Origin of the sequence: Microbacterium sp. LMI12-1-1.1 (assembly GCF_040676455.1) — a bacterium.
Taxonomy (GTDB): domain Bacteria; phylum Actinomycetota; class Actinomycetes; order Actinomycetales; family Microbacteriaceae; genus Microbacterium.
Map to the genome: position 1 here is coordinate 399,310 of NZ_JBEGIA010000001.1, position 898,503 is coordinate 1,297,812.

At 69.8% G+C, this 898,503-nt stretch carries 872 protein-coding genes, 13 tRNA genes, 1 other RNA gene, 2 pseudogenes and 1 riboswitch (2 of these 889 cut by a window edge); of the genes and pseudogenes, 368 read left to right on the forward strand and 520 right to left on the reverse strand.

What is annotated here, in order from left to right; all coding sequences use genetic code 11:
• The 4 genes from MRBLMI12_RS01790 to MRBLMI12_RS01805 all read right to left on the reverse strand — a co-directional run.
• Positions 1–301, reverse strand: partial view of an HpcH/HpaI aldolase/citrate lyase family protein gene (locus MRBLMI12_RS01790; protein WP_363355705.1) — the beginning only. The gene continues 551 nt to the left of window position 1, outside the view; the window shows 301 of its 852 coding nt (coding positions 1–301); its start codon is at positions 299–301; the stop codon falls past the left edge of the window.
• 393 nt (positions 302–694) lie between these two features.
• The gene (locus tag MRBLMI12_RS01795; protein ID WP_414686157.1) at positions 695–1,651 is read right to left on the reverse strand and encodes a DMT family transporter; all 957 of its coding nucleotides are present in this window, start codon (positions 1,649–1,651) and stop codon (positions 695–697) included.
• Positions 1,652–1,670: 19 nt separating this feature from the next.
• Positions 1,671–1,746, reverse strand: a tRNA-Thr gene (locus MRBLMI12_RS01800).
• 38 nt (positions 1,747–1,784) lie between these two features.
• The gene (locus MRBLMI12_RS01805; protein ID WP_349428172.1) at positions 1,785–2,741 is read right to left on the reverse strand and encodes a DsbA family protein; all 957 of its coding nucleotides are present in this window, start codon (positions 2,739–2,741) and stop codon (positions 1,785–1,787) included.
• A gap of 222 nt (positions 2,742–2,963) precedes the next feature.
• Here MRBLMI12_RS01805 and MRBLMI12_RS01810 point away from each other — a divergent pair, with 222 nt between their 5' ends.
• Together MRBLMI12_RS01810 and MRBLMI12_RS01815 are read left to right on the forward strand one after the other, a co-directional pair.
• On the forward strand, positions 2,964–4,067 hold the full coding sequence (locus MRBLMI12_RS01810) for a sn-glycerol-3-phosphate ABC transporter ATP-binding protein UgpC (RefSeq protein ID WP_308869902.1): 1,104 nt from the start codon (positions 2,964–2,966) through the stop codon (positions 4,065–4,067).
• A gap of 74 nt (positions 4,068–4,141) precedes the next feature.
• On the forward strand, positions 4,142–5,449 hold the full coding sequence (locus MRBLMI12_RS01815; RefSeq protein ID WP_308869903.1) for a DUF4032 domain-containing protein: 1,308 nt from the start codon (positions 4,142–4,144) through the stop codon (positions 5,447–5,449).
• A gap of 66 nt (positions 5,450–5,515) precedes the next feature.
• On the opposite strand, the gene MRBLMI12_RS01820 is transcribed toward MRBLMI12_RS01815, so the two are convergent.
• The 3 genes from MRBLMI12_RS01820 to cysS form a co-directional block, all read right to left on the reverse strand.
• Positions 5,516–6,157, reverse strand: a complete 642-nt coding sequence (locus MRBLMI12_RS01820) for an NAD(P)-dependent oxidoreductase (protein ID WP_363353389.1) — start codon at positions 6,155–6,157, stop codon at positions 5,516–5,518.
• 102 nt (positions 6,158–6,259) lie between these two features.
• Entirely contained in the window at positions 6,260–7,252 is a 993-nt protein-coding gene (gene rlmB, locus MRBLMI12_RS01825) for a 23S rRNA (guanosine(2251)-2'-O)-methyltransferase RlmB (RefSeq protein ID WP_349428174.1), read from the reverse strand.
• Between the two features lie 30 nt (positions 7,253–7,282).
• On the reverse strand, positions 7,283–8,740 hold the full coding sequence (gene cysS, locus MRBLMI12_RS01830) for a cysteine--tRNA ligase (protein ID WP_363353391.1): 1,458 nt from the start codon (positions 8,738–8,740) through the stop codon (positions 7,283–7,285).
• Positions 8,741–8,832: 92 nt separating this feature from the next.
• Between cysS and MRBLMI12_RS01835 the strand changes: the two genes are divergently transcribed.
• Complete coding sequence (locus tag MRBLMI12_RS01835) at positions 8,833–9,783, forward strand: DMT family transporter (RefSeq protein WP_363353393.1); 951 nt, start codon at positions 8,833–8,835, stop codon at positions 9,781–9,783.
• Positions 9,784–9,838: 55 nt separating this feature from the next.
• Complete coding sequence (locus MRBLMI12_RS01840) at positions 9,839–10,312, forward strand: GNAT family N-acetyltransferase (protein ID WP_363353395.1); 474 nt, start codon at positions 9,839–9,841, stop codon at positions 10,310–10,312.
• A gap of 68 nt (positions 10,313–10,380) precedes the next feature.
• Here the strand turns inward: MRBLMI12_RS01840 and ispD are convergent, their stop codons facing one another.
• Complete coding sequence (gene ispD, locus MRBLMI12_RS01845; protein WP_363353397.1) at positions 10,381–11,583, reverse strand: 2-C-methyl-D-erythritol 4-phosphate cytidylyltransferase; 1,203 nt, start codon at positions 11,581–11,583, stop codon at positions 10,381–10,383.
• A 103-nt stretch (positions 11,584–11,686) separates the two neighbouring features.
• Positions 11,687–12,169, reverse strand: coding sequence for a CarD family transcriptional regulator (locus tag MRBLMI12_RS01850; protein WP_045298114.1), 483 nt, complete (start codon positions 12,167–12,169; stop codon positions 11,687–11,689).
• A 175-nt stretch (positions 12,170–12,344) separates the two neighbouring features.
• Between MRBLMI12_RS01850 and MRBLMI12_RS01855 the strand changes: the two genes are divergently transcribed.
• The gene (locus tag MRBLMI12_RS01855) at positions 12,345–12,875 is read left to right on the forward strand and encodes a DNA modification methylase (protein WP_363353400.1); all 531 of its coding nucleotides are present in this window, start codon (positions 12,345–12,347) and stop codon (positions 12,873–12,875) included.
• A 69-nt stretch (positions 12,876–12,944) separates the two neighbouring features.
• Here the strand turns inward: MRBLMI12_RS01855 and MRBLMI12_RS01860 are convergent, their stop codons facing one another.
• Both MRBLMI12_RS01860 and MRBLMI12_RS01865 read right to left on the reverse strand, forming a co-directional pair.
• A complete protein-coding gene (locus MRBLMI12_RS01860) occupies positions 12,945–13,628 on the reverse strand; it encodes a response regulator transcription factor (RefSeq protein ID WP_308869912.1) in 684 nt (227 codons plus the stop codon).
• Positions 13,625–14,944, reverse strand: coding sequence for a sensor histidine kinase (locus MRBLMI12_RS01865; RefSeq protein ID WP_363353402.1), 1,320 nt, complete (start codon positions 14,942–14,944; stop codon positions 13,625–13,627). Before MRBLMI12_RS01865 ends, MRBLMI12_RS01860 begins: the two co-directional genes overlap by 4 nt.
• Positions 14,945–15,115: 171 nt before the next feature.
• Between MRBLMI12_RS01865 and phoU the strand changes: the two genes are divergently transcribed.
• Complete coding sequence (gene phoU / locus MRBLMI12_RS01870) at positions 15,116–15,793, forward strand: phosphate signaling complex protein PhoU (protein ID WP_308869915.1); 678 nt, start codon at positions 15,116–15,118, stop codon at positions 15,791–15,793.
• A gap of 79 nt (positions 15,794–15,872) precedes the next feature.
• Here the strand turns inward: phoU and MRBLMI12_RS01875 are convergent, their stop codons facing one another.
• Positions 15,873–16,622, reverse strand: coding sequence for a phosphoglyceromutase (locus MRBLMI12_RS01875; protein WP_349428183.1), 750 nt, complete (start codon positions 16,620–16,622; stop codon positions 15,873–15,875).
• 99 nt (positions 16,623–16,721) lie between these two features.
• Here MRBLMI12_RS01875 and MRBLMI12_RS01880 point away from each other — a divergent pair, with 99 nt between their 5' ends.
• Positions 16,722–17,540: a class I SAM-dependent methyltransferase gene (locus MRBLMI12_RS01880; protein ID WP_363353405.1), complete on the forward strand. Its 819-nt coding sequence runs from the start codon at positions 16,722–16,724 to the stop codon at positions 17,538–17,540.
• A gap of 10 nt (positions 17,541–17,550) precedes the next feature.
• Here MRBLMI12_RS01880 and MRBLMI12_RS01885 read toward each other — a convergent pair whose 3' ends face one another.
• The 4 genes from MRBLMI12_RS01885 to MRBLMI12_RS01900 form a co-directional block, all read right to left on the reverse strand.
• On the reverse strand, positions 17,551–18,663 hold the full coding sequence (locus MRBLMI12_RS01885; protein WP_349428185.1) for an FUSC family protein: 1,113 nt from the start codon (positions 18,661–18,663) through the stop codon (positions 17,551–17,553).
• An 11-nt stretch (positions 18,664–18,674) separates the two neighbouring features.
• The gene (locus tag MRBLMI12_RS01890; RefSeq protein WP_363353407.1) at positions 18,675–19,781 is read right to left on the reverse strand and encodes a YgfZ/GcvT domain-containing protein; all 1,107 of its coding nucleotides are present in this window, start codon (positions 19,779–19,781) and stop codon (positions 18,675–18,677) included.
• Between the two features lie 40 nt (positions 19,782–19,821).
• Positions 19,822–20,424, reverse strand: coding sequence for an FABP family protein (locus MRBLMI12_RS01895; protein WP_349428187.1), 603 nt, complete (start codon positions 20,422–20,424; stop codon positions 19,822–19,824).
• Between the two features lie 135 nt (positions 20,425–20,559).
• The gene (locus MRBLMI12_RS01900) at positions 20,560–20,850 is read right to left on the reverse strand and encodes a hypothetical protein (RefSeq protein WP_349428188.1); all 291 of its coding nucleotides are present in this window, start codon (positions 20,848–20,850) and stop codon (positions 20,560–20,562) included.
• A 137-nt stretch (positions 20,851–20,987) separates the two neighbouring features.
• Here MRBLMI12_RS01900 and MRBLMI12_RS01905 point away from each other — a divergent pair, with 137 nt between their 5' ends.
• From MRBLMI12_RS01905 to pstB, 7 genes are all read left to right on the forward strand, one after another.
• Positions 20,988–21,686 (forward strand): response regulator transcription factor, encoded by a 699-nt coding sequence (locus MRBLMI12_RS01905; protein ID WP_159842741.1) that lies wholly within the window; start codon positions 20,988–20,990, stop codon positions 21,684–21,686.
• A 73-nt stretch (positions 21,687–21,759) separates the two neighbouring features.
• Positions 21,760–23,922 carry an RNA degradosome polyphosphate kinase gene (locus MRBLMI12_RS01910; protein WP_363353410.1) on the forward strand — a complete coding sequence of 721 codons (2,163 nt, stop codon included), beginning with the start codon at positions 21,760–21,762 and terminating at the stop codon, positions 23,920–23,922.
• The gene (locus MRBLMI12_RS01915; RefSeq protein WP_363353412.1) at positions 23,919–24,857 is read left to right on the forward strand and encodes an NUDIX hydrolase; all 939 of its coding nucleotides are present in this window, start codon (positions 23,919–23,921) and stop codon (positions 24,855–24,857) included. The genes MRBLMI12_RS01910 and MRBLMI12_RS01915 overlap by 4 nt, the downstream gene beginning before the upstream one ends.
• Positions 24,858–25,096: 239 nt before the next feature.
• Positions 25,097–26,206 carry a phosphate ABC transporter substrate-binding protein PstS gene (gene pstS / locus MRBLMI12_RS01920; RefSeq protein WP_349428191.1) on the forward strand — a complete coding sequence of 370 codons (1,110 nt, stop codon included), beginning with the start codon at positions 25,097–25,099 and terminating at the stop codon, positions 26,204–26,206.
• A 75-nt stretch (positions 26,207–26,281) separates the two neighbouring features.
• Positions 26,282–27,226, forward strand: a complete 945-nt coding sequence (gene pstC, locus MRBLMI12_RS01925) for a phosphate ABC transporter permease subunit PstC (RefSeq protein WP_363353414.1) — start codon at positions 26,282–26,284, stop codon at positions 27,224–27,226.
• Position 27,227: 1 nt separating this feature from the next.
• Positions 27,228–28,334 (forward strand): phosphate ABC transporter permease PstA, encoded by a 1,107-nt coding sequence (gene pstA, locus MRBLMI12_RS01930; RefSeq protein WP_349428194.1) that lies wholly within the window; start codon positions 27,228–27,230, stop codon positions 28,332–28,334.
• 33 nt (positions 28,335–28,367) lie between these two features.
• A complete protein-coding gene (gene pstB / locus MRBLMI12_RS01935; protein ID WP_331912250.1) occupies positions 28,368–29,147 on the forward strand; it encodes a phosphate ABC transporter ATP-binding protein PstB in 780 nt (259 codons plus the stop codon).
• Between the two features lie 86 nt (positions 29,148–29,233).
• Here pstB and MRBLMI12_RS01940 read toward each other — a convergent pair whose 3' ends face one another.
• From MRBLMI12_RS01940 to MRBLMI12_RS01970, 7 genes are all read right to left on the reverse strand, one after another.
• Positions 29,234–30,121 carry an aminodeoxychorismate lyase gene (locus MRBLMI12_RS01940; protein ID WP_363353417.1) on the reverse strand — a complete coding sequence of 296 codons (888 nt, stop codon included), beginning with the start codon at positions 30,119–30,121 and terminating at the stop codon, positions 29,234–29,236.
• A gap of 285 nt (positions 30,122–30,406) precedes the next feature.
• The gene (locus MRBLMI12_RS01945; protein ID WP_363353419.1) at positions 30,407–31,045 is read right to left on the reverse strand and encodes a DNA-directed RNA polymerase subunit beta; all 639 of its coding nucleotides are present in this window, start codon (positions 31,043–31,045) and stop codon (positions 30,407–30,409) included.
• Positions 31,046–31,124: 79 nt separating this feature from the next.
• Positions 31,125–31,532, reverse strand: coding sequence for a VOC family protein (locus tag MRBLMI12_RS01950; RefSeq protein ID WP_349428197.1), 408 nt, complete (start codon positions 31,530–31,532; stop codon positions 31,125–31,127).
• A 94-nt stretch (positions 31,533–31,626) separates the two neighbouring features.
• On the reverse strand, positions 31,627–32,034 hold the full coding sequence (locus MRBLMI12_RS01955) for a helix-turn-helix transcriptional regulator (RefSeq protein WP_363353421.1): 408 nt from the start codon (positions 32,032–32,034) through the stop codon (positions 31,627–31,629).
• A gap of 47 nt (positions 32,035–32,081) precedes the next feature.
• The gene (locus MRBLMI12_RS01960; RefSeq protein WP_363355707.1) at positions 32,082–32,891 is read right to left on the reverse strand and encodes an anti-sigma factor; all 810 of its coding nucleotides are present in this window, start codon (positions 32,889–32,891) and stop codon (positions 32,082–32,084) included.
• Positions 32,891–33,493 (reverse strand): ECF RNA polymerase sigma factor SigK, encoded by a 603-nt coding sequence (sigK, locus tag MRBLMI12_RS01965; RefSeq protein WP_363353423.1) that lies wholly within the window; start codon positions 33,491–33,493, stop codon positions 32,891–32,893. Before sigK ends, MRBLMI12_RS01960 begins: the two co-directional genes overlap by 1 nt.
• A gap of 39 nt (positions 33,494–33,532) precedes the next feature.
• Positions 33,533–35,260: a cytochrome c biogenesis protein CcdA gene (locus MRBLMI12_RS01970; RefSeq protein ID WP_363353425.1), complete on the reverse strand. Its 1,728-nt coding sequence runs from the start codon at positions 35,258–35,260 to the stop codon at positions 33,533–33,535.
• 211 nt (positions 35,261–35,471) lie between these two features.
• Between MRBLMI12_RS01970 and MRBLMI12_RS01975 the strand changes: the two genes are divergently transcribed.
• The 3 genes from MRBLMI12_RS01975 (at position 35,472) to MRBLMI12_RS01985 (ending at position 37,869) form a co-directional block, all read left to right on the forward strand.
• Positions 35,472–36,134, forward strand: coding sequence for a fasciclin domain-containing protein (locus MRBLMI12_RS01975; protein ID WP_363353427.1), 663 nt, complete (start codon positions 35,472–35,474; stop codon positions 36,132–36,134).
• Between the two features lie 194 nt (positions 36,135–36,328).
• On the forward strand, positions 36,329–37,750 hold the full coding sequence (locus MRBLMI12_RS01980) for a serine/threonine-protein kinase (protein ID WP_363353429.1): 1,422 nt from the start codon (positions 36,329–36,331) through the stop codon (positions 37,748–37,750).
• Between the two features lie 46 nt (positions 37,751–37,796).
• Positions 37,797–37,869, forward strand: a tRNA-Lys gene (locus MRBLMI12_RS01985).
• A 52-nt stretch (positions 37,870–37,921) separates the two neighbouring features.
• On the opposite strand, the gene MRBLMI12_RS01990 is transcribed toward MRBLMI12_RS01985, so the two are convergent.
• From MRBLMI12_RS01990 to MRBLMI12_RS02010, 5 genes are read right to left on the reverse strand one after another with little or no spacing between them, the layout of a single operon-like run.
• The gene (locus MRBLMI12_RS01990) at positions 37,922–38,230 is read right to left on the reverse strand and encodes a hypothetical protein (RefSeq protein WP_363353431.1); all 309 of its coding nucleotides are present in this window, start codon (positions 38,228–38,230) and stop codon (positions 37,922–37,924) included.
• The gene (locus MRBLMI12_RS01995) at positions 38,227–38,676 is read right to left on the reverse strand and encodes a GNAT family N-acetyltransferase (protein WP_349428206.1); all 450 of its coding nucleotides are present in this window, start codon (positions 38,674–38,676) and stop codon (positions 38,227–38,229) included. Before MRBLMI12_RS01995 ends, MRBLMI12_RS01990 begins: the two co-directional genes overlap by 4 nt.
• 27 nt (positions 38,677–38,703) lie before the next feature.
• On the reverse strand, positions 38,704–39,375 hold the full coding sequence (locus tag MRBLMI12_RS02000; protein WP_363353434.1) for a DNA alkylation repair protein: 672 nt from the start codon (positions 39,373–39,375) through the stop codon (positions 38,704–38,706).
• On the reverse strand, positions 39,368–39,958 hold the full coding sequence (locus MRBLMI12_RS02005; protein WP_363353436.1) for an isochorismatase family protein: 591 nt from the start codon (positions 39,956–39,958) through the stop codon (positions 39,368–39,370). Before MRBLMI12_RS02005 ends, MRBLMI12_RS02000 begins: the two co-directional genes overlap by 8 nt.
• A complete protein-coding gene (locus MRBLMI12_RS02010) occupies positions 39,955–42,291 on the reverse strand; it encodes an MMPL family transporter (protein ID WP_363353438.1) in 2,337 nt (778 codons plus the stop codon). Before MRBLMI12_RS02010 ends, MRBLMI12_RS02005 begins: the two co-directional genes overlap by 4 nt.
• A gap of 89 nt (positions 42,292–42,380) precedes the next feature.
• Here MRBLMI12_RS02010 and MRBLMI12_RS02015 point away from each other — a divergent pair, with 89 nt between their 5' ends.
• Positions 42,381–43,334 carry an EamA family transporter gene (locus MRBLMI12_RS02015; RefSeq protein ID WP_363353440.1) on the forward strand — a complete coding sequence of 318 codons (954 nt, stop codon included), beginning with the start codon at positions 42,381–42,383 and terminating at the stop codon, positions 43,332–43,334.
• A gap of 24 nt (positions 43,335–43,358) precedes the next feature.
• On the opposite strand, the gene MRBLMI12_RS02020 is transcribed toward MRBLMI12_RS02015, so the two are convergent.
• Positions 43,359–43,754 carry a hypothetical protein gene (locus MRBLMI12_RS02020; RefSeq protein WP_363353442.1) on the reverse strand — a complete coding sequence of 132 codons (396 nt, stop codon included), beginning with the start codon at positions 43,752–43,754 and terminating at the stop codon, positions 43,359–43,361.
• A 346-nt stretch (positions 43,755–44,100) separates the two neighbouring features.
• Here MRBLMI12_RS02020 and MRBLMI12_RS02025 point away from each other — a divergent pair, with 346 nt between their 5' ends.
• Genes MRBLMI12_RS02025 through MRBLMI12_RS02055 form a run of 7 tightly spaced genes read left to right on the forward strand, consistent with a single transcriptional unit; the run spans position 44,101 to position 50,672 of the window.
• Positions 44,101–45,075, forward strand: a complete 975-nt coding sequence (locus MRBLMI12_RS02025; RefSeq protein WP_363353444.1) for an ABC transporter permease — start codon at positions 44,101–44,103, stop codon at positions 45,073–45,075.
• Complete coding sequence (locus tag MRBLMI12_RS02030) at positions 45,075–45,803, forward strand: YesL family protein (protein WP_363353446.1); 729 nt, start codon at positions 45,075–45,077, stop codon at positions 45,801–45,803. Before MRBLMI12_RS02025 ends, MRBLMI12_RS02030 begins: the two co-directional genes overlap by 1 nt.
• Positions 45,800–47,320: an extracellular solute-binding protein gene (locus tag MRBLMI12_RS02035; RefSeq protein WP_363353448.1), complete on the forward strand. Its 1,521-nt coding sequence runs from the start codon at positions 45,800–45,802 to the stop codon at positions 47,318–47,320. Before MRBLMI12_RS02030 ends, MRBLMI12_RS02035 begins: the two co-directional genes overlap by 4 nt.
• Positions 47,321–47,344: 24 nt before the next feature.
• Positions 47,345–48,610 (forward strand): glycoside hydrolase family 28 protein, encoded by a 1,266-nt coding sequence (locus MRBLMI12_RS02040; RefSeq protein WP_363353450.1) that lies wholly within the window; start codon positions 47,345–47,347, stop codon positions 48,608–48,610.
• A gap of 5 nt (positions 48,611–48,615) precedes the next feature.
• Positions 48,616–49,071: a hypothetical protein gene (locus tag MRBLMI12_RS02045; protein ID WP_363353452.1), complete on the forward strand. Its 456-nt coding sequence runs from the start codon at positions 48,616–48,618 to the stop codon at positions 49,069–49,071.
• Positions 49,068–50,003 carry a carbohydrate ABC transporter permease gene (locus MRBLMI12_RS02050; protein ID WP_363353454.1) on the forward strand — a complete coding sequence of 312 codons (936 nt, stop codon included), beginning with the start codon at positions 49,068–49,070 and terminating at the stop codon, positions 50,001–50,003. The genes MRBLMI12_RS02045 and MRBLMI12_RS02050 overlap by 4 nt, the downstream gene beginning before the upstream one ends.
• Positions 50,004–50,006: 3 nt before the next feature.
• Positions 50,007–50,672, forward strand: coding sequence for a rhamnogalacturonan acetylesterase (locus tag MRBLMI12_RS02055; RefSeq protein ID WP_363353456.1), 666 nt, complete (start codon positions 50,007–50,009; stop codon positions 50,670–50,672).
• Here the strand turns inward: MRBLMI12_RS02055 and MRBLMI12_RS02060 are convergent.
• From MRBLMI12_RS02060 to MRBLMI12_RS02075, 4 genes are read right to left on the reverse strand one after another with little or no spacing between them, the layout of a single operon-like run.
• Positions 50,612–51,970, reverse strand: a complete 1,359-nt coding sequence (locus MRBLMI12_RS02060) for a serine hydrolase domain-containing protein (RefSeq protein WP_363353458.1) — start codon at positions 51,968–51,970, stop codon at positions 50,612–50,614. The two genes, MRBLMI12_RS02055 and MRBLMI12_RS02060, sit on opposite strands and share 61 nt — an antisense overlap.
• Complete coding sequence (locus tag MRBLMI12_RS02065) at positions 51,967–52,806, reverse strand: DUF6807 family protein (RefSeq protein WP_363353460.1); 840 nt, start codon at positions 52,804–52,806, stop codon at positions 51,967–51,969. The genes MRBLMI12_RS02060 and MRBLMI12_RS02065 overlap by 4 nt, the downstream gene beginning before the upstream one ends.
• On the reverse strand, positions 52,803–53,819 hold the full coding sequence (locus MRBLMI12_RS02070; RefSeq protein ID WP_363353462.1) for a LacI family DNA-binding transcriptional regulator: 1,017 nt from the start codon (positions 53,817–53,819) through the stop codon (positions 52,803–52,805). Before MRBLMI12_RS02070 ends, MRBLMI12_RS02065 begins: the two co-directional genes overlap by 4 nt.
• A gap of 2 nt (positions 53,820–53,821) precedes the next feature.
• Positions 53,822–55,360 (reverse strand): glycoside hydrolase 43 family protein, encoded by a 1,539-nt coding sequence (locus MRBLMI12_RS02075; protein WP_363353466.1) that lies wholly within the window; start codon positions 55,358–55,360, stop codon positions 53,822–53,824.
• Between the two features lie 490 nt (positions 55,361–55,850).
• Between MRBLMI12_RS02075 and MRBLMI12_RS02080 the strand changes: the two genes are divergently transcribed.
• The gene (locus tag MRBLMI12_RS02080; RefSeq protein ID WP_363353468.1) at positions 55,851–56,054 is read left to right on the forward strand and encodes an Lsr2 dimerization domain-containing protein; all 204 of its coding nucleotides are present in this window, start codon (positions 55,851–55,853) and stop codon (positions 56,052–56,054) included.
• Positions 56,054–56,176, forward strand: coding sequence for a hypothetical protein (locus MRBLMI12_RS02085; RefSeq protein ID WP_363353470.1), 123 nt, complete (start codon positions 56,054–56,056; stop codon positions 56,174–56,176). Before MRBLMI12_RS02080 ends, MRBLMI12_RS02085 begins: the two co-directional genes overlap by 1 nt.
• Here the strand turns inward: MRBLMI12_RS02085 and MRBLMI12_RS02090 are convergent.
• From MRBLMI12_RS02090 to MRBLMI12_RS02135, 10 genes are all read right to left on the reverse strand, one after another.
• The gene (locus MRBLMI12_RS02090) at positions 56,173–57,939 is read right to left on the reverse strand and encodes a hypothetical protein (RefSeq protein ID WP_363353472.1); all 1,767 of its coding nucleotides are present in this window, start codon (positions 57,937–57,939) and stop codon (positions 56,173–56,175) included. The genes MRBLMI12_RS02085 and MRBLMI12_RS02090 overlap by 4 nt on opposite strands.
• Entirely contained in the window at positions 57,939–58,841 is a 903-nt protein-coding gene (locus MRBLMI12_RS02095) for a hypothetical protein (RefSeq protein ID WP_363353474.1), read from the reverse strand. Before MRBLMI12_RS02095 ends, MRBLMI12_RS02090 begins: the two co-directional genes overlap by 1 nt.
• Positions 58,834–59,250, reverse strand: a complete 417-nt coding sequence (locus MRBLMI12_RS02100) for a hypothetical protein (protein WP_363353476.1) — start codon at positions 59,248–59,250, stop codon at positions 58,834–58,836. Before MRBLMI12_RS02100 ends, MRBLMI12_RS02095 begins: the two co-directional genes overlap by 8 nt.
• Positions 59,251–59,355: 105 nt before the next feature.
• Positions 59,356–60,525, reverse strand: coding sequence for a hypothetical protein (locus tag MRBLMI12_RS02105; protein ID WP_363353478.1), 1,170 nt, complete (start codon positions 60,523–60,525; stop codon positions 59,356–59,358).
• Between the two features lie 2 nt (positions 60,526–60,527).
• A complete protein-coding gene (locus MRBLMI12_RS02110) occupies positions 60,528–60,983 on the reverse strand; it encodes a hypothetical protein (protein ID WP_363353480.1) in 456 nt (151 codons plus the stop codon).
• A complete protein-coding gene (locus MRBLMI12_RS02115) occupies positions 60,983–62,116 on the reverse strand; it encodes a hypothetical protein (RefSeq protein WP_363353482.1) in 1,134 nt (377 codons plus the stop codon). Before MRBLMI12_RS02115 ends, MRBLMI12_RS02110 begins: the two co-directional genes overlap by 1 nt.
• Positions 62,117–62,164: 48 nt before the next feature.
• A complete protein-coding gene (locus tag MRBLMI12_RS02120; RefSeq protein ID WP_363353484.1) occupies positions 62,165–63,727 on the reverse strand; it encodes a hypothetical protein in 1,563 nt (520 codons plus the stop codon).
• A gap of 55 nt (positions 63,728–63,782) precedes the next feature.
• Positions 63,783–65,549, reverse strand: a complete 1,767-nt coding sequence (locus MRBLMI12_RS02125; protein ID WP_363353486.1) for a hypothetical protein — start codon at positions 65,547–65,549, stop codon at positions 63,783–63,785.
• Positions 65,546–66,061 (reverse strand): hypothetical protein, encoded by a 516-nt coding sequence (locus MRBLMI12_RS02130; protein WP_363353488.1) that lies wholly within the window; start codon positions 66,059–66,061, stop codon positions 65,546–65,548. Before MRBLMI12_RS02130 ends, MRBLMI12_RS02125 begins: the two co-directional genes overlap by 4 nt.
• Positions 66,062–66,165: 104 nt before the next feature.
• On the reverse strand, positions 66,166–67,578 hold the full coding sequence (locus MRBLMI12_RS02135; protein WP_363353490.1) for a DNA sulfur modification protein DndB: 1,413 nt from the start codon (positions 67,576–67,578) through the stop codon (positions 66,166–66,168).
• 140 nt (positions 67,579–67,718) lie between these two features.
• Here MRBLMI12_RS02135 and MRBLMI12_RS02140 point away from each other — a divergent pair, with 140 nt between their 5' ends.
• Complete coding sequence (locus MRBLMI12_RS02140) at positions 67,719–67,967, forward strand: hypothetical protein (RefSeq protein WP_363353492.1); 249 nt, start codon at positions 67,719–67,721, stop codon at positions 67,965–67,967.
• Between the two features lie 217 nt (positions 67,968–68,184).
• Here MRBLMI12_RS02140 and MRBLMI12_RS02145 read toward each other — a convergent pair whose 3' ends face one another.
• The 22 genes from MRBLMI12_RS02145 to MRBLMI12_RS02250 form a co-directional block, all read right to left on the reverse strand.
• Complete coding sequence (locus MRBLMI12_RS02145) at positions 68,185–68,445, reverse strand: glutaredoxin domain-containing protein (RefSeq protein WP_363353494.1); 261 nt, start codon at positions 68,443–68,445, stop codon at positions 68,185–68,187.
• Positions 68,442–68,681: a hypothetical protein gene (locus MRBLMI12_RS02150; RefSeq protein ID WP_363353496.1), complete on the reverse strand. Its 240-nt coding sequence runs from the start codon at positions 68,679–68,681 to the stop codon at positions 68,442–68,444. The genes MRBLMI12_RS02145 and MRBLMI12_RS02150 overlap by 4 nt, the downstream gene beginning before the upstream one ends.
• 65 nt (positions 68,682–68,746) lie before the next feature.
• Entirely contained in the window at positions 68,747–68,995 is a 249-nt protein-coding gene (locus MRBLMI12_RS02155; protein ID WP_363353498.1) for a DUF3310 domain-containing protein, read from the reverse strand.
• Positions 68,992–69,324 carry a hypothetical protein gene (locus MRBLMI12_RS02160; protein WP_363353500.1) on the reverse strand — a complete coding sequence of 111 codons (333 nt, stop codon included), beginning with the start codon at positions 69,322–69,324 and terminating at the stop codon, positions 68,992–68,994. The genes MRBLMI12_RS02155 and MRBLMI12_RS02160 overlap by 4 nt, the downstream gene beginning before the upstream one ends.
• A 14-nt stretch (positions 69,325–69,338) precedes the next feature.
• On the reverse strand, positions 69,339–70,067 hold the full coding sequence (locus MRBLMI12_RS02165; RefSeq protein ID WP_363353502.1) for an exonuclease domain-containing protein: 729 nt from the start codon (positions 70,065–70,067) through the stop codon (positions 69,339–69,341).
• Positions 70,064–70,327, reverse strand: coding sequence for a hypothetical protein (locus tag MRBLMI12_RS02170; protein ID WP_363353504.1), 264 nt, complete (start codon positions 70,325–70,327; stop codon positions 70,064–70,066). Before MRBLMI12_RS02170 ends, MRBLMI12_RS02165 begins: the two co-directional genes overlap by 4 nt.
• The gene (locus MRBLMI12_RS02175; protein ID WP_363353506.1) at positions 70,324–70,524 is read right to left on the reverse strand and encodes a hypothetical protein; all 201 of its coding nucleotides are present in this window, start codon (positions 70,522–70,524) and stop codon (positions 70,324–70,326) included. The genes MRBLMI12_RS02170 and MRBLMI12_RS02175 overlap by 4 nt, the downstream gene beginning before the upstream one ends.
• Complete coding sequence (locus tag MRBLMI12_RS02180; protein WP_363353508.1) at positions 70,521–70,724, reverse strand: hypothetical protein; 204 nt, start codon at positions 70,722–70,724, stop codon at positions 70,521–70,523. Before MRBLMI12_RS02180 ends, MRBLMI12_RS02175 begins: the two co-directional genes overlap by 4 nt.
• Entirely contained in the window at positions 70,724–71,302 is a 579-nt protein-coding gene (locus MRBLMI12_RS02185) for a hypothetical protein (protein WP_363353510.1), read from the reverse strand. Before MRBLMI12_RS02185 ends, MRBLMI12_RS02180 begins: the two co-directional genes overlap by 1 nt.
• Complete coding sequence (locus tag MRBLMI12_RS02190; protein WP_363353512.1) at positions 71,299–71,547, reverse strand: hypothetical protein; 249 nt, start codon at positions 71,545–71,547, stop codon at positions 71,299–71,301. Before MRBLMI12_RS02190 ends, MRBLMI12_RS02185 begins: the two co-directional genes overlap by 4 nt.
• Entirely contained in the window at positions 71,544–71,807 is a 264-nt protein-coding gene (locus MRBLMI12_RS02195; RefSeq protein WP_363353514.1) for a hypothetical protein, read from the reverse strand. The genes MRBLMI12_RS02190 and MRBLMI12_RS02195 overlap by 4 nt, the downstream gene beginning before the upstream one ends.
• Positions 71,804–72,061 carry a hypothetical protein gene (locus MRBLMI12_RS02200; RefSeq protein WP_363353516.1) on the reverse strand — a complete coding sequence of 86 codons (258 nt, stop codon included), beginning with the start codon at positions 72,059–72,061 and terminating at the stop codon, positions 71,804–71,806. Before MRBLMI12_RS02200 ends, MRBLMI12_RS02195 begins: the two co-directional genes overlap by 4 nt.
• Positions 72,058–72,309: a hypothetical protein gene (locus MRBLMI12_RS02205; RefSeq protein ID WP_363353518.1), complete on the reverse strand. Its 252-nt coding sequence runs from the start codon at positions 72,307–72,309 to the stop codon at positions 72,058–72,060. Before MRBLMI12_RS02205 ends, MRBLMI12_RS02200 begins: the two co-directional genes overlap by 4 nt.
• Positions 72,306–72,560: a hypothetical protein gene (locus MRBLMI12_RS02210; protein WP_363353520.1), complete on the reverse strand. Its 255-nt coding sequence runs from the start codon at positions 72,558–72,560 to the stop codon at positions 72,306–72,308. Before MRBLMI12_RS02210 ends, MRBLMI12_RS02205 begins: the two co-directional genes overlap by 4 nt.
• Positions 72,561–72,666: 106 nt before the next feature.
• Positions 72,667–73,518, reverse strand: coding sequence for a DUF2637 domain-containing protein (locus MRBLMI12_RS02215; protein ID WP_363353522.1), 852 nt, complete (start codon positions 73,516–73,518; stop codon positions 72,667–72,669).
• Between the two features lie 10 nt (positions 73,519–73,528).
• Positions 73,529–73,780, reverse strand: a complete 252-nt coding sequence (locus MRBLMI12_RS02220) for a hypothetical protein (protein ID WP_363353524.1) — start codon at positions 73,778–73,780, stop codon at positions 73,529–73,531.
• Between the two features lie 89 nt (positions 73,781–73,869).
• Positions 73,870–74,100, reverse strand: coding sequence for a hypothetical protein (locus MRBLMI12_RS02225; RefSeq protein ID WP_363353526.1), 231 nt, complete (start codon positions 74,098–74,100; stop codon positions 73,870–73,872).
• Entirely contained in the window at positions 74,100–74,453 is a 354-nt protein-coding gene (locus MRBLMI12_RS02230) for a hypothetical protein (protein ID WP_363353528.1), read from the reverse strand. Before MRBLMI12_RS02230 ends, MRBLMI12_RS02225 begins: the two co-directional genes overlap by 1 nt.
• Positions 74,450–75,145, reverse strand: coding sequence for a hypothetical protein (locus MRBLMI12_RS02235; protein ID WP_363353530.1), 696 nt, complete (start codon positions 75,143–75,145; stop codon positions 74,450–74,452). Before MRBLMI12_RS02235 ends, MRBLMI12_RS02230 begins: the two co-directional genes overlap by 4 nt.
• Positions 75,142–75,504 carry a hypothetical protein gene (locus MRBLMI12_RS02240; protein WP_363353532.1) on the reverse strand — a complete coding sequence of 121 codons (363 nt, stop codon included), beginning with the start codon at positions 75,502–75,504 and terminating at the stop codon, positions 75,142–75,144. Before MRBLMI12_RS02240 ends, MRBLMI12_RS02235 begins: the two co-directional genes overlap by 4 nt.
• Positions 75,501–75,728, reverse strand: coding sequence for a hypothetical protein (locus MRBLMI12_RS02245; protein ID WP_363353534.1), 228 nt, complete (start codon positions 75,726–75,728; stop codon positions 75,501–75,503). Before MRBLMI12_RS02245 ends, MRBLMI12_RS02240 begins: the two co-directional genes overlap by 4 nt.
• A complete protein-coding gene (locus MRBLMI12_RS02250; RefSeq protein ID WP_363353536.1) occupies positions 75,725–76,108 on the reverse strand; it encodes a hypothetical protein in 384 nt (127 codons plus the stop codon). Before MRBLMI12_RS02250 ends, MRBLMI12_RS02245 begins: the two co-directional genes overlap by 4 nt.
• Positions 76,109–76,224: 116 nt before the next feature.
• On the opposite strand from MRBLMI12_RS02250, the gene MRBLMI12_RS02255 reads away from it, so the two are divergent.
• Positions 76,225–76,485 (forward strand): hypothetical protein, encoded by a 261-nt coding sequence (locus MRBLMI12_RS02255; protein WP_363353538.1) that lies wholly within the window; start codon positions 76,225–76,227, stop codon positions 76,483–76,485.
• Between the two features lie 334 nt (positions 76,486–76,819).
• On the opposite strand, the gene MRBLMI12_RS02260 is transcribed toward MRBLMI12_RS02255, so the two are convergent.
• Positions 76,820–76,984 (reverse strand): hypothetical protein, encoded by a 165-nt coding sequence (locus MRBLMI12_RS02260; protein ID WP_363353540.1) that lies wholly within the window; start codon positions 76,982–76,984, stop codon positions 76,820–76,822.
• A 485-nt stretch (positions 76,985–77,469) separates the two neighbouring features.
• On the opposite strand from MRBLMI12_RS02260, the gene MRBLMI12_RS02265 reads away from it, so the two are divergent.
• The 45 genes from MRBLMI12_RS02265 to MRBLMI12_RS02485 all read left to right on the forward strand — a co-directional run bounded on the left by MRBLMI12_RS02265 (position 77,470) and on the right by MRBLMI12_RS02485 (position 102,747).
• The gene (locus MRBLMI12_RS02265; RefSeq protein ID WP_363353542.1) at positions 77,470–78,087 is read left to right on the forward strand and encodes a hypothetical protein; all 618 of its coding nucleotides are present in this window, start codon (positions 77,470–77,472) and stop codon (positions 78,085–78,087) included.
• A gap of 46 nt (positions 78,088–78,133) precedes the next feature.
• Positions 78,134–78,652 (forward strand): hypothetical protein, encoded by a 519-nt coding sequence (locus tag MRBLMI12_RS02270; protein ID WP_363353544.1) that lies wholly within the window; start codon positions 78,134–78,136, stop codon positions 78,650–78,652.
• A 3-nt stretch (positions 78,653–78,655) separates the two neighbouring features.
• Positions 78,656–78,949 carry a hypothetical protein gene (locus tag MRBLMI12_RS02275; RefSeq protein ID WP_363353546.1) on the forward strand — a complete coding sequence of 98 codons (294 nt, stop codon included), beginning with the start codon at positions 78,656–78,658 and terminating at the stop codon, positions 78,947–78,949.
• 2 nt (positions 78,950–78,951) lie between these two features.
• A complete protein-coding gene (locus tag MRBLMI12_RS02280; RefSeq protein WP_363353548.1) occupies positions 78,952–79,365 on the forward strand; it encodes a hypothetical protein in 414 nt (137 codons plus the stop codon).
• Positions 79,362–79,532 carry a hypothetical protein gene (locus MRBLMI12_RS02285; RefSeq protein WP_363353550.1) on the forward strand — a complete coding sequence of 57 codons (171 nt, stop codon included), beginning with the start codon at positions 79,362–79,364 and terminating at the stop codon, positions 79,530–79,532. The genes MRBLMI12_RS02280 and MRBLMI12_RS02285 overlap by 4 nt, the downstream gene beginning before the upstream one ends.
• Before the next feature lie 481 nt (positions 79,533–80,013).
• A complete protein-coding gene (locus tag MRBLMI12_RS02290) occupies positions 80,014–80,706 on the forward strand; it encodes a hypothetical protein (RefSeq protein ID WP_363353552.1) in 693 nt (230 codons plus the stop codon).
• A 28-nt stretch (positions 80,707–80,734) separates the two neighbouring features.
• Entirely contained in the window at positions 80,735–81,235 is a 501-nt protein-coding gene (locus MRBLMI12_RS02295) for a hypothetical protein (protein ID WP_363353554.1), read from the forward strand.
• A gap of 131 nt (positions 81,236–81,366) precedes the next feature.
• The gene (locus tag MRBLMI12_RS02300; protein WP_363353555.1) at positions 81,367–81,558 is read left to right on the forward strand and encodes a hypothetical protein; all 192 of its coding nucleotides are present in this window, start codon (positions 81,367–81,369) and stop codon (positions 81,556–81,558) included.
• Positions 81,559–81,606: 48 nt separating this feature from the next.
• Positions 81,607–82,161, forward strand: a complete 555-nt coding sequence (locus tag MRBLMI12_RS02305) for a hypothetical protein (protein WP_363353557.1) — start codon at positions 81,607–81,609, stop codon at positions 82,159–82,161.
• Positions 82,162–82,164: 3 nt separating this feature from the next.
• Positions 82,165–82,530 (forward strand): hypothetical protein, encoded by a 366-nt coding sequence (locus tag MRBLMI12_RS02310; protein WP_363353559.1) that lies wholly within the window; start codon positions 82,165–82,167, stop codon positions 82,528–82,530.
• Positions 82,530–82,895 carry a hypothetical protein gene (locus tag MRBLMI12_RS02315; RefSeq protein ID WP_363353561.1) on the forward strand — a complete coding sequence of 122 codons (366 nt, stop codon included), beginning with the start codon at positions 82,530–82,532 and terminating at the stop codon, positions 82,893–82,895. The genes MRBLMI12_RS02310 and MRBLMI12_RS02315 overlap by 1 nt, the downstream gene beginning before the upstream one ends.
• Positions 82,896–82,899: 4 nt before the next feature.
• A complete protein-coding gene (locus tag MRBLMI12_RS02320) occupies positions 82,900–83,694 on the forward strand; it encodes a hypothetical protein (protein WP_363353563.1) in 795 nt (264 codons plus the stop codon).
• Positions 83,691–84,080 carry a hypothetical protein gene (locus MRBLMI12_RS02325; RefSeq protein WP_363353565.1) on the forward strand — a complete coding sequence of 130 codons (390 nt, stop codon included), beginning with the start codon at positions 83,691–83,693 and terminating at the stop codon, positions 84,078–84,080. The genes MRBLMI12_RS02320 and MRBLMI12_RS02325 overlap by 4 nt, the downstream gene beginning before the upstream one ends.
• Positions 84,077–84,430, forward strand: coding sequence for a hypothetical protein (locus MRBLMI12_RS02330; RefSeq protein ID WP_363353566.1), 354 nt, complete (start codon positions 84,077–84,079; stop codon positions 84,428–84,430). Before MRBLMI12_RS02325 ends, MRBLMI12_RS02330 begins: the two co-directional genes overlap by 4 nt.
• Entirely contained in the window at positions 84,427–84,918 is a 492-nt protein-coding gene (locus MRBLMI12_RS02335; RefSeq protein ID WP_363353568.1) for a hypothetical protein, read from the forward strand. Before MRBLMI12_RS02330 ends, MRBLMI12_RS02335 begins: the two co-directional genes overlap by 4 nt.
• On the forward strand, positions 84,915–85,289 hold the full coding sequence (locus MRBLMI12_RS02340; protein WP_363353570.1) for a hypothetical protein: 375 nt from the start codon (positions 84,915–84,917) through the stop codon (positions 85,287–85,289). The genes MRBLMI12_RS02335 and MRBLMI12_RS02340 overlap by 4 nt, the downstream gene beginning before the upstream one ends.
• Positions 85,286–85,771 carry a hypothetical protein gene (locus tag MRBLMI12_RS02345; protein WP_363353572.1) on the forward strand — a complete coding sequence of 162 codons (486 nt, stop codon included), beginning with the start codon at positions 85,286–85,288 and terminating at the stop codon, positions 85,769–85,771. The genes MRBLMI12_RS02340 and MRBLMI12_RS02345 overlap by 4 nt, the downstream gene beginning before the upstream one ends.
• Positions 85,768–86,103, forward strand: coding sequence for a hypothetical protein (locus MRBLMI12_RS02350; protein ID WP_363353574.1), 336 nt, complete (start codon positions 85,768–85,770; stop codon positions 86,101–86,103). The genes MRBLMI12_RS02345 and MRBLMI12_RS02350 overlap by 4 nt, the downstream gene beginning before the upstream one ends.
• Positions 86,100–86,261 carry a hypothetical protein gene (locus tag MRBLMI12_RS02355; RefSeq protein ID WP_363353576.1) on the forward strand — a complete coding sequence of 54 codons (162 nt, stop codon included), beginning with the start codon at positions 86,100–86,102 and terminating at the stop codon, positions 86,259–86,261. Before MRBLMI12_RS02350 ends, MRBLMI12_RS02355 begins: the two co-directional genes overlap by 4 nt.
• A gap of 13 nt (positions 86,262–86,274) precedes the next feature.
• The gene (locus MRBLMI12_RS02360) at positions 86,275–86,400 is read left to right on the forward strand and encodes a hypothetical protein (RefSeq protein WP_363353578.1); all 126 of its coding nucleotides are present in this window, start codon (positions 86,275–86,277) and stop codon (positions 86,398–86,400) included.
• The gene (locus MRBLMI12_RS02365; protein ID WP_363353580.1) at positions 86,400–86,675 is read left to right on the forward strand and encodes a hypothetical protein; all 276 of its coding nucleotides are present in this window, start codon (positions 86,400–86,402) and stop codon (positions 86,673–86,675) included. Before MRBLMI12_RS02360 ends, MRBLMI12_RS02365 begins: the two co-directional genes overlap by 1 nt.
• Complete coding sequence (locus MRBLMI12_RS02370) at positions 86,672–86,929, forward strand: hypothetical protein (RefSeq protein WP_363353581.1); 258 nt, start codon at positions 86,672–86,674, stop codon at positions 86,927–86,929. Before MRBLMI12_RS02365 ends, MRBLMI12_RS02370 begins: the two co-directional genes overlap by 4 nt.
• A gap of 39 nt (positions 86,930–86,968) precedes the next feature.
• Complete coding sequence (locus tag MRBLMI12_RS02375) at positions 86,969–87,538, forward strand: hypothetical protein (protein WP_363353582.1); 570 nt, start codon at positions 86,969–86,971, stop codon at positions 87,536–87,538.
• Positions 87,535–87,903, forward strand: a complete 369-nt coding sequence (locus tag MRBLMI12_RS02380; protein WP_363353584.1) for a hypothetical protein — start codon at positions 87,535–87,537, stop codon at positions 87,901–87,903. Before MRBLMI12_RS02375 ends, MRBLMI12_RS02380 begins: the two co-directional genes overlap by 4 nt.
• Entirely contained in the window at positions 87,900–88,142 is a 243-nt protein-coding gene (locus tag MRBLMI12_RS02385; protein ID WP_363353585.1) for a hypothetical protein, read from the forward strand. The genes MRBLMI12_RS02380 and MRBLMI12_RS02385 overlap by 4 nt, the downstream gene beginning before the upstream one ends.
• Entirely contained in the window at positions 88,139–89,950 is a 1,812-nt protein-coding gene (locus MRBLMI12_RS02390; protein WP_363353587.1) for an SNF2-related protein, read from the forward strand. Before MRBLMI12_RS02385 ends, MRBLMI12_RS02390 begins: the two co-directional genes overlap by 4 nt.
• 11 nt (positions 89,951–89,961) lie before the next feature.
• Positions 89,962–91,191, forward strand: a complete 1,230-nt coding sequence (locus MRBLMI12_RS02395; RefSeq protein WP_363353589.1) for an RtcB family protein — start codon at positions 89,962–89,964, stop codon at positions 91,189–91,191.
• 149 nt (positions 91,192–91,340) lie between these two features.
• Positions 91,341–91,703 (forward strand): hypothetical protein, encoded by a 363-nt coding sequence (locus MRBLMI12_RS02400; RefSeq protein WP_363353591.1) that lies wholly within the window; start codon positions 91,341–91,343, stop codon positions 91,701–91,703.
• Between the two features lie 67 nt (positions 91,704–91,770).
• Positions 91,771–91,989 (forward strand): hypothetical protein, encoded by a 219-nt coding sequence (locus tag MRBLMI12_RS02405; RefSeq protein ID WP_363353593.1) that lies wholly within the window; start codon positions 91,771–91,773, stop codon positions 91,987–91,989.
• Positions 91,986–92,291, forward strand: a complete 306-nt coding sequence (locus MRBLMI12_RS02410) for a WhiB family transcriptional regulator (protein WP_363353595.1) — start codon at positions 91,986–91,988, stop codon at positions 92,289–92,291. The genes MRBLMI12_RS02405 and MRBLMI12_RS02410 overlap by 4 nt, the downstream gene beginning before the upstream one ends.
• A 240-nt stretch (positions 92,292–92,531) precedes the next feature.
• A complete protein-coding gene (locus tag MRBLMI12_RS02415) occupies positions 92,532–93,494 on the forward strand; it encodes a hypothetical protein (protein WP_363353597.1) in 963 nt (320 codons plus the stop codon).
• Positions 93,491–93,682: a hypothetical protein gene (locus tag MRBLMI12_RS02420; RefSeq protein ID WP_363353599.1), complete on the forward strand. Its 192-nt coding sequence runs from the start codon at positions 93,491–93,493 to the stop codon at positions 93,680–93,682. The genes MRBLMI12_RS02415 and MRBLMI12_RS02420 overlap by 4 nt, the downstream gene beginning before the upstream one ends.
• A complete protein-coding gene (locus tag MRBLMI12_RS02425) occupies positions 93,679–93,927 on the forward strand; it encodes a hypothetical protein (RefSeq protein ID WP_363353601.1) in 249 nt (82 codons plus the stop codon). The genes MRBLMI12_RS02420 and MRBLMI12_RS02425 overlap by 4 nt, the downstream gene beginning before the upstream one ends.
• A gap of 61 nt (positions 93,928–93,988) precedes the next feature.
• A complete protein-coding gene (locus MRBLMI12_RS02430; protein WP_363353603.1) occupies positions 93,989–95,002 on the forward strand; it encodes an AAA family ATPase in 1,014 nt (337 codons plus the stop codon).
• Between the two features lie 20 nt (positions 95,003–95,022).
• Positions 95,023–95,880 (forward strand): hypothetical protein, encoded by an 858-nt coding sequence (locus MRBLMI12_RS02435; RefSeq protein ID WP_363353605.1) that lies wholly within the window; start codon positions 95,023–95,025, stop codon positions 95,878–95,880.
• Between the two features lie 71 nt (positions 95,881–95,951).
• Positions 95,952–96,034: transfer RNA gene (locus MRBLMI12_RS02440), tRNA-OTHER, on the forward strand.
• A 50-nt stretch (positions 96,035–96,084) separates the two neighbouring features.
• Positions 96,085–98,745 carry a bifunctional DNA primase/polymerase gene (locus tag MRBLMI12_RS02445; RefSeq protein ID WP_363355709.1) on the forward strand — a complete coding sequence of 887 codons (2,661 nt, stop codon included), beginning with the start codon at positions 96,085–96,087 and terminating at the stop codon, positions 98,743–98,745.
• Complete coding sequence (locus tag MRBLMI12_RS02450) at positions 98,742–99,164, forward strand: hypothetical protein (protein WP_363353607.1); 423 nt, start codon at positions 98,742–98,744, stop codon at positions 99,162–99,164. Before MRBLMI12_RS02445 ends, MRBLMI12_RS02450 begins: the two co-directional genes overlap by 4 nt.
• Entirely contained in the window at positions 99,161–99,565 is a 405-nt protein-coding gene (locus MRBLMI12_RS02455) for a hypothetical protein (protein ID WP_363353609.1), read from the forward strand. The genes MRBLMI12_RS02450 and MRBLMI12_RS02455 overlap by 4 nt, the downstream gene beginning before the upstream one ends.
• Positions 99,562–100,284, forward strand: coding sequence for a hypothetical protein (locus MRBLMI12_RS02460; protein WP_363353611.1), 723 nt, complete (start codon positions 99,562–99,564; stop codon positions 100,282–100,284). Before MRBLMI12_RS02455 ends, MRBLMI12_RS02460 begins: the two co-directional genes overlap by 4 nt.
• Positions 100,281–100,571 carry a hypothetical protein gene (locus tag MRBLMI12_RS02465; RefSeq protein WP_363353613.1) on the forward strand — a complete coding sequence of 97 codons (291 nt, stop codon included), beginning with the start codon at positions 100,281–100,283 and terminating at the stop codon, positions 100,569–100,571. Before MRBLMI12_RS02460 ends, MRBLMI12_RS02465 begins: the two co-directional genes overlap by 4 nt.
• 7 nt (positions 100,572–100,578) lie before the next feature.
• Positions 100,579–101,106, forward strand: a complete 528-nt coding sequence (locus MRBLMI12_RS02470; RefSeq protein WP_363353615.1) for a hypothetical protein — start codon at positions 100,579–100,581, stop codon at positions 101,104–101,106.
• Positions 101,106–101,501, forward strand: a complete 396-nt coding sequence (locus tag MRBLMI12_RS02475; protein WP_363353617.1) for a hypothetical protein — start codon at positions 101,106–101,108, stop codon at positions 101,499–101,501. The genes MRBLMI12_RS02470 and MRBLMI12_RS02475 overlap by 1 nt, the downstream gene beginning before the upstream one ends.
• Positions 101,498–102,034 (forward strand): hypothetical protein, encoded by a 537-nt coding sequence (locus MRBLMI12_RS02480; RefSeq protein WP_363353619.1) that lies wholly within the window; start codon positions 101,498–101,500, stop codon positions 102,032–102,034. The genes MRBLMI12_RS02475 and MRBLMI12_RS02480 overlap by 4 nt, the downstream gene beginning before the upstream one ends.
• A gap of 110 nt (positions 102,035–102,144) precedes the next feature.
• Positions 102,145–102,747 carry a hypothetical protein gene (locus tag MRBLMI12_RS02485; RefSeq protein ID WP_363353621.1) on the forward strand — a complete coding sequence of 201 codons (603 nt, stop codon included), beginning with the start codon at positions 102,145–102,147 and terminating at the stop codon, positions 102,745–102,747.
• Between the two features lie 106 nt (positions 102,748–102,853).
• Here MRBLMI12_RS02485 and MRBLMI12_RS02490 read toward each other — a convergent pair whose 3' ends face one another.
• The 30 genes from MRBLMI12_RS02490 to MRBLMI12_RS02635 form a co-directional block, all read right to left on the reverse strand.
• Complete coding sequence (locus tag MRBLMI12_RS02490; RefSeq protein ID WP_363353623.1) at positions 102,854–103,138, reverse strand: hypothetical protein; 285 nt, start codon at positions 103,136–103,138, stop codon at positions 102,854–102,856.
• A 75-nt stretch (positions 103,139–103,213) separates the two neighbouring features.
• Positions 103,214–104,518, reverse strand: coding sequence for a hypothetical protein (locus MRBLMI12_RS02495; protein ID WP_363353625.1), 1,305 nt, complete (start codon positions 104,516–104,518; stop codon positions 103,214–103,216).
• A 26-nt stretch (positions 104,519–104,544) separates the two neighbouring features.
• Positions 104,545–104,895 (reverse strand): hypothetical protein, encoded by a 351-nt coding sequence (locus tag MRBLMI12_RS02500; RefSeq protein WP_363353627.1) that lies wholly within the window; start codon positions 104,893–104,895, stop codon positions 104,545–104,547.
• 14 nt (positions 104,896–104,909) lie between these two features.
• Positions 104,910–105,866: a M23 family metallopeptidase gene (locus tag MRBLMI12_RS02505; protein ID WP_363353629.1), complete on the reverse strand. Its 957-nt coding sequence runs from the start codon at positions 105,864–105,866 to the stop codon at positions 104,910–104,912.
• 8 nt (positions 105,867–105,874) lie between these two features.
• A complete protein-coding gene (locus tag MRBLMI12_RS02510; protein WP_363353631.1) occupies positions 105,875–106,477 on the reverse strand; it encodes a tail fiber protein in 603 nt (200 codons plus the stop codon).
• A gap of 33 nt (positions 106,478–106,510) precedes the next feature.
• Positions 106,511–106,828, reverse strand: coding sequence for a hypothetical protein (locus MRBLMI12_RS02515; RefSeq protein WP_363353633.1), 318 nt, complete (start codon positions 106,826–106,828; stop codon positions 106,511–106,513).
• 43 nt (positions 106,829–106,871) lie between these two features.
• The gene (locus tag MRBLMI12_RS02520) at positions 106,872–108,521 is read right to left on the reverse strand and encodes a DUF859 family phage minor structural protein (protein ID WP_363353635.1); all 1,650 of its coding nucleotides are present in this window, start codon (positions 108,519–108,521) and stop codon (positions 106,872–106,874) included.
• A 1-nt stretch (position 108,522) separates the two neighbouring features.
• On the reverse strand, positions 108,523–110,490 hold the full coding sequence (locus tag MRBLMI12_RS02525) for a hypothetical protein (RefSeq protein ID WP_363353637.1): 1,968 nt from the start codon (positions 110,488–110,490) through the stop codon (positions 108,523–108,525).
• A complete protein-coding gene (locus MRBLMI12_RS02530; RefSeq protein ID WP_363353639.1) occupies positions 110,491–111,174 on the reverse strand; it encodes a hypothetical protein in 684 nt (227 codons plus the stop codon).
• 29 nt (positions 111,175–111,203) lie between these two features.
• Entirely contained in the window at positions 111,204–112,382 is a 1,179-nt protein-coding gene (locus MRBLMI12_RS02535; RefSeq protein WP_363353640.1) for a hypothetical protein, read from the reverse strand.
• Between the two features lie 43 nt (positions 112,383–112,425).
• On the reverse strand, positions 112,426–113,235 hold the full coding sequence (locus tag MRBLMI12_RS02540; protein ID WP_363353642.1) for a hypothetical protein: 810 nt from the start codon (positions 113,233–113,235) through the stop codon (positions 112,426–112,428).
• On the reverse strand, positions 113,228–114,859 hold the full coding sequence (locus MRBLMI12_RS02545; protein WP_363353644.1) for a hypothetical protein: 1,632 nt from the start codon (positions 114,857–114,859) through the stop codon (positions 113,228–113,230). Before MRBLMI12_RS02545 ends, MRBLMI12_RS02540 begins: the two co-directional genes overlap by 8 nt.
• Positions 114,847–115,755 (reverse strand): hypothetical protein, encoded by a 909-nt coding sequence (locus MRBLMI12_RS02550; RefSeq protein ID WP_363353645.1) that lies wholly within the window; start codon positions 115,753–115,755, stop codon positions 114,847–114,849. The genes MRBLMI12_RS02545 and MRBLMI12_RS02550 overlap by 13 nt, the downstream gene beginning before the upstream one ends.
• Entirely contained in the window at positions 115,755–119,675 is a 3,921-nt protein-coding gene (locus MRBLMI12_RS02555) for a phage tail tape measure protein (protein WP_363353646.1), read from the reverse strand. The genes MRBLMI12_RS02550 and MRBLMI12_RS02555 overlap by 1 nt, the downstream gene beginning before the upstream one ends.
• A gap of 49 nt (positions 119,676–119,724) precedes the next feature.
• Positions 119,725–119,946, reverse strand: coding sequence for a hypothetical protein (locus tag MRBLMI12_RS02560; protein WP_363353648.1), 222 nt, complete (start codon positions 119,944–119,946; stop codon positions 119,725–119,727).
• Between the two features lie 260 nt (positions 119,947–120,206).
• Positions 120,207–120,881: a hypothetical protein gene (locus tag MRBLMI12_RS02565; RefSeq protein WP_363353650.1), complete on the reverse strand. Its 675-nt coding sequence runs from the start codon at positions 120,879–120,881 to the stop codon at positions 120,207–120,209.
• 79 nt (positions 120,882–120,960) lie between these two features.
• Complete coding sequence (locus MRBLMI12_RS02570; RefSeq protein ID WP_363353652.1) at positions 120,961–121,728, reverse strand: hypothetical protein; 768 nt, start codon at positions 121,726–121,728, stop codon at positions 120,961–120,963.
• 12 nt (positions 121,729–121,740) lie between these two features.
• Positions 121,741–122,325, reverse strand: a complete 585-nt coding sequence (locus MRBLMI12_RS02575) for a hypothetical protein (RefSeq protein WP_363353654.1) — start codon at positions 122,323–122,325, stop codon at positions 121,741–121,743.
• Between the two features lie 3 nt (positions 122,326–122,328).
• Positions 122,329–122,556 (reverse strand): hypothetical protein, encoded by a 228-nt coding sequence (locus MRBLMI12_RS02580; protein WP_363353656.1) that lies wholly within the window; start codon positions 122,554–122,556, stop codon positions 122,329–122,331.
• A 47-nt stretch (positions 122,557–122,603) separates the two neighbouring features.
• Positions 122,604–123,050 (reverse strand): hypothetical protein, encoded by a 447-nt coding sequence (locus tag MRBLMI12_RS02585; protein WP_363353658.1) that lies wholly within the window; start codon positions 123,048–123,050, stop codon positions 122,604–122,606.
• Positions 123,050–123,517: a hypothetical protein gene (locus MRBLMI12_RS02590; RefSeq protein ID WP_363353660.1), complete on the reverse strand. Its 468-nt coding sequence runs from the start codon at positions 123,515–123,517 to the stop codon at positions 123,050–123,052. The genes MRBLMI12_RS02585 and MRBLMI12_RS02590 overlap by 1 nt, the downstream gene beginning before the upstream one ends.
• Complete coding sequence (locus tag MRBLMI12_RS02595) at positions 123,510–123,956, reverse strand: hypothetical protein (protein WP_363353662.1); 447 nt, start codon at positions 123,954–123,956, stop codon at positions 123,510–123,512. Before MRBLMI12_RS02595 ends, MRBLMI12_RS02590 begins: the two co-directional genes overlap by 8 nt.
• Positions 123,957–123,998: 42 nt before the next feature.
• The gene (locus MRBLMI12_RS02600) at positions 123,999–124,211 is read right to left on the reverse strand and encodes a hypothetical protein (RefSeq protein ID WP_363353664.1); all 213 of its coding nucleotides are present in this window, start codon (positions 124,209–124,211) and stop codon (positions 123,999–124,001) included.
• A 9-nt stretch (positions 124,212–124,220) separates the two neighbouring features.
• Positions 124,221–124,385 (reverse strand): hypothetical protein, encoded by a 165-nt coding sequence (locus MRBLMI12_RS02605; protein WP_363353666.1) that lies wholly within the window; start codon positions 124,383–124,385, stop codon positions 124,221–124,223.
• 348 nt (positions 124,386–124,733) lie between these two features.
• Positions 124,734–126,260: a nicotinate phosphoribosyltransferase gene (locus tag MRBLMI12_RS02610; protein WP_363353668.1), complete on the reverse strand. Its 1,527-nt coding sequence runs from the start codon at positions 126,258–126,260 to the stop codon at positions 124,734–124,736.
• Positions 126,257–127,114 (reverse strand): ribose-phosphate pyrophosphokinase, encoded by an 858-nt coding sequence (locus MRBLMI12_RS02615; RefSeq protein WP_363353670.1) that lies wholly within the window; start codon positions 127,112–127,114, stop codon positions 126,257–126,259. The genes MRBLMI12_RS02610 and MRBLMI12_RS02615 overlap by 4 nt, the downstream gene beginning before the upstream one ends.
• Complete coding sequence (locus MRBLMI12_RS02620; RefSeq protein ID WP_363353672.1) at positions 127,111–127,641, reverse strand: ParB N-terminal domain-containing protein; 531 nt, start codon at positions 127,639–127,641, stop codon at positions 127,111–127,113. Before MRBLMI12_RS02620 ends, MRBLMI12_RS02615 begins: the two co-directional genes overlap by 4 nt.
• The gene (locus MRBLMI12_RS02625; RefSeq protein ID WP_363353674.1) at positions 127,638–127,898 is read right to left on the reverse strand and encodes a hypothetical protein; all 261 of its coding nucleotides are present in this window, start codon (positions 127,896–127,898) and stop codon (positions 127,638–127,640) included. The genes MRBLMI12_RS02620 and MRBLMI12_RS02625 overlap by 4 nt, the downstream gene beginning before the upstream one ends.
• A 2-nt stretch (positions 127,899–127,900) precedes the next feature.
• Positions 127,901–128,134: a DUF3039 domain-containing protein gene (locus MRBLMI12_RS02630; RefSeq protein WP_363353676.1), complete on the reverse strand. Its 234-nt coding sequence runs from the start codon at positions 128,132–128,134 to the stop codon at positions 127,901–127,903.
• Complete coding sequence (locus MRBLMI12_RS02635; RefSeq protein WP_363353678.1) at positions 128,131–128,349, reverse strand: hypothetical protein; 219 nt, start codon at positions 128,347–128,349, stop codon at positions 128,131–128,133. The genes MRBLMI12_RS02630 and MRBLMI12_RS02635 overlap by 4 nt, the downstream gene beginning before the upstream one ends.
• A gap of 102 nt (positions 128,350–128,451) precedes the next feature.
• Here MRBLMI12_RS02635 and MRBLMI12_RS02640 point away from each other — a divergent pair, with 102 nt between their 5' ends.
• Positions 128,452–129,510: a tyrosine-type recombinase/integrase gene (locus tag MRBLMI12_RS02640; protein ID WP_363353680.1), complete on the forward strand. Its 1,059-nt coding sequence runs from the start codon at positions 128,452–128,454 to the stop codon at positions 129,508–129,510.
• Between the two features lie 83 nt (positions 129,511–129,593).
• Here MRBLMI12_RS02640 and MRBLMI12_RS02645 read toward each other — a convergent pair.
• A tRNA-Thr gene (locus tag MRBLMI12_RS02645) sits at positions 129,594–129,666 on the reverse strand.
• A 256-nt stretch (positions 129,667–129,922) separates the two neighbouring features.
• Between MRBLMI12_RS02645 and MRBLMI12_RS02650 the strand changes: the two genes are divergently transcribed.
• The 3 genes from MRBLMI12_RS02650 (at position 129,923) to MRBLMI12_RS02660 (ending at position 132,602) form a co-directional block, all read left to right on the forward strand.
• A complete protein-coding gene (locus tag MRBLMI12_RS02650; RefSeq protein WP_363353682.1) occupies positions 129,923–130,825 on the forward strand; it encodes a MetQ/NlpA family ABC transporter substrate-binding protein in 903 nt (300 codons plus the stop codon).
• Between the two features lie 87 nt (positions 130,826–130,912).
• Positions 130,913–131,950: a methionine ABC transporter ATP-binding protein gene (locus MRBLMI12_RS02655; RefSeq protein WP_363353684.1), complete on the forward strand. Its 1,038-nt coding sequence runs from the start codon at positions 130,913–130,915 to the stop codon at positions 131,948–131,950.
• The gene (locus MRBLMI12_RS02660; RefSeq protein ID WP_163620537.1) at positions 131,943–132,602 is read left to right on the forward strand and encodes a methionine ABC transporter permease; all 660 of its coding nucleotides are present in this window, start codon (positions 131,943–131,945) and stop codon (positions 132,600–132,602) included. Before MRBLMI12_RS02655 ends, MRBLMI12_RS02660 begins: the two co-directional genes overlap by 8 nt.
• A 119-nt stretch (positions 132,603–132,721) precedes the next feature.
• Here MRBLMI12_RS02660 and MRBLMI12_RS02665 read toward each other — a convergent pair whose 3' ends face one another.
• From MRBLMI12_RS02665 to MRBLMI12_RS02705, 9 genes are all read right to left on the reverse strand, one after another.
• Complete coding sequence (locus MRBLMI12_RS02665) at positions 132,722–134,314, reverse strand: alpha/beta hydrolase (protein ID WP_414686166.1); 1,593 nt, start codon at positions 134,312–134,314, stop codon at positions 132,722–132,724.
• On the reverse strand, positions 134,311–135,513 hold the full coding sequence (locus MRBLMI12_RS02670; protein WP_363353686.1) for a DNA polymerase III subunit delta': 1,203 nt from the start codon (positions 135,511–135,513) through the stop codon (positions 134,311–134,313). Before MRBLMI12_RS02670 ends, MRBLMI12_RS02665 begins: the two co-directional genes overlap by 4 nt.
• 462 nt (positions 135,514–135,975) lie before the next feature.
• Positions 135,976–136,587, reverse strand: a complete 612-nt coding sequence (gene tmk / locus MRBLMI12_RS02675; protein WP_363355713.1) for a dTMP kinase — start codon at positions 136,585–136,587, stop codon at positions 135,976–135,978.
• A gap of 62 nt (positions 136,588–136,649) precedes the next feature.
• A complete protein-coding gene (topA, locus tag MRBLMI12_RS02680; RefSeq protein WP_363353688.1) occupies positions 136,650–139,373 on the reverse strand; it encodes a type I DNA topoisomerase in 2,724 nt (907 codons plus the stop codon).
• 67 nt (positions 139,374–139,440) lie between these two features.
• Positions 139,441–139,758 (reverse strand): Rv3654c family TadE-like protein, encoded by a 318-nt coding sequence (locus MRBLMI12_RS02685; protein WP_363353690.1) that lies wholly within the window; start codon positions 139,756–139,758, stop codon positions 139,441–139,443.
• Positions 139,759–139,912: 154 nt separating this feature from the next.
• Positions 139,913–140,248, reverse strand: coding sequence for a TadE family type IV pilus minor pilin (locus MRBLMI12_RS02690; protein WP_363353692.1), 336 nt, complete (start codon positions 140,246–140,248; stop codon positions 139,913–139,915).
• On the reverse strand, positions 140,245–140,487 hold the full coding sequence (locus tag MRBLMI12_RS02695) for a DUF4244 domain-containing protein (protein ID WP_363353694.1): 243 nt from the start codon (positions 140,485–140,487) through the stop codon (positions 140,245–140,247). Before MRBLMI12_RS02695 ends, MRBLMI12_RS02690 begins: the two co-directional genes overlap by 4 nt.
• Positions 140,488–140,598: 111 nt before the next feature.
• Positions 140,599–141,651, reverse strand: coding sequence for a type II secretion system F family protein (locus tag MRBLMI12_RS02700; RefSeq protein WP_363353696.1), 1,053 nt, complete (start codon positions 141,649–141,651; stop codon positions 140,599–140,601).
• Positions 141,633–142,985: a TadA family conjugal transfer-associated ATPase gene (locus MRBLMI12_RS02705; RefSeq protein WP_404907244.1), complete on the reverse strand. Its 1,353-nt coding sequence runs from the start codon at positions 142,983–142,985 to the stop codon at positions 141,633–141,635. Before MRBLMI12_RS02705 ends, MRBLMI12_RS02700 begins: the two co-directional genes overlap by 19 nt.
• A gap of 420 nt (positions 142,986–143,405) precedes the next feature.
• Between MRBLMI12_RS02705 and acs the strand changes: the two genes are divergently transcribed.
• Positions 143,406–145,400, forward strand: coding sequence for an acetate--CoA ligase (gene acs / locus MRBLMI12_RS02710; protein ID WP_363353698.1), 1,995 nt, complete (start codon positions 143,406–143,408; stop codon positions 145,398–145,400).
• 180 nt (positions 145,401–145,580) lie between these two features.
• On the opposite strand, the gene MRBLMI12_RS02715 is transcribed toward acs, so the two are convergent.
• The gene (locus tag MRBLMI12_RS02715) at positions 145,581–146,048 is read right to left on the reverse strand and encodes a RidA family protein (RefSeq protein WP_363353700.1); all 468 of its coding nucleotides are present in this window, start codon (positions 146,046–146,048) and stop codon (positions 145,581–145,583) included.
• Positions 146,049–146,050: 2 nt separating this feature from the next.
• On the reverse strand, positions 146,051–146,266 hold the full coding sequence (locus tag MRBLMI12_RS02720; RefSeq protein WP_308869972.1) for a hypothetical protein: 216 nt from the start codon (positions 146,264–146,266) through the stop codon (positions 146,051–146,053).
• A 109-nt stretch (positions 146,267–146,375) separates the two neighbouring features.
• On the opposite strand from MRBLMI12_RS02720, the gene MRBLMI12_RS02725 reads away from it, so the two are divergent.
• The 5 genes from MRBLMI12_RS02725 to MRBLMI12_RS02745 all read left to right on the forward strand — a co-directional run bounded on the left by MRBLMI12_RS02725 (position 146,376) and on the right by MRBLMI12_RS02745 (position 152,731).
• A complete protein-coding gene (locus MRBLMI12_RS02725; protein WP_363353703.1) occupies positions 146,376–149,183 on the forward strand; it encodes a transglycosylase domain-containing protein in 2,808 nt (935 codons plus the stop codon).
• The gene (locus tag MRBLMI12_RS02730) at positions 149,183–150,115 is read left to right on the forward strand and encodes a metallophosphoesterase (protein ID WP_349428227.1); all 933 of its coding nucleotides are present in this window, start codon (positions 149,183–149,185) and stop codon (positions 150,113–150,115) included. The genes MRBLMI12_RS02725 and MRBLMI12_RS02730 overlap by 1 nt, the downstream gene beginning before the upstream one ends.
• Positions 150,116–150,273: 158 nt before the next feature.
• Positions 150,274–151,809 (forward strand): hypothetical protein, encoded by a 1,536-nt coding sequence (locus tag MRBLMI12_RS02735; protein WP_363353705.1) that lies wholly within the window; start codon positions 150,274–150,276, stop codon positions 151,807–151,809.
• A gap of 17 nt (positions 151,810–151,826) precedes the next feature.
• Positions 151,827–151,900: transfer RNA gene (locus tag MRBLMI12_RS02740), tRNA-Pro, on the forward strand.
• A 54-nt stretch (positions 151,901–151,954) separates the two neighbouring features.
• On the forward strand, positions 151,955–152,731 hold the full coding sequence (locus MRBLMI12_RS02745) for an HAD-IIB family hydrolase (protein ID WP_363353707.1): 777 nt from the start codon (positions 151,955–151,957) through the stop codon (positions 152,729–152,731).
• 497 nt (positions 152,732–153,228) lie between these two features.
• Here the strand turns inward: MRBLMI12_RS02745 and MRBLMI12_RS02750 are convergent, their stop codons facing one another.
• Both MRBLMI12_RS02750 and MRBLMI12_RS02755 read right to left on the reverse strand, forming a co-directional pair.
• Entirely contained in the window at positions 153,229–154,626 is a 1,398-nt protein-coding gene (locus MRBLMI12_RS02750; RefSeq protein ID WP_363353709.1) for an alpha-hydroxy acid oxidase, read from the reverse strand.
• 11 nt (positions 154,627–154,637) lie between these two features.
• A complete protein-coding gene (locus MRBLMI12_RS02755; RefSeq protein ID WP_363353711.1) occupies positions 154,638–155,414 on the reverse strand; it encodes a FadR/GntR family transcriptional regulator in 777 nt (258 codons plus the stop codon).
• 137 nt (positions 155,415–155,551) lie between these two features.
• On the opposite strand from MRBLMI12_RS02755, the gene MRBLMI12_RS02760 reads away from it, so the two are divergent.
• Positions 155,552–156,382 (forward strand): DUF1295 domain-containing protein, encoded by an 831-nt coding sequence (locus tag MRBLMI12_RS02760; RefSeq protein ID WP_363353713.1) that lies wholly within the window; start codon positions 155,552–155,554, stop codon positions 156,380–156,382.
• An 18-nt stretch (positions 156,383–156,400) separates the two neighbouring features.
• Here MRBLMI12_RS02760 and MRBLMI12_RS02765 read toward each other — a convergent pair whose 3' ends face one another.
• The 5 genes from MRBLMI12_RS02765 to MRBLMI12_RS02785 form a co-directional block, all read right to left on the reverse strand.
• On the reverse strand, positions 156,401–157,048 hold the full coding sequence (locus MRBLMI12_RS02765; RefSeq protein WP_331912316.1) for a thymidine kinase: 648 nt from the start codon (positions 157,046–157,048) through the stop codon (positions 156,401–156,403).
• A 25-nt stretch (positions 157,049–157,073) separates the two neighbouring features.
• Positions 157,074–159,110: a DUF2207 domain-containing protein gene (locus MRBLMI12_RS02770; protein ID WP_363353715.1), complete on the reverse strand. Its 2,037-nt coding sequence runs from the start codon at positions 159,108–159,110 to the stop codon at positions 157,074–157,076.
• 91 nt (positions 159,111–159,201) lie between these two features.
• Positions 159,202–160,701 (reverse strand): malate:quinone oxidoreductase, encoded by a 1,500-nt coding sequence (locus MRBLMI12_RS02775; RefSeq protein WP_363355717.1) that lies wholly within the window; start codon positions 160,699–160,701, stop codon positions 159,202–159,204.
• A gap of 167 nt (positions 160,702–160,868) precedes the next feature.
• Positions 160,869–161,939 carry an aspartate-semialdehyde dehydrogenase gene (locus tag MRBLMI12_RS02780; RefSeq protein ID WP_349428234.1) on the reverse strand — a complete coding sequence of 357 codons (1,071 nt, stop codon included), beginning with the start codon at positions 161,937–161,939 and terminating at the stop codon, positions 160,869–160,871.
• A 293-nt stretch (positions 161,940–162,232) separates the two neighbouring features.
• Positions 162,233–163,519: an aspartate kinase gene (locus MRBLMI12_RS02785; protein WP_363353718.1), complete on the reverse strand. Its 1,287-nt coding sequence runs from the start codon at positions 163,517–163,519 to the stop codon at positions 162,233–162,235.
• 134 nt (positions 163,520–163,653) lie between these two features.
• Here MRBLMI12_RS02785 and MRBLMI12_RS02790 point away from each other — a divergent pair, with 134 nt between their 5' ends.
• A complete protein-coding gene (locus tag MRBLMI12_RS02790) occupies positions 163,654–164,142 on the forward strand; it encodes a hypothetical protein (RefSeq protein ID WP_363353720.1) in 489 nt (162 codons plus the stop codon).
• Between the two features lie 34 nt (positions 164,143–164,176).
• Here the strand turns inward: MRBLMI12_RS02790 and MRBLMI12_RS02795 are convergent, their stop codons facing one another.
• The 3 genes from MRBLMI12_RS02795 to MRBLMI12_RS02805 form a co-directional block, all read right to left on the reverse strand.
• The gene (locus tag MRBLMI12_RS02795) at positions 164,177–165,106 is read right to left on the reverse strand and encodes a DMT family transporter (RefSeq protein ID WP_363353721.1); all 930 of its coding nucleotides are present in this window, start codon (positions 165,104–165,106) and stop codon (positions 164,177–164,179) included.
• A 139-nt stretch (positions 165,107–165,245) separates the two neighbouring features.
• On the reverse strand, positions 165,246–165,839 hold the full coding sequence (gene recR, locus MRBLMI12_RS02800; RefSeq protein WP_349428237.1) for a recombination mediator RecR: 594 nt from the start codon (positions 165,837–165,839) through the stop codon (positions 165,246–165,248).
• A 3-nt stretch (positions 165,840–165,842) separates the two neighbouring features.
• Positions 165,843–168,113: a DNA polymerase III subunit gamma and tau gene (locus tag MRBLMI12_RS02805; RefSeq protein WP_363353724.1), complete on the reverse strand. Its 2,271-nt coding sequence runs from the start codon at positions 168,111–168,113 to the stop codon at positions 165,843–165,845.
• A gap of 64 nt (positions 168,114–168,177) precedes the next feature.
• Positions 168,178–168,272, forward strand: a riboswitch (TPP riboswitch).
• Here MRBLMI12_RS02805 and thiM point away from each other — a divergent pair.
• The 3 genes from thiM to MRBLMI12_RS02820 all read left to right on the forward strand — a co-directional run bounded on the left by thiM (position 168,263) and on the right by MRBLMI12_RS02820 (position 171,284).
• Positions 168,263–169,078 (forward strand): hydroxyethylthiazole kinase, encoded by an 816-nt coding sequence (gene thiM, locus MRBLMI12_RS02810; RefSeq protein ID WP_363353726.1) that lies wholly within the window; start codon positions 168,263–168,265, stop codon positions 169,076–169,078. (Overlaps the previous riboswitch by 10 nt.)
• A complete protein-coding gene (thiE, locus tag MRBLMI12_RS02815) occupies positions 169,075–169,752 on the forward strand; it encodes a thiamine phosphate synthase (protein ID WP_363353728.1) in 678 nt (225 codons plus the stop codon). The genes thiM and thiE overlap by 4 nt, the downstream gene beginning before the upstream one ends.
• Positions 169,749–171,284: a bifunctional hydroxymethylpyrimidine kinase/phosphomethylpyrimidine kinase gene (locus MRBLMI12_RS02820; RefSeq protein ID WP_363353730.1), complete on the forward strand. Its 1,536-nt coding sequence runs from the start codon at positions 169,749–169,751 to the stop codon at positions 171,282–171,284. Before thiE ends, MRBLMI12_RS02820 begins: the two co-directional genes overlap by 4 nt.
• A 110-nt stretch (positions 171,285–171,394) precedes the next feature.
• Here MRBLMI12_RS02820 and MRBLMI12_RS02825 read toward each other — a convergent pair whose 3' ends face one another.
• The 4 genes from MRBLMI12_RS02825 to pta form a co-directional block, all read right to left on the reverse strand.
• Positions 171,395–173,920, reverse strand: coding sequence for a glycoside hydrolase family 65 protein (locus MRBLMI12_RS02825; protein WP_363353732.1), 2,526 nt, complete (start codon positions 173,918–173,920; stop codon positions 171,395–171,397).
• Entirely contained in the window at positions 173,917–174,648 is a 732-nt protein-coding gene (locus MRBLMI12_RS02830; protein ID WP_363353734.1) for an HAD family hydrolase, read from the reverse strand. The genes MRBLMI12_RS02825 and MRBLMI12_RS02830 overlap by 4 nt, the downstream gene beginning before the upstream one ends.
• Positions 174,649–174,748: 100 nt before the next feature.
• Positions 174,749–175,993: an acetate kinase gene (locus tag MRBLMI12_RS02835; RefSeq protein WP_363355719.1), complete on the reverse strand. Its 1,245-nt coding sequence runs from the start codon at positions 175,991–175,993 to the stop codon at positions 174,749–174,751.
• A 55-nt stretch (positions 175,994–176,048) separates the two neighbouring features.
• Positions 176,049–178,193, reverse strand: a complete 2,145-nt coding sequence (gene pta, locus MRBLMI12_RS02840; RefSeq protein WP_363353736.1) for a phosphate acetyltransferase — start codon at positions 178,191–178,193, stop codon at positions 176,049–176,051.
• Between the two features lie 109 nt (positions 178,194–178,302).
• Here pta and MRBLMI12_RS02845 point away from each other — a divergent pair, with 109 nt between their 5' ends.
• Positions 178,303–178,974: an NUDIX domain-containing protein gene (locus MRBLMI12_RS02845; protein ID WP_363353738.1), complete on the forward strand. Its 672-nt coding sequence runs from the start codon at positions 178,303–178,305 to the stop codon at positions 178,972–178,974.
• A 38-nt stretch (positions 178,975–179,012) separates the two neighbouring features.
• On the opposite strand, the gene ffs is transcribed toward MRBLMI12_RS02845, so the two are convergent.
• The 3 genes from ffs to MRBLMI12_RS02860 form a co-directional block, all read right to left on the reverse strand.
• Positions 179,013–179,109, reverse strand: an RNA gene (gene ffs / locus MRBLMI12_RS02850) — signal recognition particle sRNA small type.
• Between the two features lie 31 nt (positions 179,110–179,140).
• A complete protein-coding gene (locus MRBLMI12_RS02855) occupies positions 179,141–179,839 on the reverse strand; it encodes an IclR family transcriptional regulator (RefSeq protein WP_363353740.1) in 699 nt (232 codons plus the stop codon).
• The gene (locus tag MRBLMI12_RS02860; RefSeq protein WP_363353742.1) at positions 179,832–181,331 is read right to left on the reverse strand and encodes an APC family permease; all 1,500 of its coding nucleotides are present in this window, start codon (positions 181,329–181,331) and stop codon (positions 179,832–179,834) included. Before MRBLMI12_RS02860 ends, MRBLMI12_RS02855 begins: the two co-directional genes overlap by 8 nt.
• 210 nt (positions 181,332–181,541) lie before the next feature.
• On the opposite strand from MRBLMI12_RS02860, the gene MRBLMI12_RS02865 reads away from it, so the two are divergent.
• From MRBLMI12_RS02865 to MRBLMI12_RS02895, 7 genes are all read left to right on the forward strand, one after another.
• Entirely contained in the window at positions 181,542–183,017 is a 1,476-nt protein-coding gene (locus MRBLMI12_RS02865) for an APC family permease (RefSeq protein WP_363353744.1), read from the forward strand.
• Between the two features lie 40 nt (positions 183,018–183,057).
• Positions 183,058–185,139, forward strand: a complete 2,082-nt coding sequence (locus tag MRBLMI12_RS02870; protein WP_363353746.1) for a primary-amine oxidase — start codon at positions 183,058–183,060, stop codon at positions 185,137–185,139.
• A gap of 3 nt (positions 185,140–185,142) precedes the next feature.
• On the forward strand, positions 185,143–185,670 hold the full coding sequence (locus tag MRBLMI12_RS02875; RefSeq protein WP_363353748.1) for a hypothetical protein: 528 nt from the start codon (positions 185,143–185,145) through the stop codon (positions 185,668–185,670).
• A 140-nt stretch (positions 185,671–185,810) separates the two neighbouring features.
• Entirely contained in the window at positions 185,811–186,833 is a 1,023-nt protein-coding gene (locus MRBLMI12_RS02880; protein WP_349428253.1) for an AAA family ATPase, read from the forward strand.
• A gap of 7 nt (positions 186,834–186,840) precedes the next feature.
• Positions 186,841–188,100, forward strand: coding sequence for a DUF58 domain-containing protein (locus tag MRBLMI12_RS02885; RefSeq protein WP_363353750.1), 1,260 nt, complete (start codon positions 186,841–186,843; stop codon positions 188,098–188,100).
• The gene (locus MRBLMI12_RS02890; protein WP_363353752.1) at positions 188,087–190,366 is read left to right on the forward strand and encodes a transglutaminase TgpA family protein; all 2,280 of its coding nucleotides are present in this window, start codon (positions 188,087–188,089) and stop codon (positions 190,364–190,366) included. The genes MRBLMI12_RS02885 and MRBLMI12_RS02890 overlap by 14 nt, the downstream gene beginning before the upstream one ends.
• A gap of 41 nt (positions 190,367–190,407) precedes the next feature.
• Positions 190,408–190,495: transfer RNA gene (locus tag MRBLMI12_RS02895), tRNA-Ser, on the forward strand.
• Between the two features lie 289 nt (positions 190,496–190,784).
• On the opposite strand, the gene MRBLMI12_RS02900 is transcribed toward MRBLMI12_RS02895, so the two are convergent.
• From MRBLMI12_RS02900 to MRBLMI12_RS02915, 4 genes are all read right to left on the reverse strand, one after another.
• Positions 190,785–191,969, reverse strand: coding sequence for a hypothetical protein (locus tag MRBLMI12_RS02900; protein ID WP_349428257.1), 1,185 nt, complete (start codon positions 191,967–191,969; stop codon positions 190,785–190,787).
• Positions 191,966–192,517, reverse strand: a complete 552-nt coding sequence (locus MRBLMI12_RS02905; RefSeq protein ID WP_349428258.1) for a DUF4365 domain-containing protein — start codon at positions 192,515–192,517, stop codon at positions 191,966–191,968. The genes MRBLMI12_RS02900 and MRBLMI12_RS02905 overlap by 4 nt, the downstream gene beginning before the upstream one ends.
• A gap of 128 nt (positions 192,518–192,645) precedes the next feature.
• Entirely contained in the window at positions 192,646–193,872 is a 1,227-nt protein-coding gene (locus tag MRBLMI12_RS02910) for a tyrosine-type recombinase/integrase (protein ID WP_349428259.1), read from the reverse strand.
• Positions 193,873–193,883: 11 nt separating this feature from the next.
• Positions 193,884–194,477, reverse strand: coding sequence for a hypothetical protein (locus MRBLMI12_RS02915; protein ID WP_349428260.1), 594 nt, complete (start codon positions 194,475–194,477; stop codon positions 193,884–193,886).
• Positions 194,478–194,599: 122 nt separating this feature from the next.
• On the opposite strand from MRBLMI12_RS02915, the gene MRBLMI12_RS02920 reads away from it, so the two are divergent.
• Together MRBLMI12_RS02920 and MRBLMI12_RS02925 are read left to right on the forward strand one after the other, a co-directional pair.
• Positions 194,600–194,779 carry a helix-turn-helix domain-containing protein gene (locus MRBLMI12_RS02920; RefSeq protein ID WP_349428261.1) on the forward strand — a complete coding sequence of 60 codons (180 nt, stop codon included), beginning with the start codon at positions 194,600–194,602 and terminating at the stop codon, positions 194,777–194,779.
• 18 nt (positions 194,780–194,797) lie between these two features.
• On the forward strand, positions 194,798–195,481 hold the full coding sequence (locus MRBLMI12_RS02925; protein WP_349428262.1) for a hypothetical protein: 684 nt from the start codon (positions 194,798–194,800) through the stop codon (positions 195,479–195,481).
• Between the two features lie 961 nt (positions 195,482–196,442).
• Here MRBLMI12_RS02925 and MRBLMI12_RS02930 read toward each other — a convergent pair.
• Together MRBLMI12_RS02930 and MRBLMI12_RS02935 are read right to left on the reverse strand one after the other, a co-directional pair.
• Complete coding sequence (locus tag MRBLMI12_RS02930) at positions 196,443–198,002, reverse strand: protein adenylyltransferase SelO (protein ID WP_349428263.1); 1,560 nt, start codon at positions 198,000–198,002, stop codon at positions 196,443–196,445.
• A complete protein-coding gene (locus MRBLMI12_RS02935; RefSeq protein ID WP_349428264.1) occupies positions 197,999–198,523 on the reverse strand; it encodes an NADPH-dependent FMN reductase in 525 nt (174 codons plus the stop codon). Before MRBLMI12_RS02935 ends, MRBLMI12_RS02930 begins: the two co-directional genes overlap by 4 nt.
• 130 nt (positions 198,524–198,653) lie before the next feature.
• On the opposite strand from MRBLMI12_RS02935, the gene MRBLMI12_RS02940 reads away from it, so the two are divergent.
• The 12 genes from MRBLMI12_RS02940 to MRBLMI12_RS02995 all read left to right on the forward strand — a co-directional run bounded on the left by MRBLMI12_RS02940 (position 198,654) and on the right by MRBLMI12_RS02995 (position 214,251).
• Complete coding sequence (locus MRBLMI12_RS02940) at positions 198,654–199,226, forward strand: flavin reductase family protein (RefSeq protein WP_349428265.1); 573 nt, start codon at positions 198,654–198,656, stop codon at positions 199,224–199,226.
• 46 nt (positions 199,227–199,272) lie between these two features.
• Positions 199,273–200,496 (forward strand): LLM class flavin-dependent oxidoreductase, encoded by a 1,224-nt coding sequence (locus MRBLMI12_RS02945; RefSeq protein WP_349428266.1) that lies wholly within the window; start codon positions 199,273–199,275, stop codon positions 200,494–200,496.
• Positions 200,493–201,872 carry an NtaA/DmoA family FMN-dependent monooxygenase gene (locus MRBLMI12_RS02950; RefSeq protein ID WP_349428267.1) on the forward strand — a complete coding sequence of 460 codons (1,380 nt, stop codon included), beginning with the start codon at positions 200,493–200,495 and terminating at the stop codon, positions 201,870–201,872. The genes MRBLMI12_RS02945 and MRBLMI12_RS02950 overlap by 4 nt, the downstream gene beginning before the upstream one ends.
• On the forward strand, positions 201,869–203,752 hold the full coding sequence (locus MRBLMI12_RS02955) for an FAD/NAD(P)-binding protein (RefSeq protein ID WP_363353757.1): 1,884 nt from the start codon (positions 201,869–201,871) through the stop codon (positions 203,750–203,752). Before MRBLMI12_RS02950 ends, MRBLMI12_RS02955 begins: the two co-directional genes overlap by 4 nt.
• A 337-nt stretch (positions 203,753–204,089) precedes the next feature.
• A complete protein-coding gene (locus tag MRBLMI12_RS02960) occupies positions 204,090–205,706 on the forward strand; it encodes an ABC transporter substrate-binding protein (RefSeq protein WP_363353759.1) in 1,617 nt (538 codons plus the stop codon).
• A gap of 38 nt (positions 205,707–205,744) precedes the next feature.
• The gene (locus MRBLMI12_RS02965; protein WP_349428270.1) at positions 205,745–206,701 is read left to right on the forward strand and encodes an ABC transporter permease; all 957 of its coding nucleotides are present in this window, start codon (positions 205,745–205,747) and stop codon (positions 206,699–206,701) included.
• A gap of 11 nt (positions 206,702–206,712) precedes the next feature.
• Positions 206,713–207,690, forward strand: a complete 978-nt coding sequence (locus tag MRBLMI12_RS02970) for an ABC transporter permease (RefSeq protein WP_363353761.1) — start codon at positions 206,713–206,715, stop codon at positions 207,688–207,690.
• Entirely contained in the window at positions 207,687–209,330 is a 1,644-nt protein-coding gene (locus tag MRBLMI12_RS02975; protein WP_363353763.1) for an ABC transporter ATP-binding protein, read from the forward strand. Before MRBLMI12_RS02970 ends, MRBLMI12_RS02975 begins: the two co-directional genes overlap by 4 nt.
• Positions 209,327–210,706, forward strand: coding sequence for a M20/M25/M40 family metallo-hydrolase (locus tag MRBLMI12_RS02980; RefSeq protein ID WP_349428274.1), 1,380 nt, complete (start codon positions 209,327–209,329; stop codon positions 210,704–210,706). The genes MRBLMI12_RS02975 and MRBLMI12_RS02980 overlap by 4 nt, the downstream gene beginning before the upstream one ends.
• A 58-nt stretch (positions 210,707–210,764) precedes the next feature.
• Positions 210,765–211,637 (forward strand): DUF1684 domain-containing protein, encoded by an 873-nt coding sequence (locus MRBLMI12_RS02985; protein WP_349428275.1) that lies wholly within the window; start codon positions 210,765–210,767, stop codon positions 211,635–211,637.
• Positions 211,634–212,719 (forward strand): LLM class flavin-dependent oxidoreductase, encoded by a 1,086-nt coding sequence (locus MRBLMI12_RS02990; protein WP_363353766.1) that lies wholly within the window; start codon positions 211,634–211,636, stop codon positions 212,717–212,719. The genes MRBLMI12_RS02985 and MRBLMI12_RS02990 overlap by 4 nt, the downstream gene beginning before the upstream one ends.
• Positions 212,716–214,251: an MFS transporter gene (locus MRBLMI12_RS02995; protein ID WP_349428278.1), complete on the forward strand. Its 1,536-nt coding sequence runs from the start codon at positions 212,716–212,718 to the stop codon at positions 214,249–214,251. Before MRBLMI12_RS02990 ends, MRBLMI12_RS02995 begins: the two co-directional genes overlap by 4 nt.
• 15 nt (positions 214,252–214,266) lie before the next feature.
• Here MRBLMI12_RS02995 and MRBLMI12_RS03000 read toward each other — a convergent pair whose 3' ends face one another.
• From MRBLMI12_RS03000 to MRBLMI12_RS03020, 5 genes are all read right to left on the reverse strand, one after another.
• Positions 214,267–215,340, reverse strand: coding sequence for a GNAT family N-acetyltransferase (locus MRBLMI12_RS03000; protein WP_349428279.1), 1,074 nt, complete (start codon positions 215,338–215,340; stop codon positions 214,267–214,269).
• Between the two features lie 17 nt (positions 215,341–215,357).
• A complete protein-coding gene (locus MRBLMI12_RS03005) occupies positions 215,358–216,512 on the reverse strand; it encodes an LLM class flavin-dependent oxidoreductase (RefSeq protein WP_349428280.1) in 1,155 nt (384 codons plus the stop codon).
• A 73-nt stretch (positions 216,513–216,585) separates the two neighbouring features.
• On the reverse strand, positions 216,586–217,581 hold the full coding sequence (locus MRBLMI12_RS03010; RefSeq protein ID WP_349428281.1) for an ABC transporter substrate-binding protein: 996 nt from the start codon (positions 217,579–217,581) through the stop codon (positions 216,586–216,588).
• A gap of 49 nt (positions 217,582–217,630) precedes the next feature.
• The gene (locus MRBLMI12_RS03015) at positions 217,631–218,434 is read right to left on the reverse strand and encodes an amino acid ABC transporter ATP-binding protein (protein WP_349428282.1); all 804 of its coding nucleotides are present in this window, start codon (positions 218,432–218,434) and stop codon (positions 217,631–217,633) included.
• Position 218,435: 1 nt separating this feature from the next.
• Positions 218,436–219,512, reverse strand: coding sequence for an amino acid ABC transporter permease (locus MRBLMI12_RS03020; RefSeq protein ID WP_349428284.1), 1,077 nt, complete (start codon positions 219,510–219,512; stop codon positions 218,436–218,438).
• 203 nt (positions 219,513–219,715) lie between these two features.
• Between MRBLMI12_RS03020 and MRBLMI12_RS03025 the strand changes: the two genes are divergently transcribed.
• The 3 genes from MRBLMI12_RS03025 (at position 219,716) to MRBLMI12_RS03035 (ending at position 222,673) form a co-directional block, all read left to right on the forward strand.
• The gene (locus MRBLMI12_RS03025) at positions 219,716–220,777 is read left to right on the forward strand and encodes an LLM class flavin-dependent oxidoreductase (RefSeq protein ID WP_349428285.1); all 1,062 of its coding nucleotides are present in this window, start codon (positions 219,716–219,718) and stop codon (positions 220,775–220,777) included.
• The gene (locus MRBLMI12_RS03030) at positions 220,774–222,087 is read left to right on the forward strand and encodes an LLM class flavin-dependent oxidoreductase (RefSeq protein ID WP_349428286.1); all 1,314 of its coding nucleotides are present in this window, start codon (positions 220,774–220,776) and stop codon (positions 222,085–222,087) included. The genes MRBLMI12_RS03025 and MRBLMI12_RS03030 overlap by 4 nt, the downstream gene beginning before the upstream one ends.
• A gap of 193 nt (positions 222,088–222,280) precedes the next feature.
• Positions 222,281–222,673: a rhodanese-like domain-containing protein gene (locus MRBLMI12_RS03035; protein ID WP_349428287.1), complete on the forward strand. Its 393-nt coding sequence runs from the start codon at positions 222,281–222,283 to the stop codon at positions 222,671–222,673.
• Between the two features lie 68 nt (positions 222,674–222,741).
• On the opposite strand, the gene MRBLMI12_RS03040 is transcribed toward MRBLMI12_RS03035, so the two are convergent.
• Complete coding sequence (locus MRBLMI12_RS03040) at positions 222,742–224,241, reverse strand: M20/M25/M40 family metallo-hydrolase (RefSeq protein WP_363353771.1); 1,500 nt, start codon at positions 224,239–224,241, stop codon at positions 222,742–222,744.
• A gap of 36 nt (positions 224,242–224,277) precedes the next feature.
• On the opposite strand from MRBLMI12_RS03040, the gene MRBLMI12_RS03045 reads away from it, so the two are divergent.
• Entirely contained in the window at positions 224,278–225,042 is a 765-nt protein-coding gene (locus MRBLMI12_RS03045; RefSeq protein WP_349428289.1) for a GNAT family N-acetyltransferase, read from the forward strand.
• A 189-nt stretch (positions 225,043–225,231) separates the two neighbouring features.
• On the opposite strand, the gene MRBLMI12_RS03050 is transcribed toward MRBLMI12_RS03045, so the two are convergent.
• A complete protein-coding gene (locus tag MRBLMI12_RS03050) occupies positions 225,232–226,092 on the reverse strand; it encodes a sulfurtransferase (RefSeq protein WP_363353773.1) in 861 nt (286 codons plus the stop codon).
• A 419-nt stretch (positions 226,093–226,511) separates the two neighbouring features.
• Between MRBLMI12_RS03050 and MRBLMI12_RS03055 the strand changes: the two genes are divergently transcribed.
• Positions 226,512–227,597 (forward strand): ABC transporter substrate-binding protein, encoded by a 1,086-nt coding sequence (locus tag MRBLMI12_RS03055; RefSeq protein WP_349428291.1) that lies wholly within the window; start codon positions 226,512–226,514, stop codon positions 227,595–227,597.
• A gap of 388 nt (positions 227,598–227,985) precedes the next feature.
• On the opposite strand, the gene MRBLMI12_RS03060 is transcribed toward MRBLMI12_RS03055, so the two are convergent.
• Positions 227,986–228,585, reverse strand: a complete 600-nt coding sequence (locus MRBLMI12_RS03060) for a potassium channel family protein (RefSeq protein WP_363353775.1) — start codon at positions 228,583–228,585, stop codon at positions 227,986–227,988.
• A complete protein-coding gene (locus tag MRBLMI12_RS03065) occupies positions 228,566–228,784 on the reverse strand; it encodes a hypothetical protein (protein WP_363353777.1) in 219 nt (72 codons plus the stop codon). Before MRBLMI12_RS03065 ends, MRBLMI12_RS03060 begins: the two co-directional genes overlap by 20 nt.
• Before the next feature lie 188 nt (positions 228,785–228,972).
• On the opposite strand from MRBLMI12_RS03065, the gene MRBLMI12_RS03070 reads away from it, so the two are divergent.
• Positions 228,973–229,320, forward strand: coding sequence for a carboxymuconolactone decarboxylase family protein (locus tag MRBLMI12_RS03070; protein WP_363353779.1), 348 nt, complete (start codon positions 228,973–228,975; stop codon positions 229,318–229,320).
• Here MRBLMI12_RS03070 and MRBLMI12_RS03075 read toward each other — a convergent pair.
• Both MRBLMI12_RS03075 and MRBLMI12_RS03080 read right to left on the reverse strand, forming a co-directional pair.
• The gene (locus MRBLMI12_RS03075; RefSeq protein ID WP_363353781.1) at positions 229,317–231,563 is read right to left on the reverse strand and encodes a LuxR C-terminal-related transcriptional regulator; all 2,247 of its coding nucleotides are present in this window, start codon (positions 231,561–231,563) and stop codon (positions 229,317–229,319) included. The two genes, MRBLMI12_RS03070 and MRBLMI12_RS03075, sit on opposite strands and share 4 nt — an antisense overlap.
• Positions 231,564–231,627: 64 nt before the next feature.
• Positions 231,628–231,999, reverse strand: a complete 372-nt coding sequence (locus MRBLMI12_RS03080; RefSeq protein WP_363353783.1) for a carboxymuconolactone decarboxylase — start codon at positions 231,997–231,999, stop codon at positions 231,628–231,630.
• A 374-nt stretch (positions 232,000–232,373) separates the two neighbouring features.
• Here MRBLMI12_RS03080 and MRBLMI12_RS03085 point away from each other — a divergent pair, with 374 nt between their 5' ends.
• The 7 genes from MRBLMI12_RS03085 to MRBLMI12_RS03115 all read left to right on the forward strand — a co-directional run bounded on the left by MRBLMI12_RS03085 (position 232,374) and on the right by MRBLMI12_RS03115 (position 239,809).
• Positions 232,374–233,411 carry an AI-2E family transporter gene (locus MRBLMI12_RS03085; RefSeq protein ID WP_363353785.1) on the forward strand — a complete coding sequence of 346 codons (1,038 nt, stop codon included), beginning with the start codon at positions 232,374–232,376 and terminating at the stop codon, positions 233,409–233,411.
• 37 nt (positions 233,412–233,448) lie between these two features.
• The gene (locus tag MRBLMI12_RS03090) at positions 233,449–233,859 is read left to right on the forward strand and encodes a DUF7144 family membrane protein (RefSeq protein WP_363353787.1); all 411 of its coding nucleotides are present in this window, start codon (positions 233,449–233,451) and stop codon (positions 233,857–233,859) included.
• Between the two features lie 26 nt (positions 233,860–233,885).
• Complete coding sequence (locus MRBLMI12_RS03095) at positions 233,886–235,448, forward strand: DUF1254 domain-containing protein (protein ID WP_363353788.1); 1,563 nt, start codon at positions 233,886–233,888, stop codon at positions 235,446–235,448.
• 2 nt (positions 235,449–235,450) lie between these two features.
• A complete protein-coding gene (cls, locus tag MRBLMI12_RS03100; protein WP_363353790.1) occupies positions 235,451–236,929 on the forward strand; it encodes a cardiolipin synthase in 1,479 nt (492 codons plus the stop codon).
• 105 nt (positions 236,930–237,034) lie between these two features.
• On the forward strand, positions 237,035–238,300 hold the full coding sequence (locus MRBLMI12_RS03105) for a glycosyltransferase (protein ID WP_363353792.1): 1,266 nt from the start codon (positions 237,035–237,037) through the stop codon (positions 238,298–238,300).
• Entirely contained in the window at positions 238,290–239,051 is a 762-nt protein-coding gene (locus tag MRBLMI12_RS03110) for an ABC transporter ATP-binding protein (protein ID WP_363353794.1), read from the forward strand. Before MRBLMI12_RS03105 ends, MRBLMI12_RS03110 begins: the two co-directional genes overlap by 11 nt.
• Complete coding sequence (locus tag MRBLMI12_RS03115; RefSeq protein ID WP_363353796.1) at positions 239,048–239,809, forward strand: ABC transporter permease; 762 nt, start codon at positions 239,048–239,050, stop codon at positions 239,807–239,809. Before MRBLMI12_RS03110 ends, MRBLMI12_RS03115 begins: the two co-directional genes overlap by 4 nt.
• A gap of 34 nt (positions 239,810–239,843) precedes the next feature.
• Here the strand turns inward: MRBLMI12_RS03115 and MRBLMI12_RS03120 are convergent, their stop codons facing one another.
• From MRBLMI12_RS03120 to arsA, 7 genes are all read right to left on the reverse strand, one after another.
• Positions 239,844–240,014 carry a hypothetical protein gene (locus tag MRBLMI12_RS03120; protein WP_363353798.1) on the reverse strand — a complete coding sequence of 57 codons (171 nt, stop codon included), beginning with the start codon at positions 240,012–240,014 and terminating at the stop codon, positions 239,844–239,846.
• Between the two features lie 60 nt (positions 240,015–240,074).
• The gene (locus tag MRBLMI12_RS03125; RefSeq protein WP_363353800.1) at positions 240,075–241,532 is read right to left on the reverse strand and encodes a glycosylase; all 1,458 of its coding nucleotides are present in this window, start codon (positions 241,530–241,532) and stop codon (positions 240,075–240,077) included.
• A complete protein-coding gene (locus MRBLMI12_RS03130) occupies positions 241,529–242,575 on the reverse strand; it encodes a glycosyltransferase (RefSeq protein WP_363353802.1) in 1,047 nt (348 codons plus the stop codon). The genes MRBLMI12_RS03125 and MRBLMI12_RS03130 overlap by 4 nt, the downstream gene beginning before the upstream one ends.
• The gene (locus MRBLMI12_RS03135; RefSeq protein WP_363353804.1) at positions 242,572–243,705 is read right to left on the reverse strand and encodes a glycosyltransferase; all 1,134 of its coding nucleotides are present in this window, start codon (positions 243,703–243,705) and stop codon (positions 242,572–242,574) included. Before MRBLMI12_RS03135 ends, MRBLMI12_RS03130 begins: the two co-directional genes overlap by 4 nt.
• Positions 243,706–243,857: 152 nt before the next feature.
• On the reverse strand, positions 243,858–244,178 hold the full coding sequence (locus MRBLMI12_RS03140) for a glycosyltransferase (RefSeq protein ID WP_363353806.1): 321 nt from the start codon (positions 244,176–244,178) through the stop codon (positions 243,858–243,860).
• A gap of 9 nt (positions 244,179–244,187) precedes the next feature.
• Positions 244,188–244,865, reverse strand: coding sequence for a glycosyltransferase (locus tag MRBLMI12_RS03145; RefSeq protein WP_363353808.1), 678 nt, complete (start codon positions 244,863–244,865; stop codon positions 244,188–244,190).
• Between the two features lie 181 nt (positions 244,866–245,046).
• Positions 245,047–246,813 (reverse strand): arsenical pump-driving ATPase, encoded by a 1,767-nt coding sequence (arsA, locus tag MRBLMI12_RS03150; protein ID WP_363353810.1) that lies wholly within the window; start codon positions 246,811–246,813, stop codon positions 245,047–245,049.
• A gap of 179 nt (positions 246,814–246,992) precedes the next feature.
• Here arsA and MRBLMI12_RS03155 point away from each other — a divergent pair, with 179 nt between their 5' ends.
• Positions 246,993–247,895, forward strand: a complete 903-nt coding sequence (locus MRBLMI12_RS03155) for a hypothetical protein (protein ID WP_363353812.1) — start codon at positions 246,993–246,995, stop codon at positions 247,893–247,895.
• Between the two features lie 91 nt (positions 247,896–247,986).
• Positions 247,987–249,882 (forward strand): heavy metal translocating P-type ATPase, encoded by a 1,896-nt coding sequence (locus tag MRBLMI12_RS03160; protein ID WP_363353814.1) that lies wholly within the window; start codon positions 247,987–247,989, stop codon positions 249,880–249,882.
• Here MRBLMI12_RS03160 and MRBLMI12_RS03165 read toward each other — a convergent pair.
• Positions 249,876–251,555, reverse strand: coding sequence for an ABC1 kinase family protein (locus tag MRBLMI12_RS03165; protein WP_363353816.1), 1,680 nt, complete (start codon positions 251,553–251,555; stop codon positions 249,876–249,878). The genes MRBLMI12_RS03160 and MRBLMI12_RS03165 overlap by 7 nt on opposite strands.
• 146 nt (positions 251,556–251,701) lie before the next feature.
• Here MRBLMI12_RS03165 and MRBLMI12_RS03170 point away from each other — a divergent pair, with 146 nt between their 5' ends.
• Entirely contained in the window at positions 251,702–252,106 is a 405-nt protein-coding gene (locus MRBLMI12_RS03170; RefSeq protein WP_363353818.1) for a TM2 domain-containing protein, read from the forward strand.
• 86 nt (positions 252,107–252,192) lie between these two features.
• On the opposite strand, the gene MRBLMI12_RS03175 is transcribed toward MRBLMI12_RS03170, so the two are convergent.
• Together MRBLMI12_RS03175 and MRBLMI12_RS03180 are read right to left on the reverse strand one after the other, a co-directional pair.
• Complete coding sequence (locus MRBLMI12_RS03175) at positions 252,193–253,452, reverse strand: wax ester/triacylglycerol synthase domain-containing protein (RefSeq protein ID WP_363353820.1); 1,260 nt, start codon at positions 253,450–253,452, stop codon at positions 252,193–252,195.
• A 30-nt stretch (positions 253,453–253,482) separates the two neighbouring features.
• Positions 253,483–254,202: a glycosyl hydrolase family 65 protein gene (locus MRBLMI12_RS03180; RefSeq protein ID WP_363353822.1), complete on the reverse strand. Its 720-nt coding sequence runs from the start codon at positions 254,200–254,202 to the stop codon at positions 253,483–253,485.
• Positions 254,203–254,464: 262 nt separating this feature from the next.
• On the opposite strand from MRBLMI12_RS03180, the gene MRBLMI12_RS03185 reads away from it, so the two are divergent.
• Positions 254,465–255,580 carry a hypothetical protein gene (locus tag MRBLMI12_RS03185; protein WP_363353824.1) on the forward strand — a complete coding sequence of 372 codons (1,116 nt, stop codon included), beginning with the start codon at positions 254,465–254,467 and terminating at the stop codon, positions 255,578–255,580.
• The gene (locus tag MRBLMI12_RS03190; protein WP_349428313.1) at positions 255,577–255,780 is read left to right on the forward strand and encodes a hypothetical protein; all 204 of its coding nucleotides are present in this window, start codon (positions 255,577–255,579) and stop codon (positions 255,778–255,780) included. The genes MRBLMI12_RS03185 and MRBLMI12_RS03190 overlap by 4 nt, the downstream gene beginning before the upstream one ends.
• A gap of 169 nt (positions 255,781–255,949) precedes the next feature.
• Here the strand turns inward: MRBLMI12_RS03190 and MRBLMI12_RS03195 are convergent, their stop codons facing one another.
• From MRBLMI12_RS03195 to MRBLMI12_RS03220, 6 genes are all read right to left on the reverse strand, one after another.
• Positions 255,950–256,477 (reverse strand): pyridoxamine 5'-phosphate oxidase family protein, encoded by a 528-nt coding sequence (locus tag MRBLMI12_RS03195; protein WP_363353826.1) that lies wholly within the window; start codon positions 256,475–256,477, stop codon positions 255,950–255,952.
• 215 nt (positions 256,478–256,692) lie between these two features.
• Entirely contained in the window at positions 256,693–257,337 is a 645-nt protein-coding gene (locus tag MRBLMI12_RS03200; RefSeq protein WP_349428317.1) for an arsenate reductase ArsC, read from the reverse strand.
• Complete coding sequence (locus MRBLMI12_RS03205) at positions 257,334–257,750, reverse strand: arsenate reductase ArsC (protein ID WP_349428318.1); 417 nt, start codon at positions 257,748–257,750, stop codon at positions 257,334–257,336. Before MRBLMI12_RS03205 ends, MRBLMI12_RS03200 begins: the two co-directional genes overlap by 4 nt.
• A 46-nt stretch (positions 257,751–257,796) precedes the next feature.
• Positions 257,797–258,696: a metalloregulator ArsR/SmtB family transcription factor gene (locus MRBLMI12_RS03210; RefSeq protein ID WP_363353828.1), complete on the reverse strand. Its 900-nt coding sequence runs from the start codon at positions 258,694–258,696 to the stop codon at positions 257,797–257,799.
• Positions 258,697–258,731: 35 nt separating this feature from the next.
• Entirely contained in the window at positions 258,732–259,244 is a 513-nt protein-coding gene (locus tag MRBLMI12_RS03215; protein ID WP_414686208.1) for a GNAT family N-acetyltransferase, read from the reverse strand.
• Positions 259,244–260,557 (reverse strand): NAD(P)-binding domain-containing protein, encoded by a 1,314-nt coding sequence (locus MRBLMI12_RS03220; RefSeq protein WP_363353830.1) that lies wholly within the window; start codon positions 260,555–260,557, stop codon positions 259,244–259,246. Before MRBLMI12_RS03220 ends, MRBLMI12_RS03215 begins: the two co-directional genes overlap by 1 nt.
• A gap of 86 nt (positions 260,558–260,643) precedes the next feature.
• Between MRBLMI12_RS03220 and MRBLMI12_RS03225 the strand changes: the two genes are divergently transcribed.
• The 3 genes from MRBLMI12_RS03225 to MRBLMI12_RS03235 are packed head-to-tail and all read left to right on the forward strand — an operon-like array spanning position 260,644 to position 262,834.
• Positions 260,644–260,994: a metalloregulator ArsR/SmtB family transcription factor gene (locus MRBLMI12_RS03225; protein ID WP_363353832.1), complete on the forward strand. Its 351-nt coding sequence runs from the start codon at positions 260,644–260,646 to the stop codon at positions 260,992–260,994.
• Positions 260,991–261,680, forward strand: a complete 690-nt coding sequence (locus MRBLMI12_RS03230; RefSeq protein WP_363353834.1) for an MIP/aquaporin family protein — start codon at positions 260,991–260,993, stop codon at positions 261,678–261,680. Before MRBLMI12_RS03225 ends, MRBLMI12_RS03230 begins: the two co-directional genes overlap by 4 nt.
• Positions 261,680–262,834 (forward strand): MFS transporter, encoded by a 1,155-nt coding sequence (locus MRBLMI12_RS03235; protein ID WP_363353836.1) that lies wholly within the window; start codon positions 261,680–261,682, stop codon positions 262,832–262,834. The genes MRBLMI12_RS03230 and MRBLMI12_RS03235 overlap by 1 nt, the downstream gene beginning before the upstream one ends.
• A gap of 9 nt (positions 262,835–262,843) precedes the next feature.
• Here the strand turns inward: MRBLMI12_RS03235 and MRBLMI12_RS03240 are convergent, their stop codons facing one another.
• From MRBLMI12_RS03240 to MRBLMI12_RS03290, 11 genes are all read right to left on the reverse strand, one after another.
• Complete coding sequence (locus MRBLMI12_RS03240) at positions 262,844–264,460, reverse strand: family 43 glycosylhydrolase (protein ID WP_363353838.1); 1,617 nt, start codon at positions 264,458–264,460, stop codon at positions 262,844–262,846.
• Positions 264,457–265,425: a hydroxyacid dehydrogenase gene (locus MRBLMI12_RS03245; RefSeq protein ID WP_363353840.1), complete on the reverse strand. Its 969-nt coding sequence runs from the start codon at positions 265,423–265,425 to the stop codon at positions 264,457–264,459. The genes MRBLMI12_RS03240 and MRBLMI12_RS03245 overlap by 4 nt, the downstream gene beginning before the upstream one ends.
• Positions 265,422–266,321, reverse strand: a complete 900-nt coding sequence (locus tag MRBLMI12_RS03250) for a family 43 glycosylhydrolase (RefSeq protein ID WP_363353842.1) — start codon at positions 266,319–266,321, stop codon at positions 265,422–265,424. The genes MRBLMI12_RS03245 and MRBLMI12_RS03250 overlap by 4 nt, the downstream gene beginning before the upstream one ends.
• The gene (locus MRBLMI12_RS03255) at positions 266,314–268,440 is read right to left on the reverse strand and encodes a glycoside hydrolase family 36 protein (RefSeq protein ID WP_363353844.1); all 2,127 of its coding nucleotides are present in this window, start codon (positions 268,438–268,440) and stop codon (positions 266,314–266,316) included. The genes MRBLMI12_RS03250 and MRBLMI12_RS03255 overlap by 8 nt, the downstream gene beginning before the upstream one ends.
• Positions 268,437–269,168, reverse strand: coding sequence for a hypothetical protein (locus MRBLMI12_RS03260; protein ID WP_363353846.1), 732 nt, complete (start codon positions 269,166–269,168; stop codon positions 268,437–268,439). Before MRBLMI12_RS03260 ends, MRBLMI12_RS03255 begins: the two co-directional genes overlap by 4 nt.
• Entirely contained in the window at positions 269,165–270,055 is an 891-nt protein-coding gene (locus MRBLMI12_RS03265) for a carbohydrate ABC transporter permease (RefSeq protein ID WP_363353848.1), read from the reverse strand. The genes MRBLMI12_RS03260 and MRBLMI12_RS03265 overlap by 4 nt, the downstream gene beginning before the upstream one ends.
• Positions 270,052–271,086, reverse strand: a complete 1,035-nt coding sequence (locus MRBLMI12_RS03270) for a carbohydrate ABC transporter permease (RefSeq protein ID WP_363353850.1) — start codon at positions 271,084–271,086, stop codon at positions 270,052–270,054. Before MRBLMI12_RS03270 ends, MRBLMI12_RS03265 begins: the two co-directional genes overlap by 4 nt.
• 64 nt (positions 271,087–271,150) lie before the next feature.
• On the reverse strand, positions 271,151–272,518 hold the full coding sequence (locus MRBLMI12_RS03275; protein ID WP_363353852.1) for an ABC transporter substrate-binding protein: 1,368 nt from the start codon (positions 272,516–272,518) through the stop codon (positions 271,151–271,153).
• A 139-nt stretch (positions 272,519–272,657) separates the two neighbouring features.
• Positions 272,658–273,698 (reverse strand): LacI family DNA-binding transcriptional regulator, encoded by a 1,041-nt coding sequence (locus tag MRBLMI12_RS03280; RefSeq protein ID WP_363353854.1) that lies wholly within the window; start codon positions 273,696–273,698, stop codon positions 272,658–272,660.
• A 179-nt stretch (positions 273,699–273,877) separates the two neighbouring features.
• Positions 273,878–277,429: a discoidin domain-containing protein gene (locus MRBLMI12_RS03285; protein WP_363353856.1), complete on the reverse strand. Its 3,552-nt coding sequence runs from the start codon at positions 277,427–277,429 to the stop codon at positions 273,878–273,880.
• Between the two features lie 196 nt (positions 277,430–277,625).
• The gene (locus tag MRBLMI12_RS03290) at positions 277,626–278,150 is read right to left on the reverse strand and encodes a TetR/AcrR family transcriptional regulator (RefSeq protein WP_363353858.1); all 525 of its coding nucleotides are present in this window, start codon (positions 278,148–278,150) and stop codon (positions 277,626–277,628) included.
• A gap of 97 nt (positions 278,151–278,247) precedes the next feature.
• Between MRBLMI12_RS03290 and MRBLMI12_RS03295 the strand changes: the two genes are divergently transcribed.
• Positions 278,248–278,961, forward strand: a complete 714-nt coding sequence (locus MRBLMI12_RS03295) for an MBL fold metallo-hydrolase (RefSeq protein ID WP_363353860.1) — start codon at positions 278,248–278,250, stop codon at positions 278,959–278,961.
• A gap of 57 nt (positions 278,962–279,018) precedes the next feature.
• On the opposite strand, the gene MRBLMI12_RS03300 is transcribed toward MRBLMI12_RS03295, so the two are convergent.
• The 3 genes from MRBLMI12_RS03300 to MRBLMI12_RS03310 form a co-directional block, all read right to left on the reverse strand.
• Positions 279,019–280,413: an FAD-binding oxidoreductase gene (locus MRBLMI12_RS03300; RefSeq protein WP_363353862.1), complete on the reverse strand. Its 1,395-nt coding sequence runs from the start codon at positions 280,411–280,413 to the stop codon at positions 279,019–279,021.
• 136 nt (positions 280,414–280,549) lie between these two features.
• The gene (locus MRBLMI12_RS03305) at positions 280,550–281,041 is read right to left on the reverse strand and encodes a bifunctional nuclease family protein (protein ID WP_349428329.1); all 492 of its coding nucleotides are present in this window, start codon (positions 281,039–281,041) and stop codon (positions 280,550–280,552) included.
• Positions 281,042–281,153: 112 nt separating this feature from the next.
• Positions 281,154–282,371, reverse strand: a complete 1,218-nt coding sequence (locus tag MRBLMI12_RS03310; RefSeq protein ID WP_363353864.1) for an MFS transporter — start codon at positions 282,369–282,371, stop codon at positions 281,154–281,156.
• Between the two features lie 129 nt (positions 282,372–282,500).
• On the opposite strand from MRBLMI12_RS03310, the gene MRBLMI12_RS03315 reads away from it, so the two are divergent.
• Complete coding sequence (locus tag MRBLMI12_RS03315) at positions 282,501–282,962, forward strand: MarR family winged helix-turn-helix transcriptional regulator (protein WP_363353865.1); 462 nt, start codon at positions 282,501–282,503, stop codon at positions 282,960–282,962.
• A 4-nt stretch (positions 282,963–282,966) separates the two neighbouring features.
• Here the strand turns inward: MRBLMI12_RS03315 and MRBLMI12_RS03320 are convergent, their stop codons facing one another.
• The 3 genes from MRBLMI12_RS03320 to MRBLMI12_RS03330 are packed head-to-tail and all read right to left on the reverse strand — an operon-like array spanning position 282,967 to position 286,212.
• Positions 282,967–283,854 carry an alpha/beta fold hydrolase gene (locus MRBLMI12_RS03320; protein ID WP_363353867.1) on the reverse strand — a complete coding sequence of 296 codons (888 nt, stop codon included), beginning with the start codon at positions 283,852–283,854 and terminating at the stop codon, positions 282,967–282,969.
• Positions 283,854–285,104 carry a glycosyltransferase gene (locus MRBLMI12_RS03325; RefSeq protein ID WP_363353869.1) on the reverse strand — a complete coding sequence of 417 codons (1,251 nt, stop codon included), beginning with the start codon at positions 285,102–285,104 and terminating at the stop codon, positions 283,854–283,856. The genes MRBLMI12_RS03320 and MRBLMI12_RS03325 overlap by 1 nt, the downstream gene beginning before the upstream one ends.
• A 31-nt stretch (positions 285,105–285,135) precedes the next feature.
• The gene (locus MRBLMI12_RS03330; protein WP_363353871.1) at positions 285,136–286,212 is read right to left on the reverse strand and encodes a class I SAM-dependent methyltransferase; all 1,077 of its coding nucleotides are present in this window, start codon (positions 286,210–286,212) and stop codon (positions 285,136–285,138) included.
• A gap of 123 nt (positions 286,213–286,335) precedes the next feature.
• Here MRBLMI12_RS03330 and MRBLMI12_RS03335 point away from each other — a divergent pair, with 123 nt between their 5' ends.
• The 7 genes from MRBLMI12_RS03335 to MRBLMI12_RS03365 all read left to right on the forward strand — a co-directional run bounded on the left by MRBLMI12_RS03335 (position 286,336) and on the right by MRBLMI12_RS03365 (position 293,277).
• Positions 286,336–289,095, forward strand: a complete 2,760-nt coding sequence (locus tag MRBLMI12_RS03335) for a helix-turn-helix transcriptional regulator (protein ID WP_363353873.1) — start codon at positions 286,336–286,338, stop codon at positions 289,093–289,095.
• A gap of 90 nt (positions 289,096–289,185) precedes the next feature.
• Positions 289,186–290,214 carry an LLM class flavin-dependent oxidoreductase gene (locus MRBLMI12_RS03340; protein WP_363353875.1) on the forward strand — a complete coding sequence of 343 codons (1,029 nt, stop codon included), beginning with the start codon at positions 289,186–289,188 and terminating at the stop codon, positions 290,212–290,214.
• Between the two features lie 121 nt (positions 290,215–290,335).
• Positions 290,336–290,692, forward strand: coding sequence for an SPW repeat domain-containing protein (locus MRBLMI12_RS03345; RefSeq protein WP_363353877.1), 357 nt, complete (start codon positions 290,336–290,338; stop codon positions 290,690–290,692).
• An 82-nt stretch (positions 290,693–290,774) separates the two neighbouring features.
• Entirely contained in the window at positions 290,775–291,389 is a 615-nt protein-coding gene (locus MRBLMI12_RS03350) for a TetR/AcrR family transcriptional regulator (protein WP_363353879.1), read from the forward strand.
• A 101-nt stretch (positions 291,390–291,490) separates the two neighbouring features.
• A complete protein-coding gene (locus MRBLMI12_RS03355) occupies positions 291,491–292,423 on the forward strand; it encodes an AraC family transcriptional regulator (protein ID WP_363353881.1) in 933 nt (310 codons plus the stop codon).
• Between the two features lie 116 nt (positions 292,424–292,539).
• Positions 292,540–292,863 carry an ATP-dependent DNA ligase gene (locus MRBLMI12_RS03360; RefSeq protein ID WP_363353883.1) on the forward strand — a complete coding sequence of 108 codons (324 nt, stop codon included), beginning with the start codon at positions 292,540–292,542 and terminating at the stop codon, positions 292,861–292,863.
• A gap of 78 nt (positions 292,864–292,941) precedes the next feature.
• Positions 292,942–293,277, forward strand: coding sequence for a cupin domain-containing protein (locus tag MRBLMI12_RS03365; protein ID WP_349428338.1), 336 nt, complete (start codon positions 292,942–292,944; stop codon positions 293,275–293,277).
• Between the two features lie 63 nt (positions 293,278–293,340).
• Here the strand turns inward: MRBLMI12_RS03365 and MRBLMI12_RS03370 are convergent, their stop codons facing one another.
• The 4 genes from MRBLMI12_RS03370 to erm all read right to left on the reverse strand — a co-directional run bounded on the left by MRBLMI12_RS03370 (position 293,341) and on the right by erm (position 296,526).
• Positions 293,341–293,838 (reverse strand): GNAT family N-acetyltransferase, encoded by a 498-nt coding sequence (locus tag MRBLMI12_RS03370; RefSeq protein WP_363355721.1) that lies wholly within the window; start codon positions 293,836–293,838, stop codon positions 293,341–293,343.
• A gap of 107 nt (positions 293,839–293,945) precedes the next feature.
• Positions 293,946–295,034: a DNA glycosylase AlkZ-like family protein gene (locus MRBLMI12_RS03375; protein WP_363353885.1), complete on the reverse strand. Its 1,089-nt coding sequence runs from the start codon at positions 295,032–295,034 to the stop codon at positions 293,946–293,948.
• Positions 295,031–295,639, reverse strand: a complete 609-nt coding sequence (locus MRBLMI12_RS03380) for a dihydrofolate reductase family protein (RefSeq protein ID WP_363353887.1) — start codon at positions 295,637–295,639, stop codon at positions 295,031–295,033. The genes MRBLMI12_RS03375 and MRBLMI12_RS03380 overlap by 4 nt, the downstream gene beginning before the upstream one ends.
• Positions 295,640–295,761: 122 nt before the next feature.
• Positions 295,762–296,526 (reverse strand): 23S ribosomal RNA methyltransferase Erm, encoded by a 765-nt coding sequence (erm, locus tag MRBLMI12_RS03385; RefSeq protein WP_363353889.1) that lies wholly within the window; start codon positions 296,524–296,526, stop codon positions 295,762–295,764.
• 365 nt (positions 296,527–296,891) lie between these two features.
• Here erm and MRBLMI12_RS03390 point away from each other — a divergent pair, with 365 nt between their 5' ends.
• Positions 296,892–297,884: an LLM class F420-dependent oxidoreductase gene (locus MRBLMI12_RS03390; protein ID WP_363353891.1), complete on the forward strand. Its 993-nt coding sequence runs from the start codon at positions 296,892–296,894 to the stop codon at positions 297,882–297,884.
• 39 nt (positions 297,885–297,923) lie between these two features.
• Here the strand turns inward: MRBLMI12_RS03390 and MRBLMI12_RS03395 are convergent, their stop codons facing one another.
• Together MRBLMI12_RS03395 and MRBLMI12_RS03400 are read right to left on the reverse strand one after the other, a co-directional pair.
• Entirely contained in the window at positions 297,924–298,328 is a 405-nt protein-coding gene (locus MRBLMI12_RS03395) for a nitroreductase family deazaflavin-dependent oxidoreductase (protein WP_363353893.1), read from the reverse strand.
• A 45-nt stretch (positions 298,329–298,373) separates the two neighbouring features.
• Positions 298,374–298,775, reverse strand: coding sequence for a PPOX class F420-dependent oxidoreductase (locus MRBLMI12_RS03400; protein ID WP_363353895.1), 402 nt, complete (start codon positions 298,773–298,775; stop codon positions 298,374–298,376).
• 74 nt (positions 298,776–298,849) lie between these two features.
• Between MRBLMI12_RS03400 and MRBLMI12_RS03405 the strand changes: the two genes are divergently transcribed.
• The gene (locus MRBLMI12_RS03405) at positions 298,850–299,425 is read left to right on the forward strand and encodes a DUF2510 domain-containing protein (protein ID WP_363353897.1); all 576 of its coding nucleotides are present in this window, start codon (positions 298,850–298,852) and stop codon (positions 299,423–299,425) included.
• A gap of 9 nt (positions 299,426–299,434) precedes the next feature.
• Here the strand turns inward: MRBLMI12_RS03405 and MRBLMI12_RS03410 are convergent, their stop codons facing one another.
• The gene (locus tag MRBLMI12_RS03410) at positions 299,435–300,166 is read right to left on the reverse strand and encodes an NUDIX hydrolase (RefSeq protein ID WP_363353899.1); all 732 of its coding nucleotides are present in this window, start codon (positions 300,164–300,166) and stop codon (positions 299,435–299,437) included.
• A gap of 156 nt (positions 300,167–300,322) precedes the next feature.
• Here MRBLMI12_RS03410 and MRBLMI12_RS03415 point away from each other — a divergent pair, with 156 nt between their 5' ends.
• Positions 300,323–301,942, forward strand: coding sequence for an FAD-dependent oxidoreductase (locus tag MRBLMI12_RS03415; RefSeq protein ID WP_363353901.1), 1,620 nt, complete (start codon positions 300,323–300,325; stop codon positions 301,940–301,942).
• A gap of 18 nt (positions 301,943–301,960) precedes the next feature.
• Here the strand turns inward: MRBLMI12_RS03415 and MRBLMI12_RS03420 are convergent, their stop codons facing one another.
• The 3 genes from MRBLMI12_RS03420 to MRBLMI12_RS03430 form a co-directional block, all read right to left on the reverse strand.
• Positions 301,961–302,551 carry a hypothetical protein gene (locus MRBLMI12_RS03420; protein WP_363353903.1) on the reverse strand — a complete coding sequence of 197 codons (591 nt, stop codon included), beginning with the start codon at positions 302,549–302,551 and terminating at the stop codon, positions 301,961–301,963.
• A gap of 20 nt (positions 302,552–302,571) precedes the next feature.
• The gene (locus MRBLMI12_RS03425) at positions 302,572–303,717 is read right to left on the reverse strand and encodes a zinc-dependent alcohol dehydrogenase (protein ID WP_363353905.1); all 1,146 of its coding nucleotides are present in this window, start codon (positions 303,715–303,717) and stop codon (positions 302,572–302,574) included.
• 109 nt (positions 303,718–303,826) lie between these two features.
• Positions 303,827–305,128, reverse strand: coding sequence for a M18 family aminopeptidase (locus MRBLMI12_RS03430; protein WP_363353907.1), 1,302 nt, complete (start codon positions 305,126–305,128; stop codon positions 303,827–303,829).
• Between the two features lie 247 nt (positions 305,129–305,375).
• Here MRBLMI12_RS03430 and MRBLMI12_RS03435 point away from each other — a divergent pair, with 247 nt between their 5' ends.
• Positions 305,376–306,350 (forward strand): lytic transglycosylase domain-containing protein, encoded by a 975-nt coding sequence (locus MRBLMI12_RS03435; protein ID WP_349428351.1) that lies wholly within the window; start codon positions 305,376–305,378, stop codon positions 306,348–306,350.
• A 1-nt stretch (position 306,351) separates the two neighbouring features.
• Here MRBLMI12_RS03435 and MRBLMI12_RS03440 read toward each other — a convergent pair whose 3' ends face one another.
• Together MRBLMI12_RS03440 and MRBLMI12_RS03445 are read right to left on the reverse strand one after the other, a co-directional pair.
• A complete protein-coding gene (locus tag MRBLMI12_RS03440; RefSeq protein ID WP_349428352.1) occupies positions 306,352–306,903 on the reverse strand; it encodes an NYN domain-containing protein in 552 nt (183 codons plus the stop codon).
• Between the two features lie 61 nt (positions 306,904–306,964).
• Complete coding sequence (locus MRBLMI12_RS03445; RefSeq protein WP_363353909.1) at positions 306,965–307,309, reverse strand: DUF2200 domain-containing protein; 345 nt, start codon at positions 307,307–307,309, stop codon at positions 306,965–306,967.
• Positions 307,310–307,659: 350 nt separating this feature from the next.
• Between MRBLMI12_RS03445 and MRBLMI12_RS03450 the strand changes: the two genes are divergently transcribed.
• On the forward strand, positions 307,660–308,553 hold the full coding sequence (locus MRBLMI12_RS03450) for a glycosyltransferase family A protein (protein ID WP_363353911.1): 894 nt from the start codon (positions 307,660–307,662) through the stop codon (positions 308,551–308,553).
• A complete protein-coding gene (locus MRBLMI12_RS03455) occupies positions 308,550–309,500 on the forward strand; it encodes a hypothetical protein (protein WP_363353913.1) in 951 nt (316 codons plus the stop codon). The genes MRBLMI12_RS03450 and MRBLMI12_RS03455 overlap by 4 nt, the downstream gene beginning before the upstream one ends.
• Positions 309,501–309,515: 15 nt before the next feature.
• On the opposite strand, the gene MRBLMI12_RS03460 is transcribed toward MRBLMI12_RS03455, so the two are convergent.
• Positions 309,516–311,177 carry an alpha-amylase family protein gene (locus tag MRBLMI12_RS03460; RefSeq protein ID WP_363353915.1) on the reverse strand — a complete coding sequence of 554 codons (1,662 nt, stop codon included), beginning with the start codon at positions 311,175–311,177 and terminating at the stop codon, positions 309,516–309,518.
• A gap of 194 nt (positions 311,178–311,371) precedes the next feature.
• Between MRBLMI12_RS03460 and MRBLMI12_RS03465 the strand changes: the two genes are divergently transcribed.
• The 3 genes from MRBLMI12_RS03465 to MRBLMI12_RS03475 all read left to right on the forward strand — a co-directional run bounded on the left by MRBLMI12_RS03465 (position 311,372) and on the right by MRBLMI12_RS03475 (position 314,382).
• Positions 311,372–312,874, forward strand: coding sequence for a SulP family inorganic anion transporter (locus MRBLMI12_RS03465; RefSeq protein ID WP_363353917.1), 1,503 nt, complete (start codon positions 311,372–311,374; stop codon positions 312,872–312,874).
• Between the two features lie 66 nt (positions 312,875–312,940).
• On the forward strand, positions 312,941–313,807 hold the full coding sequence (locus MRBLMI12_RS03470) for an endonuclease/exonuclease/phosphatase family protein (protein WP_363353919.1): 867 nt from the start codon (positions 312,941–312,943) through the stop codon (positions 313,805–313,807).
• Positions 313,804–314,382 (forward strand): hypothetical protein, encoded by a 579-nt coding sequence (locus tag MRBLMI12_RS03475; protein WP_363353920.1) that lies wholly within the window; start codon positions 313,804–313,806, stop codon positions 314,380–314,382. Before MRBLMI12_RS03470 ends, MRBLMI12_RS03475 begins: the two co-directional genes overlap by 4 nt.
• Here MRBLMI12_RS03475 and MRBLMI12_RS03480 read toward each other — a convergent pair.
• Positions 314,357–314,583: pseudogene (locus tag MRBLMI12_RS03480) on the reverse strand (metallophosphoesterase family protein); the annotation flags it as partial. The gene MRBLMI12_RS03475 and the pseudogene MRBLMI12_RS03480 overlap by 26 nt on opposite strands.
• Positions 314,584–314,690: 107 nt before the next feature.
• On the opposite strand from MRBLMI12_RS03480, the gene msrB reads away from it, so the two are divergent.
• From msrB to MRBLMI12_RS03500, 4 genes are all read left to right on the forward strand, one after another.
• A complete protein-coding gene (gene msrB / locus MRBLMI12_RS03485) occupies positions 314,691–315,158 on the forward strand; it encodes a peptide-methionine (R)-S-oxide reductase MsrB (RefSeq protein WP_363353922.1) in 468 nt (155 codons plus the stop codon).
• Positions 315,155–315,709, forward strand: coding sequence for a peptide-methionine (S)-S-oxide reductase MsrA (gene msrA / locus MRBLMI12_RS03490; RefSeq protein ID WP_363353924.1), 555 nt, complete (start codon positions 315,155–315,157; stop codon positions 315,707–315,709). Before msrB ends, msrA begins: the two co-directional genes overlap by 4 nt.
• A gap of 154 nt (positions 315,710–315,863) precedes the next feature.
• Complete coding sequence (locus tag MRBLMI12_RS03495) at positions 315,864–316,796, forward strand: hypothetical protein (protein WP_363353926.1); 933 nt, start codon at positions 315,864–315,866, stop codon at positions 316,794–316,796.
• Positions 316,797–317,349: 553 nt separating this feature from the next.
• Positions 317,350–317,553, forward strand: a complete 204-nt coding sequence (locus MRBLMI12_RS03500) for a cold-shock protein (protein ID WP_026059428.1) — start codon at positions 317,350–317,352, stop codon at positions 317,551–317,553.
• A 61-nt stretch (positions 317,554–317,614) separates the two neighbouring features.
• Here the strand turns inward: MRBLMI12_RS03500 and MRBLMI12_RS03505 are convergent, their stop codons facing one another.
• The 6 genes from MRBLMI12_RS03505 to MRBLMI12_RS03530 form a co-directional block, all read right to left on the reverse strand.
• Entirely contained in the window at positions 317,615–318,253 is a 639-nt protein-coding gene (locus MRBLMI12_RS03505) for a GyrI-like domain-containing protein (protein ID WP_363353928.1), read from the reverse strand.
• A complete protein-coding gene (gnd, locus tag MRBLMI12_RS03510; protein WP_349428363.1) occupies positions 318,250–319,341 on the reverse strand; it encodes a phosphogluconate dehydrogenase (NAD(+)-dependent, decarboxylating) in 1,092 nt (363 codons plus the stop codon). The genes MRBLMI12_RS03505 and gnd overlap by 4 nt, the downstream gene beginning before the upstream one ends.
• Positions 319,342–319,506: 165 nt before the next feature.
• Positions 319,507–321,207, reverse strand: coding sequence for an ABC1 kinase family protein (locus MRBLMI12_RS03515; protein WP_363353930.1), 1,701 nt, complete (start codon positions 321,205–321,207; stop codon positions 319,507–319,509).
• Between the two features lie 125 nt (positions 321,208–321,332).
• Positions 321,333–321,893, reverse strand: coding sequence for a PadR family transcriptional regulator (locus MRBLMI12_RS03520; protein ID WP_363353932.1), 561 nt, complete (start codon positions 321,891–321,893; stop codon positions 321,333–321,335).
• Between the two features lie 135 nt (positions 321,894–322,028).
• A complete protein-coding gene (locus MRBLMI12_RS03525; protein ID WP_363353934.1) occupies positions 322,029–322,523 on the reverse strand; it encodes a DUF427 domain-containing protein in 495 nt (164 codons plus the stop codon).
• Positions 322,524–322,645: 122 nt separating this feature from the next.
• Complete coding sequence (locus MRBLMI12_RS03530) at positions 322,646–324,064, reverse strand: dihydrolipoyl dehydrogenase family protein (RefSeq protein WP_363353936.1); 1,419 nt, start codon at positions 324,062–324,064, stop codon at positions 322,646–322,648.
• A 152-nt stretch (positions 324,065–324,216) separates the two neighbouring features.
• On the opposite strand from MRBLMI12_RS03530, the gene MRBLMI12_RS03535 reads away from it, so the two are divergent.
• The 6 genes from MRBLMI12_RS03535 (at position 324,217) to MRBLMI12_RS03560 (ending at position 329,353) form a co-directional block, all read left to right on the forward strand.
• Positions 324,217–325,041 (forward strand): ABC transporter ATP-binding protein, encoded by an 825-nt coding sequence (locus MRBLMI12_RS03535; protein WP_363353938.1) that lies wholly within the window; start codon positions 324,217–324,219, stop codon positions 325,039–325,041.
• The gene (locus MRBLMI12_RS03540) at positions 325,038–325,709 is read left to right on the forward strand and encodes an ABC transporter permease (protein ID WP_349428370.1); all 672 of its coding nucleotides are present in this window, start codon (positions 325,038–325,040) and stop codon (positions 325,707–325,709) included. The genes MRBLMI12_RS03535 and MRBLMI12_RS03540 overlap by 4 nt, the downstream gene beginning before the upstream one ends.
• Positions 325,706–326,431, forward strand: a complete 726-nt coding sequence (locus tag MRBLMI12_RS03545) for an ABC transporter permease (protein ID WP_363355723.1) — start codon at positions 325,706–325,708, stop codon at positions 326,429–326,431. The genes MRBLMI12_RS03540 and MRBLMI12_RS03545 overlap by 4 nt, the downstream gene beginning before the upstream one ends.
• A gap of 33 nt (positions 326,432–326,464) precedes the next feature.
• The gene (locus MRBLMI12_RS03550) at positions 326,465–327,379 is read left to right on the forward strand and encodes an ABC transporter substrate-binding protein (protein WP_363353940.1); all 915 of its coding nucleotides are present in this window, start codon (positions 326,465–326,467) and stop codon (positions 327,377–327,379) included.
• Positions 327,380–327,524: 145 nt separating this feature from the next.
• Entirely contained in the window at positions 327,525–329,033 is a 1,509-nt protein-coding gene (locus MRBLMI12_RS03555; protein ID WP_363353942.1) for a hypothetical protein, read from the forward strand.
• A gap of 20 nt (positions 329,034–329,053) precedes the next feature.
• Positions 329,054–329,353 carry a hypothetical protein gene (locus MRBLMI12_RS03560; protein ID WP_349428373.1) on the forward strand — a complete coding sequence of 100 codons (300 nt, stop codon included), beginning with the start codon at positions 329,054–329,056 and terminating at the stop codon, positions 329,351–329,353.
• An 8-nt stretch (positions 329,354–329,361) separates the two neighbouring features.
• Here the strand turns inward: MRBLMI12_RS03560 and MRBLMI12_RS03565 are convergent, their stop codons facing one another.
• Both MRBLMI12_RS03565 and MRBLMI12_RS03570 read right to left on the reverse strand, forming a co-directional pair.
• On the reverse strand, positions 329,362–329,766 hold the full coding sequence (locus MRBLMI12_RS03565) for a DUF3054 domain-containing protein (protein ID WP_363353944.1): 405 nt from the start codon (positions 329,764–329,766) through the stop codon (positions 329,362–329,364).
• A complete protein-coding gene (locus MRBLMI12_RS03570) occupies positions 329,763–330,506 on the reverse strand; it encodes a sulfurtransferase (protein ID WP_363353946.1) in 744 nt (247 codons plus the stop codon). Before MRBLMI12_RS03570 ends, MRBLMI12_RS03565 begins: the two co-directional genes overlap by 4 nt.
• A gap of 146 nt (positions 330,507–330,652) precedes the next feature.
• Between MRBLMI12_RS03570 and MRBLMI12_RS03575 the strand changes: the two genes are divergently transcribed.
• On the forward strand, positions 330,653–330,862 hold the full coding sequence (locus MRBLMI12_RS03575; RefSeq protein WP_349428377.1) for a hypothetical protein: 210 nt from the start codon (positions 330,653–330,655) through the stop codon (positions 330,860–330,862).
• Between the two features lie 59 nt (positions 330,863–330,921).
• Here the strand turns inward: MRBLMI12_RS03575 and MRBLMI12_RS03580 are convergent, their stop codons facing one another.
• Both MRBLMI12_RS03580 and MRBLMI12_RS03585 read right to left on the reverse strand, forming a co-directional pair.
• Positions 330,922–331,935, reverse strand: coding sequence for an SDR family NAD(P)-dependent oxidoreductase (locus tag MRBLMI12_RS03580; protein WP_363353948.1), 1,014 nt, complete (start codon positions 331,933–331,935; stop codon positions 330,922–330,924).
• A 107-nt stretch (positions 331,936–332,042) separates the two neighbouring features.
• Positions 332,043–333,443, reverse strand: a complete 1,401-nt coding sequence (locus MRBLMI12_RS03585; protein ID WP_363353950.1) for an amidase — start codon at positions 333,441–333,443, stop codon at positions 332,043–332,045.
• Positions 333,444–333,638: 195 nt separating this feature from the next.
• Between MRBLMI12_RS03585 and MRBLMI12_RS03590 the strand changes: the two genes are divergently transcribed.
• The 3 genes from MRBLMI12_RS03590 (at position 333,639) to MRBLMI12_RS03600 (ending at position 335,373) form a co-directional block, all read left to right on the forward strand.
• Positions 333,639–334,223 (forward strand): Dps family protein, encoded by a 585-nt coding sequence (locus MRBLMI12_RS03590; RefSeq protein ID WP_349428380.1) that lies wholly within the window; start codon positions 333,639–333,641, stop codon positions 334,221–334,223.
• A 109-nt stretch (positions 334,224–334,332) separates the two neighbouring features.
• Entirely contained in the window at positions 334,333–334,704 is a 372-nt protein-coding gene (locus MRBLMI12_RS03595) for a hypothetical protein (RefSeq protein WP_349428381.1), read from the forward strand.
• A gap of 60 nt (positions 334,705–334,764) precedes the next feature.
• The gene (locus MRBLMI12_RS03600; protein ID WP_363353952.1) at positions 334,765–335,373 is read left to right on the forward strand and encodes an ArsR family transcriptional regulator; all 609 of its coding nucleotides are present in this window, start codon (positions 334,765–334,767) and stop codon (positions 335,371–335,373) included.
• Positions 335,374–335,379: 6 nt separating this feature from the next.
• On the opposite strand, the gene fdhD is transcribed toward MRBLMI12_RS03600, so the two are convergent.
• A complete protein-coding gene (gene fdhD, locus MRBLMI12_RS03605; protein WP_363353954.1) occupies positions 335,380–336,294 on the reverse strand; it encodes a formate dehydrogenase accessory sulfurtransferase FdhD in 915 nt (304 codons plus the stop codon).
• Position 336,295: 1 nt separating this feature from the next.
• Entirely contained in the window at positions 336,296–337,417 is a 1,122-nt protein-coding gene (moaA, locus tag MRBLMI12_RS03610) for a GTP 3',8-cyclase MoaA (protein ID WP_414686176.1), read from the reverse strand.
• Between the two features lie 232 nt (positions 337,418–337,649).
• On the opposite strand from moaA, the gene MRBLMI12_RS03615 reads away from it, so the two are divergent.
• The 5 genes from MRBLMI12_RS03615 (at position 337,650) to MRBLMI12_RS03635 (ending at position 344,887) form a co-directional block, all read left to right on the forward strand.
• Entirely contained in the window at positions 337,650–339,095 is a 1,446-nt protein-coding gene (locus MRBLMI12_RS03615) for a cytochrome ubiquinol oxidase subunit I (RefSeq protein WP_363353956.1), read from the forward strand.
• An 18-nt stretch (positions 339,096–339,113) separates the two neighbouring features.
• The gene (gene cydB, locus MRBLMI12_RS03620) at positions 339,114–340,148 is read left to right on the forward strand and encodes a cytochrome d ubiquinol oxidase subunit II (protein WP_363353958.1); all 1,035 of its coding nucleotides are present in this window, start codon (positions 339,114–339,116) and stop codon (positions 340,146–340,148) included.
• 158 nt (positions 340,149–340,306) lie between these two features.
• Positions 340,307–342,067 carry a thiol reductant ABC exporter subunit CydD gene (gene cydD, locus MRBLMI12_RS03625; protein ID WP_363353960.1) on the forward strand — a complete coding sequence of 587 codons (1,761 nt, stop codon included), beginning with the start codon at positions 340,307–340,309 and terminating at the stop codon, positions 342,065–342,067.
• Between the two features lie 170 nt (positions 342,068–342,237).
• Positions 342,238–343,869, forward strand: coding sequence for a thiol reductant ABC exporter subunit CydC (gene cydC, locus MRBLMI12_RS03630; protein ID WP_404910739.1), 1,632 nt, complete (start codon positions 342,238–342,240; stop codon positions 343,867–343,869).
• 73 nt (positions 343,870–343,942) lie between these two features.
• Positions 343,943–344,887 (forward strand): capsular polysaccharide synthesis protein, encoded by a 945-nt coding sequence (locus MRBLMI12_RS03635; protein WP_363353964.1) that lies wholly within the window; start codon positions 343,943–343,945, stop codon positions 344,885–344,887.
• A gap of 47 nt (positions 344,888–344,934) precedes the next feature.
• On the opposite strand, the gene MRBLMI12_RS03640 is transcribed toward MRBLMI12_RS03635, so the two are convergent.
• The 6 genes from MRBLMI12_RS03640 to MRBLMI12_RS03665 form a co-directional block, all read right to left on the reverse strand.
• The gene (locus MRBLMI12_RS03640; protein ID WP_363353966.1) at positions 344,935–346,485 is read right to left on the reverse strand and encodes an SDR family oxidoreductase; all 1,551 of its coding nucleotides are present in this window, start codon (positions 346,483–346,485) and stop codon (positions 344,935–344,937) included.
• A gap of 66 nt (positions 346,486–346,551) precedes the next feature.
• Positions 346,552–347,160, reverse strand: coding sequence for a GNAT family N-acetyltransferase (locus MRBLMI12_RS03645; protein ID WP_363353968.1), 609 nt, complete (start codon positions 347,158–347,160; stop codon positions 346,552–346,554).
• 510 nt (positions 347,161–347,670) lie between these two features.
• A complete protein-coding gene (locus MRBLMI12_RS03650; RefSeq protein WP_363353970.1) occupies positions 347,671–348,771 on the reverse strand; it encodes a sulfate/molybdate ABC transporter ATP-binding protein in 1,101 nt (366 codons plus the stop codon).
• Positions 348,768–349,601 (reverse strand): ABC transporter permease, encoded by an 834-nt coding sequence (locus MRBLMI12_RS03655; RefSeq protein WP_363353972.1) that lies wholly within the window; start codon positions 349,599–349,601, stop codon positions 348,768–348,770. The genes MRBLMI12_RS03650 and MRBLMI12_RS03655 overlap by 4 nt, the downstream gene beginning before the upstream one ends.
• On the reverse strand, positions 349,598–350,401 hold the full coding sequence (modA, locus tag MRBLMI12_RS03660; RefSeq protein WP_363353974.1) for a molybdate ABC transporter substrate-binding protein: 804 nt from the start codon (positions 350,399–350,401) through the stop codon (positions 349,598–349,600). The genes MRBLMI12_RS03655 and modA overlap by 4 nt, the downstream gene beginning before the upstream one ends.
• A 1-nt stretch (position 350,402) precedes the next feature.
• Positions 350,403–350,795 carry a TOBE domain-containing protein gene (locus MRBLMI12_RS03665; protein WP_349428393.1) on the reverse strand — a complete coding sequence of 131 codons (393 nt, stop codon included), beginning with the start codon at positions 350,793–350,795 and terminating at the stop codon, positions 350,403–350,405.
• Between the two features lie 390 nt (positions 350,796–351,185).
• On the opposite strand from MRBLMI12_RS03665, the gene MRBLMI12_RS03670 reads away from it, so the two are divergent.
• From MRBLMI12_RS03670 to MRBLMI12_RS03680, 3 genes are all read left to right on the forward strand, one after another.
• Positions 351,186–352,043 carry a PHP domain-containing protein gene (locus MRBLMI12_RS03670; RefSeq protein WP_363353976.1) on the forward strand — a complete coding sequence of 286 codons (858 nt, stop codon included), beginning with the start codon at positions 351,186–351,188 and terminating at the stop codon, positions 352,041–352,043.
• A 43-nt stretch (positions 352,044–352,086) separates the two neighbouring features.
• Positions 352,087–352,416 carry a nuclear transport factor 2 family protein gene (locus tag MRBLMI12_RS03675; protein WP_363353978.1) on the forward strand — a complete coding sequence of 110 codons (330 nt, stop codon included), beginning with the start codon at positions 352,087–352,089 and terminating at the stop codon, positions 352,414–352,416.
• A 107-nt stretch (positions 352,417–352,523) separates the two neighbouring features.
• Positions 352,524–352,811 carry a DUF1905 domain-containing protein gene (locus MRBLMI12_RS03680; protein WP_349428396.1) on the forward strand — a complete coding sequence of 96 codons (288 nt, stop codon included), beginning with the start codon at positions 352,524–352,526 and terminating at the stop codon, positions 352,809–352,811.
• Positions 352,812–352,828: 17 nt separating this feature from the next.
• On the opposite strand, the gene arfB is transcribed toward MRBLMI12_RS03680, so the two are convergent.
• Entirely contained in the window at positions 352,829–353,266 is a 438-nt protein-coding gene (gene arfB / locus MRBLMI12_RS03685) for an alternative ribosome rescue aminoacyl-tRNA hydrolase ArfB (protein ID WP_363353980.1), read from the reverse strand.
• Between the two features lie 94 nt (positions 353,267–353,360).
• Between arfB and MRBLMI12_RS03690 the strand changes: the two genes are divergently transcribed.
• The 9 genes from MRBLMI12_RS03690 (at position 353,361) to MRBLMI12_RS03730 (ending at position 360,208) form a co-directional block, all read left to right on the forward strand.
• Positions 353,361–354,377 (forward strand): hypothetical protein, encoded by a 1,017-nt coding sequence (locus tag MRBLMI12_RS03690; RefSeq protein ID WP_363353982.1) that lies wholly within the window; start codon positions 353,361–353,363, stop codon positions 354,375–354,377.
• 20 nt (positions 354,378–354,397) lie between these two features.
• Positions 354,398–354,670, forward strand: a complete 273-nt coding sequence (locus tag MRBLMI12_RS03695; RefSeq protein WP_363353984.1) for a hypothetical protein — start codon at positions 354,398–354,400, stop codon at positions 354,668–354,670.
• Between the two features lie 183 nt (positions 354,671–354,853).
• The gene (locus MRBLMI12_RS03700; RefSeq protein ID WP_363353986.1) at positions 354,854–356,053 is read left to right on the forward strand and encodes an NAD(P)/FAD-dependent oxidoreductase; all 1,200 of its coding nucleotides are present in this window, start codon (positions 354,854–354,856) and stop codon (positions 356,051–356,053) included.
• An 89-nt stretch (positions 356,054–356,142) separates the two neighbouring features.
• Positions 356,143–357,336 carry a ThiF family adenylyltransferase gene (locus MRBLMI12_RS03705; RefSeq protein WP_363353988.1) on the forward strand — a complete coding sequence of 398 codons (1,194 nt, stop codon included), beginning with the start codon at positions 356,143–356,145 and terminating at the stop codon, positions 357,334–357,336.
• Complete coding sequence (gene glp / locus MRBLMI12_RS03710; protein WP_363353990.1) at positions 357,333–358,565, forward strand: gephyrin-like molybdotransferase Glp; 1,233 nt, start codon at positions 357,333–357,335, stop codon at positions 358,563–358,565. Before MRBLMI12_RS03705 ends, glp begins: the two co-directional genes overlap by 4 nt.
• On the forward strand, positions 358,562–359,056 hold the full coding sequence (gene moaC / locus MRBLMI12_RS03715) for a cyclic pyranopterin monophosphate synthase MoaC (RefSeq protein ID WP_363353992.1): 495 nt from the start codon (positions 358,562–358,564) through the stop codon (positions 359,054–359,056). The genes glp and moaC overlap by 4 nt, the downstream gene beginning before the upstream one ends.
• Entirely contained in the window at positions 359,056–359,703 is a 648-nt protein-coding gene (mobA, locus tag MRBLMI12_RS03720) for a molybdenum cofactor guanylyltransferase (RefSeq protein WP_363353994.1), read from the forward strand. Before moaC ends, mobA begins: the two co-directional genes overlap by 1 nt.
• Positions 359,700–359,975 carry a DUF6457 domain-containing protein gene (locus MRBLMI12_RS03725; RefSeq protein ID WP_349428406.1) on the forward strand — a complete coding sequence of 92 codons (276 nt, stop codon included), beginning with the start codon at positions 359,700–359,702 and terminating at the stop codon, positions 359,973–359,975. Before mobA ends, MRBLMI12_RS03725 begins: the two co-directional genes overlap by 4 nt.
• Complete coding sequence (locus MRBLMI12_RS03730; protein ID WP_363353996.1) at positions 359,975–360,208, forward strand: MoaD/ThiS family protein; 234 nt, start codon at positions 359,975–359,977, stop codon at positions 360,206–360,208. The genes MRBLMI12_RS03725 and MRBLMI12_RS03730 overlap by 1 nt, the downstream gene beginning before the upstream one ends.
• A gap of 37 nt (positions 360,209–360,245) precedes the next feature.
• Here MRBLMI12_RS03730 and MRBLMI12_RS03735 read toward each other — a convergent pair whose 3' ends face one another.
• The 7 genes from MRBLMI12_RS03735 to MRBLMI12_RS03765 form a co-directional block, all read right to left on the reverse strand.
• On the reverse strand, positions 360,246–360,686 hold the full coding sequence (locus MRBLMI12_RS03735; protein ID WP_363353997.1) for a molybdenum cofactor biosynthesis protein MoaE: 441 nt from the start codon (positions 360,684–360,686) through the stop codon (positions 360,246–360,248).
• Positions 360,686–361,165, reverse strand: coding sequence for a MogA/MoaB family molybdenum cofactor biosynthesis protein (locus tag MRBLMI12_RS03740; RefSeq protein ID WP_363353998.1), 480 nt, complete (start codon positions 361,163–361,165; stop codon positions 360,686–360,688). Before MRBLMI12_RS03740 ends, MRBLMI12_RS03735 begins: the two co-directional genes overlap by 1 nt.
• Positions 361,166–361,193: 28 nt before the next feature.
• Positions 361,194–363,797, reverse strand: coding sequence for an FdhF/YdeP family oxidoreductase (locus MRBLMI12_RS03745; RefSeq protein ID WP_363354000.1), 2,604 nt, complete (start codon positions 363,795–363,797; stop codon positions 361,194–361,196).
• Between the two features lie 118 nt (positions 363,798–363,915).
• Positions 363,916–364,470, reverse strand: a complete 555-nt coding sequence (gene lepB, locus MRBLMI12_RS03750; RefSeq protein ID WP_363354002.1) for a signal peptidase I — start codon at positions 364,468–364,470, stop codon at positions 363,916–363,918.
• A complete protein-coding gene (locus tag MRBLMI12_RS03755; protein WP_363354004.1) occupies positions 364,467–365,153 on the reverse strand; it encodes a DUF305 domain-containing protein in 687 nt (228 codons plus the stop codon). The genes lepB and MRBLMI12_RS03755 overlap by 4 nt, the downstream gene beginning before the upstream one ends.
• Before the next feature lie 99 nt (positions 365,154–365,252).
• Complete coding sequence (locus MRBLMI12_RS03760) at positions 365,253–367,160, reverse strand: hypothetical protein (RefSeq protein ID WP_363354006.1); 1,908 nt, start codon at positions 367,158–367,160, stop codon at positions 365,253–365,255.
• Positions 367,161–367,177: 17 nt separating this feature from the next.
• Positions 367,178–368,023, reverse strand: coding sequence for a hypothetical protein (locus tag MRBLMI12_RS03765; RefSeq protein ID WP_349428417.1), 846 nt, complete (start codon positions 368,021–368,023; stop codon positions 367,178–367,180).
• A 252-nt stretch (positions 368,024–368,275) separates the two neighbouring features.
• Here MRBLMI12_RS03765 and MRBLMI12_RS03770 point away from each other — a divergent pair, with 252 nt between their 5' ends.
• Together MRBLMI12_RS03770 and MRBLMI12_RS03775 are read left to right on the forward strand one after the other, a co-directional pair.
• Entirely contained in the window at positions 368,276–369,715 is a 1,440-nt protein-coding gene (locus MRBLMI12_RS03770) for an APC family permease (protein WP_363354008.1), read from the forward strand.
• Positions 369,712–370,458: an IclR family transcriptional regulator gene (locus tag MRBLMI12_RS03775; protein ID WP_349428420.1), complete on the forward strand. Its 747-nt coding sequence runs from the start codon at positions 369,712–369,714 to the stop codon at positions 370,456–370,458. The genes MRBLMI12_RS03770 and MRBLMI12_RS03775 overlap by 4 nt, the downstream gene beginning before the upstream one ends.
• A gap of 200 nt (positions 370,459–370,658) precedes the next feature.
• On the opposite strand, the gene MRBLMI12_RS03780 is transcribed toward MRBLMI12_RS03775, so the two are convergent.
• The 3 genes from MRBLMI12_RS03780 to MRBLMI12_RS03790 form a co-directional block, all read right to left on the reverse strand.
• Positions 370,659–371,297 carry a DUF305 domain-containing protein gene (locus MRBLMI12_RS03780; RefSeq protein WP_363354011.1) on the reverse strand — a complete coding sequence of 213 codons (639 nt, stop codon included), beginning with the start codon at positions 371,295–371,297 and terminating at the stop codon, positions 370,659–370,661.
• Positions 371,298–371,399: 102 nt separating this feature from the next.
• A complete protein-coding gene (locus MRBLMI12_RS03785; RefSeq protein WP_363354013.1) occupies positions 371,400–373,385 on the reverse strand; it encodes a helicase HerA-like domain-containing protein in 1,986 nt (661 codons plus the stop codon).
• A gap of 13 nt (positions 373,386–373,398) precedes the next feature.
• Complete coding sequence (locus MRBLMI12_RS03790; RefSeq protein WP_363354015.1) at positions 373,399–374,055, reverse strand: phosphatase PAP2 family protein; 657 nt, start codon at positions 374,053–374,055, stop codon at positions 373,399–373,401.
• 132 nt (positions 374,056–374,187) lie between these two features.
• Here MRBLMI12_RS03790 and MRBLMI12_RS03795 point away from each other — a divergent pair, with 132 nt between their 5' ends.
• A complete protein-coding gene (locus MRBLMI12_RS03795) occupies positions 374,188–374,688 on the forward strand; it encodes a nitroreductase family deazaflavin-dependent oxidoreductase (RefSeq protein WP_363354017.1) in 501 nt (166 codons plus the stop codon).
• Positions 374,689–374,695: 7 nt separating this feature from the next.
• On the opposite strand, the gene MRBLMI12_RS03800 is transcribed toward MRBLMI12_RS03795, so the two are convergent.
• Complete coding sequence (locus tag MRBLMI12_RS03800; protein WP_349428426.1) at positions 374,696–376,057, reverse strand: multidrug effflux MFS transporter; 1,362 nt, start codon at positions 376,055–376,057, stop codon at positions 374,696–374,698.
• A gap of 358 nt (positions 376,058–376,415) precedes the next feature.
• Between MRBLMI12_RS03800 and MRBLMI12_RS03805 the strand changes: the two genes are divergently transcribed.
• The 3 genes from MRBLMI12_RS03805 to MRBLMI12_RS03815 are packed head-to-tail and all read left to right on the forward strand — an operon-like array spanning position 376,416 to position 378,262.
• Entirely contained in the window at positions 376,416–377,120 is a 705-nt protein-coding gene (locus MRBLMI12_RS03805) for a DUF3105 domain-containing protein (protein WP_349428428.1), read from the forward strand.
• Positions 377,121–377,127: 7 nt separating this feature from the next.
• Positions 377,128–377,802 carry a DUF305 domain-containing protein gene (locus tag MRBLMI12_RS03810; RefSeq protein ID WP_363354019.1) on the forward strand — a complete coding sequence of 225 codons (675 nt, stop codon included), beginning with the start codon at positions 377,128–377,130 and terminating at the stop codon, positions 377,800–377,802.
• 28 nt (positions 377,803–377,830) lie between these two features.
• Positions 377,831–378,262: a hypothetical protein gene (locus tag MRBLMI12_RS03815; protein WP_363354021.1), complete on the forward strand. Its 432-nt coding sequence runs from the start codon at positions 377,831–377,833 to the stop codon at positions 378,260–378,262.
• Here the strand turns inward: MRBLMI12_RS03815 and MRBLMI12_RS03820 are convergent.
• The 4 genes from MRBLMI12_RS03820 to MRBLMI12_RS03835 all read right to left on the reverse strand — a co-directional run bounded on the left by MRBLMI12_RS03820 (position 378,227) and on the right by MRBLMI12_RS03835 (position 384,533).
• Complete coding sequence (locus tag MRBLMI12_RS03820; RefSeq protein ID WP_363354023.1) at positions 378,227–380,686, reverse strand: HAD-IC family P-type ATPase; 2,460 nt, start codon at positions 380,684–380,686, stop codon at positions 378,227–378,229. The genes MRBLMI12_RS03815 and MRBLMI12_RS03820 overlap by 36 nt on opposite strands.
• 88 nt (positions 380,687–380,774) lie before the next feature.
• On the reverse strand, positions 380,775–381,752 hold the full coding sequence (locus MRBLMI12_RS03825; RefSeq protein WP_363354025.1) for a carbohydrate ABC transporter permease: 978 nt from the start codon (positions 381,750–381,752) through the stop codon (positions 380,775–380,777).
• Positions 381,752–383,095, reverse strand: a complete 1,344-nt coding sequence (locus MRBLMI12_RS03830) for a carbohydrate ABC transporter permease (RefSeq protein WP_363354027.1) — start codon at positions 383,093–383,095, stop codon at positions 381,752–381,754. The genes MRBLMI12_RS03825 and MRBLMI12_RS03830 overlap by 1 nt, the downstream gene beginning before the upstream one ends.
• Before the next feature lie 94 nt (positions 383,096–383,189).
• Positions 383,190–384,533, reverse strand: coding sequence for an ABC transporter substrate-binding protein (locus tag MRBLMI12_RS03835; protein WP_363354029.1), 1,344 nt, complete (start codon positions 384,531–384,533; stop codon positions 383,190–383,192).
• A 245-nt stretch (positions 384,534–384,778) separates the two neighbouring features.
• Between MRBLMI12_RS03835 and MRBLMI12_RS03840 the strand changes: the two genes are divergently transcribed.
• Positions 384,779–385,825: a LacI family DNA-binding transcriptional regulator gene (locus MRBLMI12_RS03840; protein ID WP_363354031.1), complete on the forward strand. Its 1,047-nt coding sequence runs from the start codon at positions 384,779–384,781 to the stop codon at positions 385,823–385,825.
• Between the two features lie 22 nt (positions 385,826–385,847).
• Here MRBLMI12_RS03840 and MRBLMI12_RS03845 read toward each other — a convergent pair whose 3' ends face one another.
• From MRBLMI12_RS03845 to rplJ, 7 genes are all read right to left on the reverse strand, one after another.
• A complete protein-coding gene (locus tag MRBLMI12_RS03845) occupies positions 385,848–386,954 on the reverse strand; it encodes a Gfo/Idh/MocA family protein (RefSeq protein WP_363354033.1) in 1,107 nt (368 codons plus the stop codon).
• Positions 386,951–388,807: a DUF6807 family protein gene (locus MRBLMI12_RS03850; protein ID WP_363354035.1), complete on the reverse strand. Its 1,857-nt coding sequence runs from the start codon at positions 388,805–388,807 to the stop codon at positions 386,951–386,953. The genes MRBLMI12_RS03845 and MRBLMI12_RS03850 overlap by 4 nt, the downstream gene beginning before the upstream one ends.
• 199 nt (positions 388,808–389,006) lie before the next feature.
• On the reverse strand, positions 389,007–390,344 hold the full coding sequence (locus tag MRBLMI12_RS03855) for an ABC transporter substrate-binding protein (RefSeq protein ID WP_363354037.1): 1,338 nt from the start codon (positions 390,342–390,344) through the stop codon (positions 389,007–389,009).
• 94 nt (positions 390,345–390,438) lie between these two features.
• Entirely contained in the window at positions 390,439–391,362 is a 924-nt protein-coding gene (locus tag MRBLMI12_RS03860; RefSeq protein WP_404909124.1) for a carbohydrate ABC transporter permease, read from the reverse strand.
• Positions 391,349–392,275, reverse strand: a complete 927-nt coding sequence (locus MRBLMI12_RS03865) for a carbohydrate ABC transporter permease (RefSeq protein WP_363354039.1) — start codon at positions 392,273–392,275, stop codon at positions 391,349–391,351. Before MRBLMI12_RS03865 ends, MRBLMI12_RS03860 begins: the two co-directional genes overlap by 14 nt.
• A gap of 294 nt (positions 392,276–392,569) precedes the next feature.
• Positions 392,570–392,953, reverse strand: coding sequence for a 50S ribosomal protein L7/L12 (gene rplL / locus MRBLMI12_RS03870; protein WP_349428438.1), 384 nt, complete (start codon positions 392,951–392,953; stop codon positions 392,570–392,572).
• Between the two features lie 48 nt (positions 392,954–393,001).
• Entirely contained in the window at positions 393,002–393,490 is a 489-nt protein-coding gene (rplJ, locus tag MRBLMI12_RS03875; RefSeq protein WP_349428439.1) for a 50S ribosomal protein L10, read from the reverse strand.
• A gap of 410 nt (positions 393,491–393,900) precedes the next feature.
• Here rplJ and fdhA point away from each other — a divergent pair, with 410 nt between their 5' ends.
• Both fdhA and MRBLMI12_RS03885 read left to right on the forward strand, forming a co-directional pair.
• Positions 393,901–395,121 carry a formaldehyde dehydrogenase, glutathione-independent gene (gene fdhA / locus MRBLMI12_RS03880; protein ID WP_349428440.1) on the forward strand — a complete coding sequence of 407 codons (1,221 nt, stop codon included), beginning with the start codon at positions 393,901–393,903 and terminating at the stop codon, positions 395,119–395,121.
• A 55-nt stretch (positions 395,122–395,176) separates the two neighbouring features.
• Positions 395,177–395,575: a heme-binding protein gene (locus MRBLMI12_RS03885; protein ID WP_331911915.1), complete on the forward strand. Its 399-nt coding sequence runs from the start codon at positions 395,177–395,179 to the stop codon at positions 395,573–395,575.
• Between the two features lie 75 nt (positions 395,576–395,650).
• On the opposite strand, the gene MRBLMI12_RS03890 is transcribed toward MRBLMI12_RS03885, so the two are convergent.
• The gene (locus MRBLMI12_RS03890; protein WP_363354042.1) at positions 395,651–396,286 is read right to left on the reverse strand and encodes a 4a-hydroxytetrahydrobiopterin dehydratase; all 636 of its coding nucleotides are present in this window, start codon (positions 396,284–396,286) and stop codon (positions 395,651–395,653) included.
• A 220-nt stretch (positions 396,287–396,506) separates the two neighbouring features.
• Here MRBLMI12_RS03890 and MRBLMI12_RS03895 point away from each other — a divergent pair, with 220 nt between their 5' ends.
• Positions 396,507–397,214, forward strand: coding sequence for a YqaJ viral recombinase family protein (locus MRBLMI12_RS03895; RefSeq protein WP_363354044.1), 708 nt, complete (start codon positions 396,507–396,509; stop codon positions 397,212–397,214).
• Positions 397,215–397,244: 30 nt separating this feature from the next.
• Here the strand turns inward: MRBLMI12_RS03895 and MRBLMI12_RS03900 are convergent, their stop codons facing one another.
• The 6 genes from MRBLMI12_RS03900 to MRBLMI12_RS03925 all read right to left on the reverse strand — a co-directional run bounded on the left by MRBLMI12_RS03900 (position 397,245) and on the right by MRBLMI12_RS03925 (position 405,163).
• Positions 397,245–397,748 (reverse strand): 2'-5' RNA ligase family protein, encoded by a 504-nt coding sequence (locus MRBLMI12_RS03900; RefSeq protein WP_363354046.1) that lies wholly within the window; start codon positions 397,746–397,748, stop codon positions 397,245–397,247.
• Positions 397,749–397,797: 49 nt separating this feature from the next.
• Positions 397,798–399,678, reverse strand: coding sequence for an ABC transporter ATP-binding protein (locus tag MRBLMI12_RS03905; protein WP_363354048.1), 1,881 nt, complete (start codon positions 399,676–399,678; stop codon positions 397,798–397,800).
• Complete coding sequence (locus tag MRBLMI12_RS03910; RefSeq protein ID WP_363354050.1) at positions 399,675–400,589, reverse strand: ABC transporter permease; 915 nt, start codon at positions 400,587–400,589, stop codon at positions 399,675–399,677. The genes MRBLMI12_RS03905 and MRBLMI12_RS03910 overlap by 4 nt, the downstream gene beginning before the upstream one ends.
• Positions 400,586–401,542, reverse strand: coding sequence for an ABC transporter permease (locus MRBLMI12_RS03915; protein ID WP_363354052.1), 957 nt, complete (start codon positions 401,540–401,542; stop codon positions 400,586–400,588). The genes MRBLMI12_RS03910 and MRBLMI12_RS03915 overlap by 4 nt, the downstream gene beginning before the upstream one ends.
• A gap of 66 nt (positions 401,543–401,608) precedes the next feature.
• On the reverse strand, positions 401,609–403,273 hold the full coding sequence (locus tag MRBLMI12_RS03920; RefSeq protein ID WP_363354054.1) for an ABC transporter substrate-binding protein: 1,665 nt from the start codon (positions 403,271–403,273) through the stop codon (positions 401,609–401,611).
• Positions 403,274–403,339: 66 nt separating this feature from the next.
• Positions 403,340–405,163 carry an amidohydrolase gene (locus MRBLMI12_RS03925; RefSeq protein WP_363354056.1) on the reverse strand — a complete coding sequence of 608 codons (1,824 nt, stop codon included), beginning with the start codon at positions 405,161–405,163 and terminating at the stop codon, positions 403,340–403,342.
• A gap of 164 nt (positions 405,164–405,327) precedes the next feature.
• Between MRBLMI12_RS03925 and MRBLMI12_RS03930 the strand changes: the two genes are divergently transcribed.
• From MRBLMI12_RS03930 to MRBLMI12_RS03940, 3 genes are all read left to right on the forward strand, one after another.
• Entirely contained in the window at positions 405,328–406,014 is a 687-nt protein-coding gene (locus MRBLMI12_RS03930) for a TetR/AcrR family transcriptional regulator (RefSeq protein ID WP_363354058.1), read from the forward strand.
• Positions 406,015–406,191: 177 nt separating this feature from the next.
• Entirely contained in the window at positions 406,192–407,949 is a 1,758-nt protein-coding gene (locus MRBLMI12_RS03935; protein ID WP_349428445.1) for an MDR family MFS transporter, read from the forward strand.
• 11 nt (positions 407,950–407,960) lie between these two features.
• A complete protein-coding gene (locus tag MRBLMI12_RS03940; RefSeq protein ID WP_363354060.1) occupies positions 407,961–408,425 on the forward strand; it encodes a MarR family winged helix-turn-helix transcriptional regulator in 465 nt (154 codons plus the stop codon).
• Positions 408,426–408,431: 6 nt separating this feature from the next.
• On the opposite strand, the gene MRBLMI12_RS03945 is transcribed toward MRBLMI12_RS03940, so the two are convergent.
• The 7 genes from MRBLMI12_RS03945 to MRBLMI12_RS03975 form a co-directional block, all read right to left on the reverse strand.
• Entirely contained in the window at positions 408,432–408,728 is a 297-nt protein-coding gene (locus MRBLMI12_RS03945) for a Dabb family protein (RefSeq protein WP_363354062.1), read from the reverse strand.
• A 24-nt stretch (positions 408,729–408,752) separates the two neighbouring features.
• Entirely contained in the window at positions 408,753–409,610 is an 858-nt protein-coding gene (locus MRBLMI12_RS03950; RefSeq protein ID WP_363354064.1) for a sugar phosphate isomerase/epimerase family protein, read from the reverse strand.
• 147 nt (positions 409,611–409,757) lie between these two features.
• Positions 409,758–410,969 carry a substrate-binding domain-containing protein gene (locus tag MRBLMI12_RS03955; RefSeq protein ID WP_363354066.1) on the reverse strand — a complete coding sequence of 404 codons (1,212 nt, stop codon included), beginning with the start codon at positions 410,967–410,969 and terminating at the stop codon, positions 409,758–409,760.
• A gap of 2 nt (positions 410,970–410,971) precedes the next feature.
• Positions 410,972–412,051 (reverse strand): ABC transporter permease, encoded by a 1,080-nt coding sequence (locus MRBLMI12_RS03960; protein WP_363354068.1) that lies wholly within the window; start codon positions 412,049–412,051, stop codon positions 410,972–410,974.
• Complete coding sequence (locus MRBLMI12_RS03965; protein ID WP_363354070.1) at positions 412,048–413,148, reverse strand: ABC transporter permease; 1,101 nt, start codon at positions 413,146–413,148, stop codon at positions 412,048–412,050. Before MRBLMI12_RS03965 ends, MRBLMI12_RS03960 begins: the two co-directional genes overlap by 4 nt.
• The gene (locus tag MRBLMI12_RS03970) at positions 413,145–414,728 is read right to left on the reverse strand and encodes a sugar ABC transporter ATP-binding protein (protein WP_363354072.1); all 1,584 of its coding nucleotides are present in this window, start codon (positions 414,726–414,728) and stop codon (positions 413,145–413,147) included. The genes MRBLMI12_RS03965 and MRBLMI12_RS03970 overlap by 4 nt, the downstream gene beginning before the upstream one ends.
• On the reverse strand, positions 414,725–415,831 hold the full coding sequence (locus MRBLMI12_RS03975; protein WP_363354074.1) for a Gfo/Idh/MocA family protein: 1,107 nt from the start codon (positions 415,829–415,831) through the stop codon (positions 414,725–414,727). Before MRBLMI12_RS03975 ends, MRBLMI12_RS03970 begins: the two co-directional genes overlap by 4 nt.
• A 114-nt stretch (positions 415,832–415,945) precedes the next feature.
• Between MRBLMI12_RS03975 and MRBLMI12_RS03980 the strand changes: the two genes are divergently transcribed.
• Together MRBLMI12_RS03980 and MRBLMI12_RS03985 are read left to right on the forward strand one after the other, a co-directional pair.
• A complete protein-coding gene (locus MRBLMI12_RS03980) occupies positions 415,946–417,139 on the forward strand; it encodes an ROK family transcriptional regulator (protein WP_363354076.1) in 1,194 nt (397 codons plus the stop codon).
• A 166-nt stretch (positions 417,140–417,305) separates the two neighbouring features.
• Positions 417,306–418,331, forward strand: a complete 1,026-nt coding sequence (locus MRBLMI12_RS03985) for an NADP-dependent oxidoreductase (protein WP_363354078.1) — start codon at positions 417,306–417,308, stop codon at positions 418,329–418,331.
• Positions 418,332–418,435: 104 nt separating this feature from the next.
• On the opposite strand, the gene MRBLMI12_RS03990 is transcribed toward MRBLMI12_RS03985, so the two are convergent.
• Positions 418,436–419,326, reverse strand: a complete 891-nt coding sequence (locus MRBLMI12_RS03990; protein ID WP_363354080.1) for a LysR family transcriptional regulator ArgP — start codon at positions 419,324–419,326, stop codon at positions 418,436–418,438.
• Between the two features lie 71 nt (positions 419,327–419,397).
• Between MRBLMI12_RS03990 and lysE the strand changes: the two genes are divergently transcribed.
• A complete protein-coding gene (gene lysE, locus MRBLMI12_RS03995; RefSeq protein WP_363354082.1) occupies positions 419,398–420,168 on the forward strand; it encodes an L-lysine exporter in 771 nt (256 codons plus the stop codon).
• Between the two features lie 20 nt (positions 420,169–420,188).
• Here lysE and MRBLMI12_RS04000 read toward each other — a convergent pair whose 3' ends face one another.
• The gene (locus tag MRBLMI12_RS04000) at positions 420,189–420,542 is read right to left on the reverse strand and encodes an iron chaperone (RefSeq protein ID WP_363354084.1); all 354 of its coding nucleotides are present in this window, start codon (positions 420,540–420,542) and stop codon (positions 420,189–420,191) included.
• Between the two features lie 45 nt (positions 420,543–420,587).
• Between MRBLMI12_RS04000 and MRBLMI12_RS04005 the strand changes: the two genes are divergently transcribed.
• Positions 420,588–420,863 (forward strand): acylphosphatase, encoded by a 276-nt coding sequence (locus MRBLMI12_RS04005; RefSeq protein WP_363354086.1) that lies wholly within the window; start codon positions 420,588–420,590, stop codon positions 420,861–420,863.
• A gap of 18 nt (positions 420,864–420,881) precedes the next feature.
• Here the strand turns inward: MRBLMI12_RS04005 and MRBLMI12_RS04010 are convergent, their stop codons facing one another.
• The 12 genes from MRBLMI12_RS04010 to gabT form a co-directional block, all read right to left on the reverse strand.
• On the reverse strand, positions 420,882–421,928 hold the full coding sequence (locus tag MRBLMI12_RS04010) for an NAD(P)H-dependent flavin oxidoreductase (protein ID WP_363354088.1): 1,047 nt from the start codon (positions 421,926–421,928) through the stop codon (positions 420,882–420,884).
• A gap of 106 nt (positions 421,929–422,034) precedes the next feature.
• Complete coding sequence (gene rplA / locus MRBLMI12_RS04015; protein WP_363354090.1) at positions 422,035–422,727, reverse strand: 50S ribosomal protein L1; 693 nt, start codon at positions 422,725–422,727, stop codon at positions 422,035–422,037.
• Positions 422,728–422,741: 14 nt separating this feature from the next.
• Entirely contained in the window at positions 422,742–423,173 is a 432-nt protein-coding gene (rplK, locus tag MRBLMI12_RS04020; RefSeq protein ID WP_163619961.1) for a 50S ribosomal protein L11, read from the reverse strand.
• Positions 423,174–423,300: 127 nt separating this feature from the next.
• Positions 423,301–424,494 carry a transcription termination/antitermination protein NusG gene (nusG, locus tag MRBLMI12_RS04025; RefSeq protein ID WP_363354092.1) on the reverse strand — a complete coding sequence of 398 codons (1,194 nt, stop codon included), beginning with the start codon at positions 424,492–424,494 and terminating at the stop codon, positions 423,301–423,303.
• Positions 424,495–424,577: 83 nt separating this feature from the next.
• Positions 424,578–424,850 carry a preprotein translocase subunit SecE gene (secE, locus tag MRBLMI12_RS04030; protein WP_349429015.1) on the reverse strand — a complete coding sequence of 91 codons (273 nt, stop codon included), beginning with the start codon at positions 424,848–424,850 and terminating at the stop codon, positions 424,578–424,580.
• Positions 424,851–424,931: 81 nt separating this feature from the next.
• Positions 424,932–425,004, reverse strand: a tRNA-Trp gene (locus MRBLMI12_RS04035).
• A gap of 174 nt (positions 425,005–425,178) precedes the next feature.
• Positions 425,179–425,616, reverse strand: a complete 438-nt coding sequence (locus MRBLMI12_RS04040) for a pyridoxamine 5'-phosphate oxidase family protein (RefSeq protein ID WP_349428459.1) — start codon at positions 425,614–425,616, stop codon at positions 425,179–425,181.
• A gap of 197 nt (positions 425,617–425,813) precedes the next feature.
• Positions 425,814–427,175 (reverse strand): NAD-dependent succinate-semialdehyde dehydrogenase, encoded by a 1,362-nt coding sequence (locus MRBLMI12_RS04045; protein ID WP_363354094.1) that lies wholly within the window; start codon positions 427,173–427,175, stop codon positions 425,814–425,816.
• 40 nt (positions 427,176–427,215) lie between these two features.
• Entirely contained in the window at positions 427,216–428,784 is a 1,569-nt protein-coding gene (locus tag MRBLMI12_RS04050) for an APC family permease (RefSeq protein WP_363354096.1), read from the reverse strand.
• A gap of 5 nt (positions 428,785–428,789) precedes the next feature.
• Positions 428,790–429,665, reverse strand: coding sequence for a universal stress protein (locus MRBLMI12_RS04055; protein ID WP_363354098.1), 876 nt, complete (start codon positions 429,663–429,665; stop codon positions 428,790–428,792).
• Entirely contained in the window at positions 429,662–431,023 is a 1,362-nt protein-coding gene (locus MRBLMI12_RS04060; protein WP_363354100.1) for a flavin monoamine oxidase family protein, read from the reverse strand. Before MRBLMI12_RS04060 ends, MRBLMI12_RS04055 begins: the two co-directional genes overlap by 4 nt.
• A 143-nt stretch (positions 431,024–431,166) precedes the next feature.
• Complete coding sequence (gabT, locus tag MRBLMI12_RS04065; protein ID WP_349428464.1) at positions 431,167–432,528, reverse strand: 4-aminobutyrate--2-oxoglutarate transaminase; 1,362 nt, start codon at positions 432,526–432,528, stop codon at positions 431,167–431,169.
• A gap of 93 nt (positions 432,529–432,621) precedes the next feature.
• Between gabT and MRBLMI12_RS04070 the strand changes: the two genes are divergently transcribed.
• Together MRBLMI12_RS04070 and MRBLMI12_RS04075 are read left to right on the forward strand one after the other, a co-directional pair.
• On the forward strand, positions 432,622–434,151 hold the full coding sequence (locus MRBLMI12_RS04070; RefSeq protein WP_363354102.1) for a PucR family transcriptional regulator: 1,530 nt from the start codon (positions 432,622–432,624) through the stop codon (positions 434,149–434,151).
• Between the two features lie 572 nt (positions 434,152–434,723).
• Entirely contained in the window at positions 434,724–436,139 is a 1,416-nt protein-coding gene (locus MRBLMI12_RS04075) for an NAD(P)/FAD-dependent oxidoreductase (protein WP_363354104.1), read from the forward strand.
• Positions 436,140–436,202: 63 nt separating this feature from the next.
• Here the strand turns inward: MRBLMI12_RS04075 and MRBLMI12_RS04080 are convergent, their stop codons facing one another.
• Positions 436,203–437,681 carry a helix-turn-helix domain-containing protein gene (locus MRBLMI12_RS04080; protein WP_363354106.1) on the reverse strand — a complete coding sequence of 493 codons (1,479 nt, stop codon included), beginning with the start codon at positions 437,679–437,681 and terminating at the stop codon, positions 436,203–436,205.
• Between the two features lie 324 nt (positions 437,682–438,005).
• On the opposite strand from MRBLMI12_RS04080, the gene aceB reads away from it, so the two are divergent.
• Together aceB and MRBLMI12_RS04090 are read left to right on the forward strand one after the other, a co-directional pair.
• Positions 438,006–439,646: a malate synthase A gene (aceB, locus tag MRBLMI12_RS04085; protein WP_363355729.1), complete on the forward strand. Its 1,641-nt coding sequence runs from the start codon at positions 438,006–438,008 to the stop codon at positions 439,644–439,646.
• 50 nt (positions 439,647–439,696) lie between these two features.
• Positions 439,697–441,292, forward strand: coding sequence for an isocitrate lyase (locus MRBLMI12_RS04090; protein WP_363354108.1), 1,596 nt, complete (start codon positions 439,697–439,699; stop codon positions 441,290–441,292).
• A gap of 94 nt (positions 441,293–441,386) precedes the next feature.
• On the opposite strand, the gene MRBLMI12_RS04095 is transcribed toward MRBLMI12_RS04090, so the two are convergent.
• From MRBLMI12_RS04095 to MRBLMI12_RS04115, 5 genes are all read right to left on the reverse strand, one after another.
• Positions 441,387–442,019, reverse strand: coding sequence for a response regulator transcription factor (locus MRBLMI12_RS04095; protein WP_363354110.1), 633 nt, complete (start codon positions 442,017–442,019; stop codon positions 441,387–441,389).
• On the reverse strand, positions 442,016–443,218 hold the full coding sequence (locus MRBLMI12_RS04100; RefSeq protein ID WP_363354112.1) for a sensor histidine kinase: 1,203 nt from the start codon (positions 443,216–443,218) through the stop codon (positions 442,016–442,018). Before MRBLMI12_RS04100 ends, MRBLMI12_RS04095 begins: the two co-directional genes overlap by 4 nt.
• Before the next feature lie 75 nt (positions 443,219–443,293).
• Positions 443,294–444,169 carry an ABC transporter permease gene (locus tag MRBLMI12_RS04105; protein WP_404909195.1) on the reverse strand — a complete coding sequence of 292 codons (876 nt, stop codon included), beginning with the start codon at positions 444,167–444,169 and terminating at the stop codon, positions 443,294–443,296.
• Entirely contained in the window at positions 444,166–445,065 is a 900-nt protein-coding gene (locus MRBLMI12_RS04110) for an ABC transporter ATP-binding protein (RefSeq protein ID WP_363354114.1), read from the reverse strand. Before MRBLMI12_RS04110 ends, MRBLMI12_RS04105 begins: the two co-directional genes overlap by 4 nt.
• A 110-nt stretch (positions 445,066–445,175) precedes the next feature.
• A complete protein-coding gene (locus tag MRBLMI12_RS04115; protein ID WP_363354116.1) occupies positions 445,176–445,523 on the reverse strand; it encodes a hypothetical protein in 348 nt (115 codons plus the stop codon).
• Between the two features lie 145 nt (positions 445,524–445,668).
• Here MRBLMI12_RS04115 and MRBLMI12_RS04120 point away from each other — a divergent pair, with 145 nt between their 5' ends.
• Complete coding sequence (locus MRBLMI12_RS04120) at positions 445,669–446,889, forward strand: pyridoxal phosphate-dependent aminotransferase (protein WP_363354118.1); 1,221 nt, start codon at positions 445,669–445,671, stop codon at positions 446,887–446,889.
• 73 nt (positions 446,890–446,962) lie between these two features.
• Here the strand turns inward: MRBLMI12_RS04120 and MRBLMI12_RS04125 are convergent, their stop codons facing one another.
• The 6 genes from MRBLMI12_RS04125 to MRBLMI12_RS04150 form a co-directional block, all read right to left on the reverse strand.
• The gene (locus MRBLMI12_RS04125) at positions 446,963–448,099 is read right to left on the reverse strand and encodes a UDP-N-acetylmuramate dehydrogenase (protein ID WP_363354120.1); all 1,137 of its coding nucleotides are present in this window, start codon (positions 448,097–448,099) and stop codon (positions 446,963–446,965) included.
• 3 nt (positions 448,100–448,102) lie between these two features.
• Positions 448,103–448,507, reverse strand: a complete 405-nt coding sequence (locus MRBLMI12_RS04130) for a MaoC/PaaZ C-terminal domain-containing protein (protein ID WP_349429017.1) — start codon at positions 448,505–448,507, stop codon at positions 448,103–448,105.
• 5 nt (positions 448,508–448,512) lie between these two features.
• Positions 448,513–448,962 carry an FAS1-like dehydratase domain-containing protein gene (locus MRBLMI12_RS04135; protein ID WP_363354122.1) on the reverse strand — a complete coding sequence of 150 codons (450 nt, stop codon included), beginning with the start codon at positions 448,960–448,962 and terminating at the stop codon, positions 448,513–448,515.
• Positions 448,963–448,971: 9 nt separating this feature from the next.
• A complete protein-coding gene (locus MRBLMI12_RS04140) occupies positions 448,972–449,799 on the reverse strand; it encodes a sulfite exporter TauE/SafE family protein (protein WP_363354124.1) in 828 nt (275 codons plus the stop codon).
• Positions 449,796–450,620: a DUF2510 domain-containing protein gene (locus MRBLMI12_RS04145; RefSeq protein ID WP_363354126.1), complete on the reverse strand. Its 825-nt coding sequence runs from the start codon at positions 450,618–450,620 to the stop codon at positions 449,796–449,798. The genes MRBLMI12_RS04140 and MRBLMI12_RS04145 overlap by 4 nt, the downstream gene beginning before the upstream one ends.
• 142 nt (positions 450,621–450,762) lie before the next feature.
• Complete coding sequence (locus MRBLMI12_RS04150) at positions 450,763–452,898, reverse strand: heavy metal translocating P-type ATPase (RefSeq protein WP_414686209.1); 2,136 nt, start codon at positions 452,896–452,898, stop codon at positions 450,763–450,765.
• A 251-nt stretch (positions 452,899–453,149) separates the two neighbouring features.
• Here MRBLMI12_RS04150 and MRBLMI12_RS04155 point away from each other — a divergent pair, with 251 nt between their 5' ends.
• On the forward strand, positions 453,150–454,532 hold the full coding sequence (locus MRBLMI12_RS04155; protein WP_363354128.1) for an alpha/beta fold hydrolase: 1,383 nt from the start codon (positions 453,150–453,152) through the stop codon (positions 454,530–454,532).
• Between the two features lie 30 nt (positions 454,533–454,562).
• On the opposite strand, the gene MRBLMI12_RS04160 is transcribed toward MRBLMI12_RS04155, so the two are convergent.
• From MRBLMI12_RS04160 to MRBLMI12_RS04195, 8 genes are read right to left on the reverse strand one after another with little or no spacing between them, the layout of a single operon-like run.
• Positions 454,563–455,057 (reverse strand): GNAT family N-acetyltransferase, encoded by a 495-nt coding sequence (locus tag MRBLMI12_RS04160; protein ID WP_363354130.1) that lies wholly within the window; start codon positions 455,055–455,057, stop codon positions 454,563–454,565.
• A gap of 23 nt (positions 455,058–455,080) precedes the next feature.
• Positions 455,081–456,721, reverse strand: a complete 1,641-nt coding sequence (locus MRBLMI12_RS04165) for a CDP-alcohol phosphatidyltransferase (protein WP_363354132.1) — start codon at positions 456,719–456,721, stop codon at positions 455,081–455,083.
• On the reverse strand, positions 456,718–457,461 hold the full coding sequence (locus MRBLMI12_RS04170; RefSeq protein WP_363354134.1) for a RibD family protein: 744 nt from the start codon (positions 457,459–457,461) through the stop codon (positions 456,718–456,720). The genes MRBLMI12_RS04165 and MRBLMI12_RS04170 overlap by 4 nt, the downstream gene beginning before the upstream one ends.
• Positions 457,458–458,411: a lysylphosphatidylglycerol synthase transmembrane domain-containing protein gene (locus MRBLMI12_RS04175; protein ID WP_363354136.1), complete on the reverse strand. Its 954-nt coding sequence runs from the start codon at positions 458,409–458,411 to the stop codon at positions 457,458–457,460. The genes MRBLMI12_RS04170 and MRBLMI12_RS04175 overlap by 4 nt, the downstream gene beginning before the upstream one ends.
• On the reverse strand, positions 458,399–459,229 hold the full coding sequence (locus MRBLMI12_RS04180) for an SAM-dependent methyltransferase (protein WP_363354138.1): 831 nt from the start codon (positions 459,227–459,229) through the stop codon (positions 458,399–458,401). Before MRBLMI12_RS04180 ends, MRBLMI12_RS04175 begins: the two co-directional genes overlap by 13 nt.
• On the reverse strand, positions 459,226–460,239 hold the full coding sequence (locus tag MRBLMI12_RS04185; protein WP_363354140.1) for a glycosyltransferase family 4 protein: 1,014 nt from the start codon (positions 460,237–460,239) through the stop codon (positions 459,226–459,228). The genes MRBLMI12_RS04180 and MRBLMI12_RS04185 overlap by 4 nt, the downstream gene beginning before the upstream one ends.
• Positions 460,236–460,631, reverse strand: coding sequence for a 6-pyruvoyl trahydropterin synthase family protein (locus MRBLMI12_RS04190; protein ID WP_363354142.1), 396 nt, complete (start codon positions 460,629–460,631; stop codon positions 460,236–460,238). Before MRBLMI12_RS04190 ends, MRBLMI12_RS04185 begins: the two co-directional genes overlap by 4 nt.
• The gene (locus MRBLMI12_RS04195; protein ID WP_363354144.1) at positions 460,628–461,662 is read right to left on the reverse strand and encodes a zinc-dependent alcohol dehydrogenase; all 1,035 of its coding nucleotides are present in this window, start codon (positions 461,660–461,662) and stop codon (positions 460,628–460,630) included. Before MRBLMI12_RS04195 ends, MRBLMI12_RS04190 begins: the two co-directional genes overlap by 4 nt.
• Before the next feature lie 20 nt (positions 461,663–461,682).
• On the opposite strand from MRBLMI12_RS04195, the gene MRBLMI12_RS04200 reads away from it, so the two are divergent.
• Positions 461,683–462,450, forward strand: a complete 768-nt coding sequence (locus MRBLMI12_RS04200) for a CDP-alcohol phosphatidyltransferase family protein (RefSeq protein ID WP_363354146.1) — start codon at positions 461,683–461,685, stop codon at positions 462,448–462,450.
• A gap of 4 nt (positions 462,451–462,454) precedes the next feature.
• Entirely contained in the window at positions 462,455–462,886 is a 432-nt protein-coding gene (locus MRBLMI12_RS04205) for a hypothetical protein (protein ID WP_363354148.1), read from the forward strand.
• A 76-nt stretch (positions 462,887–462,962) separates the two neighbouring features.
• On the opposite strand, the gene MRBLMI12_RS04210 is transcribed toward MRBLMI12_RS04205, so the two are convergent.
• From MRBLMI12_RS04210 to MRBLMI12_RS04225, 4 genes are all read right to left on the reverse strand, one after another.
• Complete coding sequence (locus MRBLMI12_RS04210) at positions 462,963–464,333, reverse strand: MFS transporter (protein WP_363354150.1); 1,371 nt, start codon at positions 464,331–464,333, stop codon at positions 462,963–462,965.
• A 166-nt stretch (positions 464,334–464,499) separates the two neighbouring features.
• Positions 464,500–464,733, reverse strand: coding sequence for a hypothetical protein (locus MRBLMI12_RS04215; RefSeq protein WP_308869208.1), 234 nt, complete (start codon positions 464,731–464,733; stop codon positions 464,500–464,502).
• A 75-nt stretch (positions 464,734–464,808) separates the two neighbouring features.
• Positions 464,809–465,015 carry a hypothetical protein gene (locus MRBLMI12_RS04220; protein ID WP_349428494.1) on the reverse strand — a complete coding sequence of 69 codons (207 nt, stop codon included), beginning with the start codon at positions 465,013–465,015 and terminating at the stop codon, positions 464,809–464,811.
• Between the two features lie 108 nt (positions 465,016–465,123).
• Positions 465,124–465,642 carry an SRPBCC family protein gene (locus MRBLMI12_RS04225; RefSeq protein WP_363354152.1) on the reverse strand — a complete coding sequence of 173 codons (519 nt, stop codon included), beginning with the start codon at positions 465,640–465,642 and terminating at the stop codon, positions 465,124–465,126.
• A 96-nt stretch (positions 465,643–465,738) separates the two neighbouring features.
• Here MRBLMI12_RS04225 and MRBLMI12_RS04230 point away from each other — a divergent pair, with 96 nt between their 5' ends.
• Positions 465,739–466,215, forward strand: a complete 477-nt coding sequence (locus MRBLMI12_RS04230) for a winged helix-turn-helix transcriptional regulator (protein WP_363354154.1) — start codon at positions 465,739–465,741, stop codon at positions 466,213–466,215.
• Between the two features lie 46 nt (positions 466,216–466,261).
• On the opposite strand, the gene MRBLMI12_RS04235 is transcribed toward MRBLMI12_RS04230, so the two are convergent.
• The 6 genes from MRBLMI12_RS04235 to MRBLMI12_RS04260 all read right to left on the reverse strand — a co-directional run bounded on the left by MRBLMI12_RS04235 (position 466,262) and on the right by MRBLMI12_RS04260 (position 473,076).
• Positions 466,262–466,930, reverse strand: coding sequence for a DUF4166 domain-containing protein (locus MRBLMI12_RS04235; protein WP_363354156.1), 669 nt, complete (start codon positions 466,928–466,930; stop codon positions 466,262–466,264).
• Entirely contained in the window at positions 466,927–467,553 is a 627-nt protein-coding gene (locus MRBLMI12_RS04240) for an SRPBCC family protein (RefSeq protein ID WP_363354158.1), read from the reverse strand. Before MRBLMI12_RS04240 ends, MRBLMI12_RS04235 begins: the two co-directional genes overlap by 4 nt.
• Positions 467,554–467,601: 48 nt before the next feature.
• Positions 467,602–468,531, reverse strand: a complete 930-nt coding sequence (locus tag MRBLMI12_RS04245) for a carbohydrate ABC transporter permease (protein WP_363354160.1) — start codon at positions 468,529–468,531, stop codon at positions 467,602–467,604.
• Positions 468,528–469,487: a carbohydrate ABC transporter permease gene (locus MRBLMI12_RS04250; protein WP_363354162.1), complete on the reverse strand. Its 960-nt coding sequence runs from the start codon at positions 469,485–469,487 to the stop codon at positions 468,528–468,530. Before MRBLMI12_RS04250 ends, MRBLMI12_RS04245 begins: the two co-directional genes overlap by 4 nt.
• Before the next feature lie 104 nt (positions 469,488–469,591).
• Entirely contained in the window at positions 469,592–470,941 is a 1,350-nt protein-coding gene (locus MRBLMI12_RS04255; RefSeq protein WP_363354164.1) for an ABC transporter substrate-binding protein, read from the reverse strand.
• Between the two features lie 44 nt (positions 470,942–470,985).
• Positions 470,986–473,076 (reverse strand): beta-galactosidase, encoded by a 2,091-nt coding sequence (locus MRBLMI12_RS04260; RefSeq protein ID WP_363354166.1) that lies wholly within the window; start codon positions 473,074–473,076, stop codon positions 470,986–470,988.
• Positions 473,077–473,189: 113 nt separating this feature from the next.
• On the opposite strand from MRBLMI12_RS04260, the gene MRBLMI12_RS04265 reads away from it, so the two are divergent.
• Entirely contained in the window at positions 473,190–474,227 is a 1,038-nt protein-coding gene (locus tag MRBLMI12_RS04265) for a LacI family DNA-binding transcriptional regulator (protein ID WP_363354168.1), read from the forward strand.
• A gap of 7 nt (positions 474,228–474,234) precedes the next feature.
• On the opposite strand, the gene MRBLMI12_RS04270 is transcribed toward MRBLMI12_RS04265, so the two are convergent.
• Positions 474,235–474,639: a nuclear transport factor 2 family protein gene (locus MRBLMI12_RS04270; RefSeq protein ID WP_363354170.1), complete on the reverse strand. Its 405-nt coding sequence runs from the start codon at positions 474,637–474,639 to the stop codon at positions 474,235–474,237.
• On the reverse strand, positions 474,636–475,532 hold the full coding sequence (locus MRBLMI12_RS04275) for a helix-turn-helix transcriptional regulator (protein WP_363354172.1): 897 nt from the start codon (positions 475,530–475,532) through the stop codon (positions 474,636–474,638). Before MRBLMI12_RS04275 ends, MRBLMI12_RS04270 begins: the two co-directional genes overlap by 4 nt.
• A gap of 543 nt (positions 475,533–476,075) precedes the next feature.
• Here MRBLMI12_RS04275 and MRBLMI12_RS04280 point away from each other — a divergent pair.
• Positions 476,076–476,897 carry an SDR family oxidoreductase gene (locus tag MRBLMI12_RS04280; RefSeq protein WP_363354174.1) on the forward strand — a complete coding sequence of 274 codons (822 nt, stop codon included), beginning with the start codon at positions 476,076–476,078 and terminating at the stop codon, positions 476,895–476,897.
• A 76-nt stretch (positions 476,898–476,973) separates the two neighbouring features.
• Positions 476,974–477,216, forward strand: coding sequence for a hypothetical protein (locus MRBLMI12_RS04285; RefSeq protein ID WP_363354176.1), 243 nt, complete (start codon positions 476,974–476,976; stop codon positions 477,214–477,216).
• A 56-nt stretch (positions 477,217–477,272) separates the two neighbouring features.
• On the opposite strand, the gene MRBLMI12_RS04290 is transcribed toward MRBLMI12_RS04285, so the two are convergent.
• The 4 genes from MRBLMI12_RS04290 to MRBLMI12_RS04305 form a co-directional block, all read right to left on the reverse strand.
• Positions 477,273–477,346, reverse strand: a tRNA-Met gene (locus tag MRBLMI12_RS04290).
• A 36-nt stretch (positions 477,347–477,382) separates the two neighbouring features.
• Positions 477,383–477,454: transfer RNA gene (locus MRBLMI12_RS04295), tRNA-Thr, on the reverse strand.
• Positions 477,455–477,516: 62 nt separating this feature from the next.
• On the reverse strand, positions 477,517–479,400 hold the full coding sequence (locus MRBLMI12_RS04300; protein ID WP_363354178.1) for a M23 family metallopeptidase: 1,884 nt from the start codon (positions 479,398–479,400) through the stop codon (positions 477,517–477,519).
• 352 nt (positions 479,401–479,752) lie between these two features.
• On the reverse strand, positions 479,753–480,556 hold the full coding sequence (locus MRBLMI12_RS04305; protein ID WP_363354180.1) for an inositol monophosphatase family protein: 804 nt from the start codon (positions 480,554–480,556) through the stop codon (positions 479,753–479,755).
• Positions 480,557–480,644: 88 nt separating this feature from the next.
• On the opposite strand from MRBLMI12_RS04305, the gene MRBLMI12_RS04310 reads away from it, so the two are divergent.
• A complete protein-coding gene (locus MRBLMI12_RS04310; protein WP_363354182.1) occupies positions 480,645–482,231 on the forward strand; it encodes a phytoene desaturase family protein in 1,587 nt (528 codons plus the stop codon).
• A 35-nt stretch (positions 482,232–482,266) separates the two neighbouring features.
• Here MRBLMI12_RS04310 and MRBLMI12_RS04315 read toward each other — a convergent pair whose 3' ends face one another.
• The 9 genes from MRBLMI12_RS04315 to MRBLMI12_RS04355 form a co-directional block, all read right to left on the reverse strand.
• On the reverse strand, positions 482,267–483,271 hold the full coding sequence (locus tag MRBLMI12_RS04315; protein WP_363354184.1) for a hypothetical protein: 1,005 nt from the start codon (positions 483,269–483,271) through the stop codon (positions 482,267–482,269).
• Positions 483,272–483,395: 124 nt separating this feature from the next.
• Entirely contained in the window at positions 483,396–483,959 is a 564-nt protein-coding gene (locus MRBLMI12_RS04320) for a YbaK/EbsC family protein (protein ID WP_363354186.1), read from the reverse strand.
• 52 nt (positions 483,960–484,011) lie between these two features.
• Positions 484,012–484,096: transfer RNA gene (locus MRBLMI12_RS04325), tRNA-Tyr, on the reverse strand.
• A 123-nt stretch (positions 484,097–484,219) separates the two neighbouring features.
• Positions 484,220–485,131, reverse strand: coding sequence for a PfkB family carbohydrate kinase (locus MRBLMI12_RS04330; RefSeq protein WP_363354188.1), 912 nt, complete (start codon positions 485,129–485,131; stop codon positions 484,220–484,222).
• Complete coding sequence (locus MRBLMI12_RS04335; protein WP_349428536.1) at positions 485,128–485,628, reverse strand: FBP domain-containing protein; 501 nt, start codon at positions 485,626–485,628, stop codon at positions 485,128–485,130. Before MRBLMI12_RS04335 ends, MRBLMI12_RS04330 begins: the two co-directional genes overlap by 4 nt.
• A gap of 112 nt (positions 485,629–485,740) precedes the next feature.
• Positions 485,741–486,655 (reverse strand): bile acid:sodium symporter family protein, encoded by a 915-nt coding sequence (locus tag MRBLMI12_RS04340; RefSeq protein ID WP_363354190.1) that lies wholly within the window; start codon positions 486,653–486,655, stop codon positions 485,741–485,743.
• 133 nt (positions 486,656–486,788) lie between these two features.
• On the reverse strand, positions 486,789–487,730 hold the full coding sequence (locus MRBLMI12_RS04345) for a sugar ABC transporter permease (protein WP_363354192.1): 942 nt from the start codon (positions 487,728–487,730) through the stop codon (positions 486,789–486,791).
• Between the two features lies 1 nt (position 487,731).
• Complete coding sequence (locus MRBLMI12_RS04350; RefSeq protein WP_363354194.1) at positions 487,732–489,351, reverse strand: ABC transporter permease subunit; 1,620 nt, start codon at positions 489,349–489,351, stop codon at positions 487,732–487,734.
• Positions 489,352–489,446: 95 nt separating this feature from the next.
• On the reverse strand, positions 489,447–490,673 hold the full coding sequence (locus MRBLMI12_RS04355; protein WP_363354196.1) for a sugar ABC transporter substrate-binding protein: 1,227 nt from the start codon (positions 490,671–490,673) through the stop codon (positions 489,447–489,449).
• A gap of 276 nt (positions 490,674–490,949) precedes the next feature.
• Here MRBLMI12_RS04355 and MRBLMI12_RS04360 point away from each other — a divergent pair, with 276 nt between their 5' ends.
• A complete protein-coding gene (locus MRBLMI12_RS04360) occupies positions 490,950–491,438 on the forward strand; it encodes a YajQ family cyclic di-GMP-binding protein (protein WP_163618360.1) in 489 nt (162 codons plus the stop codon).
• 49 nt (positions 491,439–491,487) lie between these two features.
• Positions 491,488–492,108 carry a chemotaxis protein CheY gene (locus MRBLMI12_RS04365; RefSeq protein ID WP_363354198.1) on the forward strand — a complete coding sequence of 207 codons (621 nt, stop codon included), beginning with the start codon at positions 491,488–491,490 and terminating at the stop codon, positions 492,106–492,108.
• On the opposite strand, the gene MRBLMI12_RS04370 is transcribed toward MRBLMI12_RS04365, so the two are convergent.
• The 10 genes from MRBLMI12_RS04370 to MRBLMI12_RS04415 all read right to left on the reverse strand — a co-directional run bounded on the left by MRBLMI12_RS04370 (position 492,062) and on the right by MRBLMI12_RS04415 (position 503,973).
• Complete coding sequence (locus tag MRBLMI12_RS04370; protein WP_363354200.1) at positions 492,062–493,366, reverse strand: M1 family metallopeptidase; 1,305 nt, start codon at positions 493,364–493,366, stop codon at positions 492,062–492,064. The two genes, MRBLMI12_RS04365 and MRBLMI12_RS04370, sit on opposite strands and share 47 nt — an antisense overlap.
• The gene (locus MRBLMI12_RS04375; protein ID WP_363354202.1) at positions 493,363–497,310 is read right to left on the reverse strand and encodes a Pls/PosA family non-ribosomal peptide synthetase; all 3,948 of its coding nucleotides are present in this window, start codon (positions 497,308–497,310) and stop codon (positions 493,363–493,365) included. Before MRBLMI12_RS04375 ends, MRBLMI12_RS04370 begins: the two co-directional genes overlap by 4 nt.
• Positions 497,311–497,320: 10 nt before the next feature.
• Positions 497,321–498,121 carry a hypothetical protein gene (locus MRBLMI12_RS04380; protein WP_363354204.1) on the reverse strand — a complete coding sequence of 267 codons (801 nt, stop codon included), beginning with the start codon at positions 498,119–498,121 and terminating at the stop codon, positions 497,321–497,323.
• A gap of 187 nt (positions 498,122–498,308) precedes the next feature.
• Entirely contained in the window at positions 498,309–498,977 is a 669-nt protein-coding gene (locus MRBLMI12_RS04385; RefSeq protein WP_363354206.1) for a TetR/AcrR family transcriptional regulator, read from the reverse strand.
• On the reverse strand, positions 498,974–499,741 hold the full coding sequence (locus tag MRBLMI12_RS04390) for a tyrosine-protein phosphatase (protein ID WP_363354208.1): 768 nt from the start codon (positions 499,739–499,741) through the stop codon (positions 498,974–498,976). Before MRBLMI12_RS04390 ends, MRBLMI12_RS04385 begins: the two co-directional genes overlap by 4 nt.
• Entirely contained in the window at positions 499,738–500,586 is an 849-nt protein-coding gene (gene phnE, locus MRBLMI12_RS04395; protein ID WP_363354210.1) for a phosphonate ABC transporter, permease protein PhnE, read from the reverse strand. Before phnE ends, MRBLMI12_RS04390 begins: the two co-directional genes overlap by 4 nt.
• On the reverse strand, positions 500,570–501,379 hold the full coding sequence (locus tag MRBLMI12_RS04400) for a phosphonate ABC transporter ATP-binding protein (protein WP_363354212.1): 810 nt from the start codon (positions 501,377–501,379) through the stop codon (positions 500,570–500,572). The genes phnE and MRBLMI12_RS04400 overlap by 17 nt, the downstream gene beginning before the upstream one ends.
• The gene (phnD, locus tag MRBLMI12_RS04405) at positions 501,379–502,287 is read right to left on the reverse strand and encodes a phosphate/phosphite/phosphonate ABC transporter substrate-binding protein (RefSeq protein WP_363354214.1); all 909 of its coding nucleotides are present in this window, start codon (positions 502,285–502,287) and stop codon (positions 501,379–501,381) included. Before phnD ends, MRBLMI12_RS04400 begins: the two co-directional genes overlap by 1 nt.
• Positions 502,288–502,487: 200 nt before the next feature.
• On the reverse strand, positions 502,488–503,657 hold the full coding sequence (locus MRBLMI12_RS04410; protein ID WP_363354216.1) for a hypothetical protein: 1,170 nt from the start codon (positions 503,655–503,657) through the stop codon (positions 502,488–502,490).
• Between the two features lie 40 nt (positions 503,658–503,697).
• The gene (locus MRBLMI12_RS04415) at positions 503,698–503,973 is read right to left on the reverse strand and encodes a hypothetical protein (protein WP_363354218.1); all 276 of its coding nucleotides are present in this window, start codon (positions 503,971–503,973) and stop codon (positions 503,698–503,700) included.
• 76 nt (positions 503,974–504,049) lie between these two features.
• Here MRBLMI12_RS04415 and MRBLMI12_RS04420 point away from each other — a divergent pair, with 76 nt between their 5' ends.
• Both MRBLMI12_RS04420 and MRBLMI12_RS04425 read left to right on the forward strand, forming a co-directional pair.
• On the forward strand, positions 504,050–504,178 hold the full coding sequence (locus MRBLMI12_RS04420) for a hypothetical protein (protein WP_349428556.1): 129 nt from the start codon (positions 504,050–504,052) through the stop codon (positions 504,176–504,178).
• Positions 504,179–504,184: 6 nt separating this feature from the next.
• Complete coding sequence (locus tag MRBLMI12_RS04425; protein WP_363354220.1) at positions 504,185–504,661, forward strand: hypothetical protein; 477 nt, start codon at positions 504,185–504,187, stop codon at positions 504,659–504,661.
• 273 nt (positions 504,662–504,934) lie between these two features.
• On the opposite strand, the gene MRBLMI12_RS04430 is transcribed toward MRBLMI12_RS04425, so the two are convergent.
• The 5 genes from MRBLMI12_RS04430 to MRBLMI12_RS04450 form a co-directional block, all read right to left on the reverse strand.
• Positions 504,935–505,990 carry an alpha/beta hydrolase gene (locus MRBLMI12_RS04430; RefSeq protein ID WP_363354221.1) on the reverse strand — a complete coding sequence of 352 codons (1,056 nt, stop codon included), beginning with the start codon at positions 505,988–505,990 and terminating at the stop codon, positions 504,935–504,937.
• A gap of 88 nt (positions 505,991–506,078) precedes the next feature.
• Positions 506,079–507,452 (reverse strand): FAD-dependent oxidoreductase, encoded by a 1,374-nt coding sequence (locus tag MRBLMI12_RS04435; protein WP_363354223.1) that lies wholly within the window; start codon positions 507,450–507,452, stop codon positions 506,079–506,081.
• 77 nt (positions 507,453–507,529) lie between these two features.
• A complete protein-coding gene (locus MRBLMI12_RS04440) occupies positions 507,530–508,585 on the reverse strand; it encodes a polyprenyl synthetase family protein (RefSeq protein ID WP_363354225.1) in 1,056 nt (351 codons plus the stop codon).
• A 247-nt stretch (positions 508,586–508,832) separates the two neighbouring features.
• Positions 508,833–509,588 (reverse strand): demethylmenaquinone methyltransferase, encoded by a 756-nt coding sequence (locus MRBLMI12_RS04445; protein ID WP_363354227.1) that lies wholly within the window; start codon positions 509,586–509,588, stop codon positions 508,833–508,835.
• Positions 509,589–509,598: 10 nt separating this feature from the next.
• Entirely contained in the window at positions 509,599–510,321 is a 723-nt protein-coding gene (locus MRBLMI12_RS04450) for a DUF402 domain-containing protein (protein WP_363354229.1), read from the reverse strand.
• Between the two features lie 22 nt (positions 510,322–510,343).
• On the opposite strand from MRBLMI12_RS04450, the gene MRBLMI12_RS04455 reads away from it, so the two are divergent.
• Positions 510,344–511,660, forward strand: coding sequence for an isochorismate synthase (locus MRBLMI12_RS04455; protein ID WP_363354231.1), 1,317 nt, complete (start codon positions 510,344–510,346; stop codon positions 511,658–511,660).
• 163 nt (positions 511,661–511,823) lie between these two features.
• Here MRBLMI12_RS04455 and MRBLMI12_RS04460 read toward each other — a convergent pair whose 3' ends face one another.
• The 3 genes from MRBLMI12_RS04460 to MRBLMI12_RS04470 form a co-directional block, all read right to left on the reverse strand.
• Positions 511,824–512,687, reverse strand: coding sequence for a polyphosphate kinase 2 family protein (locus tag MRBLMI12_RS04460; RefSeq protein WP_363354233.1), 864 nt, complete (start codon positions 512,685–512,687; stop codon positions 511,824–511,826).
• A gap of 88 nt (positions 512,688–512,775) precedes the next feature.
• Positions 512,776–514,638: a 2-succinyl-5-enolpyruvyl-6-hydroxy-3-cyclohexene-1-carboxylic-acid synthase gene (menD, locus tag MRBLMI12_RS04465; RefSeq protein WP_414686187.1), complete on the reverse strand. Its 1,863-nt coding sequence runs from the start codon at positions 514,636–514,638 to the stop codon at positions 512,776–512,778.
• Positions 514,601–515,107: a PLDc N-terminal domain-containing protein gene (locus MRBLMI12_RS04470; protein ID WP_349428566.1), complete on the reverse strand. Its 507-nt coding sequence runs from the start codon at positions 515,105–515,107 to the stop codon at positions 514,601–514,603. Before MRBLMI12_RS04470 ends, menD begins: the two co-directional genes overlap by 38 nt.
• Before the next feature lie 91 nt (positions 515,108–515,198).
• On the opposite strand from MRBLMI12_RS04470, the gene MRBLMI12_RS04475 reads away from it, so the two are divergent.
• Positions 515,199–515,510 carry a DUF4229 domain-containing protein gene (locus tag MRBLMI12_RS04475; protein ID WP_349428567.1) on the forward strand — a complete coding sequence of 104 codons (312 nt, stop codon included), beginning with the start codon at positions 515,199–515,201 and terminating at the stop codon, positions 515,508–515,510.
• Positions 515,511–515,664: 154 nt separating this feature from the next.
• Here MRBLMI12_RS04475 and MRBLMI12_RS04480 read toward each other — a convergent pair whose 3' ends face one another.
• Positions 515,665–516,648, reverse strand: coding sequence for a 1,4-dihydroxy-2-naphthoate polyprenyltransferase (locus tag MRBLMI12_RS04480; protein ID WP_363354237.1), 984 nt, complete (start codon positions 516,646–516,648; stop codon positions 515,665–515,667).
• A gap of 91 nt (positions 516,649–516,739) precedes the next feature.
• On the opposite strand from MRBLMI12_RS04480, the gene MRBLMI12_RS04485 reads away from it, so the two are divergent.
• The gene (locus MRBLMI12_RS04485) at positions 516,740–517,123 is read left to right on the forward strand and encodes a VOC family protein (RefSeq protein WP_349428569.1); all 384 of its coding nucleotides are present in this window, start codon (positions 516,740–516,742) and stop codon (positions 517,121–517,123) included.
• 296 nt (positions 517,124–517,419) lie between these two features.
• Here the strand turns inward: MRBLMI12_RS04485 and MRBLMI12_RS04490 are convergent, their stop codons facing one another.
• Complete coding sequence (locus tag MRBLMI12_RS04490) at positions 517,420–518,574, reverse strand: AMP-binding protein (RefSeq protein ID WP_363354239.1); 1,155 nt, start codon at positions 518,572–518,574, stop codon at positions 517,420–517,422.
• Positions 518,575–518,669: 95 nt separating this feature from the next.
• Positions 518,670–519,575, reverse strand: a complete 906-nt coding sequence (locus tag MRBLMI12_RS04495) for a 1,4-dihydroxy-2-naphthoyl-CoA synthase (protein WP_363354241.1) — start codon at positions 519,573–519,575, stop codon at positions 518,670–518,672.
• 76 nt (positions 519,576–519,651) lie between these two features.
• Between MRBLMI12_RS04495 and MRBLMI12_RS04500 the strand changes: the two genes are divergently transcribed.
• From MRBLMI12_RS04500 to MRBLMI12_RS04510, 3 genes are read left to right on the forward strand one after another with little or no spacing between them, the layout of a single operon-like run.
• Positions 519,652–520,197 carry a hypothetical protein gene (locus MRBLMI12_RS04500; RefSeq protein ID WP_363354243.1) on the forward strand — a complete coding sequence of 182 codons (546 nt, stop codon included), beginning with the start codon at positions 519,652–519,654 and terminating at the stop codon, positions 520,195–520,197.
• A gap of 1 nt (position 520,198) precedes the next feature.
• Positions 520,199–523,882: an ATP-binding cassette domain-containing protein gene (locus tag MRBLMI12_RS04505; protein WP_363354245.1), complete on the forward strand. Its 3,684-nt coding sequence runs from the start codon at positions 520,199–520,201 to the stop codon at positions 523,880–523,882.
• A 25-nt stretch (positions 523,883–523,907) separates the two neighbouring features.
• Complete coding sequence (locus MRBLMI12_RS04510; RefSeq protein ID WP_363354247.1) at positions 523,908–524,354, forward strand: hypothetical protein; 447 nt, start codon at positions 523,908–523,910, stop codon at positions 524,352–524,354.
• A gap of 127 nt (positions 524,355–524,481) precedes the next feature.
• On the opposite strand, the gene MRBLMI12_RS04515 is transcribed toward MRBLMI12_RS04510, so the two are convergent.
• The 4 genes from MRBLMI12_RS04515 to MRBLMI12_RS04530 form a co-directional block, all read right to left on the reverse strand.
• Positions 524,482–528,207: a homocysteine S-methyltransferase family protein gene (locus MRBLMI12_RS04515; RefSeq protein WP_363354249.1), complete on the reverse strand. Its 3,726-nt coding sequence runs from the start codon at positions 528,205–528,207 to the stop codon at positions 524,482–524,484.
• 259 nt (positions 528,208–528,466) lie between these two features.
• The gene (locus MRBLMI12_RS04520; RefSeq protein WP_363354251.1) at positions 528,467–529,264 is read right to left on the reverse strand and encodes an LLM class F420-dependent oxidoreductase; all 798 of its coding nucleotides are present in this window, start codon (positions 529,262–529,264) and stop codon (positions 528,467–528,469) included.
• A 123-nt stretch (positions 529,265–529,387) separates the two neighbouring features.
• Positions 529,388–530,341 carry a permease prefix domain 1-containing protein gene (locus MRBLMI12_RS04525; RefSeq protein WP_363354253.1) on the reverse strand — a complete coding sequence of 318 codons (954 nt, stop codon included), beginning with the start codon at positions 530,339–530,341 and terminating at the stop codon, positions 529,388–529,390.
• A 29-nt stretch (positions 530,342–530,370) separates the two neighbouring features.
• The gene (locus MRBLMI12_RS04530; protein WP_363354255.1) at positions 530,371–530,715 is read right to left on the reverse strand and encodes a PadR family transcriptional regulator; all 345 of its coding nucleotides are present in this window, start codon (positions 530,713–530,715) and stop codon (positions 530,371–530,373) included.
• Between the two features lie 98 nt (positions 530,716–530,813).
• Between MRBLMI12_RS04530 and MRBLMI12_RS04535 the strand changes: the two genes are divergently transcribed.
• Together MRBLMI12_RS04535 and MRBLMI12_RS04540 are read left to right on the forward strand one after the other, a co-directional pair.
• Positions 530,814–530,975 (forward strand): hypothetical protein, encoded by a 162-nt coding sequence (locus MRBLMI12_RS04535; protein WP_363354257.1) that lies wholly within the window; start codon positions 530,814–530,816, stop codon positions 530,973–530,975.
• Positions 530,976–531,000: 25 nt separating this feature from the next.
• Positions 531,001–532,002, forward strand: a complete 1,002-nt coding sequence (locus tag MRBLMI12_RS04540) for an o-succinylbenzoate synthase (RefSeq protein ID WP_363354259.1) — start codon at positions 531,001–531,003, stop codon at positions 532,000–532,002.
• Between the two features lie 505 nt (positions 532,003–532,507).
• On the opposite strand, the gene MRBLMI12_RS04545 is transcribed toward MRBLMI12_RS04540, so the two are convergent.
• Entirely contained in the window at positions 532,508–533,146 is a 639-nt protein-coding gene (locus MRBLMI12_RS04545) for a TetR/AcrR family transcriptional regulator (RefSeq protein ID WP_363354261.1), read from the reverse strand.
• Positions 533,147–533,280: 134 nt separating this feature from the next.
• On the opposite strand from MRBLMI12_RS04545, the gene MRBLMI12_RS04550 reads away from it, so the two are divergent.
• The 4 genes from MRBLMI12_RS04550 to MRBLMI12_RS04565 all read left to right on the forward strand — a co-directional run bounded on the left by MRBLMI12_RS04550 (position 533,281) and on the right by MRBLMI12_RS04565 (position 539,223).
• A complete protein-coding gene (locus tag MRBLMI12_RS04550) occupies positions 533,281–536,337 on the forward strand; it encodes an MMPL family transporter (RefSeq protein ID WP_363354263.1) in 3,057 nt (1,018 codons plus the stop codon).
• The gene (locus MRBLMI12_RS04555; RefSeq protein WP_363354265.1) at positions 536,334–537,845 is read left to right on the forward strand and encodes a YhgE/Pip family protein; all 1,512 of its coding nucleotides are present in this window, start codon (positions 536,334–536,336) and stop codon (positions 537,843–537,845) included. The genes MRBLMI12_RS04550 and MRBLMI12_RS04555 overlap by 4 nt, the downstream gene beginning before the upstream one ends.
• Before the next feature lie 33 nt (positions 537,846–537,878).
• Complete coding sequence (locus MRBLMI12_RS04560; RefSeq protein ID WP_363354267.1) at positions 537,879–538,349, forward strand: hypothetical protein; 471 nt, start codon at positions 537,879–537,881, stop codon at positions 538,347–538,349.
• Between the two features lie 370 nt (positions 538,350–538,719).
• Positions 538,720–539,223, forward strand: a complete 504-nt coding sequence (locus MRBLMI12_RS04565; RefSeq protein ID WP_363354269.1) for a nitroreductase/quinone reductase family protein — start codon at positions 538,720–538,722, stop codon at positions 539,221–539,223.
• A gap of 67 nt (positions 539,224–539,290) precedes the next feature.
• On the opposite strand, the gene ccsB is transcribed toward MRBLMI12_RS04565, so the two are convergent.
• The 7 genes from ccsB to MRBLMI12_RS04600 all read right to left on the reverse strand — a co-directional run bounded on the left by ccsB (position 539,291) and on the right by MRBLMI12_RS04600 (position 545,922).
• Positions 539,291–540,376: a c-type cytochrome biogenesis protein CcsB gene (gene ccsB / locus MRBLMI12_RS04570; protein WP_363354271.1), complete on the reverse strand. Its 1,086-nt coding sequence runs from the start codon at positions 540,374–540,376 to the stop codon at positions 539,291–539,293.
• Between the two features lie 5 nt (positions 540,377–540,381).
• On the reverse strand, positions 540,382–542,100 hold the full coding sequence (resB, locus tag MRBLMI12_RS04575; protein WP_363354273.1) for a cytochrome c biogenesis protein ResB: 1,719 nt from the start codon (positions 542,098–542,100) through the stop codon (positions 540,382–540,384).
• A gap of 55 nt (positions 542,101–542,155) precedes the next feature.
• Complete coding sequence (locus MRBLMI12_RS04580) at positions 542,156–543,013, reverse strand: cytochrome c biogenesis CcdA family protein (protein WP_363354275.1); 858 nt, start codon at positions 543,011–543,013, stop codon at positions 542,156–542,158.
• A complete protein-coding gene (locus MRBLMI12_RS04585) occupies positions 543,010–543,648 on the reverse strand; it encodes a TlpA family protein disulfide reductase (protein WP_349428593.1) in 639 nt (212 codons plus the stop codon). Before MRBLMI12_RS04585 ends, MRBLMI12_RS04580 begins: the two co-directional genes overlap by 4 nt.
• Positions 543,645–544,274 (reverse strand): histidine phosphatase family protein, encoded by a 630-nt coding sequence (locus tag MRBLMI12_RS04590; RefSeq protein ID WP_363354277.1) that lies wholly within the window; start codon positions 544,272–544,274, stop codon positions 543,645–543,647. Before MRBLMI12_RS04590 ends, MRBLMI12_RS04585 begins: the two co-directional genes overlap by 4 nt.
• Positions 544,275–544,362: 88 nt before the next feature.
• Positions 544,363–545,034, reverse strand: coding sequence for a DedA family protein (locus tag MRBLMI12_RS04595; protein WP_349428597.1), 672 nt, complete (start codon positions 545,032–545,034; stop codon positions 544,363–544,365).
• Positions 545,035–545,214: 180 nt separating this feature from the next.
• Positions 545,215–545,922: a ThuA domain-containing protein gene (locus MRBLMI12_RS04600; RefSeq protein ID WP_363354280.1), complete on the reverse strand. Its 708-nt coding sequence runs from the start codon at positions 545,920–545,922 to the stop codon at positions 545,215–545,217.
• A gap of 180 nt (positions 545,923–546,102) precedes the next feature.
• On the opposite strand from MRBLMI12_RS04600, the gene MRBLMI12_RS04605 reads away from it, so the two are divergent.
• Positions 546,103–547,128, forward strand: coding sequence for a LacI family DNA-binding transcriptional regulator (locus tag MRBLMI12_RS04605; protein WP_363354282.1), 1,026 nt, complete (start codon positions 546,103–546,105; stop codon positions 547,126–547,128).
• Here the strand turns inward: MRBLMI12_RS04605 and MRBLMI12_RS04610 are convergent.
• Positions 547,118–548,968, reverse strand: coding sequence for a beta-L-arabinofuranosidase domain-containing protein (locus tag MRBLMI12_RS04610; protein ID WP_363354284.1), 1,851 nt, complete (start codon positions 548,966–548,968; stop codon positions 547,118–547,120). The genes MRBLMI12_RS04605 and MRBLMI12_RS04610 overlap by 11 nt on opposite strands.
• Positions 548,969–549,034: 66 nt before the next feature.
• On the opposite strand from MRBLMI12_RS04610, the gene MRBLMI12_RS04615 reads away from it, so the two are divergent.
• Positions 549,035–551,215 (forward strand): alpha-galactosidase, encoded by a 2,181-nt coding sequence (locus tag MRBLMI12_RS04615; RefSeq protein WP_363354286.1) that lies wholly within the window; start codon positions 549,035–549,037, stop codon positions 551,213–551,215.
• 35 nt (positions 551,216–551,250) lie between these two features.
• On the opposite strand, the gene MRBLMI12_RS04620 is transcribed toward MRBLMI12_RS04615, so the two are convergent.
• From MRBLMI12_RS04620 to MRBLMI12_RS04645, 6 genes are all read right to left on the reverse strand, one after another.
• Positions 551,251–552,333, reverse strand: coding sequence for a Gfo/Idh/MocA family protein (locus MRBLMI12_RS04620; protein WP_363354288.1), 1,083 nt, complete (start codon positions 552,331–552,333; stop codon positions 551,251–551,253).
• Positions 552,330–553,103, reverse strand: a complete 774-nt coding sequence (locus tag MRBLMI12_RS04625) for a ThuA domain-containing protein (RefSeq protein ID WP_363354290.1) — start codon at positions 553,101–553,103, stop codon at positions 552,330–552,332. Before MRBLMI12_RS04625 ends, MRBLMI12_RS04620 begins: the two co-directional genes overlap by 4 nt.
• Positions 553,100–555,418 carry a beta-glucosidase family protein gene (locus MRBLMI12_RS04630; RefSeq protein ID WP_363354292.1) on the reverse strand — a complete coding sequence of 773 codons (2,319 nt, stop codon included), beginning with the start codon at positions 555,416–555,418 and terminating at the stop codon, positions 553,100–553,102. Before MRBLMI12_RS04630 ends, MRBLMI12_RS04625 begins: the two co-directional genes overlap by 4 nt.
• Entirely contained in the window at positions 555,418–556,326 is a 909-nt protein-coding gene (locus MRBLMI12_RS04635) for a carbohydrate ABC transporter permease (RefSeq protein ID WP_349428607.1), read from the reverse strand. The genes MRBLMI12_RS04630 and MRBLMI12_RS04635 overlap by 1 nt, the downstream gene beginning before the upstream one ends.
• Positions 556,326–557,288 carry a carbohydrate ABC transporter permease gene (locus tag MRBLMI12_RS04640; protein WP_349428608.1) on the reverse strand — a complete coding sequence of 321 codons (963 nt, stop codon included), beginning with the start codon at positions 557,286–557,288 and terminating at the stop codon, positions 556,326–556,328. Before MRBLMI12_RS04640 ends, MRBLMI12_RS04635 begins: the two co-directional genes overlap by 1 nt.
• 63 nt (positions 557,289–557,351) lie before the next feature.
• Positions 557,352–558,626, reverse strand: coding sequence for an ABC transporter substrate-binding protein (locus tag MRBLMI12_RS04645; RefSeq protein WP_363354294.1), 1,275 nt, complete (start codon positions 558,624–558,626; stop codon positions 557,352–557,354).
• 243 nt (positions 558,627–558,869) lie between these two features.
• On the opposite strand from MRBLMI12_RS04645, the gene MRBLMI12_RS04650 reads away from it, so the two are divergent.
• From MRBLMI12_RS04650 to MRBLMI12_RS04665, 4 genes are all read left to right on the forward strand, one after another.
• Positions 558,870–559,895, forward strand: coding sequence for a LacI family DNA-binding transcriptional regulator (locus MRBLMI12_RS04650; protein WP_363354296.1), 1,026 nt, complete (start codon positions 558,870–558,872; stop codon positions 559,893–559,895).
• A gap of 99 nt (positions 559,896–559,994) precedes the next feature.
• On the forward strand, positions 559,995–561,335 hold the full coding sequence (aspS, locus tag MRBLMI12_RS04655) for an aspartate--tRNA(Asn) ligase (protein ID WP_363354298.1): 1,341 nt from the start codon (positions 559,995–559,997) through the stop codon (positions 561,333–561,335).
• A 149-nt stretch (positions 561,336–561,484) separates the two neighbouring features.
• On the forward strand, positions 561,485–562,567 hold the full coding sequence (locus MRBLMI12_RS04660; RefSeq protein WP_363354300.1) for a ScyD/ScyE family protein: 1,083 nt from the start codon (positions 561,485–561,487) through the stop codon (positions 562,565–562,567).
• Positions 562,568–562,729: 162 nt separating this feature from the next.
• On the forward strand, positions 562,730–563,503 hold the full coding sequence (locus MRBLMI12_RS04665; protein WP_363354302.1) for a tyrosine-protein phosphatase: 774 nt from the start codon (positions 562,730–562,732) through the stop codon (positions 563,501–563,503).
• A 79-nt stretch (positions 563,504–563,582) separates the two neighbouring features.
• On the opposite strand, the gene MRBLMI12_RS04670 is transcribed toward MRBLMI12_RS04665, so the two are convergent.
• The 5 genes from MRBLMI12_RS04670 to MRBLMI12_RS04690 all read right to left on the reverse strand — a co-directional run bounded on the left by MRBLMI12_RS04670 (position 563,583) and on the right by MRBLMI12_RS04690 (position 565,641).
• Complete coding sequence (locus MRBLMI12_RS04670; protein ID WP_363354304.1) at positions 563,583–563,834, reverse strand: glutaredoxin family protein; 252 nt, start codon at positions 563,832–563,834, stop codon at positions 563,583–563,585.
• Positions 563,835–563,847: 13 nt separating this feature from the next.
• Positions 563,848–564,141 carry a rhodanese-like domain-containing protein gene (locus MRBLMI12_RS04675; protein WP_363354306.1) on the reverse strand — a complete coding sequence of 98 codons (294 nt, stop codon included), beginning with the start codon at positions 564,139–564,141 and terminating at the stop codon, positions 563,848–563,850.
• 88 nt (positions 564,142–564,229) lie between these two features.
• Positions 564,230–564,328 carry a 30S ribosomal protein bS22 gene (locus MRBLMI12_RS04680; protein WP_003792170.1) on the reverse strand — a complete coding sequence of 33 codons (99 nt, stop codon included), beginning with the start codon at positions 564,326–564,328 and terminating at the stop codon, positions 564,230–564,232.
• An 83-nt stretch (positions 564,329–564,411) separates the two neighbouring features.
• A complete protein-coding gene (locus MRBLMI12_RS04685; protein WP_163618319.1) occupies positions 564,412–564,603 on the reverse strand; it encodes a helix-turn-helix domain-containing protein in 192 nt (63 codons plus the stop codon).
• Positions 564,604–564,711: 108 nt separating this feature from the next.
• Entirely contained in the window at positions 564,712–565,641 is a 930-nt protein-coding gene (locus MRBLMI12_RS04690) for a TetR/AcrR family transcriptional regulator (RefSeq protein WP_363354308.1), read from the reverse strand.
• Between the two features lie 105 nt (positions 565,642–565,746).
• Here MRBLMI12_RS04690 and MRBLMI12_RS04695 point away from each other — a divergent pair, with 105 nt between their 5' ends.
• Together MRBLMI12_RS04695 and MRBLMI12_RS04700 are read left to right on the forward strand one after the other, a co-directional pair.
• Positions 565,747–566,679: an ATP-binding cassette domain-containing protein gene (locus MRBLMI12_RS04695; protein ID WP_349428616.1), complete on the forward strand. Its 933-nt coding sequence runs from the start codon at positions 565,747–565,749 to the stop codon at positions 566,677–566,679.
• The gene (locus MRBLMI12_RS04700; protein WP_363354310.1) at positions 566,676–567,482 is read left to right on the forward strand and encodes an ABC transporter permease; all 807 of its coding nucleotides are present in this window, start codon (positions 566,676–566,678) and stop codon (positions 567,480–567,482) included. The genes MRBLMI12_RS04695 and MRBLMI12_RS04700 overlap by 4 nt, the downstream gene beginning before the upstream one ends.
• Positions 567,483–567,642: 160 nt before the next feature.
• Here MRBLMI12_RS04700 and MRBLMI12_RS04705 read toward each other — a convergent pair whose 3' ends face one another.
• The gene (locus MRBLMI12_RS04705; RefSeq protein ID WP_349428618.1) at positions 567,643–568,053 is read right to left on the reverse strand and encodes an ArsR/SmtB family transcription factor; all 411 of its coding nucleotides are present in this window, start codon (positions 568,051–568,053) and stop codon (positions 567,643–567,645) included.
• Positions 568,054–568,118: 65 nt separating this feature from the next.
• Here MRBLMI12_RS04705 and MRBLMI12_RS04710 point away from each other — a divergent pair, with 65 nt between their 5' ends.
• The 3 genes from MRBLMI12_RS04710 to MRBLMI12_RS04720 are packed head-to-tail and all read left to right on the forward strand — an operon-like array spanning position 568,119 to position 570,660.
• Complete coding sequence (locus MRBLMI12_RS04710) at positions 568,119–569,558, forward strand: TrkH family potassium uptake protein (protein ID WP_404910236.1); 1,440 nt, start codon at positions 568,119–568,121, stop codon at positions 569,556–569,558.
• A gap of 4 nt (positions 569,559–569,562) precedes the next feature.
• Complete coding sequence (locus tag MRBLMI12_RS04715) at positions 569,563–570,222, forward strand: potassium channel family protein (protein WP_404910237.1); 660 nt, start codon at positions 569,563–569,565, stop codon at positions 570,220–570,222.
• 45 nt (positions 570,223–570,267) lie between these two features.
• The gene (locus tag MRBLMI12_RS04720; RefSeq protein ID WP_363354313.1) at positions 570,268–570,660 is read left to right on the forward strand and encodes a YybH family protein; all 393 of its coding nucleotides are present in this window, start codon (positions 570,268–570,270) and stop codon (positions 570,658–570,660) included.
• Positions 570,661–570,690: 30 nt separating this feature from the next.
• On the opposite strand, the gene proC is transcribed toward MRBLMI12_RS04720, so the two are convergent.
• On the reverse strand, positions 570,691–571,533 hold the full coding sequence (gene proC, locus MRBLMI12_RS04725) for a pyrroline-5-carboxylate reductase (protein WP_363354314.1): 843 nt from the start codon (positions 571,531–571,533) through the stop codon (positions 570,691–570,693).
• Positions 571,534–571,615: 82 nt separating this feature from the next.
• On the opposite strand from proC, the gene MRBLMI12_RS04730 reads away from it, so the two are divergent.
• The 5 genes from MRBLMI12_RS04730 to MRBLMI12_RS04750 all read left to right on the forward strand — a co-directional run bounded on the left by MRBLMI12_RS04730 (position 571,616) and on the right by MRBLMI12_RS04750 (position 576,000).
• Positions 571,616–572,008 carry an ArsR/SmtB family transcription factor gene (locus tag MRBLMI12_RS04730; protein WP_363355736.1) on the forward strand — a complete coding sequence of 131 codons (393 nt, stop codon included), beginning with the start codon at positions 571,616–571,618 and terminating at the stop codon, positions 572,006–572,008.
• Between the two features lies 1 nt (position 572,009).
• A complete protein-coding gene (locus MRBLMI12_RS04735) occupies positions 572,010–572,684 on the forward strand; it encodes an SRPBCC domain-containing protein (RefSeq protein ID WP_363354316.1) in 675 nt (224 codons plus the stop codon).
• A 157-nt stretch (positions 572,685–572,841) separates the two neighbouring features.
• The gene (locus MRBLMI12_RS04740) at positions 572,842–573,954 is read left to right on the forward strand and encodes an alpha/beta hydrolase (protein ID WP_363354318.1); all 1,113 of its coding nucleotides are present in this window, start codon (positions 572,842–572,844) and stop codon (positions 573,952–573,954) included.
• A 60-nt stretch (positions 573,955–574,014) separates the two neighbouring features.
• A complete protein-coding gene (locus MRBLMI12_RS04745) occupies positions 574,015–574,986 on the forward strand; it encodes a cation diffusion facilitator family transporter (protein ID WP_363354320.1) in 972 nt (323 codons plus the stop codon).
• 90 nt (positions 574,987–575,076) lie between these two features.
• Entirely contained in the window at positions 575,077–576,000 is a 924-nt protein-coding gene (locus MRBLMI12_RS04750) for an LLM class F420-dependent oxidoreductase (protein WP_363355738.1), read from the forward strand.
• A gap of 166 nt (positions 576,001–576,166) precedes the next feature.
• Here the strand turns inward: MRBLMI12_RS04750 and MRBLMI12_RS04755 are convergent, their stop codons facing one another.
• On the reverse strand, positions 576,167–576,877 hold the full coding sequence (locus MRBLMI12_RS04755; protein ID WP_363354322.1) for a DUF2306 domain-containing protein: 711 nt from the start codon (positions 576,875–576,877) through the stop codon (positions 576,167–576,169).
• A 108-nt stretch (positions 576,878–576,985) separates the two neighbouring features.
• Entirely contained in the window at positions 576,986–577,417 is a 432-nt protein-coding gene (locus MRBLMI12_RS04760; protein ID WP_349429027.1) for a nucleoside deaminase, read from the reverse strand.
• Between the two features lie 99 nt (positions 577,418–577,516).
• Between MRBLMI12_RS04760 and upp the strand changes: the two genes are divergently transcribed.
• Positions 577,517–578,149: a uracil phosphoribosyltransferase gene (gene upp, locus MRBLMI12_RS04765; protein ID WP_349428626.1), complete on the forward strand. Its 633-nt coding sequence runs from the start codon at positions 577,517–577,519 to the stop codon at positions 578,147–578,149.
• 17 nt (positions 578,150–578,166) lie between these two features.
• On the opposite strand, the gene MRBLMI12_RS04770 is transcribed toward upp, so the two are convergent.
• The 4 genes from MRBLMI12_RS04770 to MRBLMI12_RS04785 all read right to left on the reverse strand — a co-directional run bounded on the left by MRBLMI12_RS04770 (position 578,167) and on the right by MRBLMI12_RS04785 (position 584,501).
• Positions 578,167–579,462: a type III PLP-dependent enzyme gene (locus MRBLMI12_RS04770; RefSeq protein ID WP_363354324.1), complete on the reverse strand. Its 1,296-nt coding sequence runs from the start codon at positions 579,460–579,462 to the stop codon at positions 578,167–578,169.
• Positions 579,459–580,022 carry a hypothetical protein gene (locus tag MRBLMI12_RS04775; protein WP_363354326.1) on the reverse strand — a complete coding sequence of 188 codons (564 nt, stop codon included), beginning with the start codon at positions 580,020–580,022 and terminating at the stop codon, positions 579,459–579,461. Before MRBLMI12_RS04775 ends, MRBLMI12_RS04770 begins: the two co-directional genes overlap by 4 nt.
• 275 nt (positions 580,023–580,297) lie before the next feature.
• The gene (locus tag MRBLMI12_RS04780) at positions 580,298–580,618 is read right to left on the reverse strand and encodes a DUF3467 domain-containing protein (RefSeq protein ID WP_308869475.1); all 321 of its coding nucleotides are present in this window, start codon (positions 580,616–580,618) and stop codon (positions 580,298–580,300) included.
• Positions 580,619–580,709: 91 nt separating this feature from the next.
• A complete protein-coding gene (locus tag MRBLMI12_RS04785; RefSeq protein WP_363354328.1) occupies positions 580,710–584,501 on the reverse strand; it encodes an AAA domain-containing protein in 3,792 nt (1,263 codons plus the stop codon).
• 156 nt (positions 584,502–584,657) lie between these two features.
• Here MRBLMI12_RS04785 and MRBLMI12_RS04790 point away from each other — a divergent pair, with 156 nt between their 5' ends.
• On the forward strand, positions 584,658–586,736 hold the full coding sequence (locus MRBLMI12_RS04790) for an NAD(+) synthase (RefSeq protein WP_363354330.1): 2,079 nt from the start codon (positions 584,658–584,660) through the stop codon (positions 586,734–586,736).
• A 46-nt stretch (positions 586,737–586,782) separates the two neighbouring features.
• Here the strand turns inward: MRBLMI12_RS04790 and MRBLMI12_RS04795 are convergent, their stop codons facing one another.
• On the reverse strand, positions 586,783–587,361 hold the full coding sequence (locus MRBLMI12_RS04795; protein WP_363354332.1) for a hypothetical protein: 579 nt from the start codon (positions 587,359–587,361) through the stop codon (positions 586,783–586,785).
• Between the two features lie 267 nt (positions 587,362–587,628).
• Here MRBLMI12_RS04795 and MRBLMI12_RS04800 point away from each other — a divergent pair, with 267 nt between their 5' ends.
• Positions 587,629–589,113: a lipase maturation factor family protein gene (locus MRBLMI12_RS04800; RefSeq protein ID WP_363354334.1), complete on the forward strand. Its 1,485-nt coding sequence runs from the start codon at positions 587,629–587,631 to the stop codon at positions 589,111–589,113.
• Positions 589,114–589,200: 87 nt separating this feature from the next.
• Here the strand turns inward: MRBLMI12_RS04800 and MRBLMI12_RS04805 are convergent, their stop codons facing one another.
• Complete coding sequence (locus MRBLMI12_RS04805; RefSeq protein WP_363354336.1) at positions 589,201–590,739, reverse strand: MFS transporter; 1,539 nt, start codon at positions 590,737–590,739, stop codon at positions 589,201–589,203.
• A gap of 98 nt (positions 590,740–590,837) precedes the next feature.
• Between MRBLMI12_RS04805 and MRBLMI12_RS04810 the strand changes: the two genes are divergently transcribed.
• On the forward strand, positions 590,838–591,395 hold the full coding sequence (locus MRBLMI12_RS04810; RefSeq protein ID WP_363354338.1) for a nucleoside phosphorylase: 558 nt from the start codon (positions 590,838–590,840) through the stop codon (positions 591,393–591,395).
• A 21-nt stretch (positions 591,396–591,416) separates the two neighbouring features.
• Here the strand turns inward: MRBLMI12_RS04810 and MRBLMI12_RS04815 are convergent, their stop codons facing one another.
• Together MRBLMI12_RS04815 and MRBLMI12_RS04820 are read right to left on the reverse strand one after the other, a co-directional pair.
• Entirely contained in the window at positions 591,417–594,422 is a 3,006-nt protein-coding gene (locus MRBLMI12_RS04815) for an SMC family ATPase (protein WP_363354340.1), read from the reverse strand.
• Positions 594,419–595,579, reverse strand: coding sequence for an exonuclease SbcCD subunit D (locus tag MRBLMI12_RS04820; RefSeq protein WP_363354342.1), 1,161 nt, complete (start codon positions 595,577–595,579; stop codon positions 594,419–594,421). The genes MRBLMI12_RS04815 and MRBLMI12_RS04820 overlap by 4 nt, the downstream gene beginning before the upstream one ends.
• A gap of 106 nt (positions 595,580–595,685) precedes the next feature.
• Between MRBLMI12_RS04820 and MRBLMI12_RS04825 the strand changes: the two genes are divergently transcribed.
• The 4 genes from MRBLMI12_RS04825 to MRBLMI12_RS04840 all read left to right on the forward strand — a co-directional run bounded on the left by MRBLMI12_RS04825 (position 595,686) and on the right by MRBLMI12_RS04840 (position 597,901).
• On the forward strand, positions 595,686–596,159 hold the full coding sequence (locus MRBLMI12_RS04825) for an 8-oxo-dGTP diphosphatase (protein WP_349428638.1): 474 nt from the start codon (positions 595,686–595,688) through the stop codon (positions 596,157–596,159).
• 119 nt (positions 596,160–596,278) lie between these two features.
• Entirely contained in the window at positions 596,279–596,839 is a 561-nt protein-coding gene (locus tag MRBLMI12_RS04830) for a hypothetical protein (RefSeq protein WP_363354344.1), read from the forward strand.
• Position 596,840: 1 nt separating this feature from the next.
• Positions 596,841–597,572, forward strand: a complete 732-nt coding sequence (locus MRBLMI12_RS04835) for an alpha/beta fold hydrolase (RefSeq protein ID WP_363354346.1) — start codon at positions 596,841–596,843, stop codon at positions 597,570–597,572.
• A 110-nt stretch (positions 597,573–597,682) separates the two neighbouring features.
• A complete protein-coding gene (locus MRBLMI12_RS04840; RefSeq protein WP_363354348.1) occupies positions 597,683–597,901 on the forward strand; it encodes a hypothetical protein in 219 nt (72 codons plus the stop codon).
• 4 nt (positions 597,902–597,905) lie between these two features.
• On the opposite strand, the gene MRBLMI12_RS04845 is transcribed toward MRBLMI12_RS04840, so the two are convergent.
• From MRBLMI12_RS04845 to MRBLMI12_RS04860, 4 genes are all read right to left on the reverse strand, one after another.
• Positions 597,906–598,352, reverse strand: coding sequence for a DUF1622 domain-containing protein (locus MRBLMI12_RS04845; protein WP_349429028.1), 447 nt, complete (start codon positions 598,350–598,352; stop codon positions 597,906–597,908).
• A 56-nt stretch (positions 598,353–598,408) separates the two neighbouring features.
• Positions 598,409–599,008: a hypothetical protein gene (locus MRBLMI12_RS04850; protein ID WP_363354350.1), complete on the reverse strand. Its 600-nt coding sequence runs from the start codon at positions 599,006–599,008 to the stop codon at positions 598,409–598,411.
• Entirely contained in the window at positions 599,008–599,247 is a 240-nt protein-coding gene (locus MRBLMI12_RS04855) for a hypothetical protein (protein ID WP_363354352.1), read from the reverse strand. Before MRBLMI12_RS04855 ends, MRBLMI12_RS04850 begins: the two co-directional genes overlap by 1 nt.
• 98 nt (positions 599,248–599,345) lie before the next feature.
• A complete protein-coding gene (locus MRBLMI12_RS04860; protein WP_349428645.1) occupies positions 599,346–599,639 on the reverse strand; it encodes a GNAT family N-acetyltransferase in 294 nt (97 codons plus the stop codon).
• A gap of 560 nt (positions 599,640–600,199) precedes the next feature.
• On the opposite strand from MRBLMI12_RS04860, the gene MRBLMI12_RS04865 reads away from it, so the two are divergent.
• From MRBLMI12_RS04865 to MRBLMI12_RS04875, 3 genes are all read left to right on the forward strand, one after another.
• A complete protein-coding gene (locus MRBLMI12_RS04865) occupies positions 600,200–600,946 on the forward strand; it encodes a winged helix-turn-helix domain-containing protein (RefSeq protein WP_349428646.1) in 747 nt (248 codons plus the stop codon).
• A 51-nt stretch (positions 600,947–600,997) separates the two neighbouring features.
• Complete coding sequence (locus MRBLMI12_RS04870; protein ID WP_363354354.1) at positions 600,998–602,008, forward strand: DNA-3-methyladenine glycosylase family protein; 1,011 nt, start codon at positions 600,998–601,000, stop codon at positions 602,006–602,008.
• A 151-nt stretch (positions 602,009–602,159) separates the two neighbouring features.
• The gene (locus MRBLMI12_RS04875) at positions 602,160–602,576 is read left to right on the forward strand and encodes a VOC family protein (protein ID WP_349428648.1); all 417 of its coding nucleotides are present in this window, start codon (positions 602,160–602,162) and stop codon (positions 602,574–602,576) included.
• 134 nt (positions 602,577–602,710) lie between these two features.
• Here MRBLMI12_RS04875 and MRBLMI12_RS04880 read toward each other — a convergent pair whose 3' ends face one another.
• On the reverse strand, positions 602,711–603,628 hold the full coding sequence (locus MRBLMI12_RS04880) for an aldo/keto reductase (protein ID WP_363354357.1): 918 nt from the start codon (positions 603,626–603,628) through the stop codon (positions 602,711–602,713).
• Between the two features lie 98 nt (positions 603,629–603,726).
• Between MRBLMI12_RS04880 and MRBLMI12_RS04885 the strand changes: the two genes are divergently transcribed.
• Positions 603,727–603,951, forward strand: coding sequence for a hypothetical protein (locus MRBLMI12_RS04885; RefSeq protein WP_308868520.1), 225 nt, complete (start codon positions 603,727–603,729; stop codon positions 603,949–603,951).
• A gap of 79 nt (positions 603,952–604,030) precedes the next feature.
• Complete coding sequence (locus MRBLMI12_RS04890; protein ID WP_363354359.1) at positions 604,031–604,216, forward strand: DUF1918 domain-containing protein; 186 nt, start codon at positions 604,031–604,033, stop codon at positions 604,214–604,216.
• Positions 604,217–604,251: 35 nt separating this feature from the next.
• On the opposite strand, the gene MRBLMI12_RS04895 is transcribed toward MRBLMI12_RS04890, so the two are convergent.
• Positions 604,252–606,411 carry a S9 family peptidase gene (locus MRBLMI12_RS04895; protein WP_363354361.1) on the reverse strand — a complete coding sequence of 720 codons (2,160 nt, stop codon included), beginning with the start codon at positions 606,409–606,411 and terminating at the stop codon, positions 604,252–604,254.
• Positions 606,412–606,457: 46 nt separating this feature from the next.
• Positions 606,458–607,339 (reverse strand): RNA polymerase sigma factor SigJ, encoded by an 882-nt coding sequence (gene sigJ / locus MRBLMI12_RS04900; RefSeq protein WP_363354363.1) that lies wholly within the window; start codon positions 607,337–607,339, stop codon positions 606,458–606,460.
• A gap of 129 nt (positions 607,340–607,468) precedes the next feature.
• Here sigJ and MRBLMI12_RS04905 point away from each other — a divergent pair, with 129 nt between their 5' ends.
• Positions 607,469–608,212 carry an SDR family oxidoreductase gene (locus MRBLMI12_RS04905; protein ID WP_363354365.1) on the forward strand — a complete coding sequence of 248 codons (744 nt, stop codon included), beginning with the start codon at positions 607,469–607,471 and terminating at the stop codon, positions 608,210–608,212.
• Positions 608,213–608,450: 238 nt separating this feature from the next.
• Complete coding sequence (locus tag MRBLMI12_RS04910; protein WP_363354367.1) at positions 608,451–609,197, forward strand: SDR family oxidoreductase; 747 nt, start codon at positions 608,451–608,453, stop codon at positions 609,195–609,197.
• A gap of 8 nt (positions 609,198–609,205) precedes the next feature.
• On the opposite strand, the gene MRBLMI12_RS04915 is transcribed toward MRBLMI12_RS04910, so the two are convergent.
• The 5 genes from MRBLMI12_RS04915 to MRBLMI12_RS04935 all read right to left on the reverse strand — a co-directional run bounded on the left by MRBLMI12_RS04915 (position 609,206) and on the right by MRBLMI12_RS04935 (position 612,668).
• Entirely contained in the window at positions 609,206–610,039 is an 834-nt protein-coding gene (locus MRBLMI12_RS04915) for an aldo/keto reductase (protein WP_363354369.1), read from the reverse strand.
• Between the two features lie 53 nt (positions 610,040–610,092).
• On the reverse strand, positions 610,093–610,314 hold the full coding sequence (locus MRBLMI12_RS04920; RefSeq protein WP_349428657.1) for a hypothetical protein: 222 nt from the start codon (positions 610,312–610,314) through the stop codon (positions 610,093–610,095).
• Positions 610,315–610,399: 85 nt separating this feature from the next.
• Positions 610,400–611,101 carry a M23 family metallopeptidase gene (locus MRBLMI12_RS04925; RefSeq protein WP_363354371.1) on the reverse strand — a complete coding sequence of 234 codons (702 nt, stop codon included), beginning with the start codon at positions 611,099–611,101 and terminating at the stop codon, positions 610,400–610,402.
• A 5-nt stretch (positions 611,102–611,106) separates the two neighbouring features.
• Positions 611,107–612,042 carry a phosphotransferase gene (locus tag MRBLMI12_RS04930; protein ID WP_363354373.1) on the reverse strand — a complete coding sequence of 312 codons (936 nt, stop codon included), beginning with the start codon at positions 612,040–612,042 and terminating at the stop codon, positions 611,107–611,109.
• Entirely contained in the window at positions 612,039–612,668 is a 630-nt protein-coding gene (locus tag MRBLMI12_RS04935) for a TetR/AcrR family transcriptional regulator (protein WP_349428661.1), read from the reverse strand. The genes MRBLMI12_RS04930 and MRBLMI12_RS04935 overlap by 4 nt, the downstream gene beginning before the upstream one ends.
• Positions 612,669–612,767: 99 nt before the next feature.
• On the opposite strand from MRBLMI12_RS04935, the gene MRBLMI12_RS04940 reads away from it, so the two are divergent.
• Positions 612,768–613,802: an agmatine deiminase family protein gene (locus MRBLMI12_RS04940; RefSeq protein ID WP_363354375.1), complete on the forward strand. Its 1,035-nt coding sequence runs from the start codon at positions 612,768–612,770 to the stop codon at positions 613,800–613,802.
• On the forward strand, positions 613,799–615,529 hold the full coding sequence (locus MRBLMI12_RS04945) for an amidase (protein WP_363354377.1): 1,731 nt from the start codon (positions 613,799–613,801) through the stop codon (positions 615,527–615,529). The genes MRBLMI12_RS04940 and MRBLMI12_RS04945 overlap by 4 nt, the downstream gene beginning before the upstream one ends.
• A gap of 69 nt (positions 615,530–615,598) precedes the next feature.
• On the opposite strand, the gene MRBLMI12_RS04950 is transcribed toward MRBLMI12_RS04945, so the two are convergent.
• Complete coding sequence (locus MRBLMI12_RS04950; RefSeq protein WP_363354379.1) at positions 615,599–616,666, reverse strand: class I SAM-dependent methyltransferase; 1,068 nt, start codon at positions 616,664–616,666, stop codon at positions 615,599–615,601.
• 126 nt (positions 616,667–616,792) lie between these two features.
• Between MRBLMI12_RS04950 and MRBLMI12_RS04955 the strand changes: the two genes are divergently transcribed.
• Positions 616,793–617,809, forward strand: coding sequence for a GlxA family transcriptional regulator (locus tag MRBLMI12_RS04955; protein WP_363354381.1), 1,017 nt, complete (start codon positions 616,793–616,795; stop codon positions 617,807–617,809).
• A gap of 81 nt (positions 617,810–617,890) precedes the next feature.
• On the opposite strand, the gene MRBLMI12_RS04960 is transcribed toward MRBLMI12_RS04955, so the two are convergent.
• A complete protein-coding gene (locus MRBLMI12_RS04960) occupies positions 617,891–618,904 on the reverse strand; it encodes a LacI family DNA-binding transcriptional regulator (protein WP_363354383.1) in 1,014 nt (337 codons plus the stop codon).
• Between the two features lie 100 nt (positions 618,905–619,004).
• Between MRBLMI12_RS04960 and MRBLMI12_RS04965 the strand changes: the two genes are divergently transcribed.
• Positions 619,005–620,078, forward strand: coding sequence for a C45 family peptidase (locus MRBLMI12_RS04965; RefSeq protein WP_363354385.1), 1,074 nt, complete (start codon positions 619,005–619,007; stop codon positions 620,076–620,078).
• Between the two features lie 259 nt (positions 620,079–620,337).
• Here MRBLMI12_RS04965 and MRBLMI12_RS04970 read toward each other — a convergent pair whose 3' ends face one another.
• Positions 620,338–621,798, reverse strand: a complete 1,461-nt coding sequence (locus tag MRBLMI12_RS04970) for an MFS transporter (protein WP_363354387.1) — start codon at positions 621,796–621,798, stop codon at positions 620,338–620,340.
• Positions 621,799–621,912: 114 nt separating this feature from the next.
• On the opposite strand from MRBLMI12_RS04970, the gene MRBLMI12_RS04975 reads away from it, so the two are divergent.
• Positions 621,913–622,563, forward strand: coding sequence for a TetR/AcrR family transcriptional regulator (locus MRBLMI12_RS04975; protein ID WP_363354389.1), 651 nt, complete (start codon positions 621,913–621,915; stop codon positions 622,561–622,563).
• A gap of 10 nt (positions 622,564–622,573) precedes the next feature.
• Entirely contained in the window at positions 622,574–623,416 is an 843-nt protein-coding gene (locus MRBLMI12_RS04980) for an esterase/lipase family protein (RefSeq protein WP_363354391.1), read from the forward strand.
• A gap of 14 nt (positions 623,417–623,430) precedes the next feature.
• Here the strand turns inward: MRBLMI12_RS04980 and MRBLMI12_RS04985 are convergent, their stop codons facing one another.
• Positions 623,431–624,012, reverse strand: a complete 582-nt coding sequence (locus tag MRBLMI12_RS04985) for a TetR/AcrR family transcriptional regulator (RefSeq protein WP_363354393.1) — start codon at positions 624,010–624,012, stop codon at positions 623,431–623,433.
• 109 nt (positions 624,013–624,121) lie between these two features.
• Here MRBLMI12_RS04985 and MRBLMI12_RS04990 point away from each other — a divergent pair, with 109 nt between their 5' ends.
• Positions 624,122–624,877 carry an SDR family NAD(P)-dependent oxidoreductase gene (locus MRBLMI12_RS04990; protein WP_363354395.1) on the forward strand — a complete coding sequence of 252 codons (756 nt, stop codon included), beginning with the start codon at positions 624,122–624,124 and terminating at the stop codon, positions 624,875–624,877.
• 70 nt (positions 624,878–624,947) lie between these two features.
• Here MRBLMI12_RS04990 and MRBLMI12_RS04995 read toward each other — a convergent pair whose 3' ends face one another.
• From MRBLMI12_RS04995 to MRBLMI12_RS05005, 3 genes are all read right to left on the reverse strand, one after another.
• A complete protein-coding gene (locus MRBLMI12_RS04995) occupies positions 624,948–625,421 on the reverse strand; it encodes a GNAT family N-acetyltransferase (RefSeq protein ID WP_363354397.1) in 474 nt (157 codons plus the stop codon).
• On the reverse strand, positions 625,418–625,807 hold the full coding sequence (locus tag MRBLMI12_RS05000; protein WP_363354399.1) for an HNH endonuclease: 390 nt from the start codon (positions 625,805–625,807) through the stop codon (positions 625,418–625,420). Before MRBLMI12_RS05000 ends, MRBLMI12_RS04995 begins: the two co-directional genes overlap by 4 nt.
• A 108-nt stretch (positions 625,808–625,915) precedes the next feature.
• Positions 625,916–626,746: a Cof-type HAD-IIB family hydrolase gene (locus MRBLMI12_RS05005; RefSeq protein WP_363354401.1), complete on the reverse strand. Its 831-nt coding sequence runs from the start codon at positions 626,744–626,746 to the stop codon at positions 625,916–625,918.
• A 100-nt stretch (positions 626,747–626,846) separates the two neighbouring features.
• Here MRBLMI12_RS05005 and pgi point away from each other — a divergent pair, with 100 nt between their 5' ends.
• Together pgi and MRBLMI12_RS05015 are read left to right on the forward strand one after the other, a co-directional pair.
• Positions 626,847–628,529, forward strand: coding sequence for a glucose-6-phosphate isomerase (pgi, locus tag MRBLMI12_RS05010; RefSeq protein ID WP_363354403.1), 1,683 nt, complete (start codon positions 626,847–626,849; stop codon positions 628,527–628,529).
• 250 nt (positions 628,530–628,779) lie between these two features.
• Positions 628,780–629,664: a phospholipase gene (locus MRBLMI12_RS05015; RefSeq protein ID WP_363354405.1), complete on the forward strand. Its 885-nt coding sequence runs from the start codon at positions 628,780–628,782 to the stop codon at positions 629,662–629,664.
• A 95-nt stretch (positions 629,665–629,759) separates the two neighbouring features.
• Here the strand turns inward: MRBLMI12_RS05015 and MRBLMI12_RS05020 are convergent, their stop codons facing one another.
• The gene (locus MRBLMI12_RS05020; protein ID WP_363354407.1) at positions 629,760–630,464 is read right to left on the reverse strand and encodes a DUF899 domain-containing protein; all 705 of its coding nucleotides are present in this window, start codon (positions 630,462–630,464) and stop codon (positions 629,760–629,762) included.
• 171 nt (positions 630,465–630,635) lie between these two features.
• Positions 630,636–631,097, reverse strand: coding sequence for a GNAT family N-acetyltransferase (locus MRBLMI12_RS05025; RefSeq protein ID WP_363354409.1), 462 nt, complete (start codon positions 631,095–631,097; stop codon positions 630,636–630,638).
• A gap of 169 nt (positions 631,098–631,266) precedes the next feature.
• Between MRBLMI12_RS05025 and MRBLMI12_RS05030 the strand changes: the two genes are divergently transcribed.
• Complete coding sequence (locus MRBLMI12_RS05030; RefSeq protein ID WP_363354411.1) at positions 631,267–632,868, forward strand: DUF5060 domain-containing protein; 1,602 nt, start codon at positions 631,267–631,269, stop codon at positions 632,866–632,868.
• A 123-nt stretch (positions 632,869–632,991) separates the two neighbouring features.
• Here MRBLMI12_RS05030 and MRBLMI12_RS05035 read toward each other — a convergent pair whose 3' ends face one another.
• The gene (locus MRBLMI12_RS05035) at positions 632,992–633,819 is read right to left on the reverse strand and encodes an HAD hydrolase family protein (protein ID WP_363354413.1); all 828 of its coding nucleotides are present in this window, start codon (positions 633,817–633,819) and stop codon (positions 632,992–632,994) included.
• Positions 633,816–634,169 carry a hypothetical protein gene (locus MRBLMI12_RS05040; protein ID WP_363354415.1) on the reverse strand — a complete coding sequence of 118 codons (354 nt, stop codon included), beginning with the start codon at positions 634,167–634,169 and terminating at the stop codon, positions 633,816–633,818. Before MRBLMI12_RS05040 ends, MRBLMI12_RS05035 begins: the two co-directional genes overlap by 4 nt.
• 390 nt (positions 634,170–634,559) lie before the next feature.
• On the opposite strand from MRBLMI12_RS05040, the gene MRBLMI12_RS05045 reads away from it, so the two are divergent.
• A complete protein-coding gene (locus MRBLMI12_RS05045) occupies positions 634,560–635,978 on the forward strand; it encodes an HNH endonuclease signature motif containing protein (protein ID WP_363354417.1) in 1,419 nt (472 codons plus the stop codon).
• 99 nt (positions 635,979–636,077) lie between these two features.
• Here MRBLMI12_RS05045 and MRBLMI12_RS05050 read toward each other — a convergent pair whose 3' ends face one another.
• Positions 636,078–637,691 (reverse strand): solute symporter family protein, encoded by a 1,614-nt coding sequence (locus tag MRBLMI12_RS05050; protein WP_349428685.1) that lies wholly within the window; start codon positions 637,689–637,691, stop codon positions 636,078–636,080.
• A complete protein-coding gene (locus MRBLMI12_RS05055; RefSeq protein WP_363354419.1) occupies positions 637,691–638,071 on the reverse strand; it encodes a DUF485 domain-containing protein in 381 nt (126 codons plus the stop codon). The genes MRBLMI12_RS05050 and MRBLMI12_RS05055 overlap by 1 nt, the downstream gene beginning before the upstream one ends.
• Before the next feature lie 180 nt (positions 638,072–638,251).
• Here MRBLMI12_RS05055 and MRBLMI12_RS05060 point away from each other — a divergent pair, with 180 nt between their 5' ends.
• From MRBLMI12_RS05060 to MRBLMI12_RS05075, 4 genes are read left to right on the forward strand one after another with little or no spacing between them, the layout of a single operon-like run.
• Complete coding sequence (locus MRBLMI12_RS05060; protein ID WP_363354421.1) at positions 638,252–639,496, forward strand: sensor histidine kinase; 1,245 nt, start codon at positions 638,252–638,254, stop codon at positions 639,494–639,496.
• Entirely contained in the window at positions 639,493–640,236 is a 744-nt protein-coding gene (locus tag MRBLMI12_RS05065) for a LytR/AlgR family response regulator transcription factor (protein ID WP_363354423.1), read from the forward strand. The genes MRBLMI12_RS05060 and MRBLMI12_RS05065 overlap by 4 nt, the downstream gene beginning before the upstream one ends.
• Positions 640,233–640,685 (forward strand): DUF485 domain-containing protein, encoded by a 453-nt coding sequence (locus tag MRBLMI12_RS05070; protein WP_363354425.1) that lies wholly within the window; start codon positions 640,233–640,235, stop codon positions 640,683–640,685. The genes MRBLMI12_RS05065 and MRBLMI12_RS05070 overlap by 4 nt, the downstream gene beginning before the upstream one ends.
• Positions 640,682–642,163, forward strand: coding sequence for a cation acetate symporter (locus tag MRBLMI12_RS05075; RefSeq protein ID WP_363354427.1), 1,482 nt, complete (start codon positions 640,682–640,684; stop codon positions 642,161–642,163). The genes MRBLMI12_RS05070 and MRBLMI12_RS05075 overlap by 4 nt, the downstream gene beginning before the upstream one ends.
• A gap of 45 nt (positions 642,164–642,208) precedes the next feature.
• Here MRBLMI12_RS05075 and MRBLMI12_RS05080 read toward each other — a convergent pair whose 3' ends face one another.
• A complete protein-coding gene (locus tag MRBLMI12_RS05080; RefSeq protein ID WP_363354429.1) occupies positions 642,209–644,008 on the reverse strand; it encodes a DUF2207 domain-containing protein in 1,800 nt (599 codons plus the stop codon).
• A 42-nt stretch (positions 644,009–644,050) separates the two neighbouring features.
• On the opposite strand from MRBLMI12_RS05080, the gene MRBLMI12_RS05085 reads away from it, so the two are divergent.
• Positions 644,051–644,491: a MarR family winged helix-turn-helix transcriptional regulator gene (locus tag MRBLMI12_RS05085; RefSeq protein ID WP_349428692.1), complete on the forward strand. Its 441-nt coding sequence runs from the start codon at positions 644,051–644,053 to the stop codon at positions 644,489–644,491.
• A 236-nt stretch (positions 644,492–644,727) separates the two neighbouring features.
• Here the strand turns inward: MRBLMI12_RS05085 and MRBLMI12_RS05090 are convergent, their stop codons facing one another.
• From MRBLMI12_RS05090 to MRBLMI12_RS05100, 3 genes are all read right to left on the reverse strand, one after another.
• Positions 644,728–645,462: an ABC transporter permease gene (locus MRBLMI12_RS05090; protein ID WP_363354431.1), complete on the reverse strand. Its 735-nt coding sequence runs from the start codon at positions 645,460–645,462 to the stop codon at positions 644,728–644,730.
• On the reverse strand, positions 645,459–646,316 hold the full coding sequence (locus MRBLMI12_RS05095) for an ABC transporter ATP-binding protein (protein ID WP_363354433.1): 858 nt from the start codon (positions 646,314–646,316) through the stop codon (positions 645,459–645,461). Before MRBLMI12_RS05095 ends, MRBLMI12_RS05090 begins: the two co-directional genes overlap by 4 nt.
• A gap of 64 nt (positions 646,317–646,380) precedes the next feature.
• Positions 646,381–646,992 carry a TetR family transcriptional regulator gene (locus tag MRBLMI12_RS05100; protein ID WP_363354435.1) on the reverse strand — a complete coding sequence of 204 codons (612 nt, stop codon included), beginning with the start codon at positions 646,990–646,992 and terminating at the stop codon, positions 646,381–646,383.
• A gap of 71 nt (positions 646,993–647,063) precedes the next feature.
• Here MRBLMI12_RS05100 and MRBLMI12_RS05105 point away from each other — a divergent pair, with 71 nt between their 5' ends.
• Entirely contained in the window at positions 647,064–647,648 is a 585-nt protein-coding gene (locus MRBLMI12_RS05105; RefSeq protein ID WP_363354437.1) for a thymidine kinase, read from the forward strand.
• Positions 647,649–647,707: 59 nt separating this feature from the next.
• On the opposite strand, the gene MRBLMI12_RS05110 is transcribed toward MRBLMI12_RS05105, so the two are convergent.
• Both MRBLMI12_RS05110 and MRBLMI12_RS05115 read right to left on the reverse strand, forming a co-directional pair.
• The gene (locus MRBLMI12_RS05110; RefSeq protein WP_363354439.1) at positions 647,708–648,163 is read right to left on the reverse strand and encodes an Hsp20/alpha crystallin family protein; all 456 of its coding nucleotides are present in this window, start codon (positions 648,161–648,163) and stop codon (positions 647,708–647,710) included.
• A gap of 202 nt (positions 648,164–648,365) precedes the next feature.
• The gene (locus MRBLMI12_RS05115) at positions 648,366–649,967 is read right to left on the reverse strand and encodes an L-serine ammonia-lyase, iron-sulfur-dependent, subunit alpha (RefSeq protein ID WP_363354441.1); all 1,602 of its coding nucleotides are present in this window, start codon (positions 649,965–649,967) and stop codon (positions 648,366–648,368) included.
• 217 nt (positions 649,968–650,184) lie between these two features.
• On the opposite strand from MRBLMI12_RS05115, the gene MRBLMI12_RS05120 reads away from it, so the two are divergent.
• The 5 genes from MRBLMI12_RS05120 (at position 650,185) to MRBLMI12_RS05140 (ending at position 654,620) form a co-directional block, all read left to right on the forward strand.
• Positions 650,185–650,358: a hypothetical protein gene (locus MRBLMI12_RS05120; RefSeq protein ID WP_308868560.1), complete on the forward strand. Its 174-nt coding sequence runs from the start codon at positions 650,185–650,187 to the stop codon at positions 650,356–650,358.
• A 164-nt stretch (positions 650,359–650,522) separates the two neighbouring features.
• Positions 650,523–650,828 (forward strand): hypothetical protein, encoded by a 306-nt coding sequence (locus MRBLMI12_RS05125; protein ID WP_363354443.1) that lies wholly within the window; start codon positions 650,523–650,525, stop codon positions 650,826–650,828.
• A 13-nt stretch (positions 650,829–650,841) separates the two neighbouring features.
• On the forward strand, positions 650,842–652,134 hold the full coding sequence (locus tag MRBLMI12_RS05130) for a cytochrome P450 (protein ID WP_363354445.1): 1,293 nt from the start codon (positions 650,842–650,844) through the stop codon (positions 652,132–652,134).
• A 338-nt stretch (positions 652,135–652,472) separates the two neighbouring features.
• Positions 652,473–653,669 (forward strand): DNA polymerase IV, encoded by a 1,197-nt coding sequence (dinB, locus tag MRBLMI12_RS05135; RefSeq protein ID WP_349428701.1) that lies wholly within the window; start codon positions 652,473–652,475, stop codon positions 653,667–653,669.
• Positions 653,670–653,732: 63 nt separating this feature from the next.
• Positions 653,733–654,620 carry a zinc-ribbon domain-containing protein gene (locus tag MRBLMI12_RS05140; RefSeq protein ID WP_363354447.1) on the forward strand — a complete coding sequence of 296 codons (888 nt, stop codon included), beginning with the start codon at positions 653,733–653,735 and terminating at the stop codon, positions 654,618–654,620.
• 22 nt (positions 654,621–654,642) lie between these two features.
• Here the strand turns inward: MRBLMI12_RS05140 and MRBLMI12_RS05145 are convergent, their stop codons facing one another.
• The 3 genes from MRBLMI12_RS05145 to MRBLMI12_RS05155 are packed head-to-tail and all read right to left on the reverse strand — an operon-like array spanning position 654,643 to position 656,101.
• On the reverse strand, positions 654,643–655,104 hold the full coding sequence (locus MRBLMI12_RS05145; protein ID WP_363354449.1) for an SRPBCC domain-containing protein: 462 nt from the start codon (positions 655,102–655,104) through the stop codon (positions 654,643–654,645).
• Positions 655,101–655,760 (reverse strand): dihydrofolate reductase family protein, encoded by a 660-nt coding sequence (locus MRBLMI12_RS05150; protein ID WP_363354451.1) that lies wholly within the window; start codon positions 655,758–655,760, stop codon positions 655,101–655,103. Before MRBLMI12_RS05150 ends, MRBLMI12_RS05145 begins: the two co-directional genes overlap by 4 nt.
• Entirely contained in the window at positions 655,757–656,101 is a 345-nt protein-coding gene (locus MRBLMI12_RS05155) for an ArsR/SmtB family transcription factor (protein WP_363354453.1), read from the reverse strand. Before MRBLMI12_RS05155 ends, MRBLMI12_RS05150 begins: the two co-directional genes overlap by 4 nt.
• 290 nt (positions 656,102–656,391) lie before the next feature.
• On the opposite strand from MRBLMI12_RS05155, the gene MRBLMI12_RS05160 reads away from it, so the two are divergent.
• Together MRBLMI12_RS05160 and MRBLMI12_RS05165 are read left to right on the forward strand one after the other, a co-directional pair.
• Entirely contained in the window at positions 656,392–657,315 is a 924-nt protein-coding gene (locus MRBLMI12_RS05160; RefSeq protein ID WP_363354455.1) for an ABC transporter ATP-binding protein, read from the forward strand.
• Complete coding sequence (locus tag MRBLMI12_RS05165) at positions 657,312–658,142, forward strand: ABC transporter permease subunit (protein WP_363354457.1); 831 nt, start codon at positions 657,312–657,314, stop codon at positions 658,140–658,142. The genes MRBLMI12_RS05160 and MRBLMI12_RS05165 overlap by 4 nt, the downstream gene beginning before the upstream one ends.
• 72 nt (positions 658,143–658,214) lie before the next feature.
• On the opposite strand, the gene MRBLMI12_RS05170 is transcribed toward MRBLMI12_RS05165, so the two are convergent.
• The gene (locus tag MRBLMI12_RS05170) at positions 658,215–659,858 is read right to left on the reverse strand and encodes an MFS transporter (RefSeq protein WP_363354459.1); all 1,644 of its coding nucleotides are present in this window, start codon (positions 659,856–659,858) and stop codon (positions 658,215–658,217) included.
• The gene (gene glsA, locus MRBLMI12_RS05175) at positions 659,855–660,874 is read right to left on the reverse strand and encodes a glutaminase A (protein WP_363354461.1); all 1,020 of its coding nucleotides are present in this window, start codon (positions 660,872–660,874) and stop codon (positions 659,855–659,857) included. Before glsA ends, MRBLMI12_RS05170 begins: the two co-directional genes overlap by 4 nt.
• A 167-nt stretch (positions 660,875–661,041) precedes the next feature.
• Here glsA and MRBLMI12_RS05180 point away from each other — a divergent pair, with 167 nt between their 5' ends.
• On the forward strand, positions 661,042–661,551 hold the full coding sequence (locus MRBLMI12_RS05180) for a hypothetical protein (protein WP_363354463.1): 510 nt from the start codon (positions 661,042–661,044) through the stop codon (positions 661,549–661,551).
• A gap of 31 nt (positions 661,552–661,582) precedes the next feature.
• Here MRBLMI12_RS05180 and MRBLMI12_RS05185 read toward each other — a convergent pair whose 3' ends face one another.
• The gene (locus MRBLMI12_RS05185) at positions 661,583–662,515 is read right to left on the reverse strand and encodes a cation transporter (protein WP_363354465.1); all 933 of its coding nucleotides are present in this window, start codon (positions 662,513–662,515) and stop codon (positions 661,583–661,585) included.
• 188 nt (positions 662,516–662,703) lie between these two features.
• On the opposite strand from MRBLMI12_RS05185, the gene MRBLMI12_RS05190 reads away from it, so the two are divergent.
• Entirely contained in the window at positions 662,704–663,165 is a 462-nt protein-coding gene (locus MRBLMI12_RS05190) for a GNAT family N-acetyltransferase (RefSeq protein ID WP_363354467.1), read from the forward strand.
• A 59-nt stretch (positions 663,166–663,224) separates the two neighbouring features.
• Entirely contained in the window at positions 663,225–663,845 is a 621-nt protein-coding gene (locus MRBLMI12_RS05195) for a DUF1349 domain-containing protein (RefSeq protein ID WP_363354469.1), read from the forward strand.
• A 66-nt stretch (positions 663,846–663,911) separates the two neighbouring features.
• On the opposite strand, the gene MRBLMI12_RS05200 is transcribed toward MRBLMI12_RS05195, so the two are convergent.
• The 8 genes from MRBLMI12_RS05200 to MRBLMI12_RS05235 all read right to left on the reverse strand — a co-directional run bounded on the left by MRBLMI12_RS05200 (position 663,912) and on the right by MRBLMI12_RS05235 (position 679,334).
• Positions 663,912–664,721 (reverse strand): hypothetical protein, encoded by an 810-nt coding sequence (locus tag MRBLMI12_RS05200; protein ID WP_363354471.1) that lies wholly within the window; start codon positions 664,719–664,721, stop codon positions 663,912–663,914.
• A gap of 56 nt (positions 664,722–664,777) precedes the next feature.
• Positions 664,778–666,082, reverse strand: a complete 1,305-nt coding sequence (locus MRBLMI12_RS05205) for a sensor histidine kinase (protein WP_363354473.1) — start codon at positions 666,080–666,082, stop codon at positions 664,778–664,780.
• Positions 666,075–666,752, reverse strand: a complete 678-nt coding sequence (locus MRBLMI12_RS05210) for a response regulator transcription factor (protein WP_363354475.1) — start codon at positions 666,750–666,752, stop codon at positions 666,075–666,077. The genes MRBLMI12_RS05205 and MRBLMI12_RS05210 overlap by 8 nt, the downstream gene beginning before the upstream one ends.
• Before the next feature lie 137 nt (positions 666,753–666,889).
• Entirely contained in the window at positions 666,890–668,629 is a 1,740-nt protein-coding gene (locus MRBLMI12_RS05215) for a hypothetical protein (protein ID WP_363354477.1), read from the reverse strand.
• A gap of 27 nt (positions 668,630–668,656) precedes the next feature.
• The gene (locus MRBLMI12_RS05220; protein WP_363354479.1) at positions 668,657–672,784 is read right to left on the reverse strand and encodes a hypothetical protein; all 4,128 of its coding nucleotides are present in this window, start codon (positions 672,782–672,784) and stop codon (positions 668,657–668,659) included.
• Positions 672,785–672,787: 3 nt separating this feature from the next.
• On the reverse strand, positions 672,788–675,913 hold the full coding sequence (locus MRBLMI12_RS05225; RefSeq protein ID WP_363354481.1) for a hypothetical protein: 3,126 nt from the start codon (positions 675,911–675,913) through the stop codon (positions 672,788–672,790).
• Positions 675,910–678,702, reverse strand: a complete 2,793-nt coding sequence (locus MRBLMI12_RS05230) for a DUF6603 domain-containing protein (protein ID WP_363354483.1) — start codon at positions 678,700–678,702, stop codon at positions 675,910–675,912. The genes MRBLMI12_RS05225 and MRBLMI12_RS05230 overlap by 4 nt, the downstream gene beginning before the upstream one ends.
• Positions 678,703–678,872: 170 nt before the next feature.
• The gene (locus MRBLMI12_RS05235; protein ID WP_363354485.1) at positions 678,873–679,334 is read right to left on the reverse strand and encodes a pyridoxamine 5'-phosphate oxidase family protein; all 462 of its coding nucleotides are present in this window, start codon (positions 679,332–679,334) and stop codon (positions 678,873–678,875) included.
• 207 nt (positions 679,335–679,541) lie between these two features.
• Here MRBLMI12_RS05235 and MRBLMI12_RS05240 point away from each other — a divergent pair, with 207 nt between their 5' ends.
• Entirely contained in the window at positions 679,542–680,423 is an 882-nt protein-coding gene (locus MRBLMI12_RS05240) for an aldo/keto reductase (RefSeq protein ID WP_363354487.1), read from the forward strand.
• Between the two features lie 122 nt (positions 680,424–680,545).
• Here the strand turns inward: MRBLMI12_RS05240 and MRBLMI12_RS05245 are convergent, their stop codons facing one another.
• The gene (locus tag MRBLMI12_RS05245; protein WP_363354489.1) at positions 680,546–682,513 is read right to left on the reverse strand and encodes a hypothetical protein; all 1,968 of its coding nucleotides are present in this window, start codon (positions 682,511–682,513) and stop codon (positions 680,546–680,548) included.
• A gap of 393 nt (positions 682,514–682,906) precedes the next feature.
• Here MRBLMI12_RS05245 and MRBLMI12_RS05250 point away from each other — a divergent pair, with 393 nt between their 5' ends.
• The gene (locus MRBLMI12_RS05250; RefSeq protein ID WP_363354491.1) at positions 682,907–685,345 is read left to right on the forward strand and encodes a glycoside hydrolase family 2 protein; all 2,439 of its coding nucleotides are present in this window, start codon (positions 682,907–682,909) and stop codon (positions 685,343–685,345) included.
• Positions 685,346–685,422: 77 nt separating this feature from the next.
• Here the strand turns inward: MRBLMI12_RS05250 and MRBLMI12_RS05255 are convergent, their stop codons facing one another.
• From MRBLMI12_RS05255 to MRBLMI12_RS05270, 4 genes are all read right to left on the reverse strand, one after another.
• On the reverse strand, positions 685,423–686,337 hold the full coding sequence (locus tag MRBLMI12_RS05255; RefSeq protein WP_363354493.1) for a carbohydrate ABC transporter permease: 915 nt from the start codon (positions 686,335–686,337) through the stop codon (positions 685,423–685,425).
• A complete protein-coding gene (locus tag MRBLMI12_RS05260; RefSeq protein ID WP_363354495.1) occupies positions 686,334–687,266 on the reverse strand; it encodes a carbohydrate ABC transporter permease in 933 nt (310 codons plus the stop codon). Before MRBLMI12_RS05260 ends, MRBLMI12_RS05255 begins: the two co-directional genes overlap by 4 nt.
• Complete coding sequence (locus MRBLMI12_RS05265) at positions 687,263–688,555, reverse strand: ABC transporter substrate-binding protein (RefSeq protein WP_363354497.1); 1,293 nt, start codon at positions 688,553–688,555, stop codon at positions 687,263–687,265. Before MRBLMI12_RS05265 ends, MRBLMI12_RS05260 begins: the two co-directional genes overlap by 4 nt.
• Positions 688,556–688,724: 169 nt before the next feature.
• Positions 688,725–690,833, reverse strand: a complete 2,109-nt coding sequence (locus MRBLMI12_RS05270) for a hypothetical protein (protein ID WP_363354499.1) — start codon at positions 690,831–690,833, stop codon at positions 688,725–688,727.
• Positions 690,834–690,979: 146 nt separating this feature from the next.
• Between MRBLMI12_RS05270 and MRBLMI12_RS05275 the strand changes: the two genes are divergently transcribed.
• The gene (locus MRBLMI12_RS05275) at positions 690,980–691,567 is read left to right on the forward strand and encodes a TetR/AcrR family transcriptional regulator (RefSeq protein ID WP_363354501.1); all 588 of its coding nucleotides are present in this window, start codon (positions 690,980–690,982) and stop codon (positions 691,565–691,567) included.
• Positions 691,568–691,591: 24 nt separating this feature from the next.
• Here the strand turns inward: MRBLMI12_RS05275 and MRBLMI12_RS05280 are convergent, their stop codons facing one another.
• From MRBLMI12_RS05280 to MRBLMI12_RS05315, 8 genes are all read right to left on the reverse strand, one after another.
• Positions 691,592–691,789 carry a hypothetical protein gene (locus tag MRBLMI12_RS05280; RefSeq protein WP_363354503.1) on the reverse strand — a complete coding sequence of 66 codons (198 nt, stop codon included), beginning with the start codon at positions 691,787–691,789 and terminating at the stop codon, positions 691,592–691,594.
• A 54-nt stretch (positions 691,790–691,843) separates the two neighbouring features.
• Entirely contained in the window at positions 691,844–693,130 is a 1,287-nt protein-coding gene (locus MRBLMI12_RS05285; RefSeq protein ID WP_363354505.1) for a Glu/Leu/Phe/Val family dehydrogenase, read from the reverse strand.
• A gap of 30 nt (positions 693,131–693,160) precedes the next feature.
• Positions 693,161–694,351: a serine hydrolase domain-containing protein gene (locus tag MRBLMI12_RS05290; RefSeq protein ID WP_363354507.1), complete on the reverse strand. Its 1,191-nt coding sequence runs from the start codon at positions 694,349–694,351 to the stop codon at positions 693,161–693,163.
• Positions 694,348–695,220 (reverse strand): ATP-binding cassette domain-containing protein, encoded by an 873-nt coding sequence (locus MRBLMI12_RS05295; protein WP_363354509.1) that lies wholly within the window; start codon positions 695,218–695,220, stop codon positions 694,348–694,350. Before MRBLMI12_RS05295 ends, MRBLMI12_RS05290 begins: the two co-directional genes overlap by 4 nt.
• 14 nt (positions 695,221–695,234) lie before the next feature.
• Positions 695,235–696,230, reverse strand: coding sequence for an ABC transporter ATP-binding protein (locus MRBLMI12_RS05300; RefSeq protein WP_363354511.1), 996 nt, complete (start codon positions 696,228–696,230; stop codon positions 695,235–695,237).
• Positions 696,227–697,120: an ABC transporter permease gene (locus MRBLMI12_RS05305; RefSeq protein WP_363354513.1), complete on the reverse strand. Its 894-nt coding sequence runs from the start codon at positions 697,118–697,120 to the stop codon at positions 696,227–696,229. The genes MRBLMI12_RS05300 and MRBLMI12_RS05305 overlap by 4 nt, the downstream gene beginning before the upstream one ends.
• Positions 697,117–698,133, reverse strand: coding sequence for an ABC transporter permease (locus MRBLMI12_RS05310; protein WP_363354515.1), 1,017 nt, complete (start codon positions 698,131–698,133; stop codon positions 697,117–697,119). Before MRBLMI12_RS05310 ends, MRBLMI12_RS05305 begins: the two co-directional genes overlap by 4 nt.
• A 77-nt stretch (positions 698,134–698,210) precedes the next feature.
• Entirely contained in the window at positions 698,211–699,809 is a 1,599-nt protein-coding gene (locus MRBLMI12_RS05315) for an ABC transporter substrate-binding protein (RefSeq protein ID WP_363354517.1), read from the reverse strand.
• 126 nt (positions 699,810–699,935) lie between these two features.
• Here MRBLMI12_RS05315 and MRBLMI12_RS05320 point away from each other — a divergent pair, with 126 nt between their 5' ends.
• Positions 699,936–700,847 (forward strand): LysR family transcriptional regulator, encoded by a 912-nt coding sequence (locus tag MRBLMI12_RS05320; protein ID WP_363354519.1) that lies wholly within the window; start codon positions 699,936–699,938, stop codon positions 700,845–700,847.
• 126 nt (positions 700,848–700,973) lie between these two features.
• On the forward strand, positions 700,974–702,800 hold the full coding sequence (locus tag MRBLMI12_RS05325; RefSeq protein WP_363354521.1) for a hypothetical protein: 1,827 nt from the start codon (positions 700,974–700,976) through the stop codon (positions 702,798–702,800).
• A 147-nt stretch (positions 702,801–702,947) separates the two neighbouring features.
• Here the strand turns inward: MRBLMI12_RS05325 and MRBLMI12_RS05330 are convergent, their stop codons facing one another.
• Positions 702,948–704,417: an NAD-dependent succinate-semialdehyde dehydrogenase gene (locus MRBLMI12_RS05330; RefSeq protein ID WP_363355740.1), complete on the reverse strand. Its 1,470-nt coding sequence runs from the start codon at positions 704,415–704,417 to the stop codon at positions 702,948–702,950.
• 272 nt (positions 704,418–704,689) lie between these two features.
• On the opposite strand from MRBLMI12_RS05330, the gene MRBLMI12_RS05335 reads away from it, so the two are divergent.
• The 4 genes from MRBLMI12_RS05335 (at position 704,690) to MRBLMI12_RS05350 (ending at position 708,997) form a co-directional block, all read left to right on the forward strand.
• Positions 704,690–705,796, forward strand: coding sequence for a zinc-binding dehydrogenase (locus MRBLMI12_RS05335; protein WP_363355742.1), 1,107 nt, complete (start codon positions 704,690–704,692; stop codon positions 705,794–705,796).
• A complete protein-coding gene (locus tag MRBLMI12_RS05340) occupies positions 705,793–706,641 on the forward strand; it encodes an alpha/beta fold hydrolase (RefSeq protein WP_363354523.1) in 849 nt (282 codons plus the stop codon). Before MRBLMI12_RS05335 ends, MRBLMI12_RS05340 begins: the two co-directional genes overlap by 4 nt.
• A gap of 2 nt (positions 706,642–706,643) precedes the next feature.
• Positions 706,644–707,483 (forward strand): alpha/beta fold hydrolase, encoded by an 840-nt coding sequence (locus MRBLMI12_RS05345; protein ID WP_363354525.1) that lies wholly within the window; start codon positions 706,644–706,646, stop codon positions 707,481–707,483.
• Between the two features lie 104 nt (positions 707,484–707,587).
• The gene (locus MRBLMI12_RS05350) at positions 707,588–708,997 is read left to right on the forward strand and encodes an MFS transporter (protein ID WP_363354527.1); all 1,410 of its coding nucleotides are present in this window, start codon (positions 707,588–707,590) and stop codon (positions 708,995–708,997) included.
• 491 nt (positions 708,998–709,488) lie between these two features.
• On the opposite strand, the gene MRBLMI12_RS05355 is transcribed toward MRBLMI12_RS05350, so the two are convergent.
• The 6 genes from MRBLMI12_RS05355 to MRBLMI12_RS05380 form a co-directional block, all read right to left on the reverse strand.
• Positions 709,489–710,751, reverse strand: a complete 1,263-nt coding sequence (locus MRBLMI12_RS05355; RefSeq protein WP_363354529.1) for an alpha/beta hydrolase family esterase — start codon at positions 710,749–710,751, stop codon at positions 709,489–709,491.
• 190 nt (positions 710,752–710,941) lie between these two features.
• Complete coding sequence (locus MRBLMI12_RS05360) at positions 710,942–712,081, reverse strand: ABC transporter substrate-binding protein (RefSeq protein WP_363354531.1); 1,140 nt, start codon at positions 712,079–712,081, stop codon at positions 710,942–710,944.
• A gap of 140 nt (positions 712,082–712,221) precedes the next feature.
• Positions 712,222–713,319, reverse strand: coding sequence for a branched-chain amino acid ABC transporter permease (locus MRBLMI12_RS05365; protein ID WP_363354533.1), 1,098 nt, complete (start codon positions 713,317–713,319; stop codon positions 712,222–712,224).
• 62 nt (positions 713,320–713,381) lie between these two features.
• Positions 713,382–714,260, reverse strand: a complete 879-nt coding sequence (locus tag MRBLMI12_RS05370; RefSeq protein WP_363354535.1) for a branched-chain amino acid ABC transporter permease — start codon at positions 714,258–714,260, stop codon at positions 713,382–713,384.
• On the reverse strand, positions 714,260–715,006 hold the full coding sequence (locus MRBLMI12_RS05375; RefSeq protein ID WP_363354537.1) for an ABC transporter ATP-binding protein: 747 nt from the start codon (positions 715,004–715,006) through the stop codon (positions 714,260–714,262). Before MRBLMI12_RS05375 ends, MRBLMI12_RS05370 begins: the two co-directional genes overlap by 1 nt.
• Positions 715,003–715,767 carry an ABC transporter ATP-binding protein gene (locus MRBLMI12_RS05380; RefSeq protein WP_363354539.1) on the reverse strand — a complete coding sequence of 255 codons (765 nt, stop codon included), beginning with the start codon at positions 715,765–715,767 and terminating at the stop codon, positions 715,003–715,005. The genes MRBLMI12_RS05375 and MRBLMI12_RS05380 overlap by 4 nt, the downstream gene beginning before the upstream one ends.
• A 290-nt stretch (positions 715,768–716,057) precedes the next feature.
• Between MRBLMI12_RS05380 and MRBLMI12_RS05385 the strand changes: the two genes are divergently transcribed.
• Entirely contained in the window at positions 716,058–717,743 is a 1,686-nt protein-coding gene (locus MRBLMI12_RS05385; RefSeq protein WP_363354541.1) for a helix-turn-helix domain-containing protein, read from the forward strand.
• Positions 717,744–718,400: 657 nt separating this feature from the next.
• On the opposite strand, the gene MRBLMI12_RS05390 is transcribed toward MRBLMI12_RS05385, so the two are convergent.
• From MRBLMI12_RS05390 to MRBLMI12_RS05430, 9 genes are all read right to left on the reverse strand, one after another.
• Positions 718,401–719,180 (reverse strand): NAD-dependent epimerase/dehydratase family protein, encoded by a 780-nt coding sequence (locus MRBLMI12_RS05390; RefSeq protein ID WP_363354543.1) that lies wholly within the window; start codon positions 719,178–719,180, stop codon positions 718,401–718,403.
• Positions 719,180–720,385, reverse strand: a complete 1,206-nt coding sequence (locus MRBLMI12_RS05395; protein ID WP_331907430.1) for a hypothetical protein — start codon at positions 720,383–720,385, stop codon at positions 719,180–719,182. The genes MRBLMI12_RS05390 and MRBLMI12_RS05395 overlap by 1 nt, the downstream gene beginning before the upstream one ends.
• The gene (locus tag MRBLMI12_RS05400; RefSeq protein ID WP_363354545.1) at positions 720,382–720,654 is read right to left on the reverse strand and encodes a hypothetical protein; all 273 of its coding nucleotides are present in this window, start codon (positions 720,652–720,654) and stop codon (positions 720,382–720,384) included. The genes MRBLMI12_RS05395 and MRBLMI12_RS05400 overlap by 4 nt, the downstream gene beginning before the upstream one ends.
• On the reverse strand, positions 720,654–721,880 hold the full coding sequence (locus tag MRBLMI12_RS05405) for an enolase C-terminal domain-like protein (RefSeq protein WP_363354547.1): 1,227 nt from the start codon (positions 721,878–721,880) through the stop codon (positions 720,654–720,656). Before MRBLMI12_RS05405 ends, MRBLMI12_RS05400 begins: the two co-directional genes overlap by 1 nt.
• On the reverse strand, positions 721,877–722,140 hold the full coding sequence (locus MRBLMI12_RS05410; RefSeq protein ID WP_363354549.1) for a hypothetical protein: 264 nt from the start codon (positions 722,138–722,140) through the stop codon (positions 721,877–721,879). Before MRBLMI12_RS05410 ends, MRBLMI12_RS05405 begins: the two co-directional genes overlap by 4 nt.
• The gene (locus tag MRBLMI12_RS05415) at positions 722,137–723,150 is read right to left on the reverse strand and encodes a LacI family DNA-binding transcriptional regulator (RefSeq protein WP_363354551.1); all 1,014 of its coding nucleotides are present in this window, start codon (positions 723,148–723,150) and stop codon (positions 722,137–722,139) included. The genes MRBLMI12_RS05410 and MRBLMI12_RS05415 overlap by 4 nt, the downstream gene beginning before the upstream one ends.
• A gap of 57 nt (positions 723,151–723,207) precedes the next feature.
• Entirely contained in the window at positions 723,208–724,371 is a 1,164-nt protein-coding gene (locus tag MRBLMI12_RS05420; protein ID WP_363354553.1) for an ABC transporter substrate-binding protein, read from the reverse strand.
• A gap of 187 nt (positions 724,372–724,558) precedes the next feature.
• Positions 724,559–725,383 carry a carbohydrate ABC transporter permease gene (locus tag MRBLMI12_RS05425; protein ID WP_363354555.1) on the reverse strand — a complete coding sequence of 275 codons (825 nt, stop codon included), beginning with the start codon at positions 725,381–725,383 and terminating at the stop codon, positions 724,559–724,561.
• A complete protein-coding gene (locus MRBLMI12_RS05430; protein WP_331907444.1) occupies positions 725,383–726,231 on the reverse strand; it encodes a carbohydrate ABC transporter permease in 849 nt (282 codons plus the stop codon). The genes MRBLMI12_RS05425 and MRBLMI12_RS05430 overlap by 1 nt, the downstream gene beginning before the upstream one ends.
• A 262-nt stretch (positions 726,232–726,493) precedes the next feature.
• On the opposite strand from MRBLMI12_RS05430, the gene MRBLMI12_RS05435 reads away from it, so the two are divergent.
• The 6 genes from MRBLMI12_RS05435 (at position 726,494) to MRBLMI12_RS05460 (ending at position 736,250) form a co-directional block, all read left to right on the forward strand.
• Positions 726,494–727,396 (forward strand): 5-dehydro-4-deoxyglucarate dehydratase, encoded by a 903-nt coding sequence (locus tag MRBLMI12_RS05435; RefSeq protein ID WP_363355744.1) that lies wholly within the window; start codon positions 726,494–726,496, stop codon positions 727,394–727,396.
• Positions 727,393–728,814 (forward strand): aldehyde dehydrogenase (NADP(+)), encoded by a 1,422-nt coding sequence (locus tag MRBLMI12_RS05440; RefSeq protein WP_363354557.1) that lies wholly within the window; start codon positions 727,393–727,395, stop codon positions 728,812–728,814. The genes MRBLMI12_RS05435 and MRBLMI12_RS05440 overlap by 4 nt, the downstream gene beginning before the upstream one ends.
• Positions 728,811–729,758 (forward strand): N-acetylglucosamine kinase, encoded by a 948-nt coding sequence (locus MRBLMI12_RS05445; RefSeq protein ID WP_363354559.1) that lies wholly within the window; start codon positions 728,811–728,813, stop codon positions 729,756–729,758. Before MRBLMI12_RS05440 ends, MRBLMI12_RS05445 begins: the two co-directional genes overlap by 4 nt.
• 291 nt (positions 729,759–730,049) lie before the next feature.
• Positions 730,050–732,893, forward strand: coding sequence for a hypothetical protein (locus MRBLMI12_RS05450; protein ID WP_363354561.1), 2,844 nt, complete (start codon positions 730,050–730,052; stop codon positions 732,891–732,893).
• A 216-nt stretch (positions 732,894–733,109) separates the two neighbouring features.
• Positions 733,110–734,720, forward strand: coding sequence for a glycosyl hydrolase family 28 protein (locus tag MRBLMI12_RS05455; RefSeq protein WP_363354563.1), 1,611 nt, complete (start codon positions 733,110–733,112; stop codon positions 734,718–734,720).
• Positions 734,721–734,924: 204 nt separating this feature from the next.
• The gene (locus MRBLMI12_RS05460; protein WP_363354565.1) at positions 734,925–736,250 is read left to right on the forward strand and encodes an L-fucose/L-arabinose isomerase family protein; all 1,326 of its coding nucleotides are present in this window, start codon (positions 734,925–734,927) and stop codon (positions 736,248–736,250) included.
• A gap of 176 nt (positions 736,251–736,426) precedes the next feature.
• On the opposite strand, the gene MRBLMI12_RS05465 is transcribed toward MRBLMI12_RS05460, so the two are convergent.
• The 4 genes from MRBLMI12_RS05465 to MRBLMI12_RS05480 all read right to left on the reverse strand — a co-directional run bounded on the left by MRBLMI12_RS05465 (position 736,427) and on the right by MRBLMI12_RS05480 (position 739,059).
• The gene (locus tag MRBLMI12_RS05465; protein WP_363354567.1) at positions 736,427–736,804 is read right to left on the reverse strand and encodes a RidA family protein; all 378 of its coding nucleotides are present in this window, start codon (positions 736,802–736,804) and stop codon (positions 736,427–736,429) included.
• Between the two features lie 76 nt (positions 736,805–736,880).
• Complete coding sequence (locus MRBLMI12_RS05470) at positions 736,881–737,810, reverse strand: PDR/VanB family oxidoreductase (RefSeq protein ID WP_363354569.1); 930 nt, start codon at positions 737,808–737,810, stop codon at positions 736,881–736,883.
• Positions 737,807–738,298 carry an MOSC domain-containing protein gene (locus MRBLMI12_RS05475; protein WP_363354571.1) on the reverse strand — a complete coding sequence of 164 codons (492 nt, stop codon included), beginning with the start codon at positions 738,296–738,298 and terminating at the stop codon, positions 737,807–737,809. Before MRBLMI12_RS05475 ends, MRBLMI12_RS05470 begins: the two co-directional genes overlap by 4 nt.
• Positions 738,295–739,059 (reverse strand): alpha/beta fold hydrolase, encoded by a 765-nt coding sequence (locus MRBLMI12_RS05480; protein WP_363354573.1) that lies wholly within the window; start codon positions 739,057–739,059, stop codon positions 738,295–738,297. The genes MRBLMI12_RS05475 and MRBLMI12_RS05480 overlap by 4 nt, the downstream gene beginning before the upstream one ends.
• A 31-nt stretch (positions 739,060–739,090) precedes the next feature.
• Here MRBLMI12_RS05480 and MRBLMI12_RS05485 point away from each other — a divergent pair, with 31 nt between their 5' ends.
• The 3 genes from MRBLMI12_RS05485 (at position 739,091) to MRBLMI12_RS05495 (ending at position 741,718) form a co-directional block, all read left to right on the forward strand.
• A complete protein-coding gene (locus tag MRBLMI12_RS05485; RefSeq protein WP_363354575.1) occupies positions 739,091–739,699 on the forward strand; it encodes a helix-turn-helix domain-containing protein in 609 nt (202 codons plus the stop codon).
• A 155-nt stretch (positions 739,700–739,854) separates the two neighbouring features.
• Entirely contained in the window at positions 739,855–741,294 is a 1,440-nt protein-coding gene (locus MRBLMI12_RS05490) for an FAD-dependent monooxygenase (RefSeq protein ID WP_363354577.1), read from the forward strand.
• 28 nt (positions 741,295–741,322) lie between these two features.
• Entirely contained in the window at positions 741,323–741,718 is a 396-nt protein-coding gene (locus tag MRBLMI12_RS05495; RefSeq protein WP_363354579.1) for a RidA family protein, read from the forward strand.
• A 4-nt stretch (positions 741,719–741,722) separates the two neighbouring features.
• On the opposite strand, the gene MRBLMI12_RS05500 is transcribed toward MRBLMI12_RS05495, so the two are convergent.
• From MRBLMI12_RS05500 to MRBLMI12_RS05515, 4 genes are all read right to left on the reverse strand, one after another.
• Entirely contained in the window at positions 741,723–742,331 is a 609-nt protein-coding gene (locus MRBLMI12_RS05500) for a TetR/AcrR family transcriptional regulator C-terminal domain-containing protein (RefSeq protein ID WP_363354581.1), read from the reverse strand.
• Between the two features lie 423 nt (positions 742,332–742,754).
• Positions 742,755–742,827 (reverse strand) — tRNA-Arg (locus tag MRBLMI12_RS05505).
• A 115-nt stretch (positions 742,828–742,942) separates the two neighbouring features.
• Entirely contained in the window at positions 742,943–743,341 is a 399-nt protein-coding gene (locus MRBLMI12_RS05510) for an MmcQ/YjbR family DNA-binding protein (protein WP_363354583.1), read from the reverse strand.
• A 32-nt stretch (positions 743,342–743,373) separates the two neighbouring features.
• Complete coding sequence (locus tag MRBLMI12_RS05515) at positions 743,374–744,003, reverse strand: asparagine synthase (RefSeq protein ID WP_363354585.1); 630 nt, start codon at positions 744,001–744,003, stop codon at positions 743,374–743,376.
• 102 nt (positions 744,004–744,105) lie between these two features.
• On the opposite strand from MRBLMI12_RS05515, the gene MRBLMI12_RS05520 reads away from it, so the two are divergent.
• Together MRBLMI12_RS05520 and MRBLMI12_RS05525 are read left to right on the forward strand one after the other, a co-directional pair.
• Complete coding sequence (locus tag MRBLMI12_RS05520) at positions 744,106–744,954, forward strand: SDR family NAD(P)-dependent oxidoreductase (RefSeq protein ID WP_363354587.1); 849 nt, start codon at positions 744,106–744,108, stop codon at positions 744,952–744,954.
• Between the two features lie 374 nt (positions 744,955–745,328).
• Positions 745,329–745,529 carry a hypothetical protein gene (locus MRBLMI12_RS05525; RefSeq protein ID WP_349428724.1) on the forward strand — a complete coding sequence of 67 codons (201 nt, stop codon included), beginning with the start codon at positions 745,329–745,331 and terminating at the stop codon, positions 745,527–745,529.
• Between the two features lie 124 nt (positions 745,530–745,653).
• Here the strand turns inward: MRBLMI12_RS05525 and MRBLMI12_RS05530 are convergent, their stop codons facing one another.
• The 5 genes from MRBLMI12_RS05530 to MRBLMI12_RS05550 form a co-directional block, all read right to left on the reverse strand.
• On the reverse strand, positions 745,654–746,598 hold the full coding sequence (locus tag MRBLMI12_RS05530) for an aldose 1-epimerase family protein (RefSeq protein ID WP_363354589.1): 945 nt from the start codon (positions 746,596–746,598) through the stop codon (positions 745,654–745,656).
• A gap of 221 nt (positions 746,599–746,819) precedes the next feature.
• Complete coding sequence (gene araA / locus MRBLMI12_RS05535; protein ID WP_363354591.1) at positions 746,820–748,331, reverse strand: L-arabinose isomerase; 1,512 nt, start codon at positions 748,329–748,331, stop codon at positions 746,820–746,822.
• Positions 748,332–748,430: 99 nt separating this feature from the next.
• Entirely contained in the window at positions 748,431–750,044 is a 1,614-nt protein-coding gene (locus MRBLMI12_RS05540; RefSeq protein WP_363354593.1) for a xylulokinase, read from the reverse strand.
• Positions 750,041–750,811 carry an L-ribulose-5-phosphate 4-epimerase gene (locus tag MRBLMI12_RS05545; protein WP_363354595.1) on the reverse strand — a complete coding sequence of 257 codons (771 nt, stop codon included), beginning with the start codon at positions 750,809–750,811 and terminating at the stop codon, positions 750,041–750,043. The genes MRBLMI12_RS05540 and MRBLMI12_RS05545 overlap by 4 nt, the downstream gene beginning before the upstream one ends.
• A 431-nt stretch (positions 750,812–751,242) precedes the next feature.
• Positions 751,243–752,244: a LacI family DNA-binding transcriptional regulator gene (locus tag MRBLMI12_RS05550; RefSeq protein WP_363354597.1), complete on the reverse strand. Its 1,002-nt coding sequence runs from the start codon at positions 752,242–752,244 to the stop codon at positions 751,243–751,245.
• A gap of 151 nt (positions 752,245–752,395) precedes the next feature.
• Between MRBLMI12_RS05550 and MRBLMI12_RS05555 the strand changes: the two genes are divergently transcribed.
• From MRBLMI12_RS05555 to MRBLMI12_RS05565, 3 genes are all read left to right on the forward strand, one after another.
• Complete coding sequence (locus tag MRBLMI12_RS05555) at positions 752,396–753,334, forward strand: oxygenase MpaB family protein (protein ID WP_363354599.1); 939 nt, start codon at positions 752,396–752,398, stop codon at positions 753,332–753,334.
• 212 nt (positions 753,335–753,546) lie between these two features.
• Complete coding sequence (locus tag MRBLMI12_RS05560) at positions 753,547–754,398, forward strand: NAD-dependent epimerase/dehydratase family protein (RefSeq protein WP_363354601.1); 852 nt, start codon at positions 753,547–753,549, stop codon at positions 754,396–754,398.
• Complete coding sequence (locus tag MRBLMI12_RS05565; protein ID WP_363354603.1) at positions 754,395–754,988, forward strand: DUF1992 domain-containing protein; 594 nt, start codon at positions 754,395–754,397, stop codon at positions 754,986–754,988. Before MRBLMI12_RS05560 ends, MRBLMI12_RS05565 begins: the two co-directional genes overlap by 4 nt.
• 127 nt (positions 754,989–755,115) lie before the next feature.
• Here MRBLMI12_RS05565 and MRBLMI12_RS05570 read toward each other — a convergent pair whose 3' ends face one another.
• Both MRBLMI12_RS05570 and MRBLMI12_RS05575 read right to left on the reverse strand, forming a co-directional pair.
• Complete coding sequence (locus MRBLMI12_RS05570) at positions 755,116–755,406, reverse strand: DUF4287 domain-containing protein (RefSeq protein WP_363354605.1); 291 nt, start codon at positions 755,404–755,406, stop codon at positions 755,116–755,118.
• Between the two features lie 13 nt (positions 755,407–755,419).
• Complete coding sequence (locus MRBLMI12_RS05575; protein ID WP_363354607.1) at positions 755,420–755,803, reverse strand: cupin domain-containing protein; 384 nt, start codon at positions 755,801–755,803, stop codon at positions 755,420–755,422.
• 74 nt (positions 755,804–755,877) lie between these two features.
• On the opposite strand from MRBLMI12_RS05575, the gene MRBLMI12_RS05580 reads away from it, so the two are divergent.
• The 8 genes from MRBLMI12_RS05580 to MRBLMI12_RS05615 all read left to right on the forward strand — a co-directional run bounded on the left by MRBLMI12_RS05580 (position 755,878) and on the right by MRBLMI12_RS05615 (position 765,920).
• On the forward strand, positions 755,878–756,867 hold the full coding sequence (locus tag MRBLMI12_RS05580) for an ArsR/SmtB family transcription factor (protein ID WP_363354609.1): 990 nt from the start codon (positions 755,878–755,880) through the stop codon (positions 756,865–756,867).
• Positions 756,868–757,066: 199 nt separating this feature from the next.
• A complete protein-coding gene (locus tag MRBLMI12_RS05585) occupies positions 757,067–758,314 on the forward strand; it encodes an MFS transporter (RefSeq protein ID WP_363354611.1) in 1,248 nt (415 codons plus the stop codon).
• Between the two features lie 312 nt (positions 758,315–758,626).
• Entirely contained in the window at positions 758,627–759,604 is a 978-nt protein-coding gene (locus MRBLMI12_RS05590) for an ABC transporter substrate-binding protein (protein WP_363354613.1), read from the forward strand.
• An 81-nt stretch (positions 759,605–759,685) separates the two neighbouring features.
• The gene (locus MRBLMI12_RS05595) at positions 759,686–761,218 is read left to right on the forward strand and encodes a sugar ABC transporter ATP-binding protein (RefSeq protein ID WP_404910943.1); all 1,533 of its coding nucleotides are present in this window, start codon (positions 759,686–759,688) and stop codon (positions 761,216–761,218) included.
• Positions 761,215–762,297, forward strand: a complete 1,083-nt coding sequence (locus MRBLMI12_RS05600) for an ABC transporter permease (RefSeq protein ID WP_349428740.1) — start codon at positions 761,215–761,217, stop codon at positions 762,295–762,297. Before MRBLMI12_RS05595 ends, MRBLMI12_RS05600 begins: the two co-directional genes overlap by 4 nt.
• Positions 762,294–763,313: an ABC transporter permease subunit gene (locus tag MRBLMI12_RS05605; RefSeq protein ID WP_349428741.1), complete on the forward strand. Its 1,020-nt coding sequence runs from the start codon at positions 762,294–762,296 to the stop codon at positions 763,311–763,313. Before MRBLMI12_RS05600 ends, MRBLMI12_RS05605 begins: the two co-directional genes overlap by 4 nt.
• 49 nt (positions 763,314–763,362) lie before the next feature.
• Positions 763,363–764,892 carry a sugar ABC transporter ATP-binding protein gene (locus tag MRBLMI12_RS05610; protein WP_363354617.1) on the forward strand — a complete coding sequence of 510 codons (1,530 nt, stop codon included), beginning with the start codon at positions 763,363–763,365 and terminating at the stop codon, positions 764,890–764,892.
• Entirely contained in the window at positions 764,889–765,920 is a 1,032-nt protein-coding gene (locus MRBLMI12_RS05615) for a LacI family DNA-binding transcriptional regulator (protein ID WP_363354619.1), read from the forward strand. The genes MRBLMI12_RS05610 and MRBLMI12_RS05615 overlap by 4 nt, the downstream gene beginning before the upstream one ends.
• Positions 765,921–765,957: 37 nt before the next feature.
• On the opposite strand, the gene MRBLMI12_RS05620 is transcribed toward MRBLMI12_RS05615, so the two are convergent.
• Both MRBLMI12_RS05620 and MRBLMI12_RS05625 read right to left on the reverse strand, forming a co-directional pair.
• Positions 765,958–767,007 (reverse strand): potassium channel family protein, encoded by a 1,050-nt coding sequence (locus tag MRBLMI12_RS05620; RefSeq protein ID WP_363354621.1) that lies wholly within the window; start codon positions 767,005–767,007, stop codon positions 765,958–765,960.
• 113 nt (positions 767,008–767,120) lie between these two features.
• Positions 767,121–767,873 carry a DUF1684 domain-containing protein gene (locus MRBLMI12_RS05625; RefSeq protein ID WP_363354623.1) on the reverse strand — a complete coding sequence of 251 codons (753 nt, stop codon included), beginning with the start codon at positions 767,871–767,873 and terminating at the stop codon, positions 767,121–767,123.
• Between the two features lie 174 nt (positions 767,874–768,047).
• Between MRBLMI12_RS05625 and MRBLMI12_RS05630 the strand changes: the two genes are divergently transcribed.
• Both MRBLMI12_RS05630 and MRBLMI12_RS05635 read left to right on the forward strand, forming a co-directional pair.
• Positions 768,048–768,422, forward strand: a complete 375-nt coding sequence (locus MRBLMI12_RS05630) for a PadR family transcriptional regulator (RefSeq protein WP_349429029.1) — start codon at positions 768,048–768,050, stop codon at positions 768,420–768,422.
• A gap of 1 nt (position 768,423) precedes the next feature.
• Positions 768,424–769,803, forward strand: coding sequence for a permease prefix domain 1-containing protein (locus tag MRBLMI12_RS05635; RefSeq protein ID WP_363354625.1), 1,380 nt, complete (start codon positions 768,424–768,426; stop codon positions 769,801–769,803).
• Positions 769,804–769,832: 29 nt separating this feature from the next.
• Here the strand turns inward: MRBLMI12_RS05635 and MRBLMI12_RS05640 are convergent, their stop codons facing one another.
• The 8 genes from MRBLMI12_RS05640 to MRBLMI12_RS05675 form a co-directional block, all read right to left on the reverse strand.
• The gene (locus tag MRBLMI12_RS05640) at positions 769,833–770,183 is read right to left on the reverse strand and encodes a sugar ABC transporter ATPase (RefSeq protein WP_363354627.1); all 351 of its coding nucleotides are present in this window, start codon (positions 770,181–770,183) and stop codon (positions 769,833–769,835) included.
• A gap of 27 nt (positions 770,184–770,210) precedes the next feature.
• Positions 770,211–770,684 (reverse strand): SRPBCC family protein, encoded by a 474-nt coding sequence (locus MRBLMI12_RS05645; RefSeq protein WP_363354629.1) that lies wholly within the window; start codon positions 770,682–770,684, stop codon positions 770,211–770,213.
• Between the two features lie 121 nt (positions 770,685–770,805).
• Complete coding sequence (locus MRBLMI12_RS05650; protein WP_363354631.1) at positions 770,806–771,267, reverse strand: DUF3237 domain-containing protein; 462 nt, start codon at positions 771,265–771,267, stop codon at positions 770,806–770,808.
• A complete protein-coding gene (locus MRBLMI12_RS05655) occupies positions 771,264–772,697 on the reverse strand; it encodes an amidase (RefSeq protein WP_363354633.1) in 1,434 nt (477 codons plus the stop codon). Before MRBLMI12_RS05655 ends, MRBLMI12_RS05650 begins: the two co-directional genes overlap by 4 nt.
• A complete protein-coding gene (nikE, locus tag MRBLMI12_RS05660) occupies positions 772,694–774,388 on the reverse strand; it encodes an ABC transporter ATP-binding protein (protein ID WP_363354635.1) in 1,695 nt (564 codons plus the stop codon). Before nikE ends, MRBLMI12_RS05655 begins: the two co-directional genes overlap by 4 nt.
• Positions 774,385–775,248, reverse strand: a complete 864-nt coding sequence (locus tag MRBLMI12_RS05665) for an ABC transporter permease (protein WP_363354637.1) — start codon at positions 775,246–775,248, stop codon at positions 774,385–774,387. Before MRBLMI12_RS05665 ends, nikE begins: the two co-directional genes overlap by 4 nt.
• Positions 775,245–776,204, reverse strand: a complete 960-nt coding sequence (locus MRBLMI12_RS05670; RefSeq protein ID WP_363354639.1) for an ABC transporter permease — start codon at positions 776,202–776,204, stop codon at positions 775,245–775,247. The genes MRBLMI12_RS05665 and MRBLMI12_RS05670 overlap by 4 nt, the downstream gene beginning before the upstream one ends.
• 34 nt (positions 776,205–776,238) lie before the next feature.
• A complete protein-coding gene (locus tag MRBLMI12_RS05675) occupies positions 776,239–777,894 on the reverse strand; it encodes an ABC transporter substrate-binding protein (RefSeq protein ID WP_363354640.1) in 1,656 nt (551 codons plus the stop codon).
• Positions 777,895–778,026: 132 nt separating this feature from the next.
• Between MRBLMI12_RS05675 and MRBLMI12_RS05680 the strand changes: the two genes are divergently transcribed.
• Positions 778,027–778,683, forward strand: coding sequence for a TetR/AcrR family transcriptional regulator (locus tag MRBLMI12_RS05680; protein WP_363354642.1), 657 nt, complete (start codon positions 778,027–778,029; stop codon positions 778,681–778,683).
• Here the strand turns inward: MRBLMI12_RS05680 and MRBLMI12_RS05685 are convergent.
• A complete protein-coding gene (locus MRBLMI12_RS05685) occupies positions 778,668–779,123 on the reverse strand; it encodes a DUF3237 domain-containing protein (protein WP_363354644.1) in 456 nt (151 codons plus the stop codon). The genes MRBLMI12_RS05680 and MRBLMI12_RS05685 overlap by 16 nt on opposite strands.
• Complete coding sequence (locus MRBLMI12_RS05690; RefSeq protein ID WP_363354646.1) at positions 779,120–780,802, reverse strand: CocE/NonD family hydrolase; 1,683 nt, start codon at positions 780,800–780,802, stop codon at positions 779,120–779,122. Before MRBLMI12_RS05690 ends, MRBLMI12_RS05685 begins: the two co-directional genes overlap by 4 nt.
• A gap of 119 nt (positions 780,803–780,921) precedes the next feature.
• Between MRBLMI12_RS05690 and MRBLMI12_RS05695 the strand changes: the two genes are divergently transcribed.
• Together MRBLMI12_RS05695 and MRBLMI12_RS05700 are read left to right on the forward strand one after the other, a co-directional pair.
• Entirely contained in the window at positions 780,922–781,494 is a 573-nt protein-coding gene (locus MRBLMI12_RS05695; RefSeq protein WP_363354647.1) for a TetR/AcrR family transcriptional regulator, read from the forward strand.
• A gap of 521 nt (positions 781,495–782,015) precedes the next feature.
• Positions 782,016–783,116, forward strand: coding sequence for a DNA polymerase IV (locus MRBLMI12_RS05700; RefSeq protein WP_363354649.1), 1,101 nt, complete (start codon positions 782,016–782,018; stop codon positions 783,114–783,116).
• Between the two features lie 16 nt (positions 783,117–783,132).
• On the opposite strand, the gene MRBLMI12_RS05705 is transcribed toward MRBLMI12_RS05700, so the two are convergent.
• From MRBLMI12_RS05705 to MRBLMI12_RS05730, 6 genes are read right to left on the reverse strand one after another with little or no spacing between them, the layout of a single operon-like run.
• Complete coding sequence (locus MRBLMI12_RS05705; RefSeq protein ID WP_363354651.1) at positions 783,133–784,269, reverse strand: zinc-binding dehydrogenase; 1,137 nt, start codon at positions 784,267–784,269, stop codon at positions 783,133–783,135.
• A gap of 1 nt (position 784,270) precedes the next feature.
• On the reverse strand, positions 784,271–785,008 hold the full coding sequence (locus MRBLMI12_RS05710; RefSeq protein WP_363354653.1) for a phosphonatase-like hydrolase: 738 nt from the start codon (positions 785,006–785,008) through the stop codon (positions 784,271–784,273).
• Entirely contained in the window at positions 785,005–786,156 is a 1,152-nt protein-coding gene (locus tag MRBLMI12_RS05715) for a TIGR03364 family FAD-dependent oxidoreductase (RefSeq protein ID WP_363354655.1), read from the reverse strand. The genes MRBLMI12_RS05710 and MRBLMI12_RS05715 overlap by 4 nt, the downstream gene beginning before the upstream one ends.
• On the reverse strand, positions 786,153–787,898 hold the full coding sequence (locus tag MRBLMI12_RS05720) for a PhnE/PtxC family ABC transporter permease (protein WP_363354657.1): 1,746 nt from the start codon (positions 787,896–787,898) through the stop codon (positions 786,153–786,155). The genes MRBLMI12_RS05715 and MRBLMI12_RS05720 overlap by 4 nt, the downstream gene beginning before the upstream one ends.
• The gene (gene phnC / locus MRBLMI12_RS05725; RefSeq protein WP_363354659.1) at positions 787,895–788,725 is read right to left on the reverse strand and encodes a phosphonate ABC transporter ATP-binding protein; all 831 of its coding nucleotides are present in this window, start codon (positions 788,723–788,725) and stop codon (positions 787,895–787,897) included. Before phnC ends, MRBLMI12_RS05720 begins: the two co-directional genes overlap by 4 nt.
• Before the next feature lie 43 nt (positions 788,726–788,768).
• Positions 788,769–789,698 (reverse strand): phosphate/phosphite/phosphonate ABC transporter substrate-binding protein, encoded by a 930-nt coding sequence (locus tag MRBLMI12_RS05730; RefSeq protein WP_363354661.1) that lies wholly within the window; start codon positions 789,696–789,698, stop codon positions 788,769–788,771.
• Between the two features lie 173 nt (positions 789,699–789,871).
• On the opposite strand from MRBLMI12_RS05730, the gene MRBLMI12_RS05735 reads away from it, so the two are divergent.
• The gene (locus tag MRBLMI12_RS05735) at positions 789,872–790,624 is read left to right on the forward strand and encodes a GntR family transcriptional regulator (RefSeq protein WP_363354662.1); all 753 of its coding nucleotides are present in this window, start codon (positions 789,872–789,874) and stop codon (positions 790,622–790,624) included.
• Between the two features lie 7 nt (positions 790,625–790,631).
• On the opposite strand, the gene MRBLMI12_RS05740 is transcribed toward MRBLMI12_RS05735, so the two are convergent.
• Entirely contained in the window at positions 790,632–791,495 is an 864-nt protein-coding gene (locus MRBLMI12_RS05740; RefSeq protein ID WP_363354664.1) for an EamA family transporter, read from the reverse strand.
• A gap of 234 nt (positions 791,496–791,729) precedes the next feature.
• Between MRBLMI12_RS05740 and MRBLMI12_RS05745 the strand changes: the two genes are divergently transcribed.
• Positions 791,730–792,641, forward strand: a complete 912-nt coding sequence (locus MRBLMI12_RS05745; protein WP_363354666.1) for a helix-turn-helix transcriptional regulator — start codon at positions 791,730–791,732, stop codon at positions 792,639–792,641.
• A 25-nt stretch (positions 792,642–792,666) separates the two neighbouring features.
• On the opposite strand, the gene MRBLMI12_RS05750 is transcribed toward MRBLMI12_RS05745, so the two are convergent.
• The 6 genes from MRBLMI12_RS05750 to MRBLMI12_RS05775 all read right to left on the reverse strand — a co-directional run bounded on the left by MRBLMI12_RS05750 (position 792,667) and on the right by MRBLMI12_RS05775 (position 799,116).
• Entirely contained in the window at positions 792,667–793,647 is a 981-nt protein-coding gene (locus MRBLMI12_RS05750) for an aldo/keto reductase (RefSeq protein ID WP_363354668.1), read from the reverse strand.
• Positions 793,648–793,769: 122 nt separating this feature from the next.
• On the reverse strand, positions 793,770–795,431 hold the full coding sequence (locus MRBLMI12_RS05755; RefSeq protein ID WP_363354670.1) for an FAD-dependent oxidoreductase: 1,662 nt from the start codon (positions 795,429–795,431) through the stop codon (positions 793,770–793,772).
• The gene (locus MRBLMI12_RS05760; RefSeq protein ID WP_363354672.1) at positions 795,428–795,775 is read right to left on the reverse strand and encodes a UBP-type zinc finger domain-containing protein; all 348 of its coding nucleotides are present in this window, start codon (positions 795,773–795,775) and stop codon (positions 795,428–795,430) included. Before MRBLMI12_RS05760 ends, MRBLMI12_RS05755 begins: the two co-directional genes overlap by 4 nt.
• A gap of 108 nt (positions 795,776–795,883) precedes the next feature.
• Positions 795,884–797,506, reverse strand: a complete 1,623-nt coding sequence (locus MRBLMI12_RS05765) for a hypothetical protein (protein WP_363354674.1) — start codon at positions 797,504–797,506, stop codon at positions 795,884–795,886.
• 4 nt (positions 797,507–797,510) lie between these two features.
• Positions 797,511–797,834: a trypco2 family protein gene (locus MRBLMI12_RS05770; protein ID WP_363354676.1), complete on the reverse strand. Its 324-nt coding sequence runs from the start codon at positions 797,832–797,834 to the stop codon at positions 797,511–797,513.
• An 88-nt stretch (positions 797,835–797,922) separates the two neighbouring features.
• The gene (locus MRBLMI12_RS05775; protein ID WP_363354678.1) at positions 797,923–799,116 is read right to left on the reverse strand and encodes an MFS transporter; all 1,194 of its coding nucleotides are present in this window, start codon (positions 799,114–799,116) and stop codon (positions 797,923–797,925) included.
• Positions 799,117–799,199: 83 nt separating this feature from the next.
• Between MRBLMI12_RS05775 and MRBLMI12_RS05780 the strand changes: the two genes are divergently transcribed.
• Positions 799,200–799,772 (forward strand): TetR/AcrR family transcriptional regulator, encoded by a 573-nt coding sequence (locus MRBLMI12_RS05780; protein WP_363354680.1) that lies wholly within the window; start codon positions 799,200–799,202, stop codon positions 799,770–799,772.
• Positions 799,773–799,783: 11 nt separating this feature from the next.
• Here the strand turns inward: MRBLMI12_RS05780 and MRBLMI12_RS05785 are convergent, their stop codons facing one another.
• The 4 genes from MRBLMI12_RS05785 to MRBLMI12_RS05800 all read right to left on the reverse strand — a co-directional run bounded on the left by MRBLMI12_RS05785 (position 799,784) and on the right by MRBLMI12_RS05800 (position 803,528).
• A complete protein-coding gene (locus MRBLMI12_RS05785; protein WP_363354682.1) occupies positions 799,784–800,635 on the reverse strand; it encodes a DUF6999 family protein in 852 nt (283 codons plus the stop codon).
• 1 nt (position 800,636) lies between these two features.
• Positions 800,637–801,335 (reverse strand): iron-containing redox enzyme family protein, encoded by a 699-nt coding sequence (locus tag MRBLMI12_RS05790; protein ID WP_363354684.1) that lies wholly within the window; start codon positions 801,333–801,335, stop codon positions 800,637–800,639.
• A complete protein-coding gene (locus MRBLMI12_RS05795; RefSeq protein ID WP_363354686.1) occupies positions 801,332–802,474 on the reverse strand; it encodes a 3-oxoacyl-[acyl-carrier-protein] synthase III C-terminal domain-containing protein in 1,143 nt (380 codons plus the stop codon). Before MRBLMI12_RS05795 ends, MRBLMI12_RS05790 begins: the two co-directional genes overlap by 4 nt.
• A 139-nt stretch (positions 802,475–802,613) precedes the next feature.
• Positions 802,614–803,528 (reverse strand): alpha/beta hydrolase, encoded by a 915-nt coding sequence (locus MRBLMI12_RS05800; protein WP_363354688.1) that lies wholly within the window; start codon positions 803,526–803,528, stop codon positions 802,614–802,616.
• Between the two features lie 101 nt (positions 803,529–803,629).
• Between MRBLMI12_RS05800 and MRBLMI12_RS05805 the strand changes: the two genes are divergently transcribed.
• Positions 803,630–804,214 carry a TetR/AcrR family transcriptional regulator gene (locus MRBLMI12_RS05805; protein WP_363354690.1) on the forward strand — a complete coding sequence of 195 codons (585 nt, stop codon included), beginning with the start codon at positions 803,630–803,632 and terminating at the stop codon, positions 804,212–804,214.
• A 28-nt stretch (positions 804,215–804,242) separates the two neighbouring features.
• Here the strand turns inward: MRBLMI12_RS05805 and MRBLMI12_RS05810 are convergent, their stop codons facing one another.
• Together MRBLMI12_RS05810 and MRBLMI12_RS05815 are read right to left on the reverse strand one after the other, a co-directional pair.
• Positions 804,243–805,622 (reverse strand): MFS transporter, encoded by a 1,380-nt coding sequence (locus MRBLMI12_RS05810; RefSeq protein WP_363354692.1) that lies wholly within the window; start codon positions 805,620–805,622, stop codon positions 804,243–804,245.
• Between the two features lie 245 nt (positions 805,623–805,867).
• Positions 805,868–806,440 (reverse strand): TetR/AcrR family transcriptional regulator, encoded by a 573-nt coding sequence (locus tag MRBLMI12_RS05815; RefSeq protein ID WP_363354694.1) that lies wholly within the window; start codon positions 806,438–806,440, stop codon positions 805,868–805,870.
• Between the two features lie 197 nt (positions 806,441–806,637).
• On the opposite strand from MRBLMI12_RS05815, the gene MRBLMI12_RS05820 reads away from it, so the two are divergent.
• Together MRBLMI12_RS05820 and MRBLMI12_RS05825 are read left to right on the forward strand one after the other, a co-directional pair.
• Positions 806,638–807,228, forward strand: coding sequence for a hypothetical protein (locus MRBLMI12_RS05820; RefSeq protein WP_363354696.1), 591 nt, complete (start codon positions 806,638–806,640; stop codon positions 807,226–807,228).
• On the forward strand, positions 807,225–807,806 hold the full coding sequence (locus MRBLMI12_RS05825; RefSeq protein WP_363354698.1) for a GNAT family N-acetyltransferase: 582 nt from the start codon (positions 807,225–807,227) through the stop codon (positions 807,804–807,806). Before MRBLMI12_RS05820 ends, MRBLMI12_RS05825 begins: the two co-directional genes overlap by 4 nt.
• A gap of 45 nt (positions 807,807–807,851) precedes the next feature.
• Here the strand turns inward: MRBLMI12_RS05825 and MRBLMI12_RS05830 are convergent, their stop codons facing one another.
• From MRBLMI12_RS05830 to MRBLMI12_RS05840, 3 genes are all read right to left on the reverse strand, one after another.
• Positions 807,852–808,340, reverse strand: a complete 489-nt coding sequence (locus MRBLMI12_RS05830; RefSeq protein WP_363354700.1) for a CinA family protein — start codon at positions 808,338–808,340, stop codon at positions 807,852–807,854.
• Between the two features lie 117 nt (positions 808,341–808,457).
• On the reverse strand, positions 808,458–809,132 hold the full coding sequence (locus tag MRBLMI12_RS05835; protein ID WP_363354702.1) for an SDR family NAD(P)-dependent oxidoreductase: 675 nt from the start codon (positions 809,130–809,132) through the stop codon (positions 808,458–808,460).
• 105 nt (positions 809,133–809,237) lie between these two features.
• Entirely contained in the window at positions 809,238–810,956 is a 1,719-nt protein-coding gene (locus tag MRBLMI12_RS05840; protein WP_363354704.1) for an IlvD/Edd family dehydratase, read from the reverse strand.
• 142 nt (positions 810,957–811,098) lie between these two features.
• On the opposite strand from MRBLMI12_RS05840, the gene MRBLMI12_RS05845 reads away from it, so the two are divergent.
• The 8 genes from MRBLMI12_RS05845 (at position 811,099) to MRBLMI12_RS05880 (ending at position 818,406) form a co-directional block, all read left to right on the forward strand.
• A complete protein-coding gene (locus tag MRBLMI12_RS05845; RefSeq protein WP_363354706.1) occupies positions 811,099–811,971 on the forward strand; it encodes a fumarylacetoacetate hydrolase family protein in 873 nt (290 codons plus the stop codon).
• Positions 811,971–812,999 carry a zinc-dependent alcohol dehydrogenase gene (locus MRBLMI12_RS05850; RefSeq protein WP_363354708.1) on the forward strand — a complete coding sequence of 343 codons (1,029 nt, stop codon included), beginning with the start codon at positions 811,971–811,973 and terminating at the stop codon, positions 812,997–812,999. The genes MRBLMI12_RS05845 and MRBLMI12_RS05850 overlap by 1 nt, the downstream gene beginning before the upstream one ends.
• Positions 813,000–813,017: 18 nt before the next feature.
• The gene (locus MRBLMI12_RS05855) at positions 813,018–813,821 is read left to right on the forward strand and encodes an IclR family transcriptional regulator (protein ID WP_363354710.1); all 804 of its coding nucleotides are present in this window, start codon (positions 813,018–813,020) and stop codon (positions 813,819–813,821) included.
• Between the two features lie 32 nt (positions 813,822–813,853).
• Positions 813,854–813,988, forward strand: a complete 135-nt coding sequence (locus MRBLMI12_RS05860; protein ID WP_363354712.1) for a hypothetical protein — start codon at positions 813,854–813,856, stop codon at positions 813,986–813,988.
• A 163-nt stretch (positions 813,989–814,151) separates the two neighbouring features.
• The gene (locus tag MRBLMI12_RS05865; RefSeq protein WP_363354714.1) at positions 814,152–815,102 is read left to right on the forward strand and encodes an alpha/beta hydrolase; all 951 of its coding nucleotides are present in this window, start codon (positions 814,152–814,154) and stop codon (positions 815,100–815,102) included.
• Between the two features lie 40 nt (positions 815,103–815,142).
• Positions 815,143–815,748 (forward strand): hypothetical protein, encoded by a 606-nt coding sequence (locus MRBLMI12_RS05870; RefSeq protein ID WP_363354716.1) that lies wholly within the window; start codon positions 815,143–815,145, stop codon positions 815,746–815,748.
• Between the two features lie 251 nt (positions 815,749–815,999).
• Entirely contained in the window at positions 816,000–817,517 is a 1,518-nt protein-coding gene (locus tag MRBLMI12_RS05875) for an HD domain-containing phosphohydrolase (RefSeq protein WP_363354718.1), read from the forward strand.
• A gap of 61 nt (positions 817,518–817,578) precedes the next feature.
• Positions 817,579–818,406: an alpha/beta fold hydrolase gene (locus tag MRBLMI12_RS05880; protein ID WP_363354720.1), complete on the forward strand. Its 828-nt coding sequence runs from the start codon at positions 817,579–817,581 to the stop codon at positions 818,404–818,406.
• A gap of 141 nt (positions 818,407–818,547) precedes the next feature.
• Here the strand turns inward: MRBLMI12_RS05880 and MRBLMI12_RS05885 are convergent, their stop codons facing one another.
• The gene (locus tag MRBLMI12_RS05885) at positions 818,548–818,694 is read right to left on the reverse strand and encodes a hypothetical protein (RefSeq protein ID WP_363354722.1); all 147 of its coding nucleotides are present in this window, start codon (positions 818,692–818,694) and stop codon (positions 818,548–818,550) included.
• Between the two features lie 88 nt (positions 818,695–818,782).
• Positions 818,783–819,808: a hypothetical protein gene (locus tag MRBLMI12_RS05890; protein ID WP_363354724.1), complete on the reverse strand. Its 1,026-nt coding sequence runs from the start codon at positions 819,806–819,808 to the stop codon at positions 818,783–818,785.
• 311 nt (positions 819,809–820,119) lie between these two features.
• On the opposite strand from MRBLMI12_RS05890, the gene MRBLMI12_RS05895 reads away from it, so the two are divergent.
• Positions 820,120–820,959, forward strand: coding sequence for an alpha/beta hydrolase (locus MRBLMI12_RS05895; RefSeq protein ID WP_363354726.1), 840 nt, complete (start codon positions 820,120–820,122; stop codon positions 820,957–820,959).
• A 736-nt stretch (positions 820,960–821,695) separates the two neighbouring features.
• On the opposite strand, the gene MRBLMI12_RS05900 is transcribed toward MRBLMI12_RS05895, so the two are convergent.
• A complete protein-coding gene (locus tag MRBLMI12_RS05900; protein ID WP_363354728.1) occupies positions 821,696–822,070 on the reverse strand; it encodes a cyclophilin-like fold protein in 375 nt (124 codons plus the stop codon).
• 173 nt (positions 822,071–822,243) lie between these two features.
• Positions 822,244–822,909, reverse strand: a complete 666-nt coding sequence (locus MRBLMI12_RS05905) for an SDR family NAD(P)-dependent oxidoreductase (protein ID WP_363354730.1) — start codon at positions 822,907–822,909, stop codon at positions 822,244–822,246.
• Between the two features lie 271 nt (positions 822,910–823,180).
• Here MRBLMI12_RS05905 and MRBLMI12_RS05910 point away from each other — a divergent pair.
• Positions 823,181–823,372, forward strand: a pseudogene (locus MRBLMI12_RS05910) (site-specific integrase); the annotation flags it as partial.
• Positions 823,373–823,497: 125 nt separating this feature from the next.
• On the opposite strand, the gene MRBLMI12_RS05915 reads toward MRBLMI12_RS05910, so the two are convergent.
• Positions 823,498–825,255 (reverse strand): glycoside hydrolase family 3 protein, encoded by a 1,758-nt coding sequence (locus tag MRBLMI12_RS05915; protein WP_363354732.1) that lies wholly within the window; start codon positions 825,253–825,255, stop codon positions 823,498–823,500.
• Positions 825,256–825,312: 57 nt separating this feature from the next.
• Entirely contained in the window at positions 825,313–826,701 is a 1,389-nt protein-coding gene (locus MRBLMI12_RS05920) for an MFS transporter (protein ID WP_363354734.1), read from the reverse strand.
• Between the two features lie 2 nt (positions 826,702–826,703).
• Between MRBLMI12_RS05920 and MRBLMI12_RS05925 the strand changes: the two genes are divergently transcribed.
• Complete coding sequence (locus MRBLMI12_RS05925) at positions 826,704–827,741, forward strand: LacI family DNA-binding transcriptional regulator (protein WP_363354736.1); 1,038 nt, start codon at positions 826,704–826,706, stop codon at positions 827,739–827,741.
• A gap of 100 nt (positions 827,742–827,841) precedes the next feature.
• Here the strand turns inward: MRBLMI12_RS05925 and MRBLMI12_RS05930 are convergent, their stop codons facing one another.
• The 3 genes from MRBLMI12_RS05930 to MRBLMI12_RS05940 form a co-directional block, all read right to left on the reverse strand.
• The gene (locus MRBLMI12_RS05930; protein ID WP_363354738.1) at positions 827,842–828,207 is read right to left on the reverse strand and encodes a hypothetical protein; all 366 of its coding nucleotides are present in this window, start codon (positions 828,205–828,207) and stop codon (positions 827,842–827,844) included.
• A 498-nt stretch (positions 828,208–828,705) separates the two neighbouring features.
• Positions 828,706–829,296: a VOC family protein gene (locus tag MRBLMI12_RS05935; RefSeq protein WP_363354740.1), complete on the reverse strand. Its 591-nt coding sequence runs from the start codon at positions 829,294–829,296 to the stop codon at positions 828,706–828,708.
• A gap of 174 nt (positions 829,297–829,470) precedes the next feature.
• Positions 829,471–830,010: a putative immunity protein gene (locus MRBLMI12_RS05940; RefSeq protein ID WP_363354742.1), complete on the reverse strand. Its 540-nt coding sequence runs from the start codon at positions 830,008–830,010 to the stop codon at positions 829,471–829,473.
• Positions 830,011–830,749: 739 nt separating this feature from the next.
• Here MRBLMI12_RS05940 and MRBLMI12_RS05945 point away from each other — a divergent pair.
• Positions 830,750–831,973: a hypothetical protein gene (locus MRBLMI12_RS05945; protein WP_363354744.1), complete on the forward strand. Its 1,224-nt coding sequence runs from the start codon at positions 830,750–830,752 to the stop codon at positions 831,971–831,973.
• 205 nt (positions 831,974–832,178) lie between these two features.
• Here the strand turns inward: MRBLMI12_RS05945 and MRBLMI12_RS05950 are convergent, their stop codons facing one another.
• The 4 genes from MRBLMI12_RS05950 to MRBLMI12_RS05965 form a co-directional block, all read right to left on the reverse strand.
• Positions 832,179–832,985 (reverse strand): HAD family hydrolase, encoded by an 807-nt coding sequence (locus MRBLMI12_RS05950; protein ID WP_363354746.1) that lies wholly within the window; start codon positions 832,983–832,985, stop codon positions 832,179–832,181.
• Positions 832,986–833,751: 766 nt separating this feature from the next.
• Positions 833,752–834,231 carry a heme-degrading domain-containing protein gene (locus MRBLMI12_RS05955; protein WP_363354748.1) on the reverse strand — a complete coding sequence of 160 codons (480 nt, stop codon included), beginning with the start codon at positions 834,229–834,231 and terminating at the stop codon, positions 833,752–833,754.
• Complete coding sequence (locus MRBLMI12_RS05960) at positions 834,228–835,115, reverse strand: TolB family protein (protein WP_363354750.1); 888 nt, start codon at positions 835,113–835,115, stop codon at positions 834,228–834,230. Before MRBLMI12_RS05960 ends, MRBLMI12_RS05955 begins: the two co-directional genes overlap by 4 nt.
• Before the next feature lie 32 nt (positions 835,116–835,147).
• Positions 835,148–836,179, reverse strand: coding sequence for a Gfo/Idh/MocA family protein (locus MRBLMI12_RS05965; RefSeq protein WP_363354752.1), 1,032 nt, complete (start codon positions 836,177–836,179; stop codon positions 835,148–835,150).
• A gap of 154 nt (positions 836,180–836,333) precedes the next feature.
• Here MRBLMI12_RS05965 and MRBLMI12_RS05970 point away from each other — a divergent pair, with 154 nt between their 5' ends.
• A complete protein-coding gene (locus MRBLMI12_RS05970) occupies positions 836,334–837,869 on the forward strand; it encodes an ABC transporter substrate-binding protein (protein WP_363354754.1) in 1,536 nt (511 codons plus the stop codon).
• 51 nt (positions 837,870–837,920) lie between these two features.
• Here the strand turns inward: MRBLMI12_RS05970 and MRBLMI12_RS05975 are convergent, their stop codons facing one another.
• Positions 837,921–838,553, reverse strand: coding sequence for a TetR/AcrR family transcriptional regulator (locus tag MRBLMI12_RS05975; protein WP_363354756.1), 633 nt, complete (start codon positions 838,551–838,553; stop codon positions 837,921–837,923).
• A gap of 364 nt (positions 838,554–838,917) precedes the next feature.
• Between MRBLMI12_RS05975 and MRBLMI12_RS05980 the strand changes: the two genes are divergently transcribed.
• The 9 genes from MRBLMI12_RS05980 (at position 838,918) to MRBLMI12_RS06020 (ending at position 846,590) form a co-directional block, all read left to right on the forward strand.
• Positions 838,918–839,796, forward strand: coding sequence for a helix-turn-helix transcriptional regulator (locus tag MRBLMI12_RS05980; RefSeq protein WP_363354758.1), 879 nt, complete (start codon positions 838,918–838,920; stop codon positions 839,794–839,796).
• Between the two features lie 133 nt (positions 839,797–839,929).
• Positions 839,930–841,168: an MFS transporter gene (locus MRBLMI12_RS05985; RefSeq protein WP_363354760.1), complete on the forward strand. Its 1,239-nt coding sequence runs from the start codon at positions 839,930–839,932 to the stop codon at positions 841,166–841,168.
• Positions 841,169–841,200: 32 nt separating this feature from the next.
• Complete coding sequence (locus MRBLMI12_RS05990) at positions 841,201–842,172, forward strand: aldo/keto reductase (RefSeq protein ID WP_363354762.1); 972 nt, start codon at positions 841,201–841,203, stop codon at positions 842,170–842,172.
• Positions 842,173–842,206: 34 nt separating this feature from the next.
• On the forward strand, positions 842,207–842,545 hold the full coding sequence (locus tag MRBLMI12_RS05995) for a carboxymuconolactone decarboxylase family protein (RefSeq protein WP_363354764.1): 339 nt from the start codon (positions 842,207–842,209) through the stop codon (positions 842,543–842,545).
• Between the two features lie 29 nt (positions 842,546–842,574).
• Positions 842,575–843,420: an SDR family NAD(P)-dependent oxidoreductase gene (locus MRBLMI12_RS06000; RefSeq protein ID WP_363354766.1), complete on the forward strand. Its 846-nt coding sequence runs from the start codon at positions 842,575–842,577 to the stop codon at positions 843,418–843,420.
• Between the two features lie 10 nt (positions 843,421–843,430).
• Positions 843,431–843,772, forward strand: a complete 342-nt coding sequence (locus tag MRBLMI12_RS06005; protein WP_363354768.1) for a carboxymuconolactone decarboxylase family protein — start codon at positions 843,431–843,433, stop codon at positions 843,770–843,772.
• Entirely contained in the window at positions 843,769–844,647 is an 879-nt protein-coding gene (locus MRBLMI12_RS06010; RefSeq protein ID WP_363354770.1) for an aldo/keto reductase, read from the forward strand. Before MRBLMI12_RS06005 ends, MRBLMI12_RS06010 begins: the two co-directional genes overlap by 4 nt.
• 63 nt (positions 844,648–844,710) lie before the next feature.
• Positions 844,711–845,472 (forward strand): SDR family NAD(P)-dependent oxidoreductase, encoded by a 762-nt coding sequence (locus MRBLMI12_RS06015; protein WP_363354772.1) that lies wholly within the window; start codon positions 844,711–844,713, stop codon positions 845,470–845,472.
• A 35-nt stretch (positions 845,473–845,507) separates the two neighbouring features.
• On the forward strand, positions 845,508–846,590 hold the full coding sequence (locus MRBLMI12_RS06020; RefSeq protein ID WP_363354774.1) for an FAD-dependent monooxygenase: 1,083 nt from the start codon (positions 845,508–845,510) through the stop codon (positions 846,588–846,590).
• Between the two features lie 179 nt (positions 846,591–846,769).
• Here the strand turns inward: MRBLMI12_RS06020 and MRBLMI12_RS06025 are convergent.
• Positions 846,770–846,858, reverse strand: a tRNA-Ser gene (locus MRBLMI12_RS06025).
• A 152-nt stretch (positions 846,859–847,010) separates the two neighbouring features.
• Between MRBLMI12_RS06025 and MRBLMI12_RS06030 the strand changes: the two genes are divergently transcribed.
• On the forward strand, positions 847,011–847,703 hold the full coding sequence (locus MRBLMI12_RS06030; protein WP_363354776.1) for a DUF2278 family protein: 693 nt from the start codon (positions 847,011–847,013) through the stop codon (positions 847,701–847,703).
• Between the two features lie 93 nt (positions 847,704–847,796).
• On the opposite strand, the gene MRBLMI12_RS06035 is transcribed toward MRBLMI12_RS06030, so the two are convergent.
• From MRBLMI12_RS06035 to serS, 5 genes are all read right to left on the reverse strand, one after another.
• On the reverse strand, positions 847,797–849,023 hold the full coding sequence (locus tag MRBLMI12_RS06035) for an LCP family protein (RefSeq protein WP_363354778.1): 1,227 nt from the start codon (positions 849,021–849,023) through the stop codon (positions 847,797–847,799).
• Positions 849,024–849,118: 95 nt separating this feature from the next.
• Positions 849,119–850,399: an LCP family protein gene (locus MRBLMI12_RS06040; protein ID WP_363354779.1), complete on the reverse strand. Its 1,281-nt coding sequence runs from the start codon at positions 850,397–850,399 to the stop codon at positions 849,119–849,121.
• A 57-nt stretch (positions 850,400–850,456) separates the two neighbouring features.
• A tRNA-Ser gene (locus tag MRBLMI12_RS06045) sits at positions 850,457–850,541 on the reverse strand.
• Between the two features lie 240 nt (positions 850,542–850,781).
• Positions 850,782–851,690, reverse strand: coding sequence for an HAD family hydrolase (locus MRBLMI12_RS06050; protein WP_363354781.1), 909 nt, complete (start codon positions 851,688–851,690; stop codon positions 850,782–850,784).
• The gene (gene serS / locus MRBLMI12_RS06055) at positions 851,687–852,952 is read right to left on the reverse strand and encodes a serine--tRNA ligase (RefSeq protein WP_363354783.1); all 1,266 of its coding nucleotides are present in this window, start codon (positions 852,950–852,952) and stop codon (positions 851,687–851,689) included. Before serS ends, MRBLMI12_RS06050 begins: the two co-directional genes overlap by 4 nt.
• Before the next feature lie 132 nt (positions 852,953–853,084).
• Here serS and MRBLMI12_RS06060 point away from each other — a divergent pair, with 132 nt between their 5' ends.
• Together MRBLMI12_RS06060 and MRBLMI12_RS06065 are read left to right on the forward strand one after the other, a co-directional pair.
• Positions 853,085–854,410 carry a diacylglycerol/lipid kinase family protein gene (locus MRBLMI12_RS06060; protein WP_363354785.1) on the forward strand — a complete coding sequence of 442 codons (1,326 nt, stop codon included), beginning with the start codon at positions 853,085–853,087 and terminating at the stop codon, positions 854,408–854,410.
• Between the two features lie 102 nt (positions 854,411–854,512).
• Positions 854,513–855,868 carry a cryptochrome/photolyase family protein gene (locus MRBLMI12_RS06065; RefSeq protein ID WP_363354787.1) on the forward strand — a complete coding sequence of 452 codons (1,356 nt, stop codon included), beginning with the start codon at positions 854,513–854,515 and terminating at the stop codon, positions 855,866–855,868.
• 17 nt (positions 855,869–855,885) lie between these two features.
• On the opposite strand, the gene MRBLMI12_RS06070 is transcribed toward MRBLMI12_RS06065, so the two are convergent.
• A complete protein-coding gene (locus MRBLMI12_RS06070) occupies positions 855,886–856,872 on the reverse strand; it encodes an aldo/keto reductase (RefSeq protein ID WP_363354789.1) in 987 nt (328 codons plus the stop codon).
• 117 nt (positions 856,873–856,989) lie between these two features.
• Here MRBLMI12_RS06070 and MRBLMI12_RS06075 point away from each other — a divergent pair, with 117 nt between their 5' ends.
• On the forward strand, positions 856,990–857,631 hold the full coding sequence (locus MRBLMI12_RS06075; protein WP_363354791.1) for an NADPH-dependent F420 reductase: 642 nt from the start codon (positions 856,990–856,992) through the stop codon (positions 857,629–857,631).
• 195 nt (positions 857,632–857,826) lie between these two features.
• Positions 857,827–858,897, forward strand: coding sequence for an LLM class flavin-dependent oxidoreductase (locus MRBLMI12_RS06080; RefSeq protein WP_363354793.1), 1,071 nt, complete (start codon positions 857,827–857,829; stop codon positions 858,895–858,897).
• Between the two features lie 443 nt (positions 858,898–859,340).
• Here MRBLMI12_RS06080 and MRBLMI12_RS06085 read toward each other — a convergent pair whose 3' ends face one another.
• Together MRBLMI12_RS06085 and pheA are read right to left on the reverse strand one after the other, a co-directional pair.
• Positions 859,341–859,778 carry a pyridoxamine 5'-phosphate oxidase family protein gene (locus tag MRBLMI12_RS06085; RefSeq protein WP_363354795.1) on the reverse strand — a complete coding sequence of 146 codons (438 nt, stop codon included), beginning with the start codon at positions 859,776–859,778 and terminating at the stop codon, positions 859,341–859,343.
• Positions 859,775–860,755: a prephenate dehydratase gene (pheA, locus tag MRBLMI12_RS06090; RefSeq protein ID WP_349428914.1), complete on the reverse strand. Its 981-nt coding sequence runs from the start codon at positions 860,753–860,755 to the stop codon at positions 859,775–859,777. Before pheA ends, MRBLMI12_RS06085 begins: the two co-directional genes overlap by 4 nt.
• Before the next feature lie 219 nt (positions 860,756–860,974).
• Between pheA and pgm the strand changes: the two genes are divergently transcribed.
• Positions 860,975–862,618, forward strand: a complete 1,644-nt coding sequence (pgm, locus tag MRBLMI12_RS06095) for a phosphoglucomutase (alpha-D-glucose-1,6-bisphosphate-dependent) (protein ID WP_363354797.1) — start codon at positions 860,975–860,977, stop codon at positions 862,616–862,618.
• A 529-nt stretch (positions 862,619–863,147) separates the two neighbouring features.
• On the opposite strand, the gene MRBLMI12_RS06100 is transcribed toward pgm, so the two are convergent.
• Positions 863,148–863,429: a GlsB/YeaQ/YmgE family stress response membrane protein gene (locus MRBLMI12_RS06100; protein WP_349428916.1), complete on the reverse strand. Its 282-nt coding sequence runs from the start codon at positions 863,427–863,429 to the stop codon at positions 863,148–863,150.
• Positions 863,430–863,619: 190 nt separating this feature from the next.
• Here MRBLMI12_RS06100 and MRBLMI12_RS06105 point away from each other — a divergent pair, with 190 nt between their 5' ends.
• The gene (locus MRBLMI12_RS06105) at positions 863,620–864,534 is read left to right on the forward strand and encodes a PmoA family protein (protein WP_363354799.1); all 915 of its coding nucleotides are present in this window, start codon (positions 863,620–863,622) and stop codon (positions 864,532–864,534) included.
• Positions 864,535–864,839: 305 nt separating this feature from the next.
• Here MRBLMI12_RS06105 and MRBLMI12_RS06110 read toward each other — a convergent pair whose 3' ends face one another.
• The 3 genes from MRBLMI12_RS06110 to MRBLMI12_RS06120 are packed head-to-tail and all read right to left on the reverse strand — an operon-like array spanning position 864,840 to position 871,806.
• Positions 864,840–867,398, reverse strand: a complete 2,559-nt coding sequence (locus MRBLMI12_RS06110) for a glycoside hydrolase family 3 C-terminal domain-containing protein (protein WP_363354801.1) — start codon at positions 867,396–867,398, stop codon at positions 864,840–864,842.
• On the reverse strand, positions 867,395–869,761 hold the full coding sequence (gene yicI / locus MRBLMI12_RS06115; protein WP_363354803.1) for an alpha-xylosidase: 2,367 nt from the start codon (positions 869,759–869,761) through the stop codon (positions 867,395–867,397). The genes MRBLMI12_RS06110 and yicI overlap by 4 nt, the downstream gene beginning before the upstream one ends.
• On the reverse strand, positions 869,758–871,806 hold the full coding sequence (locus tag MRBLMI12_RS06120; RefSeq protein WP_363354805.1) for a beta-galactosidase: 2,049 nt from the start codon (positions 871,804–871,806) through the stop codon (positions 869,758–869,760). Before MRBLMI12_RS06120 ends, yicI begins: the two co-directional genes overlap by 4 nt.
• 123 nt (positions 871,807–871,929) lie before the next feature.
• Here MRBLMI12_RS06120 and MRBLMI12_RS06125 point away from each other — a divergent pair, with 123 nt between their 5' ends.
• From MRBLMI12_RS06125 to MRBLMI12_RS06135, 3 genes are read left to right on the forward strand one after another with little or no spacing between them, the layout of a single operon-like run.
• Positions 871,930–874,392 carry a glycosyl hydrolase family 95 catalytic domain-containing protein gene (locus tag MRBLMI12_RS06125; protein ID WP_363355746.1) on the forward strand — a complete coding sequence of 821 codons (2,463 nt, stop codon included), beginning with the start codon at positions 871,930–871,932 and terminating at the stop codon, positions 874,390–874,392.
• Entirely contained in the window at positions 874,386–875,375 is a 990-nt protein-coding gene (locus MRBLMI12_RS06130) for a LacI family DNA-binding transcriptional regulator (protein WP_363354807.1), read from the forward strand. Before MRBLMI12_RS06125 ends, MRBLMI12_RS06130 begins: the two co-directional genes overlap by 7 nt.
• Before the next feature lie 55 nt (positions 875,376–875,430).
• Entirely contained in the window at positions 875,431–876,036 is a 606-nt protein-coding gene (locus MRBLMI12_RS06135) for a YesL family protein (protein WP_363354809.1), read from the forward strand.
• A 566-nt stretch (positions 876,037–876,602) separates the two neighbouring features.
• Here the strand turns inward: MRBLMI12_RS06135 and MRBLMI12_RS06140 are convergent.
• From MRBLMI12_RS06140 to MRBLMI12_RS06150, 3 genes are read right to left on the reverse strand one after another with little or no spacing between them, the layout of a single operon-like run.
• Positions 876,603–878,354, reverse strand: a complete 1,752-nt coding sequence (locus MRBLMI12_RS06140; protein WP_363354811.1) for an ABC transporter substrate-binding protein — start codon at positions 878,352–878,354, stop codon at positions 876,603–876,605.
• A gap of 32 nt (positions 878,355–878,386) precedes the next feature.
• Complete coding sequence (locus MRBLMI12_RS06145; RefSeq protein ID WP_331910963.1) at positions 878,387–879,343, reverse strand: carbohydrate ABC transporter permease; 957 nt, start codon at positions 879,341–879,343, stop codon at positions 878,387–878,389.
• 10 nt (positions 879,344–879,353) lie between these two features.
• Positions 879,354–880,355 carry an ABC transporter permease gene (locus tag MRBLMI12_RS06150; RefSeq protein WP_363354813.1) on the reverse strand — a complete coding sequence of 334 codons (1,002 nt, stop codon included), beginning with the start codon at positions 880,353–880,355 and terminating at the stop codon, positions 879,354–879,356.
• Between the two features lie 332 nt (positions 880,356–880,687).
• Here MRBLMI12_RS06150 and MRBLMI12_RS06155 point away from each other — a divergent pair, with 332 nt between their 5' ends.
• A complete protein-coding gene (locus MRBLMI12_RS06155) occupies positions 880,688–881,695 on the forward strand; it encodes a LacI family DNA-binding transcriptional regulator (protein WP_363354815.1) in 1,008 nt (335 codons plus the stop codon).
• 23 nt (positions 881,696–881,718) lie between these two features.
• On the opposite strand, the gene MRBLMI12_RS06160 is transcribed toward MRBLMI12_RS06155, so the two are convergent.
• Positions 881,719–882,390 carry a rhamnogalacturonan acetylesterase gene (locus MRBLMI12_RS06160; protein ID WP_363354817.1) on the reverse strand — a complete coding sequence of 224 codons (672 nt, stop codon included), beginning with the start codon at positions 882,388–882,390 and terminating at the stop codon, positions 881,719–881,721.
• 52 nt (positions 882,391–882,442) lie between these two features.
• Between MRBLMI12_RS06160 and MRBLMI12_RS06165 the strand changes: the two genes are divergently transcribed.
• A complete protein-coding gene (locus MRBLMI12_RS06165; protein ID WP_363354819.1) occupies positions 882,443–884,230 on the forward strand; it encodes an ABC transporter ATP-binding protein in 1,788 nt (595 codons plus the stop codon).
• Between the two features lie 105 nt (positions 884,231–884,335).
• Positions 884,336–885,430, forward strand: a complete 1,095-nt coding sequence (locus MRBLMI12_RS06170; RefSeq protein WP_363354821.1) for a Gfo/Idh/MocA family protein — start codon at positions 884,336–884,338, stop codon at positions 885,428–885,430.
• Positions 885,431–885,913: 483 nt separating this feature from the next.
• On the opposite strand, the gene MRBLMI12_RS06175 is transcribed toward MRBLMI12_RS06170, so the two are convergent.
• From MRBLMI12_RS06175 to MRBLMI12_RS06200, 6 genes are all read right to left on the reverse strand, one after another.
• The gene (locus tag MRBLMI12_RS06175) at positions 885,914–888,556 is read right to left on the reverse strand and encodes a Tat pathway signal sequence domain protein (protein WP_363354823.1); all 2,643 of its coding nucleotides are present in this window, start codon (positions 888,554–888,556) and stop codon (positions 885,914–885,916) included.
• Entirely contained in the window at positions 888,553–889,197 is a 645-nt protein-coding gene (locus tag MRBLMI12_RS06180) for a DUF1961 family protein (protein WP_363354825.1), read from the reverse strand. The genes MRBLMI12_RS06175 and MRBLMI12_RS06180 overlap by 4 nt, the downstream gene beginning before the upstream one ends.
• Positions 889,194–890,075 (reverse strand): carbohydrate ABC transporter permease, encoded by an 882-nt coding sequence (locus MRBLMI12_RS06185; protein ID WP_363354827.1) that lies wholly within the window; start codon positions 890,073–890,075, stop codon positions 889,194–889,196. The genes MRBLMI12_RS06180 and MRBLMI12_RS06185 overlap by 4 nt, the downstream gene beginning before the upstream one ends.
• Positions 890,075–891,046: an ABC transporter permease gene (locus MRBLMI12_RS06190; protein ID WP_363354829.1), complete on the reverse strand. Its 972-nt coding sequence runs from the start codon at positions 891,044–891,046 to the stop codon at positions 890,075–890,077. The genes MRBLMI12_RS06185 and MRBLMI12_RS06190 overlap by 1 nt, the downstream gene beginning before the upstream one ends.
• A gap of 67 nt (positions 891,047–891,113) precedes the next feature.
• Positions 891,114–892,661: an extracellular solute-binding protein gene (locus tag MRBLMI12_RS06195; RefSeq protein WP_363354831.1), complete on the reverse strand. Its 1,548-nt coding sequence runs from the start codon at positions 892,659–892,661 to the stop codon at positions 891,114–891,116.
• A gap of 58 nt (positions 892,662–892,719) precedes the next feature.
• Positions 892,720–893,379, reverse strand: coding sequence for a YesL family protein (locus tag MRBLMI12_RS06200; RefSeq protein ID WP_363354833.1), 660 nt, complete (start codon positions 893,377–893,379; stop codon positions 892,720–892,722).
• 426 nt (positions 893,380–893,805) lie between these two features.
• On the opposite strand from MRBLMI12_RS06200, the gene MRBLMI12_RS06205 reads away from it, so the two are divergent.
• The 5 genes from MRBLMI12_RS06205 to MRBLMI12_RS06225 form a co-directional block, all read left to right on the forward strand.
• On the forward strand, positions 893,806–895,107 hold the full coding sequence (locus MRBLMI12_RS06205) for an ABC transporter substrate-binding protein (RefSeq protein WP_363354835.1): 1,302 nt from the start codon (positions 893,806–893,808) through the stop codon (positions 895,105–895,107).
• 74 nt (positions 895,108–895,181) lie between these two features.
• Complete coding sequence (locus tag MRBLMI12_RS06210) at positions 895,182–896,177, forward strand: carbohydrate ABC transporter permease (RefSeq protein WP_404910057.1); 996 nt, start codon at positions 895,182–895,184, stop codon at positions 896,175–896,177.
• Positions 896,174–897,097, forward strand: coding sequence for a carbohydrate ABC transporter permease (locus MRBLMI12_RS06215; RefSeq protein ID WP_363354837.1), 924 nt, complete (start codon positions 896,174–896,176; stop codon positions 897,095–897,097). The genes MRBLMI12_RS06210 and MRBLMI12_RS06215 overlap by 4 nt, the downstream gene beginning before the upstream one ends.
• Positions 897,098–897,120: 23 nt before the next feature.
• Positions 897,121–897,768 (forward strand): DUF624 domain-containing protein, encoded by a 648-nt coding sequence (locus tag MRBLMI12_RS06220; protein ID WP_363354839.1) that lies wholly within the window; start codon positions 897,121–897,123, stop codon positions 897,766–897,768.
• A gap of 48 nt (positions 897,769–897,816) precedes the next feature.
• Positions 897,817–898,503, forward strand: partial view of a beta-galactosidase gene (locus MRBLMI12_RS06225; protein ID WP_363354841.1) — the 5' end (the start) only. The gene runs 1,443 nt beyond the window's last position; 687 of the gene's 2,130 nt are visible here — the first part of the coding sequence; it begins with the start codon at positions 897,817–897,819; the stop codon falls past the right edge of the window.

The window sequence follows — 898,503 nt, forward strand, 5'->3', positions numbered from 1 at the left end:
TGATGCCCAGCAGCCCGGGCGCGCCGACGAGCGCAGCCAGATCGTCGGCCCAGAAGGGGCTCGCCGCGTTGTTCACGCGCACCCACGCGCGACCGCCGGCGGTGAGCCAGTCGACCACGTCCTGGCGGGCCTGCGGCTTGTTGCTCGGATCGACCGCGTCCTCGATGTCGAGGACCACGGCGTCGGCACGCGAGGCCGCCATATCGTCGAACGACTGGGGGCGCGTTCCGGGCACGAGAAGCCAGGAGCGGGCGATCGACGGGTCTACGGCGCGATGGCGCCCCGGACGGGTCGAGATCATGGTGCGCAGATCCTCCTCGGGATCGAGGACCTCTGCACCGTTGCCATAGGGATCTGCCGACATCTCACTCTTCTTCCGTGCTTCGGGTCTCGCTCGGCCCGGGCCGTCGGGGTCTCGGCCACGCGGGGCGCGACAGGCGGCCGGCCGGATTCTCCGGTCGACCGCATCGGGTGCGCGCTCGCGGGGGTTCCACACGGAGCACGACGCCTCGGTGCGGCTGACGACGCCGGGGGTCCGACGGTCGCGCCGCCATCCATTCCATCATCTTCTCGAGCGCGACAGCGCATGTGACGGCGGCAGGGACCCGCGGAAGCGCCGGACGGGTGCGTAGTGCGTCCGCGGGGAGAGCCGCCGATTCTTCCGCGGGGAGCGCTGCCCGTTCGGGCCGCAGCGTCAGCGCCGCGGCCGAGGCATCCCTCGCCAGGGCACGGCCGCCACGACGACCGACAGGATCGCGAGCGTCGACATCAGCAGCGACACCCCGAGCGCCGGCCCGCCCGCCGCGGGCCAGATCGCATCGATCAGGACCGACGTGACCACCTGCCCCACGACGGTGCCGAGGCCGAGCAGGAGCACCCCCGTGAAGGGCACGAGGGCTGCGGCGAGGAAGATGTACGCCACCCCGATCACGCCGCCGAGATACAGCCACGGATCCGCCGGGTACGACGTCGGCGCGCCCGCGACCGCCACGTGGATGAGCTCGGCGACACCGAGCACCGCCGTGCCGCCGATGAAGTTCACGAGCGTCGCGGTCAGCGGTGTGCCGACACGCTGACGCAGCCGCCCGTTGACCGCCGACTGCCAGGCGATGCCCGCCCCGACGAGGAACGGCAGCACGACGAGCACGGGTGGCGCGTCCACGCCCCCGGCCAGCGACACGCCGGCGGCGAGCATCGCGAGGGCGCCGCCCAGAAGCCGCGCGGGCGTCACCGCGACGATGCCGGCGGGACCCACGCCCGCGCGGTCGAGCAGCAGGCCGCTCACCGTCTGCCCGGCGACCGTTCCCACCGTGAACAGCGCGACGCCGATGATGGCGACGGAGAGCGACTGGGTCGCGACCGACAGCGCGCCGGCGACGCCGCCGCACAGCATCCAGATCGGGACGCGGCGCCCGCGGACTCCGGTGACCAGCGCGGCGAATCCTCTGCGCCCCTGCGGCAGCGCCGCCGAGAGCACGAGGACCACGATCAGGCCGGAGCCGAACGAGATCACGGCCGCGGCGAACCCGTCGCCGATGCGGACGCCGAGCTGGCCGTTGATGCGGGCCTGCACCGCGGTGAGGATGCCGATGAGCGCGGCGCCGCCGAGGCCGATCCAGACGGGCGGGCGGGATGCGGTCACCCGATCCATCTTGCCCGCTGCCGGTTCGTGGAGCCGACTACGGGACTTGAACCCGTAACCCCCGTATTACAAGTACGGTGCGCTACCAATTGCGCCAAGTCGGCAGAGCGCCCAGTCTAGCGGCGCCCGCGCAGGCACCCGATCAGGGGGCCGTCGTCGGCGTCGGCGTGGGAGTCGGCGTGGCCTTGTAGTACGCGTCGCTCGCGACGGTGAGCACGAACTGGGCGAACTCCTTGGGGTCGTCGAGCTTGCCCACGTACTGGGTGCCGTTGACGAGCACCATCGGCGTGCCGGTGAGGGTTGCACCGTCTGTGTCAGGCAGCTCCTGCAGGGCACGCTCGGTGGCGGTCTTCGCCCACGAGGCGTACGACTGGTCCTCGATGCACGCGCGCACGACCTTGGGCCCGTCCAGGCCGGTCGCGATGGCGAGGGCGGCGAGCTCGCTGTCGCTGTAGCCGTCGGAGTCGACCTCGGGCTGCTGGCGAAGGAGCGCGTCGTTGAATGCGAAGAAGTAGTCGGGCGCGTGCTGCGCGACGCATGCCGCGGCGCCGGCGGCGCGCAGCGAGTACTTGGTGCCGTTCGACTTCGCCGTCAGCATCGCCACCGGGTAGTAGGTCAGAGTCGCAGCGCCGTCGCCGACCCACTCCGACAGCTGCTTCGTGTTGGCGAGCTGGAAGTCGCGCGAGCCGGTCGAGAGGTAGTCGACGTAGACACGGATCTCGACGGCGGGGGCCTCGGTGGGGCTGGCGGTCGGTGTCGGCTCCGGCTCCGGGGTCGGGCTCGGTGTGGCCGCCTCGCCCTCGAGCGAGCCGTTCGAGTCGGGGTCCACGGAGTCGACGCCGCCGCCCCTGACATCGCTCACCACGAAGCCGTCGTTCACGACGTTCGCGGGGCTCATCATCGGCTTCGACGCGCTCGACGACACGGTCCACGTCACCACGACGGCGATGACGGCGACGAACGCGACCGCGACCACCGCGAGCGAAGTGCGCCGGATCAGACGCGCCCGCGACTGTCGCACCTTCACCTGCTGTGCCTTCTCACGCACGGCGTCGCGGCGCTCGCTGGACGCGGCGTTCTGTGACTCGTCGCTCGACATGGAACCTCTCGGGGCGGAAATCAGCCGGCATCCGGCGGGGCCGAACGGGAAAACGGCCGTCCACGATGCTAGTCAGCCACCCTGGGAAATGCCCAGACGCAACCTCCGTGCGCGCCGTGTCATACTGTTCGTGCGCCCGATGAAGGGCGTGCGGGAAAGCCCCCGCTCATTCCATCACTACGGATCGTCCGGCACGTACCTGCCGGTGAAGGAGAAGAGAACATGGCGTCCGTCACGTTTGACAACGCAACTCGTCTGTACCCCGGGGGCACTCGCCCCGCTGTGGACAAGCTCAACCTCGAGGTCGCCGATGGCGAGTTCCTGGTTCTCGTCGGCCCCTCGGGCTGCGGCAAGTCCACGTCGCTGCGCATGCTGGCCGGCCTCGAAGAGGTCAACTCGGGCCGCATCCTGATCGGCGACCGTGACGTCACCGACGTCCCCCCGAAGGACCGCGACATCGCGATGGTCTTCCAGAACTACGCGCTGTACCCGCACATGACCGTCGCCGAGAACATGGGCTTCGCGCTCAAGATCGCCGGCGTCGGCAAGGAGGAGCGCGCCGCTCGCGTGCTCGAGGCCGCGAAGCTGCTCGACCTCGAGGAGTACCTGACCCGCAAGCCGAAGGCCCTCTCGGGTGGTCAGCGTCAGCGCGTCGCCATGGGCCGCGCCATCGTCCGCCAGCCGCAGGTGTTCCTCATGGACGAGCCGCTGTCGAACCTCGACGCCAAGCTCCGCGTCCAGACGCGTACGCAGATCGCGTCGCTGCAGCGCCGCCTCGGCGTCACCACCGTCTACGTGACGCACGACCAGACCGAGGCCCTCACCATGGGCGACCGCATCGCGGTCCTCAAGGACGGCCTCCTGCAGCAGGTCGGCACCCCGCGCGACCTGTACGAGAAGCCCAACAACGTGTTCGTCGCCGGCTTCATCGGCTCGCCTGCCATGAACCTGTTCCCGGCGCACCTCGCCGAGGGCGGCGTCCAGTTCGGTGACACGGTCGTGGGCATCGAAGCCGACACGCTGGGCAAGGCGCACGGCTCCGACGTCACGATCGGCGTTCGTCCGGAAGACATCCAGGTCGCCCCGGCCGACGGCAAGGGCCTCACGGTCACGGTCGACCTCGTCGAGGAGCTCGGCGCCGACGGCTACCTCTACGGACACGCCGACGTCAACGGCAAGCGCACCGACATCGTCGCGCGCGTCGACGGACGCCGTCACCCGATCGCGGGCGACAAGGTCGCGCTGGCTCCGGTCCCCGGACACGTCCACGTCTTCGACATCGAGTCGGGCGAGCGCCTCACGGACCGGGCGATCGCCGCGGCGTAACACCGTTTCGCATATCGCGACGGCGCGGGTGGGAGCAATTCCCCCGCGCCGTCGCTGTCTTCTCCGGAGGGAACGTGCCTGACGCCCTGAACATCACGGCCAGCAGCGTGGATCCCGGGCTGCTGACGCTGCCCTGGTCGACACCGCTCGGCGACTGGCCGTCGCAGCACATCGTGTTCCTCCCGAAGGGCATCTCACGCCACCTGGTGCGTTTCGCCAATCTCTCGGGCCGCGTCGTCGCCATCAAGGAGACGACGCAGGCGATGGCGCAGCGCGAGTACGACATGCTCGGCAACCTCGCGCGTCTGGACGTCCCCTGCGTCGAGCGGGTCGCGGTGATCGCCGGACGCACGGATGCCGCGGGCGAGCCGCTGCCGGCCGCGCTGGTGACCGCGCACCTGAAGTTCTCACTCCCCTACCGGGCCCTGTTCACGCAGGTGCTGCGGCCCGACACCGCCACGCGCCTCGTGGATGCGCTCGCCCTGCTGCTGGTGCGTCTGCACAACGTCGGCTTCTTCTGGGGCGACGTCTCGCTGTCGAACACGCTGTTCCGCCGCGACGCCGGCGCCTTCGCCGCCTACCTCGTCGACGCCGAGACGGGCGAGCTGCACGAGAGCGGTCTGACGCCCGGTCAGCGCGCGCACGACCTCGACGTGGCCCGCACGAACATCGCGGGCGAGATCATGGATCTCGAGGCGGGCGGGCGCCTCGAGGGCGGCGTCGACGCCATCGCGGTCGCCGACGGCATCGTGTCGGCGTACCACGCGCTGTGGGCGGCGCTCACCGACGAGGAGAGCTTCCGCGCCGACGAGGCCTGGCGCCTGACCGAGCGCGTGCAGCGGCTCAACGACCTCGGGTTCGACATCGGCGAGATGTCGATCCAGGCCACGGCCGACGGCGCCAGGGTCTCGATCCAGCCCAAGGTCGTCGACGCGGGACACCACCAGCGGCGGCTGCTGCGCCTGACAGGCCTCGACGTCGAGGAGAACCAGGCCCGCCGCCTGCTCAACGACCTCGATGAGTTCCGCGCGCGCATCTCGCGCCTGGGCGACGACGAGGAGATGGTCGCCCACGAGTGGCTCACGCGCGTCTTCGAGCCGGTCGTCAAGGCGATCCCGTGGGACCTGCGATCCAAGCTCGAGCCCGCCGAGGTGTTCCACCAGCTGCTCGAGCACCGCTGGTACCTGTCGCAGGCCAAGGGGAAGTCGGTGCCTCTCGCCGAGTCGCTCACGAGCTACATCGACAACGTGCTGCGTCACCGCCGCGACGAGGCGACGCTGATGGGCCCGCCGACAGAGACGGTGTCGCTGTCGGTCATCACGTCGCCGACCCCCGTCGTCGACGACGACGAGGCCGACATCGACTGGCGCGACCTCGTCTGACGCGCCCGGGACAGACGCGAGAGGCAGGTCCCGCTGAACGGAGACCCGCCTCGTCGCGATCAGCGCTCAGTAGCCGACGGTGAACCGCTTGCGGGGGTGCTGCGGCTTCTCGATCTCGTCGATGATGGCGACCGCGAGGTCTTCGCCCGAGATGTATGACTCTCCCTCGGCGTCGGTCACGATGACGTCGCCGCCGGTGCGGTACGAGCCGGTGCGCTCGCCGGGGTTGTAGGCGCCGAACCCGCCGGCGGGGTGGATGTAGAACCAGTCGAGCGACTCCGGCCCCGCCTGCAGGTCTTCGAGGATGCCGATCGCCTCGAGGGCCTCGGCCTTGTACTCCTCGCTGAACGACGGCAGGTCCACGACCCGCTGCCCGTCCTCGGTGACCAGGCTGCCGCCGGCGCCGCCGATGACGCCCAGCCGGACGCCCTCGGGCAGGAGCGAGGCGAGCGCGGCGATGTTCGGGCGCACGAGACCCTGCATGTCGCCGCGCGGCGCGACGGCCGACACGACGACGTCGACGCCCTCGAGCTGGGCGAGCAGGTCGGGCACGTCCGTGAGCGAGCCCTCGATGTACACCGCGCCCGGCTGGCGCTCGCTCGGGACGCGGCGCGCGATCGCAAGGACGCTGTGGCCGCGATTCACCGCCTCGGCGACGATGTGTCGTCCGGCGTAGCCGGAGCCTCCGATGACGGCGATGCGTGCCATGTCGTGCCTTTCGATCTGTCGTACCGCCGAACGCTCGCCGGCTCTGGGTGAGACAAGCGCGTCACGGGGCGGTTCATTCCACTGAATGCGTCATGCGGCGACTCAGGCGGGCGGAGCCGTCCGGAGAGTCGCGACCTGATAGAGGGCGACGGATGCCGCGATGCCCGCGTTGAGCGACTCGGTGCTCGACGAGATCGGGATCGAGACGATCTGGTCGCACGTCTCGGTGACCAGCCGCGAGAGGCCCTTGCCCTCGGAGCCGACGACGATCACGACCGGGCGATCGGCGAGCTGGAGTTCGGGGAGGGAGACCTCTCCCCCGCCGTCGAGCCCGAGCACGAACACGCCCTGCTTCTTGAAGTCCTTGAGCATCGCGGTGAGGTTGGCGGCGATCGCGACGGGGATGCGTGCCGCCGCGCCGGCGCTCGTCTTCCACGCGGCCGAGTTGACGCTCGCCGAGCGTCGCTGCGGCACGATGACGGCGTGGCCGCCGAACGCCGCGGTCGAACGCAGGATGGCCCCGAGGTTGCGGGGGTCGGTGATGCCGTCGAGCGCGACGAACAGCGGCGTCTGGCCCTTCTCGATGACCTGCTCCAGCAGGTCCTGCGGGTGGGCGTACTCGTACGGCGGCACCTTGAGGGCGACGCCCTGGTGCACACCGTCGAAGCCGGCCATGCGGTCCAGCTCGGGCCGCGTGACCTCGAGCACCGGGATCTCCCGGTGAGTGGCGATCGCCAGCATCTCCTTGACGCGGTCGTCCATCTCGACGCGCTGCGCGATGTAGAACGCGGTCGCCGGGATCTTCGCCCGCAGCGCCTCGAGCACCGAGTTGCGCCCGGTGACGGTCTCGGTGTCATCGTCCTTCTTGCCGGGCCGTGACGACCGGGGAGCCGGCTGCCCGGGCTTGCCGGTGCCGCCCGCGGCGGCGTACCGCTCGGCGGCCGCCTTGCGCTTGCCGGCGGGGTGCCACGCGCGGTCCTCGGCCTTGGGCGTCGGCCCCCGGCCGGCGAGCGACCGCTTGTTCTTGCCGCCCGTGCCCTTGGTGGGGCCCTTCTTGTTGCCCTTGCTCGCGCCGGGGCGTCCTGGCTTGGCCATCAGTTCTCCTTCATGCGGGGCGCCGCCCCGTCAGTTTCTCTCCGCGGGGCGAGGCGTGTCGGCGACACTCCAATGCGTCCCGTCGGGTCCGTCTTCGAGGGCGATGCCGGCCGCCGCGATCGCATCGCGGATGCGGTCGGCCGCCGCCCAGTCCTTCGCCGCGCGCGCGTCGGCGCGCTGCGCGATCATCGTCTGCACGAGGGCGTCGAGAGCGGCTGCCTCGGCCGAGACGTCCGTCGAGCGCCAGTGCGGGTCGAGGGGGTCGATGCCGAGCACTCCGGTCATCACGGCGACGTCGGCGAACGCGCGCAGCGCGCCGGCCCGGTCGCCGGCGTCCAGCGCCGTGTTGCCGTCGCGCACGGCCTCGTGCAGCACGGCGAGCGCCTGGGGCACGCCGAGGTCGTCGTCGAGCGCTGCCGCGAACGCGGCCGGGACGGCGGCATCCACCCGCACGTCCTCGGTGCCCCGAAGCGTCCGGATCGCGCGCTCGAGGAACGTGCGGATGCGGTCGAGCGCCGCCTCGGCCTCGTCGAACGTCGAGCCGGTGATGTCGAGGCTCGAGCGATAGTGCGCCGCGGCGAGCGCGTAGCGCACGACGAGCGGGTCGCGTTCGCGCAGCACGTCCTCGGCGAGGACGAAGTTGAACAGCGACTTCGACATCTTCTGCGCGCCGACGGTCACGAGTCCGTTGTGCACCCAGTAGTGCGCGAAGCCGTCGCCGGCGGCCGTCGACTGGGCCAGCTCGTTCTCGTGGTGCGGGAAGCGCAGGTCGAGGCCGCCCCCGTGGATGTCGAACTCGCTGCCGAGGTAGCGCCGCGCCATCGCGGAGCACTCGATGTGCCAGCCGGGGCGTCCGGCGCCCCAGGGCGAGTCCCACGTCGCCGATGCGGGCTCGTCGGCCTTGGCGCCCTTCCACAGCGCGAAGTCCCGGGGGTCGCGCTTGCCGCGCGGGTCCGCGTCCGCGGCGGGCTCCATCGCGTCGAGGCTCTGCCGTGTGAGCGAGCCGTACGACTCCCATGACCGGACGTCGAAGTACACGTCGCCGGCGGCATCCGCGGCCTCCGAGCCTGTCGAAGGCGCGGCGTAGGCGTGCCCCGCGTCGATCAGCCGCGCGATCAGCTCCTGCATCTGCGGGATCGAGGCGGTCGCGCGCGGCTCGTATGTGGGAGGGAGGATGCCGATGGCCGTGTACGCGCGCGTGAACTCCAGCTCCATGCGGTAGGCGAGCGCCCACCACGGCTCGCCGTCGCTCGCGTTCGCGAGCACCTTGTCGTCGATGTCGGTGACGTTGCGGACGAACGTGACGCGGCCGTAGCGGTGGGTGAGCCAGCGCCGCAGGATGTCGAAGCTCAACGCGCCGCGGAGATGCCCGATGTGGGGACCCGACTGCACGGTCGGACCGCAGACGTAGATCGTGACGTTTCCGGGGTCGAGGGGCACGAAGTCGCGCAGGGTCTGCGCCTTGGTGTCATACAACTGAACCGTCACCGCACCAGCCTACCGGCGGGTGCCACGGCGACCCCTGGGAGCCCGGTGGGGCCATGTCGGTCGGAGGGCGCCGATGCGGATATAAACGGAGGGTGCATGTCCTCGCCGTCCTCGCCGCCGCGGTGCTGTTCGGCACGACCGGGACATCGCAGGCTCTCGGCCCCGACGGCACGACCCCGCTGTCGATCGGTGTCATGCGCATGGTCATCGGCGGCGCCGGTCTGGCCCTCATCGCGTTCGCCCTCGCCGCCCGCCACGCCCGCCGGCGCCCGGGCGCCGCGGCTAAGAGCCTCCGGTCGCTGAGCCCCTCGAAGGGCGGCATCCGCCCGCTCGCTCTCATGGTGCTCACCGGCGTCTGCATATCGGTGTACCAGCCCCTCTTCTTCCTCGGCACCGGCCGCAACGGCGTGGCGGTCGGCACCGTCGTCGCGCTCGGCTCCGCCCCGGTCCTCGCGGGGCTCCTGGAGTGGGCGCTCACGCGACGGATGCCGAGCTCGACGTGGATGGCGGCGACCGCCCTCGCGACGATCGGCGTCGTGCTGCTGGGCTTCGGCGGCGAAGCGGGCTCCGCGGGCGGGACCGATCCCCTCGGGCTCCTCGGCTCCGTGGGCGCCGGCGCGTCGTTCGCGGTGATCGCCAACGCGCAGCGCCGACTGCTCGACGACGGCTGGGATCCGTTCACCGTCGTAGGCGCCATGGGGGCGAGCGCGGCGCTCATCTGCGCCTGCGCGCTGCCCTTCGTCGACCTGACCTGGCTGGGAACGCCGACCGGCGTCACGATGGCGCTGTGGCTGGGACTCGCGACGATCGCGATCGCCTACGTCCTGTTCACGTGGGGCTTGAGCGGGCTGACCGCCGCCACCGCGGCGACCCTCACCCTGGGCGAACCGCTGACCGCGAGCGTGCTCGGGATCGTCGTGCTGGGCGAGCGGCTCTCGGCGCTCGCGATCATCGGCCTGGTCGTGCTCGCCGCGGGCCTGGCTCTGCTCGCCTGGGGTTCGCGGGCGCCGCGCGACCCCGCGCCGTTCGCGGTCGAGGCCTGACAGCCCGGGCGCTCGAAACACGCCGGCAACAGCGGCGTGGCACACTGGGCGCGACATGCAGCGCACCATCGAGATCCGCACCGACGACCTGAGCGGCGAGGCCACACGGCGTCTCATCGCTTTCCACCTGGCAGGCATGCATGACACCTCTCCGGCGGAGAGCGTGCATGCGCTCGACATCGACGCGCTGCGGCATCCGTCGCTCTCCGTGTGGTCGGCGTGGATAGACGGCGAGCTCGCGGGTGTCGGTGCGCTCAAGGAGATGGATGCCGACCGCGGCGAGATCAAGTCGATGCGGGTCGACGACCGGTTCCGCGGCAGCGGCGTCGGGCGGGCGGTGCTGCGCCACATCGTCGACGAGGCACGGCGGCGAGGCATGTCGAGCCTGTGGCTCGAGACCGGCACGACCGCCGACTTCGCACCGGCGCAGCGCCTGTACGAGAGCGAGGGCTTCGTGGTGTGCGGGCCGTTCGAGGGCTACGCGCTCGATCCGTTCTCGATCTTCATGACGCGTGATCTCAGCTCCTGATCCCGTTCACCTGCGCTGAACGTACGCATTCTGCGCCCGGCGGCGTACATCCAGCGCAAGTGAACTGGTCAGGCGGGGACCAGGAGGGCGACGGCGAAGACCGACACGCCTTCGGTGCGCCCGGTGAACCCGAGTCCGTCGGTGGTCGTCGCCGAGACCGCCACCGGTGCTCCGCCGAGGGCGGCCGCGAGCACCCGCTCGGCCTCGGCACGGCGGCTCGAGAAGCGGGGGCGGTTCGCCTGCACCTGCACCGACACATTGCCCACGCGCCACCCCGCCTCGCCGAGGAGGGCGACGGTGCGGCTGAGGAAGACGTCCGCGTGCGCGCCCGCGTACTCCGGGTGGTCTGTGCCGAAGTGCGTGCCGATGTCGCCCAGGCCGGCGGCGGAGAGCAGCGCGTCGACGATGGCGTGGGCCACGGCATCCCCATCGGAGTGTCCCGACAGCGGCGTCTCACCGGGCCATTCGAGACCGGCGAGCCACAGCGTGCCGTCGCCGCCGAACGCGTGCACGTCCGTGCCGACGCCGACGCGAGGGATCGGATGCGGGTTCTCCAGGTGCCCGGCAGCATGCGGGGCGGGCCGGGCGAGCAGATGGCGGGCACGGTCGAGGTCGGCGGCGGTCGTGATCTTGAAGGCGAGCGGATGCCCCGGCACGGCCGCAACGGCATGACCGGCCTCGGCGACCAGAGCGGCGTCGTCCGTGAAGTCGGCACGGGCCGCGGCATATGCCGCGTCGAGCACGTCACGGCGGAAGCCCTGCGGAGTTTGCGCGGCGGCGAGCTCGGACCGGTCGACGACGGCGACGATCTCGTCCGCGACGACGCGCTTGATGGTGTCGATGACCGGGAGCACCGGGATCGCGCCGGACGCCCCGGCGTCGATGGCGGCGACGACGCGTTCGAACACCTCGGGCGGGGTCAGCGCCCGCGCCGCGTCGTGCACGAGGACGATCTCGACGTCGGCCCAGAGGGCGGCGAGTCCGGCGGCCACGGAGCCCTGGCGGGTCTCGCCACCGGGGACCACGGACACGAGGTCACGACGATCCCCTGCGGTCGCGAGCGCCTCGCTCCACGCATCGCCCTCGCGCCCGTCGGGGGCCACGATCACGACCTGCGCCGCCGGGGCGGCGAACACGCCCTCGAGCGCGTGGCGCAGGATGCTGCCGCCGTCGATGCCGACGAAGGCCTTCGGCGTACCCGCTCCGAGGCGGGTGCCGGAACCTGCGGCCACGACGACGATGCCGATGCGCGGCACGGGGGTGATCCTCACCCGATCACGCTATCGCGATCGGCCTCGGGCGCCGCGCCGGGCGCCGGCGAACAGTCGGCGCACACAGCAGAACGGCGCCCCGCGGGGCGCCGTTCTGGGAGTCTCAGCTCGCGAGGACCTCGTCGAGGAGGACGCTCGCCTTCTCCTCATCCGTCTTCTCGGCGAGGGCCAGCTCGGAGATCAGGATCTGCTTCGCCTTGGCGAGCATGCGCTTCTCCCCGGCCGACAGGCCGCGGTCCTGGTCGCGGCGCCAGAGGTCGCGCACGACCTCGCTGACCTTGATGACGTCACCGGAGGCGAGCTTCTCGAGGTTGGCCTTGTAGCGGCGCGACCAGTTGGTCGGCTCCTCTGTGAAGGGAGCGCGCAGCACCTCGAAGACCTTGTCGAGACCCTCCTTGCCGATGACATCTCGGACGCCGACCAGGTCGACGTTCTCTGCGGGGACTTCGATGATGAGATCACCCTGCGTGACGTTGAGCTTCAGATACTTCTTCGTCTCGCCCTTGATGATCCGGTCTTTGACCTCGATGATCGTTGCCGCCCCGTGGTGGGGGTAGACGACCGTCTCGCCAACCTCAAAAAGCATGGAGTTATGTCCTTTCGGCAACCTCCAGGATACCACAGGAGAAATACGCTAAGGTTCTCCGCCCCACCGGCCGGGCGTGGCACATCCCCGCCGGGCATCGGCCGCGGAGGTGCTCCGCGCGCTCGGCGGCGAGCCCCTAGAATGCTGGAGAACCGTCATCCGTCTAGGAGGATCCGTGATCTCGATACACCGCCGCAGCGGTTCTACGCGCGGACGATCCGCGGCGGCCCCCGGCACCCGCAATCGCCGGCTGATCGCGTCGCTGGCCGTCGGCGGCGCCCTCGTCCTCACCGCCACCGGGTGCAGCATGATCTCGCCCCAGGCGACCACGATCGCCTACTCGGCCGCCGAGGGCACGAACGTCCACGGCTCCGGCCCCCTCGAGGTGCGCAACGCCCTCATCGTGGCGAACGAGGACGGCTCCGAGGGCAACTTCGTCGCCGCGATCATCAACCGCACCGACGACTCGCAGACCCTCAACGTCGAGATCGGCGAGGACGGCGTCGCCCTGACGGTGCGCGTACCCGCCAACACGACGGTGAGCCTCGGCTCCGAAGAGGACGAGCCGCTGCTGATCGAAGAGCTCGACGCGCTGCCCGGCACCGACGTCACAGCCTTCTTCCAGTCCGGCGATGCCGAGGGCACGCTGGTCTCCGTGCCGGTTCTCGACGGCTCGCTCGACTACCTCTCCGCGCTCGCCCCCTGAGCGGACGCGTCGCACGCACGACGAAGAGGGCGCCCCGGTCGGGGCGCCCTCTTCGTTCGTCTGCCGCGCTCAGCCCTCGAAGCGGTAGCCCAGGCCGCGGACGGTGACCAGCATCTCGGGGGATCCCGGGTTCCTCTCGATGCGCGAGCGGATCCGCTTGATGTGCACGTCGAGCGTCTTGGTGTCGCCGAAGTAGTCGCTCCCCCACACCCGGTCGATGAGCTGCCCACGGGTGAGCACCCGGCCGGCGTTGCGCATGAGCACCTCGAGCAGCTCGAATTCCTTGAGCGGCATGTTGATCTCGCCGCCCTCGACCGCCACGGTGTGCCGGTCGATGTCGAGCACCACCCGCCCGCCCTCGAGCACGCGATCCTCGAGGTCGGCGTCGATCTGAGAGAAGCGCCGCAGCACGGCACGCATGCGCGCCAGCAGTTCACGGGCCGAGTAGGGCTTGGTGACGTAGTCGTCCGCGCCGAGCTCGAGCCCCACGACGATGTCGACCTCGGAGTCCTTGGCCGTCAGCATGATGATCGGCACCGCCGAGGTGGTCCGGATCTGCCGGCACACCTCGGTCCCCGGCATCCCCGGCAGCATGAGGTCGAGCAGCACGATGTCGGCGCCGCGCTCCCGGAACGAGGCGAGGGCGGCGGGGCCGTCCTCGGCGATCTCGACGTCGTACCCCTCGCGGCGCAGGAGGTAGGCGAGCGGGTCGGCGAGATCGGGCTCGTCCTCGACGATCAAGACGCGGGTCATGCGGGGTCTCCATTCCTGCCGGAGGCGAGGTTCTTGCCGGCAGCAGGGCCGACGATGGTTCGGGGGGCGGTCGCGCCACCGGCGGCGGAGGTCGCACCGACGGCGGGGCCGGCGGCCCCTGCGGAGGTCGTGGCCGGCCGCTTCTTCTTACGCCCGCGCTTGGGTGCCGGGTCGATGTCAGGGGCGTCGATCTGCGGGAGCCGGATGGTGAACGTCGACCCGCGGCCAGGGCGCGACCACAGCCGCACCTCGCCGCCGTGCCGCTGGACCGCATGCTTGACGATGGAGAGTCCGAGGCCGCTGCCGCCGGTGCGGCGCGCTCGGGCCGGATCGGCGCGGTAGAAGCGCTCGAAGACGCGGTCCTGCTCGCCCTCGGCGATGCCGATCCCGCGGTCGGTCACGGTGATCTCGACGACGCGGTCCGCGGCCTTGATGCCGACCCCCACGCTCGAGCCGCGGGGCGAGTACGCGATGGCGTTCGCGATGAGGTTGCCGACGGCCTCGCTCAGGATCTGCGCGTCGCCGTGGACGTAGAGGCCGCGGGCGCCGCCTCGCACCACCTCGACGCCGGCCGAATCGGCCTGAATGGCGTGCGCGTCCAGTGCAGAGGCGATGACCTCGTCGACCGAGACGTCCCGCTGCGGCAGCTCGTCGGATGCCTGCAGTCGCGAGAGGTTCATGATGCGCGACGTGAGCAGTGCGAGCCGGTTCGCCTCGGCCTGCAGCCGCGTCGCGAAGATCCGGACCTGCGGCGGGTCATCGGATGCCGACTCGATGGCTTCGGCGAGCAGGCTCACCGCGCCCACCGGCGTCTTGAGCTCGTGGCTCGTGTTGGCGACGAAGTCGCGGCGCATCTCTTCGACGCGCTCGCGTTCGGTGATGTCGCGGAGCACGAACAGGGTCAGTCGCGGCGAGATCCGCGACGCCCGGACCACCACGAGACGAGGCTCCGCCGGCGGGGCGCCCCGGCGCATGCGCATGGTCTCGGTCGCACTGGTCTCGGTCGCGACCGCGTCGCTCGTGCGCACACGGCGCACCAGGGCGCGCAGCTCGTCGTTCGGGAGCGTGCCGCCCTCCACGAGGTCGAAGGCGGCGGCGGCCGCCGACGCCGCCAGGACCGTGAACGACGCGTCGACCACGAGCGCGGCATCATCCATGCCGTGGAGCACGCCGCGGACGCCGTCGGGAATCTCTACAGACATCTCCGCGTGCGCACGATCGCGCGCCCGCATCGCCGCGACGACGACGGCGGAGATCGAACCGCCGATGATGATCCCCGCGAGGAGGGCGAGCAGCGCGAGCTGCGTCGTGTCCATGCGACCAGCGTAGAGCCACGCTCACGGTGGGGTTTGACGCGAACGGGAAGGACTCCGCATCGGCCGGGTACTGTTCACCGCGGAGGCACCATCCGTTAACCTTCCCTGGCGACAATCGGCGGGGCGCGGGGCCGAGCCTCATCCCCCGAAACCCATGAAAGGTGCGTCGGAATGCGCGAAGTCTTCCACCAGTCCCTCGAGGACGTGCAGGGGCGTCTCGTCGAGATCGCCGAACTCGTCACGGTCGCCATCGACAAGGCGACGCGCGCGTTCGGCACGAGCGACGTCGCCCTGGCGGAGGAGGTCATCGAGGCCGACGCGGTCATCGACGAGAAGGCCGTCGAGCTCGACGAGCTCGCGATCGAGATCCTCGCGCGTCAGCAGCCGGTGGCCCGCGACCTGCGCATCGTCGTGAGCGCGCTGCGCATGAGCGCATCGCTCGAGCGGATGGGTGACATCGCCGAGCACATCGCGCAGCTCACCCGCATGCGCTTCCCCGAGCGAGCCATCCCCAAGGGGCTGAAGTCGACCTTCCTGAAGATGGGCGAGCTCGACGTCGAGGCGGCGCGCCAGCTGACCGAGCTGCTGCGCACCCAGGACGGCGACCTCATCGACGAGATCCGCAACGCCGACGACAAGCTCGACGAGCTGCACGTGTCGGTGTTCGAGAAGGTGCTGAGCGACAGCTGGCAGGGCGACCCGTCGGCCACCGTCGACGCGACGCTCGCCAGCCGCTACCACGAGCGCTTCGGCGACCACGCCGTCTCGGTGGCGAAGAAGGTCGCCTACCTGTCGACGGGCGACTGGACGACGAGCACCGACACCATCGACGTGGTGACCCCGCAGTAGCCCAGACGCTACCGCCACGCGGAACAGCAAGCGCGGATGCCTCGGGGGGAGGCATCCGCGCTTCTCTGCGCGTCTGGGGTCAGGCCTTGCCCTGATTGGCGACCGCGGCGGCCCCGGCGGCGGCGGCCTCGGGGTCGAGGTACTCCCCCGGGCTGAGCGGCTCGAGGTTCTCGTCGAGGCGGTACACCAGCGGGATGCCGGTGGGGATGTTGAGCTCCGAGATGTCGGCGTCGCTGATGCCGTCGAGGTGCTTGACCAGCCCGCGCAGGGAGTTGCCGTGCGCCGTCACGAGGACGGTCTTGCCGGCCTTGAGGTCGGGGACGATGTCGCTGTGCCAGTACGGCAGCATGCGGTCGATCACGATCTTCAGCGACTCGGTGTCGGGCACCTCGCCGTCGATGCCCACGTAGCGCGGGTCGCCGACCTGGCTGTACTGGTCGTCGGCAGCCAGCGGCGGCGGCGGCACGTCGAACGAGCGGCGCCACAGCATGAACTGCTCGTTGCCGAACTCCTCGAGGGTCTGCGCCTTGTCCTTGCCCTGGAGAGCGCCGTAGTGCCGCTCGTTCAGGCGCCAGGAGCGCTTCACCGGGATCCAGAGGCGGTCGGCCGCGTCGAGGGCGATGTCGGCGGTCTGGATGGCGCGGCTCAGCACCGAGGTGTGCAGGACGTCGGGCAGGATGCCGGACTCGGCGAGCAGCTCGCCGCCGCGCGCGGCCTCGGCCTTGCCCTGGTCGGTGAGGCGGACGTCGACCCAGCCCGTGAACTGGTTGGTCTTGTTCCACTCGCTCTGGCCGTGACGGAGGAGGATCAGCGTATAGGGCGCGGTCATGCGCCCCATGATATCCGGGCGATGCCGCCCGCCCCGGCGCTGTGTCGGCGGGCGGGACCCGTCAGCTCGACCGGGGAGACGGCCTGGCATCATGGGGGGATGGTGCGGGGACCGGTCGGGCAGATCACGCGCGGCACGACCGGGACCAACCGGCTGCGCCGCGTGGATCGCTGGATCGCGCGGCAGCCCGCTCTCCGCCGGGCCGCGGATCCGCTCGTGGTCGATCTCGGCTACGGCGCGAGCGGCGTCACTGCGCTGGAGCTGCACTCCCGGCTCGCGCGCGTCCGCCCGGACGTCGAGGTGCTGGGGCTCGAGATCGATCCGGCGCGTGTGACGCGCGCCCGCGCGCAGCTCGAGCAGGTGCGCAGCGGCGGCACCTCGTTCGCACGGGATGCGCGGGTCTCGTTCGCGCGCGGCGGGTTCGAGGTGCCCGTGGCCGGCGGCCGCCGGCCGGCCGTCGTGCGGGCATTCAACGTCCTGCGCCAGTACGACGAGGCCGAGGTCGCCGAGGCCTGGGGGACGATGGCCGCGCGTCTCGCCTCCGACGGGCTTCTCGTCGAAGGCACCTGCGACGAGATCGGGCGGATCGCGACCTGGGCCGCGATCGGCCCCGACGCGGCACCGCGGACCCTCACGGTGTCACTGCGCCTGGCCGGGCTGCAGCATCCGTCCGTCGCCGCGGAGCGGCTTCCGAAAGCCCTCATCCACCGGAACGTCCCCGGCGAGCGCGTGCACGCGTTCCTGGCCGCCCTCGACGCCGAGTGGGAGCGCGCGGCGAGCGTCTCGCCGTTCGGGCCGGTGCATCGCTGGCGCACGTCGCTTTCCGCGCTCGTCGAGGGCGGATGGCCGGTCCTCGAACGGTCGCGGTGGCGCCTGGGCGAGGTCACCGTCCCCTGGGAGGCCGTCGCGCCGCGCTGACCCCGGATCCTCACACCCGCGGCAGCAGGGCGCGCGCCTCGGCCGACGGCATGCCGGTTGCGGTGAGCAGGTCGACCGCGAGAGGGCGCAGCGCCGTGATGAGGTACTGCTCGCCCTGCGAGCCGTCGGGCAGGATCTGCGCCGGGTCGAGACGGGTCGCCACCGCCCGCACCGCCTCCTGGGCGGCGGGCTGGAACGAGATGTCGTCGAGGCTCTCGCCGACGAGGGAGGCGCCACGCATCAGCTCGGCCAGGAGCTCCGCCGGCACCGGGCGGCGCTGGCCGTCGTCGCACAGGTACACCGCCCGGCGGGCGACCACGCGAAGATTGCGCGTGGCGAAGTCCATGGCCTGCAGCACCGTCTGGTGGCGCCGCAGCTCGGCGCGCTGGGGACGCAGCCACGGCGAGAATCCGGCCACCGCGAGTCCCGACTCCAGCGACGCGCGCCATTCGTCGATCCGGGGGCCGATCGCCCGCGCCTTCTCGAGCCCTCGTGTCGCCCGCAGCGCATCGCCGCGGCGGAGCGCCTGCACGATGGTGCGCGCGGCGGCATCGGCCGCCGCGAACACGGCGTGTCCGTCTCTCGCCTCTTCGCTGCGGGGGTTGCGCGGGATGAGCGCGGTCACGACGAGGGCGGCCACACCGCCCACGATCCCGTCGATGAGCCGGGAGAAGGGCTGCGATGCCGGCAGCGACATCACGATCGACGCCTGGATCCCGGCCATGATCGCGAACGGCGGATACGGCGACAGGAACCGGGCGACGAGCAGCGTGACACCCAGCGCGAGCGCGAGCTGCCACCACCCCGGCCCGACGACCACGACGAAGCCCTCGGCGACGAGGATGCCCACCAGCATCCCGACGACGGTCTCCAGCACGCGGCGAGGACGGGCGTCGCGCACGAGGCCGAGGCTCGAGATCGTGACGGTCGCCGCGAGCAGCGGCGCCGGATGCCCCACCACGTAGTGCGCGAAGGCCCACGCTGCGGTCGCGGCCACCGTGATCTGCACGATCGCGATCGCGGATCCGCGGACGCGCGCCAGCTGCGGCCGCAGATCGAGCCGGGCGCGCCAGCCCGTGGGCACGGTCTGGGTGATCGCGGCGGTGTCGCCGTCGCCGCTCACCGCCGCCGCTCCTACTGCGCTGCCGCGCGCCGCGACAGCCGGGTGATCCGGGGGACGTTCGCCGTGGCGCCGGCATCGGGCGGCACGACGACCTCTTGCGCCGCGGCGATGCGGCCGTCGGCGGTGTCCACCGTGAGCGGCGCGTCGACCGGAGTGGTGCGGCGCACGACCGCCAGGGCGATGGGCCCCTCCTCGTAGTGCAGCGCCGCGGACGTCACGATGCCGACCGCGTCGTCGCCCACCCGCACCGCCGCACCGTGCTCGGGCAGGACGCTGTCCGAGCCGTCGAGCTGCAGGGCGACGAGCCGTCGCGGCGGGTGGCCGAGATTGTGCACCTTCGCGATGGTCTCCTGGCCGCGGTAGCACCCCTTGTCGAGGTGGACGGCGGTGCGCAGCCAGTCGAGCTCGTGCGGCAGAGCGCGCTCGTCGACATCAGCGGTCCACCGGGGGCGCCATGCCGCGACGCGGAGCGCGTCGACCGCTGCGAGCCCGGCGAGCTCGAGATCACCGGCGGCCGCGGCATCCGCGATCCGCTGCTCCTCGTCACGTGTCACGATCGCCTCGGCCCAGTCGCGATCGGCACCGGGATGCGGGTCGACCGGGGCGTACGCGTGCCCGCCGGGCGTGACGGACGGCCACGGGTCGCGCCACACGACGGGCATGCCCGACGGCGCGGCGGGCGAGATGCGCTCGAGCGCCGCGGCGGTGCCGCCGACCACCGCGTACTCGTCGTCGGCGATGCGCGGGTCGACGCGCAGCCGGAAGCGCATCTTGCGCAGCCAGTCGAAGAGGCCGTCGACATCAGCGCGATCGGCGATCAGCCACGTGGTCTCGCCGTCATCGAGGACGGATGCCGCATGCTCGACGTGTCCTTGCGGATCGAGGATGAGAAGCTCCGTGCTCACGCCGGGCTGAAGGCGCGCCAGCGCCTGCGACGACAGCGAGTCGAGCCAGGTCAGCCGGTCCTCGCCGGGAACCGCGATGACCGCGCGGTCGCGGCGCGGCGCGATCGCGGCGCCGGCGGCGAGACGACGCTGCTCGACGAGGGGGCTGCCCACGTGCTGCAGGCCGGCGTCGTCGACGACGGCGCCGGGGACGGCGGCGAACGGGTCAGTCATCGATCACTCTGCTCACTTCGAGACGTGTTCATTCCAGCGCTCATTCCAGCTTCGCGAGGCGGGCTGAGGCATGCGCGCCGAGTTCGAAGCCGAGTGCGGCGATGTCCCACGCCCACAGCAGGTGGCCGTCGACGAGGCCGTACATGCGGGTCGCCGCGGCGTAGGCCTTGGCGCTCGCCGGACGCACCACGGCGTCCGTGGCGATGTCGATGCGGGGGCCTTTGATCTGGCCGAGGTACAGCTCGCTCACGCCGTCGGCGTGCACGAGGGCCACCTCGAGGTCGAACCCGCCGTCGCTGTTGCGCAGCCCCTCGATGTCGTCGGCGGTGCGGGTGACCGGAGCCGAGACGGCGGGAAGCAGGCCGGGTCCGGCGTCCGCGTCGGTCGCAGAGAGGGTGAGACGCCAGTAGCCGAGCTCGGCCACCAGTCGCGTGCGCGCCTCGGGATCGTCGGCGTCGTGCAGCCATGCCTCGGCGGAGTAGTTCAGGTAGTCGCCGCCGTCGTGGCTGAAGCTCACGCGGTGCGTGAACTCGCCCGTGTAGGCGTGGTCACCGTAGTCGATGACGCCGGTTCCCTCCCACACGCCGATGAGCCACGACAGCGGGACGAGCTCTGCGGGAAGGTCGGTCGGAATCTCGAGCACGACGCGACCCGTCAGCGCTGGCCGCGGTACAGGTTCTTGACGACGACCGCGGAGACGAAGACGATCGCGAGCGACGCCAGACCGAGCAGGCCCACGAAGAACAGTTCGAGCGCGACGAGATCCATGAGACCGAGTCTAGCCGGGAACGAGGGCGGCCAGACCGAAGCCGAGACTGATGACCCCCATCACCAGAGCCGCACCGAGGACGCTCGCCGCCACCCGCTCGGTGAACCCCTGGGAGCGGCCCGACCAGAGCTGGGTGGCGAACGCGACGATGAGGCATCCGCCCAAGCCGACGCCCAGCCAGGCCGCCCGCCAGTCCGGCGTCGCGAAGACGCCCACGACGATCGCGATCAGCGCCGCCAGCACCCACACGGCGACGATGCCCCCGAAGGTGCGACGAGGGGCGAGTTCAGGCACGGCCACGCCTCCATCATCGCCCATCGGGTCGCTCGGCGCACGCGTCCAGACGGCGTCCACGAAGTCATGAGAGCGAACCGCAACCCGGCCACGCCCTACACTGGGGTTCGCGGCGCGCCCCCACGCGCCGGGAAGGCGATCCATTGGCACAGCTCCTGGTTCTCAGTTCCACTCACGGAGGCGGCCCCGTGCTGCCCTCGCTCGAGTTGCTGAGCCACCGCGTGCGCCTGATCCCCGCCGAGCCCGCCCAGCTGGTCAACGCCCCCAGCGCCGACATCATCTTCGTCGACGCCCGTGTGGACCTCGTCGGAGCGAAGTCGCTGTGCAAGATCCTCAACACGACGGGTCTGGACGCGCCGCTCCTGCTGATCGTCACGGAGGGCGGTCTCACCGCCGTCTCGCCGGACTGGGGCGTCGACGACGTGATCCTCTTCACCGCGGGCCCGGCCGAGGTGGACGCGCGCATCCGGCTGGCGGTCGGACGCCAGTCGGCCGAGCAGGTGTCGACCCGCATCCAGACGTCGGGCATCACGATCGACGAGTCGTCGTACTCCGCGAAGGTGCACGGCCGGCCGCTCGACCTCACCTACAAGGAGTTCCAGCTCCTGCACTTCTTCGCCACGCACCCGTCGCGGGTGTTCACGCGCGAGCAGCTGCTGAGCGAGGTCTGGGGCTACGACTACTTCGGCGGCACCCGCACGGTGGACGTGCATGTCCGGCGGCTGCGGGCCAAGCTCGGCGACATGGAGCAGCTCATCGGCACCGTCCGCAACGTGGGCTACCGCTTCAACGTGTACGAGGACGAGCCCGAGCCCGCTCCTCGCGAGCGCACCGAGGCGTAGGCGACCGGGCTCGACCCGCGGCATCCGTCACCCCGTTCACACTCTCGTCACGTGACCCTGCAATGATGAGGGGATGATCGAACCCGAGGTGCTCGACGCCGGCCTGGGCGATGCGGACGACGACGACTTCGACCTCTCGGAGGTCTTCGACTCGCAGCTTCCCGACCATCGCTACCTGGACCGCGAGCTCAGCTGGCTCGCCTTCAACCAGCGCGTGCTCGAACTGGCCGAGGACCCGAACCTGCCCACACTGGAGCGGGCGAACTTCCTGGCGATCTTCGCGAACAACCTCGACGAGTTCTTCATGGTGCGCGTCGCGGGCCTCAAGCGCCGCATCGTCACCGGTCTGGCGCTCCCGACGAACATCGGCCGCTCCCCCGCGGACGTCCTCGCCGACATCTCGGCGGAGGTGCGCCGCCTGCAGCTGCGTCACGCCGAGGCGTGGACGTCGCTCGTCAAACCGGCGCTCGCCGACGCCGGCATCCAGATCGTCTCGTACGACACCCTCGACGAGGACGAACGCGCGCGGCTGTACGACTACTTCCAGGCGCAGGTCTTCCCCGTCCTGATGCCACTCGCGGTCGATCCCGCACACCCGTTCCCCTACATCTCGGGGCTGTCGCTGAACCTCGCGATCCGCATCCGCAGCGCCCGCACCGGTCGTCAGGAGTTCGCGCGTCTGAAGGTGCCGCCGATGCTCCCCCGGTTCGTCGAGCTGCCCGCCGCCGCGGGCACGGTGCGCTACCTGCCGCTCGAAGACCTCATCTCCAACCACCTCGACGATCTGTTCCCGGGCATGGAGGTGCTGGACCACCACGCGTTCCGCCTCACGCGCAACGAGGACGTCGCGATCGAGGAGGACGAGACCGAGAACCTCATCCAGGCGCTCGAGGCGGAGCTGCTGCGGCGCCGCTTTGGCCCGCCGATCCGGCTCGAGATCACGGACGACATGGACGACGTGACGCTCGACCTCCTCGTCAAGGAGCTCGACGTCACCGAGCAGGAGGTCTACCGCCTCCCCGGTCCGCTCGACCTGCGCGGCCTGTTCGATCTGCGCATCGATCGCCCGGACCTGCGCTTCACGCCGCATCTGCCGACGACCGCGGTCGCCTTCCAGCCCGGCGACAACAACGAGCGGCCCGACATCTTCGCGTCCATCCGCAAGGGCGACGTGCTCGTGCACCACCCGTACGAGTCCTTCGCGACCAGCGTGCAGGCCTTCCTCGAGCAGGCGGCGAAGGACCCCCACGTCCTCGCCATCAAGCAGACCCTCTACCGCACGTCGGGTGACAGCCCCATCGTGGAGGCGCTCATCGACGCCGCCGAGGCCGGTAAGCAGGTCCTGGCCCTCGTCGAGATCAAGGCGCGCTTCGACGAGGCGAACAACATCGTCTGGGCGCGCAAGCTCGAGAAGGCGGGCGTCCACGTCGTATACGGCCTGGTGGGCCTGAAGACCCACTGCAAGCTGGCGCTCGTGATCCGCGAGGAGAACGGCGTGCTGCGCAGCTACAGCCACGTCGGCACCGGCAACTACAACCCCAAGACCAGCCGCGTCTACGAGGACTTCGGCCTGTTCACGGCCGACGACGTCGTGGGCCGCGACCTCACCCGCCTCTTCAACGAGCTGAGCGGCTACGCGATCGAGAAGAAGTTCAAGCGCCTCCTGGTCGCACCTCTCCACCTTCGCAAGGGTCTGCTGCGCCTCATCGACAAGGAGCGCCGCAATGCGCTCGCCGGCAAGCCCGCGAGTGTGCGCATCAAGGTCAACTCCATGGTCGACGAGCAGATCATCGACGCGCTGTACCGGGCCAGCCAGGCCGGCGTGAAGGTCGAGGTGTGGGTGCGGGGCATCTGCTCGCTGAAACCGGGCGTGGTGGGCATGAGCGAGAACATCACGGTCCGCTCCATCCTCGGCCGCTACCTGGAGCACTCGCGCATCTTCGCATTCCACAACGACGGCGAGCCGGTGGTGTACATCGGCAGCGCCGACATGATGCACCGCAACCTCGACCGCCGGGTCGAGGCGCTCGTGCGCGTGTCGATGCCCGCCCACGTCAAGGAGCTCAACGACCTCTTCACGCTGTCCATGAGCGACACCACCAGCTCGTGGCACCTGGGACCCGACGGCGAATGGGTGCGCCACAACGTCGGCGAGGACGGCAAGCTGCTCCTGGACCTCCAGGACCGGACCATGATCAACGTGCAGCGCCGCCGGCGGGCACGGGCGGTGCGATGACCGAGACGGCCGTCTACGCGGCCGGGGGCGTCGTCTGGCGTGTCGTCGACGGCAAGCTGCGCGTGCTCCTGATCCACCGCACGAAGTATCGCGATGTGACGCTGCCCAAGGGCAAGGTCGACCCCGGCGAGATGCTTGCCGAGACCGCCGTCCGCGAGATCCACGAAGAGACGGGCATCCGTGTCGCTCTCGGCGTGCCCGTCGGCGTCTCGCGCTACCGGCTGCCCAGCAAGCGCACCAAGATCGTGCACTACTGGGCGGCGGAGGCGACGGAGACGGCGATCCGCACCTCCGCGTTCGTCCCGAACAAGGAGATCGCCGCGATCGAGTGGGTCTCGCCGAAGAAGGCCCTCCGCCGGCTCAGCTATCCCGTCGACGCCGAGATCCTGGAGTACTTCGTCCGGCTGATCGACGAGGGCGTGCTGCGCACCTTCCCCATCGTCGCGCTGCGGCACGCCAAGGCGGTCGCCCGCGAGGAGTGGGACGGCAGCGATGCCGCGCGTCCGCTCGCGGCGCGCGGCCGCAAGCAGGCGAACTCGATCGTCGGCCCGCTGGTCGCGTTCGGCGTCCGCAAGATCGTGTCGAGCCCGGCGGTGCGCTGCGTCAAGACGGTTGCGCCGCTGTCGGCCGCTCTCGGTCGCAAGATCGACACCACCGGGTTGATCGGCCAGGACGCGTGGGAGGAAGGCACCTCCGACGCGCGCACCGTCGTCGGCGAACGCGTCCGCGCCCGCAAGCCCTCCGTGCTGTGCAGCCATGGGCCGGTGCTGCCCGACATCCTCAGTGAGCTCGCACTCGCGACGGGAACACTGCGCGGGTCGTACCTCGGCAGCGCGTCGGCGCTCGAGCCGGCGGCGTTCTCGGTCGTGCACATGTCGGTGGACAATCCCGGCTCGGGCATCGTCGCCATCGAGACCCACATCCCGAAGGTCTGACCCGCGCGCCCCAGCCGGGCGAGTGAACAGCAGCCACCGGATGCCGCGGATTCCCGCGGCGGGACGCCGTGCGACCTCGATGCCGGCGCATGGATGTCGGCATCCCGTTCACCTTCCGTTCACCCGCGCAGCGCACTCTCTTAAGAGTCCGAGCCTACGTTTCAGAACGAACCCCGCACCGGGTTCGAACCCGAAGGCCTTCCCGGGCCTCTTTCCCTGACACGTGAAGGATTCACACAGTGAAGATCTCTCGCATCGCCCAGGTGGGCGCTGTCGCCGCAATCGCGGCCCTCGCCCTCGCAGGCTGCGCCTCCAACGAGACCCCGTCGGGCGAGACCACCGACGCACCCGAGTCGAACCTCTCCGGCGAGATCGCCGGCGGCGGCTCCTCGGCTCAGGAGGTCGCCGTCCAGGCGTGGACCGCCGGCTTCCAGACCGCCAACCCCGACGTGACGATCACGTACGACCCGTCGGGTTCCGGCGCCGGCCGCGAGTCGTTCCAGGCGGGCGCCTTCCCGTTCGCGGGCTCCGACCGCGCGTTCACGATCGAAGAGGTCGAGGCCGGTCCGTTCGACGGCTGCGTCGAGGAGTCGGGCATCATCGAGCTGCCGACGTACATCTCGCCGATCGCCGTCATCTTCAACGTCGAGGGCGTCGACTCGCTCAACCTCGACGCGGCGACGATGGCCGGCCTGTTCGCCGGCACGATCACGAACTGGAACGACCCGGCGATCGCCGCTCTCAACCCCGACGTGACCTTCCCCGACCTGGCCGTGACGCCGGTGCACCGCGCCGACGACTCGGGCACCACCGAGAACTTCACCGACTACCTCTACCAGGCGGCCGGCGACGTGTGGACGAACGAGGCCGACGGCGTGTGGCCGCTGTCCAGCGGTGAGGCCGCCCAGGGCACCTCGGGTGTCGTCTCCGCCGTCGCGGGCGGCAACGGCACCATCGGCTACGCCGACGCGTCGCGTGCCGCTGAGGAGGGCCTCTCGACCGCTGCGGTGAAGGTCGGCGACGAGTTCGTCGAGTACTCGCCGGAGGCGGCTGCCGCCATCGTCGACGAGTCGCCGTTCGAGGAGGGCCGCGGCGAGGGCGATCTCGCCATCGAGCTGAACCGCACCTCCGATGTCGCGGGCGTCTACCCGATCGTGCTCGTGAGCTACATGATCGCGTGCCAGGAGTACGCCGACGCGGCCGCGGCGCCGATCGTCAAGGGCTACCTGCAGTACGTGGCCAGCGCTGAGGGCCAGGATGCCGCTGCTGCCGCCGCCGGCAGCGCGCCGATCTCGGACTCCCTGCGTGAGCAGGTCAACGCCGCGATCGACCTGATCGTCACCCCGTAAGACCCCGATGCCCGGCCCGGTCCTCGCGATCGGGCCGGGTATCACCCTGAGAGAACCCGAATCCAGAAGGACACCATGACCACGACGACCGCCCCCGCCTCGGGCAAGGTCAAGCAGCGGCCGGGCGACCGCTGGTTCTCGGGAACCGCGCTCGGCGCCGGCGTGATGATCCTCGTCACGCTGGCCGCGGTCGCCATCTTCCTCCTCATCCAGTCCGTGCCCGGTCTGACCGCCACGTCGGAGACCGCCAGCATCCTTTCGGGGAACTTCTGGGAGTACGTCTGGCCGCTCGCCTTCGGCACCGTGTGGGCCTCCTTCCTGGCCCTTCTGATGGCCGTCCCTCTGGCAGTCTCGGTCGCCCTCTTCATCTCGCACTATGCACCGCGTCGACTCGCGCAGGGGCTCGGCTACATCGTCGACCTGCTCGCCGCCGTTCCGTCGGTGGTCTTCGGCCTGTGGGGCATCCTCGTGCTCGCCCCCGCCGTCCAGCCGATCTACGCATGGCTCAACGCCAACATGGGATGGTTCCCGCTCTTCTCGGGCACCGTCTCCAGCACCGGCCGCACCATCTTCACCGCCGCGATCGTCCTCGCGGTGATGGTCGTCCCGATCATCACCGCCATCTGCCGCGAGATCTTCCTGCAGACCCCGGTCCTGCATGAGGAGGCGGCCCTGGCGCTCGGCGCCACGCGGTGGGAGATGATCAAGATGGCCGTCTTCCCGTTCGGCCGCAGCGGCATCGTCTCGGCCTCGATGCTGGGCCTCGGCCGCGCGCTCGGCGAGACGATGGCGGTCGCCATGGTGCTCTCCGTCGCGAACGTGGTGACCTTCCAGCTGTTCACGGCCGAGAACCCCGGCACGATCCCCGCCAACATCGCCCTGACCTTCCCCGAGGCGTACGGCGTCAACATCAACGTCCTCATCGCCACCGGCCTCATCCTCTTCATCGTCACCTTCGCGGTCAACGCCATCGCCCGATGGATCGTCAGCCGCCGCAAGGAATTCTCGGGAGCGAACTGACATGACCGTGACGACCGCTCCACCCCGGGCTCCGCAGTCGGCGCCCGTGCGCGAGACCCCGCGGCTGACCAGCGGCCACCTCCCCTCCTGGGCGCCATGGGCCATCCTCGTCGGCAGCCTCGTCATCAGCGCCATCCTCTTCGCGATCGTCGCGATGGGCTCCGGAGACGGCTTCAACGTCGCCGGCTGGGCGGTCGTGGCGGCGCTGGTGTACCTCGCGCTGATCACGACGACGTCGTCCCTCGTCGAGGGCCGCCGCAAGGGCATGGATCGCCTTGTGACCGGCGTCGTGACGATCGCATTCCTCATCGCCATGGTCCCGCTGGTCTCGGTGGCGATCACGGTCGTCGTCAACGGCGTCGCCGGCATCTCGGCCGAGTTCTTCACCTCCTCGATGCGCAACGTCGTGGGCGAAGGCGGCGGCGCGCTCCACGCGATCGTCGGCACCGTCCTCATCACGTTCGCAGCCGCCGTGATCTCGATCCCGATCGGCATCTTCACCGCCATCTACCTCGTCGAGTACGGGCAGGGCGGACGCCTGAGCCGCGGCATCACGTTCCTCGTGGACGTCATGACCGGCATCCCGTCGATCGTCGCCGGTCTGTTCGCGTACGCCCTGTTCGCGCTGTTCCTCGGGCCTGGCATCCGCATGGGCATCATGGGCTCGGTCGCACTGGCGGTGCTGATGATCCCGGTGGTCGTGCGTTCGACGGAGGAGATGCTGCGCCTCGTGCCCAATGAGCTCCGCGAAGCGTCGTACGCGCTCGGCGTGCCCAAGTGGCGCACGATCGCGAAGATCGTCCTGCCGACCTCGCTCGCCGGCATCACCACGGGCGTCATGCTCTCGATCTCCCGCGTGATCGGCGAGACCGCCCCGCTGCTGCTCACGGCGGGCGTCGCGACGTCGATGAACTACAACCTCTTCGAGGGCCGCATGATGACGCTGCCGGTCATGGCCTACTCGCAGTACATGAACCAGGGCATCCCCGCCCAGGCCTACATCGACCGCGCGTGGGCGTGCGCTCTCGTCCTCATCGTCATCGTGATGCTCCTCAACCTCATCGCGCGCCTCGTCGCGAAGGTGTTCTCCCCCAAGCTGGGCCGCTGAGGCAGCCTCCACCCGAAAGCACTGACAGGAATCATGTCCAAGAGCATCGAAGTCAACGACCTCAACGTCTACTACGGCGACTTCAAGGCCGTCGAAGGCGTCTCCCTCGGCATCGAGCCGCGCAGCGTCACCGCCTTCATCGGCCCGTCGGGCTGCGGCAAGTCGACGTTCCTGCGCACGCTCAACCGCATGCACGAAGTGATCCCCGGCGCGCGCGTGGAGGGCGAGGTGCTCCTGGACGGCAACAACCTCTACGGCGCGAACGTCGACCCGGTGCTCGTGCGCCGCCAGGTCGGCATGGTCTTCCAGCGCCCCAACCCGTTCCCGACGATGTCGATCAAGGAGAACGTGCTGGCGGGGGTCAAGCTCAACAACAAGAAGATGTCGAAGTCCGACTCGGATGCTCTCGTCGAGAAGTCGCTGCGTGGCGCGAACCTGTGGAACGAGGTCAAGGACCGCCTCGACAAGCCCGGATCGGGCCTGTCGGGCGGCCAGCAGCAGCGTCTGTGCATCGCACGCGCCATCGCGGTCTCGCCGGAGGTGATCCTCATGGACGAGCCCTGCTCCGCCCTCGACCCGATTTCGACCTACGCGATCGAGGAGCTGATCGGCGAGCTCAAGAACGACTACACGGTCGTCATCGTGACGCACAACATGCAGCAGGCGTCACGGGTGAGCGACAAGACGGCGTTCTTCAACATCGCGGGCACCGGCAAGCCCGGCAAGCTCATCGAGTACAACGACACGCGCTCGATCTTCACGACTCCGTCGGTGCAGGCGACCGAGGACTACGTCTCCGGTCGATTCGGCTGAACCGCCCGATCGCTGCACGAAGCCCTCGCCGATCGGCGGGGGCTTCGTCGTCGGTCGGCTCAGTCGTGCGGGGTCGGTCGGTCGACTCAGTCGCGCGTGCTCAGCAGGTAGCGGTTGAAGGATGCCGTGAGCTCGGCATCCTTCGGCACCGCGGCGCCGTCGATGGCCGTGATGGGCGCCGCCAGTCGCACGCTCGACACCAGCCACGCGGCATCCGCGTCCGTCAGCGCGCTCGTCGGCAGCGTGGCGTAACCGGTCTCGTGCCCCTCCTCCTCGAGGTGGGCGAAGAGGCTCAGCTGCGTCGTGCCGTGGAGGATGCCGCCGTTCGGCGCGGGCGTGACGAAGCGGCCGTCGATGCGCAGGATGAGAGAGGCGGTGGGCGCCTCGAGCACGAAGCCGTCCGAGGTGACGAAGACGGCGTCGTCGGCCCCTCGGCGCTTGGCCTCGCGGATCGCAGCCATGTTGACCGCGTACGACAGGGTCTTCGCGCCGAGCAGCAGCCACGGCGCCTTCGCAGGGGTGTCGATGCCGTAGCCGCGATCGAGCGTGACGACCCGGATGCCGTGCTCGCGCACGGCGGTGTTGTCGGCGGCGGCAGCCACCGTCACCCACGCCGTCGGTGCGGGGCCGTGCTCGACGCCGCGGCTCAGGATGAGCTTGATGACGCCCTCGCCCTGGCGAGGCGCGTGCTGCGCGGCGGCGTCGACGGCCTGGCGCCACTGCTCGAGGTGCGGAGCGGCCAGGTCGCAGATGCGCGCGGAGTGTGCGAGCCGCTCGAGGTGGGCCTGTGTCTCCTGCGCGTGGCCGTCGACGACCCCGATCGACTCGAAGATGCCGTCGCCGCGCTGCGTGCTCAGCTCGCCGACGCTCAGGGCCGGCGCCGACGGGTCGATGACCCGGAACGTGCCGGCGAAATCGGACCGAGGATCATCGGATGCCGCGGGGTCGATGACGAGCGCGAAGAGCAATGCCATGTCCCCGAGCCTAAGTGCTCGGGAATGCCCGGCCCCTCGTCTCGGTTACACTGGATCGGCCGGGCCGCAGTAACCCCGGGCTCCAACTTTTGCCGCTACGAGCGGCGCCGCGCCGAGAGGCGTTCTGCGGCCCGGCACTTTCGTACCCGGCATCCGTCCGGGCGCTTCCTTCGCGCCGTGCTCCGTGAGACCTCAACTGACCGCCGAGACCGTGGGTTTCACCCGCAGTCTCGGCAGCCGGCTGCAGTCTCACCGCCAGTGCCGTGAGCGAAGCGCCAGCGGATCTCAGGTCAGGGCGTCGCGGCGCCAGAGGGCTGCGCAGGCCGACAGGTCGGCGCCATAGTCCGAGAGGCGCAGCGCCCGCGTGGTGAACGCCGACGCGCGCTCGGGTTCGGTCGTCTCGTAGTCGTCTGCGAGGTGTGTCGCGCCCGATGCCTGGACTCGGCAGAACGCCGCGGCGCGGTCGAGGGCCACCGCGAAGTCGCCCTCGAAGAGCCCGCGCAGGATGGTGTCGACCAGGGCGACGAGCTCGTCGGGCCCGGCGGGCGACGGCGCGCCGGCCACGACGTCGTCGACGGAGGCGAGCTCGGCACGGCCGCGCTCGTACAGGAGCGCGGCCGTGCGCGGGTCGTCGTGGATCATGAGCTGCACGAGGTACAGCCGCCACAGTGCGCCGGGCAGCGTCTTCGCGGGCGAACGCGACCACAGCTCGGCGAGGTCGTCGATGCCGTTCTCGTCGGTGAACGAGACGAGCCGGTCGACGACGCGGCCGTCCGGGTCGGCGCGGACCCTGGCGAGCAGGGCGTGCGCGGTGGTGTGCGCGACGCGCGAGACCTCAGCCGGGTCCTCGGCTGCGAACGCCCGGTCGAAGACCTCGGCCGGGCGCCGGACGGGCTTGTGGAACTCCCTGGACGAATCGCTCATTCGGTCCAGGCTACTCGCCGCCACGAGAACCGGCTCGCGCTGCATCGCGGCCGCCCAGGGCAGGCACATGACCCGGCGCTCAGACCTGGTTGATGCGGATGTGGTTGCCGGCGAGGTCGCGGAAGGCGCAGTCGCGCGGACCCCACCCCTGCTCCTTGGGCTCCTGGAGCACCTCCGCGCCGAAGGCGCGCAGCTTCTCGAACGTCGCGTCGAGGTCGCTGGTCGTGAAGACGTAGGGTCCGGGTCCGGAACCCTTCACGATCAGACGCTGGAGAGCCTCGCCGTCGTCGGGCGAACGGCCCGCGGACGGATCCGACACGACGAGCGACAGTCCGGGCTGGCCGGGGAAGCCGAAGCTCACCCAGCGGTGACCGTCGTACGAGACGTCGTTGACGACCTCGAGGCCGAGACCGTCGCGGTAGAAGGGGATGGCGGCGTCGACGTCGTCGACGGTGATGGGGCTGTATGCCAGGGCGATGTTCGTCATGCATGCCACGCTACGATCCCTCGCGAACCCGCGCTTCTCCGATCCTGCTCGGTTCACGAGCGGCGAGCCGGGCGCTGCGCCGAGCCGCTCCGCGTCAGACGTACCGGGTCGGCCGCGTGAGGATCTTCGCGACGCACAGCGGCATGGCCTCGGCGGCATCGTGCGCGCGTGAGCGGTATGAGCTCGGGGTCTCCCCCACGATCTCGGAGAACGTCGAGCTGAACGAGCCGAGCGATGTCGCACCGACGGCGGTGCAGGCATCCGTCACCGAGACACCCTCGCGGAGTAGGGCCATCGCCCGCTCGATCCGGCGCGTCATGAGGTACGCGTACGGCGTCTCGCCGTAGGCGGCCTTGAACTCCCGGGAGAAGTGCGCGGGCGACATCAGGGCCCGGGTCGCCATCGTCGGCACGTCGAGTGGCTGGGCGTAGTCACGGTCGATGAGGTCGCGCGCGCGGCGCAGGTGTGCGAGCGTCTGGGTCGTCTGCGGAGCGGAAACCACGGACTTCACGCTACCGGGGTGACGACTGCGCGCGCCCCGGATCAGGTTCACGCCGTCGGGATCGTGACGATCGGAACCGTCGACGGCTCGCCGGTAGGCGACCCGCCCTGCGGCTCGATCGTCACCGCGATGACATCGCCCGGCTCCAGCGCACCGTCGAGCAGTGCCGTCGCCTCGCCCTCAGCGGAGTCGAAAGTGCCCGCCGAGACAGCGCCTCCGTCGCGTACGAACCACAGCTCGAAGCTCTCGTCGTCGGCGATCTGCGGGAGCCCTTGCGAGACGAGCACGACCGTGCCGAGCGATTCCGACCAGTGCGCGGTCGCGGTGCCGCCGTCGGTGACCTCGACCGTGGCCGACTGCGCGTCGGGGGCATCCTCGATCTGCTGTAGCGCGACGACCTCGGCCGGCCGGTACAGGTAGTCGTTGATCATGGCCGCGCCGAGCCCCAGCGCGACGAGCAGCACCAACGATGCCGCGAGCGCGACGATGCCGCGGGTCCAGCGACGCCGGGAGACGGCCTGGATGACCGCGGTGGCGGGCGGCGGCTCAGAGGCCGGCCGATCGCTGCTCTCGGACCACGCGGTGACCGGTTCGGCGACCGCGGCGGCGGACGCGTCCATGGCAGGCAGCTGAGGGGTCGCGGCGACCCGCGACAGCAGCGTGGACCGCAGCGTCAGCGGGGGCACGGCATCGGCGACGGTGTCGGCGAGGGCGGCGGCGGTCGCGGCATCCGCGTCCACTCGCTCCTCCCACTCGGGGTGCCGGCGGCGCGCAGCCTCGAACGCCTCGCGGTCGGCGGGCGACAGCGCGTTCAGCGCAGCGCCTGCGGCGAGCTCGGCGAACTCCTCCTCGTTCATCACGCGGTCACCCCCATCTCTGCTCTCAGGCGGGACAGACCGTCCCGCATCCTCGTCTTGATCGTCCCCAGCGGCGCTCCCACCAGGGCCGCGATCTCGCTCTGACTGTAGCCCCCGTAATACGCGAGGGTCAGCGCTTCCTTCTGGGCGTCCGGCAGTGCCGACAGCGCGGTCGCCACCCTCTCCCCCTCGATGCGCAGCTCGACCTGTTCCGCCACCTCGTCATGGGCTACCCCGAGGTCGCGGAATCCCGCGCGCACGTCGCGATCCGTGCTCGACTGCGAGGCCCGCACACGGTCCACAGCCCGGCGGTGCGCGATCGTGAGCACCCACGATCTCCCCTGACCTCTGTTCGGAGCGAACCGCGACGCGGATTGCCACACCTCGAGGAAGACCTCCTGCAGCACCTCCTCGCTCTGCGCCCGGTCGACGAGCACCCGCAGGATCAGACCGAAGACGCGCGGCGAGAGCAGGTCGTAGACGCGCGCGAAGGCCGCCTGATCGCCGGCCGCCACCCGCAGCAGCAGCTCTCCGATGCGGTCGACCGGCTCCGTGCCGTCCTCCGGCACGTCGATCCCGTCGATCACCATGTCCACCAGCATGCCTTACGTCACCTCCCCGGGACCTGATCGCACCCGGTGTCAGCCGAACGTGAACGAGTAGACGTCGACTCCCGGCGAGACGCGCACGTCGAGCACGTGCGCGGCCGCATCGTCGGTCTCCGCCACGGCATACGAACGCGGCGTCCCCGACACGGCCAGGGTCTGCTCGCGGCCGTTGTCCAGGCGCACGCGCACCTCCCCCTCGCCGGCGAGCACCATGCGCACCTCCTCGGCATGGAACTGCAGACGGATGCCGCCGCCCGCGGTCCCCGACGGAGCCGCGTACTGCGTCTCGACCCGCCACGCGCCGTCCAGGGCGAACGAATCGGACGGCTGGTCGTCGGGCAGCCGGTACTCGGCTTCGCCCGCCCGATACGCGGGCTCACCGCCGTAGTTGACGTCCTTCGCCGACCCGAGGAAGGTCTCGCGCGTGCGGGTGCCGGCGTCCGGAGTGTCATCGGCGACGTCGGTCGGATCGGGCAGCGTCACACCGGGATCCGCGTCCTCCAGCAGCTCGCGGATCAGCTTCTCGGTCGCGGCGTAGTTGCCCTCGCCGAGGGCGATGTGCCGGACCGTGCCGTCGGCGTCGATCAGATAGTGCGCGGGCCAATAGCGGTTCCGGTAGTTCGTCCACGTCGACAGGCTGTTGTCGAGGGCCACCGGGTAGGTGATGCCGAAGTCGCGCGTGCCGGCGGCGACGTTGCCGGCATCCTTCTCGAACGCGTACTCGGGAGAGTGGATGCCGATCACCTGCAGCCCCGCGTCGCGGTACGCATGGTCCCAGGCGACGACGTGCGGGATGCTGCGCTGGCAGTTGATGCAGGAGTACGCCCAGAAGTCGATCAGGACGACCTGACCGCGAAGGTCTTCGAGGTCGAGCGCGGCGCCGCCCGGCGTGTTCAGCCACGCCTCGATGCCGCGGATGCTCGGCGCCGTACCGCACGACTCGAGCTCGGACGCGCCGTTCGTGCACTGGTCGAGCTCGCGGTTCTCGTCGGTGACGAGACCGCCGAGGTCGAGCGCCCGCCGGGCCTCGGGGTTGTCGGTGAGCTCCCGCTGGACGCCTGCGGTGTAGTCGGGCACGAGGCGCTGCAGCGCCTGCGGCACGTTGAAGACGAGGCCCACGGCGAGGGCGAGCATCGCGACGCCCGCGGCGACGCGCAGGCCGCGCTCGCGCTTGCGGAACGCGCGGATGCGCTCGACGAGCCCACGGCCCGCCAGTGCGAAGAACAGGAGCGGGATGGCGACCCCCACCGCGAACGAGACCGTCAGCACGACCGTGCCGGCGTCGATGCGTCCCGTGGATCCGGCGACGATGATCGCCGCGAGCACCGGTCCCGCGCACGGCACGAAGACGGTTCCCAATGCGAGCCCCACGCCGTACCCGCTTCCCCGGTTCTGCACCTCCGAGCGACGAGCGAGCTTCTGGAAAGGCTTCTCGAGCAGCTGCTCGAATCGCGGCACGAGCAGCCCGATGCCGATGAGCACGAGCACGGCGATACCCGCCCAGCGCAGCACGTCCTGGGGAAGCCCGAGTGCTCCGAGCACGAGGGAGCCGAGCAGCGTCACGAGGGTGAAGCTCGTGATGAGACCCGCGATCACGAGATAGGGCCGCCATCGCGACACGGGCGCCGCGCGGCCTGCCGCGTCGTCGAGCCGGGCGGACTGCGCGCCCCCGGTCAGGAAGATGACCGGCAGCACCGGCAGGATGCACGGCGAGATCCCCGTGATGAGTCCGCCGAGCAGACCGATGATGACGAGCTCCATGCGTCCCCCTAGGTGTTGCGGGTTGTTCGCTCCGGAGCCCGGTTCGGATTGGTCGGACGAGTGTCATGCGGGCGTGCTCGGGATCGGCATCCGATTCTTCCAATCCGTTCCGGCGAGCCCTCCGAACAGTCCGTGTAGCCGCTCCTGCGGCACGCTCCCCGCACCGGGGGCCACCAGACCGCGGTCGCACGACCGCATGGAGGAGGAAGACATGTCTCGCATCACCAGGAAGCGTCTGTCGGCCGGGCTCGCTCTCGCCGTCGCCGCGACCTTCGCGCTGTCCGCCTGTTCGATGGGCGGCTCGGCCGCCGAACCTTCCACCGAACCGTCCGCACCCGCCATGGAATCGAGCGAGGAGCCGATGGCGGCCGACCCCGCCGCAGACCTCGTCGGCCCGGGCTGCGCCGCCTACGCCGAGGCCGTGCCGGACGGCGCCGGCTCGATCGAGGGCATGTCGGCGGACCCGGTCGCGGTGGCGGCATCCAACAATCCGATGCTGACGACCCTCACCGCTGCGGTGAGCGCCCAGCTGAACCCTGAGGTGGACCTCGTCGACACTCTCAACGGTGACGAGTTCACGGTCTTCGCGCCGGTCGACGAAGCGTTCGCGGCGATCGACCCCGCCACGATCGAGTCGCTCAAGACCGACACCGCGACGCTGACGTCGATCCTCACCTACCACGTGGTGCCCGGCCGGATCGAGCCCGCCGACATCGCCGGCATGCACACCACCGTGCAGGGCGCCGATCTCGAGGTGACAGGCAGCGGCGACGCCTGGATGGTCAACGACGCGAACGTGATCTGCGGCGGCGTGCAGACGGCCAACGCCACCGTGTATCTCATCGACTCGGTCCTGATGCCTCCGGCACAGTGACCGACGCCGGCTTCGGCCGGCACGCAGGGGGGCACGAGGCCGCCGGCGAAGCGAGGTCGCCGGCGGTCTCGTGGTGTCCACATGCACGCGGTCGCGGGAGAGTCAAGGGTGTGGGCCTGATCAGTTGTGCTGTCTAGCCTTATCCTCGGCCTGGGGTTGTGCCGGAGGGGTGCGGACACCGGGTGGGAGGAGACGTGACAGACCTGCGCGAGTCGGCGGAGTTGTCCACCGGCGAGATCTTGGACGATCGCTACGTCCTGCATGAGCGGATCGGCGAGGGTGGAATGGCGCGCGTCTATCGCGCCGAAGACACCCACCTCCAGCGCTCGGTGGCGGTGAAGGTGTTCCGAGAGCCCACCGACGGCATCGACTCCGTCGAGCGTGCGCTGTCGGAGACGACGCTCCTCGCCTCTCTGAGTCACCATTCCCTGGTCACCGTGTTCGATGCCCGCGTGGGCACGGGTGAGCCCAGCTATCTGGTCATGGAGCACGTCGACGGCATCACCCTGCGCGATCTCATCGCGCGCGGGCCTGTCGATCCGCGGATCGTCGCATCGATCGCGATCGACATCGCGGAGGGGCTGCACGTCGCGCACGAGCACGGGGTCGTGCATCGCGACATCAAGCCCTCGAACGTGCTCCTGTGGTCATCTCCGCGGCCGGGATGGGAGTGGCGGGCGAAGCTCGCGGACTTCGGCATCGCCTACTTGATAGACACGGCGCGCGTGACGACCCCCGGAGTGATCGTCGGCACGATGGCGTACGTCGCTCCGGAGCAGGCGCGAGGTGTGCCGCCGGCGCCGGCCGCCGACATCTACGCGTTCGGTCTCCTGCTCATCGAGGCGCTGACCGGCGAACGCCCGTTCGGCGATGCCGAAGGCATCGGAACCGTCGTGGCACGTCTGACGTCGGCGCCCGAGATCCCGGACTCGCTCCACCCGTCGTGGCAGGGTCTGCTGCGCGGGATGACCGCGATCCGCCCGGACGACCGACCCACCGCGCTCGAGGTCGTGACGGCGGCGTCCCGCCTGGCGGCGATGGAGAACACCATCGCCCGCGAGCGGGCCGACCCCGCGACGGCGCCCGTCGCGGCGCCCGTCACCGGCCCTACCCAGGTCTTTCCCGGGCCGGCGCTCGTGGCTCATCCCCCAGGCCCGGTCGAGCGCGGCGCGCTCCGCCGCGATGCGCGCATGGCCGCGCTCGCCTCGGGAGCTTCGGCCAGCACGGACAGCGCGGCTGTGGTCGTCCCATCCGTTCCGGACGAGCAGCGCCGACCCTCCCGTCGAGTCCTGGTGATCGGTGCTGTCATCGCGGCGCTGCTGGTGCTCGGACTCGCGCTCGGGTCGCTGCTGCTCGCGAACAGTTGGTCCCCAGAACCGGACCCCGCATCCACTCCCCCCGCAGAGGAGCAGGCTCCGCCGGTACCGACGGAGGAGGCTCCGGTCGAGGATGCGCCGGCGAACGTGCCCGCTGAGCAGCTCCCGGCCGAGGACGTGCCGCCGGCAGACACCGGCGGCGGAGGCGACGTCAACGACAACAGCGGCCCAGGGAACAACAACGGCAACGGCAACGGCAACGGCAACAGCGGGCGCGGGAACGGGAATGGGAAGGGCTGAGCCTGAGAACGGAACCACACCTGTCGGCAAGTAGGCTGGTATCCGAGGGCCTCTAGCTCAGTCGGTAGAGCATCGGACTTTTAATCCGCGGGTCGTGGGTTCGAGCCCCACGGGGCCCACTCACAGCGTCGAAGTGCCGCCTGCGGCTGCGTTCCCCCGCCATCTCCCCCTTCAGCGGGCGATCGCGGCGGCGATGAGCCAGACCACGATGCTCAGCACGAGCGCGATCAGCGGATACCAGAACGCCGTGTGCTTGCGCGAGAGCGCGATGATGCCTGCAACTCCCCCGATGACCGCGAAGGCAAGCGGCATGTAGCCGCCCAGCACGATGGCGAGCGTGTTGTCGTAGCTGCCGGTGGCCCAGGCGAGCGAGACGAAGAACAACACCACCGCGGCGCCGACGGAGAACCCGATCAGCAGCAGTGTGGCGACCATGTCGCCGGTGGAGCGCTCGGCGGGCGCGGCGTCGGTCGTCATCATCGGTTCAGTCCGATCTCGTAGTGCACGAACCCGGTGTGGCTCGCCACCCGGTCGTAGAGCGTGCGGGCCGTCCCGTTTGTCTCATGCGTGAGCCAGTAGACCTTCGCCGCATCGTGCGTGTGCGCCCACTCGGTCACGTGGTCGATGAGTGCTCGACCCGCACCCGTGCCGCGGGTATCGGGGGCGACGAAGAGGTCTTCGAGGTAGACGTACGGTGTCGCGGACCACGTGGCCGCATGCGTCAGCCAGTGGACGAGTCCGACCGCCCGGCCCCGGCCGTCGATTGCGATCGCGCCGTGGATCGGGAACTGCGGATCGAGGAGGCGGTTCCATGTCAGCTCGGTCTGCTCGTCGGAGAGCTCGGACTCGTAGAACTCCAGGTAGCCGCGCCAGAGCGGCAGCCATGCGTCGTGGTCGCCGGTGGCGAGCGGGCGGATGTCGGTCACAGGACAGACGCTAGCGGGTCGCGGGCGTCAGGTGAGTGCGGTGCGCGCCGTGCGTCGCGCGTGCGCGCTGAGATCGGCGCTGCGACGCGCGAGGAATTCCTCCAGGCGCGCACGATCGACCCGCCCGATCTCGCGCAGCGCCACGCCGACGTTCGTCTGCACCAGGTGCTCCGGGTCGTCCGCGAGGATCTCGCAAAGCGTGAGAGGGTCGTCGAGGTCGCGCGCGCGGATGATCCAGAACGCCGCGGTGATCGACGTACGACGCCGCAGCCAGTCATCAGAGCGCGCGAGGTCGAACAGCACATCCCGCGGCCGGTCGAGCAGATACCCGCCCAGCACTCGGGGAGCGGCCCGGTCGATGAAGTCCCAGGTGTCGATGCGGTCCATCCGCCGCATCCAGAGCTCGTACAGCGCGGCGCGGTCGGCGTCCTTCGTGCGCGCCTGGAAGTCGAGGATCGAGACCGCCACCATCCGCATCTCGTAGGCATCCGCGTCGAGGAGCCGGTCGACCTCGGCCAGCGGCATCCGTGCATTCGTCTTCGCGATGTCGAAGACAGTGCCCATGCGCACGCCGATCACCTCGGTGCGCGCATCTGCCATGCGCCGCTGGGTCTTGGCCCGCTCTTCAGCGGATGCCGCGGCCTCGAGCGCCGCGCGGACGCCCTCGGCCGTCGGTGGCGTGCCTGCGGGCTCAGTCACCGCCGGAGAGACCGGAGTGGCTCAGCTCGGCTCCGGCGTGGGCGAGCTCGGCCAGTGCGGCGTCGCTCGATTCCGGCGCGACGCCCGCGACGAGGTCGGTGAGGATCCGCACGTGCCGCCCGTGCTCGATGGCGTCGAGGGCCGACGCGCGCACGCAGTAGTCCGTCGCGATGCCCGCGACGTCGACGTCCACCACCCCGTGCTCTTCGAGCAGGTGCGCCACGGTGACACCGTCGTCGGTGGTGCCCTCGAACAGCGAGTAGGCCGGCGCGCCCTGCCCCTTCTTGACGTGGTGCGTCACTCCCGACGTGTCGAGGCCGGGGTCGTACTCCGCGCCCTCGGTGCCGCCCACGCAGTGCACGGGCCACGTGTCGACGAAGTCGGGTTCTGCGCTGAAGTGCCCACCGTTGTCGCCCTCGCCGTGATGCCAGTCGCGCGAGGCCACGATCACGGCGTACTCCTCGGCGTGCGTGACCAGGTACTCCGTGATGCGCTGCGCGACGGCATCCCCGCCCTCCACGCCGAGCGCACCGCCCTCGGTGAAGTCGTTCTGGACATCGACGATGAACAGCGCCTTGGTCATGATTCGAGCGTACGCCTGTACTCCTCGCGAGTGAGGGGGTGTCCGTCGTCTGCGACAAGCGCGGCCTCCGGCTCCGCGGGCAGGGGCTCGTCGACCGGCTCAGCGGGAGAGCCCTCGGAAGAGCCGGGGTCGCTGCCGGCCGATGCCGCCCCGTCGCGTCTCGCCAGCTTCGACGGCCACCAGATCGCCCGGCCGATGTCGTACGACAGCGCCGGCACGAGAAGAGACCGTACGACGAAGGTGTCGAGCAGCACGCCGAAGGCCACGATGAAGGCGAGCTGCACCAGGAACAGGATCGGAATGACACCGAGAGCCGCGAAGGTCGCCGCCAGCACCAGACCCGCCGAGGTGATGACGCCGCCGGTCGCGACCAGACCCCGCAGGATGCCGGGCCTGGTGCCGTGCACGAGGGACTCCTCGCGCACGCGCGACATCAGGAAGATGTTGTAGTCCACACCGAGCGCCACCAGGAAGACGAACCCGTACAGCGGTACCGCGGGATCGGCGCCGGGGAACCCGAACACCTCGTTGAACACGAGCGCGCTCACACCGAGCGCCGTCGCGAACGACAGGATCACCGTCGCGATGAGCAGCACCGGCGCCAGGATCGACCGCAGCAGCAGCATGAGGATCAGCAGGATCACCAGCAGGATGACCGGGATGATGACGGTCCGGTCGCGCGTCGACGTGTCGTTGGTGTCGATGTCGGTCGCCGTCTCGCCGCCGACGACCGCGGTCCCCGCGCCGAGCGTGTCGTCGAGATCCGCGCGGAGCTGCCGGACGGTGTCCTCAGCGGCGAGCGAGTCGGCGGCATCCGTGAGCGTCCCGACGACGAGGACGTCGCCGTCGGCGACGGTCGCCTCGGGAGCAGGCGTGCCGGGCGGGCCGACCGCCGTGAGCACCGGCTCGCCGTCTTGGACCTCGACGGCGGCCTGTCCGGTCGGGGAGTCCTCAGAGGCGACGGCCACCGATTCGATGCCGTCTGACGCCTCGAGCACCTCGACCGTGCCGGCGAGGTCCTCTTCGGGAATGATCACGTACGCCGGCGATCCCGACCCCGCCGGGAAGTGCTCGGCGAGCACCTCCTGGCCGTCGCGGGCCTCGGACGCTCCGAGCACGAGGTCGCTCGTGGGCACGCCGTCCGCCTTGAGCTGCGTGATGCCGATCGCGCCGGCGAGCAGGACGATCGTGCACGCGATCCACACGACGCGGGCATTGCGCGCCACGAATCGCGCCTGTCGCGGCCACACGCCCTTGACCGGCTGCGTCAGATCGTCGGGGATCATGGCGAGCGGCTGCTTCGGGATGAAGGGCCAGAAGGCCGCCCGGCCGCAGAGCGCCAGGAGCGCCGGCAGGAACGTCAGCGCGGAGAGCACGGAGAACGCGATGCCGATGGACGCAATCGGTCCGAGGGCGCGGTTGGTCGCGAGGTCCGAGAGCAGCAGACACAGCAGGCCCGCGATCACGGTGCCGCCGGACGCGAGGATCGGCTCGAACGCTCCGCGCCACGCCGAGAGCGTCGCGTCCCATTTCGACGCGCCGGTCGCGATGGATTCTCGGAATCGGGCGACGTACAGCAGCGCGTAGTCCGTCGCGGCGCCGATGACGAGGATGAAGAGGATGCCCTGCACCTGCCCGTTGAGCACGACGATGCCGGCGAAGGCGAGCCACCACACGGTGAGCAGCGCCGCGCAGAGGGCGAAGAGCGACGTCAGGAGCACGAGGACCGGCAGCAGCGGCGAACGGTAGACGATCACGAGGATCAGGAACACCGCGATCAGCGCCACGCCGAGCAGAAGTCCGTCGATGCCGAGGAAGCCCTCGACGAGGTCCGCCGTGAAGCCGGCCGGCCCGGTGACCCACGCCTCGAAGCCGTCCGGAAGCTCGTCGGCCACCAGGGTCCGGATGGCCTCCACCGTCTCGCCCACCTCGCCGGAGGCATCGATCGGGACGAAGATCTGCACCGCCTCGCCGTCCTCCGACAGGATCGGCGGCGAGACATCCTCCTGCACGCCCTCGATGCCGGCGATGTCATCGGCCAGCGCCTGGACGTCGGCGACGTCCTCCTCCGACAGTTCGCCGTCGCCGGTGACGACCACGACAGCGGGGATGCTGTCCTCGCCGAGGAAGTCGGCCAGCCGCTCGTTGACCTGCGTGGCGTCGGCACCCTCTGGCAGGAAGCTGGACCGGTCGTTGGTCGACACCTCGTCGACCTTGCCGAAGTAGGGTCCGCCGATGGATCCTGCCGCGAGCCAGATCAGCACGAGCAGGGCGGGGATGCCGATGCGCAGCCACCCGGAGGGGCGGCGGTTCGCGTGGTGAGGCGAGGACATATCGCTAGCTTATCTAGCGAACTGCGTTTCGTGAAACGGAATCCGGATGCCGCCCGAGGGTCTCGGCACGCCTCCTATGCTGGGTCGCGATGCTCTCCGCCGCCCTCGCCCTCGTCGGCGCCGTCATCTACGGCTCCGCCGACTTCCTCGGCGGCCTGGCCGCGCGGCGGCTGCGCTCCATCGTCGTCACCGCCGTGGCGGCTCTGTCAGGACTCGTCGCGCTCGCGCTCGTGCAGCCGCTGGTGGGCGGCGTATGGACGGCCGCGGACGTCGGGTGGGGCGTCCTCGCCGGCATCGTCGGCGTCGTCGCCATCGCCCTGCTGTACGCCTGTCTCGCGATCGGACCGATGAGCATCCTGTCGCCGCTTACCGCGGTCGTCTCGGCGATCGCCCCGATGCTGTGGGGTCTGCTCGTCAAGGGCGATGCGCTGGCGCCCATCGGCTACGCCGGGCTGGCGGTGGCCCTGGTCGCCGTCGTCCTGGTCGGCTTCATCCCGGGCGAGAAGATCGTGCGGCCGAACCCCCGTGGACTCGCAATGGCGGTCGGCGCCGGACTCGCGATCGGCGCCTTCCTCATCATCGTCGACCAGACCTCCGCCGACAGCGGCCTCGTGCCCCTCGTGACCGGCCGCGCCACGAGCAGCGTCGTCACGATGGCCGTGGTCGGCATCCTCTCCCTCATGGCGATGCGCCGCGGCGCATCGGCGCGCTCCGTGCTCGCCGTCGCAGGTCCGCCGCTCGGGGCGATGCCGAGCGGACACGCCGATCTGGAGCACGCGGCGGAGCCGGGAGGCATGACGATGACGGCACGGCGGGCGTGGACGCTCGCCGTCGTATGCGGGATCGCGGATGCCGCCGCCAACGCGCTCCTGCTGATCGCGCTGCGCATCGGCGACCTCGCGGTGGTCTCGGCGCTCACAGCGCTGTACCCCGCCGGCACGATCCTGCTGGCCGCGATCGTCCTGCGAGAGCGCGTCGCCGCGATCCAGTGGGTAGGCCTCGGTCTGGCCGTCACCGCCGGAGGCATGCTCGCCGTCGCATAGGCGGCCGCCGGGACGCCCGAGCGCTCAGCCGCGGGCGAAGAGCATCACGAGCGAGGTCACCAGTGCGACCACGCCGAGTGCGAGCATCCCGCCGGCAAGGAGCGCGACGGCCCGCACCGCCGGCGAGCCCTGCGTCAACCGCATCCGGTTGAGGGATCCGCGACGGACGAAGATGTCGGCCATGTCGGCGTCGCCGATGTGGTGCTCCTGCTCATGGGTGAGGTGCGCCTCCCCCACGCCGCCGTCCTCATCGAACCAGCGGACCAGACGGCCGTGGGCCGATGACTCGACGACGGCTCGCACCGGCACCCACGTGCCGTCGAACAGGTACATGATCAGCGCGACCCCGGCGAGCAGTGCGCCCACGCCGAACCCGATCCACGAGAAGATCTCGGCGAGGGCGTCGATCGCCTGGGACACCTCTCCACCGTCCTTCACATACGGAAAACGGCCGCTGCCCGCGGCCGTTTCCGGCGTGAAGCCACATTACCCGATCACCCGATACGGCTCGGCACCGTCACCAGCGACGCAGCGATGTCCGCCGTCGATTCGAGTGGCCCGTGGCCCCGCTGCGCCGCCGGACGGGTGGCTGTGGACGCCGTGAAGCGTCGTCTCTCGACGCCTGTTGTCGACGACGAAGTGCCGTGCTAGGGTCAGAAACCGGTTACTCGACAAGCGTTTTCCCGAGGCCCACCCCGAACTCGACGACGAGCACAGGAAGTGACATACCGATGCGCATGGTTCTGGCGAAGATGCGGACGCACTCATGACGGCGCTCGAGGCATCGCCTCACGTGCAGACGGAAGTCGTCCAGTCCCTCCCCCCGGCGGAGCGGAAGCGAACCTGGTGGCAGCACATCTGGCGACATCGGGCGCTGTATCTGATGGCGTTGCCCGGCATCGTGTACTTCCTCGTCTTCAAGTACGTGCCGATGGGCGGACTGGTGATCGCCTTCCAGGACTACTCGGCGTTCCTGGGCATCTTCGGCAGTCCCTGGGTGGGATTCGAGCACTTCATCCGGTTCTTCACCCAAGACGCCTTCCCGCTCCTGATGACGAACACGATCGTCCTCTCGCTGCTGCTGCTGATCTTCTCGTTCCCGGTGCCCATCATCCTCGCGCTGATGCTGAACGAGCTGCGCCTCAAGCTGTTCCAGCGGAGCATCCAGACGGTGATCTACCTCCCGCACTTCATGTCGTGGGTGATCGTGGTGTCGCTGTTCTACGTCCTGCTGACCACGGACGGCGGAGGCGTGAACAACCTCCTCGTCTCGTGGGGCCTGGAGCCGATTCCCTTCCTCACCGACCCCGCCTGGCTCCGCCCGCTCTACGTCATGCAGGAGATCTGGAAGACTGCCGGCTGGGGCACGATCATCTACCTCGCGGCGATGACGGCGGTCGACATGCAGCTGTACGAGGCCTCCGAGATCGACGGCGCGGGACGCTGGCGACAGAGCTGGCACATCACCCTGCCCGCCATCCGGCCGACCATCATCGTGATGTTCGTCCTTGCGATCGGCGACTTCCTCGAGCTCGGCTTCGAGCACATGTTCCTGATGCTCAACTCCCTCAACCGCGAGGTCGGCGAGATCTTCGACACGTACGTCTACACGGCCGGCATCCAGAACGGGCAGCTGAGCTACGCCACGGCCGTCGGCCTGTTCAAGGGCCTTGTCGGACTGATCCTCGTCATCGCCGCCAACCGGCTTGCCAAGCGGTTCGGCGAAGAGGGGGTCTTCTGATGTTCTCCTTCGAGGGCTTCGTCCGCATCAGCATGTTCCTTCGCGGCGTCTATCGCATCGCCTACCTGAACCTGCTCTGGATCGCCGCGACGGCGCTAGGGCTCGTGATCTTCGGCATCGGCCCCGCTTCTTTCGCCCTCGCCGCATACATCGACCGCTGGTTCCGGCTCGGCGAGACCCCGCCGGTGACCCGGACGTTCATCGCGCTCCTGCGCGCACAGTACTGGCGGGCCACCGCGATGGGGTGGATCCTGCTCGCGGCCGCTGCCATCGTCATCACGAACATCTTCACCGCCTCCACCTGGACCCTCCGGTTCGCCAACGTGCTCGCACTCGTGATCATCGCGATCATCGCCTCGTACGTGTTCCCCGTGATGGCCGCGACCGATGTGCGCGGCATCCACCGCCAGATCGCCGCCGCGGCGCTCATCGGCTTCGGTTCCCTCCACTGGACGATCGTCGCCGGTGCCGCCGTCGCCGGGGTCGTCTGGCTGCTCGCTGCGTTCGGCGCGCCGCTGCTTGTTCTCTTCGGCGTCGGCATCCCAGCGACCGCCGCCGGGTACGTCACCCGGATCGTCTTCGGCCGATTGTCCGCCGAGGCCGCGAGCGCGGACAGCGCAGCGGCGGATGCCGCGCCCGCCGCGACTGCGGCGACCCAGACCTCATCCCCCCGGGCACGCGAGACCTCGCGCGTCCACATCCACCTTGCGAGAGGAACATCACAATGAGGCACCACACCAGGCTCGGGATCGCCGTCGCTTCCGTCGCCGTCGTATCGCTGGCGCTGACCGGATGCGGCGGTTCGGGAGACGAACCGACCGCGAGCGGCGGCACCAGCGGGACGCCGGACAGCCTCACCTGGATGACGGTGCTGCACACGCCGACGACACCGGAGGCCGGTGGTCCCGTCCATGCAGCGCTCGAGGAGTACACCGGCACCGAGGTGGACTTCCAGTGGGTGCCGGCCGCCTCGTCCGACGACAAGATGAGTGCCGCGCTGGCGTCGGACTCGCTGGCCGACATCACCGTCCTGAGCAACCCGGCCAACACCGCGGTGCGTCAGGCCATGAAGTCCGGGCAGTTCTGGGACGTCGAGCAGTATCTCGGGGATTACCCCAACCTCGCCGAGATCAACGAGCAGACCATCGCCTCGGCACGTGTCGGCGGAAAGCTGTACGGCGTGCCCATCCAGAAGCCGGTGGCCCGCTACGGAGTCCTCGTGCGGCAGGACTGGCTCGACAACCTCGGACTGGATGCACCGCACACCGTCGAGGAGCTGTCCGAGGTCGCTCTCGCCTTCACCAACGACGACCCCGATGGCAACGGCGTGAACGACACCACCGGGTTCATCGATCGCGCGGAGAGCTTCCAGGTCGGCTTCAAGTCACTGGCGGGCTACTTCGGTGCGGGGAACGTCTTCGAACTCGACGACGATGACCAAGTGGTCCCGTCCTTCCAGACGGACGCGTTCAAAGAGGCGATGGAGTGGTACCGCGACCTCTACGAGCAGGGCGCGGTCAACGGTGAGTTCGTGACCATGCAGAAGTCCAACCAGCAGGACGCCATCGCACAGGGCAAGGGCGGCATCGTGGTGACGGGCCTCTTCGAGGCGCGGAACTACATGAACATCGCCAAGAGCGCCAACCCGGACTCGCCCATGGCATGGGCGCTGATCAACGACATGACGTTCGAGGATGTGCCGCGCCGCATCTTGTCGGACACCAACGGCGGCTTCGGCGGCTGGTTCGCGATGTCGAAGACGCAGGTCAAGGATGAGGCGGAGCTCACGTCCATCCTCGCGTTCATCGACAAGCTGCTGGACGAGGAGCCGTTCATCGCGATGACCAACGGCATCGAGGGCGAGCACTACACGGTCGACGCCGACGACGTCCTCACCATCATCGACCAGACGAAGTGGGAGCAGGAGGTGCAGCCGTACTCGTCCTCCCGCCCGTCCGACACCGTCGTGACCTTCAAGAGCACGACCCCGTATGTCGACGAGGGCAACGAGAAGATGGCGGAGAACACCGAGTTCGCCGTGATCAACATCGCACTGCCGCTGTCGTCCGACGAGTACGACCGGAGCTGGACGACGATCCTGCAGGGCGCGAACGACGCGTACAACAAGTACATGGTCGGCCAGCTCGACATGGACGGCTACGAGGAGGCGATCGAGAAGCTGGGCGGGCAGGGCCTCGACACCATCATCGAGGAGTTCACCGCCTCGTACGCCGAGAACGAGTGACGTGACGGGACGCAGGTGCAGAGCATGAGGATGCCGAACGGTGCCCGCCGAGTGGTGCACGCCACGGCGGCACTGCAGGCCGCCATCGACGACGCCGCGGATGCCGGTGGCGGTCGTGTGACGATCTCCCCGGGCGTGCACGAGACCGGTGCTCTGCGCCTGCGCTCCCACGTGGAGCTCCACCTCGAGGCCGGCGCGGTGCTGCGTTTCGTCGCCGATCCCGCCCTCTATCCTCCGATCGGCGCGCGCTGGGAGGGCGCGGCCACGACCATCCACTCGCCCTGCATCTATGCGCGGGGCGAGACCGACGTGGCGATCACCGGCCGCGGCCGCATCGAGGGCGGCGGCGCCTGGTGGTGGGATGCGATGCGCCGGGATGTCCTCTCGTTTCCCCGACCGACGCTGATCGGCCTGCATGAGTGCACCGCAGTCGAGATCTCGGGCGTGACTCTGCGCGACTCTCCCGCCTGGACCGTGCACCCGCTGCTCTGCGAGGACGTGCGGATCACGGGCATCCGGATCAAGAATCCGCCGGACTCGCCGAACACCGACGGGATCAACCCGGAGTCGTGCCGCAACGTCCGCATCAGCGACTGCCATATCGACGTCGGTGACGATTGCATCGCGATCAAGGCGGGCAGCGAGCTGGCGCTCGATCGTGTCCCGTGCGAGAACATCACCATCACGAACTGCACGATGGTCCACGGCCACGGCGGCGTCGTGATCGGCAGCGAGATGAGCGGTGGCGTGCGCGGCGTCGTCATCTCGAACTGCGTCTTCCAGGGCACCGACCGCGGCATCCGCATCAAGTCGCGTCGCGGCCGCGGGGGCACCGTCGCCGATGTCCGCGTGAGCAACATCGTCATGGACGCCGTGATGTGCCCGCTCGTGATCAACCCTTTCTACTTCTGCGGCCCGGAGGGCAAGCTCCCGATCGTGTCGGACCGGACTCCGCAGCCAGTGGACGACGGGACTCCCCGCTTCCGCGGCATCCATCTGTCGCACATCACCGCGACGAACGTCCAGTCATGCGCGGCATGGGTCTCCGGCCTTCCCGAGGCCCCCCTCGAGGACCTCACGCTGGACGATTTCGTCGTATCGTTCGCGGCCGACGCTGTTTCCGCTGTTCCGGCGATGGCCGACGGCGTGCCGGCGATGGCGGCCGAGGGGGTGCACGCCCGCTTCGTCTCCGGCATGCGCGTCACCGGCCTCCGCGTCGTAGGTCCGACCGGCCCCGCGGTGATCGCCGATGACACCGCGGATGTGCTCGTGCAGGGCGGACGGGTATGACGCTCATGGCCGAATCCCCACGCGTGCGACGAGCCCCGGCGCCGTTCCGCCGGCGCGCCGAGGTGATCATCGCGAGCATCGGACTGGTGGGCGCCGCCTTGCTGCAAGGCGGGTTCGCGCTGCTGATCACGCGCAGCAGTGACGAGACCCTTCGCACCGGGGTGGTCCCGGCGCTGCGTCAGAACGGCGTCGAGATCTCAGACGCCGACGCCGACGTGGCCCTCAACACCCTGGCCGCCTGGTTCGGATACTCCCTCGTGCTCGTCGCGTTGCTCTGGGCGGTCGGCCTCTTCTTCGCGCATCACCAGCCGCGTCGCAGCGCGGCCGGTTGGTGGTTCGCCGGAGCGGGGCTCGCCTGCCTGGTCGGGACGCAGCTGCTGCTGTACCCGGTCGCTTTCTTCTTCTTCGTCGCTGCTGCGCTGTTCGCAGCGCGCAAGCCCACACCTCGGAGGACGCCATGACCACCTCGCCTCGCCTCGACAGCGCGACTATCCCGATCCGGATCCGCCAGCAGGACCGCAGGCGGCGGCGCATGACGCCTGGCCGGCGCGTATTCGTGATCGTGAATGGGCTCATCCTGTCCACGTTCGCGCTGCTGTGCCTGTTGCCGTTCGTGAACGTGCTCGCGAGCTCCCTCGCGACTCCCGGCGAACTCGCCACCCGGGCGTTCATCCTCTGGCCCGAGACGTTCAGCCTCGACGCCTACCGCTACATCTTCTCCACGCCGACGATCTTCCGCGCCTTGGGCGTCTCGGCGGTGGTCACGATCGGCGGCACGCTGATCAGCCTCGTGCTCACCACGCTGATGGCGTACGCCCTGTCCAAGAGGCACCTCAAGGGTCGCCGCGTCATCAACTTCCTCGTGCTCTTCACGATCCTGTTCTCCGGCGGCATGATCCCGACGTTCATCCTCGTCAAGAACCTCGGGATGATGGACACCTTGTGGTCGCTGACCATCCCCGTCGCCATCAACGCGTTCAACTTCATCATCATGCGGAGCTTCTTCCAGGGCATCCCGGACAGCCTGGAAGAAGCCGCGCGGATCGACGGATGCTCCGAGCTCGGGGTGTTCTGGCGAATCGTGCTGCCGCTGTCGATGGCCTCGATCGCCACCATCGGTCTGTTCTACGCCGTGTACTACTGGAACACCTATCAGAGCGCGATCCTGTACATCAACAAGTCGGAGCTGTGGCCGATCCAGGTGCTGCTGCGTCAGGTCGTGATCGTCGCGAGCGGCATGAACGCCGACGAGAGCGCGGTCGACATCGTGCCGCCGGCGCAGTCGGTGCGCATGGCGGTGATCTTCGTCGCCACGCTGCCCATGCTGCTTGTGTACCCGTTCGTCCAGCGCTACTTCGTGAAGGGCGCGCTGATCGGATCCGTGAAGGGCTGAATCGTGCGACTCATCGTGACCGGCGACTCGACAGCCGCCGACTACCCCGCCGACCGCGCCCCGCTCGCCGGCTGGGGACAGACGCTCGGTGCGCGCGAGGATCTCGAGGTGATCAACCATGCGCGGCCCGGAGCATCCACGCGGAGCTTCATCGCCACGGGACTGCTCGACCGAGCGCTGGACGATGTGCACGACGGTGATCTCCTGCTCGTGTGCTTCGGGCACAACGACGGCAAGGAGGGCGAGCGCTTCAGTGATCCGGAGGTCGCCTTCCCAGCGAATCTACGCCGGTTCGTCGCGGCTGGCCGCGCGCACGGCGCCACACCGGTGCTCTTGACCCCCATCGAGCGCCGCCACTTCGTCGACGGACGACTTCAGCCCACGCACGGTCTCTATCCCGACCAGACGAGGACGGTCGCTCAGGTCGAGAGCGCGCCGCTCATCGATCTGACCTCCCAGACCGCGGAACTGTGGCAGAGCCAGGGCGAGGAAGAGAGCAAACGGGCTTTCATGTGGCTGGATCCCGCCGCGTGGACCGGCTATCCCCACGGGCAGCAGGACAACACGCATCTCCGCGCCGAGGGCGCTGAGATGGTCGCCGATCTCGTCTACGAGGCGTTGTCCAGCCAGGGGCTGCTGACCGGCCGCCCGCTCCCAGCGGGGCGGTAGCTACCCACCCAGGTCCACGCAGCGCCGATCTCGGGCCCGGATCCGTGCGACTGCACGGTCACGATGTCATCGTCGCTCACCACGATGCGCATGTGGACGGACGAGATGTCGTCGGATGCCGCAGACAGCAGCAGTTCGAGAACGCCGGGCCGCGACCACCGCGCCGCGATGACGCCCCGGCCGAGTGCGCCGTCCGTCACCGTGCGGCCCCCCGTCGAGAACCGCAGCGGGGCGTTGCCGCCGATGCGCACTTCGCCGCCGGCCGAATCAACAGTGAGCGCCACCCGATCCGGGGCTCCGTCGCCGGTGATCACGGTGAACGCTCCGCTGAGCGACCGGGCGTGGGCGGGATCGTGAGCGCCGAGCGGCATGTCTAACGCACCCGGGTCATCGAGTTGGTCGTGTGAGAGTGCGGTCAGAAGCATCTCGACGAGCCGTTGATCACCTCCCGTGATGGGCGTGGCATCGGCAGTGACCACCGCCACCAGCGACCGCTCCGGTTCCCCGTAGACGATCTGGCCGCCGAGGCCGAACATCATCCACGCGCCAGCGCGCGGCAGCCACACGTGACGCCCGTAGCCGGCGCGGAAGGGCGCGCCCCATGCCTGCATGCCCGGGTCGGAGCGCAGCTCGAGCAAGCGTCGCACGACGCGCTCCGGCAGGACCCGCACGCCGCGGCAGCTCCCTGCCCCGTTGATCACCTCGGCCAGCCGGACGAGATCGTGGGGAGCCGCGATGAGCCCCGAGCCGCCGTGGCTGAACCCGTCGGGGCCAGCCAGGAACCGCGCACCGGCGCCGATCCCCAGCGGCTCGAGCACACGGGGGCGGAGGTACTCGAGCAGCGGCGCTCCCCCGCACCGTTCGACCAGCGCGGCGAGGGTGTACGACGCACTGGTGTCATACACGAACTGGGAGGCCGGGCGGTGAGTGGGCGGACGGCGGAAGTACGACGCCAGCCATTCTCCGGTGTCATCGAACGTTGTTCGGCTGTGCGGCCCTGTCATCGCGAGCATGTCGTCGATTCGGGTGGCGGCGAGCCATGGCGACGTCGGCTCCATCTCGGGGAAGTACGTCACGATCGGGGCATCGAGCCGCAGCCGGTCTTCCTCGACGAGCAGCAGCACGGCGAGGGCGGTGATCGACTTCGAGACCGAGTACATGCGGTGCGGAATCTCCGTACCGAACGGCGCGATCTCCTGGCGGGCGACCGTGCGTCCCTCGACGCCGACCTCGAGAGTATGGATGGTGATGCCCGCCGCATGGGCCCGCTCGACGAACTCCCGCAGCGGACTGCTCACGCCGCAGCTCCGGCCGCCTCCGGGGCGCCTTCGCGGAGCCGCGCGAGCAGCCGCGACGTGACGGCATCCGGATCCCTCTGAGGGTTGTCCGAGATGGACACCGCGAGGTCCAGCAGCAGCGTGTCCCCCGGCGCAAGACGTCGCGGCTCGGTCACAGCGACCGCCGGCAGGAACCCCACATACCCCTCGGTGCGCACGAACCACGGCATCGAGGTCGTCGTTGCGGCGACGAGTGACGCGGTCGACGACTCGATCGCGAGCCAAGGCGAGCGCGAGCCGTGTGCGTTGTCGATGCCGTCTCCGTCCGCCGTCTCGACCCGAGCCCCCACGAAGGCCGTCCGCCAGAAGATGCCCCCGTAGAAAGCGCCGGCGCGGCCGTTGGTCTGCGGACTGCCGAACGTCACCACCCCGGACGTCGGGCTCAGGGAAGACGTCCAGGCGACCTCCAAATACCCGTTCTCCTCGTGAGCGGTGATGACCCGCATCTCCTCCAGCAGAGCACGACCTCGCGGATCCACCCACGCGATGCGCTGCCGCAGTCGGCCGGGAGCGGCATCCTGCTCCTGCACGAGCTGAGTACCGTGGTTGTCGAGCATTACAGAGCCATGCGCTCGCCGATACGTGCGGCCGCCCCAGAACGTCGTGCCCTCGACATCAGGGAGGGCGAGGCTCGCGCCCAGGTGATGGACGTGGTCACCGGGAGAGACCTGGGTCACCGGCGTCCCGGACGGTGTCGTCGCCGTCAGGAACGGGCGCGGCGAGAGGGTGCGCGGAAGGTCGACGCCGTCGTGAAGCGACACTGCCGCGGTGCCGGCGCCCAGCAGCGGGATCGTCACTGCGGTGCCCTCGTGCTTCCACGCGGGGCGAGCTCAGGCGAGAACATGATCGGCTCCCTCAGCGGCTCCGCGGTGATCTCGGCGCGCAGCACTGCCCACAGCTGCTCGCCGATGCCGCTGAGCCCGGCCGTCATGGTCGTCAGCGACGGGGACGAGTAGCGCGCGAACGGGATGTCATCGAACCCCGCGACAGAAAGCCTTCCGGGCACGGGGACGCCCTCTTCCGACAGGCGTCCGAGCAGGCCGAGCGCCACGACGTCGTTGTACGCGATCACCGCAGAGGCCCCGGTATCGCGCAACGCCGGCCAGGAGTTGTAGCCGTCCTCGAAGGAGTGGCCGCACGGCACGTCGATGATCTCGACGGCGGACTCGGCCTCCCGGACCTCCGCGAGGCCGCGCTCGCGCTCCCAGTTCGCCCGTGCGTAGGCGGGCCCGGCGAGGTACGCGATCCGCCGATGCCCGAGCGAGATGAGGTGACGGGCGAGCACTATCAGCCCTTCGTGATAGTCGATGAGGACGGAGCCGGCGTTCTTGCCGGTCGTGCGGTTGAACACGGCGACGGGGGCGACGCGCGGCAGCAGCCCGAGCAGATCCGGTCGGGTCATTCGCGGCGAGAACAGCGCCACGGCGTCGGTACGGTCGCGCAGATCGCGCGCGAGCTCGGGCTCGGCGTCGGCGTTCTCAAACGAGTCCGACACGACGACGTGATAGCCGTCGCGCGCGGCTGCCTGGTTGAAGCCGTGCAGCACCTGATGGAACATCGGGTTGCCGAGGTCGGGCACGAGGACGCCCACTGTGCGGCTGACCCCGAGGGACAGTGAGCGCGCCGTCTGGCTGGGTGTGTAGCCGAGTTCGTCGATGACTGCGCGCACCATGCGCGCGATCTCGGGGTTCACGGTCGGCAAGCCGTTGAGCACTCGGGATACCGTCGCCTTGGACACGCCTGCGGCGTGGGCGATGTCGTTGATCGTCGTCGCACGTGTCGGTGTCGTGCGCGTGCGTTTGCCCGCCATCCTCACCCCTCCCCCATAGTGATGTCGAAATCCGCGAAGCGCGCGACCGTCTCATCCGCTCCTTGCGGGTTTGCCGCAAAGAGGGAGATGGCGGCCCCCACCCAGTGCCCCTCGACGGCGCGGAACTGCGGATCCACCTCGATCCTGGCAGTTCCCGCCTCGACGCTCACGTAGACGCGGGCATCGGCATCCACTTCGAGGGTGACCCGCACCTCCGGAGAGCCCAGGGGCATACGGCTGAGCACGCGCTCGCGCGCGTCCTCCTGCTCCCGCACTGCGACGACGGCCTCGACGCCGCCGTCTACACGTCGGACACCGGCCCACACATACGCCAGTCCGAGCACGGCGATTCCGGCGCGAGCCCCTCGTCGAGCGTCGACGAGTTCCACGTCGACGCTCGCCGTCGACCGTTGGCCCGGCAGCGGCTGCGAGAGCACCCGCGGAAGCGTGCGCAGATCTCCGGCGTCAGGGCTGCCACGCAGCAGCAGTCCCCCCGCACCGCCATGCCCGGCATCCGGAGGGAAGACGGCATCCGGGTCCGGGTTCGCCTCCCACTGCCAGTCGGCACTCGGCAGCCCGTCGGCGAAGGCGTCCCGGTGTGCGAGCGTGCGCAGCCCCTGCTGCGAGCCTCGTGGGGACGGGTGTTGCACCACTGGCTGCGCCGGCCCGCCGGCGACCGCTTCGCCCATGACCGGCCAGCCATCCTCCCCCCATGCCATGGGCTGAAGGTGCAGCACTCGGCCGTAGACCCCGCGATCCTGAAAGTGGAGGAACCAATCGCCGCCGTCGCCATCCTCGACCCACGCGCCCTGATGAGGCCCGTTGACGGGGGTGTCGCCCTGCGACAGCACGATCCGGTGCTCGTACGGCCCGTATGGGCTCCGGGAACGGAACGCGGTCTGCCACCCCTTCGCGACCCCACCGGCCGGTGCGAAGATCCAGTACTCGCCGGCGCGGCGATAGAACTTCGGCCCCTCGAGGGTCGTGAACCCGTCCAGTCGATCGCCGTCGATGACATCAACGGCGGGTCCGGTGGTCTTCGTCAGCTGGGCGTCGACCGGGACGACTGTGAGCACATTCTTCCGTCCCGAGCGGGAGCGCGCCCAGCCGTGCACGAGGTACGTACGTCCGTCATCGTCCCAGAGCGGGCACGGGTCGATGATGCCCAAGCCTGCGAGCAGCAGCCAAGGGGGCGACCAGGGACCGGCCGGGTTCGCCGCGGTGACCACGAACACGCCCTGATCGGGATCGGGGTACACCACGTGGAAGAGGCCGTCGTGGTACCTGATCGACGGCGCCCACACTCCGCCCCCGCGCCGTGGCAGAGCGAACCACGCAGCGGGCTCGTTGCGCTCGAGCGCATAGCCGACGCGCTTCCACTCGACGAGGTCGTCGGAGACGAAGACCGGCAATCCCGGTGCACGGTGGAAGCTCGACGCGACGAGGTAGAAGCGGTCGCCCACGCGGATGGCGTCGGGATCGGGCACATCAGCATCGATGATGGGGTTGCGATACAGGCTCGCGTCGTCGACGAGTGGCATGAGCTCACGCTAGTTGAGAAACCGGTTCCTGTCCACGCGAAGCGGGGCCGTTGCGCGCGGCTTGCGGGGTCTTCCATGGCTCCCGGAGCGGGCACGAACAGCCTTCGAGCGCGATGTCGGATGCGAGGTCCGTCAGGGAGTCGGGCGCGAGATCTGCCGGCGCGTCTGCCAGTATCGAGTAACCCCGAAGGCCTCGACGACATCCACAGCCGCACGCGCGGGAACTGTGGCACCGACGTGCGATCGCCCCAGATCTGTATGTGGAGCCACCTAAGGGAATCGAACCCTTGACCTATTCATTACGAGTGACATCCCGGCTTGTTTAGGCCTGTTGAGGCCAGTCTAGTGTTGTTGCGCTGAGAGCCCGAAATCCGCGGAATTCCGCGGCAAAACGGGGCATGCGACCAGAGCGGCGAATCGGTCTTGTTGAGGCGTGGTGAGAGGTGCTGCCCCACGTTTTGCCCCACGCCGCATCTTCTAGGCTGGTCGCATGAGAACTACCAAGGTGATCCTCGTGGACGACATCGACGGCTCGGAGGAGGACGTGCGAACCGTGACGTTCGCGCTCGAGAACCGCCTGTACGAGGTTGATCTGTCGCCAGCGAACGCGGAGGCTCTGGAGGCGGCGCTGCGGCCGTACCTGGACGCCGGCCGGCCGGTCAAGCGGCGCAAGCGCCAGCCGAAGGCCGCCTGATGTCGACCCCCTCTGCGCGCGCGTCGAAGGCTGGGTGCCTCGGCTGCCTCGGCCTCGTTGGCCTGATCGTCGTGATCGTGGTCGTCGTGCTGGCCGTGATGTTCTTCGTGGCCCTGGGCTAGGCGAGGCGAGGGTAGCCGGCGGAGGTGGAGGCATGCGGGGTGCCGCGCCAGATGCAGCCCGGCATATCGCCGTCGATGTAGGGGCCGGGGTATGCCGAATTGACGGCGAGGACGTCGGCGATGTCGAGCCGCTTGTCCGTGCCATTGAATCCGTCGAGGTAGATCATGAGGTCGCCGGTGCCGTCCTGCACAATCGGAATGGCGACGCGCACCCATGCCCAGCTAGTCGTCGTTGGGCCCCTGCTCGTCTGCGGGGACGGTAGGCCCTGCCCGTTTCGGATGCCCCACCCGAAGAGCCCGGACGTGTCGCGCGGCGGGGTCCGTACCTGCGCGAGGATCGTGATGCGACTTCCCGCCTTGATCTGCCCGAACTGTCCGGGAGCGATGCGCACGTATCGGTAGGAACCGGGATTGCTCATGATCTCGAACCGCCCGTAGTAGCCCACTGCGGGGTCGTATGCTCGCCATGCGGTGAGGTCGCCGCCCGCGCCGTTGACGGAGTTGGCGTCAATCATGCGGACCCCGTACAGCACACTCTCGCTGGCGTTCGCGGTGCTGGTCCACGCGGGCGTGAGGTCGGCGTCGGGGGTGAGTTCGCCAGTGAAGGGGGCGCCGGCCACAGGGGCCTTCTCCATCGTCATTCCGTCGAGCACGGTCAGTACCGCCCCAGCCGGGATCACGGTTCCAGTGCGGAGCACGGGGCGACCCGCGGTGGTGTCAGCGGGTAGCGCCGAGGTGGTGACCGTGAGCGCCTCGGTAGCGCCGGGCGCTATGGAGACGATGGGGCCGTTGGAGGTCGAGTTTGTGCCCCCGATGGATGCCCTCATCCCCACAGCGGAAGCCCCATCGTTTCGGACCTTCATCGTGACGGACCAGACTTCGCCGGGGGCCATGGGGACATCACTGCCGTTCGTGCGGTAGAACGCGCCCGCTCCTGCCGTCTGCTCCGCTGTGAAGTTGAGGCGCACGCCGTCCGCTACAGGCGTTGGCGTCGCCGACGCCGCTACGGTCCAACCAGTAAGCGCCGTCGAGAGGTTCGGAGTGCGGACGTAGTTTCGTCGCACCTCGACTACTGCCGCCTTGGCGATGGAGGCCGAGAGGCTCGAGGCCCCCTCCCAGGAGTACGCGATGCCGCTGTTGTCGACGGTGGAGCCGTCGAAGTAGGGGAGGAGGGTGGGGCGGCGCTCCGCCTGCACACGAGAGAAGCGGAGGACGTGTCCGGAGGCGGGGGTTCCGGGGTTCCAGACGTAGACATCGACCCGCGCGTAGGCCGTGCCAGTCGGGACGACGACGCCCTCCAAGGTGATGCGCCGACGAGCGGTCGTCAGCGTGGAAGCGGTCGCCGACCCGGTCATCTGCCCGCCCGTAGCCACGGGAGTCGAGTCGTACCACGTCACGCGCATGTACACGAGGCGAGACGCCAGGGCGGTCGCCGCGTCAGGCGTCCAAACGTCCGCTCCGAACGACCACACCTCGCCAGGCTTGACGGCGATGAGGGATGCGCCAGCGGTGCCAACGCCGTTGGCGGCGAAAGCGGCGGTGCCCGTCGAGGTGACTTCGCCGTAGGAGCCATACCCGGCCTCGACGCCAGTGGTCAGGGTGCCCGCGCCGCCGACCCATCCGGTACGGTCCACGGCCAGGGTCGGGTTCGGGTGGTGATTCCGCCGCACGATGGTCGTCCCGGCGACCGCACGCGTGAACGAGGGGTTGGTCGCGAGGTTCTCGACGGGCGCGAGGCGACAGTCCCCGATCTCGGAGCGCATCACACCACCCAGGCGGTCGGGATGGCGAGCTGCGTCCCCGCGAGGAACGCTGCCCAGCGCGTTCCGTTCCACTCGAGGCGGATGACGTCGACGGCGTTGGGCGCTGTCGAGAGCGGGATCGGGACGCCGTAGGGAGTGGCGACGTTCGCGAGGGTCACGCTGCGTCCGCCTGTCGGGTCCTGCGCGAGCTCGAGGGTGCAGGAGTACGCCACGCCGGCGACGCCGGGCGAGACCGTGAGCGCGACGTTCCCCGTGAGGCGGCGCTTGACGTACTTGGAGCGCGTGAATGCCGACGAGAGGGTGATGGCGCCGGTCCAGTCCGCCGGCGAGGCGTTCACAGTGACCGTGGCCTCGTCGCGGGCGGTCTCGGTTGCCGCCTGGGCAGCCTCAGCAGCATCCTTCGCCGACACGGCATCGTCCGCCGCGGCAGTGACGGTCGCTACCGCCTGCAGCCATTCCTCGCCAGTGGGCCCAGGGTTCGGGGCGACCGGGATCACCGTCGCGAGATCGATGGTGCCGCCGGGCGTTCCGGCGATCGAGAAGATGCGGTCGGGGAAGTTGCCTCCGACGGAGATCCTGACACGCCACGACCATCCGTTGGGGGCGATGTCGGGGTCCAGCCCGTAGGGCAGGATCACGCCAAGGGTGCTGTCGACGAAGTTGCGGAGGTACCCGTCCGCGTCGGTGGTCGCGACGATCGACTCCTGGAAGACGGTCAGCGGCGGGGTGGAGCCGGGAACGCGGAAGATGGGCGGGTCGAGGTCTGGCGAGAAGGTGACATTCACGCCGGCGATCGGGGTGACGTCGGGCTGGTTCTCCGGGTCCGCAGAGTCCGCGACTCCGCGCACGAGCCGACCGGTGACCGTGAAGGTCGAGATGACGGGGGGATAGGTCTCAGCCATCCTGGCCTCCGATGAAGTAGATGGGGAACTCCTCGGGCTCCGGCTCGATTACGGGCGCGGGCGTCGCTTCGATGCGGGTGACCCGAGGCTTGGAGCCCCGCACGGGGACGATCGCGACGAAGGAGCCGGCGGCCCGCTTGTCGGCCGCTTCGGCCTCGGCGAAGAAAGAGTTGGCGACCTCGAGCAGATCCTTGCCGCGGTTGCGGGTGTCGATGGCGAGGTCGTCGGTCTTGACCGAGCGGCCCTTGATGGCGTACTCGGCGGCGAGGGACTGGAAGGCGTTGCCGGCGGCGCGCAGTGCGCTCGTGTTGCCGGTGGCGTTGATCGCGGCTGTGAGCTGCGCGTCGGTGAACACGACGCTGCCGTCGTCTCGGACGAGACTTCGGACGTCGGCAAGGGCGACGGTCATGGGTGCTCCTTAGCTGGCTACTCGACGAGTGCGGAGTCTAGGCCCCATTTAGCTAGCAGAGGGCCCCTCTGCCTTGTGAGCAGAGGGGCCCTGTTGCTTGCCGGATCAGGCCTGGTTGTCGCCGTCCGAAGCCACGATGAACTTCGGCTCCCAGAGCACCGCGCCGGTGATGAACCGGTAGCGCAGGCTCGAGGTGTCGGCCACGAAGCCACCCTCGAAGAGGCCGACCTTGCCGCCGCCGGGGAGGAAGCCCTGGTCGTTGCGCACGCGCAGCTCCGGGTTCTCGTACCCGCGGAGCGACAGGCGCTCCCAGACCGGGCGACCCTTGGTCGTGCCGGGCTTCGGGACGAGCTTCCACGCCGGGCCGACCATGCGCTCGGTCTCGACGATGGTGATGTTCGGCATCATCGAGGAGAGGATCGTGTCGGGCGCGAGGATCTTCTGGCCGTCGCCGGCACCCTCCTGCACCGTGATGACGCGACCGAACTCCGCGAGCTTGTACTCGAAGAAGCGCTTCTGGCCGGGCGCCACGAGCAGGTTGAACGCCGAGATCTGACCGATCTTGCGACCGTTGATCGTGCGGTTCTCCAGCTCCACCGCGGCGGCGATCACCGCGAGCGGCGACAGGGCGGCGTTGGGCGCGATGACCGTCTCGTCGGGCAGGGTGACCGAGCCGAGCTGGACGTTGGCCTGGTCCAGCGCGTCGAAGATCTCCGCGTGGATGGTGTCCTTCGTCAGCGTGAGGATCTGCTCGGGCATCGCCTCGAGCTCGCCCACGATGTCGTTGATCCAGGCCTCCCAGGTCCAGTCGAACTGGACACCGCGCTTGTTCAGCTTGGAGTAGAACGACTCCTCGCTGCTGTCGACCGTGACGATCGGGTAGGGCGTGCCCTCGGGGACGATCGCGGCCGAGCCGTCGGCGTTCACGCCGGCGCCCTTGACGCCGCGCTGGCCGAGCAGCGACCGGAGGACCACCGGGTTGAAGTCCTTGACGGTGCGCTTGCCCACGAGGCCATCGAACTCCTCGAGCTCCTCGGGGAGCTGCGGGATCGTCTCGATGTTGATGAGGTGCGTCATCGAGAAGGAGGCGTCCGTCGACGCGAACAGCTCGGCGAGCTGCGCCTCGGCGACACGGGAGCCGCCGCGGGCCTTCTCGTAGAGGCCCTTGACGAACAGGGCCTTCTCCTGGGTCACGCCGAACTGGGCGGGGTTGAGCTTCCCGTCCAGCGTGAACTGGTCGTTGTAGCCCTCGAGGAGGGACTTGAGGTCAGCCATTCTTAGGCTCCGATCTTGACGGGCAGCTTGCCAGCGGCCTTGGCGTAGGTGGCGGTGTAGTTGACGGTGCCGACCTGGACGTTGGTGTCCTGCGTGATGGTCAGGTCGCCGTCCGCCTCGATGTAGACGGGCGTGCCCTGCTCGGTGGCCAGGGTGGCGCCGGCGACCGAGGGGAACTCCCACGTGCCGTCGAGTGCGACGCCGGAGGCGAACTCACCGATGGCTTCCGCGGCGTCTCCGCCGACACCGGCCGGCTTCGGGCGCCGCACCGCGTAGGGGCCGAGTTCGATCTCGTCGATCGCGGTGCCGCCGGGCGCGCGGGTCAGCGTCACACCGTAGCGGTCGCTGCTTGCCTGCTTGATGAGCGAGTGCTTCTCCGTGCCCGCCGGGACGTCCCAGATCTCGACGATCGCGTCCGTGTGGGAGAAGACAGCCTGGGTTGCGACTGCGGTTGCCATTAGCGGCTACCTCCGAAGTTGGTGATGAAGCTCGCCGACTTGCCAGAGGCAGCGGCGGACTCGATGACGATTCCGAGCGGGGCGCTCGGGGTGGGGGCCGTACCGGCCTCCGCGTGAACTTCCTTCGCGAGCTCGAAGTCGTGGCTGATGTCGAGGCCCTCACTGGCTGCCTCGATCAGTCGGGCTTCGATCTTCGAGGGGAGCGAGGCGGCCTTGACAGCCTCCACCGTGATGACGGCGGCCTTGACGGCCTCCTTCACCTCGCCGGCACCGGCCTGGGCATCCGCCTCGGCCTGGCGACGGGCGCCCTCGTCCGCGAGGAAGGTGTTGATGGGCGTCAGGGCCTCGGCGAGCTTCGTTTCCACGAGCGCCAGGATGTCCTTCGGGTCCACGAGAACCTCTTCCTGTTGGGTGTTTCCGGGCCGGTTTGCCGCGGAAGTCTTCTCTCGCTTTCCAGCGAGCTCGATCGCGAAGCCGGTGGCCTCGCGGAGAACGGTGTGCTCGACGATGCGCTTCGCGCTCTCGGTGGCGAGCATGACGACCGCGCCGTCGGCGCCGGGCGCCTCAACGAAGTCGATGGCGTTGTAGGGCGACTCGCTGATCGGCAGGAAGCGCTCGACGATGACTGCGCCGCGCTCGCTCCGCTTCGGAACGAGGGTCGCCTTGCCGTTCTCATCGAGGACGGGCTTGCCCTTCTCGTCGCGGAGAACTTCCTTCTCGACGTCGGCCGAGGCGGAGATCGACGTGCCGATCACGTCGGCAAACTGGCGGATGAAGTCGCTCGGCTCGCCCTCCTTGGCGACAGCCCAGGCGTACATGCCGTCGGACTCTTCCCACGGCTCCGAGGTGGTCTTCGCCATGATGCGGCGGATGTCGCCGCCGGCCTCGCACATGCTGTCGTGGTTGGCGCGCATGCGGGTGCCGACGGGGAACGCCTCGGGGAAGTCGCGGACGATCACGGCGACCGGATAGTCGGCGCTCGAGCCTTCGACGATCTTGGAACCGGGCTCCCAGCCCATGAGGCGGACCTTGATCTTCTGGCCCTTGCTCTCGGGGACGACGGCGCGGGTGCCCTGTCGGTAGCCCGACTCGCGCACCTGGAGCGCCGTGGCGCTGCCTTCCGTCTCCTGCATGGCGCGGAGTCTAAGTACAGCTCAGACCCACCCCAGGGGGGTTGCTAGCTATTTCTTGCCATCGCGTCGGATGTCGTTGCCGGCGCTCCCCTGCTTGCCCGAGCCGGTCGACTTCCCCTGCGACGGAGAGGCGGTCTGCGGAGCGGTCTTGCTGCCCCCGTCACCCGACGCCGCGGCCGGCTGCGGGGTGGCCTTCGCGGTCGCCTTCGCGAGCTGCACGACGTGGAGCTTGTCGTAGCCCGGTGCGTCGCCGTTCGGGCGTCCCATGAGGTCGTCGAGGAAGGTGCGGTACTCCTCGAGCGTGATGGCGCCGTTGGTGAGCTCCATGGTGAGCGCCTGCACCGCGCGGTATACCTCTTCACCGGTGGCGAAGGGCACGAAGTTGACGTCGGGGTCCACTACGCCCATCCACGAGAGCACGCGCTTGTCGAGCGCCACGTGGTCGCGCCGGCGGGCCTCCATCGCGAGACGAGTGGGCAGGCTCATGAGCTGGCCGGCGCCGTAGCTCGAGCCGGCGTCTCCGGGGTTCGCGGTGAGGTCGATGACGGAGATGTCGAGCGCCGCGGCGACGATCGCCACGAGGAAGCGGATCGAGGTGAAGTCGTACCCCTTGCCGGCGGACGACAGCGGAGCGAGGTCGGTGGCCGACTCACCGATGAAGGTGTTGCCCGCGCCGTCGGCGGAGGCCAGCTTGATCGAGGTGCTCTCGCCGGCGTCCTTCGAGGGGACCTTGGCCTGCAGGGCGAACGTGGTGAGGGCGCGCTGCATGGAGCGGCCGTCGAGGGTGGCGTCGACGGCGATGCCGTTCCACACCCAGGCGGCCAGTGCGTCCGGCGCGCCGAGCACGAGGCCCTGGGCGCGGTTGGCGTGCATGTCGAAGATGACATGCTCCTGGTCAACGGGGACCGCCGTGGGCTCCTTGCGGCTGCGCGGCTTGGCCTTGAGCGTGATCGTGGGGATCGAGCTGCGCTTACTGGCGTGGCGGTCGGTCAGATACCAGCGCTGCTCGTCGCGCCATTCGCTCGTCGCGAAGTCGTAGACGCTCCACGAGCGGAGGTAGCCCCAGGCGAAGCCGAGGCCGTTGGGGTCGAGGAGGATGTCGGTGATCTGCCAGAGCGGGACGGCCTCGAGCTTCTTGGTCTTGTCGTTGCCGATCCAGAAGGCGATGCCCTGCGAGTAGAGGTTGAGCTCGCGCTGGCGGCGGGCCTCGTCGCCGAAGAAGTGGAGCTGGTTCTCGGCGTCGTCGATGAGCCGCTGGACGTTCTTCTTGCCCTGGGTGACCTCATTGCCCTTGGAGCCGGGGACGTTGCCGTAGCGGATGCCGTTCTGCCAGATGTAGTCCGCGCGACGCGCGAAGCCGGTCTTCACCCAGGGCGCCGCGTAGCACGAGGGCAGGATCTTCGCGCTCCAGTCCTTGAGCGCCTGGAGGTCGAGACCGAACTGCTTGTGGCTGGCCCACCCGCTGGTGCCCTGGATCTGCACCCAGCCGTGATCCTCACGGCCGAGCATGCGGCGCATGTGATCCCAGGTCTCCTTGAGCTCCTTGTTGTTCGGGTCGCCCACGAGCAGCTCGCCGAACGCTTCGAGCATCACCTGTTCCGTTGCCTGCATTGCGCGCAGTCTAGGTGGACTTCTCGCCACCTCCTGGGGGCTTCTCCCCCACTTCTCAGAGGTTGACGCCGCGCAGGTATTCGTCGTACTCGGCCATGATGTTGCGCGGGTCGACGGTGGTGATGTCACCCTTCTTCGGGCCGTTGAGGGCTTCGAGGATGGGTGCGGTGTTGAGCACGGCGTAGATCAGTGCGTCGAGACGGTCAGGCGACCCGTGCATCTCGGAGCGCATGTCCTTCTTCGGCGTGATCTGAATGGCGCCGCGGTGGTTCGTGTCGTAGGTGACCGAGAGGAGCTGGTCCTTGAGCACCTCGTCGTCATAGTCGATGTCCAGCGCGCGGGCGGCAAGCTGCTCGCGCAGCCAGTCGTGGTTCTGCGCGCGCATGTTGGCCCAGCGGTCGCTGTCGGCCGACGCCGAACCACCGGAGACGCGCAGCACGACGTACTGCTTGCCGTTGAACTCGTCGAGGCGCTCGAGGTTCGTGGCGATACCGGCACCGATGCCGGCGGCGTCCAGCCGCACCTCGGTCGCCCCGAGGTGCTTCGCGATCGCGTGGACGCGGCGGGCGTTGGTGAGCTCGTCCTCCTTCGACCACGTGCCCGTGGTGTCGCGGATCGGGCCGTGCTCGCCCTCCTTGTAGTGGACGGTGCCGTCGAAGACGCGGCACCGGCCGCCCTGGTTGACCATGACGACGGATTCGTCCGTACCGGTGGTTGCGAGGTCGACGCCGAGGATGACGGGCTGGCCGGCGATCTCCTCGAGCTCCATCTCGCGCATGCGCGCGTCGGTGATGGGCTGCTCGGGGAAGAACGTGTGGTCGTCCTCGTCGGGGAACTGGCCGAGCACCTTCGCCTTGAAGCGGCCGTCGGGGCGGCCCGTGGTGTTGCGAAGGAGGGGTGCGCCGGCCTTGTCGACGAGCACGACGCGCCCGCCCTCCCTTTCGGCCAGTTCGTCGTCGGGGATGATCTCGCCGCCGGTCTGCCAGACGCGCTCCTTGTGCGCGATCCACTGCGGCTTCGTGAGGCCCTTCATGAGCGCGGCCTGCTTCTCCGGCTCGTCGGGGTAGACCATCTCGCCGGTCATCGTCGGCAGGTCGTAGGCGCTGATCGTGTGGAGGTTGTACTCCGGCATCTGGCGCGCGTCGGTGAAGGCTTCGTAGAACGGGGTGCCGCGGCGGTCGGGGTTCCCGATGCCGGCCATGCGCGAGTCGCCCGAGGTCATGAGGGCGTCGATGGCGGTGAAGATGTCGCGGGAGACACCACCGGCCTCGTCGAGCTCGATGAAGTTGCGGCCACCGGTCTTGCGGAGACCCTGGAAGGTCGAAACCGCATCCGAGGCGCCAGGCACGCGCGCGACGGCGAGGGTCTGGTTACCGCCGAGGGTGGCGTACTTCCACTCGGGGTCTTCGGAGATCCAGCCCGGCCACGGGTTCTCGCGGCCCTGCTTCGAGGCGGCGAGCTTGACATTCCCGTAGCTCTCCTTGAGGTACGCGAACACGCCGAGCTTGACCTGCTTGAGTGTCGGCGCCGTACAAATGGCGAGCGACTCTTCCTTCGGGAATGCGGTTACCCACCACATCACCCATCGGGCCGCGGAGTGCGTCTTGCCCGTACCGTTGGCCGATTTGATGAGCGTCATCGGCTTCGGCGAGAACAGCACGTCCTCGGTGATCTCGGCCATCTTGCCGTACATGCGCTCACCGAGCACGTCGGAGAGCCACGCGGGGAAGTCGCGCTGGTAGAGACGCTTCTTCGACTTCTCGCGGATCTCAGCCAGCGCAGAGTCGAACACAGTTGGCCGCAGGACGGCGAACTCGGTCATGCCGTGATCTGCTTCTGGATCTCGTTCCAGGCCATGGCCATTGCCTCTTCGACGAGCTCATCCCACTTCGCGCCGTCGATCTGGTCCCGAACGGCTCCGCGGAGGTAGCCCATCGCGAGGTCGACCACGTGGCCAAGCTGGCGGCCGACGTTCTGGTCGTAGGTGTTGAGCTCCGCCTGGATCGACGCCTTGCGCTTGTCCATGCGATCGAAGAGCGCCTTCGCGTAGGAGAGCAGCACCCGGTACTCCTCGGAGCCCTTCTGCGGGAGGTTCTGCAGCGCGATGAGGTTCTTCTCGAGCAGCATCATGACCGCGCGCTCGTGCTCGAGGTCGTCCAGGCGCGTGCCGCCAGAGAGCAGCTCGCGCAGACGCAGCATCACGCGCGGGGGCGAGAGGATGCCGCCGATGCGCTCTGAGATCGCCTCGGCCGACAGCTCGAGGACCGCGCCATTGAGCAGGGCGTCGTCGATCGACTGCCCTGGTCCGAGTGCGACTCTCAGCTCTCCGTCCATGATGGGGCCGGAGTCTAAGTGCACCTAGACAGAACGAAGCCCCCTTCCGGGAGGTCCATCCGGAGGGGGGCTTCTCAGCGCGCGGCCCCACCGCGCGCGTCTAGTCAGCCTTTGGCGATTGCCTTGGCTCGTTCCTTGGATGCTGCGGCGATCTCGTCGACCTCGTTCCGCAGCTCAATCTCGATGGGGGTCGTGTCGTGACCCAGCGCGTAGTCGATCCCCTCATCCTCGTCGACGACCGGCTCCGGCTCTGGGAGCGGCTCCTCGTCGACGAATGCCTCGCGCATGATCGCCCAGTCAACGATGGTCTCGACGAGCCCCTTGGCATCCTGTCGACGACCGTTGGGGCCCCAAGCGCCCTCGTTGAATGCGCCCGCGTCGACGTGCAGCTTCCAGATGGAGTCTGCGTGCGCCGGCGCATTGACGTGTTTCGCTAGCTTGCCTAGGAATTCAGTCGCCATCGGGCGCGTGAATCCGTGGTTGTTGACCAGCTCGTACCAGACGCCCGCGAGGACGCGCAGGAAGAGCGGCGAGCCGAGCATCGACGTCTCGCGCAGGGTGTCAGGAAGCAGCTGGCCGAGCTCCACTGCCTTGAGCTGAGGGAAGGCCTCAGTGAGGGCGGTGAAGAACGCGTTCGACTCCTGTGCGATCTGCACCTCGTCGAGCTCCTTGTCCTGGCGCCGACTGACGCGGCCGTCGAAGCCCACAGTGAGCACGCGCATGGTCTCCATGACGTGCCGTGCGGTGAGCAGGTTCGGGCTCTTGCGGGGAATTCGGTCCACCTCAAGATCCGTGCGACCAGCGAGGAGCGGGTGCTCGAGCGCGGCCGGCAGGGCGCGGTTGACGACCTTGCGGCTGTCGAACCGAGCCTTCACAGATGCCGTGATGCCCAGCGCGTTCTCGGCGATGTCGAAGAACATCTGCCGGTAGGCCTGCAGGTCGTCCGTCACCTGAATCTCGACGCTCACGCGCTCCTTGTAGAGCCGGTCGCGCACCTTCTCCAGGCGGTGGATCTCCTTCTCCGCTTCCTTCGCTGCCACGGGGTCCTGCACGCGCCGCGCAGTCGCCTTTGCGGAGCGAGCACGGTCGATCAGTTCATCGATCTGCTCAAGCGCGATGTGGAAGCCCAGGATGCGGTGCTGGCCGTCGAGGATGTGGATGTCGCCCTGGTTTCGTTCCTGGTACTTAACAGTTCCGAATTGGGCGTCTGGCACCTCGAAGTCCTCGACAAAGGTGAAGATGTTAGGAGCGCGGAGGATGATTCCGGGCACCACCCATTCGTCATGGTCGATGAAATAGCGGGCAAACGCTTGCGCGTGGTCCGGTCGGATGCGGCGGTTTCCGGGGTTGTCGGCGTCGGGGTTGGGACGTTTGATAACGGACGCGATCTGTGCTGGTGTCATCGCGACGTTGTAGACGGTTCGCCCACCCTGCTTGTAGCGGGAGGCGAAGAGCTCCTTGTCCGTGGTGTAGCTCGCAAGGGTCGCCGGCGCGACTGATTCCTTGATTGCGCTCATGATGTCGGAACTTTCTGATTAGTTATACCTGCGAGGGTCGGCCCGGAAGATTCGGGTTCCCCCGAGCCATTAACACGCTACGATAGCCAGCAATCCCCCATTTCTGCAATCCAACACCCCACAATTAGAGGAACTTCACAGTGGCAGTCATCAAAGAGCTCGACGGCTCGAGGGAAATCACCATCGAGGCACACAGCGGCAGTGTGTACATCGAAGGGCGCGGTTTCGCGTATGAGTTCGACGAGGGCATCTTCGTCCACGGAGTGCGCAAGGCGGTGATGTTTCGCTACCACCCCGATGCTGCCATCCAGTACCCACCGAAGCGCGTCAGTGAGCTCTGGACCCCTGCCGGCGCAGCCGATCCTTTCGTGGGGGCAGCGCTCAACTAGCACCCAGATCCACAACCCTCCCCCAGACGACGAAGGGCCCCGCCTAGGCGGGGCCCTCGTGTTTGCTAGCTGTCCTAGCGATTGAGCGAAAACTGAGACACCCTTTGGGAATCCGATCCGACTTGGATGATCGCGTCGGTTGTCCCCTCGATGTCGCGGACGAAGGTCACCTGGAGGAAGTCCTCCAGGAGCACCCTCTCGCCGGGCTTGAAGTCACTCATACCGGCGCCAGCTCCGATTTCAGCTCGGCCTCGAAGTCGCGGAGCTTGGTGATGTTGCCGATCTCGCCCTTCCACTCGAAGAGCGGTGCCGTGATCGTCGGCGTGCCGAGGCGCTCCTTGAGTCCCGCGAGGATCTCGGGGCTCTCCGCGAGGTCGATGACCGTGAGCGGAGTCCCCTCCTTCTCGAACCGCCGGCCGATCGCGCCGCACGTGCCGCAGCCGGGCGTCTTGAACATGGTCAGCTCGGGCGCGCTCACAGGCTCGCCGCCGGCTCAGTCAGGCGGGTGGCCTTGGTGGCCGCATCTGCGTCATGCAGGGCGTCCAGGAGCGCGTTCCGCGGGAACCACGCCGAGATGCGGCGGGTCTCGCCACGCTCGTCGACGGAGGTGGCGATGACGTGGATCTCGGGCTGGCCGATGCGGTTGCCGGCCCCTCCCGAGAGCGAGAGGGTGGTCGATTCGGCGGTGTCGCCGGTGGCCTTGATGGTCCTCAAGGTGTTCCTTTCGTTGCGCAAATGAGCGCGAGAGTCTAGGTGGGATTTGCTGGCTAATCGGGGGCCTAGGACGGGACCAGCCTCTTGATCTCGTCTTCGATGTACCAGATGGCCTTCTTGAGGTCTTCGACCTGCTTGTCGAGGAGCGCCTTGTCGGCCTCCTCCTTCAAGCCCGCCCGCCACAGGTATTTCATGGCGTTGCCCACATTGAAGTTGCGGTGGCGCGTGATCTGGATGCACTCCACCCCTGACGGATCGCCGCGATAGTGCGCGGGGTTCGTGGCGCCGACGGGGCGCCCCGCGTACTCGCTCACGAGATGATGCTCCCGTCCGCGTTGCGCTTCTGGCGCTCGAGCGGCTCGAACTGGACGGAGCGGGCGGAGTTGTCGATGCCGAGCACGCGCACGCGACCCTGCGGGTTGATGTCGATGCCCTTGATGAACTGCTCCTCGTGCCCCAGCGCCGCGACCAGCGCGCGCACGGCGCTGTCGACGGTGACCGGCTCGAGGATTGCCTCGACGGTCTCGGTGAAGGCGGTCTGCGCGTCGGGCTCGATGCCGAGCTGCTCGCCGAGGGTGGCGATCTGTTCGGCCGCGGGCGTCGCGTCGGCGATGACCTCGGTCTGATTGATGTCCTTGCTCATGGAATCCTCTCGGATCAGGCGGCGGCTGCCGCGGGGATGATCGGCCAGTCGCGGGGAATGACCAGGTTCGGGTCGCGCCGGTCGGCGGGAGCCTTGGTGCGGAACCACTTCTCGAGGTCCGCGCTCTGCTCCGCCTTCCAGACGCGCTGGTAATGCTGCAGGCGAGTGATCGTCTGCCCCTGCAGGTACTCGTGACGGAGCTGCTGCAGCGCGACCCGGCCGGCCATGAGGCAGTCGGCCGACGCGTCGTGCGCGTTCTCCTCGACCGGCACGCCGTAGATCGGTGCGACGGCGGTGAGCTTGCGCGCACCCGAGCCGCGGCGGAACTTGTAGATCCGCTTGTCCAGCACGAGCGGGTCGATCACGTTGACGCGGCTGTAGTCGATCTCCTCGAGCCCGTGCCGGCGGAGCTCGGCGTTGAGGATCGTGGTATCGAACTGGGCGTTGTAGATCACGAGCGCGACGTCGGGGCGGTCATAGACCTCGGCGACGATGATCGAGCGGATCTGCTCGAGTACCGAGCGCACGTCAGGGTTGCCGTGCTGCTGGAGGTGCTCGGTCGACAGCCCGTGGACGCGCGCGGCCCCCTCGGGGACCGGCACGCCGGGGTTGATGAGCCAGGTCTGCGCCTTCTGCCAGTGCCCGTCCGGCCCCATGAGGCCGAGGAACGCCTGGACGATCCGGTCGTTCTCGACGTCGGTGCCAGTGGTCTCCGTGTCGAACGGGACGAGGATGACGCTCATGCTGCGGCCCTCTCTCGGCGCGGGACCGGCGCCAGCGCGCTCGGGCTCGTGTCCGCCTTGTAGCTCGGCGGGCCGAACAGCATCGCCTCCAGCTCGGTGCGCGCGGTGGCGTCCTCGGGGCTGTCGCTCGGGAAGCGCGCGGTGATCTGTCCGCGGACGGTCGCCTCCTGCTCCTCGGTGACGTGCGGGATGTCACCCAGGGCCCAGATGAGGGAGGGGTCGGAGACGCCGACGTCGCGGCGGAGTTCTGCGCGGCTCACTCGGCGCCCTCCTCGAGTTCGTAGTTGCGATAGAGGGTGAGCGGCGACATTGTTCCCTGACTGCGCCCGCCGTTGCGCTTGTAGATCACCGTGAAGCCCGACCAGTCGCCGCGGAGGGAGAGGTCGTTGCCGATCTCGATGGTGCTGCCGGTGCTCTTTCGGCGCCAGACCTGGCCGGTGGCGATCGCCGGGTTCATGCGCCGGCTCCCGCGAGGAGCGGCCACTTCATGGTCTTGAGGACCATGGCCTCCTCGCCGTCGTGACCCTCGCGCAGCTCGTACTCGCTGGACTGCGAGCCGTTCTGCAGGACCGCGGTATAGCCCGGCTCAGCACCCTTCGGGGTGGCCACGTGGTCGCCGTCGAGGACTCCCCCGATGACGCGCTTCGAGCGGCCCATCAGAGCTTCTTCCCGTGCATGAAGGCGCGCGTCGCGTTGTACGCGAGCTTCCGGTCGATCTCGATGGCGAGGTCGATGTCGAAGCGCTCCGCGAAGTCGAAGCCGCGGATCTCCACGTCGGCGAGCTCGGCGGGGACACCCTCCGGCTTGAGGGAGCGCCGGACGAGGGATTTGCCCTCCTCGATGCCGGACGAGGCGACGAGCACGAGGTCGGTGGGCAGAACTTCGCTCGGGTCGACGTACACTTCCTCGCTGCTGTAGTAGACCTCGTTCAGGCCCTTGCCCTTTCGGACCTCCTCGATCAGCTCCGAGGTCTCGGTGTCGATCAGCGCGGCCGTGGCGACGACGTGATCGGTCAGGTTCTCGTCGTGCGTGGCCTGCAGCCGGTCCCACTGCGCCCCCTCGAACTTGCCGCCGCGGCCGTCGTTGCGGCAGACCTTGGAGAGGTGGCGGAGGGTCCTCGTGCGGTCGTGGAAGCCCTTCGCGGCGTTGCCGTCGCCGATGAGCTTCTGGACGGAGCGGAGGGCGTCGACCTGCTCCGGCGTGAGGATCTGGAACTGGTAGTCGGTGTCGGTCACTGGGTGGCCTCCTCGGTCTCCGGCTCGATGCCGGTCAGGATGAACAGGATGGTGCGGCGGACGCTCTCGGCGATGTCGGCCGCGTACTTCTGGTGGTCTCTCGGGTTCGACGGGACGCGGGCGATGATGCCGCGCCGGTCCATCGGCATGTCGAACTCGTCGAGCGGCGAGAGGGCGATGCGAATGCCGTGGGGCGGGCTCTGCCAGTCGGTCGGCATGATGGCCGGCGTGGGGGTGGTGCTCACTCCGAGACCTCCTTGGGGTCGACGGCGATGGTGGCGCCGCGGAGGCGGCGGCGGGTGCGGGGCTTCTGCGCGAACGAGAAGATCTCCTCCTCCTGCTCCTCGAGCTCGAGGGCGAAGCGGTCCCAGACGGGCTTGAGACCTCGGTCGGCGGCCTGGGTCTCGATCTGGCCGATGACGTCGCTGACGGACTGGAGGATGGAGACGGGCGTGGCGAGGGGTCCTTCGGGCATGGTGACGCCGGCTTCGAGTCGCTGGCTCACGAGAGCGCCTCCCGGATGGCCGCGAAGAGCGGCTCGTACTCGTCGGGCGTGTGGTACTCCTCCGGGTCGAGCCCGATGGCCTCTTCGAGGTCACCGATCCAGCCGGAGTTGCCGAACGGGCGCTTGCCCGAGAAGCCCTCCTCCTCGGTGAGCACGCGGATGACGAGCTCGGCGATGTACTCGCCGACCGTGGTGGCCTCTGTGTCGCCGCCGTCGTTGAACTCGGCCTTGAGCAGGGATGCGGCGGCGCTCATCGACGCACCCGCCGTCCGATGTCGAGCACCAGGAGCAGGCCGGTGACCACGATCACGAAGACCGGCCAGAACGAGGCGCCCTGGGTTGCGACGGTGACGATGCCCCAGACGAGACCGCCGAGCAGCGCGGCCCAGGCGGCGACCACGATGATGCCGACGAGGATCGTGAAGAACACGACGGCGATGATCGGCCCGAGGTCCTCGGTGAAGTCCTCCACGAAGGCGTGGAGCTTGGCGCGGCGGGTCACCGCTTGATGCCTCCGCTCTCGATGAAGCGGAGCGCTCGGCGGCCGGAGCGGGGGCCGAACGGGTTGAGCTGCTGCCACATCGGCGTGCCCTTGGGCCAGGCGTCGCCGGCGCGGCGGAAGACGGGAGCGATCACGAAGACGCGCTCCTCGAGCTGGGTCTTGGTCTTGACGGGCTTGGTGTGCTGCGTGTCGGCCGGGTAGCCGGCGGCGCGGCGGGTCCTCTTGCGGAGTTTGGTTGCGGCAGTCGCCATTGAAGATTCCTCTCTCTGGATTCTCTCTGAAACGCGAATAGCTAGCTAATCGCGCATCACCGACTCTAGTCGGGACGCTTTGCGATTAGCTAGCTATTGCGTGTAATTAGCTAGTGGCGGCTGCGTTCTTCTGCCACCAAGCCTGGTCGGACGGAGGCGGCGGGACGGAGGCGGCGACCTCTTGCTGCAGCTCGTCGACGACAGATCTCGCGGGCACCTGGACCGCGGTGCGGTTGGCTGGCGTGGGGTTGGTCTGGCGCGCGGCGTTCATCTGGGCGAGGGCGGCGCGGCCGATCTCGGCCACCTTCTCGGCGGGGATGATGACCTCGCGCGGCTCCTTCGGGATCTGCGCCTCGGCCTTGTCGGCGCGCTCGTTCGCGGCCTTCAACTCCTTCTTGAGCTTGGCGATGTCGGCCTTCTGGGTCTTGAGCTCGTCGGCCTGGCGCTTCGCCTTCGCGCGCGGGCTGTTCTCCGACGGCGGCTTCGTGATGAGCGTGCCGAGGGCCTCGGTGGTGAGCAGCACGAGCATGGGGGCGAGCGCGGCGATGGAGGCTCCGACGGCGCCCTCGATCGTGTTCAGCGGGCGCTCGGCGGCGACGTGCAGGAAGTTCGCGCCGGCGCTCGTCGCGGTGAGGACGTAGGCAGCCAAGGCGAGGAAGAACGTCGACTCGCCGCGTGAGCGGCGCGCGAGGGTCGCGAGGGTGAAGACGACGATCGGCACGTCGATCATGACGGGCACGAGCCATGTCATGAAGGGCGGCAGGAGCACCCACTGGCCGACGTAGGCGAGGCCGTTCCACGAGATGAGGACGGCGGCGAGGGCCGAGAGCAGCACGCCGACGTTGACGGCTCGGTAGATGCCGATGGCGTCGGCGTTGAAGCGGGCGCCGGCGCCGGTGCGGTGCTTCCCCTTGCGGGTCAGGGCGGGGGTGTCGATGGGGGCAGTGGTGGTGCTCATCGTGCTCCTTTCAGCGAAGGTTGCGGTCGAGAGTGGTGTCGGCCGCCAGGAGGTGGTCGAACTCGTCGAATGGGAAGCCCGCGGGCCAGGAGCGCTCGATGAATGGGCGCTCGTCGGCGGCGAGGATCGCGCCGGGCTCGGTGCCGACGCAGAGCTCGACATAGCCGTCGGGTGTGATGCCGTCCTGCAGGATCTTGGCCGGGTCAAGGTCGTGCGCGACCAGGAACTCCATGATGGCGACGCGTTCGCGCGAGAGGCTCAAGGCTCCCCCTTCGGGTCAGGCCCCGGCGACGGCCGCGCACAGCGCGACCGCCACCAGGACGACGAGGATCATGTGGAAGGTGCGGAGGCTCACTCGCTGGCGCTGCCCCAGTCGCAGGAGATGCCCGCGCGATAGCTGTAGCTCGTGGCGACACACAGCACTTCGCGGCCGTCGGGGAGCTGCACGTAGCTCACCGCCGGGTCGCTGATGCCGTCCTGCGGCACCTCCGACTCCCCGGCGACTCCGCTTGCATCGCAGCCGGTCAGCGCCACGGCGGCGACCGCGAGGGCCGCCACCGCTGCGACGATACGGCGGCGCATCAGCAACCGCTCCGCTGGCTCGAGCCCCAGAGGAGCCAGAACGGGATCCACGACGGGCTCGTGACGCCGGTGTTGTGCTGCTGCGGCGTGGTCGGCGTGGTGGTCTTCGGCGTCGTGACCTTCGGCGTCGACGGCGCGGGCTTGACCGGCGTGCTGATCTTCGGCGGCGCAACCGGGCGCGGGGCCGGCGCGATCCGCGGCGGCGGCGCGATGCGGGGCATGACGGTGAAGCCCTGGGAGGTCTTCGGCTTGCAGTCCGTCGACGCGGCACCGGAGGGTGCACAGGCGACCAGCGAGGCGGACAGTGCGACGACAGCGGCGACAGCGATGCGGCGGCGGGTCTTCGGGCTCACTTGCTGGCTCCCTTCTTGGCCTTGGCGGCCTTCTTGGCGGGCTTGGCTGTGCCGGCGACGGGTCCGACGTTGCCCTGTGAGGCCTTCTCGGGGCGCTTGATGTCGCAGCCGTTCTCCTTCGGGTAGAAGAACGTGATCGGGTCCCCCAGCGAGGCGGCCGGGTCGATGCCGAGCCAGATGCCGCCCTCGGGCTTCTTGAGGGCCGCGATCCTTCTCTCCTGCGCGGCGCGCGCCTCGGCGTCCTTGCGGGACTGGCGCTCGGCGAGGGTCGTCTCGATGTCGGACCAGAAGCGGTCGGCGCCGGATCGCGAGTCTCCGTCGCGCAGGATGGCCTCGATCGTGAAGTACGCGCGACGCGCGCCGTACTCCTTGAGCTCGAGCGCGTCGATGACCTTCTCGAGGGTCTCGCGGCGGGTGGCCTCGACGGCCGCGGCGACGTCGCTCTCGTGGTCCTTCTTCACCCCGGCCCAGGTCTCCGCGGTGAACGCACGGAAGCCCTTCGGCCACTTGTAGCCGTAGAACGTGTCGCCCTGCGGGCCGAGGGTGCGCTCGACCTCCTCGAATCCGAGCTCTTCGGTGAGGATGTCGGCGGCCTGGCCGTGGGCGCCGAGGCGGGCTTCCGCGCGCAGGCGGCGTCCTCGCTCGATGTCGAGCTGGGATTCGAGGTTGCGGATGGTGGCGGCCTTGGTCATGCGTTCTCCTTGTCGTCGGTGGGCGGGAAGTCGGGGGCGGCGATGGCCTCGGGCCAATCGTCGGGGTCTCGGATGAAGGTCGGGAAGTACGGGACGAGCGCCTGGTAGCCGGCGGGCTCCGCGGCGGGCTGCTCGATGACCTCGCTGTAGAGCGCCTGGCGGGCGCCGATGTCGAGGCGGACGAAGGGGCTGTCGATCGTCAGGCCGGTCTGCTCGGAGAGGCGGGTGGCGAGGGCCGGCGCGTTGTGCTCGGCGATGTCACTGGCGGACTCGAGGTCGGTCGCGTAGACGAGCATCTCGACGGCGACGGTGGCCTCCACGAAGACGACGTAGGGGCGGGGGGCAGGGGCGTCGGTCAAGGGCGCTCCTTTCGGGTTTGGAGGAAGCCGAGGAGGCTCAGGATGAACAGGATGGGGGCGGCGATCGGCCAGAATGGGCCGAACAGGGCGAGCCAGCCGGCGAGGCGCTTGTCGGCGGGGTGGCCGGGGCCAAGCCAGCCGGCGATGCAGACCACGACCCACAGGGTGGCGACGATCCCGTAGATCACGAAGATGTCGGGGAGGATGTCGGGGCGGGTCATCATGCGCGGGCCGCCTTGATCGCGGCCTCGGCCGCCTCGAGCGCATCCTCGTAGACGAGCTGCGAGCCGCCGCCGGGATGCGGCATCGCGTGACAGAGCGCCTCGGCGAGCTGCTCCGCGGTCGGCGTGCGGAACTCCTCGGGCGACGGGAAGTCCTTGGTCACCTCGCGGGCGCGGTCGCCGATCTCGGAGTCGAGGAAGATGTGCGCGAGCGCGGCGAAGAGCTGCCGGCCCTTGATCTCGAGGTCGGAGGTGGCGCCGGCGTCGTAGGCCGCGGCGAGGGCGCGGCGGATGCTGGAGAGGTTGGCGGGCGAGAAGCCGGACCAGAAGCCGTCGGCGGCGATGGTGGCGTTGGCGTAGGCCTGGGCGGCAGCGCTGGTCACGAGGCTCCTCCTGTTCCGAGAATGATGGGGCGGGGGTTGATGACCTGGGCGCCGGCAATGAGGCGGAGGCGGAGCGCGTAGTCGTCGCGGGCTCGCTGGGCTGCCACGCGGGCCTCGTGCTCGGCGCGGAGCTGCATCTGGCGGCGCTGGCCCATGAGGCTGTGGACCAACTTCGGGTCGAGCTTCTCGGGGGCGTTGCGGGCGATGAGGTGGTCGCGGGTGGCTCGGGCGATCGTGAAGACGTTGCCGGTGCGCTGGGCCGCGGTGAGGGCCTCGCCCGTGCGGACGACGAGCTCGTAGTGCTTCGCGGTGGCGTTGCGCTCGCGGATGATGAAGTTGTGCCGGGCGGGCGGGAAGCCGCGAAAGGGCGTGGCTAGCCGGCGGTTCTGTCGGCGCGATTTGGGGTTGGCGATGACGGCTCCTCTCTCGAGCGGGGAATGGGATGAATCTGGGGCCGGGGGACCTCCACCCGACGCACTTTGCGCCTGTGGAAGGTGGGTGGAGGTCCCGGCGACGTCTTCAACACTAGTGGGGATTTAGCTAGCAAACAAGAGGAACTGCGTATTTAGCTAGCAGTATTCAGGGTGAGGTGGGGAGAAGATTTCGCGGGGTGCCGGCCGGAAGGGTGGAAGTGGCTCGAGGTGAGGCCTTTGGAGGCCCGACGGCGGGGAGAGAGGAGGACCCGCCGCCGGGCGAGGCGGAGTCTAAGGGTCAGCCGCGGTCGACGTAGGGGGTCGAGGGTGGGATCTGGAAGCCGAGGGGCTGGTAGCCGGCGTGCTCGACCTGGGAGCCGGTGTGCTCGTAGATGGCCGGCGCCTCGGGCTCGGGCTTGGGGGCTCGAGTGAGCGAGAGGGTGACGCTGAGCTTGAGCTGCATGGGCGGGGAGTCTAAGGGCGTATTAGAGAAAGCAGGATCGGTGCGAATGCTAATACGAGGGCCGGCGGCAGCTCGTCGATGAGGAAGGAGGGCTTCGCCGAAAACGCCGATCGCGCGCAACGTACCTGCGGGTGCGCCCCGCCCCCTGCCGCTACGCGCCGACGCTGACAATCTGAGACCTTTGCGAGCGTGGCCAATCGCTGCGAGCTTGCGCGCGTGTGCTGCGGTGTGGGGTGGCCGTGCTTTGTTGTCCCGTGGGGTGGGCTGTGTGCCTGTCTCTGCCCCTATTAGGGGTGGGGGTGGGGTGTGGGCTACCCCTGCCCTAGTGGGGGTGTGTGTGGGGTGGCTGTGCTGTGGTGTGCTGCGCTGCGTTAGCTAGCTAATGTCACGGTTTGGTAACGATGCGTTGCGCAGTGCTTACGATTCGACCGATGTGTATTTAGCTAGCTACGTACTCACCGCCCACCCCTACCCCTGGAGCTGACATGACCACCACCACCGCCACCCCCATTACCCCCGACATGATCGCTGACGCATGGTTCCGGCGGCCCCTGGGTATGGCGGTCATCACCCACACGGTGATGGGTGCACCCTCTACGTGGCGTGCCGCTGTCATCCGCGTGGAGGGCGATACCGTCACCACCACCACCGACGGTCAGTGGTTCTCCATGGCCACGCGTAGCGATACCGTCGCATGGGAGATTGAGGGCGAGACCCCCACCCCCGCCCCCGTGGGAACCGTCACCACTAACGGCCACGCTCGCGAGCTGCGCACCTACAGCGACCTCACCCCCGAGACGCGCGCGCACTTCGACTACATCACCCTCACCGAAGAGGATGACGAAGCGTATACCCCCCGATTCTTCACGTACCGGGGCGCATGGTTCGATGTCCAAGACTTCGTTGTGATCGAGTCGGACGCTAACCCTTCGGGCATGCGTACCCCCTTCGGACACGTCGTCTCGGCATCCTCCCCCCTGACACGCTGGCACGGCATCGCAACCGACTCCCACGCCACCGCGACAGTGATCCGCTGGGCGCGCGACTGGGACGGTCAAGAGACCTACGATGCCGTCGTCGTCGGCTACTGGGTCGCATCCTGACCCCCCACCCCCTGACCATATTTAGCTAGCACTGGAGAGTGAACCCATGACCGCCATTACCCCCACCCCCGCAGACTCACGCGCGGACGCTGATTCCACCCTGTCAGCCCTGCCCCTTGACGGCGTGATCCGTGTCTATGTGACCGGCGAACGCGTCACGCACGAGTCAGCAGAGCACGGCGACGCAGCAGAGCGCGGCTGGAGCATGCGCATCGGTTCGCCCGATCTCTACCCCTCGCGTAACGATGTCTCCCCCCTCTTTGAGGCGCGCGTGAGGCAGGGCTACATGATCGAGACAGGCTGGACCCTCGCAGACTTCGACGGTCCCGCCGATGCCACTGCGGGCGCTGCGGACACGCTGCGGGATATCCTCGCCCAGCTTGAGGGCGGCTGGCACACTGACGACGGTTCTACCGTGTATGCCGCCGATGCCGTGACCCTGGACTACGCGTCCGATTCCGTGTTCACCTATGCCGTACACGCTCACGTGAAGCACTACGCGGCCGGTCGCGGATGGGTTGAGGATCACGTGAATATCGCCGCGCTTGCGGGCGTGGAGGGCTGACCCATGGCCACGCACACATTCACCCTGACCGGGCGCGAGACGATCGAAGCGCGTATCACGATTGATCCCGGCATCCACACCACATCGGCCTACGGTCTCGCATTCAACGCTGACGCCGACACGGTAGGCGACACCGATTCCACCCGCTACAGCGGCTACTGCCCTACATGCGTCGCCTATCACGAGATACACCGCGTGATCGCTGGCCGTTGGGGTATCGAGTCCGAAGACATCGCCACCGCGGTAGATGCCAACATGCCCCCCTGCCACTGTGACACCGACGAAGAGGAAGACTGACCATGACCACCACACCCCGCCCCGGCACTCGCGTTACTCTCGCCCCGGTTCACGCCGACTACGATCCGCCCCTGCATCCCGGCATGCTGGGCACTGTCCAGGGGGTCACGGGTGCCGCCCTGGCGGTGCGATGGGACGGCATCGGAACCTATGGGGTTGACCGCGCCGACGTGGCACCCATCACGCCACCGCGCTACGGTCTCGCTCCCACGTACAGCCACGCGCTACAGCACAGAGCAACCGGGGCGATTGTCTCGGCGCGTCGCTGGGATCACCCGTCCGACGCGTCATGGTTCCTGGACCGCTTGCCCGAAGCGCTGCGCCGTGAGCTGCGCACAGTCGCCGTGTCAGAGCTGCGCCTACTGGACACCGAAGAGGGCGACACTCTGCCCCCTGATGCATTCCTCACCGCATGAGTACCGCGCATGCGTCCACACTCGAGACGCCCCCACGCGACCCCGCACCCCGCCGACGCACCCCCGCCTACTACAGGCGTCGCACCCTGGCCCGCACCCTCTTCTACTCCCCCATGATCGCCGCATTCCTCGCAGCGTTCGCACACGTCGCGCTGACGACACCCTAGGCGGACACACACCGCCCCACACCCCGCGGCACTCCGCCCGCTCGCACCGGTCACCCCGGCACCCCCACATAACTACATAAAGCAGATACACACATAAGTACTACTAGGTATAAAGACACTCTCAGAGAATCGCTCTCCCCTTCTCTCGACTGGCAACTAGATACGCATTCAGCTAGTGCCTACCCCACATATGCCCCTAAGCACTCTTGCAGTGTGTGCTTATGGCCATACCGATAAGCACGCTAACCCGCTTACCGGTACACCCCTACGCAAAGCACGACACAGCGTATCTAGTTAGGTATCAGCCGATGCCTAACCGAATGCGTATCTAGCCGCAACCGGACAACCGCCCCGCCCCGCCGAGATTAGCTAGATAAATCCTTGACACTTCGTAAGCACTTGCTGATAAGCTGTAGCTAGCTAAACGGCATGGCCCCACCGCAACCCGCGCGAGTCTCGCGCCTCACATCTTGGAGTTGAAATGACCCTCACCGCCACCGCCCCGAGCTGGACCGCAGACACCGATTACCGCACGGAATGGGCAGAGACGTCAGATCCGCGCATCGTCGCCGTGATCGCGCGCGACGCAGAGCCCAGCGCCCCCTACGGTGACGCGCTCTGCCCCGCCTACTACGTCGAAACGCGCGGATACGCCACCCGCACCGACCGCGCCGGGGAGGTCTACCACGACGACGAAAGCGACGCCCTCGCGAGCCTGTGGGCCGATGCCAGAGACCGCGCGCCGCACCGCCGGGACCGCGACGAATTCGCCGCGCGAGTGCTGCGAGCGTTCCACGACACGCGGGCGGTTTCGTTCTCCGGCGGCTATCAGCGCAAGACGACGATTCTTCTTCTCGACACGCCCGCCTACCGCGCCCACGTGGGCCGCGACACGTCGCCCACCGGCGCGACGATCCACACGACGTGGACCGATGACGAACTTTTCGCGGGTGAGCGCGGCGAATGGGTCGCATACCTCGATGGAGAGGTGTACGGCATCGGATACGCCACCCTGCCGGAGCGCGTCACGACGGAGACGCCCATCCCCGACGACCTCGCCGGGTGGGATGTCGAGATCGAGTGTTGGGGGTTCTACGGCGAGACCTACGCCAAAGAGACCGCGCTGACCTTCGAGCACGGCGCGCCCGCACTACCCGCGATGCTGGCCCTCTGACCCGCCCACCCGACACGGAGACCCCGCCATGACTGCCACCGCCACCCGCTGCGACTGCCCCGCCCCCGAAGGCACCGCCCACTACATCGGATGCGCAGAGCGCGCGCCCCGCACCCCCGCCGAGATCGCAGAGCGCGACGCACTCGAAGCACGCATCGCGGCGGCATACGCCGCGGATGACCTGGCCGCGACCCTGCCGGGCGTGCGGCTGAATGTCCCGTGGTGGAGTGCAGAGAGCGCGGCGCGCGACCTCGCAGGGATGCGGCGCTATCACGGCGCGAATGCCGAAAAGTCGAACTGGGACGCGCTGCGCATCCTGGGAGACCTCGCGGCAGATGCCGCCCTACGTGAGCGCGTCGCCGGCCGATCCTGGCACGTCGGCGGCAACCTCTGGTTGAGCGTGTGCGGCCACTGCGACGCGTACACCCTCACGCACGGAAGCATGCCCACATACGCGACGATCGGGCCGCACATGGTCACGGAGCACGGCGCGAAGGTGGGCGGCATCAACGTCGGGTTGCTCCCATGATCCGCCGCGCCCTCACCGCTTACCGCTGGCACCGCGCCCGCCGCTACCGCCCCACCGCCACCCGCACCACGCACCACACCCGCACCCGCACCCGCTGACCCATCCACACCCCAACGAACGGAGCTAGCTAAATGTCGATCCTGGCCACCCTCCCCCCGCTCACCGTCACCGCCGACACCGCCACCGATGCCGCCCGCCGCAAGCTGGACCGCACCCGCACCGGCGAAGCCAAGGCCGCCGATATCGAGCGCCGCCACGCCCGCGCGATGAAGCGCGGCCAGGCCGCCACCCGCGCCGGACGCCGCGCCGCGACCCGCGACTAGACCCCACCAACCCCCACACGCCACCCCATACCAAAGGAAACAGGAACCATGCCGCACTGGAGCCACACCGAAACGCCGTTCGGAAGCATCGTCTACGCCACGAGCAACCGGGGCGATGTCCCCTCGATCACGCTTCACGGCGCGGGAGAGCTGGACGCCGCCGCCGCGCTCACCACTGACCACAACGGCGACAGTGTGCCCAACTGGGACGCCATGAAGGCCGAAGCTAAGCGCCAGGCGGAAGAGGCCGGTGCACCGCTCGCATCCTGGTACACCCCCAATCCGTCACTCACGATCAACGGCAAGAGCTACAGCGACACCGTTTGGGGCGAGCTGCGCACAGACGTCGACGGCATCGATTGGGTGTACTTCCGCAACGGCGGACTCACCGACGCCGCACGGCGCAAGCTCGGCGCGTGGATCCTGGAGAACCGCACCGCACTCTTCGACGGCGAGAACGGCCGCGCAAGCGCCATTGCATCCGCCCGCGACGCGCTGCGATGGGCAGAAATGGCAGTGACGGAGGCGGAGGAAGCCGCCTACAAGGCCCGCACCGAGCGCGACGCCGCACAGGCCAAGCTCGACGAGCTGACGGAGGGCTGAACCATGAGTGACCCGATCGAGACCCGCGCCCGCGAGATTCACGCCGAGAGGGAGCATCGCGCGCCGGTGACCGGTGCCCGCCTCACCCCTGAGGCCGCGTTCGACCTCGGGCGCAAGCACGGCACAGCCAGCCACGCCCGCGCCATGCGTCAGGCGCGCGACGAAGCCATTTCGACCCGCTACGCAGCCGCGAAGCGCATCGTGCGCACCGCCACCGCCGAAAAGGTAGAGGGCGTGCTACTGGACACGTTCACCGCCTCTGTTGTCGTCGCCGTGTTCGAGGCGATGAACGACACGAACCGCGCCCGGTTCGACTCCCTGCCCCTTGTCAAACTCGTTGACTTCTGCCTCTCGAAAGCGAGCGCCTGATGACCACCACACAGCCCGACACCGGCCCCACGTTCGAGTACCCCGAGCCCCGCGGATTCGCCGCGACCCTCGGCGCGTGGCTCGATGCAGACCGCAACCGGCCCGACATGGCCCGTGCCGCCGCGGACCGCCTGCCCCTGCGCGGAAGTGCCGCCGACCTGCGCGAAGCCATGGCCCGCCCGAGCGCTCTCGGCGGACGCATGACGCCGCAGACCATCGCCGTCAACTGGCGCGCGGGTGTCGCGGATGCCGCGCACGAGCTGCGCGAATCCCTCGCCGCCGCCGACGCCGGCGGATTCGCCGGACGCCGCCACAACATCAAGAAGGCCGCGCGGGAGCTTCTGCGCATGCTCGGAGAGGACTAGACCCATGACCACCCCCACCAAGGCCCGCCGCTGGAAGGCCGCCGACCGCCCCGCACTGTTCCCGCCCGTCGGGTCTGGCGCACTCCCCGCGTCCGGCTGGGAGCTGTGCGCGATCAACTCCAAAACGGCAACGTTCCGACACACTCACCTCGTGGGCGAGCTGGCAGACAGCGCGGATGCCGTCCGCGTCATGGACCCCGCGCCGTGGGTCATCACCGAGGGCGAGAAGGAGGGCGAGCGCCTGCCCTGGGAGACCGACCCGAGCGGCGGCGACACCCCGCCCACGGTCTGGGAGCCCCGCACCCTCGCACAGCTTCGCGCGGCCGGTGTGCTCATCGGCGCTGACCAGCGGAGCCCGTTCGACACCGGCCAGCGGGCCGAACCCCGCGAGTGGTCACACGCAACCATGCACGCCATTTCCCGCATGGTGGGCCGGGAGGTCGCGGAAGAGCTTGACCGCTTCGGCCGCGTCGATTTCGAGGACGACGCCGGTTCGACGGTCGCAATCGTTCACGCCGGGAACACCGGCAACGGCTGGACCGTCGATGTCTATGACTTCATGGGCGACGGACTCACGGTGCGCGAGACCAGCGAGGACGGCCACCCCGACATGCGCGCCGCCCTGACCACCTACCGCGCCGAAATGAAGGCCTACGCCGCCGCCTGTGACGCAGAGGAAGAGAGCGGGCTGGAGAAGGACGCAGAGTCGTACTACGCCCGCGATGACGCCGCGGTCGCGTTCGCGGAGGTCGCCGCCGCATGGATCGCCGCACGCCTGGGAATCGAGGCCGCACAGTGACCGCCGTCGACCGCGCCGCGCTCATCGCCGCCGTAGCGGAGGCTATCCCGTTCGACACCGCCGCAGAGCTTCCCTGGTGGTCGGACAACGATTACATGCACGGCGTGGTGGAGACCATCGCCGCCGCAACGGGCGACACGAGCCAGAATCGCCGGTCGGATGCGTGGTCCGAGATCCAGACCACCCTCGCGGAGAAGGCGCGCCACGTGCGCGCCGAGAAGATCGCGAACGACTACGCCGAGACCGCCTACGCATCCGCGCACGGCATCGGGGCGGGCGACATCCCCGCGATGGGCGAAGAGGGCGCGCGAGCAATCGCAGAGGTTCGCCGCACGATCACCGCCGCCGTGCTGCACGCCATGGCCGAGACGGAGAAGGCACGATGAGCACCACCACGAAGCGCTGGGACGGCGAAGACCTCGCCCCCGGCCACTACATCGCCACCGACAGCGAGCCGTGGCTGCGCGACGCCGCGACCGGCGAAGACGTCAACCTCGCAGCATTCGAGGCCGCAGCCCCGCGCACGCCCGAGACCGTAGACGTGGACTGCGAATGCGAATGGTCCTGGTTCCCCGGCGCATTCGCCCCCGTGAACAGCGACTACGGCATCCAGGCCTGCGACTCGTGCGACACCTACGAGGGAGACCTCGAAACCGCGGCCGCAATCGCCGCCCACCTGACCACCATCACCGGCAAGACCTACGAAATCTGGTACGAGGAGATGACCCGAGCATGACCATCAAGACCCCCGAGCAGGTCGCGTCCGAAATCGTGCAGGAGCACGGCGGAAACGGCGCTGCCGCATTCGCGAACATCGTTCGCGCAATCGAGGCCGACCGGGCGCAGCTCGTCGGCAACATCGCGACGGCACGCCTCGCTGTCAACGTGACCTACGACGCCGCCGAGGGAGGATCGAACGATCGAGAGATCGAAGTTCTCCAGGAGGTGCGCGACTGGTTCGAGGGCATCGTGCAGGCAGTCGGCGGCGAGTGGGAGCACGTGGCACTCGGTGAGTGCGACTACTGCGACGAGCTCGCGACAGGTGAGCACGAGGGCGACAAGCACTGCGACGAGCACGCGCCGGTCGTGATCCCCGAAGAGAACCAGTGCGACCAGTGCGACGAAGAGGCGACGAACCACTGGCCGAACCTCAAGAAGCCCGTGCAGCTCTGCGACGCCTGCGAACACGACGCCCGCCGCAGTGGATGGGAGCCGGGACAGTGACCGTCTTCGCCAGTAAGACGCCCCGCGACCTGATCGCCCACCCCGCAGACCCCGATATCTGCGGCGCATGCTGGGGCATCCTCCCGCCGGAAGGGGTGACGATGGTCCCTGATGACGGCCAGGTGTGCGACTGCCCCATGCCGACCCAGAACAACGAGCCGAACGGCATCCTGACCGCGTTTCGCGCAATCGACGCAGGCCGCAACGAGTACGCCGCATGGGTGCGCGACTTCGATGAGAACCCCGGATTCTGGACCCGCGGCTACGGCGACCCGAACGCGCGCTATCCGCAGTACACCCCGCTGGAACTCGACCACGCCCGCCGCGTCCTCACCCGCCTCGCACGACTCGCCGAAGGAGCCTACGCATGAGCACCGCAACCTCCGCATCCGACCGCTACGAGGCCGCTCGCGACGCGCTCGACAACTACGACGGGTGCCCCCGCGAGATGCGCGACGAGTTCGCCCCGCACGACCTCGCAGACGCTCTCCGCGGCCTCATCACCCCGCCCGCCACCGACGAGACCCCCCAGCAGATCGCCGCGCGCGTCCGCGACCGCCAGGACTCCCCGAGCTGGGAGCCTGACCGGGCGGGCCGCTACACCGTCCAGCAGGTCACGCTGATGATGCGCGCCGCCGTCGAGGCCGGCATCCAGGCCGCGTGGGAGTCGTGGGAGCCCGAGAACGCGCCCGGCGTGGACTCTGGCAGCCTCGAACAGCTCGCCACCGAGGCGAGCGAGGTCATCGGACGCTTCGAGGACCGCAGCTCCAAGCTCGGCGCGAGCATCGAGACGCCGTTCGAGCGCGAACTATTCAAGGCCCTGCGCGCGATCGTCGCGGAGGTGCGCGCATGATGCACCACGACCACATGCTGCGCGCGGCCGACGCGATCGACGGAGCCATGAAGGTGCTCCGCCCCGCCTCGCCCGAGTACCCGCTCACCCGCGCCGACCTCTTCCGCGCACTCGAGGCGGCAGGCGACCAGGAGTCGCACAACGAGCGGGTCATGGCGTGGGAGCGCGTGCGCTACCTCAGCGTCACCGTCGACGGAGTGAGTACCCCGCTCTACGCGCTCATGCGAGACCCCGAGAATCAGGCCGACCCCTACACTGTCGGGCGCGTCCCCTCCTTCGCAGCCCTGCTCGGCATGCTCAACCGGGTCGCAGGGATGGAGGCTCGCGCGTGAGCTTCGACGGATCGCACCGCGCCGACAGGCACGGCGTGGCCGGCCTCCCTCCCGTCACCCAGCCGCCGCGCGTCCGCATCCCCGGCTGCATCCTCATGCCAGCCATCCTCGGCGGGCTGATCCCCGTCATCGGCATCCTGTCCCTGTTCATCCACTGAAAGCGAGGCATCTATGAGCATCACCGAATGGCGCGAACTCGGCGCCGAGCACGCGAAGAACGGCCAGCCCTGCACCCCTCCCCCGCTCGGCCCCATCGGCAGCGCGTACCGCGAGGGCTACAACGAGGCGGCCTCGTGATGACCACCCTCGCTCTCCACCCGCTGCGCGAGCATCCGCCTCTGGAGCCCACCGTCGTCTCCTTCGTCCATGACGGCGAGGCGCACGCCTGGCCCTGGATCTCCGGCACCGGCGGCGCTCTGTTCTACCGCCAGGGCATCGACCGCGCCTTCTCGTGGGGTGAGGTCGTCGACCAGCACATCGACTGGGCCATGGACCCCGACATGGACGACACCATGCCGGAAGGCTGGGTCCGCCTCATCCCCGAAACCACCAACACGAAGGAAGCATCGTGATCCTCGCGACCGACCCCAACCCGCCCGCCTACCCCACGTGGGAGGACATGACGCCCGCCGAGCGCGACGAGCACCGCCAGTGGTGCCACGACTTCTGCGGCATCTGCGAGGCGCACCGCGCGTTCGGAGAGTGCGACTCGTGCGGCGCAGAGACCGAGGCTGTCGGCCCCGACGAGCTGTCGCGGTGCTGCGGATCCCCCGTCAAACTCTCCTCGCCGTTCGAGGACAACCTGCTCGCGCTTCGCGCAGCCTGAATCAGCTAGCTAAGATCGTTCCGTAGGAGGACACCACCAATGCCGAAGAAGCCCCAGACCGACGCCCAGAAGAAGCTCCTCGCGCAGCTCCGCACCGCCGACCAGGAGTGGCGTGACGCGAAGGAGACGCTGCGCGAGCGGCTCGAGGCCGAGCTCCAGAAGCAGCTCGAGGCGCTCGAGGTGAAGCGCAACATCCTCGCGTACCAGTGCAAGCAGGCCGACATCCCCGTCACCCACATCTCGAACGACGGACTCGACACCTCGGCCACGATCACCGCCTACCAGGCGATCAAGGCCGGCGCGCTCTACGCACCCACCGAGGCGCCGGCCGCCGCGTCGAAGGAGTTCGTGGCCAGCGCCGGGTCCGTGATCGTGACGCCGCCCGAGGCCGTGCTCGCCCCCCTCCTTCCTCGCCTCGGCATCGACGCACCGTACGCCGAGCTGAACGCCGAGCTGGCCAGCGCCACGTTCGACGTCGACGTCGAGACCGGCATCGTCACGGCCATCACGAACGGGTGGAACGAGGGGCACGGCGTCCGCCACCCCGTCGTCGCGCTCGTGAGCGCGGATGCCGCGTACCGTCAGCAGATCGTGGAGTGGGCAGCGTGAGGGTCGAAGAGGGTCAGCGCATCCGCCTCACCGGGCGCGCGTGGGGCGTCGGAAGCCGCGAGGTTTACGCCCGCGTGACGTTCGTCGACCACGCCTACGCCAAGCTCGACGACCAGGAAATCCTCGTCAGCGGCAGCATGGTCAACGGCTACGAGTTCGAGCTGGCGCCGTTCCCGCCGGTCGCGTACTCGAACGGCATCCAGCCCGAGAACATAGCCCTCTCGCTCGTGGCCGATGACTACTACGGCGACTGCAAGTACTGGAGCTACCGCGAGGACGACGAGGATGACGACCCCGTGACGCTCTGGCGGTCGACGCTGCGTCGCCTCGTTGCGCAGGGTGTGAAGGAGGGGCGGGCACAGTGACAGACAAGAGCCAGGCCATCCAGGTCACCACCGAGGTCGAGGTCGACTGGGCGGAGCTCGGTCGCATCTTCGCCGACGAGTCCAGCCCGAAGCAGGCTGAGTTTCTCATGGGGTTCTATGAGGCCGTGCAGGACTCGCAGCTCGCGTTCATCGGCGCAGAGAAGATCTTCAACGGTGACCGCGCCGACGTCGCGCGGGTCGTCGAGGATCTCGCCGCATTCATCCGAGAGCCCGCATGACCCCCGCCGACCTCTGCGCCGAGTGCGGCGAGTCGCTGTGGGCGCCGAACCCGAAGGCCGAGCCCGAGCACGCGCACATCCTCCTGCGCTGGGTGCACGACCACTCCGCGAAGAAGGTCGTCAAGGCCGTCAAGTTCCTGCCCGTCGACTGGTCGATGGATGACGAGCAGTCGAAGATCCACGGACGCATCACGCCCAGCCAGGAGCGCGCAATCGAGCTGGCCGTCGCGCAGATCGGCACCTCCAACGGCATCGTGATCGGAGATGAGCCCGGCTTCGGCAAGACAGCCATCGGCGCCGAGCTCATCAAGCGCGCTGGCTGGACCCGCGCCCTCATCATCGGCCTGCCCAACACGCACGACCAGTGGCACGAGCGCGTCTTCGCACAGAGCGACGGTGAGATCCGCGTGCGCATCATGAACGGCACGACGGTCGCCGGCCGCGCAAACTTCGAGGCGTTCATGAAGGGCGAGGATGGGATCTTCGTCGCTGGGTCGCACTTCCTGACCGAGAAGGATTGGGTCTCCGAGCCGCAGTTCAGCTACGACCTCCAGCCGGACGGCAGTGTCGAGAAGTGGCCGCTGTTCAAGGTCGTCAAGAAGACCGGCCTCATGGAATTCAAGCCGCGGAAGGATGGCGCGATCGGCCCCGCCGAGGAGCCGGTGCGCGTACGGAAGTCCCGGCGCATCGAGGCCTACCGTCGCACCTCCCGCAAGCCGCTGCAGGGCATCGTCTTCGATGAGGTCCAGGCGATCGCCAACCGCAAGAGCGCGACCCGCCGCACGATGGGCTCGATCAAGGCCACGTACTACTGCGCGATGAGCGGCACGTGGTTCCGCAACAAGCTCGAGAACATGTGGTCGGTCGCCCGCTGGACCTGGCCCGGCACCGACCCCGAGACCGGCCAGCCCTACGTCGAGACCAACCACGCCCGCTGGAAAGCCCGATTCCTCGACACCGAGAACATCGTCGGCCAGCGGGGCAAGGTGCTCACCGACTCCCGCGGCGAAGCGCTGACCAATGTGCTCGGCGAGCGAATCGAGGGCGAGTTCGTCGGGACCCTCCCCGCATACATCCGCCGCGAGGGCGAGCCGGTGCCAGCACCCGAGGTCATCTGGGTGGACCCGACACCCGAGCAGCGCGCGCAGATCCAGGATCTCGAAGAGGATCTCATGACGTGGGTCATGGGCTGGGACGGCGAAGAGGCGCCGCTCGTGGTCGACATGCCGATGGTGCTCCAGACCCGGCTGCGCCAGGTCGTCATCGCCGAGATCAGCTACGGCCAGGACGGAGATGTCGCGTTCCACGACGACGCCAAGGCGGCCAAGCTCGTGCCCCTCCGTCAGCTCACGGAGCAGCGCTGGGCTGGGCAGGCCGTGGCGATCTACACCGACTCGAAGATCGGCGCACAGTTCATCGAGAAGCGCATGCGCCGCGCCGGCGTCGACGCGCGCGCCTGGACGGGCGACCTGAACCGCCGCCAGCGGGACGAGATGAAGCGCGCCTTCATCGCGGGCGAGTTCCCGTACATCATCGCCACCGTCCAGTCGTTCGGCACCGGCATCGACGGCTTCCAGCGCGCCACCAACAAGGTCGCCTGGATCAGCCAGCCCCAGGGCGACCCGGCACTGGAGGACCAGGCCATCCGCCGCATCTTCCGCCACGGCGGCACACAGGTCGGCGGCGGCTTCGAGCATGTCGTGATCGCCATGAAGGACTCGACCGACGAGCACACGCTCGAGAACCTGCTCGCGAAGGCGTGGCAGGTCCGCACCGCAATGAACGGCGGCCTCCGGGCTGCCGCATGAGAGGAGAAATCATGACCACCACCGAATACCCCACCGCCCTGAGGGGCGCGACCGCACCCGTCCTGATGTGGGCGCACGAGCATGAGATCGAGGCATCCGCGCTGAACCAGCTCCGCTCGGTTAGCGAGCTGCCCGGCCTCTACGGGCTCCGCGTCATGCCCGACGTCCACTGGGGCAACGGCGCGACCGTGGGCTCAGTCATCGCCATGGAGCAGGCGCTCGCGCCGGCCGCCGTCGGCGTCGACATCGGCTGTGGCGTCAACGCCGTGCGCACCTCCCTCACGCTGGAGGGCCTCAGCGACCGCGACCTCAAGGAGCTGCGCAAGCGGTTCGAGAAGGCGATCCCCGTGGGCTTCAACATGCACGACCGCGCCGTCAACGCGCGCCGCCTCGGCCTGCAGGACGACTCGATCTTCTGGCGCCAGTTCGACCGCCTGCGCGCGGACGGCATCGACAAGATGGCCGATCGCGCCCACCGGCAGATGGGCACGCTCGGCGGCGGCAACCACTTCATCGAGCTGACCACGGACTCCACCGGCCAGGTGTGGATCACCCTGCACTCCGGCTCCCGCGGCGTCGGCAACGAGCTGGCCAAGCGCCACATCTCGAAGGCGAAGGAGCTGCCCGAGAACGCCGACCTGCCGAAGCACCTCCAGGAGCTCTCGCTGTTCTACCGCGGCACACCCGAGATGGACGCCTACCTGAACGACCTCCACTGGGCGCAGGAGTACGCCATGCGATCGCGCACCGTCATGATGGAGCTCGTGAAGCGGGAGCTCGGCGAGCACTTCGTCACGGGCACCCACTCGCACGCGCCGGTCTTCGTCACGTTCGACGAGGAGATCAACTGCCACCACAACTACGTGGCCGAGGAGATCATCGACGGGCGCAACATGATCGTCACCCGCAAGGGCGCGATCTCAGCGAAGAAGGGCGAGCTCGCGCTCATCCCCGGCTCGATGGCGACCGGCTCGTACATCGTGCGCGGTCTCGGCAACGAGGCCTCCTTCCAGTCCGCCAGCCACGGCGCCGGCCGCAAGATGAGCCGCTCCGAGGCGAAGAAGCGCTTCACCGTCGAGGACGTGGAGCGCACGATGCAGGGCATCGAGGCGCGCACGGATGCGGGCGTCATCGACGAGATCTCGCTGGCATACAAGGATCTCGACTCAGTGATCGAGGCCGAGAAGGATCTCGTGGAGGTCGTCCAGAAGCTCGACACGATCCTCTGCGTGAAGGGATAGTCGTGACGCTCCCCCACAAGCGCTGCCCCCAGTGCAGCACCCACTTCCTCAGGCGGAAGGGCGAGCACCCGTACAAGTACGCGAGGCGGAAGTTCTGCAGCCGGCGCTGCTCGGGCCTCCAGATCGCTGCCACCCATCCACGCCCACGGGTGCCTCCCAAGATCTCGGACGAAGAGATGCGCAAGCACATTACTGAGCAGCTCGACAATGCGACGATCGCAGCCATCCACAAGGTGAGCATGCGCACGGTGCAGCGGACGCGCGAGCGCATCGGCAAGCCGGCCCACCCCACCCCGCGGAGGTACACGCGGCAGGAGCTCGCGAGGGCGAGGCTTCTCGCCGACGAGGGGCTGCCGATCACCTGGGTCGCCGAGGACATCGAGCGTGGCGCCGTCGAGCTGCGCAAGAAGCTGCGCCGTGGGCACGCGCCGGGCTGGCTCGAGGTGTGGCCGAAGATCCGAAGGAACCCGACCCTGCTCGCACTGCACCGGGAGTTCGCTCCCCAATCCTGACCTCTCGCTTGCCTTGACGGGCGCCGGACCCTAGACTCCGCGCCCGTCAGGCAACGAGAGAGGCCCCATGAACCCCGACGACAAGATCGCCACCCTGCACGAGTTCGACGAGTGGCGACAGGAGAACGGATTCGCCAGCCGCAGCTTCGAGTCGTCAGTGGTCGCCTACGAAGCGCACCTCAAGGAGGAGGCGCGCGGCACCATCATCGCCGAGCTGCGCAGCTTGGCGCTCGCGCCGGGCGTCGATGCCCGCCGCGTCAACGCGCTCCTGGACCAGCTCGCATGAGCGCCGTCGCGAACTTCGACCGAGCGCTCGCCCGCGCTCGGCGCGACCCTGACGAGCCGCAGCCGCTCTGCGAGGGGCGTCCTGACGAGTTCACCCCTGACGTGCCGCCCTCCGAGAAGGAGGCGAAAGCGCTCTGCGCGGACTGCCCTCTGCTAGCTATGTGCAAGGAGGCCGCGAGGGGTCGTGCGGAGTGGGGAGTGCACGGCGGAATCGTGTGGCTGGACGGCAAGCAGTGGCACTGGCTCGCCCGATTTGGCCTCCTATCTGGGGAATATGAGCAGTACAACATCGATCAAAATTAATTCTCTGTTGGGGTTGCATAGCTAGCTAATTACGCGCTATCTTTGATTCATCGCCGCAGGGCGAAGAACGAAACCGAATCACTCAACAGAGGAGGTACGTATGAACGGAAATGGTGGCCTCGCGAGGAGGACCGAGGCGGGCACCCCCCGCCCCGCCATCAAGCCGGCGAACCCGACGCCGGCCAACGCTCCCAAGCATCACCGGGAGCACCCCAGCTACAAGACGAGGAGGTGGGCAGCGTGAACGAGATTCTCGACGACGCCGAGATCCGCAACCTCGTCATCTCGATGCTCCGCGCTCCCAAGGCGCGCGACGTCCAGAGGGGCATCGGAGCATCCGACCTCTCCAACGACTGCGACCGCTGCCTGGCGAACCGCCTCCTCGGCCGCATCATCCCCAACCCGCGCGCTGACTCGCTCTGGCTCGGCGCCGAGATGGGAACGGCTCTTCACGGCCACCTCCAGGGGCGCCACGACGAGCTGCACGACTCGCCGATGTTCCCGCAGCTCCACGGCTCCCACGCCGAAGAGCACCTGTTCTTCGGGCGGATCAACGGCTACGGCGACGTCCACGGCGACTCCGGCGGCACGATCGACCTGAGCCACCCGTGGCAGCTCGAGGACTACAAGGGCTCGACCCGCAAGAAGTCCTGCCTGCTCCAGGACTACCTCCAGTCGATCGGCGCCATGCGCCAGGGACTCGAGCCGTGGTGGAAGAAGCAGAAGGACACGAAGGCCTACGAGGGCGGCTACAAGCTCAACCTCGGCAGCGGCATCACCGCCCAGCTCTCCGCCAACGAGTACCGCGAGGAACTCGAGGGCATGAAGCACAAGGTGAACGGCTACTACGGCCAGCTCAACACCTACGGCCTCGCCCGCGCCCGCGCCGGCCGCCCGGTCACCCGCCTCTCGATCGTCTGGATCAACCGCGACGGTCACGGCATGTTCGACGACCCGGCCCACCCGCGGTACGAGGACCCCAACGCGATCCACGACGTCTGGGTGCTCTCGTTCGACTACAACGAGGCCTACGCGCTCGGCCTCCTGGCCCGCGCCCAGCGCATCTGGGACGCCCTCTCCGCAGGCGCCACGCCCGGCGACTTCACGCAGGCCGCGCACTGCTTCCCCTGCTCGCTCGAGATCGCCGACGCCAAGCGCGGCCACGATGTCGTCGCGACGATGAACCTGGAGATGGCCGCGTGATCGCCGTCGGAGACCCGCTCCACATCGGACGCGACCCCAAGGTGGTCGGCCGCATCGTCTCGGTCGACGAGACCGGCCACAGAATCGGCATGGTCATCACCGACGACGACGCCAAGCTCGAGTTCGCGCTTCGCCCGTCGCGCCTTCGCATCGGCAAGGCCGACCTGACCATCACGGAGGCCACGTGAGCGTCATCGCCACCTTCGACATCGCCAACGGCTCAGCCCATCGCACCTTCAAGATCCACAACATCACGAAGCTGAGCGACAGCCGAGACCCCGACACCGTGAGCCAGTACGTCGTCGAGCGGACCAATTCCGTCGGCGGCGGCGGGTATCGCACGGCGAGCTTCGAGCACCGCTTCGGAGACGACGTGACGATCCTCGTCGCGAAGGCCGGCGCGGCGCTGCGCAAGAAGTACGGCAACGTCTGAACCCCCGTCTGCTAGCTAAATGCAGGCCTACACTTCCATCCCAGAGAGCGAGGAACCAACCATGAGCGACACCATCGCAACCCCGGAGGCCCCCATCGAGGTCACCATGCACGGACAGCCCCACGAGGGCGTGACCACCGGCATGCCAGCACTGCCTTCCTTCATGTTCGCCGCCACGGCGGCCGAGGCCATCGGCTTCCCGAAGAGCCTCCTGCTCTACGGCGACACCGGCACGCGGAAGACCACGATGATCGCCGAGCTGGTCACCGCCGGCATCTCCAAGCGCGCCATCATCATCGACATCGACAACGGCATCGAGACGCTGATGGTCGACGAGAACATCCGTGCCGAGATTTTCGACCCGAACACCAACCCGCACGGCCGCATCATCGTCATGACGGTCGACCCCGTGATGGACCCCTACGCCTTCCACAAGGTCGACTCGATCATCTGCGAGATGACCGGCTCGCGGCACCCGGTCGATGGGGCAGGCAACCCGCTGTGGACGAAGTTCGAGCCGAACCCGGCCGCTACGCCCATCGACGTCGACCTCGTGTCCCTGGACACGCTCAACGTGTTCCAGAACGTCGCCGTGAAGTTCTTCCAGCAGATCACGCTCAACTCGGCCGGCAAGCCCGACACCCTCAAGGCGTGGGGTGAGGTCGGCGTCTACACCGACGCGATCGTGCGCCTGTTCCAGAACACCGACCGTTTCACCGGCGCCTTCGCGATGCACCCGATGACCGACACCGAGAACACCGGCAAGGTCACGATCAAGCCGAAGCTCCAGGGTGGCACGAAGGACTCGGTGGCGACCATCCCCAGCCTCGTCGCCTACCTCGACTTCCAGTCGCTCGGCGCCGCCGGCCAGGGCACCACGCTCACCGCCACGCTCGGCGAGTCCGCGGTCTACACGGCGAAGAACCGCTACCGGTTCCCGTCGCAGATGCAGGACTTCAACCTCGTGCGTCTGTACCAGCAGATCGCCGAGAAGATCGGCAAGCCGCTGCCCAACCACAACCCGCAGCCCATCACCCAGGCACCCAACCCCCAGTCCGTCTTCGCGGCGGCCTGAACCACAGAGAAGGAGAACCGATGAATGGTTTCGTCGCAGAAGTCGACCCGAATGCTCAGGCAGCGCGGGAGGAAGCCCTCTCCGGAGGCAATGGCATCTACCCGCCCCTGCCGAAGGGCCGCTACCAGGCGGTGATCGTCGCGCTCGCGCCGGCGAAGAACCTGCCGTGCGAGCTCACCACGTTCGGCGGCGCGGGCGCCAACAAGGACAAGCCCGTGCTGCGGCTCGCGGCGAAGATCGTCGACGGATCGCCCACGGGCAAGGGTCGCGTGATCTTCTTCCGCGTCCCGATGTTCAGTCGCTACGCCCCGACCGAGAAGAACCCGCAGGGCGCGACCGCCCGCACGTACTTCGACTTCTGGGAGAAGGTCGTCGGCCTGCCCGCTGAGGTCGTGCTCTCGGGTCAGCTCGGCGTGGGCCCCGAGGCGTTCCTCGGCAAGCCGCTCACGATCGTCGTGTCGGACCCGAAGGAGCCGCGCAACGAGAAGGACGCGGAGAACAACCCGCTCGGCTCGAACGAGGTCGACTTCGTGGACGCGCCGGGCGACATCGCCCTGACGCCGCTGCGCAAGCCGGGCGTGCCCGTCGCCGCGTGGCTCGACGCGAACGACAACCTCAAGCCGGACTACACGTTCGCGTACCAGAAGACGGCGCCCGCCGCCGCCTACGGGGCGCCCGCCGCGCCCACCGGTGGCGGATGGGGCGCACCGGCCGCCGCCGCACCCACGCAGACCGCGCCGCTGACGACCGGCGCGACGCCGGGCTGGGGCACGCCGCCCGCGCAGCCCGCGGCCCAGCCGGCCGCCGCCGCGACGCCGGGATGGGGCGCCCCGCCCTCGCAGGGGCTCGCCGCGGCGGGCGCCGAGGCCGGGTACTGATGTCCACGCCTGAGCTGTGAGACAGGGTGCGGGCGGAGGCCAGGGGGCCTTCCGCCCGCACCCACCAACCAGGATCAGTAGCTCAATTGGCAGAGCGCGGAAGCCCGAACGGGCACAGCCGTCGTTGCGGGTTCGACTCCCGCCTGATCCACCACTCAATCTGCTAGCTATCCGACGGAAGGACCCATCATCACCACCCCTCCCCTGAGGTCATACCGTGACGCTGCGCCCGTCTACCTCGAGCGCGGATTCCTCCCGATGCCCGCCCATGGCAAGCGCCCCGTCCCCGCCGGCGCCACCGGCCGCAACGGCACCGTCACCCCCGAGAAGATCGCCGACTGGATCCAGAATGGCTTCCGATTCATGGCGAACCACGACACGAAGGAGTGGGCGACCCAGCCGTCCGACACGGCGAACACCGCGCTCCGCGCCGGCAAGCTCGAGGTCCGCATCGACGTCGACGACTACGGCCAGAAGATGGGCGCCGCCCAGCTCGCCGAGCTCGAGGCGAAGCTCGGCCCGCTGCCCGCCACTCCCTCGTCCACCTCGCGCGGCGGCGACTCGGAGAGCCGCCAGCACTTCTTCCTCCTCCACGAGCCGATCGAGCTCGTCGGCAAGGCGGCGGCCGACATCGACATCATCCAGCACGGCCACCGCTACTCGCTCGTCTACCCGTCGACCAACCCGGACGCCGAGGGCAACCCGCCGTACCTCTGGTACGACGCCGATGGCGAGGTCATGGATGGCCCGCCGCACATCGACGACCTCGAGTACCTGCCGCAGGCGTGGGTGGACTACCTCCGCGTCGACGAGACGGCGCGTGCGCACGTCTCGGAGCAGTGGGATGGCGAGATCCCCGAGGCGGCCACAGCGACGGAGGAGCGCAAGCTGCGCGCGATCGTCGCGAGCCTGCAGGCCCTTCCCGACGTGTGGCACGAGGGGGCCGGCTGGCACGATGTCACCCGCAACGCCGCGTGCTGGCTGTGGCGCATGGCGCGGTCGAACGCCTACGCACTCACCCCCGACCAGGGCTACCAGCTCATGCTGGACCACACCCCGCTCTACCCCGGCTGGGGCATTGACAAGCTCGAGAGCCAGTGGAGCTCGTGCGAGAAGTCCACCGAAGGGCAGTTCGAGGAGCCGCCGCTCGACGACCGCCCGCCGCTCCTGCCCTGGAACGGCTTCCCCACCGACCGCATGTTTCCGTCGATCAACGGCGAGCATTTCGCGACCCTCTGGATGGCGAAGCCCGAGAACACCACGCCTGCGGGCCTCTGGGGCAGAAGGCAGCAACTCCTCGTCGCGATGCTCAGCTCGGGCTTCACCGAGCAGGAGGCGGCGACCGTCGTCTGGCACTCCGGCGCCGCCGCCCACCCCGGCTTCTCGTTCGGCGGCCAGGTGTTCGTCGATCGCGACTCGCGCATCATCACCGACTATGACCTGTGGCGAGAGGTCGACAAGGCGCAGGCCACTGTCGCCCAGTCCACCGGTGAGGTCGTGGAGGCTGCACCTCTCGACGAGCGGCCGAGCCTGGAGCTCGAGCCGACGCAGCTCTCCTTCCTCGATGACGCCGAACGGCAGATCCTCGCCAGCCCCGACGGCGTGTGGTGGGGCTCCCGCTTCGTCGAGTGGGCCCGGCACACCTACGGCACGAAGCTCAACGAGTCGTACTACCGCCTCAACCGCTGGGTGATTCTGTCGACCATCCTTGGCAGCAAGGCGATGCTCGCTGCCCCCGGTGGCACCCCGCGCCGCCTCACGCTCTACGTGATGCTCGTCGGCCCAACCACCTCCGGCAAGTCGACCGCGTTCTCCGCCGTGAAGAACTGCCTCAACGCGTTCTTCCTCCTCGACGACCACCCCGACATCGGCGGCGACCACACCCCCGAGTCGCTCTCCAAGACGCTGCTCAGCCGTGACGGTCTCACGTCGCTGTTTCGCGTGGATGAGGCGCACGAGGTGTTCGCGACCCGGTGGAACCGAGAGATCGGCCCGTACTCCGGCGTCAAGGGCATGCTGACCGACCTGTACGACGGCGAGGTCGCCGCCCGCTTCCGCGCCACTGAGCAGAGCAGCGGCCAGGGTGCCGAGACGTTCATGACCGTTCACCTCATGGGAACGCGCGAGGGCATGGTCGACGTCATCGGCCCGAAGGACTGGAAGTCCGGCCTCATGCCACGATTCGTCTGGGCGATCGGTGTGCCGATCGAGCGCACGAAGGAGTCGATGCTCAACCGCTGGGTCACCGAAGAAGCGATGGCGGCGCAGGCCGACGACGACGAGCGCAAGGCCGCCGGTCGGAAGATCTTCCAGCAATGGGCAGCCGAGTTCCAGGGCATGACGGATGCCGTGCAGGCGCCGAACGGGCAGCCGTTCCTGCTCAACATGCCCGCCGCGGTGGCGGCGCGCTGGGCCGAGTTCGCGTGGTCGCTCATGAAGCTCGCGCATCAGCACCCCGCGCACCGTGAGCAGCTCGAGGCGACTTTTGACCGTCTCGCGGAGTCCGTGATGCGTGCCGCTGGACTCGTGGCGTTGTCGCGAAGGCGAAGGCGCGTGGAGATGAGTGACCTCCTCATCGCCATCGAGCAGGGCGAGGAGTGGGTGGGCAACGTGATGCTCATGGTGCAGGAGACGGAGGAGTCGCCCCGCACCCGCCAGGTCAACGCCATCGAGCGCTACCTCGTCGAGAAGGGCGGCACCGTGGCGATCGCCGCCATCCACCGCCTGCCGCAATTCCGCGACAACCAGGGCCACGTCAAGGGCCTCATCGAAGAGCTCGTGGCCCAGGGCCGCGCACAGAAGGACCCCGCAACCGACACGCTGCGGCTCAAGGGACTTACGACGGAAGGAGCGATCGCCGCATGAGCGACATCATCATCGACAGAAGGCACGAGGTGCGCGCCGCCCGCGACATCTACCGCCGCCGGAACGCGATCGACGACGAGACGCGCGAGCGCGCCGTCACGTTGCTCGCCGGCCACAAGGACGCCGACGGCGCCCCGCTGTGGTCGATGGCCCAGGTGGCGAAGATCTCAGGCGCCAAGCCCTCCGTCGTGCGCCGCCTCATGGACAAGAAGGACCACACGGGCGGAAGGATCAACCCCGAGTCGTTCGATCTGATCCTGGAGGAGATCGCCCTCAAGGACCGCAACGAGTCGAACGTGCTGCTCACCAAGAGGATCATCGACGACGGCACCTCCACCTACCAGCTCTCGAAGCTCATCGGCGTGAAGGTCCCCACGGTGAAGTGGCGCCTCGACAAGGCTCGGAAGATGGCCGCATGAACACCGGCGACCCGATGCCGCTGCCGATCTGGCCGCCGGACCCCTCCCCCGAGCGCCTGGCGCTCATCAAGGAGGCGAAGCTCCAGCTCGACACGCCCATCAAGATCTACCCGTGCCCCGCCGTGCCGGGCTCCCCCGGCCGCACGCTGGCCTTCGGTGAGCCGCCGTCGCACATCTCCGAGTCGGTCATCATCCGGCCCGAGAACGTCGACAACGTGGAGAGCATCCGCCGCGCGCTCGACTTCCTCCTGCACGCCCCCGCGGGCTCGCCGGGCGCGTTCACCCACGAGCTGTGGCTGCAGGCGGTCATGGGTTCCGGCGTGAAGTTCGCCTACGAGGAGGCGTACCCAAACGCCGACGACATCGCCAACCCCTACGCATGGAACCTGGAGGCCATGTGAGCGGCCACCCCGACGGCCGAAGCTGGGAGCAGTACTACGCCGACATGCGCGCCGCGAACGAGAGCGGTGGCATCGAGATCCCACCCGTCACGCGCACGGTGCTGCGCCGCTCGCGCCCCGCTCAGGCCGCGGAGAAGTTCCTGGGTCTCGGTGTGCGCAAGACGCTGAAACGCGTGCGAGACGCCGGCTGGGCGCGCGTGGAGCTGGGCTGGAGCAGGACGTGGGTCAGCACGGAGTTCTACGCGGCCGACAGCGCCAAGAAGCCCGGCGAGGAGGCGCCGGCGAACCGCAAGGGCGACGTCAAGAAGGCCGCGCACGAGGAGCGCCACTGGTGGCTGCTCGCCGCGCATCCCGCCTACCGCATCGGTTTCGTCGCGCACTGGACGGAGGGCGTCACGCCGGCAGGCAAGCGGAGCTTCACATTCCAGTCCGCCTCGGCTACTGACCCGCTCGGCATCCCCACCGAGCTCGCTGCCGACTACTCCGTCGACGCCAACGCCAAGCGCCGCGTGAAGGACGAGCCCGGTCACATCTACGAGGGCCGCATCGCGCTGCTCGAGGCGAACGCCCGCCGGCTGAATCGCGAGTACAACACCGGCCACAGCTACCTCAACCACCACCCCGTCTTCAAGGCCTTCAAGGAGTTCGAGGCCTGGCTCGTCGAGTTCATCGAGATCGTCGAGAAGGCTCGCGCGCAGCGGGAGGAGGCTGCAGCGTGAAGTGCTCCTGTGAGGGCGCGAAGTGCAAGCTCGACGCCGACTCACCCCGCCACGGCCGCCCGACCGGCTACAAGAAGCACGGGTGCCGCTGCCGCGCGTGCCGCGAAGCCAACGCCGAGTACCAGGCGGAGTGGCTCAGCCGAGATGACGACGACGACGTGACCATCACCATCACCGTTACCCGCGCCGAGAGGCGAGCGATCGCCGAACTGGCCTCCCATCACTTACTCACCGTGCCCGAATACGGGCGCTTCCGAATGATGCAAGACCCAATCGAAAGGATCTGATCCCACCATGAACAACGTCACTCCCTTCCCCCGCAAGGACACCTCGGTCTACACCGTCGAGCAGCTCGCCGCCATGGGCGACGACGAGTTCAACCGCCTCGTCACCGACAACCTCAAGGCCACGATGCGGTGGAAGAGCCCGTTCCAGCAGGATGCCGTCGTGAGGCGCACGCTGCTCTCCCTCGTCGCGAAGCTGCACGCCACGGACGCCACGCTGCGCATCCAGGCCGAAGACCCGACCGTCAGCGTCGAGCGCTACGAGTCCGCGCAGTCGTTCCGCCGCCACCTCCTCGCCGCCGTCGACGTGACGGAGCGCCGCGCGAGCTTCCTCATCCCCCGCGCAGCCCGCGAGGCCAGCGAGTGGAAGACGCTCCTCCACGAGGTGCTCGACGAGCTGGTCGACACCGAGTTCGATGACGTGCTCGACGAGTTCGACATCCCCTTCGCCGACGGCATGAGCCTGCGCATGTGGCGCGACGCCCGCATCGTCAAGGACCCGTCGCGAGCGGTTCCGGTGAAGGAGCTGGCCGCCTGATGCTCGTCGACCAGACCAACTACGAGATCCCCCTCGAGCTCGAGAGCGCCACGCTGCGCGTCGACGTCGACCGAGACTCCAGCATCCACGACGAGTCCTGGGTGTTCATCGACTTCGACGGACCTGATGACGAAGGCCACACCAAGCTCACGCTCGAGGAGGCCGGCAAGCTCCACGACCGGCTCGGGCTGATCCTCGGCCGGGTGTCGATCGACCGCGAGCTCATCCATGTCCCGCACGGCCCGCGCGGGCTGAACGAGGATCTCGCCGACGCGAACTATCTGCGCTCGGCCGCCGACCGGTGGCGCACGCGCCGCCTGATGGGGTTCAACCTCACGGCCACCGTCGCGGGCATCCTCGACACCCTCGCCGACAAGCTGGAGCGGAAGGCGTGACCCGCGCACTCTGGGTCGACCCCGGCCTGATGACGGGCATCGCGCTGAGCTACTACGACGCCACCACGCCGTACCAGCTCCTCCAGCGGTGGCAGATCGGCCGCGGCATCCACGGGTGGATCGACTGGAAGCTCAACGTCGGCATCCACCTGGGGATCGACGAGCTGGGCTACGAGAAGTTCATCCTCGGGCAGGAGGAGGACGCGCAGCTCTCCGGTGATCCGCTCGCGGGCGTGCCGATCGAAGGCTCCATCCACGAGTGGGGCATCGTCGCCGGCATCCCCGTGATGATCCAGGACCGCACGCACAAGGGCAGCCTCATCGGCTACCCGACGCCCGCGCGCTCGAAGGCGGAGCGCCAGCGGGTGCGGTTCGACTGGCTCGAGGAGCATGGGCTCTTCGAGGCGGGTACGGGCAACGACGACTCGAACGACGCGATTACCCATGGGATCGTGAACCTCAAGATCCGCCACCACGTTCCCACAATGCGGCACTTCTGGCCTCCGCGGCGAAGGCTCGATGTGGTAGCGTGAGCGCGAAGCGTAGCTAGCTAATCGGGGGCCCGAGCAACTGGGGCCCCCGCAGCTTGTCTCTTCTACGCCAAGCGCGCGGCCTGGGGGTCGCGCTTACAGATTGGGGAACCATGAAGTCCGTCAAGCTCGCCGCCGTGATCGGCGCTATCGTCATCGCTGCCACGGTGACCGCGTGCAGCCCGCAGCCGCAGCCGGAGTCCATCCCGAAGCCCGAGAAGTCGACCGAGGCCACCACCGAGGCCGTCGAGACCCCCGAGGCCGAGGAGCCTGCCGCCGCGGTCGGCACCCGCGAGAACCCCGTGCCGATCGGCCAGATGCTCGCCTTCGAGGAGGGCTCCGCGTTCCAGGTTGGCGCCTCGGCCCCCACCCAGGTCACGCCGACCTACTCTGTCCTCCCCCTCGCCATTCAGATCGACTGGACGAGCATGAACAGCCAGCTCGAGGCGCAGGGGCAGCCGACCGGTGGCCCGGTCACCCCGTGGACCAACTTCCGCGTGCTGTTCGTCACCGCCGACGGCAAGACCTACGACACGATGGACGACTACACGGTCACCATCGACAACCAGCTCTTCGACATCGGCGACATCTACGAGGGCACGGATCTGGTCAACGCCAACGAGCCGATCAGCGTCCCCGAGGCCGAGGTCGCCGGCGGCGTCTGGGTCATCGAGAACATGGCATCCGGCAAGCGCGTCTTCATCGCCGCGCAGTAACCGGGCACGACGAAGGGCCCCTGGACTCGAAGTCCGGGGGCCCTTGTCAGACGTGGATCACGCTCCCCTCAGTGCTTGCGCGGTTGCTAGCAGATGAGGGGGCGCGTCAGGAGGCGTCTCCCTTCGGCTTCGGGCCGAGGCCGATCGCCTCGAGTGCCGCGGCGACCTTCTCGGTCAGCATGAGGCGGTTGACGAGGATGGAGAGGCCGACCGCGAAGGCGGAGACGCTCAGGGCGACGGCAGCGGCCGAGGTGCCAGGGAACTGCTCGGCGACGAACTTCGCGATCTCTTCGCCCGCGGCTGCGGCGCCCGCGAGGACGACCGGCGCGACGGCGATGCCCGTGCGGAACGATGCCCGCCAGGGGTGTGCGGACTGGGTGGACTCTGCCATGGTGGCGTCTCCTTCGGTTGACGGACTGGGGCTGACGGCGCGGAGTCTAAGCCCGAATGCGGGCGGCGCCTGGGGCTACAGGATGTCCAGCCCCCACCACTGCTTGTCGGCGGTGAAGAACGACAGCATGCCCGAGGTGGCCTGGTCGCCCTTGAGGTTGGTGAACCACGAGGAGCCGCGGTCGCTCGAGGGGCCGACGAAGATCCAGCGGCCATCGCCCGCCTGCTGGACGCGGAGCGAGTGCCAGTGGCCGGCGAGCAGGAAGTCGGCATCGGCGACAGGGAGGCGGCCGAGGGCCTGACCCTTCCACCACTCCGAGATCTTGTCGGCCGAGCTGGCCTGGTGGCTGTGGACCGCGCCGATTCGCGTGCCCGCGATGTCGAACGCGAGCGACTCCATGTGCGGCTTCGGCACCTGGACCGTGACGTGACCAAACGCGGCCGGGTTGAGCTCGAGCGCGATGCCGAGGAGCTTCGCGACGGCGATGCCGTAGTCGGCGTGCGCGTCGCCGGCGGGCGCCTTCGGGCCGACGCGGAACGCACCGTGGTTGGAGCTCACGGCGGCGTAGCGCAGGTCGGAGCAGTGCGGCGCGAGCATCTGGATGCCCTTCTGCATGAGCGCCATGGCCTCGACGACCTGATGCGGGAGGTCACGGTCATTGGTGCCGAGCTGCGCGGAGGTGTTGAAGACGTTCTCCACGACGTCGCCGGCGTCGACCATGGCGACCTGGCGGGGGCGCTCCTCCTTGATGATCTCGGCGGCCTTCGAGAAGGAGGTGAGCACCTGTTCGGCGGTCTCTGCGGTCCCGCCGGCGATGTCGACCTTGCCGGTCTGCAGGTCGGTCGGCATGAGGATGAAGCCTGCGTCCTGGAACGCGCGCTCGGAGGGGATGAAGTGGAAGGTGCGGATCGCTTCCATCACCTCGGCGTGCGAGACGAGCGCCTCGCGCACCTTCTGGGGCCGCTTGCGGGCGATGAACTTGTTGGCGTACAGCACCTTCGTCACCTGATCGCGGGTGTGCTGCATCCAGACGGAGTGGCTGTGCGAGGTCTCGAAGTCGTCAGGGTCGAAGCCGTCCTTGCGGAGGTCGTCGAGCCACTCTGACAGCGGGATGATCCGCTCGGCGACCTTCTCGATCGTGTGATTGCCCTCGAAGTCGACCGAGTGGCTCTCGGGCAGCACCTCCGGTGGCGCCTGCCCGGCTTCGCGAGCCTCCGTCGGGTCGATGGGCTCCCCGCGCTTGAGTCGCGCGCGCCGGTCGCCGACGTAGCCGTTGCCGCAGTGCCACTTGTTCACGATGTCGGCGTTGGTGAGGTTCGGGTTCTCGAGGTCGGCCCGGAACTCGGGGTTCTGGTCGAGGTTCAGCTTGGGCGTCGGCAAGGCGGCGCTCCTCTCTCTGTGGTCGGTCAGCGCGGCAGGTCAGCGGGCCACGCGGGCCGCGGGTTCTCGGGCGTCTGGACATCGCCGCCCCACTCGTGCAGGACGTGGGCGTGGTTGCGGTAGCCGTTGCGCTCGCGCTCGAGGACGAGGACGCGGGCGTCGAGGGTGGTGGCGAGCTGCAGCGCGAGCTGGCCGGCGTCTGCCCTGGCCTTGCCGCGCGCGCCGATGACGTGGCCGACGAGGACGCCGACCAGTGCGAGCACGGCGGCGATGATGGCGGCGAGGGGGCCCCACGCTTCGGCGGGCACCGAGGCGAGGGGGCCGGCTGCCGCCTGGGCATACAGGGCGACCCCCTCGGCCTCGGTGGTGGTGAACATGACTCGCGGGCTCCTTACAGGGCTCGCCAGTTGGCGGTATCGGCGCGCGTCGCGGCGGCGGCCATGACGGGGCCCCACTGCTCGTTGCCGACGTAGCCCCACTTCGCCCGGAGCCACGCGACGAGCGAGCCGCCGTAGTTCTGGTTGAGGAACGCCTGGAGGCCCTTGCGCGAGCGCGGACCCCAGTCGTTGTCCAGGCCGGTCTTCTCGTTGCGTCCGAGGTAGAGGTCGGCGACCTTCTGCAGGCCGCGCTTGTTCGGCAGCGACGCGATGTCGTCGACGGTCGCGTTGTGGAACTGCGGGGCCGGTGCGGCGTGCGGCGCAGCCCACTCGGCGTAGCGCTTGTCGTGGGCGGCCTGGGTCGCGGGGCCCCAGTCGCCGTCGATGTCGCCGGAGTACCAGCCGCGGCCCTTGAGGTACGTCTGGTAGCGCTGGATCGCGGCCTTGGTGAAGTCGCCGAAGCGGCCGTCGACGACGAGCTTCTCGCCCTGCGCGACGTTGAGGAAGTTCTGCCGATCGGCGACGACCTGCTGGAAGGCGATCGCCACGGCGTCGCCGACGAACAGCTCGAAGTCGAGCGTCGCGTCGCGGCCCCAGGTGTAGGCGTGCTTCGCCCACAGGGTCGTGTGCACGTGCGCGCCGACGCCCCACTCCTTGCCGTTCGCGGACGCGCCCGAGCGAGCGACCGCCTGCCCGCGGGTGACCGTCTGGCCGACCCTCACGAGCGCGACGGAGAGGTGGATGTACGAGACGCGGCGGCCGTCGTAGAGGTCGATGGTGACGCGGCGACCGTCGGCGCCGGCCGTGGTGGTCTGGACGTCGACGACGACACCATCGCCGGCTGCGACGAGGGTGGTGCCGTAGGCGCAGCCGTAGTCGGTGCCGGGCTCGGTCGAGGCGGGCTTGCGGTTGCGGTGACCCTGGAAGGTGTCACTGATCTTCACGTTGCCGGCGGGGCGGGCGTATCCCATGGTGCTCCTTAGGTCTTGACGATGTAGTTGAGGGCGATGTAGGGCTGGAGCGACGCGGCGTCGGCGGTTTCGCCGTAGACGGGCGTGTAGTGGTTGAAGCTGTGATTGCCGCCGATCGGAGTGGCTCCGAGCGTGTAGCTGCCCGTGGAGGCCGGGCCGCGTGAGCTCACGTTCGATGCCTGGTAGCCGAGCGCGCCGACGTTGCCGTCGACGGCACCGATGGCCGCCTTGAGGGTTCCCTCGGTGTGCTTGTGGGTCTTGGCGCCACCGGTCTTGGCGAGCGGAGTGAATTCGGTCTGCCCCGAGTCGACGCCGACGATGGAGCGGCCCTTGAGGTTCGGCAGGTTGAACGTGCTGCTGCCATCGCCCGCGCCGTAGGTGGTGCCGAGGGCCTCGAAGAGGTCCGCGTAGGTGGTGCGGGAGACGGCCTGGCCCTGGCAGAGCAGCCAGCCGGTGGGGGCGGCTGCTCCGCCGAAGGCGACGATGGAGCCTGCGGGGGTCATGGTGGCTGCGATGCGGTTCGCGATCGACAGCGCCATGGCGGCCAGGTCGACGGGAGGGTCGTACTCCGAAGTGTCGTCGGGCGACCAAATTCCTCCTGTGACTGCCATGCTCGCGGAGTCTAAGTCCGCGTTAGCTGGCTACTAGGGGGTTGGGGCCACGGACTGTGCCTGCTTGACGTTGCCGATCGCCGTCGCGAGGTGGATGTCGGTCACGGCGCCGGGGTTCGCGCCTGCGCGCAGGGGGGTCGCGTCGATGTATGCCGCGCGCACTTCGTCGGCGTAGGCGTGGACATCGGCGACCGTCTGCCCCGCTTCGACGGGCGTGGAGACGAGGCGGCCCATGTTCGCCTGAACCCAGGCGGAGGCCCCGTCGAGACCTGCCTGCTCGGCGGCGGCGACGAACCTGTCGAGCAGGTCCGGGTCGTTGCGGGAGTTGATGTGTTGTGCTGTGGTTGCCACGGGTGGTGCTTCCTTACTGCTTGTGGGGGCGGTGGCGAGGGGCTTAGGTCTTGATGATGAAGTTCAGGGTGAGGAACGGCTGCATGGAGTCTCCCGCGGCAGTCGTTCCGTAAACCTTGGTGTAGTGGTTCCAGCCGTAGGCGGTGCTGTTCGCTCCGTTTCCGAACATCGTGTAAGCGCCAGAAGTAGCCGGGCCGCGACCATTACGATCGACAGCCTGGTATGACATCTGATTGGTGTTGCCATTCGATGCACCGATCGCGGCCGACATGTCGCCCTCGGTGTGAGTGTGCGTCTCCTGGCCGCCGTTCTGGCCGAGTGGGTGTGCGGTTGCCGAGCCGGCAGTGCCGGTGCCGGAACCGATCGGTACGCGGCCTCGAAGGTCGGGCAGGTTGAATGTCGAGCTGCCGTTGCCGACACCGTAGGTCGTGCCAATGGCAGCGAACAATGCCGCGTAGGTGGTGCGGGAGACGGCCTGGCCCTGGCAGAGCAGCCAGCCGGTGGGGGCGGTCGACCCGGCGAACATCGAGACCATCCCGGCGGGCTCCACGGTGGCGCCGGCGCGGTGGGTGATGGAGCCGGCGATGACCGCCGACGCCCCGTCGAACTTGCCGCTCGTGTAGGTGTCGCCTTCGACGTCGAGGGTCCCCTGCACCCACTCCTTCCCGACGCCCATGGTCCCGTTGCCCCAGTCGAGGAGGATGCCGGCCTTGGAGACGAAGGTGACCGCGGCCACGGTGCCGAGCTTGTCACTGAGCTCGACGCGAGCCTCGTAGGCGGTGTCGACGGGGAAGCCCGAGGCCGACACCCAATAGCTGACATTCAGCACATCGTTTCCCGCTGCGCGCTGAGTCCACGTTTCGGTGCCGCGCGGGCGGGTCTTGATGACGAAGGAGGTCGCGTTCTTCTCGGTTCCCACGATGAGGCTGCTCGCAACGCCGTCGAAGCTGAGCTTCATGCTGACGCCGTTGTCGTCCGCCACTGCGCCTGTCACCCGGAATGCCTGGAAGGAGGTGATCTTCGGCGGGGAGTACGCGAGTACCGTGATGTCCTCGGAGGTTGTCGTGGTGAGCCCGCGACTGTCGGTCACCTTCACCGTGACGGGGATGGTGCCGCTCGAGGCGATCGGCGCGGTCGTGCCCGTCTTGGTGCGGTAGACGCGGCCGTCGACGGTGATTTCCCAGTCGACGATCGCCGCGTTGGCGCCGCCGGCGGCGGTGATGTCCCAGTTGAGTGCGCTGACGCCCTGCACATACCCACCGATGGCTGCGGACGTGACGACGGGGTTGGCCTCCGCGAGTCCGAGGCTGGAGATCGTGGGGTTCGGTGTGGACGCCGGGAAGAGGGTGAAGGCCAGCAAGGCGTCGCCGACCTTGTTGCCGGCGGTGTAGTTGTCGTCACCGGTGCCCTGCACCCCGTCGGGGTTCGGGTCCGTGGCCCACGACGTGAGCGTGATGGTTACCGACAGGCGGTCCTCGCCGGGCGGGATGACCCACGACGAGGTGTTCAGGTTGAACGTCGTGCCGGTCGGGGCGATGCCCGTGTCGCCGGACCCCATGCCTTGACTGTTCGAGCGACCCCAGCCCCACGAGTGTCCACCGACGCCGGGGTCGACTGCCCCCATGGTCGCCGTGATGGTCTCGCCGATGAAGTAGACCGTCTTCGGCGCCGTGATCTTCGTTGCGTTCGCCATCTCACATGCTCCTGACGATGGTGCGCGTGCCGCGCGTCTCGATCTTGTGGTTCGCGAGGATGACCTCGCTGCCGACGAACTTGTCGACGATCATCTGTCCGCCGTCCCAGAGCGACACCGGCACCTCGTTCTGCAGGAAGGTGATCCCCGTGTCGGAGATCGAGAGCGCGGCCCCGCCGCCCGGCCGACCGATGCGAAGGTCGGTCTCGGTGAACTGGTAGTAGGCGGAGCTCTTCTCGGTGGCGTCGGTGGCGGCAGCGGCGGCCGCGGCTGCTGCGGCAGCCTGGTCGGCTGCATAGCCGGCCGCGACGCCTGCCGCCTTGGCGATCGACTTCGCATCCTCCGCGTACTGCTGGGCATTCCCGAGGGTGAGGGTGATGGCCTGGTTCGCCGAGATGTCGACGGAGCTGCCGAGGGCGGGCGAGAGGTGGTCGACGAAGATGGCGCCGGCCGCGATCTTGTTGGCGATGACCGCGTTGGCCGCGAGCTCGTCGGCGGTGATCGCACCGGTGGCGATGTTGTTGGCCGTGATCGTGTTGGCAGCGATCTTCGCCGCACTGATCGCGCCGTCCTGGATCATCGCCGAGACAGTCACCTCGTGCGCGACGATCTCGTCGATGTACATGGTCGAGCCGGAGGCGGCGTTGATGGCGACCAGCGACATGTAGCGCGCGTTGGCGGGCGGTGCTACCTGCGCCTCGAACACGCCCCATGACGTGGTGAGGGGCCGGTTCGACGCGATGTCGTTGTAGGGGGTCGATGCGGCCGTGGTGCGGTCGGCCTGGTACCAGTAGGCACGGAGGTAGAAGCCGTTGGCGAGGGCCGCGGTCGCGCCCGCACGGCAGGAGATGTACCAGCGGCGCGAGGCGACGGCGGTGACGGGGATGTACTTGTCAGGCTGCTGCCCGATCTGGAGATTGGCGGCCGTGCCGCGGATGAGGCGGAGAGCGTTGGCACCGGAGGAGGCGACGCCGGTCACGATGTCGGCGGTAGAGCCGGCACCCGAGGCCTTGACCTCCCAGCCCTGCACTCCGTCCTCGAAGGAGCCGTTGGCGACCAGCGAGTCGGAGACGGAGGCTACGGTGAGCTTGTCGGTGGTGATCGCGCCGGCGGCAATCGCATTGGCCGTGACTGCGCCGGCGGCTACGGCGTTGGCGGTGACGGCGCCGGCCTTGATGTGAGTGGCGTCGATCTGGTTCGCTGCGATCGCGTCGCCGATGATCGAGCCGGAGACGATGAGGGAGCCCTCGATGACCTGCGTCATCGGGACGAGCACGCCGACGCCGTTGCGGTTCAGGAAGAGCAGGCAGTCGTCGGGCGCGAGCTCCGGGAGGACGTCGGCGGTGAGCACCTGCGCGGCACCGTCGGTGCGGGTGATCGAGTAGGCCCCGATCCAGACGGAGCCCTGGTTGAGGGCGCTGACCCAGGCCTGGATCTGAATGCCGGTGATGGTGGCGCTGCCTGCGGCCCAAACGGTGAGCTCCGTCCAGTTTGCCTGCTCTACGAATGTCGCCGCCGTGAGGAACTGGGCATCCTGGTTGGCGAGGCGAAGTTTGCCGTTTCCGGCGTCCGTGACGAAGCCTGGGGTGGTCTTGTACCAGACGGAGATCTTGTACGTGCCGCCGTCTTCGAGCGGGAAGGTGGCACCGGTGCCACCGTTGGTATTGACACCGTTGAGGTAGATGACCCGCTGCGAGGATGCCGGGGAGTCCCCTCTCATGCTTGTAGCGCCGGCCAGGGCGACTGCGCCGTCCTGCACCCAACCGCCCGCGGAGACCCACGTCTGGTTGAAGTTCGGGTCGACGGCCAGCTCGTTGCCGTGGCCGTCGTTGCACTGCCACCACGTGAACTTCTTGTTGGTGACGCCGGCGGGGATCTCGTAGGAGTTGCCGTCGTACTGGATGCCGAACGACGACCAGGAGATGTAGCCCGCGGTGGGCTGGTTGGAGAGGAGCTGAGGAAGGGCCACTTAGCGCGCCTCGCCGTACTCGTAGAGGCCGCGGTGAGCGAGCGCCGGCGCCAGGGTGTCGGTCATCACCTGGCCACCCATCGCCTGCCAGCGGCGGCAGAAGGCGTAGTCCTCGGAGAGGTAGCGGCCGTTGTGGAGCATGGTGTCGAACAGCGCCCAGCGGCGCCCCGCTCCTTCTTCGGCCTGGTACTCGAGCTCGGGGTGGGCGGCGATGAGCAGCTCCACGGCGTCACGGGTGATGCGCATGAAGCCAGTGCCGGCATCCAGGCACTCCGCGAACCCGTCGGCACCCACCGTCGCACCGGGCGCGTAGTTGACGACGGTGTTGATGGAGAGGGTGCGCGCGTCGCGCGGCGTGGTCGCCAGCGAGACCGAATCCCAGTCGATCCGCTTGAGCGGGTACGGCGTCGCGCACACGTCGTGCCGCGACTCGAGCAGGCGCCAGGCGTTCTCCGGCTCGAAGCCGATGTCACCGTCGACGAACAGGAGGTCGGTCCAGTCGCCCTCGGCGAACGTCGAGACGATGTTGTTGCGGGCGCGTGTGATGAGCGACTCCCCCGCGATGGTGAGGACGTCGACCTGGATGCCGCGGTCGCGGGCGTCGCGGGTCAGGTTCAGCACCGACCGCATGTAGATGTCGAAGACGGCCCCGCCGTAGCAGGGTGTTGCGAGGAGAACCTTCACGGACTCTCTCCTTCCCGTGAAGAGGTGGATCAGTACAGAACGTGGCGGAGGATGTCGAGCTTGTTCGCCCCGACCGCGCCGGACTGCAGGTTGTCGGCGCCCACCGCGAGGTCGGCGATCTGCGTATTGGTGACGACGTTGGCTCCGAGCTGCGTGTCGCGGACGATCGCGCCGTTCGCGACGGACGCGCTGGTGACCGCGTTGGGGGCGATCTGCGTGTTGGTGACGACGTTGGCGGACATCTGGCCGGTTCGAGTGACGGCGCCATCCGCGAGCTTGGTCGCGTCGACCGCGTTGGCGGCGAGGGCAGTCGTCGCGACGACGCCCGTCCCGAGCTGGCCGGTGCGGTTGACCGCGCCGTCCGCGACGGCAGTGGCCGTCACCGTGTTGGCGGCCAGGATGCCAGTTCGGTTGATCGCGCCGTCGGCGACCTTGCCGCTGGTCACGACGTTCGCCGCGAGCTGGCCGGAGCGAGTCACTGCCCCATCGGCGAGCTTCGTGGCGTCGACCGCGTTGGCAGCCAGGGCCCCGGTAGCGACGACGCCGTTGGTGAGCTGGCCACTGCGGACGACGGCGCCGTCAGCGAGCTTGGCCGCCGTCACAGCGTTCGCGCCGAGCTGGGTCGCGCCAACAGCGCCGTCCGCGAGCTGTGTCGCGGTGACCGCGTTGGCGAGGATCGACGCGGAGTCGATGGCGCCATCGGAGACGACGCCGGGCAGCGAGGAGTTGGTGTCCGACAGCATGATCTTCGGCGTTCCGCCGTTGTTCATGAAGACGAGGACTTCGCCCTGCGCGAGCGAGGGCTTGGTGTTGGAGACCTGGAGGACCGTGGGGGTCGTGGTCGGCGACCACCATGCGTACTTGAGGTTGGTGTTCGCGTTGGTGATCGGGTAGTCGGTGCCGCTGTAGACGATGTGGAGGTCGGCCCATGCGATGGCGCCGGCGGCCGGCGAGTTCGGGGTGACGGTGTAGCCGGTGAGGACGTGGCGGCCGGGGAGATTCAGGTCCTCGGCGAACACGGTGCCGCGGGCGCCGCCGCCGACGCGGGCGATGAGCTCGTAGGCCTGGCCGATGCGGAAGGAGATGTCCTCGAGCACGTGGTCGAATTTCGACCCGATGGCTCGCTCTACTGCCGATTGAATCTTCTGGTCCAGCTCGGTGCTCTCTGCGCCCATCATGCCCCCCTCTTGTTGACGTGCTCCGGTCATTACGGCGCGGAGTCTAAGGGGCGCTTCGGTGAGGGGCGGGGGGTTAGTAGAGCATGTGTCGTCCGGTGTTGAACTTCTTCGCCGTCAGGGCGAAGTCTGCGATCTCCGCCTGCCCCACTGCGCCGGCTGCGATCTTCTCGCTCGTGACCGCGCCGTTGGCGAGCTTCTCGATCGTGATGGCTTCGGCGGCGATGCTGTCGGCGATGACGGCGCCGTCGGCGATCTGGCCCACGACCACGCCTTCGGCAACGATGGTGGAGATCGCGGAGCGCTTGGACGCGGTGCCGTCGGGGTTGATCGCGTACAGCCGAGCCCACACCGGCTGACCCACCTCGACAGGGATCGAGACGGAGCCGGCGTCCAGGAGCGGCTGCCCCGTGACCTGCCAAGGCGTCGGGTCCTCCCAGGGCGCCTGCAGCTCGCCGGGATCTACGGGACCGGGGTCAGGCTCGAGGGTCGGCTCGACGAGCGACACCTCCGCGATGACGCGGAACATTCCACGGCTGGCGGTGGTGAGCTCGACGAACTGGCCATCCCAGCCGATGCTGACCACGCCGAGGAGGGTTTCCATCAGTGGCGCCGTCGGCACGCCGGGCGGGATCGAGGGCGCAACGATCGGCAGAACGGCGGCGAGCTGCTCCTTCTGCTCGGCGACCTGCGCTGCCTGCTCGACGATCGCTTCCTGCTGCTGGCTGGCGACGACGCTCGCGCCGACCTGCGTGCGAGTGAGGTTGCTGGCGATCTGGCGTGCGCGCGCGGCCCCGGTGCCGGCGTCGCGGAGGAGCTCTTCGATCTTGCGGCCCCAGGCCTCAGCCTCGGGCGGCAGATTGCGGGGAGGGAGAGTGTCAGCCATCGACGATCCCCAGGACCGCGACATCGCCGTAGGTGGCGCCGGCGAGGCGGTCCTTGACCTGGGCGTAGGTCAGTCCCGCGTATGCCTGCTTCACATCGCCATAGGCTAGGTCATCCTCGGCCTGGAGCTGGATGCTTTCCCGCATGGACGTACCTGAACGGATTCGGTAGTAGCGCCGCGTTGTGGCATCCCAGACGCGCGCGCCGCCGATGTTGCCCCATGCCTGATTCTCGTACTGGTCACGACGAAGGTCGCGCCAGTAGTTGCGGCCGTCGGCGTAAGTCTTGCCAGCGTTGATCGCGTCGGCCTTCACCTGGGCGTAGGTCTTCCCGGCGAACTGCGACTTGACCTCGGCGTAGGTGGGGAGGCCGATCGAGCCGCGGTCGCCGATCTGGTTGATCGCAGTGACCGTGCCGGAGAGGGTGAACTTGCGACCGGCGTACTCGCGGGCGGCGCGAGCGCCGGCGTTGTAGACGTCGTTGAGCGTGGTGAGGAAGGGGTTGTCGATCGTGGTGCCCTCCTCCTTCGACGCACGCTCGGCAGGGATGCCGGTGGCGAACTGGTACGGCGTCTTGGTGAACGACACCCCGGAGCCAACGAGGCGCAGCGAGGAGTAGCGGCTGGAGCCCGAGTCCGACGCCATGGCGATCGCGAAGGAGGCGAGCTCCTTCCCGTCATTGCTCGGCAGGCCGGTCGGCCCGGTGACGCGCAGCGTGACGCTCATGGTGTCCTCGTTGATGAAGACGTTGAGGCTTCCGCCGGCCCCGACCCATGCGGCCTCGGTGACCGGACGCCCGTCGTTGCCGACGACGTTGTAGACGCTCGCCTGGTTGAATTCGGGGGCGATCGTCTCCTGGAAGACGGGCTGCTGCACTTCGTAGACGGAGGCGCCGAGCTCAAGCACCTGCTCGATCGTCTCCCCCGCGTTGACGCTGATGACCTCAACGTCCTCATTCCAGCCGCCGACCGGGTAGATCGGCTCGTCGACGATCGGCTTGGTGTCGTAGTGGTACACGGTGACGAACTGGGCGATCGGGCTGCCTGGCAGCGCCTTGCCGCGCTGCGTGTCGCGTCCTCGGATGGCTTCGCGCTGCCGGATGGGGCGCAGCACGATGATGCCGGACACGAGGGAGATCTCGGCGCGGAAGGCGGCGGCCAGCGACTTGAGGTTGGTCCACAGCTCGCCGAACCAGCCGACCACGTGGACGGGCGTGTCCTGGATGGAGTCTTCGACCGTGAAGCCGCTGGTGATGCCGGCGAGGCTGAGGTAGTACGCGAAGGCGCCCTGCAGGGTGCCCGAGTACGGTGCGGCCTGGATGTTGTAGAGGTTCAGCGCGCCCAGGTGTGAGATGCAGCTGAGGGTGACGAGGCCGTTGTCGTCCGAGAAGGACGCGTTGTCGATCGTGCCGAAGATGTAGCCCTTGCGGGTGTCGTGCAGCTCGATGGCACGCCCGCGCGCGGTCAGCCACGGCGTGAGCGTCCCACCCGTGGGGATGGTGACGTCGAACGACGAGACGGCGCCGCTGGAGTCACTGACCGCGAGCGGCGTGGATGCCTCGGTGACCGAGTACCTCTGCGGCTCGGGGGTCCAGTCGAGCCCCGCGATCCTGGTCAGTACTCCCATGCCCCCACCTCCGTCAGCGTGGTTGCGTAGCCTACCTGCCCTCCGCCCACGCCGTTGTACCTTACGAGGGTCGGCTTGCCGACGAAGCGACATCCGGTGTGGCCGTCGCCCGGCATCCAGGGGCCGAGGCGCTTCGGCGAGGTAGCGGTGGCGGTGAGCGTGGACATGATGCGGCCGATCATTGCGGCGACCGAGACCGTGGCGGGCCCGTCAGCGGACTTGCCCAGCCAGACGCGCACGCCGACGGCGCCGGGGAGGATCTCGTCGGGGATGATGTCGGTCGCCGTCGGAGAGACCTGCGTGAGCAGGGTGGCGGTGCCGGCGGTGCCGGCGGCATCGACGGGTGCGGCGAAGATGCCGCCGGAGCCGGTGCGGGTGTAGATCGCGCCGATGCGCAGGCTCGTGCCAGGCGGGACGGGGATGAACAGGCTGTCTCGCTCCCCGGGGAACCCGGTAGCCGCGTCGGCCAGGTCGTAGACCGCGGTGACGGCGGGGATGTCGTTCGCCTCGGCGTTCGCCGTGGGGACGCCCGTCAGCGGCAGTCGCCGAGAGCGGATGAGCTGTGGGGACTCGTCGCCGATCGCGAGGGACGGGTCCGCCCAGTGCGCCGGCAGGACGTTGGTGTCCAGCGTGTGCGGGTCCAGGAAGTAGATCAGCCCGCGGCCGTAGGTGCCGGCGGCGTAGGCCTGCATGATGCCGGCTGCCTGACGCGACGACGCGCCGCTCCACGAGAAGCCATACTCCTTGTGCGAGCCGAAGGAGCCGTCGGCGTACCCGCCGCCGTTGAGCAGCGTGCCGCCGACGCTGAATCCCTTCGGGGACACGTCGGCGCCGCTCTGCGGGGTGTCGACCCAGCGCATCCGGCCTTCGACGCCGAACCACATCTTCTTGCTCATCACATGCCTCCGAGGCGGTAGCTATTGGCGAAGTGGTCGCTTGCCGACTCCGCCAGGGCCTTGCCGTCGAGGTAGGTGCCGCCGGCGGCCATGAAGCCCTGCACGATCGCGTGGATGGTCGCGGGCCCGAGCTCGACGACGCCGGGCATGGCTCCGAGACCGGTCGGCATCATCGACTTGCCCTGCTTGCCAGCGGCGTGCATCTTCGAGAGGAAGCCGACACCGAAGTGGCGGGTGGCCTCCTTGTTGAAGACGAACTCGCCCTTGTGGACGATGCCGGCCGGGTCCCACTTGCCGCCGCCACCGGTGTAACCACCGTCGGCGAAGAACTCGCGCGACTTGGCGCCGTTGGTGTACTGGTACTGGTACGTCACACCGCCTGGCACGTTGCGGTTGTAGTTGGTGATGAGGCGACGCGCGTTCTCGCTGCCGGCGATCCAGCCGTTTCCGTAGTTGACGCCCTGGTTGTAGCCGTCGCCCCACGGGTTGCTTGAGCCCATCTGCGGTGTTGCGCGGGCGGAGTTGGCGCGCGCGACGAACTCGTTGAGCGCCTGCAGTGCCGGGTTGATGTTCGCCGAGACGGTGATGTTGCGCGGCACCCGGTTGATGATTGTCGTCATGTCGTCGAACGCGACGGCGTACTTCTCTACCTCGGTGCGGCTGTAGCCCATCTGGAGGGCCTGCGCGATGAACTCCTGCTTGAGGCGCTGCGAGGTGGCCTGGAGCTCCTCCTGCGACATGCCGGACTCGGCGAGTGTCGAGAGGTACTCCTGGTAGTTGCCGACGAGGCCGAGCAGGCTGGCGCGGTTCTCGATGGCGGCGTCGCTGTTGCCCTCGAGCGACATGGACGCCTTGTCCTGCGAGGCTGCCATGTCCTTCTGGGTCTTGGCGATCTCGGCGTTGGTGGTGGCGAGGTCGGCGCGGATCTCCGCGGCGCGCAGCTCGTCGCCGTACATCTCGGCGACGGTCAGCCAGTACTCCTTGACGGAGCGGTCGGCGGTCATCTCGGCGAGCTGGCGCTGGTAGTCCGCGACGGCCTCGCGCGCATCCTCGGCGGCGGTGGCGATGCTGCGCCATCCGCTCGTGATGGTGTCGAAGCCCTGCTGGCCGCCGAAGCGGATGTCGAAGGCGCGCTGCATGACGCCGGAGAGGTCTCCGGCGTAGTCGACGAGGGTGCGGACCTCCTGGGTGGCGTTGGCCGCTGCGCCGCCGACGTCGCCGAGTCCGTCGGCAAAGTCGCCAGCGTTGCCCGAGCCGAGCAGGCTGTCGAGGTCGCCCATCGCCGAGGTGAGGTCGTCGACCGACGCGCCAGTCTCGGCGGGGATCGTGATGCCGCCCACCATCTTGTTCCAGGCCGCGCCGGTCTGCGCGCCGTACTTGGCGACGTCGCCGACGGCGAGATCGAGGGCGTACTTTGTGCTGTTGCCGAACGCCTGCATGTTGGCGATCGCTTCGTTGGTCCAGCCAGCGACAGCCTTCGACATTGCGCCGCCATCGAAGACGGAGGCCAGGCCCGCGAAGACCTGCGCGACGGAGCCCGCGACCTGCACGGCGCCGGCGGCGGCCTGGCCGATGGTCCACATGAGCGCGTGGAGGATGCCGGTGAGTGCGACGCCGACTGCGGCGCCGCCGGTCTTCATCGCGGCGACGACAACATCGAACGCGCCGGGGATGAGGAGGATCGCGGCGAGGACGGTGGTGCCGGCGACGCGGGCCGCGATGCCGAGGGCCCTGGTTGCGAGCGTGGCCTTGGCGGCATTGCCTGCCACGCCGAAGAGGCCGGCGTTGAGGTTCCGCAGCGCACCCATGACGGCAGTGCCGCCGAGCTCTGCCATCACGGTGCGCATGGCGGCGAACGTGCCGCCGAGGATCGCGCCGGCGGCGACGACACCACCGATCATGACCGCGACGACGCCGAGGCGCGCGGCGACGGTGATGAGCCACTGGCCCTGGTCGGTGTCCGCGAAGGCGGTGAACTGGACGAGGAGCTCGCCGAGCCACGTCATCACTTCGGAGATGGCCGGGGCGAGCACCTCGCCGACCGCCGCGCCGAACTGCATGAGCTTGTTGAGGAAGATCTCCCACTTCGACGCGAGGTCGTCGAGGATGATCGCGTACTGCCGGTTGAGCTCGCTGTTCTCGCGGGCGCCCTGCGCGGCCGTGGCGAAGGACTGCTGGAGCATGGGCATGTTGGCCGAGATGCGGCCGATGACCTCGTTGGCACGCAGGCCGGAGAGGCCGAGCAGCTCGAGCGCGGAGGTGAGCTGCACGGTGTCGGCACCCTGCAGGCCCGCGATGAAGTCCTGGAAGACCGCGAAGCCCTCTCCGTTGCGGACAGAGGCGTTGAGGTCTTCGATGCTGCGGCCGGTGATGACCGCGAAGGCCTGAGCCTTCTCGCCACCCTCGGCGAGGGACTCGTTGATCGAGTTGAAGTAGGTCTCGAAGACACCCTGTGCACGCTCAGGCGCGACACCCAGCGAGCCGAGGCGGCCCGCGAGGCCGACGACCTGATCGGCCGTGAAGCCGGCGCGGGTGGCGGTGGCACCGAGGCGCTCGGTGAGCGCGATGATTTCCTGGTCCGTGGCGGCCGAGCGGACACCGACGAGCTCGATGGCGGAGGCGAGCTGGCCGACCTCAGCGAAGGTCTCGAGGCCGAGGATGTTCTTGAGGCGACCGAAGGCCTGCGCCGACGCCTCGGCCGTCATTCCGGAGACCGTGGAGAACTTCGCGACGAGCTCGGTGAACTCGGTGAGCTGACCAGCGGGCACGCCGAGCTGGTTGCCGAGGGTGGCGATCGAGGCGAGCTCGCTGAACGCCACAGGCATCTCGCGAGCGAGGGCCTCGAGCTCTGCGCGCATCCCCTCGATGGAGGCGGTGCCAGGCTCGATGGTGCGCTCAACGCCACTGAATGCACTCTCCATGGAGGCGAATGCGGAGGCTGCGCCGATGCCGCTGCCGGCAACCGTAGCGGTGAAGACCGTGGACGCCGCGGCGACGTCGTACAGCGCGTAGCGCAGGCGCGGGAGCTGGTTGATGTGCTCTTCGTTGCGCTGGAGCATCTGCGCGAGCGCGCTCGTGGAAGCTCGGTAGGAGACGGTGTTGCGGTTGAGCTGCTCGTCGTACTCGGCGAGGGCCTGGCGGGCGCGGCGAGCCTTTGCCTCCTCCTCGACGAGCCCCTTCGCGAGGGAGGTGTCGGCGGCGCGGAGACCGGTGGGCGCGTGACCGAGACGAGAATCGACGCCGTTCTCAGCCTGGAAGGCGCGCGCGCGGTTCGCGTTGCCCTCCTGGGCGGCACGCTGAGCGATCGCGTCAGCGAGCTCACGCTCCTGCGCAGCGCGCGCGGCAGCGGCGGCGCGAATCTCCATCTGGCGGTTCGCCTCGTTGGCCTCCGCCTGCGCACGCTGGCGCTGGATCTGGTCGAGGCGGCGGCCGGCTTCGGCGAGGTCGTCGACAGCGCGGGCTGCCTCGCGGGCCTCGTTCGCGTCGTCGCCGAGGAGGGAGCCAGAGGTGCCTTCGCGGAACGCCGAGAGGTCGCCGCGGGTGAGCTTGCCGTCGCCCTGATGCTGATTGTACTGGGCGATCCAGGCATCCATGCCGACGTCGCCGCGCATGCCGACCGCGACCTCTTCGCGGTAGCGGCGATACGCCTGCTGGGCGGCGCCGATGCGCTCGGCGAGCTCGTTCCACTCCTTGGAGCCGGCAGCCTTCTTTGCCTCGTCGAGACCGCGGCCGGCGTTGCGCGCCGACTTGGACAGCTCATTGAAGCTGTCGACCGACTTGCGCATGCGATCGCCGTGCAGACGAAGCGCCTTGTCGCCCTCACCGACGGATTCATTGAAGGCGTCGACGTTGCGAGCGTGGTCGCGCGCCTCCTCGATGATGCGAAGGCGCAGTGTTGCCTCGGACTCGATGTCACTCATCGGTCACCACCACCCTCCGCCGCTCGCACGGCGCGGAGTCTAGGTGCGATCACGCGTCATCCTCGGGGGTCCAGCCAGGCGGATGTTCACGGGGCCGGATGACTCGGGCCGCGAGCACCTCAGCGCGCTCCGCCTCCTTCTGCTGGTAGAACGGGCTGCGGAACTCATCGAGCTCCGTGGCACTGAGCGTGTAGGCCTCGATGCCGACGATGGTCCCCTCGCGGCCCTTCTTGTCCTTCTTGGACTCCTCGAACCGAGCCTTCTTGCGCATCGCATTGCACGTCTCTTCGTAGACGCGGAAGTCGACGTCGGGGTCCTCGTTCTGGCAGACGTAACGAGGGTTGCCGCACTGCGGGCAGCGCTCGAGCTCGAGGATCTGCTCCGCCTCGGCAAGCAGGAGATCCCACTTGCCGGGCGTCGCACGCTTGCCTTGGCGGCCGAGGATGACGGCGGTGGGGAGGAATCCCCACGCCTTCGCGGCCTTGATCTGTACGAGGTATCCAGCGCCGGCCTTAGTGGCCAGATACCTTGCTAGAAATCCGCGTCCTCCACGGCCTTGTCGGAGATCTGGCGGGTCCAGAGCAGCTCGGCGAGCTTGGCCTGGATCTTCCCGTACTCGAACTCCTCCAGGTGGGCCTTGAGGGCGCGGGCGTTCTCGATCGACATGCCCTTGCGCTCGATGTCGTCCTCCGCGCGAACCCAGGTCACGACGGCGCGGTGGAGGAGCTGCGCGTCCTCTTCGTCGACGAACTCCTCGAAGCGCGGGTGGTCGGCCGTGAGCTTGCCGTTGATCTTGAGCGCCTCCTTCGCCGCGCGCTTCGCATCCTTCTTGATGATCGGCGGGAGGGAGCGGAGGGTCAGCTCGATCGACGTCGACTCGAGCTTCTCGGCGAGCTTGACGACCTTCTTCTTGAGCTTCGCGATCTCGTCGGCGTTCTGCTCCTCGAGCTCCGGCGTCCGGGACAGCTCGACGATCTGGCCGGTGACGCCCCAGTTGCGGACCTGTGGGCGCGGGAAGCCGAGGGAGGTGTCCTCGAAGACCTCGGAGCCGCCGAGCTCGGCGCCGGTCTCCTTGTCGGTGAAGACGCGGACGGAGCGGGTCATGGCGCCCTTGCCGCGAAGCGTTGCGCCGAGGTCGAAGTCGTCTCGCGCGACGGTGATGATCTCTTCGATCTCCGACGGGATGCTGCTGTTGTTCTTGCCCATGGGGCGTCCTCTCTCTGGGTCCTGCTTGCTAGCTATTGGCGGGCCCGCCCCCGCGTGGAGGGCGGGCCCGGTTCACGAATTACGCGGTGACGGTGACGTCGATCGGCGTGCCCACGGCGGAGCCAAGGACGGTGACGGAGAGCTCGGCTTCGCCGGCGCCGACGGGGATGATGACGCCCCCGTTGGTGACGATGAAGACGCTCTCGTCGCTGGAGACGTACTCCGCGCCGACAGTGACGTTGCGGCCCTGGTAGGTCGCCTTGAGGAAGAGAACGTCACCCATCGCCACGGTGATAGCGCCCGCGGTGAGCGGAGCCACGGTCACCGGGTTCGGCACGGCGGCCGGCGCGATGTAGTTGATGATCGCGTTGTCCTGCAGCACGAGACCGCGGCCGAGGGTACGGGAGGCGTCGTTGCGGTTGTGCTGGCGGTCGTCCGTGATGACACGGAAGATGTTCAGCTCGTCGCCGGCGGCGACCGGCGAAGCCTGCGGCTTCACGAAGCGCTGCGCGTAGGCCAGACGCGTGCGGGGGCTGCCCAGGATGTCCCAGGTCTCCGCGACGATGCCGGTGTTCTCGTTGCGACCCGGCGTGTAGATCTCGACGTTGCCCGAGGCCTGCGTGAAGCCGCGCGACTGGGCGCCGGCCTGGTCCGCGAACGAGCGGTCGTCGACCTGATCGGAGGCCTCGACGTTGAAGTCGGTGCCGTCCACCTTGGTCGCGGCCGAGATGTTCTTGAGGCTCTGCAGCTCGGCGAGCGTCGGGCCGGAGACCCAGTGGGCGTCCGAGATGGCGGAGTCAGGCCCCGCGAGGTGCGCCACGTGGGCGTTCGTCATGACTGCGGTCATTGGTCAGTCTCCTTAGATGCCGAGGGTGTGGCCGACGTTGACGACGTTCTTCGGCACGAACGAGGACTGAGCCTGGATGTGCTCGTTGTCGCTGTAGCCAGGAACCTGGATGTCGGTGTGGACGTAGTAGAAGTCCCACTCCTGCCCGATCGCCGCGAGCTCCGTCGAGTCGTACTGGCCGACGACGGAGTGGCCGATGAAGTACGCGACGTCGGGCGCGCGGGTGAGGTCGCGGAAGAGGTTCTCGGTCGAGTCAGCGGTGATGTTCTCGTCACGCTTCGCGTTGAGCTCGGCGTTGAAGTTGTAGAACGTCAGCTCTTCGCTGTTGCCCTTCGAGCAGAGCGTCTTCGAGGAGTCGGTGTCCGAGCCGGCGACGCCGAGGTTGAGGTCGTCGAGCACAACGCACGAGATGTTGCCACCCTGTGCGGCATTGGCCTGGCTGGGCTTCGTGATCGCGAGGTACTCGTTGAGGATCGCCGAGCCGGGGTTCTCGTAGTCCACGAGACCCGCCGTCGGCGAGATCATCCACGGCACACCGTCGATCTCGACGGCCGGGATGAGGATGAGGCGTTCGTAGCCGGGGAGAACCTTCGTCATGTGTCAGTCCTTCGTGATGGTGTCGTCGGTGGCGTCATCCTCGACTGCGGCCTCATCGGCCTCCTGGCTCTCCAGGTACGCGTCGATCGAGGACTGAGGAATGGGGGTGTAGGCGAGCGGCTTCGCATCCGGCTCGACCTCGATGAGGTCAGGGAAGCGCCGTGCGATCGTCGCGGGGTAGTCCCGCACGACGCCCGTCTTCGCGTGACGGTAGGTGTTCTGGCTCGCCATGGCGCGGAGTCTAAGTCCGCATTTGCTAGCTACCAGGGGGGTCTGCGTCAGATGTTGATGACGGTGCGGAAGAAGCCGGCCTCTTCGATGCGCGTCGGCCGTGACCCGGCCTCGGTGTTGCCGTAGCCGAACCCGCCGCGCGCCTCGATCCGATTGGACGTGAGGGAGGGGCGGGCGTCCTCGAGAAGGTCGGTCGCCGCGGTGAGTGTGGCCTCCACGTCGTCCGCATCGCCGCCGACGACGAGCACCGTGAACGAGAGCTGATGCGGCTGGCCCTTCTCCCCCGTGCCGATGTTGCGGCCGGAGCGGATGGCGAGCGGGCGCGCGAAGCGCACGATGATGTAGACGGGGATGGTGCCGTCGACCTCGGAGCCGAGCGTAACGCCGTCGGGCACGGCCGTCTTCCACACGCGGCCACCGCAGAGCGGCTTGAGCGTCGCCATGATCCATTCGCGCTCGGCCGTGCCGAGGTGGTCGCCTTCGATCGGGTCCATCAGGATGCTCCTCGGGTGATGCTGCGCAGGCGGGCTGCGAACTCGGCCTCTTGCTCATCGAGGGAGCGCTGCAGTGACTCCATCGGCACGATGTTGGTGTCGTACTCCTTGAAGCCGTGCTCCTGGATGAGGAAGTACTTCGCGGGGTCGGACCAGCCCCAGCGGGCCTCCCAGACGTTGGCACCGACCTCCTCGAAGGTCGAGTCGACCGAGCCGATCATGTCCTGGCTGTCGAGCCCGCCTTCGATGCGGCCGGCGTGCTCACGTGGCGTGGCGGTGCCCTTCGGACCATGAACTTCGCCAGCCTGGCGCGCGGCACCCCACGGCGTGACTGCGGCGTGGATCGTCTCGCGGACGGAGGCCTCGCCGTCGGGGGCGGCGTCGCGGAGGGCGTCGACGGCCTCGTTGATGACGCGATCCTTCCACTGCTCGAGGATGTCGACGTTGAAGTACTGGCGCCTAGCCATCGGCCACCGCCCGCGCCTCGGTGACCGTCTGGATGGTGAGGATCGGCGCGTGGTCGGAGTTGACGGCCTTCGTCACCTGGAAGCGGAGCTGCGTGAGTGCCTGCATGCGGCGCGTGGACGTGACGCGCACGAGCATGCCGTCGGTGATGAACGGGTCCTCACCGGTGAGCTCGATCTGGAAGTGGTAGCGCTGCTTCGTGCCCCACTCGTAGGCGCCGGCGGTCTCTTGCGGCATGCGGCCGGAGTGCTGCGCGCGGGCGGCGCGCTGGGAGATGTGGACGACTTCCGCTGTGCCGCCGGCACGGGTGTCGGTGAGCGGGTCGAACTTGCCCTTGGTGCCGGGAGTGTAGACGTCGATCGTGCACCAGAACTCACCTCGCACCTCGTCGAGGATCTCGTCGACCCAGGAGTCGTCGGAGGGAGTAGGAGGGAGCGCCATGTGCGCGGAGTCTAAGTCCTGCGCGGCGCCCCCTCCGTGGGTCTAGAGCCGACCCTCTCTGATGTACCGCGCGACTCGCCGCTGGAACTCGTCCCGCCGCTGTCGCTGGTAGGGCGTCTGCAGCTCGGGCTGGTCGGTGATGTCGACGCCGTTGCGCTTTGGCCGCTCCCATTCGGGCTCGCCGCCAGCGCGGAGGTAGGTCAGCTCGAGCTCTTCGTTCGGTCGACCTGGAGGTGAGCCGTGCCGTGGATCCATGGGGTGATGCTACGCCGCGTCAGGGACATGCTGGCACTCGGCCGCTGGCCACTCCATCTGGTCGGTCCACAGCACGAGGTGGGTGCTGTCGCGGTGTGGGCCCTCGTGGTTCTCGCGGCGATCGCAGTCCAGGCGCGCGTCGCGATACAGCTGGATCTCGGCGAGGCACCTCATGACTCGCTCCCGTGGCCGGCGGCTTGGTGCTCGAGGAGCTTCCAGAGTGCCGCCGGCTGGCCGTGCACCGCACCGGTGCCCGTGAAGGTCTCCCCGCACGGGCACCGGTACTCGTCTTCGTGGAGCTTCATCGCCATCGCCCGATACCCGAGGGACCGCGCGGCGGGCGGATGCGTCCGTCGCGAATCGCGCGCACGAACTCGCGGTGATAGGCGCGCTGCCAGAGAGGCATCTCGGGCGCTCCGCGGTGCCCGAACGACACGAGATCACGCGGAGCCTGTCGACGGCCGGCGATCACATCCTTGGCGACGCGCAGGCCGCGCCGGATCTCTCTGGCGTCGCGCGCCCTCATCGCTGGCTCGCCAGGACCGCGCGCACGTCGGCGAACGACTGGTAGCGGAGGAACTCGCCGTCCTCCCAGACGGGCTGGAGCTCGGAGTTGAGCTCCTCCAGTGGGCTCGCCTGCTGGCGCAGCACGAGCTCGCCCGTGTGACCATCGCGCAGCACCGCCAGGCGACCGGTCGCGCTCTTCTTGAGGCCGCTGTCGGTGACCGGGTTCTTCTGGATGTCGTGACCGACCCCATCGACGAGTACCCACGTCGCCTTCATCGCGCTGCCGAACGTGTCGCGGGTGAGGTACTGGTAGCTGTAGCTGCCGACGCCGAAGACGACGTTGCTCGAGGCGAAGCCCTTCGCAGCGAGGCGGCGGGTGATCTCTGCGGCGCGCTCGGGCGTGATGCTGTCGCCGTAGATGGCGCCGATGTGCGGGTCGAGCTCCTTGAAGCCCTGCTCGTTGACGGTGCCGCCGAACTCCTCCCAGAGCAGCTCGATGACACCCTTGTAGGCCGGGGCCCAGTTCTCGCGCTTGCCGTAGGTCCACTCGAGGGCGGGGCCCATCGGGTTCGCCTCGGCGGGGACGGTGCCACAGAGGATCTCCACCGGGTCGCCCGAGTCGGGCCGGATGACGACCTTGCCGTCGCGCTCCATGATCTCGTCGCGCAGCGCGGGCAGGATGTTCGTGATGACGTTCCAGAGGTCCCAGGTGTCGGACACGATGCTCACGATGCCCGACGGGTAGAGGTCGAGCAGGCGCGAGTAGGTGTCGAACTCGTCATCCTGGCCGCCGGCGCACATCACGGAGTGCTCGGTCGCAGGGACGGAGGCGAGGACGAGCCCGTTGTCGCCGGCGTAGTAGCGGCGCACCCAGTCGAGGGAGGCGAGCGTGTCGCTGCCCTTGAAGCTGAGGAGGTGGCCGGCGCCCGATGCCGCGGCGGCCTCCGTGCCCGTCTGGCCGCGGTACGAGAAGTCGTGGAGCTGGAAGTCGACGGATGCCGGGTCCGCGCCCGTGCGCGCGGCGGCCCGGTCGAGGATCTCACGGTAGGAGTGCGCGATCGTGGCGACGGTCGACGGGTGCCAGACGGAGGCGCTGACGACGGTCTCGACGAAGTTCGTCAGCCAGAAGAACTCGGGCAGCGTGTTCTCGATGGTGAACGACGGCACCTTGAGCGGCACGAGCGTCCCCTCGGGCACGGCGCAGAAGCGCAGCGGGAGGTAGCCGAGGCGGTGCAGCGCGCGGATGTGGTCGGTGCCGACCTTGTTGGGGCCGAGGATCGAGTTGATCGCAGCCGCGTACTCCGCGACGACCTCGTGCTCGGAGGCCTGGAAGAACGGCTCGAACGCCTCGATGCAGTAGCGCTGCAGGAAGGCCTGGAGCCCGAAGTGCACCACGTGGTCGATGCCAGGGATGCGGCTGCCACGGTTGGTGAAGTTCGAGTAGACCCTCGTGGTGCCCGCCGGGTACTGGCGGCGGTGGTCGACCTTGTAGGCGTCGCTCTCGAGCAGGGGTGCGATGGGGCTGGCGGTGGTGATGGTCATACGGTGTGTCCTCTCAGGATGGGGTTGAGCTCGATGGTGTTGATGCGGCCCATTGCGGGCCGGTGGGGCATGGAGTCCGTGGTCCAGATCTCGCCGAAGTGCTCGTGCAGGGCGTAGGCGCGGCCAGAGAAGACACCGTGGCTCACGTAGAGCCCCAGCCTCTCCTTCGGGAGTCCGGTCGCCTGAGCGAGTCCCATGAAGGTGCCGCCGCCGTCGCAGATGTCGTCGACGACGAGGAAGCGGCCGGTCTCCGGCAGCGGCTCGCACGTGAAGCCCGACAGCTTGCCGGTGTCAGGGTCGCGGCGCTTCTCCGCCCGGTACAGAGGGAGGTGGCAGGCGCCGGCGACCATCGCGGCGCGGGTGACTGCTCCCTTGTCGGGTGCGATGATGCCGTCGTACCGCTGCGGGCCGCCGCGGTCGGCGTGGCCCACGACGTGCTTGCGCACGAGCCGTGTCGACTCGAGCACGATGACGTTGTTGAGCATGCCCGGCATGACTCCGCTGTGCGGGTCGAAGACCACGACCTGATCCACGCCCATTCCGTTGATGAACCGGGCGTAGACCTCCGCACCGAACGGCACGAAGTCGAAGTGATCCGCGCGAGCGCCGGGCAGGTAGGGCATCTGCAGGACGGTGAGCGCGTCACGCCTTCTCGCGGCATCCGCCCACATAGCGAGCGTGAACAGGTCGTTGCCGTCGGCGCCGTAGACGCGCGCCACCTCCGTCAGCGGGCCCTTGCCGTCGTTCTCGTTGGCGATCTTGATGTGCGCTTCGCCGGCCGGGAAGTACATCGACTCGAAGGTCGGTGTCGTCGTGAAGCCGGGGCCGATGAGCGTGCTGAACCTGACGCTCACTGGGTGACCGCCGCCGTGCGCTCGGCGCCTGCGATGTACCCCAGGATGAACGCCGTGCCCTCGTCCTGGAAGGTCGGGTGGCCGCGCTGCTCGGCGTGCTCACTCTTCTCGTCGATGATGCGCTCAGCCTCCGCCTGCAGCTCGCGCCGCTTGGCGAGGATGCGGTCGGCCTCGTCGCTCCCACCCATGAAGTCGGAGCGCGACCACATGCCGGGGAGGTCGTCGTCGGAGAGATCCTCGAGCGCGGGTCGGGGGGGCCCCTGGTCGGCGACGCCGGCGAACTCGACGGGGACCTCGGCGATTCCAAGGAGCTTCGCGACGGCGAGTCGGTGGTGCCCATCCCACACGCGCCCGTCCGGGCCAATGACGATGGGCTCGCGGATGCCATCACGCTGGACGCTCTCCGCGAGGTGCTCAATGCGCTTAGCGTGATCGGTGGCGAGGAGATCGAACTCTCGATCCCAGCCGTGCTCATCGCCGTCACGCACAACCTGGAGCAGGGCGTCGAGGGGAACTGCGCGGCTCACTCCCCCATCACCGCCCGTCGTGCGATCGAGCGTGCGGCGATCGTGGCCTCCTTGAGCTCGTGGAGCCGCTTGATCTCCAGCTCGAGGCGGGCGTCGTAGTCGCGGTAGACGGCCACGGTCGCGTACTGCACGGCCTCCGCCGTCCGCTGGGCGTCGTTGCGAGTGAGCGCGAGGCGCTCGGTGTCGCTGAGTTGGCTCTCGAAGAGCGCGGGGTCTACCGGCAGGCGCGCGGCTTGGTCCTTCTTCACGTCGGCCATGGTCAGTCCGCCTCCTTCTTGTCGTACTCGTCCTTGCACTCGGGGCAGACGGCGCGGCCCTCCACCTTGCGGTGAGGCACCCAGACCTTGCCGCAGAGCGCGTAGGCGGGCGTGCCGTTGATCGCCGACTGCACGATGTCTTCCTTGAGGACGTAGTGCGCGAAGAACTCGCCGTCGTCGTTGTCGGTGGGGGTCGTGTCGAGCTTCTGGTCCTCGATGACGTCGAGCATGGTCATGCGGCCTTGGCCTCCTTCTTCGCCTTCTGGTGGCTGCACTCCTCGCCCGTGAGCCAGGCCTCGAAGCACGTGCGCTCGACCCGCCACTTGCCGCGGGGAACGTGCTGGATGCCGTGGAGCCGGCCCTCCTGCAGGGCGGGCATGAGGGTGAAGCGGGAGATACCCGACTCCTCCACCATCTCCTCCATCTTCATGAACCTTCTGGGGTCCGGCATGGTTGCGCTCCTCTCGATTAGCTAGCAAATCGTGCCGAGGTCGAGTCTGCACCACAACTCCACACATTGCAACAACAGCTAGCTAAATGCTACGTTCGACGCATGGCATGGACTGAACGGCTGCCGTCGGGCAAGTACCGCGGCATGTACCGCACCCCGAGCGGCGATAAGCGATCCGCGGGCACCTACCCGCACATGAAGAAGGCACTGGCGCAGGCCACGATGGAGGAGAACGAGGCCTCTCTCCCTGGTTGGCGCGATCCGCGCGCTGCCGGCCGCAAGTGGGGCGACTGGGCCGACACGTGGTGGCCGACCCGACAGGTCGCTGCGTCGACGCTCCGGGCCGATACGTCCATGCTGAACACCCACCTCCGGCCCCGCTGGAACGACGTTGCGATCGCGGACATCACCCGCTTCGAGATCAAGGCTTGGGCGGCCGAGCTCGTCGCCGACGGGCTGGCGGAGTCCAGTGCGATCCGCGCGGTGCGGATCCTGTCGTCGTCGCTCTCCGGCGCGATCGACGCGCAGATCATCTCGATCAACCCGGCCTTCCGGCTCAAGCTCCCCCAGGGCGAGCGAGACGTGATGCGGTTCTTCACGCGGAAGGAGGTGGGCGGCTTCCTCGATCGCATCGACGATCCATTCGATCGCGCCGTCATCTCCCTCCTTGTCGGCACCGGCATGCGCTGGGGTGAGATGGATGGCCTGCACTCGCGGCGCATCGACACGAAGCGGCAGATGGTCCGCATCGCCGAGGTGGCAATCTCCTACAGCGGCGAGATGAAGGCGTACCCGAAGAGCCGGCGCATCCGTGACGTCCCGATCCCCGACTGGGTGATGGAGGCCATCGATCCGTTCATGCAGCGCGAGCGGCTGCTGGGGCACATCAACCCGAGCAACTGGAAGCGCGACGTCTGGTATCCGCTGCAGACCGGCGGCCGGGTGCACGACCTCCGGCACACCTACGCCTCGTGGCTCCTGCAGGATGGAGTGCCGCTGGCCGAGGTCGGCCGACTGCTCGGGCACGTCTCGAGCGAGACCACGCAGCGCTACGCGCACCTCGCGGAGCCGCCCAAGGCCGCCATTCTGAAGTCGATGAGCGACCCGCGGAAGGCCCTGGAATCAGGGAAGAAGGGCAAGAAGAAGTCGAAGGCGGCATAGCCTCTGCCCCACGCCTGCCCCACGGCGCTCACAGCCACTCCCCCGCCAACGAGAAAACCCCCGGAATTCCGGGGGTTTTTTCGAGCCACCTAAGGGAATCGAACCCTTGACCTATTCATTACGAGTGAATCGCTCTGCCGACTGAGCTAAGGTGGCGCGCCTCGCTTGCGCGATGCACAAGCAACGATCTTACAGGGTCTCGCGAGTGCTCGCGAACACGACGGGTCGCCTGCGGCTCTGCCTCCTCCCCCGGCGTCGGCGCTCGCTGGGTGTCGACGTGTTACGGCCCGGTTCGAACGAGCGGCGGGCGCCACGTAGGTTCGAACGCGGTCCGCGACGAAGCGTGCGCGGTCCCGTGGATCGTGCACGCGGTCACCCGCCGACACGGGCCTCGATCCACAGGAGCACGCACATGTCCACGCCCAAGAAGCTCATCACCACCGCAGCGCTCGCGCTGCCGCTCGCCCTCCTCCTCGCCGGATGCGCCGGAAACGGGACGGATGCCGCCGCCGGCGGGTCCGCCGAGGACGAGGTGGTCCGCATCGGCGTCGTCGACTCCGGCGACCCGTACTGGGAGACCTACAAGGAGGCGGCCGCCGACGAGGGCATCGAGGTCGAGCTCGTCAATTTCAGCGAGTACACGCAGCCGAACCCCGCGCTCTCGGCCGACGAGCTGGATCTCAACCAGTTCCAGCACATCATCTACCTCGCGACCTACAACGTGCAGAGCGACGACGACCTGCAGCCGATCGGCGCCACCGCGATCTACCCGCTGGGCCTGTACTCGTCGCAGTACGCGTCGGTCGACGACATCCCCGAGGGCTCCACGGTCGCCGTGCCCAACGACGAGTCGAACCAGGCCCGCGGGCTTCTCGTGCTGCAGTCGGCCGGACTCATCGAGCTGGCAGACGGCGGCTCGGTGTTCTCCACCGTCGCCGATGTGCTCCCCGAGTCGAAGGTGAAGGTCGAGGCGCTCGACGCCGCGTTCACCGCGACCTCCCTGCCCGACGTCGCCGCGTCGATCGTGAACAACGACTTCCTCGCAGACGCCGGCCTCACGCCCGAGGACGCGATCGCCACCGACGACCCGTCGGACCCGAACGCGTTCCCATACATCAACATCTTCGCGGCCAAGGCCGAGGACGCCGACAACCCGACGTACCTCAAGCTCGTGGAGATCTACCAGAACACGCAGGACGTGCTCGATGGCGTCGTCGAGGCGTCGGGCGGCACCGCCGTCCTCGTCAAGACGCCTGTCGACGAGCTCCTCACGTCGCTCACCGACGTCGAGGACGACATCCGCGCCAATTCGTAAGACCGCCACACCGCGGCACTCGCCTGTGCGGCCCATCGGCGCCTCGTGCGCCCGGGCCGCACACGCGCGTTCCGCCGAGGAGCACCCATGACCCTCATCCGCCTGAACGGCGTGACCAAGACCTTCCCGGCGTCCGCCAAGGACGCCCCGCCCATCGTCGCCGTCGACGACGTCTCGCTCGACGTCGCGGCCGGCGAGGTGTGCGGCATCATCGGCTACTCCGGCGCCGGCAAGAGCACCGTGCTGCGCCTGGTGAACGCACTGGAGACACCGACCAGCGGCACCGTCGAGATCGACGGCCGCGACATCACCCGGCTTCGCGAGCGCGAACTGCGTGAGCTGCGCGGCGACATCGGCATGATCTTCCAGCAGTTCAACCTCTTCGACTCGCGCACGGTGGCGAAGAACGTCGCCTACCCTCTCGAGGTCGCCGGCCGCCCGCGGGCCGAGATCGCGGCGCGCGTGGACGACCTGCTGCGCTTCGTCGGCCTGGCCGACAAGGCGCGCAGCTATCCCGAGCAGCTCTCGGGCGGTCAGAAGCAGCGCGTCGGCATCGCCCGGGCGCTCGCGACGAGCCCGCGCATCCTGCTGGCCGATGAGGCGACGAGCGCGCTCGATCCCGACACCACCCAGGAGGTGCTCGCCCTCCTCGCACGCATCAACGCGGAGCTCGGCGTCACGATCCTCGTCATCACCCACGAGATGGACGTCATCCGCACGCTCGCCGACCGCGTGGTCGTGATGGAGAACGGGCGCATCATCGAGAGCGGCGCGGTCTTCGACGTACTGTCGGCACCCCGCCACGCGGCGACGCGCCGGTTCGTCGCGAGCATCATCGACGACGTGCCCGCCGGCGACCAGCTGCGCACGCTCCGGGATCGCCACCCCGGGCGGATCGTGACGTTCACGGTGCGCGAGGGCGACATCACCCAGGCGGACGTGTTCGCCGCACTCTCGTCGCACGGCGTGCGGTTCGAGCTCATCCACGGCGGGATCAACGACATCGCCGGGCGCGTGTTCGGGCATCTGACCCTGGCGCTGACCGGAGAGGCGGATGCCGTGCAGCGGGCCATCGACGCCGCGTCGGCGTTCGCGCCGCTCATCGAGGAGGACGCCCGTGGATAGGCTCGTCGATCTGCTTCCCGAGCTCTGGGCCGCGACGGCCGAGACCCTGTACGTGGTGTCGCTCAGCCTCGTGTTCGGCGGCATCGCCGGCCTGTTCGTCGGCCTGGCACTGTACGCGACGCGACCCGGAAGCCTCTTCCCCAACCGGTTCCTCTTCGGGACCATCAACGTGATCGTCAACTTCTTCCGGCCGATCCCGTTCGTGATCCTGCTCGCCGCGGTGCAGCCGATCGCCCGCAGCCTCGGCATCCCCGGGATCGGGCCCGAGTTCGGGATCTTCGCGATCACCATCGCGTCGCTGTTCGCCATCAGCCGCATCGTCGAGCAGAACCTGCTCACGGTACGCCCCGGTGTCATCGAGGCGGCCCGGGCCACCGGTGCGAGCCGCTCGCGGATCCTCCTGCGCCTGCTCCCCCGCGAGGCGCTCGGCCCGCTGATCCTCGGCTATACGTTCATCGTGGTGGCGCTGGTCGACATGACCGCCATCGCCGGCGCGGTGGCGGCCGGGGGCCTCGGCGAGTTCGCGATCGTCTACGGCTTCAAGCAGTTCAACCCGTGGGTCACGTGGGCGGCGGTGCTCGTGATCATCGTGATCGTGCAGGCCGTGCAGTTCATCGGCAACGCTCTCGCCCGCCGCGTGCTGCGGCGCTGAGGGCTCCGGCGGCGAGGGCTCCGGCGCGGAGCGCTCCGGCGCTGAGTGCTCCGGCGGCCGCGCCGGCATGAGAGAGCGGATGCCGCGGCTGCGGCATCCGCTCTGTCATGCGTCGGGGTTCACTCGCAGCGCAGGCCGTCCTCGGGCGGTGTGCCGTCGAGCAGGTAGGTCTCCACCGCGGAGTCGACGCACGCGTTGCCCTTGTTGTAGCCGGTGTGGCCTTCGCCGACGCGCGTCACCAGCACGCCGGACGACAGCTGCTCGGCCAGCGAGACCGACCACTCGTACGGTGTCGCGGGATCGTTCGTCGTACCCACGACGACGATCGGCGCGGCGCCCTCGGCCGTGATGCGCTCGCGCACGCCCGTCGCCGGGTACGGCCAGACCTGGCAGGGGTCGGGCCCGCTCCAGTACGGGGCGACGGTCGGCGCCTCGGCAGCGAGCAGCGCCTCTGCGGCGGCCTGCTCCTCGTCGGTCGCGTCGACCGGGTAATCCATGCAGTTGTACGCGCGGAAGGCCTCGGTCTGGTTGTCGAGGTAGGCGCCGTCCTGACGGTTGTAGTAGAAGTCGGCGAGCTGGAACGCCACGTCGGCGTTGCCCTCGAGCACGTCGCTGAGCGCCGTGGTCAGGTAAGCCCAGCTGTCCTGCGAGTACAGGGCGGCCACGATCGCCGTCATGAGCGAGTCGGCGCCCAGCATGCGCCCGTCGCCGTTCGGGATCGGGTCGCGGTCGACGCTTGCCAGCAGCGTCCCGAGATCGGCCATCGCCTCGTCCACCGTGCCGCGGAACGGGCACTCGTCGTCGGTGAGGCAGTCCGCCATGTAGGCACGCAGAGCCGATTCGAAGCCGATGCCCTGGGTGATCCCGACGTCGAGCCCCGGGATGGACGGATCGATGGCGCCGTCCAGAACGAGGCGCCCGACCTTCTCGGGGAACAGCTTCGCGTACGTGGCTCCGAGGAACGTGCCGTACGAGTAGCCGAGATAGTTGAGCTCGGTGTCGCCGAGCACCGCGCGGAGCAGATCCATGTCACGGGCGGCGTTGTCGGTCGTGATGTACGGCAGGATGCCGTCGCTGTTCGCCTCGCACGCCTCGCCGAACTCCTGGTGCCGGGCCAGGAGCTCGTCGGTCCAGGCATCCGTTCCGCGGGCGCCCTGCGGGATGTCGAAGAGGTACGCGTCCATCGCGCTCGCGTCGAAGCAGGTGACAGCCGTCGACTCGCCGACGCCGCGCGGATCGAAACCGATCACGTCGAACCGCTGGCGCACCGGGTCGCTCACGGCGAACGAGACCGAGTCGCGGATGAGCCCCACACCGCTCGCTCCGGGCCCGCCCGGGTTGGTGAGCAGCGACCCGATGGGCTCGCCGCTCCCCTCGGCACGGCTGCGGATGACCGACAGCTCGATCTCGCCCTTCGACGGGTCCGCCCAGTCCAGCGGGGCGGTCACCGTGGTGCAGTCGAAGCCGTCGCAGTCGGTCCAGGCGAGGTCCTGCTCGTAGAACGGCAGCAGGTCTGCCGGCACGCCGTCGACGTCGGCCGCCTTGCTCGATGTCGGACGCGGCGACGCGTCGGGGATCATCGCGGAGAGACAGCCGCTCAGCAGGACGGATGCCGCAGCCAGGCCGGCCACGAGGGCAGGGATCCTCCACCGGTCGCCGAGTCTGTCGAAGCGCGGTGGCCGAGGGCCTCGGCGGGGGCGGGTCTGGTTCACGGGGTCCTTCCGCTTGCGACGGTGACGAGCATGCTCTCCAGCGCCAGCGCCGGCGCGGCGTTCAGTTCGAGATTCTCACGGGTGACGCCGATGCGATCCACGACGGTCAGGGTGCGCTCCGGCGTCCACGCGACGGCGAGCGCACGCAGGTCGGGCTCGAGCTCGCGGTTGATGAGGACGGCGTCGCGGCCGAACTGCAGCATCAGCACATCGCGGAACATGGACTCGAGGTCGGTCAGCACGCGATCGATGCCGTCGCGCAGGCTGCGCGTGGCGCGGCGCTTCTGATCGTCCTCGAGGGCCGACAGCTGTGAGCGCACCGCCGGCGGGATCGCGCCGCCTTCGGCGATGCCGAGGGTGCGCAGGAGCGAGGCGCGCTCCGCCTCGTCGCGTTCCGCCGTGAGCGCCTTGGCGTCGTCGGTCGCCGCGGCGACGATCGCTCCGGCCACCTCGACGGCGTCTCCGACGCCCCGCACCGCCAGGACCCCCCGCAGCGTGGCATCGCGGCGCGCGCGGGCCGCGGCATCCGTCGCCAGCCGCTGGGCCATGCCGATGTGACGCTGGGCGTGCCGCGCCGACTGCTCGGCGATCACCGGATCGACGCCGCTGCGCCGCACGATGAGATCGGCGACGTCGGCGATATCGGGCTCCCGCAGCCGCAGCGTGCGCACGCGCGAGCGGATCGTGGGCAGGAGGTCGGCGTCGCTCGGCGCGCACAGCACCCACACGGTCCTCTCGGGAGGCTCCTCGAGCGCCTTGAGCAGAACGTTCGACGTGCGCTCGGCCATGCGATCGGCGTCTTCCATGACGATGACCCGATAGCGGCCCAGCGATGGTGAGAAGTACGAGCGCTCGACGAGCGCCCGGGCGTCCTTGATGGAGATGATGACGCCTTCGGTGCGCAGCGCCGTCAGATCGGGATGGGTGCCCGCCAGCACCTGCTGCATCGCCCGCTCGTCGCCCGGCTCGGCGATGAGGGCCGCCGCGAACGCGTGCGCCAGCGTCGAGCGGCCCGACCCCGGGGGGCCGGTGATGAGCCACGCGTGCGTCATCGACGCGGGGTCGGATGCCGCCTCACGCAGTGCGGCGACCGCCTCGGGCTGTCCCCACACATCGCCCCACGGCAGGGCCGCTCCGCTGCCCGCGCCGTCGCGCGCGTCGCGCTCGTGCGCGCTGGCAGGCTGGGTCGCGGCATCCATCCCGCCCAGCCTAACCGCGGGGGCTGACAGCGCGCGCCTCGGTCGATAGCCTCCGCGACCACGTCTCCAGATCAGGTGATGTGGCGAAGGCAGGACGATCTGCGGGCAAGCGTCCTACCCCGGTGAAATCACCTGATCTCGCAGCAGACACGAGCGCGGGAACCACCCCCGTACCGGGGACGTCCGTCCGCACCGGGGCATCCCTCCTCGAGCATCCGTCCGCACCGGGGACGTCCGTCCGCACCGGGGACGTCCGTCCGCACCGGGGACGTCCGTCCGCACCGGGGACGTCCGTCCGCACCGGGGCATCTGCGAGTCACCAGATCAGGTGATGTGGCGAAGGCAGGACGATCTGCGCGCAAAGCGTCCTACCCCGGTGAAATCACCTGAACTCGGAACGGATGCCAGCGGCCCGGTGAAATCACCCGAACTCGGAACGGATGCCGGCCGCCCAGCGTACGGTCAGCCCAGCAGGGTGGCCACACGCTCGCGCACGGCGGCGGCGAGCTCGTCGACGGGGCGGGACGCGTCGAGTACGAGGAAGCGGGCGGGTTCGGCGGTCGCGAGGGCCAGGAACTCCTCGCGCACGCGGGCGTGGAAGTGCTCCTTCTCGGCCTCGAGCCGGTCGAACGGCTTGTCGTCGGCGTCGAGCCGCGCGCGCGCCGTCGCGGGGTCGAGGTCGAGCAGCACGGTCACGTCGGGCAGCAGGGCGTCCGTCGCCCACAGCGACAGCTGGCGCACCTCATCACGGCCGAGCACGCGTCCGGCGCCCTGGTAGGCGACGGAAGAGTCCAGGTAACGGTCCTGGATCACGACCTCGCCGCGCGCGAGCGCGGGACGCACCAGCGTCTCGACGTGGTGCGCGCGATCCGCGGCGTACAGCAGTGCTTCGGCGCGGGCGGCGACCTCGCCCCGGTGGTGCAGGACGATGTCGCGGATGAGCACGCCCACCTCGGTTCCGCCCGGCTCACGCGTGCGCACCACGGTGCGTCCGGCATCCGTCAGCCACTCGTCGAGGAGCGCCGCCTGGGTCGTCTTGCCGACCCCGTCGCCGCCCTCGAACGTGACGAACAGTCCGGTCGCCGACGGCCGCCCTCCGGAGGGCTCAGGAACCGATCGGGGCTCGGTGTCCGCCGTCACTTCTTCGCCGCGGGCTTGCGCGTGGTCGTCGTGCGCCGCGCCGGACGCTTGGCCGGACCCTTCGCCCGCTTGTCGGCCAGCAGCTGCACCGCGCGCTCGAACGTGACCTCCATCGCGTCCTCGCCCTTCGGGATCGTCGCGTTCGTCTCGCCGTCGGTGACGTACGGACCGAACCGGCCGTCCTTGAGCTTGATCGCCTTGCCGCTCGTGGGGTCGGCTTCGAACTCCTTCAGCGCCGAGGAGGCGCCGCGGGCGCCGTACTTCGGCTGCGCGTAGACGGCGAGCGCCTCATCGAGCGTGATGTCGAAGATCTGCTGCTCGCTCTGCAGCGTCCGCGAGTCGGTGCCCTTCTTGAGGTAGGGACCGTACCGGCCGTTCTGCGCGGTGATCGGCTCCTGGGTCTCGGGGTCGAGGCCGACGGTGCGCGGAAGGTCGAGCAGCTGGAGTGCGGTGTCGAGGTCGATGGTGTCGACCGACATCGACTTGAAGAGGGACGCCGTCCGCGGTTTGGGCGCGGCCTCCTTCTTCGCGCCGCGCTTCTTCGGGGCGGGCTCGGGCTCGGGCTCGACCGCGACGACCTCGCCGGTCTCCTCGTCGACCTCTTCCGCCGCCGGCGGGTCGGTCTCCTGCACGTACGGGCCGAAGCGTCCGTCCTTCACGACCACGAGCTTGCCGCTCGCCGGGTTCTCACCCAGCACGCGGTCGCCCGCGACGGGCGCGTCGATGAGCTCCTGCGCCCGCGACGGGGTCAGCTCGTCGGGCGCGAGATCCTCGGGGATGTTGACGCGGCGGGGCTCGGCATCCGGATTCTCCTTGTCGGGCACCTCGAGGTACGGCCCGTACTTGCCGAACCGCAGGGTCGCGACATCGCCGATCGGCGTGGAGTTGAGTGCGCGGGCGTCGATCTCGCCGAGGTTCTCGACGATGTTGCGGAGACCGACGTGGTCGGTGGAGCCGAAGTAGAACTCCTGCAGCCAGTCCTGGCGCTTCTGCTCGCCGCGTGCGATGGCGTCGAGGTCGTCCTCGAGCGCCGCGGTGAAGTCGTAGTCGACGAGGTCGGCGAAGTGCTGTTCGAGCAGGCGCACCACGCTGAACGCGAGCCAGCTCGGGATCAGGGCCTGGCCGCGCTTGGTGACGTAGCCGCGGTTCAGGATCACGTCGATGATGCTCGCGAAGGTCGACGGGCGGCCGATGCCCTTCTCCTCCAGCGCCTTGACGAGGCTGGCCTCGGTGTAGCGCGGCTTGGGGCTCGTCGAGTGCCCCTTCGGCTCGACCTCGCGAAGCCGCAGCACGTCGCCCACGGCCATCGCGGGAAGCGCCTGGTCATCGGACTTGTCGGCGTCGCTGCGCTTCTCGTCGCGGCCCTCTTCATAGGCCTCGAGGAAGCCCTTGAAGGTGTAGACGGTTCCGGATGCCGTGAACTCGGCACGACGCCCGCCCGCCGCGACCTCGAGGGTCACGGTGGTGGTCTCGTACTTCGCGTCGGACATCTGGCTCGCCATCGTGCGCTTCCAGATGAGGTCGTACAGGCGGAGTTCGTCGCGGTCGAGCTGACTCGACACGTCGGAGGGCGTGCGGAAGGTCTCGCCCGACGGGCGGATCGCCTCGTGCGCCTCCTGGGCGTTCTTGCTGTTGTTGCGGTAGGTGCGCGGGTTCAGCGGCACCGACGCGGCGCCGTACATCGCGACCGCCTGCTCGCGCGCGGCCTCGATGGCCTGCGTCGACAGTGCGGTCGAGTCCGTGCGCATATAAGTGATGTACCCCTTCTCGTAGAGCCGCTGTGCGACGCCCATGGCGTGCTTGGCGCTCATCGAGAGCTTGCGCCCGGCCTCCTGCTGGAGCGTGGACGTCGTGAAGGGGGGCTTGGGGCTGCGGGTTCCGGGCTTGGACTCCAGAGCGGTGACGGATGCCTCGCCCGCAGCTTCGATGGCCGCGGCGAGCTCGCGCACCTGCGCCTCGTCGAGGACGACGACGGCCTTCTTCAGCTGGCCCTTGTCGTCGAAGTCGGTGCCGCGGGCGAGAACTGCGCCGTCGAGGCGCGCGAGGCGCGTCGAGAACGACTCGTCGATGCCCTGCGGCCGGTTCGGCGCAGCGAGCGCCTCGATGTCCCAGTAGGACGCCGACACGAAAGCCATCCGCTCGCGCTCGCGGTCGACCACGAGGCGGGTGGCGGCCGACTGCACACGGCCCGCCGAGGTGCCCTGCTGAACCTTGTACCAGAGCACGGGGCTGACGTCCCAGCCGTACAGGCGGTCGAGGATGCGCCGGGTCTCCTGGGCATCGACGAGCGCGAGGTCGAGTTCGCGCGTGTTGCCGACGGCGGCCTGGATCGCGTCCTTGGTGATCTCGTGGAACACCATGCGCTTGACCGGGACCTTGGGCTTGAGCGTCTGGAGCAGATGCCACGCGATGGCTTCGCCTTCGCGATCTTCATCGGTGGCGAGCAGGAGCTCGTCCGCCCCCTTCAGCGCGCGCTTGAGCTCGGCGACGGTCTTCTTGCCGCGCTCGCTCTCGACGTAATAGGGGTCGAAGCCGTTCTCGACGTCGATCGAGTACTTCCCGTACGCCTGCTTCTTGTCTGCCGGGATGTCGCGCTTATCCGCGAGGTCGCGGATGTGGCCGACCGAGCTCAGCACCTCGTAGCCGTCGCCGAGATACCCCTGGATCGACCTCATCTTCGTCGGTGACTCGACGATGACGAGCTTCTTGCCTTCTGCCAACGGGGGCGTCCTTTCTTCGACGCAAACCATACACGCCAGTTATCGGTACAGGCGCTGTGAGCCGGGATCACAGCGGTGGGCCTGCGCGTGCCGCGGCCCGCGCGGTCACCGGTCCCAGCTGCGCGGAGACGGTGATCGTCGCGATGAGCCCGTCCAGTCGGCAGTCCTCCACGGTTGCTCCGAACGTGCCGGCGACCTCGGCTGCACGCTCGCACGGAACTCCCGGGATCGCGCCCGATGCAGCGTCCGCTGCGGCAAGGGCCCCGGCGTCCGCCGCGGATGCCAGCCGCTGCCCGGCGACCGCCGCGCCGCCGACCATCGCGAGACCTGACGCGAGGACCGCCGCGGCGGCCACGATACCGGTGACCGCCATCGTTCCCGGCATCAGCCGCCGCCCTCAGTCGGCCCGACGCCGCGGCGCGGAGCGGACACGTCGCCCGATCGACGAGGCCGCGGAGCGGACACGTCGCCCGATCGACGAGGCCGCGGAGCGGACACCTCGCCCCCCGGGGCGGGCGAGGTGCGACCCCCGCGCCGTGTCACAGGCCGCCGCCCAGCGCGCAGCCGGTGGCGGTGATCCGGAGCCCGAACAGCGCCGACGCGGACGCGCTCACGCACACCAGCTCGCCGCGCGGGACGATGTCGACGGATGCCCCTGCCACCGCCGCCGACACTGCGGAACGCGCACGCTCGTCCGACTCGCCGCGCGCGCTCAGGCGCGCGGCGTCCGCCACGGCATCCTGCAGGCGCACTTGCCGCGACGCGCCGGCGAGCGCTCCGACTCCGACGACGAGCACGAGCACGAGGGCGGGCAGCGCGACCGCGAACTCGGCGACGACCGACCCGCGGTCGTCGCCCAGCCGCGGGCGGCTCATGCCACCGTGAGCGCGCGTCGCACGAGGTCCGTGAGGATGCCGCGCACCTCGTCGCTGCGCATGATGACGACCAGGAGGCCCGCGAACGCCACGGCCGCCATCGTCGCGATGGCGTACTCGGCGGTCGCGGCGCCCGTGTCGTCGGCCGGCGTGCCTGCGATGCGCTGCGGGCGGAAGAGGCGCTCCGCGCGTCGACGGGTCAGAGTCGGCAACGAGGGCGTGCTCCAGGGGAAGGACATGATTTCTCCGTTCGATCGAAGGGTGTGCGGGCACGGTTCAGGGAGTCGGGACGCGGTGAGCCGAGCGCCCGCCGTCGCGTGCCGGGCCGGAGGCCTTCGGCGCCGTCGCTGTCACAGCGAGACCGACATCGTCGACATGACGCTCAGCATCATCGGGGCGACTCCGAGCAGGAGGAATGCGGGCAGCGTGCAGACTCCGAGCGGGAGCAGCAGTCGCGATGAGAGTCGCGCGACGCGGAGCCGCCCGTCGATGCGGGCCCGGTGGCGCTCGTGGGAGGCGGACGCGCGCAGCAGCTCCACCGCCGGCACGCCGGCGGTGCGGGAGAGCGCCAGCACGGCATCCACGTCATCGCTTCCGGCCTCGCGTGCGGCGTCGGCGTCACGTGGCGCCGGCGCAAGCCCGACCCCGACGTTCTCGGCGGTCGGCGGCCGTGCGGTGAAGGATGCGCGGGCATCGCGCACGACCGAGCGCGCCCGATCGATCGAGACACCGCCCGTCAGCGCGATCGCGATCAGCTCGGCTTCGAGACCCGGGATGTCATCGGACGCGTGCGCGCCGCGCACCAGGCGCGACGTCCAGCGCTGCGCCACCACCATGAGGATCGCACCACCGGCGAGGCAGGCGAGTCCCAGGGGGTTGGTGAAGAGCGTCCCGAACGTGTCGAAGCCCAGCGCTGCTCCCAATCCGACCGCCACGAGCGGCAACCAGCTCATCAGCCGCGCCGTCCCGGCCGGTTCGGCGAGCGCGACACGCACATCGTCGGCCGCCTCGTGCGCGTCGCGCAACGCGACGGCCAGCCCGCGCAGGCACTCGGCGAGGGGCGCTCCGACGACGAGGGCGACCTGACAGGCCGCCGCTACATCGGGCCATGCGCCCGGTCCGGCTGCCGCCACCGCCGCGGGCAGGGGCATCCCCGCGTCGATCGACGACACGACCAGTGCCGCCGATGGATCACCCGCGTCGGCGAGGTGCTGCCACGCCCTGGCGGGAGACACCCCGGCCTGCAGCAGTACGGCGAGCCGCAGCACCGTCGCAGCGACATCCGCGGCCGGCGACGGGGCCGACTGCCCGCGCCGCAGCAAGCGCCCCCGCGACGCCAGACCGCTGAACCGGCCCGACCTATCGGACGCCGGCTGCGGGCGCGTCATCGCTCGCCGACCCATCGCGCCTCCTCGATGGCGAGGCGACCGTCGCCGTCCATCACCGGCCGCCCGGCCGCGACGATGCGCCGCGCTCCGTCCGCGCCCCTCTCGACGTGCAGCACCAGCCCGATCGCGCTGGCCGCCTGGCGTGCCAGGGCATGATCGTCGAGCCCCGCGAGGGCGCCGAGCGCCTCGAGCCGGACGGGCACGTCCTGCAGGCTGTTCGCGTGCACCGTCCCGGCGCCGCCGTCGTGACCGGTGTTGAGCGCCGACAGCAGCTCGCGCACCTCGTCGCCGCGGCACTCGCCGACCACGAGCCGGTCAGGGCGCATGCGGAGGGCTTCGCGCACCAGTCGCGCCAGGCCGATGCCACCGGCGCCCTCGATGTTGGGCTGGCGCGCCTCCAGCCGGACGTGATGCGGGTGCGCGATCCGCAGCTCTGCGACATCCTCGATCGTCACGATCCGCTCATGGTCGGGAGCCTCGGCGAGCAGTGCGGCGAGCAGGGTGGTCTTCCCGGCGCCGGCCGCGCCGGAGACCAGGAGATTCGCGCGCCCCGCGATCGCCTCGCCGAGCCGGCGCCGCATGCGTTCGTCGAACATGCCCGTGCGCTGCAGGTCGTCGAGCGTCGCGACCTCCAGACGCGGCACGCGGATCGAGAGCACTGTCCCCTCCGGTGCGATCGGCGGCAGCACGGCGTGCACGCGTATGCCTCCCTCGAACCGCACGTCGACGCACGGCGTCGCGTCATCGATGTGCCGCCCGCCCGCACCGATGATTGCGACGGCGAGATCGCGTACTTCTTCTTCTGTGGCCCGCCACTCGCGTGCCGCGACGACCCCCGCACCGCGGTCGACGAAGAGTCCCGCGCCGCCGTTGACGAAGAGGTCCGTGACGTCGGGTTCGTCGAGGTACGCCGCGAAGGGCGCGAGCACCGCGGGCCGCTCTTCGGCGGTTCTCCGCGCGGGAGGCGGCGCCTCGCGGCGATCGCGCAGTCCATCGCCGCGCGGGGGCGGCGTCTCCGAGCCGCCATCGCGGAGCACGCCCGCGAGTGCCGTGTCGTCCGCGGCAGCGCCGCGCTCCGGCACCCAGGCACCACGCGCTGACCGCCCTGCGAGTGCTGCGCCGGCGCGTTCGACAGGTGTGGGGGCGCGCGACGCGCGATCAGCCACCGCGTGCTGGACCGTTCCCCGCTCGGCAGCCGCGCTCTTCGCCACCGCCACCGGACGCCGAACCCCCACGGCTGCCGCGTCAGCACCCTCCCGGGCGGAGCGGGTGCCGGCATCCCATCCGTCGTTCACCGCCGACGCAGGGGCGACCCCGGAGCGGGGGCGGGCGACGAAGGGAGCGGACATGCCCCGACGCTATGAGCGACCGACCGTCGTCTGACGGCGAACCGAGCGATCCGTGGATGACTCACGCCCATCAGCGGTTGGGGAGGAACCGGTGACAGGTGGAGCGGGACCGCTCCCAAAAATTAGAGGCGGCATCCCATGGGGGGAATGGGATGCCGCCAAGCGCGGGCCCGAATTCGGGGGGTGACGTCGGGCGCCGCAATGCCAGAATCGAAGTTCGGCCAACGGTCAGCATATGCGAGGTAGGAGGCCTGACAAAACGAAAAGGAGAGGATTCTCACTGATATATCGGTCCGAGTCCAACATCACCTCGCCACCTACTATCGGGGGTAGTCGCCTCCGGCGCCTCTGGGTACATTTCCTGGCAGACTCGCCGACACCCCTCGGCGTCCACCTCAGCCCGCAAAGGAGCGCGCTCCCATGAGCGAACAGTCACCTGTCACGCAGTCCGGCAGCAGCCAGATCGACCACCTGCTCACCGAGAAGCGGCACTTCGCACCCACGACCCAGTTCGCCGAGAACGCGGTCGCGACGGCCGAGCTCTACGAGCAGGCGAAGACCGACCGGCTCGGATTCTGGGCCGACAAGGCGCGCGACCTCCACTGGCACACGCCCTTCACCGAGGTCCTGGACTGGTCGAATCCGCCGTTCGCGAAGTGGTTCGCCGACGGGGAGCTCAACGTCGCCTACAACTGCCTCGACCGTCACCTCGAGGCAGGCAACGGCGATCGCGTCGCGCTGCTCTGGGAGGGCGAGCCCGGCGACGAGCGTCGCGTCACGTACGCGGAGCTCACCGACGAGGTCAAGCGCCTCGCGAACGTGCTCGAGGGGCTCGGCATCGGCCAGGGCGACCGCGTCGCGATCTACCTGCCGATGATCCCCGAGGCGGTCGCCTCGATGCTGGCGGTCGCCCGCATCGGCGCCATCCACTCGGTCGTCTTCGGCGGCTTCTCTGCCGACAGCCTGCGGTCCCGCATCGACGACGCCGGAGCCAAGCTCGTCATCACCGCCGACGGCGGCTACCGCAAGGGCAAAGTCTCCCCGCTCAAGCCCGCCGTCGACCTCGCCCTCGGCGATCGCGGAACCGGCGAGCAGGAGACCGTCGAGCACGTTCTCGTCGTCAAGCGCGGCGACAACGAGGTCGACTGGACCGACGGTCGCGACCTGTGGTGGCACGATGTCATCCCGGCCGCGTCCGGCGAGCACGAGGCGCAGGCCTTCCCCGCAGAGAACCCGCTGTTCATCCTCTATACGTCGGGCACGACCGGGAAGCCGAAGGGGATCCTCCACACCTCCGGCGGCTACCTCACGCAGTCGGCCTTCACCAACAAGGTCGTCCACGACATCCATCCCGAGACCGACGTGTACTGGTGCACCGCCGACATCGGCTGGGTGACCGGCCATTCCTATGTCACTTACGGTCCGCTCGCGAACGGCGCGACCCAGGTGCTCTACGAAGGAACGCCCGACACCCCGCACCCGGGCCGGTGGTGGGAGATCGTGCAGAAGTACGGGGTCACCGTGCTCTACACCGCGCCCACGGCGATCCGCTCCTTCATGAAGCTCGGGCGGGCGATCCCCAAGCAGTTCGACCTGTCGTCGCTGCGGCTGCTCGGATCAGTGGGTGAGCCCATCAACCCCGAGGCGTGGATGTGGTACCGCAAGATCATCGGCGGCAAGACCGCGCCGATCGTCGACACATGGTGGCAGACCGAGACCGGGTCGATCATGGTGTCGGCGCTGCCCGGCGTCACCGAGACGAAGCCCGGCTCGGCGCAGGTCCCCCTGCCCGGCATCTCGATCGACGTCGTCGACGAGGACGGCACCCATGTGGGCAACGGCAACGGCGGGCTCCTCGTGGTCACCGAGCCGTGGCCGTCGATGCTGCGCGGCATCTGGGGCGACCCCGACCGCTTCGTCGAGACGTACTGGGAGAAGTTCCAGACGCAGGGCTACTACTTCGCCGGCGACGGCGCGCGACTCGACGACGACGGCGACGTCTGGCTGCTCGGCCGCGTGGACGACGTCATGAACGTGTCCGGCCACCGCCTGTCGACCACCGAGATCGAGTCGGCGCTGGTCGGCAATGAAGCCGTCGCCGAGGCTGCCGTCGTGGGCGCGTCCGATGAGACGACGGGCCAGGCGGTCGTGGCGTTCGTCATCATCAAGCAGTCGTACCTGTCCGCCCACGCCCCCGACGGCCTCGCGCAGAGCCTGCGCCTGTGGGTCGGCGAGCAGATCGGACCGATCGCGCGTCCTCGCGACGTCTACATCGTGGGCGAGCTGCCTAAGACCCGCTCCGGCAAGATCATGCGTCGCCTGCTGCGCGATGTCGCCGAGGGCCGCGAGGTCGGCGACACGACGACCCTGGCCGACACGGCGGTCATGTCGGTGATCTCGGCCCAGGTGAGGTAAGACCCCGGTCGTTGAGCGAAGGGCGCTCTAGCGCCCGCAGACGACACGCCCCGGGATAGCGCGGAGAGTCCGGGGCGTTTCGTCTCGCTGGTTCCTCACTCGCTCAACGACCGACATCGGGCGAACGAGAAGAGCGGATGCCGCAGCCCAGGGCTGCGGCATCCGCTCTGTCGTTTGGTGTCAGGCGTACGAGAAGACGACCTCGACCTCGACGGGGGCGTCGAGCGGCAGCACGGGGACGCCGACCGCCGATCGCGCGTGCCTTCCCGCGTCGCCGAAGACCTCACCGAGGACCTCGCTGGCGCCGTTGATCACGCCCGGCTGGCCGGTGAACTCGGGAACGGATGCGACGAAGCCGGTGACCTTGACCACGCCGGTGAGGCGGTCGACCCCGCCGACGGCGGCCGCCGCGGCGGCGATGGCGTTGAGGGCGCTCTGGCGGGCGTATCCCTTGGCGTCGGCCGCGGGGACGAGCCCTTCGCCCTCGCCCACCTTGCCGGCCGCGGGCAGCGCGCCCGAGACCATCGGCAGCTGGCCGGCGGTGTAGACGAGGTCGCCGTGCGCCTTGGCGGGCACGTACGCGGCGACGGGCGGGACGACGTCGGGAAGGGCGATGCCGAGTTCGGCGAGACGGTCGCTGACGGTCATGGTCACGCCCCCTCGAACTGCTGGGCGGCCTGGGCTGCGGCATCCAGTCCCGCGTTCTGCTGTCCCCCGCCGACAGGGCGCTTCAGGTACGCGACGAGACCGCCCTCGGGACCTGGGACGACCTGGACGAGCTCCCAGCCTTGCTTGCCCCAGTTGTTGAGGATCGCAGCGGTGTTGTGGATCAGAAGGGGCGTGGTGAGGTACTCCCACGTCGTCATCGCGACTCCTCGGGTATGCGGAAAGGACGGCAGGTGAAGGCTGGGAAACACCTCAGCGGGCGCACGTCTCTGAGGGAATCGCCCAGGTATCTCCCCTACGATCAAGCCTATGCCTGATACCAAACGCACGGCCACAGGTGTGCTCGGCGGACTCGCCGGGCTCGTGGGCCTCAGCGCCGCAGCCGGTGTCCTCATCGCAGCGACGATCACCCCCGCGGTCGCCATCACGAGCACTGCGGCCGAGCGCGCGATCACGATGTTCGACAATCTGCCGAGCTCGCTCGAGATCGACAAGCTCATGCTGCCGAGCAACTTCTACTACACCGATCCCGCCACGGGTCAGCCGAGCCTGATGACGCAGTTCCTCGAGCAGGACCGCACCCCGGTGTCCTTCGACCAGATCAACCCCGTCATGTACGACGCGCTCCTGTCCAGTGAGGACCCGCGCTACTACCAGCACGGCGGCATCGACCTCATCGGCACGACACGTGCTCTGCTCTCCAACGCGGGGGGCGCCTCGGAGACGCAGGGTGGCTCGTCGATCAGCCAGCAGTACGTGAAGAACGTGCTGATCCAGAAGTGCGAGCAGAACGCCGAGACGGAGTACGAGACCGATGAGGCCGGCGAGCCGGTCCTCGACGAGAACGGTGCGGCGGTGGTCAAGGTCAGTCGCGACCAGGCGCTCCTCAACTGCTGGACCGATGCGACGACCGCAGAGGGCTCCGAGGGCTACACGCGCAAGCTGCAGGAGATGCGCTACGCGATCGCCCTCGAGCAGAAGTACTCGAAGAACGACATCCTTCTCGGCTATCTCAACATCGCCAACTTCGGCGGCATCACTTACGGCATCGAGGCCGCCGCGCGCTACTACTTCACCACCAGCGCCGCGAACCTCACCGTGGCGCAGGCGGCAACGCTGGCCGGCATGGTGCAGAACCCCAACAACTACCGCATCGATAGAACGGGCGGTTCGATCTTCGGCGCCGACGGCGCGACGTTCAACAAGGCGCCGGACGGGGTCATCGACGAAGGCGCGAACCTCACCGTGCTCGACGACCTCGTTGCCTCGGGTGAGATCACGGAGGAGCAGAAGCTCGCCGCGGCCGACGGCTACACCTCCACGAAGGTCCGCCAGCTGTACGTGCTGAGTCGCATGCTCGACGACGGCAAGATCACGCGCGAGCAGTACGTCGAGGCCGCGGTCTGGCCGATCACACCGGCCATCAACCCCCCCAAGACCGGCTGCGCCAACGCCGGCGGCGCCGCCTACTTCTGCCAGTACGTCAAGTACGTCATCCTCAATGACCCGGCTTTCGGCGAGACCGCCGAGGACCGCCAGGAAACGCTCCAGCGTGGTGGCCTCAACGTCTACACGACGCTCGACCCGCGCGTCCAGGCCCCCGCCGAGCAGGCTATGGCCACTTACGCGCCGTCCTCGATCGAGATGCGCCAGGGCACGACTGTTCCCTCGCCCGGTCGTTTCGGTTCCACCACCGTGAGCGTTGAGGCCGGCACCGGCCGAATCCTCGCGATGGCGCAGAACACCAAGTTCAGTGAAGACGCCTCCGTCGCGGCCGACTTGAATTACTCGGCGCAGGTCTACGCCGGCGATCTGCAGTTCGGCAACTCGACCGGCTTCAACGCCGGGTCGACGTTCAAGCTCTTCACACTCCTCGACTGGCTCGAGAAGGGCAAGTCCGTGAACGAGACGCTCAACGGCACGCTCCGCCTGTTCAAGAAGCTGACCGTCTGCGGCGAGACGTGGACGAACACGGCGACCAAGCCCACAGGGAACTTCGCCGGAGATCGAGGCCGCGTCGGCACGCCGATGCAGTTCACCGCGTCTTCGCTGAACACCGGCTACTTCGCCATGGCGGAGAAGCTCGACCTCTGCGACATCGCAAACGTCGCCACGAAGATGGGCGTCACGCAGGGCAACGGCGATCCCATCAAGATGGAGAACCTCAACTCGGTGATCGGCACCGCGAACGTCTCGCCCCTCGCGATGGCCGAGGCGTATGCGACGGTCGCCAACAATGGCATCTACTGCCAGCCGCAGGTGATCGACCGGATCACCGACTCCGATGGCAACGACCTGCCGAAGCCCGAACGGACGTGCAACCAGGTTCTCGAGCCCCGTGTTGCGGCGACGGCGGCCTATGCCCTTCAGGGCGTGATGAACGGTGGCACCGGAAACCAGGGCAACCCGCGCGACGGCACGCCTCTCATCGGAAAGACCGGCACGCACGAAGAGATCCAGTCGTGGCTCATCGAGTCGAGCACGAAGGTCGCGACGGCGACGTGGGCAGGCAACGTCCAGGGCGGCGGCGACATTTTCAAGACCTCGTACAACGGCGTCCGCCTGTCTGATATCCGGTACCGCATCACGCGAGACGTGCAGGCGGCGGCGAACGCAGCCTATGGTGGCGACAGGTTCGCAGGCCCGGATTCCGAGCTGACCAAGCAGGTGCTGACCGACCTCCCCAACGTCGTCGGCCAGACCATCGAGCAGGCGACCAAGACGCTCGAGGACGCCGGCTTCAGCGTGAGCGTCGGCGACCCGGTGGACTCCGACCAGCCCGCGGGTGTCGTAGGCGCTCAGAACCCGGGCGCAGGCAAGGTCGCGGGCGGCAGCACCGTCACCATCAACCCCAGCAACGGAGAGGGTCTCACGATCCCCAACGTGTCGGGGAGCACGCTCGAGGACGCCAAGAAGGCGTTGCGCAGCGCGGGCTTCGGCAACGTGAGCGACGGCAGCTGTACGGCCGACGCCGCACTGGGCGCTCAGACGAGAGCGGGCGCGACCAACCCGTCCGCCGGCAGCGTCGTCAACCGCAACACGTCGATCGCCGTCGACTACACGGCCGCAGTCTGCGGCGGCGGGGGCCGCGGGCCCGGCGGCGGTGACGACGACTAGTGCCGCCTGCAGCAACTCGCACCGCCCTCACCGTGCTCGGCACGGTGGGGGCGGTCGGCGCGGGCGCCGCGATCTGGGGCGTCGGCATCGAGCGCTACCTGTTCACGGTCCGCTTCCATGACGTTCCGATGCTTCCCGCCGGTTCCGCGCCGATCCGCGTCCTCCATCTCTCCGACGCGCACATGGCGCCGTGGCAGCATCGCAAGCAGGAGTGGATCGCGGCCCTGGCCGAGCTCGAGCCCGACCTGGTCGTGAACACCGGCGACAACATGGGTCACGTCGACGGCCTTCGCGGTCTGCGCGCGGCCTTCGACCCGCTGCGCGGCATCCCGGGCGTCTTCGTCCACGGCTCGAACGACCACGCTGCTCCCTCCCCCCGCAACCCCCTGAAGTACTTCACCGGGCCGTCGAAGGTCAAGCACACGTCCGAGCCGCTCGACACCCAGGCGCTCGACGAGTACCTCACCGACGAGCTCGGCTGGCTCGACCTCAACAACCGCGTCGGAACGATGGATGCCGCGGGCCGCCGTATCGCGGCGTTCGGCGTCAGCGACGCGCACCGCGAGTGGGACAAGCTCGACGCCCTCCCCGGCCCGCTGTCGGCGCTGCGCAGCCAGGAGTCCGCCGACCTCACGCTCGGTGTGACGCACGCCCCCTACCGGCGCGTGCTCGACGACTTCGTCGACCTCGGCGCCGACGCCGTCTTCGCCGGCCACACGCACGGCGGTCAGGTGCGCATCCCCGGCTTCGGCGCTCTTGTCGCGAACTGCGACATCCCACTGAAGCAGGCGCGCGGACTCAGCTCGTGGACGCACGGCGGGCGCACGGTGCCGTTGAACGTCAGCGCGGGTCTCGGACACTCGATCTACGCACCCGTGCGCTTCGCGTGCCGGCCCGAGGCATCGCTTCTGACCCTCGTGGCTCAGGCGTAGCGCTCGACTCCTCCCCAAGCGGGGCTTCGCGCGCTTGGTCCACAGATCGGCGCGACGGTGGCCCAGGGAACACACGGGGCGGGCAGTCTCGCAATGTGCCGAGAACAGAACCTCCGTCCTTCCCCCTGACACCGCGTCGCCCCTCCCGCCTCGTGCGTTTGCTTCGATCGCGCACTCTCCCTCTGCCCGCCTATATCCTCGTCATCGTCGTCCTGGCGGTGCTCTTCGTCATAGACGTCGCAGCACCGCCGCGCGCCGACGCCGCCGAGCGCGGTACCGGATTCGGCACGTGGGCACCGATCTCGGCCTACGGATGGCATGGCTCGATGCTGATCGACGGCGTGCATACGTACTGCATCACCCCGGGTGCGCCTGCTCCCACCGGGCCGAGCAGCGACCACGGCATCAGTGGATCGGCCGCCGGGCTGTCGTCGCAGCAGCTCGCCGGGATCAATCTCCTGGTGTCCGCCTACGGGCAGACCGATGATCCCGTCCAGGCTGCCGCGGTGGCGTGGGCTGTCAAGGCGATCGCGAACCGCGAGGAGACGCTCCACGCGTTCGGATACCGGGGCGACTCGCTTGCCGGCGCGATCCACTGGACGATGTCTGCACTCGCGCCGCAGCATGACCTGGCCGTCCAGGAGCGGGCTGTCGCCTACTACGACGAGGCCGTCCGCGCGGCGCAGAACGCGGTCGACGCGAGCGGAAGTCTGGCGTTCTCGACCGACCCCGCAGACCACCGGACCGGCACGGTGCGCGTCGACGCCACGAGCGCCGCGACCGGGACCGTGACCCTTGTGAACGCCGTCTTCGCCACGACGGGTACACCCACGCTGGAGGGCGCAACGGCGGGCACGACCTACGCCATCCGCACGGTCCAGCCTGAGCCGGGCCGCGCGTACACCGTCAGCGGCACAGGCCGCTTGACCGCGGGCCTGCCCGCCGCAGTGCGCCACTACACCACGCCGGGCGGCCAGCAGACCGCCGGTCCCGCCGGCGTTGTGCCGTTCGACATCGCGGGAGCCGATGCCGCCCCGCGCGTCCCCCCGTTCTCGCCGTCCATCGCGACACAGGTGCCGGCGCGGGAGACGGCTCCAGGTCCGTACATCGACCAGGTCACGTTCGCTGCAGAGGACGGATCGTGGCCGCGTGCCGAGGACCGCTCGTATCTGCCCGTGACAGCCCGCGCGGTCGTCTACCGCACCGATACTGAGCCGGTTCCGAACTCGGAGGTTCCCGAAGACGCGACCGTCGCAGGAACCCTGCAGGTCACGACCGATCCCGTCCTCGGTCCGACAACGGCGTACACCGTCACATCACCGTGGGAGATGACGGCCCCCGGCTTCTACACAGCGGTGTGGAGCGTGAGCGGTGCCGACCAGATCACCGCGGTGGCGGCCCACACCGGACCGGAATTCGTGTGGGCCGAGCGTTTCGGCGAACCGTCGCAGGTCGCCGTCGTCGCGCCGCCTGCGGTGGAGCCGACGCCCGCCCCGACGCCCGCTGTGACGACGCCTGGCCCCGTCGCTGCCGACGTCGCTCCGAGTCCTCCGCCGGCCGCGCTCGCCGCGACCGGGATCGATGTTGCTGCCGTTCGCACGCCCCTGGCGATCGCCATCGGCCTTGTCAGCATCGGCGTCGCGATCGTCGCGTCCCGACGCCCTCGGTTCGGAGCACGGCTCACGATCAGGTAGACTCATGGGGTTGTCGACGGGGTGTGGCGCAGCTTGGTAGCGCGCTTCGTTCGGGACGAAGAGGCCGCAGGTTCAAATCCTGTCACCCCGACAGCGAAGAGGCTCCGCCGCGAGGCGGAGCCTCTGGCATGAAAGGACGGACACCGTGACGGACAGCATCCCGCCCCTTCTCGTCGCCTTCGACCTCGACGACACCCTCGCACCCTCCAAGAGCCAGATCGACGAGCGCATCGGCGGGCTGCTCATCGCGCTGGCCGAGCGCGTCGAGGTGGCGATCATCTCCGGTGGTCAGCTCGGTCAGTTCACGACGCAGGTCGTCGACCGGCTTCCGGAGGCGTCCCCTGCCGCGCTCGCTCGACTCCACCTGCTGCCCACCTGCGGCACCCAGTACTACCGCCTGACCGAGGACGAGGTCGTCACGGTCTACAAGCGCTCGCTCACCGACGACCAGAAGTCGCGGGCACTCGCTGCCGTCGAGGGCGAGGCGCGCCGCCTCGGGCTCTGGGAATCCGAGACGTGGGGCGACATCCTCGAGGACCGCGGCTCGCAGATCACCTTCTCGGCGCTCGGCCAGCAGGCTCCCGTCTCCGCCAAGACCGCGTGGGACCCGACCGGCGAGAAGAAGAACGCCCTGCGTGCCGCGGTGGCTGCGCTGCTGCCCGACCTCGAGGTGCGCTCGGGCGGCTCGACGTCTGTCGACATCACCGAGCAGGGCATCGACAAGGCCTACGGCATGCGCCGGCTCGCCGAGCAGACCGGCATCGCACTCGACGACATGCTCTTCGTCGGCGACCGCCTCGACCCGGACGGCAACGACTACCCCGTCCTCGCGATCGGCGTGCGCTGCCACGCGGTCGAGGGCTGGGAAGACACCGCCGACTACCTCGAAGAGCTCATCCCCACGCTTCCCGTCCGCGTCTGACGCGTTTGCCGGGGGCCGGCGTGAGCCCCACCCGTTTCGTCTCGCTCGTTCCTCGCTCGCTCAACGACCGAAATCCTGGCTCAGCCCTCGCTCGCTCAACGACCCGAATGCGACGACCCGCTCCCCCGGACCGTCGAGCACGCGACGCAGAGCCCCCCGGTCGTTGAGCGAGGGAGCGCCAGCGACCGAGACGAAACGCCCCGAGCTTCGCGACTGCGCCGGACCCCGCGCGTTTCGTCTCGCTCATTCCTCGCTCGCTCAACGACCGGATTCCTCGCTCGCGCTCGCTCGCTCAACGACCGGAATGCGACGACCCGCTCCCTCGGACCATCGAGCATGCGACGCAGAGCCCCCCGGTCGTTGAGCGAGGGAGCGCCAGCGACCGAGACGAAACGCCCCGAGCTTCGCGACTGCGCCGGACCCTGCGCGTTTCGTCTCGCTCGCTCAACGACCGACGAGACCGGTGCGGGCGTTGAGCGAGCGAAGCGTCGAACGGATCAGCCCTGGGGGCGCGACGTGGTGCCCTTCGACGCCGTGGTCTTCGCCGGACGGGATGCCGCAGCATCCGTCTTGCCGTTCGCCGTCGTCCTCGGAGCCCGCGCTGCCGCGCCGGACGCGACACGCACGCGCGGTGCCCCGCCGCCGACAGCCTCAGCCGGCGCGCCCGCAAGCGGCATCAGGCGCGTGAGCTGGGTGACGTGGCGCGGCTCCAGCTCGGCGAGGGTGGAGACGCCGAGCAGCTTCATGGTGCGCTCGATCTCGCTGCGGAGGATGGCGATCGTGCGGTCGACGCCCTGGCGGCCACCCGCCATGAGGCCGTAGAGGTACGCGCGGCCGATGAGGGTGAACTTCGCACCGAGCGCGATCGAGGCGACGATGTCGGCGCCGTTCATGATGCCCGTGTCGACCATGACGGTCGCATCCTTGCCGACCTCGCGCACCACCTCGGGCAGGAGCCGGAAGGGGATCGGCGCGCGGTCGAGCTGGCGCCCGCCGTGGTTCGAGAGGATGATGCCGTCGACGCCGGCATCGATGAGCCGCTTCGAGTCCGCGACGTTCTGCACGCCCTTGACCACGATCTTGCCCGGCCAGATGTCGCGGATGATCGCGAGGTCGTCGTAGCTGATCGTCGGGTCCATCGCCGAGTTCAGCAGCTCGCCCACCGTGCCGCCGGTGGTCGAGAGCGAGGCGAACTCGAGCTTCGGCGTGGTGAGGAAGTCGTACCACCACCACGGCCGCGGGATGGCGTTGATGATCGTGCCCAGCGTCAGCTGCGGCGGGATCGAGAAGCCGTTGCGCTTGTCGCGCAGGCGCGCGCCCGCGACGGGCGTGTCGACGGTGAACTGCAGCGTGTCGAAGCCGGCGGCCGCCGCGCGGCGCGCCAGGTTGTACGAGATCTCGCGGTCGCGCATGACATACAGCTGGAACCAGTTGCGCCCGTGCGGGTTGGCCTTCTTCACGTCCTCGATCGACGTGGTGCCGAGCGTCGAGAGCGTGAACGGGATTCCTGCGGCCCCGGCTGCACCCGCGCCGGCGGTCTCACCCTCGGTCTGCATGAGGCGCGTGAAGCCGGTCGGCGCGATGCCGAAGGGCAGCGCCGACGGACCCCCGAGGATCTCGGTGGACATGTCGACGTGCTCGGCCGGTCGCAGGATGTCGGGGTGGAACTCGACGTCTTCGAACGCCTGGCGCGCACGCGCGAGCGAGAACTCGCCCTCGGCGGCGCCGTCGGTGTAGTCGAAGGCCGCCTTGGGCGTGCGACGCTTCGCGATCGTCCGCAGGTCGTGGATCGTGAGCGCCGCCTCGAGCCGGCGCTTGCGGCCGTCGAGTTCGGGCTTCTTGAACTGCATGAGCTCGAGCAGCTCAGCAGGCTTGGGGAGCTGGCGCTGGACCATGGGGTTGCCTTTCAGGAGGTCGGACCCGTCGCAGCGGATCCGGGGACGGGGTCGGCTGAGGCGGAGCGCGCGAGGCCCGCCGAGGCGTAGTAGCCGACGATGTGGTCGTGGACGAGGGTTCGGGCGCGGGCCGCATCGCCCGCGTCGACGGCGTCGAGGATCGCGTGGTGCTCACGGCGGAGGCGGTCGGCCGCGGCATCCCATTGCGCGATGCCGGCGGCGCCCGCCTGCACGTACGACTCGATCGCCGTGCGCAGGCCCGCCATCATGGCGGCGATCACGACGTTGCCCGACGCCTCGGCGAGGGCGAGGTGCAGCTGCGCGTCGAGCGCGAGAAACTCCGGCGCCGTGAGGTCGACGGCATCCATCGCGTCGAGGACGTCACGGGCGCGCGCCGTGGACAGCGCCGGGTCGGTCGCGACCGCGTCGACGACGGCGGATTCGAGCACGAGACGGGTCGCGACGACGTCGTCGAAGGGGAACCCCTGGGCGGCGACCTGCAGGCGCAGCAGGGCCGACATGCCGCCCTCGGGTGTCGCGATGATGATGGCGCCGGACGTCGGGCCTGAGCCGGTGCCGGTGCGGATCACGCCCATCACCTCGAGCACGCGCAGGGCCTCGCGCACGCTCGACCGACCGACCCCGAGGGTGGCGGCGAGCTCGCGCTCGGGGGCGAGCCGATCGCCCGGGCGCAGCGTGCCGTCGAGCAGGTCGGTCTCGATCCTCTCGAGCACGACACGCCAGGCGCGGGCCGGTGCGATCGCCGGGGAAGTGGGGGTCCCTGCCACGGATCTCCTCGTCGATGTCGGATCCGCCTGCCCTCCTCGATGAAGAGCACGGTGTGGTCAGACCACGATAACGTGTGGTCCGACCACAGACAACCCGTGTGACGCGCGATGTCGCCCGGGAGCGATACTCTGACCGCATGGATCCCCTCCCCCTCGTCCTCATCGTCGCGGGCGTCGCTGCCGCGTTCTGCTGGATCACCTCGCTCATCACGAACGAGACGTCGTGGATCGACCGGATCTGGTCGATCGTCCCGGTGATCTACGTGTGGATCTTCGCCGGTGCCGCCCTCGCCGACGGGGCCGACGCCACGCGCTTGGTCGTGATGGCGGTGCTTGTGACCGCCTGGGGTGTGCGGCTGACCTTCAACTTCGCGCGCAAGGGCGGCTACACCGGCATGGAGGACTACCGCTGGGCGGTCCTGCGCGGGCGGATGAAGCGGTGGCAATTCCAGGTGTTCAACCTGCTCTTCATCGTCGGGTTCCAGAGCGCCCTGTTGGTGCTCATCACGCTGCCGGCCCTCATCGCCTGGCAGCATCCAGCGCCTTTCAACGGGTGGGATGCCGCATTCGCAGTGGTCTTCGCGGCGCTCCTCGTGGGCGAGACCGTGGCCGACCAGCAGCAATGGAACTTCCACCAGGCGAAGAAGGCGGCCGGCGGCACGCTCGAGCCGCCCTTCCTCACCACCGGCCTGTTCGCCTACAGCCGGCACCCGAACTTCTTCTTCGAGCAGGCGCAGTGGTGGGCGTTCTACGCGCTCGGTGCGGTTGCTCTCGTCGCGGACGGCGGCGGCTGGCTCAACTGGACCATCGCCGGGCCCGCGCTGCTCACGGTCCTCTTCATCGGCTCGACGATCTTCACCGAGTCGATCTCCGCCGCGAAATACCCCGCGTATCGGGACTACCAGCGAACGACCTCAATGCTGGTGCCGCTCCCTCGTCGCCGCGGACGCGCGCCCGAGACCGCCTGAGCGCCGCCCGCCCGGAGGTCACTCCAGGCGCCCGCCCGACGCGCGCAGGTAGTCCTCGGCGCACAGCGATTCGTACGTGATGCGGTCCGCAGTGAGCTCGTCGATGGCGACCTGGTCACCGTCGAAGACGAAACGGCCGCCGACGAGGCGGGCGTTGAAGAGCGCCTTGCGACCACAGCGGCAGATCGTCTTGAGCTCTTCGAGGCTGTGGGCCAGCTCCAGCAGCCGCGCCGAGCCGGGGAACGCCTGCGTCTGGAAGTCGGTGCGGATTCCGTAGGCCAGCACGGGCACGCCGTCGAACACGACGATGCGCAGCAGGTCGTCGACCTGCTCGCGGGTGAGGAACTGCGCCTCGTCGATGAGGAAGCATGCGACGTCGACCTCGTGCTCCTCGGATTCCGGAACCAGCGTGGCCGCGGCATCCGCCCTCACACGCGCGCGGTGCTCGGCGAACAGGGCACGGATGTCGTCGTCGGGGCCGACGAGGAAGTCGACCGTGCGCTTGACGCCGAGGCGGCTGTCGATCTGGTCGGCGCCCTTGGTGTCGATCAACGGCTTGGCGAGCAGCACATGCTGCCCGCGCTCCTCGTAGTTGTACGCGGCCTGCAGGAGCGACGTCGACTTGCCGGAGTTCATCGCCCCATAGCGGAAGTAGAGCTTGGCCACGGATCGAGCGTAGTCGGTGGCGGCGTCACCGCCCGCCGAAGCCGCCACCCCCTCCCCCGCCGCCCGAGAATCCGCCGCCGGAGGAACCGCCCAACGATGACCAGCTGCTCGAGAACGACGACCCGGACGAGCTCGAGGAGCTTCCGCGCGAGACGGGTGTGGCGGCGAGGCGTCCGATGGACGAGGACGCATTCGACAGCGAGTCGGACGTGACCGAGTCGAACAGGGCTACACGGGCCATGGGCGTTTCGGCGGGCTGCGCAGCACGGATCACCGAGACCCACTCGCGCTGCATGCCGAACAGCACCGCGTACGGCAGGAGCCGCTCGTACAGGTTGACGACCTCCGCACCGGGTGCGTTCGGGGCGTCGGTGTAGGCGCGGCGTCCGCCCGCCACGAGGTCGGCGGTCTGCGGGGTCTGCGCCGCCCGGAGGCGATCCTCCTCAGCCAGGCGCAGGTACGCGCGGATGCCCTCCAGGTACGTCTTGTGCGTGCCGCCGGCGAGCGTGAGCGTCGTCTTGGGCAGGCCGATGAACGGCAGCACGATGAAGGCGCCGAACGCACTCGCGATCGAGAGGAAATTGATCCAGCCGCCGAGTGCGCCGAGATCCGTCAGCACCGACGGCACCGCGTCCAGGAAGAACGTCAGCATCACGGCGACCGCCAGGCCGCCGAACTGCAGCAGGCCGCGAACCCCGCCGACCCAGCCCGGGGTCTTGCTGCGATAGCCGCGATCGACCGTCGCGTCCTCGATGCGGCGCACATATGTCACCGCCCGGACCGGCGGCTTCTTGGCGAACACCCCCAGATCCACGCGGTCGCCCGGTGCGGCATCCCTCCCGAACAGCGTCGTCACGATGCGTCTGTCGTCGTGCTCGAGCCCGTTCGCATCCCGCAGAATCACGTCGAAATCGTCCGCGTCGGACCGATCGCCGGATGCCGTGATCTCGACCTTGTCTCGCACCGCGAGGTCGACGACATGCGCGGCGAGCGCCTTCGCGGGCACGCCGAGGACACCGGCCGACAGCGTCGGCGACTCATCGACCGGTGGCGAGTACTGCACGATGACCGGCGAGCGATCGGGATTGCGGCGCAGGAAGCGCCTCATCGCGAGGACGAACACCAGTCCGCCGAACCCGGCGAGAAGCCCCAGGACGGGCAGGATCCACTCCCACCAGGGGTACGGCGGAGGCGGTGGCGGTGTCGGCGCCGAAAACGTGCCCAGCTCGAAGCCGATCGCCACGGTGACGTTCTCGTCTTGCCCGACGCCTGCTTCGGCTGCGGTGAAGGCGAGCTGCCGCTCCCCCACTGCCGTGATGCCATGCCCCAGAGCCCACACCGCGATCTCATCGGGAGGCGCGGTCGGCGGCGCCGCCTGGATGTCGCAGGGCTCGGTGGAATCGGCGGGTCCGCTGTAGCAGGAGACCCGGTGAGGCTGCAGCCCTGCGGCCGCGTCGCCCAGGAGGTGCACGTGCGCACGCACCTCGCCGAACGACTGCGCGTGGTCGGTGCCGACGGTGTCCCAGTAGAACTCATCGGCGTCGGTGTCTTCGTAGCGCAGCACGACGTCGCTCATCGTGTAGGTGATGACGTAGGTCTGCGTCCCCTGCACGTAGGTGTCGTCCCCGGTCAGGACATAGACGAATTCCTCGTCCTCCTCGGTCCACCAGGGGATCGGTTCGCCGCCGGCACCCGTGACACTGACGATCACGGGGTCGTGCGCGATGCCCGAATCCGCCTGCGGGATCCACCGGACGATGCCCTTGTTCTGGTCGAAGTCCGGGAAGCGGGCGACGATCGTCTCGGTCGTGTAGAGCTGGCTCCGGCCGCCGGCATCCCTTCCGAGCCAGTAATCGGCCTCGAACGAGTCGTAGGCGAAGTCGTCGACGGATGCCGCCACCCGCAGTGCCGCCGCGCCACCGGCGCTCGATCGCAGGGCGACTCCCCCGGCGCCACCGTCGGACGCCGCCGCCCGGACGAGAACGACGGCACCGGCCACCACGACGACGAGGATCAGGGCGACGGCGATCGCCCAGACGCGCCAGGTGAGCCGTGCTCGCATGCCCCCCACCCTAGGGGGCAGCACTCGCGCTCCCACGGTCGGGCGTTCCGGTCGAGGCTCGACGGATGCAGCGACCGCTGCCCCACGCGCGCTACGCGGTGAGGGCGAGTGCCTCCGCGGTCTCGCCGAGCAGCTCCTGCGCGACCTCGGGCCGAGCGTTGAGCGTGTCGCCGTAGGTCGGGATGAGCTCGCGCAGACGCGGCTCCCACGCGTCGATGCGGTCGGGGAAGCAGGTCTTCAGCAGACCGAGCATGATCGACACCGCGGTCGACGCCCCCGGTGACGCACCCAGCAGGCCCGCGATGGTGCCGTCGGCGCCGGTGACGACCTCGGTGCCGAACTGCAGCACGCCGCCCTTCTCCGGGTCCTTCTTCATGACCTGGGCGCGCTGGCCGGCCTGGATGATCTCCCAGTCCTCGTCCTTCGCCGTCGGCATGAAGACGCGGAGGCTGTCGACCTTCTTGGCGTGGTTCTTCAGCAGCTCACCGACGAGATAGGTGATGAGGCTCGGGTTGTCCCACGCGACCTTGAGCATCGGACCCAGGTTGCCGGGCCGCACCTGGCCGACGATGTCGAACCACGAGCCGGTCTTGAGGAATTTGGGGCTGAACGTCGCGAACGGGCCGAAGAGAAGAGACGCCTCGCCGTCGACGACGCGCGTGTCGAGGTGCGGCACCGACATCGGCGGGGCGCCCACCGACGCCTGCGAGTACACCTTGGCCTTGTGCTGGGCGACGACCGCCGGGTTCGAGGTCTTCAGGAACTGCCCCCCGATCGGGAACACGCCGTAGCCGGAGATCTCCGGGATCCCGGACCGTTGCAGCAGCTTCAGGGCCCAGCCGCCGGCGCCCACGAAGACGAACTTCGCACGGATCTCGCCGGGCGTGCGACCGACGGTGCGACGGTACTTGACGCGCCACGAGCCGTCGGGCAGGCGCTTCAGGCGACGGACTTCGGTGTTGAGGCGCACGTCGGCGCCGTTCTCGGCGAGCCGGTCGATGAGCTGGTGGGTCAGCGCACCGAAGTCGACGTCGGTGCCCGCCGGCATCCGGGTCGCGGCGAACGGCTCGCCCTTGCGGCGCTTCTGCATCAGCAGCGGCGCCCACTGGTTGATGACCCGGGAGTCCTCGCTGTACTCGATGCCGGCGAACAGCGGTTCGTCCTTCAGCGCTTCGTAGCGCTTCTTGAGGTAGGCGACATCCTTCTCACCGCGCACGAAGGTCATGTGCGGGGTGGAGTTGATGAACGTCGACGGGGCGTCGAGCACGCCGGCCTCGACGAGCGACGACCATAGCTGACGGCTCTGCTGGAACTGCTCGTTGATCGAGATCGCCTTGGCGGGATCGACCGTGCCGTCCTTGCCCTCGGGCATGTAGTTCAGCTCGCAGAGCGCTGCGTGGCCGGTGCCGGCGTTGTTCCAGGGGTTGGAGCTCTCCTGCGCGACATCGCTCAGCCGCTCGAAGACCGCGATCTTGAGGTCGGGCTGCAGCTGCTGCAGCAGCGTGCCGAGCGTCGCACTCATGATGCCGCCGCCGATCAGCAGAACGTCGACCGTCCCCGTGGGGAGATCGCTGTCGTCAGGGCTGGGCAGGGCGTCGGAGGGCGTTTCGGTCACCAGATGATTCTAGTTCCGCCGGAAAGCACCCCCGACCGGGCGCCGGCTCCTCCCCCGAAAGTCCTGCGGTTCTTGCCGAAACGACAAGCGAGCGGATGCCGCGGCCGCGGCATCCGCTCGCTTTCGAGTCGTCGAAGGGAAGATCAGACGCTGACGCCCAGGTTGGCAGCGACGAGCTCCGCGATCTGCACGGCGTTGAGCGCCGCACCCTTGCGCAGGTTGTCGTTCGAGATGAAGAGCACCAGCCCCTTGCCCTCCGGCGCGGACTGGTCGGCACGGATGCGACCGACGTATGCCGGGTCGGTGCCGGCAGCCTGCAGCGGCGTCGGCACCTCCTCGAGCTTCACGCCGGGGGCGCTCGAGAGCACCTCGCGCGCACGCTCGGGCGTGATGTCGCGGGCGAACTCCACGTTGATGCTGAGCGAGTGGCCGGTGAAGACCGGCACGCGCACGCAGGTGCCGGCGACGCGGAGGTCGGGCAGCTCGAGGATCTTGCGGCTCTCGTTGCGGAGCTTCTTCTCCTCGTCGGTCTCGTTGAGGCCGTCGTCGACAAGGTTCCCGGCGAAGGGGATGACGTCGAAGGCGATCGGAGCGATGTACTTCTCGGGCTGGGGGAAGTCCAGCGCCGAGCCGTCGCGGGCGAGCCGCTCGACGTCGCCCTGAGCGAGCACGCCCTCGACCTGGCCGAGCAGCTCCTGAACCCCGGCGAGGCCCGAGCCGCTGACGGCCTGGTACGTGCTGACGATGAGCCGTTCGAGACCGGCCTCGTTGTCGAGCACCTTCAGCGCCGGCATCGCGGCCATGGTGGTGCAGTTGGGGTTCGCGATGATGCCCTTGCGCGCCTCGGCGATCGCGTGCGGGTTGACCTCGCTCACGACGAGCGGCACGTCGGGATCCATGCGCCACGCGCTGGAGTTGTCGATGACGACGGCGCCCGCCTCGGCGAAGCGCGGGGCGTGCGCACGGCTGCCCGTGGCGCCGGCCGAGAAGAGGGCGATGTCGATGCCGCCGAGTTCGGCGGTGGCGACATCCTCCACGGTCACGGCCTTGCCCTGGAAGATGATGTCGGATCCGGCCGAGCGTGCGGTGGCGAAGGCGCGGATCTCGCGCACCGGGAACCCGCGCTCCTCGAGGATGTCGATCATGGCGCCGCCGACCTGGCCGGTGGCGCCGACGATGGCGACGGAGAGTCCTGAATCGGAGATGCGGGTCATGGTGTTCCTCAGCGTGGGCACAAGCGTGGAGCGGACGCGCGGGCACCGTCGGACGCGCGGGGTTGCCCGATTCTACCGCCCTGCCGCAGCGGCGAGGTCCGCCGTTACGGGCTGCTCCCAGGGCTGCGTGTCGTCGTGAGGCGGGCGCGGCGCCAGCTGCTGCTCGCGGGCGGCGGGCGTCACGGGGTCAGGTGATCTCACGAGGACAGGACGTTGCGCGAGGAATCCTCCTGCACCGGTGACATCACCTGATCTCGTGGCATGAGACGGGACCGCCGCCGAGCGAGTCGGGGTCAGCGGCCGGTGCCGGCGTAGACGGTGGCCTCGATGTCGCCGTCCAGGCCGTACGCGGTGTGGACGACGCGCGCGGCCTCGGCCAGATCGTCGCCGCGCACCACGACCGAGATGCGGATCTCGGACGTCGAGATCATCTCGATATTGATGCCGGCGACGCTGAGCGCCTCGAACAGCGTGGCAGAGACACCCGAGTGCGTGCGCATGCCCGCGCCGACGACCGAGAGCTTGCCGATCTGGTCGTCGTGGACGAGGTTCTCGAAGCCGATGTCGGACTGGTCGCCGGCGAGCGCCTTCAGCGCGGTCGCGGCATCGGTCTTGGGGAGCGTGAACGAGATGTCGGTGCGGCCGGTCGCGGCGGCCGACACGTTCTGCACGATCATGTCGACGTTCGCCCCGGACTTCGCGATGACCTTGAAGATCTCGGCCGCCTTGCCCGGCACGTCGGGCACGCCGATGACGGTGATCTTGGCCTGACCCAGGTCGGTGGCGACCCCGGCGACGATCGGCTCTTCCATCTCTTCTCCCTTTTCGCCCTCGGGGACGCTCATCCCCGGGCCGAGCACATAGGTCCCCACGCCCGAGCTGAACGTGGAGCGGGCGTGGATCAGCACGCGGTGGCGGCGCGCGTACTCGACGGCGCGGATGTACAGCACCTTCGCGCCGTTCGCGGCGAGTTCGAGCATCTCCTCCGCCGACACGACGGTCAGCTTCTTCGCCTTCGGCACGACGCGGGGGTCGGCGGTGAAGATGCCGTCGACGTCGCTGTAGATCTCGCAGACGTCGGCCTGGAGCGCCGCCGCCAGCGCGACGGCGGTGGTGTCGGAACCCCCGCGGCCGAGCGTCGTGATGTCGCGTGTGTCGCGGTTGAACCCCTGGAAGCCGGCGACGATGACGATCGCGCCCTCGTCGAGGGCCTCACGCAGGCGGATCGGCGTGACGTCGACGATGCGCGCGGAGCCGTGATCGGCGGTCGTGATCATGCCGGCCTGGCTGCCGGTGAACGAGCGGGCCTCGAACCCCATCGAGTGGATGGCCATGGCGAGCAGCGCCATCGAGATGCGCTCACCGCTCGAGAGCAGCATGTCGAGCTCGCGCGGTGCGGGGATCGGCGCGACCTGCCCTGCCAGATCGAGCAGCTCGTCGGTGGTGTCGCCCATCGCGCTCACGGCGACGACGACGTCGTGCCCGGCCCGGCGCGTGTCGACGATGCGCTTCGCGACGCGCTTGATGCTCTCGGCATCCGCGACCGACGATCCGCCGTACTTCTGGACGATCAGCGCCACATCGAACTCCACGCGTATGTCAGGGGTGGGCGAGAACGGATGCCGCACCAGAGCTTCTGAACTTCACCCGACGCTCCATCTTACGGACGCTCCCATGCGCCACCGGCCATGTGTCTCGGCGCTAGCATCCGAGCATGGAGCAGATCGAGGCATGGTCGGAGTTCAACGTCGCGATGGTCGGCGCGACGGCGGCTCTGGCCGGTCTCGTCATCGTCGCGGCGAGCGTCAACATCGGCGACATCATCAAAGAGGCTTCTCTCACGGCGCGTCTCGCCGCGGGCATCTCCGGTCTCGTCCTCGCGCTCATCGGGTCGGCGGTCGGACTCATCCCCGAGGTCGGCGCGCTCCCCTACGGGGTCGCGATGATCGTGCTCGCGCTGGGCGCCGGCGTCTTTCAGGTGCAGGCGGCACGGCGGATCTTCGAGAACCGGCATCCGGCCAACCGGCTCCGCGCCGGCAAGTCCGCGGTCGGCTTCATCGCTCCGCTCGCCTACTTCGTCGGCGGCGCGCTGCTGGCGGCAGGTCAGCCGGGCGGACTGCTGTGGTTCGCGGCCGGCTCCCTCATCGCGGTGGTCGCGGCGCTGCTGGTGTCGTGGATCGTGCTCGTCGAAGTGCTCCGCTGACGCGGGGAGGATGCCGGCGGCCGCGCGGCAGCGGTCAGCTCGGGCCGATCGGCGGCAGGTCGGCCGTGGCCTTGCGAGCTCGCACCGTGCCGCCGGTGGCGGCGAGCCAGCACCCGGCGATCACCAGCGGGAATCCGATCAGCAGGCCGAGGGTGAGCGGCTCGCCGAGGATGAGCGTGCCGAGCACGATCGCGACGACGGGGTTGACGTAGGTGAACAGCGGCGCCCGCACCGGGCCCACGCGCGCGATCAGCGCGAAGAACGTGATGAACGCCACCGCCGTGCACAGGACGGCCAGCGCGATGAGCGACAGCGTGCCCTCGAGGGTCGGCACCTGGTGCTGCGTCAGGAACGCGATCGGCGTGTAGAAGATCCCGACAGCGAGGAGCGCGAGGGTGATGGAGCCGAGCGAGGGCACGTCGCGCAGCTTGGTAGCGATGACGAACGGCGCGATCGCGTACAGCAGCGCGACCAGCAGGACTTCGCCGACCGCGATGAGACCGCCGCCGCCTTCGACCGCGAGGCCGGGGCCCGCGACGATCACGAAGACGCCGACGAAGCCGATGAAGAGGCCGATGCTGCGCGCCGGGCTGAGAACCGAACGGTCACCTCCGCCGAACGCGATGATCGCCGCGAACAGCGGAACGGTCGCGACGAGCAGACCGGTGAGCCCCGACGGCAGCGTCTGCTCGGCATGACCGAGGAGCAGGAAGGGCCCCGCCATCTCGATGGCGCCGAACAGCAGCACCCAGCCGATCTTGGCGAAGGCGGGGCGCAGCGCCTTCTGCCGGATCGCGAACGGCAGGAGCAGCACGGCGCCGAGAAGCGTGCGGCCCGCCACCACCGCAGCCGGAGAGTACGACTCCACGGCGATGCTGATGAAGAGATAGGGAATGCCCCACAGCACTGCCATCGCGGCGAACAGCAGCCACGCGCGCGTGTCGAAGCGCTGCGAGGAGTTCATATGGTGTCTCTCCGTCAAGTGATCTTCGGTCGCAGCACGGATCTGTGCGCAGGCCTCGGGATTCAGCATCCGGGAACCGGCACCCCGGCGCGAGGCGGCCGACCGCCAATCTACGGCGGAGTTCCGACATCCGTCGAGATCAGACCGAGCGTCGGCCCTCGAACGCCCGGCCCAGCGTGACCTCGTCGGCGTACTCCAGGTCGCCTCCGACGGGAAGGCCCGACGCCAGACGGGTGACCGAGATCTCGAGCGTGTGCAGCAGCCGGCTCAGGTAGGTGGCGGTCGCCTCGCCCTCGAGATTCGGGTTCGTGGCGAGGATGACCTCCTGCACCGTGCCGTCGGCGAGCCGCTGCATCAGCTGGGTGATGCGCAGGTCGTCCGGACCGATGCCGGCGATCGGGCTGATCGCGCCGCCGAGCACGTGATAGAGCCCACGGAACTCCCGCGTGCGCTCGATCGCGGCGACGTCCTTCGCGTCTTCGACGACGCAGATGAGGGTCAGGTTGCGGCGGGGGTCGCGGCAGATCGAGCAGCGCTCCTGCTCGGAGACGTTGCCGCAGACCTCGCAGAAGCGCACCCTCTCGCGCACGACGCTGAGCAGCTCGGCGAGATGCGACACGTCGAAGTTGGGCGTCTGCAGGATGTGGAAGGCGATGCGCTGCGCCGACTTCGGTCCGATCCCGGGCAGGCGGCCGAATTCGTCGATGAGATCTTGGACGATGCCGTCGTACATGGGCTAGCTGAACCTCGTCGGCGGCTCGTAGGGCTCCTCGCGCACGAATGTGGCGCCGAGAACCTGGCGCACCACCGCCTCGCCGTAGCGCTGCACGCCGCCGTTGCGCGTCGTGACCACCGGAGTCAGGGGCGGCGCGACCGTCGGCGGCACCGGGACGTCGGCGACGGCATCCGGCTCGTCTTCGGGCTCGTCGTCGTCGCGCTCGATCGAGGGGACGACCTCGGTGCGCGGAAGAACGTCTCCCTCGCGCGGGGGCGCCAGGGTTGCGACGCGCGCCATCGAGGTCGCCGCATCTTCGGGCTCGTCGTCGACCGCGAACTGGCCGGGCGTCTCGGTGGGCAGCGCCGCCGGGCCCGGGTCGGGCGGCGGGGCGTCGTCGTCGGAAGGGATCGCCGCGACGGCCCAGTCGGTCACGGGGGCGGCCGCAGCCGACGCTGTCGACGCAGCCCCGGTTGCCGAGGCGCGGGGCGCCGAGACCGGGCCGCGCTGGGTGGGACCGGATGCCGACGCACGGGGTCCTGACGAGGTCGAGGGTCGTGCTGCGGCGGGGGCGGCAGGTGCCGTCGCAGGCGTTCGCGGAGCGGCAGGTGTCTCAGGAGCAACCGGGCGCTGCGGTGCCTCGCGTCCGGGACCGGAGGCCGACGGACTCGCCGGACCGGATGGCGCCGGACCACCAGGACCGCCGCCCGCGTCATGACGGGCGATGTACTTCACACGGATGCCGAGCACGGCCAGGATCGCCTGGCGCAGGTCTTCGCTCGGGCCCTTGCCGGCGGCGAGCTGCTTGAACTTCGCGACGTCGCTCTGGCTCGAGAAGGTGAGCGTGAGCACGTCGTCGTCGAGTGCAGCGGTACGAGCGCCGGAGGCGAGCATCCACGACGAGCGACTGACGTTCTCGAGCTGACCGAGCACCTGCGGCCAGGCCTGCTGCAGGCGCTCCAGCGTGACCGGTCCCGCGGGAACCGGAGGGGCTTCGACGGGAGGGGGCGCCGGCGCCGCGGCCGCGGGTGACGGCGCGGGCTCGCTCGGAGACGCGGGCGCCGAGGCCGCAGCAGGACGGTCGCTCGTCGCGCCCACCGGCGCCGGTGCGCTCGACGCGGGCGCAGGCGCCGGCGCCGCGGCAGCCACAGGCGCTGTCGACGCCGCACTGCCCGCTCCGCGAGCCAGCACGCGAGCGACCATGAGCTCGAGCTGGAGCCGGGGCGAGGTCGCACCCGTCATGTCGTCGAGGGTCGCGATCACGAGGTCGGCGATGTGCGACAGGCGCGACGTGCCGAAGGCATCGGCCTGGCGCTGCATGCGGGCGAGGTCTTCCGCCGAGACGCCGCGCAGCACCGCGGCGGCGCCCTGACCGGTCGCCGACACGACGATGAGGTCGCGCAGGCGCTCGAGCAGGTCGTCGACGAACCGGCGTGGGTCCTGGCCCGTCTGCACGACCCGGTCGACCGCGGCGAACGCGGCCGCGGCGTCGGAGGCGGCGAACGCGTCGACCACCTCGTCGAGCAGCTCGGCGTGGGTGTAGCCGAGCAGCGCGACGGCGCGGGCGTACGTCACGAGAATGGTCCCTGAGCCTGCCGAAGGGTCGGACCCGGCGATGAGCTGGTCGAGCAGCGACAGCGTGTCCCGCGGCGACCCGCCGCCCGCACGCACGACGAGCGGCAGCACGCCCTTCTCCACCTCGACGCCCTCCTGCCCGCAGAGCTGCTCGACGTACTCGAGCATGGCCGCGGGCGGCACCAGGCGGAACGGATAGTGGTGCGTGCGCGAGCGGATCGTGCCGATGACCTTCTCGGGCTCGGTCGTCGCGAAGATGAACTTGACGTGGTCGGGCGGCTCTTCGACGAGCTTGAGCAGGGCGTTGAAGCCCTGCGGCGTGACCATGTGGGCCTCGTCGAGGATGAAGATCTTGAAGCGGTCGCGCGCGGGGGCGAACACGGCGCGCTCGCGCAGGTCGCGGGCGTCGTCGACGCCGTTGTGGCTCGCGGCGTCGATCTCGACGACGTCGAGCGAGCCGCCACCGCCGCGGCCGAGCTCGATGCAGCTGTCGCAGGTGCCGCAGGGCGTGTCGGTCGGCCCCTGCGCGCAGTTGAGACAGCGCGCCAGGATGCGGGCCGACGTCGTCTTGCCGCACCCGCGCGGGCCGGAGAACAGGTAGGCGTGCCCGACCCGGTCGCTGCGCAGCGCCGTCATCAGGGGTTCGGTGACCTGCGACTGCCCGATCATCTCGCCGAACGACTCGGGCCGGTAGCGGCGGTAGAGGGCGGTGGTCACTCCCCCAGCCTACGGCGTGACGCCGACATCGCGGTGGCCGCTCCCGCGGCCTGCTAGATTGCTCGGCAGTGACACGGGGTGCCCGCGCGGCGGGCTGAGAACACACCCGTCGAACCTGATCTCGATCATGCGAGCGAAGGGATGTCGCGATGAACGCGCGCACCGAACCCCACCTGTCCGCCCTCTCCCCCGCCGCCGCGCTGACGGCGCTGCGGGAGGCCTCACCCCTGGTGCAGTGCATCACCAACGCGGTGGTGACGAACTTCACCGCCAACGCCCTCCTCGCCGTCGGCGCGGCCCCGGCGATGTGCGACATCCCCGGTGAGGCAGGGCCGTTCGCAGGCGTCGCAGACGGCGTGCTTGTCAACCTCGGCACCCCGACCGCGGAGCAGCGCGATGCCGCCCGTGAGGCCGTGCGTCACACGCCGCGGTGGGTCCTCGATCCCGTGGCGGTCGGCGTGCTCCCGGTGCGCACGGCTCTCGCGGCCGAGCTGCTCGATCACCGACCGACGATCATCCGCGGCAACGCCTCCGAGATCCTGGCGCTGGCAGGCGCGGGCGCCGGCGGTCGCGGTGTCGATGCGACGGACGGAACGGATGCCGCGGCCGGCGCCGCGCGATCGCTCGCGTTGCGCACCGGCGGCGTGGTCGCCGTGTCCGGCCCGGTCGATCTCGTCACCGACGGCGAGCGGGTCGTGCGGATCCATGGCGGCGACGCGCTCCTCACCCGCGTCACCGGCGGCGGCTGCTCCCTCGGCGCGGTGATGGCCGCGCTGCTCGGTGTATGCGCCCCGCTGGAGGCGGCGGTGGCGGCATCCGCCCTCTACGCGGTCGCATCGGATCGGGCCGCGGCGCGGTCGGAGGGGCCGGGGTCTTTCGCCGTGGCGTTCCTCGATGCGCTCGACGCCGTGGCGGCGGCGCCCGCCGACCTCGATGCGCGCGCCGACGCGCTCGCGGCTCGATGATCCGCGCCGCGCGCCTCGCGGTGCATCTCGTGACCGACGACCGCATGCCGTTCGACCGGCTGGTCGACGTCGTCGACGCCGCGGTCGGCGCCGGAGTCGACGTCGTGCAGCTGCGCGCCAAGTCCATCAGCGCGCGCGAGCTGCTGCGGCAGGCGGTGGCGATGTCGGACGTCATCGACCGCCGCTGCCTGCTCCTGCTCAACGACCGCGTCGACGTCGCCGTCGCCGCGCGCGAGGCGGGGGCGCTCGTCGACGGCGTCCACCTCGGCCAGGCCGACGTGCCGCCCGAGACGGCGCGACGCCTGCTCGGCGCGCACGCCGTCATCGGATGGACGGCGAACTCGCCGGAGCACCGGGTCGCGGCATCCGCTCTGCGTTCCGGCACGGTCGACTACCTCGGAGTCGGGGTGATCCGGCCGACCTCGACCAAGCCCGACCACCCGCCGGCGCTCGGCATCGACGGCTTCGCGGCGTTCGCGACGAGCACGACCGTGCCCTGCGTCGCGATCGGCGGAGTGCGCCTGAGCGACGTCGCACCGCTGCGGGAAGCCGGCGCAGCGGGTATCGCGGTGGTCTCGGCCATCTGCGGCGCCGACGATCCCGCAGCGGCGTCGCGCGCTGTCCGCAGCGCCGCCGACGCGCTCGCGCTCGAGGCCGAGGGGGTCGCTCGGTGAGCGATGTGTCCGTCGCGCAGACCGTGACGGCGCCGCATCGCCCGCAGGCGATCCCGCGCGTGCTGAGCATCGCCGGCACCGACCCGACGGGCGGCGCGGGCATCCAGGCCGACCTCAAGTCCATCGGCGCGCTCGGCGGCTACGGCATGGCGGTGGTGACCGCCCTCGTCGCGCAGAACACGCACGGCGTGCGCGAGGTGCACGTGCCGCCGACGGCGTTCCTCGCCGCGCAGCTCGACGCCGTATCGGATGACGTCCAGATCGATGCGGTGAAGATCGGGATGCTGCAGTCGGCCGAGATCATCGAGACCGTGCGGGAGTGGCTCGCCCGCGTGCGCCCGCCGGTCGTCGTGCTCGACCCGGTCATGGTGGCGACCAGCGGCGATCGGCTGCTCGACCCCGCCGCCGAGGACGCGCTGCGCACGCTCGCGACCGAGGTGGACCTCATCACCCCGAACCTCGCGGAGCTCGCCGTGCTCGTCCGGCGCCCACGAGCGACGGCATGGGAGCAGGCTCTCGCCGACGCGCGGGCTCTCGCGACCGCGACGGGAACGACCGTGCTGCTCAAGGGCGGGCACCTCGACGGAACGGACTGCCCCGATGCGGTCGTCGCGGCCGACGGCGCGGTCCACGAGGTCGGCGGCACCCGCGTCGCGACCCGGAACACCCACGGCACCGGCTGCTCGCTCTCGTCGGCGATGGCGACCCTGCGCGCGGGCGGTGCGGCCTGGCCCGACGCACTGGTGCGCGCGAAGACGTGGCTCACCGGCGCACTCGCGCACGCCGATGCCCTGGGTGTGGGTGGAGGCAACGGCCCGATCGACCACTTCCACGAACAGCGGGTCGCGGCTGAGCCCACGCGGCCGGAGGCTCCGCGCGACGCGCCGGCGGTGCGTGGCGGGGCCGTGGGGAGCGCCCCCGCCGCCTCTTGGGCGGCGCAGGTGTGGGATGCCGCGGCCGCCGTGCGCGCCGACGTCGACGCCCTCGCGTTCGTCCGAGGGCTGGCCGACGGCAGTCTGCCGCGCGCGACGTTCCTGCGCTACCTCGCCCAGGACGCGCTCTACCTCGGCGAGTACTCCCGCGTGCTGGCGAAGGCGAGCGCGCTCGCGCCGACCGCCGAGGAGCAGGTGTTCTGGGCGCGCGCGGCCGAGTCCTCGATCGTCGAGGAGCGGCGGCTGCATGAGTCGTATCTCGGGTCGCCTCCCGACGCGCCCGCACCGCAGACCCTGGCCTACACGAACCACCTGCACGCCGCGGCGCGGTCATACGGCGAGCTCGTCGCCGCACTGCTGCCGTGCTTCTGGCTGTACACCGACCTCGGCGTCCGTCTCGCGGCCCGGCGCCATGACGCGCACCCGTACGACGACTGGCTCGCGATGTACGGCGACCCCGGCTTCACGGCCGCGACCGCGCGGGCGGCCGAGATCGCCGACGCAGCGGCGCGGGAGGCCGGACCGTACGAGCGGGCGCGGATGAGCGACGCGTTCGCCCGCTCGATGGAGCACGAACGGGAGTTCTTCGCCCGCGCATGATGCATCCGGCCCGCCGCGCACCCGCCCGAGAGCAGGAGATCCGGCGGAGACAGGACGGATCGGCTCGGATCGTCCCGTTCTCGCCGGAATCTCCGGTGCTCGCGAGACCGTCAGACGTCCGCCCCGTGCTCGACGTCCGCCGCTCCCACGATGATCGGGATCGTCGAGGTGACGGTCGGCACCGACGCCGACAGCAGCGAGCCGTCCTCGCGACGGGCGTCGCCGAGCTCGCGCAGCGACGGGCGCCCGGCGATGACGGGTCCCTGCCCGTCGAGAGCGGCCACCACCTCTTCGCCCGGGCCGACGACGTAGCCGACGCCGCGCACGCTGAAGCCGACGGGGTCGCCCTCCGTCGCGCGCACGCGCAGCTCGTCGCGGGTCACGGTGACGACCAGGCGCGTGCCGTGCCAGTGCAGCACGAACTCGAGCGAGGGCCACGCCTCGGGCAGCCGCGGGTCGAAGGACAGCTCGCCGAAGTGGTCGCGCATGCCGCCGAAGCCCGATACCAGCGCCGTCCACACGCCGCCGGCAGAGGCGACGTGCACGCCGTCGGCGGCGTTGTGATGCAGGTCGCCGAGGTCGACGAAGATCGACTCGCGGAAGTACTCGAGCGCCAGGTCCTGGTAGCCGACCTCCGCGGCGAGGATCGCCTGCACGACCGCCGACAGCGTCGAGTCGCCCGTGGTCAGCGGGTCGTAGTACTCGAAGTCGGCGAGCTTGTCCTCGTCGGAGAAGTGGTTGCCCTGCAGGAACAGCGCCAGCACCACGTCCGCCTGCTTCAGCACCTGGTAGCGGTAGATCACCAGCGGGTGGAAGTGCAGCAGCAGCGGCCGCTTGTCGGGCGGCGTGTTCTCGAGGTCCCAGATCTCCCGCTCGAGGAACACGTGATCCTGCGGGTGGATGCCGAGGCTCGGGCTGAACGGGATGTGCATGGCCTCCGCGGCCCGCTCCCACGCCTCGGGCTCTCCGGGCTCCAGGGCGAGGCGGTCCACCATCTGCCGGTAGACCTCGCCGTCGACCTCGGCCATCTCGCGCACCGTGCGCGCGGCGAAGCGGAGGTTGAACCGCGCCATGACGTTCGTGAACAGGTTGTCGTTCACGACGGTGGTGTACTCGTCGGGCCCGGTGACGCCGTGGATGTGGAAGGTGTCTCCTTCGCCGTCGATCATGCCGTCGCTCGAGCGCCAGAAGCCGAGGGTCGCCCACAGCCGCGCCGTCTCGACCGCGATGTCGACGCCCTCGCGGAAGAGGAACTCGTCGTCGCCGGTGGCACGGACGTACTTCGCGAGGGCGAAGCTCACGTCGGCGTTGATGTGGTACTGCGCAGTGCCGGCCGCATAGTAGGCCGACGCCTCTTCGCCGTTGATGGTGCGCCAGGGGAACAGTGCACCGGCCTCGTTCAGCTGGAACGCGCGACGGCGCGCGGCGGGCAGCATGAGGTACCGCATGCGCAGTGCGTTGCGGGCCCACAGCGGCGTCGTGTACGCGAGGAACGGGAGCACGTAGATCTCGGTGTCCCAGAAGTAGTGCCCCGAGTAGCCCGAGCCCGTCATGCCCTTCGCCGGCACGCCGAGGCCATCCGCCCGGGCGGTGGCCTGCGCGAGCTGGAACAGGCACCAGCGCGTGGCCTGCTGCAGGTCGGCGTGCCCGGCGATCCGCACGTCCGAGCGCTCCCAGAACGCGTCGAGCCAGGACCGCTGCCGCGTGCGGATGGCGTCGACGCCCTCGCTCAGCGCCCTGTCGAGGGTGCGCCGGCAGCGGTCCACCAGTTCCCGCGCTGGAACGCCGCGCGAGGTGTGGTAGCTGACGAGCTTGGTGACACGGATCGGCACGCCGGCCGTCGCCTGCACGCGGAAGACGTTCTTCGCGATGTCGGGTTCGATGAGCGTGCGCGACGTGTACTCGTTCTCGGTGTCTACGAGATGATCGGCGACGACGGCGATGGTCATCCCGGAGTCGGTGACGCGGTACGACAGCGCCGAGCGGAGCTTGTCCTGCCAGTACTCCTGCGGCTGCAGCACGCGCTCGTGGAGCTTCTCGGTCTTGCGGGGGTCGAAGCCGGCCTTGCGCGAAGCGGTGGGGGTGCCGCCGTAGACGTCTTCGCCGTCCTGCCGGTTGATGATCTGGCTGGCGATGGTGACGGGAGCGTCGGCGTTCAGCACGGTGACCTCGATCGTCATCAGCGCGAGGTGCTTCTCCTCGAACGACACCAGTCGCTCCATGCCGATCATGACGTCCTTGCCGGACGGCGTCGTCCACCGCACGTGGCGGCGCAGGATCCCGTCGCGCATGTCGAGCTCCCGCTCGTACTCGCGGACGTCGGCGACGTCGAGCGACAGCGGCTCGTCGTCCACGTACACGCGCATGACCTTCGCGTCCGGGGCGTTGATGATCGCCTGTCCGACCTCGGCGAAGCCGTACGCCTGCTCGGCGTGGCGGATCGGGAACGTCTCGTGGAACCCGTTGATGAACGTGCCGTCCTCGTGCGCGAACCGCCCTTCCGAGTGGTTTCCGCGCAGGCCGAGATAGCCGTTGCCCACGGCGAACAGCGTCTCGGTGACACCGGAGTCGTCGAGGTCGAACGACGACTCGATCAGCCGCCACTCGTCGACGGGGAAGCGGTCGCGGTCGATCATCGTACGAATTCCTCCAGGTCCTGAACCACGATGTGGGCGCCGGCGTCGATGAGGTCCTGCACCCCGACGCCGCGGTCCACGCCCACGACGAGTCCGAAGCCGCCGGCCGCCGCCGAGCGCACGCCGCTGATGGCGTCCTCGACCGCGGCGCTGCGGGCGGGCTCGACCTCCAGCATCCGGGCCGCCTCTACGAACACGTCCGGCGCGGGCTTGGAGGCGAGGTGGTCGCGTTCGGCGATGACGCCGTCCATCACGACAGTGAATCGATCACGGATGCCGGCTGCCGCCAGCACCTCCTCCGCGTTCTTGGAGCTGGACACCACCGCGACGCGGGTGCCGGCATCCGCCAGCGTGTCGAGCAGGCGCAGCGATCCCGGGTAGGGCGCGATGCCCTCCGCCCGCAGGACGCGCTCGAAGACCGCGTTCTTGCGGTTGCCGATGCCGCACACCGTGTCGGCGGTCGGAGGATCGGACGGATCGCCCCACGGCACCTCCACGTCGCGCGAGCGCAGCAGGCTGGCCACGCCGTCGTAGCGCTTCTTGCCGTCCAGGTGGTCGAAGTAGTCGCGCTCGGTGTAGGGCGGCGTGATGTCCCACGCGGCGAAGAGCTCCTCGAACATGGTCTGCCACGCGTGCATGTGCACTTCGGCCGTGGGCGTCAGGACGCCGTCCAGATCGAACAGCACGGCGTCGAAGGCGGTCAGATCGGGCAGGGCGTCGTGGGCCACAGAACCTCCGGGGGCGAGTGCGGGTGTGTGTGCTCGGCACTCCGTCGCGCCGCTCAGCAAGCGTAATGCGGACGGGCGCCCGCTCGACACCCCGAGACGGTTACGGACGGGCGACGCTCAGGGTCTGGCGGGCGATCTCGAGCTCCTCGTCGGTCGGCACGACGAGGACGGTGACGGCCGACGCGTCGGTCGATATGACACGGATGCCGCGCTCGGCGCTCTCGTTGCGCTCATGGTCGATCTCCACGCCGGCGAATCCGAGCGTCTCGAGCGCCCCGGCGCGTACGCCGGGCGCGTTCTCTCCGACACCGGCCGTGAACGAGATGACATCGGCGCCGCCGAGCTGGGCGAGATAGGCGCCGGCGTAGGCGCGCAGCCGGTGGACGTAGACCTCGAAGGCGAGGAGCGCCCGCGGCTCGCCCCGCCCGATCGCCGCGCGGATGTCTCGCAGGTCGTTGGATCCCGCGAGGCCGAGCAGGCCGCTGCGCTTGTTGAGAAGGTCGTCGAGGTCGTCGACCGACATGCCGGCGCGCCGCTCGAGCTGGAAGAGCACCGCGGGGTCGATGTCGCCCGACCTCGTGCCCATGACGAGTCCCTCGAGCGGAGTGAAGCCCATGGACGTGTCGATGGACCGGCCGCCGTCGATCGCGGTGACCGATGCGCCGTTGCCCAGGTGGAAGACGATCTGCTTCAACTCGACCAGGGGTCGTGCGAGGAAGGCTGCCGCCGCCTCGCTGACGAACTTGTGCGACGTGCCGTGGAACCCGTACCGGCGGATGCGATGGGCTGCCGCGACCTCTGTGTCGATCGCGTAGGTGTATGCCGCCGGCGCGAGGGTCTGGTGGAAGGCCGTGTCGAAGACGGCGACGTGGGGCACATCGGGGAACGCCGTCCGGGCGGCGACGATCCCGGCGAGGTTCGCCGGATTGTGCAATGGCGCGAGCACCGAGAGCTCGTCGATGTTGATCTCGACGAGCGGGGTGATGAGCGTGGGCTCGAAGAACCGCGCGCCGCCGTGGACCACCCGGTGACCGACCGCGACCGGCGGCGTCTCGGTGAGCGACGGACCGTAGGACGCGAACGCGTCCAGCATGACTTCGAAGCCCGCCGTGTGGTCGGGGATCGGCAGCTCGCGTGTGCGCGTCGCGTCGAGGAAGGTGGGCGTGCCTGCCACCTCCCCGGTCGCCGCCGGAGCGGGCGTCGCGTAGACGGTGTGACGGGCGACGCCGATCGGCTCGCCGATGCGCTCGACGAGGCCGGAGGCGAGCGTGCGCTCGGTGTCCATGTCGAGCAGCTGGTACTTGAAGGACGAGGAGCCGCTGTTGATGACGAGCACGGGGGTCACGCGGTTCACTCCCGGACTCCGGTCGTTGAGCGAGCGAGGAACGCCGAGAGTGGCATCACTCCCCCTGCGCCTGGATCGCGGTGATCGCGATGGTGTTGATGATGTCGTCCACCAGCGCGCCGCGGGACAGGTCGTTGATGGGCTTGTTGAGGCCCTGCAGCACCGGTCCGATCGCGACGGCGCCGGCCGAGCGCTGCACCGCCTTGTACGTGTTGTTGCCGGTGTTGAGGTCGGGGAAGACGAACACCGTGGCGCGCCCGGCGACCTCCGAGCCCGGCATCTTCGCCGCCGCCACGGCGGCGTCGGCCGCCGCGTCGTACTGGATCGGTCCCTCGACGAGCAGCTCGGGCGCCCGCGAGCGGACGAGGGCGGTCGCGTCCCTGACCTTCTCGACCTCGGCGCCCGAGCCCGATTCGCCCGTCGAGTACGACAGCATCGCCACGCGAGGATCGATGCCGAACTGCGCGGCCGTCGCGGCGGACGAGATCGCGATGTCGGCGAGCTGCTCGCTGGTGGGGTCGGGGATGACGGCGCAGTCGCCGTAGACCAGCACGCGGTCGGCGAGCGCCATCAGGAACACGCTCGAGACGACCGAGACGCCGGGGCGGGTCTTGATGATCTCGAACGCCGGGCGGATCGTGTGCGCCGTCGTGTGGGCGGCGCCCGAGACCATGCCGTCGGCGAGGCCCAGGTGCACCATCATCGTGCCGAAGTACGACACGTCGGTCACGGTGTCCGCCGCCTGCGCGACGGTGACGCCCTTGTGCGCGCGCAGTCGGGCGTACTCCTCTGCGAACTTGTGCACGTGCACCGCGTCGAGCGGCGACAGCACCTCGGCGCCCTGGATGTCGATGCCGAGCTCGATCGCCCGCGCCCGCACCTCGAACGGCTCGCCGAGGATCACGAGGTCGGCGATGCCGCGCTTGAGCACCGTCGCCGCCGCGCGCAGGACCCGATCGTCATCCCCCTCGGGCAGCACGATGCGCTTGCGCTGCGCGCGGGCCCGCTCGATGAGCTGGAACTCGAACATCAGCGGTGTCACCACCGTCGCCCGCGCCAGGCCGACCGAGACGAGCAGTTCATCGGTGTCGACGCTCTGCTCGAACAGGGCGAGGGCGGTGTCGTAGCGGCGCTGCGAGTCGGCGGCCAGGCGGCCGCGGGTGCCCATGATGCGCACCGCCGTCTCGTACGTGCCGAGCTCGGTGGTGATGATGGGCACGTTCGACCCCAGGCCGTCGATCAGTCGCGTCACGGGCTCGGGCAGCTCGAACCCGCCGTTGAGCACGATGCCCGAGATCGACGGGAAGGTGCCCGAGGCATTCGCCAGCAGCGTCGCCAACAGCACCTCCGACCGGTCGGCGGGGATGATGACCACGGCGCCCTCGAGGAGGCGGGGCAGCACGTTCACCATCGACATCCCCGCGACGACGACCGCAAGCGCTTCGCGGGTGAGCAGGTCGGGGTCGCCGGCGAGCAGCTCGCCGTCGACCGAGCGCATGATGCCGCGGATCGACGGCGCCACCAGATGGCGATCCTCGGGGATGGCCCAGACCGGTACGGGCGATGCGGGCACCGTCGCCTCGCCGTGGTGCGCGTCGATGGAGCGGCGGATCGCAGCGATGGTCTCGTCGGCGATGTCCGCCTCGGCGCGGTTGGCGACGACGGCGAACAGCTTCGCACGGCCGTGCCGCAGCTCGGCGAGCGCGAGATCCGCGATCTGGCCCATCTCGGCAGGCGTGCGCGGGAGCGAGGACCCGAGCTGCTCGGGCTGCGTCTGGTTCTGCGCCGAGCGGCCGCCGAGCACGAGCAGGACCGGCGCGCCCAGGTTCGCCGCGATGCGGGCGTTGTAGGCGAGCTCGGCGGGGCTGCCGACGTCGGTGTAGTCGCTGCCGACGATGACCACGGCCTCGCACTGGGCCTCGACCGCCTTGTAGCGCTCCACGATCGTCGCGAGCGCGGCATCCGGATCCTGCCGCACCTCGTCGTACGTGACGCCGACGCAGTCGTCATAGGGCAGGTCGACGCCGTCGTGGTCGAGCAGCATCTCCAGCACGTAGTCGCGCTCCACGGTCGATCGCGCGATCGCCCGGAACACGCCCACACGCGCGGTCGCGTGACTCAGGGCATCGAGCACGCCGAGCGCGACCGTCGACTTCCCCGAGTGGCCTTCGGCCGACGTGATGTAGATGCTCTGCGCCACCACCCCAGCCTATGGGCGGAGGAGGCGCTCCGTCTCGGCCCCGCTCCGCGCGAGCCCCCGGGACAGGGGCCCTCGGAGTGCGCCGAGGGCGCGCGGTTACGCTCGAGGCATGGATGCTCCCCGACCCGGAATCGACGTTCCCGACCATCGCGGCCGCACGGGACTGGATCGGATCGGGCGCGATCTGCAGCGCAATCCGGACGTGCGGGTGACGGACGTCGAGGTGCTTGCCTCCGCCTGGCATGTGCTGCGCCGCACGACGCTCGAATACCGCGATCCGTCGGGCGGATGGGAGACCCAGCAGCGCGAGACCTACGATCGCGGCAACGGGGCGACGGTGCTGCTCTACGATCCGGATCGGCGCACGGTGCTGCTCACCCGGCAGTTCCGCTACCCGGTCTACGTCAACGACCACCCCGACGGGATGCTCATCGAGACGGCGGCGGGACTGCTCGATGACGACGACCCGGCGACGGCGATCCGCCGGGAGGCGGCCGAGGAGACAGGCGTCGAAGTGGGCGAGCTCGAGCACGTCTGGGACGTGTACATGAGCCCGGGCTCGGTCACCGAGCGGCTCCACTTCTTCGCCGCACGCTACGACGGCTCGAGGCGCACCGCAGACCGAGGCGGACTCCCGGAGGAGGGCGAGCACATCGAGCTGCTCGAGATCGGGATCGGCGACGCGCTGGCGATGGTGCGCGATGGGCGGATCCAGGATGCGAAGACCATCATGCTGCTGCAGTGGGCGGTGCTCGACGGCCCCTTCGCCGCCGGTCCCTGACCGGATCCGGCCGCTCGGCAGAGCGAAGCGCCCGGAAAGATTAAGACTCTCCGCGAACCCGGCAGAGCCTGGTTACCCTTGCTACGTTTCCGTCCTGGGGGAGTTGGCCTGGATGCCGCCTCGCGGAGAGCTTCTGACAGTCTACCCGCTCTGCGCGGGGCTGACGTCACACCACCAGGGGGCCCAGGCGCGCGGCAGCCGGCTGCAGCACCGCCAGCACCGCCGCCGGCTCGTCCACCCGGTGACGTGGCCCCGAGAACCCGACCGCTCCGGCGAACCGACCGCTGCCGTCGAGGATCGGCACCGCGACACAGCCGTATCCCGGGGCGAGCTCGCCGCGCTGGCGAGTGGCGCCCAGCTCGGCGAAGTCCCCGCGCAACGCGCTCTCGGCAGTCCCCTGCTCGATCGTCAGCAGCCGCCCGATCGCGAACCGCGCCGGCTCGCGGGCGAGACGGACCTCGTCCGACAGCGGGAAGTCGGGATCCGCGTCGATCACCGAGATGCGACCGTCGACGAAGAAGACGACATGCACGCCGCCGCGCAGCGCCGAGCGCGCCTCGGCGACCACTCCCCTGGCCGCCGACGTCAGACGTGCCGGCGGCGCAGCCACGGCGGCGAGCTGCACGACCTTGGCGCCCAGCGCGAACCCCGCGAGGTCGGGGGTGCGCACGAGGTACTCGTCCTGCACGAGCAGGTTCAGGAGGCGGTAGGTGGTGGCCCGCGGCAGCCCGAGCTCGAGCGAGATCTCGCGCGCGGTCGCACCGGCGCCCAGGTGCGCCACGGCCTCGAGCACCGTCAGCGCGCTGTGGACCGCCTTCGGCTGACGCGCCGTCAGGGTCGGCCCCGGCGACACCCTCTCAGGCACCGCCCCTCCGCTCCCGCCGGGCGATGCCGCCCAGCACCTCCGAGGCGACGGGCTCGTCGTACGACCCGACGCGCGCGAGCGACGGCGTGCCGCGGCGCAGCCGGACGAGCACCGCGATCGCGGCCACGGCGCCGACCGCGAGCACCACCCAGACCGCGACGCTGCCCGCGGCGGCGTCGACCACGAAGAACGTGACGAGCGCACCGGTGAGCACGACCGCCGACACGGTCGCCGTGATCGCCGATCCGGTCGTGAGCTCGCCGATGCGCCGCAGGAAGACCGGTGCGGCGATGCACACCAGGATGTAGGCCACGATGTACCCCGCGCCGCCGACGGCGATGGTGGCATGCATCGCGCCGCGCACGTCGACGCCCGACAAGAGGAGCAGGAACGGCACGCCGGCGATGAGCGGGAAGGCCAGCGCGACCGCGCCGATGGGCGTGCCGAATCGCGGATGCGCACGGCCCGCCGGCGACGGCAGCACGCGGTCGCGCCCCATGGTGAACAGCACCCGGGTGAGGGCGGTGGTGGACCCGATGGCGCACGCGAGGAACGAGGCCGCGATGCCGATGTCGGCCACGACCCCCCAGCCGCCCAGACCGTACGCCGACGCGAGCTGATTGATCGGCGAGGCGCTGGCGGCGAGCGAGGCACCCATCGCGTCGAAGCCGGCGACCTGGGCGACCGCCGCCAGGACATACAGACCGCCAGACAGCAGCACCGTCCACACGATCGCCCTCGGCACGTTGCGGAGCGGGGCGCGGGCCTCGACGCCGAGCGTCGACGCGCTCTCGAAGCCGACGAAGGCGGTGAGCGCGATGACCGACCCCGCGGCGAGCGCCGCGGGGTCGATCCCGCCGAGCCCGAGCATGCGACCGGGGTCGATCGGGCCGATCCGGATCAGGAGCACGACGAGGAGCACGGCGATGAGGGCCACCGAGAGCACCTCGACCACGAGGGCGATGCGCGAGGACAGCCGGATGCCGCGCACGAGCACGACGGCGACGAAGGCCGCCTCGGCGGCGAGCACGGCGGCGAGCGTCCCCGGGCCTCCTGCCGCGGGCCACGCCGAATCCAGGAGGAACGTGACGTAGTACGCCCCGCCGAGCAGAGCGAACATCGCGATCGCGCCGTAGCCGACGAGGATCGCCGCTCCGGAGGCGAGTCCGGCACCCGGCCCCAGGCCGCGTGCGGTGTAGGTGTAGGTCGAACCTGCAGCGGCCAGCCGCCTCGCGAACTGCGAGATGGTGCGTGCCACGAGAAGGCTGAGAACGCCGGCGAGCACGATCGAGAGCACCGTCGCCGAGGGCGAGATGCCGGCGACGAGCAGCACGACGGTGGTCGCCGCGGCAGCCGGGGCGACGGCGGCCACGGACTGGGCGAGGACGTCGAAGAAGCCCACGCTGCGGCGATCCAGCCCGTCCAGCGGTGAACGCGCCCCGAAGTCGTGGACGGGGTCGGGTCGCGCGATCGCGCGCTCGAGTGCGGTCATGTCGCCTCCGGTGGTGCCCGTGAGACGTTACGCGGGCGCGGTTGCCGGGCCGCTACCCGCGTGTTTCGCCCGTGTGTCACCCGAATGAGACGCCCGCCCCGGCCGATCTCACTCGGGGTGCACGAGGTTTCACCGGCGCGCGACGGCGCGGCAACGCGGTGCCGCGAGGCTCAGGGCATCCCGTTCCCGCGTTCGCCCGGAGGTTCTGCCATGACCCAGCTCGAATCGAAGGGAGTCGAGGCGTCCGCGAAGCGGACGCTGACCGGCTCGCTCGGAGTCACCGCCATCGTCTTCATGGTGGTGGCCGCCGCATCCCCCCTCACCGTGATCGGCGGCGCCGCGCCGCTCGGCATGCTCCTGGGCAACGGGATCGGCTTCCCCGCGCTCTACGCCATCAGCGCCGTCATCCTGCTGCTGTTCTCGGTGGGTCTCGCCGCGATGACCCGCCACGTGCCCAGACCGGGCGCCTTCTTCACGTACGTCGGTTACGGTCTCGGCCGCTCCACCGGCCTCGCGAGCGCGTGGATCGCGATGCTCACGTACACCACGATCCAGGTGTCGGTGTACGGGTACATCGGCTACATCCTGTCGGTGACCGTCGAGTCGATCGGTGGCCCTGCCCTGCCCTGGTGGCTGATGTCGCTCGCCACGATCGCGGTCGTCGGCGTGCTGGGCTACCGCCACATCGACCTGTCGAGCAAGGTGCTCGGCGTGCTGCTCGTCGCCGAGGTCGGGATCGTCCTGGCGATGGTGGTCGTCGTGGTCGCCAGCGGCGGGCCGGAGGGCCTGAGTCTCGCACCGTTCGAGCCTGCGAACGTCGCGAGCGGCTCCCCCGGCGTCGGACTGATGTTCGCGATCGCCGCATTCATCGGCTTCGAGGCCACCGCGATCTTCCGCGACGAGGCCAAGGACCCGAACCGGACCATCCCTCGCGCCACGTACGCCGCGGTGATCGGCATCGGCGTCTTCTACACGCTGGCCGCATGGGGGCTGGTGATGGCGTGGGGGCCGAGCAATGTCCTCGACGCCATCGCGGAGGACCCCGGGACGTTCATCATCACGACGATGGCCCGCTACCTCGGCTCGTTCGGCGAGATCGCCGTCAACATCCTGCTGATCACCGCGATGTTCGCCTGCGTCCTGTCGTTCCACAACGTCGTCACGCGCTATCAGCACTCCATGGCGAACGCCGGTGTCCTTCCGGACAAGATGGGCGCGGTGCACGCCAAGCACCTCTCGCCGCACGTGTCGTCGCTCGTGCAGACGGGCACGGCGGTCGTGCTGATCGCGGTCTTCGCGGTTCTCGGCCTCGACCCCGTGCTGCAGGTCTTCACCTGGTTCGCCGGTGTCGCGACCCTCGCCATCGCGATCCTCATGGCGCTGACGTCGGTCGCCGTGATCGTGTACTTCGTCAGGACCAAGAAGGACCGGCGCGTGTGGAACACCGTCATGGCCCCCGCCCTCGGATTCGTGGGGCTCATGCTCTCGGCCGCCCTCATCGTCGCCTACTTCCCGATCATGGTCGGCGACGTCGATGCCGACGGCAACCCGGTGTTCGCCGCCGTCAGCTGGTTCCTCCTCGGACTCGTGGTGGTCGTTCCCGTCATCGGGTACGTCCAGGCCGCTTGGATCAAGAACCGCCGCCCCGCCGCCTACGCGAAGCTCACCGACTCGATCGCCGGCTGACGCACCGCGCCGACATCCATCCCCGCACCGAAGGAGCACCATGACCATCACCGACATCGCCACCGCCTCGGGCTTCGCGGCGCCGCCCGCGTCCCGGCATCCGCTCGCCTCACTGACGCCCGCCGAGATCGAGGCGGTCCGTGCGGTCGTGCTCGGACTGGACACGACGACGGAGGCGACACGATTCGCCTACGTCGGTCTCGAAGAGGCGCCGAAGCCGGAGATCCTGGCGTGGGAGGCGGGCACCGGCCCACTCCCCGAGCGCCGGGCACGCGTGCAGCTGCTCGACATGCGATCGGCCCGATCGCTCGACCTGGTCGTCTCGCTGGCCGACGGCGAGGTGGTCTCGACCGTCGAGCTCGACGGCACCGCGGGCCAGCTCCCGATCCTCGACGCCGAGTTCGAAGAGGTGGGCGTGATCGCCAACGAGAACGCGGAGTGGGTGGCCGCTCTCGCTGCTCGCGGGCTGACGCCGGAGGACGTCGTGCTCGTGCCGCTGTCGGCAGGCAGCTACGGGTACGAGGACGAGGCCGGGCGCCGCATCCTGCGCACGTTCGCGTTCCAGCAGTTCCACGCCGCCGACCATCCGTGGGCGCATCCGGTGGACGGACTCACCGCCTACATCGACGTCGCCGCCCGCTCGGTCATCAAGGTCGTCGACAACCCGGGGTACGACATCCCCCAGACGAGCGGCAACTACGACGACCCCGCCCTGCAGGGCGCGCCCCTCGAGGGCCTCAAGCCCATCGTGATCACGCAGCCCGAAGGATCGAGCCTGAACGTCGACGGCGAGCACGTCACGTGGGGCGAGTGGGACCTCCGGATCGGCTTCGACACGCGCGAGGGCCTGATCCTGCGACAGCTCTCGTTCGCGGGACGCCCGGTGATGTACCGGGGGTCGATCAGCGAGATGGTGGTGCCCTACGCCGACCCGCAGCCGAACCGGTTCTGGCAGAACTACTTCGACACCGGCGAATACCTGTTCGGCCGGTACACCAACGAGCTCGAGCTGGGCTGCGACTGCGTGGGCGACATCACATACGTCGACGCGATCCTCGCCGACGAGCTCGGGATGCCGCGCACCGTGCGCAACGGTGTGTGCATGCACGAGGAGGACTTCGGCTCGCTCTGGAAGCACACCGATCTGTTCACCGGCGCATCGGAGGTGCGGCGGTCGCGGCGGCTGGTGATCTCGTTCTTCACCACCGTCGGCAACTACGACTACGGGTTCTTCTGGTACCTCTACCTCGACGGCACGATCGAGTGCGAGGCGAAGCTCACGGGCATCCTGTTCACCTCCGCGTACCCGGGTGTGAACGAGGACGGATCCCCCTACCCGTTCGCCTCGGAGGTCGCCCCGGGTCTCGGCGCCCCGTACCACCAGCACCTGTTCTCGGCGCGGCTCGACATGACCGTCGACGGCGTCGCCAACGTCGTGAACGAGATCGACGCCGTGCGGGTGCCGATCTCGGCCGAGAACCCGGCCGGCAACGCGTTCACCAAGAGCGTCGTGCCGATCGCGTCCGAGAAGGTCTCGGGCCGCGTCGCCGACGGCGCCCGCAACCGCGTCTGGCAGATCGCCTCCACCGAGAAGACCACCTCGATGGGTCAGCCCACCTCATACGTGCTCTTCCCCACCGAGACGCCGGTGCTCCTCGCCGACGATGCGTCGTCGATCGCCTCGCGCGCCGCGTTCGCGACGAAGAACCTGTTCGTGACGAAGTACGACCCCGCCGAGCGGTACGCGGCCGGCGACTTCGTCAACCAGCACCCGGGCGGAGGCGGTCTGCCGGCCTTCATCGCCGGGGACGAGCCCCTGATCGGCGAGGACGTCGTGCTCTGGCACACGTTCGGGCTCACCCACTTCCCCCGCAACGAGGACTGGCCGGTGATGCCCATGGACTACGCCAAGTTCACGCTGAAGCCGTACAACTTCTTCGAGCGCAACCCCACGCTGCACGTGCCGGCACCCGAGTCGGCGCACTGCGCAGCGGGCACGGGTCACGTGCACGCCGCGACGGGCGGCTACGGACCGACCCCGGGCGCCCACGCGCATGACGCCGGCGGCCACGGTCACGGCGAGCACGGGCACGCGCACGACGCGCACCACCACCACGGCTGATCCGTGACCGAACTGCTCCACGCCTGGGCCATCGCCCCGGCCGCGATCGGCGCCTGCTGTCTGGCAGCCGACCGCGGCCGGGCGCGGTGGCCCGACGCCGCGGCATCCGTCCTCATGCTGGTCGCGATGCTCGACGCCGCCCTCACCCGGCTCGTCGCCCCGGTGTACTGGGCCGCGCTCCTCATCGCCGCCGCGATGGCGCTGGCCGCCTGGCGGCGTCCGCGCGGACGGGCGGCGTCGGGCACGCACCCCCGGCCGGGCGTCGGCATGGCGGTGCACACGGGCCTCGCGCTGATCGCGATGGCCGCTCTCCAGCTGAGCATGGGGCACGATCCGGTCGCCGCGGCAGGCGCCGCGGCGCACGGGCACGGAGGCGGGGGCACGCTGCTCCTGGCCGTCCTCCTGGGCGGCGCGGTCGCGTACGCCGCCTTCTCGGCGCTCCTCCTGGCGCGGGCCCACCGGTCTCTCGACCGGGCACAGCTCGCCTGCATGGGTGTCTCGGTGCTGCTGATGGCGGCAGCGTCGGTGTAGGCGGCCGACGGCGGGCGACCGGCATCCAGCGTTCTCCCAGTGCCGCACCGCGCGCACCGTGGTTAGGATCGAGCCGTGGGCGAAGACGCCCGCACCCACCCGCCGGACCCGCCCGCTCGCAGGCGGAACAGGAGGCCTCGATGGTCGATACTGCGACGGATGCCCGGACGGGACCCGACGCCCCGGCCGGCGCGCTCACGGCGGAGGGGTTCGCCCGCATCACCGACGCGATCCTCGACGCGGTCGGCACCGTCATCGACGGCAAGCCCGACGCGGTGCGCAGCTCGCTGGTGTGCCTGCTCGCGGAGGGGCACCTCCTCATCGAGGACGTGCCCGGTGTCGGCAAGACCATGCTCGCGCGGGCGCTGGCCACATCGGTCGACGCCACGGTCCGCCGCATCCAGTTCACGCCCGACCTGCTCCCGGGCGACGTGACGGGAGTGAGCGTCTTCAACCCGGTCGAGCGCGAGTTCGAGTTCAAGCCCGGCGCCATCTTCGCGAACATCGTCATCGCCGACGAGATCAACCGCTCGTCGCCCAAGACCCAGTCGGCTCTCCTCGAGGCGATGGAGGAGCGCCAGGTCACCGTCGACGGCCGCACGCACTACGTGCCCGAGCCGTTCCTGGTGGTCGCGACGCAGAACCCGCTCGAGATGGAGGGGACGTACGCCCTTCCCGAGGCGCAGCGGGACCGCTTCATGATGCGCATCTCGATGGGCTACCCGGATGCGCGGTCCGAGGCTCTGATGCTTCGCCAGCGCGACACCGCGAATCCCCTCGACCAGCTGGCGCCGGTGGTGTCGGCCGACGAGGTGTCGGGACTCGTGGCGTGGGCCCGGGCGGTGCACGTGGCTCCCGCGATCGAGGACTACGCGGTCGCCCTCGCCCAGGCCACCCGCACTCACAGCGATCTGCGGCTGGGGGCGAGCCCCCGTGCGACCCTGCAGCTGGTGCGCGCGGCCAAGGTGTGGGCGGCTCTCGACGGACGCGCGTTCGTCATCCCCGACGACATCACCGCTCTCCTGGCGGCCGTGTTCGCGCACCGTCTGATCCCGACGCGCGCCGCGGGCGGCGCGCGGGGCACCAGCGCCGCCGACGCGATCGCGACGATCCTGGAGCGCATCGCGGCGAACGTGCGGGTGCCGATCGCCTCCCGTCAGTGAGCAGACGATGAGACGCGTGTGGCCGCTGACGGTCCGGGGAACCGGAGCGCTGGTCCTTGCGATCGCATGCTTCATCGTCGCCAACGAGGCGGGACTCGCCGAGCTGATGTACTTCGGCATCCTGCTGCTGGCCGTCGTCGCGGCGAGCGTCGCATCACTGTACGTGGGCCGTCGCACCGACGCGGTCACCCGATCGCTCGTGCCCGACGTCGCCTCCGTCGGCCGCGACGCGCGCGTGTCAGTGCGGGTCGAGGTGCGCACCGCACTGCCGACGGCGCCGGGCACCTGGCGGGACACCGTGCCGAAAGGACTCCGCGGAAAGGCGGAGGGCGCCTTCCCGGCTCTCGGCTCGGGACTGCGCGGCGGCGAGCGCGGCGGCGTCCGCAGCATCGACCTCGTGTACACCCTCATCGGTGCACGGCGAGGTGTGCATTCCATCGGCCCGCTCACGGTGCGGTCGTCCGACCCGTTCGGGCTCGCCCGGCGCACGGTCGTCTTCAACCAGCGGACACCCGTCACCGTCGCACCGGCGGTCGTCGATCTGCCACCGCTGATCGACTACGCCGGGGCCACCGGAGGGATGCTGCACACCACGACGGATCAGCTGGGCCAGGGCGCCGACAACCTGGTCGCCCGCCCCTACGCCTCAGGCGACTCGATGCGCCGCATCCACTGGCGCGCGACCGCTCATCGCGACGAGCTGATGGTGCGGCAGGAGGAGCAGGAGTCCACTCCCGAGGCGACCGTCGTGCTCGACCGTGCGGCGCTGCGCTGGTCGCCCGAGGCGCTGCGAGCACCCGGCGCCGACCCGGGCTTCGAAGCCGGCGTCTCAGCCTGCGTGTCGGCGGTCGCCCGGCTCGTGCACGACGGATACGCCGTCGAGGTCCTCGATTCCGAGGGCACCGTGCTCGTCGACCGCATCGAAGGCGGCGACATGACCGACGTGGACGCGATGCTGGTCCAGTTCGCGACCGTGACGGCCCACCGTGACGACGCCCTCCCCCGGCTGTCGCGGCTGTTCGCCGGACTGTCGACCGGGCCGATCGTGGTGATCGTCGGCCGGCTCGATCCCGCCGACGCGGTCGCGCTGGGGCCGGTCGCCCACCACAGCACGCTGCCCGTCCTCCTCACCGCGGGCCCCGTCGGCGACGCACTCGACATCGCCGCCGACCACGGCTGGCACGTCGCCTCCATCGGCCCCGACCGCGACCTCGCCATCGCGTGGGCCAACGCGATCGGCCGCGGGGTGCATCATGTCCTCGGCTGACTCGGCGCGGCCCGGCCGCGGACGCGGCGGCGAGCGGCTGCTCACGATCTCGATCCTGGCGGCGCTCCTGGCGGCGCTGCTGCCGGTGGTGCGGGTGATCGACCCCGGCTGGTGGCTCATCGGCGCGCTCCTGCTGGCGGCGATGATCCTGGCGGCGGGCTATACCGCGCGCCGGTACCGCCTCCCCGCGGTCGCGGTCACGCTCATCGAGGCGGCCGTCTGGGCCGTGTTCATGACCCTGGTGTTCCTGCGGGACACCGCGCTGCTGTGGGCGATCCCGACGCTCGACACGATCCGCGCCGTGCCGCTGCTGGTCGAATCCGCGATGGAGGAGATCACGGTCGGCGCGGCCCCGCTCGAACCCACGGTGTCGCTGGCGTTCATCGTGGTCGGGGCGATGGGGCTGCTCACGATCGTCGTCGACCACGTCGTCGTGACGGCGCGGATGCCGCTCCTCGCCTCCGTGGGAATCGTCGCGGTGTCGCTCATCCCCGCGATCGCGGCGCCGAGCGACGTCGATGTGATCGGCTTCGTGTTCCTCGCGATCACGATCCTCTTCCTCATCCGGTCCGAGACGCGCTCGCGCGAGAAGCCGCTGGAGCGCGAGGCGGAGCGCACCGCGGGCGTTCCCGCCACGGCGCTCGGCATCGGCGCGATCGCCATCGTCGTAGCGGTGGTCGCCACCCCGGTGCTGCCCCAGCCCGGTGCACGTGCGGGAACCGGCCTCGGCCCCGGGCCGGGGATCGACGCCACACTGCAGCTCGGCGACGACCTGCGCCGCCCGCAGGACGCCGAGGTGCTGCGCCTGCGGACGAACGCGCCGTCGGTGCCGTACCTGCGTGCGACGACGCTCTCCCGCTTCGAGGGCGGGGTGTGGTCGCCGGATCGTGCGCAGACCATCTCGCTCGACGCGGACAGGGCCTTCGGGGCGGTCGACGCCGACGATGACATCCGGGTGACGGACTACTCGGCGAAGGTCGACATCATCAACCTCGACTCGCCATGGGCCCCGGTGCCCTACCCGGCGATCGGCATCGACGGTCTGAGCGCCGGCTTGTGGGGCGCCGTCCCTTACAACCACACGGTCGCCTCCACGAACAGCTCGACCCAGGGACAGTCGTACGAGGTCGCCTACGCCCCCGCGCGGCCTTCGCTCGAGCAGGTGCGCGCCGCAACGGCGGTGGGAGCGCAGGTGCGCGACGAGACCACGGAGCTGCCCACCGACATCCCTCCGGTGATCGGAGAGCTCGCCCTGCAGATGACAGCGGAAGCCACCACCGACTACGACCGACTGACGGCGCTGCAGCGCTGGTTCCGCGGCGGCGAGTTCTTGTACTCGCTGGATTCTCCCGTCGAGGAGGGCTTCGACGGCAGCGGCGCCGATGCCGTGGCCCAGTTCCTCGAGGTGCGCGAGGGCTACTGCGTCCACTTCGCATCGGCGTTCGCCCTCATGGCCCGGACGCTGCACATGCCGTCGCGGATCGTCGTCGGCTATCTGCCCGGCACGCCCACGACGCAGAGCATCGACGGACAGCCCGTCTTCTCGGTGTACAGCTCGCAACTGCACGCATGGCCCGAGGTGTATTTCGAAGGCATCGGCTGGATCCCGTTCGAGCCGACGTCGGGTCTCGGCGTGCCGACGACCTTCTCGTCCGAGGCCACGCTGCCCGGCCAGCCCACCGACCCGGATGCCGCCACCCCGCAGACCGGCGCCACGCCGACGGCACCGGGCGACCAGGCTCAGATCGACCTCGAGGAGCAGCGCGAGAACGCGGCGGGCGGAGCATCGGAGAACGGCCTCGACCCGCTGCCGATCCTCGGCGTGGTCGCGGCGGTGATGGTGCTCCTCTCGCTCCCCTTCCTCATCCGCGAACTGCGTCGTCGCACGCAGGACGCGGCCGCTCGCGGCGGTGACGCCGCCGCTGCGTGGCAGTCCGTCCAGGAGGCGGCGATCGACGTCGGCATCACGGTTCCCGCCAGCGAGACCCCTCGCGCGTTCGCACGCCGGCTGGTCGAGCAGCACGGCGCACCGGCATCCGAGATGAACACGGTCGTCCTCGCCATCGAACGCGCCAGCTACTCGCGCGCCGGCAACCGTTCGCAGTGGATGGGGGATGCCGCCGCCGACGCCGCAGGTTCCGTGAGGGTCGCGCTGCTGGCGTCGGTGCCGCCGTCACGGCGGATCCTGGCGCTGCTCGCCCCGCGATCGCTCATCATCCGTCCGGGCAGCGTCTACGCGGGAAGCGCCCCGGTTCGGGCACGGTAGCCGCGCAGGGTAGGATGGTCGACGGCCCTCCGGGGCCTCCTGGAGGATTCGCCTAGTGGCCTATGGCGCACGCTTGGAAAGCGTGTTGGGTGCAAGCCCTCGGGGGTTCGAATCCCCCATCCTCCGCCACCGTTCTGCCTAGAAAACACTGGGATCGCGACCTCGCCCGATCTTGCGTGACACGCGTACTGGCACAGTTATCGTTCACTGTCTGGCCAACGCGGCCGGAAGTCCCGCTTGCACACCTCTCGTGTCCCGGCCAAATCCGGCCATGGATGAAACGTGACCGCATTTGCGCTAGCGGTCTGCTGACACGCCACGTCCCATTGAGTGACAGGTTCGCCTGTACGCCGATTTAGTCGCCACGCGCCGAGGAGCGCGCTCTTCGGCGATTCAGTTGCTCGCTTCGAAAGTGCGGCTACTCGTCGTCCTCGAGCGCCGAATCATCCCAAACGGTTTGCTGAATTCCGGCGGGTCCCTCAGCGGGCGTTGTCTGGCCAACATCCGATGCGTGATAGAGCCACCAATCTCGTCCGTCCTTCTCGAGCGTTCCCGAGAGCTTCAGCCATTGGTGGGCGGCGTGGGCCGCCACCGCGGTGTCGTACTGCTCCGGTGTTAGGCGCACACGCACACGTCGTGCCGCTGCACCCTTCATCACGTCGACGCGAACGAGACGAATCGGCGCGGCGGTCGAGTTGTCGAGGAGGCTAACCTCGCCCACGATCTCAACGGGAGTCGGTTCAGGAACCTTCGCGAACGAAGCGGCCACTCGGTCCAGAACGGGTGCCTCGACGGCGTCAAACGTAATCTCTCGAGTTGCTGTAGAGGCCTCTCCTCGCTGAACGGTAACCGCGGCGTCGCCATCTCGTGCCAGGGCGGCGAGAGACCTAATCAACTCGAACGAGACGCCCTCCGGCACGAGGTCTTCGAACATCTCCATACGAGGCGATCGCTTGTATTCCGTGAGGGCATCCCGCACCGCGGCGATGGAGTTCTCGAACACATCAACGATCGCGCGCCCCGAAACAACATCGGCCTTGCGTTGATCGACCTTGGCAGCTTCTTCGGACTTCTTTGAGACGTGGAAACGAGTGGACGCGGGCACGTGGGCAGTGACGATGAAGCTGCCGACCTCTGTCTGCCCCATGAACACCTGCTCCATGAAGGTTTTTGCCAGGTAGCGACTCGCCTTTCCCTGCACCGATCGCTTACTCCGGACTGCACGTGCTGCGGAGACAAGCGACTCTCTCGCGGCAGCGTAGATAGCTTCCCCCTCGATCCAAGGGATCAAGCCGGCGTCGACTGACGTCTGTTTCTGCCACTTGGTGGAATCAAGGTCGGCTGCGGCGGAGATCAGAAGCAGCGCTTCCAGTCGCTCGGCTTCGGCGCCATACCGGCGAAGAATGTGACGGCGCGCGCGTTCGAGCAGCACGGCATAGTCGCCCGCCTCGGGGTTGATCGGGACGATCACCTCGTCAGAATCGGTCTCTTCGGGCGTCCAGACCTCGTAGCGCCCGAGCGCCTTAGAAGCTGGCGCCCAGGAGAGACGACGCAGGAGTGCGGTTACGATCTCCGCCGCATCGGTGGCGAGCTCCAGGCTCACGGCGCACCCCCTTTGCCGATCCGGACCATCATGTCGCACAGCGCACGGTCATCGAAGCGTTGCGTGAAAGGTGCCGTGACCGTCGGCTCCGCGGCGGCACTCGACGGCATCCCCTCGAGGTTGACCCAGTACGCCGCATTGTGGACCCGCGCACGCTTGTCGGTCGCGTGTATCCAGTCATCTTGGCTGGGGGGTACCGACATTACGATCAGGATCTTCGCGATCGATGGGTTCGGGGTGCGCAAGTAGTCGTATCGGTCGCGGCTGATCTGGACGCTGAACCCGGTCGTCGTCGACGCGGTGTACGTCGACTTGAGCTGCACTTCCAACCGCGCGGACTCGACGTGGGTGTGGACGTCACTACGGTGGGTGAGCGTGAGGTCGATGCCCTCGTCGATCTCCGGTCTAGACACCACCACTCCGCTCGCGGCAGCGATGGCGCGGACCAGTCCCTCCTGATAGGCCTCCATCAGATCGGTGAATCGCTTGGGCGAGCCACGCACGATCGGCGGCAGGGGCAACGGGGCCGGCGTCCCCACAGTCGACATGTCCACATGCTAGTGGGATGCGCACAGCGCCCCGCGTTGATGTTGCGTCGGGCCGTGCCTACCACGATCGCATCCTTCTGCTCAGACGCCTGGCATCTCGCGATCTGGCGAGACGGCGGCCAGGTGATTCAGTCCAATGCGACACGCGACGAGTCCCGCGACAGTAGCTCACCCACGAGATCGGCAGCACCCCGCTGAAGAGTGCGCACGGCGTGCGAGTAGGTGTTCAGGGTGGTCTGGATGTCAGCGTGTCCGAGGCGCTCGGAAACAATCTTCGGGTGAACGCCGGCGCGTAGTAGGAGCGTCGCGTGGGTGTGCCGCAGCTCGTGCAGATGCAGAGCGTCGAGATCCGGGTGGGCCTCCCCGGCCTTGGCCATACGCTCGCGCCACTGACGGGAGAACTGCGTCGGGTTGTGTGGCCGGCCGAACCGGTTACAAAAGATCAGTTGCTCGCCCCGCGCCAGTTCTGGCGCCACTGCTCGGAGCATATCCCGCTTTGTACGCAGCGTCGACGCAAGCCGCGCGTCGATATCAACGTTTCGCACGCGGCCGCTCTTGGTCGCGTGAAAGTCGATGACCGGCTTCTTGCCGGATTCCTTCACGTACGACATAGCGCGGGCGATCGTGATGACGTTGTTCTCGAGGTCAACGTCCTTCCACCTCAGCCCGAGCAGTTCGCCACGCCGCATACCGGTGCCCAGCAGGGTGAGCCATGCGAGCCAGAGGTAGTCGCCGCTCGACTCCGACCAATCGAGGAACAGTCGGGCGTCCTCCGCCGACCAGGTCATCATCTCGGGTGGCGCGGCCTCCAGCTTGGTCGGCGGCGAGGCCCGCTTGGCGGCGTTGACCCGCACCAGCCCGTCTTCCAGCGCGTGCTGCAGGATCTGTGACACCAACACGTGGATGTGCCGGATAGTCGCCGCACCGAGGGGCTCGCCAACGTGTCCCCGGTCTCTCCTGCCGTCGCGCTCCAACTGGCGGTAGTACCGGTTCAGCTGGTCCTTCGTGATCTCGCTCAGCGGTGTGCGTCCGAGCGAGGCGGGCTCGACATGCACACGGTAGTGCTTCCGGTAGCCGGCGAGGGTGGTTGGTCGCACCCGTAGGCCGTCGAAGTACTTCGTTGAGTAGGAGTTGAGCGTCTCGCGTGTCTCCTCGACATGGACTCCCCGCCGGATATCGACCTGCAGCGCCGTCACTTCCTCACGTGCGGCGCGTTCCGTTTCGAAGCCACGGCGGAATCGGCGCACCAACTCGCCATCGGGACGGGCCACCCAGTACGCGATTCGGTAGCGCGTTTCGCCTAACGGCGTCGTGTAAGGCGAGATGGTGCCTTCGTGGTTCACGCGCCGCGCCATGCTCCCTCTCCTCAGTTGATCGATGGCCCGCTGGTCCGAGACGGGCCGACAACCGGGCCGGTTGCGTCCGCATCCGGGAGACGAATGCCAGCAGCCAAGCCGTCGATGCGGGCACGGTTCATCAATCGCGTCGCAGTACTCTGACTCACGCCGAGGCAGTCCGACACGGTCTTCAGCGGCGGCAGGTTGACTGCGACCGCAAGCCGATACGTCGCTGCCGCGTCGACCACATTCTCGGCAGCTGATCTATCCGTCCGCTCCCGCATGCGCCTAACGTACGCCGCGCCAGTCACGGGCGCCTTGGAACCGTCGGCAACTGTGGAAACTAGGAGGCCCGTCGCCTGCAGTGCGGCCTGCACGCGCACCTCTCGCAGGGTGAGGCTGGTGACTTCGTCGCCCTCTCCCGCACGTTCGACCGTCACCGACACCGCGGCGCTCCGCGCGAGCCGCGGATCGAACTCCACCCGCACACGGATGGCGCCGGGGACACCAGGCTCGTCTCGAACGATCGCCGTCCAGGAACGCGGGACGCTCACGCCGTTGCCCACCTCCACGCGCTCCGGGCTCACGTCGGCGGTCTCCAGCTTCACCATGATCGTCATCATGACAGGTCGCGAAATAGCGAGCAAGGTGCGACATGACGCATTCATGACACATATGGCTCAATCGCGTGCTACGGTGTGGGCACTCGCTGTCAAAGGTGGCTCACGAGAGGGTGGTACAGATCATGAACCGTTCGGAGAACTCGCTGGCGCTGACATACAAAGACGCCGCCGCGCTGGTTGGCGTCGAGTACCGCACGATCAAGGCCGGCGTCGAACGCGGCACGATCCCGACCGTGCAGCTGGGACCTCGCCGGATGATCCCCCGCGCCGCCCTCTTGCGCGTCTTCGGCGTCGAGTCCTGACGTCTGCGCGCGATCATCATGGTCGACGCACGGCTCCCGGCGGAGTGGTTGGGGAGCATCCGCATCGACAACCTGAGCGACCGAGCCTTCCGCGTCCTCGCCGGTGCGCTGATGTGGTGCAACGGCCAGGGTACGGACGGTGCGATCCCCGCCCGCTACACCAAGTACTTGCACCCTGACGGCGAAGACCAGAGCGCCTTCGATGAGCTCGAGGCCGCCGGCATCTGGCGCCGCGTCGAAGATGGCTACTTGCTGCCCGGCTGGTCGGAGGACCTCCGCCAGTCGACGGCCGAGGAGGTCGAGCGCTACCGGGAGGGCGCACGACGCCGCCAGAAGGCCTACCGCGATCGTCAGCGCGACGGCACACACGCCCTCGCCGACGTGCCGGACAGCGTTACGCGTGACGTGACGGCGAACGTAGGCACAGGCCAGTTAAGGACTTTGAAGAGAGCGTCTGCCTACGCGACGGGTGACGACTCGCGTGACGTCACGCATAACGCGCCCTCGCCTCACTGCGCGAAGCATCCGGGCGGCACCCGACAGCCGTGCGGTGCGTGCGCGCGCGCCAGAGCGGCGTCTGAAGCCCGTCCACGACCAGTCCCCAGCCGGGCGTGGGACTGCAACATCGATGGCCACAAACTCGTCGCCGACGGCACCTGTGCCGTCTGCACCCATCGCCCCGGGAAGACTTCGGTCGCCTAACGCGGGGGCGGCCCACCGAGCCCGAGAGTGTAGCGCTCGCGCGCGGCTCCGTGCCGGGCTTTCGCGGCGTATCCTCGCACCTCCGCTGGCGCTCCGGCGCTGCGGTACTCCACGGTCCCTGCACTCCACCGCACTCGACCGCTGAGATAGGCCGATGTCGGTGGAAGACCAGAAGTGTGGCGCTGATCAAGTGGGCTTACCCACTCCGCGACGGAGCCTCAGCTCGACCCATGCGATCGCACCCAGAGCGCGTGCAGGCGTCGGATGGCTGCGTTGGTGTGTTGCTGATCGGATCACAGCTCCCCGCACATCGTCTTGCAGCGGGGCCATGATCGCGTGTCAGTCAGCCAGCGAGTCATCTCGCTTCGCCGGTCGACAAGGAGACGTCACACGCTCAACCCGACACTGCTTCCTCGCTCGGAGCACAGGCCGACCGAACAGCAAGCCGCCCAGCGAGCTGCGATCCGAAACCGCACGGCTAACGAGCCCGCACTCGAACCAGGACCAAAACAGCAATGCACGCAGGCACTGTTCAGTGGAAGGCCGCGATGTCTTGCGATCACTGGGGTCGCCTGACAACCTGGTTACATGGCTCGCGGGCGCCGGAATTCCAAGCGGGAAGCCGCGCAAGCGCGGGAACTCGAGGCACTGGATCGCGCTGAGCGGGAACAGCGGGAGATGGAACAACGAGCCGCTCTACGCCGCCGACTGGACCGAAGATTGGGCGACCCACGGGCAGGGCTTGATCGCTTGAGCGCTCTTAGCCGGGACCTGGAGAGGCTCCACCGTGATGAGGCACGGCTGTTAGAAGAACGCGATCAACTCGTGTCCTGGCTGAGGGATCGCGGGCAGAGCTGGGTCGCCCTGAGCGCACGAACGAAGCTGAGCCGGCAGGCTCTGATGAAGCGAGCTGGCCGCAGAGAATGACCTGGCCGACTAGCGATGGGCGCGGCGGGCCTCTTCATGTGCCGCAGAACGTGCGGTGCGGTGCGGTCCCTGTCGGGGCCGGCCGCGCGAACCGCAGGTACTCACTTCCCGGGCGCTCGGTGTAAGGCTTGCGAAGCAGCTCGAGCAGCTGCTCGAACGGCGTCAAGTCACCCTCGTTCGCCGCTTGCAGCGCCTCTTCGACGATGTGATTGCGGGCGATGTAGCGAGGATTCACGACACGCATCATCGCGGCATCGGGCGCGAGCGCACGCCACCGCACCAGCCAGGTATCCAACTCGGGAACCGGCCCGAGGAATCGATCCCGCACCGCTCGGTCATCGCCCTCCACCGCCGTCGCGAGACCCCGCCAGAATCCCGTGAAGTCCACCCTGTGCTCCGCGAGCAGACTGAGCGCGTCGTGGGCGAGCGCGGCGGCGTCGGCCGCGCTGACCGCCACATCCAAGCCGAGCTTCGCGCGGAAGGCCTCCGCCCAGCGTCGCTGGTACTGCGCATCGAACCCGGCGACGATCTCCGCCGCGACCGCCTCCCCCGCTGCCGTCTCATCCGCAAGCAACGGCGACAGCGCATCGCCGAGCCGCTCCAGGTTCCACCGCATGATTGACGGCTGCCGGTCGTACGCATAGCGCCCGAACCGGTCGATCGAGCTGAAGTGCGCGCCGGGCTCATAGGCGTCGAGGAAGGCGCAGGGCCCGTAGTCGACGGTCTCGGCGGCCACGAGCACGTTGTCGGTGCTGAGCACGCCGTGCACGAAGCCGAGGCGCATCCAGTGCGCCGTGAGCCCGGCGACCTCGCCGACGATCTCCTCGAGCAGTGCCCGATACGGATGCCGCGCCTCGGCCGCCTGCGGATAGTGGCGGGCTATGACGTGGTCGGCGAGCCGGCGAAGCAGCGCCATGTCTCCCTGCGCGCGCACGTACTCGAACGAGCCGAACCGCACGTGACTGGATGCCGTTCGCGCGAGAACAGCTCCGGGCAGGGTGGAGCCGTCGAGTGCTCGGGGTCTGCCCGTGGCGACCACCGCGAGCATGCGGGTCGTGGGAACTCCCAGGGCGTGCATGGCCTCGCCCATCAGGAATTCGCGCAGCATCGGGCCCACGACCGCGTACCCGTCGACGCGCGAGAGCGGCGTCGGCCCGATGCCCTTGAGGTGCACATCGCGGAGACGACCGTGGCTGTCGCGACGTTCCCCGAGAAGCGCGGCGCGCCCGTCGCCCAGTACCGGCTTGAAGACGCCCCATTGGTGCCCGGCGTACAGCTGGGCGACGGGCGGCCGGCCGTCACGGAACGATTCGCCGGTGAGGAAGCGTAGGCCTTCGGCGGAGCCGAGGTAAGCCGGGTCGAGGTCGAGGTCGCGCGCGACCTCCTCTCCCAGCACGAGAATCCGGGGGTCGGAGGGCCGCACCGGGGTGACGGGGCGGGAAAGCTCGGGGAACGACTCGGCCCAGGTCTGCTCCAGCCCTGGCGAGCATGCGGGCAGATCGAGCGTGGCGTTCGTCGCGGCGCGGGACGCGGCATCCGTCATCATGAGGTCAGCCCCATCGCCCCCCGCGCTCCCCCGCCTCTCGGCCGTCACCGCGCGACGGTGGCGTCCGCGCCCAGCACGCGCTCCAGCGCGGGCCATTCCGTATCGAGCCACCCCTGGATGACCTCTGCGCGGCGGTCGGTCTCGGACGCCGGAAACGCGATGCCCCGCGTCGGTGTGGATGCTCCGAGTTCGACCAACAGCGGGCGCAGGCTGTGCTCGACGGCGAGCGCGTGGGTCGGCGCGCCGATCGTGAGCAGGGGAACCGCCGTCACGCCGTTCAGTTCGCCCGCGTCGAAGCGGTCCAGGAACGCCTTGAGCAGCCCCGTGTACGAAGCCTTGTAGGTCGGGCTTGCGACGACGACGAGGTCAGCCGCCGTGACCCGGCGCCGTAGGTCGTCGATCGTGTCGTCGGGGAAGCGGAAGAGCAGCGGTGCGACGTCGACGAGGTCGATCGTCTCAGTCACCTGAGCTCCGGAGCGCGCGGCGATCCGCTTGGCTACTTCCTCGGCCACCAGGCGCGTGCGAGACGAGGGCTGCGGGTTCCCGACCAGGACGACGATGCTCGACATGCCCCCATGCAAGCCGATCGCGAGGGGATCAGCACCTTCGACGACCTCATGCGCCGCCGTATGACGGCGCGTTTCCTCGTGTTTCACTCCGATCCCGCCCTGGCCGGGGAGCCGCGCCTACCGTCGTGCCATGACCGCTCTCCCCAGTGCTTCCGCGACCGATCAGCATCCCGCGACGCGTTCGATCTGCGGTGCGATCGCGCCGGCGGAGTTCCGCACGCTCTTCCGGGGGCACCCCAGCGGCGTCGCCGTCATCACCGCGACCGGCCCCGGCGGTCCGGTCGCGCTCACCGCGTCGTCCGTGTCATCGGTCAGCGCCGATCCGCCCCTGTTGGTGTTCTCGGTGTCGTCGATCTCGTCGTCGACGCCGACGATCCTCGGGGCCGACTCTGTGGTCGTGCATCTGCTGGACGCCGACGACATCGATCTCGCACGCCTGGGAGCGACGAGCGGCGTCGACCGATTCGCCGACTCCGAGTCGTGGGCACCGCTGCCCACCGGTGAGCCGGTCTTCCGCGGGGTGCGGGCGTGGGTGCGGTGCGCCGTGGTCAGTCGCATGGATGCCGGCGGCTCGACGGTCATCGCCGCACACGCGGTGCAAGCGCACATCGCCCGGGCGGAGTCCAACACCACCGGGGGCGGTGCACTGGTCTATCACAACCGCGGCTGGCACCGGCTGGGCGACCACTCCCGCGTGGGCTGACGCCCGCGCATCAAGATCAGAACCCGAGCTAGAGGAAAGAACGACCGTGACCGAACAGGTGCACATCGCCATCGCCTTCGAGCGCGCCGGCTGGCATCCCGCCGCCTGGCGCGAGTCCACCGCGCGTCCCAACGAGCTGACCTCGCCCGCCTACTGGCGCGATCTGCTGCGCACCGCCGACGACAGCGGAGTCGCGCTGGCGACGATCGAGGACGCGTTGTCGCTGACCGACCGCTTCGAGCCGCTCGAGGGCCTGCGGCGCGACCGTGTCCGCGGCCGCCTCGACGCCGTCCTGATCGCTTCCTTCGTCGCACCGCTGACACGCCGGATCGGCCTCGTGCCGACCGTGACGACGGCACATCCGGAGCCGTTCCATGTCGCGACCGGCATCCAGACCCTCGACTTCGCCAGCCGCGGCCGCGCCGGCGTACGCCTGGTCGCGGGAGCTTCCGCCGCCGAGCGGGCGAACTTCGGACGCCGCGCCGCGGGCGTCGACGGGATCCCCGCCTCCGGCCGGGTGGAGGACTCCCCCGAGATCATCGCGGCGTTCCGCGAGGCCGGTGAGTTCGCCGACGTCCTGTCGCGACTGTGGGACTCCTGGCAGGACGACGCCATCATCCGGGATGCCGCGACGGGCCGCTTCCTCGACGCCGATCGGGTGCACAACATCGAGTTCGAGGGCGAGTTCTTCTCCATCACCGGGGCGTCGATCGTGCCGCGGTCGCCGCAGGGCCGGCCACTGCTGACGGTCCTGGCGCACCAGACGGTGCCCTACCGACTGGCCGCAGCACATGCCGACCTCGTCTTCACCACGCCGCACGAAGCAGGCGGCCGCCCCGGGTTCGAGCTGGACGGCATCCGCGCGGAACTGGATGCCGCGGCCGACGAGTTGCGCACGGGCGACGAGCGCCTGCGGGTCTACGCCGACCTCGTCGTGCTGATCGAAGACACCGGGGCGGCAGCACGCAGCGCCTTGGCTCGCCTGGACGAATGGGACGGCGCGCCGCTCACGTCGGATGCGCGCATCGTCGTGGGCACGCCCGGCGACGTGGCGGACGTCGTGCGCGAGCTGGCCGCCGCCGGTGTCGACGGTGTGCGCCTGCGGCCCGCCCGACAGCCCGCCGACGTCGTGGCGATCACCGAGAAGCTCGTGCCGCTGCTGCGGTCCACCAGAACACTGCGCGAGGACGACGGCGCCGGCACGTTGCGCGCGCGTCTCGACCTCGCCCGCCCCGAGAGCCGCTACGTCCGAGAGAAGGTCGCGCTGTGAGCCGCAGCATCCGTCAGATCCACCTCGCCGCCCACTTCCCCGGGGTCAACAGCACCACCGTCTGGACCGACCCGACCGCGGGCAGCCAGATCGACTTCGCGTCGTTCGAGCACTTCGCCGCGACGGCCGAGCGCGGGCTGTTCGATTACGTCTTCCTCGCCGAGGGACTGCGCCTGCGCGAGCACAAGGGCCGCATCCACGAGCTCGACGTGCTGGGCCGCCCGAACACGCTGTCGATCCTCGCCGCGGTCGCCGCCATCACCGAGCACGTCGGCGTCGTCGGCACCCTGAACACCACGTTCAACGAGCCGTACGAGCTGGCGCGCGAGCTCGCGACCCTCGACCACCTGTCGGGGGGCCGCGCGGGCTGGAACGCCGTGACGAGCTCCGACGCCTTCCACGGCGCGAACTTCCGTCGCGGCGGCTACCTGAACCACGCCGACCGCTACGAGCGGGCACGCGAGTTCGCCCAACTCGCGAAGGAGCTATGGGAATCCTGGCCGGTGGACGGCGTGCGCGCGGATGCAGCGACCGGTGTCTTCCTCGACGACGGCGTCCCCGCGGGCGTGCGTCACAGCGGACCGCAGTTCGATGTCGACGCGCTGTTCGACGTGCCCCGTTCGCCGCAGGGTCGCCCGGTGATCGTGCAGGCCGGCGACTCCGCCGACGGTCGCACCTTCGGTGCCGAGCACGCCGAGGTCATCTTCTCGCTGCATCAGGAGTTCGAGGACGCGCGAGAGTTCTACGACGACGTCAAGGGCCGGCTCGCCCAGTACGGCCGTGGGGAGGACTCGCTCAAGATCCTGCCGGCGGCGACCTTCGCGATCGGCGACACCGAGGAGGAGGCGAAGGAGCGCTCGCGCGAGATCGCGCTGCAGCAGGTGCGACCGGAGGTCGCGCTCACGTATGTCGAGCAGGTGTGGGGCCGCGACCTGAGCGGCTACGACCCCGATGGGCCGCTGCCCGACGTCGACCCCGACACCGGATCCGAGACAGCGCGCGGCTGGGCCAACCGGCACGCGGCGGTGCGGGCACGCATCGCGAAGCTCCGCGAGCTGTCGGAGGCCGAGGGTCTCAGCATCCGCGAGCTGGTCATCCGTCTCACCGCTCAGCACACCTTCGTCGGCACGCCCGCCCACATCGCGACCGAAATCGATCGGTATGTGCAGGAGCGCGCGACCGACGGCTTCACCATCGTCGGCCACCTGACCCCCCACGGCCTGGACGAGTTCGCCGAGCGCGTCGTGCCGCTGCTGCAGGAGCGAGGTTCGTACCGCCAGTCGTACGAGCAGGGCGCGACGCTGCGTGACCTGCTCGGCCTCCCGGCGCTCCAAACAGCTCGAGCACAGTCCGCACCGGCCCTCGCTGCGCGATGAGCGATCGCGCGCGCCTGCTGTTCGTCGGAGCCGGCCCCCGGGCGATCATGCTCCTCGAACGCGTGCTGGCGCGCGCGGACGACCACACTCAGATCGACATCGACCTCGTCGACCCGCACCCTCCCGGTGCCGGCCGCATCTGGCGCCACGCGCAGTCGCCGCTGCTGAAACTCAACTCGATGACGCGCGACGTCACGGTGTTCACCGACCACAGCTGCACGATCGACGGGCCGGTGCATCCGGGTCCCTCGCTCAGCGAGTGGCTCGAGCTCTGGCGCGCGGGCGACCTTCCTGACGTCGACCTCGACGAGCTGTCGGCCGCCGAGGCACGCACCCTGGCGCCGGAGGGGTTCCCGACGCGGCGCCTCCACAGTTACTACCTCGACTGGTTCTTCCGCCGCACTGCCGCGAACGCGCCCGGGGGTGTGACGATCCGCCTGCACGCGGACACGGTGACGTCGGTGCGGCCGGCGCGGTCGGGGCGGCACACCGTCTCGCTCGCAAGCGGTCGCGAGATCGTGACGGACGCTGTGGCCTACTGCCTCGGCCACACCGAGCGGGAGCCCGATCCGGCGGCTGCAGCGCTGGCGGCGGCCGCGCTGCGCAAGGGGCTCGTGTACGTGGGCCCGGCCTTCACCGCGGATGCGGACCTGTCCGTGCTGCCGGAGCAGGGCGACGTCATCGTGCGCGGCATGGGCCTCGCGGCCGTCGATCTCGTGGTGCTGCTCACCCAGGGACGCGGCGGCCGGTTCGACCGCGACGGCGACGGCGCCCTCCGCTACCTGGCATCGGGACGCGAGCCCCGGCTGCACGTCGGCTCACGGCGCGGCGTGCCGTACCGCTCCAAGGTGACCTCGACGCTGCAGGGCGACGCGCCGCTGCGCGAGGTGCTCACGCCGGAGGCGATCGCCGACCTCCAGCGCGCGGCACGGCCCCTGGACTTCGACCGCGACGCCTGGCCGCTCATCGCCGGCGAGCTGCTGCACGGGCACTACCGCGAGCTCTTCACAGGGCACCCGGACCGGGTGGCCACCACCTGGGATGACTTCCGGTCAGTGCTGCAGACGCACGCGTGGGACGACCCGGCGCTTCGGGACGCCATCGCCGCCGTCGTGCCCGATCCCCTGGACCGGTTCGACGTCGCGGCATTCGGTCGCCCGTTCGCCGGCGCGACGTTCGCGGACACCGAAGAGGTGCACCGCCGGGTGCGCGCCCACATCGCGGAGGACCTGCTGCTGCGCACGAGCCCGGAACGTAGCCCCGCCCAGGGCGTCTTCATGGCGGCGCTGCTGTCGTTCATGGCGCTGTCGGAGATCCCGAAGGAACGCTGGAATGCGCGCTCGCGCGCACACACGCTTCCGGTCCGCTGGCACACCTTCTTCAGCTACCTGGCGAGCGGACCGCCGCCGCATCGGCTCGAGGAACTGCTCGCCCTCGCCGATGCGGGGGTGGTGCGCTTCCTCGGACCCGACGTCACGGTCGCCGTCGAGCCACGCGGGTTCGCGGCATCCAGCGCCCGCGTTCCCGGCGAGACGGTCGCCGGAGCGCTCGTGGACGCGTGGCTTCCGGCCGCCGATGCCGCCCTCAGCATGAATGTCGCGCTGCGTGAGCTCGCGACCGTGCACGGCAGCGAGCTGCGGGTCGCCGATGAGGATTACGACGGCTCGCTCGGCCGCGTGCGCGTCGGCGAGGATGGGCGCGTACTGCGACCCGACGGCTCCCCGCACGACACCCTGTTCGCGATCGGGCCGTTCACGTCGCAGACCGAGGCGGGCGCGTTCACCCGGCCCGCGGCGAACTCCCTGTCGCTGCGGCAGACCGACGTCGTCGCGGGGGCCATCACCGCGCGACTCGGCCTCGCGGTGCCCGTCGCGCCGTAACTGGCCGTACCCATTTGCCGGGCGTTCACCCCGCCCAAGCACCGGTCGTTGAGCGAAGGGCGCTGTAGCGCCCGAAGACGAAACCCCTTCGGCGACGACGAGGCCGGGTGCGCGTTTCGTCTCTGCGTTTCGACTCGCAAGCTCGCTCAACGAGCGCGTACCTCGCTCGCTCGACGACCGGGCCTTATATGACGCCGCGTGACGGCGTGTGACCGCGCGCAACCGACCTTCACGGCGTGTGACACGCGCCTTCGGGGTCGGCCCCGCACCCCGGGGACGCTGAGATCACGAGCCGGCACCCCCGCCGCGACTTCCCGCCACAGCTTCTGGAGACACCATGTCGTTCACCCGACCCCGCATCGCCGCGCTTGCGGCGATCGGCGCCGTCGCGCTCACGCTGACCGCGTGCGCGACCGGCGCCGGCGACCCCGCACCGACCGCATCCGCCGAGGCGGAGCCCGTCACGGGCGGCAACCTGACCTTCGCGATCTCGGTCGACAGCCAGTGCATCGACCCGCAGCAGGTCGGCAACAACGACGCGATCGCCATCGCGCGCCAGACCGTCGCGTCGCTGACGATCCAGGACCCCGAGAACGGTGAGATCCTGCCGTGGCTCGCCACCGACTTCGAGGTGAACGACGACGCGACGAGCTTCACGTTCACGCTGCAGGACGGTCCCAGTTACGCCGATGGCGAGCCCATCGACGCGGCGTCCGTCAAGACGAACTTCGAGGCCATCCAGGCGCTGGGCGCCAAGGCGACCCTCGGCTCGTCCTACCTCGCCGACCTCGAGAGCATCGATGTCGTCGACGATCAGACCGTCACGATCAACTTCTCGGAGCCCAACGCGCAGTTCCTGCAGGCGACGTCGACGTTCACCCTCGGCCTTCTCTCCCCAGCCAGCGCCGCGGTGAGCCAGGCCGACCGCTGCCTCGGCGACTTCGTCGGCTCGGGACCGTTCTCGGTGCAGAGCTACACGCCCAACGAGGGCGCCGTGCTCGAGCGTCGCGAAGGGTATGAGTGGGGTCCGTCGACGGCCGCCCACACCGACGAGGCCTACCTCGACACCATCACGTACAAGGTCGTGCCCGAGTCGGGCAACCGCACCGGCAGCCTGCAGTCGGGTCAGATCGACGCGACCACCGGCATCGCGACGGCCGACGCCGTGCTCTTCGAGGGCGATGACTTCTGGTCGCTCAACCGCGCCAACCCGGGCTCGGTCTACAACCTGTACGCCAACCAGTCGACCAAGAAGCTCGCCGACGAGAATGTGCGCCTCGCGATCCAGAAAGGCATCGACCGCGAGCAGATCACCTCGACCCTCCTCGGCCCCGACGACGTGCCCGCCGTGTCGCCGCTCGCCTCGTCGACGCCGTACTTCACCGACCTGAGCGATGTGCTCGAGTACGACCCCGAGGCCGCGGCCGACCTGCTCGAAGAGTCGGGCTGGACCGAAGGCGATGACGGCATCCGCGAGAAGGACGGCGAGAAGCTCAGCTTCCACGTGACGTACTGGCAGTCGCCCAAGGAGGTGCTGGAGCTCGTACAGCAGCAGCTGCGCCAGATCGGCGTCGACCTGCAGCTGACCTTCGCGAGCATCGCCGACGTGCAGGCCGCGAACGCCGACGGCGCCTACGACTTCTCGTACGGCAACCTGACGCGGGCCGATCCCGACGTGCTCCGCACGGTGTTCTCAGTGAGCGGCACCAGCAACGCCACGAAGCGCACCGAGCCGGCCGAGATCGACGAGCTGCTCGACGAGCAGGCGGCGATCATCGACCCTACCGAGCGTCAGAAGGTCGTCGACGAGGCCGCCGAGCTGCTGATCACCGGCGGCTACTCGATCCCGATCTACCAGCTGTCGACCACGATCACGGCCGCGTCGAAGGTTCAGGGTCTCGGCTTCGAGGCGTCCAGCCGCCTGGACTTCTACGACGCCTGGATCGCCGAGTAAGCCCGCACGGGCACGACGAAAGGGATGAGGGACGAGACATGTGGGGTCGATACATCGCCCGGAGAATCGGGCAGGGCGTGATCGTCCTGTGGGCCGCATACACGATCTCGTTCCTCATCCTCTATCTCCTGCCGGGCGACGCCGCGACGTTGTTCGCGGGCGGCGGCGATCAGGAGGCGATCGACCCCGAGCTCGTGGCGCAGCTGCGCAGCGAGCTCGGGCTCGACCGCCCGTTGTACGAGCAGTACCTCGTCGCCCTGGGCAAGGCGCTGACCGGAGACTTCGGGGTGTCGACGCAGACCGGGCGCCCGGCATCCGATCTCCTCCTGGAATCCCTGCCCCCGACGATCGCGCTCACCGCCTTTGCGTTCGTGCTGTCGGTCGTGTTCGGCATCGTCCTCGCGCTGGCGGCCTCGCTCGCCCGCGCCCAGTGGCTGCGCAACCTGCTGTCGTCGCTGCCGCCGCTGGGCGTCTCGATCCCGGTGTTCTGGATCGGACTCCTGCTGCTGCAGGCCTTCTCGTTCCGCATCCGGCTCTTCCCGTCGATGGGCAACGAAGGATTCGAAAGCCTCGTGCTGCCCGCGATCACGATCGCGATCCCCTCGGGCGCCTTCATCGCGCAGCTGCTGTCACGGAGCCTCCGCTCGACCCTCGCCCAGCCGTACGTCGAGATCGTGCGCGCCAAGGGAGCAAGTGAGCGCCGCGTGCAGCTCGGCCACGCGTTCCGCAACGCGGCGATTCCGTCCCTCACGATGGTCGGCGTGCTCATCGGGGGCCTGCTCTCGGGTGCCGTCGTGACCGAGACGGTGTTCTCGCGCCTCGGCATCGGCCGCCTCGTCGTGACCGCCGTCAACAACCGCGACGTGCCCGTCGTGCAGACCGTGGTCGTCTTCGCCGCCCTCGTCTTCGTGGTCGCGAACCTCGTCGTCGACCTCGTCTACCCCCTCATCGACCGCCGCATCACGCTCGCCCGCACGGCGTTCGTCGCAGCCTGACAGGAGCAGTCATGACCGTCGAGAACGTGCTCTCCCCGCCCGCGCGCACCCTGGAGCCGCACGACCCGTTCGTCGCGTCGATCGTCGACCCCGACGCCGATCCGTCGGGCGGCCCGCTCGCGGCGGCCCTCGATGAAGAGCGAACGGATGCCGCCACCCGCCGGTCTGCGCTGAAGCCGGTCGTCGCGCTGCTGAAGCAGCCGACCCTGGTCGTGTCGATCCTCGTGCTCGCGCTCGTGACGCTGTGGGCGCTGGTGCCGTCGTGGTTCACGGCCTGGGATCCCAACGTGGGAATCCCCCAGGATCGGCTGCTTCCGCCGAGCCCCGAGCACGTCTTCGGGACCGACAACCTCGGTCGCGACCTCTACGCCCGCGTCGTCTACGGCGCGTCGACGTCGCTGGCCGCGACCTCCGTTGCCGTCATCGTCGGCCTCGCCGTCGGGTCGCTGTTCGGCCTGCTCGCCGGGTTCCTCCGCGGGTTCGTGGACGACGCGATCATGCGCTTCATGGACGTGCTGCTCGCGATCCCTAGCCTGCTCCTGTCGCTGGCGCTCATCACCGCGCTCGGCTTCGGCACGCTCAACGTCGCGATCGCGGTCGGACTCGCGAGCATCGCCTCCTTCTCCCGGGTCATGCGCGCCGAGGTGCTGCAGATCGCCACCGCCGTCTACGTCGAGGCCGCCCGCGTCTCGGGCGTGCGCTGGTACACCGTGCTGCGCCGTCATGTGCTGCCCAACGCATCCGGCCCGGTGGTGGCGCTGGCCGCCCTCGAGTTCGGCGTGATGGTGCTCGCGATCTCGTCACTGTCGTTCCTCGGCTTCGGCGCGCCGCCGCCCACCCCCGAGTGGGGATCGCTCGTGGCGGGCGGACGCGACTACCTCGCCGTGGCGTGGTGGCTCACGACACTGCCGGGCCTCGTGATCGTCACCGTCGTGCTGTCGGCCAACCGCATCTCGCGCGCCCTCGAGCGCAATGGAGGAATCCGATGACCGCACTCCTGGAGGTCTCGAACCTGTCGGTCTCGTACACGCTGGGCGGGCAGCCGCGCCCGGCCGTCCGCGACGTGAGTTTCACCGTCGACCGCGGCGAGGTCGTGGCGATCGTGGGCGAATCGGGCTCGGGCAAGAGTACGACCGCGCACGCGGTCATCCACCTGTTCGCCTCGAACGCCTCGGTCGACGCCGGCTCGATCGTCTTCGACGGCACCGACCTGACCGGGCTCTCGCGCCGGGCCTGGCGTGAGGTGCGCGGGCGCGGGATCGGGCTCATCCCGCAGGATCCTACGACGAGCCTCAACCCGGTCAAGCGCGTCGGACGCCAGGTGGGCGAGCCGCTCGTCATCCACGGGCTGGCCACCCGCCGAGGCGCTGACGCACGGGCCGTCGAGCTGCTGCGCCTCGCCGGGATCGGTGAGCCCGAAGCCCGCGCCAAGCAGTTCCCGCACCAGTTCTCGGGCGGCATGAAGCAGCGCGCGCTCATCGCGACGGCACTGGCGGCCGAGCCGCAGCTCGTGATCGCGGACGAGCCGACCAGCGCCCTCGACGTCACGGTGCAGAAGCAGATCCTCGATCACATCGACGCCCTGGCGTCGACGCTCGGGACCGCCGTGCTGCTCATCACGCACGACCTCGGCGTCGCCGCAGACCGCGCCGACCGCATCATCGTGATGCAGAACGGCGAGATCGTCGAGACGGGTCCGGCGCGCGAGGTGCTCGAAGACCCGCAACATCCCTACACGCGCGCGCTCATCGCCGCGGCACCGGGGCTGCGCGGCGCTGCTGCTCGGGTGAGCGAGCGACCCCTTCGGACGGAACAGGATGACGCGACCCCGGCGCTCCTCGAGGTGGCGGGTCTGCGCAAGGAATTCTCTCTTCCGGGGCGCGGGAAGCTCGTCGCGGTCGACGACGTGTCGTTTCGCGTGGACAGCGGCGAGACGCTTGCGATCGTGGGTGAGTCGGGATCGGGCAAGAGCACGACGGCGCGACTGGCGCTGCGCCTCGAGAAGCCCTCGGCGGGCAGCATCCGTTTCGACGGCGAGGATCTCGTCGCCGCAGGCCGCGAGGAGCTGCGCGCCCTGCGCCGGCGGTTCCAGCTCGTCTATCAGAGCCCGTTCGCTTCGCTCGACCCACGGTTCACGATCGCTGAGGTGATCGACGAGCCGCTGCGCGCCTATGGCGTCGACGCGGCGGAGCGGGCGCGCCGCGTCCGCGAACTGATCGACCAGGTGGCGCTGCCCGCAGGAGCCGCGTCGCGGCGTCCGGCCCAGCTCTCGGGCGGTCAGCGACAGCGCGTCGCGATCGCCCGCGCCCTCGCGCTGCGTCCCGACCTCGTGGTGCTCGACGAGGCCGTGTCGGCGCTCGATGTCTCGGTGCAGGCGCAGATCCTCGACCTGCTCGCGGCGGTGCAGCGCGACTCGGGAGTGTCGTACCTGTTCATCAGCCACGATCTCGCCGTGGTCCGCGAGATCTCCGACCGTGTGGCGGTGATGCAGCAGGGTCGAGTCGTCGAGCAGGGCAAGACCGCGCAGGTGCTCCGTACGCCGCGCGAGGAGTACACGCGACGGCTGATCGAGGCGATCCCGGGGTCGACTCTGTCGCCGCGGGTACTGACGGAAGGGGCCGCAGCATGAGCGCCCAGCGCTCGCTGGCGCAGCAGACGACGGAGCTGCTGGGGGAGCTGATCCGCAACGCGGCCGTCAACGACGGTACGCCCGACTCGGGCCACGAACACCTGCAGGTGCGCACGCTGCAGCGGTTCTTCGAGGGGTCCGGTCTCGAAGGCGTCGTGGTGGAGCCGCATCCGGGACGCGCGTCGCTCATCATTCGCATCGAGGGCACGGATCCGACCGCGCCGTCCCTCGCCCTCGTCGGCCACACCGACGTCGTTCCGGTGGAGCCGGGGGGCTGGTCGCGCGATCCGTTCGCGGGCGAGATCGTCGACGGCGTGCTGTGGGGCCGGGGCGCGATCGACATGCTCAACCTCACCGCCGCCTACGCCGTCGTGACCCGGGCGGTCGCGAGGGGCGGCTTCCGTCCGCGCGGCGACCTCATTTTCGCCGCCGTCGCCGACGAGGAGAACGGCAGCCGCTTCGGCGTGAGCTGGCTCACCGAGCACCGTCTCGACCTCATCGACGCCGACTACGTGCTGACCGAGTCCGGCGGCGCCCACGCCGGCCCACAGCCTCACCTCGGCGTCATGGTCGGCGAGAAGGGAGGCGCGGGACGGCTGCTGCGCGTGACCGGTGCGCCCGGCCACGGCTCGGCCCCCTGGGGATCCCGCAATGCCGCCGTCATCGCGGCCGAGGCCGTGACCCGCCTCGCACGGCACCGCGGCACGACCGTCATCACGCCGCAATGGCGCGCGTACGCCGAGGCACTCGACCTCGAACCCGCGACCCGCACCGCCCTGACCGACCCCGCGCGGTTCTACGACGGCCTGCCACACCTCCGCAGCCTGGCCGGGTTCGCGCACGCCTCGACGCACACGACGATCTCGCCGACCATCGTGCGCGCCGGCGAGAAGGGCAACGTCATTCCGGGCACGGCGACCGTGCAGCTCGACATCCGCATCCTGCCCGATGTCACCCGCGAGGACGTCGAGGGGCTCATCCGCGACGCGCTCGGCGACCTCATCGAGCACGTCGAGATCGAGGGCGACTGGTTCGGTGAGTCGACGGCCTCGCCGATCGACACTCCTTTGTTCGACGCCCTCGGCAGCGCCGTGCGCCGCGCCTACCCGACGGCGGAGCTCCTGCCCATGCTCGGGGTGGGCGGCACCGATGGCCGGTTCTACCGTCGCCGCGGCATCCCGGCCTACGGCTTCGGCGTGCTCAGCGAGCGCTGGGACTACGGCACCTTCCGCCGCCTGTTCCACGGCAACGATGAGCGCATCGACCTCGACTCGATCGCTCTCACGGTCGACGCACTCGACCACGCCGTGCGTACGTTCCACGCCGATACGAGCACCGCCGCGAAGACCCGCGTCGCCGAGCCGGCAACCGCCTGACCGCGGACGCCGCGAGGGTCGCGGCATCCGTTTCCCATCCGTCCACCGAGGAGGACCTATGACCACGACGCTCAACACCGACATCGACCGCGCCCAGTTCGGACGCGAGTGGGAGGACTGGCACCGCACGCATGAGACGCGGCGCGCCGACTCCCTCGGCTTCTTCGCGATCACCGGCCTGCACTGGCTCGGTGCCGACCCGATCACGCTGCCCGGCGCTCCCGGCACGTGGCGTCTCGGCAGCGGCGGCGTGGTCGTCGAGCTCGCCGATGGCGAGAGCCTGACGCTCGAGGGCGAGACGATCACCGGCACGCACGCGTTCGGCGCGATCGCCGAGCGGGGCAGCGTCACCCCCACCTTTACGGACGGCGAGGTCGCCGGCGCGGTCGAGATCGCGATCCGCGGCGGGCACACCGTTCTGCGTCCGCGTCGCGCCGACCATTCGTTCCTCGCGGAGTACGCGGGTACCCCGACCTACGTGCCGAACCCGCGCTGGCGGGTCGCCGCGCGCTTCCTCCCGTTCGACGCTCCGCGGCCGACCGAGGTCGGCGCCGCGGTCGACGGGCTCACCCACGTGTACGACGCCCCGGGTGTGCTGGAGTTCTCGTGGCGCGGCGAGGAATTCGCGCTGACCGCCTTCCAGGGCGCGGCCCCCGGCTCCCTCCTCGTCCTGTTCACCGACGCGACGAGCGGGATCACCACGTACGCCGCGAACCGCTCGGTGTCCGTGGACGCCCCTTACGCCGACGGCTGGACCACGATCGACTTCAACCGCGCCGTCAACCTGCCCTGCGCGTACACCGACTTCGCGACGTGCCCGCTGCCTCCCGAGGGCAACCGCCTGCCGATCGGCATCGAGGCCGGCGAGAAGACGCCGCTCACGCGCGTGCGCTCCACCGATGCGCTCGTCGCCCCGGGGGTGGCCGCATGAGGTTCCAGCTCCTGGACATCGTCCCCTACCGCGCCGACCCCCTCACCGGTCGCCAGGTCTCGCCGTCCGAACGGTTCGCCGAGACGCTCCAGCAGGCGATCCGCGCCGAGGAGCTCGGGCTGGATGCCGTCGCCATCGGCGAGCGCCACGCAGGGCACTTCATCTCGTCGTCACCGACGGTGCTGCTGGGTGCGATCGCCGCGCGCACCTCCCGCATCCGTCTCAATTCCGGTGTCACGGTGCTCTCGGTGCTCGACCCGGTGCGCGTCGCCGAGGACTACGCCACCATCGACCAGCTCTCCGGCGGCCGGCTCGACCTCACGATCGGCAAGGGCAATGAGGTCGCTCAGTTTCCGCTGTTCGGGCTCGACATCGACGACCAGTGGGAGCTGCTCGCGGAGAAGTACGAGCTGCTGCGGACGCTCTGGCGCGAGGAGGACGTGACCTGGCCGGGCACCGAGTTCACGCGGCCGTTGTCGGGCGTGACGACGCTGCCGCGGCCGTTCGCCGGCGCGCCCCGCGTATGGCACGGGTCGGCGACGACCCTTTTCTCCGCGGGGCTCGCGGCGAAGATCGGCGACCCGCTGTTCAGCGCGAACGCGATCCAGCCGCTCGAGAACTACGGCGTGCTCGTCGACCACTACCGCTCCGAGTATGCGCGGCACGGCCACGATCCGGCGGGCGCGTTCGTCGCCGCCGGTTCGGGGGCGCTCTTCATCGCCGACACGACGCAGGAGGCGATCGCCCAGTACGGGCCGGTGTACAACGCGATCGTCGCCGCCACCAACGTGCCCGGAAACAACACTCCGTTCCGCGACATCGAGCACGCCGTGGCCGAAGGTCCAGCACTCGTCGGCACCCCGCAGCAGGTGATCGACAAGATCGCCCGGTTCCACGGCCGGCTCGGGCACGACCTGCAGTCGATCAGCCTGCCCACGACGGTGCCGTTCGCGCAGCAGCTCGAGATCCTCGAGCGGTTCGCGCTGGAGGTCGCGCCGGTGCTGCGGCGGGAGTTCCCGACGGCGCTGTGGACGGATGCCGACCCGCTCGGTCAGCGGGAGCGCCAGCTCACGACCGCATGAGCTGCGAGAGCGCGGTCCGCGACGCGACAGCTGCGGTCGCCGGCGAGCGCGGACTCGCGCGGCAAAGCGATCGCAGGAGAAAGCAGCAGTCGCATGCGCGGCCCGCGCTCTGGGCATGCCTGGCGGCGGGCTTCGCGACGCTGTTCGATGCGGTCGTCATCACGTACGCCGCTCCGGCGGTCAGCGCGTCGTTGGGCGGGTCGACTGCGGGTGTGCAGTGGCTGCTGGCCTCGTTCTCGCTGACCTTCGGCCTCGGGCTGATCCCGTCGGGACGCTTCGGCGATGTGTATGGACGCCGGCTGCTGTTCCTCGTGGGTCTCGGGATCTTCCTGGTCGGCGGCGTCGCGGCGGTGGTCGCGCCGACGATCGCGGTGCTGGTCGCGGCCCGGTTCGTGCAGGGCCTCGGTGCCGGGGTCATCAGCGCGCAGGTGCTCGGGGCGATCCAGGACCTCTTCACGGGAAGATCACGTCTGAGCGCCCTCGCCGCCTACACCGCGGTCGGCGGTCTGGCGGGCGTCCTCGGTCCGGTGCTCGCCGCCGCGATGCTCGGGCTGTTCCCGGCCGATACCGCGTGGCGCCTCGTGCTGCTGACGCCGTTGCCTCTGGTGATCGCGGCATTCGTGCTCGGATGGCGAGGGATGCCGGGCCGCCGCGCCCGTGCGGAGACGTCGAGGCTCCTGTGGCTCGATCTGCCGGGCATCGTGCTGCTGTGCCTCGTGGTGGTGGCGCTGACGCTGCCGGTCGTGGAGCCGGGACTCTCGGGACTGTCGGGCCTGGCGGTGGCCGGCGCCGCGGTCGTGCTGGGGCTCGTGCTCGTCCTGTGGGAGCGCCGCTATGCGCGGCGCGGGAAGCTTCCACTCTTCGCCCCGGCGCTGGTCCGGTCACGCGGGTTCGTCGTGGGGAACGTCGTCGCGCTGCTGTGGTTCGGCAGCGGCATGGCGGCGAGTTCGGCGGTGACCCTCTACTTCCTCCAGTCACCGGCGCTGTCGGCGCTGGTGATCGCGCTCGTGTTCGCGCCGGGCGCCCTGGCCCGGCTGGGCGGGTCGCTGTTCAGCCTGCGGGTCGTGGGGCGTCTCGGGTCTGCGGCGACGGTGTGGCTGGGTCTCGGGCTGCAGGCGGTGCTCTTCGCGGGACTGGCGGGGGCTGCGCCGCTCCTGCCGGGAGGTGTGCTGTTCGTCGTCGCCGCCGTGGCGCAGATCGGGCTGGGCGTCGGCGGCGGGCTCGTCGAGCCGGTGGTGCGCGCCACCACCCTCTCGTTCGCGCCGGCCGAGCTGCACGGCGTCGCCGCGTCGTTCCTCCAGCTCACGCAGCGACTGGCCGCGACCTTTCTGGTGGCCCTGGCCACCGGCATCCTGCTCACCTCCTCTGGTATCTCGACCGCCGCGACCTTGCAGGCCGCGCTGGTGACGTGTGCGGTGGGCTCAGCGGCTGCCCTGTTCGCGTCTGCAGACCCTGTGTTCCGGCGGGTGGGCACTCGCGCCGAAGCGGCGGCGCCCCTGCGGGGCGGCTCGCGAACCACCGCCCGGAAGTGAGCGACGGCTCCCGCCTCACACCGGCGGCGCAAGCTCCTTGGCGAAGCACTGCGAGAAGGCGAACGCCCTGTAGGGCTCGAAGATGGGGATCGGGCGGTACCCGATCCGCTCGTAGAGGACCACCGCGTCGTGCTGGCGGTCACCGGTCTGAAGGATCAGGCGACTCGCGCCGCGATCCTGCGCGATGCGCTCGAGCTCGCCCATCAGTGCCCGGCTCACGCCCGTGCCGCGTGCGCGCGGCTTCACGAACACGCGCTTAACCTCGAGGTCGCGCGTGCCGTCGTGGACGAGATCCCGCAGCGCCGCGTGACCGACCGCCGTGCCCGTCTCGTCGACGGCGAGCACTGTTGCGACGATCGTGCCGGGATCGACTGCGAACGCGCGCTGGGCCTCCTCGGCGGCGGGTACAGCGTCCGTCAGCCGATCCGCGTAGCGGGGCGAGATCTCGCCGTCCATCTCGGAGCGCAGGGCCTCAGCGCGCGGGTCGTCCCAGCGGACGGTCTCAAGCCTCCATGCTCGCTCGCCCGGCGACGCCTCCGCGGGCTCGGGTGCGAGGTCGTAGCCGAACGTGTACAGCTCGATCCAGCGGCCGGGCTGCACCTCCCACGCACCCTCGCGCTCCGGCAGCCGCTCGAAGCCCAGCTTCGCGTAGAGCGCGTGTGCACCGGTCATCCCCGGACCGCTGTTCATCACGACGCGGTGCGAACCCCGCTCGCGCGCGAGGTCGATGACGTGACGGGTGAGCGCCTCACCGATGCCTCGGCCGCGGGCGGCAGGAGCCACGGCGAGCTGCCGGAAGTCCGTCTCACCGGGTCGGGCGACCTCCGCGAGCGGCCGGTTCGGACGCGCGATCCACACCGTCCCGAGGATCTCGCCGCTCGGCTCGACGGCCACCCACACGTCGCCGCCGCGCACACGGGTCGCGACATCGCGGAGCGAGGCGACGTACTCGTCGGAGAGCTTCCCGTAGCTCGACAGGTACGCCTCGGCGGTCACCTCGCCGGCGCGTTCGTACTCCTCGGTGCGCACCAGGCGGATGGTGATGTCAGCGGGGACGGATGCCGCAGCCACGGGCCTGTCGTCAGTCACGGCGACCGATTCCACGCTCAAGCGAGCACCCCCGCCGGGGCAGCCCGCAGTTCGCGCTCGCCCGTCTCGGCGGTCCCCCACGCATCAGCGAGGAGAGCGTACGAGCGCTCGCGGTCATCGGGATCGTGCGTGATCGTCGTGACCAGCAGCTCATCGGCGCCCGTGACGCGCTGCAACGTCTCCAGCCGCTCGACGACGCTGTCGGCCGAGCCGACGAATTGCGTCTCGACGCGGTCGCGCACGACCTCGAACTCTTCGTGGGAGAGCGGGTTGACGCTGGCGCCGAGCGGCGACGGGAACGGGACGGCCCCTTGACCGGCGCGGATGCTGTGCACCCATCGACCGTAACCCGCGGCGAGCCGGCGGGCTTCGGCATCCGTATCTGCGACGACCACGTCCACCGACACGATCACGTGCGGCGCTGCGATGCGACCGGGACGGAACGACGCGCGGTACTCGGCGACGGCGTCGAGGATGAAGGCGGGGGCGACGTGGTAGTTGGCGCCGAACGGCAGTCCGAGTTCGCCGGCGAGCCGGGCGCTCGGCCCGGCCGTCGAGCCATGGATCCAAACGGTGATGTCCGCTCCCTCGGCGGGAGTGGCGTGGATCGCCACCGTCTCCGGGGCGGTGTAGGTTCCGTCGATGAAGGCGAGGATGTCGGCCACGTCCTGCTCGAACCGGTCGGCGTCGTCGTCGGTGCGCCCCAGCAGGCGCGCCTGGACGACGAATCGCTCGGACTCGAATGCGAAGGGCCGCGGCCGCGGCAGGAGCAGCCCGTCCACCACCCGCTGCTCGGCCGGATCCTCGATCGGCGGACTCTGCGCCGCGCTGCGATTGCCGGAGCGGCCGATTCCCAGGTCGAAGCGTCCCGGGTGCAGCGCGGCCACGACGCCCGCTGCTTCGGCCACTTGCACGGGCGAGTAGTTGCCGATGATGGTCGCCGCCGTGCCGATGCGGATGCGCTCGGTCGCAGCGGCGATCGCCGCGAGCAGGACGTGCGGCGCGGAGCCCGACAGGCCGGGATTGAAGTGGTGCTCGGCGAGCCAGTAGCGGTGGTAGCCCAGCTGCTCGGTGTGCCGAGCGAGGGCGATCGAGGCGCGCAGCCCGTCGGCGGCCGTCTGCCCCGCTCCGAACGGCGACAGGTCGAGGACGGAGAGGGGGACGTGGGACACGAGGAGCTCCTGGGTGGTGCGCGGAGGGAAGAGGCCGGGCCCGCTCTCAGCAGGCCCGGCCGGGTTCGTACGATCAGGACTTGGGCAGTCCTGCGGGGTTGATCTCGCTCGTCTCGACGCGCTCCGACTCCAGGTCCCAGATCTTCAGGACCTCGTCGTACTGGCCGTTCTCGATGAGGTAGTTGAGCGCGATGCTGACGGGCTCGATGAGGCCGTTGCCCTTGGCCGTCGCGGCGGCGATGTTCGCCGTCAGCGGCCAACCGCCGGGCACAAGGCCCACGAGCTTGGTGTCGCCGGTCTCACGTGCGGACCACGCGGAGGTGGCATTGGGCCCGAAGGTCGCGTCGATGCGGCCTGACTGCAGCGCGAGCACGGTAGCGGCGTTGTCGTCGAAGTACTGAAGCTCGGCCGGCTCCTCGCCGCCGGCTTGCAGTTCCTCGTTCCAGGTGAGCAGCACCTGCTCCTGGTTCGTGCCCGAGCCGACGGCGATGGTGAGGCCGGAGATGTCAGCGGCCTCCTCGATCTTCTGGATGTCGCTGTCGGACTTCACGTAGAAGCCGAGCAGGTCCTCGCGGTAGCTCGCGAAGTCGTAGAGCTCCTTGCGCTCCTCGGTGACGGTGACGTTGGAGGTGATGAGGTCGTACTTGCCGGACTGGATGCCGAGGGGCCAGTCCGCCCACGCGACGACGACCGGGTTGTACTCGAGGCCCAGCGCGTCGGCGATTAGCGCGCCGATGTTCGGCTCGGTGCCGGCCGCCTCGGTCTCACCCTCGGGGATGTAGCCCAGCGGGGGCACGTAAGCCGAGTGCGCGACGGTGAGCTTGCCCGGCTCGACCGGCTCGAACCCGCTCGCCTCGAGCGCTTCGACCGCCTCGGCCACGGGCTCGTCGAGACGGACCCACTGGATCTCGTCGGTCGTGACGTTCGCCGACTCCTCAGTCTTCTCGGGGGCGGCGGCGGCCTCGGCGGGCTGGTTCTGGTTGACGCCCCAGACGATGCCGCCGACGATCGCGGCCACCGCGACGGCTCCGACACCGATCGCGATGCCCTGCTTCTTACTCAGTGCCATGTGATTGCTTCCTTTTCTCGGATGAGGACTCGATGTCGAGATCTCGGTTTCAGGCCAGGACTTTCGCGAGGAAGTCCTGAACGCGGGGGTGCTTCGGTGTAACGAGGACCTCGGCGGGCGGGCCCTGCTCGATGACGCGGCCGCCGTCGAGGAAGACGACCCGGTCGGCGACCTCGCGGGCGAATCCGACCTCGTGGGTGACGATGACGAGGGTCGTGCCGAGCTGAGCGAGGTCGCGGATGACGTCGAGGACCTCGCCCACGAGCTCCGGGTCGAGCGCGCTGGTCGGCTCGTCGAACAGGATCACTTTGGGCTTGAGGGCGAGGGCGCGGGCGATCGCGACGCGCTGCTGCTGGCCGCCCGACAGCTGCCGGGGGTAGTGCTCGGCCTTGTCGGCGAGCCCCACGCGGTCGAGAAGGCCGAGGGCGAGCTCTCGGGCGTCGTCTTTGGAGAGCCGGCCGAGGGCGACCGGTGCCTCGGTGACGTTCTCGAGCGCGGTCAGGTGCGGGAAGAGATTGAAGTTCTGGAAGACGATGCCGATCTGCGTGCGGCGCTCCAGCACCTCGCGCTCGCGCAGCTCATAGAGCTTGTCGCCGCGCAGCTCGTAGCCGATCAGCTGGCCGTCGACCGTGACCGAGCCGCGGTCGACGCTCTCGAGGTGGTTGATCGTGCGCAGCAGGGTCGACTTGCCCGAGCCGCTCGGCCCGAGGATCGCGACGACCTCGCCCGGCTGGACGGTCAGGTCGATGCCGCGCAGCACCTCGACTCCGCCGTAGCTCTTGTGGACGTTGTGGATCTCGACGAGGCCGCGCGTGGCGGTCCCGGCGGGGGGCTCCGTGCTGGTGGTGGTCATGTCAGCGGCCTCCGAACTTCGCGTCGTTGCTCGAACTCTGCGATGCCGCAGTGGCCGGGGGCGCAGCATCCGTCCCCTCCAGAGGAGGTGGTGAGGCGTCGCTGTCACCGAGACGTGCCCACTGCACGGCGATCCAGTGGCGCGCACGCTGGACGGGTGTCGGGGGCAGCACGCGCACGGTGCCGCGGGCGTAGTGCCGCTCGATGTAGTACTGCGCGATGCTCAGGATCGTGGTGATGATCGTGTACCAGACCACGGCGACCAGGAGCAGCGGGATCACGCGGCTGTTGCGGTTGTAGATGACCTGCACGGCGTAGAACACCTCGGGGATCGCGATCACGAACACGACCGACGCGCCCTTGACGAGGCCGATCACCTCGTTGGTGGCGTTCGGCACGATGGACCGCATCGCCTGCGGCAGGATGATGCGGGTCAGCCGGCGGCGCGGAGGGATGCCGAGTGCCGCGGCCGCCTCAAGCTGGCCCTGGTCGACCGACAGCAGGCCGCCGCGGATGATCTCCGCCGAGTACGCCGCCTGATTGAGGCTGAGTCCGAGGATCGCCGCGGCGAAAGCGCTGATCAGCTGCACGGTGGGGAACTCGACGATCCAGAAGTCCGTCGTGAACGGGGTGCCCAGGCCGAGCGTCGGATACAGGTAGCCGAGGTTGTACCAGACGATGATCTGCACCACGAGGGGCACCGAGCGGAAGAACCAGATGAACACCCAGGCCGCCGAATTGAGCAGCGGCGACTTCGCGAGACGGGCGAGCGCGAGGAGGGTGCCGAGGAAGAAGCCGATGGTCGCCGATGTCACGGTGAGCGCCAGCGTGATGCCGACGCCCTGCAGCACGGGCTCCGAGAGGAAGTAGTGGGCGAAGACGTCCCACTCGTAGTTCTCGTTCGTGACCAGCGACCAGGCGAACTGGGCGACCACGAACAGCACGACGATGCCGATCGACCACCGGAACCAGTGGCGGGTGTGGACCACGCGCAGGTCGCCGAGGTCGACGCGCGACGACGCCGCGGGCGACGGCGCAGCGTCTGCGGCGCCGGCCTGGCGCGGAAGTGTGTCGGTCATGGGGTGCTCCTCGGTCGGGGCGCGGGTCGAGGGGTGCAGGTCGGTGCGCCGGTAGGCCGAAGGTAGGGCAGGGCTTCGCCCGCCGCCCAGCCCGGCGGACCCCGCCATGACACGGATCGTGACGGAGTGCAACGCGGCGTCACACTCCGGAATCGGGCGACTCGCGCGGCCGGGATCCGCCTGGCGAGACCTACCGTGGCCGCATGTCCGACACCCCGTTCGCCGTCGCCCTCGAGCTGGACGCCGACGGCGCCCACTCCCCTTCCGGCGCCGCATCAGGCACCCTCTCGCCACGCCGCCTCGCCGCCCGCGGCGCGGCCGCCGAGCGCTTCGGCTTCACCGCCGTGACGTTCGACGACTCGCCGCTGCCGGTCGCCGACTCGGTCGCGCGGCTCGATGCCGTCCAGCGCGCCGCGTTCCTCGCTCCGCTCACGTCGGCCATCGGGCTCGTGCCGGTCGCGCACGTCGCCTTCAGCGAGCCGTTCCACGTGGCGACGCAGCTCGCGAGCCTCGACTGGGCCTCGAACGGGCGCGCGGGCTGGATCGCCGCGGCCTCGGGAACCACGCGTGAAGCCGCCGCCTACGGTCGTGAGGCGCTCTCGGACGACGATCTCCGCCGCGAGCGCGACGACGTGATCGAGGTCGCTCGCCGGCTGTGGGACTCGTGGGAGGACGACGCCGTCATCCAGGACGCCGCGACCGGCCGCTACCTCGACGCCGACAAGCTCCACTACGTCGACTTCGAGGGCGAGAGCTTCTTGGTGAAGGGTCCGCTCATCACGCCCCGGCCCCCGCAAGGGCAGCTGGTCGTGGTGGCGCCCGCCGACACCACGGGCGCGGACGTCACGCTGGTCACGGGTAGCGGTCCGGCGGAGATCACGGATGCTGCATCCCGCGCGCGTGCCGCGGGTGCGCCGCTCGTGTGGGCCGAGGTCGAGGTGGTGCTTGACGCGCGCGCCGTGTCCGCGGCTCGGCGGCTCGACGCCCTCGGGAGCTGGACGGACGCCGGGCGCCTGCGCTACGCGGGCGACGCGGATGGTCTGGTCGCGCTGATCGCCGGGCTGGCAGCATCCGTCGACGGTGTACGCCTGCACGTCGCAGAGCTCGACGTCGATCTCGAAGAGGTTGGGCGCGCAGTGCTGCCGGCGCTGCAAGAGCGGATCGGCTTCCGTTCACCGCGGGCGGGCGAGACCCTCCGGGATGCCCTCGGCCTTGAACGCAGCCTCAGCCGCTACGCCACCACCGCCGTGAAGGAGTTCGCATGACCACGTCCCGTCGCATCCAGTTCGGTGTTTTCTTCCAGGGGGTCAACTTCGGCACCATCTGGTCGAGCGACCGCAGCGGTTCGCAGTACGACTTCGAGTCGTTCCGCCGCATCGCGCAGACCGCCGAGCGGGGGCTGTTCTCGGCCTTCTTCCTCGGCGAGGGACTGCGCCTGCGCGAGCATTTCGGCCGTATCCACGAGCTCGACATCGCCGGTCGTCCCGACGCCCAGACGCAGCTCGCGGCGTTGGCGTCTGTCACCGAGCGCATCGGCCTCGTCGCGACGCAGAACACGACCTACAACGACCCGTACGACCTGGCGAAGCGCCTGAACTCGCTCGATCTCTTGAGCGAGGGCCGCGCAGGCTGGAACATCGTCACGACCGACAACGCGTGGACCGGCGCGAACTTCCGCCGCGGCGGGTACCTGGAGCACGCCGACCGTTACCGCCGCGCAGCGCAGTTCGTGGTCGCCGCGCAGCGGCTGTGGGACGCCGGTGCCGATGGGGTCGGTACGCCGGTGTCGGTCGCCGATCAGCTGGTCTCGTTCGAAGGACCCGCGCCGCTGCCGCCGAGCGCGCAGGGGCGGCCGGTGCTGTTCCAGGCAGGGGACTCCGACGAGGGCCGCGAGTTCGCGGCATCCAGTGCCGACGTCATCTTCTCAGCGCACCCGGGCCTGGAGGACGCGATCTCGTTCGCGGCCGACCTGCGCCGCCGCCTCCCCGCCCATGGGCGGGCTGTGGACGAGCTCAAGTTCTTCCCGGGGGCGCAATTCATCCTCGCCGCCACCGACAGCGAGGCTCGTGAGAAGGCCGACTGGGTCACGCGCGCGCAGGTGTCGCCGCAGACCGCGATCCGCTTCCTCGAGCCGATCTGGGGCCGAGACTTGTCGGAGTACGACGCCAACGGCCCGCTTCCCGACATCGACCCGGTGGTCGAGGAGGTCGACGGGCAGCGTGGGTCGCTGTTCCAGGGCCGTCGCGCGCTCGAGACGGCCCGCGAGTGGCGCGACAGCGCGGCCGCCGAGGGCCTCTCGATCCGAGAGTTCGTCATCAAGCGGTCGTCGCTGCGCACGTTCGTCGGCGGCTATTCGTCGATCGCTGATCGCATCGTGCAGTACGTCGACGCGGGAGCGGTCGACGGGTTCAACGTCTCGCCGTACCTCGTGCCCGAAGGACTCGACGACATCGTCGACGGGCTCATCCCCGAGTTGCAAGAGCGCGGCGTCTACCCCACCGAGTACGTGGGATCGACGCTGCGCGAGAACCTCGGGCTCCCCGCGCTGGGCGAGCGCGCGGAATTCGCTGCCTGACCCTCTGATCGCGATCCCCTTCTCCTCATCACGTCGAACCGGCCGGTACCGCACGATCCCGGGTCCGCGCATGACGGATCGTGGCGCCGTATGACAACGCCGTGCGCCGTCGCTAGCGGTGAGCCCGTAGCGTGACGCCGAGAAGCGACACCCGTCCGTCCCGACATCCGTCCGTCCGAAAGGATCACCCGCCATGACCGACACCACCGACACCGCGGCCGAGCCCACGTTCGACGCTCCGCTCATCACCGCCGAGGAGGCCGCCGGACGCGCCGCGGCGGGAGCGCTCGTCGTCGATGTTCGCAGCGACGCCGGCCGGGCGCGCGACGGCGTGATCCCCGGCTCCATCCGCGGCGACCGCAACAACCTCGACGCGCAGTTCCTCATCGACTCGCCGGAGAAGTTCGCCGAGATCACGGACTGGGACCAGGACATCGTCATCGTGTGCGGCACGATCAACGGCTCCGGCCCCGTCGCCGAGCAGCTCCGCGCGAAGGGCTTCACGAACGTCGCGCATGTCGACGGCGGCTTCCCCTCGTGGAAGGAGTCCGGCGGCCCCACCGCCGAGGCCCCGGCCGCCGAGTGACCATCGCGCCACCGGAATGACGGATGCTTCGGCCCTCGCCGCACGGAAGGGCGGAAGCATCCGTCGTTCTAGGCGGTGCGAAGTATCCGTTCGGTGACCCGCGCCGAGAAGTGCAGCGCGTCGACGGGGATCCGCTCGTCGGCGGCGTGGAACTGCGCGAACACGTCGAAGTCGCGAGGCACGCGCAGCGGCACGAACCCGTAGCCGTGGATGCCGAGCTTCGCGAAGTGCTTGTTGTCGGTGCTCGCCGGCAGCAGGTAGGGCACCACCACGCCATCAGGATCGTCGATGGCGATCGCCTCCTGCAGCACGTCGATGATCGGCGCATCAACGGGCGCCTCGGTCGCGGACCACCAGCGGCCCTCGCGGATGTCGATGCCGTCGCCGACGAGCTCGCGCAGCCCGTCACGGAGAGCGTCGTCCTGTCTGGGCAGAATGCGGATGTCGAGGCGCGCCGACGCCTCCGCCGGGATGATGTTCGTCTTGTCGCCGGCGTCGAGCACCGTCGGGGTCGCGGTGTTGCGCGTCGTCGCACCGACGAGTGACGACACGAACCCGAGGCTCTCGAGGTCGTCAGCGAGCGACTCGTCGGTGAACGCGAGCCCACGGGCCGCTCCGAAGACATCCAGGAAGCGCTGCAGCGCGGGCGTGCGCACGACCGGGAACCGGTGCTCGCCGACGGCCGCCACGGCCCGGGCGAGTCGGACCACACTGTTGTCGTCGGTCGGTCGGGAGCCGTGGGCCGCGTGGCCGCGGGCGCGCAGCGTCGACCATGCGACGCCCTTCTCGCTGGTGGCCACGAGGTACGCGCGGCGTTCGTCGGCGGGGTCGGCGTACAGCGGCACGGAGAACCCGCCCACCTCGCTCAGCGCCTCGGTGACGCCGGCGAACAGCTCGGGGCGGTTCTCGACGAGCCACCCGGCGCCCCACACCCCGCCGCTCTCTTCGTCGGCGAGGAACGCCAACACCAGGTCGCGTCGCGGCACGATCTGCTCGCGCGCGAAGTGACGCGCCACGGCCACGATCGTGCCCGCGTAGTTCTTCATGTCGACGGCGCCGCGGCCGTAGAGGTAGCCGGCTTCGATGTCGGCGCCGAAGGGCGGGAAAGTCCAGTCCTTCTCCTCGACCGGCACGACGTCGAGGTGCGCGTGCACCAACAGGGCTCCCGCATCCCGATCGCGTCCGGGGATACGAGCGATGAGCGACCCCCGTCCGGGACGCGACTCGACGAGCTCCGACGCGATGCCCACCTCGGCGAGACGCTCCTGCACCCAGATGGCAGCACGTGTCTCGCCGTCGCCGATGGTGGCCGCAACCCCTGTGTTCACCGTCTCGATCCGGATGAGGTCGCGGACGAACTGCAGCGCCTCGTCTTCCAACTGGCTGGGCACGGGGGTCTCCTCGGTTGTAGAGCTCGTTCGGGCGACTTCGCTGACACTGCTGCAATTCCGCCGTGCTTGACCATAGACGGCGTCCGCTGAATGCCCCCATCGGCGGGGTCGCGCGGCGTCATAGATGGCGCGGTGCCAAACGATGCTCAGGCTCGTTGCGTGCGATGACGCCGGCATTTGGCGACGTCGGCGCCGGTCTCGCACGCTTGACGCATGTCAGACACAGTCCTCGCCTCCACCGACGGCGCGACGGCTTCCGCCGGCGACAAGCCGGGGGGCGCCGTCGCCCCGCACGCGGACGCCACGGTGCTCGACAACCCTGCGTGGCACTCACTGACCGGCCCGCACGCCGGCTTCGCCGAGGGCAACGACCTGGTCCGGCGGTACCCCGAGGACGTCGCGCCGTTCGTGGCAGTGCGCACGTGGTCCAACCCCGATGTCTGGGACGCACTGCGCGATCTCGTCGGTCCTGGAGCGCCCGTCGGACTATCCGCAGCCGAACGCCCGTTCCCGGCCGGCTGGGAGGACCTGGGCGGCGGCGAGGGGGTGCAGCTCGTCGAGACCGACGCGCTGCGTCCGCGTCCGGATGCGGAGGCCGTCGTCCTGGGGCCGGACGACGTCGCCGACATGCTGGCCATAGTCGAACGCAACCAGCCGGGACCCTTCCGCCCCCGCACCCATGAGCTGGGCCGGTATGTCGGCATTCGCCGGGACGGTCGCCTGGTTGCGATGGCCGGCGAGCGCCTGCACCCGCAGGGCTGGACCGAGATCAGTGCCGTCTCGACCGACAGCGCGTATCGGCGCCAGGGTCTGGCATCTCGGCTCGTCCTCGACGTGGCCTTCCATATTCAGCAGCGCGGCGACCGTGCCCTGATGCACGCGGCAGCGTCGAACGTGAACGCGATCAGGGCGTATGAGCGTCTTGGGTTCGCGCTCCGGCGCCGGACGGTCTTCTCGTTCGGACGCGCGCCTCTGTGACCACCGTCGGGAGCCATGCCAAGCAAGTCACTGATGGGTCAGGCGCGTCCTGGTCGCTGTTCCCACCCAGACGGTCGCTGCGACCCGGGATACAGGCGTTCGCCTGCCGGTGGGTGGAGTGCGACCGGACAGCTGCAGCGTGACGAGGTCCGCTCGGGTGCAGACCATCACCGACGATGACCGGGGCGGTCATTGAGGCACCACGTCCAGCGAGGGCGCCGGGCCGACGGCGACCAGCCGGCCGCGCGAGCGGGACCATTGACTCCACGAGCCGGGATAGACCACCACATCGATGCCGGCGATCACGCCGGCGAGGGCCGTGTGAGTCGCCGCGATGCCCGAGCCGCAGTACGCCGCCACGGCGACACCATCTCGCACGCCCGCGGCGGCGAACTCCGCGCGGATCTCGTCCGCCGAGCGGAACTTCCCGGCCGACAGGTGCACGGTCGTCGGCAGGTTCACGGCGCCCGGGATATGCCCGCCGACCGGGTCGAGCGGTTCGCTGTCGCCGCGATACCGCTCGGGCGCGCGCACGTCGAGCAGTAGGCCGTGGTCGGGCCATTCCTCGACGCCATCGATGTCGGCTACGCCCTCGGTGATCTCGTCGAGCACGATGTCTCCCGGCGGCCGCGGCAGCACGTCGCCGGTCTCGAGCGGGAGTCGCTCCGCGAGCCAGCCCCGCAGCCCGCCATCGAGCACCCGCACGTCGGCGACTCCGGATCGTGTCAGCACCCACCAGGCGCGGGCGGCGGCGACCGAGTGCACGTCGTCGTAGGCCACGACCGTATCGCCGGCGCGGATCCCCCACCGCCGAGCGGCGGCCTGCAGCTGCTCGCGCGGCGGGAGCGGATGCCGCCCCTCAGCCGGGTCGCCGCGCCGCGCAAGCTCGTGGTCCAGGTCGACGTAGACCGCTGCCGGCAGGTGCCCGTCGAGGTAGTCGGGACGGCCCTCGGGCCGATCCAGGCGCCAGCGCACATCGAGGATCCGCGGCGGTGTGCCGCCGCGCATGAGATCGGCGAGCTGGGTCGCCGAGATGAGTGGGGTGACCATACGGTCATGCTGGTCGGGCCGCTGACCGGGTAAAACGTTCCGACGAAACACGCCGCGACAGGGCGACACGCGACGTCACACAGGAACAAGGGGAGCCGCGCCAGCTCGCTTCCGTGGCACCTCACCCATCGTCGGTCCACGAGTCGCCCAGTCCGGATCTGCCCAGCGTGACAATGGACAGCGCTGGTGCGGAAGACATACTCGCCATGCCTCCACCCGCAATTCCGAATGCAACTCGGGTGACAGATGATGACGCTCGGTTTCTCGGTTTGACGACCCGGCTAGATCGGCGGCTTGGACGCTCCTACTGTCGCCGATGGCTCCCTGTAGCGTCCCGGCCCGGCGACGTGAACCGCTGCCCGATAGTGCGCGACCGCGCAGTTACCCCAACCCGAGTAATGCCGACCGAAGGCGACACCGTGAACAAACTCCGTACCGCGACAGCAATCACGTCTCTCGGACTCGTTGCGGCCATGATGGCCGGTTGCGCCTCCGCCGCCGGGGCACCGGCCGAGACCACTGACGCGGCCGACGCCGGCCCATCGGTGGGTGAGCTGCGGCTGGGCTACTTCGCGAACGTCACCCACGCGCCCGCCCTCGTCGGCCTGGAGGAGGGCCTCTTCGCCGACGCGCTCGGTGAGGACGTCGAGGTCACCACGCAGGTGTTCAACGCCGGCCCGGCGGCGATCGAGGCGCTGTCGGCGGGTGCGATCGATGCGACCTACATCGGCCCGAACCCGTCGATCAATACCTTCATCCAGTCAGGCGGCGAGTCCGCCCGCATCATCGCCGGCGCCGCGACCGGCGGTGCCGCGCTGGTGGTCCGCGACGGCATCGACACCCCGGCCGACCTGGAGGGCACCACCATCGCGACGCCGCAGCTGGGCAACACGCAGGACGTCGCGGCCCGGGTGTGGCTGGCCGACGAGGGCTTCGTCACCGACACCTCCGGCGGCGGCGACGTGCAGATCACCCCGACCGAGAACGCGCAGACCCTCACGCTCTTCCAGCAGGGCGAGCTCGACGGCGCCTGGCTGCCCGAACCCTGGGTGTCCCGGCTGATCATCGACGCCGGCGCCCACGTGCTGCAGGACGAGGCCGACCTCTGGGAAGACGGCGAGTTCCCCACCACGGTGCTGCTGGTGCGCAACGACTTCCTCGACGAGCACCCCGACGTGGTCGCCGACCTGCTGGAAGGCCACCAGGCGGCGGTGCAGTGGATCACCGACAACGCCGACCAGGCTCCTGCCGTGATCAACAGTGCGATCGAGAAGGAGACCGGCAAGCCGCTCGCCGACGCCGTCATCGAACGCGCCCTGGAGCACGTCACGTTCTCCGTCGACCCGCACGCCGACACCTTCGAAACCCTCGTCGAGGACGGCATCCAGGCCGGCACGCAGAAGGACGGCTCGATCGAGGGACTGTTCGACCTGCGCCTGCTCAATGAACATCTCGCGGAAGCCGGCGACGAGCCGGTCTCGGCCGCCGGACTCGGCGAGGACTGAGACAAGGGCCGCACCCGCCTTCCGCCCGGTGCCGCGCACTCACGCGGCACCGGGCGGAAGCACAGGCGGCGCCCGGCGATCGAGCGCCGGGCGAGCCGCAGGCAGGCAGGTCCCAACGCCACCGCGAGGGGCGCTCGACCAATGGAGCGAGCCGGATCGCGACACATCTACTGGCACAGTTGAGCGCGACACGCCGTGCAGATTGGGGTCTGTTAACGCAGGCGTGTCCAATCGCGTCGCTCCGAAAACCGCGGAATTACGCGGCAAAACCCTCCATTGGCGCTCGCGAAAACGAGAGTTCGAATCCCCCATCCTCCGCCACCGTTCTGCCTACGAGACACTGCGATCGCAGCGTTCTCAAGGAATCGCAACCCGCAGAGGCTGTCCGTCAGTCAGTCGGGCCCACCTCGGGCTCTGGTTCGGAGTCCTTCGTCTCGCGACCGCGCTTGACGGCACCGGTGAGCAGCTTCACGCCGGCGCCGAGAACGATCAGGTTCAGGATCATCTGGATCGTCACGACGATCCGTGCGGTCTGGCTCGCGGCGCTGATGTCGCCGAATCCGACCGTGGAGAAGATGGTGACGGTGAGGTACAGGGCATCTACTCGCGTTATCGGGTCGGCGGTGAAGCTCGACGGGTCGTCGAACGACATCAGGAAGTAGGTCGTGGCGAACAGCAGAAGATACAGCGGAGCGATGATCGCCAAAGCCTCGATGCCGCGCAGGCCCGGTTGCTCGGACCGCAGGATCGCGCGTATCTGCCACACTGCGACGACGAGCAGGATCACGGGCGCCACGGCCAGCATCACAGTGACGGGCATGGCACCGATCCAGTCGAGTGGCACGACGAAATAGACCGCCACAAGCAGGACGGTCATGAGCGCTGCCCGCGCCAGACCGCGCAGGATGAACCGTCGACGCTGGCGGCGCGTCAGCTCCCGGCTGGCTGAATCGTCCATGCGCGCGTCTTCAGACCACGACGCCGGCACCCGGAAGGCGCCCCGATGCGACAGCATCCGCGAACGCTGCGTAGTCGTCCACGCGATCGGATGCGGGCACCCACCCCTCGTGGGCGGAGCGAGGGATCCGGCGCCGCGCCGCGCGGCCGTGCTCCATGCGGGTGGCGAAGTCGGAGGGAGACGGCAATGTGTCGGTGAGGTCCGTCGTGGGCGCAGCTGTACTCGACATGGTGACTACCTCCGTTGGCTGGCGTGATGACCAGACTGGCGCCGCCCGCGTGCGCCTACATCACGCGCATCGCGTGAAACCGCGTACGGAGCGACGGCGCGGGTGGTTCATTTCATCTGCGTGATGCCGTCCGATCGCATCTGTCGTCCACTTGGTTGGGCGCGCATACCGCAGAAGGTGAGGGACCTGTGGACTACACGGAACGGCTTCGTCGGCTGGCGTTCAACGACGACGGACTAGCGGACGCCGTGCCTTCGTCACGGACCAGGCTCGATCTCGACGCGAAGACGCTGGCTCTCTCGCGGGTCGCCGCGCTGGTGGCGATGGGTGCGTCCGAGGCGTCGTTCGCCTCGCAGGTCGACGCGGCGATCAGCGCTGGCGCGAGCGCAAGTGAGATCGTCGACGTTCTCGAGGGAGTGGTCACGGTGGTCGGACTCCCCCGGGCCGTTGCGGCCGCACCGAGGATCGCTATCGTGCTCGGTCACGACCTTTACGACGAAGACACCGGCAGGGTGACTGGCGCGGTGCACCCTTAAGGTCCGAGCAAGCCCACCTCCGTCGCGCGCTCGACGGCGTCGCTCCTGTTCGACACGCCCAGCTTGCGATAGACCGACCCGACCTCAGTGCTCACAGTGTTGCGCGAGAGGAACAGCCGCTCCCCGATTTCGCGGATGGAGAGGTGCGTCTGCAGGTAGGGCAGCAATCGCAGTTCGGCCGGGGTCAGTGGCGGGCCGCCGACGACGTTGTCGTCGCGACTGGATGCCATTGTCGTGCGGAATTGATCGACGTCTTCGATGAGCGTTCCCAAACTCGGCCGACGCAGCAGGATGTCGTCGATCTCTCGAACCAGGTGATGAGCCGTGATCTGGTCGCCCAATGCCCAGTAGACCCTCGCAAGCTCCAGGCGACTCCGCACCGCGAGGTACGGCATCACGTACGTGCAGTCCGGGCGCGCGCGCATCGCCCGGGTGAGCTGGTGCAGCACGTCCGCCAGATCGCCCCGATGCAGAGCCAACCGTGCCGACTCGGCGAAGGCGAGCACCGATGTCGAGTAGTCGGACATGCTCTGCTCATCGATGGCGGTCATCGCGATCTGGACGTGTTCGGAGGCCTCTACCCACCGACCACCGTTCATCGTCAAGACCGCGAGCTCCATCTCGCATCCGACGACGATGTCGGTGTTGCCCTGCGCAGAAGCCGCGACGGAGCCATCGCGGAATGCCTGGTCGGCAGCATCGAACTCCCCGACCAGCAGCCAGGCCTCGCCGAGAAGATAGAGCGCCTGGTCGCGCCACGGACTCGACATGGATTCCGTCGCCACGCTCAGCTTCGCGTCCTCGAGCGCGCGGGCCGGGCCCTCGACGCACATGAACGACCGCAGCATCGCCCAGCCTGATCCGAAGGATGCCGTGCCGTCATCCGGCACGCCGTCGTACGAAGCGTGATCCAGGATCGTCGCCCAATGGTCGGCCTCGTTCGTGCGGCCTGTCAGCACGGCCATCCACCCGGCGATCACCGCCAGAGGCGGGTACTCCTCGACCGCTTCATCGCCGAGCGACGCGCACCACCGCTGGACTGTCCGCATCCGGCCGGCCTGGTGCGTGGCAAGCGCCGTCATGGAGATGAGACGTGTGGCCCTTGCGTGCTCGGTCGGAAGATTGAGAAGATGCTCGATCGCCATCGCGGGCGATCCGTTCTGCTCGAACCAATCGGCAGCCCGCAGATGCAGTTCGACGCTCGCCTTCGGCTCGACGCGGCGGAGCTCGCTGAGCAAGAACTCGCGGAACAGGTCGTGATACCGATACCACCCTCGACGGCGGTCGAGAGGCACCAGGAAGACGTCTGACGCTTCCAGCTCTCGGAGGACATTCTGCGCGTCGTCCGTTCCGAGCACCGCGTCGCACAGCGCTCCGGACATCCGATCGAGCACCGCACTCCGGCGGAGGAACCGCTGCTGGTGCGCGGGGAGATTCATCAACGATTCGCGGTAGAGATAGTCCGCGACGAAGCGATCCTCGCCACTGACGGCCATCTCCCCGCCATCGCGCGTGATGGCCGCAGCGAGGAAGACGCCGACCGGCCACCCTTCGGTGCGCTGGATGACCTCCTCGGCCTGTTCGTGCGAGAGGGGAAGCTCGGCGCCGGCGAACACCCTGCGCGCACCCGCGGCGTCGAATGCGAGGTCGCCGACTGCGATCTCGAAAGAATCCGCGTGCACGCGGGCCTGCACGAGGTGCGGCTGATCCCCCCTGCTCGCAGCGACGAGCTGCGACGACGACGGAACGCCCGCGATGACCACGCTGAGCACGTCGTGGCACTCGGGGTTCTTGAGTACGTGCAGGTCGTCAAGGATGATCACGAACGGTGAGCGGCTCGACTTCAGTGTGGCGGCCACGACGGGCGCGGCACGTCCCAGTGGTGAGCCACCCAGGCGTCGTACGTCCGCCGAGAGACGCGCGGCGGACGGTGCTATCACCGCGAATGCGGCGGCGATGAGTGTGAGCAACGTGATGGGATCGTCGTCGAACTTGTCGAGCGAGATCCATGCGACTGGTCGCTTCTCCGTCTCCGCCCATTGCGCAAGCAAGGTCGACTTGCCGTAGCCGGCAGGTGCCGTGACGCTCACCACCCGGCGCGAGCTGGATCGGGCGCGGTCGATGAGGTCGGCGCGACTGACAGCGCCCCGTGCTGTGAACCGCGGAGGGGCGAGCTTCGCGTCGAGGAGCTGACGATCCAGCTCGACCTCCGGCGGCGCGAGCACCGGGGCTTCCTGCCGCACGCCCGAAGCCTAGTGACCCGTGGGCGGATGCTCAAGGAGGTGTGCTCGTGCGCGGGCGGCCGATCTACTGTACGGCGTCGTCGTCCTCATCCTCGTACTCGTCCTCGAGCTCCGCGATCTCGAGCTCCTCGAGAGCGATCTCGGCGGCGAGCGCCTTGACGATGTTTCCGGTCGCGGCGGCGACCTTCGCCGTGCCGACGATCGGGGCGATCGCTGTGAGTACTCCCCGCAGGCTGTCGACGTCGAGGCCCACGAGGCCTCCCACCTTGAGGTTGAGTGCGTAAGACACCGGTGCCGCATCGACGGCCACCAACGCCGCGATGCGCACAAGGACGAGCGTCTCTGGATCGAGGCTGGACGACTCCACGGAGTCGGCGGTCATCCGGGCGAGGAGCTCGAGAACGGGACGATCGTCAGTGCTGGTTGTGTCAGACATGGTGAACCTTTCACTTCGCATGCAGGCCACGCGGAAGATCGCGCCGGCTCCTGCCTATTGCACACACCGCGCAGATCACCCACATCATGGAGATCGCATGAAAGCCATCGCCGCCTCTCGCGGTGACGGGTTTCGCGGACACGGGTGCGAGCGTGCGTACGGAGTGACATGACGCATTTCGCACAATCTGCGTGACGCGGCGCGTATTGCGGACGGCCAGAGTGTCCCGCATGAGCGAATCCGACGGTCGGCCGCGCCGCAGACGACGCGGGCTCGGCAGCAGAGGTCACACACCAGTCGCTGTCGACCCACAGACCGGGCCGTCCGTTGCCGAGCCGCCGCAACCTGCGCCGCGGCGCGGCATCCTCGCGTTGATGGAGCGACCGCTGACGATCGGGTTCGTCGCCACACTCGGTGTTCTCGGTGCTCTGATCGTCGGGGTGGCACTCGGGTCGATCACGACGCTGCTTCTTCAGATCGCGCTCGCCATGTTCGTCGCGCTGGGACTCGACCCGATCGTGCGCACACTCGAGCGGCGCGGCATGAAGCGTGGCACCGGCATCGCCATCGTGTTCGGAGGTTACGCGCTGGTGGCCGCTGCATTCCTGGTGTTCATCCTGCCGCCGGTGGTCACGCAGTTCGCGGAGTTCGTTGAGCATCTGCCGCAGGCAGTGGACGAGATGGTCCAGTCCGACTGGTTCAACGCGCTGTCGATCGACCTCCAGGTCGCGGTGGCCGGGGGGCTTCAGACGATCGCCGACACACTTCACCAGCCCGAAACGATCGCCGCGATCGGCGGGGGCGTGCTCGCCGCCGCAGCGGGACTGTTCAACGCGATATCCGCCGGCTTCATCATCGTCGCGCTGACTCTGTACTTCCTGGCGTCGCTCGAAGGTATGAAGCAGGCGCTCTACTCGCTCGTTCCCGCTCGCGACCGGGTCACAGTAGCCGGACTCACGGAACAGGTCACCGCGTCGGTCGGCGCCTCGCTGCTCGGGTCGCTCACGCTGTCTGCTTTGAACGGCGTGGTCGTGTTCTTCATCTATTTCTTGCTCGACCTGCCATACGCGGCGCTGATGGCACTGATCGCGTTCATCATCACCTTCATTCCGCTGTTCGGGTCGCTGATCTTCCTCGTCCTGGGGACGGTCGTCGCGCTGTTCTCCAGCCCGACGCAGGCGCTCATCTTCCTGATCGCCTACTTCGTCTACATCCAGGTGGAGTCGTACGTGGTCAGCCCGCGGGTGATGACGAAGGCCATCTCGATCCCACCGGCGCTCGTCCTCATCGGAGCGATGGCGGGCGCGGCGATGCTCGGCGTGATCGGAGTGCTGTTGGCGCTCCCGGTCATCGCCTCGCTGCTGCTGATCATCCGCCAAGTGGTCGTACCCAAGCAGAACCTCAAAATCTGAGCTGCGCCCAACAGATCTCAATAGGAAGGAAACCATCATGAGCAACGACGTGACCGTAACGGGCTGGACCGGCTGGGGTATCTTCGCCGGCGTGCTCCTGATCATCGGGGGCGTGATCGACCTGATCTTCGGACTGGCCGCCGTCATCGGACCCGACAGCTCTTACTTTCTGACGACGTCAGGCCTCTTCATGGTCGACGTCGCGGGCTGGGGGTGGTGGCACCTGATCTCCGGCGCCCTCCTGATCTTCGTCGGCATCTCGCTCATCGCGGGCGCAACGTGGGCGAGGGTGATCGCCATCATCCTCGTAGCACTCAACGCTCTCGGCCAGCTCTCCCTGCTGTCCGCACAGCCTTGGTTGTCGCTGATCCTCCTCGCCGTCGACATCCTCATCATCTACGCGCTCACTGTGCATGGCCGCGAGCTCAAGGCCGCCCAAGCCAAGTGACAGCCAACCCGTAAGGAACCAGAGCAATGAGCATGCTGCGACCCGGTCTTTCGGCCGAGACCCTCGATTCAATCGGCACACCGAACAGCCTGCCGAGTCGCATCGGACCACTCGAGTTCGACGACGGCGCGCCGAGCGCGGCGACGGCGGACCTCGTCTACGACAATTGGGACTTCGTCAACGGCGTCAAGGCATTCGTCGACGGCTACGCGGGAGCGTCGCTGGTCGCGTTGCGGGATGGCTTCCATTCTGTCGGCGTGGAGGACAACGACATCCTGCTGTTCTCGGAGCTGATGGACTCGGCATCCGTGTTCCTGACAGCGAACACCGACACGATCTACGCACTCGGGTTCGTCGACCTGACCCATGGCCCGGTGGTCGTCGACGTGCCCGCGATCGCGGCACCTTCAGGCTTCCTCGGCACCGTCGATGACATGTGGTTCCGGTGGGTCACCGACATGGGGCTGCCGGGACCCGACCGTGGCACGGGGGGAAGATACCTGATCGTCGGTCCGGGATACGACGGCCCGCTGCCCGAGGGCGGGTTCTACGTGTCGCAATGCCGCACGACACGAGCGATCCTGCTGCTGCGGGCCTTCATGATCGACAACGACCCCGCGGTTGCACTCGATGCGATCCGCGGTGGCCTGCGAATCTCGCAATACGCACCTGGTGGCGCGGGCACGTCGGTAGCCTCATTCCTCGCTGGAGAGGCGCCTCTGGCGGCGCCCCAATCGCCCGGGGAGACGAGATTCGTCGAGGGCTCGCATGTGGCGTTCAACACAGTGCCGCAGAACGACTGGTCATTCTGGGAGAAGCTGCATCGGCTGATACAAGAGGAGCCCGTCGGTTCCGGCGATCCCGAACTGCTCGGGATGCTGGCAGAGGTGGGCATCTCAAAGGGACGCGACTTCGCGCCCGACGAGCGGATGCGGCGTGTGCTGCAAGACGCGCTGGTGGTCGGCAACGCGACCGCTCGCACGATCTCGTTCGCACCCCGAGACGAAGAAGGCTTCGCCTACTACCCCGAGTCTCAGTGGATGAACATGCTGTTCGTCGGCGGCTACGAGTTCCTGGCGCCGCCGCCTCAGATCACGCCGGATGGTGTCATGCCCGAGGAAGGTGATGGTGCACGGAAGATCAACTCGCGGATCGCGTTCCTCTACCCGTACACGGGCATAACGCCCGCGATGTGCATGCGGTTGACCGGCATCGGGTCGCAGTACCTGATCGCGATGCGGGACGCGGACGGCGCGTTCCTCGACGGGGCGCGCAGCTACGAGATCACGCTGCCGGCCGGCATCCCGCAGAGCAGGTTCTGGTCCGTCATCCTCTACGACCGGCAGACCCGCTCCATGCTGCAGACCGACCAGCCGAAGCCCTCGTTCGGCAGCCAGTCAGGCACGGTCAAGACGAACGATGACGGCACGACCACCATCCACATCGGGCCGACTGCACCCGCGGGAGCCGAGTCGAACTGGCTGCAGTCGATTCCGGGCAAGGGCCACTTCGTGACACTGCGCTTCTACAACCCACTCCAGTCGTTCTTCGACAAGAGCTGGCGACCCAGCGAGATCCAACCGGTGTGAGCATGGACGGCACTATCCTCGCCAATCTGATCTGGGTGATCAGTCTCGTCGCCCATGTGACGGTCATCGTGCTGGCGCTGATCTACATACCGCGCGATCGGAAGCCCACGGCGGCGATGGCCTGGCTGCTGCTGATCATCCTGTTCCCCTTCTTCGGGATCGTCTTCTACCTGCTCATCGGAAACTTCAAGCTGCCGAAGAAGCGCCGCAACGAGCAGGCGCGGATCGACACGCTCATCAAACAAAAGGCTGCGACGGCCGGGACGGTGGTGGCGGATGCGACGAACTGGCCCCGATGGTTCCAGCGGATCGCGCAGCAGAATGAGAGCCTCACCGCGCTTCCGGCGCTGGCCGGCAACAATGCGGCCCTCTACGGCGACTATCAGGCATCCATCGACGCGATGACGGCAGAGGTCGACCGCGCGCAGAAGTGGGTGCACGTGGAGTTCTTCATCGTGGGGTGGGATGACACCACGCGCGGGTTCTTCTCGGCGATGGAACGCGCCGTCCAGCGAGGCGTGTCGGTGAAGCTGCTCGCGGATCACATCTCGTCAGCCAAGGTGGCTCACTCCAAAGAGACGTTCGAAGAGCTGGATCGGATCGGGGTGAAGTGGGCATGGATGCTGCCGGTCATGCCGTTCAAGGGCAAATATCAGCGTCCCGACCTGCGCAACCACCGCAAGATCGTCGTCGTCGATGGCCGCGTCGCGTTCATGGGGTCGCAGAACCTGATCTCGCGCGACTACGACTCCGAGAAGAACATCAAACGGGGCCTGAAATGGCAGGAACTGGTCACCCGGCTCACCGGCCCCGTCGTCGCATCTGTGAACGCGGTGTTCCTCTCGGACTGGCTCATCGAGACGGATGAGGACCTGATGGCCACAGAGCATGTTCCCGTCGAAGAGCTCGTCGTGGACACTTCCCCGAAGGCAGTCGTCTGCCAGGTAGTGCCGTCTGGACCGGGCTATCAGACCGAGAACAACCTGAGGCTGTTCCTGTCGCTGATCTATGGCGCGACGGAGAAGGTCATCCTCACGTCGCCGTACTTCGTCCCGGATGAGGCGATGGTCTATGCGATCACGACCGCCTGCCAGCGCGGGCTCGAGGTGCAGCTGTTCGTCTCGGAGATCGGCGATCAGGGATTGGTCTACCACGCGCAGCGTTCCTACTACGACGCGCTGCTCGAGGCGGGAGTGAAGATCTTCCTGTACCCGGCGCCGTTCATCCTGCACTCCAAGCACTTCTCCATCGACGACAACATCGCCGTGATCGGATCCTCGAACATGGATATCCGGTCTTTCAGTCTCAACATGGAGATCTCGCTGCTCGTCCTCGGCGAGTCCTTCGTCGCCGGAATGCGCGAGGTCGAGCAGGGCTACCGGGACGCGGGCCGCCAGCTGACTCTCGAGGAATGGAATCGCGAGCCCGCCAAGGCCACGTTCCTCGACGGCATCGCCCGACTCACCTCCGCCGTCAACTGATGACTGCACTCGAAGAGGAGCGCGTCGATTCGCTCGCGGTTGTATGGTGACCGTAGGAGTGCCGGGAAGCCTGGTCGGCGATCGTTTCGTCGATTGGACTTGCTGATGCGCGTACTCATCCTCACCTTCGGCACCCGTGGCGACGTCGAGCCGTTCGCCGCCCTCGCTCAGCGCCTGACCGCGGCCGGACACACTGCGGTGCTGGCCGCCCCGGAACCGTACCGTGAGACGGTTGCGGCCGACGTCGGCTTCGAGCCGATGGCGACCGAGATGGACCGAGTGATGCGCGCCGGCATGACACGGTTGCGTGGCCCCGCCCACGCTCTGACCCTCGCCCGAGAGATGGCGCAAGGCATGCGCGTCTCCCTCCAGGAGCAGTGGCAGATCGCGCAGCAGGTCCAGCCCACGGTGATCGTGGGGCATCCGAAAGCCCTCGGCGGTCTGCATGTGGCGGAGCGCCTCGGGGTGCCGTTCGTCGCCTCCCTGCCCCTGCCGTTCCTGACCCCCACATCCGCCTTCCCGGTTCCGTTCCTCAGCCGACAGCTGCCGGGGTCGCTCAACCGGATCTCCTACGACTTCAATCGATTCACCGCGCTTGCGTACGGTGGCATGATCAACAGGTTCCGCCGCGGAACTCTCGGGCTGTCGCGGATGAGCAGACGCACCGACTACCTCACGACCCGAGAGGGCGCCGCCGTCCCAGTGCTCTATCCGTTCAGCCGGCATGTCGTGCCCGTCCCCGCCGACTACCCTTCCTCCGCGCACGTCACCGGTTACTGGTTCGGCGAGAGTGCGCGAGGCTGGGAGCCTCCGCGCGACCTGGCCGAGTTCCTTGGCGGGGGTCGCCCGGTCATCTATCTCGGGTTCGGCAGCATGGCCTTCGGCGGCAGAGCCGAGGACCGGGGCCGCCTGGTCCGCGAGGCTCTCGACGAGGTCGGGGCGCGGGCGGTGGTATCCACCGGCTGGGGTGCCCTGACCATCGAGCCGAATGAGCACATCCACCCCGTCGACGAGGTGCCTCACGACTGGCTGTTCCCTCGTATGGATGCCGTGGTCCATCACGGCGGATCCGGCACCACCGCGGCCGGGTTGCGCGCCGGCAAGCCGACGCTCGTGTGCCCGGTGCTCGGCGATCAACCGTTCTGGGGGCGCCGTGTTCACGAGCTCGGGGTCGGACCGCGTCCGCTGCCGTTGCGCCGAGCAACGAGCCAGGCTCTCGCCGCGAGGCTCGTCGACCTTCTCTCGCACGCGACGTACGCGGCATCCGCCAGCACCCTGTCGGCGCAACTCGCGTCCGAGGATGGGCCCGACGCAGCGATTCGAGTCCTGGAGCAGATCGAGCTTCAGGCGGGACGGCGTCATGTCCGGTAGCCGCGCGCGGAAGCCGACACTCAGTGAACTTCGTGTGGAGTTGCGCGGGGTTCGCCGCGAGTTCCGCGGCGGCGCGGGCGTGCACGGCGTCGACCTCTCTGTGAGAGGCGGTGAGATTCACGCGTTGGTGGGCCTGAACGGCGCCGGCAAGACCACGATCATGCGCCTGATGTTGGGCATGCTGCGTCCCGATGCGGGTGAGGTCCGGGTCGGCGGGATGGCGCTGGCCGACCTGCCTCCGCGAGCGTGGGCGGGGGTCGGCCACCTTGTCGAACAGGCGGTCGCCTACGGGGAGCTCGACGTGCGCAGCAATCTGCGTCTGTCGGCCCGGCTGCACGGCGCGACGCCGGTCGAAGCCACGGCGATGGTGGAGTCGGTTATCGCTGAACTCGACCTGACGCGGTACGGGCGCGTTCGCGCACGCCGGCTGTCCCTGGGCAATCGCCAACGAGTCGGATTGGCGACCGCTCTCCAGCACGACCCGCGACTCATCATCCTCGACGAGCCAACCAACGCGCTCGACCCGGCCGGCGTGATCCTGCTTCGCGGGGCGCTGCTCCGCCGCGCACAGTCCGGCGCCGGCGTGGTCGTCTCCAGCCACCACCTCGACGAGGTGGCGCGCATCGCCGACCGGATCAGCGTCATGAACGACGGCCGCATCATCGGAGCGCTCGATCCCGCCACGGTCGACCTCGAGCGGGCATTCTTCTCACTGGTCCACGCCGATGACCTCTCACGGCGGCCGGAATGAACGCCCTCGGGGTAGCCGTGTCGGTCGAAGCCCGCAAGGCCGTCGCCTCGCGCGTCGTTCCGTGGACGTCCGGGATCCTGATCCTCGGACTCGCGGCGCTCACCGGCGGGCTGCTGGCGGCCGCGGCCGCCGGTGACGAGCGAGTGCTTGCCCGACTCGGACCGCTCGCAGACACACACGGCTGGACATTGCTGGTCGGCACAGCGGCGCAGATCCTCGCCGCAGGAGGATTCGGCGCCTGTGGCATCCTCATCGCCTGGCTCTATGGCCGCGAGTTCGCCGACGGCACCGTCGCCGGCCTGTTCGCCCTCCCCGTTCCGCGATCGTCCCTCGCGTTCGGCAAGCTGCTCGTCTTTCTCGGGTGGGCGACCGTGATGGCATTGGTGCTCACCGCCATGCTCGGCCTGATCGGAACCGCAGCAGGCTTGCCCTCGAGCGACCCCGAAGGGACGCTGCAACTCCTCAGGATCCCGCTGCTCACCCTCCTTACCGCGTGCCTCGCGGTCCCGGCCGGCTGGGTGGCAAGCGTCGCACGCAGCATCCTGGCCGGCATCGCCGCCACCATCGTGCTCCTGATCGTGGCGCAGGTCTGCGCCGTGCTCGGCGTGGGCGTCTGGGTCCCGCTCATCGCCCCGGCGCTGTGGGCGATCGCCCCGGACACCGTGCCGTGGCCTTCGCTGCTGGGCGTCGTCACCGTCCCGATCGTGTTCGGCGCAGCGACCGCTCTCACGTGGGCGCAGATGCAACTCGACCGCTGAACGCGGCTCACCCGACCCTGCGACTCCGGTCGGGTCAGGGGCCGCTGTTCCGGCGACCGGCCGCTCGCCGCACGAAACCGAAGATCAGGGTGCCGACGAAGAGGATGACGCCGATGATCCCCAGCCAGAGCAGCCCCTCGAGAGCGAACCCCACGACGGCGAGGATCGCCCACACCACGAGGAGGATCACGATCACCGTCAGCATGACCTCAGATTACTCCTCGCCAGTAGGCGCGTGGGGGGTCGGCCGGCGACCTCGAAACGCTCACGGATGGAGGGAGGCGATCACTTCATCGATCCCGATCGAGAAGATGCGGATGCGGTCATCGCCGACGCCGACCGGAATCCAGAGGGTTCCCCGATGTGCGATAGCGCCGCACGAGTAGACGACCCGCGGCACGTAGCCGTCGCGCAGCATGCTCACGGGCTGCAGAAGTGGCTCGCGTGACCGTCCCACCACGCGAGACGGGTCATCGAGATCGAGCAGGATCGCGCCAAGCGAATATGTGCGCAATGGCCCGACTCCGTGCGTGAGGACCAGCCATCCGCTCTCCGTCTCGATGGGCGCGCCGCAGTTTCCGAGCTGAACGAGCTCCCACAGCTCGGTAGGGCGATGAACGATGCCCGCGTCGTCCCAGATGACGCCGTCGATCGACGTCGCGAGGGAGATGTTCTCGCCGTCGGTGCGGCTGAGGGCGAGGTGAAGATCCCCGACGAGCCGCGGAAAGAGCGCCATCCCCTTGTTGTGGGCGCCGCTGCCGGTCAGGCGGTGGATCGTGAACTCGCGGAGATCCGGCGATGTGATCAGGCGAGGCGCGATGTCGTGGCCGTCGTACGCGGTGTAGGTCGCGCGATAGCCGGTGACCGCGTCGGCACCGGTGAAGTGGACGAACCGCGCGTCTTCCATGCCGTGGTTCTCCTCGGCGTCGACGGGCAGAAGCATCCGTCCACTCAGGGGCGAGTCGGGCGGGAAATCGGCCCGGTATGCGGACGCCGCCATGTCGCGCATCGCCTGCGTCGGCCAGCGGCTGTCGGGACGGGTCGAGAGCTGGTCCGGGAGCTCCAGGAGGGCGTACTCCAGCTCGGCCACGCTGAACCTCTCGGGGAGATTGCTGAGCACCGCGCTGGCCAGATCGGTGAGGTGGCCTTCATGCTCGAGCGCGCGGCCGAAGTGCTGTCGAGACCACTCGGCACCCCGCACGAGGGGAAGCGTCAGCGGCGTCGCGCGTTCCTCGAATGTCCAGCCATCATCGGCGTCGATCACTGCTTCGGCGAATCCGATGGACGAGACGTGCCCTTCTCCGATGCAGCGCAAGGCGATGGCCACCCGCAGCTCGTTCGGACCGAGTCCGTCCTGCGAGGGATGCTCGACGGCGCTGGGGTTGCAGAGGGCCGCCCCCTCGACGGCATACTCCGCCGTGAAGGCCGCCCCCAGCACCGCTCCCTGAGCATCCGTGAGAGCCGCGGGGCCCACGATGCGGCTGGCGACAGCTCGAGCATTCGCGGCCAGCAGGTCGGCGACACCCGCATGCCTGGCCGAGAGCTCCCCGACGACGTGTGCCGCCATCCGCTCGGTCAGTGCGGCAGGTCCCGCGAGCACTCGGGCGATGATCTGTGCGACGCGCGAATGCGACGAGCGCAGTCCCTCGCCGGGGAGGAAGAATCTGGCCACCACACGGGTCGGATCGTGGTCGAGGCTCGCAGGATGCTCGCGAATCGTCATGGCGCCACCCGTTCCACCACTCCGAGGCGGGCAGCCTGCTGGTAGGTGCCGAGGGCCGCGAGTGTGGATTCGGCCCCTTGGTTCTCGTTGCGCCCGCCTGCCTCCAGTCCGTCGAAGCCCGCTCCCGACTCGAGATCGATCATGGGTGTGAGGGCGTCGTTGTCGCCCGTGAACCACGCCCACGCCGCCGCGACACCGTCGCGCCACGAAGGATCCGCAGTGAGGGCGAAAGCACGGGCGCACGCGTCCGCGATGGCGGCCACCTCGATGGGCTGCTGATCGAATTGAACCGACCGCTGAGCGGGGCTGCGGCCGCTGACCCCCGTCACCGACAGGTGGCCGTCACGTGTCTCGACATCCAGCAGGAACCGCAGCATCGCGAGTCCGCGAGCCACGATCCGAGGATCGTCCATGGCCGCACCCCCGGCGAGGAGGGCTTCGGGGAGCGCCGCGTTGGCGTAGCGCAGGCGCGGTTCGGGCCATGGCCAGCGGGGGTCGGATGGGACCGCGATCGAAGCAACCCCGTCCAGCAGCAAGGCGCGGGCGGAGAGGTCGTCGGGGTCGGCGCTGAGCACGTCTGCCGCTCCCAGCGTCGCGAACGCCATCGCCCGCCCGTGCGGTGATCTCGAAGATGCGGCGCGGTGGAACGTGATCCGGGCACGCGAGCGATCCGATGCGGTCGGGAGTTCGACGGATGCCGCGCCCAGGGCGCGCAGCGCGCGACCCCACCAATCGCCGAGCCCGGCATCGTCCGTCCACTCGCCTCCGGCAGCCATGCGGTTGTGCACCTGGCCGTCGACGTCGACAGCGGCCTCGAGGAACCGGAGACATGTGCTGACGAGCCGATCAAGTTCCGCAGTGCGCTCGGACTCACGCAGCAGGACGACGAGAGCGCGAGCGACGTCGTCGACGCAGTAGCCGTGATCACGGCGGGGCCTATCCAGGAGCGCGTGCTCGAAGAGGCCGTGCCCGTCTGACATGGCCAGGAGGTGGGCGAAGGTGGGCGCGCCCGACGCGCCCTGGTCGGTGCCGTGACCGGTCATGCCGCGATCGCCACCATACGGCCGGCCAGTGCGCGGTACTGCTCGGCGACCGCGGGCCACGAGGCATCCTGCGTGTCGCGCAGCGCAGCGTCGTGCATCTGCTGCGCGGTGGTCTCGGCCCCGAGGATCGTCCGGATGGCCTCTGACATCGACTGCGGGTCCTGATGCCGAGCGATCAGCCCCGCTCCCCTGCCCAGCAGCTCGACGGCGTGCGGGAAGCCTGTCGCCACGACGGGGATCCCCGCGGCCACCGCCTCGATCAGCACACCGGACGTCGCCTGGTCGCGAGAGTCGTAGGGCAGCAGAACGACGTCGGCCCGGGCCACGTGCTCGGCGAGCTGCGAGTCGTCGAGGTAACGGTCATCGAGTGTGACGACATCGGCCAGATCGAGGTCGTCGATCAGCCGCTGCAGTGCTTCGCGGTAGCGCTCCCCGTCGCGCGCGACCACCTTGGGATGGGTCTGACCCGCGATGACATACGTCACCGGCGTGCCGGCATCCTGCAACTGGGCCAAGGCGCGGATACCCCACTCGATCCCCTTGCCGGGCGAGATGAGTCCCCATGTGAGGACGCGCTTCGACCCGCCATCCTTCGTCACGCGAGCTTCATGTGACACCGGCACGCCATGAGGGATGACGCGGACTTTCGATCGCTTGACGCTGTACGTGCGCAGCAGGATCTCGCTCGCGTTGTCGGTCATCACGACGACGTTCGCGGCCAGTTTGCACACCGTGTCGAGCACGACCCGCTGGTGGGCGGTCGGCGCGGAGAGCACCGTGTGGAGCACGACGATCGCCGGCGTGTTCAGCGATCGGAGCAACGGGATGATCTCGTCGCCGTCCGGGCCCCCGTAGATCCCGTACTCGTGCTGAACGATCGCGACGTCGCACTCGTCGAGCGCACGGACGGCCGCCCGCAAGGTCACCCGGTTGCGTGCAACCAGCTCCACCGTGCTCGGGATCCGGCCGGTCTCTTCGGCGCCGCGATGGCTGTCCATCACGTCGAGCACCCGGACGATCGTGGGCGTGTGCGGCTCGCCTGCGGCGAGCGCACCGGCAAGCGCCTCCGTGAACGTGGCGAGACCGCAGCGGGTGGGCGGATAAGTGGAGAGAAAACCGAAGCGGGTCATGTGACCATCTCTGTCGGCCCGGCGTCTGTCGACCCCGGGGACTCGAGACGTCTGCCGACGGCATCCCTCGTGGAACTGCGCCAGCGTCGCCGCGGTCCGGTTTACGCGACCGGTGAGCATGGCTGCGCTTTGTTTCGCACCCTACACCACCCTCATGTGCGGCTTCGGGGCGAGGCGAGGACCAGCTCGTAGACCTCGAGGTAGCCATCCACCATGCGCTCGACGTCGAACCGCTCGCGGGCCCTGGCGCGGACGGTGCCGCGATCGAGCGCCACCGCGGTGGCGACGCGGTCGACGGCCGCGGCGACATCGTCGACGACGAAGCCTGTGACGCCTTCGTCGATGATCTCGGGCATCGACCCGCGCCGGTACGCCACGACGGGAGTGCCGCACGCCATGGCCTCTACGACCGACAGCCCGAACGGCTCGTCGAAGTGGATGGGATGCAGCAGCACCGCAGCCGATGTCAGCACGTCTGCGCGCTAGGCCGGGCCCACCGATCCGCGGTATACGACTCTGTCGCCGTCGATGTGGGGTTCGATCCGCTGCGCGAAGTACGCGGCGTCCTGGACGATCCCGCAGATCACAAGCCGACGTCCTGCGCGCGCGGCGATCTCGATCGCGTCGGCGATGCCCTTGTCGGGGTGTATGCGCCCGAACACGACGAGGTCGTCGCCCGTCGCCGCCGAGCTGTCGAGTTCGACCATGTCGATGCCGTGGTGGACCGTCGCGACGTAGTCGAGGCCAGGTGAGCGGTCGGCATCCGAGATCGAGACGAAGGCGGATGCCGACCGTTCGTAGGCCGGCAGGATCGCGTCACCCGAGAAGCCGTGGATCGTCGTCACCATCGGTGCCGCCCACTGGGCACCGAACACGAGCGGCAGCCAATCGAGCTGGTTGTGCACGATGTCGAACTCGGCGGACCGCTCCATCGCGCGGGCGACATGCAGCGCCTCCCACACCCGGCCATCCATCTGCGGATCCTCGGCGTAGCCGTGCGGTGCCACGAACTCGAGCGCCGCGGCCGTCTCGGAGTCGGCGGTCGCGAACAGCGTGACATCGACGCCCCTGCGCACCAGCCCCTCGGTCAAGAGGCTGGTGACGCGCTCCCACGGTCCGTAGTGGCGCGGCGGTGTGCGCCACGCGATCGGACCCAGCATGGCCACCTTCACGGTGACCGCTCGGTGGCGTGTGCCGGATTCATGCCGCCTTCTGCCTCGATCATGAGGGGAGGCTACGCCTGCGCTGACCGGGCGAAGCGACGCAGAGCCGGTCGATCCCCGAGTGCGCGTGCCGGCAGGAGACAGCGGATGCAACGAACCGCCAGCAAGAAGCGACTCCTCAAGCGGCGGGCTGCGAGATGGCGCCGGTCAGTGCGGACAGGCGCGTGACACCGATCGGCTCCTCTGCGAGCAGCGGGACGATCGCGACCCGATCCGCCAGATCGCGCACGTGCGCGATCTGCGCAATCTCGTGGCGGGCACGCGTGCGCAGAAAGGCCGACTCCGGGTGCGCCGCGGCGATCGAGTTGTTCACGACCCATGCCCACGGATGGATGCCGGCCCGCTCGAGGTCATCCCGCAGACCGACGGCTTCCAGCACGGGGGTCGGCTCGGCGAGTGTGACGACGAGGATCTTGGTCTGCGCCGGTTCCTGGAGGCGCATCAGCGGTGTCGAGTAGGTCAGGTGGGCCGGCCCCATCTGCCGCGCGATCTCGCGATGGTACGAGCCGGTCGCGTCCAGCAGCAGGAGTGTGTGCCCCGTCGGCGCGGTGTCCATCACGACGAACCGGCGTCGCGAGTCGTGCACCGCGCGGGAGAACTGCTGGAAGACTGCCACCTCCGCTGTGCACGGCGACATGAGATCCTCAGCGAGGGCGGCGCGCCCCAGCTTGTCCAGATCCCTTCCCTTCGTCGCCATGACGCGTGTTCGGTACTGCTCGAGAGCGTCGACAGGGTCTATCCGCGTCACCGTGAGGCCCTCGACCTCCTCGCCGAGCGTGTCGGTGAGGTGGGCGGCCGGATCGGTGGTGGTCAGAAGCACCTCATGGCCATGCTGGGCCAGCGCGAGCGCCAGGGCCGCGGCGATAGTCGTCTTGCCGACGCCGCCCTTCCCCATGCACATCACGAGGCAACGACCGTCGCGCTCGATCTCGTCCACGAGCGTCGCCAAGGGGGCATCCGGCAGGTCGGGGACCGCCGCCCCATCGGCGGCCGGCGCATCTGCACGATCCGGTCCGAAGAACGCGCGGAGCGCGTCGAGACCGACGACGTTGCCCGCCTTCAACTCCAGGACATCGCGCGGCAGATCGGCGATCGTGGCTGGCACGGCCGACAACGCCGCCGCCTCGCGCGCGCGAACCGCCGACGCGATCGGCTCGTCGCCCGCTCGATCAGGAAGAACGCCGTTGATCACGACGAAGGCGTCGGTCATGCCGATCGCCGTCAGCTCGGAGAACGTGCGCTCGATCTCCGTCAGCGCGGACGGCTGAGGGCGGGCGACCAGAACCAGTCGGGTGCGGGCCGGGTCGGTGAGCGTCGCGACAGCGGCCGCATATGTCGCGCGCTGCCTCTCGAGGCCGGCGAGAGGTCCGAGGCATGAGGCGTCGCCGCCCGTGGAGAGGAACTCGGTCCATGAGCCGGGCAGTTGCAGCAGCCGGATCGTGTGGCCGGTGGGCGCCGTATCGAAGATGACGTGGTCGTAGTCTCCGTATTCGGAGTCGTCCGTGAGTAGTCGGGTGAACTCATCGAACGAAGCGATCTCGGTCGTGCAGGAGCCCGAAAGGCCCTCGGTGATCCCTGCGATCTCCATCTCCGGCAGGAGCCCGCGAATCGGTGCGATGATGCGCTCCCGGTAGGCCTCGACGGCTTGCTCCGGATCGATCTCCAAGCCCGCCAGTCCGGGCACCGACGGGATCATCGTGACGAGATTGCCGATCGTGATGCCGAACACCTGACCGAGATTAGATGCAGGATCGGTACTGACGAGCAACACCCGCCGCCCGTGGCTCGCCAGCTCAACGGCGGTCGCGCACGCGACCGAAGTCTTGCCCACGCCGCCCTTGCCTGTGAAGAACAGGAACCGTGGCGCGTTCTCGACGTATCTCATGATCGATACCCATCTTCCTCGCGCCCAACGAACGAGCCGGGTCCAAGGTCCCGCACGGCCGACGCGCCGGTCTGGCCGGCGCCGCTCCTGCCCCGCGGCGGTTCGAAGAGTCCGGAACGATCGCCCGGGCGGGACCTTCGGCCCAGCCGGGTCGCGATCGACGGGTCCACTCTGTCGACATGCTCACGTCGCGACCTCGACCTGTCGCCGGCTTCCTCGTGCGTGTCACGCTCGCGCACGTCGTCACCTACTTCGCTGTCGGGCTGGTCGCGGCGACGGTCTTCAACTACGAGGAGCTGTTCGCCCAGCCGATCATCCGTGACTTCATGCGCCCGTTCGGTTCGGTCGCGGTGATCGTCGGTCCTCTCCTTCAGGTGGTGCGCGGACTCATCATCGCAGCGGTGCTCCTGCCATTCCGCTCGGTCCTGGTGGCACGACTCGGGTGGCTGTGGCTGTGGCTGCTCTTCATCGGGGTCGGAATCCTGTCCACACCCGCAGCGGCACCGGGCTCGCTGGAGGGGGCGGTGTACAGCCAGCTGCCGTGGTGGTATCACCTCATCGGCATGCCGGAGATGCTGGTGCAGACGTTGCTGTTCAGCGCCCTCACCGGTCTGATCGCGCGGCATCCCGACGGGGTCATGGCGGCCCTGCCTCCCGTCTTGGATCGGGTCGTCCGTGCCCTCGTCGTGACCTGCCTGTCGTTCATCGGCTATGCGGTCGTCTCTGTGATCTTCGCGCTCGCCTCGGGTGCCGCGGTGGGGTCGGCGGAGAACCTGTCGCCAGCGGTGCAAGGGGTGTTCGTCGCACCGTTCGTCGCCAACGGGGTCATCGCCTTCTTCGCGTCCGCGAACGGGTCGCGTGGGCGGGCTGCCGCGGCACTGATCTCCTACGCCTTCGGAGCCGTTGCCATCCTCGGCTACCAGGCGCTGGTCTTCGGAAGCGCGGGCCTTCTCTACGCGCTGGTCGCACCGGTCCTGCCGGCAGCGATCCTGTGGTTCGCCACATCTCGGGCGCCCCGCGAGGACCCGGCGTCGGTCGATGACGCCGAACGGTCGGTCAGCCGGCCCGGATCACTGCGTTGAGTCCTGACCGGTGAGCATGATCCGCCCGCGGCGAGCCGAGTCCCACGGCCGGCTCGAAACACCGCCTCCGCGGTCTGAGAGGCTGACCCGTATGCGGTTCCTTCGATCGATGTGGACCTATCCGGTCATCACGGTGACCATCATCGTGCTGGGAAGCGTCCTCGCGCTCGAGGCGGCAGGCGAAGCCCAGCTCGCCCGCTGGACCGCCGTGGCCTGGGTCGGAGCGGTGGTCATCTGGACGCTCGTCGGCATGGTCCGCGACGTGCTGAAGGGCCACGTCGGGCTCGACATCCTGGCGGTGGTGGCGATGGTCGCGACCTTGGCGGTCGACGAGTACATCGCGTCGCTCATCATCGTCCTGATGCTCTCGGGGGGCGAGGCGCTGGAGGACTTCGCGCAGCGGCGAGCGAAGCGCGACCTGACGGCGCTGCTGGATCGCTCGCCACGGATCGCACACATCGTCGAACGCGCCGCCGATGCGAGCCCACGGCAGGGCGAAGTGGTGGATGCCGCCGTCGACGACGTCGCCGTCGGCGACATCCTGCTCGTGCGGCCGGCGGAGATCGTCCCCGTGGACGGGGTGCTGCTCTCCGAAGACGGCGCCTTCGATGAGTCCTCACTGACCGGTGAGAGCCTGCCGGTCAGCAAGACGGCCGGCGACGAGGTCCTCTCCGGCGCCATCAACGGCACCCGGATCGTTCGCATCCGCGCCGCGCGTGGCAGTGCCGACAGCCAGTACCAGCAGATCGTCGCACTCGTGCGCAGCGCGCAGGAGTCCCGCGCGCCGGTGGTGCGGCTCGCCGACCGGTTCGCGATCCCCTTCACCGCCGTCTCGCTCGTGCTGGCCGCGACAGCGTGGGCGCTCTCGGGCGATCCGACCCGGTTCGCCGAGGTGCTCGTGCTGGCGACACCGTGCCCTCTCCTCATCGCGGCGCCCGTGGCATTCCTCGGCGGTCTGTCACGCTCGGCAAAGGCCGGTGTGATCATGAAGGGCGGCGCGGTGATCGAGCAACTGGCCAGGGTGCGGTCGGCGGCCTTCGACAAGACCGGAACCCTCACACGGGGGAAGCCGACGCTGGCAGCGGTGCGAGCCGTCGATGGCTTCCCCGCTGACGAACTTCTGCGGTTGTCAGCGTCTGCCGAGCAGTATTCGACTCACGTGCTCGCCGACGGCATCCGCCAAGCCGCCGCCGAGCGGGGGCTCGACCTCGTCGCGGCCGAGGACGCGAGCGAAGTCGCCACGAACGGTGTGACCGCCCGCATGCACGGACGGACCATCGTCGTCGGCAAGCCCGCTTATGTCTCATCGATCGCCCCGGACACGCACCGGACCGTGCTGGCCCCAGGGCAGGCTGCGGCCTACGTCGCGGTGGACGGGCGGTACGCGGGGGCGATCGTGCTCGCCGACGAACCCCGACCCGAGTCACGGGCGGTCATCTCATGGCTGCGAAGCAACGGGGTGGAGCGGATCACGATTCTCACCGGGGACGCCCACACCACAGCCCAGTCGATCGGGGAGGCGGTCGGCATCGACGAGATCCACGCGGAACTGCTTCCGGGCGAGAAGGTGCGTCTGGCGGCGGAGCTGAGCCCCGGTCCGGTGATGATGGTGGGCGATGGGGTGAACGACGCGCCGGTGCTGGCAGCCGCCGACATCGGCATCGCCATGGGCGCGAAAGGCGCGACCGCGGCGGGGGATGCCGCAGACGTGGTGATCCTCGTCGACTCGGTCGCGAAGGTCGTCGACGCCATCTCGATCGCCCGGCACACGCTGCGGGTCGCGCTCACCGCGATCTGGATCGGAATCGGGCTGAGCATCGGCCTCATGATCGTCGCGATGACCGGTGTCATCCCGGCCGTGGCGGGGGCGCTCATCCAAGAACTCGTCGACCTGGCGACCATCCTGTACGCACTGCGCGCCTTGCGCGGGCCTGTGAGCGAGGTCCCCGCAGTCGTCGCGGCGGCACCCGGGACGCCGGGTCAGTGAAAGCGCCGATGCCTGGCTGTCCAGGAGAGGTAGGCACCGAGTGCCCCGATCGCCCCCAGCCCGGCACCGACCATCGTGCCGCGCCAGGAGCCCCATCGCCGGTCGGACGACACCAGCCCGCCGATGCCGCTGATCAGGGCGGCGCCGATCATGCCGGCGACGAGCCGGTTCCCGATTCTCTCCGCCCGCCCGACAAGCGGCTCGAGTTCGGCCGCTCGCAGGTGCACTTGGATACCGGTGGTGTCTGCGGCATCCACGAGCCGGCGCAGGATGCTCGGGAAGTCGAGTGCGAGCTCGCCGACGTCGATCGAAGCCCTCGCGAGGCGCTTGGCGATGGCGGAGGCTCGCAGCCGCTCCCAGGCGAGGCGTTCGGCGTAGGGACCGAGCACTTCGCCGAGGCGGAAGTCGGGGTCGAGCCGCATGGCGAGCGCTTCGATGAGCAGCAGCGCCTTGAAGAGCAGCATCATCTCGCGGGGCAGCCGAACGCGGTTGGTGCGGAGAAGGGTGAACAGGTCCGCCATCATCGGGGCGAACGGGGTCTGCCGGACAGAGCGCAGCTGGTACCGGGCGACGAACGGACGCAGATCGTCGCGCAGCGTCAAGCGGTCGACGGACGCTCCCGTCACCGAGACGTCGATCAGGGCTGATGCGAGGAGCTCGGCGTCACCGCGGACCATCGCGATGAAGAGGCGGCTCAGGTGTCCTCGCAGTTCCTCGCCGATCACGCCGACCATGCCGAAGTCGATGAGCGCGATCGCGCCGTCAGGATGGATGAAGAGGTTCCCGGGATGCAGGTCCGCGTGAAAGAACCGATCTTCGAAGATCATCTTCAGGACGATGTCCGCGCCCCGCCGGGCGACGAGGTTGCGGTCGACGTGGGCGTCATCGAGGGCGCCGACATCGGCGACATTCATCCCCTCCATCCGCTCGAGAGTGAGGACTCGCGATGTGGTGTGCTCCCAGTAGACGCGCGGGATGATGACGGAGGGGTCCTCCTTGAAGTCGCGAGCGAATCGCTCGGCGTTCCGGCCCTCCTCGAGGTAGTCGAGCTCCGCACGGATGGTCGCGACGAATTCGTCGACGATCGCGACGACATCGACGTCGCGAGCGAACTGCCATGTTCGGGTGGCCCGGGACGCGAGGTTCTGCAGTATCTCCAGATCGGTCTGCACGAGCGAGACCGCGTCTGGTCTACGGACCTTCACGACCACCGGCGTTCCGTCCGCAAGGGTCGCCGCATGCGCTTGGCCGATCGACGCGGATGCCAGTGGCTGGTCCTCGAATGACGCGAAGACCTGCTCAGGCGGGGCGCCCAGCTCACTGCTGATCACCTCGCGGATCAGATCCACCGGTATAGGCGGTGCGGCATCCTGCAGCTTTGCGAGTTCGGTGACGAAGGCGGGCGGAAGCAGATCCGATCTCGTGGAGAGGAGCTGTCCGAGCTTGATGAAAGTCGGGCCCAGCTCTTCGAGCGCGGCCCGGAGGTGAATGGGCGCCTCCGCGGTGAGCTCCCTCAGCGCGCTCCCGGCGCCGCCCCGCGCACCCCGGAAGGCCCGATCGAGTCCAAGAAGGCCCCACAGGACCCCGAGGCCGTGACGACGCAGCGCAGAGCCGATCTGGCGATACCGACCGATGTGGGTCCGCTCGGGAGTGTCCTGCTGGTCCCCGCTCATGGATCCGACCCTACGCGCCGATGAAGTCGGATCGACAGGCACGGGGCGGGGCCGCTTCGGTGCCATGTGCGGCCGCAGAGCGCGGGACCTTCGACCCGAAGACGTTCGGCGCGACCGCGGGAGAGTGAGACGAACAAGGAGGCAACATGTCCACCACCTCTCCCCCGACCGCAACTGCCGGAGAAGCACTCGCCCCTCAGACGGCGATGGCGTCCGACCGATCGTTCATTGCGACATGGATGTTCTCGTGGCTGCTGGGCTTCCTCGGCGTCGATCGTTTCTATCTCGGCAAGGTGGGCACCGGGGTTCTGAAGCTCCTGACGCTCGGGGGCCTCGGCATCTGGTGGCTCATCGATCTCATCCTCACGCTGGCCGGCGTGCAGCGCGACAAGGATGGGCGTCTGCTGCCCGACTTCGAACAGCACAAGATGATCGCGTGGATCATCACGGCGGCCGGGTTCGGTCTCTGGATTCTCACTGCCGCGATCTCTCGCGTGTTCATGTACGTGCCTGAGCAAGTCTGGCCGATGATGCCCTGGTGGCGCGGCTAGCGGCCGAGGCACCGTTCCGCGCACGCTTGTGGCGTGTGATCGTCCGCATCTTCAATGGGGGGCGATGATCGGTCGCCTGCGGCCACCTACGTGGTCAGCCGGAGGAGTTCCTGCGCCATCCCGTCAGCGAAGGCGGAGCCAGGGATGCTCGCTGCGTCGACGTGGATCCCGCACCACAGCCGGCCCTCGTACGACAACGCAGCGACACCTGATCTGACGTTCGCGGCCAGCACTGCAACCGGCCAGATCGCCGCGACCGGAGCCCCGCAGATGCGCAGGGTTCCGCTGGGACCGGGGACGTTGGTGACGAATCCCGCCACGAGGCGCTGTCGCCGGCCGACGACGTCCATGACGCGCGCGCCGACCGGGCCCCGCATGAGCTCGAGCGTGCCCTGCGCCCTGGCCCGGGGCTTCTCGCGACGCGTCTGCTCGGCGATGAGCCGCAGGCGATGGTCGGCGTCGGTCTCGTCGAGCGGCAGGCGCACGAGCATCACCCCCACCTGATTCGCGGAACCTTCGTGTCTCGTCAGCGCAACCGGGACCGAGACCGGGAGCGACTTCGGAATCGGTTCGCTCAGTGCAGTCAGCACGGCCCGGTAGCCCGCCGCTACAGCGTCGAGGAGAGCATCGTTCACGGTGCCGCCGAGCGGACGCACATGCGAGGTCAGCGAACCGAGGCTGACATCAAGGAACCTGACGCCGTGAAGGGCGCTGCGCGGACCGAGGAGCGCGGTCTGCCCGACGCCGTGATTGATGACGGTCACGAGAGTCCGCTGAAGCCCCACGGCGATCCGCTGCGACCTCTGCGCGAGAGTGGAGCCGGGCGTCGCCGGGCCCGTTGCAGACTCGACGGGCGCGGGCGCAGGCAGCGCATCTTCCTGGAAGAGCGTCCGGGCGATGGCGACCGCCGACATCCCGTCGGCGATCGCGTGATGGATGCGCAACACGATTCCGAGCCCGTCCGTCGTCGCCCCCGGCACGACGAGGAGTTCCCACAGCGGCCGGTCCAGCGGCAGCGGCACACACATCAGGCCGGCGCAGACCTGCTCGAGCCCGCCGACCCCGCGCACAGCCGGAATCGCGCGAACGTGGTGTTCGAGGTCGGGCGCGAGTTCCGCCCAGGCATGCCGACGACCCACCGGCACAGCGACGCGGCAAAGCTGCGGAAGCGTCTCGATGCGCTCACTCAGCCCTCGGCGCAACATCGGCATGTCGGGCAGCCCGTTGGGCCCTACGAACCCTCCGGGGCGCACAAGTCCGGCGACCAGGAACACGTTGACCTGCCCGGCGTGGTCCAACGTGAAGTTCGCCTCGTCCACCGCGGCAAGCCGTGCTCGGGTGACCATACCCCGATGTTCGTCGCCGGGGCCACGAGATCAGGGACGAAGGTCCCTTCGATCTCGAGCGGCTGACGGTCCGGCGTCCGCGCGGAGAAGGGGGAATGTCCTTTCCTCGCCGGGGCCGATCTCGAACTCCGTCCCCTCGACGACGATTCGGACGGGTGCCGCGCGTCCCTCCACGGAGACGATGTGCAGCTCGGCCTGCGTGACGGTCACGCTGAGCGCCAGATCCCGGTACGTGAGATGAAAACTCACCGCATCGATCTCGACGGGCAGCAGGGGATGGAACCAGAGACGAATCGTCGTCACCCTGCCCTCGCGGTCGCGCACGGTGATGTTCCGGGTCAGGATGCCGTGGCGAACGTCGAGCTCCTGACGGAACTCGAGCAGATCCGCATCCGCGAAGGAGTCGATGTCGAACCAGCCGTCGTCCGCCAGACGGAACTGCAGACGCAGCCAGTTCGGCGCATTCACCACCTCTTCGCCGGGCATCTCCACTCCATCGACGATCCCGTCGACCTCGTCGTAGACACCGGCGAAGTAGGTGCCGGGATAGTGCACGTCGTCCGCGACCGACTCCTCCGATGCCCCCCGCGTGCCCCAGTAGCCATTGGCGAGCGTGCAGAGCGACTCGCGCCGCCCCTCCTGCGCCGGCTCGTACTCCTCGAAGGCGACCACCCAGGTGTCGACATCCGCAAGCTCGTCGGGATGTCGAATGCCGCAGGAGCGTTCACCGTGGCGGCCAGACCCTGCCATGGCCCCACCGTACGCGGCGCGGCCCCCGCCCGGTGGGACTAACGACCTTGCCGGATAGCGGGCAGAGCCACCGCGGCCGGTTGCCTGCACGGCCGGCGGTACGAGTGCGCCTGCTGAGCTGACCAGACGAGGCGCGGGACCTTCGGCACTACCGGGCCGCCCCGCCGACCACGCACCGTGGAGTCATGTTCATGCAGCCGTGGGTCGATTCGATAGAGGCATCCCGATGATCGGCGGACCGCACGTACGCCGACTCCTCACCGTGGTCCTCACAGCCGGCGTCCTCATGCTCGGCACCGGCGGCGCGGCCGTCACCGGCATTCCCTCACCGCATTCCGACGCTGTCACGGCAGCGACCGAGGACGATCGCGAAGGCCCTCAGTTCTACTCCGGCTTGGTGATCGATGTCTCCGGCGCGATCGACGGCGACGTGTACGCCTCGGGCCAGACAGTCACCGTCAGCGGCGATGTGACCGGCGACGTGATCGCCGCAGCGCAGACCATCACGATCACCGGCACGGTGGAGGGAGATGTGCGCCTGGCCGGCCAGGATGTCTCGATCACCGGCGAGGTCTCTCGAAGCGGGACGGTCTTCGCCGCGAACTTCACGCTGGGCGACACCGGATCGTTCGGCGCCGACGTGGTCGCCGCTGCGGGAAGCATCGGCATCGCCGGTGACGTCGGCGGCGATGTCGTGGTCAGCGTCGGCAGTCTCGTCATCGACGGATCGGTCGACGGAAGCCTGACCTACGTGAGTGGCGATGACGCGGACATCGCAGAGGGCGCGGTGGACGGGACCGTGAAACGCGTCGAACCTCCGCAAGCACCCCGGGTCGAAGTCTCACCCTGGGCGGTGTTCGTCGGCTGGTTCCTCGGAGTGTTCTACGCGCTCGTCGCGCTCAGCCTCATCACACTGTTCGCCGGTCTGCTCTTCCCACGCTGGCTGCATCGCGTCACCGACCACCTGTGGCCATCGCCATGGAAGGCCCTGCTCGTGGGGTTCGTCTCGGCCATCGCCGTGCCCGTCGCGCTGCTGTTCCTGACCTTCACGATCATCGGGGCCCCGCTGGCGCTAGCCGGCGCGCTGGTGTGGACCGTGATGGTTCTTTCGACCTTCGTCTACAGCGCGTACTACCTCGGGCGCCTCGTGTTCCGCGACAGGCAGCATCCGGTGGTCATGTCGCTCGTGGGTGGTGTGATCCTCATCGTCGCACTGCAGATCCCGTGGCTGAACATCGTGGTCTGGCTCGCGATGGTGTTCTTCGGACTGGGCGCCCAGCTGCTCGAACTGCATCGTCAACGGCCATGGCGGCGAGCACCGGCGACGAGCCGCGAGGTTCCTGCGGGATCTGATCCCATCGAGGAGGGGCAACAATGACCGAAAGCCGCCGTAGCACTCAGGTCGTGCAACAGACGGGGCCGTCGGCGGTGTTCTTTCTGCTCGCCTTCATCGGGGCTGCCGTCTACTTCGTCTCACGTTCCGACGGTTCGTTCTGGGGCGTCGTGCTCGGCATACTGCAGGCGATGGTGTGGCCCGCGTACGCGACCTATCACGCGCTGGATCTGCTGGGGGCCTGAGCCGCGTCGACGTCAGGACACCTCGACGTAGACGTCAAGGACACCTCGGCCATTGGGCACTCCGGCCAGGGGCCGGAGCAGCTCGAGACGGTTCCCGTCGACTAATCGTTCCGCACGTGGTGCGACCGCGGGAGAGCCAGGCGTTCGCGGATCGGCCCACCGGCGCTGCTCACGTCCGCGGAGGATGCGAGGGGATCAGATCGGGACGGTCACTCCGCGGCGGCTCCGGCGGTTCCGGCTCCTCGTCCGCAACTCGAGCAACGGGCCGGGGGGCGGTCGGCGCGATCGCGTCGCGATGCGCGAATCGGCGCCCACTGACAGTCGTCGCAGTGACCTTGAGAACATGCTGCTTGTGCCGGGGGCTCTGCGTCATCAGCCGTCCGACACCGCTGCGTTCGATCTCGACTTCGTCCCGCACCAGAGCGGCCGCTCCTCTCACCACGACACTCCACCAGCCTTCGTCGCTCTCGCCATCGACCTCGAAGGCTGCGAAGGGGTGTGCGGTGATCGAAACGACCTTCACGTCGGGCGCCGTACGGATGTAGACCGCGCCCTCGAACGGCACGAAGTTGACCGGGAAGATGTCGGGCATGCCGTCGCTCCCGGTGACCGCGAGACGGCCGACCGCCGCGGTCTCGAGAAGATCCCAGCATTCGGATGTCCGCAGGAGCGCGCTGCCTGTCGCTGTGCGTCCCATGAGGTCTCCTTTCGTCTTCGCCCATTGCACACGGGAATCCGCGGTCGGGTCGGGCCGAAGGTCCCTCGGTGCGCGGTGCGCTTGGTCACCCTCCTCAAGGATGCTCGCTGGAGCGGTGACGGTCAGGGGCTGGTGTTCCGTCGGACGGCGGGACGCGACCAGCGTCGGCCGTGGCCGTGGCCGTGGCCGTGGCCGTCGAGCCTTCCTCCTGCGAATCAGTCCGGGAGGAGCTCGGCGAGGAGGCGCTCGACGCGATCTCGGATCTCGTCGCGTACGCGCCGCACCCCCTGCAGATCGAGGCCGGCGGGGTCCTCCAGCTGCCAGTCCAGGTACCGCTTGCCCGGGTAGAGCGGACACGCGTCTCCGCAGCCCATCGTGATCACCGCGTCAGCCGCCCGCACCACATCATCCGTCAGTGGCTTCGGGAACTCGTCGGTGACATCGAGATCCACCTCGGCGAGCGCGAGTGCCACCTCGGGCAGGATGCGCTCCCCCGGCTGCGACCCCGCCGATCTGACGTGGACCCGATCCCCGGCGAGATGACGGGTCAGCGCGGCGGCCATCTGCGACCGGCCCGAGTTCTGCACGCAGACGAACAGCACTTCGGGGACCGGCTTCGCGATGAGCCCCTTGGACTGGGCGAGTGCGGTCAACCGATCGCGTGCGAACTTCTCAGCGAGGCTCGGCAGGTGGGTCCTGACGGCCGCGGTGCGCGCCAGAGCGGTGTACGACTCGAAGACGACGCGCTCGACGGTCTCCTCGCCGACCATGCCCGTGAACTGCTGGGTCAGACGCTCGGCCGCGCGGTGGAGGACGGCATCAGGCGACAGCAGCGCGCTCTGACCGGGTGCGCCGGTCATGCGGCACCGCGTGCTGGCAGGATCTCGGCGAGCAGCGCCTCCACACGACCGCGGATCTCGTCGCGGATCGGACGCACGGCCTCGATCCCCTGACCTGCCGGGTCGTCCAGTTCCCAGTCCTCGTAGCGCTTGCCGGGGAAGATCGGGCAGGCGTCACCGCAGCCCATCGTGATCACGACATCGGACTCCCTCACTGCGTCGACGGTGAGCACCTGGGGGGTGTTGCCGGCGATGTCGATCCCCTCCTCCGCCATCGCCTCGACGGCGACCGGGTTGATGGCATCCTTGGGCGCGGATCCTGCAGACAGCACCTCGACGTCGTCGCCGCCGAGGGCACGGAGATAGCCGGCGGCCATCTGGGAGCGACCCGCGTTGTGCACGCAGACGAACAGGACGGTGGGCTTCTCGGTCACGGTGTTCTCGCTTTCTCTCTCGCAAGAAGCATAGACCAGTGTCTATCTATTCGACGAGGGCCGCAGATGAACTCTCGGCGACGAGTTCGGTGAGAAGCGCGCGTACGCGGCGGTCGATGTCGTCCCTGATGACGCGGATCTGTTCGGGCGACTTGCCGACGGGATCCTCCAGCTGCCAGTCGACGTAGCGCCGGCCGGGGTAGATCGGGCAGGCGTCGCCGCAGCCCATTGTGACGACGACATCGGCGCCGCGCACCGCTTCGTCGGTGAGCGGCTTGGGGAACTCGTCTCCGAGCGGGACGCCGATCTCGTCGAGGGTGCCCACGATGGCGTTGCGCACATCTCCTGCCGGCTCGGATCCTGCAGTCCTGACCAGCACGCGATCACCCGCGAGCTGACGAAGGATCCCGGCCGCGATCTGCGATCGGCCCGCGTTCTGCACGCAGACGAACAGGACGGAGGGAACGGCACCGGGGATCCCCTGAGAACGCTTCAGCGCATCGAGGCGCGCGGCGGCGAACGCAGCCGTGCGACTCGCCAGCATCGGTGACCGCGACCGGCCGGCGAGCAGTTCGTAGCTCTCCACGACCTTGGCGCGAACGGTCTCCGGACCGAAGACGCCACGATATCTGAGAGTGAGATCCGTCGCGATGCGCTCGAGGTCGGGGTCCGGCGCCGGTCGCGCAGCCTCGCCGAGGAGGGCGTCGACGCGGCCCGCGAATTCCGGAGCGATCGAGTACCAGACGCGACGCCCGTCGGGCTCGCGCACGACGATGCCCTCGTCGTGCAGCGACTTCATGTGGTGGCTGATGGTCGGCTGCCGCAGCTCCAGCGCCTCCGCGAGACGACTCACCAGAGCTCTCCCGTCCGCGGAATCGCGAATCAGCCTAAGGATGCGGGCCCGCGTAGGATCGCCCAGCGACGTAAGGCTCCCCGACTGATCCATAGACAGCAGTCTATCTGCCGCCCGTGGCAGACGATTCAGTCAGTTTCGACCACAGCGCTCCGGCGCTCGATCAGCAGCGTGTCGCGCCAGGCACCGGCGTGGGGGCCGGCCCCGGAGCGTGCGATCCGCTCACGTCGTCCGACGACCCGGAAGCCGGTGACCTCGTGAAGCCGCAGGCTGGCGCCGTTCTCGGGGAAGATGCTCGACTGGATCGTCCACACCCCCGATGCCTCCGCTGCAGAGATGAACGCTTCCAGCAGGATGCGGCCGACGCCCTGGCCGCGCGCGCCGCGGTCGATGTAGACGGAGTGCTCCACGACACCGCGATAGGCCGGACGCGACGAGACCGCCGACCCCGCGATCCAGCCCACGACGACGCCGTCCGCGTCGACGGCCACGAACCGCAACCCGCGAAGCTTGCCCGCATCGAACGCCTCCCACGTCGGCGTTGCGGTCTCGAACGTCGCCTCGCCGTCCTCGATCCCCTGTTCGTAGATCGCCTCGATGGCCGGCCAATCCCCCGGAACCATCTCGCGCACGCCGATCATCAGCAGCATCCACCCCCGTTGCCGGCGTCGGTCGAGCAGACGCCTGTCGCCGGAAGGACCAGCTCGACGTTCGAGGCGGATGCCGTGTCGCCCGCGAGCCAGGCGGTCACCGAGCGCACCTGCTCGTAGCCGGTCGCCAGCAGGAAGGTCGGCGCACGGCCGTAAGACTTCATGCCGACGACGAAGAATCCCTGCTCGGGGTGAGTCAGCTCGCGAAAGCCATGCGGCTCGACGGTGCCGCAGGAGTGGACGTTCGGATCGATCAGCGGCGCCAGTCGCCGGGGCGCCTCGACGATCTCGTCGAGATCGAGGCGGATCTCACGCAGCATGTCGAGGTTCGGACGGAACCCCGTCGCATTGACCACCACGTCGGTTGCGTGGGCGACGACCTCGCCACGACGATGGCCCACCAGCTCGACGCCGGCCGCGCTGCGGCGGCCGCGGATGATCTCGAAGCCGTCGAGCACCGCGATCCGGCCGTCGGCGACCGCCCGGTCGACTCTGCTGCCCAGCCGGGCGCGGTCGGCGAGCTCGTCATCGGCAGAAGAGGACACGCGGACGGCTTGGGCGTTGCGTATCAGCCACGTGATGGTCGTGCCCGGCTCCTGCCGCGCGAGTTCGGCGAGCGCGAGGAGAGTGTTCGCGGCGGAGTGGCCGGCGCCGACGACCGTCGTGTGGCGGCCGGCGAACGTCGCGCGGTCGCGCCCGAGCACATCGGGGAGCGCCGGCGTCACCGCATCGGCGATCTCGGCCATGCCGAGCAGCTCCAGCCCGCTCGACGACAGCGGGTTGGGTGAGAGATAGGTGCCGGAGGCATCGATGACGGCGCGGGCCGGAACGTCTTCGACCTCGCCGTACGCGGTGCGGATGCGCACGGCGAACGGGGTGGCGGCGCGCGACCGGGTGCGCGTGCGATCCATGCCCTCGCGCGTGACGCCGATCACTTCGACGCCGAGGCGCACGCGCGAGGCGATCTCATCGACCTCCGCCAGGGGCGCCACGTACTTCTCCACCAGTTCCGCGCCATTCGGGGCGCGCTCGGGATCGGGCAGCTCCCACCCGCGCTCCTCCAGCAGGCGACGGGATGCCGGGTCGACGAGGTGCTTCCACGGTGAGAAGAGACGCGTGTGGCCCCACGAGCGTACGCTGGCCGCGACCTCCGCTCCCGCTTCGAAGACGATGAAGTCGATACCGCGTTCGACGAGGTTCGCGGCGGCTGCCAGCCCGATCGGGCCGGCGCCGATGATGGCGACAGGGAGCGTCGAGAGCCGATCGGCTTCGGCCGCGCGAGGTGTCAGGTCAAGCAGAGTCACAGCATCCTCCAACGGATATCGATGAGCGTCGATACTGATTGTGAGCCCATCTATCGACATCTGTCAATATCGACTACCCTCGATATATGACCACCGTGCTCGAGGTGACCGACGTCACCGCCGCCGCCTGCTGCGCGCCCCTGGTGCGCGAACCACTGACCGCGGCGGAAGCCGAGCAACTGGCAACGACCATGAAAGCACTGGCTGACCCCGCACGCCTGCGCCTCCTGTCGATCGTGGCCGCATCCGAAGACTCGGAAGCCTGCGTCTGCGACCTGATCGAGCCGGTCGGCCTTTCCCAGCCGACGGTGTCGCACCACCTGAAGATCCTCACCACCGCCGGCTTCCTGACACGCAGCAAGCGCGGCACCTGGGCGTACTTCAAGCTCGTTCCGGGCGCCCTCGACCGTATCTCCCAGCTCCTCGTCGCCTCGTGAGCCGCGCCGCGCGCGCCACCGTGGGCGAGTTCCTCGGCAGCGCGGGGCTCGCCGCCGTCGTCGTGGGGTCGGGCATCGCCGCACAGCGGCTGTCGCCCGGCGACGTCGGACTGCAGCTCTTCGAGAACGCGTTCGCGACCGCCCTCGGGCTCGCGGTGCTGATCCTGGTGTTCGCCTCCGTCTCGGGCGCCCACTTCAATCCCGTCGTGACGGTCGTCGACATCCTCCTGCATCGCCGCAGCTGGTCGACGGCGGCGAGGTATCTACCCAGCCAGGTACTCGGATGCATCGCGGGCGCCGTGCTCGCGAACCTGATGTTCGCGGAGCCCGCGGTCAGCTGGAGCACCACGGACCGTTCCGGATGGAACCTCTTCCTTGCCGAGGCGGTTGCGACGGCGGGTCTGATCCTCGTGATCTTCGCCCTGGTCCGCACCGGCCGCGGCCACCTTGCGGCACCCGCTGTCGGCGCCTACATCGGTGCGGCCTACTTCTTCACGTCATCCACGAGCTTCGCGAACCCCGCCATCACCATCGGCCGCATGTTCACCGACACGTTCGCGGGCATCGCACCGGTGTCCGCACTGCCGTTCATCGCCGCGCAGCTCGTCGGTGCGGCCGTGGGATGGGGTCTCGTCCGCGCGCTCTTCCCGGTGGCGGTTCCCGAGCCGGTCGTCGCGCACGGCTGATGCCCACGCAGCCCCGATCCCCCACGGGACTGGCGGCGCTCGCCTTCACGCAGATCGTCGCGTGGGGAGTGCTCTACTACGCCGTCCTGGTGGCGGCGCCCGCGATCGCCGATGACACCGGGTGGGGCGACGAGGCGGTGTTCCTCGCCATCACCGCCGGCCTCTTGGCCTCGGCCGCGTGCGCCATCCCCGTCGGGCACCGGCTCGACCGGCATCCGCGGCGTGTCATGGTGACCGCCACCGTCGTCGGAACCCTCGCCCTGCTCGTCGCGGCCGTCTCTCCGACCATCTGGGTCTTCACCGCCGCGTGGATCGTCTGCGGGGCGGCGCAGTCCGGTGTGCTGTATCAGGCGGCATTCACCGTGATCACGCACCGCTACCGCGCGGCGCGTCGCGGCCCGCTGACGGTGGTCACCCTCGCCGGCGGGCTCGCGTCGACGATCTTCGCACCGCTCACCGGCTGGCTCGTCCTCCAGGTGGGGTGGAGGATGTCGTTCATCGTGCTGGCGGTGATCCTCGCGGCGGTCGCGCTTCCCACCTACGCCCTCACCGTGGAGAGTCGCTGGGCGCACGTCGAGGAGGGGCCGGCCGGGAACGGCGCCGCTCGACGCGTTCTGCGCTCGATGCGCTTCTGGATGGTCGCCGGCTCGTTCGCTCTCATGTCGTTCTCGCTGTACGCGGTCACCTTGTCGGCCGTCCCCGCCAACGTCGAGAAGGGGATGGATCTGCAGACAGCCGCCTGGGTGCTCGGGCTCATCGGAGCAGGACAGGTGCTCGGCCGGCTGCTCTATCTCGCCATCCCCCACACCGCCCCGGCGTGGATGGCGGCGACCAGCGTCGGCGTGCTCGGCGCGGGAGCACTCGTGGCCTACGGCATGGTGGAGGGCCCCGTCGCGATCCTCACAACCGCCCTCATCGCGGGAGCGATCCGCGGTGCGCTCACCCTCGTCCAGGCGTCCGCTGTCGCCGATCGCTGGGGACCGGCGTCGTACGGCAGGATCAACGGCGTGCTCGCCGCACCCGTGACGGCGCTCACGGCGCTGGCGCCGGCAGCGGCCGCACTGCTGGCGACGGCGCTGGGTTCGTACGCGACCATGACGTTCGCGATGGCGGCCGTCTGCGCCGTGGGCGGAGCGCTCGCCATCCGGCGGTAACGCCGCAGGTCAGCGGTGATCCGCCTCGGCGAAGCGCACACGGGCGTGGCCGATGTCGGCCCGCCAGCCCCGGCCATCGAGATCGTCGGTGCGCACGCCGAGGAAGAGCCCGGTGAAGCGCAGTCGCGGGCCGTGATCGTCCGACAGCTTCCAGGCCGGGAAGTCCCCTGGCACCGCATGCCACTCCCCCGTCTGCTCGGCCCACGCGAAGGTGAGCCTCGGGCCGGCGAGCGAGACGCGCAGGCGCAGCGGCCCGTCCGGGACGACGATAGGAGCCGAACGAATGCTCACGCCGTCGCGCTGCACCACACGGAGATGCCGTGCGTTCTCGGCGTCGTACGTGAGCTGCAGCCAGATCCATCCGGCCCGGTCGTACCAGGCGATGACCCCTGCCGCCTCGCGAGGGCTCCGCGGGTCGGCGTCCATCAGGATCTCCATCTCGGCCTCGTGCTCCTCTACGCGCGTGAGGATCATCGACTGGTCGAAGACGGAGGCCGGCGAATGACCGCCGCGCAATGCCAGCCACCCCGGCCGCGCCGAGAGATCGGCGACCGCCGGCGGCAGGGGCGCGCGCAGCGTCGACCAGCGGACGGAGTCGAGCACGGGTCCGTCGAAATCGTCCACCCACTCCCGGGGCGCAGGGGCGGAGTCGTTCCCGGCCTCGGCGCCCTCCCACCCGACCGCGACGTCGGCGTGATGCCCGCCGCCGACCAGTCGAAGCCAGCCCGCGTCGTCGAACTCGACGCGCTGGAGGCACGTCTCCCGTCCCAGCGTGCTGTACCGCTCGCCGAGATGGAGGATGGGGCGGCTGGCGAGATGCACGAGGACCCAGTCCCCCGCCGGGGTCTGGACGAGCTCGCCGTGCCCCGCCTTCTGCAGCGCATGCCCTGGGGCGTCGCGGGTGGTGAGTACCGCCTCGCGCGGATCACGGTCATATGGTCCGAGCAGGGCGCGCGATCTGGCGAGCGTGATGCCGTGGTTCCAACCGGTGCCCCCGGCGGCGATCAGGAGGTAGTACCAGTCGCCGATCCGGTACAGGTTGGGGCCTTCGACCAGGCCCTCCTCGCGGTAGAGCAGAGTCGTCTCTCCGGCCGTGCGCTGCTCGTCGGGCAGGTACTGCTCGAGCACGAGGCCCGAGAACGACGGATGCTCCGGCCTGTGGTCCCACTGCACCCCGACGATCCAGTGCGTTCCATCGGGGTCGTGGAAGAACGAGAAATCGAAGCCACGGGAGCCCAGGTGCACCGGCTCGCTCCACGGCCCCGCCACCGAGCTCGCCGTGACGAGGTAGTTGTCGATGTCCTTGTCGTCGCCGTCCATGGTGCGCACGACGGAGTACGCCAGCCAGAACAGGCCGTCCGCATACGACAGGCTGGGTGCCCACACGCCTCCCGAGTCCGGGATGCCGCGCAGGTCGAACCCGTCCTCGAGCGCGTGGCCGATGGCCGACCAGTGCGCGAGGTCGGTCGAGTGATGCAGGCGAACAGCCGGGTGGTACTCGAACGTGCTCGTAGCGATGTAGTAGTCCGGTCCGACGCGCAGGATCGACGGGTCCGGGTTGAAGCCGCGGAGGATGGGATTCCGGAGAGCCGGCACATCGGCCCCCGGCAGACCGGCCCCGCTCACGGCTGCATGGGGTGGGCGAAGGGCCGGCCGGCCGTGAACCGCTCGACCTCTGCGAGAGCAGCCTCGCCGAGCCGGCGCAGCTCGCTGCCCATCGACCCGGCGAGGTGAGGTGTGAGGAAGACGTTGGGCAGGGTGTACAGCGGATGCCCCGGCTCGAGGACGTCGGGATCGGTGACATCGAGGATCGCGCGCAGCCGACCGCGCTGCAGCTGCCCGACCAGGGCCTCCTGATCGATGAGAGCACCCCGTGCGGTGTTGATGACCGTCGCCCCGTCCGGAAGCGCCGCGAGCACGTCGGCCGAGACCATCCCGATCGTCGCCGGCGTCTCGGGAGCATGGATCGACAGGATGTCGCTCCGCGCCGCCAGCTCACGCAGATCGGCGACGAGCTCGGCGCCGATACGGTCGGCGGTCTCGACGCTCGCGTAGGGGTCGAAGAGCAGTACGTCGACATCAGCCTCGGCGAGTCTGTCGATGACCAGCGAGCCGATCGTGGAGGCGCCGACGATGCCGATGGTCGATCGGTAGAGCCCTGTGCGGGGGAACTCGGCCTCCCGATCGATGAACCGCTGCTCGGCGCAGTACCTGCGTGACGCCCAGAAGGCGTCCTTCGCGGCGAGCGTGATCATCGCGACGGTGAACTCGGCGACCGGGATCGCGTTGGCGGCTCGCGCCGACGACACCAGGATGCCGCGTGCGGTGGCCTCTTCATCGAGGAAGCCGACGCCGCCGCCCCAATGCACGATCGCACGCAGCGACGGGAACCCGTCGAGGCCCTCGGGACCGATCGAGGTCACACCCCAGCCGGTGATCAGCAGCTCCACCGCTGAGCGCGAGGCAACATCGGCGATCGAGGTCACCGACCGGGTCGTGTCGATCTCGACGAGCTCCTCGAGCCGTGACCTCTCGGCGTCGCCGAACACGAAGGGGACGAGCGCGGGGCTCATCAGCAGCGCTGCTCTCATGCGTTCAGCTCCTCGATGCTCCAGGCCTCGCGCCACTGCAGGTACGGATGCCCGTCGTCGAACCGCAACGGCAGCCAGACCGCGGGCGATTCGGCCAGGTCGTCGGGGGTCCAGCGGTCTCCGATGTACACGAAGCCGTCGCCGACGGGCGCGACGACGCTCACCTGCGATTCGAACGTGTGCGCGCCGGGCGGAGCGATCGGCTGCCAGTCCGCCCACGGGCCCGCGAGCGAGTCCGCGCTGGTGCACATGTTGTCGTTCATGCTCCAGCCGGTGAGGTCCGAGCCGAAGAGGTGGTAGCGCCCTTCATGGCGCACCACAGTGGGTGACTCGTAGCCGATGTCGGGCTTCGCCTGCTGCCGCAGGGTCGTCACGATCGAATCGACTCCGAGATAGTCGTCACGCAGGCGATAGATGTGGAGCCCATTGTCACGGTCCTCCGACAGCAGGTATCCGACGCCGTCCTCCTGGAACACGCCGATGTCGCGGCTCAGGTTGCCGAGCGGGCGCTCACTGCGCACGTACTCGTAGGGGCCTTCGGGTCGATCGGCCATCGCGTAGCCGACGCGCGCAAAGGCGTAGTCGCCGCTGTCGACGTGCAGGAACATGACCCACCTGCCATCGGGTCTCCGCAGCACCTTCGGGCGCTCGATGATCCGGTGCGGGGCGATGTCGCCCTCGGCGGCGATCAGTGCGTCGCCCTCGAAGCGCCAGCGGGCGAGGTCGATCGACGAGTAGCAGGCGATCGCAGTGAACCGGTCGCCCGCCGTCTTGTCCTCGCCCCACGCGAACCAGCGGTCGCCGATGCGCTGCAACCCGATGCCGTGCAGCTGCGCCGTCCTGCCGCGGTCGTCGACGAAGACGCGGCCGGGCTGGATGGAGCCGGGCTCAGCCACGACGCACCTCGAGCACGCGCGCTCCCCAGCCCGCGGGCGTGGCCACGGACAGGCCCTCCGACGTGGTCGCGAGGCGCCACGCGGAGCCGTCGGCCGACGCAACGGGGAACAGCACGTCGACGTCGCCCGAGACATCGGGCAGTGTGAACGCCGCAGGCGCGGCATCCCGGTCCCAGACGAACAGGAGGTCGCGCGAGCCTGTGCGCAGCCCGAGACACACGGTCGGCGCGTCCCAGGCGGGAAGACCCAGCGGCCAGAACGGCGTCGCCCCGGCGAGGTCTGCACGAATCGCCTTGTGCAGCGCCACGGCCTCGGCGACTCGATCGCGCTGCTCGGGACGCAGCTCTTCGAGGAATCCCGACAGGTAGAGCCGGCCGCTCAGACCGGTCACGAGCGTGAACGCCGTCTCGTCGTCGCTCATCTCGGACGACGGGTACGCCCAGTTGCCGCACTGCTCGGGAAGGATGGATGCCGGCGCCGACGCCGCGATCGGCGGGTACAGGCGGAAGTCCTGCTGGTCGCTCGTCGACTGCAGGTGCGTGACCGCGAGCAGTGCGTAGTCGGCACGCATGGCGCCGGAGCTGCAGTTCTCGATGCGCAGCGACGGATGCCGCTGCTGCACGCGGACAAGCCATTCCCGGAAGGCGCGGGTGTGAGCGAGCAGGCCGTCGCCCGCGGTGGTCGCGTTGCGCTCGGTGCCGGCGCCCGGGTTGATGTTGTAGTCGAGTTTCAGATAGCGGATGCCGTATTCCTCGACCAAGTGGTCGACCGTCGCATCGAGGTGGCCACGGGCGGCAGGATGCCGGAAGTCGAGGTGATAGCGGCGGTCCTCCTGCACCCGCCGGCCGAACCGCTGGAAGAAGGCCTCGTCGGGAAGCCGAGCGGCTGCCGGACTGTCGACGCCGACGACCTCCGGCTCGAGCCAGAGTCCGGACGACATCCCCTGCCGGTGGATCTCGTCGATGACCCGGCGCAGGCCTCCGTCGCCGAAGCGGGTGGTCGCTTCACGCCACTCGCCGACGGTGGACCACCAGTCGCCGATCGCGGGATCGGCGAACCAGCCCGCATCGATGCAGAACACCTCCGCGCCTGCCGCGGCGGCGCCCCGGATCAGCGGCAGCAGCTCCTCGGTCGTCGGCTGGCCCATGAGCGTGTTCATGAAGTCGTTGTACACGACCGGCAGCGCCTCACCCGCGGCATCACGGCGGAGCCAGCGGCGGTAGCGCGTCAGTTCGGCGATCACGCCGTCGCGGGCGTCGGCGGAGACGGCCACGGCGACGGGCACGGCAGTGAAGCTCTCTCCCGGGAGCAGTTCGTGGGCGAACTGGTGCTCCAGGTCGGTCGGACCCAGCAGCGACAGCACGCCGCCGTTGCGGGTCTGCGACAGATCGGCGTGCCAGCCTGCGCTGGTCTCGATCTGCCAGGCGAGCGCCTCACCGTCACCGCGCACGAGATATCCGCACGGCAGGTGCTCGCCGCTCGACCACGCCCCGTGGCTCGTGACGCCGGCGTGCCCGCGCCCGTCCTGTCCGTGCAGCGGCAGCGAGATGTCGGGCAGCAGCTCCCGCACGGGCGTCTCGCGCCATCGGTCTTCCGCGAGCCATTCGCTCGCCGCGCTCCCCCAGGTGACGCCGTCGAGGTCGGTTCCGGATCGGCCGATGCCGATCGTGCCCGACGAGATCGCCGTCAGCACGATCGGTTCGCGTCCCGCGTTGCGCACCTCGCTCTCGATCCGCAGGGCCGTCGTTCCCTGCGGAGCCGTGATGGTCGAACGCACTTCGAGCGCGCTCACCGCATCGGTCTGCACGATGACCGCCCGCGCGGCATCCCCGTCGGACGTGACGTGCGAGCCCTGCACGCGCAACCGCTCGCCGACCGCCGATCGCCAGTACGCCTGGCTCGTGCGGCCGCGCTGCTCTGCGGATGTGTGCACCTCGATCAGTCCGACGCCAGCGCGGCCCACGTGTGTGGACGAGGTCATCACCACCGACAGCGGAGCGTCGACCGACCAGTGGAGTTCGAACGCGCCGACCCGGGCACGGAAGGTGGTGAGAGCTGCGCCGTGGTCTTCCTCCAGAAGGGCATCGAGGGCGATGGGCTGCGGGGCGGTGTCGGTCACGGAGTCTTTCTCGTCTCGTCGTTCAGCGGAAGGCGCAGGGCGTCGTTGCAGATGTGGATGCCGACCCCCAGCAGGGCGGGAAGGAACATCGCCAGCGCTGAGCCGACGACCGGCAGCGTCATCGCCCCCATGCCGAGCCCGACCAGGAGCAGCCAGCTCAGTGCCACATGGGGTCGACGTGCGATCGCCTTGACGGCGGCCGTCGCTACATCGAGCGGCGGGTGCTCGGACCGCGATGCGGCGACCGTGCAGATACCGACCATGAGAACCAAGACGAGGGCGGCGGCACCGACTGCGAACAGCAGCATGGCGTCGGAGGGTCCGAAAAGCGCGACGTCGTACGCGAGCAGCAACGTGACGACGACGACGGCGAGCGCGGCCCACGCGAGCGTGCGGCAGGCTCGGACGAACGACGCCCAGAAGAGACGCCCGGCGCGCGCCTCCGCTCGCTCGGCGAGCAGCCGCCGCGAGCTCCGTATCAGCGCGTACACCGCCGGAACGACCGGGAGCAGCGACAGGGCACCCAGCCACAGCGCCACGTGCGTCGGCTGCCAGCCCACCAGCGCCAGGAAGGCGAACGTGGGGACGAGGCATCCCCAGAACGAGACGGACACCAGGAAGTACTGGAAGACGGTCAGCACCGCCGTGGCCAGCGGGCCCTCCAGGGCGGCGAGCCCGCGAAGGCGACCGAGGGCGCTGACCGGCTTCGGCGGGGTCTGCGCGGTCATCCCTTCACCGCCCCGACGGACATGCCCTTGATGAAGTAGCGCTGGAAGGCCGCGAAGATCGCCACCGACGGGATGATCGCGAGGATCGCTCCGGTGTAGATGAGCTGCCACTGGGACGTGAGCAGGCCCACCATACGGTTGATCGCGACGTTGATCGTGCCGGCCGACGAGGAATCGAGGAAGACCAGCGGGATGAAGAAGTCGTTCCACAGCCCGAGCGCCTGGATGATGACGAACGCCGAGGTCACCGGCAGCAGCATCGGGAACACGATCGACCAGAAGGTCCGCAGGCGCCCGGCGCCGTCCATGTTCGCGGCTTCCTCCACTTCGATCGGGATGCCCTTGATGAAGCTGCAGTACAGCAGGATGCCGAAGCTCGCCGCTCCTCCGAGATGCACCAGGACGACGCTGGTCAGGGTGCTGTAGAGCCCGACGTCGTCGAATCCCTTGACGAGCGGGATCATCCGCACCTGGAACGGGATCATGAGGCCGGCGATGAACAGGATGTACACGAGGCGCGAGGTGCGGCCCCCGACACGTTCTATGCCGTACGCGGCCATGGGCACGATCGCGATGAGCAGCACCACGGTCGCGACGGTGATGATCAGGGTGTTGACCAGCGCCTCGCCGTAATCGGTCTGCTGGAACAGCTGGATGTAGTTGTCCAGCGTGAACTGCGTGGGAAGACCCATCGGATCCATCGTGATCTCGGCGTAAGACCGGAATGAGTTCAGCAGCGCGTAGATCACCGGACTCGCGACGATCAGCACCAGCACCGCGAGCACGACCATGACGACGATCTGGCCGACGGTCAGCTTCTTGCGCTTCGGCCGGCGGCGCACCGGCCTCTGCGGCGAGGTGACGAGCCGCTCGGTTTCGGTGCTCATGCCTGGATCTCCCTCTTGCGCATGTAGGCGTTGGCCGCGACGGTGCTGACGATGACCACCAGGAACAGCACGATGGCGGCGGCGCTGCCGAATCCCGCCCGGTACTCGCCGAACCCGACCTTGTAGATGAAGAACGCCATGGTCTCGCTCACGAACCCCGGACCGCCGGAGGTGAGCACCATGACCTGATCGAAGATGGTCCATCCGGCGATCATGGCCAGCGTCATGTTGACCGTCACCGCCCCGGCCAGCATCGGCCAGGTCACGTGGCGGAACACCTGGCGGCTGTTGGCGCCGTCGATGCGAGCCGCCTCGATCAGGTCCTGCGGCACCGACTGCAGGTTGGCGAGGTAGATGAGCGTCGTGTTGCCGCCGAGGGTGAAGCACGTGATGAAGAGGATGACCCCCACCACGATCGTGCTGTCGCCCAGCCAGTCGCGCGCCCAGTCCGGCAGACCGATGTCGCGCAGGAACATGTTGACGGCACCGAAGTTGTAGTTGAGCAGGTACTTCCAGATCGTTGCGAGGATGAAGGCGCTCACGAGCGAGGGAAGGTAGACGGCCGTGCGGAACAGGCCCTGCCAGCGCCCGACCTTGTCGAGCATGAGAGCGACGCCGAGCGAGATCGCATTGATGATCACGGCCGAGCCGAGCCCCAGGATGAGGGTGTTCTTGACCGCGTTCCAGAACCGGCCGCTCGCCAGGATCTCTTCGTAGTTGCGCGTTCCGACGTAGGCGTAGTCGGGGCTGATGCCGTCCCAGTCGGTGAAGCTGAGCTGCAGCGACTGCAGCGACGGGATGATGACCATCAGCAGGTAGATGACGAGCGCGGGTGCGATGAAGCCGAGCATGGCCCAGCGCACCGAGCGGAAGCGCCGCGTGCGCCGCTTCTCGGTGTCGCGACCCCGGGGAACGAAGGGGACGTCGTCGGCGGCGCCACCGGGCGCACCGTCGAGCGGGCCTTCTCCGGTGAGGCGGACCGCGGTGCCGACCACCTGGGTCTGCCCTTGCAGTGCACTCTGATCAGTCATGGAGGCCTCCTCGGCTCCCGGATCGCGGTGCCCGGGCGTCGCCGGGCACCGCGTCACGTGTGGGTCAGCCCGCGGCGACCGTCTTGTCGAATTCGGCCTGGACCTTGGCGATCGTGTCGTCGATCGAGGACTGGCCGTCCTGCATCTCGATGCGCGCCTGACGGAAGAACGTGTTGAACGCGCTGAAGGTCGACAGCGCCGAGACGTTCTCGTACCAGACGAGGTTCGGATTCTCGAGCAGCGCGAAGTAGTCGGCCGCACCAGGGATCGAGGTGTTCCGCTCCACCTCGTCGGCCGCGACGATGTTGGGTGCGAGCCAGCCGTTCTCCTCCATGAGGTTCGCCGTGTCGACCTGGTAGAAGAACTCGAGGAACTCCGTCGCCGACGCGTACTCGGCATCGTCCTCGGCCGCTTGCGCCGAGATCGCGAGGCCGCCGGCGGTGTCGCCGTTCACGGCGTTCTTGAGCACGTTGATCGAGCCGTCCTCGGACGGGACGATGAACAGCCCGGCGTTGAAGTCGGCATCGACCTTGTTGATGTCGTTCAGACGCCCGATGCCGGCGGAGGACGTGGCCATCACCGCCATGTCGTTCACGAGGAGGGTGGTCGTCTGCGCGTCGGCGGTCGACTGCCAGCCGTCGAGCACGTACTCGTTCGTGATGTCGAGGAGCTCCTGGAGCGGCTCGCGAAGGTCTTCGATCGTCGCGTCGCCGTTCTCGGCAGCCGTCCAGAACCCGCCCTGGTCGCCCCATTCGGCGAAGTACGGCGCGGCGAGCTGCTTCCAGAGCTGGTCGCTCGGCCACACCTCGGCCGCCGCGGTGGCCAGCGGAGCGTCTCCGTTCGCGGCGATGTCGGCCATCAGATCCAGGAAGTCGTCGTACGTCTCGGGGACGTCGAGGTCGTTCTCCTCGAAGTAGTCCTTGTTGTAGACGATGTTGAGGCCGATCTCGCCGTTCAGTGCGCTGTACGGCACGGTGTAGACGTTGCCGTCGGAAGCGGTCCCGACCGCCTCGGGCTCGATGAGCTCGGTCACGGACTCCGGAATCGGAGCGAGCTTTCCGGCATCCACATAGGTCAGCGTGTCGCGCATGTCGACGACCGCGGGCCAGTTGCCGGTCGCGTCCATCGTCTTGAGCGCCGTGGCGTAGTCGCTGCCGGCCGGAAGCGGGTCGAGCTGCACGGTCGTCGTGTCGCTCTGCTCGTTGAAGGACTCGACGACGGCGTCGACCACCGCGTTCCAGGTCTCATCCCCCGTGGCGTAGAGGAAGCGGATGGTCGTCTTCTCGGTGGCTGAGCCGCCGTCCTCGTCGCCCGAGCTGCTGCAGCCCGTCAGCGCCAATGCGGCCACGGCGATGCCGGCTGCGCCGGCGATCCACGGCGAACGGCGGCCCATGCGGGCACGCACTCCCGCCCGCGTCGTTGCGTTGTGCATGTGATCTCCCTTGATTCGTGCTGGAACGTTTCCGTCTCGGAGAGAGTACCCCAAAGTGGACAACGTTTGCCACTACTTGTCGAAAGCGCTTTCCGCCTCTGCGCCGAGCGGTCCACGGCGGCGCGAATGCCCGACCCGGTCAGGCCCTGATGAGCGGGGCCCCATGCAGGATCGGCGTCGCCGTGAGGGCGATCTCCTCCACACCGGGCGCGTGCTCGTCCAGCACCAGGCCGAGGGCTGCGCCGCCGAACTCTTCCAGCGGCACCTCGACCGTGCTGAACTCGGGAAGGACGTCGCCCAGCATGGGCACGTGGTCGAAGCCGGTGACTTCGATGCCGGCGAGGGAATCCGGCGCCAGCTCGCGGAGCCGGGCGATGACACCGACGGCCATCGCATCGCTCATCGCGGCGATGACGTCGAGGTCGCCGATGCGGTCGCGCAGCAGATCCGCGGCGCGGTAGCCGCCGTCGCGCGAGAACTCGGTGTGAACGATGTCCCGCTCGTCGATCACGATGCCCTGCGCTGCGAGGCCCTCGACGAAGCCGCCGACACGCTCCAGAGCGGTGATCTCGCCGTCCGGCCCCGACACGATCGCGAAGCGTCGCTGACCGGCGCGCGCGAGCCCCTCGGCGAGCAGGCCGGCCGCGCGACGGTTGTCCACCGTGACGGTGGGAAAGCCCAGGTCGTTGTCACCGATGACGACGATCCTCGCGCCGTGATCGCGCAGCACCATCAGCTGCTCCTTGACCGATGCCTCCCGGGCGGGGTCGGTCGTCCGGCTGGTCGCCATCACCACGGCGAGATGACGCTCGCCGCGGAGCTGCGTCAGGATCTCGAGTTCGCGTGCGGGCTCATCGCGGGTGGTGCGCACGGCGACCGAGATGCCCCGCTCCTCGGCGGCGTGCATCATGCCGGAGATCATCGTCGCCGATCCGAAATCGTCGATATCGCCGACGATGAAGGCCACCGTCCGCGAGCGACCGCCCTTCATGGTCTGGGCGGCCGGGCTGACGGAGTATCCGAGCGTGCGCGCGGCTTCCTCGACACGGCTCCGCAGCTCCGCCGAGCCGCTCTGCCGGCCTCGAACACCTCCGTTGAGCGCGCGCGAGGCTGCCGGGACCGAGACTCCCGCCAGCCGCGCGACGTCGGCGAGCGTGGCAGGTTTATCGGTTTTCGACATGCTTCTCCCCGGTCCGGTTGATGAGGTAACGCTATCCAGGTTTCTGGACACCGGCCTCGACCGACGATCGGAGAGCCGTCAGGTGAGCTGCCCGCGCGGCGCACGCTGCCCGCCGCGCGCACAGGCGCATCCGGCCCCGGTGCATTCCGCACCGGGGCCGGACGTCGCCGAAATGCGTGTCAGGCGGCTCGCTCGAGCCCGTCGATCGCGGCCGCGAGCCCCGTGGCGGCGGCATCGATCACGGCTTGGTCCGTCTCAGCGGCATCCACCAGGGTCTGCGCGACCGCTCGCGCCTCGGCGTACCCGGACCAGGAGCCGGGCGTCCATTCGGCCTGCGTCAGATCCTTGGTCTCGTCGAGGTAGAGAACGAGCGCGCTGCGATCGGCCGTGCTGGAGATGAGCTCCACATCCGCGAGATTCGTGTTTCCCGACGTCGCCAACACCCGGACGGCCGTGGTCGCCACCGGAGCACTGAGGTCGATCCGGTTCCAGCCGTCCGTCGCGCCGTCGACAGTGGCGAACGTCGTCCACGTCACGCCGCCATCGGATGACCCTTGGAACTGGATCCCCTGAGCCCGTGACGCGAACGTTGCGCGCGGTGCGAAGCGCACGCCCTCGACGGTGAGCTCACGCCCATCGGTGGGCACCACGCTCACCCAGCCCGACGCGGCGGTCGTGTCGGTGAAGGTGGCGAGATCGCCGTCGAACATCGCCCAGCCGTTGGCGGCGGCGTCTCGCTTGCCGTCCCACGAGCGCGTGCTCGCCGTCACCCAGCTCGTCGCGACGTCGACCGTGTCGAAGGGCGGTTCGCCGAGCAGGTCCCACGCCTCGTGCAGCCGCGCGACGAGCGCGACGGTGTCGGCGTCCGGCTCCCCCGCCGCCGCGGTCACGGCGTCGAGCTCCCTCTCGAAGAGCACGACGGATGCCCGTGAGTACCTCGACAGATCGGCGGCGCGCGCCTCGGCGAGCTGGTCCTCGAGCGTCACCTCCGTGCGCACGCCGTCGATGCGGAAGTCCGCCTGGGTCCAGATACCCGGGTACGCAGGATCGGTCGGCGCACCGGGTTCGTCGATCTGCAGCCGGATGTAGCGGTAGCGCTCGCCCTGCACCTCGTCCCGAACGTCGATGTATTCGACCGCGGCGTCGCTGCCCTCGTTCGGATGCTCCGTGAGAAGGGTCCACGACACGGCGTCGTTCGAGCCGTACATGTTGGTTCCCTCCGAGCGATTGTCGAAGGTGTCGCGTGCCAGCAGACCGAAGCGATCGGCCTGCACACGGTAGCCCGCCCCGAAGTCGAGCTCGACGGAGTTGTCGCGCCGATCGCCCCAGGTGGTCTGGTTCGACCCGTCCACGAGCGCGCGCAGTGTCGTCTGCGAGAGCTCGGGTGAGGTCACCGTCAGCGAGTAGTCGAGCGTTCCGTCGTCGAGGCGAGGATTGAGCAGGTCGAGCTGCGCCACGGCGAGCCGGAGGTCCTCGAGGAGCGCCGCAAAGGTGGGTGCGTCGGCGGCGAGACCCGCACGTGCGGCCGACACGGCCGCCGCCACAGCCGCCCAGCTCGCCGAGGTGTACTGCGCGGAGTCCTCCAGGCCTTCCAGCGTCTCGGAGATGGCCCCGTCGCGGTCCGCCGCGACGGTGACGGCGACGGACAGAGTGGTCGTCGCCTCCCCGTCAGCGGCGACCACGAGGAACTGCTCCTCGCCCGCAGCTGCCGGGGTCCAGCTGAACACGCCGTCGGCGCTGATGCCCGCTGCGCGCGGCGCGCCCTGCAGCGACAGCGCACGGTCGGAATCGGCATCCGTCACCGTGATCGGCCGGGCGATCGGCTCGCCGGCGACGGCGACGAACGCGAGGTCACGTCCGTCGGCGAAGACCGGCGGCGTGATGGTGCGGGCGGCGTCGGCGACGACGCCCCCGACGTCGACCGGCGACTTCGAGTCGAGCGCACGCAGGAAGAGGATGTGCTGCCCGACGGGCTTGCCTGCCGCGACCGCCTGTCCGACATCCGCCCAGACCGTCGTCCACTCCCCCTTCGTGTCGGGCAGGGCGATGGCCGCGAACGGCTCGGAGGTCGCTGTCGCAGAAGCCTGCAGTGTCGCCTGTCCCTGGGTGCGCACGCGGATGCCGACGAGCGATGTCGCGCCCGTGCTCCACACCATCCGGCGGATGGCGACGACAGCGTCGCCGCGGTTCGGGTTGAGGCGTGCGATCTCCGCGCCGTCGTCGTCGGTCAGGAGTTTGGTGCCCCGCCCCACGGCGAACCCGTACTTCACAGGGGAGACTTCCGCCGATGAGGCCGGCTGCGGCACCTCGATGTCCTGCGCAGCCAGCTCAGAGGGGAAGGCGAGCCAGGACTCGGAGTCCGTGAAGTCGGAGCCGCGAGGGTTCCAGAAGTTCTCGATCGCAGACCCGTAGTAGTAGAGCGGACCGTCGGACCGCTTGTGCAGCAGCGCGAGGTGGGGTGCCTCCGCTTCGACGTCGACGCCCTCGATGTAGGTGTACTGGTAGTACAGGTCGCTCATGAGGTCCCGGAGGCGCCCCCGGTAGGCCTGCGACAGCGTGCTCGCGCCCCCCGACGTGTCGACGAAGGGCGGCTCGCCGCCCATCATGAACTCGGCGAAAACGTCGGCGCCCCTGAGGAGCCGATCGTCGAGGAAGCCGTACGGCGAAACGGCGTCCTCGGCCGTGGAGATGGTGCCCGCGACGGGGTCGAGGCGCGTGCCCTGGTTGTTGACGATGCGCGCGGCCGCGCTCAGCGTCGTGATGTCGCCCTCGGCATGCGCCTGATCCCGTGCCATCTCCAGGAGCTCGACGAAGTCCTCCCCGTACGGATTGATCGGATCGTCGGCGTCGATCGACCGGATGAGCGAGGCCAGCCCTCCGTTCACGTCTCCGCCGTTGATCGTGTGCTCGCTCTCGTAGGTCGAGTTCACCGAGAACCACTCGACGCGCTCGGCGTAGAGTTCCGCGTCGTCGAGGAAGATCGCGGCGGCGATCATGCCGAGCACGCCGTAGGTGTGCTGGTTCCACAGGCGATTCTGCGAGAACAGGAACGTCTCGAGGGTGGGGCGGACGAGGTTGTCCTCGGCTCGCTGCTGATCGCGCTCGGTCCAGCGCAGGTCGTATCCGTCGAGCGTGGCGTTCGCCGGCTCGGTGGCGCGGACGATCTCCGCCGCGGTCACGAAGTAGTACAGCGGAACGCCGGTGTGGATGTGTGCATCCGCGAAGTAGGCGTAGGCGGCGGGGTCGAGGCTGCTCCAGGTGCGCAGCACGTGCAGCGCGTTCGCGCGGTACACCTCCTCGCCGGTCGCCGCGTACATCACCGCCTGCGTCAACGCACCGAGGCTGTCGTCGTGCGCGCGGGAGCGCATCGCGACCTCGTTGTAGGAGTTGTCCTTCGGCTGCTCGTCCGTCGCGCCCTGGTTCTGGGCGACGTAGGTGCGGGAGGCGTACTTGGTCTGAGCCATCGCCGCGTAGTAGCTCGTCCAGGGCTCGGCACCCGCGGCGAGCTGCTCCTGGACGTTCCGCAGCTGATCGGCCGTGACGCCGATGCCCGGATGCTGGAAGCCCTCGGGGCTGACCGATTCGACGATGTCGGGAACCGTCGGCGCTTCTGCGGCAGCTGCGCTCGTCGGTACGGCGGCGAGAACGGAAAGGCCGATCGCCGCGGCCACGAGAACGCCGATCCCCCTCCGTCCGCGCTTCGTGGTGGTGTGCTTCGGTGTACGCAGCATCGCGTCGTGCCCTTTCCTCGAGGTCCTCCGCTCGCGTCTTCGCTCGCGGGAGTCCACTCCGGTCTTGAGTGGATAGCGTTTGCCATGGAGAGATTGCCATGCCTGCTCGACATCGGCAAGCCTTTTCCCGAGTTTCCGAGGTCGATCGGGCGCCGAGGTCGCCGCATGACCCCTCGACCGAGGACTCGGCGGCCCGTCAGCCGCCGAGTCCTCGCCGCAGCGCGACGAGTCCGTACTCGAAGGCGGCGTCGACGTCGCCGCCGAGGCGGAACGCACCGGCGAGCTCCATGTGGATGAACCCCGTCGCCCATGCCGTCACCAGGCGCGCCGCGTCCAGCGCATGCTCCTCTCCGGCGATCTCCGCGGCGCTGTCGACGATGGTGAGACCCGCGCGGGCGAGCAGCTCCGGGGGCGCCGCCGTGGCGAACATCAGGCGGAACCCCTCGGGGCGGCTCTGCGCCAGGGCCCGGTACGCGCGGGCGAGCCCTTCAAGAGAGCGATCGGATGCCTCGAGCCGGGCCGCCAGATCGTCCACGGTCGCCGCCGCCACCGCCTCGATGAGCGCGTCGCGATCGCGGACCCGTTTGTAGAGCGACGGCGCACGCACGCCCACGCGGTCCGCGACCCGCTGCATCGTGAGACCCGCGGGCCCGGACTCCTCGAGGAGATCTCGTCCGGCGGCGATGATCTCGGCGTACGACGTGCGCTCCGGCGTCGGCATGCGGCTCTCCCTGGATGGCTATTGACATTAGCCATGATAGCTACGTATCGTAGCCTTGCCAACCCCGGAAACCCTCACTCCCCCCGAAGGATGCGCCATGAAGCTCGCACCGCACCTGCACCGCATCGGCAACGACATCGTCGCCGCCTACCTCGTCGTCACCGACGACGGGGTCACCGTCGTCGACGCGGGTCTTCCCGGTCACTGGAAGGACCTCGTGCGCGAGCTCGGCAGTCTCGGCCTGACGCCTGCCGACGTGAAGGGCGTCGTACTGACCCACGGCGACAGCGACCACATCGGGTTCGCCGAGCGCCTGCGCCGCGATCACGGCGTGCCTGTCTACGTGCACGAAGCCGATGCCGAGCGCGCCCGCACCGGCGAGAAGCCGAAAGTCGCCACCGGCCCGATGAAGCTCGGCCCGACCCTGGGCTTCTTCGGCTACGCGCTGCGCAAGCGCGCCCTGCCGACGACGTACGTGTCGGAGGTGGTCGAGGTGCATGACGGCGACGTGCTCGACCTCCCCGGCTCCCCCGTGATCATCGGGATGCCCGGTCACTCCCCCGGCAGCGTCGCCGTGCACGTGCCCGTCGTCGATGCGGTGTTCGTCGGCGACGCGCTCACGACGCGTCATGTGCTCACCGGTCACGAGGGCATGCAGCCCGCACCCTTCACCGACGACCCTGACGAGGCCTCCGCGTCGCTCGACCGCCTTGCAGGCATCTCGGCGTCGTGGGTCCTGCCCGGACACGGCGCGCCCTGGCAGGGAACCCCGGCGGATGTCGCCGCCGCTGTCCGCAGCGGAGCGGCCTGAGCGGAGCGGACCGAGCGGAGCGGCCTGAGCCGCTCCGCTCCGCAGCGGCTCGGCGGATCAGACCGGCCGGGCCGCCGCGAACAGGTTGGCCGGGTCGTATGCGAGCTTGAGCTGACGCAGGCGGGCCCACGCCGAACCGAAGGCGAGGGCGCGGTCGGCACCCGGCGCGTCGATGAACGTCAGCGCGAGCGCGTCGGCGTGCCACGGCTCGAGCGCGGCGACCCCGCCGCGGACAGCAGCCGTGGCAGCGGGGCCGGCCTCCGGCACCGGCACCATCGCGATCGAGTGCACCAGGTAGTCACCGTCGAGCGACGCGATGGCGCCGCCCCCGGCCGGCCGTCGTGTCACGGCGCCACCGAGGTGCCGCACCTCCTGCACGAAGATCCCCGGAGTCCCGGCCGCCCCGACGAACGCGTCCACGGCCTCCGACGGGAACGAGTCGAGCATCGCGTGCCAGGTCAGTGACGGCGTCGGCTCCGGCGGGTCCATATGGACGCTGACGAGCGTCGGCGCGGGGATGCGTGCGAACGTGTCGATCTCGGGCTGCAGCGCGCGCAGCGGTGCGAGCAGAGCGGATGCCGCGGCATCCGTCTCCTCGATCGCCCCGTCGATGACGACCACCGAGCGTCCCGACAGGAAGGGCGGAAGCTGGGGCATCGGCGGGAAGGTCATGATCCGCAGCGACGTGGTCGCGGTCTCCGGCGCGGAGCGCGTCCACCGCGCCCACGCGTGCGAGACCTCGGCGGCCTGAGATGCGTCCCACAGGAGCATGCCGGCGAAGACGTCGGCGACGGGCAGCAGGTCGATCTCGATCGCGACGACGACGCCGAACGCTCCGGAGCCGCCGCGCAGGGCCCAGAACAGGTCGGGGTGCGCGTCCTCGCTCGCCCGCACGAGCGTGCCGTCGGCCGTCACGACCTCGACGGCGCGCACCGCATTGACGGCGAGGCCGTGTGCCCGAGCGTAGAACGAGAGCCCGCCGCTGAGCAGATACCCGACGACCGACACGTCGCCGGCGCTGCCGTGCAGTGCGGTGAGACCGTGCGGCGCTGCAGCCTCGAGCACATCGTTCCAGAGCGAGCCGCCGAGCACGCGGGCCGTCCGGGCGACGGGGTCGACTGCGACGCCGCGGAGGCCCTTGAGCGATACGAGGACGGTGTGCGCGAGATCCGTCTCGGCGAGCGCCCCGGCCGCATGGCCGGTCGACTGCGGCGCCACACGGAGCCCCGACAGGGTCGCGGCACGCACGACATCGACGACGTCGTCGGCTGATTCCGCAAGCGCGACGGCGAACGGATGCTGCGCCACGGCGACGTTCCACGGAGTTCGCGCGGCGTCGAAGCCGGCGTCGCCCGGGAACAGCACGCCGGCACCGAGGGCGGTGCGCAGTTCACCGGCGGCGGCGCCGATGGCGGCGCGGGGGACGTCGATCGCGAGGTCGTTGAGGGACATGGGTGGGATGCCTTTCGCTGAAGCGTGCGCGACGGATCGTCGGCACGACTCGTCAGCGCGCCCGCACTTCCGGCGCGGGCCACCCCACCAATGAGCCGACGGCGCTCTCCCAGATACATGGGAAGCGCGGAAGTTCTCAGCTCTCGAAGTCCTCGGGTTCGACCTCATCGAGGAAGCGCTTGAACTCGTCGAGACTCTCTGATGCGTCGGTCTCGGTGAGCACGTCGGGAACGCCGGCCTCGGCCAGGACCTCGTCCGCCACCCACATCGGCGCCCCCACGCGCGAGGCGAGCGCGATGGCATCCGACGGCCTCGCATCCACGATGCGATCGCCGAGGGGGGTGGAGATCGTGATCTCGGCGAAGAAGGTGCCTTCTTCGATGCGGGTCACCTCCACCCTCGTCGCCGACGCGTCCAGTGCGGCGAGCATCAGGCCCATCAGGTCGTGCGCGAGCGGGCGTGGCACATCCGCGTTCTCCACCGCGACGAGGATCGAGGTCGCCTCGAGCTGCCCGATCCAGATCGGCAGCACGAGCCCGTCGCCGGGAAGCTGATCCACCGGCTTGAGCAGCAGCACGTGCTGCCCCGAGGCGTCGAGGGCCACGCCGGCCACGCGAACCTGAACCATGACGCGCCTCCTCCCGCCGCGGCATCCCCCGCGTGGTCTTCTGTCCGGCCATCGTAGGCACGGCGTGCGCACCCGGGACAGGGGGTGCGCGCGCCGGCATACGCGGGTGGCCTCACACGACGGGGACCGGGACGGTGCTCGTCGTCGCGGGCGCCGTCCGCCGCGGCGGACGCGCCGCGATGCGGGCCCGGCGGGCGGCGACGGCGGCCAGAGCCATCACGACCAGACCTGCACCCGAGATGACCGCGCCGATCCAGACCGGCGCCGTGTAGCCGAGCCCCGCGCTGATCCCGACCCCGCCGGCCCACGCGCCGAGCGCGTTGCCGATGTTGAAGGCGCCGATGTTCGCGCCCGATGCAAGCGTCGGGGCGCCATCGGCGTAGTCCATGACGCGACTCTGGAGACCTGGAACCGTGCCGAAGCCGAGCGCCCCCATCAGCACGAGCGCGACGATGGTGGCGACCTGCGACCCGGCGAGGAGCGCGAAGGCGATCAGCACCACGACCAGGGCGGCGATGAACGCGATCAGTGTCAGGTCGAGGCGACGGTCGGCCAGGCGTCCCCCCAGCCAGTTGCCGGCGACGAGGCCGGCGCCGAACAGCACGAGCAGCCACGGCACGGCGCCCGCGGTGAATCCGCTCACCTCCGTGAGCGTGTACGCGATGTAGGTGAACGCGCCGAACATGCCGCCGAACGCCAGCACGGTCACCGCGAGCGAGAGCCACACCTGCATCGAGCGGAACGCGCGCAGTTCGCGGCGGAGGCTGATGGCCTCATCCGCGTCCTTCGCGACGGGGACGAGGGCGGCGATGCCCACCAGGGCGAGGATGCCGATGCCGGCGATGACCCAGAAGGTCGAGCGCCACCCGTACTGCTGCCCGAGGAAGGTGCCGAACGGGACGCCGAGCACGTTCGCGGCGGTCAGACCGGTGAACATGATCGCTATCGCTCCCGCGCGCTTCTCCGGCGCGACGAGGCTCGCTGCGACGACGGACCCGATCCCGAAGAACGCGCCGTGAGACAGAGCAGCCAAGATGCGGCCGGTCATCGCGATGCCGTAGTCGGGGGCGAGTGCGGTGACGACGTTGCCGGCGATGAACAGCACCACCAGGCCGAGCAGGACGGGTTTGCGCGGCAGTCTGATGGTGGCGGCGGTGAGCCCCAGGGCCCCTGCGACGACGCCGAGGGCGTACCCCGAGATGAGCCAGCCGGCGGCCGCCTCGGTGACGGCGAAGTCGCGCGCGACCTCTGGCAGCAGGCCCATGATGACGAACTCGGTGAGTCCGATGCCGAAGGCGCCCATGGCGAGCGCGATGAGTCCGAGTGGCATGAGGGTTCTCCTGTTACACTGAGCGATAGTTGCACACGCGGGATATTGCAGGTGCGGGATAAATAGTTGCACACGCGCACTATCTGCGCAAACAATCATGCAGCCGCATCGATCCACGAAGGAGGACTCATGGGCATCGCCGACGACGCGGTCGAGGTGCGCGCCCAGGGCTGGCGCACGCTCGCCGCCCTGCACGGGCTCATCGACGCCGAGCTCGAGCGCGGGCTCGCGGCATCCGTCGACCTGTCGGTGGTCGAGTACACCGTGCTCGACGCGCTGAGTCGCCAGGACGGCTGGCACATGCGGATGCAGCAGCTCGCGCGCGCCACCGCACTCAGCCCCAGCGCGACGACGCGCCTGGTGAACCGCCTCGAGGATCGCGCCCTCATCGCGCGCGTCCTGTGCGCCGACGACCGGCGCGGCATCTACACCGAGCTCACCCCGGCAGGGCGCGAGCTCTACGAGCGCGCGCACCCCATCCACGACGAGACGCTGGCACGCGTGCTCGCCGAAGCGGCCGAGCAGCCCGAGCTCGCCCCGGTGGTGGAGGTGCTGGCCGCGCTGACGCCCGCTCCCGTCGCCGCGCCGTAGGTCGTCAGGGGCCGATCCGGCGCGAGGGCGCGACACGCCTGATGAAGTCGCGCAGCAGGAGATTGACCTTCACCGGGTCGCGCGCCTGAGGCAGGTGCCCGCCGCCCTCGATCACGACGAGGTCGCCGCCGGTCAGATCGGCGGCGATCGGACCGCGCAGCGGGTTCTGGCACATGTCGAGCGAACCCGTGATCACCAGCACCGGGCAGCGGACCGCCTCGCAGATCGCGCGGGATGACGCGATGTCGGCGGCGAGGTAGGTCGACGCGTACTCGAGGATCAGCATGTCGGCCCCCGATCCCATCGACCAGTCGACGCAGTCCTCGAGCTGCTTGGTCGAATGAGGCTCGGGGAACATCTGCCCGAAGAAGAACTCCGACCAGTCCGCCCAGTCCTGCTTCCAGTAGTGGCGGTTCTGCTTCTGCCAGCCCTCGTACGCGTCGCGGGGCTCGTCGTAGTCGAACGCGATCCGGTGGGGCAGCGGCTCGGTCAGCCGCAGACCCGGGTTGATCGCGCAGGCGCCGAGCACCCGCTCAGGTCGCTGCCCGGCCATGATCAGGGAGTGCCCGGCGCCGGTGCACACTCCGACGAGCACCGCCTGCTCGGCTCCGACGGCGTCCAGCACCGCCCACTGCCCTGCGATCAGTACGGGATCGTCCATCTGATCAGCCGACACCGGCGTGCCGCTCAGCCCGTTGCCCGGCGGGTCGCTCACGACCACGCGGAAGTGCCGCGCCAGGAAGGGGATCTGCGCCTTCCACGCCCGGCTGTGAACGATGACGTCGGGCATGAGCAGATACACCGTCGGCGAGCCCTCGCCGTACACCTCGTAGTGGACCGCGACGCCGTCGCGCTCGACGACGCCGGTGGCGGTCGGCTGCAGCGCGCGCATCAGACCAGCTCCGCGAGCAGCGCCGCGGCGCACGCCGCGCCGTCCGTCTCGACCGGGCGATAGTCCACCTCGCGCGTCACCTCGGCGACCAGAGCCTCTGCGAGCACCGCGGGATCACTCGCCTCCGCGTAGCGGAGACAGCGGCCGGCGCCGTAGCGCTCCAGTCGGTGGCGCACGTGGAAGTTCTGCTCGAAGTGGTTCTCGAGGGGCACGTAGAGGAAGGGACGGCGGGCGGCGGCGAGCTCCATGCAGGTCGTCAGGCCGCCCTGCACGACGGCGACGTCGCACGCGGCCAGCGCGAGGTACAGGTCCGGGACGAATCCGCGCACCCGCGCGCCCTGTCGCCGCGGCAGCGACGACGGATCGATGCGCGGTCCGGTCACCACGAGGAAGCGCAGTGCCGGGAGCTGCCGCCTCGCGAGAGGAACGGCATCCATCACCCTCTGCAGGAGCGCATGGCCGACGCCGGAGCCGCCGACGGTCACGATGCAGAGCACGTCGTCGGGCCCGTATCCGAGGCGGGCGCGTGCTCGCGCGCGCTCCTCCTCGGTCGGTGGAGCGAAGCCGGTGACGTAGCCCGCGAAGTCGTAGTGGGCCTCGGTCCACTCCCGGATGTCGGGCAGTCCCGGGCCGAACGAGGCGTCCACGATGTCGTCAGGGCTGCCGACGAAGATCGACCGGTCGCGGAGCCGCCGATACCGCGACCGCTGCTCGAGCATCTCGGCGTTGTAGTCCGCGGTGAGGGCGGCCTCGGCATCCCCGCCGCTCGGCATCGGCAGCCACCCCACGAAGTCGGTCATCCACGCGAACGCGAAGCGCTTGAGCTCGGGGTTCTCGTGCAGGAAGTAGTCGACGTCCCATGCCTCGTCGCCGATCACGAGGTCGTAGTAGGTGTCGTCGACGACGTCGTTGAACACCATGAAGTTGTTCACGAGGATCTCGTCCATCCGGCGGATCGCCTGGAAGGCGTGCAGATCGTGGTCGGCGGACTCGTCCTCGATGTGGGCGGACTCGTTCGCGAGAAGAGCGGATGCCGGGTGCACGCGTTCCCCGGCGTCCGCCAGCACCCGGGTGACCGGGTGCTGGGCCAGCCAGTCGATCTGCAGATCCGGGTGGAGGCGTCGCAGCTCCTGCGCGATCGCCACGTCGCGTCGCGCATGGCCGAGGCCGATCGGCGAGGAGAGGAACAGGGCCTTCCGCGGGCGGCGCTGCGCCCGGACCCAGGTATGGCGGTTGCCCATGGCGGCCATCCCCCCAGTCTGCCCCTCTCGCCGCGCGCCGTCAGGGCCGTGCTTCGATGACGCGATTGAACGGCGTCTCGGCGACGGTGCGGAACCGGGTGAACCCGGCCGCCGAGGTCACATCGCGGATCCGGGCCGGCCCGGCTTGGGTGCCGAGCGCCAGGCCGACGTCCTGCGACAGCGACGACGGCGTGCACAGCAGCGTCGAGAACCCGTAGTACGCGCGGCCGACGGGGTTGAGGTTGTCTTCGACGTGGTCGCCGGCCATCGGCTCGACGATCATCCATGTGCCGTCGTCGGCGATCGCGTCGCGCACGCGGCGCGCGGCCCCCACCGGATCGCCCATGTCGTGGAGGCTGTCGAACATCGCGACGAGGTCGTACCCCCGGCCGCCGAACTCCTGCGCCGAGGCGACCTCGAAGCGCACGTTCTCCACTCCCGCCTCCGCTGCCCGGGAGCGCGCCGTCTCGATCGATTCGGCGTGGTAGTCCGAGCCCACGAACGTGGAGTTCGGGAACGCCTGGGCGAGCAGGATCGTGGACGCCCCGTGGCCGCAGCCCACGTCGGCGACGATTGCGCCTGCATCCAGCTTCTCCTTCACTCCGTCGAGCGCCGGGATCCACGAGTCGACGAGGTTGGCGTGATAGCTCGGGCGGAAGAACCGCTCGCAGCCGAGGTGCACGTCGGCGCCGTGCTGGTGCCAGCCGTAGCCGGCGCCGCTGCGCGCGGCATCCACGATGTGCTGCGTGTCGTGGACGGTTCCGAGGGCGATCTGGAAGAAGCCGGGAAGGAAGGCCGCGCTGTCGGGGTCGGTCATCGCGACCGCGTGTTCGGCGGGCAGCGTGTAGCGCCTGGTCGCCGGGTCGTACGTGACGTAGCCGCCTGCGGCCTGAGCGTTCAGCCACTCACGTGCGTACGGCTCGGCCGTCTGCGTGCGCTCGGCGAGCTGCGCCGGCGTGCTCGGACCGTGGTCGGCGAGGTCCCGGTAGTACCCGAGCTTGTCGCCCATCACGACGAGTGCGGCGTTGAGGGTCGCGCCGACCTCGTCGACGGCGCGGAACACGAAGTTCATCAGCTTGTCGGTGTCGATCTGTGTGGGTGGGACGGTGAGAGACATCAGCGGCTCCTTCGGTCGGTGGTCCGCGGCGGAGATCCGTGGATGCCTTGAAGGTAGGCAGCCGGCCCTTGGCACCGCATCCGGGTACCCCCCTAGTCCGGGACGCGGTCGTAGAATCGGGCCATGCTGGTGGGTCGACAGGCCGAGCAGCAGGCGATCGATCGGCTCGGGGCTGCGGCGCGCCTGGGGACGAGCGGCGTGCTGGCCGTGCGTGGAGAGGCCGGCGTCGGCAAGACGGCGCTCCTCGAGGACACCGTCTCGCGCCTCGACGGGATGCGCGTGCTGCGGGCGACCGGTCTGGAGTCCGAGCGCGAGATCCCCTTCGCCACACTGCTGCAGCTGCTGCGGCCGGCGCTGGGCGCTCTCGACGGCATCCCGCCGATGCAGGCCGACGCCATATCCGCCGCTCTCGCCCTCCCCGGCGCCTCAGGCCCCGCCGATGGGCGTGACCGATTCACGATCGGCGCGGCCGTGCTGAGCCTGGTCTGCCGATACGCCGAGGACGGACCGGTCGCTGTCGTCGTCGACGATCTGCACCTCGCCGACGAGCCTTCCTCGAACGCGCTCGTCTTCGCCGCGCGGCGGCTCGCCGCCGACCCTGTGGTGATTCTCTTCGGGGTGCGGAGTCCGGAAGGGGACGATCTCGTCGCCGATCTGCCGTCGCTCGCGTTGAGCGGGGTGGATCTCGACTCCGCCCGGACGATCCTCGAACACGCTCCCGGCGACGTGTCCGATGAGCAGGTGCGCCTGCTCCACCGCGCCACCGACGGCAATCCGCTCGCGATGCTGGAGCTGCGTGCCGCCGACCTCGATGTGGTCGAGAGCATCGAGACCGGTCTGCCCCTGCGGGTGCCGCGTGCGGTGATCGACGCGTTCGGCAGACGGCTCGCCGGATTGGATGCCGGCTGCCGTGCCGCTCTCCTGGTGGCCGCGGTGTGCGGCGCCGACCTCCGTTTCGTCGCGGACGCGTGCGAGGCGTACGGCGTGGATGTGGCGGAGCTCGACGCGGCGGACGACCTCGGTCTGATCGCCGTGCGCGACGGGCGCATCGCATTCCGGCATCCGCTCCTGCGCGCCGCGGTGTACTCGGGAGCGTCCGCGCACGCGCGCCGGGCCGCGCACCGCGCCGCTGCCGACGCCGCACCGTCGGGAGACGTCGACCGCAGGGCGTGGCACCTCTCGGAGGCGACCTCGCACCCCGACGCGGCGATCGCCGAGCTGCTCTCGGTGGCCGGTGACCACGCCGCCTCGCGCGCCGCCTACTCGGTGGCCTCAGGTGCATTCGAGCGCGCAGCGCGGCTGACGCCCGACGCGGGCGCGCGGTCGGCGCGCCTGCTGAAGGCCGCGGATGCCGCATGGGAGGCGGGAGACGGCGAGCGCGCGGTCGCACTGCTCGACAGGCGCACACGCGATGCCGCTCCGAACGCGGCCGGAAGCGCCCCCGTCGACGGCATCCGCGCGACCGAGCTGCGCGCCTCGGTCGCGGCCCGCACCGGCTCGCTGCGGGAGGCCCTCGACATCCTGCTGCGTGCTGCCGACCACGCGACGTCGGCGGACGCCGCGACCGTCGCACTGGCGGATGCCGTGCACGCCACGTACTACCTCGGCGACGCACGGACCGCCTCGACCCTCGCCGACCGGATCGCCGATCTGCGGCCCGATGTGAGCACGACGCGGGCGCGGGCGCTCGGGCTCATGGCGTCGGGAATGGCGAAGACGCTCGCCGGGCGCGGCGGCGCAGACGAGATCCGCGCTGCCGTTCCACTTCTCGAGAGCGATCCGGAGCTGGGACGGGACCCCCGCCGCCTTTCGTGGCTGATGCTCGCACCCCTGTATCTGCGCGACACCACCAGCGGAGTGCGACTGCGCGCGCTCGTGGACGAGGTGCGGGGCGCCACCGGGATCGGCGCGCTGCCGGCCCTGCTCTTCCATGTCGCGGTCGATCAGGCGACGACGGCGGCGTCGTGGGTGCGGGCCGAGGCGAACTTCACCGAGGCCATCCGTCTCGCGACCGACACAGGGCAGACCACCGAGCGGGCGATGTCGCTCGCGGGCCTGGCACGACTCGATTCCCGCGCCGGGAAGGCCGACGCGTGTCGCACCCACGGCGAGGAGGCACGCGCGCAATGCGCCGCCCGCGACATCCATGTGGGCGAGGCCTGGGTGGGGCACGCCCTCGGCGATCTCGAGCTCTCGCTGGGTCGACCCGAGCTAGCGGCGGACCTCTTCGCGGAGCTGATCGCCCTGCTCGGACGCCTCGGGCTGGACGATGTCGACCTCTCCCCCGGGCCCGAGTACTGCGACGCGCTGGTGCGCGTGGGACGCAGGAGCGAGGCGCTGGCGATCGCCGCCGCGTACCGCGCCCGAGCGTCGGTGAAGGGACAGCCGTGGGCCTGCGCCCGCGGCGAGCGCGCGATGGGGATCGCCGATGCAGACGGCGACTCCGATGCCTGGTTCGAGTCGGCGCTCGGCTGGCACGAGCAGACGCTCGACCGGTTCGAGGTGGCCCGCACCCGCCTCGCTTACGGCGAGCGGCTCCGCAGGACGGGACGGCGGATCGACGCGCGCGTGCAGCTCCGCGCGGCATGCGAGGACTTCGCCGAGCTCGGCGCATCCGTATGGCGCACCCGCGCCGCGACCGAGCTCACCGCGACCGGCGAACACGTCCGCGCCCCCGTGGGGAACGCTGTCGATGACCTCACGCCGCAGGAACTCCAGGTCAGCGTGCTGCTCGCAGAGGGCCGCACGACCCGCGAGGCGGCGGCCGCCCTGTTCCTCAGTCCGAAGACCGTCGAATACCACCTGCGCAAGGCCTACACGAAGCTCGGGATCGGCTCACGTGCCGAGCTGGCGCAGGCGCTCGCTGAGGTGCATCGGGGATGATCCGATCGACGTGGCGTGACGCGGCGGGACGGGAGTGAGCGGCACTGCATTCACCGGAATGGATGCTGCACGCGTACCGTTGCAGTCGACATGCAGCGATTCGGCACCCTCTCGTTCGGACATTACGGCCCGCTGGGCGGCGGGCGGCAGCTCACCGCCGCCGACTCGATGCTGCAGGCGATCGACCTCGCCCAGGGGATGGACGACCTCGGCGTGAACGGCGCCTACTTCCGCGTCCACCACTTCGCGCGCCAGCAGGCATCGCCGATGCCGTTGCTCGCCGCCATCGCGGCGCGCACCCGGAGCATCGAGGTCGGCACCGGCGTGATCGACATGCGGTACGAGAACCCGCTCTACCTGGCCGAGGAAGCCGCCGCCGTAGACCTCATCTCCGGCGGCCGGCTCGCGCTCGGCGTGAGCCGCGGCTCACCCGAGACCGTCGTGCGCGGCTACGAGGCGTTCGGGTACACCGGATCGGACGACCCGCGGGGCGCCGACATCGCCCGGGACCACTTCGATCTCTTCCTCCGCGCGATCGAGGGCGAAGGCCTCGCCGAGCGCGACGCCTCGTCGCCGTTCGGCGGCGGCACGGGACTGCAGCGCATCGAGCCGCACTCCCCCGGGCTGCGCTCGCGCGTGTGGTGGGGCGCCGGCAACCGCGACTCCGCCGAGTGGGCGGGCCGCACGGGAGTGAACCTGATGTCGTCGACGCTGCTGACCTCCGCGGACGGACGGCCGTTCGACATCCTCCAGGCGGAGCAGATCGACGGCTTCCGCGCCGCGTGGCGGGACGCGGGCCATCAGGGCGAACCGCGTGTATCGGTGAGTCGCTCGATCTTCCCGATCACCACCGCCGAGGAGCGCATGTACTTCGGCGGCCGCCAGGACGGCGACCAGATCGGGGTCATCGACGGCATCCGCTCCACCTTCGGCAAGACCTACGCCGGCGAGCCCGACGAGCTCGTGGAGCAGCTCAAGGAGGACGCGGCCATCGCCTCGGCCGACACCCTGATGCTGACCATCCCCAGCCAGCTCGGCGTGGAGTTCAACCTGCGCATGATCGAGTCGTTCGCAAAGCACGTCGCCCCCGCACTGGGCTGGCAGGCGGCCCGCGCCTGATACCGCCCTCAAGAGCGCCGCGGTCCATTCGCGAGGGATCTTGACCGGTCGGTCAGTCAGGAATACCGTGGAATCGACCCCCGATCGGGAGCCATCACCGTCTCCGAAGGAGGAGATTCCGATGAACAAGTGGACTCGTTGGGAGGACTGGGTCGCCGTGGTCGTGGGCCTCGTCGCCGCCGTGGCGGCGCTGTTCATGCCGCCGATGGGCGCCTCCATGCCATGGATGCTGATCGTCGGCATCCTGCTGATCGCCGCCGGTGTCATGAACCTCGCGATGCCGGGAATGGTCGCGATGGAGTACGTGCAGCTCGCGCTCGGTGCGGTGCTGTTCGTCGCTCCGTGGCTGGGCGGCTACGCCAGCATGGATTCCGCAGCCGCCTGGATCTGCTGGATCGGCGGGGCGGTCGCGGTGGTCGTCGCGGCACTCGCCATCCGGCCGGCCATGCACATGCACGACCGTTCTCTCCCGCACTGAGGTGCCCTCCCCACTGACGTGCACCGTGGACGGGGGCGCCGGACACCGCCGGCGGCCCCCGCGCCTTCCCTGAGGAATCGAGATGACCCGAACCCGGGAGAGCCGGATCCTCATCCTCGATGCGGCCGAGCGCCTCTTCGCCGAGCGCGGCTTCGACGCCACCCCGACAGGGGCGATCGCCGACCTGGCGGGCGTGCCCAAAGGGCTGCTCTTCTACTACTTCCCGAGCAAGACCGATCTGCTGCGGGCGCTGATGGGTGAACGGCTCGACCTCGATCCCATCGACACGTCCGGCCTGATCGCCGAGGGCGATCCCGCGCAGTCCCTGCTCAACGTCACGGGCAGGCTCCGCGAGCTGCAGGGCGAGTCGGCGGTGCGCCGCGTCATCGTGTGGCGCGAGCACCGGACGCACCCCGAGGTGCGCGCGAGACTCCGCGACTACCGCAGCCAGCTGCAGGCGATCGTCGAGCGCGTGCTCGGCGCGAGCATCCTGCATCCGATCGCCGCCCGGCGTGTGCGGATCGCGGCGGAAGCGTGGGTCGCGATCATCACGACCCCGACGCTTCCGGCCCACTCCCCAGGCGACGAACTCGCGCCGGCAGCGCCGGGCGACGAGCTCGCAGGTCCGGCCGACGCGGCCGACCTGCCCGCGCTCGCCGATCTCATCTCGGCCGGCCTGCGCGAGCCCGCGGCCTGAGCCGCGGGCGGGTGCTGATCCGGCTGCGCGTGCAGGTTAGAGTGTCCCGACCGGACACTGCGGCACGTGCCCGGGATGCCGGGAGGGCAGGGTTGGGCGAAGTGTTGACGCTCGCGTCGCGGGACGTCGGCGACGTCGAGTCGACGTGGCGCCAGTTCGTGCCGTCGGCGGCCCTGCAGCGCGTGGATCCCCGCACGTTCGCGTTCTCGTGGACGTCCGCCGCGACGCCCGGGTTCTCGATCGTGAAGTACCAGCTGAACGCCTCGGTGCAGTCCGCCATCGAACCGGACGGTCAGTTGATGGCCTGTCGGGTGGCATCGCGCGGCGCCTGGGTGGGAACTCCGCGCGGCGAGCTGGCTGCGGGGCTGCCCTGGCTCGCGCTGGAAGGGCCGACGAGCGCGCGCTGGCACACACGCGCCGATGCGCGCGCGTTCGTGTTCGACCGGGCCCCGGCCGAGGAGGAGGCACGCCGTCTGTCGGGCGACGACCGGTTCACGCTGCGCGCCTCCACGACGAGTGCTGCTCCGATCGACCGGGATCTTGCGGCGCACTGGGAGCGCGTGTTCCAGCATGTCGCCGGCTCGTCCTTCGTGCCGGGACTCACCTCTCCGATGATCGAGGCCGAGCTTCGGCGCCACGCCCTGCACGCCACCCTGGCGGCGTTCTCCCCCGCCTTCGGCGCCGCCCTCGAACGCTCGTCCCAGCGGCGGGCCGCCCCGCGGAGCGTGCGGCGCGCCATCGCCTATATGGAGCAGCACGCGCACGAGCCGATCACCATCGACGACGTCGCCGTGGCAGCCGGGATCTCGCCGCGCGGACTGCAGTACGCCTTCCGTCGCGCCCTCGATCAGACACCCACCGAGTACCTCCGGCGCGAACGGCTGGCCGGGGCGCACGCCGAGCTGCAGCAGACGACGCCCGCGAGCGTGTCTGAGGTCGCGCGGCGCTGGGGTTTCGCGAGCGCCTCGCGCTTCGCCAAGCACTACCGCGATGCGTATGGCCGGTCGCCGCGGCAGACACTGCACGGGGGCTGAGCAGCGCGTCTTCGTTTTTCGGGCGGCGCTTTCGCAGGGCGGTCCGCGGCGAGCCGGGGTCGAGCGAGCTGTCGCAGAGTCTCTTCGTGCGGGCATGCGTCTCGCCGAGGAGGAACGTGGGCAAGTTCATCTACGAGGGCGGCATCCGCGCGGAGTTCGACGATCGAGTGCTCACGCATCTGCAGGTCGCCATCGGCACGAAGCTGCGCCGGAACGAGCCGTTCTACTTCACATGGCACGGCGACATCAGCACCGGCGGCGGACGGACGACCGTCTGGGTGCACGCCGCGGCGAACCTGGTATTCACCTACTACGGCGGCCGTCCGGCGAGGATCAACCGGACCTGGCTGGAGGCGCTGATGCGCACGGCCAACTCGCCCGTGGGACTGCAGGTCGTCGCCGAGCCGCCCGACGACGGCGGATCCGAGGTGCTCGGCTGAGCCGTACCGCTGGACCCCTGTCAGTCGCATGAGCCGCACCGGTAGACTCCGGCCAGCCGAGGCGATGGAGGCGATGCTATGGACAGCAGGGACCTGGCCGACGTGATCGACGACCTCATGGCGAAGGCGCGCGAGGCATCCAGCGGCCGCGCGGCGCGCACCATCCGCGGCGGCCACGAGAACGCCCTGCGGGAGACCGTCATCGCGCTGCTCGCCGGCCATGAGCTCTCCGAGCACGACAGCCCGCATGAGGCGACGCTGCAGGTGCTCCGCGGTCGCGTCCGCCTGATAGCGGCAGACGATGCGTGGGAAGGCATGTCCGGCGATCACCTCACCGTGCCGCCGCAGCGTCACAGTCTCGCCGCCCTGGAGGACTCGGTCGTTCTGCTGACCGTGTCGAACCGCGTGCCCTGACGACCTGACGCACGCGAGCACGTCGGGCGTCGGGCGCCGGGCGCCGGGCGCCGGGCGCGCCAGTCAGGCGTCGAGCGTGGCCGCGAGCGCGGCGAGAGCCTCGCCGGTGATGCGCTGCGTCGTCCACTCGCCCATCGGCTCGGCGCCGATCGAGCGGTAGAACCCGATCGCGGGCTCGTTCCAGTCGAGCACCGTCCATTCGAAGCGCGAGTACCCTCGCTCGACGCACACGCTCGCCAGCGACGCGAGCAGCGCCTTGCCGTAGCCGAAGGCGCGCTCCCGCTGGTCGACGAAGAGATCCTCGAGCCAGACGCCGTGCCGCCCCGTCCAGGTGGAGTACGTGACGAACCAGATCGCGATGCCGACGATTTCGCCGCCGCGCTCGACGACGTGGGCGAAGACACGGGGCTCGTCGCCGAACAGCGCCGTCTCGAGCGCGTCCACCGTGTTCTCGACCGCGTCGGGCTCGCGTTCGTACACCGCGAGTCCGTGAATGCACGCGAGGATGCCGGGTTCGTCGCCGCGCCGGGCCTCACGAAGGATCGCGCCACCGGCGAGCATACGAGGAGTCACGTGATCGAGCGTAGTGAGACGTCGATGCTCCCACGCCTCATCACTGCCGCGCGGGTGCGATGCTCTGACCCCCGCGCGCGTCGGCATCCGCCCGCTCAGGGCAGTCCGGTCACCGATACGCCGAGCCATTCGGCGAGGTCGGCGATCTCGGCGCGCACGATGTCGGACTCCTCCGGCTCGAACGGGAGGAACTCGTGGACCGCCGTGACCTTCAGCATGTCGCGTTGACGGTCGACTTCGGCGTCGAGCATTCCGACGAAGCGGTCACCCATGAGGATCGGATGCGCGAAGAAGCCGTACCGGCGCTGGGCCTTCGGCTTGAACTGCTCGAGCACGTAGGTGAACTCGAACAGCTCCTCGAGACGTCTGCGGTCGAACAGCATGCTGTCGTACGGGTTGAGGAACGCGACGCGGCCGCCGCAGTCCTCGTCCTCGAGCGCGGCGAGCGCCTCGGGATCGACGCGGTACTTCACGGAGCTGCCTTCGATCGCCGCGGGCTCCCCGCTGTCTTTCGTGACACCGGTCCAGTACCAGTGCGGCTTCGCGATGCCCGCGGATTGCAGGCGCCGTGCGGCGAGCAGCGCGGCGGCCTCCTCGTCGTCGTACTCCGGCAGATCCTGCGGGTAGACGCGCTCGGCGAGATCCCAGCGGCGATGGCGCCCCTCGCGCCCGGTGACCGCCACCTCGCCCTGACGCAGCAGGAAGTCGAGCATGTGGGGCACCTGGTTCGCGCCCGACCAGCCGTCGGGTGCGCGGCTTACCTGCGCCGTGTCGGGGATGTCGCTCGCGAGCAGCGGACCTTCCGCGCGCAGTCGCGCCAGCACGTCGGCCCGGAATCCCGCGTTCGCCGCCAGCCACTGCTGGCTGCTCTCGCGCTGCGGCCAGCGGCGCATGCCCGGCAGCATCAGCGGCAGCAGGCTCATCGGCCGGAACGCGCCGTCGAACTCGAACAGCAGGCGGTCGTCCTCGACCGTCTTGCGCAGCTGACCCGGCTCGTACGACCAGCCGATGCGCGACCACAGCACCGTGTGTTCGCAGGGCGCGATGGTCGCGGTGGGGTCGATCTTGATGTAGCCGAGCTGCTCGGCGACCTCGACGACGTCGCCGGGACGATCGGCGTCGAGCAGCTGCGCCCGAACCACGATGCGGCGAGCCTGGTCCCGCGTGAGCCGATGCGGGGTCACGCGGAGTCCGCGGGAAGCACGCGATACCGCACGTGCGTGACGAGCGACGCCTGCCGCCCCGCGATCTGCTCGAGGCGCTGAGGCCCGACCCCGTCGAACAGCCGGAGCCCGCCGCCGACGATGCTCGGCGAGATCTGCAGCGCCAGCTCGTCGATGAGTCCTGCGGCGAGATAGGCGTTGGTCGTCGACGGGCCGCCTGCGACGTGGATGGGCAGGTCGCCCGCCGCATCGCGAGCCCGATCGAGCGCCGCATGGATGCCGTCGGTGACGAAGTGGAACGTCGTGCCGCCCACCATCTCGATCGACGCGTGCGGGTAATGGGTCAGCACGAAGACGGGGCGGTGGTACGGCGGGTTCGACCCCCACCACCCGCGCCAGTCGCGGTCCCACTCGCCGCGGACGGGACCGAACATGTTGCGCCCCATGATGAATGCGCCGGCTGCGACGATCGCATCCATCTCGGCACGGTTCTCGTCGGGCGTCTCGAACATCCACCGGTGCAGCGCGTTCTCGGGAACCTCGCCGAACGGTTGCTCCTCGGTCTGGTTCACACCGGCGCCGATCCCATCGAGCGAGATCGACATGGTGGCGACGACGGGTGACATGCGGGACCTCCAGCGATCGACGGCGCGTGACGCCGCCCACGCTAGCGGCACGCACCGACGGTCCGACAGACCTCACGGGGCAGCGGCATCCCCGTTCCGCCTGCACCCGCGTCGCCACCGCCTCATGACCGCACCGCCTCCCACAGCCCGGCCCATTGCGCCGGACGGAGGTCGCGCGGCAGGGCGCCGGCGCCGACACCCAGGTCGGCGAGCGCCCGCCGCACGCGGGGCCGGCCGAGCCCCGAGGCACGCTGCACGATCGCGGCGAGGTCGCCGCCGCTCCCTGTGAAGACCTCGCGCACGAAGCGGTCGTACGCCGCTCGCTCACGCGGATCGACGAGCGGCGAACCCCGCCGGGTGATGCCGAGGATGCCGCCGTCGACGCTCGGCATGGGGCGGAAGTGCCGCGCGGGCACGCGGCCGTGCAGCGCGAACTCGAACCACGGTGCCGCCTGGGCACTCATCATGGTGCCCCCGCCGACTCCCGCGCGCTTGCGGGCGACCTCCCACTGTGTCAGGAGAACGGCGTGCCGCCACCGGTCGCGGGTGAGCAGGCGGCGCAGGATCGGCGTCGTGAGGTGGTACGGCACGTTGCCGACCAGCACGGGGCGGTCGAGCGGATGCCGGAGGGCGTCGGCGTGGGCGATGCGGGCGTGCGGCAGCCGCCGGCGCAGCCGTTGCACGCGCTGCTCGTCGATGTCGATCGCTTCGAGATCGCGCCCGAGGCCGGCGAGGGGAACGGTGAGCGCACCGTCACCCGCGCCGATCTCGAGGATCGGCCCGCGGGTGTCGGCGACGAGTTCGACGATGCTGTGGATCGTCGGGCGGTGGGTGAGGAAGTTCTGGCCGAGTTCGTGCCGGCCACCGTGTACGGAACGGTTTCGCATGGGAGGTGCTCCAAGTTGAAGAAGAGGGGAGCACCCCGGCGCAGGCGTCGATCGAGGAGGCCGTGGACGGCCGGGGAGAGGACGCGCGGCCGGGGTGCGAGGACATCCCGGACGACGGCGCGCGTTACGCGAGAACCAGCGAGCGCGCCGTCAGGCGCGGCGGTCGCGAATGAAGAAGACGCACGCCGTCATCGGCGCGCTGCAGATCGTTCCCATGCGCTCCATCGTATCCGGGGGTCGGTCGCGCGGTGCGCCCGCTCTCCAGCCGTGCTCCGCCTCGGGCCCGCGTGACGTGCGGATAGCACTCGTGACCGGGGGTCGCAATCCCCCGGCGCTCGCTCGCGGGCGTGCGTATCGTCGCGCGCATGACACGATTCGGATACACGCTGATGGGCGAGCAGAGCGGTCCTCGTGAGCTGGTCCGCTACGCACAGGCGGCGGAGGACGCCGGCTTCGACTTCGAGGTCTCGAGCGACCACTACTCGCCGTGGCTCGTGAGCCAGGGGCACTCGCCGTACGCGTGGACGGTGCTGGGCGCCGTCGCCCATGCGACCTCGCACGTCGAGCTCATGACGTATGTGACCTGCCCGACGATGCGCTATCACCCGGCCGTCGTCGCCCAGAAAGCGGCGACGCTGCAGATCCTCAGCGAAGGCCGGTTCGTCCTCGGGCTGGGATCCGGCGAGAACCTCAACGAGCACGTCGTCGGTCAGGGATGGCCCAACGTCGACGTCCGCCAGGACCGGCTGATCGAGGCCATCGAGATCATCCGCGAGCTGCACTCGGGCGAGCTGCTGACGTACCAGGGCGAGCACTTCCGCGTGGACTCCGCGCGCATCTGGGATGTGCCCGACACCCGGGTCGAGATCGGCGTCGCCGTGTCGGGCGAGGAGTCGATCGCATCCTTCGCTCCCATGGCCGACCACATGATCGCCGTCGAGCCGAAGTCCGAACTGGTGCAGCTCTGGGATGATGCGCGCCGCACGGATGCCGGACCCGGCACCGACGGCGGATCCCGCAAGATCGGGCAGATCCCGATCTCGTGGGATCCCGACAGGGACACCGCCGTCCAGCGCGCCCACGAGCAGTTCCGGTGGTTCGGCGGCGGCTGGCCGGTCAACGCGGAGCTGCCGACGCCCGCCGGCTTCGAAGCCGCGAGCAGCTTCGTGCGGCCCGACGACATCGCAGCGTCGATTCCGTGCGGACCGGATCTCGACGAGCTCGCGGAGAGCGTGCGCCCCTACCTCGACGCCGGCTTCACCGACGTCGCTCTCGTGCAGATCGGCGACGAAGAGCAGGAAAGATTCCTCGCCGAGGCCGCCGGGCCACTGCTCGAGAGGCTGCGCGCGCTCGCCTGAGCCGGGCCCAGGGGGGCGCGCGGCGCACGCCTGGCAGAGTCACACGGGTCGCACCCGGCGCAGGACGATGGCCGCCGGCATCCGTCTGACGACGGGACGGAAGGGGGCCTTCGCCAAGCCGGCCGCCTCGTCGGCGTCCACGATGCGCGGATTGGTGGCGCCTACGTCGCCGCCTCGCCACCGCAGCGTCGCGCCGCCCGCCGCGACGATGTTGAGCGCCCAGTTCGTGTCGGCGCCCCACGGAAGGCCGATGAGGATCGCGTCGCGGTCGGCCGTCGGCACCACGGCGACGGGGGTCGCATACGGGGTGCCGCTGCGGCGTCCGCGGTGGTGCACCACGGCCCACAGCGGGAACCATCGTCTGCCCGCCAGTGCGCGGCCGACCGGCTCGGTCACCCGTACCGCGAGTCGTGGCGGGCCGTGTTTGCGGGGCGGGTCGCTCATCGCTCCAGCATGCGCCGCGCGATCGCCGGGTGCCAGCCCCGGCGGCTACTGCTTCGTCGCGCGCTCGATCGACATGATGAGGATCACGCGGTCGGCCTTGTCGCGGGGCGGCGTGGTGCTCGGGTTGCCGTAGCGGTTCTGCAGCCGCACGTAGAAGCCGCCTTCGGGGTCGGGGACGACCTCGACGAGCCGGCCGGCGACCTCCAGGTAGTGGAACGGGTGATCAGGGTCGATGATCGACAGCGACATCGACGGGTTGTGCTGCAGGTTGCGGTACTTCTGCCGGTAGTTCGTGTGGGTGAACCGCACGTGCTCGCCGTCGAACTCGAACCACATCGGGTTCACCTGGACGGTGTCGTCGGGGCGGATCGTGCCGAGGTGCGCGTACACCGGAAGTTCGAGGAGATGGCGTCGGTCAGCGGGGAGGATGTCGTCGACGGAAGGCATTCGTCCAGTCTGCCGTCGCCAGGAACCGGACGGGTCGCTCGCCGACTTCCGGTGTCACGAACTACCCTCGGTGCATGGCCACGCAACCCGCACCCGGGTGGTACGACGACGGCTCGGGCAAGCAGCGCTGGTGGGACGGCACCCACTGGACCGAGGAGTACATCGACCTGCGCGCGCCCGACATCGAACTGCGGACGGATGCCGGACCCACCGCGGCCGGCCCCGCTCTGCCCGGCTGGTACGACGACCAGCGCGGACGCACCCGGTGGTGGGACGGACGCCGGTGGACCGCCGACGTGCGCTACAGCGGCCAGGAGCAGGACTTCGCGGGCATCGTCATCGACGGCCGGTGGATCCACTTCGGAGACCTGAGCCAGCCGGTCGCCGAAGTCGAGGCATCCCTCGACTCCGGGGACGCGCTGCTGCGGCGACCGGCCTTCACGCGAGCGGCCGTCGAGCGACGCATGTTCGGCCCGACCGGGCCCATCACCCCGCGCACCATCAACCGGGCGATCAACCGGATGACGCCGCACCTGGTGGTCGCGGGCGCCCAGGTGTGGGTCGCGCCCTATCCCGCCGCCCACGACCCCGAGGCACGCCGCTTCGTCGGGTGGGTCAATACCAGCGCGCAGCACTACCGCTACCGCTGAGTCCCACCGTCAGTCGGGCAGCACGAGCGGCAGTTCGCGGGCGTCGTCCCACGGCTCGCTCCACCCCAGGCGATCGAACAGCCCGTCGAGCACCATCCCGGTGAAGCCCCACACGAGGTGCTCCCCCGTCGCATGCCGCACGAGGAATCCAGGACCGCGCCACTCGTGTCCGTCGCGGCGGATCACCGTCACGCCGCGGTTGGCGGGGTTCAGCAGGTCGGCGACGGGCGCCCGGAACACCGCTGCCGATTCGGCTTCGTCGACGACACGGACGGAGGACGGATGCCGCCACCAGCCCAGCACCGGCGTCACGAGGTGCTGCGAGAACGCGAGGGAGATGTCGGTGAGCTCTCCGAGCACCTCGACGCCCGCGGTGTCGAGCCCGGTCTCTTCACGGGCTTCGCGGAGCGCGGCCGCGACCGGGCCGTCGTCGCCCGGGTCGAGGCGTCCGCCGGGGAAGGCGACCTGACCGGGATGTGCGCGCAGCGTCGTGGCGCGAGCGAGGAGAAGGACGTCGAGATCGCGCGACACGGCACGCGCCTGAGCGTCGTGATCGCTCGGCAGGGAGTCCAGCACACCGAACAGCATCAGCACCGCCGCCGGCCGCGGGTCCGCCTGCGCCGGCAGGTCGATCAGCGGCGCGACGTCGGCATCGGCTGCCAGCGCAGCGAGCTGCGCGCGTGCGCCGAGCGTCGTGGCGACCCGCACCTCGCCGTCCTGCGGAGTCGTGGGCTGCGGCATCCGTTCAGGCTACGCCGATCCGCCGACGTCGCGGGCGGCCGGGTGGGCACGAGTCACCCCGGTTGACCGGCGCTCGGCCATCCCGGTAGCTTCGCTGCGTGGCGCATCGCGCCGCCGGGTGCGCAGCGCGCTCCTGCCTGGCTGCTGGGGAGCCGCATGATCACCGTCGACGGTCTGCGCGCGATGCGCGTCTTCGAAGGGGTGCCCGACGAAGGCCTCGCCTACCTCGTCGGCGCCGTCGAGGACATCCGGCTCGCACCCGGCGAGTACTTCGCGCACGAGGGCGACGAGCGGTCGCTCTTCATCGTGGTCGATGGCCTCGCCGAGATCACCAAGATCGTGAACGGCGACGAGCGCGTCATCGGCACACGTAGGCCGGGCCAGTTCTTCGGCGAGGTGCCGATGACGCTCAGCACGCCGTTCCCTGCCAGCGGCCGCGCCGCCGGATCGACGCGCGTGCTGAAGCTCGAGCCCACCGTGTACTACACGCTCGCCGCGCTCGCCCCGTCGGTGCCCGACCGGGTGGCCACCCTCGCACGCCGCTACCTCGACTCCCTGCAGACGATGGCCGCCGAGCAGCGCGAGCCCGGCGTGCGACTGATCCACACCAAGCGCAGCGCACGAGCACATCGCGTGAGCGGCTTCCTCACCCGCAACCAGGTCGATTTCGAGAATGTGACAGCGGATGCCGCCCCTGACGCGGTCGACGACACCGTCCTGGAGCTCGCCGACGGACGACGGCTCGCGAACCCGACGATGCGCGAGGTCGCCGAAGCCGTGGGGCTCGATGTGGCGCCGTCAGCCCGCCACTACGACGTCGTCATCCTCGGTGCTGGGCCTGCCGGTCTCACGGCGGCCGTGAACGCCGCGGCGGAAGGGCTCCGTACGCTCGTCGTCGAGACATTCGCGCCCGGCGGTCAGGCAGGCACGTCGACCCGGATCGAGAACTACACCGGATTTCCGTTCGGCATCTCGGGCGATGATCTCGCGAGCCGGGCGTTCAAGCAGGCCAAGCGCCTGGGCGCGGAGCTGGTGGTCACGCGCACCGTCGAGGCACTGGACCCGGCGACGCACGACCTGACGCTCGAAAGCGGCGATGTCGTCAGCGCCGAGGTGGTGATCCTCGCCACCGGTGTCGTGTGGCGCACGCTCCCCCTCGACGGCGTCGGCAGATTCCTCGGCAGCGGCGTCTACTACGGCGCCGCCCGCAGCGACTCCGCCGTCGCGCAGGGCGCGGACGTCTGCATCATCGGCGCCGGCAACTCCGCCGGCCAGGCCGCGCTGTTCTTCAGCCGCCACGCGCGCTCGGTCACGCTGCTCGTGCGAGGCGAGGCGCTCGAGGCCGGCATGTCGAGGTATCTCATCGACCAGATCTCGGCCATCCCGGCGATCCGGGTCGAGACGCGCAGCGAAGTCGTCGCGCTGCACGGGGCCGACAGCCTGCGGGCCGCCGACGTCGCCGATCGGCGCACCGGCGACGTGCGGCGCCGCGACGTCGACGTGCTCTTCGTCATGATCGGAGCCGATGCCGAGACCGCCTGGCTGCCACCGCAGGTCGCGCTCGACGGGCGCGGCTTCGTGCTGACGGGGGCGGATGCCCTCGAGTCGGGATCATGGGCCGAGACGCGGCGCCCGTTCGCCCTCGAGACGACCGCTCCGGGCGTCTTCGCAGTGGGCGACGTGCGCTCCGGCTCGGTGAAGCGGGTCGTCGCGGGCGTCGGCGAGGGCGGCATGGCCATCGCCTTCACCCACCAGTACCTGGCCCTCGACCGGTAGACCCGGCCGCGGTCACCGTCATCCCCGGACGCCGCGCCGCCTCGCGGCCGGGCGCACGATCGCGCGGCCGAGCATGACGACCAGCGTGCCGGCGATCACCCAGGGTCCCAGCACGAGGACGGGATCGAGCCACGCGTGCTTCAGGTCGGTACGGCCCCGGCCGAAGCGCGACGAGATCGGCCGGTGCCCTCGCTCGCCGAGGATGCCGCTCTGCGCGATCGGGTCGTCGGGCCGTCGCGTGAAGAGCGACTTCATGTGGGCGGTCGTCGAGTCGATGCGGTCGCCGAGCATCAGGAGCAGCCAGTGGGCGGTCTGGCCCTCGCTGTACGTCTCGTACGCGTAGCGCCGGACGCGCCCTGCCAGCCCGCGCAACGGCTGCGCCGTGCCGAACACCGGCGTCAGCCGCGCATGCTCGATGGACTTCTCGCGCCCGCCGCGTCCGCCCTGGTCCTCGGGTATCTCCCAGTGCGCACCCGTCTGGATGCCGGGCTGCTCACGCGGCACTGCGGGGCGATCAGCAGGGTCGGCGTCGGCTCCCCAGCCGGGAATACGGGCGCGCAGCTGGTCGGCTGTGGGGGCGGAACCGGGCTTGTTCGCGGTGTACGGCATGTCGTCCTCCGATTCGAGCGTCAGGCGGCCGGGACGATGACCGGCTTGATGATGTCGTCGAGCTTCGTCGAGAAGAGGTGGTACCCCTCGGCGATGTGGTCGAGCGGGATGCGGTGCGTGACGAGATCGCTCGGCCGGAGGTAGCCGGCCCGGATGTGCTCGAAGAGCCGGGGCCACTGGCGCTTGACGGGCGCCTGGTTCATCCGCAGCGTCAGGCCCTTGTTCATCGCATCGCCGAACCGCACGGCGCTGAACATCGGTCCGTAGGCGCCCATGACCGACACGGTGCCGCCCTTGCGGACGGAGTCGATCGCCCAGTTCAGCGCCACCGGCGAACCGCCCTGCATCTTGAGCTTCGCCGAGGTCACGTGCTGGATCACATGACCGTCGGCCTCCGCCCCGACGGCGTCGATCGCGACGTCCGCTCCCAGCCCGTCCGTCATCCGCTTCAGCTCACGCACGATGTCACCGACCTGGGTGAACGCCACCGTCTCGGCGTACGCGAAGTCGCGTGCCTTCTGCAGGCGGTAGTCCAGATGATCGACCACGATCACGCGTCCTGCACCCATGAGCCAGCATGACCGCGCGGCAGCGAGTCCGACCGGGCCGGCGCCGAACACGACGGCGGTGTCGCCCTCGTCGATGTCGGCCAGCTGGGCTCCGAAGTAGCCGGTCGAGAACGCGTCGGTGAGCAGCAGCGCGTCCTCGTCGGCGATGTCGTCGGGGATCACCGAGGGTCCGACATCCGCGAACGGCACGCGCACCATCTCGGCCTGCCCGCCGTCGTACCCGCCGGTCGAGTGCGAGTAGCCGTAGATGCCGCCGATCGCCGTCGCGTTGGGATTGACGTTGTGGCAGTTCGAGAACAGGCCCCGCGCGCAGAAGTAACAGGAGCCGCAGTAGATGTTGAAGGGCACCATCACGCGGTCGCCGACACGCAGCCGCTCGACCGATCCGCCGACATCCACGACCGTGCCGATGAACTCATGGCCGAACGTGTGACCGATGCGGGTGTCGGGCATCATGCCGTGGTACAGATGCAGATCCGATCCGCAGATCGCAGCCAGCTCGACGCGCACGATCGCATCATTGGGGTGCTCGATCCTCGGCTCGGGCTTGCTCTCGACGCGCAGCTTGTACGGTCCGCGGTACGTCATCGCCTTCATGCGCTCCTCCTGGGTCTCTCACACACCCTCTCCGCGCCGCGCGGGATCCGCGGAGGGGGTTGCGTTCGAGCCGTCGAAGTGTCAGAGCGGCGAAGAGCGCGCCGAGGACTCAGCCGCGGAAGTACGTCTCGGCGACGCGGGCGAGGTCCCACAGGTCACTGACGCCGGCGAGCTCGCGTGCGGAGTGCATCGAGAGGATCGGGATGCCGACATCCACGGTCCGGATGCCCAGGCGTGTCGCGGTGATCGGGCCGATCGTCGAGCCGCACGGCACGGCGTTGTTCGAGACGAACTCCTGGCTGGTGACGCCTGCTGCCGCGCACCATCCGTTCCACGCCGCCGCGCCCGCGGCATCCGTGGCATACCGCTGGTTGGCGTTGATCTTGAGGATCGGACCCGACCCGAGCACGGGCTGCACGACCGGGTCGTGCTTCTCGGCGTAGTTCGGGTGGACCGAATGTCCGACGTCGCTCGAGACGCACCACGATGACGCCAGAGCACGCAGCTGCTGCTCGCGGTCGGCGCCGAGAGACAGCCACAGGCGCTCGAGCACGTCGGAGAGGAAGGGGCCGGCGGCACCCGAACGCGTGCCGGATCCGACCTCTTCGTGGTCGAACACCGCGAGCATCGCGATGTGCTCGGCGTCGTGGCCTTCGGCCGCGCGCTCCAGCGCGACGAGCCCCGCATGCACCGACGCGAGGTCGTCGAGCCGCCCGGAGGCGAAGAAGACGTCGTCCAGTCCGAACGTGGCGCCCGCGGCGGAGTCGGCCGTCACGATGTCGTACCCGCGGATGCGCGCGGCGTCGACGCCGGCCTCACGCGCGAGCTCGCCGAGGATATCGGCCGAGTCCGCAGCACCGAGCCCCCACACCGGCTGGGTCTGCGACTGCTTGTCGAGTGCGAGGTGGTCGTTGGCCTCGCGGTCGAGGTGGATCGCGAGCTGCGGCAGCCGCAAGAGCGCGCCGGTCGACGCCAGCACGCTCGTGCCGTCGTCGAGCACGAGGCGGCCGGCCAGGCGGAGCTCTCGATCGAGCCACGAGTTCAGCAGGGGTCCCCCGTAGATCTCGACTCCGGCCTGCAGCCAGCCGAGCTTTCCGGTCGTCGGCTTCGGCTTGAGCTTGAATCCCGGGGAGTCGCTGTGGGCGCCGAAGATGCGCACACCCGTGGCGGCGGTCGCGGACGGCGGTACGACCCATGCGATCGCCGCACCGTCGCGCACGACGACGAACTTTCCTCCCGCCGGAGCCGGCCAGCCGGCCGCCTCATCCAGGCGCGTGAACCCCGCACTCTCCAGGCGGCTCGCGACCTCCGCGGCGGCGTGGAAGCTCGACGGCGACGCTGCCACGAAGGCGGCGAGATCGTCGGCGTGAGCCAGAGCCGCGGTGGCGGCGGGGGCGGTGGTTGAGGGCACGGGCGAGCCTCCTCGTCAGCGGGGCAGGGGTTCTCCGATCGTAGTTCGCGGCGCTCGTCCGGGCGGCCGACGGCACCGGATGCAGCCTCGTGATCTGGCCTTTTCGCGCATTCCCCTCACATGTAACGTTCAGGTAACGCACCGGAACCGTCCAGAAACGACGGGGAGACTCGGGGACTTGTGCCCGCCCGAACGGGTACGACGCGCCGCCCGATGGCGCTTTTCGCTGATACGGAACCGGTCTTTCATGCGCAACCACACGTCTCTCCTGCCCGCCCGCCGCACCCTGCGCCGCGCCGAACGCCGCCTTCGCCGCCGCCCCGTGCTGCTGTCCGCGACGCTCGCGATCGGCGTCCTGGCCACCGCGGGATTCACCACGGCGACCCCCGCGTCGCAGGCCGAGGCATCCGGAGCGCTCACCGGTTTCGCACTCGCGTCGTACACGACGTCACCCTCCGTCACCGCCGAGGAGGTGCCGTCGGCATCCGCCGCCGACGAGGCCGTCGCCGCAGCGAATGCCGCGGTGACTGCGGCGACCACGGTCGCCTCCGACATCGCCGCGTCGGGTCTCGACGTCGGCACCCCCGTCACGACGGTCGACACCTCGGGGCTGGAGACCGCTGTCGAGCAGCTGCAGCGCGCCCAGGCGCTGCCCGCGATGTATGCGACCGACTTCACGGATGCCGTGACGACCCTGGCCGCGTCGGTCAGCGAGCAGGCGCAGGGACTGCGCGGACGGCTCGACGCCGCCGTCGCCCTCAAGGCGCAGCAGGAGGCCGAGGAGAAGGCGCGCAAGGAGGCCGAAGCGGCAGCCGCCGCTCAGGCCGCTGCGGAAGCGGCCGCCGCCAAGAAGGCGTCCTCGACGCCGTCGGCACCTCGCCCCGTGTACGCCACCGGCGGTGCCGTGGGCGGCACCAGTCCCGCCGACGCGCAGGCCACGGCCCGCGCGATGATCGGCGGCTACGGCTGGGGCGACGACCAGTTCGGATGCCTCGTGTCCCTGTGGCAGAAGGAATCGGGCTGGAACTACCAGGCGTACAACCGCAGCAGCGGCGCGTACGGCATCCCTCAGGCGCTCCCGGGCAGCAAGATGGGCAGCGCCGGCGCCGACTGGCAGACCAACCCCGCCACGCAGATCTCGTGGGGTCTGGGTTACATCTCGGGTCGCTACGGCAACCCGTGCGGCGCCTGGAGCCACTCGCAGTCGACCGGCTGGTACTGACTCACCGCAGGAAGTCGGACGGGTCGAACTGCTCGATCGGGATGACCCGCACGCGAGGCAGCGGAGCGTCGAAGGCCTCGGCGTCGTACTCGATGTCGAAGAACTCGACGCCGGGGATGCCGGTGAACTCCGTGCTGCGGAACTCGTGGAACGCGATGACGCCCACCCGGCGTCCGTCGGTGGCGAGCCGCGCGAGGTCCTCGGCGAAGTCGCGGTCGTGGCTGACGAGGGCGACGTCGTCGTCACGGTCGGCGAGCGCGCGCAGCGTCCGCTGGATCGCGATGTCGACGATCTTCTCGTCGGCCGGGCCTGAGAGCGGAACCGGCTGGTAGCCGAGAGCGAGGAGCGCCTGCACGAACGGCATCGGCAGGTGGGTGCTCGCGTTCAGGAAGAAGAGCCCCTTCGCGGGCCGCTCCCAGCGGTCGGAGACGAACGCGAGCAGGCGGTCCCACCGCGGTCGCTCCTCGGGCAGGGGCCGTCTGCCGAGGATCGATCCGCCGAGGGTGGCGTCGATGTTCTCGCCGTCCACCAGCACCCAGCTGCTGCGCTCCATGCTGCTCTCCTCGGTCGACCCGCTCCGAACGTAGCAGGGCGCGGAGGGGCATCTGGCGCGATCAGGCGTTGCGCAGGATCTTCTCCATGGCCTTTCCGCGCGCCAGCTCGTCGACGAGCTTGTCGAGGTAGCGGATCTTCTGCATCAGCGGATCCTCGATCTGCTCGACGCGCATCCCGCAGATGACGCCGGTGATGAGCGAGGCGTGGGGATTGAGGTCTGCGTCGGCGAAGAAGTCCTCGAACGTCGTGTGCTCATTGATGTGCTGCTTCAGCTGCGCGTCGTCGAAGCCGGTCAGCCACTCGATGATCTCGTCGAGCTCCTCGTTCGTGCGGCCCTTCCGCTCCACCTTCGTCACGTAGAGCGGATAGACCGAGGCGAAGCTCGTGGTGAAGATCCGGTGCATGTCGCCAGGGTAATCGGGATGGGATGGCGGAACACTGGCACGCGCGCCGCCTCGATGCAGCGATGGCCCCGGTGGGTAGCCCTCCCACCGGGACCATCAGCACGTTCACGGGAGTCTGCACGGCGACCCGAACGCCGATACTCGACCGCTTCGCACGGCACTGCTCTGTATTGCTCTGCAAGCCTAGGCACGAGCATCGATCAGGGCCTGCCTATTGACACAGCGGGCACCGACCTGTTAACCCGCGGACCCGGTGGGCGTGCCGTCGAGAGCGCGCGCATCGAAGCCCGATTCACACACCGGAGTCAAGGCCCTTCTCCCCTTCTGCGGGGAACGGGTGGAATCGGAGGATGCCGGAGACGCCGCTGATCTCGGTGGTCATCCCCGTGAAGGACGACGACACCGAGCTCGCACGATGCCTGCGCGCCCTGACGCAGCAGACACGGCCCGCCGACGAGGTCATCGTCGTCGACAACGGATCGACGGATGCCTCCGCCGAGGTCGCGCGCGCGTTCGGCGCCCGCCTGGTCCGGTGCGAGACCCCCGGCATCCCCGCAGCGAGCGCCGCCGGCTACGATGCCGCGGCGGGCGAGATCATCCTGCGGCTCGACGCCGACTGCGTCCCCGACGCGTCGTGGACTCGTGCCATGGCGGACGCGTTCGCCGCCCGGCCCGACGTCTCGGCGTTCACCGGCGGCGCCCGGTTCATCGACGGCCCGCGCGCCTTGCGCGCACCGCTCGCGACGCTCTACCTTGGCGCCTACGCCGCCGTGATGGTCCCCACGCTCGGTCACCTCCCGCTGTTCGGCTCCAACATGGGGATGCGTCGCCAGGCGTGGCTCGGCATCCGCCCGCGTGTGCATCTCGATGCCGCTCTGCACGACGACATGGACCTCTCCTTCCACCTCGGCGAGCGCGGCCGCATCCGCCATCTCCCGGCCGCGCGGATGGGGATGTCGATGCGGCCGTTCGCCCCCGGCCAGGCGTTCGGGCACCGCGCCGTCCGCGGCCTGCGCACGGTGCTCGTGCACTTCCCCCGCGACTTCCCCCCGGTGCGCTGGACGCGTCGCACACTCCGTCGGGTGGGCGCGTCGCGTCGGCTGCAGGAGCACTCGCAGTCGCAGCCCGACCCTCGGCGTTCGCTCGGCGAGGCCGAGCGTCCAGCTAGGCTGGCGCGCATCGTGCAGGCGCACCCCGGGCCATCCGAGCGCGTCGGCGGAAGAACGGAGTCGACCACCCCATGACCGCGACCGCGCCGGCATCCGATCTTCCCCGAGGGGCCGGCGTCGATCGCCGGCCGCTCGCGTGGTGGGCCTCGATCCTCATCGGCATCGCCGCAGCGGCCGCCGGCCTGCTGCCGTGGCTCGTCACGGAGATGAGGCTGCCTCTCCAGAACCTCTGGGACGCGCAGACAGCGCCGGAGTCCATGCCGCTCGCGTTGCTCCCGTTCAGCCAGTACGCGCTCACCCAGCTCTTCGGCCTGATCGTGGTGGGAAGCGCTGCCGCGGGGATCGCGGCTCGGGCCACACGATCCCGGCTGACGCGCGGCGGGTTCGGCCTGCTCACCCTCGGCGTGCTCGCGATGCAGGTCGTGGCGATCGCCCAGTCGGCACTGGTCGTCGGCGCCGGACTTCAGCAGCGCCGCGAGTCGCTGCTCTACCTCGGTGCGCTCACCGCGGTGTGCGTCCTGTCGTTCCTCATCGGTGTCGCGGCGCTGCTGCTCATCGCACGGGCGCCGCGCGCCGGGGCGCTGATCGGGCTCACCGCCGGCGCCATCGCCGCGGGACCATGGGTGGGCGGCTTCTTCCAGCCGCTCCTCGCGACGGGCTCCGACGGGCTGTACGTGATCGTCGGGCTGATCCAGTGGGTGGCACCGGTCCTCGTCGGCGTCGCCATCGCGTGGACCGGGGTGAACACCGTCGGCCGTGTCGTCGCCGCTGTCGTCGGTCTCACCCTGCTCTGGATCGCCCCGGCGGCGATGACCGGCATCTCGAACGCCGCAGGCAGCCGCGTGCTCGCGCGCTATCCCCTCGAGATGATCGACTACGGCGTCTCGGTGTTCGGCATGGCGCTGTTCATGCCCGAGATCGCGCTTCGCCCGATCGTCGCGGCCGTCGTCGTCGCGGCGGTCGGCCTGATCGCGCGCTGGGCGTGGGGCCGAGCACGTCGTGAGCGCGCCACCGCGGCGTAGAGCGCGCGATCGCGGCTACGACACGCGACCGTCGCCCGGACGCGAGACCCGCAGCCAGCGGTAGCCGTAGGCGGGAACCTCGAGCTCCACGCCTCCCCGCTCATCGAGAGGGATGCGCTCCGCTCCCAGCAGATCGACGAGGCGGGTGCCGTCGGGCTCGTCCTTCAGCGAGAAGCTCGTCGTGGCCGGCACGTCGGCGAAGTTGTGGATCGCGACCATGCGGCCGACGTCCGCGCGGAGCGAATGCACCAGGAGAGTGTCGACGGGCTGCTCCAGCACCTCCAGCGTGCCCCACCCGAGCTCCGGAGAGATGCGGTACCGCGAGATGAGATCGCGGAAGAAGTGCAGCAGCGACTCGCGGTCCTCGATCTGGTCCGCCGCGTTGACGTGCTGCGGCGCGTAGCCGTCGCCGGGCGGCTGCGCGATCAGGCGGGACGGCGCCGCCTGCGAGAACCCGCCGTTCTTCTCGGACGTCCACTGCATCGGCGTGCGCACGGCGCTGCGCCCGGGGATGTCGATGTTCTCCCCCATCCCGATCTCCTCGCCGTAGAACAGCACCGGCGTGCCGGGGAGCGTGAACAGGAGGCTGTAGGCCATGCGGATGCGCCGCGGATCCCCGAGCATCGGAGGGAGCCGGCGCGTGATGCCCCGGCCGAACACGCGCTGCCGCTCGTCGGGCGCGAACGCGTCGAACACCTCCTCCCGCTCGGCGTCGGTCAGCTTGTCGAGGGTCAGCTCGTCGTGATTGCGCAGGAAGTTCGCCCACTGCACGTCCTCGGGGAGGACCGGTCGAGAGGTCAGCGCCGCGACGAGCGGCGCAGGATCCCGCCGTGCCAGCGACAGGTAGAACGCCTGCATCCCGACGAAATCGAACTGCATCGACAGCTCGCTCACGTCGCCGCCGCCGAAGTAGGCGACCTGCTGGTCGTACGGGAGGTTCACCTCCCCGAGCAGGATGGCCTCGCTCGAGCGGCGCTGCAGGAAGCGCCGGAAGTCGCGCAGCAGCTCGTGCGGATCCGGGATCTCGGCGCCTGGGGGCATCTCGAGGAGGAAGGGCACCGCGTCCACACGGAACCCCGACACGCCCATCTGCAGCCAGTACCCGATGACGCGGGCGAGCTCGTCGCGCACGGCGGGATTGGCGATGTTCAGGTCGGGCTGATGCTCGTAGAAGCTGTGCTGATACCACTGTCCGGAGGCCTCGTCCTTGGACCAGACACCGTCGGCCTCGCCGGGGAAGACCGGATTCTTCTGACCCTTCGGCGGTGCATCATCGCGCCAGATGTAGAAGTCCCGGTACGGGGAGTTGACGCTGCGCTTCGCCTTCTGGAACCACGGATGCCGATCCGAGGTGTGGTTGACGACGAGATCCACGATCACCCGCATGCCCCGGTCGTGGGCCGTGCGGATCATCTCCACGAACTCTCCATGGTTGCCCAGCCTCGGGTCCACGCCGTAGAAATCGGTGATGTCGTAACCGTCGTCGCGATCGGGGGTCGGATAGAACGGCATGAGCCAGAGGCACGTCACGCCGAGCTGGGCGAGGTAGTCGATGCGCTGCGCGAGGCCCTGCATGTCTCCGATGCCGTCGCCGTCGGAGTCGAGGTACGTCTCGACGTCGAGGCAGTAGATGATCGCGTTCTTCCACCAGAGGTCGCTGGTATCGGTGATCTTCATCGCGCCTCCCACAGCGGAGCAGGCAGATCGCTCGGGACGAGCTGCACGCAGGACGGGAACAAGCCTTCGTACTCCATCCCGCGAGTCTGCCGGGCGTCTCGCGTCTCGGGCAGGCCCTTGAGATCCGCGGCGGTGTTGGGTACGAGGGGCGAGCGGCCGCAGGATCCGATCCGGCGCGACTAGAGTCTTCACCCGTGTCCACCGTCGCCGAATCCGCTGATCGCTATCGCATCGAGCCGACCGTTCTGCAGGCGCTGCGGCGCCCCCGGCTGCTCACCCGCGAGGTGCTCGCGGGACTGGTCGTGGCTCTCGCGCTCATCCCCGAGGCGATCGCGTTCTCGGTCGTCGCCGGCGTCGATCCTCGCGTCGGCCTGTTCTCGTCGTTCGTGCTCTCTGTGGTCATCGCTTTCACCGGTGCTCGCCCCGCGATGATCACCGCCGCGGCGGGTGCGGTCGCGCTCGTGATCGCACCGGTCTCGCGCGAGTACGGGGCCGACTACCTCATCGTCACCATCGCCCTCGCGGGCGTGATCCAGGTCGTGCTCGCCGTGCTCGGCGTCGCCCGGCTCATGCGGTTCATCCCGCGCAGCGTCATGGTCGGTTTCGTGAACGCCCTGGCGATCCTGATCTTCCTGTCGCAGGTGCCTCAGCTCGTCGACGTTCCCTGGGCGGTGTACGTGCTGGTGGCCGTGGGCCTGGGCATCCTGTTCGTCTGGCCGCGGATCACGCGTGCGATCCCCGCGCCTCTCATCGCGATCGTGCTGCTGACCGCCGCGGTCGTCGTGTTCGGGCTCTCGGCGGTGCCGAACGTCGCCGACCAGGGTGAGCTGCCCCGCAGTCTTCCCGAGCTGCTCATCCCGAACGTGCCGCTGACCTGGGAGACCCTGCAGATCGTCGCCCCGTACGCGTTCGCCGCGGCTCTGGTCGGCCTTCTCGAGTCACTCATGACCGCCAAGCTCGTCGACGACATCACCGACACCCGCTCGCGCAAGACGCGCGAGGCCTGGGGCCTCGGCGTCGCCAACCTCGCCTCGGCCTTCTTCGGAGGCACCGGCGGCTGCGCGATGATCGGCCAGACGATGATCAACGTCAAGACCTCGGGCGGCCGCACGCGCATCTCGACGTTCCTGGCGGGCGTGTGGGTGCTGATCCTCGTCGTCGTCCTCGGCGACATCGTCGGACTCATCCCCATGGCGGCACTCGTGGCCGTCATGATTGCCGTCTCGGCGATGACCTTCGACTGGCACAGCATCCGGCCGGCGACGCTGAAGCGGATGCCGCTGAGCGAGACCGCCGTCATGCTGGTCACCGTCATCGCGACCGTGTGGACGCACAACCTGGCAGTCGGCGTCATCCTGGGCGTGCTGGCCGCGATGGTGCTGTTCGCCCGCCGGGTCGCCCACTTCACCACCGTCACGCGCACCGTCGACGGCGAGACGGCCCGCTACCGGGTCGACGGGGAGCTGTTCTTCGCGTCGAGCAACGACCTGACGACCCAGTTCGAGTACGCGTCCGACCCGGCGCGCGTCGTCATCGACCTCTCGCGGACGCACGTGTGGGATGCCTCCACTGTCGCCGCCCTGGATGCCATCGTCACCAAGTACGAGCAGCGGGGCATCGAAGTCGAGCTCGAGGGCATGAGCGCAGCGGCCGCCTCGTTCCACGGCCGGCTGAGCGGGGGGCTGGGCTCCGCCTGACGGCACGCTCCGGCACGACCGGGCAAGGCCTTGCGCCCGCACACCGGGATCTGCGTACCGTGAGCAATGCACACGCGACCGACGACGCCCGCCGGTGCGCGCAGACCCGGGCCGCTGATCGGCCCCGTGACCCCGCCGGAGCTCCACGTGATGACCTTCAACGTCCGGCGCCGGATGAGCGGCCTCGCGTGGCGTCGCGCTGACCGGTGGCGTCACCGGGAGGCCGCCGTCAGGGCTCTCCTGCGGATGGAGCAGCCGACCATCGTGGGCGCGCAGGAGGTGCTTCCGGACCAGGCCGATGCGATGCGGGACGCGCTGGGCGCGCGCTACCGCTTCATCGGGCGCGGTCACGGCCCGCGCGGCACCGGAGAGGGCTGCCCGCTCTTCTTCGACGCCGAGCGACTCGACCTCGTCGAATGGGAGCAGACCGCCCTGTCGGAGCACTCCCGCGAGCCGGGATCGCGCTCGTGGGGAAACCTCATCCCCCGCATCGCGGTGACCGCGCGCTTCCGCGACCTGGGAACCGGGCTCGTCTTCACCGCCGTCAACACCCACCTCGATCCGTTCTCGTCCCGCTCCCGCATCCGCTCGGTCGAGGCGCTTCTGGCGATGGTCGACCCGGGTCCGGCGATCCTGACCGGCGATCTCAACGCCGGCGAGGGGTCGCGCACCCTCAGGGCGCTGCTCGGCGACGGTTCGCTGCGCGACGCCTGGACGGCCGCGGGCGAGCGCGTGACGGCATCCGTCGGCACGTTCGCCAACTACCGCGCGCCGCGACCGGACAGGGCACGCATCGACTGGATCGTCGTGACGCCGGATGTCGGGGTGGAGCGGGCCGCGATCAACGCCTTCCGCCACGGGGACGTGTGGCCTTCCGACCATCTCCCCGTGCAGGCCGTCGTGACGGTGCGACCGGAGCGGGCACGACCGTGATCCGGCGCTTCCTCCGGCCACCGAGCGGCGCCGGCGAGTGGATCGCGGACGGGATCCGGGTGCTGGGGCCGCTCAGTGTCATCGCCGGGTTCGTCTGGTGGGCGCCCGCCGACGCCGGCGTGCTGGCCCTCGCTCTCATCGGGCTCGTCCTCCCCCGGTTCGCGAATGTGAGACCGGGCCTCGACATCGCCTTCTGCGTCACTGTGCTCGTCGCAGCCTGGAGCAACGTCCTCCTGCTGTACCAGACGGTGCCCGGCTGGGACCTCGTCGTGCACTTCGTCTTCACCGGCATGGTGGCCGTCATGGCGTACCTCCTGCTCGCGCGACTCGAGCTCGTGCCGCTGCCTCTCGCGCCGGGGACGCGGCGGGCGACGCCGATCCTGCTCGTGACGAGCCTCGCGCTGGCACTCAGCGCGGTGTGGGAGATGCTCGAGTGGATCGGCTGGAAGTTCATCTCGGGGGCGATCTTCGTCACCTACGAGGACTCGATCGGCGATATGGCGGCCGGGGGGCTCGGGGGCCTCCTCGCGGGTCTCCTCGTCGCGCGCGTCAGGCTGCTGGAGGAGCAGGACTGAGCTCGACGAGCCGCATGTCGCGCAGCTCGCCCGCGTCGACCGTGATGTCATCATCGTGTGGGCGGGCTGGCGGCGACGGTCGGTCGGCGACCCCGGGTTCAGCAGCCGCAAGCCGCCGGGTGCCACCGTGTCCCACGGGATGTGACTGTGGCCGAACACCAGCACATCGGTGTCGGGAAACGCCGCCGCCATCCGCGCCTGCCCGCCGGAACTCGAAGCTGGCTCCCAGGTTCGCGGGACCAAAAGGGATGCGGCATCCGTTCTCCTCTATGACGCCGCAGCCAGCGACGCCGCTTCCAGGAGGAATCGTGAGCAACGAGTACCGCAGGACCCCCGAGGCGCTGAGCCGCCTCACCGACGCCCAGTACCGGGTGACGCAGGAGGACGGCACGGAGCCGGCCTTCCGCAACGAGTACTGGAACAACCACGAGCCCGGCATCTACGTCGACGTCGTCTCGGGCCAGCCGCTCTTCTCGTCGACCGACAAGTACGACAGCGGAACCGGATGGCCGAGCTTCACCAAGCCGATCGAGCCCGACGCCGTCGCGACCAAGAAGGACTGGAAGCTGCTCCTGCCGCGCACCGAGGTGCGCTCGTCGGGCGCCGACAGCCATCTTGGTCACGTCTTCCCCGACGGCCCCCGCCAGGCCGGCGGCCTGAGATACTGCATGAATTCGGCCGCACTGCGCTTCGTGCCCGCCTCGTCGCTCGAGGACGAGGGCTACGGCGCCTACCGACACCTCTTCACCACCGAGAACCAGGAGCACGCATCATGACCAGCGGTCCCTTCGACACCGGCGAGATCACCCGCACCCCCGGCACCGAGACGGCAGTACTCGCCGGCGGCTGTTTCTGGGGAATGGAGGATCTGATCCGCCGCCAGCCGGGCGTGCTCGGCACCCGGGTCGGCTACACGGGCGGCGAGAACGCGCACGCCACCTACCGCAAGCACCCTGGGCACGCGGAGGCCGTCGAGATCGTCTTCGATCCCACGAAGACGACGTACCGCGACATCCTGGCGTTCTTCTTCCAGATCCACGACCCGTCGACCCTGAACCGCCAGGGCAACGACATCGGCTCCAGCTACCGCTCGGCGATCTTCCCGCTCTCGCCCGAGCAGGAGCAGGTCGCGCGCGACACCATCGCCGACGTCGACGCGTCGGGGCTCTGGCCGGGCACGGCCGTGACCACGATCGAGCCCGCGGGCCCGTTCTGGGAGGCCGAGCCGGAGCACCAGGATTACTTGCTGCGCATCCCGAACGGCTACACGTGCCACTTCCCTCGTGCCGGATGGGTGCTGCCCAAGCGCGCGGACGCCACCGCATGACGACGACCTCTCGGGGTTGAGCGAGCAGCTCAGCACGGACGAGAGAGCGGATGCCGCGACCCGGCCGGGTCGCGGCATCCGTGTATCTGGCCCCGGTCGCTCGCCCTCTTCCGAGCAACCGCCGTGCGTGCGCGGCGGAGGGAGTGGAGCGATCATGACCGAAGCAGCGCAGTCCCCGCTCGGCACGGGACTGATCGGCGATGCATCCTGGGTCACCTGGCTGAGGATCCAGCTCGCCCGTGTTCCCAATGCCGCGCGTTCGCGTGCCGCCGAGCGGGAGCGGGAGGCGCTCCACGAGCAGCCCGCCGGCCTGCTGAGCGGCGACGAGCCGGGCTTCCACGCGGCGGCGATGAAGGTGGCCACGTCCGCACCGCGCCAGTTCGGGCGACTCGACGAGGTACTCCTCCGGGGGCGGTTCGTGCTGCGCGGAGACGACATCTCGACCCTCGACGAACTCGTCCGGGAAGCGGTGCGCATCGCCGCCGAGGGCTTCGCCGGCTCCGGTCCGCACTCCTCCGACGTCGCCGCGCTCGAGGCCCGCCTGCGGTACGCGGATGACTTCCTCAAGCGCCGGGAGGGTGAGATCGCGCGCCGGAGATACGCGCGCGGGCTCGTCGGCGGCGTCATCCTCACCACTGTCGCCCTCGCCCTGATCGGCGGTGTCGGTGCGGCGGTGATCACGCTGTGGCGGGGAGGTGCCATGCCGCCCGATCAAGCCGACGCGCTGCGGGACGTCCTGGTCGCAGTGGGCGCAGGTGCTGCCGGCGCGTGCGTCAGCGTGCTTCTGCGGATGCACAAGATGGGCAATCTGCCGATCGAGGTCGCCGACGGCGGCGCGGCGAGGTACCGCATCGTCCTCGGGTGGTTCTTCGCCGCCGCGGTCGTCTTCCTGCTCAAGAGCGGACTCCTCTCCGTCGTGTTCGTGATCCCCGAGGGGCGCGTCGAGAGCTGGTTCTTCTGGGGCTCGGTGGGTTTCCTCGCGGGCTTCAACGAGCGCTGGGCGACCAACCTCATCTCGCGTCGACCCGAAGACGTCGGGTCCGACGCCGCACCCGATGCCGGGACGACCGGCCCACGAGGGAGATAGCCGGTTTCAGGGGCACATCCGCCGCTTCGGCGGGTCGCGGGGCGACACACGGGCTTTCACACACCGGAGCGTGCTAACCTGGAGCGCCCGATCGGGCTGTTTTGTCGACATCCTCTGCCATCAACGAGGAATGCAGAGCTTCCGACGTCCACCGCCGAGTGCGGTTTCACTCCCATCGATTTCGTGCCCCTTCCGCCTCGCGGACGCGCACCTTCTGAAAGTTCCTTTGACTTCCGTCACTTCCACAGCAGCACCGGCACATCTCCTGCTCGACTGGCACCAGGCCGACGCCGACGTCTTCGTCGCGACCGCCGCCGGCGAGTACGCGGGGTTCGTCGCTGTCGGCTCCCACGGCTTCGAGGCGCAGAGCGCCCTCGGGTCGCCCCTCGGCGTGCACCCCACGCAGCCCCAGGCATCCGCGGCTGTCGCAGCGTCGTTCGCCTCGCACACCGTCGCACCCGCGCGCCACGCGCGCCACACACGTCCACTGCGCGCTCGCGCGAGTGGCACCCGCGGCCGTTCACACGGCCCACGAAAAAGAAGGAAAGACACGATGGCCACTGGCACCGTGAAATGGTTCAACTCGGAGAAGGGCTACGGCTTCATCGCCCCCGACGACGGTTCGGCCGACCTCTTCGCGCACTTCAGCGCGATCACCGGCGAGGGCTTCAAGGAGCTCCGCGAGGACCAGAAGGTCGAATTCGACGCCGAGCGTGGCCCGAAGGGCATGCAGGCCGCCAACATCCGGCCGCTTTGATCTGTCGTCAGCCGGGGCCGATCACATCGGCCCCGGCTGACTGCCGACAGTCATCGTGCACTCACCCCGCCGGATCGGCAGGCCTCGCCTGCTCGACCGGCTGGCGCAGGATCGTCCGGAGCCGCTCGGGAGCCGAGCGACGCGGATCGGTCAGGTAGATCTCGTGGTGCAGCCCACGCATGCGCAGGCCTGCATCCGGGATGAACCGGTTGTGCATCTCGTCGAGCACCGGTGCCTCGTCGTCGTACGAGCCCACGTGGAGCGTCTGCACGCACGTGCCCTCCACCAGCTCCGTCATCCGCAGCCGATCGATGGCCGCTGAGCCGCCCTTCGCGGCCGCCGCATCCCGTGCCCGCTCGAAATGAGCGGTGTCGATCCACTCCGGCACGAGACTCATCATCGTCCAGCTCCAGCGCGACTTGTCGCGCTCCGTCGTGAACGTCGCCATGTCATCGGACCACCACAGTCCCTCGAGCGGCATCACCACGTAGTCCTGACCGAGGTCGGTCTTGCTCAGGAACTTCAGCGTGTAGGCGACGGAGAAGACCGCCGCGACCGCCTCCCCGTACGCCTCCGACGTATTCGGATCTCCGTGCCCGTCGACCATCAGGTAGTGCATCGCCGGCACGTCGATGATCTCGAACGACCCCCGCGGCGCTTTGTAGGCTGCGATCGACTTCTTGAGATCGACCTTGCTCACGACGCGCCGTCGGCTGCCGACGCCGACCCGCCGCTCGAGGACTCCGACTTGCGCCCGCCGGCCTCGAGCACATCGCCCGCCGGCAGCTCCTGGTGGCCGCCGAATTGCAGCCGCATCGCCGACAGCACCTGATTGGCGAACTGGTCCTCGCCCCGCGATGCGAACCGCTCGAACAGGGATGCCGCGAGCACCGGAGCCGGGACCCCCGTGTCGACGGCGGCCTTCACGGTCCAGCGGCCCTCGCCGGAGTCCGATACGCGGCCCGCGAGCCCCTCGAGCGTCGGATTGCCCTGGAGCGCGGCCGCGGTCAGATCCAGCAGCCATGACGAGATCACGGATCCTCGCCGCCACAGTTCCGCGACCTTGGGTGTGTCGATGGTGAACTGGTAGAACTCCGGCTCCTCGAGCGGGGCGACCTCGGCCGAGTGCTCCGCCTCCTGCACACCGGCATCCGCGTGCTCGAGGATGTTCAGTCCTTCCGCGAGCGCCGCCATCACCCCGTACTCGATGCCGTTGTGGACCATCTTCACGAAGTGGCCCGCGCCGGAGGGCCCGCAGTGCAGGTATCCGAGCTCTTCGGGCGCGAAGTCGCCGGCGCGTCCGGGCGTACGGCCGGCCTCCCCGCTGCCGGGCGCGATCGTCTGGAGGATCGGCTCGATCCGCTGGAAGGCTTCGTCCGGCCCGCCCACCATCAGGCAGTACCCGCGCTCCAGGCCGAACACGCCACCGCTCGTGCCCACGTCGACGTAGTGGATGCCGCTGTCCTTCAGGGCCGCCGCGCGACGCACGTCGTCGCGATAGTTCGAGTTGCCACCGTCGATGATGATGTCGCCCGGGTCCAGCAGCGCGGCCACCTCGTCGACGACCTTTCCGGTCAGTCCGGCGGGGATCATCAGCCAGATCGCGCGTGGCGCCTCGAGTTGCGACACGAGGTCGCCGAGGCTGCCGGCGCCCACGGCGCCTTCCGTCACGAGGCCGGCGACGGCATCCGCGCTCACGTCGTACACGACGCACTCGTGCCCGTCCCGCATCAGCCGTCGGACGATGTTGCCGCCCATCCGGCCGAGGCCCACCATTCCCAGTTGCATCTGCGCTCCTCCGCTCGTCCTCGACGCGCGCCGCGAGGGCGCCCGCCTTCGAAGTCTAGGGAGCCTGCGGGCCGGGGCGTCGAAGATCGCGGGGTTCCCGCTGCACGCGACGAGCGCGGCCGCGACGCTCGGCGCCCGCGCCGTGCGCTCCACCGACCACGGGGCTCAGTCGTGGGGCCCGCGCCGGCCGGAGAAGCCCGCGAACAGCGCGTGCAGCAGCGGCAGGAGTGAGGCGATCATCAGCACGGTGCCGATCGTGAGGTCCTCCGCACGCAGCACCGAACCGCTGATCAGCAGTCCGGCGAACAGCACGGCCGAGACGACACGACGGCCCATGCGCTCGAGCCTCTTCAGCCACCTGTCGAGCTTCGGCACGTCCGCGACGAGCCGCCCGTCCTCGATGCGGGTGACCATGTCGTCGAGCCGTCGCGGCAGCCGTGCGACGACACCGGCCATCGACGTCGCCTCCCGTACGACGGCTCTCCCCATGCTGCCCCGCTCGTCGCGCAGCAGACGATCGGCATACGGCTCCACGGCATCCCACACGTTGAAGGAGGGGTCGAGCGAACTGCACATCCCGCTCGTGAGCGAGACCGCACGGATGATCAGCAGGAAGTTCTCGGGCAGCTGAAACGGCAGCGACCGGACGACATCGCCGAACTCCTTGGCGAAATCGCGGAACTCCCGCGGGTCGACCTTCTGCAGCTCGGCGAACCCCATGCCCCCGAAGCGGGCGAACAGCGCGGTCATGGCCCGCTCGAGCTCGATGGTGTCCGCGGACGGCAGCAGCACGCCGACCGCACGGATGCTGTCGATCATCTGCCCGCTGTTGCGCGAGGCGACCGCGATCACCAGCTGCTGCAGGTTGTGCCGCAGCGTGTCGGGCACCTCGCCCATCATCCCGAAGTCGATGAACGTGAGCGTCCATGGATGCCGGGTGTCACCGGCGGGACGCGCCACCGGCGTCACGAAGATGTTGCCCGGATGCGGGTCGGCGTGGAAGAACCCCCGCAGGAACAGCTGGTCGAACATCACGTTCGCGAACTCGACCGCCACCGCGGCCGGGTCGATTCCCGCGGCTCGCAGACCCTCGATGTCGTTGATCTTGATCGCGGTGACGTCCTCGAGCGTCAGCACGCGACGCGTGGTGCGCTCCCAGGCGATCTCGGGTGCCGCGACGCGAGGGTCGCCCGCGACGTCGGCGGCGAACCGCTCCGCGTTCTGCGCCTCGTGGAGGTAATCGATCTCCTCGCGGCTGGTGTGCGCGAACTCCTCGACGAGCTGCGGGAGATCGACGTGGTCGCGCACGACCTTCACCCGGCTGAGCCAGCCGGCCACCCGCCGCAGCGCAGCGAGGTCGACGTCGACGATCGCCTCGATGCCGGGCCGCTGCACCTTGATGACGACGTCGGCGAACCCGGTCTCGGCGGCGTCGGCCGACGTCAGTCGTGCACGGTGCGCCTGGCCGAGCGACGCCGCGGCAACCGGCGTCTCATCGACCCACTCGAACGCGCGGGTCAGGGGCACGCCGAGCTCGGCCTCGGCGAGCTCGCGAATCGCCGGGAAGGCGACCGGGGGCACCTCGTCCTGCAGTCCCTCGAGCTCCTTCGTGATCTCTGGCGGCAGCACGTCGAGGCGCGACGACAGGAACTGGCCGACCTTGATCATGAGGCCGCCGTACTGGACCGCCAGGACGTGGAACCGCCGCGCGATGGTGCGCAGCCGGCGCGTGCGTCCGCGGGCGGCGAGCGCACCGAGTCCGAACCGCGGCAGGACGAGCTCGAACCACCACGCCTGGACCATGTAGCGCCCGGCGAACCGCAGGATCCGGCGATAGCGGGCGCGCGCGTTCCCGACGTCGACCATCGAAGCTCCTAGGCGGTGCGGATCAGGTGATCAGAGGTGCCTGCGATCCCGGTCGCCCGGGATCGCGGACCCCGCCGACCCCGTCTGCGCGGGTCGACGTCGTGCGCCGGCAACCAGCCGGCCCGTCAGTCCTGAGCGAGGATCGAGTAGAGCTTACGCCGCGCCTCGTCGAGCACCTCGACCGCCTGCGCCACCTGCTCGGGCGTGCCGCCGCGACCGACCTGCGCAGCTGCCTGCGCGAGCTTCGCGCCCGCCTTCGGCAGGGCGCTGGCGCGCCCGGTGTCGCGCGAGCCGAACGCCTCCCACGGCGCGGACTGGCCGTCGGCGGCCGCCGCCTCCGCGCGTCCCGCCTCGGTCAGCGAGTAGGTCTTCTTGCCGCCCGACTCCTCCGCCGCGACGAGACCCTCGTCGGCCAGCAGCTGCAGCGTCGGGTAGACCGAGCCCGGGCTGGGCTTCCACGCGCCGTCGCTGCGCGTCTCGATCTCCTGGATGATCTGATACCCGTGCATGGGCTTCTCGGCGAGGATCGCGAGCACCGCTGCCCGCACGTCGCCGCGCCCGACACGGGGTGAGAACCCGCGCTCGAAGGCATCCTTCAACTGATCCATCGCATCCCACAGGCTGCCGGGAATACCCGAGCCCTGACCTCCCGGACGCGAACCGAATCCCTGGAACGAACCGCTCATGACGACCTCCTGAACGAGTGTGTGCCGATATGCCGACGATACCTAGCGATATATCGCTCAACAAGGGAGCAGGCTGGGTGTTCCCTGTCAGATCGGCAGGTGGGTGCCGCGGGAGCGTGGGGCGCGGACGGGATGTCACCACCCCAGCGAGCCGGGTTCTCCCTTGAACGGCCCGATGATCTCCGGCGTGATCCATCCGCCGTAGAACCGCCCGGGCTGAGGGATCACCTCGACGCCGTCGACCGTGCACAGGTCCATGTCGCGGGCGTAGACCGCCACCCGGCCGGTGAGCGATTCGAACCCGGCGGCCGGGTCGGGGTAGGTCCACGCGGCACGCGGCCGGAGCTGCCCTCCGCCGCGGACGTCGAAGTACCTGGCGCCGCCCTTGAACTCGCAGTAGGACGAGCCCTCGCCGGGAGTCAGCGCGCCGGCGGTGAAGGCGGAGATCGGCAGGTAGTAGACCGGCGGATGGCTCGTCTCGAGGACGCGCACGACGTCGTCGGTGTCGACGATCACCTCACCGCCCAATCGGATCCGCACGCGCCGCGCGACCTGCTCGACCCGTGGCGGACGCGGATAGTCCCAGACCGATTCCTGACCGGGGCCGACCGGTGATGGGTCTGGCCGCATGTGCCACCTCCTGCGGGAGCGACGATGAGCGCCAAGGGTACCTCTGGCTCATCCACGGCGTCTGGAACGCTGTCATGCCCCGCAGCGACGGCGAGTCCGGACCCGGGTCGCGGGCGCTGAGCTCAGCGCCCGTACTCCTCGAGCCAGCGCAGCCAGACCTCGCCGATCGTGGGGTACGACGGCACGGCGTGCCAGAGGCGCTCGATCGGCACCTCGCCCACGATGGCGATGGTCGCGGCGTGGAGCATCTCGCCCACGTCCTGCCCCACGAACGTCGCGCCTACGAGCACGCGCCGCTTCTCGTCGACGACCGCCCGCGCGCGCCCCTGATAGTCGTCGGCCAGTTCACTGGAGCCGGCGAGCCAGTAGAGGTCGTAGTCGATGACACGGATGTCGAGACCCGCCGCGCGCGCCGACTCCTCGGTGTGGCCGATCGCCGCCACCTCCGGATCGGTGAAGATCACCTGCGGGACGGCGGCGTGATCGGCGGTCGCCACGTGCGCACCCCAGGGCGCGTCGTCGATGTCTGCCGCCCGGGCGCGCGCGGCGATGACATCGCCGGCGGCGCGGGCCTGGTACTTGCCCTGATGGGTGAGCAGGGCGCGGTGATTGACGTCGCCGACAGCGTAGAGCCAGTCGACTCCGCGGACGCGCAGCGTGTCGTCGACGTCGAGCCAGGCGCCGGGCTCGAGTCCGACCGTCTCTAGCCCGAGGTCGGCCGTGCGGGGCACCCGCCCCGTGGCGACGAGCACCTCGGCAGCCCGCACCTCAGAGCCGTCCGACAGCGACAGCACGACATCGCCGTCGCCGGCACGCGAGACCTTCTCGACCTCGACGCCGGTGCGCACCGCGGCGCCGGCTTCCTGCAGCGCCTTCGCGACCGCCTCACCGGCGAAGGGCTCCACGCCGCGCAGCAGGCCCGACCGCGCGATGACGGTGACCGCCGTGCCGAACGAGGTGAAGAGCGTGGCCATCTCGCTGCCGACGACGCCTCCGCCGAGCACCGCCAGGGATGCCGGGACGTCGTGCACGCCCGTGGCTTCGCGGCTCGTCCACGGCTGGACCTCGCGGAGGCCGGGGATGTCGGGAAGCAGCGCCGCCGACCCGGTCGAGACGGCGACCGCGTGACGGGCTGTCAGGACGGTCTGCGAGCCGTCGGCGTCGGTGACCGTCACCTCGCGCTCACCGGTGATCCGCCCGTGCCCGCGCACGAGATCGATGCCCGCGCCACGCAGCCAGTCGGCCTGCGACGTGTCGTCCCAGTGGTGCACGAGCTCGTCGCGGCGCAGCAGGGTGGCGGCGACGTCGACGGTGCCCGTCACAGCAGCCGCGGCCCCCTTCACACGGCGGGCCGCGCTGAGCGCCGCACCCGCGCGCAGCATCGCCTTCGACGGGATGCACGCCCAGTACGAGCATTCGCCGCCCACGAGCTCGCTCTCGACGACGACGACCGACAGGCCGCCCTGCGTCGCCCGGTCGGCCACGTTCTCGCCGACCGGGCCGGCTCCGATCACGATGAGGTCGTATTCGCGAGAAGTCATGCGCCCCAACGTAGCGGCGCGTGGCGACAGAGGCGACACGGTTGCCACCGCCGTCGCAGGGCGCGAGGATACCGGAGATCACGGCGTCTGTCGGCCTCCGTCATCATGTCGGCGGCGTGTGGTTATGTGGGAACCCCGGCCGAAAGGGCAGCATGGCGATCGAATTCCGCGGGGTCTCGAAGCGTTACCCGGATGGCACCGCCGCCGTCGACGACTTCAGCGTGCTCATCCCCGCGCACAAGACCACGGTGTTCGTCGGATCGTCGGGAAGCGGCAAGACCACACTGCTGCGCATGATCAACCGGCTGGTCGAGCCGACGACCGGCGTCATCACGATCGACGATGAGCCGATCTCGGAACGCGACCCGGTGACGCTCCGCCGCGGCATCGGGTACGTGCTGCAGAACGCGGGGCTCCTCCCCCACTTCTCGGTCGTCGACAACATCGCGACCGTTCCCGTGCTGAGCGGCGTCTCGCGGGTGAAGGCGCGCGCGGACGCACTCGAGCTGATGGATGTCGTCGGCCTCGAGCGCGGGCTCGCGAAGCGCTACCCGAGCCAGCTCTCGGGCGGCCAGCAGCAGCGCGTGGGTGTCGCGCGGGCCCTCGCGGTCGACCCCAACATCCTGCTGATGGACGAGCCGTTCGGCGCCGTCGACCCCATCGTCCGCCGGGAGCTGCAGGCCGAGACGCTGCGGCTGCAGGACGAGCTCGACAAGACGATCGTCTTCGTGACCCACGACATCGACGAGGCGTTCCTGCTCGGCGACCAGGTGGTGATCCTCGAGAAGGGCGCGCGCGTCGCCCAGATCGGCACCCCGAGCGAGATCATCGAGAACCCGGCGAGCGAGTTCGTCGCGGACTTCATCGGCGTCGAGCGCGGCGCACGGGCGCTGCGCGCCAAGCAGACGGCGCACGGGACGGTGCTCGTCGACACCGCCGGGCGCACGCAGGGCGTGCTGGTGGAGGACGAGCCGTGAACTGGGTGCTCGACAACCTCGACCTGATCGGCGCACTGACCGTCGACCACCTGCGTCAGAGCGCCGTCGCGATCGTCGCCGGGTTCGTCCTGTCAGTTCCCCTGGGCTGGCTGGCGTTCCGCTACACCAGGCTCCGCGGCACCGTGCTGACGGTCGTCGGGCTGCTGTACACGATCCCCTCGTTCGCCCTGTTCGCTCTGTTGACGCTGTTCGGCGTGCCCTACCTGTCGGAGTTGAACCTCGTCATCGCGTTGACGATCTACGCGGTCGCCATCATGACGCGCTCCGTCACCGACGGGCTGGCATCCGTCGACCCGGTGACGCGTTCCGCTGCCGTCGCTGTCGGCTTCGGCGCCTGGCGACGCTTCTGGACGGTCGACTTCCCGCTCTCCGGGCCCGTCGTGCTGGCGGGCCTGCGGGTGACCGCGATGTCGACGATCTCCCTCGCGACCGTCGGGGCGCTCATCGGGGTCGAGAATCTGGGCTACCTCTTCACGAACGGATCGCAGCGTCGAATCATCGCCGAGGTCCTCGCGGGCGTCGTCGCGGTCGTCGTCATCGCATTGATCATCGACGGACTGCTGATCCTGGCCGGTCGCGCCCTCATGCCGTGGACGAGGCGAACCAGGGCACCACGGCAGGCACGGCTTCGGGCGGTGACCGCATGAACCTGCTCGCCGAGGCGTTCGCCTGGATCTTCTCCCCCGAACGGCTGACGGGTTCGCTCCCGCTCCCGACCGCCATCGCCCAGCATCTGGCGTTCACGTTCGGATCCGTCGCGATCGCGGCCGTGATCGCAACGCCCGTCGGCTGGCTGATCGGCCACACGGGGCGCGGCCGTGAACTCGCCGTGTTCCTCTCGGGTGCAGCTCGAGCACTTCCCGCACTCGGGCTCGTGGTCCTCCTCTGGCTCGTCTTCGGCGTGGCCTTCAAGACCGAGGCCGCGGTGGCGGCATTCGTCGTCCTGGCGATCCCGTCGATCCTCGCCGGCGCATACGCGGGCATCGAGGCGATCGATCGGACCGTGATCGACGCCGGCCGCGCGATGGGAATGACGGAGTGGCAGATCCTGTTCCGGATCGAGATGCCACTCGGACTCTCACTCCTCATCGGCGGCTTCCGCTCGGCGACGCTGCAGGTGGTCGCCACGGTGACCATCGGCGCCTACATCGGCGTGGGCGGTCTCGGCTATTACATCCTGCAGGGCATCGCGCTCCGCGACTTCCCCGAGATCCTCGGGGCCTCCATCGTCGTGGTCGCACTCGCTCTCGTCCTCGACGGGGTCTTCGCCCTGCTCGCCCGCTTCGCCGTCCCCAGGACCGATGGTCCCCGCGTCCGTTCGGCGGCGAGTGCACCTGCTCTCGCCCGCGCCCCGCAAGTCTCCCGCTGATATCCCCCACCACCACACCGGAGGTAAACGAAAATGTCCACAGCACGCACGCGCCTGACCGCGGCGCTCGCAGGGACCGCCATCGCGGCACTCGCTCTCGCCGGCTGCGCTTCCAGTGACCCGCTGAGCGGTGACGGCGGCGACGGCGGCGACACCGGCGACTCGTCGACCATCGTCATCGGCTCGCAGGCCTACTACTCGAACGAGATCATCGCCGAGATCTACGCACAGGCCCTCGAGGCGGGCGGCTTCACGGTAGAGCGCAACTTCAACATCGGCCAGCGGGACGCCTACATGCCGGCCCTCGAGGACGGCGAGATCGACCTGTTCCCCGAGTACACCGGCAACCTGCTGCAGTACTTCGAGCCCGACACCACGGCGACCACATCGGACGACGTCTACGCGGCTCTGCAGGACGCCCTGCCCGAGGGATTGACGGTGCTCGACCAGTCGTCGGCGACCGACCAGGACTCCTACAACGTCACCGCCGCCTTCGCGGAGGAGAACGGACTCACCTCGATCGCCGATCTCGCCGGCATCGACGGCCTGGTGCTCGGTGGCGCGCCCGAGCTGGAGGAGCGCCCGTACGGGCCGACCGGACTCCAGGATGTCTACGGGGTGACCGTGTCGTTCCAGGCGACCGCAGACACCACCGTCGACGAGCTCGTCGCCGGGAACATCCAGATCGCCAACGTCTACAGCGCCGACCCGCGCATCTCGACCCAGGACCTCGTGACGCTGGAAGACCCTGAAGGCCTCTTCCTCGCCTCGAACGTCGTCCCCGTGGTCAACGCCGACATCGCCGACGAGATCGCCGACGTCATCAACGCGGTGAGCGCCGCGCTGACCCCCGAGGGACTGGTCGCGCTCAATGTGGAGTCCACAGAGGACGAGCGTTCGGCCGAGGACATCGCCGCGGACTGGCTCTCCGAGAACGGCCTGAGCTGACCTCGCACCGACCACAGGACGGCGCCTCCAGCCCTGCCCTCGCGGCACGGCGGGAGGCGCCGTTCTCTTTCTGCCGATGCACCTGAGACCACCCGGTCCTTTCGCTAGGTTGGGGCAGACACCGGAGAGCGAGAACAGGAGCCGCATGTCCGACCCCCTCCCGCCGCAGCAACCGGGCGACCACCCACCCACGGCCCACCCCTCCGCTGCGCCCCCGCCCGGCGAGCCTCTGGATCCCACGCTCCCGCACGGCTCTGCGTCAGCCTCCCAGCCGGAATCCCCGCGGGAGACCGCGTCGACAGCCGATCCGGCGGAGGCGGCCGCGCCCGCGCGGCCCTACACGGCGCCTGCCCTCGACGCTCCGCAGTACGCGATCCCCGCCTACGCGATCCCCGCGACGCCGACATCGCCGCCCGCCGACGCGGCGCCGGCGCAGCCGCCCGCTCAGCCCCTCACCCACGCGTACGCCACCCCGTCGTACGCCGACCCGGGTGCCACGAACACCCCGCCTGCCGTTGCGCCCCCGTGGACCGGCAGCCCTCCGTCGGCGTCCGCGGGAGTGCAGCCGGGTGCCGACTCCGGCGCCCCCGCCGCGGCTTACGCCCTGCCGCCCTACGCACGCCACCCCGCGGCACCACCGCCCACCTACCCTGGAGCACCGGCCTTCGGCCGCGCGCCCGGTGGCGAGCCGCCCGGCGGCATCGACACCCGGCCGAAGGCGCTCGCGATCGTCGCGCTGGTCATGGCGGGCGCCGGAATCCTCTTCGCCTTCGTCGGTGCCACCGTCGGCTCCTGGGGAGCCGGCTCGCTGTCGCCGCTGCTCCTGTTCGTCGCTTTCGTCCTCGCGTTGATCGCCCTGATCAGCAGGAAGCAGGGCGGCAAGGGCTTCGGCGTCGCCGCGCTCATCCTCTCGATCATCGGAGGCATCCTGACCGTGGTCCTCGCGGTGGCCGCGCTCCTGGGATCGTTCGCCGGCACCTCCGGCGTCGACAGCGGACCCTATGGGGACGACGACTACGAGGAATACGTTGCGCCAGGCATCACCGCTCCGGGAACCGACGGGCAGCCCGATCCCGGGGCGCAGTTCGCGACGCCCGTGCAGCCGACCGTGGCCGAGACGGCGTTCGGACACGACTACGAGGACGTGTGGTGGTACGCCGTGGTGATCGACAACCCGAACGCGGACTACGTGTTCGACTCGTACCTCGACGTCGTCGCCTACGCCGCCGACGGGTCGCCGCTCGCGTCGGTTCCCGCGTACACCATGCTGCTCTCCGGACGGACGGCGTTCGTCGGCTACTTCTTCGACATGGGGGACGCTCAGATCGCCAGCATCTCGGTCAGCCCGCCCCAAGCCTCCGAGGCGACGCTGTCGCCCGCCGCTGAGACCGGCAGCTTCGTCGTCGAGCAGCTGACCGGCCCCACCAGCCCGGACGGTCCGGCTGCTGTGTCGGGAACCCTCAGCGCCCGCTTCGAAGACGACCAGGAGTATGTCGCGGTCACCGTGCTCGCACGGGCTGCCGACGGCAGCATCGCCGCGGCGAGCAGCACCTACGTCGACGCTGTTCCCGGCGACGGCACGCCCGTGCCTTTCGAGGCGTGGTTCGACGAAGTCCCGCCCGACGCGACCCTGGAGGGCTTCGCGCACCGGTGACCGCGACGTACGCTGTCGTCATGGACATGGGCGAGATCATGGTGTGGGCCTTCGCCAGCGCCGCAGTCGCCCTGCCGGTGTACTTCCTGTGGTTCGCGGTCGACACACATCGGCGGCGGAGCCGCGGCGAAGCGCCCTCGCACTCCTCGGGAGGGCTGCTCGGCATCGAGGAGTTCTTCTATCCGACCGCCGAGAACGCCCGGGCGGTGTGGGATGCCGAGCAGATCACGCCCGCTCCCGCCCCCGTGCCGGGCGACGGGCCGGGTGTGATCGACGGCAACCGCATCGTGATCGAGACGGGCCTCCGCAAGACCGGCTGAGGGCCGGTTCAGCGCCGGCGCGCGCGGCGCACGGCGAAGTCGATGGCACGCCACCCGACGAGCGCGACGAACAGGGTCACCGCGGCCACGATGATGAACGGGAGCGCCGTGCCCTGACCGGATGCCGCGCGCAGCAGCATCCCTCCTCCCACGGTGACGGCCCAGATGCCGAGTCCGGTTCGCACCGGCGCGGCGGGTGCCCGCCAGGCGAGGGTGACGAGCCAGCCGGCCGCGAGGCCGCCGAGGAACGGCCACGCCGTCTGCCAGAGGCCCGTCCACACATCCGAGTCGTGGCTGGCGCGGCCGATCGCGGCGAAGGCGATCACCAGCATCACGTCGATCGCGACGGCGATCAGCACCGTGCGGCGGGCAGGACGCTCGTCCGCCGGTGCCGTCGACCCGGCCGCCGTCATGCGAGCACCTGCGGTCGGGGCGTCAGCGCGGGCGAGAGGGCCTCCCGCTCGTCGAACACGAAGCACTCCCCGTTCCAGTGATCGCCGCCGACCTGCTCGAAGTAGCCGAGGATGCCGCCGTCCAGCTGATACGCCTCCACACCGGCCTCGCGCAGATAGATCGCCGCCTTCTCGCAGCGGATGCCGCCGGTGCAGTAGCTCACGACGGTCTTGCCGTCGAGGTCGGCTGCAGCGGCGGCTGCGGCATCCGGGAACTGGGTGAACCGCTCGAGGCGCCAGTCGACAGCCCCCTCGAACGCGCCGTAGTCGACCTCGAAGGCGTTGCGCGTGTCGAGCAGGACGACCTCGCGTCCCTCATCGTCTCGACCACGGTCGAGCCAGCGGTGCAGCGTCTCGGGGGCGACCGCGGGCGCGCGCCCCACCTCGGGGCGGATCGTGGGGTGGTCCATGCGGATGATCTCGCGCTTGACCTTGACCAGCATCCTGCCGAAGGGCTGCGCCGCCGACCAGCTCTCCTTCGTCGTCAGCGCGGCGAAGCGCGGGTCCGCCCGAAGGTCGGCGACGAAGCCGCGCAGGGCGGCGGCATCCCCCGCCAGGAAGAGGTTGATCCCCTCCTCGGCGAGCAGGATGGTGCCCTTCAGCCCCGCGTCGACGGCGCGCTCGCGCAGCGTCGGCCGCAGCTCGGGAGCGTCGGCGATGTGCGTGAACAGATACGCCGAGATGTTCAGAACGGATGCCACCCCTCCAGCCTACGGATGCTCCCCTGCCGCGCCGCACGCGGTTACCCCCGGGCCGATGCCGCGTCAAGGGTCTCGCCGCGCGCGCCTCGCCGAGGGACCCTGGACACGAACCCCACAGACCGCCCGCAGACCTCGCTGGAGGAGCTATGACCGACCCCACGATCCCGGAGCCGCTGCCCGACCAGACGCCGCCGGGCGAAGCACCCGCCGGCCCCGGCGGGCCGAGCCCGGACTTCCCCTCGCCGGAACCGCCGAGCGAGCCGCCGGCGCCCTGGCCCGAGGAACCCCTCGCACCTCATCCCGAGGAGCCGCCGTACCCGCAGACTCCGGAGGCTCCGGAGTCGCCGATCCCGTAGTCCACGGACGCAGCCCCATCTGCGCTCGCACGCGCCCAGCGTGCCGGTGAGGCAACCTGTCAGGCGCGCACGGCGTCGGCCCGGTCGCGCAGCAGCTTCTCGGCGATCGCCCACATCCGTGCGCCGGCCGCAGGGTGGGCGAGCCGTCGGTACGGGCGCAACGCGTCCGCCGGGCCGCCGAAATGCATCCAGCCCGACGGGCCGAAGAAGCCCGGGGATGCCGCGCGCCCTTGCCGGCCGGAGCCTCGGATCGACGAGTCAGCGGCAAGGGGATCTTCACCGGCAGGGTCGAGAGGATCAGCATCCGTCACCGCCGCCAGCAGAGCCGGCTGCGCCGCCTGCGCGGGAGTGCTGCCGAGCCGCTGCGCGAGTCCGCGCGCGGCACCGCTGCGCTGACGTGCGCGCATGGCCGGCGCGATCCCCGTGTCGGGCACGACGCCGGGGTGGCTGAGCTGCACCGAGATGCCCCAGCCCTCGGCGGCCGAGCGCCGCGCGAGCTCGTACGCGAACAGCCCGAGCGCCGCCTTCGACGCACCGTAGGCCCGCAGCGGCGAGTATCGGCGCTCGCCCTGGAGGTCGTTCCATGCCGGCCGGGCGATGGCCGCCGCGAGACTCAGCTGTACGACGACGCGTGCGCCACGCTCTTGCAGGAGGGGCAGCAGCGCCGTCGTCAGCGCGAAGTGCCCGAGGAAGTTGGTCTGGAAGTGCAGCTCGAACCCGTCGGCGCTCACGTGGCGTTCGGGATCGCCGAGCAGCACGATCCCCGCATTGAGAACGACGATGTCCAGCGGTGCCCGCTCGGCGCGCATCGCCGCGGCGAGCGCGTCGACCGAAGCCAGGCGCGCCAGATCGAGATCGCGAAGACCCACTCGGGCATCGGGCGAGTCGGTGCGGATCATGTCGATCACCCGCGCGCCCTTGTCGCGATTGCGCACCGGGAGCAGCAGATCGGCGCCCGCACCCGCGAGTCCGCGCGCGATCTCGACCCCCACGCCGTCGCTCGCACCGGTTACCAGTGCCGTCCGCCCGCGCAGATCCGGCAGCGTCACGTGCGACGCGCGCGTGCGAGACATGGGCTCTCCGTTCGCCTTCCGTCTGGGAGGAGGAATGGTCGGCGGCACTGATACAGCGGGCACACAGACCCGCCCCGCCCCATCCTGACGCGACGGCCCGGGTCGCGCTAGAAGAGCGACGGCAGTCGGGGTACCCCCGCCTCGACCGTATGTCCCGCCTCGAGCACGGAGTGCTCGCCCCACGACGGGCCGATGAGCTGCACACCGGTCGGCATGCCGTCGGCGCCGAGTCCGGTCGGCAGCGCCAGCGCGGGCAGCCCCAGGAAGTTCGCTGCCACGGTGAGCCACAGGTCGCCCCACGCGCGATCGGCCGGTTCGCGTCCGCCGAGGTCGTAGTCCGGCTCGCGCATGCGCGACGCCGACACGGGGCCGAGCAGGAGCGGAACCTCGACTTGCAGCCGGCGCCACTCCGCGGCGATCGCGGCGCGGCGTGCCCACGCCTCGGCGTACTCGCGCGCGGACTCGTAGGGGCGGGCCGCGGCGGTGCTGTCACGCAGGAACGCGGTAGCCGAGCGACCGAGCGGCTCCCCCAGCGTCGCGGGGTCGAGGGAGATCAGCATGTCGGTGCACGACAGCCGCCGCCACAGCACGGCCGCCTCCTCGAGGTGCGGGGCCTCGACCGCGACGACATCCCAGCCCGCGCGGAGGAGGGATGCCGCGGCACGGTCGACGCCTGCGGACACCTCGTGATCGACCTCGGTCCCGGCGGTGTGCCGCACGACCCCGACGCGGTGCGGCACGCGGGCGGGAGTCGGAGCCGTCATCGACACCGGGTCGTCGGCATCCCAGCCCTCCATCGCACCGAGCGCGAGTGCCGCGTCGCCGACCGTTCGCGCCAGGGGTCCGTTGACCGAGAACTGCTGGAGCGTGAGCGCCACCGGCTGTCCGTTCACGGCCGCACGCGGCACCCGCCCCTGAGTGGGACGGAGCCCCACCACGCCGGCGGCGTAGGCGGGCAGGCGCAGTGATCCGCCGAAGTCGTTGCCGACGCCGAGGGCGCTCATGCCCGTCGCGACCGAAACGGCGTCGCCGCCGCTCGAGCCGCCGGCGCTGCGCTCGCGGTTCCACGGGTTGACCGTGCGGCCGAAAAGGTCGTTGTCGGTGTCCCACCGCATGCCGAAGTCGGGCATGTTGCCGCGGCCGACGGGGACCGCTCCGGCTTCGCGCAGGCGTCTGACGATCGAGGCGTCGCGCGCGGGCACCGCATCGGCCAGCCCACGCCAGCCGCTGGTGGTCGCCGACCAGGTGAGGTCGATGTTCTCCTTCACCGAGATCGGCACGCCCGCCAGCGGGCCCGGGTCGCGGCCGGCGGCCAGCGCGGCATCCACCTCGGCGGCCGCCTCCCGCGCCCGCTCGCCGAAGACGACGGTGAGCGCGTTCACGTCAGGATCGACGGCGGCGATGCGCTCGAGGTGCGCCTCGACGGTCTCCAGAGCGGAGACGTCGCCCGCGCGGACGGCGGCGGCGATCTCGGTGGCGGACGCGGGGGCGGGAGTCGGCGAAGTCATGACGCTCCCATCCCACCACGCGGACGGCGGAGACGAGGGCTAGCACGCCGCAACGAAAAGGGCAAGCCCCGAGCTTTCTGAACCCAGGCCGGTTAACGTCGAGGCGACCCGCAGAGCGGGTCGACCCACGCCGGTGCCCCAACGGCGAGCCATCACGGCCGTCTCCTGAGCGAGCACCCCACGAATGGAGCGACAGTGGCGACGACGACCGCGAAGAAGAGCACCTCGCAGAGCGGCGGGAGCGCGACGACCAAGAGCCGTCGCCGTACGGCGCGCGGCGGGGTCGGCGCGGCGCTCACCCCGGAGCAGAACGCGGAACGCGGGTTCACGGCGTCCGAGACGCTGAGCGAGAACCTGCAGAAGGTGCTCGTCGACCTCATCGAGCTCTCGCTGCAGGGCAAGCAGGCGCATTGGAACGTCGTCGGCCGGAACTTCCGCGACACGCACCTCCAGCTCGACGAGATCATCGAGGCGGCCCGGGACTTCGCCGACACCGTCGCGGAGCGGATGCGGTCGCTGCACGCCCTGCCCGACGGGCGCAGCGACGTGGTCGCACAGAACACCACCCTGCCGGAGTTCCCGCAGGGCGAGATCGCGACGAACGAGGTCGTCGATCTGATGACGGAACGACTGGACGACGTGGCAGCGACCTGCCGCGACGTGCACGACGCCGTCGACGAAGAAGACCCCACGAGTGCCGACATCCTCCACGCCATCCTCGAGCGTGTTGAGCAGCTCTCGTGGATGGTGAGCGCGGAGAACCGCACCCCCAGGCGGTGATCCTAGGCGCCCCGACGCTGCCCGCCTCCTCCCGAAGGACCGGCGGGCAGCGCCACGTCCGGGCGGAACCCGCGACCGACGCAGGCTGCGCGCCACTAGAGTCATGCCCATGGCATCAGGCAAGCAGCAGCACCAGCCCGAACCCGAACTGCACGGCGGGGTCCTCGCGGGCAACGGCAGCCCCGTCCTCTGGGGCTGGCTCATCGGACTCGTCGTGTTCGCGTTCGTCGCGGTCCCCATCTCGATCGCGGTGCGCTTCGCCACCCACCCCGCGACGCAGCAGCTCTTCGGCGGCCGCCTCGAAGAGGCCAGCAGCGCCGGCTACTCGACGTTCTGGTGGATCATCGCGATCTTCCTGTTCGCGGTGCCCGTGCTCATCGGGTGGGGCGTCGCGAAGCTCTCCGGCCGCACGCTGGGCATCATCGTGGCCATCCTGGCGGTGTTCTTCATCGCGATCCTCATCTTCGGCCAGCTCTTCTGATCCGACGCCGATGCGGCATCGCGAGCCGGAACCGTCGCGGCATCCGGCGATAATGGGGGCATGACGGCCGGGTACAGCGCGATCTCGAGCTACTCCCGCGTCGAGATCATGCATCTGCTTCAGGAGCGCCCGCACCGGACGGTCTCGGAGCTGGTCGCAGCGACGGGCTTGCACGCCAACACGGTGCGCGAGCACGTGCAGCGCCTGATGCACGCCGGCTACGTGATCGCCGAGACCGAGCGCCGCACCACGCGCGGGCGACCGCGCGTGCTCTACTCGGCGGCTACCGGCGACGGCGAGGCATCGAGTCCGGTGGCGATCCGCCGGGCCGAGGCTGCGGCGCGGCGCGGCGACCTGCTGCGCCGCATGTACGGATCCGACACGGATGCCGAGCTCGGCGCCGATGCCCTCCATCAGCTCGACGCACTCGTGGAGGACCTGGGTGACGCCGGCTTCGACCCGCTCGTCGATGAGCGCGCGCTGACCGTGGATCTGACGCCGTGCCCGCACGCGCCCGCCGCCGAGCACCGCGGCACCCTATGCCACGTGCACGTGGGGATCATGGACGGCGTGCTGGCGCAGGCCGGCGGTCCGCTGCGCGTCGAGGGCATCGCGCCGTCGTGCGACCCCACGAAGTGCGTGGTGCAGCTCGCGCCCGCGCGGCGCTGAGCCGCCTCAGAGCCGGGAGGGCGCCGGCACCCGCACCCGGTCCGGCCGGGAGTACACGTTCATCGACGATCCGCGCACGAACCCGACGAGCGTGAGCCCCGAGGCCGCGGCGAGCTCCACCGCGAGAGACGAGGGCGCCGAGACGGCGGACAGGATCGGGATGCCGGCCATCACGGCCTTCTGCACGAGCTCGAAGCTCGCGCGGCCCGACACCTGCAGCACCGTTCCGGTCAGCGGCAGACGGTCTTCGAGCACCGCCCAGCCGACGACCTTGTCGACGGCGTTATGGCGGCCGACGTCCTCGCGGAGCACGAGAAGCTCCCCCGAGGCGGCGTCGAAAAGTGCCGCGGCGTGCAGGCCGCCGGTCTTCTCGAACACCGCCTGCCCTGCCCGCAGCGTGTCGGGGAGCGTGGTGATCACTGCCGCATCGACGGCTGCGGCATCCGTCGCCACGTCGTAGCGGGACTGCTTCTCGATGGCCTCGATCGACGCCGTGCCGCAGACGCCGCACGAGCTGGTCGTGTAGAAGTTGCGCGCGATGTCGGTGATCAACGGCGCCAGGCCCGGTGCGAGAGCGATGTCGAGCACGTTGTACGTGTTCTCCGTCGACGCCGGCGTGCCGACCGCCGCCGGCCCGATCGTCAGCAGCGGCGTTGCCGCCGAGCCGGTGCCGGGACCGCCGCAGTGGATCGCCGAGCGGAGGTCTCCGCTCGCAGCGATCACGCCCTCCGACACCAGAAAACCGGCAGCGAGCTCGAGGTCGTGCCCGGGCGTGCGCATGGTGACGGTGAGCGCTTCGCCCACGATGCGGATCTCGAGCGGCTCCTCCACGACGAGCGTGTCGGCGCGGCGCCGGACCGCGGAGTCGCCGTCGTTCAGCGTGATCCGCGTGACCGGGGAGCGCGTGGTGAGGCGGCCCATGTCAGCCCCCGATCGCGTTCATCCCGCGTGCGGGCTGCAGGAACGCAGGGTCGTTGATCGCATGCCCCGGCAGCTTGCCGTGCACGCAGGAGCGCAGCATCCCGTCGATGCCGGCATCCACCGCCTCGGCGGGGCGACCGTCGCGCAGGATCGGCAGGACGTCGTACTCGGTCGTCGAGAACAGGCAGTTGCGCAGCTGTCCGTCGGCGGTCAGCCGCAGACGATCGCAGTCGCCGCAGAACGGCGCGGTGACCGATGCGATCACGCCCACCGAGTGCGGACCGCCGTCGAGCGTCCAGCGTGCGGCCGGAGCGCCGCCCCGGCCAGGCACCGGGGTGAGTGTCCAGCGCCGGGAGAGCGCCTGCAGGATCTCGTCCTGCGTGACCATCCGCGAGCGGTCCCAGGTGTGGCCGGCGTCGAGCGGCATCTGCTCGATGAACCGCATCTGCGCCTCGTGGGCGATCGCGAACTCCACGAGCTCGACCAGCTCGTCGTCGTTGACATCGCGCATCGCCACCGCGTTGAGCTTCAGCGGGCGCAAGCCCGAGGCTCCGGCCGCCGCGATCCCCTCGAGCACGTCGTCCAGCCGGTCCCGGCGCGTCAGCTCATGGAAACGGTCGCGTCGCAGCGTGTCGATCGAGATGTTCAGGCGGTGAAGGCCCGCCTCGACCAGACCGGGCAGCAGTTCGGGAAGGCGGATGCCGTTCGTCGTCATCGCGATCTCGACCGGAGCGCCGGTCGGTCCCGTGATCGCGGCGAGGCGGCGCACCACCTCGACGATGTCGGTGCGCAGCAGCGGCTCGCCGCCGGTGAGCCGGAACGTGGTGATGCCGTCGGCCGCGGCGACGCGCGCGATGCGCTCGATCTCGTCCAGCGTCAGGATGCTCGTCTTGGCGAGCCACTCGTTGCCCTGCTCGGGCATGCAGTACGTGCACCGCAGCGAGCAGCGGTCGGTGAGCGAGATCCGCAGATCGCGGTGCACCCGCCCGTGCGTGTCGACCAGCGCATCGCCGATCGCCATGTTGCGGGAGGCCGGTGCAGCGCCCTGCGCCGAGGCGTCGAGCCGCTCGGATGCCGCGATGAGCGGCATCCGACGCCCGATCGTGACCGGGATCGCACTCACGCGCCCGGTTCCGATCGCTCTGCCCGGATCGCCATGCTTCGAGGGTAGTCGCGCGGCGCCGCACACGGCTCCGGTGCGTCGGATTATTCACGGCCGGATAGCTCGCGCCACGCGCGGATTACTGGGAATCTGAGACCGCGAGACGATCGCGAAGATCGACTCCCCCTGTGGTCTGACCACATGCTACTGTGTGGTCAGACCATACAGTCAGTCCGACGATCGGAAGCGCAACATGGATCTGCTGGACCCCCTGCTGCTGGCGCGCTGGCAGTTCGGCCTCACGACGCTGTACCACTTCCTCTTCGTGCCGCTCACGCTCGGCATGGCGCTGACGGTCGCGATCTTCCAGACCGCGTGGTTCCGCACCGGCAACGTGAAGTGGCTGCACTTGACGCGGTTCTTCGGGAAGATCTTCCTCATCAACTTCGCGATGGGCGTCGTCACCGGCATCGTGCAGGAGTTCCAGTTCGGCATGAACTGGTCGTCCTACTCGCGGTTCGTCGGCGACGTGTTCGGGGCTCCGCTCGCCTTCGAGGGCCTGATGGCCTTCTTCTTCGAGGCCACCTTCATCGGCCTGTGGATCTTCGGCTGGGACAAGCTGCCCAGGGCGCTGCACCTCGCGAGCATCTGGATCGCGACGATCGGCGCCTGGTTCTCGGCGTACTTCATCCTCGCGGCGAACGCCTTCATGCAGAACCCCGTCGGCTTCAAGATGGCCGAAGACGGCTCACGCGCCGAGATGACCGACTTCTTCGCCGTGCTGACGAACCCGGTCGCGCTGGCGGCCCTGCCGCACACCCTGTTCGCGGCGTTCATGATGACCGCGGGCGTCATCGTGTCGATCTCGGCCTGGCATCTGCTGCGCAGGCAGAACGTCGACATGATGCGGTCGTCGCTGAAGTTCGGGCTGTGGGGTCTCATCGCCGCATTCGCGGGTGTCGCGATCTCGGGCGACCAGCTGAGTCTCGTGATGGTCGCCACCCAGCCCATGAAGATGGCCGCCGCCGAGGCGATGTTCGACAGCGCGTGCGGGGCGGATGCCTCCTTCTCGATCTTCACGCTCGGCACCCCGGACGGCACGAGCGAGCTGTTCTCGATCCGCGTCCCCTACCTGCTGGCGCTGCTGTCGACGCATTCGCTGGACGGCTGCGTCGAGGGCATCAACGACCTCAACACGCTCTACACCACGGAGATGTTCCCGCAGTTCGCCGACCAGGTCGACGGCAACTTCGCCCCGATCCTGTGGGTCACGTACTGGGCGTTCCGCTGGATGATCGGCCTGGGCGGCGTCGCGGCGCTCGTCGCGGTCGTCGGCCTCTGGCTCACCCGCAAGAAGGCGACGCGCGAGGTCCCGGCGTGGGCCTGGCGGCTCGCGATCTGGGCGTGGCCGGCATCCCTGCTCGCGATCCTGGTGGGCTGGGTCTTCACCGAGATGGGCCGCCAGCCCTGGATCGTGTTCAGCCTGATGCTGACCGAGGACGGCGTCTCGCCCTCGGTGCCCGGCTGGACCGTCCTCATCTCGCTGACCGCGTTCACGCTCATCTACGCGGCACTGGCGGTCGTCGAGTTCGGACTCATCGTGAAGACGGCCAAGAAGGGGCCTGAGCCCCTCCCCGAGCCTGGCGCGCCGGATCAGCGCACCCTGGCGGTCGAAGACACCCCGACGACGGTCTACTAGGAGCTTCAGGAGCACGTCATGGATCTCGCCTACCTCTGGTTCTGGATCGTCGGATTCCTCTTCGTCGGCTACTTCGTGCTCGACGGGTTCGACTTCGGCGTCGGCATGTCGCTGCCGTTCCTCGGCAAGAACGACGTCAGCCGGCGCCAGGTCATCAACACCATCGGCCCCGTGTGGGATCTCAACGAGACGTGGGTCATCGTGGCCGGCGCCTGTCTGTTCGCCGCGTTCCCCGAGTGGTACGCGACGCTGTTCAGTGGGTTCTACCTCGCGCTGCTGCTGATCCTGCTGGCGCTCATCCTGCGCGGCGTCTCGTTCGAGTACCGCCATCAGCGCGACTCGCTGCGGTGGAAGAGGGGCTTCGACACGATGATCGTCGTCGGCTCAGCCGTGCCGGCGCTGCTGTGGGGCGTCGCGGTCGCCAACATCGTGCAGGGCGTGCCGCTGGACGCGGACCACGAGTTCGTCGGGTCGTTCCTGACCCTGCTCAATCCCTACGGGCTGCTCGGCGGTCTCACCACGCTGCTGCTGTTCTTCACGCACGGCGTGTACTTCGTCGCGCTGAAGACCGACGGCCAGGTCGCCGCCGACGCACGCCGGCTGGCCGGCCGGGCCGGGCTCCTGACGATCGTCGTCGCCGCCGTCTTCCTGGTGTGGACGGTGGGCATGGCGTTCAGCGAGGGGCGCGAGTTCGCCCTGATGACGGCGATCCTGTCGGCGGTCGCCGCCGTGCTGCTCATCGCATCGTGGATCTCCAACGCCCGCGGTCGCGAAGGTTGGGCCTTCGGGTTCGGCGCGTTCACGATCGTCACCGCGGTCCTCGCCGTCTGGTTCGCCCTGTTCCCGTACGTGATGCCGTCGACCGGCGACCCGGCCGGCTCCCTCACCATCGAGAACGCGTCCAGCACCGACTACACGCTGACGATCATGTCGTGGGCGGCGCTCGTCTTCCTCCCGCTCGTGCTGGCGTACCAGGGCTGGACGTACTGGATCTTCCGCAAGCGCATCACCCGCTCGCGGATCGAGGCGGCCGCCGCGGAGCCCGCGCACTGACCTGCCCGAGGCGGATGCCGCGGCCCACGGCATCCGTTCCTCCACGGCGGCAGTTCACTTGCGCTGAACGTACGCCGGATACGCGGGATCGCGTACGTTCAGCGCAAGTGAACAGGGACAGAGGGAGTGCGGAGCGCATCGGTAGGGTCGAAGGAGCGATGGACGAGAACAACGGCGACGCCCCGGCCCCGACGTCGGGCAAACCCGTCGACCCGCGGCTGCTGAAGTACGCGACCGCCTCGCGGTGGTTCTTCGCCGCGATCGCGGCGATCGCGCTCGCGCAGACGGCCGTGATCGTGGCGTTCGCCTGGCTGCTGACCCGCGCCATCACCGGAGCGGTCGACGGGATGCCGCCGGCCGAACTCCTGCCGACTCTGGGCGCCCTCGCTCTCGTGGTTGCCGTGCGCGCCGTGCTGCTGTGGACGCGCGAGGCTGTCGCCGCCCGCGCCGCCGCGCGGGTGCAGACGCAGCTGCGCACGGCACTCGTCGCGGCGATCGGCGCACTCGGGCCCGAGTGGCTCGGAGCCCGCAACTCCGCGGCGCTGGCGATCACCGCGGGGCGCGGCCTCGACGCCCTCGAGGCCTACTTCGGCCGTTACCTGCCGCAGCTGGTGCAGACGGTGGTGGCGACGCCGCTGATCGTCGCGGTGATGTGGTGGCAGGACTGGATCTCGGGGCTGACGGTGCTGCTCACCCTCCCCCTCATCCCGATCTTCATGGTGCTCATCGGTCTTGCGACGCGCTCCGTGCAGCAGCGGCAGTGGCAGACGCTGCAGCGCCTCGCGTCGCGCTTCGCCGACACCGTGCAGGGGCTGTCGACGCTCAAGGTCTTCGGCCGCCAGCATCGCGCGGCCGCGTCGATCGAGCGCGTCACCGACGACTATCGTCGCGAGACGATGCGCGTGCTGCGCGTGTCCTTCCTGTCGGGCTTCGCACTGGAGTTCCTCGCGTCGATCTCGGTCGCGATCGTCGCCGTCTCGATCGGATTCCGGCTCATCGACGGGTCGCTCACCCTCGCCGTCGGCCTGTTCGTGCTGCTGCTGGCGCCCGAGGCGTATCTGCCGCTCCGTCAGGTCGGCGTGCAGTTCCACGCGGCGGCCGAGGGCATCGCCGCGACCGACGACGTGTTCGACGTACTGGATGCCGCCCTCCGACGCGGCGCGGACCGGGCTCAGGCAGCGATCGGCCGAGCCCGACGTCCGGTCGTTGAGGCTCCGGCCCCGGCCGGCGCCACCCGGCCCCCGGTCGTTGAGCGAGCGAGGAACGAGCGAGACGAAACGCGCGGAGCGCGCCTCGAGCTCTCTGCCGTGCGCGTGCGCCGCGGAGACAGGATGCTGCAGCCCGTCGATCTGACGGCCGCCCCGGGCACCGTCACCCTCATCGAGGGACCGAGCGGCGCCGGCAAGTCCAGCGTCTTCGCCGCCCTGCGCGGCGCAGCCGCGTTCGACGGCGCAGCGGCGTGGAACGGCGTCGATGTCCGTGGCCTCGCACCGGCCGAGTGGCTCGCGTGGGCGGGTCAGCGCCCCGGCCTGCTCGCCGGCACGATCGCCGACAACGTCGGCCTCGGCGACGCGCCGCCGGATGCCGAGATCGTGCGGCACGCACTGGACCTCGCGTGCGCGAGGACCCTCGACCCCGCACTCGAACTCGGCGTGCAGGGCGGTGGCCTCTCAGGCGGACAGGCCCAGCGTGTGGCGGTCGCCCGCGCGCTGTACCGGCATCTTCGCGGGAACGCACCGGTGGTCGCGCTCGACGAGCCGAGCTCGGCGCTCGACCCGGAGACGGAGGGCCGGCTGTGGCACAGCATCCGGTCGCTCGCGGATGCCGGCGCGACGGTGCTCCTCATCTCGCACCGCACCAGCGCCCGCGCGATCGCCGACGCCGTGATCCGCCTTGAGCCCGCCGAGGTGCCCGCATGACCCCGACGCCCGCGCAGCCTCACGACGACCGTGATACCCCATGGGACGGACGAGACCTCGGGCTGACCCCAGGGTCTCGTCCCCGCGCTGGGGTCTCGCGGTCAGCGCGTGGTCCTGGCAAGCGGAGCGGCGTGGAGGCCGTGAGCGCCACACAGGTGCTGCGCGGCGCGATGCCGCCGGCGCGGAGGTTCTGGTGGGCGCTGGCCGCCGGCTTCGCCTCCGAGGCGTCGGCGGTCGCGCTGCTCGCGGTGAGCGCGTGGCTCATCGTCCGCGCGAGCGAGCAGCCGCCGGTGCTCTACCTGTCGGCGGCGGTGGTCGGTGTGCGGTTCTTCGCGATCTCTCGCGCCGTGTTCCGCTACCTCGAACGACTCACCGGTCACGACGCCGCGCTGCGGCAGCTCGCCTCCACCCGCGCCGACCTCGTGCGGCGACTGGTGCCGCTGGCACCGGACGGGCTGACGCGCACGCGCCGCGGCTCGGTGCTCGGGGCGCTCGTGGACGACGTCGACGAGCTGCAGAACCTTCCGCTGCGGGTGGTGCAGCCGCTAGTGTCTTCGGCGCTCGTGGCGCTCGGCGCGGTCGTGCTCGTGGCGTTCGTGTGGTGGCCGGCGGCGCTGACCCTGCTCGCCTGCCTCGTCGTCGCGGCGGCTGTCGCGACACTGTGGGGATGGATGTCGGGCGCCCGCGCCGAGCGCGACATCGCACCGTTGCGGGCGGCCCTCGCCGACGCCGTGCTCGACCACATCGGCAGCCTCGATGTGCTCGCCGCCTACGGCGCCGAGGCGCAGAGCCGAGAGCGCATCGCCCGCGCCGACGCCGCCCTCCGCCGTGCGGTGGTCCGCCGCTCCGGTGCACAGGCGGGCACAGCCGCCCTGGTCTCGCTCCTGGCCGGGGCAGCCTCGATCGCCGCGGTGCTGGCCGCGGCGCCGGGTACGGCATCCGGCGCCCTTCCCGGCCCATCGCTCGCCGTGGTCGTGCTGGTGCCGATGGCGGTCTTCGAGGTGTTCGCCACCGTTCCCCTGGCGGCCTCCGCATGGCGGCAGGTGCGGGCTTCGGCCGAGCGCGTCGCGGACGCGCTGCCCTCGACGCCGCCGGCGGAGCTGGCGCCCGAGACGGTCGCGCCCACCGGTGAGGCTCCCCCGCTCGGCGACGGCATCCGGCTGCGTGCCGCGGAGGTGCGCTGGCCGGGTGCGGCGCAGGCCTCGCTGCACGACATCGACCTCGCGATCCGTCCGGGCGAGCGCGTGCTCGTGATGGGCGCGAGCGGCGCGGGCAAGAGCACCCTCGCCCACGCGCTGGTGCGGTTCCTCGACACCGAGGGCGGCTACGAGATCGGGGGGCGTTCCGTCCACGACCGCTCCCCCGACGACGTGCGGCTGACCGTCGGGCTGTGCGAGCAGCATCCGATGCTCTTCGACGAAGACATCCGGCAGAACCTGCTCTTCGCGCGCGATACGGCGACGGATGCCGAGCTCGAGGCGGCCCTCGCCCGCGTCGGGCTCGACGCCTGGCTGCGCGAGCGCGGCGGACTCGGCGCGCGCGTCGGTGAACGAGGTGCCCTCGTCTCGGGCGGTCAGGCGCAGCGCATCGCGCTGGCCCGGGCGCTGCTGCGCGGATTCCCCGTGCTCGTGCTCGACGAGCCGACCGCCGGCGTCGACCCCGAGGCATCCGATCGGCTGCTCGTCGACCTGCTGAGCGCCGTGCGGGACGACCAGGCGGTGGTGCTGATCTCGCACGTGGCCGTACCCGACGGGCTCGTCGACCGCGTGGTGCGCCTCGAGGACGGCCGCATCCCGGTCTGACGGATGCCGGCGCCGCGATTCCTGACGCCATGTGATCCCGGTGGTGCAGCGGACCACGGCCTAGGCTCTGACCGTGAGCGACGGCATCCCGAACCCGTTCGAGGGTCTCGAGGCGCAGCTGCGACGTGCCGAAAAGTTCCGTGACACCGTCGACCCGGTGGCCGCGATCGCCGCGTACCGCACGTTCACCGAGTTCCTCCGCCCGCGCCTGCCCGAGCTGCGGATCGCCGCCGGCCTGCCGGAGCAGGCCGGCAGCCGCAAGGACGGCAGGATCCTCGCGCACCGCGACGGCGCACGCGTCGATCCCTCGGCGCTGAACCTGTACACGTTCTGGAACTCGCCGCTGGACTCCGCGCCCCCGCTCGTGCAGGCCTGCGTCGGCGAGATGTCGCGCCTCCACGACGACCTCCCGACACCGCTGACCGTGCTCGACGGCACGTCGGCGCGCGAGCTCGTGGAGATCCCGGATGCCGTGGCCGACGCCCTCGAGAAGGATCACCCCGCGCACTTCTCGGACTTCGTCCGCATCAGCGTGCTCGACCGCCTCGGCGGCATCTGGGTCGACGCCACCTGCTGGGCGCCCGCCCCGCTCCCCCAGGCGGTCGCACCTCTGCTCACCGCCGGCGCCCTGTACCCCCGCTGGACCCGCCGCCAGATCGGCAACTGGTTCATCGCCGCCGTGCCGGCGACGCCGCTCATCCGCCTGCAGCGGCTCGCACTCCAGGCCTGGTGGGAGTCGGGCGGCGGCATCCCCGACTACTTCCTCTACCACCGCATCTTCGAGGTGCTCCTGGATCTCGTGCCGGAGTTCCACGGACAGTGGGATGCCGCACCCACGCTGTCCAGCGCCGCCAGCCACCTGCTGCAGCTCGGCATGATGCAGCCGTGGGACCCCGACGCGATGCGCTTCGTCGCGGGGGCGTCGATCGTGCAGAAGCTCAGCTACAAGTACGACGCGGTGCCACCGGGCTCGGTGCTTGATCGCCTCGTGTCGCACCGCCCGATCCTTACGGCGTGATGCGCCGCCGCGTCCTCACGGCGTGACGCGCTGCGCCGACGGGCGGATCAGGCCTCGTCGCCGCCGCCGCCCGCCGCGGCGGTCGCCGTGATGCGCCGTGCCATGCCCGCGAAGATGAACCCGTGGAACGGCAGGACGGCGAGCCAGTACAGTCGCCCCGCCAGTCCCCGCGGGAAGAACACCGCGCGCTGGTCGTAGCGCGAGCCGCCGCGCTCCTCGTCGGCCGCCGCCCGCAGCTCGAGCCAGGCGAGACCCGGCACCTTCATCTCGGCCCGGAGGCGCAGCATCCGTCCCGGTTCCAGCGCTTCGACCCGCCAGAAGTCGAGCGCATCCCCCACGGCCAGCCGATCACGGCTGCGCCGCCCCCGGGCGAGCCCGATGCCCCCGACCAGGCGATCCATCCAGCCGCGCACCGCCCACAGCAGCGGCGACGAGTACCACCCGTTCTCTCCGCCGATCCCCACGATGACGCGCCACAGGGCGTCGGGAGATGCCGGGGTGTGTGCCGTGCGGACGTCACTGAACACCACGCGACCCGCCCAGTCGGGGTCGTTCGGCAGCGGGTCGCTCGGGGCGCCGAGCACGCCGGCATCCTGCCAGCTGGTCTCGATCGCATCGGTCTCGAGCTTTCCCAGCGCCAGCCGCACCGCCGTGCGGTACGGGGTGAGACCGCCCTCCGGTGGAGCGATGAGCTCGTCGATCCCGTGGTCCTTCACGATGCACTCGTTCTGCAGCGACTCGACCAGCGGCCGCGCGATCGCGCGCGGGATCGGTGTCACGAGGTTGACCCAGTGCGAGGCGAGTCGTGGCGTCAGCACCGGGAGCGCTGCGATCGCACGCTGGCGCAACCCCGCCTCGACGGCGTAGCCGTTCATCATCTGCCCGTACCGCAGCACGTCGGGGCCGCCGATGTCGACGGCGCGGTTCACGTCGGCCGGCAGTCGTGCGGCGCCCAGCAGGTAGTGCAGCACATCGCGCACGGCGATGGGCTGGATGCGGTTGCGCACCCACCTCGGCGCGGGCATGTACGGCAGCACCTCGGTGAGATGGCGCACCATCTCGAACGACGCCGACCCCGACCCGATCACGACCCCCGCCTGCAGCACGATCGTCGGGACGCCGCTCTCGAGGAACGTCCGCCCGACCTCCACGCGCGACTGCAGGTGCGGCGAGAGCGTCACCCCGGTCGGGTGCAGCCCGCCGAGATAGACGATGCGACCCACGGATGCCGCGGCCGCCGCGTTCGCGACCGTCTCGGCAGCGCGCCGGTCGGTGTCGGCGAACCGCTTGCCGCCCGACATCGAGTGGACGAGGTAGAAGACCACGTCGACATCGCGCACGGCCTCGCCGACCGGGCCTTCGTCGGCGGCGTCGCCACGGACGATCTCGACGCGATCGCCCCACGGGAACGCCGCCGCCCGCGCGGGATCGCGCGCCAGCACCCGGACCTCGTAGCCGGCGTTCAGCAGCCGCGGCACCAGCCGCCCGCCGATGTACCCCGTCGCGCCCAGGACGAGCGCGCGCGGCGCGGAGCCGTCGGGGCGCGGAAGCGCCACGAGTGCCGGCTCACGGCCGGTCGGCGCCGAGACATCGTCCACGAGGGCAGACTACGCGGGCATGCTCCGCACCCGGATGGGTTGACGCGAGGACGGCCGTCGCGTAGGTCAGAGGCGCGTCGCGAAGACCTGCGTGCCCGCGGGCGACGGGATCGGCTCGAACCCGACGCGGGGATAGAAGGCGATCGCGCCGGTGTTCTCGACCGAGGCGACCAGGTGGAGGCCGGGCACCCCCGCCTCGCGGAGGGCGGCTTCGAGCGTCTCGATCAGACGGCGGCCGAGGCCCTGGCCCTGCGTCTCGGGCAGCAGGTCGATGTGCAGGTGCGCCGGGTACTCGTCACCGAACGGCTGGGCACCGCCCGCGCGGGAGTACGCGTAGCGGAGGATGCCGTCCTGCCGCGATTCGGCGGCCGTCTGCGCGCCCTTCGGCCGGGGCCAGCGCTCGGCGTGCCGCGGCCACCACTCGGTCCGGAACCACTCCTCGAACGCCGCGGAGTCGGGGGCGCCCACGATGTAGCCGACGACGCGGCCGTCGTCCGTCTCGACCACGAAGGCGAACTCGGGGTGACGTACCGCGTAGGGCAGGACGAAGATCTCGGCCCAGAGATCGTCGTCGTCGAGGATGCCCGTGGCGTCGGCTCCGGCATCCGCTGTCTTCAGGCAGATGTCGGCCAGAGCGGGTTCGTCACCGGGGCGGAAGGGGCGGATTCGCGTCACCGGGCGAGTCTATGAGATGCGCCGGACAGTCGTCTTGGCCCGGGCCGTCGACGAAGCGTCCCGCTCCGGCGCGGTGCCTCGGCTCGAGGCGTTTCGTCTCGGTCGCCGGCGCTCCCTCGCTCAACGACCGGAACCTTTCGCCCGGCCGTTGAGCGAGCGACGAACCACCTCCCCGGCCGTTGAGCGAGCGAGGAACGAGCGAGACCCTTCTCCCGGTCGTCGAGCGAGCGAGGAACGAGCGAGACCCTTCTCCCGGTCGTCGAGCGAGCGAGGAACGAGCGAGACCTTTCTCCCGGTCGTTGAGCGAGCGAGGAACGAGCGAGACCTCTCTCCCGGTCGTCGAGCGAGCGAGGAACGAGCGAGACCTTTCTCCCGGTCGTTGAGCGAGCGAGGAACGAGCGAGACCTCTCTCCCAGTCGTCGAGCGAGCGAGGAACGAGCGAGACCCTCCTCCCAGTCGTCGAGCGAGCGAGGAACGAGCGAGACGAAACGCTCTGAGTGTGGCGGAGGCTCAGTGCCCGACGACCAGTCGCACGTCGGCCGGGTCCACGCGCAGCGTGATCGTGTCGCCGGGCGCGAGCCCCGCGGCGCTGTCGGCGGCGACGTCCACCGCGACGTCGGGATCGGCGGTGCGTATCCGCACCCCGGCCGGCGTCTGCTCGAGGCGCACGATGCGTGCTGTCCACTCCCCCGCGGCGTGGGGCGGCCCCTCGATCACCCGGATGGCGCTCGGCCGGAACACCGCAACAAGAGACGGATGCCGCGACCCCGCCGCGTGGGGCAGCACCAGGTCCCCGGCACGCCAGGCCGAGTCTGCGGGCTCGAGGGTCCCGACGACGCGGTTGAGTCCCGCCACCGCTGCGGCGAACCGGGTCGCCGGAGACGCGAGGACCTCGCGCACCGGCCCGGTCTGCGTGACCCGGCCGTCTTCGAGCACGACGAGGCGGCTCGCGAGCGCGACCGCGTCGACCGCGTCGTGGGTCGCGACGACGGCCGTCGTGCGCGTCGCCGCGAGCTGCTGATGCAGCAGGGCGCGCACGTCGCCGGCGGTCTCGGTATCGAGCGAGGTGAGCGGCTCGTCGAGCAGGATCGCGGCGGGCGACGTCGCGAGCGCCCGCGCCAGCGCGACGCGCTGCTGCTGTCCACCCGACAGCTGAGCGGGCCGGCGTTCGCCGAGCCCCTCCAGCCCGACGCGTCGAAGCCAGTCCGCGGCTCCGGCCGCCGCCACCGTCTTCGTGGCGCCGTGCACCCGCAGCCCGAACGCCACGTTGTCGTGCGCGCTGAGATGCGGGAACAGGCGCGGATCCTGCCCGAGGAGCACCACGCCGCGTGCCGCCGGCGTCGTGCGGCGCGCAGCGGAGCCGTCGGACGTGCGCCGGTCGAGCAGCCGGCCCTGCAGCCGGACCTCTCCCTCCTCGAACCCCGTCAGCCCCGCGAGGACGCCGAGCAGCGTCGACTTCCCAGCGCCGCTCGGACCCATGAGGGCCACGACCCCGCCCGCCGGCACGCTGAGGGCCACGTCTAGCGCGAACCCGCCCCGATCCACGCGGACGCGGGCCTCGAGTCCCTCTGCGGCGCCGGTGGCCGCATCCTCGCCCGCCGCACCGCTCATCGCGCGGGCTCCGCGCGCCAGGCGCGCACGAGCAGCAGCACGCCGACCGCGGTGACGAGCAGCAGCAGCGAGAGTGCCACCGCCGTTCCCTGCGAGACGCCGGCGCCGTTGAAGGCGGTATAGATCGCGAGCGGCATGGTCTGCGTCACGCCGGGAGCGTTTCCGGCGAAGAGGGCCGTCGCGCCGAACTCGCCGATCGCGCGGGCGAAGCACAGCACGGTGCCCGCGACGAGGCCGGGGGCGGCGAGCGGGAGGGTCACGCGGGCGAGGATCGTCCAACGCCCCGCGCCCAGGCCCGCCGCCGCCTGCTCGAAGCCGGTGCCGGTGGAGCGCAACGCCCCTTCGAGGGCGAGCACGAGGAACGGCAGAGCGACGAAGGTCTGCGCGAGGACGACGGCGGTGGTGGTGAACGGGATGCGGATGCCCCACTCCGCGAGGATCCCGCCCAGCCAGCTGGTGCGGCCGAACAGGAACAGCATCGCGACGCCGCCGACCATGGGCGGCAGCACGAGCGGCACCGTCACGAGCGCCCGCAGCACGGCCGCCGTCCGCACCGAGCTCCGGGCGATGAGGAGCGAGAGCGGCACACCGAGGACGACGCAGACGATCGTGGCGACGGCGCCGGTGGCGAGCGAGAGGCCGAGCGCCGACAGCGCCTGCGGCGAGGTGACGTCGGTCCACAGCGTCGACCAGTCGACGCGCAGCACGAGGGCGCCCAGGGGCAGGACGAGCAGAGCGAGCCCGATCGCGGCCGGAACCGCGAGCACGCGGGGCACGAAGCCGGCGCGCTCCTCGTGCGTGCGCACGTCGCGCGCCGTGGCGACGGTCACGGGGCCCCGAATCCGAGGGCCGAGAGCACTCGCCGGCCCTCGTCGCCGAGCACGAACGCGACGAAGGCGCCGGCAGCCTCCGGGTTCGCGCCATCGTTCAGCGCGACGACGGGATACCGGTTCACGACGTCGTCGGCGCCCGGCACGTCGATCGCGTCGACGGCCCTCGTGGTCGAGGCATCCGTCACGTACACCAGCCCCGCGTCGGCCTCTCCGGCTGCGACCTTCGTGAGGACGGCGGTGACGTTCTGCTCGTAACTGTCGACGCTCGGCTCGACGCCGGCGTTCGAGAGGAGCGCCGCGGATGCCGCCCCGCACGGCACCTCGGCCGCGCACAGCACCACGGTCCGGTCGGGATCGGCGAGGTCCTCGAGGCCGTCGATCCCGCCCGGATCGCCCGCGGGAACCACGAGCGTCAGCGTGTTCGTCGCGAACAGCTCGGGACCGCTCGCGAGGCCCGCATCGACGACCTTCTGCATGTTCGGCTCGTCCGCCGCCGCGAAGACATCGGCGGGGGCTCCTTCGATGATCTGCGTCGCCAGCGTCGACGAGCCGTCGTAGGTGACGGGCTGCACGCGAAGGGACGGATGCCGCTGCTCGAACTGCGTCGCCAGCTCATCGAACGCCGCCTGCAGCGACGCGGCCGCATATACCGTGAGGCCCCCGGACAGCTCGGGCTCTGCCGAGGTCGTCTCTGCAGGCGACGCGCCCGGATCCCGGTCGACGCTCGCGCAGCCGGCGAGTCCGAGCACGAGAGCGGCGAGGAGCGCTGCGACGCGAACGGTGGCCCCGTGGCGCACGTCAGGCCTTCGGGGTCTCGACGATCACCGTGGTCGCCTTGACCACGGCGACGGCGAGCGAGCCGGGCTCGAGTCCCAGCTCGCGCACCGCCTCGGACGACATGAGCGAGACCACGCGATGCGGACCGGACTGGATGTCGACCTGCGCCATCACGCCGTCGATCTGCACACGCGTGACGAGCCCGACGAAGCGATTGCGCGCGCTCGAGAGCACGTCCGCAGGATCGCCCGGCGCAGCGGCGAGCTCGACCGCGCGTGCGGCGAGCGCGGCGCCGGGGATCTCGACGGGCGATGCCCCGGTCGTCGGCAGCGTGCCCGCGTCGATCCATCGGCGGACGGTATCGTCGCTCACCGCGAGCAGCCGCGCCGCCTCGGAGATCTTGTAGCTCGCCACAGCTCCACATTATCACCGCGCATGCGGGTTGTCCGCGGGCATTTCCCCGCATACGCGGATTTCGGTTCGTGGTGCGCCACTGCCGATGCGCTGGGGCACCGACCAGATCACCGTCGAACCCGCCGCGCCCGCGGACGCCCGACGCGGCTGCCCCCGCCGCACCGGCATCCTCCGTTCATGTGCCCCCACGTTCGGGTGTCACGACACGCCGCTACGCCGGCGTCGAAGCCACAACTCGCGACCCCTGAACGGTCTACGCACGCGCTCGGGTGTCACGACACGCCGCAACGCCGGCGTCGAAGCCACCATTCGTGACACCCGAACCGCCACGCACGCTGGAAAGTCACGACGTTGAAGGGGTGCACTGGTGGCCGGAGTACTCTCGGCGAGATGACGGCGACTCTTCCCGCCGATGCCCACGTGCACAGCGAGTGGTCGTGGGACTGCGGCTCGGATCCGGCCTCGCACGGCTCGATGGTCCGCACCTGCGAACGTGCACTCCGGATCGGACTCCCGGCGATCGTGTTCACCGAGCACCTCGACTTCGAGCACGACTGGCGAGTCGAGGACGGTGACATCGGAGAGCACGCGCAGAGGTACGTCGACGAGAGCGGCCATGTGCGGCTGCCCGAGTTCGACGTCGAGGGCTATCTCACCGCGATCGAACGGTGCCGCCACGACTTCCCGGACCTGCGCATCCTCACGGGCGTCGAGTTCGGCCAGCCGCACCTGCGCGACGCGCACGCCGCCGCTCTGCTCTCCAGCGGGGTCATCGATCGCGTCAACGGGTCGCTGCACATGCTCCCCTTCGACGGCGCCGACCGCACCGAGCCGACCACGCTCTACCGTCACATGCCCGCGGACGACGTGATGTGGAGCTACCTCGAGGAGATCCCGCGCATGGTCGCCGGCTCGGATTCCTTCGCGGTGTTCACGCACATCGACTACGCCGTGCGCTCCTGGCCGGTCGCCACAGCGGGCCCCTTCGACCCTCGCAGATTCGAAGACGGGTTCCGTGCCGGGATGCGCGCGATCGCGGCGTCGGAACGGGGCCTCGAGATGAACACCCGGCGGCTCTGGCCGTGGATCCCGCAGTGGTGGGCGGAGGAAGGCGGGCGCGCGGTCACGTTCGGCAGCGACGCCCACGGACCCGACATGCTCGCCGCCCACTTCCCGGAGGCGACGGCGATGCTCGAGCACTTCGGATTCCGGCCGGGCGCGCGCGCCGAGGACTTCTGGATCCGTTGAACATGGGCGCTCCACCCGCGCGATGCGGGTGGAAGATCGGAGCATGGCACTCATCCCCGCTCCCATCTCGACCTTCATCGTCGCCACGAACGCCGGCGACTCCGATGCGTTCGTCGCGGCCTTCAGCGAGGACGGCTCGCTCGACGACTGGGGCCGCGTGGCGCACGGGCACGACGGCATCCGAGCGTGGGATCGCACCGACAACATCGGCAAGCAGTCGCACTTCGAGCTCATCGACATCGAGCAGGAAACAGCCCCGGAAACCTACCTCGTGCACTTCGCGGTGACCGGCAACGGGTTCAACGGCACCAGCCCGTTCCGCTTCACCTTGCGCGACGGTCTGATCCAGAGCGTGGTCATCGTTCCCGATTGAGGCTCTGAGAGGCTGTCGATCGAGACGACGTCCGATCGTCATCCCTGTGAAGGGCCGCCGCCCGGTACACACTCGTCACGGCTGCGGCGGCCGAGATTGGAGCCATCATGTCGGACCACACCGGGCCTCTCGATATCCGCTTCACCGCCACCCTCGGCAAAGCTCAGCCGGGCGACACCTGGACTTGCGTGAAGCTCCCCGATTCCGCCACGATCTTCGGCACCCGCGGACTCGTCAAGGTGGCGGGCACCGTGGACGGGCACCCGTTCGAAGGTGCTTTCATGGCCCTCGGCGACGGGACGCACAAGCTCCCGATCAACGCCGAGGTCAGAAGGGCGATCGGCAAGACCGACGGCGACTCCGTCGACATCCACCTCACCCGGCGCCGCTCGTAGCGCCGGCGCGGGCGTCGTCAGTCGGCGGGTGGGCGGCGCAGCCGCTTGACGTCGGTACGCCGCTTCTTCTCGCTCAGGCGCCGCTCCTTGGCGCCCCGGGTCGGGCGCGTGGGTCGTCGCGAGGGCGAAGGCGGCCGTAGCGCGTCGGCGACGAGAGCGGCGAGCCGGGCACGCGCGGCATCCCGGTTGCGCAGTTGCGCGCGATGCTCGGATGCCGCGATCGTCAGCACTCCGTCGACAAGGCGACCGCTCAGCCGCGCGAGCAGCCTCTCGCGCTGGTGCGGCGACAGCACGGCCGAGCGCGACACATCCCAGACCAGCTCCGCCCGCGAGTCGGCGGTGTTCACGCCCTGCCCGCCGGGGCCGGATGACCGCGAGAAGCGCCAGGTCAGCTCGGACTCGGGGATGGTGAGCCCCGAGCCCACCCGGAGGCCGGGACGATGGGCGGCGGGCATGGATCCATCATCCTCTTGCGTGCAGGGCATCGTTACAGGGTCGTTGCCCGGCGTCGTCCCGGCGCCTCTAGCGTCGGTACCGGAGGTGCACACGATGCGACGTCTGACGGTGGTGGTCGCGACTCTCGGCGTGAGCCTGGTGCTCGCCGGCTGCGGGGCGATTCCCGGGATCGGCGCCGACCCGCGTATCGAGGCGACGCCGGTCGCGACGGTGATCTGCCCCCAGACCTACGAGGCAGGCCACGCTGAAGCCGGACTGGTGCCGTCCGACTTCACGGCGGTCGCCGTCCTGCGGTGCGACCCGTACGCGTCGTGGGAGGACGACGACGGGAGTTGGTCGGGGGCGCTTCTCGAACGACTCGAGGGAGACCTCGAACCTGTGCTCGCGGCGCTGGCCTCTCCCAGCGATCCGCGTTCGATGGGACCGTGCACCGCGATCGGCTACCTCTCCCCCGAGCTGTGGGTGGAGGACGCCGACGGGCTCGTCGTGAGCGTGGCGGTCCCGTCCGACGGGTGCGGAGCGCCTAAGTCCGTCGGCTTGGACGCGGCTCTCGCGGCCCTCACCGTGGTGGACGAGACGTTCACGCCCGAGTCGCTGGTCGACTCCGCCGCGGCGACCGATGCGGGATGCGCCACCCAGGCGAGCATGCTGATTCTCGCCGGCCCGGATGCCACGAGTGGTCTCCCCGCCGACGCCGACGCCGACGTACCCGACGACCAGGTGATCGGCGAGGACGCGCTCATCCCCTTCGAGCTTCCGGCATGGCCCGAGGTGGCCACGGTCGACGGAGCGCGGCTGTGCGACTACGTCGCCGGGTTGGGATCGACGCGGTCGCCGGCGGTCACGGGTGATCCGAACATCTTCGCCGGCGTGCGCGAACTGGCCACCGCCGAGGCTCAAGCCGTGCTCGCGGACGCCCGGCACGCCCCCACAGCGCCGTCGTGCACGGACGCGGCGACGAGGTGGGTCGTCGTCCACCCGAGTCTCGTGAGCGGGCAATCGCAGCCGTTCACCGTCGAACTCGACGGCTGCCGACGCCTGGTGGACCCGGGTCTCCAGCCTCGCGCAGCGTCGCCGGAGCTTCTCGACCTGCTGACGCCGGCGGGCTGACGGCTCGATAGGGTCGGGAGATGGCGCAGCCGAGCGGCAAGGAACGTGCAGGATGGGTGACCGCGGGGGTTCTCCTCCTCGCGGGAGCGGTCACGATCGTCATCGGGGCATCGACGCCCGCATCGTTCGGCTGGTTCGCGTACCAGCCGCTCGCCGATGCCGCCTTCGCGCCGGGCGGAGACTACGTCTTCGTGTCCCGCGTCACGATCTTCGGGTTCGCGGCGTTGAGCCTCGGGCTCATCACGCTCGCGTTCGTCGGCGGCTGGCGTCTGGCCAAGCGAGCCTCCGGCTGAGCACACGTCGGCGCGTGTTCCGGTCACCCGACGGGTCCGACCCGGCATCTTCGTGCGACCTCAGCCCCCTGCGCAAGCCCCCTCGCTTCGTGCGGGTGCCTGCCTAATCTCGCCTGCAGGGAGATCTCAGACGCAACTCCCGCCGACCGCGGTCGGCGGGAGTCGCCATCCGAGGGGAGGAACATGTCCGAGCAGCAGGCGCATCATCAGGTGCTGGTCATCGGCGGGGGCAACGGCGGCATCTCGGTCGCCGCGAGGCTGCGTCGCTCCGGCGTCGACGACATCGCCATCATCGAGCCGCGTGAGCAGCACCAGTACAAACCGCTGTTCTCGCACGTCGCCGGCGGCACCGCTCCCGCCGGCATCACCGTCCGCCCCCAGCGAGAGGTGATGCCGAAAGGGGTGGAGTGGATCCAGGATGCCGTCACCGCCGTCCAGCCCGACGCGAACGCCGTCGTGCTCGAGACCGGTGACCGCGTCACCTTCGACCAGCTCATCGTGTGTCCGGGCATCCAGCTCGACTGGGGCCGCGTGCCGGGGCTGGCAGAGGCGATACAGACGCCGGCGGCGGCATCCCACTACGAATTCGAGCTGGCGCAGAAGGCGTCGCTGCTGCTGCGCGACCTGAAGGAGGGCACGGTCGTCTTCACCCAGCCCGACGGGCCCGCCTCGTGCGCGGGTGCCGCACAGAAGCCGATGTATCAGGCGTGCGACTACTGGCGGGCGACGGGGGTGCTGGACAGGATCCGGGTCGTGATGGTGGTGCCGACGGAGACGGCGTTCCTGCCGCCGTTCGATCGCGAGCTCGAGCGCAAGATCGAGGAGTACGGCATCGAGCTGCGCACCCGCTCGGTGCTGCTCCGCGTGGACTTCGCGGCGCAGGAGGTCGTGATCGGCGGGCCGGACGGACCCGAGCATCTGCACTACGACGTGCTCAACGTCGAACCGCCGCAGTCGGCCCCGGATTGGCTCAAGGCGTCGGTGCTCCCGGCGCCGGGCTCGTCGGGAGGGTTCGTGGAGGTCGATCCTCGGACGCTGCGGCATCCGCGACTCCCCCGTGTCTGGGCTCTCGGCGACGCCGCCGCGACCACCAACTCGAAGTGCGGTGGGGCGCTCCGCAAGCAGACGTGGGTGCTGGCGAAGAACGTCTCGAGGGTGCTCCGCGGCAAAGAGCCGAAGGCGCGCTACGACGGCTACGCGGTGTGCCCGTTCACGGTCTCGCGGTCGACGGTCGTGTGGGCGGAGTTCGACGACACGGGCACGCCGAAGCCGTCCATCCCGTTCTTCCGGCGGATGTACCGCGAGAGCCGGCTGTCGTGGGTCTTCGACCGGCACGTTCTGCCGTGGGTCTACTGGAACCTCATCCTGACCGGGCGCGTCTGACCCTGCCGGCCCGGCCGCCGTCGGTGCGCCAGGCGCGCGATCGGACGGGCGGCGCCCGACCCCCGATGCGCGCGGCGTAGCCTGTGGATATGGCCTTTCCCCCACTCGTCGAGCCCCTCGCCGAGCTGAGCGATTCCGAGCACACACGGACGGCGCGGCACCGCGTGCTCGCCGGCTTCGGCGACGTCGCGCAGCGCCGCCTCGCCGCCGCGCACATCGCGGTCGTCGGTGCGGGCGGCCTCGGCTCCCCCGCCGTGCTGGCGCTGGCGGCCGCCGGAGTCGGCACGCTCACGGTGATCGACGACGACCTGGTCGAGGCATCCAATCTGCAACGGCAGGTGATGCACCGTGTGGGCGATGTCGGTGCGGCCAAGGTCGACTCCGCCGTCCGCATCGCCGCCGACCTCTCGCCCACGACCCTGGTGCGGCCGGTGCAGGCCGTGCTCACGCCGGCCAATGCCCGCGACCTCCTCGCCGGAGCGCACGTCGTCATCGACGGCACCGACACGTTCGAGACCCGCGAGGCGGTGGCCGCCGCGTGCGAGGACCTCGGCGTTCCGCTCGTGTGGGGCGTCGTGCAGGAGTTCCACGCGCAGGCGACGGTCTTCTGGTCGACGCCGCCCGCCGGCGCGGTGCCCGTCCGCCTCGCCGATCTCTACCCGCCGGATGCCGGACGCGAGGCCCCCACCTGCGCACAGGTCGGCGTGCTCGGCGCCCTCTGCCTGCAGGTCGGCGCACTCCTGGCCACCGAGGCCATCAAGCTCATCACGGGGGTCGGAGACCCGCTGCTCGGACGCGTGCTGGTGATCGACGCCCTCCGCGCCCGGACCGACGAGGTGCCGCTGCGTCCCGCGGACGTCCCTTCCCACGGCGGCGGTGTCGCGCGCGAGCCTGCCGCGCCCGAAGACGTCGCGGCCGGCGCCTCGCCGGCGAGCGCCGGCTTGCAGGCCGCTCCTGAGCCCACCCGCCCCGCACCCATCCCGCAGCTGACTCCGGCCGAGGCGCTCGCTGCGCAGCGGGCGGGGGCCGTGCTGCTGGACGTGCGCGAGCCGTTCGAGACCGCGCGCGGCGTCATCCCCGGCTCGATGCTGCTGCCGCTCGGGGACGTGCTCGCCGAGCCGCACCGGGTGGAGACTCCCCGCGTGATCGTGGTGTGCCAGGTCGGCATGCGCGCACAGCGCGCGGCGGTGGCTCTGCGCGCCGCAGGGATCGAGGCGTCCGTCCTCGCCGGCGGCATGGACGCATGGAACCGCGACGCAGCCGGCGCGGCGGTCCGCGCGTGAGCTGCTTGCGCACCGTCGAGGAGCACCTGGCCGATGTGCTCGCGGCCGCCGAACCGCTGGAGAGCGAGCGGGTCGCGCTCGCTGCCGCGCACGGCCGCACGCTGCGCGAACCGGTGCGGGCCGCGGTCGATATCCCCGTCTTCGACAACTCGGCGATGGACGGGTTCGCCGTCCGCTTCGAGGATGTGGCGGTCGCACCGGCGACGCTCCGCGTCGTCGCCGACCTGCCCGCCGGCACCGACGCCGACCCGGCGCTCGCCCCCGGCGAGGCCGCGCGCATCATGACCGGGTCGGCCGTACCGGCCACTGCCGACGCGATCGTCCCGTTCGAAGACACCGCCGGCGGGCTCGCCGACTCGCTCGGTGCGATCTCGGTGCAGAAGGCCCCGCGTGCCGTGGGCGCCCACATCCGTCGCGCCGGCGAGGACGCGCGCGCCGGTGACGAGGTGCTCCCGTCCGGAGAGCTGCTCGGCCCCCTGCAGGTCGCGGCGACGGCAGCGGCCGGCGTCGCCGAGGTCATGGTCGCACGTCGACCGCGTGTCGCCGTCATCTCGACGGGGAGCGAGCTCGTCGAGCCGGGATCCGCGCTCCGTCGCGGTCAGATCCCCGAGTCGAACAGCGTCCTGCTCGCCGCCCTCGCCGCGGAAGCCGGCGCCGAGGTCGTGCGCCGCGCCAGCGTTCCCGACGAGAGCGGGGCCCTCGACGCCCTGCTCGCCGAGGTGACGGACCCGCGGTCGCCGGAGCGCGCGGACGTCGTCATCTTCTCCGGCGGCGTCAGCGCCGGAGCGTACGAGGTGGTCAAGACCACGCTCGCCGAGACCATGGTCTTCTCGAAGGTGGCGATGCAGCCCGGCAAGCCCCAGGGCTTCGGCCGCCTCGCCGCGGGCACGCTGCTGTTCGGGCTGCCGGGCAACCCGGTCAGCGCGGCGGTCTCGTTCGAGGTGTTCGTGCGACCGGCGCTGCTGCGCCTTCAGGGTCGCCGGGCCATCGACCGCCCCGTCATCGCACTGCGGGCCGGTGCCGGCTGGCGCACGCCGCCGGCGCGGCGCCAGTACCTGCCCATCACGATCGACCGCTCCGATCCGGCGGCCTGGCGTGCCGTCCCGGCGACGAGCGGCGGATCCCACCTCGCGGGCGGACTCGGCCGTGCCGAGGCCTATGCCGTCGTGCCCGCCGAGGTCGACGCTGTGGCGGCGGGCGATGTCGTCGATGTCATGCTGATCTCATGAGCACGCCCGAACCGCCGAATTTCACGCACCTCGACGACGCCGGGAACGCGCGCATGGTCGATGTCACGCTGAAGCAGCCGACCGTGCGCTCCGCGACAGCCCGCGCCTTCGTGCGCTGCGCGCCCGAGGTGGTCGCCGCACTGCGCGACGGGTCGGTGCCGAAGGGCGATGTGCTCGCGGTCGCCCGCATCGCCGGCATCCAGGCCGCCAAACGCACCCCCGAGCTGCTGCCGCTCGCGCATGTCATCGGCGTGCACGGCGCTGCGGTCGACCTCGCGGTCGAAGACGGCGGCGTCGCGATCGAGGCGACGGTGCGCACCGCAGACCGCACGGGCGTCGAGATGGAGGCCCTGACCGCGGTCTCGGTGGCCGGCCTCGCCGTCGTCGACATGGTGAAGGGGCTCGACAAGGGCACCTCGATCGAGAGCGTGCGCATCATCACGAAGACCGGCGGCAAGAGCGGCGACTGGCATCGCCCGGGCGAAAGCTGATGCCCGGCCGGCGACCCGTCGTCCCCGCCGGCCTGGGCGGGATCCTGCTCGCCGGCGGCCGCGGCACGCGCGTGGACGGCGCCGTCAAACCGCTGTTCGAGGTGGGCGGGCGCACACTGCTGTCGGCGGCGGTGACCGCGGCGACGGATGCCGGAGCCCGGCCCCTCACCGTTGTGGCACCGGTGCTCGACGAGAGCCTCCCCGTCGGGTGGGTGCGCGAGGATCCGCCGTTCGGCGGCCCGGCCGCCGCCGTGGTCACCGCGCTCGCATCCTGGCCGGCGGAGGACGACCCGGAGTGGACGCTCGTCCTGGCCTGCGACCTCCCCGGCGCGGATGCGGCCGTCCGACGGCTCGTCGACGATCTCGCTCTGCTCCCGGCCGATACCGAGGGGCTATGCCTCGGCGACGCATCGAGCCGCCCCCAGTGGCTGACGGGCGTGTACCGCACGCGGGCACTGCGGCAGGCGGCATCCGCTCTCCCCGATGGAGGGCGCGACTTGCCGATGCGCAGGCTCGTCCACGAGCTGGCGATCGCCGTCGTCGCGGCGCCCGACGACCTGACCCGCGATGTCGACACGTGGGAGGATCTGAACGAGGCCCGCGCGCGGGCCGATCACGCGCACCCCAGCCTGGAGGATTCGCCATGAGCGAGCAGTCCCGCACCCTTCCCCCGGAGGCCCTCGACGCCTGGGCCGCCGCGCTGCGCGAGCGGTTCGACCTCGCGCCCGAAGACGTGCCGGTGTCGCTGATCCTCGATCTGGCACGCGACGTCGCGGTCGGCGTGGCACGCCCGGCGGCGCCGTTCAGCGCGTTCGTGGCCGGGCTCGTGGCGGGTCGCAACGGCGGCTCCACGGCCGACATCGAGTCCGCCGTGGCCGCGATCACCGCCCTCGCCGGCGACTGGGAGCACGAGGCCTGATGGCCGTCGTCCGCTACTTCGCCGCCGCGCAGGAGGCGACCGGCCTGGATTCCGAGCGCCGCACCGAGACCACGCTGGGTGAGCTGCGCCGCGCCGTATCGGAGGAGTTCCCCGGGCTGGGCGGCATCCTGCCCCGCTGCGCCGTGCTCGTCGGCGGCTCACGCGTCGACGACGACACGCCCCTCGGCAGCGACGACATGGTCGACGTGCTGCCGCCCTTCGCCGGCGGCTGATCCCGCTTCCGGGCTGCGGGGCCTTCGGCCGCCGCGGTCAGCCGCCGAGGCCGAGCCAGGTGGCGGTGCCGTCGGATTCGACCTGGCGCTTCCAGACCGGCAGGTCGGTCTTGATCGTCTCGATCAGCGTGCGGCACACCGCGAACGCCTCGGCGCGGTGGGCGGACGCCACTGCGATCACCACGGCGGCGTCCCCGACGTGCAGCGTGCCGACCCGGTGCGACACGGCGACGAGCGCTCCGGTCGCCCCGATCGCCGCGGCCGCCAGGCGGGCGAGCGCCGGTTCGGCGTCAGGATGCGCCGAGTACTCGAGGGCGACGACGGCGGTCGCGGCATCCGGATCATGATCGCGCACGCGACCGACGAACGTCGTCACGGCGCCCATGCGGGAATCGTCGACGGCGCGCAGGTGGGCGTCGAGATCCAGCGGCTCGGCACTGATGGCGGCCATGCGCACCGCGTCTGTGGTCAGGGTCATCAGTGGTCCCCTCCGCCCAGCTGGTCCAGCACATGTAAGGCGACCGACAGCACGACCGGCATCCCATCCGCCACCCCGCCCGGGGACCCGGGCAGGTTGACCACGAGCGCGCCGTGCGGGTCGACGACACCGGCGATCCCGCGCGTCAGCAGGCCGGCGGGCTTCTCGGCCGCACCGCGTCGTCGCAGCTCCTCCGCGATGCCGGGCACCTGGCGGGTCACGACGCGTGCAGTGCCCTCCGGCGTCTGGTCTCGCGGCGAGACACCCGTGCCGCCCGTCGTCACGATCAGCTTGACGCCCGCGACGACCTCGGCGGTCAGCGCGCGCTCGACGCTGTCGGCGCCGTCATGCACCACGACGGCATCGGCGCAGTCGAAGCCCGCCTCCCGCAGCGCCGAGACCGCGATCGGCCCGCTCGCGTCGGCGCGAGCGCCCTCGGCGGAGCGATCGGACACGGTGATGACGGCGGCGCGGGTCATGCCTCCAGCCTAGGCACGCGCCGGACTCTCAGGTGCGACGTGCGAGCCGCACCACCACCGACTTCGAGGTCGGCGTTCCCGAGACGTCGGCGACGGAGTCCAGGGGCACCAGCACGTTCGTCTCCGGGTAGTACGCGGCGGCGTTGCCCCGAGGAGTGCGATAGGCGACGATGCGGAACTCCTCCGCCCGTCGCTCCTCGAGCGTGCCGTCCGGCCCCCTCCACTCCGACACGAGGTCGACGACGTCGTTCTCGGCGAAGCCCAGCGCGACGATGTCCTTGGCGTTCACCAGCACGACCCGGCGCCCGCCGTGGATGCCGCGATACCGGTCGTCCTTGCCGTAGATCGTGGTGTTGTACTGGTCGTGCGAGCGCAGCGTCTGCAGCAGCAGGCGCCCGCGCGGGATCCGCGGATACTCCAGCGGGTTCACGGTGAACCGCGCCCTGCCGTCGGCCGTCGCGAAGCGGCGCGCATCGCGCGGTCCGTTCGGCAGGTGCAGCGTGCCGCCCTTGCCGATGCGCTCCTCGTAGTCGTCGAACCCGGGGATGACGCGCGCGATGTGGGCGCGGATGAGCGCGTAGTCCGCCTCGAGCGCCGCCCAGTCCGCGTGCGGGACGTTGGACGGATGCCGCAGACCAGCCGGATCGGGGCCGTCTGCGGTCTCGCGGTCGCGATGGACCGGCGAGTGCGTCCCGTCCGACTCCTCGGCCGCGGTGCGCTCCGGGTACCCGCGGTCATGGCGCGTCGCGCCGTCCGCGGCATCCGTCACCGGCTCAGGTGATGTCACCGGCTCAGGACGATCCGCGCCCGCAACGTCCTTCTCCCGTGACATCACCTGATCTCGCGACGACGACGCCGCCGCCGCCGACGAGGACGACGACGCTGACGTCCGACCGCCGGCGGCTGCGCCGGTACCCGCGGACCCGAAGACCAGGCCGCTCAGTCGAGCCACGATGGCGACCTCGCTGAGCAGCTCCTCCGACGGCGGGGCCAGGCGGCCGCGGGAGGCGTGGACGGCTCCCATGGAGTCCTCGACCGTGACCCGCTGCTCCTGGCCGCCGCGGCGGTCGCGGTCGGTGCGGCCCAGCGTCGGCAGGATGAGAGCGCGACGCCCCGTGACGACGTGGGAGCGGTTGAGCTTCGTGGAGACGTGCACGGTGAGTCCGACGCGCGACATGCCGGCCTCGACGACCGCGGTGTCGGGGGTCGCGGACACGAAGTTGCCGCCCATGCTCATGAAGAACCGCACGCGGCCGTCGCGCATCGCGCGGATCGCGCCGACCGTGTCGAAGCCGTGCTCGCGCGGGGCGGCGAACGCGAACTCCGTGTCGAGGGCGTCGAGGAACGCCGCCGACGGCTTCTCGTAGATGCCCACGGTGCGATCGCCCTGCACGTTGGAGTGCCCGCGCACGGGGCAGACGCCCGCGCCCGGGCGGCCGATGTTGCCCTGCAGCAGCAGCAGATTGACCACGTCGCGCAGCGTCGGCACCGAGTGCTTGTGCTGGGTGAGTCCCATCGCCCAGCAGACGATCGTCGCCTTCGACGTGCGCACGGTCTCGGCGACCCGCCGCAGCGACTTCTCGGGAAGACCCGTGGCGGTGACGAGGTCGCGCCACGAGGCATCCGCCATGGCCTGACGATACTCATCGAAGCCGCTGGTGTGCGCGGCGAGGAACTCGTGGTCGAGCACACCCCCGTCGGCCTCCTCGGCCTCGAGGAGGTGCTTGCCGATCGCCTGGAACAGCGCCTGATCGCCGCCGAGGCGGATCTGCAGGAACTGGTCGGCGAGCTTGGTGCCGCCGAACGCGACGCCCCGCACCGTCTGCGGGTTCTCGAAGCGCATCAGTCCCGCCTCGGGCAGCGGGTTCACCGCGATGATCGTCGCCCCGCGCTGCTTCGCCTTCTCGAGCGCGACGAGCATGCGGGGGTGATTCGTGCCCGGGTTCTGCCCGGCGACGATGAGCAGGTCGGCGTCGTGGATGTCGTCGATCGAGACGGTCCCCTTGCCGATGCCGATCGTCTCGGTCAGCGCCGAGCCGGAGGACTCGTGGCACATGTTGGAGCAGTCGGGCAGGTTGTTCGTGCCGAGGCCGCGCACCAGCAGCTGATACAGGAACGCCGCTTCGTTCGAGGTGCGGCCCGACGTGTAGAAGACCGCCTCATCGGGATCGTCCAGCATCCGCAGCTCATCCGCGACCAGGGCGAGCGCATCGTCCCACGAGATCGGCCGGTAGTGCGTCGCACCCTCTTCGAGCACCATCGGGTGGGTCAGCCGCCCCTGCTGGCCGAGCCACCAGTCGTCGTGGCCGCGCAGCTCGTCGAGCGAATGCACGGCGAAGAAGTCCGGGCCGACCCGGCGCAGCGTCGCCTCCTCGGCGACGGCCTTGGCGCCGTTCTCGCAGAACTCCGCGATGTGCCGCTTGTCCTCCTCGGGCCACGCGCAGCCGGGGCAGTCGAACCCGTCCTTCTGGTTGACGCGCAGCAGCGTCTGCACCGACCGGGTCACACCCATCTGCTCGTTCGCGATCTCGAGCGCGTGCAGCACCGCGGGCACGCCGACGGCGACCTTCTTGGGCCGCGACACGTGAACGCGGGTCTCGTCGATATCGGCTCTCGGGGGCTTCGTCGCCATACCTCCAGGCTATGCCTCGCACAGGCATCGAGGGCGCCTCACGACGCATGAGCGGTACGCCTTCGGATGACGGATGCGGCGGCCACCGGCATCCGTCCGTGAGCGTGTCACCGCGCGCTCAGCCGCCCCACCACGCACGCGCGGTGCCGCGCAGGTCGTCTCGTGCCACGGCCCCATGCCCCGGCGCCGACACCGATGCCCGGGAGTCGGCAGACTCCGCCCGGTTGTCGCCCATGACCCAGACGGCACCCTCGGGCACGGTGACGCGGAACGGGATGTCGCCGCCCGGGCGCACCGCGCCGGCATAGGCCTCCTCGATCGGCGCTCCGTTGAGGAGCAGCCGGCCGGTCCCCGCTTCGCAGCACACCACGACGTCGCCCGCGACGCCGACGACCCGCTTCACGAGGAGCGCGCTCTGCGTACCCGACCATCCTTCGCGGTCGACGAGGAGCACCACGTCGCCGCGCCCAGGCGGGCTCCACCGGTCGAACAGCACCGTGTCACCGCTGTGCAGCGTCGGGTTCATCGAGTCGTTGCGCACCGTCGCGACGCCGAAGGCCGCGGTGAGCGAGAGCGCTGCGCCGGCGGGGATCACAAGGGCTGCGAGCCAGAAGAGCGCCCGCCGCCTGACGCCGAGCGATCGGCCGACCGCTGCGGTGCCGGCGACCGTCACGGCGCCTCGGCGAGCAGCGCCGTCATCGCCGCGATCTCGCGCTGCTGCTCGACGAGCACGTGCTTGCCGGATGAGCGCACGTACGCATTGGATCCCTCGCGGACCGCGCTCTCGGCCATCTCGAGCGCGCCCTCATGATGCGCGATCATCAGGTCGAGGAACATCCGGTCGGCGGTGCCGCCCTCGGCGGCGTCGAGGGCGGCGAGCTGCTCGGCGCTCGCCATGCCCTTCATCTGCGTGTGCGGGTGGTCGCCGCATCCGGCCGGCACCGCTCCGGCGGCGGGCTGCGTGCCACCGTGCCCACCGTGCCCGTCGCTCGAACCGCCGGCGGGGATCGCGCCGCGCCACGCGTTCTGCCATGCCCGCATCGTCTCGATCTCGGCGGCCTGGTCGGCCACGATGAACTCGGCGAGCGCCTGCGTGCGCTCGCGGACCCCCGAGGCGCCGAGCACGAGTCTGCTGAGCTCGAGCGCCTGTTCGTGGTGCGGGATCATGCCCTCGATGTAGCAGTGGTCCTCGACGGTCGGGTAGGCGGCGGTGGCGGCATCCGTCCTCGCGCCTGGCGAGGCGGCCTGCGGCGCCGAGTCGGCACCCGTCGTCAGACTGAGCCCCACGGCCCCGGCCGCGACGATCGCGGTGGAGAGGGCGAGCACGACGCCGAGGGCGGCGATACGACTGCGCATGGGGAGGTCCTTTCAGCTCCGGATGCCGCGGGCGGAAGCCTCCGCGACATGGGGGTCCCGCGGGACGACGCGACCGGCGCGTCGCCCCGCGGGCGGGGGTCAGGCCGCGGCCTGTCCCTTGGCCGCCTGCTGGCGGCGCAGGTGCCACGACGTGGCCGCGAGTCCGGCTCCTGCCACCAGGAGCAGAACGCCCGACAGCGCCCAGTTGTTCGCGTCGGTCCCGGTCGTCGCGAGTGCGCCGAAGATCGCCGCGGGCGACGCGGACGCCACCGTGAACGATCCCTGGGCGACGGCCGACGAGGTCTGCCCGGTGAGGACCAGCGAGTGCTCGCCGGCGGGCGTGTCGGAGGGCACTACGAACTGGACGCTCACGACGCCCTCGCTGTCGGCGACGAACGTGCCGACGTCGACGGGGTCGGAGTGCATCACGGCGCTCACGGTCTCACCGGGGGTGAAGCCGCTTGCGGTCGCCGACTGTGCGGCGCCGGGGGCGACCTCGGCGCTGCCGAAGGTCACCGGCGCGGCTGCGGGCGCCGTCGAGCCCCCGTTGCCGTTTCCGTTCCCATTGCCGTTGCCGTTGCCGTTGCCGTTGCCGTTCCCGTTGCCGTTCCCGTTCCCGGACTCGGTGGGCGTCGGCGTGGGCTCCGTGGTGGGCTCGGTCGTCGGGGTGGGCGTCGGCGACGCGGTGGGCGTCGGCGTGATGTTCGGGTTCGGCACCCCGCGCATGTCGCCGTTGACCCACTTGCGGCCCTCGGGGATGTTCGGGTTCTGCGCCGCGAAATCACGCGGGTAGAGGGTGAAACCCTGCCAGTGGATCGGCATCGGGCTCTGGTCCTCGTCGCGGTTGATGTGATGGAAGCCCACGTTCACCCATGCCACCGGGTCGGCGAGCGTCTCGCCGTCGGCGATGTAGTCGCTGACCATCTGCCCCGCCTTCGACGGGATCAGGTTGTGGCTGGCGTGGATCTCATCCGACTTGGCCGACGTGAACGCGATGTCGTAGTCGGTCTCGGGGTTGAGGTTGTACGCCTGGTCGCGCGGCACGATGATCTCGTACGAGCGGGCGTGGCCGTCGGCGTTGATGCTCTCGGGGTTCACGACCCGGTATGCCTCGCGGTTCGAGCCCATCGTCTTGGTCTCGTTCGTGATCTGCGTGAGCTGCGTCTCGAGGATCGCGGTGTGACCCGTGTCGCCCGTCGTGCCGTAGTCGCCGGTCGGCGTGGTCGCGAACTTCTCGACCAGCTGGGTGGCGCCGGAATCGATACCGAAGTCCACGCGCCAGAACGCCGAGTGGTAGTGGTTGACCGCGAAGTCCTCCTGGCCAGGGGCGATCGGCCACCCCTGGTTCACGACGTCGACGTAGTCGTTGGGCGACAGGTCGCCCGTGGCGCCGAGGCGCACCGAGATCTCGCCGTCGTCGTGGAACCGGTACTCGGTCTGGTACTCGTACCAGCCGATGCGCGACACGCTGTGCAGCACGAGGTCGGTGCCCTGCGCGGCGTACAGTGCGTCGCCCGTGATGTTCGACCGGTACGCGAGACCCGAGTCCTCTTCGCCGATGCAGACCGCGGCGATATCGCCGCGGGCCGGGTCCGCCCACGCGTTGCGCACCTCGCCGACCGGGCAGTCGACGGCCTCGATGGCCTGCAGGCGGCGCCCGCCCACCTGGTAGGTCGTCACGTCGTTGTACTCGGTGGCGCCGGTGTCGTACGGCACGTTGAGCTGGGCGAGCGCGATCGAGTCGAGCACGAGGATCGGCGCCGCGTCGTCGCGCGGCTGGTAGGCGATCTTGTCCAGGACCAGGCCGCGGTAGGTGTCGAGGCGCCAACACATCTGCCAGCTGGATCCGGATTCGAGGGTCTTCGAGACGAGGGAGTCGCCGGAGCAGGATGCCTCGGTGACCGTCTGGGCGGACGCCGCCGCGGGTGCGGACAGCACGAGGCCGCCCGCCAGCAGCGCCATCGCGGTGCCCGCGCCGAGAAGCCGGCGGAGGGGGTTTCGTTTCATCGGGAGGGTCTCCAAGGTCATGAGATGGACAGGACGGCCCGCGTCGACAGGTTGACGACGTAGGTGCTGGTGGTGAGGAAGGCGCCGCCGTCGACCTGGGCGAGCAGCTGCACGCACCGGTCGACGCCGCACGACTCGGCACCGAAGGATCCGGCATCCGTGACGAACGAGTGGGCGGTGAGGAGGACCTCGGCGGATGCCGGGGTCAGGACCGAGCCGCCGGTGAGCGCGGCGAACTCGTCGACGACGGGCTGGGCCGCGTCGGAGTCGAGCAGCAGCTCCCACGCGAGCGAGGTCTCGGCATCCGTCGGAGCGGGCTGCGTGCCCGAGGCGCGGTCCACGGACTCGACCGCCCCGTTCGTCGCGTTGACGATCATGCTGACCGTCTCGTTGGTGGCGTAGTCGTAGTACAGGGAGATCAGGCGCCGCTGTCCGTCGGAATACGCCTGCGGGTCGGCCACGTCGGTGGAGAGGAACTGCAGTCCCGGCTCGCCGAACACGTCCTCGCCGGCCGCGAACGCCGCGTCCTGAGCGCCGACGAAGCGCACGTACTCGACCTCGGCTCCCGAGAGCGCGTCGTAGGCGGCCGCGATCGTCGCGGGCTTGGCGACCTCCTCCGCCTTCTCGGGTGCGTCCTCGTCCGTGCTGTCGGCGGCGATGGGGGTGGATGCCGTGATCTCGGGCGACGAGGTCGCCTGTACGGCGGTCTGCGTCGCGAAGAGGAGGGCGACGGCGGCGGCCGCGGCGGCGACCACGGAGCCGATGCCGAGGGCGCGCGGTGTGAGCAGTCGGCCGCGCAGTGCCGGCCGCTGTCGCGAGGGGGGCGGCGAGTCCCCCTCGGGAGAGAGCTGTTGTTCGGTCACGGGATTCCTTTCGAGGGCGATGACGCGGCTCGCACCCGCGTCGGGGCCGATTCTTCGCCCGCGCCGTTTCCCCGCCGTGTGGCGTCGCGAACGCCGAGCGAAATCCTGATGAGACGACGACGGCCGATCCCGGCCCGCTGATCTCACGCCGTGTCACGCGGCGGAAACACGGGCCGCCTTTTCCGGCAACGCGCGCCCGGTAGCGTCGCGGCCAGCCGCACCGCGGCGAGCGCCGGGCACCGAGGAGGACGCGTGAGCACTGCACTCGCGGACGCGATCGAGCGGGCGCGGCCGAGGAACGATCTCGGGTCCAGCTCGCCCTTCGCGGGCCTGCACCGTCGCCACGCGCGCACGATCGACGTGGTCGCGCAGTCGGTAGCGGCCACCGCGCCCGCCGGCGTCCTGCTGATCCACCCCGCCGCCGCCTACGCGCGCAGCGGATCGTTCGCGTTCCTCGACATCGCGATCACGATCACCCTCGTCGTGGGCGTCGGCCTCGTCATCGGCATGTTCGCGCGGCGCATCGCGAGCACGGGCTCGCTGTACACGTTCGCGGCGCGCGGCCTCGGCTCCCACGTCGGCCTCGTCACCGGCGCCGCCCTGGGCATCGGCTACCTCGCCGTCGCCATGAACACGCTGGCGTCGGGCTCGCAGCGACTCGCGGACCTTCTCAGCGGCGGCGCCGCTCCCCCGTGGCTCGTCGTCGTCCTCATCACCGTGTTCGGCGGCATCATCGCGCTGGTCGTCGCCCGCGGACTCCGGATGTCCACTCGCATGCTGCTGGTGCTCGAGTCGATCGCGGTGGCGACGGTGCTGGTCCTGTCGATCGCCGCCCTCAGCCTCACCCGGTGGGATCTGGGGCTGCTCGTCCCGCGCCCCTCGGACTTCTCGCTCGAGGCGATCATCACGGGCGTCGCCTTCGCCCTCATCGGCTTCGTCGGCTTCGAGAGCGGCGCCGCCCTCGGGCCGGAGACGCGTCGTCCGTTCGCGGCGGTGCCGCGGGCGGTGATGGTGAGCGTGGGCGCGACGGGACTGGTGATGCTGGTCGGGACGGCCGCGCAGCTGTCGATCGTGGCGGAGCGGCCGGGCGCGGCATCCCTCGCCGCCGTGACGGGCCTCTCCGGCCTCATCGACGTGATCGTGGCGATCTCGTTCCTCGCCTGCGCCCTGGCGATGACGAACGCGGCGACGCGGCTCGGCTTCGCGATGAGCCGCGAGGGCCTGCTGCCGGTGATCTTCGGCCGGGTGTCGGGTCGCGGCGTGCCGGCGGTCGCCGGCGTGCTGCTCACGTCGGTGGTGACGGCGGTTCCGATCGCGATCCTCGCGGTCGGCGGCAGCCGTCAGGACATGCGGATCGTGACCTCGCCCGCGTCGATCATCGGCTTCGTGCTGGCGTACGCACTGGTGTGCGCGGCGGCGCCGGTGTTCCTCGCGCGCATCGGCGAGCTCACGGTGCGCGCCGTGGCCGTCAGCGCACTCCCCCTGGCCGGCCTCTTGTGCGTGCTGGGGTTCTATCTCGCCGCGACACTGCGCGACAATCCCGGCGGGCTGCTGTGGACGGCCGGGATCCTCGCCGTCGTCGTCGGCGCCGGCGCGCTGCGGCTGGCACGCCACCCGCGCGTGGCTGCGCGGATCGGCGTGCATGACTGGCCGATCGACTCGGACTGCATCGAAGGGCCGGCCCGGTCGTGAGCGGCGCGGGTCTCGCGGGCGACACCCGGCTTCCGGAGAAGGGCCTCGGCCTCGCGCTGGAGATCCTGGAGCAGGTCGCGCGTGACGACCGCGGCGCGTCGGCGGCCGAGATCGCCCGCGCCGTCGGCGCCCCGCGGGCGACGGTGTACCGCGTGGTCAACTCGCTGGTCCGCGACGAGTACCTCGTGCGGCGCCCGGACTTCTCCGGGTTCCTGCTCGGCACGCGCGTGCTCGAGCTCGCCGCGATCGTGGGCGCCCGCACACGACCGGCCCACGCCGCGGTCGTGGATCGCCTCCGCAGCGAGACGGGCGAGGCGGTGCACCTGTTCGCCTTCCACCGCTCCGGGCTTCTGGTGCTCGACGAGGACACCACCCAGCCGCTGTCGGACCCCGACGTGCTGCTGGCCGACCCCGCGCGATCGGCGATCGGACACCTCTGGCTGGTCGCGCACCCCGACCGCCGTCTGCCGCAGGCGCCGAGCTGGCGGGTCGACGCGGCGTCCGGCGACGTCCGCGCCATCCACGAGGCATACGCGGTCCGTGGCTACACCGAGCAGGTCGCGCTGCTCAGCAGCGACCGCGGGTGCCTCGCCGTGCCGATCCACGACGACGCCGCGCGCCCGGTCGGAGCGGTGACCCTGTCGACCTCGATCTCGCGCCTCTCTGTCGCCGCACGCCACGTCGGCGCGCTCCGCGACGCGGCGCGCGCGCTCGCTCCGATCGGCGCGCTCAGCGACTGGTGACCTCGTCGCACCGATCTCCGGCCTGATCGCCGCCGCCCGTGTTCGTGCGCCGCGCACGTGCGCGTCACCGATCCGCAGCGACCGGCCGTCAACAGGTCAACCACACCTGTGCAGGACCGATCCGGCACGGATCTCCTGTCGAAGCCTGGTTGACCTGTTGAGCGCAGGGAGCCCGACGGATGCCGCAGACCGCGGTGTCCTCAGGGCACCGCGGCCAGGAACTGTTCGAGCATCCGCTCATCGGCCGCGGCCTGCTTCAGCACCTCGTCGGCCGACTCCACCACCGCCGGGTGCGGATCGCCGTCGAGGATGAGCGCGATGAGCGCGACCATCCCCGCGTTCTGGTCGCGCAGGATCTCGGCGAACCGGCGCTCGGCGTCGGGATGCTGGGCATCGACGAAGCCCTGCAGCGTGCTCCACGCGGGCATGCCCGGCATCTGCGCGTGATCGGCGCCGTGGCCGCCGCAGGGGCCGTCGGCGGGCGGCTCGGCCGGACGCGCGTCGACCCACGAGACGTACCACTCGCGCAGCTCGTCGAGCTCGTCCTCGTTGCGCGCGGCGATGCCTGTGGCGAAGCCGCTCGCCCCGGCGTCGATGCCCTCCTTGCGCAGCAGCGTCTGCGCGAGCTCCTGCTCCTTGACGCGGTAGTAGATCATCGCCTCGACGTAGCAGTAGTCGTCGGCGGTGACCGGGATCGACGACGAGGCCGATGGCGAAGCGGATGCCGAGGGCGCGGCGTCCGTCGTCCCTGACGTGGCGGCCACCGCCAGCGCGACGCCCACGGCGGCGGTCGCCAAGGCGAGCGTCAGCGCGACGACGACGACTGCTCTGCGACGCACGCGGGCCTTTCGGATCGGGAGGGATCCGCCCGACGCCCGCTCCGTGCGCGGCTTCGCACTGCGCGGGGACCCGGGGCGTAAAGCCCTCGGGGCTGGGATGCGTCAGCGCTTGCCGGTGCCGAAGATCCCGCGGATCACCCCACCCAGTATCGTCTGGGTCGACTTCGAGTTCAGAATCTGGTCGAGCGGCGACTTCTGGGCCGACCGCGACGTGCGGGTCGTCCCCGCCGTCTTCTTGAGCAGCCGCTCGTACTCCTGCTGCGCCTTCTTCTCGGCGACGGCGCTCGCCTCGTCGGCGGCGGCCTGCTGCTTGTCGATGGCGGCCTTCTGCTTCGCGTACTCCGCATCGGCCTTCGCCTTCGCAAGGGCCGCGTCCTCCGCGGCGGCGGCGTCGTCGGCGGCCTTCATCTTCGCGGTGAGGATCTCGCGCGCCGACTCGCGGTCGATCGCCGTGCCGTACTTCGCGAGCAGCGGCGACGCCTTCACCGCGGCCCCGATGGCGGGCTCGGGCGTCGGCGACATGAGCCCCTGCGGCGCGCGCAGCCGCGTCCAGGCGACCGGAGTGGGGGCGCCCTTCTCGCTCATCACGGTGACGATCGCCTCCCCGGTGCCGAGCTCCTGCAGCACGCGCTCGAGGTCGTAGCCGGACCTCGGGTAGGTGCCGACGGTCGCGCGCAGCGCCTTCGCGTCATCGGGCGTGAACGCGCGCAGCGCGTGCTGCACCCGCGAGCCCAGCTGTGCCAGCACGTCGGAGGGCACGTCCTTCGGCGTCTGCGTCACGAAGAACACGCCGACCCCCTTCGACCGGATGAGACGCACGGTCTGCACGATCGCGGCGAGGAAGTCCTTCGACGCGTCCTTGAACAGCAGGTGCGCCTCGTCGAAGAAGAAGACCAGCTTCGGCTTGTCGGCGTCGCCCACCTCGGGGAGGATCTCGAACAGCTCGGCCAGGAGGTACATCAGGAACGTCGAGAACAGCGCCGGCTTGTCGATCACCCCCGGCACCTCGAGGAGGCTGATGATGCCGCGGCCGTCGGACGCTGTGCGGATGAAGTCGGCCACGTCGAACTCGGGCTCGCCGAAGAAGACGTCGGCTCCGGCATCCGCGAACGTGATCAGCTCCCGCAGGATCACCCCCGCCGTCGCCGCCGACAGCCCGCCGAGCTCCTTGAGCTCTGCCTTGCCCTCGTCGCTGGTGAGGTGGCTGAGCACGGCGCGCAGGTCCGACAGGTCCACGAGCGCGAGTCCGTTGGCATCTGCGTAGTGGAATACGAGGCCGAGGCTCGACTCCTGCGTGTCGTTGAGGCCCAGAACCTTGCTCAACAGCAGCGGCCCGAAGCCCGACACGGTCGCCCGCACGGGGACGCCCTTGCCGATCCCGCCCAGCGCGAAGTACTCGGTGGCGGATGCCTCGGGCTTCCAGTCCTGCCCGATCGCCTGGGTGCGCGCGAGCAGCTTCTCGCTCGGCTCGCCCGGCGTCGCGACACCCGACAGATCGCCCTTGATGTCGGCGGCGAACACCGGCACGCCCTTCGCCGCGAGCTGCTCGGCGAGTCCCTGCAGCGTGCGGGTCTTGCCCGTTCCCGTCGCCCCCGCGACGAGCCCGTGGCGATTCATCATGCCGAGCGGGATGCGGATCTGCGCCGACGGCACCGGCTCGCCGTTGAGCAGAGCACCGAGATCGAGGGTCGTCTCCTCGAACGCATACCCGGAGGCGATCTTCTCGATGTCGGCTTGAGTGAGCGGGCCGGATTGCGTGGGGAGGATGGTGGGCTGAGAGGCGTGCTGGCTGTCAGAGACGGTCGGGTGAGGACTTTGTTCCTGCGTCTCCGAGGGTGAGCGGGGCGCTCCCGCGGGCCCCTGGGTCGCCGACGCCGAAGTCGGCCCGGCATTCGTGGGCGTGCCGGTCGCCTTGGCCTTCGCGGCGGCGGCCTCGGCGGCCGCGAGCGCGGCCCTGGCCTGAGCGGCCTTGAGCTGCGCCTCCGCCGCATCCGCCTCAGCGCGCAGCCGGGCGAGCTCCGTCTCGGCGGCGAGGATGGCCGGATCGGTCGCGGTGGAATCGGGCGCGGGCGAGTCGGGCGCGGTCATGCGCTCAGCCTAGTCACGGGCGTTTCGCCGCGGCATCCGTCCCCTCCCGCGCCATCGGCAGCGCGAACGCGCCCGCCACGAGCAGTGCCGCCCCCGCGCCGATCAAGGCGCCGCCGAGCGTGTCGCTCAGCCAGTGAGCGTGCAGATAGGTGCGGCTGAACGCCATCAGCAGCACCCACGCAGCGCCGACGAGGCCGACCCACAAACGGGGGAAGATCACGGTGGCAGCGACGGCGATCGTGGCCGCGTTGGCCACATGCCCCGACGGGTATGAGCCGTAGTCCGAGACGATGAGGATGTCTTCCGGCCGCACCCGACCGAACGCGTGCTTGAGCACCTGCACTCCCGCGGCCGAGACCGCTTCCGCAGCGAGGAAGTACGCCGCCGCCCACGGGCGGCGCAGCAGGATGAGCCCGATCGCGCCGCCGATCGGCACCACGAGGACGCCGAACCAGCCGCCGCCGACGAAGTTCATGACCTGCGAGAACCCGGTGAGGACGGGGCCCCACCACTCGCCGACGAGGGCGTTCCACGCGGTGTCGACGGCGAACGGCTCCTCTCCCCGCGAGAAGATCCACCAGCCCAGCAGGCACGACAGCACCACGAGCGCCGACCCGGCGATCAGGTAGGCGATGACAGGCGCTGCCACCCGCCGCTCTGTCGTGGTCATCGCCCCATTCTGCCTGGCAGGCAGCGACATCCGCCTCATCCGGGCTTTTTCCGCGCGCCTCTTGACAACCTCCCGTCCCGGCGGGCCTCACCGACCGTGACGGCGTCGCCGGCGTCGGGCAGGATGGGAGCCATGGCAGCAAAGGCCGTCGACATCGTGCGTGCCATCGTCGCGCCTCTCACCCGCACGAGGGTGTTCCGGCGCGTGCTGGGGCCGCTGCTGCTGCCGCCGGTCGAGCGCTTCGTCGCCTGGATCTCGCACGGACGGGTGCAGGTGAGCGCGCTGCTGGTGCCGTCGCTCGTGCTCCACACGGTCGGAGCGAAGTCGGGCGAACCCCGCGACGCGGCGCTGATGTACACGCCCGACGGTCAGGGGCGCGCGATCGTCGCGGGCACGAACTTCGCCGGTGCTCGCCACCCGGCATGGACGGCGAACCTGCTGGCCCACCCGGATGCCGCGATCACCGTTCGCGGGCGGCGCATGCGCGTGCAGGCCACGCCGGTGCCCGACGCCGAACGCGATGCCGTGTGGGCGCGCATCGAGGCCCAGTGGCCCGGCTACCGCAACTACGAGCGGGAGTCCGGACGCACCGTCCGCCTGTTCCGCTTGCAGCCGGTGGCGCACGCGGAGTGAACCCGGGTCAGGGCGCCAGGCGCTCCACCGTGCGCGGACGCACGATGAGCCACAGCGACAGCAGGCCGACCAAGGAGCAGCCGACCATGACCGAGGCCATCGTCGTCGCCGTGATGCCGGCGTCCTTCGCGATCCACCCGACGAGGGGCGAGATGAGGCCGGCGACGCCGAAGTTCGTCGCGCCGATGATCGACTGCGCCGTGCCCGCCGCCTTGCCGTGACGGTCGAGGGCCAGCACCTGCACGCACGGGAACGTGAAGCCGCACCCCGTCATGAAGACGAACAGGGGCACGATCGTCCCCCAGAGCCCGAGACCGAGCTGGTCGGTGACGATGATGGCCGCGGCCGCGACGACGAGCACCGCGGTCGACCACGCCATGACCCACTGCGGACCGAAACGGGCCGCCAGACGCGACGCGGCCTGGACGCCCACCACGACGCCGACCGAGTTGACGGCGAACATCAGGCCGTACTCCTGGGCGCTCAGGCCGTAGCTGAGCTGGAAGAGGAACGACGAGCTCGAGAGGTACGAGAACAGGCCCGAGAACGTCATGCCGCCGATGATGAGCACGCCGATGAACACCCGGTCGCTGAAGACGCTCCGGTAACGCTGCCACACGGTGGTCGAGCCTCGCTCGTGGCGGCGCGCGGGCGGCAGGGTCTCGGGCAGGAACACGATCGCTGAGACGAGCATGATCGCGCCGTAGACGGCGAGGACGACGAAGATGCCGCGCCACGGCATGACGGCCAAGAGCGCCGATCCGACGAGCGGAGCGAGCACCGGCGCGACACCCGAGACGAGCGCGAGGCGCGAGAGCATCACGACGAGGCGGCGACCGCCGAACAGGTCGCGCACGATCGCGGCGGCCACGACGCCGCCCGCGGCGGCTCCGGCACCCTGCAGCACCCGTGCCACCGACAGCAGCTCGAGGGTGGGGGCGAGCGCGGCGGCGACGCTCGCCACGACGTGGAGTGCCGTGACCGACAGCAGCGGAATCCGCCGGCCGACCTTGTCGCTCAGCGGTCCGACGATCAGCTGACCCAGCGCGAACCCGATCATCGTGCCCGTGAGAGTGAGCTGGATCATGGCGGCCGTGGTGTCGAAATCGGCCTCGAGCACCGGGAAGGCCGGCAGGTAGAGATCGATCGTGAACGGGCCGAGCGCCGTCAGGGCGCCGAGCAGCACGATGTAGAGGACGCGGCGACGATGCGGGATCGAGTCGCCCGGGTGCAGCACGATCGGCGCGGTGGCCGGGTTGCTCCCGAGCGTGCGGATCGCGCCCGTGGATGTCGGGTGCGCGGGCGGCGCGGGCTGGGGATCAGCGGCTGTCTGGGGCTTCTGGACGGGGAGCGATGCGGTGTCGAGCAACAGTGGGCTTCGTTTCGTGGCGGGAGATTCGACGGCGGCGTACGGAGGAACGGCGTCGACATCGCGGCAAGGCGGTGCGGGCGCAGAGAGACGGACCGAGGGGAAGCGAATCGTCCGGCGCTGCCGATCGGCACCGGGATCCGCGTTTCGACGCGCGGTCGAATCGATTCGAAATCCCATGATAGCGGATGCCCCCGCCCGGCCGCACGCGCGACCGGGGTGCCGGTGAGCGCTGTCGGCGCCTTCTCAGGGCTTGGACACATGCGCTCGCATAGGATGAGGGCAACCCGCCATCCGCCGTCGCGCGATATGTTCCGGGCGCCCAGACCCCTGTTCCCGATTGGCAGAGATCACGAGCATGACCCCGACCGACAAGCGCACGAGCGGCAACCCGGCCACGCAGGCGAAGATCGACCTCACCGTAAAGCAGCAGCGCGAGCAGAAGCGCCAGGAGAAGCTCGCCGAGTACCAGAAGCAGCTCGCCAAGCGCCGTCGCAGCAAGCTGGTGTGGTGGATCGTCGGCTCGGCCGCCGCCGTGCTGGTCGTCGGTGCGATCGTCGCCTCCATCGTGTTCGCGCCCGCGCCGGCTCCCTCGTACGCACGCGGTGCCGGCGACGGCAGCGGCATCGAGGGCGTCGAGACGTTCGAGAACACGGCGAACCATGTCGAAGGCGACGTCGACTACGCCCAGACTCCCCCGGCCGGCGGCGACCACAACGCCGTCTGGCTGAACTGCGGCGTCTACACCGAGCCGGTTCCCAACGTGAACGCCGTCCACTCCCTCGAGCACGGTGCGGTCTGGATTACCTACGACCCCGCGCAGGTGTCGGATGACGACATCGCCACGCTCGAGGACGCACTGCCCTCGACCTACACGCTGCTCTCCCCGTACAACGACATGGACAGCCCCATCGCCGTCAGTGCGTGGAACGCCCAGCTCAAGGTCGACTCTGCCGATGACGAGCGCATCGAGGAGTTCATCAAGGCGTACTGGAACAGCACGAACGCTCCCGAGCCGGGCGCTGCCTGCACCGGTGCGCTCGACGCGCCGGGTAAGAAGTAGGCGCGGAGTGACGGACGAGACGTCGACCGGGGGCCCCCGGCGATGGATCGTCATCGCCGTCGCGCTCGTGCTGATCGGCGCGCTCGCCTTCGCGGTCGGACGCTTCTCGACCTTCGGTTCGCAGTCGGCCGCGACGACCCCGGGCACGGCCTCGCCCGAGGCCGGATTCTCCCGCGATATGCAGGTGCACCACGCACAGGCGATCGAGATGGCCATGGAGATCTACCGCAAGACCGAGGACGACGAGCTGCGCATCCTCGCCTACGACATCGCCACCGGGCAGGCCGGCCAGCGGGGTCAGATGTACGACTGGCTCGTGCGGTGGGGTCTCTCCCAGTCCGGCGGCCCGATGATGCAGTGGATGGATGCCGCAGCCGACGACCACGGGCACGGCGGCGCGTCCAGCGCCGCGATGACCGAGGACGAGGCGCACGAAGCCATGGGCATGGCGTCCGCGGACGAGATCGCGGCTCTGGAGGCCGCCGCCGGGCAGGAGGCGGACTGCCTGTTCCTGCAGCTCATGATCCGGCACCACGAAGGCGCGATCCCCATGGCGGACGCGCTCCTGGAGCTCGGCACCGACCCGCGCGCCCTCGAGGTGGCCGGCGCCATCAAGAGCGGTCAGACGTCCGAGATCGACGCGATGCAGTCGATCCAGACGCGCCTCGGCTGCACCGGCTGACGCGAGCCGCGCCCGCTACAGTGATCGCGTGACCGCCGACACGCACGAGAGCCGCCGCTCGCCCGCTGCGCGCCGGCCGGTCGTCGTGACAGTCGCCGTGGTCGTGGTCTACCTCAGCGCGTTCGCCAACGTGCTGCTCGGCATCCTGGTCCTCCTCAGTCGTTACCAGGTTGCGCGCGCCGAGGTGCTCGCGGTCTCTCTGCTGGGCGCGGCGATCATCCTCTTCGGGCTCCTGCTCGTCGCGGTCGCCTCGGGGCTCGCCCGCGGCAGCCGGCTCTCCCGCGTGCTCGCGACGATCTACCTCGCGGTCCTGATCACGCTGAACGCCGTGACGATCGCAGCCACCGACGGCTGGGACTGGAGCACCGCGATCCAGCTCGCCGTGCAGGTGCTGGTCGTCGTCGTCCTGTGGGCGCCGCCCGGATCACGCCACTTCGCCCGCGCCGCCGCCGCCGAGTGAACCGGCATCGGCCAGCGCCCGCGCGACGTAGCGGCGGTGGAAGAACCGCACGATCTCGATCGCGCCGATCGTCAGCACCGTGACGACGGTCACCAGCCAGGCCGCGTCTTCGCCCGGGTCGACGAGCTGGAAGAACTCGGTGAGCAGCGGCACTGTGAAGACCGCGACGAGCGCGATGAACATCGCCCCGATCACGAGAGCCTTGAAGCGCGTGATCGGTCGCGAGAGCACGGTGAGCACCCAGATGCCCACGATCGCGAGGATGATCGTCGACCCAGTGCGCAGCTCCGGTTCGCTCACCCCGAGCGCCATGGCCCCCAGCGTGTACAGCGTCAGCGCGACCGCGATGATCACGCCGGCGGGGATCGCGAACGCCAGGGAGCGTCGCAGGAACCCGGGCACGTATCTCTGGGTGTTCGGCAGCAGCGCAAGGAAGAACGCGGGGATGCCGATGGTCAGGCCGTCCGTGATCGACAGCTGGCGCGGCAGGAACGGGAACTCGAGCACGAGCACGCCGAACAGCACGGCGAGTCCCGTCGCGTAGGCCGTCTTGGTGAGGAAGAGCATCGAGACGCGCTCGATGTTCGCGATCACCTGGCGTCCCTCGGCGACCACGTCCGGCAGATGCGAGAACCTGCTGTCGAGCAGCACGATACGCGCGACCGCCTTGGTCGCCGCCGCGCCGGAGTTCATCGCGATGCCGAGGTCGGCGGTCTTGATGGCCAGCGCATCGTTGACACCGTCGCCGGTCATCGCGACCGTGTGACCGCGCGACTGGAGCGCGAGGACCATCCGCTTCTTCTGCTCCGGGGTCACCCGGCCGAACACGAGGTTGTGCTCGAGCGCGTCCGCCAGCCCCGCCTCGTCCTCGGGGAGCCGGCGCGCGTCGAAGCCCTCGGCCACGTCGAGCCCCACCTCCCGCGCGATCGCCGCGACCGTGCGGGGGTTGTCACCCGAGATGACACGGATGCCGACGCCCTGCCGGGCGAAGTACGCCAGGGTCTGCGCGGCGTCGTCGCGGACCTGCTCCCGGAACGTCACGACCGCGGCAGGGACGAGGGTCGCGGGCAGCCGCTCGGCCTCGGCGTCCCCGCTCCCGAGCGGCGTCGCGGCCTGCGCCAGGACGAGCGTGCGACGGCCGGAGGATGCGAGCTCGGTCACGATGCGGCCGAGGTCCGTCGTGGGATCGGCGGCCGCATCGCCGAACACCATCTCGGGTGCACCCAGTACCCACGTGCCCACCGGACCCGTTGCGAATGAGACAGCGCTCCACTTGCGCGCCGACGAGAACGGGATGTACTCCGCCGCCTCGAGAGCGACGCCGACCGGGAACGGATCCCGCAAGCACCGGGCAGTGGCGTTCGCGTCGGGGGCGGCGCCGTACCAGGCGAGCACGTCCGCGACGCCGGCGGCGGCATCCGGCATCGCCTGCAGCGCGTCGAAGGCGATCTCGCCCGCCGTCAGCGTGCCGGTCTTGTCGAGGCAGATGATGTCGACGCGTGCGAGCCCCTCGACCGCCGGGAGCTCGTTGACGAGCACCTGCTGGCCGGCCAGCTTCGCCGCGCCGACCGCGAAAGCGATCGACGTGATCAGCACGAGCCCGAGCGGGATCATCGCGGTCAGTGCGGCGATCGTGTTGACCACGGCCTGCACCCAGCCGCCGTTCTGCCACGCCTGCACCCAGCCGCCCGCGACCATCATCTGCGCGTTGAGCACCAGCAGTCCGACGGGTCCGATGATCCAGCTCATCCACTTCAGCACGCGGTTCACCGACCCGCGCACCTCCGACGCCACCAGCGAGAAGCGTTTCGCCTCGCCCGCGAAGCGGTTCGCGTATGAATCGGCGCCTACGCGCGTGACGCGGCATGCGCCCTCGCCCGAGACGACGATCGAACCCGACAGGGCCTCGTCGCCGGGGCGCTTGTCGACCGCATCGGACTCGCCGGTCAGCATCGACTCGTCGATCTGCAGGGCGCGCGTCTCGATCACGGTGGCGTCGGCGGGCACCTGGTCACCGGCGCGGAGGATCAGGATGTCGTCGATCACGACGTCTGCCGGCGTGATCTCGGCCTCGACCCCGTCGCGCCGCACACGGGCCTGCGGTGCGTTGAGGAGCGCGAGCCTGTCGAGCGCGGCCTTCGCACGGAACTCCTGGACACATCCGATGATGGAGTTCGCGAACGCGGCGAGGCCGAACAGCGCGTCCTGCCAGCGTCCCAGCACGAACAGCACGAAGAAGCACGCGAACACGATGCCGTTGAACAGCGTGAACACGTTCGCCCGCACGATGGTCCACACGCTCCGGCTCGTGTCGGGCGTGTAGGCGTTCGTGCTCCCCGCCGCTACCCGCTCGGCGACGTCCGCGGCAGAGAGGCCGGCGTCGGCGACGGGCAGCGCGATCGAGGCGTCGGAGGCGGCATCCATGCGTTCAGGGTACTGATGCGGAGAAGACATGCGGATGCCGCGCCCGGCGTCGATCGCCGGGGCGCGGCATCCGTCCGCCCTCTGAGGGTCAGCCCTTCGTCGCACCCGCCATCAGGCCGCGCACGAAGAACCTCTGCAGCGAGAGGAACACGATGAGCGGCACCGCCAGCACGAGGAACGCACCTGCCGAGATCAGGAACCACTGATCGCCCCACGAGCCGGACAGGGAGTTCAGTGTCTGCGTCATCGGCAACGACGACGACGGCGCGAAGATCGTCGCCACCAGCAGGTCGTTCCACACCCACACGAACTCGAGGATGGCGAACGACGCGAGCGCCGGGGTCGCCAGCGGCAGGATGATGCGGAAGAAGATCTGGCCATGGCCCGCCCCGTCCACCCGCGCCGCTTCGATCACGTCGGAAGGGATCTCGGCGATGAAGTTGTACAGCAGGAAGATCGCCAGCGGCAGGGCGAAGATGACGTGCGCGATCCACATCGTCGCGAAGCTGTGATCGACCTCGCGCATCTCGAGGCCGGGGAAGACCGCGACGTCGCCGATCTCGAGTCCGCGCGAGAACAGGCTCAGCAGAGGCACCAGCGCCATCTGGATGGGCACGATCTGCAGCGCGAAGACCGCCACGAACAGCACGCCGCGTCCCCTGAAGTCCATCCACGCGAACGCGTAGGCGGCCAGCGACGCGATCGCGAGGGCGAAGATCGTCACGGGGATCGTGATCGCGAGCGAGTTCAGGAACGACTCGCCGAGCGTGAGTGCCGTGCCGCCGGAGGTGAGGGCGGCCTCGTAGTTCCCGAGCGTGAAGTCGGGGTTGGTGAACACCGTCCACCACCCGGAGGACGCTGAGTCCGCCCCTGGACGGAACGACGTGATGAGCAGACCGAGCGTCGGGATCGTCCACAGGAAGGCGATCGCGACCGCGATCACCGTCGCCACGGGCGACGTCATGCGCTTCTGGGCCTGCGCCTCGTTGCGACGAGTCTCGCGCGCGACCTTGCGCGCCGCCGCCCTGTCGGGCTGCGGGGTCGTCTTGGAGTCGACGGCGGTCATCACCGCACCTCCCTCTGCCGGCGGAGCTGTCTGACGTTGTAGATGATCAGCGGTGTGACGAACACGAAGATCAGCACCGCGAGCGCTGCCGCATGCCCGTAGCTCTGGAATCGCTGCTGCTGGTTCACCATCTCGAAGCCCAGCACCGTCGAGTTCGACCGGCCGCCGGTCATCACCGCCACGATGTCGTACAGCTTCAGCGCGGAGATCGTGATCGTCGTGAGGACGATCACGATCGCGGTGCGGATTCCCGGCACGGTGACGTTGGTGAACCGCTGCCACGCGTTGGTGCCGTCGAGCTGCGCGGCCTCCATCTGCTCGGCCGGCACCGCCTTGATGGCGGCCGACAGGACCACCATCGCGAAACCTGTCTGCGCCCACACGAAGGCGAACAGCAGACAGAACGTGTTCACGAGCGGCCAGACGTCCAGCCATCTGACCGGCTCGCCGCCGAATGCGACGACGAGGGCGTTGAGGATTCCGATCTGCTCCCCCTGCCGGTAGTCGTAGACGAACCGCCAGATGAGGCTGATGCTCACGGGTGCGATCGCGAAGGGGATGAACACCAGGATCTTGAGGAACCTGTCACCGCGCGCACGCTCCATGAACGCGGCGTACGCGAGTCCGACGATCGTCGCGAAGATGGGCGCGAAGATCGCCCAGATCAGCGTGTTGATGATCGACCAGAACCCCTGCGGGTTCGTGAACGCCCAGACGTAGTTCTCCATGCCGACGAAGTTCTCGCCGGTCTTGTCGAAGAACGATTGGATGATCGTCGCGATCGACGGGTAGATGAGGCCGATCAGGATCAGGATCGCAGCCGGAGCCAGGAACAGCGTCAGCTGATACAGATACCCCGCGCCTTCGCGGGCGCGATAGTCGGCGTAGAACAGCAGGCCACCCGCGATGAGCGCGATGGGGATCACGTAGATGACCGCGTTCTGATACGGCCGCAGCATCATGAACGCCAGCAGCGGGATCGCGAAGCACGAGACCAGTCGCAGCCAGAAGTAGCCCGTGCCCTTGCGGGGCGCGTACTCGATGAGCACCAGGAGGACCCCGACCACCACGCCGAAGATCAGCAGGACGATCGGAATCTGGACGATCGGGCCCAGGTTGCCGATCCACTGGAAGAACGAGTTGAACGAGAACCCCAGCGACGTCGGCCGCGCGTCGGGGGCCGGCGGACTGAGGAAGAGGAAGACGACGAGCGCGGCGATGAGGATGAAGCCGATCGTCACGACGATGCGCGTCGTCGCGCGCGACGGCGGCTTGTTGCCGCCACGCTCGGGCGGCGGCGCCGCCTGCGCCTGGTCGTCCGTCGTTGATGTGGTCTGAGACATGTTCTGCCTTCCCCCGTCGACGCCGACGGATGACGTCACCCCGGTGCCGGGTCCGCGCGGCGAGCGTGCGGATCCGGCACCGAGGTGCGGTGCGTCAGTTCTCGTAGCCTGCCTGGATGTCTTCCAGGACCTGCGGCGTCGGCTTGCCGTCGACCCAGTCGACCATGCCGCGCCAGAACGATCCCGAGCCGACGGTCGCCGGCATCAGGTCGGAGGCGTCGAAGCGGAAGACCGTCTCGGGGTCCTGCAGCACCGTCATGGCGTCTGTGAGGAACTTGCTCGACGCGAGCGACGGGTCTGCCCCGGTGTTGGCCGAGATCGCGCCGCCGAGTTCGACCCGGGTGTCGGCCCACTCGGGCGTAGACATGTATTCGGCGACTGCCTGGGTGGCCGCGTCGTCGGAGAAGGTCGTCACGAGCTCGCCGCCGCCCGACACCGAGAACGGCTCGCCCTCGAAGCCCGGCATGAGGAACGCATACACGTCTCCGTCTTCGGCCACGTCGGGCGTCGCACCCTCCGCCGTCTGCACCGCGAGGAAGTTCGCGGTGAGGAACGACGCCTGGTGGGTCAGCGCGCAGGTGCCGTTGGCGACCGCCGCGGCGATCGGGTCGCCGAACGCCGTGGAGTTGATGCTCTGCACGTCGCCGAAGCCGGCGTTGACGTAGGTCGGGTCGAGCAGGACCTTCGCGACCTCGTCGAACGCCGCCTCGATGTCGGGGTCGGTGAAGGGCGTGTCTCCGGAAGCCCAGCTGTCGTAGACGTCGGCGCCCGCCTGGCGCAGCACGAGATCCTCGACCCAGTCCGTGCCCGGCCAACCCGACGCGGCTTCGGACGAGAAGCCGGCACACCACGGCGGCTCACCGGTCTTCTCCTGGATCGTGGCCGTCAGCTCCAGCAGTTCCTGCCAGGTCTCGGGGATCTCGACCCCCCACTCTTCGAAGCTCTTGGGCGAGTAGTAGATGTAACCCTTCAGGTTCGCCAGCATGGGCGCAGCGTAGAAGGTACCGTCGACGGAGCCGATGTCCTTCCAGGCTGCAGCCCAGTACTCGTCGACGTTCGCCGCGACCTCGTCGCTGCCCTCCACGACCTCGCCGGTTTCGACGAGGGAACGGAACAGACCTGGCTGCGGCACGATCGCGATGTCGGGTGCCGAGCCTCCGTCGACCTTCGTCACGATGTTGCCTTCGAACCCCTTGTCGCCGGTGTAGACGACCTCGACGCCGGTGTCGGCGGTGAACTGGTCGAACGACTTCTGAAGCGCCTCCGCCTCGGTGCCGGTGATGCCGCCGGAGATCTCGACCGTCTCGCCCTCGAGCGAGCCGTCTCCGGCGTCACCCTCGTCTGCGCCCTCGGCGCATCCCGCGAGAGTCAGAGCCGCGACCGCGGCGATCCCCAGCGCGATGTAGCCGTGTCGACGACGTGATCGCAGTGCAGTCATGTTCGTCTGCCTCCTCTTCGAGTCCGCGGGGCCGCAACGCATCGCGCACCCCGCTCGTATGGATCGGGAACCGATTCCATGTTCACGGTAGGGGATGCCGCATGACGGCACAATGACCGTGGGTCACAACTCGATAAACACCGAAAACGAGGGTGGCGCCCGGAAGGCGATCACGGCACAATGAGGCCCGGAACCGGTTCCACAATTCGGGCGACGGCGGCGTCCCCGGAGGCGAGGAGGACCCGATGGCGGGCATCGCCGACGTGGCTCGCGCGGCAGGCGTCTCGAAGTCGACCGCTTCCCGTGCCCTGACGGGCGCCGGCTACGTCTCGGCCGCGACGCGGGCGCGGGTGAGGGATGCGGCAGCCGCGCTCGGCTACGTCCCCACCACGAGTGCGGTGAGCCTCGTGACCGGTCGCACCCAGACCGTCGGCGTCGTCATGCCGTCGCTCGACCGGTGGTTCTTCGCCCAGGTGCTCGAGGGGATCCAGGACGCGCTGCGGGAGCGCCGCTACGATCTGGCGCTGTACGGCGCGCCCCCCGAGTCGGCCGCGCGTCGCGAGATGTTCGAGCACTTCCTCGCCCGAAAGCGGTTCGACGGGATCATCGCGGTGGGCATCGAGCCGAGCGCCCGCGAGCTCGAGCGGCTGGTCGCCTTCGGCAAGCCGGTGGTCGCGGTCGGCGGTTACGACGTCGGCACGAACGCCGTGTCGATCGACGACGAGGCGGCCGCGCGCATCGCCACCGAGCACCTCATCGGCCTGGGCCACCGCGAGATCGTCTTCCTCGGCGGCGACCCCGACGGGCGCCGGACGAGCTTCGCCGACGGCCGCCGGCTCCACGGCTACCGCCGCGCCATGCGCGATGCGGGCCTCGAGGCGTCCTCCCGTCACGTCCAGTCCGAGGTCGCGCTCCCGGGCGGGTACAGCGCCGCAGTAGAGCTGCTGGGCGACCGGCGCACCCGCCCGACGGCGATCGTCGGCGTGTGCGACGAAGTGGCGGTCGGCGCGATCATCGCGGCCCGCCGGCTCGGCATCCGGGTTCCCGAGCGGCTGAGCGTCGTCGGCATCGATGATCACGCGTACGCCGAGATGTTCTCGCTCACGACGCTGCAGCAGCGCCCCCACCAGCAGGGGCGGGCGGCGGTACAGCTGCTCATGTGGCAGCTCGACGACCCCGAGGCGCCGATGAACCGGCTCTACGAGTCGTCTCCCCTGGTCGTCCGCAACTCGACGGCGGCAGTCGACGACGACGCGTCCGCCATCATCGGGGTCGGGCCGCGCCGCACCTAGCTAGGGAGCGGGCGGCACACGTTCACAGCAGCCCGAGGTCGCGGAAGGTTCGACCCTCCCAGGCGACGCGCTCGACGGCGTCCTCGACGCCGGACACGGTGCGGAACGTCTCGCCGCCGGATGCTTCGACACGCGCGAGTCCGGGATCGATCGGCGTCGCCGGCGGCCCGGTCACGATCGCCTCGAGCACGCGGGTGAACGCGCCGGTGCGGTGCAGCGGAGCGAGCAGGTCACGGCCGTCGCGGATGTGCCCGGCGAGATCGTCGAGCAGCGAGATGCGCTCGAATGCGTACGCGCGCGGCAGCGCCGCCCCGTCGCGATGCACGTGGAGCGTGTCCAGCGTGTACAGGTACACGAGGAAGCCACGGGTGCCCCGCACCAGCACATACGGCTCGCGGCGTCGTGCGGCGGTCACCGCGAGACCCGCGGCGACGCGGGCGCCGCCGCGCAGCTCGACGACGAGGGACGACGTGTCATCGGTCTCGATGTCGTTCGCGCGGCGGAGGTCCGCGTCGATCGACACGACGTCGTCCGGTGCAGCCGCCCCGGCGATCGCGAACGCCGTGGCCACGGCGTGGGCCAGCGGGTTCGTCACGACGCCGTCGCCGACGAGCCGTCCGTCGATGACGCGATGGCCGGCCCATGGCGCCCGTCGCCAGTACTGCTCCGACCGCGACCACTGCCCCACCGCGCCGACGTGCACGAGCTCCCCGATGACCCCGGATGCCAGGGTGTCGGCGGTCGCGGCGACGCCCGTGCTGCCGAGCGACTGGAAGCCGACCTGCACCGCGCGGGAGGCGCCATCCGACGCGCTCAGGAGCGCGTGGTGGTCGGCGACCGAGGGCACGGGCGGCTTCTCGAGCAGCACATGGGCGCCGCGCGAGAGAGCGAGGCGCGCGAGCTCGGTATGCGTCGGGATCGGCGTGCTGAGCACCGCCACATCGAGTTCGACCTCGTCGATCATCGATGCGGCATCGGCGAACACCCGGGTCGAAGAAGGCACGTCGCCGCCGCCCCGGGGGTCGGCGACGGCGACGAGTTCGAAGTCCGCGCCGGAGAGCACGGCGTCGACGTGACTGCGGCCGTGGCCGTGGACACCGGCGACACCCACGCGGAGCAGTCCGGTCACAGCCCCGCCTGATCGCGCAGCGCGGGCAGGGCCGCCTCGACGGCAGCGGCGTCGGCCAGCTCCTCGTCGAGAACGTAGGCGGTCAGCTCGAGATTGAGCTCTCCCCCTTCGGGGATCGTCCGCGGCTCGTCCCACGCCACCGACGGGCCGGCGCCGAGATACTCGGCGAACCGGACGAACCACGGCAGACGCTCGTCGCCCTGCGTGAGCACGACCGTCGTGCCGCGGTCGGGGAACGTGAACGCGAGCCACGGCGTCGCCGCGCCGTGCACGTCGCGCTCGGTGTCGCCCGCGGGGCTGAACACCCGGGCGATCTCAGGCGCGAACCGCCAGAAGATGCCGCCGTACCCGGCGCCGTCCCGACCGTTCGTCGCGGGCGAGCCGAACGTGATGGCGTCGAGCGTCGCCTTGAGGTGGCTGCGCCAGCGCAGCGCCCAGCCCTTCTCGAGCTCGGCGGACCGCAGCTCGCGCACCTCGACGAGCTGCGTCGTGCCGTGCTCGTCGACCCAGCTGAGCCGCTCGTCGAGCGAGTGCCCGTCGATGTGCAGCCGGTCGCGGCGCTGCCGTCCGTGGTTGGGGACCATGATCGATCCCTCGCCGCGCACATAGGTGCGGCCGCCCCAGTACGACGTGCCGTTGACGTCGGCGATCGCGAGGCTGACTCCGAGGTGGTGCGGGTGGTCGGTCGGCTCGGTGACGGTGAGCGGGGTTCCGGTCCGCGAGATCACCGCGTCCAGGTACGGCCGGGGCGACAGCACCGAGTCGACGGTCGCGCCCTCCTCGTACTGGGCGACCACGGTCGATCCCAGCCGCAGCACGGGGCGGGCGGGACCCACCCAGCCGCTCGCGTGGGATGCCGGACCGGAGCTCTGCCGCGCCACCAGGACGGGCCGATAGAACAGGGGGTGGTCGGCGTTCTCGCCGTCCAGTGCTTGACGCATGCGATTCCAAGCCTGCCGCCCGATCTCGATCCGCGGAACCGACATGGTCGTCAGCGGAGGGGCGGCGAAACGAGACTGCGGGATGTCGTCGATTCCGACGATGGAGAGCTGCTCGGGCACCTCGACGCCCACCTCGCGCAGACGGGACATCAGCCCGAGCGCGACGAGGTCGTTGAAGGCGATGGCCGCGGTCGCGCCCGTCTCGAGCACGGCGTCGGCGGCGTCGTAGCCCGCCTCCATGCTCGAGCCCGCCTGGATGGTGAGGAACTCGAGGTCGGGGTACTCGCGGGCGAGCTCACCGAGGCCCTGCGCGCGCTGCTCGTTCGCATAGCTGAGCGCAGGTCCGGCGACGTAGGCGATGCGCCGGTGGCCGAAGCCGCGCAGATGGGTGCCGAGCTCCTTGACCGCGGTGACGTAGTCCACCGAGAGCTGTGCTGCGGCGGTGTCGTCCACCCGGCGGTTGACCACCACGACCGGCTTCGTGCGCTGGATGAGTTCGCGCAGCTCGGCATCCGGCATCCGTGGCGACACCAGCACGAGCGCGTCGCACTTGCTGCGCGCCTCGCTCGCGATATCGGCTTCGACGCCGACCGACTCCGCACTGTCGGCGACCAGCACGCGGTAGCCGTCACGGGCCGCGGCGACCGTCAGGCCCTTGAGCACGCCCTGGAACATGGGGTTCTCGAGGTCCGGCACCAGCAGCGCGATGGTATGGCTGCTCCCCCGCACGAGACTGCGCGCCGCCTCGCTGGGCGAGTAGTTCAGCGCGGCGACCGCACGGTTGACCTTCGCGACGATCGCGGGGTCGACGGTGGCGACGCCGTTGAGGACGCGCGACACCGACGCCTGCGACACCCCGGCGTGCTGTGCGACCTGCGCCATCGTGATCGGGCGCGATGTGACCTCGGTCAACGGATCCCCTCCTCTCTCAATCTTGGGCGTCGTCGAGCCCGGTGCGGCGCATTCGCGCGTGCGACTTCTGCCCGGCGACGGTCGTCGGGGCGATTCTCGGCATGCCCGCCCGGGACCGGACCCCTCATCACTTCGGTCCGGCCCCGTGCGGTCTGGGGACGACGGGCCGCGCCTCGGGAGGACGCGGCCCGGTCGTCGGTCAGATGGCGGCGTCGTCGAGCGCCTGCTGCAGCTCCGCGATGAAGCTCTCGGCAGCGTCCTCGGGCGTCTGCTCGCCGAACAGCACGCGCTGGGTGTGCTGGTCGACGATCGTCTCGATCGCGCCGCCGCCCGGGGGGGTCGCCGGCGGGGCGTCGCCCACGCGCGGTGCGATCTCGTCGAGGAAGTCGACGACCTCCTGGTTGACCTCGTCGAGCTTGGGGGTGATGTACTCGCGGATCTTCTCGTTCGCGGGCACTCCACGCTCGGCGAGCAGGAGGTCTGCCGCCTCCTCGCTGTTCGAGAGGAAGTCCAGGAACAGCGCCACCTCTGCCGGGTGCTCGGTCTTCGCCGACGCCGACCAGAACATGGACGGCTTGTAGTACGCCGCCGCGCTCTCGCCCTCGTCGGGCGTCGGCACCATCAGCGGCACGAGGTTCTGACCGCTCGCCTCACGCAGTGCGGCGACCTGGTTCGACCACCACGGGCCGAAAGCCGACTGGTTCGTCGCGGTGAACGACTCGGCGAGGCCGGCGGACTCCCGCTCGATGGTCGCAGAGGGGTCGGGCGTGCCGCCCGCCTCGGTGACGTCGAGCAGATTCTGCCACCACGCGGCGAGCGTCTCGGCGCTGGCCGTCACCTCGGGCGATCCGTCCTCGGCGAACAGGGACTCGCCGTGCTGGCGCAGCCAGTTGTTGAGGCCGCCGTCCTCGAATCCCCAGGACTGCGAGCCGACGACGGCGCCGCCACTGGCCGCGGTGACCTCCTCGGCGATCTCGTTCAGGTCGTCCCACGACCAGGTCTCGTCGTCGGGCAGCTCGATGCCGAGGCTGTCGAGCACGTCGACGTTCGCCATGTACGCGTAGGAGTTGATGCCGACCGGGATGCCGTACTGCGTGCCGTCCAGGGCGCCGGTGCCGAGCACCGCCTCGGGGAAGTCGCCGGTCGGCAGCTGATCACCGAGGGTGCCGAGGTCGAGCAGCACGCCGTTGGCGGCGTAGGTCGACAGCTGCTTCTCGTCCATCTGGATGATGTCGGGGGCGTCGCCGGCGGCGACGGTCGTCGCCAGCTTGTCCCAGTACCCCGCCCAGTCGGTGTACTGCGGCTCGATGGTGATGTTCTCGTTCTCGGCCTCGAAGGCCGCGATGAGCTCCTCGGTGATGCCGTGGCGGACGTCGTTGCCCCACCAGGTGAAGCTGAGGGTCACGGGCTCGTCTGACAGGGTCGGGCCGGTCGCGGGGGTCTCCGTCGGTCCCGCGCACGCCGTCAGCGTCAGCATCGTCGCTGCGCCGACGGAGGTCAGCAGCAACCAGCGCGGTGCGGTTGTGGTGCGTCGCATGTCTTGCATCCTTTCGACCGAAGTCGGTGAGTGGTGTTGGTGCGTGTGATGAGGGTGGGCCTGGCGGCCCGCGAAGGTGTGTGTGACGCGGACGTCACTTGATCCCGGTCGTCGCGATCCCCTTGATGAGGAACTTCTGGCCGAACAGGAAGATCAGGAAGATCGGGATGAGCGAGACGACGCTCATCGCGAACATCTGGGCGTAGTTGGTGGTGCTCTGCGCGTCCTCGAACGACCGCAGCGCCAGCGGCACGGTGTACAGCTCGGGCTTGGTGAGGAAGATCAGCTGCGAGAAGAAGTCGTTCCACGTCCAGATGAAGGTGAAGATCGCCGTCGTCGCCAGGGCCGGGACCATGAGCGGCAGGATGATCTGCAGGAAGATGCGCGGATGCCCCGCCCCGTCGATGCGCGCGGCCTCATCGAGCTCCTTCGGGATGCCGCGGATGAACTGCACCATCAGGAAGATGAAGAACGCGTCGGTCGCGAGCAGCTTCGGCACGATCAGCGGCAGGAACGTGTTCACCCAGCCCAGCTGGGAGAACAGCACGTACTGCGGCACGATGATGACGTGGATGGGGAGCATGATGCTCAGGAGCATCACGGCGAACCAGAACCGCTTGGCGGTGAAGTCCAGGCGGGCGAACGCGTACGCGGCCATGGAGCACGACACCAGGTTGCCGATGATGCACCCGATCACGATCAGCGCCGAGTTCCACATGTAGACGTTGAACGGGTATGCCAGGGCGTTCCAGCCGTCGGTGTAGTTCGAGACCTCGAAGCTGTCGGGGATGATGCTCGGGTCGCGGAAGATCTCGTCGTTCGGCCGCAGCGAGCTCACGACCATCCAGATCACCGGATAGAGCATCGCCAGCGCGAGCGCGATGAGCAGCGTGTGGCGCACGACGCTCGTGAGCGGCTTGCGGAAGGGGCTCCGCCGCCGGACGCGCGGGGCACGGCCGGTGACGATCGTCTCGGTCGCGGGCGGGGCCGTCATGGCGGCGTCGTCAATCTTGGTCATCGTAGAAAACCCAGAATCTCGAGGTCCAGAACATCAGGACGGTCAGAATGCCGATGATGACCAGCAGCAGCCACGCCATGGCCGACGCGTAGCCCATGTTGTAGTTCGTGAAGCCCTGCTGGTACAGGTACAGCGTGTAGAAGAGCGTCGAGTCGACCGGTCCGCCGGTTCCGCCCGAGACGATGTACGCCTGGGTGAACGACTGGAACGTGCCGATGAGCTGGAGCACGGCGTTGAAGAAGATGATCGGGGTGAGCAGCGGGATCGTGATTCGGAAGAGCTGCTGACGCCGGCTCGCGCCGTCGACGTCGGCCGCCTCGTAGTACATCGTGGGGATCTGGCGGAGACCGGCCAGGAAGATCACCATCGGCGAGCCGAACGTCCAGATGTTCAGGATCATCAGCGTGCCGAGCGCGGTGTCGGGATTGGAGATCCACCCCTGCCCCTGGATGCCGAAGACCGCGAGCACCTGGTTGACGAGGCCGTCGACGCCGAAGATCTGGCGCCACAGGATCGCGATCGCGACGCTGGCGCCGAGCAGCGAGGGCAGGTAGAACGCCGACCGGTAGAAGGCCAGTCCGCGCAGCCCGCGGTCGAGGATGATCGCCAGGAACAGCGCGACCGCGAGCTGCAAGGGCAGCGAGATGAACACGTAGCTGAACGTGACCTGCAGAGAGGCGGCGAGCCGCTCGTCGGTCAGCATCCGCGCGAAGTTCTCGAAGCCGATCCACTTCGGCGGGCTCAGCAGGTTGTAGCGGGTGAACGACAGGCCGAACGACGCCACCATCGGCCCGATGGTGATGAGCACCAGCCCGACGAACCACGGGGCGAGGAAGAGGTACGCGGCCTTGTTCTGCTTCTTGCCGCCGGACTTGGCGGTCTTGAGCTTGCCGAGCTCGCTGATGGCGCTCATGCGGCGGCTCCGCGGGCACGGCCGGGTAGCCGTGTTCTGGGGCGGTGCGTCGTCGTCACCGTATCCTCCGGTCTCGTCTTCGAGTGATGAGAATGCGCTTTCTGGAATGCGCTTTCTCATTCTTGTCAGAACGGACACCGGAATGCAAGTCCCTGAGAAAATCAGGGGCGATTCGAGATCAAACCGTGAGAAAGGGATTTCGCGGAACGAGGTGGTTGGTCGGTCGACTCCCCTGCCCGGACATGACGAAAGCCCCGGATGCACAGCATCCGGGGCTTTCGCGAAGGAACGAGATTACTTGAGGGTAACCGTCGCGCCGGCCTCTTCGAGAGCGGCCTTGGCCTTCTCGGCGGCCTCCTTGTTGGCGCCCTCGAGGACGGCCTTGGGAGCACCGTCGACGACAGCCTTGGCCTCGCCGAGGCCGAGCGAGGTGAGCTCGCGGACCGTCTTGATGACCTGGATCTTCTTGTCGCCGGCAGCCTCGAGGATGACGTCGAACGAGTCCTTCTCCTCCTCGACGGCAACGTCGGCGCCCGCGCCACCGGCGCCGGCAACGGCGACGGGAGCAGCAGCGGTGACGTCGAACTTCTCCTCGAACGCCTTCACGAACTCGCTGAGCTCGACGAGGGTCAGGTCGGCGAACTGCTGGAGCAGTTCCTCAGTGGTGAGCTTCGCCATGATGTATCTCCTAGATAGATGGGGTTGTGGGAAGAGATCGCCGGTCGCTCACGCGGCCTCGGCGGTCTCCAGCTTTTCGCGAAGCGCGTCGATGGTCGCGGCAGCCTTGCCCATCGTCGCCTTCATCATGCCCGCGGCCTTCGCAAGCAGAACCTCACGGCTCTCGAGCGAGGCGTACTTGTTGACCTCGTCGGCGCTGAGGGAGTTGCCCTCGAAAACGCCGCCCTTGATCACGAGAAGCGGGTTGGCCTTGGCGAAGTCACGCAGAGCCTTCGCGGTGGCGACGAAGTCGCCGTGCACGAACGCGATGGCCGACGGACCCTTGAGGTCCTCGTCCAGCGCCGTGATCCCCGCGTTGTTCGCGGCGATCTTGGTCAGCGTGTTCTTCACCACGGCGTATTCCGCGTCCTGACGGATGCTGTTGCGCAGCTGCTTGAGCTGGGCAACCGTCAGACCGCGGTACTCGGTCAGCAGAACGGCGTTCGAGTCCTCGAAGTTCTTCGTGAGCTCGGCAACCGATGCGTCCTTCTGCGCCATGGTCACTCCTTGTGTGTGTGAGACGCTCCGCGGTGGCGGGGCGCCGGCCGGAGGCATCCGCTCATCGTCTCGTCACGGCAACAAAAAAAGCTCCGGCGCAAGCGCACGGAGCGGGATTCCTGAATCCAGGAGAATCGTTCGTGACACCTGCGCGGGCCCCTGCGATGCAGTGCTTCGATCTTCGTGACGCTTGCGCGCACGTCGATGACCGGCGGTCTTCGGCTCCCACAAGGGTACGCGACGCCCGCGCTCCCGCCAAATCGGCGCCCGCCATCCGTCACGGCGCCGCTCGCGCCCCACGCTGCCGGCGTGCGGCCCCGTTGCGCATGGCGTCGCCGAGGTACAGGCTCGCATCAGAGCCAGCACGACCGAGTCGCGCGGTCATGCGCCGCACGACGGAGAGGACGAAGATGTCTGCCAACAGGGCCGTCGCCTACAAAGGCCCCGGCGAGGTCGAGGTCGTCGACACGGATTACCCGGAGTTCGAGCTGAAGGACGGTCCGGGCGTCAACCCGGCGAACGTCGGCAGGAAGGTGCCGCACGGCGCGATCCTCAAGACCGTGAGCACGAACATCTGCGGCTCGGACCAGCACATGGTGCGCGGCCGCACGACGGCACCTGCAGGTCTTGTGCTCGGCCATGAGATCACCGGTGAGGTCGTCGAAGTCGGCCCCGACGTCGAGTTCGTCAAGGTCGGTGACATCGTCTCGGTGCCCTTCAACATCGCGTGCGGCCGCTGCCGCAACTGCAAGGAGGGCAAGACCGGCATCTGCCTCAACGTCAACCCCGACCGGCCGGGGAGCGCCTACGGATACGTCGACATGGGCGGTTGGGTGGGCGGCCAGGCGGAGTACGTGCTGGTGCCGTACGCCGACTGGAACCTGCTGGTCTTCCCCGACCGCGACCAGGCTCTCGAGAAGATCCTCGACCTCACGATGCTCTCCGACATCTTCCCCACCGGGTTCCACGGCGCGTACACCGCCGGCGTCGGCCCGGGATCGACCGTCTACATCGCGGGCGCCGGACCCGTCGGCCTCGCCGCTGCGGTGGGGGCGCAGCTGCTCGGTGCGGCGGTGGTCATCGTGGGCGATCTGAACGCGGACCGCCTGGCACGGGCGCGGTCGTTCGGCTGCGAGACCGTCGACGTGTCGGCAGGCGACCCCAAGGATCAGATCGAGCAGATCCTCGGCGTACCCGAGGTCGACTCCGCCGTGGACGCGGTCGGCTTCGAAGCGCGCGGACACGGAGCGGATGCCTCGCACGAGGCTCCCGCGACCGTGCTGAACTCGCTGATGGACATCACCGCAGCCGGCGGCGCGCTCGGCATCCCGGGCCTGTACGTCACCGGCGACCCGGGTGGGATCGACGAGGCCGCGAAAGTCGGGTCGCTGTCGCTGCGGCTCGGACTCGGCTGGGCGAAATCGCTGTCGTTCACGACCGGCCAGTGCCCTGTCATGCGCTACAACCGCCGGCTCATGATGGCGATCCTCCACGACAAGGTCGCGATCGCCGATGCCGTCGGCGCCACCGCCATCGGACTCGAGGACGCCCCGCAGGGGTATGCCGACTTCGATCAGGGAGCGGCGAAGAAGTACGTGCTGAATCCCAACGGGTACATCCAGTCGACCTGACAAGGAGCGGAAACCTCGGTCGAGGCATCCGCTCGCCCACGAAAGGAACACCACCATGTCCGTCACCCTCGAAGACGCCCGTCGCGTCATCGCCGCCGCGGAGAAGCGCGCCGACGAGATCGGCCAGCCCATGAACATCGCCGTGGTCGATGCGGGGGGCAATCTCGTCGCCCACGTCCGTCAGGACGGCGCGTGGATCGGCAGCGTCAACATCTCGATCAACAAGGCCTGGACCTCGCGCGCGTTCGACATCGAGACGAAGACCCTCGGTGAGAACTCGCAGCCGACGCAGCAGTTCTACGGCATCCACGCCACCAACGGCGGCAAGGTCGCGATCTTCGCCGGCGGCGTCCCGCTCTCCCGCGACGGCGCCGTCGTGGGTGCGGTCGGCGTCAGCGGCGGCTCGGGCGACCAGGACCAGACCGTTGCGGAGGCCGGCGCCGCCGCCTTCTGACACGATCGGCTACGGTCGCCCGACGCCCGGCCGCTACTCGCGCCAGGGGGCAGAGGTCGACCTTGCGCCCGCCCTCTACTCGCGCCAGGGGCAGAGGTCGACCTTGTGGCCGTCGGCGTCCGCGAGGGTCCACCACTCGGGCGCGTGGGAGTCGTCGACGATCACCCCGCCGGCGGCGAGCGCTGCCTCGAGGCGCTTCTCGATCACGTCGCGCGGAGCGTTGACGTCGAGGTGCGACCTGCCGCGCAGCGGCTTGTCGACGGGCTGGAACCAGATGAGAGGCCCCCGTCCGTCGGCGTCGAACAGCACGCCGTCGCGCACTTCGCGAAAACCGGTCACCGCCTTCCAGAACGCCAGCGCGGTGCGCGAATCAGGCGTGGCCACGGCGAGCATGAGGTCCTGCATGCGCTCGGTCTCGGCGCGGATGTCGAGCTCGCGGGCTGCCTGTGAGATCTGCGCGGCGAGCGCGGCATCCTTCGCCGTCAGGCCGCCCGCCGAATGAGTGAACAGCCGTACGCGCACGGTGGCGTAGCGCACGTCGACGTCGGGGTGGTGGTCGGCCGCCTCGGCGAGGTCGGCGATCGCCGCGAACAGCTGCGCGCCCGCCGCGAAGCTGCCGGTACGGAACAGGGCGAAGGCGCCGGTCACGCGGGGACGCCAGTCCTCGACACCCGGGAACGCGCGGAATTCGTCTGACGTGATGGTGCTCATGTTCCCGAGGATGCCACCGCCGCCGCCGATCGCAACCCCTCTTGCGCACCGCCGTCCGTCGAGGTCGTGCGCTCTCGCCGAAGTCCCGCGCGCGGCGATCGTGTCACTTCGGCGAGGGCACACGATGCGTGCGGATCGAACGGCGCCATCGCGTGACGCACCCCATGCCGCTGGTGCGTCGCAGGCGGCGGATGTCGGGTCGGCGGCGTAGCCTCGGAGGGTGAACCCCGAGCACGCCGCCGCACGCCCCTCGGCGCTCGCGGCGCATGCACCGGACGTTGCGGCCCGCATCGTCGCGGATTCGCGCGACCGGGTCGCCTGGGTGCGCGCACGGTCGCGCGGCATCACCGCGACCGACGTCGCGACCCTCACCTCCGACCGGGCCATCGGCCGCGCCGCCGACGCCAAGCTGCTCGGCTCGGGCTTCTCGGGCAACGCCTACACGGCACACGGCCGGGCGCGCGAACCCGAGATCGCCGCGTGGGTCGCCGCGACTCACGGCGTCCAGCCTTCGTCGGCGTTGTTCCACGCGGTCGTCGAGAAGCGACACCTTGCGACCCCCGACGGCATCGCCGTCGACGCGTCGGGACGCATCACGCTCGCCGAGATCAAGACGACCAACAAGGCCTGGCGCAGCATCCCGCGGTCCTACCTCCGGCAGGTGTGGTGGCAGCAGCACGTGCTCGGGGCGGAGCGCACGCTCGTGGCCTGGGAGCAGCACGAAGGCTTCGTGCCCGTCGGCGACGAGCCGCGCTGCGCATGGGTCGATCGCGACGAGGCCGAGATCGCGAAGCTCGTGCGCCTCGCCACCGCCCTCATCGACGAGCTCTACCTGCGTACGACGCGCTCTCGACAGCAGGCAGAGCGGATGCCGCAGCCGCCCGCTGCGCCGCGCGAGCCGTTCCGCGCACTCGCCCTCGCCGACTGAACCGGCCGACGTGCCGGCACGGCCGGCGCCTCATCGGATCGTGGTCACCTGCCGCGCCTCGGCGTCCCACACGCGGGCTCCTGTCGCCTGCCCGACGATGTTCGGCGCCTTCACCAACCGCATCGCCGTCGCCAGTCGCGCGGCAGTGAGCCCCCGCGCCACAGTCATGTGCGGCGTCCACCGGTCGATCCCGGTGTTCGAATACCGCGGCTCGGGTCGTCCGGCGATCTCTGCGACGACGCGGTGGACCGCGAGGAGCGGCGCGCTCACGACGACGTGCCGCGCGAGCACGTACCGGTCCCGATGACCGAGCAGCACGAACCCGGCGAGCTCCAGGGCGACGGGGAGCAGCTCGGCGATGCCGGCGAACGCCGACGGATCGAGCCGGTCCCGCACCGCGAGCGTCACGTGCGGACGGTTGCTCGGTGCGGGATTGCGCCCCGAGCTCGGCAGATCGGCCCCGAGGAGCCGATCCCAGTCGTCCCGGACCACGCCGTCGATCTCGGCATCCGGAATCAGTTCGACACTGAACACGCCTCCATACTGCTCGCACCGACCGTGCCGCGCGACGAAGACCCGGCGCTCACCGTGCCTGCCCCGAGGCCTCGACCTTCGCCGCCTGCACCGACGCGGCTTCCGCATCGTCTTCGGCCACCCCGTCCCAGCCGGGGGCGTCGACGCCTGCATCCTCGACCTCGGCGCCCGCCTGCTCCGGATCCCACCCGGGCTTGGGCACGGACTCGATGAGCAGCCGCGTGTACTCGTGCTGCGGGTCGCCGAGCAGCTCGTCCGTGCGCCCGCGTTCGACGATCTCGCCGCGTCGCATCACGACGGTCTCGTCGCACACCCGCCGGACGACCGCCAGGTCGTGGCTGATGAACAGCACCGTGAGTCCGCGCTCCCGCCGGATGCGGTCGACGAGATCGAGCACCTGCGCCTGCACCGAGACGTCGAGCGCGCTCGTCGCCTCGTCCATCACCAGCACGTCCGGCTCTATCGCGAGGGCGCGCGCGATCGCGACGCGCTGCCGCTGACCGCCCGAGAGCGTGCGCGGCCGCGCCGCGGCGTGCTTCTCCCCCAGGCCCACCTGTTCGAGCAGGTCCCGTACTCGTGTGCGCGACTCGGATGCACCGAGCCGCCTCTCCCCGCCCGAGACGCCGTGCAGGCGCAGGGCGTCCTCGATCGCACGGCCGGCGGTGATGCGCGGATCCAGCGACAGGTAGGGGTCCTGGAACACCATCTGCACGCTGCGCGCGTGCGCCAGTCGCCCCCGGCGGCCGCGGGGAACCTCGGTGCGCGGCTGACCGTCGATGCGGATGTCGCCGCCGTCGGCGCTCTCGAGGCCCACGATCAGGCGCGCCAGCGTGGACTTGCCCGACCCGGACTCCCCCACCACACCGAGTGCGCCGCCACGCGGCACGGCGATCGAGGCATCGATCACGGCGTGCACCGGATCCTTACCCCGCCGGTGATAGGTCTTCGCGATCCCGATCGCCTCGAGCATGGGCGTGCCATGCGCGGCGGGCACGCAGTCGGCAACCTGTTCGCGGGGCTGAATCGGGACCGCGGCCTGCGGCGCGGGTGCCGGCCGACCGCCGTCATCCGGGCGAGACACCGGTGCGCTGCCGAAGAGCGTCGGCGTCGCGGCGACGAGTCGGCGGGTGTACTCCGCCTGCGGGTCGCGCAGCACATCGTGCGCGCGCCCCTGCTCGACGATGTGTCCGCCGCTCATCACGTAGACGCGGTCGCAGAGCGAGGCGGCGAGGTTGAGGTCGTGCGTGATGAACAGCATGCCCATGCCGCGGCGCGCGCGCTGCTCGCTGAGCACCCCGATGATCTCGGCCTGCGTCGTGACGTCGAGAGCCGTGGTGGGCTCGTCGCACACCAGCAGTCGCGGCGACGTCGTGAGCGCACCGGCGATCATGACGCGCTGCAGCATGCCGCCCGAGAACTCGTGCGGATACTGGCGCAGGTGCTCCTCGGGGCGTGGCAGGCGCACGGCGGTGAGCAGTTCGACGGCGCGGGCTCTCGCGGCATCCGCCGACCATCCCTCGGCCAGCCGCAGCGCCTCGGTCAGGTGATCGCCGATCGTGCGCATCGGGTTGATGCCCGCGCGCGGGTCCTGGAAGATCATGGCCGCGCCGTGACGGCGCAGCCCGCGCAGCTCGGAGGGGGTGGCGCTCAGCACGCCCGCTCCGCCGAGCACGACCTCGCCCGTGGTGATCGCTCGGGTGGGAAGAAGCCCCAGCACGGTGCGAGCGGTGAGCGACTTGCCCGAGCCGGACTCGCCGACGAGCCCGACCGTCTCACCGGCCGCGACCGAGAGAGAGATGCCATGGAGCAGCCGTGTGCCGTCGGCGAGCTCAAGGGTCAGATCACGGATGCCGAGCAGGGCATCGCCGTGCGCCGGCACCTGGGAAGCACCGGCGGCTGCCGGCTCGACGATGGAAGCGCGCGCGTTCATGCCGGGATCTCCCCTCCGATCCGATCGGAGACCTCTTCCCCGATGATGTTGACGGCCACGACGACCACGACGACGGCGACCGCCGGCACGATCGCCGGGAGGAAGTGTCCGCCGATGAGCCCGGCCTGCGCCTCGTTGATCATCGCGCCCCAGTCGGCCGTCGGCGGCTGCACGCCGAGACCGAGGAACGACAGCGCCGCGAGCTCCGCCAGCACGTAGCCGAAGTTCAGCGTCGACTGCGCGCCGACGATCGGGGTGACGTTCGGCAGCACACGCCGCAGCGCGATCCACGGTCCGGAGAACCCCTGGACGCGGTACGCGGCGACGTACGGCCGGGTCCGCTCGGCAGCGACGAGCGACCGCGTCAGGCGTGCGACGAAGGGTGCGTACGCGATGCTCATGGCGATGACCGGCGCCACCAGGCCCTTGCCGAACAGTGCCACGGCCATGATGGCGATGAGCAGCGACGGGAAGGCGAAGAGCACGTCGAACACGCGACCGAGTGCGGCGTCGATCCAGCCGCCGCGCCACCCCGCGACAAGGCCGAGAAGGATGCCGAGCACGGTCGACGCGATGACCACGAGCAGCGGACCGAGCAGCGCCGTGCGCGCCCCGTAGATGAGGCGGCTGAGGGTGTCGCGTCCCAGGCTGTCGGTGCCGAGCCAGTGCGTGGCGCTCGGCCCGGCGTTGACCGCGGCGAAGTCGACGGCGTCGGGGTTGTACGGGGCGAGGAACGGCGCGAAGATCGCGGCCAGCGTCATCGCGGCGACGACCGCCAGCGCGATCGCGAGCGTGAGGCCGGCGCGCCGCCGCCGAGGCGCCCGCAGCACGCCGACGGCGAGTGTCGCGGGGCTCGTGCGCGCGGTCGCCGCGCTCGGCGCCCCCGCGGGCGAAGGTGTGGTGGAGGTCATCGCGCACCGGCTCCGGCAGCGGATCGGGGGTCGATCCAGGGTTCGAGGACGTCGATCACGGCGTTGACGAGCACGAACGCGGTGACGACGAGGAGGACGATCGCCTGCACGACCGGGAAGTCGAGACGGTCGACCGACTGCACCAGCAGCGAGCCGATGCCGGCGAGACCGAAGGCCGCCTCGACGATGGAGCTCGACGCGAGGAGCCCGGCCACCAGCATTCCGCTCACCGTCAGAATCGGTCCGACGGCGTTGCGGAAGACATGGCGACGCACCACGGTGCCGCGTCGGATGCCGCGGCTGATGGCCACCTCGACGTGCTCGCGCCCGAGCTGGTCGATCATCGACGACCGGGTCACCTTGCCCACGAGCACGACGAACACGATCGCGAGCGCGATGGACGGCAGCACCAGGTGGTACACCGTGTCCCAGAAGCCGTCGCCCGACCCGAACGACGGGAACCAGCCGAGCTGCACCGCGAACACCGCGATGAGCACGATCGAGCCGACGAACGAGGGCACAGCGCCCAGCACGGTGAGGCCGATGAGGATCGAGCGGTCGGCGATGCGTCCGCGCGAGAGTGCGGCGAGGGCGCCCGCGGTCAGTCCGACGACCGCGATCATCGTCCCCGCCATGACGACGAGCCCGAGCGTGACCGGCAGGCGCTCGCCGAGCACGACCGTCACGTCCTGCCGGTACTGCAGGGAACGGCCGAGATCGCCGCGCAGGAGGCCGGCCACCCACGTCAGGTACTGCTGCCAGGGCGGCAGGTCGAGGCCGTACTGCGCGGTGATCTGCGCCACCGCCTCGGGGCTCGGCTTGCGACCCCGCAGGAGGAAGGCGACGGGGTCGCCCGGCACCAGGAACCTCGAGAAGAAGACGAGGACGGATGCCAGGAACAGCGTGAGCAGCAGACCGCCGAGCTTGCCGGCGATCCGGCGGACGGCGGTCATGACGCGACCTCGTCTGCGAAGGCGGCCGGACGGGGCCCGGCACCCAGCGCCGGGCCCCCGCTCAGGTCACCGCGAGCCAATGGTCGCCGCCCACGGGTAGTAGAGGAACGCCACCGACGGTGCGACACCGGTCACGCCCTCGCCCAGGAACACCGTCATCGGTCCCTCGAACAGGGGCAGCCAGGGCAGCTGCTCGTTCGCGATGCGCTGCGCCTGAGCCGTGACCTCGCTGCGCTGTGCTGGGTCGTCGATCGCCACCGCCTCGTCGACCAGGGCGTCGAAGTCGGGGTCGCTCCAGCCGCCGTAGTTGCTGAACTCCCCGGTGCGCAGCACGCCGTACATCTCGAGAGGGTCCGGGCTCGAGAGGTACCACGAGGTGTAGAAGAGGTCGACGCCCTCGCGTGCGGTCGGGTCGGAGAACAGGGCGGTGTACGCGCTCGGGCTGACGGTCTGGATCGTCGCCGTGAGCCCGATCGCCTGTGCTGCGGCTGCCGCGCCCTGCGAGATCACAGCGAAGTCGTTGCCGAGTGGAGCGGTCGCGATGACGATCTCCTCGCCCGCCACGCCCGCGTCGTCGATCAGCTTCTTCGCCGCCTCGAGGTCGTACGGATACTCCTCGAGCCCGTCGAATGCCGCGTCCAGCGCCCCTTCGCTGGCGCCCACCCACACCGACTCTGTGGTGAGCGCGTCGGTGACCTCGCCGTAGCCCTGCGCCGCGGCATCCAGGATCCCCTGCCGGTCCATCGCCATGAGCAGCGCCTCGCGCACGCGCCGGTCACCGAGCGGGCCCTCGAGATCGCTGACGATCAGGCTGCCGACCGCCGTGTTGAGGCCGAAGTACACATCGCCCTTGCCGGAGCCCTGCAGCTGAGAGATCGCATCCGGCGGGATCATCCAGCCGCCGTCCACCTCACCGGACTTCAGAGCGTTGACGCGGGCATTGGGATCGGTCATGAAGAGGATCTCGACCTCGCCGGCCCGGGCGCGCAGCGACTCGTCCCAGTAGCCGTCGTACCGCGTCAGCGTCACCGACTCGCCCGACTTCCAGGCCGTCAGCGCGAACGGCCCGGTGCAGTTCACGAGGCCGGTGGAGTTGCCGTAGTCCGCCCCATCTCCGGCCAGCGTCGCGGCCGACTCGACGACTCCCGCCGAGCCGCCCATCGCGAGGTTGAACTGGGAGTCGGGCCGCGTCATCGTGACGGTGACCTGGCGTTCGCCGGTCTGCTCGATCGCCGCGACGTTCTGGTACACCGAGTACCACGAGGAGCCGACCTCCGGGTCGAGGTGGCGGCTCATCGAGGTCACGACGTCGGCGGCGGTGAGCGGCGTGCCGTCGTGGAAGGTGACGCCGTCGCGGATCGTGTACACCCAGGTCTCGGGCGTCGGGTGCTCGAACGACTCGGCGAGGCCGGGCGACAGCGTGTAGTCGGGGTTGAGGCGCAGCAGCGACTCGCACACGTTCGCGAGCACCTGGTTGTCGGCGTAGTCGAACGCGTAGGCGTAGTCGAGCGAGTACGGCTCGGAGTAGCTCACCCAGGTGAACGAGTCGATGTCACCGGACGGCGCGGCCGTCTGGGCGGTGAGCTCCCACTCGGGCGCGGCGGTCGCATCGGACTCGGCGGCGCCCGGGGTGCACCCCGAGAGGATGAGCGCGCCGGCGAGACCGGCGGCTGCGAGAGCGCCGAGTCGATGGACGGAGGATCGACGGGCGGTTCGTCGAGTGCGGATCATGGTGCTCCTCGGGGTGAGACGGCGGTGTCGGGTGGAGAAGGGAGTCGGGTGCGGCGCTTCGTCGCGTCAGCCGTGGCTCGGCACGGGCACCGCATCCGACGGCGAGTCGGCGGCGGGCCGGCCGAGGGCAGCGGCATCCGACGACGAGCCGGCGGCCGGTGACGGGGTGGTGGCGACCGTCGGCGCGTCCTCGCGGGCGTACACCCGCTCGCCGTCGATCCAGGTCGAGACGACCTGGCAGGCGTAGAGCTCCTCGGCCGGGACCGCGAACGGGTTGGGCTCGACCACGACCAGGTTCGCGAGGTAGCCGGCACGCAGGTAGCCGGTGTCGTGGTCGCGGTGGTTCACGTAGGCCGTGCCCGACGTGTAGGCGGCGAGCGCGGTCGCGAGGTCCAGCCGCTGGTGCGCGCCGCCCAGCGGCTCGGCATCCGACAGCGGAGCGACCCGGTTGACGGCGATGTGCACACCGGCCAGCGGGTCGGCGCTCGAGACGGGCCAGTCGCTGCCACCGGCGAGGCGCACGCCGGCGCGGCGCAGATCTCCGAACGGGTACTGACGGGATGCCGCCGACTGTGCCAGGAACGGCAGCGTGAGCTCGTCCATCTGGTCTTCGTGGCACGCCCACAGCGGCTGCATGTTCGCGACCGCCGCTACCGCCGCGAAGCGCGGCACATCGGCCTCGTCGATGATCTGGATGTGTGCGAGGTGGTGGCGCCCGTCGGTGTCGCCGTTGGCTGCGGCAGCCGCCTCGACCGCGTCGAGCGCCTCGCGCACGGCGCGGTCGCCGAGGGCGTGGAAGTGCAGCTGGAAGCCGGCCGCATCAGCCGCGATCGCGTACTCGCGCAGCTTCTCGGCGGGGATGAACGACAGCCCGCGATTGTCGGTGTCGTGCCCGTGAGCGTCGCGGTACGGCTCGAGCATGGCCGCAGTGTGATTCTCGGCGACGCCGTCGACCATGAACTTGATGGAGGTGAGCGAGAACCTGTCCTCGCGACCGAGCTCCGCGATCTCGTCACGCAGACGGATCATGTCGTCGAGCTGCTCGATGCCGTCGGCCCGCTCCCACCACTGCGCCCCCACGACATGCGCCTTGAGCGTGCCGTCGGCGAGTGCGCGCCGGTACGATGCCAGTCCGCCGGCGATCCCCGGAAAGTCGCCGACGAGCGCGTCCTGCCATCCCGTGATGCCCTGCGCCAGCAGGTCACGCTGCGCACGCAGCAGGCCGTCGTAGGCGAGGTCTTCCGAGACCCGCGGCCGCACGGTGGCGAAGAGGTCCGACGCACCCTCGTGGAAGGTGCCGGCCGGGAAGCCGTCCGCCTCGCGCTCGATGCGGCCGTCGGCAGGATCGGCGGTCGCGGCATCCACTCCGGCGAGGCGCATCGCCGCAGTGTTCGCCCAGGACGAGTGGTGGTCGCGGCTCGCGAGCAGCACCGGGCGGTCGGGCACGATGGCGTCGAGGGCGCCTCGCAGCGGCGCGCCGCCCGGGAAGTGGTCCATCGACCAGCCGCCGCCCACGATCCACTCCGCATCGGGATTCTCCGCGGCGTAGCGGGCGATCGTCGCGAGCGCGTCGGCGGCGTTCTCGGAGCCGGTGAGGTTGCACTGCAGCAGCTCGACGCCCCCCGACATCGGATGGATGTGCGCGTCCTGGAAGCCCGGCGCCAGCAACGCGCCGGCGAGATCGACGACCTCGGTGTCAGGGCCGATGAGGACGGATGCCGCTTCCTCGCCGCACACCGCGGCGATGCGCCCTCCGCGCACCGCGACGGCGAGACCCGTCAGCGCCTCGTGGCTGCCTGCAGCCACGAGGTCGGAGCTGAACAGCGCACCTCCGGTGAACACGGTGTCTGCGAACGGCGTCTGTGCGTCGTCAGGAACGGCAGCGGCCACGGGACCTCTCCTTCGTCATCGAGCGGGTTGCTTGACGATAGGCGTCCGTCATCGCTGTTGTCAACAGCGTTGACCGAATTGATGACGCGACCTGTAGGCTCGGCGTCACGGGGCCTGAGTGCGGCTCCGTGGCACGATGGACGGCGACGGCGGAAGCGGGGATCATGGCGGCACGCAGCGGAGCGACGTCCGAGAAGTCCGGCGGCAGGCGCCTGGATCGGGCGACGATCATCGCCGCAGGGCTGGAGCTCGCCGAGACGACCGGCTCTGGATCCCTCTCCATCCGAGAGCTGGGCGCCAAGCTCGGCACCGACCCGACGGCGATCTATCGGCACTTTCGCAGCAAGGACGACCTCATGGGCGCCCTGCTCGACGAGCTCACGGTGCGCACCCTCGCCGCTGTGACCGCGCCGCCCGAGGACTGGCAGGAGCGACTGCGCCAGCTGGCGTCCGCCACGCTCAGCGAGCTCTCCCGCTACCCCGCTGTAGGCCAGGAGGCCATCGTGCTCACCACCCACGGCCCCGGCGAGCTCGACGCGATCGAGTTCATGCTCGACGCGTTCTCGCGCGCGGGCCTGACGGGCGAGGACCTGGTGCAGCACTACGCGCTCATGGCGACGCACATCCTCTCGTCGGCCGCCGGCGTCGCCCGGGCGCGGATCGAGCGCGGAACCGCTGCACCCTCGGACACCAGCCCGTGGTTCGAGGGACCTCTCCTGGTCGACCCCATCAAGCACCCGCACATCGCGCAGATCTCGCCGCAGCTGCTGCAGCTCGAGGACCGCGAGCTCTTCACGCTCGGCGTCGAGTGGGTCATCCGCTCCGCCGAGCGCACCGCGCGCCCCGCCTGAGCCTCCGCCGGCGCCGGTCCGCCGCAGCGGACTGACACCGTACCTTCATCCGCGCTGATAGTTGACGCACATCAACCATTGTCGTATAGTTGACCCATATCAACTGTTGACCCTGGTCAACCATCTCTGCGCCGCCGTCGCCGCATCTCTCCCACCAACACCGTTCGAAGGACTCCTATGGCTACGTCCACCCCCGCGACCGGGTCGGTCGCCACTGGCTCAGCCGGCAGCGTGAGCGCCGACGAGAAGCGCCACCACCGCAAGGTGCTGCAGGCGCTCACCGGCCTGCTGCTCGGCATGTTCGTGTCGATGCTCGCGTCGACCGTCGTGTCGACATCGCTTCCGGTCATCGTCCACGACCTGGGCGGCGACCAGGCCGCGTTCACCTGGGTCGTCACCGCGACCCTTCTGACCACCGCGATCTCCACCCCCATCTGGGGCAAGCTCGCCGACCTTTTCAACCGCAAGCTGCTGATCCAGATCGCCATCGTCATCTTCGTGCTGGCGACTGCGGCCGCCGGCTTCTCGCAGGACCCGGGCACGCTCATCGCGTTCCGCGCGGTGCAGGGCATCGGCGCGGGCGGTCTCGCCGCGCTCAGCCAGGTCATCATGGCCGACATCATCAGCCCGCGCGAGCGCGGCCGCTACATGGGCCTGTTCGGCGCCGTGATGGCCGTCGCCACCGTCGGCGGACCGCTCCTCGGCGGTTTCATCACCGACACGATCGACTGGCGCTGGAACTTCTTCATCGCGCTGCCGTTCGCGGTCGCCGCGCTCATCATCATGCAGCGCACACTGCACCTCCCCGCTCGCCCCAAGGTGAAGGCGCGGATCGACTACTTCGGCATCGTGCTGCTCTCGACAGCTGTGTCGTTGCTGCTCATCTGGGTCACCAACGCCGGCAAGGACTACGACTGGTGGAGCACGGAGACCATCCTGATGGTCGGCGGCGCGCTGCTCGCGGCCGTGCTGTTCGTGATCGTCGAGCTGCGCTCGAAGGAGCCGCTCATCCCCCTCACGATGTTCCGCAACCGCACGTTCACGCTCGCGGTCATCGCGTCGATCTCGATCGGCATCGCGATGTTCGGCACGTCGGTCTTCCTCAGTCAGTACATGCAGCTCGCCCGTGGCGCCACGCCGACCGAAGCAGGTCTGATGACGATCCCGATGATCGGCGGACTGCTGCTGGCGTCGATCGTGATCGGCGGTCTTGTGACCCGTCACGGCATCTGGAAGCCGTACCTCATCGTAGGCGGCGTGCTGCTCATCGCCGGCTCGTTCCTGCTGTCGACCATCGAGTACGACACGAACTTCGTGCTCGTCTCGCTGTACATGTTCCTGCTCGGTGCGGGCGTCGGCATGACGATGCAGAACCTCGTGCTCATCGTGCAGAACACCGCCAAGCCGAGTGAGATCGGCGTCGCGAGCTCCGGTGTCACGTTCTTCCGCAGCCTCGGCGGCACGATCGGCGTCTCGGTCATGGGTGCCGCACTGGCGACCTCGGCGACCGATCTGTTCTCCCAGCGCAAGGACGACATCGGTGCGGCCATCATGACGCTGGGCGAGAAGGGCGCCGCCATCGCGGAGCAGCTCCAGTCGGGCACGATCCCGCAGGTGTCGGCGCTGCCCGAGGCGATCCGCGTGATCGTGGAGGACATCTACGCCCAGGCCATCGCCCACTCGTTCCTCATCGCCGTGCCGCTGGCCGTGATCAGCCTCATCGCGATCATCTTCCTGCCGAACAAGCCGCTCACCCACATGACGACGAGCGAGCGCGTGCAGGCCAGCGAGGCCGACCTCGCGACTGTGTCGGTCGCCGAAGGCATGGACGCGCTGACCGCTACCGCAACGGTGAAGACGCAGGATGCCGAGACCGCCGTCACGCCCGAACAGTCGGGCGTCGCGGCGAACCAGACGCGGCGCACCCGGCGCTAATGTCGAACACGATGACCTCCGAAGACACTCGAGCGGCGCGCACCGAAGCGGTGCGCGCCCTCGAGGCGGAGTTCGGCGAGCTGATCAACCGCTTCCGCCGGATCATCACCGAGAACGCCAACCGCGTGAGCCCCGGCATGCTGCCAGGCGCCTACAAGGTGTTCACCACCATCGTGCGTCGCGAGGGCATCACCCTGTCGGCGCTCGCCGAGGCGCTGACGGCCGACAAGGGCCAGATCAGCCGCACGGTCCGCGAGCTGGAGCAGCTGGGTCTGATCCAGCGCACCCCCGACCCCGACGACGGCCGCTCGAGCCTGCTCTCCCCGACCCCGTTCGGGCTGGAGCGCCTCGCGGAGGCCCGCGCCCCGCAGGAGAGCCTGCTCGTCGACGCCCTCGCCGCGTGGCCGGTCGACGACATCCTGAACCTGACGCGGCTGCTGCACGCCCTCACCCTCGGCGAGCGACCCTCAGACTGAGGCGGATCAGGCCTCGACGAAGTCGTACTCCTGGAACTCCGCCACCTCCGCCGCCCAGCGCTCGGCGACGAATGCCACATGGGTCGGGTGCTCGTTGTAGGCGCGGTACGCGGCGTCGTCCGCGAAGACCATCGAGAACTGGTGCGCGAGACCGCTCTTCGGACTCACCTGCCGGTTCACCCGGAAGTCCTCGACGCCCGGAATCGACGTGAGGGCGGCCCGGCCGTCCGTGAGGAACGCCGTCTCCTCCGGCGAATCGGACGGGTGGACCAGGCGGAAGACAACGGTGTGCTGAATGGGCATGGATCGAGTGTCGCGCATGGGCGCTCAACGACCTGCCTGCAGCGCCGTGAGGTATCGCAGCGACCGCTCGGCCAGATCGTCCTGACTCGGCGCGAGCGGCCTCCAGACCGAGGCCGCCACGGCGATCGTGGCGTTCTCGCCGGTGAAGCTCTCCAGCCCCAGGATGCCTTCATACCCGGCATCGTCGAGCGCCGCCAGTGTCGCGGGCCAATCGGTGTGGTCGTCTCCGACGGTGCCGCGGTCGCTCCCGCACACCTGCACGTGGGCGATATGCCCTGCTGCGGCACGGATCGCGGCATCCGGCCGCTTCTCCTCGATGTTGAGATGGTAGGTGTCCAATGCGAGTCCGAGCCCCGGACCCCAGAGCGGCGCGAGCGCCTCGAGCCCCTGCTCGACGGTGTTGATCACGCTCGTCTCGTACCGGTTGAGCGGCTCGACGGCGAGCGCCAGGCCGTCCGCGGCGGCCTCGTCGACGAGCGGCGCGAGGTTGCGGCGCAGCTGCGCGACCACGTCGGTGCGCTCATCCCGCGTCATGCGCCAGGTCACGCCGGTCGGCGCATAGAACGGCCCGGCGACGACGGATGCGCCCACTGCGCGCGCTGCGGCGAGGCACGTGCGCAGGTACACCTGGGTCGCCGGCACATTGCCCGCACGGTCGACCAACGACCGCCCCGGACCCATCGCGCCGATCACGACGGGCTGCAGGTCCAGAGAACGCAGCAGATCACCGGCGCTCGCGGCATCCCAGTCCCCCGCGTTCTCGAGCGGGAGCTCGATCGCGCCGAAACCCATGCGCGCGATCTTCGGCGCGAGCTCGGCGAGCGACTGGTCGGTCAGCGGCGAGGTCCACACCCAGGTGTTGACGCCGATCGTGCGCTGCATTGCTCTCCTTCGCCTGTGTGGGGTGTTTCGTGTCGCTCTGCTCGCTCAACGACCGGACGCGATGCCGGTCGTTGAGCGAGCGAGGAACGCGGTCGTTGAGCGAGCCTGCGAGTCGAAACGCGGAGACGAAACGTCGGGACCTGTGCCTTACGGGATCTGGCGCTCCTGCCAGACCTCGGGGTAGCCCGGCAGGTTCTCTCCGCCGAACTTGGCGTAGTGGCCGTCAGGCATGCCGTCGTTGGCCTCCAGGTACTGGTCGACCTCCTCCGCGGTGATCGGGCTCTGCGGCAGCACCCACTCCTTGGGGATCTCCTCGCCGGCGAAGATCTTCTGCGCCGCCAGCAGCGGGGTGCGCCACTGGAAGTTGGAGTAGACCGGAGCGAGGCCGGTCAGGCCCGTCTCCTTCCACTTCCGCAGGAAGCTCATCTCGTCCTCACCCGTCATGACCGGGTAGTCGACTCCGGCGTCCTCGAACGCCTCGATCGCCGCCACGGCGCCGTCACCGGCATCCATCCAGATTCCCGCCACGTCGCCCGTCGCGAGCTCGTCGCTGATGATGCTCTTGATCTCGGCCGGGTCGGCACCGGTGAAGTAGTCCACCGCCTCGATGCCGGCTTCCTCGAACATGTACTCGGCGGCCGCCCAGCGCTGCTCGAGCACGTCGACGCCGGGAAGGATGCGGAGTCCCACCACCTTGTCGCCCTCCTCGAGGTTGTCGATGAGGAACTGCGCGGTGTCGATGCCCCAGGCGAAGCCGCCGATCGGGTGGATGAACGTCACCGGGCAGTCGGTCTCCACACCGCGGTCGAACACGATCACCGGCTTGCCGGTGTCGCAGGCGCGCTGGACCGCCGGGGTCATCGCGGCCGTGCTGTTCGGCGAGATGATGAAGACGTCGCAGCCGCCCTCCGAGATGAAGTAGTCGATGTCGGCGATCTGCGTGTCATCGGAGTCCTGCGCGTCGCGCGTCTCCATCTCGCTGATCACACCCTGTTCCTGCAGCACCTCCAGCTGCTGGTTCATGGTGATCCAGCCGGTCTGGCGCCACGGGTTCGAGATCGAGGCGTTCGCGAAGCACGCCTTCTTCGGGCCGGTGCTCGCGTACTCCGACGTGTCGACCATCTCGGCGTCGATGTGCTGCAGATACGGCTCGTCCTCCGGACCTTCGGGCACGACCTCGCGCTGGGCCATCTGCGTGTCGAACAGCGCCTGGTCGAACCACTCGTTGGCGCCGCCGTCCTCGGTCGGCTCCGCCGACGAGTCCGGTGGGGCCACGTTGGGATCGGTCGTGCACCCTGCGAGGGCGAAGAGGCCGACGAGCGCCACCGCTGTGGTGGCGATCTTCATTGATCGTCGCATTGCTAACTCCTGTTGTTCGGTGCGGCGCCCTCGCCTGCGAGGGCCTGTGTTGCGGACGACTCCTCGGCGCCGGCGGGCGCGTCGGGTTCCTTCCCCGAAGAGGGAGGGGTCTGTGGTGGGCCGCTACGTCTGCGGGATCGGAAGACCAGTCCCGAGTACGCGACGGCGGCGATGATGATGATGCCCTGGACGGCGTCGCGCAGCGACGACGGGACGCCGGCGATGTTCAGCAGCAGGAAGAGCGCCTCGAGCACGAAGGCTCCGGCGACGGCCGCGACGATCCAGCCCCGGCCGCCGCCGAGCACGACGCCGCCGAGCACGACGGCCGTGATCGCGACGAACTCGTACCCCCGGCCGACCGACGGGTGCACGCCGGCGTAGCCGACGAGGAGCACGGCCGAGACCGTCGCCGACAGCGACGAGATCATGAACGCCCGCGTGGTCACCCACCAGTCGCGGGCGCCCGAGTAGCGCGTCGCCCGGGCGTTGTCGCCGATCGCGATGAGGAGCTTGCCCAGCGGGCGCTTGGTGATCCAGATGCCGAGCGCGAGCCACGCCGCCAGGATCAGCACCGACCAGGGCAGGAAGTCGAGGACCGGGATATCCCGGATGCCGCCGCGACCGATCTGGCGGAAGCTGTCGGCCGGATTGCCCGTGGCGGCGCCACCGGTCCACCACAGCACGAGGCCCAGGAGGGCCAGCATCATGCCGAGCGTCACGATGAACGACGGCACCTTCAGGAGCGTCGTCAGCAGCCCGTTCACGAGGCCGACGACGAGACCGAGCACCACCATGAGGCACAGCACCGGGACGGTGCGCGCGTCGTCCTGGCCGACGAGGTTGCCTGCGACGATCACCTGCGCGGTGATCAGTGAGCCCTGCGACAGGTCGAACTCGCCCGCGATGATGACGAAGTACTGGCCGATCGCGACGATGGCGACCGGAGCGACCCGCTGGATGTAGCGCATGAGCTGGCCCGGCTCCGCGAAGTTCGGGTTCAGGACCATGACGGCGACGAGCAGGATCACCAGCAGCAGGAAGACCGCGCCACGGGGGCTCACGAGCGCTGTGAGGAACTTCATCGTGCACCTCCCTGCATCGGTGCGCCGCCATCGGCCGCATCGGCCTCCGCCTCGAGCGCATGGGTCGCCGCCACCATCGCGGGAGCGGCCGCCTCGGCGGGCGCATCACCGCCGGTCCTCGTGCCGCCCGGCCCGAAGCGCGTGCGGCGCCGGACGATCGCCCGACGGCTGTAGACGGCGACGGCCGCGACGATGACGACGCCGCGGACGACATCCTTGAGGAACGGGTTCACCTGCATGACGCTCATCACGTTGTCGACGACGGCGAAGATCGCCACACCGCCGATGGTGCCCCAGACCGATCCGCGGCCGCCCATGAGCAGGGTGCCGCCCAGCACGACGGCCGCGATCGACAGCAGCGCGTAGCCGCCCTGCTGGCCGACCGTGGGGCTTCCGACACCCAGCCGGCTCGCCAGCAGCAATCCCGCGAGACCGGCGAACACCGAGCACAGGACGTGTGCCACGATCAGCGGCGGCCTCGTGCGCACACCCGACAGGCGTGCCACCTCGGGATCGCCGCCCACGGCGAACAGGTGGGCCCCCGTGCGCGTGCGTCCGAGCAGGAACCACACCAGCGCTGCGAGCGCGACCATGATGATCCACGACACGGGGAGCGGTCCGACGCCGGTCGCCCCGATCAACTGGAACGCCCACGGCACCTCTCCGGCGCTGCCCTGGAAGCTCGTGTTGAGGACGCCCTGCAGGATGAGGCCGACGCCGAGGGTCGCGATGAATCCGTTCACCTTCAGCACCGTGACGATGAGCCCGTTCGCCAGTCCGATGGCCGCGCAGACGATGAGTGTCAGCGTCACCGCCCACGGGATGTTGGCGGGGTTCCCGTTCATGGTGGTGGCCGCGATGAGGCTGGCGAGGCTGATCACATAGGTGACGGAGAGGTCGAGGGAGGCGCCCAGGATGACGAGCGTCTGACCGATCGCGACGAGGCCGAGCACGCTCATGCCCGTGAGGATGTCGCGGATGTTGCCGGGGCTGAAGAAGCTGCGGCCGACGGTCGCGACGAGGATCGCCCCGACGGCGATGACGAGGATGAGGATGCCGAGCACGATCACCGTCGAGTCGACTCTGATGCGCTTCACGGCTGGTCCCCTCCTTCTTCGAGGCGAGGATCGGGGATCTCGCCACTCGCCGCATCCGCGTCGCTCGAACCCGTGGCGGCGGCGAGCACCTCATGCTCGGCGGAGCGCGCGGGAAGCTCGGCGGCGAGTTCGCCGTCGCGCATCACGAGGATGCGGTCGCTCATGCCGATCACCTCGGGCAGCTCACTCGACACCATCAGCACCGCCTTGCCCTCGGCGGCCAACTGCCGCATGAGCTGATACACGGCGACTTTGGCACCCACATCGATGCCGCGCGTCGGTTCGTCGAACAGCACGATCTGCGGGTCGGTCACGAGCCATTTCGCGAGCACGACCTTCTGCTGGTTGCCGCCCGACAGGAACCGCGCCTCCTGGTCGACGCCGCGCGACGACACCTCGAGGGAGCTCAGGATGCCGGGCACGCGCTTGCGCGATGCGCGGGTGCGCCCGGCGAACACGCTGCGCACCACGAGCAGCGAGTTGTCGAGCACGGACTGGCCCAGCGCGAGACCCTGGGCCTTGCGGTCTTCCGTCACGAGCGCGAGACCGGCGCGGACCGCGGCACGCGGGCTCGTGAAGCGGACGGACCGGCCGTCGAGGATCATCGCACCGCGGCTGAACCCGTGGACGCCGAAGATTCCTTCGACGAGCTCCGTGCGGCCGGACCCCTGAAGCCCCGCGAGTCCCACGATCTCCCCGGCCCGCAGCGTCAGCGAGACGCCGTCCACGTACTCGTTGCCGCAGCCCGTCAGCTCGAGGCGGGGGTCTCCGAGCGTCGTGCCCTCGACCGGACCGGGGAAGTAGGACTGCAGGGGGCGGCCGACCATGCGACGGACGAGCTCGGCATCCGTCAGGTCGGCCGTGGCGTCCGTCGACACCAGTGCGCCGTCCTTCAGGATCGTGATGCGGTCGCACAGATCGAAGATCTCCTTGAGCCGGTGCGAGACGTAGACGACCGCGACGCCGCGGGCGGTGAGCTTGCGGATGATCGCGTAGAGGAGCTCGACCTCGTGGTCGCTCAGCGCGGCAGTCGGCTCGTCCATCGAGATGACGCGCGCGTCGAACGAGAGCGCCTTGACGATCTCGACGATCTGCTGCTCGGCGACGGTGAGCGATCCCACGCGGGCACCCGGGTCGATGAACGTGACCCCGAGTCCTTCCAGGAGCGTCCGCGTGCGACGCTGCATGCCCCTGTCATCGATGAAGCCGCCCCGGCGCGGCTCGCGGCCGAGGAACACGTTCTGCGCCACCGTGCGCTCGGGCAGGAGATTGAACTCCTGGAACACGGTCACGAGGCCCGCATCCATCGCCTGGCGTGGATGGGTGAACGCCACCGGTCGGCCCTCGAACTCGACCGATCCGGCGTCGGCGTGGTGGACGCCGGCGAGGATCTTCATCAGCGTCGACTTGCCGGCGCCGTTCTCACCGACGAGGCCGTGCACCTCGCCCCGCCGGACGTCGATGTCGATGTCGGTGAGGACCCGCACGCCGAAGAACGACTTCGAGATGCCCTGTGCGCGCAGGACGACGTCGGAGCCGCCCGTCGGCACCGGGCTGTCTGACAGCATCGTGTCGCTCATGAGGGCACCTCGATCCAGGAGCGGCGCTCTGCGGACTCGAGCACGGCGTCGGTGACGACGGCGGCCCGCAAGCCGTCGGCGAAGGTGGGGAGTCCGTCCGGCTGCTCGCCGGCGATGGCAGCGTAGACGTCGCCGACGAAGCCGTCGAAGGCGTCCTGATAGCCCATCGGATGCCCCGCCGGCAGCGGCTGCAGACGCGCCGCGTCGGGGGACGCCGTGGCGGGATCACGCAGCACCAGCCGCGAGGCCTTGCGCGCACCCACCCACAGTTCCTCGGGGCGCTCCTGGGCGAAGCGGATGCTGCGGCGACTGCCGTGCAGCTCGATGACCAGGGCATTCTTGCGACCGGGAGCCATCTGGGAGACGAGGAGGGTGCCGAGAGCGCCGGACTCCGTCTCGATGAGGAGCGCGGCGACATCCTCGTTGGTGACCCTGCGGCCGCCCCGCTCGTCGAACACCCTGCGCGTGCGCGCGGCCAGGCGCACGATGCGCTCGCCCGTGACGAACTCGACGAGGTCGCACAGGTGCGAGCCGATGTCGGCGAAGGCGCGCGACGGACCGCCTGCTGCGGCATCCGCCCGCCAGTCGTCGTCGTTCTCGCGCAGCATCCAGTCCTGCAGATACGAGCCGTCGAGCGTGAGCAGGGCGCCTATCCGTCCGGACGCGACGCGGGCGCGAGCCTCGCGCACCATCGGGTGGTAGCGGTACACGAACGGCACCGCGGCCACGACGCCGGCCTCGTCGGCGGCGCGCACGAGCGCGCGTGCATCGGTCACGGAGGTGGCGAGGGGCTTCTCGCACACGACGTGCTTCCCCGCGGCGAGCGCGGCTGCGGCGAGCGGCGCGTGGGTGGCGTTGGGGGTGCAGATGTGCACGACGTCGACATCGGATGCCGAGAAGACCCCGGCGGCGTCGGCTTCGGCTCGTGCCACACCGAGCTCCTGCGCCACCGCCTCCGCGCGGTCGCGGCTCGACGAGGCGACCGCAGTGAGCCGGGCCCCGGCGCGGCGGGCGGCGGCGGCGTGTACGCGCCCCATGAATCCGCCGCCGATGAGGCCGGTGCGGACGGTACCGACAACGATGTCGATGACTTCCGTAGTCATGCGGTGATTGTGACACGGTGGCGGTGACTTTTGGTAGGTTCTCGTCAAAAGTGATCGGGTCGTGATGTTAAGTCGTGACCCAGCCAGCCAGAACGCCTGTGCTTTACTGTCGCCATGGTCGATGCAGGGCGCGGCAGCGGAGCCGCCGGGGGCACCGGCGCGGGCGAGATCTTCCAGATCCTCCGCGACGGCCGCGCACGCACCAAAGCCGAGCTGGCCACGCTCACCGGGTTGGCCCGCTCCACCGTCTCGAGCCGCGTGGACACGCTGCTGGCGGCCGGACTGCTGCGGCCCGCCGGCGAAGCCGCATCGACCGGCGGACGCCCGCCCGCCCGTGTGGCGTTCAACCCGTTGGCAGGCGTCGTGATCGCCGTCGACCTGGGCGCCACCCACGCGACCGTGGCCGTCGCCGACCTCGCCGCCGACATCCTCATATCGAACACCCACCCGCTCGACATCGCCGACGGTCCCGAGCGCGTTCTCGACTCCGTGATCGCCGAGGGCGCCAGCCTGCTCGAGCAGCGGGGCATCGCCGCCTCAGCGGTCGTCGGCGTCGGGATCGGCGTGCCCGGTCCCGTCGAGCACTCGACGGGACGGCCGACGAATCCGCCGATCATGCCCGGGTGGGATCGCTTCGACGTGCCGCACTACGTCCAGCGCACCTTCGACGTGCCCGTCCTCGTCGACAACGACGTGAACATCCTCGCGCTCGGCGAGCAGGCGCTCAGCTGGCCCGGCGTCGCTGACCTCATCTTCGTCAAGGTGTCCACGGGCATCGGCGCCGGGATCATCTCGGGCGGCGCGCTGCAGCGGGGCGCGCAGGGCTCCGCCGGCGACATGGGCCACGTGCAGGTGCCATACAGCCACGACTCCCCGCGCCCGCCGGGCGACCAGCGCGACCTCGAGGCCGTCGCCAGCGGCACCGCCATCGCCGCCGATCTGCGCGCGCAGGGCCTCGACGCCGAAGGCAGCGCCGACGTGGTCACACTCGTGCGATCCGGAGACCCCGCCGCCATCATCGCGACGCGTCAGGCCGGGCGCGAGGTGGGCGAGGTGCTCGCGACCGTCGTCAACATGCTGAACCCGTCCGTGATCGTCATCGGCGGCAGCGTGGCACGGGCGGGCGAGCACCTGCTCGCCGGGGTCCGCGAGGTCGTGTATCGGCGATCCATCCCGCTGGCCACCCAGCATCTCGGCATCGTGCAGTCGCAGACCGACGAGACCGCCGGCGTGCTGGGCGCGGCCATCATGGTGACGCAGCAGGTGCTCTCACCCGCGGCCGTCGAGCTCCGCGCCGCCCGGGCCTGACACCCGTGCGAGGGAGGCGGATGCCGGCGCCGGCGCACCCGTCTCACGCGCGTCTTCGCCCATCGGTAGCACCGGCGTAACACGGGTGAGACGAACGCAGGGTTGACTGTCTGCACCGGGTTCAGTTCTGGTGCCGATGACGGCACACCCGCGGAAGGAGTGCGTCATGAGGATCCGACCGCTGCGATCGACACCCGAGGCGCCGCTCGCGCCGGTGGCGGAGCCGCCGGCCACCATGCAGGCGATGGTGGTGGACGCGCCGGGCGCGCCGGACGCGCTGCGCGCGGCATCCGTCCCGGTCCCCTCCCCCGTGCTCAGCGAGCTGCTGGTGCGCGTCGTGGCCGCCGGGGTCAATCCGATCGACGCCAAGACGCGCGGCGGCGCCGGCGTTTCGGGCGCGATCGACGCCTACCCGGCGACCCCGGGCTACGACTTCAGCGGCATCGTGGTGAAGAGCCCGTACGAGTCGCACCCCTTCCCGCCGGGCACGGAGGTGTTCGGCATGGCGTCGTTCCCGCGCACGGGCGGCTCGTACGCCGAGTACGTCGTGGCGCCGTCACTGTCGATAGCGCGCAAGCCGGCGTCGCTGTCGCATGTCGAGGCGGCGGGCGTGCCGCTGGCCGCGCTCACCGCCTGGGGTCTCGTCGTCGAGACCGCCCACGCGCACGAGGGCCAGCGCGTGCTCATCCATGCCGGCAGCGGCGGGGTGGGCCACTTCGCCGTGCAGTTCGCCGCGTACTTCGGCGCCCACGTCACCGCGACGGCGTCGGGCCGCAACGCCGCGTGGCTGCGCGAACTCGGAGCGTCGGTCGTGGTCGACTACACCACGACGAGATTCGAGGATGTCGTCGGTGAGGTGGACGTCGTCATCGACCTCGTCGGCAACGTCGGCGGCGACACCGGCACCCGTTCGCTCGAGGTGCTGCGCCCGGGCGGGCTGTACGTCGTCGTGCCGACCGGGTCGTGGCCCGGCTACGCCGAGGCGGCGGCCGAAGCGGGCGTGCGGACGACCTCGTACAAGGTGATCCCCGACGGCGGTGCGCTGGCGACGATCGCCCGCCTGCTCGACTCGGGCTCGGTGCAGGTCTACATCGAGAACGTCTTCGATCTCACTGACGCTCCCGACGCCCACCGGGCGATCGAGACCGGCCACACCCGCGGCAAGGTCGTGCTCCGCGTCAGCGACGGCTGACCCCCTCGCGTCCCTCGCCCTCGCTCCTCGCATGAATCGGTTCACTTGCGCTGAATGTACGCGCTGGCGCGGGTTCGGCGTACGTTCAGCGCAAGTGAACTGATTCATGCGGGCGCGAGAACACGGCGGCCCTCGGCGACGATGGCGTCCGCGATCGCGTCGAGGAGCGGAGAGCGCAGGTTCCACTGCTGCCAGTGCAGCGCGACGTCCACGGGTGGGCCGCCGAGGAGCACGAGCTCGCCCCGGTCGAGCGCGTCGTGGGACTGGAAGCGCGGCAGCATGGCCCAGCCGAGTCCGAGCCGCACGGCCGTCGCGAAGTCGTTGGAGGCCGGCACGTAGTGTCGCGGCGGGTGCGCAGGATCCACGCCCTGCTGTGCCAGCCACTCGTTCTGCAGGTCGTCGCGCCGGTCGAAGTCCACGAGCGGGGCGCTCGCGAGCGCGGTGCGGCGGTCCCCTTCGAGCCACCGTTCGGCGTAGGCGGGGGTGGCTACGGCCTCGTAGCGCATCGCGCCGAGCGGCGAGGAGCGGCATCCCGCAACGGGTGCGGACCGAGACGTCACCGCTCCCATCACGGTTCCCGACTCGAGCAGTCCGGCGGTGAAGTCCTGGTCGTCGCGGTGCAGATCGAAGACGACGGGATGCCGCTCCGCCAGCCGCGCGAGCGGCTCGAGGAACCACGTCGCCAGCGAGTCGGCATTGACCGCGAGCGGCACGGTCGTGAGTGCGGTCTCGTCGTCCTCGGCGCCGAGGTCGGCGAGCGCGTCGTGCTCGAGCAGGGCCATCTGTCGCGCCAGCCGGATGACCGCCGCTCCGGCCTCCGTCGCTCGCACCGGCTTGGAGCGCACCAGCACCAGGCGTCCGAGCTGCTCCTCGAGTGCCTTGACGCGCTGGCTGACCGCCGACGGCGTGACGTGGAGGCGGCGGGCGGCCGCGTCGAGGGTGCCTTCGTCGACGACGACGGCGAGGGTCTCGGCCAACTCGAAGGGGATGCGCATCTTCAGTGCTGCTAATGGTACTGAAGATCCATGAGCTGGACTACGGTTCCCGCCGCTCGTACCGTCGAAGAATGCTCGCTCCTGTTCTCGCCGGTCTCGGCCTCGGCTTCTCGCTCATCATCGCCATCGGCGCTCAGAACCTCTTCGTGCTGCGACAGGGTCTGCGGCGAGAGCATGTGCTCGCGGTGGCGGCGATCTGCGCGATCTCGGATGCGATCCTCATCGCCCTCGGGGTCTCGGGCGTCGGCTTCGTGCTGGAGGCCGTGCCCTGGCTCGTCGACGTGGTCCGCTGGGCGGGCGCGCTGTTCCTCGTCGCGTACGGCGTGCTCGCGGCACGGCGCGCGTGGCGGCCGACGGGAGCGGCTCTCGGCGCTGGTGACACCCAGCAGCCTGTCGGAGCAGTGAGTCCGCAGGAGGGCGTCATCGCACCGCACCGCACCACGTCGGGCGGAGTGACGCATGCCGGCTCCCGCGAGTTCCTCCTCGAGCCCGAGGTCTCGGCTTCGCAGGTGCGCAGCGACATCCGCTCGGCCCAGCCCGCCGCGACCCGCACTCGTCTGATCCCCGCGCTCCTCACCTGCCTGGCGCTGACGTGGCTCAACCCGCACGTCTACCTCGACACCGTCTTCCTGCTCGGCACGGTCGCGAACACGCACGGCGACGACCGCTGGCTCTTCGCCGCCGGCGCCATGACCGCGAGTATCGTCTGGTTCTTCGGCCTCGCGTTCGGCGCGCGTCTGCTCGGGCGCTGGCTGTCGACGCCGCGCGCCTGGCGGATCCTCGACGCGGTGATCGCGGTCGTCATGATCGGCCTCGGCGTCTCGCTCGTGCTCCCCCACTGACCCGCCCGGGCCGGCCGGCATCAGCCCTCGATCTGCTCCTTGCGCGCGATCACGAGCCGGCGCACGACGTCATCGGGCAGCGGATGCTCGGGCTGGTAGCGGATCGTCCCCTTGTCCAGGCCGATGCCCGGATGGCCGCCCAGAGCATCTGCCACCGCCGAGACCGCCGCCGGGCTGAACGGGTAGACGCCGATGTGCTTCTTCGCCCGCATCACCGACACGAGCGGCTTGCCGCGATACACGAGCGCCGGCATCCCGTAGCCGAGTCCCTGCTCGGCGTCGGGAGCCTCCTCGCGAGCGATCGCATAGATGCGCTCGACCGATGGGCGATCGGCGGGATCAAGGCCGGCCAGGAGTTCGTCGACGGTTCCCATGGCGGCATCCTGGCCCACCCGCCCGCCTCGCGGCAAGATGGCGGCATGAGACGCGTGCACGTGACCGTCCGCGGCGACGTCCAGGGCGTGGGCTATCGGTACACGCTGCGCATGGTCGCACGCGAGGCGGGTGCGGCCGGGTGGGTGCGCAATCGCCGCGACGGCTCGGTCGAGGCCGAACTCGAGGGCACGCCCGGGCAGGTCGACGAGGTGCTCGCATGGATGGCCGAAGGCCCGCCGGGCTCCCGCGTCGAGGACGCGACCGTGACGGATGCCGAGGCCACCGGCGAGCGCGGCTTCGAGGTGCTGCCGACGCGGTGACGCCGCCGGCGGACGCAGTCAGGCGGGAACGCCGGCCGCGAGCTCGGCGAACACGTCGGCCGCATCGTCGCGGGTGGCCAGCCCCGCGGCCTGCCCCGCCCACAGCGAGACGAGGTCGCCGTCTCCGCGGCGACCAGCCTCGGCCCGGAACCGCCCGGTCAGCCAGTTCTGGGCAGGGAACGGGGCGATGACCCCCGAGGTCTCGATCGTGCGCATGGCACGGTTCGGGATGCCGCGCGCGAGCCGCCCGCTCATGGCACGGGTGAGCACCGTGGCGGTGTCGGCGGCACCCTCGATCGCGCGGCGGTGCGCGTCGGTGGCGGCCGACTGCCGCGTGCGGAGGAAGGCGGAGCCCACCTGGACGCCCGCGGCGCCGAGGGCGAACGCCGCCGCGACTCCGCGCCGGTCGGCGATGCCGCCCGCGGCGATCACCGGTACCCCGACGGCGTCGACCACCTGCGGCACGAGCGCGAACGTGCCGACGAGCGATTGTTCGGCCGGACGCAGGAACGACACGCGGTGCCCGCCCGCCTCCGCGCCGGTCGCGACGACGGCGTCCACACCGGCCTCGTCGAGCGCGACGGCCTCGGCCACGGTCGTCGCTGTTCCGATCACGCGGATGCCGCGGCTGTGCGCCGCTGCGACCAGCCGCTCGGAGGGGACGCCGAAGACGACGCTCAGCGCCGCGGGCGCGGCATCCAGCACCGCCGTCACCTGGGAGTCGAGATCAGGCAGGAACTCGATCGGCGGTGACGGATGCGCGAGACCCAGGTCGTCGAAGAGGGGTGCCGTCGCCTCGATCGCCGGCGCGAGGTCGACCTCGCCCGGTGTGACCTCGTCGCCCGTGGGCAGCCAGAGGTTCACGGCGAACGGACGCGAGGTCGCGGAGTGCAGCGCGGCGAGGGTGTCGCTGATGCGATCGGCCGAGTAGCCGTACAGGCCGTACGAGCCGAGCCCACCGGCCTCGCTGACCGCCGCGGTCAGCTCGACCGACGACAGCCCGCCGAAGGGGCCGAGCACGATCGGCGCCTCGATTCCGAACAGATCCTGGAGCGTCGCGACCATGTCTCCGACGCTACTCCCGCCCGACGGTGCCGCGGCAGACGGTTACGGGACGACGAAGGGGCCCCACCCGGAGGTGGAGCCCCTTACGTGCGAATCCGACGCAGTGTCAGACGATGGCGTTGACGTCCAGCGGGATGCCGGGGCCGAACGTGGTCGACACGGCGCCCTTCTGGATGTAGCGACCCTTCGAGCTGGACGGCTTGAGGCGGACGATCTCCTCGAGCGCGACCTTCAGGTTCTCGTCGAGCTGCTCCTCCGAGAAGGACGCCTTGCCGACGACGAAGTGCACGTTGGCGTGCTTGTCGACGCGGAACTCGATCTTGCCGCCCTTGATCTCCTCGACGGCCTTGGCCGGGTTGGGGGTCACGGTTCCGGTCTTGGGGTTCGGCATGAGGCCACGGGGACCCAGCACCTTACCCAGGCGACCGACCTGGCCCATGAGCTCGGGCGTCGAGACGGCCGCGTCGAACGCGGTCCAGCCACCGGCGACGCGCTCGATGAGCTCGGCGCCGCCGACCTCGTCCGCACCCGCGGCGATCGCGGCCTCAGCGGCCGGACCTGTCGCGAACACGATGACGCGGGCGGTCTTGCCGGTGCCGTGCGGGAGGATGACGGTGCCACGCACCATCTGGTCGGCCTTGCGGGGGTCGACGGAGAGCTTCAGCGCGACCTCGACGGTCGAGTCGAACTTGGCCGAGCCGGTCTGCTTCGCGAGCGCGACGGCTTCGGTGGGGCTGTAGAACTTGTCTGCATCGATCTTGGCAGCAGCGGCCTTGTAGGCCTTGGACTTGGTAGCCATGTTTCCTCTTCCCCTCAGTCCTCGACCGTGATGCCCATGGAACGGGCGGTGCCGGCGATGATCTTCGAGGCGGCCTCGATGTCGTTCGCGTTCAGGTCGGGCTGCTTCGTCTCGGCGATCTGGCGCACCTGCTCCTTGGTGAGCTTGGCGACCTTGACCGTGTGAGGGGTGGCCGAGCCGCGCTGGACGCCCGCAGCCTTCTTGATGAGCTCAGCGGCCGGCGGGGTCTTCAGGATGAACGTGAAGCTGCGGTCCTCGTAGACGGTGATCTCCACGGGGATGACGTTGCCGCGCTGCGACTCGGTCGCGGCGTTGTACGCCTTGCAGAACTCCATGATGTTGACGCCGTGCTGACCGAGCGCGGGCCCGATCGGCGGCGCCGGGTTGGCGGCACCGGCGTTGATCTGAAGCTTGATCAGGCCGGTCACCTTCTTCTTCGGTGCCATTCTTTTTCCTTTCGTCGAACAGCGGATGCCGGAGCACCCTGTTCTCCCGCGAATCCGGCCGTTCCGGATCGCGGTGTCCATCGCGCACGCTCAGAGCGCACGCAAACCTGAGAAGTCTACCAGTCAGTCAGAGCTTGGTGACCTGGTCGAAGCTGAGCTCGACCGGGGTCTCGCGCTCGAAGAGCGAGACGAGGACCGTGAGCTTGCCGCTCTCGGGCTTGATCTCGCTGATCGTGCCGGGCAGGCCCGCGAACGAGCCCTCCTTGATCGTGATGGTCTCGCCCACCTCGAAGTCGACCTCGGCGGGGATGACGCGGGCCGCGGCGGCGGCGCCCTTCTTGGCCGCACCGCCCTTGGCGCCGGCGACCTCCTTGACCTCGACGAGGCTCTTCAGCATGTTGAAGGCCTCTTCGAAGCGCAGCGGGGTCGGGTTGTGCGCGTTGCCGACGAAGCCGGTGACGCCGGGCGTGTGACGCACGACCGACCACGTGTCTTCGTTCAGGTCCATGCGCACGAGCACGTAGCCGGGGATCCGGACGCGCGTGACCATCTTGCGCTGACCGTTCTTGATCTCGACGACGTCCTCCATCGGGACCTCGATCTGGTAGATGTCGTCCTCGACCTCGAGCGTCGACTTGCGCTGCTCGATGTTGGCCTTCACCTTGCGCTCGAAGCCGGCGTACGAGTGGATGACGTACCACTTGCCCGGGAGCGTGCGAAGCTCTGCACGGAACGCCTCGTACGGGTCCTCGTCCTCGTCCTCGCCGTCCTCGGCGTCGCTGTCGGCGATCTCGTCGTCCGCGAACTCGTCGTCCGAGTCCTCGTCGTCGTCGGCGAACGCAGGAGCCTCTGCGGCGTCGGCCGGGGAGACCGATGCCTCGACCTCGTCCACGACGCCGGCTGCGGCATCCACCTCTGCGACGAAGTCCTCGTCGAGCTCGGGTTCGTCCTCGTCGCCGTTCACGTCGGGACCGTCGTACGGGGTCACCTCGTCGGCGGCCTCGGCCGCACGCTCGGCGACCTCTTCCGCGAGGGAGTCGTTGATCACCTCGGCTGCTGCTTCGGTCTCTGCCGTCTCGTCAAGATTGAGAGCGTCGTTCACGATCGCGTCCGCCTCCGGGTCGTCGATGTCGATGTCGTCCAGGTCGGCGTCGTCGTCGTCGCCATCACCGTCGTCGACGATGTGGATCGCGACGTGCTCGGCCGCTTCGACCGAGCGCTCCTCCTCGGCGAGGACGTTGCCCTCCTGGGCTTCGTCGTCCTCCGAGGACTGCTCAGCGGCGGTCGCCCAGTCGGCGTCGTCGACATATCTTTCAGTCACGTGAGTTCTCTTCCGTTCCGTCCGCTGCCGGACCTGCGGTCCGCCCGTGTCGTGGCTCCGGGGCGAGCCGGAGCGCTCGGGGATCAGGCGCTGGGCACTCCGAAGACGTACGACGTGATCCACACGAACAGCACGTCCAGGCCGTAGACGAGCGCCATCATGACGACGACGAAGCCGAGCACCACCGCCGTGTACTTCAGCAGCTCCTGGCGCGTCGGGGTGACGACCTTACGGAGCTCGGCGAAGACCTGACGAATGAACAGGGCGATACGAGCGAAGACGTTGAGCTTCTTCTCGCGGGGTGCGGCCGTTCCCTCAGCGGGAACGACTTCGCCCTTCGGCTCGTCCTGAACCATCGATGCCACCTGATTACCTTCCGTGAGCCGACACGGGTCGACCACACTTTCTTATCAACGCAGGGTGTGTGCGCTGACGCGCAGGGCGGACAGGAATCGAACCTGCAACCTGCGGTTTTGGAGACCGCTGCTCTGCCAATTGAGCTACCGCCCTAGAGACCCGGAGGCCTCGTGAAGTCCGCACTCTTCCCCTCTCACCGCGGCTTGAGGATCCGCACCCGACAACGGGCACGGCGAAAGAATGCAGACTTCTACTGCACGTTCCAGTGTACGGCATGCCTGCGGACGCCGCGAACCGGGAGCGACCTCGCGAGGGCGATTCCACGGCTCAGTACTGCTGTACGCCGTAGCGGTCCGGCTCGGGTCCGCGTTCGAACGCCCGGCCCGACAGCGAGGTCGGCTCGACGCGCACGTAGGTGTACTTGAGGGTCGGGATCCAGGGCTTCAGGCCGAGCCCGTCGGCCCGCTCCACCTCGGCGGAGCTGTCCAGCGGATGGGCGCGTCCGCGCAGGATCACGCTCCACGCGTCGGTCTCGGTGTGGTCGTCGACCTCGAAGAGCACCTCGTCGTTGACGGTCAGCTCGAACAGCTTGCTGCCCTGCGCGGTGCGGAACAGCACGCTCTCGCCGTCGACGACATAGTTCACCGGAAAGATGTCGAGCACCTCGCCGACATGCGTGACGAGGCGGCCGAGCTCCTGCCCACGCAGGCGTTCCCAGCACTGCTCATCGGAAAGGGCGACGACGGGGTCCGATGTCTCTGCCATGCCCCCATCCTCCCGCTCCCGGGTGTCTCGCGACACCCCCGGGACGGCGGCATCGCGCGACGACGGGGCCGCCTCGCCGGGGGCACGGGGCTCTGACACGTTTCGTCTCGCTTCGCTCGCTCAACGACCGGGAATCCGGTCGTTGAGCGAGCGAGTGCCGGCGAGCGAGACGAAACGCTCCGAGCTGACGGGGAACCTCAGGCGCCGACGCGGATCAGCTTCTTGTTGACGAACTCGTCGGCCGCGAGGAGACCCATCTCGCGCGAGGTGCCGGAGCGCTTCACGCCGCCGAACGGCAGGCCCGGCTCGTCCGCGAGCACGACGTTGACATAGACCATGCCGGCGTCGATCCTGTCGGCGACCCGCTTCGCCTGCTCCTCGTCCGTCGTGAAGACGTACGAGCCGAGGCCGTAGCTGGTGTCGTTCGCGAGCGCCACGGCGGCGTCCTCGTCGGCGACCTTGTAGACGACGCCGACGGGGCCGAAGAACTCCTCGCGGTAGGCGTCCATGTCGCGGGTCACGTCCGCGAGGACCGTGCCCGGGTAGAACGCGCCGTCACGGGTGCCACCGGTGACGAGGGTCGCCCCCTGGGCGACGGCCCTGTCGACCTGCTCGGCCAGCCGCTCCGCCGCCGTGAGCGACGACAGCGGGCCGAGCACGGTGTCGTCCGCGAACGGGTCGCCGACCTTCGCACCCGACATCGCGGCGGTGAACTTCTCGAGGAACGCGTCGTACAGGCCGTCGACCACGATGAAGCGCTTGGCCGCGTTGCACGACTGGCCGGTGTTGTCGAGGCGCGCGGCGACCGCGGCCTCCACGGCGCCGTCGAGGTCGTCGGTCGAGAGAAGGATGAACGGGTCCGACCCGCCGAGCTCGAGCGCGACCTTCTTGAGGTTTCGCCCCGCGATCTCGGCGACGGCGGCTCCGGCGCGCTCGGAGCCGGTGACCGAGACGCCCTGCACGCGGCGGTCGGCGATCACGGTGGCCGCCTGGTCGTTGGTCGCGTAGATGTTCGTGTACACGCCCTCGAGCCCGGCGTCGGCGTAGATCGCTGCGATCGCGGCGGCCGACTCGGGGCACTGCGGCGCGTGCTTGAGGAGGATCGTGTTGCCCACCACGATGTTGGGCGCCGCGAAGCGGGCGACCTGGTAGTACGGGAAGTTCCACGGCATGATGCCCAACAGCACGCCGAGGGGCGTGCGGCGGATGACCGCGGTGCCCTCGCCGTCGATGTCGATGGGCTGGTCGCCGGTGATCTTCTCCGCGTGATCGGCGTAGTACTCGGTGATGTCGGCGGCGAAGTCGACCTCGCCGAGCGCGGCCTCCAGCGGCTTGCCCATCTCGCGCACGATGATCGCGGCGAGGTCGTCGCGGCGCTCGCGGTGCAGCTCGGCGACCTTGCGGATGCCGGCCGCGCGCTCGGCGACGGGCTGATCGCGCCACGTGCGGTAGGCGGCATCCGCTCCCGCGATGGCGGCCTCGAGGGCTTCGTCGGTGATGGTCGGATACGTGGCCAGGGTCTCCCCCGTGGCCGGGTTCACGACGGCGTAGTCGGTCATGCTTCCTCTCCGATCGGATGGATTGGGGACAGTCTGCCCGCTAGCTGCGGGCGCGTCGAAGGCTTTCGGGGGCGTCGATACCGAGTGTCTCACCGCGGAAGAACGCCGGACGCTTGATCGCCTGCCAGATCATGATCACGACACCCACGAGGATGACGGTGACCCCGAGCACGAACACCAGGCCGAGGCCGAAGATGCTCGACCCGCTGCCGTACGCCGGGTCCATCGAGTCGACGAGCGTCGTGACGAACAGGACGGCGAGGATGGCGCCGCCGACGAGCGGGAAGAGGAAGGTGAAGAAGAAGCTGCGCACCGAGTCGAACCACTGCTTGCGGAAGTACCAGACGCACGCGAACGCGGTGAGGCCGTAGTAGAAGCAGATCATCATGCCGAGCGACAGGATGGTGTCGGTCAGGACGTTCTCGCTCACCACGCGCATGACGGCGTAGAACACCGACGCCACGATCGCCGACACCACCGTCGCGTAGCCGGGCGTGAAGAACCGCGGGCTCACCCGGGCGAACTTCTTCGGCAGCGCGCCGTAGTGGCCCATGGCGAGCAGCGTCCGCGCCGGGCCGACGGCGGTCGACTGCAGCGAGGCGGCCGAGCTCGACAGCACCGCGAGCGACACGAGGAACGCGAGCGGGCCGAGGATCGGGTCCGAGAGGGCGAAGAACACGTTCGCCGAGATGTCCTCGTTCGCCAGTCCCAGCGAGCCTGTGCCGACGCCGGCGAACATGATCAGGCCGATCGACAGCAGGAGGTAGAGCGACACCACGATGACGACCGTGAGCATCGCGGCGCGACCGGGGGTCTTGGCCGGGTTCTTGGTCTCCTCGTTCATCGTGAGGACGACGTCCCAGCCCCAGAAGATGAAGATGGACAGCGACAACCCCGCGGCGAACGCGCTGAACGTCGGCACCTCGAACGGGTTGAACCACGACCACGAGAACGCCGTCGGATCAGGCGCATCGCCCGACACCGCCTTGATGATCGCGACGACCGCGAACAGCAGCAGCACGACGACCTGGAAGCTCACCAGGATGTACTGGAACTTCTGGGTGGTCTGCATGTCGCGGTAGGAGATGAGCGTCGCACCGAGCATGAACAGCAGGCAGACGATGACGTTGATGAAGGGGTTGAACGCGAGCTCGGCGATGTCGGGGTTGCCGGTCAACTGCGAGATCAGCAGGAAGAGGAACTCCACCGCGATGCCGGCGAGATTCGACAGCACGATCACGGTGGCGGCGATGAGGCCCCACCCCGTCATCCAGCCGATCCAGGGACCGAACGCCCGCACGCCCCAGGTGAACGAGGTTCCCGAGTCGGGCATCGCACGGTTGAGCTCGCGGTAGCCGAACGCGGTCAGGAGCATCGGGATGAATCCGACGAGGATGATCGCGGGCACCTGCGTGCCGACCACGGCGACCGTGGGCCCGAGAGACGCGGTGAGCGTGTAGGCGGGGGCGATGGTCGAGACGCCGATGACGACGGCGCCGAGGACGCCGACCGCGCCGGCGCTGAGCCCCTTCTGGGAGAGCTCGCCGGCGTGTGCGCCGGAGGACGGGGCCAGCGGTGCGGCGCCGCCGGAGTGCTGTGGAGCGCTCATGCGCGTCAGCCTTCCTGGCCGCGCGTGCGGGGCACGACGACCATCGGTACGGGAAGCTCGTGCAGCATCTTCGCTGCGGTCGAGCCGAGGAACAGGCGGCGGGGCTGTGCGAGCCGGCTGGAGCCGACGACCGCCAGCTCGCCGGGCTGCCAGGCGAGGTGGGCGACGGCGTCTTCGATGCTGTCGCCGCGTGCCACGACGACGTCGGCCTCGACGCCGTCGGGGAGGACCTCGAGCGCCTTGCCGAGCACATCGTCGGCGTGAGCGGCGCCCGCGATGCGGATGACGCCGGTGTCGACGGTGGCCGGGAGGTCCACGGACACGAGCGACAGCAGGCGCAGGCCCGTGCCGGTGGCGACCGCGAGGGCCACGCTCTCCTCGAGCAGCGCACTGGCGCCCGGGCGCGTGCCGATCGCCGCCGTGATGCGGCTCACGCCGGTCACCTCCAGGTGGCGCGACCCCTCAGGTGCCAGCACCACGGGAACGTCAGACGAGTGCAGAAGTTCGCTCGCCACGGTGCCGAGGCGGTGGCGTCCGCGCAGTCCGCCGTTGGCGGCGCCGACCACGATGTGGGATGCCGAGAGCTCGTGGGCTGCGGCGATCAGACCCTCGGCGAACGAGTCGCCGAAGCGCACATGCGCGGCATGGCCCACGTCCCCCGGGATCGAGGCCGACGCCTCGGCGAGCCACGCCTCGGCCTGCGTCACGAGGTAGCGGTCGTAGCCGGCGTCGGGCGGCGTGATGACGCTGCGGTCCTCGGCCGGGAGCACCAGCACCAGGTCGAGGGCCGCGCGCATGGCGGCGGCCAGACGCGTGCCCACGGCGACCGCGTCGGCTCCGGCATCCGTCGCCGTATAGCCGACGACGATCCGCGCACTCATCGGTGCGCTGCTTCGACGATGCTGGCGGCGACAAGGCGGCCCATGCGGATCGCGCCGTCGACGTGCTGGTAGCCGGCACCGGCCATGTCGCTGCACGCGAAGTGGATCGGGCCGACGGGGGTGCGCAGGTCCGCGCCGTAGCGCGCGAGGCCGCCGAGGTCGAAGCTGGCGGCGTAGGCGCCGCGCGTCCACTCCTCGGCGCCCCAGTCGCTCTCGAAGTACACCAGCGGGTTCTTCGCCTCGGGCCCGTAGTAGTGCGACAGGGACTCGAGGATGCGCTCCTTGCGCTCCTCGGCCGACACGCGGAACAGGTCATCGGCGTTGCGGTCCGAGACGAAGCCCACGAGCGTGCCCCGCTCGTCGCCGTGGTTGGTGTTGTCGTACGCCTCGTGCGAGATCTCGTAGGGGCTGAACGCGGTGCCCGAAAGGCCCTGCTCGCGCCAGAACGGCCGGTCGTAGACCGCGTGCACCTTGATGACGAATCCCATCGAGATGTGCTGGTGCATCTGCTGCTTCAGGCGCGGCAGCGCCGGCTGGAACTCGATCCACGGGTAGAGGATCGGCGCGTGCGCCAGGATGACGAAGCGCGCACGCACCTGGAGGCCGTTGTCGGTCACGACGCGGACGCCTTCGTCGCCCCAGTGAACCTCGTTGACGGGCTGCCCGAGGACGACGTCGTCGCCCAGGCGCTCCGCGAGGAGCAGCGGGACCTGCTGCAGGCCTCCCACGACGCGCTCGTCGAGGATGAAGTCGGCGTCGACGAGGTGCGAGAAGCTGCCGGCGCTGGCCGCCATGAGGAGCGCCTGCAGCGCGGAGAACGCGTAGGCGGGCTTGGTGAGCATGGCACCGGCGATGAAGAGCGCGATGTTGTCGCGCGCCTCCTGGTCCTGGGTCTGGTCCTCGAGCCAGGCCTGGAACGAGATGCGGTCCAGCGCCTCGGCGTCGGGGTGCTCCCACGGCTTGTCGGGGTCGATCTGCGCGACGAGCCCGTCGAGCACCTCGATGAGACGGACGATCTCCTTCTCGGTCTCGGGCGCGACCGGGAAGATCTCGCCGGTGAACCGGGTGAGCTCGCCGTCCTCGCCGATGTAGACCGAGTCGCCTTCGCGATAGCGGCTGTAGGTCTCGAGCCCGAGCTCGGCGAGGGTCTCCTTGAGGGCGTCCTGGTCGGGCGACACCCACTGGCCGCCGATCTCGAGCATGGCGCCGTCGACGACATCGGTCCACAGGCGCCCGCCGACGCGGTCCCGGGCCTCGAGCACGACGACCGAGAGGCCTGCCTTCTTCAGCTCGTTGGCGGCGGTCGTTCCGGCGGCGCCGGCGCCGACGATGACGACGTCGCGGGTCAGCTCGGTCATGGGACTCCTTCGTCAGGGCGTGCATGCTCGCGCGCCTCGCGTGTTGCGTTCAGGTGGGGCGTTTCGTCTCGCTCGCTCCTCGCTCGCTCAACGACCGGTGCTTCCTGGACGTTGAGCGAGCGAAGCGAGATGAAACGCGGGGTTCAGGATGCCGCGAGCGCTGCCGCGACGACGTCCAGGCCCTCGTGGAGCAGGTCGTCGGTGATCGACAGCGGCGGCAGGAAACGGATCACGTTCCCGTAGGTGCCGCAGGTGAGCACGATGACGCCCTGTGCGATGGACGCCTTCGCGACCGCGGCGGTGAGCGCGGCATCCGGCTCGCCCGTCGCGGGGTCCACGAACTCGGCCGCGATCATCGCGCCGTGGCCGCGCACGTCGCCGACGCGGGGATCGGCGGCCTGCAGCTGCTGCAGGCGGCCCTTGAGGACCGTCTCGATCTCGCGGGCGCGCTGGAGCATCCCGTCGTTCTCGAACACGTCGATCGCGGCGAGCGCGGCGGCGCAGGCGATCGGGTTGCCGCCGTACGTGCCGCCGAGGCCGCCCGCATGCGAGGCGTCCATGATCTCGGCGCGGCCGGTCACGGCCGCCAGTGGCAGGCCCCCCGCGATGCCCTTGGCGGTCGTGATGAGGTCGGGAACGATGCCGAACACCTCGCTCGCGAACATCTCGCCCGTGCGTGCGAAGCCCGTCTGGATCTCATCGGCGATGAACACGACGTCGTTGGCACGGCACCACTCGACGAGCGCCGGCAGGTAACCGTCGGCGGGGACGATGAAGCCGCCCTCACCCTGGATCGGCTCGATGATCACGGCGGCGAGGTTGTCGGCGCCGACCTGCTTCTCGATGATCGAGATGGCCTTCTTGGCGGCTTCGGGACCGGTGAGCCCGTCGCGGTACGGGTACGACAGCGGCGCGCGGTAGATCTCCGAGGCGAAGGGTCCGAAGCCGCTCTTGTACGGCATCGCCTTCGCGGTCAGCGCCATGGTGAGGTTGGTGCGGCCGTGGTAACCGTGGTCGAACGCGACGACCGCCTGCTTGCCGGTGTACTTGCGGGCGATCTTGACCGCGTTCTCCACCGCCTCGGCGCCCGAGTTGAACAGGGCGCTCTTCTTGGCGTGGTCGCCCGGAGTGATGCGGTTGAGCGCCTCGGCGACCGACACGTACGAGTCGTAGGGCGCGATCATGAAGCACGTGTGGGTGAACTGGGCGACCTGTGCCTGCACCGCCGCGACGACCTTCGGGTGCGCGTTGCCGATCGTGGCGACCGCGATGCCCGAGCCGAGGTCGATGAGCGAGTTGCCGTCGGCATCGACGATGACTCCCCCGCCTGCGGCGACGGCGTGGACCGGCGCGGTGTGCCCGACGCCCGCCGCGACGGCATCGGCCTTGCGGTCGATCAGCTCCTGCGAGCGAGGACCGGGGATGCTGGTGACCAGGCGGCGCTCCTGCGGAAGGGTCGGACCGCCGAGGGGCGTTTCTGTGACGATGTCGGCTGCGCTGCTCATGGTGGGGAGCGTATGTCGCTCCGCGGAGCGCCCGCACCCTCCCCGCTGTACATTCTGCCTGCCCTGCTGTACGAGCCGTACACTCGGAGCATCATGGATGCCGACGCCCCCACTCTTCGCGCCCTCCTGGCTCGGCGCGATCTGCGGCTCTCGCTCGCCGGCGACGATCTGGAGCCCAGCGCCCTCGACAAGGCGATCCGCTGGGTGCACAGCTCCGACCTCGCCGATCCCACCCCGTTCCTGTCCGAGGGGCTCGTGCTGCTGACCACCGGCACCCAGTTCCCGAAGGGAGACGAGGCTTCCGACGTGTACCGTGCATACGTTCACCGCCTCGCGGCCCGGGGCGTCGTGGGACTCGGGTTCGGCACCGAGGTCGTGCGCGCCGGCATCCCTCCCGCCCTCGTCGAGGCGTGCCTGGACGAGCGGATGCCGCTGTTCGAGGTGCCCTACCGCACGCCGTTCATCGCGGTGGCCCGCGCCAACGCCGAGGCGATCGCCGCCGAGGCCTACGCCCGCCGCAGCTGGGCGCTGGCCGCGCAGCGGGCGATCGCCCTGGCTGCACTCCGCCCCGACGGCCTGGGCGCGACGGTGGCCGAGCTCGCCAAGCAGCTCGACACGTGGGTGGGCATGTTCGACGCGGCGGGCGAGCTGTCGCGCGAGCACCCCGCCGGCGCGCTGGACGCCGAGACGGCCGCCGCACTGCAGCGAGAGGTGACCGGGGTCCTCCACCGCGGTGCACGCGCCGGCTCGTCGCTGCACATCGGCGACACGCCCTTCACGCTGCAGACGCTCGGACGTGGCGGCCACCTGCGCGGCGTGATCGCGATCGCCGCCGGCGACCTCGACCAAGAGGGACGCGTCGTCGTCACGGCCGTCATCGCGATGGCCGGTCTGGCGCTCGAGCAGCAGCAGGGGCTCGGCCGCGCCCGCTCGGCGCTGCGCGCCGGCCTGGTGCAGTCGCTCCTGAGCGGCGACCCCGGGCTCGCCCGCCGCACCTCCCGCGAGCTGTGGGGGCCGCTTCCGCCGGCACCCGTCGTGGTGGCGGTGACGGATGCCGCAGCCGCCCGCGTCGACGGCATCGCCGAGCTGCTCGAGCTGTGGGCCGACGAGAAGCGCGGTGCGCTGTTCTTCGGACGCGGTGACGACGGTCTCGTGCTCGTCGTGCCGGCGGACGATCCCTCGAGCATCCACGATCTCGTCGGCCGCTTCGAGGTCCGCGTCGGCCTGTCGGACCCTGCGGGCTACGACGCGTTCGCCGCCGCACTCGGGCAGGCGCGTGTCGCACGCGATCGCGGCACGGGTGCGGTGACCGCGTTCGCCGAGGTCTCGCGCGGGGGCGTGCTGTCGGCGCTCAGCGACGACGCGCGGGCGCTCGCGCGCGCCGAGCTGGCGCCGCTGAACGACCACGACGCTGCGCAGGGCACGCACCTCGTCGAGACGCTGCAGGTCTGGCTCGACGCCGACTGCTCGCACGAGGCGACGGCCCGGTCCCTCGGCGTCCACCGACACACCGTGCGCACGCGGCTCGCGCTCATCGAGCGCGTGCTCGGCCGCGACCTGGCGTCGTTCGCGACCCGCGCCGAGCTGTGGGCGGCGCTGCGCGCCCTGGCACCCTCGGCCTGATTCTTCACCCGCCTGTTCTCCTCGCCGAGGCAGACCGTCCCGATACGCCGATGAACTTCCGGCTCACACGACTCCCCGGAGCCCCGGGGCCCGGACGCGAACCATGTGAACCGGAAGTTCAGCACCCGACAGCGCACCCGTGTGAACCGGAAGTTCAGCACCCGACAGCGCACCCGTGTGAACCGGAAGTTCAACACCCCCACAGCCCACCGCGTGAACCGGAAGTTCAGTACCTCGACAGCCCACCCGTGTGAACCGGAAGTTCAACGGCCGAAACGACACCCCACAGCCCACCCGCGTGAACCGGAAGTTCAACACCCCACAGCCCACCCGTGTGAACCGGAAGTTCAACACCCCACAGCCCACCCGTGTGAACCGGAAGTTCAACGGCCGAAACGACACCCCACAGCCCACCCGCGTGAACCGGAAGCTCAACACCCCGACAACCCACCCGTGTGAACCGGAGGTTCTACGGCCGAAACGACACGTTGCGCACGATCGGTACGGGAAGGAGACCCGATGGCGACATTCCGTGTCCCCGCGTACCGGGCAACGCCCGGCAGGATGGGCGGATGACCGTGCCCTCCAGCGCCGAGCCCGAGGCCCACACGATTCCCAACGGCGACGTGTCGTGGTGGTGGCGCGACCTCGGCGGCCTACCGACCCCGAGACCACCGCTGCCCGGCGACCTCGCCGCCGACGTCGCGATCGTGGGGGCCGGCTACACCGGCCTGTGGACCGCGTACTACCTCAAGCGCGCCCAGCCCGACCTGCGGGTGGTCGTGCTCGAGCAGCGGTTCGCCGGCTTCGGCGCATCCGGTCGCAACGGCGGGTGGCTCACGAACACCGTCACCGGCGGCCGCGAGCGCTACGCCGAGACGCACGGCCGCGAGGCTGCGATCGCACAGCAGCGCGCACTCAACGAGACCGTCGACGAGGTCATCACCGTCGCGACCCGCGAGGGCATCGACGCGGACATCGTCAAGGGCGGCGAGTTCGGCGTCGCCCGCACGCCGGCACAGCTCGCGCGCCTTCGTGCAAGCGCGGCGGCCGAGCAGTCGTGGCCCCACACCGACGCGGAGGTGTGGGATGCCGAGGCGGCGGCATCCCGCATCCGGATCGCGGGCGCACTCGGCGCCGTGTGGCACCCGCACTGCGCGCGGATCCACCCGGCGAAGCTCGTGCGCGGTCTCGCCGAAGCGATCGAACGGCTGGGTGTCACGATCTACGAGCAGACCCACGTGCGAGAGATCTCGGCCGGCCGGGCGGTCACCGACCGCGGCACGGTCCGGGCGACCCATGTGCTGCGGGCGACCGAGGGTTTCACCGCCGACCTGCGCGGCGAGCACCGCACCTGGCTGCCCATGAACTCGTCGATGATCGTGACCGAACCCCTGCCGGCGGACTTCTGGCGCGCGGTGGGCTGGGACGGCCGCGACACGCTGGGCGACTTCGCGCACGTGTACACGTACGCGCAGCGCACCGCCGACGACCGCATCGCCTTCGGCGGGCGGGGCGTGCCTTACCGCTACGGGTCGCGCGTCGACACCGACGGTGCGACGCAGGAGCGCACGATCCGGTCGCTGACGCATCTCCTGCACGACTTCTTCCCGGATGCCGCGGCCACCCCCATCGCCCACGCCTGGGCCGGTGTGCTCGGGGTGCCACGCGACTGGGCGGCGACCGTCGTGCACGATCGCTCCACCGGGCTCGGTTGGGCGGGCGGCTATGTCGGCACCGGCGTGACCGCGACCAACCTCGCCGGCCGCACCCTCGCCGACCTCGTGCTGGAGCGCGACACCGAGCTCACCCGCCTGCCGTGGGTGGGCCACCGAGCGAAGCGCTGGGAGATCGAGCCGCTGCGCTGGACAGCGGTGAACGCCATCTACACCGCCTACCGCATGGCGGATCGGTCCGAGGCCTCCACTACGTCGGCGCGCACCGCCTGGCCCGCCCACGTCGCCGACTGGGTCGCCGGACGCCACTGACGCCCCGCGGCCGACCCGCGGCATCACCTGATCTCGGCGACGGCAACGGCGACGGGTCCGGGATCAGCGGGGCGCGTGCGCCTCGAGGAACTCGTACACGTCGGTGGTGTCGACGCCGGGGAAGGCTCCCGTGGGCAGTGTCGCGAGCAGGGTGCGCGGCGTGCGCACATTCGGCCAGGACTGCTCGCGCCACGACGACTCCAGGTCGGCGGGCGCGCGGCGGCAGCACGCCTCCACCGAGTGGGTCGAGACGCCGCGGTTGGGGGTGTCGCGGCCGAGGAACCACTTCGTGTCGTCGAACCGCACGCCGACGCTGACCGAGTGCGCCCCCTCGCTCGACAGCTCCACGCGAGCGGTGCACCAGTAGGTGCCGTTCCCGGTGTCGGTGTACTGGTAGTACGGGTTGAAGTGGTCGTCGACGTCGAAGACGACGCGCGAGGTCCACTTGCGACAGCACATCTGCCCCTCGATCGCGCCGAGGCGGTCGGTCGGGAAGTTGACGTCGTCGTTCTCGTAGACCTTCGTGATGACTCCCGACTCGTGCACCTTGAGGAAGTGCACGGGCAGGCCCAGGTGCACGGTCGCGAGGTTCGTGAAACGGTGCGCCGCGGTCTCGTACGACACCGAGTACGCGTCGCGGAGGTCTTCGATCGAGATCGACCGGTCCTTCTTGGCCTCCTGCAGGAACGGCACAGCATGCGCCTCGGGGATGAGGAGGGCGCCGGTCAGGTAGTTGGTCTCCACGCGCTGGCGCAGGAAGTCGGCGTACGACGTCGGCTCGCGGTGGCCGAGGATCCGGCTCGACAGCGCCTGCAGCACCGCCGTGCGCGGGTCGCCCTTGGTGGTGAGGCGGCTCGACAGGTAGAGGCGCCCGTTCTTGATGTCTGCCACCGACCGGGTCGTCTGCGGCAGGTCGGGCACGTAGTGCAGCGTGAAGCCGAGATGGGCGGCGATATCGGATGCCGTCCGCTGGGTCAGCGGACCGCCCGGGTGGTCGACGGCGTCGAGGATCCCCCGCGCCTGCTGCTCCAGCTCGGCGAAGTAGTTGTTCTGCGTGCGCATGAGCTTGCGCAGCGCCACGTTCGCGCGACGCGCCTCCTCGGGGGTGGCGGCGCGCTCGTCGCGCAGCCGCTCGATCTCGCCCTGCAGCGCCAGCATCGCCTTCAGCGCCTCGGTGGGCACCGTCTTGCCGATGCGGAACGGCGGGATGCCGAGCGCCTGGAACGTCTGGCCGCGCATGGCGCGTTCGAGCGAGATCTCGAGCGTGGCGCGCTCGTCGAGCGGCTCGGACTCCAGGATCGCGTCGATCGATGAGCCGAGCGCCCGCGCGATCGACTGGAGCAGCGTGAGCTTCGGCTCGCGGCGACCGTTCTCGATCATCGACAGCTGACTGGGCGCGCGTTCGACGGCAGCGGCGAGCTCTTCGAGCGTCATGCCGCGGTCGGTGCGCAGCTGCCGGATCCGGCGGCCGATGGTGAGCGGGTCCACCTCATCATCGTCGGGGAGTTCACCGCGCGGATCGGTGGTCAACGTCGTCGTCATGGGTCGATTCTGTCACGAAAGCAGAAATACCCGAAAACTTCACACGTCGAATCGTCAGTTCAAGGGCCGAACTTCACCGCAGAGTGGTCACACGACCTACCGACGGTTGATCCAGAACGCGGATCACGGGATGCCCCGATCCGGCCCACACGCCGGGTGGAGCATCCCTCCGAAAAGTACACACGTCGCTTCCCGGTCGTTGAGCGAACGAGGAACGAGCGAGACGAAACGCGCTCCACCGAATGCGTTTTGGCTCGCAAGCTCGCTCAACGACCGGGACCGCACAGACAGGACAGGGACATGACACCTGCAACCGCCACCCCGATGCGTACGCGCACCGGCCCCATCCCCACGACGACCCACGAGCCCTCGATCGAGATCGCCGGCCGCATGCCGGCCCGGTACGACGAGATCCTCACCCCTGAGGCCATCGCGTTCCTCACCGAGCTGCACCAGCGCTTCGGCGCCCGCCGGCACGACCGGCTCGCCGACCGCATGCGCCGTCGCTTCGAGATCGGCAACGGGCACGACCCTCAGTTCCGCGACGACACCCGGCACATCCGCGAGGATGCCGAGTGGCAGGTCGCGGGCGCCGGCCCCGGCCTCGAGGACCGGCGCGTCGAGATCACCGGCCCCACCGACCCGAAGATGACCATCAACGCGCTCAACTCCGGCGCGAAGGTGTGGCTCGCCGACCAGGAGGATGCGACCAGCCCGACCTGGAAGAACGTCATCGAGGGCCAGCTGAGCCTGCGCGACGCGATCCGCGGCGAGCTCGCGTTCACGAGCCCCGAGGGCAAGCGCTACGAGGTCACCGCGACCGAGACGCCGACGATCGTGATGCGCCCCCGCGGATGGCACCTGCCGGAGCAGCACATCCGCTTCACCGACCGCACCGGCCGCACGATGGCCGCGTCGGGCTCGCTGGTGGACTTCGGGCTGTACGTCTTCCACAACGCCGAGCGGCTGATCGCGAACGGCCGCGGGCCGTACTTCTACATCGCCAAGCTGGAGTCGAGCGAAGAGGCGAAGCTGTGGGACGACGTCTTCACCTTCAGCGAGCGCTACATCGGGATCCCGCACGGCACGATCCGCGCGACCGTGCTCATCGAGACGCTGCCCGCGGCGTTCGAGATGGAGGAGATCCTCTTCGAGCTGCGCGACCACTGTGCGGGCCTCAACGCCGGGCGCTGGGACTACATCTTCTCGATCATCAAGAACTACCGCGGCCGGGGCGCACGGTTCGTGCTGCCAGACCGCAGCGAGGTCACGATGACCGTGCCGTTCATGCGCTCCTACACCGAGCTCCTCGTGCAGACGTGCCACAAGCGCGGCGCCTTCGCGATCGGCGGCATGAGCGCCTTCATCCCGAACCGCCGCGACCCCGAGGTGACGGCGACGGCGTTCGAGAAGGTCGCCGCTGACAAGAAGCGCGAGGCCGGCGACGGGTTCGACGGCACGTGGGTGGCCCACCCCGACCTGATCCCGGTCGCACGGGCCGAGTTCGATGCGGTGCTGGGCGATCGCCCGAACCAGCTCGACCGTCAGCGTCCCGAGGTGCGCGTGAGCGCGGGCGACCTGATCGACGTGCACATCGGGCGTCCGATCACTGCGGCGGGCGTGCACGCGAACGTGTCCGTGGCGATCCGCTACCTCGAGGCGTGGCTGCGTGGCCTGGGCGCGGTGGCGATCGACAACCTCATGGAGGATGCCGCGACCGCCGAGATCAGCCGCAGCCAGGTGTGGCAGTGGATCCACCAGGACCGCACCACCGAGGACGGCACCCCGATCACCCGCGAGTACGTGGAGGGTCTGATCACCCAGGTGCTGGGCGAGGTCGAGCGGCGCGAGGGCGACCGCTTCGACGACGCGGCGGAGATCTTCCGTGACGTCGCCCTCGGCCAGGACTTCCCGGCGTTCCTCACGCTGCCGGCCTACTCGCGCTTCCTGATCGAGACCGACTGACGCGGCATCCGCTTCTCGGGACACGAACCACCTATCGCAAAGGAAACACCATGACCGCCTACAACGACGACATCGAAGCCATCCGGGCGCTCAAGGAGCAGCACGGCTCCAGCTGGGACGCCATCGACCCCGAGTCCGCCGCCCGCATGCGGGCGCAGAACCGCTTCCGGACGGGACTCGAGATCGCTCAGTACACGGCCGACATCATGCGCCGCGACATGGCGGAGTACGACGCCGACTCGTCGGTGTACACGCAGTCGCTCGGTGTGTGGCACGGCTTCATCGGGCAGCAGAAGCTCATCTCGATCAAGAAGCACCTCAAGAGCACGAACAAGCGCTACCTCTACCTGTCGGGCTGGATGGTCGCCGCGCTGCGCTCGGAGTTCGGTCCTCTTCCCGATCAGTCGATGCACGAGAAGACATCGGTGCCGGCCCTGATCGAGGAGCTCTACACCTTCCTCCGCCAGGCCGACGCCCGCGAGCTCGACCTGCTCTTCACGAAGCTCGACGACGCGCGCGTCGCCGGCGACGAGACCGCCGTCGAGTTCATCCAGTCGCAGATCGACAGCTACGAGACCCACGTCGTGCCGATCATCGCCGACATCGACGCCGGCTTCGGCAATCCCGAGGCCACCTATCTCCTCGCCAAGAGGATGATCGAGGCGGGCGCGTGCGCCATCCAGATCGAGAATCAGGTGTCGGATGAGAAGCAGTGCGGCCACCAGGACGGCAAGGTCACCGTCCCGCACGAGGACTTCATCGCGAAGCTCACCGCGGTCCGCTACGCGTTCCTCGAGCTCGGCATCGACAACGGCATCATCGTCGCCCGCACCGACTCGCTCGGCGCAGGCCTCACGCAGAAGCTCGCGGTGACGCACGAGCCGGGCGACCTCGGCGACCTGTACAACTCCTTCCTCGACGTCGAAGAGATCTCGGAGGGCGGTCTCGGCAACGGCGACGTCGTCATCAAGCGCGACGGCAGGCTGCTGCGCCCCAAGCGCCTGGCCAGCAACCTGTACCAGTTCCGCTCCGGAACCGGTGAGGAGCGCGTCGTGCTGGACTGCATCACGTCGCTGCGCAACGGTGCCGACCTGCTGTGGATCGAGACCGAGAAGCCGCACGTGGAGCAGATCGCCGGCATGGTCGACGCGATCCGCGCCGAGGTCCCGAACGCGAAGCTCGTCTACAACAACAGCCCGTCGTTCAACTGGACGCTCAGCTTCCGCCAGCAGGCGTACGACCTGCTCGCGGAGCAGGGCGAGGACGTCTCGGCCTACGACCGCGGCGATCTGATGAACGTCCAGTACGACGACACCGAGCTGGCGCGGCTGGCCGACGAGAAGATCCGCACCTTCCAGCGCGAGGGTTCCGCTCGCGCCGGGATCTTCCACCACCTCATCACGCTCCCGACCTACCACACCGCGGCCCTGTCGACCGATGACCTCGCCAAGGGCTACTTCGGCGAAGAGGGCATGCTGGCCTACGTGAAGGGCGTGCAGCGTCGCGAGATCCGCGAGGGCATCGCCACGGTCAAGCACCAGAACATGGCCGGAAGCGACATCGGCGACAACCACAAGGAGTACTTCGCCGGCGACGCGGCCCTGAAGGCGGGCGGCCAGCACAACACGATGAACCAGTTCAGCTGATCGACGGCGACCACTGAAGACGATGGATGCCTCGGACCACCCGGTCCGAGGCATCCGTCGTTGCACGCACTGCCGCGTGAGAGTCGCCGAGCGGCTACGCGAGCAGCCCGCGCTCCATCGCCAGCGTCACGGCGCGGGTGCGGTCGGCGACGCCGAGCTTCTCGAAGACCTTCAGCAGGTGGGTCTTCACGGTCGATTCGCCGATCCCGAGCGCCACGGCGATCTGCTTGTTGCTGAGCCCCGTGGCGACCAGCCGCAGCACGTCGGTCTCGCGCGCCGTGAGCACGGTGCCGGGCTCGGGCCGCCGCATCCGTTCGACGAGGCGCACCGCCACCTGCGGCGAGAGCGCCGACTGCCCGGCCGCCACCGAGCGGATGCCGGCGACGATCTCGGCCTGTGGCGCGGCCTTGAGCAGATACCCCGACGCACCGGCCTCGATCGCCGCGAGGATCTGGTCGTCGGACTCGTACGTGGTGAGGATCAGCACGCGCGGCACGGGGTCGCCGGCTTCTCCCCCGGCGATCCGCGCGGTCGCGGCGACGCCGTCCACGTGCGGCATGCGCAGGTCCATCAGCACGACGTCCGGACGGGTCGCGGCGGCGAGGCGCACGGCTTCGTCGCCATCGGATGCCTCGCCCACGACCTCGAAGCCGGGCTCGTCCGACAGCAGCCCGGCGAGTCCGGCGCGCACGACCGGGTGATCGTCGACGATGAGCAGCCGGATCATGAAGCCTCCTCCTTCGCATCCAGGACTGCATCCTCTCGAGCCGGCCGAAGCTGCACGCGCAGCGTCGTCCCGTGCCCCGCCGTCGAGGCGACCTGGATCGTGCCACCGGCGAGCGCCACGCGCTCCCGCATGCCGTCGAGCCCGAATCCGACACCCGTCGCGTCGGGCTCGAACCCGCGTCCGTCGTCGGCGACCTCCAGCGACGCGGTGCCGCCGGGGTCCACGTGCACCCGCACCTCGACGAGGTCGGCCTCGGCGTGTTTCGCGGCGTTCGCCAGGGCCTCCTGAAGACACCGCAGCAGCACGACCTGAGTCTCGCGGTCGAGCTCGCCCTCCACCCCTGCCGTGTCGAGCACGATGGCCGCCCGGCCCTGCGCACGGAAGCGCTCCACGAGGCGCTCGACCGCCGCGGCGAACGCGGGCTCGCGCGGCACAGCGGCCGTGCGGGCGACCAGGGCACGGGCCTCGGCGAGAGCGTCGCGCGCGACCTGCTCCACGGTCGCGATCGTCGAGGCGGCGGCATCGGTCTGTCCCTCACGCGACTGCCGGCCGGCCCGCTCCGCGAAGATCACCAGTCCGGCGAGGGTCTGTGCGAGCGTGTCATGGATGTCGCGGGCCAGGCGCTCGCGCTCGGCGGAAGCGCCCCGCTCGCGGCTGAGCGCCTCCACCTGGCCCTGGGCGGCCGTCAGCTCGGCGAGCAGCCGTTCGCGCTCCTCGCCGTACTCGGCGATCTGCGCGATCCACAGCCCGATCGCGATCGCGAACGAGAGCGAGAAGACAGCGGTTGTCGCTCCCGCGAGGAACGACTGCAGGTTCGGGCCATAGCCGAAGCTCGCACCCACGAACACGCTTCCCGCGATGACCGCGGATCCGCCGATCCCTCGGCGCCGGGAGTCGCCGACCACCCACACGAGCGGGTAGGCGAGCGTCTGCAGCATGGCCATGAACGGCGCGGCACCGGCGCCGATCCCGACCGCCACCGCCGCCACCGAGAGGAACGCGGGATACCGCCACGCCGCCCGCGGCGGCTCGACGGCGTCGCGACCGATCAGCGCGTACGCCGCCGCGAAGACGACGATCGCGGCGAGCGCGATCGCTGTGCGGGCGGCGGTCACGGGCGGGAAGAGGAACACCAGCGCGACGGCGATCACCGTCGAGACGATCGCCACGATCGCGTCCCACCGGCGCTTGCTCAGCATGGCGCCCCACCCTTCCCCGCCTCCGACGACCAGCGCCCGCCTCCGCACCATCGCGGCGGTTCGGGCATCGTCAGGCTACGCGTCGCGACGGATCCACCGGAAGGTGACGCGCGAGAGCACGAGACCGACGACGAGCCAGACAGCCAGCGCGATCGCCACCCCGGCGAGATCCCACTCGCCGTTCTGCTCGAGGGCCGCGTACTCCTCGGGGAGGAAGACGGCCCGCATCCCTTGCGCCATCCACTTGAGCGGGAACAGCCCGGCCACGTTCTGCAGCCACTCCGGCAGCTGCGAGAACGTCAGGTACACGCCCGAGATGAACTGCAGCGCCAGCGCGATCGGCACGACGACGGCGGTCGCACTCTTGGCGGTGCGAGGCACGGCCGACAGCGCGACACCGAGCAGCGCCGAGGTCGTGATGCCGAGCACGAACACCCAGGCGAACGTCGCCCAGCGCTCGGGTTCGGTGGGAAGCTCGACGCCCAGCACGAGCGATGCGAACAGGAGCAGAAGCGCGGACTGCAGCACACCGGTCACCAGCACCTGGCCGATCTTGCCGATGAAGTAGCTCACCGGCGACAGCGGGGTGCCGCCGAGCCGCTTGAGCATGCCGTCGGAGCGTTCGATCGCGATGTCCATCGCGAGGTTCTGGAAGCCCGACAGCAGCAGGCCGGCCGCGATCATGCCGGGGAGGTACAGCTGGGCCATCGAGATCGGGGGCACCCCGGGTGCGATCTGCACGTCGCCATCCGACCCGAACGCGACGCTGAACAGCCCCAGCATGAAGATCGGGAACAGGAAGGTGAAGAAGAGGGTGTCGCCCGAGCGGAAGTACTGCAGCAGTTCGAAGCGGGCCCGCCAGAGACCCACCGCCAGCAGACCGCGCCGCCGAGTGCCGCCGACCGCGCCACTTCGCGCGCTCGAGGATGGGCTCTGCATCGTGACGCTCATCGTCCTGCTCCCTTCGCAGCGACCGCATCGGATGCGGTGGCGGATGTCTCGGCCTCGGCCTCGGCCACCAGCCCGAGGTAGATGTCCTCGAGGCTGGGCCGCACGATCTCGAGCTCTTCCGGTGCCGCACCCAGGCGTGCGGCCAGCGCCGTGGTGAACCCGAACGGGTCGTCGGTGCGCTCCTCCCGCGGCATCCCGGCCTCCACCCACCTCACGACCGGCACGCGCGCCTCGGCGCCGCCGAACCCCGCGAGCGGGCCGATCGCCTGCATGCGGCCGGCGGCGATCACGGCGACCCGGTCGGCGAGCTGCGCGGCCTCGTCGAGGTAGTGGGTCGTGAGCAGGATCGTGGTGCCGTCGGTCTGCAGGCGACGGATCAGGTCCCAGAACTCTCGCCGCGCGTGCGGGTCGAAGCCGGTCGTCGGCTCGTCGAGGAACAGCAGCTCGGGCCGCCCGATGATGCCGAGTGCGACGTCGACGCGCCGCTGCTGACCGCCGGAGAGCTTCGAGATGCGGGTCTTGGCCTGCGCCTCGAGGCCGACCGCCGCGATCACCTCGTCGACGTCACGTGGGTCGGGGTAGAACCCCGCGAACTGCCGCAGCTGCTCCCGCACGGTGACCGGCCCCGAGATCCCCGCCGACTGCAGGACGATGCCGACCCGCGCCTTGAGGTCGAGCCCTCCCGTCGCGGGGTCGACGCCCAGCACTTCGACCTCGCCGTCCGACCGGCGACGGTACCCCTCGAGAATCTCGACGGTCGTCGACTTGCCCGCGCCGTTCGGCCCGAGCAGCGCGAACGTCTCGCCCTGCGCGATGTCGAACGACACCCCGTCGACGACCGCACGGCCGCCGTATGTCTTGCGCAGGTTCCGCACCCGCACCGCCTGTGTCTGCATGGTTCCAGACTGGCGGTGAGCGGATGCCGCGCCCAGCCGTCATCCGCTGGAGGAGGCATCCCCCATTCGGTGGATGCGGCGCCCGTCGAGGTCAGGGGTCGCCGCAGGTCTCAGCCGGCCGGAAGCTGTCGGGAGGCGACGACCACGGGCGCGACCGTGGCGGCTGCGGCATCCGCTCGCTCCTCGGCGCGGAGCAGTCGCTGCCCGCGGATGCCGCCCGCCAGCGCCCATGCGAGCAGCCAGACGCCGGAGCCCACCGTGATGACGGCGGCGGCGCGCAATCCCGCGTCGGGATCGAGCAGGACGACCAGGGCGATGAGCGACAGCACGCCGCCGACGATCGCACCGGTGGCGCCGATCCTCGTGAGCATGCACCCGCGCGCGAGCCACCAGGCGATTCCGCCCGCGGCGACGAGCACGATGGCGAGCACGACGGCTCCCCAGATCCAGGCGTCCACGAGGCACAGGGTACCGTGCGCTGGTGGCGCCCGGTAGCCCGCCGTCGGACGTTCCGTCGCGCCCGCCCGGCATCGCGCACAGTCACGGGCCGGTCGAGGGCGATTGGCCGCTGACCGCGACGCGCGCGCGGACTACGCTCGAAGCGTGACAGAACGCGCACCGCTCACCCGTACGCCCACGCTCTCCCGCAAGCTCAGCGCCATCGCCGAGTCGGCGACCCTCAAGGTCGATGCCAAGGCCAAGGCCCTGCAGGCCGCCGGACGGCCGGTCATCTCGTATGCGGCCGGCGAGCCCGATTTCGCGACGCCGCAGTTCATCGTGGATGCCGCAGCCGAGGCGCTGCACAACCCGGCGAACTTCCGCTACACGCCGGCGGCGGGTCTGCCGGTGCTCCGCGAGGCGATCGCGGCGAAGACGCTGCGCGACTCCGGCCTCGAGGTGGACCCGTCTCAGATCATCGTCACCAACGGCGGCAAGCAGGCCGTTTACCAGGCCTTCCAGACCGTGGTCAACCCGGGCGACGAAGTGCTGCTGCCGGCCCCGTACTGGACGACCTACCCGGAGGCGATCGCCCTGGCCGACGGCATCCCGGTCGAGGTCTTCGCCGGCGCCGACCAGGACTACAAGGTGACCGTCGCGCAGCTCGAGGCCGCACGCACCGACCGCACGACGGCGCTCGTGTTCGTGTCGCCGTCGAACCCGACCGGCTCGGTGTACACGGCCGAGGAGACCGCGGCGATCGGCGAGTGGGCCGTCGAGCACGGCATCTGGATCATCTCCGACGAGATCTACCAGAACCTGGTCTACGAAGGCACCCGCGCCGTCTCGATCGTGGAGGCGGTTCCTGATGCCGCGGCCCAGACGATCCTCGTCAACGGCGTCGCGAAGACCTACGCGATGACCGGCTGGCGCCTCGGCTGGATGGTCGGGCCGCAGGCGGCGATCAAGATCGCCGGCAACCTCCAGTCGCACCTGTGCTCGAACGTCAACAACATCGCGCAGCGCGCGGCGCTCGCGGCGCTCACCGGCCCGCAGGACGAGGTCGAGCAGATGCGTCAGGCCTTCGATCGCCGTCGCCGCACGATCGTGACCGAGCTGTCGAAGATCGACGGCGTCGAGGTGCCCACCCCGCTGGGCGCGTTCTACGTCTATCCCGACGTGCGCGGCCTGCTCGGCCGCGAGTGGGCGGGCAAGACGCCCACGACCTCGCTCGAGCTCGCCGACCTCATCCTCGAAGAGGCCGAGGTCGCCGTCGTGCCCGGTGAGGCCTTCGGCCCGTCGGGCTACCTGCGCCTCTCGTACGCACTCGGAGACGACGCGCTCCTCGAGGGCGTGCAGCGCCTGCAGCGCCTCTTCGCGTCGTAGCCGACGACGTCACAGAACGCGGATGCCTCGGTTCGAGGCATCCGCGTTCTGCGTCCGGCTCCCGCGCGAGGGACTAGAGCTCGACGTTCAGGAGCACGGGCTCGGGCTGGAGCACCAGGCCGAACTCGGACTGCACGCGGCCCTGGATGAAGCGGGCGAGCTCGGCGAGCTCGGCGGCGGTGGCGCTGCCGCGGTTGGTGAGGGCCAGCGCGTGCTTGGTCGAGAGGCCGGCGCGCGAGCGTGGCAGCTTGAATCCCTTGCGCACGCCGGCGTGCTCGATCAGCCATCCGGCGCTCACCTTGACATCGGATTGGACGGTCGACGTCGGCGGCACGTAGCCGTCGAAGTTCGCGAGCGGGATGACGAGCACCGGGTCGAGGTCGGGATGCACCGGCCAGCGGGGGCACGCGTCGGGAAGCGTGCGCGCGAAGGATGCCGAGACCACCGCGTTCTGGAAGAACGAGCCTGCGCTGTAGGTGTCGGGATCGTCGGCGTCGAGCACCATGCCCTTGCTGCGGCGGGTCTCGAGGATGCGCTCGCGCACCCAGGCGAGCGTCACCTCGTCGTCGGGACCGAGCCGCAGAGCCGTGCGCAGCTGGTCGCCGGCGATGCGGCGGGCGCCCGGGCCGACCTCGGGAAGGTCGAGGGTCACCGTGAGGATCACCGCGCGACGGGCGGGCGCCGAGCCGTAGTGGTGCTTGAGCACCGACGTGCGGAAGCCGAGGCCGAGCTCGGCGGCGGGCACCGTCGACACCTCGCCCGTGGACTCGTCGAGGAGCTCGACCTCGGTGAGCGTCTGCACGATCTCCTGGCCGTAGGCGCCGATGTTCTGCACGGGCGCGGCGCCGACGGTGCCGGGGATCCCCGACATCGCCTCGACGCCGCCGAGGCCCGCCTCGACGGCGTACGCGACGAGGGCGTCCCAATCGTGGCCGGCCTGCACCCGCAGGCGCGCGCGTCCGGGCAGCGGCGACGGCAACCGTTCGATGCCCTGGGTGAGCACGCGCACCACGGTGCCGTCGAACGGCTCGTCGCCGACGAACAGGTTCGAGCCACCGCCCAGCACGAGCCAGTCATCGCCGGAGGCCCAGACATCGCGCAGCGCCGCGACCAGCTCGTCGGTCGTCGGTGCGTCGATCATGCGCGCGGGTTCGCCGCCGGTGCGGAGGGTCGTGAGCCGCGACAGCGGAATGGGGGTGACCTCGGGCATGCGTCAGACGGTCCGGACGCGCACCTGCGCCTTGACCAGCACGGTCGTCTCGTTGAACGAGACCGTGAGGTCGATGCGGGCCGATTCTTCGTCGACGGCGCCGACCTTGGCGACGACGGTCACGTCGGCGCCGGTCTCGGAATCGACCACGACGGGCTTGGTGAACCGCACGCCGTACTCGAGGATGCGGCCGGTGTCGCCGATCCATGACTCGATCGTGCCGACGGCGAGGCCCATGGTGAGCATGCCGTGGGCGAGGACGCCGGGAAGACCCACCGCGGCAGCGACGTCGTCACGGTAGTGGATCGGGTTGAAGTCGCCGGATGCCCCGGCGTAGCGCACGAGGGACTCCCGGGTGAGGTGCACAGTCCGCTCGGCGACGACGTCTCCGACGGCGAGGTCTGTCAGCGCGCTCACTCGTCACCCTCCCCCACGAGCAGGATGGACGTCGCCGTCACGACGTGGTCGCCTGCGGCATCCGTGATCTCGGACTCGCTCGTCACCATGGCTGCCGCCCCCATCGCGCGGATGCCGGTGACCGACAGCTTCGCGGTGAGCTCGTCGCCCGCGACGATGGGCCGCGAGTAACGGAACTTCTGCTCGGCGTGCAGCACGTTCTTCAGGACGATGCCCGAGTCGGACTCGCCCAGCAGCTGCTGGAGCGTCGCGTCGGTCACCACGATCGCGAAGGTCGGCGGCGCGACGACGTCGGCATAGCCGAGTGCCTGCGCGGCGGCGGGGTCGCTGTGCTGCGGGTCGTCGGCGAAGACGGCGCGCGAGAACTCGCGCACCTTCTCTCGACCCACGAGGTAGGGGGTCGTCGGCGGGAAGTCGCGGCCGACGAGCTCGGGGTTCACTGGCACCTGGCCATCCTACCGAGCGGGTTCCGCCGGGCCGGCCGGGCGGGGGCGTCCGCGCCACGCACGCAGCGCCATCTGCACCGCGATGACCACGAGGTACGCGGCGAACAGCATGTTGCCGACGAACGGGTCGATGATGGTCGCTGCCCACGCGCCGAGCGCCGTCGTGGTGCACGCTGAGACGCCCACGACCGCGGCCGCGACGAGGTCGACGTTGCGCCGGCGGACGTTGCCGAAGGTGCCCGAGACGGCCGTCGGGATCATCATGAGCAGCGAGGTGCCCTTGGCGACCAGATCGCTCGTGCCGAACAGCACCATCAGCGCCGGGACGACGATGATGCCGCCGCCCACGCCGATGAGTCCCGACAGGATGCCGGTGACCACGCCCAGCACCACCAGCGCCGCTCCGCTGAACCAGGTGAGGACGAGCTCGGCATCCCGGGAGGGGATCACGACGAACAGGCTCACGATCACCGCCGCCAGGAAGCCGACGAACGACCAGCGGAGCACGGTGAGCGAGAGCCGTGGCAGCAGCCACGTGCCGATCTGGGCGCCGACGACGGCGCCGGCCGCGAGCAGCAGCGCGGGGATCCACGCGACAGAGCCGTGCACCGCGTACGAGATCACGCCCACGGCCGCCGTCGGCACGATCGCGGCCAGGGACGTGCCGGCGGCGAGGCGCTGATCGAAGCCGAGCAGCAGGACGAGGAAGGGCACGATGACCGTGCCGCCGCCCACGCCGAACAGGCCCGACAACAGTCCTGCGAGCAGGCCGATGCCTACGCAGGCGAGGTAGAACCGGGTGTCGTGAGCGGGTCGGGGCGTTTCTGCCGCGGTCATTCGTCGTAGTACAGGTCGTCGATGAGCCACGTGCCATCGGCGGCGACGAGCGTGTAGTGGTACACCGTCGAGCCGGGTGCCGGGTCGATCGGGTCGCCGTTCCCATCGATGACCGCGGTGTACGTCTCTTCGGTCGTCACCGCGATCTCGTCCGCCTGGGTCTCGACGTCGGTGACCCGCACCTCGTAGTCGTCGAAGTTCGCGTCGAAGCCCTCGGCATCCGCTTCGAAGGTGGGGCAGTCGGTGAATCCGTTCTCGGCGCGGAAGTTCTCGGTGGTCGCGGCCGTGAAGGCCTCGCAGTCGCCGTCCTGCCAGGCGTCGTCGTAGAGCTCGACCGCGGAGACCGCTGCGCGCTCATCGTCGGTGTCGGCGGTGCTTCCCGCGGTCGCCGCCGACAGCATGAGCAGGGGGATCAGCACGGCCGCGGCGATCACGATGCCGAGCAGCACCACACCGAGCACGACCCACACGATCCACAGCTTCGAGCTCTTGCGCGGCTCGGTGGCGGCGGCGAAGGCACCGCCCGCGGGAGCGCCGGGGTACGCGCCGTGCGGGTTCCCCGGGTCGCCGGGCGCGTACTGCGGTGCGGGCTGCGCCGCGCCCTCTGGCTGCCCAGGTCCGCCGGGCTGTGCGAGGGGGTCGGCCTGGGCCGGTGCACCCTCCTGCCCGAACCCGAGCTGGCCGGCGACGATCTCGGCCTCTGTCGGGGCGGGCGACGACTCGGCGTCGGGCTGGGCGACATGCTCCGTCCACTGCTGCCCGTCCCACCAGCGCAGTGCGCCGTGACCGTCGTCGTACCAGCCGGGAGGAGTCGTCGTCATTGTCAAACCCTATCGCCGCGCCGCGAGGGTGCCAGGACGGCGGATGCCGCGGCCGACGCGGCCGGCCCGTGCGCGTACCGCCCACCGCGTCCTCCCCGCAGCGCGACGGCGCCGCGGGGAGACGGGGCGGGACGGCGGCCGGTCAGCGCTCGAGCACGGCGCGGGCGCTGCGCTCGGGGCTGAGGTCGAGCCGCCGCAGAAGCTGGGCGTTCAGGGCCACGACGACGGTCGACAGCGACATCAGGATCGCACCGACCGACATCGGCAGCACGAACCCGATGGGGGCGAGCACACCCGCCGCGAGCGGCACCGAGATGAGGTTGTACCCGGCGGCCCACCACAGGTTCTGCGTCATCTTGCGGTAGCTCGCGCGGGACAGCTCGATGACCGACAGCACCGAACGCGGGTCGCTCGACGCGAGGATGACCCCTGCCGATGCGATCGCGACGTCGGTGCCGGCGCCGATCGCGATGCCGACGTCGGCTCGCGCCAGCGCAGGGGCGTCGTTCACGCCGTCGCCCACCATCGCGACCTTGAGCCCTTCGTCCTGCAGCTCGGCGACCTTCCGCTCCTTGTCTTCGGGGCGGACACCGGCGAACACACGACGGATGCCGAGGGCTTCGGCGACCGAGCGGGCGACGGGCTCGGCATCCCCGGTGATCATGACGACCTCGACGCCGAGCTTCTGCAGGGCATCGACGGCCTCACGCGACTCCGGCCGGATCTCGTCGGCGAGCGCGAGCCCGCCGACCACCTCGCCGTCGCGCACCACATGGAGGACGATCGAGCCCTGCTCGCGCCACTGGGCAGCGGCCGCGACAGCGCTCGCGCCGACTTCTTCGAGCAGGCGCGGACCGCCCACGCGGACACGGCGGCCGTCGACGGTCGCGGTCACGCCCACCGCCGGCGACGACTGGAACCCCGTGGCTGCGGCGAGCGCCAGCCCGCGCGCCTGCGCGGCCCGGACGACCGCCTTCGCCAGCGGGTGCTCGCTGTCGGCCTCGGCCGACGCGGCCAGTGCCAGCACGGCGTCGGCGTCGATGTTCGCGACGGTCGCGACATCCACCACGGTCGGCTCGCCCTTGGTGAGGGTGCCGGTCTTGTCGAAGAGGACCGCGCCGATGGTGCGCATGCTCTCGAGCGCGAGCCGGTCCTTCACGAGCACGCCGCCCCGGGCCGCGCGCTCGGTCGCGATCGAGACCACCAGCGGAATCGCGAGCCCCAGCGCGTGCGGGCAGGCGATCACGAGAACCGTGATGGTGCGCACGACCGCTTCATCCGGCATCCCCAGAGCGCTCCACACGACGGCGGTGAGGGCGGCCGCGCCGAGGGCGAACCAGAACAGCCAGCCGGCTGCACGATCGGCGAGGCGCTGCGCCCGCGAAGTCGAGTTCTGCGCTTCGGCGACGAGCCGCTGGATGCCGGCGAGCGTGGTGTCGTCGCCGGTCGCCGTGACCTCGACCCGGAGTCCGGAGTCGGTGGCCACGGTGCCGGCGGTGACCTGGTCGCCCGTGGCGCGCGCGACGGCCCGGGACTCGCCGGTGACCATGGACTCGTCCATGTCGGCACGGCCGTCGACGATGCGTCCGTCGGCCGGCACGCTGCCGCCGGGGCGCACGACGACGACATCGCCGACGCGCAGCTCGGCAGGGGCCACCGTCACGATGCGGTCGCCCTCGACGCGCTCGGCCTCGTCGGGCAGGAGCGCTGCGAGAGAGTCGAGCGCCGACGTCGTCTGCGCGAGCGAGCGCATCTCGATCCAATGGCCGAGCAGCATGATCACGATGAGGAGAGCGAGCTCCCACCAGAACTCGAGCTCGTGGTGGAGCAGGCCCAGGCTCGCACCCCACGAGGCGAAGAAGGCGACCGTGATGGCGAGGCCGATGAGCAGCATCATGCCGGGACGGCGGGCACGCAGCTCTGAGACGGCGCCGGTGAGGAACGGCCAGCCGCCCCAGAAGTACATGACGGTCCCGAGCACGGGCGAGATCCAGCGCACGAGAGGCGCGTCGGGCAGCGTGTAGCCGAGCACCATCGCGAACATGCCCGAGAACGCGACCACCGGGACGGCGAGCACGAGGTTGATCCAGAACAGCCGGCGGAAGCGCGCGACGTGATCCGCACCGTGGCCCGCGTGGCCGCCGTGCGCGCCGTGCGCGCCGTGGCCCATCGCGGCGTGGTCGTGGTCGGCCTGACCCATCGCGGCGTGATCGTCGGCGCCATGGCCGGCATGCCCCATCGCCGCGTGGTCGTGGTCGGCGTGCGCGGAGTGATCCATCTCGGCGTGGTCGTGCCCGGAGTGGAGCGCATCATCGTGCGCCGCGTGCGGCTGGTCGGCGTGCGCGACGCCGCCCAGGTCGCGGTCGCGATTCGGATCGGTCACGGCATTCTCCTCATCGGTACGAGTTCCTTCATACCCCCTAGGGGTATGAGAGTCAATCGCCTGCGACCGCGACGTATTCCCCCGTCGCGGATGTCGGAGGATCGGGCCACACTGGCCCCACCGGACATCACGCGAAGGAGCGCAAAGTGGACATCATCCTGGTCGCGGGTCTGTGGATGGGCGGATGGGCGTGGTACGAAGTCGCGCCCGCCCTCGAGCGCGCCGGTCACCGGCCGGTCGCCCTCACTCTGCCGGGCATGGAATCGGCGGACGCCGATCGCTCGGCGATCACCTTGGACGACCACGTCGCGGCCGTCGTGGCCGCGATCGACGCGGCGCCGGGCGAGAAGGTGGTGCTGGTGGGTCACTCGGCCGGCGCCGGCATCGTCTACGCGGCCGCCGATGCACGCCCGGGCCGCGTCGCGCGCCTGATCCTCATCGGCGGGTTCCCGACGCCCGACGGCGCCCCGCTCCTCTCCGGCTACGAACCGGTGGGTGCCGATCTCCCCCTTCCCGACTGGAGCGACTTCGACGAGGCCGACCTCCGCGACCTCGGCGAGGGCGGCATGACGGCATTCCGCGCCTACGCAGTTCCCTCGCCGGCGGGCGTGGTCACCGGCATCCAGCATCTCCACGACGACCGCCGGCGCAGCATCCCCGTCACGGCGGTCGCCACCGAGTACTCCGTCGCCGACCTGCGCTCCTGGATCGGCGAGGGTGCGGCGTCCGTGCAGGAGTTCACGACGCTCGAGGACGTCACCTTCATCGACCTGCCGACGGGCCACTGGCCGCAGCTCACGCGCCCGCAGCCGCTCTCACGCATCATCCTCGCGCAGCCGCCGCTCGGCGACGGCACCATCGAGCCCGAGCTCGAGACGATCAGCCCGCGCGCCTTCCACGCCTCGGAAGGGGTCGAGGACTGGCGCGTCCTGTACTGGGGTGCGCACGCGTTCTTCCGGGCCGACTCGCTCGCTCAGGGCGCGCGTCTGGTCGCCGCGATCGTCCCGATCGCCGAGGCCCTCGATCATTACCCCGACGTCGACCTGCGTCCCGAAGGGGTGTTCGTCAAGACGTTCAGTCGCCGTGACGGCGCGTTGAGCAGCGCGGATGCCGAGCTCGCGGCCGCGGTCTCGCGCGCCGCCCGCGAACTCGGTCTCGAGCCCGACCCGTCCGCGCTCACCGTCGTCGGCATCGCCGTCGCACAGGGGCCCGATACCCATGTGCGGCCGTTCTGGAGCGCCGCGCTCGGCTACGATCCGCTCGGCGCCGAGGATGCCGTCGACCCGCTGCGCCGGAATCCGCACGTGTGGTTCCATCCCCTCGAGCCGGCGAAGTCCGGCCGGGGCCGCACGCACATCGACATCTCGGTGCCGCGCGACCAGGTGAATGCGCGCGTCGCCGCGGCCCTCGCCGCCGGAGGCCGCCTGGCCGACGACTCCCACGCTCCCGAGTGGTGGACGCTGACCTCTCCCGACAACCACGGCGTCGACATCGCCGCGTGGACCGACGACTCCGACTTCGCCGGCTGAGGAGCACTCGCCTGCCCGCAGCGCTCTCGGTCAGCGCACCATGCGCGCGTCGACGAGAGTGGGAACGCCGGGATAGGCCTCCTCGACGCCATCGAACGCGAAGCCGTTGCGGCGGTAGAACGCGATCGCCCTGGGGTTCTCCTTCGCCACCCACAGCACCGCCGGCTCGTCGCCGACGACCTCGTCGAGCAGCGCCTGCCCGACTCCCCCGCCGTGCTCCGCCGCGAGCACGTAGAGCATGTAGAGCTGGCGTTCGCGCGGCGCATCCTGCCCCTCGGTCGCCGTGCTCGGGCCGGATGTCGCCAGGCCGATGATCTGCCCGTCCCGCTCGGCGACGCGGATGCGCCATTCCTCGCGCGGATTCTCGAGAAGCCGACGCCACAACCGGTGACGACCCTGCACGTAGTCCTCGTCGAAGAACTCCTCGGGCAGGAGGTGCGTGTAGGTCTCGCGCCACGTCTCCACGTGGAGATCGGCGATCTCCGCTGCCTCGCTCAGCTCAGGAACGCGCACGATGAACGTCATCCCGCCATCCTTCCAGCCTCGACTCAGGGCGGAGTCCCGAACGCGGTGAAGAACCGGTCGCGGAACTCATCCATCCGCCAGATCGGCGACCCCGCACCGGGTCGCAGACCCGGCTCCCAGCCCCACCCGGCGACAGCCGCCAAGACGCCCGGATCCTTCGCGATGATGGTGATCGGCACGTCGCGGTCGGCATCCTCTCCGCTCACGATCGCAGCGGGCTGGTGGTCGCCGAGTGCGACCACGACGAGATCCGGGTCGTCGACGTTCTCGAGGAAAGAGAACATCGCGCCGAGCGCGTACTCGATCGACAGTCCGTAGAAGCGCTGGACGGTCTGCCGGTCCTCCCAGACGGCGCCGGCGGGGCGGCTGCGCTCGGGCTGCCCGTCGTAGACCGATCCGTCGCCGATCTCTGACCACGGCAGGAGCTCGGGAAGGGGCGCCCACGGGGTGTGCGACGACACGAGGTCGATCTCGGCCATCACCGGCCGCTGCTGATCCACGAGCTGGTGATCAGCGAAGTGCTTCCACGTGTACTGGTCGGGAATCCGCGCATAGCCGAAGGACGGCCCGCGGTAGCCGACATTCGTGGCGTCCAGCAGTGTGCCGAAGCGGTAGAACTCCCACCCGACCGGCCAGTCCTGGGTGTTGGACGGCACGTCGCTGACCGTCCGCCAGCCGGCCGCGGCGAACGCCGCGCTCAGCGTCAGCCGGTCGCTGCGCACCACTTCGCTGTAGACCGTCTGCGAGTCGATCCACACACCGGTCTGCAGCGTCGCATGCGCGAGCCAGCTCGCTCCGCCGTAGGTGGGCGAGGTGAGCCACGCGCTCTCGGCGGAGTACCCCTCCGCCGTCAGGGCCTCCTCGCCGCGGCGGAGCACCACGCCGACGCCGTCCGAGATCTCGTCGTCGTCCAGCGCGACCCGGCCGTAGCTCTCGATGAAGGCGAAGACGACGTTCTTGCCGCGCAGCGCGGTGAGGAGTTCGTCCTCGTCCACGTCGGCGAACGGATCGCCGGCGATCGCCCGGGCGACGGCCGCTCTCGTCTCGAGCGCGGCGACGGTGCGCGAGACGGCTGAGCCGATGGCGCCGCCGGATGCCGCCGCCGCGGGCGGATCGGCGAGTCCCAGCGGCGGTGCCATCGCGGCGATGGCGACCCAGACGGCGGTCACCGCCGCGATGGCCGCGCGCCCGCGTTCGGCGTGACGGCGGAGCACAGCGTTCACGCGCAGCGCGGCCCACGCCAGCGCCGCTGTCGCGGCGGCGATCACGGCCGCTGCCGCGGCGACGAGCGCGGCTGCCGGAACGCCGCCCATCGCCGCTGCGACGACGCCGTAGGCGTCGCCGAGCTGCGGCCAGTCCAGCGGCACGAAGTGCGTGCCGAGCGCCGCCTCATAGCCGACGTCGATGCCTGCGAGCACCACCGCCAGGCAGACGAACAGCCCGAACGCCGTCGCGAGCGCGACGCGCGGTATGCGCCACGGCGTCACCGCCAGGACGAGCAGGATCACGATCGACTCGACCGGGATCCGCACGAGAGCCAGCGCCGACCCCGTCGCGAAGACGCCGGGCACGAGCGGCAGGACGACGAGCAGGGCGACGGATGCGGCGATCCCGACGCGACCCCGCCATGCCCGGGGCCCTGGGCCACCCGGCGAGGTGCTCACGGAATCTCTGCGGCGACCCGTCCGGCTTCGGCGCCCTGGCCGTCCAGCATGCCGAACCGATCGGAGAGGGCGTAGCGAAGCAGGACGACGTCGCCGATCTGGCACGTGTCTGCGAGCCGGGCGCGGCGCGAGGCGGTCCACGGAAAGGCCGCAGGCCCCACGACGCGCGGCGCGCGCGCCTCGCCGACGAAGAAGGGGGCGATGACGAGATGGAGCTCGTCGACGAGATCCGCGCCGAGGAACTGGGTCAGCACGGTGCCGCCGCCCTCCACCATGAGGCTGCGCACTCCCCGGTGAGCGGCGAGATCATCGAGCAGCGCTGCCATCATGACGCAGTCGTCGCCGATCCCGACGACGGTCGCACGATCCCCCAGCCGGCGCCGCAGCTGCGCTTCCCGGTCCTGCGGGCAGTAGACGATGCGCGGCCCCTCCCCCGTCGTGAAGAACGCGGCGTCCGGGGCGAGGTCGCCACTCGCCGTCACGGTGACCTTCGCCGGGGACTCCCTCCGGCCCGAGGCCAGGCGTCGCGCGCGTCGGGCGGCATCCCGCACCAGCAGACGGGGGTTGTCTCGGCGCACCGTCGACGCGCCCACCATGATCGCGTCATGGAGGGCACGCACGTCGTCGACACGGTCCAGGTCGGCCGCGTTCGACATCGCCAGCCGGTGAGGCTCGGCGCTGTCGAGGTAGCCGTCGATCGACATCGCGCAACTGAGGGTCACGTAGGGTCGCTCGCTCATACGGATCTCCTCCTCCCGATGATGCCCCTCTGCCGCGGGGAACGGAAGCGGTCCGCCAGCAGTGCTATGGCTCCGGGGGCGACGGCGACGACGGTCAGCACGCCGAACGCCGTCGAGACGGCGACGCCTGCGGCGGCACCCAGCCCCGCAAGGGCGAAGGCGGCGGCAGCGACCGCCTCGCGCGGCCCCCAGCCCCCGATGCTGAGCGGAATCGCGGCCCCGCCGAGCACGATCAGCGCCACGAGGGCGAGTTCGGCGGCTCCGGCGTGCACCCCCGCCGCCAGACCCGCGACGACGAAGGTGGCCGCGTGCGCAGCGACGACGACGACCGACGCACCGGTGATCGCGAGCAGCGTCAGCGGCCGGGACACCACGGGCCGCAGCAGGCGGTACTCGCGGCCGAGCAGCGAGCGCCCCCGCCGACTGAAGGCCACGGCGGCGACGGCGGCGAGCGCGACCACGACGACGCCTCCGCTGAGCCACGCCAGCGGAGCCAGCGGCGAGGTCAGCCCCAGCGGGAGCAGGATCGCGAGGGTCAGCACGATCTGCACGAGCTGACCGGCGATGCGTTCGGCCGCCACCGCGCGCGCGGCGAGATCCAGCCGGTCGTGGTCGCTGCCGTGCAGATACGCGCGCTGCACGTCGCCTACGACCCCGCCGGGAAGCACGGTGTTGAGGAACTGCGAGCGGTAGTACGCGGTGAACGCGTCCCCCCACGCCAGCGGCAGGCCGAACCCCGTCGAGACCAGCCGCCACCGCCAGGCCGCAGCGGCTGTCGCGACCGCCGCGAGCGCGACGGCGGCGAGGATCGTCCACGGCGAGATGGAGGCGAGTCCTTCCACGAAGGGCGCGGCGCCGACCACGGCGGCCGTCGCGACCACGACCGCGAGCGCCGCCACGATCCGCACCGCCATCCGCAGCCGCGGGGGCATGCTTCTCAGCCGGGCCACGCCAGCAGGTCCTCGTGCGACACGGTGACCCGCAGCCGGCCGGCTGCGGCCTGCGCCTGACGACGACGGCGGTACGCCGCCGCGTCCTCGGCGAGCTCCGGCCGCCATTCCACGGCGGCAGCGACCCACCCGTCCAGCCACTCCGCGACGAGGGGGCCGTCCTGCCGCTTCAGGCGCCACGGCGTCGCCGCTCGGCGCACGTTCCAGCCCGCGTCGGCGAAGAGACCCGCGGTCACGGCGACCGCGTCGGGCCCCAGCATCCGCCGCCCGTCGACGTCGCGTCGCTGGTGGTCGTCGAACGCGGCGCCGAGGGCACGCTCGACCGCATCGTGCGCCTCGGACGGCCGCAGCCTCACCGCCCCGGTGACGGTGAGGCTGAAGAGCGCGGGAGCGCCCGCGGCGACACAGGCCGCGACGACGTGGGCGGCCTCGGCCCGCGTGATCACATCGAGGAGAGCGGATGCCGTCACCGCCGCGGCCCCCCGGAAGGCCTCGCTCGGGAGTTCGGCGAGGTCTTCGACGACGATGTGCGCGTCGACGGGCCGGCCGGCGGCGTCGGCGACCGCGCTGAGGTCGAGGTGCTCCACGATCTCAGCGTCCCCGTCGCGGAGCACCCACTGCTGCGGCCCCGGAAGCCGCGGCGCGAGCCAGCGGGTCATCGACCCGGTTCCCGCGCCGAGGTCGTGCAGCACCACAGGCGCGGACAATGCGGCCAGCATGCGGGCGAGCTCGTGTGCGAGCTCCGGAGAGCGAGCAGCATCGTCGGCCGGCGCCCGCAGCGCGAGCCAGCCGGCTGTCGCCGTCGAGATCGAGGTCATGCCGCCTCCAGTGCGCGGGCGACGTCTGCCACGGTGTCGGACCACGTCGGCAGTGAGGTGCGGGCCACGACCGCCTCGCGCCGGAGTCGTGCCCGCAGCGGCGGGTCCGACATCCACTTCTCCAAGGCATCGGCCAGCGCGGCCGGGTCGTCGGGGCGGACGAGGAGGCCGCCCCCGCCGGCGAGCGCGTCGGGTATGCCGCCGGCCTCCGAGCCGACGACCGGGATCCCCCTGGCTCGCGCATCGGCGATCGCCATGCCCCAGCTCTCGACCCGCGACGGCGCGACGAGCAGCGCGCTCCGGCCGTATGCCGCGGCGAGGCCGTCCTCGTCGAGGACGCCGGTGAGCTGCACCCGGCCGTCGAACGCCGCCGCATGCTCGGCGATGGCTGCGGCGAACCGCGGGAACGGCTCGGACGACCCGACGATGGCGCAGGTCCAGTCCGGCGTTCGCAGCCGTGCGAGCGCGTCGAGCAGCGTGTCCTGCCCCTTGTGCGGCGCCAGCACACCCACGCAGAGCAGGGCCTTGTCGGATGCCGGCGCGCCGGCATCCATGTGCTGCACACCGGGGACGGCGACGGTGATCCGCGACGGATCGGTCAGTCCGCGCCGCACCAGCTCACCGGCGGTCCAGCGACTCGTCACGATCACCGCGCGGGCGACCGCCAGCGCGCGGCGCTCGGCATCCACCGCGGCAGCCGTCGCGTCGGGGAACGCGGCCACCACCATGTGGGCCAGCATCACCAGGCGCAGGCGCGACGTCTCCTCTTCGAGAGCCGCCGGCACCCAGCCGGCCACGAGTCCGTCCACGAGCACCAGCGCGTCGTCGGCTGCACCGCGGAGAGCGGATGCCGCTTCCCCGGCGTCCGCAACCTCGAGAGCCTCGACGCTCCAGCCGCGCGCGGGCAGCCCGTCGCGGATGTGCCGGTCGTAGACGTTGCCGCCGCTCACGCGACGCGGATCGTCGACCCCTTCGGGGGCGAGGAAGCGGACCGAGGGTCCGCTCGTCACAACGCCACCTCGTACGACGCCCAGGCCACGTGCGATTCGTGGAGGGTCACCGCGATGCCCGTCAGGCGCGCTGCGCCGGCGGCCCCGTCGCGCACGCGCGCCGCCAGCCGGTCGCCCACGATCTGGCACAGCCGCTCCGTCGTGGTGTTGACGCCGTCGAAGTCCGGCTCGTCATCGAGGTTGCGGTACGTCAGCGCGCCGACGATCTCGCGCACCAGGTCGCCCGCGCGGCCGATGTCGACGACCACCCCGTCGGCGTCCAGCTCGTCGGCGCGGAACGTGGCGTCGACGAGGTACGTCGCGCCGTGCAGCTGCTGCGCGGGTCCGAAGACGTCGCCGCGCAGGCTGTGGGCGATCATCAGGTGGTCGCGGACGGTGACGCTGAACGTCATGCGGTGCTCCAATCGATCGTGTGGCAGAGTTCGCCGGCCGTGCCCGCGGCGAGTGCGGCCGTGATCTCGGGCAGCTGCCGCCAGGACGATGTGCCGCCCAGCAGCAGGTCGAACGCCGGATCCTCCAGCAGCCGAAGGGCGACCTCCAGGCGATCGCGGGTCGTGCGCGTCGACCGCCGGCGGGATGACACCGCGCCGACCTGACTGGAGCGGATCGTGAGCCGCCGCGAGTGGAAGTCGGCGCCGAGCGTGATCGGCACCGGCCGGCTGCCGTACCAGCTGGCCACGATCACCTCTCCGTCGGTGGGCGCCAGCCGCAGGGCGAGCTCGAGTCCCGCTCCGCTGCCGCTCGCCTCGATCACGACATCCGCCTCGGGCAGCGGGTCGGCCGGGGCGAGGGCGAACTCGGCACCGAGCGCTCGAGCGAGCGGTGCCTTCGCCGCGTCGACATCGACGAGGGTCACCTCGACGCCCGGGATGCCGCACGCCACGCGCGCGATGGCGCATCCGATCATGCCTGCGCCGACGACGACGACGCGGTCGCCGATCAGCGGAGCGGCATCCCACAGCACGTTGACCGCCGTCTCGACCGCCCCCGCCAGCACGGCGCGACGGGGCGGAACGCCCTCGGGCACCGGGACGAGCGCCTCGGCGGGGACGACGTAGCGCGACTGGTGCGGGACCAGGGCGAACACGGTGCGCCCCACGAGCTGCGCCGGACCGTCGTCCACCATGCCGACGTTGAGGTATCCGTACTTCACCGGGAACGGGAAGTCTCCGCCTTGGAGCGGAGCCCGCATGCGCTCCCACTCGGACTCCGGCACCTCGCCGCGCGCGACGAGCCCCTCCGTCCCGCGGCTCACGCCGGTCCAGAGCGTCCGGACCGATGCCTCGCTGTCGGACGGGCCGGGGAGCGGCTCCGACCGGAACTCGCCCTGCCCGGGGCCGATCGTCCACCATGCGTGCGCGGCATCCTCAGGATCGGGATGAACCGCGGCAGGTACCTGCGTCGTGTCCCCCGTGACCGCCATAGGGAGTACACGGAGCGCACATGGAAAAGGTTCAGTGGGTCCCTTGGTGGTGGGTGGCGGCCGGGGCGGGCGGACTGGTCGCGATCGGAGCCGCCGTCCCGCTGTCGCCGACGGCGGTGGCGCTCGGCCTCGCCTACCTGGTGGTGTCCACCGTGCTGCTGACCGTCGGGCTCCGCCGTCGGGGCGCGCTTCGGTTCGGACCCGCGAACGCGGTCACCGCGACCCGCTCGATGCTCGTCGGTCTTGTCACCGCACTGACCGTCGCGGCGCTCGAGGGCGCGGCGGGAGAGGGCGCGGCATCCACCGTGCTGTTCGTCACACTCGTCGCCTGCGCTCTCGCGCTCGACGGTATCGACGGGTACGTCGCCCGTCGGACGGCGAGCGAGAGCGAACTCGGCGCCCGATTCGACATGGAGGTCGACGCGTTCCTGCTGCTCGTGCTGTGCGTGTACGACGTGAGGTTCGTCGGCTGGTGGGTGCTGTCGATCGGCCTGCTGCGGTACGCGTTCGTGGTCGCCGGTGCGGTGCTGCCGTGGATGCGCCGCACGTTGCCGCCGCGATACTGGCGCAAGGTCGTCACCGCCGTCTGCGGCATCGCCCTGACCGTCGTCGCGGCGCAGGTGCTGCCGCCCGAGGCGAATCTGGCCGTCGCGGCCGCGGCGCTGCTGCTGATGCTCGAGTCGTTCGGTCGCGACGTCACGTGGCTCGTCCGGTTGAACCTCAGCGGTCGCGCGCTCGTTTCCCTCGAGAGGGCCTCGACGACCTCACCTCCACCGGAGAGCAGGTAGCACCATGACGACCGCATCCACCGAAACCGCCGGGCGCGTGCTCTGGACGATGCGCATCCTCAGCGCGATCGCCCTCCTCGCCGCAGGCGCCATCCACCTGTTCCTGGTCTTCAACGGCACCGGCGGCATCCTGGGGGTGATGTTCGTCCTCAATGCCATCGCCGCACTGGTGCTCGCAATCGGGATGCTGGTGCTTCACGGCCGGCTGCTGCAGCTGGCGACGGTGCTGAGCCTGCTGTTCCTCATCGCCACGCTGCTCGCCCTGATCCTCGCGCTGACGGTGGGGCTCTTCGGCATCACCTCGTCCTGGGACATGATGCTCGTCCCCGAGACCATCATCGTCGAGTCCATCGGCATCGTGATTCTGGCCGTCACGACGGTGCTGGTGTTCCGCAGCACGCCGGCGACAGTCCCGACGAGACGCCAGGGCGTCTAACCTCGGCGGGTCGATCAGCCGAGGACGGTGAACGCCCCGCCACGATGTGGCGGGGCGTTCCTTCGTCTCGCACCGGTCAGGCGTCGGCGGTCACCTTCTCGGCGGCCAGCTTCTCCTCGTCGAGGCGGTCGAGTTCGTGCAGTGACGAGCCCTTCGTCTCGCGCAGCGACACCGCCGCGACGAGCGTGATCGCCGCCGCGATCGCCAGGTAGACGGCGACCGGCACGTACGAGCCGGTGCTCGCCAGGAGAGCGGTCGCGATGATCGGTGCGAGCGAGCCGGCGACGATCGACGTCACCTGGTACCCGAGCGAGACGCCCGAGTACCGCATCCGCGTCGGGAACATCTCCGACATGATCGCGGGCTGCGGCGCGTACATGAACGCGTGGATGAACAGGCCTAGGCTGATCGCCGCGACGATGATCACCGGGTTGCGGGTGTCGAACATCGGGAAGGCCACGAAGCCCCAGGCCGCCGCGCCGATCGTGCCGATGATGTACACCGGCTTGCGGCCGAGCCGGTCGGTCAGACCGCCGATGAGCGGGATGACGATCATGTGGACGATATGGGCGATGACGAGCAGCCCGAGGATCTCGGAGGTGTCGACCTCGAGCGCCACGGCCAGGTAGGTGATCGAGAACGTCACGACCAGGTAGTACATGATGTTCTCCGCGAAGCGCAGGCCCATGGCGGTCAGCACGCCCCGCGGGTAGCGCTTGATCACCTCGACCACTCCGAAGCGCACCGCCTTCGACTGCTCGACCTCCTTCTGCACCTCGAGGAAGATCGGCGCGTCGGTGACACGGGTGCGGACGTAGTAGCCGATGGCGACGATCACGACGGAGAGCCAGAAGCCGATCCGCCAGCCCCACGCGAGGAACTGCTCCTCGGTGAGGGTGCGGCTGAGGACCAGCAGGACGAGTGTCGCGACCAGGTTGCCGATCGGGACGGCGGCCTGCGGCCACGACGCCCAGAACCCGCGCGTCTTATCGGGCGAGTGCTCGGCGACGAGGAGGATCGCACCGCCCCACTCACCGCCGACCGCGAAGCCCTGCGCGAAGCGGAGCGCGACCAGGAGCGCCGGCGCCCAGTAGCCGATCATGTCGAATGTGGGCAGGCACCCCATCAGGAACGTCGCGACGCCGACCAGGATGATGGCGAGCTGCAGGAGCTTCTTGCGTCCGTACTTGTCGCCGAAATGGCCGAACACGATGCCGCCGAGCGGGCGGGCGATGAACCCGACCGCGTACGTCACGAACGCGGCGATGATCGGCGCATACGGGTCGTCCGACGGCGGGAACATGATCTTGTTGAACACGAGCGTCGCCGCCGTGGCGTAGAGGAAGAACTCGTACCACTCGACGACGGTGCCGGCCATCGAAGCCGTGACGACCCGCCGCAGACTCGATTGCCTCATCGGCGCGGGGGATTCCTGGGTGGATGCCATGCGCTGGTACCTCCTTGTAGAGCGCGGAAGCGGCTCGGGGAAGCCGCTCTGCGGGACGATACCTGACGCACGATTCATGTTTCAAGGGGCGCGACGGCCATCACAGTGAGAAGTTCCGCGGAACTTCTCATCCACGGATCCGCGGAGCGGTTCGACGCTCCGCGGATCACTCCCAGGACGCGACGAGCATCCAGTGCCCGTCCACCTCTTCGACATCCATGACGCGCGTCCGGTGATCCACATCACTGCGGGCGGTGAACCGCCAGCTCTGGAACAGCCGCCCGCCGTCGCATCGCGTCGGCGTGTCGATGATGCGCCACCGCTCCCCCTCGACCACCAGGCGCACCGGCCGCTCACGCTCGCACCAGACCTGAACATCCTCTCGGGCAGCCATACGCATGTCGCTCTCTTTCATCGAATCTATGTTCGATTCTAGGACGCACGAAAGCAGCGCACAAGCGCGGATGCCGCGAAGTCAGGCGGACGCGGAGTCGGCGTCGGCCCCTGCCTCGACCGCAGCGAGATGGATCGCGGCCACGCCCTCACGGAGCGCACCGACAGGCGCTTCCACCGTCTCGTACTGGGAGGTGAATCCGTTCTCGTCGACCACCGTGATGGCCACCAGCACGTGACCTCGACGCGGCAGTCGCGACGAGGTGCGGGCAAGTCTCTTCGTCTTCATGTCCCCTCCGCGTCTCACCGTAACGGGAGCCGCCGACACCGGGGCGATACACGCCCGGGCGCCGGCGACTCACGTCGACGATGCGACCAGCGGGACCGGCACGGGTGGTCAGACCGCCTTGCTCGCAGCCGCGGCCGCCACCTCACGATGCAGCTCGTCGTGATCCTCGGTGGTCAGCGCCTCGTCGCCGCCGAAGATGTACGGCGCCCCTGCCCCGGTATCGATGAGCGCCTTGAGGCTCCCGTCGACGAACATGCCCCACGCGTTGGTGCACACGTCATAGCACTGGTCGTCGGCGGTGAGACCGTCGTGGGTGAAGATCACCTGCGTGCGCCCGTCGACGTCGGCGATGTCGAAGCGGACGGTGGTCCCGTTCCACTCCTGCTTGTCGGCGACGAAATCGAGGTGGCTGCCCGTCACCAGCCACGAGACCCGTCGGCCCGGTTCGAGCTCGGTCACCCGGAATCCGCTGTAGTGCAGTCCGGGAACCACGTAGACGAATTCGTCGTCGACGGCGGTGGTCGAGCCGGTGATCCGCCCCCACCAGCTCGAGACGTCGTTGATCGCGTCGTACGCCTCCTGCGGCGAGGCGTCGACCGTGATCGTCGTCGTGAAGTTCGCAGTCATGTTCATGCTCCTCTCTCGCGACCGGTCGGTCGACTTGCGTGATGCAAGCGACCCTAGCGGCGAACGCTTGCATCACGCAAGTGCTAGATTCGACGCATGCTGGGCAAGACGTACGACTCTCAGGTGTGCTCCATCGCACGCTCCCTCGAACTCGTCGGAGAGCGCTGGAGCCTCCTGATCATCCGCGACGCCCTGTTCGCGCGGGTGACGAGGTTCAGCGATTTCCAGGCCAACCTCGGGATCGCGACCAATGTGCTCACGTCGCGCCTCGAGTCCTTCGTGGCGAGCGGCATCATGGACCACCGGGGCGCATCCGAGTACGTGCTCACGCCGAAGGGCCACGCGCTGGCCGTCGCCCTCATCGCCCTCACGGAATGGGGCGACGAATGGGCCTCGCCGATCGACCCGCCGATCCTCTACCGGCATGTCGTCTGCGACGGAGACGTCCACACGGTAGCGGCCTGCGAGACGTGCGGCACGGTACCGGCCGACGAGATCGGCATCCGCATCGGTCCCGGAATGCCGCCGGAGTATCTCGCCGCACGGCGAGGCGGATCGCGCGCGACCGGGTGACGCCGAGGCTGGCGGCAGGGGCGCAGCGCAGCGAGGGCGGCGCGTCTCAGACCCGGGCTTCGTGCCGGCGCGGTTTGAGGCGTTCCGGAGCGTCGGTGGCCGGCATCCACTCGCACTCGAAGCTGCCGCGGTAGCCGAACAGGAACCCGAACCAGCGGTTGTGGACTTCGAGGTCGACGTGGAACCGCTGGTCGGCGTCGTCGAAGTACTCGCGCAAGCGCGCGCGTCCGCTGAAGAGCATCGGGAACCGGAAGCCGATCGGGCCTTCGTAGAACCGCTGCGCGCCCGATGTGAGCAGCAGCCCGCCGTCCTCGTCCGCGCTCAGCCGCAGATCGACCGCGAGGTGCTGGTGCGTGCCCAGGTAGTCCACGATCCGGTCCTCGTCGAGGATCATCGTGGCGTCGAATCTGCGCCGGTGCGCGCCGATGCGGTATTCGCGGACGAAGGTGACGGTCTCGCGGCCGAGCGGGTCGCGGTAGGGGTAGTTCTCGATGACGAACGGGACGTCGGCACCGATGTCGGGGATCAGGATGTTCCGCAGGCGCCCGATCTGCAGGAACGGGATCGTCCACCACGGCCCGCGCCGGATGGTCGTCATCACTCCCCTGCCCACGCACGCCTCGGCGGAGTCCAGACCGATGCCGAACCGTCGCTTCATCATGGGATGCAGGCGGTCGTAGTCGTCGCCGAGCGCCCGCTCGAAGATGGAGGTCATGCGGATGCTCCGGGGTCGGGCAGAGCGGCCAGGGTCACCGGTGCGTTCTGCAGATGGTCCGCGCGGCGCCGGCCCGACGCCGGCGCGCGACGGCAGCGGCCGGCGCGAGGTCGATCCGGTCGCCACCACCACAGCACGCTCCACGGCGGCCATCGCTCCGGCGGGACCCCGGTCTCGAGCCAGATGCGCAGCCGGTCGAAGCTCCAGGCCGTGGCCCAGCCCAGGACGGGGCGGACGACGACGTCCAGCACTCCCAATCCGGGGGTGTAGTCGTAGCCGGTGAGGAAGGCGATCCCGCCGTCCTGCGGGACGTAACGCCAGTACCCGCGCCCCTCGCGGATCGGCGACAGCGGATCGCGCGTGTGGAACCGCAGCGCGGAGGTGCGTGCGCCGTCCGCGCGCTGCTTCTCGCCGATGCTCACACCGGTGCCGCTGATGCGGTGGAACGGCACACGCCGTTCGTACGCGAACGCCGTGGCACCGGCAGCCGTCAGCCCCGTCGGAGTGATCCGCGTGAACCGCACGTCCCACCGGACGTGCTGCTCCGGAACCTGCGTGGCTGTCCACACCGCCTCGAGGTCGGCGGCGATCGTCGTCTCCACGTAGATGCCGCTGCGCCTCACACGTCGACGTTACGACACCGAGGGCACTGCGCCTTCAGGACGCGGTGTTCACCCCTTGACGCTCCCCGTAGCGAGTCCCGTCTGCCAATACCGCTGCAGGAAGAGGAAGGCGACGATCAAGGGCAGGATGGAGACGAAGGACCCCGTGATCACAGTGGAGAACAGGGCCTGCGTTCCTCCGCCCGCCGAGGCTGCCGCCTGCAGCTGCGCGAGTCCGACGGTGATCGGGTAGAGCTCGGAGGTGTTGAGCATGATGAGCGGGAGGAAGTAGTTGTTCCACGTCGCGACGAGCGAGAACAGGAAGACGGTGACGAGTCCCGGCCCCAGGAGCCGCAGGCTCACCTGCCAGAAGATGCGGAACTCCCCCGCGCCGTCGACCCGCGCGGCCTCGATGAGCGTGTCGGGGATGGCGTCAGCGGCGTAGACCCGCATGAGGTACACCCCGAACGGACTCACCAGCGACGGGATGATCACCGCCCACGGCGTATCCGTGAGCCCCGCCTGCGAGAACAGGAGGTAGGTGGGCAGCGCCAGGGCTGTCAGCGGGATCATGATCGCGCCGAGCGTGGAGCTGAACAGCACCTTCTTGCCGGGGAACTCGTATTTCGCGAAGGCGTACCCGGCCATCGCCGAAAGCACGGTGGCGCCGAAGGCCGCGACCGTGGCGTAGACCACGGTGTTCAGCAGCCATCGGACGAACAGCCCGCCGCGGATCGTGAACAGCGTCTGCAGGTTCTCCCAGAGGGACAGTTCGGGCGCGAACCACAGACCGAAGGTGGAGAACAGTGCCGAGTTGTCTTTGGTCGACGACACGAACAGCCACCACAGCGGCAGGACGAAGTACAGCACGCACAGCCACAGCACGATGGTGAGCGGAAGGCTGCGTCGCCGTTCCGGTGCGAAGTGGCGGGTCCCCCCGCGTCGTCCGCTGCGGTTCGCACGGCCTGTGATGATCGTGCGGGTCTCGGTCGCGGTCATGCGAGGCCCCTCCTCTCTCGACGGGCGCTTCGCTCCGAGCCCAGCTGCACGAAGTACGAGAGCACGGCGATCACCAGCCCGAGAAGGAACGCGATGGCGGCGGCGTAGTTGAGCTCCTGATTGATGAACGCCAGGTTGTACGCGTAGTAGTTCGGGGTGAAGGAGTTGGTGATCGCATCGGGCGCGATGGCGTTGAGCAGGCTCGGCTCGGCGAAGAGCTGGAACGTGCCGATGACCGAGAAGATCACGGTCAGCAGGATCGCCGGGCGGATCGCGGGGATCTTGACGCTCCACGCGAGACGGAACTGGCCGGCACCATCGATCTCGGCCGCTTCGTACAGCTCGCCGGGGATGGACCGCAGCGCCGCGTACATGATGATCATGTTGTAGCCGACGAACTCCCACGTGACGATGTTCATCATCGAGCCGAGGATGTTCTCCGGCGAGAGGAAGTCGGGCGTGCCGAACCCGACGGCGCGCGCCATCTGCGCGATCGGACCGAAGTCGGGACCGTACAGGTAGCCCCACATCAGGGTGGCCACCACAGCAGGAACGGCGTAGGGCATGAAGATGAGCAGCCGGATGCCCTTCGACCCGCGCGCCCGCGCGGTGTCGAGCGCGAGCGCGAAGAACAGAGACAGGCCGAGCATGATCGGCACCTGGACGACGAAGAACAGCGCCACCCGGCCGAGGCTCGCGAGGAACTGCGAGTCGGTCAGCGCGCGGACGTAGTTGGCCAGGCCGGCGAACACGTCGCCGCCGATGAGCTTGCTCTCGAACAGGCTGAGGTAGCCCGCGTAGACGAGGGGGATCACGAGCATCGTGATGAACACGATGAAGAACGGCAGGAGGAAGAGGTACGCGGCTCGGTACTGCTTCCGCTTGGCGGGGCTGACGCGCCGCTTCGGCGCGGATCGTGCGGGACGCGCGGCAGGCAGCGCTGATGCGTTGGCCACGGGGGCTCCTTTCGATGGATGCGGCGGGCCGGCGTCGCGCGCCGTTCACCGACTCGGTGCGGTTCGGAGGCGGCGCCCGCCGCGCGCGGCGGGCGCCGCCGACCTCACTCGACGGTGAAGCCCTGGTCCTCTGCGTACGAGACGAGCTGGTCCTGCCAGGTGTCGAGGGCGGCGCCGATGTCCCCCTTGGCCGCGATCACCGTGCCCATGGTCTCTTCGTACGTGGAGTACACGTAGTCCATGAACGGCAGCCACTGGAACTCGGTGTCGACCGTCTGCGAGATCTCGGCGAACAGCTCGTTCACCTTCTGCCCTCCGTAGAACTCCGACTCCTGGTCGACGAAGGCCGGGTCCTCGAGCACCGACACCTGCGGCGGGAACAGGAACTGCTCCGTCGCCAGCATCATCGACGACTCCGCGTCGGTGTTGATGAACTTGGCCAGCTCGTACGCGGCGATCGGGTTCTCGCTGGACGCGAGAACCGCGTCCGACGAACCGCCCCAGTTGCCCGAGACCTGAGCGCCGTCCGACCACTGCGGCAGCGGTGCCGCACGCCACAGGCCCGAGGTGTCGGCCGCCGTGCCCTGGAGGAAGATCGGCCCCCACGCCGCGGTGAGCCACCCGGCGTACTTGCCGCTGGCGAGACCCTGGTACCAGGTGTCGTTGAAGTCCACGTCGGTGGAGATCAGGTCGGCCTGGATGAGCTCGGTCCAGTAGTCGGCGACCCTCTTCGCCTCGTCACTGTTGACGTCGATGGAGACGGTCTCCTCTCCGTCATAGCCGAACGGCTTGATACCGGCCTGCCAGAAGAAGCCGATCATCTGGCCGGCCTGCGTGGCGCCGAGGTTGGAGATGTACGAGCCGGTCGTGTCCTTGACCGCCTGCGCGGCGACGGCGTACTCGTCCCACGTGGCGGGCGGCTCGGTGATCCCGGCCGCGTTGAGGATGTCTTCGCGGTAGAGGTTGCCCATCGGGCCGACGTCCTGCGGGATCGCCCACACCTCATCGCCGGGAGAGACCTGATTCCACGCCCAGTCGACGAACTCGTCCGAGAGGTCGTCACCGCCGTATGGCGCGAGGTCCAGAAGCGACTCGGGCAGGACGAACGAAGGGATGTACTGGTACTCGATCTGCGCGACGTCCGGAGCGCCTTCGCCCGCCTCGATCGCGCTGCGGAGCTTCTGATAGTGCGGCAGGCCCTGGCCGACGTTCTCGACCTTCACCGTGATGTCCGGGTACTTCGCCTCGAAGAGATCGACTTCGTTCTGGATGTCGGGGACCCATGTCCAGAACGTCAGCTCGGTCGGAGTGCTCATCGCCTCGTCGATCTGGTCCTGTGTGATCGGTCCCTGCGCGTCGCCATCGCTCCCGCCCGGGGCGCACCCGGTGAGGAGCACTGCGACCGTGGCCGCGCCGACGGTCAGCGTCGCTGCTGTTCTGCGTGCCTTCTTCATGATTGCTCTTTCTTCTCGGTGGGATCCAGAGATCCCCTGGGTGCTCACTTCCCGACGAGGCAGCGTGTGGACCACGCCGGAAGGGAGATCTCGGTGGCTGCCGTCAGCTGCTCCGTCGTGACGGCGTCCTCCAGATCGATGCGGGGAGTGAAGGCTTGCGCTTCGCCGCTCCAGTTGAAGAGGAACCACACGCGCCGGCCGTCGGGGAGCGACCCCGAGCTCACGGTGACGGGAAGCGCGCGCGCCGTTGCGATCGCGTCGGCGTGGAGCGTCGGCGCGGCCCAGCGCAGGATGTCGGCCGCCAGAGCGGCGGAGGGGACAGTGCCGACGACGGTGATCCGTCCGTCGCCATGCTCCTGCGAGGTGACCGCGGCGAAGTCGCCGAAGCGGGGGTGCTCGTAGCGCACGACGGTGTCGGCGCCGTTCGGGAGGAGGCCGTCCGCCCACAGCGTCGCTGTCGCACCCTCGGACAGTGTCAGGCCCGCCTCCGACGAGACGGGCAGCGTCTCCTGAAGGTTGGAGAATTCCTCGTAGCTGACGCCGGCGGCATCTGCCAACAGCGCCGGCGCGACACTCACCCGGGCGCGAGCCTCCTCGTCGCCGTATCCGGTGCGGATGCCGACGATCAGGTGACCTCCGGCGGCTGCATACTCGCGCAGGAGCTCGAGATGGTCATCCGTGGCGACGTACAGACCGGCCGCGACGAGGACGGGGAACCGTGCGGCCAGTTCCCTCGCACCCCACGAGAGCGCCTGATCGGGATGCAGGACACGTGCCTGCGCGCCGCTGTCGATGACGCCGCGATGGTACGCGTCGAAGATGCGGGCGTAGGAGGAGCGATCCGGCTCGCCCGTTCCGGTGGGGAAGGTCGGGAAGAACTCCATCGCGAAACGCGAGTCGTTCGACCAGAGGATCGCGACGTCGGCGTCAGGTTCGTATCCGTCGAGCAGATCGCCGATCGCCGCGAGGTCCGCACCGACCTCCGCGAGCTCACGGTAGACCCGCCCAGGCTGGAGGCTGTGAGGGAGGATGCCTCCCCAGTACGTCTCGGTGCCGTACGGAAGCGAATGCCAATGCCAGTACTCGATCATCGCCGCGCCGCGTGAGACGAAGGCGAACGCCGCCTGGGTCAGCTGGCCGGGATAGGGCGGCATATTGAAATCCGAGCCTCCGATGGACTGCGCGTCTGTCTCGGTGACGAGGAATCTGCGCTGATTGGAGGAGAACAACCGGTCCGCCTGACGGAACAGCGGTGCGACCCCGCTGGTCGTCCACGGCGCGATCGGGGGCAGATCCTTCGTCGCGTCCAGGTGGTCCTGCATCGCGTAGTAGGGGTTTCCCGCCGTGATGTCGAGTGATCGGACGAGCTTCTCGTCGTCCAGTCCCGGACGCGGGTAGGCGATGCATGTCGTCACGAATTGCTCGGGCGTCGCGTACTCGCGCACGATGTCGGCCTGCCAGGCGATGAACTCGCTCGTGAGTTCCGCCTGGTACCGACGCCAGGCCAGGTCGTACTGCGGCAGCGAGTTGCCATCCGGCGTCCACAGATCGGACCAGTCGGACAGCCGGTGCGACCAGTAGGTGAGGCCCCACTCGCGATTGATCGTGTCGACGTCGCCGTACTTGGCGGCGAGTCGCCGCACGAACCGCCGGAACGTGCCGCGGTTGTGGAAGAGCACCATGCCGGGCTCGTTGTCGACCTGGAAGCCGATCACCGCGGGGTGTGCGGCGTACCTGCCTACGACGGCCCGGATGACGCGCTCCGCATGGAAGCGGAAGGCAGGGTGCGAGTAGTCGACCTCCTGTCGCGCCCCCCAGGGCATCGGCCTGCCGGTGCCGACCTCGGCGGCGATCTCGGGGTAGGCGCTCTGCAGCCATGGCGGGATCGCGTATGTCGGGGTGCCCAGCACGACCGCGATGCCGCGCGCGTGCGCGCCGTCGAGTACCGGCTGCAGCCACTCCAGATCGAACTCGCCGTCACGCGGTTCCCACGTCGACCACACCGACTCACCGACGCGGATGACGGTGAAGCCTGCGGCCTTCATCAGGTCCAGATCCAGTTCGACACGATCCGACTGGTGGTACTCCGCGTAGTACGCGGCGCCGAAGAGGATGCCGGATCGGGCGAGCTGCATGGGTGACTCCGTTGTCGTGGGGAAGCCGCATGTTTTCGGAAACATGGGTGCCGGGTCAGTATGTTTCCGATAACATCGCGATGTCAAGCGACAATCGAGGAACCGTGACTGAAGTGACCGAACCGCAACCTCCGACGCCCGTCGCGTCGGGGCGGGCAGCGACGATCTACGACGTCGCTCTGGTAGCCGGCGTCTCGCACCAGACGGTCAGCCGATTCCTGACCGGCTTCCCGGGCATCCGCGCCGAGACCAGGGCCCGCGTGGAGGCAGCGCTCGCCGAGCTCGACTACCAGCCGAACCTCTCCGCCCGCAGTCTGAAGTCGGGGCGCCCCCACCGGATCGGCGCCCTCGTCCACGACGAGACGGAGACCGGCCCCAGCCTCACCGCGCACGGCGCGACGATGCAGGCGCGGGAGTCGGGCTACCTGCTCGACCTGATCTCTCTGGACGCCCATGACCGCGACTCGATCGAGAAGACGCTTGCGTTGATCGGGCCGAACTCTCTGGCCGGAGTCCTCGCACTCGCGTCGACGGATGAGATGGTCCGCGCCTTCGACGCCGCCCACTTCACCACGCCTGCCTTCGTGCACACCGAGGCCGACGACACCCGTCTGGCCAAGACCGACGTCTCCCGCGTCGGCATCCCCGCCCTCATCGCCTACCTGCGCGACCTCGGCCACCGCCGGGTCGCCCATGTGGCAGGCCCGGCGAACTGGTCTGCCGGCCGCAACCGTGCGCGCGCCTTCGCAGCGGCGGTCGACGCACTCGGTCTCGTCCACGCCGGGGAGCTGGCCGGTGACTGGTCCGCACGGTCCGGGTTCGAAGCCATAGCGGGCCTCGAGGCTCTCTCCGACGCCACCGCCTATGTGGTCGCCAACGACCAGATGGCGATCGGCACCATCCTCGCCCTGAAGCGACGGGGCCTGCGCGTTCCCGGCGACGTCAGCGTCGTCGGCATCGACGATCTCCCCGAGTCGGCGTACATCGATCCGCCGCTGACGACGCTGCGGGTCGACCACGCGGCGCGAGGGCGCGAGGCGGTCGCCTCTCTCATCGGGCAGATCGAGGGGGTTGCTCCTCGGCCCGTGCACATAGAGATACCGCAGGTGGTCGTGCGCGAGTCGTCCGGCCCGGCCCCAGCTCATCGCTGAGAGGCTCTCAGGAGGAGACGGTGGCCTGCGACCTGACTGCACGCCAGGTGCCGGCTCGCAGTTCGAAGGTGGTCCGTGATCGCAACGGCCATTCGGCGTGCGCACCGTGGATGGTCGCGTCGACGATCGCTCGCGCATCGAGAACCGCGCTGTCGCCGCTGACGGTCACGGCGGCATCCTGCTCGTGAACGGCGTGATAGGTCATCTCTCCCGAGCGGATCTGTGCCAGCCACTCGCCCTTGGGTTGCCGGTACCCGCCGATGTGGACGGCGACGAAGCCGTCGTCGAGGATAGCGTCGAGTCCTGCGACATCGGCCTCGAGCATCGCGCGATTCTGTGCGCGGTAGAGCGCGAGGATCTGTTGCTCCGCCGCGGCAGTGGCGGCCGAGGGCTCATCTGCGGATCGTGTCATCGCTGACTCGACGAGCCGGCGGTGCCGGCGGTGTCGGCGGTCGCATCCGCGCGGACCGTCGCGCTCCAGGTAGCGAGGAGCTTGAGAGCATCCGCGGCACGGCTGCCGGGTTCGGCGGTGTACGCGAAGAGCGTCAGGCCTTCATCGCCCGGTAGTTGCATCGCCTGGAAGGTGAGCTCGAACTCCCCGACGACCGGATGACGGAACGTTTTGGTGCCGGTGCGATGGAAACGCACGTTCTGCGCGGCCCACATCCTCCGGAACTGCTCGCTCTTCGTGGACAGCTCACCTATCAGATCCGACAGATCACGGTTGTGCGGGTCACGCGCGGCCTCCTGCCGGAGGATCGCGACGGTGTCCTGCGCCATCGCATCCCACGCGGTCAGCTGCGTGACCGAGCGTTCGTCGAGGAACACGAACCGTGCGAAATTCACCGGTTCGCTGCCCTCGTCCTCGGAGTGGTAGAGCGCACGGGCGAGGTCGTTCATCGCGAGCACGTCGAGCCGACCGTTCTGCACGAACGCGGGCACGCCGGTCATCCCGTCGAGCAGGTGCTGAATGCTCGGGCGCACCTTCTCGGTGACACGGCGCCGCTGCCGCGGTGGAGACGCGTTCGCTGCGCGCGCCAGATCGAACAGATAGGCACGCTCGGCGTCATCCAGCTTCAGCGCCCGGGCCAGCGAACCCAAGATGCTGTCGCTGACGCCGGAGAGGTTTCCGCGCTCGAGGCGGTTGTAGTAGTCGACACTCATTCCCGAGATCGTCGCGAGCTCTTCCCGGCGCAGGCCGGGCACACGACGGATGCCGCCGTAGGTCTGCACGCCGGCCATCTCGGGGGTGATGCGAGCACGGCGTGACTTCAGGAACTCCTGCACGTCCTTGCTGTTGGTCACCTCTCCACGGTACGCGCGGTCGTTCGGCCGGTGGGAGGTACTGGCTTTACACGGAATGCCGGCGGCAGCCCGTCGCCGTGGTGCGCGCAGAGGCCCCCGACGCTCGGCGAAGGGCCTTCTGCGACAGGCGGGGGTCAGGCCTCCGGGATGGTGAACCCCATGTTCCGCTCGTCCATCTCACGTGCTGCGAGTACGGGTGCGGCTCGATCCCATTCACCGCCGGAAGGAACTCTGTCTCGGCCCCAGCGCAGCCAGGTGCTGCGGCTGGAGTTCGACACACCGATCGCACGCACCTTACCGTCGACCAGCAGCCGTTCCAGTGCCCGGTACGCGGCGACGCGTTGGGCGATACCGCACAATCCAATGCTGTCTTCGAATACGCGCGTGATTCCGCTGTCAGGGAGGCACTGGCATTACGCGTAAGAGCAGTCACTACCTGGGTGCGAGCGCCGCGAGTTGAGTGGAGATGACACAACCTCGGCCACTGGCCACCCGCGTACCCACCCACACAGACTCGATGGCCCACATCAGAGAGAACACACCATGACTGAAATTGCCGTCCTCATCGGTACCGGAAGCATCGGCGTCGCCATCGGCCGGCGTGCCGCCGTCGGCCGCAAACTCCTCCTCGCGGACCTCAACGAGCAGACGATGGCCGCCCTCGCCACGCAGCTGCACGGCGAAGGGTACGACGTGGCCACTCAGCAGATCGACATCGCCGACCCCGACTCCGTCGCCGCTCTCGCCGACGCCGCTGCAGCGCTCGGAGACGTCACCCGCGTGATCGTCGCCGCCGGTGTCTCACCGGTCCAGGCCAGCACCCAGCGGGTGCTCGAGGTCGACCTCGCCGGCACCGCCTACGTCCTCGAAGAGTTCGGCCGCGTCATCGCCACAGGCGGTTCCGGGGTCGTCATCGCGAGCATGGCCGGCCACATGGGAGACGGCTACTCGAAGGACCTCGAGAACGCACTCGCCTACACCCCCGCAGCCGAGCTTCTCGCGCTGGAGGCGCTGGACCCGGAAGCGGTTGGCGACTCCGGGGCCGCGTACACACTCGCCAAGCGCGCCAACGCGCTGCGTGTGCGGGCCGCTGCGGTCACGTGGGCCGCGCGCGGCGCCCGCGTGAACTGCCTCAGCCCCGGCATCATCTCGACCCCGCTCGCACAGGACGAGATGACCGGCCCCAACGCCGCCGGGTACGCCGCGATGATCACCGCATCCGCCGCCGGACGGATGGGCACGCCCGTCGAGATCGGCAACATCGCCGCCTACCTCCTCGGCCCCGAGGGCGCGTTCATCACCGGCTCCGACCTCCTCATCGACGGTGGCGTCATCGCCGCCATGCGCGCCGGGCAGCTCGCCTGATGGCTTGAAGTCCCGGTCGTCTGCGCGACCGGGACTTCAACCGTCCACACAACGACGGAACCGCAAGCGTCGTCAAATGGGAACCGCTGCAGACTCCTTGCGAACACTGGCATCGCGGGCTCGGGTGCTCACCTCCGCAGACCTCCGTGGGTCCTCGATCTTCTTCGCGAGCGGGCAGCCACGAGCAACCCGCGGCCTGTACGCAGGGTCGGCCGAACGCCGCCACTTCGAAGGGGTCCTCGCCGCCTTCCGCCGGCTGAGCGGCCAGAACGTCAGGGAAGCCAGGCAGGCATTCGAGCAGGCGCTCGCCGAGTCCTGACGTCACCGGCGCAAGAAGAAAGCCCCGGAGAATCGGCGAGATTCCGGGGCTGTCCGTAGCAGGAGCGGGGCTTGAACCCGCGACCTCACGATTATGAGTCGTGCGCTCTCACCAACTGAGCTACCCTGCCGCACGGCATCCGTGGTGAATGGAAATGGATGCTGCGAGCCCCGAGTCAGGATTGAACTGACGACCCCTTCCTTACCATGGAAGTGCTCTGCCACTGAGCTATCGGGGCGTGCTGCCTGCGAGCAGGCAACTAGAAGAGAATACCAGAGGCGCGGCATCCTTCCGAACCGGTCAGCCCACGGTGTGGGTGCCGTCGGTGTACTCCTGGAGCCACGGCCACGGGTCGATCGCAGTGGTGCCGTTCTTGAGGATCTCGAAGTGCGTGTGGGCGCCGTAGGAGCGTCCGGTGTTGCCCGTGTGGCCGATCACGGTACCCACCGTGATCTGCTGGCCGGGGGTGACCTCCAGCGATCCGTACTGCATGTGCGCATAGTGGCTCGAGAAGAGCTGACCGTCGATGATGTGGTCGATGATCACGTGCACGCCGTAGGCGCCGCCGGCCTCCGATGCGACACGGACGGTGCCGCCGGCAATGGCCTGCACGGGCGCGCCGTTGCCGGGCGTGAAGTCGATGCCCTCGTGCATGCGACCCGAGCGCATGCCGAACCCGTACGACATCGTGACGCCCACCGCGAAGGGCCACTGGATGTTCGAGTTCTGGTTGTTGTGGAACAGGTTCGAGAAGTTCTTGATCCCGGCCTCGGACGCGAGCTGGGCAGTCGTCGTGGTCGTGTAGTTCTCGGTGCGCTGGAGCGTGTCGTTCTGGGCGTCGCCCGGGGCGACGTACGCCTGGATCTCGGCCTCGTCGATCACCGGCACCGTGTTGTCGCCCATGGCGACGACCGAGAGCGAGGCGTCGGTGCCGTTGACCGCGGCGACGGCCTCGGCCGGCGTGGTCATGCCGACAGCCATGAGACCGACGATGCCGAAGACGCCCACCGAGAACGACGCGGTCGCGACGCGCTTGAAGGCGGCACCGCGGCGCGCCGGCGAGCGGCGGGGGGCGGTGTGCCGTGCGGGCTCGGCGTCGGCGTCGGCCTCGCCAGCGGCTGCCGCGTTCTGGACGGGGGTTTCGCCGGTGAAGGCGAACAGGCGCGAGGCAGCCTCGAACTCGTCGACATCGGATGCCGCAGGCTGCGGAATCGGACCGGTGAGGGGTCCGACACGCTCGGGGCGGGGGTCGGCGTGAACCTGGGTCGTCGGGGTCTCGGCGGGCTCCGACTCGGACGCGGCGGCCGGCTGCGGGGCCGTGGCCTCAGACGCGCGGGTTGCCTGCTCGACGTTCGGGGTCTGCGACGCGGCAGCTGCCCGGCGTGCCCGCGCAGCCTGCGGCGCGGCCTGCGCCTGCGGTTCGGCTGCGGCCGGCTGGGCCTCAGCGACGCGCGGCTCTGCTCGTCGCGGAGCAGCGGCCGGCTGGAGGGCGCCGGTCTCGACGAGCGGAGCCGCCGACGCGATCGTGGCGGCCGCTTCGGCGGCCAGGAGCTTCGCGAGGCTGTCGGCCGCCCACGTGGAAGCGGTGTCGGCGACGGGCTCGGTCGCGGCGGCGGCAGCGGCGGGCTCGACGGCGGTGGGAGCGACGGGCTCCACGGCGGCGGGAGCGGCGGGCTCGACGGCGGGCTCGAGAAGCTCGAACGGCTCGGCGGCGACGAGGACGGTGTCCAGCAGCGGCGCCGGCTCTTCGCGCGTCGGCAGCTCGGCCTCGAAGGCGGCGGCGGAGCGTTCCGGTGCGGCAGGAGTCTCGGGTGCGATCGGCGGTACGGCGACGACGGGCTGCTCGCCGGTCTGGGCGCGCCGGGTGCGGCGGCTCACGTGCTCGACCGGGGCCACCGGCGGAACAGCCGATGCTCCGGCACGAGCGCGGACGCGAGGCGCGACCGATTCGATGACCGGGCTCGATGCCACGGGGAGGTCCACCGACGACGGCGCGGGAGCTGCAGGTGCGACTGCGGCCGGCGGCAGGACGGGCGTCGCCGCGGGAGGAGTGTCGATCCCCGGCAGCATCGGTCGCGGGGCGGGGATGTCGGACGCCGGCGTCACCGAAGCGGGCGCCTGGGACTTGGTGGCGGCCGGAGTGGCGGCATCCGCTCGCTTGGCCTCGACAGGACGACCCCACACGACCGCGGGACGCTCGGGAGCGCCTCCCGCCGCCTGCCGCCTGACTGTGGCGCGACCCGTCCCCGGGGTCTCCGGCGTCGCCTGTACAGGCGTCGGCGAGGTACGGCTGGATCGGCGCGTGGGCGCAGGCTCAGCCATAGGGGAGTCGAAAGGCAAAGCGGAGTCGGGCTCTCGTGTCGTGCCGCGAGGGGGGGTGCACGCAGCAGGGCTGTCGGTCGGGCTATGACCACCTTCGCCGTTCGGGCAGCGAAGGTAACGATCGGGTAAACACTACCCCGAGCGTGCTGGGAATGCCATGTAAGACTCGGATTTCATGACGCGCGCTTCGTGAAAATTCGATGAGACGGCTGTCTCATACCAGTCCCGCCGCCTCGGCGAGGCGGTCGAAGATCGCCGGCGTCGCGGCGACCACGAGCGGTCCGCGCGGACCGCCGTCGGGTTCGGCACGGCCGAACCGGCCGCCCGCTTCGGTCACCAGCAGGGCGCCGGCGGCGAGGTCCCAGGGCGAGAGGCCGCGCTCGAAGTACCCGTCCAGGCGACCCGCGGCGACGTACGACAGGTCGAGCGAGGCGGCACCGGCGCGGCGGAGGTCGCGTGCCAGGCCCGGCATCACCCGGCCGATCAGATCGAGGTCTCCTGGGCGGGTCGCGGGATCGTATCCGAACCCCGTTGCGAGAAGCGCGCCAGCCGGTCCGACCTCCGGGTTGACGGCGATCCGGTGCACGCCCAGCCACGCGCCCTCGCCGCGCACCGCATGGAAGACCTCTCCGCTGACCGGGGCGAACACGACGCCCGCCAGCGCTTCCCACGCGTTGGGGGTCGGCTCGCCACGGACGGCGGCGATGCTGACCGCGTAGGTCGGGATGCCGTACGCATAGTTGACGGTGCCGTCGATGGGGTCGACGACCCATGTCACGTCACTGGCCCCGCGCTCGGCTCCGGTCTCCTCGCCGAGGAAGCCGTCGTCGGGGCGCGCGGCCTTCAGACGCGCGCGGATGAGCGCCTCGACCTCGCGATCGGCCTCGGTGACGATGTCAGCGAGGGCCGACTTCGTCGCGGCGATCGCCACACCCGCGTCACGACGCAGCCGGGCCAGCTCACCGGCTTCGCGGGCGATGTCGATGGCGAGGGATCCGAGGTCCTGCTCGAGGCTCATGCCTCCACGGTATCCGGCGGCGCTCGCAACGCCGGCGAACGAGGGGCAACGCTCGCGTGACGATGAACCGCCTCGATAGCGTGTGCGCATGCCCACCCGCTCCCCCGTCCACGACGTCGCCATCGTCGGTGGCGGCCACAACGCCCTCGTCGCCGCCGCGTACCTCGCCCGCGCCGGGCGCACGGTCGTGGTGCTCGAGCGGCTCGACCATGTCGGCGGCGCCGCGGTGTCGGAGGAACCGTGGCCGGGCGTCGCCGCACGGCTGTCGCGCTACTCCTACCTCGTGAGCCTGCTGCCGCAGCGCATCATCGATGACCTGGGGCTCGGCATCCGTCTGCTCCGCCGTCGCTACTCGTCGTACACGCCGGACCCGCAGGACCCTGCGCGCGGCATCCTCATCGACACGGCGGATGCCGCGGCCACCGCCGACGCCTTCGCCCGCGTGACCGGCGACACCGGTGAGGCGGCGCGCTTCGCGGCCTTGTCCGCGCGGATGGGACCGGTCGCACGGTTGATCTTCCCGTCGATGACCGAGCCGTTGCGCCGAGCCGGTGAGATGCGCGCGGCACTCGACGACGACCGGCTCTGGGAGGAGCTGTTCGAGCGGCCGCTGGGTGGACTGCTGCGTTCCTCCCTCGACACCGACATCGCCCGCGGCATCGCGCTCACCGACGGCCTCATCGGCACGTTCGCGTCGGCCGACGACGAAAGCCTGCGGCAGAACCGCTGCTTCCTGTATCACGTCATCGGCGGTGGGACCGGCGACTGGGACGTGCCGGTCGGCGGCATGGGTCGCGTGACATCCGAGCTGTCGCGCGCGGCGACCGAGGCGGGTGCCGACCTGCGCACCGGTGCGGAGGTCGTGGCCGTGACGCCCGACGGCGAGATCACCCTCGCAGACGACCGCACGGTGCACGCCCGACTGGTGCTGAGCGGCGTCGGCCCTGCCGTGCTCGCCCGGCTGCTCGCCGCGGGCGGAGCCCGCCCGGCGGGGGTCGGCACTGCACCGCCGGAAGGCGCGCAGCTCAAGGTCAACATGCTGCTGCGGCGCCTTCCCCGCCTCCGCGACGAGCGGGTGGCTCCCGAGGCCGCGTTCGCCGGGACCTTCCACGTCAACGAGACGATGTCGCAGCTCGACCGGGCGCATGCGACGGGCCTGGCCGGCGGCATCCCCGAGCCGCTGCCGGCCGAGATCTACTGCCACTCGCTGACCGACCCGTCGATCCTCGGCCCTGAACTGCGCGCCGCGGGCGCGCACACGCTGACGCTCTTCGGCCTGCAGGTGCCGCATCGGCTGCTCGAAGGCCGGGATCCGGATGCCGCGCGCATGGCGCTCCTCGAGGCGGCTCAGCGCTCGCTCGACACGGTACTCGCCGAGCCCATCGCCGACTGCGTGTACGAGGCGCCGGACGGCTCGGCGTGCGTGGAGGCGCGGACGACGGCCGATCTGGAGCAGTCACTGGGCATGGTCGGCGGCGACATCTTCCACGGCGCGCTGTCGTGGCCGTGGGCCGACGACGAAGACACGCTCGTCACGCCTGCCGAGCGCTGGGGCGTCGCCACGGAGCACCCGAACGTGCTGGTGTGCGGTTCGGGCGCCCGAAGGGGCGGCGCCGTCAGCGGCCTCGGCGGGCACAACGCGGCGATGGCCGCACTCGAGCTGCTCGCCGGCTGAAGATCGCTTCCGCGCGATGTCGGCGCGTCCCGCGGTCAGGCGCGCGGCGGCAGCGGCGGGGGCGGCGGGTACCCCTCGTATCCGGGAGCCGTGGTGGGCTGCGCCGGCGCCGCGGGCTGCGACGGCGTGGGTGCTGCCGGGGCCGCCTGCGGCTCGGAGTGCGCGACCGGCTCGATCGCCGTGAAGACGTGGGCGCCGGGCGACGGGTACCCGGTGTAGTACGCGTTCCAGTCGGGCGAGCCGTCGGGAAGCATCGGCAGCGGTGTGACGGCGTCGACGTACGTCGGCCACGGGAGCAGCTCCTGCGCGGCCGGTGCCGCGGGGGCGGCGAGCGCGCCGTACGGGGCCGGCGGTGCGAGAGGGGCGTGCGCGACGTGGGCGTGCGGCTTCTTGGGGGCGAACAGCACGTTGACGAGCGGAACGAGGGCGGTGCCGAGCGCGGCGAGGATCGCGACGGCCACGACGATGCGCCAGTAGATGTCGGCGAGGAGGAGCCACTCCCCGAAGGCGAGCGGGATGATCAGCAGTGCGGCCAGTGCGACGACAAGCGAGATGGTGATGACCGCGACGGTACGGGTGAAGGGCGTGTCGTAGCGCTGGAAGGCCTTGAGGTAGAACCGCACGTGCAGCAGCACCAGCTGAAGGATCAGCACGATGAGCAGGAACTGGATGAACCGCGAGAATCCGAGCCAGGGGTAGCGCTCCGGCATCCAGATCATGATGGCGCCGAGCAGGAGCGCCACGATCCACGACCCCATGCTGGCCAGTGCGAACCACGCGGGGCGAGTCGGCGCCAGGTGCGCGTCGAGGATCGCGACGCCGGCGAAGCCCACCAGCAGCAGGATCGTCAGGAACGCCCGGCCGATGATGTCGTTCTGAGAGCCCAGGAGTACCCAGAGCACGCACACGACGGCGGCCGCGATGAGTGCGCCGATCGCCACCCAGATGGCGGCGCGCAGCAGCGACGAGCGGGAGCCGTCGGCGTGCGCGGCCTGATCCATCGCCGGGGCGGGCGTCGCATACGGGTCGGGCGCGGTCATGGCGTTCCTCTCGTGATGCGGGCGGACTGCCTGCACTGCCATCCTGACACGCCGCACCGCACCGCGTGGATGCCGATTCCGTGGTGCGCAGGCGAAGCCTCCGGGAGGTGCGAAGCCGGATGCCTCATCCCGTGGCGCGTCCGAGCCCTTCGACCAGTTCGGCGCCGGGAAGCGCGAGGAGGGCACGGCCCGGCAGGAACAGCTTGCTGCCGCGCACTCCCCCGCCGATGACCACCTCGGGCGCAGCCGCGACGGCCGCGTCGACGAAGATCGGCCAGCCGGCCGGAAGCCCGATCGGGGTGATGCCGCCGTACTCCATGCCGCTCAGCTCGACCGCCTCGTCCATGGGAGCGAACGACGCGCTCCGCACGTCCAGACGCCGGCGCACGACCCCGTTCACGTCGGCTCGTGTGGTGGCGAGCACCATGCAGGCGGCGAAACGCACCTCGCTGCCGCGCTTGCCCTTCACGACGACGCAGTTGGCGGACGCCTCCGGCGCCACCCCGTACCGCTCGCAGAACGCTGCGGTGTCGGCGAGCGCCGCATCGATGGCGGCGACGCCCACCGTCTCGGCGATCTCGGGAGCGAGCCGCGCGAGTCCGTGGGTGACGGCGGGGCTCACGAGTTCGGGATGCCGCGTCGCGGCCTCTGCGGTGAGGGTTCCGGTGGCGGTCCACGTCATGGCCATCAGGCTACCGAGCCTGGAACCACGAAGCGCCCCACGAGGGGGCGCTTGCAAGTGGTGGCGAGTGAGGGATTCGAACCCCCGAAGTCTAAGACGGCTGATTTACAGTCAGATCCCTTTGGCCGCTTGGGTAACTCGCCGGGCGCGCACCCGTCCGACTTTTCCAGACGACCGGAGGCGCGATCCACAATCTTACGCGTAGATGCGCGAGGTCAGAAATCCGCACAGCGGACGACCCGACGACGCCCGAGGATCACAGCGATTCAGGTGCCGATGTGGTCCATGTCGAGCCCGCTGAGCGCACTGGGGGTGCGCAGCAGCGCCCCTTCGAACCGGCACGTGGCTGCCGCGGCATCCATCGCCGACTGCAGCACCGCCTCCCACGCGTCTGCGTCCGCGGGTGTGCTCTCGACGAGTGCGGCGACGGTCGCGGCCAGCGCGGCATCTCCGGCGCCCATCGTGTCGACGATGCGGCCGGGGAGGTTGGAGATCGGCCGCGTCACCACGACGTCGCCTGCCTCGATCGTGGCGCCGGCCGCGCCCTCCGTCGCGAGCACGGCGCGGGCGCCGAGGTCGACGAGTCGGGCGCGCAGCGCATCCAGGCGATCGCCGTAGAGCAGGGCGGCGTCATCCTCGCCGACCTTGACGAGAGCGGCACCCGCCGCCAGCTGCTCGAAGCCCCGCACGAACTCCGCCTTGTCGTGAAGCATGCCGGTCCGCGGATTCGGGTCGACGGCGACCGAGGCGCCCGCCTCCCCGATCGCGTCGGCCAGCTCCGCGGCCTGCTCGGCGTCGTCGAACGCGAGGCAGCTCACGACCACGAGGTCGGCATCCGCGAGTGCCCGCCGTTCGGCGTCGCCGAATCTGATGCGCCGCTGCTGTGCCGCCTCGTTGAACTCGTACACGGGCTCGCCGCCGCCGGAGCGTGTGCTCACGGCGCGCGCCGTGCCGATGAGGGAGGGCGTCGCGATGAGATCGACGCCGAAGTCGGCGAGGTAACGCCGTACGCGTGAGGCGGGCTCGTCGTCGCCCAGCATCGCGACGAGGGTCGCGGGCACGCCCAGCTGCGCGAGCCCGACGGCCACGTTCAGCGCGGCTCCGCCGACGAACTCCCGCACGCCGTGGTCGTCGCGCAGCTCGTCGATCAGCGCGTCGCCCACCACCACGACGGTCATCGCGCGACCCCTGCGGTCTCGAGCACGCGGCCCACGAAGGCCTCGGTGCGGCGCCGGGTGCCGTCGATCTTGCGGTCGACGCTCGCGCGCACCTCATTCGGGGCCAGCGGCGCGGCCAGCCGCACGTTCTCGTGGCACGACAGGTCGGCGCAGATGTACGTGCCGACGCTGTCGCCGTGGACGCCCGCCTCACCGGCCTTGCGCGCCGTGTACATCACCACCTGGTCTGCCGGCTGCATGGTGTGGCACAGGTTGCACAGCGCAGCACGGGCGTGCGACGACCCCTCGGCGCCGCGCAGCACGACGCCCGCCGGCTCGCCGTCGATCTCGGCGACGAGGTAGCCACGGCCGCGGCTTCGCGGGTCGCGCCACGCCAGGAAATCGAGGTGATCCCAGTCGGTGAGCATGAAGTCGGCAGGCAGGGTCACGAGCCGCAGCTCGTCCGACGATGCGTTCACGAACGACGAACGCACTTCTTCCTCGGTCAGTGGGCGCATGGCACCTCCTCGCCCGCCCAGTCTACGAATGACGGATGCCTGCGCCACCCCGCCTCCCGCCGCCGCCCCGACCGCGAGACTTCAGCGCGTGGATCCCGTCGCCGCTGCGCGGTCAGCGCGGGGCGGACTCGGCGGCGTCGTCGACGGGGCCGGTGGGCTCGGCTGCGGCATCCGCTCCCGTGCTGCGGTCGCGGATGAGGAACCCGAACGCGAACGCGATGAAGAACATGAGCACGCCGTACACGGCGGCGGGGAGCGAGAGCTCCACCGAGCCCAGCACCGTCTGCGCGATGACGATCGCCAGCGTGGCGTTGTGGATGCCGATCTCGAACGACGATGCGATCGACTGCCGTCTGCCGACCTTCGCCAGGCGCGGGGCGAAGTAGCCGATCGTGAGGCTGATGAGGCAGAACACGATCGTGATGAGCGACAGGCGGCCGAAGTTCTCGAGGAGGAGCGCCCAGTTCTGCGCGACGGCCCCGACGATGACGACGACGAGGATGACGACCGATGCGATGCGCACCGGCTTGTTCATCGCCGTCGCGAACCGCGGCCAGAAGCGGCGCACGATCATTCCGAGTGCGACCGGGAGCAGCACGATCGCGAAGACCTCGATGGTCTTCGCCCACTGCAGTCCGAGCTGGTCGTCGAACGGGTTGAAGTAGAGGATCGCCAGGTTCGTGATGAGCGGGAGCGTGAACACGGCGATCACGGAGTTCACCGCCGTGAGCGAGATGTTCAGGGCCACATCGCCTCGGAACAGGTGACTGTAGAGATTGGCGGTGGTTCCGCCCGGAGATGCGGCGAGCATCATCATGCCGACCGCCAGCACGGGCGGCAGCTGGAACGCCAGCACGAGACCGAAGCAGATCAGGGGCAGCAGGACCAGCTGGCACAGCAGCGCGACGATCACCGCCTTCGGCTGCTTGAGGACGCGGGTGAAGTCGCCGGGGGTGAGGCTCATGCCGAGCCCGAACATGATGATGCCGAGGGCTACGGGCAGCCCGATGGTGGTCAACGCTGACATGGCACTCAGTGTGCAGGATCCTGCGACCGCGTGTCACGGAAAGTCCACAGCCTGCCGCGGCACGACCCGGGCGCGGGCGCCACAAAAGGCGGAGCGGATGCCGCGGCATCCGCTCCGCCCGTTCGAGGTCGTCTCAGCCCTTGGTCGCGCCGGCGGTCAGTCCGCCCACGATGTACTTCTGCAGGAGCAGGAACACCACGACCACCGGGATCGCTGCCATGACCGCACCGGCCGAGAACGCCGACCAGTCCGCGTAGCGGGGGTTGGAGACCAGCTTCGTCAACCCGACGACGAGGGTCTGCTTCTCCGGGTCGATCAGCATGACGCTCGCGATGACGTACTCGTTGACGATGCCGATGAAGGACAGCAGGCCCACCACCGCGAGGATCGGCGCCACCAGACGCAGGATGATCGTGAAGAAGATGCGCGCATGGCCGGCGCCGTCGATCTTCGCGGCCTCGTCGAGCTCCTTGGGGATCGTGTTGAAGAACCCGTACATGAGGTACGTGTTGACGCCCAGCGCACCGCCGAGATAGATCAGGATCAGACCGCTGAGCGTGTTCAGGCCGATCGCCGGGAACCAGTCGCCGATGGTGCTCATCATGAGGAAGATCGCGACCACGGCGAGCAGCTGCGGGAACATCTGCACCACGACGATCGTGATCAGGCCCACGCGGCGGCCCGCGAAGCGCATGCGCGAGAAGGCGTACGCGGCGAGCGCCCCGATGAACACCATGACGAAGCCGGTGACCGTGGCCACGACGATCGTGTTGAGGAACCACATCGGGTACGGGATCTGCGGATCGGTCAGGATGCGCACATAGCTGTCGATGCCGATCGCCGAGAACAGCTGGTTCGACCCCGTCAGGGTGCCCTGCGGGTTCAGCGACGCCGACAGGACGTACAGCAGCGGGAAGATCGCGAAGATCGAGACCACGATCGCGACGACATGACGCCACCCCGTGTCGGCGAACCACCGGCCGAAGGAACGGCGGCGCTGGGTCGGCTCGTACTCCGCCGCCGCGGTCGTGCTCTGCGCGGTCTGGTCACTGTGTGACAGTCGGACCTCGGTCATGTCAGTTCAACTCCTCGAGGGCCTTGGTCTTGCGGAAGCTGACGATCGAGATCAGGGCGACCACGATGAAGATGAGGATCGTGAAGGCGGATGCGAGGCCGTAGTCGCGGTTCTCGCCGGTGAACGCCACCTTGTAGACCATCGAGATCAGGATGTCGGTGTGCCCGACGCGGATCGCCGTGTCCTCCATGCGCGGACCGCCCCCGGTGAGCATGTAGATCAGGTTGAAGTTGTTGAAGTTGAACGCGAACGACGCGATCAGGAGCGGCGTCACGGTCACCAGCAGCAGCGGAAGCTTGATGCGGCGGAAGATCTGCCACGGGTTCGCGCCGTCCATCACGCCGGCCTCGTTGACCTCATCCGGGATGCCCTGCAGCGCGCCCATGCACACCAGGAACATGTAGGGGAAGCCGAGCCACAGATTCACCAGGAGCACCGAGACCTTGGCGAGCCACGGGTCGGTGAGCCACGGGATCTCGGCCCCACCCAGCAGCACCTGGTTGATGAATCCGAAGCTCTCGTTCATCATGCCCGCCCACACGAGCGCCCCCAGGAAGGCGGGGAACGCGTACGGCAGGATCAGCATGATCCGGTACGTGTTCTTGAAGCGCATGCCCTTGTGGTTGAACACCAGTGCGAGCAGGAGACCGAGGAAGAAGGTGGAGGCCACCGACACCGCGGCGAACACGAAGGTCCACGCGGTCACGGAGAGGAGGGGCCCCCGGATCGAGGCATCCGTCACCGCTTTGACGAAGTTCTCGAAGCCGACGAAGACCTGCCAGCCCGGGAGCAGCTCCTCCCCCTCGTCCGAGACGAACGCGCCCTCGCCGTTGTCGGTGTACACGGTGCCCGTGTTGGTGTCGGTCATCGTGGCGGCCGTCGCGTCGTACTCGAGAGTCGAGACGTACAGGTAGCCCTTCTGGCCGTCCTGCGTGCGGATCGCGCCGTCGTTCGGGTCGTCGCTGTACGGGACGGCGAGCGCCTCGATGTCGTTGCTTCGCGAGAGCACGTCGGCGAACTGGAGGGTCGTCCAGCCGTCGACGGCGACGGCCTTGCCGCCCTCCATCGTGGCGTCGTCGACCGGCTCGAGCGGCTGCAGGTTGGTGCCCAGCGAGACATCGCCGTCAGTGGGGTCGGTCACGAGCAGACCGAGTTCGCCGACACGCTCGACCACGGTGACATCGAACGTCGGCGAGTCCTCGACGCGCACGAGCGAGGACCGCATGAGCGAGGCGACGGCCTGGTCCTTGCTGCCGTTGTGGCCGGTGCCGTAGTTGGTGAAGCCGATGTAGCCCGTGTAGACGAGCGTGAAGATCTGGAAGACGATGAGCAACAGGATGCCCGGCGTCAGGTACTTGGCGGGGATCTGCTTGCGCGAGAAGTAGATCCAGTTCACGAGGATCGTCACAGCGGCGACGAGGGCGAGAACGAGCCACTCGTTGTGCAGGAACAGCACGAACACCGCGAAGACGGCGACGGCGTCCACGATCGCGAGCAGAGCGATCTTGAAGATCAGCCAGCGCAGGCGGCCGCCGGCGGCATCGGCCATGCGCGCGGCGCTGCGCTGCCGTGGGCTCGGAGGCGCCGTGTCTTCGGGCGCCGTCGTGAGGGTGTCGGTCATGCTTCGTCCTCGTCGTGGGTGGAGCCATGACCGGGGCGGGTGCGCGAGCACCCACCCCGGTCACCGTTGCGGTCCGTGGGACCGCGACGGACTGCTTACTGGATGGCGGTGGTCACGTCATCGACGAGCTTCTGCCACGTCGCGGTGGGGTCGGCACCGTTGATGATCGCAGCCTCGGCCACGCCCCAGAACTCCCAGACCGCACCCATCTGCGGGATGGCGGGCATCGGGACGGCCTCGGCGCCCACGGCCTGGAAGCCGGCGACGATCGGGTCGGAGGCGGCCGCGTCGGCAGCGGCGGTGAGGGCGGGCAGCACGTTGCCGGCCTCGAACAGCGACAGCTGGACGTCCTCGGTGCCGATGTAGTTGACGAGGAAGTCGTTCGCGGCGACCTTGTTGTCGGACTCCGAGCTCACGAAGAAGCCCTTGACACCGGCGAACGGCTGCGCCGGGGCGTCGGTCGGGCTGGGGATGACGTCGATCGCGACGTTGATGCCGCCGTCGACCGCCGCGCCCACGTTCCACGGGCCGGTCAGCCAGAAGGCCGCCTCACCCGCGAGGAACTTGTCCTTCGCGATCTGACCGTCGATGTCGGTGTTGAACGCACCGGCGGCACCCTGCGCGCCGAGCCACGTGGCGAACTCGAAGCCGCCCTCGTTGCCCATCTGCAGGTCGGTCGGGTCGTAGTTGCCCTCTGCGTCGGTGCCGAACACCGGAGCGCCGAACGCCGTCTGGTACGGGTACAGGTGGTAGGGGTTGCCCTCGACGCCCTGCTCCACGACGAACGGCGTGGCCAGGCCCGCCGCGGTGCCCTTGGCGATCATGTCGTCGAAGCTCGCCGCTGCCTCGGGGATGAGGTCCGCGTTACGGAGCACCGCGATGTTCTCGACCGCATACGGGAGCATGTAGGTCGTACCCTCGTAGGTCGACGCCTGCAGCGCGACGGGAGCGTAGTCGGCAGCGGTGTCGCCGAGCTCGATCGGGGCGACGACGCCATTCGACGAGAGCTCGCCGAGCCAGTCGTGCGCGCCCATGACGACATCGGGTCCGCGGCCGGTGGGCGCCTGCTGGATGAAGTCGTTCTTGATGTTGTCGACGTCCTTGCCGACGAGGTCGACCTCGACACCGGTCTTCTCGGTGTAGGCCTCTGCAGCGCCCTTCAGTGCGTCGACACGCTCGGTGTCGACCCAGACGGTCAGTTCGGTCGACGCGTCGCCCTCATCGCTGTCGGCAGGGGTGCCGCTGCCGGCGCAGCCGGCGAGGACGATGGATGCGACGGCCAGGCCGCCGAGAGCGAGCCAGCTCTTCTTGTTCACCTTCATCGGTGCAGTGCCTCTCTGGAGTACTGAGTGAGTTCGGCCGCGTTGCCGATCGCGACAGTGCGGCTGTGACTCGTGCTGCGAAATGCAAGCGCTTACATTATTACCTTGCGCCGTGAGATCTGGCAACACGGGCTTGGGATCGATATCCCGCCGTGATAGAGCGAAAGAATTTGAAATCGCTTGCAGGCGCTTTCCCATGTCACGCCGGCTCTGGATCGCCGGGACCGCGCCACGACACCGGGGCGCGGCATCCGCTCGGCCACTAAACTTCCCCGCATGGCAGATTCCTCGTTCGACATCGTCAGCAAGGTCGACCACCAGGAGGCGGAGAACGCCCTCAACCAGGCGCGCAAAGAGATCGAGCAGCGCTACGACTTCAAGGGCACCGGCGCCTCCGTCGAGTGGAGCGGCGAGTCGGTGCTCATCAAGGCGAGCACCGAGGAGCGCGCGAAGGCCGTCCTCGACGTCTTCCAGTCGAAGCTCATCAAGCGCGGCATCTCCTTGAAGAGCCTGGAGTCCGGGGAGCCCTTCGCCAGCGGCAAGGAGTACCGGATCGTCTCGACGATCAAGGACGGCATCTCGTCGGAGAATGCGAAGAAGATCTCGAAGATCATCCGCGACGAGGGGCCCAAGGGCGTCAAGTCGCAGATCCAGGGCGACGAACTGCGCGTGCAGTCCAAGTCCCGCGACGACCTGCAGGAGGTGCAACGCCTGCTGAAGGCCGCCGATCTCGAGGTCGACCTGCAGTTCATCAACTACCGGTAGCGCCAGCTCCTGACCTGCGGTGTTTCAGGCAGCGGACGGAGGGCACTTCGTGAGCGGCAGCAGTCCTCGCGCCGTGCCGGACACCGGCCGCATCGAGCGCGAGCTCGCGACCACACCTCCCACGCGGCTGCAGCTCGCGTGGAAGGTCGTGCCGAACGGCGCTGCACGACGCGACGTGGCGTGGGATCTTCTGCGTGGGATGCTGGCGCCGGGCGCCGAGCTGTCGAATCCCTGCGCGCGCTGCGGCGGACCACACGGTCCGGTTCGGACGACGGATGGCTTGGCCCGGCCTGCCGTCGCCTATGCGAGCGGCGTCGCCGTCGCGGCGGTCGCCTCGCGCGGTCCTGGCACATTCGCGATCGACGCCGAAGTCGAGACCGACCCGGTGCGGGACGCTGCAGGTCTGAACGGAATCCTCGGCGCTCGATCGGGCGTGCGATTGCGCGACTGGGTGCGGGTGGAGGCTGCCCTCAAGGCGGACGGCCGGGGGCTTCGCGTCGACCCGGGCACCGTCGCCGTCGCACCGGTGGGCGGCCACGGATGGCGGGCGGTCGTGCCGGGCGGACCGGTCATCGGCGGATGGGACATCGGCGGCCCACCGGGGCTCGTCATCAGTGCCGCACTCAGCGAGGCATCGGAGGCAGCTCGGGTCGATCCAGCCACGCCGTGAGCAGCGCGTCGATGTCTGCCCCTGCGAGCCGCACGACCAGGGCACGGAAGTCCGCGGTCGTCACCGAATCGCCGGCGCCGGCGCTCGCCCATTCGCGCAGGAGTGCCGCGAAGGCGCTCTCCCCCATGCGACGTCGCAGCGCATAGAGGGTCAGCGCGCCACGCTTGTAGACGCGATCGTCGAACATCAGCCCGGGACCGGGATCGGCCAGCACCAGGTCCTGATCGAGCGCGGCGAGCCGGACGTGGTGCCGTGCCGCCTTCTCGTGGACGGTCTGGCGGCCCGCTGCCTCTGACCACATCCACTCGGCGTAGCAGGCGAAACCCTCGTTGAGCCAGATGTCCTGCCACCGCGCGACGCCGACGCTGTTGCCGAACCACTGGTGCGCCAGCTCGTGCGCCACCAGGCGCTCCGATGCGGGGTCGAGATGGTTGGCGCCGAAGACCGCCATCCCCTGCGCCTCGAGCGGTATCTCGAGCTCGTCGGGAGTGACCACAAGGGTGCAGGCGTCTTGCGGGTACGGACCGAAGGCGGACTCGAACAGCTGCAGCATGCGCGTGACCGGTGCGAAGGCCGTCGCCACCTCGGTGCGCAGCGCGGGCGGGTGGACGACCGTCACCGGGAACCCGTCCGGGCCGGCAGAACCTGGCAGCGTGCTGGAGACGTAGCGTCCGATGTGCACGGCCGTGAGGTACGTGGCGGTCGGCACGTCGGAACGGAACGTGCGGGTTTCGAACTGCCCGCGTCGCGCCGAGCCGACGAGGGCGCCGGTGGCGACCGCGGTGTAGCCGGCATCCGTCGCGACGGTGATCGAATAGCGGGCGCGATCGTCGGGACGGTCGTTGCAGGGGAACCACGTCGGCGCGCCGATGGGCTGAGCTGCAACGAGGGCGCCGTCCTCGAGTTCCTCGAAGCCGATGGTGCCCCAGCGTGTCCGCCGCGGAGCGGGGGCGCCGGCGTACGTCACCTCGATGGAGAATCGCTCCCCGGCCTCCATCCGCCGGGGAAGCACGACCCGCACCTTTCGCGGCCCCTGGGTGTAGGCCGTGCGGCGGTCGCCATCCACGCGCACCCGCGATACGCGGAGCCCGATCAGATCCAAGGCGACCGATGACGTCGGAACGGCCGCGACCGCGTTGAGGACCGCGCGCCCCTCGAGGCGGTTGGTGCGCACACGGTACGAGAGATCGAGCTCGTAGGACTCGATGCCGAAGGTGGGATCGCCGCTCTGCGGTGCGTACGCGTCGTGAGCACTCACGATGTCGACTGGTACGCGCGGACCTTGACCGCGCGCCACGGGCCGATCGGATTGCCGCTCCAGCGCGAGCCCACGGGCACGGTCTCGCCGCGCATCACCAGCGAGGCGGGGCCGACCGTCGCGTGGGCGCCGAGTGTCGCCCCCGGCAGGATGACGCTGTGCGGCCCGAGCGTCGCACCAGCCTCCAGTTCCACCGTGTCCATGCTCATGATTCGATCATGGAACAGGTGGGTCTGCACAACGCATCCGCGATTGACGGCCGCACCGTCACCCAGTGTGACGAGATCGGGCTCGGGAAGCCAATAGCTCTCACACCACACGCCACGGCCGATCCGCGATCCGAGCGATCGCAGCCACACGGCCAGAGCCGGCGTTCCCGCGGCCGCGCGGGCGAACCAGGGCGCGGCGACCATCTCGGTGAATGTGTCCGAGACCTCGGTGCGCCAGACGAAGCTCGACCACAGGGGCTGCTCGCCCGCGCGGATCGTGCCGACGATGAGCCACTTCGCCGCGGTCGACAGCCCTGCGGCCACCGCACCGGCGGCCAGCATCACGATGCCGGAGACGAGCAGCGTCCACACGGGGCCCACGGTCTCCCACAGCACAGCGAGGCCGAACAGGACACCGAGGCCGATCGCGCACGTGACGACGACAGGCACGAACCGGCCGAGTTCCCAGAGCGTGCGCGCGATCCGAAGACCGACCGTCGGCCGGTAGGTGCGGCTCTCGTCGCCCTCGGCCGACAGCCGACGCAGCCGCACGGCCGGCGATCCGAGCCAGGACGAACCCGGCTTCGCCTTCAGCGGCGCGGACGACAGGACGGCGACGAGCCCGTCGCGGGGCACGCGGTGGCCGGGCGCCGCCATTCCGGAGTTTCCAAGGAATGCGCGCTTGCCGATGCGGACCGGTCCGAGCCGCATCCAGCCCCCGCGCAGCTCGTACGAGCCGACCATCGTGTCATCGGCGAGGAACGCGCCGTCGTCGATGCGCGTCATCGAGGGGATGAGCAGGACGGTGGATGCCTCGACCTCGCGACCGACGCGCGCACCGAGGAGGCGCAGCCATACCGGGGTGAACAGGCTCGAGTACAGCGGGAAGAGCACCGTGCGCGACGAGTCGAGCAGTCTCTCGATGCTCCATGCCTGCCATCCGATCCGGCTGCGCACGGGGTGGGTGCCCTCGCGCAGCCCGATCGACAGCACGCGCACCGCGAGCACGACGGACGCCGCGAAGACGATTCCTACTGCGAGGACGGCGGGCACGAGCCACGCCAGCGCCCCGAGGAATGCGACGCCCAGGGTCTCGGCATCCCGGATCCCCTGCGCGATCACAAGCCCGCCGACGGCGAACGACACGAGCGGCAGCAGGGCCAGCGCAACCGACGAGACCGCGTACGCCCAGAGCCAGCGCGTCGGCGCCGCAGCCCGTTCTGCGGGCCAGTCGGACTCGACGCCGCCGACGCGCTCTGCCGGAGATCCGGCCCATGACTGGTCTGCCCGCACACGGCCGAACACGGCCGAACCGGGCGCGATGTCGGCGCGCTGCCCGACCCGGGTACCCGGCGCCAGCGTGCTGCGGGCTCCGATCGTCGCGTCGGCGCCGATGCGCACTTCGCCGACGCGCAGGACGTCGCCGTCGATCCAGGTGCCGGTGAGATCCACCTCGGGCTCGACGGCGGCGCCGTCGCCCAACTCGAGCATCCCCGTGATGGGGGGCAGCGTATGCATGTCGACGCCGCGCCCGATCTTCGCGCCCAGCGCCCGCGCGTAGTAGGTGACCCACGGCGCGCCGGCGAGGCCGACGGCATCGATCTGGTCGGCGATCTGCTCGGCGAGCCAGAGGCGCATATGCACGCTGCCGCCACGCGGGTAGTCGCCTGGGCGCAGGCCCGCCAGGAGCAATCGAGCCGCGACGACGGCGATGGCCATGCGCCCGAAGGGCGTCGCGAACACGGCCAGCCCGATCAAGAGCACCCACCAGGGAGTGCTGGGCAATGCTTCGAAGCCGGGGGCGAGCTGGAGCAGCGCACTGGCTGTGAGCAGGTACAGCAGCCAGCGGATGCCCGTGATGATGAACAGCGGCACGCCGAGGAGCGTCTGCACCCACTGGGTGGCGCGGGGCGTCGGCACGGGTCGGTGGAACGTCGCCGGCCCGTCGTCCTCCAACGGTCCGAGCGCCTTGGCCATCGAGCTCAAGCGCGGCACATCGTAGATGTCGGCGACGGAGAATTCGGGCACGCGCACGCGGATCCGCGAGACCAGCTGGGCGGCCGCCAGCGACCCGCCGCCGAGGTCGAAGAAGTCGGCCGACCGGCTGGGCACCGGCATGCCGAGCACGGTCTGCCATTGCTCCGCAAGCCAGGCCTCGGCGGGAGACAGTCCCGCCAGCGGCGCCTCGACACCGGGCAGCGGCCACGGAAGCGCCGCCCGGTCGACCTTGCCGGATGTGCGGACCGGAAGTTCGTCGACGACCGCCAGCAGCGGCACGATGGCCGCCGGCAGTCGCTCCGCCAGCAGGGCACGCGCGTGCGCCCGGTCGAAGTCCACTCCCTCGTTCGCGACGAGATATCCGACGAGCACGGGAACGCCCGCATCGGTCGATCGCACCGCAGCGGCCGCCGCAGTGATCCCCGGCAGGTCCTGCAGCGCCGATTCGACCTCGCCCAGTTCGATGCGGCGCCCGCCGACCTTCACCTGATCATCGGCCCGACCCATGAAGACGAGCCCTTCGGGTTCGTAGCGCACGAGGTCGCCGGAACGGTAGGCGCGTTCCCAGCCGAGGGTCGGCATCGGCGCGTACTTCTCGGCATCCTTCGAAGGATCGAGGTAGCGGGCCAACCCGACACCGCCGATGATCAGCTCGCCGATGTCGCCCTCGGCGACACGCGCGCCCTCGGCGTCGACGACGGCGAGCGCCCAGCCGTCGAGCGGAAGCCCGATGCGCACGGGGCCGGCGTCGAGCGGCGCCGCGCAGGCGACGACCGTCGCCTCGGTGGGACCGTACGTGTTCCACACCTCGCGGCCGTCAGCGGCCAGACGGGCAGCGAGTTCCGGAGGGCAGGCCTCACCGCCGAAGATCAGCAGCCTCACGTTCTCGATGGACGCCTCCGGCCACATCGCGGCCAGCGTCGGAACCGTCGAGACCACCGTGATGCCCTGCCGGATGAGCCACGGGGCGAGATCCTCGCCGGATCGGACGAGTGCGCGAGGTGCCGGTACGAGGCACGCGCCGTGCCGCCATGCGAGCCACATCTCTTCGCACGATGCGTCGAACGCGACGGAGAGCCCCGCGAGAACCCGGTCGCGCGGCCCGAGCGGTGCATCCTGCAGGAACAGCCGCGCCTCGGCATCGACGAAGGCGGCTGCGGAGCGGTGCGTGACCGCCACTCCCTTCGGCACTCCTGTGGACCCGGACGTGAAGATGATCCATGCGTCGTCCGTCACGTCCGGCGGCGGAACCGTGACGACCGCATGGGTACTGGGATGTGGCGCATCACCCGTGAACAGGGCAGCGGATGCCGCCACCTCGGCTTCGCCCTCCGCCTGCGCCTCGGCGGACGTGTAGCCATCGTCGGTGATGACTCCGCGGACCCCTGCCTCGCCGAAGACGAGGCGCGCGCGCTCGTCCGGATCGTCCACGTCCACCGGAACGTACGCCGCACCCACGGCGAGCACGGCGAGGATGGCGATGTACAGCTCCTTCGAGCCGGACGGGACGCGGACGCCCACCCGGTCACCACGGCGTATACCGGCGTCGTGAAGCTGCGCCGCGGTGCGCCCGACACGGGCCATCAGATCTCGATAGCTGAGCGAGCCTGAACCGTCGTCGAGGGCAGATGCTTCGGGATGCCGCGCCGTCGTCTCGCGGAGGATGTCGAGAAGGGTACGGGCAGGGGTCGCTGACCCTGACCTGTCGAGTTCGAGCTGCTCTCGCGGCTCCCCCACCGGCTGCACCTCAGGACAGGAGCGCGACGAGCTGCGCCTTGCTCAGGCGCGAGTACCCCGTCTTGCCGGCCGCCCGGGCACGGTCCCGCAGCGCGGCGACCGTGAGCGACGAGAGGTCGGATGCTCCGTTTCCACTCGCGGCCGAAGCCGCGCGCGACGACTTCGCACGCGGTGCGGCGGCAGCGTTGTTGACCGTTGATGACGCGGCGGGGGTCTTCGCGCGAGATGCCGGTCGTGCGACCGTCTTGCGCGCGGGCGCCTTGGTCGCCGTGGCGGCGACGGGCGGTGCCGATTCGGTCGACGCGGGCGCCGCGCCGGATGCCGCAGTCGACTTCAGTCCTTGGGTTTCGGCGGGACCAGCGAGCTCGCTGTCGAGAGCCGACTGCGCCGCCGCGGCTTCACGGTCCGCGCGCTCGGCCGCCTTCGCAGCCTTGGCGGCCTCTTTCTTGGCCTCCTTCGCCTGCGCCACACGCTGCTCGGCCTCGGCGGCCACCCGTTCTGCTTCGGCCGCTGCGCGCTCGGCCTCTGCCCGGAGGCGGGCCTTCTTCTCGGCCTTGGCGACAGCCTGGACCGTCGCCTTCACGAGCTTGTCAGCCGCTCGCGTGGCACGCTTGGCGACCTTGGCGGGCTTCTTCCGAAGCTCCTTCTTCGAGACATCCGCGGCGTCTTTGGCGTCCTCGGAGAGCTCGCGCAGCTTCTTGGCGGTCTTGCTCGGCAGAGCCTTGGCCGCCTTCTTCGCCTGCTTCGCCGCGATGGCGGCGTCTTCCATCGCGTCCAGCGCCTGGCGCTGGGCCTTCGTCGTCTTGGCCATAGCCGCACCTTAGCGCGGACGGGTTAACTGGCACCTTGCGCCGCTCTCGCGAGGACACAGACGGACGCTGCGGCGTCGCAGCTTCGTGCCGCCCGCTGGAGGCCGCTCCGGACCCGGTCGGTCCGCACGGCACCACGACTCGACAGCGCGGCGGCGCCCGGTGGTGAGCCGGGCACCGCGCGCTGTATCACCGGTAGAGGTCGCCGTATTCCGCGCCGTCGAGGGGATCCGCCACGGCGAGCATGCCCCGCCATGCGATGTCGAAGGCGTCTTGACACCGCTGCCAGACGACGGGATCGCTCAGCTCGGCCCCGCGCACGACGAGCTGGTAGTAGACGACACCCGCGAGAAGGTCGAAGCACGTCGCCGGATCCAGCCCCTCACGGAGGATGCCGCGCTCGATGCCCGTCGCGAGCGCCCCCTCGAGCGCGACTCGTCGCCGCACGACATGCGACGCCCAGTACGCCTTCTGCAGGTCCCGATCGGCCATCGCGAGGCGTATGCGCTGCCGGAATCGCTCCTCCGAGTACCCCACGACGCTCACGCTCTGCCCGCCGAACATCGCGGCCTGCACGCACTCGCGCAGGTCGCCGTCGAGGGGGATGTCGGGCGGCACGGTGCGGCCGACATCCAGCGCCGCCGCCACCAAGGCTGTGAGTGACGGCCATCGCCGATAGATCGCCGCCCGCGTCGCTCCGCTGCGCTGCACCAGCCGGCGCACCGTGACGGATTCGCCTTCGTCGATGAGCGCGAGCGCGCCGGCGAGGATCTGGCCGTCGAGTTCCTCGTCGCGCGGTCGACCGGGGCCGCGGCGAACCGCGTCCCCGGTCGGATGCGCCGTGGCAACGAGACTCACTCGACCACCGCTCGCGCGCGCAGTCGCGCCACGATGTCGTCCGTGAGTCCCGCCGCCCGCACCGGGCCGAGGGCATCGCCGTGGCGTTCGCGGAGCCGGGCGAGCATGGTGCGCATAGAGACGTCCATGGGCTGAGTGTCCGTCGTCAGCCCTGCCATGTCGTCGAGGTCGAAGCCGAGACGTGCGAGCAGCACCCCCATCACCGGCTTCATGCGCTGCTGGATGGCCGTCATGTTGGCATCGGTGCGGGCGTAGTCGGCGACGATGGCCTCGTCGGAGGCTCCCAGGGCGAGCAGGAGCATCGCGGCGAGGACGCCCGTGCGGTCGCGCCCGGCGGCGCAGTGGAACGCCGTCGCTCCGGGGGCCAGCGCGATCAGGGACAGCGCCGCCGCGAGCTGCGGGGCGGAGGTCTCGGCCATGTGCGCGTACATCTCGCCCATGCTCACGTGATCGAACGACACCCGCCTGCCCTGCGGCATCCCCGCACCGATGCTCGCCATCAGTGGCAGGTGGTGGTAGGCGACGGGCTGGTCAGCCAGTGGCCCCCGCCCGGTGAGCGCAGCCTCGTCGTTCGTGCGCAGGTCGATGACCGCGACGAGGCCGCGGTCGACGAGCTCGCGCGCGTCGCGCTCGGTGACGACGGCGAGGTCGTCAGCTCGGAACGCGAGGCCGTCTCGCAGCACGCCGCCTGCGACGGGGATCCCGCCGAGGTCGCGAAGGTTGACCGGAGCGCTCAGCTCGAGATCGATGAGGGCGGCGGTCATGTGATTCTCCTTCTGATGAATGCGCTGCCCTGGTCGATGGCGGTGACCAGGACGATGATGCAGATGACGATCGCGCAGAGGTGTCCGTAGTCGTACATGCGCATCGCGGTGGTGAGTTCAAGGCCGATGCCACCGGCGCCGACGAGGCCGAGGATCGTCGCCCCGCGCACGTTGCCCTCGAACAGCAGCAGCGTGTACGAGACCAGCAGCGGCGCCGCCTGCGGAAGCACCCCGTACTGGACGACCTGCCGCTTCGAGGCGCCGACGGCCTCCATCGCGACCAGCGGACCGCGGTCGACGGACTCCATCGCCTCGGCGAACACCTTGCCGATGGATCCGATCGAGCCGAGGGTCATCGCCAGGATGCCCGCGAACGGGCCCAGGCCGACGGCAGAGACGAACATGAGCGCGAACACGAGATCGGGCACCGAGCGGATGATGTTCATCAGCCACCGGCACGGGTAGTACACCCACTTCGGGGCGATGTTGGATGCCGCTCCGAACGCGACGACCAGGGAGAACACCGCGCCGAGGACGGTGCCGACGATCGCCATCTGCAACGTCTCGATGAGCAGGGCGAGGATGGTGCCGAAGTCGGAGAAGTCCGGCGGGAAGAGTCGTCCGAGGAATTCGGTCATGTTGACCGCGCCGTCCGCGAGCTTGGCGAAGTTGAACTCCGCGCCCTGGAACGACCACACCAGCACCGCGAACGCGGCGATCAGTCCGAGACCGAATCGCGCGCGCGGGATCCGGAAGGCGTGTTCGAGGCGGTCGCGTTCGGCGGGGTCGAGTTGCGGCATGGCCGGCGACTTCTCACCGCGGGGCCGCTCAGTCGTGATGCTCATCCGTCCCCTCCTCGTCGTCGTAGACCACGGCGAGCGCCGCGGCGTCGAGCTGCGCAGTCGGCGCCGCCACGACGACCTCGCCGTGACGCAGGCCGACGATCCGGTCGCTGTGCCCCAGCGCGAGCGGCAGCACGTGCAGGCTCACCAGCACCGGGATGCCGTCCTGCCGTGCGATGTCGCGCAGCAGGGTGAGCACCGAGTCGGCGAGCTTCGGATCGAGTGAGGCCACCGGCTCGTCGGCGAGGATCACGCGGGGACGCTGCATGAGCGCTCGGGCGATGGCGACGCGCTGCTGCTGGCCGCCGCTGAGCGAGCGGGCCGGCTCGGTGGCCTTGTGGGCGATGCCGACCCGGTCGAGCAGGTCGAGAGCGCGCGTTCGCTGTTCGCGCGTGAAGCCGCCGACGAGGTTGAACGTGCCCGCTCCGTGCAGACAGCCGGTGAGCACGTTGGTGAGCACGCTGAGGCGCGGGATCAGGTTGAATTGCTGGAACACCTGGCCCACCTCCGCGCGCAGTGCCCGGAGCTCGCGCGGCCGCATGGACGCCACCTCTCCCCCAGCGACGCGGACACTGCCGGCGGTGATGGGTGCGAACCCGGTGAGGCTGCGCATCAGTGTGGACTTGCCCGAACCGGAGGCCCCGAGCAGCGCCACGGTCTCGCCCGCGTGCAGATCGAGGTCGACGCCGCGCAGGACAGGAGTGCGGTCGTACGCCACCGCCAGGCCGCGGACTGCGACGACAGGGCTGACGGATGCCGCCGCCGCCGCGGCATCCGTGGTGAGGGTGAGCGTCATCAGCGCAGGTCCTCGAGCTTCACGCCGGCGACCGCCGCGATGTCGACGAAGCCCTCGAAGAGCTCGGACTCAGGGGCGATGATCGTCTCTCTGCCGATGAACCCCTCGCCGAGCGCGCCGAGCGCTTCCGCGTTCTCCTCCGAGAACACGGCCGGAAGCGCCTCTTCGAGCAGCGTGCGGGTCTCGTCGTCGAGCGACTGGCGAGCAAGCACCGTGCCTGCGACAGGCATCGACGGGCTCTCGCCGACCCCGCGCCACTCGCCGTCCGCGAACGGGAAGTACGGCGCGCCCAGCTGTGTCAGCATGATCGCGGTGCAGGCGGCATCCACCTGCCCCTGCTCCAGGGCGGCGAAGCTGCCCTCGTGGCCGCCGGCGAAGATCGCCTCGTAGTCCACATCCTGTTCGAGGCCTGCCTCGTGCAGCATGTAGACCGGCATGAAGTACCCCGAGCTCGAGGCCTGGTCCGCGAACGCGACAGTCGCCCCCTCGAGGTCTTCGACCTCCCGGATGGGCGAGTCCTGCAGCACGACACAGGTGGAGACCGGGGTGTCATCGCCCTTCCAGGCGAGCAGGGCGTCGACCTCTCCGGTGTTGACGGCGAGGGCCGAGGGGAAGCCGCTCATGATGCCGATGTCGACATGGTCGGCGCGGATCGCCTCGACGACGCTGAGGTAGTCGGGAACGTCGGTGACCTCGACGGTGCGGCCCGTCTCGGCCTCGAGCAGCGCCGCGAAAGCCTCGATCGGGTTCTCGGCCGACGGGTCATCGCCCAGAGGGAGTGTCGCGATGGTGATCGGCGCGTCGGTGGCGGCATCCGGGTCGGAGGCGGACGCGGTGCCCGCGCATCCGGTGAGAGCGAGTGCGGCGATGCCGAGGAGACCGAGGGCGGGGGGTGCGACGCGGCGCATGAGGATGTTCCTTCCAGGGGTTCGGGAGATTTCGAGAACACCGGTATGCAAACTCCGCGAGGTGACCACGAATTACGAGACCGCCGGACTGCGAATGGAACGCCGGATGAACAGCTGGCGATGGCAGGGCCTCGACGCCGCGCTGCGCTGTCATCGCCGCAGGCCGCGGACCCGCGGATCGGGACCGATGCCCCGAGCGATCAGGGGATGTGCCAGAACTCGGTGCCGAGCCCGTACATGTTCCAGATCCACCACCATTGACCGACGAGGCACGTGGCGAGCACGGCGAGTCGCCAGGCAAGGCTCCGCGGGGCGGCCACAGCGCCCCAGAGCGGTGAGAGCGGGAAGAGGATCCGGAACACGCTCGATTGCGGGAGGAAGACCGCCAGCAGGTAGATGAGATAGCTGGCCGCCCACAGCCGGATCTCCGGTCCCAGACGGGCCACGTGCGGGCTGAACGCCAGCACGGCGCCGCCGGCGAGCACAAGGAGCCCCAGGCAGAGGAGACCCCATACCGGATCGAGACCCCAGAACCGGAACCAGTAGTCCGCCGCCTGCGGCCAGCCTTCGAAGGGCACGAATCCGCCCGCGTCACCGACCCACAGCCGCCGCCAGGCGAGTTCCGTCGCGAGATAGGCGTCGTCGCGACCGGTCACGACGCCGGCGATCACCTGCCAGGAGAGTCCCAGCGCGGTCGCGATGCCGGCGAGCGTGACGATGTGCACGACCTCACGCCGCGCGAACGGCTCGCGCGCTCGGCTCAGCCACCGACGGATGCCGAACAGGCCGAGGAACAGCGCGAACGCCAGCACGCCCGGGCGTGTGAACGCCATCGCCGGGATGATCGCGTACAACACGGCGTACTGCCTTCGCTGCAAACTGCGGATGCCGAGCAGGATCAGCAGCAGGAAGGGCGCCTCCGCGTAGCCGACCTGGAACATGGCTGCCAAGGGAGCCGAGGCGAAGAACACGACCGCCCACAGGGCCGCGGTCTCGCCGATCGCCGGCCTCAGGATGCTGCGGAGAACCAGGCAGCAGAGATAGCCGGCGATGAGTGCCAGTGCCACCGCACCCGCGGCCCAGGATCCGAGGAGCCATCCGGCCGCGTCCGCCGCCCACGGATAGAGCGGCATGAATGCCCACGCGTTCTGCGCGACCTCACCAGCGGTGGTGAGCGGCAGCTCGACCGGGTACCCCTCCGACGCGATGCGGTGGTAGTACTGCGCGTCCCACGCGACGATGTAGGTGGCCAGGTCCGCACCGGGGCCGAACCGGGACTCAGGGGGCGACAGTCGTGCAGCGAGGAGGAAGAACGACGTGGTGACGAGCCGTGAGGCCGCGTAGATCGCCGCGATCCGTGCCGCGGACACGGCCCGAGACGGGTGTCCGAGGGACCCCCCGGCAGATCCGCTATTCGTCGTTGGCGGTCTCTTCGATCCAGTCGATCGCGTCCTCGGCGAGGTAGCGGGCTCCGGGATCCTCGTCGGCATCCTGAATCTCGTCCTCCGGCTCGAGTGCAGCGGGCGCGGCTCCCGACTCGATCGCCCACACGTCTTCCGCGTCGGCCGCGTCGACGAGTTCGTCGATCTCGGCCGCGATGTCGACCGGGACCGCGTCGCCGTTGTTCGCGATCAGCCAGTCGCGGGTCTCCGCGGAGAGGCCCGGCCAGATCTGCTCCATGCCCATGCGCGCAAGCGTTGCACACCTCACAGCTGCGGTCGATGCACCATCAGGTGAATTCTCGGTGCAATACCATGCCCCCATGGCCACTCCTCAGCCGGACCAGCGATCCGCGCCCGTGACCCCCGACGGAGCACCCCGGAATCGCGTGCCTGCCCACATCACCCGACGACGCACCGCCATCGCGGCGCGGCTCGCCGACGAACGCTGACGCGCCGTGCGCTTTGTCCGGGCCGTGATGTCGGCCGTCGTCGCGACGCTGCCGGTGCTCGTCATCCTCCTGATCCCGACGCTGGTACGCGGTGACACCGGCATCGCCGCATTCAGCGGCGTCGGCGGCACCCTCCTCAACGCGGCGTTCATCGCGGCGATCATCCTGATCCCCAAGGTGAACGGCTGGCTGGATCCCGAGGTCCCCGCGTGGACCGCGACGACAGCGATGGCCGCGACCGCCCGGGTGTGGCGCACCCGCATCTGGCTCGCGCTCCTGGCGGTCCTCGCGCTCCTGGGGATCTTCGCCGCCGGACAGACCGCTGCGTATTTCCTCGGTCTGAGTTCACCCGCGCTCACCGACGGCGTGCTCGACTACAGCCGCTTCCTGGCGCAGGAGCTCGTCGTCTACCTGCTGGGATACGTGCTGTCGCTCACGACCTACGTGCTGCTCATCCGCGTGCTCGCCCGCCACGCCGACTGAGCCACTCCCCCGCGCACGGCGACCCGGTCGCACGGCCGGGACGACGCGCCGCCGGGCCCGATCAACGATAAAGGCCCCGGGTGCTGGGGACACCCGGGGCCTGTCGTCGTCTGCTCTCGCTCACCAACCCCCCGGTTAGCGGCGCTCGACGACGGTTTGGGAAGGATTCTTTGGGGAGGGCCTTCCCTGAGATGCTGGGGACATCTCCCGTACAGCTTAACCCGGGCTCCTAGGTGTCCGCTGTCCCCTCTTCGGGGGACATTTTCGGGTCCATCAGTCCGGTACGACGTACCCCTTCACCCAACGGTCGAGAGCATCGTACGCCTGCGCGCGGGGTTCGTCACGTGAAAGGAACACGTCGTGGATCGCGCCTTCGATCCGGGCGATCGTCACGAGTTCGCCGACCTTGGTGGAGGCTCGGGCGATGTCGTCGACGACCAGCACCGAGTCCGTCGACGTCATCGATTCGCGCCATGCGAGCGGAGGCGTCGAGGCCGTCGACAGCAGCACCATCGCAGGGCAGCCGACGTCGATGCCCGACGCGACGCGGCGATGCCCCGCCATGACGGCGGACAGCCAGCCGGGCGCCGTCGGAAACCCACGGTCGGGCCGCCAGAGCGCCCGATGCTCGCCGTTGGGAAGGCTGCCGATCTCATCCTGGGCGCGCGTGTAGAAGCCGAAGTCGACGGCAGGCTGGGTGCCTCGCGGATCGAGGCGTGCACGCATGTCGACCAGGGGCGCAAGGGCCTGACGCCCGAGCGGGCCGAGCTGCAATTCGAGCCACGGGCTGTTCAGCACGAGCGCGTCGGCGCGCCCCGGATGGCGCGCGGCCCACAGCGTGAGCGTGAGACCGCCGGTCGAATGGCCCATGAGCACGAGCCGCCGACCCTTCCGCGCGGCCCGCCTGTCCGGTTTCGCCCCGGCATGGGGTCCGCGTCCGTTGCCGGTCGCCGCCGGGTGGTGGCCCATTGCCCGCAGAGCGGCCTCGATGTCGACGTCGTAGTCGTCGAGCGAGTCGATGTAGCCCGGAGACTGACCGTCGCGCAGGCTGCGGCCGTAGCGGCGCAGGTCGAGGGCGAAGAACCGCGCCCCGCGGTGGGTCCAGAACCGCGCGAGCTCGCGCTGGAAGAAGTAGTCGGACCAGCCGTGCACGTACAGCACGTCGACGTCCCGCAGCGGCGCGAAAGCTGTCACCACCGGGTTCGGGATGCTGCGGACCAGGGTGGCGACGAGATCCCCGTGCTCGCCCGCCACACCGAGGGACAGCGTCAGCTGCTCGAACGGCTCCCCGAGGACGTCGGGGACCCACGTCTGGGATGGCCCGGCCATGCGCTCAGCCTACGGGGGCGCTGCGCTCGGGCCGGCTCAGCCGTCGGAGTGTGCGCCGCCGCGCCGACAGGCGCGACGGCCGGGCCCGCTACTCGCCGCGCGAGATCGTCACCATCTCGTCGCGCGGCACGACCTTGACGCGCGCCCGCTCGTGCGGGGCGCCGAGCGCGACCTCGTGCTCGTCGAGGCGGTGCCAGCCCTCCAGGTCGGTCCACGCCACGCCGCGCGAGGCGAGCAGCTCAGGGATGGACGCCTCCGAGGGGTCGGCCGGCTGCCACCACGTGCCCTGATCGTTGATCAGATGGCGGATGGTCTCCATCGCGTCGGACTTGGTGTGACCGATGAGGCCGACGGGTCCGCGCTTGATCCAGCCGGTGGCGTACACGCCGTTGACCCGCTGGTTCGAGTCCTTGCTCAGCACCTGGCCCTCGCGGTTGGGAATGACGCCGTGCCGTTTGTCGAATGGCACACCGGGCAGCGGCGAGCCGAAGTAGCCGACGGCACGGTACAGCGCCTGGATCGGCAGCTCGCGCAGCTCGCCGGTGCCGACCACACCGCCCTCGCCGTCAGGGCGGGTCCGCTCGTAGACGAGCGCCGACACGCGGCCCTCGGCATCCGTCTTGACCTCCAACGGCTTCGCGTAGAAGTGCAGGTGCAGGCGGCGGGATGCCGTGCCCCCGGCGTTGTTGACCGAGTCGCGCTTGCGCCACGACTGCAGCACGCGGTCGATGACCATGACCTGCTTGTTGCTCGCGATGGCGGCGCGCGCCGCGTCGTCGTAGTCGAAGTCCTCGTCGTAGACCACCATGTCGACGTCGCGCAGCTCGCCGAGTTCGCGGAGCTCCAGCGGTGTGAACTTGACGTTCGCGGGCCCGCGGCGGCCGAACACGTGCACGTCGGTCACGTTCGAGGCGGCGAGGCCCTCGTAGACGTTGTCGGGGATCTCTGTGGGCAGCAGGTCCTCGGCGTGCTTGGCCAGCATGCGCGACACATCGAGGGCGACGTTGCCGTTGCCGAGGACGGCGACGGATGCCGCATCCAGCGGCCATTCGCGCGGCACGTCCGGGTGCCCGTCGAACCAGCTCACGAAGTCGGCCGCGCCGTACGAGCCGGCTGCATCGATGCCCGGGATGTCGAGGTCGGTGTCGCGGATGGCCCCGGTGGCGAAGATCACGGCGTGGTAGTGGTGCTTGAGGTCGTCGAGGGTGATGTCCTCGCCGAAGCGCACATTGCCGAAGATGCGGATGTCGCCGCGGTCGAGCACCTCGCGCAGCGCCGTGATGATGCCCTTGATGCGCGGGTGGTCGGGGGCGACGCCGTAGCGGACCAGCCCGTAAGGAGCGGGCAGCTGCTCGAACAGGTCGATCGACACGTCGAACTTGCGCTCGGCCTTCAGCAGGATGTCGGCGGCGTAGATGCCTGCCGGTCCTGCACCGACGATCGCCAGCCGGAGCTTGGTCATGGGGGTCCTTTCGGGAACTCGGCTCGTCGCACTCCCCGGTCGTTGAGCGAGCGAAGCGAGACGAAACGCGGGAACGTCTAACTGGAGCGGTCGGCGACAGCCTGCGCGAAACGGGTGAGGGCCTCGCGCACGGCGCCGTCCGGGAGCGGCGCGAGCGCCTCGATCGCCTGGGTCGACCACGCGTGCGCGAGGTCGAGGGTGGCTTCGGTCGCCTCGTGATCGCGCAGCTGCGCGAGCGGCTCGTCGAGGATCGAGGGATCGGCGCCGTCGGCGATGCGCGCGACGCCGTCGTCGATGCGTGCGCGCAGCTCGACGGATGCGGCATCCTTCCGCTCGCCGAGCACGAGGTAGGGCATCGTCGGCACGCCGGCGCGCAGGTCGGTGCCGGGAACCTTGCCCGTCTCGACCGGGTCGGCGGACAGATCGATGACGTCGTCGAGAAGCTGGAACGCGACGCCGGCCTTCTCGCCGAACGTCACCATCGGCTCTTCGAACTCCGCAGGACCGTTCGAGAAGATCACGCCCGACTGCGCAGCGGCGGCGATCAGCGAGCCGGTCTTGTCTGAGAGGACGTTCAGATAGAACTCGACGCGATCGTCGGTCTCGGACGGGCCCACCGTCTCATGCATCTGACCGAGCACGAGCCGCTCGAACGTGTCAGCCTGCAGCCGGATGGCGCGGTCGCCATGGCGGGCCATGATCTGGCTCGCGCGCGAGAACAGCAGGTCGCCGGTGAGGATCGCGACGTTGTTGCCCCACACCGCGTGGGCGCTGGGCACACCGCGGCGCTTGTCGGCGGCATCCATCACGTCGTCGTGGTAGAGCGAGCCGAGGTGGGTCATCTCGAGCGCCGTGGCGGCCTGGATGACCTCGTCGGTCGCGCCCTCCCCCAGCTGGGCGGTCAGCAGCGCGAGCATCGGGCGCACACGCTTGCCGCCGGCGTCGTACAGGTAGCGGCTGGTGGCGTCGGCCAGGGTGTCGGCGACACGCAGTTCGCGCTCGAGGGCGCTGTCGACGCGCTTCAGGCCCGCCTCGACGGTCTTGAGCAGGCTGCGCGATCGCGCGCCCGCGAAGATGCGGTCGGTCAGGCCCAGCTTGCCCGCGATGTGCGAGCCCGGCGCTGTCGGTGTCACATGCCCAGCCTACCGGGGGCGCGTTTGCCCTCGTCCCACGGTCGGCGAGGACCTGAGGTCCCGGTCGTCGAGCGAGCGAGGAACGCGGTCGTCGAGCGAGCTGGGAACGCGGTCGTTGAGCGAGCTTGGAACGCGGTCGTTGAGCGAGCGAGGAACGAGCGAGACGAAACGCCTGCACCCGGCGCATCAGAGTGGTTCGAGGCGTTTCGTCTCGCTTCGCTCGCTCAACGACCGAGGGATCGCTCGCTCAACGACCGGTAGGCTTCGTAGCCCGGTGCAGCGCGACGATGCCCATCGAGAGGTTGCGGTGGGCGACGTTCGTCCACCCCGCCTCACGGATCCAGGCCGCCAGGGTGCGCTGGTCGGGCCAGTCGCGGATCGACTCGTTCAGGTAGTCGTACGCCTCGGCGTTCGAGCTCACGGTCTTCGCGACGACCGGCAGCACGCGGTCGTTGTAGAAGCGGTAGAGCCCGTTGAAGGTCTTCGACGGCGGGCGCGAGAACTCGCAGATCACGAGTCGCCCGCCCGGCTTCGTCACGCGCAGCAGCTCGCGCAGCGCCTTCTTCGGCTCGTTGACGTTGCGCAACCCGAACGACATCGTGACGGTGTCGAACTCGTCGTCGCCGAACGGGAGCGCGGTCGCGTCCGCCTGCACGAACGACAGATTCCGGATGCCGCCGCCCGGCGCACCTGCCCCGTGCCGGCGCTCGCCCTCGGCGATCATGCCGGGCGAGAAGTCCGCCGCGACCACGTCGGCGCCGCGGCCGGCGAGCGCCACGCTGGACGCGCCGGTGCCGGCGGCGAGATCGAGGATGCGCTGGCCGGGACGAGGGTCGACCGCGCGCGTCGTCGCAGCACGCCAGAACCGGTCGTTGCCCATGCTGAGCACGGTGTTGGTGCGGTCGTAGCCGGCGGCGACCTGGTCGAACATGCCGCTCACGCGCGAGGGATCCTTGTGCAGGTCGGCGCGATTCGGCTCGTGATCGGAGGGGTGGGATGCCACGGCTTCGAGTCTAGGCGGCGCTGCCCGGCCGAGCGGGGCCAGGGCGGGCGGGGTCGGCGGCCGTCGTGTCTGCGTCACGATCGTCGGCGTCGTGCTCTGGGAACGTGACCCGCGCGGGCTGTGCCACCGGCGTCAGCGCGGCCAGGCGGGCGAGCCAGTGCAGGGCGGTCGCGTCGTCGAACGGAGCGAGGTCTGCGCGCACGCGCCCTTCGAGCTCGACGGCGACGGACTCGAGCCTCTCCACCAGGTCGAGCGGGTAGTGGTAGGCGACGCGGTGCTCGTCCCACTCGTCGCGGTCCTCGATATAGACGTCGCCGGGGCTGCGCAGCACGCCATCGCGGTCGAGGTACGGTTGCGCGGGCTCGCGCCGGACGACGTCGAGGTCCATGTCGATCCCGGTCGGGAGGCCGGCATCCCATCGCACATCCCAGGCGATGTCGATGTACACGCGCGTCGAGTGCGGGGCGGCGTTGTGCGTGTAGGCGAAGTCGCCGCTCGGCGGGATCAGCGTGACGCTGTCGTGCTCGGCGGCGAACTCGCGCCCCGGTCGCGCGTTGTTCCAGCCGGCGGGCTGCCCGAGCCAGTCACCCCAGCGATCGCTGCCGAGGTAGATCTCGTCGTTGACCCAGTGGGCGCCGCCGTCCCACTTGCGCCAGCGGAACTGCAGCGCGGTCCCGACTGCGGGTCGGTCGGGATGGTGCGGATGAGGCTGCTCGTCGGCGTCGGCGGTCACCTCGCGAGTCTAGGCTGGAGGCGTGACATCTGCGCTCCGCCCGCCCCAGCTGGTGGTCGAGACCCGCGAGATCGAGCACGTCGACGACCTCCTCACGTACGCCTCGCCCGACGAGCCGCTCGCGTGGCTGCGGCGCGGCGACGGCATCGTCGGCATCGGATCCGTGGGCGGGTACGAGCGGGGGCCGCAGAGCGATCCCGGCCTCGCCCCTGCGACCCTGGCGACTCCGGCCGACACATGGCGCCGGATCGCCGAGGCAGCCGAGGTCGACGACCCGGTGGGCCTTCCGGGCACGGGTCTCGTCGCCTTCGGCACGTTCGTCTTCGACGACAGCTCTTCAGGCACGAGCCGTCTCGTGGTCCCGCAGACCGTCATCGGTCGCCATCACGGGCGGTCATGGGTGACCCGCATCCGCACGGCCGACACCGAGCTTCACGTCGCCGCTGTCGAGCCGACGCCGTACGGCCCCTACTGGTCGGCGACCCTCGGCCCCGGCACTCTCAACCCGGCCGGCTATCAGGCCGCGGTGCGGCAGGCCGTGGACGCGATCGTCCGCGGCGAGCTCGAGAAGGTCGTGCTCGCGCGCGACCTCGTGGGCACGATCCCGGCCGGCGCCGACCTGCGCAGGCTCGTCCGCGCCCTGGCCGACGACTATCCCGACACCTGGACCTTCGCCGTCGACGGGCTCATCGGCGCGAGCCCCGAGACCCTCGTGACGGCCTCGCGCGGCGTCGTGACCGCACGCGTGCTCGCCGGGACGATCCCCCGCGGCACCGACGCGCACGACGACACCGCGGCATCCACCTCCCTCGCGCACAGCGGGAAGGACCTCGACGAGCACCGCTACGCCGTGCAGAGCGTGCTCGCGACGCTCGGTCCGCACGTCAGCCACCTGAGCGCCGATCCCGAGCCCTTCACGCTCAAGCTGCCGAACCTGTGGCATCTGGCGACCGATGTCGCCGGCGACCTCGCCGACCACGCCTCGGCGCTCGACCTCGTGGCGGCGCTGCATCCGACGGCGGCCGTCGCCGGGACGCCACGGGATGCCGCGCTCGACCTCATCCGCCGACTCGAGCCGTTCGACCGCCGCCGGTACGCCGGCCCGGTCGGGTGGGTCGACGGCGACGGGAACGGCGAGTGGGCCATCGCCCTGCGGTGCGCCCAGATCGGCGCGACCCCTCGACGGGCTCAGGAACCGGCCCCGGCGGACGCGGCCGACAGCGACACCATTCCCGTCGTCGCCCACGCCGGCGCTGGAATCGTCGCACAGAGCAACCCCGAGACGGAGCTGCTCGAGACCCGCGTGAAGTTCCGCCCCATCGTCGACGCCCTCGCCTGAGCGTCGCCCCGGGGGTGGAGCGTGCATCCTGGCGAGACCACAAGGCACGGACGAGACGGTGGGTGAACCCCACCGTCTCGTCCGCGCACTGTCGTCTCGCGCGAACGCAGCGCGCGGAGGCGACGTCAGCGCGCGGAGGCGACGGCAGCGCGCGGAGGCGACGTCAGCTCGCGGCGAGCCGCGCCTTCTCGGCCTCGACGTCGAAGGTCGCCACCGGCCAGTGCGGGTCGATCTCCTCCAGAGCCTCGAGGAGCAGGTGCTGCACCGCCAGGCGCGCGTACCACTTGCGGTCGGCGGGCACGACATGCCACGGAGCGTGATCGGTCGAGGTGCGCTCGAAGACGGTCTGGTACGCCGCCATGTACGACGGCCAGAGCTCCCGCTCGTCGACGTCGCCGGGGTTGTACTTCCAGTGCTTGTCGGGCCGCTCGAGCCGCTCCATGAGCCGCGACTTCTGCTCCTCGGGCGAGATGTGCAGCATCACCTTGACGACCCGGGTCCCGGTGTCGGTGAGGCGCTTCTCGAACTCGTTGATGGCGCCGTAGCGGCGCTCGATCTCTTCGGCAGGCGCGAGCTGTCGCACGCGGCCGATCAGCACGTCCTCGTAATGCGAGCGGTCGAAGACGCCGATGAGCCCCGACACCGGAAGACGCCGCTCGACCCGCCACAGGAAGTCGTGCTCGAGCTCTTCAGGGGTCGGCTTCTTGAACGCCGAGAGCACGACGCCCTGCGGGTCGACCGAGCCGACCACGTGCCGGATGATCCCGCCCTTGCCGGCCGAGTCCATGGCCTGCAGCACCAGCAGCACGGCGGCATCCGTCGCGTCCACGCGGCTGCGCGCGTAGAGCCGCTCCTGATACTCGTCGAGTTCGGCCGCGCCCGCCTCCAGGTCCTCCGCGGCCTGGACCTTGTCCTTCGCATAACCCGGCGTCGAACGGGTGTCGACGTCGGCGAGGCGGAACCCCTCGCCGACCCGGAGGAGATCGGCGACGTCGCCGATCCAGTGCTTCTGACTCGAGGCGATCATGGAGCCATCATGGCGTGCTTCGGCCGGCGGCGACCAGGATCGACCCACCGCGCGCGCCGGATCTGTGCGCGACGATCGGGCGCGTCGGTCAGCGCTCCAGCGGCACTTCGATGAGCTGGCGACCCTCGACCGCCGTCGTGAGCGCCTGATCGAGCGCGGACCGGGTCGTGACCCGCCGGTACTCCCAGCCGTACGCGAGCGCGAGCTGTTCGAGGTTCACCTCGTGCGGCGTGTACAGCACTCGATCCATGACCTCGGAGCCTGCCACGGCGGCCACCTCCAGTCCGTCGAAGATGGTGCCGCCGCCGTCGTTGCCGACCACGAGCTGGATGCGCGGCTGCTCCTCGTGCGGCGGCAGCAGCAGGGCGCCGACGTCGTGCAGCAGTGCGAGGTCGCCCAGCAGCACGCGCGTGACGCCCGCGACGCCGGCCGACTGGCTCGCCACCGCGATGCCGGTCGCGGTGGCGATCGTGCCGTCGATGCCCGCGAGCCCGCGATTCGCATGCACCGGCACCTTCTTGCCCGCCAGCACCTGATCGGCCACCCGCACCAGCCGCGACGAGCCGAACACGAGGCGGTCGTGAGGCCAGGAGGCCCGCCAGACGGCGTCGACGAGGGCGGCGCGATCGATCGGCGCGCGGATGACCTCGAGCTCTGCGGCGATCGCACCCAGCCGCTCCCCCGGGACCGCCGACGAGAGGCCGTCGGCGTCAGGGGCAGGAGGAGTGAGATCGACGGATGCCGCGCGCGAGGCCTGCAGCCATTCCCCGAGCCAGGCGCGGTCGGGGTCACCCGTCGCGACGGCGATGCGGTCGGCCGCGAACGTGACGCCGTTGAGGTTGAGGGGTTCGCCGGGGCCGCGCACGGCCACGACCTCGACATCCGCGTCGGAGAGGAGCGCCGCGGCCTCGCGGCTGAGCGTCGGGTGCCCGAGCACGACCACGCGCTCGATGCGACCGCCGAGCTCGGGCTCGCGCAGCAGCTCCCGGTATCCGTGCACGAGATGGCGCCCGAAGCGGGCACCGCTCACGATCTCGGCGACGAGGGGCCACCCGCCCACGTGCGCGAGCTCCTCGGCCTCGGCGCCGGCATCTGCTCCTGCGAGCACGATCGTGCGCGGTCCGCGCTGGAGGACGAGCGGCGCATCCTCCGGCTCGGTAGGGACGTCGGACTCGCCGATCCCGCCGCCGCCCTGGTAGAGCGCTCCGGATGCCTCGTCCTCGGCCTCGGCGTCCACGGGCGGCCCATCGGGGTCGTCGTCGACGGCGGTGTCGAGCTCCGCCGCGGGGACGCCCATCCACGTGGGGAGCGCTCCGGCCAGCGGCTCGCGGTACGGCAGGTTCAAGTGGACCGGGCCCGGCGCGCGCGTTCCGGCGCCGAGGGCGGCGGCGACGGCCTCGTCGGCGAGCGCCCGCAGCATCGCGCTCTGCTCGTGCGTGCCGTCCGGGTCGACCGCCTCCGGCACCGGCACGTCGGCCTCGAGCCGCACGCTGGGTGCGAACATCCCGGGCTGGCGCGTGGTCTGGTTGGCGCCGACGCCGCGCAGCTCGGGCGGGCGGTCAGCCGTGAGCAGCAGGAGCGGCACACCGGCGTGGTGGGCTTCGAGCGCGGCGGGCAGCAGGTTGGCGACCGCTGTGCCGGAGGTGCAGACCACGGCCGCCGGCATCCGTGTCTCCCGCCCGATGCCGAGCGCCGTGAAGCCGGCGACACGCTCGTCGATGCGCACGTGCAGGCGGATGGCGCCCCGCCGCTCGAGCTCGGCGGCGACGAGCGCCAGCGACTGCGAGCGCGAGCCGGGACTGAGCACGACGTGGCGCAGGCCGAGCTCCACGAGCCGGCACAGGAGCGCCACGGCAGCGTCGGTCGCGGGCGCGGAGTCGAGCGCGCCCGCGGCGCGGCGGGTATCGGTCACGTCAGCCGATGGCCCCGCGCTGGCCGCGGGCGTCGTCATCGCCCTCGGCGGGGCGGGTCGGCGGCTTCGGCTGCGGCGGGGTGCCCGGCGCGGCGGTGCCGCCTGCGGCGGCCGTTCCGGGGGCGGTGCCACCCGGAGCAGCGGTGTCGTCGGATTCCGCCGGGCCGAGAGGCTGGCTCCAGCGGGGGTCGTCGCTCTCGGCGTCGAGCTGCGCCAGCTCCTCCTCGAGGCGGCGGATGCGCTCGTCCTGATCGCTGATCGTGCCGATGCGGCCGAGGAACTCGGGGTCGTCATCCGGCGCGCGGCGGGCGGCGACGGACGAGGCCCGCACGCGTCCGACGATGAGCCAGAGCAGGCCGCCGAGGACGGGCAGTAGGACGACGATGAGGATCCAGACCGGCTTGCTCACACCACGGTGGCGGCTCGGGGGCTGGACCGCGCAATCGACGATGGTGAAGACCCAGAACGCGGTCGCCACCAGGGCCAGTATCAACAGCACCCGAGGCATCTTCCCATCCTAGGCGGGCGCGGCCCGGCGTGGGCGTGCCGTGACGCAACCGTCGCCGAACCCGCCCGTGGGTCGAACGTAGGATGGACGGGTGAAAGCGCGCTCGGCCATCGTCTACTCGGTGCTGCGGCTGCTGGCGTTCCTCGTGCCGTTCGGCATCCTGATGCTGTTCCCGATCATGCAGGAGTACTACTGGCTCGCCGCCATCTTCGCCGCGCTCATCGGCCTGAGCCTGTCGGTGCTCTTCCTGCGCAAGCCGCTCGAGGACGCGACGTCGGGTCTCGCCGAGCGCCGTGCCCGGTCGCGCAGCGCGGTCACCGACGAGCAGGCGGAGGATGCCGCGGCGGACGCCACCACAGACCCCCGCGCTCCCGACAACAAGACACCGGACTCCCGGGCCTGACGAACCGCGGGCTCGAGGCGTTTCGACTTCGGGCGCCAGAGCGCCCTCCGCTCAACGACCGGCACCTTGGCCCCGGTCGCTGAGCGAGCGAGGAACGAGCGAGACGAAACGCTCGCTCCCAGCAGCGACGCCGGGCGGGGCGCGGCATCCGGTCTCAGCCGATGAAGGCCCACATCAGGAAGGCGCCGTACGCGACCGAGGTGAGCGAGGTGAGCCCGAGGGCGACCACCAGCTCGCGGGGATCGCGGTAGGTCCAGACGATGAGGATCGCGGGCAGCCCCGCCAGCAGGGCGAGGAGCGTGAGCCACGCGATCGGGTAGCCGATCCATGCGAGGAAGGCGGCGATCAGGAATGCGACCAGCACGAACACCGTGAACAGCCAGCGCGTGGCGGTGCGGCCGATGAGCACGGTGAGCGTCTTCTTGCCTGCGACGCGGTCCTGGTCGATGTCGCGGAGGTTGTTGGCCAGGAGCACCGCACACGCGAGGAGTCCCACGCCGACGGCGCCGAACCGGGCCTCCTGCGGAAGTGCGAGCGCCTGCACCCAGGTCGTGCCGAGGGTGGCGACGAGGCCGAAGAACACGAAGACGAAGAGCTCGCCGAGGCCGTAGTACCCGTAGGGGCGCTTGCCTCCGGTGTAGAACCATGCGGCGATGAGGCAGACCGCGCCGACCGCGAGGAGCCACCACTGCTGCGTGCGGATCGTGATGGCGAGACCGGCGATCGCGGCGATCGCGAAGAACGCCAGCGCCACCAGCAGCACGGTGCGTGGCTTGACCTTGCGCGACGCCGTGAGGCGCGCAGGCCCGACGCGGTGGTCGTCGGTGCCGCGGATGCCGTCGCTGTAGTCGTTGGCGTAGTTGACGCCGATCTGCAGCGACACCGAGACGATGAGGCAGAACAGCGCGATCACCCAGTGGAAGACGTCGGTCACGAGGATCGCCGCGCCCGTGCCGACCAGGATCGGCGTGATCGCCAGCGGCAGGGTGCGCAGCCGTGCCGCGCCGATCCAGTCGCCGATGGTGGGCTTCGCGACGCGCGCGGGATCACGCGAGACGTTCGACTTCTGCGGGTTCCCGCGAGACTGCTGCTTCTTCGCGCCCGCGGTGCCGCGCTTCTTGCTGGAGGTTGCTGCCACGAATGCACATCTTAGGGGTCCGGCCGATGAAGACCGGCGCGGCCGTCAACCCCCTCGCCGCATGTCGGGAGCCGCGCGGATCATGGAGGCCATGTTGAGCATCGGATCCACGGTCCTCACCGTGGAAGACATCGGCCGCGCCGGCGACTTCTGGCGCTCCGCCCTCGGCTACGAGAGTCGCAGCGAGCCCAGCGACGACTGGGTGATCCTCGACCCGCCCGGCAAGGCCCACTGGGCGGCGCCCGGCGCGAGCCTCGCCCTGTCGGTCACCGGATATCCCCAGCACTACCCGCCGCGCATCCACCTCGACCTCTACGCCGAAGACCAGGCGGCCGAGATCCGGCGGCTCCTCGATCTCGGCGCCCGCGAGGTCGACTGGGACGGCTACCCCGACGACGCCGACTGGGTCGTGCTCGAAGACACCGAGGGCAACAGGTTCTGCGTGGTGCAGACGGGCCCTTACCCGAAGAGCTGACGCGCGCCCCGGGCTCGGTGGGCGGCGGGCTGGCTGTGGGACAGCCGCGCGTTCCTCAAACGAGGACCGGAGTTCCTCAAATGAGGCCAGGATTCACCAAGGGCCTCCTCGAACGAGGACAAGCGGTTCATCGAACGAGCGGAGTGCGCTCCTCAGATGAGGAACGGAGCCGAAACGAGGATCGAAGCGGCCGAAATCGACCTCGTCTCGGCACTCGTCCTCAGTTGAGGACCAGCGCAGTGACGACGTGGCCGGCAGCGAGGACGAGGCAGCGCCTCGAGCGGAGGGCAGGCTGATCAGTGCAGGGCGAGGACCGCGCGGCGGATGGCCTCGCGGTCGGGCTTACCTGACGGCAGCGTCGCCAGTTCGTCGACGAGCACGAGGCGCGACGGACGCGCGTGCGCGCCGATCTCGGCCTGCACAGCCGTGCGCGCCTCCTGCAGCTGGACCGCTTCGCTGCGGCGCAGCGCCTCGCCGCGGGAGGCGACGACGACGGATGCCTCGCCCCAGCGCTCGTCGGGGATCCCGACGACGACGGCCGTGTGGAGTCCGGGTATCCCCCGCACGATCCGTTCGACGCGGTCGAGCGAGACGTTGACGCCGCCCGACACGATGACGTTGTCGATGCGCCCGCGCACCCGCAGCACGCCGTCGTCGAACAGGCCGGCGTCGCCGGTGCGGTACCATCGCGTGCCGTCGCGCTCGCGGAGGAATACGGTATCCGTCCGCACGTGATCGCCCAGGTAGCCCTCGGCCAGGGTCGGGCCCGACACCTGCACCTCGCCGCGCTCGATGCGCAGCCGCACGTTCGCGAGCGGCACGCCGTCGTAGACGCAGCCGCCGCTGGTCTCGGTGGAGCCGTAGGTGCGGACGATGCGCGCCCCCGCCGCCTCGGCGCGCTCGAGCGTCGCGGCCGGCAGCGCCTGGCCGCCCACGAGGATCGTCTCGAACGAGCGCACGGCGGCGAGCACCGAGCTGTCGTGCTCCGCGGCGTCGAGCAGTCTCGACAGCTGGGCCGGCACCAGCGACGTGTAGGTCGGGACGCGCTCGCCTCGATCGGTCGACACCATCAGCAGGGCGGCGGCGGCGAAGGACTGGGGCGTGAAAGCGCCGGACAGGATCGCCGGCTCGCGGTCGGCGACGAGCGAGCGGACCAGCACCTGGAGCCCGGCGACGTAGCTCGCCGGCAGCGCCAGGAGCCACGCGCCGTCGCCGATGCGGTCGGCGGTCGCCAGCGCGCTCGCGGTGAGGGCGTCGCGACTGAGCACGACACTCTTGGGGATGCCGGTGGACCCCGATGTCGTCACGACGACGGCCGTTCCGGGCCGGACCTCGCCCGGGAGCCCGCTCACGAGCCCCAGGCCCAGCGCGGGACCCGCGCCGTGGAGCGCCCCGCGCAGGGCTCGGAGGATCTCGCGGGGATCGTCGCCGACGACGGGTTCGAGCTTCATGCGGACATCGACTCCCCACGCGCGCGCCACGGACGGGACTGGCCGGGCTCATAGCCCTGTCGCGCGCTGTCGAGGAGTTCGTGCACGGCGGGTCCTCAGAAGTGCCAGGGGTACGGCGACCAGTCGGGGTCGCGCTTCTCGAGGAAGGCGTCGCGGCCCTCGACGGCCTCGTCGGTGCCGTACGCCAGGCGGGTCGCCTCGCCGGCGAACACCTGCTGGCCGACCATGCCATCGTCGACGGCGTTGAATGCGAACTTCAGCATGCGGATCGCGGTCGGCGACTTGGTGAGGATGGTGCGCGACATGGCGAGCGCCTCGCGCTCGAGGTCGGCGTGCGGCACCACCCGGTTGACCGCGCCCATCTCATATGCGCGCTGCGCCGAGTACTCCTCGGCGAGGAAGAACACCTCGCGCGCGAACTTCTGTCCGATCTGGCGCGCGAAGTAGGCGGAGCCGTAGCCCGCGTCGAAGGATCCGACATCCGCGTCGGTCTGCTTGAACCGGCCGTGCTCGGCCGAGGCGATCGACAGGTCGCACACGACGTGCAGCGAGTGCCCACCGCCCGCGGCCCAGCCGGGGATCACGGCGATGACGACCTTGGGCATGAAGCGGATCAGCCGCTGCACCTCGAGGATGTGCAGCCGCCCGGCGCGGGTCGGGTCGGTGACGGCATCGGAGTCGGAGTACTTGTAGCCGTCGCGCCCGCGGATGCGCTGGTCGCCGCCGGAGCAGAACGCCCAGCCGCCGTCCTTGGGGCTCGGTCCGTTGCCGGTGAGCAGCACCACCCCGATACGCGGGTCCTGACGCGCGATGTCGAGCGCCCGGTACAGCTCGTCAACCGTGTGCGGGCGAAACGCGTTGCGCACCTCCGGGCGGTGGAACGCGATGCGGGCGATGCGGCCGTCGCGCGAGACGTGGGACGTGATGTCGCTGTAACCGCCCTCCGTCTGGCCGGATGCCGGCATCCACTCGTCCTCGTCGAACAGTTCCGAAACGCTCACCCGGCCAGCCTACGGCGGCGCGTCGGCGGGCGTCATCCGCCACCGGACACCACTGCCCGCCAACTAGCCTGGATCGGTGACCTCGACTCTTCGCACCGTGGCCGCTGCCGCGGCATCCGCTGCCCTGCTCTTCACCCTCGTGGCCTGCACGGGCTCGCCCGACGCGACCCCCACGCCCGCCGAGACCAAGACTGTCGCGATCCTCGACAGCGCCTGCGGGGACGACGACGGCATCACCGTCGCCGTGGACGCGTCGAGCCTCGAGGACGGCGACAGCAAGGCGTGGTGCATCGGCACCGACGAGACGCTCGCCGCGGCCGACGCCCTCACCCTCGTGAACGTGACGACCGAGGGCACCGACGAGTACGGCGACGAGGTCGTGTGCCGCGTCAACGGCGTCCCTGCCGAAGACGTCGCGATCCCCGCTGCGGACGGGTCGGACTACTTCGAGACGTGCGAGTCGATGCCCGCCGCTTTCGCGTACTGGTCGCTCTGGATCAAGCCCGCGGACGGCGAGTGGGCGTATGCCGAGGAGGGACTCTCGACCCTCCAGCTCGAGCCGGGCGAGTCGCTCGAGCTGCTCTTCACGCTGAACGGCGAGCCGGCCGCGCCGACGACCTGACATGACGTTCCGACCCGGTCCTCTGCGCGCCGCGGCGATCCTCGCCGCAGGATTCGTAGCGGCCCGGGTCGTCTACCGCATCCTCTTCCACGGGGCCGACGGCGACGGCTTCGTGCTGCTGGATCTTCCGGCGGTGCGGCTGCCGTCGCCGTTCGCGCACGTCGTGCTGCTGGGCCCGGTCACCATCGACGGACTGTGGGATGCCGCCGCCAGCGCCCTTCCGATCGCGCTGGCGATCCTCGCCTTCGGCGTCCTGAACGCCGTCGTCGACCTCAATCGCGTGTTCGCGCGGGCGTCGCGCCGTGGTCCGCTCCGCGGCATCGCCCGCGCCCTGGCCATCGCCGGGGCGACGCTCCCCGCGCTCGCCGACGGCGCCCGGGCGGTGCGGTTCGCGCAGCGGCTGCGCGGCGAGCGCGGCGGACCACGGATGCTGCTGCCCCTGCTCGAGCGCACCCTCGAGCGCGCCGGAAACGTCGCCGCGGCCCTCGAGCTTCGCGGCTTCGCGGGGCGCGGCCTCGACGGCGACTGCCTCGCGCCCGTCGAGGCTCGCGACGTGGAGATCGGCTTCGGGCCGGTGACCCGCTCGGGCCGGGGCAGACCGGATTCCGCGGCAGATGTCGTCTCGCGCCCCGAAGCCCCGCGCAGCGCTTCGGTGATGGCGGATGCGGCGAGCTCCGGCATCCGTCTCCCCGCCGACCTCGTCCTTTCCGCCGGCACGCTGACTCTGGTGTCGGGTGCGACCGGGTCGGGAAAGTCCACGTTGCTGCGAGCCATCGCCGGCCTTCATACCCACACCGACGGCGGCTGGATCGCCGGCTCGCTGCGGGTCGTCGGACACGAGCGCGACCGGGTGCCCCCGCGCGACCTCGCGCAGCGCGTGGGCGTCGTGCTGCAGCATCCGCGCGAGGCGTTCGCGACCGAGCTCGTACGCGACGAGATCGGGCTCGCGCTCGAACTCCGCGGCGTCGCGCCGGTGATCGTGGGCGCCCGAGTGGCCGAGGTGGCGGCGCGGGTGGGCGTGACAGCGCTCCTCGACCGCCCCACGCGAAGGCTGTCGGCCGGTGAGGCGACGCTCGTCGCGATCGCCGCCGCGATCATCGAGCACCCGATCCTGCTCCTGGTCGACGAGCCGCTGGCCGACCTCGACGCCGACGCCCGCGTGCGTATCGCGGGGCTGCTCGACGCCCTCGCGCACGAGGCGGGCATGTGCGTCGTCGTGGCCGAGCACCGTGTGGCGACGCTGTCAGAGATCACCGACACCGTGCTCCGCATCGACGGCGGCGTGGTCAGCGTGGCATCTGCTGCCGGGCTTCACCCGGGTTCGGGACGCACCCGGGTCGTTCGGGCTGGGTCGGTCGCGGCGCCGGCCTGGGCGATGCGAGCCACGCCGCAAGAGGATCCGGCGGCAGGGCGCGCTGGCGTCCGCGGCGTCGGCGCGACGGGACACGGCGGCCGCGCGTCGGCACGCGGTGGCCCCGCGCCGGGACACGACGGCCGCGCGCCGGGACACGACGGCCGCGCGACGGGACACGACGGCCGCGCGCCGGGACACGACGGCCGCGCGCCGGGACACGACGGCCGCGCGCCGGCGCTGAGCGCACGCGGGATCACCGTGCGGCACGGGGCCGTCATCGCCGTCGATTCCGCCGACCTCATGCTCGACGCGGGCGAGATCGTGGCGCTCGTCGGACCCAACGGTGCGGGCAAGTCGAGCCTGCTCGCCGCGCTCGCCGTGCCCGAGCGCGGCGCGCAGATCGAAGCGGCCGGCCGCGTGGCGTTGATTCCGGATGCCTCGGACGACCTCTTCGTCTTCGACACGGTCGGCGGGGAATGCGCCCGCGCGGATCGTCGAGCGACACGGTCGCGGCGAGAGCCCGGACGTCGACGCGGGTCGGAGCCGGCGTCCGCGGACCTGCCTCCGTCTCACCGGCGCGGACGCAGCGGCCGGCACGCGATCGGCGATACCGCTGATCGGTTCGCCGGGTTCCTCGGATGCGACCCCGAAGACCCTGCGTTCGCCGCGCTTCTCGCGCGGCATCCGCAAGATCTCTCCGTCGGCGAGCGCCGCTGCCTCGCCCTCGCCATCCAGGTGGCCGGCGAGCCCGCCGTGCTGCTCGTCGACGAGCCGACCCGCGGCCTCGATCCCGCCGCACGTGATGTCCTGTGGGCGGCGCTCCTGTCGCTCGCCGAGGCCGGGGCCGCGATCGCCGTCGGCTCGCACGAGCCCGAGGTCGCGACTGGCGCCGATCGCGTGCTGTCGATGCGTGCGGGCGTCCTCGACGCCGACCCTCCCCGTCGGCGCCCCTCGACCGCTCCGGCCACCTCGCCGTACCGTTCTCAGGACCGCCGCCCGGAGCCGGCCCACGAAACCGGCCCTTCCGCGCTCCCGGCCACCACCGGTCCTGAGTACGGTACGCAATCCGCCGCCCACGAGGCCCCCACCCACGAAGCCGCCGCCGACGCCCCCGCGACCGCACCGGCCACCTCGCCGTACCGTTCTCAGGACCGCCGCCCCGGACCGGCCCACGAAACCGGCCTTTCCGGGTTCCCGGCCGCCGGCGTTCCTGAGTACGGTACGCATTCCGCGGCCCACGAAGCCGCCACCCACGAAGCCGCCACCCACGAGGCCGCCGCCCACGAAGCCGCCATCGTTCGCGACGCCCCCGCGACCGCTCCGGCCACCTCGCCGTACCGTTCTCAGGACCGCCGCCCCGGACCAGCCCCCGAAACCGGCCTCTCCGGGCTCCCGGCCGCCGGCGTTCCTGAGTACGGTACGCATTCCGCGGCCCACGAGGCCGCAGGACGGGTGTCAGCCCGGCTTCCGCTGATCGCCCTCCTCGCCGCGAACCTCGTCGCGCTCGGGGCGTTCTGCTGGCCGCTCGTCGCGACCGCCGTGCCGCAGCAGGCGTACGCCGCGGTGCCGATTGCCGCACTCGCGCTGGCGCCGCTCGCGATGCTCGTGGTGGTGTCCACGCTCGACGGCACGGTGCGCTCGGCCCACATGCTCGCGCTGCTCGGCACACTGGCCGCGATCGGGGCGGCGGTGCGCATCGCCGGCACCGGCGTCGGCGGGGTCGAGGCCGTCTTCATCCTGCTGGTCCTCGCCGGACGGGCGTACGGGGCGCGCTTCGGCATGCTCCTCGGCATGGCGACCATCGCGCTGTCCACGGTCATCACCGGCACGTTCGGGCCGTGGACGCCCTTCCAGATGTTCGCATGCGCATGGGTCGGGGCCGTCGCCGGGCTGCTGCCGCACCGGTCCCCACGCCCCCCACGCCCCCTCCACGCACCGCTGCCGCGCCGGGCCGCACGCCCCCTCCAGGCACCGCTGCCGCGCCGGCTCGCACCGACCGCCGAGATCGCCATGCTCTGCGTGTACGGCGTCGTCGCCTCGTACGTCTTCGGCCTGCTGATGAACCTGTGGTTCTGGCCGTTCGCCGTGGGCTACGGCACCGGCATCTCGTACGACGGCACCGCGCCGCTGGAGGTGAACCTGTCGAGCTTCCTGCTGTACTCGCTGGTGACGTCGACGCTCAGCTGGGACACCCTCCGCGCGATCACGACCGTTGTCGGGCTGATCGTGGTGGGCCGGCCGATCCTCGCCGCCCTGCGCCGCGCCAAGCCGCTGGCGCCGCACCGGCAGCACGCACCCGCTCCGCGAGAGCGAGCATCTGCCCTATCGTGAAGGTCACGTGCCAGGAGGAGCCCACGTGACCACAGCGATCCCCCCAACCCCGACCTCAATCCCGACGCCGACGTCGACGAATCCCGTCGGCGCCTACGTGCCCGAGATCATCTCGCTCGCGAAGCGGGGACTGTTCTGGGCGGTCCTCTACGGGCTGTTCGCGCGCGGCTCGCAGGGTGGCTGCGTCACCGCCACCGACGCTGCGGCGACCTGCTACACCGCGACACTCGAGCCGTCGCCGGTGGTGTGGCTCGCGATGGCCATCGTCTTCATCATCTCGCTGAGCCGTGCCTTCCGGGCCACCGAGACCGCCGTCGTCACACGCGTGCTCCGGCGGGCCGCCACCGCGATGTGGGCCCTCCCGCTCCTCGCGGCGGTGATCGGCCTCGTGGCGTTCTTCGCCGCCGATCCGGCCGCCTGGGTGCACACCACGCCGCCTCCGAACGTCAGCGTCGAGATCACCACGCAATAACATGACGGATGCCGCGGGCCGCGGCATCCGTCACCGCATCAGGTGATGTCACGAGCGCAGGAAGATCCCCGGAAAAACGTCCTACCCCCGTGAAATCACCTGATCTCGCAACCGCAGCGCAGCCGGGTCAGACCGAGAAGTACTTCGCCTCGGGGTGGTGGAAGACGAAGGCGTCGGTGGACTGCTCGGGGTGCAGTTGCAGCTCCTCGCTGAGCTCGACGCCCATGCGCTCGGGGCGCAGCAGCTCGACGACCTTGCGGCGGTCCTCCATGTCGGGGCACGCAGGGTAGCCGAGTGAGAACCGGGCGCCGCGGTACTCGAGCTTGAACAGCCCCGCGGTCTCGGTCGGGTCCTCGCCCGAGAAGCCGAGCTCGGAGCGGATGCGGGCGTGCCAGAACTCGGCGAGCGCCTCGGTCAGCTGCATCACGAGGCCGTTGAGCTCGTAGTAGTCGCGGTACCTGTCCTCGGCGAACAGCTTCGCGGTCACCGAGTCGATGTTGGCGCCTGCCGTCACGAGCTGCACGGGCAGCACGTCGACGGCGCCCGACTCGCGCGAGCGGACGAAATCGGCGAGGCACAGGTGGCGGTCGCGGCGCTGGCGCGGGAAGTGGAACCGCAGGCGGTCGGTGCCGATCTCGCCGCCGGAGCCGCCGTCGGGCGCCAGGAGGCCGGCCCTTCCGAGCCGCCCGGACGCATCGTCGCCGTGGTGCAGCACGACGACGTCGTTGCCCTCCGACACGACCGGGAAGTAGCCGTACGCGACCGACGCGTCGAGCATGCCCTCGCCGAGGATGCGGTCGAGCCAGTAGCGCAGCCGCGGCCGCCCCTCGGTGTCGACGAGCTGCTCGTACGACGCGCCGTCGTCTCCACGGCCCGGCTTCAGGCCCCACTGCCCCATGAACGTCGCGCGCTCGTCGAGGAAGGCGGCGTAGTCGTGCAGGGCGATGCCGCGCACGATACGCGTGCCCCAGAACGGCGGCGCGGGCACGGGATTGTCGGATGCCGCGTCCGAGCGCGTCGGCATCGCTTCGGGTTCGGTGAGCGTGAGCTTCGAGCCGGCCGCATGGCGGCGCTTCTTCAATGCCGGCAACCCGACCGATGCCGGGTCGGCGCCGCGCGCGATCTTCACGAGCGGCTCCATGAGCGCGAGGCCCTCGAACGCGTCACGGGCGTAGCGCACCTCGCCGTCGAAGAGGCTCGCCAGGTCGTCCTCGACGTAGGCGCGGGTGAGCGCCGCACCGCCGAGGATCACCGGCCACTTCGTGCCGAGGCCCCGGGAGCGGAGCTCTTCGAGGTTCTCCTTCATGACGACCGTCGACTTCACGAGCAGGCCCGACATGCCGATGACGTCGGCGTCGTGCTCCTCAGCGGCGGCGATGATGTCGGCGATCGGCTGCTTGATGCCGAGGTTCACGACGTCGTACCCGTTGTTGGTGAGGATGATGTCCACGAGGTTCTTGCCGATGTCGTGCACGTCACCGCGCACGGTGGCGAGCACGATGCGGCCCTTGCCCGAGGCATCCGACTTCTCCATGTGCGGTTCGAGCAGCGCCACCGCGGTCTTCATCACCTCGGCCGACTGCAGCACGAACGGCAGCTGCATCTCGCCCGCGCCGAACCGCTCGCCGACGATCTTCATGCCCTCGAGCAGGTGGTCGTTGATGATCTGCAGCGGTGCCAGCCCGCCCTCGCGCGCCAGGTCGAGATCGGCCTCGAGGCCCTTCCCCTCGCCGTCGATGATGCGGCGCTCGAGCCGCTCGCCGACCGGCAGCGCAGCGAGCTCGGCGGCACGCTGGTTGCGCAGCGCGGCGGTGTCGACGCCGGCGAAGAGGTCCAGCATCCGTGCCAGCGGGTCGTATGTGACGTTGCCGTCGGCGTCGTATTCGCGGCGATCCCACACCAGGTCGAGGGCGACCTTGCGCTGCTCGTCGGAGATCGAGGCGAGCGGCACGATCTTCGCCGCGTCGATGATGCCCGAGGTGAGCCCGGCCTCGACGGCCTCGTGGAGGAACGCCGAGTTCAACACGCTGCGCGCGGCCGGGTTGAGCCCGAACGACACGTTCGAGACGCCGAGGGTGGTGTTGATGCCGGGGTACTTCGCCGTGATCTGCCGGATCGCCTCGATCGTCTCGATGGCGTCGCGGCGCGTCTCCTCCTGGCCGGTCGCGATCGGGAACGTCAGACAGTCGACGATGATGTCGCTGACACGCAGGCCCCACTCATCGACGAGCTCGTCGATGAGGCGCGTGGCGATCTGCACCTTGCCTTCGGTGGTGCGGGCCTGACCGTGCTCGTCGATCGTCAGCGCCACGACGGCGGTGCCGTGCTCCTTCACGAGCGGCATGATGCGGCCGAAGCGCGAGGTCGGGCCGTCGCCGTCCTCGTAGTTCACGGAGTTCACGACCGGGCGTCCGCCGATCAGCTCGAGCCCCGCCGCGATGACCGCCGGCTCGGTCGAGTCCACGACGAGCGGCAGCGTCGAGGCGCTCGCGAGGCGCGACACGACCTCGCGCATGTCCGCGGCACCGTCGCGTCCGACGTAGTCCGTGCAGACGTCGAGCAGATGGGCGCCGACGCGGATCTGGTCCCGCGCGATCTCGACGCAGTCGTCCCACCGCTCCTCGAGCATGGCCTCGCGGAACGCCTTCGAGCCGTTCGCGTTCGTCCGCTCGCCGATCGCGAGGTACGAGGCATCCTGCTGGAACGACACGTGCTGGTACAGCGACGCGACCCCGGGGTCTTCGGTCGTTGCGCGAGCGACGAACGAGCGAGACGAAACGCCCGCGGCGCCCGCGGAAGCGTCGACGCGTTTCGTCTCCGCGTTTCGACTCGCGGACTCGCTCAACGACCGCGGGGCGACGCGGAAGGGCGCCAAGCGCTCGACGACCGCGGCGAGGTGCTCGGGCGTCGTGCCGCAGCATCCGCCGACGAGGCCCAGCCCGAACTCGCGCACGAACTGCTCGTGCGCCGTCGCGAGCTCGGCGGGCGATAGCGGGTAGTGCGCGCCGTTCGCGCCGAGCACCGGAAGCCCGGCGTTCGGCATGCACGCGACGGGCACGGTGGCGTGCTTCGACAGGTGCCGCAGGTGCTCGCTCATCTCGGTGGGGCCGGTGGCGCAGTTCAGGCCGATGGCGTCGACGCCGAGCGGCTCGATCGCGGTGAGCGCCGCCCCGATCTCGGACCCCATGAGCATGGTGCCGGTGGTCTCGACCGTCACCTCGACGAAGATCGGCAGCCGGATGCCGCGGCTCACGATCGCCTGACGGCAGCCGTTGATGGCGGCCTTCGTCTGCAGCAGATCCTGCGAGGTCTCGACGAGGAACGCGTCGGCGCCGCCGTCGATGAGTCCCTCCGCCTGCAGCGCGAACGTCTGCTTCAGGTTGTCGTACGTCGTGTGACCGAGGCTCGGAAGCTTCGTACCCGGCCCCATCGAGCCGAGCACCCAGCGCACGCGCCCGTCGACGGCCTCTGCCGCCTCCACGCGCTCGCGCGCGATGCGCGCCCCTGCGGCGGCGAGCTCGGTGATCCGGTCGTCGATTCCGTAGTCGCCGAGGTTCGACCAGTTCGCGCCGAACGTGTTCGTCTCGACCGCGTCCACGCCGACCTCGAGGTAGGCGTCATGGATCGCCGCCACGATGTCCGGGCGCGAGACGTTGAGGATCTCGTTGCAGCCCTCGAGGCCCTCGAAGTCGCCATCGATCGAGAGGTCGTAGCGCTGCAGCATCGTGCCCATCGCCCCGTCGGCGATCACGACTCGCTCCCGCACGCCGTCGAGCAGCTGCTGCGACCGCTCGGGTCGCGGCACCCCGTCGATGTCGAGGGCGAAGCGGGGTGCTGGCGGGGCTGCGGTCACCCCGCGATTTTAGTCTCCGCGTGTTGGTGCGGCCCCCGTGTGACGTGCCGCGGTCCTCCGGCCGCGGCATCCGTCCCGGTCCCGTGTCCTCCCGCTCCTGTATCCTCCCGCTCCCGTGTCCTCCGGCTCCTGTGTCCTCCCGCTCGCGCCTCAGCGAGACAACAGCGGGTGGACGAGACCGTGGGGTTCACCCAGGGTCTCGTCCACCCGCTGTCGTCTCACGGAGAGACGGACTGCGACCGGGCGCGGCGAGCGGGACTCAGGCGTTCTTCGAGTCGCGCCAGCGCAGCCACGACCGGATGAGGTCGTAGTCCCAGTCGGGGCCCTGGAAGGCGAGCGTGAAGAGGCGCACACCGGCGTCGTACAGCTCATCGGCGATGCCCTCGCCGCGCTGGTGCAGCTCGTTCGAGATGACGAGGTTCGACGTGTCGCGCTCCTCGCGCTCCGCCCAGCGCTGGATGACGTCGAGCTTGTGCGGCAGCTCGTCGGGGCGCACGAAGCTGTGCCAGATGTCGGCGTGCCGGGCGACGAGGCGCAGCGTCTTCTGCTCGCCCTTGCCGCCGATCATGACCGGGATCTCGCGCGTGGGCGCCGGGTTGAGCTTCTGCCAGCGGGCCTCGATGCGCTCGAGCCCGGCGGCGAGGTCGTCGAGGCGCGAGCCGGCGGTGCCGAACTCGTAGCCGTACTCCTCATAGTCGCGGGCGAACCAGCCCGAGCCGGTCGCGAAGATGAAGCGGCCGACGCCGTCCTTCGCCGAGATGTGGTCGACGGTGCGGGCCATGTCGGCCTGCAGGTCGGGGTTGCGGTAGCTGTTGCAGTTGACCAGCGCTCCGAACTCGACGCGCTCGGTCTGCTCGGCCCAGGCGGCGAGCATGGTCCACGACTCGAAGTGCAGGCCGTCGGGGTCGCCCGACAGCGGGAAGAAGTGGTCCCAGTTGAAGAGGATGTCGACGCCCATCTCCTCGAGACGCAGGACGGCGTCGCGGAACGCGGAGTACGGGGCGTGCTGAGGCTGCAGCTGCACGCCGAGGCGCACAGGAGTATCGAGGAGGGGCATGGAAAAAAGACTAGGGCCGCTGCGAGGGGGCGATCCTCGTTCGAGGAGGATTGCCGAGATGAGGACGCGCAGTCGCCCGCGCACCCTCATCTCGGCGCATGTCCTCAGTCGAGGACACCGGCGTCAGCCTCGGCGGGCCCGCGCGGCCTTCATCGCGGCATCCACCGTGTCCCAGATCGCGATGCCGGCGATCACGAAGCCGATCACGACATTGACGATCGCGCCGACCTCCGCGCCGTCGTCGGCGATGATCGTCGGGAAGAACTCGGGGTTGATGAGCCGCCCCTCGAACAGCAGCCACAGCGCCGGCACCGCCACGACGAGATTCAGGATGCCGTTGGCCACGGCGAGCGCGGGAGTCCAGCGTCCGACGGCGTAGACGACGATCGCGAGCACCGCTTCGAGGGCCATCAGCAGGAACAGCCCGATGATCCACCAGGGCCACAGCCCCGGGTCGAGGAACGGCAGCCCGGGTTGCGTCGGCACCAGTCCGACGAAGTGGTCCCACAGCACGACGCCGGCCATGATCGCGAGGAACGCGAGCGAGGTGATCATGTCGCCGAGTCCGGCGCCGCGCTGGCGCGGTTCGGGCAGCTGATCGGGGGTCCAGGGTCCGCTCGTCATCGTGTCGTGCCCGGTGCGCTCGAGGATGACGAAGACCAGGGTGGTCCAGAACGCGATGTGCACGACCACCGAGATGAGCAGCGGCACGACGGCGCCGACGATCTCGCCGAACGTCGCACCGTCGAGCACCATCGCGAGCGAGACGCCGAAGGCGGCGCACACCGGGACGATCCAGAGCAGCAGCTTCAGCAGCCGCCACCAGTCGAGGAAGTAGCGCGGCCCGACGAGCCACAGCGGCCGGTCGGTGTATTGGGCGGCGAGCTTGTCGGGGTCGCCGAGGTCGGTCAGGACGGCGCGTTCGGCAGACGTGTGGTCCTCCCCGTCGGCGAGACGCGCCTCGATCTGGTCGTCGATCGAGCCACGCAGCTCGGCGGCCAGGTCCTCGCGCTGCGCCTCGGGCACGGTGCGCATCGCGGCGTCGACGTAACGGTCGGTGAGCGTCGCGGTTGTCATGTCGGTTCTCCTCAGTTGCTGATCGTGGGTCAGTGCTGAACGTCGGGGGTCGGAAGGTCGTCGATCGCCGCGGCGATCGCGCGGAAGTCGTCGGTGAGGGATGCCGCGAGCCGCGAGCCCGCGGCGCTGGTGCGGTAGAACTTGCGCGGACGCGACTCGTCGGTGTTCCACTCGCTGGTGAGGAACCCCTGCTTCTCGAGGCGCCGCAGCAGCGGGTAGAGCGTGTTCGCGTCGGTGGGGAAGCCGCGCTCGCCCAGCTCTTCGAGCAGCCCGTAGCCGTATCCGGGGTGGACGAGCAGGCGGAGGCACGCGAGCACGACGGTGCCGCGCCGCAGCTCCTGCAGGTGCGTCTCGAGGATCTCGGTTTCGCTCATGTCTCACACCATACTGTGTCTCACACACTATCGTCAATCACACTTTAAAGTCAGAGGCCGACCTGTCATGCTGACCGGAACGCGAGAGAGAGCCGGCCATGTCAGAGAAGCCCAGCCGCTGGATCCGCCTGAAGTGGGCCATCCTCGGAAAGCCCGTCACCTACGAGGAGCGCTGCAACGCGCAGGCGTCCCACTTCTCCGACGCTCGCGTGATCGCTCAGTCAGAGGTTCGTCACCAGCGCTTCCATGTCGGGTTCTGATCCGCCGACGGGGCAGGATGAAGCCGTGACCACCCGACGCTCTCTCCCCCCGCTCGATGACGTGCTCGCGACGGCGCGCGTCGTCGCGCTGCCGCTGGCGACCAGATTCCGCGGCATCGACGTGCGCGAAGCACTCCTCTTCGAGGGGCCCGAAGGCTGGGCGGAGTTCTCGCCGTTCGCGGAGTACGACGACGCTGAGGCATCGACGTGGCTCTCTGCGGCCATCGAGGACTCACGGATGCCGCGGCCCGCCGCCCGCCGCGAGCTCGTCGGCGTCAACGCCACCGTTCCGGCGGTCGCCGCCGCAGCCGTCCCCGCGGTGCTGGCGCGTTTCGACGGCTGCCGGACGGCGAAGGTCAAGGTCGCCGAGGCCGGTCAGGTGCTCGCCGACGACGTCGCCCGCGTCCGGGCCGTCCGCGAGGCGATGGGACCGGAGGGGCGCGTGCGCATCGACGCGAATGGCGCCTGGAACGTCGACGAGGCCGAGCGCGCACTGCACGCCCTCGCGGAGTTCGACCTCGAATACGCCGAGCAGCCGTGCGCGACCGTCGACGAACTCTCCGAGCTGCGGCGGCGCGTGAAGTACATGGGCATCCCGATCGCCGCCGACGAGAGCGTGCGCAGGGCCGCCGACCCGCTGGCGGTGGCTCGCGCGGGGGCGGCCGATCTGCTGGTCGTCAAGGCGCAGCCCCTCGGCGGCGTGCGCCGGGCGCTCGAGATCGTGGCGGAGGCGGGGCTCCCGGCTGTCGTCTCCAGCGCCCTGGACACGTCCGTCGGGCTGTCGATGGGCGTGGCACTGGCTGCCGCGCTCCCCGAGCTCGACTACGACTGCGGACTCGGGACGGCGTCGCTGTTCACCGCCGACGTGGCGGACCCGCCACTGGTGCCGCGCGGCGGCTTCCTCGCGGTGGGCCGGGTCACGCCCGACCCCGCACTGCTCGACGCGCACGCGGCCTCCGCCGACCGCCGCGCCTGGTGGCTCGACCGCCTGGCACGGTGCTACGCGGTGCTCGACGCCGCACTCTGAGCAGAGGGCGGGTCGACGTCCAGAGGCGGCTCGGCGCGTTTCGTCTCGCTCGTTCCTCGCTCGCTCAACGACCGGGAAGAAACCTCCGATCGTTGAGCGAGAGAGCGCCAGCGACCGGGAAGAAACCTCCGGTCGTTGAGCGAGAGAGCGCCAGCGAGCGGAAAGAAGCCTCCGGTCGTTGAGCGAGGGAGCGCCAGCGAGCGAGACGAAACGCCCCTGTGCCGACGGGCGGCGCCTGGCTCGCTCAACGACCGGGAAGAAACCTCCGGTCATCGAGCGAGGAAGCGCCAGCGACCGGGAAGAAGCCTTCGGTCGTTGCGCGAGGGAGCGCCAGCGAGCGAGACGAAACGCCCCTGTGCTGACGGGCGGCGCCTGGCTCGCTCAACGACCGGGAAGAAGCCTCCGGTCGTCGAGCGAGGGAGCGCCAGCGAGCGAGACGAAACGCCCCTGCCCCGACGTGTCGCGTTTCGCGCGCTCAACGACCGCGGGGTGGCGACGCGCGGAGTCAGGCGGGATCGACCAGAGCAGTCGCGAGGCGCGCGGTGCGGTCGTTCACCAGCTGGTGCATCTCGGCGGTAGTACGGCCCGTCATGATGGCGAAGGCGGACGTGTCTTCCCAGGTCTGCAGGATGATGCCGGCGAACTCCGACGCGGGCAGCCGCAGCCGGAACCCGTAGGTGCCCGCGAGCTCCTCGATGAACGAGCCGACCCGCTCCACCATCCCCGCCTGCCAGGCGAGGTAGGTCTCGGCCAGCCGCGGGTCGCGCATCGCGCGGGTGCGGATCTCGCTCGTCAGCAGGATGCCCTGCTTCTTGTCGAAGGCGACATCGAGCAGCTGGCGCACCAGCGCACCGGGCTCGAGGTCCTCACCGCGCTCCTGCAGCACGGCGACACGCTCGGCGACCTCGTCGATCTTCTCGCCGGCGACGCGCTCCGTCAGCGCGAGCATCAGCTCGTCCTTGGTCTCGAAGTTCGAGTAGAACGCGCCACGGGTGAAGCCCGCGCGCTCGCAGATCGCCTCGACGGATGCCGCATCCAGGCCGACTTCGGCGAAGACCAGGGCGGCGGCATCCAGCAGCTTCTGCCGGGTCGCTTCGCGGCGGCGTGACGTGCCGGCCACTTCGACCACGGGGGTGTCGATCATCGATCCTCCTTGCCGCCAGTCTCACACGGACTACACAGGTTCGGGCGGCCAACGCGCCTTACGATACACTCATGTATCCGATACAGCGCTGTATCGACACTTCCCGAACCCCTCATCCGTGAACCGGAGGCGCTGTGTCGACTCTTCTGTATGCGCTCGGCCGCTGGACGTACCGCCACCCCTGGCGGGTGCTGGTCTCGTGGCTGCTGCTGCTCGCGCTCGCCGGCGGCGGCGCGGCGCTGTTCATGAAGGGCACCGACAACTCGTTCTCGATCCCGGGCACCGAGGCCCAGGAGGGCATCGCCCTGCTGGACCGCAGCTTTCCGCAGGCCAGCGGCACGAGTGCGCAGCTCGTGATCGTCGCCGCCGACGGCGATCAGGTCGACGACGAGCCCTACGCGTCTGCGATCGACGACACCGTCTCGCATCTCGAGGATCTCGACGGCGTGATCGCCGTGACGGACCCCTTCAACGAGATGGTCACGGGGATGGTCTCGGACGACGAGTCGGCCGCGATCATCCGACTGCAGTTCGACGGGCAGGCGACCGATGTGTCGGACGAGACCAAGGCGGGCCTCGAGGAGGTCGCCGACGATCTGCGCGAGACGCTCCCCGACGGCTCGGAGGTCGCCATGGGCGGCGACCTGTTCTCGACCTCCGTGCCGGCCCTCTCGCTGATCGAGGCCGTCGGCGTGCTCATCGCGCTGTTCGTGCTGATCGTGACGTTCCGCTCGTTCGCCGTCGCCTGGTTCCCGCTGGTATCGGCGCTCATCGGCGTCGGCCTCGCGATCGCCCTCATCTACGTCTCCACGGCGTTCGCGTCGATCTCGTCCACGACTCCGATGCTCGCGATCATGCTGGGGCTCGCCGTCGGCATCGACTACGCCCTGTTCATCGTCGCCCGACATCAGGACCAGGTGCGTGCCGGCGTCGAGCCCGAGGAGTCGGCCGCGCGGGCGACCGGCACCGCCGGCTCCGCCGTCGTGTTCGCGGGTGTCACCGTGCTCATCGCCCTCATCGGCCTGGGCTTCGCCGGCATCCCGTTCCTGACGACAATGGGCATCGCCGCGGCCGTGGCCGTCGCGATCGCCGTGGTCGTTGCCATCACTCTGACGCCCGCCCTCCTGGGCTTCGCGAAGGGCCGGGTCGCGGGCTGGGGTCACGGCAAGAAGCGGCGGGGCATGCTGCTCCCCCGAGTCTCCCGCGAGGCCGAGGGCGTTTCGTCTCGTTCGCTCGCTCGCTCGACGACCGAAGAGGACTCCCGTTCGTTGAGCGAGCGAAGCGAGACGAAACGCCCGGAGGCTGGCTCAGAGATCTCGGAAGCGCTGAACGGACCCGCGTCGGAGCAGGCTCAGGTGCGCGTGCGAACGGCCACCGAGGCTGCGGAGACGCGCGAACGGGGCACGATCGCCACCCCGCTCCCGACGGAAGCAGTCCCCGCTCCGGTCAAGAAGACCAACCGCTGGGTCCTGTGGGTCACCAACCACCCCGTGGTGACCACCATCGCGGTCGTGCTGACCCTCGGTGTCATGGCGATCCCGGCGGCGAGCCTCGCCCTGGCCCTCCCGAACGCGGGCCAGCAGCCCGAGTCGAGCCAGGCACGCCAAGCGTACGACCTCACCGCCGAGCACTTCGGGCCGGGCGCCAACGGCCCGCTCATCATGACGGGCACGATCGTCACGTCGACCGACCCGCTCGGGCTGATGGCCGACCTCGCCGATGAGATCGAGAAGGTTCCCGGCGTCAAGGAGGTCGCGCTCGCGACGCCGAACGAGACCGCCGACACCGGACTGATCCAGATCGTGCCCGAGACGGCTCCGGACGACCCGGCCACCGCCGAGCTCGTTCGGGCGCTGCGGGATCTCGCCCCCGAGCTGGAGGACGAGTACGGCGTCGACCTGAAGGTGACCGGTTTCACGGCCGTGGGCATCGACATCTCGGACCGTCTGGGCGCCGCCCTGTTGCCGTTCGGCGTCTTCGTCGTCGGTCTGTCGCTGGTGCTGCTGATGATCGTGTTCCGCTCGATCTGGGTGCCCATCAAGGCCGCGCTCGGCTACCTGCTGTCGGTCGCCGCGTCGTTCGGCGTCGTCGCGGCCGTCTTCGAGTGGGGCTGGGGCGCCGACCTGCTGCACGTGACGCGTACGGGTCCGGTCATCAGCTTCATGCCGATCATCCTGATGGGCGTGCTGTTCGGGCTCGCGATGGACTACCAGGTGTTCCTGGTCAGCCGCATGCGCGAAGACTATGTGCACGCCCGCCGCGGTGCGGCCGGCCACTCGACGCGCAGCCGTCGCGACATCGCGCTGGGCGCCGTCCGCTCGGGCTTCACCGCCTCGGCACGGGTCGTGACGGCGGCGGCGATCATCATGTTCGCCGTGTTCGCGGCCTTCGTGCCCGAGGGCGACTCGTCGATCAAGCCCATCGCGCTGGGCCTGGCCGTCGGCATCGCCGTCGACGCCTTCCTCGTGCGTATGACGCTCGTGCCGGCGGTGATGGCGCTGCTCGGCGACAAGGCCTGGTGGATCCCGCGCTGGCTCGACCGGATCCTCCCCCACTTCGATATCGAAGGCGAAGCCGTCGAGCGCGAGCTCGCACTCGAGACCTGGCCCGAGCCGAACACGACCGCCGCGGTCGTGGGCGAGGGCGTCGGCGTCCGCGCCGATGCCGGTGGCTCCGCCGGCGAGGTCGTGCTGTTCGAGGACGCCGCCTTCCGGGTCGAGCCCGGCGGCACCCTCATCGCGACCGGCGACCCGCGTGCCGCCCGAGCATTCGCGCTCACCCTGGCCGGGCGGCTCGCGCCGACCGACGGCAAGCTGCGCGTCGCCGGCCACCTGCTCCCCGAGCGCGCCGCCTGGGTGCGCGCCCACGTCGGGCTCGCACTGCTGGGCGACACCGACGAGCGGCTGCCGGCCCTGCGCCGCGCACTCGCCGGCAAGGCGACGCTCGTCGTCGTCGAGGGTGTGGACGCGCTCGACGCCGCCGAGCGCGACCAGGCGGGCGCGCTGCTGCGGGATGCCGCGAGCGCACTGCGCCGCGGCGGTGGCGACGGCGTGCTCACGCTCGTCGTGACCTCTCGCACAGAGAGTTCCGCGCTCGCCCTGCTCGCCGACGCGCACCGCCCCGAGGTGTCCTCGCTGACGCTGCGCTCGGGCGCTCCCCTGACCACCCCCACCGCAGAGGTGAACGCATGACCCCGAACTGGATCACCACGGCCGTCGAGCGCGCGCGCTCCCGCCGGCCCGTCACGTGGCTGACGCTCGTCGGCGTGCTGCTGCTGCCAGTCGTGATCGGCGGCATCCTGGTCGCCGCGCTGTACAACCCCGTCGAGCGGCTGGACAGCCTCACTGCCGCGATCGTGAACGAGGACGAGCCCGTCACCATCGACGGGCAGACCGTGCCGCTCGGCCGTCAGCTCACCGCCGGCCTCGTCGAGGGATCGGACGAGCTCGACAGCAACCTCACCTGGACGATCTCGAACGAAGAGGATGCCGAGGCGGGCCTCGCGGACGGCACCTATGCCGCGGTCATCACGATCCCCGAGAACTTCTCGGCCGCCGCGACGTCGACGGCTCCGGGATCGACGCCCGAGCAGGCGACCATCGAGGTCACGACCCCGCCCGACAGCCTCATCGTCGATGACGCCATCACCGCGCAGGTGGCGACAGCCGCAGCCTCGACCATGGGCACGCAGCTGTCGAGCGTGTACCTCGAGAACGTGTTCCTCGGTTTCACGACGCTGGGCGACCAGCTCGGCACGGCGGCCGACGGCGCCACGCAGCTCGCCGACGGCGCGACCCAGGCCGCCGACGGCGCCGCACAGCTGCCGGACGGCATCTCGCAGCTCGCCGATGGCAACACGCAGCTGGCGGACGGAGCCTCGCAGCTGGCCGACGGTGCGGGCCAGCTCTCCGGAGGTGCCACGTCGCTGCAGTCGGGTCTGACGACGATCGCCGGCAAGACGCGCGAAGCGGCCGGCGGAGCCCAGCAGATCGCCGATGGCTTGAACGGCGGTGCGGCACAGCTCGAGGCGACCGGCCTCGTGCCCACAGAGGTCGCAGACGTCGCCGATATGTCCGCCCAGGCAGCTGCCGGCGTGCTCGCCGTTGCGGAGAACTGCGCCGCCAGCGGCGCGCCGACGGCGTACTGCGACACGTTGCTCGAAGCGGCGACCGGCGCGGATGCCGCCGCATCGGGGACGGTCTCGGCACTCGACGCCTTCGACACCGCGGGTACCGCGAAGTTTGCGGCTCAGTTCCGGCAAACCGGCACCGGTGTCTCGACGCTGGCAGGCGGGATCACCCAGCTCGCGGGCGGTATCGACCAGTCGGCCGCGGGCGCTGGCCAACTCGCCACCGGCATGACCGGCATCCAGAACGGCGCCAGCGGTCTCGCCGACGGCTCGACGCAGCTCGCCTCGGGCGCGACGCAGGCCGCCGACGGTGCGACGAGCCTCGCCGACGGGGTGGCCCAGCTGGCGACCGGCACGTCCGAGCTCGCGAGCGGCCTGACCACGGCATCCGAGTCCCTCCCGTCTTACACCGACCAGGAGGCGACCGATCTCGCCTCCGTCGTCGCCGACCCGGTCGAGGCCGACGGCGTGGGCACCTCGCTCTTCGGTGCGTCGGCGGTCCCCCTGCTGGCGACCCTCGCGCTGTGGTTCGGCGGGCTCGGCACGTTCATCGCGCTGCAGGCCGTGTAGCGCCGCGCCCTCACGTCGCGCCAGCCGTCTGCGGTGCTCGCACTGCGGTCGTTCGCCCCGGCGGCCGGCCTCGGCGCGCTGCAGGGCGCGCTCGTCGCCGGCGTCGTCCAGCTCGCCGCGTCGTACGGCTGGGCCGAGTGGTGGGCGCTCGCCGGCGTCTGCGTCGTCGCGGGCATCGCGTTCGCCGCCGTGAACCAGGCGCTCGTCGCTGTCTTCGGCGGCGCCGGCCGCTGGATCTCGGCGCTCATCGGCGTGCTCACGGTCGCGACCGGCGTGGTCTCCACCGTGCCGGGTGCACTGTCGAGCATCGCGGGGCTCATGCCGACGGCCCCGGCCTACAACGGCATGCTCGCGGCCCTCACCTCGGCTTCGGGGCTCGGGGCGGCGTTCGCCGGGCTGATCATCTGGACGTTCCTCGCGCTCGTCGCCACGATGATCGTCGTCGCCCGCCGGCGCAGCACCTCGGCGCGCGCCCTGCTGAGGGCGACGCCCGCCACCGCGTAGGCCGTCCGCAGGAGAATTCGCGCTCCACAGGACGGATCCCCCCGGAAACGTCCTGTGGAAGCGGAATTCTCCTGCGGAACGCGCGCACGCGGCGGCCGAGCGGCACGGCAGCCCGCGGCGTGCGCTGCTGAACGCGACGCGCCACCGCGTAGGCCTTCCACAGGAGAAGTCGCGCTCCACAGGACGGATCCCCCCGGAACGTCCTGTGGAAGCGGATTTCTCCTGCGCAACGCGCGCACGCGGCGGCCGAGCGGCACGGCAGCCCGCGGCGTGCGGCGCGGCCGCACGCCTCACCCGCCAGGGCCGCGAGTGGAGAATATCGGCCGATCGGCCGATGCGCTCTTCACGCAGCCGCCGTCATGATCGGCGTGTGAGCACCGCATCGTCTGAGCCTCCGGCATCCTCGCCGGCGGGTTCCGCGCGCTTGCCTCCGCGCTGGTTCATCCGCACCGCGTGGGTCGTGCACCGCGCCATCTACAACGTCACGGGCGGCCGCCTGGGGCTGCGGCCGCCGAGCTCGAAGGTCTGGGGCATGATGCGCCTGCACACCATCGGCCGCCGCTCGGGTGCCCCGCGCGCCGCGATCGTCGCCTACGTCGAGGACGGCCCGAATCTCGTCACGATGGCGATGAACGGCTGGGGCGACCCGCCGCCGGCGTGGTGGCTGAACCTGCAGGCGCGGCCGACGGCATCCGTCGATCTCCCCGGCGAGCGACGCGACGTGATCGCACGCGAAGCGCAGGGTGCGGAACGTGAGCGCCTCTGGGAAGTGTTCCGCTCGCTCGAGGGCGGCGACGACCTGGACGCCCTTGCCTCTCGGCGCAGCCGCGAGACGCCTCTCGTCATCCTGGAACCCGCCCCGGGGACGCGCTGAGCCGCAGGCATTCCGTCCGCGGCATACGGTGTGGACCGGGCCTCGGCCGTGACCGGCCGTGACCTGGTCAGCTCAGGCCGGAGTAGGCGTGCAGACCCTTGAAGAACATGTTGACGATCGTGAAGTTGAAGATCACGGCGGTGAAGCCGATGATCGACAGCCAGGCCGAACGCGAACCGCGCCATCCGCGGGTCGCGCGCGCGTGGATATAGCCGGCGTAGAGCACCCAGATCACGAAGGTCCACACTTCCTTCGTGTCGAAGCCCCAGTACCGGCCCCACGCGTCGTTGGCCCAGATGGAGCCGGCGATGAGGGTGAACGTCCAGAAGATGAAGCCGAGGATCGCGAAGCGGTACGCCAGCGACTCGAGCGCCTCGGCACCCGGCAGCGTCCGCAGGAATCCCGGCCCGGTCTTGGCGGTCGACGCCGCGGAGGTGTCGGCGTCCTGGACACGAGCAGCGGCGGCGATCCTCGCCTCTCGCCGCGCCTGCATCAGCTGCAGCACCGACAGGCCGAAGGCGAGCGCGAACAGGGCGGTCGCGAGCGACGCGACGAACACGTGGATGACGAGCCACACCGACTTCAGCGGGTCCATCAGCGGCACGATGTCGGTGTAGAACCAGATCGCCGTGCCGCCCAGCAGCACGACGACGAGACCGGTGATGAAGGTTCCGAGGAACCGCAGGTCGTAGCGGAAGAGAACGCCCAGGTACACGGCGACGATCAGGAGCGTCCCGGTGAGGGCGAACTCGTACATGTTCGACCACGGCACGCGGCCGGCGGCGATGCCGCGGGTCACGTCCCCGCCGAGATGGAAGAGGAAGCCGAGGACCGTCAGCGACGTGCCGATCCGGGCCCACACGAGGCGCTGGCGGCTGCCGACGGGGGCGTTGAGCGCCTGTTCGGATGCCGTCTCCTGCGCACGCATCTGCTCGATGATCCCGGTGCGCCCAGAGCCGCCGCCGGCACCGGCCGCCACGAGCTCGCGGTCGCGGGCGGTGTGGGCGGCGGCATCCTTCGCCTCCACGGCGACGGCGCCTCGACGCGCCAGATCGACCGCGTAGGCGATGAACGCGAGCGCGTAGATCGCGATGGCCGTCCAGACCAGCAGCACCGAGACGGAGTCGAGGGTGAGGGGGGAGGCGTCGGGCATGATCCTCAGTCTACGTCGGGGGTCGAATCGGGCTGGAGGGGGCGGTCGCCGGCCGATTCCCGGCCGGCGAGCAACGCGAGGTGCCGCTGCGCGAACTGCGAGACGGCGCCCTCGAGGGCGGGGTCCTCTCCGCGAGCGAGCCCGGCGTACTCGAGCTGCACGGTATGCCCCTGCGGCGTCGCCCTCACCCACATCCGCCGACGCGGGACGAACAGCGCGGCGAGGAGTCCTGCCGTCGCGAGGATCGCGAACACCAGCACCCAGGTGGCGGCGGCATCGCGGTGGACCGACAGCGACACGTAGCGCTTGACCGAGTCCTCGAACCCTGCCGCGCCTTCGGGGGCCTCGTTCTCGAAGGTCACCGTCCCGAGCCCGTCGGGCAGGTCGACGGTCTCTCCGGGCTTCAGCGCGAGGGACTGCGTGCCGGACTCGCCGCCGGCGAGCTGCGTCATCCCCTCCGGGTCGAGGGTATACACCGACCGCGGGATGCCGCCGTCGATGCCGAGGTCGCCGGCGTACACCCAGAACGTGAGCATCGGGTACTCGAGGTCGCCGTAGACCGAGGTGAAGGCGCCGTTGGAGAGCTCCTGCGCGGTCGGATAGAAGAAGCCCACCAGGCCCACCTGCTCGCGCAGCCCGTCCGGCACCTTCACGACGCCCTGCGACGTCATGTTGTTGTCCTGGGGCAGGAAGGGCACCGGCTCGGAGAACACGACATCGCCAGCGTCGTCGCGGATCGTGATGGTCGGCGCGTATCCGTTGCCCATCAGGTACACCTTGTCGCCGGCGATCTGCAGCGGGTGGTTGACGCGCACCTCGCCGGCTCCGGGGTCGGCGTCGGGGAACTGCGTGGTGAGGTGGGCGACGAAGTCGCCGGCCTGCCCGGCGCCCTGCTGGCCGGGGGTCACGTACGACAGCGAGAAGTCGTCGAGTGTGAGCGCGTAGGGGGTGAGGGCGTCCTCGTCCACGAACCGGCCGGGGTTGAACGAGGTGTAGTCGAGCATCGTGTTGACCCACGTGCGGCCCTCGATGATGACGGTCTGCCCGGTATAGGTGAATCCCCCGCCGATGCCGACGGCCAGCAGGACGCCGACGAGCGACGCGTGGAAGACGAGGTTGCCGGTCTCGCGGAGGTAGCCGCGCTCGGCCGAGACCGAGAATGCCCGGGCGCCGTCGTATCTCGCCACGCGGTAGCCGGCCTTGCGCAGCTGCTGCTGCGCGGCCTCGACGGCCGTCGCGGCGGCGGCTGCGGCATCCGCGTCGTCCTGGCATTCGAGGATCTCGGACCGGTGCACCTCCAGCCGCGACAGTCGCGCGGGCGTGCGAGGCGGCTGTGCGCGCATCGCCTTGTAGTGATGCTTCGTGCGCGGGATGACGCAGCCGACGAGCGAGATGAACAGCAGGATGTAGATCGCCGAGAACCACGGCGAGGTGTAGACGTCGAACAGGCTCAGCTTGTCGAGCACCGGTGCGAGGTCGGCGTTGTCGACGAAGTACTGGCGCACGCCGTTGGGGTCGGCGCTGCGCTGCGGCACGAGCGACCCGGGCACCGCCGCGATCGCGAGGAGCAGCAGGAGCACCAGCGCGGTGCGCATCGACGTGAGCTGGCGCCAGCCCCAGCGGAGCCAGCCGACGACGCCGAGGGCGGGCTGGGTGATGCCGTCCTGAGCAGCCGCGGAGTCCGCCGAGTCGGCGGAGTCGGCGTGATCGGCGGGACGCAGCATCCCTTCGACCGGGGCGGAGGCGTCCGCCCCCTCGGTCGCCGAGCCTTCCGGAGCGTCAGAGCGGGGCCGGGACACTGGAGAACACCCCCTGGAGCTGGGCCATGACGGCGGTCCACACGCCGGTCACCATGAGGAGGCCGAGCACGATGAGCAGCGCACCGCCGATGAGGTTCACCACGCGGATGTGGCGGCGCACGAACGACACGGAGCGGGTCGCCCACCCGAAGCCGAGCGTGAGGAGGAGGAACGGGATGCCGAGCCCCAGCGAGTACGCCACGCCGAGCAGCGCCGCTCGCGCCGCCGACCCGGAGTCGAACGCCATGGTGAGGATGACGGCGAGCGTGGGTCCGATGCACGGCGCCCAGCCGATGCCGAGCGCGACCCCCAGCAGCGGCGCGCCGATCAGCCCGAGACTGCTGCGCACCTGCGGCCTCGTGATGCGCTGCGCCCTGCCGAACCAGCCGATGAAGACGAGGCCCATCGCGATGATGACGACGCCGAGCACGCGGGTGATGAGGTCGGCGTACTCGAGGAGGAAGCGCCCGAGCGTGCCGCCGAGCATCGCCACGCTGACGAAGACCACGGTGAAGCCGGCGATGAACAGCAGCACGCCGAGGACGAGGCGCCCGCGACCGGGTTCGATGACGTCCGCGGGTTCGGCGCGTTTCGTCTCGCTTCGCTCGCTCAACGACCGGGGGTCGCCGGTCGCCGAGCCGTCTCCGGTCGCCGTGCCTGGCGAAGCGCCGACCGCGACCCGCGCCGGACGCGGGCTCACGGCACCGCCGATGAAGCCGAGGTAGCCGGGGACCAGCGGAAGCACGCAGGGCGAGAGGAACGAGATGGCGCCGGCAAGGATCGCGATCGGGATCGCGATGAGCAGCGAGCCGTCGGCGACCAGCGCGCCCAGGTTCACGACTCCTCCAGGGTCTCGCGCACGATGGTCTCGAGGATCGACGCGTCCTCGATCTGCCCCACCAGGCGCGCGGCGACGCGGCCCTCCTTGTCCAGCACGAGCGTGACGGGGACCGCGTTGAGCGGGCTCTCCCCCGCGAACGCGAGCTTGATCGACCCGTCCTCGGTCGCCAGGGCACTGGGGTACGAGACGCCGTACGTGTCGGCGAACGCGCGCGACGCCTCGGCGCCGTCGTAGAGGTTCACGCCGAGGAACGCGACATCCTGTCCCTCGAATGCGGCGTCGGCCGCCGCGAGCTCGGGCGCTTCGACACGGCAGGGCGCGCAGCCGGCGTACCAGAAGTTCACGACGAGCACGTCGCCGGCGTAGTCGGCGCTGGAGGTCGTGCCGCCGGTGTCGAGCACGCCTTCGAAGTCGACCGGCTCGCTGCGCTGGTCTGCCGAGATCTCGACGACGCGGAAGCCGTCGGCGGCGACGAAGCCCTTGTTGTCACCGGACCGGTACTGGTCGGCGAGAGGGTCGCTCGTGCACGCGGCGAGACCGGCGATCAGGCCGACGACGAGGAGGGCGGATGCCGCCGCCTGCGTCCTGCGCCGCGTCCCGCTCCGCTCCCTCAGCGACCGCCGACCGGTCATACCGCCCCCACATCCACCGCGCCGGCCGTCGACGCCGGCTCGGCGTAGGCGGTCTCGGTCCACTTCTTGTCGACCATCTCGAAGCTCGTCACGCTCGACAGCGCGCAGCGGCGCGCGCGGGGGTCGTGCCGCAGCGGCAGCCCGGCGACCGCGAGGTGGGTGATCCAGATCGGGAGCTGGTGCGACACGATGACGACGTCACCGGAGTCCGCGGCATCCCACGCGTGCGTCATCGCCGCGTTCATGCGCCCCACGACGTCCGCGTACGGCTCGCCCCAGCTGGGGAGCGCCGGCTTGCGGAGGTGGCGCCAGTTCCACGGGTTGACCATGGCGATCGCCATGCGCTTGCCCTCGAAGACGTTGGTCGGCTCGATGACGCGCTCGTCGATGACCGGCGCCATGCCGAAGATCTCGGCGAACGGCTCGGCCGATTCCTGCGTCCGCTGCAGCGGCGAGCACACCAGCGCCGAGACGGGCCGGTCCAGCGACTTCACGTACTCCGCCGCCTGCCGGGCCATGCGGCGGCCTTCTGCGCTCAGGCCATAGCCCGGGAGTCGCCCGTAGAGCACGCGGGCGGGGTTGTGAACCTCCCCGTGGCGCACGAGATGGAGGCGAGCTGCGGGCACCGCCCCAGTCTACGTGGGCCTCATCTATGGGCCGGCTGAGCGTGCTCCCAGGTTCGCGGCACGCGCGGCGCCTCGGGCGGAGTCGGATTCAGTCGAGCTCGGGCTCACCGCGGGAATCGCGCGCGGCGAGCGCCTCGCGCACGCGCGCCGCGACGAACCACAGGACGGCTGCCGCGGCGACGGCGATGACGGCGTACTGCAGGATGTCCGCGTACCGCTCGACGATGTGCCAGGACTCACCGAGGAAGTATCCGGACAGCACGAAGATCGAGTTCCACAGCAGGCTGCCCGCCGCCGTCAGGAGGGCGAATCGCCACAACGGCATGCGCGTGATGCCGGCGGGGATCGAGATGAGGCTGCGGAAGATCGGGATCATGCGCCCGAAGAACACCGCCTTGCCGCCGTGCCGTTCGAACCAGGCGACCGTGCGATCGATGTCCTCGGGCTTCAGCAGCGGCACCTTCGCCGCGATCGCACGCAGCCGGGCGACGCCGAGCCAGGCACCGAGGCCGTACAGCAGCAGCGCCCCGATCACCGATCCGGCGGTCGTCCACACCAGGGCCTCGACGACGGTGAAGGAGCCACGGCTCGCGGCGAGCCCCGCCATCGGCAGGATCACCTCGCTCGGCAGGGGTGGGAACAGGTTCTCCATGGCGATCGCGATGCCGGCGCCGGCCGGTCCGATCACGTCCATGAGCGAGACCGCCCAATCGGCGAGCGTGCTCAGCCACGAGCCGTCGGTCGTCGTCGCAGTCGTCATTCGTCGGATCCCCGTCCGTCGGTCGGCACCTGGTGGCGGCGGCCGCGACCGTTCGGCGCGACGGGTCCACGCTACGGAAGAAGGATGAACGGAACCCGGGTGCAGACCCCCCGAAGCCGATGGGGTCTGCCGGAGTCTCCTGAGACCCGGACGCTCAGCGGGGCGCCGGCGACCGGATGCCTAGAGCGCTCCGCCTCGGCTCGCCCAGAGCATCCCTCTCTCGATGATCGTGCGCACGCTGACGTCGCGCAGGACCCGGAGATTGTGGCCCGGTGCGGCGACGAAGACCCGGCCCTGACCCCACTCACGCGTCCACACCGCGGGCGTGGTGACGGGCCGGTGCCACGGACGGTGCGGCCGCACGGGAAGCGTGCTGGTCGCGAGCACCTCGTTGAGGTCGTCCGTGAGCACCCAGTACTGCTCGGTACGCAGCGTGAAGTCCTCGAGTCCCGACATGATCTCGTGCGAGCGGCCGATGTCAGTCACATCGACCGTGTAGCAGACCGTCTCGTCCGGGCGGTCCTGCTCCTGGCCATCGGCGCCGGCAGCCGGATGCGTGGCGAGCTGGCCGCCGATCAGCTGCAGGTAGTCGGAGCTGTTGCGGTAGGAGTCGGCGATGCCACGGTGCCAGCCGGCGAGCCCGGTGCCCCGCTCGACCGCCTCGCGGAGTCCTCGCAGCGCCTCGTCGGAGATCTCGCAGCCGGTCACGCACTGCACGACGAGATCGATCCGCGCCATCTCCTCGCGGTCGGCGTAGATCGCGTGGGACTCCTCCACCCTCACGTCGAAGCCGTGGTCGTCCAGGAACGACCGGAACATCTCCGTCGCCTCGACGATTCGATATCCGTCGCCGCCCCCGCGGACGATGAGGGCGCGCCGCGCGCTCACGGCCGGACCTCGGTGCGTGCGACGCCAGGTCGGCGGCCCGTGCAGCGGGCTGCGGCCGGTCCGGTTCGCGGTGTCGTCATCATCGACTTGATCCCTCCACATCGACGGGCAGGTGCAACGTCGACAAACGATGCCACCGACGCATTGCCGGGCGAACGCAATTTGCGCAAAATGGGACCCATGCCACCCGCAGATCGCGTCACTCTGACCGCCGTAGCCGAGCGGGCCGGGGTGAGCATCGCCACGGCCTCGCGAGCTCTCCGCGCACGCGGGGAGATGGCCGCCGAGACCCGCGCACGCGTGCTGCGCTCGGCGACCGAGCTCGGATACCGGCCCGCCGGGCAGGTGCGCGGGCGCCCGCGGCGCGGCACGTCCCTGATGTTCGATCTGGTGCTCGGTCACTTCCACGACCCGTACACCGAGGAGATCACCGCGGGCGCGCGCACGACCGCGTCGCAGCTCGGCTTCGACCTCGTGCTCACGGCCGAGCGGGAGGATCCCGCCGAGGACTGGCCCGCGCGGATCCGGTCGCGCGGCTCCGCGGGGGTCATCGTGGGACTCATCGTGCCGACCAGCACTCAGATCGCCGCGATGCGCCGCGCCGGCATCCCGCTCGTGCTGATGGAGCCCCCCTCCGAGGCGTCCCGCCCGCTTCCCAGCGTGCGGACCACCGATCGCGCCGGCGGCGAGGCCGCCGCCGAGCACCTCGTCGAGCGCGGCGCGCGCCGATTCATCGTCATCGGCGGCGCCCCTTCCTACCGCTACGGACGCGCGCGCGTCGAGGGCTTCGCGAGCGCGCTCCAGAAGATCGCCCCGGACGCCGAGTTCGTGCGGACGAGCGCCGACTGGAGCGCATGGGACGCCCGACGGGCATGCGCGCGCGCACTCTCCGAGCTCGGCGGCGAGGGGCCGGTCGGCGTGTTCGCCTGTTCCGACGAGATGGCGGCCGGCGCCTACCGCGCGATCTCCGACAGCGGACGAAGCATCCCCCGAGACGTCCTCGTCATCGGCTTCGACGATGTGCGCGGCGCCCGCTGGCTGCACCCCCCGCTTACCACCATCCGCCAGCCGATCCGCGAGATGGCAGCCGCCGCGGTGCACATCCTGGCCCGCGCCGCGGCGGGCGAGTCGGTGGAGACCGAAGCTGTGGTCATGCCGACGGAGCTCGTGGAGCGCGGGTCCACGCGCCTGACGCTCAGCGACTGACCGTCGAGCGCACCGGGAAGTAGATCGAGAACCGCTGGTCGATCACTTCGTGCAACGGCAGGAACCGGATGGCGGCATCCTGGCCGATCGAGCGATACCGCACGAGCCATTGGGTCCATTGGCGCTCGTCGTCGGGCGCGAGCATCGTGGTGGGATCGCCGGCATCCCCGCGAAGGGCGACTTCGCGGTCGACCAGACCAGCGAGGACGACCGGGCCCTCGACGAAGGCGATCGTCGAAGGCTCATCGGGGATCGGCACCGCGCGCAGCGTCAGCGGGAACTCGAGGTCGATGCTGGTTTCCCCGCCCGGGTGGTCGACTTCCAGCCAAGCGCCCGCTCGGTGCCATCGGGCGGACGTGCGCACGACGGGCTCACGGTCGGTCCATGCCGGCACACGGAGCCTCAGGCGCACCGCGTCGGTTCCGCCGGATGTCACGGTGACGCGTGCCCGCAGCGCACGTGGGCGGTGACGGTCACCACCGGGGCCGGCGTTCGCGTCCGGACCGACGTACCCGGCGTCATCGAGAAGCCGGATCTCGACGCCGACGGCGCGCCCGGCGACGGCCGCCTCGGCGCGGACCGGCAGGTACTGCGCCACGGTCACGACGTCGTCCGCGCCGGCGTATACGGCGAGCTGGGCGAGACGGGTGTGCGCCTGCACGAGAGTTCCGTGGCAGCACCAGAAGTCTTCGGTGGGAGTGCCCCATGCCTTGTGTCCCCCACCCTCAAGCGGGAGGAAGTAGGTCACCATCCCCGTCTCGGGGTTCTGCTGAGCGAGCAGCCCGTTGTAGAGATTGGTCTCGATGTAGTCCAGCGGCCCGGCGGCACCGCTCCAGCGGAACAGAACGTCGGCGAGGCGAATCATGTTGTACACGACGCAGTGTTCCTGGGTCTTCGATCCGCGTCGCGCTGCGAACTCGAACGGCGGTGTCCAGATCTCGCCCGACGTCTGGCCGCCCGTGCAGAAGGTTCCCCGGCGGATCACCGCCCACTCCCAGTAGGCCTCCACGACCCGACGCCACCGCTCATCTCGCGTCACTTCGTAGGCGCGCGCGGCGCCGAGCACCTCGGGGATGGTCGTGTTGGCGTGCATGTTGGTCAGAACGTCCTGGCCGTCCAGCAGTGGATCGAACAGCGACGCATGCCAGTAGCGGTCGAGCAGCTCCCGGTAGAGGCCGTCGCCTGTCGCCTCGAGCAGATCCGCCCAGACCTCGAGCATCCCGCCCGTCTCGACGTCCAGGATCTCCTGGAACCGCGCCGTGCCGAAGCCACGTGCCCACTCTGCGATCGTTCCCGCCGCGCGATGCGCGATCGTCAGAGCCCTCTCGTCGCCCAGGTCGCGGTAGACGTCGATGAGACCCATGAAGGTCTTGTGGATCGCATACTGCGGCGCCCAGGTCTCCCGCCCCTCGCCCAGTCGGCGCAGGAACGACCGCGGTGTGGCGAAGACCCAGGCGCCGCCGTTCTCCTCCTGGCACTCGGCCAGGAGCCGGATGACGTTGTCGAGCTTGCCCCGGAGGACGGCATCGCCCGTCGCCGCCACCTCGCGTGCCGCCGCCGACATCCAGTGCCCGAGAAAGTGGCCGCGCAGGAGAGACCCAGGCGTCTCCCACCCCCAGTGACGGTCGAGTCCACGATCGGCATGCCCCTCTCGCGACGGATGCAGATGCCACAGCTGGTCGCCGATCCCCGCCTCGATGAGGTGGTTCTGCACCAGGTTGCGCTCGGTGAGCGAGACCAGATATTCGCGGTTGCGTCGCCGGCGCCGGTCGACGTCGCCGCTCGTCAGGCGCACCGCGCCGGGAGCGAGAGCGACGGCGGTGGAGGTTTCGAGGGGCATGGTTCTCTCCTGTGAGATCGATCTCTGACTGTACCTCGCGATCGCCGACCCTGCACAATGGGTCTTATGAATGATGTGCGCATCGCCCACCTGTCGGCCGGCGACGTCTCGCTCGTGGTGGCCCAGCAGGCAGCGAGCCTGCCCAGAATCGTCCACTGGGGCGCTCGCATCGATGTGAGTGCCGATGATCTTCAAGGCTTCGTCATGGCGGAGGAAAGGCCCGGTCTTTCCACCGATTCCGATGTTCCGTACCACGCGACGATCCTGCCGGAGCACAGCCGCGGCTGGTTCGGCCGACCCGGGCTGAGCGCGCATCGAGCGGGTGCCGCCTGGGCTCCCCGCTTCCACGCCGCGCCGATCCGAGTCGCCGGCATGCCCGTCGAGACGGGTGTGGCCACCGTCGGCGCGGGCAGCGTCGTCGTCGACGCACGCGACGACTGGGCACAGATCGAGTTCTATCTGGAGATCGATCTCAGCGCGAGTGGACTGCTGCGAACACGTGCTATCATCCGCAACACCGGCGAGGACGAAGCCCCGCTCGAGATCGCCGAGGTGATGCTGTCGCTGCCCCTTCCGCTGCGTGCCGGCGAGGTCCTCGACTTCTCCGGACGCTGGGCTCACGAGCGGATCCCGCAGCGGCATCCCATCGTCCGCGGCATCCACTCCCGCCCCTCCCGCCGTGGGCGCACGGGCCTGGACGCCACGACGGTGATCGCCGCCGGCGTTCCAGGGTTCGCGTCGGATGCCGGCGAGGTGTGGGTCTGCCACGTCGGCTTCAGCGGGAATCACGAGCACGCCATCGAGCGCGGTGACGGCTTCCTCGCCTTCCGGGGCGGCGAACTGCTGCTGCCGGGAGAGATCCGGCTCTCGACGGGCGAGGAGTACGTCACACCTTGGGTCTACGGCAGCTACGGCGACGGACTGGACAGTGCGGCGTCGCGCTATCACGACCACCTGCGCGCCAGGTCGCGGTCGTCGCGACGGGAGCGCCCGGTCACGCTGAACGTCTGGGAGGCGGTGTACTTCGACCAGGATCCGGCAACGCTCATCGATCTCGCCGAACGCGGCGCCGAACTCGGCGTGGAGCGGTACGTGCTCGACGACGGCTGGTTCCGCGGCCGCCGGGATGACCGCTCGGGGCTGGGCGACTGGACGCCCGATCCGGTGGGCTGGCCCGACGGCCTGCGGCCGTTGGCCGACCGCGTCCGACAGCTCGGCATGGAGTTCGGGCTCTGGGTGGAACCCGAGATGATCAACGAGGACTCCGACCTCGCCCGCGCGCATCCCGACTGGATCCTCCGCGCGCGACCGGAGCTTCCGCCGCGCTACCGGTTCCAGCAGGTGCTCGATCTGACGCACCCCGAGGCCTACTCCCACATCCTGGAACGGCTCGACGATCTCGTCACCTCGATCGGCGTGAGCTATCTGAAGTGGGACCACAATCGAGATCTCGTCGAGGCCGGTCACCCCGTGAGCGGCGCTCCTGCCGTGCACGAGCAGACGCTTGCCGTCTACCGGCTCATCGACGAGCTGCGGGCTCGCCACCCCGACCTCGAGATCGAGAGCTGCGCCTCGGGCGGCGGACGCGTCGATCTCGGCATCCTCGAGCGCACCGACCGCATCCATCCCTCGGACAGCCACGACCCGATCGACCGGTTCCACATCCTGCGATGGACCGGGCTCCTGGTGCCGCCCGAGATGATGGGCTCGCACGTTGCTTCGGCGGTCTCCAGCACGACGGGACGCACCTCCAGCCTGCACTACCGGTGCGCGGTCGCGCTGCTCGGCCACTTCGGGATCGAATGGGACATCCGAGGCCTCGAGGACGCCGACCGCGAGACGCTCTCGTCCTGGATCTCGCTCTACCGCAGGCACCGACGCCTCATCTCGACGGGGCGCGCCGTCGGCGGGCCTGCCGACCACTCCGCGCCCGCGGTACGAGGAGTCGTCTCGCCGGAGGGGACGGAGGCGTTGTACACCATCGTGACGCCGGCGACGAGCCCGGACGCCCTGGCGCGCGTGAGACTCACCGGCCTCGCTCCCGAGCGCCACTACCGGATCGCGGTGGACGCGCCGGAGTCGCTCGGACCCCCGTGGCAGGTGCCGGGATGGCTGGGGGCGCCGGGTCTCGACGAACACGGTCCTGCCCCCGTCCTGAGCGGCGCCCTGCTCAGCCGAGTCGGCCTGGAGTTCCCCACGTTCCACCCCGAGCGCGCCGCCGTGGTGCACCTGCAGGCGGCCGACTGAGGGTCACGGCGGCGGCGCGCACCGCCGAGCCGACGTCACCGCGGCGGGGCACCGCCCCACGACGCCACGAGGTCGGCGGTGTCGTCGTCACCGCTGCTGCGCGCCTCGGCCACGCACGCCGCCGCTGCCCGCGCGAACACCTCGTCGAGGAGCACCGGGGCGCCGGACCGCGCCGACGCGACGGCTGCCTCCACCATCGCAAGGCTCCAGATGTTCGCGTGGATCTCACCCGACGGCAGCGGCCCGCCGTCCAGCGCCTGCAGGAACTCGGCGAGGGCGGCATCGAGCCCTTCCACCTGCTCGACGGGCTGCAGCGTCTGCGGGACGTCGTGGGCGTCCTGCGCACGGACCGCCTGCTCGCCGTCCCACTCGACCGAGCCGCCCGCCGCGCTCGCGCGCCAGGCGCCGTTCCACGACGTGGTGAGGCCGTCGGCGCACCAGCTTCCGGAGTACGCGAACCTCGCCCCATCGGTGAAGCGGAAGACCGCTTGGGCAGCGGCACCCCCGCGATACCAGCTCCACGGCGGCGAGAACTCCTCGCAGTAGACGGACGCCGGCTCACTGCCGAGCACGTATCGCGCCTGATCGAACGTGTGGATCGCCATGTCGATGAGCAGCGGCGAGTCCATCTCATCGCGGAAGCCGCCGAAACGCGGGTTCTGGAAGAACGCGGCGTCGAGCTGGCCCGCGCCGCCGTACGCCGCCACGGCGTCGCGGAACGCGCGCAGACCCGCCAGGTGTCGCCGCGACTGGCTGGTCGCGAGGAGGACTCCCTGCTGTTCGCTCACGGCGGCGAGGGCGAGGGCGTCCGCGACCGTCGGGGTCACCGGCTTCTCGCTGAGCAGCGGCACACCGGCGCGCAGCGCCGCTTCACTGACCGCCCGGTGGGCCTCGGGGATCGTGACGTTGAGCAGCATGCTCGGCGGCTCCACGGCGGCGAACGCCTCGGCGACCGTGGCGACGCACGGGACGTCCCAGCCCCGCTCGCGCGCCGCCGCCTGCGCGGCGGCGACCGAGACGTCCACCAACGCGCTCACGCGCAGATCAGGGCGTCGCTCGATCACGTCCATCCACGCGCGGCCCATCCCTCCCGCACCGACGAGGACGACCTCTCTCATGTCAGCACCTCGCCGTTCCACTCGCGAGGCGTGTCGAACTCGCCCGTGCGGTGCATCGTCAGGTGCGGAAGGTCCCGCGGCCGGTCCTGGAACGCCCATCCGGCCGCGTTGGCGAGGACCCGCTGGATCTCCGGCTGGTGGTAGACGGGGTAATCCTGATCGCCCGGAGAGAAGTAGAAGATGCGCCCGCGTCCGCGGGAGAAGGTCATCCCGGACCGGAACACCTCTCCCCCGCTGAAGCTGGAGACGAACACGAGCTCGTCGGGGGCGGGCACGTCGAAGAACTCGCCGTACATCTCCTGGGCGGGAATGACGATCGGATGCGGCACGCCGGCGGCGATCGGATGGTTCGGCGATACCGTCCACACCAGTTCGCGGTCATCCCCCTGCCGCCATCGGAGGCTGCACGTCGTCCCCATCAGGCGGATGAAGATCTTGGAGAAGTGCCCGGAGTGGAGCACCACCAGCCCCATGCCGCCGAGGACGGCGCGATGAACCCGCTCCACCACGGCGTCGTCGACGGCGTCGTGTCGCACGTGCCCCCACCAGAAGAGCACATCGGTCTGCTCCAGGCGGTCGGCGCTCAGGCCGTGCTCCGGATCGTCGAGCGTCGCCGTGTCGACGACGCTGTCGGGGCCGAGGAGCGAGCGCAGTCCGGCGGCGATCGTCTCGTGCATGCTGTCTGGGTACAGGCGGCGTGGCACCTCATCGTGCTTCTCATGGTGGTTCTCGCCCCACACCAGGACCCGGATGCCCCGCGTCTGCGTCATGCTGTCTCCTTCGCTTCGGTCGCGTCTACATCCCATGCCGTCCGGCCGGCCCGCGCCAGCAGGACGCGCCGGGGCCCCGCCAGACGCACGCGTGTCTCGATCGGACGCTCCGCCGCCGAAGGGCCGGCCGAGAGTACCGCGACGCCGGGCTCGACGGCGAGCCTGTTGTCAGTGCCCGTCGCCGCGAGCCGGGCGGCCTCGAGGGTGAACCGCACGGTGCGTCGCGCGCCGGCGGGGACCGGGATGCGCGCGAAGCCCACCAGCTGGACATCCGGGCGGACGATCGGACCGGAGGGGAAGGACGCATACAGCTGCACGACCTCGATGGCATCCGCACCGTCGTTGCGCACGACAACCGCCACCTCCGCGGCGCCGCCGGTCGGCAGCACTGCCGGCGTCTCGATGCTCTCGTAGACGATCCGGCCAGGCGTCATCCCGAAGCCGAACGGGAACAGCGGCGTGGGGTCGGCGACGGTGATGCCGCGGTTGTGGCGACCGAGAGGCGGCTGCAAGTACGTGCCGGTCGCCTCGGGAGAACGCGGGATCTGGACGGGGAGCCGCCCGCTGGGCGCGATGCGGCCGGAGAGCACGCCGGCGACGGCCGCCGCACCGTCCGCACCCGGGAAGAATGCCTGCACGATCGCTCCCGCCTCGGTGTAATCGCCGAGCGCGTACGGGCGCCCCGAGACGACGACGAGCACTGTCGGCGTCCCGGTCGCCAGCACCGCACGGACCAGGTCGTCCTGGCGGCCCGGCAGCCGCAGGTGGGGCGCGTCGCACCCCTCGCCGGACGTCCCGGCCCCGAACAGGCCGGCGACATCGCCGACGACGAGTACGGCGACGTCGCTGTCGCGGGCGAGCGCGACCGCTTCGTCGATCCGCACCTCCTCGTCGCCGACGATCTCGCAGCCACGCTCGGAGCGGACCCGGGCGTCTCCCCACTCAGCGCGCACGGCGTCCTCGATCGTCGGGATGTCGATGCCCGGGGCGTGGCCGGGGTACTTGGTGAGCACGTGATTGGGGAACGCGTAGCAGCCGAGCAGACTGCGGTACTCCGTGGCGGCGGGGCCGATCAGCGCGATCCGTCGCGCTTCGGCGAGCGGCAGCATCCCATCGTCCCTCAGCAGGATGATCGACTCCTCGGCGAGCGCCGCAGAGATGGCGCGGTTGCGCGGGGTGTCCAGCAGCACATCCTCCGCTCCGTCGGGCACGACGGGCCCGCGATCGAGCAGGCCGGCTTCGATCTTGTGGCGCAGGTGGCGCACCGCTGCGCGGTCGATGTCGCTCTCGTCCACGACACCTTCGCGCACGAGGCGCGACAGGGCGGCGTACGCGACGGTCGAGGGCAGCTCCACGTCGACGCCGGCACGGAGCGCGAGGGCACCGGCCGCGGGTCCGTCGGCGGCGACCCGGTGCATCGACACCAGGAACGGCACGGCCCAGTAGTCGGCGACCACGGTCCCATCGAAACCCCACTCGGTGCGCAGCACGCCGTCGAGCAGCTGCCGGTTCGCGGTGCTCGGGATACCGTCGACATCGGTGTACGAGGTCATCACGCTGCGCGCACCGCCCTGGCGCAGCGCCGTCTCGAACGGCGGCAGCACGGTGTCGGCGAACTCCCGCGGTCCCATGCTCACCGGTCCGTGATTGCGCGCGGCCCGCGACGCCGCGTATCCGGCGAAGTGCTTCAGGGTGGCGACGACGCCCGCGCCCTCCAGACCGGCGACGTACGCCGCACCCAGCTGCCCGACCACGTAGGGGTCTTCTCCCAAGGTCTCCTCGACCCGACCCCACCGGTAGTCGCGCACGACGTCCAGGACGGGGGCGAGGCCTTGATGCACGCCGATCGCGCGCATGTCGTCGCCGATCGCCCGGGCCATGTCGCGCACGAGCTCCTCGTCGAATGTCGCCGCCCACGCCAGTGGCGTCGGGAAGGCCGTGGCTCCGAACGCCGCGAGGCCGGTGAGGCACTCCTCGTGGACGAGGGCCGGGATGCCGAGCCGCTGGTTCGCCACGACGCGATACTGCAGCTCGCGCAGTCGCGTCACGCCCTCGCGCACGCTCACCGGCGCGGTGCCGAACACGCGCGTCAGCTGACCGAGCCCGTGGGCGAAGGGATCGGTGCCCTCGGTCGCTAGACCGCCCTCCAGGGTCGGGGCGAAGTCGTCCGCGGCATCCGTCAGCCAGACGGAACCGAGTTGGGCGACCTTCTCCTCGAGGGTCAGTTCGTCGACGAGTGCCTGCGCGCGCTCACGCGCGCTCAGCGTCGTGTCCCGCCATCGACCCTGATCGATGACATCGGCGTGCGCGCTCATCAGCCCTTGAACGCCCCATCCATGATGCCGGCGACCATTCGCCGCCCGACGAAGAAGAAGACGATGAGCAGCGGCAGCGTCGCCATGAAGGAGCCGCCCATCGTCAGCGCCAGGTCGATGGTGCGGTTGGCCTGCAGCTGCTTCAGTGCGATCTGCACCGTGAACAGCTCCGGCGACTTGAGCACGATGAACGGCCACATGAAGTCGTTCCACACCGCGGTGAAGGTGATGAGGCCCAGCACGAACGCAGCCGGCCGCACCACGGGGAAGCCGATGCGCCAGAAGATCTGCCAGCTGTTCGCCCCGTCGATCCGCGCCGCCTGCATGAGTTCGTCGCTCAGCGTCGTGGCCATGTGCTGACGCATCCAGAAGATGCCGAACGCGCTGGCGAGCCCGGGGACGATGATCGCCTGCAGGGTGTCGACCCAGTCGAGCCACGAGATGATCAGGTACTGCGGAATGACGCTGAGCTGCGCCGGCACCGTCATCGTCAGCAGCACGATCAGGAACAGCGCGTTGCGGCCGGGGAAGTGCATCTTCGCGAAGGCGAATCCGGCGAGCGCGCAGAGCAGCGAGGCGATCACCGCGATGGCCAGCGACACGATCACGCTGTTGAGCAGCGACTGGAAGAACGGCACGGTCTCGAACACCTTGGCGGCGATCTCGAAGAAGTTGAATCCCGGGTAGAGCCGCGGCGGGATCGAGGTGACCGCGGAGGCTCCCACCGATGCGATCACGAACATGTAGTACAGCGGGAAGACGCTGATGACGACCGCGACGATGAGCATGGCGTACACGGGCCAGGGCACGCGGCCCAGGCGTCCGCCGCGACGCGACGGTGTCTTCTCGGGCTGCGCGAGCGCCTCTTCCGGCGTCTGCGGAATGGCCTGGTCGATGACATCGGACATCAGCGTGCCCTCCGGGTGCGGGTGGTCAGGAAGAAGTTGATGAGCGAGACCACGACGACGATCACGAACAGTGCGACGCCGATGGCGGAGCCGTAGCCGAACTCGAACTGTCCGAAGCCCTGCTCGTAAAGGAAGAGGGCGAGCGTCTGACACTGCCGCCCGCCGCCGCAGGTGAGACCCGACTCGGGGGCGACCAGCAGCGGTTCGGTGAAGATCTGCAGCCCGCCGATGGTCGACATGATGACCGTGAAGATGATGATCGGGCGCAGCGACGGGATCGTCAGGTGGATGAACTGCTGCCAGTTCGATGCCCCGTCCACCGAGGCCGCCTCGTACATCTCCCGCGGCAGCGCCTGGAGACCGGCGAGGTACAGGAGGGTGTTGTAGCCGAACCACCGCCACATCACCATCGACGAGATCACGATCCACGAGCCGACCTGCGAGGCGAGGAAGTTGACTTCGCCGATCCCGAACCACCCGAGCACCCAGTTGATCAGCCCGAAGTTCTTGTCGAAGATCTGCGCGAACACCAGCGCCGTCGCGGCGACCGAGGTGATGTAGGGCACCAGCAGCGCCATGCGGAAGAAGTTCGCGAACTTCAGCATCGCGTGGTTCAGCAGGTGCGCGAGGCCGAGCGCCAGGAGCAGCTGCGGAATCGTCGAGATGAGGAAGATGCCGAAGGTGTTGACGAACGCGTTCCAGAACCGGGGGTCCTGGACGAGCCGCTCGAAGTTCGCCAGCCCGACGAACGTCTGCTCGCCGATCGGGTTCCAGTCGAAGAGCGCGACATAGAACGTGAAGAGCAGCGGGAAGAGGCCGAAGATCGCGAACAGCACGAAGAACGGCGCGATGTAGACGTAGGGCGCGATCCGCTCCGCGAGCGGGTGCCGGATCTTCCGGGAGGGTGGCCGGTCTCCCCGGCGGATCTTCTGGACGGGGATGGCGGTGGCGGTGGCGGTCATCTTCCTGCCTCGGTCGGGGCGGTGGCCCGGCCCATGGCCGGGCCACCGCTGGTCGGGTGGGGCTCAGCCCCCGATGGCGGCCTTCGCGCTGGCCACGCCGGTCTCCCAGGCGTCGGCCGGGTCGACGTTGCCGGCCTGCATGTCGACGAGCGCGTTGAGCAGGGCTCCGCCGATCGCGCTGGTGTCGGGGCCGTTGTAGAACGAGTTGAACTGCAGCACGGACTCGCTGATGGTGGTGCCGATGGCCGAGTCGCCGAAGAACGGGTCCGTGTAGCCCTTCACCTCGTCGCTCTCGAGCGCCGCTTCGGCCGCGGGGAAGGTTCCGGTCTGCGCGAAGTGCTCCGTCTGACCTTCCGGCGACAGCATCGTCTCGATGTACTGCCACGCCGCCGCCTTGTTGTCGGCACGGGCGGGGATGGCGATGACGCTGCCGCCCCAGTTGCCGCCGACACCCGGGATGGACGCGATCCGCCAGTCGCCTTCCGTGTCGGGGGCGTCGTTCTTGAGCCCGGACAGGATCCATGACGGCGCCGTGGTCACCGCGAAGGCGCCGTTGGCCTTGCCCGGCGCCCAGCCCGACGACCATGCCGGGATGTTGGCGCTGATGCCGGCGTCGTACGCGCGCACGGCGACGTCGAACGCCTCCTCGACCTGCGGGTTGGTGTCGAAGATGAGCTCGCCGTCCGGGGAGTAGTACTTCTCCGTGACCTGGTTGACGGTGGAGAAGAACACCGACGTCTCGACGTTGTCCACGAACGGCTGGCCCGTGGCAGCCGTGTACTGCTCGCCCATGGCGATGAAGTCGTCCCACGACGACCACATCTGCGCGACCTCTGCCGGATCCGTCGGCAGGCCGGCCGCTTCGAAGAGATCGGCACGGTAGGCGAAGCTCAGGCCGCCCACATCGGTGGGGATGCCGATCAGCGAGCCGTCATCGGCGGTGGCGGCGTCGACCGCCCAGTCCAGGTAGTCGTCGCCGACATCGTCGCCGCCGAGCGTGCGCAGGTCGACGAAGTTGCCCGGGTTCTCCACGAACTTGGGCAGATCGTCGTTCTGGATCATCACGAGGTCGGGGACGCGGCCACCGGCGAGGGCCGCGGTCAGCGCGGTGGCGGTCTCGGTCGTGCTGCCGACCTCCGACAGCTTCACCTTGGCGTCGGGCATCTCCTCGAGGTAGCGATCGACCGAGTCCTTCTGGCCGATGCCGGTGAACGACCAGAACTCGAATTCGGCGTCGGGATCGTCGGAGCCGGAGCCCGATCCTCCCGAGCATCCGGACAGCACCAGCGCGAGTGCACCGACTGCTGCGATGGGCAGGGCCAGTTTGCGACGATTCACAACAGCTCCTCTTCTTCGGGGACATGTGGCTGCGGGAGGTTTGGCTCCGATGCTGAGAGATCGATCTCTCAGCGATGGCCACAGTAGCCGCCCTACCGGGCCGGCGGCAACCCTGGAACGAATTCCCAGTGGCGCCCTGGTCGCACTCAGCCTCCACATCGGGCTGATTTCCGCGCGTCCGACCCGCGGAACGACCCCCACCCATGCAATGATGGAGACGACGAGAGAACGATCTTCTCCGCCATGCCCACGCTCACGGGGGGAGCCATGGTCAGACCCACCATCGTCGACGTCGCGCAGGCCGCGGGGGTCTCCCGCGCGACCGCCGCCCGCGTGCTCGCCGGCGCGACGAATGTGGACACCGCGATGGCGGCGGCGGTCGAGCGCGAGGCCCGGCGTCTGGGCTACGAGACGAACTTCGCCGCGCGAGTGCTGCGGGGCGGACGCGCCGGGGCGATCGGCCTCGTGATCGCCTTCGACGAGCTCGGAAGCCTGAGCGGCACCTTCTTCACCGCCGTGCTGAAGGGCGCGGCCAAGGGACTGTCGGCGGGCGAGGTGCAGCCCGTCCTCCTGCCCGCCGACCATGAGGACCTCGACCGGATCCCCCGCTTCCTGCGCTCCGGCGCCCTCGACGGGGCGATCGTGATCCTGCAGCACGAGATCACGCACCTGGTCGAGCGACTCGCCGACTCCCCCGTGCCCATCGCGTGGGTGGGTCGCCCTCACGCCGACATCGGCCCGGATCCGATCGTCATCGATTCCGACAACTACGGCGGCGGCGTGCTGGCAGCGCGCGCTCTCGTCGAGGCGGGCCGTCGCTCGATCGGCATCATCACAGGCCCCCTCGATCTGGAGCAGGCACGTGAGCGCACACGCGGATGGACCGACGAGCTCGCGCGGCACGGCCTGACGCCCGGACCCATCGTGCATGGCGATTTCACGCTCGACAGCGGCACGGCCGCCATGGCGCGGCTGCTGCAGCGGGCGCCCGATCTCGATGGGATCTTCGCCTCATCCGACCTGATGGCCGCCGGTGCGATCCGGGTGCTCCAGGCCGCGGGACGCCGCGTGCCGACCGACGTCTCGGTGGTCGGATTCGACGACGTCCTCATCGCGAGCACATCCGATCCGCCGCTGACCACCGTGCGCCAGCCGCTCGAGGAGATGGGGCGGGCTGCGGCCGACACGCTGATCGCCACCATCCGGGGCCTGCCCGCAGAGAAGGTCCAGGTGCTGCCGACGTCGATCGTGCGCCGGGAGTCGCTCTGAGCGTGATGCTCACCCGCACCACTGTGCATCTGCCACGCCGTCGATGCTTCGGACGGCACCGACAGGCGGGGTGCGCAGCCCCACGTACACTTGTCCCTCGTGACTGAACGCGTTCTCGTCAACCAGCTCAAGGGCCTCGCCGACGGCCCCGTCTCCGTCTCCGGATGGGTCGAGACCGTCCGCGACCAGAAGAAGGTGCAGTTCGCCATCCTTCGCGACGAGACCGGGGCGGTGCAGCTGCTCAATCCGGCGACCCGGCCCTCCGAGGACGGTTCGGAACAGGATGCCGGTGCACTGGCCCTCACCGACCTCATCTCGAACCTCGCCACGGGCACCTTCCTGACGGTCACGGGTGAGCTCAAGCACGACGAGCGCGTCAAGCTCGGCGGCGTCGAGATCAAGATCGGCGCGCTGGACGTCGCGGCCGCCGCCCTCCCCGAGACGCCCATCGCCGCCGACAGCGGCATGGACAAGCGCATGGACTGGCGATTCCTCGACCTCCGCCAGCGGCGCAACAACCTCATCTTCCGGGTGCAGACCACGCTCGAGCACGCTTTCCGCTCGTACTGGATCGAGCGCGACTACATCGAGGTGCACTCGCCGAAGCTGATGGCCTCGGCATCCGAGTCGAACGCGGAGCTGTTCTCGCTGGAGTACTTCGGCGACCAGACCGCCTACCTCGCGCAGTCGCCGCAGTTCTTCAAGCAGATGGCGCAGGTCGCCGGCTTCGGCAAGATCTTCGAGATCGCCCCCGCGTTCCGCGCCGACCCCTCGTTCACCTCGCGCCATGCGACCGAGTTCACGTCGATCGACGCCGAGATCAGCTGGATCGACTCGCACGAAGACGTCGCCCGCATGCAGGAGGAGCTTCTGCAGACGGCGTTCCAGGTGGTCAAGGACAAGCACGGCGCCGAGATCGAGGAGCTGTTCGGCCTCGAGGTGCAGGTGCCCGCCATCCCGTTCCCGCGCATCCCGCTCGCCGAGGCGCGCGAGATCGTGAAGAGCCGGGGCTACGAGATCCCCCGCACCGACGGCGACCTCGACCCCGAGGGCGAGCGCCAGATCTCGGCGTATGTCGAGGAGACCTACGGCCACCAGTTCGTCTTCATCACCGACTACCACCCCGAGATCCGCGCGTTCTACCACATGCGCGACGAGGAGACCGGGCTCACCAAGTCGTACGACCTGCTCTTCAAGGGCGTCGAGATCACCACGGGCGCGCAGCGCGAGCACCGTGTCGATGTGCTGATCGAGCAGGCGAAGGAGAAGGGTCTCGAGCCCGAGCACCTCGACTTCTACTTCGACTTCTTCCGCTACGGCGCCCCGCCCCACGGCGGGTTCGGCATGGGTCTCGCCCGCGTCATGATGCTGCTGCTCGGCGAGTCGTCGATCCGCGAGGTCACGTACCTGTTCCGCGGCCCGACGCGCCTCGCCCCGTAACAGATTTGGGGATCCCTTCGGGGATTTCCCCCTTGTGGCAGGCCTCCCAGCCGAGGATGCTGTGCGCGGTGACGGCTCATCGTCACCTCGCCGATCCATCTGCTGGGAGTCCTTGCATGCGTATTTCGAGTTCTCGACAGAAGCGAGCCGTGCTCGCTCTCGTCACCGCCACGGCGGCCGCCATCGCGGTCGTCTCCGCCGGGGCGCCCGCCGTCGCGGCCGGTCAGTCGTCGGTGGTGGCCACCGGCCTCGACAACCCCCGGCAGCTGTCCATCGGCGCCGGGGGCACCGTCTACGTCGCCGAGGCCGGCACGGGCGGAGACGGTGCCTGCCTTCCTAATCCGGAGGATCCGGAAGCGACGGTGTGCCTCGGCGACACGGGCGCTGTCACCGAGATCCGGCGAGGCACCCAGACGCGCGTCGTCACCGGCCTCCCGTCGCTCGCCGGGGCCGACGGCTCCGCTGCGTCGGGTCCCTCCGCAGTGAGCGTCCGCGGCAGCAACATCTCGGTGCTCATGGGCCTCGGCGGCAACCTCGAGACCCGCGCACTGCTCGGACCCGCCGGAGCCGAGCTGGGCACGATGCTCACCGGTCGCATCGGACAGGACCTGACCGTCGCCGAGGACGTCACCGCCTACGAAGCCGCCGTGAATCCCGACGGCGGGCTGGTCGACTCCAATCCCAACGGCTTCACCGACGTGAACAGCAAGCGCTGGACCATCGCCGACGCGGGCGCGAACGCGATCGTGACGATGGGCGGGAACCTCCCCGACCAGACGGTCGCCGTCCTCCCGCCGGCGATGGGAGTCCCGCCGTGGGGCGGCGACCCGATTCCCGCCGAATCGGTTCCGACGAACGTCGTCACCGGACCCGACGGCGCGTACTACGTGTCGGAGCTTCTCGGCTTCCCCTTCCCCGTCGGCGAGTCCCGGATCTGGCGCGTCGTCCCCGGTCAGTCGCCGACCGTCTACGCGACGGGCCTGAGCAACGTCACGAGCCTTGCGTGGCAGCACCAGACCCTCTACGCCGTGCAGCTGAGCGACAGCAGCTTCCTCGAGGGGAACCCGATCGGCTCGCTCCGCCAGGTGGTGCCGGGGTCGGAGCAGCACCCGGCGGTGCTGGACGGCCTGTTCGCCCCGTACGGCGTGGCGATACACGGCACGACGGCGTATGTCAGCACCGGCTCCATCGCGGCCGGCGCCGGCGAGGTGCTGGCGGTCGACCTGCGCTGAGGTCCCCTCACAGCTGAGGACCAGCGCCCGGTTCGGGACCCCGTCTCGGGCCGGGCGCCGCGCGTGCGCAGCAGACGGCTGCCCGTGCACGATGGAACGCGCGTTCGCGCGCCTTTCGCCCGATGCGGAAGACTCCGTCGCGGCGCGGCTAGGGTGAAGCTCATGGCGATAGAGGGACTGCTCAACTTCCGCGACACGGGCGGGATGCCTCTGACCTCAGGCGGTGTCAGCCGCAGCGGCGTTCTCTACCGGTCGGCTGCTCTCAACGCGCTCACCGACGACGGGCTCGCGCAGCTCGCAGACTCGGCGGTCGGGGTGATCGCCGACTTCCGAACCCCGATGGAGCAGCAGATGGCGCCCGACCGACTGCCCGTGTCGCGCTCCTTCCGGGTCGAATCGCTGGCCCTCCTGGAGGGCGCGCTCCCCCAGCCCGGCGTCGGCCACGAGGTGACGGCGACGCCGGAGTCGTTCGCGACCGTGCTGGCTCAGCTTCCCACGCTCGGCGAGCTGTACCTGTCGATGCTCGCCCAGGGCGCCGAGACGTTCGCAGGACTCGCGCGCCTCGTCGGCGCATCCACCGACGACGAGCCGACCGCGGTGCTTGTGCACTGCACCGCGGGCAAGGACCGCACCGGGGTCGCGGTCGCGCTCATGCTCGATGCCGCAGGCGCTGAGCGGGACGCCATCGTCGCCGACTACGCGTCCTCTCAGGCGAACCTGGCCGGACCGTGGGCCGAAAGCATGCTCGGCACGATCACCGCCATGGGCGTGCCGATCACCGACTCCCTGCGCACTCTGGTGACGGCGACTCCTCCCGCAGCGATCGAACAGGCGCTGACATGGGTCGACGGCGAGGGTGGCGCCGCCGCTTACCTCCAGTCGGGTGGTCTCTCCGACGCGGAGCTCGACGCGCTCCGCGCGCGGCTGACCGCGTGACCGCTCTCGTCGAGTATGCCGAGCGGGTTCGGATGGCGCCGTGGGCGTCGCGCGGGGGCGCCGGAGCGGAGAATCGAGATCAGCGCGCGGTGCTGAGCGCGGCACGCAGGCGGTCGGGCGACACGCGCCAGTGGCCGTGCAGCTCTCCGTCGATGAGCACCACCGGGATCTTCTCCCACCACTGCGCGTAGAGCGCGGGGTCTTCGGCGATCGAGAGCTCCTCGACGTCGACGGCGTCCTCGGGCAGCTCGGCCACGACCGTCTCGACGACCTCGCGGGCGACGTCGCACAGGTGGCAGTCCGGCTTGCCGATGAGGGTGATCGTGGTCACGCGGACTCTGCCGTCACGCCTCGACCGGGTAGCCGGCGGCGATCCACTCGTTCGTGCCGCCGTCGACGTTGGTGGCGTCGTAGCCACGCGCCTCGAGGGCCTCGACAACGCGGCCCGAACGGCCTCCGATCGCGCAGATGACGTCGAACGCGCCGTCGGGCAGTTCGTCGAGCCGGCCGCCGATCGCGGACATCGGGATGTTGACCGCCCCGGGCACATGCCCGGCGGCGAACTCGTCGACCTCGCGCACGTCGATGAGCGGGGTGTCGGCGCGCTCACGCAGCTGCTGAACGGTGATGGACTTCATGTCGGCCTCTCGGGTCGCGGACTCCGCCGGGCGGAGCAGGCATACACGAAGCGCCCGTCCGAAGACAGGCGCTTGGTGCGGATGCCGCTTACTTCTTGTTGCGGCGCTGGTGGCGAGTCTTGCGAAGCAGCTTGCGGTGCTTCTTCTTCGCCATGCGCTTGCGGCGCTTCTTGATGACAGAACCCACGGAAAACCTCACTATGTCGGGGTCTGGGCGCGGCGTGTGCGGCGCCCGGGAACGGGCAGTTACGGAAAATGCCTCGGATCAGTCTAGCCGACGTCGGCGATCGGCCGTTGCAGGGCCTCGGTGACGGCGGACTCGGGGACCCGGTAGCTGCGTCCGAAGCGGACAGCGGGCAGCTCGCCGGAGTGCACCAGGCGGTACACCGTCATCTTCGACACGCGCATGAGCTCGGCGACCTCGGCGACCGTGAGGAAGCGCACATCGGACAGTTCAGCCATGTCGTTCCTTCCCCAGGAGTGCTGCACACACTCTAGAACGCGCGGGACCGGCGTGTAAACACGGTGCCTGTGTGAACGGCTGTGACTTCTGTGGCGGATGATGCCGGTTCACGCATCGGTCCGCTGGCGCGTCTTGCGGTCGTGCGCTTCGCGCGCGGCCAGACGTTCGAGCTTGCGAGCGTCGCGCAGCGCCTTCTCGGCCTGGCGCACCGCCTTCTGGGCCTCGCGGAACTTCTTGTCGTCGGCGATGTCGGCATCGTCGAGCGTGACCCACTGCTTGCGCTCGCCCCGCCGGCCGTCGGCTGCCGCGGCGATGTAGGCGGCGACCCCGTCGAGGCCGCGCTCCAGCGCGAAGGAGAACGGGTCCGAGTCGTCCAGGAACGCACCCGCCTCGATCGCGGCCCGCAGTGAGGGATACGCCTCGGCGGTGATGAGCGCCCGGAACATCGCATCCTCGTTGCGGGCGATCGTGTCGCTGCCGACACCCTGCTCGCGTTCCACGCGCGCATACCCGGCGAGCACCGTGCCCGCCCAGTGCGCCGTGCCCGTGACCAGGAGCATCACGGCCAACCGCTCCTCGTAGGTCAGCGGCGTCTCGTCGAGCGCGCTGATCCCGGCATCCATCCACGCTGCGCTGTTGGGAGTGGCCGGAACGCCCGAGATCGGGATGTCGAGGACCCAGGGGTGCCGCAGGTAATGCTGCAGCTGCTCGCCGAACAGCACCTCCAGGCGCTCACGCCAGCCACCCGCCTCCCGCGTCGCCTCCGAAGGCGACCCGGTGGCCTCCTCCTGCATGAGCAGCACGAGGTCTTCCTTCGCGGTGACGTACCGGTACAGCGACATGGGCGTGAACCCGAGTTTCGCCGCGACCGCCGCCATCGACACGGCGCCCAGGCCCTCGGCATCCGCGATCTCCATCGCCGCCTCGACGATGCGCTCGACGCTCATCTCGCGCTTGGGACCCCGCTGCGGACTGGCGGCGACGCCCCATGCGAGGGCGATGCCCCGCGGAAGCTCGGGCTCGACGGCGTCGGTCATCCCCTCAGTCTAAGACTGTTTATGAGGTAAACAGTGTGTTACCGTCATAAACAGTTAATGCTGTACACAGTTTCGCCCATACACAGATCTCTGAGAGGAAGTCCCATGCCCGACCGCACCGCTCCGCCGGTCATCGTCGTCGAGGGCCTGCGAAAGACGTTCGGCCGCCAGCACGTGCTCGACGGTCTCGACCTCCACGTCGCCCGTGGCGAGGTCTTCGCGCTCCTGGGCCCGAACGGCGCCGGCAAGACCACGACCATCAACATCCTCACGACGCTCGTCCACCCCGACGCCGGCACCGCCACGGTCGCGGGCGTCGATGTGGCGCGTGCTCCCGAGCAGGTCAAGCGCCGCATCAGCCTGACCGGCCAGGCCGCCGCCGTGGACGACGTCCTCACCGGCACCGAGAACGTCGTCATGATGGGCCGCCTGTCGGGGCTCTCCCGGCGCTCGGCCCGCAGACGCGCCGCGGAGCTGCTCGAGCGCTTCGGACTGACGGATGCCGCATCCCGCCGCGTCGGCACCTACTCGGGGGGCATGCGCCGACGGCTCGACCTGGCGCTCAGCTTCGTCGTCACGCCCGAGGTGCTGTTCCTCGACGAGCCGACGACGGGGCTCGACACCCGCAGCCGCCGTGAACTGTGGGACGTCATCCGCTCGCTCGCCGACGCGGGGACCACGGTCTTCCTCACCACGCAGTATCTCGAGGAGGCAGACCAGCTGGCCGACCGCATCGCCGTGCTCGACGGCGGCCGCGTGGTCGCCACCGGAACCGCCGCGCAGCTGAAGTCCCGCATCGGCGGCGACACGGTCGAGCTGCACGACGCGCACGGCGAGCTCGTCCGCGAAGTCGCCACCGACGGCTCGGTGACCGGGCTGCGCCGCGCGCTCGACGTGCTCGACGAGTCGGGCGCCGAGGGCGTCGTCACGCTGCGGCGACCGAGCCTCGACGACGTGTTCCTCGCACTCACCACCCCCGACGGCCGCGGCGAGCGCGCCGACGCCCGCCGGGCCGACACCATGAAGGAGATCGCATGACCACCGTGACCGCCTCGCCGAACCTCCCCGCGCTGCGTCCGCGGGTGACCGGCCTCACCGCCGAGGGTGTCTTCGTCGGGCGCAGCCTTCTGCACTCGCTGCGCGACGGCGAATCGCTGCTGATGGCGATCCTGCTGCCGGTGATGCTCATGCTGATGTTCACGTGGGTCTTCGGCGGGGCGATCGACCCCACCGGCGACTACGTCAACTACGTCGTGCCGGGTGTGATCCTCACGTGCGCCGGCTTCGGCGCCGCATCGACCGCCGTCTACGTCGCGGGCGACATGAAGGCCGGCATCATCGACCGGTTCCGGACGATGCCCGTGCGCGCGAGCGCCGTGCTCACCGGACACGTCGTCGCGAGTCTGCTGCGCAACCTGTTCGCGACCGCGATCGTGATCGGCGTCGCACTGCTCGTGGGGTTCCGTCCGACGGCGGGCTTGTGGGGCTGGCTCGGCGCGGTCGCGGTGATCGCGCTCTGGATCCTCGCGATCACGTACCTGTTCGCGGCGATCGGGCTCGCCTCCGGCAGCCCCGAGGGCGCCAACGGCTACGGGTTCATCATCCTGTTCCTGCCGTATCTCTCGAGCGCGTACGTGCCGGTCGACACGATGCCCGAGTGGCTCCAGGGCGTCGCGGAGTACCAGCCGGTGACTCCGATCATCGAGACGATCCGCGGCCTCCTGATGGGAGCGCCCGTCGACGACACCGTCGGGTGGGCGATCGCCTGGTGCCTCGGGATCCTCGTCGTCTCGTTCGTCTGGGGTGCCTGGCTGTTCCGCCGCAAGGCCGGGCGCCGGTAGAGCCCGTCCCGCTGCGCGGGGTCATCCTCCCCCGGGTCCGGTCGTTGAGCGAGCTTGCGAGTCGAAACGCAGATGACGAAACGCCCGAGCAGACGACAGAGGTCGACTCGGCGCGTTTCGTCTCGTCGCTGCGCTCCTCGCTCAACGACCGGACGACGACTCAGCGGCCGGGGAGGCGCTTGAAGGCGTTCTCGAGAGCGTGCTTGGCCGAGGCGGCGGCTCGTCCGACGACTTCGGCCGCATGGGCGGCCGAGTCGGGCAGCGCCACGGCCACCCCTTCGCCGGCCTCGCCGCCGTCGCCGTCGAGGAACGGCACGAGCCAGTCGTCGACCTCGTCCAGCGGTGCGGCCGAGAGGCTGTAGTAGCGATGCTGCCCCTCCTCGCGCACCGAGACCAGGTGCGCCTCGCGCAGCACCTTGAGGTGCTTCGAGACCGTCGGCTGGCTGGCGCCGAGCTCTGTGACGATGTGCGACACGCTGGTGCCGCGCTCTCCGGCGGATGATCGATCGAGCAGCAGTCGCAGGATGTCGCGACGTGTTCCGTCCGCGATCACGTCGAAGATGTCCGCCATGTGCTCAGATTAGTCGGGAGCCCCGCGGAGTACCATGACTGGGGTCTTGGAGAAGGGGGCGACGCATGACGACGGACCCGGCCGGGTCGCTCGTGCGGCGCATCCCGTCGATGCTGCGACGGCTGTGGGATCAGCTGCGCAATCTGACCACCACCTCGCCCGCGCGATTCGCGGTGCTGGTGTTCGTGTCGCTGATCCTGGTCTTCACGGCGCTGCTGTCTCTGCCCGCCGCGTCCGCGGACGGCCGCCGGCTGCCGCTCGCCGACGCGGTGTTCACCGCGGTCTCGACCATCTGCGTCACCGGCCTGTCCACGGTCGACATCGCATCCACGTTCTCGCCACTGGGCAAGGTCATCATCTTCATCGGCGTGAACATCGGCGGGATGGGCGTCCTCACCCTGGCGTCGATCCTCGGCCTCGTGATCTCGAAGCGCCTCGGGCTGCGGGCGAAGCTCATCGCCGCGAGCGACACCAATCCCATGCGCGCCCACGCCGGACCCGTCAACGAGAGCCAGACGGTCCGCCTCGGCGAGGTCGGCCAGCTGCTGCGCACGGTCGCACTCTCGACCCTCCTCATCGAGGCGCTCGTCGCGATCGCCCTGTATCCGTCGCTCCTGCTCGCCGGCATCCGGCCGCTGGAGGCCCTCTGGGAGGCCCCGTTCTACGCGGCGATGGCGTTCACCAACACGGGCTTCACGCCCAATCCGGGCGGACTGGAGCCGTTCGCCGACGACTACTTCCTGCTGACGGTGCTGATGGTCGGCGTGTTCCTCGGCAGCATCGGCTTCCCCGTCATCTACGCCCTGTGGAAGCACGTGTGGGACGTCCGCCGCTGGCCGCTGCACACGAAGCTCACGATGATCACCACGGTGCTCTTGTTCTTCGCCGGCGCGGCGGCCTTCCTCGCGCTCGAGTACAACAACCCGAAGACCTTCGGGTCGATGGATGCCTGGGACACCACGTTCCAGGCATTCTTCCTGTCGGCGATGACCAGGTCCGGCGGCTTCGCCGTCGTCGACATCGGCGAGCTCCACGGCTCGTCACTCATCGTCGGCTGCATGCTCATGTTCGTCGGCGGCGGCTCGGCTTCGACGGCGGGCGGCATCAAGGTGACGACGCTCGCCGTGCTCGCACTGGCCGTGTTCTCCGAGGCCAAGGGTCGCCCGTCGGTTCAGGCGTTCGGCCGGCGCATCCCGAGCGACGTGCAGCGCGTCGCCCTCTCCGTGGTCGCGTGGGGGGCGACGATCGTCGCACTCTCCACGATCGTGATCTCCCAGATCTCGCAGGAGCAGGTGTCGGACGTCCTGTTCGACGTCATCTCGGCCTTCGGGACCGTGGGCCTCTCCACCGGCCTGACGGCCGAGCTGTCGGATCCGGCCGTCTATGTGATGGCCCTGACGATCTTCATGGGCCGCATTGGTACAGTGACTCTCGCCGCGGCCGTGGCCGCGACATCCCGTTCGCAGCTCTACTCGCTGCCCGTGGAAAGGCCCATCGTTGGTTGAGCGGATGAGGGGCGACGCGCCCGTTCTCGTGATCGGACTGGGGCGCTTCGGCGCCGCGTGCGCGGGTGAGCTCGATCGGCTCGATCGCGAGGTGCTCGCGATCGACGACAGTCTCGATCTCGTGCAGAAGTGGTCGGAGCGCGTCACGCACACGGTGCAGGCCGACGCCCGCAACATCGACGCGCTCAAGCAGATCGGTGCGCAGGACTTCCAGGTCGCCGTCGTCGCCGTCGGCTCGTCGATCGAGGCGTCGGTGCTCATCACCGCGAACCTGGTCGACCTCAAGGTGCCGCAGATCTGGGCGAAGGCGGTGTCGCAGTCGCACGGCAAGATCCTCGCCCGCGTCGGGGCGAACCACGTCATCTACCCCGAGCGCGAGGCCGGTGAGCGCGTCGCCCATCTGGTCAGCGGCCGCATGCTCGACTTCATCCGCTTCGACGACGACTTCGCCCTCGCCAAGCTGTACCCGCCGAAGTTCATCCGCGGCGTCGGCCTCAACGAGTCCGGCGTGCGCACCAAGTACAACGTCACCGTGGTGGGCGTGAAGAGCCCGGGCAAGCCCTTCCGCTACGCCGAGGCGAACACCGTGGTCACCAACCACGACCTGATCATCGTCTCGGGCACCAACTCCGACATCGAGCGCTTCGCCTCGCTCGAGCGCTGACGCGGCCCTCTGTCGGATGTCCCCGCCCCGCGGCATACTCGCGGCATGACAGAGCGGAACACGACGGATGCCGCGGCCCGGCGATGGGTCGACGCGTACGAGAACGCATGGAAGACGAATGAGCCCGACGACATCCGGGCCCTCTTCACCGACGATGCCGTGTACTTCACCCAGCCCTGGGGTGAACCGTGGGCCGGGGCCGACGCCATCATCGCCGGCTGGCTCGAGGCGCGCGACGAGCCCGGCACGTACGAGTTCGAGTGGGAGATCGCGGGCGTCGACGGCGACCGCGTGTTCGTGGACGGCCGCACGGTCTACGCCCCTGACGACGAGCTGCCCGACGGCCGCGTCTACCGCAACCTGTGGGTGATCGACCTCGACGAGGAAGGGCGGGCCCGCGCGTTCACCGAGTGGTACATGAAGCAGCCTCGAGACTGACCCGCCGCGGATCGCGTGCCCGGTGCACGCTCAACCGCCCTGGGCGAGTTCCTTCGCGCGCGCGAGCGCCGCGTCCGTCGCCCGGGCGAACACCTCGTCGAGCTTCGCGTCCTGCAGCACGGCGACGGCCCGCTCCGTGGTGCCCTTCGGGCTCGTGACGCGTCGGCGGAGCTCCGCCGGGTCGTCTTCGGAGGCCTCGAGCAGCGCGGCGGCGCCGATGAACGTCTGCTCCGCCAGCAGCTGCGACTCCGCCGGCGAGAAACCCTTGCCGACTGCGGCCTTGGTGAACTCCTCCACGAGGAGGAAGAAGTAGGCGGGACCCGAACCCGAGATCGTCGACAGCGCGTCGATCTGCGCCTCGGGCACCTCGACGACGGCGCCGACGGTCTCGAAGAGCCGCCGGACCGTGGCGACCGCATCGGCGTCTGCCTGCGACCCTGCCGCGAGCCCGGTGACGCCGCGCCCCACGAGGGCGGGCGTGTTCGGCATCGAGCGCAGCACTGCGACGCCGCCGAGGAGCTGCTCGAACGTCGCGATCGTGACCCCCGCGGCGAGGCTCACGACGATGGCGCCCGGCCGCAGCGACGGGGCGATCTCCCGCAGCAGATCGGGGACCATCGGGGGCTTCACTCCCACGAGCACGACGTCGGCGGCGGCTGCGGCATCCGTGTTCGCGGTCGGGTGCGCCTCCAGCGCGACGCTGGTCACGCCGTCGAGCCCGTCGAGCTCGGCGGCCTTCGCGCGCGAACGGTTCGTGGTCGTCACTCCCCCGCCGGCGAGGCCGGAGCGAGAGAGGCCGCGCGCGATCGCGCCGCCCATCGAGCCGGCGCCGAGGATCGCGATGGGCGGAAGGGCGGTGAGGTCAGCAGGCATGGCGTCATCCTACGAGCGCTGAGCACAGCGCTCTCGGACTTAACACTTGACTTATATAAGCGCACGAGCAAGTATGGACATCGTGCACGCGCTCGACATCCTCGGCGATCCGGTTCGCCGGCGCATCCTCGAACTCCTGGCGGAGGGCGAGCGCAGCGCCGGCGAGATCGGCGAGGACGTGCAGCGCGAGTTCGGCATCTCGCAGCCCGCCGTCTCGCAGCACCTGCGCGTGCTGCGGGAGTCGGGATTCGCGACGGTGCGTCCCGACGGCGTGCGGAGGCTGTACGCCATCGCTCCCGAGCCGCTCGAGAACGCCGCCGCGTGGTTCGACCCGTTCCGGCGCTTCTGGCAGCCGCACCTCGACGCCCTCGGCACCGAGCTCGCCCGAGGACGCCGCCAGCGCCGGCTCGCCGCCGAGCAGGAACCGGATGCCGCGAGCGACGAATCCGACACGACCGACCCCCAGGAGGAATGACATGGTCGACGTACAGAACCAGCTCGACGCGGTGACCCGCGAGATCGCGAGCGCAGAGATCGACGGCTACCCGGCGCGCGTCCAGACGCTCGCGCAGACGTATCCGTCCCCCATCGACGATGTGTGGGACGCCGTCACCAGCGCGGCGCGGATCGCGCGATGGTTCCAGCCGATCACGGGCGATCTCCGGCTCGGCGGCCGGTATCAGATCGAGGGCAACGCCGGCGGCGAGATCCAGGAGTGCGCGCCTCCTGCAGACGGCTCGGCCCGTTTCACGGCGACCTGGGAGTACGGCGGCGGCGTGACCTGGCTCACCGTGCGGTTGACGGCCGAGGGCGACGCCGAGACAAGGTTCGAACTCGAGCACGTCGCCCGCACCGACGATGTGCCCGCGGAGTTCTGGGACGTCTACGGCCCCGGTGCGACGGGCGTCGGCTGGGACGGCGGCCTGCTGGGCCTCGGCCTGCACCTGACCGCAGGCGACGGCCCCTCGCCCGAAGAAGCCGAGGCATGGGCGTTCACCGACGAGGGCAGGGCGTTCTACCGCGGCGCCGCAGACGCCTGGGGAGCCGCTCACGCAGCCGACGGCGCCGACCCCGCGGTCGCCGCACGGGCCGCCGACAACACGTACGCGTTCTACACCGGGGAGCCGACCACCGCCGCAGCCGAGGAGTGAGCGCCGAGCGTCATCCGTACGCCGGGGGGCGGACGGATGACGCCGCCGCCGCCTCCGCCGCCGCCGACGCGAGAGTCGGTTCACAGCCTCTCGGGCCGGTCTATCCTCGGAAGTGCGGGGACGCAGGAGCCCCCGCACGACGTGGGAGGCTTCCGACATGACGCTCTTCGACGGCATCACCGCGCGCAGCGTGGAGACGCCCGGACTCACCGTCAACGTGCTCGAGCGCGAGGGCGACGATCCCGCCACGCCGCCGGAGCGCACCGTGGTGCTGATCCACGGCAACCTCTCGTCGGCACTGTTCTGGCAGGAGCTGATGCTCGACCTCCCCACGGACCTGCGGGTGATCGCGATCGACCTGCGGGGGTTCGGCGGCACCGAGCACGCGCCGATCGACGCGACGCGCGGGGTGCGCGACTTCAGCGACGATGTGGCCGCGACGCTGAGTGCGCTCGGCATCCCTACCGCCCATCTCGTCGGCTGGTCCATGGGCGCCGGCGTCATCATGCAGTACGCGCTCGAGCACCCCGTGCTGAGCCTCACCCTGGAAGCTCCGATCTCGCCATACGGCTTCGGAGGAACCCGTCGCGATGGGACGCGTCTCACCGACGACGACGCGGGCTGCGGTGGAGGGACGGTGAACCCCGACTTCGTGCAGCGCCTGATCGACCACGACACGACGGACGACGCAGCGACCTCGCCGCGCAGCGTCTTCCGATCCGGCTTCGTCGCGGCGGGGTACGAGAGCCCCCATGAGGACGTGTGGGTCGATTCGATGCTCACGACGTCGACCGCCACAGGCAACTACCCGGGCGATTCCGTGACGAGCCCCAGCTGGCCGGGCTTCGCCGCGGGCGGTATCGGCGTGGTCAACACGATGACGCCGGGGCATTTCGATGTGTCGGCCATCGTCGACATGCCTGTGAAGCCGGCGATCCTGTGGATCCACGGCGTGCTCGACCCGATCATCTCGGACGCCTCGCTCTACGACTACAACAACCTCGGCAAGCTCGGCATCGTGCCGGACTGGCCCGGCGACGAGGTCGCTCCGCCGCAGCCGATGGTCTCGCAGACGCGCGACGTGCTCACGCGGTACGCGGATGCCGGCGGCCAGGTGACCGAGCGGAATCTCGAGGGCGTCGGCCACACGCCCCACCTCGAGCAGCTGGCGGAGTTCCGTCACGCACTGCTCGAGATCATCGGCTACGTCGGACACCGTCACGATCCCGCGCCCCCGACCGAGGCCATCATCCTGCGCTCGTCCGACTGACCGCGCCGGACGCGCGTCCGGCGCGCGAGCCGCGGGCCCGGCATCCGTAGACTCGTCGGCATGAGTGCTTCCGGCGGCGGCAAGGCGATCCTCGCGGCGTTCCTGGCGAACATGGGCATCGCCCTGGCGAAGTTCATCGCCTGGTTCCTTTCGGGCTCCGCCTCGATGCTCGCCGAGGCGATCCACTCGGTCGCCGACTCGGGCAACCAGCTGCTGCTGATGCTCGGCGGGCGCAAGGCCAAGAAGATGGCCGACCGCGATCACCCCTTCGGCTACGGACGCGAGCGATACGTCTACGCGTTCGTCGTGTCGATCATCCTGTTCTCGGTCGGCGGTCTGTTCGCGATCTACGAGGGCGTCGAGAAGCTCACCCACCCGCACGGGCTGGACGAGCAGTGGTGGTGGCTGCCCATCGTCGTGCTGGTCGTCGCGATCGGCCTCGAGTCGTTCTCGCTGCGCACCGCCGTCCGTGAGAGCAACCACGTGCGCGGCCGCGGTCAGTCGTGGGTGTCGTTCGTCCGCCACGCGAAGGCGCCGGAGCTCCCCGTCGTCCTGCTCGAAGACGTCGGCGCGCTCATCGGCCTGGTGTTCGCGCTCTTCGGCGTCGGCCTCACCGTGATCACCGGCAACCCGGTCTTCGACGCCCTCGGCACGCTCATGATCGGCACGCTGCTCATCGTGATCGCGATCGTCCTCGGCATCGAGACGAAGAGCCTGCTCGTCGGCGAGGGCGCCACGGAGGCGGATCACCAGCGCATCGTCGCCGCCATCACCGCCGGACCCGAGGTCGAGAAGCTCATCCACCTCAAGACGCTCTACCTCGGCCCCGACGAGCTCCTCGTCGCCGCGAAGATCGGGGTCGCCGCCGACGCGCCGCTCGCGCACGTCGCCGCCGACATCGACCGCGTCGAGGTGCGTGTGCGCGCCGCCGTGCCCGCGGCGCGGGTGATCTACGTGGAGCCCGACATCTATCGCCCCGGCGAGGACCCCGCGCCGCCGACATCCGAGTTCGTCATCAAGTCGGCCGACTGAGTCTCCGGCGCTCCTTCAGCCTCAGCCCCCAGAGGTCGTCGGACCGCGTCGACCTGACGTGCGACCGCGAGACACACACAGGGAACGATCATCGAATACTGCATCTTCACCGAGCCCCACCTCGGTGCCACCTACGACGACGAGCTCGCCTACGCCCAGACCGCCGAGCGCCTCGGCTTCACCGGATACTTCCGGTCGGACCACTACCTGAGCGGGATGGGCGACGGCCTGCCGGGACCGACCGACGCCTGGACGACGCTGGCGGGGCTGTCCCGCGAGACGTCCCGGATCCGCATCGGCACCCTGGTCTCCCCCGTCACTTTCCGTCACCCCGGCTCACTGGCGATCCAGGTCGCCCAGGTCGACGCGATGTCGGGCGGACGCGTCGAGCTCGGACTCGGAGCCGGGTGGTTCGAGCGCGAGCACCGGGCCTACGGCATCCCGTTCCCGGCCAAGCGGTTCGACCTCCTCGAGGAGCAGCTCGAGATCGTGACCGGCCTGTGGGCAACGCGCGACGGCGAGACCTACAGCTTCAGCGGAACGAACTACGAGCTGGTCGAGGCGCCCGGCCTGCCGAAACCGCTGCAGCAGTCCGTCCCCGTGATCATCGGCGGCGGCGGTCCGCGGCGCACCCCCGACCTCGTCGCCCGCTTCGCACGCGAGTACAACATCGGCTTCCCGGAGGACCATCAGATCCAGGAGCGCATCGACAACCTGCGCGCCGCCTGCGACCGGATCGGCCGCGACCCTGCGACCGTGCGGCTCTCGATCGCGATGTCGACCTTCGCCGGTCGCGACGATGCCGAGGTCGCCCGCCGCGCCGGGCGGATCGGAAAGACGCTCACCGATGTGCGGGACGGCACGAACATCGTGGGCGACGCCGCCGAGATCGGCGAGCGCATCGCGTTCTACCGGTCGTTCGGCATCGAGCGCGTGTACTTCCAGCTGCTGGATCTGCAGGACGTCTCGCACGTCGAGTATCTGGGCGAGATACTGCCCGATCTGCCCCGCTGACCCTCTGCGCCTCACCAACGACGTCACGCGCGCTCCGCCGCCGTGCTGAATCGGTTCACTTGCGCTGTTCGTACACGCAAACCGCCATTTCACGTACGTATAGCGCAAGTGAACGAGATGGGATCGGCGACGGATGCCGGCGGCCCGGGCGGGGCACTTCGCAGCCTCAGACGGGCAGGCGGTACGACGGCAGCCCACGGCGGCGGATGAGCCACTCCGCGACGAGGAGATTCGGCAGCCAGGCGATGAACGGCACTGCGGCGTAGGCGTTCTCGAAGTCGGGCGTCTGGCCGAACAGCAGCGGGGCGAACACCAGCAGCGGCAGCCAGATCCGCAGCGTCACGGCAGAGTACGTCAGGGCGTAGTTGCGGATCATCCACGCCCGGTGAGTGGGCACATCGCCGCGCCGGATCGCGCGGTACGCCCGCCACCCGGTGACGAGCCACAGCACGGCCAGCGTGGTGAAGCCGAAGAACCCGACGAAGCCGGCGCTGCTCGTCGGGGCGATCACGAGACCGCCGAGACTGCCGACGGCGACGCCGACGAGGTAGACGCGCCCGATCCACCGGTGCACGCGCGGTGCACGGGCACGCAGACCGCGCCAGAACTGCAGCGCCCCCAGTGCGAGCGCCGTCGCGCCGCCGGCGATGTGCACGTAGAGCGCCGCCTGGATGAGCGGCGGCTTCCCGACGTAGTCCGCGGCGAGCCCGGGGCTCGCGGCGAGCGTCTCGAGCGAGGCGGTGAAGTACGGCACAGCGGCGTAGGCGACGATCGCGATCGCTGTCAGCAGGACGAACGTCCAGCCGACCCGGGAACGGATGCCGCCCGGCCGCGCGATGGCGGTACCGGTGCGGACGGGTTCGATGAGGCGGGTCACGTGCGTCACGCTAGGCCCGGGCGGGAGAGCCGCAGCAGGGTGCTGTCCCCCCGATCCACGGGGGCTGACCCCCGGTTCTCTGATGCACGGAAGGGTCCCGAGGACGACTCAGCGGCGCACGTCGAAGAAGGCCCGCAGGAGAGCGGATGCCGCATCCTCGCGCACCCCGGCGACGACCTCGGCACGATACGGCAGACGCCGGTCGCGGACGACGTCGTACACCGAGCCCGCGGCGCCGGCCTTCGCGTCCCACGCGCCGAAGACCAGTCGCGAGATGCGCGACTGCAGCACGGCGCCCGCGCACATCACGCAGGGCTCCAGGGTGACCACGAGCGTGCAGCCCTCGAGGTTCCACGAGCCGCGCGCCGCAGCCGCCGCGCGCAGCGCCACCACCTCGGCGTGCGCGGTCGGATCGTGGTCGAGCTCGCGGAGATTGCGGCCCTCGGCGATCACTCTGCCCTCGGCATCCGTCACCACCGCGCCGACGGGCACGTCACCCGCTTCGCCTGCCGCGGCGGCGAGCGCGAGCGCGCGATCCATCGCTGCGAGGTCGGCGGAAGCGGGCTGCACAGCACGAGCGTAGCCGTCCGCATCGAACCGGCCCCGGGTTCGAGGGCGGCGACGCACTAACCTGTCTCTATGCGCCTGCACGTCGCCGACCACCCGCTCATCACCCACAAGCTCACGGTGCTGCGCGACCAGCGCACCTCGTCCCCCGTGTTCCGTCAGCTCACCGAGGAGCTCGTCACCCTCCTCGCGTACGAGGCGACGCGTAACGTCCGCGTGGCGCCCATCGAGATCCAGACGCCCGTCACCACGACGACCGGCGTCCGCATCGACGAGCCGCGACCCCTCGTCGTGCCCATCCTGCGCGCCGGCCTCGGCATGCTCGAGGGCATGGTCAAGCTCATCCCGACCGCCGAGGTGGGCTTCCTCGGCATGGTCCGGGACCACGAGACCCTCGAGCCGTCGACCTACGCCGAGCGACTGCCCGACGACCTGAGCGACCGCCAGTGCTTCGTGCTCGATCCCATGCTGGCGACCGGCGGCTCGCTCGGCGCCGCGATCGAGTTCCTGTTCCAGCGCGGCGCGCAGGACGTGACGGCGATCTGCATCCTCGGGGCTCCCGAGGGCGTCGCCGCCATCGAGAAGCAGGTCGAAGGACGCGACGTCACCCTCGTGCTCGGCGCGCTCGACGAGCGCCTCAACGAGAAGGGCTACATCGTGCCCGGACTCGGCGACGCCGGCGATCGGCTGTACGGCACGGTCTGAGCCGCGAGTCCGTCGCGTCAGACGATCGGCACGCGGCGGAGGTCGGCGGTCTCGCCGGCCTCGACTCTCGGCGCACCCCTGCCCATCACGGCCACCGGAGTGAAGGGGCGGCCGTTGAAGCGCGTCGCCGTCACGGTGGTGTACGCCCCCATTGTGGGGCTCACGAGCAGATCACCGACGCGCAGCTCGGGCAGCAGGACCTCTCGTGCGATGACGTCCGAAGAGTCGCAGGTGGGTCCGGCCAGCGTCGCCCAGCGGTGGTCACCGGCGCTCGCGCCGGCGGAGAGCCGGCCGCTCCAGGGGTCGGTCGCCGTGAGGTCGCGTGCGGCGAATACCAGCGGATGCACGTCCTCCGTCAGCACGTTCGAGTACGACCCGTACACGCCGTCGTCCAGGTAGTACCACCGCCCGTCGCCGCGCTCGGCGATGCCGACGACGCTCGTCACGAGGGTCATCGCATCGGCGACCATCACTCGGCCGGGCTCTGCGATGATGTCGAGTCGGCGTGCGTACGGGGCGAGCACCGGTCGCAGCTGCGCCGCGATGTCGTCGATCGCTGCCGACTCGGAGTCGTACGAGGCCGGGAACCCACCACCGATGTCGAGCGTGTCGAACTGCACGTTGCAGCGCCGCTCCAGGATGCCCATGAGCTCGAGGGTGTCGGCAGCGGCGGACGCGAACCGAGCGGGATCGTCGAGCTGGCTGCCGACGTGATAGCTGAAGCCGGCGACCGTGACCCCGGCGGCGAGGGCGCTCTCGACCAGGTGGGCGGCCTCGAACGGTCCGACCCCGAACTTGCTCGACAGGTCGCTCTTGGCATGCGGGCTGCGGTACGCCAGCCGGACGAGCAGCCGTGTGTCCGCGGGCGCGCCCCGGAACTTGCCGATCTCGACCTCGTTGTCGACCACGAACGTGCGCACCCCCGCGGCCAGGGCGCCGGCGATCTCGGCGGGCTTCTTGATCGGATGCGTGTGGATCATCCGCGAGGCGTCGACGCCGCGGCGCGTGAGCATCGCGAGCTCCTCGCCGGTGGCGATGTCGAATCCGCAGCCCGCGTCGTCGAGCACGTCGAGCACTGCGTCATGCGCGAGCGCCTTGACCGCGTAGTGGAAGCCGACGAACGGGAGCGCGGCGCGAAGTCGGCGATACTGCGTGCGGACGCGCTGCGGATCCAGCAGCAGCAGCGGGGTCCCGTGCAGGGCGATGGCGGCCCGCGCCGCCACCGACGACATCACGGCGGATGCCTCCGCGCGCCGCCGGTCGGCGAAGGCGGGAGCCGTCCGCGGCTCCCGGCGCAGCGCGTCGAGGTTCATGTCGCCGCCCCTTCCGTGCGCCGATTCCGGCCCCCGTCGCGCAGTCCGGTGCGGGCGGTGACGGTGAACGCGCCCGCGGCGACCGCATAGAAGACGATGTCGGCGGCGACCTTGCCGGCCAGCATGCCCCACAGCGGATCGGGGAAGAGCCAGACGCCCAGCAGGAGTGCCGCCGGTCGCACGAGCAGGGTGTCGAGCACCTCGGCCGCGCCGAACTCGGCGATCAGGAGCACGCCGGTCTGGCCGAGGGCCTTGCGGCGCGTCCCGGTGACCGGCACGAGCTCGAGGTAGATCGTGGCCGCGAGCACCGCATAGAAGCCGGCGATCTCGCCCAGAAGGGCGGCCAAGGCGATGACCGGGGCCGCATCGGTCCACTGCGTGGCGAGCAGGCCCGCGATCGCCATCACCGCCGTGCCGGTGATCTCGGCGGGCAGGTAGCGGACGATCCAGAACAGGAGCCCGCGACGGGGCTGCGGCGCGCCGGCTGCCGTTGCCGGATCGGTCGCCGTGCGCGCGGGTGCGATCGCCGCCGTCGCGGCCGGCCGGTCGATCGTGGTCATGGCGTCCCCCTCCGTCTGACAGAGGAGGAAGCGTCGGCGATGATACGGGCCGGGCGGTCGCGAGGGCGCCGCACGTGGAGACGGCGCGACACCCGCCCCTCGCCGAACGGATGTCGCGCCTGCACGCCTTCTGGCGCCTGGCAAGGCTACGTGGGGTCGGATTCAGACCCCAAAGGGGTTGACATGCCGCGCGCGGCGGACTACTCGCGCCCGAGACCGCCGCTAACCCGGGTTCTGACCAGGACTCGGACCCGGACTCGGACCCGGACTCGGACTCAGTCTCCCAGCGGCGGGTCCTGCGGATTGCGGCGTCCGGTCTCGCGCTCCCAGAACTCCAGCTGCTGGGTGAGGGCCTTCGCCAGCTCGAACACCTGGTCCGGCGGGATGCGGATGCGGCTCACCACGCGCGCCGGCACGACGGTGTGACGCTGGCCGGTCTCGGCGTCCACCTGCTCGCGCGGGGGCTGTGCGAGGGTGAGGAAGTCCATCACGAACACCGTCGGCGTATGCCAGACGTTGGCGAAGTCGGCGTACGCGCCGCCGATGAGCTCCGGCGGGAGGTCGATCTCGAACTGCTGCGATGCGTCGTCGGCCATGCGGGCTCCTGTTCGGGCGGCGTCTCGCGCGGTCGCCCGCGTGAGAGTCTCGGGCTGTCGTGTGCGACGTGTGCGCGAGTCTACGCGGCGCTCAGCCGCGACCGACGAGCCGCGCGAACCCGCTGAGCCTGGCCACCCCCTCCGGCGTGTACGGCAGGTCATCCAGGAGCCCGGGCGAGTACACCAGGAACGCGGTGTGCATCGCCCGTGAGATCGCGACGTTCAGGCGGTTGCGCAGCAGCAGGAACTCGAGCCCGCGCGGCGCGTCGCGGCCGCTCGACGCCGCGAGGGAGACGATGGCGACAGCTGCCTCCTTGCCCTGGAACTTGTCCACCGTGCCGACAGGCACGTCGGGGAACCCCGCGGCGGCGAGGGCCGCCTCGACGGCCACCTGCTGGGCGTTGTAGGGGGTGACGACGATGAGGTCGCCCTGTTCCAGCGGTCGCGGCGGCAGCGGCGCCGATGTGCCGTCGCTGTCGTCGGTGGCGGCATCCGTCCACTCCCGCCCGATGAGGTCCGTCACCAGCCGGGCGACCTCGGCGGCCTCTTCGAGGGACTGCGTCGCGTTGCCGTGATGGCGCAGTGGGATCGGCACCAGCCCGGGACGGATGCCGTCGATCCGGCGCAGCGCCGTCGACGGATGCGCCGCGAGCTCGCCACGGTACGACAGCGTCGAGACCGGCGCGGCGACCTCCGGTCGCATGCGCCGGGTCTCTGCGAGGAAGTAGCCGTACTCGGTCGGGATGACGTCGGCGCCGTCCATGACCCACCCGAGCGCCGACGTGTCGACGGGTGCGGGGTGGGTGCCCTGACTCACCTGCGGCAGCTGCTGCGGGTCGCCCAGCAGCAGCAGTCGCGGCGCCGCGAGCGACACGGCGATCGTCGACGCGAGCGAGAACTGCCCGGCCTCGTCGACGACGAGCAGGTCGAGGCTGCCGCGCGGAACACGGCCCTCGTGACTGAAGTCCCACGCCGTGCCGCCGATGACGAACCCCGATGCCTCGTGCTCGGCCGTGAACGCGGCGACGCCGTTCTTCGGCAGCACGGTGAAGCCGTGCGCGGCAGCCGGATCCTTCGGGGCCTTGCCCACCTGCGCGGCCGGCACACCGGCAGCGATCACGCGCTCGAGCAGGTGCTCGATCGTCGCGTGCCCCTGCGCGACGACGCCGACCTTGTAGCCGTGGTCCCGCACGAGCCGTGCGATGACGTGGGATCCGACGTAGGTCTTGCCGGTGCCGGGAGGGCCCTGCACGGCGAGGTAGCTGCGGTCGAGCGCACGCACCGCGCGGGCGATCGCGTCGACGGCGTCCTCGCCCGCGACGGGGAGCGGGCTCCCCTCTGGTCGCGGTGCGACCCCGGCTCCGAGCAGCGGCTGCAGCATGCGCGGCGGGCGGCGACACAGGATGTCGGTCGCAGGATCGGCCGGGAGCTCGGGCGCGGCGTCGATGACGGCATCCGCCCACGCGTCTATGGCGGCCTGCTGGTTGCCCGCCGCGGGCGGCGCCTGAGGTGTGAGCGCGAGAGGCAGCTCGTTCCAGGTCACGCCGTCGACCGCCGTCTCCTCGATCACGGCACCGTCGTCGAGGACCTCGAGGACGGTGACCGAACGGTAGGAGTGGATCCACCGCGGCGAGGCGTCGAACGGGTACGGCGCGGGCAGCTCGTACAGGGCGAACGGGTTCGTCCCCTCGCTGAGGCGGGTGCCCGGTGCAAGGTCGCCGCGCAGCTCGACGACGCGCCGCTCCCCGCCTCGGCCGCTCTCGAGGAAATGCCAGTCCTCGCGCACGCGACTGCGCGCGGGGTCGATCGCGACCACATCGCGGGTCTCGTCCCACAACGACACCGGCTCGCGCAGACGCAGGAAGTGCGTCGCCCAGAACGACTTCGCCTCGCGCGGGTAGTAGTCGATCGCGGCCGCGGCCAGGCGCAGCGTGCGGCCCGCGACGGAGTCCTCGGCGTGCTCCCGCGCGAGTGCGTCGAGCACGGTCGCCCGGGCCGACGGCTCGTACGCGCGCTCGTCCGGCTCGGGGTTGGGCGACGGCACGAGGGCGGCCTCGCGCGCGCGGTCGACGAGCCAGTCGCGCAGGCGCCGCGTCGACACGCAGTCGTAGCGGTTGTAGTCGGCGAGGTCGTTGAAGACGAGGGCGGCTTCGGCCGCTGCGCCGTCGGCCTGCAGCGCACGGGCCTCGACGTAGCGGACGATGGAGTCGTCGCCCTTCTGCACGTCGCTCGTGCGCACCTCGTCGCCCATGTAGAGCGGTTCGAGCTTCTTGATCGAGTACGACCGCGATCCGACGCGCAGCGCGCGGCGCACGATCGGGTAGAGGTCGACGAAGACGCCGTCGCGCAGCAGCCGGTCGACGTCGGCCTCGCGCACGCCGTGCCGTGCGGCCATAGCCAGCAGGTGCGTCGGCTCGTACGGCGCGTAGTGGTAGATGTGCATGCCCGGGAACTGCTGCCGCCGCAGGTTCACGATGTCGAGGAACGTCTCGAGCGCGCGCTTCTCGTCGGCGAAGGAGTGCGCCCACAGCGCGGTGTACTGCTCGCGGGTGTCGACCCAGCCGAACAGGTAGTCGATTCCCCACTGGGTGGGCTCCCCCGGCATCGGCGGCTCGGTGTGCAGCGGGTCGCCCTCGAAGTCGAAGAAGAGGTCGCCGTGGTCGGGACGCGGCAGCGCGCCCAGCGCCTGCGGCGCCACCACCTCGAACACCGGGATCGGCGGCGCCTCGACCGGAAGCGGGGCCTCACGGACGCCGGGCTCTTCGAGGAGAGTCGCGACCGTGATCTGGGCCACCGCACCGTGGACCGCCGCGCCGTGCGCGGTCGTCGCGGCGTCGCCCACCGCGCCGTGCGCGGTCGTCGCGGCGTCGCCCACGGTCGCGGCGTCGACCACCGTCACGGCCTCGACCACCGTCACGTCGCGCCGCGCGACGTGGGCCTTCGGCGCCACGAGCGGCGGCGTTCCCGCCGGGCTCTCGAGCTGCAGGCGCGCCTGGGTGCGCAGCGAGGCGAACACGTCGGGATTCATCCCCGTCGGCCCCGCCGGCGCGGCGGCGAGCTGCTCGATCGTGTGGATGCCGGCGGCGCGCAGCCGTTCGCGCTGGACCGGCCGCATGCCGGCGACGAGGAGCAGGTCACGGGATGCCACGACCTCGGCGTCGCACGTCGCGCAGCGTCCGCAGGCGACGACGCCGAGCTCGCCGCGCGGGTCGCCCCATGCGATCGGCTCCCCCGCCGCTCCGAGCTCGAGGCGCCGGTCGGCGATCAACGCGGCCAGGCGCTCGCGGCGCAGTGCGAAGACGGGGAGAAGGTCGTCGACCTCGTGTTCGCTGACGCTGCCGTCGCCGAGCAGCAGCTGCACACGGCCGGACCGGGGCACCCCGAGGCGGTCGAGCTGGTCGACGTAGGCCGCGAGCTGCATCAGTGCGGTGACGCGGGCGTGCCGCGCGAGCTTCGTGTCCTGCACGATCCATGGCCGGCCGGATCCGCTGCCGGCAGCGTCGTCGCGCACCAGGAAGTCGGCGAACCCCACGAACGAATCGGTGGCGAACGCCGCCTGGTAGACGACCTCGGCATCAGAGGCCAGCGCCGCGTTCGTGCGGGCGACCGCATCGGCCAGGGCCGCGGCATCCGACGATCTCGTCTCGGGGATCACGGCCACCCGGTCGCCGTACCGCGCGACGTACTCGTCGAGCACACGGCGCTCGTGCACGGTGCCGAGACGCCCTGCGCGCTCGAGAGTGAGGTCTTCGGGCTCTTCGACCGCCGCGACGCGTCCGAGCCGCGCGTCGATCGCGCGCAGCCAGGCGAACTCGCATTCGGCGGCCGCCTTCAGATCACTCGCACTCCAGACGATCCGGCCTTCGTCCTCGATGTATCGCATGCCCCGCCCTTCTCACACGACCCTAGCCGCGGCATCCGACACCTCCCGCTCCGCTGTCGCGAATGGCGGCCCGACCCCACCGATCGTGACAGGCGAGCCGCATACCACCCCGCTGGTTCTCGGGCCATCGGGCGGCCACCTGCCAGACTGGAACGCATGAGCCTGCCCTTCGAGAGCGCGTACCGACACGGGTTCGCCCGCGTCGCGGCCTGCACGATCCCGGTCTCGATCGCCGATCCCGCGGCCAATGCCGACGCGGTCCTCGAGACAGCACGCGAGTGCGACGCGGACGCCGTCGCCGTCGCGGTCTTCCCGGAGCTCTGCCTCACCGGCTATGCCATCGACGACCTGGTGATGCAGGACCCGGTGATCGACGCCGTGGTCGCCGCGATCGAGCGGCTGGTCGAGGCATCCGCGGATCTGCTCCCCGTGCTCGTCGTGGGTGCACCGCTGCGCCACCGCAACCGCCTCTACAACTGCGCCGTCGTCATCCACCGCGGCGAGCTGCTGGGCGTCGCGCCGAAGTCGTACCTGCCCACCTACCGCGAGTTCTACGAGCGGCGCTGGTACGCGCCGGGCGACGACCAGGGCGATCAGGACATCCGCGTCGGCGCGCTCGAGGCCCCGTTCGGCCCCGACCTGCTGTTCGAGGCACTCGACGTCCCCGGGCTCATCGTGCACGCCGAGGTGTGCGAAGACGTCTGGGTGCCGATCCCGCCGTCGTCGAGCGCCGCGCTGGCCGGCGCGACCGTGCTGCTCAACCTCAGCGGCAGCCCGATCACCATCGCCCGCGCCGAGGACCGCAAGGACCTCGTGCAGTCGCAGTCCCTGCGCTGCCTGGCCGCCTACGCATACGCGGCCGCCGGAAGCGGCGAATCGACGAACGACGTCTCGTGGGACGGCCAGACGATGATCTACGAGGGCGGCAACCTGCTCGTCGAGACGGAGCGCTTCCCCGACGGGCCGCGCCGCTCGGTGGCCGACGTCGACCTCGACCGGCTGCGCCAGGACCGCCTGCGCCAGGGCACGTTCGACGACAACCGCCGGGCGACGCAGGCGGATGCCGCCTTCCGCACCGTGCACTTCCAGCTCGACCCGCCGCAGACCGACGTCGGGCTGCGCCGCACCCTCGACCGGTTCCCGTTCGTGCCCGACGACCCCGCGCGCCTCGCACAGGACTGCTACGAGGCGTTCAACATCCAGGTCTCGGGCCTCGCCCAGCGCATGCGGGCGATCGGCGGCCCGAAGCCCGTGATCGGCGTCAGCGGTGGGCTCGACTCCACCCACGCCCTGCTCGTGGTGGCGCGGGCCATGGACCTCATGGGCCGCCCGCGCGGCGACATCCTCGCCTACACGATGCCGGGGTTCGCGACGAGCGACCACACCAAGTCGAACGCCATCGCCCTCGCGGAGTCGGTCGGCGCGTCGATCGAGACCATCGACATCCGCCCGCTCGCGATCGAGATGCTCGAGCGCCTGGACCACCCGTTCGCCGACGGCGAGCCGGTGCACGACATCACGTTCGAGAACGTGCAGGCAGGCCTGCGCACCGACTACCTCTTCCGCCTCGCGAACCATCACGGCGGCATGGTCATCGGCACGTCCGACCTGTCGGAGCTCTCGCTCGGCTGGGCGACGTACGGCGTCGGCGACCACATGAGCCACTACGCCGTCAACACCGGCGTGCCGAAGACGCTGATCCAGCACATCATCCGCTGGGTGATCTCGCACCGAGGCGACGAGGGCGGCTCCACCGAGCTGAGCGACCGCGCCCGGGAGGTGCTGCAGTCGGTTCTCGACACCGAGATCTCGCCCGAGCTCGTCCCCGCGGGCCAGGACGGCAAGATGCAGTCGACCGAGGACCGGATCGGCCCCTACGCGCTGCACGACTTCACGCTGTACCACGTGCTGCGATTCGGCTTCCGGCCGTCGAAGATCGCGTACCTCGCCGCGCACGCGTGGGGCGACAAGGATGCCGGCGCCTGGCCTCCCGGCTTCCCCGACGAAGACCGCTACGCGTACGACCTGCCCACGGTCGCGAAGTGGCTTCAGGTGTTCCTCCAGCGCTACTTCGCGTTCGCGCAGTTCAAGCGCTCCGCGATCCCCAACGGTCCGAAGGTGTCGCCGGCGGGCTCGCTGTCGCCCCGCGGCGACTGGCGTGCACCGTCGGACGGCAACGCCCGCGTGTGGCTCGCCGAGCTCAGGGCGGCTCTCCCCGAGCTCGTCGAGGACTGACCGGGCGGCATCTCCGACCGCGACGGCGCGATCCGCCGTCGTGCGCTCAGGCGGGTGGCTGCGCGTAGGCGAGCGTGATGATCCAGCTGTCGCGCGAGAGATCCGCCAGCCGGTAGAAGACCTTCCGGTCGGGGATCCAGCCCTTCGTCAGCGGGCTGTCGAGCCGCACGTGGTCGGCGGCGACGCGCGCGCCGCGGCCGTCGGCATCTCGAACTGCCTGCACGCGCGTCCAGTGCGCGATCAGCTTGCCCATGTCGTTCTCGTCGAGCAGGTGGGAGTGGCGCTTCATCAGGTGCATCTCGGCGTCGTCCGGATGCGCGTCGCGCAGGTCCAGCCCCAGTGACACCTCGGGGTCGGTGACGGCGACGACCGTGGCGGCGCGGAAGTTGACGTTGCGGATCTTCAGCGGCAGCTCCGCCCCGCCGACCTCGGCGAACAGCTGAGTGTGGAACCCGAACGTGCGGGGTGCTTCGCGCTCGACGCGCACGTCCTTCGGATCGACCCCGAGCCGGGCGGCGACGATCTCCTTGGCGAGAAGGCGCTTGCGGTCGTGGTCGGGCAGCTTCGGATCCCAGCCGAGCCGAGCCGTGATACCCGCCGGAGTCTCGAGAAGCACCGATTGCATGATCCACCTCATTCTCCGCGGACCGTCCGCACCTCCATCCTGTCCCCGTCGCGCGCGACGAGGAAGATCGCCACGCGCCCAGCGCTGCTCTCCGTGCGAAAAGCTCCGAACGGCCGTCAAGCCCCTGTCGATCCCGGCGGCCGGCGGAAAGGATGAGGCCATGGCCCGGCGCACGGTGGTGGTCGACAGCGGTCCCGACGGACCTCCCGCCGCTGTGCTCGGTCCCGCAGGTTGCGGGTACGTCGTCGAGCGAGGTGAGCCGGCGCCGTGAACGGCTTCGCCGCGGTCGACTTCGAGTTCGCGCGCCAGGTGCTGCAGCGGGGAGTCGCCGCGCTGTTCGTCGTCGCATTCGTGTCGACGCTGAACCAGTTCCGCCCGCTGCTGGGCGAGCACGGGCTGCTGCCCGCGCCCGAGCTCCTCGACTGGGCGCGTTCGTCGACGCGCGGACGGCGACTGCTGCGTCCGACGCTGTTCCTCTGGCTGAGCTACAGCGACCGACGGCTCGTCGCGCTGTGCGTGACGGGCGTCGTCGTCGCGGCCGCTCTGGTGATCGGCATCCCGCAGCTCGGTCCCCCGTGGGTGCCGATGCTCTGCTTCCTCGGTCTGTGGTTCGGCTACATGTCGATCACGAGCATCGGTCAGACCTTCTACGGCTTCGGGTGGGAGATGCTGCTCCTCGAGGCCGGGTTCCTCGCGGCCTTCCTCGGGTCGGATCGGCAGCCGCCGCCCACCGTGGTCATCGTCCTGTTCTGGTGGCTGGTGTTCCGGCTCGAGTTCGGCGCGGGCATGATCAAGATCCGCGGCGGCCGCGAGTGGCGCGACCTCACGGCCCTGATGTACCACCACGAGACCCAGCCGATGCCCGGCCCGCTGAGCCGCCAGGCGCACCTGCTCCCGGCCTGGTTCCATCGTGGCGAGGTGCTCGGCAACCACTTCTCGCAGCTCGTCGTGCCGTGGTTCCTGTTCGCACCGCTCCTCGGGCTGTTCGTCCCCGGCCCCGTCCCCGCGATGATCGGCGCGGTGGCCGCTGCGATCGTGATCGCGACGCAGACATGGCTCGTCCTGACCGGCAACTTCGCCTGGCTCAACTGGATGACGATCGTGCTCGCCTTCTCGGCGATCGGGCTGCCGGGCATCGGCGCCGAGCACGCGCCTGCGGCATCCGATCCCCCGTGGACCCTCGACGGGCTCCCGGTGTACTGGCTCGTCGTCACGTGCGCCGTCGGCGTGCTGTATCTCGTGCTCAGCTGGTCGCCGCTGCAGAACCTGTTCGCCCACCGGCAGCTCATGAACGCCTCGTTCAACCGCTGGCAGCTCGCCAACGCGTACGGCGCCTTCGGCACGGTGACGAAGCAGCGCATCGAGATCGTCGTCGAGGGGACGACCGATGAGGATCCGGATGCCGCGACCTGGCGCGAGTACGCCTTCAAGGGCAAGCCGGGCGACGTGCGCCGCATCCCCCGCCAGTTCGCGCCGTACCATCTGCGCCTGGACTGGCTGATGTGGTTCCTGCCGCTCGGTCGCTCGCTCGAGGACTGGTTCACCGCGTTCCTGGTGCGGCTGCTGGAAGCGGATGCCGCGACCCTGCGCCTGCTCGCGAACGACCCGTTCGCGGGCGAGCGCCCGCGGTGGGTGCGCGCGGTGTCGTATCGTTACCGGTTCACGACGCGCGAGGAGTTCCGCCGGACGCACGCCCGGTGGGTGCGCGACCGCCGGCGGCCGGTCATGGGACCGGTGTCGCTCCGCCGTTGAGCGCGGCCCCGAGCCGCGGCGTTCGGGGGTCACGACACGCGGCATCGCGCGCGACGTGACCGCGTGTCGCGCCACCTGAAGTGACGATCAGGGCACCGGGGCGTCGGTGGCCGACGACCGAGAGCCGACTTTGCGGCGCGCCGTCAGGTCGACGATCGACACGATGAACGCGAGTGCGAGGAAGAGCGCGACGGACAGCATCCCGAACGCGTACGCGTCGTGGTAGACGACCAGCTCGTCGTGCGTGCCGGACTCGCGATAGATGGCTGCGTAGAACAGCGACAGTGCGACCGCGGTGCCCACGGCCGCGCCGATGCGCTGGCCGAGCTGGCCGACTGAGCCGGCGACGCCGCCTTGCTTGACCGGGATCTCGGCGAGCGTGAGGGTCTGGTTCGGGGCGATCACGAGGCCGCCGCCGGCGCCGCCGACGGTCATGATCGCGGCCATGATGTAGGGGGTCCACGCGGGCGGGGCATACAGCGCCGTGAGCATGAGGCCGCCGACGCAGGCGAGCATGGCGACGAGCCCCCACACCACCACGACGCGGCCGTGGCTGCTCACCAGGTTGCCGCCGACCCACGAGGTCACGGCGCTCGCGAGCGCGAAGCCGATGGAGACCATTCCCGCGTAGACGGGTTCGAGCCCCAGACCGATCTGCAGGAACAGGGTCGTCACGAGGAACATCGCCGGCGCCGCGGTGAAGTACGCCGTCTGCAGCAGCGTGCCGTTGCGATACGACGCGATGCGGAACAGCTTGAGCGGGATGAGCGGATTGCGGCCGCGCGCCGCATAGTGACGCTCCCAGGCGATGAACGCCGAGACGAACAGGGCGAACGCCACGAGCAGCCACCAGCGCGCCGGATTGTCGGTCGGCGCGCCCGTCGTGAAGAGGAACGGCCACATCAGCGAGACGACGCTCGCGCCGAACAGGAGGACGCCGACGGGATCGAGCTGCACGCGGCGGTGCGATCTCGTACGCGTGTCGGGCAGCAGCCACAGCGCGAGCGCGATGGCGGCCAGGCAGAGCGGGACGTTCATCCAGAAGATGAGCCGCCAGCCGTCGGTCAGCCCGCCCAGCGCGATGAGCAGCCCGCCGAGCGTCGGGCCGAACGCCGTCGCGACGCCGATCGTCGCGCCGAACAGCCCGAAGGCCCGAGCGCGCTCCCTGCCCTGGAACAGCTCCTGCGCCATACCCAGGACCTGGGGCATCTGGATGCCGGCGGCCACGCCCTGCAGCAGCCGCCCGACGAGCAGCACCTCCGCGGTCGGCGCGAGGGCGCACATCACGCTCGTGACCGTGTACAGCGAGAGCCCGACGATGAACAGCGTGCGGCGCGAGCGCTGGTCGCCGAGGCGGCCCATCGGGACCAGCACCAGGCCGAAGGTGAGCACGAACCCCGACACGATCAGCTGCAGCTGCGTCGAGGTAGCGCCGAGGACCTCGCCGATCGACGGCAGCGCGACGTTCACCTTCGTCATGTCGAGGATCGTGATCGCCGCCACCGAGACGCACACCCAGAACGCGCGCCAGCGGGCGGCTGGCGAGAGCGGGATGACGGCGGTGGTGGGCGGCACGGCGCGGGCCGTGCTCGTGGTCTTCGTGGTTCTCGACTCGGACTCAGGCATCGTGCCCAGGCTAGCCCCGCTCCCGTTCCCGGCGGGTAGAGCGGGGCATCCGTGTCCCGCTGGATCCGGCGCCCGCGAAAGCGGGACATGATGGGGGTGTGAGACTCCTCGTCGCCGCCCTCGCCTCTGAGCTCGTCGCCTTTCCCGACGACCTTCCCGGCTTCGACCGCCTCGTCACCGGCCCCGGCAAGCTCCAGGCCACCTACGCCCTCACCCGGGCGCTCGACGCCACCGTGTACGACGAGATCGTGGTCGTCGGCACCGCCGGGGCGATCGACGCGCGGCTCGACGCAGCCGTCTACGAGATCAGCGCGGCACTGCAGCACGACGTGACCGACATCGACGGCATCGTCGGACAGCACGTGTCGCTGCCGCCGCTCGTCGAACTCGAGACGGAGGGCGTCACCATCGCCACGGGCGATCACTTCGTCGACGACGCCGAGGCGGTCGCGGTGATCCGGCCGCTCGGCGCCGGTCTGGTCGACATGGAGACGTACGCGTACATCTGGGTCGCGCAGCAGTTCGGGGTGCCGATCCGCGTGCTCAAGGCGGTGTCGGATCGCGCGCAGGACGGTGCGATCACCGACTGGCATGCCGCGGTCGCCGCGTGCAGCCACCAGCTGCGCGATCGGATCCGCGCCGATTACGAGGTCTGATCCCGCTCCCCCTGGAAGGGATCAGACGCGGGCGACGTCGTCCTGCCTGATGATGCTCGGGCCGTGGGGCGTCGCCTCGACGGCGAGCTGTGCGGGCAGCTGCTCCTTCATCGCCGCGACGTGGCTGATGACCCCGACCATGCGGCCACCCTGCCGCAGCTCGTCCAGGGTGCGCATGGCCAGGTCGAGGGTCTCCTCGTCGAGCGAGCCGAACCCCTCGTCGACGAACAGCGTGTCGAGCCGCACCCCGCCGGCGCGGGCTGTGACGACCTCGGCGAGACCGAGCGCCAGGGCGAGCGATGCGAGGAACGTCTCGCCGCCCGACAGCGACTGGGCCGGACGCGCCTGACCGGTGAAGGCGTCCATGATCTCGAGGCCGAGCCCCGACGCTGCGCCGCGCGCAGCGCGGGCGTCGGTGTGCTGCAGCCGATACCGGCCCGACGACATGTCGCTCAGCCGCAGGTTCGCCGCGCCGACGATCTCTTCGAGCTCGGCGGCGAGCACGAAGGTCTCGAGGTCCATCTTCATCGTGTTGGGCGCCCGCCCCGCCACGGTGTCCGCGAGCCGGGCGATCGCGGCGGCGTCGGCGGCGCGGGCGGCCACACCGGCATACGCGTCGTCGATCTGCAGCGCCAGGTCGCGCAGGCGTTCGACGGCGGTGTGCGCATCGCGCTCGGCGCGGAGCGCCGCGGTGCGTGCGGCGTCGGCGGCGTCGAGCGCGGCACGCGACGCCGCGGTGTCGACGGGCTCGGCGGGCGCACCGGCGAGCTCCAGCTCGAGCTCGAGCACCCGCGCACGCGTCGCGGCGAGCTGGGTGTCGTGCGACGAGATCCGTTCGGCCAGCGCCTCCATGTCGGCGGGCTTCAGAAGGGCGGCGGTCGCTTCCGCCGCGTCGGCGAAGACGGATGCCGCGATCCGTTCGTCCGCATCGGTTCGCGCCTGGACGGCCCGGGTCGCCGCCCGCTCGGCGTCGGCGCGCGCGTCGGCGGCGGCTCTTGCCGCGTCGCGGAGGGCGGTCACGTGCGCCACCCGCTCGGCGACGCTGGCGTACTCGCCGCGCGCGGCACCCGCTGCCTGACGCGCGGCGTCGACCGTCGCGGTGAGCGCCGCAATGCGGGTGCGCGCCGCGACGAGAAGATCGACGAGGCCGGTGCGCGAGGCCTCGGCGTCGGCGTCGAGCGCTGCGAGCTCGGCATGACGCGCGGCGAGGGCATCACGTCGCGCCACCGCGCGCTCGGCATCGGCGAACTCCTCGGTCGCCGCGGCGAGCTGCGTGCGCAGCACCTCGACGGTCTGTCCACCGGCGCGCGCCGCGGCCTCGGCATGGCGCTCTCGCGCCGCCTTCGCGGCATCCGACGCGCGGCGCTCGTCACGTGCCGTCGCGTCGCGCTCGACCTCGGCTGCGGCGAGCATCTCGTCGGTGACCGGTTCGTCGGCCGGCTCGGCGGGCGAGGGATGCGCGGTCGAGCCGCAGACCGCGCACGGCTCGCCGTCGACCAGCGTCGTCGCGAGCTCGCCGGCGTACCCATCCAGCCGACGCTGCAGCAGCCGGGCGACGGCCGCCGCTGCCGTCGCGGCGGCAGCGGCCGCGTCTCGGTGCGAGATCTCGGCCTCCCGCTGCGCTGCGGCGAGCCGCGCCGCCTCCTCGGCCGCGGCGAGCCGGCTCGCCGTCTCCTCCTGTCGCGACCGCGCGGGGTCGCGCCGCGCCGCGGCTTCGCGCTCCGCCTCGAGCTCCGCGTCCAGCCGGGCCAGCTCGGCGGGCACCTGGGCACGCTGCGCGTCGAGGGCGACGATGTCGGTCTCGAGCCGCGTCGCCTCGGTCGAGGCATCCCTCACCTGCGCCTCGCCCTGGACAAGGGCGGCCTCGTGCGTGAGCGCCGCGGTCCACACCGCGAGGTCGCCGGTGAGGCGCTCCACCAGCTCGGCGAGGTCGGCGACGACCTCCTCCCCGCTGCCGGCGGCGACACGCTGCCACGCAGCCTCGGCCGAGGCGACGGCGGCATCGCTCGTCGCGGCAGCGTCGTCCGCTGCCAGCGCGGCTTCGAGCGGCGCCCGCAGCACCTCGGCCGCTCGGGCATGCTGCAGCCGACGACGGTCTACGGCGATCTGCACCCCGGCCTCCTCGAGCACCGTGAGGCGTTCGTGTGCGCGGCCGAGCTCGTGCTGCCCCTTCGCCAGGGCGAGCCGCTCGGCGTGCGCGGCCTCGGCGACTGCACGGGTGTCGTCGGCGGCCGCACGCTCGCGCGCGAGCGTGTCGAGGCGGTACAGGGCGCGCTGCTCGCCGAGCTCGACCGCGGCACGGCGGGCCGTCAGGTCGACCGGCGGCGCCTCGCCCTGCTCCGCTGCGACAGGCTCCTGCGCCGCGATGAGGCGCTCCGCCTGGTCGAGCAGGGTGCGCGCCCGTTCGCCGAGCGCGTCGAGCTCGTGCTGCGCAGCTTTGCTGCGCTCCCCCAGCTCGCGCGCGTACTCCTCGTAGCGCCGGGTCCCGAAGAGCGCCCGCAGCAGCGACTGGCGCTCGGCGCCGGAGGCGAGCAGGAAGCGCGAGAACCGGTTCTGGGCGAGCAGGATGACCTGCTGGAACTGCTGGGCGTTGAGCCCCAGCACCTCGTCGAGCAGCAGGCCGACGTCGCGGGGTTTGCCGGCTCGGCCGACCCAGACGCCGTCGACGAGCTCTTCCAGCTCGGCGCGCGTGGGCTCGGTCGTGAGTCCCCCGCCGCGGCGCGACGGCCGCTGGTACTCCGGGGCTCGGGTCACCCGCCAGCGACGGTCGCCGACGGTGAACTCCAGACGCACCTCGGTCGGGTCCTCCGGATCGCAGTGGTCGCTGCGCAGCCGCTTGTCGCCCGACTCGTAGCGGGGAACACTGCCGTACAGCGCGAAGCAGACGCCGTCCAGGATGCTCGACTTGCCGGCCCCCGTGCGGCCGGCGATCAGGAAGATGCCGTCGCGCTGGAACGCCTCGAAGTCGACGCTCTGCCGTTCACGGAACGGCCCGAAGCCGGTGAGCTCGAGGTGGTGCAGCCTCACGCCGTGGCCTCCACGCGGGTGCGCTCGTCCAGCAGCTCGCCGACGAGCTCCGCCTCCCGCGCCGAGGCACCCTCCCCGTCCCGGACGTGGGCGAGGAAGGCGTCGACGAGCTCGGCTTCGTTGCGCGCGGTCCGCACGCGCTGGGCGTAGGTGCGCGCGTCGGCGGTGCGGGCTGCCACCGGCGCGTGGCGGACCTCGGCGCAGTGCGGGAACCGTGCGAGCAGCCGGCGCATCGGGTCGCGCTGCGGCAGCGGGTCTGTGTACTCGGCGCGCACCCAGTCCCCGGCATGACCGGCGAAGCGCTCGTCGGCGAGCAGCTCGTCGAGCGTCGCCGTCAGTGTCACGAGGGCGCGGGGCACCGGCAGCGGCAGCCACTCCACAGCGGCCCCGTCGGCGGCGAGACCGTCGGCGTCGAGCTCGATGAGCCATGATCCGCGGGGCTTGTGCCCCTCGTCGAAGCTGTAGTGCAGGGGTGCGCCGGCGTACCGGACGCGCGGCGAGAGCTGCTGGCGGCCGTGGATGTGACCGAGCGCCATGTAGTCGACGCCGTCGAAGGCCGACAGCGGCACGATGTCGAGCCCGCCCTGCTGGATGTCGCGCTCGAGGTGCGGCGTCGGCTCCACGCCGGCGGCAAAGCAGTGCGCGACCGCGATCGACCGCCCCCCGCGGCGTGCCACGTCCGCGCGCACGAGGTCCATCGCGTGCGTCAGCACGTCGGCCTGGGTGCGCACCCCCGGCCAGACGGTGCGCAGCAGCACCGGCTCGAGATAGGGGATGCCGTACACGTGGACGGGTCCGTGCTCGTCCGTGACGGTCACCGGCGTCCCCACGGTCGCGGGTTCCGTGATCACGTGCACACCGTCGCGCAGCAGCCCGGACTGGAATCCCAGTCGCGCGGCGGAGTCGTGGTTGCCGCTCGTGACGACGACCGTCGCGCCCGCGTCGGCGAGGCCCCGCAGCGTTTCGGAGAGGAGCGTGTAGGCCCCCGCGGCCGGGGTCGCGGAGTCGAACACGTCGCCCGCGACGATCACGAGGTCGACCCGATGCTCGCGCACCTGCTGGACGAGGGCATCGAGCACACTGCGCAGCGCATCGAGCGTGGCGTGGCCGTGGAACGACCGCCCGATGTGCCAGTCCGAGGTGTGCAGGATCCGCATGCTCACACGGTACGTTCGGCCCCTGACATCCGCGGCGAGGCAGGCCGCGCGGCGGCGAACCGCAGCGTTCCCGATCGCCCGGCCGGCGTGCGCGTACCCTCGATCCATGTCCTTGCCCGAGGTCTGCGTCGTCTACCTGCTGCGACGCGGTCCGGCGGGCGCCGAGGTGCTCCTGGGCGACAAGCGCACCGGGCTCGGTCAGGGCAGGATCGTCGGCATCGGCGGCAAGCTCGACCCGGGTGAGTCCGCCGAGGAGGCCGCCGTGCGCGAGGTCATGGAAGAGGTCGGCGTGCGGGTGGCGGCATCCGATCTGCACCTCGCCGGCACGATCGACTACCACTTCCCGACCCGGCCCGCCTGGTCGCAGCGCTCGACGGTGTTCGTGTGCCGGCGGTGGGTCGGCGACCCCGTCGAGACCGACGAGATCACGCCGCGCTGGTACGCGCTGGACGCGGTGCCGTATCGGCGCATGTGGGACGATGCATCGCGGTGGCTGCCGGGCGTGCTGCGCGGCGGTGCGGTCGACGCCCGCTTCACCTTCGGCGCCGACCTGTCGACCGTGGTGCTGAGCGCGGAGTGAGGACCAGCGGGTGCCCGATACGGGGCGCCGCGGCGCAGCGCGGGCCGCTGCGCTCACGTGCCGGCCGCACGTCGGCGGGGCACCCACCCACCGAGGCCGTGTTCGACGTATCGTGAGACATGGCGCACAACGCAGACACCGCACCCCGGTCCACCGTCGTGGCGCTCGTCGGTGCCGACAGCGACGAACTGTTGACGGGCCTGGCCGACGTTCCCGCCCTCGTCGCGCTGTCGCTGCGCGAGGCTCAGCCCGCCGTCGCGGCGCACCTGGTCGCCTCGGTGTCCACCCCCTACGTGGTGCACGACGCCGATCCGCTCGAGCACGTCGCCGCTGCATGGGTGGAGCTGTACGAGGAGCGCTGCACCCTCGGCTCGCTCGAGACCGAGGTCGACGTGCTGCTGTCGCTGTTCGAGTCGGGTGAGGCGGTCATGCCGGACTACTACGTGGTGGCCGGGCCCGAGGCGATCGAGGGCACTTGGCGGCACTGGTGGCTCGGCGCACTGGCTCATCACGCGCCTTCCCGGGTGCTGCCGGTCGAGGCCTCCGGCACGGCGCTGCGGGCGCGTCTGCGGTCCCTCCCGGCGTCCCGTCCGTGGCCGGAGCCGTCGGCGTGGCTCCCGCGCGTGCACTTCGACATCCCCGACCGCGTCGGACTGCGCGATCAGCCGGGCACCGCCTGACGTGCCCAGGGTCGAGGAGTTCTCGCACGCCGGCGCGACGTTGATCGCCGAGCGCCGCGGTCACGGCGAGCGCGTGTACCTGCTCGTCCACGGCATCGGCATGGGACGCGCCGTCTTCGCGGACCTCGCCCGCCACCTGGGCGACGGCGAGGTCATCGCCCTGGACCTGCCCGGCTACGGCGATGCACCCGAGCCCGCACGCGTGCTCACCATAGAGCGCATGGCCGATCTCGTGGCGGCCTATCTCCGCGAGCGGGTCGGCGTGCCCGCCGTCGTGGTGGGGCATTCGATGGGCGCGCAGATCGCGCTCGAGGTCGCGGTGCGCCATCCCGGGGTCGTCGACCGCATCGTTCTCGTCGGCCCCACCGTGGATCCCGCGGCCCGCACGGCGCCGAGACAGCTGTGGCGGCTGCTCCGCGACATCGCCGTCGAGAGTCCCCGCGTGATCGCTGCCGGCGCGCGCGAGTACGTCCACGCGGGCCCGCGGATCCGCGCGAAGTTCCGCGCCATGCTCGCTCACCGCCCCGAGGACGTCCTCGCCCGCGCGCACGCGCCGGTGCTCGTCCTGCGCGGCGAGGACGACCTGGTGGCCCCGCCGGACTGGTGCGCCCGCGTCGCGGCGACGCTTCCCGACGGGCGCCTGGCGGAGGTGCCCGACCACGGTCACGAGACGATGATCCGGGATGCCGCGCCCGCCGCCCGCCTCATCCGGACGTTCGCGGGAGAGGCCTGAGCGCTGTCGCCGGACCGCCGCACTGCGACGGATTCCTGCCATCCGGCCGCGACCCGGCAATGTCGGAGCCCCCGCGTAGGTTGACTCTGTCGGAACCAACGGAGGAAACCATGTTCGCTGTATACGCCGCCGAACAGCAGTACCGCCACGACACCTGGACGCGGGAACGCGAGCACGCGATCCTCGCCACGATTCGCGAGCGGAAGATGACCGCCACGCACCGGACGCCGTCGGCCCCTGTCGCCGCGCGCCCCGCGCGCGTCGCCTGGCCGCGGCCGATCGGCCTGCACGCGACCGAAGAATGCACCACCGTGTGCGCGGTCGCCTAGTCTGTCAGCCGGCGCGCGGGTCCGCAGTTGCGGATCCCCGCGCGGCTGACGCCTGCTGCTCCGCCGTGCGGTCACGCGCGACGGCATCGCCGATCATCTGACCGCCGCTGCGTAGCAGCGCGCGACGCCACGGAAGGGTGCCCTCGATCTCGATCTGGATCGAGATCGACAGGATCGTACGGATCAGCACGATCAGACCCAGGATCGCTGCGTCCTCGAGGGACGGCTTCGAGGTGATGGTGCGGATCAGGTCCGCGGCCACCAGAACCTCGAGCCCCAGCAGGATCGCGGCGCCGAGCGTGGTGCGCAGCACCGTGAACGCGGCCTGCCCGCCTTCGTGGCGCGAAAGCGAACGGGCTCCGAGCACGAGGGCGATCACGAAGCCGACGATCATCGCGGCGGCGCCGACCGCCTCGAAACCGACGGCGACGGCGGTGAACAACGCCTCCATGTGCACGCGCCCAGCCTAGGGCCGGGCGCGTGCACGACGGGTGGTGAATCGCGGTGTCACCCCACGGCGTCGCGTCCCGGTGCCGCCGGACTGTCGGCGTCGCCGGTCGACACCTGGCGTGCGAGCTCCTCGATGTCGTTGTCGGGAAGGTCGACCCCCGATTGGCTGAGGCGCTGGCGCAGCACCTCCGCGATCCGCTCCAAGGGCTCGGTGCCGACATCGGAGCGCGTCTGAGCGACGATGCCCGCGACCTTGTCGACGTCGGAGGCGTTGTTCTGCGACATGGCCGGCAGGCGCTGCTCCTGCTCGGCGCCGAGGCCGCCGGGCGTCTGCTGCGCCTGGCTCGCCGTCAGCGTGTCGCGGCCTTCGTCGTGGCCGTGGTGGTCCGAGCCGTCCACGACGCCGATGCCGACGGCCTCGTGGCTCGGCTCACCGGCCGGTGCCGCCGCGGGCTCGGGGCGCGACTCCGCCGGCGCTTCATTCGCTGCGGGAGCGTTGCCTGCGTCGTCCGCGGGCTCGCTCATGGTCGGCGGCGCGGCGGGAGCCTCGTCGCGGACCGGCTCGCCGGCCGCCGGGGTGTCCTGCGCCCCTCCGGCGTCCCCGCGGTCGGGGTAGTTCACGCCTGTCTGCTCGTACTCGTTGCCCGTCGTGCTCATCACGGCTCCTCGCTTTCGGTGCTGTCGGCCACCAGATCGGGATCGGCACCCTGCCGGGCCGCCTCGCCCTCGACGGGGTCGTCGGGCTGCAGCGCGGCATCCGTCAGCAGGTCGGCTTCCGTCACCGCGGCGCTGCGCTCGCGGGACTCGCCGTCGCCCACTTCGTCCCAGCCGCCACCGGGGTCGGCGTTGATGACACCCTCGGGCAGGTCGTTCTGCGTAGACCGATCATGTTCCATCGGGTACTCCTCTCGTCCACCCCCAGCCTCCGTCAGCGCGGGGCTCGACGACATGGGCTTGACAAGAGGATCCGCCGCTGTCGGCGATCCCGGGGCCGCTACGGGCGCTGATTCAGGATGCCGCGGCGCGACGGGTTCGCCTCGAACCAGTCCGCGACGTACCAGCACACCGGCACGACTTTGCGGTCGCCGCTCCGCTCGAGTTCTTCGACAGCCCGCTCGACCAGCTCGCCGGCGTAGCCGTGGCCGCGGAAGGTCGGCACGGTGTAGGCGCGCGTCATCGCGACAGTGCGGCCGTCGTCCCGGTAATCGAGCACGCTGACCAGGTGGTCGCCGCGGTGCAGTGTGTACCTCGAGGCATCCGTCTCTTTCTGGAAACGCAGCTCATTCACCCGCACAGGCTACGCCCAGCAGGGGCCGCTGGGACGCATCTCGACCGACGTTCCGGCGATCGCTCAGCGTGCACGCAGGAAGCGTCCGGCGCGCCCGGAGACGGCTCCGCGACGACCCGCGCGCACCGCCGCGGTGGGGATTGAGCAATCTGTCACATTCCGAAACGATCGGGGCTCGGCATCCGTGCGATTTGACGTATTCCGACAAAGTCGGTCATAATCGGCCACATGACTGACAACGCGCTGTATCTGTCCGCCCGGGAGGCGAACAGGACTGCCGGCATGATGATGGCCGGTCGCGTTGCCATGTGTTGTCGAATGTGCCACTAGCACGGTGACCCCCGTCGGACTCCTCCTCCGCTTCTGAAAACGGATCGCACGGAGTCCCCCGAAGCACCGGTTTCGTGCGTCGATCACGCGCACCCGGATCCGCTTCGCACACCGCCCAACGTCGGGCACCGGCCTCCACCGGCCGACGGCCTCATCGCCTCCGACGATCCGGGCCGCAGCACATCCAACCCGGTTCCGCTCTCCGGGTTCCTCCCGCAAGGACCATCATCATGTCGACCACCGCTCTCCTCGACCGTCCCACCACCGCTCCCGTCCGCCACCTCCGCGCCGTCAACACCCCGGCCGCTGTCGAGGCACCCGCCACGCCGGCTGCCGAAGCCACGCAGGCGGCCTCTCGTGCTCTGCCGGCCGGCACCGCACCGCGAGGCTTCGCCCTCTACGTCGGCCTCGACGAGGCCAAGGCCGCCGCATCGGGCGTCAACCTGGGCGTGCTCGTCGATGCCCTGCGTCGCACGATCGCCGAGCTCGCGCCCTCCGCCGAGACCTACGCGACCGTCGCCCTCGCGCCGGTCGGCGCCGGCGGCCGCGACGTCGACGTCGTGCGTCTCGCCCTTCACGAGCCGTCGGCCGTGGCCCGCACCAAGCAGGAGGAGCCGGAAGAGGAGGACCCGTCGACCGGCGGCGTGGTCGTCGACATCTCGCGCAAGCGGGTGCTCATCGACGGCGAGTCCGCGGCCTTCACCTTCAAGGAGTTCGAGCTGCTGCAGTACCTCGTCCTCCGCGAGGGCCGCACGATCGAGCGCACCGAGCTGGTCACCTCGCTCTGGCAGGGCACGACCGACGACGACGCTCCCGGCGAGCGCACCATCGACGTGCACGTGCGGCGCCTACGGGCCAAGCTCGGCCGGTACGAGGACATCGTGCGCACGGTGCGCGGTGTCGGCTACCGGTTCGACCGCCACGCCGACGTCGTCATCCGCTACGGCCACGGCACCCCGTCGCCCGACCGCTTCTGAGCGTCGCGCCCCCGGCATGGATGTCGGAGGCCGGGGCGTAGGGTGGGCGGCATGACCACCTCGCTCTCGCGCATCCCTCGGACGAGGGATGCCGAGCGCTTCGAGGGGCGAGCCGCGACAGCCCGCGACCCCCGCCCTGATCCGGGCCGGCCGCTCGAGACCGAGTACCGGCCACGCCATCCGCTCGACCTTCGTCGCACCGTGCTGTACCAGCGGCGCGGTGCCGGCGACCCGACGATGTCGGTCTTCGGAGCAGTCATCTGGCGCGTGAGCCGCACTCCCGCGGGGATCGCCACCCTCGCGATCCGCGAGACCCACCCCGGCGTGATCCGCGGCGCCGCGTGGGGCCCCGGTCGCGAATGGGCGCTGTCGCAGCTGCCCGCGCTGTGCGGCGCAGACGACGACGCCGCAGACTTCGATGCGAGCCGGCATCCGCTCATCGCCGCCGCGCACCACCGCAACCCCGGACTCCGCCTGTCGCGCACGGGTCTCGTGTTCGATGCGCTCGTGGCGGCGATCTTCGAGCAGAAGGTCACGGGCATGCAGGCGTTCGCCGCCTGGCGGCGCGTGGTCACCTGGTGCGGCGAGCGCGCGCCCGGTCCGACGCCGGCGCCGATGTTCGCACCGCCGACCGTCGACGGCTGGCAGCACGTCCCGTCGTGGGTCTGGCATCGCGCCGGGCTCGAGCCGCCCCAGTCCAAGACCGTGGTGCGAGCCGCTCGACGCGGCGATGCCATCGTGCGCACCGTGCTCGCCGCCGAGGACGGCGAGGCCGTCGACCGTGTGCTCGTCAGCCAGCACGGCATCGGCCCCTGGACTTCGGCCGAGACCCGCATCCGGGCCCTCGGCGACCCCGACGCCGTCAGCGTCGGCGACTACCACCTCGCCCACGAGGTCGGCTTCGCCCTCACCGGACACCGCGTCGACGATGACGGGATGCTGCGGCTCCTCGCCGCCTGGCCCGGTCAGCGCCAGCGCGTGATCCGGCTGATCGGCGCGAGCGGCGTGCGCGAGCCCCGCCGCGGACCGCGCCTGCACCCCGAGGACCACCGCGCCCGCTGAGCCGCGAGGCCTGCTTGCCTGCCTGAACCGCAAGCTTGCTGCCGCCCCTTGAGCCGCGTAGGGGGTCCTTGTGGATGTCGGAGGCCCCGGCCACACTGGGACCCGCCACGCGGCCGGGCGCGGCATCCACCATCCACTTCAGGAGTTCGACATGCCCAGCCTCAACCCGTATCTGTCCTTCCGCAACGAAGCCCGCGAGGCCATGACCTTCTACCAGTCCGTGTTCGGCGGCGATCTCACGATCGACACGTTCGGCCAGTACGAGGGCATGGTGCAGGATCCCGCCGAGAACGACCTCGTGATGCACGCGCAGCTCACCAGCCCCGACGGCTTCGTCCTGATGGGCGCCGACACGCCCACCGGCATGCCCTACGAGAAGCCGGCCGGCATCTCGGTCTCGGTGAGCGGCGACGACGAGGCAGCGCTGCAGGGGTTCTGGGACAAGCTCGCCGACGGCGGATCGATCACCATGCCGTACGACACACCGCCGTGGGGCGGCCGGTTCGGCATGCTCACCGACCGCTACGGCATCGACTGGATGGTCGCGGTCAACGCGCAGCAGTCCTGAGCGGGAGACCGGCCCCCGGCGCGTCGCCGGGGGCCAGGCTCAGGTTCGGAGCGCAGCCCGGACGGCCGCCCGGCACGTGAGCCCGGTCTCGGTTCGGAGCACTCCCCCCGCCCGGCCCGCTCGCCGGCCCCGCGTCAGGCGTAGGCGCTGTCGTCGATGTTCGACGGCGCGGGGCCGAGCGACTCGAGCTCGGTCCACAGGTCGTCCGGCACGGGCGTCGCGGCGAGGGCATCGAGTTGCGTGAGGCGCTGCGCCGACGACAAGCCCACCACGGTCGAGTCGACGAGCGGCGACCGCAGGGAGTACTGCAGCGCCACGGCGGGCAGGCTCACGCCGAACGACGCGCAGACGCGTTCCAGTCGCGAGACCCACTCCTGCAGCTCGGGCGTCGCGGGGCGGTAGCCGTACATCGCCCCCTCCTTCGTGCCCGTGGCGAGGATGCCGGCGCCGAACGGCGCTGCGTTGAACACCGTCATCCCGCGCTCGTGCGCGTCGGCGAACACCGGTTCGGCCGAGCTGTCGACCACCGTGAACCGATTGTGCACGAGCACCGCGTCGAAGACGCCGGTGCCGACATAGCGGGCCATGAGGCCGACAGGCCCGGCGGCGACACCGATGGCGTCGACCCGGCCCGACTCTCGCAGCTCGATGAGTCCCTCCACGACGCCGCCCTGCGCCATCGCCTCGTCGAAGGTCACCGTGTACGGGTCGTGGAGGTGCAGCAGCGGCAGGCGGTCGACGCCGAGGCGCGCCACGGTTTCGTCGAACGACCGCAGCACTCGCTCCCGATCGAACGCGCCCGTCTCGGGATCGCAGTCGACCTTCGAGATGACGCGGGTCGCGGCATCCGTCCCGATGCGGGCGATGGCGAGGCCCAGCACCGCCTCCGAGCGTCCGCCCGCATAGTTGTTCGAGGTGTCGAGGAACGCGTGCGTGCTCGCGAAGAGCTGCTCCGCGAAAGCGACGGCGGTCTCCTCCTCGGGTGAGCCCGGGACGGTGTCCCGTCCGAGGCCGGAGGTGCCGAGGGTGAGCGGGCTGACGTTGAGGGTCATGACATCCGTTCCGTGTGCGTGGTCGTCGACCTCCAACCTACCCAGAGCCACGACGATCCCAGCGCCCGTGTCGCCTGTCGCGCCCCTAGGCTTTCGGCATGACCACGACACGCAAGGGCTGGACGCGCGGGCACTCGGGCTGGGCGCTCGGCACGGCGCTCCTGTTCACACTGGGGATCGTCTTCGGACTGATCTGGGGCAGCGTGCTGCTGGGCGTCGTTCTCGCCGCCGCCGTGTCGATCGGCTGGCTCATGGCCTACGAGTCGTGGCGCGGGCGCAGCGTCGGGCTCGAGAACCGCGACGACGACGGCGCACAGCTCTAGGCCGACCGCCGCGCCGTCGCGGATGCCTCTACCCCTGGCGTCCGGGGCGTCGTATGGTGAGCGCCAGGAGGTGGTCCCCATGCAGGCGAGCGTCGGCGATCGCGTGGTCATCCACGGCCGCATCGTGGGAGCGGCGGAACGCGCGGGGGAGGTCATCGAGGTCCGCGGCAGCGGCGAGAATCCGCTGCTGGTGGTGCGCTTCGACGACGGCCACGAGGCGATCCTGTCGCCGGGAAGCGACTGCGAAGTCCGGCACGCGTCCTGAATCGCGTCCCGGGCTCCGGCAGTCGACGGCGAGGTTCAGCCGAGCAGCTCGGGCCGCTGGAACTCCTCGCCCTGCACGTGCTCGGCGAGGAAGGCGAACACGGTCTCGTACCAGATCACGGCGTGCTGCGGCTTGAGCACCCAGTGGTTCTCGTCGGGGAAGTACAGGAAGCGGTGCGGCATCCGGCCGTCCGCGTCGGCGTGGTGCTCGGCGAGCTCCGACCACAGCCGCAGTCCCTCGCCGATCGGCACGCGGTAGTCCTTATCGCCGTGCACGACGAGGAGCGGCGTGCGGATGTCGCGCACGAACTGGTGCGGCGAGTGCTCGACCATCGCCTCAGGCGTGAAGATCCGCTGCCAGTACTCCGAGCTGTCGGTCGTGCCGGCGAACTGATCGAGCGCCCACAGGCTGGCATGCGTCACTATCGCACGGAAGCGGTCGGTGTGACCGGCGACCCAGTTGGCCATGTAGCCGCCGAACGAGCCGCCCATCGCTGCCGTGCGCGTCTGGTCGATGTCGTCGCGGGCCTCGACGGCGTCGGTGATGGCGAGCAGGTCGGTGTAGGGCTTGTGACCCCAGCTGTTCCAGCCGCGGGCGATGAAGTCGAGGCCGTAGCCGGTCGACAGCGCCGGGTCGGGCAGGAGCACCGCGTAGCCACGCGCCACAGCGAGCAGCGGCGCCCAGCGCCAGCTCCAGGCGTTCCAGCTGTTGAGCGGACCGCCGTGGATCCACAGCAGCAGCGGAGCCGGGGCCTCGGCCGACGCGCCGTCGGGCAGCAGCAGCCAGCCGCGCACGCGAGCGCCGTCCTCGGCCGTGGTCTCGACCTCGGTGATCGAGCCCGGTGCGCGAGGAGTGGCCGCCGGCGTCGCGAGCGGGGTGACCGTGCCGTCGCCCGAGATGCGGACCGGATGCGGGGGCACGACCCACGAGGAGCGCAGGGCGACGAGGTCGCCCGTGCTGCGGTCGACCAGCACGTTGGCATACGCGAAGTCGTCGTCGGTGAGCCGTTCGGGCGCACTGCCGTCCAGCGGGAGGCGGAACACCGGTCCTCGGCCGTCGTGGTCCGCGGTGGCGATGAGCGCGGAGTCGTCGGCGGCGAAGGCGAACGATGACACCCAGCGGTCCCAGTCGGCGGCGATGCGCCGGGCGCCGGAGCCGTCGACGGCCGCGACCCACACCTCGTAGTCGGTGGGACCGGCCGGCGTGCTCTTGACGGTGCGGAGATACGCGAGGCGCGTGCCGTCGTGGCTGACGGCGGGCATCTCGTAGTCGACGTCGACCTCGTCGAACAGCGTCGTGCGCTCGCCGCTCTCGGTGTCGATGGCGACGATCACGCGGCGGCCGGCGCGCTGCTCGCGGCGCTCGATCGAGGCGATGAGGATGGTCCCGTCCGGGGTGAGGGCCGCGTCGGCGTGGTCGGCCGAGCGCCCGGGCCTGGGCGTCAGGTCGCGCGGGCGGGGCAGTGTGGCGGGGTACGGCTTCACTTCCGCATCGGATGCCGACGGGTCGGCATCCGCGCCCGGCACGGCATGCTTCACTGCCTCGGCCGCCCGCTCATCCTCGGCTGCGGCCTCCGCGACCTCGGCGGCGATCGTGTCTTCGAGCGCGTCGACGTCGATCGCCAGCAGATGCGGCTCCGCGGGGCCGAGGTCGTGGTCCCAGAAGCGCACCGGATAGGTGTCGTGCAGGATGGCCGACACCTTCTTCTCCTTGCGCTTGCCGCGCAGGGACGCCTCGCTCTCGAGCGTGTCGGCCCCCGGAAGGAGGGATGCCGAGATCACGAGGCGGTCGGATGCCTCGGCGGTCGCGGCGATGCCGTCGACACCGCCCGCGAGCCGCGTCACGGGGCGTGCTTCGCCGCCGGCGGCCGGCAGCAGCCACAGCTGACCGGACTCGTCGTCGGCGTCGCCTTCTGCGTCGGGACGCGCGGACACGAACAGGATGTCGCCGCTCGCGGTGAACGCGGCGCCCGCCTCGCCCTTGGCCGAACGCGTCAGCCGTCGCGGCGCGCCCCCGCCGTCGGCCGGCACGGCCCAGAGCGCGCGCTCGTAGCCCGTGCCGTCCTTCTTGAGCGCCGCCACCGTGAGCACGGCGGTCTGCCCGTCGGGCGAGAGGGCGAGGGCCTCCACCCGGGGCAGTGCGATGTAGTCGTCCAGCGAGTCGAAGGGAGTGGAGTCGGTGGGGGTCGTCGCCATGGCTCCACGCTAACCGACCGGTCTCAGACCTCGGAACGGCGGATCCTCAGCGCCACTGGGTCAGCTTGTCGGGGTTTCGCATGATGTATACGTCGGCGATGCGGCCGTCGCGCACGCGCAGCGAGACGAGGGCGCTGGGCTCGTCGTCGAGCGTCGCGAGGAATCCGAGCCCGTCCGGGGTCCCGATCGGGCCGACCACCGCCTCGGGCTCCAGGCGCGGCAGTCCCAGCAGGAACCGCGCCACGCGGTCGGCGCCGCGAACCGGTCGCAGGGCGGCCGATACGCGTCCGCCGCCGTCGGAGCGCAGCACGACGTCGGGATCGAGCACCGACACGAGCGCCTCGAGGTCGCCCGTCGACGTCGCCGCCGCGAACGCGCGCGCCACGGCGTCGTGCTGCTCCCGCGAGGCGGCGCCGGCGCGGTGCTCCCGGACGCGGCGCCGCGCTTGCGAGGCGAGCTGACGTACGGCATCGGGACTGCGTCCCACCGTCTCGGCGACCTCGGCGAAAGGCACGCCGAAGACGTCGTGCAGCACGAAGGCGACCCGCTCGGCGGGGGTGAGCGATTCGAGCAGCACCAGGAGCGCCATCGACACCGAGTCGTCGAGCGTGACGCTGTCGATGGGATCGACCGACACGGATGCCGCGAGCGGCGAGTCGTCCGGCACCGGCTCAGGCAGCCATTCCCCCACGTACCGCTCGCGGCGGGCGCGCGCCGATCCGAGCATGTCGAGGCACACGCGACCGGCGACCCGCGCGAGCCATGCCCCCGGACTGCGGATCGCGGCGCGCTCCGCGTCCGACAGTCGCAGCCAGCGCACGTAGGTCTCCTGTACGGCGTCCTCGGCGTCGGCGACCGTGCCGAGCATGCGGTAGCACAGGCCCAGCAGCGCACGACGTTCGCTCTCGACCTCATCGGTGGGCGGCATCCGGCTCCCCTCTCACAGATCCGACGACCCACACGAGGCGAATGTGAGGCCGGCGCTCACATTCTCGCGCGCTGCGTCGTCGGAATCTCGAGAGCATCCCGCAGCGGGCGGGACGGAAGGAGTGATGTCATGAGGATCGCGGTCGCCGGAGGAACGGGCGTCGTCGGGAGCCACGTCGTGGACGCGGTGCGCGCGGACGGACACGACCCCGTCGTGCTCAGCCGGGGCACGGGAGTCGATCTCACCACCGGGGCGGGTCTGGACGCCGCGCTCGACGGTGTCGACGCGGTGATCGACACCGCGAACATCTCGACGCTGTCGGCGGATGCGGCCATCCGGTTCTTCCAGACCGCCACCGGCAACCTCGTCGCCGCGGCCGGGCGCGCGGGCGTGCGTCATCTGCTGCTGCTGTCGATCGTGGGGATCGATCGGATGCCGCACGACTACTACGCCGGAAAGCTCGCGCAGGAGCGGGTGGTCGAGGTGGCAGCCGTACCGTGGACGATCCTGCGGGCGACCCAGTTCCACGAGTTCGCAGGGCAGCTGTTCGACCGGGCCCGGCTCGGACCGCTGCACCTCGCCCCGCGGGCGCGCGTACAGCCGGTCGCGGCGCGGGACGTCGGGGCGCATCTTGCGGTGCTCGCGACCGGCGCGCCGCAGGGCCGCGCCGCCGATCTGGCCGGGCCGCGTGAGGAGGCCCTGGATGAGATGGTGCAGGCATACGCGCGACGCACCGGCCATCGCGGATGGATCCCTTCGGTGAGTCTGCCGGGAGCGCAGATGAAGGCGATGCGCGCCGGCCTCGCCCTGCCAGGGGGCGATGCGGTGCTGACCACGCAGACGTTCGCGGACTGGCTGCGCGACGTGAACTGAAGCGCGCGCAGCTGCGCGACGTGAACGGAAGCGCGCGTATCTGCGCGCCCCGCCGCCCCCCTCGCCCCGAGCGGAGGCGGTGCGCTCGTCGTGCCGCAGCCGTGAGCGGCTCGGGCGCATACTCTCCCCCGAGCGGACCCGGGCCGCTCGTGCCCCGCCCTCGTATCGGCTGCGCGCGGCGGATACCCTGGGTGGGAGTCGGCTCCGGGGCGCCGTGCTCACGTGCGCAGGAGGATCCGTGAGACTCGCCATCGCCGGCGGCACTGGGATGACAGGCGAACACGTCGCCGCGATCGCGCGCGGGCGCGGCCACGACGTCGTCGTCCTGTCGCGGCGCACCGGCGTGGAGCTGCTCAGCGGCGCCGGTCTGGCGGGTGCGCTCGACGGCATCGACGCGATGATCGACGTCACGAACGTGGTGACGGCGAAGCCCGACGTGTCGGTGATGTTCTTCGCCGGCGCGACCAGGAACCTCCTCGCCGCAGAGCGGGCCGCCGGCGTGCCGCATCACCTCGTGCTGACCATCGTCGGCGCCGAAGCCGCGCCCGACGGCTACTACGCCGGCAAGCTCGCGCAGGAGCGACTGGTGGCCGGCGGAGTCGTACCCTGGACGATTCTGCGCACCACGCAGTTCCACGAGTACGCCGCGATGATGTTCCATCGCACCCACGCCGGCGCCCACGTCGCGTCGACGGGCCGTATCCAGCCCGTGGCCGTCCGGGAGGTGGCGGAGCACCTCGTCGACCTCGCCGAACGGGGTCCGGCAGGACGGACGACCGACCTCGGCGGTCCGCGCGAGGAGAGCCTCGCCGACATGGTGCACCGCTACGCGCACGCGATCGGCTATCGCGCCCCGTTGCCGGTCGTGAACACGCCGGGCACGCTCGGCCGGGCATTCCGCTCGGGTGCGCTCCTGCCTGGCGCCGACGCCCTCCGCGGCACCCAGACCTTCACCGAGTGGCTCGACGCGCTTCCCGACGCCTGAACGGGCGGCTACATCTCCTCGTGGGTGAGGGGGTCGCCGTCCCAGAGGCGTCCGCGCTCGAGCGCGCTGATCACGGCGACCTGGTCGTCGGTGAGCGTGAAGCCGAACACGTCGGCGTTCTCGCGCTGGCGGTCGGGGTCGGCGGACTTCGGGATCGGCGTGCTGCCGAGCTGCGTGTGCCAGCGCAGCACGACCTGCGTCGGCGTCACGTCGTGGACCGTGGCGAGCTCATGGATGAGCTGCTCCGTCAGCAGCTCGCTGCGGCGTGCGAGGGGACTCCAGCTCTCGGTGCGGATGCCGTGCGTCCGGTGGAACGCACGCAGTGCTTCCTGCGGGAAGTACGGATGCAGCTCCACCTGGTTCACGGCGGGTGCGACGCCGGTCTCTTCGATCAGCTCGGTGAGCTGGTCCTCGGTGAAGTTCGAGACGCCGATCGACCGCACGAGACCCTGGTCGCGGGCCTCGATCATGCCGCGCCACGTCTCGACGTACCGGCCGACGCTGGGGTTTGGCCAGTGGATCAGGTGCAGATCGATGCGGTCCAGGCCCAGCAGGTCGAGGGATCCCTTGATGCTGTCGATGGCCTCCTGGCGGCCGTGATGGCGCCCCGGGATCTTCGAGGTGACGAGGAGCTTCTCGCGATCCACTCCGCTGCGACGGACGGCCTCGCCCACCTCGCGCTCGTTCTCGTAGTTGACGGCGGTGTCGAGCAGGCGGTACCCGGAGTCGATCGCGGCGACCATCGCCTCGATCCCCTCCTCGCCGCGCAGGTTGTAGGTGCCCAGGCCCAGCTCGGGGAACCAGGCGCCGTCGTTCAGGATCACGGTCGGGATCGCGTTCATTCCTCCATCCTGGCCCTGTTCCGCCGCGCGGGCACCGTTGCGGGCACCCGGTCTCACGGGCGATCGTCGACGTCGAGGGTGCCCGCGGTGGCCGCGCGCTCATCGGCCGCAGCGCTGTCGAGCTGGTCGTCGTCCAGGTCGGGATCGAGCGGCCGGTCGTCGTCGGCGTCGAGGATCGGGTCGAGGATGCCGTCGGCATCGCCGGCCGTGCCGTCGTCGAGCATCGGGTCGTCGTCGTCGCGGATCGGTCCGGGGTACGGGTTCTGGGTGGTCATGGCGTTCTCCCTTCGATGCCCCGAAAGTACGGCGCTGCGAGCTCCCGCGGAGGGGGCTTGCGGCGCGAAGCCGGAGGCGGTATCGCTACGCCGCCGGGCCGCCGTCCATCGCGCGGATGCGTTCGCGCGAGCCGGGGATGCCGCGCTCCACGCGGCGCCACGAGCCGTCGTCCGCGCGCACGTCGTAGGCGGCGAACGCGCACGCGATGCCCTTCGCGCTCATGAGGTCGGCGGAGTCCATCAGCTGGAAGTGCAGGTGCGGCGATGTCGAGTTGCCGGTGTGGCCGACGTTGCCGATGACGTCGCCGGCAGCGACGCCGTCACCGACGCGCACCCGCACGGTGCCGGGCCGGAGGTGCGCGAAGCCCGCGTAGACGTCTCCGGCGCGGAGGATCACGTGGTTGCCGAGGATCGCCGGGATCCTGTCGGGACGGAATGTGATGGCGTTCCACACCATCCGCGCCGCCTCGCGGACGGGATTGATCCACCGGCGCTCGGCGACGCCGTCGGATGCCGCCACCACCTCCGCATCGAACGGCGCATGGATCTGCGCGTTCCACGCGTAGCACTCGTCCGTGCGTCCGCCCACGGTGGAGGCGGTGAAGGTCGAGGCCGGGTGCACGTGAACGCCCGGCCGGTCGTCGACGCGCACGAAATCGAAGGCGAAACGCTGCCCGAGGATGTCGACACCGTGGCTCGGGACGCGGGCGGCGGGAGTCGTGACGGCCATCCAGCCCTCTCCGCGGAGCGGGAACTGCACCACCACCGGATCGTCGAGCTCGCCCACGGGTCTCAACCCTCCCAGCGTTCGCGCACCCAGTCCAGCGTCACCACGGCCTGGTCGCGCTGGAACCGGCGCAGGGTCGGCATCCGCGGGGGCGCAGGCCGCAGCGACGAGCCGAGGAACAGGCCGGCGAACCCGGCGAGCACGCGCGTGGCGGCATCCGCCGGCATCCCCTCGAAGACGGGATGCGCCGTGACCAGTCTCTCGATGTCGGCGCCGGGGTCGTAGTAGCGGACGTTGATGAGCAGCGACAGCGCGTCGAACCACGGCACGCCTCGCGCACCCCACGGCCAGTCCACGAGGAGGACGGTGCCGTCGTCGCGCAGCAGGATGTTGTCGGCGCGCGTGTCGAAGTGCACGAGCCGGTCGCCTCGCACGTCCTCGACAGCGCGGGCCGCGGCATCCGTCAGCTCCCCGTGGTGCTCGCGGACGAAGTCGTCGAGACCGCGCGGCAGCGCCGGCATCGCCGACATGTCGATGCTCCGCCAGTGCCCGGCGTCGCCGGCGATCGCGTCGGGCAGCTCCGTGACGGCGACCTCAGCCGGCAGCGGCGCCGATCCCATCGCGTGCAGCGCGTCGAGGACGGCCTGCAGCTCGCGCGGCTGCCAGGGGGTGGACGGATGCCGCGCCTCGACGTCTTCGAGCACGAGCGCGACCCAGTCCTCGTGCTCGACGAAACCGATGAGCGCCGGCGCGGGAACGGCTTCGGGAAGGGATGCCGTCACCGCAGCTTCGGCGCGATGGATGCCGGGCGTCTCGGGATTCACCGACAGCCCCGCGCTCTTGACGAACGCGCGACGGCCGGACGCTGTGACGACGCGGTCGGCCGACCCGGGCGAGTAGCCGCCGGGCTGCGAGTGCGCCGCCACGACCGGCTCGCCCAGCACGTCTTCGATCGCGGCCCTGAGTGCCGGCGGGATCTCATCCCATCGGATACGGCTCATGCGCTGACCGGAACCGATCCGGGCCGCGCCCCCACGAGCGCCTCGGCGGCGCGGGCGGTGCGCAGGGCGAAGCGCGTGGTGTCGGTGCCGCGCGCCAGCGACTGGGCGTTGAGCCCGTCGATCATGCCGATGAGCTCCCACGCCACCTCGCCGGGCTCGGTCGTCGAGAACGCGCCGGTGCGGCATCCGTCCGCCACGATCGCCTCGACGAGCGTCTGCCACCGCTGCATCTGCGCGCGGACCGCGACTGCGAGCGCGTCGTTGCGGCGCGCCATCGCCCACCCTTCGACCCAGACGACGGTGAGCTCTTCGCGTGCGCCGTCCATCAGGGTGTCGATGAGCGCGCCGAGCCGCGCCGCAGGGTCGGCGATGGCGCCGACGACCTGCTCGACGTCGCGCACCTCCTCCTCGACGAGGTCGGCGTACACACGCGCCACGAGGTCGTCCATCGACGGCTGGTAGTGGGCGACGAGCCCGGAGGCGACGCCGGCCCGCTCGGCGACGGCGCGGAGGGTGAGAGCGCTGAGACCGTGCTCGCGCGCGATCGCGGTCGCCGCGGCGACGATCTCGGCGGCGCGTTCAGCGGGAGCCTTGCGGGTGCGCGGTCGCGAGGATGTGCTTGACATGTTCTCGCCAGCATAGATATCTTCTCTATTGATCGATAGATCAATTACGACCACCCGAAGCCGGACCTCCCCGCGAGCCGAGCAGAGATGAGGGCGACGATGGCCTGGAGGATGCCGCACGAAGGCGATCCGCACGAGCGCACGTGGATGGCGTTCCCCAACGAGGGGCCGACGCTCGGCGACGACCCGGCCGAGCAGGAGCGCTTCTACGCGGCGTGGAGCGCCGTCGCCAACGCCGTCGCAGACTTCGAGCCGGTGACGATCCTCGTCGATCCGTCGAAGTCCGATCGCGCGCGGCGCATGCTCGACTCGGGCATCGAGATCGTCGAGACGCCCGTCGACGAGTTCTGGTTCCGCGACCACGGCCCCACATTCGTCGTCGACGACGATCGCCCCGGCATCCTCGGCGCCGTCGACTGGGTCTTCAACGGCTGGGGCGCTCCCGAGTGGGCGTCGTGGGCCGAGGCCGCCGAGCACGCCCGCTTCACCGCAGGGTTGGTGGGAGCCGAGGTGGTCAGCTCGCTGCTCGTGAACGAGGGCGGCGGCATCCACGTCGACGGTGAGGGCACCGTCCTCGTCACCGAGACCGTGCAGCTCGACCCGCGCCGCAACCGCTTCGCCGACAAGGCGCGCGTCGAGGCGGAGCTTCACCGCACGATCGGCGCGACGAAGGCGGTGTGGCTCCCCCGTGGCCTCACCCGCGACTACGACGACTTCGGCACCAACGGTCACGTCGACATCGTCGCGACGATCCCGACTCCCGGCCGCCTGCTGCTGCACGCACAGCAGAACCCCGACCACCCCGACTTCGAGGTCTCGCGCGCGCTGCGCGCGTTCCTGTCGGAGCAGACGGATGCCGCGGGCCGCAGCTTCGACATCATCGATCTGCCCGCACCCGAGACGCTGCGCGATGGCGAGGGCTTCGTCGACTACAGCTACGTCAACCACCTCGTCGTCAACGGCGGCGTGATCGTCTGCGGCTTCGGCGAGGAGCGCGCGGACGCGCAGGCGCGGGAGATCCTCGAGGCCGCCTACCCCGGGCGCCGCGCGGTGACCGTCGACGCCTGCCAGATCTTCGCCGGCGGCGGCGGCATCCACTGCATCACGCAGCAGCAGCCGGCGGTGACCCGGTGACCCGCCACTTCCCGGTCGTCGAGGCGACGATCGCCCAGCTCCGCTCGGCGCTGCAGTCCGGCGCCGTCACCGCCGTCGAGCTCCTCGACGCGTACCTCGCCCGCATCGAGGCGTTCGACGCGCCCGGCACCGGCACCGCGCTCAACGCCGTGGTCGTGCGCAATCCCGATGCGCGGGCCGAGGCTGCGGCATCCGATGTCCGGCGCGCCGAGGGCCGTGCGCTCGGGCAGCTCGACGGCATCCCGTACACGGCGAAGGACTCGTTCCTGGCGAAGGGACTCACGGTGGCGGCGGGCTCTCCCGCGTTCGCCGACCTCGTCGCACAGCGCGACGCGTTCTCGATCGAGCGGCTGCGCGCGGCCGGCTGCGTGCTGATCGGCCTCACCAACATGCCCCCGATGGCCAACGGCGGCATGCAGCGCGGCGTGTACGGCCGCGCCGAGAGCCCGTACAACGCGGACTACCTGACCTCGGCGTTCGGATCGGGATCGTCCAACGGCTCGGGCACCGCGACCGCCGCGTCGTTCGCCGCCTTCGGGCTCGGCGAGGAGACCTGGTCGAGTGGCCGGGCGCCGGCGTCGAACAACGCGCTGTGCGCGTACACGCCCTCGCGCGGTGTGATCTCGGTGCGCGGCAACTGGCCGCTCGTGCCCACCATGGACGTGGTCGTGCCGCACACGCGCACGATGGCCGACATGCTCGAGATCCTCGACGTGCTCGTCGCCCGCGACCCCGAGACCCGCGGTGACTTCTGGCGCACTCAGCCGTGGATCCCGCTTCCGGATACCGCCGCCACACGCCCGGGTTCGTACCCGGCGCTCGGCTCGGCCGACCCCGACACGGCCCGCGCGACGCTCGCCGGCCGCCGCTTCGGCGTGCCGCGGATGTACATCAACGCCGACGCCGAGGCCGGCACGAACCCCGACGGCGGCATCGGCGGACCGACGGGCACGCGCGTCGAGACCCGCGCGTCGGTGATCGCGCTCTGGGAGACGGCCCGCCGCGATCTGGAGTCCGCCGGCGCCGAGATCGTGGAGGTCGACTTCCCCGTCGTGACGAACTACGAGGGCGACCGCCCGGGGGCGCCGACCGTCATGACGCGCGGACTCGTGAGCCCGGAGTTCCTGCACCGCGAGATCGTCGATCTCTCGGCCTGGGCGTGGGACGACTTCCTGCGGGCGAACGGAGACCCGGCACTCGACCGGCTCGACGACGTCGACCCGGCTGCGATCTTCCCACATCCGCCCGGCGCACTTCCCGACCGCTACACCGGGTTCGACGACGACATCGCGACCTACCCCGCACAGGTGCGCGAGCACCCGTACGCGTCGTTCACCGACATTCCCGAGATCGAGTACGGCGTGCGCGGCCTCGAGGAGACCCGCCGCCGGGACCTGGAGGAGTGGATGTCGGACCTCGGCCTCGACGCCGTGGTCTTCCCCGCGGTCGCCGACGTCGGCCCCGCCGACATGGACGTGAACGAGGCGTCCGCCGATCTCGGCTGGCGCAACGGCGTCTGGGTCGCCAACGGCAACCTCGCGATCCGCCACCTCGGCGTCCCGACTGTCACCGTTCCGATGGGCACGATGGACGACATCGGCATGCCGGTCGGGCTGACGATCGCCGGGCGCGCGTACAGCGACCCCGAGCTGCTCGCCTGGGCCGCCGCGTTCGAGGCGCTCCGCCCCCGGCGGACCGCTCCCCCGCGCACGCCCGAGCTCGACTGACGACGATGGCGGCGGCTCCCATCGGGGAGCCGCCGCCTGCGTCTGAGAGAGTCCGGTGCGAGGCCGGTGTCAGCGTCTCGCCTCGATGATGAGGTTGAACGGCGTCTCGGCGACCACGCGCACGCGCGAGAATCCCGCCTCGTTCAGAACCGCCGTCAGGCGGGCTGGACCGGCCTGCGCTCCGAGCACGAGTTCCCCGCCGTCCGCGATCGAATGGGCGGTGCAGATCATGCTCGAGGCCGCGTAGTACGTCTGCCCGACGACGTGGAAGTTGTCCTCCAGCCGATCGGCGGCGTTCGGCTCGACCAGCAGCAGCGTGCCGTCGGCCGTCAGGGCGTCCGCCGCGTGACGCAGCACCCCGACCGGGTCGCCCATGTCGTGCAGCGCATCGAAGAAGCAGATCAGCCCGAACCCGCGGGTGTCGTAGTCCTTCGCACTCACCTGCTCGAACTCGGTGCGCTCCTCCACGCCCGCCTCTCGCGCGTTGCGGCGCGCCTCCGAGATCGACGGACCGTGCGTGTCGAACCCGTGGAACCGCGAGTACGGAAAGGCCTCCGCCATGAGCACGGTGGTGTGACCGTGGCCCACTCCGACGTCGGCGACGGCGATGCCGCGCTCGAGGGCCGCCACGACGCCGTCGAGCGCGGGCAGCCACTGCGACACCAGGCTCGCGCGATACCCGTTGCGATAGAACGCGGCCGTGCCATGCGCGAGCCGGGGGTCGTGGTCGCCCCACGCGATGCCCTCGCCGGTGCGGAACGCGTGCAGCGCCCGGGCCTCGTCGCTCCACATCGCCGCGGGCGTGTTCCACGCGGGCGGCAGATAGACGGGGCTGTCCTCGTCGGCCAGCACGAGCGCCTGCTCGGGCGTGAGCGAGAACGTGCCTGCTTCCGCGTCGTAGCCGACGTAGCCGGCGGCGGCCTGCGAGGACGCCCAGTCGCGCACGTAGCGCTCGGCGCAGCCTGTCTGATTGGCCAGTTGCTGCGAGGTGAGCGGGCCCGCCTCGGCGAGTGTCCGGTAGAGCCCCAGGCGTGCGCCCAGGCTCACCATCACCCCGAGGTAGCCGGCGCCGAGGTGGTCCACGGCACGGAGCACGAACGCGTTCAGCGCGGTTTCGTCGACGGTGTTCGTCGTCATTGTGTCGGTCCTTTCTGTTCGATCGACCTTCTGCTTCCATGCTCGGGATGCCGCGCCGCTGTGTTCAGAGGCATCCCGACCCTCGTTCGGTCCATTCGTGCCACGATGTGGTTCCAGGGAGCCGAGATGACCGCACGCACGCTCGATGTGAGCGTCGTCGCACTGCCCGACACGGGGGTCGCGACGATGTTCGGCGTACTCGACGTGCTCAACGCGTTCGCCGTCATGAGGATCGGAGACCCGTCGGCGCCCGCTCCCTTCCGTGCCCGGATCGTCGGCGCGGAGGCGGGGCCGCTGATGGGCGTGAGCGGCGTGCCGGTCCCGGTCTCGGCGGCCGTCGGCGACATCGCCGCGACGGACATCGTGATCGTCCCCTCGATCGTGCTCGGACCGGACGGCTGGGAGACCGGCCGCTACCCCGAGCTCGTCGAGTGGGCGTCGCGCATGCACGAGCAGGGCGCGATGCTCTGCTCGGCCTGCTCGGGGATCTTCCTGCTCGCCGAGACCGGCCGCTTCGACGACCACGACGTCACGGTGCACTACGACTACGCCTCGCAATTGCGGGCGGTGCACCCCGACATGCGTGTGCATCCGGAGGGGGCGCTCATGGTGACCGGCGCGCGCGACGAGCTCGTGACGTCCGGCGCATCCACGACGTGGCACGACCTCGTGCTCTACCTCACCGGCCGCTTCGCCGGTGCCGGTGTCGCGCAGGAGACCGCGCGCATGTTCGCGCTGCAGTGGCACCAGGACGGTCTCGCGCCGTACATGGTGTTCGAAGGACGGACCGACCACGGCGATGCCGTCGTCGCCGACGCCCAGGACTGGCTACGCACCCACTTCTCGATCGCCACCCCGGTCGAGCAGCTGGTGGTGCGGTCGGGGCTCGCGGAGCGCACGTTCAAGCGGCGCTTCACGGAGGCCACGGGCGTCAGTCCGCTCGCCTACGTCCAGCGGCTCCGCGTGGAGGAGGCGAAGCGGCGCCTGGAGCAGACCGAGGACTCGGTCGAGGCGGTCGGCTGGCATGTGGGGTACGAGGACCCCGCGTTCTTCCGCCGCCTGTTCAAGCGGGTCACCGGCCTGCCGCCCGGCGCCTATCGCCGGCGGTTCCGCGTCCCGGTGATCGCGACCGATCCGCGCTGAGCCGCTCCGACCGCGACGGATCCCGCCGCACAGCTGGTGCCCGGGGATCCGCCCGGCTGCGACGTCGCGGCCGTCCGGCTCTCAGGATCGGGTCGAGGCGCGAGGGCGCAGCCGCGACCGCGTCAGACGTGGGCCCGGCGAACCCCCGCGGTCGAGCTTCGCCTGAAGCAGGTCCAGGAGCGCGTCGGCGGTGTCGGCGGGGCTCATCTGGATCGCGGTGATCGCCGGGCGGCTCGCCCGGGAGTGCTCGGAGTCGGACCCGGTCGCCACCATGACGTCCCGCGGCACCACGAAGCCGCGGTCCTGCAGGTGCCGCTGCACACCCGCGGCGTGCCGGCCGGTGAGGCACAGCACCGCATCGGGCAGTCCGTCGACGAGGATGCGATCGGCCACCTGCTCTCCCCCGACGACGCCGGAGCCCTCCGGCTGCTCGTACAGCCGCGGCGCCCGTGCGCGCTCCGCGCACCACCGCAGATACACCTCCGTGTAGTCGAGGTTCCACGCGTTGCGATCGGTGCCGCGGACGAGCGCGACCTCCTCGGCCCCCGCCGCCTCGAGGTGGCGCAGGAGCTGTTGCGCGGCATCCCGATCGTCCTCCGCCGCCCAGCTGTCGAAGCCCATCCGTGTCGGCTCCCGTCCATAGGTCACGTAGGCGATCCCCCGCGCGTCGAGCAACTCGGTCACCGGGTCACCCTCGAGCGGGCTCATGACCACGTAGCCGTCCATCGCGAACGCCATCGAGGGCACAGGACGGCGCGTGAGGTCCGGCAGGAGGGTGAGGCTCCACCCGCGGCCGAGCGCCTTCGCCGAGAGGATCCCCGCGAAGCGCACGAACACGTCGACGCCGTCGGGCGTGTAGTCGCCGAGCGCATCGAGCGAACGCATCACGAGTCCGATCACTCCGATCCGCCCCTGGCGCATGCCGCGGGCGAAGGCATCCGCCTGATAGTCCAGCTCGGCCGCCGCCTGTCGCACGCGCTCCCGCGTGCTCTCGCTGATCGTGCCCTTGTCGTTGAGGGCGTGCGAGACCGCCGTGATCGACACGCCTGCGCGCCGCGCGACGTCGCGGATCGTGACCCCCGCACGTGACACCATCGCACCCCTTCCCTCGGCTTCGAGACGACCAGGATTGCATAAAACGTTTTACGTCTCTAGCGTGCTTGCCAGCCGTCCACGATGACCCGAAGGAAGACCCATGCAGCTTCGCACCGCCACATCCGCGCACCAGGATCCGGTGGCTCGCGGTCGCGAGCTGGGCGCAGCGTTCGCGCCGCAGTTCCGTCGCACCGCGGCGTTGTACCTGGCTCATTTCGACGAGCTCGGCGTCTCGGCCGACGAGGTCCGCGGGATCGCCGAGCGCAGCAGCGCCGCGCTCGCGTCCTGGGCGCCGGGACTCGCCGCGGAGGCAGACGCGATCGCCGATGCAGCGTGGGTCGAGCGGTGGCACGTCGCCGCCGTCGGGGCACGCACGGAGATCCTCGCCGCCGCGCCGCCGCGCGCGGAAGGCGAATGCTCGACGGCGGTCCACGTCGGCGCCGGCCAGGCTGCTCAGACGATCCAGACGTGGGACTGGCACGACTTCCTCGTGCCGGAAGGTCTGCTGTTCGCGTTCACCTCGGGCGCGGGACTCGACGTGAAGCTGTTCACCGAATTCGGCACGCCCGCCAAGATCGGCGTCAACAGCGCGGGCCTCGGCCTCCACTTCAACATCCTGTCGCACGCATCCGACTCCGACGCGGGCGGGGTGCCCGTGCACGCGATCGCGCGACGCATCCTCGACGAAGCGCGCACGATCGCCGATGCGCGTCGCATCGCGGCGAGCGCGACGGTGAGCGCGTCGACGGTGCTGACGGTGTTCGAGTCAGATGCTTCGGGTTCCGCCGCCGCCTCGCTGGAGCTGTCGCCCTCGGGCCTCGGCGTCGTCGAGCCCGCCGCCGACGGGTGGCTGCTGCACACCAACCACTTCCTCGACGCCGGGCTGTTCGCCGGCGACACGATGCCGGCCGACTCCACGACGAGGGAGCGCTTCGCGCACCTGGACGCGGTGCGCAGTGGGCTCGCCGGGCTGAGCCCCACCGCGCGCGCCCTCGCCGCCTGCGGCGGGCAGGGGGCCGACGCGGACATCTGCATGACGCCCGACCCTGCCTTGCCGCGTATCGACCGGTGGGCGACCCTGCTCACGATCGCCGTCGACACGGCCGGCTTCGCGCTCGACGTGTATCCGGGCCGCCCCGACGAAGCCGCGGCCGCAGGATTCACGCGATTCTGACCTCGAGTCCAGGGGTCACGAAGTGTCGCTTCACCCCGCACGTAGCCACAACTCGTGCCACCCCAACGCCGAACGCCGCAGTTCCGGGGTCACGAGGTGTCGCTTCACCCCGCACGTAGCCACAACTCGTACCACCCCAACGCCGAACGCCGCAGGCCGCAGGGACACCGCGCCAGGCGGGCGGGGGTCAGCGCAGGCCGGAGCGCAGATCGCCCCCGGCCTGGCCGATCACAGCGGCCGCGCCCGACCCGTCCGGGCGTCAGCGCAGCCCTGAGCGCAGATCGTCTGCCGCTGGGCGGACGCCCGCGGCTACGGCATCCGTGCCCTCGTCATCATCCGTGTGCAGTGACGGGGGCGCTGCGGCGTACGCATCCGACAGCTCGCGGTAGGGCTTCGAGACGAACGCGAGCAGCACGACCAGGAGCAGCACGAGGCTCGCCCCGACGAACGCCAGCGCCATGCCCCGAGCCTCGCCGTCGCCGAGCAGCCAGCCGAAGGTGTCCTGTCCCTGCGGCGACTCCATGTACGGGATGAGCCAGAACTGCGCGATCGGACCGATGAGGAATGCCGAGACCGGCGCGGCGGCGGACTCCACGCTCGCGGCGAAACCGAAGACCCGTCCCTGCTTCTCATACGGCACGACGCGCTGCACGATCGTCTGCTCGGAGGCCTCGGCGATCGGCATGAGGGCCATGAAGATCAGGATGCCGAGGGCGTACAGCCACCACCACTCCCGGATGGCGAAGGTCATGCCGAGCAGCGCGATCCCGATGTTGACCAGCAGCAAGGTGCGCACCGGGTTCTTGCCGAGTCCGAACTTGGCCACGAGCGCCCCGCCGATGATGAAGCCGAAGCTGGTCACACCGAGGACGATGCCCCACGCCTCGACCGAGAACAGTGTCAGCCCGTACGGGTCCATGAGGGCCATGAAGACGCCGCCGACGAGGTTGTTGAACGTCGCGAACAGGATGAGCGCGAGCAGCCCCGGCACCGCCATCACCGCGGGGATCACACCGCGGAAGCTGAAGCCCGCAGGCGCCACGCCCTCCACGTGGACGACGCCCCGCTCGGGGATCGGCACGAACAGCAGGTGCACCAGCGCGACGCCGGTGGCGGCGATGGCGATGGCGACCGTCCACCCCATGCCGAGGAGACCGATCGACAGCCCGGAGAAGACGCTCGTCACCATGAACGCGATGCCCTGCACCGCGCCCACCAGGCCATTCGCGCGATCGCGGCGCTCCGCGGGAACGAGCAGGGTGACCGTCGTCGACAGCGCGATGTTGCGGAGGTTCTCGACGACCCCGCCCACGAGGATGACGCCGGCGAACGCCCAGAACCAGGGTCCGGTCCAGTCGAGCAGCGCGCTCTCGGGGGTGGTCAGGAAGATCACGCCCGCGAGCAGATAGGCGACCGTGGTCACGATGCTCGACAGCAGCATGACGGCCTTCTTCTTCATGCGGTCGACGATCACGCCGAACACCACGCCGAACACCGCGACGAGCAGCATGTAGGAGCCGCCGATGATGGCCGTGGCGAGCACCGACTGCGTTTCGAGGTACACCCAGAAAGTCAGGGCGAACCACAGGAAACTGCTGGTCACATTCGCGAGCGCCGTGTTGACGAGCACCTGGTAGAACGCGCGCAGCGTCCGTGGACCGGGCTGCGCGTGAAGCTCTTCGTCGGATGCGGCGGGCCCTGCGGGGCTCGTCTGACTCATGTCGATTCCTTAGGCGTGTTCTCGATCGGGGAGGGAAGAGCGAGGGTCTAAGCTCGATGTGGACACTGTTCACATGCAATGTTCACACCGTACACACCCGGGCGGGAGGACGCAATGACTTCACCCGTGCGCACCTATCATCACGGTGACCTCCGACAGGCCCTCATCGGGCAAGGACTGCAGCTCGCGCGCACCGGCGGTCCCGGCGCGGTCACGCTCCGAGAGGCGACCCGCGCCGCCGGCGTCTCGCCCAACGCGGCGTACCGGCACTTCGCCGACCGCGATGCTCTCGTGCGGGCCGTCGCCGGCGAGGCGCAGCTCGCACTCGCCGCCGCGATCACCGCTCGCGTGGCCGCGACCCCCGGCGGCCTCGCGCCCGCAGCGGCCACCATCGAGCGCCTGCGCCGCGTCGGGCTGGCGTACATCGACTTCGCCCGCGCGGAACCCGGCTGGTTCGAGACCGCCTTCTTCACGCAGGACACCCACGCCAGCGACGCCATCGTCACTCTCGACGACGAGATCGTCGCCCCGTTCAGCCTGCTCATGGACACGCTCGACGCGATGGTGGATGCCGGGGCCCTCGCCGCCGATCGACGACCCTACGCCGAGTGGGCGTGCTGGTCGGCGGTCCACGGCTTCGCCGAGATCGCGGTACACGGCCCCGTGCGCTGGCAGCCGGCACCCGTCGTCGACGCGCTCGCGGCATCCGTCGTGGAAGCGGCGATCACGGGCGTGCGCGGCACGGCCCTGCCGCCCCCCTCGTAGACTGCGCACCATGGTCGACCGTGCCGCGTCCGGCGCAGCCCCGCGCTCCTCGCCGGTACGGCATGCCCTGTGGTGGGCGGCCGACTACCTCTATGCGGCGCGACGCCAGTTCGCCGTGCTCTCGCTCCCCTGGTCGATCGGCCGGCCGCGTCCCATTCCGGCATCCTGGCGCCAGGGCGACCCCGCGCTTCCCGAGGTGTACCTCGTCCCCGGGGTGTACGAGCACTGGACCTTCCTCCGCCCCCTCGGAGATGCCCTGGCAGCCGCGGGGCACCGGGTGCGGGTGGTCCACGGACTCGGCGTGAACCGCCGCAGCATCCCCGACACCGCCGACCGCCTCGAGCGCGTGCTCGCCGACGCTGCGGCGCCTCGGGCCGGTGTGGTGCTCGTGGCACACAGCAAGGGCGGGCTCATCGGCAAGCACGTACTGGTGACCTCCGGCGCCGCGGTCGAGGCGGCGAAGGCCGCCACTTCGGGCGAGGACCCGTCGGATGCCGCCGCCGCGGCGACGCCGCGCACCGGCACACGTCCGCTCGGCCTCCTCGGACTGGTGGCCGTCGCGACCCCCTTCGCCGGCGCCCGGCGGGCACGCATCTTCGTCGATCCGAGCATCCGGGCGTTCCTCCCCGACGACGAGACGATCGTCAAGCTCGGGCGCGAGACCTCGATCAACGGGCGCATCGTCTCGATCTTCGGCCCGTTCGACCCGCACATCCCCGAGGGCAGCGCCCTGGACGGCGCCACCAACATCACGGTGCCTGCGGCCGGGCACTTCCGGGTGCTGGCCTCACCCGCGACGCACCGTGCGGTGCTCGACGGCATCGCGCTGCTCGGGCGGTCCGACCGGGCGTGAGCGCCGGCCGGCCGTCAGACCGCGGGGCGGTGCGGCCACCATTCCGGCAGCAGTGCGAGATAGACGCGCAGGAAGTCCTCGACACGGGGACGGGGATGCCGCAGCCATCCGTCGATGACGCCCACCGTGCCGTCGGCGAGGAAGCGTGCGGCGGCGTCCGCGACGGCCGAGTCCGCGACGCCGTCGGCGGTCAGCGGGAGCCGTATGCGCCCGCGTTCCAGCAGGATCTCGGTCGTGCCGCGGAAGTGCCGACTCAGCATCGCGTGCAGCGTCCCTCCCCCGTCCGCCAGCTCGCGGCGGTAGATGTCGATGTGGCGCAGGATGTGGCGGAGGACACCCTCGGTCACCGTGGCGACGGCGGCGGCGGCATCCGATCGGTCCTTCATCAGCTCGTCGCGCAGGACGTCGAGCTCGGCGGTCAGCGCGGCCTCGACGAGACCCGCGGGAGACTCGGCATGCTCGTAGAACGTCGACCGGTGCACATCCGCCGCGTCGGCGAGCTGCGTGACGGTGAGGCTCGAGATCGGTCGCTCGGTGGCGAGCGCGAGAGCGGCGGCGTGCAGACGGTCGCGACTGCGCTGCTTGCGGGGATCCATTCCACCTCCGGGAATCTTTTCGACAGGTGTAGGTTAACTCATAGGTAACCGACATATGTCGGAGAAACAACCAGGCGCCACGCGCTGACGCCGTCTACGGAGGTACATCATGGCTACGTACGATGTCGCGGGGCGTTCCGCCATCGTCACGGGCGCCGGATCCGGCATCGGCCGGGCGGTCGCCCTCACTCTCGCCGCGAACGGTGCGGCGGTGGTCGTCGCGGACGTGCGGCAGGATCCCGCGGATGCGGTCGTCGCCGAGATCACGGGCGCAGGCGGTACCGCTGTCGCGTTCGTCGGCGACGTCTCCGACCCGGCGGTCGGACAGGCGGCCGTCGACGCCGCGGAGGCGCTCGCGCCCCTGCGCATCGCGGTCAACAACGCCGGCATCGGGGGCGCCGCCGCGCCGATCGGCGAGTACCCGATCGACTCGTGGCAGAAGGTCATCGAGATCAATCTGAACGCGGTGTTCTACGGCACGCGCGCGCAGGCGCCCGCGATCGCCCGCAACGGCGGCGGCTCCATCGTCAACATCTCGTCGGTGCTGGGCTCGGTCGGCATCCCCATGTCGTCGGCGTATGTCACGGCGAAGCACGGCGTCGTCGGCCTCACCAAGAACGCCGCGCTGGAGTACGGCGCGCAGGGCGTCCGCGTCAACGCGGTCGGCCCCGGCTTCATCCGGACCCCGCTGGTCGACGCCAACCTCGACGCCGACGCGCAGGCGGCGCTGGCCGCCAAGCACGCCCTCGGCCGCCTAGGCGACTCGCAGGAGGTCGCGAACCTCGTCGCGTTCCTCGCATCGGATGCCGCCACCTTCGTCAGCGGCAGCTACCACCTCGTCGACGGCGGCTACGCGGCTCAGTAGCATCCGTTCCCCGAACCAGCGGCCCGCGCGAACCCGAATCGCGCGGGCCGCTTCCCATTCGTGCAGGCGATCACGGCTGCGGCGGGGTCCACACCAGCGTGTGGCCGGTGGCGGTGAAGGCCTCGTTGCCGGCGAGCTTGCCGCTCGTGGTCGCCGTGCGCACGAAGCCGAGCGACTCGTAGAACGCGCGGGCCGCGTTGCCGTCGAGCACCTCGAGCTCGACGGGCCCGCCCGCACGCGCGATGAAGTGCTCGACGAGCGCACGGCCGATGCCCCGGCGATAGCGGGCGGGGTCGACGTAGATCCAGGTGATCTCGCCGCCCTCCTGGTCGACACTGCCCGCGATGAAGCCGGCGACGCGCCCCTCGTACTCGGCGACCCACACCTGATCGTCGAACAGGCCCTCGTTCTCGTACGTGTCGGCGAGGCTGAGGTACGCGTCGAGGAGGCCGGCACCCCTCAGCTCGTCGAGGCGGGCGGCATCGTGGATGCGGCAGATGTCGTCCCAGTCGCGGGACTCGTACGGACGGATATCGACCGTCACGGCGCGCCCACCTCCTCCTCGGCCTCCTCTGCGAACACCTCCGCCGTGCCGCGCCAGGCGCGGAGCACCTCGATGTGCCGAAGCAGGAAGGCGCGCTCGTCGAGACGCTTGCGGCGCAGCCACCCGGTGACCTCGTCGTTGCTCTTGCTCGCGTTGCACGAGCGGCACGCAGGGACGACGTTCTCGAACGTGTACCTGCCGCCGCGCGAGATGGGCAGCACGCAGTCCTTCTGGAACGGGCCCACCGCGGTGCCGCAGTACGCGCACGAGGCCCACGCCTCGAGCAGCGCCTCCCACTCGTCGAGGGTGAGGTCGTTGTCCGCGGCGGCCACGTGTCGCGCACGGCGCCGCGCCGCGCGCGCCCGCCTGGTCTGACTCACCGCCATGCAGGTCACGCTACCGAGCGCGGCGGTCGACGCGGGGCCGACGCGGCCGGACGCGCGCCGGATGAATGCCGCTCCCGCGCTGACGGCTCACGAACGAGACGTGTGGAGTCACGCGACGGCGTCAGGCACGCCGTCGAGGAGCTTCTCGATCGTGGTGATGACACCGTGGTCGAGGTTCGAGGGAGCGCGGAACCGCGCCCGGGCCGCGATATCCGGGTGCGCATTGGCCATCGCGAACGACAGTGCCGCGGCATCCATCATCTCGAGGTCGTTGAGGTAGTCGCCGAACACGGCCGTCTGCTCGTGCGTGATCCCTGTCGCCGCCTGCAGCCGGCGCAAGGCCACGCCCTTGTTGACGCCGAGGTTCATGACGTCGATCCAGTGGTGCCCCGAGACGACCACCTGGTGCGTCGCGCGCAGGTCGTCGAGCGCGGGGGCCGTGGTCGCCGCCGCCGCGAAATCGAAGATCGCCACCTTGAGGATCTGGTCGTCGACCTCGAGCAGGTCATCGACGACCTGCAGGCGCGCGTAGTACTTCTGCACCTCCGCGAGGAACGGCGCATCCGCGCGCTCGATGTAGGCGGACCGCTTGCCGCACACGACGACGCCGAGGTCGCGGCCCGCCGCGGCGAGCGCGCGCAGGCGGGCGACGAGGGATGCCGTGAAAGCGGCATCCATCGCGTCCGAGCTGATCTCGGAGTCGCCTTCGACCACGTAGGCGCCGTTCTCGGCGATGAACACCATGTGGTCGAGGTGCTCGGCGAAGGCGTGCTGGAGCGTCGCGAGCTGGCGCCCGCTCGCCGGAGCGAAGCGGATGCCGCGGGCGTGCAGACGGTCGAGCAACGGCCACAGGGCGTCAGGGATCCGGCCGTCGCCGTCGAGCAGCGTGCCGTCCATGTCGACGGCGATCAGGCGCAGGTCGGGCGAGGGATAGGGCATGGCACCTCCTTCTCAAGGGTAGGCGCGCTCACAACGGACACCGACCGCCGGTGAGTAACGCGTAACCAACGCGCGCATCGGCGCGGGTACTTTAGGGGGCGTGACCGCTCCCGTCGATGCCACCACCACGTCCGCCTGGGCCGAGCTCAGCTCCCTCCGCGATTCGTTCGCCCCCGATCTGCGCGATTGGTTCGCGATCGACCCGCGCCGCGCCGAACGGCTGAGCTTCGAGCTCGCCGACCTGCACGTCGACCTGTCGAAGAACCTCGTGACCGACGAGATCCTCGCCGCCCTCGTGCGCCTCGCCGGGGAGACCGGGGTCGCCGAGCGCTACGCCGCGATGATCGCCGGCGAGCACATCAACACCACCGAGGACCGCGCGGTGCTGCATACGGCGCTCCGCCGCCCGGAGGGCGCCCAGCCCCCGCTGGTCGTCGACGGGCAGGACATCGATGCCGACGTGCAGTCGGTGCTGACCGCGATGACGGCGTTCGCCGACCGCGTGCGCTCCGGCGAGTGGGCTGGCGCGACCGGCAAGAAGGTCACCCATATCGTGAACATCGGGATCGGCGGATCCGACCTCGGCCCCGTCATGGTCTCGGCGGCCCTCGAGCCCTACGCGACCGCCGGCATCGAGGCTCGCTTCGTCTCGAACATCGACCCGACCGACCTCGCGCAGAAGACGAAGGGGCTCGACCCCGAGACGACGCTGTTCATCGTCGCGTCGAAGACGTTCACGACCCTCGAGACGCTGACGAACGCGCGGCTCGCCCGCGACTGGCTCTGGGCCGGACTCGAAGCGGCCGGCGCGATCGACGGCTCGGACGAGGCGAGGACGGATGCCGTCGCCCACCACTTCGTGGCCGTGTCGACGGCGCTCGACAAGGTCGCCGCCTTCGGCATCGACACGGCGAACGCCTTCGGGTTCTGGGACTGGGTCGGCGGCCGCTACTCGGTCGACTCGGCCATCGGCCTGTCGCTCATGATCGAGCTCGGACCCGACGTGTTCCGCGAGCTGCTCGCCGGGTTCCACGCGGTCGACGAGCACGTGCGCACGACCCCGCTCGAGCGCAACGTGCCCGTGCTGATGGGTCTCCTGAACGTCTGGTACACGAACTTCCTTGGCGCCCAGTCGCACGCGGTGCTCCCCTACGCCCAGCAGCTCAGCCGCTTCGCCGCGTACCTGCAGCAGCTGACGATGGAATCGAACGGCAAGTCCGTGCGCTGGGACGGCTCCCCCGTGACGACCGATACCGGCGAGGTGTTCTGGGGCGAGCCGGGCACGAACGGCCAGCACGCCTTCTACCAGCTGATCCACCAGGGCACCCGGCTGATCCCGGCGGACTTCATCGCCTTCGCGAACCCCGCCTACCCGCTGTCGGACGACGGGCGCGACGTGCACGGGCTGTTCCTGTCGAACTTCCTCGCGCAGACCAAGGCGCTGGCGTTCGGCAAGACGGCGGAAGAGGTCGAGGCCGAGGGCACCACCGGCGCCCTCGTCGCCGCGCGCACCTTCGCGGGCAACAAGCCGACCACGTCGATCTTCGCCCCGGCGCTCACCCCGTCGGTGCTCGGCCAGCTGGTGGCGCTGTACGAGCACATCACCTTCACCCAGGGCGTGATCTGGGGAGTGAACTCGTTCGACCAGTGGGGTGTCGAACTCGGCAAGCAGCTCGCCCTGCAGATCGCCCCGGCCATCGAGGGAGACGCGGCGGCGATCGCCGCGCAGGACGCCTCGACCCGCGCCCTGCTCGCCTACTACACGGCGCATCGCACCGTCTGAATCGCTTACCTGAAGGGGGGAGGATGCCGGGACTCCGGCATCCTCCCCCCTTTCGTTCTCGACCGTGGAGAGCACCTTCTCGTCCCCCGGATCAGGACTTTCAGGGAAAACGCCTCCCACGATTCGTTCAGGAAAACACCGGGACTCGTCCAGACGGCATGAGGCAGACTCGGGCACTTGTGCGTCCGCCCCGAGGGCGCACGGCGCCGATACCCGCGGCGCGAAACCCCCGAAGGATCGTACGTTCGTCATGCACTCAGACTCGTCACTCACTTCTGCCCGCCGCCGCCGCGGCCGCTTCTTCGTCCCCGCCGTCGCCGCCGGCGCCGCCCTCGGCATCGCCCTCACAACGGGCCTGACGCTGGCCTCGCCGACCCTCGCCAACGCCGCCCCGCTGGCCGCGTCGGCCATCGCCTCGGCCACCGCGCCCGAAGCGACCCTCCGCGACATCCGCGTCGACGCCCAGGGCTCGGTGCTCACCGCGCGCGTCGCGCTCACCGAGGCTGCCGCGGTGACCACCGAGATCGCCGCATCCGGCCTCGACATCGGCGTGCCCGACACGTCGATCGACACCGCCTCCCTCGAGGACGCGGCCGACCGCCTGTCGAAGGTCGACCTCGTTCCCATGCTCCTCGTGCCCGGGATCACCGCCGACGCGAACCGCGTCACCGCTCGGGTCTCGGCGCGCATCTCCGAGCTGCGCGAGCACCTCGACGCCGCCAAGGCGCAGAAGGCCGCCGAGGAAGCGGCGGCCGCAGCCGCCGCAGCCGCCGCCGAGGCGCAGCGCCAGGCCGAGGCGGCAGCTGCCGCCCTCGCCGCCGCCAACACGCCCGACGGCGCCAAGGCGACCGCACGCCAGATGGCCGCATCGCGGTACGGCTGGGGCGACGGCGAGTTCTCGTGCCTCGAGTCGCTGTGGAACAAGGAGTCGGGCTGGAACTACCAGGCCTACAACTCCGGAAGCGGTGCCACCGGCATCCCGCAGTCGCTCCCCGGCAACAAGATGGCCAGCGCCGGCGCCGACTGGCAGAGCAATGCCACGACGCAGATCGCCTGGGGCCTTGGCTACATCGCCGGCTCGTACGGCACTCCCTGCGCCGCGTGGGGTCACTCGCAGGCCACCGACTGGTACTGATCCGTCGCGCCGCCGGCCGCTGAGCGAGCGCCGGCGCGCGATATGACGCAGGATGCCGCGCCCCGGCCGCAGTCGCGGGGCGCGGCATCCCGCTCTCAGTCGCGCGCCGAACCCGGGCCGTACAGCTCGGCGATCTTCTGCGACGTGAACCAGCCGTCGTAGGTGTCGGACTTCGGCCACCCCTCCGGCGAGTCCTGCCACACCTCCTGCCTGCCGTACGGCAGCAGATCGATGAGCGGGAACGTGTGGCTCAGCTGCTCGGTGCCACGGCCGTTCGTGTGCCACGTGCGGTACACCGTGTCGCCGTCGCGGAGGAAGACGTTCACGGCGAACCCGCCGCCGGCGGGCGCGTCCATGTCGGCGCCGAACGGGCTGTCGGCTGTCGAGTACCACTCCATGCGGTTGCCGGTCTTCTCGCGGTACGCGAGCGCCTCGTCGATCGGACCCTGGGTCACGATCACGAAGCGGGCATCGTACGCCTCGAGGAAGTCGAGACGCGTGTACTGCGAGGTGAGACCGGTGCAGCCGGGGCAGTGCCATTCCTTGCCCTCGAACCACATGTGGTTGTAGACGATGAGCTGCGACTTGCCGTCGAAGACGTCGGCCAGGCGCACGGGTCCGTCCTTGCCGACGAGGGTGTAGTCGGGCAGCTCGACCATCGGCAGCCGGCGTCGCTGCGCGGCGATCGCGTCGAGTTCGCGCGTCGCCGCCTTCTCGCGGACGCGGAGCTCGGCGAGCTCGCGGCGCCACGTCTCGGCATCGACGACGGGCGGAAGGGCTTGCTGGGTCGTGCTCTGCATCGGAACCTCCGAGTGTGCGAGTGCGTATGTTCACACTGTACACATCTGGATGCCGAGGTCAAGGGCCAGTGCGTCGCAGGGTGGCGTCGGGAACCAAGCAGGACGGCCCGGGGAACGACTCGGGTGAGAAGCGAGGCGGTCGCCGGCGGGAGCGCCGGCTACCGCACGGCCTCAGTTCGGCGGATCGAGCGGGCGCGACCACGCCACTTCCCGGTCGAGCTGACCGGTCTGCCGGAACAGCTGCACCTGATGGGTGCTCGCGAGCACCCGCGCCATCTCGCCGCGGTCGGCGGGAGTGAAGCCCAGGCGCTGCCAGAACGGGCCCGAGCGTCGACTGAACAGCCACGCCTGCCGGGCGCCCTCATCGGCGGCGCGGTCGAACGCGAACCGGGCGAGCCGCGTTCCGGTGCCTGCGGCGCGGTCGTCCGGACTCACCGCGACGCTGCGGATGAGCGCGTGCCGCCCGTCGTCGCTGATCTCGTATCCGGTGCTGCCGACGACATCGCCGTCCGCGGCGCGCATCACCCAGAGGCGCACGGTGGGCGCGTCGAGGCCGCTCACGGTCAGGTCGACGGTCCGCAGGAACACGGCGAGCGCCGGCACGTGCTCCGTCCGAACCCGCTGCAGCTCCACGCGACAAGCCAACCACGCACGTCGGATGGCGTGTATTCGCGACCTGCGTGACCGTCCGGTGTGCCCGGTTCCAGCGGTGCATGTTTATACGAGGTAGCGAGAATACTCACTTCGTTCCTAGGCTGGACCGGAAAGCAATCCACCTCGAAAGTCATCTGGAGGATGATCGATGGAGATCACACGACGAACGGTCCTGACGGGCGCCGCGATCCTGGGAGCCGCCGCAGCGATCGGCGGCGCCGGTCCCGCAACGGCCGCGACCATGCCGGTGACGCAGGGCGAGACGTCGGCGAACCCCAAAGCGGTCGAGCGCTGGGGACTGCACGAGATCGTGCTGCGCGGCCCCGACAAGGGGAACCCGTACGTCGACGTCACGCTCGCCGCCGTGTACCAAGGGGCGGGTCAGACGATCACGGTGCCGGGGTTCTACGACGGCGACGGGACGTTCCGCGTGCGATTCTCACCGCCACAGGCGGGCGAATGGACGTGGACGGTCGACAGCAATCTGCCGGCGCTGCGAAACTCGGGGCGCCTCACCGTCGTGGAACCGTCCGCGGGCAACCACGGTCCGGTGCAGGTCGTGCCAGGCGGGTACCACTTCGTCTACGCCGACGGGTCACCCTTCCGCCAGATCGGCACGACGTCGTACTCGTGGGCGCTCCAATCGGACGAGAAGTGCGAGGTGACCCTGAACACCCTCAGCACGTCGCCGTTCAACAAGGTCCGCATGCTCGTGTTCCCCAACGTGCCCGCGGTCGCGACCGATCCCTTCGTGCGCACGGGCACCGGACCCAGGGACTGGGACCCGACCCGCATCGATCCCGCCTACTTCCGTCGCTATGAGACCCGCATCCAGCGGCTGCTCGAACTAGGGATCCAGGCCGACGTCGTCTTGTTCCAGCCATACGACCCCGGTCGCGGCTACTCCGACATGAAGCGCGCCGACGACGAGCGGTACGTGCGCTACGTGGCCGCCCGTTTCGGCGCGTACCGCAACGTGTGGTGGTCGATGGCGAATGAGTACGACGACAACGAGACCAAGACGCTCGAGGACTGGGACCATCTGCTCCAGGTCCTCCAGACAGCGGATCCGCACAGCAGACTGCGCTCGATCCACAACAAGAACATCTACTACGACGCACGCAAGCCGTGGATCACGCACGCGAGCATTCAGAGCTCGGGCGCCGCACTGGACGGCCTGCGCGCGCACTTCCACCGTCAGTTCGCCCTGAAGCCCGTGATCTTCGACGAGGTCGCCTACGAGGGCAACATCAGCGAGCGCTGGGGTCAGCTCTCCGGCGAGCAGATGACGCACCGGTTCTGGAACACCTTCGTCGGCGGCACCTACTGCGGGCATGGCGAGACCCTCAACCCCGAGCAGAAGCCCAGCATCTCCTGGCTCGGACAGGGCGGCACGCTGAACGGCACCAGCGCCCCGCGACTGGCCTTCCTCAAGCAGATCATGGAGGACGGCCCGGCTCCCGGCATCGACGCGCTGCAGCCCGACTGGGACTACGACATCGCCGGAGTCGACAGCCAGTACTACGTGCGCTACTTCGGTGAGAGCGCGCCGACCGAGTGGGATGCCGTGCTGCCGAGCGGTGCCGGGCGGTCGTACAACGTCGACATCATCGACACCTGGAACATGACGATCACGCCGGCCGGCGTGTTCAACATGGCGAAGGTCCCCCGGGGCGCTCAAGATCCGGCTCGTCCCGCGATCTCTCTGCCGGGCAAGCAGTGGATCGCCGTCAGGTTCACCCTGGCGTGACGAATCATCCCGCACACCGCGGCGGCGCCCGGACAGACGTCGCCTATCCGTAGCTGAGCGGGCGGCCGGTCGGCGGCGGGTGCCGTCGACCGCCCCTCACCCCGGGCGGACGTTCGGGAGCGCTCAGGGTCCGGCCGTGCCGTGGGCCGCGGCGAGCTCGTCAGCGAGCCGATCGAGGACCTGCGCAACGCCCTCCTCGGCACAGGGCGGCGCGATGTGATCGGCGGCACGGATCACCGAGTCATGCGCGTTCGCGACCGCGTAGGAGGTGCCGGCCCAAGCGAGCAGGGGGATGTCGTTAGGCATGTCGCCGAAGGCGATGACGTCCGCGGCATCGATCCCGAGGCGGCCGCACAGGTGCTGGAGCGCGCTCGCCTTGGTGGTGCCCGCGGAGCTGATCTCGACCAGTCCGGACACTGACCACGTCACGGTCGCCCGGTCCCCCACGATCGCCTCGACCCGGTCGTGCAGCTCCTCTGGCGGCACGTCCGGATGCCGCACCAGCAGCTTGAGCGCCGGGTCGGTCCAGATCTCGGCCAGCGTGCCCCGCGGCGCGCCGGGCGACGGGTACGGCTCGACATAATCGGGGGCGAAGCGGATGCCGTCCGCACACTCGATGGCGAACCACGCGCCGGGCAACTCCGCCTCGATGGCTGCGCAGATCGCCACGCCCGCGGCGGGCTCGATGCCGGCCAGCGCGATGATCGCGCCGGCGTGGGCGTCGAACGTCATGGCGCCGTTCGAGACGACGGCGAGGCCGTGGCTCCCGACGTGCGGCCAGAACCCCGTCATCCATCGCAGTGGCCGGCCCGTGACGAAGACGACGGGCACACCCGAATCGTCGAGACGCCGCAGCACGCTCGCCGTGTACGGCGGTAGGACGACGGTGTCATTGGGCACGAGGGTTCCGTCGAGATCCGTTGCGACGAGGATGCGCCGGCCGGCGTTCATGCGTCTCCGAGCGCGTTCGGCGGCGTGACGTCGGGCTGCGCCGGCCCGACGTCGCGGCGTGCGAGCCTCGGCACTCCGGGTGCGGCGGGGCCAGGGATGTCCGCGTTGACGCCGATCCCTTCGTCCGGCAATGCGAACGCCGCGACGATCGTCGCGTCGTCTCCCGTCAGCCGCACCACTGCGACGCAGCCTGCCCTCCTATTCGAGCACAGCGTCACGTGAGCCGGCCAGGCGCTCCGGCTGAACGACGCGCCATCCTCCGCAGGCCGGAACAGCTCCACCACGGCGAAGCGATCAGGAGCGGTGCCGAGCGGCTCGCTCCGGGCAACACGATCTCGGATGCTGATCACAGCGGCTCCTCCCGGTCTGACCATTGTGGGCGACGCGAGGGGTCGGCGAGCGGATGAAAGAGCCGGATGAGGGTCCGGGCGGACTCCCAGGAAATGAATCACAAAAAGATAACGACGAACCCTTCCCTTCGTTACCTCGCCGTTATAGAGTGCATGCACGGTAGTTGTTTTGCTGTGGCAGCTACCGACATGTGATTGCAGGACACTCTTGGTGCAAGGGACAAGGGCCGGTCGGTAGCCTCTCCGACCGGCCCTTACTCTTGCCCTCGGCGGCGGCGCCTCCTCCACAGCAGACGCGGTTCGCTCGTCCTCGTGAGTTATCCACAGAAATTGCGCTTGACCTGCGATTTCTCCCACAGGGATGTCGGAACCCCTCGGCATGATGGGGGTATGACCTTCCCACTCGCCGACCTCCGCGACATCGCAGCGGTGCTCGGCGACGCTCTGAGGGAGCCGCTTGATCGCGAAGGGCATCGCGCGCTCTCCGACCACGATCTCGTCGAGACACTGAAGGTGGTCGAAGAGATCGGCCGATGGGCGGATGCCGCACGCCTCGGCATCGCCGGAGAGGTGGGGCGACGCAGCGAACCGGGTGCCGCCGACGTCACGCTGACGGCGGCGTTCGGCTGCGACAGCCCGATCGAGCTGCTGGAGCGTGCCGCTCACGTCTCGAACGCGACGGCTCGCGCGCGCCTGCGCACCGCTCGTGCTGTCACGACACGACCCACGCTCACCGGACAGGATCGGCCGGCGCCGCTCGACCACGCGCGGCGCGAGCTCGCAACGGGGCGGCTCAGCCTCGATGCCGTCACCACGATCATGGATGCGCTGCGGCCCCTTCAGCGGAGGTGCAGCGCCGACGACCTCGCCGCCGCTGAGGCCGAGCTCGTGCAGGCTGCCGTCGGCGAATCCGGCGCCCCGCCGTGCAGCATCTACGAACTGCGGATCATGGCCCAAACGTGGGCGCTGTTCCTCGATCCCGACGGGACGCTGCCCGACGAAGACAGCGAACGCATGCGCACCTTTCGGCTCGGACGCGAACGCAACAGCCTCTTCCCCGTGCGCGGCAACGTGACCGCCGACGTCGCTGCCGCCCTGCAACGGCTGCTCGACGCCCAGCTCAATCCCCGCGTCCAGGACCGCGCTCCGCGGTTCGTCGACGTCGAGCCGTCGGGCGCCGGCGAGTCGGCCGCGGACGAGCACGTCCGCGATCCGCGGACCGCCGACCAGAAGCGGCACGACGCGTTCGCCGGACTCCTCGCCGCGGCGGCGGCGTCCGCCGACAGCCCAACGCTGGGCGGTGCTCCGCCCACTCTCGTGGTCACCGTGGCCGCAGATCAGCTGGAGCGCGCAGACGGCGTCGCCTTCGTCGACGGGCCGGACGGCGAGGTGCCGGTATCCGCGACCGTCGCGCGTCACATCGGGTGCCACGGCACCATCCATCGTGTCGCGCTCGGCGCCAACGGCCGGATCAGGGCCCTTGCGGTCACCGACCGGGTGTTCACGCATTGGCAGCGCAAGGCCATCGCCGCTCGCGACGGCGGCTGCGTGATCCCCGGATGCAGGGTCCGCGCCGCGTGGTGCGAGATCCACCACGTCGTCGAGTACGCGAGGGGCGGACCGACCCAGGTCGACAACGGCGTGATGCTCTGCTGGCATCACCACCGGACCATCGAGACCAGCGGGTGGGAGATCCGCATGCTCGACGGCGTCCCCCAGGTGCGGCCGCCGACGTGGGTGGATCCGCGAAGACCCTGGCGATCCGCCAACCGGGTGCTCCACAACGACCTGCGAGTGAGATCGGCATAGCGGGCGCCGTGAGACCCGAAGCCCGAACGCGCCGACATGGCCGCAAGAACAAGGGCCGGTCGGGAAGCTCCCGACCGGCCCTCGCATCCGCGGGGACTTCTAGTGGTTGACCGCCTTCTCGGCACCGATGCCGGTGAGCGAGCGCACCTCCATCTCGGACTGCTTGGCCGCGTCCTCGGGCGTCTTGTCGAGCACGCTCACGATCCAACCCAGCAGGAATGCGAGCGGAATCGAGATGATGCCGGGGTTCGACAGCGGGAACCAGGCGAAGTTGATCGCCTCGGTCTTGAGCATCGACGTCTCCGAGCCCGAGACCACCGGCGAGAACACGATGAGCAGGATCGCCGAGGCGAGACCGCCGTACATGCTCCACAGGGCGCCCTTCGTCGTGAAGCGCTTCCAGAAGAGCGAGTACACGATGGTGGGCAGGTTGGCCGACGCCGCGACGGCGAAGGCGAGCGCGACCAGGAACGCCACATTCTGGCCGTTCGCGCCGATCCCGCCCACGATCGCGACGATGCCGATGATGACCACCGTGCGGCGCGCGACCTTGACCTCGGCGCCCGGCTCGGGCTTGCCCTTCTTCACGACCGACGCATAGATGTCGTGCGCGAACGAAGCCGCTGCCGTGATGGTGAGACCGGCGACCACCGCGAGGATCGTCGCGAACGCGATCGCCGAGATGAGGCCGAGCAGCAGCGGTCCGCCGAGCGAGAACGCGAGCAGCGGTGCCGCCGAGTTCGGGCCGCCGGGGGCGGCCGCGATGACCGCCGGGCCGACGAGGGCCGCCGCGCCATAGCCGAGCACCAGCGTGAACACGTAGAAGATGCCGATCAGCCAGATGGCCCAGACCACCGACTTGCGGGCCTCCTTGGCCGTGGGCACGGTGTAGAACCGCATGAGCACGTGGGGCAGTGCGGCGGTGCCCAGCACGAGGGCGAGGCCGAGCGAGAGGAAGTCGATCTTCGCGACCTCCGATACGCCGTACTTCAGACCCGGGTCGAGGATCGCCGGGTTCTCGGCGACGGCGACGGCCTTGTCGAGAAGCGCGGAGAAGTCGAACCCGTTGATCGCCAGCACCCACACGGTCATCACGCCGGCGCCGACGATGAGCAGCACCGCCTTGATGATCTGCACCCACGTGGTGCCCTTCATGCCGCCGATGAGCACGTAGAGGATCATCAGCGCGCCCACCACCGTGATGACGAGAGCCTGACCGAGCTGGTCGCCGATGCCGAGCAGCAGCGAGACCAGACCACCGGCACCCGCCATCTGCGCGAGCAGATAGAAGAAGCAGACGACGAGCGTCGTCGTGGCCGCGGCGATGCGCACCGGACGCTGCTTGAGGCGGAACGACAGCACGTCGGCCATCGTGAACTTGCCCGTGTTGCGCAGGAGCTCCGCGACGAGGAGGAGCGCCACCAGCCAGGCCACCAGGAACCCGATCGAGTAGAGGAACCCGTCGTACCCTGTCATCGCGATCGCGCCGACGATGCCCAGGAACGACGCCGCAGACAGGTAGTCGCCGGCGATGGCTGCGCCGTTCTGGCCGCCGGTGAACGACCGCCCTGCGGCGTAGTAATCGGCGGCCGTCTTGTTGTTCCGGCTGGCGCGGAACACGATGACCATCGTCACCGCGACGAACGCGCCGAAGATGGCGATGTTGAGCCAGGGCTCGCCGGGCGAGGTGCTCGCCGCTTCGAAGTGCAGCATCAGCGTGCCTCCTCGTTCTCCAGAGCGCCGGACTCGAAGGTGCCGGTCTCGATCTCGTCGCGGATCTCTTCCGCGAGCGGGTCGAGGCGACGGTTGGCGTAGTGCACGTACCAGGTCGTCACGGCGAAGGTGGTGACCACCTGGGCCATGCCGAGCACCATCGCGATGTTGACGCTTCCGAACACTCGGGTGGACATGAAGTCGTGCGCATAGGTGGCGAGCAGCACGTAGGCGAAGTACCAGGCGAGGCATGCGCCCAGAACGGGGAAGACGAAGCTCCGATGCGTGCGCCGGAGCCGTTGGAACTCGGATGATGATTGGACCGCGCCGTAGTCGACCTCTGCGAGATCTATGGCGGCGCGCGGGGCTTCGTTGCCCATGACGTCTCTCCTTCGAGGGGGGGTCGGCGGGCCGTCGGCCGCGCCGCTGCGTTGACAGTGCGACCATGCTCGCGCGCGGCCGGGCGGGCCGGGGGTGGCCGCCGCTCGTCGTCGGTGAACGGCATCCACGGTGCGACGAACGGCGGATCGGCGACGACGAACGACGGCTACGCTGGCCGCATGCCCGAGTCGATGCTGCTCGCCGCTGCCGCCGGCGTCGTCGCCGGGGCGCTGGCGGTCGGAGTGGTCATCCTGCTGCGGCGCATCGTCGCATCGAAGGATCTCGGCACCGACGTCGAACAGGCGACGTATCAGACGCTTCACCTCGCGAGCCGCGCCGCCCAACACCTCCGCGGCGGCATCGCCGAGGGCGACACCACGCGAGCCGGGCGGCATCTGCGGGCGCTCCTCGGGTGCGAGACGCTTGCGCTCGTCGACCCGGCGGGCCATGTGACGGTCGAGGGGGACGACGCCGTCCGTGAGGTCGCGGGACGGCTCGCCGCTGAGGCGCGCGCGTCGAACCGTCCGCAGCTGCAGCGGCGGATCCGGATCGGCGACCGGGAGACGGATGTCGTCGCCGCGCCGATCCTCGCGGGCGGCGTGCCCGCCGGAGCAATCGTCGCCTTCGCCCCGCGTGTGCGGGCCGGTCTCGTGCGCGCGACCGGCGAGGTGGCGGATTGGGTCGCAGCTCAGGTCGAGCTCGGCGAGCTCGACGCCTCGAGGGCCGCGCTCGCCGAGGCCGAGGTGCGCGCGCTGCGCGCGCAGATCAGCCCGCACTTCATCTACAACTCGCTGAACGCCATCGCCTCGTTCATCAACACCGACCCGGCCAAAGCACGGGAGCTGGTGCTCGAGTTCGCCGACTTCACCCGCTACTCGTTCCGTCGGCACGGGGACTTCACCACGGTGGCCGAGGAGCTCCGCTCGATCGACAGCTATCTGAAGCTCGAGCGCGCACGGTTCGGCGACCGACTGAAGGTGACGTTGCAGATCGCCCCGGAGGTCCTCTCGACGGTCGTGCCGTTCCTCTCGATCCAGCCACTCGTCGAGAACGCGGTGAGGCACGGGCTCGAAGGCAAGGAGGGCGGTGGACGCATCACGATCGAGGCATCCGACCAGGGCGCGTTCGCCGAGATCAGCGTCGAGGACGACGGCGTCGGCATCGATCCTGCCGCACTCGAAAGCGCGCTCGCCGGCGTCGCGACCGGCCAGCACGTGGGCCTGCGCAACGTGGACGCGCGACTGCGGCAGGTGTACGGCGACGAGCACGGGCTGGTCGTCGAGACGAATGTGGGCGCCGGTACCCTGGTGCGGATGCGCGTGCCGAAGTCGCAGCCGGGCCGCGTCGCGGCATCCTCCTCCGCTGCGGGCCGGACGGCGGCATCCCCGGCTCCGGCCGCCGCGGAAGGGAGGCGGGAACGGTGATCTCCGTGCTCATCGCCGACGACGAGCAGCCTGCGATCGACGAGCTCGCCTTCCTGCTCGGGCAGGACCCACGCATCGGCGTCATCCACCAGGCGGCGTCGGGCGCCGAAGCGATCCGGCTGCTCACACGCGAGCCCGTCGACGCCGCGTTCCTCGACATCCACATGCCCGGCCTCAACGGCTTCGACCTCGCCCGCGCACTGCAGCGCTTCGAGCGCCGGCCCGCGCTCGTCTTCGTGACCGCCGACGAAGAGAGCGCACTCGAGGCATTCGACCTCGCCGCCGTCGACTATCTGCTGAAGCCGGTGCGCACCGAGCGCCTGCACCGCTCGGTCACCCGCATCGTCGAGGCCATGAAGGCTCAGGCTGCGCCGGCGACGGATGCCGCGGCATCCGCTCAGCCCGAGATGATCGCCGTCACGCTGGGCGGCACGACGCGCATGATCCGCCGCGACGAGGTGCGGTACGTGCAGGCGCAGGGCGACTACGCCCGGCTGCACACCGAGGAGGCCAGCTACCTCGTGCGCGTGCCGATGTCGGACCTCGAACGGCAGTGGGCCGACACGTTCGTGCGCATCCACCGCTCGTACCTCGTCGCGATCCCGCACCTCGCGCGCCTCCGGCTCGTCGGCGACCACCCGAGCGTCGTCGTCGGCGGCGCCGAACTGCCGGTGAGCCGGCGCCTCCTGCCGGCGCTGCGGGATCGACTCGAGTCGACGACGATCCGGCCACGGTCATGACGTCGCGCCCCTCGAACAGCAGCGCCGACGGAGACTCCGGCGACGACGCCGCCGACGACCCCGCGCCTCGGGATGCAGCACCACTCCAGCGCGTGCGGGTGACCGCGCCGCGCGCAGGGTCGCCCGCAGCCTCGGCCCGGCCGGTGTCGCACAACGCGGCCGATGCGCCGACGAGCGATATCGCCGGAGTGTATGTGCGTTCGCTGATCCGCTCGCAGCTGCGACTCGGGGTCGTGTTCGCGGTCGGATTCGCCGCGGCGACGGCGCTGTTCGTGCTCGCGATCGCGTTCGCACCCGAGCTGGACACCACGTTCGTAGCCGGTGTGCCCCTGTCGTGGCTGCTGCTCGGCGTGGGCGTCTACCCGCTGGCCATCACCGTCGCCGGACTCTATCTGCGCGCGGCTTCCCGGAATGAGGCGCGCTACCGGTCGCTGACGGAGGACGAGTGAACGCCGCCATCGGCTACATCGCGATCGCGGCCGTCGCGATCGTGTCGGCGCTCATCGGGTTCTACGGCCTGCGGGTCTCACGCACGACGAGCGACTTCTACGTGGCGAGCCGCACGGTGCGGCCGTGGTGGAACGCGTCCGCCATCGGCGGGGAGTACCTGTCGGCAGCGTCGTTCCTCGGCATCGCCGGCCTCATCCTGCTCACGGGATCGGCGGCGCTCTGGTTCCCGATCGGCTACACGGCCGGATACCTCATGCTGCTGCTGTTCGTCGCCGCGCCGCTCCGCCGCTCGGGCGCGTACACGATCCCCGACTTCACCGAGGCGCGGCTCGACTCGGTCTGGGCACGCCGGGTGACGAGCACCCTCGTCATCGTCATCGGCTGGTTCTACATCGTGCCGCAGCTGCAGGGCGCGGCGCTGACCGTGCGGATCACCACCGGCCTCCCCGCCTGGGTCGGCTCGCTCGCCGTCGCGGTGATCGTCGCCGTCGTCGTCGCGGCCGGCGGCATGCGGTCGATCACGTTCGTGCAGGCGTTCCAGTTCTGGCTGAAGCTCACGGCACTCGCGATCCCGGTGGTCGCGATCCTGCTTCTCGTCGGCGACGTGCCGCCGGCGCTGACGCCCGTCGAGGCGTTCCCGGCGAGCGCCGGTCCCGGCGAACTCGAGGTGTACCGGACGATCTCACTCATGGTCGCGCTGCTGCTGGGCACGTTGGGGCTCCCCCACGTACTGGTGCGCTTCTACACCAACCCCGACGGGGTGGCGGCACGACGCACGACCGTCATCGTGCTCGTGATGCTCTCGGTCTTCTACCTGTTCCCCACGGCGTTCGGGCTGCTGGGGCGGGCCTTCGCCCCCGACCTCGCCGCCTCGGGCGACGCCGACGCCCTCGTCCTGCTGCTGCCGGGCCGGCTGGTCGCCGGGCCGCTGGGCGACGTGCTCACGGCGCTCGTCATCGCCGGCGCGTTCGCGGCATTCCTCTCCACGTCGTCGGGTCTCGTCGTCTCGCTGGCCGGCGTGATCAGCCAGGACCTTCTCGGCGGCAGCGTCCGGGGGTTCCGCATCGCGGCCGTGCTCTCGTCGTTCGTCCCGCTTGTCGTGGCGCTCGCCACGGAGTCGGCGGGGCTGGCCGGCAGCGTGGGGCTCGTCTTCGCGTTCACCGCGTCGACGCTGTGCCCGGTGCTCCTGCTCGGCATCTGGTGGCGCGGTCTCACGGCGCGAGGGGCGATCGCCGGCATGCTCACCGGCGCGGTGCTGTCGGGCGTCGCGATCCTCGGCGGCGGGATCGTCTCGGCGTGGCTGCCCGCGCTGCGCCCGTTCCTCGAGCAGCCGGCGGCCTGGACGGTGCCGATCGCGGTGGTCGTGATCGTGATCGTCTCACGCAGCGACCGCCGCGGCATCCCGCGCGGCACTGATCTGTTCCTCGCCCGGCTGCACGCGCCGGAGGGGTCCCGACGCCTCGGACCCGACGGCTGACCGCGCCGCGATCCGCGGAGCCCGGGCAGTCCTCAGGACCCGACCTCACACGCCGCCGCCGCCTCCCCCGCCACCGCCGCCGCCGGCAGAACCGCCGCCCGACGACCCGCCCGAGGACGACGATGCGGACGCCGACGACGACAGCGTCGAGATCCCTGCGGAGAAGGCCGCCGCGTGGAAGCCCGACGATCCGGCGTACCAAGTCGGCGAGTTCCCCTCGCCGTAGAGGACGGCGAGCTCTTCCGCCCACCGCTTCTCCTGTCCGAACACGACGGCGTACGGAAGGAGGGTCTCGTACAGCTTCAGCTTCACCCGCGGATCGGAGACGTCGACGTGCACCCGTTCGGCGCCCTGCGGCGACTGCAGCATCCGGATGCGGTCGGCCTCCGCCCACTCGATGAACTGCTTCAGCCCCCGCAGGTGGTCGCGGGCCTCCGCCCCGGCGGCGGTGAGCGGCTTGTGCGACACCATGCCCGCCACCACCAGTACGACGATCACGGCCCCGATGATGAGCACCACCGGAACCCACGGCGTCACGTAAGCGACGAGGGCGCCGATGCCGAAGAGCAGGACGAGCACGGCGGAGATGATCGCGATCACGACCGGCCACGCCCGGGGGCCGATCGGCACTCTGCGACGGAGCCCCCGCGTGGTCAGCTCGGACGTCGCCGCCTTCAGCACCTTCTGCGCCGTCGACGAGAACCTGGTGTCGGTGCGACCGAACTCGAACTCCTCGCCCGGCATGCCGGAGGGGAAGAGGCCGGGAAGCAGCATCCGTCCATCTCCGTCTGCGAGCGACGGGTTCTGGAGCACGGCCTTCAGCCGGGTCCCGCCGAACCACTTCTGCGGGCCCTCTTCGATGCGGATGCTGCCCACCACCGCCTGCTCGAGCACCTCGGCCGGGATCGCCTTGGACGTGTGACCGAGGAGCACGGCGCTCTCGAGCGCATCGATTCCGCGAGGCGGCGTGTACTCCGCGATGATGACCGGCCGGCCGGCCTCGTCGCGCAGGTGCCGCGCACGCGTGACGCCCGCGAAGACCACCGCCGTGCCGAGTCCGAGGAGAGCGACCGCTGCCTGCAGCCAGCCCCAGGGCGACGCCAGGTAGGAGGTGTCGAACTCGGTGAAGGTGTCGGGCTCGAACCCGATCGCGATCGTCATCGTCTGATACGGCTGGACCCCTTCGACGGTTGCCACAACGGCGCCGTCGGAGTCGCCGATGGGGCACGTCCGAGTGTCGTCCTGGTAGCCGACATAGCAGGACTGCCTGCCCGTGCGCGCGGCATCCACGTCGTCCGGCATGGTCACACGCGCGGTGACGCGGCCGAACGACTGGGGCCAGGCGGTGCCGTTCACGTCCCAGTAGAACTCGTCCGAGCCGGTGTCGGCGAAGTACCGCGTGACGTTCTCGAGCGTGTACGTGAAGATATAGGTCTGGCGACCGTGGACGAACTCGCCGGCACGCGAGGTCATCGAGAAGAGGCCGTCTTCCGCCTCGGTCTCCGCCTCTCGCGCCGCACCGTTCTCGTCCGTGATGGAGACGAGCTGCGGGTTCAGCGGCGCCCCCTGGTAGTTGTCGGGGATCACCCGCCGCATGCCGCGGTTCTGGTCGGACTCGGGGAAGAGCGCGACGAACGTCTCGACGACGGTGAGCGCGCTGGTGCCGTCCTCGGCGCGACCGAGCTGGTACTCGACATCAAGGCTCTCGAAGGAGAAGTCCTCGACGTCCGCACGAGCGGGAGCGGCGCCCACGCCCGCGAGGAGCAGGCCCGCGAAGACGGCGAGCAGCAGCCCCATGACCACGAGACGGCGCGCGCGCCACGACGCGATTGCAGAAGACGCCATGGGGCCAGCCTAGGGTCCACCGCCTGCCCTACTCTTGACGATATGACCGACCGCCGTCTCGCCATCGACGCCTGGGAGAGCCTCTTCCGGGCCCAGCACGAGGTGTTCGGCGACATCAACGGCGACTTCGACGAAGAGATGCTGAGTCAGGCCGAGTACGACGTGCTCCTCACCGTCACTCGCTCCGACGACCTCACCGCGCGGCTGCGCGACGTCACCGCGAACATGCTCATCAGCCAGCCCAGCGTCTCGCGGCTCGTCGACCGCATGGTGGCGCGCGGACTGCTCACGAAGTGCGCCGATCCCGACGACGGGCGCGGGGCGCTCGTCCACGCGACGGATGCCGGTGCGTCGCTGTTCCGCCGCATCGCGAGCGCGCACGGCAAGGCCATCGCCGAGCGGATGTCGCTGCTCTCGGACGCCGAGCTCAGCCAGCTGCGCGACCTCACCGCCAAGCTGCGCAAGACCCAGCCCAGCTGCTGACTCCCGGCTCGGTCGTTGAGCGATCGCAGCGAGTCGAAACGCCCCGGCCGGCGTCGCACGTCGGCCCACTGCGTTTCGTCTCGCTCGTTCCTCGCTCGCTCAACGACCGGGCTCCCAGCTCGGTCGTTGAGCGAGCGCAGCGAGTCGAAACGCCCCGGCCGGCGTCGCACGTCGGCCCACTGCGTTTCGTCTCGCTCGTTCCTCGCTCGCTCAACGACAGGTGGTATCCGGCTGCCTCACGGGGTGCGGCGCCGGAGCGTGAGGGAGGCGAGGATCAGCGCTCCCACCGCGAATGCCACCACGACCAGAAGCGGACCGAACACGTCCCAGCCCTCGTCGCCGGCCGTCACGGCGTTGATCGTGTCGATGGCGTAGCTCAAAGGCAGCACCTTCGAGATCTGGTAGAGCGCCTCGGGCATGTCCTCGCGCGGCATGAACAGGCCGCCGAGGATGATCTGCGGGAACACGATCAGCGGCATGAACTGCACGGCCTGGAACTCGGTGCGGGCGAACGCACTGGCGAGCAGCCCGAGCGCGCTGCCGAGGATCGCGTCGACGACGGCCACCAGTCCCAGCTGCCACAGCGGTCCGTCGACGTCGAGGCCGCACACCCACACGGCGAAGGTGACGGTGATGACCGCCTGCAGCGTCGCCATCAGCCCGAACGCGAGGCCGTATCCGACGATGAAGTCGGCCTTGGCGATCGGGGTGGTCATCAGGCGCTCGAGGGTTCCCGACCGGCGCTCGCGGAGCGTCGTGATCGAGGTGATGAGGAACATCACGATGAACGGGAACAGCGCCAGGATCGGTCCGCCGAACTGGTCGAACACGCCCTCCTGGTCGCTGAACAGCCAGGCGAACAAGCCGACGAGCAGGCTCGGTGCGACGAGCATGAGCGCGATCGACCGCGGGTCATGGCTGAGCTGGCGGAGCACCCGCCCGGCGGTCGCGAGGGTGAGCACGCCGTTCACGATGCCCGCCCGTCGTCCGTGGGATTCGTCTGCGACTCGTGCGGGTGCCCTTCTCGAAGCTCGCGGCGCGTGAGCGGGTGCGGTTCGATGGGCGAATCGCCCGCGCGCGGCCCCTGAGCTTGCGCCTGCCGGACGGCGTCGCGTTCGATCAGCGTGAGGAAGGCGGCATCCGGATCCGTCGTTCCGGTATCGGCGAGCAGGCCGTCCGGCGTCGTGTCGGCGATGATCCGCCCCGCCCGCATCAGCACGAGGCGGTCGCACCGCACCGCCTCGTCCATCACGTGGCTCGAGACGACGAGCGTCGCCCCGGCGTCGGCCAGACCACGGAAGAGGTCCCACAGCTCGGCCCGGAGCAGCGGATCGAGGCCCACCGTGGGCTCGTCGAGCACTAGCAGCTCGGGATCGCCGAGCATCGCCACCGCGAGCGAGACGCGACTCTCCTGCCCGCCGCTGAGCGAGTCGATCGTCTGGTCGCGCTGGTCGGCGAGGCCGACCTGCTCGATCACCCGATCGACATCGCGACCGGGCGCTCCGACCAGCCGGGCGAAATAGCGGAGGTTCTGCCGGATGGTGAGGTCGCCGTACACCGACGCCGCCTGCGTATCGTACGCCACCCGCCGTCGCAGTGCGCGTGATCCGCCCGGCTCGCCCAGCACGGTGACCGAGCCGCCGGCGATCTTCTGCACGCCCACGATCGAGCGCATGAGCGTCGTCTTGCCGCACCCCGACGGACCCATCAAGCCGGTGATCTGGCCGCGTGGGATGTCGAGATCGAGAGACGTGAAGACCTCGGTCTTGCCGCGTCGGACGTGCAGATCGCGCACGCTGACGGCATCCGTCCTCAGGCTATTCATCACGTGATGAATAATGGGCCCGCCGTGCCCCCGGGTCAAGGGGTCCGGCGGTGACTCCCTGGCGTCACGAGCCGTAGAGGTAGCCCTGCACCGTGGGCCCCACGCGCCGGATCAGTTCGTCGACGGATGCCTCTCCCAGCGCCGGCAGTCGCAGGACGTAGCGGGCGATCAGCAGACCCGCGACCTGCGAGGCCACGAGCGCCGCTCGCAGCTCGGCGTCTTCGACGTCGAGCGCCCGGACGATGCGCGAGAGCAGCTCGCGCGAGATGAACCCCGCCAAGAGGGGCGTCGTGAGCTTGTTTCCGATGGTCGTGCGCAGGAGGGCCACGCCGCGACGGCGCACATCGGCGTCCTCCCAGGTCTCCAGCAGGTACCGCACGATGCGCTCGCCCACCTCGTCGCGGGGCCCTGCGAGGATCTCGGGGATGGCGAGGTCGGGCCGCATCGGCGCGCCCACCGTCTCGCCGAAGAGATCGGCCTTGGTGCCGAAGTAGTGGTGCACGAGGGCCGAGTCGACGCCGGCCCTGCCGGCGATGCCGCGCATCGTCGCGCCGTCGTACCCGAGTTCGCCGAACTCGTCCATGGCAGCGGCGAGGATCCGCTCGCGCGCGTCGGACTGCCCGGCGCGCGGGCGGCCGCGACGTCGCTTCGGCGCCGGCACGACGTACTCCACCACGGGGTCAGCCTACGTCGGCAGTCGACTGGCGGCCACGTGATCCGATTCCGGTCGGACGTAGTCTGGGCGCCATGCACACGCGCACTCAGGCGAGGCTGCAGGTCGTCGCAGGTCCCATGTTCGCCGGCAAGTCCGAGGAGCTCATGCGTCGCGTCCGCCGCGCCCGCATCGCCGGCCTGTCGGTCGATGTCGTGAGCCACGCCCTCGACGATCGTCGCGGCGAGGGGCAGGTCAGCTCCCACTCCGGGCTCAGCGTGCCGTCACGCTCGGTGCCCGACGTCGAAGCGCTCGTCGCCTCGGTCGAGGGCCGCGCGCTCGACATGGTCGCGATCGACGAGGCGCAGTTCTTCGGGCCGGACCTCATCGACGCCGTGAATGCGCTGGTGACGGAAGGCGTCGACGTCGTCGTCTCGGGCCTCTGCGTCACCTTCGACGGCCGGCCGTTCGAGCCGCTGCCGGCGCTCATGGCGATCGCCGAGGACGTCCTGAAGCTCACGGCGGTGTGCGCGGTGTGCGGTGAGGACGCGGCGTTCCATCAGCGACTGTCGGCCGGCGGCGCCGGCGATCCGCTCACTCCGACGAGCGACCAGGTGGGAGGCATCGAGTCGTACCAGGCGCGATGCCGCCGCCACTTCACGGGCGCGGCGCGAACGTAGGCGCCGGGAACGACGGATGCCTCGTCCCGGCCGGGACGAGGCATCCACTGTCAGAGCGCTTACTGCTCGATCGGCTGCGGCGCGTCGTTGGACTCGTGCGCCTGGATCGTCGGCGTGCCACCCTCGGACGTCACCTCGATCTTGCGCGGCTTGGCCTTCTCGCTCACCGGGATCGTCACGCTCAGCACGCCGTTGTCATAGCTGGCCGAGATGCGCTCGGTGTCGATGCCCTGGCCGAGGTTGAGCTGGCGCAGGAAGCTCGCCGCCTCGCGCTCGCGGGTGATCCACTTGACGTCGTCGCCGCTGGTGAGCGTGCGCTCGGCGCGGATCGTCAGCAGCTGGCCGTCGACATCGATGTCGACCGAGCCCGGGTCGATGCCCGGCAGGTCGGCGGTCAGGACGTAGTGGTCGCCGTCGCGGTAGAGGTCCATCGGCATGCGGCGCGGACCGCGGCGCGTGTCGAAGAGACTCGACGCAAGACGGTCGAGGTCACGGAACGGGTCGTAGGTTGCCATGGGAATCTCCTCTCTGTCCAGAAGTTGAGCCCACTTGGCTCAACTACGTTCAGATTAGCACTCTCACCATGCGAGTGCTAGATGGGTCCGCGTTCGCCGTGAACGAACACGGGCGCGGTTCGTCTCTGCGTTTCGACTCGCAAGCTCGCTCAACGACCGGTCGTTGAGCGAGCGAAGCGAGACGAAACGCCCAGACAGTTCGTCAGCACTCGATGACGTTGACCGCGAGGCCGCCCTCGCTCGTCTCCTTGTACTTGTGCGACATGTCGATGCCCGTCTGCCGCATGGTCTCGACGACGGCGTCGAGCGAGACGTAGTGCGAGCCGTCACCGCGCAGCGCGAGACGCGCCGCCGTCACGGCCGTCGACGCGGCGATGGCGTTGCGCTCGATGCAGGGGATCTGCACGAGACCGCCGACAGGGTCGCACGTCAGACCGAGGTGGTGCTCCATCGCGATCTCGGCCGCGTTCTCGATCTGCCGGTTGGTTCCACCCATGACGGCCGTCAGCCCACCGGCCGCCATCGCGCAGGCCGATCCCACCTCGGCCTGACAGCCGCCCTCGGCACCCGAGATCGAGGCGTTGGCCTTGAACAGCGAACCCAGCGCGGTGGCGGTGAGGAGGAACCGACGGATGCCGCGGCGACGGTTCGCCTCAGCCCTCTGCTCCTCGCTCCACTGCGCCGGCTCGGGAGAGCCAGGGGCCTGGCCGGGATACCCGAGCAGGGCGCTGCCCACGAGCTCGCCGTACGGGGTGACCGCGTTGCCCGCGCCGAGCCCGGAATCGGCGAGGAAGCGCCACCAGTACATCGCCACCGCGGGCACGATGCCGGCGGCGCCGTTCGTGGGCGCCGTGACGACCCTTCCGCCCGCCGCGTTCTCTTCGTTGACGGCGAGCGCGAAGGCGCCCAGCCACTCCCCCGGCAGCTCACGACGGCCGTCGGCCTCGGCAGCCTCGAGCTGCTCGCGGATCGACGCCGCACGTCGCTTGACACCCAGCATCCCCGGCAGCACGCCGCCGGTTCCGAGGCCCGCCTCGACGCAGGCGGCCATCGCATCCCAGATGGCATCCAGGCCCGCGGCGATCTCCTCGTCGGGTCGCCGGGCCTCCTCGTTGAGGCGTGCCGCCTCGGCGATCGTGATGCCGCGCTCATCGCACAGCGCCAGCAGCTCCTCGGCGCTCGCGAAGTCCAGGGGGAACACGCCCGCACCCGAGCCCGCGGGCCCCGCGCTCGTCGGCGGATCGCCCTCACGACGGATGAACCCGCCGCCGACGGAGTAGTAGGTCTCGCGGACGAGGAGTCCGGCATCCGTGGCGGGAGCGACAGCCGTCACCGACGACGATCCGGTCTCGCGCACGCCCGCCGCGGCCACCGCGCGCGCCGGCCCGTCGTCGGCCGAGGTCCACGCTTCGAGCGTCATGGCATTCGGGTGACCGGGCAGCCGCGTGCGCGGTGCGAACACGACGTCGCCGCGTTCGAAGCGCACGGGCTGGATGCCGGCGAGCTCGAGCGGCTGCCCGTCGGGCCAGGCGCCCCACGCCGAGCGCACGGCATCCGGATCCACCGTCTCGGGTTCGAGTCCCCGCAGCCCGGCGACGACCGCGTCGGGTGTCCCGTGGCCGATGCCGGTCGCACCGAGCGAGCCGTACAGCGTGCAGGTCACCCGGCCGACCTGCGGCAGCACGCCGGCCTCGCGCAGGCGGACGACGAAGTCATGGGCGGCCCGCATGGGGCCGACCGTGTGGGAGCTCGAGGGTCCTACGCCGATGGAGAACAGCTCGAACGCCGAGACATAGGCGCTCATCGCCACCAGGCTAACGCCGCAGTCGATGCGAACTGCACGCCGTTACCGAGTCGTGAGAGGCAGGATGCCTCGACTCGGGCGGCCAGCGCATGCAGTGTGATGACTGCCGTGCGACGCCGACGGCGCACCGTTGCCTCTGGTGAATCGTGCGGCGTTGCGATAGGCAGGTACCAGCCCCGCGCGCACGCGACGGAGGCGGTTCGAGAGAGGGTCCGCGATGCTCTTCGTCCTTTACCTCATCCTGCTCCTGGGCGGCATGTACCTGGTCGGCTCGGCCTTCGCGGCCCCGTTCCTGCCGGCGCTGGTGTTCGTCGCCGGAGTCCTCTGCATCTCGCTGGCGGTGGCACTGCCCATTGCGGCGCAGCGGATCGACAGCGGCCCCCGGAAATAGCCGGCTCGCAGTCCCCGAGCGGGGTTTGTCAACCCCGAGAACACCCGGCCTGTTGTCGACCAGAATCGACTCGCTGCATCAGCGTGGAGGCACCGAAATGAGAACAGCGACATCCGCATCGCCGTGGTCCGGCACCGGACAGGAGAGGTGAGCGAACGATGGTGATGCTCGAACCACAGGTTCGTCCGACAGGGCGGCAGTACGACCTGCAGCGCGTGGATCAGTCGACGTGGATCATCCGCGACGCGCACGTCCCCACGACCGACGCGAGAAGCGTCGTCGCCTGCGTCAGCGAGGCCGCCTGGGACGGCGTCGATGTGCTCTGGCTGCACCCGGTCGGCCTGCCCACCCACTACCGCACCGCCGACGCGGTGCTGCGCGACCTGATCCGCCACGGTCGCCGGAGCTCTGGGACCACCCGGCCCATACCGATCCCGCATCGTCCGCCGGTGAAGCCCGAGCGCTGCTGATGCGGCCGCCGCGATGAGGCCGCCGCTCGCCGACGACTCGCTGTCCGTCCTCGTCCAGGGCTATGACTTCGGCGAGCGGATCTGGCGACGGGTCCGCGACGGTGCGCGGTCCGCCCCGATGCGATTGCTGGGCCGCGACGCGCTCCTCGTGCGCGGCTCAGCGGGCGTGGCGGTGTTCTACGACCAGGCGCGCATCGCCCGGCACGGTGCGATGCCCGCGATCGTGCAGAACACGCTGTTCGGACACGGATCCGTGCACAGCCTCGACGGCGACGAGCACCGCCATCGCAAAGCGACGTTCGTCGACGTGGCGTACGAGGATGCCGAGGTCGAGCGCCTGCAGCCGCTGCTCGAGCGCGAATGGCGCCACGAGCTCGACGCCTGGCTCAAAGGCGGCGAGCGCACCGCCTACGATGCGGCAGTCGGTGCACTGGGCCGGGCGATCATGGTGTGGGCCGGACTGCCGGGCACCCCCGCCGCGAAGACCCGCTGGGCGGCGCGTCTCGCGCAGATCGTGGACGGATTCGGTGCGTCCTACTCCCCTGCCTACGTCGCCGCTGCGGTGAACCGACGCTGGTCCGACCGGCATGCGCGACGCCTCATCAAGGCCGTGCGCGCGGGCGACCTCGCCGCGGCGGAGGGGACGGCGCTCCACTCCTGGGCCTGGCACAGGGATCCCGCCGGTGAGCTGCTGCCCGCACAGCTCGCAGGGGTGGAGCTGCAGAACTCGATGCGTCCGATGATCGCCGTCGCGCGCTTCGTCGCCTTCGCCGCCAAGGAGCTGCACGACCGGCCCGAGTGGAGGGCTCGCATCGCCGCCGAGACGGCGGAGCGGGCGACGCTGGTGGGCGGTCCCCTCGCGATCATGTTCGCTCAAGAGGTCCGGCGCACCGCGCCCTTCGTGCCGATGCTGCCCGGATGGGCGAAGCAGGACGTCGAGCTCGACGGTCAGCACCTCGCCGCCGGCGGTCGGGTGGTGCTCGACATCCTCGGCACCGACATGGACGCCGGTTCGTGGGAGAACCCCGCCGCCTTCGACCCCGAGCGGTTCCGTGGCGTCGAGGACTACGAGGCGCTGACAGCCTTCATCCCGCACGGCGGCGCCGAAGTGGCGACCGGCCACCGCTGCCCGGGTGAGAAGCTCGCGATCGCCGGCCTCGCGGCCGCGATAGCCGTGCTGAGCGATCCCCGGCTGACAGTCCTCGACTCCGGGCTCTCCGTGAACCGCCGCCGGCTTCCGACGATGCCGAGATCGGGAGCACGCGTGCGGGCGGGCGGGGCGCCGTCACGCTGCCCGATCCACTGACGACGGATGAGGCATCCCGCGCTCACGCAGTGCCGCGCGAGCGTTCACGTATCCGGGAAGTGGTGGTCCTCGGCACGGCGGACGTCGGCGAGCGTCGCCTTCCAAGTGCTCCGCCGCGGGCGCCGACGGTCGAAGAGCCTCCTCAGGGAGTCTCCGACGGAGCGGAGAGCTGATCCGATTGTGATCATGGCTGCTCACCTCAAGCAGTGGGGGTTTGTCTGTGGAACAGGGATATCCCGTGGGGCGCCACGGCGTCTTGGGGCTTGACCTGGCGCCCGAGGTGTGGTGTCCCCGGTAGGTGCGATGATCCGCATGGGGATGATCGGCGGGAGGGCGGGATGCGGGGCGAGGCGACCGTGCTGCACGCCGACCTCGACGCCTTCTACGCCTCGGTCGAGCAGCGCGACGCGCCCGCACTGCGCGGACGACCCGTCATCGTCGGCGGTGGCGTGGTGCTGGCGGCGAGTTACGAGGCGAAGGCCCGTGGCGTGCGCACTGCGATGGGCGGCCGGCAGGCCCGCGAGCTCTGCCCGGATGCGGTGGTCGTCCCCCCACGGATGGACGCATACTCCACGGCCAGCCGTGAGGTGTTCGCGATCTTCCGCGATACGACACCGCTCGTGGAGGGGCTCTCGATCGACGAAGCCTTCCTCGAGGTCGGCGGTCTGCGACGCATCGCGGGCACGCCCGAGCAGGTCGCCGTGCGCCTGCGTGAGCGGGTTCGCACGGAGGTCGGACTCGCCATCTCTGTCGGGGTCGCGCGGACGAAGTTCCTCGCCAAGGTCGCCAGCGCGGTCAGCAAGCCCGACGGCCTGCTCGTCGTCGAGCCCGATCACGAGGAGGCGTTCCTGCTCCCGCTGCCGGTCGAACGGCTGTGGGGTGTCGGGGCCGTGACCGCGGAGAAGCTGCACCGGCTCGGCATCCATACCGTCGGGCAGCTGGCCGAACTCGAAGCCGCCACCGCCGAGAGGCTGCTGGGCAGGGCTGCCGGTGCACACCTCCACGCGCTCGCTCGCCTGCGCGACCCGCGCCCTGTCGACACCACGCGGCGCCGCGGGTCGATCGGCTCTCAGCGTGCGCTCGGCAACCATCCGCGCTCGGCGGAAGAGCTCGATCTCTTCTTGACGCAGATCGTCGACCGGCTCGCCCGCCGCCTGCGCGAGCGGGACCGGGTGTGCCGCACGGTCGTGCTGCGCCTGCGCTACGGCGACTACGCGAAGGCCACCAGATCCCGCACGTTCCGCTTCGCGACCGACCGCACCGCCCTGCTGCTCGAGGTCGCGCGGGGGCTGCTCGCCGCCGCACAGCCCGAGATCGAGCAGCGCGGCATCACCCTCATCGGGGTGTCACTGTCGCAGCTGGGCCGCGCCGACAGCGTCCCGCCGGAACTGCCCATCGACTGGGACGACGGGTCTCGCCTCGACGGGGTGCTCGATGCGGTTCGCGACCGCTTCGGCGCGGCGTCGGTGGCACGCGCCGCGCAACTCGGTCGCGATCCGGGCTGGTCGACGCCGCTGCTGCCGGAACACGAGTGACCGCGAGAACCGCGTCCGAGCGCCCACGGCAGGGATGTCGCCGGCCCGGCTTACCCTGCTCCCATGGCGGAGCGTGTCGAACTGTGGTGGGCCCGCCGCCAGTTCTCAAAGGGGTCGGAAGTCCCCTACCCCGTGGGGAGCTACCGCGAGGCCTGGGCGCCGTTCCCCGCGCTCATCCGCCAGTACCATCCCGAGCTCAACGCCGGCATCGTCTTGAGCCAGGTCCCACCGGCGGCCGACGTGCTGCTGCTGTGGCAGTGCGAGGCCGGCCACAAGTTCGCGGCCACTCCCGACGAGCAGCGCAACCGACCCGGACGTGAACGCCGGCGCTCCGCCTGGTGCCCCGACTGCGCCGACCTCGCCCGGCCCGCCCGCGGACTGCCGATGCGCGACACGGTGACCCCTCCCGACTCCCCGGTCCCGGCCGCCGTCGCCAATCCCACCGGTCGCGCGGTTCTGCGGCCGCGCACGCCGAGACACAGGCTGCAGGTGTGCGCGAAGACGCCTGACCTGCCCGTCGGCGAGCCGTTCCGCTCGGAATGCGCGCCGAAGCCGGCATCCGCGGTCGAGGCGCAGCTGCGCGCCGACCTGTTCGCCCGCCTGTCGGTCACACCCGGCTCGAACGCCGTGCGCGTCGCGCGCCCGTTCTTCGACCACGTGGAGGTGTGGCCCGACATCCTGCTTCCCGAGCTGCGCGTCGCCATCGAGTACGACAGCACCGGCCGGCACGGTCTCGAACACGTCGGCAAGCGCGAGGACGCAGACCTGCGCAAAGACCGCGCGCTGCGCTCTGCGCGGTGGGAGGTCGTCCGCATCCGCACCGGCAGGCTCGAGCCGCTGGGCCCGTTCGACCTGCAGATGTCGGCCTGGAACACGAAGGGCCTCGAGCGCCTCATCGACACTCTCCGAGACATCCGCGGACCACTGCTCGTCGACCCGTACCTCGCCTGACGCGAACCGTCGGCGACAGCGTCTATCCGAGGTGGCGGGCCAGAGCTTCGAGGATGCCTCGCGTTCCTTCTTCGCGGTTGACCCCGTCTGCCCAGAACCGGTCGAAGAAGACGCCGTGCTCGGCATGCGTGAAGCGTGTGCCCTCGGGGATCCGCTCGAACTCGAGGGATGCCACCGACGTGGACATGTGGATGGCGTCGAGCCACATGTCGTAGGTCGTGACGATGCGCACGTGCTCGACGATGTCGGTGTAGACGGCCTCGTACCGTGACAGCGGTCCGCCGTGGAACTGCGCCTCGTCGACGTCACGCCCGCCGACACGGAAGTCGAATGCCCACTCGCGCGAGTCGAAAGCATCGCTGTCGCCGAACCAGCTGCGCTTCTGCGTCTCGTCGGCGAACGCCTGCCACACGTCCTCGACGGGCACGGGATAGTCGCGGGTGAGCGTGAACCCGGCGTGGGCGAGTCGGCGCTCGACCGTCATCGCTGCTCCTGTCGGGTGAAGGTGACGTGGATGGTGCCGCTTTCGGCGACCTCCGTGGTCACGCGGTGCGTGTGCTCGAGACCGCGAAGGTCATCCCACACGCGGTTGCCCCGGGAGAGCACGATCGGTGCGATCCCTACGTGCAGATCGTCGACGAGACCGGCCCGCAAGAATTCCTGCGCGGTGCGCACGCCGCCGCCGACCCGGACGTCGAGCCCGCCGGCGGCGGCGGTGGCCTCCGCGAGCACGTCCTCGATCGCGCCGGTTCGGAAGTGGAAGGTCGTGCCGTTGCCCATCGCGATCGACGAGCGGGGTGCGGAGTGCGTGAGCACGTAGACCGGGCATCCGAACGGCGGCTCTTCGCCCCACCACCCCTTCCAGTCCGCGTCGTCGGGATTCGCGTGCAGACCGAACATGGCTGCGCCCATGATCTCGGCGCCGACGCCGGTGAAGAACGCTGCGGCGTACGACTCGTCTACGCCGGTCGTGCCCGCGCCGCTCGTGTCGCCGAAGACCCTCTGCCGGAAGGTGCGGGTGGCCGCGTATGCCGCCGTGAGGGGTCCCCAGTCCTCACCCATGGGGTTGTCCGCCAGGGGATCGGGCGCCGCGGTGTATCCGTCGAGCGACGAGAACAGGTCGATGCGAACTCGGGTCATTGCGAGGTCTCCTTGTCAGTGATGCGGGTCAGGTGGATGCCGAGGCGGTCTGCCTGTCGCTCGGCGGGTGTGCGCTGCTCGCCCAGCCAGATATGCAGGACGTCGAGCGCGCCGGGTCGCAGGCTCACCGTGCGGACGCGTCCCTGTTTGTTCGACGTGACGAGTCGCGCGTCCTCGAGGATGCGCAGGTGCTGAAGCAGCGACGGCAGCGTCATCGAGACCAGCCCCAGGAGGTCGGACACGACCGCCGGGGAGTTCGCGAGCCGCTCGACGACCATCCGCCGAGTCGGATCCGCGAGAGCACGGAGCACCGCGTCCAGCTCCGCGGAATAGTTAGGCATATGCCTAACTATTGCGCATGCCACCACAACGCGTCAACGGGCTCTCCCAGACATCTCCTCGTGGGTGAACCGCCTCCGTTCTCGGGTCGCTCGACGATCGCCGAGGTCGGCATCGAAGTGCCCCCGACGGTGAAGGCCGAGGGCTAGAGTCAGTCGTGGAGAGCCGGGAAGCCTGGTGGGCGCAACATCGACGTTGCCGACGAAAGGCCAGACCGTGCAGGCATCCGACACTCAGGCACCTCGGCCGATCGTCGACCCGCGCACGACCTCGATATGAGAGGAACCCCGCCATGCCTTTCGCGATTGAGACTCGTGCGCTCACGAAGCGCTACGGCTCGCACACCGCGCTGCACGGACTCGATCTGCGGGTCGAGTCGGGCAGCGTGTTCGGGCTCATCGGCCCCAACGGGGCCGGCAAGACGACGACCCTGCGCCTGCTGCTCGACATCATCCGCCCGACCGGCGGCGAGATCAGCGTGCTCGGCGAGAATCCTCGAGCGGCGGGGGCGAAGCTCCGCCGACGGATCGGCTACATCCCCGGGGAGCTCCGTCTGGAGGGTCGGCTGAAGGGGGGCGCACTCCTGAAGCAGCTCGCCGAGATCAGCGGCCCCGTCCCGCCCGGATCGATCGAGCTTCTCGCGGAGCGGCTCGACCTGGACCTCGCGCGTCCCGTCCGGATGCTCTCGAAGGGCAACAGGCAGAAGCTCGGTCTGGTGCAGGCATTCATGCACGGACCGGAGCTGCTGGTGCTGGACGAGCCGACGAGTGGACTCGATCCGCTGGTGCAGCGGGAGTTTCTCGCGATGCTCCGCGAAGCACGGCACGCGGGGCAGACAGTGCTGCTGAGTTCGCATGTGCTCAGCGAAGTCCAGCAGGCAGCCGACGACGTCGTCGTCCTCGCCGGCGGCCGGGTCGTCGCAGAGGGCGCGGTGGCGGAACTGCGGCTCGCCGGCGTCCGCCGCGTCCGGGCCACGCTCACCGGGACGACCGTCGATTCGGTGCATCCCCTGCTGATGGCACTGCCTGACCTCGACGACGTGGACGTCACGGCGGCACCGGGCGACCTGGTACGGGTGTCTGCAACCGCACGCGGCGAGATCGATCCGGTCATCCGCGCTCTCGCGAGAGCGACGATCCGAGACCTCACCGTCGAGGAACCCGACCTGGAGGAGTCCGTGCTAGATCTGTATACCCGGACGGAGGCGGCATCATGACTGCCGTCGCAGTGTCGAGCGGCCGTTCGATGCGCGCGCCGCTGCCGGTGTTCCGGGGTTGGCTGGCCGAAGGGTGGCGCGGGCTGCTGGGCTGGGCGGTGGGACTGGTCGCTGTCGCACTCGTCTACCTGCCGCTGTTCCCGACGATGCAGTCTCCGGAACTGTCGGGGCTGATCGAGACGCTGCCGCCGGAGCTGGTTCGCACGCTCGGGTACGAGGACATCACCTCGGGTGCGGGCTACGCGCAGGCGACGTTCTTCGGCTTGATCGGCTTCGTGCTGGTGACGATCGCCGGGATCGGCTGGGGCGCTTCGTTCATCGCCGGCGCGGAGGAGTCGGGACGACTGGAGCTGACGTTGGCGCACAGCGTCGGGCGCGTGCAGTATGCGCTTGAGAGCGCTGCCGCCCTGACCGTGAAGCTGCTCGCGCTCGGGCTCGTGGCCCTCTTCGTCGTGGGAGCGGTGAACGGTCCCGCAGAGCTCGAGCTGGACCCTGTCAACCTGCTCGCGGTGACGAAGGCGCTGGTCGGCGTCGGCATGCTGTCGGCCACAGCTGCACTCGCCGGCGGGGCACTCACCGGGCGTCGCATCTGGGGAGTCGGGGTCGGATCGGCGATCGCCGTCGGGGGGTACGTGCTGCAGGCGATCGCGAACAACAGCGAGGATCTCGACTGGCTGCGGGCGTTCTCGCCGTTCGACTGGGCGTTCGGTGAGGCACCGCTTGCCAACGGCATGGATTGGACCGGGCTGGCGCTCCTCTGGGGCGGCGCGGCGGTGCTGATCACGCTCGCCACCGTGGGACTCGCGCGGCGAGACGTCCTCGGCTGACGGGGGCTTCGGCGGTGATGAGTCACAATCGGAGCGCAGATGTCTCCCACCTTCCCGGATTCATCGCAACACCTATGTCGTCGGCTCACGGCCGGTCGCCACGGATTCGGGAATCTCGCCGGGGATGTAGCGGGGAAGCCTGCTCGCGGGCACGATCGCGATCGCGCTCACGCCGGCGAGGATCAGCAGTCCCAGCTTCAGGGCGCTCAGGCGGGCTTCCTCGTTGAGTGCGACGGCCGCGTCGACCTGTGCGGGCGAGGCATCCGTCTGCTCGTCGAGCACGTTCTTCAGCTGGTCGTTGCTGACGAAGTTGACGCGGTCGAGATCGATCTGCGACACGAGCTCGGGCGAGAGTTCGGGGTGCTCGGCGAGTGAGGAGATGACGTTGACGCTGAGGATGCCGACCAGGAGCGCTCCGGCCACTGCGGTTCCGACGGCCGAGGCAAGGTTCTGCGTCGTGCCACGTACCGAGCCGACATCGCCGGCGAGCTCTTTCGGCGACGCGGTCACGAGCACGTTGAACACCAGCGTCACGAGCGCCCCCTGACCGACGCCGAAGACGAAGAGTCCCAGGATCGTCGGCAGCGTCTCCCAATTGTTCGTGACGACGAAGGCCAGCCAGACCAGCGCGATGGTCGTCAGCCCGAAGGAGAACATCCCGATCGTGCGGGGCGGGAATCGGCGGTAGAACCGAACGACCAGCATCGCGGTGAAGAACACGGTGAGATTGAACGGCAGCATCGCGAGCGAGGTGTCGAACGGGGTGCGCCCCTGCACGATCTGGATGTAGAGCGGGATCGTGAAGTTCAGCGCCGCCTCCATCCCGACGACGATGAACATCGCGTAGACAGCGGCGCGCTCCCCGGATGAACCGAACACCGACAGGCTGACGAGGGGGACCTTGCCCGCCTTGGTGCGGCGCCGGGTCCACAGGAAGAAAAGCTGTACCAGTACGAGGCCGATGAGGAGGAGGAGCGGTGCAGGTGACAGGCCGAGGATGTCGAAGGGCGCATCGGGGCGCGCCATCACTATGCCCCAGCGGTTCAGGTTGTTCACGCCGAGCGTGAGCGCCACGATGCCCAAGCCGATGAGCGCGGCGGCGACGAGGTCGATCTTGATCCCGGGATTGCCTGGTTCGCCGCGCAGCCGGAAGCTGAGCACGAACACCGCGACGGCGAGCAGCAGCACGACGACGAACACCTGGCGCCATCCCACAAGGGTCGCCAGCGTGCCGCCTATCAGGAACGCGCTGACGCCGGCGAGCGCACGAGCGGAGCCGAGCGAGCCGATCGCGGTCGCCTGCTGGGCGCCGTGGTAGTTCTCGGCGATGAGGGCGACGAGCGAGGGGACGATGATGGCCGCGGATGCCCCAGCCAGTGCTTGCGCGAGGATCACGAACCCGACCGTCGGGGCGGTGATCATCAGCACCGCCGAGACGGCGAACAGCGCGATCACGACGCGGAACATCAGCACCCAGCCGACCCGCTGCCCGATCTTCGCACCGACCATCACGAGGGCGGCGACAACGAGCCCGTAGGTGACGATCGCGGTGCTCACATCGGTGGGAGGCACTCCGAACGTGTCCACCATGCCACCCAGCGACACCGGCAGCGCAGACACGTTGTACGACATGAGGATCTGCGCGAGGAACAGCCCGATCATCGGCACCCAGGAGGCCCGTCGGATGCCGGTGGCTTCGGTCGTCGGAGCGGTCATTCGTTTGTCCTTCCAGAGAAGTGCGAGTCGGACGCGAAGATGTTCAGGCCGAGCGCGCGGGAGAGATAGGCGGTCGCGACCTGCCCCCGGACGCTGTTGCCCGCGGAGTCGAGCCGAGGCGCATACGCCCCGATCCCCACTTTTCCCGGAGCGACAGTGATGAGTCCGCCGGCGACACCGGACTTGCCGGGCAGACCGATCTCGAACAGCCACTCCCCCGACCGTTCGTACAGTCCGCTCGCCGCCATGACGGCCAGTGTGTCGCGGCAGACCTCGGCCGAGACCACCTTCTCCCCCGTCACCGGGTTCACACCGCCATCCGCCAACGTTGAGGCCATGACCGCCAGGTCATGCGCATCGACAAGCAACGCGCACTGCTTCGTGTACACGTCGACGACATCCAGCGGGTCGGTCTGGATCCGTCCGTAGCTCTCAAGGAGCTGCGCGATCGCCCGATTGCGATGATTCGTGGCCGCCTCGGACCGGTACACCTCCTCGTCGACCCGAAGCTCACGGCCCGCGAATCTCGACAGGCCGGTGCGGACCGCATCCCATTTCTCCGCGGCGCCGCCGCCGGGCATCAGCGCGGTGGTGGCCAACGCGCCCGCGTTGACCATCGGGTTCATCGGGTGCCCGTCGTTCAGCTCGATCGCAACCACAGAGTTGAACGCGAGACCGGTGTTGTTCACGCCCACCATGTCGAAGACCGCCTCGTGCCCGACCGTGTCACAGAGCAGCGCGTAGACGAACGCTTTCGAGATCGACTGGATCGAGAACGTCAGCCGGGTGTCGCCGACCTCGTGGACGCCACCGTTCACATCGGCGACGCAGATCCCGAATCCCTCTGGGTCAACCGCGGCGAGGATGGGGATGTAGTCCGCCACCGACCCCTCGGCGTGTTCGAGCGCCCGTCGATATGCCGCCTCCGTCAACGCGTCGATGCGATCGTCCGGCGGCACGGGCCCGGTGTCCACGGCAATGCCGATGTCGTTGATGCCCAGCTCACTCGCCCGCATGCAGTCAGCGTAGAGCCTCGTCGCCAACAGATGCCAACATCCGCATGCGTCGATTCAGCCGGAGCAAAAGGCGCCTTCTTGCGCAGCAGATCCCCCAGGGCCCGGCACCGTCACCCCGATAGCGGGCGTCGATCTCGGCGCGAACGCGGGCGATTTCGCGGCTGCTGGTGCAGGATGACCCCATGGAACAGTACTTGTGGGTCCTCAAGGACAAGGAGCTCGGCCTCATCCGTGAACTGGAGCCGGACCGCATCTCTCGGCTGGATGAAGACGGTCTTCTCTCGCTGCATAAGCGGGTTCGTCGTGCGCGCAACAAGCACACCACCAACTACCGTCGCGGTGCCGCCGAGCGGGTCGCCATGGCGGGCGGGCGCGGCACGGCGGCCGCCGGATCCGACAAGGCAAGGGCCCGCGCGTATGTGTTCGAGGAGGCGCTCGCCATCGTCAGCGCGGAGTTGGCGCGTGTCGCGCACGAGGAGGCCGAAGCACTCAAGGATGAGCGTCTCGAGCGCGCTCGCGCCGGAAAGTGGTCGGGCCCGGAGTCCATCGCCCCCAGCCCGGAAGGGGTGTCGTCCGGACGGATGAAGGAGCACCAGAAGACCACGGGCGGCACGAAGCGCGACGCGTCGAGTCAGGCCCAGGGGGCGCGGCGGCAGGCGAAACGCGACGCTCGCTGACGAAGCGGGCGCACACGCGCCGCCGCCGGCGCTACTCGTACAGGCTCGGGTCGGCCGTCAGCGAGACGTACGCCCAGACATCCATCCCGAGAGTGCTCAGCGCACGTTCGATCGCGCGCCGCACCTCGTCCTCCGCCGCGACATCCCAAGCCGCCCCATCCACGGTGAAGTCGACCTCGACGTAGAGCTTGCGCCCCACCTTGCCGGCCCGAACCAGCGGTTCACCGAGGCCGAAGTCCGCGCGCACGACGCCGACGGCCTCGTGGATTCGCTCGGTCAGATCGCGCGATGGCGCGCCTTCGAGCAGTTCATTCACGCCTGCCGCGATCAGCTGTACGGGAATGTAAGCCAGTACGACGCACGCGACGAGAACCAGGACCGGATCCACATAATCTGCGACGGATTCCAGCCCGGCAGCGACCAGGGCCGCAGCGATGACGGCTCCAACGAGCATCACCGCACTCAGCACCGCTCCCGCGCGCCATTGGGCGCATTCGGCGGCCACCAAGTCCGATGCGGGTGCCCGACGTCTGAGGAGAATCGCCACCGCGAAGCCCGCCAGCGCGGTGACGGCCCCGTACCCGGCGATCACGATCGGGTCGACCGGCGACCCGCCCGAGCCGATGAGGACGATGGCGTCGCCCACGGCGTAGATCAACGTGCCCGCAATGGCGAGCCCCTGGATGGTCACCACCATCGGCGTGAGGGCGTCCCGACCGAAGGGGTACCGCCTGTCCGGGCCCGCGCCTACCATCGCCGCGGCCCGCAACGATGCCACGGACAGCACCAGTCCGATGCTCATGTACGCCCCATCGAACACGATGATCCGGGTTCCCGTCACAACACCGAGCACGAGCGCACCGACCGCGATCACCACCGTCGCCCAGATACTGATCCACAGCGCGCCGCGTTCCGCCTGCTGGGCGGACCGCCGTCCGTCTCGTGACCGGATCGCTTCCGTCACCGCGACCCCCTTCGTCCGCCGGTGGGCAGAATCGGATGCCGTCACCATACCGTCGCGCCCGCCCGCGGGTGGGTCCGGGAAAGTGGTGCACGCGGAAGCCGTGCGTCGGCCAGACGCATTCCAGCCTCCCTTCGGAGGACTCCACGGGTATGGTCGACGCGTCGAGATCACCACCGGAGAATCGATAGATGCGGAGCGACATGGACACGGCGTCGAGCGTCACGGTACGACCGTGGAGACCCACCGATGACATCTCGGTATTGGAGGGTTTCGTCGCGACGTACAACGGCGAGCCATGGAACGACTCATGGACTGTCGAGTCCGCCGCCCAGTACCTCGGGGAGTTCCGAGCCATGCCGCGCTCAACCACCCTCGTCGCCGTCGCGGCGGACCGCGTGGTCGGCGCCGTGTACTTTCATGCCCGCACGTGGCAGGACGCGTCCGAGATCTTCATCGATGAGTTCTTCGTCTTTCCCGCGTCGCAGCGCCAAGGAATCGGCCACGCGCTCATGGCGGCCGTCCGCGATCGAGCGGCTGCGGAAGGTGCGGCGGCTCTCACACTGATCACCGACCGCGAGATGCCCGCGTTCGGTTTCTACGCCGGGCTCGGATTTCGAGAAGGTTCGACTCACGTGTTCATGATCGGCTGACGGCCAGGCGGTCGTTTCCCTCACCAGACCATTCCCCACCCCTACACAGGAGCACTTCGATGTCGACATCCCTCGCCGTTCCCGGCGTCCCGTTCGAGCTGACGCCCTCGGACGGCTCGGACTGGACCGTCGCCCCCGACCGGGTGGAAGTGCTCGCCCCCGCGCACAGTGACCTCTTCGTCGATCCGAGCGGCAAGAGCGGGACCGCGGCCGAGACGATGCTCAACGCGGTCACACTGCTCGGCGCTCCCGGCGCGGGCGACTTCGTCTTCTCGGCACGCGTGGGCGCGGACTTCCGGGCGATGTTCGACGCCGCCGTCCTCCTCATCTGGGCCGATGAGCGGCACTGGGCGAAGCTGTGCTTCGAGCGGTCGCCGGCCGGACAGGCGATGGTGGTGTCGGTCGTCACCCGCGGGGTGTCGGATGACGCCAACTCGTTCACCGTCGACGGCGACGCGGTCTGGCTCCGCGTCTCGCGGATCGGGCGGGTATTCGCGCTGCACGCCTCCACCGACGGCGATTGGTGGCACTTCGTCCGCGCATTCGCGCTCGGAGACGACATCGGCGACGTGCGGCTCGGGTTCGAGGGTCAGAGCCCGACGGGTGACGGATGCGCCGTGTGGTTCGACCGAGTGAGCTTCGCGCAGACGACCCTCGGCGACCTGCGCGACGGCAGCTGACTCGGAACGACGAACGGCGGCCGCCCGACCGATGTGGTCAGGTGGCCGCCGTTCCGCGCGCCGGCCTCAGTCGTCGCTCTCGACCCCGGCGGCGATCACCGAGAACTCGGCGTCGAGGTCGATCTCGACGACCTCGCCGGCGGCGGTCAGAACCGTGACGTCCCACGGCGAGGTGCTGTCGTCGTCGGCCTCGATCTCGACGACGCGCCCGTCGGCCTCGGCGAGCGCCGCATCCACGATCGCCGCGATCGCGTCTGCGTCGAGGACGTTCTGGGGCGCGGTGTCGTCGGAGTCGGCGGACTCGGTGGACGTGACGGATGCCTCGCCCGATGCGTCGACGCGCACCTCGGTCTCGGCGCCACCGTCGGTCTCGAGCGTCACCTCGGCGCCGCCATCCCGCTTCAGATCGATCGACACCGGTTCGCCCTCGCCGGCGGCGGATGCGGCGTCGATCATCGCAACCAGGTCGTCGGCGGAGGAGGTGCCGAGAGTCGACAGGTCGCCGCCGGCGCTGTCGTCGCCGGTGCTGTCGCCGCTGGTGCTGTCGTCGCCGGTGCTGTCGTCGCGCGAGTCGTCGTCACGGGAGTCCTCATCCCGCTCGCCCGACACCGACGACGTGGTGTCGTCATCGTCGACTTCGTCCGCGATCGCCGCGCCGACCGCGATGCCGCCCCCGGCGAGGACGGCCGCCGCGAGCACTGCGCCTCCGGCGATCAGCAGACCGCGGGTACGGCGGCGCTTCGGTGCGGGACCGGCCGCGGGCGCGCCCGCGTCGGCTCGCCCGCCCGGGGCGGGAGTCGCGGCGACCACCTCGGTCTGCTCGGCGTCGGCGGGGCGGGCGGGGGAAGTCTCGGGGGTGCTGTTCTTTTCATCCATGCTCCGATGGTGCCGACCGGTCGCTGAAGCAGGCCTGAAGCATCCTGAAGCCGTGTTCAGGATGCCGCGGGAAGCACGACCGAGAACCGCGCGCCGCCCAGCTGAGAGTCCTCGACGCCCACGCTGCCGCCCTCGGCCTCCGCGATCGCACGGACGATCGCAAGGCCCAGCCCACTGCCTCCGGCGTCGCGTGCACGTGCCTCGTCGAGGCGCACGAAGCGCTCGAAGATGCGCTCGCGCTCCGCCGCCGGAACGCCCGGGCCGTCGTCATCGACTGTCAGCAGCACCTGCCCGTCACGTTCGAGCACCCCGATCGCGACAGCCGACCGTGCGTGCCGCGCCGCGTTGTCGGCGAGATTGCGCACGAGCCGGCCCAGCAAGCGGACGTCACCGCGCACCCGTGCGGCATGGATGCCGGACCCATCGACCACCGCACCCCCGGCGCGGAGCCGTGTGATCTCCGCGAAGGCGAGGTCGTCGAGGTCGACGGCCTCGTGTTGGATCGCGGGACTCTCGTCGAGCCGCGTCAGCAGCAGGAGCGCGTCGACGAGATCCTGCATCCGCAGTCCTTCGTCGTGGACCACCCCGGCAAGATCGTCGATCGATGTCGCTTCCGGGTGCAGCTGCGCCAGCTCTGCGTGCTGGCGGATCGTCGCGAGCGGGGATCGCAGCTCGTGCGAGGCATCGGATACGAACCGGCGCTGCGCAGCGGCTGCGGCATCCAACCGATCCAGCATTCGATTCATCGTGCCGGCGAGCGCGGCGATCTCGTCGCCCGAGGCCGGCACGGCGACGCGCCGGTCGAGGCGATCGGCGGAGATGTCATCGACCTCTAGGCGGATGCGCTCCACTGGGCGGAGAGCACGCCCGACCACCCACCACGTGATCGCGGCGACCAGCGCGACGACCCCGGCGACGGCGACGACGAGCAGCACCGCGACCGTGGCGAGGGTGCTCTGATCGTCCTCCACAGACACGGCCAGGAGCAGCGCGCCGCCGTCGTCGAGGTCTTCCCGCACGACGACCATCGGTTCGTCGTCGTACGTGATCGCGGGGGCTCCGTCGATGTCGGGCAGGTCGCCGCTGTCGGCTTCCTCCGACGTGGCGACGACACGCCCGCCCTCGTCGAGCACCTGCGCGATGTCGTCGTCCAACCCGGTCACCACGGCCGGCCCTTCGGCGTCGATCCGGGCCGCGAGCTGCTCGGCGCGCGTCTCGGCAGCACGCACGGTGGCCTCACGGATGCTGACGGACAGGATGCCGTAGAACGCCAGCGCCCCTCCCACCAGCGCGGCGGCGACGACCAGCGTCGAGGCCGCGGTGATGCGGGTCCGCAGCGAACGGCGACGCCGCTCAGCCACCGTCGGCCGCCAGACGGTAGCCCGCGCCGCGGATGGTCTCGATCGCTGCTCGGCCGAACGGCCGGTCGACCTTGCGCCGCAGGTGACCGACGTAGACCTCGACGATGTTCGGGTCGCCCTCGAAGTCGTCGTTCCAGACGCCGGCGATGAGGTCGCGCTTGGAGATCACCTGCCCGCGGTGACGCATGAGGTGCTCGAGCACGGAGAACTCCCGCGACGTGAGCTCGACATCGGTATCGCCGCGCCGCACAGTGCGGGCACCGGGGTCGAGCCGAAGATCGCCCGCCTCGAGCACCGTCGGCCGCTCGACACCGCCCCGGCGGATCAGCGCACGCAGGCGGGCGACGAGCACGGCGAACGAGAAGGGCTTGGTCACGTAGTCGTCGGCGCCGGTCTCGAGCGCCTCGATCTGGTCCCACTCGCCGTCCTTTGCGGTGAGCATGAGGACCGGCGTCCAGTTCTCCTCCGCCCGCAGCGCCTCGCAGACCCTCCATCCGCTCATGCCCGGCATCATCAGGTCGAGCACGATGGCGTCGTACGCGGTCTCCCTGGCACGCCACAGTCCGTCCACGCCGTTGTGGGCGACGTCCACCCCGAACCCCTCCGCCTCGAGTCCGCGACGGATGCCGTCGGCGAGGCGCACCTCATCATCCACCACGAGAATCCGCATCGGCCCCAGTCTGGCCCTCGCCTGCTGAATCCTGCCTGAAGCGCGGCCCTCTTCGACGCTCGCCCTGGTGGCCGGCCGTCATCGACGATCACCCGCGCCAGCCTGAGACGAGAGCGCGATCATGGCTCAGGAGCCGGTCAGCCCGTCGGGCGCCTGGTGCGGTCGAACTGCAGGCCGCTCTCACCCTCGCCGAAGGCGGGGGTGACCAGGCGGCCGATCCAGACGCTCCAGGTGCCGTCCGCCCTCCGCGCGGCACGCGGGATCCGCTGGATGCGGACTCCCTGCCGCGGAACCTCCGCCGCGATGAGCACTTCCTGCGCGTCCTCGGCGAGGAGCCGGCCCTTCGCCGCACCATCCACGGCGTCCGCCATGCGGGCGCGGCGCAGCAGGACGCCATCCTCGCTGACCTGGGCGACGTAGGGGTGCCAGTTGTCGGGCACGAAGGTCTGCAGCTCGTATCCCAGCACCTTCTCGGCCGGCGCGTCGCCGGGGTTGATCGGGCGCGGAGGCGGCATCGCCCCCGCCTTCACGGGGGCGGGATCGCCCGACACCGCCGGCACGGTCTGCTCGATGGCCCAAACGAGGTTCGCGGTCTCGTCGCGCAGGAAGCGCACGTCCTCGATCGGCGGACCCTCGAACACCGCCGCGGCCGCGGGCGGCACGAACAGCCCTTCGAGCTCGCCGCGGGGCGCGCCAGGTTCGGGGGCGGCCTCCGTCGTCGTGAACATCCGCCACGGCGCGGCGGCGGCGCCGGCGGGCACCGGGGTCGGCTGCTCGGTGAGTTCCCACAGAGATCCGAAGGTGTCGACCCACCGCACACCGTGCATGCGCAGCACACCGCCGGGCGGCGTGTCGACGGGCAGCACGAGCCAGTCGTCGCCAGTGACGATCGCGGCTTCGACGACGAGCACGCGAGCGAGCTCGTCCGGGTCGGCGTAGACGGCGCCGAGCGACACCGCCGCATCCTCGAACTCCCAGAATCTCGAGACGGGCGATCCCGGGAACTCGAGGCGTGACGCGAGCACGTTGCGGGTGATCGGCTCGGGCGCGTGGCCCGCGGCATCCGGTGCGTTCTCTCGTGGGAGCAGATCGAAGCTCGACCAGCCCACAGTGCCGCCGCCGTACTCGGGGGCGCTGAGCACTTGCGCCGTCGTCGCCACGCTGAACCCGTACTCCAGGCGTCGGTCCACCCAGCTGGACGGGGCGGCTTCGGCTCCACTCTCTTCGGCGAACCACGCGCGCCACTCGTCGATCGCGGCGCGCGCGGCCTCGCGGCCTTCGCGCCTGAGAGCGGCGGTGAGCCAGGCCGGATGACTCCGCGCGATCGCCGTGGCGAACGCTTGGGCATCGAAGGTGCGACCCACGAGCATGCGCTGCGTCTGCGCCCAGTCGCTCGCGTCGTCGCCGACGGTCGTCACGGGGAACCGCTGCACGATCCTCGCGACTGCGGTGGCCTCGCCGAGCTCGGCGAGGACGTCCTGCAGCGCCCACGCCGCAACCACCGCGAACCGCGTGTGCCCCGAGCCATCGGGTGGAGGATCGGATGCCTCGGCCTCGACGTGCGGCTCGAGCAGGTCGCCGGCGCGCCATGCCTGCCAATCGCGGGATTCCCCTTCTTCGGGAAGCGGTCCCGGGTGCCAGGCTGTGATCGGATCGAACTCGGCTGAGACTGTCACCGCCAGCGGGGTCCCGGTGTCTTCGCCGGCGAACTCGCCGAACTGCCATTGCCGGCCCAGCATCCACAGCGGATCCCAGACCTGAGCCATGAGGCCGACCTCGGGGTCACCGCTGACCGGGTTCGGCTCGATCCGGGTCGCGAAGGGCACGATGCCCGTCACCGCGCTGACGGCCGTCGCGGGCCGGAACACACTCGCCATGTCACACTCCTCCCCTTGGCACGGGTCTCATTCGTTCTTCAGGAAGGCCGGAACCGAGAGCGCGACAGCGAGCAGGGCCCTCGGATCGACCGTGTGCGCGTCGACCCGGGACCAGTGGTCGATGCTGATCGCCGGCAGGATCTCCCCCATCCCGGCGATGTCCGCCGGGGTCGCGACGCGCATTCGCATGAGACTGCTGACCTCGTCGAGCAGGTCCAGCAACCGCGCCTGCGACCACCCCTGCTCATCCGGCGGAACGGCGAGCAGGAGCGCTTGGGGCGCTCGTGCCGACGGCGCCTGCGCGTGCACGGCCAGACCTGTCGTCACGAGCGCGGTACGCGTGTCGTCCTCCATGCGGCGCAGCGCCGGCCGCTTCTCGGCCCACTGATCGACGACGAGGCCGGAAAGAGCGCCGCCCGGCGAGAATTCCCGCGGCGGCGAGGTCGGTCCGAGCAACTCGACGACGACCGAGGTCACCGCATGATTCGGGTCGGGAAGTTCGGCATCCCCCGCCCAGTGCTGGGCGCCGAACAGCGCGATGCGCAGTGCTGCGGGGCTCCCGGACGCGCGTCGCAGGGCGGCGAGCGTCGCCCATGCGGCGACCGGCGGCCGCACCGTCGACATGCGGGCGAGCCAGCGGCGGACGACCGCTGCGTCCGTCGCCGCCGGACGCAGCGCGGCCACGATCGCCGGGGCATCGGGGGCGGCGGGGGGATCGAGAACCTGGACGACCGGCAGGCGCCCCACGATGTCGCCCAGCGCAGCGCCCGCGCCGGCGCCGGCGGCATCCGCCGCCGCGAGACGACCCTGGGCGACCGCGGCGAGGCCTCCCACGTAGCCGGCCAGCAGCTCCGGATCGATCGTGGCCGCATCCACATCGTCGCCGATGCCGATCGCGGCGAGTTCGTCAGCGCGCCGCAGCAGTGCGGAGGTGCTCGCACCCGGCGGAACGTCGGCGATGCCCTCGATGCCCCGGCGGGCCGTCTCCAGCCGGGCACCGAGGTCGGCGCCGTCGACGACGTGCCGGGGGTCGGCCGAGCCGTTGCCCACCAGGTCGTCGGGTGCCAGGCCGCGGGCCGACGACAGCACGGCGCGGGCGGCGGCGGCCAGTTGCCAGGCCTCCGCGATCGTGATGCGGGATGCGGCCGGCCCCGCCGGCCGGACGGTCAGCGGCTTCTCCGGCAGTCCTGCGGAGCCCCGACGGCATCGCGCCCAGAACCGCTCGAGCCCTTGCAGGCTGCCGTCGGAGGCCATGACGAACTCGAGGGCGGACACCCGGGCTCGGGCGAGCGTCCGCTGCGCTGCGGGTCCGGTGACAGAGATCGCGATCCGGGTGGCCGGTCCGAGGACGCCTCGGCACCAGAGCTCGAGGAAGGGATGCGCGCCGCTGCGGATTCCGGACACCCAGCCACTGTCGTCGTCGTCCGCCACCCTGGTCGCCCCGCCGACGACCGCCAGGCGGTACGTCGCGCCGTCCTGTTCCGGCGCGGCGAAGGGGATCTGGGGCTCTTCCGGGATCGTGTCACCGGAGACCGCATTCATGGCGGCGGCGGCGCGCGCGGGGTTGCCCGAGACGAGCTGGTGGACGCCCTCGGCGAGCAGCAGGTCCGACACCGCGTCGGCGAGCTGGTCGAGACGGTCGACGCACGCCACGACCTTGTCGAGATCGTCGACTCCCGGTGCGCCCGGAGCTCGGAGCGTCGGCGCGCGCCAGCCCTCGTACGTCTGTGGCGCGGTGAGCACGGGCTCGAGGATCTCCCGACGACGTGCGGGATCATCCAGCCTCTTCAGCAGCCCCAGCCCGTCGACGACCGCGCCGGTGTGCGACATCGGCGTCGCACCGTCCGCCGGCGTCTCGCGCCCGACGACCAGCGGCGCGAACGCGCGGAGAACCAGGAGGAACCTGTTGAGGGAGGCATCCGTCTCATGCAGCCGGCGTTCGAAGCGGTAGCCCAGGAGCGCACCCAGGTCCTGCCCGGCGCGCATGCCGCGCACGATGTCGACGGCCTGCCGCATGCGGGTGCTGCTGACGTCGAGCTCGAGCGGCGAATCCGGCCCGTCCATCGGGGCATGCGTCAGCCGGGCACCACGCAGCACGGCGGCCGCCGCGGCATGCGCCGTGGTGGGGGCCTGAATCCAGCCGACCCCGCTGGCGGCGGCGACGTCGTCGGCGGCGCGGGGCGTCAGCGCGATGTCTTCGAGCCATGCGAACGCGCCGATCGTCACACCGTCGGGCGCGCCCTGACGCACCTCGGAGAGGCGCCGGGTCGCCAGCGACGTCACCCACGCGTCGAGGCGGTGGGAGGCGGCATCCAGGGCGCCCGCGAGCAGCTGCTCGCGCACCTGCGAGTCGTCGACCATCGCGAGGTTGCGGAGGCCGTCGCGGGTGCGGCCGGCGAACGCGAGGGCGACGACGTACTCGACCAGCTGCGCGAGCGCACGCAGCGCCCGCGTGTACGCCCCGAACCGTTGCCGGACGCCGCGCAACCGCGCGGTCACCCTCGTGCGGGCGGCAAGGCTCGTCGCGAGCTCCCCGAGGCGAGACCTCAACAGATCGATCACCCGAGCGCCGCTGTCGGCATCCAGGGCCGCGGGAACGTCGAAGAGGGCGGGATCGAAGATCGCGTCGAGCAGCTCGTCGAACGCGCCCTGATCCGCGACGAGCTCCCGGAGGGGCTCCAGCGTCTCGCGCAGCGCCGGAGCGAGCTCACCGGGCTCGCCGTGCCCGACGGAGTCGAGCAGCTGTCGCAGCTGGAATCGCGCATCGGCTTCGGCTGCCGCCCACGCCGAGCTCAGCAGCAGCTGAAGGACGCTTCCCTCGCACACGGCGTCGGGAGATTGCGCGAGAGCCTCGATCGCGGGCACGTCGTCGTCGGCGACGAGCGGCAGAGCGAGCATCCGAGGACCTCCGAGATGCGGCACGCGCTGCAGCGTGAACGGCCTGAGGCCCATGCCGTCCTCGAGCTTGCGCGTGACGTCATCACGGTCGGCCTCGTCGGCGGCGAAGCGACCGGCCGAGAGCGCCGCGCCCAGCGGGCCGCTGGTGGGCAGCATCCGTCGCACGCGCACGTTCCGGCTCGCCGGCGCGAGCCCCAGGATCCACGGGAGCGTCTCCGCGAGATCACCGACCCGCACCGTGCGGGGCTGCGCAGTCGCCCACATCGGCCACGCGGCGCGTACCGCCCGTTGCACCAGCGCGTGCCCCCGGACGCCGGACGCGAGGGCACTCGTGAGCGTCACGGGCAGGATGCCGTAGGGCTGGCGTCCGACCCGCACCGCCGGGTACGGTCCCGCGGGCCGCACGAACGTCCGCACGTGGTCGGCCACGTCGAGGCGATCGAACGGGCCGATCGCCCGCGGGCGGATGGCCCGGCTCAGCCACGGACCCCATGTCACGGGCCACAGCGCATCGGCCATCCAGGAGGCCCGGGCGTCCACGGCGGTCGCGCCGGGCCAGTCCGCGAAGCTTCCCGCTTCGAGGCCGAGGGCTCGGGCGAGCGTGCCCGCACCGTCGCCGGTCGTCAGGCCTGCGTCGCCCGCGGTGGCGGTTCCCCAGCCGGAGCGAGCGGCATCCGTGTTGTTCGTGGGTGTGCCCGCCGCGACGAGGGCGCGGTCGGGGTGGGCCTGCAGAGCGGCGAGCACCTCACGTGCCGCGGCGGCCGGATCGAGTGGGTCGGATCGGCGCAAGCCGATGACCACCAGGCGCTGAATCGTGGCTGTTCCCGCGCTCAGCGGCACGGTGATCGCCAGGCCCGCGCCGACCGCGGCCTCGTAGTCGCGCAGCCAGATGGCGGTTCCGCCCGTCCCTTCGGCGAGCGATCGCAGCGACGCGATGCCCTCGTCGAAGGCGTCGGTCTCACCTTCAGCGGGCGGCTGATCGATCTTCCCGAGTGGGATGCCGAGCGCCGCCGAATCGATCGGCGCGCCCTCGGCGATGGACTCGATCCCATCCTGCGTGACGATGACACGGAACGCGTCGGGCAGCAGGCGCAGCGCCCCGGCGGGATCGGTCGCGATGTCGTCAGGCCAGATCCGCACGCGGAGGTCGACGTCGCCCCCCGGCGCGTCGCGCCAATACGACTTCGTCTCGACGCGGACCGGCACGAGCAGCAGCGGGAGCTCGGAAGCGGCGTCGAGCCATGGGTCCATGTCCATGCGTCATCCCTCGCCGATGAGTTCCTGCACGCGCCAGCCGACCCGCGCCGGTTTCTGGAAGAGCGCCCACGCGATACGAGCGCTCGTGTAAGTCCCCTCAGGTTCGGGCACGCCCGGCGGGTTGCCCGGCGGTCGCGGCGGCCAGATCCTGGGGACGAACGCGTTGAGATGCTCGCCCTCCTTCTTCCAGTGCTCCCACGTCAGCTCGTCCCGAACCGGCTGAGGTTCGATCGGGTCCTCCGGCTCATTGATGTCGAGCCCGAAGCGCGGAGCGCCGATGTGCTCGGCCAGCGTGAACCAGTTGGCACCCGACGCGGGATGGACCGGATCGGTTGTGGGGTCCTGCGCCTTCGCGACCTCATCGGTGAGGTCGAATCCGGCGAGAAGCAGGTCCGGCGTCAGCGGGATGCGGAAGATCGGCTCCACCGGCTGCGCCGCGTACTTCACGGGGTAGTCCGGCGCGGTCGAACGGACGACCGTCGCGATCACATGGGGGAAGCGCCGGATGAGCTCGCCGCGCACGACGAACACGAGCTTGCCGGCTCGTTCCGGATCGGCCAGAGCCCCGAGCCCTGCCGGTCCGCGGAGGGTGTGGATCGGCGCGATGTCAGGCTCCGTCGTCCAGAAGCGTCGCAAGCTCGACGCGCGGCCGTCTGTGGGGTACTCGCGCCAGACCAGCTCCCGCGCGAACTCGTGGTTGGCGCCGATGAGGAACGAGGACACGAAGCGTCCGTTGGTCTCCATCGCCGTCACCATGTCGTGGGGCTGGATGGCCGCCACCCCCGGCATGATCCACTCCTGGTCGTACCGGTTGAGCGCCTCGATGAGCGGCCGGCGGAACTCCGGCGCCGCCATCACGGTGTCGAGGTCGTCGGGAGCGCGCCCGAACATCTCCGCCAGACCCGGGAGGCGCGTGCGCAGTCGTCGCGGCACCGTGAGAGCGGGCAGCAGCCGCCCCGACAGATCCAGCACCGTCAGGTCGAGCCTCGGGCGCGGCGCCTCGACGGGCTCGGGGTCGCGAACCACCGCCTCGTTGAACGTCTCGAGGACGACGCCGCTCGGCCCCTCGAACAGCGGGCGGATCTCTCCTTCGTCGGGCCCGAACTCCTCCCAGTCGAGCGCGACGCCCTCGATCCCCTCTCCCTCGCAGATCCGCCGGACCTCCTCACCGATCGGATCGAAGACCCAGGCTCGCAACTCGTCTTGAGCGAAGGAGCGATGCCCCGGTTCCGGCGGCAGACCGCTCGCCGGGAACCGCGCCACGCAGGCCATCGGCAACTCCCACTCCTGGCGACTGCGCGCGATCCCCCACGCGAGGGCCACGTCGGCGGCCGCATCGTCGAGCCGACCGGCGAGCGCCGAGTCACGCTGCCAGGCGTCGATCTCCTCCGGGAGCGGAAGGGCGTCCAGCAGGTCCGCAAGGATCGCTGCCGCCTCGCGCTCGCCGTCGACGTGGAAGACGTCCTCGAGCCCCTCTCCTTGTTCGAGCAGACGCATGGGCTCGGTATGGGTCAACACGCCGGGTCCGGGTACGGGAAGCACCCAATCGGCCCCGTTGCCATCGTCGTCCGCGAGGAGCGCGGTCGCCGCGAGCGTCCTCTCGTCCGCCGCCGTGAACCGCGCGACGCGCCCGAAGGGCCGGGCGATCCGTCGCAAGGTGGCGCCCGCAGCCGCGAACGGCAGAGCACTGGCCGAAACGGCGCCGCGCGCGGTGAGCTCGTCGCCGACCGGAATGTGGGCCAGGGCGCGCTGCGTCACGCCGAGCGTGTCGCCGGCGCTCATGCGCGCGATCGTGCGGCGGTGCAGCGCGGTCGACGCCAGTTCCGCGAACCGGGCGCGGTTCAGCACGCGGTTGGCCTCGAGCACATTCTGCAGCTGCGACCATGCACCGGCCATCAGCGGCTCCTGGTCCATCCGGACCACGGATGTCCCGAGCCCGGCCGCGATCCGCTCGGCCGGGTCGAGATTCAACTCGGCGAGCCAGGGCGGGTTCTCTCCCTCAGCAGGCAGCGCCGTCGCGAGCATGTGCGCTCCCCCGTAGAGCGGAGGACCGACCTCCGGATCGGCGTCGGTCGAGGCGGGCGCGTCGACGAGGTCGCGCAGCCTGTCCTCTGAGGCGGCGGTCAGCTGCCCAGGGTCGCCGGGCGCCGGTGCCGTCTCTGCACCGGGCGCCACGAGCGCTCCGAAGACGTCGCGCGGACCGACGGCGCCGGTGACTCCCATCCCGGCATCGGAGGTGTCGACGAGCCGCCGGCCGAGACCTTCGGGAGTGGGGACGCCCTCGATCCGTTCGGCGAGCTCTTCGAATCCGAGCAGCCCCGCGGTCGCGAACTCCCACGTGTCGTACCCCGGAAGAATGACCTTCGAGTCCGGCCCCGCCGCAGGACTCCACGACCAGGCCAGCGTGGCCGTGGGAGCACGCCCGAGAGCCGCGTCGACTCCCGCCTGGAAGGTCGGCACCACGATCGCACGCCACTGCCGGTCGGGTGCCAGCCGGCGCGGTGCGAGCAGTCGCGACAGATTCAGCCGTGGCGACCCCGAACCGAGGCTGCGGGCGAGGAGTCCGGCATCCGTCCTGTGTGTTCCGAGCACCTGCGCGTGCGCCCATCCCCATGCCTCGTCGGGCCGCGGAAGGTCACCGATCCTCAGTTCGAAGGTCTCCGGCAGCTCCGGCCGCAGCGGCGGCTTGCGTAAGGCGTTCTCGGCCGGCACGACGACCAGCCGCAGCCACGGCGGGAGCCTGCCGTCTCCGCTCGGTGCGGTCGGTGTGAACAGCCAGGGAAGGTCGGGCTGGTCGAATTCGATGTGGGCGAGGTCGCCCGTCGTCGCATCCGCCGTGCCGGGTGCCGGGTAGCGCCGGATGATCTGCGCCGGGTCGATGCCGAGCACGGCCCCGGGACCGCGCACCTCAACCGCCTGCTGCACCCGTGCGAGGCCGCCGTGTCCGTCGGACAGGTCGAACGACACGTCGATGCGCGCGGTCGCCGAGGCATCGGTGGAGAACTGCGGATGACGGATGCCGGCTGCGGCGCCGGTGCGGAAGTAGGGCACGAAGGTGAAGCTCTCGCCGTGCGCAGGTTCGGCGATCACGGCCTGAAGCCGTGCCGCGACGTCGACCATGCCCATCACGCACCCACCCTCGTCATCGCGGCGAGTCCGCCCTGGACACCCCGGGCGCTGAAGAGCGCATCGCTCCAGGGCGCGAAGTCCGCGCGCAGGGCGCCGGAGGCGACATCCGTCACGCGCACCTCCGACACCGGGCGCACCTCGATGCGTCGCTCGGCCAGCTGGGGGCGCCAGTCCTCCGCGCTGCGCAGAGCCGAGCTGCCGGCGGGACCCGCGTCCAGTAGGAGCCGGAGCATCGCATCCGAGATGAGCAGGCGCATGGGCTCGATGGGTTCCTCGGGCCGGCCGGGCCAGGAGTCCTCGTATTCGAGCTCGACGGAGTGCGCGAATGGCAGGAGGGCTGCGGCATCCGTCTCCGCCGTGGAGAGGTCGATGGTGAGCCCGCCTTGGCGGTCCTCGAAGTCGGGTGCGCCGAGCTGCTCGTCCGCCGAGAGCTGGAGGAGCTGGCCGATCGCGAACGACTCCGTCACCGAAGAGGAATCGACGGCGGCGCCGGGCGCTCCGCCGACAGCACCGACACGGACGCCGCCGGGGACGGCGAGCCGGCATTCGGCGGGGGCGACGGGCGCTGCTCCGACGCGTTCGATGGTCATCTGCCACGGGAAGCGCCGCTGTGAGCACCGGACGAGCTCCCACGGCGCGACGACAGTGGGGCTGTCGCCGCCACCCGCGGGCACACCAGGGACGGGTGTCATGCGGACCGGCACGTACTGACCCGCGCGTTCCGCGCGCTGCCACGCCTCGGGAAGGTTGAGGGCCTCCGCGACCTTGGCGAGCGGCGCGACGGCCTCGAGCGCGGGTGACGCCGGGCGCGAGGGGCCGAAGGTGATGGGTCCGACGTCGATGCTCGGGTCGGGCAGCGGCCACGGCAGCGAGAAGCGCCCGCGCCCCTCGATGGTCCAGGGGCTCGGGCCGGTCAGGCGACCGGACAGCTGCACGCCGAGGAGCGCGATGCCGAAGGCCTCCACGTGCACGCCGGCGCTGATCGCGACCTCGAACCCGAACGGGTCGAGCTGGATGAGGGCGTCCAGGGTGAGGCTCCCCCGCACGGCGGCGACCGCCACGGAGTAGCCGATCTCGATCGATCCGCCGAACTGCACCGTGTTCGGCGTGACGGCGACGTAGCCCTCCAGCCGGAGTTGCAGGCCGACGGGCGGAGACATCTCTGCGCCGATGCGCCGCATCCCGGTGAGCTCCCCGGGGATCGCCGTGAACTTCGGGTGGAACCCGCCGGCGCTGAGGTAGACGCCGGGGTCGTCGAACCGGATGAGCAGTCCGAGGCTGCCGTAGACGGAGAACAGTGCGATGCGCGAGTTGTAGAGCTCGGCACGCAGCAGCACCTTTCCGCGGCCGAACTGCGCCATCACCCCCGCGCGCAAGTCGATGATCGGGGCCTCTTCGGTGGGGAGCGCCGCCCTGGCAAGGCCGACGATCACGATCACCGGGTCGGGGACGGCGAGCACGACCCCCACGTCGAGCGTGAAGAGGCTGATCGGGCGACCCCACGCGAGCTGCACCATGGGACCGACGACGAAGCTTCCGGCCTTCGCCGGAAACACCCGGCCCAGCGTCTGAAGGATCGTCGGGGCAGCGGCGACGACGTCGGGCGGGAACATGAGCTGCTCCAGCACGCCGTCCTTGATGCCGGCGGCGATCGCGTCGGGCATCACGTCGACCCCGAGGCCCACGATGCCGCCCACCGCGTTCAGCGTGAAGAGGAGCCCCAGTTCGATCGGCACCGGGAACCGCATCGACATGACGACGACGAACGACATCGCGCCGTCGACTTCGCGGAAGAGCCCGAAGGCATCGACCTTGACGGGTCCGATCGTGAGGGCGAGCGCGCCCCCGAACCCGCCCTGAACCACTCTGAGATAGCCGCCGCCGGAGACCGGTCCGGCGTCGAGCGAGATGCCGATCGCCTCGGGCACGAGGAATGACGGGTCGCCGAACGGCTGCTGGCCGGCGAGGATGCGGGCGGGGTCGATGGGCAGCCGGAGTCCGGCGCCGTCGACTCGGGCTTTGAGGACGCCCAGCAGCTCGGTGAGCAGCCGACTGCGGAGATCGATACGCAGGTCGCCGCCCTCGGCATTCAGCGCCAGATCGAGTCCCTGCAGCTCGACCACCTGCGCATCGAGCCGGGCGGGCAGTGCGATCGGCCCCACGGCGCCCCGCGTCGTGACGCCGCGCGCGTCGACGGTGAAAGCGAGGTCGGTCGATGCCGACCCTGCAGCGCCGATGAGCTTGCGGATGAGTCCGTCGGTGCCGCGGCCGAGATCGATGCTCGCACCGCTGCCCGCGACGGTCATGCTGAGGCCCGGCGCACCGAACCGCACCGTGAGCTCGACCGCGTCGACCTGGAACGGCGGAGCCGATGCGCTGGTTCCCTTCCAGGTCACCTCGAGGAGCGGTGAGCCGTTGTCGTCGGCCTTCATGGCGGCGACGGGCGAGCGCAGGCCGAGGCCCTGGAGGAGCGCTCGCGGCGGGGCCTCTTCGATCGCCTTCTGCGCGACCACATCGAGCTTCACCCCGAGAATGGTCGCGGCCGCGTCGACTTCGCCCAGCGCATCCCACAGGTGCCGCGTCCCATTCGCCAGGTCACCGGCGTCCAGCGCCGTGACCGCGGTGGCGAGCTGCGTGCCGGCAGTGGTCAGATGGCCCTGCACCTGCACCGCATCCGCGAGCGGCTTCTCGACCAGTTCCGCGAGCTTCTGCGCCGTGTCGAGGGTGGCGAGCCGGGCCGCCGCGTAGCGCAGCGCGGCTGCAAGCAGCTTTCGAGCGGTATCGTCCACCGCGTGTCCCTGCGCTCAGAACTGATCAGAGCCCGGTGGAGCCCCATACCACCGGAGCGAGGCCCGGAGATCGTCGCACCGGACGACCGCGGGTTCGAGGAAGGCGCATATCTGCGCGTTATCGTCCTCGCCTCCGGACCTGGCTGTCAAGACCGTGCGCACGCACCGGGCTACAGCACGGGCACCCGGTTCTCGTGCTCGTCGAGCACCCATACCTGCAACGCCGTCGCCAGGTACAGCCGGTGGGGAGCGTCTGCCGAGACCGCCGACATGTCCCACGTCGACAGTCCGGATGCCTCGCACTTCGCGTTGAATATCGCAAGCGCAGCCGCGAGTTCGTGGTCCGGCACCTGCGCCGCGGCCGCTTCGACGTAGACCGCGCTCGCGGAGCCTCCTTCGACAGTCGAGTCGAACACGACGAGCGCGATCTCGGCGCGCTGTGCGACGTTCAGCGAGTGCCGCCGCGTGGTTCGGAACACCCAGACATACTGGCGCAGACCGCGCTCCGCGAACCAGATCGGCGTCACCCACGGGCGACCGTCCACGTCGGCAGTGGCGAGTGTTGCGTAGGAGTTCTCGTCGATGATGCGGCGCGCGGCATCTGTCGGCGACTCGTCTGCCGTGAATGTCATGCTCATGGCTACCAGACGGTGCCCGGCCCTGAGAAGGGCGGGCTTCCCCCGCGCCCCACTCCGCGGTCGGCGCCATGCCGGTGAGAAGGATGCGGCGGAGAAGATCGCCAGCCCGACGATGAGCATCTGCGGCGGCGGCCGGGTACCGCCGATCCGTGTAATGGCAGTCACTCCCTCTCTGCGGCGCGCCGTTCTAGCGTCGATGACATGACGAACCACCTGACCCTGAACAACGGCGTCGAGATCCCCGCCCTGGGCTTCGGCGTCTTCCAGACCCCGCCCGCCGAGACCGCCGAGGCCGTGGCATCCGCCCTCGAGACCGGATACCGGCTCATCGACACCGCCGCCGCGTACGCGAACGAGCGGGGCGTCGGCGACGCCCTCCGCGCGTCCGGCATCGACCGTGACGACGTCTTCCTCGAGTCGAAGGTGTGGATCTCCGATTACGGATACGACGAGACCCTCCACGCCTACGAGAAGAGCGCCCGGAAGCTGCAGGTCGACGTCATCGACCTGTTCATCCTGCACCAGGCCCTCCCCGGCGAGTTCGACAAGACGATCGCGGCGTACAAGGCGCTGGAGCAGCTGCTCGCCGACGGCAAGGTGCGCGCCATCGGCGTCAGCAACTTCATGATCGAGAACCTCGAACGGCTGCTCGCGGAGACGACGATCGTGCCGTCCGTGAACCAGATCGAAGTCCACCCCTACTTCCCGCAGAAGGAATTGCAGGCCTTCGGCGCCGAGCACGGCATCCTCACGCAGGCGTGGTCGCCGATCGGCGGCATCACCTCTTACCGCGGCGACGACGCCAAGAGCACCTTCAACGACCCGGTCATCCTCGAGATCGCCGCGGCACACGGCAAGACTGCCGCCCAGGTCATGCTCCGCTGGCACATCCAGAACGGTGTCCAAGCCATCCCGAAGTCGGTCAAGCCCCAGCGGATCGCTGAGAACTTCGACGTGTTCGACTTCGAGCTCACCGACGATGAGATCGCTCGCATCGACGCCCTCGACACGGGCGTCCGCGGCGGGCCGGCGCCCGAGGCCATCACCCTCGAGGCATTCGGGCGCGACATCCCGGAGGAATGAGCCGGATAACTCAAGGAGGAGCGTGGCGCCTCCGGCTCCTCGGCGGCCTCGCCGCGACCAGGGTCGAACCGGCGATCACGGAATAGGACCTCCTGTCTGCACGGTGAAGTCGGCACCCTCCTTCACCGTCGCGGTCGTTCGGGTCCGTGCCCGGCGTAGCGGATATCCGGAGCCGTAGGCGCCGTCATGCCGTCTCCCAGGAAGTAGTCCACATTGCTCGACTGCAGATACCCCTTGAGCGTCATGCCGTTGCGGTAAGCCGGGTTGTGCGCCAGCGTGTACAGGCGCATCTCGCTCGGCCGGTCGGTCGTGAAGATGACGAGCTCGTCGAACTCCGGGCTCGGCAGCACGACCTCCTCGCGCCAATCGCCGAGGATGTCCGCGATGAGAGTCGGATACACCGAGTTTCCGAGCGCCGTCGCGGCCCCAAAGTCGGCGAAGGTGAGTATGCGCGGCACGGACTGCCTGTCCGTCGGGTTCTCCCAATCCCACTTCGCGATGCGCGCATCGCGTGCGGTCGGGAACGGGTCATTCGTGAACAGCTCCCGGAGGGGATCGCCATCCCACCAGACGCCCATATGCGGCCAGGGCTGCTTGGTGGTGTCCGGTTCCGCCAGCTCATTCGTCGGCGCGTTGTAGAGCCCAACGGCCGCACTCTGCTCGTAGTTCACCTCACCGTTGATCGACCAGGTCTCCATGCCGGGGAAGCGCGGGTCGATGTCGGCCACCATTCCGCGACCGGCATCGGCCGGCAGCTCGGCCGTGTGCTTCCACAGCACCTCGCCGATCGCCGCGTCGTAGTAGTAGTCGAGCAGACCGTTGGGGTGATCCTGCTGGATGCCGTAGCCCTCGAGCCCCGGACGGGAAGGATCGATGTCGGCGATGAACCAGCGATCGCCGTGGATGATGTCCTGCGCTGCGAGGCTGTACCGCAGGGACCCGTCGCCGTTGAGCACGAACCCGATCTCGCCGATCTCGTCGCGCCCGTCGCCGTCGACGTCGACGATGCGCGTGTTGTGCCCGTCCGGAAGGTCCTGGTCGCCGCGGAGGAACTTCCACTCCTGCGTCAGGGCTTTGCCGTCGAACCGCCATGCCAGGTACATGAGGTTGAAGCCGTAGCCGCTGCCGCCGCTCGACCCGACCCGGTTCTTCAGGTAGCCGACAAGGCTTGGGTTGATTCCGTCGAGATACCCGACGCCGAACCGCGCGTACATCGGCCCGTCCGCGATGTAGTCGTCGGGCACGGGAGCGTGCGCGCGCAGAGCCCCCGTCATCCCATCGAGGATCGCGACGGACTGGCCGAGCTCGTCGGCGTGCTGGTCGAAGACGGTCCCGTCGCCGAACGTCACGCCGTCGGCGATACGGATAGCGACCTCGGCCTTGCCGTCGCTGTCGAGGTCGTAGACCGTGACGCCGTCATTGTGGCCGACGTCGATCGTTGATGACCCGCCCTCGATGTTGTTCTGGTCGAGGCTGTTCGGACCGAGATCGGCCGACCACAGGAACGTCCCGTCACTCCGGTAGGCCTCGATCGACTGCGGAGCGGTCTGGCGATCGATCACATAGTCGTACGCGCCGTCGCCGTCGAGGTCGCCGACCCAGACGAACTTGATCGGCCCGCCTTCGCGCAGCGGTACCCTGACGACAGGCTCCACGGCGTGGTTCGCCGACAGCGTGAACGCCTTGCTCGGCGCCTTGGTGTCGCCGTTCACCGCTCTTACCCGGTAGCTGTTCGAAACGCTCAGATCTGCGGTCGTATCGATGAAGCTGGTGCCACCAGTCAGGGGTTGCTCGGTGAGGCGGACGTAGTCACCGGAGTCGGCCGACCGCTCTACGTGGAAGCCGATACTCGGGTCGTCAAGGCCGAGCAGCCTCCAGCTGACATGCACCTCGGCGTCGCCTGATCGCACGGCAACGACGCCGCGATCGAGCCGCTCCATGATGCGGCCTTCACCCGCGGTGGCGGCCGACGCCGGTGTGCCGTCCTCTTCCGCGGCAGCCGAAGGCGCCACGACCAGGGCAGCACCGACGACGCAGGCCGACACGATGGCAAGGTTTCGCGCTCTGGCACGCGACATGCGACTCTTCATCCATCTCCTCCTCGAAACGGTCCGGCGTGACGCCGGCACGGCAGCCGCCTTCGGATGCCGGGACCATGATGGGTCGCCGTTCGTGCGGACAGGCGAGAAACGATCAGAAGCGTTCAGGCGATCGCAGCGGCGCGTGCACGATCCCGAGCGGCGGACCTGCCTCATCGGGTGCTGCATGGTCGACGAGGCTGAGGCCCACGTCGGTGATGCCGCATCCCATGTGGCGTCGCCGATATCTCGTGATTGAGACCGCAGAAACAAGAAAAGCGCCGGTGAACCGACGCTTTTCTCATCCGGGACCGCTCGACATCGGGTCGGCGATCGGCGGAGCCGCCGTCCGCTCGCGTCGACTTGCAACGGTAACACGAATTCTGAGGGGCCTATAGTTTTGGCATGTTCGAAACGACTTTCAACGACGGCTGGATCGTGCGCCCGAAAACGAGCATCTTCGCGCAGCTGCGAGCAGGAGCCGGGTCCGACCAGCCGATCACCCTGCCTCACGACGCCGTCATCACCGAGGAACGCTCGCCCGATGCCGCGGGGGCACAGGCGTTCTTCCGAGGCGGGACATTCGAGTATCTGAAGCAGTTCGAGGCGCCGGAAGAGTGGCGCAACAAGCGTGTCGCGTTGCACTTCCACGCGGCATACCGGGACGCGATGGTCTTCGTGAACGACGCGTTCGTGGCCCAGCGCCCGTCCGGGTACTCCGAATTCTTCGTCGAACTCGACGCGTACCTGCGCTACGGCACGACCAACACGGTGCGTGTCGAGACACGGGCATGGGACGACTCCCGCTGGTACACGGGCGCGGGCCTGTATCGCGACGTACGTCTGCTGGTGACCGCGCCGACGCACATCGCCCCGCGTGGAGTGACGGTGACGACCCCCGACGTCGATGACGAGCGCGCGGTGGTCGAGACGGTGGTGCGGGTCAGCAACGCCGGACGCTCCACCGCGACCCGCACTGTGGGCGTCCATATCGTCGCGCCCGACGGGAGCACGGCCGCCGGCGGGCGCTCTCCCGTCACCGTGCGCCCGGGCGAGACCGTCACCGCGCGCGTGCGCTCCTACATCGAGGTTCCGTTGCGCTGGAGCGTTGACGATCCCCATCTGTACACCGCTGAGGTCCGCCTTCTTGACGGCGACGACAGTGATGACGACCGCCGTTTCCCGTTCGGCATCCGCACTCTCCAGTTGGATCCGCGACACGGCCTGCGCATCAACGGCGAGACCGTGAAGCTCCGCGGCACCTGCGTGCATCACGACAACGGCATCCTCGGTGCCGCCTCATTCGCGCGAGCTGAGGAGCGCAAGGTCGAGCTGCTCAAGGCGGCGGGGTTCAACGCGGTGCGGGCAGCCCACAGTCCGTTCGCCGAGTCGTTCCTCGACGCCTGCGATCGGCTCGGCATGCTGGTGATGGACGAGGCGTTCGATGTGTGGACGGATTCGAAGACATCGTTGGACTACTCGCTGGCGTTCCCCGAGTGGTGGGAGCGCGACCTCGAGGCGATGGTCGCGAAGGACCGCAACCATCCGAGCGTCATCATGTACTCGCTCGGGAACGAGATCCTAGAGGTCGGCAACCCGCACGGCGCCGCCATCAGCCGCACCCTCGCAGAGAAGGTCCGGGCACTCGACCCCACCCGTTTCCTCACGAACGGCATCAATGCCCTGGTGTCGGTCATGCCGGCGCTGCTCGCCCAGCGCGCGGAGCATCGGGCGTCGGACGGAGGCGTGAACGCCGTCATGGCCGGCCAGCCTCGCATCATGGACGAGGTCGTCAGATCCGAGGCGGTCGCCGCGGCCACCGCCGAGTCCTTCTCGGTTCTCGACATCGCCGGGTGGAACTACGCCGACGTCCGGTACCTCCAGGACGTGGACGCCTTCCCGGACCGCATCGTCGTGGGCACCGAGACGTTCCCGAACGCCATCGCCTCGAACTGGAACCTCGTCACCGGCCACCCGCATCTCATCGGTGACTTCACGTGGACCGGGCTGGACTACCTCGGCGAGGTCGGCATCGGTCGTCTGCAATACGACGACGAGCCGTACTCGTTCGAAGCGTCGTACCCGTGGATCACGGCCTGGTGCGGCGACCTCGACATCACGGGCTTCCGCCGCCCGGCCTCGTATTACCGCGAGATCGTGTTCGGCCTGCGCACCTCGCCGTACATCGCCGTCCAGCGCCCCGAGAATCACCCACGCACCGCCGTGCGCGGACGCTGGTCGTGGAGCGATTCGATCGCGAGCTGGACTTGGGATGCGGAACCCGGCTCACCGATCCGCGTCGAGGTGTACGCGGACGCGGACGAGGTCGAACTGCTGCTGAACGGCGCGGCCATCGATCGGGCTGCGCCGGGCAATGACCTGCCGCTCATCGCGCATTTCGAGACCGAGTACCAGCCGGGCACACTGACGGCGGTGGCGTACCGGGGCGGAAGAGAAACCGGCCGCACCTCACTCGTCACCGCGGGAGAGCCCCGACTCGTCGCCTCGACCGATCGAGCGACGGTGATCGCCGACCACGGCGACCTCGTCTTCGTCGAACTCGAGCTTCGTGATGAGCAGGGTGTGCTCCACACGGCGGCCGACCGCGAGGTGACGGTTGCCGTCGACGGCGCCGGCACGCTCATCGCGCTGGGCAGCGCGCGACCTTCGACCCTCGAGCGCTACGACACCGCGCGGCACACCACCTTCGACGGCAGGGCGCTCGCCGTCATACGGCCGACCGGCCGGGGTGAGATACGGATCACCGCGTCGACGGATGGGCTCGGGAACGCCGTGGCAGTCGTGACGGCCCTCCCCGCCCAAGACGGCGAGCACCCCGTGTGAGCCGCAACCGGCACGACGGGCCCGCAGGCAGACGCCTGCGGGCCCGTCTCGTCCGCATCGCGGTCGCCGAGGTTCCGCTACTTCAAGGCTCCGGCGCCGATGCCCTTCACGATGTGCCGCTGCGCCATCAGGTAGAACACGATGACGGGCACGATCGAGATCGTCGTGGCGGCCAGCAGCACCTGCTGCTGGGGCGTTTCGGCAGATGTGAACGCGGTGAGGCCGCGCTGGATGGGCATGAGCTCGTTGTCGTCGAACAGCACGAGCGCCATCAGGTACTCGTTCCAGGCACCGAGTCCCTGGATCACCGCGACCGCCGCGAGCCCCGGTCGCGCGAGAGGCAGGATGACGCTCCAGAAGACGCGAAGCGGTCCCGCGCCGTCGAGTGCGGCGGCCTCCTCGAGGTCGCGCGGCTGGCTCACGAAGAAGCTCCGCATGATGAGCGTCGACATCGGGATGCCCGACGTGATGAGGATCAGCACGTAGCCCACCGGGTTGTTGGTGAGTCCCAGCGAGATGAGCAGTTTGTACTGCGCGAGGAACATCGCGGGCGCAGGAATGATCATCACCGCGAGGATCACGAAGGTGAACACGCCCTTGCCGGCGAACTCGAGCCGCGCGAGTGCGTAGCCGGCAAGGCTCGACACCAGAAGGATGCCGAGCACGGCCGCACCGGTATAGATCACGCTGTTGCGCAGGTACGTGCCGAGGTCGCCCTCCACCCAGGCTGTGACGTAGTTTCCCCATTGCGGATCACTGGGCAGGAAGCTCTGGTTCGTCAGCAGCTCGGTGAGCGACTGCAAGGATCCCGACACCATCCACAGAAGGGGGAACAGGGCAGTCAGCGCCGCGATGCCGAGCAGCCCGTAGAGGCCGATCTTGTGGACGGGCATGCGGCGGCGACGGGCCGCGGACGTCGCGGTGCTCTCGTCGTGGGGGCGCGATGCCGGAGTCGGGGTGCCCGCGTCCGCCTTGTCGTTGGTGAGGGTCATGCGCGGGACCTCCGTCCCGTGATCGCCAGCTGGACCAGCGAGAGCAGCACGAGCGCGCCGCCGAAGATCACGGACATCGCTGCGGCGCTGCCGTAGCGCCAATTGACGAAGGCTTCGTTGTAGATCGCGAGGGTCGGCACCATCGTGTGGTAGCCAGGGCCGCCGTTGGTGAGCACCTGCACTGTTCCGAAGATCTGCAGGGCGGCGAGCAGGGTGAGCAGACTCACGATGGAGGTCACCGGCGCCAACTGCGGCCAGGTGACGTACCGGAAGGTGGTCCATCGATTCGCTCCGTCGAGCTCCGCCGCCTCGTACAGCTCCTTGGGAACGTCCTGGAGGCCGGCGAGGAACAACAGGAATGCGAAACCCCAGTGGTACCAGACGAAGACGGCGGCGACGGAGAGCAGGGCGAATGCCGGGTCGCCGAGCCAGTTCTGCGTCAACGAGCCGAGACCGACGATTTCGAGGAGCCGGTTCAGCACTCCCGAGCCCGGCGCGAGGATGAAGCCGAACAGGAGACCGACGACCACCACGGAGAGCACGCCGGGCAGGTAGAAGACCGTGCGGAAGAAGGTCGTGCCACGCGTGATTCTGTTGACGGCGAGCGCGAGGCCCAGAGCCAGTCCATTGCCCACGAAGAAGCCGATGATGCCGAAGAAGAGGACATTCCGCATGGAGGCCCAGAAGATCGGGTCGCTCATGACGAACTCGTAGTTCGCCAGGCCCACCCACGGAGTGTCGGGGCTGACACCGTCCCACGACTGGAAGCTCAACAGGATCGCCTGGGCGAAGGGCGTGATGGTGAACACGCCGATGAGGACGATGGCCGGCGCGAGGAACAGCCAGCCGACGACGTTGCGCCGGACGCCCCGCCGCCCGTGCGGCGCCCGCAGAGGGCGCCGCACGGGGATCAGGAGCGGTGAAGTCACGACGACCGATCCTGAGCGGCCTGGATGGCGGCCAGCGCGTCGTCCACAGTGGTCTCCCCCAGCACGAGGCGCTGAGCCTCGGCGACGATCGCCGTCTTGACGTCGGTGGTGAACGTGGTGGACATCACCTGCAGCGACTCGACGCCCGCCGCGAAGCCGACGAGCTGCTCGGGTACATCGCCGCTCGCGAGCAGCTCCGGGTTGGTCGGGAGGATGAGACCCACCTCCGCGAACACCTGCTGCTGCTCCGGCTCGGTGAGCCACTTGACGAAGTCGAGCGCGGCCTCGGGGTGCTCGCCCTTCGGGTTGATGACGGCGCCCTTTCCGGGGATGCCGGGCGAGCGCGGCTCCAGCGGCGCGTCCTCGGCGCCCAGGATGCCGATCGAGAAGTAGTCGGTGAACTCCGGGTTCGTGCGGAAGCCGACCGACACGCCGGGCGACGCGTCGAAGATCGAGCCGAGCGTCTGCGTGAAGAACGCCGTCTCCACGCTCGGGTTGTCGTCCTGACCCCCCGGGAGCGTGCCGTTCGCGATGACGCCGGCATCCTTCAGGTCGACCAGGAACTGGAAGGCATTGCGCCAGCCTTCGCTGTCCCAGCTCTCCTCACCGTTGAAGGTGGCGGCGATCTCCTCGTCGGTCAGCCAGTTGGACGCGAGTCCCTGCATCAGCTGCGGGGTCAGCGACGCGGCGATCGAGAAGTTGCCGTCGCCCTCGTTGGCGTCGATGAAGTCCTCGATCGTCGCCGGGGCGTCGTCCGCCGTCATCTCGGCCAGCGCCGGGTTGACCATCATGCCGTAGGTCTGCGTCTCCCAATGCACGCTGTAGATGCCCGCCGGCACGTCGAGGTTGTTGCCGTCCTCGAACGTCGACATCTCGATGACCTCGGGGCTGAAGTCCTCGCTCCAGCCGCTCTCGAGCTCCTCGGTCAGATCCATCGCCCAGCCGGCCTTGTAGAACGGCGCCATGTCGGTGGCGGCGAACGAGGAGTAGATGTCGGGCATGTCGCCCGACTGAGCGCGCGCCTGCAGCTTGGGGAGATAGTCGGCGGGTCCGGGAGAGTCGATGGTGACCTTCACACCCGTCTCCTCGGTGTACTGCTCGGCGAGCTGGGTGAGCGCTGCCTCTTGGCCGCGGGACTGATTCAGAAACGTCAGCTCGATGTCCTCCGCCGCGGTCGAATCAGCTTCCGGCGCGGGCTGCGAGCAGCCGGTGAGCACGAGCGCCGTCGCGATGGTCAGCGAGCCGGCGAGGATCGCGCCGCGGCGTCGCCGGGTCATGGGTGTGTTCATGGGAATTGGTCCTCGTCTTTGAAAGCCGTGAAGAACGCGGTCCGCGTCGCCGCCATCGGGAGAGGGACGGCTGCCGCGGGGCGCCTCCGCTGTGTGGTTGTGATCGGCTGGCGACAGCTGATCTGTCAATCGGTTGCCAGGCCCATTGTTCACCATGGCAGTTCCAAAATCAATAGACGACTCTCGAATTCGTGAAGCGTGTCCAGGTGTCCAGCCCCTCGACCTGGAGGTCCCAACCCTCGGGCATCGCAGCGCCGCCTTGCACAGCCGCGACCACGTGAGCAGCTGCCGCGAGGATGCCGCCGTTCGCCGGCAGGTAGATCGTGAGGAACCCGGGCATCTGCGGGTTGTGGCCGTTGGCCAGGAAGACGTTCTTCGGCGACGGATGCAGCAGCGCGTCCAGTGCGCGCGGGATGTCGCCGAGGCGCGTCGCGGTCATCGCCATCACCGAGTAGTCCCAGCCCCAGCTGGACTGCAGCTCCCAGTCCCTCCAGACCGCGTCGAGTGTCGCACTCATGACGCCCAGGTCGATGAGGTCGGTATCGGGCAGCCACCCGGCCGCCATGAGCATGGACGGGTGATCCTTGCGGATGAGGTGCGGCCACGTGGCCACGGCGGCGTACGTGCCGTCGGCGAGCACGTGCGGCGGGTGCATGTTCGCCGCCACTCGCTGCCAGTCCTCACGTGGCGGCATCCCGAGGCGCTCCCGCCATTCGCTCGCCCGTCCCAGAGCCCACGACCAGTACGCGAGCTCGAACGTCGGGTTCTCGGTCGTGGCACGGTCGGCCAGGTAGCTCTCCTGGGCGGGAATGAGCGGGGCGGGAAGCACGAAGGTTCCGTCTCGTTCCTCCGCGAAGTCGGCCATGAAGTCGGCTGTCGCCTCGATGAGCGGGTAGTGCTGGAGCAGAAATCCTTCGTCGCGTCCCTCGGCGAGCAGCAGCTCCAGGAGGTGGATCAGGTGCGGCTGCTGCCAGATCAGGAAGACGCCGATGTTACTGGGCGACTCTTCGGCCGAGGGGTCCGTCTGTTTTGGCCACCGCGCCCCGCGGTAGCCCTGACGAGCAGCCGTCTCGCGGGCGCGTTGGAGGGCGCCGTGGTACCAGCCGAGGCTGCGTTCGAGGAGGTGACCGCGGCTCCACAGCGGGAACTGGGCCGCATGCCACCAGTGCATCTCGAGATGGAACTTGCCCGTCCACGTGTTGTAGGTGAGACCGGATTCCGCCGGCGGCGTCGACCCCGCGCAGTTGACCGCGAGCACGTACTGCGACAGGACGATACGACGCTCGAGTTCATGCGCCCGCTGGTCCGAGCTGCCGCTGAAGCTGATGGCGCCGCCGTCGCACCAGTAGGACTCCCACCAGTTCTCCGCGCGTGCCCTGACCTGCTCGAAGGACGATAGCTCCGCGGACTGTTCGGATGCCGCCGGGGCCAGCGCGACGACCACTTCCAGGGCAGGCGTGTCGTCCGCGCTCGCGATGATGCGGTCCGCGCGGTACGCGAGAGAGCCGGAGGTCTTCATCCTCACGACATACGTCGTGGATTCGACGCAACGCTCCGCCGTCCCCTGCCCGCGGCCCTCGGCCGTCCAGATCGTCGATTCCTCGAGCGGGACCTCGAAGGAGGCCAGCTCGTCCGCCTGCGCGTCGAACACCCATGCGACGCCCCATCCACGGGCGAGGAGCTCGGACTCGACGCGCACCGCGAAGGAGTCTGCGGTCGGGTCGGCGAGGGACACGACCGACACCCGTTCTCCGTCGAGGGTGTAGTCGGCGTGCACGCTCGCAGACCACAGATCCAGCTCCGTCCGCACGTCGGTGAGGAGGGACGGATGCCGAATCTCCTGACCACGGGGGTCCACCAGCGCGAGACGCCCGAGGTGCGCCCGCCGCGGGTTGTAATGGAACCAGGCGCCTGCCTCGTACTCAGGCGCGATCGGGTCGCTCGCTCGCTGGAGCCCCATCCGGTCGGGATAGGACACCGGTCCGCGGCTCGTCTCGTACACCGACTCGGTGTCTTCGAAGCGGAAGCGCCGCGTCGTCCGCGTCCGATACCAGCCCCAGGTGGACTGCGTCCGCAGCGGGATCTGGAAGTCGTCGGCATCGAACGGCCTCACCTCCTGCTCGGGCAGCCCGCCCACGCCGTCGGTCACGAGACGCCGGGGGTCAGGCACGATCTCGTGGAAGCCGGGGAACGTCTGCAGGCCGGAGACGTCGACAGACATCGCGATGTCACCGTTGCCGACGGTGAGAACCGCGGTCGGATGGGCGGCGGTGTACACGGGGTTATGCGTTCGCACCAGCCGGCGTCGATCGATGGTCACAAGAGCCTCGCGTTCTGAATTGAATTCTGAGTCACCTATCAATTTGAGTCCGAGCATAACATTGCAGGCGCGCTCCCCTTCGGGAGCGCGGGAACGGAGCCCGGATGACCAGCAAGCGCGGCCCTTACGCGAAATCCGACGTGCGTCGCCGGTCGCTGAGCGCGGCAGCTCTCGAACTGGTCCGGCAGAAGGGTCACCGCAACGTCGCCATTGCGGAGATCGCGCAGCTGGCGAACACCAGCGAGCCGACCGTCTATTACCACTTCCCCACCAAGGAGAGCCTCCTCATCGCGGCGCTGCAACAGCACGACGAGGAGAACGCCCGTGCACGCGGGCATGAGGCCGGAGCGATCGCCGAGATGGGAAGTCGGGCAGAGGCGGGTGTACAGCGCACCAACTACGCCCGGCTCTACAACGAGCTCGCCGGCGCCGCCGCCGACCCGACGCATCCCGCCAACGAGTTCTTCCGGCAGCGGTGGGCGCGGTCGGTGGGCGTCGTGGCAACCGACATCCGCCGCCTGCAGGAGTCCGGCCGCGTACCCGCCGACGTGGACGCGAACGACGCGGCGCATCTGCTGCTCGCTGCGTGGGAAGGGCTTCAGCTGCAGTGGATGCAGGGCCCACCCTTCGACATCCGGGCACTCATCGAAGCCCACATCCGCGCACTGCTCGGACCCGACGCCCTCGACTGACCGCGACGGCCGACCGAGGTCGGATCAGAGCGCGTTCGCCGAAGTGACGCGGACCGATCCAGCCGAGGCTCGGCGCCGGCCGACGTCGCGGTTGACGGCGACGACACCGAACGTCGGGTCCCAGCGACCGCACTCGTAGTTGTCGAGCAGACGGCCACACCACCGCGCCTTCGCCAGCGAGGAGTCGAGGGGGCACTCGTCAATCGGTTTCAGGTCCGCCACAGAAGGGGCATCCTGCTTCGTCGCAGCCCCATGCTTTCAGAAGGGGTGCCATGCTCAGGGGTAGAGGCCGCGCAGCCGATGGGCTTCGGTGACGCGTTTGACGGCGAGAGCGGTGGCCGCTGCACGCAGGGTGAGACCGTGTAGTGACGCGAAGCCGTTGACGTCGTCCCAACCCGACCGCATCCGCTCGGCGAGGCGGGATTCCACCTCATCAAGGCTCCATCGGTAAGCCTGGTTCGACTGGACCCACTCGAAGTACGAGACGATCACTCCACCCGCGTTGGCGAGGATGTCGGGCACGACGAGGACGCCAGCATCGGCGAGAATTCGGTCGGCTTCGCGCGTGGTGGGCCCGTTCGCGCCCTCGACGACGATGCGGGCCTGCACGCGGTGGGCATTGTCGGCGTGGATGACGCCCTCCACCGCGGCAGGTACGAGGAGGTCGACTTCCAGCTCGAGCGCCTCAGCGCCGTCGAGCGCTTCCGCGCCGGGGAAGCCTACGACGGTGCCTCCAGCATCGACGTGTCGACCAAGTGCTTCCACATCGATCCCACGCTGGTTGAACACCGCCCCGTACTGGTCCGATACGGCTACGACGGCGACACCGACTTGGTCCAGGAACCGAGCTGCGTCACGACCGACCTTGCCGAATCCCTGGACGACCGCGGTGGTTCTGACCGGATCGAGTCCGACGGCCCTGAGGGCCGCGAGGGCGACGTGGACAACGCCGCGCGAGGTGGCGCTGGAGCGGCCGAGTGAGCCGCCGAGGCTGAGAGGTTTGCCCGTCACGACACCGGCGACGGTGTGGCCCTGGCTGACGGAGTAGGTATCCATCATCCATGCCATGACTTTCTCGTCAGTGCCTATGTCGGGCGCTGGGATGTCGTGCTGCGGCCCGATCATCGGGAGGATCTCGGTGGTGTAGCGCCGCGTCACGCGTTCGAGCTCAGCGCTGGAGTAGAGGCGGGGGTCGATGGCGACACCACCTTTTGCGCCGCCGTAGGGCACGTCGAGCAGGGCGCATTTCCAGGTCATCCACATCGCCAGGGCGCGCACTTCGTCGACATTCACTGACGCGCTATAGCGCAGGCCGCCCTTGGCTGGTCCGCGTGAGATGTTGTGCTGTATTCGGTAGCCGCTGAGCACCTCGACGGTTCCGTCATCTCGCCGTAGAGGGATGCTGACGGTGAGCTCGCGCCGGCTCGACTTGAGCATGGCGTGAGTGCCCTCGTCGTAGCCATGGAAGGCGATCGCCTCGTCAAGTTGCCAGCGTGCGTCGGCCAGCGCTTGAGTTCCGGCGTCCTCGAGGACGGGTCGTGTCGCGGCTTGTGTTCCGCTCATCACGGCACCTCCGTTGGGTCGTTCAGCACGTCAAGAGCCGATCGCGTCGCAGAGATCGCGGAACAGCCGGGCATGCAGCCGGTTCCACTCCTCCGTCACTGGCTCCGGCCACGACGAAAGCTTCACTACGACCGTCCGGGTGCGTGGGTCGACCCAGATGAACTGGCCGTGGATTCCGACCGCGTAGTAGTCGGCGCGCGGGCTGCCCGTGATCCACCACTGGTTTGAATAGGCCCCGCCCGGGTGCACCCGCTGGAACACGGTGCCCGAGGCGGCTTGCGGGTTGCCGCCCTGGATCGTGCGCCGGACCCACTCCGCCGAGACCACCCGCGTGCCGTCGATGACGCCTTCATCGAGCATGAGTCGGCCGACGCGGGTCAGGTCCCGCGCGGTGCAGGAGATGCCGCCGTTCGCGAACCCGAACCCCCGGGCATCGACTGTGATCTGGGCGTCGTGCTCGCAGCCGAGCTTCGACCACAGACGCCGCGAGACCGCGTCGGGGTACCGCAGCCCCGTGATGTTCTCGACGATCCACGCGAGCACGTCCGTGCCGGCCGAGCAGTACCTGAACCGCTCGCCGTGCCGGCCACCGCCGCGCAGCGCCGCAAGGAACGCGTAGGTGTCGGGCGGATCCTCGGGCAGGCGCGGACGCCAGCCGGCGACCCGGTCCTGCGCCTGCACCTCCGAAGCGGGGTTGCGGTAATCCTCGTCGTAGTCGACGTCGACGGTCATGTCGAGGACCTGCTGCACGGTCGCGTCGCCATACGCGCTGCCGGCGAGTTCCGAGATGTAGTGGTCGACGCGAAGCTCGGGGTCGAGGAGCCCGTCGTCGACCAGGGTGCCGACCGTCAGCCCGCAGATCGACTTGGAGACGCTCATCAGCAGGTGCACACCGTCGGGATCGACGCCGTCGCGATAGTACTCGGCCGCGATCTCGCCGTCGCGCACGACGACGAGGGCGTCGGTGTAGCTCTGTTCGAGCCGCTCGACCAGTCGGGGCAGCGCGGCCAGCCTTCCGAGCCCGAGCACCGGGCGGGCGGATTCCTCGGCGGGCCGATGCGCGATCGGCGCCGTCGGCACAAACTCCGCGACGTGCCCGAACGCCCAGCGGTTGTGCGGCGCATCCTGCCAGTTCTCGAGGGTCGGCTCGGCGGCTGAACCGCCGGGGACGCGTGATGGGTGCGCGCCGCGGGTGATGTGCGGGGGCAGCAAAGAGGTCACGACGGGATCCTGTTCTCGTTGAGTGACGGGTTAATGCGCGATGTCTCGATCGGAGTCCCGGGTGGGCCGCCCCGGGCTTCCTTGCCCCGGATGCGGGGCGGGGGCGGAACCGGTACTGCGCCTGGGGTTTCGGGCATCGCGGCGAGCAATCGCTGCGTGTACTCGTGCTGGGGATTCACAAGCACCTCCGACGCCGGGCCGACCTCCACGAGGCTGCCCTTCCGCATCACCCCGGCTGCGTCGCTCATGTAGCGCACGACGTCGAGGTCGTGGGAGATGAGCAGGTAGCTGAGCGAGTACTCGCGGCGCAGTTCCTGCAGCAGATTCAGTACCTGCGCCTGCACCGACACGTCGAGTGCGCTGGTCGGCTCGTCGAGCACGAGCAGCTTCGGGCGGGTCGCTAGGGCGCGGGCGATGCCGACGCGCTGGCACTGGCCACCGGAGAGCTGGTGGGGCAGCCGCTCCGCGTGGGCCTGAGCCAGGCCGACCTCATCGAGGAGTTCGCGCGTTCGCGCTGCGAGGGCGCGCCCGCGTAGCGGTGTGTGCGTGCGCAACGGTTCCCCGATCGATTGCTCGATCGTGAGACGCGGGTTCAACGCGGCGACCGGGTTCTGGAAGACCATGCCGGTGCTCGCGCGAAGGCGGCGCAGCGTCTGGTCGCGGAGCCCGCCGATGGGCTCGCCGTCGATGCTCGAACTGCCCGACGTCGGCTCGATCAGTCGTAGCGCGCAGCGGGCAACCGTGCTCTTTCCGGATCCGGACTCGCCGACCAAACCGAACGTGGTGCCTGCCTCGACTTCGAAGGAGACGCCGTCGACGGCACGCACCTCGCTGCCGTGCGCCCGATAGACCTTCACGATGTTCTCCACCGTCAACATGGCGCTCATGGGCGGCTCCGTTCCACGCTGGCGGCCAGGATGCAGGCCGCTTCGTGCAACGGCGAGACGGGCTCCAGGCCGGGGTCGATGTCAGCGCAGGCAGCGACGGCGATCGGACAGCGGTCGCGGAAGGAGCAGCCTGTGAGGTTGAGCAGGTTTCCCGGCACTGAGCCTCGGATCGCGTCGAGCGGCTGGCCTGGCCGATGCCGCCCGGGCAGCGCGCCGAGCAGGCCGCGGGTGTACGGGTGGGCGGGTGCGCGCAACACGACGTCGGTCGGGCCGGTCTCGACGACCCGCCCCGCGTAGAGCACAGCGATGCGGTCGCAGACCTCGCGCACCACGCCGAGGTTGTGCGTGATGAGAAGCACTCCGAAGCCGAAGCGGTCACGCAGCGACAGGATGAGCTCGAGGATCTGCTTCGCGATCGTCACGTCGAGTGCGGTCGTCGGCTCGTCGAGGATCAGCAGCTTCGGTTCGCAGACCAGCGCCATCGCGATCATCGCGCGTTGCAGCATCCCACCCGACAGCTCATGTGGGTAGCTGCGGTAGATCCGTTCGGGATCAGGCAGGCCGACCTGTTCGAGGTAATGAAGGATATGCGCCTTCGCCGCCGCACGACGCAGCGGCCGTCCGTCGACTCGACGGTGGCGGTCGACGACGTCGCGCATCTGCTGGCCGAGCGTGAAGACCGGATTGAATGCCGTTCCCGGGTTCTGGAACACGATCGAGATGGCATCCCCCCGCGCCGATCCGCGACCGTCGAAGGGCTGCTCGATCCCGTCGAGCAGGACGCGGCCGCTCGGCACCGCGCCCTTGGGCAGCAGGCCGAGCACGGCCAGCCCGGTGAGGCTCTTGCCGCAACCGGTCTCGCCGACGATGCCGACGACCTCGCGGGGGGCGACGGAGAGGGTGATGCCGCGGACGGGGCGGTTCGTGAGCGCGCCGCGCTCCTCGAACGCGACTTCGAGATCGTCGATGCGGAGGAGGTCAGTCGTAGTCATCGCTTCACCTGCCGGGGGTCGAAGAAGTCGCGCAGCGCGTCGCCGAGCAGGTTGAAGCCGAGGACGGTCACGAAGATGGCCAGGCCCGGGAAGGTGGAGATCCACCACGCGGTGAAGATCTGCCCGCGCCCCTCGGCGACCATGAGGCCCCAGTCGGGCGATGGCGGCTGCGCGCCGAGGCCGATGAAGGCCAGGGAACCGGCGGCCAAGACGACGCTGCCGATGTCGACCGTCGCCTGGACGAGCACCGGGGTGAGGCAGTTTCGCAGGATGTGCCGCGGCAGGATCCGCCAGGCCGGGACGCCGATCGCGCGGGCCGCCTCGACGAACGGACGGTCGCGCAGTGCGCGAGCCTCGGCGCGGACGAGCCTCGCGTACCAGGGCCACCAGCAGATGGCGAGCGCGAGACCGGCATTCAAGAGGCTGGGGCCGAGGATGGCGACGGTCACCATCGCGAGGAGCAAGGGGGGGAACGCTTGGAAGATCTCGGTCACGCGCATCAGCACCTGATCGAGCCAGCCGCCGCGGTAGCCGGCGATGGCACCGAGCGGGATGCCTACGAGCGCGGCGATCGCCACGACCAGCAGGGAGACCGTGAGGGCGGGGCGGGCGCCGATGATGACCCGGCTGAGGATGTCGCGGCCGAGCTGGTCGGTACCGAACCAGTGCACCGTGCTGGGCGGCAGCATCCGATCGGGGACGCTCGTCGCGCCGTAGCCCTGCGCGGGGAATGGCGCGATCCACGGACCGAAGATCGCAAGGATGACGACCAGGACGATGAGGGCGAGGCCGAGCGCGGCGAGCCGGTCTTTGCGGAGCACGCGGCCGATGCGGCCCAGTGGGCGGGTGCCGATCGGGACGAAAGCGGGAAGTGCGGTGGTGGCGGTCACGACAGCGTCACTCTCGGGTCGAGCCGGGCCTGCACGAGGTCCACGACGAGGTTGGCGATGAGGTAGCCGGCGGCGCCGAGGAGGGTGATCGCCATGATGGCCGGATAGTCGACGGCGAGCATCGCCCCGGCGGCGAATTGGCCGATGCCGGGCCAGTTGAAGACGACTTCGACGAAGAAGGTACCGGTGAGCGTGTAGGCGGCGGCGAGCCCGATGATCGTCATCGTCGGCGGCAGCGCGTTCTTCAGCGCGATCTTCCACCGGATGAGGCCGTCGCGCAGTCCGTAGGCGTTTGCGGTGAAGACGTAGTCCTGGCCGAGCACCTCGAGCATGGAGGCCCGGGTCATGCGGGCGATGAGACCCAGCGGGTAGGCGGCGAGGGTGATCGCGGGCAGCACTAAGTGGGCAAGGCCATCGCTGTATGCGACCCAGTTGCCGGTGATGAAGCTGTCGAAGAGCGGGAATCCGGTGACGGTGGTGATCGGCGCGACGTACTCGACCTCGGTACTGAACTGTCCCGTTGCAGGCAGCAGCTTCAGCTGGCCGACGAAGAGCACCTGCAGGAGGAGTCCGAGCCAGAACGCCGGCATCGAGACGCCGCCGATGGCGAGGAATCGGATCAGCCCGTCCAGCGCCTTGCCCGGCCGTTTGGCGGCGACCACACCGAGGATGATGCCGAAGATGACCGCGATCAGCATGGCTGCGAAGATCAGCTCGAGGGTGGCCGGCAGTCGGGTGGCGAGTTCGTCGAGCACGGGGCGCTTCGTGGCAAGTGAGTTGCCCCAATCGCCGGTGACGAGCCCGCCGAGGTAGCCGAGGTACTGCAGGATGAGCGGCTGGTCGAAGCCGAGCTTTTCGCGGATGCGGGCGAGCTCCTCGGGCGGCGCCTTCGGCCCGGCGTAGACGACGGCCGGGTCTGCGGGGATGACGCGTGAGAGGACGAACACGACGAGAGTGAGCACGAACAGCACGATCACCGCGGTTCCGAGCCGACTGGCGAGGAAACGCAACATGGGTAACTCCTGGATCGGAGGGGGCGTCGGGTGGCCCGCTGTGCGGACCACCCGACCTGAGCGGGTGCGGCAGACGGTCAGCTGGCCGGGCGGATGGGAGCGAAGAATGTCGTGAACGGGTAGTTCTCGTTGAAATCCGCCACTTCGAGCCCCTTCGGCACGACGCTAACCGCCTGCGCGTCGTAGAGGAAGACACCCGGCGCCTGGTCGACGAGCAAGTCCATCGCCTCCTCGTACTTGGCCTGGGCCGCTTCGCGGTCGCTGCCGGTGAGGGTGCCCGCCTCCTCGACGAGGGCGTCGTATTCTGGGTTGTTCCAGTAGCTGAGGTTGAAGAAGGGCGTCTCGCTCGAGTGGAACAGTGAGTAGAGGTTGTCGGCACCGGCATCGCTGTAGGTCGGCCAGTAGTAGACGACGAAGATGTCCTGCGCGGTGGCCGGGTCGGCCTTCGCGTTCTCCCACTGCTGGTTGAACAGTTCGGCGCGCACATCGAGGGTCACGCCGATCTTGGCGAACGCGTCCTTGATGAGCGGCACGAATCGCGCCTCGGCCGGATTCTCGGAGGCGTAGGTGAGAGTGAGGTTGATCCCGTCGGCATGGCCGGCCTCGGCGAGCAGCGCCTCGGCCTTGTCGAGGTCCTGGCTGTACTGCGGCACGTCCTCGGAGTAAGGGAAGATGCCCTTCGGCACCGGACCGTGCGCCTGTGTGCCGTATCCGGCGCCGCCGACCTCGATGATGTCCTCGTAGGGCACGGCGTAGCTGAGCGCCTGCCGCACCTTCGGGTCATCGAGGGGCGGCCGGGTGGTGTTGAAGAACGCGAGGAAGTTGAACGGCGAGTTCGCCGTCGTCACTTCGGTGCCGAGATCTGACGCGACCGTGTCGACGTTCTCGAAAGGCAGGTTGGTCGCGAGGTCGACCTCGCCCGAGGTCAGCATCTGCTGTGCGGTGACCGCGTCGGGCGTGATCGCGATGTCGACGATGTCGTAGGTCGGTGCCGCCTCGTCATTCCAGTAGTCGTCGTAGGCTTCGAGCACGACCTTCTCGCCGGGGGTGTACGACTTGACGGTGTAGGGCCCGGTGCCGGCGTCGATGCCCGCCTCGAAGTACTGCTCGTCGTCGGCGGATGCCTCGAGCGCCTTCGGCGAGACGATCCAGGCGCCGTAGGTGGAGGCGGCGACGAGGTCCATCGGCGCCGAGTAGGCCAGGCGCATGACCACGGTCGTGTCATCGGGCGCTTCGATGGACTCGAGGGGTGCCCAGATGAAGGATGCCCCGGAGTGGTCCTGCGCGGCTTCGATGCTCGCCTTGACGGCTTCTGCGTCGACGGGCTCGCCGTCATGGAACGTGGCGCCTTCGCGGATCGTGAACGTCCAGGTGAGACCATCCGCGCTTGTCTCCCAGGACTCGGCGATGCCCGGCGTGAACTCCTCGTCGGCACCCTCAGCGTTCTTCCACAGAAGAGGCTCGTAGACGTTGCCGAGGTAGAGCGCCTCGGTCGAGAAGGAGCGCACCGGATCCCACGTGGTGACCGCCGCCGACGCGGCCACGCTGAGCACGGAGGCGCTCGATGCGTCGCCGTCCGCGCCGCCGGCGGTGCAGCCGGCGAGGCCGAGTGCGCCGACGGCGCCGACGGCGAGAACTGAGAGTGCGCGAGGTGCTCGCGCTCGGGTGACTGCCATGTCTGCCTCCTGCTGTGGGATCGCCGCCATCGGGATCTTCAGCGACGAAGTTGGGCCAGTCTATGGACGTCAAGCGATAACACGCCAATACTTAGTTTCGGTCAGTCCGATACCCCGGAGGCATCAATGGATCTTCGTCTACTGCGCTATTTCCTCGCCGTCTGCGCGACGGGCACCCTGCACGGCGCGGCCGCCGTTGTCCACGTCGCCCAGCCATCGCTGAGCCGGCAGATCCGGCGCCTCGAGCAGGATCTCGGCTTCGCTCTCTTCGATCGCTCGGCTCGCGGGCTCTCGCTGACCGCCGCCGGCCGGGCGTTCCTCCCGGTCGCCGAGGATCTCCTCAGGCGCGCGACCCAGGCGACCGCCACCGCCCGCTCGATCGCGCGCGGGACGGTGTCGGATCTCACGGTGGTGGCCGCGCCGACCACCGTGGCCGACGTGATCTCTCCATTCATCGTGCATGCCGGCGCCGAGGGGATCATCGGCAATGCGATCGAGGTGATGCCTGAGCACGTCTACAGCGCTATCGAGCACGGTGATGCCGACTTCGCCGTCGGTACCCGCATCCCGCCCGCCGAGCTGCGTTCGATGGTGCTCGGGCATGCCTATCTTTGGGCACAGATGCCGGCGTGGCATCCGTTCGCGAGCCGCCCGACCGTCTCCATCGCCGAGCTCGTCAAGGAACCGCTCATCGTGATGAGCCGCGCACACGGGGTGCGTCAGATGTTGGACTCAGCCGCCGCGCGAGCCGGACTCGCGTTCACGGCGTCCGTCGAGACCACCTCCCCAGTGTTGGCCCAGGCACTCGCCGCGGCAGGTCGCGGCATTTGCGTGCTCTCCGACGATCCGCACTACGACCTCGTCGCCGTGCCCATCTCGACTCCGGGTGGAGAGCTGATCATCACCCTGTTCGGCGTGTGGGACGAGCTGCACTACGCGAGCGCGCACATCGCCGCCTGCCTCGACGAACTAAGCGAATTCAACGCCGAGCTCTACCCGCAGACGATCAAGTTCGGAGTTGACGGTTCGGTCGGCTGACCGGGCGTAGGCCGCGCCCGGCAATACCTGCCGAGCATCGCGGAGGGACCGAACGGGTCGTGGACCGATCGTCGCGGGGACGTTCACACTGGCGTTCACCCATCTCAACGGGTCAAAGGAGATTCCGTGCGTCGTTCCCTCTCGCTCTTGCTGTGCGGTGCCCTCGCGGCAGCCGCGCTCACCGCTCTCGGCGCCGCACCGGCGTCGACCGCCACCGCGGCACCGGCGTCGAAACCGATCGCCACCGTGCCCGGTGACCCCCTCGCTGGCTCCGGTTCGGTGACCCGCTCGGCCCTCACCGCCGACCAGCTCGCCTCGAACACAGCGCCGACGGCGACCGTCGCGAACGATGCATTCGCGCTGCCCGCCGCGGCGGCGAGGCCGCACCACATCTTCGAGGGCACCCTGACCTTGAACGGGGTTGCCACCCCGGGAGGCTTCACAACAGTCAAGGACCCGTACGGCTACGCGTCGATCGCCGCACTCAAGCACCTGCCGCCGTTCTCGGTGCAGCTGGTGCAGAACGGCAGCCACCTCGTGCCGGTCGTGCGGGGCGTGCAGTACACCGATAGCCCTTACTGGAACCTCGCGGTCGGAGCCGGCCGAGTCTGGAGCGAGAAGGGCGACCGCGGCCAGACTCGCGCTGCCCTCCCCTTCGCGCTGATCGAACGCAACGCGAACTGCGTGCACAACGGCGTCCTCACCTTCCTTTTCAAGAACAAGACCGTCTCGAACGTTCGATACCAGATCACGAGCGAGACGTGCCAGTACTTCCAGTTCGACCTATGGGGGCAGGTGAACGCCAGCTACACGCCCGGCGGCATCGCAGGGGCGAAAGAGATCCGCAACGCGTACGCGGCCGAGGTCGCCGACCGTTTGCCGACGAAGCCGATCTCGGCCCTCGCCACGGACCACCCGGGCTCCGGCCTCGATCTGTCGGCGTTCGGCCGCGGGATGACACCGAGCGCGCTCAGCACCCTTGGGTTCGTCTACAGCGGTGTGAACTATGTGGGCAGTTGTCCCACCAGGCAAGGCGAATACCCCTTCTGCGAGCAGATGCTGCTGCCCTCGTACTCCACCGCGAAGTCGGCATTCGGCGGAATGGCCCTCCTGCGTCTCGCCCAGAAGTACGGTCCCGAGGTCGCCGACGAACTGGTGAAGGATCATGTCGCCGAGGCATCCGGTTCGGCCTGGGACGGCGTCACTATCGACCACACGCTGGATATGGCGACCGGCAACTACGCCTCGGCCGCCTACCAGGCTGACGAGGGTGGCCCGACGATGTCCGCGTTCCTTGGCGCCGAGACGTACGTCGACAAGATGACAGCGGCGCTTTCGTTCCCCCATCAGGCGGCACCCGGCACCGTCTGGACGTACCACACGTCCGATACCTTCTTGGCGACCCGGGCGATGGATGACGTGCTGAAGGACCGCGCCGGGGCCAGCGCTGAGATCTTCGCGATGCTGCGCGACGAGGTGCTGAAGCCGGCGAAGGTGGGGCCCGACTCGCTCACCACGCTGCGCACCGGCAACGATCCGGCCGGGGCTCCCTGGGGTGGCTACGGCATGTTCTGGACGCAGGACGACATCGCCAAGGTCGCAACACTCCTCACCGTCGACGGCGGCGCCGCGGGTGGCAACCAAGTCCTCCACCCTGGGCTTCTCAGCGCGACGTTGCAGGAAGACCCCGAGGATCGTGGCGTCACGACCAGCGGTGCGATCCCGTTCCACTACAACAACGGGTTCTGGGCCCAGGACTTCAGCAGCGCAGACAACCCGTCATTCACATCATCGTTCTCGGTGCCGTTCATGTCCGGTTTCGGCGGGATCACGGTCGCACTCATGCCGAACGGCTCGAGCTACTACGTTTTCAGCGACAACAACGAATTCGCCTGGCGCAGCGTGATCGCGGAGTCGAACAAGCTTGCCCCGATGTCGGGCGGCGGCAGCTAACCGCGGAGATCTGCTCGGCAACGGCCCGCGGGCCGGCACGGCGACCCCGTGCCGGCCCGCGGGGCCTTCTTCTGGCGCTGTCAGCGGCGACCGCGAATCGAGCGGCCCCGGCATGTCCCGCACGGAGTTCTTGGCACGGATATCGCGTCAGAACGGGTTGGGTGTGAGGGTGTACTTCGTCTGCAGGTACTCGTGGATGCCCTCGGCGCCACCCTCGCGGCCCAGGCCCGACATCTTCCAGCCGCCGAACGGCGCGGCGGCGTTGGAGACGACGCCCATGTTCAGGCCCATCATGCCGGTCTCGAGGCGCTCGATCATGCGCTGCCCGCGGGCGAGGCTCTCGGTGAAGACGTACGAGACGAGACCGTACTCGGTGTCGTTCGCGAGGCGCACGGCGTCGTCCTCGGTGTCGAACGGGATGATGGCGAGCACCGGTCCGAAGATCTCCTCGCGGAGGATGTCGGATCCCGGCTGCACGTCGGTGACGACGGTCGGCTCGTAGAACGTCCCCGGCCCGTCGATCTCGTTGCCGCCGGTGGCGACCTTCGCACCGCGCGAGACGGCATCCTGCACCAGCTGCGACGCCTTGGCGACCGCACGGTCATCGATCAGCGGGCCGATGGTCACGCCCTCCTCAGTGCCGCGGCCGATCGTGAAGCCATTCACCCGCTCGGTCACCCGCCGCGCGAACTCGTCGGCGACCGAGCGGTGCACGATGAACCGGTTCGCCGCGGTGCAGGCCTGGCCGATGTTGCGGAACTTCGCAAGCATCGCGCCGTCCACCGCCTTGTCGAGATCGGCGTCGTCGAAAACCACGAACGGCGCATTGCCGCCGAGCTCCATCGACGTGCGCAGCACGCCCTGGGCGGCCTGCTCGAGCAGCCGCTGACCGACCTGCGTCGACCCGGTGAACGAGAGCTTGCGCAGGCGCGGATCGCGGATGATCGGCTCCGACACGGCGGAGGACGATGTGGTCGCGACGACGTTCACCACGCCCGCGGGCACTCCCGCGTCCTCGAGCAACCTTGCGAAGTACAGGGTCGTCAGCGGCGTGAGCGCCGCGGGCTTGATCACCACGGTGCAGCCGGCGGCGAGCGCCGGCGCGATCTTGCGGGTCGCCATCGCCAGCGGGAAGTTCCACGGCGTGATCAGGAAGCACGGACCCACCGGATGCTGCGACACGATCATGCGACCGGTGCCCTCGGGGTTCGCGCCATAGCGGCCCTGCACCCGCGCCGTCTCCTCGCTGAACCAGCGCAGGAACTCACCGCCATACGCGACCTCGCCGCGCGCCTCCGCCAACGGCTTGCCCATCTCGATCGTCATCAGCAGCGCGAAGTCCTCCTTGCGCTCCTGCAGCAGATCGAACGCACGACGCAGGATCTCAGCCCGCTCGCGCGCCGGCGTCGCCGCCCACCCGGGGAACGCCTCGACCGCCGCATCGAGCGCGGCCTTGCCGTCCTCGGGCGACGCGTTGGCGATCTCCTTCACGACCTCGCCGCTGGCGGGGTCGTAGACCTTCAGCGTCCTGTCGCCGGAGGCCGCGCGCCACTGCCCGCCGATGAACAGCCCGTCGGGCACGGACGCCAGCAGCTCGGACTCACGGGTTTCGGTGATCGTCGTGGTCACGGGGACTCCCTTGTCGTCTCACGGACGCCGCAGCTCACGGCATCCGTTCTGTCGATGTCTACCGGGCGAACTCTGCCCGCCGCCGCCGAAGCGGCGCACAGACGCGATGCAGAGCTCGCGTCCTGAGCCAGACTGATGCCTTTCTTCCGTTCCCGCAGTGTGGTCGGTGCACATAAATCCACGAATAGGTGGTTGCGATCTACATTCCGCAGGTGTCGCGGTCCGTGCAGACTCATTTCAGCGCAAGGAGGCGGAAGTCAATGAGGATACGTGGAGCGGTGTTGACCACATCGTCCAGCACAGCACCCTATAGGGAATCGATGCCGATCGTGGTGGAAGAGCTCGAGCTCGACCGTCCGGGTCCCTGTGAAGTGCTCGTGCAGATCGAGGCGGCGGGCGTCTGCCATTCGGACCTTTCAGTAGTCAACGGCAGTCGCCCCCGGCCACTCCCGATGCTGCTCGGGCATGAGGCGGCTGGGCGGGTTCTGGCCTCGGGAGATGATGAAGGAAATGATCTGATCGGACGCCGTGTCGTCATGGCGTTCCTTCCGAGGTGCGGCGAGTGCCGTGCCTGTGCCACGGAGGGACGACTGCCCTGCGAGCGTGGCTCAGCCACGAACGGTGCCGGCAGCCTTCTTTCAGGCGCCCGGAGGATCTCACTCGATGGCCGTGAGGTCGCACATCACCTCGGAGTGTCCGGCTTCGCAACGCACGCGGTAGTCGATCGCCGATCGCTCGTCCCTGTCGGTGACGACGTACCGCCCGACATCGCCGCATTGCTGGGGTGTGCCGTGCTGACCGGCGGCGGTGCGGTGTTGAACGCCGCTCGACCCGAGGCCGGGCAGACGGTTGCCGTCGTGGGCCTGGGCGGCGTGGGAATGGCCGCGCTGCTCGTGGCACGCTGTATCCCGGACGTCCGAGTGATCGGCGTCGACCCGGTCCACGAGAAGCGCCTCAAAGCGTCCGAGCTCGGAGCGGACGAGGTCTTCGACCCCACAGAAGCCGTCGGTTCGGTGAAGGCCGACGCAGTGATCGAGGCGGCCGGGTCCGCGGCGGCCTTCGAGACGGCAGTGTCGATCACGGCGATCGGAGGGCGCACGGTCTCCGTGGGCCTGCCTGCGAGCGATGCCCGAGCTGCGATCTCTCCGCTCGCGCTGGTCGCGGAAGCGAGAGAGATCGTCGGCAGCTACCTCGGCTCCGCGGTGCCTTCACGGGACATCCCGCGCTTCGAGCAGCTGTGGCGCGACGGGCGGCTGCCGCTGCAGCAGCTGATCTCGGCCCGCATCGGTCTCGACGACGTCAACCACGCAATGGACGAGCTCGCCAGTGGGCACGCCATCCGACAGCTGATCGAGTTCCCGCGATGAGCGTGCGTGAGCTGACACAGATCCGCGTTCGCACGCCTGACGATGCCGTGTTGCACCTCGAGGGGTCACGGACCGGCCGGGCCGTGCTGCTCCTCCATGGTCTCGGCTATGCGTCGTGGGCCGCCCAACAGTTGCGACTAGCCTTCGACGACGAACTCGCACTGTGGTCTCTCGATAACCGCGGTACCGGCCGCTCCACCCGTGGCCGGGAGGACTTTTCGATCGAGCTGCTCGCCCAGGATGCAGCCTTGGCGATCGAAGCGCTGGGTCGTCCGTCCATCGTGGTGGGTTACTCGATGGGTGGGTACATCGCACAGCTGCTCGCCCTTTCACGGCCGGACCTCGTCACACAACTCGTACTGCTCGGCACGAGCCCTGGTGGCCCGAGGGCTGTGCCCGTTCCCGCCCAGACTCTCAAGGTCTGGCTGGACGCGGCCGACCAGACACCCGAGCAGTATGCCCGGCGTACGATGCCGCTGTCGTTCAGAGATGGGTGGCCACAGTCGCACCCCGACGAGTACGAGGCCGTCATTCAGGCTCGTCTGACCTACCCGACGTCGAGAGAGATCTGGCGCGAGCAGTACCAGGCGTGCGAACGGTTCCTGCAAACGGGGGCTCGGACGGCGGAACTCTCCGTCCCGACGCTGGTGATCCACGGCGGCGCGGACCGGGTGCTGCCGCCTGCGAACGGTCGCGCGATCGCCCGCATGCTCCCTGTAGCGCGGTACCGAGAACTGCCGGGTGCCGGGCACCTGCTTCACCTCGAAGAGCCGGACACCGTCGCAGCAGAGGTCCGCCGCTTCGTCTCACCTCCCGTTCACAGCCACGGCAATACAAAGGAGTAACCATGCCCAACCTCGAAGTGGAACCCGGTGTGAACCTCGCCTACGAGGATCGCGGATCAGGCAAGCCGATCGTGTTCGTACACGGATGGGCTGGCAGCGGGGATGTCTGGGACTATCAGGTTCTCGACCTTGCGCCGTCCTACCGATGCATCACCGTCGACCTGCGTGGACACGGCGCCTCGGACAAACCGTGGGGGGACTATGACTACGATCTGTTCGTCCGCGACCTCGACGCCCTCATCGTCGGGCTTGACCTGACCGACGTCACGATCGTCGGCTGGTCGATGGGCGGCCATATTGCCCTGAAGTATGCCCACATGCACCCGCAGCGCGTCGGACGGCTCGTGATCACCGGAAGCGGACCTCGCTTCTGGCAGGCGCCCGATGCCCCCTTCGGAACGCCGCCGGACCAAGTGGAAGGCCTCATCGACGCCATCCGATTGGCGCGGACGGAGACCATTGCCGGGCTGTACGCCAACAACTTCCACCGAACAGACCTGAAAGCAACCGAAGACCTCTTCATCCAGATCGGCTTGAAGGTGCCCGCGTTCGTCGGCGTCACCAGCTTCCAATCACTCATCGATGTGGACATGCGACCGCACCTGCCTGCCATCGAACTACCCGTCGCCATCTTCACCGGACGACATGACCTGATCTGGGACCCGCGATGGTCCGAGTACGCATCCCGACTTCTTCCGAACGCCTCATTGACGTACTTCGAGAACAGCGGTCACGTCGCCTTCATCGAGAACCGGGCGGAATGGAACGCGGCGCTCGTCGACGTCATCGAAGGGTGGGCGCCCGCCTCATCCCTCGGAGCCTCGCAGAACATCGCGGTCTGACGCTGCGAGCCCATCCAGCGCCGAACGCATCCGCGAGCGCCGGCGGAAACAGACACGAACGCGATCTCTGACGGATCGCCCACAACTACAAGGAGGTAGTCGCCATGACAACCAACAATTCGCCTTCCAGATCGCTGGGGAACACCGCGTCCCCGCAAGCTCCGGGGTCGCCTCCCGCCCGCAGCGGCCTGCGCCGGGTCGTCACGGCTTCGATGGCCGGCACCGTCGTCGAGTGGTACGAGTTCTTCCTCTACGCCACCGCGGCGACGCTCGTCTTCAACAAGATCATGTTCCCGCCGTCGGACGACCCGTATGCGCCGATCATCGCGGCGCTGGGGACCTACGCGGTCGGGTTCATCGCCCGCCCGCTCGGCGGCATCGTGTTCGGCCATTTCGGCGACAAGTACGGACGCAAGAAGCTCCTGCAGCTCGCCATCATCCTGGTCGGCGTCGCCACGTTCCTGATGGGATGCCTTCCCACGTACGACCAGATCGGCTATTGGGCCGTCGGGCTCCTGCTCGTCCTGCGCTTCGCCCAGGGCTTCGCCGTCGGCGGCGAGTGGGGCGGCGCCGTACTGCTGGTCGCCGAGCACTCGCCCGACAAGACGCGCGGCTTCTGGGCGTCATTCCCGCAGGCCGCCGTCCCGATCGGAAACCTGGTCGCCACACTCGTCCTGCTGGTCCTCAGCCGCACCCTCACCGAGGAGCAGTTCCTCGCGTGGGGCTGGCGGATCGGGTTCTGGCTGTCGGTCGTGATCGTCGCCGTCGGCTACTACATCCGCACGAAGATCACCGACGCGCCGATCTTCCTCGAGGTGCAGAAGGAGATCGAGGACTCCAAGCAGACCCGGTACGGCGTGCTCGAAGTGCTGAAGCGCTACCCCCGCGGCGTCTTCACCGCGATGGGCCTGCGCTTCGCCGAGAACATCATGTACTACCTGGTGGTGACGTTCTCAATCACGTATCTGAGCGTCGCAGTCGAGGTGAACACGGCAGAGATCCTGGGGCTTCTGGCCCTGGCCCACGTCGTGCACATGATCGTCATCCCGCTGATCGGCGGACTGGCCGATCGCATCGGCCGCAAGCCCACCTACCTGATCGGGGTGCTCGGCGCGGCGGCGTGGGGGTTCATCGCCTTCCCGCTCTTCGACACGAAGAACCCGTTGGTCATCGTGTGCGCGATCTCGCTGGGCCTGTTCATCCACGCCTTCATGTACGCGCCGCAGCCGGCGATCATGTCCGAGATGTTCCCGACCCGGATGCGGTACTCGGGCGTCTCACTCGGCTACCAGGTGACCTCGATCGTGGCCGGCTCGCTCGCTCCGATCATCGCAGTGGCGCTGCTCTCGCAGTTCGACTCCTATGTGCCGGTCGCGATCTACCTGACGATCGCCGCCGGAGTCTCGCTCGTCGCGGTGGTCTCGCTGCGTGAGACCAAGGGCTCATCGCTGCACGAGCTCGACCGCGTCGACCAGGAGAAGCGGGCCGCCGATCGAGTGACCACTGGCGCCTGACCCGGCGACATACGGAACGCCCCGCCACGTGTGGCGGGGCGTTCCTGCGTTCGCCCGGTGACCGTGCCGGAGCGTCACCGGGCCGGGCGTCCGGGCAGCAGATTCGCCGGCGTCCGGCGCGCCAGCATCCGCGCTGTCGGCGACCGCGCCATATGACTCAAGCGAAGGGCAGACCTGCCGGCACGGCAAGCTGTCGGATGAGTCCGCGCCGGTCTGCTGCGCCGCGTCTATCGCTCCTCGCTTTCCCTGGCGGATCAGGCAACGACGGATTCCCGGCACCGCTCGGCGGATGCCACGTGCGATTTCGTCTCCAGGAAGCTGGGGCTTTCGTGCCGAACGCGCTGGCTGGACTGGCAGCCCGCATGCGTTTGCACCGTCGCGCGGCTGAGGGCCGGGGTTCACGGTCCGGACGGATATCGACCGGCCCAGTGAACCCCGGCCCTCATGTGTGGAGACCGGCTCGACCGCTTCGCAAGCGGACGAGTGTCGATCTAGTTACAGCTGTAGACCACCGTCCATGATCCGGACGACTGCTGTCGAAGGGTGGTCACCGTGGAGTCCCCCAGCCCCATGTACGCCAACGAACCCTTCGCGTAGTACGTCGTGTACGGGGCGAAGCCGTAGCTCAGCGCCCGGCCGGCCGCCTGATGCGCTGCGTTAGACGCGGCGATGCAAGACGATTCCGTCGGCGTCGGGGTCGGCGTCGGCGTCGGGGTCGGCGTTGGAACGGGAGTCGGGCCGGGCGTCGAGGCCCCGCCGACGCGGCGGTTGTTCTCGAAGAAGAACTTCGTCACATAGGCGGGGTAGTCGATGCTATTGCCTGCGATGTAGGTGCCGTTCGTGCCCGTGCCGGCAGGCCAGTTGTGGCCGAGACCCGTGTTCTGGATGACAGATACTCGTGGCCCGGTCCCATCGCTGTAAAGCGTGCCACTGCCGGCCGTATTCGTGCCTGCGAGGCCGCTGAGCGAGAACGTCGACGAGGTCTCTGCGCCGTAGATACCGGCCATGATCTGTGCGTTCAGGGTGTTGTACCCGGCCGCCACCGTCGCATCGTTGCTTCCGTAGACCACGGAGGTGAGTTGCGTCTGGAACGCGGCCGAGTTGTCACCGGCGAAGCGCTGACAGGTGTCCGTTGCGGTCGTCTTGCTGGTGCTGACCCACGAATACCCGCTTGCGGTGGTGCCGATGGTGGGACCGGCGTTGATTCCGACGCCGGCGAACACCTGCGGGAACAGGCACCCGACGACCATCGACTCCGCGCCTCCGGATGACAGCCCGCTGACATATGTCTGGTCGGGGTCGATTGCAAGTGACCCGCGGGACTGCAGCGTCTGAGCGAGCGCGAGCACATTGTCATCATGGCGTGACGGGTTCGTCGAGCTGTGGCTGGTGTCGTAGTAGTCCCAGCAGCCGAGGTACACGCCTCCGTTGGGTGCGTCGGGCAGCGCCACGACCATTCCGTACTCGTCGGCGACGTCGGTCCAGTTCCCGTCCTGCTGCAGGTCCTGCGCCTTCTGCTGACAGCCGTGCAGTGAGATCATCAGGGCCCGTCCGCTTTCGAGGGCAGGCGGCGTGGCGGGAGTGTAGACGCGAACCGACATGCCCGCGATCGTCTCGGTCGTCCATGCTCCGGACGCGGCGCGTGCCGGTGGCGCCAGCCACATGCAGGCGAGGACGACTGCGATGGTGAGCGCAGCGATCAGCGCGGTGCGGCCAATCGAGTGGTGCAACGCACCGGTGGTTGCTGACTTCATGAGATTCTCCTTCGACGACGTTGTCTTGGGCGAGAAGCGTGCAGTTGCCCGCTGCGCTGCTCAGCTGTGAGGTGGATCGCTGGCGCGGGACCAGGGCATGTCGTAGACGGGTGCGCGCTGTTCAGCGACCTGCTACGTGGACAGGTGTGCCGGGGCAGCTGACCCCTCAGGTTCAGCTGCCCCGGTCCATTCAGTTCGCCGGAGTTCCTCCCTCTGCCACGGGCGGGAAGTCGGCGTCGATCGCCTCAACGTCGCCATCCATGACGCGATAGGTCGCGCCGACGTAGTCCTGTACACCGTCTTCGACTACTTGGATACCGGCCGCCGGATAGGCCTCGTGGGAGTCCTTCGAGAACGCCAGTGGGACGATACCGTTGCCGGTGAGGTCACCTGACGTCAGTGCCTCCAGCAGCGACTCACGTGTGGGGTTCTCCCCCGCCGCCTCCAACGCTTCGGCGAACAGGTACGCCATGCTCATGCCGTAGATGGTGTTGCCGTCGAAGACGGCTCCATTGTTGTACTCGTCGTTGATCGTGCTGAACAGCTCGACCCAGTCAGAGGTGATGCCGGGCATGTAGTTGGCGCTGACGAAGCCGTCCAGAAGCTGTGGAGCGGCATCCTTGAGCAGACCCGACAGGGTGACGTAGTCGGCACCGACGGACGTGGCGAACCACATCGGCGACCAACCCAGCTGTGCGGCGGTGCCGATGGCGAGGGCCGAGAACCCGGGGATCGTACCGAGCATCACGATCTCGCAGCCTGCTGTCTTGAGAGCACCGATCTGCGCCGACACATCGGGATTGGACACGGCGTAGCGTTCGACCGCGACGAGCCCGTCATCCCCGAGTACGTGTTCCGCCCCCTCGATGAATTCGGTGCCGAAGTCGTCGTCCTGACCGAACAGGCAGACCTTCTTGCCAGGGTGCTCATCGGTGGCGTACTGCGCGAGCGCGGCGCCCTCGACGATGTAGCTGGCGTTGAACGAGAACGTGTACGGGTACTTCTCGGGCTGGTTCCAGTCGGAGGCGCCGGACGCGACGAACAGGTCGGGCACCTTGTTCTGGTTCAGGAATTCGAGGACGGACAGGTGCGTCGGAGTCCCGAGCCCGTTGACGATGGCGAAGACGTTGTCCTCTTGAACGAGCTCTCGCACGACGGTCTGCGTGTTGGACGGGTTGTAGCCGTCGTCCTTGACGATGTAGTCGATGGACCGCCCATGAACTCCGCCGTTGTCGTTGAGGTACTCGAAGTACGCGGTTGCGGCGGCCGAGATTCCGGCGTAGCCGGCTGCGGCGGGGCCTGTGAGCGGAGTGTGGGTGCCGATCGTCACGGTGTCTTCTGTGACACCGGGGACATCAGCACCCTCCGATGGTGCGGCGGCGGGGGTGCTGCACGCCGCCAGCGTGACGAGTAGCGCAGCAGCGCCGGCTGCGGCTGTGATGCGGTGGAGGTGTGATCGATGTTTCATAGTCATTGCTTTCTCTCTTGGTGTGCGGACGGGACGTTCGGGGTGGCGAGTTCAAGCACCGGCTCGGGGGCATCCGACGACCCACCCGCTGCGGTGGAATCCGGCTGGGGGCGCGCTGGTTTGGCTGCTCGACCATCAAGTCGGGATCCCTTGCGGAAGCGGATGCCGGCCAGACCGCGCGGTGCTGTTGCCATCACGATGATGAGGAGAAGGCCGAAGAGCAGGACCGGCAGATTTCCGGAGAGCCGCTGGGCGAGTTCCGCGGGCAATGCCTCGGTTGTCAGGGTGACCGCCCATGGCAGCAGGACGATGAGCGCGGATCCGATCGCCGCACCGCCGATGCTGCCGAGTCCGCCGATGACGGCGGCGACGACCAGGAGCAGCGAGAATGCCAGGGTGTACGCACCGGGGCTGACCGCTTGCGTGATGAAGCACGCCAGTGCACCGCCGGCGCCGGCCGTGACGGAAGACGCGACGAAAGCGATCACCTTGATGCGACCGGTGCGGATTCCCGAGAGCCGAGCGGCTGTCTCATCGTCCCGAGTGGCACGCATATGCAGCCCGACGCCGCTCTGGGCCAGGGATGCCAGTGCGGTCACGACCACTCCGGCGACCAGGATCGCGACCCACGCCTGCCACTGTTCCATCGCGATGAGCGTCGCGAGCATCGGCGGCACGCTGTCGTACGCGATCTGAAGGCCGGCATCCCCGTTGAACACCTCGGAGAAAAACGTCGTCACGGGTGCGATCGCGATGGTGATCGCCAGCGTCAGCCCTGCCAGGTAGGGCCCGCGCAGACGAGCGGCCGCCAGTCCCAGCAGCAGCCCGAGAAGGCCTGAGGTGACGATGCCGCCCATCATCGCGAGGAGGAATCTGGCCAGGCCGTCGACTCCCACGTCAGTGAGTGCATTCGCAGTCAGTGCGTAGCCGTATCCGCCGACGGCCATCATCGCGGCCTGTCCCAGTGAAAGCTGTCCGCTGCTGCCGACGAGCACCGTGAGGCCTGCGACGGCGCAGAACGTGGCGGCGATGGTCGCGAGCTGGAAGTTTCGGTAGGGGTCGAGCAGGAACGTCACGCCTATCGCGAGGATGGTGAGCAAGGCCCCCCAGAGGATGATTCGACCGGACGCGGCGGTGGCCCTGGAGGATCGGGGTCGACGGGTCATGCGCTGCGCACCTCTCGCATCGAGAAGATTCCACCGGGCCGCACCAGCAGCACGGCCAACAGGAGAACGAGCAAGCCGATCGGCGCCAGCGTCGCGGCGAGGTAGCCGCTGACGAGCGTGATCACGACTCCGACGGTCAAGCCTGCGGCAAGCGCTCCCAAGGGGGAATCCAGGCCGCCGATCACGGCGACGGCGAAGCCGTACACGAGCAGCATGTCTGTCGCGTGGGGATTCAAGCCCAGTTCGGTCGGCACCAGCAAGAAGGCTGCGAGCGATGCGACTGCCGAGGAGAGCATCCAGCCGATGGTCACCATGCGCGGTACCCGCACTCCCAGCAGGCGCGACACCTCGGGCGCGAATGCGGCAGCCCGCAGCTGTAATCCGATAGACGTGAACCGGAAGAGGAGGGCGAGCGCGACCATCGTGACAGCAGCGACGGTGAGGACGAAGATGTCATACGGAGAGAGGAGCGGCGTTTCGCCGATCATCAGAGGACTGTCGTCGAACGGTGCCTGCATCGGCCGATACTGAGGCCCGAAGAGGATCCCGAGCAGCGACTGCAGCACCATCACGATCCCGATCGCGACGATGATCCCGGCGAGGTGATCATGAGCGGGAACGAGTCTCATCACCCCGCGTTCGACGCCGACTCCGATCAGCGCGCCGGCGACCAGCGCCGCGACGAGCCCCGCCCAGTACGATCCCGTCGCGGCAGTGACGGTGAAAGCGACGTAAGAGGCGACGAGCGCCTGCGCTCCCTGAGCGAAGTTGATGATCCGCGCAGCTCGCCAGATGAGCACGAGCGAGAGTGCGAAGAGTGAGAAGACGGCGCCCCGGGCGAGCCCGGTGGCGAGGAGGAAGATCAGCTGGTCCATCAGAATCCGAGGTAGGCGTGTCGAAGGGTGGAATCGCGTAGAAGTTCCGGTGATGGCGCGTCGGCCACGACCCGGCCGAGATCGAGGAGAACTCCCCGATCGGCAATCGAGAGCGCGCTGGTCACGTTCTGCTCCGCGAGGAGGACGGTGAGGCCGCGATCAGCGGCGATGTCCCGCAGGGCTCCGAAGATCTTGGCGATCGTGAGCGGGGCGAGTCCGAGCGATGGCTCGTCCAACGCGAGCACCAGAGGTTCGGTGATCAGGGCGCGGCCCAGTGCCAGCATCTGGCGCTCACCGCCGGAGAGCTGGTGACCGGCGCTGCTGCGTCGACGCGCGAGCGGCTCGAACAGCTCGTAGATGGCCTCGATCGCACGCTCTCTCGCCGATCCTCGGTGCCGCCACAAGGAACCCAGCCGGAGATTCTCCTCGACGGTGAGCTCTGCCACGACGCTCTGCCCCTCCGGCACGAGGGCCACTCCTCGTCGAGCACGTTCCTCGGTGACCAGGTCCGTGAGGTTCGTGCCGTCCAGGCGGATGCTCCCGGAACGTGACGGCATCAGACCCGCGAGAGTGCGCAGCAGAGTGGTTTTTCCCGCTCCATTGGCGCCCAGCAGCGCGACGATCTCACCAGGCTGCAGGGCGAAGCTGACGTCATGCAGCACGGGTGTGCCTCCGTATCCGGCGGTCAGCGCCTCGATCGACAGCGCACCGGCGACGGTTCGCGTTCCCGCTGGCCCGCCACTCATGCGACAGCCTTCACGCCGAGGTAGGCTTCCTCGACCCGCGGATCGACCCGGATCTGGTCCGGCGTGCCACGCGCGATGCACCGACCGAAGTCCAGCACGACGATCTGGTCGGCCGCGTTCATCACGAAGTCGACATGATGCTCCACCAGCAGGATCGAGCATCCTCCAGCAGCGACCGCCTGAATGATGCCGGCGAGATCGGCGATGTCGTCGGCGCCGAGTCCGCCGGCGGGTTCGTCCAGCAGGAGCAGACGCGGATCCGTCACCAGCGCGCGTGCCAGCGCGACACGCTTTCGATCCGGATAGGAAAGCGCTGAAACCGGGACGTCCGCCATGCCGGTCAGGTCGAGCGAGTCGAGCTGCGCTGCCACGCGGATGTCCGCGGCTCGAACGGTCGCGATCGGCGCCAGCACGTTCTCCCAGACGGTCAACCCGGCGAACAGACCCAGCCCCTGCAATGTTCTTGCCAAGCCGCGACCGGTCAGATCAGCGGTTCGTCTCGGCGCTGCGAGGCCGTCGATGGCGATGCGTCCCTGTCGACTGACCAGTCCGCACACGGCGTTGAACACCGTGGTCTTGCCTGCGCCGTTCGGCCCGATAAGTGCCACCACTTCGCCAGGATGGACGTCGAAGGAGACGTCGTCCACAGCAGTCAGGCCGCCGAATCGTACGGTCAGCCCGCTGACCGCCAGCCGGGGCTGCGCTCCTTGCTGGCCATCACGGGGCCGGTCCCGTGACCGTCGTCCGCCAAGTATCTTCATCGATCCTGCCTTCGCTTGTTTGTCGGCGCCGGACGCCGCACGAGGTCCGCATGCAGACGAACACAACGAAAGGCCCACGCCGACACCGGTGTCGGGCTGATCTCCCCGACTGTGTGAAGGAAGCGCCTCGCCCTGGCTCACGGAAGGTCGTCGCAGCGTCCTTCCCTCGCGTTTCGCTTCCTCGCGTCGCATTGAGTTTGGCCTGCGTCATCAAGAAGCGGGATGTGTAAACCAGCCATTCCTTCGACAGAAGATGTGCATTCGACACACTTGAGCGCGAGAATGCCGATATGACCCCGGCGCAATCGACCATCGCGGCAACTCTTACCGACATCGCCCGAGACATCTCGACTCTTCGCGATCCAGAGCTGCTTCTGTCCTCGATCGTGCGCCGAGCACGCCTGTTGCTCAACACAGACATCGCGTATCTCAGCCTCAACGATTCCGAGCGCGCCGAGACATTCATCCGGACGACAGACGGGGTACGCACCGAGTCCTACGCCGCGATCCGCATGCCCTTGGGCACGGGCGTGCTGGGCCTGGCGGCCGGCGGAGTGATCGCGGAGACACCTGACTACCTGCCTGACGAGGGCAAGACGCACTTGCCCGACATCGACCACGTCGTCGTCGAAGAGGGAGTCCGCGCGATCCTCGGTGCGCCGCTTCGCATCGCCGGCAAGGTGGTCGGTGCGCTCATGACCGCGAACCGGACACCCGGCGCATTCACACCGGCGCAGCGCGAACACCTGGAGCGGATTGCGAGCCTCGCCGCAGCGGCGGTTGAACTCGTCGGCGCGAAAGAGAACGAGAGAACGGCCCAGCTGATCGCCCAGAAGGCGACCGATGAGCTCAGTGAGGCATTGGCCGCCGAACGTGTGCGCAGTGAGCTGGAGGTCCGACTTGCCGGGGAGCTCGCCGAGCATCGCGGCCTCGACGAGCTCCTCGCCGTCGCCGGATCCTTGACGGGGACGCAGCTGCGCGTCGTGGATTCCACAGGTCGTGAGCTCGCCCACTCATCTCAGACCGGTGACGATGAGGCCGCTGCCGGCACAGATCGAGGGGACGGCCTGCATGAAGAACAAGCGCCCCTCATCGGCGACGCCGGACCCGGCTTCATCATCGTCACTCGCGCAGCACCACCCGAGATACCCGATGTGGTCGCCGCAACCGTCGCACGCTACGCGAGCATCGCCCTGCTCTACGACAGGACGATCGATGACGTGCGCCACTTCCACGAGAACGAACTCGTGAGCGCACTCGTCTCCCCGCTCGATCCGGAGCGACCGACACTCTCCTCGACGATGGTGCAGCGCGCACTCGGCACGGACCGCGAAACCAGCATCGCGGTCCTGGTGCCTTCTGATCCGGACGACGCAAGCCGACGCCGCCTTCTCGGGCGCGTCCGCCAACTCACCAGAAGCGGACACACCATCGTGGCCGGGTACCTTGGCCGCGTCGTGATCGTGGCGCGGAGCCCGGAAGCCGCCCTCAGGATCAGGGTCACCGCACTCATCCAGGACCTCCCGTGCTTCGGGGGCATCGCCAGCTCACCGGAACTGGCAAAAGTGCCGGGCGCCTACGCCGAGGCGGCCGCAATCGCCTCAGCCATGCGAGCTATGGGCGCCCCCGGCGCCATCGCGGGCGCCGCGGAGGCGGGAGTCGCCGGACTCCTGCTGAGGGACGGGGACCCGGCAACTGCCCACCGCTACCTCACCGCGCATCTCGGTCCGCTTCTCGACCAACCACGAGGAGAGATTCTGCTGGGAACCGCGCTTGCCTACCTCGACGCGCATGGATCGATCAACGACACCGCCGAGCTCCTGCGTATCCACCCGAACACCGTGCGACAGCGGATCGAACGGATCGACACCGAGCTCAACCCGACCTGGCGGCGTGGACCACACCGCCTGGACACTCACGTCGCGTTGCGCCTCTGGCGGCTCAACAGCGCAGCCAGTAGTCAAACCGACAGGTGACGCGAATTCACGCGCGAACAATCGGGACAGTCTGATCTAGCAACGTCCTCGTGCAGGCGTCGTCGTTGAATTGGACCAGTCATCGGCCATCGGCGAGCGAGCTGGGACGAGCACGTCGAGCGCCGAGAACGCCTCGTCGAGCACAACGAACTCAGGCTCGAGGCAATCAGAACTGCGGCCTGGATACAGAAAAAGCCCCTCAGGGGGGCTTCTTCCGGTTACTGTCTCAACACAGTGCGCGCCCGAAGGGACTCGAACCCCTAACCTTCTGATCCGTAGTCAAGGGCTTCTCCGCCAGGATCCGCATGATGACGCGGAGCAAGGGGCCCGGTTCACACATTGGTGCACACATCGGCGCGCTGCCTGTTACTACGAGACCTACGCCGACATGCCGTGGGATTTGGCCCCACGGAGACTCGATCCATCGCCGTCCGTGTTGGCCGAGATCCCCGGAATCCCGCTGCTTGCGACGGGCGGTTAGCTGTTGCCGTTCCCTCGAATCGCTCCCGATCCAGATCATACGTACGCACGATGTGGGCACGAGATCTTCGGGCGCGGCCGACTCGCCAGCTCATCGGTCGCCGGGCTCTGTAGGGCCGCACGCCTATGCGCCTCACCGCAAGCCGTCGGCGGGTCCTCGTCCGTCGGCCCCGACCGTCAGCGGCTGGGCACCCCGCCGAGCGGCAGGTCAAGGAATGGCCCGCCGAGGGGTGACCGTGGGTCGGGCGGCTTCAGCATCCCGCCGTGGATCTCAGCGAGTCGTTGGACGGCGTCGTCTTCGGGCTGATAGCCGATACGCTTCCCCGCTTCGAGCGGGAACCAGGCGGGGCTGTTCGCTGAGACACCCCACACGAGGTGATGCCCCGGTGTGTCAAGCGCGACCACAGCCTCAATAAGCCGTGCCGTGTCGGCGACCGACAGCCACGTGGCGACCGTCCGGCCGGCGGACGGCTCCCGCCCGAACGTGCAGATGCGTGCCGAGACGACACACATCCCATACCGGTCGGCGAAGAGACTTCCCAGTGCCTCCATCGCCACCTTGCTGACCCCGTAATACGAGTCAGGACGAGACGCACGCACGTCGGCATCAGCACCGGTCAAATACCCGCCGGCATGGATGGAGCTCGCGAGCAGCACGCGCCGGACCCCCGCGTTGTGGGCGGCTTCCAGAACGCGCTTCGTCCCGTCGACGTTCACCTGGAGAAGGTCATCCCACGGCGCTTCGGTGGAAATCCCGGCGAAGTGCACCAGCGCGTCCGCGCCTTCCAGCACCCCGGCGAAGGTCTCCGCATCGGTGACCGAGCATCTGGTCCAGGTGCCGTCGGCGTGCTCGGGCACGTCAATGTCCACCAGCCGCAGCCGGTGGCGGCCGGCGAGCAGAGGGGTGACGGCCCGTCCCATGACGCCGGCTGCGCCGGTGACGACGACGGTCGCCATCAGGCGGTGAGGAGCCGGCGGGTTTCGTCGAGGCGCTCACGCGGGACGAACTGGCCGAAGGTGTCGTTGGCGAAGAAGGTCACCCCGTCGGTGAGGTGGCGGTGTGAGCGGAGCACTTCGCGCTGGTATTGGTAGCTGCGGATGTCGTCCAGGTGGGTGCGGTACGCGTACCAGGGGTCTACGAAGTCGACCGCGTAGAGCGTGCGCGCACGCATCCGGGCCTTGCTCTGCAGGTTCGGGATGATCTCGGTCCGCTCCACGAGGACGGCGAAGGTGGAGACGACGATCGCGTCCAGCGCGTCATAGCACTCGTCGGTCATGCCCCACACATCGCGTTCGACCTCCGCGCGCCAATAGCTGTCCATCCAGTAGATCTGGCGGTCGCCCATCGCTGCACGCAACCCGAGGAAGAACGCCCGGATCCCCTCCTGCCGTTCCGCGGTCAGCTCCGGCGCGTTCTTCGGATTCCAGAAGCCCAGCAGCCCGAACTGATTGCCGAGGAGTACTCCGTCCAATTCGAAGTCGGAGACGAACGCTGCCGTCTGACGCGCGACGAACTCGCCGGCGAGGGTGCCCACCGGGATACCTGCGGGCCAACCGGCGTAAGCCCGGGAGTCGGCGTTGAGCGGGAGGGTGACGTCGATGAGCCCGGGAATTTCGTGACCGCCGGCGTCGGCGCGAGCGGCTGCTACCTCCGGATGCCGGACGGTCTTCCATTCGCTGCGGCAGAACTCGGGGCCGGGCTCGAGGTATTCCAGCAGTCGCAGTTGCACACCGCGTCGGGCGGCTTCCTCACGAATGGTCGCGTAGATGTGAGCGAGCGAGCGGTAGTCCATCAGCTGTTCGGACAGCACCATCATCGGTCCCGCCGAGTACGGGTTCGCGGATCGCTCACCACCCTCGCGCACCCGGTCCAGCCAGTTGGCGTTGTGGTTGCGTATCGCCGTCTCGAACGTCTGCCCCGTGTCGGGGTCCCATGCGTACGCGTTGTACCGTGCCCAGTCGAAGGCGTCGTCCAGTCCGTCCGGTCCCCGCCAGTCCAACACGTGGTCGCCGTTGCCGGCACAAAAGACGATCGTCAGGTCGTTTCCGTCGATCCAGTCCGCATGGTGGTCGAAGAACGCTGCGACGCCGGTGCTGGGTTCGCGCAGATCGTCGAAGATCTTGGGGGTGACCCACAGGCAGACTTCGTGGGGGACGGTCATGAGATTCCTTTCACTGCGGTCAGTGCCGCGTCGAGTCGAGAAGTCGAGGCGAGGCCCGCGCGGTACACGAGAAGTTCGTTGGCGCCCGCCTGAAGTGCCGCCCACGCGTCGGTGAGCTCGGTGGCGGTGGGTGCCGGATCGTTGAGGATGGTGACGTGTGCGGCGGCGGCGCGCAACTGGGCGACGTCTTCGATACCTCGGCCGGCCAGCCAGCCGGCGGCGGGATCCCCGTCGATGTCCCACGGGAACAGGCTGAAGGTGACGCGCATCAGAATCGCGGCAGTCCTGCGTCGTAGCCGGGGTCGACCGACCGCATGTACCCGGTGTCATCACGGACCGTTCGTCCGGACTCGACGTAGGCGCGATGGAGCCGTTCCACGGCGTCGCGGCGCAGCTCGACGCCCAGGCCGGGTCCGTCGGGCACGGCGAGAGCACCGTCCCGGAATGAGAACGTGCCGTCGTGGACGATGTCATCACGCACGTTCCACGGATAGTGGGTGTCGCTGGCGTATGTGAGGGCCTCAGATGCGGCGGCCACGTGTGTCATCGCAGCCAAAGACACCCCGAGGTGGGAGTTGGAGTGCATGGATACGCCCAGCCCAGCCGCAGCGCACTCGCGGGCAAGGTCCAGTGCGCTGGACAGACCACCCCAATAGTGATGGTCGGCCAGGACGATGTCCAACGCCGTCGCGGCGACGACTTCGTCGAGGTCTTCCAGCGTATTGACGATCATGTTGCTGGCCAGCGGCAGAGAGGTCGACTCGCGCACGCGCGCCATCGCCGGGATCGACAGCACCGGATCCTCCAGGTAATCGAGGACGCCTTCGAGCGCGGCCGCCGCCCGGAGGGCGGTGGGTTCGGTCCACGCGCCGTTCGGATCGATGCGCAAGGGCACGTCCGGGAACGCCGCCTGCAGCGCCTGGATCGCGGCGACCTCCTGTTCAGGCCCGAAGACGCCCGCCTTGAGCTTGAGGGACCCGAACCCGTACTCGTTCACCATGGTGCGCGCGAGCTTGACGACGTCGTCCGCGCTGAGGACGCCGCCCCAATCGTCGGTGGGGCGACCCGGGTGGCCCGGCCATTTGTAAAAGAGGTAGCCGGCGTAGTCAACGCGTTCCCGTACCGCTCCGCCCAACAGGTCCACGACCCGGACCCCTTCCAGACGGGCCCAGGCGTCAACCGCAGCAACGTCGAACGGTGACCGCGCGATGTTGCGCTCTACGAGCGGCGTGTCGGGGCCGAGCACAGACAGCACCACTTCGGTGATGTCCTCCGGAGAATCCACCCGCGTGCCGATGAGGTGCGGAGCGATGGCTCGAAGCCGGTTGAGCAGTGTCAGATCTCCGCCCGCTTCGCCGAGGCCGGTCGTCCCGTCTTCGGTGGTGAGCACCACGAGGCTGCGCAGCGCCAGCGGTTCATGCACGCCCCACGTGTTCAGAAGCGGAGGATCGGAGAATGCCAGCGGAATGACTTCGACTGCGGTGATGCGGCTCATCGCGGCACCACCGTGTCGAGCCCGAGAGGGGCAGGAAGGCGGCGCGCCCCCTCCCCCTCCCGGACGGAGGTTCCCGTCAGAACGGACGTGAAGGTCCGCCCCAGCGGCTGGTCGGGGTTGCGGGCGAGGTCGGTCAACCGCCCAGCCATCAGGTCGTGTCCGTCCTGGTTCGGATGGAGGTCGTCGCGGCGCTCGATGTCTACCGCGCCGAAGATGGCGGCCTCGAGCGCGTCCGGGGAGACGGTGTGCACTCGGGTCATCCCTCCTGCAGGGACGTGGCACGCACCATCAGCTGCGGGGCGTACAACTCGGCGGCTGAGTCGCCGACGGGGTCGAGGTTGAGCACCTGCCGGACGGCGGCAGCGCCCATCTTGTTGCCGGCGTGACGGATGCTGGTCAGCGGGACGATGGCGTACTCGGCGAACTCTATGTCGTCGTAGCCGACAAGGGAGACCTGCTCCGGGATGCGGACTCCTGCGGCGATCAGTTTGTGCATGAGGCCGAGAGCGAGCAGGTCGTTCCCGGCGAAGATGCCGTCCGGCAGCTGTCCGCGCTGGAGCAGCTGCTCGCCGATCTCCTCACCGGCCCGGACCGTCTGCAGCGGTACCGAGATGGTCTCCAGCTGAACCGGCTGGGGCGCGGATGCGATGGCGTCCCGCGCTCCGTCGCGGCGGTCGGCGACCTGCGGGTGAGGGCCCCCGACGAACAACAGCCGACGGCGTCCCTGCGCGATGAGGTGCTCGGTCGCCAGTCGTCCGCCGCGGCGTCCATCACCGCTGATGGAGGGGTACACCATCTCGGCCTGCGGCTTGCCCAGCACGACAAAGGGAGTCCCCTTCTGGCGGAGTTCGACCAGTTCCTCGGGTACTGAGCCCACGGGTGCGATGAGGACGCCGTTGACCTGCTGAGATTCGAAGAATCGCACGTACTGCCGTTCACGCTCCGCGTTGTCGTCGGCGTTGGCGAGCAGAATGAACATGCCGTGTCGGGCCGCTTCCTCCTCAGCGCCAGAAGCCAGTTCTGCGAAGACGGGGTTGCGGCTGTTGGCGACAACAAGACCCAGCGCCTGGCTGCGGCCGACGCGAAGTCGCCGGGCCGCGTCGTTGCGAACGTAGCCCAGTTCGGCGATGGACGCCTGCACTCGGGCGAGCATCTCATCGGAGAGCCGGGTGGGCTGAGTGAGGGCGTAGGAGACTGTGGCTCGGGACACACCGGCGTGCTTGGCGACGTCGCTCACCGTCACGGTCTGTCGGGTGATCTCGGGGGTCATGATGTCTCCTGATGGGGTGGGCAGGCCGGCCCGCGAGCCGGCCTGCCCCGATGATGGTCATCCCTCGGCGAACGCCGCGTCCATGCGCTCGAGCACCTCGGTGGTACTGATGGTGCCGTTGAACAGCTCCTGGATCGAAGTCAGGTGCTCGCTCTGCACCTTCGGGTTCGGCCAGAACACGTCCGGGAAGGGACGGTCGCGCCCATCGGCCTGGTACTCCGCGACCGCCGCGAGCACCGGGCCCGTCTCGAAGTCCTCCGACGGCAGCGCCGGCGCTGCGCCGGACTCGGTGGCGTAGATCGCCTGGCCCTCGCTGGAGGCGAGGAACTCGACGAACTTCTTCGCCAGCTCCGGCTCCTTGGCATCGGCGTTGATCGCGTACTCGATACCGACGGACACCGGCAGGTAGGTGTCAGCCGGGTCGTCGGTAGCGGGCACCGGCGTCATCGAGAACGTCGTTCCCTCCGCGGCGTACTGCGCCGCGTTCGCGGCGGCAGAGGTGACCTGGATGGCACCCAGCGCGGTGCCCTCGCCCAGGCTCGTCATCTGCTCGTCGTAGCCCACACCGTTGGGGTCGTCGTTGAAGCAGCCACCGTCACGCATCTCGGCGTACTGGTCCATGGCGGTCTGCCACTCCGAGTCCACGAACGTGGCCGAACCGTCCAGCTGCTGCTCGGTGAAGTCAGCGTCCGGACCGTAGACCAGCGTGGAAGTGAGCGCATACGGCACGAGTTGCGTGGTCCACGCCGACTTCAGGCCGAGCGCAAAGGCGACCTTACCCTTCTCCTTCGCCGCCGTGCAGAACTCGAGGACCTCGCTCCACGTGCTCGGAGGCGTGAGCCCCGCCTCCTCGAGCGCCTGGTCGTTCCACACCGCGCCGATTCCGACGACGGTGACCGGAATGCCCACCAGGGTGCCGTCGCTGTTGACCGATACCGAACGCTGCGAGTCGCTGAGCTCGCCGGCCCACGACTCGTCCTCCAGCGACATCAGCAGGTCGTCGTCTCCGAGGGTGCGCACCGCGGTGGCGTTGCCCCCACCGGGCCAGATCCGGAACACGTCAGGCGCCGTGCCCGCGGACAACTGCGTGCGCAGCGTCTGCTGGTAGGCGGCATCGTCGTTGGCGAACGTCGCCTTCACCGTGACGCCGGGGTTGGCTTCCTCGAACGCATCGATGACAGCCTGCGCAGGCGCCTCACCGGCCGCAGTGAAGGTGAGCACCTTGCCCCCTCCCTCCGCTCCAGTGGTGGTGTTGGTCGAGCAGCCAGCCAGCGCCAGCGCAACGACTGCGGCCGAAGCTAGCGCAACAGTGCGCCGCTGTGCCGTTGTAGAACTCATCTTTCCTCCTTTGGAAGTGGGCAGGTGCCCGGGTGCATGTGATGCGCGCCGCTGGGAAGGTGTCGGGACACTATCCCTTGAGCCCTCCCGCAAAACCCTTGATGACGTACTTCTGCAGCGAGAAGTAGACGACAAGGATCGGGATGACGGTTATGACCAGCCCCGCGAAGATCAGGGGCCACACGGTGACGTACTGGCTGACGAAGCTGTAAATGGCCACGGGAGCGGTAGTGTTGCCGCTTCCGGACAGGTACAGCAGCGGCACGAAGAACTCGTTCCAGATACCCACCAGGTTCAAGATGATGACGGTCCCTGTGACGGGCCGCACCAACGGGAACACGACGCTGACGAATGCGCGGGTCGGCCCGCAGCCGTCCAGAAGCGCCGCCTCCTCGTAGTCCATCGGCAGCTCTCGCAGGAACGTCGTGTACAGGAAGATGGAGAAGGGCATGCCGGTGCCGACGTTGATCAGGATGACCGCCCAGAGCGACCCGATGAGCCCGAGGTCACGCAGCGTCGTGTACAGCGGCAGCAGCGCCAGCTGCGCCGGGACGATGAGACCGCCGATGAAGAGGTAGAACGTCAATCGCGACCACGACCGTGTCACTCGCGCCAGCGGGTACGCAGCAAGCGCCGACACAACGACGATCAGGGCGACGCTGATGACCGCGATGAAGGTGCTGTTGGCCAGCGCACTGCCGAGGGCGGCCTGGTTCCACGCCTGGACGTAGTTATCCAGGGTCGGCGGCCAGGCGAAGGAAAGGGCGCCGGTACCGCTGTTCATCGGCTTGAGGGAGACGTTCACCAGCGCGACCAGCGGGATGGCGAAGATGATGGCAGCGAGAATCAGCGCGATTTCGCGCACCAGGGTCGTGGCCGTGTAGCGACGGTACATCAGTTGGCCTTCCTCAGCGTGAGCCGGTACTGGACGGCAGCCAGCCCCGCAATGAGCACGGTCATCACCACAGCCAGCGCTGTCGAGAACGGATACTCACCGAAGGCGAACGCGTTCTTGTAGATGAGTGTGGAGATGGTCTCCGTTGCAGTCCCCGGCCCGCCGCCGGTCATTGCGACCACCTGGTCGAACTGCTTGAGACCGCCGATGAGGGACAGCATCACGTTGATGACGATGGCGCCGTTGAGCAGAGGAAAGATCACGCTGCGGAAGCGCCGCCAGGGCCCTGCCCCGTCGATGACTGCGGCCTCCATGATCTCGTCCGGGATGGCCTGAAGCCCGGCGAGGAAGATCACCATCGAGTACCCGGAGAACTGCCAGACGATGGCCACGATGATGGAGCCCAGCGCGAACCGCGGGTCGCCGAGCCAGTCTTGGGCGAGGGCCCCCAGCCCGACCGCGCGCAACGCTTCGTTGACGGCGCCGCTGGGTGAGAGCAGGTAGCTCCACACGTACCCGGCGACCAGCGGCGTAAGAACGACCGGGGCGAAGAAGATGACGCGCAGCACGTAGCGCGACTTGACCATCGTGTTCACGCCGAGCGCGAGCGCGAGTCCGATGGCGTTCTGCACGACGGTGGCCACCACCGCCAGGATGATGGTGTTGATGAGCGCGGCCTGCGCGGCGCGGTCGGTGAACACGTCGGCGAAGTTCTCGAACCCGACGAAGCTCCAGTCGTCGCCGAGCCCGTTCCAGTCGGTGAATGAGAAGAAGCCGCCTCGGAAACTCGGCACCACCACGATGAACAGGTAGATCGCCAGTGCCGGCACCACGAACCACCACGGCACGCTGACCCCCGCGCGACGCGCTCGACGCGAGGTCGAGTCCCTGGAACGAGGGGGTGCGCTCGGGAGTTCGGCGGGGGGCGCCTCGCTAGTCATCCAGACCACTTTGTCTACTTCCGTCTGCGATCCGCTTGACACGTGGATCGATTCACAAGACACTCTATACACAGCCGCCCCGGATCGCGCAAGCGAAATTCTGCAGCGCTGTGAATCGATCCACCAATTAGCCGCCGAGCGGCGGCATATGTCGAAACGAGGTCTCCCTGTGCAACTGCACGGAGTGCTGTTCTTTCCTGTGACACCTTTCGACTCGTCCGGCGAAGTCGCCGTGCCTGTTCTCGAGCGTCATCTGTCCGACGCGCTCCCCTTCGGGCCCGGAGCGGTGTTTCCTGCGTGCGGGACGGGGGAGTTCCATGCCCTGGACGCGTCGGAGTACGACACCGTCGTGGGCGCCACGGTCGACGTCGTGGACGGCTCCGTTCCGGTCATCGCCGGTGCGGGCGGGCCGCTCGGTCACGCGCGCGCTGTGGCGCGTGGGGCGCAGGAGGCGGGAGCAGACGCGCTGCTGGTGCTGCCGCCATACCTCGTCGCCGCACCCCAGGCAGGGCTCGTCGCCTACGTCCGTTCGGTTGCTGACGCGACGGACCTTCCGGTCGTCGTTTATCACCGCGGACTCGGTGCGTTCACGCCCGAGTCCATCGCGGAGCTGCTCGGCGACCCTCGCGTCATCGGGGTGAAGGATGGCGTGGGCGACATCGCCGCCACGCAGCGGTTTACCCTGGCTGCGCAGCAGGTTGGGCGCGACGACGTGCTCTTCTTCAATGGGCTGCTCACAGCCGAACTGAGCCAGCGTGCTTATCAGGCCATCGGCGTGCCGCACTACTCGTCCGCGGCTTTCGCGATGGCGCCAGCGGTCGCCACAGCGTTCTTCCACGCGTACCAAGACGGAGATCAGGGCCGCGTGGATGAAATCCTCGCCGGGTTCTACGAGCCGCTGGTGACGTTGCGAGACCGTGTGCCCGGATACGGCGTGTCGCTCATTAAAGCCGGACTTCGTGCGCGCGGACTGGATGTCGGAGGCGTCAGGCCACCGCTCACCGATCCGTCGCCGTCCGACCAGCTCGAGCTCGAACGGATCCTCGCCGCCGGAGAGGACCTGGTTCGATGAGCGTCGACAGCGCGATGACGGAAGCTGCGGGCGCAACGGTCGCGGCCGCGGCCGCGACCGACCGCGAGCGTGCGGACTGGCTGCGGACGGTCGCCGACGCCTTGGACGCGAACGCGGTGGATCTGGTCACGCTGGCGGATGAGGAAACGCAGCTGGGGGAAGCTCGGCTGTTCGGCGAAGTAACGCGCACCACCAGCCAGCTCCGACTGTTCGCGGAGGTGGTCACCGAAGGTTCCTACATCGAGGCCGTCATCGACCACGCCCGCCCCGAGGCGACGCCACCGCTGCCCGACCTTCGTCGGTTGCTTCGGCCGCTGGGGCCTGTGGCCGTCTTCGCCGCGTCGAACTTCCCGTTCGCCTTCTCGGTAGCAGGAGGAGACACCGCCTCCGCCCTCGCGGTCGGCTGCCCTGTTGTCGTGAAGGCGCATCCGGCTCACCCGAAACTGTCACGCCGGACCGCCGCGATCGTCGAGCGGGCACTGCAGGGCGCCGGTGCACCCTCGGGGGTCTTCGGGATGGTCGAAGGCTTCGACTCCGGTCCCGCGCTGGTGCAGCACCGGGCAACAACAGCGGTGGCTTTCACCGGTTCGACCGCCGGGGGCCGCGCGCTGTTCGATCTTGCCGTGGGAAGGCCAGACCCCATCCCCTTCCACGGCGAGCTGGGAAGCATCAACCCGGTCGTGATCTTCCCCGCAGCCGATGAGGCGCGGGGGGCGGAGCTGGCCGCCGGGCTGGTGGCGTCGCTGAGCCTGGGTGCCGGCCAGTTTTGCACCAAGCCGGGTGTCGTCTTCGTGCCGCGAGACTCCAACACCGAGACCGCCATTGACGTCGAGGCCACAGCACCTCCGATGCTCACCCCCGCTATCCGGGCTGCCTTCGACCGCGGCGTGGACGAGCTGCTCGCCACACCCGGGGTCGACCTCATCGCCGGCGGCCGCGGCGCCCCGTTGGTGCTCGCTGCGGACGCGGCGACTGTCATCGCCAACCCGTTGCTCCTGCGCACGGAGGTGTTCGGCGCGGTCACGCTGCTCGTGCGGTACGACGACGCCTCACTGACCGGCGCCCTGGAATGCCTGGAGGCGAGCCTGACCGCCACCGTCCACGCAGAGTCCGCTGACGACGTCCGCGACATCGTGACAAAGCTGGAGCATCTGGCCGGGCGTGTGCTGTTCGACGGATGGCCGACCGGTGTGGCCGTGACCTGGTCTCAGCATCATGGCGGGCCATGGCCGGCGACGACATCGCAGTTCACCTCCGTGGGCGCCACCGCGGTGCGGCGGTTCCTGCGCCCGATTGCGTACCAGAGTGCGCCAGAAGAGCTCCTCCCGCCTGCCCTCCGAGAGCACAACCCGCTCGGGATTCCTCGACGCGTCGATGGAGTGCTCGAGCCTGCCACCGCGGGTGAGGTGCGGTCGTGACCGCCCCCGCAGGCACGTTGTGCGTCGACGCCGGACAGACCGGCATCAAGCTGCGGCTGCGGGATGGCCTCCACGTCTTCCAGCTGACGGCCCCCGGTGTTCGCACGCACAGCCCGCTCGCCGACCAGCTGGCCGACGCGGTTCACCGCGCGGCCCAGCAGTGGGACCGCCCCATCGACACCGTCGCCGCCGGAGTGTCCGGACTTACCGACGACGCCCGCGAAGGACGTGAGCTCCTGGCACGCCTGGAGCCCGCCGGAGTGGGGCGGGTGGTGATAGCCCACGACTCTGTGACGTCCTACCTCGGGGCGCTCGGCGCCGGCACGGGCGCGGTCATCGCCGCTGGGACCGGTGTGGTCACCCTCGCCGTCGGTCCCCGCACGGTGGCCCGCGTCGACGGCTGGGGCAACATCATGGGCGACGCCGGCAGCGGGCACTGGATCGGCCGGGCCGGCTTGGAGGCGGCCATGCGCGCGTACGACGGCCGAGCGACGCCGACACGTCTCTTGGAGATGCTCTCCGAGCGCTGGCCCGACCCTGAAACCGCGTACATCGAGCTGCAGAGCGATCCGGATCGGGTTCGGGTCATCGCGTCCTTCGCCCAGCAGGTCGTCGAACTCGCCACGGTCGACTCCACCGCCGCCACGATCTGTCGTGCTGCGGCTCGTGAACTGTCCGTGTCCGTGGGCGCCGGGCTGCGCCGGGTGCGGGGCGGACCGGAGGCGTGGCCCGACGGACCCGAGGTTGCCGCCATCGGTGGCATCTTCGGCGCCGACGTGATTCGGCACCCGTTCGAGCGCCTGCTGCGAGCGTCGTGGCCGAACGTCGTCGTCGCCGTGCCGCGGGGCTCTGGCCTGGATGGCGTCCAGGCGCTGCCCGCACTCCCCGCCGACCACCCGCTGCGCGACCGAGTCACCAACTGCGCCAGCGCAGGAACCCGCTAGTCGGTCTGAGCCCACCCCCATCCACCCATCCATTCACCAGCTGATTCCACAAAGAGGTGTGTCATGTCGTTCCTCCCGCGTGCCGGTCGAGTTGTCGCGGCCGCAGTCGTCGCCGCTCTCGCGGTTACACCACTGCCTGCGACGGTGTTCGCCAGCCAATCTGTCCCGCAATCGACGCTCGCGTGGCCGGTGTCGGGTCCGCTGCCGGAGGTCGCGTCTGTTCAGGGCCACACGATTGAACTGGCGTCGTTCGACGGAGTGGAGCAGGACGTTGCTCCCTATCTCGGAAACGTGGCACGACTGGCCAACTCGGTCCACGACGACTCCGCCACCAACTACGGTTTCATCACATGCGGATGCTGGCGAGCCGGGCAAGGCCCGAACGACGCGCGCGTGATGGAGAACGTGCTCACCCTGGGCTACTTCTACACCACCGACACACCGTGGAATCCGTACTTCCACGACGAGGCACTCGGGCTGCGGTTCAACGCAGCCGTGCAGTTCCTGCTCACCCGGCAGAACTCTGACGGCTCCTTCCCCCAGGGCGGTGGCGACGTGAATTCGCGAGCGGCCACCGGGTTCGCCCTCGAACTCTACGCGGAGCTTCTCGACCTGCTCGAACACGATGCCACCATCGACCCTCTGCTGCCGGAGACGCTCACCGGGTCCCTGGAGCGGGCGGCATGGTGGTTCCTCGAAGACGCCGAGGTGTGGGGTCCGCACGGCGACCAGTTCGCCAATCAGGTCGCCAGCGGGCTGGTCGGAATCTCGAACCTGCTCGAGCGTTTCGACGACCCGGCACTGCGAGCACGGTTCGAAGAGCGCCTCGCCGAACACCGCACAGTGTCGCAGAGCGAAGCAGGCTTCTACCGGGACGGAACGGTCGCCCACCGCTACAGCCTGGAGGTCGAATCCGAAGACCTCGCCGGTTGGGGCGATGACGCCACCCGTGGAGTCATCGACGAGATGCAGACCGCCTACATGGACTGGGCGCAGTACCACCTCCTCTACGACCAGGAACTCGATGGCTTCTTCATCAATACCGCCACCGACTCCCGTCACCGCGGCTGGAACTACGCCGACCAGATCCCCATCGGCGCAAACCACCTCTGGTCGGCCATCGTGCCGCAGGCGAACGCCTATGGTCGCACCGCCGAGGACGTCGCTGAAGAACGGGCCGCCTTCGCGGCGGGAACGTGGGAGACCACCGTCGCCCCGAGGATTGCCGCTGCGTGGTCGTACATGGATCCAGCACTGGTGCGAGATGTCATCCTCGGGGAGGAGCATTACCCCTCAGCGGCTGAGCGGTTGGCCGCGATTGACACCCTGCACCCCTTCGCCGCAGGCGAATACACGGAGTACCGTGCAGACTCGCTTCTCGGCCAGGAGTTCGTGTTCGCCAAGCGAGACCAGTACGTCACGGCCCTGTCGTTCGGGAAGCATGTGAACACCCAGTACGGCTTCTGGGACAACCAGCGGTTTGGCCTCAACTATCTCTACGACCCACAGATGGGCGTCGTGATTCAGAGCCAGAACGCGCCGGCGGTCGGAGCGCCTCGCACACGACCGGCAAGCGCGGAGTTGTCGTGGGGCACGGGGCGCGTGGTCGGCGGGGTCTTCCGAATGGACGCGTACGACCAGCCGGTGCCCAGCTACTCGCTTGCCGGAGCGGTGGCTGATCCCGCCGATGTCAGCGCAACCGACACGCTCGAGGTGAGCTACGCACCTTCGGATGGCACCGTCACGAAGAAGGTCACTTTGGGTGAGGAGCTGGGAGTCTCGGTGGCGACGACTGGGGCGTTCTTCGAGCGCATCCCCCTCATCGTCGGCGCGGACGATGAACTCCTCTGGGACGACGGCACACCGCTCGCCCTCGGGAGCGCTGCCCCTTCCCCCGAAGATGCGCAGGGCCTCATCCTCCATCGCGACGGTCGAAGCCTCGAGATCACGTGGAACGGCGGCGACTCGGCGACCATCCGCCCCACCTCCTTCCCTGTTGCGGGCGGAGAGCGGACCCTGCACGTGCTCGACATCAACGCCACGGACACGCTGGACTACTCCCTGCGGGTTGCCGACGACCGGTGCCCGGCCTCGAACCCGGCTGCCACCGTGCTCATCGGGACGACAGACACGGGCGTGGCCAACATCGACGACGGCAACGGATGCACCATCAATGACCTGCTCCGAGTCGAGGAGCAGTGGGCGAGCCACGGCGACTTCGTCGCCCACGTCACCCAGGTGCTCGATCCTCTCGCGACGCAGGGACGCCTGACGTCGAAGGACAAGTCCCGTGTCGTGCGCGCGGCCGCCCAGTCCGACGTCGGAAAGGACCGAGTCATCGTGACGCCCGCCTCGGAGTCCGCGACCGCGGGTAGCGAGCTCGTCCTCACCCTGTCAGGCAATCGCGTCGGCGCATTCACCGTAGACGGACCGTGCCTGGTAGCGCCTGCTTCTGTCACAGGTGCCAGTGAGGTGACAGTGACCATCCGGGAGACGTTCCTGCCCGGAGACTGCGCGCTCGCCATCCGCAGCGAACTGACGTCCGGGACAGTCGAACAAGACGAAGTGCTGTTGACTATCGTTCCCGCCGCCGACGGCACCGTGTTCACGGACACCTTCTCGTCGCCGGCGGCGACAGAGTCAGCGTGGACCAACGTGGACGGCGTGTGGTCTGCCACCGAGGGTGTGTTCCGGCAGAGCGACACAACTCGAACCGGGTGGCGTTCGGTCGTGGACGGGCTGCGGGTCGCGAACGGGTCCGTGGAGGTGGACCTCACCTTCCGGAGCACCGCCACCTCGACCGCGTTCGCGGGCGTCCAGCTGCGCACCACGACTCCCGGCGACGCGTATACCACCAGCGGTTACCTGGTCTATGTGCGTCAGAACGGGTCGGTGGACATCTTCCGCGCCGGCCAGGGCGTCATCTCCAGCGGGACCGGGACGCCGCTGAGCGGTGGCACCCGCCTACGAGTGGAGGCGGACGGGGCGACATTGCGGGTGTTCGTCGGCGAAGAAGCCGCACCGCGCGCCACTGTCACCGACCCCAACCCGGTCACGGCAGCGGGATTTGTGCAACTGATCACCGGGCGTGCGGCAGTGGATTTCGACAACGTCCGAGTGCGACAGACCAACTGACCAGGCCGGGGATCGGGAGGCGCCGGACGAGATTCGTTCCGGCGCCTCCCGTTCGTGTGCCCGATATTGCACGACCTGCTCTTGCGCGAAGCAGTTGTTGACCCGCCATGAGCCTCCCCTGTAGGCTCACAGAGTTGTGAATCGATTCACACACGGGCTCGATGTTGAGGACCCACGCCTTGCGCCGTCGAATCGCGGTCCAAGAAGGAAGTGACAATGAGGCCACTGATCCGGCTGTCCACGGCTGTGGTGGGCGTACTCGCGGCGGCATTGCTCGTCGCCCTGCCCGCCCCGGCGGCGCTCGCGGCGCCCGCACCACTGGACATCTACCCACTGCAGTCGACGTACCCCGCCTCTCCAGACTTCGCCCTCACCGTCAACGGGCAGAACGTTCCGGTGCAGGATTACGCCGGGTACGACATCGCCCAGTTCGCGATGGGCGCCGGAGAAGCGGCCATCTCTATCCGCAAGGTCAACAACACCAACATCGGCTCCTACTCCATCAGCCCCCTCAAGCTCGGACTGACTGGTTCGGTCTCGGGGCCGACGCTGAACTTCACGGTCACCAAAGACGAGTACCTCATCGTGAAGATCGATGGTCGCCCCGACCTGGTTATCGCCATCGACCCGCTCGAAACGGGCCGGCCGGCGTCCAGCGGCACGGGGATCTTCAATGTCACGGCGGCGCCTTACTCCGCCTCCCCCGGTGCCCAGTACTCCACATCCGCCTTCCAGAACGCCCTCAACGACGCTGCGGCGTGGGGGTCAGCCAACGCCAGTCAGGGTACCGTCTACGTGCCGGCCGGGGTGTGGACTCTTGGGACGCTGTACCTCCGGTCGAATCTGCGCCTCTACCTCGCCCCTGGGGCGGTCCTCAAATACACCGGCGACCGCGCCCACTACGACGTGCATTGGAAGAAGCTGTCACAGAACCGGGACGTGACGTGGTTCCTGTCGACGAGGTACTCCACGACCAACATCTCCATCACCGGTCGCGGGATCATCGACGGGAACGGGATGGCCTCGCTGCAGCCGGGCAACCTCGGTGTGAACCTGCTGGTGCCGATCTATACCGACCAGTTCACGGTGGACGGGATCACTTTTCGGGAGTCCAGCAGCTGGGCCATCATGCCCACCCGCTCGAGCAACATGACCTTCCGTAACATCAAGATGTTCAACAGATTCGACATGGGCGAGAACGACGGGATCGACGTGATGGAGTCCACCAACGTCACCGTGACCAATGCGATGGGCATCGGCCTGGACGACCCGTTCAGCACCAAGACGTGGGCCAACCACATCGACCTGTTCAAGAACGTTCCCGGTTCGCCTCGCCCGCTCGAGAACGTCACCTTCGACGATCTGGTGAGCTGGACCCACTGTTACGGGTTGAAGGTCGGTCAGGGCGTGTTCCAGCAGCAGCTCAATGTGACCTTCCGCAACGCCACGATCTACGATGCCTCCGTAGGTGTCGGGATCCACCATAAGTACGGCGCGGCGGGCGCAGTCAGCATTCAATTCGAGGACATCGACATCGAGCGTGTGCAACACAGCGCCTGCGGTGATGGCAACCGAACATGGATGGCACTGTGGACCGGCGCGACCGCCGAGGGTATCGGGCCTGTCACTGATGTCGACCTCACTCGTATCCGGGTGCGCGACGCCGGCACGACGCCCGCGAGGATCACTGGCGTCAGCGGGGCACCTATCACGGACGTCAAGTTTGAGGCGATTCGCATGCCGGGTAGCACGACGACGGCGACAACCTTGCAGCAGATGAACGTGACGAACGTCACTGACGCATCCAATATCCAGATCGTCCCGTAGCGACGACGTTGCGGGCCAGGATGCTTCGCCCATAGGATTGGGGTGGGTGTGAATCGATTCACACCCACCCCAATCAACTCCATCTGAAGGTCGACGATGCCCACACTGGTGAACGCACTGTTAGAGCCGAGGACCCGTCGCAAGCCGCGCATCGGCCTCGTCGCAGGCGGACTGGGCACTTACTGGCCACAGTTTCCAGGCCTCTTGCCGCAGCTGCAAGAGTCCGCGGCCTACGTCTCCCAGCGGTTCCAGCAGATGGATGCCGAGGTCACCGACGTCGGATTCATCTCCGACGCGCACGAGGGCGCGGCTGCCGCCGAGAAACTGCGCCAAGCGGACTGCGACCTCATCGTGCTGTTTCTGACCACCTACCTCACTAGCTCGATGGTGCTGCCGATAGCCCAGCGATCGCATGCGCCCGTCCTGGTCATCGACCTGCAGCCCACCGAGAAAATGGATCACGCGAGCTTCGACACCGGTGCGTGGCTCGCATACTGCGGGCAGTGCCCGGTGCCGGAGGTCGGGAACGTGTTCCGTCGAGCGGGTATCCCATTCCGGTCGGTGTCGGGATACCTGCGGCAGGAACCGGCGTGGGAGCGCATCTCCCGCTGGATCAGCGCCGCCCACGTCCGAGCGGCATTGCGGCATGCGCGCCACGGGCTGATGGGACACCTTTATCCGGGCATGCTGGATGTGTCGACGGATCTGACGCTCCTACCTGCGACCTTCGGCTCCCACGTCGAGGTGCTGGAGTTCGACGATCTGAGGGTGCGTGCGGATACGGTCTCCGAGAGGGAGGTCGCCGAACGGATGGCTCTGGCGCGAGAGCTCTTCACCATCGACGAGTCCGTGGCTGACGATGACTTCGCGTGGGGTGCGCGAGTGTCCGTTGCGCTGGATCGCCTGGTCGACGACTTCGAGTTGGACACGCTCGCCTACTATCACCGCGGCCTCGACGGGGAACAGCATGAGCGACTCGGGGCCGGCATGATCCTCGGTGCCTCGCTGCTCACGGCACGCGGCGTCCCGGCAACCGGTGAGTTCGAGCTGCGGACCACGCTGGCGCAACTGGCTACCCAGGTCATCGGCGCCGGGGGTTCCTTCTGCGAGATCCAGGCACTGAACTTCGTAGACGGCGTCGTCGAGATGGGTCACGACGGACCCGCCCACCTGGCGGTCTCCAGCCGCGATCCCTTGCTGCGCGGCCTCGGCGTCTACCACGGCAAGCGCGGATGGGGTGTCTCCGTCGAGTTCGACGTGCAGCACGGGCCGGTCACACTGCTCGGACTCGGCCAAGACGCCGACGGCTCCCTGACCTTCATCACCTCCGAAGGAGAAGTCGTGGACGGCCCGCTCCTGGAGATCGGGAACACGACCAGCCGCGTCGACTTCGGCCGCGACCCGGGTGAGTGGGTGGACGAGTGGTCCGCGACCGGCGTCGGTCACCACTGGTCCCTGTCGGTAGGTCACCGCGCAGCCGACTATCAGGCCGCGGCGTCGCTGCTCGGAATCGGCTATCGGCACGTATAACCAGTTCACCCGCATCGTCGCGCAATGCAACGGGCAGCTCCGTCGCACCTCGCGTTAGCGGCGAGCAACTGAGAAGCGTGGCCCGCGGCCGGTGCGCTCGCGGACTCGTAGGGTGTCCCGCTCCGATGGATCTGCCGAAGGCAACGGCGGACGCGAGCGCCACCGCGCGTTCGACGCTAGCCCACGGCTGCGACGGCGGTGATCTCGATACGCAGTCCGGCGGGCAGGAGTGACCCGATCGTCGCCCGCGCGGGGCGCGCGTCGCGCGGCAGCACGCGGTCCCACACAGAATTCATGAGTGGCCCGTGCGAGAGATCCGCAAGGTAAACGGTGACTGACAGGAGGCGACCAGCGGCGGACCCGGCCCCCTCGGCCTCGGTGATGACGTTGCGCAGGCACGCCTCTATCTCCTCTTCGATGTCTTCAGGGATGGCGCCGGCTCCATCGACCGTGCCCAGGACGCCCGAGAGGTAGGCCACTCCGCCGTGGACGACGGCGTGCGGCATCAGTGGGTTGGCGAACAGGTTGGGGATACGTATGCGTTCGATGGTCATGGGTCCTCGCAGACGGGTGTCGGATGAGTCGGTCAGCAGTGGATGAGGGCGGCTGGTTCCAGATGAGATGGCGGTGTCAGATGAGCAGAGCGATGTCGTCTCGACCTCGGCTGACGCACGTTGCGAGCAGGCGCTGCCCGCGGTCGGCGTCGCTGAGACATCGGTCGCGATGGTCGAGGTCGCCGGATGGCGCTTCGATGACGCATGACCCACACACCCCGCCCTCGCAGGAGTAGTCGACTGGGATGCCGTCGCGCAGGAGCGCGGTCAGCAATGTCTCGTCGGCCGCGACCGACACACTCCTCCCGGTGCCGAGCAGGCGCGCGGTGAAGGGTTCACCGAGCCGCTCGCCGGGCCGGGCGGTGACAGCGAACGCTTCCGAGCGCGTTCGCTGGGGTGGATGGCCGGCGGCGTCGAGGGCGGCCATGAGGGAGGGAGGACCGCAGTGGTACAGCGCGGTGTCTGGGGTGAGTCCGGCGACGAGTGACGAAACGTCGAGACGTGTCCCCTCCGCGGACACATGCAGGTGCACCTCCAGTCCGCTCGCCTCGAGGCGGTCGAGCAGTACCGCGTCGGCGCGGCGGTTCACGGCGTAGTGCACCTCACCGTCCAGCGCGGGTGAGACGTCGTGGAGAAGGCCGATGATCGCGGTCACGCCGATGCCGCCCGCGACGAAGACGTGACGCGATGCCGTCGCGTCGAGCGACATCCCCGGCTGGGGGTAGGAGATGAACACCGGATCACCCGGCTGTGAGGCGTGGAACAGCGCCGAGCCGCCGCGTCCGGCATCCTGGCGCTGCACCGCGATCTCGTAGTCGCCGCCCCGAGAGGACACCAAGGAGTAGTCGCGCCGCACTCCCGTCGGGTGCTGGACGTGCACGTGATCGCCGCCCGCGGCCAGCGGAAACGCGCGCCGGTGAATGGGGGCGACGCGGATGGCGCGGACCCGTGGTGACAAGTCGCGGACCGCTGTGACCTGCGCGGCCATGAGGAGTCGTGTGGTCATGCCGTTGCCGGGCCGGGAAGCACAGCGTCACCCGCGCGGAGCGTCCCGCCGCGGATGATCCGACAGTTCAGGCCTGCACGACCGATCAACGGCTCGAACACCGGCTTATCGATGAGGCGCTCGAAGTAGCGGCAAGGCACGTTCAGCCGCCCGCCGTAGAGCTCCACCTCCCCGATCGTGAATCGCTCGCCCACTAGATCATTGAGGGGTACGCCCGTCGTAACGAGATTGCGACGGGTCTCGCTTCGTTCCAGCCGGATGTCGAGCTCGTTCTCGATCGCCTGCAGCACCTCGTCGGCGATGATCGTCACCTGGCGATCCTCGTGCCACATGTGAGAGTAGTGGCCTTGGCGGGTGGCATAGCGGTCCCCCTCGAGACCGATGCCCGCAATCGCCGTCGCGGTGGCGAGCTCGTGCATCTCCACACCGGCAACCTCTGCAATCCAGATACCCTCCAGGCGCCCCCTCCAGCGCGGCGACGTCGTCATCGATTCCGGCCTTTCGCTGCGGCATCCACCGCAGCGGCCAACAGCTCGGGATGCGTGACCATCGGGAGATGTGCGGTCGGGATGCCCACGACGTCATAGCCGCGTGCGCGTGCCCGCTCAGCCATCTCGACCATGAGGGGCTGCACCTCGCACCACACGTAGGTCGAGGGAACCACCCGCGCGACGGCAGCAGCGGCTGTCGAATGAGTGGCCAGCGGCATCGGGGTCATGTTCGCGGCGAGCCACGCGACGTCGTCCACATCCTCGATCCCGAGCGCCTGGGGCGGCAGGGGGGCGATCAGCCACGGTCGCTCATCATCGACGGGGACGAACGCGTCCGCTAGCCATGGGATCAGGTCGAAGGCCGATTCGCCCGCCTCAGGGAGGAACGCGTCGAGATAAATGATCCGGCCGACGCGGGTCGACGTCGCAGCCTCGCGCGCGACGATGCCGCCGTAGCTATGTCCGACGAGGACGACATCCTGCAAATCGCTCCGCTCGAGCAGGTCCACGATCGCGGCCGCATGGACGGACGGATCGATACCCGCGCTCGCCGCCGCAGAATCGCCTGCAAGCCCCGGCAAGTCGGGCGCGATGATCGTATGGCCGGAATCCCGCAGCAGCGGGACGACGCGATCCCACACCCAGCCGCCGAGCCAGGTGCCGTGGATGAGCAGGATCGTCGACATAGGGGTCCTTTCGTAGCAGCCCAGCTGGCAGCTGACGAGGCGACCGTAGCGTGCCGATCGGCACGTTGCCATGTCATTTGGCAAACATTAACATTGTTGCAACATGACTCCTCCGGATGATGCGGCGCGCGAAACGCTCGACGGCGACGAGACGGTTATTGCCCGAGCCGTGCGCGCGCGTCGCCTGATGCTAGGGCTATCGCTCGCCGCGGCGTCGCGGCTGAGCGGCATTTCGGCACCACACCTCTCCCGCATCGAGTCGGGTGACCGCGTGCCGGCCGTGACCCTGCTCATGCGATTGGCCCGCGCCTACGACGTGCCCCTCGGCGTGCTCGTCGGGGAGGCTGACGAGGCGGACCCGCGAGGCGTCACCGTGCGTCGACGCATGCCTGACGAGCGGCTCGCGGGCGCGGAGCGTTCGTTCGACATGCTCGGCTCCCACTCGCCGCACGCGCTCCTGCAGCCGATGCGCGTGACTCTGACCGAGGCGGTGTCTGGCGACCCTCAAGTGCATAACGGTGAGGAGTGGGTGCACGTCGAGTCCGGAGTGCTCGATGTCGAGATCGGCGGATCGACTGAGCGACTGGGCGCCGGCGACTCAATTCACTTCGATGCAGAGATCCCACACCGGCTAGGTCGTGTCGGAGCCGCATCGGCGGTTTTCCTCATGGTCACCTCAATCGCCGGGAGCGGTCATCACCGCAGGGGCTAACCACCCCGGGCGACGACAGGATGCGACCTCCAGTTCATGACGGGCTGGTTTCCGGATGTAACGATCCCATTGCGCATGTTCTGAAACGCCCCGCCGATGCCTATCTTGATCACTGACCAACTGACTTGGTCAACGATCAAGAAAGCCGGTAAGCAATGCATCCTGTCGTCATCGTGGGCGCGGGACCCGTGGGCCTCTGGCTCGCGGCCGAACTACGCCTGCGCGCCATTCCCGTCATCGTCCTCGAGCAACGCGAGTCGATCTCGCCGCACTCGAAGGCACTGACCATCCACCCCCGCACGATCGAGATTTTCGCGCAGCGCGGACTTGCCGAGCGTGTCCTCGCCGGCGGCCCGCGCGTGCCCACCGGGCACTTCGGGGGACTCGAGCAGCGGCTCGACTTCTCGGTTCTCGACACGGCATTCCCCTTCACCCTCCTGCAGCCCCAGGCGCGCACAGAGCAGCTGCTCGAGGACCACGCGCTCTCGCTCGGGGTTGACCTGCGTCGTGGACATCGCGTCGCCACCATCGACATCCGCGTCGATGGCGTCTCGGTGCACGTCGAGACCGTGGATGACTCCTACGCCATCGAGACCGCCTATCTCGTCGGCTGCGATGGGTCGCGCAGCACGGTGCGAAAGGCCGCAGGCATCGGATTCCCGGGCACCTCGGCCACGCTCTACGGCATGCTGGGCGACGTCATCCTGGACGCACCCCCGCAGGGTGTGGTTACCCATTCGGGGCCGACGGGACAACTGATGATCGTGCCGATGGCAGGCGGCATCCATCGCATCGTCGGGATCGACCCGGCGCGAAGCGCACCGATGGATCGCGATCTCACGTTCGAAGAGTTTCGCGAGAGCGTCGTCGCCGTCGTGGGCTCGGACTACGCCATGCACTCGCCGCAGTGGATCTCCCGGTTCGGCAATGCCGCACGACTGGCCGAACGATATCGGCTCGGTCGGGTGCAGCTGGCGGGTGATGCCGCGCACATGCATTTTCCCGCCGGCGGCGTGGGGATGAATGTCGGCATCCAGGATGCGCATGCACTGGGCTGGCGCCTCGCCGACGTTGTGGCGGGCTGGGCAGATGACAGGGTCCTCGACGACTACGCGAGCGAGCGTCGCGCAGTCGGCGCCGACCTCTTGCGCGACACTCAGGCGCAGACAGTTCTGCTGGCGGCCTTCCTGCCTGACGCCCGCGAACTGCGCGGCCTGATGAACGAACTCATCGCCGCCGACCCGCAGCTGTCCCGCCTACTCGCCCAGCGGTTGTCGGGCCTGGCGGTCGCGTATCCGGCGAAGGACGGCGCGCATTCGCTCGTGGGGCACCGCATCATCACCGAAGAGTTGGATGCTGCGACACGCGCCGGCGCCGCACTCTTGATCGTCTCGAGCGAGATCGGTGCGACGCTGGCCGCGGATGCGGCGGCCGTTGGCATCGTCACGGCGTCGCACTCCGACGGACCCACGGTCCTTGTGCGTCCGGATGGATACGTCGCCTGGGCCGCCGAATACCCCACCGAGGCGGAGATCATCGCCGCCGTGCGCTCCTTCCGCACGACTCCCACGTTCGACGTCGTCGCGTCCACCTGAACCGTCCATCCATCGAATCGAGGAAGACATGAATATCACCCGCATCGACCCCGACGGCGCTCCGTCGATCCCGCACCTCATCTCGCAGGTCGTCGCACCGAAGGACGTCGACCTCGTATTCTGCTCGGGCCAGGTCGCATGGAACGCGAGCCTGGAACTCGTCGGCGATGACCTCGGCGCTCAAACCCGGCAAGTGGCCGCGAACATCGACGTACTTCTGGCCTCCCTCGGCGTCCAGCGGTCGGCCATCGTCAAAGAGACGCTTTACATCGTCGACTGGGAGCCGAGCATGCTCTCCGTCGTGTTCGACAACCTTCGTGACGGGACCTCGCCCGTGCCAGCGAGCACCCTGATCGGTGTCGCCGCTCTCGGCATCCCCGGTGCCCTGATCGAGGTTGACGTGGTGATCGCCGTGCCCCGCTGACCGATCAAGCGACGGACAGTCCAGCCGCGTCGAGAAGCGCATCCATCGCGAAAGTGAACCGCGCGTCGAAGGAGTCGTCGACGAGGGATCCTTCCACTCGCGTCAGCACGGGGAACGACCCGGCAGCCAACGCGGCTTCCAATCGCTCGCCTGCGGACGGATCCGCGCCCTGCTCCTCCTGCACCGCCCCGAGGATGAGGTACGACATGGACCAGAACGTCCGCGTGGCGGTGACGGGGTCGGCACCACCATCGAGAAGCGCACCGATCAGCGCCTCGCCGATCGCGAGGGTGTGCTGCTCGATCGCTGATGTGCCCGCCATCAGCCGAGCCCCGTCGCGCCGCGAGAGCAACACGCGCCGATATCGCGCCGCGATCTCGGAGGCACGGGCGCGAGGAGCAGCGGGAAGCCCATCCAGCCGCACATCGGCAAGCATCCGATCGGAGAGCAGCTCAAGCAGTCGCCCCTTCGTCTTGACCTGGAACGAGACGGAGTTCAAGTGGGCGTCCATGCGACGGGCGATCGCCCGCAGGGTCAACCCGTCCAGGCCCTCCTCCGCCAGGAGAGCGGATGCCGTGTCGAGGACCTCCGCAAGATCCCGCCGCCGTGCCATCGGATGCCCCCGTTCCTGAGATGGACCACCCGATCTCTGTTGGTCATCGTACAAGCCTGCTTCCCCTCGCGACTCAGATCCCAATAGCCCTCAAGCTCTGTCGCATGGGATGGCGGTCGAATCTGGGCGTTCGTTGTCAGAGTCAAACCGAGGAGGCTTCGATCGGGGATCTCTATGGCGGAGACGGAGGGATCTTTGACGTCGGCCGCGCGATCCGGAGGCGGTCGAGCCCGCACGCGAGCCCAATCAGACGGCCACGCATGGCGCGGACGCTTTATGCCCGTCCTCGCGCCACAGCACGCCATACGCATGTGTGCACTCGCGTAGGCACCGTGGTGCCCTTCAAACGCCGACACGTACTCTAGATACACGAAAACCCGCGGAAATCCGCGGGTTTTCGATGATTACTGTCTCAACACAGTGCGCGCCCGAAGGGACTCGAACCCCTAACCTTCTGATCCGTAGTCAGATGCTCTATCCATTGAGCTACGGGCGCATGTCGTTCGCAGCAGCGCACAACGTCGTCAAGAATACCTCACGGCCACCTGCGGCGCGAATCGGCGGGAGGATGCCGGATTCCCGGGCGTGTTCACGCACTCCCGGACCGTTCTTCACAGGTCCTGGGCGTCGAGTGCGCGCAGCTGACGCTGCAGGGCGACACGACGGTACGAGGTGTCGAGGAGCTCCGCGAGCAGCTCCCAGTCGCCGGCATCCGCCTCCACACGGATGGCGAGCCAGCCGTACGCACCCTCGTAAGGCGGCACGAAGACGTCGTCTCGCTCGAGCATCGCCGGACGCTCGACGTCGTCGGGGATGAACTCCACCGCACCCGTGTCATCGTGGGCGGCACCTACGATGGCGAACTGACGTCTGCCGGCGCGGAACGTCGAACGGCCGTGGGCGAGCACCTCGGCTGCCTCGGGGTACGCCATGCACAGCCGGCGCACGCGCCCGGTCAACGGGTGCTCCGGCGGGAAGCGCATGGGATGCGGTGGAACGTCGACGGACACGGCTCGAGGGTACGCCTACGCCGCACGGATGGTCAGGAGTCGAGCTCGCTGACGTCGATGCCCGAGACACGCGGCGACGCCGCGGCGGGCTCGGCGGCGGGCGCGGCATCTGTGTCTTCCTCGTCGCGGTGGCGCTTGTGCGCGGCCAGACGCGGGATGTCGACCAGACGGATGGACTGCATGCGGGCGGCGCGCATGCGGTCGTAGTCCGGATCGAGATCGGGCCGCATGCCCTCGACGCGCAGGCGACGCTGGAGGTTGGCCTCGACGTCGCCCCACGCGGCATCACGAGACTGCTCGATGAGGGACCGCACGACGTGCGGGTCGTCGGCCATGCGCCGGAGCGCCTGCGCCACCCCGGCGTACTGCCGGCCGCGCCGGCGGAGATTGCGGGTGTCGCGATCGCGGTAGTCGTGCGTGCCGTCGGGATCGGTGAACTTGCCCCATGCCTTCTTGCGCTGGCGCCTCACGAGTGCCGCCGCCTCGTCCTGCTCGTCGGCCAACGCCGTCAGCGTCTCGCGGGCGAACGGGGTGAAGGCCACCACGTCGAACTGCTCGTCATGCGCGATCGTCTCCACCAGGATGCGGTTGCGGATCGCCAGCCGTGCTGCGGCGGACGCGATGGACACCCCTTCGGCGATCGCCTCTGCGGTCTTGCCCATCGCACCTCCCCTCAGAAGGCTAGCGTCCGAAGCGTCGTCGCGAGTCAGCGAGAATCGTAGGCACGGCTCGTCGACGGCGACGAGCGCAGCGAGAGGCAGCAGATGACGAAGACGCCACCCCTGAACGTGCGCGGACGCACCACCGTCATCACCGGCGGCGCCGCGGGGATGGGCGCCGAGGTCGCTCGCCAGCTCGCCTCGCGCGGTGCCCGCATCGCACTGCTCGACCGCAACGCCGACGGGCTCGCCGCCGTCGCCGCGGGCCTCGAAGGCGCGGGCCACACGGCGCACGTCGTCGACCTCACCGATGACGACGCAGTGGCAGCCGTCGTCGCCGCGGTCGAGGCATCCCATCCTCACGTACAGTCCCTCGTGACGTGCGCCGGGTCGTCGATGCTGGGCGACATCGATCAGCTGACGATGGCCGAGATGCGCTGGCTGATGGACGTCAACCTCTGGGGCACGGTCAACGTCACCAAGGCGCTCCTGCCGGCGCTTCGTCGCGAGCCGGCCGCCCACATCACGCACCTGGTGTCGATCTACGGACTCGCCGCCCCCGCCGGGCGCATCCCGTACGCGATGAGCAAGTTCGCAGTGCGGGGGTTTACCGAGTCGCTGCGGCACGAACTGGAGCGCTCCACGATCACCGTCGGCGCGGTCTACCCGGCCGGGGTGAAGACCGGCATCATCCTGCACGGCCGGTATGCCGCGGCGATCGATCCCGCGGTCGCCCAGCGCGCAGCCTCGGCCCAGGCCGCGATGTACCACACCGAACCCGCGGATGCCGCGGCGCGCATCGTCGAGGCGACGATCCGCCGGCGCCCCCGCACCATGATCGGGCGCGAGGCGCGGCTCGTCGACGTGCTCGCGCGCGTCATGCCGACCCGCTACTGGGCGCCGATGCGGCGGCCGCTGCGCGACGCGATCGACACCACGACGCCGCTCCGCTGACGGCGGCGGCTACGGCCGCGCTTGCGTTCTGCCGCTGCGCTTGCGTGCTGCGGCCGCGCTTGCGCCCTGCGGCTGCGCTTGCGCTCTGCGGCCGCGCTTGCGCCCTGCGGCCCGCGCTTGCGCCCTGCGGCTGCGCTTGCGCTCTGCGGCCGCGCTTGCGCCTTGCGGCCCGCGCTTGCGCCCTGCGGCTGCGCCCTGCGCCCCGTGCTTGCGCCCTGCGGCTGCGCTGCGCCCTGCGGCTGCTGTCGCCGGCGGCGGCGGCGGCGGCGGCGGCGACCCTCCGTGTATCAAGAGCCCCGCGTCTGTGCAACCCCCTGATCCGGCCGAAGGCCCCGGCGTAACGTCGATGTCATCCCTCATGAGAGGAGAGATCGATGGGATTCATGGACGACGCGAAAGAGACGGCCGAGGCCGTCGGCGAGAAGATCAAGGACGCGTGGGAAGACACCACCGATCGAGTCGGAGACAAGGTCGACGAGATGAAGGCTGATGCCGACGTCAAGAAGGCCGAAGCCGAGCGCGATTCGGTGAAGACGCGCAACGACATCAAGGAAGACCTGCGGGACAGCACCTGAACCCCCGCTCACGATGAAGGCGGAGCCGACCGGGGGGCCGGCTCCGCCTTCGTCGTGTGCGGCAGCGATCGCGGGAGCTACCGCGATCGCGCGATCAGCAAGGGCGCTGATCGCAAGACTTCGATCAGCCGATGGCGCCGATCCGCCACGACGCGGTGACGGAGGCGTCGGGCTCGACGACGAGGAGCCCCGCGTCGTAGTCGTACGACCCGGCGTTGAAGGCGTCGGGTGCGCAGGTCATCGGCTCGACCGCGAGACCCAGCCGGCTCTGCGCGGTGTCGGGCTTGTCGGCGGTGTGGACCTGCACCCATGGGCACGCGGCATCCCACGACATCTGGACACCCGAGCCACCCGCATCCGTCACCCGCACCGTGGCCGTGCCGTCGGCGTCACGGGTGAGGCCGGAGTACGCGTGATCGATCTCGGCGGAGCCGATCGGCCGCGCCGAGCGGTAGTCGAAACGCTCCGGATCCTCGGCGTCGACCGCGACGAGACCGGTCGGGATGAGGCGGTCGGGCGTGACGGCGAGCACCTGCGTCGCGGGCAGCTCGAGCGTCCACCCGTCGACGCGGCCGTCGCCGGCGACGAGGTACGGGTGCGGCCCGGTCCCCCACGGCGCCGGCTCGTCGCTCTCGTTGTGGGCAGTGACGGACTGGGTGAGCCCGTCCGGCCCGAGCGCGAAGGTCGTCGTGACGACGAGGCGCCACGGGTAGGCCGTCTGCGGCTGGATGACGGCGGCCAGGGTCACGTGGTCCGGTCCCTTGTCGATCGCCTCGAAGTCGAGCCACGTCGCCAGGCCGTGCAGCGCGTGCGAGCGCGCGGGCTCCGTGAGCGCCAGCTGGAAGTCGCGCCCGCCGAACGAGTAGCGCCCGTCGACCACGCGGTTCGGCCACGGCGCGAGGGTCGCACCGCGGTGCGCGGGACGCACCTCGTCGGCCTCGAACGGCACGACGAGGTCGCGGCCGCGATACGTGAGCGAGCGGAGCGTCGCGCCGACGCTCGCGACGACGGCTTCGTAGTCGCCGGCGCGGAGCGCGTGCTGGGTTCCTGATGCGGGGGGTCGTGCCATGAGTTTCGAATCCTCTTCAGATGCAGGGAAGTTCGCCGCAGATCACAGTACCGGGATCGCTCCCAGGCATGGTCCCTGCCGGCTTGGGGGGCAGCCCAGTCGCCCGTGGCACGTGGCGCGTGGCGACGCGGTTTGGGGCGCACCCCGCTCGTTCGGAGCGCACCGCGTGCGCCCCGAACGGACGCCATGCGCCCCAACCCCGGATGACTGGGTCCCAGGGATCAGAGACCCTGCGCGAGACGGTAGTAGGCCTGGTTCCAGCGCAGCTCGCGCTGGAAGCCGCGCGCCGTGGTGTCCTCGTCGATGACGACGAGCTCGGTCGCCGCGATCTCGGCGAAGTCCCGGAACACCTCGATGCCCACCGCGGTGGTCATGACCGTGTGGTGCGCGGCGCCGGCGGCGAGCCAGCAGGCGGCGCTGGTGGCGAAGTCCGGCGCGGGCTTCCAGACCGCGCGTCCGACGGGGAGCTTCGGCAGGTCGGGCGCATCCACGTTCTCGACGATGTTGGCAACAAGGCGGAAGCGGTCGCGCATGTCGCTCATGGCGACGACCAGCGCCGGTCCGGGGTCGGCCGTGAAGACGAGACGCACCGGGTCGTCCTTGCCGCCGATGCCGAGCGGATGCACCTCGAGGCGCGGCTTCGCCGTGGTCAGCGACGGCGAGACCTCGAGCATGTGGGCGCCGAGGATCTTCTCGTCACCGGCGACCAGGTCGTAGGTGTAGTCCTCCATCAGGCTCGCGCCGCCGGGGCGGCCCGCGCCCATGACGTTCGCGACGCGCACCAGGATGGCGGTCTTCCAGTCGCCCTCGGCGCCGAAGCCGTAGCCCTCGGCCATGAGGCGCTGCACGGCGAGACCAGGCAGCTGCTTCAGCGCGCCGAGGTCCTCGAACGAGGTCGTGAAGGCGCCGAAGCCGCCCTCCTCGAGGAAGCTCCGCAGGCCCAGCTCGATCGCCGCGCCGTCGCGCAGCGACTGGTGGCGGTCGCCGTCCGGCCGCAGCTCGGGCGCGACGTCGTACAGCTCGAGGTACTCGGCGACCAGCGCGTCGACTTCGGCGTCGGAGGCGGCATCCACCGCCTCCACCAGCTCGTTCACGCCCCACGTGTTCACCTGCACGCCGAAGCGCAGCTCGGCCTCGGTCTTGTCACCCTCGGTGACCGCGACGTAGCGCATGTTGTCGCCGAAGCGGGCGAGCTTCAGCGAGCGGGAGGCGGCCCAGCCGGCTGCCGCGCGCTGCCAGTCCTCGACCTGCTGGCGCACCGCCGGGTTCGAGACGTGACCTACCACGGTCTTGCGGGCGACGCCGAGGCGGGTCTGGATGTACCCGAACTCCCGGTCGCCGTGCGCGGCCTGGTTCAGGTTCATGAAGTCGAAGTCGATCTCGGCCCAGGGCAGCTCGACGTTGGCCTGCGTGTGCAGGTGCAGCAGCGGCTTCTGCAGTGCGTCGAGCCCCGCGATCCACATCTTCGCGGGGCTGAAGGTGTGCATCCACGCCACGACGCCGATGACGTCGTCGCGCGCGTTGACGTCGAGGGCGAGCCGGCGGATCGAGTCGGAGTCCTTGAGCACCGGCTTCCACACGACCTTGACCGGAAGGCCCGCGAGGCCCTCCGCGACGGCCTGCGACTGCGCCGCGACCTGGCGCAGCGTCTCCTCGCCGTAGAGGTTCTGGCTGCCGGTGACGAACCAGATCTCATAGGCGTCGAGCGAGGTGGACAGGGGCGTGCGGGTCATGAGATTTTCCTTTCGCGAGAACCGGTCGTTGAGCGAGCGAGGAACGAGCGAGACGAAACGCAGTGAGAGGCTCGGAGCGTTTCGTCTCGCTTCGCTCGCTCAACGACCGGTGAGTGACGTGACGGCGGCGGCCTCGACGGCCAGGCCCGCGCGGTAGCGGTCGAGATAGGCGGCGAAGCCCGCGACATCGGCGGGGTCGGGTTCAGCGGTCGCGATCGCCGTGTTCGCGAAGACCCGGTCGTCGAGATACGCGGCGAGGCTCAGCTCGCCGGCGTGCGGGAGGTAGGCGGCGAGCACGGCGATGCCCCACGCCCCGCCCTCCGAGGCCGTGTCGCCGACCGACACCGGAGCGCCGAGCGCACCGGCGAGGAAGCGCTGCGCGACCCCGGCGGTGCGGAACATGCCGCCATGGGCGAACATGCGGTCGAGGCCGACCCCTTCGTCGTCGAGCACGCGCATGCCGAGCGCGAGCGTGCCGAAGACGCCATAGAGCTGGGCGCGCATGGCGTTCGCGAGCGTGAAGCGGCTGTCGGGCGTGCGCACGAACAGTGGGCGACCCTCCGAGAGGCCGGCGATCGGCTCGCCGGCCAGGTGGTTGTAGGCGAGCAGCCCACCGGCATCCGCCTCGCCCTCGAGCGCCTCGCGGAACAGGGTCTCGTATACGGCGTCGTCGGCGAGCGGCGTCCCCGACGCGGCGGCGAACCGGGCGAACATGCCCGCCCAGGCGGCGAGCTCGCTCGCGCCGTTGTTGCAGTGGACCATCGCCACCGCGTCGCCGGACGGTGTCGCGACGAGGTCGAGCTCGTGGTGGACGCGTTCGAGCGGCCGCTCGAGGACGACCATCGCGAAGATGCTCGTGCCTGCGCTGACGTTGCCGGTCCGCGGTGCGACGGCGTTGGTCGCGACCATGCCCGTGCCCGCGTCACCTTCGGGAGCACAGAACGGGATGCCGGGGCGCAGCGCGCCGGTCGGGTCGAGGAGCGCGGCGCCCTCCTCCGTCAACGCGCCGGCGGGAGCACCGGCGGCGAGCACGCGGGGCAGCAGGTCGGCGACATGGCCGACGGTGAGCCTTCCGGCAGCCGGTCCCTGAGCCTGTCGAAGGGCGTCGTAGCGCGCGAGCATCCCGGCGTCGTAGTCGCCCGTGGCGGAGTCGATCGGGAACATCCCCGACGCGTCGCCGACGCCGAGCACCTTCTCCCCCGTCAGGCGCTGGTGGACGAAGCCGGCGAGCGTCGTGACGAAGCGGATGTCGGGGACGTGCGTCTCGGCATCCACCACCGCCTGATGCAGGTGGGCGATCGACCAGCGCAGCGGGATGTTCACGCCGAACGCATCGGTGAGCTCCGCCGCCGCGGGTCCGGTGTTCGTGTTGCGCCACGTGCGGAACGGCACGAGCAGTGTGCCCGCCTCGTCGAAGGCGAGGTAGCCGTGCATCATCGCCGAGACGCCGATCGCGCCGAACGTCTCGGGCGCGACGCCGTGGCGCTGGTGCGCGTCGGAGACGAGATCGGCGTACGCGGCCTGGAGCCCCGACCACACGTCGTCGAGCGAGTAGGTCCACAGACCCGACTCGTAGCGGTTCTCCCACGCGTGCGAGCCCACGGCGAGCACGTTCGCCGGATCGTCGGCGTCCACAAGGCATGCCTTGATGCGGGTCGAGCCCAGTTCGATGCCGAGCGCCGTGCGCCCTGCCAGGATCGCGTCGGCGCTCATCGGCCCGCCTCTTCCGCGCGCTCGTCGGCGCCGTCACGACGCTCGTCGGACGACTGGCCGTAGACGTTCTGGTAGCGGTCGAAGAGGCGGTCGATCGCGTCCTGCGGAATGGGGATCAGGGGGCCGGCCTCACGCGCGTAGTGCACGGTGCGGGCGACGTCCTCGACCATGACCGCGGCCTTGACGGCGTCCTTCGCCGACACCCCGATCGTGAAGGGGCCGTGGTTCTGCATGAGCACGGCGCGGGAGCGATGGCCCGTCAACGTCTCGACGACTCCGCGGCCGATCGAGTCGTCTCCGATGATCGCGAACGGACCGATGGGGATCGGCCCGCCGAACTCGTCGGCCATGGCCGTGATGACGCACGGGATCTCTTCGCCGCGCGCGGCCCAGGCGACGGCGAACGTCGAGTGCGTGTGCACCACGCCGCCGACGTCGGGCATGTGGCGGTACACGTAGGCATGCGCCGCCGTGTCGCTGGAGGGGCTGCGGTCGCTGCCCGGCGTGCCGGGGACGACGTTGCCGTCGAGATCGCACAGGATCATGTTCTCGGGGGCGAGGTCGTCGTATGAGACGCCCGACGGCTTGATGACGAAGAGGTCGGCGCCGGGAACGCGCCCCGACACGTTGCCCCCGGTCCAGACCACGAGTCCGTAGCGCACGAGTTCGCCGTGGAGTTTCGCGACATCGACGCGGATGGCGGCGATGGATGCCTCGACCTCGGGTGTGAACGCGGGTGCCTGCGTCGTCGGCTCGGGGCTGGTCACGGGGTCCTCCGTCGGGTCTCGTGCGGGTCGCGCGGCTCGCTCGGTCGCGCGCATCGATGTTACCGGTAACAACAGATGGCGCAAGTGGTCGCGCGTACCCAACTCAGGATCAACCGGCCCGGCGCGCCACCCCGCCCCGGAATCACGCGGGTGACGCCGCGCGCTACTGCTTGTGCTCCTGAGAACGGTACGGGTGCGAATGCCGCACACTGCCGAGCATCCGCCGCGGCGTCGGGTGCCGCGACGCGGCGGGATCAGGCCAGCGCGGTGCTCAGCGCGGCGGCGCCATGCTCAGCGCGGCGGCGCGGTGCTCAGCGCGGCGGCGCGGTGCTCAGCGCGGCGGCGCCATGCTCAGCGCGGCGGCGCGGTGCTCAGCGCAGCGGCGCCATGCTCAGCGCGGCGGCGCCATGCTCAGCGCGGCGGCGCAGTGCTCAGCGCGGCGGCGCGGTGGAGGCGCGCACGACGAGCCGGGGTGCGCCGGCGGCCGAGGGCCGCTCGCCGAGGACGGCCGCGACGGCTCGGCGCGCCTCCCCCGCCAGGTCGAGGCCCACCGTGGTGAGCGCCGGGCGGTAGAACGCGGCATCCGGATTGTCGTCGAACCCCACGATGCTCACGTCGCCCGGGACGTCGACTCCCGCTTCGCGCAGCCCCGCGATGAGGCCCAGCGCCATCTGGTCGTTGGCCGCCGCCACCGCGGTGGGCCCGCCCGGCGCCCGGACCGCCGCGGCGACGCGCCCGGCGAGCCCAGCACCGGCGGCGGCGGTCCAGTCGCCGCTCCAGTGCGGCTCGGCCTCCAGGCCCGCGCCCTCGAGCGCGCGTCGCATGCCCGCTTCGCGCGAGCGCGCCTCGAGCCATTCCTCGGGCCCGGCGACCCGGCCGATGCGGCGATGGCCGAACTCGATGAGGTGCGAGATGGCGAGGGCGGCGCCGGCCTCCTGCTGCTCGGCGCCCGGCCCGGTGTGCAGCGCGGCGATGGCGACCCCCGGGTGCGCACCGGTGAGGGCCGTCAGCGTCGCTGCGTGCGGTGCGAGCACGATGAGCCCGTCCACGCCCTGGCCGAGCAGCCGATCGGCCGCATCGCGGACGGATGCCTCGTCCGAGGCATCCGAGTACGCCGTCGCGATCCAGCGTCCGGCGTGGCGGGCGGCCGCCTCGAGCGCGGCGATGCCGACCGCGGGCCCGTACAGCGTCGCATCGGAGGCGATGACTCCCAGGGTGCGGGTCGTGCGGGTGCCCAGGGTGCGTGCGGCGTTGTTGACCCGGTAGCCGAGCGCGGCGATCGCCTGCAGCACGCGGTCGCGGGTCTCCGGCCGGATGTTCGGATGCTCGTTGATGACGCGCGACACCGTCTGCGTCGACACGCCGGCGACCCGCGCCACGTCGCGCACGCCCACGCGGGTGGGATCGGCGGGCAGCGGCCTCGTGTCGTCCATGGCGCACACCCTATCCGCGCAGCGGCACCCCTGCGGACTCGGGCGATCCTCAGCGACTCGGCTCGTGCGGGCAGCCGAGTCGCAGTCAATGCGCCGACCCGCGCACCGACGAACCCGCCGCGGTTCGCCGTGTCGGTGGCACGCTGGAGTCATGGGTGCACGCTCTCCGAAGACGCGCCGGCCGACGCTGCGCGCGCGGCTGCTGACCGCCCTCGCCGGCGACCCCGATGGCACGCCGCCCTGGGTGCGGGCCCTCGCCGAGGGCGACGACGCCGGGTACTTCGCCGACGGCGGCGCCGTATGGACGGTGCACGCGGGCACGGGAACGTTCGTCGCCGGCATCCGGGCGCTGCTCATCCAGGCGCTGCACCCGGGCGCGATGGCGGGCGTCCACGACTTCTCGCGCTACCGGGACGATCCGATCGGGCGCCTCACGGGCACCGTCCGGTGGATCATCTGCGTCACCTACGGCTCGACCGCACAGGCCGCGCGAGAGACACAGCGCGTTGCGCGGCTGCACGAGCGGGTGGAGGGCTCGTACGAGTCCGCCGCGGGCGAGCGCGCCTATTCGGCGGCCGACGCCGACCTCGTCGAGTGGGTGCACCTCGCCTTCACGGAGGCGTTCCTCGGTGCGCACCAGCGGTGGGGCGGACCGATCCCGGGCGGTCCCGACGCGTACGTCCGGGAGTGGGCGCAGGCCGGGCGCCTCATGCGCCTGGAGAACCCCCCGCTGACCGAGGCCGAGCTGCTCGCGCGGATGGACGGGTTCTTCGCCCGCGGCGAGCTCCGCCGCGACGAGCGCGTGGACGACGTGGTGCGGTTCCTCCGCGCGGCGCCCTTCACGGGCGTCATGCGCATCGCCTACCGGGTGCTGTTCGCGGCGGCCGTCGCCAGCCTGCCGCGCAGCTACCGGCGCCTGCTCGGACTGCGCCGGTCTCCGCTTCCCGTGGTGACCCTCACGAGGATCGTGCTCGCGGTGTCGGCGAAGGCGCTCGAGGAAGGCCCGCGCGCGCAGGATTTCGCCCGGCAGCGGCTCCGCCGGCTCAGCGGCACCCCGTCGGCGACCCCCGGTGCGACCGCCGCGCACTGACGTCATGCCGCGCCCCGGCCGCCCGGGCTACCCCGCCGCCCGGCTACCCCGCCGCCCGGCCGCCCCGCCGCCCAGCTGCCCAGCTGCCCCGCACCCCGGCCGCCTCGGCGCTCCGGCTACCCCGCCGCCCGGCTACCCCGCCGCCCGGCTGCCCCGGCCACTCCGGCGGCCCCGGCCGCCCCGGCAGCCCGGCGCAGTGGCAGGCTGGTGTCATGCGCATCGCACTCACCGGCTCATCCGGAAAGCTCGGCACCGTGGTCGCCCGCGAACTGCGCGCGGCCGGCCACGACGTCCTCGGCATCGACGTCGTCGGCACCCGCGGCCCCGATTTCGTCCAGGTCGACCTCACCGACTACGGCCAGGTCGTCGACGCCCTGACCGCGGTGGGCGATCGCCACGACGGGTTCGACGCGGTCGTGCACCTCGGTGCCATCCCGGCCCCCGGCATCCGCTCCGACGTCGCGACCTTCCACAACAACATGAACGCGACGTTCAACGTGTTCTGGGCGGCCGTGAGGCTCGGCATCCGTCGCATCGTCTACGCGTCGAGCGAGACCGTCCTCGGCCTGCCGTTCGACGTGCCGCCGCCGTACATCCCCGTAGACGAGGAGTACCCGCCCCGACCCGAGTCGGTGTACTCGCTCGTGAAGACGCTCGAGGAGCGCATGGCCGTCGAACTCGTGCGGTGGCACCCCGAGCTGTCGATCACCGGCCTGCGGTTCTCGAACGTGATGGTGCCGGAGGACTACGAGGCCTTCCCCTCGTACGACGCCGACGCGCGCCAGCGCAAATGGAACCTGTGGGGCTACATCGACGCCCGCGACGGCGCCCAGGCCGTAGAGCGCGCGCTCGAGGTCGCCCGTCCCGGCTTCGAGACGTACATCATCGCCGCCGCCGACACCGTGATGTCGCGGCCCAACGCCGAGCTCGTCGCCGAGGTCTTCCCCGGCGTGCCGACCCGCGAGTTCGGCGAGCACGACACCCTGCTCTCGATCGACAAGGCCCGGCGTCTGCTCGGGTACGACCCGCAGCACTCGTGGCGGGATCACATCTCGGGCTCATGACCGAGGGGCCGCGCGAAGCCGCCGAGCGCTACCGCTTCGAGAAGTGGCAGCGCGAGCAGGGCTACACATCGGACGAAGAGGATGCCGCGGATGCCGCCGCACCGCCGGCACGGGGCTTCTCGGCGGCCGAGCGGGCTGCGGTCGTCGAGAACTCGATCCAGCAGGCGATCCGGCGGGGAGAGTTCGACGACCTGCCCGGTGCGGGCAAGCCGATCCCCGGACTCGGCGCCACGCATGATCCGGACTGGTGGATCCGCCGGAAGATCGAGACCGAGAAGCTCACCGGGCTCGGCCCGCCGGCTCTGAGACTTCGGGTGGAGGACGCCGAACTCGACGCCCGGCTCGACGCGCTGTCGCGCGAGGACGAGGTGCGGGAGGCCATCGAGGACTTCAACCGTCGCATCATCGAGGCCCGGCGGCAGCTGCAGGGCGGCCCGCCGGTCGTGACGCCCACCCGCGACGTCGACGCCGAAGTGGCGGCGTGGCGCGAGCGACGCAGCGCACGCGTCGCAGCGCAGGCGCAGGCGGATGCGGAGGATGCCGCGGCGCGGCGTCGTCACCCCTGGTGGCGGCGCCGCGGGCGCGGGTAGCGCCAGCGCCGCGGCGCGGGTAGCCGCGGTACGCGTTCTCTGCCGGTTCGGGGCGCGTCGTGAGCGTGCGGGGCGCGCGCGGTGCGCCCCAGCTGTACGCGGCGCGCCCCGAACCGGACGGAGGCGGTCAGGGGTGGGGGTTCGTCGCCTTGCCGTCGAGCCACAGCATGTTCGACGGATCCGAGTGGGCGGTGCCGGTGCCGACGTGCTTGTCGCTGATCTGCGGACCCTTGGTGATGACGTGGACGAGGGCCATCGCGTGCCCGCGGCCGAGGCCGTAGTCGGCGGCGAGCCACTCGACGATCGGCGTGGCCTTCGTGCTCTCGTCGAAGCCATTCTCGTGCGCGAGATCGACGAACTGGCGCGGCGTGAGGCCGGTCTTCGCCTCGATGTTGTCGAGGTATGCCTGGAATGTCATGAACCGGATCCAATCAGTCGCTGGTGGGAATGTCGATCACGCCGGGTTCGTCCTGCCACTCCTGGATGATGCGGTCCGATGCGTGGATGCACAGCATGCGCAGGCGGCCGCTGCCCGAGTTCTTGAATTGGTGCCAGGCGCCGGCAGGGGCCGTGGCCGTATCGCCGGCGACGGCATCCAATGTCTCGCCGTCGATCGTGATGCGGGCCTCGCCCTCGAGCAGCACCCAGGTCTCGGCGTAGGGGTGGCGATGGATGTCGGGACCCTGCCCGGGCTCGGTGTCGACGAAGAAGTACGACACGGCAGCGCCGTGCTCGGCGCCGATGAAACGGCGCAGGCTGCCCGTGCCGACGACGAGGTCGGCGGCGGGGACGATGGCCGGAATGGTGGTGGTCATGAGGTGCTCCGTCCGCTAGCTGTTGGTGTGGCTTCAGCCTCCTCGCCGTCCACGAGTCGGCCTATAGTTTCGATGTGGATCGAAAGTTCGTCGACTTCCAGCTCGCGCCGGACGACCTCACCGCGATCCGGTTCGGCGTCTCGCCCGGCCACGAACTGTGTCACGCGGTGCGCGCGCTGCTCCGGCCCGACGAGTACCCGCTGCAGTGGGGATGGATGCGGGCCACCCGCAGCGCGATCCCGCGCGAGGACTTCGAGGTGCTCGCGCTGCTGATCCGCGACGAGGGCTACTTCCCCGACTTCTTCACGACCACTCCGACGTGGGAGCTCACGCCCGAGGCGGAGGCGGAGCGGCTGCATGACATCGACGACGAGCGCTTCCGCGTCGACATGACCAAAGTGCTCGTGCGCACCGAGGGCGCCCGTCAGGCCGCCGTGCAGCGCATGCTGGACCAGCCCGACCGCGCCCGGGCCGTGATCGCGGAGGCGTGGCTGTCGGTCTGGAACGCCGGCGTCGCCCCGGTGTGGACGCAGCTGGAGCGGCTGCTCCGCGCCGACATCGCGGTGCGGTCGCGGCGCATCGCCGAGAGCGGCATCGGCGCCATGATCCAGACGCTGCACGATCGCGTCGCGTGGACCGACGGGGCGGTGCGCGTCACGATGCGGATCTGGAGCGAGGTCGTCGACTGCCGCGGCAGCGGACTGGTTCTGGTGCCTTCGGTGATGGGCACCTCGGGGTGCAACGTGCTCACCGAGCCGCCCGCGCAGCCGACCCTGTTCTACCCGGCCCAGGGAGTGACGGCGACGTGGGCACGCGACTCCGCCGACGCGACCACGGCCCTCGGCGCCCTGCTGGGGCCGGCGCGCGCCCGCATCCTGCTCGACGCGCACGAGCCGAGGACGACCTCCCAGGTCGCGCGCGACACCGCCCTCGCGGTCTCCACCGCGTCGCACCACCTGACCGTGCTGCGCGATGCGGGCCTCCTGGCGAGCACGCGCGAAGGCGCACGCGTGCTGCACCGCCGCACGCCCCTCGGCGAGGCGATGGTCGGCGCAGTGCTCTGACGAGCACCACCGGCCGCCGGCACACCACCGGCCGCTGACGCCCCGCCCCCGGCGAGACCGGCAGCCAGGCCCCGCTCAGGTGGCATCGGTAGACTGGCCGGGCCATCCTCGATGTGCATCTACCTGTCTGCGGCCCTCTCCGCTGCGGACAAGGCGGCACGCAATGCCGCCATCTGCGGCCGGAAAGCCCCGAACCACGATGCACACGACACTCACCGATGCGCGACAGCGCCCTGCGCGCACCGCCCCGCGCCCGAGCCTCATCCGCGAGGCCGGCTACGCGTACTTCCCCATCGCGCTGATCGCGCGCCTGCCGTTCGCGATGATGGTGGTCGGCATCCTGACGCTCGTCGTATCGGCGCGCGGATCGCTCGCCCTCGGCGGTGCCACGAGCGCGATGACCGGCCTCGGCACCGCGCTCGTGGGGCCCCTCTTGGGTGCCGCGGCCGACCGCTTCGGCCAGCGCCGCGTGCTGCTGATCGCCGGCGCAGCCAACAGCGTCATGCTCGCGACCTTCGCGTGGCTGGCCTTCGCACCGGTGCCGGATGCCGCGCTGCTCGCGGTCGCCTTCTTCATCGGCGCGTCGATGCCGCAGGTCGCACCCCTCTCGCGGAGCCGCCTGGTCGGCATCATCGGGCGGGCGTACCCGAAGGAGCGCCGCACGCCCGTCGTGAACGGCGCGATGGCATACGAGTCCGCGGCGGACGAGATCGTGTTCGTCTTCGGCCCGGTCATCGTCGGCCTGCTCGCGACGACACTGAACCCTGCGGCACCGGTGATCGGCGCCGCCGTGCTGGGCCTGGTCTTCGTGACCGCGTTCGCGCTGCATCCGACCGCCGCGAAGGCGACGGCATCCGCAGGAGGCGTCCGCCCCGCGCAGGCGCCGCTCGGTGAGCTCTTCCGCGCTCGCGTCTTCGCGCCCGTCGTGGGCGCACTCGGCATGGGTCTGTTCTTCGGCGCCATGCTGACCTCGCTCACGGCGTTCATGGCCGAGCGCGGCGTGCCCGAGCAGGCCGGCCTCGTCTACGGGGCGATGGGCATCGGATCCGCGGCGCTCGCCCTCGGCGTCGCGCTCTTCCCAGCCCGCTTCAGCCTGCGGGCACGGTGGCTGACGTTCGCGGCGATCCTCGTTGCCGGAGCCGCCCTGCTGCCCTTCGTCGGCACGGTCGGCGCGATGGCGATCTGCCTGCTCGTGATCGGTGTGGGCATCGGGCCGACGCTCGTGACCCAGTACAGCCTCGCGGCCGCCTTCAGCCCCCGCGGACGCTCGGCGACCGTCATGACGATGCTCGGCTCGGCCGTCGTCGTCGGGCAGTCCGCCGCATCGGCCGTCACCGGTCTCGTGGCCGACACCTCGGGGGCGGCGACTGCCCTCGTCGCTCCGCTGGTCGCCGCCGCCGTGGTCCTCGGGGCGGGCGTATGGAACGCGGTCGCTTCGCGACACTGACGCCGAGGCGTCCCGGCCGACAGGTGTCCTCCGCGGGGCGCGTTGTGAACGCGCTCATGTGCTCCGACAGAGACCACGACGGCGTCGGCTGACGCTGCGCGACGGATGTGATCCCTCACTTTCGCGAAGTTGCGCGAGATTTCGCGATCTCAGGACCCGCACAAACTCCCGCGTTACGCAAATGTTACCGCTCACATCTTGTGCTACCCCCGAATGTGAAGGCTAACATTCAGGCGGACGGGCGGCATGGGTGCGGCCCGGTGCACAGTGATACCGGCGTCGATGCCGGACCCGAACGAGGAGGTTTTGGGAATGAAGAACAGGATTCTCGCCGGTGCAGCGCTTCTGGGAGCGATGGCACTGGTGGCCACAGGCTGCGCGAGCTCGGGCAACGGCGCCGGCGCCGGTGGCGACGAGCTCGTGACGGTCGGCTTCGCGCAGACCGGTTCCGAGTCGGGCTGGCGGAGCGCCAACACCGAGTCGATGAAGGAGGCGTTCTCCGAGGACAACGGCTTCGAGCTCATCTTCAACGCCGCCGACAACGACCCGGCGGCGCAGATCGCGGCGGTCCGCGATTTCATCAGCCGGGGCGTCGACGCGATCGTCATCGCCCCGATCGTGGAGGACGGGTGGGACGACGTGCTCCAGGAGGCGTCGGATGCCGGCATCCCGGTCGTGCTGGAAGACCGCACGGTCACCTCATCCGACGATCTCTTCGCCAGCTGGGTCGGCCTCGACTTCAAGAAGGAGGGCGTGACCGCCGGCGAGTGGGCGGCCGAGAACTTCGCCGACACTCCGACGAAGATGGTCGTGCTCGAGGGCACCACGGGCTCCGCGCCTGCGAACGACCGCGCCGAGGGATTCAACGAGGCGATCGAGGGCACGGCCATCGAGACGATCGACTCGCAGACCGGCGACTTCACGCGCGACGGCGGCAAGACGGTCATGGAGGGCTTCCTTCAGAAGTACGGCGTGGACGGCATCGACCTTCTGTACGCGCACAACGACGACATGGCGCTGGGCGCGATCGAAGCGATCGAAGCGGCAGGCGGCGTACCCGGCGAGGACATCAAGATCATCTCGATCGACGCGGTGCATGACGGCATGCAGGCCCTCGTCGACGGCAAGATCAACTTCATCGTGGAGTGCAACCCGCTGCTCGGCGAGCTCGCCGCGGGCCTCGTGACCGACGTCCTCGACGGCAAGGACGTCGAGAAGGAGGTCTACGTCGAGGACCAGTCCTTCACGCAGGAGCAGGCCGCCGAGGTCATCGACTCCCGCGCGTACTGATCCCCGTCCCCGCGTCCGTCGGGGATCGGCTGAGGCCGATCCCCGACGGACGTCGGACTCGACACGAAAGCACGGATGCGCATGACCGTCAACGAAGACACCCCCGCCGTCGCGATGCGGGGCATCACCATCAGCTTCCCCGGCGTCCTCGCCCTCGATCACGTCGACTTCACGCTGCGCCGCGGTGAGATCCACTCCCTCATGGGCGAGAACGGCGCCGGGAAGTCGACTCTCATCAAGGCCCTGACCGGGGTGTACCAGATCGACAGCGGCACGATCGCCGTCGACGGCGAGGAGCGGGTGTTCTCGGCGACCGCGGACGCGCAGGCAGCGGGGATCTCCACCGTCTACCAGGAGGTCAACCTCTGCGCCAACCTCTCGGTCGGCGAGAACGTGATGCTCGGGCACGAGCCGAGAGGCCGCGCGGGCATCGACTGGAAGGCCGTCCACCGGCTCGCCGCCCAGCACCTCGCGGGCCTCGGCCTCACGATCGACACGCGCTCGATCCTCTCGAGCCATTCCATCGCCATCCAGCAGCTCGTCGCGATCAGCCGCGCCATGGTGCTCGACGCCAGGGTGCTCATCCTCGACGAGCCGACCTCGAGCCTCGACCGCGGCGAGGTCGAGCGCCTGTTCGCGGTCATCCGAGAGCTCCGCGACCACGGCGTCGCGATCCTGTTCGTCAGCCACTTCCTCGACCAGGTCTACGAGATCTCCGACCGCATCACGGTGCTGCGCAACGGCCGGCTCGTCGGAGAGCACATCGCGACGGATCTGCCGCGCGACAGCCTCGTGAGCCAGATGATCGGGCGCGAGCTCGACGAGCTCGCCGCCATCTCGCGCACCGCCGACCGCGTCATCGACCGCTCTGCGGCGCCGGTGCTGCGCGCCACCGGAGTCGGACGCAGAGGGATGCTGGAGCCCAGCGACCTCGACATCTACGAGGGCGAGGTCGTCGGCCTCGCCGGGCTCCTCGGCTCGGGCCGCACCGAGCTCGTGCGACTGCTGTACGGCGCCGACAAGGCCGACTCGGGAACCGTCGAGATGGGCGGTCGGCCCGCACGTCTCACCTCGCCCCGCCACGCGATCGACCATCGCATCGCGTTCTCCTCCGAGGACCGCCGCGCCGAAGGGGTCATCGCCGACCTGACGGTCGCCGAGAACATCGTGCTCGGCATCCAGGCGAAGCGGGGATGGATGCGCCCGGTGCGCCGCGCGGAGCGCGACCAGGTGGTCTCGGAGTACATCTCGGCACTCGGAGTCCGGCCGGCCGACCCGGACATGCTGGTGCGCAATCTGTCGGGCGGCAACCAGCAGAAGGTGCTGCTCGCCCGATGGCTGGCGACCGCGCCGCAGCTGATCATCCTCGACGAGCCCACCCGCGGCATCGACGTCGGGGCGAAGGCCGACATCCAGCGCAAGGTCGCCGAGCTCTCGGCGCAGGGGCTCTCGGTCATCTTCATCTCATCGGAGCTCGAAGAAGTGCTTCGATTGGCACAGCGAGTCGTCGTCATGCGCGATCGACGCCGCATCGGCGAGCTGGACTCCAGCACCGTCGACCTCGATCTGCTCATCGACTACATCGCCAACGAGGGCGAGGGGAGCGCAGCGTGAAGAAGCTCGTCACACACCGGCTGTTCTGGCCGGTCGCGGCCCTGCTCGCACTGATCGTGGTCAACACGATCGCGCGGCCGCAGTTCATCAGCATCACCGTGCGCGACGGCCAGCTGTACGGAGCGCTCATCGACATCCTCCGCAACAGCGCGCCGCTCATGCTCGTGGCCCTCGGCATGACGATCGTCATCGCCACCCGGGGCATCGACCTCTCGGTCGGCGCCATCATGGCCGTCTCAGGCGCGGTGGCGCTGACGATCATCGACACCTCCGGCGATCCGGGCAGCGGCGCCACCGTCGCCGTCGCGCTCCTGGTCGGCATCCTGGTGGCCCTCGTCCTGGGCGTGTGGAACGGCTTCCTCATCGCGGTGCTGGGCATCCAGCCGATCATCGCGACCCTCGTGCTCATGCTCGCGGGCCGCGGCGTGGCTCTGCTCATCACCGACGGGTTCATCACCACGGTCACCAGCGCGCCCTACAAGTTCATCGCGACGGGCTACGTCATCGGACTCCCGTTCGCCCTGTTCATCTCCATCGCGGCGATCGCGGTCATCGCACTGCTCGAGCGGCGCACCGCGCTCGGCGTGCTCACGGAGTCCGTCGGCATCAACCCCGAGGCGAGCCGGCTGGCGGGCGTCCGCGCCCGCGGGATCGTCTTCGGCGCCTACGCCGCGAGCGGCGTGCTGGCCGGCATGGCGGGTGTCCTCTACAGCTCGAACATCATGGCTGCCGACGCGAATGCCGCGGGGCTGTACATCGAGCTCTATGCGATCCTCGCCGTCGTGCTGGGCGGCACATCGCTCATGGGAGGCAAGTTCACCATCGCGGGCACGGTCGTCGGCGTCCTCACGATCCAGACGCTCGAGTCCACCATCCTGTTCCTCGGCGTGCCGTCGGCGCAGGCGCCCGTGTTCTTCGCAGCGGTCGTCATCGTGGTCGTCCTCGTCCAGTCGCCGCGGCTGCACCGGTTCGCCCGCGGGCTGATCGCCTCGCGCCGCTCCGGCGGCGGCGGTCCGAGCACGCCCGCACCCACACCCTCGACCACGACGGAGCCGACGAAGGCGGAGGCGGTCCGATGACCACGACGACTCAGACCGAGGCCGGGCGCCCGACGCTCGGCGCCCGCTATGCGACCTTCCTGAGCCGTCACTCGTCGCTCATGCCGACGTTCGCGGCCATCGTGATCCTGATCGTGCTCCTCGTGGGCGCGCAGTTCGCGTTCGGCAACTTCATCACGCCTCGGAACCTCTCGGCGCTGCTGCTGAACAACGCCTACCTGCTGATCCTCGCCGTCGGCCTGACGTTCGTGATCCTGACGGGCGGCATCGACCTGTCGGTCGGGTCCGTGATGGCGTTCACCGGCATCCTGTGCGCGAAGCTGCTGGCCGAGGGGCTCCCCGCGATCGTGGCGATTCCGCTCATGCTGCTCGGCGGCGCCGCGATCGGCCTGCTGATAGGCGTGCTCGTGCACTACTTCGACGTGCAGCCGTTCATCGCCTCACTCGCCGGCCTGTTCCTGGCTCGCGGCCTCGCGTTCGTCGTCAGCCTGTCGTCGATCCGCGTCGAGGACCCCGCGGTGCTGTGGCTGCAGCGCACTCGGCTCACGGTGGGCGACTGGTACCTGACGCCCACCGGCATCCTCGCCCTCCTCATCGTCGCAATCGGCGTCTTCGTCACGCAGTGGACGCGCTTCGGCCGCACGATCTACGCCATCGGCGGCAACGAGCAGTCGGCTCGGCTGATGGGCCTTCCGGTGGCGCGGACGAAGATCCTCGTCTACGTGATCAGCGGCGTCTGCGGCGGCCTCGCGGGCCTCGTCCTCACGGCCTACTCCGGCGCCGGCTACCCGCTCAACGGCGTCGGCACCGAGCTCGACGCGATCGCCGCGGTGGTCATCGGCGGCACGCTCCTCACGGGCGGGTCCGGCTATGTGATCGGCTCGATGATCGGCGTGCTCGTGTACGGCGTGATCAAGACCATCATCGCGTTCATGGGCGCGGAGCAGTCGTGGACCCGCATCATCATCGGCGGGCTGCTGCTGGTGTTCATCGTCGTGCAGCGGTTCATCGTCACCCGGTCCGACCGTCGCCGATGACCCGAGTGCCATGAGAGGACCCGTTCGCGTCGCACGACATAATGGCGTGATGGACGAGCGGCGTCCGCTCATGGAACTCACCGGGGCGACGGTAAGGTTCGGCGCGGAGACCGCGCTCGACGACGTGCGCTTCCGCGTCTTCCCCGGCGAGGTGCACTCGCTCATGGGAGAGAACGGCGCCGGCAAGTCGACGCTCATCAAGGCCCTCACCGGGGCGCTGCACCTCGACATCGGACGCATCGAGCTCGACGGGCACCCCGTCCGGTTCGGAACACCGGCCGACGCGCTGCGCGCGGGGATCAGCACGGTCTACCAGGAGATCGACCTGCTGCCGAATCTCACCGTGGCCGAGAACATCTGCCTCGGCCGCGAGCCGCGCCGCTTCGGCACGATCCACTGGTCGGCGATGCGCGAGCGCGCTGCCGAGGTGCTCTCGGGACTCGGGCTGACGATCGATCCGGCGTCGATGCTCGGCAGCCACTCGCTCGCCGTCCAGCAGCTCGTCGCCATCGCGCGGGCGATCTCGATCGACGTGCGGGTGCTCGTGCTGGACGAGCCCACCTCGAGCCTCGACATCGACGAGGTGGCCGAGCTCTTCCGCGTCATGCGCGACCTCAAGGAGCGCGGCGTCGCGATCATCTTCATCTCCCACTTCCTCGACCAGGTCTACGAGATCGCCGACCGCATCACCGTCCTCCGGGGTGGCCGGCTCGTCGGCGAGTACCTGCCGACGGAGCTGCTGCGCATAGACCTCGTCGAGAAGATGCTGGGGCGCAGCCTCTCGGACCTCGGCACACGCGATCGCGTCGACGCCGCCCCGGAGGCGGCATCCGCTCTGCTCAACGCTCACGGCGTGACGGTCTCTCCCGGCATCGCCGACGCCGACGTCGCGCTGCATGAGGGCGAGGTGCTCGGGCTGGCGGGACTCCTCGGCTCAGGGCGGACCGAGCTGGCGCGCGCGATCACCGGAGCCGACCGGCTGGACGCGGGGATCATCACGATCAGCGGCGGCCGCGTGGAGCCGAGAAGCCCTCGCGAGGCGATCGCGTTCGGCATCGTCTACTCGTCGGAGAACCGCCGCACCGAGGGCATCATCAGCGAGCTCAGCGTGCAGGACAACATCACCCTCGCGCTGCAGGCGGAGCGAGGCGTGTTCCGGCGCATGCGGGATCAGCGCCGCCGGGAACTCGCGATGAGCTGGATCGAGGCGCTCGACATCCGGCCGGCCGACCCGGACCGCCCCGCGGGCACGCTATCCGGCGGCAACCAGCAGAAGGTGCTGCTGGCACGACTGCTCGCGCTCTCACCGCGCGTGCTCGTCCTCGACGAGCCGACGCGCGGCATCGACGTCGGCGCCAAGGTCGAGATCCAGAACCTCGTGGGCGAGCTCGCCGACAACGGGCTGTCGGTGATGTTCATCTCGGCGGAGCTCGAGGAGGTGCTGCGCGTCGCCAGCCGCGTCGCGATCCTGCGCGGCGGCCGCGTGGTCGACACGCTGCCGTCCGACTCGCTCACCGTCGAGTCCCTCATGGCGCTCGTCGCACAGGCCGACGATGCCGATGAGGAGGGAGTGCGGTGACCGACGAGAAGCAGGCGCGCTCCGCGAACATCTTCGACGTGGCCCGGCTCGCGGGCGTCTCGCACCAGACGGTCTCGCGGGTGCTCAACGACCTGCCCAACGTCCGCCCCGCCACACGCGCACGGGTGGAGCAGGCGATCGCGCAGCTGCGGTACAGCCCCTCCCCCGCCGCCCGCGCCCTCGTCACCCGCCGCACCCGAACGATCGGGCTCGTCGCGCCAGGGGTCTCGGACTACGGCCCGACGTCGGTGGCCACGGCCTTCAACTTCGCGGCCCGGGCGGAGCGCTACAGCGTCGAGACGGTGAGTGCTCTCGATCCCGACCCTGCCGCCGTGCGAGAGGTGATCGAGTCTCTGCTCCGCCAGCGCGTCGACGCGATCGTGCTCATCGTCGTCGACATCGGCGTGCTCGAGGTCGTGCGGGGCCTCGATCTCAGCATCCCGGTGGTCGCCGCCGCCGCGACCGCGCGCCGGAGCCCCCTCATCGTCTCGATCGATCAGTACCGCGGCGCCCGCTCGGCTGTCCGACACCTCGCCGAGCTCGGCCATACGCGCATCCTCCACCTCGCCGGGCCGCAGCGCGCTCCGGATGCCGTGGAGCGCATCCGCGGCTGGCGCGACGAGCTGGGGTCGCGCCGCCTCGAGGTCGTCGAGCCGCGGCACGGCGACTGGTCCGCCGCGAGCGGGTACCGGCTGGGCGCCGATCTCGACATCGGCCCCGGGGCGGCGGTGTTCGCATCGAACGACCACATGTCGATCGGTCTGCTGTCAGCGCTGCGCGAGCGCGGGCTGCGCGTCCCCGAGGACGTCAGCGTGGTCGGCTTCGACGACGTGCCCGAGGCGGGCTACCTCTACCCGGCGCTCACCACCGTGCGCCAGGACTTCGCGAGCCTCGGCGAGCTCATGATGCAGAAGGTGCTCATCGCGGTGGAGGAGCCCGACAGCGTCACCGAGGACACGCCGCTGCCCACGCATCTGATCGTGCGCAACTCGACCCGGCCGCAGGGCCCCCGCACCGTCGGCGGCTGAGCGCCTCTCCCCTTCGTGGAGGCCCGCCCGCCGGGCGCTACGGCGTGGCGCCGGCGAGCAGCCGCCGCATCTCGGCCATCGCCTCCTCGGACTGCGCCAGGAGGGCGCGAAGCCGCTCGGCAGTCTCGCCCGGGTCGGTGGGCATCTCGTCGGCGGCCGCGACCGGTGGAACGTCCGCGCCGCCTTCCGCCGTAGCGGCGGCGGCCGAGACACCGGCGTTCACGGCACCCGCCGCGGCACCGGCGGCGACCCCCTTCGCCGCGTGGCGCGCGATCGACGGCTGCGCGGTCTCCGCAGCCGGCGCCCCCGCGGTGGCTGCGTCGGACTCCTCGTCGCCCGGATCGGCGAGCGCGGCATCCGTCTCCGCAGCCTCGGCTCCGCCCCTGCCCGGCCCGAGGAACAGGTTGGCCAGGTAACCGGTGAAGGTGCCGAAGATGCCGACGCCGACCACGATGATGAGTGTGCCGATGAGCCGGCCGGCATTGGTGACCGGGTACTGATCGCCGTAGCCGACGGTCGAGATCGTGACGAGGGTGTACCAGAGCGCGTCGGAGGCCGTCGTGATATTGGCTCCGTCCGCGTGCTCCTCGACCGCCAGGATCGTGATGCTCCCGAATTGCAGCACGAGCACGCCCATCAGCAGCAGCGTCATCAGCGCGCTGTTGGCGCGGTCATGGATGAGCGTCGCCCAGACCGTCCGCGGACCGAGGTCGCGCAGGAGCCGGAAGACGCGCAGCAGACGGAACAGGCGGAGGATCTTGAACTGCGGGAATGGCAGGCTCGCCAGCAGATCGGCCCAGCCGAAGCCGCGGAAGAAGTAGCGCCCCGCCGACGGCGCGGTCGAGATCCGGTAGATGAAGTCGCCCAGGAAGATCGCGCTGAACAGGGCGTTCATCACCGACAGCACGAGTTCGACCGCGTTGTCGCCCGCGATCACGTAGACGAGCACCAGGTTGACGATCGACAGGATCGAAAGCGCGCCGATGAAGATCTCGTACGCGGTGTTCTTCAGCTCGGAGCGCGCCGCGGCGCGCAGCCGGGCGCGCTCACGAGAGCGTTCGCGGATCTCGGAGAGGGAACGGGCCATGTCGGCTCCTCGGATCGGGCCATGCCGGACACCCTCCGGCTGAGGCCCCATTGTCCTCGTACCGATCCCCGCCGCGCGACCGGCTCGTCGCGGTCGCGCGAGGTCGACCGTGCTCAGTCCAGGACTGTCGCGCGCTCCCCCGCCTCGACCCGGACGGCGAGACGGTTGCCTGCCGGCGGCAGCGGGCACACGTAGTGGTCGCTGAACGCGCACGGCGGCAGGTAGGCGTTGTTGAAGTCGACGGTGACCGACCCGTCGGCGGCCGGCGCGTCGATCTCGAGGAACCGGAAGCGGTAGGCGTCGACGTTGCTCGTGGCATCCGCGATCACGGCGCTCAGACCGGACGACGGATCGCCGGTGACCGTCAGCTCCACGGGCGCGCCGCCCACCTCGAGGGCGATCGTGCCGACCGCGGGCTCTTCCCGCTCGTACCCGTCGACGCTGCGGATGACGTTGATCTGTCCTTCGGGCGCGGGGTGGAACACACCGGTGAGCGCCCACGCGTCGTCATGAGGGAACGACAGGATGCCGCGCAGCCGCGTGCGCCCGGGAACCTCGGGGTCGAACACGCGCAGCGCCGGTGCGCCCTCGCGGCTGATCGCCTTCAGCCGCAGGCGTCCGACGTCAAGGTGCTCTCCAGGTGCCAACACGATCTCGTCGCGTGGGGCGTCCGCCGCCTGTGCGCGCAGACCCGTGCCGACCACCCGGTCGTGCACCGCGCGCCAGAGGCCCGGTGCGCCGTCGTACGCGCGGGGCTCGGCATCCAGCCAGTGCGTGTGGCGCAGCGCGGCGACGCCGTGCGTGGACGACACGGCGTGCCAGCGGGCGTCGGTCACGGTGTCGGGGGTACTCGTGGGGAGGGTCATGCGGGTCCTTCGTCCGGAGTGGGCGGCGATTCGCCCTCCCCATCCCAACACGCCGCGGGCGAACGCATTCCCGCGCGCCGCGCGCGACTGTCACGCGGCGTCATGCGTTTTACCTTGCAGTTCTAGGTAACTTGTACTTCTATGTACATAGGGCTTCTACGCATGGAGGACGATGTGAAGATCGGCAAAGACCTGGTCGCCGCGGCAGCGACGCCGATGGTGCTCGGCATCCTCGCCGACGGCGAGTCGTACGGCTACGCCATCCTGCAGCGCGTGGGCGAGCTCTCGGGCGGCGAGCTGGAGTGGAGCGACGGCATGCTCTACCCCCTGCTGCATCGGCTGGAGCGGGTCGGGCATGTGGAGTCGTCCTGGGGGGCCTCCCCCAGTGGTCGTCCGCGCAAGCACTACCGTCTCAGCGCCAGCGGTCGCGCGGCGTTCGCCGAACAGCGGCAGCAGTGGGCGGTGGTGAGCCGGGCGCTGCAGCGGGTGTGGTCGGATCGCGACGGCGGCACCGACTTCGCCGGCGCCCCGGCGTTCGGGGGTGCGTGACATGGCGGACCACCTCGAGCCCCGCATCGAAGACCAGATCTCGGCGTGGCGAGCGTACGTCTCGCGCCCCGAGGCGATCGACGGCCGCGACGTCGACGAGCTCGAAGACCACCTGCGCGGCCAGATCGATCGGCTCGAGGCCTCCGGCCTCGACGGCGACGAGGCGTTCCTCGTCGCCGTGAAGCGGCTCGGCGGACTCGACGACCTCTCTCGCGAGTTCGCGCGCGAGCACTCCGAGCGCCTCTGGAAGCAGCTGATGGTCCCGGGCGAGCCGCGCGCGCCGCGCAGCGGCGGCGGCCTTCCGCTCGCCGTCGAGCTCTCGATAGGTGCGGGCCTGGCGATCCAGATCCCGGCGCTGTTCGGCATCCGCTTCGGCGACGACGGCGCCTTCTACGCGCGCTTCGCGGCGCTGCTCGTGCTGCCGTTCCTCGCGACGTACTTCCTGGTGCGCCGCCGGGCGTCCGTGCCCACCCTCGCGGTGGTGGCAGTCCCGTTCCTTCTCGCGGCCGTCGTGATGGCGGTCTACCCTTTCGCACCGGACGGCGCGACGCTCGTGCTCGCCGCGACGCATGTCGCCGTGGCGCTGTGGATCGTGACCGGGATCGCGTACATCGACGGGCGCGTGAGATCGACCCGCGCCCGCATGGACTTCATCCGGTTCACCGGCGAATGGGTGGTCTACCTCGCTCTCATCGCGCTCGGCGGCGGCGTGCTCGTCGCGCTCACCATGGGCGTGTTCTCGGCGATCGGCCTCGACGCCGAGTGGTTCGTCGAGCAGTTCATGGTGCCGTGCGGCGTCGCCGGAGCGGTCGTCGTCGCCGCATTGCTGGTCGAGGCGAAGCAGAGCGTCATCGAGAACATCGCCCCGGTGCTGACCAAGCTGTTCACGCCGCTGTTCACACTGCTGCTGCTCGCCTTCATCGTCGCGGGACTCCTGCAGGGGAACCTCGTCGACGGAGGCGAGATCGAGGCCTTCGGCCAGCGCGACCTGCTGATCCTCTTCGACATCGTGCTGGTGGTCGTCGTAGGCCTGCTCCTCTACGCGCTATCGGCCCGCGAGCCGCTCGCGCCGCCGTCGTGGTTCGACCGGCTGCAATTGCTCATGGTGGGGGCGGCGCTCGTCGTCGACATCATGGTGCTCGTCGCGATGATCGGCCGGATCGCCGAGTGGGGCGCGAGTCCCAACAAGCTCGCCTCGCTCGGGCTCAACGTCATCCTGCTCGCGAACCTCGTCGGCGCCGCGTGGCTGCAGCTCCGGTTCGCGATGCGCCGCGCGCCGTTCGAGCGCCTGGAGCGGTGGCAGACGGGCTTCCTGCCGGTCTACCTCGCCTGGGCGGCGATCGTCGTCGTGGCGTTCCCGCCGCTGTTCGCGTTCGCATAGACCACGCGGAGGATCGGCAGGTCGGCTGTCTAATAGTCCTCGGGTGCGAGGTCGCCCTGGCCCGTGTCGCCGAGCTCGGCGATCTCCGGGCTGAACCCCTGGGTGTCGGGCTGCATCGCCGCGGACGGCACATCCTCGCGCGGCACCTCCTCGTCATCAGAGGGCAGGTGCGCCGGATCGTCGCCGGTGGCCGTCTCGATGTCCGGATCCTCGCCCACCTCGAGCGCGGTCGTGCGATCCCACTCGGCCTGCGCCGGGTCGCGGGTGGGGTCCGGTTCGATCGACGTGTCGCGATCGCGGAGCGGCTGCACTCCCGCCTGCTCCGTCCCGAGCTGACCGTCGGGCGCCGCGGGGATGTCTGCGGGAAGGCTGTCGGACATCGTGGTTCTCCTCTTCTCGAGCTCGGTTCAGACGTCGCGCGTCGGCGTGCCGTGGATCTCACCGCGCCAGCCGCCCGCCTCGCGGCCGCGCTCCTCGATGAACTCCTTGAAGCGCTCAAGGTCCTTCTTCGCGGCCCGCTCGTCGATGCCGAGCGCGGCGCCGGCCTTCTCGGTGAAGGACTCGGGCACCCACGTCATCTCGAGGGAGACCCGAGTGCCGTCCCCCGCCGGCACGAAGCCGACACGGCCGGTGTGGAGCTTCTCACCGTGGCTCGCCCACGAGATGTGGTCGTCGGGCACCTGATCGGTGATGGTGGCGTCGAACTCGCGCTCGACTCCCCCGATGTTCACGATCCAGTGGGTGCGCTGATCGTCGAGCTGGTCGATGCGCTCCACCGCGGACATGAAGCGCGGGAACTCCTCGAACTGCGTCCACTGGTCGTACACGGCCCGGATCGGGGCGTCCACGTCGATCTCTGCTGTCACAATGCTGGTTGCCATGACGGCTCCTCTCACTGGAACAGCCACCGTACGAAACCGGGCGGTGCCGAGCCACGGGGTTGACTCCACGAAAGGCCGCGGGTAACACCCGCCTCGGTGACCGCGATCGCGCGCCGGCGCGTCAGCGCACCCTGAACACCCGGATGCAGACGTGCCCCGGCTCGGGCCTCGCGTAGCCGACGAACTGCGCCTCGGTGAGCCAGCGGTGCGCTTCCGCGCCGGTCTGGAACACGAAGGCGGTGCGGTAGTACAGCTCGTCCTCGCCCACGTCCTCGCCGGCGTGCAGGCGCCGCTCGACGTCTTCGCCGGCGTGCCAGTAGCCGCGGTTGACGACGTCGATCGCCGCGCCGTCGTCCGCCTCGATCAGGTAGCGCGCGTCGAGCTGGGTCGTCGCACCCCGCGTCACCCACCAGTCGGCGCCGACCCCCAGGACGCGTCCGTTCAGCCGCGGCCCCGAGATCGTGCCGCCCACGATGGGCGTCACGTTGAGATCCTCGGATGCCGTGCGTCCGACCCGGATCGGCTCGGACACCGCCACCTTCAGCTCGAACACGAACTCGAGCCCCGGCTCTCCGGCGGTCACGCGACCGCTCCGGCGACGCGTGCCTCGACGGGGGTCAGCCCGCCGAGGGCGGCCTCGACATCCCGAGCCGCCGCGAGTGAGATGTGGTCGGCGTTGCGCGGCCCGATGAGCTGCACCCCCGTCGGCAGACCGTCCTCGTCCAGCCCGGTCGGCACGGCCACCGAGGGCAGCCCGAGGAAGTTGACCGTGACGAGGAGCCGGTGGTCGCGCCAGAGCTCGGTGGTCGCCGCCGGGCCCGACAGGTCGTAGCCGATCTCGGGCATGCGCCGCGCCGAGACCGGGCCGAGCACGATCGGGTACTCGGCCTGGAACCTCTCCCACGCGGCCGCGATGACCGCCCGCTGCGCCCAGGCGCCGCCGTAGGCCTCGCCCGATGCGAGCACCTCCGTCTCCTCGGCGTTGTCGAGGAAGTACCGGGTGGAGCCGTGCGACAGCGGCACGGGGAGCGCGCCGGGCAGGAAGGCGCCGACCATCTCGGTGGTCGAGATGCGGCGCCACAGCGTCGCGGCCTCCTCGATCAGAGGCGGCTCGACGTCGTCGACGGCCCATCCTGCTGCGGTGAGCGCCGCGGCCGCGCGGTCGACGGCGGCGGCCACCTGCGGAGCCACGCCCCAGCCGAGCGGGTCGCGCACGACGGCGACCCGCCGGGGGCCGTCGTACGAAGCCGGATGCGGCAGCGTGAGTGCCGCCGGGTCGCTGCCGTCGGCGCCGTGCATGATCGCGAACGCGGCGTCGAGGTCATCGACGCGCCGGGCGATCGGCCCGTTCACGGCGAAGAACTGCAGCGACAGCGACACCGGCTCGGTGATTTCGGCCATCGGCGCGGGGATGCGGCCGGCCGACGGCCGCAGCGCGCACACGCCCGCGGCGTAGGCGGGCAGCCGCAGCGACCCGCCGTAATCATTGCCGAGACCGAGCGGTGTCATGCCGGTCGCCACGGCGACCGCGTCGCCACCGCTCGACCCGCCGGGCACCCGGAACGGGTCCCAGGGGTTGAGCGTGCGGCCGAACAGGTCGTTGTCGGTGTCCCAGCGCAGGCCCCAGTCGGGCATATTGCCGCGCCCGATGGGGATCGCGCCCGCCTCGAGCAGGCGGCGGACCATCGTGGCGTCCTTGGCGGGTACCGCTTCTGCCATGAACGGCCAGCCGCTGGTGCTCGCCGACCACGTCAGGTCGATGTTCTCCTTGACCGTGAAGGGCACGCCGGCGAGCGGTCCGACGGCTTCGCCCGCGTCGAGCGCCTTGTCGACGGCATCGGCGAGGGCGCGTGCCCGGTCGTGGAAGACGACGGTGAGCGCGTTCACCACCGGGTTCACCGCATCGATGCGGTCCAGGTGGGCGACGATCACCTCACGTGCGGTGATCGAACGCGAGCGCACGGCATCCGCGATCTCACGCATGCTGAGCTGCCACGGGTCTCGGTCGGTCATCTCTCTCCTCGGGACGTAGGGATCTTGGTGGTCGCGGTCGCCACGGTGGGCAGGGCGGACGTGCGTGCGGGGAGCCGGCGTCGAGGCACCCACCCGGTCCGCGGGATCGAGTCGAGCAGCGTCCGCGTGTACTCGGCGTGCGGGCGGTCGAGGACGTCGGCGATCGGCCCCTGCTCGACGACCGCGCCGGACTTCATGACGACGACGTGGTCGCAGAGGCGCCGGACAGTGGTCAGATCGTGCGAGATCATCAGCAGCGCGACACCGGTGGTGCGACGGATGCCGTCGAGCAGCGTCAGGATCTCGACCTGGGTCGTGACGTCCAGCGCCGAGACCGCCTCGTCGAGCACCAGGATCTCGGGCTCGGCCGCGAGCGCCCGCGCGATCGCGACACGCTGCCGCTGACCGCCGGACAGCGAACGCGGCCGCTGCGCCGCGAGCGCGGGCGCGAGCATCACGGCGCCCATCAGCTCGTCGACGCGGGCGTCGAGCTCGGCGCGGCCGATGCCGCGCCGATGCACCGCGACCGCCTCGGACAGGCACTGCCGCACGCTCTGACGGGGGTCGAGGGACTGGTAGGGGTCCTGGAACACCATCTGCGCGATCCGCGCCCGGCCTCGCCGGTCGGCTGCACGCCGGGCCGGCCGGGTCCAGTCGGCGCCCTTGACGGTGACCGAGCCGGCATCCGCCGTATCGAGCCCGCAGATGATCCGAGCGGTCGTCGACTTGCCCGACCCCGACTCGCCGACGATGCCGAGCGATCCGCCGCGCGCCAGCGTGAAGGCGACGTCGTCGACCGCCACGAACTCCTCGCGGCCTCCACGCGGCGAGCGCACCTGGAAGGTCTTGCGGAGCCCTCCGACGGTGAGCACGGGCTCGTCGGCTGCGATGCGGTCCGGGGTCACGTCGGCGGGCAGGGTGGCGGACAGCAGGCGCTGCGTGTACGGATCCGAGGCATCCGTCCGCATCGTCGCCGCACGGAGCGTCTCGACAGTGCGCCCGTGCTGCATGACCGCGACGCGGTCGCAGACCGCACCGGCCAGCGCCAGGTCGTGCGTGATGAACAGCAGCGCGAGGTCGCGGTGGCGGCGGAGGTCGGCGATCACCGCCATCACCTCCTCCTGCGTGGTGACGTCGAGCGCCGTCGTGATCTCGTCGGCGAGGAGGATCGGCGGGTCCATCGCGAGGGTCGCCGCGATCATCACGCGCTGCAGCAGACCGCCCGACAGGTCGCCCGGTCGCTGGCGCATACGCCGCGCCGGATCCGGGATGCCGACCTCGGCGAGGAGGTCCTGCGCGCGCCGGTCGGCGGCATCCGGCTTCTCCCCGGCGACGGAGACGAGCGCCTCCGTCATGAAGTCGCCGATCGTGCGCAGCGGGTTGAGGTGCGCCCGCGGGGTCTGGAACACCATGCCCAGGCGCCGCGCACGGATGTCGCGCAGGCGCCGCGGCGGGAGCGTCGAGATGTCCTCGCCGTCGATGCGGATCGTTCCGCCCACGGTGAAGCCCTCGGGAAGGAGCCCGGCGACGGCACGCACCGACAGCGTCTTGCCCGACCCCGACTCCCCGACGAGACCCAGTGCCTCGCCGGCTCGCACCTGCAGCGTGCAGTCGTGGACGAGGGTGCGCGGGCCGTCGGGTCCCGGCGCGGCGATCGACACCTGATCGAGTTCGAGGACGAGAGCGGTCATCGGTCGGCGCCTTCCGCCCAGGTGGTCACGCGCGCCCCGAGGATGTTCACGGCGAGCACCGTGACGACCACGAGCGCCGCGGGGAACATCGACTGCTCGGGCGCGCCGACGAGCAGCGACGGCTGTCCGGCGGCGATCATCACGCCCCAATCGGATGCCGGCGGCTGGGCGCCGAGCCCGAGGAACGAGATCGCCGCGAGGTCGAGCATCGCGTAGCCGAAGCCCACCGTCGACTGCGCCAGAATGGCCGGCAGGAGCGCGGGGACCAGGTGGCGGAAGCAGATCGCGAACGATCCGACGCCCTGGATGCGCAGCGCCGAGATGTACGGCTTCGAGAGCTCCTGCCGAGCCGACGCGCGCACCAGCCGCGACACGATCGGGATGTATGCGATCGACAGCGCCACGATGGGCGCGATGAGGCCCTTGCCGAACATCGACACCGCGAGCACGGCGAGCACGAGGCCCGGGATGGCGAAGATGACCTCGATGAGCCGCGAGCTCACGCCGTCCACCCATCCGCCGAACCACGCCGACACGATGGCGATCAGTGTGCCGAGCAGAGAGGATGCCAGCACGACGAGGATCGGTCCGACGACGCTCGGGCGGGCGCCGACGAGGACTCGGGACAGGATGTCGCGGCCGAGGTCGTCGGTGCCCATCCAGTGCGCGGGAGAGGGCGGTCCCGACACCGGGCCGACGTAGAGCTGGTTCGGGTCGTACGGGGCGAGCAGCGGACCGAACAGCGCCATGGCCAGGATGCCGATCATCACGATGCCGGCCGCGATCAGCAGCGGGTCGCGCACGGCCAGGCGACGGGCGAAGGTCGGGACGCGGCCGCCGGCGAGCTGGGCGACGCTCATGCGTTCCTCCTCGGCTTGACGGAATCGGGGTCGATCAGGGCGATCGCGATATCGGCCGCCGCGTTGAAGACGACGAACAGGATCACGAGCAGCAGCGAGATCGTCTGCACGACCGGCAGGTCCTTGCGGGCGGCCGCCTCTGTCAGCAGCGAGCCGAGCCCGCCGAGGCCGAACGCCTGCTCGGCGATGGCGGAGGCGGCGAAGAGCCCTGCGACGGTGGCGCCGGAGATCGCGAGGATCTGCGGCGACGCGTTGAGGAACACGTGATGGCGGAAGATCCTGCCGCGGGGGATCCCGCGCACGCGGGCCGTGTCGACGTGCTCGGAGTGCAGCTGCCCGACCACGGCCCCGCGTGTGATCCTGCTGAGGTAGGCGATGTACAGCACCGCGAGGGAGATCGCCGGCAGGGTCAGGTGGTAGAGGTTGTCGAGGAACCCTTCGCCGGCGCCGTACACCGGGAACCAGCCGAGCACGCGGCCGAAGACCCAGATGAGCAGGATCGCCACGACGAAGGTCGGCAGTGCGACGCCGAACGAGGTGGCGACGAGCACGGCCCGGTCGGTTCCTCGCCCCCGCGTGGCCGCCAGGATGCCGGAGCCGATGCCGAAGACGGCGATCAGCACGAGCGTGTACAGCACGAGCAGCAGCGTGATCCCGAAGCGCGGCCCGATGAGCTCGACCACCGGTGTCTTGTACACGAACGACGTGCCGAGGTCGCCGCTGAGCACACCGGTGATCCAGAAGAAGTACTGCACCCACACGGGCTGATCCAGGTGGTACTCCGCCTTGATGGCCGCGATCATCTCCGGCGTCGGCCGCAGACCCCCGGCGAGCGCGACGACCGGGTCGCCGGGGGTGAGCAGGACGGCAGAGAAGATGACGATGCTCGACAGGAACAGGGTCAGCAGCAGCCCTCCGAGCTTGCCCAGCAGCTGCCGGGCCACGCTGGCGTTCATCGTCGCCCCTCTCCGGTGCGCGGTGCCGCGTCGATCACTTGCCGCCGAGGTGCAGCGCCCACGGGCTGGAGTACGCCGCCACCGATGTGACGACGCCGCTCAGCCCGTCGCTCAGGAATGTCGTGTGATACGAGCCCGCGAGCGTCACCTGGAGCAGGTCGGGCGCGAAGATCTCCTGCGCGCCGACGTACGCCTGGGCCGCACCGTCCGCGTCCGGCGTGGTGCGCGCGGCCTCGAGCCCGGCGGTCACCTCCGGGTTCGCGTAGCCGGTCCAGTTGAAGATGCCGCCCTGCTCGGCCGGCAGGAGGAACAGCTGGGGGTAGGCGAGCACCCCCGGCGTCTCGGTGTAGCCGGTCGTCGCGACGAAGTCGATGTTCTCGCGGGGTCCGGGATCGGGCAGGAAGATCGCGGCGAAGTCGGCCGCCTGACGCTCGTCGATCTCGATCGTCAGGCCGATCTGCTCGGCGGCGCTCTGCACGATCGCCGCTGTCTGCGACAGTTCCTTGTTGCCCGCCGGGATCGCGATGCGCAGCGGCACCGAGGTGTCCTCGCCCGATTCCTCGACGAGCTTCTTCGCGGCGTCGAGGTCGACCTCCGGCGCCGCGAGGGCGTCGTAGCCCGCCTGGTACACGTCGGCCGCGGACGAGCCCGACCACGAGAACGGCGCGACGAACGTGCTCTGCGTCTGACCCAGCCCGTGCAGCACCGTCGAGATGTACTGCTCCCGGTCGATGGCGAGGCTCAGCGCCTGACGGATCATCGGGTCGGCGCCGGCTCCGGTGTCGCGCGTGGGGCCGAACGAGAATGACGCCGTCGACGGGCCGATGACGAGCCGGCCCGTGTCGGACGATTCGAACGCACTGCGGCTGGCGGGCGCCACGTTGAAGGCTCCGTCGACCTCGCCCTCCAGGAGGGCGTTGGTGAGGGTCGTGCCGTCGGGGATGAACCGGTACGTGAGCTTCTTCACCAGCGGTGCGCCGTCCCAGTAGTCCTCGTTGGCGACCGTGACGATCTCGCGTCCGGGGGTCCAGCTCTCGAGCTCGTAGGGTCCCGCGCACATCAGCTCGCCGCCAGAGGTGCCGAGCGCCGGGCCCTGGGCCTCGCTCACGGCCTTGCTCAGCACCGCGCCGGCGCCACCCGCAACGGCGTCGCGGAACGTGGAGTCCGGAGCGACGAAGTGCACCGTCACCTGGTTCTCGCCGGTGACCTCGATGCCGCCTTCGGGCGCGACGAGCACGAACGCGCCGTAGAACGCCGAGGTCACGTCGGTGTGGTGACGCTCGAGGCTGTACACGACGTCCTCCGGCGTGACCGGCGTCCCGTCCCAGAACGTCACGTCCGGGCGGATGTCGATGACGAACGTCACCGGGTCGACCCAGTCGGCGGCCTCGGCGATGCCCGCGTCCACCGTGAAGTCGGGCTGCACGCGCAGCAGGCTGTCGCACAGGTTGGGCTGGACGAAGTTGTAGTCGGCGCCCGGTACGAGCGAGCGCGGCTCGCCTTCCACGAGGGCCCACGTCACCTCGTCGACCTCGGTCGAGCCCGCGGGCAGCGCGTCGACGAGTTCTACAGGGGCCGACGTCTCGTCGCCGGTCGGGGACGTCTCGACGTCCCGGGGCGTGCACCCCGCGAGCAGCACCAGGGCTGCAGCGGCTGCGACGACCGTGGCGGCCTTGCCTCGGTTTCTCATCTCGTTTCCTTTCGGGTCGGTCGAGGGAGATCACAGATCGCGGCGCCGTCGCCGCGATAGCCCTCAGGGTAGTACAACACTGTTGTACATCAATGTTGCATTTGTGTTACGGGCGTGAATAGGGTGGGTGTCATGCCCCGTGAGGTTGACGCCGATCAGCGGCTCGCAGACATCGCCGCCGCGACGATCCGCGTCGCGCGATCCGCCGGCTCGCACGCCGTCACGATCCGCTCGGTCGCCAGGGAGCTCGGCGGCTCGACGACGCTCGTCACGAACTACCTGCCCTCGCGCGCCGGCCTCATCCTCAATGCGCTCGATCACGGGCGGGACCGCTGGCAGGCGGCGCTCGACGAGACGCTGGCCGCCGCGGCGCCGGAGGATCGGTTCGCGGCCGTCATCGAGTGGTCGCTGACGACCGGCCCCGACGAGCCGGTGCTGCGCGCGCTGATCCTCGAGATCGTCGCCAACGCCGACCGCGAGCCGGCCCTGCGAACGGCCCTTCACCGCGAGACCGGCGAGTTCCAGCGGCTGCTGCTCGAAGAGGCGCGCACCGCCGGTTTCGCCGACCCCGAGCACGTCGCCGGGCTGGCGTATCTGCTCGTGCGCGGGTCGTACGTCGCGAGCTCCGAAGACCCGGCGCGGTGGGACGAGCCGCAGCTGCGCCAGGTCATCCACGCGACGCTCGCGGCGCAGCCGCGCAGAGCGGAGGGCGCTGCGGCGCAGCCGCGCACGGCCGACCATCCATCGGCCTCCACGCCCGGGCCCGCGTCGCATCAGCGCACCACGTAGACCCGGACGCATACCTGGCCGTCCTCGTCGCGCGCGAGCCCGATGAACTGGTGCTCGGCGAGCCAGCGGTGCGGCGCGGCATCCGTCTGGAACACGGGCGCGGTGCGGAAGTAGTACTCCGTCTCGGGGACGTTCTCCCCCGCCTCGACGCGTTCGATCACGTCCGCCGATGCGCGGTAGTAGCCGCGGTTGAGGATGTCGATGACGGCGCCGTCGTCCGCGCGCAGCAGGTACCGCGCCTCGAGCTGGGCCGTGCCCGATCGCTCGACCGCCCAGTCGCCGCCTCCCGGCAGCACCTCGCCGTTGAGCAGCGGGCCGGCGACGGTCCCGCCGGCGATCGGCGTGAACGACAGCTCCTCGTCGGCGCTGCGCCCGATGCGCAGGTGGGGGTCGATGTCGACGCGGATCTCGAACGCGAACTCCAGCACGGGTTCGTTCATGGACGGGCCTCCTCGGCTCGGGTGTCGGGCAGAACGGTCAGGGTGACGCACAGCGGCTCATCGCCGCCGAGCACGACGCGCTGCCGGTTGATCGCGGTCGCCACGGCGCCCCACGGCTCTTCGCCGGTGCCCGGCTGCGGCAGGAACTCGGGGAAGTCGCTCGAGTGCACGTGCAGGCGCAGGCGATGGCCCGCACGCACCCGGTAGCCCACCTGCCCCATGTCGATGTCGACGATCGCGCGATCCCCGGCGTCGGTCACGTGCACCTGGCCGCGCGCGATGCGCAGCGCCGTGCCGTCGGGCGCCAGGTCGAGCAGGCGCGCGAACACGTCCATCGCCGGGCCATCGGACGAGACGGATGCCGCGACCCGCACCGGCCCCGCCAGGTCGATGTCGCGTGCGAACACGTCGGTGGTGAACGACAGCACATCGGCTCGCGCTCCCAGCGCGGCCTCGTCGGGCTGGAAGAGCAGGAAGGCGAACGCATTCGGCACGCTGGAGGGCACGAGGTCGTCGGGGTCGTGCAGCCACTCGAGCCGGGTCGCAGCGTCCGGAGCATCGGAAGACAGCCCACCGCCCGCGTGGGCGTACAGCGTGCGCGCGACGGCCTGCGGCGGTGGCCACGCGTCCGCCACGCGCATGTCGGAGGTGCCCGCCAGGTTCCAGCTGACCCGCGGGATGTCGGCGGCCCGGCCCCGGCCCCGCACGAACACCTCGAAGAAGTCCACGGCGGGCTGCAGCATCCGTGGCAGCTCCGCGCGGATCTGCTCGTCGCCACGCTCTTCGACGCGTACCGCGGGCGGGTCGTCGAGGTAGTACGACTCGTGGTCCATGGACTCGATGCGCAGGAAGTGGCTGAGCGCCCAGGCGGGCCGCTTCTCGATCTCGGCGACGTCGGCCCACGACAGCGGCGCGCAGTTGTCCCACCAGCCGATGGTGTGGAGCGTCGGAACCGGGCGCGCGTCGAACGGGCTCGCGAGCGGGAACCGGGGCAGGTGCACGGCACGCGGGTACCACTGGTCGTACGAGAGCGAGCGCGAGCCGAGTTCCGCGACGACATCCTCGGCCTGTGCGCTGAAGGGGCGCCGTGCCGGGTCTAGCTCCCAGAAGTAGGCATCCTGCGAGTGGAAGTAGGTGAGCGGGTAGAGATACGTGATCGCCCACTCGACCGCCCGCGTGCGCTCCCCAGCGACCGCGCGGACCGGTTCGCCGAGCATCGTTCCCGTCACCCGCGGGGCGATCGCCTTCAGGGCCGGGTGCTGCGATGCCACCGCCGCCCACTGCGTGTAGCCGTAGTAGCTGTCGCCCCACATCGCGACGCGGCCGTTGGACCACGCCTGCCGCACGATCCACTCGATCGTGTCGTAGCCGTCGTCCGCCTCGTTCACGAACAGCAGCGCGTCACCCTCGGAGCGGAACTTGCCCCGGACGTCCTGCGCCACGACGCGGTAGCCGCGGTCGGTGAAGTACTCGGCGATCAGCGGGATGAACGTGTACTCGCCGCTCTTGTCGTAGGGCAGCCGGATCAGGATCGTGTCGCCGGGTGTCGCGTCGCGATCGGCCGGGGCACCCGGGAGGTACACGTCCGTCGCGAGGCGCACGCCGTCGCGCATGCGCACGCGCTCTTCGCGGGCGGCGGGACTGACGGGCGCGGGTCCGACATGAACGATCTGCGGCACAGATGACTCCTCTTCGAGCGGGGTGACAGCAACGGTAGGGATTCCTTTGTTGTTAGTCAAGTCTGACTAGACAATAAACTGTCACACAGAGCGCACTAGGGTGCGAGAGGGAGGTATCGATGGCTCGACCGTCCGTCGCCGAGGAGCGCACTCGGCAGATCGTCGACGCGACGATCCGCACGATCGCCGCGCACGGCATCACCGGAGCCAGCCTCGAGCGCATCGCCGAAGAGGCCGGCATGTCGCGCGGGCACGTGCGGCACTTCGTCGGCAATCGCGAGGAACTGCTGCGCGAGAGCGCGCGCCGGTTCTACTACGAGGACGCCGACGGCGACTCGATGCTCCCCCGCGGCACCGGAGATGTCACGAGCGCCCTCGACTTCCTCTTCGGCGACGAGTTCGCCGCACCGGGCAACGAGAACGCCGTCGTGCTCGGGTTCGTCGAGGCCGCCCGCACCGATCCCGTGCTCGCCGGTCTGCTCGTATCGGCGTATCAGGGCACGCACCATGCGCTGGGCGATCTGCTGGCCGCCGAGCATCCCGCCGCCGAAGCTGCCGCGTGCGCCTCCGTGGCCTACGGCGTCGTCGGCATCGCGCTGCACAACGTCTTCCTGAGCGACATCGCCTCGGCGGCGACCGGCACGGCGACCGCACGCGCCGCGGCCGAGCGGCTCATCGCGACCCTGGGCTGATCCGCCGGGCGCGGCAGCTTCGCGACCCTGGGCTGATCCGCCGGGCAAAGCACCTTCGCGACCCTGGGCTGATCCGCGGGGCGCGGCAGCTTCGCGACCCCTGGGCTGATCCGCGGGGCGCGGCAGCTTCGCGACCCCTGGGCTGATCCGCCGGGCGCGGCAGCTTCGCGACCCTGGGCTGATCCACCGGGCGCGGCAGCTTCGCGACCCTGGACTGATCCGCCGGGCGAGAGTCCTCCCGCCGTTCCTGGCCCACCCGCCCTTCCGGTTCGCCCGACAACAGGTCAACCGGGCTTCCACAGGAGGTTGAATCGACTCGTCCTCCTGTGGAAGCGCGGTTGACCTGTTGAGCGACCGGGTCGACAGGCAACAGGTAGCCGTGGCAGCCGTCGCAGCGGTCGCAGCGGTGGGAGCCGTCGGGGCCATGGGCTATGGACCCTCCGGATCCCTTGCCCTCCTGTGCGGCGTGTCGGCGATGCGGCCTAGTCTCGTCTCATGCGCCGGTCGCGAGAGGCGGGGTCATGAATGCGGATGCCGCGGTGCCGACGCCCGCGGCCAAGCCCTGGGTGCTGCATGTCGATCTCGACCAGTTCATCGCGGCGGTCGAGGTGCTGCGCCGGCCGGAGCTCGCCGGCAAGCCGGTCATCGTCGGTGGCCGCGGAGACCCCACGGAGCGCGCCGTCGTCTCGACCGCGTCGTACGAGGCGCGCGAGTTCGGCGTCGGCTCGGGGATGCCGCTGCGCATCGCGGCACGGAAGATCCCGGATGCCGTCATCCTTCCGGTCGACGCACCGCTGTACCTGGCAGCGTCCGAGCAGGTCATGGCGACCCTGCGCGCCCAGCCCGGTGCGGTGGTGCAGGTGCTCGGCTGGGACGAGGCGTTCGTCGGCGCCGGGACCGACGACCCCGAGGCGTACGCGCGCCGCCTGCAGCAGGACGTGCTCGACCGCACGCGGCTGCACTGCTCGGTCGGCATCGGCGACACGCTCGTGCGCGCCAAGGTCGCGACAGGCTTCGGCAAACCGCGCGGCACCTTCCGGCTGACCGCCGACAACTGGCTCGAGGTGATGGGCGAGCGTCCGACGATCGAGCTGTGGGGCGTCGGGTCCAAGGTGTCGAAGCGGCTCGCGCTGCTCGGCGTCCGCACCGTCGCCGAGCTCGCCGTCGCCGACGAGACGGCGCTGACGGGCGAGTTCGGGCCGCGCATGGGCCTCTGGTACCGGCAGCTCGGCCGCGGCGACGGCTCGGCCGTCGTAGACGACACGCCCTGGGTCGCCCGCGGGCACAGCAAGGAGACCACGTTCCAGGCCGACATCGTCGATCCGGCCGAGATCGAGGCGGCCGCCCGGAGCCTGCTCGACCAGGTGCTGGACGAGGTGGCCGCCGATGACCGCCCGGTCGTCGGCCTCGGACTCAAGGTGCGCTACGCCCCGTTCCTGACCAAGACCTTCACGAAGAAGATCCCCTCGACCGCCGACCGCGCCGTCGTGCTGGCGCGGACCCTCGAGCTCGTCGCGAAGATCGAGCCCGGCCGCCCGATTCGCCTGCTCGGCGTGCGCGCCGAGATGGCGATGCCCGACGACGCGCGCGAGGGACACACGCCGACCCGCGGCGGGTGGTGACGGCCGGGCGACGAGGTCAGAGCCGTGGATCGATCGCGACCCGGACGTCGGTGCCCGCGGCGGCCCGCGCGAGCGCGTCGTCGAGCTCCGACAGAGCGTGCGGCCGTCCGACGAGCTGCGCGAACGGGTAACGGTGCGCGTGCTCCTCGAGGAAGCGGATCGCGCCGGCGAGATCCTGCGGATCGTAGTTGTGGACGCCGCGGACGGTGGTCAGGTTGCGGACGGTGCGCTCGGCGTCGAGGGCGTACGCCGGGCCCGGTGACACACTGCCGACGAGCACGACGACACCTCCGACACCGATCTCGTCGAGCGCCGACGAGACCGCCGCGGAGGCTCCCGACGCCTCGATCGCGATGTCGAGCTCCGGTGCACGCAGACGTCGGAGAGCCCGCGCGAGAGCGCCCGTCTCCGCAGGATCGATCATCGCGGCCGCCCCGAAGGACTTCGCGAGCGCGCGACGCCCCGGATCGGGATCGGCGACGATGACCCGGGCGCCGGCGCGCGTCGCGATCGCCGTGGCGGTGAGACCGATCAGCCCGGCACCCGTCACCAGCACGGTCGCACCGTCCACGTCGACGACGTCGGCAGCGCGGTCGACGGCGGCCCAGGCGGTCGCCGTGGCGCACGCGGCGGGTGCGAGCACGGCAGCCGGGACCGATTCCTCCACGCGCACGATGGCCGTCCCCGCGCGCAGGTGCACGTGTGTGGCGAACCCGCCCGAGAGCTCCCAGCGTGCGACGAGCCGCTCGTGCCCGTACTTGAGCACCTCCCGGCACTTCTGCGGCAGGCCGCGCCGGCAGCGGTCGCACTGCCCGCACGACGCCATGATCGACCACACGACGCGGTCGCCGAGCGCGAGTCGCCGGCCGTCGACGCTGCGGACGTCGTCGAGCAGGGCGACGATCCGTCCCACGTACTCGTGCCCGAGGACGAGCGGCGTCGGCGCCTTGCGATGACCCGAGACGGTGTGCACGTCCGAGCCGCAGACGGTCGACAGCTCCAGCTCGACGAGCACGTCGCCCTCCGCCAGCCGCACTCCGGGAACGGCGATCGCCTCGTGCGGGCGGCCGGGGCCGAGCCACACCATCGCGGTGGCAGGCGGCGCGAGATGCACGTCGCGCGAGGCGACCGGCGCGACGGCCGGCAACGCCACGTCAGGCGTCGATTCCGAGCAGCGCCGGCAGCGCCGACACGTCGTCGACCACGGCATCCGCACCGGCGGCGGTGAGCGCGTCCCGGTCGTGGGCGCCCGTGAGCACACCGACGACGAGGCCGGCACCGGCCGCGCGGCCGGAGGCGATGTCGCTGGTGGTGTCGCCGACGACGACGACGGATGCCACCGACGACGCCTGCGACCGGATCACCGCCGCCAGCACGAGGTCGGGCGCGGGTCGGCCGCGGCCGACGTCGACGGGCGAGAGGGCCGCGTCGACCAGCGCCCGCCAGCCCAGGCCGTTCAGGATCGCGTCACGGGTGGCCGGGGCGAAGCCCGTGGTGAGCACCACGGAGAGTCCCGCTGCCCGCAGTCGCTCGAGCGTCTGCTGGGCTCCGGCGATCGGCGCCACGCCCTCCTCCGCGATGAGCGCGGCGTACGCGCGCTCGAACGCGGCGGTCGCCCGCTCGGCGCGGGCGACGTCGCCCCCCGAGAGGTGCGTGAAGACGTCGATCTTGGACTGGCCCATCGTGCGGCGCACGTAGTCGACGGCCTCCGGCCACGGCATCCGCTCGGCCACTCCCGTCTCGGATGCGGCACGCTCGAAGGCGCGCTCGACGATGCCGTCGTCGCGCACGGTCGTGCCGGCCATGTCGAGCACGACCAGCTCGGCAGGAACGGTCACGGGTGCGGGAGCGATCGCGGGGGCGTTGACGTGAGCGGTGGCGGGGACGGTCATCGGTGGATTCCTTCGGGGGTGGTGGGGACGGTGGTGCCGGCGGCGGCGCCGTCACCGAGGCGGGGGGCGAGGACGGTGTCGGCGAGGCCGAGTCCGGTGGTCATTCCGATGCCGGTCGTCGCGGCGAGCGCGAGCACGCCGGGCTCCGGTTCGGCGACGAGGAAGTCGTCGGGGCCGCTGGCGTACACGCCCTGCCACCGCTCGAGCACGGACGGCCGTGCCCCGAACAGGGTATGGAACTCCTCGAGCAGCAGGTCGGCGGCGGCTTCGGGCTGGAAGGGGGCGATGCCCACACCCTTGTAGTGGGTGTCGCCGACGATCATGGACCCGTCGGGAAGCTGCGTGTACATCTGGTTGAGGTCGAGCGCCGCGAGGTCGGGGCGCTCGGCGTGCAGGCGCTCCCGCACGGCGGTCGCCTCGGGCAGCGCCGCGAATCTGCCGTACCGCACCAGCGACCAGCCGGTCAGCAGCGGAGCGGAGACGGATGCCGCACCTCCGCGCACGCGCAGCATGTCGAGGCCGCAGCGCACGACGCCGACCGCTTCGGCGAGATCGGGCAGGAGCTGGTCGAGGTCGTGGTTCACGGCGACGACCACGAGTCCGGCGTCGAGGGGACCGCGGGTGGTGTGGACGCGCCCCGGCTCGACAGCACCCACAGAGGTGCGGGTGCGGAACTCGACGCCGAGCGTCTCGAGATGCGCGCGGATGGCGGCGGCCGCCGCGCGCGGGTGGGTCTGCAGGTCGGGCTCGACCCACGCGCCCCCCACCGCGATGCCGGGTCGCACCGACGCCCGCTTCTCGAGTTCGCCGGCGTCGAGCAGCTCGATTCCGCCGGCGCCCGCGGCTGCTTCGAGCAGGGCCAGCTCGTCCGCGTGGCGGGCGACGACGAGGGTGCCGGACTCCTGCAGCCAGAATCCCGCGTCGCGCGCGAGGCGCAGCCACAGCGGGCGGGACGCGTCGGCGAACTCGCGCGCGAGTCCCGTCTGCGCGCCGATGCAGAGGTGCCCGAAGTTGCGGACGGTGGCACCGAGCGTCTCGGCCGCACGCTCGATGACGACCACGCTGCACCCGCGGCGCACCGCGGCGTACGCCGCGCCCAGCCCGACGACTCCCGCACCGACGACCGCGACGTCGAATCCACGAGTCATCGGAACACCTTCCTCATCCACATCGCGAGCGCCTCGACGGCGAGCACCGTCACGAGGATCATCAGCACGATCGCGGTGACCATGCCGTAGTTCGCGCCCTGGCTCGCGTTGAGCAGGTAGTAGCCCACCCCGCCACCGCCGACGATGCCGAGGATCGTCGCCGCACGGATGTTGGTGTCGAGCAGGTAGAACGCGTGGCCGACGAGGGCCTGGGCGCCCTGCGGGACGGTGGCGCCCGCGTAGACCTGCAGCCTCGTCGCGCCGGTGGCGAAGAGTGCACGCTCGGGTCCGCGGTCGACCTCTTCGAAGGAATCGGCGATGAGCTTGCCGAGCAGTCCCACACCGCCGACCGCGAGCGCGATCGTGCCGGCTTGCATGCCGAGCCCGGTGATCACGATGAGCACGATGGCGAGGATGATCTCGGGGATGCCGCGGATGCCGACGAGTGCGAACCGCGCGGCGCCGCGGATTCCGCCGTTCGGCGCGACGTTGCGTGCGGCGAAGGAGCCGAGCAGCAGCGAGGCGCCGAGCGCGAGCAGGGTGGCGGCGAGCGCGATGGCGATCGTCTCGCGCAGGGCCTCGAACATGACCTCGGCGCCGTACACGCCGAAGGTCGGCGGCCAGAACTGCACGGCAACGGCGGGGATCTTCGCCCAGAACGTCAGGAAGTCGCCCCAGTTGATCTGGCACACCCAGACGCCGGCGATCACGACGGCCGCAGCCAGCCAGCCCGCCGCGACATTGCGCACACGCTCCGACGTCCACGGCCGGCGGAGCGCCATCTGGGGCGAGCTCGCCCACCCCGCGACCGGTCGCGGGGCGGGACGCCGGGTCGCGGCATCCTGACCGCGCACGAGCCGCCGGCCGACGAGCCGGTCCGCCCAGGAGCCGCGGTCGCCGATGCGCCCGAGCATGGCCGCGCGCACGGCGCTCGAGACGATCTCCATCACGACGCACAGCACGAAGATGACGAGTGCGATGCCGAGACCCAGCCCGTAGTCCAGCGACTTGAACGCGTACGACATCTCGAGGCCGAGGCCGGCCACGCCGACATAGCCGAGCACCACCGAACCGCGCAGATTGATGTCGTTGCGGTGCAGCACCGTGGCGACCCATGACGGGAGCACCTGCGGCAGGACGCCGCCGAAGAACTCCTGCATGCGGGTGCCGCCTGCCGCACGGATGGCGAGGCGCGGTCCTTCGTCGATCTGCTCGATCGCGTCGGCGAACATCTTGGAGATCATGCCGATCGAGTGGATGCCGATCGCGAGGATGCCGGGGAGGGCGCCGAGCGAGAACATCAGCACGAACACCATGGCGAGCACGACGTCGGGCAGGGCCCGCGTCAGTACGCCGACGAAGCGGGCTGCGGCGCGCCAGCCGTTGCCCGGTGTGGTGTTGGATGCCGCCAGGTAGGCGATCGGCACCGACAGCGCCGCGGCCAGCAGCGTGCCGGTGAGCACGAGTCCGAGCGTCAGGGCGACGAGCCACGCGAGCTCGGCGGGCTCGGGGAACGTCAGCGGGCCGACGCGGGCGAAGAAGCGCTCCGCGTTGCCCCAGCTGGCGATCATGTCGGGGATCGAGATCTGCACCTCGCCGAGGGCCGCGACGGAGAGCGCGAGGAGGGCGAGCAGCGTCAGCCCGGCGGCGATGCGTTCGGGCGAGAGGCGGCGCTTCGGCGCCCGCTCGAGGAGGGAGGGCGAGGGCTGCACGATGCGCGGCCGGTCGACGGTGGTGGTCATCGCGCCGGCTCCGCAGCGGCCTCGAGGAGCAGCTCGTCCTGCACCGCGCGCAGTTCGGCCGTGCTGGTCGCGACGCGCCCGTAGATCTCCATGACCTGCGTCTTGGAGAGGTCGCGGGTCGGCAGGTCGAGGACGACCTGGCCGTGGCGAAGGCCGACGATCCGGTCGGCCCACGAGATCGCGAGGTCGACCTGGTGCAGGCTGCACACCACGGTGAGCCCCTCGTCGGCGGCGATCTCGCGGATCAGCGCCATCACCTGGTCGCTCGACTCGGGGTCGAGCGAGGCGACAGGCTCGTCGGCGAGGAGGACGCTCGGATTCTGCATGAGGGCGCGGGCGATCGCCACGCGCTGCTGCTGGCCGCCCGACAGGGTGTCGGCGCGCTGGTAGGCGCGATCGAGCAGCCCGACGCGGTCGAGGTGTCCGAGGGCGGCCAGCCGGCGCGCCTTCGAGTACGACCACAGCCCGAGTCGCGGGCCGCGCACGCCGGCCAGCGACCCGGTCAGCACATTCTCGAGCACCGTCAGCGACGGGACGAGCTCGAACTGCTGGAAGATGAAGCCGACGCTGGAGCGCAGGGTGCGCAGGCGCCGGCCGGAGAGGCGCGGCACGTCCTCGCCGAGCACCTCGACGGAACCGGAGGTCGGAACCTCCAGCCCGTCGAGGTGCCGCAGCAGGGTGGACTTGCCGGAGCCCGAGAGACCGAGCAGCACGACGATCTCGCCGCGACCCACGGTGAGCGAGACGCCGTCGAGGGCGGTGGTGGCGCCGAAGCGCTTGACGACGCCGTCCAGTCGGACGACCGTCTCGGATGCGGTGGTGTTCATGTCTGCTCGGTCCTCGCGTGCGGTTCTGATCAGCGGGTGGAGGTCAGCCCTGGCACTGGGTGGCGTCGGTCTTCTCGCAGATGTCGCGGATCAGGTCGTAGTACGCGTCGTCCACCGGCTTGGTCTCGTAGAAGACACTGCGGAACCCGTCCGAGTCGGCGCTGTCGACGCCGCTGGCGATGATGTCGTCGATCGTGACCTCGGCGAGGATGTCGACGAGCTGGTCCTTCACGTCGTCCGGCAGCGTGTTCGAGTACACCAGCGGCGCGCCCGGCACCATGGTCTCCTCGATGACGCGCACCTTGTCGGACTTCTCGACCTCGCTGTCCTCGGCGAAGCCGGCCTCGCACTCGACGCCCTCACCGGTCTTCTGCACGCTCACGTCGTGCTTGCCCGCGAACACCGGCGTGACATCGGCCTCGGGGTCGATGCCCTCCTCGAGCAGGTTGTAGGACGGGAACAGATATCCCGACGTCGACGAAGGGTCGACGAAGCAGACCTTCTTGCCGGCGAAGTCGGCGAGGGACTCGATGTCGCTGGCCGTCGGCACGATCGCCTGCGAGAAGTACCCCGGCTCCTGGCCCTCCTCGGTGACGATGGACGAGATCGGGGTGAGCTCGGCACCGTTGTTGGTGGCGGTCACGTAGGTGAAGCCCGAGAACGAGGCGACGTCGATCTTGCCGGCGATGGCCGCCTCGATGAGCGCGGCGTAGTCGGTGGACTCGTGGTACTCCACGGTCTTGCCGGTCTCCTGCGCGATGTAGTCCATGAGCGGCTGGTAGTTGGTCTCGGTGTCGGCCGAGTCGGGCACCACGCCGAAGACGAGGGTGCCGGCGTCGACGGCATAGCCGGCGGTCGTGGCGCTGTCTTCGTCAGTGGTAGCACCGGCGGTGCCGGAGCACGCGGACAGACCGAGCGCGAGGAGTGCGGCGCCGGCGAGTGCGATCGACGCGTTCTTTGCACGGAGGTTCATGACAGCCTTTCGGGTGAGGGGAGGGATGAAGAACCTCCAGAACTCTCGCACCCCGACTGCAGACAAATGTACCTACGTAGTCATTGTTCAAAGGTTGTTCACCTAACTCGACGCCAGACGAACAGTCGGTGCCGCCGTTCCCGCCAGACTGCTGCGCTGAGTAGTATTCCCATGTGGCAGACACTGTGTACAAGCTGATCGCAGACGATCTGCGCGGACTCATCGTCAGCGGGCGGCTCGCGCCCGGCGACGATGTGCCCACCGAGGCCGAGCTCGCGCAGCGCTGGAACACCTCGCGCGGCCCGATCCGCAACGCTCTCGCGACACTGCGCAACGAGGGACTCATCGAGACCACCCGCGGACGACCGGCTCGCGTCACCGCGCGCAAGGCCCATCAGGCCGTCGACGTCTCGATCCCGTTCACGAGGTGGGCACGCGACATCGGCGCGGTACCCGGTGCGCGCACCCAGGAGGTGAGCCTGCGGCGGGCGGATGCCGAGAAGGCGGCGCTCCTCGGAATCGCGGAGGGCGACCTCGTCGTCGACGTGCTGCGCCTGCGACTGCTCGACGGCCGCCTGACCATGCTCGAGCGCCTCACCTACATCGAGCCCGTCGGCCGTGTGCTGTTCGGCGTCGATCTCGACACCGTGTCCATCACCGAGTACCTCGAGGAGCACGGCACCGGCTCGGCAGACGTGGACCACGAGATCGATGCGATCGCGGCGGACGATACCGACAGCCGCCTGCTCGAGGTGCCCCTCGGCTCCCCCGTCCTGCGCCTGCGCCGCGTCACACGGGATGCCGCCGGACGCACGTTCGAGGCATCCGATGACCGGTATCTGAGCGACGTGGTGCGGTTCACCGTGTCGGCCTCCGGGCGCTCGCGCCAGGGCGACGCGTATGTGCGCCCGCTGGGCAGCGCCTGACCCCGCCTCACACCGCGAGCAGCGCGATCCCGGCGACCACCACCGCGGACGCGACCAGGCGCGCGCCCGGGCGCGCCTCGCGCAGCACGAACGCGCCGAAGAGGCTCACGAGCACCACGCTCACCTCGCGCATCGGAGCGACGATCGACACCGGCGCGATCGTGACGGCTGCGAGCACCAGAATGTACGACAGCGGAGACAGGATGCCGAACACCAGCAGTCGCCGCCAGTCCCGTCGCAGCATCCGCAGGCCCTCAGGAAGTCGGCGTCCGAGAAGCGCGGTGAAGACGGGGACCTCGAGGGCGGTGCAGCCGACCATGAACGCGACCGGCGAGATGCTCCAGGTGCGCAACGCCTGGGCATCCCACAGCGTGTAGGCGGCGATCGCCGCACCGGTGAGGAGACCGAAGACGATGGCGGGATCGAATCGTCCGGCGCGCGTCGAGCTGCCCCGATCGATGTAGCCGATGCCGATCACGCCCGTGATGATCGCGGCGACGCCGACGAGCGCGATCGGTGAGGGACGCTCGCCGAGCACCGCGACCGCGATCACGACGGTGATCAGCGGACCAGTCCCCCGCGCCGTCGCGTAGACGGTGGAGAGATTGCCGACGGCGTAGCCCCGCTGCAGCACGAGCATGTACACCACGTGCAGCGCGGCCGACACCGCCACGCCGATCGCGAACCCCTGCAGCTCGCCGGCGCCGATCCCTCCGGTCAGCGGCACCAGCGGGAACCAGAGGACGGTGCTCGCAACCGATCCGGCCCACAGGAACGGCAGTCCGGAGCGGCTGGCTCCGTGCGCGATCACGTTCCACGACGCGTGGGCGATGGCGGCGGCGAGGACGAGCAGGATGGCGAGAGTGGACACGCGGGACCCTTCCGCTCGCCGCGGGCGCGACGAACCGGGTCCTCCGGGCTTTTGTCCTGTCAGATGACGACCTGACGCACGGGCGGCAGATCGTGGCGCCGCTCGGACCAGGCGAGCCGAAGCTCCGGAACCCTAGGCGCTATCGCGCACACCGTAGCAGGTCGACGTGTCGTGCCGTGTGCCGGGCACTCGCAGAGCCTGTCACCGGCGCTCCGGGCGGCCTAGCGTGGAGTCATGGCTGACATTCGTGCCGAGGTGAAGGAGTTCCTGAGCTCGCGCCGCGCCCGGCTCACCCCCGAGCAGGCGGGACTGCCTGCGTATGGCGGCAACCGCCGCGTCGCGGGGCTGCGCCGCGAGGAGGTGGCGATGCTCGCCGGCGTCTCGGTGGACTACTACGTGCGTCTCGAGCGCGGCAACCTCGCGGGCGCCTCGGAGGGCGTGCTGGATGCGATCGCCCGCACCCTCCAGCTCGACGAGGCGGAGCGCCAGTATCTGTTCGATCTCGCCCGTGCCGCCGGTCCGGCGCGCAGGCCGGTGCGGAGCGCTGCATCGACCGTGCGCCCCGCCGTCACGCAGGTGCTCGATGCGATCACCGAGGCGCCGGCGTGGGTCCGCAACGGCCGGCACGACATCATCGCGGCGAACCTGCTCGCCCGCGCGCTGTACTCCCCCGTGTTCGACGACCCGCGGCGGCCGGTGAACACCACCCGCTTCGCCTACCTGAATCCCGCGGCCCGTGAGTTCTGGCGCGACTACGACCAGATCACCCACGACTCCGCCGCGATGCTGCGGATGGAGGCGGGTCGGAACCCCCATGATCCCGACCTCATCCGGCTCGTCGGAGAGCTGTCGACGCAGAGCGAGCTGTTCCGCGAGCGGTGGGCGTCGCGCGACGTGAAGTTCCACCGCAGCGGCCTGAAGCGCCTGCACCATCCGGTGGTCGGCGACCTCGATCTCAACTACGAGTCCATGGACCTGCCCAGCGAACCTGGCCTCGTGCTGAACGTCTACACCGCGCCGATGAACTCGTCGTCCGCCGATGCCCTCAAGCTGCTGGCGTCGTGGGCGGCGACGCAGGCGGCAGAGTTCGCCGCCCACGACGCCACGGTCGCGGGGACGGATGCCGCAGCCGCGTCCGCGCGCTGACCTCCGGCATCCGTCTCCGCGGTCGTCACAGACCCACCATCGCCATGCCGCCGTCGTCGTAGCGGTTGCCGGCCACGACGGCGGCGAGCGCATCGAGCGTCGCGATGTCGTCGGCCGACAGCGGCACGCCGGTGGCCCCGGCGTTCTCGTCGACGCGCTCGCGCCGGCGGGTGCCCGGGATCGGGACCACGAACGGATGCCGCGACAGCAGCCACGCGAGGGCCACCTGGCCGGGCGTCGCCCCGCGTGCGGCGGCGATGTCGCGCACCCCGTCGACGATGGCCTGGTTGGCCCGCAGGTTGTCGGGCTGGAAGCGCGGAACCCGGCCGCGGATCTCATCGGCGCCGAAGGTGGAGTCGGCCGACACGGTGCCCGTGAGGAAGCCCTTGCCCAGCGGGCTGAACGGCACGAACCCGATGCCGAGCTCGACGCACGTCGGCAGCACCTCGGGCTCGGGGTCGCGGGTCCACAGCGAGTACTCGCTCTGCACGGCCGTCACCGGGAACACCGCGTGCGCGCGCCGGATCGTCCCGGCCCCTGCCTCGGAGAGCCCGAAGTGCTTCACCTTCCCAGCCGCGACGAGTTCGCCGACGGCGCCCGCGACGTCCTCGATCGGCACGTCGGGATCGACCCGGTGCTGGTAGAACAGGTCGATCGCCTCGACGCCGAGCCGCTGCAGCGACGCGTCGGCGACGCGCCGGATCTGCTCGGGTCGCGAGTCCGTGCCCTGCATGCTGCCGTCGACGATGTCCCACCCGAACTTGGTGGCCACGACGACCTGGTCGCGGATCGGGGCGATCGCCTCGCCGACGAGCACCTCGTTGTCGTACGGCCCGTAGACCTCGGCGGTGTCGATGAACGTGACACCGTGCTCGACCGCGTAGCGGAGCACGCCGATCATGTCGTCGCGGTCGCCGGGGTTGGGACCGTAACTCATCGACATCCCCATCGCGCCGATGCCGATCGCCGAGACCTCGAGGCCCTGACCGAGTTTCCTGGTGTGCATGGATCCTCCTCGTGCCCGGGGGGCGCTCGCTCCCCACGGCATCCCCCATCTCACTCCCGTGAGGGCGTCGACGGGAGACCCCCGCGTGACAGGTACTGCCAGACCCCCTGACACACCGCCGCTCAGCGGAAGTCGGCCAACGCCCGGTGCACCGACGCGACCGCGCTGGAGCCCTCGCCGACGGCGGCGGCGACGCGCTTCATCGACCCGCGACGCACGTCCCCGGCCGCGAAGATCCGCGGCACGGAGGTCTCGAACGGCAGCGGCTCCCTTCCGAGCCCCTGCCAGCGCTGGAGCGACTGGACCGACACGTCGGTGCCGGTGCGGAGGAACCCGTCGGCATCGCGGTCGAGATCGGCGAGCCACGACGTGGCGGGCTCCGCGCCGATGAAGCAGAAGAGCCCGCGCGCCGCGACATCCCCCACCGAATCGATGCTCACGCGCTCGAGGGTGGACTGACCGTCCAGCCCGACGACGCGCGAGCCGGTGTGGACGTCGATGCGCGGATCCTCGAGCAGACGATCCACGAGATACGACGACATCCGCGTGCCGAGGTCGGAGCCGCGCACCACCAGGTGCACGGGGCAGCCGTTCGCGGCAAGATACAGCGACGCCTGGCCGGCGGAGTTCGCGCCGCCCACGACGACGACGGGCGACTCGAAGACCTGGCGCAGTTCGAGCGGCGTCGCCGCGTAGTAGATGCCGGCGCCCTCGAACTCGTTCCAACGCTCCAGGTCGAGGGTGCGGTAGGCGGCGCCGGACGTGACGATCACGGTCCGCGTGCGGATGAGGCGCCCGTCGGTGAGAGCGATGTCGATGTCGTCGCCGACCGGTCGGAGGTCGACGGCCTCGCAGGGCGCATAGACGCGGACCCCGAACTTCAGCGCCTGGAGCGACGCCTGGCCGATCAGATCGCCGCCGCTGACTCCGAACGGGAATCCGAGGAAGTTCTCGATCCTCGACGTCGCCGCCGCCTGCCCGCCCGGCGCGACGGCATCCAGCAGCACCGTGTCGAGACCTTCGGACGCACCGTAGATGGCCGCGGCCAGACCGGCCGGCCCGCCGCCGACGACGACGAGATCGACGACCTCGTCGGCGCGCGCCTGATAGCTCAGCCCGAGGCGCTCGGCGACCATGCCCGGCGTCGCGCGCGCCATCGGCTCGCCCTGGATGAACGCCACCGGCAGATCCTCGAGGCCGATGCCGTGCTCACCGAGCGTCCAGAGATCGCCGGGCGCCAGTTCGATCGCGGTGTGCACCAGATCGACCCGCTCCGCGAAGCGTCGGAGAGCCAGGAACTCGCGCGACGAACGGGGTCCGACCAGCTTCAGGGTCAGCGCGGCAGGTCCGCGGCGGAGGATCTCGCGTCGAGCCCAGAGGGCGTGCAGCACGATGTCGCACAGCTCGTCGTCCTCCGCCATCAGCAGACGCAGCCGGGAGCGGCTCACCCGCAGCATCCGGCCCGGCTTCGAAGCGCGCGCCGACAGGAACGCCCCCTGCCCGTTCAGCAGGCCCAGCTCGCCGACGAAGCTGCGCGGACCCATCGTGCCGACCACCGTCTCGTCGACCCAGCCGAAGGAGACACGGACGATCTCGATCTCGCCGGTGTCGACCAGGATCAGGTCGTAGTCGAGGTCGCCGGCCTGGAAGAGGTACTCGCCCTCCGCGACCTCCTGCGGCTCGCCGAAGGCGAGGAGCCGGTCCCACTGCGCGTCTGTCAGGGCCGGCTTCATCATGCGTTCGATCTCACGCTGCTTCGCCGGCGAGATCTCGTGAGAGGTCATCGGTGGATCAACTCCCGCCAGTCGGCGGGCAGCCTGCCCGCCGGGCCGGGCGACGGCTGCGTGACCGGTCGCGAGACGGGCGGCGCGAGGACGGGCCCGTTGACGTAGTCGCCGGCGACGTAGTCCCAGAACCAGTCCTCGCCCGGCTCGAAGCTGCGCACGTAGCGGTGCCCCCTCGTGCGGAAGTGCGCCGTCGCGTGCTGCGCCGGCGACGTGTCGCAGCATGCGACGTGCCCGCACACTGCGCACCGCCGCAGGTGCACCCACCAACCGCCGACGGCGTCGCACTCCGCGCACCCCTCGCCCGAGGGCGGCACGGTGGGGTCGATCTCATCCAGGCTCATCGGGCCTGCCTCTCGTCCTACGCGTTCCATCGGTGCGATGCTAACGCGCCCGGGGGCAGGCGTGGCCGACAGGACGATGTCCGCGCGGCGGCAGAGCCTCATGACCGATCACGCGACGTCGAGCGCTGCTCGGCCCACCTGCGTCAGTGTCAGCTGGTACCGCGCCACCCATCGGGCCCATCCGTCGCGAACGAGTGCGTTGACGAGGTCATAGGTCTTCGCCTGCACCTGCGGCACGGCACGGGTGAAGTCCGGGTGGCGCACGTCGACGTCACCCGACCGCAGCAGCCGCAGAAAGCTCATGATGTACGGGTCCTGATCCGCGAGAAGCGTCGAAATGCCGGGGTCGAGGTGCTCCAGATACGCAGCATGGTGGCGAAAGCCGAGAAGCAGCATGGCCGCGTCGCGCTCAGCATCCGTTCGCTCATCGGCGGGCAGCGCGATCCCCGACTCGCGGAGCGACAGGCGCGTCATGTACGCCCGGTGGAAGGCGTACTTGGACATCTCGCGGTACTCCTTCGACGCCGCGAACTCCGGATCGGCGAGTTCTCGGTTGATCTGCGATCGCTCGACCGCCAGACATTCGGATGCCCCGGAGAGACCGACCAGGACGGCGTCTGCCGCGCCTGAAGAGTCGAGCAGCCTCGCCGCCGCCGACACCCGACCAAGGCCGGCCGCGCAAAGATCTGCGGCACGCAGCCTCATGCTCGGGCTCCCACCTGCTCTCACCGTCTCAAGAACCCGGACGACAGTCTCATATCCGGTCACCACATCCGAGACGTCGGGACCGTCGATGCGCAACCCGTGCGCGATCGTTCGGTCATCACGCTCGCCGCCAGTCGCCTCGATGAGGATCCTCCCCGCAGCGCCTACCTTTTCGGCGTCGAAGAAGATGACGGGGACGTCCACCAACGGCGAAGCAGCGAGCGACTCGTACTGGTGAAGGCCGTTGCGCACCCCGGAGAACGAGTAGCTGACTGTCGGCCAGCCGTCCACTCTGAGCTGCACGCTCACCGGCGACAGGAGGGGAACGTGCGAGGGGCCGTGAACTTCGAGACGCTCGCCGCGGGGACCTCCGGTCCGCCGCGGTGCCCACTGACTCTCCAGCGTGATGCCGGCCTCTCGCGCAACCCGCTCGAAGTCGGGGTCCTCCATGAGCGGCGCAGCCGGCCGCGCCTCGATCGAGGTCGCGTCATCCTCTCGCACGAGGCGGCGCTGGATGCCGACGAGCCTGTCCAAGCTGAACACCGCGGCTCCCGACATCCCGCTCCAACCAGATCTGACGCTGCCGCCCGTGCGATGGGGCTGCAGCACCAGATTGCCCTCCGGCGAGGTGTCCGACGGCTCGAAGATGCCTCGGACGAGGCGGCCGCCTTCCCGCAGGCTGTGGTCCGGGGCGGTCTCTGTGGACCAGAGTGGCCAACCGTACATCTCGAACGTCAGGCTGTCGCGGCCGACCGGTTCGACAACGCCGATGGCGACCGGCGCGACATCGTCCCACCCGTGACAGCGCAGGAGCGCTGCGTCGGCAGCGTGAGAGCTGCAGACCAGGCTCGCAGGAGCCGCGAGCGATGACGCCCGCGGGCGCACCTCCAGACGTCCGGTCCTCAGAAAGTGTTGGGACGTCAGCACCAGCCCAGCGGCGACGACATATCCGCTCGCTCGTTGTTTCCCGTCCTGGATGACCGCGACCGCGCGGTCGGGATCGAAAGACGCGTCCGACCAGGCCATGACGCTATTCGCGGCCGGTCAGGAGCGACCCGCCGCCGGCGTCGCGAGGGGTCAACGGCACGGTGAGCGCGACGGTTGCAGAGCGGGTGGAGGACGCATTAGCCCCTGCATTGACGACCCAGAACTTCACGCCGCCGCTCGCCCCCAGCTCTCGTTCGACGACCACGGACAGTTCGATCGACACTTCACCGACCTCGAAGCGGATCTCCTCGTCTTGCGCCTTCGTCACCGCTTCTGCGAGTTCCCGGCGGAGCTCGCCGATCGCATCAGCCAGCGACACTGATCCGAACGAACTGTCGGCGGCCTGAGCATCATCGTCGAATGTCATGGTCGACGATATCGCCGCACCGGTGTGTGGCGGCAGTCCCTCTGCGCCAGCGCGAAGGTGGGCGAGCCCGTGGTGCCACCGCTGCGACTCAGGCCTGATCGACCAGCACCGGCGTGCGCCGCCGACCGCCGATGAGGGGTGCGATCAGTGCGGCGACGATGACGAACACCAGTGGGATGATCAGAGCCGCACGCAGGCCGAACTCGTCTCCGGCGAAGCCGAGCGCCGGCGGACCGACGAGGAACGCGACATAGCCCGCCGTCGCCACGAGCGACACGCGCGCCGCGGAATCGGGGCCGGAGTCGCCCGCCGCACTGATCGCGACCGGGAATCCGAGGGATGCACCCAGTCCCCACAACAACACGGCGGCCGCCGCCACGAGCTGATGGTCGACGAAGATCACCAGGGCGAGGCCGACCGCGGCGAACACACCGCTCGCCGAGAGCACCGCGGGGCGGCCGAACCGCTCGATGAACCACCCGCCGGAGAATCGGCCGATCGTCATCGCGGCGGCGAACACAGCGTAGATCGTGGAGCCGAGCGCGGGATCGAAGCCATGACCGTCGACCATCACCAGCGGGAGCCAGTCGTTCGCGGTCCCCTCGGCGAGCGCCATGGCGAGGATGATCACGCCGATCAGCAGCAGGCGGGAGTCCTTCCACAGGGCGCGGCGGCTCTCGGTGACGGCGGTGGTGTCGACACCGTGGGCGCGGCCGGTGTGCGCGGGCAGCGCCGGCACCGAGAGCATGACGGCGGCGAGCGCGATCACGCCGACGAGGCCCAGGTGCCAGGCCACGGGGAAGCCGGCGGCGGTTGCCCAGATCCCGATGACGGCTCCAACCAGGGTGCCCAGGCTGAAGCATCCGTGCAGGGTCGGAAGGAACGATCGCTCGCTGACCCGCTCGATGTCGGCACCCTCGACGTTCATCGCCACCTCGCCACCGCCCATCCCGGCGCCGAAGAGGAAGAGTCCTGCGGCCACGACGAACGGGCTGCCCACTGCGGCGCCGATGCCGATGACGGGCATGCTCACCACGATCGCCGTCGCGCCGACCGTGATGACCGGCCGTGCTCCGAGCCGCGCGACGAGGGCGCCGGATGACAGGATGCCGATCATCGAGCCGAGCGAAAGCCCGAAGAGCACGAGACCCATCTGCGCGGTCGAGGCGCCGAGGAGGTCGCGGATGTCGGGCGTCCGGGTGACCCACGACGCGATCCCGACGCCGGGGACGAAGAACAGCGTCGCCAGTGCGAGGCGGCGCGCAGACAGGGACGAGAGCATCGGCATCCTTCAAATATGTACGTTCGTACACAACAGATCTGTACTATCGTACACAGCCGTTCGCCGACGAGACGAGGTGACCCATGGCCGCACGGGGTGCGAACGATCCGGATCGCCGCGACCGGATCATCGCCGCGACGCTCGCCGTGATCGGCGAGCGGGGTGTGCATCAGACCAGCCACCGCGTCATCGCCGCTCGGGCAGGCGTGCCGCTCGGATCGCTGACCTACTACTTCGACGGGCTCTCCGACATCCTCGAGCAGGCCTTCGCCGCACTCGCGGAGCGGATGTCGGAGCAGTACCGCGCGACCCTCGCGGCGGCGCGCAGCCGCGAGGAGGCGAGTGCGGCGGTCGTCGATCTGATCTGCGGCTCGTACGCGACGCCCGACGACGTCCGGGCCCTGTTCGAGATGTACTCGTTCGGCAACTACGACGCCAAGGTGCACGATCTCTGCCGCGACTGGCTGCTCCTCAGCCGCGCCAGCCTGGGCCTGCATTTCAGCGAACCGACGGCACGCGCGCTCGACGCGCTCGTGGAGGCCTGGCCGATGCACCAGGCCTGGGAGGGCACCCCGCTGGATCGCGACTACGTCGCCGCCGTCGTGCAAGCGCTCGTCGACCGCTTCGAGCCTGCCACGGAGTCCCGAACGGGCTGACCGCCCGGGCCTCAGTCGAACGCAGCAGGCGTCTCGCGGGGGTAGGCGCCGCCGGCGAGCTTCACCAGCTGCGCATGGGCGTACTCGCAGACGAGGGCATGGCGGTAGACCATGCGCGGCACATCGACGTTCGAGTCCATCCAGAGACTCATGCCCGCGAGTTTCCAATGCCGGAACGTGTCGTCGTCGCACACGAGCGCCAGGATCTCGAGGAACGAGTCGTCGAACCGGATCGAGTGCACCGCTCGGCGGTACTCCTCGACGGTGAGGGCCATCGAGAACGGGATGTTCATGAAGCACAGCGCCGTCTGGATGTCGAGGTTGAGCAGCCGGCGCCGCCGCCGCTCGGCATCCAGGTGCGGGATGTCGAGCTGGGTGAAGTCGAGGTGCTCCGGCGGGGTCAGCGGGATCCCGTCGAGCGCGATCAGCACGTCGTACACGTTGACGTCGTGCTCGACGACGGCCGAGTCTCCGAGCCCTGCGAGCGTCTCGGGGCGAAGCGTCACCGGCTCCATCTCGACCGAGGTGTTGCGGATGATGAAGTTGACGAGATTGGTCTCGACCACGAAATGCCGGATGAGCAGCTCGACGGCATCGGGCGAGACGAACCGGCGGAGGAACCACACGCACAGCGTGTCCATCGTGCGCAGCGGCATCCACCGGAACGGCAGCACGCGCTTGACGATCGAGACGAGCGCGACGAGGACGCGCGAGACCACGCGAGCGACGGGATAGAGCCAGCGGCGTGAGAGGCGTCGCTGGTCGTCGATGATCTGCCGCACGAGCGCGCGGTCGAGGGGCACCGAGGGATCGGCGTACACCGCCTCCCACATGCTCGGGTCCGTCCGCACGAACTGCGGCATGTCAGCGATCCAGTTCCTCGAGCTGCAGCGCGTAGAGCCGGGCGACCACCTGCGCGCAGCGCACGATCTCGTCCGCCGCCCGCGCATCGATCGCACCCGAGGTGAGGATGGCCTCGAGGTTGCCGGTGTGCTCGGTGTCGGCATCCTGGTGATAGCGCATGAAGTGCACCTGGTTGTCGGCGAGCCCCAGCACCTCCTGGAAGCGCGCGGCCCAGCCCGCCGCACGCCTGGCGCCGAGCCCTTCGATGATGAACATCGCACCGAGGAGCCCTACCGGATTCGGCCGGCCGGCGTAGTGGAACATGTAGGCCGAGAGCGCCTCCGAGCCGATGTTCTTGCGGCCCGCGCGCAGCTCGTCGAGCGAGCCGCCGATCGCGACGTAGTCGCGCTCGAGCATGAGATGGTCGCGGTGCTCCTCCTCGGCGTGGCGGATCGCCGCCGAACGCAGCTCGAAATGGTCGCCATCGAAGCTGGATGCCGCGCGCGAGATCCACGGCGACCCGTCGACGACCTGCTGGCGGAGGTTGAACAGCAGCCGGCGGTAGTCGTCGAGGGTCACGGTGCCTTCGGCCAGCCGCGCGAGGATGGGGACGCGCTCGAGACGCTCCTCGAGCTCGACCCAGACGTCGGCGAGTCGTTCGAACAGCGTGTCGGCGGCCGAGGGCGCGGCCTCGGCCGAGGCGGTCGTCGTGGTGCTCATGGCGTTGCTCCTTGCTGATGCGGTGGCGCGACCACCGTGAGGTGGGCGAAGGCGAAAGAGAATCGTCCCGACTCGGGCACGGCCAGGAGCACCGTCTCGCCCGGCGCGAACCGGCCGGTCCGCCACGCCTCCTCGAGGGCGATGAAGATGCTGGCGGACCCGGTGTTCCCGCGGGTCTCGAGATTCGAGAACCAGCGGTCGGTGTCGAGCGTCGGGATGCGGCGACGCAGCGCCTCGAACGCGACGTCGCGGAACATGTTCGTGCTGTAGTGGCACACGACGTGATCGAGATGCCGCACGTCGACGAGTCCGATGTCGACCAGCTCCTCGAACTGGCGGATGCCGGCATCCGCCAGGTCGTCGAGCATGCCAACGTCCTGGCGCAGGAGGAACATCCCCGCGGCCTCGGCATCGGCGATGTCGACGTCCTGCCAGGTGCCGCCGAGGACAGGCTCGGGCCCCGTCATGCCGGCGCGCATGCAGACATCGTGCTCATGGGCGAGCGAGACGTGCCGCACCCAGTCGACGCGCAGGGACGGCTTGTCGGGATGCGGCTGGAACTCGACGACGACGGCGCCGGCGCCATCCGACAGCATCCATCGCAGGAAATGGGAGTCCATGCCGGCGCGGACGCCGTCGTACCGGCGCTGCCGGAGGCTCCGACTGGGCAGCTCCGAGCCGACGACGGCGGCGCGCGGGTGATCGCCGAGCCGGATCTTGCTGACGGCGGCATCGAGCGCCGCCAGACTGGACGCGCACACGCCCGACGCCGACAGCAGCTGCATCGGCCCGCCGCCGAGACGCCCGTGCACCATCGACGCGAAGCCCGGAACGAGGACGTCGCCCATCGTGGTCGCGCACGCCAGCATCCGGATGTCCGCCGCATCGATGCCGCGATCGTCGAGCGCCGCGCGCAGCGCCTTGACCGCGAGCTCCTCGTTGAGCTCGGTCGGCTCGCCGTGCTCGTCGAGCGCGTAGTGCCGCTGACGGATGCCGTTCGATTCCAGGATGCGGCGCCGGATGCGCTCGGTGACGGGGTCGTCGCCGCCGAGCCGGGCCGCGATGCCGTCGTTGTCCACGGGCGCGCCGGGAAGGTACCGGCCGAAACCGGTGAGGTAGGCATTCGCCGTCGCGCCCATGTGACGACACTAGGCCCGGCGCCACGCTCAGCCCGCCGTGACGTGGCGGGTGCACCAGACCGCCGAGGCGCTCCGGCTCGCGGCCGCAGGCGGCTCACGCGGGAAGACGGTCGTGAGCATGCCGTAGCGGCCGGATCGCTCAGCCGGCGAGCTGCACCCCGAGCCAGGTTCTCGCCTTCGCCACGATGTCGCGGGCGAGAGCACTGTCGGCCGCCCAGGCCTCGAAGCCGTGGGGCGCGCCCGAGACGATCTCGAGGGTGGTGTCCACCCCCGCCGACTCCAGCCGCCGGGCGTAGGCGAGGTCTTCGTCGTGGAAGAGCTCGATGTCGGAGGTGTACATCCAGGTGGGAGGAAGACCCCCCAGGTCCTCTCGCCGCGCAGCGGCCGCGTACGGCGGAAGAGCGGCAGCCCCGGTCGCGTCGCCCAGGTAAGACGACCACCCGACCAGGTTCGAGCGGTTGCTCCAGACGAAGTGATCGACGCCGTCCAGTGCGCGGTCGACAGCGGTGCGGTCGTCGAGCATCGGGCAGAACAGCCACTGTGCGGCGATGGTGCCGCCCTCGTCGTGCACGCGCTGGACGAGGCTCGCGGCCAGTCCGCCGCCGGCGCTCTGGCCGCCGATCGCGATCCGGTCGGCATCCAGTCCCAGCTCGTCCAGATGGCGGTGCACCCAGAGCCACGACGCGTGGCAGTCGTCGATCGCGGCGGGAAAGGGATGCTTCGGGGCCAGGCGATAGTCGACCGAGATGACGGTCACCCCCGTCTGGCGCGCGGTCTCGCCGCAGAGCACGTCGTCCATCGCCGCAGCCCCCAGGACCAGACCGCCGCCGTGGATCCACAGCAGTCCGGCACCCGTGGGGTTGTCGGGAACGTAGACACGCAGCTTCAGACCGCCGTCCCGGACGATTCGCCGCTCGACGCCGTCGACGCGCTTGCCGGGCATGATCGCCGACGCGACACCGACGAGCTTGAGCATGAAGGGGTTCTCGAGGTTCAGCTTCGGCGCCTTGAGCGTGGCGGCGCGCAGTTCGGGGTCGACGATCGCGATGTCCACGCGGTCTCCTTGAGAGCGGTACGGCCTGCGGATACGGAAATACGATACGAACCGTATCGTATTTCACCCCACCATCCCCACCCGGTGGCTAGGGTCGAACCATGGCTGAGAAGCGCGGACCCAAGCGCAGCGAGACAGCGCGCTCGGCGATCCTCCGCGCCACCGTCGATGAATTGTCGGCGAAAGGCTACGAGTCGCTCTCGATCGAAGGGATCGCCGCTCTCGCAGGCGTCGGCAAGCGCACCATCTACCGCTGGTGGCCTTCCAAGGGCGCGATCCTCGCCGAGTGCCTGGTGGAGGGGATGATCCCGTCACCCTCCTACCCGCCGGCGGAATCCGGCGATGTGCGCGCAGACGTGTCGCAGTGGCTCGCCGAGGCGATGACGATCATCGACGCCCCCGAGAACCGGGCGATGTTCACCGGACTGGTCGGCGCCTCCTGCGACAACCCCGACGTCGCGCGGGCACTCACCGAGCGCGTGGGCTCGGCATCCGCTCTCGCTCATCGCCTCACCGTCGGCCGGGATGCCGGGCAGCTCCCCGCGGACCAGCCCGTCGAGCCGCTGGTCTCGGCGCTGATCGGCACGCTCATCGTGCGGATCCTCAGCCCGGCGGTGGGGCCTGCGGGTTCAGCCTCGGACGTCGTCCGCGCGCTGCTCCCCCGGCCGGCGGTCGAGGCGTCCTGACCCCGACGGCATGCGCCCGCGGCATCCGTCAGCCCGCCCGCCGTGTCCCCAGCAACGATGCCAGGCCTGCCAGGAGCGCGACGGCCGCAGCGAACCAGTAGCCCGACGCGAAGGCGGCAAAACCGGGAGCCAGCAGGGCCGCCGCCGCCACGCTGGACACTGCGGACACCCCCGCGGCGGCGCCGAACTCGTGGAAGGTGCTCAGCGCGCCCGACGCGACGCCGGCTTCGGCCGGCGCGACCGCGGAGAACATGCTGCCCGCGGCCGCGACGAACACCGCGCCGACGCCGAAGCCCGCCACGCTCGTGCCGACGATCAGCACCGTCATGGAGAAGATCCCCGCGGCGGCCGCGAGTCCTGCAGCGGTGATGAGCAGCCCCGTCACCGAGACCGTCCGCACGCCCCACCGCGGGATGATGCGGCCGCCGAGCGTGGCGCCGAGGATGGTGCCGGCGGCGACAGGCAGGAACGACAGCCCGGTCTCCAGGGCGGTGAACCCGTGGAGGTGCTGCAGTGAGAACGAGCCGAGGAAGAACACCGAGATCATCAGGGCGGCCGCGACGAAGATCAGCCCCAGCCCCCTCAGTACGGGTCCTCGCCTGAGCATCGCCGGCTCGATGAGCGGGGCGGCGGCGGTGCGGATCCGCCACACGAAGAGCCCGTATCCCACGAGCGCGGCACAGATCGCGATCAGCGTGGCAGCGCTCAACCAGCCCTCATCGCCGGCGGCGGCGAGTCCGTACACCGCGGCGCCCGTCGCGGCCGTCACCAGCGCCGCGCCGACCACGTCGAGGCGGCCGCCGGATCCGGGCAGCGGTCGGACCGATCTCACCAGACCGATCAGCAGCACGATGCCGACGGGCACGTTGATGAAGAACACCCACGGCCACCCCGGCCCGGCGGTCAGCAGGCCACCGAGCAGCACGCCGATGGCGGCACCCGCGCCGCCGAGCGCCGACCACACGCCGAGGGCACGGGTCAGCTCCGCACCGGCGAACGTGCGCACGATCACCGACAGCGCTGCGGGCGACATGGCAGCCGCGCCCACTCCCTGGAGCGCGCGGGCGAGCAGCAGCACCTCGCCGCTGCCCGCTAGTCCCGCGAGCAGCGAGGCGACGACGAACGCTGACAGGCCTGCCAGCACCACGCGCCGCGGCCCCAGGATGTCGGCGGCCTTGCCTCCGAGCAGCATCAAGCCGCCGAAGACCAGGGCGTAGACGCTCGCGACCCACGCGACCGTCGTCCGGTCCAGCCCGAGGTCGGCTTGCATCTCGGGAAGCGCGATCGCGACGACCGTGACATCGACGATCAGCATCAGCTGCGCCACGCCCAGCAGGGCGAGGATGCGCCAGCGGGACGGATCGGCGGTGGGGAGGGCCTTCGCTGCCGTGGGATCTGAAGTGTGCACGACGACGACCTTTCGCAAGTTGAACAGGTATGTACGAGTAAGATAACTCGTACACGCATGTTCGACAAGAGGTGTTGTCGCGACGTCGACGCGGGCGGCGCTGGGCACGGCGGACCCGCCGAGCACCGAACAGCGCGGCGACGGCGGCATCCTCATCTGAGGCCGAAGCCGAAGCCGAAGCCGAAGCCGAAGCCGAGGCCGAGCCGACGAGGCCGAGCCGATGAGCTCGAGCCGATGAGCCGGTATCAGGCGGCGAGCGCGGCGAGGATCGTGTCGCGCACCAGGGCGGGCGCCTCGTCGGCGGTGATCTCACCACGATGGACCGCAGCCGAGGCCCCGTGCAGGATCGCCTGGATGACGCTGATCTGCCAGTCGATGGGAACGTCGCGGCGGAACTCGCCGGCGTCGCGTCCTCGCTCGAGCAGCGCCCGGACGCGGGCCGCCGGCTCGTCGTGGGCGCGACGGATCTGCTCGGGGGGCAGCGCTTGAGAAGCCGCGACGACGACAGCACCGAACCTATGGGTGAGGTGCCAGGTGGCCTCCAGCAGACGCGCGAGAGCCTCGCGGGGGTCGCCGTCGAGGTCGAGATCGGCCAGCGCGTCATCGGTCTGGGCGATCGCGCGGTCGACGACCTCGCGGATGAGCGTCGCGCGAGAGTCGAAGTGACCGTAGAGCGTCACCCGTCCGACGTTCGCGGCCTTGGCGATGTCATTGATGCTCGCGTCGGGGTCGACCGCGAGGAGTCGGGTGGCGGCGGCGACGATCGCCTCGATGTTGCGCACGGCATCCGCGCGCTTCGTACGATCCTGGGAGGACACACCCGCAGGTTCAGTGACCTTCGTTCCCGCTGCAGCCACGGAGCCCTCCTAAACCCGACAGTCATGTGCACTTTAGCCTGCTGCCGCGTCTTCGGAGGCTCGGACGCCGCTGCTGCGGACAGATCACTTCCGTTAACTCGGATAGAGGCGTACAGTTTAATAACTCGTACATGCGTGTTCAAGAAAAGAGGTGGGAGATGGATGCCGTCCTCACGCAGGACTCGCCCGACAGCGCACTGCCACGCCGGCGTGCAGGTGCCTGGTGGCAGATCGCATGGCCCATCGCGCTCGCCGTACTGGTCGCCGCCGCCACTGCATACGGGCTGACTGATGGCCGCGACGTCGCTCCGGTGGTCGCGGCATCCGGTCTCGTCTATCTCGCTGCCGCCGCCACGCAGCGGCGGTGGGCGGCGTGGGTCGCCTTCGGCATCGCGTTCGCTCTCATCTCGCTGGACAAGTTCGCAGATCTGGATGCCATGCCGTGGCTGCTGCTGCTGGCCGGAGTGCTGGTCGTTGCAGGACCCGCCTCGCGCCCCGCCCATCCCTGGTGGGCGCTGCCGCTGCAGACGGCGGCGATGCTCGTGCTCGGCGCGACCGCCGTGCTGGCCCTGCAGCTCGATCCGACCGTCGGCGGCCTGCTGGTCTCGGCCGCACTGCTCGGCCACGCCGCGTGGGACGTTCACCACCATCGCACCGGACGCGTCGTCGACCAAGCGCTCGCCCGCTTCTGCGCCGTGCTCGACGTCCTCGTCGCGATCCTCGTCGGCGTCGTCACCCTCACCGCATGACGACCGCAGCGGCGGCGCGCCGACACGCGCTGCGGATCGCCACCGACACAGGAGTGCTGCTGCGCCGGCCGCACGAAGCGGACGCCGCGGGCGTGTTCGCCGCCCACGGCGACCCCTCCGTCTACCGCTACGACCCGCAGGAGACGCACCCCGACGTCGAGTACTCCGCGCGCTTCCTGGAGCCGATGCTCGAGCACTGGGCGGAACACGGGTTCGGTTACTGGGCGGTGCTCATCCCGGCCTCGGACTGGCCGGAGGGCGTGCCCGGAGCCGACGTCGCCGACGGCGCGCGGGTGTTCGCCGGTCTCGGCGGCATCCGGAATCACACCATGGCGGGCCGGCCGGTGCTCAACGTCTACTACCGCTTCGCCCCGGCCGCGCAGGGGCGAGGACTGGCGCGCATCGTCGTGAATCAGGCGCTCGTGCTCGCGCCCCTCGTCGCACCCGGCACCGATGTCGTGGTGCGCACCCGTCCGGCGAACGCGGTCGCGCGCCACGTCGCCGAACGCGCCGGTTTCCTCGACGAGGGTCTGGAGCCCGGCACCACCGACATGCAGCTGCTGCGCTACCGCTTCTGACGACCTCGTCACGGGGACGGGCAGCGGACCGCATGGCGTCGGCCGTCAGGATGCACGGCGCTCGGCGGCATCCATGGCTCGGAGGAGGTCGGTGAGCGCGGCAGCGACCGTGGCGTCGAGGACCTCCTCCGGCGTGCCGTCGAAGGTGTACAGCCGGCTGCCGGTCTGCCCATGGACCCACCACCCGATGTAGACCGTTCCCGGATCCCGGCCCTCCTCGCTGTCGGGTCCGCCCACACCGGTCGTCGCGACGGCGGCATCCGCGTCCAGCTGCGCTGCCACACCGGCGGCCATCTCCTCCGCGCAGAGAGCGCTCACCACCGGCCCCGGCGACACCGCCAGCACCTTCTGCTTCACCGCGGTCGCATAGGCGACCACCCCGCCGCGCAGCCACTCCGATGCGTCGCCCGCCGCGCCCAGCGCACTCACGACCAGACCGCCGGTCAGGGACTCAGCCACCGCGACCGTGAGATCACGGTCGCGTGCACACCGCGCCACCTGTTCCGCCAGCTTCGCCCTCTCGTCCGCAGTCACGCGCAACAACCTAGCGGGGCCGCGCTCCCGGACTGGCCGGGTTGACAGGGGCCGCCTTGGCGCAGCAAGCGCCTGAGATGGCAGCGGCCCGGTCGAATCATTCCACGTCGACGGTTATCAGTAGGTCGCGCGGCCGCCGCTGATGTCGTAGACGGCTCCCGTCGAGAAGCTGCACTCGTCGGAGGTGAGCCACGCGACGAGCGCCGCGACCTCTGCGGGCTTACCGACCCGGCCCATGGGGATGAGCGACGTGATGTGCGCGAGGACGTCCGGGGCGGTCGTGGCGTTCATGGGAGTCTCGATGACGGCGGGAGCGATCGCGTTGGCGATCACGCCGGTCTTCGCGAGCTCCTTGCCGAGTGACTTGGTGAGGCCGATGACGGCCGCCTTGGAGGCGGAGTAGGCGCTGAGGTTGGGGTTCCCGTCCTTGCCGGCCATGCTCGCCATGCTGACGATGCGACCCCAGCCTTTGTCGACCATCCCGGGGATCACGGCGCGCGTGACGTTGAAGAGTCCGTTGACGTTGACGTCGAACGTCCGCTGCCACTCCCCCGGCTCGATCTGCCAGAGCGGCTTGTTCGGACCGACGATCCCCGCACTGTTGATGAGGATGTCGACGGCGCCGATCTCGGCCACGGCCGCGTCGACGGCGGCGGCGTCGGTGATGTCGACACGATGGTCGGCGGCGTCGGTGATGTCGAAGCTGATGACCTCCACACCGTCGGAGCGCAGTCGGGTCGCGCAGGCGGCTCCGAGTCCGCTCGCACCGCCGGTGATGATGGCGCGTCTCATGTCAGGTTCCTTGTCTCGTGGGTCGAGTTCGTCCTGTACGTGCTCACCTGAGCGACGCTCCGTCCGAGTGCAGACTGATCGCTCAGTCCCGCGCGGGACGCCGTCTCAGTGGGATTCACGACTGACCATCTGTCCGCTGGATCCGACGAGGAAGTCGAGATCGGCGCCAGTGTCGGCCTGCATGACGTGGTCGACATAGAGCTTCGCCCACCCGCGGACGGGGGCTGCGTAGGCGGCCTCGCTCGCCGGAGACTGAGTGCGGGACTGCAGCTCCTCTTCGGACACGTCGAAGCTGAGGATCCGGTTCTCGACATCGAGCGTCACGACGTCGCCGGTGCGGATGAACGCCAGCGGACCACCGGCAGCCGCTTCGGGTGCGGCGTGGAGCACGACGGTGCCGTAGGCCGTGCCGCTCATGCGGGCGTCGCTGATGCGCACCATGTCGCGGACGCCCTGCTCGAGCAGCTTCCGCGGCAGCGGCATGTTGCCGACCTCGGGCATGCCGGGATATCCACGCGGACCGCAGCCACGCAGGACGAGAACGGAGTCGGCGGTGACGTCCAGCTCAGGATCGTCGATCCTCGCCCGCATGTCCTCCACGCTGTCGAACACGATCGCCGGGCCGACATGCTGAAGCAGCTCGGGCGTCGCGGCCGACGGCTTGATGATCGCCCCCCGCGGGGCCAGATTCCCGCGCAGCACGGCGATGCCGGCATCCTCCATCAGTGGCGCATCGCGCGGGAGGATGACGGTGTCGTCGTAGACCGGGCGGTCGCCCAGGTAGTCCACGAGCGGCTTGCCGGTGACGGTGATCGGCTCGGGGCGGAGGAGGTCCTTCACCTGTGCGAGCAGGGCGAGCAGCCCGCCCGCCCGGAAGAGGTCGTCCATCAGGAACTCTCCGCTGGGCTGCAGATTCGCCATCACCGGCACCCCCGCGCCGGCGGCGTCGAAGTCCTCGAGAGTGAGATCGAGTCCCAGCCGGCCGGCGATCGCGAGCAGGTGCACGACGGAGTTCGTGGAGCCACCCACGGCCGCGACCGCGATGATCGCGTTGAGGAAGGCATCCTTCGTCATGATGTCGCTGGGCTTGAGGTCCGCCTCGACCAGATCCACGATGAGTCGGCCCGTGGCGTGGGAGAGCGACAGCAGGCGGGCGTCTGCGGCCGGTGTGCCGGCGAACCCGGGGATCGTCATGCCGAGCGCTTCGGCGACGACGGCCATCGTCGACGCCGTGCCCATCGTGTTGCAATGACCCTTGCCACGGATCATCGACTGTTCGGACTGGAGGAACTGGGCTTTCGAGATCGCGCCCGCACGGGCCTCTTCACTCAAGCGCCAGACGTCGGTGCCGCAGCCGAGCGCCTCGCCGCGGAAGTGCCCGGTGAGCATCGGCCCACCGGGGACGACGATCGCAGGGATGTCGACGGAAGCGGCCGCCATCAGCAGCGCCGGAATGGTCTTGTCGCATCCCCCGAGGAGGACAAGACCGTCGATCGGATTGGCGCGGAACATCTCCTCCATCGCCATGGCGGCCATGTTGCGCCAGAGCATGGCGGTGGGCTTGACCTGCGTCTCGCCGAGCGAGACCACCGGAAGATTCAGCGGGACGCCGCCGGCCGCCCAGACTCCCTGTTTGACGCTCTCCGCGACCTCATCGAGGTGCATGTTGCACGGCGTCAGGTCCGACGCGGTGTTGGCGATCGCGATCTGCGGCCTCGTGCCGTCGAGCGCGTCTTCGGGAAGTCCGCGCCGCATCCAGGCTCGATGGATGTAGGCGTTCCGGTCGCTTCCCTCGTACCAGTCGGCGCTCCGAAGATGATTCACCCTCAGCCTCATTTTCCATCAGATTGAATGACCCGCTAGCATTCTGAATTATGGCACAGGGCCGTCCGGGTCGAGAAGCCGACGCCGCGCTGGCACGGCAGCACGACCGTCCCTACCGGCACACAGAGAAGGAAGCCCACGCATGAGACTCGTCCGACTCGGACCTGCCGGCTCCGAAACCCCCGGAGCGCTCGTCGACGACGACACCTTCGTCGACCTCTCCGATGTCGTCGACGACTTCAACGAGAAGTTCTTCGGCTCGGGGGCCCTCGCCACCCTCGCGGACATCGTCGCGGACAGGGTCTCCGCAGGTCGCGCCGAACCTGTAGGCGACCGGCGTTTCGGTGCGCCGTTCGCGCGCCCGCACCAGATCCTCTGCATCGGCCTGAACTACAGCGACCATGCGGCGGAGACAGGGCAGGCGGTGCCGACCGAGCCGATCCTGTTCACGAAGGCCCCCAACACGCTCATCGGCCCGAACGACGACGTGCTCATCCCCCGCGGCTCGCAGAAGACGGACTGGGAGGTCGAGCTCGGCATCGTGATCGGCCGGCACTCGTCATACCTCGCGGATGAAGCCGAAGCCGCAGCATCCATCGCCGGCTACGTTCTGGTCAACGACGTGAGCGAACGCGCGTGGCAGCTCGAACGAGGCGGACAGTGGTCGAAGGGCAAGTCGGCGCCCACGTTCAACCCCGCCGGACCCTATCTCGTCACTCCCGACGAGATCGGCGACGTACTCGACCTGGAGATGTGGCTCGACGTCGACGACACGCGCCGCCAGCGCGGGTCGACATCCACGATGATCTTCAGCCCGGCCTTCATCGTCCACTACCTCAGCCAGTTCCTCGCCCTGGAACCCGGCGACCTGATCAACACGGGCACGCCGCCGGGGGTGGGGATGGGTCTCTCGCCGCAGGTCTTCCTGCACGGCGGTGAAACGGTGAGGCTCGGAATCACCCGTCTCGGCACGCAGACGCAGCGCGTCATCGCCCACCCGGCGGCAGTCTCCTGATGCGAGCCCTGGTCGTCACCGCGCCGCGTCGGGCATCCGTTCAAGAGGAACCCGACCCGATCCCCGCGCCCGGCGAACTACTCGTCGACGTGGAACGCGTGGGGATCTGCGGCACCGACGTGGAGCTGTACACCGGCGAGATGGCGTACATCGACCAGGGCCACACCACCTTCCCGCTCCGCCTCGGGCACGAATGGACCGGCCGCGTGACGGCGGTCGGCGACCCCGCCGACGAGAGATGGATCGGGAAGCGTGTCACGGGCGACACGATGCTCGGCTGCGGGGACTGCGAGTACTGCCGGCGCGGCCGGCACCACGTCTGCCCGAACCGCTTCGAAGTCGGCATCCGAGACGGGTGGCCCGGCGCTCTTGCCGAGAAGGCTCTCGTGCCCACGCACTTCGCATACGAGATCCCCGAGCACGTGAGCGTCACCGCGGCAGCACTGGTCGAGCCTGGCGGCAATTCATTGCGAGCCGTACGCGCCGCCGACATCACACCCGGCGACCGCGTCCTCGTGCTCGGATCCGGCACGATCGGCCTGCTCGCAGCGCAGTTCGCGCTCGCCGCCGGCGCCGACGTGCACGTGGGCGGCGTCCGACAGGGTTCGCTGGACCTCGCCCGCACGCTCGGGGTGCCGCACACGTGGCAACTCGACGACCTGGCCGCGTCGGCACCGGACCGGTTCGACTCCGTCATCGAGGCGACGAGCAACAGGGCGATGCCGGCCCTGTCCGTCAGGCTTGCGAAGCCGGCCGGGCGCGTCGTCTACATCGGCCTGTCCTCGACGCCGAGCCTGATCGACACCCGCGACATCGCGCTCAAAGACATCACGGCCATCGGCATCCTGTCGGCCTCGCCCGGTCTCGCCGGCGCGATCGAGCACTTCGCCGACGGGTCGGTCACCCCGGATGCGATCGTGAGCGAGGTCGTCGCTCTCGAAGACGTGGCCGCACGCCTGGAGGGCTACCGCGGCAGTGATGCGGGCCCGGGGCCGAAGGTGCACGTCGATCCGCGCCTGCAGCGCTGATCCAGAATGGATTCGATCATGAGCGAACCGACTGCCTCCAGCGAAAGCGGCGCCCCCGAGGAGAGGCTGGTCGGCGCAGATCGTGTGATCGCCGTGCTCACGGAACTCGCCGAGCATCCGCGCGGAGTCACCCTGGATGAACTCGCCGGCGCGCTGCGCAGCTCCAAACCCACCGTGCACCGCGCACTGGCAACGCTTCGCCGCGCCGGCCTGGCGGAGATGACCGGACGCGGGGTCTACATCCTTGGTGACGAGTATCTGCGGCTGGCGTTCCGCAACCTCGACGGGCGCCCGGAGACCGCGCGGATCCAGCCGCTGCTCGAGCAGCTCGCCGCGCAATTCGGTGAGACGGCGCACTACGCGGTCCTCTCGGGCAAGGACATCGTGTACCGCGCGAAGATGGATCCGCCACAGGGAGCCGTTCGTCTGACGTCGGTGATCGGCGGCCGGAACCCCGCCTACCGGACCGGCGTCGGCAAGGCCCTGCTGAGCGACCGCCTCCTCGATCTCGCGCAGGTCACGGAATGGTTCGGCCCGTTCCCCCTCGAGCAGAAGACGCCGAACAGTCTGACCACTCCCGAGGCCCTCTACCGAGAGCTCGAGGCGACGCGGCAGCGCGGGTTCGGAATAGACGACCAGGAGAACGAGATCGGCATCAACTGCGTCGCCATCCCCATCTACCTCGACGGCGCGACGACGGCGTCGGGAGCGGTGAGCGTCAGCGCCGTGAGCTTCCGATGCCCGCTCGAGCGCCTCGTCGATGCAGTCCCCGAGATCCGCGCCGCGATCTCCCGGCAGCTCGGCGCGAGTGCCCTCGGGTAACCCACGTCACATCACCTCGGCGAGCAGTCGATGTGGGCAACACGATCGGCCTGCTCACCGATCCGACTGCGCGCCTGATGATCGGCGGGCTGCCCATCAAGCGCCTCACCGTGGATGCCGGCAATGTGCTCTCACGCGAGCTCCTGGGCGAGGTGCGAGAGCACTAGCGATCCGTTCCGCTCGCAGAGGGACGAGGCTAGGGGCCCCTTATCGCGCTTCGATCGACCATGCCAGGTCACATTCGCGGACGCCACCCGGTCTTGTCTTGCATGGGCTGCCGACCGGTGACGGTCGGGACCGGCTCACACCTCAAGACCGAAAGGATCTGTCATGACTGACCATGTTCTGGAGCCGGAAGCCCGCGCATTCGCCGACGCCACCTCCAAGCCCCCGTTCCTCGCCGACCTCGGCGTCGACGGTGCCCGGAAGCTGCTGGACGAGGTCCAGGCGGCCCCCATCGCGAAACCGGACGTCACCGACGAATGGATCACCGTCCCGGCCGAGGTCGGCGACGTGCGAGTGCGCATCGTGAAGCCGGCAGGCACCACCACGGACCTCCCGGTGGTCCTCTACGTGCACGGCGGCGGCTGGGTGCTGGGCAATGCCGGCACTCACGACCGCCTCGTGCGCGATCTTGCGACGGGCGCCGACGCGGCGATCGTGTTCGTCGAGTACGACCGGTCTCCTGAAGCGCATCACCCGGTCGCCGTCGAACAGGCTTACGCGACGGCACGCTGGATCATGAACGAAGGCGCCACCAAGGGCCTCGACGCCTCGCGTCTTGCCATCGCCGGTGACTCCGTCGGCGGGAACATGGCCGCGGTCGTCGCGATCCTCGCAAAGAAGCGCGGTGATGTCGCATTCACCCACCAGTCGCTGTACTACCCGGTCACCGACGCCGGCCAGAACACAAACAGCTACCGCGAGTTCGCCGAAGGATTTCACCTTCGCGCGGATGCGATGGCCTGGTTCTGGGACAGCTACCTGCCGGACATCGACGCCCGCAAGGACGTCACCGCATCCCCACTGCAGGCTCCGATAGACGAGCTGAAGGGTCTCCCCGAGACGCTCCTCATCGTCGACGAGAACGACGTGCTCCGCGACGAGGGGGAAGCGTACGGGCGAAAGCTCATCGAGGCCGGTGTGCGCACCACCCTCGCCCGCTACGACGGCACGATTCACGACTTCATGATGCTCAACCCGCTTCGCAGCTCCGCTGCCAGCACCGCCGCGATCGAACAGGCAATCCATGTCCTCCGCAAGGCGTTCGCCGCGGCATGATCCACCCGCTTCGAACAGCCGCGATCGTGAGGAGCGAGTGATGGCGGATGCCGACGCGAACGCCGCCGCGCTCAACAGCGCTGTGGGCACAGAGCTGTTCGTGCTGCAATCGGTCGCGAGCTCGACGATCAGCGAAGCCGGCACGCGCAGCACGATCTACCTGTCGACACTGTCCGGCGGGCTCGTGGCGATCGGGTTCGCCGGGGGTTCGCCGGCATTGCTGGCCAGCCTCGCCTTCACCGTCTTGCCGACGATCTTCATGCTCGGTTGGTTCACCGTTGTGCGGCTGGTCGACACCAGCGTCGAGAACATCACGGTGCGCCAGCGTATGGAGCGGATCCGTGAGCACTTCGTCAGCCTGCACCCCTCGGGACCGGACCTGATCCCGCTGGACAGCCCGCGCACCGGCGAGCTGGGTGTGCGCTACTCCCGTTCCTCGTTCCTCTTCACGATGGCGAGCATGATCGGAGCCGTGAACTCTGTCCTCGGTGGAGCGCTCGTCGCCCTCCTTCTGATCTTCGGAGGGGGACTGGACCCTGTTCTCGCGCAGCTCTCAGGGGTCACGGCCGGGTTGCTCCTTCTCACCGCGACGCTGACGTACGAACGTCGCCGCATTCGGGCCGCCTCCCCCGGCCCGGGCCGGTGAGGTGCAAGCTCGGATCCAGATCGAGGTGAGGCGAAGGATCATGGTGTCGATGACGAATCGGTAGGGAACGTCGGCGGCGAGAACGCGCATCCCGCGATGACGAGCGCGGCGATGGGAGGGCCCACGGCTGGTTGGCGCGGCGGGTGGGGGCCGCTTGCGGGACGGGGCTGCCTGACTCGATCACACCATCGCCGCGCCGAGCACCACCTGATCCCCTCGATCACCCGGCCGGTGGCTGGGAGACTTCTCCCATGGCCGAACGACTGGCCGATGTGCTCGCCGGGCTGTCGCGGTTCGCTGATCTCGGCTTCGGACTGCAAGCGGGAGCTTCCCTGCGCTCCAGCATCCTGGCGGTGCGCCTGGCGCGTTCGGTGGGCGGCTCGGACGACGATGCCCGTGCAGCCTTCTGGACTGCACTCCTCCAGCATGTCGGCTGCGTCGGTTTCGCGCATGAGACTGCGCGCCTGTTCGGCGATGAGGTGCGGGCGAACCTCGCCATCGGTCGGACGGACGCCACCTCGCTTCGCAGCGTTCTCGGAACCTTCATCCCAGCGCTGACGGCGGGAACCCCGCCAGCGAAACGAGCGCGACTAACCCTGACCGGGTTGACCCGCAGCACCGCATGGGGTGACGCGTTCGGCACCGCGGCGTGCGAAGTGGGTCACGATGCCGCTCGCCGGCTCGGGCTACCCGACGAGGTGCAGAGGTGCATGCTGCATGCCTACGATCTTTGGGCGGACCATGCCAGCGGCGAGCCGGCGACCGCGATCCCCTTCGGGGCTCGGGCGTCGCGGGTCTGCGGGGTCGCCGTCCTCTTCGAACCCTACGGTCCGGGGTTCGCGATCGCGGCGGTGCGGGAGCGCGCGGCGTCGATGCTCGATCCGGCGCTTGCCGGCGCGTTCGTCACGCACGGTTCGGAGTGGCTGGCGGAGCTCACCGCTCGCGATGCACGCGGTGCCGCCCTAGCTGAGGAACCCACCCCGGTCGCCTGGCTACCGGGTCTCCGCGAGGCGGCGGAGGTGTTCGGAGATCTGGCCGACCTGAAGAGTCCCTTCTTCGCGGGCCACTCACGGCGGGTGGCGTCCCTCGCGGAGGTCGCCGCGCACTCCCTCCGACTCCCCGGTGACGCGGTAAGCGATCTCGCTGTGGCGGGATACCTCCACGACGTCGGCCGTGTCGCGATCTCCAATCGGGTCTGGGACAAACGCGGCAAGCTCACCTCGGACGAATGGGAGCAGGTGCGTCTGCATCCGTATCACACCGAGCGAATCCTGGCGGGGTCGGCGGCGCTCGCGCACCTCGCCCCGCTCGCCGGCCGCCACCATGAGCGACTGGACGGCAGCGGCTACTTCCGCGGCGACCAGGCGGCGGAGCTACCGCCTTCGGCCCGCATCCTCGCGGCAGCGGAATGTTTTGCGACGGCATCCGAGCCCCGTCCGCACCGTCGCGCGCAGACACCCGACGAGGCCGAGGGGCGACTGCTCGCCGAGTCACGCGGCGGCCGCCTCGACGCGGACGCCGTTCATGCCGTCCTCGTCGCGGCGGGGAAGCCCGGGCCCACTCGCCGACCCGGCTCGCTCTCACCTCGCGAAATCGACGTGCTGCGACTGATCGCGAATGGCTTCAGCAACGCCGGGATCGCGGGGCGGCTCTCGATCTCCCCGCGGACTGCGGAACACCACGTGCAGCATGTGTACGCGAAGATCGGCGTCTCGAGCCGTGCCGGGGCGACCCTGTACGCAGTCGACCATCACCTGCTGAATAGGTAGTCCTGCCGATGCGAGTCCTCAGCGGAATCGCCAGCCTGGAATCACCGCAAGGGAGGACTTCATGAACACCGGCAATGTTGAGACCGCACCGACGCTTGTCACGTCAGCCGATGGCACGCGCATCGCTGTTTTCGCCTCGGGCGAAGCGCGACCGCTCGTCCTGGCCCCCGGCACGTCCGCCGACCACACGACCTGGCGGCTCGTCGCCCGCCTACTAGCACCGCACTTCGCGGTGCATGCCGTGGACCGCCGAGGCCGGGGCGCGAGCGGCGACGGGCCAGAGTACGCGCTGGAGCGCGAGCACGAGGACATCGCCGCCGTCGTCGACGCCGTCGCCTCGCAGGAGGGAGGTCCCGTGGACCTCGTCGGGCACTCCTACGGCGGCAATGTCGCATTCGGCGCCACCCTGCTGACAAGCAACGTCAGGCGTCTGGTGATGTACGAGGGCTGGCCCATGCCCGACATCGCGGACCGAACCACGCCGCCCGAGATCCTGGCGCAGCTCGATAACCTGCTCGCGAGCGGACAGCCCGAGCAGATGATGGAGGCATTCTTCCGCCGCATCGTCCACTACACCGACGACGAGATCGCCACCGTGAAGGCGGCGCCCAGCTGGCCGGGGCGCGTCGCCTCCGCACACACCGTGCCCCGCGAGATCCGAGCGTTCGGCGAGCAGGCCTTCGACCCCGCGCAGGCCGCTCGCATCGACATCCCGGTTCTGCTGCTCGTGGGCAGTGAGTCGCCCGAGGCCATCCAGGGCAAGCCCCGCCAAGTCGCCGCTGGACTGCCGGACGCGCGCATCGTCGAACTCGAGGGCCAGGGCCATATGGCGAACATCACTGCGCCCGACTTGACCGCTCGCGTGTTGTTGGAGTTCCTCAACGACTGACCCCGACCGACGCGTGGCCGGCACTGTGTCGACCAGGTTCCGACGCAGCCGTGCTGTCGAGTGGTCGGCGGGCTGTTCTCAGCGGTCGAGCGCCGTCATCGTCCGCAACACGACCTGATCTTTGAAGCGCGAGTCAGGTCGTCACGCGACTTGGACAGAGTCCGCGGTGCGCGCCGACGGCTCCTTTTGGAACGACAGGACCAGGTGACGGCCGAGAGCGGTAGCGAGGCGCGCGAGAGTGTCGATCCGGTTCTTCGCGCCGCCGCCCTCTTCGAGTCGGGAGATCACCGACTGCATGGTAATTCATCCGTGCGGCGAGCTCGCGCTGGCTCTCGTGCTTGCCCGCATGGGAGCGCAAACCAACACGCCACCCGCTTTACCTGTAATGGAGAAATCCGGAGATGCGCCACATCGCCCACGCGGCCGTAGCCCGCTCACGACCCGGCGGCGTCCGCAATTGGTAGCCCAACTTGATCTCGAGCCACGCCTCTCGGTCCTGCATCGTCGAGTGATGCACGTGCGTGGCCTGCGCGGCGGCCCGCAGCGTCGCGCCGGCGGCCAGTTGCTGGATCACCTGGGGCACCCACGGACGCTCGGCACGCAGAAGCTCAAGTGTGCGCACCTCGGAAGAGTCGCGGGCCATCTCAGGCGTGATCGCACCGGCGATATCGGCTAGTGCGCCGAGCTCCTCGAACACGACCCAGGACGGACCGCCGTGCACGGGGTGCACTGACAGTGCCTCGGCAACGCGAGCATTCACCAGCGCGGTCGGCACATCACCTTTGTGGACTGACGCGGAGCCTATCCGCGTATCCGGGCGGCGTCCGCGCACCGAATGGCCCGCAGGCGTGAGCACCACCCAGGCGCCGTCCACCTGCGCCGTCGGACCGTCTGCAGTCACCCGAGCGGACGCCGAGTGGACGATCGTCGGTTCCCCCACCCCCAGCTTCTCGAGAGCGTCGGAGCGTTCCGGCTCCGACGCTTGCGGGTCGCAGACGACCTGCATCAGCTCGTCCAGCGACGCCGCGCGGCCACCGGCGCCGAGCGAGACGCGCAGCGCTTGGGCGCATCGTTCCAGGATCAGTTGGTCCAACGGGCCTGGCGCACCGGAGCGTTCCAACCAGATCGAGATGGCGCGCGAGCGGTCCACCACCTCACGCGGCCACGATGAGTCGGGTAGCCCTGACGGCGACGTGGTCGCACCGGGAGGGTCAACCCGTACGGTCCGCGCGGTCCCGCCGTGATGCATCCCCACTGGCGCGTGCGCCAACCCTGCGGCTGCACGCAGGAGCGTGCTCGAGGAAGCACCCCGGTCGGCGAGGTCATCAAAGTGGGCGATCACACGGAGAGCGGTGGCCGCGTCGTCGTCGGTGACGGCGATACGCCCGATCAACTCACGCATCGAAGCACCTCCGTTGGGTTCACCGGCGAACTCCACTGATGACAAGATACCGAACCAGCCCCGCCATATGGCGGGTGGCAGTGAAAGATGCCCGCCGCCCTGCGGCTCCCGCCCACCGACGGTGACGGCAACAATTGCTCGACACCCTTTCGACGAAGCAAGGAGCAGAAGTGACCCTGCCGACGATCATCCGCCAATCCTTCGACCCGGAGTTGACTCCCGCACTCGACGCGGTCCGCGGACTAATGCCCGGGTTCTCGCCCGAGACACTGTCTCAGATGCGTCTCCTCTCCGCACAAGGGATCCCCGGTATGGAGAAGCCGGACTTCACTGCCGGGGGCAAAGTCCGCGTGGAGCAGATACAGGTTCCGGGCGCTGAAGGCGCCCCGGACATCACGCTGTACGTGCTCACGCCGACCACCGGAGACGGGCCATGGCCGCTTCTGTACAACACGCACGGCGGGGGCATGATCATCGGCACCGGCGAGACCGAGATCCCGTTCTACCTCGACTACGTCGCAGAAGGTCTCGCCGTGTTCGTCGGAGTCGAATACCGCCTGGCGCCCGAACACCCAGACCCCGCACCCATCGAGGACTGCTACGCCGGGCTGGTGTGGTCCGCTCAGAACGCCGATCGGCTGAACATCGACCCCGAACGAATCATCGTCTGCGGGACGAGCGCGGGAGGCGGCCTCGCCGCAGGAACCACGCTGCTGGCCCGCGACCGCGGGTTCCCGGCGGTGGCACGCCAGATCCTGGTGTGCCCCATGCTCGATGACCGTTTCGAGACGCCCAGCAGCCAGATGCTGGACGGCGAGGGCGCCTGGGACCGGAACGACAACATGTTTGGTTGGACGTCACTGCTCGGCGATCGCCGTGGTGGTCCGGAGGTGTCCATCTACGCCGCGCCGGCACGTGCCGAAGACCTCTCCGGACTTCCGCACGCCTACGTCGACGTCGGCGGCGCCGAAACCTTCCGCGACGAAGCCATCATCTACGCGCAGCGGATGATGCAGGCCGGGGTCAGCGTCGACCTGCACGTCTGGGCGGGCGGCTTCCACGGATTCGATCTGATGGTCCCGCAAGCAGCGATCTCCCAAGCGTCGATGTACGTCCGCGACGAGTTCATCCGGCGAGCACTCGCGGCCTGATCCCAGGGCGGCGCGGTGCAGGGACGCCCGCGTCGCCCTCCGTCGACGCCAGCATGAACTACCGCGCCGTCACCGCAGAACAGCAAGGGGACTCGGCCATCCGGGCCCTGAGACAGTAGTCGGGCATTGGACGCCGAGGGATCAAAACCTCCGCACGCGAACCCACCCTGTCGGCCGGGATCTCCACCTGACCTGGGATTACACGGCGAACCGGACGGCGAGTAGCCAGCGCACGCCGCCGAGCTTGCGAACAGAAGGTTTCGCAGAGTGTTCGCGGATCGAGCCATCGACAGCAAGAATGGCGCTCTGGCCAAGGATTTCTGGTGGAGACGGAGGGATCTGAACTCCGTCGATCGGCATCCGTCCCGATCCGACTCGATCTGGGTCGTTCGGAGTTCCGCGGATTCTCGGGGAACCGATCTGGCGCACTCCCCCGTTCTCGGGACTCGCTCCCGCTCGATCCGAGTCGTTCGTGGGCACCAGGTGGGCACGAACGATTCGAGTATCCGCGAGGCCAAATGGCCCCTCACCGTCGCCGAAGTGCGCGCCCGCTCCATTCTCGCAACATCGGCTGCGTGACGTCGATCCCTGCTGACTCTCCGGCCTTGCGAACTCAGCGTCCCCGGCCATCCCGCCCCCTCGCACTCAGCTCTCACCTGGCGTTCGAGCGACGATTCTCCCGCAGCGACCGCGGGTTGATGTCGCTGGGGACGCGCATCCGAGTTCTGTTCGTTGGTCAGTCGACGACGGCGACCGTGACATCACCGCTTTCGAGGCCCTGGAGCTCGTCCAGGGTGGCGTCGAAGACGCCGAGGTGGACGATGTCAGCAGAGGGCGCGCCGCGTTCGCCCGCGTAGAAGAAGGCGATGTCGCCCCAGGGGACGTAGATGGCGAGGTCTCCTGCACCGGCGCTCGAGGGCGGCGAGCCGGCCGTCTGGATGTCACGCGGAGGGTAGGCGATCTTCTCAACGCCGTTGAAGTCCTCGAACTCGAGGGTCATCGGCAGCATCGCGAGCAGGTCGCGCACTGCGGGGTTGTCTAGGTCCAGCGTGACGTCAATCGCCCCTTCGGGCGCGGTGAAGCGGATTGTCGTGCCGATGACGGTGTCCACGGATGGCTCCTCGGTGGGACTGGCGGGAAGGGCGGGGGGCGCGCTCGGTGACACGGATGCCAAGGGAGACGCGCTCATCGCGGGCTGTTCCCCGGACGTGCTGCTACACGCGGGGAGAAGCAGCGCAAGAGCGACTGCTGCCCCCGGACCGAGAACTCGCCCCGGTACGCGTGTCACGCCGGCCCTTCTCCGACGAAGGTGCGGAAGGCACCGCGGTCGCGGTGCAAGGACCAGATCCGTTCGGCGAGGGCGCCAGGCTCGTGGTCGAGGTCGCCGCCGCCGATGCCTCGGGGGATGATCAGCTGCGCGACGTGGATGCTGTCGGGTGCGAGAGCGTCGTGCAGCATCTGCCCGTAGGCGGACTCTCCGGCGAACGCAACGGAGGTGCCGGCCACTGCGCCGTTCGGACGGACGGCGCTGCCGCCGTTGATGAGCAGGATCGTGCCGCGTCCGAGCTCCCGCATGCCCGGCAGGACCTGCTGGACCGCGGTGACCGGGCCGTACACCGACTGTTCGACGGGGCCGACGAGGTCCTCCGCCGCCGTCTCGAGCACGGGCTTCATGAACTCGCGCGCGGGGATGGGGCTGTACTGGAGCACCTCGATCGGGCCCAGATCGGATGCCGCCGCGTCGAGGGCCTCGCGCAGCGCGTCGGTGTCGCGGACGTTCGCCGCGTACCCGCGGGCGGTCACGCCCGCATCGGCCAGTTCCGCGGCGAGCTGATCGACGTTCTCCTTGGTGCGCGAGAGGAGCGCGACGGCGAAGCCCTCGCGGCCGAAGCGGCGAGCGGTGGCCTGGCCGAGTCCTGGGCCTGCTCCGATGATGGCGATGGTGGTCATGGTGGTCCTTTCCATGCGGGAATTCCCCGCCGTCGTACGAGGAGACTCAAGGTTGCAGACGACCGCTTCCGCGCGACCGGGACAGCCGTGCCGACTGGCGCCCAGTGTCGGTCCAGCTCGCGCAGCGGCGGCGTGCACCTCTTCAACGGTAGGGAGGCCAACGAGCGTGAGGGAGTCCCTCTGAGTACACCCATCCGTCGGGCTTCACTCCCTCAGGGATCGTGCTGATGTCGCCGCGGGGCTTCGCTTCCGAGGAGACCATCCGCGTCAGCGACACACCGCGGCTTCGCTGACGGTGCAGTCGGGAGCGAACGTGAAGGCGCTCCAACGGATGCTCGGTTACGCGTCGGCGGCGATGACGCTGGACGTGTACACCGACCTGTTCGACGACGACCTCGATGCCGTCTCGGCCGCTCTGGATAGCGCGCGATCTACGCCGCGGCTCCCTCACAGCGCAGGTTAATCTCTACGGCGATCCCGCATTGCTAGAAGGTCCGGCGCGCTGACGGACCGGCATCCGTGCGGGGTCTTGGGCGATTGATGCCGGACGGCCCCGACCGAAGTCGGGGCCATCTGCGCGGCCTTCGGTCAGGCGCGTCTTGCGGCCGTGGCCTGGAGCGCTTCTCGGGTGATTCCGGCCCCGGCGCGGAATAGTGGCGCTTTGGTGTCGAACGGGACGTCTTCGCGCGAGTTCTCGACCGCTTCCATTGATGAGGGGATATCGAAGGGCAGCACGCCGGTTAGTGGCGCACGTCCTGTCAGCGCGTCAATTACGACAGTGTCGCTCGCCCCGAAGTCTCCGATGACGGTTGCTCCGAGCTCGAGAAGGGGGCCGAGGATCGCGGGCCGTTCAAGGAACACCGAAAGGTAGAGCGGCGCCTGGGCGGCGTACTCGCGCAGGCGGGCGATCGTGTCATCCGAGAACTCGAGGGTGCCGCCATGGAAGTATTCCGCGACAACGGATCCCCGTCCGACCTCAAAAGGCGCTTCCAGACGAACGACAACCGCTTCGGCGCGCTCGATGCTGTCCGTAGTCGTGAGCCCGGAGACGTGGTCGATTCCGTCGACGTAGACGCATGCGTCCGTACTTAGCAAGCCTGCTTCCTCGGACAGCAGCACGAGCGACGCCCGCTGCGCCGCGACGCCCTTTTCGCAGTAGACGGGCGCGCCGCACTCGGTGCGGGCTTTCTCGACATCCGCCTTTCGGTTCTCGAAGATGCCGAGCATGAATTTCTCGTGCAGCAGCCGTCGCACGGACTGGTCGATGCGGTCCTCCGTGACCACGCCCGTGTTGACGAGTTCTTCGATCAAGGCGGGGTTTCGGTCCCCTCCGAACTGGTCGACGCCGGCATCGATGGCGATCCGCGCTCGCTCGAGCGGGGTGAGGTGCTCGAGTCCCCACCCGTTGGGACCGAATGTGAGGTCGCCCATCTGCTCGCTTTCGAGCAGGTTCCAGTCGGTGACCACGATTCCCTCGAAACCGAGGCGGTGGCGCAGGATGCCTTGAACCACGGGGGTGTTGAAGGCGAACCCGACTTCGTCCCACTCAGTGCCGACGGGCTTGCCGTAGTACGTCATCACCTGGGTGGCGCCGACCGCGAACGCCTTCTCGAACGGCTCAATGTGAAGCTCTTGCATCCCGCCGGGATACACCTGCTCCGGGTACCGGAAGTCGTGCGCGTCGTCGCCGCGCAACTGCGGCCCGCCTCCTGGGAAATGCTTCACGACCGCAGCCACGGAGTCTGCTCCCATCGATTTCCCGCCGCGCAGTCCCTCGATGAACGCGACGGTGAGCTCGGCGACCCGGGCAGGGTTCTCCCCGAACGTGCCGAACCCGCGCGACCAGCGGGGCTCACTGAAGATGTCGGCCATCGGCCCGAGGTAGACCCGGATTCCCATCGCGAGGAACTCGCGTCGAATGATGTCGGCGTACTCGCGGGCGGCGTTGGTGCCGGGGATTGCAGCGATGCCGGTGGTCTCTGGCCAGCGGGAGAGGCTTTCGAGGGATTGTCCGGTGAAGGGATTGCTGCGGAAGCCGTGGCGGGGATCGGAGGAGAGCGTGACGGGGATCCCGAGTCGGGTGCTCGCGGCGAGGTCTTGGAGCGTGTTGTGCCAGTTGGCGACGCCCTCGCTGTCGCCGCCTCCGAGCACGTTGAAGTGGCTGATTCCTCGGGTCACGACGTTGAGCTCGGCGTCGCCGAGCGCATCGGCGTCAGTGAGCGAGTCACCGCCGGGTTCGGTGGTGGGGTGGAACATGAGGCCGGCTTTTTCGGCGACGGTCATGCGGGCGAGGAGGTCTTCGACGCGGCGGCCGATGGGCTGGGTGGGGTCGAGATAGTCGTTCATGAGAGTCCTTTGCGGGCAGGGTGCAGCGGCGCAAGCCGCAGATCACGAAGAGTGGGCTCAGCGAGTGGCGCGGATGGCAACGAGCGGAACGATTCCGAGCAGAGTCAGCGCGCCGCCGAACAGGACGAGGGCGACGTAGTTCGTCGTTCCGCCGCCGATGGCCAGTAGGAGCGGGGCGACGAACGGGATGACGGAGAACGGGAGTGTGATTGCGATGTTGATGACGCCGAGGTTCCGGGCGGCGGCGAGCTTGTCGCGCATCGTCGCGATGCCGAGCGCGACATAGGTGCCCATCATGACGCCAGCGGCGACTCCGGAGACCAGGGTGATTCCCACGAGGAACTGGACCACCGTCGTTGCAGTGGCAATCGTGACCATGCCGGCGACGCCGACGAGCGCGGCGAAGACCATGACTGGTTTGCGGCGTCCGAGCCGGTCGCCCACCAGACCGCCCAACGGACCGACGATGAATGCCACGATTCCGGGGATCACGTAGGCGAGGGTGATCGCGCCAGCGATCTCGTCTTCCGGTGCCGCGATCATGTCCTGCAGAATGTAGACGGTATACGTCGAGGCGACACCCCACGACGCGAACATGAGGAACAGCGCCAGGAGCAGCCACGCGAAGTCAGGCTCCCGGCGGGGGTTGATGAAGAAGGATCCGAAGAACTCCTTGACGCCGAACGGGGGCAGCGGCTCTACCGCGGGCGAATCGTCGCGGAAGATCGCGATGAGCGCGGTGCCGAAGATCAGCCCGACCGCCACGGGTAGGCCGATCTGGGCGAGGATGCTTTCGGGGAACGCCTGGATGAAGAAGATTCCGATCACCAGGGATGCCGCAGACGCTGCTCCGGAGAGCGAGCCGATGAATCCCTGCTGCGAATCGGGGACCCGATCGGCGACGATGGCGAGGGTGGCGGCGATGGCGGCGTTGACGAACGCCTGCATCAGCACCCATCCCAGCAACAGCATCGCGAAGGTGTCGGAGAAGCCGATCACCGCTGCACCGACCATGGTGCCGATCAGGCCAATCGCGATCCAGGGGCGGCGGCGGCCGAAGCGGCTGCGGGTGCGGTCCGACAGGCGCCCGAAAAACGGGTTGGCGAGAACGGCGGTGAGGGTGCCGACGCCCGCGGCGATCGAGTAACTCGTGGTCTTGCCATCCGGGTCGATCTCCGAGATGCGCAACGCGAGCGTCACAGAGGCGGGCAGATTGATCGACATCCAGATGCCGAACATGGCGAGCGCGTAGATGGCTATGAAGCCCGCGCTGACCGGCGTCAGAGTGGTGCGGCCGACAGTGGCCGGGGTGGTGGTGGACATCGGGTTCCTCATCGTCGAGTGTAAATGCTGGAGTTGATAGACGCTACCGGTAACGTTTCCGGAAACGCTACCGATAAGGTAGGTCATATGACCCGCGCGGTCAAGAACGAACTCTGGAGGCAAACATGGGCCAGCGAGTCACCCTGAGTGATGTCGCTCAGGCAGCGGGCGTGGGCATGGCGACCGTCTCCCGCGCCATGGGAGACCACCCGGACGTCAGCGCGGCCACCCGCGATCGAATCCGCAAGGTTGCGCAAGATCTGGGTTACCGACCTTCAGTCGCGGCTCGCGCGTTGCGGAGCGGCGGGTTCCGCGCTATCAGCGTCATGGTGCCCGACAACCAGTGGGGCTGGTGGGAGCCGGTCGCCCATGCCTGCGTGGAAGCGGCCTCTGCTGCCGGCTACCAGGTCCTGGTGCACCCGGTCGGCGGCGGTAAGGGCGGCTTGGCAGAAGCGATCGCCGGCCTCTCCGGTGTACCGACGGAGGGCGTGATCGTGATCAGCGTTCCCGACCAGAAGTCGGTCCGAGAGGCATGTGACGCCATCGGCATTCCCGGTGTCGCGATCGACGACTCGAGCGCTGAGATCTACTTCCCCTCGATCTCAGCGGCAAACTATGCCGGCGCCCGCGAGGTCGTCGAGCACCTGCTCGCGACCGGCCGTTCTCGCATCGTTTTTGTCCGTCCGCAGCTCAGTGGCGGTCCGTCCGTCTGGGGCGACGCCTTCTACCTGCGAGAACGCGAGAGGGCATACCGCGACGTGCTCGCCGCTGCCGGGCTGCCCGTCGATGAATCACTGATCATCGACACTGCCTTCGACGAGACAGCACCCGGATGCCCAGAGCTGGGCGAATTGCTGGACCGCGACGACACCATCGACGCGATCTTCTGCGCATTCGACCAACTCGCCGCCACCGTTCTGCGCGAACTCGCCGCACGCGACCTGAGGGTTCCCGGCGACATCGCCGTCGCCGGCTTCGACGATGAACGAACCGCCGTCCTCGTCACCCCACAACTCACCACCGCACGACAGCCCTACAACGACATGGGCCGCACCGCGGCCGAACTGCTCCTACGATCGCTCACCGATACCCCACCGCCCGTGCAGCGCTACGAATACCCCACACAACTCATCGTGCGAGCATCCACCCAACCGACGCCCTAGTCAACGTTCCGACCATCGGCCCGGCGTGACCGCATGGGCGCAGCCGACATTCGCCGCCTCCGAGTAGAACGATCCGAGCGCGCCGCGCGTTTGCGGATCGTCATCCGCACCCGAGCTGGTCAGGAGAAGCGGCGGCGGGAGAGAGATCAGCTGTCACGGTGATCACGAGCTCATTCCAGCCTCGATGAGCCGGATGGATGACCTCGCTGTCCGCATCGCCGATGGATAGCCGGCCGCTCGGTGCGTGGAGCCTGCCACGGAAGACCTCGCGTCTGTCGACCGTAGGAGCCTCGGCAGCCGACAGGAGCCGCACGACGATTTCGGTCTCCGCCCAGTCGGCGGTCTCCTCAGACGAATCGATGTCTTGCGCATGACGTACGAGGGCGACGACTCCATGCTGGTTCGCCGAGGTGAGGGAGCCCGCTACCCCATCGGGAATCAACGCTCCGGAGGCGGCATCGGCCACGATGACAATTCCCCAGTGAAAGGGTCGCCGCATAGTGGCGGAGGCGAGAGGCTGCACATCTGGACGATACTCGCGAGCGCGACACAGGTGCCCACCCAGGCAAAAGCGCGGTGATGTAGCCGTGCCTGACAGCGCGATGAGCCACCGCTGCCGGGCGGCGGGCGACAGAACCGTTGCGGGCGGTGGAGAGTTCCGATGAACTCATCACCGACGCCACACGCGCGGAAAGCGACAGAAACCGGCGCGCATCGAACTCCTTCAACTGACCCGTGCCAGCCCTCGAGTAAGCGGCCCGCGGCATCCACCGCGGCATCGAGTCGACAGGCCTCAACGCATGGCACGGTCGCGAGGTGGATCAACTTCCTCCCGCCGAACCCAGCCACGGCGCCCGCCGCGAAAAGCAGCTCGAGCTACTCACCCCAACGACGCGCCAACGCTTGAGTAAGCCGACCGCTCGCATGAAACCCCATGCGCGCATGGGGTTTCATGCGGGTGCTTTCAGCTCTTCTCCCGGGGGTCGCGCAAGCTGTTCATGGCGTCGATGAGCGTGGAGTGGATGTAGTCGAGTTCGGGTGTGGCGAAGTCCTCCCATGACCCGCTGGCATCGGCGGTATCGGCGCCATCCCACACGCCGGTATCGCCAGACGCGTCGGAGATGTCGGATGCCGCCCACTCCCGCGCTGCGGGGGTGTGCTCGTATACCCACCACAGGTGACCGAACGGGTCGGCGAAACGCGCGAACACATCACCCCAGAACTCGGTGGGCTCCGTGACGATCCGTGCACCGCGCTCGACCGCCCGTTCGAGAGTGGCCGCCGCATCGATGACATATACGCGCGTGAACGCGGGCGTGTACGGCCACGCCGGCTTGCGATCGGCGATGGTGAGGAGGGAATCACCGATATGGAGCTCGGAGTGGAGGACGAGCCCGTCGGCATCAGCCGTGCGGGCGTCGGTGTTCTCGACGGCATCGAACACGGCGCCGACGAAGGCGATGAGACCGGTCGCGTCGTCCGTCATGATGAACGAGTTCACGGTGTTCGAACCGGCTGGGGCCGGCGGAAGCGGAAGGGAAGGCAACGTGGACATGGGGTACTCCTTCGTGTGTCTGCTCGATGCTCCCCGACAATCCGGACAGTGTCAGTCCTCAGCACCCACCATTCGCTGTCCCCGTAACGACCGCAACAGCGCTCCACGACCAGGATGCGAAGCACACAGCTCAGGCTCTCGACAGTGCACGTTTGCAGACCGCTGGACGGGGGCTCAACGTCCGACGTCGTGCAGTCTCATTTGGATCGATGCGATGTTACTGCCCAGGTCTCCTGAGGCCAGAAGGCCGGAGCCGAGCGGACCTGCCGAGTCTTCGCCGAGGAGGGGGAGCCGGCGAAGCGCTCTGGCAACATCACTGCTCATATGCTCGACTTGCCAATCAAGCTCTGCGGTGACGGCATCCGCATTGCCGGCCGCGAGACCGGCAGCTCTTGCGGCGTAACCCGCAGCGCCCAGAGCGTGCGCTCCCATGTGCGCGACCCCCGCCGCCTGGGCGGCAGCCCGCGCCGCCGCCACGGCCGCCGGCGAACTTGCCGAATGTGCCGCGCGCCCCGCGACGAAACGCCGCTTGATCTCACCCGCTGCGGTCAGATCACCGCGAGAGAAGGCCCTCGCCCGCGCGATCGCATCGCGTGGCCGTTCATCATCGGGTGCCTCCGACTCGAACAACGCCAGCACTCGCTCGGCGCAGTGGGCCGCCCACGCCGCGACCAACCGGCGATCAGATTCGCTGAGCGCCTGCGGTGACGACATCCCAGCACTCTCGCACAAGCCGCCGCGGAGCGCCTCATAGGACCGGAGGTCGCGCGATAGTCCCACTAGGAGCATGCGAACGCTCTTTGAGAGGACCGTTATCGCGCCACCGACCGAATGAGGATCTCGGTCGCGCGGAGTTCTCTCAGCTCTGGGTGCGCGCCGTCCCCATTTACTGTCCCGCCGTGCTGCATGCATCGAGGATGACAGTCCCGTCGGCATCATGTCTGTTCGGCGCGGTGATACTGCATACTCAGGAGCGCCAGACGTCCGCCCCCCGGACGGGTGACGCGCCTTCCCACCAGAAGTCGGTTACCCGTTTACGAAATCTGCGACCGCCTCCCCTGCTGCGCGCAGGCGGGTCGTCGAGCGCGCTCAGGTGACTAACGGGACTCGAACCCGTTACTCACTCGACCAGATACCGGTCCTCGAGAGGGCGACGCTCGAGTGGCGGACCTACATGGCGCATCAGGTCGGTCAACGCCGTTCAGGCAAGTCACCGTGTTGGCCAACACCCAACAGCGCAGCTGCATCTCTCTGATGGTGAATTGGACATGTCGTTCCCTACCACGACGACATAGTCGACGAGCATCGCGTGGGGCCGAACCGCACCCATGTTTGCCGGGCTTCGGTTACGGGCTCCCCCGCTCGAGTCGGTAGAGCACGGCGGACCGGCGTGAGGGCCTTCTGCGATCAGACAAGGTCGGCCGCGCCGGGAGCTCCGAATAGGCTGAGCGACGTGATGCCAGCGCGCGAGCCGGAGCCCGCCTTCTGGGTACGACTCGATCTGCCGGCGTCCGAGGCCGATTGCGTCGAAGGCCTCGCGGAACTCCTCCGCCAACTTCGCGTGCCTGCGGTCGTGCGTCACAGTCCTCTCGAAGGCGGCACGTTCGCGCTTGTTCCGTTAGACGATGACGGGTCGCCCCTCGCGGTCGCCGCCACATATGGCCCGGAACTGCGATGGTCCCTGCTGGACCGGGACCGACTCATCAACGGCCTCAACAGGCTGGCTGGTCGAGGAAGCACTCTTGATGGTGAGCGCATCGAACAGCTCGCCGGTGAATCCGATGATGGCCCGGGCCTCGGCGACACCGCGCCGGGTGGACCGGGGCGCGTCGACGCGATCGCTTGGACGACGCATGAGAAGCCGGCTGTGCTGGCGACTCTCGGGGCGCGATTCGACATGTCGTTCGTCGCCGTCGACGCCGGGGAAATGGGGCTTGCGCTCACGGTCCACGATCCGGCGGACCGCGACAGGGCATTCACAAACGGCGTTTGGGCGATGACCGACGGCATCGCCATGTGGCGAAGCGGCGAGGAAGCCTCCGCGGCCTTCATACATCGCCGCAGCGCGGTCATCATGACGTGGCGGACACCGTGGCTGCGGGTCGACCCGAGCAAGCCTGGCCAAGCCGACCGCGACGGTGCAACGGTGAGCGCGATGCTCAGTGATCTCGTGCTCGACGACGGTGACCCTGCTGCGTGGGTCACGCGGTTTCGCCTCGACCAGGAGCGCGGCGACCGTCTGCGTGCGCTGTTTCGGCGAGGACCGCACGCTGGAGCACTTCAGGACCTATGTGAGATCCTCCGGATTCACCCATCACTGCTCGTGGTCCTGTCCGACGATGGGGAGTCGAACGCCGACCGCACCATGATCACTGCGCGCAGCGCACGTCAACAGTTCCGGGACGAGATGCGTGCCGAGGTCGCGGCCGCGGCACCCGGGCCGCAGAGCTTCCGCGGTCGACACCCTCGGATATGGCTCGGGCTCTCGGCCGTTGTGATCCTCATTCTCGCAGCCGTCGCGGTGGTGGGCTGGTCCGACGGCCGCCCCACGGCTCTGCTGCCGGGCATCGTTGCCCTGATCTGGACGGCTAGCCTCTTGATCAACGGATCAGTCCGACGAGCTCGCCGGGGCGATTCATCCGAGCCCGCACCTGTCCGCGACGGGCACGATCGTTGACGCCCGAGCCGCGGTACATGGCAAGGATGTCGCTGCTGTGAGGCGTCGAGACGAAGCGCATTCAGCGAAAGCGCTGCGCGGAGCTCTCCGTATGCGGGACCGGGACCGGCGGCGACATCCGATCTGCGGGGTGCGTCCGAACCCGCATGGTGGACGTTGACGTGCGTGGCGGATCGCTCGTTTGCGGCGTCCGCAAGCCGGTCTCTTAGGGGACTTCGTTCGAGTCTGCGTCTCGCGGCCCCGCTTGGCGCCGTGATGCAGGCCCGCTAGTTGCCGCCATTTGCGCTGTGGACGTGGCGTGCGACGTCGCGCAAGTTGCTGACGACTCTGTGCCGGTCATGGTCGGGGGCCCCTGGTGTCCGTTTCGAAACCGGATGAACTGCACGTTGAGCGCCTCGGCGATCTCTTCGTCGTGGTTCGTGTCGCCGACCATCAGCACACGCCGAGGATCATGGCCCGAAGTCGTCAACCACGACTCGACAACATGCGCTTTGGAGGCCGCATACGCATCGGTGATGCCATGGGTATGCGAGAAGAACTCGTTCAGGACATGAGGGGTCAGTTGCTGCTCCAAGGTGCGCTCAGGAGTTGCGGAGATCAGGACTTGTTCGAAGCCGAGGTCACGGACCGATGCAAGGGTTACTCGTGCGTCGGGCTGGAGAGAAGCCTGCCCCACCGTGTCGGCGAACAGCCGGAGGTACTGGTCAACGGCGGCGAGGAAGTCTGCCTCGTCAACACCGAGCCGCGCGTAGAACTCCCTGATCGGAAATCCGAAGGCTTGTCGGTAGGAATCCTGATCGGGTATGACCGGCAGGGTTCGCTCCCGGAGCACGGTACTCATCGCCTCTCGGGCAACATCAACGTCGTCGAGGAGCGTTCCGTTCCAGTCCCAGCACACGACATCGATGGGGCGCGTTCGGGTTGCATCACGGCCCCGAGTCTTCCAGCCACACGGTCGCGGCGCGCGCCGTGCGAACTGTCGCCGCCAGCTGTTCACGCCACCACTTTGCATGCTTGATTCTCACCGGGCGCGCCAGACGACGCTCGAAAGTCGGTCCCTCAGTGGCGTGCCGCTGCTCAGGGGTGAGCATACTGCGCCAGGGCGCAAACCTCCGGCGCGCATTCTGCCAAAGAACTCCGGAATCGGAGCAGCCCAGGTCAAGCAATGTAGTTCCACGTCGCTCAACCTGCACGAGCGTCGCTGAATGTGGGCGAAAGTGCGGAGACGGAGGGATTTGAACCCCACTTGTGCTGGTGCGCCCGGATGCGTTCGAGCGCGTTCGAGTTGATTCTGTGCGGCTCGTAGTCACGTTCAACGACGTTCGGAAAGAGTCAGACTCGCTCAGTCTTACGCGATTCTTACGCACGTCGTGGCGCCGAGACGCGGCGCACGCACGCTGCGTTTGAGACACGTGTCCGTGCGACTCTATCGGGCGGGGTATGCGGGCGTGCAGACTCCTTCGCGGGCTGCCTCTCCGAGGGTCGCTGCAGTGGCCTGCAATCGCGACCGCCACCACCTGCTGCGAGGTGTCTCTCTCAGCGCGTCGACGAACCGACCGGGGATCCAGCCGGCACCGATGACCGCCCATCGAAGGGAGGGTTCTCCGCGCCCAGGGCCGAATCCCTGGGACTGGGAAAGGGCCGTTGCTGCGGCACGAGACTCCGATGATGGTGAACGAGAGGGTTCGATGTACGCGGAGAGGCGGGGGATCCACGTGCTCGGGCGCGAGCTCGAGCAGTTGGATACCGACGACCGGTGCCCTTGCCCGTGTAGTCGTTCAGGCCCTGGTCGCGCGAGCCACGATCGCGCGAATGCCCTCCACTGCCAGCGCATGGTCCTCTTCGGACGACAGCCCGGAGATCGTGAGGGCGGCGATGACGCCTGAACCCCGGACGCGGATGGGGACCGAGCCTCCGGCGACGGCGTAGTCGCTCGCGTCGAGCCATCCGACCTGCGTGGGATCGAAGCCCGCTGCGGCCATACGCGCGGCGAACAGGGCGGAGCTGATGTCGAACCGGAACACCACTGCGCTCTTGCGGCGCACCCAGTCGTCCTGGTCGACGGTCACCCCGGCAAGTGCTGTTCGGAAGAGGATCATGCCGTTGACGCGCCGGATGTCGATCGTGACGGCGTGGCCACGCTTGTGAGCGATCGCCCTGACAGCGCTGCCCAATTCCCAGGCCTCGTCGACTCCGAACTGGTCCCAGTTCAGTTCGGCTTCTTCGGCCTGGAGAGCGGTGAGATCGTCGTGCATCATTCCTGTCCTTGATCGAGTGCGGACGCCCCGATGGGGTAGTCCACGTACGCGAGACGCGTGCCGTCGGGTGACCAGCTGTTCACGTTGATGGTGCCTTGCCCGCCGGCGAGCTCGACGATGATGGTGCTGCGCGCCCACGCCAGCGGATCGCGTGCGACGTCGACCAGGCGTAGTTGCACGGCTCGGTCCGCAGGATGGCCCTGCGTGCCAGGGGGGAAGCTGAGATAGACCGCGATCCGGCCGGTCGGATCGATGTGCGGGAACCAATTGACTCGTTCGTCCCACGTGAGCTGCTGCAGATCGGTGCCATCGGGTCGGATGCGGGCGATCTGGGCGTGCCCGGGTGTGTGACTGAATCGTTCGGTGTTCAGGTAGATCCACTCACCGTCGGGTGCGTACTCGGATCCGTCGTCGGGACCGCGACCTTCGGTCAGGGCGGCATCCCATGTTCCGTCGGTGTGGACGATATGGATCGTGCCGCTGTCCCAGCCCTCTTCCGGATTGAGCGCGACGTAGGCCAGAAGTTCGCCGTCGGGGCTGACACCGTGGAGGAAGTGCCAGTGCGGCATCCCGTCGGTCGTCACCCTTCGAACCGATCCTGTCGAGAGGGAGGCGGCGTAGATGTGCCCGTCGTTGGCCGAGGCGTAGATCGTGTCACCGTCGCGCGCGAGCACGTGGTCGTTGTTCAACTCCGGCAGTTCCTTCAGTTCGATCGGTTTCGGGGCCTGCGACCCATCCGCCGGCATCCGCCAGAGCACGCCGTCGCCGTTGAGGATCAGTTCGCCGCCCGCTGTCCAGTTGGGGGCCTCGAGCAGCACCTCGGCATCGACATGGACGAGGGTGGACTCCCCCGCGGCCACGTCGTATACGTGGACCCTCGCCACTTGCCGATCTGCCAGCGTGCGCGCGAATCCCATCACAGGGCGCCCAGCTGCCGGCGTGCCTCGTCGATCGTGGCGAGAATGGATACGGTCTCGGCGTGAGTGTGCAGGGGTGATTCCGCACGCCCGGCGCCGACGTAGCCGGCGAGTGCTGTCGCCTCCCACGCGAGTCCGTCCATGAGCGCCACGCCCGACGTGTCCGACCAGACGACCGGCTCTTCGAAGAGATCCCGAGACCGCAGGGCGAAGGCCGTCGGGATGTGGAACGGGCCGTCGATCTCGATGCTGGCGTCCGTTCCGCAGATCGATGCCACGGTGGGAGTCCGCGTGAGGATCGATGTCATCAGCGTCGACTGCTCGGAGCCGTGCCCGAGGACGACCGTGGACGTGGCGTCTACGCCGGTCGCGGTCAGCGAACCGACGGCGGTGATCGACGATGGCTCACCGAGAACCATCGAATCGAGCTGGATCGGGTAGATGCCGAGATCCAGCAATGCCCCACCGCCGGTGCCGGCTTGAAGCAGCCGGTGGTTCGGGTCGTCGGCGAGCGGCTGGCCGTGGTCGGAGATCACACTGCGCACCTCTCCGAGGATCCCGTCATCGATGAGGCGACGGATCATCAGCGTCTGCGGCAGGTAGCGGGTCCACATCGCCTCCATGAGGAAGACTCCCGCGCCACGGGCCGCGTCGACCAATCGCTGCGCGTCGGCGGCATTGGTGGCGAGAGGCTTCTCGATCAAGACGTGCTTGCCGGCCGCGATGGCGCGCAGTCCCAGCGAGAGGTGCTCGCTCTGGGGAGCCGCGACATACACGACGTCGACGCCGGGGTCGTCCAACAGCGCGTCGACCGTCGTGTGAGCAGTGGGGATGCCGTGCGCTCGAGCGAAGCTCTCCGCCCGTGTGCTCACTCGCGCACCCACGGCGACCACCTTCTGGGCGGTGTGTGCGTGCACGGCGTCGACGAAGAACCCGGCGATCCATCCAGCGCCGATCACACCCCAGCGCAGGACCGGTTCACCCTGCGCGGGTAGGAAGAGATTCGGTTCGGGCAAGGTTCTGGGCAGCATCGCCGCTCCTTCGTCGTCTGCGACATTGGGACTTTAGCATCGTAAAAGATTCCGCTTCGTCCGCCAAGAAAATTCTTTGACAATGCTAAAAACATGCTGCTAGCTTCTCCCGTCAGGGAGGTCCATCGGCGGATCGCCCCCTATGAAGGGACCAATGATGTTCCGATGGAAGGCCACAGCAGCCCTCGCGGTCGTCGCCTCGCTCGCGCTCGCGGGATGCGCTGGCAGCGCCGACGACGGAGGGAGGAGCTCGGACTCCGGCCGAGCTGATCGGCTCACATTGATCGCGATCGCCGCGCCGACGAGCTACGACGTGGGGCAGGGCGCCGAGTACGGCAACCGCAGCGTCTTCTTCCAGGCCGTGTTCGACACGCTGCTGCAGAAAGACGCCGCGGGCGAGATCATCCCCTGGCTGGCGACGGAGTGGGAGTACAACGAAGACAACACGGTGCTCACGGTGACGCTCCGTGACGACGTGGAGTTCACCGACGGCACTCCCCTCGACGCCGAGGCCGTGGTCGGCAGCCTCGAGCGCTTCCGCGACGGCACTGCACCGCAGGCCGCGACGCTCGCCGGCAAGGAGTTCGCGGCCGTCGACGCCACCACCGTCACGATCACCCAGTCCGCGCCCGACCCGTCGCTGGTCAACCTGCTGTCGATCGCGCCTGGGCTGATCCAGGCACCGTCGACGTTCGACGACCCCGACTCTGCCACCACCCCCATCGGCTCAGGTCCGTACGTCCTCGACACCTCCGCGACGGTCACCGGCACCACGTACGTCTACACCGCGAACCCCGACTACTGGAACCCGGATGCCGTCGCCTACGACAACCTGACCATCAACGTCATCGATGACCCGACCGCGGCGCTCAACGCGATGAAGGCCGGCGAAGCCAACGGACTGCCGCTGGTCAACAACGACGCGATCGGCGAAGTGGAGGCGTCCGGCTGGAGCATCGCGTCCAACGAGCTCGACTTCCACGGCATCCTGCTGCTCGACCGTGAGGGCACGATGGCACCGGAGCTCGCCGACGTCGACGTCCGCAGGGCGATCAACATGGCGTTCGACCGCGAGGCGCTCCTCGATGCGCTGCAGGCGGGCTACGGCACGGTGACCGAGCAGGTCTTCCCGACGACATCCGTAGGCTTCGATCCGGCGCTCGACAACACGTACTCCTACGATCCTGAAGGCGCGAAGGAGCTGCTCGCCGAAGCCGGCTACCCGGACGGCTTCACACTGAACATGATGACCACGCCGGCATTCCAAACGACGTTCGACCTCGTCGGACAGCAGCTGGCCGACATCGGCATCACGGTGAACTACACCGACCCCGGCACCGGCAACTTCATCACCGACGTGCTCGCGCCGAAGTACCCGGCGACGTGGATGTCGCTGGAGCAGAACCCCGACTGGCAGCTGATCAACTTCATGATCGCGCCCGAGGCGACGTTCAACCCGTTCGGCTCGCAGGACCCGCAGGTGGACGAGTACATCAGCACCATCCAGAACGGCACGCAGGAAGAGGCCGACCAGGCAGTCAAGGACCTCAACGCATACATCACCGACCAGGCCTGGTTCGCTCCCTGGTATCGCAAGCAGGGCACGTTCGCACACGACAGCACCACCGCCGTCGAGATGTGGCCGACCAACTCCTACCCGTCGCTGTTCGGCTTCTCCCCTGCGAACTGATCAGCGACATGACTGCCCCGGCGTGATCGTCACGCCGGGGCGGTTCTGTGCTCAGACCGGAGCCGCGAGGCCCTTGCGGAGCGACGTCAACAGCGGCACCGACTCGTCGCCCAGGCGAACAGCCGGATCGTCGGAGAGGGATCGCAGCGCCTCGACGGCGCCCGCCAGCAGCGCCACCGCGTCCACGCGTTCGTCCAGCAGAGCCTGGAGCTGAACGCCGTCGGATACCGCGGTGAGCCTCTGCGCCTCAGCAGCGGGATCGAGGTCCGTCGGGATCAGACCCGCCGCCTGCTCAGCCGCAATCGACTCGGATACAACCTTCGCGGCCAGCGCATACCGCCGACGAAAGAATGCATGGGCTTCGTGGCTCGGCGCGATCGCCTCCGCCGCAAAGGAGTGCAGGAGATGAACCAGACCGGGCACATACAGATTCAGCCGCACGTGTTCGACGAGAAAGTCGAGCGGACGATCAGGATCGGCCTCCGCCGCACGCGCGACCTGCGTATCCGCATCCCACCTTTCGATCACTGCTTGCAGGAGTCCGTCCCGCGACCCGAAGTAGTAGACAAGATGTGCCGACTCCACTCCGCTCTCGCGAGCGATCTCGCGCAGACTCAGTCTCCGAAAACCTGAGCCTGCAATCGCACGTATCGCCGCCTCGAGCATCTCCTCCCGGCGCGCCATGCCTTTTGCATACGAGGGCTCCCTCACCTGCACCACTCTATGACCCGTCCGATTGTCGGTAACACCCCGGTTCTAGACTGTCGACCAAGATGCGCGGGTCGAGATCCGCCCGTCGTGCGGCCCGGCGACGCTACGGGCGCCGGGAGCAGCACGCTCAGCGCGCCCAGTCGGCAGGTACAGGCGGAGGCGTCGTTCTCAATGCGTCCGCCGTGCTCTCGAGAAGCTGGACCTGTTCGGGTCGGCTCCTCGAGGCGGTCGCTCATGGCGGGGGCGATCAATGTTGATCTGGACTCGAGCGCGTTCGAGGTGAGGGTTAACGCAAGAAGCTCCCATCCTCTGCGGTCGCCCGCGTAGCGTGACGGACATGGAGAACAGGCCGGAGGTTCGCGACTTTCTCATGTCGCGCCGCAACCGAGTGACGCCGGAGCAGGTCGGACTTCCTGCGTTCGGGAACCGGCGTGTTCCGGGTTTGCGTCGAAATGAAGCGGCGGCCCTCGCGGGTGTCAGCGTGGAGTATTACACGCGCGTGGAGCGCGGCAATCTTCAAGGGGTGTCAGATTCCGTGCTGGATGCCATCGCGTTAGCGCTGCGGATGGACGAGACGGAACGAGCTCATCTGCACGATCTCGGCCGCCTCGCCAACGCGTCCCCTGTGCGTGCCCCGCGCCGCATTGCGAAGCCCACGGTCCCGGCGGCCGTGAAGCGGGTGGTCGACGGCATGCCCGGTCTGCCCGCGTTCATTCAGAACAATCTCTTCGATGTGCTCTACACGAACCCACTCGGACGTGCGCTGTTTTCGGAAATGTTCCAGGACCCCACATGTCACGACAACACGGTCCGGTTTGTGTTCCTCAGTCCCGTCGCGCGGCGGTTCTACCTGGACTGGGACCGCATCGCACGTACCGCCGTCGGCTCCCTGCGAGTCGAGGCGGGGAGAAATCCCTACGACACGGCGCTTTCGAACCTGATTGGTGAACTGTCGACCAGGAGCGATGCGTTCCGGGTGATGTGGGGCGCCAACGACGTCGGAAGGTTCAGCGACGGCACAAAGCGCATCAATCACCCCGTCGTCGGCGAGCTGCAGCTCGAGCATTCGGCGATGACACTCCCGGGAGCGGCAGGGCTTTCGATGACGGTGTACAGCGCCGCGCCCGGCTCGACCACCGAGGACGGACTCGCCCTGCTGTCGAGCTGGGCCGCGACAAACGTCACCGCTCCCGCGGCCGCTTCAACCGAGACCTGACCCGCGAGGGGGTCCCTGCGGGAACCCCTTTCATCCGAGGCTCCCTCGTATTGCGCGGGACGCCTTGACTTGTCATGCCCGCTCTCGCGGTAACCGATTCGATGAAAGTTGAACACCCATGCCCACTTCCCCAGTGAAGTCACCTGCTGAGCCGAAAGCCAGGCTCCCGTTCGTCGTGCTGCTGCTCGCTGCCGGCACGTTCCTGATGAGCACGACCGAGTTCGTGATCGCCGGCCTCCTGCCGGACATGGCAGCCGACTTGAATGTCAGCGTCTCGCAGGCGGGTCTGCTGATCACGGCTTTCGCGGTGGGAATGATCGTCGGAGCTCCGACGATCTCGGTCGCGACGGTGCGCCTCCCCAAGCGCCTCACCCTCGTGCTGTCGCTGCTGCTGTTCGCGGTCGGTCACATCGTCGCAGCGCTCAGCCCCGCTTTCGAGGTCGTGCTGATCGCCCGTGTCGTCACCGCTCTGGCCACTGGCGCGTTCCTGTCGGTCGCCGCCGTCGTCGCGACCTCGGCCGCCGGGCCGTCCAACGCTTCCCGTGCCATGGGCGTGATGATGAGCGGGATGGGTCTTGCGATCGTCGCCGGTGTTCCGCTCGGATCCTTCGTCGGCCAGGCCATCGGATGGCGTGGCATCTTCTGGGCGCTGGCCGTGCTGGCGCTGGTCGCGGCGGCCGTCATCGGCAGGTTTGCGCAGGCCGAGCAGGCGGGGCAGCAGGTCGTCACCCTCCGCTCGCAGCTGGGCGTGCTCCGCGAGGGCAAGCTGTGGCTGCTTCTGCTGGCCACGGCCCTGGTCTCGGGCGGGTTCCTCGCTGCGTACAGTTACATCTCCCCGCTCCTCACCGACCGTACGGGCGTCGATGAGGCCGCGGTGCCGCTCCTGCTTGTCGGGTTCGGCATCGGTGCACTGCTCGGCACCGTCGTCGCCGGTCGCACCGGTGACCGCGCCCCGCTGGGCACCTACCTCGCCATCGCGGGTGGTTCCGCCTTGGTGCTGCTGCTGCTCATTCCGCTCTCGCCCTTCGTGGTCCCCACGGCCGTGCTCGTCATCCTTCTGGGCTTCACCGGCATGGGCGTGACAGCTATCGCGACCCCACTCGCTGTCCGGTTCGGGCACTCCGGCCCGTCGCTGTCCGCTGCGTTGACCGTCTCCGCGTTCAACGTGGGCATCGCCGCCGCCACCTGGCTCGCGGGCCTCGCGCTGGACTCCTCGCTCGGCACGACCGGCCCCTCGATCGTGGGAGCGGCGATGGCGATCGCCGGGATCATCCCGTTGCTGATCCTCGCCGCCATGCGAGCCACCCGCCGCACACCGAGCTCCGAGCCGGATGGCATCGAGAAGACCCTGGAGCGCGAGCTGCTCGTCTGAACACAGCATCCGACTGATCGAAAGGAACCATCATGCAGTACACGTGTTTGGGATCATCCGGCCTGAAAGTCAGCCGACTCGCCCTCGGGTGCATGAGCTTCGGCGACACCTCCCGGGGCTTCACCGAGTGGGCCCTGGACGACGATGCCGCCGAACCGATCTTCCGCCAGGCGGTGGAGAACGGCATCACGTTCTGGGACACGGCGAACGTGTACGGCTTCGGCACCTCCGAGGAGATCGTGGGCCGCGCGATCCAGAAGTACACCCGTCGCGAAGACGTCGTGCTGGCCACGAAGGTGCGCTTCAAGATGCACGACCGCCCCGGCGGGGAGGGCCTCTCCCGCAAGGCGATCATGGAGCAGATCGACGCCTCTCTGAAGCGGCTCGACACCGACTATGTCGACCTGTACCAGATCCACCGTTTCGACTACGACACCCCGGTCGAGGAGACGATGGAGGCTCTGCACGATCTCGTCAAGGCCGGCAAGGTCCGTTACCTGGGCGCGTCGGCGATGTGGGCATGGCAGTTCGCGAAGATGCAGCACGCCGCCGACCTGAACGGCTGGACACGGTTCGTGTCGATGCAGGACCAGTACTCGCTGATGTACCGCGAGGAAGAGCGTGAGATGTTCGGGCTGCTCGCCGATCAGGGTGTGGGCAGTATCCCGTTCAGCCCGCTTGCGAAGGGCCGGGTCGCCCGCCCGTGGGGCGAGCAGACCAAGCGGTCCTCGAACGACCCGGTGGGTGCGGCGGCGTTCAGCGATGCCGACAAGCCGGTCGCCGATGCCGTGCAGCAGGTCGCCGAAGCCCGCGGCATCCCGATGGCTCAGGTCGCCCTGGCCTGGGTGCTGCAGAACCCCGTCGTGAGCGCCCCGATCGTTGGCGCGACGAAGCAGAAGCACCTCGACGACGCCATCGCCGCCCTGGACGTCCACCTCACCGACGACGAGACCAAAGCGCTCCAGGCCCCCTACAGGGTCCGCGAGCCCAACGGCTTCCAGTGAACCCCCGACCACACGACAGAGAAGAGAGCGAATCATGACCGACAGCACCCAACCCACCACCGCTGAGAAGACCTTCATGGAGACCCTGTTCGGTGACTTCGCGCCGAAGTTCGTCTCTGTCACCGATGACGTCATCTACGGCGACATCTGGGCCCGCCCCGAGCTGAGCCCGCGCGACCGCAGCCTGATCGTGATCGCCGCGTTCATCGCCGGTGGAAACGGCGCCGACCTTGAGGGCTACCTCGCGTTCGCGAAGGCGAACGGGGTCACCGAGACCGAGATCAAGGAGGTCATCCTGCAGATGGCGTTCTACGCCGGCTGGCCCAAAGCGGTCACCGCGATGAACCTCGCCAAGCGCGTGTTCACCGCCTGAACACGCCTCGAACAAGAGAAGGAACAGCTATGACCGACAAGAGAGTCTGGATCGTCACCGGCGCCGGCCGCGGCATGGGCGTCGAGATCGCCAGGGCCGCCCTCGCCGCAGGCCACCAGGTCGTCGCCACCGGCCGGAACACCGAACGCGTCGCCGCGGCCGTGGGTGAGCACCCCGACCTGCTCGTGGTGAAGCTCGACCTCACGATTCCCGAGGACGCTGTGGCCGCTGCCCAGGCGACGGTTGATCGGTTCGGCCGCATCGATGTGCTCGTGAACAACGCGGCCAACTTCTATGCCGGGTTCTTCGAGGAGACCAGCGACGCCCAGGTGCGCGCCCAGTTCGAGACCAACGTCTTCGGCCCGATGAACGTCACGCGTGCGGTGCTGCCGATCATGCGTGCGCAGCGCTCCGGGCACGTCATCACCATCGGCTCGCTCGCCGGGATCACCGGGCTGGAGTTCGTGGACGCTTACGCGGCCAGCAAGTTCGCTCTCGAAGGGTGGATGGAGTCGCTGCGGTTCGGGGTGGAGCCCTACGGTATCCGCACCACCATCGTGGAGCCGGGGTTCTTCCGCACCGAGTTGCTCGTCGAGGAAGCCTCGACCATCTGGCCCGAGATCTCGATCGACGACTACGCCGACCGCACCGCGGCAGCCATCCCCGGCTGGCGCCAGATGAACGGCGCGCAGGCCGGCGACCCCGCCAAGCTCGGCGCTGCGCTCGTCACGATCGCCGACCTCGACGAGCCGCCGCTGCGCTGGGTGGCCGGAGCAGACGCCGTCGCCGCGATCGAGCAGAAGGCACAAGACCTGCTCGCCCAGATCAACGCTCACCGTGAATTGTCCTCGTCCCTCGACCACGAGAACGCCTGAGGAGGCCGTGATGACTGAAGGATCCGCTCCGTCCGACATGGAGAAGCTGTTCGGCGCCTTCGCCCCGAAGCTCGTCTCGCTCACCGACGACGTCCTGTTCGGTGACATCTGGGAACGTCCCGAGCTGTCCCCCCGCGACCGCAGCCTGGTGACCATCGCCGGGCTGCTCGCCGGCGGCAACATCGAGCAGCTGAACTGGCACATCCCCTACGGCCTGAACAACGGGCTGACCGAGACGGAGATCACAGAGGTCATCACCCACCTCGCGTTCTACGCAGGCTGGCCCAAGGCCGTCTCGGCGATGACCGTTGCCAAGCGCATCCTCGACGCAGAGAAGGAAGAATCACGATGACCCACACGCACGTCACCCTCAACAACGGCGTCACCATGCCCGCGCTCGGGCTGGGCGTCTACCAGAGCCCGCCCGAGGAGACCACCGACGCCGTGGCCGCAGCCTTGCGCACCGGGTACCGGCACATCGACACCGCCGCTGCGTACTTCAACGAGCGCGAGGTCGGCGAAGGCATCCGCAAGTCGGGTGTCGACCGCGCGGAGATCTTCATCGAGACGAAGATCTGGATGAGCGACTACGGCTACGACCAGACCCTCCACGGGTTCGACAAGAGCACCCGCAAGCTCGGTGTCGACCAGATCGATCTGATTCTGTTGCATCAGCCACTGGCTGCCGAGTTCGACAAGACCATCGCTGCATACAAGGCGCTGGAGTCGCTGCTTGCCGACGGACGAGTGCGGGCCATCGGCGTCTCGAATCAGACCCCGGCGGAGCTCGCACAGCTGATCTCACGCACCGATGTCGTACCGGCGGTCAACCAGATCCAGGTGCACCCGTACTACTCCCAGCCCGAATGGCGAGCGGCGAACGCCGAGCACGGAATCCTGACGCAGTCCTGGTCCCCGATCGGCGGCTCCTACATCTACGGCGACTTCGACAAGAACCCACTCGAAGATCCCGCGATCGCCGCGATCGCCGAGAAGCACGGCAAGACCAGTGCACAAGTGATCCTCCGCTGGCACCTCGACCACGGCTGGTCTGCCATCCCGAAGTCCGTCAAGCCGCACCGCATCGCCGAGAACTTCGACATCTTCGACTTCGCGCTCGCCCCCGATGAGATCGCAGCGATCGACGCACTCGACACCGGCGTTCGGGGCGGTCCCGATCCCGACTCGCTCAATCTCGATAACTACGGATTCGCGATTCCCGAGTGACGAGCCGGGGTGGACACGCGTCCACCCCACGTTTCCGCTTCACCCTCAGGGAGGACTTCTGACATGGCCCGCATCTTCATCACCGGCTCGACTGACGGGCTCGGTCTGTTCAACGCCCGCACACTCATCGGACAGGGACATGACGTCGTCGTGCACGCGCGCACGAAGGAGCGCGCCACGGCCGTCGATGACCTCGCTTCGGCCGGCGTCGTGATCGGTGACCTCGCCAGCGACAGCGAGACCCGCTCGATCGCCGAGCAGATGAACGCGATCGGTCGGATGGATGCCGTCATCCACAACGCCGGCGTCTACCTCTCCAACAGCCGCATCACCACACTCGAGGGTCACTCTCGCACGCTTGCGGTGAATGTGCTCGCCCCCTACCTCCTCACCGCTCTCGTCCAGAAGCCGGACCGTCTCGTGTACGTCACGAGCGGGATGCACCTGGGCGTGCGTGGTGACCTCGCCGACATCGACTGGACGCGCCGTCGATGGAACGCGAGCCAGGCATACTCCGAGAGCAAGCTCTACGTCGCGGCCCTCGCCGCAGCGGTCGCCCGCCGCGACCCCGACGTCCTCAGCAACTCCGTCGATCCCGGCTGGGTCCCCACCAAGATGGGCGGGGCCGGTGCGCCTGACGACCTCGAACTCGGCCACGACACTCAGAGCTGGCTCGCCGCCAGCAGCGATCCTGCAGCGCTGGTCACCGGGCAGTACTGGCATCACCGCCGGCACCAGCGGCCTGCACCCGAGGTCGACGACCCGAGCTTCCAGGACCAGCTGCTCGACACCCTCGCCGCAATCACCGGCACCGCCCTGTTCTGAACACACGACCCACCATCACCACGAAAGAAGCACCCATGCACTCCCACGGCACAGCCGTCATCGTCGGGGCCTCGCTCTCCGGGCTGATGACCGCGCTGACGCTGTCCAGAATCGGAATGCGCGTCACGCTCCTCGAGCGCTCCGACGACACCGGTCGCACCGGCGCCGCCCTCCATGCTCCCGACGGCCTGATCGAGCGCATCACCGGCCTGCCCTCGGCGCAGATTCCGCAACCGATCGCTCCCGGCATCCAGACCTGGTTCGCCGTGCACGGCGCACTCCGTGCCGCGATCGAAGCCGACCCCGCGATCGAACTCCGACAGAACACCGCCGTCCGAAGCGTCCAACAGGACGGGTCGCAGGCATGGGCAGTCACGAGTTCCGGCGAACGTGTGAGCGGCGACCTCCTCGTCGGCGCTGACGGACACCGCAGCGTCGTGCGCCGCCGTGTTGCTCCGGACAAACCGGATGCAACGTTCGCGGGGTACGTGATCTGGATCGGCATCGCCGACGAGTCATCGATCGGGTCCACCCGCTGGCCACGCGATGTCGCTTTCCTCGGTGACTTCGACAACACCCTCCTCGGTTACCCGCTGCCCGGAATCGACGGGTCGAGCGCGGTCGGCTCGCGTCGACTCGGTTGGGCCTGGTACGACGCCAGCCGCAATGACCTGCTTCGTTCATCGGGTGCCGTCGAGGGCAATGTGGTGCGGCACTCTTTGATGCCCGCGGGCATCCCGAACACCACCTACCGTGAACTCGCCCGGCAGGCTCGAAACCTGTTCCCCACGCCGTGGAGCGACGCAATCCTCGACAGCATCGAGCGCCGCGCCGTCATAGGCACGCCCATCGCTGAATACGTGCCCGATCAGCTCGTGCGCGGGCGAATGGCGCTCGTCGGTGACGCCGCTCACGTCCCCACTCCGATGACCGGCAGCGGCTTCAGTGAATCACTCCAGGATGCCGAAGCCCTCGCTGCCGCTGTGGCCGTACAGCCCGCCCGGAGCGGAATCGAGACCGCGCTCCACGACTACGAGGGTGCACGACTGCGCAGCGCCCGCAGCCTCGTCCAGTCCGGGCAGGGCTTCAGCCGGTCATTCGCCGCACGCGCAGCCTGACCCGTCCACCCAATTCGACAGAACGGAATCACAACATGCCCCGCCTTACGGCGGAATCACGGGCATATGCGGCAGCAACGGGCGGTGTACGGGCGCGACTTGCGTAAGAGAATGTCGCGCAACTCTACGCAGATCCAGAACCGGTCGAGGGAATCTTGCCCTGGCCTGGCATTTTTCTGCGGAGACGGAGGGATTTGAACCCTCGGTCCCCTTACGAGGACTCCACCTTAGCAGGGTGGTGCACTAGGCCTGACTATGCGACGTCTCCAGGCATCCGGCCGCGAAGCGCGGATGCACCCAGCAATCATAACCGAGACGAGCGCCGCTTCTTGCACCCGCCGGCGCGGTCGCCGCGACGCCGCTCCCGATCAGGAAACGCCTTCGTCGTATCAGCCACACGAGCCCACCGCTCTTCCGGGTATGCCGTTCACACAGTACGGAGTGCTCAGCGGAACCCTCACGTCGCACGAGCGGGACGACCCCGACGAGTTCGGGCGCTGGTGGCACGTCAACCTCAGGGTTCGCAGCGGAGCGCGCGAGTTCAAGGTCGCGGTCGATGTCGACAGCAGCAAGTCGGCAACCGGCGTGCAGTGGAAGACGGTCCGCACGACCAGCGCCAAGCTCGGATGGCCGACGCTTCCGCCACCGGCGTTCACCCGGCTCGTCTCCGCGCCGACGACCGGGGCGATCGACGTGATCCGGCATCCGGCCCTGCGCGTAATCGGCATCCGACGGCTCCTGCAGCGGCTGTTCCGCGCGAGGGATGCCGTACCCGCCGAGCGATCGTGGTTCTGGATCCCGGTGCTCCGACCCTGGCGCTCGGGCGATCACCTGCAGGCGTCGGAGGCGCTGGAGGCGACGCTGCGCATCGGCGCGCTCACCCTGGTGTGGGGCGAGCCGTTCCCCGAGAACGCGGCACCGGCCTCGGTGCAGGGCATGCACAACGTCCACCAGAACCAGGGCGACCCCGCCGGCTCGCAGTGGTCGCCCGAGAACGGGATCTGGCAGGACGGCGGCGTCGCGACACTGCAGGCCGACGGCAACTGGCTCGTCTTCGTCTCGAAGTTCTCCACCCAGCGCGATCACACCGATAGCGAGGGACACCCCGCCTGAGTCGGGCGTCTCCCGACCGCGCGCGGGACGCGTATCAGCCGACCGCGCGGGACGGCATATCAGCCGACCGCGCCGGCGCGGACCGCGGCCCGGCTACCGGCCTTCCTTCTGCGTGCACGTCGTCTGCGCTGCGGTCTGCCCCGCGATATCGGAGGGCAGCTCGACCCGCTGCTCGGGCACGGGCGTCTCCGCCGTCGCGGGCGTCTCACCGGTGGCCGGGGTCTCCCCCGCCTCCGCCGTCGCGGCGGGCGTCGGCGCCACCTCCGGCTTCACGGCCTCACCGGTCACCTCGACGCCATAGCCCTGGCTGGCGTCGCCGGTGAGCGTCAGCGGTTGATTGGCCTTGAGCGCGTCGAACAGCACCTTCGCGGCATCCTTCACCGGCATGACCCGGCTCGCGCCGTCGCCGGACGAATACCGCGTCGGGTACTGCACGAACACGATGTCTTCGTACGGCACGTCCTTGACGGCCATCGCGATCTGCACCATGAGCGTGGGGTTGGTGAGACCGGAGCTCAGGACCAGCTGCTTCTGCTGCACCTGGTTGATCGCCGTCGACGCGAGGTTCAGCAGCGTGGCGGGGTTCGACAGCACGGCGCCGGACTGCAGCTTGCGCACCATCGACGACATGAACTGCTGCTGGTTCGAGATGCGCCCGAGGTCCGAGCCGTCGCCGATGCCGTGGCGGATGCGCAGGAACTGCAGCGCCTGGACGCCCTGGAGCGTGTGGTTGCCTGCGGTGAGGCTGAGCCCGGTGTGCGAGTCGCTGATGTCGTCGGCCACGCACACGTCGACGCCGCCGATGGCATCGGACATGTTGATGACGCCGGTCCAGCGGATCGCGGCGGCGAAGTCGATCTCGTCCTCGATGAGCGATTCGACCGTGAGCACGGTGCAGGCGAGCCCGCCGTACTGGTACGACGCGTTCATCATCTGCGACGACATCGCCGAGTAGCTGCCGCTGCCGTCCTCCGTGGGGCACGACGGGATCGGCACGAGCATGTCGCGCGGGAACGAGACGACCGTCACGCGACGGGGCTCGTCCGAGATGTGCACGAGCATGGTGACGTCGTTGCGCTCACCCTCGGTGTCGCCGCGCTGGCAGGCGGACGACAGCTTCGCGTTGTCGCCCTCGCACGAGTCGGTGCCGGCCATGAGGATGTTGACGCCGCCCTCGATCGCACCCAGGGACGGCGGCAGGACCCCGCCCTCGTCGAGAACGACGGCGTTGGCGGCCACCGTCTGCGTCGCGTCCCACACGTTGTACGCGGCGATGCTGGCTGCGCTCACGCCGAAGACGCCGAGCACGACGCCCAGCATGGCGAAGAGTGTGACGAACGGATGCCGGGACTTCAGGGCACCGTGGCGCGCGAGGGGCGCCCGGCCCTCTCGCGAGGGCCGCTTCGACGCCGCCATCAGCCGTTGGCCCTGACGTTGCCGGCCGAGCAGGTCTGCTGCGCCGCGTTCTGACCCGGGATGTTGTCGGGAAGCGCCACCGGGGTCTCGCTCGGCGCAGGCGCGGCGGTCGGGTCCGTGGTCGGCGCGGGGTCGGTGGTCGGCTCAGTGGGCTGCGGGTCGGCCACGATCACTCCTCCGGTGAGATCCTGGTCGTGCGTGACCTCGATCGACTCGTTGGCTGCGAGCGCCGCCCACAGCTGATCGGCCGAGTCGTAGTCGGGCACCACGCGGTTGGCGTCGGCGGGGTCCGTCAGCACGGGGTACTGGACGAACACGATGTCTTCGAACGGCACGTCCTTGATCGCGAGCGCGATCTGCATGAGCGTCATGGGGTTGGTCAGCGACTCGCTCGGCGTGATGTTGTCGACCGCTGTGGTGGCCAGCTTGTACAGCGTCGCCGGGTCGGAGAGCACCTCGCTGCTGACGAGCTTGCGGGCGAGACTCGACATGTACTGCTGCTGGTTGCTGATGCGCGCCAGGTCGCTGCCGTTCTCCAGGCCGTGGCGGGTGCGCAGGAACTGCAGCGCCTCGACGCCCTGGATCGTGCGCGGCCCCGCCGGCCAGTTGATGGCGGTGTACTTGTCCTTGATGCCGCCGTTGCCGATGCAGACGTCGACGCCGCCGATCGCGTCGGTGATGTTGATGACGTTGCCGAAGCTCACCTTGGCGGCGAACGGGATGTTCTGACCACTCAGGTCGCTGATCGTCTTCGCGGTGCACGACAGGCCGCCGTAACCCCACGCCTCGTTGATCTGCGTCTTGGAGGTCGCCGACGTGATCGAGCCGTCTTCGCGCGTGCAGGACGGGATCGGGATCATCAGGTCGCGCGGGAACGACACCACCGTCACCCGGCGCGGGTTGTCGGAGATGTGCACGAGCATGTTGACGTCGTTGAGCTGCCCGCCGGCGTCCGCGCCCGTGCAACGGTCACCGAAGAGGTACGCGTACTCCTCTTCGCATTCGTCGGTGCCGACGAGCAGGATGTCGACGCCGCCCTCGATCGCTCCGATGTCGGGCGGGACGGATCCCTGGCCCTCGAGCTCGACGGCATCCGCGGTGAAGCTGGTGGTGATGTCGGTGACGGCATATGCCGCGACCCCGACGCCCGAGACCAGCACCACGGCGGCGACGATGCCGATGAGCTTCGCGACGAAGCCGAACGGGCCCGGGGACGACAGCTCACCATGACGGGCCACCGTACGGCGGCCACGCCTCGTGGGCTTGTGCGTCGAGCTCACTCGGTTCCTCTCAGGGATGCTGCGGTCTCACGGTCGCCCCCGGCACATCAGTTTCTGCGGAGGGTGTGGGATTCGAACCCACGGGACATTGCTGCCCACTGGTTTTCAAGACCAGGTCCATCGGCCGCTCGGACAACCCTCCCGACCGAAGCCACCCCGGAGGGCGGCATCCGTCGAACAGGCGTCGAGTCTAGCCGACAGCACTGTCGGCCCATTCTTCCAACGGCGCCTGGCAATCCTCTGAAGGACGCACGCTTTCCCGAGTTGGTCCGGTCGTTGAGCGAGCGAAGCGAGACGAAACCCCTCGCACCACCGGCGGACGCCGGGTTCGGGGCGTTTCGTCTCGCTCGTTCCTCGCTCGCTCAACGACCGGGTGACGGGGTCAGAGGAGGCGCAGCACGGCGGCGACGCCGCCCTCGTGGACCGACGACGTGGTCTCGCCCGCGGCATCCCGCACTTCCTGCGGGCCCTGCGCCATCGCCACGGCACGCCCGCCGTTGTCGAGCGCCCAGCGGAACATGCCGACGTCGTTGCGGCCGTCGCCCATCACGAGGACGTGCGCCGGGTCGATGCCGAGCTCGGTGCGCACGAGCTCGAGGCCGGTGCTCTTGTCGACGCCCTTCGGCGCGATGTCGAGCCATGCGGTCCAGCCGACGGCGTACGAGACGTGGTGGAGTCCGATGCGGGCCACCAGGTCGACGAAGTCCTTCTCGCGCTTTTCGGGCGACACGACGACGATGCGGCACACGGGCTGCGCGCCGAGCTCTTCGAACGGCACTCGACGCGCGTTCGTGAGATTCCAGTCCTCGAGGTACTCCGTGTACAGCCGACGGCCGTCGGGCAGCTCGACGAGGTAGCGCGCGTCGGGCAGGTGCTCGCGCAGCTGCTCGAGAACGGCGCTCGGGTCGAAGGTCTCGATGTGCCAGCGGTCGTACCTCAGCTCGTCGGCCTCGACGCGTTTGAGGACGACGGCGCCGTTGGAGCACACGACGAACTCGGGGGCGATGCCCAGCACGCGCAGGATGCCGCGGGTACCCTCCCAGCTGCGGCCGGTGGCGACCATCACCTCGTGGCCCGCGCGGTGCGCGTGCTCGACGGCGTCGACGACCCCCGGGCTCAGCGACTCGTCCTCGAGCAGCACGGTGCCGTCGATGTCGAGTGCGATGAGGAGCTGCTCCGTCGCGACCGCGGGATCCTCGGTGTCGCGCGCGACCCGCTCGACGAGCTTCGCGGCCTTCTTCGGCGCGACGACCTTGATCGACCCGGTGGCGGGCAGATGCGCGTCGGTCACGCGATCGGCTCCATGACCTCGAGTCCGCCGAGGAACGGTCGCAGCACCTCCGGCACGGTGACCGAGCCGTCCTCGCGCTGATGCGTCTCGAGCAGCGCAACGATCCAGCGGGTGGTCGCGAGCGTGCCGTTCAGCGTCGCGACCGGCTGCGTCTTGCCACCTTCGGGCCGGTAGCGGATGTCGAGCCGACGCGCCTGGTAGGTCGTGCAGTTCGACGTCGAGGTGAGCTCGCGATAGGCGTTCTGCGTGGGCACCCAGGCCTCGACGTCGTACTTGCGGGCGGCGCTCGAACCGAGGTCGCCCGCGGCCACGTCGATCACGCGGTACGACAGGCCCAGGTCCTGCAGCATGCGCTCCTGCAGCTCGACGAGGCGCAGGTGCTCGGCCTCCGCCTCTTCGGGGGTGGTGTAGACGAACATCTCGAGCTTGTTGAACTGGTGCACGCGGATGATGCCGCGGGTGTCCTTGCCGTACGACCCGGCTTCGCTGCGGTAGCAGGTCGACCAGCCGGCGTAGCGCTTGGGTCCGCGCGAGAGGTCGAGGATCTCGTCCATGTGGTAGCCGGCGAGCGGCACCTCGCTGGTGCCGACGAGATAGAGGTCCTCGTCGTCGAGGTGGTAGACCTCGGCGGCGTGCTTGCCGAGGAACCCGGTGCCGCGCATGACCTCGGGGCGCACCAGCGTCGGCGGGATGATCGGCGTGAAGCCCGCTTGCAGCGCGCGGTCGAGCCCCAGGTTCATCAGCGCGATCTCGAGGCGCGCGCCGATGCCCGTGAGGAAGTAGAACCGGCTGCCCGACACCTTGGTGCCGCGCTCCATGTCGATCGCGCCGAGCCGCTCGCCGATCTCGAGGTGGTCGCGGGGCTCGAAGCTGAACGCGGGAACCTCGCCGTGGGTGCGCAGCGTGACGAAGTCGTCCTCGCCGCCGGACGGCACACCCTCGATGACGATGTTCTCGAGGGCGGAGAAAGCCTCGGCGGATGCCTCCTCGGCGGCGGTGACCGCGTGCTGGGCCTGCTTCACCTGCTCGCTCAGCTGCTTGGCCTCGGCGACGAGCGCCGCCTTCTCCTCTTTGGGGGCTTGCGCGACTCTCTTGCCGTGAGCGTTCTGCGCGGCGCGGAGCTCTTCGAACGTCGTGATCGCGGCTCGTCGGGCCCGATCGGCCTCGACGGCGACGTCAACGGTGTCGGGCGACTCGCCCCGCGCCTCCTGCGAGCGCTTGACCAGCTCGGGATTGTCGCGAAGCAGCACGGGATCGATCACCCTGCAAGCTTAGTCACGGCCTCCGCGCAGGCACGTGTGGCCTCGGCCGTCGACCTCACGGCCGAGACTCCCTGGCGCGCCCCTTGACCTCGGATGCCCCCGACGGGCGTTTCGCGTCCTACTCTGGACCACATGGCGGCATCTGGATCGAGCGACGACGCACGACCCGACGACGCACGACCCGAGGACGACCTCATCCCGCATCCCGCCGATGCGATCTACGCCGACGGTCCCAGCACCGCCGAACTCGACCTCGCCGAGGTGGAGATCGAGGAGACGATCCCCACCGCCGACGCGGCCCCGCCTGCGGGGCAGGCCGAGGCCGACGCACCCGACCCGGCCGAAGCGGCCAAACCCGACGACGTGATCCGCGAGCCCGACGACGTCGAGGCCGACACGGCGGACGGCGAGACCGGCTACGCGCGCCGCGTCGATCCGGCGGGACGGACGCGTCCCATGGAGACTGCGGGTGAGCGCCCCTCACCCAAGGCCGCCCTCGTCTACAACCCGATCAAGGTCGACGCCGACACCCTGCGCGACACCGTCACCCGGCTCTCGGCGGGAGCCGGGTGGGCCGAGCCCCTGTTCTACGAGACCACGGTCGACGACCTCGGCGACGACGTGACCCGTCAAGCACTCGACGAGGGCGTCGACGCCGTCCTCGTGGCCGGCGGCGACGGCACCGTGCGCGCCGTGTCGGAGGCGATGAGCGGCAGCGGCGTGCCCCTCGCGATCGTGCCCAGCGGCACCGGCAACCTGCTCGCCCGAAACCTGAGGCTGCCGCTGACCGAGCCGGACGCCATGGTGCGGGCGGTCTTCGACGGCGACAGGCTCGCCATGGACGTCGGCTGGACCGAGCTGAGCCGTCCCGACGGGACGACGGCCGAGCACGCCTTCGTGGTGATGGGCGGCATCGGCCTGGATGCCGCGATGATCGCCAACACCAACCCGCAGCTGAAGAAGACCGTCGGCTGGGTGGCATACGTCGACGGGGCGGCGCGCGCGCTGCCGTACGCGAAGCCGTTCCGCGTCGTCTACGAGCTGCCCGGGCACCGGCTGCACTCCTCGCGCGTTCAGAGCGTGCTGTTCGCGAACTGCGGGAGGCTCCCCGCGGGACTCGACCTCATCCCCGAGGCCTCCATCGCCGACGGCGCGCTCGACATCGTCATCTTCCAGCCCAAGGGGCCGTTCGGCTGGCTGTTCGTCTGGCGCCGCGTGGCGTGGGACAACAGCTTCCTCCGTCGCTTCCGCACCGGCCGCCGCGTGCTGTCGCTGCGTACCAAGGACAACGCCGTGATCTACTCCCGCGGCGCGGGGATCGAGCTGGCGACGCACGAGCCGCGGCCCGTGCAGCTCGACGGCGACGAGTTCGGCGAGGCCCTCTCGGTGAAGACCCGCGTCGCCCCCGCCGCACTCCTGGTCGTGGTGCCCAAGGGCCACGACACCGACGGTCTCTGAACACCCTCCGCACGCTCGAGCGCCCGCCGGTGCTCAGCATGCCGATCGTCGTCGGCCTGTCAAGACCGCGCCCGCGGGACGGTCGCGCGGCAGGATGGGGCCATGCCCGGCCCCTCCATCGTGTGGTTCCGCGACGACCTGCGCCTCGCCGACAACCCCGCGCTGCGTGCGGCCCTGGATCGCGGCGAGCCCGTGATCGGGTTGTACGTGCTCGACGAGGAGAGCCCCGGCATCCGCCCGCTCGGCGGGGCGGCGCGCTGGTGGCTGCACCACAGCCTCGCCTCGCTGGGCGAGCGGCTGCGCGAGCGTGGCGGCACCCTGGTGCTGCGACGCGGCCCGGCCGATCGGGTGGTGCGCGAGGCGGTGACGGATGCCGCGGCCGGCGCCGTCTTCTGGAACCGGCGATACGGCGGGCCCGAGCGCGAGATCGATGCCGGCCTCAAGTCCGCTCTCCGGGAGGACGGCGTCGAGGTCTCGTCGTTCGCGGGTTCGCTGCTGTTCGAGCCGTGGACGGTGCGCACCGGCGCCGGAAGCCCGTTCTCGGTGTTCACGCCCTTCTGGCGCGCGTGCCTCGCCCTGCCCGCACCGCGCGCCCCGCTCGCCGAACCCCGCGAGGTCGGCGGACCGCGCCGGGCTCCGGCATCCGACTCGCTCGACGACTGGGCGCTTCTGCCCACCCGGCCGGACTGGGCGGGCGGACTGCGTGAGACGTGGGAGCCCGGCGAACCGGCCGCGCGCCGACGGCTGCGGGAGTTCCTGCGCGACGATCTCGCGCACTACGACCGCGCCCGCGACGAGCCCGCCGCAGGCGCGACCTCGCTGCTGTCGCCGCGCCTGCGCTGGGGCGAGCTCAGCCCGCATACCGTCTGGCACGAGACCGTCGAGGCCGGTGCCGGCGGCAGGTTCCTCTCGGAGCTCGGGTGGCGCGAGTTCGCATGGCACGTCCTCTTCCACCACCCCGACCTCGCCAGCCGCAATCTGCGGCCCGAGTTCGACGCGTTCCCCTGGCCGCGGCTGAAGCCCACCCACCTCGACGCCTGGCAGCGCGGCCGTACCGGCGTCGCGCTCGTCGATGCGGGCATGAAGGAGCTGTGGCACACGGGCTACATGCACAACCGGGTGCGGATGGTGGCGGCATCCTTCCTCGTCAAGAACCTGCTCATCGACTGGCGGCGCGGCGAGGAGTGGTTCTGGGACACGCTGGTCGACGCCGACGGCGCCAACAACCCGTTCAACTGGCAGTGGGTGGCGGGGTCGGGCGCCGATGCGGCGCCGTACTTCCGCATCTTCAACCCGCAGCTGCAGGCCAGGAAGTTCGACTCCGACGCGCACTACGTGCGCGAGTGGGCGCCGGAGCACCTCGGAGAGCACCCGCCCGAGCCCATCGTCGATCTCGGCGAGACCCGCAGGGCCGCGCTCGACGCGTACGAGCACGTCAAGCGCGCCGCCCGCGCCTGACCCGCCCGGCGCAATCGCTACCAGGCGTACGCTTCGGGCGCCTGGCCGCCGGGGCCGGGGAACAGCTCGTCGAGCGCGTTCAGGTCGTCGTCGCTGAGCCGGATGTCGAGGGCCGACACCGCGGACTCGAGCTGCTCGACGGTGCGGGGGCCGACGATCGGTCCGGTCACACCGGGCTGGTGCAGCAGCCAGGCGAGCCCGAGCGCCGAGGGCGTCCAGCCGCGCTCCTGTGCGAAGCGCTCGTACGCGGCGAGCTGGTCGCCGCGCTCCTCGCGCTGCGACGCGATGCGCGCCGTCGCCGACCGCGCGTTGGCATCGGACGATCCGCCGCTGAGCAGCCCGCCCGCCAGCGGCGACCACGGCAGGACGCCGAGACCGTAGTTCTGCGCCGCGGGGATGACTTCGAGCTCGATGGAGCGCTGCACGAGGTTGTACAGCGACTGCTCGCTGACCAGCCCCAGGAAGTTGCGCTGCGTCGCGATCTCGTTCGCCTGAGCGATGTTCCAGGCCGCGAAGTTCGAGCTGCCGGTGTAGACGACCTCCCCGCGCGCCACCAGCACCTCCATGGCCTGCCAGAGCTCGGGCCACGAGATGTGCCGGTCGATGTGGTGGAACTGGTAGAGGTCGATGCGGTCGGTCTGCAGCCGCCGCAGCGACCCGATCGCCTCGCGGCGCACCTGCCAGGCCGACGCGCCGCGCGCGTTGACGACGTCGCCGTCGGGTGTGGGATCGACCATCGGCGAGTGCACCTTCGTCGCCAGGACGATGTCGTCGCGCACACCGGGGCGGGCGGCGAACCACCGGCCGATGATCTCCTCGGTGGTGCCGCGTCCGCCGGCGCCGCCGTAGCCGTTCGCGGTGTCGAAGAAGTTCACGCCGAGCTCCAGCGCGCGGTCCATGATCGCGAACGCGTCCTCCTCCGAGGTGCGGTCGCCGAAGTTCATCGTGCCGAGCACGATCCGCGAGACGGAGGTGCCGGTTCGTCCGAGGTGCACGTAGTCCATCCCGACATCGTCACACGGCTCCCGGAGCACTGGGGCGGCTTTCCGAAAACGTTTCCCGAATTTCCTCCCGTGTCGACTCCCGGAATGCGCGCGGCCCCTGCCCGGTTGCCGCCCGTCATGACAACGATCGGAATCATCGGTGCAGGACATATCGGCAGCGCACTCGCACGCGCCTTCTCGGGGCTCGGGTACGACGTCGTGATCGCCAACTCGCGCGGACCCGAGAGCCTGGCCGGCCTGGTCGCCGAGCTCGGACCGAAGGTCACGGCCGCAACCGCCGCCGACGCGGCAGCCGCCGGCGACATCGCCGTGGTGACGGTGCCGCTGAAGGCACTGAAGGATCTGCCGGTCGAGCCGCTCGCCGGCAAGATCGTGCTGGACACCATCAACTACTACTTCGAGCGCGACGGCCACATCGACGCCCTCGACCGCGGCGAGGCCACGACATCCGGACTCGTGCAGGCGCACCTGCCCGCCTCGAAGGTGGTGAAGGCGTTCAACCAGATCCTCGCCTCCGAGATCAACACCACGGGTCTGCCGGCGGGCGATCCCGACCGCCGTGCCCTCGGCACAGCGAGCGACCACGATGATGCCGTCGAGCTCGTGACGGGCATCTACGACGCCCTCGGGTTCGACACCGTCAGCGCCGGGCCTCTCAGCGAATCGTGGCGGCTGGAACGCGACCGGCCCGCGTACGTGGCGCGCCAGACCGCCGCCGAGCTGCGCGAGAACATAGCGAAGGGCAACCGCCTCCCCTGATCCGCCCCGGTCGTTGAGCGAGCGAGGAACGAGCGAGACGAAACGCCCAGAATCCGGCTTGACCGTGGGCTCAGCGCGTTTCGTCTCGCTTCGCTCGCTCAACGACCGGATGGGGACTCAGCGCGTTTCGTCTCGCTTCGCTCGCTCAACGACCGGAAGGAATAGAGCTGATGGCGCAGCGGGTTGTCGCAGGGGATGAGTACCGCCACCCCCGCCCCGGCCCTGTCCGTCCTCGACCTCGTTCCGGTGCGCACCGGCCAGACGAGCGCCCAGGCGGTCGCGGCATCCCTCTCCCTCGTCGACGCCGCCGATCGGCTGGGCTACCGCCGCTACTGGTTCGCCGAGCACCACAACATGCCGGCGGTCGCCTCGACGACGCCGCCGGTGCTGGCGGCGGCCGCGGCGGCTCGGACCTCGCGGATCCGCCTCGGCTCGGGCGGCGTCATGCTGCCGAACCACTCGCCGCTCGTGGTCGCCGAGCAGTTCGCGGCGCTCGAAGCCCTCGCGCCCGGTCGCATCGACCTCGGCCTCGGCCGCGCTCCCGGGTCCGACCCGGTGATCACGCAGCTGCTCCGCCAGAGCGGCACCACGAGCGACGTCGAGCGCTTCCCCGACCACGTGCGCGACATCATCTCCCTCGTCGCTCCCGACGGCGCCTCCCTGCGCTTCACATCGGGCGGCACGTACGACGTGCACGCGACGCCGGCCGCCACCACGACGCCCGAGGTGTGGCTGCTCGGCTCGAGCGACTACTCGGCGCAGCTCGCGGCATCCCTCGGCCTGCCCTACGTCTTCGCGAACCACTTCTCGGGCGAGGGCCTCGAGCGCGCACTCGAGCTCTACCGCACGGCGTTCGTGGCGTCCGAGACGCTCGCCGCCCCGCGGACGTTCCTGACCGCGAACGTGCTCGTCGCGCCGACGGACGACGAGGCGGAGGCGCGTGCGCTGCCGAACCTGCGCATGACCGCGCGCCTGCGGACGAACCGGCCGCTCGTCGCCCTCGAGACCGTCGAAGCCTCGATCGCGAACGCCGACGACTTCGCCGGGCTCGGCGACACGTTCATGGCGTCGGCGCGTGCGAAGTGGTTCGTCGGCACTGCGCCGGCCGTGGCATCCGACCTCCGCGCCTTCGCCGCGCGGCACGGTGTCGACGAGGTCATGATCTCGCCGATCGCCGGTTCCTACGAGAATGAGCCGATGGATACCGCCCCCGGCCGCCTGCAGACGCTCGAGCTGCTCGCCGCGGAGCTCGGCCTCGCGTCCTGACGCATTAGCCCTCGCCGGGGTCCAGGGCCGGCGCCCGGGCCCGGCTCCGGCGAGGCACCCTCCCAGAGCGCCATTGAACTTCCGGTTCACACGCCTGAACGCCGAACCCGGTCCCGTCGGCTCGATGACCGACCCGTATGGATCGGAAGTTCGACCAACCCCTGTGAACCGGAAGTTCCACCAACCCCTGTGAACCGGAAGTTCCACCAACCCCTGTGAACCGGAAGTTCCACCAACCCCCGTGAACCGGAAGTTCCACCAACCCCTGTGAACCGGAAGTTCCACCAACCCCTGTGAACCGGAAGTTCCACCAACCCCTGTGAACCGGAAGTTCCACCAACCCCTGTGAACCGGAAGTTCCACCAACCCCTGTGAACCGGAAGTTCAATGGGGTTTTTCAGAACCTGCCTGACGACGGCCTGGCCCCGGGTGTTCGGCGTCCGCTACCAGGCGATCAGCTTGTGGGGGCGGAAGATCACGACGGTCGAGTAGTCCGCCCACATGCGGTCGTGCGTCCACCCGAGGCGCTCGATGCCGCCCGCGTACTTCGCGAGGTAGGCCCCGCCGAGCCGATCCAGCCAATCGACCGTCGGCTCGGGTGACAACTCGACAGTCCCCTGCAGCACGTGGAGCTGCTCGCCGTCGTCGCCGGCTTCGAGGTGAAGCATCGCGCGCGGATTCTCACGCAGGTTCTTGATCTTCGCCGAGGCTGGCTGGCAGAAGACGTAGGCGACGTCGTCCTGCCAGAGGAACCACACCGGCACGGCGTGCGGAAAGCCATCGCGTCCGATGGTGCCGAGCCACGCGATCTCTTCGCTGCGAAGCCGGGCGAGCGCCTTCGCCTCCCGCTCGTTCAAAGCATCCAAAGCCAGTGCCGTCATTCCTGCACCTCGGGCTCGCCCGAGATGAGACCGCGCAGCCAGTCGCGTGCCTCGACGAACACGTCGTCGGCGTACCGCTCCGGGTAGCGCACCACGGCACGGTCGGCCCGCGGATAAGAGCCGAGGAAGGTCACACGCGGGCTGAAGCGGCGCAGGCCCAGGAGGGCGTCGGCCATGCGCTCGTCCTCGAGGTGGCCGTCGGCATCGACGACGAAACGGTATCGGCCCAGCTCGTCGCCGATCGGGCGGGAGGCGAGCAGCGACAGGTTGATGCCCCGGGTGGCGAACTGCTCGAGCATCTCGAGCAGGGCGCCGGGGTGGTCGTCGGGCAGCTCGACGATGAGCGAGGTCTTGTCGGCGCCGGTCGGCGGCGGCGGCACGACCGTGCGGCTCACGAGCACGAAACGGGTGACGGCGTTGGGGTTGTCGCCGATGTTCGAGGCGAGCAGCTCGAGCTCGTGGTGCTCGAGGATGCCGGGCGGTGCGATCGCGGCATCCGCATCGCTCGATCCGTCGAGGAGGCCCATCGCGCTGGCGACGTTGCTCGCCGCCGGCACGTGCGCGTGGGCGGGGAGGCTCCCCGAGAGCCACTGCAGGCACTGCGCGTACGCCACCGGATGCGCCGCGATGAGCGACACGTCCTCGAGCCGCGCACCCGGCCGGGCGACCAGCACGAACTCGACCGGCACCAGGTACTCCCCCACGATGCGGAGTCCGGGCACCGTCGCCAGGGCGTCCTGCGCCGTCGACACCCCGCCGTCGACGGAGTTCTCGATGGCGATCATCGCGGCATCCGATCGGCCCTCGACGACGTCCGCGAGCGCCTCGCCGACGTTGCGGACCGACCGCCACTCGTGGCCGCGCGCCTCGGGCACCTGCGCGAGCGCCGCCTCGGTGAACGTGCCCGCGGGCCCGAGATAGCTGTACGTGCGGCGGGTGGGAGCAGATGCCTCGGCGGAGGCGACCTCGGAAGTCACGCGTGCCAGCCTAGCCGCGGCCGTGCAGGCAGGCCCCGCAGCCGCGGCGTGGGCATCACCTCCCGTACCGTACGCAGGATCGCCGGCGCCGGCGCGGCCTCCCGACCGCGTCATTCCGCGGCGGGTACGTCGGCGCGGACCATCCACTCCTGAGAACGGAACGGCGGACGGCCGTCATCGGCGATGCGCGAGGCCCTGCGGGAGGGCAGACTGGGACGCATGAGTCGCGCAGGACAGCCCGCCGAAGCATCCGACCTCATCGACATCGATGAGGTGATCTCCGCCTATTACGACATCACCCCGGATCCGGCGGTGCCCGAGCAGCGCGTCGCGTTCGGCACCAGCGGCCACCGCGGCTCCTCACTGTCGGCCAGCTTCAACGAGACCCACATCCTCGCCACGACGCAGGCGATCGTCGACTACCGCCGGGCGCAAGGCATCAAGGGGCCGCTGTTCCTGGGCCGCGACACCCACGGCCTGTCGCTTCCCGCCGAGCGCAGCGCCATCGAGGTGCTCGTCGCGAACGGCGTCGACGTGCGCGTGGACGCCCGCGACTCGTGGGTGCCGACTCCCGCGCTCAGCCACGCGATCCTCACCTACAACCGCGGGAAGGATGCCGCCGACCCGAGCCGCTCCGACGGCATCGTGGTGACCCCGAGCCACAATCCGCCGCGCGACGGCGGCTTCAAGTACAACCCGCCGAACGGCGGCCCCGCCGACACCGACGCGACCGGCTGGATCGCCGACCGGGCGAACGAGCTCATCGCGGCGAACCTGGAGGGCGTGGCACGCACGCCGTTCCGCGACATCGACGCCGACACGCTCGGCGAGTACGACTTCCGCGACGCCTACGTGCGCGACCTCTCGAACATCATCGACGTCGAGGCGATCCGCCGCGCGGGCGTGCGCATCGGCGCCGACCCCCTCGGCGGCGCCTCCGTCGAGTACTGGGCGCTCATCGCAGAGGTGCACGAGCTCGACCTCACCGTCGTGAACCCGGACGTCGACCCGACGTGGCGGTTCATGACGCTGGACTGGGACGAGAAGATCCGCATGGATCCGTCGTCGCCGTCGGCGATGGCCGGCCTCATCGGCCGCCGCGACGAGTACGACATCCTGACCGGCAACGACGCGGACGCCGACCGGCACGGGATCGTGACGCCCGACGCGGGGCTGATGAACCCCAACCACTACCTGGCCGTCGCGATCGACTACCTGTACTCGCACCGCCCGGAATGGCCCGCGGATGCCGCGATCGGCAAGACGCTCGTGAGCTCGATGATCATCGACCGGGTAGCCGAATCGCTCGGGCGTCGGCTGCTGGAGGTTCCGGTCGGATTCAAGTGGTTCGTCCCCGGCCTGCTCGACGGATCGGTCGCGTTCGGCGGCGAGGAGTCGGCCGGCGCATCGTTCCTGCGCCGCGACGGGAGCGTCTGGACGACCGACAAGGACGGCATCCTGCTGTGCCTGCTGGCCGCCGAGATCCTCGCGGTGACCGGCAAGACGCCCTCGCAGCGCTATGCGGAGCTCGAGGCCGAGTTCGGCGCCTCGGCGTACCAGCGTGTCGACGCCCCCGCATCCCCCGCCCAGAAGGCCGCGCTCGGAAAGCTGGCGCCCGAGGCGGTCACCGCGACCGAGCTGGCCGGCGAGCCGATCACCGCGAAGCTGTCGCACGCGCCCGGCAACGGGGCAGCGATCGGCGGCCTCAAGGTGCAGACCGAGCACGCGTGGTTCGCCGCGCGCCCGTCGGGCACCGAGGACGTCTACAAGCTCTACGCCGAGTCGCTCCGCGGTCCCGAGCACCTCGCACAGGTGCAGGCAGAGGCCCGCGAGGTGGTGTCGCAGGCCCTGGCCGGCGCCTGACCCCCGGTCGGTCGTTGAGCGAGCGAGAAACGGCCGACCCGAAACGCGCCCGACCCCCCGGTCGTTGAGCGAGCGAGAAACGAGCGAGACGAAACGCGCCCGCCCCCCCGGTCGTTGAGCGAGCGAGGAACGAGCGAGACGAAACGCGCCCGCCCCCCGGTCGTCGAGCGAGCGAGGAACGAGCGAGACGAAACGCGCCCGACCCCCCGGTCGTTGAGCGAGCGAGGAACGAGCGAGACGAAACGCGCCCGACCCCCCGGTCGTTGAGCGAGCGAGGAACGAGCGAGACGAAACGCGCCCGACCCCCGGTCGTTGAGCGAGCGAGGAACGAGCGAGACGAAACGCGCCTGACCCCCCCGGTCGGTCGTTGAGCGAGCGAGGAACGAGCGAGACGAAACGCGCCTGACCTTGCGCAAGACGTCTCGCCCGTACACAGACGAATCGCCCGAACCCACGCGAGGGACGCATGGGTTCGGGCGACGTTCTTTCGTTCGCGGGTCGGCCGGTGGCCCGGCACGACCCGGTGCGGTCAGGACCGCGTGACGCCGCGGCGACGCGTGAAGAGCACGTACAGGCCGAGCACGATGATCGCGCCGAGGATGGATCCGATGATCCCGGCAGGCTGCAGGAAGCCGCCGTTGGGGTCGCTGCCGAAGAGCAGGAAGCCGAGGAAGCCGCCGACGAACGAGCCGACGATTCCGAGGACGATCGTCAGCAGAATGCCCATGCTCTGCTTGCCCGGGATGACGGCGCGAGCGATGAGGCCGGCGATGAGGCCGATGATGATGAGGCCCAGAATTGTCCAGAGCATGATCTCTCCTTTGTCTCGTGGACACCGCGGGGGGTGCGGTGTCTCCTGTGAGATGACGATGACGCTACCGTTCGCGCCGCCTCAGCGCCCGGAAACCCCTGCCCCTTGACACGGGCCTCAGCGAGCGGGAAAATCGCGCGTCCGCTCGCGTGGGGAAGCGTTTTCCGCCTGGATGCGCCACAATGAGACCGTGCCCGATCTGACGCTTCGCCTCGACGACACCGACCTGACCGTGACCACCGCCGGCGTCGACATCGCCCGGTACGCCTTCGCCCCGGGCGGCGCACCGTCGGAGGGGCCCAAGCCTTTCCTGCATCCGGTGCGCGCGCTCGACGGCGCCCCGCTCACGGCGTACCGCCCCTGGGACCACCGCTGGCACAAGGGCCTGCAGATGACGTGGACCCACGTGTCGGGCGAGAACTTCTGGGGCGGCAACACCTACCGCCCCGACACCGGCGACTACGCCCTGCTCGACAACGTCGGCCGCATGCGCCACGACGGCTTCACGGAGATGACGGATGCCGGCACCGAGGTGTCGTTCACCGAGCAGCTCACCTGGATCACGCAGGGCGGAGAGGAGTGGGTCGCCGAGACGCGGACGCACCGCTTCCACAGCGTCGACGCCGAGCGCGGCCTGTGGCTGCTGGACTTCTCGACGACGCTCCGCAACGTCGCCGGCCGCGACCTCGAGTTCGGCAGCCCGACGACGCAGGGCCGCCCGAACGCCGGCTACACCGGCTTCGTCATCCGGATGCCGCGCGCCTGGACCGGCGGCCGCGTGCTGGCCGGCGGCCTGCCCGACGACGCCGGCAGCGACGCCGTCATGGGTCTCGACGCGCCGTGGGTCGCCCTCTCGGGCGAGCACGACGAGTTCGACGGCGGCGGGACGGTGCTCGCATTCGCAGGCTCGTCGACCGGTGGCCCCGCGATCCGCTGGTTCGTGCGCAGCGAGCCGTTCCCGATCCTCGCGCCCTCCCCTTCGTTCGACGAGCACATCGTGCTCGCACCGGGGGCCGAGCTCTCGCTGGCGCACCGGCACGTCTTCGGCGACCGCATCTGGACCCCCGGCGAGACCCGCGCCCTCGCGGACGAACTCGCACCCTGAGTTCGTCGTCTGCGCCGGGTGCGGGGCGTTTCGTCTCGCTCGGCCCTCGCTCGCTCAATGACCGAGAGCAGAGTTCCGGTCGTTGAGCGAGGGAGCGCAGCGACCGAGACGAAACGCGCCGAACCGAACGGCCGCGCCGGGGCCCTCGCTCGCTCAACGACCGCGAGCAGAGTTCCGGTCGTTGAGCGAGGGAGCGCAGCGACCGAGACGAAACGCGCCGAACAGAACCGCCGCGCCGGGTGCAGCGCGTTTCGTCTCGCTCGTCCCTCGCTCGCTCAACGACCGGGAGGACGGACGGGCCCGCGTCAGGAGGCGATGACCTCGAGGTCCGCGCGGACGGGGAGGTCCCAGGCGGAGGGGCCCGCCCCGACGGCGTAAGCACCCGGCTGAACCCGGAGCGCGCCGGCGTGGAGCCAGTCGTCCACCGCTCCCGGCAGGCGCACGTCGTCATCCCAGACCGCGAGCCTGCCGGGCGAGAACTCGAGCTCGACGTCGCAGACCTCGCCGGGCGCGAGGCGCACGCGGCGATATGCGACGAGCACCCGGCGCGGGGTCGCGATCGCGAAGTCGCCGGTGGGCAGCACGTACAGCTGCACGAGCTCCTCGGCGTCGCGGTCGCCGGTGTTGCGCACCCGCACCACCGCCTGCACGACGGGCTCATCCCCGCGCGGCGCGAAGCCGGCGTGACGGTGCGTCGGCGCCGGAGCGGCAATCGCCACGCGGCCCGCGCGGTCGGATTCTCCGCTCGTCGCGGCATCCGCCAGCGTCACGGACTCGTACGCGACCGGTGCGAACGTGAGGCCGTGACCGAACGCGAACGCGGGCTCGCCGGCCTGGTGGCGGTAGGTCGCGCCCTGCCGCAGCGTGTCGTAGTCGAACAGGTCGCCCGCCTGCTCCTCGGTGGCGGGCCAGCTCTGCGACAGGCGGCCCGACGGCTCGCGATCGCCCGAGAGCACGTCGATGACGCCGTGCCCGAGCTCCTGACCGCCATGACTCGACCACACCACGGTTGCGGCATCCACGTCGTCCAGCACGTAGGGGTAGCTCGACACGACCGTGAGCACCGCGCGCGGGTTCGCCTCGCGTGCCGCGCGCCACACCTCGGCGGCAGCGGCGGGCAGCCGCAGGTGCGGGCGGTCCTCGGTCTCGCGCCCCGCCAGGTGCGGGTCGTTGCCCACCGCGACGATGACGGCGTCGGCTCGCGCGGCCGCCTCGGCTACCGCGGAGGCGCCGGACCGCACGACGCGCACGCCGAACCGCTCGGCGTCGTCGAGGGTCACCGCCTCGGCCGCGAGCAGCCCCGAGTCGCGGAAGGTCCGCACCCAGCGGCCCGAGCCGAGGTGCAGCAGCGACCAGCTGCCGTCGGCGTGCACGTGGGCGCGGAAGCTCTCCTGCACGATCCACCCGCCGACCCGGGCGGCGTCGGCGCGCATCGGCCAGGAGCCTCCGGTGAGCAGCAGACCGCTCGCGTGGGAGCGGAGCGTGAGGACGCCGTCGCCCCAGTCCGTGACGTCGAACAGCGCGTCGTCTCCGGCGGCGTCGGCCGACGCCTCGACGACCGAGCCGTCCGCGGCGGCGACGACGTAGCGCCCGTTCGATGCGGCGCGCAGGGCCACCGTGTCGGCACCGGTCACGACCTCCGCCTCGCCGAAGCGCTCGGCGGCCGCGGCACCGATGCCCACCGAGTACGGCGGGGTGCCGGCGTACCAGTCGGTGAGCACGAGGTCGGCGAGCGGTCCGACGACCGCGACCTTCGAGGCATCCGAGAGTGGCAGCACTCCGTCGTCGTTCCGCAGCACGACGACGGAGCGCGCCACCGTCTCGCGGGCGAGCTCACGCGCCTCCGGCGCGTCGATCGCCTCGACGCCGATACCCGCGTACGGGTCGTCGGCGCCGTCGAACTCACCGGTGCGGATGCGCAGCTCGAGCAGGCGCACCACCGCCCGGTCGATGTCGTCGGTCGTGAGGAGCCCGGCCTCCAGCGCCTCGCGCAGGTAGCCGATGGTGGGCGCCGCGTTCGCGTCGTTGTCGGTGAACGAGTCGAGCCCCGAGCGCACCAGCGCCGCGGCGGCGTGGACGTGGTCGGGCTGGGCGCGCTGGGTGGTCACGAGGAACGTGGGCGCGCCGGCATCCGACACGACCGCGATCGATTCGTCGGTCCACGACCGCGCCTCGGCGACGAGTTCGGGCTGCGTGTGCGCCGGGATGCCGTTGACCTGGTTGTAGGCGAGCATGACGCCGCCCGCAGCACCGGCCTCGATCGCGCCGCGGAAGGCGGGCAGCTCCTCTTCGTGGAGCGTGCGCAGCGACATCTCGGACGACGTCGTGGAGCGGTCCGTCTCGTTGTTGTAGGCGAGGAAGTGCTTGAGCGCGGGCACCGTGCGCCAGACCCGCGGGTGGTCGCCGCGCAGGCCCCGAGAGTACGCCGTGCCGAACACGGCGGTGACGTGCGGGTCTTCGGAGTACCCCTCCTCGTTGCGCCCCCACGCGGGGTGGCGCAGCGTGTTGACCACCGGCGCCCAGACGTTGAGGCTCACGAGCGGGTTCTCGGCGCGCTTGGCGCGCACCTCGATCGCGGCGACCTCGCCCACCTTCTCGACGAGGTCGGTGTCCCATGTCGCGGCGAGGCCGACGGGCTGCGGGAACACCGTCGCCCGGCCGAGCCATGCGGCACCGTGCAGCGCCTCGCACCCGGTGCGCCACTCGGCGACGCCGAGCCGCTCGATCGCGGGGGCCGCCTGGTGCAGCATCGCGATCCGCTCGTCGGGCGTCAGCCGGTCGAGCAGGTCACGCGCACGCGCCGCGAGCGGCTGGTCGACCTGCCGGAACAGCGGCTGCCCCTCGGCGGGCACCGTTTCGCTCATCGTGCGTCCTCCTCGATCTCGATGCGGATCTCTCCGGATGCCGCAGCCCGCGCGATCCGGTCTCCCACCTGCAGCGCCCACGGCGCGCGCGCGTCGTCCGATGCGGCGATGATCGCCCCGCCTTCGCGGCGCACGCGGAACGTGGTGGCGCCGGCGGCGCCGATGGATCCCTTGGCGTCGTGGCCGGGCACCGTCGTGACGGCGTCGTAGCCGTCGGGCAGCTCGAAGCAGCGCAGGGTCACGCCGTCCGCCCAGTCGTAGTCGGGGCGGCTGTCGTCGGCCCCGAACGGCAGCACGGTGCCGGGGCGCACGCGCAGCGGCACCGAGTCGTAGCCGTGGGTCTCCGCCACCCACCGGCGGCCGTCGACGACCGAGCCGTCCAGGAGCGAGGTCCATCGTCCCTCGGGCACGTAGTACTCCACGCTGCCGTCGGCGGTGAAGACCGGGGCCACCAGCAGCGACTCGCCCAGCATGTACTGGGTGTCGGCGTCGAAGCCGGAGCGGTCGCCGGGGAACTCCAGCACCATCGGACGCATCATCGGCGTGCCGTCGGCATGCGCCTGCTCGGCCGCACCGGCCAGATACGGCATGAGACGCATCTTCAGCTTCGTGAACTCACGGGCGATGTCGACGGCCTCCTCGTCGAAGGCCCACGGCACGCGGACCGACGACGAGCCGTGCAGCCGGGAGTGCGACGAGAGCAGGCCGAACGCGAGCCACCGCTTGAACAGGCCCGGGTCGGGCGTGCCCTCGAACCCGCCGATGTCGTGGCTCCAGTAGCCGAAGCCCGACATGGCGAGCGACAGCCCGCCGCGCAGGGACTCTGCCATCGAGAGGAAAGTCGAGTCGTTGTCGCCGCCCCAGTGCACCGGGAACTGCTGCGAGCCGGCGGTCGCCGAGCGCGCGAAGACGACCGCGTCCCCGACGCCGTGGTGCCGCTCCAGCGCGCGGAAGACGACCTCGTTGTAGAGCTTCGCGTAGTAGTTGTGCATGCGGTGCGGGTCCGACCCGTCGTGCCACACGACGCCCTCGACCGGGATCCGCTCGCCGAAGTCGGTCTTGAACGCGTCGACGCCCTGGTCGAGCAGTCCCTGCAGCTTCGCGACGTACCAGTCGGCCGCCTCCGGGTTCGTGAAGTCCACGAGCCCCATGCCGGCCTGCCACATGTCCCACTGCCACACGCTGCCATCGGTGCGCCGCAGCAGGTAGTCCTTGTCGGCCGCCTCGCGGAACAGCGCCGAGCGCTGGGCGATGTAGGGGTTGATCCACACCGCCACGTGGACGCCGCGCTCGTGCATGCGGGCGATCTGGCCGACCGGGTCGTGGAAGGCGCGGGCGTCCCACTCGAAGTCGGTCCACTGGTACTCCCGCATCCAGAAGCAGTCGTAGTGGAAGACCGACAGCGGGATGTCGCGCTCGGCCATGCCGTCGACGAAGGCGCTCACGGTGTCTTCGTCATAGCTGGCGGTGAAGGATGTCGTGAGCCACAGCCCGAACGACCACGCCGGCACGCGCGCCGGGCGCCCGGTGAGTGCGGTGTAGCGGCGCAGCACGTCCTTCGGCTCGGGTCCCGCGATGACGTAGTAGTCGAGCGACTCGCCGTCGACCGAGAACTGCACGCGCGAGTTGACCTCGCTGCCGACCTCGAACGAGACGTTCGCGGGGTTGTCGACGAAGACGCCGTAGCCGCGCGACGTGATGTAGAACGGCACGTTCTTGTACGACTGCTCGCTCGAGGTGCCGCCGTCGGCGTTCCACGTGTCGACGACCTGGCCGTTCTTCACGAATGCGCCGAAGCGCTCGCCGAGCCCGTAGACCCGCTCGCCCGGTTCGATGCTCAGCTGCTGGTGCACCCAGGTGGGCTGCGTGCCGCCGGCGGCGGTGCCCGCGGTGCCGGGGGTCCCGGTCGTGCCGTTCTTGCCGCTGGTGCCCGTGAAATGCCCGATCGATCGCGGCAGCGAGCTGGTGAGCACGCGCCCGTCGCTCTCGAAGTCGACGCGCCACTGACCTGCGGACCGCGAGACGCGCGCAGCCAACGAGCCGGACGTGAGGATGCCGGCCTCGTCGTCGATGGCGATGTCGGGGCGGAAGCCCTCCTCGCCGAACACCTCGAAGTCGGGGCCCCGGTGCACGGCCCCCGCGTGCCGCTCGACCCGCACCTTGACGACGCCGGGCGCCGGGGCCGAGAGCGTCATCGTCAGCATCGCGCGATTGAGGGTGTCGCCGCGGTCGCGGATCACGGCCGTCGGGGCATACACGGTCATGGTGCCGGCCGCCTCGTCGTGGCGGATGTCGTCGACCTCGACCGCATACAGCGGCGCGAGTCCCGGCCGGGTGAGCCAGTAGCCATCGGTGAACTTCACTCTGCGTGCCTTTCGATGAGCACCATGGCGGCGCCGGGGGCGAGCGTGGCCCGCCCGTCGACGTCCGCGTCCGACAGGAGATCCCGGTGCGGCCCGGGCACCGTGAGGTGCCGCGTCGCCTGGCCGTGGTTGAGAAGGAAGAGGGCGTCGCCGCGCCGCACGGCCTCGACGTCGTCGGGCAGCACGCGATCGGGCACGACGCCGGTCACGCCCGCGGCGTCGAGCGCGTCGTCGAGGACGGCGGCGAGCGCATCGTCCGACGCGAGGGCGCCCAGGTACCAGGCGGTGCCGTCGCCGACACGGTGGCGCGTGATCGCCGGCGCTCCGGCGAGATGCCCGTCGCCGAAGCGGGCGAGCACGTCGGCGCCTTCGGCGCGCAGCCGCTCCCCGAGCACGGTGGCCTCGGCCGTCGCCGGGCCGGTCGTCCAGCCGGCCTCCACCGCGAGCGGCGTCGGCGCGTCGGGCAGCCCCACCCACTCCTCGCCGCTGACGCCGAGAAGGTCGCGCAGCAGCACCGGGGAACGCCCGGTGAGGATGCCGGCGTTGACGTCGGCGACCCCCGAGAACGGGCCCACGACGAGGCTCGCGCCACCTTCGACCGCCGCACGGAGTGCGGCTGCGGCATCCGTCTCGAGGATGTACGTGTGCGGCACGAGCACGACCCGGTACGCCGAGAGGTCGGCGCCGGGGCGCACGAGGTCGACCGCGATGCCGCGGCGCCACAGCGCGCGGTGCCAGCGCTGGACCTGCTCGAGGGTGTCGAGCCGCTCGGTCGGGCGCCCGGGCTCGTCGGCGGCCCAGCGCGAGGGCCAGTCGAAGAGGAGCGCGACGGATGCCGCCACCCGGCCGCCGACCACCGGCCGCAGCCGCCGCAGGTCGGCGCCCAGCGCACAGGCGCCCGCGAAGACCTCTGTGTCGGCTCCGGCGTGCGGCAGCAGCGCGGAGTGGAAGCGCTCGGCGCCCGTCCGGGCCTGCCGCCACTGGAAGAAGCAGATCGCGTCGGCCCCGCGCGCGACGGCCTGCAGCGAGTCCAGGCGCGCGCGATCCCGGCTTTTCGGGAGGTTGTGCGGGCGCCACGAGGTCGCGCTCACCGCCTGCTCCATGAGCACCCACGGGCGGCCGTCGCCGAGCGAGCGCATGAGGTCCTGTACGAGTGCGATGTCGGACGACGCGGCCGCGGCGGCGTGGTCGGGGTACTGGTCGTCGGCGACGACGTCGACGTCGCCCGCCCACTCCCACAGGTCGGTGAGCGGCTCGAACCCCATGAAGTTGGTGGTGACCGGCTGCGTCGCACCGGCGTCGCGGATCGCGTCGCGCTGTTCGCCGAAGACGCGCTGCAGCGCCCACGACGTGTAGCGGCGGAAGTCGAGCGACTGCGCCGGGTTGACGAGATAGGGCATGCGCCGCGGGGGCAGGATCTCGTCGAAGTCGCGGTAGCGCTGCGCCCAGACGAGCGTGCCCCAGGCGTCGTTGAGCGCGTCGATCGTGCCGTAGCGGTCGGCCAGCCACAGCCGGAACTCGCGTGCGGCCTCGTCGCCGAAGTCGATCTGGCCGAACTCGTTGCCGACGTGCCACATGCGCACCGCAGGGTGGGTCGCGTAGCGCTCCGCCATCGCGGTCGCGATCGACAGAGCATGCGCGCGGTAGACGCGCGAGGCCGGCGTGAACTGGTTGCGCGATCCGGCGGCGAGGCGCACGCCGTCGGGATTCACGGGCAGCGTCTCGGGGTGCAGGATGCCGAGCCACGGCGGCGGCGACGCGGTCGGCGTCGCGAGGTCGACGGCGATGCCGTGCGCGTGCAGCAGGTCGAGCACCTCGTCGAGCCATGCGAAGTCCCGCTCCCCCGGCGACGGCTCGAGGCGCGCCCAACTGAAGACGCCCACCGTGACGAGGTTGACGCCGGCGCGGACCATCAGCTCGACATCCTCGTGCCAGACCTCGCGGGGCCACTGCTCGGGGTTGTAGTCGCCGCCGAAGCAGATGCCGAGTTCGCGGGTGAGCTCACCGAACGCGTCGATGCGGCGCGGGTGCGGGGTGGCGGCCATGGAGCGGAGAACCTCTTCGCTGAGTTTCGTGCGGCGGACGGGGTGATCGACGAGCGGATGCCGAAGTGGGCGACGATCTTTCGAAGCGCTTCAACACCGAGACCATATACTAAGGGTGTGACGATGTCCACGCGCCGCGATGATGCGGCCACGCGCCTCCGCTCCGAGGCCCTGCACTCCCTTCGCGCGTCCGCGCCGGCCTCCCGGTGGCTCGAGGCGTACCCCGTCGGCAACGGCCTGCGCGGCGCCATGTGCGCCGGCCTCGCCGGGGGCGAGAAGCTGTGGCTGAACGACATCACGGCGTGGTCGGGTCACGCCGGCGCCGACCCGCTCGAGGGCGTCACCGTGCGCGGGGCGGATGCGCTCGAGGCCGTCCGCGGGGCGATCGAGGCGGACGATCTCGACGCGGCGGATGCGCTGCTGCAGCGGATGCAGACGCCGTGGGTGCAGGCCTACCTGCCGCTCGGCTGGATCGACATCGAAGTGCTGCGGCCACCGGTCGGCGCCGGCCCGGGGACCTTCCAGCGGCGCCTGGACCTCGCGACCGGCGTCGCGACGCACTCCTACGTCGGCGTGACGCACCGCACGTGGGCCGACCTCGTGACCGGACTGATCATGCACGAGATCACGGCTGAGGAGCCGATCTCCGTGCGGCTCCAGGTCGGTTCGCTGCTGCGGGCGAAGTCCGCTCCCGCGAACGTGGGCGGCGACCTGGTGACCCAGTGGCTGCTTCCGGTCGACGTGGCTCCCGGCCACGAGCAGCCGGCCGAGCCGGTCCGATACGACGAGCGGATCGGACGCCACGGCGCCGTCGTGGTGCGCTCGTTCGGCGCTGCCGAGGTGGCCGACGGGGTCCTCACCAGCGCTGCCGCGACCACCCACCTGTTCGCCGTCGCGACGGCGACCGCGCCCTCGCTGCCCGGCGACCCCGCCGATGACCGCGACGCACGGCAGCGCGCGCAGGACCTGCTCTCCGGCATCCCGGTAGCCACCGATGTCACCAGCACAGCGACGGCGCTCCTCGGTGCGCACGTCGCGGCGCACGGCGCCCTCTACGAGCGGTGCGCGCTCGAGCTGCCCGCTCCCGATGACGCCGACGCCGGCTCGCTCGACACCGTCGACCGCGTGTACCGCGCCCAGGAGCGCGACGACGCCGCACTGGCGGCGCTGGCGTTCCACTACGGGCGGTACCTGCTCATCGCATCGTCGCAGCCCGGCGGCCTCCCGATCACGCTGCAGGGTCTCTGGAACGCCGAGCTCCCGGGGCCGTGGTCGAGCGCGTACACGCTCAACATCAACACGCAGATGGCGTACTGGCCGGCCGAGACCACCGGCCTCGCCGAATGCCACGAGCCGCTGCTGCGGTTCACGCGGCGGCTCTCGGAGACCACGGGGCCGGTCGTCGCGCGGGAGCTGTACGGCGCGGACGGCTGGGTCGCCCATCACAACTCGGATGCCTGGGCCCACGCGGCACCGGTGGGCGCGGGCCACGGCGACCCGGCGTGGGCGAACTGGTCGCTCGGCGGCGTGTGGCTCGCACTGCACCTGTGGGAGCACTACGCGTTCGGAGGGGACCGCGCGTTCCTGCGCGACGAGGCCTGGCCGGCGCTCGCGTCGGCCGGGGCCTTCGCCCTGTCGTGGATCCAGGACGACGGCGAGCGCGCGTGGACGAGTCCGTCGACCTCGCCCGAGAACCACTACCTCGACGCCGACGGCCGCGAGCACGGCGTCGCTGTCACCGCCACGATGGATGTCGCGCTGCTGCGGGAACTGGCCGCGGTCTGCCGCGCTGGCGCCGCGACGCTGGGCCTCGACGAGCCCTGGGTCGCGGAGCTCACCGCGCGCACCGGCAGGCTGCCCGACCCGCGCGTCTCGGCGCGGGGCGACCTGCTCGAGTGGGATCGCGAACGCACCGAGGCCGAGCCGGAGCACCGGCATCTGTCGCACCTTCTCGGGCTGTTCCCGCTCGCGCAGATCACGCCCGAGGCGACGCCGGAGCTCGCCCGCGCGGCATCCGAGTCGATCCGGCTGCGCGGTCCGGAGTCGACGGGTTGGGCACTCGCGTGGCGGGCAGGCATGCAGGCGCGCCTCGGCGACGGCGAGGCGGTGCACGCTCAGCTGCGGCTGGCGCTCCGACCCGCCGATGAGGGCTCCGACGAGCACCGCGGCGGCCTCTACCCGAACATGTTCAGCGCCCACCCGCCGTACCAGATCGACGGCAACCTGGGCGTGACCGCGGCGATCGCGGAGGCCCTCGTGCAGTCCTTCGACGAGCCGGCCGAGCAGGGCGAGTCCCTGCCACGACCGCAGGCGGAGTCGATAGACCCCGCGCGCGTGCGGCTGCGGCTGCTGCCCGCGCTGCCGCCGCAGTGGCCCGACGGCGCCGTGCGCGGCATCCGTTCCCGTGGTGACGTCTCGGTCGATGTCGAATGGACAGACGGACGCCTCGTGCGGGCACGACTTCGGGCAGGCGCGCGAGCGGCGACAATGATGGTGCACGGGCCCGACGGATCGATCGGCACGTACGAGCTCGCCCCCGGAACCACGCGGGTGATCGAAGCAGGAGAACGGGGAACCTCATGGTGACGATCGCTGACGTCGCACAGGCGGCGGGCGTGTCGATCTCGACGGTGTCGTACGTCATGAGCGGCAAGCGGGCCATCTCGCAGGAGACGCGCGACCGCGTCGAGAAGGCCATCGACAACCTCGGCTTCAGCCCGCACGCGGGCGCGCGGTCACTGGCGTCGCGGTCGACCAACGTCATCGGACTCCAGGCTCCGCTGCGCACGGGCGTCGACGTGCACGTCGTGATGCAGATCGTCACCGGCGTCGTCACGCAGGCGCGCAAGCACGGCTACGACATCCTGCTGCTCGCCAGCGACGACGCCAAGGCGCTGCAGCGAGCCGCCAAGGGATCGATGGTCGACGCCCTGCTGGTGATGGATGTCGAGTCCGACGACCCGCGCATCGACACGCTGTCGGGCCTCGGGCATCCGAGCGTCCTGATCGGCCTGCCCGAGGGGCGGCGGGCGATCCCCTGCGTCGACTTCGACTTCGAGGCCGCGGGCTGGCTGGCCGTGGATCGCCTCGTCGCGCTCGGCCACCGGCGCCTCGCCCTCATCGGCTCGCCTCCCGAGGTCATGTCGCGCCACACCTCCTACGCCGACCGCCTGGCGCGGGGCTTCCTTGCGGCCTGCGAGGCCAACGGAGTGACCGGCACCGTGCACGCGTGCCCGAGCAGCGCCGAGTCGGTCGCGACCGTCGACGCGGTGATGACCGAGAACCCCGACATCACGGGCTTCTTCGTGCACAACGAGGGCGCGCTGCCGCATGTGGCCACGACGATCGCCCAGCGCGGTCAGGCGCGCGGCGACGACCTCGCCGTCGTCGCGCTGTGCCCCGACGACGTCGCCCGCTCGGTGTCGGGACTCGCCGACAGCATCGCCGTGCCGGCCGAGGCGATCGGCGCGGCCGCGACCGACATGATCTGCGAGATCCTCGCGAACGGCGCGAAGCCTGCCGTGCGGCTGCTGCCGCCGGCCCTGACCGGAGTGCCCGCGGCGACATGACCGTGACCTGCGCGCATGCCTCCCCGCCCGGCGCCGGTCAGCGGGTGACCCGCTGATGCGGATCGACCCCGACAGCCGCACCCTCGGCGGCTTCTCGACGTTCCTGACCTTCGTCGGGCTCAACCTCCTGTACATCGTGCTGTGCCTGCCGGTCGTGACGATCGGCGCCGCCACCAGCGCGCTGTACGAGGTGACCCTGCGCTACTCCGACGACGAGAGCGGGCGTCCCCTCAAGGACTTCTTCCCCGCGTTCCGCGCCAGCTTCGGCCGCGCGACGGTCCTGATGCTCTGCCTGCTGCTCCCGGCCGCGCTGCTCGGCTTCTCGAGCGTGTTCTGGTTCGCGCACCCCGCGCTGCTGGCCGGCGCGGCCGGGATCGCCGCGGTCATCGGCAGCGTGTACCTCTTCGCGGCGTTCCTATACGCGATGGCCCAGGTGGCGTACTTCCGCAACACCGTGCGCCAGACGCTCAAGAACGCCCTCCTGCTGCCCGCCGCCGAGCCCGTCCGCACGCTGGGCGTGCTGGTGATCCCCGTCACCGCCGTCGCGCTCATGATCCTGTTCCCGCCGGCGGCGATCCTGGTCGGCACGATCGGCTTCTCCGTCGGCGCCTACGCGACCGCCTTCCTCTTCCGCAGCGTCTTCACCCGCCACGACACCTGATCCGGTTCGCGGCGCCGCCTGGCGCTCGCAGTCGCTCGACTGGTTCCGCGGCGGCGTTCGGCGTCGAGGACTTGCGCGCCCGCGCGCTCGCGCCCGCGACGCGGGCAGGCAGCACGTTGTCGAAAACCCCAATGAACTTCCGGTTCACACACCCCCGATGAACTTCCGGTTCACACACCCACAGCAACTTCCGGTCCGCACACCCGGATGAACTTCCGGCGCACACGGGTCGGATGAACTTCCGGTTCACAACCCGCATCAACTTCCGGTTCACACACCCCCGATGAACTTCCGGTTCACACACCCACAGCAACTTCCGGTCCGCACACCCCGATGAACTTCCGGCGCACACGGGTGGAGTGAACTTCCGGCTCACACACTCGCATCAACGTCCGGCTCACACAGGTGCGCCGTTTGCCCCAAGGTTGTCTGTTGTGTGAACCGGAAGTTCAGCGGCCCCCACGAGGGATGTCTGGCGACGGCGAAGACCGACGCGGATGCCGTCACCCGGGCAAGAACGAAGGGCCCGGGATGCAGCATCCCGGGCCCTTCGCGTCATGCGGGTGTCAGCCGGCGAACTCCTCCGCCACGGCGACGCGCGCGTCGTTCTGCGACTTCGCGTTGTCCATGTCGAACTCGAGCACCTGCTCGTAGCCGAGGCCGTTCGCGGTCTCGATGAGCTCGTCGCGCAGCGACTCGAACTGCGCCTCGCTCTCGGCGAAGACCATCTGCCACGAGTACTGCTTGATGATCTCCTTGACCTGATTGCGCAGCGTCTCGATCTCGGAGTCGTCGGCGGGAGCCGCGTAGCTCGCGCCCGGGGCCACGAGCACCTGGTCGTTCGCCTGCAGGTACTCCATGGTCGAGGTCGCGTCGCCCATCTTCGCCGACCAGTCCTCGGTCAGCGGGTTGGCGATCGAGGCCTGGTAGGTCGGCCAGAACGTGTAGCTGTACGGCAGGCCGGTCTCGGCGTCGGTGTCGATCGGGAGGACCGCGCTCAGGTTCAGCGCGGACACGCCGTCGGCGTACTCGCCGCCGCCCCATTCCTCGGGAACGGTCGCGCCGCCCTGCAGGAACACCTCATTGCCGAAGTCGGTGAGCTCCGGCTCACCGGCGTCGTTGACCTCCCACGTGAGGCCCTGCGGGCCGGCCGAGGCTCCGGTCTGGCTGCTGTTGGCGTACGCGCCCTCGGCGGAGTACAGCCAGTCGACGAATGCGGCGATGCGCTCCGGGTCGTCGGCCTTCGAGCCGATCGCGAAGACCTGCTTGCCGCCGTACGCCTCGGCGCCGTACGAGAAGATGTTCTGGTCCTGCAGGGGCGCCATCTGGAAGCCCTTGCCGGCGGCCATGTTCTCTTCGGTGTTGAAGGCCGACTGCCCGAGCCAGGGCCACCAGGAGAACAGCACCTGGCCGTTCTGGAACTTCGAGAACAGCGTGTCGTAGTTCTGCGTGGTCGACTCCGGGTCGACCAGGCCCAGCTGGTTGGCGTCGAAATAGAGCTTCAGGTTGCGGATGTACTCGCCGTCGGGGTCGAGGATGCTCTGATAGTCCGAGCCATCGGCCTTGGACAGCACGAACCCGATCTCGTCGTAGCCGTAGAAGCACGCCGGCTGCTTGGCGGTCACCATCATGTTGCCGTCCCAGTCCTTGAACAGCGAGAAGGCGTAGGTGGGCTGGCCGTTGTCGGCGGCGGGGTGGGCCGCCTGCATGTCGGCGAGCACCGGGAGCAGGTCCTCGAGCGTGCCGATCTCGGGGTAGCCGAGCTCCTTGTAGTAGTCCCACCGCACGTACGGGCCGAAGGTCGGGTTCAGGCCCTCGGACGGCTCGGTGGGCTTGAGGGAGGAGACCGCGGACGGGAAGCCGTAGATGCCGTCCTTGCCGTCGTTGAGCTTCTCGACGGCCGCGTCGAACTCGGCGGCATTGTCCATCGCCGGGTAGTAGTTCGACGCGTCCTGCACCAGACCGCCCTCGATGAGCTCGTCGAGCTTCTCGCCCTTGTCGGTGATGATGAGGTCGCCGAGGTCACCGGCGGCCACGCGCGTGTTGTACAGGGTGTCGCCGCCGCCCGCGACGTTCGGGGCGATGATGTTCAACTTCATGTTGAACTTGTCCTTGACGATCTTGGCGAACCAGCCCTGCTGGACGCCCATGTAGTTCGCGAGACCGTCGAACACGTCGATCGTGATCTCCTCGTCCCACGCCTCGGGGAACTGGTCGATCGCACCTTGATCGTCGCCGCCGCCTGCGCTGCAGGAGGCCAGCGATCCCGCGGCGAGCAGCGCCACGAGCGCCAGGGACACCTTCTTTCGAAGCTTCATTGCTTTCCTTTCTTGGTGGTGCGTGGCCGCCGTCAACCCTTGACGGCGCCCAGCATGATGCCCTTCACGAAGAAGCGCTGGAACAGGGGATAGATGAAGATGATGGGCAGCACGACCAGCACCGAGACGGTCATGCGTATCGAGGTCGGCGTCTGCTGGGTCGCCACCCCGGCTATCTGGCCGAGATTGCCGCCCGCGTTCTGCGCGGCCTGCGCCAGACTCGACGCCTGGTTGATGAACATGTAGAGCAGGTACTGCAGCGTGTACAGGCTCTGATCGGTGATGTAGATCAGGGTGTCCTGGAAGCTGTTCCACTGCGTGACCGCGCTGAAGATCGCGATCGTCGCGAGGATCGGCGTCATGTTCGGCAGATAGACGCGGAAGAAGACCTGCAGGATGTTGGCGCCGTCGACCTCGGCGGCCTCCTGCAGCTCGCGCGGCATCGACTCGACGTAGGTCTTGGCGAGGATCACGTTGAACGGCTGCACCACGAACGGCAGCACGTAGACCCAGAAGTTGTTCGTCAGTCCCAGCGTCTTCATGATGATGAACACCGGGATCAGGCCCGCGCTGAAGTACATCGTGATGATGAGGAAGCGGTACCAGAACTTGCGTCCCCACATGCGGGTCTGCGTGAACATGAAGCCGAGGAACGCGGAGGCGAGCACCGTCAGCACGGTGCCGATCACGGTGCGGCCGACGCTGACCACGGTCGCCATCGGCAGGCCCGGCAGCTGGAACACCTGCGTGTAGTTCGAGAGGTGGAATCCGACCGGCCACAGGCGCACATCCCCGAGCGCGGAGACGTCGTTGGCGCTGACCGAGTTGATGATCAGGTAGTAGAAGGGGTACGCGCAGATGATCGCGAACAGCAGGAACAGCGCATAGTTCGCGATGCGGAACAGCACATCGCCGACCGTCGCCCGGTAGCGGGCGGAGGTGTCTCCGCGCTTCGCGGTGGTGAGCGTCTTCGTCATCGTCGTGGTCATGGCCCGGCCCTCAGACGATCGATTCGCCGCGGACACGCTTGGAGACCGCGTTGACGGTGAGCAGGAGGGCGACCGAGATGAGGCTCTTCAGCATGCCGATCGCGGTGGCCAGCGACAGGCTGTTGCCCGTCATGCCGATGTTGTAGACGTACAGGTCGAGCACCTGGATCCACTCCTTGTTGAACGCGTTCTGGAACACGTAGTACTGCTCCATGCCGTTGTTGAGGATGTTGGCGATCGACAGCAGCAGCAGCACGAGGTACGTCGGCATCAGCTGCGGCACGGTGATGTAGCGCATCAGCTGGAAGCGCCCGGCCCCGTCGATGCGGGCCGACTCGTAGAGCGACTGGTCGATGCCCGCGATCGAGGCGAGGTAGATGATCGCGCCCCAGCCGAGTCCCTTCCAGATGCTCCAGAGCGTCATGGTGATCCAGACGTTCTGGTCGCTGTCGAGGAACTTGATCGGCGTCGTGATGAGTCCCGCGTCGTTGAGCACGTCGTTGACCAGGCCCGAGCTCGAGAAGAGCGAGAAGGCGATCATGTACACGAGCACCCACGAGATGAAGTTGGGGAGCGCGGTGAGGGTCTGCACCGAGCTGCGGAACCACGGCGCCTTCACCTCGTTGAGGAGGATCGCGAAGAACAGCGGCAGCACGGATGTCGCGATGCCGAGGAAGCTGATCGCCAGGGTGTTCATCAGCACCTGGCCGATCTGGGCCATCTGCGTCGGCGAGCTCACGAGCATCTGGAACCACTGCAGCCCGACGAACTCGCTGCCCTCGAGGCCGAGGGCCGGCTTGTAGTCGTAGAGCGAGTAGATCCAGCCGTACAACGGGAGGTACGAGAACAGGAACGCGAGGATCAGGAACGGGACGATGCAGAGGAACAGCGTGAACGAGGTGCGGCTGCCCGCGGGGCGCGGCCGCCGTGCGCGACCCTTCCTCGAATTCTTGTCGAGGTTGTGGACCGCGGCCTCCTGGAAGACCGTCTGCGCTTGAGCCTGCGTGGTCATCGGACCGTGCCCGGGTGCGCGGCATCCGCCGAGACTGCCGCCGGGTGAGCATGACGCCGTTCCATGTCACTCCTTCGTGTACGTGGCTGCCGCTCCATCGAGGGCGGGTTTTCGGGTTCCAGTGTCGAACCGCTTCGATTTCGAACCGCTTCGATTGAAGAGTAGGCGGGAGGACCGGATTCGTCAAATGCCTTCCCGTAACGCCGAGGTAACGATCGGGAGCCGTCCGGCGGGGCGTCCGCACCATGGAAAGCGCCTACCATGGTCGGACCGGACGCGCGGAGGCGTCCGTTCCCGGCCGGATGCCGGGAGAACAGGACGGAACGAGCGACATGAAGCGAGTCGGCATCCGTGATGTCGCCGAACGCGCCGGCGTGTCGATCAGCACCGTCTCGAACGCGCTCAACCGCCCGCACATGGTCAGCGAGCGCCTCGTCGACCGGGTGCGCTCGGCCGCCGATCAGCTCGGCTACGTTCCGCTGCAGGCGGCGCAGCAGCTGCGCGCGGGCAGGTCCGGCCTCCTCGGCATGACCGTCATCAACATCGCGAACCCGTTCTTCGCCGAAATGGTCGCCGGCGCCGAGGACGCGGCGTCCGCCGCGGGACTCCGCGTGCTCGTCGGCAACTCCAGCGACGACGTCGCCAAGGAGCGCGATCACCTCGAGCTCTTCGAGCGCGTGCAGGTCGAGGGCGCCCTGGTCAGCCCGTTCGGCCCCCTGGAGCCGTGGCTGCAGCGACTGCGCGGCCGCGGCATCCCCGTCGTGCTGGTGGATGCGGTCGACGACACCGGCGAGCTGCCCTCGGTGTCGTTCGACGACGTCGCGGGTGGCCGGCTCGCGGCCGAGCACCTGCTCGCGACCGGTCGCCGTCGCCTGGCCTTCGTCGGGGCGCGCGAGGAGGTGCGGCAGGTGCGCGAGCGCCTGCAGGGCGCGCGCCTGGCCGTCGCCGCGCACGAGGGCGCGTCCCTCGAGCCCATCTGGACCTCGCGCACCACCTCTGATCTCGGCCGCGCCTTCGGCGAGCAGCTCGCGGCCCGCTCCCCCGCCGACCGGCCCGAGGGGATCGTGACGTCCAACGACCACCTCGCCATCGGGCTCGTCCACGGCCTGATCTCGCAGGGCGCGCGGGTGCCCGACGACGTCGCCGTCGTCGGCTACGACGACATAGAGTTCGCGGCGATCGCCGGCGTGCCGCTCACCTCGGTTCGCCAGCCGGCTCGCGAGATGGGGCACACGGCCGCCGAGATGCTGCTGGCCCGGATCGCGGGCACCGCCGGTGCGGATCTGGGGAACGTCGTCTATCAGCCGGAGCTCGTCGTCCGCGCCTCGACCGGCGGCTGACCGCATATCGACTTCCTGCCGCCTCAGCTGACCAGCTGAGAGCCCTTGGCCGGCCGATCGCCGTCGCGGCGCTCGATCGCCCGCAGTGACCGTCCGACGAAGGCGGCTATCCGCCGCGCGCCCCGCTCGTGGAAGTGGGTGTCGTCGGCGAGCCCGTCGGGCCACAAGGGGTGCTCACCGGGCGCGAAATGCGACAGCAGGGCGACGGATGCCTCCGGCCCGAGATCCTCGTAGAGCCACGTCGTGAACGCCGTAAGGTCGATCAGCGGCACGTCGAGCTCGTGCGCCAGATCGCGCACGGCGTTCGGATAGTCGCCGTGCGTCGCGGTCACGCGGTCGCCGTCGAACCAGCGCCGCTCGACGGAGGTGCACAGCACCGGTCGCGCGCCCCGTGCGCGGACGTCGTCGACCATGCCGCGCAGGCGTGCCGTGTACCCGCCGCGCGCGCCGAGCTCGGGCAGCTTCTGGTCGTTGTGCCCGAACTGGATCACGACGACGTCACCCGCGGCGACGCCGCCGAGCAGGCGGGCCCAGGTTCCGTCGGCGAGGAACGACTCTGTCGTCGCGCCGCCGTAGGCGAGGTTGCGCACCGGCGCCTCGACCACGGGTTCGATGTACGAGCCCCACCCGGTCATGGGCAGCTCGTCGGGCTTGGCGGGGGCGACCGTCGAGTCTCCGGCCAGGTGGTACGTCATGTTCAGCCTTTCGCAGGCGCCGGGGCGCGGCATCCGTCGATACCATGTCATCATGACTCAGAAAGCGTTTACCGGCGCTATCCGCGTCATCGGGATCGCCCAGAATCCTCGACCCGGCCGATCGGTGCTGGCGCTGCTCGCGCGCCGCCCCGCGCGCATGACCGCCGCCATCCTCGCGTTCGCGTGCAAGGAGATCCCGCTCTGGTTCCTGCCGGTGGTGACGGCCAAGATCATCGACCTGGTCGCGACCGGCGGCGACGTGTCGACCGTGCTGGTGTGGTTCGCGATCGCGGCGGTGCTGCTCATCCAGAACTACCCGATGCACATCGTCTACACGCGCAACTTCATGACGGTCGTGCGCGACACCGGCGCGGACCTCCGCAACGCCCTCGCCGCGCGACTGCAGAGCCTGTCGATCGGCTACCACACGCGGGTGAGCTCGTCGATCGTGCAGACGAAGGTGGTGCGCGACGTCGAGAACGTCGAGCTCATGCTGCAGCAGGTGACGCACCCGCTGCTGTCCTCGACGATGGTGCTGATCGGCGCCATCGTGATGACCGCGATCGCCGTGCCGCAGTTCCTGCCCGTGTACGCCCTCGCGGTGCCGATCGCCCTCGTGCTGCGCGCCACCCTCAGCCGCCGCTCGCAGGCCCGCAACGAGGTGTTCCGCCGCGAGGTCGAGGGGTTCGCTGCGCGCGTCGGCGAGATGGCCTCGCTCATTCCGGTGACCCGCGCGCACGGCCTCGAGCGCACCGCCGTCTCGCGCGTGCAGGCCGGCGCCGACGGCGTCCGTCGCGCGGGGCTCGACCTCGACATGCTCAACGGCCACGTCGCGTCGATCTCGTGGGTCGCGATGCAGCTGCTCGGACTCGGATGCCTCGTGCTCGCCGCGATCTTCGCGCTCACCGGCATCCTCCCGATCACGCCCGGCGAGGTCGTGCTGCTGTCGTCGTACTTCACGCTGCTGACGTCGGGACTGACGTCGCTGCTGATGCTCATCCCGGTCGGCGCCCGCGGCCTCGAGTCGATGCGCTCGATCTCGGAGGTGCTGCAGGAGCCCGACCTGGAGCAGAACGAGGGCAAGCGCGCGGTCGAGCAGGTCGGCGGTCATCTGCAGCTGCAGCACGTCTCGCATCGCTACGACGGCGCGGAACGGGATGCCGTGCGCGACGTCTCGCTCGACATCCCGCCCGGCGAGACCGTCGCCTTCGTGGGCTCGTCGGGATCGGGCAAGTCGACGATGCTCAACCTCGTGCTGGGGTTCGTGCGCCCGACGTCGGGGCGCATCCTGCTCGACGGGGCCGACATGCAGAGCCTCGATCTGCGGACCGTGCGCCAGTCCGTCTCGGTCGTGCCGCAGGAGTCGGTGCTGTTCGAGGGGACCATCCGCGACAACATCGCGTACGGCCTCGACGACGTGTCGGAGGAGCGTCTGCATCAGGCGCTGCGCGACGCCAACGCGGCCGAGTTCGTCGACCGGCTGCCGGGCGGGTGGGACACCGTCGTCGGCGAGCGCGGCGCGCGCCTGTCGGGCGGCCAGCGGCAGCGACTCGCGATCGCCCGGGCGCTGGTGCGCGACCCGCGCATCCTCCTCCTCGACGAGGCGACCTCGGCGCTGGACCCGGAGTCGGAGGAGCTCGTCAAAGACGCGCTCAACCGCCTGATGCGCGGCCGCACCACCCTGGTCGTCGCCCACCGCCTGTCGACGATCCGCCAGGCCGACCGGATCGTCGTTCTCGAGCACGGCGAGGTGGTCGAGGTCGGCGGGCACGACGCGCTGCTCGCCGCCGGTGGCCGCTACGCCCACCTCCACGCCACGCAGGCGGGCCACCCGCGCTGAGGTGTCTCCGGCGTGGGATAGCGCTTTCCGCTCCCACCGCCTACCCTGGAAGAGCGGATGCCGCCGGCCGCGGCATCCGCTCTCGATCCACCCGAAGGAGCCACCGTGACCGAGAATCTGCGCTGCGCCATCGTGGGCACCGGAGCGATCGCCCACTCGCACGCGAGGGCGATCGCCGCGTACCCGCAGGCCGAGCTGGTCGCCGTGACCGACCTGAGCCGCGCGTCGGCCGAGGCGTTCGCCGCCTCCTACGGCGCCCCCGTCGTGTACGACGACCTCGAGACCCTCCTCGCGGCCGAGCACCCCGATGTCGTCCACGTCTGCACTCCCCCGGGCGCGCACGCCGCCCAGACCATCGCCGCCTTCGCGGCCGGCGCACACGTCGTCGTCGAGAAGCCTCCGGCGCCGTCGCTCGACGAGCTCCAGGAGATGACGGATGCCGCAGCCGCCGCCGACCGCCGGCTCGCGGTCGTCTTCCAGCAGCGCACCGGCACGGCGCCCGCGCATGTGAAGCGCCTGCTCGACTCCGGCGCGCTCGGGCGTCCGCTCGTCGCCCAGTGCCAGACGCTCTGGTACCGCGATGCCGCGTACTTCGCCGTGCCGTGGCGCGGCAAGTGGGAGACCGAGGGCGGCGGCACGACCCTCGGCCACGCCATCCACCAGCTCGACCTGCTGGCGTTCCTGCTCGGCGACTGGACGCGCGTCGAAGGCCGCCTGTGGCGCCTCGACCGCGAGACGCAGACCGAGGACGTGTCGACAGCGACCGTCGTGTTCGAGGGCGGCGTGGTCGCACAGGTCGTCTCGAGCACCCTCTCGCCGCGCGAGGTGAGCACGATCCGCATCGACACCGAGAAGGCCACGATCACGGTCGACCACCTGTACGGCCACGGCCACGAGAACTGGCGCATCACGCCTGCTGCTCACATCGACGCCGACGAGGCCGCGACGTGGGAGATCACCGGCGCCGAGGAGCGCAGCGACCACGTGTACCTGCTGCGGGACGTCTTCGACGCTCTGCGATCGGGCGCGCCGCTCCCCCCGACGGCCGACGCCCCCGCCCGGTCGATCGAGCTCGTCGCGGCGATCTACGCCTCGGCCGACGCCGACGGCGCGGTGGTGACGCCGGCGGATCTCGCCGCGCACCCGACGCACCGCAAGAGCTTCGCCAGCGCCGTGATCGACCTGCGCCCGGCCCACTGAGTCCGAGGCTCGCTGAGTCCCACGAACCGCCGCCGCGCGAGCGGCACGGTGTCGCGGTCCGGCATCCAACAGGTCAACCGGCCTTCCCCAGGACGTTCAGCGCGCAGCTTCTCCTGTAAAGGCCTGGTTGACCTGTCGAAGGGCGCATAACCGGAGATCGGATGCCGCGACACGGCACCCCGCACACGCCGCGGTCCCGCCACGACTGCAAAGGTCACTGTCGCAGCACACCGCGCCCCCAGCATCCAACAGGTCAACCGGCCTTCCACAGGACGTTCAGCGCGCAGCTTCTCCTGTAGAGGCCTGGTTGACCTGTTGGATGCGACGACCGGGAGGACCCGAGGGCGAAGGCGTGCCTGCGAAAATGCGGAGGGATGCCGCGAAGGAATGCCGCGGCGAGGTGCCGCGATGGACTGCCTCTGCGAGGCACCGCGCCCCCGCGGCACCCGCGGCACCCGCGGCCCCGCGGCACCGCACCCCGCGCTACCGCGGCAGCCGGTCGCCGATCAGCGCCAGGTTCTGGATCGCCGCGAGGCCGTACTGCGCGACGTCATTGGTTCCGACCGTCGGCGCCTCGTCGACGGGGTTGAGCACTGCCGGCCCGTCGATGCGCCGCAGCACGAAGTCACGGCGGTGCACCAGCCACTCGCCGATCCCCTCGAACGCCCGCCATGCGGCATCCGCCAGCGCGTCGTCACCTCGGCTCGCCGCCGCGTAGGCGGTGAGCCGGCTGTGGGCCTGCTCGAGATGGATGCCGGTGAGCCGCTGCCCGACCGCGGCCTCCTGCTCGTCGGGTGAAGCGAGGTAGAGCCTGCAGTACTCGAGCCACGCGTCGCGGAAGCCGGGGACGTCGACCAGCGAGATGAGCTCGCTGCACACCTCGACGAGCCCGAACACGGCGCTCAGGTGCGACACGGCGATGCGTTCGCGCGCACTGTCGAATCGGCCGGCGTCGATGTCGTACAGCGCCTCGCCGGTGAGGAATCCGTGCGGAAGTGCGCCGATGTCGGCCATCGTGCCGAGCAGCCGGTCGCGCGAGCGCTCGTTGCCGGTGCGCTCCCAGTCGGCCAGCCATGTCGCCGCCAGCGCACCCCAGTCGGTGCCGAGTCCCACCGCGAGGGCGGCGCGGTCGGGGCGGTAGGTCGCGGCATCCGTCCGCACCTTGCGGGTCGGATCGGTGTCGAGGAAGCGGGCGTCGCTGTCGCGCAGCTCGGTGAGCAGATCGCCCACGCGCTCGTCGGCGGTCAGATAGTGGAAGATGCGCCGGTAGATCGGGCTCGAGATGCGCAGCTGCTTGGCGCTGCACCCCCAGTGCTGCACATTGTGCCGAGAGCCGAGCCCCTGCCACCGGCCCAGGTGGTAGACGTCCACCTCCCCCGTGTGGCGGGTCATCGCCTCGGCGAAGCGGAAGACGTCGGCGCGCCCGCTGCGCAGGTACGAGTACCACAGCCAGAGATCGGGCGAGAGCTCGCTGTTGTCCCACGCGTAGCCGCCCACGTCGTAGCGCCAGACGTGACGGTCCGCGTCGTACGCGTGCATGACGTCGCCGTAGTTCCAGAAGCCGTACCAGCGGCGCTGATCGACCTGCCCGAGATAGAAGTCCAGCAGGAAGTCGACGCTGTCCTCGATCTCGGTGCGTGCCGGCGTCGAACGGTCGACCGGCGCCCAGTCTCCGAACACGCCGACCGCGTGCAGGTGGTCCGGTGTGGGCTGCAGCAGCGGCGGTCGCTGCACCCTCTCGACGGCAGCGGCCACCTGCGCGATCGGCGGGGTCGCGGCGTATGCGAACAGCGTCAGCTCGTGCGTACGCGCCACGCCGTGAGCGTCACCGAAGCCGGGCTCGTAGTCCTCGTAGGTGATCTCGAGGCCTTCGAGCTGCGTCGCGAAGTCGTCCTGGCCGAGCCCGTCGTGGTAGAACCGCAGATCCATCGGCCGAGCCTCGGGCGCGTACAGCCAGGCGGTGAGCTCCGCCTGATCGCCCGTCGCACCGCGCAGGTCGAGCTGGCCGGGATGGGACTGCCAGAACGAGCGGATGCCGACCCCGAGCCCGCCGGCCGGATCGCTGATCCCGATGAAGCCTTCGGCACGCGTCCCCGCGCCGGCATCGATCCAAGCGTGTCCGGGCGCGGTGCGCTTGCGGATCGCGAAGCCGTCGGCACTGAGCTGGGTCAGCGTGAAGTCGCCCCACGCCGGGATGAGCTCGAGACGCTCCGACACCTGCGGGTTCCAGCGCGGGGTCGGCGGCGTCGCCTCGCCGCGGATCTGAGCGCCGCGCACCTCGGCGCCGGGGTCGCGCCGCAGACCGGTGAGCCCGCGGACCGCCTCGGCGAAGAACCCGCCGTCAGCACCCGCGATCCGGACGTGGCGGTCGTGCAGCGGCGCCCGCAGCGGCACGTCGGCGCGCAGACCGAGCCCGGCGAGGAAGTCGTGCTCGGCATCCCCGTCCCACACCACCGTGTGCACGAGACGCACCTCAGCCGACCCGGCGACCACCACGAACCGGACGGTGAACGGGAGCCATTCGCGCGAACCGTCCTCGTCCCGGTGCGCGCCCTCGACGCGGACGACCGCGCGGACCGGACCGTCCTGCTCCACGACGACCCTGTGCACCCGTGACCGGAACCGGCGGCGCGGGCCTGCCGCACCGTCCTCGGGCACGTCGTCCTGCAGCAGGCTCACCAGCCGGATGTCGCGGGCGACGATCCGCCCGTCGCGCACCACGCGGCGCGCGAGCGTGTCGATCGCGCCGTGCTCGGGGCGTGCGAACGCGAGCTCGATCACGCCGTTCGCGACCACGATCTCGTCCGCGTCCTCGCGTACGACCACGGACCCGATCCCTGCGCCGGCGGCCGCCGTCTGCGGCGAGAGGTCGGTCACCACCTCATACGCACCGGGCGCGTCGAGCGCGCCGACCGCGCACCCCGCCCACTTGACCGAGCCGTCCGGCCAGGTCGCGAGCGGCCAGAACTGCGCCGGCACACTCGGACCACCCATCTGCCGCAGACCGAGCGCGGAGACGGACGCGACGGTGCCGCGCGGAAGAGGGACTCCCCAGGTGGCGCCGCCGGGGAGCTCTGCCGGCGGGGCGTCGTCGAGCCAGCGGAGCGGGACGGTCGAAGTGGTCACAGCGAGTGAACCTCCAGGTTGCGGTAGCGGGCGACGAGCGGCGACATCTGCCGGAATCCGATCCGACCGTCGCGTATCCGCGGACCGGTGGACTCGTCATCGATCCAGTCGAACAGGGGCAGGCCGTCGATCGAGAACGAGACGCGAGCGACATCCTTGACGACCTCGATGCGGTAGTACGAGTCCTTCGCATCGACCACCGGCGGCAGCGGATCGGCACCCTGGCACACGAGGTGGAAGCCGGGCGACTTGCGCAGATTGCAGGTGTGGAACGCGCGCTCGTCCTCCCATCGGCGACGGAAGTACGACACGTGAAGCGTCCGCAGGTCGCTCGAGTGGTACTGCGGGTAGACGCCGGTGCGATGCGCGACGCCATCGTCGAAGATGCCGCGCCCGCCGGTCGCCGCCGCACCGAAGAACAGCATGGCGAGACCCGGCTCTTCGCGGGGCGCGAAGTCCCACGAGATGCGGACCCGGTCGGGGAAGACCTCAGGGCACCACAGCGTCCAGTGGTCGTCGAAGCCGCCCGAGCTCGACAGCGCCAGGCCGTCCTCGGTCGCGCGGACCGCCACCGGGCCCTCGGCGACCCATCCGTCCAGATCGGATGCCGCCGCCAGCGGATTGCGGTACAGCAGCGTCATCCCTTGACCGACCCGATCAGCATGCCCTTCGCGAAGTGCTTCTGCAGGAAGGGGTAGAACAGCACGATCGGCAGCGTCGCGACGATGATGACGGCGAACTTGATTCCCTGCGCGGGCGGCAGCTGCGTCGGATCCTGCTCGACGACCGACAGGTCGGTGGCGACGGTCACCTGGCGCAGGAACATCTGCAGCGTCCACATCGAGTTGTCGTTGAGGTACAGCAGCGGCGACATGAAGTCGTTCCAGATCCCGACCGCGTAGAACAGCGCGAACGTCGCGAGCACCGGCTTCGACAGCGGCAGCACGATGTTCCACAGCGTCTGCAGCTCGTTCGCGCCGTCGATCTTCGCGGACTCCTCCAGCTCGGCGGGAAGCTGCTGGAAGAAGTTCTTGATGATGATGAGGCTGAACGGGTTGATCGCCATCGGGAGGATCAGCGCCCAGTAGTTGTTGAGCAGGCCGAGGTCCTTCACCACCAGGAACGTCGGGATCATCCCGCCCCCGAACACCATCGTGAAGACGATCAGCGAGAGGATCAGACGGCCGCCCGGCAGGTTGGCCTTGCTCAGCGGATAGGCCATCGTCGCGGTCAGCGCCAGCTGGACCGCGGTGCCCACGGCCGTCACCACGATCGTCGTGATGAGTGCCCGCACGAAGGCGGGGCTCGTGAAGATCGCCTCGTATGCGTCGAGCGAGAACGTCTCCGGCCACAGGAAGAACGAGCGCGTCGCCAGTTCGGCCTCGGTCGCGAACGACCCGGCGAGGACGTAGACGAAGGGCACGAGCGCGACGATGCCGATCGCTGTGAGGAGCACGACGTTGAACACGTCGAACACGCGGCCGGCGGGAGTGTTGAACCGGTACTTCTCGCGAGCCATCAGAAGATCCCTACCTGGTTGAAGCGCTTGGCGACCCAGTTCGCCCCGAAGATGAGCACGACGCCGACGACCGCCTTGAACAGGCCCACAGCGGTGCTGTAGCTGTAGGAGCCCTGCGTGATGCCCATGAAGTAGACGTACGTGTCGAAGACGTCGGCCACCGATCGGTTGAGCGAGTTGGTCATGAGGTAGATCTGCTCGAACCCGGTGTTGAGGATCTGCCCCATCTGCAGCACGAGCATCACGATGATCGTGGGCATGATCGAGGGGATCGTGATGTGCCACACCCGCTGGAAGCGGCCCGCGCCGTCGATGATCGCGGCCTCGTACTGCGCCTGGTCGACACCGGCCAGCGCGGCCAGGAAGATGATGGTGCCCCACCCGGTGTTCTTCCAGATGTCCTGCAGGACGATGATCGGCCGGAACCACGCCGGATCGGCGAGGAAGTTGATGTCGGTGCCGAGGATGCCGTTGATCAGCTGGAACAGCGGGCCGATGTCGAGTGCGAACAGCAGGTAGGTCAGCGACGCCACCACGGTCCACGACAGGAAGTGGGGCACGTAGATGAGCGTCTGCGTCGTGCGCTTGAGGATCGTCAGGCGCATCTCGTTGAGCAGCAGCGCCACGATGATCGTCAGCGGAAACGCGATCAGCAGCGACAGCAGCGCGAGGATGATCGTGTTCCCGAGCAGACGCGGGAAGTCGGGGCTCGCGAAGAAGTCCTCGAAGTGCGCGAATCCGACCCAGGGGCTGTCGGCGATGCCGAGGAAGGGGACGTAGTCCTTGAAGGCGATGATCGCGCCGTACATCGGCCAGTACCGGAACAGCAGGAAGTAGACGATGCCGGGTACGAGCAGAAGGTAGAGCCACTTGAACTGGGTGAAGTGGACGCGAACGCCGCGACGGCGCCGGCTCTGCTTCTCAACGGTCAGCGTCTCGGTCGCCGTGACGGCGGTGTCGAGCATTGCCATGGATGGGCCTCTCGGTCAGTGCCGGGGATGACGGGCGCGCAGGCACCCGCCATCCCCGGCCCGGCGATCAGGAGTCGGCGTCGGCCAGCTCGTTGATCTCGGCGATGATGTCGTCGCCGCCGCTGGAGCGCCACAGCTCGACGGCGTCCTCGAGCCCGTCGAGGTCGATCTGACCCGCGATGTACTGGATGCGCGCATCGGCGACGATGGTGTCCAGCTGGGCGCCCTTCGAGACGTATGTCGGCGACACGTAGGGCGCTGCCGGGTCGAACTGGGCCGACTCGAGGTCGGCCGCCTCGATCTCCTTGCGCTTGTCGTACATCTCCTGCTCGTACTCCGACGGCTGCTTGGGCAGATACCCCTGGAAGCCGTTGACGTTGGTGCCGAGCTGTGCGTACGCGCCGACGGTGTCCTTCAGCGCCTGCGGCACGTCGTCCACGGCGACGGCAAGATCGCCGTCCAGGGTGTAGGTGACATCTTCGATGCCGTTGTTGAGGATCGGGCCCGCCTCTGCCGAGTTGAGCTCGTTCAGCACCTCGAGCACGCCGCGCAGCTCCGCCTCGGTGCGCACCTGCGCCTTGGGGATCGCGAGGAAGCCGCTGTAGCCCGAGGTGGGCAGCGCGTACAGGTCGCCGTCAGGCCCGGTCAGGTTGCCGGTGACGTCGACATAGTTCTCGAAGTTGTCGGGATCCGACTGCTTGACCAGGCTGATCAGCTGGCCGACGCGCGAGTGGACGTCGATGATGATGCCGCCCTTGCCGGTGAGGAACGGCTCGTTCCACTTCGCCGAGTCGAACGTCGCGTAGTCGGGGTTGACGACACCCTCCTCGACCAGCTGCCGCTCGAACTGCACGGCCTCGAACCACTCGTCGGTGGTGAAGTTCGGCACGAGCTCTCCGTCGCGCTCGGTCCAGCGGGTGCCCGCGCCGTACCAGGTCTCGATCGCGTCCCACGGGCTGTTCGTGCCGATGGTTCCGGGCCACTTCGGGATGATGAGACCGTAGGTGTCGTCCGCCCCGTTGCCGTCGGGATCGTCCTCGGTGAAGGCCTTCGCGATCTCGTAGAGGTCCTCGGTCGTCTCCGGCAGCTCGAGTCCCACGTTCTCGAGCCAGTCCTTGCGGATGATGACGGCCTCGCGCATGACGTCGCGGGCGCGGAAGACGCCGTACACCTTGCCGTTCACGCTCGACGCCCGCTGCACCTCGGGGAAGGTGGTCTTGAGGTTCTCGTAGTCGTCGAGATAGTCGGTGAGATCCCAGAACGCGCCCGCCTCCGCGTTGCGGACGAACCCGGGGTCCTTGCCCTGGATCACCATCACCTGGGGAAGATCGTCGCCGGCGAGCGTGATGTTGACCTTGTCGCCGTAAGAGGCATTCGGCACCCACGTCATGTCCAGATCGACGCCGATGACATCCTCGACGGCGGCCTCGATCTCGTTGTCCTCCTCGGGGGCGTTTGTGCTGAGGAACGGCGCCATGATCGACAGGCTCTCGAGCTTCGCGGCATCCGTGCTGTTCGCGTCATCGGCGCCGGTTCCGCTCCCGGAGCAACCGGTGAGGGCGAGGGCGGCGACGACGGCGATGCCGACGCCGACGAGCGGCTTGCTGTGGTTCATTGCAGAACTCCTTCGTTCGGGGATGGGGTTTTCTCTGGGGGAGGTTGGACGGAGAGGATCAGGAAGAAGGGGACCCCGCGGCGGCGCGGTCGGCGACGGCGCGGTCATTGGCGGTGAAGAACGAGAGGCACATGACCGTGCTGAGCGTCAGCCACGCCCCCACCGTCAGGAACGGGACGATCCCGGGCAGGATGCTGCCGACCGCCGCGATCGCGACGGCGCCCAGCAGCAGCAGGACCACGTGGAGGACGTTGCGCATCGCCCAGCGGCTCGCGGTGAGGAGGTAGGCGCGGAGCGGCAGTTCGTAGTGGACGTACAGCGGGACCGAGACAGCGGTGATCAGGAAGGCTGCGGCCAGTGCGACGACGGTCGAGACGCCGAGCACCGAGCCGACGGTCCCGGCTGCGAGCTGCCCGGCGGCGCCGACCGCCAGCATCCCGGTCACGAGGAATCCGACGCCGAGCGCGACGTTCGCCTTCCGCAGATCGCGGCGCCATGCGGTGGCGAAGGACCGTGCCACCGGGAACACCTCGCCCCGGAGGCGTCGCCGTGTGAGATCGGCGGCGGCGGTGCTCGAGGGCACGACGCCGAACAGGATGCCCCCGGCGAGAGCGAACACCCACCACAGCGCGTTGACGTACGCCATCCACCACACCCAGTCGAAGACGGCGTGAGCACGCAGGGCCCACGTCGGCATGGCAGACGAATGGTCCGTCATCACATCTCCATCGTTGTGGGCGAGAGGCACCAACCGGGAATACGTTTTCCCGGCAAAGCCACGAGTAACGTAACCGCCACCGCAGGCGGAGTCAACTCGTCGACCCGTCGGAAGTGAAACGTCTCATGCAAATCTCAGAAACGTTTCGACGATTGCGCACCCAGTCCGAGCCGGCTGCGCGGCGCCGACGGCGGCCGGCGACTGGGACCGTGCACGGCCCCGAACGGTGAAGCCGCGTCGAGCGTTACTGAATCGTTTAAATTTGTGCCGAGAATCGCTTGCGAAACGTTTTTAGACGAGGTACCGTAGCGGGCAAGCGCTTTCCAGCACCGCATGTTCCACACCCGGATGCGCCTACACCGCACTCACAGACGACGAACGTCTCACGCGGAGAAGCGAACGCAGACGTTCACAAGGAGGACAAGGATGTTCAGCAAGAAGCGGGCCCTCGCCATAGCCGCGGTCGCGGCCGGCGGCGCCCTGGTGCTCGCCGGCTGCGCCGGCGGCAGCGACGAGACCCCCGACGCGGCTCCGACGTTCGACCCGAACGAGGAGGTCACCCTCAACCTCGCGTTCTGGGGCAACGACGTGCGCGCCGACCTCTACAACGAGGCGATCGTCGCGTTCAACGAGGAGTTCCCCAACATCACGGTCAACTCCACGTTCCTCACCTTCCCCGAGTTCTGGGAGAAGCGGCAGACCGAGGCGGCCGGCGGCAACCTCCCCGACGTGATGCAGTTCGACTACTCCTACCTGCGTCAGTACGCCGAGAACAACCTGCTGCTCGATCTCGACCCGTACCTCGGCAACATCATCGAGACCGACCCGCTGCCCGAGAACATCCTCGACATCGGCGTCGTCAACGACACGACCTACGGCATCACCACGTCCACCAACGCGTGGGGCCTCTTCACCAACCCGGTCCTCCTCGAGAACGCCGGCGTCGCAGAGTTCGAAGGCGGCAGCTGGGACGACTACGCCGAGTGGATGGGCGAGGTCACCGACGGCGCGGGCGGCGAGTTCTGGGGTGGGTCCGACTTCACCGGCCGCATCCAGAACTTCGAGCTGCAGCTGCGCGCCGAGGGCCAGAACCTCTTCAACGAGGACGGCACGCCCGGCTTCGACGAGGAGCGCCTGACGGAGTTCTGGGAGTCCGGACAGGACGTCCGCGACGGGATCGGCATCCCCCAGCAGCGCGTCGCGGAGGTCGCGCCGAAGGGCGCCTTCGACAGCGCGCTGACGGCGAGCGAGCTCACGTGGGACAACTTCGGCGCCGGCTACCTCGCCGGCCTCGGCGAGGGCTACACCGAGCTCGGCCTGATCGCTCCCCCGGTGACGGAGGAAGGCGCGAAGGACCTGTACCTGAAGCCCTCGATGCTCCACACGATCTCGGCCAGCACCGAGCACCCCGAGGCGGCGGCGACGCTCGTCAACTTCCTCGTGAACTCGCCGGAGTCGGGCGAGATCTTCGGCACCAACCGCGGCCTGCCGGCCTCGGAGACCGCCCTCGCCGCGGCCGAGCTCGACCCGCTCAGCCAGCAGGTCAAGGACTACGAGGCCTCGATCGCCGACCGCCTGGGTGACGCCCCGCCGGTGCCGATCGTCGGCTACGGCACCCTCGAGGAGAAGTTCCGCCAGCTCGGTGAGGAACTGAACTTCGGCACGGTCACCGTCGATGACGCGGTCTCGCAGTTCTTCGCCGAGATGGACGTCGTCCTCAACCAGTGACAGCCTTCCGGGCCCGGGCGCACGATGCGCCCGGGCCCGGAACACCACTCCATGAACCCGTATCGGAGAGTCTCGTGAGCACCACAGCGACCAGAGTCATCGTGACCGGTGAGAAGTCATCGCGTCGTTCCCTGTTCCGCCGGTCCCGGCCGGAACGGACGGATCGTCCGGGCATGCGACAGCGTGCCGTGAAGGAGACGGTCGCCGGCTACGGGTTCCTCGTGCCGTGGCTGGTGGGGTTCTTCGGCCTCACGCTGATCCCGATGGCGTACTCGCTGTACCTGTCGTTCACGAGCTACAACATCTTCAGCCCGCCGAAGTGGATCGGCTTCGACAACTACATCCGGATGTTCACGTCGGACCCGGCGTTCATCCAGTCCGCGCAGATCACGCTGATCTACGTGGTGGTCGGCACCCCGATCACCCTCGCCGCGGCACTCGCGGTGGCCATGCTCCTGAACTACCGCGACAAGGGCGCCGGGTTCTTCCGGTCCGCCTTCTACGCCCCGTCGCTCATCGGCGGATCCGTGTCGGTCGCGATCGTGTGGCGGGCGATGTTCGCCAGCGACGGCCCGGTCGACAACGGCCTGTCGGCGATCGGCATCGACCTGGGCGGCTGGATCGGCAACCCCGCGCTGGTGCTGCCCGCGATGATCCTCCTCGCGATCTGGCAGTTCGGCGCCACCATGGTCATCTTCCTCGCCGGCCTCAAGCAGATCCCCAAGGAGCTGTACGAGGCGGCCGAGATGGACGGCGCCGGCGCCTGGCACCGGTTCCGCGCCGTCACCCTGCCGATGCTGTCACCGGTGATCTTCTTCAACCTGCTGCTGGGCCTGATCGGCGCCTTCCAGGTGTTCGCGTCGGCCTACATCATCTCCAACGGCACCGGCGGCCCCGCCGGCATGACGAACTTCATCACGCTGTACCTCTACAAGCGCGGCTTCAGCGACGGCCAGATGGGCTACGCCGCCGCCATCGCCTGGGTGCTGCTGATCGTCGTCGCCGTCATCGCCTTCATCCTCTTCCGCACCCAGCGAAGCTGGGTCCACTACGCCGGAGACAACCGATGAGCACCACAAGTTTCGGCGAACCCGCCATCGCCACCCTCGAGAACCAGATCGACGCCACCCCCCGCGCCCCGCGCCGCAAGGTCAAGCGCAAGACCTGGCAGACCGTCATCTGGTTCATCGTGCTCATCGCGGTCACCGCGGTCGTGCTCTACCCGCTGGTGTGGCTGCTGTTCGCCACCTTCAAGCCCAACAGCGAGTTCGGCTCCAACATGGGCCTCATCCCGAACGCGCCCACCATCGACAACTACACGAAGGTGTTCGAGGGCATCGCCGGGGTGCCGATGTGGCGGTTCTTCCTGAACTCGTTCATCATCGCCGCCGGCTCCGTGATCGGCGTGCTGCTGTCCTCGTCGCTCGCCGCCTACGCGTTCGCCCGCATCCAGTTCAAGGGCCTCAGCGTGCTGTTCGCCGCGATGATCGGCACCCTGCTGCTGCCGTTCCACGTCGTGATCATCCCGCAGTACATCATCTTCAACCGGCTCGACATGATCGACACCTTCTGGCCGCTGCTGCTGCCGAAGTTCCTCGCCACCGAAGCGTTCTTCGTGTTCCTGCTCGTCCAGTTCATCCGCCAGATGCCCCGCGACATGGACGAAGCCGCCCGCATCGACGGCGCCGGCCACATGCGCATCTTCTGGTCGATCATCCTGCCGCTGATCAAGCCTGCCCTGATCACCTGCTCGATCTTCGCGTTCATCTGGGCCTGGAACGACTTCCTCGGACCCCTGCTCTACCTCACCAGCCCCGAGAACTACCCGCTGCCGATCGCTCTGCGCCTCTACAACGACCAGACCTCGGTCAGCGACTACGGCGCCACCGTCACCGCGTCGTTCATCGCCCTCATCCCCGTCCTGCTCTTCTTCCTCGTGTTCCAGCGCTTCCTCGTCGACGGCGTCGCCACACAGGGCCTCAAGGGCTGACGGACCCAGGAAAGAGACCGCACATGAACCGCCGAGAACTCCGCGCCGCGCGTCGGGCCGACGCCTCCGGCAGCGGCCCCACGCTCGACGAGCGCGAGCCCGCCCGCTACCCGGGCGCGAAGGGCGCCTTCGCCCTGTTCGGCGAGGTGCTGCTGACCGGGCTGCTGGTGACCGCCGCCGGGATCCTCGTCGTCACGCTGCCCGCGGCACTGGCCGCCGGCATCCGGCACCTCCGCCGCTATGTGAACGCCGAGCAGTCGCATGCGCGGACGTTCTGGCAGGACTGGCGTGCCGCGCTCCCCGGCGGCCTGGTCGTCGGCATCGCAGCCGTCGCGCTGACGCTCCTGCTGCTGCTCGACATCGACCTGGCGAACTCGGGCGCACTGCCCGGCGGCGCCCTGATCTCGATCGTCGGGTGGCTGGGACTGGTCGCCGGCGCCGTCGCCCTGCTCGTGGCGGCGGGCGCGTGGACGCCCGAGCGCGGCTGGCGGGGCGCGGTCCGCGGCATCCCATCCGCTCTCGCGGCCGATCCCGTCGGCGCGCTGTACCTCGCGGCGGCGGCCGTGCTCGTCGGCGTGGTGACGTGGATGCTCGCCCCGCTCATCGTCGCCGGCCTCGGCTGCGCCGCCTTCGCGGTCGTCGCGGTCCCGGCACGCCGCGGCCGTCGCTGACACGGCCTCCGAACCCCCGCTGCACCATCCAGACAGGAGCTGCTCGACGTGCTGTACGGCGCCGATTACAACCCCGACCAGTGGCCCGAAGACGTGTGGGACGACGATGTGCGCCTCATGCAGGAGGCCGGTGTCAACATCGTGAGCCTCGGCATCTTCGCGTGGTCGCGCATCCAGCCCGCCGAGGACGTGTGGGACTTCGCGTGGCTCGACACCGTCATCGAGAAGCTGCACGCGGGCGGCATCGCGGTGAACCTCGCGACCGCCACCGCGTCTCCCCCGCCGTGGGTGAGCGCCACCTACCCCGAGACCCTGCCCGCCGACGAGTCCGGCGCGTCGTACTGGCCGGGAAGCCGCCAGCACTTCGCCCCGTCGTCGCCGACGTACCGGCGCCTCGCCGGGGAGCTCGTGCGACGCCTCGGCGAGCGCTACGCCCACCACCCCGCCGTCGTGATGTGGCACGTGGGCAACGAGTTCGGCTGCCACCTCTGGATGGACTTCTCGGATGCCGCGCGCGACGCGTACCGCGTGTGGCTCGAGGGCCGGTACGCCACGATCGACGCGCTCAACGCGGCATGGGGAACGAACTTCTGGTCGCAGCGCTACGGCGCCTTCGACGAGATCTTCCCGCCGCGTCTCGCTCCTTACAGCCACAACCCGTCGTCGATGCTCGACTGGCGGCGCTTCACCAGCGACATGCTGCTCGAGTGCTACCTCATGGAGCGCGAGATCCTG

What these genes read in the sequence shown, in the direction of transcription:
- MRBLMI12_RS02790 (WP_363353720.1), top strand. Translation starts at nt 163,654, where the DNA reads ATGGAGCAGATCGAGGCATGGTCGGAGTTCAACGTCGCGATGGTCGGC.
- MRBLMI12_RS03085 (WP_363353785.1), top strand. Translation starts at nt 232,374, where the DNA reads ATGGAGCGACCGCTGACGATCGGGTTCGTCGCCACACTCGGTGTTCTC.
- MRBLMI12_RS04180 (WP_363354138.1), bottom strand. Translation starts at nt 459,229, where the DNA reads ATGACCTCGATCTCGACGGCGACAGCCGGCTGGCTCGCGCTGCGGGCG.
- MRBLMI12_RS02310 (WP_363353559.1), top strand. Translation starts at nt 82,165, where the DNA reads ATGAGTGACCCGATCGAGACCCGCGCCCGCGAGATTCACGCCGAGAGG.
- MRBLMI12_RS04090 (WP_363354108.1), top strand. Translation starts at nt 439,697, where the DNA reads ATGACCGCCTACAACGACGACATCGAAGCCATCCGGGCGCTCAAGGAG.
- MRBLMI12_RS04260 (WP_363354166.1), bottom strand. Translation starts at nt 473,076, where the DNA reads ATGCAGCTCGCCCGATCCGGCATCCTCTTCGGCGCCGCGTACTACGCG.
- MRBLMI12_RS02560 (WP_363353648.1), bottom strand. Translation starts at nt 119,946, where the DNA reads ATGCGCAAGAAGGCTCGGTTCGAGGAGTCCAAGAAGGACAAGAAGGGC.
- MRBLMI12_RS04210 (WP_363354150.1), bottom strand. Translation starts at nt 464,333, where the DNA reads ATGGCATCCACCCAGGAATCCCCCGCGCCGATGAGGCAATCGAGTCTG.
- MRBLMI12_RS04205 (WP_363354148.1), top strand. Translation starts at nt 462,455, where the DNA reads ATGACGACCGCATCCACCGAAACCGCCGGGCGCGTGCTCTGGACGATG.
- MRBLMI12_RS03410 (WP_363353899.1), bottom strand. Translation starts at nt 300,166, where the DNA reads ATGCCGCAGCCCACGACTCCGCAGGACGGCGAGGTGCGGGTCGCCACG.
- MRBLMI12_RS02410 (WP_363353595.1), top strand. Translation starts at nt 91,986, where the DNA reads ATGAGCGCCGTCGCGAACTTCGACCGAGCGCTCGCCCGCGCTCGGCGC.
- MRBLMI12_RS04400 (WP_363354212.1), bottom strand. Translation starts at nt 501,379, where the DNA reads ATGACGCTCACCCTCACCACGGATGCCGCGGCGGCGGCGGCATCCGTC.
- MRBLMI12_RS04675 (WP_363354306.1), bottom strand. Translation starts at nt 564,141, where the DNA reads ATGAAGTCCATCACCGTTCAGCAGCTGCGTGAGCGCGCCGACACCCCG.
- MRBLMI12_RS03705 (WP_363353988.1), top strand. Translation starts at nt 356,143, where the DNA reads ATGGCCTTTCCCCCACTCGTCGAGCCCCTCGCCGAGCTGAGCGATTCC.
- MRBLMI12_RS02295 (WP_363353554.1), top strand. Translation starts at nt 80,735, where the DNA reads ATGACTGCCACCGCCACCCGCTGCGACTGCCCCGCCCCCGAAGGCACC.
- MRBLMI12_RS04715 (WP_404910237.1), top strand. Translation starts at nt 569,563, where the DNA reads ATGAGGGGCGACGCGCCCGTTCTCGTGATCGGACTGGGGCGCTTCGGC.
- MRBLMI12_RS03335 (WP_363353873.1), top strand. Translation starts at nt 286,336, where the DNA reads ATGCTGGTGGGTCGACAGGCCGAGCAGCAGGCGATCGATCGGCTCGGG.
- thiM (WP_363353726.1), top strand. Translation starts at nt 168,263, where the DNA reads ATGAACGCGCGCACCGAACCCCACCTGTCCGCCCTCTCCCCCGCCGCC.
- MRBLMI12_RS03300 (WP_363353862.1), bottom strand. Translation starts at nt 280,413, where the DNA reads ATGTCCCTCAACGACCTCGCGATCGACGTCCCCCGCGCCGCCATCGGC.
- MRBLMI12_RS02050 (WP_363353454.1), top strand. Translation starts at nt 49,068, where the DNA reads ATGACCACCTCGCCTCGCCTCGACAGCGCGACTATCCCGATCCGGATC.
- MRBLMI12_RS03760 (WP_363354006.1), bottom strand. Translation starts at nt 367,160, where the DNA reads ATGAAACGAAACCCCCTCCGCCGGCTTCTCGGCGCGGGCACCGCGATG.
- MRBLMI12_RS05095 (WP_363354433.1), bottom strand. Translation starts at nt 646,316, where the DNA reads ATGAATAGCCTGAGGACGGATGCCGTCAGCGTGCGCGATCTGCACGTC.
- MRBLMI12_RS04340 (WP_363354190.1), bottom strand. Translation starts at nt 486,655, where the DNA reads ATGTCAGCGTTGACCACCATCGGGCTGCCCGTAGCCCTCGGCATCATC.
- MRBLMI12_RS04865 (WP_349428646.1), top strand. Translation starts at nt 600,200, where the DNA reads ATGTCGACCACCGCTCTCCTCGACCGTCCCACCACCGCTCCCGTCCGC.
- MRBLMI12_RS02575 (WP_363353654.1), bottom strand. Translation starts at nt 122,325, where the DNA reads ATGACGAAGGTTCTCCCCGGCTACGAACGCCTCATCCTCATCCCGGCC.
- MRBLMI12_RS03115 (WP_363353796.1), top strand. Translation starts at nt 239,048, where the DNA reads ATGAACGCCCTCGGGGTAGCCGTGTCGGTCGAAGCCCGCAAGGCCGTC.
- MRBLMI12_RS03735 (WP_363353997.1), bottom strand. Translation starts at nt 360,686, where the DNA reads ATGACCCTGACCACAGACGCGGTGCGCATGGCCGCCATCAGTGCCGAG.
- MRBLMI12_RS06160 (WP_363354817.1), bottom strand. Translation starts at nt 882,390, where the DNA reads ATGACGTACCACCTGGCCGGAGACTCGACGGTCGCCCCCGCCAAGCCC.
- MRBLMI12_RS04870 (WP_363354354.1), top strand. Translation starts at nt 600,998, where the DNA reads ATGACCACCTCGCTCTCGCGCATCCCTCGGACGAGGGATGCCGAGCGC.
- MRBLMI12_RS02585 (WP_363353658.1), bottom strand. Translation starts at nt 123,050, where the DNA reads ATGGACCCGATCGAAGGCGACCACCTCGGCACGGCCGAGCGCGAATGG.
- MRBLMI12_RS02500 (WP_363353627.1), bottom strand. Translation starts at nt 104,895, where the DNA reads ATGTTCACCACCACCGAGGCCGAGGGGGTCGCCCTGTATGCCCAGGCG.
- MRBLMI12_RS06125 (WP_363355746.1), top strand. Translation starts at nt 871,930, where the DNA reads ATGTCCACGCGCCGCGATGATGCGGCCACGCGCCTCCGCTCCGAGGCC.
- MRBLMI12_RS03120 (WP_363353798.1), bottom strand. Translation starts at nt 240,014, where the DNA reads ATGCTGACGGTGATCGTGATCCTCCTCGTGGTGTGGGCGATCCTCGCC.
- MRBLMI12_RS05855 (WP_363354710.1), top strand. Translation starts at nt 813,018, where the DNA reads ATGAGCGAACCGACTGCCTCCAGCGAAAGCGGCGCCCCCGAGGAGAGG.
- MRBLMI12_RS05255 (WP_363354493.1), bottom strand. Translation starts at nt 686,337, where the DNA reads ATGACCCTCACCAACGACAAGGCGGACGCGGGCACCCCGACTCCGGCA.
- MRBLMI12_RS02080 (WP_363353468.1), top strand. Translation starts at nt 55,851, where the DNA reads ATGAGAACTACCAAGGTGATCCTCGTGGACGACATCGACGGCTCGGAG.
- MRBLMI12_RS06035 (WP_363354778.1), bottom strand. Translation starts at nt 849,023, where the DNA reads ATGCTGGGCGTCGTGCTCGGCGTCTTCGGCGTGAGCGCAGCCAGCATC.
- MRBLMI12_RS05145 (WP_363354449.1), bottom strand. Translation starts at nt 655,104, where the DNA reads ATGACGGTCGAGCGCCGACTCGCCCACGCCGGGTTCACGCTCACCCGC.
- MRBLMI12_RS02685 (WP_363353690.1), bottom strand. Translation starts at nt 139,758, where the DNA reads ATGCCGGGAACGATGGCGGTCACCGGTATCGTGGCCGCCGCGGCGGTC.
- MRBLMI12_RS04890 (WP_363354359.1), top strand. Translation starts at nt 604,031, where the DNA reads ATGCAGGCGAGCGTCGGCGATCGCGTGGTCATCCACGGCCGCATCGTG.
- MRBLMI12_RS05870 (WP_363354716.1), top strand. Translation starts at nt 815,143, where the DNA reads ATGGCGGATGCCGACGCGAACGCCGCCGCGCTCAACAGCGCTGTGGGC.
- MRBLMI12_RS04310 (WP_363354182.1), top strand. Translation starts at nt 480,645, where the DNA reads ATGCCCACCCGCTCCCCCGTCCACGACGTCGCCATCGTCGGTGGCGGC.
- MRBLMI12_RS02750 (WP_363353709.1), bottom strand. Translation starts at nt 154,626, where the DNA reads ATGGTCCAGCGCCAGCTCCCCAAGCCTGCTGAGCTGCTCGAGCTCATG.
- MRBLMI12_RS05350 (WP_363354527.1), top strand. Translation starts at nt 707,588, where the DNA reads ATGACAACCAACAATTCGCCTTCCAGATCGCTGGGGAACACCGCGTCC.
- erm (WP_363353889.1), bottom strand. Translation starts at nt 296,526, where the DNA reads ATGCGAAACCGTTCCGTACACGGTGGCCGGCACGAACTCGGCCAGAAC.
- rlmB (WP_349428174.1), bottom strand. Translation starts at nt 7,252, where the DNA reads ATGGCCAAGCCAGGACGCCCCGGCGCGAGCAAGGGCAACAAGAAGGGC.
- MRBLMI12_RS02225 (WP_363353526.1), bottom strand. Translation starts at nt 74,100, where the DNA reads ATGCGCCGCCGTATCGTCGCAGCGGTGGCGGCCCTCGCGGTCGCCGCC.
- MRBLMI12_RS05785 (WP_363354682.1), bottom strand. Translation starts at nt 800,635, where the DNA reads ATGCCGCAGTTCGTGCGGACGGACCCGAGCATGTGGGAGGCGGTGTAC.
- MRBLMI12_RS05105 (WP_363354437.1), top strand. Translation starts at nt 647,064, where the DNA reads ATGCACACGCGCACTCAGGCGAGGCTGCAGGTCGTCGCAGGTCCCATG.
- MRBLMI12_RS02780 (WP_349428234.1), bottom strand. Translation starts at nt 161,939, where the DNA reads ATGACCCGCATCTCCGATTCAGGACTCTCCGTCGCCATCGTCGGCGCC.
- MRBLMI12_RS05310 (WP_363354515.1), bottom strand. Translation starts at nt 698,133, where the DNA reads ATGTTGCGTTTCCTCGCCAGTCGGCTCGGAACCGCGGTGATCGTGCTG.
- MRBLMI12_RS04460 (WP_363354233.1), bottom strand. Translation starts at nt 512,687, where the DNA reads ATGATCGCCTCGAGTCAGAAGCACTGGATCGGCGACGTCGCCGATCTC.
- pstA (WP_349428194.1), top strand. Translation starts at nt 27,228, where the DNA reads ATGACCGTGACGACCGCTCCACCCCGGGCTCCGCAGTCGGCGCCCGTG.
- MRBLMI12_RS04140 (WP_363354124.1), bottom strand. Translation starts at nt 449,799, where the DNA reads ATGACCGCGGCAGAAACGCCCCGACCCGCTCACGACACCCGGTTCTAC.
- MRBLMI12_RS04875 (WP_349428648.1), top strand. Translation starts at nt 602,160, where the DNA reads ATGCCCAGCCTCAACCCGTATCTGTCCTTCCGCAACGAAGCCCGCGAG.
- MRBLMI12_RS04770 (WP_363354324.1), bottom strand. Translation starts at nt 579,462, where the DNA reads ATGAACCTCGACGCGCTGCGCCGGGAGCCGCGGACGGCTCCCGCCTTC.
- MRBLMI12_RS03105 (WP_363353792.1), top strand. Translation starts at nt 237,035, where the DNA reads ATGCGCGTACTCATCCTCACCTTCGGCACCCGTGGCGACGTCGAGCCG.
- phnC (WP_363354659.1), bottom strand. Translation starts at nt 788,725, where the DNA reads ATGAACACCACCGCATCCGAGACGGTCGTCCGACTGGACGGCGTCGTC.
- MRBLMI12_RS05045 (WP_363354417.1), top strand. Translation starts at nt 634,560, where the DNA reads ATGACCTTCCCACTCGCCGACCTCCGCGACATCGCAGCGGTGCTCGGC.
- MRBLMI12_RS02130 (WP_363353488.1), bottom strand. Translation starts at nt 66,061, where the DNA reads ATGGACGGAGAGCTGAGAGTCGCACTCGGACCAGGGCAGTCGATCGAC.
- MRBLMI12_RS02600 (WP_363353664.1), bottom strand. Translation starts at nt 124,211, where the DNA reads ATGGATCCACGGCACGGCTCACCTCCAGGTCGACCGAACGAAGAGCTC.
- MRBLMI12_RS04785 (WP_363354328.1), bottom strand. Translation starts at nt 584,501, where the DNA reads ATGCGATACATCGAGGACGAAGGCCGGATCGTCTGGAGTGCGAGTGAT.
- MRBLMI12_RS02320 (WP_363353563.1), top strand. Translation starts at nt 82,900, where the DNA reads ATGACCACCCCCACCAAGGCCCGCCGCTGGAAGGCCGCCGACCGCCCC.
- MRBLMI12_RS05190 (WP_363354467.1), top strand. Translation starts at nt 662,704, where the DNA reads ATGCGGAGCGACATGGACACGGCGTCGAGCGTCACGGTACGACCGTGG.
- MRBLMI12_RS05055 (WP_363354419.1), bottom strand. Translation starts at nt 638,071, where the DNA reads ATGGGCAACGAAGCCCCGCGCGCCGCCATAGATCTCGCAGAGGTCGAC.
- MRBLMI12_RS05140 (WP_363354447.1), top strand. Translation starts at nt 653,733, where the DNA reads ATGGCGGAGCGTGTCGAACTGTGGTGGGCCCGCCGCCAGTTCTCAAAG.
- MRBLMI12_RS03110 (WP_363353794.1), top strand. Translation starts at nt 238,290, where the DNA reads ATGTCCGGTAGCCGCGCGCGGAAGCCGACACTCAGTGAACTTCGTGTG.
- MRBLMI12_RS05995 (WP_363354764.1), top strand. Translation starts at nt 842,207, where the DNA reads ATGACCGACAGCACCCAACCCACCACCGCTGAGAAGACCTTCATGGAG.
- secE (WP_349429015.1), bottom strand. Translation starts at nt 424,850, where the DNA reads ATGGTTCAGGACGAGCCGAAGGGCGAAGTCGTTCCCGCTGAGGGAACG.
- MRBLMI12_RS05955 (WP_363354748.1), bottom strand. Translation starts at nt 834,231, where the DNA reads ATGATGCACGACGATCTCACCGCTCTCCAGGCCGAAGAAGCCGAACTG.
- MRBLMI12_RS05130 (WP_363354445.1), top strand. Translation starts at nt 650,842, where the DNA reads ATGAGGCCGCCGCTCGCCGACGACTCGCTGTCCGTCCTCGTCCAGGGC.
- MRBLMI12_RS04055 (WP_363354098.1), bottom strand. Translation starts at nt 429,665, where the DNA reads ATGAGTGCGCGGATCGTCGTCGGCTATACGGCGACGGATGCCGGAGCC.
- MRBLMI12_RS04525 (WP_363354253.1), bottom strand. Translation starts at nt 530,341, where the DNA reads ATGACAACCGCGACGCTCACCGACCGTTACGTCGACGCCGCGATGCGC.
- MRBLMI12_RS05085 (WP_349428692.1), top strand. Translation starts at nt 644,051, where the DNA reads ATGACCGACCGCCGTCTCGCCATCGACGCCTGGGAGAGCCTCTTCCGG.
- MRBLMI12_RS05805 (WP_363354690.1), top strand. Translation starts at nt 803,630, where the DNA reads ATGGCTGAGAAGCGCGGACCCAAGCGCAGCGAGACAGCGCGCTCGGCG.
- MRBLMI12_RS04070 (WP_363354102.1), top strand. Translation starts at nt 432,622, where the DNA reads ATGGATGCCGACGCCCCCACTCTTCGCGCCCTCCTGGCTCGGCGCGAT.
- MRBLMI12_RS05155 (WP_363354453.1), bottom strand. Translation starts at nt 656,101, where the DNA reads ATGCCTAACTATTCCGCGGAGCTGGACGCGGTGCTCCGTGCTCTCGCG.
- MRBLMI12_RS05240 (WP_363354487.1), top strand. Translation starts at nt 679,542, where the DNA reads ATGACGAACCACCTGACCCTGAACAACGGCGTCGAGATCCCCGCCCTG.
- MRBLMI12_RS04215 (WP_308869208.1), bottom strand. Translation starts at nt 464,733, where the DNA reads ATGCGTATGGCTGCCCGAGAGGATGTTCAGGTCTGGTGCGAGCGTGAG.
- MRBLMI12_RS05880 (WP_363354720.1), top strand. Translation starts at nt 817,579, where the DNA reads ATGAACACCGGCAATGTTGAGACCGCACCGACGCTTGTCACGTCAGCC.
- MRBLMI12_RS04230 (WP_363354154.1), top strand. Translation starts at nt 465,739, where the DNA reads ATGCTGGGCAAGACGTACGACTCTCAGGTGTGCTCCATCGCACGCTCC.
- nikE (WP_363354635.1), bottom strand. Translation starts at nt 774,388, where the DNA reads ATGACCGCTCTCGTCCTCGAACTCGATCAGGTGTCGATCGCCGCGCCG.
- MRBLMI12_RS03790 (WP_363354015.1), bottom strand. Translation starts at nt 374,055, where the DNA reads ATGACCACGACAGAGCGGCGGGTGGCAGCGCCTGTCATCGCCTACCTG.
- MRBLMI12_RS03235 (WP_363353836.1), top strand. Translation starts at nt 261,680, where the DNA reads ATGCCCACGCAGCCCCGATCCCCCACGGGACTGGCGGCGCTCGCCTTC.
- menD (WP_414686187.1), bottom strand. Translation starts at nt 514,638, where the DNA reads ATGACGACGCCCGCGGCCAGCGCGGGGCCATCGGCTGACGTGACCGAT.
- MRBLMI12_RS02025 (WP_363353444.1), top strand. Translation starts at nt 44,101, where the DNA reads ATGACGGCGCTCGAGGCATCGCCTCACGTGCAGACGGAAGTCGTCCAG.
- MRBLMI12_RS02245 (WP_363353534.1), bottom strand. Translation starts at nt 75,728, where the DNA reads ATGATGACCCGCCCCGACATCCTCCCCGACATCTTCGTGATCTACGGG.
- MRBLMI12_RS03065 (WP_363353777.1), bottom strand. Translation starts at nt 228,784, where the DNA reads ATGTCGAGTACAGCTGCGCCCACGACGGACCTCACCGACACATTGCCG.
- MRBLMI12_RS04150 (WP_414686209.1), bottom strand. Translation starts at nt 452,898, where the DNA reads ATGGATCACTCCGCGCACGCCGACCACGACCACGCGGCGATGGGGCAT.
- MRBLMI12_RS03210 (WP_363353828.1), bottom strand. Translation starts at nt 258,696, where the DNA reads ATGGATCAGTCGGGGAGCCTTACGTCGCTGGGCGATCCTACGCGGGCC.
- MRBLMI12_RS03030 (WP_349428286.1), top strand. Translation starts at nt 220,774, where the DNA reads ATGACCACGTCCCGTCGCATCCAGTTCGGTGTTTTCTTCCAGGGGGTC.
- MRBLMI12_RS03400 (WP_363353895.1), bottom strand. Translation starts at nt 298,775, where the DNA reads ATGCCTTCCGTCGACGACATCCTCCCCGCTGACCGACGCCATCTCCTC.
- MRBLMI12_RS05495 (WP_363354579.1), top strand. Translation starts at nt 741,323, where the DNA reads ATGAATATCACCCGCATCGACCCCGACGGCGCTCCGTCGATCCCGCAC.
- MRBLMI12_RS02705 (WP_404907244.1), bottom strand. Translation starts at nt 142,985, where the DNA reads ATGTCCGCTCCCTTCGTCGCCCGCCCCCGCTCCGGGGTCGCCCCTGCG.
- MRBLMI12_RS05245 (WP_363354489.1), bottom strand. Translation starts at nt 682,513, where the DNA reads ATGAAGAGTCGCATGTCGCGTGCCAGAGCGCGAAACCTTGCCATCGTG.
- MRBLMI12_RS05685 (WP_363354644.1), bottom strand. Translation starts at nt 779,123, where the DNA reads ATGAACGAACCCGTGCTGGAGTTCGCGTTCGAGATCCGCGTCGACATC.
- MRBLMI12_RS02335 (WP_363353568.1), top strand. Translation starts at nt 84,427, where the DNA reads ATGACCATCAAGACCCCCGAGCAGGTCGCGTCCGAAATCGTGCAGGAG.
- MRBLMI12_RS01820 (WP_363353389.1), bottom strand. Translation starts at nt 6,157, where the DNA reads ATGGCACGCATCGCCGTCATCGGAGGCTCCGGCTACGCCGGACGACAC.
- MRBLMI12_RS05750 (WP_363354668.1), bottom strand. Translation starts at nt 793,647, where the DNA reads ATGCACACCAGGAAACTCGGTCAGGGCCTCGAGGTCTCGGCGATCGGC.
- MRBLMI12_RS05655 (WP_363354633.1), bottom strand. Translation starts at nt 772,697, where the DNA reads ATGACCGACCGAGACCCGTGGCAGCTCAGCATGCGTGAGATCGCGGAT.
- MRBLMI12_RS04825 (WP_349428638.1), top strand. Translation starts at nt 595,686, where the DNA reads ATGTCCTTGCCCGAGGTCTGCGTCGTCTACCTGCTGCGACGCGGTCCG.
- MRBLMI12_RS02265 (WP_363353542.1), top strand. Translation starts at nt 77,470, where the DNA reads ATGACCACCACCACCGCCACCCCCATTACCCCCGACATGATCGCTGAC.
- MRBLMI12_RS05795 (WP_363354686.1), bottom strand. Translation starts at nt 802,474, where the DNA reads ATGGGCGCGACGGCGAATGCCTACCTCACCGGTTTCGGCCGGTACCTT.
- MRBLMI12_RS06080 (WP_363354793.1), top strand. Translation starts at nt 857,827, where the DNA reads ATGAGTACCGCCACCCCCGCCCCGGCCCTGTCCGTCCTCGACCTCGTT.
- MRBLMI12_RS02040 (WP_363353450.1), top strand. Translation starts at nt 47,345, where the DNA reads ATGAGGATGCCGAACGGTGCCCGCCGAGTGGTGCACGCCACGGCGGCA.
- MRBLMI12_RS03035 (WP_349428287.1), top strand. Translation starts at nt 222,281, where the DNA reads ATGACCGACACCACCGACACCGCGGCCGAGCCCACGTTCGACGCTCCG.
- MRBLMI12_RS04610 (WP_363354284.1), bottom strand. Translation starts at nt 548,968, where the DNA reads ATGCCCCTCGAAACCTCCACCGCCGTCGCTCTCGCTCCCGGCGCGGTG.
- MRBLMI12_RS02010 (WP_363353438.1), bottom strand. Translation starts at nt 42,291, where the DNA reads ATGTCCTCGCCTCACCACGCGAACCGCCGCCCCTCCGGGTGGCTGCGC.
- MRBLMI12_RS05050 (WP_349428685.1), bottom strand. Translation starts at nt 637,691, where the DNA reads ATGCTGCACTTCGAAGCGGCGAGCACCTCGCCCGGCGAGCCCTGGCTC.
- MRBLMI12_RS03125 (WP_363353800.1), bottom strand. Translation starts at nt 241,532, where the DNA reads ATGACGATTCGCGAGCATCCTGCGAGCCTCGACCACGATCCGACCCGT.
- MRBLMI12_RS05700 (WP_363354649.1), top strand. Translation starts at nt 782,016, where the DNA reads ATGAATGCGGATGCCGCGGTGCCGACGCCCGCGGCCAAGCCCTGGGTG.
- MRBLMI12_RS04330 (WP_363354188.1), bottom strand. Translation starts at nt 485,131, where the DNA reads ATGACCGTCGTGGTGGTGGGCGACGCGCTGATCGACGAGCTGCGCGAC.
- MRBLMI12_RS04555 (WP_363354265.1), top strand. Translation starts at nt 536,334, where the DNA reads ATGACCCCGAACTGGATCACCACGGCCGTCGAGCGCGCGCGCTCCCGC.
- MRBLMI12_RS02910 (WP_349428259.1), bottom strand. Translation starts at nt 193,872, where the DNA reads ATGGCGCGGCGCGTGAACCACGAAGGCACCATCTCGCCTTACACGACG.
- MRBLMI12_RS04345 (WP_363354192.1), bottom strand. Translation starts at nt 487,730, where the DNA reads ATGACCGAGGTCCGACTGTCACACAGTGACCAGACCGCGCAGAGCACG.
- MRBLMI12_RS04360 (WP_163618360.1), top strand. Translation starts at nt 490,950, where the DNA reads ATGGCAGATTCCTCGTTCGACATCGTCAGCAAGGTCGACCACCAGGAG.
- MRBLMI12_RS03730 (WP_363353996.1), top strand. Translation starts at nt 359,975, where the DNA reads ATGGCCGTCGTCCGCTACTTCGCCGCCGCGCAGGAGGCGACCGGCCTG.
- MRBLMI12_RS03600 (WP_363353952.1), top strand. Translation starts at nt 334,765, where the DNA reads ATGACGGCCGGGTACAGCGCGATCTCGAGCTACTCCCGCGTCGAGATC.
- MRBLMI12_RS05060 (WP_363354421.1), top strand. Translation starts at nt 638,252, where the DNA reads ATGCCCGAGTCGATGCTGCTCGCCGCTGCCGCCGGCGTCGTCGCCGGG.
- MRBLMI12_RS05665 (WP_363354637.1), bottom strand. Translation starts at nt 775,248, where the DNA reads ATGAGCGTCGCCCAGCTCGCCGGCGGCCGCGTCCCGACCTTCGCCCGT.
- MRBLMI12_RS06120 (WP_363354805.1), bottom strand. Translation starts at nt 871,806, where the DNA reads ATGGCCGCCACCCCGCACCCGCGCCGCATCGACGCGTTCGGTGAGCTC.
- MRBLMI12_RS03520 (WP_363353932.1), bottom strand. Translation starts at nt 321,893, where the DNA reads ATGAGCGGTTCGTTCCAGGGATTCGGTTCGCGTCCGGGAGGTCAGGGC.
- MRBLMI12_RS05950 (WP_363354746.1), bottom strand. Translation starts at nt 832,985, where the DNA reads ATGCAAAGTGGTGGCGTGAACAGCTGGCGGCGACAGTTCGCACGGCGC.
- MRBLMI12_RS02545 (WP_363353644.1), bottom strand. Translation starts at nt 114,859, where the DNA reads ATGGGAGTACTGACCAGGATCGCGGGGCTCGACTGGACCCCCGAGCCG.
- MRBLMI12_RS02045 (WP_363353452.1), top strand. Translation starts at nt 48,616, where the DNA reads ATGGCCGAATCCCCACGCGTGCGACGAGCCCCGGCGCCGTTCCGCCGG.
- MRBLMI12_RS04930 (WP_363354373.1), bottom strand. Translation starts at nt 612,042, where the DNA reads ATGAGCCGTATCCGATGGGATGAGATCCCGCCGGCACTCAGGGCCGCG.
- MRBLMI12_RS02580 (WP_363353656.1), bottom strand. Translation starts at nt 122,556, where the DNA reads ATGGCGAGCCAGAACACCTACCGTCACGCGAAGACGGGCGTCGTGCGG.
- MRBLMI12_RS06110 (WP_363354801.1), bottom strand. Translation starts at nt 867,398, where the DNA reads ATGAGCGAAACGGTGCCCGCCGAGGGGCAGCCGCTGTTCCGGCAGGTC.
- MRBLMI12_RS05610 (WP_363354617.1), top strand. Translation starts at nt 763,363, where the DNA reads ATGGACGAGCGGCGTCCGCTCATGGAACTCACCGGGGCGACGGTAAGG.
- MRBLMI12_RS05490 (WP_363354577.1), top strand. Translation starts at nt 739,855, where the DNA reads ATGCATCCTGTCGTCATCGTGGGCGCGGGACCCGTGGGCCTCTGGCTC.
- MRBLMI12_RS05780 (WP_363354680.1), top strand. Translation starts at nt 799,200, where the DNA reads ATGGCCGCACGGGGTGCGAACGATCCGGATCGCCGCGACCGGATCATC.
- MRBLMI12_RS04225 (WP_363354152.1), bottom strand. Translation starts at nt 465,642, where the DNA reads ATGACTGCGAACTTCACGACGACGATCACGGTCGACGCCTCGCCGCAG.
- MRBLMI12_RS05970 (WP_363354754.1), top strand. Translation starts at nt 836,334, where the DNA reads ATGATGTTCCGATGGAAGGCCACAGCAGCCCTCGCGGTCGTCGCCTCG.
- MRBLMI12_RS02590 (WP_363353660.1), bottom strand. Translation starts at nt 123,517, where the DNA reads ATGGCTAGGCGCCAGTACTTCAACGTCGACATCCTCGAGCAGTGGAAG.
- MRBLMI12_RS02285 (WP_363353550.1), top strand. Translation starts at nt 79,362, where the DNA reads ATGAGTACCGCGCATGCGTCCACACTCGAGACGCCCCCACGCGACCCC.
- MRBLMI12_RS03855 (WP_363354037.1), bottom strand. Translation starts at nt 390,344, where the DNA reads ATGCGACGCACCACAACCGCACCGCGCTGGTTGCTGCTGACCTCCGTC.
- MRBLMI12_RS05035 (WP_363354413.1), bottom strand. Translation starts at nt 633,819, where the DNA reads ATGAACGCCGGCCGGCGCATCCTCGTCGCAACGGATCTCGACGGAACC.
- MRBLMI12_RS05565 (WP_363354603.1), top strand. Translation starts at nt 754,395, where the DNA reads ATGACCGAGGGGCCGCGCGAAGCCGCCGAGCGCTACCGCTTCGAGAAG.
- MRBLMI12_RS04160 (WP_363354130.1), bottom strand. Translation starts at nt 455,057, where the DNA reads ATGACGTTCATCGTGCGCGTTCCTGAGCTGAGCGAGGCAGCGGAGATC.
- MRBLMI12_RS03015 (WP_349428282.1), bottom strand. Translation starts at nt 218,434, where the DNA reads ATGACCACCACCAGCACGGAGCCCCCCGCCGGGACCGCCACGCGCGGC.
- MRBLMI12_RS06010 (WP_363354770.1), top strand. Translation starts at nt 843,769, where the DNA reads ATGACCCACACGCACGTCACCCTCAACAACGGCGTCACCATGCCCGCG.
- MRBLMI12_RS05890 (WP_363354724.1), bottom strand. Translation starts at nt 819,808, where the DNA reads ATGCGTGAGTTGATCGGGCGTATCGCCGTCACCGACGACGACGCGGCC.
- MRBLMI12_RS02970 (WP_363353761.1), top strand. Translation starts at nt 206,713, where the DNA reads ATGACCGTCGAGAACGTGCTCTCCCCGCCCGCGCGCACCCTGGAGCCG.
- MRBLMI12_RS04915 (WP_363354369.1), bottom strand. Translation starts at nt 610,039, where the DNA reads ATGAACGCGATCCCGACCGTGATCCTGAACGACGGCGCCTGGTTCCCC.
- MRBLMI12_RS06140 (WP_363354811.1), bottom strand. Translation starts at nt 878,354, where the DNA reads ATGAAGCTTCGAAAGAAGGTGTCCCTGGCGCTCGTGGCGCTGCTCGCC.
- MRBLMI12_RS03265 (WP_363353848.1), bottom strand. Translation starts at nt 270,055, where the DNA reads ATGAGCACCGAAACCGAGCGGCTCGTCACCTCGCCGCAGAGGCCGGTG.
- MRBLMI12_RS03675 (WP_363353978.1), top strand. Translation starts at nt 352,087, where the DNA reads ATGGCACTCATCCCCGCTCCCATCTCGACCTTCATCGTCGCCACGAAC.
- MRBLMI12_RS05585 (WP_363354611.1), top strand. Translation starts at nt 757,067, where the DNA reads ATGCACACGACACTCACCGATGCGCGACAGCGCCCTGCGCGCACCGCC.
- MRBLMI12_RS03045 (WP_349428289.1), top strand. Translation starts at nt 224,278, where the DNA reads ATGTCAGACACAGTCCTCGCCTCCACCGACGGCGCGACGGCTTCCGCC.
- MRBLMI12_RS04950 (WP_363354379.1), bottom strand. Translation starts at nt 616,666, where the DNA reads ATGACGACGAACACCGTCGACGAAACCGCGCTGAACGCGTTCGTGCTC.
- proC (WP_363354314.1), bottom strand. Translation starts at nt 571,533, where the DNA reads ATGCCTGCTGACCTCACCGCCCTTCCGCCCATCGCGATCCTCGGCGCC.
- MRBLMI12_RS06065 (WP_363354787.1), top strand. Translation starts at nt 854,513, where the DNA reads ATGCCCGGCCCCTCCATCGTGTGGTTCCGCGACGACCTGCGCCTCGCC.
- MRBLMI12_RS06180 (WP_363354825.1), bottom strand. Translation starts at nt 889,197, where the DNA reads ATGACGCTGCTGTACCGCAATCCGCTGGCGGCGGCATCCGATCTGGAC.
- MRBLMI12_RS04920 (WP_349428657.1), bottom strand. Translation starts at nt 610,314, where the DNA reads ATGACCACCCAGAACCCGTACCCCGGACCGATCCGCGACGACGACGAC.
- MRBLMI12_RS05265 (WP_363354497.1), bottom strand. Translation starts at nt 688,555, where the DNA reads ATGAACACACCCATGACCCGGCGACGCCGCGGCGCGATCCTCGCCGGC.
- upp (WP_349428626.1), top strand. Translation starts at nt 577,517, where the DNA reads ATGCGCCTGCACGTCGCCGACCACCCGCTCATCACCCACAAGCTCACG.
- MRBLMI12_RS03545 (WP_363355723.1), top strand. Translation starts at nt 325,706, where the DNA reads ATGAACCTGCTCGCCGAGGCGTTCGCCTGGATCTTCTCCCCCGAACGG.
- MRBLMI12_RS05110 (WP_363354439.1), bottom strand. Translation starts at nt 648,163, where the DNA reads ATGGCAACCTACGACCCGTTCCGTGACCTCGACCGTCTTGCGTCGAGT.
- MRBLMI12_RS03080 (WP_363353783.1), bottom strand. Translation starts at nt 231,999, where the DNA reads ATGTCTGACACAACCAGCACTGACGATCGTCCCGTTCTCGAGCTCCTC.
- MRBLMI12_RS04195 (WP_363354144.1), bottom strand. Translation starts at nt 461,662, where the DNA reads ATGGCGGTCACGGGGGACACGACGCAGGTACCTGCCGCGGTTCATCCC.
- MRBLMI12_RS03325 (WP_363353869.1), bottom strand. Translation starts at nt 285,104, where the DNA reads ATGGCCGCCATGGGCAACCGCCATACCTGGGTCCGGGCGCAGCGCCGC.
- MRBLMI12_RS05425 (WP_363354555.1), bottom strand. Translation starts at nt 725,383, where the DNA reads ATGTACCGTCGCTACACGGCCACGACCCTGGTGCGCGAAATCGCGCTG.
- MRBLMI12_RS03155 (WP_363353812.1), top strand. Translation starts at nt 246,993, where the DNA reads ATGCTCACGTCGCGACCTCGACCTGTCGCCGGCTTCCTCGTGCGTGTC.
- MRBLMI12_RS04060 (WP_363354100.1), bottom strand. Translation starts at nt 431,023, where the DNA reads ATGACCGAGCTGACCCGCGACGTCGTCATCGTCGGCGCCGGCGCCGCC.
- MRBLMI12_RS01950 (WP_349428197.1), bottom strand. Translation starts at nt 31,532, where the DNA reads ATGACGAACATCGCCCTGGCATACAGCCCCATCACCGTCGACGACGTC.
- MRBLMI12_RS01940 (WP_363353417.1), bottom strand. Translation starts at nt 30,121, where the DNA reads ATGGCATTGCTCTTCGCGCTCGTCATCGACCCCGCGGCATCCGATGAT.
- MRBLMI12_RS05390 (WP_363354543.1), bottom strand. Translation starts at nt 719,180, where the DNA reads ATGGCGACCGTCGTCGTCACCGGCGCAGCCGGCGTCATGGGACGGGCC.
- MRBLMI12_RS03215 (WP_414686208.1), bottom strand. Translation starts at nt 259,244, where the DNA reads ATGATCGGCGTGCGCGAGATGGTTCCGGGGGATTGGCCGGCCATCGAG.
- MRBLMI12_RS03405 (WP_363353897.1), top strand. Translation starts at nt 298,850, where the DNA reads ATGGCCACGCAACCCGCACCCGGGTGGTACGACGACGGCTCGGGCAAG.
- MRBLMI12_RS02475 (WP_363353617.1), top strand. Translation starts at nt 101,106, where the DNA reads ATGCTCGTCGACCAGACCAACTACGAGATCCCCCTCGAGCTCGAGAGC.
- MRBLMI12_RS03135 (WP_363353804.1), bottom strand. Translation starts at nt 243,705, where the DNA reads ATGACCCGCTTCGGTTTTCTCTCCACTTATCCGCCCACCCGCTGCGGT.
- MRBLMI12_RS05640 (WP_363354627.1), bottom strand. Translation starts at nt 770,183, where the DNA reads ATGTCCGACAGCCTTCCCGCAGACATCCCCGCGGCGCCCGACGGTCAG.
- MRBLMI12_RS04100 (WP_363354112.1), bottom strand. Translation starts at nt 443,218, where the DNA reads ATGCTGAGCAAGCGCCGGTGGGACGCGATCGTGGCGATCGTCTCGACG.
- MRBLMI12_RS03295 (WP_363353860.1), top strand. Translation starts at nt 278,248, where the DNA reads ATGAAGCTCGCACCGCACCTGCACCGCATCGGCAACGACATCGTCGCC.
- MRBLMI12_RS03330 (WP_363353871.1), bottom strand. Translation starts at nt 286,212, where the DNA reads ATGTCTCTCACCGTCCCACCCACACAGATCGACACCGACAAGCTGATG.
- MRBLMI12_RS02655 (WP_363353684.1), top strand. Translation starts at nt 130,913, where the DNA reads ATGACCCTCATCCGCCTGAACGGCGTGACCAAGACCTTCCCGGCGTCC.
- MRBLMI12_RS05925 (WP_363354736.1), top strand. Translation starts at nt 826,704, where the DNA reads ATGGGCCAGCGAGTCACCCTGAGTGATGTCGCTCAGGCAGCGGGCGTG.
- MRBLMI12_RS03860 (WP_404909124.1), bottom strand. Translation starts at nt 391,362, where the DNA reads ATGACCAAGATTGACGACGCCGCCATGACGGCCCCGCCCGCGACCGAG.
- rplL (WP_349428438.1), bottom strand. Translation starts at nt 392,953, where the DNA reads ATGGCGAAGCTCACCACTGAGGAACTGCTCCAGCAGTTCGCCGACCTG.
- MRBLMI12_RS02120 (WP_363353484.1), bottom strand. Translation starts at nt 63,727, where the DNA reads ATGCAGGCAACGGAACAGGTGATGCTCGAAGCGTTCGGCGAGCTGCTC.
- MRBLMI12_RS05235 (WP_363354485.1), bottom strand. Translation starts at nt 679,334, where the DNA reads ATGACATTCACGGCAGACGAGTCGCCGACAGATGCCGCGCGCCGCATC.
- MRBLMI12_RS03290 (WP_363353858.1), bottom strand. Translation starts at nt 278,150, where the DNA reads ATGCCGACGCCGGAGCGCACGTCGTACGCCGAGATCATCGCCGCCGGA.
- MRBLMI12_RS05895 (WP_363354726.1), top strand. Translation starts at nt 820,120, where the DNA reads ATGGAGAAGCCGGACTTCACTGCCGGGGGCAAAGTCCGCGTGGAGCAG.
- MRBLMI12_RS05455 (WP_363354563.1), top strand. Translation starts at nt 733,110, where the DNA reads ATGAGGCCACTGATCCGGCTGTCCACGGCTGTGGTGGGCGTACTCGCG.
- MRBLMI12_RS03960 (WP_363354068.1), bottom strand. Translation starts at nt 412,051, where the DNA reads ATGAAGTTCCTCACAGCGCTCGTGAGCCCCCGTGGCGCGGTCTTCCTG.
- MRBLMI12_RS02925 (WP_349428262.1), top strand. Translation starts at nt 194,798, where the DNA reads ATGGTCGACGCACGGCTCCCGGCGGAGTGGTTGGGGAGCATCCGCATC.
- MRBLMI12_RS05220 (WP_363354479.1), bottom strand. Translation starts at nt 672,784, where the DNA reads ATGGACATGGACCCATGGCTCGACGCCGCTTCCGAGCTCCCGCTGCTG.
- MRBLMI12_RS02860 (WP_363353742.1), bottom strand. Translation starts at nt 181,331, where the DNA reads ATGACCGCACTCGAGCGCGCGATCGCGCGACCCGACCCCGTCCACGAC.
- MRBLMI12_RS04490 (WP_363354239.1), bottom strand. Translation starts at nt 518,574, where the DNA reads ATGAAGCTCGAACCCGTCGTCGGCGACGATCCCCGCGAGATCCTCCGA.
- MRBLMI12_RS05820 (WP_363354696.1), top strand. Translation starts at nt 806,638, where the DNA reads ATGGATGCCGTCCTCACGCAGGACTCGCCCGACAGCGCACTGCCACGC.
- MRBLMI12_RS04830 (WP_363354344.1), top strand. Translation starts at nt 596,279, where the DNA reads ATGGCGCACAACGCAGACACCGCACCCCGGTCCACCGTCGTGGCGCTC.
- MRBLMI12_RS02180 (WP_363353508.1), bottom strand. Translation starts at nt 70,724, where the DNA reads ATGGGCCGCTCGAAGCGCGTCATCGGGGGAGTCCTCGACGGCGACCAC.
- MRBLMI12_RS04740 (WP_363354318.1), top strand. Translation starts at nt 572,842, where the DNA reads ATGACGCTCTTCGACGGCATCACCGCGCGCAGCGTGGAGACGCCCGGA.
- MRBLMI12_RS03805 (WP_349428428.1), top strand. Translation starts at nt 376,416, where the DNA reads ATGACCCCGACCGACAAGCGCACGAGCGGCAACCCGGCCACGCAGGCG.
- gabT (WP_349428464.1), bottom strand. Translation starts at nt 432,528, where the DNA reads ATGAGCAGCGCAGCCGACATCGTCACAGAAACGCCCCTCGGCGGTCCG.
- MRBLMI12_RS03260 (WP_363353846.1), bottom strand. Translation starts at nt 269,168, where the DNA reads ATGACCGCGCAGACCCCGCCGAAGCCGGTCAGCGCCCTCGGTCGCCTT.
- MRBLMI12_RS03050 (WP_363353773.1), bottom strand. Translation starts at nt 226,092, where the DNA reads ATGGTCACCCCACTCATCTCGGCGACCCAGCTCGCCGATCTCATGCGC.
- MRBLMI12_RS03920 (WP_363354054.1), bottom strand. Translation starts at nt 403,273, where the DNA reads ATGATCCGCACTCGACGAACCGCCCGTCGATCCTCCGTCCATCGACTC.
- MRBLMI12_RS03580 (WP_363353948.1), bottom strand. Translation starts at nt 331,935, where the DNA reads ATGTCTCGCACGCGCGCGTCGCACGTGACGCTGCCGGATCTGCGCGGG.
- MRBLMI12_RS02555 (WP_363353646.1), bottom strand. Translation starts at nt 119,675, where the DNA reads ATGAGTGACATCGAGTCCGAGGCAACACTGCGCCTTCGCATCATCGAG.
- recR (WP_349428237.1), bottom strand. Translation starts at nt 165,839, where the DNA reads ATGTACGACGGCATCGTCCAAGATCTCATCGACGAATTCGGCCGCCTG.
- MRBLMI12_RS02535 (WP_363353640.1), bottom strand. Translation starts at nt 112,382, where the DNA reads ATGACCGGAGCACGTCAACAAGAGGGGGGCATGATGGGCGCAGAGAGC.
- MRBLMI12_RS01875 (WP_349428183.1), bottom strand. Translation starts at nt 16,622, where the DNA reads ATGACCGCGCCCTATACGCTGATCCTCCTCCGTCACGGCCAGAGCGAG.
- MRBLMI12_RS04235 (WP_363354156.1), bottom strand. Translation starts at nt 466,930, where the DNA reads ATGACCTCCATCTTCGAGCGGGCGCTCGGCGACGACTACGACCGCCTG.
- MRBLMI12_RS02115 (WP_363353482.1), bottom strand. Translation starts at nt 62,116, where the DNA reads ATGCAGGAGACGGAAGGCAGCGCCACGGCGCTCCAGGTGCGCGAGTCG.
- MRBLMI12_RS04005 (WP_363354086.1), top strand. Translation starts at nt 420,588, where the DNA reads ATGAGACGCGTGCACGTGACCGTCCGCGGCGACGTCCAGGGCGTGGGC.
- MRBLMI12_RS04975 (WP_363354389.1), top strand. Translation starts at nt 621,913, where the DNA reads ATGACTTCACCCGTGCGCACCTATCATCACGGTGACCTCCGACAGGCC.
- MRBLMI12_RS03550 (WP_363353940.1), top strand. Translation starts at nt 326,465, where the DNA reads ATGTCCACAGCACGCACGCGCCTGACCGCGGCGCTCGCAGGGACCGCC.
- MRBLMI12_RS02510 (WP_363353631.1), bottom strand. Translation starts at nt 106,477, where the DNA reads ATGGCAGTCACAGGAGGAATTTGGTCGCCCGACGACACTTCGGAGTAC.
- MRBLMI12_RS05115 (WP_363354441.1), bottom strand. Translation starts at nt 649,967, where the DNA reads ATGAGCGCCTATGTCTCGGCGTTCGAGCTGTTCTCCATCGGCGTAGGA.
- MRBLMI12_RS05670 (WP_363354639.1), bottom strand. Translation starts at nt 776,204, where the DNA reads ATGAACGCCAGCGTGGCCCGGCAGCTGCTGGGCAAGCTCGGAGGGCTG.
- MRBLMI12_RS04315 (WP_363354184.1), bottom strand. Translation starts at nt 483,271, where the DNA reads ATGACCGCGCCCGACCCGTATGCGACGCCCGCCCCGGCGATGGATCAG.
- MRBLMI12_RS06100 (WP_349428916.1), bottom strand. Translation starts at nt 863,429, where the DNA reads ATGCTCTGGACAATTCTGGGCCTCATCATCATCGGCCTCATCGCCGGC.
- MRBLMI12_RS02485 (WP_363353621.1), top strand. Translation starts at nt 102,145, where the DNA reads ATGAAGTCCGTCAAGCTCGCCGCCGTGATCGGCGCTATCGTCATCGCT.
- MRBLMI12_RS04840 (WP_363354348.1), top strand. Translation starts at nt 597,683, where the DNA reads ATGTTCGCTGTATACGCCGCCGAACAGCAGTACCGCCACGACACCTGG.
- MRBLMI12_RS04980 (WP_363354391.1), top strand. Translation starts at nt 622,574, where the DNA reads ATGGTCGACCGTGCCGCGTCCGGCGCAGCCCCGCGCTCCTCGCCGGTA.
- MRBLMI12_RS05845 (WP_363354706.1), top strand. Translation starts at nt 811,099, where the DNA reads ATGAGACTCGTCCGACTCGGACCTGCCGGCTCCGAAACCCCCGGAGCG.
- MRBLMI12_RS03195 (WP_363353826.1), bottom strand. Translation starts at nt 256,477, where the DNA reads ATGGGACGCACAGCGACAGGCAGCGCGCTCCTGCGGACATCCGAATGC.
- phoU (WP_308869915.1), top strand. Translation starts at nt 15,116, where the DNA reads ATGCGCGAAGTCTTCCACCAGTCCCTCGAGGACGTGCAGGGGCGTCTC.
- MRBLMI12_RS04685 (WP_163618319.1), bottom strand. Translation starts at nt 564,603, where the DNA reads ATGGCTGAACTGTCCGATGTGCGCTTCCTCACGGTCGCCGAGGTCGCC.
- MRBLMI12_RS05480 (WP_363354573.1), bottom strand. Translation starts at nt 739,059, where the DNA reads ATGGCAACGTGCCGATCGGCACGCTACGGTCGCCTCGTCAGCTGCCAG.
- MRBLMI12_RS02350 (WP_363353574.1), top strand. Translation starts at nt 85,768, where the DNA reads ATGATGCACCACGACCACATGCTGCGCGCGGCCGACGCGATCGACGGA.
- MRBLMI12_RS05355 (WP_363354529.1), bottom strand. Translation starts at nt 710,751, where the DNA reads ATGAAGTCAGCAACCACCGGTGCGTTGCACCACTCGATTGGCCGCACC.
- MRBLMI12_RS05380 (WP_363354539.1), bottom strand. Translation starts at nt 715,767, where the DNA reads ATGAAGATACTTGGCGGACGACGGTCACGGGACCGGCCCCGTGATGGC.
- MRBLMI12_RS04605 (WP_363354282.1), top strand. Translation starts at nt 546,103, where the DNA reads ATGCCACCCGCAGATCGCGTCACTCTGACCGCCGTAGCCGAGCGGGCC.
- MRBLMI12_RS02870 (WP_363353746.1), top strand. Translation starts at nt 183,058, where the DNA reads ATGACCATCACCGACATCGCCACCGCCTCGGGCTTCGCGGCGCCGCCC.
- MRBLMI12_RS02405 (WP_363353593.1), top strand. Translation starts at nt 91,771, where the DNA reads ATGAACCCCGACGACAAGATCGCCACCCTGCACGAGTTCGACGAGTGG.
- MRBLMI12_RS04620 (WP_363354288.1), bottom strand. Translation starts at nt 552,333, where the DNA reads ATGAGAGAGGTCGTCCTCGTCGGTGCGGGAGGGATGGGCCGCGCGTGG.
- MRBLMI12_RS05080 (WP_363354429.1), bottom strand. Translation starts at nt 644,008, where the DNA reads ATGGCGTCTTCTGCAATCGCGTCGTGGCGCGCGCGCCGTCTCGTGGTC.
- MRBLMI12_RS02505 (WP_363353629.1), bottom strand. Translation starts at nt 105,866, where the DNA reads ATGGGATACGCCCGCCCCGCCGGCAACGTGAAGATCAGTGACACCTTC.
- MRBLMI12_RS04470 (WP_349428566.1), bottom strand. Translation starts at nt 515,107, where the DNA reads ATGCCTCGGGTGCTGTTGATACTGGCCCTGGTGGCGACCGCGTTCTGG.
- MRBLMI12_RS05875 (WP_363354718.1), top strand. Translation starts at nt 816,000, where the DNA reads ATGGCCGAACGACTGGCCGATGTGCTCGCCGGGCTGTCGCGGTTCGCT.
- MRBLMI12_RS03530 (WP_363353936.1), bottom strand. Translation starts at nt 324,064, where the DNA reads ATGACTTCTCGCGAATACGACCTCATCGTGATCGGAGCCGGCCCGGTC.
- MRBLMI12_RS04045 (WP_363354094.1), bottom strand. Translation starts at nt 427,175, where the DNA reads ATGACCGACTACGCCGTCGTGAACCCGGCCACGGGGGAGACCCTGGCC.
- MRBLMI12_RS04435 (WP_363354223.1), bottom strand. Translation starts at nt 507,452, where the DNA reads ATGACCAAGCTCCGGCTGGCGATCGTCGGTGCAGGACCGGCAGGCATC.
- MRBLMI12_RS02965 (WP_349428270.1), top strand. Translation starts at nt 205,745, where the DNA reads ATGTGGGGTCGATACATCGCCCGGAGAATCGGGCAGGGCGTGATCGTC.
- MRBLMI12_RS02625 (WP_363353674.1), bottom strand. Translation starts at nt 127,898, where the DNA reads ATGGCCGACGTGAAGAAGGACCAAGCCGCGCGCCTGCCGGTAGACCCC.
- MRBLMI12_RS02865 (WP_363353744.1), top strand. Translation starts at nt 181,542, where the DNA reads ATGACCCAGCTCGAATCGAAGGGAGTCGAGGCGTCCGCGAAGCGGACG.
- MRBLMI12_RS05070 (WP_363354425.1), top strand. Translation starts at nt 640,233, where the DNA reads ATGACGTCGCGCCCCTCGAACAGCAGCGCCGACGGAGACTCCGGCGAC.
- MRBLMI12_RS03445 (WP_363353909.1), bottom strand. Translation starts at nt 307,309, where the DNA reads ATGCACCGGATCTTCACCACGAGCTTCGCCTCGGTCTATCCGCTCTAC.
- MRBLMI12_RS05250 (WP_363354491.1), top strand. Translation starts at nt 682,907, where the DNA reads ATGTTCGAAACGACTTTCAACGACGGCTGGATCGTGCGCCCGAAAACG.
- MRBLMI12_RS03390 (WP_363353891.1), top strand. Translation starts at nt 296,892, where the DNA reads ATGACACGATTCGGATACACGCTGATGGGCGAGCAGAGCGGTCCTCGT.
- MRBLMI12_RS04640 (WP_349428608.1), bottom strand. Translation starts at nt 557,288, where the DNA reads ATGACCGCCACCGCCACCGCCATCCCCGTCCAGAAGATCCGCCGGGGA.
- MRBLMI12_RS02365 (WP_363353580.1), top strand. Translation starts at nt 86,400, where the DNA reads ATGACCACCCTCGCTCTCCACCCGCTGCGCGAGCATCCGCCTCTGGAG.
- MRBLMI12_RS03345 (WP_363353877.1), top strand. Translation starts at nt 290,336, where the DNA reads ATGAACAAGTGGACTCGTTGGGAGGACTGGGTCGCCGTGGTCGTGGGC.
- MRBLMI12_RS04885 (WP_308868520.1), top strand. Translation starts at nt 603,727, where the DNA reads ATGACCACGACACGCAAGGGCTGGACGCGCGGGCACTCGGGCTGGGCG.
- MRBLMI12_RS05160 (WP_363354455.1), top strand. Translation starts at nt 656,392, where the DNA reads ATGCCTTTCGCGATTGAGACTCGTGCGCTCACGAAGCGCTACGGCTCG.
- MRBLMI12_RS03040 (WP_363353771.1), bottom strand. Translation starts at nt 224,241, where the DNA reads ATGCCGGCGTCATCGCACGCAACGAGCCTGAGCATCGTTTGGCACCGC.
- MRBLMI12_RS02435 (WP_363353605.1), top strand. Translation starts at nt 95,023, where the DNA reads ATGAATGGTTTCGTCGCAGAAGTCGACCCGAATGCTCAGGCAGCGCGG.
- MRBLMI12_RS02890 (WP_363353752.1), top strand. Translation starts at nt 188,087, where the DNA reads ATGTCCTCGGCTGACTCGGCGCGGCCCGGCCGCGGACGCGGCGGCGAG.
- MRBLMI12_RS05720 (WP_363354657.1), bottom strand. Translation starts at nt 787,898, where the DNA reads ATGACCACCACCGTCGACCGGCCGCGCATCGTGCAGCCCTCGCCCTCC.
- MRBLMI12_RS04630 (WP_363354292.1), bottom strand. Translation starts at nt 555,418, where the DNA reads ATGAGCGCGCACGCCGATGTCATCGATCAGGGTCGATGGCGGGACACG.
- MRBLMI12_RS05825 (WP_363354698.1), top strand. Translation starts at nt 807,225, where the DNA reads ATGACGACCGCAGCGGCGGCGCGCCGACACGCGCTGCGGATCGCCACC.
- MRBLMI12_RS03935 (WP_349428445.1), top strand. Translation starts at nt 406,192, where the DNA reads ATGGCTACGTCCACCCCCGCGACCGGGTCGGTCGCCACTGGCTCAGCC.
- MRBLMI12_RS04805 (WP_363354336.1), bottom strand. Translation starts at nt 590,739, where the DNA reads ATGCCTGAGTCCGAGTCGAGAACCACGAAGACCACGAGCACGGCCCGC.
- MRBLMI12_RS03910 (WP_363354050.1), bottom strand. Translation starts at nt 400,589, where the DNA reads ATGACCTCCACCACACCTTCGCCCGCGGGGGCGCCGAGCGCGGCGACC.
- MRBLMI12_RS05680 (WP_363354642.1), top strand. Translation starts at nt 778,027, where the DNA reads ATGCCCCGTGAGGTTGACGCCGATCAGCGGCTCGCAGACATCGCCGCC.
- MRBLMI12_RS03560 (WP_349428373.1), top strand. Translation starts at nt 329,054, where the DNA reads ATGGACATGGGCGAGATCATGGTGTGGGCCTTCGCCAGCGCCGCAGTC.
- MRBLMI12_RS03020 (WP_349428284.1), bottom strand. Translation starts at nt 219,512, where the DNA reads ATGACCGACACACTTCCGCGCCAGGCCGGCGCCGCAGACGCTGCGCCG.
- MRBLMI12_RS03835 (WP_363354029.1), bottom strand. Translation starts at nt 384,533, where the DNA reads ATGACTGCACTGCGATCACGTCGTCGACACGGCTACATCGCGCTGGGG.
- MRBLMI12_RS03785 (WP_363354013.1), bottom strand. Translation starts at nt 373,385, where the DNA reads ATGACCGCGCCCGACTCGCCCGCGCCCGATTCCACCGCGACCGATCCG.
- MRBLMI12_RS02455 (WP_363353609.1), top strand. Translation starts at nt 99,161, where the DNA reads ATGAACACCGGCGACCCGATGCCGCTGCCGATCTGGCCGCCGGACCCC.
- MRBLMI12_RS03275 (WP_363353852.1), bottom strand. Translation starts at nt 272,518, where the DNA reads ATGCACAACGCAACGACGCGGGCGGGAGTGCGTGCCCGCATGGGCCGC.
- MRBLMI12_RS04350 (WP_363354194.1), bottom strand. Translation starts at nt 489,351, where the DNA reads ATGACCGACACCCTCACGACGGCGCCCGAAGACACGGCGCCTCCGAGC.
- MRBLMI12_RS01990 (WP_363353431.1), bottom strand. Translation starts at nt 38,230, where the DNA reads ATGATGACGACCGACGCCGCGCCCGCCGAGCGCTCCACCGGCGACATG.
- MRBLMI12_RS02125 (WP_363353486.1), bottom strand. Translation starts at nt 65,549, where the DNA reads ATGACCGAGTTCGCCGTCCTGCGGCCAACTGTGTTCGACTCTGCGCTG.
- MRBLMI12_RS02995 (WP_349428278.1), top strand. Translation starts at nt 212,716, where the DNA reads ATGAGCTGCGAGAGCGCGGTCCGCGACGCGACAGCTGCGGTCGCCGGC.
- MRBLMI12_RS02650 (WP_363353682.1), top strand. Translation starts at nt 129,923, where the DNA reads ATGTCCACGCCCAAGAAGCTCATCACCACCGCAGCGCTCGCGCTGCCG.
- MRBLMI12_RS03180 (WP_363353822.1), bottom strand. Translation starts at nt 254,202, where the DNA reads ATGGCAGGGTCTGGCCGCCACGGTGAACGCTCCTGCGGCATTCGACAT.
- MRBLMI12_RS05345 (WP_363354525.1), top strand. Translation starts at nt 706,644, where the DNA reads ATGCCCAACCTCGAAGTGGAACCCGGTGTGAACCTCGCCTACGAGGAT.
- araA (WP_363354591.1), bottom strand. Translation starts at nt 748,331, where the DNA reads ATGACCCGCACGCCCCTGTCCACCTCGCTCGACGCCTATGAGATCTGG.
- MRBLMI12_RS03830 (WP_363354027.1), bottom strand. Translation starts at nt 383,095, where the DNA reads ATGTCTCAGACCACATCAACGACGGACGACCAGGCGCAGGCGGCGCCG.
- MRBLMI12_RS02715 (WP_363353700.1), bottom strand. Translation starts at nt 146,048, where the DNA reads ATGACCGTCAGCGACCGTCTCGCCGAACTCGGCATCGCCCTTCCCGAC.
- MRBLMI12_RS02260 (WP_363353540.1), bottom strand. Translation starts at nt 76,984, where the DNA reads ATGCAGCTCAAGCTCAGCGTCACCCTCTCGCTCACTCGAGCCCCCAAG.
- MRBLMI12_RS02280 (WP_363353548.1), top strand. Translation starts at nt 78,952, where the DNA reads ATGACCACCACACCCCGCCCCGGCACTCGCGTTACTCTCGCCCCGGTT.
- MRBLMI12_RS05485 (WP_363354575.1), top strand. Translation starts at nt 739,091, where the DNA reads ATGACTCCTCCGGATGATGCGGCGCGCGAAACGCTCGACGGCGACGAG.
- MRBLMI12_RS04855 (WP_363354352.1), bottom strand. Translation starts at nt 599,247, where the DNA reads ATGGAACATGATCGGTCTACGCAGAACGACCTGCCCGAGGGTGTCATC.
- MRBLMI12_RS02390 (WP_363353587.1), top strand. Translation starts at nt 88,139, where the DNA reads ATGACCCCCGCCGACCTCTGCGCCGAGTGCGGCGAGTCGCTGTGGGCG.
- MRBLMI12_RS02670 (WP_363353686.1), bottom strand. Translation starts at nt 135,513, where the DNA reads ATGGATGCCGCGACCCAGCCTGCCAGCGCGCACGAGCGCGACGCGCGC.
- MRBLMI12_RS04530 (WP_363354255.1), bottom strand. Translation starts at nt 530,715, where the DNA reads ATGAGCGAAACCGAGATCCTCGAGACGCACCTGCAGGAGCTGCGGCGC.
- MRBLMI12_RS05540 (WP_363354593.1), bottom strand. Translation starts at nt 750,044, where the DNA reads ATGAGCGCCGACGCGATCCTGGCAGGGCGCACGGCGCTCGGCATCGAA.
- MRBLMI12_RS04970 (WP_363354387.1), bottom strand. Translation starts at nt 621,798, where the DNA reads ATGAGTCAGACGAGCCCCGCAGGGCCCGCCGCATCCGACGAAGAGCTT.
- MRBLMI12_RS02725 (WP_363353703.1), top strand. Translation starts at nt 146,376, where the DNA reads ATGCCTGATACCAAACGCACGGCCACAGGTGTGCTCGGCGGACTCGCC.
- MRBLMI12_RS05150 (WP_363354451.1), bottom strand. Translation starts at nt 655,760, where the DNA reads ATGACCCGAGTTCGCATCGACCTGTTCTCGTCGCTCGACGGATACACC.
- MRBLMI12_RS03285 (WP_363353856.1), bottom strand. Translation starts at nt 277,429, where the DNA reads ATGCTGCGTACACCGAAGCACACCACCACGAAGCGCGGACGGAGGGGG.
- MRBLMI12_RS02640 (WP_363353680.1), top strand. Translation starts at nt 128,452, where the DNA reads ATGGCATGGACTGAACGGCTGCCGTCGGGCAAGTACCGCGGCATGTAC.
- MRBLMI12_RS05555 (WP_363354599.1), top strand. Translation starts at nt 752,396, where the DNA reads ATGGGTGCACGCTCTCCGAAGACGCGCCGGCCGACGCTGCGCGCGCGG.
- MRBLMI12_RS05590 (WP_363354613.1), top strand. Translation starts at nt 758,627, where the DNA reads ATGAAGAACAGGATTCTCGCCGGTGCAGCGCTTCTGGGAGCGATGGCA.
- MRBLMI12_RS05850 (WP_363354708.1), top strand. Translation starts at nt 811,971, where the DNA reads ATGCGAGCCCTGGTCGTCACCGCGCCGCGTCGGGCATCCGTTCAAGAG.
- MRBLMI12_RS03340 (WP_363353875.1), top strand. Translation starts at nt 289,186, where the DNA reads ATGCAGCGATTCGGCACCCTCTCGTTCGGACATTACGGCCCGCTGGGC.
- MRBLMI12_RS06130 (WP_363354807.1), top strand. Translation starts at nt 874,386, where the DNA reads ATGGTGACGATCGCTGACGTCGCACAGGCGGCGGGCGTGTCGATCTCG.
- MRBLMI12_RS06015 (WP_363354772.1), top strand. Translation starts at nt 844,711, where the DNA reads ATGGCCCGCATCTTCATCACCGGCTCGACTGACGGGCTCGGTCTGTTC.
- MRBLMI12_RS02165 (WP_363353502.1), bottom strand. Translation starts at nt 70,067, where the DNA reads ATGAGCGTCATCCTCGTCCCGTTCGACACGGAGACCACTGGCACCGAC.
- MRBLMI12_RS05015 (WP_363354405.1), top strand. Translation starts at nt 628,780, where the DNA reads ATGCACTCAGACTCGTCACTCACTTCTGCCCGCCGCCGCCGCGGCCGC.
- MRBLMI12_RS04695 (WP_349428616.1), top strand. Translation starts at nt 565,747, where the DNA reads ATGCCCGACCGCACCGCTCCGCCGGTCATCGTCGTCGAGGGCCTGCGA.
- lysE (WP_363354082.1), top strand. Translation starts at nt 419,398, where the DNA reads ATGCTCGCTCCTGTTCTCGCCGGTCTCGGCCTCGGCTTCTCGCTCATC.
- MRBLMI12_RS02005 (WP_363353436.1), bottom strand. Translation starts at nt 39,958, where the DNA reads ATGACCAAGGCGCTGTTCATCGTCGATGTCCAGAACGACTTCACCGAG.
- MRBLMI12_RS05915 (WP_363354732.1), bottom strand. Translation starts at nt 825,255, where the DNA reads ATGAACGACTATCTCGACCCCACCCAGCCCATCGGCCGCCGCGTCGAA.
- MRBLMI12_RS02290 (WP_363353552.1), top strand. Translation starts at nt 80,014, where the DNA reads ATGACCCTCACCGCCACCGCCCCGAGCTGGACCGCAGACACCGATTAC.
- MRBLMI12_RS05470 (WP_363354569.1), bottom strand. Translation starts at nt 737,810, where the DNA reads ATGACCACACGACTCCTCATGGCCGCGCAGGTCACAGCGGTCCGCGAC.
- MRBLMI12_RS04650 (WP_363354296.1), top strand. Translation starts at nt 558,870, where the DNA reads ATGCCCACGCTCACGGGGGGAGCCATGGTCAGACCCACCATCGTCGAC.
- MRBLMI12_RS01865 (WP_363353402.1), bottom strand. Translation starts at nt 14,944, where the DNA reads ATGGACACGACGCAGCTCGCGCTGCTCGCCCTCCTCGCGGGGATCATC.
- MRBLMI12_RS04125 (WP_363354120.1), bottom strand. Translation starts at nt 448,099, where the DNA reads ATGCCCGAGGTCACCCCCATTCCGCTGTCGCGGCTCACGACCCTCCGC.
- MRBLMI12_RS05410 (WP_363354549.1), bottom strand. Translation starts at nt 722,140, where the DNA reads ATGACCCGAGTGCACACCGTCTCCCCGGACGCGCTCGAGGCCGCCATC.
- MRBLMI12_RS06000 (WP_363354766.1), top strand. Translation starts at nt 842,575, where the DNA reads ATGACCGACAAGAGAGTCTGGATCGTCACCGGCGCCGGCCGCGGCATG.
- MRBLMI12_RS02845 (WP_363353738.1), top strand. Translation starts at nt 178,303, where the DNA reads ATGGATGCTCCCCGACCCGGAATCGACGTTCCCGACCATCGCGGCCGC.
- MRBLMI12_RS05285 (WP_363354505.1), bottom strand. Translation starts at nt 693,130, where the DNA reads ATGAGCGGAACACAAGCCGCGACACGACCCGTCCTCGAGGACGCCGGA.
- MRBLMI12_RS05990 (WP_363354762.1), top strand. Translation starts at nt 841,201, where the DNA reads ATGCAGTACACGTGTTTGGGATCATCCGGCCTGAAAGTCAGCCGACTC.
- MRBLMI12_RS02375 (WP_363353582.1), top strand. Translation starts at nt 86,969, where the DNA reads ATGCCGAAGAAGCCCCAGACCGACGCCCAGAAGAAGCTCCTCGCGCAG.
- MRBLMI12_RS01860 (WP_308869912.1), bottom strand. Translation starts at nt 13,628, where the DNA reads ATGACCCGCGTCTTGATCGTCGAGGACGAGCCCGATCTCGCCGACCCG.
- MRBLMI12_RS04080 (WP_363354106.1), bottom strand. Translation starts at nt 437,681, where the DNA reads ATGACGACGACGTTGACCACCGATCCGCGCGGTGAACTCCCCGACGAT.
- MRBLMI12_RS03145 (WP_363353808.1), bottom strand. Translation starts at nt 244,865, where the DNA reads ATGCTGGGTCCGATCGCGTGGCGCACACCGCCGCGCCACTACGGACCG.
- MRBLMI12_RS03615 (WP_363353956.1), top strand. Translation starts at nt 337,650, where the DNA reads ATGGATCTGCTGGACCCCCTGCTGCTGGCGCGCTGGCAGTTCGGCCTC.
- MRBLMI12_RS04990 (WP_363354395.1), top strand. Translation starts at nt 624,122, where the DNA reads ATGGCTACGTACGATGTCGCGGGGCGTTCCGCCATCGTCACGGGCGCC.
- MRBLMI12_RS04935 (WP_349428661.1), bottom strand. Translation starts at nt 612,668, where the DNA reads ATGTCAAGCACATCCTCGCGACCGCGCACCCGCAAGGCTCCCGCTGAA.
- MRBLMI12_RS03755 (WP_363354004.1), bottom strand. Translation starts at nt 365,153, where the DNA reads ATGCGCAGTCGTATCGCCGCCCTCGGCGTCGTGCTCGCCCTCTCCACC.
- MRBLMI12_RS04285 (WP_363354176.1), top strand. Translation starts at nt 476,974, where the DNA reads ATGGGAACCGCTGCAGACTCCTTGCGAACACTGGCATCGCGGGCTCGG.
- ccsB (WP_363354271.1), bottom strand. Translation starts at nt 540,376, where the DNA reads ATGCCCGACGCCTCCCCCCTCACCCTCGACTCCGTCTCGGTGCTGCTG.
- MRBLMI12_RS02940 (WP_349428265.1), top strand. Translation starts at nt 198,654, where the DNA reads ATGACCGCTCTCCCCAGTGCTTCCGCGACCGATCAGCATCCCGCGACG.
- cydC (WP_404910739.1), top strand. Translation starts at nt 342,238, where the DNA reads ATGCCGCCGGCGCGGAGGTTCTGGTGGGCGCTGGCCGCCGGCTTCGCC.
- MRBLMI12_RS04790 (WP_363354330.1), top strand. Translation starts at nt 584,658, where the DNA reads ATGAGCCTGCCCTTCGAGAGCGCGTACCGACACGGGTTCGCCCGCGTC.
- MRBLMI12_RS05770 (WP_363354676.1), bottom strand. Translation starts at nt 797,834, where the DNA reads ATGACATTCGACGATGATGCTCAGGCCGCCGACAGTTCGTTCGGATCA.
- MRBLMI12_RS04430 (WP_363354221.1), bottom strand. Translation starts at nt 505,990, where the DNA reads ATGGCCGGGCCATCCCAGACGTGGGTCCCCGACGTCCTCGGGGAGCCG.
- MRBLMI12_RS02795 (WP_363353721.1), bottom strand. Translation starts at nt 165,106, where the DNA reads ATGAACTCCTCGCAGCGCTTCGACACGCGCGCGTGGCTGCTGTTCGCC.
- MRBLMI12_RS02635 (WP_363353678.1), bottom strand. Translation starts at nt 128,349, where the DNA reads ATGCCGGACCCCAGAAGGTTCATGAAGATGGAGGAGATGGTGGAGGAG.
- MRBLMI12_RS04040 (WP_349428459.1), bottom strand. Translation starts at nt 425,616, where the DNA reads ATGGCAGAGACATCGGACCCCGTCGTCGCCCTTTCCGATGAGCAGTGC.
- MRBLMI12_RS03950 (WP_363354064.1), bottom strand. Translation starts at nt 409,610, where the DNA reads ATGCAGCGCACGATCGGCGTCAACACCTGGGTGTGGACCTCGCCGCTG.
- MRBLMI12_RS03270 (WP_363353850.1), bottom strand. Translation starts at nt 271,086, where the DNA reads ATGACTGATCAGAGTGCACTGCAAGGGCAGACCCAGGTGGTCGGCACC.
- MRBLMI12_RS05400 (WP_363354545.1), bottom strand. Translation starts at nt 720,654, where the DNA reads ATGCGCGTCACCTTCAGCCTGTTCCCGTGGGACATCGACGGGGATCCC.
- MRBLMI12_RS03930 (WP_363354058.1), top strand. Translation starts at nt 405,328, where the DNA reads ATGGCGGCACGCAGCGGAGCGACGTCCGAGAAGTCCGGCGGCAGGCGC.
- MRBLMI12_RS04720 (WP_363354313.1), top strand. Translation starts at nt 570,268, where the DNA reads ATGACAGAGCGGAACACGACGGATGCCGCGGCCCGGCGATGGGTCGAC.
- MRBLMI12_RS04050 (WP_363354096.1), bottom strand. Translation starts at nt 428,784, where the DNA reads ATGAGCGCTCCACAGCACTCCGGCGGCGCCGCACCGCTGGCCCCGTCC.
- MRBLMI12_RS01970 (WP_363353425.1), bottom strand. Translation starts at nt 35,260, where the DNA reads ATGGAGCTCGTCATCATCGGTCTGCTCGGCGGACTCATCACGGGGATC.
- cydD (WP_363353960.1), top strand. Translation starts at nt 340,307, where the DNA reads ATGGACGAGAACAACGGCGACGCCCCGGCCCCGACGTCGGGCAAACCC.
- sigK (WP_363353423.1), bottom strand. Translation starts at nt 33,493, where the DNA reads ATGCTGGTGGACATGGTGATCGACGGGATCGACGTGCCGGAGGACGGC.
- MRBLMI12_RS03190 (WP_349428313.1), top strand. Translation starts at nt 255,577, where the DNA reads ATGACCGAAAGCCGCCGTAGCACTCAGGTCGTGCAACAGACGGGGCCG.
- MRBLMI12_RS02905 (WP_349428258.1), bottom strand. Translation starts at nt 192,517, where the DNA reads ATGTCGACTGTGGGGACGCCGGCCCCGTTGCCCCTGCCGCCGATCGTG.
- MRBLMI12_RS05745 (WP_363354666.1), top strand. Translation starts at nt 791,730, where the DNA reads ATGGCTGACATTCGTGCCGAGGTGAAGGAGTTCCTGAGCTCGCGCCGC.
- MRBLMI12_RS03905 (WP_363354048.1), bottom strand. Translation starts at nt 399,678, where the DNA reads ATGAACGCGCGCGCTTCCATCGTCGAGCCGGCAGCCGCCGGTGCTTCC.
- MRBLMI12_RS04795 (WP_363354332.1), bottom strand. Translation starts at nt 587,361, where the DNA reads ATGCAATCGGTGCTTCTCGAGACTCCGGCGGGTATCACGGCTCGGCTC.
- fdhD (WP_363353954.1), bottom strand. Translation starts at nt 336,294, where the DNA reads ATGGGCCGCCTCACCACGCGCTCCCCGGTCACGCGGATCACGCTGAAC.
- MRBLMI12_RS05575 (WP_363354607.1), bottom strand. Translation starts at nt 755,803, where the DNA reads ATGACCACCACCATTCCGGCCATCGTCCCCGCCGCCGACCTCGTCGTC.
- MRBLMI12_RS02540 (WP_363353642.1), bottom strand. Translation starts at nt 113,235, where the DNA reads ATGGCTGACACTCTCCCTCCCCGCAATCTGCCGCCCGAGGCTGAGGCC.
- MRBLMI12_RS05475 (WP_363354571.1), bottom strand. Translation starts at nt 738,298, where the DNA reads ATGACGACGTCGCCGCGCTGGAGGGGGCGCCTGGAGGGTATCTGGATT.
- MRBLMI12_RS02885 (WP_363353750.1), top strand. Translation starts at nt 186,841, where the DNA reads ATGAGACGCGTGTGGCCGCTGACGGTCCGGGGAACCGGAGCGCTGGTC.
- MRBLMI12_RS02610 (WP_363353668.1), bottom strand. Translation starts at nt 126,260, where the DNA reads ATGACCATCACCACCGCCAGCCCCATCGCACCCCTGCTCGAGAGCGAC.
- MRBLMI12_RS03795 (WP_363354017.1), top strand. Translation starts at nt 374,188, where the DNA reads ATGGCAGCAAAGGCCGTCGACATCGTGCGTGCCATCGTCGCGCCTCTC.
- MRBLMI12_RS06085 (WP_363354795.1), bottom strand. Translation starts at nt 859,778, where the DNA reads ATGACGGCACTGGCTTTGGATGCTTTGAACGAGCGGGAGGCGAAGGCG.
- MRBLMI12_RS01805 (WP_349428172.1), bottom strand. Translation starts at nt 2,741, where the DNA reads ATGTCGAGCGACGAGTCACAGAACGCCGCGTCCAGCGAGCGCCGCGAC.
- MRBLMI12_RS02275 (WP_363353546.1), top strand. Translation starts at nt 78,656, where the DNA reads ATGGCCACGCACACATTCACCCTGACCGGGCGCGAGACGATCGAAGCG.
- MRBLMI12_RS05370 (WP_363354535.1), bottom strand. Translation starts at nt 714,260, where the DNA reads ATGGACCAGCTGATCTTCCTCCTCGCCACCGGGCTCGCCCGGGGCGCC.
- phnE (WP_363354210.1), bottom strand. Translation starts at nt 500,586, where the DNA reads ATGAGCATCACGACTGAGCGGCCCCGCGGTGAGAAGTCGCCGGCCATG.
- MRBLMI12_RS05500 (WP_363354581.1), bottom strand. Translation starts at nt 742,331, where the DNA reads ATGGCACGGCGGCGGGATCTTGCGGAGGTCCTCGACACGGCATCCGCT.
- MRBLMI12_RS03990 (WP_363354080.1), bottom strand. Translation starts at nt 419,326, where the DNA reads ATGCGCATCCCCTTCGAGTTGGCCGAGACCCTCGCCGTCGTCGTCGAC.
- MRBLMI12_RS05905 (WP_363354730.1), bottom strand. Translation starts at nt 822,909, where the DNA reads ATGACCACCATCGCCATCATCGGAGCAGGCCCAGGACTCGGCCAGGCC.
- MRBLMI12_RS06205 (WP_363354835.1), top strand. Translation starts at nt 893,806, where the DNA reads ATGTTCAGCAAGAAGCGGGCCCTCGCCATAGCCGCGGTCGCGGCCGGC.
- MRBLMI12_RS06165 (WP_363354819.1), top strand. Translation starts at nt 882,443, where the DNA reads ATGACTCAGAAAGCGTTTACCGGCGCTATCCGCGTCATCGGGATCGCC.
- MRBLMI12_RS04485 (WP_349428569.1), top strand. Translation starts at nt 516,740, where the DNA reads ATGTTGAGCATCGGATCCACGGTCCTCACCGTGGAAGACATCGGCCGC.
- MRBLMI12_RS04535 (WP_363354257.1), top strand. Translation starts at nt 530,814, where the DNA reads ATGTCAGAGAAGCCCAGCCGCTGGATCCGCCTGAAGTGGGCCATCCTC.
- MRBLMI12_RS03380 (WP_363353887.1), bottom strand. Translation starts at nt 295,639, where the DNA reads ATGTCACCCGTCGTCGCCACCATGTCGATCTCGCTCGATGGGATCGGC.
- MRBLMI12_RS02175 (WP_363353506.1), bottom strand. Translation starts at nt 70,524, where the DNA reads ATGAACCCGGCGATCGCCACCGGCCAGGTCTGGCGCCGAAAGAGCACC.
- MRBLMI12_RS05525 (WP_349428724.1), top strand. Translation starts at nt 745,329, where the DNA reads ATGGGATTCATGGACGACGCGAAAGAGACGGCCGAGGCCGTCGGCGAG.
- MRBLMI12_RS05755 (WP_363354670.1), bottom strand. Translation starts at nt 795,431, where the DNA reads ATGACCTCTCACGAGATCTCGCCGGCGAAGCAGCGTGAGATCGAACGC.
- MRBLMI12_RS06220 (WP_363354839.1), top strand. Translation starts at nt 897,121, where the DNA reads ATGAACCGCCGAGAACTCCGCGCCGCGCGTCGGGCCGACGCCTCCGGC.
- MRBLMI12_RS04955 (WP_363354381.1), top strand. Translation starts at nt 616,793, where the DNA reads ATGACCGCACGCACGCTCGATGTGAGCGTCGTCGCACTGCCCGACACG.
- MRBLMI12_RS02030 (WP_363353446.1), top strand. Translation starts at nt 45,075, where the DNA reads ATGTTCTCCTTCGAGGGCTTCGTCCGCATCAGCATGTTCCTTCGCGGC.
- MRBLMI12_RS05570 (WP_363354605.1), bottom strand. Translation starts at nt 755,406, where the DNA reads ATGACATTCCAGGCATACCTCGACAACATCGAGGCGAAGACCGGCCTC.
- mobA (WP_363353994.1), top strand. Translation starts at nt 359,056, where the DNA reads ATGCCCGGCCGGCGACCCGTCGTCCCCGCCGGCCTGGGCGGGATCCTG.
- MRBLMI12_RS05315 (WP_363354517.1), bottom strand. Translation starts at nt 699,809, where the DNA reads ATGGCAGTCACCCGAGCGCGAGCACCTCGCGCACTCTCAGTTCTCGCC.
- MRBLMI12_RS02330 (WP_363353566.1), top strand. Translation starts at nt 84,077, where the DNA reads ATGAGCACCACCACGAAGCGCTGGGACGGCGAAGACCTCGCCCCCGGC.
- MRBLMI12_RS01890 (WP_363353407.1), bottom strand. Translation starts at nt 19,781, where the DNA reads ATGACTGACCCGTTCGCCGCCGTCCCCGGCGCCGTCGTCGACGACGCC.
- MRBLMI12_RS03985 (WP_363354078.1), top strand. Translation starts at nt 417,306, where the DNA reads ATGAGGATCCGACCGCTGCGATCGACACCCGAGGCGCCGCTCGCGCCG.
- MRBLMI12_RS06200 (WP_363354833.1), bottom strand. Translation starts at nt 893,379, where the DNA reads ATGACGGACCATTCGTCTGCCATGCCGACGTGGGCCCTGCGTGCTCAC.
- MRBLMI12_RS06060 (WP_363354785.1), top strand. Translation starts at nt 853,085, where the DNA reads ATGGCGGCATCTGGATCGAGCGACGACGCACGACCCGACGACGCACGA.
- MRBLMI12_RS01960 (WP_363355707.1), bottom strand. Translation starts at nt 32,891, where the DNA reads ATGAACGAGGAGGAGTTCGCCGAGCTCGCCGCAGGCGCTGCGCTGAAC.
- MRBLMI12_RS03725 (WP_349428406.1), top strand. Translation starts at nt 359,700, where the DNA reads ATGAGCGAGCAGTCCCGCACCCTTCCCCCGGAGGCCCTCGACGCCTGG.
- MRBLMI12_RS02760 (WP_363353713.1), top strand. Translation starts at nt 155,552, where the DNA reads ATGGATCCCCTCCCCCTCGTCCTCATCGTCGCGGGCGTCGCTGCCGCG.
- MRBLMI12_RS02160 (WP_363353500.1), bottom strand. Translation starts at nt 69,324, where the DNA reads ATGAGCAAGGACATCAATCAGACCGAGGTCATCGCCGACGCGACGCCC.
- MRBLMI12_RS02880 (WP_349428253.1), top strand. Translation starts at nt 185,811, where the DNA reads ATGGTCGATACTGCGACGGATGCCCGGACGGGACCCGACGCCCCGGCC.
- MRBLMI12_RS05385 (WP_363354541.1), top strand. Translation starts at nt 716,058, where the DNA reads ATGACCCCGGCGCAATCGACCATCGCGGCAACTCTTACCGACATCGCC.
- MRBLMI12_RS02770 (WP_363353715.1), bottom strand. Translation starts at nt 159,110, where the DNA reads ATGCGAGCACGGCTCACCTGGCGCGTCTGGGCGATCGCCGTCGCCCTG.
- glsA (WP_363354461.1), bottom strand. Translation starts at nt 660,874, where the DNA reads ATGCGGGCGAGTGAGCTGGGCATCAACGACATCGGCATTGCCGTGGAC.
- MRBLMI12_RS02690 (WP_363353692.1), bottom strand. Translation starts at nt 140,248, where the DNA reads ATGAGCCGCCCGCGGCTGGGCGACGACCGCGGGTCGGTCGTCGCCGAG.
- MRBLMI12_RS03450 (WP_363353911.1), top strand. Translation starts at nt 307,660, where the DNA reads ATGCCGGAGACGCCGCTGATCTCGGTGGTCATCCCCGTGAAGGACGAC.
- MRBLMI12_RS04245 (WP_363354160.1), bottom strand. Translation starts at nt 468,531, where the DNA reads ATGACCGCGACCGAGACCCGCACGATCATCACAGGCCGTGCGAACCGC.
- MRBLMI12_RS02210 (WP_363353520.1), bottom strand. Translation starts at nt 72,560, where the DNA reads ATGGCGACTGCCGCAACCAAACTCCGCAAGAGGACCCGCCGCGCCGCC.
- MRBLMI12_RS06135 (WP_363354809.1), top strand. Translation starts at nt 875,431, where the DNA reads ATGCGGATCGACCCCGACAGCCGCACCCTCGGCGGCTTCTCGACGTTC.
- MRBLMI12_RS04960 (WP_363354383.1), bottom strand. Translation starts at nt 618,904, where the DNA reads ATGGTGTCACGTGCGGGGGTCACGATCCGCGACGTCGCGCGGCGCGCA.
- MRBLMI12_RS04820 (WP_363354342.1), bottom strand. Translation starts at nt 595,579, where the DNA reads ATGCGGATCCTGCACACCTCGGACTGGCACATCGGGCGGTCGTTCCAC.
- MRBLMI12_RS02450 (WP_363353607.1), top strand. Translation starts at nt 98,742, where the DNA reads ATGAGCGACATCATCATCGACAGAAGGCACGAGGTGCGCGCCGCCCGC.
- MRBLMI12_RS03280 (WP_363353854.1), bottom strand. Translation starts at nt 273,698, where the DNA reads ATGTCGAAAACCGATAAACCTGCCACGCTCGCCGACGTCGCGCGGCTG.
- MRBLMI12_RS05765 (WP_363354674.1), bottom strand. Translation starts at nt 797,506, where the DNA reads ATGGCCTGGTCGGACGCGTCTTTCGATCCCGACCGCGCGGTCGCGGTC.
- MRBLMI12_RS02345 (WP_363353572.1), top strand. Translation starts at nt 85,286, where the DNA reads ATGAGCACCGCAACCTCCGCATCCGACCGCTACGAGGCCGCTCGCGAC.
- MRBLMI12_RS02980 (WP_349428274.1), top strand. Translation starts at nt 209,327, where the DNA reads ATGAGCGCCCAGCGCTCGCTGGCGCAGCAGACGACGGAGCTGCTGGGG.
- MRBLMI12_RS01975 (WP_363353427.1), top strand. Translation starts at nt 35,472, where the DNA reads ATGTCTCGCATCACCAGGAAGCGTCTGTCGGCCGGGCTCGCTCTCGCC.
- MRBLMI12_RS02700 (WP_363353696.1), bottom strand. Translation starts at nt 141,651, where the DNA reads ATGGGTCGGCGAGCGATGACGCGCCCGCAGCCGGCGTCCGATAGGTCG.
- resB (WP_363354273.1), bottom strand. Translation starts at nt 542,100, where the DNA reads ATGCTGCGTCCCGCCGATCACGCCGACTCCGCCGACTCGGCGGACTCC.
- MRBLMI12_RS03370 (WP_363355721.1), bottom strand. Translation starts at nt 293,838, where the DNA reads ATGCTCGCCGGTGGCGCGATCCTTCGTGAGGCCCGGCGCGGCGACGAA.
- MRBLMI12_RS05195 (WP_363354469.1), top strand. Translation starts at nt 663,225, where the DNA reads ATGTCGACATCCCTCGCCGTTCCCGGCGTCCCGTTCGAGCTGACGCCC.
- MRBLMI12_RS03555 (WP_363353942.1), top strand. Translation starts at nt 327,525, where the DNA reads ATGTCCGACCCCCTCCCGCCGCAGCAACCGGGCGACCACCCACCCACG.
- MRBLMI12_RS06075 (WP_363354791.1), top strand. Translation starts at nt 856,990, where the DNA reads ATGACAACGATCGGAATCATCGGTGCAGGACATATCGGCAGCGCACTC.
- MRBLMI12_RS03865 (WP_363354039.1), bottom strand. Translation starts at nt 392,275, where the DNA reads ATGAGCGCCATCAGCGAGCTCGGCAAGCTCAAGACCGCCAAGTCCGGC.
- MRBLMI12_RS06155 (WP_363354815.1), top strand. Translation starts at nt 880,688, where the DNA reads ATGAAGCGAGTCGGCATCCGTGATGTCGCCGAACGCGCCGGCGTGTCG.
- MRBLMI12_RS04105 (WP_404909195.1), bottom strand. Translation starts at nt 444,169, where the DNA reads ATGAGCGTCACGATGCAGAGCCCATCCTCGAGCGCGCGAAGTGGCGCG.
- MRBLMI12_RS05595 (WP_404910943.1), top strand. Translation starts at nt 759,686, where the DNA reads ATGACCGTCAACGAAGACACCCCCGCCGTCGCGATGCGGGGCATCACC.
- msrA (WP_363353924.1), top strand. Translation starts at nt 315,155, where the DNA reads ATGACCAGCGGTCCCTTCGACACCGGCGAGATCACCCGCACCCCCGGC.
- MRBLMI12_RS06020 (WP_363354774.1), top strand. Translation starts at nt 845,508, where the DNA reads ATGCACTCCCACGGCACAGCCGTCATCGTCGGGGCCTCGCTCTCCGGG.
- MRBLMI12_RS06030 (WP_363354776.1), top strand. Translation starts at nt 847,011, where the DNA reads ATGCCGTTCACACAGTACGGAGTGCTCAGCGGAACCCTCACGTCGCAC.
- MRBLMI12_RS03980 (WP_363354076.1), top strand. Translation starts at nt 415,946, where the DNA reads ATGGTCGATGCAGGGCGCGGCAGCGGAGCCGCCGGGGGCACCGGCGCG.
- MRBLMI12_RS03945 (WP_363354062.1), bottom strand. Translation starts at nt 408,728, where the DNA reads ATGCCCATTCAGCACACCGTTGTCTTCCGCCTGGTCCACCCGTCCGAT.
- MRBLMI12_RS04390 (WP_363354208.1), bottom strand. Translation starts at nt 499,741, where the DNA reads ATGACCGCCGCCCTCATCGATCTCGAGCTGAGCGCTCCGGTCAACCTT.
- MRBLMI12_RS05405 (WP_363354547.1), bottom strand. Translation starts at nt 721,880, where the DNA reads ATGAGCCGCATCACCGCAGTCGAAGTCATTCCGCTGGCATTCTCCGAT.
- MRBLMI12_RS04735 (WP_363354316.1), top strand. Translation starts at nt 572,010, where the DNA reads ATGGTCGACGTACAGAACCAGCTCGACGCGGTGACCCGCGAGATCGCG.
- MRBLMI12_RS04415 (WP_363354218.1), bottom strand. Translation starts at nt 503,973, where the DNA reads ATGGGCATGGAGCAGATCTGGCCGGGCCTCTCCGCGGAGACCCGCGAC.
- pstC (WP_363353414.1), top strand. Translation starts at nt 26,282, where the DNA reads ATGACCACGACGACCGCCCCCGCCTCGGGCAAGGTCAAGCAGCGGCCG.
- MRBLMI12_RS03245 (WP_363353840.1), bottom strand. Translation starts at nt 265,425, where the DNA reads ATGAGAGCAGCGCTGCTGATGAGCCCCGCGCTCGTCCCCTTCGTGTTC.
- MRBLMI12_RS02360 (WP_363353578.1), top strand. Translation starts at nt 86,275, where the DNA reads ATGAGCATCACCGAATGGCGCGAACTCGGCGCCGAGCACGCGAAGAAC.
- MRBLMI12_RS05465 (WP_363354567.1), bottom strand. Translation starts at nt 736,804, where the DNA reads ATGACCATCGAACGCATACGTATCCCCAACCTGTTCGCCAACCCACTG.
- MRBLMI12_RS03970 (WP_363354072.1), bottom strand. Translation starts at nt 414,728, where the DNA reads ATGAGCGACACGATGCTGTCAGACAGCCCGGTGCCGACGGGCGGCTCC.
- MRBLMI12_RS03470 (WP_363353919.1), top strand. Translation starts at nt 312,941, where the DNA reads ATGCACACGCGACCGACGACGCCCGCCGGTGCGCGCAGACCCGGGCCG.
- MRBLMI12_RS04745 (WP_363354320.1), top strand. Translation starts at nt 574,015, where the DNA reads ATGAGTGCTTCCGGCGGCGGCAAGGCGATCCTCGCGGCGTTCCTGGCG.
- MRBLMI12_RS02960 (WP_363353759.1), top strand. Translation starts at nt 204,090, where the DNA reads ATGTCGTTCACCCGACCCCGCATCGCCGCGCTTGCGGCGATCGGCGCC.
- MRBLMI12_RS05645 (WP_363354629.1), bottom strand. Translation starts at nt 770,684, where the DNA reads ATGGCAACCAGCATTGTGACAGCAGAGATCGACGTGGACGCCCCGATC.
- MRBLMI12_RS02215 (WP_363353522.1), bottom strand. Translation starts at nt 73,518, where the DNA reads ATGAGCACCACCACTGCCCCCATCGACACCCCCGCCCTGACCCGCAAG.
- MRBLMI12_RS04880 (WP_363354357.1), bottom strand. Translation starts at nt 603,628, where the DNA reads ATGACCCTCAACGTCAGCCCGCTCACCCTCGGCACCTCCGGCCTCGGA.
- MRBLMI12_RS03175 (WP_363353820.1), bottom strand. Translation starts at nt 253,452, where the DNA reads ATGGTCACCCGAGCACGGCTTGCCGCGGTGGACGAGGCGAACTTCACG.
- MRBLMI12_RS03680 (WP_349428396.1), top strand. Translation starts at nt 352,524, where the DNA reads ATGTCGGACCACACCGGGCCTCTCGATATCCGCTTCACCGCCACCCTC.
- MRBLMI12_RS04845 (WP_349429028.1), bottom strand. Translation starts at nt 598,352, where the DNA reads ATGGAGGCGTTGTTCACCGCCGTCGCCGTCGGTTTCGAGGCGGTCGGC.
- MRBLMI12_RS05005 (WP_363354401.1), bottom strand. Translation starts at nt 626,746, where the DNA reads ATGCCCTATCCCTCGCCCGACCTGCGCCTGATCGCCGTCGACATGGAC.
- MRBLMI12_RS03695 (WP_363353984.1), top strand. Translation starts at nt 354,398, where the DNA reads ATGGCGCAGCCGAGCGGCAAGGAACGTGCAGGATGGGTGACCGCGGGG.
- MRBLMI12_RS01945 (WP_363353419.1), bottom strand. Translation starts at nt 31,045, where the DNA reads ATGAGCGATTCGTCCAGGGAGTTCCACAAGCCCGTCCGGCGCCCGGCC.
- MRBLMI12_RS04850 (WP_363354350.1), bottom strand. Translation starts at nt 599,008, where the DNA reads ATGAGCACGACGGGCAACGAGTACGAGCAGACAGGCGTGAACTACCCC.
- MRBLMI12_RS05170 (WP_363354459.1), bottom strand. Translation starts at nt 659,858, where the DNA reads ATGACCGCTCCGACGACCGAAGCCACCGGCATCCGACGGGCCTCCTGG.
- MRBLMI12_RS03420 (WP_363353903.1), bottom strand. Translation starts at nt 302,551, where the DNA reads ATGCCGTACACCGCGAACAAGCCCGGTTCCGCCCCCACAGCCGACCAG.
- MRBLMI12_RS02070 (WP_363353462.1), bottom strand. Translation starts at nt 53,819, where the DNA reads ATGGCGGGCAAACGCACGCGCACGACACCGACACGTGCGACGACGATC.
- MRBLMI12_RS03535 (WP_363353938.1), top strand. Translation starts at nt 324,217, where the DNA reads ATGGCGATCGAATTCCGCGGGGTCTCGAAGCGTTACCCGGATGGCACC.
- sigJ (WP_363354363.1), bottom strand. Translation starts at nt 607,339, where the DNA reads ATGCCGCCCACCGATGAGGTCGAGAGCGAACGTCGTGCGCTGCTGGGC.
- MRBLMI12_RS04775 (WP_363354326.1), bottom strand. Translation starts at nt 580,022, where the DNA reads ATGACCACGATCGACCGGCCGGCCGCGACGGCGGCGATCGCACCCGCG.
- MRBLMI12_RS05550 (WP_363354597.1), bottom strand. Translation starts at nt 752,244, where the DNA reads ATGGACGACACGAGGCCGCTGCCCGCCGATCCCACCCGCGTGGGCGTG.
- MRBLMI12_RS05730 (WP_363354661.1), bottom strand. Translation starts at nt 789,698, where the DNA reads ATGAACCTCCGTGCAAAGAACGCGTCGATCGCACTCGCCGGCGCCGCA.
- MRBLMI12_RS04355 (WP_363354196.1), bottom strand. Translation starts at nt 490,673, where the DNA reads ATGAAGGTGAACAAGAAGAGCTGGCTCGCTCTCGGCGGCCTGGCCGTC.
- rplJ (WP_349428439.1), bottom strand. Translation starts at nt 393,490, where the DNA reads ATGGCGCAGAAGGACGCATCGGTTGCCGAGCTCACGAAGAACTTCGAG.
- MRBLMI12_RS04220 (WP_349428494.1), bottom strand. Translation starts at nt 465,015, where the DNA reads ATGAAGACGAAGAGACTTGCCCGCACCTCGTCGCGACTGCCGCGTCGA.
- MRBLMI12_RS03160 (WP_363353814.1), top strand. Translation starts at nt 247,987, where the DNA reads ATGCGGTTCCTTCGATCGATGTGGACCTATCCGGTCATCACGGTGACC.
- MRBLMI12_RS03890 (WP_363354042.1), bottom strand. Translation starts at nt 396,286, where the DNA reads ATGAGCACCATCACGTCAGACGAATTCCGCGCGTTCCCGGGTGTCGAG.
- MRBLMI12_RS03915 (WP_363354052.1), bottom strand. Translation starts at nt 401,542, where the DNA reads ATGACCGCCGTCCGCCGGATCGCCGGCAAGCTCGGCGGTCTGCTGCTC.
- MRBLMI12_RS03310 (WP_363353864.1), bottom strand. Translation starts at nt 282,371, where the DNA reads ATGCCACTCGGACTCATCGCGCTCGCCATGGGCGCCTTCGGCATCGGA.
- MRBLMI12_RS05775 (WP_363354678.1), bottom strand. Translation starts at nt 799,116, where the DNA reads ATGCTCTCGTCCCTGTCTGCGCGCCGCCTCGCACTGGCGACGCTGTTC.
- MRBLMI12_RS02975 (WP_363353763.1), top strand. Translation starts at nt 207,687, where the DNA reads ATGACCGCACTCCTGGAGGTCTCGAACCTGTCGGTCTCGTACACGCTG.
- MRBLMI12_RS05625 (WP_363354623.1), bottom strand. Translation starts at nt 767,873, where the DNA reads ATGACCCTCCCCACGAGTACCCCCGACACCGTGACCGACGCCCGCTGG.
- MRBLMI12_RS01850 (WP_045298114.1), bottom strand. Translation starts at nt 12,169, where the DNA reads ATGCTTTTTGAGGTTGGCGAGACGGTCGTCTACCCCCACCACGGGGCG.
- MRBLMI12_RS02720 (WP_308869972.1), bottom strand. Translation starts at nt 146,266, where the DNA reads ATGACGACGTGGGAGTACCTCACCACGCCCCTTCTGATCCACAACACC.
- MRBLMI12_RS02605 (WP_363353666.1), bottom strand. Translation starts at nt 124,385, where the DNA reads ATGAGGTGCCTCGCCGAGATCCAGCTGTATCGCGACGCGCGCCTGGAC.
- arsA (WP_363353810.1), bottom strand. Translation starts at nt 246,813, where the DNA reads ATGAGATACGTCGAGAACGCGCCACGGTTCCTGTTCTTCACAGGCAAG.
- MRBLMI12_RS01840 (WP_363353395.1), top strand. Translation starts at nt 9,839, where the DNA reads ATGCAGCGCACCATCGAGATCCGCACCGACGACCTGAGCGGCGAGGCC.
- MRBLMI12_RS02695 (WP_363353694.1), bottom strand. Translation starts at nt 140,487, where the DNA reads ATGTCCTTCCCCTGGAGCACGCCCTCGTTGCCGACTCTGACCCGTCGA.
- MRBLMI12_RS05715 (WP_363354655.1), bottom strand. Translation starts at nt 786,156, where the DNA reads ATGACTCGTGGATTCGACGTCGCGGTCGTCGGTGCGGGAGTCGTCGGG.
- MRBLMI12_RS06185 (WP_363354827.1), bottom strand. Translation starts at nt 890,075, where the DNA reads ATGGCTCGCGAGAAGTACCGGTTCAACACTCCCGCCGGCCGCGTGTTC.
- MRBLMI12_RS02595 (WP_363353662.1), bottom strand. Translation starts at nt 123,956, where the DNA reads ATGGCGCTCCCTCCTACTCCCTCCGACGACTCCTGGGTCGACGAGATC.
- MRBLMI12_RS05520 (WP_363354587.1), top strand. Translation starts at nt 744,106, where the DNA reads ATGACGAAGACGCCACCCCTGAACGTGCGCGGACGCACCACCGTCATC.
- MRBLMI12_RS03525 (WP_363353934.1), bottom strand. Translation starts at nt 322,523, where the DNA reads ATGCGGCCAGACCCATCACCGGTCGGCCCCGGTCAGGAATCGGTCTGG.
- MRBLMI12_RS04965 (WP_363354385.1), top strand. Translation starts at nt 619,005, where the DNA reads ATGCAGCTTCGCACCGCCACATCCGCGCACCAGGATCCGGTGGCTCGC.
- MRBLMI12_RS06215 (WP_363354837.1), top strand. Translation starts at nt 896,174, where the DNA reads ATGAGCACCACAAGTTTCGGCGAACCCGCCATCGCCACCCTCGAGAAC.
- MRBLMI12_RS04505 (WP_363354245.1), top strand. Translation starts at nt 520,199, where the DNA reads ATGACGTTCCGACCCGGTCCTCTGCGCGCCGCGGCGATCCTCGCCGCA.
- MRBLMI12_RS03885 (WP_331911915.1), top strand. Translation starts at nt 395,177, where the DNA reads ATGTCCGTCACCCTCGAAGACGCCCGTCGCGTCATCGCCGCCGCGGAG.
- MRBLMI12_RS02015 (WP_363353440.1), top strand. Translation starts at nt 42,381, where the DNA reads ATGCTCTCCGCCGCCCTCGCCCTCGTCGGCGCCGTCATCTACGGCTCC.
- MRBLMI12_RS04940 (WP_363354375.1), top strand. Translation starts at nt 612,768, where the DNA reads ATGGCCTGGAGGATGCCGCACGAAGGCGATCCGCACGAGCGCACGTGG.
- MRBLMI12_RS02985 (WP_349428275.1), top strand. Translation starts at nt 210,765, where the DNA reads ATGACCACGACGCTCAACACCGACATCGACCGCGCCCAGTTCGGACGC.
- MRBLMI12_RS04145 (WP_363354126.1), bottom strand. Translation starts at nt 450,620, where the DNA reads ATGACGACGACTCCTCCCGGCTGGTACGACGACGGTCACGGCGCACTG.
- MRBLMI12_RS05300 (WP_363354511.1), bottom strand. Translation starts at nt 696,230, where the DNA reads ATGACTACGACTGACCTCCTCCGCATCGACGATCTCGAAGTCGCGTTC.
- MRBLMI12_RS03565 (WP_363353944.1), bottom strand. Translation starts at nt 329,766, where the DNA reads ATGACGGCGGCCGGGTCGACGGCACCGGCGGACGAGCGTCCTGCCCGC.
- MRBLMI12_RS02915 (WP_349428260.1), bottom strand. Translation starts at nt 194,477, where the DNA reads ATGATGACGATCATGGTGAAGCTGGAGACCGCCGACGTGAGCCCGGAG.
- MRBLMI12_RS03130 (WP_363353802.1), bottom strand. Translation starts at nt 242,575, where the DNA reads ATGACCGGTCACGGCACCGACCAGGGCGCGTCGGGCGCGCCCACCTTC.
- MRBLMI12_RS05980 (WP_363354758.1), top strand. Translation starts at nt 838,918, where the DNA reads ATGGAGAACAGGCCGGAGGTTCGCGACTTTCTCATGTCGCGCCGCAAC.
- MRBLMI12_RS04270 (WP_363354170.1), bottom strand. Translation starts at nt 474,639, where the DNA reads ATGACACGATCCGCAGATGAGCCCTCGGCCGCCACTGCCGCGGCGGAG.
- MRBLMI12_RS05335 (WP_363355742.1), top strand. Translation starts at nt 704,690, where the DNA reads ATGAGGATACGTGGAGCGGTGTTGACCACATCGTCCAGCACAGCACCC.
- MRBLMI12_RS02305 (WP_363353557.1), top strand. Translation starts at nt 81,607, where the DNA reads ATGCCGCACTGGAGCCACACCGAAACGCCGTTCGGAAGCATCGTCTAC.
- MRBLMI12_RS02110 (WP_363353480.1), bottom strand. Translation starts at nt 60,983, where the DNA reads ATGGCAACCGCAGTCGCAACCCAGGCTGTCTTCTCCCACACGGACGCG.
- MRBLMI12_RS06150 (WP_363354813.1), bottom strand. Translation starts at nt 880,355, where the DNA reads ATGACCACGCAGGCTCAAGCGCAGACGGTCTTCCAGGAGGCCGCGGTC.
- MRBLMI12_RS03425 (WP_363353905.1), bottom strand. Translation starts at nt 303,717, where the DNA reads ATGAAGGCGATGACGTACCGCGGACCGTACAAGCTGCGCGTCGAGAGC.
- MRBLMI12_RS04420 (WP_349428556.1), top strand. Translation starts at nt 504,050, where the DNA reads ATGGCCACTCCTCAGCCGGACCAGCGATCCGCGCCCGTGACCCCCGAC.
- MRBLMI12_RS06190 (WP_363354829.1), bottom strand. Translation starts at nt 891,046, where the DNA reads ATGGCAATGCTCGACACCGCCGTCACGGCGACCGAGACGCTGACCGTT.
- MRBLMI12_RS05030 (WP_363354411.1), top strand. Translation starts at nt 631,267, where the DNA reads ATGGAGATCACACGACGAACGGTCCTGACGGGCGCCGCGATCCTGGGA.
- MRBLMI12_RS02035 (WP_363353448.1), top strand. Translation starts at nt 45,800, where the DNA reads ATGAGGCACCACACCAGGCTCGGGATCGCCGTCGCTTCCGTCGCCGTC.
- MRBLMI12_RS03955 (WP_363354066.1), bottom strand. Translation starts at nt 410,969, where the DNA reads ATGCGACGATCAATGAAGATCGCCACCACAGCGGTGGCGCTCGTCGGC.
- MRBLMI12_RS05675 (WP_363354640.1), bottom strand. Translation starts at nt 777,894, where the DNA reads ATGAGAAACCGAGGCAAGGCCGCCACGGTCGTCGCAGCCGCTGCAGCC.
- MRBLMI12_RS03940 (WP_363354060.1), top strand. Translation starts at nt 407,961, where the DNA reads ATGACCTCCGAAGACACTCGAGCGGCGCGCACCGAAGCGGTGCGCGCC.
- MRBLMI12_RS03095 (WP_363353788.1), top strand. Translation starts at nt 233,886, where the DNA reads ATGAGCATGCTGCGACCCGGTCTTTCGGCCGAGACCCTCGATTCAATC.
- MRBLMI12_RS05635 (WP_363354625.1), top strand. Translation starts at nt 768,424, where the DNA reads ATGGCGGACCACCTCGAGCCCCGCATCGAAGACCAGATCTCGGCGTGG.
- MRBLMI12_RS02990 (WP_363353766.1), top strand. Translation starts at nt 211,634, where the DNA reads ATGAGGTTCCAGCTCCTGGACATCGTCCCCTACCGCGCCGACCCCCTC.
- MRBLMI12_RS03690 (WP_363353982.1), top strand. Translation starts at nt 353,361, where the DNA reads ATGCGACGTCTGACGGTGGTGGTCGCGACTCTCGGCGTGAGCCTGGTG.
- rplA (WP_363354090.1), bottom strand. Translation starts at nt 422,727, where the DNA reads ATGGCTACCAAGTCCAAGGCCTACAAGGCCGCTGCTGCCAAGATCGAT.
- MRBLMI12_RS02105 (WP_363353478.1), bottom strand. Translation starts at nt 60,525, where the DNA reads ATGGCTGACCTCAAGTCCCTCCTCGAGGGCTACAACGACCAGTTCACG.
- MRBLMI12_RS03595 (WP_349428381.1), top strand. Translation starts at nt 334,333, where the DNA reads ATGGCATCAGGCAAGCAGCAGCACCAGCCCGAACCCGAACTGCACGGC.
- MRBLMI12_RS04705 (WP_349428618.1), bottom strand. Translation starts at nt 568,053, where the DNA reads ATGGCGGACATCTTCGACGTGATCGCGGACGGAACACGTCGCGACATC.
- MRBLMI12_RS03320 (WP_363353867.1), bottom strand. Translation starts at nt 283,854, where the DNA reads ATGCGCGCGCTGCAGCCGACCGCCACCGGCGTCGTCGAGCGCGACGGC.
- MRBLMI12_RS05125 (WP_363354443.1), top strand. Translation starts at nt 650,523, where the DNA reads ATGCTCGAACCACAGGTTCGTCCGACAGGGCGGCAGTACGACCTGCAG.
- MRBLMI12_RS03165 (WP_363353816.1), bottom strand. Translation starts at nt 251,555, where the DNA reads ATGAGCGGGGACCAGCAGGACACTCCCGAGCGGACCCACATCGGTCGG.
- MRBLMI12_RS02430 (WP_363353603.1), top strand. Translation starts at nt 93,989, where the DNA reads ATGAGCGACACCATCGCAACCCCGGAGGCCCCCATCGAGGTCACCATG.
- MRBLMI12_RS05020 (WP_363354407.1), bottom strand. Translation starts at nt 630,464, where the DNA reads ATGCAGAGCACGACCCAGCAAGCCCTTCCGCCCGTCGTCGATGCCGAG.
- MRBLMI12_RS04595 (WP_349428597.1), bottom strand. Translation starts at nt 545,034, where the DNA reads ATGACGACTGCGACGACGACCGACGGCTCGTGGCTGAGCACGCTCGCC.
- MRBLMI12_RS04690 (WP_363354308.1), bottom strand. Translation starts at nt 565,641, where the DNA reads ATGACCGACGCCGTCGAGCCCGAGCTTCCGCGGGGCATCGCCCTCGCA.
- MRBLMI12_RS05835 (WP_363354702.1), bottom strand. Translation starts at nt 809,132, where the DNA reads ATGAGACGCGCCATCATCACCGGCGGTGCGAGCGGACTCGGAGCCGCC.
- MRBLMI12_RS04985 (WP_363354393.1), bottom strand. Translation starts at nt 624,012, where the DNA reads ATGGATCCCCGCAAGCAGCGCAGTCGCGACCGTCTGCACGCCGCCGCT.
- MRBLMI12_RS04305 (WP_363354180.1), bottom strand. Translation starts at nt 480,556, where the DNA reads ATGAGCCTCGAGCAGGACCTCGGATCCCTCGCCATCGACATCGCCCGC.
- MRBLMI12_RS03460 (WP_363353915.1), bottom strand. Translation starts at nt 311,177, where the DNA reads ATGAAGATCACCGATACCAGCGACCTCTGGTGGAAGAACGCGATCATC.
- MRBLMI12_RS04010 (WP_363354088.1), bottom strand. Translation starts at nt 421,928, where the DNA reads ATGGTCGCGACGCTCCAGGATCTGTTCGGAATCGAGGCGCCGATCGTG.
- MRBLMI12_RS04380 (WP_363354204.1), bottom strand. Translation starts at nt 498,121, where the DNA reads ATGGCCAAGACGACGAAGGCCCAGCGCCAGGCGCTGGACGCGATGGAA.
- MRBLMI12_RS03820 (WP_363354023.1), bottom strand. Translation starts at nt 380,686, where the DNA reads ATGGATGCCGCCTCCGACGCCTCGATCGCGCTGCCCGTCGCCGACGCC.
- fdhA (WP_349428440.1), top strand. Translation starts at nt 393,901, where the DNA reads ATGTCTGCCAACAGGGCCGTCGCCTACAAAGGCCCCGGCGAGGTCGAG.
- MRBLMI12_RS03975 (WP_363354074.1), bottom strand. Translation starts at nt 415,831, where the DNA reads ATGACTACGGAAGTCATCGACATCGTTGTCGGTACCGTCCGCACCGGC.
- MRBLMI12_RS06005 (WP_363354768.1), top strand. Translation starts at nt 843,431, where the DNA reads ATGACTGAAGGATCCGCTCCGTCCGACATGGAGAAGCTGTTCGGCGCC.
- MRBLMI12_RS01915 (WP_363353412.1), top strand. Translation starts at nt 23,919, where the DNA reads ATGACCGAGACGGCCGTCTACGCGGCCGGGGGCGTCGTCTGGCGTGTC.
- MRBLMI12_RS03305 (WP_349428329.1), bottom strand. Translation starts at nt 281,041, where the DNA reads ATGGTTCAGGTTCGCGTGGCCGGCGTGGCCCTCGACGCCTCGGGGCAG.
- MRBLMI12_RS04255 (WP_363354164.1), bottom strand. Translation starts at nt 470,941, where the DNA reads ATGAAGAAGGCACGCAGAACAGCAGCGACGCTGACCGTCGGCGCGGCC.
- MRBLMI12_RS04700 (WP_363354310.1), top strand. Translation starts at nt 566,676, where the DNA reads ATGACCACCGTGACCGCCTCGCCGAACCTCCCCGCGCTGCGTCCGCGG.
- MRBLMI12_RS02085 (WP_363353470.1), top strand. Translation starts at nt 56,054, where the DNA reads ATGTCGACCCCCTCTGCGCGCGCGTCGAAGGCTGGGTGCCTCGGCTGC.
- MRBLMI12_RS02520 (WP_363353635.1), bottom strand. Translation starts at nt 108,521, where the DNA reads ATGGCGAACGCAACGAAGATCACGGCGCCGAAGACGGTCTACTTCATC.
- MRBLMI12_RS05375 (WP_363354537.1), bottom strand. Translation starts at nt 715,006, where the DNA reads ATGAGTGGCGGGCCAGCGGGAACGCGAACCGTCGCCGGTGCGCTGTCG.
- MRBLMI12_RS02235 (WP_363353530.1), bottom strand. Translation starts at nt 75,145, where the DNA reads ATGACCAAGGCCGCCACCATCCGCAACCTCGAATCCCAGCTCGACATC.
- MRBLMI12_RS02470 (WP_363353615.1), top strand. Translation starts at nt 100,579, where the DNA reads ATGAACAACGTCACTCCCTTCCCCCGCAAGGACACCTCGGTCTACACC.
- MRBLMI12_RS05695 (WP_363354647.1), top strand. Translation starts at nt 780,922, where the DNA reads ATGGCTCGACCGTCCGTCGCCGAGGAGCGCACTCGGCAGATCGTCGAC.
- MRBLMI12_RS05200 (WP_363354471.1), bottom strand. Translation starts at nt 664,721, where the DNA reads ATGGATGAAAAGAACAGCACCCCCGAGACTTCCCCCGCCCGCCCCGCC.
- rplK (WP_163619961.1), bottom strand. Translation starts at nt 423,173, where the DNA reads ATGGCACCGAAGAAGAAGGTGACCGGCCTGATCAAGCTTCAGATCAAC.
- MRBLMI12_RS02920 (WP_349428261.1), top strand. Translation starts at nt 194,600, where the DNA reads ATGAACCGTTCGGAGAACTCGCTGGCGCTGACATACAAAGACGCCGCC.
- MRBLMI12_RS03495 (WP_363353926.1), top strand. Translation starts at nt 315,864, where the DNA reads ATGACCGAAGCAGCGCAGTCCCCGCTCGGCACGGGACTGATCGGCGAT.
- MRBLMI12_RS01795 (WP_414686157.1), bottom strand. Translation starts at nt 1,651, where the DNA reads ATGGATCGGGTGACCGCATCCCGCCCGCCCGTCTGGATCGGCCTCGGC.
- MRBLMI12_RS04895 (WP_363354361.1), bottom strand. Translation starts at nt 606,411, where the DNA reads ATGGCGACGACCCCCACCGACTCCACTCCCTTCGACTCGCTGGACGAC.
- MRBLMI12_RS04665 (WP_363354302.1), top strand. Translation starts at nt 562,730, where the DNA reads ATGGCGATAGAGGGACTGCTCAACTTCCGCGACACGGGCGGGATGCCT.
- MRBLMI12_RS05865 (WP_363354714.1), top strand. Translation starts at nt 814,152, where the DNA reads ATGACTGACCATGTTCTGGAGCCGGAAGCCCGCGCATTCGCCGACGCC.
- MRBLMI12_RS03670 (WP_363353976.1), top strand. Translation starts at nt 351,186, where the DNA reads ATGACGGCGACTCTTCCCGCCGATGCCCACGTGCACAGCGAGTGGTCG.
- MRBLMI12_RS03350 (WP_363353879.1), top strand. Translation starts at nt 290,775, where the DNA reads ATGACCCGAACCCGGGAGAGCCGGATCCTCATCCTCGATGCGGCCGAG.
- cydB (WP_363353958.1), top strand. Translation starts at nt 339,114, where the DNA reads ATGGATCTCGCCTACCTCTGGTTCTGGATCGTCGGATTCCTCTTCGTC.
- MRBLMI12_RS03010 (WP_349428281.1), bottom strand. Translation starts at nt 217,581, where the DNA reads ATGGCACTGAGTAAGAAGCAGGGCATCGCGATCGGTGTCGGAGCCGTC.
- MRBLMI12_RS04585 (WP_349428593.1), bottom strand. Translation starts at nt 543,648, where the DNA reads ATGACCGGTCGGCGGTCGCTGAGGGAGCGGAGCGGGACGCGGCGCAGG.
- MRBLMI12_RS05760 (WP_363354672.1), bottom strand. Translation starts at nt 795,775, where the DNA reads ATGAGCCTGGATGAGATCGACCCCACCGTGCCGCCCTCGGGCGAGGGG.
- MRBLMI12_RS03455 (WP_363353913.1), top strand. Translation starts at nt 308,550, where the DNA reads ATGACCGCGACCGCGCCGGCATCCGATCTTCCCCGAGGGGCCGGCGTC.
- MRBLMI12_RS03515 (WP_363353930.1), bottom strand. Translation starts at nt 321,207, where the DNA reads ATGGTCGACGTCGGGAACGCGCGCGCCCGCTATCGCCGGATCCTGCGG.
- MRBLMI12_RS04170 (WP_363354134.1), bottom strand. Translation starts at nt 457,461, where the DNA reads ATGAGCGAGCGACCCTACGTGACCCTCAGTTGCGCGATGTCGATCGAC.
- dinB (WP_349428701.1), top strand. Translation starts at nt 652,473, where the DNA reads ATGCGGGGCGAGGCGACCGTGCTGCACGCCGACCTCGACGCCTTCTAC.
- MRBLMI12_RS03395 (WP_363353893.1), bottom strand. Translation starts at nt 298,328, where the DNA reads ATGAGCGACCCGCCCCGCAAACACGGCCCGCCACGACTCGCGGTACGG.
- MRBLMI12_RS05210 (WP_363354475.1), bottom strand. Translation starts at nt 666,752, where the DNA reads ATGCGGATTCTCGTGGTGGATGATGAGGTGCGCCTCGCCGACGGCATC.
- MRBLMI12_RS03440 (WP_349428352.1), bottom strand. Translation starts at nt 306,903, where the DNA reads ATGGAGCGCAGCAGCTGGGTGCTGGTGGACGGCGAGAACATCGACGCC.
- MRBLMI12_RS04335 (WP_349428536.1), bottom strand. Translation starts at nt 485,628, where the DNA reads ATGCGCCCACTGACCGAGGAAGAAGTGCGTTCGTCGTTCGTGAACGCA.
- MRBLMI12_RS05605 (WP_349428741.1), top strand. Translation starts at nt 762,294, where the DNA reads ATGACCACGACGACTCAGACCGAGGCCGGGCGCCCGACGCTCGGCGCC.
- arfB (WP_363353980.1), bottom strand. Translation starts at nt 353,266, where the DNA reads ATGCCCGCCGCCCATCGTCCCGGCCTCCGGGTGGGCTCGGGGCTCACC.
- MRBLMI12_RS05975 (WP_363354756.1), bottom strand. Translation starts at nt 838,553, where the DNA reads ATGGCGCGCCGGGAGGAGATGCTCGAGGCGGCGATACGTGCGATTGCA.
- phnD (WP_363354214.1), bottom strand. Translation starts at nt 502,287, where the DNA reads ATGCGCCGCGTCGCACCCCCCGCCCTCGGTCTCCTCGGCATCGCCGCA.
- MRBLMI12_RS03315 (WP_363353865.1), top strand. Translation starts at nt 282,501, where the DNA reads ATGGGCATCGCCGACGACGCGGTCGAGGTGCGCGCCCAGGGCTGGCGC.
- MRBLMI12_RS05340 (WP_363354523.1), top strand. Translation starts at nt 705,793, where the DNA reads ATGAGCGTGCGTGAGCTGACACAGATCCGCGTTCGCACGCCTGACGAT.
- MRBLMI12_RS05320 (WP_363354519.1), top strand. Translation starts at nt 699,936, where the DNA reads ATGGATCTTCGTCTACTGCGCTATTTCCTCGCCGTCTGCGCGACGGGC.
- MRBLMI12_RS04190 (WP_363354142.1), bottom strand. Translation starts at nt 460,631, where the DNA reads ATGACGTTCAGCGTCACCGTCCGCGACCACCTGATGATCGCCCACAGC.
- MRBLMI12_RS02550 (WP_363353645.1), bottom strand. Translation starts at nt 115,755, where the DNA reads ATGAGCAAGAAGATGTGGTTCGGCGTCGAAGGCCGGATGCGCTGGGTC.
- MRBLMI12_RS05965 (WP_363354752.1), bottom strand. Translation starts at nt 836,179, where the DNA reads ATGCTGCCCAGAACCTTGCCCGAACCGAATCTCTTCCTACCCGCGCAG.
- MRBLMI12_RS03740 (WP_363353998.1), bottom strand. Translation starts at nt 361,165, where the DNA reads ATGACCCGCGCCGCCGTCATCACCGTGTCCGATCGCTCCGCCGAGGGC.
- MRBLMI12_RS05935 (WP_363354740.1), bottom strand. Translation starts at nt 829,296, where the DNA reads ATGTCCACGTTGCCTTCCCTTCCGCTTCCGCCGGCCCCAGCCGGTTCG.
- MRBLMI12_RS02075 (WP_363353466.1), bottom strand. Translation starts at nt 55,360, where the DNA reads ATGCCACTCGTCGACGACGCGAGCCTGTATCGCAACCCCATCATCGAT.
- MRBLMI12_RS03825 (WP_363354025.1), bottom strand. Translation starts at nt 381,752, where the DNA reads ATGACCGCCGTCGACTCCAAGACGACCCCGCAGCCCGACAGGGCGGCG.
- MRBLMI12_RS04780 (WP_308869475.1), bottom strand. Translation starts at nt 580,618, where the DNA reads ATGGCCGACGACGCATCGCAGCAGTTCGAGATCGACCTCCCGCCGGAG.
- MRBLMI12_RS05415 (WP_363354551.1), bottom strand. Translation starts at nt 723,150, where the DNA reads ATGACCCCCGAGATCACCCGACAGACCGTGACGGTGAGCGACGTCGCC.
- MRBLMI12_RS05515 (WP_363354585.1), bottom strand. Translation starts at nt 744,003, where the DNA reads ATGGGCAAGACCGCAGAGGCGATCGCCGAAGGGGTGTCCATCGCGTCC.
- MRBLMI12_RS03435 (WP_349428351.1), top strand. Translation starts at nt 305,376, where the DNA reads ATGCGCAACCACACGTCTCTCCTGCCCGCCCGCCGCACCCTGCGCCGC.
- MRBLMI12_RS05275 (WP_363354501.1), top strand. Translation starts at nt 690,980, where the DNA reads ATGACCAGCAAGCGCGGCCCTTACGCGAAATCCGACGTGCGTCGCCGG.
- MRBLMI12_RS04200 (WP_363354146.1), top strand. Translation starts at nt 461,683, where the DNA reads ATGGAAAAGGTTCAGTGGGTCCCTTGGTGGTGGGTGGCGGCCGGGGCG.
- MRBLMI12_RS02630 (WP_363353676.1), bottom strand. Translation starts at nt 128,134, where the DNA reads ATGACCATGCTCGACGTCATCGAGGACCAGAAGCTCGACACGACCCCC.
- MRBLMI12_RS02135 (WP_363353490.1), bottom strand. Translation starts at nt 67,578, where the DNA reads ATGAGCGCAATCAAGGAATCAGTCGCGCCGGCGACCCTTGCGAGCTAC.
- aceB (WP_363355729.1), top strand. Translation starts at nt 438,006, where the DNA reads ATGCGTACGCGCACCGGCCCCATCCCCACGACGACCCACGAGCCCTCG.
- MRBLMI12_RS04000 (WP_363354084.1), bottom strand. Translation starts at nt 420,542, where the DNA reads ATGGGAACCGTCGACGAACTCCTGGCCGGCCTTGATCCCGCCGATCGC.
- MRBLMI12_RS04625 (WP_363354290.1), bottom strand. Translation starts at nt 553,103, where the DNA reads ATGACGCAGACGCGGGGCATCCGGGTCCTGGTGTGGGGCGAGAACCAC.
- MRBLMI12_RS05560 (WP_363354601.1), top strand. Translation starts at nt 753,547, where the DNA reads ATGCGCATCGCACTCACCGGCTCATCCGGAAAGCTCGGCACCGTGGTC.
- MRBLMI12_RS03840 (WP_363354031.1), top strand. Translation starts at nt 384,779, where the DNA reads ATGGCGGGCATCGCCGACGTGGCTCGCGCGGCAGGCGTCTCGAAGTCG.
- MRBLMI12_RS04615 (WP_363354286.1), top strand. Translation starts at nt 549,035, where the DNA reads ATGAATGATGTGCGCATCGCCCACCTGTCGGCCGGCGACGTCTCGCTC.
- MRBLMI12_RS03745 (WP_363354000.1), bottom strand. Translation starts at nt 363,797, where the DNA reads ATGGCGACGAAGCCCCCGAGAGCCGATATCGACGAGACCCGCGTTCAC.
- MRBLMI12_RS04280 (WP_363354174.1), top strand. Translation starts at nt 476,076, where the DNA reads ATGACTGAAATTGCCGTCCTCATCGGTACCGGAAGCATCGGCGTCGCC.
- MRBLMI12_RS03200 (WP_349428317.1), bottom strand. Translation starts at nt 257,337, where the DNA reads ATGACCGGCGCACCCGGTCAGAGCGCGCTGCTGTCGCCTGATGCCGTC.
- thiE (WP_363353728.1), top strand. Translation starts at nt 169,075, where the DNA reads ATGATCCGCGCCGCGCGCCTCGCGGTGCATCTCGTGACCGACGACCGC.
- MRBLMI12_RS06070 (WP_363354789.1), bottom strand. Translation starts at nt 856,872, where the DNA reads ATGGACTACGTGCACCTCGGACGAACCGGCACCTCCGTCTCGCGGATC.
- cls (WP_363353790.1), top strand. Translation starts at nt 235,451, where the DNA reads ATGGACGGCACTATCCTCGCCAATCTGATCTGGGTGATCAGTCTCGTC.
- MRBLMI12_RS02565 (WP_363353650.1), bottom strand. Translation starts at nt 120,881, where the DNA reads ATGGGCAAGAACAACAGCAGCATCCCGTCGGAGATCGAAGAGATCATC.
- MRBLMI12_RS05120 (WP_308868560.1), top strand. Translation starts at nt 650,185, where the DNA reads ATGCTCTTCGTCCTTTACCTCATCCTGCTCCTGGGCGGCATGTACCTG.
- MRBLMI12_RS02095 (WP_363353474.1), bottom strand. Translation starts at nt 58,841, where the DNA reads ATGGCTGAGACCTATCCCCCCGTCATCTCGACCTTCACGGTCACCGGT.
- MRBLMI12_RS01810 (WP_308869902.1), top strand. Translation starts at nt 2,964, where the DNA reads ATGGCGTCCGTCACGTTTGACAACGCAACTCGTCTGTACCCCGGGGGC.
- MRBLMI12_RS04635 (WP_349428607.1), bottom strand. Translation starts at nt 556,326, where the DNA reads ATGTCCGATGTCATCGACCAGGCCATTCCGCAGACGCCGGAAGAGGCG.
- MRBLMI12_RS06145 (WP_331910963.1), bottom strand. Translation starts at nt 879,343, where the DNA reads ATGACCACGACGATGACGAAGACGCTCACCACCGCGAAGCGCGGAGAC.
- MRBLMI12_RS01910 (WP_363353410.1), top strand. Translation starts at nt 21,760, where the DNA reads ATGATCGAACCCGAGGTGCTCGACGCCGGCCTGGGCGATGCGGACGAC.
- acs (WP_363353698.1), top strand. Translation starts at nt 143,406, where the DNA reads ATGAGCGAACAGTCACCTGTCACGCAGTCCGGCAGCAGCCAGATCGAC.
- MRBLMI12_RS02270 (WP_363353544.1), top strand. Translation starts at nt 78,134, where the DNA reads ATGACCGCCATTACCCCCACCCCCGCAGACTCACGCGCGGACGCTGAT.
- MRBLMI12_RS05710 (WP_363354653.1), bottom strand. Translation starts at nt 785,008, where the DNA reads ATGACCGTCCCCGCCACCGCTCACGTCAACGCCCCCGCGATCGCTCCC.
- MRBLMI12_RS02200 (WP_363353516.1), bottom strand. Translation starts at nt 72,061, where the DNA reads ATGAGCGCCGCCGCATCCCTGCTCAAGGCCGAGTTCAACGACGGCGGC.
- MRBLMI12_RS05395 (WP_331907430.1), bottom strand. Translation starts at nt 720,385, where the DNA reads ATGACCGTCCCCCACGAAGTCTGCCTGTGGGTCACCCCCAAGATCTTC.
- MRBLMI12_RS04520 (WP_363354251.1), bottom strand. Translation starts at nt 529,264, where the DNA reads ATGCCCCTCCTCGATACTCCTGTGCGCCTCGGCGTGCAGCTGCAGCCT.
- MRBLMI12_RS03650 (WP_363353970.1), bottom strand. Translation starts at nt 348,771, where the DNA reads ATGAGCGGTGCGGCGGGCGAGGATGCGGCCACCGGCGCCGCAGAGGGA.
- MRBLMI12_RS04095 (WP_363354110.1), bottom strand. Translation starts at nt 442,019, where the DNA reads ATGATCCGGCTGCTCATCGTCGACGATCACCCGGTCGTGCGCGCCGGA.
- MRBLMI12_RS04075 (WP_363354104.1), top strand. Translation starts at nt 434,724, where the DNA reads ATGACCGTGCCCTCCAGCGCCGAGCCCGAGGCCCACACGATTCCCAAC.
- MRBLMI12_RS02315 (WP_363353561.1), top strand. Translation starts at nt 82,530, where the DNA reads ATGACCACCACACAGCCCGACACCGGCCCCACGTTCGAGTACCCCGAG.
- MRBLMI12_RS03415 (WP_363353901.1), top strand. Translation starts at nt 300,323, where the DNA reads ATGATCACCGTCGACGGTCTGCGCGCGATGCGCGTCTTCGAAGGGGTG.
- MRBLMI12_RS03700 (WP_363353986.1), top strand. Translation starts at nt 354,854, where the DNA reads ATGTCCGAGCAGCAGGCGCATCATCAGGTGCTGGTCATCGGCGGGGGC.
- MRBLMI12_RS05940 (WP_363354742.1), bottom strand. Translation starts at nt 830,010, where the DNA reads ATGTCGTCACCGCAGGCGCTCAGCGAATCTGATCGCCGGTTGGTCGCG.
- MRBLMI12_RS03500 (WP_026059428.1), top strand. Translation starts at nt 317,350, where the DNA reads ATGGCCACTGGCACCGTGAAATGGTTCAACTCGGAGAAGGGCTACGGC.
- MRBLMI12_RS02490 (WP_363353623.1), bottom strand. Translation starts at nt 103,138, where the DNA reads ATGGCAGAGTCCACCCAGTCCGCACACCCCTGGCGGGCATCGTTCCGC.
- pstB (WP_331912250.1), top strand. Translation starts at nt 28,368, where the DNA reads ATGTCCAAGAGCATCGAAGTCAACGACCTCAACGTCTACTACGGCGAC.
- MRBLMI12_RS03225 (WP_363353832.1), top strand. Translation starts at nt 260,644, where the DNA reads ATGACCACCGTGCTCGAGGTGACCGACGTCACCGCCGCCGCCTGCTGC.
- MRBLMI12_RS04545 (WP_363354261.1), bottom strand. Translation starts at nt 533,146, where the DNA reads ATGATCGACACCCCCGTGGTCGAAGTGGCCGGCACGTCACGCCGCCGC.
- gnd (WP_349428363.1), bottom strand. Translation starts at nt 319,341, where the DNA reads ATGCAACTGGGAATGGTGGGCCTCGGCCGGATGGGCGGCAACATCGTC.
- MRBLMI12_RS05530 (WP_363354589.1), bottom strand. Translation starts at nt 746,598, where the DNA reads ATGGCACGACCCCCCGCATCAGGAACCCAGCACGCGCTCCGCGCCGGC.
- MRBLMI12_RS04905 (WP_363354365.1), top strand. Translation starts at nt 607,469, where the DNA reads ATGAGGATCGCGGTCGCCGGAGGAACGGGCGTCGTCGGGAGCCACGTC.
- MRBLMI12_RS04110 (WP_363354114.1), bottom strand. Translation starts at nt 445,065, where the DNA reads ATGCAGACACAGGCGGTGCGGGTGCGGAACCTGCGCAAGACATACGGC.
- MRBLMI12_RS02955 (WP_363353757.1), top strand. Translation starts at nt 201,869, where the DNA reads ATGAGCGATCGCGCGCGCCTGCTGTTCGTCGGAGCCGGCCCCCGGGCG.
- MRBLMI12_RS03025 (WP_349428285.1), top strand. Translation starts at nt 219,716, where the DNA reads ATGTCCGACACCCCGTTCGCCGTCGCCCTCGAGCTGGACGCCGACGGC.
- MRBLMI12_RS03585 (WP_363353950.1), bottom strand. Translation starts at nt 333,443, where the DNA reads ATGACTTCGCCGACTCCCGCCCCCGCGTCCGCCACCGAGATCGCCGCC.
- MRBLMI12_RS02100 (WP_363353476.1), bottom strand. Translation starts at nt 59,250, where the DNA reads ATGACCGTCGCCCTTGCCGACGTCCGAAGTCTCGTCCGAGACGACGGC.
- MRBLMI12_RS04760 (WP_349429027.1), bottom strand. Translation starts at nt 577,417, where the DNA reads ATGGATCGCGCGCTCGCGCTCGCCGCCGCGGCAGGCGAAGCGGGTGAC.
- MRBLMI12_RS02570 (WP_363353652.1), bottom strand. Translation starts at nt 121,728, where the DNA reads ATGACCGCAGTCATGACGAACGCCCACGTGGCGCACCTCGCGGGGCCT.
- MRBLMI12_RS02825 (WP_363353732.1), bottom strand. Translation starts at nt 173,920, where the DNA reads ATGATCGACCGCGACCGCTTCCCCGTCGACGAGTGGCGGCTGATCGAG.
- pgm (WP_363354797.1), top strand. Translation starts at nt 860,975, where the DNA reads ATGAGTCGCGCAGGACAGCCCGCCGAAGCATCCGACCTCATCGACATC.
- MRBLMI12_RS05215 (WP_363354477.1), bottom strand. Translation starts at nt 668,629, where the DNA reads ATGGCGAGTGTGTTCCGGCCCGCGACGGCCGTCAGCGCGGTGACGGGC.
- MRBLMI12_RS05620 (WP_363354621.1), bottom strand. Translation starts at nt 767,007, where the DNA reads ATGGCCCGTTCCCTCTCCGAGATCCGCGAACGCTCTCGTGAGCGCGCC.
- MRBLMI12_RS02090 (WP_363353472.1), bottom strand. Translation starts at nt 57,939, where the DNA reads ATGCGCTCCGAGATCGGGGACTGTCGCCTCGCGCCCGTCGAGAACCTC.
- MRBLMI12_RS03575 (WP_349428377.1), top strand. Translation starts at nt 330,653, where the DNA reads ATGACCGACCCCACGATCCCGGAGCCGCTGCCCGACCAGACGCCGCCG.
- MRBLMI12_RS05790 (WP_363354684.1), bottom strand. Translation starts at nt 801,335, where the DNA reads ATGAGCACCACGACGACCGCCTCGGCCGAGGCCGCGCCCTCGGCCGCC.
- MRBLMI12_RS04710 (WP_404910236.1), top strand. Translation starts at nt 568,119, where the DNA reads ATGACGACGGACCCGGCCGGGTCGCTCGTGCGGCGCATCCCGTCGATG.
- MRBLMI12_RS05440 (WP_363354557.1), top strand. Translation starts at nt 727,393, where the DNA reads ATGAGCGTCGACAGCGCGATGACGGAAGCTGCGGGCGCAACGGTCGCG.
- MRBLMI12_RS04320 (WP_363354186.1), bottom strand. Translation starts at nt 483,959, where the DNA reads ATGGCCATGACGTGGACCGCCACCGGAACCCTCACCGCAGAGGCCGCG.
- MRBLMI12_RS06195 (WP_363354831.1), bottom strand. Translation starts at nt 892,661, where the DNA reads ATGAACCACAGCAAGCCGCTCGTCGGCGTCGGCATCGCCGTCGTCGCC.
- MRBLMI12_RS02395 (WP_363353589.1), top strand. Translation starts at nt 89,962, where the DNA reads ATGACCACCACCGAATACCCCACCGCCCTGAGGGGCGCGACCGCACCC.
- MRBLMI12_RS03170 (WP_363353818.1), top strand. Translation starts at nt 251,702, where the DNA reads ATGTCCACCACCTCTCCCCCGACCGCAACTGCCGGAGAAGCACTCGCC.
- MRBLMI12_RS02300 (WP_363353555.1), top strand. Translation starts at nt 81,367, where the DNA reads ATGTCGATCCTGGCCACCCTCCCCCCGCTCACCGTCACCGCCGACACC.
- MRBLMI12_RS01880 (WP_363353405.1), top strand. Translation starts at nt 16,722, where the DNA reads ATGGTGCGGGGACCGGTCGGGCAGATCACGCGCGGCACGACCGGGACC.
- MRBLMI12_RS05000 (WP_363354399.1), bottom strand. Translation starts at nt 625,807, where the DNA reads ATGGCGGTGAGTCAGACCAGGCGGGCGCGCGCGGCGCGGCGCCGTGCG.
- MRBLMI12_RS05165 (WP_363354457.1), top strand. Translation starts at nt 657,312, where the DNA reads ATGACTGCCGTCGCAGTGTCGAGCGGCCGTTCGATGCGCGCGCCGCTG.
- MRBLMI12_RS03365 (WP_349428338.1), top strand. Translation starts at nt 292,942, where the DNA reads ATGGACAGCAGGGACCTGGCCGACGTGATCGACGACCTCATGGCGAAG.
- MRBLMI12_RS03090 (WP_363353787.1), top strand. Translation starts at nt 233,449, where the DNA reads ATGAGCAACGACGTGACCGTAACGGGCTGGACCGGCTGGGGTATCTTC.
- moaC (WP_363353992.1), top strand. Translation starts at nt 358,562, where the DNA reads ATGAGCACGCCCGAACCGCCGAATTTCACGCACCTCGACGACGCCGGG.
- MRBLMI12_RS02935 (WP_349428264.1), bottom strand. Translation starts at nt 198,523, where the DNA reads ATGTCGAGCATCGTCGTCCTGGTCGGGAACCCGCAGCCCTCGTCTCGC.